Source organism: Rhodococcus sp. WAY2, assembly GCF_009859915.1.
GTDB classification, from domain to species: Bacteria; Actinomycetota; Actinomycetes; order Mycobacteriales; family Mycobacteriaceae; genus Rhodococcus_F; species Rhodococcus_F oxybenzonivorans.
Map to the genome: position 1 here is coordinate 5,486,737 of NZ_CP046572.1, position 922,746 is coordinate 6,409,482.

Genomic DNA, 922,746 nt, shown 5'->3' on the forward strand with positions numbered 1-922,746 from the left:
GGGCGTACCACTCGCACCCAGCCGTCCGAGATGAACCGGCCGGAGACGATCGAGGAGACCGCCGAACTCGTCGACGAGGCAGGTGGACGAGGCATCGCTGTCCGGGTCGATCACTTGGTGCGGGGCGAGGTGCGCGCCCTCGTCGACCGCATCCGCGACGAACAGGGTGCCCTGCACGTGCTGGTCAACGACATCTGGGGCGCCACCACCATGGAGTGGGACAAGACGGTTTGGGAGTCTTCCCTCGACATCGGCCTCCACTATCTGCGACACGGCGTGGAGACCCACGCGGTTACCAGTCACTTCGCTCTTCCGCTGCTGATCGAGACTCCGGGCGGGCTGGTGGTCGAGGTCACCGACGGAACCGACGACTACAACTCCGTCCATTATCGGGTGTCCTTCTTCTACGACCTGGCGAAGGCCTCGGTGAACAGAATGGCCTTCGCGCTGGCGCACGAGCTCCCGCCCCACGGGGCGACGGCGGTGTCGCTCACGCCGGGATGGTTGCGCTCGGAGATGATGCTCGACGCGTTCGGTGTCACCGAGGCGAACTGGCGTGACGCCACCGAGCGTGTCCCGCATTTCGCGATCTCCGAGAGTCCCGCCTTCGTCGGACGGGCGGTGGCGGCGCTCGCCCAGGATCCGGACGTGTCGAGGTGGAACGGGCAGTCGTTGTCGAGCGGTCAACTGGCGAGGGTGTACGACTTCGACGACCTCGACGGTAGTCGGCCCGACTGCTGGCGATACATGGACGAAGTACAGGACGCCGGCATGCCCGCCGACGTCACCGGATACCGCTGAACCCGCCGTGCCGACACCATGAAATCGCCGTATCCCGGCGGGATATCATTCCGAAAAACGACTCTGTGTCCAGGGTTCTGCTGTCGAAGGGAATCGAAGTGAACGCACAAACGGTGGAGAGCGGCGCACCGCGCCGCGAGCAGCTCGAGTTCCAGGCGGAGGCTCGTCAGCTGCTCGACCTCATGGTCCACTCGATCTACTCCAACAAGGACTCGTTCCTGCGCGAGCTGATCTCCAATGCGTCCGACGCGTTGGACAAACTCCGTCTCGAGGCCTACCGCAACAAGGACCTCGACGTCGACACCTCCGATCTGCACATCGAGATCGAGACGGACAAAGAAGCGCGCACACTCACCATCCGCGACAACGGCATCGGTATGTCGCACGACGAGGTGATCGACCTCATCGGCACGCTGGCCAAGTCCGGCACCGCGGAACTGCGCAGCAAGTTGCGTGAGGCGCGGGACGCCGCCGCCTCCGAAGAGTTGATCGGTCAGTTCGGCATCGGGTTCTACTCCTCGTTCATGGTCGCCGACAAGGTCACGCTGGTGACCCGGAAGGCGGGGGAGAGTTCGGCCACGCGCTGGGAGTCCGCCGGCGAGGCCACCTACACCATCGAAACGCTCGACGACGCGCCGCAGGGCACCTCCGTGATGCTGCACCTCAAGCCTGAGGACACCGAGGATCACCTCCACGACTACACGTCGGAATGGAAGATCAAGGAACTCGTCAAGCGCTATTCCGACTTCATCGCGTGGCCGATCCGGATGCAGGTGGAGCGCAAGACCCCGCCCGCCGAGGAAGGCGGCGAGGAACAGGTCACCATCTCGGACGAGACGATCAACTCCATGAAGGCCCTGTGGGCCCGCTCGAAGGACGAGGTCTCCGAGGAGGAGTACAAGGAGTTCTACAAGCACGTTGCCCACGCCTGGGACGATCCCCTCGAAGTCATTCCGATGAAGGCGGAGGGCACATTCGAGTACCAGGCGCTGCTGTTCATCCCGTCCCACGCCCCGTTCGACCTGTTCATGCGGGACGCCAAGGTCGGTGTGCAGCTTTACGTCAAACGCGTCTTCATCATGGACGACTGCGACCAGCTCATGCCGGAGTACCTGCGCTTCGTCAAGGGTGTCGTGGACGCCCAGGACTTGTCGCTCAACGTCTCTCGCGAGATCCTCCAGCAGGACAGGCAGATCCGGGCCATCCGCCGTCGGCTCACGAAGAAGGTTCTGTCGACGATCAAAGACATCAAGAACGAGCGCCCCGAGGAGTACCGCACCTTCTGGAACGAATTCGGCCGGGCGATCAAGGAAGGCCTGCTGTCCGACACCGACAACCGTGAGACGTTGCTGGCCATCTCGTCTTTCGCGTCGACCCGCAGCGACGAAGAGTTGACGTCGCTCGAGGATTACGTATCGCGGATGAAGGAAGGTCAGGAGCAGATCTACTACGCGACCGGCGAGTCGCGCCAGCTGCTCGAAAGTTCGCCCCACATGGAAGCCTTCCGTGCCAAGGGCATCGAGGTGCTGCTGCTCACCGACCCCGTCGACGAAATGTGGGTAGGCGCGGTTCCGGAGTTCGACGGCAAGTCGTTCCAGTCGATCGCCAAGGGAGAAGTCGATCTCGACACCGAGGACGACAAGAAGGCTCACGAGTCCGAGCGGGAGGAGAAGGAAAAGGACTTCGCCGACCTGCTCACCTGGATGACCGAAGCCCTCGACGAGCATGTCAAGCAGGTGCGGTTGTCGACGCGACTGACCACCTCCCCGGCCTGCATGGTCGGCGATGCCTTCAGCATGTCACCGGCGCTCGAACGCATGTATCGCGCCTCCGGGCAGCCGGTGCCGACCAGCAAGCGCATTCTCGAGCTGAATCCGGAGCACCCGCTGGTGAGGGCTCTGCGGACGGCGCACGCCGAACGTAGCGAGGATCCGGGCCTGAAGGAGACGGCCGAAATTCTTTACGGGATGGCGTTGTTGGCGGAGGGTGGCGAACTCGACGATCCCGCGCACTTCACGAGTCTCCTCGCCAATCGCCTCGCCGGGACGGTGTAACACACCTTGCGAGTTCTGGTCACGGGGGGAACAGGATTCATCGGGGCATGGAGTGCGAAGGCGGTGGTGGACGCCGGTCACCACGTGCGTTTCCTCGTCCGGAATCCTGCTCGACTCGAGAGCAGCGCGGCGAAGCTCGGTCTCGACACCTCGGATCACGTGGTCGGTGACATCACCGACCCGGATTCGGTGCGGCGTGCGTTGGACGGCTGCGACGCGGTGGTCCACGCCGCCGCCGTCGTCGCGGTCGACCCGCGCCGGGCCGAGGAGATGAAGCAGACCAACCTCACCGGTGCTTGGAACGTGCTCGGAACGGCGATCGAATTGGGCTGCGATCCCGTCGTCTACGTTTCGAGTATCGCCGCACTGTTCCAGCCCGGCGTCGACCTGCTCACCCCGGACCTGCCCGTGTGCGGTCCCTCGGACGCGTATGGGCAGAGCAAGGCCCGAGTGGAGGAGTATGCCCGTGACCTGCAGGCGGGCGGTGCGCCGATCGCCATCACCTACCCGGGGATGGTGATCGGCCCGCCCGCGGGCGACCAGTTCGGTGAGGCGGCGCAAGGAGTCGAGGCCGCCGTCCGACTGCGGTTTCTGCCCGGGCGGAGTGCGGCGTGGACGATGGTCGACGTGCGGGACGTGGCGGCAGCACACGCCGCCCTGCTCGAGCCGGGGCACGGCCCCCGACGGTTCATGCTCGGCGGTCCCCGGGTCCCGATCAGCGCAGTGGCAGACATGCTCGCCTCCGTCACCGGACGGCGGATGGGTGTCCTGCCGGTTCCCGACAGCGCGCTGCGCCTCGTCGGACGCCTCGTCGATGTGGTCGACCGATTCGTTCCCTTCGACACGCCGGTGTCCGAAGCGGCGATGGAGTACTACACGCGGATGCCGGACACGGACGACCGGCCCAGTGAGGTGGAACTCGGTGTCGAGTACCGCGCTTCGGCCGAGACGCTCGCCGACACCGTTGCGGGTCTCATGGGTGCCGGCCGACTGTGAGATTCACCCGTGCCGAGCTGGAGTCGTACCGCGACGCAGAAGTTCCGGACCTGATCGGACCCGGATGCCGGTTACTCTTCGTCGGTATCAACCCGGGACTGTGGACCGCCGCCACCGGGGCGCACTTCGCGAGACCGGGTAACCGGTTCTACCCGGCTCTGCTGGCTGCCGGAATCATCGACCGGTCTATCGACCCCACCGCGGGGATGTCGGACGCCGACCGGGACCATCTGATCGAGCGGGGAGTCGGCATCACCAATCTGGCGGTGCGCGCCACCGCCAAGGCCGACGAGCTGACCGCCGACGAGCTGGCGGTCGGCGCCGAGCGACTTCGCGCGGTGGTGCGCGGCACCCGCCCGCACGTCGTAGCGGTTGCCGGAATTACTGCATACCGGACGGCGTTCCGCGAGCGTGCGGCGAAGAAGGGAAGGCAGCCCGGTGATCTGGAGGGGGCCGCCCTGTGGCTGGTGCCCAATCCCAGTGGGCTCAACGCGCACGAAACCGTCACTACTCTCGCCGCGTCGTACCGGGAGGCCGCGATCGAGGCGGGCATCGTGAAGGTCTGATTCGGCCGCTAGGCTTCCGCATATGTCCGTCGTGTACAACATCGTCTTCGTAGGCCACCTACTCGGCATGGCTGCACTCGTGGGTGGCTACTTCGCTGTGTTGTCGGCTCCGCGGATCTCCGAGGTGATCGTGTGGGGTGCCCGACTCCAGTTCGTCACCGGACTGATCCTCGTCGGACTCGGTGAAGGGGCCCTCGACAAGGAGTACAACCACGTCAAGATCGGTGTGAAACTTCTGCTGTCCCTCGTGGTGGTGGCGCTCGCCGAAATTCTGCGCGGCAGGCAGAAACGCGGGCAGGAGAAACCGGGACTGGTGCACGTGGTCGGGGGTTTGGCCGTCGTCACCGTTCTGGTGGCCGCACTCTGGACCTGATCACTTCTTCGGCGGCGCCAGTACGCGCATCGCCAGTCGCTGCGCCGACTCGGGCATCCGATCCTTCATGGACATCGCGAATTCCCCGGCCCTGGTGCGCACCGACGTGCCCCGGCCGAAGCGCCGATTGAAAGCGGTTCCCTCGGTCGCCTGATCGAAATGCAGGGGAGGGGCGCCGTCTGCTGCTCCCAGTGCCCGCCCGATCACCATCCGCTGAATCTCGCTGGTGCCCTCGAAGATGGTGTACAGCTTGGCATCCCGGTACCACTTCTCCACGGGGTGGTCGCTGATGTAACCCCAGCCGCCCATCGTCTGGAGCGCGCGTTCCGTCGTCTTCACCGCGACCTCCGAGGCCGCGAGCTTGGCCATCGAGCCTTCGCCGTGCCGGAATTCGACGCCGGCCGCAGCCATCCACGACGCCCGCCACGTCAGCAGCCGCGCCGCATCGATCTCGGTGGCGAGTTCGGCAAGAGGGAACGATATGCCTTGGTTGTCGATGATCGGGCCGCCGAAGGCAGCGCGACGGTTTGCGTACTCGGTTGCGTATTCGAGTGCTGCCCTGGCGATTCCCAGCGCCTGCGCGGCAACCATGGGACGCGTCTGCTCGAACGTGCCGAGTGTCGCCGACTTCCGGCGCGGTGCACCTGTCGCGACCTCCTCCTGCACTGCGCGAGCCTTCTTCATACGGCTCTGCAGCTTGTCGTCACCGCCGAGGAGATGATCCGCCGGCACCCGCACCTGATGGAATTTCAGCTCGGCGGTGTGGGACGCGCGGCATCCCAGCTTGTCGAGTTTGCGCACCAGCTCGATACCCGGCGTGCCGCCGGGCACGACGAACAGCGCCTGTCCGCGATGACCGAGGTCGGGGTCGACCGTCGCATTGACGACGTGCACGTCCGCGATGCCGCCGTTCCCGATCCACATCTTGTGACCTTCGATGACCCATTCGTCACCGTCCCGCGTCGCGGTGGTCCGCAAGTTCCGCACGTCGCTTCCGCCCTCCGGTTCCGAGATGCACAGGGCCGCGAGTTTCAGGTTTCCCGGCTGCCCGAAGCATTCGGGCGCCCACCGGAGCATCTGCCCCGGAGTCGCGGCCTGGCCGATCGACGACAAGGCGAGCGCCGGCATCACGACCGCGAGTCCTATTCCTGCACAACCCCAGAACAGTTCCTCCATGAACAACGGCAACGACAATCCCGTCGGATCACCGATCAGGTCGCGGTAGAACAGTGGACTGTAGAACCCCTCTGCTGCCGCCTTCTCGAGGACGTCCCACGGGAACTCCTGCTTGCGGTCGTACTCGGCGGCGACCGGCCGGATCACGTCTTCGGCGAAACTGTGCGTCCGCTCGACGAGATCCTTCTGAGCTGGCGTGAGAGCAAGACTGAACGTCATGGCTGTCCCCTCGGTTGCCGTGCAGAGTCTGCCGACCACGCTAACAGCGTGCTCGGCCGCACCGAGGCGGAAGTTTCGATACGGCCTCCGCGGGGAAATGTGGAACCCATGGGCATCACCGTTGCTGTCACCGGCCCCACCGGCGAGATCGGCCTCGCCGCGGTTGCCGCGCTCGAGAACGACCCCACCGTCGACCGGATCCTCGGCATGGCGCGACGGCCGTTCGACCCAGGCGAGCGCGGATGGACCAAGACGGAATATCGGCAAGGTGACATCCTCGACCGCGCTGCGGTCGAGCGATTCGTCGGTGAAGCCGATGTGGTTGTTCACCTCGCGTTCCTCATCATGGGATCGCGAGCCGACAGCAATCGGATCAACCTCACCGGAACGCGAAACGTCTTCGAAGCCACTGTCGCGGCCGCCCGCCCCACCCGGTTGGTGTACACCTCCTCGGTGGCGGCCTACGGGTATCACTCCGACAATCCGACCCCGCTCACCGAGGACGTGCCCACCCGAGGATCCCGGCAGCACTACTACTCGGGACAGAAGGCCGAACTCGAGACGGTGCTGGCAGAAATCACCGACGGCAACGGGCTCGAGGTGTTCGTGCTCCGACCGTGCATCGTCGCCGGACCGAACGCCACCGCGCTGGCCGACGCCATGCCGTGGCGTCAGGTCGCCGATCGCCTCCCCGGAGTCCTGACGAAGGTCGTCGGTGCGCTGCCCCTTCCGCGCCCGCTCTTTCCCGACCCCGGCATCCCGCTGCAACTGGTCCACCACGACGACGTGGCCGCGGCGATCGACGCGGCGGTCACGACGGACGCACTGCCCGGCGCGTACAACCTCGCCGGGGACGGAACCGTGTCGCTGTCCGCGGTGGCGACAGCGTTGGGTGCGAGGCCTGTTCGAATCCCCTTGGCCGTCGCGCAGGCCACCTCGGCAGCCCTCGAATGGCTCCCGGCGGTGCCGGCCATGCTGGAATGGCTGCACACCGGGCGCACGTCCGTGGTGATGGAGACCTCGAAGGCGAAGAAGAACCTCGGCTGGCAGCCCCGCTACAGCAGCGCCGAAACGCTGACTGCCCTGGCTTCCGCCCGTGCGCCTTTTCGGTAGTCCCAGCTACCAGAAAGGCGCACGAGCGCGGAGCGCCTAGAGCCCCGGGCGCTTGCCGATGGTGAGGGTGGGAGTCGAGACACCGGCGAAGAAATCCTCGCCCTTGTCGTCGACGACGATGAACGCGGGGAAGTCCTCGACCTCGATCTTCCACACCGCTTCCATGCCGAGCTCTTCGTACTCGACTATCTCGACCTTCTTGATGCAGTCGAGGGCCAGACGCGCCGCGGGACCGCCGATCGACCCGAGGTAGAAGCCGCCGTAGCTCTTGCACGCATCGGTGACCTGCTTGGAGCGGTTGCCCTTCGCGAGCATGACCATCGAGCCGCCCGCCGCCTGGAACTGCTCGACGTAGGAGTCCATGCGACCGGCGGTGGTGGGTCCGAAGGAACCGGACGCCATGCCGTCGGGGGTCTTGGCAGGGCCGGCGTAGTACACCGGGTGGTCCTTGAGGTACTGCGGCATGTCCTCGCCGGCGTCGAGTCGCTCCTTGATCTTGGCGTGCGCGATGTCGCGGGCGACAACGAGCGGGCCGGTGAGCGACAAGCGAGTCTTCACCGGGTGCTTCGACAGCTCGGCAAGGATCTCCGGCATCGGCCTGGTGAGGTCGATCTTCACTGCGGCACCCTTGCCGGTACCGGACACACCGTCGGTCTCGGCGTCGAGCTGGGCGTCGGTGACCTCGGGGAGGAACCGGCCGGGATTGAACTCGAGCTGCTCGAGGAAGACGCCCTCAGGAGTGATCTTCGCCTTGGCCTGGCGGTCCGCGGAGCAGGACACGGCGAGTGCGACAGGCAGCGACGCACCGTGCCGCGGAAGGCGGATGACGCGGACGTCGTGGCAGAAGTACTTCCCGCCGAACTGCGCACCGATTCCGATCTGGCGGGTCAGCTCGAGCACCTTCTCCTCGAGGTCGAGATCCCGGAAGCCGCGACCGGTGATCGCACCCTCGTTCGGAAGCTCGTCGAGGTAGTGCGCGGACGCGTACTTCGCGGTCTTCAGCGCGAACTCGGCCGAGGTACCGCCGACGACGATCGCGAGGTGATACGGCGGGCAGGCGGCGGTGCCGAGCGCTCGGATCTTCTCCTCGAGGAACCGCATCATGCCGTCCGGGTTCAGGATGGCCTTGGTCTCCTGGAACAGATACGACTTGTTGGCGCTGCCGCCGCCCTTGGCCATGTACAGGAACTTGTAGGAGTTCTCGTGACCTGCCGCGGTGTCGGCGTACAGCTCGATCTGCGCGGGAAGGTTGCTTCCCGTGTTCTTCTCCTCCCACATGGTGATCGGAGCGTTCTGGGAGTAGCGCAGATTCAACCGGGTGTACGCGTCGTACACACCCCGCGCGATGGCCTTCTCGTCGTCACCCGGGGTGAGGACGTGCTGACCGCGCTTGCCCATGACGATCGCCGTGCCGGTGTCCTGGCACATCGGGAGGACGCCCGCCGCGGAGATGTTCGCGTTCTTGAGCAGGTCCAGGGCGACGAACTTGTCGTTGCCGGAGGCTTCCGGGTCGTCCAGGATGCTCGCCAGCTGCGTCAGGTGGTCGCTGCGCAGGTAATGCGAGATGTCGTGGAGAGCGGTCTCGGTCAGGAGGCGAAGGGCCTCGGGCTCGACGGACAGGAAGGTGCGGCCGTCCGGTCCTTCGACGGTCGACACCCCCTCGGTGGTCAGCAACCGATATTCGGTGGGGTCGTCACCGATCGGCAGCAAGTCCTCGTAGAGGAAGTCGGCCATTCTATCTCCTGGACAGCGAGGGGTGTGAAGTTCGTACTCAGGCTAGACGCGGCTACGTGAGGCGGCAGAGGCCGGGGGCGACGTTGTGGCCCCTGTCACAGGGTTTCTCAAATAGCTGTCACAGGGTTCTCACAGACAAATCCGTACACTTGAATTGATGCGACGACACGAACGACTGCGGCTGACCTCATGACCTCACCAGCTGGCTGTGTGACTGCCGTCGAACCCGGATCCGGCGACGAGCGCGCGGGCAAACCCGTGCTGCACGCCTACCTCGACATCGCGATCGTGGTGATCGTCCTCGCGGCCACCAACCTGATCGCGCACTTCACCACCGTGTGGGCGAGTATCGCGACCGTCCCCATCTCCGCCGTTGTCCTCCTCGTTCTCACGCGTCGCCGAGGGCTCGGCTGGGCCGAACTCGGACTCTCACCCCGCCACTTGCGGCGTGGGTCGGTGTACGCCCTGGCCGCGATGGCCATCGTCATCGGTGTCGTGGCGATCGGCGCAGCGCTACCCATCACTCGCCCGTTCTTCATGGCCGACCGGTATGCCACCCTCTCCGGGGCGCTCATCGCCTCGATGATCGTGATCCCGTTGCAGACCGTCATCCCGGAAGAACTCGCGTTCCGCGGTGTCCTCCACGGAACGTTGGAGCGCGTCTACGGTGCGCGCGGAGTCTTCGCGGCAGGGTCGCTTCTGTTCGGCCTCTGGCACATCGCGTCTTCGCTCGGGTTGACCTCGGGGAACAAGGGACTGTCAGGGTTCCTCGGCGGTGGGCTGCTCGGTCAGATACTCGGCGTTCTCGCCGCGGTCGTAGCCACCGCCGCGGCGGGCGTCGTCTTCACGTGGTTGCGCCGCCGAAGCGGTAGCCTCATCGCGCCGATTGCGCTGCACTGGTCGTTGAACGGTGCAGGCGCGCTTGCGGCCGCCATCGTGTGGCAGACGACGATGGCCTGATCGGCTTTCGAAGCCTGTGAGGCAACATAACCGGTGCTCCGCGGAGTCTGGGAAAACAGACAGCCGACGGCCGGCCCGAGTCGCGTTAACCTGATGCGATCACGACTCCAGTTCGTGACGACCAGAGTCGGCCGGGGGGTTCGGGGGCTTTCCGGCCGACTCCGGTGTCGCGGACGTCAGCCAGCCGAGAAGTTTCTCGTACACCGAGTCGTGGTTGAGCATCGTGAAATGGTTCGCGGGGGCCAGGTGCATCCCGTCCTCCTCGCGGAACCCGATCATCCGAGTTCTATTGCGGCCCGATGCGCTCGGCACGAGAACCATGCCGTCACCGAGCAGACGTCCCAGGGGATGCCTGGGACTTCGCGTGATGGTGGCGGAGACGAAGAAGTACATCACGCCCTCGAGCAGGGGCACCTCGTTGCAGGCAGCCGCACGTAGCGCGTCCGGGTCGCGGTCGCGCCAGTCCTCGTCGACCAGCGACCCCTGATTGAGGTCGCGGATACCCGCGCTCCGCCGACGGAGCAATCCGGAGACCGCACGCGTCTCGGGCAGTGCCGCCAACGCTGCGCTCACGTAGTGCACCGCCTGCTCGAGCGGCGCCCCGAGGTGTGGGGATCCGAGGCTCACGACCTGCCGTACCTGCTGTACCCATGGTCGATCGTCCTTGGCGGCGGCGTAGCAGGCGCTACGGGCGATCAGTCCGCCCATCGAATGCCCGACCAGGGCAATCGACTCGATCTCGACCGGCCACCGCGCGGTCAGCGTGTCGAGAAGTTCGGACAAGGACTTCCCGTTGTCGGAGATGTGGCGTCCTGAGTTGTACCGGATCTGCAGCGCTGTGAACCCTGCATCGGTTTCGAGGCGTTCGCCGTAGGTCGGCCTTCCGCCGAGCGTCCACGCACTCTCGGTTTCCACGAGGCCGTGGAGGAAGACGACGATACGTGGGCTCGCCTCGGGAAACGCTGCTGCGAGCGCGCCGCTGTCCACGGGGACAGCTGCCCCGTCGACACGCACCGCCATCGGTTCCGCGAGGGGGGAGCCCTCCGTTTCCAGCACGTCACCGATCAGGCCCGAGATGATGGCGATCACCTGAGCACCGGCTTTGGTCTGCGACGGCGGGACGTTGTCGGAAGTCGGCAGGTCGAGCAGATGTCCGGCCAGAGCGCCGCCGACGCGAGCGGTGCTCGCGACAGCGGTGTAGATCGTGTCGGAGAGAGCGTCGTGCAGCGACTGCACAGGTAGCACCGAAGGCCCGAGGCCTGCGCGGATGCCGGCGAAGATGCGGGTCGCGATGGCGCGGTGTATGGACCCGATGCCGTCTGCCGCACCCCCGATTTCGTCGAGGGCCAGCCGGGCGAGTGCCTGTATTTCGGATCGACGCCGCAGCTCGGATTGAGTCATGAGGTTTGAGTGTACAGATGTGCACTCAATCCGACGGGTGAACTGCCGGTTGGTATGCGCAATGCGTAAAGACAGGGCGTTGAGTAAGTTAATCCTCGGCGTATTGAAGTTGATCTTGGGAATTATGCAACTGGTCGTTCGACCAAAATAGCGGTTATGTCCGACGATCACGAGTGTTGATGCGCGTGTGCGGTTCCGTTACACGCTTGTGATTTGCGTCCAGTTGAACCAATAATTAACTGCGAAATGACAAAGCGACGGTGCTCGCCTAGGGAACGGGCGAGCACCGTCGCGTGCTGTCGAGCTAGCTACCAGCGCAAATGGCCAGCCTAGTGGAGCGGATGCCTATGCGGCTTCTTCCGTACCGCTCAGTGCCTCAGCGGAGCCCGAGAAGAAATCGAGGGCACCGACGAAGTCGGAGATCGCGGTAAAGAACTCGGAAAGGAAGGACAGATCCATGCTGATAACTCCTTGCTCGGTCGTGGGAATTTGTGGCGCTGAGCGGGCGCCGTTCACCTTCTTACCGTGATCGAATGGGGATCGCAATTCGAGAGATTGAATTGCGAGGAACGGAAAGTAAATAATCGGTGGCGGCGCCGATGGCAGCTCTACACGTATCCGGCGGATCTCCTCGGACTCGTGCGAATACCACCGTCGAGGGCTCGCACCGCGGCTATCCTCACGAGAAGGCTTCCGGCAATACACACGTATAGGGGATCCATGATGCGCAAGACCCTCGTCAGCGGCATTGCAGTGGCGGCCCTCGCCGTCGTAGGCGCTGCCGGCTGCACCGACGACAGCTCCGATCAGGCCCCGATAGCAACGACGACGACGTCGGCGTCGATGTCGGACCGTATGGAAGGGGCGATGAGCAGCGTGCAGGCCACCGCCTCCTCGGCGGTGAACACGGCCCGCGAGGCTACGCAGAACGCCATCAATTCGGCGATCTCGGCGGTCCCCATCGGGTTCGAGTCGGGGTCCGCCGAACTCAATGCCGTCTCCGGCGTGACCATCAACGCGGTGGCCGCCGCACTGAAAGCCAGCGACAACAAGGTCGAAATCACGGCGTACGCCGCCAACTCCGATGAGGCTGCGGCGGAGGCACTCGCCGAGCAACGCGCCAATGCGGTCGCCGACGCGCTCGTCGCGCAGGGTGTCGACAAAGGCCGGATTTCCGTGAACGGTACGGCGAACCCCGGTGAGGGAGTGAACGTCGACCAGGCCGACGTCACGGTCGAGGGTAATTGACCGGCGATACCGGAGCTCAGTGCATGACGGTGCGGCCGAGCCCCACTCCGACGGTGGCCCGACTCCGGTAGTGCCCCGCTGCGCCGTCTAGTACCCCGCTGCGCCGTCGCCGCGAACCCCATCGGTCAGTGCTCGGGTCATCGCTGTCCGAGACAGGAACTTCTTGCTGTCTATTTCTCCCTATGGCCTGCATTCCGGGTTGTAATCTGAAGTTCCAGTCGACGCTCGCTGCCGGCGTGCGGGCACTCGCCCGCGCCCGGTCTGACGGGAGGGTGCACTGATGGGCACGAACGACGAGAAGGCAGCGGATCTGGTGCTGTTCGGTGACGTGGTCACCATGGACGACACGCGGCCGCGAGCGCAGGCCGTTGCTGTGCGCGACGGGCGGATAGCCGCTGTCGGAAATGACGCCGCGGTGTTCCCGTTGATCGGACCCACCACCGCAACGGTGGACGTGCACCGCGCGTGCATCATGCCGGGGTTCGTCGAGGCCCACGGGCATCCGCTGAACTCGGCCGTCCTGCTCGGCGAGCCCGTGGTGGACATCCGCCCCGTCACCATCGCCGATGCCGACACGGTGGTCGACACCGTCCGCCGGGCCGTCGGCGAGCACCAGGAGGGTGTCGTCTTCAACGGATGGGATCCGCTGCTGCAGAAGGGGTTGCCCGCTCCGACGCGGGAATGGCTCAATTCGGTTGCGCCCGAGACGTCGATGGTGATCCTGCACAACACCGGGCACGTCGCCTACTTCAACGATGTCGCAGCGCGCGACGCCGGGCTCACCCGCGAGACGCCCGACCCCGAAGGGGGAAGTTACGGCAGGGGCCCGTCGGGCGAACTCGACGGTTCGGCGTTCGAAGCGCCCGCCGTCATGGCGGTGGCCGCCAATGTGCTTGCCGGCGCTACCGCCCGGCTGCCAGAGCTTCTCGCGGCTGAATGCGCACGAATGAACGCTGTGGGCATCACCACCGTGAGTGAGATGGCGTTCGACCCTCGATTCAGTGCGACGTTGACGGCGATCGCACGGTCCGGTGCGCTCACCACTCGACTGCGTCTCTACGAGATGTCGAATCCTCAACGGGCCACTGCGGTGTCGCCGGGTGTCGGGAACGACCTTCTGCGGCAGGTGGGTATCAAGATCTGGTCGGACGGGTCTCCGTGGGTCGGCAACGCCGCCACCAGTTTTCCGTACATCGACTCGGAGGTCACCCGGGCGCTGGGGCTCGCCGGAACACGCGGCAAGGCGAACTACACGGCCGAGGAGGTCCACGACATCAGCCGGCCCTATTTCGAGAAGGGCTGGCAGATTTCGTGTCACGCCAACGGCGACGACGCGGTCAGCTTGGTCCTCGACGCGTGGGAGAGAATGCTCACTGAAGTACCGCGCGAAGACCACCGTCTGCGCCTCGAGCACGTAGGCGCGATGCGACCGGAGCAGTTCCGCAGAGCGACGGAACTGGGCGTCACCTGCAGTATGTTCGTCGACCATCTCTACTACTGGGGTGACGTCCTCGTCGACGACCTGTTCGGAGCCGAGCGCGGGTCTCGTTGGGCGGCAGCCGCTTCGGCCATCGCGGCCGGTCAGCGTATTTCGTTCCACAACGATGGTCCGGTCACTCCCACGAACCCGTTACGCAATATCACCGATGCGGTCACACGCCGGACGCGGTCGGGCCGCGTCCTCGCACCCGAGGAACGAATTCCCGTCCTCGAGGCGCTGCGAGCGGAGACGATCAACTCGGCATGGCACCTGCGAAGTGAGGATGCCATCGGATCGATCACACCCGGCAAGCACGCCGACCTCGTGGTGCTGTCGGCCAATCCGTTGCGCGTGGACCCGGACGACATCGCGGATCTCGAGGTGCTCGCCACGATTCTGGAGGGCCGGACGGTCTTCGGAAAGCTGGAGTGACCCGCGTGGCGCACCTGGCGAAGGCCGTGCGATCGATCCCGACGTCGGTGGCAAGGTGGGTCCGGAATGCGAGCTACCTACCGAAGTGGCTCGTGCTGGGAATTGTCATCGGCGCAATCGCAGGGCTGGGGGCGGTGGTGTTCTCCGTCGCCCTCGCAGGGGCTACGCATCTGCTCCTCGGTGAACTCGCCGGGTATCAGCCCCCGACTGCGGCGGGAGACGGCGGTGCAGCCGGGAGCGGAGAATTCACCCGCCCCTGGGCCGTCCCACTCGTGGTGGCACTGGGCGGGCTTGTCTCCGGAGTGATCGTGTTCACCCTGGCGCCGGAGGCTGAAGGGCACGGAACCGATGCGGCGATCGAGGCGTTTCACCGCAATCCGCGGATGATCCGGATCCGCGTCGTCCTGGTCAAGCTGGTCGCCTCCGCGATCACCATCGGGTCGGGCGGGTCGGGCGGCCGTGAGGGGCCGACGGCGCAAATCTCGGCAGGTTTCGGCTCGCTACTCGCCCGCAAGCTCGACCTGTCCGACCGCGACGGCAGAATCGCTGTCGCGGTGGGCATCGGGTCCGGCATCGGCGCGATCTTCGGTGCACCTCTGGGAGGGGCGGTGCTGTGTTGCGCGATTCCCTACAAGGACGACTTCGAATACGACGTACTCGTGCCGGGCATGGTCGCCTCGATCGTCAGCTACTCGGTGTTCGGCAGCATCCTCGGTTTCGGGCCGTTGTTCGGTGCGGCCGCGGCGGAGTACACGTTCGAATCCCCCATACAGTTGGTGTGGTTCGCGATCATCGGAATTCTGGCAGGACTGATCGGATTGCTGTACAGCGGGACGTTCTATGCGTTCGTCGACCTGAGCCACCGGCTGCCGGGCAGTCGCATCGTCAAACCGGCGGTCGGGGGGCTACTCGTCGGGCTGATGGCGCTGGCACTACCCGAGGTGCTCGGCAGCGGATACGGCTGGATCCAGCAATCGATGGCCCGCGTCGACCTCGCGGCCATTCCTCTGTGGGTGGTGCTGTTGCTGCCGTTCGCGAAGATTCTCGCCACCTCGTTGTCCATCGGGTCCGGTGGTTCCGGCGGTATCTTCGGCCCCGGCATGGTGATCGGGGCATTCACCGGTGCCGCGGTGTGGCGCCTGCTCGAACCGATCGCTCCCGGCGTCTCCGACAGTCCGGCACCGTTCGTCATCGTCGGCATGATGGCCTGCTTCGGCAGCATCGCCCGGGCGCCGCTCGCGGTGATGTTGATGGTGGCCGAGATGACAGGCAGCATCGGTGTGCTGGCCCCGGGAATGGTTGCCGTCGCCCTCGCATATCTCATCGTGCGGCGATCCGGAAAGACGATCTACCGGGCACAGCTCGAGAACCGCGAGGAGGCTCGGCAGTTGCAGAATTCGCCCGGGTGAACGGATCGGGGTCCGGTGTGTGGGGGGCCCGGTCGATTCCGGCATGCTTGTCGCCATGACTGTTCAGGTTCCTCGGTACGTCGACCTCCTGTGGCCAGCACTTCAGGCCGTGATTGCGCTCGGTGGTTCGGCGTCCAACGAAGAACTCGACAACGCGGTCATCGAGCGTGAAGGACTGTCGTCCGACGTTCAGGGTGTGCTGCACGGAGACGGGCCGAGCACCGAGATCGAATACCGGCTGGCGTGGGCCCGCACCCACCTCAAGGGGATGGGTCTGCTCACGAACAGCCGCCGCGGGGTGTGGAGTGTCACGGAGAAGGGCCGCGAGGTCACCGAAAGTCAGATCCGGCCTCTGCATGCCGAGTCCTCGGCGGAGAACCGCAAAAGGAACGCTGCCCGAAAATCGGCCAAGGCCGCGTCTCGCAGGACCGACGAACCGGAAACGAACATCACCGAAGTCGACACCGATGCCGGCTGGAAAGACGTGCTCCTCGAGACCGTTCTGAAGATGTCGCCCGCCGCGTTCGAACGCCTTACGCAGCGATTGCTGCGCGAAGCGGGGTTCTCGAGCGCATCCGTCACGTGGCGCGGGGGAGAGGGCGACATCGAGGGTCTCGGCGTCTACCAGTTGTCGCTGCTCAGCTTTCCGGTCTTCTTCCAGTGCAAGCGTCACAACGGCAGTGTCGGCGCCGGCGCCGTGCGCGACTTCCGTGGCGCAATGGCTGGTCGCGGCGAGAAGGGGCTACTCATCACCACCGGCACCTTCACTGGTGACGCCCGCACCGAGTCGAAGCGTGACGGAGCACCGCCTATCGATCTCATCGACGGGGACCGGCTGTGTGACCTGCTCAAGGAGCACGCGCTGGGAGTGCAGACCACCACCCGTCTCGTCGAGGACGTAGAGGTCCGCTCGGACTACTTCCGCTCACTCGAACCGAAATAGCAAAAGCGGTGCTCGTGCGCTGTTCAGGCGCATTTTCCGTTGCGGTATGGCCACGAACCGGTCACGTAGGCCGCCAACCGCCACCCGCAGCCTCCGTGGTGTGTACAGAGGAAGTAGGTGTGCACAGTGCTCACGGGAAAAGACTGTTAGGACAACAGGCATGACGACCACAACGCCGTGGCCGTTGATCGGCCGAACGGCGCGGCCGCCGGCAGGGATGCTGGTGGACCGGCGCTTCGGAAGGCTCGTGGACCAGTTCTTTCAGCTGTTCCGCGACACGAGGCAGGGCGGCGGCGCCCTGTCGGTCTATCTGCACGGCGAGCCCGTCGTCGACGTCTGGGCGGGCTGGGCCAGCCGGAAGACGCAGTGGAACGGCGACACTGTCACGCTGACCTTCTCCACCGGTAAGGGTGTCGCATCCACGGTGCTACACCGACTGGCGGGGCGCGGCCTCATCGATTACGACGTCCCTATCGCGCAGTACTGGCCCGAGTTCGCAGCGGCGGGTAAGGAGGCGATCACGGTACGCGAGCTGCTGTCGCACCGTGCCGGACTCCATCGGGTTCGCGGCCTGGTGCCCGAACCGCTGAGCCTGATGGACCACTCCCTCGTCAGCGCCGCGCTGGCTGCCGCGACCCCCGATCGCCGCCGACTGCGCGCTCCCGGGTATCACGCGGTCACGTTCGGTTCGTTGATCGCCGAAGTGACGTCGCGGGCGTCGGGACAGCCCTTCACCGAGCTGGTGAAAACCGAGATCGCCGAACCGCTCGGGGTGAAAGACTTCTGGTACGCGGTTCCGCTCGACGAACGCGGCCGGATCGCCCGGACCTTTCCGCACATCAACCCGTTCGGTGTCCCCTGGGCCGCGACGTCCTTTGCGATGTCTCGACTTCCGGGACTGCGCAACGTCGCTGATGCCGGAATGCCGGCAGGTTTCGATCTACTCGTCCGCAACCCGGCTGTTCACGACAGCGTTATGCCCGGGTGGAATGGAGTGTTCAGCGCCCGCGCGCTCGGAAAGATGTACGGGGCGTTGGCAAACGGCGGATCGGTGGGCGGCGTCGAGTTCCTCGCACCCGATGTCGTGACGCAACTCGGTGAGGTGCAGACCACGGGTCGCGACTACGTGCTGGGTCTGCCCATGAATTGGCGTCTCGGCTACCACGCCGGCATGGTGGCGAGACGCACCCAGCCGTCAAAGACGTTCGGGCACTACGGCTTGGGCGGGTCGGGTGCGTTCGCGGACGCGGAGACGGGCCTGTCGATTGCCTTCGTCACGAATCGGCTGGGCAACATGCTCACGCCTATTGCCGACCTTCGTCTGCCTAAACTGGGATCGACCGCACTCGCCCTCGCGGCGAAGGCGTAACTCTCTGCCTCAGTGGCGGGCCCGCATCCGGTATTCGAGTTGGCGGGCCCGGAAGTCGAGCCCTGCGCCGCCGCTCACGAAGAGTGGAGCGAGCCCGATGGCGATCAGAATCGAGACAACCGCAATGCTCATGACGCACCGCCCTTTCGCGATGGAACGAACTGTCGTGCGAGGCGTCTATGCCCCACAGCCCCAAGGTAAGTGTTATCTGAAGTAACGTGCAACGTGGGGTCTCTCACGGCGCCCCGGCAGGCGGCTGCGCGCCACAACGACGCAGCGCAGTGATGAGGGCGATGTCGCGTCCCGGCCGTGGGAGTGTCCAGTGTGACTGATGTCGTCCAAGTGGCTGGCGGGACACCAGTGAGTGTGGTGGAATGCAAACCGAACAACATAGCGACTGAGCAGAAACACTTGTCGACGACACGCCGGGGCGCGACCGATTGGATATGAGGGGCACAGTGCATATTTCTCGACGGGACTTGTTCCGGTATGCGGCCGCGGGGTCGGCCGTGGCCGGAGTGGCCGCGCTCACTTCCACCCTGGTGTCGGGCGCGGTGGCGCACGCCGACAGCCTCGGCACACTCATCGACTACTCGGGTGGCGTTCCGTCCGCCGAGGCGATCAGCGCAGCCGGATACGCCGGGGCCATCCGCTACGTGTCGGACCGGCGACCGGGAGCCGAGTGGATGGTGGGCAAGCCGCTCCGCGCCGACGAGGCGAGCGCTCTGCAAGAGGCGGGGCTGTCCGTCGTGTCGTGCTACCAGTTCGGCAAGGGGTCGACGGCGGATTGGCGCGGCGGATTCGAAGCCGGAAAGCGTCACGCGGAGCGTGGACTCGAACTCCACCTTGCCGCCGGAGGTCCCGAGAATCGGCCGATCTATGCATCGATCGACGACAATCCGACGCCCGCAGACTTCCTCACGATGATCGCGCCGTATCTCGCGGGGTGGGAATCGGTGGTAGGCAAGGCGAATACGGGTATCTACGCAAACTCGCCGACGTTGGATCTGGCTATTCTCGCCGGACTCGGGTCGTGGTACTGGCAGCACGACTGGGGCACTCCGGAGGGGTACGTCCACCCGAAAGCTCATCTGCACCAGTACGAAATCGATGCCAGAACTGTCGACGGAGTCGGCATCGACCTCAATGACATTCTCGCGCCCGATTACGGCCAGTGGTGAGCGTTCGGGCTCGCTCCGCCGCTAACCTGTGCCGAGGCGGCTAGCCAGAGATTTTCTCGCCCATCCGAACGAGCCACTCGCGAGCGTCGTCGGGAAGTTTTCCCGCGGTTTCCGCTGCGCGGCACCAGTTCTTGGCCGTGGCGAGAAAATTCAGCGGGTTGTACGCGTCTTCTTCCCGCGACCACAGGTTGTGGCCCGCGTAGTGGAGAATCGTGATATTGGCGGCCGCGTGCACTGAACCGTCTCCGGGATCTTCCATAGGATTGTCGATCTCACAGATCACCCACCCGCGTTCTTCGTCGAGCACGTGCCAGTTCGCGGGAAACTGTGTCATCCGGCTGCCGGGAAACGTCGACATGGTCCGCGTGACCCATACCCGGATGGCCTCGCGGCCCTCGAAATTCCCGAACGCGTGTTCCTCATAGGTGGCGTCCTCTGTGAACAGATCGGCGAAGCCGTTCCAATTCCCGAGTTCGACGCACCGGCTGACCGTTCGCTGGTAGTGCGCAAACGCGTCGTTCAGTTCGGCCCGACTCCACGACATCCCCGTGTCCTTCCCTCGTGGCGCCCGTAGGGGTGCGCCTACGGAAATGAGAACACGTTTCAGTCGGTTCGTGGGGAAGTTTCCGCTGGGCGAGATGCGAGGTGAAACGCTCGGCGAGCCGACGCCGATGCATCAGGTGTCACTTCATTCACTTCGACACCGGGAGTTCCACCATGGATCTGCTCATCGATTTCGGCTACACGATCGCCTCCGTCCTCTACACCGCGTTCTTCGTCAACGGGTCGTAGGTCCTTCCTCGGCGACGGGATCAGCCAGGCGAAAACCAGGGTGACCATCGAGGCGATGATCGAGGCGATGAACCCGGCGCGGAAAGCATCGAGCGACGGGATGACGGCCGTGCCGACGGTGACCGTCATTCCCGCGAGGATCACGCTGACGACGGCTGCCGACGTGGATGTGCCGATCGACCGCATCAGTGAATTCAATCCGTTGGCCGCCGCCGATTCCGTGATGGGAACCGCACTCATGATCAGGGCGGGCATGGCGGAGTACGACAGGCCGATGCCCGCGCCGATCACCATTCCGGCGAGCAGGACCTGCCAGACCGCGGACACCGCCACGTACGCGACCGCGTAACCGAGGCCGATCACCACGGCGCCGGTCATCAGGGTCACCCTCGGTCCCCGCCAGGCGGACAGGCGCGCCGATACCGGGGACAGCGCCATCATGACCAGGCCGCCGGGAGCGAGAACCAGGCCCGCGGTGATCATCGACAGGCCGAACCCGTAACCGGTCGACTCCGGAGCCATCAGCAACTGGGGGAACGAGAGGGAGGTGCCGTACATCGCGAAGCCGACGGCAACCGAGGCAAGGTTGGTGAACAGGACCGGAGGTCGTGCGCTCACGCGGAGATCGATCAGGGGTGCGGCGGTCCGTAGCTCGAGGAACCCCCACAGGAGCAGGCTCGCGAACGACGTCGCGAACAGTCCTAGCGTCTGCCCGCTCGCCCATCCCCAGTCGTCGCCCTTCGTGATGGGCAGCAGGAACGTGACGAGAACGACGCTCAGGCCGACAGCTCCGAGGAAGTCGAAGCGGCCGGGCCGCCGCACGGGCGATTCGGGAATGACGAGCAAGGTCAGGGCGATACAGGCGCAGCCGAGTACGGCGGACACGACGAACAACATGTGCCAATCGGTGTAGTGCGCGATGGTGGCGGCGATGGGCAATCCCACGGCGCCCCCGACTCCCAGGGTCGCGCTCATCACCGCCATCGCGCCGCCGACCCTTTTCGGCGGGAGCACGTCGCGAAGGATGGCGATTCCGAGTGGGATCGCGCCGATGGCCGCACCCTGGAGGGCACGACCCGTCACCATCGGAATCAATGAGGAGGCCATCGCGCACACCGCCGATCCGAGCACCAGCAGTGTGAGGCTCCCGATCAGGGCGCGGCGTTTGCCGAACATGTCACCCAGTCGACCGCTGATCGGCGTGACGACGGCGGCGACGAGCAGAGTCGCCGTGACCGCCCAGGACGTATTCGCCGCACTCGCCCCCAGGAGGTGGGGCAACTCGGGAATGATCGGTATGACGAGCGTCTGCATGAGCGCCACCACGATCCCGCACGAGCCGAGGACGGCGAGGATGAGGGACGGTGCGTGCCGCCGGCTTCGGATACCGGCGTTCGGCGGTGGAACGGACATCGACACCTCCCGGGGTGTACAGGTTCGGCGCGACGCGTTCACGACACCAGAGATGTGTACCCTACACATCATGTGTATGGTGCACAACGCTGCCGATCGGGCAGGATGAAGAAAACTTCTGGAGGTGACGGTGTCCGATCGCGAGGCGGTGACGGCCGACATCGAGAACGAGCTGACCTTGTTGTCGAGGCACTACGTGCATTCCCAACGGGCGGGATTGCAGATCGATCGCTCGGCCTATCTGTTGCTCAGCCGCCTCGAACTGGAGCATCCGGTCACTCTGAAAGAACTATCGGAGGCGTTCCGCCTGGACATCTCGACGATCAACAGGCAGATCGGGGCACTGCTGCGACGAGGACTGGTCGAGCGCGTCCCCGACCCCGACGGGGGACTGGCGCGGAAGGTGCAGGCCACCGATCTCGGGCTCGAGCACCTGCGCAGTGATCGACAGCTGAGTCGTAGCGGCGTGGAACGGGTGATCGGCGGATGGAGCGACGGCGACCGTGAAGAGTTGCGTCGACTGCTGTCGAAGTTCAACGCGGAGGTAGAGAACTTGGAAGGCCGGAGCTGGCCCCGCCGATCGAAGGAAGGTCGGCCGGGGTCGTAGCGCTCAGGACTGCACGTGCGCGGTCGCGTCCCGGGCAAGGTCCGGTTCTTCGGCGATGACCGTGAGTTGGGGATGCTCCTGAGGTGACTCGTGCCATCCCCGCCAGGACATCAGAGACCAGCCCGAGAGTCCGGACAGGGCAGAGCCCAGGCTGGCGAACGAGCCCGTGCTCAACACCGACCCGATCGAGCCCGCCGACCCTATCGACAGGACGGAGCCGACGCTGCCGATCGACAGAACCGAGTAGGCCGACCCGATCGAGAGGATGGACCCTTCCGAGCGAATCGACAGTATCGATCGGTGGGCGTGCCGAGAACGGCGGAACGAGTGCGTGGAGGGCATTCCTCGGTCTACCACGCTGGTGTCGTCGGCACACGGTGATCGGGCTGGACCGACGAAAAGGCCCCCGGAAGTCCGGGGGCCCTTTCGTGAAGTCGAACTGCTATGCGACGCGGAACATACCCACGGTCGGGAGGAAGCTGCACGTGATGGGTGCCGCCCCTTCCTTCTGAGTGGTGAGTCCGCCGGAGATGACGGCGATGACGCGACCGGGGCCGGTGTCGGCGATCGCGGACAGAGTGGCAGGGCCGTCAGGGTTGATGCGTGCCTCGTTGGTGAGGTTCTGCGTCTCGCGGCGCTGGTTGTCCAGGTTGATCCACGTGACGGTCAGCGGATTGGGCTGCTCTGCAGCGACCGCACTGGTTCCGAGCGCGGTGAACACGAAGCCGGCTTGTCCGGCCGCAGGTCCGGGCGGCGGGAGCTGCGCGGGTCCGGGCACGGCGAGTGCGGTGCCGACGGAATCGGCGCCCTCTCCGATGCAGCCCTTACCGAGCGTCGGGTACAGGAACTGGGCGATGACGGGTGCGTTGTCCTGCGGGATTTCGGGTCCGCCGCCACCGCTGCCGTCGAGGAACGTGATGACGCGCTCGAGGGTGGACTTGATCTCGGGAGGAATGCCGGGAGACTCGAGAAGGTTGCGTGCCTGCGCGAGAAGTTCGGCCTGCGGGCCTGCAGCGATGTCTTCGGTACCAGCGGCTGCGCCGATGATCGCGGGAGCGAACGATGCGAGCATCTCCACAGGCATGCCCTCGGGCACGGGCGGCGGCGTCGGCTGCGCGGATACCTGTACCGGCACTGCCATCGCTGCTGCTGCGGCAATTGCGAAAGCAGTAAATGCCCTGCGCATACCTCGGGTTCGAAGCACAGTCTCCCCATCCTTGTCATAACAGCGTGAACGACAATCCAATCCACGTCTTACGGCTCGGGGGGCCACTCTATGTACAGCGCCCCCGGGTTGTACAGCTGACGAGTGCATCCCGTGGTAGCTGCGGCGCCCCGGTGGGAGTGTATGGCATGGTGACCCCGGCGGTGATCCTTCCCGGAACCATAGCCTGTGGCTGGTGTGATCAGTGTTGATGGTGATGCAACTGTTACGCGCTGCTACGGACAGAGCGGAGCGTGTGTGGCCGGGCGTCTACGCTGTGCGGGACCGTTTCGGGATCGGCTGAGACGTCTACACACCTCACGGGAGAGCGCCACACTGTGTCCGACCAAGCAGCGTCCCACCAAGGAGCGTCCGACGGCGGATCGGACTCCGAGGACCCGTCTTCTCCCTCGTCACAACGTGTTTCCGGCAGCCGGGCGCTGTTGCGCTGGGCGCCTGTGCTTCTCGCGTTGTCGGTGCTCGGACGGATGGCGTGGACACTGCTGAGCCCCAACGGGATGAACCTCGTCGACTTGCACGTCTACGTCGACGGTTCGGAGGCTCTCGGCGGTGGCAACCTGTACGACTTCACCTATTCGGAAGTGACACCGGACTTTCCACTGCCGTTCACATACCCACCCTTCGCGGCGCTCGTCTTCTTTCCCCTGCACTTCCTGCCGTTCACCCTGGTCGGCGTCTGTTGGCAGTTGCTCACCATCCTCGCGCTGTATGCGTTGGCCCGCATGAGTTTGAGTCTCGTGCTCGGCGCGGCGGCCCGTCGACCCCACTGGCGGACGGTGGCACTTCTGTGGACGACGGTGGGCGTCTGGCTGGAGCCGGTGCGCACCACGCTCGACTACGGGCAGATCAATGTCTTCCTCGCCTTGCTCGTGATGACTGCGGTACGTAGTTCACGGTGGTGGCTGTCGGGTGCGCTCGTCGGCTTCGCGGCGGGCATCAAACTGACCCCGGCCATCACGGGGCTGTATTTTCTGCTCCAGCGCAGGTGGAAAGCGGCGGTCTTCTCGGGCGTCGCGTTCGCGGCGACCGTCGGCCTCAGTTATCTCTTGGTCGGTTCCGAGGCACGCGAGTATTTCACCCACCTCCTCGGGGACGCAGATCGCATCGGTCCGGTCGGTTCGGTATGGAACCAATCTCTGCGCGGGGCGTTGTCGAGGCTGCTCGGATACGACGTCGGAACGGGTGCGGTTTGGGTGGTGGGAGTCGCGCTCACCGTGGTCCTCGCGGTGCTCGCCTGGCGCGCTCTCGCCCGCGACGACAGGTTGGGCACACTCGTCGTCGTGGAGCTGCTGGGACTGCTCGTGTCCCCGATCTCATGGTCACACCACTGGGTATGGGTGATCCCGATGCTGATCTGGCTTCTTCACGGTCCCTACGGATCGATGCTCGGTACCCGGGTCGTCGCGGGGTACTGGCTTGTCACGACGCTGATCGGGGTGCCGTGGGTTCTGAGCTTCTTCCAGGACTCGATCTGGCTCATCTCACGGCCTGCGGTGCTCGCGTGGCTCGGCACTGTCGACGTGGTGGGCGCATTCGCCGTGTATGCCTGGATTGCCTGGGCGGGCAGGCGGGCGAAGCTGACGCCTACCCTGCCAGCACGTCGATCTGTGCTGCGAGATCCAGATCGAGCTGTGTGATCCCCCCGGCCGAGTGGGTCGACAAGGTGTAGGTGACCTTGCGCCACCGGATGTCGATGTCGGGATGGTGGTTGGCGGCCTCGGCGGCCGCGGCAACCTTGCGGACCAGTTCGATCGCGTCGATGAAGCTCGGCGACTCGATGGTGCGGACCAGCGAGTCGCCGGTGCGCCGCCACTCGGGCAGTCCGGCGAGCCCGGCATCGATACTTCCGTCTGACAGCAACTCGGTCATACCCCATGATGGTGCGGTGTCGACGGAACCTGCAAGACCCGCCACGAACAACGGCGAAGTGGTGGCTGCGGCGATCATCGTCGACGGACGCCTCCTACTCGCCCAGCGGACGCGACCGCCCGAGCTGGCGGGCCTGTGGGAACTGCCGGGCGGCAAGGCCGAAGCAGGGGAAACGGCCGAGGACGCGCTCAGGCGGGAACTGCGAGAAGAACTCGGCGTCGAGGTGGCAGGGGGCACGAGGGTAGGGGACGACGTGCCCCTTCCCGACGGACGCGTGCTCCGCGCCTACCGGGTGGACCTGGTGTCGGGAACACCGTCCGCGCTCGACCATGCCGAGGTGCGGTGGGTGAACGGCCGAGAGCTCGGGGAGATCGACCTGGTCGGCAACGATCGGGGATGGGTGCCGGACCTGCGTCCGTACCTCGACGGTGGAATCTGAGGACTTCGGTCGATCGGGTCGGTCGCCGGCTCAGGTTTTACGGGCCTTCACGAGGCCCTTCTTCAGTTCCTTCTTGGAGGCGCCTTCGTTCTCGAGCTTCTTCATCCGCATGATGACCACCGGGCACTTGAGGCAACGCTTCTTGCTGCGGCAGCACTTCTTCTTCGGCTTGAGGCCCGAAACCTCGGTGGCCTTGATCTTGCCCATGCTCGGCTCGGCCTCCCTAGCTCTGACGGAACACCGGATGCGACGCTCGACCCAGGCTAGCGTGGCCGCGACTTCGTCCGCTGCCGACCTGGAACCGGCCCGCACATTGCGTGGCGCAGATCACTTTACGCTGGTGCCCGATGCCCCTCGACGTCCGCGATGCGCGGAACCGGGCCGCGGGCGGGTAGTATTTACGTGGCCGCGATGCCTGTATGAGCGATTTTGCCATCGCCTCGACGAGGGATTTCTGAATCAGGATGACAATGCGGCCGCCAGAAGGTCGTGCGAGTGAACTTTCGCGTGGCCGAATCAACTCAGCCAGGAGAGCCATCGCGTGACCATCACCAGCTTCCGTAACGTTGCCATCGTCGCACACGTCGACCACGGCAAGACCACTCTCGTCGACGCCATGCTGCGCCAATCGGGGGCTTTCGAGGAGCGCGCCGAGCTGGTCGATCGCGTCATGGACTCCGGCGACCTCGAGCGCGAGAAGGGCATCACCATCCTCGCGAAGAACACTGCCGTCCACAAGCACCATGCCGACGGCAGCGTCACCGTGATCAACGTGATCGACACCCCGGGCCACGCCGACTTCGGTGGTGAGGTCGAGCGCGGCCTGTCCATGGTCGACGGTGTCGTCCTGCTCGTCGACGCCTCCGAGGGCCCGCTGCCGCAGACTCGGTTCGTGCTCCGCAAGGCCCTCGCTGCCTCGCTGCCCGTGATCCTCGTGGTCAACAAGACCGACCGTCCCGATGCCCGCATCGAAGAGGTCGTCTCCGAGAGTCACGACCTGCTTCTCGACCTCGCCTCGGACCTCGACGACGAGGCCGCGGAAGCCGCCGAACTCGCTCTCGACCTCCCGGTCCTCTACGCCTCCGGCCGTGAGGGCAAGGCGTCCAAGAGTCAGCCCGAGAACGGTCACGCACCGGACGCCGAGAACCTCGACGCCCTGTTCGACGTGCTTCTGAACTACGTTCCTGCACCCAAGGGCAACGTCGACGCGCCGCTGCAGGCTCACGTCACCAACCTCGACGCCTCCGCATTCCTGGGCCGCCTCGCGCTGGTGCGCATCCACAACGGCGAGCTGACCAAGGGCCAGACCGTCTCCTGGTGCCGTGAGGTGGACGGCGAGCCCGTCGTCACCAAGGCCAAGATCACCGAATTGCTCGCGACCAAGGGTGTCGAGCGTCAGCCTGCCGAGAGGGCGGTTGCCGGCGATATCGTCGCCGTCGCCGGTTTCCCCGACATCATGATCGGTGACACGCTCGCCGATCTGGAGAACCCTGTCCCGCTGCCTCGGATCACCGTCGACCAGCCCGCCATCTCGGTCACCATCGGCACCAACACGTCGCCGCTCGTCGGCCGGGTCAGTGGGCACAAGCTCACCGCCCGCATGGTGAAGTCCCGCCTCGACCAGGAGCTCGTCGGCAACGTCTCGCTCAAGGTCCTCGACATCGGTCGCCCCGACGCCTGGGAGGTGCAGGGCCGTGGTGAACTCGCGCTCGCCATTCTCGTCGAGCAGATGCGCCGCGAAGGCTTCGAGCTGACCGTCGGCAAGCCGCAGGTGGTCACCCGGCAGGTCGACGGCAAGGTGCACGAGCCCTTCGAGGAGCTCACCATCGACAGCCCCGAGGAGTACCTCGGTGCCATCACCCAGCTGCTGGCCAACCGCAAGGGCAAGATGGTCCAGATGGCGAACCACGGCGCAGGCTGGGTTCGGATGGAGTTCATCGTCCCGTCGCGTGGCCTCATCGGTTTCCGTACCGACTTCCTCACCGAGACCCGCGGCACCGGCATCGCCAATGCGGTGTTCCACGGTTATGCACCGTGGGCCGGCGAGATCCGGGCACGCCACACCGGCTCGCTCGTCTCGGACCGCACCGGCACCGTCACCCCGTTCGCGATGATCCAGCTGGCCGATCGCGGCACCTTCTTCGTCGAGCCGGGTGCCGATACCTACGAGGGCATGGTCGTGGGCATCAACCCGCGCCAGGAGGACCTCGACATCAACGTCACCCGCGAGAAGAAGCTGACCAACATGCGTCAGTCCTCCGCCGACGTGATGGAGACCCTCGCCAAGCCCATCAAGCTCGAACTCGAGGGCGCGATGGAGTTCTGCGCCGGCGACGAGTGCGTCGAGGTCACCCCGGAGGTCGTGCGGGTGCGCAAGGTGCACCTGTCGGCCACCGACCGCGCCCGTGAGCGTTCGCGTTCCAAGGCCCGCGACAAGGCGGCCCTGTAGGTCCCGCGTCCGACCACGTAAGACACAACCGGGCGAATGTACCTTCGGTCGATCGCCGACCGAAGGTACATTCGCTCGAGGGTTTCCGGAGCCTTCCGGTATCTCTGAGGAAAGGCGGCGCGGTGGTTGCTGGGGGTTCGATCGACAGAGCGTGGGGAGTTCGGCGTCGAAGGCGTGGCAGCGGGCTCGTGACCACCGCGGTGTTTCTCGCAGTGTCCACGACGGTCCTCACCTCGTGTACGGCCGACCCGCCGCCTCCCGTCGAGAGCACCGACAGCCCCAAACCCACCGTCTCACCCACGGAGAAGCAGCCCGTCGTGGTGGCCATCGACGACGTCGGCAGTGGATTCAACCCGCATCTCCTGTCGGATCAGTCGCCGGCGAACTCCGCCGTCAGTGCACTCGTCCTTCCGAGCCCGTTCCGCCCCGTCCCCGACCCGCAGCGTGTGGGTGGCAGTAACTGGATCCCCGATACCTCGCTCGTGATATCCGCCGAGGTCTCGTCGCAGGAACCGTTCACCATCACCTATCAGTTACGCAACGAAGCGCAATGGTCCGACGGTGCGCCGATCGCCGCGGAGGATTTCCGCTACCTGTGGCAGCAGATGATCAGCGCCCCGGGAGCCGTCGACCCGGCCGGCTATCAACTCATCGAGGACGTGCGGTCGTCGGGCGGTGGCAAGACTGTGAACGTGGTGATGAAGTCCGCGTACCCGGCGTGGCGAGAGCTGTTCACCGACCTCCTGCCGTCGCACCTGATCAAGGATTCGCCGGGGGGATTCGCCACCGGGCTGTCCGAGAACATTCCGGTGTCGGGCGCACACTTCCACATCAAAAACATCGACCGCGGTCGCGACGAAATTCTGCTCGAACGTAACGATCGATTCTGGGACAAGCCGGCGACCCCGGACCAGATACTCATGCGGCGTGACGGAACCCCCGCGCAGCTCGCCGACTCGATGCGCAACAACGACACGCAGATCGTGCAGATTCACGGCGGCACAGCCACTTCCGCTCAGCTCGCGGCGATCCCGACCGTGCGCACGGGTGCGTCGTTCCAGCCGCGAGGGCTGTCGCTGACCCTCAACGGACGGGTGCCCGAACTCGCGGACGTCCGGGTACGGCGGAGTCTGCTGGACTTGCTCGATACCGACCTTCTGGCGGTCGTCGGGGCGGGAAGCGAAGCGGCCGCCGTACCCACCCGCTCGCAGGTGTACGCCCCGTCCGACCCGGGTTACACCGCTACCGCCCCCGCGCGCCCGTCCCGCGAACAGGTGCTGGCGCAGCTCGCGGAATACGGCTATGTCTCCGACATTGCCGCGCCCACTCCCGATCCCGCCGCAACCGTGCCGCAGGTGAGGCTCGTCCGTGGTGGCGTGCCGCTCTCGCTCGTCATCGGAACTCCGGAGGGGGATGACACCGCAAATGCTGTCGCGAACACGGCTGCCGACCAACTGCGTAGTGCCGGAGTGGACGCCAGTGTGCAAGCAATACCCGCGGAGGAGTTGTACGGAGAAGCGTTGACGAGCGGCGAGATCGGTGCCGTCGTCGGATGGTCCCGCGACGGTTCCGATCCGGCAACCGCGCTGGCCTCCCGGCACAGTTGCCCGCCCGCCGCAGCGACGAACACGCCGGCTCGAGCCGAAGGGGCTGCACCGGAAGGGAATTCCGCCGCAGAGGCGGAAGCGCCGTCCAATCTGTCCGGCCTGTGCGACCCCTCGCTGCAGCCCGCGATCGACGCCGCGTTGCGCGGTGCGGGTGACGTATCCCAGGCTCTGGCCGACGCAGATCGCCGACTGTGGGATCTTGCTGCCGTGCTACCGATCATGCAGGACCGCACGTTGGTGGCGGTAGGGCCCGGTGTCGAGGGAGTGTCGCTGTCGGGCGCTGTGCCGGTAGGGATTTTCAGTGACGCGTCCGGTTGGAGCAGGATCGAGGAATGACCGATCGGCGCCTTCTCTTCATCCATGCCCATCCCGACGACGAAACGATCACCACCGGTGGCACCATCGCGCATTACGCCGCCGAGGGTGTCGAGGTACACGTCCTGACCTGCACGCTGGGTGAGGAAGGCGAGGTGATCGGGGACGAGTGGGCCGGGCTCGTTGCCGGTGCCGCCGATCAGCTCGGCGGATACCGGATCGGCGAACTGAGGTCTGCCCTGTCGATTCTCGGCGCCGGCCGGCCGCGGTTCCTGTTAGGGGCGGGGCACTTTCGCGATTCGGGAATGGCGGGTACGCCCTCGGCAGCTCATCCGCGCGCCTTCGTCAACGCCGACAAAGAAACGGCGATCGTAGCCTTGGTGGCGGTCATCCGGGAGCTGCGACCGCACGTCGTCGTCACCTACGACGAGCACGGCGGCTACGGGCACCCCGACCACATCCAGGCGCATCGCCTCACGGAGGCGGCGGTAGAGGCGTCGGGGACGACGACATTTCCCGACGCCGGTGAGCCGTGGCCGGTGGCCAAGCTGTACTGGACGGTCACCGAGGCGAGCGCGCTCGAATCGGGGATCTGCCGGATCGGCGACCTCCCCGAAGGATGGCGACTGCCCGAGCCCGGCGAACTACCGAGCGTGCCCGACTCCCAGGTCACCACGGTGATCGACGTGCGGGCGGTGCTGGACGCCAAGCAGGCCGCACTCGCGGCTCATGCCACGCAGGTGAGGGTGGCGCCCGGAGGTGCCGAGTTCGCGCTCTCCAACGCCGTCGCCCAGCCGATCCTTTCGGAGGAACACTTCGTGCTGGCCCGTGGTCGGTCGGGGGAGGTCGACGACCGTGGTCGTGAGCGTGACCTCTTCGCCGGTGTAGAGCTCTGACCTCTGCGGTGCCGGGCATGACCGCACTTAACTGTGACTGGCATTACGTATTACACTGTGGCGCACATCACGCAGTGGCTCAGTCCGAGTCCGTGTGACGCCCGTCAGGAGAGGTCTTCGATGTACAACTGGGATGTTCAGAACGCCATAGTGGCGTTCGTCGACTCGCTGAGGCCGTCATGGCCCGCTCAGCGCGAGCTGTACTACAGCGTGCTGTATGGATTTGCCGACATGCAGAGTCACTTGCTGACCCTGCTGGGTTACCCACCGGTCCCCTGATCCACTATTGACACATGGCCGTCGGCACCGCAGAAAAACGTGAACATACGGACGTTCTGGCAAGGGCCACCCTTGCCCTGCTGGTGTTCGACGGCCTTTTGTGTGCCGTCCTCGCCGTACTTTTCCTTCCGCTGTACCTCGGGGCGACGCCGTTCCCGGTGAGCATCCTCGTCGCCGGAGCGGTCAATGTGGCATTGGTGATCGCCGCGCGGTCCGCGACCGGCCGGGTGGGCGCCGCAGTCCTCCCACTCGTCGGGTGGATCGTGGGTTTCCTGCTCTGCATGCTCGGGGGGCCGGGCGGCGACGTTCTCCTGCTCGCGTCCGTGTGGACCCTGCTGCTGTTTCTCGGCGCGTTGATTCCGCCTGCCGCATATCTCTGGAAGGTCGGGTCGCCGCTGCCGCCCACGTCCCCAGTTCCTGCCTGAGCGCCTGGACCTCTGGGTACCCGACCTTCAGTACGCGACCGGGTGCTGCGGCTGATAGACCATCATCTCGCCGGCGCCGGGAATCCTCAGCGCGGTGGTCAGGCCGTACCCCTCGTCGCGAACGTCGCGGGTGAACTCGGCGCCCTTCGCCTTCAACTCGGCAACTGTCGCCTCGATGTCGTCGCAGACGAGCGAAATCTCATGGTGAGGCTGCGTCGACCACGGCTCCCCGCCGCGGTCGTCCGACGTGGGATGCACGCCCATCTCGGAGGGGCCGGTGCGGAAAATGAGCCACCCGCCTCCCGCGTCCACGTGGTCCCAGCCCAGCACGTCCCGGAAGAAGTCGCGGGCAGCTTCGGCGTCGTCGGCATAGACGAGCGTGTGCACGGCAGTGATCATCTCGTCAGCATAAGCCGGAACGTCCGTCACACTGGGACAATGTCGAACGATGAACTTGCGGGACTGACCATCGCCGTCACCGCCGAACGCCGAGCCGCGGAGTTCATCACGCTGCTCGAACGTCACGGTGCCACCGTGACGCACACACCTGCCATCCACGTGCTGCCGTTGGTCGACGACTCCGATCTGAAAGCGCGAACGGCCGACATCATCGCCTCTCCGCCGGACCTCGTCGTGATCAGTACGGCCGTCGGCTTCCGGGGGTGGATGGACGCCGCACGGGCCTGGGGTAACGACGAGGCCCTCGTCGGCGCGTTGAGCTCGGCACGCATCATCACCCGCGGTCCCAAAGCCAAGGGCGCCGTACGCGGTGCGGGCCTGCGGGAGGAGTGGTCGCCGGAGACGGAGTCGTCCGAGGAAGTGTCGCAACACCTCATCGCCGAGGGAGTGCAGGGGCTACACGTTGCGGTCCAACTGCACGGCACGATCACGGAGTGGGAACCGATCACTGATTTGAGCGTCTCCCTGGCCGAGGCGGGCGCGCGGACCACCGCGGTGTCGGTGTACCGGTGGATACGGCCCGTCGATCAACGACCCCTGCGGGCGCTGGTCGACGGCATCACCGGTGGTGACGTCGACGCGGTCACCTTCACCAGCGCGCCGGCGGTGTCCTCGCTGCTGAGCACTGCGAAGGACGTCGGACGCGTCGACGCTCTCGTCCGCGCGTTCAACGGGCCGGTGGCCGCGATCTGCGTCGGTTCGGTGACGGCGTCGCCTCTCACCGTGCTCGGTGTCGACACCATGCAACCCACCCGCTCACGGTTGGGCAGCATGGCCAAATACATCATCGAGGAACTGCCCAACCGGCGCCAACTGGGGTGAACGGCACTTTCGGCGCTTCAGACGGGTCGGATGTACCGTTCGCCCGGGGAGCCGGATCAGCCCATCAACCCGGCCGCGCGTGCGCCGTCGGAGAGCACCGACTCGAGCATCGCGGGGGTGAGCCGGCCGGTGAAGGTGTTCTGCTGGCTGACGTGGTAACACCCGAACAGGTGCAGAGGGCCGGTCCGGCCGGCGAGTTCGACGTGGGCGCCGTGGCCGAACTTCGGGCGGGGTCGCGGGACGACCCATCCGGCGTCCTCCAGCACGGGCAGCAGTGCCTGCCAGCCGAATCCGCCGAGCACGATCACCGAGCGCAGCCGAGGCTGCAGGATTCTCAATTCGGCGTCGAGCCAGCGACGGCAGGTCTGCCGTTCCACAGGCGTGGGTTTGTTGTCGGGCGGCGCACAGTGCACGGGTGCCGTGACCCTGGTGCCGAACAGTTCGAGTCCGTCACCGATGTGCGTGGCGGTCGGCTGACTTGCCAGACCGACGGCATGCAGCGCCGCGTAGAGGAAGTCGCCGCTGCGGTCGCCGGTGAACATCCGCCCCGTCCGGTTTCCGCCGTGTGCGGCAGGAGCGAGTCCGACGATCAGCATGGCGGCGTCGGGTGGTCCGAATCCCGGAACGGGTCGGCCCCAGTATGTTTCGTTCCGGTAGGCGGCGCGCTTCTCGAGAGCCACCTTCTCTCGCCACTCCACCAGACGTGGGCAGGCGCGGCAGTCGACGAGTTCGGCGTCGAGGCGCGCAAGATCGTTCAGCGGCGCGCCCACACGTCACCTCCCCCAGGAGTCACGGAGTCGACGAGAGTCCACGCCTGATCGGCAGGGAGGTCGATCACGAGGTACTTTCCGGTGCCCGCGGGGGTGGCGGCGATGACGGTGGCCACCCCCGACCGGCGTTGGAAGAACGTCTGGCGGACGGTCCAACCGATGATGCCGTTCGCCTCGAGGCTGTCGCGGGCCCGGTCGAGGGAGCCGCTGCGGGTGATCAGCCAACCGGGAAGAATCGCGTGGCCGAGCCCGCGGTACCGGTCCCAGGCGAGGGCAGCTCCGGCGACCGTGGCCACACCGATTCCTGCCCACACGGGCCAGATCACCGGACGGCCGACCCCCGCGAGGACGAGCGCGGCAAGCAGTGCGACACCCGCCGGGATCAGCGCCCTCGTGTATCGCCGCCGTCGTGCGGCAGCTCCGTGCGGCCTCAGTGCCACCGCGGCTTGACGACTGTCTCCGATCACCGTGGCCATCACCCGTTCGGCTTCACGGCGCGGCGCTTGGGGAAGCAGAAGCGAGGACTCGTGTTTCTCGGCGCTGACCCCGGTCATGACGGCGTCGAGCCGGGCACCGCCGGCCAGCCGGAGAAGCAACGGCTCCTTCAAGGTCGTGCCCCGCAACCGTGCACGGTCGAGCGTCGTCTGCCGGGTCTTCAGGAGACCGTGGCTGACCTGCAGTGTCCGTCCGTTGTCGGTGAGGGTCAGGTTGCCGTACGCCAGGAGATAGCGAATACATGCCAGTGCACTGGCAGCGATCAGGATTACGACGATTCCGAAGACCACCACGAGCGCGATACCGAGCCGCTCGGCCGATTCGATACCTTCGGTCACCGTCGAGGACCGTGCGATCTCGCGGGCGATTCCGTACTGGAATGCGATGCCGACGATCGCGCCGATGGTGACGACGCCCGTCAGCGAGAACGGGGCGTATCGCACCCAGGAGGGCCTCCAGTGCCCGATCTCGTGTACGGGACGCTCGGCGGCGATCGTGCCGGGTCCGGGCACTGTTTCGGGTGTGTGGGAGAGCAGTGCGGCGCGCAGATCCGGTACGAGGACGGCGGAGAGGGCATTGAGTTCGAACTTCGCCGCGTCCGGCTTGGAACCGACCTGTTGTCCCGTGCCGATCCGGACGATCGATAATCCGAGCAGGCGATGCAGCACTCCCGCCTCGACATCCACCGAGCGGATGCGGTTCCGGGGAATGGAGAGGAGTCGTTTGCGGAAGAGTCCCTGCCTCAATTGCACGTGGACGGGACCGATGCGGTAGCTCGTGGTGAACCAGCGCGAGAGGCCGAGTGCCACGAACGCCGCCACCGCGATCAGACCCCACACGTGGTTCCCACTCTGGCTGCCGACGATCAGCGACAGCAACAGGACGGGCAGCAGCTTCACGATCTCGCTCACCGGATGAACCAGCAGCATCCGCCGATCCAGGCGGAGCCAAGGTTGTTCTGCCTCGGCAGCGGCCGCGGCCTCCCCCTGAGCGAGGGGAGGCGCGACTCCGGGCGGCGGCGGCGCAGTCACGTGGCGTCGCCGACGTTGGTTCCGGCGATCTCGGTGAGCTGGGCCACGGTGCGATCTGCGGTGTCCTGGTCGAGGGCGGTGATCTTGACGGCACCGGCCGACGACGCCGTGGTCACAGTGACTGTGGCGAGACCGAGCATGCGGTCGATCGGGCCGCGTTCGGTGTCGACCGTCTGCACCCGGGAGATCGGGGCGATGCGCCGTTCCTGCGTGAACCATCCGGTGCGCGTGTATACGGCGGTGTCGCTGATCTCCCAGCGATGCACGCGATAGCGCCAGAACGGAACGACGGTGACATGCAACAGGGCGAGGACGACAGTGACGGCTGCAACGCTGATCTGAGCCCAGGTCGGCCACCAGGTGCCGACGAAGGCACCCACCGCCTGGAGGGCGAAGACCGGGAGCCACAAGAGTGCGGCGTTGATGGCCCACAGCTGCCTGGCTCGCGGGCTGGGCCGCCACAGCGGATCGGCCATGGTGACGGTAGCGGGCGCACTCATGCCCCTACTTTGGCCGTGCACCGGCATTCTGTCGAGAACAGACCTATCGTGGGAGGACCCCCGAAGCGAAAGGAGCGCAGACATGACGTCATTCGATGCGGCCAACTCTCCGGAGGTTCCCGAGGCCGACCGTCTGGAGCAGGAACTGGCCGTCGACGACGAGCCCACTGACCAGGTAGAAGGGGTGTCGTCCTTGGAAGTGAACGAGGCGGATGCCGCGGAGCAGAGCCGAGTCGTCCCGGACGACGAAGACTATCCGCGCGAATAGCGTTACGGGCCGCTCGGGGGAGTCTGAGTGGCACGTGCGCGAGTGGGTGGCGCATGATCGCTGGGTGACCCATTCAGGTGAAGAGACCGGCCGGCCCACCATGCTTCCCATACCGGGTATTCGAGCGGCGACCTCGACTGGCGCATCGGTGCAGGAAGTGGCGCCTTCTGCCTCGGCTATGCGGCGTGTGTTGCGGCGTGCCCGGGACGGTGCGACGTTGAATGTCGACGAGGCCACTGTTCTGTTGCAGGCGCGTGGTGATGATCTGGTCGATCTGTGTGCGTCGGCGGCGAAGGTGCGTGATGCGGGGTTGCTGGCGGCGGGCAGACCCGGGGCGGTCACGTATTCACGCAAGGTGTTCATTCCGTTGACGCGGTTGTGCCGGGACAAGTGCCATTACTGCACGTTCGTGACCGTGCCGGGCAAGCTGCGGGCCGAGGGCCGGGGTGCGTATCTCGAGCCGGACGAGGTGCTCGAGATCGCCCGCCGGGGCGCCGAACTGGGTTGCAAGGAGGCCCTGTTCACGTTGGGAGATCGTCCCGAGGAGCGGTGGCCCGAGGCCAAGCAGTGGCTCGACGAGCGCGGTTACGATTCGACGCTCGACTATCTGCGGGCGATGTCGATCCGGGTGCTCGAGGAGACCGGGCTGTTGCCGCACCTGAATCCCGGGGTGATGAACTGGGAAGAGATCTCCCGCCTCAAGCCGGTGGCGCCGTCGATGGGGATGATGCTCGAGACCACGGCCACCCGGTTGTTCACCGACAAGGGTGAATGCCATTACGGCAGCCCGGACAAGGATCCGGCGGTGCGGCTGCGCACGCTCACCGACGCGGGGCGGTTGAACGTGCCGTTCACGACGGGAATTTTGGTGGGTATCGGCGAGAGCGTGCGCGAGCGGGCCGAGTCGATCATGGCGATCCGCAAATCGCACAAGGCGTTCGGGCACATTCAGGAAGTGATCATCCAGAACTTCCTGGCCAAACCGGATACCGCGATGCGCGATGTCCCCGATGCCGGTCTCGACGAATTCCTGGCGTCCATTGCGGTATCGCGGTTGCTGCTCGGGCCGGGGATGCGGATCCAGTCACCACCCAACCTGGTCTCGAACACCGAATGTGCGGCGTTGCTCGGTGCCGGTGTCGACGACTGGGGTGGGGTGTCGCCGTTGACCCCGGACCATGTGAACCCCGAACGCCCGTGGCCGAATCTGGACACCCTGGCCGAGATCACCGCGCAGGCCGGGTTCGTGCTCACCGAACGCACGGCGGCGCAGCCACAGTTCGTGCTCGCCGGCTCGCCGTGGATCGATCCGCGGATCCTCGGGCACGTGCAGGCCCTCGCCGACCCGGACACCGGGTTGGCGCGGCCGGAGACGGTCCCGGTCGGGTTGCCGTGGCAGGAGCCGGACGAGTCGTGGGAGTCGACCGGGCGGGTGGATCTGCACACCGGAATCGACACCGACGGCCGCAACACCGACACCCGCAGCGACCTGGGCAGTGCGTTCGGGGACTGGGAGACCGTCCGCGAGCAGGTCCTCGAACTCAGTGGCCCGGTGCGGGTGGACACCGATGTGCTGGCGGCGTTGCGCAGCGCCGAACGCGACCCGGCCGGATGCACCGACGACGAGTACCTGGCGTTGGCCACGGCCGAGGGTCCGGGTCTCGAGGCGATGGTGGCGCTGGCCGACGCCCTGCGCCAGGAGGCGGTCGGCGACGAGGTCACGTATGTGGTGAACCGGAACATCAACTTCACCAACATCTGCTACACCGGCTGCCGGTTCTGCGCGTTCGCGCAACGCAAGGGTGATGCGGATGCGTTCACCCTGTCGACGTCCGAGGTCGCGGACCGGGCCTGGGAAGCGCACGTCGCCGGGGCCACCGAGGTGTGCATGCAGGGGGGTATCGATCCGGAGTTGCCGGTCACCGGGTACGCCGATCTGGTGCGGGCGGTGAAGAAGCGGGTGCCGTCGATGCATGTGCATGCGTTCTCGCCGATGGAGATCGTCAACGGTGCCGCCAAGGGTGGGCAGAGCATCCGGGACTGGCTCACCGAATTGCGGGAGGCGGGTCTGGACACCATTCCGGGCACGGCCGCGGAGATCCTCGACGACGAGGTCCGTTGGGTGCTGACGAAGGGGAAGTTGCCCACGGCCACCTGGGTGGAGGTGGTCACCACCGCGCACGAGGTGGGGCTGCGGTCGAGTTCGACGATGATGTACGGCCATGTCGACAATCCGAAGCACTGGGTGGGGCATCTGCGGGTGCTGTCCGGGATTCAGGACCGGACCGGTGGTTTCACCGAGTTCGTGCCGTTGCCGTTCGTGCATCAGAGCGCGCCGCTGTATCTCGCGGGTGCCTCGCGTCCTGGCCCGACCAACCGCGACAACCGCGCGGTGCATGCGCTGGCCCGGATCATGCTGCACGGGCGGATCCCGAACATTCAGACCAGTTGGGTCAAGCTCGGTGTCACGGGTACTCAGGTGATGTTGCAGGGCGGTGCCAACGATCTCGGCGGCACCCTGATGGAGGAAACCATCTCCCGGATGGCCGGGTCCGAGCACGGTTCCGAGAAGACCGTCGCCGAACTACGGGCCATCGCCGAGGGCATCGGCCGCCCGGCACGCGAACGCACCACCACCCACGCCCGACGCGAAGGAAGGTCACCGGCAGCATGAGCGATACGGATCGGCTCGGAGACGACAAGGTCGTCGCGATACTGGATCGGGCCGCGCGCGGCATCAACCCTGTGCTCGATCTGGCACTGACGGACCCGTTCGGAATCAAGGGCCGGACGTTCGTCCCGACACCGGAGGAGCGCAGCGCCGCAGAAGCCCTGCTCGACGGCATCGCCTGGGTGCTGGACACGATCCAGTTCCCGGGAACGGCGTCGTGGGAGAAGGCGACCGACGACGAACGCGCTCGGTGGTGGGTGACGCGCATCGGGGCACTCAACACGATCGCGGTCGCGTTTCCGGGCATGTTCGGCGTTCTCCTGAACCGATTGCCCATCCGAGACCTGCTCGGGTTCGCGAACCAGGCTCTGGTACTTGTCGCCGTCGCGCGGGAGCACGGTGTCACCGAGCGGGCCGAGCAGGTGGAGCTGCTGGCATCGGTGCTGTGCCGGCGTGAGGCCGACGCTCGCGCCCTGTCTGCCGACGGTGACGAGCCCCGCCCCGACACAGGGGAGTCGTCGTGGCGTCCGTTCGCACTGATAGGCGTCTTGTGGCGCACGGCCCGCACGCTGCGTGCACTCACCACCGAGCTCGATCAACGGCCGGGGCCGGGTAGCACCTACTCTCTGCTCGGCAACGTGCCGGTGATCGGTGTGGTGGCCGCGTATCTCGGTGAACGGGGAGCGCTGGCGCGGGCGGCGAAGCAGGGTGAGCAATGGATCAGCTCCCGCGCGGCGCTCACCCCGGGACTGCGCCGGGTCAGGTAACCCTCAGCGAAAAGTGGGAGTCCGGGCAGGGGATAATAGGGTCTTCTGCGGGTCTTCCGCAGCTCGTTGGTGGCGTCAGAAAGGCAGGGAGAGCGGCAGTGCCCTACACGATTGCTGAACCGTGCGTAGATGTGTTGGACAAGGCATGTATCGAGGAGTGCCCTGTCGACTGCATCTACGAGGGCGGGCGGATGCTCTACATCCATCCCGACGAGTGTGTGGACTGCGGTGCCTGTGAACCTGTCTGCCCGGTAGAAGCCATCTTCTACGAAGACGACGTCCCGGAACAGTGGAACGGCTACATCGCCGCCAACGTCGATTTCTTCGACGACCTCGGATCCCCCGGTGGCGCAGCGAAGTTGGGCAAGGTCGATTACGACCCACCGTTCATCAAGGCGTTGCCGCCCATGGGCGAGGACTAGATGTGCCGCGTATCTCGGTAGCCAAGGCACTTCCCGACTTTCCCTGGGACTCGCTCGAGTCGGCCAAGGCGAAAGCACTCGCGCACCCGGGCGGCATCGTCAACCTGTCGGTGGGCACGCCCGTCGATCCCGTTGCGCCGATCATCCAGGAGGCGCTGGCCGCGGTCGCGGCTGTCCCCGGATATCCGACGACGCACGGCACGGAGGAGTTGCGTGTCGCTGCCGTCGAGTCGCTGAAACGCCGGTACGGGATCGCGGGGATCGATCCGGTCTCGGTGCTCCCCGCCATCGGTACCAAGGAACTGATTGCCTGGCTGCCCAGCCTCCTCGGGCTCGGGTCCGACGATCTGGTGGTCATTCCGGAACTCGCGTATCCCACGTACGAGGTGGGGGCGCTTCTCGCGGGTGCCCGCGTGATCCGCGCCGACGGGCTCAACCGGTTGGGGCCGGAGGCTGCGTCCCTCATCTTCGTCAATTCGCCGTCCAACCCCACCGGTAAGGTGCTGGGCCTCGAACATCTGCGCAAGGTGGTCGACTGGGCGCGGCGGCGCGGCGCCCTCGTCGTCTCCGACGAGTGCTACCTGGGACTTACCTGGGAGGGTGAGGCGCTGTCGATCCTCGACGAGCGGGTGAACGACGGCGATCTCACCGGCTTGCTCGCCGTGCACTCCCTGTCGAAGACGTCGAATCTTGCGAGCTACCGCGCCGGATTCGTCACCGGTGATCCCGTGCTGGTTGCCGAACTGCTCGAGGTGCGCAAGCACGCTGGGATGATGGTGCCACTGCCCATCCAGTCGGCGATGACGGCCGCGCTGTCCGACGACGAGCACGAGAACGAGCAGCGCGAACGCTATCGTCGTCGCCGCGACATCCTCCTCGCCGCAGTACGGGGTGCCGGGTTCACCGTCGACGATTCCGAGGCCGGGCTCTACATCTGGGCCACCCGCGGTGAGTCGTGCCGCGACACCGTCGAGTGGTTCGCCGATCGCGGCATTCTCGTCGCCCCGGGGGAGTTCTACGGTCCCCGCGGCGGCACGCATGTGCGGATCGCCCTGACGGCCAGTGACGAGCGGATCGAGGCGGCGGCCGAGCGGTTGCGCTGAGTGCGGTGGTTCGCGGTGACAGGATTGTGTCCGTGAACCTCGACGATGTCGCCGACGAGTTGTACGGCCTCGACCCCGGCGAGTTCGTCGCGGCGCGCACTGCTCGGGTGGAAGCGGCCCGTGCGGCTGGGGATCGTGCGCTGGCGACTGCCATCGGGAAGCTACGGAAACCGACGACGGTGGGGTGGCTGGTCAACCTACTCTCGCGCGAGTTGCCGGAGGAGGTGGGCGCGCTTTTGCAGTTGGGGGAGGCGCTTCGGGACGCTCAACGTCATCTGTCGGGGCCGGACCTTCGGAAACTGTCCGCCCAACGGCAGCAGGCAGTGAGCGCCCTCGCGCGCCGGGCGGGGGACATTGCGGCCGAACGCGGGCGGCAGGTCGGTGAAGACGCTTTACGCGAGGTGGGGCAGACGCTCACAGCGGCGCTCGCCGATTCCGACACGGCGGATCAGGTTCGGCTCGGCCGGATGGTGACTGCTGCGAGTTACAGCGGTTTCGGTCCGGCCGGACTGAGTGTCGTCTCGGGGAAGCCGGCGAAGAAGAGCGAGAAATCGGGGAGCCCGACCGCGTCGGACGCGGGTTCGTCCGCGAAGTCGGCTACCGAGTCCAAGCCGAAATCAGCGACCGAGTCCAAGCCGAGGTCGGCATCTCGGAAGGACACGAAGTCGGAGGCGCGCAAGCGCGACGCCGAGCGAGCGGCCGCCGAGACGGAGCTCGCCGAGGCCACGTCCCAAGCGGAGGAGATCCGGGACGCGCTGGGCAGTGCGCGGTCGGAACTCGAACAGGCGCGCTCGACGCTGGCGGAGATCGACCGGCGCATCGAGGAGTTGCGCGCGGAACTCGAACACGCTGAGCAGGAACGGCAGTTCACCCGGAACGCAGAGAAGGCGTCGGCGGAGAGCGTGCGTCGGACGGAACGGGAACTCGACCGGGCCGAACAGCGCGTGGACGAAGCGAAGCAGGCGGTCCGGGATCTTCGGTGAGCACTTGACCTCCAGCGTGGTTCAGGTTTTAGCGTGAGTTCATGCCTTTCACAGACGACGAACTCGCGTACCTGTCCACTCAGCGCCTCGGACGCCTCGCGACGGTCCAGCCCGACGGGACTTTGCAGGTCAGCCCTGTCGGCTTCCACTACAACCCCACGACGTCGACGATCGACATTCAGGGCTATCGCATGGCGGCGAGCCGGAAGTTCCGCAACGTCGCCGACAACGGGCGGGTGGCCTTCGTGGTAGATGATGTTCCTTCCGTCGATCCGTGGCGGGTGCGGTGCGTCGAGATCCGCGGCCGGGGGGAGGCGATCGACGCGGACGCTGCGCAGACGCAGGGCCTCGGTGGCCCGACGATTCGTATCCATCCGCGTCGCATCATCAGTTTCGGTCTCGGCGCCGCCGACCAGGACGTGCATCAGATGGTCTCGAACGCCCGCGACGTGTAGTCGCGGCCAAAACCGGATGGCTCCCCCTCTCCGGCGCTAACCTGGGCACAGGGTCCAACTCGGTCGGGTGTCCCGTCCGAAAAGTTCCCGTCACAGTTCGTTCCCGGTCACAGTTCCTCACGATCTGAGGGCAGGAGGCAGGCAGCATGGACGCCATCACCCAGGTTCCGGTGCCCACCAATGAGCCGGTCCACTCGTACGCGCCGGGCAGTCCCGAACGCGCACGAATCAAGACCGCACTCGGCGACATCGCGACGAATCCCATCGACATCCCGCACGTGATCGGCGGAACGCACCGGCACGGCGCCGGCGACCGTGTCGACGTCGTGCAACCACACAGGCACTCCGCGGTGCTCGGCACGCTGCGCAACGCGACCCACGACGACGCATCAGCGGCCATCGACGCCGCCACAGCAGCAGCGCCGGAATGGCGGGCGCTGTCTTTCGACGACCGAGCAGCAGTCCTCCTGCGTGCCGCCGACCTGCTGTCGGGACCGTGGCGGGAGACGCTGGCGGCGGCCACGATGCTGGGCCAGTCCAAGTCGGTGCAACAAGCGGAAATCGACGCACCGTGTGAATTGATCGACTTCTGGCGTTTCAACGTTCATTTCGCCCGGCAGATCCTCGCCGATCAGCCGATCTCGTCACCGGGTGTGTGGAACCGGCTCGAATACCGGCCGCTCGAGGGTTTCGTCTACGCAATCACCCCGTTCAACTTCAGTGCCATCGCCGGAAACCTGCCTACCGCGCCGGCGCTGATGGGTAACACGGTGGTGTGGAAGCCGTCGTCGACGCAGACCGTCGCGGCGTACTGGACCATCAAGCTGCTCGAGGCCGCCGGAATGCCACCGGGCGTCATCAATCTGGTGACCGGCAGTGGGCAGGCCGTGTCCGAGGTGGCGTTGAGCGATCCCCGTCTCGCCGGGATCCACTTCACCGGGTCGACCCGGACGTTTCAGCACCTGTGGCGGCAGATCGGGGAGAACATCGGCAACTATGCCGGTTATCCGCGGCTGGTCGGCGAGACCGGAGGCAAGGATTTCGTGGTTGCGCACGCCTCGGCGGACGAGGACGTACTGCGCACCGCGTTGATCCGGGGAGCGTTCGAATATCAGGGGCAGAAGTGCTCGGCGGCGTCCCGCGCCTACGTACCGAAGTCCTTGTGGCACAGGATGCGCGACACCTTCACCGCGGAAGTCGACGCGCTCACCTACGGTGACGTCACCGATCTCGAGAACTTCGGCGGCGCTCTCATCGACCGCCGCGCGTACGAGAAGAACGTCGCGGCCATCGAGCGCGCACGCGCCACCACCGGCGTCGAGATCGCCGTGGGCGGCAAGTACGACGACAGCGTCGGGTACTTCGTCCGTCCGACCGTGCTGCTCGCCGACGACCCGGTGGACGAGGCGATGACCACCGAGTACTTCGGCCCGATCCTGACCGTGCACGTCTACGACGATTCGGCGCCCGGTGCGTTCGCCGACATCCTCGGCGCGGTCGATACGGCGGCCCCGTACGCGCTGACAGGGGCCGTGATCGCCGACGACCGCCGTGCGGTGGAAGCCGCGACCTCCGCGTTGCGGTTCACCGCGGGGAACTTCTACGTCAACGACAAACCGACCGGAGCGGTGGTCGGACAGCAACCCTTCGGCGGCGCCCGCGCCTCGGGTACCAACGACAAGGCCGGCTCCAAGCTGAACCTTCTGCGGTGGGTGTCGGCGCGCACGATCAAGGAGACGTTCTCGCCCGCCACCGACTATCGCTACCCACACATGGGGTCGGAATGAAAGCGCCCGCGTCCCTCGCGAATCCGCTTCGGCCGGCGATCCTCGCGGCCTCGCGTTCGTCCCGGGTGAAACGGGCGGTCACGGGCACACCGGTCACCCGCAAGCTCGTCGATCGATTCATCGCCGGCGACGACCGGAACGCGGTTCTGCGCACGGTCCGCGACCTCCTCGACTCGGGCCGCTCCGTCTCCATCGATTTTCTCGGTGAGGACACCCGCGACGAGGAGGGAGCGCAGGCAACGGTCGACGAGTATCTGCAACTCGTCGCCGCCCTCGGAGCGTTACCCGAGGCGGCGCCCGGCGGGTCGGGCGTGCGCCGGCTCGAGGTGTCGATGAAGTTGTCGGCGCTCGGGCTGGCGCTCCCGGACCGTGGAACCGAAGTGGCCACCGAGAACGCCCGCACTATCTGCGCGGCCGCGGAGGCCTCCGGTGTCTGGGTCACCGTGGACGCCGAGGATCACACCACCACCGATTCGACTCTCTCGATCGTGCGCGAACTCCGGCGGGACTACCCCTGGCTGGGGGCCGTGCTGCAGTCGTATCTGCGGCGCACCGAACAGGACTGCCGCGAACTGGCGGGTGCCGGCTCCCGGGTTCGTCTCTGCAAGGGTGCCTATCAGGAGCCGGAGTCGGTGGCGTTCAAAGACCGTGCTGCGGTCGACGCGTCGTATTTACGGTGCCTCGAGGTTCTGATCGACGGATCGGGTTACCCGATGGTGGCGTCGCACGATCCGGCAGTCATCGCTGCAGTCGGGCCACTTGTGACGAAATCAGGGCGCGCATCCGCAGAATACGAGCACCAGATGTTGTTCGGCATCCGAGACCTCGAACAACGCAGGCTCGCGGGTGAGGGCAAGCAGGTTCGGGTGTACGTACCGTACGGAACTCAGTGGTATGCCTACTTCATGCGCCGCCTCGCGGAGCGTCCCTCGAACTTGCGATTCTTCCTCCGGTCGGTGGTCAGCAGGCACTGACATGGTGTGCCACGGACACGGGGCCGGGCCTGCGCCGTTGTAGAGTTTCGCGGTGACCACTTCAGTCGAAGGATGGACCGGTGCGGTCCTCTTCGCGGTGGTCCTCGTGCTGTCTGCGCTGCTCGGGCAGGTTCTCGTCGGCTACCGACTGCCGGCTCACCCGCCCCGGACCGCCGTCGTGCTGTGGTCGGTGGTCGCAGTTCCGTCGCTGCTGCAGTTCGTGTTTCCGGCGATTCTCGATGCGTTCGATCGGGAGCCCGACCGGATCAGGGACGACCAGTGGTGGCGCATCGTCACCTCCGTCGCGGTTCAGGACGGCGGGATCGCCGGCACGCTGCTGAATCTGGCGGTTCTCGCGTGGGTGGCGCCGCTGGCGGTGAAGGTGTGGGGGAGCGCCCGGACGGTCCTGCTGTTCGTGGCCGGTCAAGTCATCTTCGGATTGTTCACCGCTTTTCTCTTTCCTTCCTCCGGCGCCGGCAACTCGGGAGCCACCCTCACACTCGTGGCCTCCATCGCCGGGCTGGTGGTCATGCAGTCGAAGGAATGGCGATCCCTCGCCCTCAGTGCCGGGGTGGTGCTGGCGGGTGTTCTGCTCGTCGCGGTAGGCGACGCTCACGGACTCGCGGTGCTCACCGGGGCATTGCTGGGCGCCGCCCTGGCGACCGTCAGTCCGCCCGTGGGAGACCCGGCCGGCGCCGCCCGCCCCCTGTGAGAAGCTGTCCCTGTGCTTCTGCGATCCCTGAATCCTGTGGCCGTCGCCCGCGGCGACGACATTCCTGACGCCGTCCGGATCGGCGATTCCACACTGTCGCGCAGTGATGTGCTCGGCGCAGCGACCTCCGTGGCGGAACGGGTCTCGCGCGCAGACCGGGTCGCGATCCTCGCCACCCCCAGCGTGACGACTGTGCTCGCGGTGGTGGGTTGTCTCATCGCCGGCGTCACCGCCGTGCCCGTTCCACCCGATTCGGGTCGCGCGGAGCTCGAACACATCCTGCGTGACTCAAGGGCCCAGGCGTGGCTCGGCGAGGCTCCGCAGAACGCCGCGGGGCTGCCCGTCATCCCGGTCCGGCTTCACGCCCGCTCCTGGCACAGCTACCCCGAGCCGCCCGACACGGCCACCGCATTCATCCTCTACACCTCCGGGACGACGGGACCGCCGAAGGGCGTACTCCTCAGCCGGAAGGCGATTGCGGCCGGACTCGACGCGCTCGCCGAGGCATGGGAGTGGACCGGCGCCGACACCGTGGTGCACGGACTCCCGCTCTTCCACATCCACGGGCTGATTCTCGGGGTGCTCGGACCGCTACGGTTCGGCGGCCCGCTCGTGCACACCGTCAAACCGGTCCCCAAGGCGTACGCCGCCGCCCGCGGAACGATGTACTTCGGCGTTCCGACGGTGTGGAGCCGCATCGCCGACGACCCCGAGTCGGCCCGTGCGCTGTCGAGCGCGCGGTTGCTGGTGTCGGGCAGTGCGCCCCTTCCGGTGCCCGTGTTCGACAAGATCCGCGAGCTGACCGGCCTCGCACTGATCGAGCGCTACGGGATGAGCGAGACGATGCTGACCCTCAGTACGCGGGCGGACGGGGAGCGTCGCCCCGGCTGGGTCGGCGTTCCCCTTCGCGGCGTCGAGACCCGACTGCGGGACGAACGCGGCGGTGACGTTCCCCGCGACGGGAAATCGATAGGCGGACTGCAGGTGCGGGGTCCGATGCTGTTCGACGGATATCTGGGCCGTCCGGAGGCGACCGCCCAATCGTGGACCGAGGACGGCTGGTTCAAGACCGGCGACGTCGCCGTCATCGACCCAGGGGGGTTTCATCGCATCGTCGGACGCGAATCCACGGACCTCATCAAGTCGGGCGGTTTCCGGGTCGGGGCGGGCGAGGTGGAGACATCGCTGCTCGGTCACCCGAGTGTGCGGGAAGCGGCGGTGGTCGGCGTTCCCGATCCCGACCTCGGCCAGCGACTGGTCGCCTTCGTGGTGGGGGAGAACGTCTCGGAGTCCGAGTTGATCGACCACGTCGCCGCCGAACTGTCGGTGCACAAGCGACCCCGCGAAATCAGGGTGGTCGACTCCCTGCCCCGCAACGCCATGGGAAAGGTGCAGAAGAACCAACTCTTCTGACGTCGGTAGTGTGGCGTTCGGAACCGGACCACTACGGATGGGCAGGCGCACAGTGAGTGTCGACAGCATTGTTCAGAGCACCCGGATCGTCCTGGCGTCCCGGCCGGACGGCGCGCCCACGACGGACAACTTCCGTCTCGAGGTGGTCAGTTTGCCCGAACTTTCCGAGGGGCAGGTGCTGATACGCGTCATCTACCTCTCGCTCGACCCGTACATGCGGGGGCGAATGAGTACCGCCGAATCGTATGCCGATCCGGTCGAGATCGACGAGGTGATGGTGGGTGGCACTGTCGGCCAGGTGGTCGAATCGCGCCATCCTCAATTTTCTGCCGGTGACTATGTCCTCGCCTACGCGGGGTGGCAGTCGCACGCGGTGGTCGACGGTCGCCACCTGCGCAGGCTCGACCCCGCCGCGGCGCCGCTGTCGACCGCGGTCGGCGTTCTCGGAATGCCCGGATTCACTGCCTACTCCGGACTACTGAAGATCGGGCAACCGAAGGCAGGCGAGACCGTCGTCGTCGCGGCGGCGAGCGGACCGGTCGGTTCCGCGGTCGGCCAGATCGCGAAAGTGAAGGGCGCCAGGGCAGTCGGGATCGCCGGCGGTCCCGAGAAATGTGCCTATGTGTTGGAGAAGCTGGGTTTCGATGCCGTGGTCGACCATCGGGCTCCTGATTTCGCCGAACAACTCCGAGCCGCGGTGCCGGACGGTATCGACGTCTACTTCGAGAACGTGGGCGGCGCTGTCGCCGCCGCGGTGCTCCCGCTGCTCAACCTCTATGCTCGCGTTCCCGTGTGCGGTTTGATCGCCCAGTACAACGACACGGCGGCTCCCGAGGGGCCCGATCGGTTGCCCGGCTTCTTCACTCGTGTCCTGGTGAAGAGTCTCACCATTCGCGGTTTCATTCAGAGCGAGTTCGTGCCGGAGATGTTCGCCGATTTCCAGCGGGACGTTGCGGCGTGGATAGCGGAGGGACGCTTCGCCTACCGGGAAGACTTCGTCGAGGGCATCGAGAACGCTCCGTCAGCATTCATCGGCCTTCTCGAAGGAAGAAATTTCGGCAAGCTGGTGGTCCGGGTCGCCGAGGAGGACTGAGGTCCGCCCGGCCGGTGCCGGGTCTGCTCCCGACCGACTTGTGGTCCGCACATCGCCGTATTCCCCCTGCACAGAGCGTTGTCGTGATAAAACAGTTATAGAAGCGAACCCTCGTTATGTGCACGTGATGTCGATGGTGCGCGAGTTCGGTGTCATCCACATATTGGAGTGATGAGATCTATGACAGATCACAGTGCGGGGGCGGGTTTGCAGATTCTCGTCGACGGTAGGCCGGCTTCTGCCCCCTTACGCGACACGCACGCAGTCGCCCGAAAACTCGTACGGCATTTCGCGGACAACGTGACGCCGTGCGGTTCTCTGCCCGGTGAGCAACTCCAGAGCGACGTCACCGATTTCACGGTCGTGTGCCTGCGCCTCGGCATCCAGATGCTCGATGGGGGAACTTCGCCCACCGAAGAAGATCTCGCCGAAGTGAGGGACGCCTCGGCTCGGTGGGCCCGCGAGGGCTTCCCCTTGACGCTGGTTCTGCGCATCCTCCACGAGGGAATCACCAAGGCCGGCGACCTTGCGGCGGCCAACGCCCGCGAAGAGGACCTGCCGGGCCTTCTGGTCATCCAGAAGGTGATGTTCGCGCTTCTCGAGTGCGTGACGGTCGCGGCCACAACCAGCTACGTCAACGAACTCGAGGCGGTCAACAGTGAGCGCGACGGCGCCGCCGTCAACCTCGTCACGGCCCTCCTCAGCGGTCGGAATGCGGCGTCGGCCGCCCGGCACGCCGGGGTGGAGCCTGCGGAGAATTACGTCGTCATGGGCCTTGCCGTACCGCCGCATCCGGCAGAGGCGATCGCGCACCGGCGGAAGGCGGTGGTGGCGCGGCAGAAGTTACGGCGACTGCAGATCGAACTTGCCGAGGCCTCCGGCGGGGCAGCCCTGTGCTCGCTGAGTCCCGATGGCGGCACCATTCTGCTTCCTGGCTCGCCGGAACGGGCGTGGATCGTGTCGCTGCTCGACCGCGTCGGCGCGGCCGCGGAAGTACCCCTGACCGCGACGGTGAGCCGGGTCCGTACGGCGGACATCCCGACGGCGGCCGAGCAGGTACACGAACTTCTCGACCTCGCACATCAGCTGTCGTTGGCTCCAGGTCTGTACGAGATGAATGATCTGGCACTCGAGTATCAGCTGACCCGTCCCGGTCCGGGCCGCACCCATCTCGCACGCCTTCTCGATCCGTTGCAGAACTCACCGGAGCTGGTCGAAACCCTGGAAGTGCACATCAGCCACGACTTGAACCGTCAGCGCACCGCGAAGAAGATGCACCTGCACACCAATACGGTGGACTATCGGTTGAAGCGAATAGCGCAGCTGACCGGGTGCGACCCGACGCGACCTTCCGGCTTGCGTCAGATACAGGCCGCGTTGGTGGCCCGGAAACTCGAGGTGGCCCAACGCGAAGGCTGACCCCCGGGTCGGCCGATACGATCGCCTGACCACGAGCGTCGGTATCGAACTCGCAGTGCAGCAAAGCGTAGAAGCTTCGGCAGATCGTGACCGAAAAGTCAGGGAGGCAGGCGATGGCCGGAGGTCGTCATTCGAGTACGCGCGACGAGCGCGGCGGCCGTTCCCTCGGGTTCTACGTCGTTTGTGCCGCCGTGGTCATCGGTCTGGTGGTGTCCGTCGTCGTCATCGTGCAAGCGGTGCGTTCCTGGACCGGTGGCTGCGACCACCTGGTCGATTACACCCTTGCGGCGGACCCGAGTATCGCGCCGGCGGTCACCGACATTCTGAGCGCAGCGAAGGACACCGACACCGGTTGCGCCACCATCGCCGTCAGCGCTGCCACCTCGGGTGACATAGCCGGACGGTTGGGCAAGGGCGCCGACGCCCCCGACTTGTGGATCCCCGACACCGGGGCGTGGGTAGGGAAAGCGGCACTCACCGCTGCGGGTCCGGTGGAAGTGATGACGGGGTCGGTCGCGTCTTCGCCCATCGTTCTGGTGTCCCGCGAAGGTGAGGCGCCGGCGGCCGAGACCTGGCTTGCTGCGCTGCAGTTGAAAGAATTGCAGCTCGGTAATCCGCTCGTCACCGGCGTCGCACAGGGGCCGATCGACGCAGCCCTCGCGGAAGGCCGATCGGACCCAGTGTCCGCGGGCACCGTGCGGGCCGCCCTGGTGCCCCTCGCGCAGGAGGAGAGTGCGCGCACCGCAGACGAACCCATCGGCGAAGAGATGCTGCGCGGGGTAGCCGACAACGGCGGCGTCGCCGTCGCCACCGAACAGGCCGTAGTGAACTACAACGCCGATACCGGTCAGGCGCTCGCTGCGACGGTGCCTGCGACGGGCAGCACCTTCGTGAATTATCCGCTGGTCGTCACGTCGCCGGCACCGGACCGCCACTACAAGGCCACCCAGGTCGCGCGCGCCGTCGCGGGAGTTCTCGGGAGTGACTCCGCTCGAACCGTGCTGCAGAACAGTGGTTTTCGTGGCCCGGATGGCAGCCCATTGCCTGACGGGCGCGGGGTCGGTGAGGTCCCCGAGCTGGGCCCGGTGGACGAGACGGTGTTGCAGGAGGCACTCGGTGCATGGGCGTTGATGGCGTTGCCCATCCGCACCCTCGTCGCCATCGATGTGTCGGGGTCGATGGAGACGCCGGCAGGAAACCGGTCTCGGATGGACCTCACGGTGGACGCCGCGCTCGCCGGGAACGCCATGTTCCCGGACAGCGTGTCGGCGGGATTGTGGGCCTTCTCGCAGGGGCTCGGCGGGGGACCGCAGGACTACCGGGAGATGGTGCCGATCCGGCGCTACGACACGGTGGTCGACGGCCTCACGCAACGGCAGATCATGGCCCAGCAAGCGGAGAAGGTGGACGGTCTCGTCGGCGGCGCAACGGGGCTGTACGACACGGCGCTGGCCGCTTTCAGGACCGTGCAGGAATCGTACGACCCACGCGCGGTCAACAGTGTGATCATCCTGACGGATGGTGCCAACGAGGACCCGGACTCCATCACCAAGGAGCAGCTGCTGAGGATCCTCGAGCGGGAGCAGGACCCGGCGCGTCCCGTCATCATCGTGACGATCGGTATCACCGACGACGCCGACGCGGCTACCCTCGCCGAGATCTCGCGGGTGACGGGTGGGTCGAGCTACGTCGCGAAGGATCCGGCGGACATTTCCAACGTGTTCGTCAACGCGCTCGCTGCCCGGGGTCGGTAGCGGGAGCGGCCTTCCTGCGGTATCGCGCGTTCAGGAAGGCGAGCGCGGTGATTCCGAGGAACAGCACGCACGTCGAGAACAGCTGGGTGCGGGCGTCGGTGTCGAAGAGCATGAGCAGGACGAACCCGCCGAGAAGCCCAAGTGTGGCGTAGCTCAGCCAGGGGAACAGCCACATCCGCACCGTCAGCTTGCCCTCACGTTCGAGACGCGGACGCAATCTCAGGTGGGAGACGACGATGAAGATCCAGATCACCAGAAGCGCCGAACCGACGGCATTGAGAAGCAACCCGAGCAGGTCGTCGGGCAGCCACCAATTGAGGAGCACGCTGACGAAACCGAAGAATACGGACAGCAACACCGCGTTGAGCGGCACCCCCGAGTGGGAGATCCGGGCCATGAACGCCGGACCGTCGCCGCGGCGGGACAACGAGTACGCCATCCGGGAGGTGCCGTAGATATTGGCGTTGAACGCCGAGAGCAACGCGATCACCACGACGAGTTCCATGAATCCGGCCACGTAGGGAAGGTGCGCTTGATTCAACACGGCCACGAAGGGTCCGCTCTTCAGATCGGACGAGTCCCACGGGAGGACGAGCACCATGATCGAGATCGAGCCGATGTAGAAGACGCTGATACGCCAGACGACGCTGCGCACCGCGACGGCGATCGACCGTTCGGGGTTCTCGGACTCGGCGGCGGCGATGGTGACGATCTCGATACCGCCGAAGGCGAAGGCCACCACCAGGAGACCGGCGGCGACACCGGCGAACCCTTCGGGCATGAAGCCGCCGTGTCCGAGGAGGTTGGTGGTACCGACCGGCTCGGTATCGGGGAGCAGCCCGAACACGAGCAACACACCGATTGCGAGGAAGGCGATGATGACGGTGACTTTGATAGCGGCGAACCAGAATTCGAACTCACCGAAGTTGCTGACCTTGGCAAGGTTGACGGCCGCGAAGAAGATCACGAACACCAGGGCGACCACCCACTGCGGGACCCCGGGCAGCCAGCCGCTGACGATGCCCGAGGCGCCGGTGATCTCGGCTCCGAGGACCATGATCAGCATGAACCAGTAGAGCCAGCCCATCACGAACCCGGCCCACTCGCCGATGCCGATCCGGGCGTAGTGCGAGAAGGACCCGCTGGTCGGGATCGCTGCTCCCATCTCGCCGAGCATGCGCATCACGAAGACCACGATCAGTCCGGCGAGAAGGTAGGAGACGAGCACGGCGGGACCGGCCGTGGCGATTCCGACACCGGTACCGAGGAACAGTCCGGCACCGATGGCCGAGCCGAGACCCATCATCGTGAGATGGCGGACCTTCAGGCCGCGGCCCAGGGTGTCCGAGTCGGTCATGGTGTCGGGTGTTCGCGTGCCGCTCACAGAGTCAGTCGTTTGCGTGCAGTGCGGCGTTCAGTTCGACACCGGTGCCCTTCCACGGCACGACCTCGACGGCACCCGACACCGAGTTGCGGCGGAACAGCAGGTTCGACTTGCCGTTCAGTTCCTTTGCCTTGACGACGGTGCCGTCGGGGCCGGTGACCTTGGTGCCTGCGGTGACGTAGAGACCGGCTTCGAGCACGCAGTCGTCGCCCAGCGAGATACCGAGACCGGCGTTGGCACCGAGCAGACACCGCTTGCCGACCGAGATGGTTTCCTTGCCGCCACCGGACAGGGTGCCCATGATGGAAGCGCCGCCGCCCACATCGGATCCGTCGTCGACGACGACACCGGCGGAGATGCGGCCTTCGACCATCGAGTTACCGAGTGTGCCCGCGTTGAAGTTGACGAATCCCTCGTGCATGACGGTGGTGCCGCTGGCGAGGTGTGCGCCGAGGCGTACCCGATCGGCGTCGGCGATGCGGACACCGGAGGGCACCACGTAGTCGACCATGCGCGGGAACTTGTCGACACCGAAGACAGTGACGACGCCGCGGATCCGCAGACGGGAACGCACCTTCTCGAATCCTTCGACGGCACACGGACCGAAGTTGGTCCACACCACGTTGGACAGCAACCCGAACAGGCCGTCGAGGTTCACACCGTGGGGTGCGACCAGGCGATGCGAGAGAAGATGGAGGCGGAGGTAGGCGTCGTGGGCGTCCGCGGGCGGCGCCGAGAGGTCGGTGATCGTGGTGCGGACCACGATCTGGTCCACCTCACGCGCCTCGTCGGGTCCGGCGAGGAGTGCCAGATCGGACGGGATGTCGCCACCCTCGACCCGGACGGTGCCCGCTTCCTCGAAGGTGCCCAGCTCGGGCGCCGGGAACCAGGTGTCGAGAACCGTGCCGCCGACCGTCACGTTGGCGATGCCTACTGCTGATGCTCCCTGTGTGCTCACGGCACTAGAGGTTACTGGGTGGTTAGGGGGGTGCCCCTCCGCGGTCGTGGCAACGGGTCGTCCCCGGGAAACCCTGCAGGTCTGCGCCGGCTACGGCAGCGTGCACGACAACGCGTCCCGGCTAGCGGCAAGGCACGCCGTGTGTGGCCGCGGCTTAGGGTGGACGGGTGAGCACACTGGACCTGCATGCCGATCCCATCGACCTCACCGCCGCGCTGGTGGATATCCCGAGTGTCTCGCACGACGAGTCGGTGATCGCCGAGGCCGTCGAGTCCGCGCTGCGCACCCAGACGAACGGATTCGAGATCGTCCGCAACGGAAATGCCGTGCTGGCCCGGACCGACCGGGGGCTTCCGAGTCGGGTGATGCTCGCCGGACACCTGGACACGGTGCCGATCGCGGACAACGTGCCGTCGCGGCGGGAGGGTGACCTGCTGCACGGGTGCGGCACCGTCGACATGAAGTCGGGTGACGCGGTGTTCCTGCATCTGGCGGCCACCATCGAGAACCCGGTGCACGACCTCACGCTGGTCTTCTACGACTGCGAGGAGATTGCCGCCGTCCACAACGGGCTCGGACGGATCGAACGTGAGATGCCCGAATGGCTGCAGGCGGACGTGGCGATCCTGGGAGAGCCGACGGCCGGACAGATCGAGGCCGGATGCCAGGGAACGTTGCGTGTCACCCTCACGACCCGCGGGACGAGGGCACACTCGGCGCGGTCATGGCTCGGTGACAATGCCATCCACCGATTCGCACCCGTCCTGCAGCGCCTCGCCGACTACACCGCGCGATCGGTCGACATCGACGGCTGTGTGTACCGCGAAGGCCTGTCCGCGGTGCGGGTCGCGGGCGGAGTAGCCGGGAACGTGGTCCCCGATGCCGCAGAGGTGGATGTGAACTTCCGCTTCGCGCCCGACCGCAGTGCCGAGCAGGCCGTCGAGCACGTCCGGGAGGTTTTCGAGGGGCTCGAACTCGGTTTCGAGGTCACCGACCTCTCGCCGGGCGCCCTACCCGGGCTGAGCGATCCTGCGGCGGCCGCCCTCATCGAGGCCGCGGGCGGTCGGTTCCGGGCGAAGTACGGGTGGACGGACGTATCCCGGTTCTCGGCCCTCGGTATCCCGGCTGTCAACTACGGTCCGGGCGACCCGAATCTTGCGCACAAGCGGGACGAGCACGTGCCCGTGCAGCAGATTACCGACGTCACGACCGTCCTGCGGGCGTACTTGACGGGGTCCTGACTGCTCGATCGGAGGCTCGGGCCACCCGTTAGCCTGGGGCGCATGGCACCCGAGAAGAACAATCACGGTCGCAAGTCGTCGTCCGTGAAGCACCGCGGCCCGATCCAGTTGAGGCGCGCCCGCAAGGACGAGGCCACGACCACCGACGAGCGGTTGCTGGACGAGCGGGGATCGACCGACTGGGTGCACACCGACCCGTGGCGGGTGCTGCGGATCCAAAGTGAATTCGTCGAAGGTTTCGGTGCCCTTGCCGAGGTGCCCCGGGCGGTCACGGTGTTCGGCTCCGCCCGGACGTCGGTCGACCATGCGGAGTACGAGGCGGGCCGGGCGCTGGGTGCGGGCTTGGCGGAGGCAGGGTTCGCCGTCATCACCGGCGGGGGCCCCGGTGTGATGGAAGCGGCCAATCGGGGTGCCAGCGAATCCGGGGGCTACTCCATCGGCCTGGGCATCGAACTGCCCTTCGAGCAGGGACTCAACGAGTGGGTCGACTTGGGGATCAATTTTCGGTACTTCTTCGCGCGTAAGACGATGTTCGTGAAGTACTCGCAGGCCTTCATCTGCCTGCCCGGAGGGTTCGGGACTCTCGACGAACTCTTCGAGGCGCTGACGTTGGTCCAGACGCGGAAGGTCACCCGCTTCCCGATCGTGTTGTTCGGCACCGAGTACTGGTCGGGGCTCGTCGACTGGCTTCGGAACACCCTCGAGCGGACCGGCAAAATCTCCGAAGGGGACGTGAACCTGCTGCACGTGACCGACAGTGTCGAGGAGGCCGTGCAGATCGTCGTCAAGGCGCAACAGGGCGTCGACGACGGCGCACTGGCCGGCACGGAGGACCAGTGGTGATGCCGAAAGGTGTTGTAGCCGAGCCTCTGTCGGTATGCGTCTACTGTGCGTCCGGACCGGTCGGCGAACACTTCCTCGAACTCGCCCGCCAGATCGGCACCCACATCGGCGCCCGCGGATGGCAACTCGTCTCGGGTGGCGGAAATGTGTCGATGATGGGCGCGGTGGCCGAAGCGGCGAGGGCTGCGGGCGCCAACACGGTGGGTGTCATCCCCAAAGCCTTGGTGCACCGGGAGGTCGCCGATGTCGATGCCGACGAACTCGTCGTGACCGACACCATGCGGCAGCGCAAACAGGTGATGGAAGACAGAGCGGACGCCTTCATCACGCTGCCGGGCGGAATCGGCACGCTCGAGGAACTCTTCGAAACGTGGACAGCGGGCTACCTCGGCATGCACGACAAACCCGTGGTCCTGCTCGACCCGGTTGGGCACTACACCGGGCTGCTGGAATGGCTGGACAGCCTGCGCGGCGGCGGATTCGTGGCCCAACGTGCCCTCGACCGACTGCTCGTCCGGACCGACGTCGAGGCCGCGCTCGACGCCTGCGTGGTCTGAGATCCGCATCCCCCGGCGTCGTGGCGCTGGTTGTTACCGTGCAGTAAGGTGACCTGATTCATATTGCAGGCCTGAGGGGATGTCATGCGTTCTGAAGCACGTTCGACGATCAGTGTGGTCGACCTTGCCTGGCGGCTGCCGGCGATGATCCCGGAACTGCCGATCATGGCCAAGGGTGTCCGGGGCCTGATGCGCACCCCGGACGCGAAGGAATCGATCGGTCTCGTCTTCCAACGGGTGGCAGCGGCACACCCGGATCGCACCTTCCTGAAATTCGAGGGTGAATCGATCAGCTACGCGTCCGCCAATGCGCGCGTCAACCGTTACGCACACGCCCTCGCGGACCTCGGCGTCGCGCGCGGAGACGTCGTCGGGATCCTCGGCAAGAACCTGCCCGAGACGCTGCTGATCGCACTGGCGGTGGTGAAACTCGGTGCCACCGCCGGCATGCTCAACCACAACCAGCGCGGTGAGGTGCTCGCCCACAGCATCGCGCTGTTGAACAGCCGGTTGCTGGTGGTGTCCGAGGCCTGCGGTGAGGCCATGGACTCCCTCGACGAACCACCCGCGGTGTCCTCGGTCCTGTATTACGACGACCTCGATCAGCTCGCGGAATCGGCCGAACAGGACGACCCGGATGTGTGCGAGGAGATCCAGGCGAAGGAAAAGGCTTTCTATATCTTCACCTCGGGCACGACGGGCCTTCCCAAGGCCAGCTTGATGAGCCACTTCCGCTGGCTCAAGAGCATGTCCGGCCTCGGCAACATGGGTGTGCGTCTGCGTAGCAGCGACACGCTCTACTGCTGCCTGCCGCTCTATCACAACAATGCGCTCACGGTCTCCCTCTCCTCGGTGCTGGGGTCGGGCGCCACCCTTGCCCTGGGCAAACAGTTCTCCGTGTCGAACTTCTGGGCAGACGTCGAACTGAACGGTGCCACGGCGTTCACCTACATCGGTGAACTGTGCCGGTATCTGCTCAACCAGCCGGCCGATTCGCAGGATCGGCACAACTCCATCCGGCTGATGGTGGGCAACGGCCTTCGCCCCGAAATCTGGTCGGAGTTCACCAAGAGGTTCGGCATCACGCGGGTGGCCGAGTTCTACGGGGCCAGCGAATGCAACATCGCTTTCGTCAACGCCCTCAACCTCGACAAGACCGCGGGAATCTGTCCCCTTCCCCACGCGGTGGTCGAGTACGACGAGGACAGCGGATCGCCGAAACGCCACTCCGACGGCCGGCTGCGGAAAGTGCGCACCGGTGAGGTCGGGCTGCTGCTGTCGAAGGTCACCGACAGGGCGCCGTTCGACGGGTACACCGACGAAAAGGCGACCGACAAGAAATTGATTCGCGACGGCTTCGACGACGGCGACTGCTGGTTCGACACCGGCGACCTGGTGCGCCGCCAGGGGTGGTCGCACGTCGCATTCGTCGACCGGCTCGGCGACACCTTCCGCTGGAAGGGCGAGAACGTGGCGACCACCGAGGTCGAGGGGGCGATCCTCGCGCACCCCGCGGTCGAGCATGCCGTCGTCTACGGGGTCGAGATCCCGGGAACGGACGGGCGCGCGGGTATGGCGGCCGTGACGTTGTGTGACGGCGAGAAGTTCGACGGCCGGGAGGTGGCGTCCCTCCTCTTCGAGCGGCTGCCGTCGTACGCCGTGCCACTGTTCGTCCGCGTCGTCGACTCCCTCGAACAGACGTCGACGTTCAAGAGCCGCAAGGTGGAACTGCGCAAGGAAGGGTACGACGTGGAGGACACCGCCCGGCTCTTCGTTCTCGCCGGACGCAGCAAGGGATACTGCCCGTCCTACGAGGGTTACGTCGACGAAGTCGCGAAGGGCGCGCTCCCCAAGGGGTGACGATGCGCCTCCGCCGCCCGTGAGTACTTGTTAACAGCCCAGGGGCTGTTGCGAAATGTGTGACCGCGCTGGCGGGTGAGGGGGTGCCGCGGTGGGGGATCCCGCACCTTTGCGGCTCTCGGTCAGGTGGTGGCCGGGAGGGTGGTTCCGCCGGTGAGGTGGGTGAGGATCTTGCCGAGATTGTGGACGGCGGCGTGGAACGCCCATTCGCTGCGGGCCCGGTCGAGGCCGCGGCTGGTGAACCGGCGGAAGCCGAGGTTGTGTTTGGCGTGTCCGAACACGGTTTCGGCGATCGGTGAGCGCTTGCGGTAGGTGGCGATGCCGTCCTCGGTGCGTAGCCGATCGGCCATCGCCCGGATTGGATCCGGGTGCGGGTGCGGTGGTGCGGATCCAGCAATCGGATCGTCGGCCGCGGCGGCCTCGAGGTCCCGGCTCTTGCCGGTCGCGATCAACCGGTCCGGGCCGGGCGAGGTCAGGTTGCTCCGCGAGCAGTACCCGGCGTCGAAGAGCATCACCCCGATCAACTCCTCCGGTGTCGGGTCGGCGGGGTCCGGGCCGGTAGGGGGCGGGTCGGTGGGAAGTGTTCGGCCGCGACGGGTGGCGTCGATCAGTTGCGCGGCCTTGCCGACCTTGTCGACCAGGTCAGGGAAGTAGTCATAGTCCGCGGGGCTGGTCCCGACCCCGGTGGCCAGGATCACCCCGTCCTCGCTGGTGAACGCCTGACAGTTGTATCCCTGTAGCCACCCGCCGCCGCGCAGCGGCTGCAACCGCGAGTCCGGGTCGGTGATGTTGCGGCGCCGCTGCCCGGCGGCGGCGATGCGCTCGCGGTGTTTACACAGGGCGGTTTCGAGTTCGGTGCGCCGCCGCCGCACCAGATGATGCTCGTCGACCGGTTTCGGCACGAACCGGCCCCGACCGGCGGCGGGAGCATCCCGGAACCGGTCGAGCACACCCTGCTGCGCGGCGACCGCCTGCGCCAGCCGCCGCTCGGCGGCGGCGACCTCGGCCCCCACCGGCACCCGCCCCATCACCGTCTGACCCGCATCGAGCCTGCTCAGATAATCGTGGGCCTTACGGTCCCGGTCGGCATCCTGGTCCTGCTTTTCCGTCTCGAGCTGGGCCAACGCCTCCGCGATCCGCGCTGAGCGGGTCGCCGGATCGGCCAACTCCGCCGGCACCTGCCCCGGTCCCGGACCGTCGTTGCCGTAGAGGTCGTCCTCGGCGTCGTCGCACGCCGCGTGCGCGGCCGCCGCCGCCGCGGCGATCCGCGCGGCCTCCGCCTCGGCCGCTCGGCGGAGCCCGTCCTCGGTGCGGTTGGCGTCCTTCGAGGCGTTCGAGGCGATCTTCACCCCGTCCAACGCGATCGTTTCGAGTCGGCCCAGTCCCATCCGCGCGGCCAGGATCAGGACCTGCGTGAACAACTCCTCGCAGGCGGTGTGGTTGTCCTTGCGGAACCGCGAGATCGTCGCGTGATCGGGGGCGTCTCCGGCGCAGATCACCCGGTAGGACACCACCTCCGAGCAGGCCCGCTCGATCTGCCGGGACGAGCACACTCCCCGCGACCACGCCCAGATCAGCAAGGTCACCAGCATGTCCGGGTCGTAGCCGGCCCGCCCCGCACCGCCGGTGCGGCGGCCGTGATGGAACGCCCGGGTATCGAGATGGGTGCCGACGATCTCGATCACCGTCCACACCGGATGGGTGGCCGGTAACCACTCCCGCATGTCCGGCGGCAACAGGAACTGCTGATCACGATCTACCGGTCGATATCCCTTGGCCACCAACACATTATCCAGGAAACCGCAGGTCACAGCATGTAGACACGCGGGCACCCCGACCCTCAATTTCGCAACAGCCCCCCCACTGTTGAGAAGTGCTCACGGGTGGTTCGATTCCGCTGCGTGCCAATATGGGTGACATGGCCGACGAAGACACACCACCCGCCCCGGACTGCCCGTCGTCCACGCTCTGCGGGCGACCGGTCGCCACCGACCGCGCGCTGGTGATGGCCATCGTCAACCGGACCCCCGATTCGTTCTACGACCGCGGGTCCACCTTCACCGACTCGGCGGCGATGGCGGCGGTCGAGCGCGCCGTGGACGAGGGCGCGGACCTCGTCGACATCGGGGGTGTGAAGGCAGGGCCGGGTGACGTCGTCGATGCCGCCGAGGAGACGCGGCGGGTGGTGCCGTTCGTCGCCGCCATCCGCGAACGCTTCCCGGAGCTGCTCGTCAGTGTCGACACCTGGCGCAGCGAGGTGGCGCGACTGGCCCGCGCCGAGGGGGCCGACCTCATCAACGACACCTGGGCGGGCGCGGATCCGGCGCTCGTGGAGGTGGCCGCGGAGACCGGAGCCGGCATCGTCTGCTCGCACACGGGGGGAGCGGTACCGAGGACCCGGCCGTTCCGGGTTCGCTATGCGGACATCGTGGCCGACGTCCTGCGGGAGGTGGTCACTGCCGCCGAGAGAGCCGCTCGACTGGGCGTCCCCACCGACTCCATCCTCATCGATCCGACCCACGATTTCGGGAAGAACACTTATCACGGGCTCGAGTTGTTGCGGCGAGTGGAAGATCTTGTAAATACGGGGTGGCCAGTGCTCATGGCGCTCAGTAACAAGGACTTCGTCGGGGAGACTCTAGGGGTAGATCTCGCCGAGCGGTTGGAGGGAACATTGGCAGCGACAGCGATGGCCGCAGCGGGAGGCGCACGCGTCTTCCGCGTTCACGAAGTTGCCCCCACTCGACGAGTGGTGGACATGGTGGCCGCGATTCAGGGTAGGCGCGCACCCGCCCGCACGGTGCGGGGGCTGGCATGAGCGCGGTCGGGGCGGGCGTGCCCCGCTCGATGCTGGCGGTCGACACCCCTCGCACCTGGGCGGAGGCGAACAGCTGGGATCAGCCGTCGTGGAGTATCGCCGAACTCGAACGAGCCAAGGCGGGCAGGACCGTGTCGGTGGTCCTGCCTGCGCTCAACGAGGAAGAGACCGTCGCGGCCGTGGTCGACACGATCCACCCCTTGCTGGGCGGGCTGGTCGACGAGCTGATCGTGCTCGACTCCGGGTCGACGGATCTGACGGTCGAACGCGCCCGGTCGGCCGGCGCCACCGTGATCAGCCGCGAAGAGGCTGTGCCCGCGTACCCGCCGGTGGCGGGCAAGGGTGAGGTGTTGTGGCGGTCCGTCGCCGCCAGCACCGGCGACCTCATCGCCTTCGTCGATTCCGATCTGATCAACCCGGACCCCGCCTTCGTGCCGAAATTACTGGGACCGCTGCTGACCGTCGACGGCATCCATCTCGTGAAGGGCTACTACCGTCGTCCGTTGCGGCTCAGCGGGACGGAGGATGCCAACGGAGGGGGTCGTGTCACCGAACTGGTGGCGCGTCCGTTGCTGGCGGCTCTGCGGCCGGAATTGACGAGTGTGCTGCAACCGCTCGGTGGTGAATACGCGGGCACCCGCGAACTGCTGTCGGCGGTGCCTTTCGCGCCGGGGTACGGCGTCGAGATCGGGCTGCTGCTCGACACCTACGACCGCCTCGGCCTCGGTGCCATCGGCCAGGTCAATCTGGGGGTGCGTAAGCACCGCAACCGCCCGCTGTCCGAACTCGGTGTGATGAGCAGGCAGATCATCGGCACGATGATGCGAAGGTGTGGAGTGGAGGATTCGGGGGCCGGTCTCACCCAGTTCCTCGTCGACGGCGATTCGTTCGTCCCGACGACGACGGAAGTGGCTCTGACGGATCGTCCTCCGATGAACACCGTGTGCCCCTGACGGGAACCCGGCCTGTGGCTGCTGTCGGAGGTCCGTGACAGGATCGAAGCATGGTGACAGCCCTGCTCTATCTGCTCGTCATGGCCTTCGTCGGTGCGATGTTGTTCCTCGCCGCCAGTGCGGTGTTCGGCCGTTCCGAGGAACTGGAGCCGCTGCCTCCGGGCACCACCCTGACGGTCTTGCCGGCACGGGGCGTAACCGGGGCGGACGTGGAGGCCTTGCGTTTTCAGCAGACGTTGCGGGGATACAAAGCGAGCGAGGTGGACTGGGCGCTGGCGCGGCTGGCTCGCGAAATCGATTCGCTGCGTGAACAATTGGCGGAGGCTGAGTCGGCGCGCGACCGTCCGGCGGAGTCGTCGTGACCGAGCCCGATGATCGAGTGCGGTGTACGTGGGCGGTCGACACGAATGGCTCCCGGCTGTACCGGGATTACCACGACGAGGAATGGGGCCGGCCGCTGCACGGGCGAAACGAGTTGTACGAGCGGCTGTGCCTCGAAGCGTTCCAGTCGGGACTGTCATGGATCACGATCCTGCGTAAACGTGACGCATTCCGTGCTGCGTTCTCCGGGTTCGACCCGGAGGTGGTCGCGAGGTTCACGGAACGGGATGTCGAACGCCTTCTGGCGGACGCGTCGATCGTGCGCAACCGTGCCAAGATCGAGGCCTCGGTGAGCAATGCGCGGGCGATTCTGGAGCTGCAGGACACCGACCTCGACACCCTGCTCTGGTCGTTCGCCCCGCCGCCGCGCCCGAGCCGGCCGGCCACCGTGAACGACGTTCCGGCCGTCACCGCCGAGTCCACCGCAATGGCCAAGGAACTCAAGCGCCGCGGATTCAAGTTTGTGGGCCCTACCACGGCGTATGCGCTGATGCAGGCTACCGGGATGGTCGACGACCATGTCGCCGGGTGCTGGGTTCCACCGGCCGCCTGAGCCGCCGGTGAACGCGCCTATTTGGAACTCAGGTTCCCGGTACTCGTGTCCATAGGGAAGAATGGTTGTCACGAGCCTCGCCGAGTGATTCGGCGAGGCACCACAAGTTGTCGAGGCGCACGCAGGCAGCGCAGATCTGGAGGGAGCAGAGGATGGCGGCCATGAAGCCCCGGACCGGGGACGGTCCCCTCGAAGCAACCAAAGAGGGACGAGGAATCGTCATGCGGGTTCCGCTCGAGGGTGGTGGACGTCTGGTCGTCGAGCTCACCCCGGAGGAAGCTGCTGCACTCGGTGAAGAGCTCAAGGGCGTCACCAGTTAGTCGGGTGCAGAGAGAACCTCATGGGTCAGGCCCCGTCGCCGTTGTCGGTGCGGGGCCTGTTCCCTGTCCGGAAGGAAACGAGGCGCGCGCTCGTGTTGTCTGATGTGGTGGACCTGCTTGCCTGTCCGCAATGCGGGGCCGGCCTCGAACTCGACGAAAATACGCTCCTGTGCGACGCGGGCCACAGCTTCGACGTGGCCCGCCAGGGTTACGTCAGCCTGATGACCGGCGCCGGCGGCAAGTTCGACGGTGACAGTCCCGACATGATTGCCGCACGGGCCGATTTTCTGGCGGGTGGGAGCTTCGACCCGTTGATGGACGCCGTCGCGGACGCGGTCAGAGTTACTGCGGACGCGGTCAGAGTTACTGACGATCCCGAGCCGGCGATTCTCGAGATCGGCGCAGGCACAGGTCACTACCTTGCCCGTGTCCTCGACGCGGTTCCGACGGCCCGAGGCATCGGGCTCGACGTCTCCAAATACGCGGCCCGCCGCATCGCCAAGGCGCATTCGCGTGCGGGGGCGGTGGTCGCCGACGTCTGGCACCACCTGCCGGTGCGCGACGGAGTCCTGAGCCACGTGTTGTGCGTGTTCGCGCCGCGAAATGCAGAGGAGGCGCATCGAGTGCTCGGCGACGGCGGCGCACTGGTGGTCCTCACCCCGACCGAGCGACACCTGGCCGAACTCGTCGACCTACTCGGCATGGTGCGTGTCGACGACCGTAAGGTCGAGCGGCTCGGTGCGGCCATGTCCGGGCGCTTCGACCGCACCGACGTCAGGGACGTCGAGTACCCGATGTCGCTGACGCACGACGACCTCACGCGCCTGGTCGGCATGGGGCCCTCGGCTCGCCATCTCACACCCGAGCGGCTCGCAACCTCGATCGCCGACCTGCCCCGCGAGTATCCGGTGACGGCGTCCGTGACGGTCTCCACGTACCGGCGCCGCTGACAAGGCCGTCCCCGGCAGTCGGTTCAACGCCGGGAGAGGGCGTCCTGGTACACGTCGAGGGTTTGCTGTGCGATGGCGGCCCAGGAGAATTCGGCGATGGCACGGGCTCGCCCCGCCTTACCCATCGCGGCGGCCGCGGCGGTATCGGAAGCGACCTCGTTGACCGTCTCTGCCAATGCATGTTCGAAACTGTCCGGCTCGTACGAGTTGTAGTGCACGAGACGACCGGTGACGCCGTCTTCCACAACCTCGGGGATGCCACCGACGTCGGATGCCACTACCGCCGTCTCGCAGGCCATCGCCTCGAGATTGACGATGCCTAGCGGCTCGTACACGGACGGGCATACGAATACTGTTGCCGCTGCGAGGATTTCTCGCACCTGCTCGGTCGGTAGCATTTCGCGTACCCAGAACACATTGCCCCGGTGAGCGGCGAGGGCGGCGACGGCCTGCTCGGTTTCCGCGGCGATCTCCGGTGTGTCCGGGGCGCCCGCGCAGAGCACCAACTGGATGTCCGGCGCGAAATGGTGTGCGGCCGCGATGAGGTGCCCGACACCTTTCTGCCTCGTGATGCGACCGACGAAGGCGACCATCGGCTTGTCGGGGTCGACGCCGATCGTGGTGAGCGCGGACCGTCCGGGACCGGAAGGCCCGGCATGCCACACCGAAGTGTCGATCCCGTTGCGTACCACGTGGACCCGGGCGGGATCGATCGACGCGTACGCGTCGAGCACGTCGAGTCGCATCCCGGCGCTGACGGCGATCACGGCGTCTGCGTGCTCGACGGCGTTGCGCTCGGACCAGGAGGACACACGGTAGCCACCACCGAGTTGCTCCGCCTTCCACGGCCTGCGGGGTTCGAGTGAGTGAGCGGTGAGGATGTGCGGGACGTCGTACAGTGCGGCCGCCAGATGTCCTGCCAGCCCGGTGTACCAAGTGTGCGAGTGCACGACGTCGGCGCCGGTTGCGGCGTCCGCCATGCGCAATTCGGCAGACAATGTCGCCAGTGCGGCGTTGGCTCCCGTCAGTGCCGGGTCGGGATTGTGCACGAAGGCGCCGACGCGCGGAGCACCCATACAATGCACGTCCACCTCGCACAGCTGCTTCAACTGAGCAACCAGCTCGGTGACGTGTACACCGGCACCGCCATAGATCTCCGGTGGATACTCCTTGGTCATCATCGCCACCCGCACGCGCCTAACGTAACCGTCCGGGCCTGTTCGGGCCAACCGATGTCGGACACATTCGGATATCGGACGAATGGTGACTCGGCGCTTCGCTGGCGGGGGGAGGGGCCGCCCGATAGGTTGACAGGGTGAGGAGCCAGCCACATGTGCTTGGAATCGTGCTCGCCGGCGGCGAGGGCAAACGTCTCTATCCGCTCACAGCGGACAGGGCGAAGCCGGCCGTACCGTTCGGCGGTGCCTACCGGCTGATCGATTTCGTGCTCAGCAATTTGGTCAATGCGGGATATCTCCGCCTGTGTGTACTGACGCAGTACAAGTCGCACTCGTTGGACCGCCACATCTCTCAGACGTGGCGGTTGTCGGGATTTGCCGGGGAGTACATCACTCCGGTGCCCGCGCAGCAACGTCTGGGTCCACGCTGGTACACGGGCAGCGCGGATGCGATTCTGCAGTCACTGAACCTCGTCTACGACGAGGATCCCGAGTACATCGTCGTGTTCGGTGCCGACCACGTGTACCGCATGGACCCCGAACAGATGGTGCAGCATCACATCGATTCCGGTGCCGGCGTGACGGTCGCCGGAATTCGTGTGCCGCGCAGCGAGGCCTTCGCGTTCGGGTGCATCGACAGCGACGAATCCGGCCGCATCGTGCAGTTCCTCGAAAAGCCCGCGCATCCGCCCGGCACACCGGACGACCCCAACATGACGTTCGCCTCGATGGGAAACTACGTCTTCACCACCAAGGTGCTCGTCGACGCCATCCGCGCCGACTCCGAGAACTCCGACTCCGACCACGACATGGGCGGCGACATCATCCCCGCGCTCGTGGAGGCCGGTGAGGCGTCGGTCTACGACTTCAAGGACAACGTCGTTCCCGGCGCCACCGACCGCGACCGTGGTTACTGGCGGGACGTCGGAACACTCGACGCCTTCTACGACGCACACATGGACCTGGTGTCGGTCCACCCCATCTTCAACCTCTACAACCGTCGATGGCCGATTCGCGGTGCGACGGAGAACCTGGCGCCCGCAAAATTCGTGAAGGGTGGGCTGGCCCAGGAGTCGGTGGTGGGCGCCGGGTGCATCCTCTCCGCAGCGACGGTCCGCAACTCCGTTCTCAGTTCGAACGTGATGATCGACGACGGCGCCACCGTCGAGGGCAGTGTGCTCATGCCCGGCGTGCGCATCGGCAAGGGCGCTGTGGTGCGCCGCGCCATCCTCGACAAGAACGTGGTGGTCGGAGACGGCGAGATCATCGGCGTCGACCTCGAACGGGACAAGCAGCGCTTCGCGGTGAGCAACGGCGGGGTCGTCGCCATCGGCAAGGGCGTGTGGATCTAGCTCACAGCTTGGACGCGCACAGCAGGCCGTCGCCGATCGGCAGGAACACCCGGATCAGCTGATCGTCCTCGGCCAGAGCCTTGGCTGCCTCACGCACAGCGACGGTGGCGGCATCACGCTGGCTCGGATCGACCACACGTCCCCCGTGGAGCGCGTTGTGCAGGACGATGGCGCCGCCGGGACGCAGGAGCCGGACGCCCTCACGCACGTAATGCGGGTGGTCGACGGGTGCACTGTCGACGAAGACGAGGTCGTACGCGCCGTCGGCGAGGCGGGGGAGCACATCGAGGGCGCGTCCGTTGATGAGCCGCGTGCGTGCGGGCGCGATGTCGTTGCTCCGGAAGGACAACTTGGCGGCGCGCTGGTGCTCCGGTTCACTGTCGATGGTGGTGAGAACGCCGTCTTCGCGCATGCCGCGGAGCAGCCACAGGCTGCTTACACCTGCGCCCGTGCCGACCTCGACTACTGTCTTGGCGTCGAGCATGCGGGCGAACAGAGCGAGAGCAGCACCGACCGCGGGCGGTACCGGTGCGGCACCGAGGTCGTCCGCCCGCTCCCTGGCCGCACCGAGGGCCTCGTCCTCACGGACGGCCCCTTCCGCGTGGGTGAGTATCCGTTCGGCGTTAGTCTGCACGCACATGAGGCTATCGGGGTCTCGTCATCGCCGCTGCGAGGCGCGCTCGATGCCACCCGATCGGCGTGTGCGGGTTGCCCGGTGAACAGCGAAATTCTCAGGAATACCTCAGCTTGCTCACACCACACACATATCGCGGTGGGAGAGAGTATGACCATCGCCAGATCCGAAGACCGCACGGCGGGCAGATTGCAACGAGGTGAAGTACAGGCGGGGGCCCGGGAACAATTCCGGACCGTCGGGAGTTGTCCCCTAATACCACGTGACGTGATCCGCGGTCCTGACCAGGAGGATCCACTTAACTCGATGAGTAACCACACAATGGCGCGAGACGGTGACAGAACCGAGCAGCCGGGTGTCGAGCCCGCGCTGGTCGGTGGTGACGCCGTCTCTGAACCCGAGCTGACGGGCACCGCTGTGTTCGACGCCACCGGCGAGAAGTCGGCCATGCCGTCCTGGGACGAACTCGTCCGGGAACACGGCGACCGTGTCTACCGTCTGGCCTACCGGTTGTCGGGCGACGCGCAAGACGCCGAAGACCTCACCCAGGACACGTTCATTCGCGTGTTCCGCTCCTTGTCCGACTATCAGCCCGGCACCTTCGAAGGCTGGTTGCACCGCATCACCACCAATCTCTTCCTCGACATGGTCCGCCGCCGCAACCGCATCCGCATGGAAGCGTTGCCCGAGGACTACGACCGGGTCCCGGCCGACGGGCCCAACCCCGAGGAGATCTACCACGACGCCCGGCTCGACGCCGATCTGCAGGCAGCGCTGGACTCGCTGGCACCGGAGTTTCGCGCCGCCGTCGTGCTCTGTGACATCGAAGGTCTGTCATACGAGGAGATCGGTGCCACACTGGGTGTGAAACTCGGAACCGTGCGCAGTCGCATCCACCGCGGCCGTCAGGCTCTGCGTGAGCATCTGGCTGTGAACGGAAAGGTTGACTCCGATCAGATCGGTGTCGGGTAGTTATCAGGAGGGACGAATGACGCAGGGGCGTGTACCTCGCCAATTTGGCTCGACGGAGCATTTGGCGAGTGAGGCGATCGCCGCCTTCGTCGACGGTGAACTCCGTATGTCCGCCTACCTGCGGGCGGCCCACCACCTGTCGATCTGCGCCGAGTGCGCGTTCGAGGTGGACGCACAGCAGCAGGCGCGGCGGGCTCTCCGTCGCAGTGCCGACGTGGCGATGCCGTCGGGCCTTCTCGGTCTGCTGAGCCAGATCCCCAGCTGCAATTCGGGCGAACCCGCCGACAAGGCCCCGTTTGCCGGACCCACTGCGGACTCGACGGTGAGTAGTCGGCTGTGGTCGCGGCGCTGGCGCCGTTGACCCTCTCGGTACCGGGGACGGCGGTGTCCGTGCGCCCGCAGTCATCGGTGATACTGGAGTCATCGGTGATACTGGGGCCCGGAACTGACTCTTACGAGGGAGACACGACAGCGTGACGGCGGATTACAAGACCCCGGCTACCGACGCTGCGGAATCCGATGCTCGCGCGTCGGGGGACGGGGCCCTGCGGCCCGCCGACGCTCCGAGACTCGACCCCCGACCGGTCTACCGGCCGCAGATCGACGCAGCGTCCAGTCGTGCATTCGGCCGCCCCAGTGGGGTCACCGGCTCCTTCGCTCCGTCCGGCGCTGAGCGTGAGAGCGAACCGGCCGTCAAGGTACGCACCCCCGACCCCGTCCTCGCGGAAGCTTTCGGCCGACCGCCCGGTGAGACGGAGACCATCCAGCGCGATCCCCACACCACACCGGAAGCAGCGCCCGACGAGGCACCCCCTGCCGACCCCTGGCGGAACCCCGAAGCGGGAGTCGAACTGGGATCGCCCGCCCTGCACGCCCGGGAACGTACGGAGCCCCCTGCCCCGGCCCTCACGGCCCGCGAAGTTCTCTTCGGTGGCAAGGTCGCACCCCGCGCACTCGCGGCACTGGGCGCACTCGCACTGGCGATCGGCCTGATCGGCGGGCTCCTCGCCGCGGTCATCACCGCCGACCGCAGCTCCCTCACCAGCCAGCGGGTCACGCTCGCGCAGAACGGTAGAGACGAAGACCTCGGACAGTCGCAGGTGGCTCAGGTCGCCGACGCCGTGCTCCCCGCCGTCGTGTCGATCCAGGTGGCGGTCGGTGATCAGGGAAGCACCGGTTCGGGAGTCGTCATCGACGGTGCCGGCTACATCGTCACCAACAACCACGTCATCTCCGCCGCGGCCACCGCGCCGGACGGCGGCAAGATTCAGGTGATCTTCGCGGACGGCACCAAAACCGAGGCACAGATCGTCGGGCGCGACATCAAGATGGACCTCGCCGTGCTCAAGGTGGCGGCCGACAACCTCACCGTGGCGGAGCTGGGCCGGTCCGAGGACGTGCAGGTAGGCGAGGACGTCGTGGCCGTCGGTTCGCCGCTCGGCCTCAGCAAGACCGTCACACGCGGAATCGTCAGCGCCCTGCACAGGCCGATGCGGCTGTCGGGCGAGGGCTCCGACACCAACGCCGTCATCGACGCGGTTCAAACGGACGCCGCGATCAACCACGGCAACTCGGGCGGCGCGCTCGTCGACGACACCGGACGCGTCATCGGCATCAACACCGCCATGCTCAGTGAGTCCGGCGGCTCGGTGGGCCTCGGCTTCGCAATCCCGATCGACGACGTCACGACGGTGGCGCAAACCCTCATTCGCGACGGGGAGATGCACCACCCCGAAATCGGGGTCAATGCGCGCACCGTGGTCAACGACAACACCAGCGGCGCAGAGGTGGCCAACGTGCAGTCGGACAGTCCTGCGGCGCAGGCCGGCATCGTGGAGAGGGACGTGATCGTGAAGGTGGGGGATCGGACGGTGACCAGCGCAGACGAACTCGTGGTCGCGGTCAATCTCCAGAAGATCGGCCAGCCGGTGAGGGTTCAGCTGATCCGTGAGGGGCGGCTCGTCGACGTCGACGTGACCCCGGCCTCGGATTGACTCCCGATTCGTTGTGAGTTCCCCTTCCGCCTGGGCGTCGGCCCGTACCGCACAGTAGGCTGACCACGTGTTCGGCAACATTGGTTGGGGCGAGTTCATGGTCCTCCTCGTCGCAGCTCTGGTCATTCTGGGACCCGAGCGGCTTCCGGGAGCGGTCAGTTGGGTCACGCGATCCTTGCGGCAGGTCCGCGAGTACGCGAGCGGCGCGAGCCAGCAACTGAAGGATGAACTCGGACCGGAGTTCGATGATCTCCGCAAGCCGCTGGCCGACCTCAATCAACTTCGCGGTATGACCCCCCGCGCCGTGATCACCAAACATCTGCTCGACGGCGACGATTCGATTCTCACCGGCAACTTCGACAAGCCGAATACGGTGTCGTTCGACAAGCCGGGAACGAAGGCGGTCAGCGCCGATCCGTCGACGCCCGCCCCGCCGCAGAACACGCCGCTCGCTGCAGGCGAGCGTCCCCCCATCGACACCGACGCAACCTAGGCCCTCCGGGCTCGTGCGCCTTTCTGGTTGTTCCTGCTACCAGAAAGGCGCACAGGCGCGAAGCGCCTCAGAGGTGGCGGGTGGTGTCGATCCCCAGCGACATTCCCGCGAGCCCACGCTTGCGCACTGCCAGCTTGTCGGCAACCTCGCGGAGTGCGATTGCCGCCGGCGAATCGGGATGACCGAGCACGATGGGCACGCCGTCGTCGCCGCCCTCACGCACCGCCTGCTCGAGGGGGATTTGCCCCAGCAACGGCACCGAGGCGCCCACGGCTCGCGTCAGCCGGTCTGCAACGGCCTGACCGCCACCCGAACCGAACACGTCCATCCGGGTGCCGTCGGGCAGGTCCATCCACGACATGTTCTCCACCACACCGACGATGCGCTGACGGGTCTGCAAGGCGATGGCCCCCGCCCGCTCCGCCACCTCGGCCGCCGCCTGTTGCGGTGTCGTGACCACGAGGATCTCTGCCCCCGGAATGAGCTGGGCCACGGAAATGGCGACGTCACCGGTTCCGGGCGGAAGGTCGAGGAGCAGGACATCGAGGTCGCCCCAAAAGACGTCGGCGAGGAACTGCTGCAGCGCGCGGTGCAGCATCGGGCCACGCCACACCACCGGAGTGTTGCCCTGAGTGAACTGGGCGATCGAGATCATCTTCACGTCGTGCGCGACGGGCGGCATGATCATCCGCTCCACCTGGGTGGGTTTGGCGTCGGTGCCGAGCATGCGGGGGACGGAGTGACCGTAGATATCGGCGTCGAGGACACCGACGGACAGACCTCGCGCGGCCAGCGATGCGGCCAGGTTGACGGTCACACTCGATTTGCCGACGCCACCCTTACCGGAGGCGACCGCATACACGCGGGTGAGTGAACCCGGCTGTGCGAAGGGAATGACCGGCTCGGCGGAGTCGCCGCGCAACGACTTACGTAGTTCGGTGCGCTGCTCGTCGCTCATCACGTCGAGTTCGACGCGGATCGCGCCCACACCCGGCACATCGGCCACGGCTTTGGTGACGCGGTCGCTGATCTCGGTCCGCATCGGGCAGCCGGCAGTGGTGAGGTAGATGGCGATATCGACGCTGTCGTCGTCGGCGATGTCGACGCTCTTGACCATCCCGAGTTCGGTGATCGGTTTCCGGATCTCGGGATCTTGGACGCGCGCCAAGGCGCTACGAACAGCGGACTCGCTCAGGACTGACATAACTCAATGGTAGGGATGTGTCCTCAGTGGATGCGCGGCAGGTCTGACGCAGCCGGGACGATACCGCTGGCGTAGCCCGCGGACCAGGCCAAGACATTGGCGACGTAGGCAGCCGAGTTGTTGTAACGGTGGACCGCCTTGGCCGCCTGGATCGGGTCGCGGACATCCAAATTGCCGTCACACAGATACTTTCCGGTGGTGAGCGCGGAGTCGAAGAGGTTCTGCGGATCGGCGGCGCCGTCTCCGTTGCCGTCGCCTGCGTAGCGGTTCCACGTCTCCGGAAGGAACTGTGTGGGCCCGACCGCGCGGTCGTAGTTGCTGTCGCCGTCCAGCCGTCCACCGTCGGTGTCGCGAATCACGGCATTGCCGGCGAGGTGACCGTCGAGGACCGGACCGAGAACGGCGTCGAGCATGTTGCCCTTGTCGTCGGCTTTGCCGTCGTAGGCGTGAGTCGACTCCACGCGGCCGATGCCGGCGATGAGCGTCCAGTACATACCGCACCCGGGCTGCTCGACAGCAAGGATGCGCTCGGCGTTCTGGTAGGCCGACACGTTGATGGCAGGTATGCCGAGGGCGCCCTGGGCGATGCTGGCCGGAAGCGGTGGCGTGGCCTGAACCGGGGCCAGGGCAGGTGCGGGGGCCTGCTCGACTGCGGGCGCGGCCTCCACGGCGGCGGTGTCGGCGACAGGGGTGACGGCCTCGGCGTTCGGTGCGGCGGTCGCTTCCTGGGCAACGTCCGCGACGTCCGCGGCGGCTTCGGAGCTGAAGAACGGGACCTTGGGGGTGGCGCCGGCCGTGTTGGCTGCGGTGACCAGACCGATGGGAATCAGTCCGGTGAGCGCGATGACCGAATTGCGGCGGATATGGGAATCCGTCTTCTTGTTGTGCCGACCCACTCGATTGCCTCCTGCGACCCCGTTCGGGATGTGCCTGTGAACTGGACGGCACGAGGCTACCCGATTCGAGACATTTCCGTTACGCAACCGTGATCAATACGGGTGAGGCGCGCGGGTCTGTTACCTGAGACCCGTCTAGCAAGGGTAACGAACACGGAAAGGTCACGCCCGCATGCGGCTCAGCGCGGAAGGCAGCGCGACGCGGCGCCAGAACCCGGAAGGCATACGAAAACGCCGCCGCCGCCCGGCTTCGGCCGGGCGGCGGCGGCGATCGAGGAAACTTCTAGCGAACTCCCACGGCCGGGGCGATTGCCGGCGGGGGAGCGGCCGGTTCCGCAGGCGCCGGCGCGGGTGCGGGAGCGGCCGGGTCGGCAGGTGGGCAGAAGAACACACATGGGAGTGCGGGTAGCGCAGGCAAGCCGGGGATCAGCGGTGCAGGCGCCGGAGTGGTCGGAGTCGGTGTCGCGTCGGGCGGGAGCTCCGGTGGAGCCGCGAGCTCACGGGCGAGGTCGGATCCGTTCGCCGCAGCGTCGGTGAGGCCACCGGGCGGCGGAGTGCTCGAGTCGGACAGCTGACTCGGGGTGGGCGTACCGCCATTCCGGTAGGCGTTCGACCACGTAATGACGTTGGCGGCGTAGGTCCCCGAATTGTTGTAGCGGAGAACCGCGCGGGTCTCCTGGAGGGGATCACGGAGGTCGAGTCCGCCCGAGCAGAGGTACCGGGCGGCGGCCAGGGTTGCGTCGAATACGTTGTTGGGATCTGCGGCGCCGTCCGCGTTGCCGTCCGACGCATATTTCGCCCATGTGGACGGAATGAACTGCATCGGCCCCACCGCCCGATCGTGTCCGGCGTCGCCGTCGGTGGCGCCGCGGTCGGTATCGCGGATCACCTCGTTGCCGGCCAGCCGGCCGTCCAGCACCGGTCCCAGAATCGGGGTGACGGTGGTGCCGGACGAGTCTGTCCGCCCTCCACCGGCATGCCCCGATTCGATGCGCCCGATACCCGCCAGCAAATGCCAGGGCACCCCGCACTTGGGTGCCTCCACCATCAACGTGAGTTCCGCCGAGCGGTACGCGTTGAGCACGATCTCCGGGATGCCGAGCGAACTGAGGATCACCGGTGCGGCGATCAACCCTGTTCCGGTGGGAGACGCGGGCGATGTGGGATTTATCACCACGGGTGGGGGAGGCGGAGGCGCCGCGCGCTGCGATCTCGCGACCCGCGGCGCAGGCGCCACGAAGCCTGCGGGCGGTAGGTAGGCGTCCTGCGGTTCACTCACCGGAGACAGACGCGTGGCGGACGCCAGCGCGGCCGTCTCGACCGCCGCGTTCTGACGGGTGTCGACGGCCGAGACAGGGCCTGAACTACCCGTCGAGGATCCGAGCGTTGCGGCGGCGCCCACCGTCAGGGCAGCAACCGTCACCAGTCCACGTATCCGCACTCCACCACCCCCTGCGGTGCTCTTGCTTGTCGCACACCGCGTACATCCGAGAAGTTGTGATCGACGTTACATATTCGTGACTGCGTGTGCCGAGGAATGGGCGAATGACCGGCGATCATTTGCGCCGGGGCCGGGCCTCTTCCTCGTCGCCGAGCAGGGTCTTGATCTCCTCGAGTTCACGGCGGAGGTAGTCACGGGTGGCCACCTCGCCGATCGCGATGCGCAGGGCGGCGAGTTCGCGCGCCAGGAACTCGGTATCCGCCTTGGTCTGTTCCGCGCGCGACCGGTCCTCCTCGAGCGAGACGCGGTCCCGATTCTCCTGTCGGTTCTGGGCCAGCAGGATCAGCGGGGCCGCATAGGCGGCCTGGGTGGAGAACGCGAGGTTGAGGAGGATGAAGGGGTACGGATCCCACTTCAGCTCGACGGCGAAGATGTTGAGGACGATCCAGATGATCACGACCACGGTCTGGATCACCAGGTACCGGCCGGTCCCTAGGAAACGAGCGAAGTTCTCACTTGCACGGCCGACCGCTTCCACGTCGTAGGTGAAGCGGAAGCGCCGGGCGCCGCGAGGGGTGTCGAGCCTTTGCCGATCCGACAGTCCACGGGCCGACACGCTGGGAACCTTCTCGCTCATCCGTCGATCTCCTCTTCACGCCAGTCCTCCGGAAGGAGATGGTCCAGGACGTCGTCGACGGTGACCGCGCCGATCAGGTGATTCTCGTCGTCCACCACGGGGCCGCACACGAGGTTGTAGCTGGCGAAGTACCGCGTGACGGCCGCCAGGGAGTCGTCGGCCGCGAGACGTGGGAGACCGGTGTCGAGCAGACCGCCCACGAGGCTTGCGGGTGGTTCCCGCAGCAACTTCTGCAGGTGCACGCATCCCAGATAGCGGCCGGTCGGCGTGGCCGTCGGAGGCCTGACGACGAAGATCATGCTCGCGAGCGCGGGCGTCACATCCTCGTTGCGCGCGCGGGCCAATGCTTCCGCCACCGTTGTGGACGCCGTGAGCACCACCGGTTCGGGAGTCATCAGGCCACCGGCCGTGTCCGGCGAGTGCTCGAGCAGCCTGCGGACTGGTTCCGAGTCCTGCGGGTCCATCAGTTGGAGCAGTGATTCTGCCTCCGTCTCGGGCAGCTCGCCGAGAAGGTCGGCGGCGTCGTCGGGATCCATGGCCTCGAGGATGTCGGCGGCCCGCTCGACCTCGAGGTGCATCAGAAGGTCGGTCTGATCATCGGACGGCAACTCCTGCACGACGTCGGCCAGGCGCTCGTCGTCGAGAGCGAGTGCGAGCTCGTGCCGCCGTTTGTCCGGGAGCTCACGCATGGCGTTGGCCACGTCGGCGGGACGCATGCCCTCGTATTGCATCAGGAGTGCGGACACCCCCTGGCCCGGCATCGACAGATCGGAATGCGTCAGCCCTTGCACGTGCTGCCACTCGACGATGTGAATGGCGGTACGCCGGCCGAGGCGGCCCCGATGGCCGCGCACCGCGACCTTCGACACCACCCAGTCACGGCTACGGGTCAGTTCGATGCCGAGATCGACCACCACCGTGTCGACCCCGTGGAGTTCCTCGAGTTCCGGGTCGTCCACCCGCACGCGAGAATCGAGGACCTGCGCGAGCGCGAGAACCTCGCCCGGACGCTGCGTGAACCGGCGCAGACTGACGTTCCCCGTGGTCAGTGTCACCGAACTCGGCTCGATCGCCGTGACCCGCAGCATGGGCACGAAGATGCGCTTGCGCGTGAACAATTCGATGACCAGCCCCAGCACCCGGGGTTGCTGGCGCCCGATGCGAACGGTGATGACCACGTCCCGCACCCGGCCGATCGACTCACCGTCGGGCCCGAGTACCACCAGGCCGGCCAGCCTGGCTGCAAAAACCTTGTTCGCAGCTGCCATGATTGCCAGGCTAGATCCTCGTACGGGGATCCAGGGAATCGAACACCTGCGGAAAGTGGAGGATCGTCCGTCATGAGTTCCGTCTTCAGGCCACGCCGATCGGTTCTGGCTGTTCCGGGCAGCAGTCGCAAGATGATCGACAAGGCCAAGGGGCTTCCCGCGGACGAGGTGTTCCTCGACCTCGAGGACGCCGTGGCGTCGTTGGCGAAGCAGGAAGCCCGCGTCACCGTCGCGGCCGCCCTTGCCGAGGACGGGTGGGGCGATCAGATCAAGGTCGTGCGGGTCAACGACTGGACCACCGAGTGGACCCATGCCGACGTCGCCGAGGTCGTCGGGCGTGCGGGCGCGCACCTCGATGCCATCTTGCTGCCGAAAGTGCCGGACGCCAGCCACGTTCAGGCCCTCGACCTACTGCTGACCCAGATCGAGAAGGCCAACGGGTTGGAGGTCGGGCGGATCGGGATCGAACCGCAGATCGAGAACGCCATCGGACTCACCAACATCAACGCCATCGCAACGGCCAGTCCCCGGGTGCAGACGCTGGTGTTCGGGCCGGCGGATTTCATGGCGAGTATCAACATGCGCACGCTGGTGGTCGGGGAACAGCCGGACGGCTACGACCGCGGTGACGCCTACCATCACATACTGATGACGATCCTGATGGCCGCACGGGCACACGGCATCCAGGCCATCGACGGGCCGTATCTTCAGATCCGCGACGTGGAGGCGTTCCGGCGTTCTGCGCAGCGCACCGCCGCTCTGGGTTTCGACGGGAAATGGGTGCTGCATCCCACGCAGATCGATGCGGCCAACGAAGTGTTCAGCCCCCGACAGAGCGATTTCGACCGCGCCGAACTGATCCTCGACGCCTACGAGTTCCACACGTCGGCGGCCGGTGGAGGACGTGGCGCAGTGATGCTCGGTGACGAGATGATCGACGAGGCCAGTCGGAAGATGGCCCTCGTGATCTCGGCCAAGGGCCGGGCCGCGGGAATGACGCGGACCTCCGAGTTCACGCCGCCCGACGAGGGTTAGCCGAAACAGGCAGAATGGTTCTCACAGGATCGATCCTGAGAGAATTACACGAGGAGACCAGCTGACGATGACGAATCCACTCGGACAGTCCAACGGGGCGCGGCGAGGGGCTCTGCCGGAACCTCCCACGGGCTGGCCCATCGGTTCGTACCCGACGTACGCGGAGGCGCAGCGTGCCGTCGACTACCTGTCGGATCAGGAGTTCTCGGTCGAGGACGTCACCATCGTCGGAGTGAACCTCATGCAGGTCGAGCGAGTACTCGGCCGGTTGACGTGGGCCAAAGTCATTGGCGGCGGCATCGTTTCAGGTGCCTGGCTCGGTGTCTTCTTCGGCCTTCTGCTGGGTATCGTCACGGGCGGATTCCTCGCACCGCTCGTGGTGGGCATCGTCGGCGGCATCATCTTCGGGCTGATCTCCACCACCATCCCGTATGCGGCCACTCGCGGTACCCGTGACTTCGCGTCCACCATGCAATTGGTCGCCGGGCGATACGACGTGCTGTGTGAGCCGAAGACCGCGGAGGCGGCGCGCGACATGCTGGCCAAGCTGGCGCTCTGAACCGAGACGTGGGCGGGCTCGTATTACGGATTGCGCGCTTTTCGTCTCGTTCGCGGTGATTTCCGCCAGTTTCAGGTCGATCTCGGATAGGTTTACGGCGCAATGCGAGGGGTCTTCCCCTCGGTGAAACCGTGACCTGGCGGGACTGCACGATCCGGCAGGAACCACTGTGCGGGCCTGCGTGCCAGCCGTACCGCGACTGGGTTCGTGAGGACCGCTCGAGGAGGCGGCTGTGCGGCGTACATCGACAGAATCCGGTCGTCCGGGCAGGCCCGGACTCGCAGTCAGATGGGGTCTCATCGGCGCGGCCACCGTCCTGACGGTTCCGCTGCTGGCGGCGTGCGCTTCACCGGACAGCGGCACCGTGCTCAGCTTCTACACGGCGGCCGACGGTGCGGAACAGTATGCCGAGGCCGCAGCCAATTGCACGGCCGCGGCCGGTGGCCGATACACGATCGAGCAACGCACCCTTCCGAAGGGGGCAGACGATCAGCGACTGCAGTTGGCCCGGCGCCTCACCGGAAACGACACCTCGCTCGACATCATGACGCTCGACGTCGTGTGGACGGCCGAGTTCGCCGAGGCGGGGTGGGCATTGCCGTTGCCCGACGATGTGGCGGCCGAGGTCACCGAGGGCACGCTCGAAGGCCCCCTCGAGTCGGCCCGGTGGCAGGATCAGCTGTACGCCGCACCGCTGAACACCAACACGCAGTTGCTCTGGTACCGCAAGGACCTCATGCCTGGTGGGCAACCGCCGCAGACGTGGGATCAGATGATCGACATTTCCGAGAGGCTGGCGAGCGAGGGCCGGCCCAGCTGGATCGGGGTGCAGGGCAAGCAGTACGAGGGTTTGATGGTGTGGTTCAACACCCTGCTGGCCAGCGCGGGCGGTTCCGTCGTCGGCGAGGACGGAACCACCGTGACCGTCGCGGACGGTGACGGTGCGCTGAAAGCCCTCGAGGTGATGAAGCGAGTAGCCACCGCACAGGGCGCCGACCCGTCGATCTCGCAGGGCGACGAGGCGTCGTCCCGTCTCGGCATGGAAAGCGGACGCGCGGCCTTCGAGGTCAATTGGCCGTTCGTGCTTCCCGGCATGATCGAGAACGCGGAGAAGGGTGACCTGCCGTTCATCGACGACAAGGGCAACACCACCTCCGTCGATACCGGCAACACGGTGCTCACGGTCGACGGGCAGCAGAACTTCCTCGCCGCGCCGTACCCCGCGGTGATTCCCGGCCGGCCGGCCGAGGTCACGATCGGTGGATTCAACATCGCGGTCGCGAAGACCAGCCGGCACCCCGACCTCGCGTTCGAAGCGGTGTCCTGCCTGCGTAACGAGGAGAACCAGCGCAACAACGCCGTCAACGGTGGTGTGCCGCCCACGTTGGCGAGGCTGTACGACGATCCGGCATTCCAGGAGGCGTATCCCGCCTGGCAGCAGGTGCGCGACGGCCTGAACACGGCGGCAGTGCGTCCGGTTTCACCCGCCTACCAGAGCATCTCGACCCTGATCACCGACACGTTGAACCCGGTCGGTGACATCGATCCGCCGCGTACCGTCGACGAACTCGCCGAGCAGGTGCGTAAGGCGGTCAACTCGGAAGGACTGATTCCGTGACGACCGAAGCCGTGCCGGTGGACCGGACCGACAAGCCGGCAGCGCCGACGAAGAGACAGGTGTCCGAAGGGAAGAAGGCCGAGCGCCGGCTGGGACTGTGGCTGGTGGCACCGGCGGCGATTCTCATGATCGCCGTGACGGCCTATCCGGTGGTCTACGCGGTGTGGTTGAGCCTGCAGCGCTACGACCTCCGATTCCCCGACGAGCGTAAGTTCGTCGGCCTTGCCAATTACGTGTCGGTGTTGTCGGACGCGTACTGGTGGCAGGCGTTCGCGGTCACGGTGGGCATCACTGCCGTGTCGGTGGTGATCGAATTCGTGCTGGGTCTGATCCTCGCCCTGGTCATGCACCGCACGATCGTGGGCAAGGGGCTCGTGCGGACAGTGGTGCTCATTCCCTACGGCATCGTCACCGTGGCCGCTGCCTACAGCTGGTACTACGCGTGGACGCCGGGAACCGGATACCTCGCGAATCTGTTACCCGACGGCAGTGCCCCCCTCACGCAGCAGATTCCGTCGCTCGCGATCATCGTCCTCGCCGAGGTCTGGAAGACCACGCCGTTCATGGCCCTGCTGCTGCTGGCCGGTCTCGCTCTGGTACCCGACGATCTGCTCAAGGCCGCACAGGTCGACGGCGCCGGGGCCTGGACCCGGCTGGTGCGCATCATTCTCCCGCTCATGAAACCGGCCATCCTGGTGGCGTTGTTGTTCCGCACCCTCGACGCGTTCCGGATCTTCGACAACATCTACGTGCTCACCAAGGGCGCCAACGACACCGGATCCCTGTCGATCCTCGGCTACGACAACCTGTTCAAGGCCTTCAATCTCGGAATCGGTTCGGCCATCAGCGTTCTCATCTTTCTCTGCGTGGCCGTCCTCGCATTCGTCTTCATCAAGCTCTTCGGTGCCTCGGCTCCCGGGTCCGACACGGAAGGAAAGCGATAACCATGGTCGAAACAAGGCAACGCAGGCTGAGCTGGTCGGCGGTCAACTTGCTGGTCCTGCTGTATGCGCTCGTTCCTGTGCTCTGGATAGCCAGCTTGTCGTTCAAGCCCGCGGGCACCATCAAGGACGGGAAGCTCATTCCGGAGAAGTGGACGCTCGACAACTACCGCGGAATCTTCTCGACCGACGCGTTCACCAGCGCGCTGATCAACTCCATCGGCATCGGGCTGATTGCCACGGTGATCGCGGTGGTAATCGGGACGATGGCTGCCTACGCGATTGCCCGGCTCGACTTTCCGGGCAAGAAGCTCCTGGTGGGTGTGGCGCTGTTGATCGCGATGTTCCCGCAGATCTCCCTCGTGAGCCCGCTGTTCGACATCGAGCGCCGACTTGGATTGTTCGACACCTGGGCCGGTTTGATCCTGCCGTACATCACGTTCGCGCTTCCCTTGGCGATCTACACGTTGTCGGCCTTCTTCAAGGAGATCCCCTGGGAGCTGGAGAAGGCGGCCAAGATGGACGGCGCCACACCGGCGCAGGCGTTCCGGAAAGTGGTCGCACCGCTTGCGGCGCCCGGTATCGTCACCGCGGCAATCCTCGTGTTCATCTTCTGCTGGAACGACCTGTTGTTCGCGATTTCGCTGACCTCCACGGAGCGCTCGATCACCGCACCGGCGGCGATTGCCAACTTCACCGGCGCTTCGCAGTTCGAAGAGCCGACGGGGTCGATCGCCGCCGCTGCGATGGTGATCACCATTCCGATCATCGTCTTCGTGCTCTTCTTCCAACGACGCATCGTGGCCGGTCTGACGTCCGGCGCAGTGAAGGGATAAACCTGTGGCCGAGATTGTGCTGGACAAGGTAACCAAGCTCTACCCGGACGGTGCGCGGGCGGTGAGCGACGTCGACATTACGATCGCCGACGGCGAATTCATCATTCTGGTCGGTCCGTCGGGTTGCGGTAAATCGACGACTCTCAACATGATCGCGGGCCTCGAGGACATTTCGTCCGGTGAGCTGCGCATTGCCGGCGAGAGGGTGAACGAGAAGGCGCCGAAGGACCGGGACATCGCCATGGTGTTCCAGTCGTATGCGTTGTATCCGCACATGACGGTGCGCCAGAACATTGCGTTCCCGTTGACGCTGGCGAAGATGTCGAAGTCGGAGATCGCGGCCAAGGTGGACGATGCCGCGAAGATCCTCGATCTCACCCAGCACCTCGACCGCAAGCCGTCCAATCTGTCGGGCGGACAGCGACAGCGGGTCGCGATGGGGCGGGCAATCGTCCGCAGTCCCAAAGCGTTCTTGATGGATGAGCCGCTGTCCAACCTCGACGCCAAGCTCCGCGTGCAGATGCGCACCGAGATTTCCCGTCTCCAGCAACGTCTGGGAACGACCACGGTGTATGTGACCCACGATCAGACCGAGGCGATGACTCTCGGCGACCGCGTGGTGGTGCTGCGCGGGGGACTCGTCCAGCAGATCGGGGCACCGCAGGAGTTGTACGACCATCCCAACAATCTGTTCGTTGCCGGGTTCATCGGATCGCCGTCGATGAACTTCTTCCCCGGACAGCTGACAGCGGAAGGTATTTCGACTCCCCTCGGGAACTTCGCGCTGCCTCCGCGCTCGCGTGAGAAGGTCACCTCCTCCGGGGCGTCGAAGGACGTCGTGGTCGGTATCCGCCCGGAGCACTTCGAGGACGCCGGGTTGATCGACGCGGATCAAAAAGCCGCTGGTGCCACGTTCACCGCCCAGGTCGAGGTGCTCGAGTCGATGGGCTCGGACAAGTACGTCTACTTCTCCGCCGAAGGACCACAGGTGAGTTCGCGGGAACTCGAGGAGCTCGCTGCCGATTCGGGCACCGAGGTCGCGGGTGGGGGACATCTGGTGGCCCGGTTGTCGACCGAGTCGTCTGCGGCGCAGGGCAGCCCGGTGGAGTTGTGGTTCGACCCCGCGAAAGTCGCGGTGTTCGATCAGGACTCCGGGGCCAATATCACTCGCTGACCGAGGGGACAAGGCGAACTCACGATGTCCTCTGCCGTTCGCCGGAGCTCGTGTTCGCGCCACCGAGGCCGCCTACGGTGCCCCATTCGGCGGCGAGCGCGGTGGCATGGATCTCGTCCTCTTCCGCGTCGGAGGGTATGCGGATCACGCGGGTGATACCGAAGAAAGGCAGCAGCCCGGCGAGAGCGGCGGCAACGGCGCCGGTGGCGAACGCGATGAGGTAGGCGGATTCGGCCGCGAGGTCGGTGCCGGAGAGAGTGATTTCGGCCAGCAGGGTCGCGATGAGGGCGCTGGCGAACGAGCTGCCCACGGACCGCGCGATCGAGTTGATGCTGTTGGCCACGCCGGTCTCGTCCTGCGGGACCTCGGCGACCAACAGCGAGGGCAGTGCCGCGTAGGCAAGGCTGATGTAGGTGTTGATCAGCAGGATGGCGGTGATCACCTGCCAGGTGTGGTCGTGGGCGACGATGAAAAGGATGAAGCCTGCGACGCCGACCACGCTGGCGCCGATGAGCACGACACGCGCGCCGACGTGGCGGATCATCGTGCCACTGAGGATCGAGGCGAGGACTCCGCTGACCGCGCCGGGTAACAGGTACACGGTGCTGGCCTCGAGCACGGTGGCGCCGAAGCCGTACCCGGCGACCGAACGAGAAGTCTGCACGAAGTACGAACTGCCCAGGAACATCACGAACATCGACATTCCCACCACGAGGGCGGACAGGTGTGTGACGAGGACCGGCGGATCGGTGAGCAACCGGGGTGCCACCAGTGGATGGGCGATTCTGCGCTCGTACAGGAACCACCCGGTCAGGACGAGCAGTCCGGCAGCACCGCTGATGATGGTGGCGGGCGAACCCCATCCCCAGGTGCTTCCCTCGGACAACGGGAGAAGGACGAGGACGAGCCCGGCGGCGAGACCCACCGCACCGATCCAGTCCATGGATCCCGATCCCGTCCGCGCGCGCCGGGGAATCGCGAACCACGCCAGGACGAGACCCGCAAGCGTGATCGCAGAGGAGAGCCAGAAGATCCGGTGGAAGTCGGCGCCGTCGGCGACGAGCACCCCGGTGAGGACGATCCCGAAACATCCGCCGAAACCCAGAGTTCCCGAGAGAATGCCCATCGCCCCGGTCAGCTTCTCGGGGGGCAGCTCGTCGCGCAGGACTGCAATTCCGATGGGGAACAGTGCGAACGAGACGCCTTGCAGCACTCGGGCAACGATGAGCACACCGATCGACGTGGCGACCGCACCGAGCAACGAGCCCACCAGCACGATCACGAGCACACCGAGCAGCACCGGACGTGTGCCGCGAAGATCGGCGAGCCGGCCGAGTAGGGGCGTCGCGGTGGCCGCTGCGAGCAGGTTGGCGGTGAGGAGCCACCCGACGGCGGTGGGCCCGACCTCGAGTTGGGCGCCGATCGTGCCGACGATCGGTACCACCAGGGTCTGGAGAACCGCCAGAATCATGACGATGAAGCACATGACCGGCAGAAGCATCCTCGGCGTGGGTCCAGGTTCTGCGCTCATGTGGTCCTCCGTGCGTCGTCCTGTCGACACTGACAGATAAACACGGTACTGGGGCTAACTAACAAAGGGGGTCGACGCGGTGGGTTCCGAACGCATGTCGGATCGGGCGCTGGGACGGGCCACGCTGGCCCGCCAGGGATTGCTACGCCGAACAGGAACGTCGGCTCTCGAGATGATCGAGCACTTGTGCGGGCTGCAGGCCCAGGCCCCGATGCCGCCGTATTTCGCCCTGTGGGCACGCATCGAGAAATTCCGGCCCGATGCCCTCTCCGAGCTCATCGAGCGACGCGAAGTGGTGCGCATCGTCGCCATGCGTGGAACCGTGTTCGCGTTGTCGGCGGCCGACGCCCTGACATTCCGCCCGCTGGTCCAGCCGCTCCTCGATCGGGATCTGCGCATCAACACGCAGTACCGCGCACACCTCGACGGGATCGATGTCGCCGCTCTCGCTGCTGCGGGCCGCGACCTCGTCCGGGATCGGCCGCGCACGCAATTGCAGATGCGGCCGTTGCTCGAGGAGCGATTTCCCGGACGCGACGGCGCGGCCCTCGCGCACGGGGTGCGCGGGCTCGTGCCGATGGTCCAGGTGCCACCGCGGGGGTTGTGGGGCAGGTCGGGACAGCCTGCGCTGGCGACACTCGAGTCGTGGGTGGGGCAACCACTCGACCCGGCGCCGTCACTACGGACGATGGTCCTGCGTTACCTTGCCGCGTTCGGCCCGGCGAGTGCCCTGGATGCACAGGCGTGGTCAGGCTTGACCCGGCTCGGCGAGATCCTGGACGAGCTGCGCCCGCAGTTGCGGGTGTTCACCGCGGAATCGGGAACGGAACTTTTCGACCTTCCGGACGCGCCGCGGCCGGAGGCTGGGGTGCCTGCGCCGGTGCGCATCCTCGCGGCCTTCGACAATGTGCTTCTTTCCCATGCGGATCGCAGGCGGATTCTCGACGACGAGGTGCGGAAGCGGGTCTTCACTCAGAACGGAATCATCAAGCCTGCTGTGCTGGTGGGCGGCAGGGTCGCGGGCTTCACGACCACGACCGTGGGGAAGGACGGGGTGATCCTCGAGGTGGAGCCGTTGACGAAGATCGCCAAGTCTCATCGGCCGGCCATCGAAGCGGAGGGTCGCCGATTGCTGAAGTTCGCACACCCCGAGGCCGTCACTCGGGAGGTGCGGATCACGGACTCGTAGACCGGTGCTTACGGGGCGCCCGCTGGCTCAGTTCGGCGATGATCTCGTCGTTCCAGACATGTTGGCGCACCAGGCGATACCGTTCTCGAGCCACCCACAGGTAGGCTTCGGCATCGGTGTGGTCGGGCAGCATGTCGGCGGCCCGGACCATGCGCACGACCGGGAGGAACTCCTCGCCGAACCACCGACGCGCCACGGTGTCGCGACCCACGAACTCGCCCATCTCCTGCATGAGACGGAACCCCCAGGCTTCGACGCACTCGCTGATTTCCGCGTACTCCCACGGATCGGTGACCGTCACCGCCTTGCGCTGGGCGCCGGTGAGGGGCACCCGGCTCAGGAACAGCCGGCGATGGTCCTTGATCAGCAGATCGCCGCGCTGCGTGATGCCGTCCGGCGAGATCCGGGTCAGGATCTCCGTCACGTACGCGTCGATGGTGCTCCAGTGCATCGCGTAGGCGATGGACACGCGGTGGTGGCCGTCGCTGACGAAGTGCATCGACCCGATTCTGTACACCTGGATCGGCGGAACCGACTCGCCGCGGCGCTGCGCTGCGGCGAGCCGCTGCCAGCGTTCGCGTATCCGGGCGGACGTAGGACGGAAGTACCGGTCGAAGTCACTGGTGCGGTCGACGCTCCCGACGATCGAGTTGACGGGGATCACCTGCAATCCCAGTGACCGTTCGCCGATCCTCCCGAGCGCGGCCACCACTTCGTCGAACGGCAGGATTTCGTTGACGTCGTCCGGTTCCCTGCGTAACCAGTTGACCAGCCGGGAGAGCTCGGCGCGGCGGCGCTGACGGGTGAAGTCGTTCTCCGCGTCGGCGGAGGGGAAACCGGTGTCACGTGCCATGCCGTCGCCTCACGATCGTCGGTTCGGTACCCGAAGACATCTCCATGAGAGTGAACCCGACCGTGTTGATCACCGTCGTGGAGCCGAGCACTCTGTCCACGGGCGTCGTCCCGTACGGGTGCACGTGGCCGTGAACGAGTGTCCGAGCCTGCAACCGTGCGGCCAGCTGCTCGAAACACTCGAAACCGCGGTGCGGCGGGTCCTCGAGATCACCGACTCCGCGCGGCGGGCTGTGCGTGAGGAGCACGTCGACACCGGCTACTCCGGATCGGCGCGCATGCCACGCACTCGTCATGGCCAAGTTGCGGGCACGCCGGCGCTGCTGCCGTTCGGTCCACTGATTGGGGCCGTCGTTGTACCGGATCGATCCGCCCAGGCCGGCGATCCGCAGTCCGGCGATGCGGACGATCCGTCCGTCGGCGTTGACGGCGCCGCACGGGCCGGGCCACGTCGACGGCATACCGGAACGCATCCATCCGACACGGCCCGCGGAATAGCCGGAAAGGTCGGGGTCGTGGTTGCCGGGCACGAACACGCACGGTGCATCGAGTGCGTCCATCAGATACTCGAGATAGTCGAAGGGCAGATCACCGGCCCCGAGGACGAGGTCGACCTTCATGGTGCGCCCCTGCGGGGTCCACAACGACTCGATCGTCTCGTCGGAGACCGCGAGTACCGAGACCATGGCCCGACGCTACCGGCTCGAGAGGCCGGGGGACGAGTGAGCGCGGGCGGTGGTTTGATGGCGGGGTGACTGACAGCGTTGTGGCAGCCGTTCGTGCGCACCTGCTCGAACAGATCGGGGGGCCCGAGCCGACCGCCGCCTCGGTGACGTTTCTGGGGGTCGAGCCTCTCGACGTGCTGCGGTTCCCGCCCGCCGAAGACGACCTCGTCCGGTACGTGACTCTGGGTTGCTCCCGGCACCCGATGGGTGATCCCGGGGAATTGGTGGCCGACCCGATGCGGGGTCCGCGCGCGGAACTCGTGCTGACGCTGCGCGGGGGAGCCGGGGTGAGCTCGGGTGTCGCGCGCACGCTCGCGGTGCTGGCGGCCGCGCCGTCGGTGGAGGGGGTGGTCCTCGTCGAGGACGCGCTGCTCGACCTCGGCGAGCCGTTGTGGAAGGACACGCCGTTCACGGCGGTGCTCCTGGGCAAGTCCTCGATTCCGGACCTCGCCCTTCCCGAACCCGCCGACGCGGTGCAGTTCCTCGCCGCCGTGCCCCTCACCGGAACCGAGGCAGCGTGGGTGCGACTGCGCGGCGCCGAGGCATTACGGGAAGCGTGGACCGAGGCGGGCATCGACGTGCGCGACCCGAACCGCGGCGCGGCGTCCCTCTAGAGCCAGTTGTTTCGGCGGAAGGTGACGAACAGCCCCACCGTGACCGACACAATGAAGGCCACCACGAGGTGATACCCGTATTGCCAATGTAATTCGGGCATGTTGTCGAAATTCATGCCATAGATTCCTGCGATCATCGTGGGCACGGCGGCGATGGCCACCCATGCCGAAATCTTGCGCATGTCGGTGTTCTGCTGGACGGCGATCTTGGCGAGAGCCGCGTCGACGAGTGAGCTGAGCACCTCGTCGTACTCGGCGATCCGCTCCGCGACGGTGGTGTGGTGGTCGAGCACGTCGCGAAAGTACCGCCGCACTTCCTTCGGCACCGGATTGCCGGGCGACTGCGTCAACCGCAGCAGCGGGTTCGACAGCGGGTTCACCGACTTGCGGAGTTCGACGATCTCCCTCTTGAGCAGGTAGATGTGCTCGACCGCGACGGTGTTCCGCGGGCTGAACACCGCCTCCTCCATGCCGTCGACGTCGTGTTCGATAGCCTGGGTGACCTCGAGGTACGTATCGACGACGTGGTCGGCCACCGCGTGCAGGACGGCATAGGGGCCGAGCGCGAGCCGCTCCTGATTCTCCTCGAGCGAGCGCCGGACGTTCGCGAGCCCGGAATGATCGCCGTGCCGCACGGTCACGACGTAGTCGGCGCCCACGAAGGCCATGATCTCGCCGGTCTCCACGATCTCACTGGCGGTCGCGACCGAATCGTGTGGCACATAGTTGACGGTCCGCAGCACCAGGAACAGGATGTCGTCGTAGCGTTCGAGTTTGGGCCGCTGGTGCGCGTGGACAGCGTCCTCGACCATCAGTTCGTGCAGGCCGAACGTCTCGGCCACGCTCTCCATCTGACCCTCGTCGGGTGCGAGGAGTCCGACCCACACGAATCCCCGGCCACGCCGCCGGACCTCGGCGAGGGCAGCCTGATGGGTGTACTTACCGGGCAGACGGATGCCGTCCACATACACGCCGCAATCCACCACGGCGCGGGCGGTGGGGATGCGGATCCGGGGACCCGCGGACTTGTCGCGGCCTTGTGCCGGAAGTGAGGGCATGGGCGCGAGCACTCCCTTCAGCGTCGAGACCGAGGACTTGGTGTCGCGCAATCCTACGTGAGCACCGGAGTCCTGAATCCCCGACGACCGGACGACACGACACCGCTCGACGCACGCACGCCCGGACCCTTCCCGAGCGCACCTGACACACTGGGCAGGTGCGCATCGATCTCCACACTCACTCGACGGCCTCGGACGGTACCGACAGTCCGGCAGACCTCGTGCGCGCGGCCGGTGCCGCGGGTCTGGACGTCGTGGCCATCACCGATCACGACACCACGGCGGGGTGGGCAGAGGCGGTTGCGGCTATGCCTGCCGGGTTGACCCTGGTTCGGGGCATGGAGATGTCCTGCGCGGGCCGGGGTGAGGACGGTCGTCCCGTCGCGGTTCACCTGCTGGCCTACCTCTTCGATCCCGCGCACGCCGCGTTCGCGCGGGAACGTGAACGGTTGCGAACCGAGCGGGTCGTCAGGATCCGGGCCATGGCCGAGCTGATGATGGAGGACGGCCTGCCCATCGACGCCGACGAGGTCCTGGCAGCAGCGGGTCCCGCCGCGGGTCGCCCACATCTGGCGAGGGCGCTGATGCGGGCCGGAGTGGTGAGCAGTGTCAATGAGGCGTTCGTCGACCTGCTGGCGCCGCGGGGCCGGTACTTCGTCGACAAATCCGACACCCCCTTGGACGAGGCGGTGCAACTGGTGGCCGAGGCCGGAGGGGTGAGCGTTCTCGCCCACGGGCGGGCGCGGGCGCGGGGACGGCTGCTGTCGCTCGATCACGTCCGGGAGCTGGCCGGTGAGGGTCTACACGGGCTCGAGGTGCATCATCCCGACCACTCGTCGGCCGATGTCGCGGTTCTTCAGGGACTGGCCGACGAATTGGGGCTCGTCGTCACCGGATCTTCCGATTACCACGGGACGAACAAGACGATCCGGCTGGGCGAGTTCGGCACGGACCCCGACGAGTTCGACAAGCTCGCCTCCAAAGCCTCCGGTACACAGGTGATTTCGGCATGACTGCACGCGATTCGGACCGCTACGGCAACCGCGACCACTACGACCCTCACGGCTACGACGCTGACCGTGACGACCCCTACGGCCCGACGACGCCGAGGTCCATGCCCCCGCGCGAGCCACGTCGCAGCTCATTTGTCGTCAGGGCGTCGCGCGCGTTCAGTGGCGCCGTCGCGGCCGGTGTGGTGATCTTGTGTCTCGTCGTGATCGGGTCCGCCTATGTGGGCGGCGGCAGGGGATTCCCGGGGCCGGGAGCAGTCTCGATCACCGCGCACATCGTCGCGTCCGTGGTCGTGGTCGTGGCCCAGCGGATCGCCGACCGCCGTGACGGTCTCGCCGCGGTGCTCGCATCTGTCGCCGTCCTCGCTGCGGCAGCGCTTCTGCTGGCCACCCAATGGTGGGGTTGACCGACCCTCGGAGAGTTATGTGAAACCGGCTCTCACGGTGACCCGTCGGTAACTTGTTCTCACAGGTAGAAGCCGGAAAACGTGAGACGTCTGACTCCCGTGGCGATTTGATTGTGCAGCGATCTTCGTGCTTGACTTAGCACCACTCCGACGTCGGCGCCACCGCCCTTCGGCGGGGATTTATGGCAGCGTTGCCAAGGGCTCACCCGCCCAGCGCCATCCACGCTTCGGAAGTTCTGCGGCCAAAGTGATCGCGCGCACCGGAAGCTTCACCAGTTGTCGTTCGCGGAGTAACTACGTAGATCAGCGCCGATCCGCATGGTTACTTCACAGTAACCCGGCCCCGAGTGAGCCTGGACTTAGCAGGAGTGTCATCGTGTCCATCGTGTCCGAACCCACCACACCGCAGAAGGTCGAGCTGACCGACGAGGAGATCTTCGCCGGCCACATCGGGGGGAAGCTCTCGGTAGAGACCACGACCGCCCTCGATACCCAGCGCGCCCTGTCCATTGCCTACACGCCCGGCGTCGCGCAGGTTTCCCGCGCGATCCACGCCGACGAGACCCTCGCCGACCGCTACACCTGGACCAGCCGCCTCGTGGTCGTCGTCAGCGACGGCTCCGCGGTGCTCGGCCTCGGCGACATCGGTCCCCGCGCCTCCCTTCCGGTGATGGAAGGTAAGTCCGCACTGTTCAAGAACTTCGCGGGCCTCAATTCCATTCCGCTGGTGCTCGACACCAAGGACCCCGACGAAATCGTCGAAACCCTCATCCGGTTGCGCCCGAGCTTCGGCGCGGTCAACCTCGAGGACATCTCCGCACCGCGCTGCTTCGAGATCGAGAAGCGCGTGATCGAGGCCCTGGACTGCCCGGTCATGCACGACGATCAGCACGGCACCGCGATCGTGGTCCTCGCCGCCCTCAAGGGTGCGGTGAAGGTGCAGAAGCGGGACATCTCCGCGCTGCGCGTCGTCATCTCCGGCGCCGGCGCCGCCGGTGTCGCCTGTGCGAACATCCTGCTCGCCGCCGGCATCGCCGACGTGACCGTGCTCGATTCCAAGGGCATCGTCTCGGCCGACCGCAAGGACTTGAACGAGGTCAAGGTCGACCTCGCGGCCCGTACCAACCCCGCCGGCCGGCACGGCGGGATCGTCGAGGCCCTCGACGGTGCGGACGTGTTCCTCGGAGTGTCCGCGGGCACGGTTCCCGAAGAACTCATCGCGACCATGGCGGACGACGCCATCGTTTTCGCGCTGTCGAACCCGGACCCGGAGATCCACCCCGAGGTCGCGAAGAAGCACGCGGCGATCGTGGCCACCGGGCGTAGCGACTTCCCGAACCAGATCAACAATGTGCTTGCCTTCCCCGGTGTGTTCCGCGGTGCGCTCGACGCCGGCGCCCGCCGTATCACCGAAGGCATGAAGCTTGCCGCCGCCGAGGCAATCCTCTCGGTCGTCGGTGACGAGTTGGCTGTAGACAAGATCGTTCCCAGCCCGCTCGATCCTCGCGTCGCCCCCGCTGTTGCGGAGGCAGTCGCCGCCGCTGCTCGCGCAGAAGGCGTCACCGACTAGCGAGAATCCGTTGAACACCCCGGACCGGAGCCCGCACCAAGGTTCCCGCCCGGGGTGTTTGCCGTTCTAGCGGGACTTCGCGGCGGCGGCCAGGTCGGCCCACTCCTGGGCGCTGATTCCACGACGTAGCCGGCCGGTGCCCGGGACGGATGCCCACACCGCGAGCGCGAGAAGCCCGTCGACGACGAGGGCCAGGATCGTCACGAGGAGCGCACCGACCAGTACCCGGTCGTACTGACGCAAGGCGAGTCCGTCGAAGATGTACCGTCCGAGCCCGCCGAGGTTGACGTACGCGGCCACCGCTGCGGTTGCAATGATCTGCAGTGTGGCGTTGCGCAGTCCGCCGAGCATGAGCGGCAGCGCATTCGGTGCCTCCACGCGACTGAGGACCTGCCACTCGGTCATGCCCATCGCGCGGGCGGCGTCTACTACCGTCCGGTCGACGTTCGCGACACCGGAGTAGGTGCCGGCCAGTAGCGGCGGAATGCCGAGCACCACCAGGGCGAGGATCGGCGGGATGAGACCGAGCCCGAGGAGCAGCACGAGGAAGGTCAGCAGGCCCAACGTGGGCAGTGAACGCAGCGCGTTGACCAAGCCCACCACCAGCACCTCGCCTCGACGCAGATGGCCGATGACCGCACCGAGCGGAACCGCGACGGCGGCCGAGAGGGCGACGGCGAGAAGGCTGTACCAGAGGTGCTCGAGGATGCGGGCCCCGATTCCGGCCCTGCCCTCCCAGTTGGCCGGATCCACAATGTAGTCCCACGCCCCGCCGAAGATGCTCATGCCGCCGCCTCCTTCTTCTGCCGCGTCCATGGTGTGAGCGCACGGGCGAGGAGGAACAGCGCCAGGTCGAAGACCAGTGCGAGGACGACGATGGCGATGATCCCCGCGAGAATCTGATCGGGATAGTCACGCTGGTAGCCGCGGGTGAAGAGGGTCCCGAGACCGCCGATCCCGATCAGCGAACCGACCGAGACCAGCGAAATGTTGGTGACCGCCACCACGCGCACACTTGCCGCGAGAACCGGTAGGGCCAAAGGCAACTCGACTGTCAGTGCCCGACGTAGGGGTGTGAAACCCATCGCGTTCGCGGAGTCGACGACGTCGGCGGGAACCGAGTCGAGGGCCTCCGGGACGGCGCGGACGAGCAGGGCGGTGGAATAGATGGTCAAGGCGATCACCACATTGAGCGGATCGAGGATCTGCAATCCGACGACGGACGGGATGGTGACGAAGAGGGCCAGCGAGGGAATCGTGAACGCGACGCCGGCGATGGTCGTGGTGATCTTGCGTAGCACCGATGCACCCCGGATCGCGGTGCCCACCGGGACGGCGATGACCAGGCCGAGTAGGAGTGGCATCAGCGCCAGGTACAGGTGGGTCTTCGTCAGGTCGACGACTACGGAAAAATTGTCGATGAGCCACCGCACAGGATCACGGCCTGTCGGGAGAAGTGGACGCGGGCGCGAAGAACTGCGCGTTCCGCGCGCGATCCTCGGCGGCCCGCTGTTGCGTCAGCTTCTCGATGACCTCGGACCCGAGGATGCCGCCGCGGGCGGCACCGTCCTTGTCGACGGCCACGCCTATTCCCGACGGCGACGAGATGGCCGCATCCAACGCTTGCCGCAGGTCTCCGCCCGGCGGGAACAGTGAGCCGCCTGCGGCGGTACATTCCGACAGTGGGCGGCCCGAGCGCACGCCTTCGACGCCCGTGACGTCGATCCAGCCCCGCGGAACACCGGAATCGGTCACCACGAGTGCCCAATCGCCGCGGTCGAGCCGCAGTGTGCTCAGCTCCCGTTCGGTGGCCGTCCGGAGGGGATGAAGGGAAACCTCGTCTGCCGCGCGGAACGACAGGCCACGATAGCCGCGGTCGCGGCCGACGAATCCGGCGACGAAATCGGTGGCCGGCGCGGACAGCACCGTGTCGGGCGCATCGTATTGCTGCAATCGGCCGCCCGGTCCGAAGACTGCCAGCCGGTCACCGAGCTTGACCGCCTCGTCGATATCGTGCGTCACGAACACAATGGTCTTGCGCAGGTCGGCCTGCAGTCGTTGCATCTCCGCCTGCAAATCCTCGCGGACCACGGGGTCCACCGCGCTGAACGGTTCGTCCATCAGCAGAATGGGCGGGTCGGCAGCTAGCGCCCTGGCCACCCCCACACGCTGCTGCTGCCCACCCGACAGCTGGCCGGGATAACGGCCCGCCAGCGCGGTGTCGAGACCCACCCGCTCGAGCACCGACAGCGCAGCCATACGGGCCGCACGGCGGGAGTCACCGCGAAGGACCGGTACGGTCGCGACGTTGTCGATCACGGTGCGATGCGGTAGCAGTCCGGCGCTTTGAATCACGTAACCGATCCCGAGGCGAAGCTTCACTGCATCGGTCGAGGCGATGTCCCGGCCGTCGACCGAGATGGTTCCGGCCGTCGGGGCGATCATCCGGTTGATCATGCGCATCGATGTGGTCTTGCCGCAGCCGGAAGGCCCGACGAAGACCGTGAACGACTCCGCGTCGATATGCAGATCGAGGTTGTCGACCGCCGTGGTGCCGTCCGGGTACCGCTTGGTGACGCCCGAAAATGTGATCACCGTCGACTCCTCAGGAGACCGGCTTGTCGAGCCCCTGGTCTACGACCCACTGCTTCGCGGCTGCCGCCGGCTCCGTCTTGGCGTCACCGGACACGGCATCGTTCAACTTCACCAGCTCCTCCGTCGTCAGCTTCGCGGACAGTGCGTCGAGCGCTCGAGTCAGCTCGGCCGTCGACTTGGCTGCGCGCACCACCGGAACGACGTTTTGAGCCGGAAAGTTGTTCTTCGGGTCCGTGAGCACCACAAAGTTGTTCTTCTCGATTGCCGGCGAGGTGGTGAAGATGTTCGCCGCGGTGATCTGCCCCGATGCCAGAGCCTCGACCGTGGCGGGTCCGCCGCCGTCCGCGATGGGGACGAAGTTGGCCGGTGCGATGTCGAGTCCGTAGTTCTCCTTCAGTCCGGGCAGTCCGGCGCGGCGCTCTTGGAACTCGGCGGGGGCACCGAACTTGACCTCCGCCGAATGCGCTGCCAAGTCCGCGATCGAGGTCAGATTCCACTTCTGCGCGGTCTCCGCGGTGACGACGACGGCGTCCTTGTCCTCGGCTGGAGCTGGGGTGGTGATCGTCAACTCCGATCCGAGTGCGCCCGGGAGTGCCGCGTCGACGTCGGCAGCGCTGGTGGCGGTCGACTGCGGGTCGAGGTACTGCAGCAGGTTGCCCGTGTAGTCCGGAATGACGTCGATCGACGCGTCCTTCAGCGCTGGAATGTAGGCCTCGCGGCTTCCGATGTCGAACTTCGTGGTTACGTCGAAACCGTTGGCGCGGAGAACCTCGGTGTAGATATTGGCCACCGTCTCGGACTCCGGGAAGTTCGCCGAACCCACGATGACGGCGTTCGCGTCGTCACCGGACCCTTCACCCTCGGCCGACAACGGATCGGAACCGCCCCCGCACGCGGCGAGGGAGACCACGGCAACCGTGGCGACCGCGAGGCCGCCCAGAGTGCGGCGGGCGAACCCGCGACCCGAGGATGTGTTCGAGGTGCGCATGCGCGTCCTTCCGTTTGTTCGCCACTGCCGTTTGTTCACTACTGCCGTTGTTCACTACTGCCGCATGATCGGGAGATCCGGTGGGCACACCGCCGGGCCGATGTGGCGTCAGTGTAACGATAGGCAGGTGGGCAACACTGGTTTCGGCTCAGCGTGATGCGAGGGAAGGCGTGCGAGGTGGCACAGACAGGTAAGGGCGGATCGGGGAGCGGGAGTTCCCGGAAGTCCGCTCGTCTCGGGGCGTGGGCGGCAGCGTCGGTGCTAATTCTGATTCCCGGCGCGCTGTCGGCCTGCGATGTCGACAACACTGCTCTCGACGGTTCCGCGGGACAGACCGCGGGTGAGGTGGTGGTGGGGTCGGGCGACACGGCGGAAAGCCGGGTCCTGGCCGAAATCTACGCGGGCGCTCTCCGATCGACGGGTGCGCCGGCATCCACCGAGCCCGGACTGGGCGACCGCACCGCCTATCTTCGGCGGCTCGATGCGGGCGAAGTGACGTTGGTGCCCGAGTTCACCGGCCGGCTGCTGCGCTACTACGATCCGGAGTCGACCGAAAAGGAACAGGACGAGGTGTTCGAGGCGTTGAGTCAGGCGCTGCCGCAAGGTCTTTCGATCTCCGATTACGCGGCGGCGGAGGATCGGTCCGCGCTGGCGGTGTCTGCGGACACGTCTACCCGGATGGCGGTGACGACGCTCGACGAGCTCATTCCCGCGTGCAGTCGTAGCGTCGCGGTGCTCACCCCCGATTTCGAGGCCGGCTCACTCGCCGATCTGACCGGTTGCACGTTCGCGCAGACGCGCGCGGTTCCGGACGGAGCCGCGGCGGTCGCGGAACTCTCCGTCCCCGCACAGACGGATGGCGCCGTGGTGGCAGGAGTGACCACCGCGACCCCGGAAGTCGCGAGCTCGGACCTCGTTCTGCTGGACGACGACGAGGCGATCTTCACAGCCCAGAACGTGGTGCCGCTCTACCGGGTCGGGGCGCTCGGTGAGCCCCAGATCAAGGCGCTGAACGTGGTGGCGGGGGAGCTGACGACAGCGGACCTGGCCGACATGATCGGCCAGGTCCGCGGTGGTGCCGATTCAGCCGACGTCGCTCGTGTCTGGCTGGACGCACATGTGTGATTTCAGGTAAACCCCGAGTTCGGCGACGGCCTCCGCAGCCTCGCGTACCAACGAGGCCTGGAGGTGCGCAACGTGCCAGAGTCGGGCGTATTCGGTGAGCGTCACGTCGACGCCCGACTTCTCGAGCTTGTCGACGAACTCCAAGATCTGTGGATACAGAACCTCGTCGAGTCCGACGTGAACGACAGTGGGCGGAAACCCCTTCAAATCTCCGTGCAGCGGGGCATAACCGGGATCGAACTTGTCTCCGCTCCCCAGGTACTTCTCGGCGGCGTCGAACGACCACGCGGTATTCACCACGAGGTCACGGTCCCGGATAGTGTCACGCCTGCCCGGATCGACCCACGGTGAGATGAGTCCCAACGCGGCCGGGGTGACCCCGTGCCGGTCGATCAGGCGCCGCGCCGTGGCCGCCGCCAGGCCACCGCCCGCGGAGTCGCCGGCGATGGCCAGTCGTCCTGTCTCGTACCCGTGTTCCGTGGTCAGCTCGAGGAATGCCGCCACGGCGTCCTCCAGCCCGGCAGGAAACGGATGTTCGGGGGCGAGGCGGTAGTCGAGTGTGTAAACCACACTTCCGGATTCATGTGCCAGGTGTGCGGCCAGCGACCGATGGGTCGCGGGCGAGCCGATGGTGTACGCGCCACCGTGGAGATAGAGCACGGCGGTCCGGCGCTCGGTGGCGCCCACCGTGATCCGCTCGGCGGGCCGGCCGGCCAGGGTGGCCGGCCGGCAGGCCGCCCCCTCCGGCATCTGCTGCAGCGGTGCGGCCATTTCGAGCAGCGCCCTCTGCGCCGGATACGGCAGCCGCGAGTTGAGGCTCAGCCGGTAGAACGGCCGCAGCGCGGCGGCGACTACCGGGAGCGGCAAGGAGAAGCTCACGGCGACCTCAGTTCGGCTTGGGAAGGACACGCCCGGCGACGGCGGCGACCACTCGCTGGTAGCTCGGGCCGACCACGCGCACCCAGGCGTCCAGGAACTTCGCGTCGGCGCCGATCAGTACCCGCGCCTTACTCTTGCGCACACCCTTGACGATGGTGGCAGCAGCATCTTCCGGTGAGGTCCGGGCGAGCTTCTTGTCGAAGAACTGGGCGAACGTGTCCAAGTCTTCGCCGGGGCCTGCGGTGGCATTGCGGGCAATGGCTGTCTTGATGCCTCCCGGATGCACACAGGTCACCTTGACGGGATGCTTCGCAATCAGCATTTCCTGTCGCAGCGACTCGGTGAAGCCGCGGACCGCGAACTTCGCGGAGTTGTAGGCGGTCTGTCCCGGCATGGACAACAGACCGAAGAGGCTCGAGATGTTCACCAGGTGGCCGTCGCCCGAGGCAATGAGGTGCGGCAGGAATGCCTTGGTGCCGTTGACGACTCCCCAGAAGTCCACATCCATGATCCGCTCGATGTCCTTGAACTCGGACTTCTCGAACTCGCCGTGGTACGCGATACCGGCGTTGTTGTAGACCTGGTTGATCGTTCCGAAGTGGGCAAGCACGGCGTCGGCGTACGCGAGTACCGCTTCGCGCTCGGTGACATCCAGATGGTCCGACTTCACCTCGGCGCCGAGGGCGGCAACCTGTCGCGCCGTCTCGGCGAGACCGACGGTGTCCATGTCGGAGATCGCCAGCTTGGCGCCCTGCCCTGCCAGGTTGACGGCGAGAGCCCTGCCGATGCCCGAACCGGCGCCGGTGATCACGACCACCTTGCCTGCGAATGTGCTCACTGTGCTGCCACCTTGTCGTCGTCGAGGTCGATCTGTGCCGAGATGGCGAACGAGTTCGAGGCCTGACCGTTCACCTGCACCGGTGCGGGGAGGTCGGCGGCAGCCACACTGTCGTACGCCGCGAGGTCGAAACGCCGTGTCTGATTGCGGAACTGGAAGGTGAACCCCGGCCACAGTGTCGTGTTGTTGCCGTGCTTGTCGAGGTACCAGCTGGCGCACCCGCCGTTGTTCCACACGCTGTGCGACAGCTTCTCCTGGAGGTCGGCGTTGTAGCGGTCCTGCGCGTCCTGCCGGACCTCGATTTTGCCGATGCCGTACTTGTCGAGGGTGTCGAGTGCGTCGACCAGGTAATTGAGCTGCGACTCGATCATGAAGACCATCGAGGTGTGGCCCAGTCCTGTGTTGGGACCCACGAGGAAGAACATGTTGGGGAAGTTCGCGATCGCCGCGCCCTTGTAACCCTGCTGCCCGCCTTCGTCGAAAACCTCGGCGAGCGAGCGGCCGTCCTTACCGAAAATTCCCTGGAAGGTGGGGGAGTCGGTGACGTGGAAACCGGTGGCGACCACGATGGCGTCGACCTCGCGGACCGTGCCGGTCTTCGAGACGACTGCGTTGCCCTTGACTTCGGCGATGCCCTCGGTCACCAGGTCGACGTTGTCCTGCGCGAGCGTCGGGTAGTAGTTGTTCGAGATCAGCATGCGCTTGCACCCGATCTGGAAATTCGGGGTGACCTTCTTGCGCAGGTCCTTGTCCTTGATCTGGCGGCGCAGGTGGCGCTCGGCCGCGAACTGCAGCGGCTTCATGAACACCGGTGCCTTCGCGAGCCCGACGACCTGGCTCTCACGCATCCAGTAGATCCCGCTACGGCACAGCTTCTGGAAACCGGGCAGGTACTTGAACGCGGCGTGCTCGGCCTTCGTGTACTCGCGGTCGGCGCGAGGCAGGATCCACGGGGCCGTGCGCTGGTAGACGTCGAGGTGCGACACCTTCTTGCCGATCGCCGGGACGATCTGGATGGCCGAGGCGCCGGTGCCGATGACGGCAACCCGCTTTCCCGTCAGGTCGGCGTCGTGGTTCCAGCGGGCGGAGTGGAAGATCTCGCCCTCGAACTCTTCGATGCCCTTGATGTCGGGAAGCGCCGGCTCGCACAGTGCACCGACCGCTGAGACGACGATCTTCGCGACGAAGTTCCCCTTGGTGGTGGTGACCTCCCACCGGGTGGTCTGTTCGTTCCAATGCGCGGATTTCACGTCACAACCGAAAACGTGGCGATCGCGCACCTTGTACTTGTCCGCCACCGACTGGATGTACTTCTGGATCTCGGGCTGGGTCGAGAACGAACGTGTCCACTCCGGGTTCAGCGCGAACGAGTAGGAGTACAGGTGCGAGGGCACGTCGCATGCTGCGCCCGGGTACGTGTTGTCGCGCCAGGTGCCGCCGACCTCCGTGCCGCGCTCGAGCACCAGGAAGTCGGTCTTGCCTGCCTGGGTGAGCTTGATGGCCGCGCCCAGCCCGGCGAACCCGCTGCCGATGATCAAGGTGTCGACGTATCGGGCACCCGCGGTCGTGTCGTAAGTGTCTGTGACGGGAAGACTCATGTAAGAGACAATAGGGCGCTATTGAGGGGTAGTCAATAGCTATTGACCTCCGTTCAGTAAGATGCTGTCATGGACGTCGTGAAGCGGACCCGTCTCAGCCCGGACCAACGACGGGCACAATTGATCGACCTCGGTGTGAAGATGCTGGCGCAACGGCCGCTCGAGCAGATCTCGGTCGAGGAGATCGCCGACCAGGCCGGGGTCTCGCGGGGACTGCTCTTCCATTACTTCGCCTCGAAGCACGACTTCCATCTCGCCATCGTGCGTCACTCCAGCAGCGAGATGCTGGCCCGGACCGCGCCCGACCCCTACGTGGACGACGCCCGGGATCCGTTGCACATTCTGCGGTCCGTATTGGCCGCATACGTCGACTACGTGTCGGAGAACCGTGGCACCTACGTCTCGCTGCTTCGAGGCACAGCCAGTGGCGACCCCGACATGCGGGCTGTCTTCGAGGAGACCCGGGAAATGATGTCCGAGCGCACCCTCGAGCAGCTCCCGATCCTCGGCGTCGAGCGGACACCCGCGGTGGAACTGGCCGTCCGTGGCTGGATCGCATACGTAGAGGAGGTCACGATCAGCTGGTTGCGCGATCCGCAGCTCACCCGCGAGCAATTGATCGAACTCAACGTCCAAGCGCTGCCCGCCCTCGCGGTCGCGGCGGCGCCCGAGATCGCCGCAGCACTGGTCGCGGCCACCAGCGCAAGTTCTTAGCGGCCCGATGGCGCCGATGCTGGCGCACTCCTTTTAGGCAGCTGCACCCGTTTTAGGGCACGAAAATGGGTGCGTCGACCGAGAAGGGGTGCATCTGGCCCGGGCGGGGCTAGCCGAGCGGATCCGGACACCACAAAGCCGGGCCGAGTTCGCTTCGTACAGCGAACTCGGCCCGGCTCAGTGGTAGTTCAGTCGATGTCAGCCGAAGGCTTCAGCCGTTACACGCTCTTCAGCCGAAGGCTTCGTCGATAATCTCCTGCTGCTCGACGGCGTGGACCTTGCTCGAACCCGAGGACGGTGCCGACATCGAACGGCGCGAAATCCGCTTGATCCCGGCGAGTTTCTCCGGGAGCAACTCGGGCAGCGCGAGACCGAAGAACGGCCATGCACCCTGGTTGGCCGGCTCCTCCTGAACCCACCGGAATTCGGCGGCGTTCGGGTAGCGATCGAGCGTCTCACGCAGGCGACGGCTCGGCACCGGGTACAGCTGCTCGATACGGACGATCGCGATGTCGACGCGGTTGTCCTTGTGCTTCTTCGCGAGCAGTTCCCAGTACAGCTTGCCGCTGACGAGGAGCACCCGGGTGACCTTGCTGCGGTCGCCGTCACCGGTCTCGTAAACCGGCTCTTCGAAGACGGACCGGAACTTGCCGGTGGTGAAGTCCTCGATATCGGACACGGCGGCCTTGTTGCGCAGCATCGACTTCGGCGTGAACACCACCAGCGGGCGGCGGATTCCGTCGAGCGAGTGGCGACGCAGCAGGTGGAAGTAGCTGGCCGGCGTGGACGGCACGGCCACCGTCATCGATCCCTCGGCGCACAGCTGGAGGAAGCGCTCGATACGGCCGGACGTGTGGTCCGGACCCTGACCCTCGTGACCGTGCGGAAGGAGCAGCACGACGTCGGACAGTTGACCCCACTTGGCCTCACCGGAGGAGATGAACTCGTCGATGATTGACTGCGCACCGTTGACGAAGTCACCGAACTGGGCTTCCCAGAGCACGAGGGCGTCCGGGTTGCCCACGGAGTAGCCGTACTCGAAACCGACGGCGGCGAACTCGCTGAGTGCGGAGTCGTAGACCAGGAACTTACCCGGGTTCTGGCTGCCGAGGTTCTGCAGCGGCGTGTACTCGTCGCCCGTCTTGCGGTCGATGAGCACCGAGTGACGCTGCGTGAACGTACCGCGGCGGGAGTCCTGACCCGAGAGGCGAACCATCTTGCCCTGGTCGACCAGCGAACCGAAGGCGAGCAGTTCCGCGAACGCCCAGTCGATCTTACCTTCGCGAGACATTTCGCGGCGCTTCTCGATGACCGGCTTGACGCGCGGGTGCACCGAGAAACCCTCGGGCACGTTGACGAACGCGTCACCGATCCGCTCGAGGACCGAACGGTCGACCGCGGTGGTCAGCTTGGTGGGCAGCGGCTGGTCGAGCTCGACCGACTCACTCGGCTCGGGCTTGTACTTCTCCAGCTCGCGAACCTCGTTGAATACCCGCTCCAGCTGTCCCTGGTAGTCGCGGAGAGCGTCTTCGGCTTCCTTGAGCGAGATGTCGCCACGGCCGATCAGCGATTCGGTGTAACTCTTACGAACGCTGCGCTTGGTGTCGATCACGTCGTACATCGCCGGCTGGGTCATCGACGGGTCGTCGCCCTCGTTGTGACCGCGACGGCGGTAGCAGATCATGTCGATGACGACGTCCTTCTGGAACTTCTCCCGGAAGTCGACAGCGAGCTGGGCAACCCACACGCAGGCCTCGGGGTCGTCACCGTTGACGTGGAAGATCGGCGCGCCGATCATCTTCGCGACATCGGTGCAGTACTCGGAGGAACGCGAGTGCTCCGGGGCGGTGGTGAAGCCGACCTGGTTGTTGACCACGATGTGGACGGTGCCGCCGGTGCGGTACCCGCGCAACAGCGCGAGGTTGAGCGTCTCCGCCACCACGCCCTGTCCCGCGAATGCGGCGTCGCCGTGCAGCATCAACGGCAGGACGGTGAAGCCGTCCTCGCCCTTGTCGAGGATGTCCTGCTTGGCGCGGACCAGTCCCTCCAGGACCGGGTCGACGGCCTCGAGGTGGGACGGGTTGGCGGTGAGCGACACCGTGATGTCGTTGTCGCCGAACATCTGGATGTACGTGCCCTCGGCGCCGAGGTGGTACTTCACGTCACCGGAGCCGTGCGCGGCAGCCGGGTTCATGTTGCCCTCGAACTCCGTGAAGATCTTGGAGTACGGCTTACCCACGATGTTCGCCAGCACATTCAGACGACCACGGTGAGGCATGCCGATGACGACCTCGTCGAGCTGGTGCTCGGCGGCCTGGTCGATGACGGCGTCCATCATCGGGATGACGGACTCGGCGCCCTCGAGGGAGAAGCGCTTCTGGCCGACGTACTTGGTCTGCAGGAAGGTCTCGAACGCCTCGGCGGCATTCAGCTTGCTCAGGATGTACTTCTGCTGAGCGACCGTCGGCTTGACGTGATGCGCCTCGACGCGGTCCTGCAGCCACTGCTGCTGTTCCGGCTCGAGGATGTGTGTGTATTCGACGCCGACGTGGCGGCAGTACGCGTCCCGCAGCACGCTGAGCACGTCGCGGAGCTTCATCTTCTCCTGGCCGTGGAAGCCGCCGACCTTGAACTCACGGTCGAGATCCCACAGGGTCAGGCCGTGCGTGATGACGTCGAGGTCCGGGTGGCTGCGGAACTTGTCCTTGACGAACTGCAGCGGATCGGTGTCGGCCATCAGGTGACCGCGGTTGCGGTACGCGGCGATCAACTCGAGGACACGCGTGTTCTTGTCGACGGCGCCTTCGGGCACATCCTGACGCCAGCGGACCGGCTCGTACGGGATGTGCAGCGCGTGGAAGATCTCGTCGTAGAACTCGTCGCTGATCAGCAGGTTGTGAATGGTCCGGAGGAAGTCGCCGGACTCGGCACCCTGGATGATGCGGTGGTCGTACGTCGAGGTGAGCGTCATCAGCTTGCCGACGCCCATGTCGGCAATGCGCTCGTCGCTCGCGCCCTGGAATTCGGCGGGGTACTCCATGGCACCGGCACCGATGATGGCGCCCTGTCCCTGCATCAGACGCGGCACGGAGTGCACGGTGCCGATGCCACCGGGATTGGTGAGGGAGATGGTGACGCCCGAGAAGTCCTCACCGGTGAGCTTGCCGTCACGCGCGCGCCGGACGATGTCCTCGTAGGCGCTGTAGAACTGCGTGAAGTTGTGCGTTTCGGTGTTCTTGATGGCGGCGACGACGAGGGACCGGCTGCCGTCCTTGCCCGGCAGATCGATTGCCAGGCCGAGGTTGGTGTGCGCGGGCGTGACGGAGTGCGGCTTGCCGTCGATCTCCGCGAAGTGCCGGTTCATGTTGGGGAACGCCTTGACCGCCTGCACGATCGCGTAACCCAGCAGGTGGGTGAAGGAAATCTTGCCGCCGCGGGTACGGGCGAGGTGGTTGTTGATGACGATCCGGTTGTCGAACATCAGCTTCGCAGGGATGGCGCGAACACTGGTGGCGGTCGGAATGGCCAGCGAGGCCGACATGTTCTTCGCGACGGCAGCAGCGGCGCCGCGCAGAACCTTCGTTTCTTCGGCAGCGGTCTCGGGAGCGGACGCCTTCACGGGCGACTTCTTGGCCGGTGCGGTCTTGGCCGGCGCGGCCTTCGGTGCGGCCGTCTTGGGCGCCGCGGCCTTGGGAGCTGCACCGTTGGCGGCGGACTTCGCCGGGGCGCCGTCGCCCGTCTTGGTCGCCGACGTGGGCGCGGTCTCGGCCTTGGCGGCCGGGGGCGGCGACGTCTTGCCGGGGGGAGCGGCAGCAGATGCGGCGGTGGTGGTGCCGTTCGTGCCGCGTCCGTTGGCTACGCCGGCCTTGGCGGCGGCATCGGGGGAGTAATCCGTCAGAAATTCATGCCAACTCGCGTCCACGGACGACGGATCGTCCTGGAAACGCTGGTACATTTCGTCGACCAACCACTGGTTCTGTCCGAACTGGGATGTAGAGCTGCTGCTCACGGCAGGTGTTCGCCTCGTTTCTATTTCGGTACCCGATCAGAGCGCCTATATACATGAGAGTAGCCCTCGCGTGTGACGTGCGAATCGCCAGGCCTGCACGTGTGAGCTGTCTCACGGCCATCGGATGGGGTCACCATCGATGACGGTTCTCGCCCCGCGATTATTCCCTGCACCGCTCTCCGCCGCATCCCACAGTCCCGCATAGTGGCCACCTGCCGAGCGCAGGGTGGCGTGCGATCCGGTCTCCACGATCCGGCCTCCGTCGATGACGAGGATCACGTCGGCGCGCGCTGCGGTGGCCAGTCGGTGGGCTACCACGACCGACGTCCGGCGCCGGGTCACGCGGCTACCGGCCTCGAGAACCAGCTGCTCTGTGGCCGGATCGAGGGTGGCGGTGGCCTCGTCCAGGAGCAGGAGGTCGGGGTCGACCAGTTCGGCGCGAGCAAGCGCGATCAACTGTCGCTGACCCGCCGACAGTCCCTGCCCCCGCTCGCCGATGGGGTGACGCATCCCACCCCGCAGCCGGCCGATCGTGCCGAGCGCTCCCACCGCGCGGGCGGCATTCTCGATCTCCTCGCGGCTCGCGTCGGGCCTGCCGTACGCAATGTTGGTCGCGACCGTGCCGGTGAACAGATGCGCCTCCTGCGGGACCACGCCCAGTCGCCCGCGGTACTCACCGAGCGAATAGTGACGCAGGTCGACGTCGTCGACGAGTACGGAGCCGGACGTCGGGTCGTAGAAGCGGGCGAGCAGTTTCACGATGGTGGATTTGCCCGCACCGGTCTTGCCGACCAGCGCCACCGTGGCGCCCGCCGGAATGTGGAGGTCGATGTCGGTCAGCGCGTCACTCTCCGCGCCGGAATAACGGAAGCCGACGTCGCGCAGACGCACCTCGCCTCTCAGGTGCCCGTCGATCCGAGTCCGATGGTCGCCGGCGGCGCGCTCGATGGAGCTCGGCGTGCGGAGCAGATCGCCGATCCGGAGCAGGCCGACACTGGCCTGCTGGTAACCGTCGAACACCTGCGACAGCTGCTGGATGGGCCCGAACAGCAGGCCGAGGTACAGCACGAAGGCGACGAGCGTTCCCGACGACGTCTCGCCGCCCGCGACCTGCCGGGCACCGACGAATACGACGGCGGCCAGCGCCAGATCCGAGAGGAACGCGATGAACGGGAAGTACAGCGAGATCGCGCGCTGGGACCGCATGCGGCTGCGGCGGTAACTGTCGGCGCGTTCGGCGAACCTGCGGGCGGCGAACTCTTCGCGGCGGTAGGCCTGCGCGGCGCGCAAGCCCGCGATGTTTTCCTGGAACTCGGCGTTGACGAGGGAAATCCGTTCCCGGGACACCGTGTAGGCCACCGAAGAGATCCGGCGAAAGATCAGCGTCGCAAGCACGAGGGGCGGGATGACGGCAAGGGCGACGACGGCGAGAGTGAGGTCGGTGACGACGAGTGCGACCGAGATCCCCACGACGGTGAGCACACTGACCACCGCGGTGGACATCCCGGTCTGGATGAACGACGACAACGCGTCGACGTCGGTGGTCATGCGGGTCATGATCCGGCCCGAAAGCTCCCGCTCGTAGTAGTCGAGGCCGAGCCGCTGCAGGTGCGCGTAGCTGCGCACCCGGAGTCCGAAGAGGACGCGTTCACCTGCGCGGGCGGTGAGCACCGTCATCGCCGCGACCACCAGCCAGTCGGCGGCGACGAGGGCGATTCCGACCGCGGTGGCGGTCCACAGCGTCGCCGAGTCCTGCGGGAGCACCCCGTTGTCGATGGCGAATCGCACGATGGAGGGGAAGGCGATCCCGGCGAGGGAATCGAGCGCGAGGCAGGCGACCACGGCGAACAGTAGGCCGCGGACCGGTCGCAGGATGCGCGACAGGTGGAAGTTCGGCTCGGGTAGCCGCAAGGTGCGGGTGTCGAGGCCCGGACTCTCGAGCGCGGGAGGCAGAGCGTCGACTGCGGCTTGCAATTCGGGGGTGGCAGCGATGTTTCCGAGGGCGCCGGCCATCGGTCCACCGCCGCCGCGACCTCCGCCGCCGGGTCCGGTGGCGGGCGCCGGGGTCCTCCCGGCCGTGGTGGCGGCGAGAGTGGCGTCCGGCACCTCTCTGGGGCTCTCGGGCCACAGTTCCGCTGCGGAGGGGATGCGCTGGGTAGACATCGGATCGGCCGGCCGCGGGCCTGCTTCCGAACCGTTTTCCTCCTCCGGGGACGCGAACAGTGCCCGGAACAGCGCGCACCGTTCGTCGAGTTCGGCCACCGTGCCGCTGTCGATGATCGTTCCGCCGTCGAGGACGGCCACCCGATCGGCGAGGGACAGGGTGGAACGTCGGTGCGCGAGGACGAGCGCGGTGCGGCCGCAGCCTGCCCGGAGCGACTCGAAGATGGACGCCTCGGTGGTCGCATCCACGGCGGACGTCGCATCGTCGAGAATCAGGACCCGCGGATCGGTGAGCAGCGCGCGGGCCAGGGCGATCCGCTGGCGCTGTCCCCCCGACAGCGTGAGACCGCGTTCCCCGACCACGGTGTCGTAGCCGTCGGGGAGGGCGGAGACGAATTCGTCGGCCGCCGCCATCGTCGCCGCTTCCCGGATTTCCTCGGCGCTGGCATCGGGCCTGCCGAGTGCGATGTTGGCGGCGATGGTGTCGGAGAAGAGGAACGGTTCGTCGAAGACGAGGCTGACCGCTTCACGAAGGTGCTCGGCGCTGAGCTGGGCGACGTCGAACACGTCCTCGCCGGATGTCAGCGCAACGGTGCCCGAGGAGGGCGCGTAGAACCGGGGAAGCAGCAGCGACAGCGCCGTCTTCCCGGAACCCGCCATTCCCACCACCGCGACCGTCTCACCGGGGGCGATCTGGAGGTCGAGCCCACGCAGGGTGTCGCGGCCCGGCTCGAACCCGAAGGTGACCGACCGCAGATCGACGCCGAGCGGTCCGCCCGGCAGCGGGGTGGGGTGCGGTGGATCCGCGACCTCCGGTTCGGTGTCGATCACCTCGTACACCCGTTCCACGGCCGCCCGGGAAAGTTGCGCCATGATCACCACGGACGACAGGGTGCGGGTCACCGCCGTCATCGTCGTGACGTAGGTGGCGAAGGCGAGGAAGGTGCCGATCGTGATGGACCCGTGCAGGGCCAGGTAGCCGCCGACCGCGATCACACCGACGAGCCCCAGCTGGGGGAGTGCGGCCATCGTGGGCGTGAAGCGGGAGTTGATGCGGGCGGCCCGCAGGCGTTCCGCATACAGCGCCCGACTGTGGTGTTCGAGCTGATCGACGGCCCGCCGTTCCTGCCCGAAGCCCTTCACGACGCGCACCCCGGTGACCGTCTCCTCGACGTGTTGCGCGAGGTCGGCCGCCCGCTGCTGGGCGGACCACGTGGCGGCGAACAGCGTCGGGCGCATCGCGTAGACGACGAGACAGACGAGCGGGACGATCACCAGCGCGACCACCGTCAGCAGCGGGGAAAGCCACACCATGATGCCGAGGGCGAGGACGAATTGCAGCAACGCGCCCGCCGACAACGGGACCATCGCGAGGAGTCCCTGCACCAGTTGCAGATCGGTGATGGACCGCGACACCACCTGGCCGGTGCGAATCTGGTCCTGACCTCGTCCGTCGAGGCGTTGCAGGGCACCGAGCAGACCCAGCCTGAGGTCGTGCTGGACGTCGAGCGACAGCTTGCCCGCCAGCATCCGCCGGCCGTACTGGCACGCGAAGCGCACACAGGCGAGGAGCGCGATCAGCAGTGCTGCGATGCCGATGACCTCGGTGGCGCGGTCCGTACCGGCGGCGTCGAGCGCGTACTTGGTGAGCAGCGGGAACGAGATGTCGATGCCGGCCGCGACGACGGTCACGGTCAGTGCCCCGACGGTCGCGCGGCGATGTGCCCAGCACTCGGCGCTGAGCCGGCGTATCCAGCCGGGCCGTACCGTGTCGCGTACGCGCGTCTGCTCCCGCTCGATCACTGAGCCGGATGTGCTCTCACCTGCCGCTGTGTCCACGTTAGCCACTGTGTCCACGTTAGCGCTGCGGTCCGACACCGCAGTCGCGGCGTTCCTCAGGTGATGTCGCGACTGCGGGTCAGGGCCCATCCGGCGAGGGCGAAGAGTGCCGTCCACACCACCACCGAGATCGGTGCGGCGGGCCACAACGGCAACCAGTCGATGTCGTTGCCCGCGGCCGCGTTGGCGACGGATCCCAGGGTGGCCGACACGGGGAGGACGTCGCCCACTGCGCCGATGCCGATGCCGCTGAGAATCGAGCGCAGGATCATCTCGCCGAGGGTGTACCACACGACGAGTGAGATGCAGCTGCCGACGGAGGAGCCGGTCAGCATCGACATCCCGCCACCGATCAGCGCCCAGCATGCGGCAGCAACCAAGGCAGCGGCCAACATCGCGAAGAGGGAACCTCGCAGTGCGAAGTTCTCCCCGCCGAACGTCAGCAGCAGGGCGACGCTGACCATCTCGACGACGAGGCAGTAGAAGAATCCGAACGCGGCAGTGACGGCCAGTTTCGCGCCGATCACCCCGTCTCGGCCACGTGCGGTGAGGAAAGTGGTGGTCAGTGTCTTGTAGCGGAACTCGGTACCGGCATTCACTGCTCCGAAGAGGGCGGCGAAGAGCACGACGAGCGATAGGGCGACGGCCAGCCCGAACACTGTGGCAGCGAGGTTGGCGTCGGCCGGATCGGCTTCGAACGCGTCGGTGAAGGCGCGTAACACCGGCAGGGAGATGGCGCTCGAGAACATCCCGACGACCAGCGGGGTCAGCCCGAGCATCCACCAGAACCGCAACGTGGTGACCTTGCGGAATTCCGCGGTGAGCAGTGCGGTCATCGCGGACCTCCGGACATCGGCCCCTGCGGGTGCGGGGCATACGCGGGCGGATACCCAGCCGGCGGGCCGTACCCCGGAGGAGGGCCGGCACCCGGGTGGCCGGGGTAGTGGGGCTGCTGCGGGTAGGCCGGGGGCGGGCCGTATCCGGAGGGCGCAGCCGCGCTCGCACCGGCAACGTACTGGCCGGTCGTCATCGACAGGAAGAGCTGCTCGAGGTCGATGTGCTCGGCCACGGCGCCGAAGATCGTCACTCCGGCTCCGGCGGCCACCGACTGCACGACGTCGAGTGCCGCACCCGTCACGGCGAGACGGCCGTCGGCCAGGGACCGGGCATCGACGATGCCTCGCGCGGCCAGAGCAGTCGCCAGCGCAGCCGGACTCGAGGAGGCGACCAGTAGGCGGCTCTGCTGCGACTTCCGCAGGTCCTCCATCCTTCCCTGATAGACGAGTGCACCCCGACTGACGATGACCAGTGTGTCGACCGTCTGCTCGACCTCCCGGAGGATGTGGCTCGAGACGAGGACGGTCCGCCCGGAGGCGGCGAAGCCTTTCAGGAACTCCCGCAGCCACGCGATCCCCTCGGGATCGAGTCCGTTGGCCGGTTCGTCGAGGACCAGGATGCGTGGATCGCCCAGCAGGGCGGTCGCGAGCGAAAGGCGCTGTCGCATGCCCAGGGAGAATCCGCCGGCCTTACGCCCCGCCACGTCTTCGAGCCCGACCAGCGCGAGTACCTGTCGGGCCCGCGCGTCCGGCACCCCGATGGCCGAGGCGTACACCTTCAAGTGATCGAGCGCGGTGCGCGCAGGGTGCAGGCTCTGTGAGTCGAGCACGGCGCCGACCGTGCGGGCAGGATCTCGCAGCGCCCGAATCGGGACGCCCTCGACTGCGGAGGTTCCGGCGCTGGGCCGGACGAGTCCGAGGATCATCCGCAGCGTCGTCGTCTTACCCGAGCCGTTGGGGCCGAGAAAACCGGTGATCGAACCGTGCGGAACGGAGAAACTGAGGTCGGAGACGGCGGTGACGTTCTTGAAGCTCTTCGACAGCCCGGACACCTCGATCGGCGCCGCGACACTTGCCGGCATTGCAGTGGTCAAGCCGTCCTCCCCTGAACACGATCGTGTGGAATCGACTCGACCCTACTGGGCAGCCGTCCCGATATTCACCAACTGGCGTACAGGGCTCTTCGGCGCAGCGCATCCTGTATGAAGTCGATTGGGGGCATACATGAGCAAGCACCACCACCATCACCGAGATGTTCTGGCGCCGGCGTACACGGGGCGAATGTCGGTGGAACCGTTCCCGGCGCTGCGGTTGCCGGACGAGGAAACCGATCCGCAGGCGGCCTACCGCTTCATTCACGACGAGCTGATGCTCGACGGTAGCTCGCGGCTGAACCTCGCTACGTTCGTGACCACGTGGATGGATCCCGAGGCCGACAAGCTGATGGCGGAGACGTTCGACAAGAACATGATCGACAAGGACGAGTATCCGGCGACGGCCGCGATCGAGTCCCGGTGCGTGTCGATGGTTGCTGATCTCTTTCACGCGCCGGATCTCTCCACCACCGACCCGGCCAGCGCTACGGGTGTCTCCACGATCGGGTCCAGCGAGGCGGTGATGCTCGCCGGTCTCGCACTGAAGTGGCGATGGCGCGCGCAGCGTCAAGAGGCAGGCAAGGACGCCACCCGGCCGAATCTCGTTCTGGGCAGCAATGTTCAGGTGGTGTGGGAGAAGTTCTGCCGGTACTTCGACGTCGAGCCGGTCTACCTGCCGATGGAGAAGGGCCGGTACATCATCACGCCGGAGCAGGTACGGGGTGCGGTCGACGAGAACACCATCGGGGTGGTGGCGATCATCGGCACTACCTACACGGGTGAGCTCGAACCGGTGGCCGAGATCGCCGACACACTCGAGCAGCTGGCGGCGTCGGGGGGTCCCGACGTCCCGATTCATGTCGACGCGGCCAGCGGGGGTTTCGTGATCCCGTTCCTCCAACCGGAACTGTTGTGGGACTTCCGGGTCCCACGAGTCGTCTCGATCAATGTCAGCGGCCACAAGTACGGGCTGACGTATCCGGGTATCGGGTTCGTCGTGTGGCGCGCCGGTGAGTATCTGCCCGAGGGGCTGGTGTTCCGGGTCAACTACCTCGGCGGCGATATGCCGACGTTCACGCTGAACTTCTCGCGTCCCGGCAATCAGGTGGTGGGGCAGTACTACAACTTCCTGCGCCTCGGCCGATCCGGGTACCGGGCGATCATGGAGACGTTGCGCGACACCGCTGTCCGTGTGGGTAAGCGCATCGCCGAAATCGAGCACTTCACGTTGATCAGCGACGGAAGTGACATCCCGGTGATCGCCTTCGAGCTCGTCGGGGACCCCGGATTCACGGTCTTCGACGTGTCCTCGAACTCCGGGCGCGGGGTTGGCAAGTGCCTGCCTACACGATGCCTGCAGACGCAGAAGAGGTGGCGGTGCTGCGCATCGTCGTCCGCGAGGGGTTCAGCGCAGACCTGGGATCGCTGGTCTCCGAGGCGATCGAGGAAGTCTGCGCGGAACTACGCGAGAAGGGCGGCGGACATTCGGCGGCGCAGCACTTCGCGCACTGATCTGCGCGAAACCGGTCAGGCCTCGATGACTCTCAGCTGATCCGGCCAGCGGGCAGGTGCGGGACCGAAAGCTTCGCGCGCATTCTTCACGACGCCCTTGCCGATGGCCCGGTTTCCGGCGCCGCCGATCGCTGCGCCGATCCCGGCAGGCACGAGTTTGCCGAGAATCAGCGCACTGCGCCGGGCCGCGTACTTGGTGACGAACTTGCGCAGCAGGCGGCTGTTCATGCCTCTCATCGTGGGGCCCGGGATGCGGCTGGTGATGGCCGTCCCCCAGTTCTTCGCGGTCACGCCCGTCGCCTTCTGGACGATCTCCATGCCCGATTCACCGAGTGCGACGGCCAGGACGAGCGCCCGGCGCTGTTGATGATCGGTGGCGGAGATGCCGTGCACCGATGCCACGGCGAGCGTCAGCAACGCCGCTGATTCGAGGAAGAACGCGGACTCGGCGCCGACGGCCGCAATCGATGCCACCGTCCCGACACCGGGAACCGCGGCCGCGGCGCCCACTGCGCTGCCGCTACCCGTCACTGCCAGCAGGAACATCTTTTCCATGCGCTCGACGATCTGGGCGGGCGATTCGTCGGGATGTGAACGCCGGACCCACTCGACGTACTTGGCCACAGCGGGTGCCTGCAGTCTGCTCCCGTTGTCCAGAACCGAGACCAGGGCCTTCTCGATCCGTCCACCATTGTCAGCCATCGGGGCTCCCGTCTCGCCGTGTACTTCGAGTGTGCCGGATACGACTGTAGGTGGGAAAAAGACGGTGGCCGACGGCGGTGGCGGTGCTTACGCTGTTGTCGTGACTGTCGCGGGCAGCGTTTCTCCGGTTCGGGGCGTGTCCGACGGTGCACGCCGTCGACCGGCCCCGCCGCTGCGCGCCCTGGTGTCGGGGTACGAAGGCTATCGCCTGACGGGATTCGAGCCCGGACTTCACCTCGGTCTGCCCTCGCCGTCGCTCACCGTCGTCGTCTCGCTCGATGCGCCGCTCGAGATCGCCGAGCAGGCCGCGCCGGAGCAGGCGCCCGGCTTCTACGACACGCTTGCCAGTGGCATCGCGACGGCCCCGGTGACGATTCGGCACGACGGCAATCAGCACGGGATCCAGCTGGCGTTGAGTCCCCTCGGTGCGCGGGCTCTGCTGGGCGTGCCCGCGTCGGCCCTCGGTGCCTGGGTGGTCGGACTCGACGACCTCCTCGGTGCCGATGCGACGGAACTGGTCGAACGGCTGTCCCTCGAATCGGTGTGGGAGGAGAGGTTCCGCATTCTCGACGAGGTACTCGGGCGGCGCATCGCCGACGCGGAGATCGACCCCCATCTCGTGCAGGCCTGGACGTTGCTCGCCGGTGAAGGGGCAGTGCGAGTGAACGCGGTCGCTCGCGACATAGGTTGGAGCAGAAGGCATCTGGTGAACCGATTCGTTGCGGAGTACGGCGTCACGCCCAAAGATGTGGCGCGGTTGTCGCGCTTTCACCGCTCGCACCGGATGCTGAAGCGGGCCCACTGCGCCACGCTCGCCGAGGTCTCCGCACGATGCGGCTATTACGACCAGGCTCACATGGCCCGCGACTGGCGTGACCTCGCGGGTGTCGCACCGTCGCGGTGGCGCGAGAACGAACCGTTCTCATTTGTCCAAGACTCCGACCACGACGACGGCGCAGAGTGACGACATGACTACTTCGACGCAAATTACGTGTGTATGGCCCACCCTCGTCTACCGCGACGCGCGCGCCGCGATCCGCTTCCTCGTCGACACCTTCGGATTCGTCGAGAAGGCGGTGTACGGCGAGGGCGACCGGGTGGAGCACGCCGAACTCGGCTGGCCGAAGGGCGGCGGCATCATGCTCGGCTCGCCCAGTGAGGACTCGGTCATCAGCGACCTGCCGCCAGGGACGGGCTCGGTGTACCTCGTCGTAGACGACCCCGACGCGCTCCACCAGCGCGCGGTCGCTGCCGGGGCCACGATCGTTCGCGGACTGCGGGACGAAGACTACGGATCGCGCGGATTCACCTGCCGTGACCCCGAGGGCGTGTTCTGGAGCTTCGGCACCTACACCGGCGCGTAGACGGCCCCACCCGCTCAGGCGCCGTGGCCCGCGGGCACTTCCTCCCCGGTCCGCGGCGGGGGCGGCGGTGTGCCGGTCCCGAACGGCCTGCCACCGAGCTCCTCACGTCCGTGCGGCTGCAACCAGCCCGACAGGTCCGGGCCTTTCGGGACGATTCCGGTGGGGTTGATGTCGGTGTGCACCATGTAGTAGTGCTGCTTGATCTGAACGAAGTCGATGGTGTCTCCGAATCCCGGGGTTTGGAACAGGTCACGCGCGTAGCCCCACAAGGCAGGCATCTCACTGAGCTTGTTGCGATTGCACTTGAAATGCCCGTGGTAAACGGAATCGAAGCGGGCCAATGTGGTGAACAACCGCACGTCCGCCTCGGTGATGGTGTCGCCGACGAGGTACCGGGCGGGTGGTCAGCCGCTCCTCGAGCCAGTCGAGGCGCGCGAACAGGCGGTCGTATGCGGAATCGTAGGCGCTTTGTGAGCCGGCGAAACCACAGCGGTACACGCCGTTGTTGACATCACGGAAGACGAACTCGGCCACCTCGTCGATTTCGTCGCGAAGCTCCTCCGGGTACAGCTCGGGCGCTCCCTCGCGGTGGTATTTCGTCCACTCGGTGGACAGATCGAGGGTGATGTGCGGATAGTCGTTGGTGACCACCTGCCCGGTGGGCACGTCGACGATCGCGGGAACGGTGATTCCGCGCTCGTAGTCCGGGAAACGCGCGAAGTAGGCGTCCTGCAGGCGCGGGATCTTCAGCACGGGGTCGACCTCACCCGGGTCCAGGTCGAAGGTCCAGCTCCGCTCGTCGTGGGTCGGGCCGCACAGGCCCATCGACAACACGTCCTCGAGTCCGAGCAGCCGCCGCACGATGATCGCCCTATTCGCCCACGGACACGCTCGCGCGGCCACGAGTCGATAGCGGCCCGGCTCGACCGGGTACCCGTCTCGTCCGTCAGCGGTGATCCGCGTGGCGATGTAGTGAGTGTCCCGAGTGAACTCGGAACCGGGTTCGACATAGCCGGCCGAACCCGATTCGTCCTGTTTCTGCTCAGTCATGATCGACCCGTCCTCGTCCGTCGATGGTGTCTCACAGCGTACTTCGGGAGACGGTGACCTCGATGTATGTTCCGAGTTCGCGGTAACCCGAGCGGGCAGCGAGCCGACAGGAGGCCGGGGCATCGCGCGGTGCACGGAACTGGGCGATCAGTCCGCTGTCGAGCGCATCGTCGGTGGCGATTCCGGCGGCCTGGGTGCCGAGCCCCCGGCACCGGAAGAGGGGAGCGGTCAGGACGGCGACATCGGCGACGAATCCCTGGAATTCGCTGTACCCGGCGGAACTGACCGGCTGCTGCGCGTCGTCCAGGATCGTGAACCACCGGTCTCGAGTGCTCAGGTGGGCTTCGGTCACGTCGTCCGGTGGGCAGGCGGTCTCCAGTTCCCGCACGTGCTCGCGGTCGTCCGACACCACAGGCGGTCGCCCGGTCGCCGGTTCCTGATAGTCGCTGGTGAACCAGAGTGTGAGCGGTCCGGAGCAGCGGCCCGAACGATCCTGGACGAGGCCGAGCAGAGTTGCGGGTTCGGTCAGGTCCCGGTCCGAAAGTCGTTCCGCGCGCCGGAGTATCCAGTCGGGACCCACCATGGCCGAGGTGCCCCGCAGGTCGAGGAAACGGAGGGTGTCCGCCTCGGGATCGGCACGGGTGGCCCGGCCGGGCCTGTCCGTGAGCGCGTCGTCGGGGAGTCCGAGTTCACGCGACCAGGCGAGTCGAACGATGTCGAGATGATGCGGATCCACGCAGCAACGGTAACCGCTGATCCCTTGTGGCCGGTCCGGTATATTCCGTGTGGAGTATTCGACGGCGGAAGGCGATGCAGATGGTGCTGACGCCGCTCGCCGTCACCATTCTCGGTTTACTCAACGAGCGAACGATGCACCCGTACGAGATGTACCAACTCGCCGACACCCGTCGCGGACGCCTGGTGAAGATCAGGCCGGGATCGCTCTACCACACGGTCAACAGGCTCGAGGCCGAACGCCTGGTGCGCACCACGGGCACCGATAGGGCGGGCAACCGGCCCGAGCGCACAATGTACGAGATCACGGACTCCGGGCGGGACGCCCTCGGCCGCCGGGTGAGCGACATGCTCGCCGCCCCCGCCCGGGAGTACCCGCAGTTCCCGCTCGCGCTCGCGGAGGCACACAACCTCGAGTCGGGTGCGGTAGTAAACCTGCTACGCGAGCGTCTGGGCCGCCTCGACCAGGAGATCGACGAACTCGTGGCCTCCGCCGACGGCAACGAGGCACCGCCGCGCATCTTCAGCCTGGGAAACGAATATCTGCTCACTGTCGCCCGCGCGGAACGCGACTGGCTCCGCGCGCTCGTGAGCGATATCGACTCCGGGACGCTGTCCTGGCTGGAATTCCTCGAAGGCCTGACATTCGCACGCCCGGACCATTCCGGTTCAGCAAAGGATTGACGATGGATACCGAGCGCACCGCACGACTTGCCGCCGCCCCGCCCGAACAGGGCAACCCCTGGCCCGCCCTGTGGGCGCTGGTCATCGGGTTCTTCATGATCCTCGTCGACAGCACCATCGTGGCGGTGGCCAACCCGGCGATCCTGACGGACCTGCGTACCGACATCACCAGCGTGGTGTGGGTCACCAGCGCCTACCTGCTGGCGTACGCGGTTCCCCTCCTCGTCACCGGCCGGCTCGGTGACCGATTCGGACCCAAGAACGTCTACCTGATCGGGCTCGTGCTGTTCACCGGTGCATCGCTGTGGTGCGGCCTGTCCGGAACCGTCACGATGCTGATCGTCGCCCGGGTGTTCCAGGGACTCGGTGCCGCGCTGATGACACCGCAGACGATGGCCGTCATCACCCGTACCTTCCCGCCCGACCGGCGCGGCACAGCGATGGGCCTGTGGGGTGCGGTGGCGGGCGTCGCGACTTTGGTCGGTCCTCTCGCCGGCGGTGTGCTGGTGGACAACCTGGGCTGGGAATGGATCTTCATCGTCAACGTGCCGGTCGGCGTGATCGCGTTCGTGCTCGCATGGCGGCTCGTTCCCGCGCTCGAAACCCACGCGCACAAGTTCGACATCCCGGGTGTCGTGCTCAGTGCGTCGGGCATGTTCCTGCTTGTGTTCGGCATCCAGGAGGGCAGTTCGTACGACTGGTCGAGAATCGTGTGGCTGTCGATCGGCGCCGGGGTGGTCCTCATCGGGATCTTCGTCTGGTATCAGTCGTGGAATCGCAACGAACCGTTGCTGCCGTTGAGCTTGTTCCGGGATCGCAACTTCGCCCTCGCCAACGTCGGGATCACCGCGATGGGGTTCGCGGTCACGGCCATGGTTCTGCCACTGATGTTCTACACGCAAGGCGTGCGCGGCCTGTCGCCTACGGAGTCGGCCTTGTTGCTGGTGCCGATGGCCGTCTTCACCGGTGTGTTCGCCCCGTTCGTCGGGAGGCTGGTGGACCGCACGCACCCGCGGTACATCGCCGGGACGGGCTTCCTGCTGTTCGCGATCGCGCTGGGCTGGCTGGCGATGGTCATGTCGCCCGGTGTCGCCATCTGGCAGCTGCTGCTCCCCATCGGTCTGATCGGCGTGGCCAATTCGTGTATCTGGTCCCCGCTCGCTGCCACCGCCACCCACAACCTGCCGCCGCATCAGGCGGGCGCAGGGGCCGGCGTGTACAACACCACCCGCCAGGTCGGGGCCGTGCTCGGTAGCGCCGCTATCGGCGCGCTCATTACTGCGCGGCTGTCCGCGCAGGGAATGGCAGGCGGGAGCCAGGACGCCGGTGTCGGCGAGCTGCCCGAGGTCATGAAAGACCCGTTCGCCACGGCCATGTCCCAATCGGTGTGGCTACCCGCCGCGATTCTGCTGGTCGGCTTCGTTGCCTCCGTCTGCTTCGCCCGCCCGCTGCGGGAGAAGGATTCCGCCGACACTGTCGACGTCGAGACGAGCAGCGAATCGTCGCTCCAGGACTGACGTTGCCGGTGTGGCAGTGTGGCGGCATGACCGATCCCGCTGTCGCATCGCACCCCACCCGACTCGAACGCGTCCGCACCGATGCGGGTGCCGAGTTCGCGACCCTCACGTTCGCCCACGGCCCGCTGAACCTCTTCGACCAGGCCATGTTCGACGCCGTCCAGGCCGATGTCGCGACTCTCACCGAAGACCCCCCGCGTGCCGTGCTGCTGCGTGCGGAGGGCAAAGTGGTGTCGGCGGGCGTCGACGTCCATCTCTTCGACGGGCTCAGCGCCGAGCAAGCTGCGGATTTGTGGCAGCAGCTGTTCGCGGACATCTGCCATCCGATCGAGGCACTGCCGTGCCCGGTGGTCTACGCCGCCCATGGACTGACCCTGACCGCGGCATTCGAGATCGCCCTCGCCTGCGACATCATTCTGGCCGCACCGAAGGCGAAGTTCGGTCTGGTCGAGACCGTGGTGGGTCTGACTCCGTCGATGGGGGGACCTCAGCGACTGGCCGAGCGTGCCGGTTCCGGCCGTGCCCGCGAACTGGTGATGACCGGAGATCTGTACGACGCCGCGACACTGCAGGGTTGGGGTGTGGTGAACGCGGTCTACGACGACGTCGACACCGAGGCCCGGGCACTGACCACGCGCCTCGCGGACGGACCGACCCGCGCCCACGATGCGACGAAACAGATCATCTCAGCGTGGCGATCCGGTGGAGTGGCGCACGCCGACTCGATCACACCGGAAGTGTCCGGCGCGCTCTTCGAGACCGAAGACCTGTCGGGTGCGGTCCGCAGTTTTCTTACCGACGGGCCGGGCAAGGCCTCGTACCGAGGCCGCTAGGGTCGCCCGACTGTGCACATGATTGTGACCGGCGTCATATAGTCGGGGCAGCGTTCCGGTCAGTCAGCGGAGGTCCACATGCCGTCGTCCCTCGTCGAGTACCCGTGCAGTTCCGCCTTCTTCCACGACGACCGGATGGCCCGCGGACGCGACGGCCTCCTCCGGTACGGCGGTCTCACGCCGTCACTCACCGAACTGCTCGACATCGCCGTGCACCGTTACGCAGGCAGGGTGGCGGTCGAGGAGGACGGTGGCCGGACGCTCACCTTCTCGCAGTTGTGGACGTCGGCTGCCCGGGTGGCCGGCGGCCTGAAGACGAGGGGAGTCGAGATCGGCGACCGGGTGGCCGTCCGGCAACCGGTGGGAGTGCGCTGGGTCGAAGCCTTCCTCGGCGTCCTCCTCGCAGGCGGGGTACCGGTCGGGGTGGGTCCGGAACTGGACCAGTCCGCCACCGACACGGTCCTCGCCGACAGCGAGTCGGTGATGGTCCTCGACGGGGAGCTTCCCGACGGAATCTCGTTCATCGACGACGGCGCCGGTCCCGAGGAACTGGTGCTGCTGTCGTACACCGGTGACGGCTCGCCCAAGGGTGTCGAACTGAGCAACGAGAACGTCCTGTCCACCCTCGAATCGGTGATCCACGCGCGGCGGTTCAGCTCGGAGGGACTGCGTAATCTGCTGGTCGACCCCGAACTGCACACCGTCGGATCGCTCGTCGAATTATTGTCGACACTCGTGGTCGGCGGCACCGCCCTGTTGACGACGAGCACGGATTCCGCGTCGTGGCGTGGAACGGGCGCCGACGTTCTGACCGCGGCGCCGGCCACCCTCCTGCGTGCGGTCGAGGAGTCGCCGGTGACCAACTTCGGTCGTCGGGCAGTGCGGTGGATCGACTACAGTGGCGCCGGCCTGTCCGTCGAGCAGGCCCAGTTCCTGCGCAGAACATTCCCGGCCGCCAAGCACTTCCTGGGGTGGGGGATGACCGAAACGTGCGGCGCCGGACTGGCCCTTCCCGACGAATGCGCATTGACCCACGCCGGAAGTGTGGGAATCGCGTTCGGTGGAATGGAGGTGGCGCTGTTCGGCCCGGAAGCGCAGCACGGATTCGGTGAATTGTGCTGTCGGGGACCGGGTGTGACACGTGGCTACTGGAACCGCCCGGAGGCCACCGCACGGAGCTTCACGGGTGGCTGGTTTCACACCGGCGACACCGCGAGTATCGACGGCGACGGGTTCGTCCGTATCGTCGAACGCGACGTCGCCGCCTAGGCGCCGAGAAAGCAGGCACCATTCCCGTGAACCTCCCCGTCGCCGAGTTGCACATGCACATCGAGGGGTCGCTCGAACCCGAATTGATCTTCGGGCTCGCCGAACGCAACGCGGTGCCACTGCCGTACGCAGACCTGGACGATCTGCGTTCGCGGTACGAATTCACCGACCTGCAGTCGTTCCTCGATCTCTACTTCGCCAACATGCAGGTTCTGCGGACCGCCCAGGATTTCGCCGATCTGACCCGCGCCTACTTCGCCCGGGCATCGGCGGCCGGTGTGGCGCACGTCGAGTTCTTCTTCAATCCGCAGGCGCACATCAATCGTGGTGTGCCGCTGACCGAAGTTCTCGACGGAATCATGGACGCTGTCGCAGGCAGCGAGCGGGAGTTCGGGCTCAGCAGTGCGGCTATCGCTGCAATTCTGCGTGACCGTCCGGTTAGCGAAGCAGAAGAGATGTTCTCGGAGATTCTCCGGTTGCAGTCTCCGATCATCGGGCTGGGACTCGATTCGGCGGAGAGGGGCAATCCGCCGTCACTGTTCGAGGACGTCTTCGCCCGCGCCCGCGCGGAAGGACTGCACGTGGTGGCGCACGCCGGAGAAGAGGGTCCGCCGGAGTACATCTGGCAGGCGCTCGACCTCCTCGGTGCCGAGCGCATCGACCACGGCGTGCGAGCCCTCGAGGACCCGGCGCTCGTCGAACGACTGGTGGACGAGGAGATTCCCCTCACCGTGTGCCCGCTGTCCAACGTGCGCTTGTGCGTTGTCGACTCGCTCGCCGAGCATCCCCTGCGGACCATGCTCGACGCCGGACTGGTGGTCACCGTGAACTCCGACGATCCCGCCTATTTCGGTGGATACGTCGACGACAATTTCGCCCAGCTGCGCGATCAGCTCGGACTCACGGACGCCGAACAAGACACGTTGGCGCGCAACTCCATCAAGGCCTCGTTCGCGACCGAGGCACGCAAGGCGGAACTTCTCCGGCGCTGAGGTTCAGTCGGTCAGCCCGGCGTCGCCGACACTGGTGACGGCCGCCAGCACGTCGCGATCGCGCCCGAAAGGGCCCACCACGCAGAGCCCGACCGGGATTCCGTCGTCCGTGCGTAGGGGCACCGTTGCACTGGGAAGGCCGGAGATGGTCGCCAGCGAGGTGAGCATTCCGGTGGTGCGCATGATGTTGCGGAAGCGTTCGCCGCTCGGGTCGTTCTGCCTCGGCGGCGCAGCCGAGGAGGTCGCAGGCAGCACCAGCAGGCTGTTTCCGATGAAACGGGTGATCGTGTCGGATGCCTCGGCCAGCACTCTCATCTGACGGGCGTACGTCGAGTCCCAGGTCCGCCCTGCGGCGGCGAAATTGCGGCGCGGTTCGTCACTGAGCGAGGTGATCGCCTGCCCGATCCACTCGCCGTGCAGCCGCCACGCCTCGTACCCCTGCACGTCGCTGACGGCGTCGTACCAGTCGGGTAGCCGGCCGATGTCCGTGTCGGTGCGCACGAGTCGCGGCAGGCTGCTCTTCTCCCAGGCGGTGAGTGCGCGCCGCACCGCAGCGAGGACCCCGGCGTCGGCGACGGCATTGATTCCGTCCGAACTCAGCGCTGTGGCGAAGGGGCGCTCCGCTGTGAGCGGAAGCAGCACGCCCGACACGGCTGCGAGAGTGTCGATGTCGCTGCACACCCACGCCGGAGTGTCGAAGGTCGGGCAGAGGGGAACGAGGCCTTCACTGGACACGGCACTGCGCGACGGAGAGAACCCGTACAGGCCCTGATACGACGCGGGGATGCGGACGGACCCGGTGGTGTCGATTCCGAGTCCGATGTCGGCCTCGCCCTGAGCGACCGCGCTCGCCGCACCCGACGTTGCTCCGCCCGGTAGGCGGTCCTCCGCCCGTGGATTCGGCGGTGTCCCGAACTGCTGATTGACACCCGAATGGCCGTAACCGAGGTCGTCGGTCTGAGCAATACCCACGACCTCGGCGCCGTGCTCGAGAAGACGTGCCACGGCTATGGCGGTGGTGGTTTCGACGGGCGCCCCGGCCAGCCACCGCCCACTGCCTGCCCCGATCTGCCTGCCGGCCACGGCATACAGATCGGTGACGGCAACCCGTAGTCCGGCAAGCGCTCCGTCACCGGTCGGTGCGACGAGCGGAGCGCCCTGCAGACGCCACGTCGCCTTGTCGGTGGGCACGAACTCGGAGGTACCGGCGTTCGGGTCGAACAGGCTGCCGTCGGGCAACGGGGGGACTTCCGGGTCGTGAAGTCGTTCACCGCAGGCGCCGAGCACGGTGACGCCGAGCGCTGCCGCTCCGGAGATTCCGGCAACGCGGAGAAATGCGCGACGATCGAAAGATCGACTGGGGGGCACCTAGACCACGTTAGCGACCGAGGACCTGCTGCAGGTACGCGTTGCCGAACATTCGCGCGGAATCGTACTTGTCGCGTGCGGAGACGAACCTGTCGAAGTCGGGGTAGGTGGTGCGCAGGTCGTCGGCCGTGCGGCCGTGCATCTTTCCCCAATGCGGACGGCCGTCCACATTGCGGGCAATGGCTTCGACCGCCGCGAAGTAGGGCTCGTGGTCGCGGCGGTAGTACTGATGGACCGCGATGTATGCGGTGTTCCGGCCGTTCGCCGTCGACAACCACACATCGTCCGCGGCGGCAAACCGCACCTCCACGGGGAACGCCACCGTGAAACCGGAGTTCTCGACCCACGAATCGATGGCGACGAGGACATCCGGGAGTGCCTCGACGGGTACCGCGTACTCCATCTCGCGGAACTTCACCCGCCGCTGCGAGGCGAAGACGCGATAACTCCGATCCGTGTACTCGCGTGTGCCCAGAACGCGGCAGGAGAGCTTATTGATCTTCGGGATCGCCGACGGCGCAAGGGTAGCCACCCGATTGAGGCCCTCGAAGACGACATTGGTGAGCACCTCGTCGTCGACGTAGGCGCGGAGCGGGCGAAGGGGCGAGATCGGGGTGTCGCCGGGCAGCCGGGTATTGCGCTTGGTGAGCACCCGCCGAGTGTGGGGAAACCAGTAGAACTCGAAATGGTCCACCCCGGTGCGGTCGTGGTCGAGTCGATCGAGCGTCGAGTCCAATGACCCGGGCGCCTCCACGGCGTGCATCACGAAGTGCGCGACGCACTGCAGCGTGACCTTGGAGATGATTCCCACAGCGCCGAGGCCCAGACGCGCAGCCTCGAACAAGTCGGGATTTTCGGCCGGCGAGCATTCGACGATCGAACCGTCGGCCAGCACCACCTGCAATGCGCGGATCTGAGTGGCGAGGCCACCGAAACGCGCTCCGGTGCCGTGGGTGCCGGTCGAAAGGGCGCCCGCCACCGATTGCACATCGATGTCGCCGAGATTGATCATGGCCAATCCGCGGTGCCAGAGTTGTTCGTTCAGCTCGTGCAACCGGGTGCCCGCGAATACGGTGACGAGAGCGCCTGCACGGTCGTCGAGCGTCACGGAATCGATTCCGCTCAGATTGTCTAGGCTGACGAGAATCCCGTCCGTGACTGCGACCCCGGTGAACGAATGCGCAGCTCCCACCGCCTTCACACGCAGCCCTCGCTCCGCGGCCTCGGATACGAGGGCGCTCAGCTCGTCGACGGAACGGGGCGTCGCATAACGGTACGGGCTTGCCGTTTCGGTGCCCGCCCAGTTGTGCCACGTGTCCTGTCCCATGGGCTCATCATGAACCTGGACGCTCGTCCAGGCAAATGACGGCTTCCGCGCAACCCCGTGTTGTTCCGTGCCGGTACCGGCTCAGGTCCTACGATCGGAGAATGCTGAACAGGCTCCCCGCGGACGAACGTCGCGCTCAACTCGTCGAATCGGCCCTCTCCATCGCGGAGCAACGTGGCGTCGCTTCGGTCACTGTTCGAGCCGTAGCCGAGGAGGCCGGCGTGTCGCTCGGGGTGGTGCATTACTGCTTCGAGAGCAAGGAAGAGTTGCTCGCCGCGATGGGGGAGAGCCTGATATTGCAACTCAGCGAATCGATGAGGCTGGCTTTCGGTCAGGTGCGGCACGCGCCGGACCTGCGGGGGGCCGCGGGATTGCGTGAACTTCTCCATATCGGGATCAGCGGGATGTGGCCGATTATCGAGGCCACCCCGGACCGGCAGCTACTCACCTACGAGATCACCGCCCAGGCGCTGCGGCATCGCGCCTCCGGTAGTGAACGGGCGGGCGACATCGCCGGGCGGCAATACCGCACCATGGACCATGAGGCCATCGAGTTCCTCGCGGAGTGTGCGCGGATTTCCGACGTCGGCTGGAGCACTCCCGTCGAGTCCATCGCGCGTTTCGGCCTGGCCATGCTGGACGGGTTGGTGCTGCGGTGGCTCGTCGACCGCGACAGCGAGGCCATGATCGCGGCGCTCGACGACCTGGTGCACATTATTGCGTCGAAGGCCGTCGAGCACTCCTGATCCTGAGTACTCGACCGACCGAGACGATCTGGACAATCGTCCAACACGGTGGTTCACTGACGGTTCGAGTCAGCCTCCCGCGGCAACGATTGGACGATCCGTGACCCCCACGCTCGACCGCCTCATCGCCTCGACGCTCGACCGGCTCATCGCCTCCACGGCGGAGGTCGATCCACCGTTGGCCGCGGTCGACCTACCGACCCTGCGCGCCAACGCGCGGGATCTCGTGCGACGAGCCGGGGGGACACCGGTCCGCGTCGCCAGCAAGTCGGTACGCTGCCGGGCGGTCCTCGAGGTCGCGCTCGGCCGAAGTCTTACGGCCGACAACGGATTTCGCGGCATCATGACGTACTCGCTGCGCGAAGCCATGTGGCTCGCCCGCTCCGGCGCCCAGGACATCCTCATGGGATATCCCACCGCGAACCGCGGCGCCCTCGCCGAACTGGCGTCCGACCCCGTCCTTCTCGACCGGATCACGCTGATGGTCGACAGCGACGAGCACCTCGACGTCATCACCGCCGCTGCAGGCACCGAATCCGTCCCCGCCAGGCTGTGCATCGACGTGGACGCGTCGCTGCGCCTCGGGCCCGTGCATATGGGAGTACGCCGTTCACCGCTGCGCCTACCGTCGCAGGTCGCCGATCTCGCCACCCGTGCAGACAAGCGCGGATTCACCGTCGTCGGGGTGATGTTCTACGAGGCCCAGATCGCCGGGTTGCCCGACTCCAGCCTGCCGGTGAGATGGATGAAACGCGCGTCGGCGAAGGAACTCGCCACCCGTCGGAGCGCCGTCGTGGATGCGGTGCAGACGGCTGTGGGGACCCTCTCGATCGTGAACAGCGGAGGCACCGGCTCCCTGGAGGTGAGCTCGGCAGACCCGGTGGTCACCGAGGTGACCGCCGGATCGGGTCTGTACGTTCCCACCTTGTTCGACCGGTACCGGTCCTTCCGCCCGCATCCCGCCCTGTACTTCGCTCTGCCTGCGGTCCGCCGACCTGCGCCCGCGATCGCCACCTTGCTCGGCGGCGGCTACATCGCTTCCGGGCCTGCAGGCTCCGCACGCGTGCCCCGGCCCGTGTGGCCGTCAGGCCTGACTCTGCTGCGCAACGAAGGTGCCGGGGAGGTACAGACACCCGTGACCGGGAGGGCGGCAAGGTCACTCGCGGTCGGCGACCGCGTGTGGTTTCGACACGCGAAGGCGGGTGAGCTGTGCGAACGATTTACCGAGCTGCATCTCGTCGAGTCGGACGGCTCCCGCACCGTGGTACCGACCTATCGCGGCGAAGGTCAATGCTTCGGTTGATCCGTGCACAGGCGCATGAAGGCGCCGAGTTCGGTCAACCCTTCCGGTGTGCTCGGCATGTACCGCGTCAGGGATTCCGATCGGACGATGACGGCAGCCCACTTGCCGCGGGAGACGGCCACATTCATCCGGTTACGGGACAGCAGGAACGACATACCGCGGGGCACATCCTCGATCGCGGACGCCGTCATCGACACGATGGCGACGGCCGCCTCGCGTCCCTGGAACTTGTCGACCGTTCCCACCTCTACCTTGTCGAGTCCGACCGCTGCGAGATCTCGCTCGATGAGCGCTACCTGGGCGTTGTACGGCGCCACCACCAAAATGTCGGATTCGTCCAGTGGGCGCGTGCCGTCGAACTCGCTGGGATCGGTCCACCCGGCCCCGAGCAGCTTGGTGATCCGATTGACCACTTCCCGCGATTCCTCGGGCGATTGGGTGGCATTGCCCTGATGATCGACGATGACCGTGTGCACTCCCGGTTCCATACCGTCGAGTCTTCGCGCCGTGCTTGCCGTTTCCTGAGACCGAAGCTTCCCGTCATACGACAGCACCGACACCGGTGCGCACAGCTGCGGGTGCATCCGCCAGGTGCGTTCGAGGAAGTAGCCCCGGCTCGGGGGCAGCGCACCGTGCCCCTCGGCGAGCCAGCCCAGCGCGGACGTGTCCACGGGTTCGGGATGAGTGCCCTGACTGACCTGCGGAAGCTGCTGCGGGTCACCGAGAAGCAGGAGGTTGCGGGCAGCACCGCCGACCGCGATGGTGTTGGCCAGCGCGAACTGTCCGGCCTCGTCGATCACCAGAAGATCGAGACTTCCGGGTGGCACCCGATCGGTATTCGCGAAATCCCAGGCCGTACCGCCGATCACGCATCCGGTGGTCTCCGCCTCGGCGATGAATCCGGGATAGTCATTCGAGCCGATGTCCGTCCACGTTGCAGCGCGGTGCCGTCCGTCCTTTTTCGCCACCAACTCCGCGGGCACGCCAGCTTTGACGATACCGCCGAGCATGTTCTCGATGACCGAATGTGACTGCGCCACAACTCCCACCCGCCAGTGGTGTTGCTCGACGAGAGTCTTGATCACACGGGCGCCGGTGTAGGTCTTGCCGGTGCCCGGCGGCCCCTGGACGGCGACGTAGGAATTGTCGAGGTCGAGGAGGGCGGCGGTGATGGCCGCCGCGTAGTCGGTGCCCTGAACCGGTGGAAGCGCTCGTCCGCTCCGGGTCCGAGGGTCGAAGCGCCGCAGGATGTCTGCCGACGCGCACAGGGGAAGGTGGGGCAGGGCCTCGCACATCGTGTCGGCCGCGGACGCGATAGCCGATTCGATGCGGTCCGTCGTGATCGGCGGACCTGGGGTGACGGCCACCGGCAGTTCGGCATACTCCTCGCCGCCGAGAAGCTCCTCGACCGTCACGACGTCGCGGCGACGCTCGTCCTTGGCGACCTCGAGCACGTTGACGGTGGACGTCCCCCTCTGCTGAGGGTTGTCACCCGCGACCGCCTCGGGTGCGGGAGTGTCGTACAGCGCGTACATCGTGGTCTTGGGGCCGACGGTGCTGCCCGTTCCGAAGCGTCCGGTGAGTCTCAGGCGCCGACGAAGCTTGCGTTGCCGCGGTGTGCTCTTGTGCCAGGTCTCCTCGACGGCGGCCGTGGCGACCACCAGAACGTCCCGGATGTCCGACAACTCGTCGGCAGGGACGACGAGACGGTCGAAGTGCGCCCACCAGAAGGGCTTCCGCTCCCGGCGGTGATATCCGACCGCGGCCGCCATGAGGGCGGCCGCCTGCTGATCGTGCCCGCGGGTGTCGCCGGGTCCGGAGCCGGCGAACTGTCGTAGAGCCGATTCCGTGGGCGTCGACTCGTCTGCGGCGGGAGAGGATGCCGCGCCCGGCGGCCGGAGAGCGACACCATGCTTCTCGGCCTGTGTCAGCAACCAGTTCCGCAATCTCAGGGTGGAATCGCAGTCGTACTCGTTGTAGTCGGCGATGCCTTGCAGCAGGTCGCGGGCCTCGTCGAGGCGGCCGTTGTCACGGTGATCGCAATAATCGGCGTAGGCGACCACGGACGCCGCGGCATTGGTGACGTCTCCGTCGCGCGGCTGCTCGGGCATGTACAGCGGTTCGAGTTTCTTGATGCTGTAGGAACGTTCGCCGATGCGCAGGGCTGAGCGGACCACGGGATACAGGTCGACGAGAACGTTGTCGCGCAACAGATTGTCGACGCACTCCTCACCGACTCCGTGGCGCCCCGCCAGCCGTAGCAGCGCCGACTTCTCGTACGCGGCGTAGTGGTAGATGTGCATGTCGGGGTAGCGGGCGCGGCGTTCCATGACGTAGTCGAGGAAGTCGACGAGGGCCTGACGCTCCTCGGCGCGGCTGTGTGTCCAGAAGGGCCGGAACACCGGGGCGGCGGACTTCTCGCCCGGCGGCGGCCCCTCGACGACACCGAAAAGGTACTCGAGACCCCAGTCGGACGAGCCGTCCTCGGCCCACAGCGGGTCTCCCTCGAAGTCGAAGAAGATGTCCCCGTCGTCCGGTGCGGGCAACCCGCCGAGTGCGCCGGGCGAGTACACCTCGAATTCGGGTGTTCCCGACGCCTCCTGCCGTAGCTGCAGCGCGGCCTGGGCGCGGAGCGAGTCGAGGCTGCGCTCGGCGAGACCGTCGACGTTACCCGTGTGCGCTGCAAGCGCATCGATGGTGTCGATACCGCCCGCGATCAGCCGACTCCGCTGCGTCGAACGCATCCCGGCCACGAGCAGGAGGTCGCGGTGCCCCTCTACCTCCGGCCCGCAGGTGTCGCACCGGCCGCACGCCGTGTACCGGGGATCGCCCCACTCGGTGAGCGACTGCTCGTCGCGGTGTTCGTCGAGTACCCGTTCGAGGGCGGACCGGCGGGCGGAATACACCGGCGCGATGTCACCGAGGGAGTGCGACGAGTCGCTGTCGTCGCCCAGCAGCAGGTGCACCTCCGGGGAGGTGGGAATACCGTTGCGCTGCAGAGCTTCCGCGTACGCGGCGAGTTGCAGGAGGGCTGACACCTTGGCGTGTCGGGAAAGCTTGGTGTCGTAGACGGCGTACGTGTCGCCGTCCCGGATGAGAAAGTCGCAGAAACCCAGGAAGCGGCCGTCGAAGAACGTTCCCTGGTACACGACGTCGGCACCGGCCCGGATCGCCTCGACGGTAGCGGAATTGGCCTCGAACAAGCCGAGCGCGGTGTAGTCGGGCCGATCGATCGTGACCACTCCGTCGCCGAAGGCAGTGCGGAACTGCTCGAGCCTGCGGTGTTCGTGTGCGTCACCGAGGCTGGAGGTGCGCCGCAGCATGGGATCGTCGGAAGGGGAGCAGGCCGCGCCGGCCGCCGCGAACCCGAGGGTGGCGTCCAGTCGACGCAGCAAGGCGAACTCGCACGTGGCAGCCGCGGCGAGATCACTCGCGCTGTAGACGATCGTGTCGTCGAGGAGGAACACAGCTATGTCCCCAGTTCTGCCGGTGAGTTCACGCGCCCGATTGTGCCATCGGGGTGTGACAGCCCCAGAATGGCAGCCATGCCTTTCTTCGACGGCCACTCCGGGCGAGTGCACTACCGGCATTGGCCGGCCGACAATCCGGTCGCCCAGCTCGTGTTCCTGCACGGGATGGGTCAGCACACGGGTCACTACCATCGCTTCGCGCGCGCCCTGACGTCGGCAGGTATCGGCGTGTGGGGCATCGACCAGGCGGGACACGGCCTGTCCGAAGGCGACCAGCCGGGATCCGTCGCGGAACTGGCCGAGGACGGCGCGCTCCTCACCGCCCTCGCCGAAGAAGGCGCACCGCACGTCCCGACGGCGTTGATGGGACATTCGCTGGGTGCCGCCGTCTCGATGGAACTCCTCGCGCGTGGGAACGCGGGCTTCCGGTGTGCGATTCTGTGCGGGACACCGAAGTCCGCCGCCGCGGCGCAGACGGCGGATATGTTGGGCGTTCTCGAGATGCCGCTGCTCGTGGTGCACGGCGTGGACGACCGCATCGCACCCATCGACCCGATCCGGACATGGGCGACGGGAATCGCCGGCCTCGAGTTCCGGGAGTTCGACGACGCCGGCCACGACCTACTGCACGAGAAGGTTCACCCCGCTGTCACCGCGGTGGTACGCGACTTCATCTTGGGCGCTACGCGCACGTGAGTGGCCGAGGAGTCGATGCACTCCTCGGCCACTCACGGGCGGCGGAGCCGCTTACGCGTAGATGGCCTCGATGGCCGCGCCGTGTTCCTTGTGGATGACGTTGCGCTTGAGCTTCAGCGTGGGGGTGAGTTCGCCGGTTTCCTGCGAGAAGTCGACCTCGAGGATCCGGTACTTCTTGATCCGTTCCGGGTTGGACACCTTCTTGTTGCCCTCGGCCACGGCCTCGTCGATCTCGGCGACCAGGTCCGGGTTCTTGACCAGTTCGGACACCGGGGTGTCGGCGGCCAGCCCGTGACGTTCCTTCCAGCCGGGGAGGGTCTCGGCGTCGAGGGTGATGAGCGCCCCGATGAACGGTTTACCGTCACCGACCACGAGGCACTGGCTGATCAGCGGATGTGCGCGAAGGGCGTCCTCGAGGACCGCCGGCGCCACATTCTTGCCGCCGGCGGTGACGATGATTTCCTTCTTGCGGCCGGTGATCGAGATGAATCCCTCTTCGTCGATCGACCCGAGGTCACCTGTGTGGAACCAGCCGTCGCGGATCGAGTCGGCGGTGGCCTGGTCGTTGTGCCAGTACCCACTGAAGACGACGGGTCCCTTGACGAGCAGCTCACCGTCCTCCCCGATCTTCGCGGCATGGCCGTCGATCGGCTTCCCGACCGTGCCGACCTTCTGCGCGGACGTTGTGTTCACGGAGATGGCGGCGCTGGTCTCGGTGAGGCCGTAACCCTCGTACACGGGAATGCCGACGCCACGGAAGAAGTGGCCGAGCCGGGCACCGAGAGCCGCACCACCGGAGACGGCGCGGTCGCATTCGCCACCGAGCGCGGTGCGCAGCTTCGAGTACACCAGCTTGTCGAACAGGGCGTGCTTGAGCTTGAGCCCGAGGCCCGCGCCACCCTTGTCCTGAGCCTCGCTGTACGCGATGGCGGTGGCGGACGCCTTCTCGAAGATGCTGCCCTTACCGCCGTCGTACGCCTTCTGCTTCGCGGAGTTGTAGACCTTCTCGAACACGCGGGGAACCGAAAGGATGAAGTGCGGCTTGAACGCGGCGAACTGGTCGAGCAGCGTCGTCAGATCCGCGGTGTGTGCAACGGTGACCTTCGCGTCGAAGGCGCCGAACGAGATGGCGCGGGCGAAGACGTGCGCGAGCGGCAGGAACATCAGAGTGCGGCGGCCCGCGTACATCGCATCGGAGAGCGCCAGCTTCACGGCAGCGGACTCGGCGTAGAAATTGGCGTGCGTCAACTGCACGCCCTTGGGCCGGCCTGTGGTGCCCGAGGTGTAGATGAGGGTGGCGGGCGACGATGCTCGCACCTGGTGACGACGTTCGTGCAACTGCTCGTCCGTGACGCTCTGCCCACGCTTCGTCAGTTCCTCGATAGCCCCGGAGGATTCTCCCGTCGCTTCGCTCGCCCCGGCATCGATCTGCAGCACCTCCCGCAGATCCGCGGCTTCGTCGGTGACGACCCGCAGGGCCTGCGCGTGCTTGGCGTTCTCGACGACGAGCAGCGATGTGCCGGAATCCTCGAGGATCCACTTGGCCTGATCGGGCGCGGACGTCTCGTAGATGGCGACGGTGCAACCGCCGGCCGTCCAGATCGCGTAGTCGATGACAACCCACTCGTACCGGGTCGCGGACAGGATTGCGACACGATCACCGAGTTCGATGCCGGACGCGATCAGACCCTTCGCGACTGCCGAGACCTGCTTCGCGAACTCGGCGGCGGTGACGTCCGTCCAGCCGCCGTTACTCGGACGCTTGAACGGTACGAACGTCGGATCCTCCTCGGCATGACGGAAGACCGAGTCGGCCATAGAGGCGTCCTCCGGAATTGAGAACGACTGCGGTACCGAAAACTCTCGCACTATGACCCCTCCACTGAAACAACATGACGGATGTGCATTCGATCACAATTGTCCGGGTTTCGCACTAGCGCCGATGTCCGTTTTGGGTAAGTTGCTTCTGACCTGCGAGAATATGTGTAACCAGACGTAAACTGGTATCTACGCGACGTCGTCGAGGCGGCGAGAATTGGCCGCAAGCCACCGCCGGATCGCGTAGTCGAGCTGCTCGGGGTCGACCCCGAGCTCGGTCGCGGTGGCCTCGAGGATTTCGTCCGCGGCACCGGCATCGGTCGCCTCCGAGATGCCCAGGGCGCCGTTGACGAAGACCTCCGCCACCCGGTTGGGTCGCACCCCGGGGATTCCCGCGAGCATCAGGAAGTGCGCCCACGTGACGTCGCTGTTCTCACCGCACACGTCGACCCAGGCCTGATGGATCTGCTCCAGCGCCGCCTCGTCCCGAGCGGCCTCGAGGAGGTCGTCGATGCTGTTGACGCGGAGCTGGTGTAGTCGCTCGGCTGCCTGCTGGATGTGGCGTGCCTCGATCGGCACACCCGTCGCGGTGTAGCGGCGCTTGTAGGAGCCGACCTTGCCGGCCCACTGATCCGAACTGCCTGCCTCCTCGAACGTGCGGAGCAGGTCACGGGCACCGTCGGTGAGCGGCCGTCCGGCGTCCGCCCGGCGGTACGCCAGATACCGATCGACGACGGCGACCTCGCTGTGTCCCGCGCTCGACTGCACGGACTCGATGATGCACAGGGCGAGGCTGTGCCGATAGACATCAGAGGTGACCCAGCCGGACGGATCACCCAGCCGGTCGCGACATGCGGCCACCACGGTTTCGACGGTATCGGCAGAGACGGTCACGAGATCCTCCAAAGGCAGTCTGTTCTGTGCTCTGTCCGGTGTATCGACCGTCACTCCAGGAACGTTGCACTCTCGCTGAGATTTACTCGAGAACGACTGTCATATCGTGGCGAGCAGGTCTGTGACCTCGCTGTCTGCAAGTTGATGGAAGTCGTCGTAGGCGTTGCCAACGCCACCGAGGTCGAATGGGGTGTACGGGCAGACCACCTCGTCGGCCGTGACGCGCAGACGGGAGACGGCCTCGGGCGCGGCCACCGGAACCGCGACGACGATGCGCGACGCCCCCGACTTCTTGACGAACTGGCAGGCCACAGCCGCCGTCGCACCGGTCGCCATGCCGTCGTCGACTATGACGGCGGTGCGTCCTCGTATCGGCACGCGGTTCCTGCCGCCGCGCAACACCTGCGCTCGACGCTCGAGTTCCCGGCGCTCCTTGGCCTCGACCATGGCGAGGGCTGTCTTGCTGACCCGGGCGATCCGAAGCACGTCGTCGTTGACGACCCGGGCGTCTCCTTCGCCGATCGCGCCCATCGCGAGTTCGGGCTGCCAGGGGACACCGAGTTTGCGTACGAGAACCACATCGAGGGGGGCGGCGAGCGCCGCGGCGACCTCGAAGGCGACAGGGACGCCGCCGCGCGGCAGGCCCAGGACCACCAGGTCGTTTCCGCGTAGATGCTCGAGTGAGGCGGCCAGCCGACGACCGGCGTCCGCCCGACTGGTGTACTGCATCGAACGCTCCGAATCGGGAAGAACGGTTCGTCTTCGAAACTACTCCACTTCCGGGCGCGGAAATACAACTCAGATCTCCGTGACGGTGAATCTCCGCAGGGCGAGCGCGGGGTTCTTCTCGCGCACCTCGGTGATGCGTTCCGCGGTCACCGTGGCGATGGCGGTGCCCACCCGTTCGCCGAGCGCAGCGACGGTCACACCCATGGGATCGACGACCATGCTGGCTCCGGCCCCCGTGCGCGCGCTCTGGTCGGCCGCGGCCACGTAGATGGTGTTCTCGATCGCTCGTGCCCGCACGAGTGTGGACCAGTGATCCTCCTTGAGCGGTCCCGGCACCCACTGCGCAGGGAGGAGCAGGACGTCGGTGCCTGCGTCGACGATGCGGCGGGTGACCTCCGGGAATCGAAGGTCGTAGCAAGTCTGCATCCCGAAGGTGAGACCGTCGACGGCGAACGTCTCGGGGGTCCCGATCTCGCCCGCGCGGATCACCTCCGATTCCTTGTACCCGAAGGCGTCGTAGAGGTGCAGCTTGCGGTACGTGGCAACGATGTCTCCCGTCGGGCCGAGAGCCACCAACGTGTTGGAGATGTGGTCGTCGCCGGGCAGCAATTCGTTGACTCCGGCCACCAGGTGTATCTGCAGCTGGGCGGCGGTCTCGGCCAGCGCTGTCACGAACGTGCCGTCCAGTCCCTCCGCCGACTCCACGAGTCGGTGGTCCGTCCGCGGAGCCGTGAACATCGCGTACTCGGGGGCCACGACCACCTGTGCGCCGCGACCCGACGCCTCGGTGGCCAGCCTGCGAAGGGTGCTCGCGTTCTCCTGCTTGTCCTGACCGGGGGCGAACTGAATGACGGCGACATCGACCATGCCGTCCACGCTAGGCGACGACCCGGCACAGGTGTCTCCCGTGCCGGTGGCCGCGTATTTACCCGGCATGGCGCTGCGGCGCCGAGTCGTGCACTAAACTGCTGGTCAATGAGTGATATCGAACGTGAACCCGAACCGCCCACTTTTGCCGACCTCGACATCGATGATCGGGTCTTGAAGGCACTGTCCGATGTGGGCTACGAGTCGCCCTCGCCGATCCAGGCAGCCACCATCCCGCCTCTGCTCGCAGGTAACGACGTCGTCGGACTGGCCCAGACCGGTACCGGCAAAACTGCCGCGTTCGCGGTTCCGATCCTCTCCCGGATCGACCTCACCCAGAAGTCGCCGCAGGCCCTGGTGCTCGCACCGACGCGTGAGCTGGCTCTGCAGGTCGCGGAGGCGTTCGGTAAGTACGCGACCCATATTCCGGGTCTTCATGTGCTGCCGATCTACGGCGGCCAGAGCTACGGCGTCCAGTTGTCCGGGCTGCGCCGCGGCGCCCACGTCGTCGTCGGCACGCCCGGCCGGGTCATCGACCACCTGGAAAAGGGCACGCTCGACCTGTCCAAGCTGTCGTACCTCGTCCTCGACGAGGCCGACGAGATGCTGAAGATGGGCTTCCAGGAGGACGTCGAACGGATCCTGTCCGATACGCCGGAACAGAAACAGGTGGCGTTGTTCTCGGCCACCATGCCGGGCGCGATCCGCAAAATTTCCAAGCAGTATCTGCACGATCCCATCGAGATCACGGTGAAGTCGAAGACGTCCACCGCGTCCAACATCTCGCAGCGGTACGTGCAGGTGGCGCATCAGCGCAAGCTCGACGCCCTCACTCGTGTTCTCGAGGTGGAGTCGTTCGAGGCCATGATCATCTTCGTGCGCACCAAGCAGGCCACGGAAGATCTCGCCGAACGCCTGCGCGCCCGTGGGTTCTCGGCTGCCGCGATCAACGGCGACATCGTGCAGGCGCAGCGTGAACGAACCATCGGCCAGCTCAAGAGTGGTGCTCTCGACATCCTTGTCGCCACCGACGTCGCTGCCCGCGGTCTCGATGTCGACCGCATCTCTCACGTGGTCAACTACGACATCCCGCACGACACGGAGTCCTACGTGCACCGCATCGGCCGTACCGGTCGAGCAGGACGCGCGGGCGAGGCTCTGTTGTTCGTCGCACCCCGGGAACGGCACCTCCTCAAGGCGATCGAGAAGGCAACACGCCAGCCGCTGGCAGAGATGCAGCTTCCGAGCGTCGACGACGTCAACGCGCAGCGCGTCGCGAAGTTCGGCGACTCCATCACCGAGAGCCTCACCTCCGACAACCTTGCGTTGTTCCGCAAGATGATCGAGGACTACGAGCAGGAGCACGACGTGCCGCTCGCCGACATCGCAGCAGCGCTCGCGGTGCAGTCGCGCGACGGTGATGCATTCCTGATGTCACCCGAACCGCCGCCTCCGCCGCGTCGCGAGCGTGAACCGCGCGAACCCCGGGAGCGTCCGGCCCGTCGATTCGACGACGGCCCGCCCACCCGGTCGCGGGGCCCGGAGGGTCAGGAACTCGCCACCTATCGCATCGCGGTGGGGAAGCGGCATCGTGTGGTGCCCGGCGCCATCGTGGGTGCCATCGCCAACGAGGGTGGGCTGCGGCGCAGCGATTTCGGGCACATCAGCATCCGTCCCGATCACAGCCTGGTGGAACTACCCGCAGACCTGTCCCGGGAGACGCTCGAGGCCCTGCGGCGCACCCGCATCTCCGGTGTGCTGATCCAGCTTCAGCCCGACTCCGGCCCACCGTCGGGAAGGCCTGCCCGGGGCGACCGCGACGCCGGCAAGTTCCAGCGTGACCGCGACAGCAGAAGAAAGCCGCGCGAGTAGTACCCGCGCGGCTCGCCGAGAAGAGGCCCTGCCGAGCCCCCGGTCATTACGCCGGGGGAGCGGGAGCCGGCGCCGGCTGACCGGCCGCGTCGGCGGGTAGAGGACCCTCGGTGGGAACGAGGAACGTCCCCACGGTGGGCAGTACATAACAGGTGGCGCCGGTGTAGCCGACGGTGCCGAAGATCGACGCAACGACGGTGCCCGGTCCGGTGGCCACAACCTTCGACAGCGACGGGTAGCCGCCCTCGGTGACGCCGTCGAGCGGCAGGATGCCGCTGGCGCCGGTATTGGTGTTGATCCACGCGACGGTGAGCCCGGACGACTGGACGACGCCGGGGTAGGCGGAGAGCGCCTGGAAGCTGATCGCCGCAGCGGCGGGGTCGGTGGTTCCCGAGGCTAGGGTGAGCGTGACCGGGGCGACGGTGCCGCAGCCCACTGTCGGTGCCGTGTATAGGAACGGGGTGTGTGTCCCGGCCACGTCCCGAAGCGCCGTGGACGAGGCCAGGGCCTCGACCGCGACCTGCTCACCGGGCCTGTCCGCCTGGGCGCGCAATTCCGCCAGTCCGGGAACACTCGGTGCCGAGGGCTGGGCCGACGCCGTTCCTGACAGACCGAAAGTCGCCACAATGCCGACCGCTGCTGCGGCGACCACACGCCGCGTTCCGCTCACACCGTCCACCTGAACTCCTCGTCGTCGCTCCTCGGGCGGCTCTGCAGCGCCGTCCGAGCGGTGAATCTACCCGAGCACTGCGCGCCCGTCAGGACCAGGCGGTGCCGCCGGCCAGGGTATCGGCCCGTGCACCGTCGATGGACTGTCGGATGATGTCGGCATGCCCGGCATGGCGGGCCATCTCCTCGAGCTGGTGGACGAGCATGAAGCGGACAGTGAAAACAACACCCGGCGTCATCCATTTCGCCACGTCGGCGGGCAGGTGGACGTCCCTGCCGAGATCGGGTTCCGCGGCGATCGCGGCCTCCCTGGTTCGCCCGGCTCGGTCGAGCCGGGCGAGGAGTACTTCGACGGTTTCGTCCTCGGCGACATTCCAGGCAGCCGTCCATGCGGCAACCGGGTCGGACCCCTCGGCGCGCGGTGTTCCCAGAACGCGGGCCGTCATCGATTCCTCCCCGTCGATCACGTGTTTGAGGAGTGAGGACAGACTCATCTCACTCGCGCTGGGCACGCTGCGCGCCTGCTCCTCTGTCAGGCCCGACATGGCGTTGCGAAACGCGGTGCGCTGATGCTCGAGTAGGAGCAGCAGCAGGCTGCGTTCGTCGGAAATGTCGTTGTGCGTCGTCTCGTTCATGAACACAGTCTCGCGCCGATAGAGGACACCTTCTGTCCGCGTTTACCGTCGAAGTCAAGGAAAGTTGCCGGCCTCTTCCGGGGACGCTCCGCTGCCCGCGTTCCGAGCGCTTCAGGCTGACCCGCCCTACGATCGAGGAAGTGTCCGAGGAACCTCGCGGTTCCTGTGATCGAGTCGCATACCGAGGTGCTAATGCCCCTGGAAGAACCGTCGCCCTCCGTCAACGCCGAGCCGGAACACGACCTGGAGGGCCACATCGTCGAGGCACGGTCCGAAGATTTCTCCCATGCCCGGGAACTGACGGTCGACCACGAGTGGTTCAAAACCGCAGTGTTCTACGAGGTCCTGGTCCGCGCCTTCTACGACTCTTCCGGAGACGGCACCGGCGACCTCGAGGGGTTGACCGCCAAGCTCGACTATCTGTCCTGGCTCGGTGTCGACTGCCTGTGGTTGCCGCCCTTCTACGACTCCCCATTGCGTGACGGCGGCTACGACATCCGTGACTTCCGTGCTGTATTACCGGAATTCGGTACAGTCGAGGACTTCGTTCACCTCTTCGACGAGGCGCACCGGCGCGGGATCCGGGTGATCACCGATCTCGTCATGAACCACACGTCCGACACGCACGCCTGGTTCCAGGAGTCGCGCAGCGACCCCGACGGCCCGTACGGCGACTTCTACGTGTGGTCCGACACCGACGAAGGATATCCGGACGCGCGAATCATTTTCGTCGACACCGAGACATCCAACTGGACGTGGGATCCGGTGCGCAAACAGTACTACTGGCATCGCTTCTTCTCCCACCAGCCGGACCTGAACTATGACAATCCCGAAGTTCAGGACGCCATGATCGACGTGCTCCGGTTCTGGCTGGACCTCGGTATCGACGGATTCCGGTTGGATGCCGTCCCGTACCTGTTCGAGCGTGAAGGCACCAACTGCGAGAACCTGCCCGAGACGCACGCATTCCTGAAGAAGTGCCGGGCCGTGATGGACGCCGAGTACCCGGGCCGCGCGCTGCTCGCCGAGGCGAATCAGTGGCCCTCCGACGTGGTCGAGTACTTCGGCGAACCGGACGTCGGCGACGAATGCCACATGGCGTTCCACTTCCCGCTGATGCCGCGAATCTTCATGGCCGTGCGCCGACAGAACCGCTTCCCGATCTCGGAGATTCTCGCGCAGACACCACCCATTCCCAGTTCGTGCCAGTGGGGAATCTTCTTGCGAAATCATGACGAGTTGACGCTCGAGATGGTGTCCGACGAGGAGCGCGACTACATGTATGCCGAATACGCACAGGACCCGCGGATGAAGGCGAACATCGGTATTCGCCGTCGTCTCGCGCCGCTGCTCGAGAACGATCGCAACCAGCTCGAGCTCTTCACGGCACTGCTACTCAGCCTGCCGGGCTCTCCCGTCCTATACTACGGCGACGAGATCGGTATGGGCGACAACATCTGGCTGGGTGATCGGGATTCCGTCCGTACTCCCATGCAGTGGACGCCCGACCGCAACGCCGGGTTCTCCCGCGCGGATCCGGCCCGAATGTATCTGCCGGTCATCATGGACCCCACGTACGGATATCAGTCGGTGAACGTCGAAGCGCAGATGAACTCGACCAACAGCCTGCTCCACTGGACGCGGCGAATGATCCAGGTGCGGAAACAGCATCCGGCGTTCGGTACCGCCTCGTTCACCGAACTGGGCAGCGCCAACCCGGCCGTACTGTCCTATGTGCGGGAAACGCCGCCCAGCTCGGAAGGCGCACCCGCGGATGTCATCCTGTGTGTCAACAACCTGTCGAGATATCCGCAGGCGGTGATCCTCGACTTGTCGCAATACGCCGGTCGCATCCCGGTGGAACTCACCGGATCGGTTCCGTTCCCGCCGATCACGGATGACGGATACATGGTCACATTGCCGGGGCACGGCTTCTTCTGGTTTGCCCTGCAACCGGATCCACGGGACGGCGGAGTGGCAGACGGTCACCCGGTGAGCAGCGAGGCAGAACAGGCGGTACAGCCGTGAATCAACCGACGACAATCCCCGACCACATCCTCGAGCCCCAGCTCGCTCGATGGCTACCCGAGCGCCGCTGGTTCGCTGCCAAGGGGAACACCATTTCCGGTGTCCGGATCCTGCTGCGCCAGCCTCTCGCCGGTGTGCCGGGGTTCGCGGTCGATCACCTCCTGGTCTCGGTGGACTTCGAGACCGGGCCACCGCAGGTCTATCAGGTGCCGCTCGGTTTCCGCAGTCACCTTCCCGAAGACCTGGTGCCCTGGGCGCTACCTGCGCCCGACGGAGATGTCGGTTCGGAATGGTTCGCCTACGACGGCCTGCACGACGCCGAAGTGATCGATCTCTACGCGGAACGGCTCGCGTCGCCGCAGGGCTCGGGGCCGATCCGGCTGCGGACCGCTCCCGGAAGCGTCATCGAACCCGGCCTGAAGGGGCGGACCCTCGGCGCTGAACAATCGAATACGTCCGTGGTGCTCGGCGACAAGTTGCTGATGAAAATCTTCCGCCTCGTGACCCCGGGGACGAACCCGGACGTGGAGATGCACCGGGTACTCGGCGAGGCAGGCAGCGAGTACGTGGCCACCTTGCGCGCGTGGATCGAATCCGACGTGGAAGGCATCGAAACGACGCTGGCGATGGTCCAGGACTTCGCCGCCAATTCGGCGGACGGGTGGACCATGGCACTCGGGAGCGTGCGCGACCTTCTGATGGAGGCGGACCTCCGCGCAGACGAGGTCGGGACGGACTTCGCGGGGGAGTCGTATCGCATGGGGGCTGCGGTCGCCGAGGTGCACGCCACCCTCGCGCGGGCGCTCGGCACCGAGGACAAGGCAGTCACGTCCACGACGGTGGCGGCAATGCTGCGCCGTCTGGAGGCGGCTACCGAGGTCGTTCCCGAGTTGGCGGAAGTAGCCCCCGCCATTCGGGAACGGTACGCGGAGGCCGAGTCGCTGGGGAGCATCACGGTGCAGCGGATCCACGGCGACCTCCACCTCGGCCAGGTGCTCCGAACCCCCGAACGGTGGTTGCTCATCGACTTCGAGGGAGAACCCGCCAAGACGCTGACCGAGCGGCGGGAACCGGACAGCCGCCTGCGCGACGTCGCGGGCATGCTGCGTTCCTTCGATTACGCCGCACATCACCTGCTCGCCGACTCCGTGACGGAAGCGGCAGCGTCGCAGCGCGAGTTCCGCGCGCGTGAGTGGGCCCACCGCAACGGAACGGCTTTCTGCGAGGGATATACCTCGGTCGCCGGTGACGACCCTCGGTCTTCATCAGTCCTGCTTCGCGCCTACGAACTGGACAAGGCCGTCTACGAAGTGGTGTACGAGGCCCGGAACCGCCCGCGGTGGATGTCGTTGCCCCTCGGCGCGATCCGCCGGCTTACGTCGTAGCCGAGATGACCTCCGTCAGGGTGGGCGACGACTGGGTACCCGTGTCGAACTGGGTGCGGTACAGCTCCTGGTAGCGGCCACCCAGGGCGAGGAGTTCGCTGTGGGTGCCGCGTTCGACGACTCGTCCGGCCTCGATCACGAGAATCAGGTCGGCGGCGCGGACGGTGGAGAGCCGGTGTGCGATCACCACGGCGGTTCGTCCGGCCAGTGCCTCGCCCAATGCCTCCTGCACCGCCGCCTCCGACGTCGAATCGAGATGCGCGGTGGCCTCGTCGAGGATGACGACGCGCGGATGGGCGAGCAGCAGTCGGGCGATGGTCAGTCGTTGCCGCTCACCGCCGGAGAGCCGATAGCCACGTTCGCCGACCACCGTGTCGAGGCCGTCGGGCAGCGCTGCGACCAGTTCGGTGAGCCTGGCCCGTTCCAGCACCTCGTCCAGTTCGGCGGCGGAGGCGCCCGGGCGGGCGAGCAGGAGGTTGGCGCGGACGGTGTCATGGAAGAGGTGCCCGTCCTGCGTCACCATGCCGACGGTGGCGCGGACGGAGTCGGCGGTGAGATCCCGGACATCGACACCGCCGAGTTCGACCACGCCGGCATCCACGTCGTAGAGCCGCGGGACGAGCTGGGCAATGGTGGACTTTCCCGCTCCAGACGATCCCACCAAGGCGACCATCTGGCCGGGTTCGGCGCGGAACGACACCCCGTGCAGCACCTCGACGCCCTCCCGGGTGTCGAGGGTCGCGACCTCCTCGAGGGATGCCAGCGACACCTTGTCGGCGGCCGGATAGGCGAACTCCACATTCCGGAATTCCACCGACACGGGGCCGTCGGGCACTACCGTGGCGTCGGGTTTTTCCTGGATCAGCGGCTGCAGATCCAGAACCTCGAAGACGCGCTCGAAACTGACGAGCGCGCTCATCACGTCGACGCGGGCACTGGCGAGCGCGGTGAGCGGTGAGTACAACCGGGTGAGGAGCATCGCCATGGCGACGACGGCGCCGGCGTCGAGCTGACCGCGCAATGCGTAGAACCCGCCGAGACCGTAGACGAGGGCCAGCGCCAACGCCGACACCAGGGTGAGTGCGGTGACGAACACCGACTGCAACATCGCCGTGCGGACCCCGATGTTGCGGACCCGCCGTGCCCGCACCGCGAATTCGGCGGACTCCTCCGACGGACGGCCGAACAGCTTCACGAGGGTGGCTCCCGGTGCCGAGAACCGTTCGGTCATCTGGGTGCTCATGACCGAGTTGTAGTTGGCGGCCTCCCGGTTGAGCTGCGCGAGCTTGGCACCCATCCGGCGGGCGGGCAGCACGAAAATCGGCAGCAGCAGCAGCGCGAGGAGGGTGATCTGCCAGGAGATTCCGATCATGACGATGAGGGTGATACCGAGCGTCACGAGGTTGGCGGCGACACCGGAGAGCGTGTCACTGAACGCGCGCTGCGCTCCGATCACGTCGTTGTTGAGGCGGCTCACGAGGGCACCTGTGCGGGTGCGGGTGAAGAACGCGATGGGCATGCGCTGCACGTGGTCGAACACCGCGGTTCGCAGATCGAGGATCAGGTTCTCGCCGATGCTGGCCGACAACCATCGCGTCCACAGGCCCAGCGCGGCCTCGAGGACGGCGATGAGCGCGATGAGCCCGGCCAGACGGACCACGGCGGACACGGCGTCGCCGTCGATGATCGCCTCCACCACTCGGCCGGCGAGCACCGGTGTGGCCACGGCCAGCGCCGCGGTGATCACGCTGAGCAGGAGGTACCACGCCAGGCTCCGTCGGTGCGGCGCGGCGAAGCCGGCGATCCGCCGCAAGGTGGTGCGCGAGAACGGTCGACGATCCTCTTGGGCGTGCATCGCGTTGTACATCGCGTTCCACGCTGTGACTTCCATGCTCATGCCGGCGGCCTCCTGTCGCTACCCACACGGTAGAGCGTGGGTATGACACGACGGTAGAACCTGAACCGAACTCGAGGTCAAGCGCTGGGGTGCCGAGCGTGCTCCCTACCTCGCGATGTCGACGACCACCCTCGTCGGTCCCGACAAACTCGACACCGTGAACGGCAGGTCGGGGCGCGTCACGCCGATGAACGATTGGGTGACACCTTCGAAGACGAGGGCACCGTTGACCTCGGTCACTACCCCGCCGGGCTCCCCGGGCAATGGGTTCGGACCGGCATACCCTTCCACGCCGCTGTCGAAGGGATATGCGGAGCCGTCGATCAGCACTTGGAGAATTCCGTTGCCCGACATCGGGATCGACCTGCCGCTGCCGTCCTGAACGGCCTCGTCGACGTACTCGACCCGCCAGCCCGGCGTGCCCGTTCCGCCGAGTTCGTAGACCACTCGATCGAAGCCCTCGTGCCGACCGATCCGGATGTCGGTCACCGTCAGTTTCGCCGGACCGGACGCCTCGGACGACTTCGGCGACGCGTCGGTCGGGACCGTCGATGCGTCGGGTTCGAGTGCGGTGCTCGTGGTCGCCGCGGCGGCGGGTGACGTCGCCGCGACACTGCTGGCGGAGTTCGACTCCGAACATCCGGTGAGTGTCAAGGCCAGCGCGCAGGCGGCGAAGACGGCGACGGGGCCGATCCGGTGGTTGTTCATGTTTCGATCGTAAGCCGGAGGCGATCAGACAGGTGGGAGCCGCCGCCCCGGCTTAATTACTGAGAGGCCGGCCGCACGTGCGTCGAGATACAGCCAGCGACCGTCCACGCGGACGAAACGGCTGTTCTCGTGGAGCGAGCCGCGCTCGCCGTCCAACACGAAATGGGCCCGGAACTCGACGGTGCCGGCGGTGTCGAGGAGTCCGCCGCCGCTCGACCCGAGGATGTCGAGCCGGGTCCACCGCTGCGCGGGATCGAGGTCGAGGCCGTCAGGCCGGGTGCTCGGATGCCAGGTTGCCAGGAGATAGTCGGCGTCGAGGACGGCGAAGGCGCTGAAACGGGACCGCATGAGCCGCTCGGCGGTCGGGGCGGTGGCCTCGCCGCGGTGGAACCGTCCGCAGCAGTCGTCGTACGGCTCACCGAGAAGGCAGGGGCATCGACCGGTCACGACTCCAGTATGGATGGTGCTCACACCAGCTTGTGGCTGCGGTCCTTCCAGTACGGTGCACGTAGTTCCCGTTTGAGGATTTTCCCCGTCGGATTGCGCGGCAGCATCTCGACGACGTCGATGCTGGTCGGGCATTTGAACTTTGCCAGACGCTGGTGGGTGTAGTGGATCAGCTCGTCCGGGTCGGCGACGGTTCCCTCGACGGGGACGACGATCGCCTTCACAGTTTCGCCCCAATGCTCGTCGGGCACACCGATCACCGCCACCTCCGCCACCGCCGGGTGTTCGACCAGCACCCGCTCGATCTCGGGCGAGTAGACGTTTTCACCGCCGGTGATGATCATGTCCTTGAGACGGTCCTCGATGTATACGAATCCGTCCGCGTCCGCGCGTCCCATGTCGCCGCTGCGGAGCCACCCGTCGGCGGTGATCGCCTCGGCCGTCGCCTCGGGTTTGCCGAGATAGCCCGGCGTCCGCTGCTCCGTGCGCCACCATAATTCGCCGGTTTCCCCGGGAGCGACGTCCCGGGTGGTAACCGGGTCCACGATGCGCATCTCGACGCCGGGAATGGGCTGTCCCGCCGACGCCATGCGTTCGACCTGCGTTTCGTCGCGGTGCACCTCGGGGAGGAGGGCTGTGACGACACCGGCGCATTCGGTCATCCCGTACACCTGGACGAATTCCGTCCTGGGCCAAGCAGCCAACGCGCTCCGGAGTAGCGGCAGTGGCATCGGCGCCGCTCCGTACGTGATGCGGCGGAGCGCGCCGAATGCGGCGACGGCCTGTTCGCCTGCGGCCAGGACGCCCGCGATCACCGGCGGAACGAGGAACGCGATAGTGGCTCCGGCGGCAAGACCTGCGAACAGTGACGGGGCATCGGCATCCCGCGCGACATGGCATCGAGCGCCGGCGTGGATTCCCATGATCGCGTAACAGCTACCACCGACGTGAAAGAGCGGCATCGCGACGAGGAAGCAGTCGTCCTCCCGGGCGGGAAGCACGGCGAGTGCGTCGACGTTGTGGGCGTTCAGGTTGCGGTGCGTCAGCTGCACTCCCTTCGGCTTACCGGTGGTTCCGGAGCTGTAGAGAATCAACGTCGTCGACTCGGGATCCACGACGGGCGGCCGCCACAACGAGGACGCCTCCGTCAACCACGGCTCGAATTCGTCGTGCTCACCACCGACGGTGATGAATTGCTCGATACCGGTCATCCGATCGCGCAGCGCCATGACCTGTTGCAGAAATTCGTTCCCGACGAAGAGGATTCGGGCATGGCAGTCGTTGATCACGTAGTCGAGTTCCTCGCCGGCGAGCCGCCAGTTGGGAACCGCGGTGGCCGCTCCGAGCACACCCGCCGCGTAGGTCACCTCCAGGCAGGAGAGGTGATTTTTGTCGAGAAAGGCGACCGTGTCTCCCTGCCGTATTCCTCCTTCCGCCAGAGCTCCGGCGATCTGCAGAATGCGGTCGCGCCATTCGGACCACGTGTACGCGCGATCCTGGAACTGCACGGCGATGGTGTTCGGTCGGAACTGCGCCCAGTGCGCGAGCCGGTCGAAGATGATTCCGTTCGCGGCGTCCGACATGCGCCCACCTCTCCTGTGTGACATCAGTCACAAGGTTAGTGGCCGGGGGACGGCTCAGGACGGTTTTGCCCTCACCCGGCGGAAGCGGCCGGCCTGCGTGCGCCGGTGCGGCGAAACGCGGCGCCGGCGACTATTCCGACCACGATGAGCGCGATCGCCAGCCAGTCCGGGTCATTGTCGGTGACGAGCATGGCGATGCCCACGCCCATCACGAACGGTGGCAGGAACTCGAACAGTTTCAGGAGTGGTGGTGCCACTTCTTCCGGTTCCCCGGGTTCCCGCGGCGCCCGCGCAGTCGCCACATCCGGATACCACTCGGTGAAGGACAGGGCGAACAGCAACGCCCCGATCGGAATGATCCAGCCCGTCCAGAAGTTGTCCGGCTGCCCCAGCACCGCGTCGCCGAACAGCCCGGCCGCCGCCGATACCGTGAACGACAGGGCCCACACCAGTGTGATGCGCTGGTTGATCGCCAGGAAGAGCGGTGAGCTCCAATACTCCTCAGGTGTGGTCTCTTTCGCGTACGGCAGGGTGAACGGGTTGCGCAGCAGCAGTGAGCCGAACGCGAAAACGACCAGCGCAAGGCTCGACACTTCACCCGACCACGTCTCCAGCCACGTGATCACCGTGTCGGAGGCGAACAGTCCGATAGCGGCGAGGCAGCCGAAGTAGACGATGTCGAACACTTCGAGGGGTTTGAGGGCACCACCCCGGCGATGGCTGAGAAACAGGAACAGGATCGACAACGCGAGAGCGGCGGCGACCGATTCCTCGAACCGTCCCGGACCCGACAGCAGCGACATCACGATCCACGGACTCAGTCCGGCGAAAGGCGACTGGAGGAAGGCGTCGACGAATCGCGCGCCTGCTCTCGGCTTAGGGGACTCGGTGGTCATGAGCTTCTCCTTCGCGCCGGTGTGTCCGAATTCTCTCAGCCCGCCTCTCGCGCTGCTCAGGTTTCCGCGGTGCCGGTCCACGATCGTCGTCCGCGAAAGATCAGGGTGGTCCCCGATGGCGGCCCGACCCACCTCTCGACAAGATGGTGGAGTGCGCCCCGCGCGCCGGCCCGACCCGTCACCACGGGGTGGGGCCGTCACGGAAGAAACGAAAGGCGATCATGAGCACGCATGCCCCCGCTGTCGCTGCCCGTGCTGTCGAGCTGTCGAAGACCTACGGCACCGGCGACACCCAGGTCCACGCGCTCAGCGCGGTATCCGCGGAGTTCGCCCGTGGTGAGTTCACTGCGATCATGGGCCCCTCCGGGTCCGGTAAGTCGACGTTGATGCATTGCCTCGCCGGGTTGGACTCGGCCAGTTCGGGTTCGGTGCTCATCGGCGACACCGAGCTGACGACGCTGTCGGACAAGCAGATGACGCAGCTGCGCCGCGACCGTATCGGGTTCGTCTTCCAGGCGTTCAACCTGGTGCCGACCCTCACCGCTCTCGAGAACATCACGCTTCCGCTCGACATCGCGGGCCGGGCCCCCGACGCGGTGTGGTTGAACAACGTGCTGGACAAACTGGGTCTGCAGGACCGCCTCGGGCATCGCCCCGGCGAGTTGTCCGGCGGACAGCAGCAACGGGTGGCGTGCGCCAGGGCGCTCGCCGGACAGCCGGAGATCATCTTCGGTGACGAGCCCACCGGAAACCTCGACTCGAAGTCCTCGGGGGAGGTGCTGTCCATCCTGCGTGCGGCCGTCGACGAGTTCCACCAGACGGTCGTGATCGTCACGCACGATCCGCGCGCGGCAGCGTACGCCGACCGGGTGGTGTTCCTCGCCGACGGGAAGATCGTCGACGAGTTGAGAGATCCGACCGCCGATTCGGTCCTCGACACGATGAAGCGGCTCGACGAGCCGGCATCGGTATCCGGCGGCGCCCATGCACTCGCCACGGACGCGGTGGTCTGACGGTATGGCGTCCACCTCTCGCGCTCCCATGCGCAAGGTTTCTCTGCGCAATCTCGCCGCCCACAAGGTGCGGCTCGCCCTGACCGTCCTCTCCGTCGTCCTCGGCACCGCCTTCGTCGCCGGGTCCTTCGTCTTCACCGACACACTTCAGAAGACCTTCGATTCGATTTTCGAGAACACCGCCCAGGGCGTCGACGTCCGAGTGTCGAGCGCCGAGGAGAACTCGCGCGGTATTCCACTCGCGGACGTGGACACGGTCGTCGCGGTCGACGGAGTCCGCAAGGTGGCGCCCTCGGTCAGCGGACAAATCGTGCTCATCGGCTCCGACGGCGCTGCCGTGCAGACCGGGGGAGCGCCGAGCGTCGGGGAGTCCTACCTGCCGCCCGACCAGGCACTCGGTGAGGCCGACGAGTACCTCGAGGGCACTCCGCCGGCCGAGGTCGGCCAGATCGCGGTCAACGCGAGCGCCGCCGAACGCGCCGGACTCACCGTCGGCGACACCACGAAGGTCCTGGTCCCTGCCCGCGGCATGGTGGACGTGACGGTGTCCGGCATCTATTCCACGGGCAACGACACCGGTGGCTTCCTCAGCGCCACGTTCGTGGACTCCCAAGCACGTGAGCTGTTCACCGACGGCGAGCACGTCGAGTACCTCGATGTCGCCGGCACCGGTCTGTCGCAGGCTGATCTGCGGGACCGGATCGCCGCGGCCCTACCCGATGCCCAGGTGCAGACGGGCGACGAGGTGCGCGAGGAGACCAAGGCCGAAATCTCGGAGGCACTGAGTTTCGTCAACTATTTCCTGCTGGCATTCGGTGCAATCGCCCTTCTGGTGGGCACCTTCATCATCTACAACACGTTCTCGATGATCGTCGCTCAGCGACTGCGCGAGCTGGCCCTGCTTCGTGCAATCGGAGCCAGCCGTCAGCAGGTCGGCCGGTCGGTGGTCTTCGAAGCACTCGTCGTGGGAGTGATCGGCAGTGCGATCGGAATCGCCGCCGGGATCGGCCTGGCCTACGCTCTGCGCACAGTGCTCAACGCGTTCGACCTCGGCCTGCCCGAGGGGCCGCTCCAGGTCGGACCACGGACCATCCTCGTCGCCCTGGTGATCGGTGTCGTCGTCACGACGGTCAGTGCGTACGCACCGGCCCGTCGAGCGGCCAAGGTTCCGCCCGTGGCAGCGATGCGTGAGGAATTCGCGTCCACCGGGGATTCGCTGCGGATCCGGACGATCGTCGGTGCGGTGCTCGGCGCGCTCGGTGTGGTGGGCCTCGTCGTCGGTTCGCGAGGGACGGGAGGCGGTGCGGCCGCAGTGGTGGGTATCGGTGCCCTGGGCCTGATCCTGGCCGTGCTGTTCGCCGCGCCTGCACTGTCCCGGCCGGTGGTCGGTGCACTCGGCGCCGTCCTCGCGAAACCGTTCGGGCCGGTCGGCAGGCTCGCCCGCACCAACGCCGTCCGTAATCCTCGGCGCACGGCCGCCACCGCGTTCGCCCTCACACTGGGACTGATGCTCGTTTCGGTGATCGGCGTGTTCGGATCTTCGGCGAAAACGGGCGTCAATCAGCTCGTCGACGTGGGAGTGACCGCCGACTACATCCTCACCGGACCCAACCAGATCGGTGTCCCGTCCGGCGCGGCGCGCGCCGTCCGGAACCTCGACAGCGTCCAGAGTGCCACCGCTCTGCATCCCGTGTCAGTCACGGTCGACGACGAAGCAGAGCAGGGCGCCTCACTCGAAGGTCCCATCGACGGGGTGCTCGACTACACCCTCGTCGAGGGCGCCGCCGACCTCACGGCCAATCACCTGCTGGTCTCCCAGACAGCGGCCACGGACAAGGGCTGGACCCTCGGTTCGACGGTTCCGATGAAGAGCGCCGACGGCAAGGTCGTCGACGCGCAGGTGGCGGGAGTGTTCGAGGACAACCAGCTGATCGGGGAGTGGGTGGTGTCCGACGACGTGTATCGCCAGGTGATGCCCGCCGCAACCCTGCCGGCCTTCACCGTGCTGATCGACGCGAAGCCGGGAACAGACCTGACGCAACTACGGTCCGACCTCGAGGCCGCGACCAAACAGTTCGTCGTGGTTCAGGTACAGGACCGAGAGCAGTTCAAGGGAACACAGGGCGCTCAGATCGACACCCTCCTCGCCATCCTCTACGGGCTGCTCGCCCTCGCCGTCGTGATCGCGATCCTGGGAATCATCAACACGCTCGCCCTGTCCGTGGTGGAACGACGCCGTGAGATCGGCATGCTCCGGGCCGTCGGAATGCAGCGTGCGCAGATGCGTCGCACCATCTACCTGGAGTCGATGCTCATCGCGGTGTTCGGTGCCGCGGTCGGGGTGTTGCTCGGAATCGCTTTCGGGTGGGGCTTCGTCAGCACGTTGAAGGATCAGGGGCTCGAGCAGGTGACGGTGCCGTGGGGGCAGGTCACCGCCATGCTCCTCGGATCCGGCGTGGTCGGGGTGCTGGCAGCGTTGTGGCCCGCGAGCCGGGCAGCACGCACTCGCCCGCTCGAGGCCATCGCCGACCTCTGACCCGTGAGCATTTGATATGACTGGTGCACGGAATGTGATGGCGATCATGTGGGTCGCGTCGGCAGATTGGGCGGGTACGGGACAGTGCAGAAGATCGTCATCGTAGGAGCGGGTCTGGCAGGCCTGCGCACAGCTGAGGAACTCCGGCGGGCGGGGTACGCGGGTGACCTGGTACTTCTGGGCGGTGAGCCACACCTGCCCTACGACCGGCCGCCGCTGTCGAAGGAGGTGGTGCGCGGCGAGAAGAGCGACACCACCCTCAAGCCGCGGGAATTCTTCGACGAGAAGAACATCGAACTGCGGCTCGGTGTCGAAGCGGCCTCTCTCGATCCGGAATCCCGCATCCTGAGACTCGCGGACGGCTCCGAGGTGGCCTACGACGAACTTGTGATCGCCACCGGCCTCGTGCCACGCCGCATCCCCGGTCTACCGGAACTGGCCGGCATCCACGTTCTCCGTTCCATCGACGAGTGCCTCGCGCTGCGATCGGACATGGCCGATGCCCGGCGTGCGCTGATCGTGGGCGCCGGTTTCATCGGTTGCGAACTCGCGGCCAGCATGCGGGCCGGCGGGCTGGATGTGGTGCTCGTCGAGCCGCAACCGACACCGCTCGCGTCGATCCTGGGCGAGAAGATCGGTGGCCTGGTGGCGCGACTGCACGTGGACGAGGGCGTCGATCTCCGGGCCGGGGTCGGCCTGCAGTCGTTGACCGGGACAGATCGGGTCACCGGGGCTGTGCTCGGTGACGGCAGCGAGGTGACCGCCGACGTCGTCGCGATCGGTGTCGGCTCGGTGCCGGTCACCGGTTGGCTCGAGGGGTCGGGCGTCGAACTGGACAACGGCGTGGTCTGCGACGATGTCGGCCGGACAGCGGTTCCGCACGTGTGGGCCGTCGGCGATGTGGCCGCGTGGCAGCTGCAGGTGGGCGGCCGCAAACGCGTCGAGCACTGGAGTAACGCCGGCGAGCAGGCCAAGCTTCTCGCCGGTGCGCTGACCGGGACGGGGAGTGGAAGTCCCGCGGCGCACGTGCCGTACTTCTGGAGCGACCAGTACGACCTCAAGATCCAGGCGTTGGGCGCCGTGGCGGGCACCGACGTGGTGCACGTGGTCAAGGACGACGGACGTAAGTTCCTCGCGTATTACGAGCGCGACGGCATCCTGTCGGGAGTCGTCGGCGCCGGGATGGCAGGAGCGGTGATGAAAATGCGCGCCAAGATCGCCGCCGGCACACCGATCGGTGAGGTTCTCGAGGCCGCGTCGGCGTAGGGCGGTTCGCGAGGACGCGATAGATTCGACCGGTGATTGTTGCGCTCATCGACTCGGGCCTGGGGATGCTGCCCACTGCGTTGTGGCTACGCACGAAGCGGCCGGAGCTGAACCTGATGCTCGCCCTCGATCCGGATGGAGCGCCGTGGGGCCCCAAACCGGAACAGTGGGTGATCGATCGAGTCCTCGAGACCGCGCAGCGCTGCCTCGACCGCGGTGCACAGGTGATCGTGCTGCCGTGCAACACGGCGAGTGTCACCGCACTCGAGCACGTGCGGGAGTTGGTCGGACCGGGTGTCCCGGTGATCGGTACGGTGCCGGCGATCAAGCCCGCGGCCGCTGCCTGTGACTCGGTTGCGATCTGGGCGACAGCGGCCACCACGGCGAGCCGGTACCAGGCCGATCTGATCGAGCGTTTCGGCAACGGAAGTTCCGTGGTGAGCATTGCCTGTCACGGGCTGGCCGAGGCCATCGACCGGGGCGAGCGCGAGGCGGCCACAGCAGCCATCGCTTCGGCCGCAGCACGCACCCCCGACGATGTGGGGGCAGTGGTGCTGGGATGCACGCACTACCCACTGGTGGCGGACGAGATCGCGGCAAGTCTCCCCGCGGGAGTGCAACTGTTCGACAGCGCGGAAGCGGTAGCGGCGCAGACCATTCGCCGCATCGATGCACTCGGTGAGGCGGGTGACGGTGAAGGGGCACACCACGCTCGTACCGGCTCCGTCGAGGTCTACCTGAGTGGTCGACCCGGCAGCCTCCCCGAGAGCGCGCGTGCGTTTCCGGTCGGCCGACTGCTCACAGCGGGCGCGTCTCAACCCAGCTGAACCATCCCGGCGGCCACCACGCGCGCCACATTGTCCAATTCGTCGCCGTACCTGCGTGGCAGGTCGTCGAGGTCGTGGAGACGGTCATTGCCCGCCATCGAGAACATGGCAGCCACCCAGGCCGTTGCGCACGCGCGCAACGTGCCCGGTTGCACCGGATACGGCGAACTCGCCTGCAGGAGCCGTTCGGTGATATCTCTGAGGTAATCGCGGAACCGCCGCAGATGAGCGCGAACATCCGGGTGGGTCTCGGCCTCGCGCCAGATGATCAACCGCATCACCGACGAGTGGTGGTCGCGCAGATTCAACGCGGCATCGAGGTTCACCAGGCTCGCCGCCGGATCGCCTGGACTCACGAGGGGACTGACGTCACGAAACGGTTCGGTGGGCAGCCGTTCGGACAGCAACGCCAGGAGGATGTCGGTCTTTGCGGGGAAATAGTAGAACACCAAGCCTTTCGGGACGTGGGCGGCCGAGGCGATGGAGGCGGTGGATGTGGCGTCGAATCCGTGTGTCGCAATAAGGGATTCGGCGGCGTTGAGGATCAGCTCCCGGGCATCGCCATCGATCTTCGCGCTACGCCGTCGCCGTCCTTTGCGGGGTGGGGGAACGCCGGGTATTCCGAGATGAGGTGCGTGCATGAGCCTTTTCCGGACGTGAACGGCGGGGCGAAGGCCGGGGCGGCGATGACTTCGCCGGATCCACGTTCCTTCGCCCCGCTCGAATCGGTGTTCTCGGTATGCGGCACGGATCAGTGATGGGTGGCAAGCCCTCCGTGTCCGTGCATCCGGGAACTCATCACCGGCATTGCCGTGACGGCCACGACCACCGCGAGCACGCCGACCACCCACGCGGTCCACGACGCTCCCCGGAGTCCGTCGAAGTTCATCACCCAGGGGGAGAGGAACAGCAGAACACCGAAGATGCCCATGGCGTATTCGGCCATCGTGAAATCCGGACGGAACATGTGGACCAGACCGGACAGCGCTATGAGAGCGCCCAGCACGATCAGGGACCACCGGGCGGCATTATTCGTGTCGAGCCACAGCGGCGAGAGCGCCGCGAAGACTCCGATCACGATGGCCGCTATATCTTGCATGCGACTCCACGACTTCATGTCCAGCCTCCTCGGAACGGATTGTGTCCACCTCGAGTACACGCCTGATTGACCGCCCGATCAATATTTGCGTCGTTGCAGTCCAGTAACGTCAGCCGCTGGTCAAAGCCATTTCGTAACCATTCTCGAGGATGTCGGTGCCGTGTGGGACAGTGCGTTGGTGACCTCCACTGCGCGCGACGTGATCCAGGCACTCGCTGAACTGGCAGACGAGAAAGTCGCTGTGGGATCCGCGCGCTTTTTCAAGACCGGACCGGGTGAATACGGGGAGGGCGACGTATTCATCGGTGTGCGGGTTCCGGCTACCCGGGGGGTGGTGCGCCGGCACCGCGATCTCGAACCGCCCGAGGTCGAGACCCTGCTCGACAGCCCCGTGCACGAGCACCGTCTGGCCGGCCTGCTGATTCTGGTGTCCCAGTGCACGGCTGCAGCCAGCGCCGGCGAGGACGCCGTGGTCGAGAAGGTGGCCCGCTTCTACCTCGACCTCGTGTTACGCGGACGCGTCAACAATTGGGACCTCGTCGATTCCTCCGCCGATCACATCCTCGGCACCTGGCTTGTCGAGAAACCACGGGACCTGATATTCCGACTGGCCGCGGATGACGACCTGTGGCGCCGGCGCGTGGCTCTACTCAGCACGTTTGCGTTCATCCGGCGAGGGGACGCGTCGACCACGCTGGAGGTGGCGCAGCGGGTGCTCGGTGACCGACGGGATCTGACCCAGAAGGCGACGGGGTGGATGCTGCGGGAGGTGGGGAAGCGGGTCGACCGCGCTCTGCTCACCGATTTTCTCGACCGCAACGCCGCCGTGATGGGCCGGACCGCGCTCAGCTATGCCTGCGAGCACCTGACGGCCGAGGAGCGAGCCGCCTACCGTGCGCAGCGCTGACCGTGCCGCACGCGATACCGCTACATTCGGTGGCATGACCCTCGCCGATCCCCCTAGTCGCCGCCGCCGCACGGGGTCGGTCCTCGTCGGCGTCCTTGCCCTCGCAGCCGTGCTGGCAGTCGGGGTGTGGTGGTGGGCGCCGACGCGCTACCTGCCCTGGGACACCGCAGACTTTCCTGCCGTGGACAGGTCCGCGTTGTCGCCCCAGCAGGCGACGATCATCGACCTGCTCGAAACCGAGCACAGCCGGCAGCGACCGGGCACCTTCTACTCCGAGGGAGTGGAGGAACCCTGGTGTGCCGACTTCGTCAGCTGGATCATGCGAGAGTCCGGTCGGCCCCTGTCGAACCCCAATTCGGGACATTGGCGCATTCCTGGGGTGTACACGCTGCAGGAGTACTACGAATCGCAGTCCCGGTTCGAGGAGGTCGGTAGCGGATACCGGCCCTCGGTCGGCGACGTGGTGCTCTACGACAACACCAGTTGGGTCGGTCAGCACACCAACTTCGTCGTCGCGGTGGACGACGACACCGCAACGACGGTGGGAGGCAACGAGTTCGGCCGGGTGCGCGTGCACACCGTCGACTGGTCGAGCGACTCCGCAGTGGTTGGATTCGGCCGGCTGGAGTGAGGGGCGCGGCCGACGGGTGTCAGAACTCGATCTTCAGATGGTCCGTGACGGGCCGGGCCTGGCAGCCGAGGATGTAGCCGCTCTCGATGTCTTCCGGGTCGAGGATCTCGCTGTTCTCCATCTCGACCTCACCTTCGAGTACCGTGCAGGCACACGATCCGCACTCGCCCTCCTGGCAGGAATAGGGCACGTCGATACCTTTGGCGAGCATGATTTCCACCAGCGTCTGCTTGCGGGGCCAGCTGAGATTGTGGACCTCCCCGTCGAGTTCGACCTCCACTGTGGCGGCGTCGGCCGCTTCGTCGTCGGTGACCTCGATGACATCGGCGTCGCGGAAGGGGTCACCGGCGAGTGAGTTGAATACCTCGGCGTGCACCTGGGTGCGCGGCATGCCGGCGTCGGCGAGCGCCTTGTGGATGGTGTCCATGAACGGAGTCGGTCCGCACATGAACGCCTCGTGCCCGACGTAGGGTGCGACAGCGGAGGCGAGCTGATCGACGCAGGGGAGGCCTTGAACGGTCTCGAGCCAGTGGATCGACACGAGGCGGCTCGGGTACCGGCCGGCGAGTTCCCGCAACTCTTCGGCGAAGATGACCGACTTCTCGTCCCGGTTGGCGTAGAAGAGTACGACTTTGCCGGACCCTTCCGTGAGGGCGGCCTTGAGTATCGAGATCACCGGCGTGATGCCACTGCCTGCGGCAAACAGCAGGAAGTCGTGGTCGAGGGACTTCGGGGTGAACACACCCGACGGCGGCAGCACCTCGAGGGTGTCACCGACGGCGACGTGGTCGCAGAGCCAGTTGGACCCGTATCCGTCGGAGGTGCGCTTGACCGTCACCTTGGGTGCGTCGTCGCTGAACGGTGAGCTGGCCAGCGAGTAGCACCGCGCGACCGAGCCGGTGCGGTCACTGGGTATGCGCAGGGTGAGGAACTGACCGGGTTTGTAGGCGAACTTCGCGGCGAGGTCGGCGGGGACGTCGAAAACCAGCGACCGGGAGTCGGACGTTTCCTCGACCACTTCGGACACCGTGAGCACCGCTGATCGTGAGCTGTGCGGCACCTCGACAGTCGTCATCGCGTGTGTAGTCCTCTCCATGATTCGCAGCGTCGAAACGCTCCTGCATCTGCCTCAAATATAGAACAGGTTCTAGTTTTTGCCTAGCGGGTCGCTCCAGCGTAACGAGCCCCGCCCTGACCGGTTCGGCCCGTGCCCACCTGGCCGGTCGGAGAGTTCGTGCGCCGCAGTCGGACGGTTCGGGCCCGCAGGTCTGTGACGAGTGCCCGAAGTGAGTCACAGTGAATCTCAGCTGAGACGCCGATCACACCGGCAGACGGTTTTCCTTCCACCGGCAGCTCAGTTTCGACACCGACAACTTCGAGGAGACGGCCATGGCCATCGAGCTCAACCAGATCTGGGACTTCCCCATCAAGGAGTTCCACCCCTTCCCGCGGGCACTGATGGGAGTGGGCGCGCACGACATCATCGGAGTGGAGGCGAAGAACCTCGGGTTCAAGAGGACGCTGCTCATGACCACCGGTCTGCGCGGTTCGGGAATTATCGAGGAACTGGTCGGCAAGATCGAGTACCAGGGCGTCGAGGTGGTGCTGTACGACAAGGTGGAGTCGAATCCCAAGGACTACAACGTGATGGAGGCCGCGGCCCTCTATCAGAAGGAGAAGTGCGACTCGATCATCTCGGTCGGAGGTGGCTCCAGCCACGATGCGGCCAAGGGCGCTCGAGTGGTGGTCGCGCACGACGGTCGCAACATCAACGAGTTCGAGGGATTCGCGAAGTCGACCAACAAGGAGAACCCGCCGCACATCGCCGTCTCCACCACTGCCGGTACCGGTTCGGAAACCTCATGGGCGTACGTCATCACCGACACGTCCGACATGAACAACCCGCACAAGTGGGTCGGCTTCGACGAGGCGACCATCGTGACGCTGGCGATCGACGACCCGCTGCTGTACTACACCTGCCCCCAGCACTTCACGGCCTACTGCGGATTCGACGTACTCGCCCACGGCAGTGAGCCTTACGTGTCCCGTCTCGATTTCGCACCGTCTCTGGGCAACGCGCTCTACTCCGTCGAGCTAGTGGCGAAGAACCTGCGGGAGGCGGTGTTCGAGCCGCGCAACCTGAAGGCCCGTGAGGGAATGATGAACGCGCAGTACATCGCCGGGCAGGCATTCAACTCCGGTGGTCTCGGCATCGTGCACTCCATCTCGCACGCGGTCAGTGCGTTCTTCGACAGCCACCACGGTTTGAACAACGCGATCGCCCTTCCCCGCGTGTGGGAGTACAACCTTCCCTCGCGGTACGAGCGCTACGCGCAGTTGGCAGGGGCGTTGGGTGTCGACACCCGGAACCTCACCACGGTGCAGGCCGCGGACGCCGCCGTCGAGGCCGCGATCCGGTTGGCCAACGACGTCGGTATCCCCGACAACTTCGGGCAGGTCCGCACCGACTCGTACGAGAAGAACCAGATGAACACCAAGAAGTACGAGGGCCGCGGCGACACCATCCGGGGCGACGAGAAGACCATCCGCGCCATCTCCGAGCACATCCAGGGTGACTGGTGCACGCCCGGAAATCCCCGTGAGGTGACGGTCGAGTCGATGCTGCCCGTCGTCGACCACGCGATCAACAGCTCGTACTAGCTCCACCGAACTCGCGTCCGGGGCGGGCGTGTCCCAGCCTTTGCCCCGTGTCTCGGCCTGGCCCCGCCCCGGACGCGTTCCCACGACCGACACTGCTGACGAAGGACGGAAGCCGCACCATGACCGCACCGCACACCGCTCCATCCCTGGCGGATGTCCGCTTCGCCGATGGAATCGAACTGAAAGCAGCCCTGCGCGAAGTCGACTACATCGCCGACGACGAGTTCTCGGTCGTCGTACACCTGGCGACCGCGCTCGACCGGCCGCTCCTCCTCGAGGGCCCCGCCGGTGTCGGGAAGACGGAGCTGGCGAAGTCCCTGGCGGAGGCCGCGGGCCGCAGGCTCGTCCGGTTGCAGTGCTACGAAGGTCTCGACGACAACCGTGCACTGTACGAGTGGGATTACGCCAAACAACTGCTGCACGTGCAGATGCTGCGCGACCGGCTCAGTGATCAAGTGGCCGCGTTCGACGACGTCGCCGACGCGTCGAGGTTTCTGGCGGCGCAGGATTTCGGTCTGTACTCGGAAGCATTCCTGTCGGTACGGCCCCTACTCGAGGCGATCCTGTCACCGGAACCTGTGGTGCTGCTCGTCGACGAGGTGGACCGCACCGAGGAATCGATGGAAGCGCTGCTGCTCGAAGTTCTCGCCGAGGGACAGGTCACCATTCCCGAGATCGGCACGTTCACCGCCCGTTCGGCGCCGTGGGTCATCCTGACCTCCAACGACACTCGCGAGCTCTCGCCCGCCCTGAAGCGGCGCTGCCTCCACTACCATCTCGACTACCCGACCCCGGAACGTGAGCGGGACATCGTGACCGCCCGTGCGCCCGAGGTGGAATCGGCCGTCGCGGCGAATGTCGTCGAACTGGCGCGGACTCTGCGCGCACTACCGTTACGCAAGAGCCCGTCCATCGCTGAGGTCATCGACGCCGCCCGCGCCGCGGTGGTGCTGAAGGCGACCGGCGTGGCAATCACATCGCAGTTGGCGATCCGCGACATCCTCCTCGCTGCGCTGCTCAAGTACACCAGCGATGTCGATCTTGCTCGCGGCCGACTCGACGGCGTGGCGAACCCGGCCCCGGCGCCGGCGCCGGAGGCTGACGGTAGAGAGCGCGTCACCGTCGCATCCCGTCCGGCCAACACGACCACAGCGGTGTTCCGCGGACACGGCGGCCGCGACCGCGGTGGCATCGGCGTCGGCAACGGCCGTCCTGCGAGGCGATGACGATGTCCGCGGTCCGAGGCGCGCCGGCGCCCGAGTCGCAGCTCCTCGATGTGCTGGCGGCGTCGTTCGGCGCACTGCTGCGCCGGTACGGTGTGGCAGCGTCTGCGGCGGAGGTGATCGACGTCCGGCGTGTGCTGGGGCTCGTCGGCGCACGGCAGCCGGACACCACGCGGGCCGCGCTGCGCGCGGTCTGCGCCAAGTACCGCTACGAGCAATCGGGATTCGACCGGGCCTTCGACGTGTTCTTCGGTGCTGTCGCCACGGCCGCCCCCGATCTCCGCGCACCGTCCCGAACCGAGTTCGCGGAGGGGCTTCCCACTGCCCTCCAGGTTGCCGACAACGTCGACACGGCCCGCTATGCCGAATACAACGAGCGCGCCGCGGAAGTCGGCGACCACTTCGATACGCCGGAGGCCGAGAAGGGTTTCAATCCTCACAAGGATGACGACGACGTCAGCATGACGTCGAGCGATGCCGAACTGTCCGTCGACTCCGAGGCCGATTCGGGCCGACGCGGCGTCACCTACACCGTCGACGTCTCGCGGGCGGCGAGTACTGCCGTCGGTGACCTGGCGACGTCGACGAGTGGCGCCGTCGTGGGGTCGCTGTCCTGGGACGATCCGGCGTCGATTCTGGCGTGGCTCGACGCCTACGACCCCAGCGCGGTGTACTCGGACTCCGGTGTCGACGAGCCGCTGACTGCTGCCCAGTTGAATCGTCTGGCAGACGCAGTCGAGGCGTTCGTCGGAGCGCTGGCCGACGCCCGGGACGCCGCCGGGCAGGCCGCTGCGGATGTCCCGACGGCGGACGGCCAGGGTTCGGCGGTCTCACGCGCCGAGGTCAATCAGGCATGCCACGAGATCCTTCGGCGGATGCGTGGCCCCGCGCGTCCCCGTCCGAGGGAGCTGACCGCGGGACGGCTGGACATGCGGCGCACGGTCCGTGCGAGCCTGCGGACCGAGGGCGTGCCCTTCCGCTTGATGGTGAAGGCGCCGCGTCCTGACCGCGTACGTGTGCTCGTTCTCGCCGACGTCTCGCTGTCCGTTCGACCGGTCACGGCCTTCACCCTGAGGTTGGCGCAGGCGATGCACCGCCGCGCGAGTCGATGCCGAGTCCTGGCATTCGTGGACAGGCCCGTCGATGTCACGGACACACTCCTCGCGGGTGGAGACGACGACGCACTCGCTGCCGTGCTCGCCGATCCCCGCATCGATCTCGAGGCGAGCAGCGACTACGGCCGGGTGTTCTCCGAGGTCCTCACCGCGTTCGGCACCGAGGTTCACTCGCGCACCTCGGTGCTCGTCGTGGGTGACGGAAGGGGCAACGGATTGCCACCGGGCCTCGACGAGTTCGCCGCTCTGCGGAGAAAGGTGCACCGCCTCGCGTGGATTACGCCGGAGCCCGAGCGGTACTGGGATCAGGCGTCGTGCGCGATGCCTCGGTACGCCGAAGTCTGCGACCGAGTGGTAGTTGCGCGGGACGCGGTCCAACTGTTGGCCCGCGCCGCCGAACTGGGTCACGCGTTGCGATGAACGGCCCCCGCCGAGTGTGCCTCCGATACCGTGGCCGGGGATATCCTGAGGGCACGTCATCGAGAGGTGAGCGCATGGTGCCGACGGCTGAAGATCCCCTCGAGACCCAGCGCGATGTGGCGTCGAACGTCGCGACGGAGTTGACAGCGGCTGGATTCGAGGAGGCGCACGAGATCGGGCACGGCGGCTTCGGGGTCGTCTACCGGTGTGTTCAGCCGGAGCTCGACCGCACGGTGGCGGTCAAGGTCCTCACCGCCGAACTCGACCAAGAGAACACGGCGCGGTTCTTCCGTGAGCAGCGGGCCATGGGCAGGCTGACCGGACACCCCAACATCGTCAATGTCCTCCAGGTCGGTGTCACCGGAAGCGGTCGTCCCTACATCGTGATGCCCTACCACCCGCAGGATTCACTCGACGCCCGGATCCGGAAGAGCGGTCCGCTTCCACTGGGCGAGGTCCTTCGGCTCGGTGTGAAGATCGCGGGGGCTCTGGAGACGGGGCACCGCCTCGGCATCCTCCATCGCGACGTCAAACCCGCCAACATCCTCCTCACCGACTACGGCGAACCCGCGTTGACCGACTTCGGGATCGCGCACATCTCCGGAGGATTCGAAACGGCGACCGGAACGGTGACGGGATCGCCGGCGTTCACGGCACCCGAAGTTCTGCGGGGCGATCCGCCGAGCCCGGCCTCGGACATCTATGGCCTCGGCGCCACGCTGTTCTGTGCGGTCACCGGTCACGCGGCGTTCGAACGCCGGAGCGGGGAGCAGGTCATCGCACAGTTCCTCCGGATCACCTCGCAACCCGTCCCGGATCTGCGGGAGAAAGGCATTCCCGAGGACGTGAGCGCGGTGGTCGCGCGCGCGATGGCGGCCGACCCCGCTGATCGACCCGCGACCGCTGCGGAACTCGGTGACGCGCTGCGGCAGATGCAAGCAGACAATGGACTCCCCGTCGATGACATGGCCGCCCCGCAGGATGCGCCCGGCCGATCGCAAGTGAGGTCCCGTCTACCAGCGCAGCCCACGGCACATTCGCTGATCGGTGCCGACGGTAACCTGCCACTCGAACTGACCAGCTTCATCGGTCGGCGACGCGAGCTGACGGAAGCGAAGGCGAAGCTGTCCGATGCGCGCCTGGTGACCCTGACGGGCATCGGCGGTGTCGGGAAGACGCGTCTCGCGCTCCGTGTGGCCGCCGACGTCCGACGTGGATTCGCCGACGGCGCGTGGTTGGTGGAACTCGGTGAATTGCACGACGAATCTCTTCTGGTCGACGTCGTCGCGGCGGCACTGGGCCTGCGGGACGGGCCGGCGAGTTTGTTGAAAGACACCCTCGTGGACTTTCTGGCCGCGCGCCGGATCCTGCTCGTATTCGACAACTGTGAACAGGTGGTCGGCGCGGTCGCGAGACTGTCCGAGACCTTGCTTCGTAGCTGTCCGAATCTGCGGATCCTGGCGACGAGCAGGGAACCCCTCGGGATCGGCGGAGAAGTCGTGCTTCGGGTTCCCCCGCTGACCGTCCCCGACTCGGCCCGCCCCCCGTCCCTTCAGGCAATGCCCCGGTACGACGCAGTCACGTTGTTCGCCGACCGCGCCGCCGCCGCGGTGCCGGGCTTCGAGCTCACCGAGGAGAACACGGACACGGTGGCGCTGATCTGTCAGCGACTGGACGGTTTGCCACTCCCGATCGAACTGGCGGCGGCGCGGCTGCGAGCCATGTCGGCCGAGCAGATCCTGCGTCGCCTGACGGACCGTTACGCTCTGCTGACCCTCGGCAGCAGGGGCGCGCCCACGCGGCAGCAGACTCTGCGTCTGTCGATCGATTGGAGTTATGAGCTCTGCAGCCAGCAGGAACAGCAGTTGTGGGCGCAGCTGTCGGTGTTCGCCGGTAGCTTCGAACTCGACGCGGCCGAAGGCGTGTGCGCAGGCCCTCCCCATGCCGAAGACTTGCTCGATACGGTCACCTCGCTGGTGGACAAGTCGATCCTCATCCGTGAGGAGTCGGCCTCGGTGGTTCGGTTCCGCATGCTCGAGACACTGCGTGACTACGGCAGCGAGAAGTTGACGGAAGCCGGCGAAGCCGACCGTCTGAGGCGGCGGCATCGGGACTGGTACCTGCAGTTGGCCGAAACTGCGAAGGCGGAGTGGGTCAGCCGCGAGCAGGTGACGTGGATGCGCCGCCTGGCTCGCGAGCAGCCGAACCTGCGGGAGGCGATGAAGTTCTGTCTGACCGAGCCGAATTCGGTGTCCGGGTTGCGATTCGCGACCGCCTTGTTTCTGTTCTGGCTCTCCCGAGGCATGTTCAGCGAGGGCCGCCACTGGCTCGACCGTTTCCTGGAGACGTCGCCGGTCGAGGTCAGCGAGGAACGGGTCGCGGCGCTGTACGGAAACAGTGTGCTGGCCGAGGCCCAGAACGACGTGGCTGCCGGGGCGTCGCTGGTCGCGGAAGGGAAGGCGCTCGCGGCACAGACCGACAACGTCGTGATCCGCGCGCACATCTCGCATGCCGAGGGTGTGCTGAAGTTGTTCACGGGTGATCTGCCCGGCGCGCTCGAGTGTTTGGAATCCGCCCTCGAAGTGTCCGGGGACTGTGGCCGGCCGGCCCTGCACATCGAGGTCCTGGACTCGCTCGGCACCGTGAGGACACTGCTCGGAGACTCCGCTCGGGCCATCGAATATTACGAGCGGGTCCTCGAGATCACGGAATCGACCGGCGAGTCGATGTACCGATCGCACACGATGTGGGCGATGGGCGTAGCAGTGTGGCGTCAGGGTGATGTCCGGCGGGCTTCCCGATATGTCGAGGACGGGCTGGCATTGGCCAGGCGGGTCGACAGCGCGGTCACCGTGGCCACCTGCCTGGAAACGTTGGCGTGGTTCGCGGGCGACGGCGATGCAAGGCGCGCCGCGGTTCTGATGGGAGCGGCGGAGTCGGTCGCGAAATCTACGAGAAGTTCCACGGTGCTGTTCCCCCATTTGCACGTCTTTCACGAGGAGTGCGAACAGCATGCGCGCACTGCCCTGGGAAGAAAGGAATACGAGTCGGCGCGGGACGAGGGCAGGGCGCTGGCCGTCGACGACGCTGTGGCGTTCGCTCTGGGCGAGCAGTCTCCCAAGCGTCCTTCCTCTTCGCGCGCCGGCGCCGACCTGACGAAACGAGAGCGAGAGGTTGCCGACCTGGTGGCCGAGGGCTTGACCAACAAGCAGATCGCTGCCCGGCTCGTGATATCACCTCGCACCGCGCAGGGGCACGTCGAACACCTTCTCGCCAAGCTCGGCTTCGCCTCTCGGACTCAGATCGCGGCCTGGGTCGTGGAGCAGGGTCGGACCTGATCACGGCTGCTGCCCACCTACCCGATCGGGTAGGTGCCGGACCTGCCCTTCGGTCAGTGTGCGCGTCCGTCCCTGCCCGTAGAGTCGAGGTTCAGCGCTTGTAACCTGGATCACATCACGGGGGCGTGGGAGGAGTGTCGTCTTGTCTGTGTCGTATCCGGTCACCCGCACCACCGCTACCGACCGGCTGGTCAAATTCCATGCACCCGAAATCGTCTTCGGTATCGGGTCGATGGTCGAGGCCGCGCACGCCGTCCTCCGCCTCGGCGGCTCGCGGCCGATGCTCGTCACCGACTCCGGGTTGATCGACGCCGGCTGGGCGGCCGAACTACAGGACCAGCTCCGGGAGCAGGGACTGACGCCCGTCGTGTGGAGTGCGTTGACGCCCAATCCGAAGGATCACGAGGTCGCGGCCGGTCACGAGGCCTACCAGGAAGGTGGATGCGATGTCTTGATCGCACTCGGAGGCGGTTCGGTGATCGATGCCACCAAAGGAATCGCGGTGCTCGCCGCGAACGGGGGCAACATTCTCGACTACGAGGGTGTGGATCAAGCGACCAGTCCGATCCCTCCGCTGGTCATGGTCCCGTCCACGTCCGGCACCGGTGCCGACGTGTCGCAATTCTGCATCGTGACGGACACGGCCCGCGGTACCAAGATCACGATCATCGGCCGCGCGCTGGTTCCCGACGTCACCGTGATCGATCCCCGCCTGCTCACGACCATGCCGGAGTGGCTCAATGCGGCCACCGGGCTCGACGCGCTCACACACGGCATCGAGGCGTTCGTCTCGCTGGCGCACAACCCGCTCACGGACCATCACGCGCTTCGCGCGATCGGGCTGGTCACCGACACCCTGGTCCACACCATCGAAGACCCGCTGGAGATGGAGCCGAGGGCCGTCATGGCCCAGGCGAGCCTCGAAGCGGGCCTGGCCTTCACCAACGCCATTCTCGGTGCGGCGCATGCGATGAGCCATCAGGTCGGTGGACTGCTCGACCTGCCGCACGGCGTGATCAACGGTGTCCTGCTCCCACACGTGATTCGGTTCAATGCGGCCAGCGACGCTGCCCCGTTCGTGGCGATCGCGGCGGCACTCGGACTGGAGGAACATCGCGGAACACCCGAGGAAGCGGCCCTCGCGGTCGCGGACCGAGTGGAGCGTCTGGCTCGCGAGGTCGGTGTGCCGCGAGGACTGGGGCAGTTGGGTGTGCGTGAAACCGACCTTCCGCGGCTCGCGGAGTTCGCCCTGCGGGACGCCTGCATGTCCACCAATCCGCGGACGGCCACACACCAGCAGATGGTGGCACTTTTCCGGACTGCGATGTGAGCCGATGAACGCCCCAGACCTCTCGACACTCACCGGACTCCGGTCGGGCAAACCGACGTTCTACCCGCAGTACCGCGGCGCCGCCGAACGTCTCGAGCGCGTCGTCCATGCGCTCGAGCTCATCTCCCGCGCGCTGGTGCGAACGGTCGAGGGGCCCGAGACGTTGATCTGCGCTGTGGCCGAGGCGGCGCGTGCACACCTCGACGCGCGCTGGGTGGCTTTCGCCCTGGCGGACGGCATGCTGCCCGATGCCGGTCCCCGCCGGCTGGTTCTCGGACCGGACGCCACCCCGTTTCTGGTCGACAACGTCGAGGGACCTCCGCTGCCGGACGAGGTGGTCACGTGTCTCGGCGACATCAGGTCCGCCCGCACCGGCAGGGCGCCCGTCATCGACGCGCACCATGCTTTCGTGCCGATCGTGCTCGAGGGCGGAGTGGTGGGAGCCTTTGCCGCGTGGACAGCGCCGCAACGCACACTCGACACCACCGATGGTGCGGTACTGAGTATCTTGGCGAGCCAGACCGCGGTTGCCCTGCAGAATTCGGCGCTCTACCAGCGCGGGCAGCGGCTCCTCGAACACGCCGAGCACGCATACGCGGAGGCGCGGCGGACCGCGTCGGATCTTGCGGTCCGCAACGCCGAACTCGAGTCCACCCAACGTCAGCTCGGGGCCGCGCACCGGCATCAGGTACTCGACGAGGAACGTCACCGCATCGCCCGTGAGCTCCACGACAGTGTCACGCAGGCGGTACTGTCGGCCGGAATGCAGATCGAGGTCTGCAGGAGCGGAGTGCCCGACGACGAACGTCGCGAAAGACTCGACCTGGCCAAGGATCTCACTCGTCGCGCGGTCGAGCAATTACGCTCGGCCATCTACGCGCTCAATCACTCCAAGAGTTCGGACCGCACGTCGCTGCCCGGGATGCTCGAGCAGCTCGGTGTGGTGCACATGCCCGACGACCTCGAGGTCAGCGTGCGGGTGGGCGGAACACCGGCGGAGCTGTCGTGTGACCGCGAGCACGCGCTGCTGCGCATTGCCGGTGAGGCCTTGTTTAACGCTGCTGTCCACGCCAACGCGACGCGCGCCGTTCTGCGCCTGACCTATTCGGCGGATTCTGTACTCCTGTCCGTCGCCGACGACGGGGACGGGGATCCGAAGCAGATGCGGCTCATGTTGCGGATGGCGGCAAACAACGACCTGGACGGACACCATCGCGGTCTGGCGAACATGCAGGCCCGGGCTGCGGAATTCGGGGGAACCTTCGAAGTGGCCAGGGCGCGACTCGGCGGAGTGCGAGTGGCTGCACGAATTCCTCTCGGCGACAAACCTTCCAGGGGAGACAACGACAACGAGGTGGAGCGATGACGATGCGAACTCCGATGCAGGACGAGGCGAGGTCTGCACGAGCAACGTCGGTGGTCCGGCTCGTCCTCGTCGACGATCACGCGATTCTTCGGCAGGGGCTGCGCTCGGTACTCGAGCGAGAACCGGATCTCGAGGTGGTCGGGGAAGCGTCCACGAGCGGGGAGGCACTCGACGTCGTCGGACAGGTGAAACCCGACGTCGTGTTGATGGATCTCAAGCTGTCGGCGGCATCCGATTACGAGGGGCTCGTGCTGTGTGCGCAGTTGTCGTCCGCGAACAGAGGACTGGGACTTCTGGTGCTGACGACGTTCCTCGACGAGCAGCTGGTGGTCCGTGCCGTGCAAGCCGGCGCCCGGGGATACGTGGTGAAGGATGTGGACACGACCGAACTGGTGCGCGCCATCCGCGCGGTCTCACGTGGAGAAAGCGCATTCGACTCGCGGAGTGCTTCCGCGGTGATCCGGTCGCTGAACGGGCAGACGACCCCGCGGGAAGGACTCACGGAGCGCGAACTCGAAGTCCTGCAACTGCTGGCCACCGGGTTGTCGAACGCGAAAATCGGTGAACGGCTCTTCATCTCGGCCACCACCGTGAAGTTCCACGTCAGCAACATCATGCGCAAGCTCGACGTGGGTAGGCGGGCGGAGGCCGTGTACGAGGCGGGCAAGCTCGGACTGATCTGAAACAGCCGTGATCGGTAGTCGATCGGCGTACCGTCCCTACCATGGCTGCTGCGATTTCGGTGGAGAAACTCGTGAAGACGTTCGGCGCCACCCGCGCCCTGGACGGCCTGGATCTCGAGGTGCGCGCCGGTGAGGTGCACGGTTTCCTGGGGCCGAACGGCTCCGGCAAGTCGACCACCATCCGGGTCCTGCTCGGACTGCTTCGCGCCGACTCGGGTACCACGCGTCTACTCGACGGGGATCCGTGGCGTGATTCGGTGTCGTTGCACCGCAGGCTCGCCTACGTTCCGGGTGATGTGAATCTGTGGCCCAATCTCACCGGGGGTGAGGCGATCGATCTCCTCGCGGGGTTGCGCGGCGGTCTCGACGAGACCCGGCGTGCAGAACTGCTCGAGCGGTTCGAACTCGATCCGACGAAGAAGGCGCGCACGTACTCCAAGGGCAACCGGCAGAAGGTCGCGCTGGTGGCCGCATTCGCGTCCGACGTCGAACTGTACGTGCTCGACGAACCCACGTCCGGGCTGGATCCGCTGATGGAGTCGGTGTTCCAGGACTGCGTCGAGGAGATGTCCGACTCGGGACGGACGATCCTGCTGTCGAGCCACATTCTCGCGGAGGTCGAGGCGCTGTGCGATCGGGTGAGCATCATCCGCGAGGGCCGGACCGTCGAGACCGGCACACTGGCGGAACTGCGTCATCTCACGAGTACGTCGATCACGGCCGAGACACAGCGGCCGGTGACCGGACTCGAGAGCATCGAGGAGGTCTACGACGTGCGGGTCGACGGCCTGCACTCTCGATGTGAGGTGGACACCAGTGCGATCGACGGGGTGCTGCGCCACCTACTGTCGTTCGGCATCTCGTCGCTGACGTCGACGCCACCGACGTTGGAGGAGTTGTTCCTACGGCACTACGGGGACGAACTGGCCCGTGAGGGCGTGAACCACCGGCGCGCCGAATCCGGGGCGCAGACACGATGAGCGCCGTGACGGCGCCGGAGAAGGTGGGGCGCGGGCAGTACGCGGGGACCGCCCGGCTGGTGCGGCTCGCGTTACGTCGTGACCGTATCCAGCTGCCGGTGTGGTTATTCGCACTCGCAGCGCTGCAGGCGTTCTCGGCGTCGAGTGTGCTCGGCCTGTATCCCACGGAGGGTGACCTGCGCAGTTTCGCGGTGGCCACTGCGGCATCACCGGTCGCGCTGGCCACCAACGGTCTGGTGTCCGGGTACAGCGTCGGTGCCGTGCTCGCCAGCCAGATCGTCATGCCGCTGTCTCTCGCTGCCGGCCTGATGACCACCCTGCTCGTCGTGCGGCATACGCGGCAGAACGAGGAGACCGGCCGCGCCGAACTCGTCGAGGCCGCCGTCGTCGGGCGCAGAGCCTTGCTCACGGCCGCACTGGTTGTCGCGGTCGGTGCCAATATGGTTCTCGGACTGATCAACGTCGTCGTTCTGGTCGCGGAGGGTCTGCCGTTCGCGGGTTCTGTGGCTCTGGGCGCGGCTGTCGCGGGGGCCGGCATCGCGTTCGCCGCCGTCGCCGCGGTGACCGCGCAGGTGACGGACAGTGCCCGCACCGCCAACGGACTGGCCGGCGCCGCCCTGGGTGTGGCGTTCCTGTTGCGTGCAGTGGGCGACATGACGGGGACGGTGACGGAAAACGGCACCCGGGTGGCGAGTAGCTGGCCGACCTGGCTGTCGCCGATCGGCTGGGCCGAACAGGTCCGTTCTTACGACGACAATGCTTGGTGGGTGCTGGCGTTGCCTGTCCTGTTTGCACTCACGGTCGGCTCGGTAGGCTTCGCCCTCACCGAACGCCGGGACATCGGCTCGGGCCTCGTACCGACCCGCCCCGGCCCCGCCCGCGCGTCCGGGTTGTTGCCGACGCCGCTCGGCTCGGCGTGGCGGATACAACGGACGATCCTGTTCTGGTGGGCATTCGGCATTGCCGTCCTCGCCGTGGTGTACGGCGCAATCGCGGACCAGATCGACGACTTCCTCGGCGAGGGCGAGCAGGTGGCCGACATGATGGAGCAGCTCGGTGGCGGTACCACCGACATGGTCGATGCCTACTTTGCCGCCATCTTCGGCATGATGGCGATCGCGGTCGCGGGCTACGCCGTACAGGCATTACTCCGAATGCGGGGTGAGGAAACGGCGGGACGACTCGAACCGGTTCTCGCGACAGCGCTCTCGCGTCCGCGGTGGATGCTCGCGCATGTAGGCCTGGTCGTGTCGGGAATCGTTGTCCTGCAGGCACTGACCGGGGCGGCAACAGGGCTCGCGTACGGTCTCGTGACCGACGACGTACCGGGAAAGGTGGTGCATCTGACCGGTGCCGCTCTGGTCTTCGTGCCTGCGATCGCAGTGGTCGCGGCCGTCGTGGTGGTGTCGTTCGGTGGTGTCCCGGCCTGGTCGACCGGGCTCTCCTGGGGCGTGCTCGCCGCCTGCCTGATCTTCGGATTCCTCGGACCACTGCTCGGTCTGCCTCAGGTGGTGCGCGACCTGTCGCCGTTCACACACGTCCCCGCCGTTCCCGCGGCGGAGGTGACGGCCGCTCCGCTCGTGCTGCTCGCGACGATCGCCGTCGTCGTGATCGCCGTCGGGGTGGTGCTGTTCCGGCGACGCGACATCACCAGTTCGTAGCGTGCGCGAGGTCGTCGAGGGGTACGGCGAGGACTCGGGCCAGAGCTGCAATTGTCGTAAATGCCGGAGTGGGCATCCGGCCGGTCTCGATCTTGCGCAGAGTCTCCGGTGAAATCGCCGCCTCCTGAGCAACTTCGGCGAGAGTGCGATCGCCCCGGGCACGGCGAAGATACGCGCCCAAGCGCTGACCTGCCGCCAGTTGGGCCGGAGTGAGCGGGAGACGCACCATGCCACCAGCCTACTCGACGGTTGGTATAAAAATACCGGACGATCGACTATGGTGGTATTTTAATACCGGCTACCGGGTCGGATGGAGAGGAAAATCTGTGCTGGAATTGAAGACCCCTCGGGAGATCGAAGCGATGCAGGTCACCGGTGTATTCATCGCCGAGCTGCTCGACGACCTCGCCTCCCGGGCCGAGCCGGGGGTAAACCTGCTCGAACTCGAACACCGCGCCCGCCAGCTGATCGCCGACCGCGGTGCCCAGTCGTGCTACTGGGATTACGCGCCGTCGTTCGGGCGAGGGCCGTTCCGCAATGTCATCTGTCTGTCGGTCAACGATGCAGTGCTGCACGGGCTTCCGCATGACTACGTTCTGCGTGACGCAGACCTGCTGAGCATGGATATCGCGGTATCGATCGACGGGTGGGTCGCCGATTCGGCGCGGAGTGTGATCGTGGGTGTTCCGCGGCCGGAGGACGAGCGTCTCATCGAGGCGACCGAGCGTGCCCTGGCAGCGGGGATTGCCGCTGCGCTGCCAGGTAACCGCCTGGGCGACATCTCTGCTGCGATCGGCGCCGTCGCCGCCGACTACGGGTACCCGGTCAACACCGAATTCGGTGGCCACGGACTCGGGCGCACCATGCACGAAGACCCCCACGTGTCCAACATGGGACGCGCCGGACGTGGTCTGAAGCTGAAACCTGGATTGACCCTCGCACTCGAACCATGGCTCGCAGCCGGCACCGACAAAATCATCTACGACGGCGACGGGTGGACCATCCGCTCGGCCGACGGGTCCCGTACCGCACACAGCGAACACACCATCGCCGTCACCGACGGCGCGCCACTCGTGCTGACGTGTCGGGATCACGTCGCGGCCCCTGAGTAGTGGTCCGAGGCTTTGAAAACCCTGCGCGGCAATGTGATTCGCGCTGGCTATTGCTCTGGTGGCCCGCAGTTGCTAGACTCGAACAAAGTTTCGAACGACCTTGGGGGAGGTTGGTTATGGGGGAGTTAGCGGTACCAGATCTGGACGAGGTGCATGCGTTCACCGCACGGCTTCGTCTGGCTTCTGCCGACGGCGATGCGGGGTTGGGCATCGATCTACTCGATGCGATCGAGACGTTGAAGTCGGTGGGCTGCGCAGTGCAGGCGGTGATCACCGACAACGTCGCCACGAGTATCCGACACGACCGTGAAGCTCGACAACTGCCGCGGTCCGAGTGGGACCGGGGGATTGCGTCGCAAATTGCATTGGCGCGCAGGGAATCCCCGAACCGAGGTGGCCGGCATCTGGGGTTCGCGCGGGCGTTGGTGCATGAAATGCCGCACGCCCTGGACTTGTTGCGATCGGGGCGGTTGAACGAATGGCGGGCCACATTGTTGGTACGGGAGACAGCCTGTCTGTCAGCGCATGATCGGGGGATCGTCGATCGCCGGTTGTGCGCGGACCCAGGCATTCTCGACGGAGTCGGCGACCGGGGTCTGGTTGCACGAGCGAAAGCCCTGGCGGTCGAGCTCGATGCCGCGGCGGTCGTCCGAAGGCACCGCAAGGCAATCTCGGAGCGACGGGTCACCACCCGTCCGGCGCCGGACTCGATGGCGTATCTCAGCGTGTTGATGCCTGTGGAACAGGCTGTCTGCCTGCGGGCCACGCTGGGCCGGGACGCCGACAGTCTCATCGCCACCGGCAACAGTGGTGGCCGCACCCGCAATCAGGTGATGGTGGATCTGTTTTTCGCGCGCGGCACCGGAGCGTCACTGGCGTCCGGTGTGCCGGTGTCGGTGAACCTGGTGCTGTCGGACGAGTCGCTGCTGGCCGGCGGCCACGAGGCAGCCCACCTTCAGGGGTTCGGGCCGGTGCCGGCGGGGATAGCACGACACATGGTGGCTGACGCCATCGATGGAGTTGCCGAGACGACATTGCGGCGGGTGTATTCGTGCCCACAGTCGGGGGCGTTGACGGCGATGGAATCCCAGTCGCGCACCTTCCCGAAGAGCCTGAAGACGCTGATCGATCTCCGGGACCGCACCTGCCGCACACCGTGGTGCGATGCCCCGATCCGCCATCACGACCACATCCGCTCGTTCAGCAACGCGGGTGCGACCAGCGCGGACAACGGGTCCGGGCTGTGCGAGGCCTGCAACTACGCGAAGGAAGCACCGGGATGGAACGCCCGCCCACTACGCAGTCCCGGCCGCACCCACCTCATCGACCTCGGCACCCCGACCGGACACCACTATCGCTCCACGGCCCCACCGCTACCGGCGGCCGCGCACCTGCGCGCATCGTGAGGCGGTCAGCAGTCGATGACGAGCCAGCCGCCGTGGTGTTCGAACACCGCGAACGGGCGTCCTGTCGCTTCGCCGAGCTTCGTGAGCGACCGGGTGTCGAAGGTGCGGATATGTCCGTGGCACGCGGTTGCCTCGTCCTCATAGGGGACAGCGACGACAACCCGGTCGCGGGCAACGCGGAGGGCCTCGGATATCACCGCGGTACCGATGCTGTCGTCGACGTGTTCGAGGAGGTGGATGGCGGTGACGGTGTCGAAGCTGTCGTCGGGAACCGGTACGTGCGCGGCGTCGCAGACGAGGGTGTCCAGGTCCAGTCCGAGCTCTGGTGCCACGGCGTCGAGGAGGGTCATGGTGCCGGGCAGAATGTCGGTCGCCGTGACGGAGCGCCCCGCGCGGGCGAGTCGCAGGGGCAAGAATCCGAAGCACGACCCGAGGTCCAGGACGGAACCGCGGACGAGTTCCTCCGCCTTCTCGTGGATCGGTGCGAAGTCGGCGGTGCCGTCCAGCAATTCGTCCAGAGAGTTGCGGTAGTAGACGGTCCAGGCCTCGAGCGCACCGTCGACGGTGGAGCGAACAAGCCCGACCATGGTCGACTCGAACTCGTCCTGACCGAAGTCGGCGTCCTCGATCGACGCGGTCACCGAGGCCACGAGCCGCTCGCTCAGATCCTCCGGTGTCAGGGCATGCCGCACCCGCAAGTAGTCGCCGTCGCGAGTCAGCGTGAGCGGTCCGGCGGTGACGCGCTCTACCGTGACGTGACCGTGTGACCAGAGACCGGATTCGCACGGAGCGAGAGAGTCGAAAGCGGGGGTGTCGAGAGTGGAGGGCATTCGAGGCAACCTTGCCTAGTGGTGACGGCGGGAGGAGATCAGGTTCGTGTGTCGGGCTCGCCGAGGGAACTCAGCCCATCGTAAAGCGATTGCATTCCGCTGGCGAGTAGTTCGTTCAGTTCGAGGGAATCGTCATCGAGCCACTGCTCGTATGCCGACATCGCAACCCCGAGTAGGAGATAGCCGACAGTGCGCGGAATGTGGTCGGTGGGTGAGACTCCGAGTCGGCCGGCCACGTACTCGGCGATGACGTTGCGCCATCCTTCGTACATCACCACCGAATATGCCTGCAGCGCAGGTACCCGCAGAATGAGGCCCATTCGCTTGCGGTGATTGACTTCCTCGCTTGCAGGGAAGGCGTTGAACTCGAGGAGGGCGGCCGTGAGGCCATCCGCGATCGGAATGTCGTCCGGCTGTGCGGCGAGTTGAGCGCGCATCTCGGCGAGGTGGGCGTCGAAATCGCCCCAAGGGATCGCATTCTTGGACGGGAAGTAGCGAAAGAGGGTGCGCCGGGCGATGCCGGATGCCTCGGCGACCTCGTCGACGCTGGTGGCATCGAACCCTTGCCTGGTGAACAGCTCGATCCCCACCGTACTGATCCGGTCCTGCGTTGTGGACGGGCGTCGCCCTATCCGACTGGCTGGTTTTCGACGACTTTTCATGTTTCGTCCCTCCCGGTCTGTCATTCTGCACTCGATGCCATTACAGTGGTGAGGCGAGTCACAGAAGGGTCCTTCTATGACGGGAAGCATCCGAGTAACTCGCCTACGTATCACCGAACAGTAGGAGGAAATCATGTCCGATCGTGACAACAACGTGCTGGAGAACGACCTCGTCGAGGAATCTCTCGTCGAAGAGGTGTCGATCGACGGCATGTGCGGCGTGTACTGACATGCCCGAAGCACCCGCAGCGACCGGTACAGCCGGTATCGATCTCGATGTGGGCTGGAAGCTTCATCCGCAGGTGGCGCTGCGTCCCGAGCCGTTCGGGGCGCTGCTCTACCACTTCGGGACACGCAAGCTGTCGTTCCTGAAGAACCGCACAATCGTCGCGGTGGTGGAGGCCCTTCCCGACCACTCCGACGCCCGGTCCGCATTGCGGGCGCAGGGCATCGGGGACGACACCGCTCCGCAGTATGCGCGAGCCCTCGGCACTTTGGCCGAGTCGCACATGATCGTCCCCGTCTGACCAGCTCTCTTCGCCCCGTATCAGAGGATCCAGCCCATGACCTCCATGCTCGAAAGGCCCTCCGCGGTGACAACCCCCGTCGCTTCGCTCGCCCCGGTCGGCCGACTCGTCGACCAGTTCGAACTGGGACTCGACGCCCCGATCTGCCTCACGTGGGAACTGACCTACGCGTGCAACTTGTCGTGTGTGCACTGCCTGTCCTCGTCGGGGCGGCGTGATCCACGGGAGCTGAGCACCGAGCAGTGCAAGGCGATCATCGACGAACTGCAGCGCATGCAGGTGTTCTACGTCAACATCGGTGGCGGCGAGCCCACCGTGCGATCCGACTTCTGGGAGCTCGTCGATTACGCCACCGCGCACCAGGTGGGAGTCAAATTCTCCACGAACGGGGTGAAGATCGACAAGAAGGTTGCCGCCCGGCTCGCGGCGAGCGACTACGTCGACGTGCAGATCTCCCTGGACGGCGCGACGGCCGAGGTCAATGATGCCGTTCGTGGTCCGGGGTCGTTCGCGATGGCGGTGCGGGCGCTGGAAAATCTGTCCGAGGCCGGTTTCAAGGACGCCAAGATTTCCGTGGTGGTCACCCGGCACAACGTGTCCCAGCTCGACGACTTCAAGGCCCTGGCGGACAAGTACGGCGCCACCCTGCGCATCACCCGGTTGCGCCCGTCCGGCCGAGGAGCGGACGTGTGGGACGAGCTGCACCCCACGCAGGCGCAGCAGCGTGAGCTGTACAACTGGCTGGTTGCCAATGGTGACGGCGTGCTCACGGGCGACTCCTTCTTCCACCTTTCCGCTTACGGTGACGCGTTGCCGGGTCTGAATCTCTGCGGCGCCGGCCGGGTAGTCTGCCTGATCGACCCGATCGGTGACGTCTACGCGTGCCCCTTCGCCATTCACGAGCAGTTCCTCGCCGGAAATATCTTGGCGGACGGCGGCTTTCAACATGTGTGGCAGCACTCCGACCTGTTCCAGGAACTGCGGTCTCCGCAGACCGGGGGAGCGTGCAGCAAGTGCGCCCACTACGACTCCTGCCGCGGCGGCTGTATGGCCGCGAAGTTCTTCACCGGACTTCCGATGGACGGGCCCGACCCCGAATGTGTTCAGGGATACGGCGAGGCGGCGCTCGCAGGTGAGCGCGGCGACATTCCGAAATCCAGCGTCGACCACTCCCGCACCGGCCAGCGTCGGACTCCGCGGGCACCGGTTCCGCTGACGTTGATGGTGCGTCCGCCCGCCAAGATTTGTGACGAGAACCCGCTTGCGGGAATGGAACAGACGTAAACCGTCTGTCGGTATGAGAGGTTTTTTCGACATGGGTAAGAATCCGTTCTTCGAGACTGTGGCCGAGGCCCAGCGTCGCGCGAAGAAGCGTTTGCCGAAGTCCGTGTATGCGGCGCTGATCGCCGGTTCCGAGCGCGGGCTGACGGTCGACGACAATGTCACCGCGTTCGGTGAGCTGGGGTTCGCCCCGCACGCCGTCGGTCTCTCGGACAAGCGCGAGCTGTCGACCACCGTGATGGGGCAGAACATTTCGCTTCCCGTCGTAATTTCCCCGACCGGTGTGCAGGCGGTGCACCCCGACGGCGAGGTCGCGGTCGCACGTGCTGCGGCGGCGCGGGGGACGGCGATCGGCTTGAGTTCGTTCGCGAGCAAGTCGGTCGAAGAGGTCACCGCGGCGAATCCCCAGACCTTCTTCCAGATGTACTGGGTCGGTACCCGGGACGTGCTGATTCAGCGGATGGAGCGGGCTCGTGCGGCCGGCGCCACGGGGCTGATCATCACCACCGACTGGTCCTTCTCCTACGGGCGCGACTGGGGCAGCCCGGCCATCCCGGAGAAGATGGATCTGAAGGCGATGATCCAGTTCGCACCGGAAGGCATCACGCGTCCGAAGTGGCTTTACGAGTTCGCGAAGACGCGGAAGATCCCGGATCTCACCACACCGAACCTCGCGGCACCCGGTCAGGAACCGCCCACGTTCTTCGGGGCGTACGGCGAATGGATGCAGACACCGTTGCCCACCTGGGACGACATCGCGTGGCTCCGTGAGCAGTGGGGTGGACCGTTCATGCTCAAGGGTGTCATGCGCATCGACGACGCCAAGCGTGCCGTCGACGCCGGTGTCACGGCCATCTCGGTGTCCAATCACGGTGGTAACAACCTCGACGGCACACCTGCGCCGATTCGGGCGCTGCCTGCTATCGCCGATGCGGTCGGCGATCAGGTCGAGATCCTTCTGGACGGTGGCGTCCGCCGCGGCAGCGACGTCGTCAAGGCGCTCGCTCTCGGCGCCCAGGCGGTCATGATCGGCCGCGCGTACCTGTGGGGCCTTTCGGCGAATGGTCAGGCCGGTGTCGAAAACGTTCTCGACGTCCTTCGTGGTGGCATCGATTCGGCGCTCCTCGGACTGGGGCACTCGTCCATTCACGACCTCAGTGCATCCGACGTTGTGATCCCGCCCGGATTCGAACGCGTCCTGGGCGCTGAATCCTGACTCGACACGCGTAGATGGCTGCGCAGCTGACCGACCGGATCACCCTGGCGGGGCGTCATGCCTCCTCCAGGGTGCTCTTCGGTCCACACGTCACGAATCTCGGTGTGCGACGGTCTATTTCCCCGCGTCACGTTGCGTACTACGAGCGGCGGGCGAGAGGTGGTGCGGGAATCGTCGTCACCGAGGTCGCGTCGGTGCACGCCTCCGACTGGCCCTACGAGCGCGCGCCACTCGCTGCCGACTGCGTTGACGGCTGGCGTGACGTCGTGTCGGCGTGCCGCCGACACGGCACTCTGGTGCTGGCCGGCCTGGGCCACACCGGACTCCAGGGCTCGAGCGCCTATTCACAGTCCGTGCTGTGGGGACCGTCCCGCGTGCCCGACGTGGTGTCGCGGGAGATGCCGATGCAGATGGAGCGGCGTGAAATCGAGGAACTCGTCGAGGGTTTCCGCGCCGCCGCGGTCGGTGTGGTCGAGGCGGACATGGACGGGGTCGAACTCGACGCCGGGCCGAGGGGGCTACTACGTCAATTCCATTCGGGGCTCACCAATGTACGCGGCGACGAGTACGGGGTCGACCGTCTCAGGCTCACCCGCGAGGTGATTACCGCTGTCCGGGAGGAACTGGGTCCGGGGCGAGTGCTGTCGCTGCGTCTTTCGTGCGACGAGCGGACGTCGTGGGGCGGCATCACACCCGACGTCGCCGCAGAGCAGGCGAAAAGCTTGGCCGGTGCGCTCGATCTCTTGGTCGTGGTCCGCGGCGGCGCACTGTCGGTCACGGCGTACCGTCCCGATTTTCACACTCCGGCCGGATTCAACACGGATACGTGCTTGTCTGTTCGGCGGGCGGTGGCGGGCGGCGTTCCGGTCGCCCTGCAGGGCAGCGTGATCGATCCCGCTCTCGCTCGGCGGGCGCTCGATGACGGTGTCGCGGACGTCATCGAGATGACGCGAGCGCAGATCGCGGACCCCGATCTGGTCGCCAAGATCCGGAGCGGTTCCGCGCCACGACCCTGCATCCTGTGCAATCAGACCTGCCGGGTGCGTGACCCCCGCAATCCTCTCGTGACCTGTGTCGGCAATCCGACCGCCGGGCACGAGGTCGTCGACCCACCGGAACCGCAACCGTATCCGTGTATATCCGCAGATGCGGAGACGGCGCTCGTGGTGGGCGGGGGGCCGGCGGGACTCGAAGCGGCGCGAATCCTCGCGACGTCCGGTCACAGTGTCACGGTCGCCGAGGCGGCAGACCGCCTCGGCGGTCTGGTGAGGACAGCCGCCGCCGATGCACCGCACCTGCAGCCTCTGACGGACTGGCTCGAAGCCGAGTGCCGGTCCTTGGGTGTCGATTTCCGCCTCGGTGTCACTGTGTCCGACGCGGACATCGATGCCGCCCACAAGAACGGGGTGAGCGTGGTGGTGGCCACCGGTAGCCGGCCCCGCCCAGCGCCATTTCCCGTCGACGGGACCACCCAGTGCGTCGACGCCGTCGACGTGTTGAGCGGCGCCGCCCTGCACGAGGGTCCGGTCCTGGTCTTCGATCCGATCGGAGGCCCGATCGCGGTCGCCCTCGCCGAATGGCTCGCGGCGTCGGGGCGCGAGGTCGGTGTGGTGACTCCCGACCCGGTGGCCGGATCGCGTCTGGGCCCGAGCGGCGACCTGTTCGACGCCAACGGGCGTCTGCAACGGGCAGGAGTCGCCCGTCACCTGTCGAGCCGAATCGTGTCGGCGGGACACTCGGGTGCGCGGATCCGGAATCGGTACACCGGTACGGAAACAGTGGTGCCGTGTGCCGCCGTGATCGACTGTTCACCCCGGTTACCCGACAACACTCTGCGCTCCGGCGCGGTTCGGGTCGGTGACTGCGTCGCTCCCCGAACACTTCTCGAAGCGATCCGCGAAGGCCGCCTCGAGGCACATGCCCTTCGGTTACCCGCGTCAACGAGAGATAGGACGATGTCATGGGACAGTTCGACGGCAAGGTAGCGTTCATCACCGGGGCCGCCCGAGGGCAGGGGCGGACGCACGCTGTGCGGCTGGCCCGTGAGGGCGCGGCGATCATCGCCGTCGACATCTGCGGACCGGTATCGACGTACAACACCTATGAACCGGCGACGCCCGACGATCTGGCCGAAACGGTGCGACTGGTGGAGTCCGAAGGCGGCAAGATCCTCGCCGAGCAGGCCGACGTCCGGGACAGCGCCGCGCTGCGGGCTGTGGTGGATCGGGGCGTCGAACAGTTCGGGCGGCTCGACATCGTGATCGCGAATGCGGGCATCTGTAACTGGAGCAGATTCTGGGAGATGCCCGACGAGCAGTGGGAGACGCTGATCGATGTCAATCTCACGGGTGCGTGGAAGACATTGAAGGCGGCAGTGCCGGCTTTGATCGAGGGCGGGCGGGGTGGGTCCATCATCGTCGTGAGCTCGGTCGCCGGTATCAAACCCTTGCCGGGTCAGGCCAATTATGCAGCTTCCAAGTTCGGCTTGGTCGGCCTGACGCAGACGGCGGCAAAAGAGCTCGGCGAGTACAAGATTAGGGTCAACTCGATTCACCCGTACGGTGTCAAGACCCCGATGGGCACCGACCCCGGCAGTCTGGTGATACTCGAGAAGCACCCCCATTATCTGTCGAGCTTCGGAACGATCCTCACCGAGCATCCGCTGGCCGGCACCGACGACATCACCGATGCGGTGCTGTGGCTGGCGGGTGACGGTTCCCGCACGGTCACCGGAAGTCAGGTCGCTCTCGACATGGGCAACACCAAGGTGTGAACACCGCCTACCGTCACCTCTTCACCCCGTTGCGCCTCGGACCGCTCACCGTGCGCAATCGGGTGGTCTTCTCGGCGCACCTCACGGGATACGCCGTCGACGGACTCCCCACCGAGCAACACGCCGCTTACTACGCGGCGCGCGCGAGGGGCGGGGCCGGGCTGATCATCTCCGAGGAACATGCCACCCATCCGGGTGACTGGCCGTACGAGAAGGTGATCGCGGGTTACCGCCCCGAGGTGGTGCCCGGGTATCGGCGGATCACCGACGCCGTGCACGGGTACGGCGTACCGATTCTCGCTCAGCTCAACCACAACGGTGGTCAGGGGTCGAGCCTGTATTCGCGTCGGCCACTGTGGGCGCCGAGTGCCGTACCCGACCCGTTGTTTCGTGAAGTACCGAAGGAGGTAAACAGCGGGGAGATCCGGACGCTGATCGAGGGGTATGCACTCGTCGCCGAGCAGTGCATCCGCGGCGGCTTCGACGGCATCGAACTGCAGTGCTCCCATTCTTCGCTCGTCCGTAGCTTCCTGGCGCCGGCGACCAACCAGCGCACCGACCGTTACGGGGGTTCGCTCCGCAACCGCGCACGGTTCCTCCTCGAGGTCGTGGCCGCGGTTCGCGAGGCGATCGGACCGGACCACGCACTCGGGGTGCGGCTCGCCGGTGACGATCGGTTCGACGGAGGGGTCGAGCTCGACGAGGCCGTGGAGGTGGCGACCTTCGTCGATTCCTGTGGGCAGGTCGACTACATCAACACCTCGATCGGGATGGCCACCGAAACCCTGCACATGATCGAAGCGTCGATGGCGGTGCCCCGCGGCTATGCACTGTTCATTCCGAACGCCATCCGGCAACGGGTGGGTCTTCCCGTGGTCGGTGTCGGACGGTTCACGGATCCAGCTCAGGCCGACCGGGCTTTGGCAGAGGGCCATTGCGACCTGATCGGTGTGGTGCGCGGACAGGTCGCCGATCCCGACTTCGCCGGGAAGGCGCTGGCGGGGGACACGGCCGGCATCCGGACGTGCCTGTCGTGCAATCAGGAATGCGTCGGCCGGATGGGCTTGGGCCGGTGGCTCGGTTGCGTCGTCAACCCGCGTGCGGGCAAGGAATCCGTGGCACTGCCCGAACCGCGGGTCCGCGGGCGCCGTGTTGTTGTGGTCGGGGGCGGTCCGGCGGGATTGCAGGCAGCCGCGACGGCCGCGCTGCGTGGTCACACCGTGACGCTGTACGAGCGGGCGCGGGAACTCGGGGGACAGGTCCGTACTGCCGCAGTGGTACCCGGCCGCCGTGAATTACTCAGTCTGGTCACGAATTTGGAGAAGGAGTGCCGCCGTCTCGGGGTGGATCTGCGCACCGGCACACCGGCGACGGCAGAGGCCGTGGCCGGGTGCTCCCCGGACGTGGTGGTGCTGGCAACGGGAGCTCGTCCGGTGCGCCCCCACTGGGCCGGCCGATCCGATCGGATCGTGGATGTGCGCGACGTCCTCGAAGGACGGGCCGGGCCGCAGGGGACGGTGCTCGTGGTCGACGACCTGGGGTTCCACCAGGGAACGTCGGTGGCGGAGTTCCTTGCGGACGGCGGGTGCGAGGTCACGATCTGTACACCGGGAATGATCGTCGGTCAGGACCTCGGCATCACCCTGGACCTCGAGGGCTGGAATCAGCGGGCGCACCGCAAGGGCATCACCCAGTTGACCGAGGTGGTGCCGACCGGCAGTGACCCCGGCGAGCAATCGCGGGTCGCCGTTGCGTTGCTGCATCACCCGACCGGGCGGGTCAGCAGACTGACCGTCGATTGGGTGGTGGTTTCCGTCCATCAGGAGCCCGACGACGACCTGTGGGCCCCGTTGACTACCGCGGGCTTCGACGTGCATCGCATCGGCGACGTCCTCGCCCCGCGGCGTGCGCACTCCGCCGTCATCGAGGGTGAACGGGTCGCGTTGTCGCTCTGATGGCAGCGCCTTCTTTCGCCTCGCATAGCATCGGGGCATGACCGCTTCCGGGCCCCTCGAGGACGCAGTGTGGACGGATTTGGACCGCGGCGGGGCGACTGTCGCCGTCCCTGTCGGCTCCCTCGAGCAGCACGGCCCGCACCTTCCGCTGGACACCGACACGGCAATCGCCGCAGCGGTGACAGGGGCCTTGCCCGGTGTGCTGGCGGCGCCCGCGATTGCCTACGGAGCCAGCGGCGAGCACGAGGCGTTTCCGGGAACGGTGTCGCTCGGCGCGGATGCGCTCGACACGGTGCTGGTGGAGTACGGGAGGTCGGCGTGCCGCTGGGCGGGTCGGGTGCTGTTCGTCAACGGTCACGGCGGCAACGGTCCCGCGCTGGTCAAGGCTGTTGCCTTGCTCCGGTACGAGGGCCGGGATGTCGCCTGGGTACCCTGCGCCGTGCCGGGTGCAGATGCGCACGCCGGCCGTACGGAAACGTCCCTGTTGCTACACCTTTCACCCGACCGGGTACGTTTGTCCAGCGCCGAACCCGGCAATGTCGAACCTCTCGCAAGCTTGATGCCAAGACTGCGCGAAGGCGGTATGGTCGCCGTGTCGGCCAACGGCGTGCTCGGTGATCCGACGGGCGCCACGGCCGCGGAGGGGGCGCACTTGTTCGGCGCACTCGTCGAAGACGTGTCCAAGGCACTGGCCCGGTGGGAGCCGGGCCCCGATGGGAGGCTCACATGACCCACGCGGGAGTCCTCGGGTGGCTGAGGACGCATCGTCGTACCTTCGGTGTTCCCGATATCCGGTATGACCTGCCCGTGCTGTCCGACCCGCCTACCATCGACTGATGCGCCAAGCTCGACTTCCCGATGGATTCGGGATCCGGATCGATCCGAAGGTGCGCGCATATTCCGGCGGCCGAGTCCTCATCGGCGGTTCACCGACACGCATGTTGAAACTCGCGCCTACCGCTGCGGCCATGATCGGCGACGGATTCTTGGAGGTCGTCGATCCGCAGTCGGCGGTGGTCGCCCGCAGACTCCTCGATTCCGGCGTCGCCAATCCGCGGCCGATGAGCACTCCCTCACCCCAGGACGTCACCGTGGTCATTCCGGTGAAGAACAATCCGGGCGGGCTCCACCGCCTCCTCGCGTCGCTGCGGGGCCTGGAAGTGATCGTGGTGGACGACGGTTCCGACGTTCCGGTGGTCTCTCCCGCGTTGCAGAACGGGTGCGGACGCGTCACCGTTCTCCGCCACGACACCGCCAGGGGTCCCGCCGCGGCAAGAAACACCGGTCTCCGTTCCGCGGCAACCCCCTTCGTTGCCTTTCTGGACTCCGACGTGCTGCCTCGAACGGGATGGATCGAAGTGATGCTCGGCCATTTCAGCGACCCTGCGGTCGCGCTCGTGGCCCCGCGGATCGTCGCTCTCGACCCCGAGGCGAGCACGCTGGCGCGATACGAGCACGGCCGATCCTCACTGGATCTGGGGCGCAAGGAATCGGCGGTCCAATCCGGTGGGCCCGTGTCGTATGTGCCCAGCGCGGCGATGATCGCCCGCCGTGAGGTGGTGGACGAGTTCGGTGGATTCGACGAGTCCATGCACGTTGCCGAGGATGTAGACCTGTGCTGGCGCCTGCAGGAATCCGGCTGGCGGCTGCGGTACGAGCCTGTGGCTCATGTGGCGCATGATCACCGGGTCACCTTCGGCAGGTGGTTCGACCGCAAGTTGTTCTACGGGACAGGTGCGGCGCCGCTCGCCTCGCGGCACGCGGGGATGGTTCCGCCGCTGTCCATGTCTCCGTGGACGTTTTTCGCGTGCATCGCCGCGGCCACCTGCACTCGGCTCGGTCTGCTCGGAGCCGTCGCCACCCTGGCGATGATGGTGGTGCGTCTTCGCCGCATGTTCACCGGGCTCGATCAGCCCACCCGCATCGCCGCGATCCTCGCAGCCCAAGGGTTTGCGGGCGGTGCCTGGCAGCTCGCCTCCGCGATGTGCCGGCACTACTGGCCGATCACGCTCGTGGCGGTGGTGCTGTCGAGACGGATCCGCCGGATCGCCCTCGCCATCGCGATCGCGGAGGGGGTCGCCGACTGGGTCACCCACCGTGAACCCGGCGGACTGGGTCCCGTGCGGCACACTGCGTTCAAACGGATCGACGACATCGCCTACGGTGCCGGACTGTGGAAGGGCGTGATCGCTGCCCGTGATTTCGACGCCGTGAAGCCTCGGCTGAAATCGTAGTGGCCGGTCCCGTCCGAGCTGCCGACGTGGTAGTCGTCGGCGGTGGTTCGAGTGGTTGTGTCGTCGCTGCGCGGCTCAGCGAGGATTCTGACCGAACCGTCGTCCTGCTCGAGTCCGGTCCCGGGTATCGATCGGCGGCCGAGTGTTCCTCCGTGCTCGACTACCGCACGTTGCCGGTCGGCCCGCGCAGTCCCTACGGCGACACCTACGGGATCGAACTGACGCCCGGCATACCTTCGGCCATGGTGCGCGGTCATGTCCTCGGAGGCTCGGGCGCCGTCAACGGTGCATATTTCATCCGCGGGACGGCGCCGGACTTCGATCGGTGGCCGCCGTCCTGGTCGTACGACCACGTGCTGCCCTTCTTCCGCGCACTGGAGACAGATGTCGATTTCGAGGGTCCATTGCATGGGGCAACGGGCCCTGTGCCGGTGCGCAGGCAACCGGCCGATCGGCTGAGTGCGGTGAGTGCAGCCTTCCACCTCGCCGCCCTCGACCTGGGGTTCGCGGAGGAAGCGGACAAGAACGGGCGCGACGGCGAGGGAATCGGACCCGTGCCGCTCAATGTCGGCGACGGCCGGCGGGTCAGTACGGCGTCGGCCTATCTGCTGCCCGCCCTCGATCGCCCCAATCTCACGGTCGACGTCGACTCGCACGTCGTTCGCATTCTTTTCTCCGGCACCAGGGCGGTCGGCGTCGAGATCGACAGCGGCGGCGCTCGACGGGTGGTCCGGGCGGATCGGGTCGTTCTCGCGGCAGGCGCCGTCGAGACGCCTGTGCTGCTGATGCACTCGGGAATCGGGCCGGCTGAACATCTGCGGGACAACGGCATTCGTCCGGTGACGGATGCACCGGGTGTCGGGAGCGACTTCAGCGACCACCCCGAAGTGGGTCTGCCCTATCGGGTGCGGGCTCCACTGCGCCGCGACGCCACCAGTCCGGTGCTCGAGGCCGTGCTCAACGTCGGGCAGATCGAAATCCGTCCGTACACGGCATCTTTCGATGTCCTCGTGCCCGGGTCCGGTCAGCCCGTTCCCCGGCTCGGAATAGGTGTGATGACCCCGGAGAGCCGTGGTCGAATTCGGCTGGCGTCCCCGCACCGCCGCGTTCGTCCGCGGATAGAGTATCGCTACGCGGAAACGGACTCCGATCGCCGGGCGCTCCGGGACGGCGTCGCGCTCGGTGTGGAACTTCTCCGATCGCCGGCCTTCCGCCCGCTGGTGGAGCCGGTATCAGAGGAAGTGTCGGACAACGCGGTGCGCGCCCACCTGGGGACGTCGCAGCACCTCTGTGGCAGTTGCCGAATGGGGGATTCGGACGACGCCGGCGCGGTGGTCGACGAGCGCTGCAACGTCCACGGAATCGACGGACTCACCATTGCCGACACGTCGGTGTTCCCGGTGGTGCCGAGTCGTGGCCCGCACGCCACCGCGGTGATGGTGGCCGAACGGGTCAGTACCTTCCTCTCGGGGTGACAGCCCCTACCTGCCCGACAGCCCTTGCCCGCCGGAAGTGTGGCCCGCGTTACAGTAGTAGAGACGCCGTGGAGGATCCGATGCAGAAGCAACCGCCCACCGGGGGCAACCCGTGGGTCGCCGTACGACCCGGCGACGATGTCGCAGTGCTCGCACGACGGGTGTCTTCGGCGCACCAATTGTTCGTCGACCGGTCCGTGCCCGCCGTCCCCGACACGGAGCAGAATGCCGTCCGCTCCGTCATCCTCGATTCGTGGATGCGGAGCACCCGTAAGGGCGTCAATCCGGACGGCGCCGCCCGGGCAGATCATCTTGCCGCCTCGGAGCTGGCCGAGTACCGGGCCTCGCATCCGATGGCGCTGATCCGCCCGGTCGTGCGCAAACTGCTCGTCGAGGACGCGGCCGATACCGGTCTTCTCGTCGCCATCACCGACGAGAAGGGACAGCTACTGTGGGTCGAAGGCGATTCCACGGCCAAGGATCGCGCGCTGAACATGAACTTCGTCGAGGGTGCCGACTGGAGTGAAGACACCGTCGGCACCAACGCGCCGGGAACGGCTCTGGCCCTCGATCACTGCGTGCAGATCTTCGGTGCCGAGCATTTCAGCCGTTCGGTCCACGAGTGGAGTTGCTCGGCTGCCCCGGTCCACGATCCTGCTACCGGGCTGATCGTCGGGGCGATCGACATCACCGGTGGTCCGCGGGTAGCCGTCCCCGAGGTGCTCTCGCTGATTCGGGCCACCGTTGCCGCGGCAGAAGCCGAACTACGGCTGAATCTGCTGCGCTCGCCGCAGCCCCTCGTCGACACCGTCACCCGATTGGAGGTACTGGGCTCGGGTCGGCCCAGCCTCGTCCGTGAAGGCCGGCGTACTCCGCTGTCGCGGCGCCACGCAGAAATCCTGCTGCTCCTCGCCGAGCATCCCGAGGGGCTCAGTTCGGACCGTCTCGCCGTCCTCCTCGACGAGAGTGATCTGGACTCGGTCACGATCAGGGCCGAGATGTCCCGGCTCCGAAAAGTTTTCGGGACGGCCGGTATCGGTTCGCGTCCGTATCGGTTGCTCGCCGACCTGGTGTCGGATGTGCAGCAGGTGCGCAGTGCCCTCGACCGGGGCGAGCTCGCCGCTGCACTGGACATCTATTCCGGTCCGGTGCTGCCCGGATCCGACGCACCCGGCGTCGAGGACATCCGGGACGAACTGCGTGCGCGGGTGCAGGCCGCGTTGCTCCGTGAGGGTGACCAGCGATTGCTGGCGCGGTGGACCACGTCGGTGCACGGCCGAGCAGACGTGGCCGCGTGGGAGGCCTATCTCGCCGGACTCGATCCACGTTCGCCCCTGTACTCGCAGGTCAAGTCTCGGGTCGATCTGTTCGATCAGCAGTACGCAACGTAGTTGCAACGGTACGTTCCCTAGTGTTGTGAGTCACATCCGAAAAGCAATTGAGCTTCACGACACCAGGGAGTTATCGATGACCGTGTATGCCCGCCCGGGTTCGCCCGACGCCGTCATGTCCTTCCAATCGCGTTACGACAACTGGATCGGCGGCCAGTGGGTTGCGCCCGTCAAGGGCCAGTACTTCGAGAATCCGACACCCGTCACCGGCCAGCCGTTCTGTGAGGTCGCCCGGTCTACGTCCGAGGACATCGAGCTCGCGCTCGACGCCGCGCACGCCGCGGCACCGGCATGGGGCAAGACGTCCGTGGCCGAGCGCGCGATCATCCTGAACAAGATCGCCGACCGTATCGAGGAGAACCTCGAATCCATCGCGCTCGCCGAGTCCTGGGACAACGGCAAGCCGATCCGCGAGACCCTGAACGCGGACATTCCGTTGGCCGTGGATCACTTCCGCTACTTCGCAGGGGCCATTCGAGCGCAGGAGGGGGCCCTGTCGGAGATCGACAACGACACCGTCGCCTACCACTTCCACGAGCCGCTCGGCGTGGTCGGCCAGATCATTCCCTGGAACTTCCCCATCCTGATGGCCGTGTGGAAGCTGGCGCCGGCACTGGCCGCCGGAAACGCGGTAGTGCTCAAGCCTGCCGAGCAGACTCCGGCGTCGATCCTGCACCTGATCTCCATCATCGGTGACCTTCTGCCCGCCGGTGTGGTGAACATCGTCAACGGCTTCGGTGTCGAAGCGGGCAAGCCGTTGGCGTCGAGCCCCCGGATCAGGAAGATCGCGTTCACGGGCGAGACCACCACGGGCCGGCTCATCATGCAGTACGCCTCGCAGAACCTGATTCCGGTCACTCTCGAGCTGGGTGGCAAGAGCCCCAACATTTTCTTCTCGGATGTCATGTCCTCCAACGACGATTACCAGGACAAGGCACTCGAGGGATTCACGATGTTCGCCCTCAACCAGGGCGAGGTGTGCACCTGCCCGTCGCGCTCGCTGATCCAGGAAGACATCTTCGACGAGTTCCTGGCGATGGCCGCCATTCGCACCAAGGCCGTGCGTCAGGGTGACCCGCTCGACACCGACACGATGATCGGCGCGCAGGCGTCCAATGATCAGCTCGAGAAGATCCTGTCCTACATCGAGATCGGCAAGGGTGAGGGCGCCAAGGTCATCACCGGTGGCGAGCGCGCGGAGCTCGGCGGCGATCTGTCGGGCGGATACTACGTTCAGCCGACCATCTTCACCGGCCAGAACAAGATGCGGATCTTCCAGGAGGAGATCTTCGGGCCCGTCGTGTCGGTCACCTCGTTCAAGGATTACGAGCAGGCCATCGAGATCGCCAACGACACCCTGTACGGCCTGGGAGCCGGTGTGTGGTCGCGTGACGGCGGGGTCGCCTACCGCGCGGGCCGTGACATCCAGGCCGGCCGGGTGTGGACCAACACGTACCACCAGTACCCGGCGCACGCCGCATTCGGTGGCTACAAGCAATCCGGCATCGGCCGTGAGAACCACCTGATGATGCTCGAGCACTACCAGCAGACCAAGAACCTGCTGGTCAGCTACGCCGCAAAGGCTCAGGGCTTCTTCTGATGGACGCGGTTCGGGCGCCCGCGCGCCTGAAGGCAACCGCCGGGGCGGTGGAGCTTCTCCGCCGCCTCGGCGGTATCCACGGCGCGCTGATGATGCATCAGTCGGGTGGATGTTGTGACGGCTCCGCGCCGATGTGTTACCCGGACGGCGAGTTCATCGTGGGGGACCGGGACGTGCTGCTCGGCGTCCTGGACCTCCGTCTCGGCGTCGGTGAGACGTTGCCGACGCACCCCGAGGGCGTCGACGCGGTTCCGGTGTGGATTTCCGGTTCGCAGTTCGAGGCGTGGAAGCATACGCAGCTCGTACTCGACGTCGTGCCGGGTCGTGGGTCGGGCTTCAGCGTCGAAAGCCCCGAAGGGATGCGGTTCCTCAGCCGGGCCCGCGCCTTCACACCCGAGGAGAACACCAGCCTCGCAGCCGAAGACGTCATCGTCGGTGAGCGGTGGGAGCAGGGCTGGCGGCCCGCCCCGTCCGCCGAGCCGCAGGTGGTCGCCGAGGCGGTCGACGCCTGCCCCGTGCCCGGCGCCCGCCCGGGCACATGACGCGGCTCCGGTTTTTACGTCGTGGACACCCCACGCTGACACGACGTGTACACAGCACGCTTACCGTTCGCCTCGGCACGTGCGCCGCGGCAGCATTCATATCGATGTAGGGGACGGAATGTCACTCGTTGAACCATCCAAGAATTCCGGAACCGGTGACCACCACGATGGTGTGGACTATCACTCCGAGGACAGCAGTTATCTCGAAAAGCGCACCCTCCGAAAGGGATCGGCAGGGTGGGTACTTCTCGCCGGCCTCGGAGTCAGCTATGTGATCTCCGGTGACTATGCGGGGTGGAACAACGGGCTCGCCGAGGGCGGATTCGGTGGTCTGCTGATCGCCGGTGTGGTCATCGCAGGCATGTACCTGGCGATGGTTCTCGGTATGGCGGAGCTGTCGTCTGCGCTCCCGGCGGCGGGAGGCGGCTACACCTTCGCCCGGCGCGCACTGGGTCCGTGGGGTGGATTCGCCACCGGCACGGCCATTCTCATCGAGTATGCGATTGCACCCGCCGCGATTGCCACCTTCATCGGCAGCTACGTCGAATCGCTCGAGCTCTTCGGGATCACCGACGGCTGGTGGGTGTACCTCGCCGTGTACGCCATCTTCATCGGCATCCACCTCACGGGTGCGGGCGAGGCTCTCAAGGCCATGTTCGTGATCACCGCGATCGCCCTCGTCGGGCTCGTCATCTTCGTGATCTCGGCGATCGGGCTGTTCGATGCGGGGAATCTGACGGACATCGCTCCCACCGACGCGGTGGGAGCGTCGAGCTTCCTGCCGTTCGGCCTGTTCGGCATCTGGGCTGCGGTACCGTTCGCGATCTGGTTCTTCCTTGCGGTAGAGGGTGTTCCGCTGGCCGCGGAAGAAGCGCGTGAGCCGGAAAAGAACGTACCGCGCGGGATCATCATCAGCATGCTCGTCCTGCTCGTTACGGCGGCGGCTGTGCTGTTCCTCGCCACGGGAGCGATGGGCGCCGAGGGTCTGGCGACTTCGGGCAATCCACTCGTCGAGGCCCTCGGTGACGGTACCGCCGCCAAGGTGGTCAACTACATCGGCCTGGCCGGGCTGGTCGCAAGCTTCTTCTCGATCATGTACGCGTACTCGCGGCAGACCTTCGCGTTGTCGCGTGCCGGGTACCTGCCGAAGAATCTGTCGGTTACTAATTCCCGCAAGGCTCCCACCCTCGCGCTCATCGTCCCGGGCGTCATCGGTTTCGCGCTCTCCCTCACCGGTGAAGGTGCCATGTTGCTCAACATGGCGGTGTTCGGCGCAGCCGTCAGCTACGTGCTGATGATGATCAGTCACATCGTGCTCCGCCGCCGCGAACCCGACATGACGCGCCCGTACCGCACCCCGGGCGGAATTGCCACCACCTCCTTCGCCCTCGTGATCGCGGCCGCTGCGGTGATTGCCACGTTCCTCGTCGACCCGGTCGCCGCACTGTGGACGCTGATCGCCTTTGCCGGGTTCATGGCCTACTTCGGCCTGTACAGCCGCCATCACCTGGTTGCCAATTCCCCCGACGAGGAGTTTGCTGCTCTTGCGGAGGCAGAGGAAGAGCTGGGATGACCATGTACACGCACTCGATAGCCGGTGTCGGATATACGTTCGACGGGCTCGTCGACCTGTTGGCCAAGGCCACGCCGCTTCGCAGCGGGGACGAGCTCGCCGGCTGCGCCGCGTCTTCGGACGCCGAACGTGCTGCGGCGCAATGGGCCCTCGCCGACGTTTCCCTCACCACCTTCCTCGACGAACTCGTCGTGCCCTACGAGGACGACGAGGTGAGCCGGCTCATCATCGACTCGCACGATCGGGTGGCCTTCGGTGAGATCTCCCATCTCACGGTCGGCGGATTCCGGGACTGGCTGCTCGAGGTGGCAGCGGGCAAGAATGCGGCCGAGATCCTGCGGCGAGTCGGCCCGGGACTGACTCCGGAAATGGTGGCCGCGGTCAGCAAGATCATGCGGAACCAGGATCTCATCGCTGTGGCCCGGGCCGTGCACGTCACCGCCGGGTTCCGAACCACGCTCGGCCGGCCCGGCACTCTGGGCACCCGGTTGCAACCCAACCATCCCACCGACGACCCGCGCGGGATCGCGGCCGCAACACTCGACGGTCTGCTCCTCGGGTGCGGAGACGCGGTGATCGGCATCAATCCGGCGACGGATTCCCCGCATGCCACCTCGGAGCTCCTTCATCTACTGGACGACATCCGTCAGCGATTCGACATCCCTGCGCAGTCGTGCGTCCTGTCTCACGTCACCACCACCATGGGACTGATCGAATCAGGCGTTCCCGTCGACCTCGTGTTTCAGTCCATCGCCGGAACCCAGGGCGCCAACTCGAGTTTCGGTGTGGATATCGCGCTTCTGCGGCAAGCCAACGAAGCGGGCCGCTCGCTGCGGCGCGGCACCGTCGGCGACAACGTCATGTACCTCGAGACCGGGCAGGGATCGGCGCTCAGTGCGGGCGCGCACCTCGGTACGGGCGGCCGGGCCGTCGACCAACAGACCCTCGAGGCCCGGGCGTATGCCGTGGCGCGCGACCTCGAGCCGCTTCTCGTCAACACCGTGGTCGGGTTCATCGGACCGGAATATCTGTACGACGGAAAACAGATCATCAGGGCCGGGCTCGAGGACCACTTCTGCGGAAAGCTGCTGGGACTGCCCATGGGCGTCGACGTCTGCTACACCAATCACGCCGAGGCCGATCAGGACGACATGGACACGCTGCTCACCCTGCTCGGTGTCGCCGGCGCGGCGTTCGTCATCGCGGTGCCCGGTGCGGACGACGTGATGCTCGGCTACCAGAGCCTGTCGTTCCATGACGCCCTCTACGCTCGTCAGGTCCTCGGGCTCCGGCCTGCACCCGAGTTCGAGGACTGGTTGCGCCGTCTCGGCATGGTCGACGGCGACGGCAGGATTCTGCCGGTGGATGCGGCGGCCTCACCGCTGCGGGCTCTGACGGTGGCATCGTGAACCACAGTGCGCACGAACCTGCAGCGCAGGACTTCTGGACCGAACTGCGCGCCACGACGCAGGCCCGAATCGGGCTGGGCCGGGCCGGTGATGCGCTGCCCACTCGGCGGGTGCTCGAGTTCCGCTCGGCGCACGCCGCGGCGCGCGATGCGGTGCACCAGCCGCTCGACGCGGCAGCGCTGGCGGACCAGGTCGAGACGGTCGGTCTGGGACGGCCGGTAGTCGTCGCCAGTCAGGCGAGCGACCGTGGCGAGTACCTGAGACGACCGGACCTCGGCAGGTCCCCCGCCGACCTGTCCTCCATTCCGAGGGGTACCGCCGAGGTCGGATTCGTGCTCGCCGACGGTCTCTCACCCCGCGCGCTGGCCGATCACGGGGTTCCACTCCTGTCGGCTCTGGTCGCGCAGCTCGGTGACACCTACGCTCTTGCACCGCCCGTCATCGCCACTCAGGCCCGGGTGGCGCTCGGTGATCACATCGCCGAGGCGATGGGAGTGCAGACGCTCGTACTGCTCATCGGGGAACGGCCCGGCCTGTCGGTGGCCGACAGTGTGGGTGTCTACTTGACCCACCTTCCCCGGCCCGGACGCACCGACGCAGACCGGAACTGCGTATCCAATATCCATCCCCCCGGAGGGCTCGGGTACGAGGTCGCGGCGCGCGTCGTGGCGTCGCTCGTCGTCGGTGCCAGGAAGCTCGGCAGATCCGGTGTGGATTTGAAGGACACCTCCCGCGCGGATGCGCTGGCGGCCCCCTCGGAGATCCTCGAACTGTAGTCGTGTTACCTAGAGGGTCGGCAGGTCCGCCCGGGTCTGCCCGTAACGACCCTGCACGGGTATGACGAGGAGAAGACCTATGGCCTTCGCTGGCAATGTGGACGAGTTGGCCCTACTGCAGGCTGTGCGTCTGAAAGAGCAGGTCAGTGCCGATGTGCTCGCCGAACACCTGGGAGTCGCCGCGGCGTCCGCGCAGGCCGCCTACGACGCCCTGCTGAGCCAGGGCAAGGCGGAGAAAGTATCGAGCGGCCGGATCGCTCTGACCGAGGCGGGACTGGCCGAACTCGAGGACCAGCTCGACGCCGAGCGGGTGTCCATCGACGAGGATTCCATCGCGGAGGTGTACGAGAGCTTCGTGCCGTTCCACGAGGAGTTCGTCGCACTGATCGACACCGCGGACGCCGATCAGCTTGCAGACCTCGATCGCCGCGCCTCCGTGGTGTTCGACGACCTGTCGGCGTTCGTCCCGCGGTTGTCCCGCTATCAGGACCTGTTCGCGGACGCGCTCGCGAAAGCCGCTGCCGGAGACAAGAAGTGGATAGCCGAGCCGGTCATCGACTCCTATGCCACGGTGTGGACGGAACTGCGCAGGGAGCTGCTGGGCGCTGCGGGCACGCCGGCCTGAAGCCCTCCCGGGCAGGCGGAAGTCACCACCCCCCATTCGGGGGTGGTGACGACGTGAGCCAGGTCACTACCTTTCCTCTTGTCCCGGAAGTCGGGACATCCACACGGACCACGGAGGAATCGAGTGAGCACAGTCTCCACATCGAGTGCGGGAGTGCCCCACACTCCCGCGCCGGTGCGCAAGGGCGGCACCAGCGTTCGTAAGGTGGCCGTCGCCAGTGGCATCGGGACGACGATCGAGTTCTACGACTTCTTCATCTACGGAACCGCTGCGGCGCTGGTTTTCCCCAAGGTGTTCTTCCCCGCCCTGGGCTCCACCGCCGGAACCGTGGCGTCGTTCGCGACGTTCGCGGTGGCCTTCGTCGCCAGACCGGTAGGAGCCATGCTCTTCGGTCACTACGGGGACAGAATCGGTCGTAAGAAGACCCTCGTTTCCACCTTGATCCTGATGGGCGTCTCCACGTTCCTGATCGGACTGCTTCCCGGTGCCGCCACAATCGGTGTCGCGGCCCCGATTCTTCTGGTGCTCTTGCGATTCGGTCAGGGATTCGCGGTCGGCGGTGAATGGGCAGGCGCCACACTGCTCACCGCCGAGTACGCCCCACCGGGCAAACGCGGACTCTATGCGATGTTCCCCCAGCTGGGCCCCGCCGTCGCGTTCATCCTCTCGAGTGCCACCTTCCTCGTCACCGGCGCCGTCTTCGGTGACACGAACTCCACCTTCCTCGACTACGGGTGGCGGATACCGTTCCTCTTCAGCGCCGTCCTGGTCGGTATCGGTCTCTACATGCGCCTCGCGATCGAGGAGACACCGGTGTTCCGCGCCGTGCAGGAGGCCGACCGGGCCGATGTTGCACCCCGGACGCTCCCGCTCATGGATGCGTGGCGCTACCAGACCAAGGAAATCCTTCTCTCCGCCGGTGCCCTCGCCACGCTCTTCGCCTTCTTCTACATGGGCACAGCCTTTCTCACCAGCTACGGCACCGCGACGCTCGGATTCAGCCGTCCCTTCGTTCTGACCGTCGGCATCGTCTCGGCGGTGGTCTTCGGGCTCACCATCATCGTGTCCGCGCTGTACTCGGACCGGATCGGTCGCCGCCGGGTCATCATGATCTCCTGTGCGCTGGCCGTGGTGTGGGCGCTGGCACTGTTCCCGCTGCTCGACACCGGTTCACCCGTCGCCTTCGCGATCGGCGTGATGGTGACGCTCGCGATCTTCGGAGTCGCGTACGGCCCCTGCGGGGCGCTGCTGCCCGAAATGTTCCAGACCCGCTACCGGTACACCGGGGCAGGCCTCGGCTACAACCTCGCGGGTGTGCTCGGCGGGGCAGTACCGCCCCTGATCGCAGCGCCGCTCGCGTCGGCATACGGAAGTGCAGCGATCGGCGTCATGCTCGCCGGGCTGGCCGTGGTGAGCCTGGTGTGCACGAAGGCGCTCGTCGAGACGAAGGACGAAGCTCTCTGACCGGGCGTCACGTCGACCGGGAGTAAATTCGAGAACGGAACGGCCTCGTGTGCCTGCCCGTCCCGTAGGTGTCCGTCGCGACGCCTGGAGAGGAAAGCTATGACAACGCCACTTCCCAGCTACACGTCCGGGCTCGGCGACGCCCCGATGTTGGGGGACACCATCGGAGACAACTTCGATCGAACGGTGGCCGCGCACGGTCGTCGCGACGCCCTGGTCGACGTTCCCTCGGGTCGCCGGTGGACGTACACCGAACTGGCGCAGGACGTGAACACGCTCGCGGCGGCCCTGCTCACCCGCGGCATCGTCAAAGGTGACCGGGTGGGCATCTGGGCGCCGAACTGCCCGGAGTGGACGCTCATCCAGTACGCCACAGCGAAGATCGGTGCGGTGTTGGTCAACATCAACCCCGCCTACCGGGCGCACGAACTGAAGTACGTGCTGGGGCAGGCAGGGATCCGGCTCCTGGTGTCAGCTTCTGAGTTCAAGACCTCCGATTACGGCGCCATGATCGAGGAGGTGCGCCCGGAGTGCCCCGATCTCGACATGGTCGTTCTCCTCGGCAGTCCCGAGTGGAGCACGCTGATGACGGACGGCGCGGCGGCCCTCGCCGACGACCCGTCGCGGCTCGAGGCAGCGCAGGCCGGGTTGTCGTCGGACGACCCGATCAATATCCAATACACCTCGGGAACAACCGGTTTCCCCAAGGGGGCCACCCTCAGTCATCACAACATCCTGAACAACGGATTCTTCGTCGGCGAACTGTGTCATTACACCGAGAACGACCGGGTGTGCATTCCCGTGCCGTTCTACCACTGCTTCGGCATGGTGATGGGCAATCTCGCCTGCACCAGTCACGGCGCCGCCATGGTGATTCCCGGGCCTTCCTTCGACCCGAGGGCAACCTTGCGAGCCGTCGAGGCAGAGAAATGCACGTCGCTGTACGGGGTGCCGACGATGTTCATCGCCGAACTCGCCGACCCGGACTTCGACCGGTTCGACCTGTCCACCCTGCGCACCGGCATCATGGCGGGATCACCGTGCCCTGTAGAAGTGATGAAGCAGGTGATCGAGCAGATGGGAATGGCCGAGGTGTCCATCTGCTACGGCATGACCGAGACGTCACCGGTGTCGCTGCAGACCCGCTCCGACGACACCATCGACCAGCGGGTGACGACCGTCGGGCGGGTCGGACCCCATCTCGAGGTCAAGATCATCGACCCTGCAACAGGATTGACGGTTCCCCGCGGCGAGCCGGGTGAACTCTGCACCCGCGGATACTCGGTGATGCTCGGGTACTGGAACAACCCGGAAAAGACGGCCGAGGCCATCGACGCGGCGCGGTGGATGCACACCGGTGACATCGGCGTGATGGATGCCGACGGGTACGTGGCGATCACGGGCCGGATCAAGGACATGGTGATCAGGGGCGGGGAGAACGTCTATCCCCGCGAGATCGAGGAGTTCCTCTACACCCACCCCGACATTCTCGACGCCCAGGTGATCGGTGTTCCCGACGCCAAGTACGGCGAGGAACTGATGGCGTGGATCCGCATGCGGGACGGCGCGCAGCCGCTCGACGAAGCCGCGGTCCGGGCATTCTGCACCGGCAAGCTCGCCCACTACAAGATCCCTAGATATGTGCACATCGTCGACGAATTCCCCATGACGGTGACCGGCAAGGTGCGCAAGGTGGAGATGCGTGAACAGTCGATGGCGTTGATCGGCGGGTCATAAGCCTCTTCGTGTCCCGGAGATGAACCATTCGGCAACGATTTGTCCAACCACGGTTGAACCGCTGCCACGCTGGCTAATCTGCGAAGGAGCGGTGGCCTTCCGCTCGCACTCGCGTGTGGAGAGGAGAGGGTAATGGTTGGAGACATCATCGGCACCATCATCTTCGGTGCGGTCATCGGCGTGCTCGCGCGTCTGGTCATCCCAGGGAAGCAGGCGATGGGGTGGCTCATCACCATCGTCCTCGGCATTGCAGGCGCCCTCATCGGATATTGGGTGTGGGGCGCGATCAGCGACAAGGGTGATACCGGCGGAATCGACTGGATACGGTGGATTATCAGTATCGCTGCGGCAGCTGTGCTGACCTTGGCGTACACGTCCATGACCAGTAAGCGGAGAGTGTAGATACCCGGCTGTGCACGGGCCCCGTCCGATCCAGGGCGGGGCCCTTGCCGTGCGCCTGGGTAGCCGAAATTACGGACGCAGGCAGGTGAGTGCCATCTCGCGCAGAACCTTCCGAGTGCGCGCCGGAGTCGCGGGATCGACGCTGTGCGGTGTGGAGTTGATCAACCCGAACGTTGCATGGGCCTTGGTACGGGCATCCGTTTCGTCGAGCGACGGGTCCACCCGGAGCAGCACCTGCACCCACAGTTCGACGTAGCGTCGCTGCTTCTGCCGGACCTCACGCCGCGCCTCGGCGGGAAGGCTTTCGAGGTCGCGGTCCTGAATGCGAATCAGTTCGGATTCGCCGAGTGCGAAGTCGAGGTGGAAATCGATGAGGCCGTCGAGTGCCGCCTCGGGGGAGGATGCCTCCGCCGCGACGAGGGAACCGCCCTCCAGAAGTCGCGTACTGATGCCGACGAGTAGTTCGACCAATACGGCGTCTTTGTTGGGGAAGTGGCGGTAGACGGCGGGACCGCTGATCCCGGCGGCGGATCCGAGGTCTTCGAGCCGGACGCCGAGAAATCCCCGTTCGGCGATGAGGCGAGCGGCGGCGTCGAGAAGTTGCCGGCGGCGATCCGCCTTCATCTGTTCGCGACGCGTGATCGGTGCTCCGGCGCCGTCGGTGGACGCTGCCGGTGCTGCCGGTGCTGCCGGTGCTGCCGGCGGTCCGGTTTCGTCGACGTGTGCGGTCATTGCCTCGCTCCTTTCGGGTTGCGGTCTGGACAACTCAGTTAATCACAGTTATCTTGAATTCAGTTATCGAGTATTAACTCACTCGGCACGGGCGTCAAGACGAGAAGGCGGCAGGATGGCACTGGGCGGAAGCACTACGAGAGAGGGCTACCGGGTAGAGCACACCAAATTGGTGGACGAGCTGCGGTCGAAGCTGGCCGTTGCGGCTCTGGGCGGTAGTGAGAAGTCGCGGGAGCGGCACGTCAGCCGGGGCAAGTTGCTCCCGCGCGATCGAGTCGACACCCTGCTCGACCCGGGGAGTCCTTTCCTCGAGATCGCCCCGCTCGCGGCCAACGGGTTGTACGACGACGAATGCCCCGGAGCGGGTGTGATCGCGGGTATCGGCCGGGTGTCCGGCCGTGAATGCGTGATCGTGGCCAACGACGCCACGGTCAAGGGCGGCACGTACTACCCGATGACGGTGAAGAAGCACCTGCGGGCGCAGGAGATCGCTCTGCAGAACCAGCTGCCGTGCATCTATCTCGTCGACTCGGGCGGCGCGTTCCTGCCCCGGCAGGACGAGGTGTTTCCCGATCGCGAGCACTTCGGCCGGATCTTCTACAACCAGGCGACGATGAGCGCGCAGGGCATCCCGCAGATCGCGGCGGTCCTCGGCTCCTGCACGGCCGGCGGCGCTTATGTGCCGGCGATGAGCGACGAAGCGGTCATCGTCCGAAACCAGGGCACGATCTTCCTGGGCGGTCCGCCGCTGGTGAAGGCCGCGACCGGTGAGGTCGTCACCGCGGAAGATCTCGGCGGCGGAGACCTGCACTCGAAGGTGTCGGGAGTGACCGACCACCTCGCCGAAGACGATCAGGACGCGCTGCGGATCGTGCGCAACATCGTCGCCACGCTCGGCCCGCGCGCCGAGCGTCCGTGGGACGTGATCAGCGCCGTCCCCGCGTCGGCGCCGCAGACCGAGTTGTATGACGTGGTCCCGACCGACCCGCGCACCCCGTACGACGTTCACGAGGTCATCGGCCGCATCGTCGATGGCGGAACTTTCCAGGAGTTCAAGGCCGAGTACGGCAAGACGCTGGTCACCGGCTTCGCGCACATCGAGGGACATCCCGTCGGCATCGTCGCGAACAACGGGGTGTTGTTCGCCGAGTCGGCGATGAAGGGTGCCCACTTCATCGAACTGTGCGACAAACGCAGGATTCCGCTGCTGTTCCTGCAGAACATCGCCGGCTTCATGGTCGGCCGCGACTACGAGGCGGGCGGCATCGCGAAGCATGGCGCGAAGATGGTGACCGCGGTGGCCTGTGCCCGGGTTCCCAAACTCACTGTCGTGATCGGCGGCTCCTACGGGGCGGGCAACTACTCGATGTGCGGGCGGGCGTACTCCCCGCGTTTCCTGTGGATGTGGCCGAATGCGCGAATTTCGGTGATGGGTGGTGAGCAGGCGGCGTCGGTGTTGTCGACGGTGCGCAGTGAGCAGTTGGACAGTGCGGGTAACCCGTGGTCGGCGGAGGACGAGGAGGCGTTCAAGGCGCCGATCCGCGAGCAGTACGAGGCGCAGGGCAACCCGTACTACTCGACCGCCCGCCTGTGGGACGACGGCATCATCGATCCCGCCGATACCAGAACTGTTCTCGGGCTGGCTCTTTCGGTGTGCGCGAATGCACCGCTCGAACCGGTCTCCTACGGCGTTTTCCGGATGTGAACGGACATGACTGACATGACACGGATAGATACCGTCCTCGTCGCCAACCGCGGTGAGATCGCCGTGCGGGTAATCCGCACCCTGAGGACCATGGGAATCCGCTCGGTCGCGGTGTACAGCGAAGCGGATCGGGACGCGCGGCATGTCCGCGAGGCCGACACCGCGGTCCTGCTCGGCCCGGCCGCCGCCCGGGAGAGCTACCTGGTGATCGAGAAGGTGATCGCGGCAGCCCAGGCCACGGGAGCTCAGGCGATCCACCCCGGATACGGGTTCCTGTCGGAGAACGCGAAGTTCGCGGGTGCCTGCGCAGACGCCGGCATCGCCTTCCTCGGTCCCTCCGCCGCCGCCATCGAGGTGATGGGCGACAAGATCACCGCCAAGAACGCCGTCGCGAAGTTCGACGTGCCCGTCGTACCGGGCATCGCCCGGCCTGGCCTGTCCGACGACGAACTGATCGCGGCCGCAGGCGAGATCGGCTACCCGGTCCTCGTCAAGCCGTCGGCGGGCGGCGGCGGCAAGGGGATGCGCCTGGTCGAGGAGCCCGGCGCGTTGGCCGACGCCCTGCTCAGCGCACGCCGCGAGGCCGCGTCCGCGTTCGGTGACGACACCCTGTTCCTCGAGCGATTCGTGTTGCGTCCCCGGCACATCGAGGTGCAGATCCTGGCCGACCGGCATGGCAACGTGGTGCATCTCGGTGAGCGCGAGTGCAGTTTGCAGCGTCGCCACCAGAAGGTCATCGAGGAGGCGCCCTCGCCTCTGCTCGACGAGCAGACGCGGGCCCGTATCGGCGAGGCGGCGTGCAACACGGCGCGCAGTGTCGACTATTCGGGTGCCGGAACGGTCGAATTCATCGTCTCCGCCGACAAGCCGGACGAGTTCTTCTTCATGGAGATGAACACCCGGCTTCAGGTCGAACACCCCGTGACGGAGCTCGTGACGGGACTCGACCTGGTCGAGTGGCAGGTACGGGTGGCGGCGGGCGAACCGCTCGGCTTCACCCAGGGCGAGATCACCCTCACCGGACATGCCATCGAAGCCCGCGTGTATGCCGAGGATCCCAGCCGAGGCTTCTTGCCGACCGGTGGTCTCGTCGCCGACGTCGTCGAACCCGAGGGCCCGGGAATCCGCGTCGACTCGGGTCTTCGCGCGGGCACAGTGGTGGGCAGCGACTACGACCCCATGCTGGCGAAGGTCATCGCGCACGCCGACGACCGCGCCGGTGCGTTGCGGAAGCTGGACCGGGCGCTGGCCGGCACCGGTGTGCTCGGTGTGGTGACCAACATCGAGTTCGCGCGCTTCCTGCTCGCCGATCCCGATGTGGTGGCGGGCAACCTCGACACCGGTCTGCTCGACCGCCGGCTCGAGGACTTCGTCGCTGCGGAGGCCACCGATGCCGCGCTCGTCGCCGCGGCCGCTTTCCGCTGGTTGCAGCGCTGGCCGGAGCGTTCACAGGCCGATCCGTGGGACGTTCCCAGCGGCTGGCGGGTCGGGGTTCCCGCGCCCACCAGTATTCGGCTGGCATCGCCGACGCGTACCGACCACGTACGGATCACCGGTCACCCCGCCGACGCCACCGCGCAGGTGGAGGACGGCGACACCCTGTCCCTGACGGCGGCCCTCGACGGAACCACACTGTCCGTCGTGATCGACGGCAGACGTGAAACCTACCGGGTCGCCCAGACCGACGGGCACATCTGGCTCGCCGGATCCGAGGGCACGACGATGCTCCGGGAAGTCGAGGAGCTCAGCGTCCGCACCGGTGACGTACATGCCGGCGAGGCCGAGATCACCAGCCCCATGCCCGGATCCGTCATCGCCGTCGGCGCCGAAGCGGGCGCCCACGTCACCGCGGGCCAGACGCTCGTCGTCGTCGAGGCGATGAAGATGGAGCACTCGCTGACCGCACCCGTCGACGGCGTCGTCGACATCCTCGTCGCGCCCGGCGACCAGGTGATGGTCGACCAGCTGCTCGCACGAGTCACCCCGCACACCGACACGAAAGAGAACGAGTCATGACCGAATATCTCGCCACCGGCCAGCTTCCCGACGAATACCAGCAGCTTGCCAAGACGGTCGCCGATTTCGCGAAGAACGTGGTGGCACCGGTCGCGGCAGAGCACGACGCCAACCACACCTTCCCGTACGAGGTGGTGTCGGGCATGGCCGACATGGGTCTGTTCGGCCTCCCGTTCCCCGAGGAATACGGCGGAATGGGCGGTGACTACTTCGCGTTGTGCCTCGCCCTCGAGGAGCTGGGCAAGGTGGACCAGAGCGTTGCCATCACCCTCGAAGCCGGCGTGTCCCTCGGTGCGATGCCGATCTACCGCTTCGGCAACGAAGCACAGAAGCAGGAGTGGCTGCCGCAGCTGACGAGCGGAAAGAGCCTCGCTGCTTTCGGTCTCACGGAACCGGGCGCCGGAAGCGACGCGGGCGGCACCAAGACCACCGCCAAGTTCGACAGCGGTGAGTGGATCATCAACGGCAACAAGCAATTCATCACCAACTCGGGCACCGACATCACCCGGCTCGTCACCGTCACCGCCGTGACCGGCGTGAAGGACGGCGGCAAGAAGGAGATTTCCACGATCCTCGTCCCCACCTCGACCCCCGGTTTCACCGCCGAACCTGCATACAACAAGGTGGGCTGGAACGCCTCCGACACCCACCCCCTCACGTTCTCGGACGTGCGCGTCCCCGAGGAGAACCTGCTCGGCGAGCGGGGTCGCGGATACGCGAATTTCCTCCGCATCCTCGACGAGGGCCGCATCGCGATCGCCGCACTGAGTGTCGGTGCGGCGCAGGGGTGTGTCGACGAGTCCGTCAAGTACGCGAAGGAGCGTGAGGCATTCGGGCGACCCATCGGGCACAACCAGGCCATCGCGTTCAAGATCGCGCGCATGGAGGCACGCGCCCACACCGCCCGCACCGCCTACTACGACGCCGCCGCACTGATGTTGTCGGGCAAGCCGTTCAAGAAGCAGGCCGCGATCGCCAAGCTCGTCGCGTCCGAGGCCGCCATGGACAACGCGCGGGACGCCACTCAGATCCACGGTGGCTACGGATTCATGAACGAGTACGTGGTGGCACGGCATTACCGAGACAGCAAGATTCTCGAGATCGGCGAGGGCACCACCGAGGTGCAGTTGATGCTCATCGCGCGGGAGGCCGGACTGTGAGCGCAGCAGGAGCCGAGGAGCCGAACCGGATCGTCCAGCGTGGGCTGTGGTTCGAGGAGTTCGAACTCGGAGCGGTCTACGAGCATCGCCCCGGCCGCACCGTCACCGAGGCCGACAACGTCCTCTTCACCACCCAGACGATGAACACCCAGGCCCTGCACCTCGATGCCGCTTACAGCGAGGGCACCCAGTTCGGTGAGCGCCTCGTCAACTCGATGTTCACCCTCTCGACGCTGGTCGGGTTGTCGGTGGCGCAACTCACGCAGGGGACCATCGTCGCGAACCTGGGATTCTCGGAGATCAGTTTCCCGAAGCCGCTGTTCCACGGCGACACGCTCTACGCGGAGACACGCATCGCCGACAAGCGGGAGTCGAAGAGCCGACCGGGGGAGGGCATCGTCACGCTCGAGCACACCGGGCGCAACCAGAACGGCGACGTGGTGGCGATCGCCGTGCGCAAGACCCTCGTCCAGAAGAAGCCGTCGTGAGCTGGGCATTGCCCGGACCGGCCTGGTTGTTCTGCCCGGCCGACCGGCCCGAACGGTATGCGAAGGCGGCTGCGGCGGCCGACGTCGTGATCCTCGATCTCGAGGACGGAGTCGCGCAGGCCGACAAGGAAGCGGCGCGGGTCGCGCTGATCGACACCCCGCTCGATCCGGAGCGAACAGTGGTCCGCGTCAATCCCGTCGGCACCGACGACCACGAACTCGACCTCCTCGCCCTCGACGGCACTCGCTACACCCGATTGATGCTGGCCAAATGTGAGACCGCCGATCAGGTGTTGTCGCTGGCGCCACGCGAGGTGATCGCCCTCGTCGAGTCGCCGCTCGGGGCGCTCGCCGTCGGCGAGATCGCGCTCGCGGCGAGCACCATCGGTGTCATGTGGGGTGCCGAAGACTTGGTGGCCGCGATGGGCGGCAACTCCAGCCGCCGCGAGGACGGCACGTACCGCGATGTGGCCCGGCAGGTACGGTCGTCCACGTTGCTGGCGGCGAAGGGCTTCCATCGCCTCGCCCTGGATTCCGTCTACCTGGACATCAAGGACCTCGACGGTCTTCGCGCCGAGGCGCACGACGCCGTAGCGGTCGGGTTCGATGTCAAGGTCGCCATCCATCCCAGCCAAGTCGTGGTGATCCGCGAGGCGTATGCACCCTCCGACGACGACGTCGACTGGGCCACGAGAGTCCTGGCCGCCGTCGACGAGCAACGCGGAGTTTTCGCCTTCGAGGGCAAGATGGTGGACGCACCCGTCCTGCGTCACGCAGAGGCGATCCTGAGGAGATCCGGCACGACCCCGTGAATACTCTTCAGCCGCGGATGGTTGACGAGTACACACGGTTACAACACAGGAATGGAGAACTGCAGTGCCTGAAAGAACTACGTCGGTGATTGTTGCCGGGGCCCGTACACCGATGGGTCGGTTGATGGGTTCGTTGAAGGATCTCTCGGGTTCGGATCTGGGTGGGATCGCGATCAAGGGTGCGCTGGAGAAGGCGGGGGTGGCGCCGGATCAGGTGGAATACGTGATCATGGGTCAGGTCCTGACGGCGGGGGCGGGGCAGATGCCGGCGCGGCAGGCGGCGGTCGCGGCCGGGATTCCGATGGATGTGCCGGCGTTGACGGTGAACAAGGTGTGTTTGTCGGGGATCGATGCGATCGCGTTGGCGGATCAGTTGATCCGGGCGGGGGAGTTCGAGGTGGTCGTTGCCGGTGGGCAGGAGTCGATGTCGCGGGCGCCGCATTTGCTGGAGAAGTCGCGGGAGGGGTTCAAGTACGGCGATGTGACGATGCGTGATCACATGGCGTTCGACGGGTTGCACGACATTTTCACCGATCAGGCAATGGGAAGTCTGACGGAGTCGCAGAACACGGAACCCGGTCGGCAGACCAGCCGCGAGGAGCAGGATGCGTTCGCGGCGGCGTCGCACCAGAACGCGGCCCGGGCCTGGAAGGACGGGTTGTTCGACGACGAAGTGGTGCCGGTGTCCATTCCCCAGCGTAGGGGTGAACCGATCGTGTTCGGCCAGGACGAGGGAGTGCGTGCCGATACGACGGTGGAGACGCTGGGACGGTTGCGTCCCGCCTTCGCGAAGGACGGAACGATCACGGCCGGGTCCGCGTCACCGATTTCCGACGGTGCGGCGGCCGTGGTCGTGATGAGCAAGGCCAAGGCCGAGGAGCTCGGCCTCGAGTGGATCGCCGAGATCGGGTCACACGGGGTGGTCGCCGGACCCGACTCGACGTTGCAGTCGCAGCCGGCCCGGGCGATCGCGAAGGCGTGCGCGAAGGAGGGCATCGACCCGAAGGATCTCGACCTCGTCGAGATCAACGAGGCCTTCGCGGCTGTCGGGATCGTCTCGACCCGTGAGCTGGGGCTGGATCCGGCGAAGGTCAACGTCAATGGCGGGGCGATCGCTGTGGGGCATCCGCTGGGCATGTCCGGCGCGCGGATCACCCTGCATCTGGCCCTCGAGCTGCAACGCCGCGGCGGCGGTGTGGGTGTGGCCGCGCTGTGCGGCGGCGGCGGTCAGGGTGACGCACTGATCGTGCGCGTTCCCACCAGCTAGGTACCAAAAGAACGCGGAGCACTCCGGCTGTCGGGGAAGATGGAACCATGACAGCCGATCCGCAGTGGGTACCGACCGAGGCTGATCTGCGCAACGCGGTGATCACCGACTTCGGTGTTTTCATTGCACGGCGCCACAACGTTCCGGTAGACGACTACCGGGCGTTGTGGCGTTGGTCGGTGGCCGATCCCGACGCGTTCTGGCAAGCCGTGTGGGACTACTTCGACATCCGCTCTGCGACCGATCCGGGTCCGGCCTTGGCCGAGTCCTCCATGCCGGGCGCCGTGTGGTTTCCCGGCGCCACTCTCAATTACGTCGATCAGGTCTTCCGCAATGCCCGCTCCGACAGGCCCGCCATCCGGTACGTCGGTGAGGGTGGGGTCGACGTCGCTGTCGAGTGGGACGAGTTGCGCTCGCAGGTCGCGGCGCTCGCGGCCACACTGCGGGATCACGGCGTCGGTGTCGGCGATCGCGTCGTCGGATACCTGCCCAACATTCCCGAGGCAGTGATCGCGTTCCTTGCGACCGTTTCGGTGGGGGCACTCTGGGCCGCGTGCGGGCAGGACTATTCCGCGCCGGCAGCCCTCGATCGGCTCGGACAGCTCGACCCGAAGGCGCTGATCACCGCGGACGGGTATCGGTTCGGCGGCAAAGAGCACGACCGCGTCGATGCCGTACTCTACCTGCAGGCCGGGCTGCCCTCTCTGGCCCTGACCGTCATCGTGCCCCATCTTCGACGGGAATCGGAGGTCGGCGACGCCACCACGTGGGCTGAGGCCACGGGCCGGGAGGCCGCACTCGAACCGGTGGCCGTCCCGTTCGACCACCCCCTGTGGGTGGTGTTTTCTTCGGGAACCACCGGACTTCCGAAGGGAATCGTGCACGGCCACGGCGGAGTGCTTCTCGAACACCTCAAGTCACTCGCGCTTCATCTCGACGTCGGCCGAGACGACACCCTCTTCTGGTACACCAGTCCCAGTTGGATGATGTGGAACTTCCAGACCGCGGGCCTGCTCGTGGGGGCCACCATCGTGTGTTACGACGGGAGCCCCGGGTGGCCCACGGCGGATGCGTTGTGGGCGTTGACCTCCCGTCTCGGTGTGACGGTGGTGGGGACGAGTCCCGGATACGTACTCGCCTGCGACAAGGCCGGGGTGGTACCCGTCCGCGACCACGACCTGACGGCGCTCCGCGCGGTCGGCAGCACCGGGTCCACGTTGCCTGCCGCGTCGTCATTGTGGTTGGCGCACAACGTCGGTCGGAACATTCCCGTCATGTCGATCACCGGTGGGACCGACGTGGTCTCGGCCTTCATCGGTGGAGCGCGGACTGTTCCGGTCTGGCCCGGTGAATTGTCCGCTCCCTGTCTGGGTGTCGCCGTCGACGCCTTCGACGAAACGGGCAGTCCCGTGCGCGGCGAGGTCGGTGAACTGGTGGTCACGGCCCCGATGCCGTCGATGCCGGTGTCGTTCTGGAACGACCCGGACGGGAAGCGCTACCACGACGCCTACTTCGACGTGTTTCCCGGTGTGTGGCGGCACGGTGACTGGATCACGATCACCGAACGCGGGACCGTGCTGATGCACGGAAGGTCCGATTCCACACTCAATCGCAACGGGATCCGGATGGGGAGCGCGGACATCTACCAGGTGGTGGAGAAGCTGCCCGAGGTCGCAGAAGCACTGGTAGTCGGGGTGGACCTGCCGGACGGCGGATATTGGATGCCGCTCTTCGTGGTCCTCGTCGACGGGGTGGAGCTCGACGACGCGTTGCAAGACCGAATTCGGGGTGCGATCCGTGAGCAGGCCTCGCCCCGGCATGTGCCGGACGACATCATCCTCGCGCCCGGCATTCCTCACACTCGCACCGGCAAGAAGCTCGAGGTGCCACTCAAGAAAATTTTCCAAGGCGCGGACGCGGCTCGTTCAGTCGACCGCAGCGCCGTCGATGATCCAGCACTGCTCGACTGGTTCGCCCGGCATGGCCGCACGGCGGCTCAGGGTGGCTGACCAGGTAAGGCTTGCTTTTGTTACTGACCGGTAACAAGAGGTGGGTCGGGCGTGGTGCTTGGCATGGGGTGTGAGATATCTCCCTATTGATCCAGCGAGCGCCCGCGCCGGGATGCGACAAATAGGACGTCACGCGCGCTGCATCTCGTCTCATCGTCGGCCAAGTGTGATCGCCGCCGCGGGCGATACGGTGCCGCATCCGCGCGCCAGACGACCCCACTGACCGCGCCCATGCAGGTCAAGGCGAATTCCGCCCTGAAGTTCAGTTTCGAGCGCATGGGATGTCGCTGCCGGAGGCGCGTGCGCGTCACTCCTGGGCGGCTCTCGATTTCATTCCCGCCTCGCCTTCGCCGCGAGTGTTCCGCTTTGAGACCTGCGCGGGGCTTTGGTAGACACGATGGTTGGTAAACAAGCGGTGGTCGGTGCGACGTCCGCCCCCGCGGCCGATCAGCCGATCGTTTGGTACCGCGCGAAGTGGATTGTTCGGGAAGGGGGCGATAAATGTGGACACGACATTTGTCCGTCCGGCGGAATTCCGACCCGCGGTACGTTTTTCGCCTCGCACGTGTACGCGACGCCCGGAATGTGGTTCTCGCTGTTGAACATGTGCGCGTCGCCGATCCAAATTTCGACTGATTCTGGAAGTATCGACGGTCGGGAAGGTCACAGCTCGGCAGGTAACAGTGGTGGGTATGTGACCGATGTATACCCCGGCGTTATTTCGACACAGGACGAACCGAGATGGTCACCGACGAGTGAGAGGAGGGTGCAGGCATGAGTGTGGCGAAAGTTCGGACGTCCATTTCCGCCGTAGACTCGTCTGTCGACTCCGAGGGTGACGAGCACCGATTGGGTGGCCGCTTGTTGGATCGATGAAGGAACGGAGCCAGGAATGAACCCGCTCACCGCGAATGATCCGGGATGCCAGAGCGCCCCAGGGCGCACTGCATCGATCTCCACTGTGGTGGAACTCGTCGATCAGCCCAAGGTGGGCCGTCCCGTTCCCGATTCGCGAGTGGCCTCGGACCGAGGCACGTGCATGTAGTGGCGTTCAGAGCTACCAATCACCAGTCACACAGGCGGCGGCAAGCCACGCGTTCGAGAACGGAGTAACCCTTGGGGTCGGGACATGCAGCGGGTAGTAACGGTGCTCCCATCGGAGCCTTTCCGCTGTCAGCTGCGCAGCGAGGGATCTGGTTCGCTCAACATGCGATGGGCGACATTCCTCTCACCATCGCTCAGTACATCGAACTCCGCGGAGACATCGACCTCGACCTTCTGACCGAAGCCACCATCCGTTCCGGCCGGGAATTCGGCTCGGGCTTCCTCCGCCTCGTCGAGATCGACGGTGTGCCGCACCAGTACGTCGACAAGACGCTGGATGACGCCATCACGTACGTCGACCTCCGCGGCGAGGACGACTCCGTCGACGCTGCCCAGAAGTGGATGCGCGCCAATTACAGCGCTCCCGTCGACCTTCTCGAAGACCGTCTGGTCGTGGTCTACCTTCTGCACGTCGGTGAGAATCACTACTTCTGGTTCTGCCGCATTCACCACATCGCGCTCGACGGGTTCGGGGCGATGGCGCTCATCGCCCGGATCGCAGAGATCTACACGGCGCTGGTCGAGTCCACGGAGCCGCCTGCACCGCGCGCGGAAGACCTCGTCCGGATCGTCGAAGACGAGCAGCGTTACCGCAGCTCCGAACGGTTCGCGAAAGACAGGGAATACTGGGCCGAACGCACCGCGCACCTGCCGGAAGCGCCCAGCCTCGCCGGTCGCGCCGCGAAGGTGGGCAAGTTCGCGCGGCTCTCCTCCGAGGCACTGCCCGAATCGACCGCGACCTTGCTGGACGAGGCACTGGACGGGACGAACGCAAGTTCCGCTCCCGTCGTGGTGGCCGCATTCGCCGCCTACCTCGCCCACATGACCGACCGCACGGACGTCGTGCTCAGCCTCCCCGTCTCGGCACGCACCACCGCCACGCTGCGCCGCTCCGGCGGAATGGTGTCGAACATCGTGCCGCTCCGCCTTCAGATCACTCCGGAGATGACGGTTCCGGAGCTGGTCAAGAGTGTGCAGATCGAGCTGACGGGCGCTCTGCGCCGTCAGCGTTATCGGCACGAGGACATCCGCCGCGACGCCGGCGCGCCCCAGGGACAGCGCGGTTTCTTCGGCCCGTCCATCAACATCATGATGTTCCACAGCGAGATCAAGCTGGGCACCGTCACCGGACATCAGAATGTGCTCACGACGGGCCCGGTCGAAGATCTTTCCCTGAACATCTACCAGGGCGTCGCGGGCCACAAGATCCACATCGACTTCGAAGCCAACCCCAATCTGTATTCCGCGGACGAGTTGAACCGGCACCACAGCCGATTCTTCGACTTCTTCGAGCGGTTCCTCGGGGCCGGCGACGACGCGCCCGTGTCGGATCTGGCCCCGATGAGTTCCGAGGAACGTGAGCAGGTGGTGTCGGGCTGGAACGGCGAGGTCGTCACACCGCCGGCCGGAACGATCGTCGACCTGTTCGACGCCCAGGTCGCCCGAACCCCCGACGCGACGGCGCTGGTGTTCGAGGGGCAGGAGTGGACGTATCGCGAGTTCGACGCGCGCGTCAACCGTCTGGCCCGGGTGCTGATCGGGCGTGGTGTGGGACCGGAGACGAAGGTCGCCCTCGCGATCCGCCGCTCCCTCGACTCGATGGTGGCGATGTACGCGGTGGTCAAGGCGGGTGCTGCCTACGTCCCGCTCGACCCCGATCATCCAGCCGAGCGCACCGCCTACGTCCTCGACAGCGCCCGACCGCAGTGCATCCTGACGGTGACCCGGGACCGGTTGACACTTCCGCCCGGCCACGACGTGGTCGAGATCGACGCACTCGACCTCGAGAGCATCGACGCCGGCCCGATCCGTGATGCCGAGCGACTGGCGGACCTTCGGCCCGCCAATCCCGCCTACGTCATCTACACCTCCGGGTCCACCGGACGTCCGAAGGGCGTGGCGGTCGGCCACGGGTCCGTGCTGAATCAGGTCGCCTGGATCGCGGAGCGCTACCAACTCGACGCGAACGATGTCGTGCTGCAGAAAACCCCCACGACCTTCGACGTCTCTGTGTGGGAGCTGTTCGCACCACTCGTCTCGGGCTCACGCCTCGTGATCGCGGCGCCCGAGGGGCACCGCGATCCGGGATACCTCGCCGATCTGATCGCCCGCGAGAAGGTCACGGCCACCTCGTTCGTTCCGTCGATGCTCTCGGTGTTCACCTCCGAGGCCGGCCGGGACCAACTGGCCTCTCTTCGGCTGGTTCTCGTTGCGGGAGAGGCTTTTCCGCCGTCAGTGGCGGCTGCGTTCCGGGCCCGATCCGACGCGGCGCTGCACAACTTGTACGGCCCCACCGAATTCACCGTGCACGCCACCGCAGGAGAAGTCGATCGCGAGGCCGTCCACACGGTATCCATCGGAACTCCCGTGTGGAATACCGAGGCGTACGTGCTCGACGGTCACCTGCGACCCACGCCCATCGGATCCGCAGGAGAGCTCTATCTGGCGGGGGCACAAACCGCTCGCGGATACGAGGGCAGGCCCGACCTCACGGCAGAACGCTTCGTAGCCAACCCCTTCGGGGTTTCCGGGTCCCGGCTGTACCGTACCGGCGACCTGGTCAGGTGGCGGGTGGACGGCAGTATCGAGTACCTCGGCCGCACGGACTTCCAGGTCAAGGTTCGGGGCCTGCGGATCGAGCTGGGCGAGATCGAGGCCGCGATGTCCTCGTATCCCCATGTCGCGCAATCGGTTGCGGTGGTGCACGACAGCTCCCTGGGGCAGCGGCTGGTCGGCTATGTCGTCCCCGAATCCGGCTCGGACGTGGATGTCGCAGCGCTGATCGCCCACGTCGGCCGCGCCGTACCGTCCTACATGGTTCCCGATTCCGTCATGGTGATCGCCGAGATGCCGGTCGGGGCGAGTGGAAAACTCGACCGCAAGGCATTGCCCGAACCTGTCTTCGCGGCGGAAGCCAGTGAATACATCGCTCCCCGCAGTGCCATGGAGGAGTCGATCGCAGGCCTCTTCGCCGAGGTTCTGGGCGTTCCGCGCGTCAGCGTCGGCGACTCGTTCTTCGCGCTCGGCGGCGACAGCATCGTCTCGATTCAGCTGGTGTCCCGGGCCAAGGAAGCCGGCGTCCTCTTCACGGCCCGCGACGTCTTCGAGCGCAAGACCGTGGCCTCTCTCGCCGAGGTCGCCACCTCGGCCTCCGATTCCGCGACGGTCCACGTTCTCGAGGAACTGCCGGGCGCCGGTATCGGCACGATGCCGCTGACCCCGGTGGTGCACTGGATGACGGAACTGGGCGGCGACTTCCACAGCTTCTCCCAGTCCATTCTCCTCACGCTCCCGCCGAAGGTCGAGAGGCAGAGGCTGCTTCGCACCCTGTCGGCGGTCGTCGATCGCCACGACGCTCTTCGTTCCGTGTTGCGGCGCAACGACGCTGCGGATGGCTGGACGCTCCAGATCTCGCCGATCGGCTCCGTCGACGTCGACGAGCTCGTCGACCGGGTCGAGTTCACGGAGGGGCCGGGCAGCGACTCGTTCGAGGCGCTGGCGGCACACGCCCTCGAACGAACCGTCGACACCCTGGACCCCACCGCAGGCCGCGTGGTGCGGTTCGTCTGGTTCGCGCCCGCGGAGTTCGCAGCGGGCGGCGGCGCCCCCGAGGGGATCGAAGGCGAGGGCGAGGGCACGGAGCCGCAGTCCGGTCGGCTCCTCGTCGTCATCCACCACCTCGCGGTGGACGGTGTGTCGTGGCGAGTGCTGGTGCCCGACTTCGCGGCCGCGTGGTCGCAGATTTCGGCAGGGGCCGATCCGCTGCTCCCGGCGGTGGGCACGTCTGTGCGCCGCTGGGCGCACGGACTGTCCGACAACGCCAAAAGTGCACGGCGAGTTGGGGAACTGGACTTCTGGCGCAACACGCTCGACGGCTCCGATCCGTTGATCGGCTCGCGGGCTCTCGACGGCCGCGACGTGGTCTCCACCACCGGTCGGGTTCGGCTCGAGGTCTCCGCCGACGTCACCGACGGTCTGCTGACCCACGTGCCGCGTGCGTTCCACGGTGGTGTCAACGACGGGCTGCTCACGGCGCTCGCACTGGCGGTTGCTGCGTGGCGTGCGGAGCGCGGAATCTCCGAGTCGTCGACTCTGGTGCACCTCGAGGGTCACGGCCGTGAAGAAACGGTCCTGCCGGGAGCAGATTTGTCCCGGACAGTGGGCTGGTTCACCAGCATGTATCCCGTTCGGCTGGCGGCGCCAGTGGACGATATGGGGGACGCGCTCGCCGGTGGGAAGGCCGCGGGCACGGCGCTCAAGACCGTCAAGGAGCAGTTGGCGCAGGTGCCCGAGCACGGTATCGGCTTCGGCCTGCTGCGCTACCTGAACGCCGAGACGAGGTCGGTACTCGCCGATCTGCCCAGCCCGCAGATCAGCTTCAACTACCTCGGTCGCGTGTCGGTGGGCGACATCCCGGCGGCCCTGCGTGCGGCGGGCTGGATGCCCGACACCGACACCATGGAACTCACCGGCACCCGCAACAGCGAGATGCCGGTGCACTTCGCGCTCGACATCAATGCGATGATCGTCGATGTCGAAGGGGAGCAACGACTTTCCGCCACAGTCGATTTTCCGGAGGGTGTGCTCACCACCGCGGAGGTGGAGGAGTTCACCGCGCTGTGGAAACGCGCGCTCGAGGCTCTCGTCGAGCACGCTCAGCGGCCGGACGCCGGCGGACGGACTCCCTCCGATCTCGATCTCGTACCACTGAGTCAGCCCCGAATCGATGCGCTCGAGAGCAGCTATCCTGCGCTCGCCGACGTGTGGTCGCTCGCTCCCCTGCAGGTGGGCCTGCTGTTCCACGCCGCGTTGGCGAGTAGCACCACCGACGTCTACACCACTCAGCTCGTCATGGACCTCGGTGGAACGGTCGACGTCGATCGCCTGCGCCGGGCCGCGGAAGCCCTCGTCGCGCGGCACCCCAATCTGCGCACCGCCTTCGTCCTGGACGAGGACGGCACCGGTATGCAGGTCGTCGTCGACCATGTGGACGTCCCGTGGACGCACGTCGATCTGCGATCGCTGCCGGAGGCAGACCGCGAAGCTCGAGTCGACGCGCTGATGCTCGCGAACCGGACGGACCGGTTCGACATGACGGCGCCGCCTCTCGTGCGTTTCCTGCTCGTGGAGACCGCGCCGGATCGGTACCGCTTCGCCGTCACCAACCATCACATCCTGCTCGACGGCTGGTCGTTGCCGGTCCTCATCCAGGACCTGCTGACCCTGTACGCGGTGGACGGTGAGGCTCTGGCGCTGCCACAGCCGCGCCCGTACCGGAACTACCTCGAGTGGCTCGCCACCCAGGATCCGCAGCAGTCCGTGGCCGCGTGGGCACAGGCACTGGCCGGCGTCGAAGAACCCACCCTTCTCGCGCCGGCGCACGAGGACACCGCTGCGACGCTCACCCCGGGCGAACTCGTCGTGGACCTGCCCGACGAGCTGCTCGCGGCGATGACCGAACGCTCGCGTGAGCTCGGCGTCACCATGAATACCCTGGTCCAGGCGGCCTGGGGCATCGTGCTGGGTAGGCTGACCGGACGGGACGACGTGCTGTTCGGCACCACCGTTTCCGGCCGCCCACCGCAGGTTCCCGGAATCGAATCGATGCTGGGCCTCTTCATCAACACCCTTCCCGTGCGGGTGCGGGTGCGCCCCGGCGACTCCGTGCGAACCCTGCTCGACCGGATCCAGCACGAGCAGACCGAGCTCCTCGACCACCACCACATCGGACTGACCGATATTCAGCAGGGCCTGGGTCTGAGCGCGCTGTTCGACACGTTGATGGTCTACGAGTCCTACCCACTCGACCGTGAGGCACTCACGCAGAGCAGTGACATCGAAGGGCTCCGTGTTCTCGACGTGACGTCCAACGACGCCACCCACTACCCGCTCGCCATCGTCGCGATGACGGACCCGCGCCTTCATCTGACCGCGAAGTTCCTGCCCGAGATCTTCGAATCCACCCAGGTGCGGGAGATCATGGCGCGGGTGGTCCGTGTTCTCGAGGCGGTGTCCGGCGACGTCGACACACCGGTCGCCCGCATCGACATCCTCGACGGCACCGAACGTGCGTCGCTCCTCGCGGTGTCCGGCACCGAGGACGCCGAACAGCTTCTGTTGCCCGACATCCTGTCCGCGTCGGTGGCACTCGATCCCGAGCACCTCGCAGTCATCGCCGACGGCGCGACGCTGACGTACGCCGAACTCGACGAGCGGTCGAACCGGCTCGCGCGCGTCCTGATCGGGCGCGGTGTCGGTCCGGAAACTGCTGTGGCGCTAGGTATGACGCGTTCTCTGCACTCCGTGGTCGCCACCTGGGCGGTCGCGAAGACGGGGGCAGCGTTCGTGCCCGTCGATCCGCGCTATCCGGCCGAGCGGGTCGAGCACATGATCGCCGACTCCGGATCGATGCTGGGCCTGACCGTCGCGGCGCAGCGCGAGGGACTTCCCCAGGACCTCGACTGGCTGGTCCTCGACTCCGCCGAGTGCGATGCACTCTGCTCGCGGGAATCATCGGCACCGCTGGCAGATTCTGAGCGTACCGCGCCGCTGCGTGCCCTCCATGTGGCCTACGTGATCTACACCTCCGGCACCACCGGTCTGCCCAAGGGTGTCACCGTGACCCATGCAGGGCTGGCCAACTTCTCCGCCGAACAGCGCACCCATTACGGGGTCACCCCCGCAGCACGCACGCTGCACTTCGCGTCTCCGAGTTTCGACGCGTCCGTCCTCGAACTCCTGCTCGCCTTCGGGTGCGGGGCCACGATGGTGGTGGCGCCGGCAGACCTGTACGGCGGTGAAGAACTCCGCAGCTTCCTGGCGGAACACGAGGTGACGCACGCGTTCGTCACGCCGGCAGCATTGGCGTCGGTCGAACCGTCGGGGCTGGACCGACTCGGTGTCGTGGTGGTGGGCGGAGAGGCATGCCCCCCGGAACTGGTGGAGCGCTGGGCTCCCGGCCGCCGGATGTACAACGGTTACGGTCCGACCGAGGCCACCGTGATGAGCAACGTCAGTAACGTGCTCGAGCCCGGCAAGCGGATCGAGATCGGCGGGCCGGTCTGCGGCGTCACGGTCTACGTCCTCGACGGGCAGCTGCGTCCCGTCCCGGTCGGTGTGGACGGCGAGCTGTACATCGCCGGACTTGGGCTCGCTCGCGGCTACCATGACCGCTTCGGCCTCACCGCCGAGCGCTTCGTCGCGAACCCGTTCGGCGGGAACGGCTCTCGAATGTACCGAACCGGTGATGTGGTCCGGTTCGTCGTCGACCCCGAACATCGCGCCGGGTACGGCGTCGAGTACGTGGGCCGCAGTGACTTCCAGGTGAAGGTCCGCGGATTCCGGATCGAACTCGGTGAGATCGACGCTGCCCTGGTTCAGCATCCCGCTCTCGAGTTCGCGACCACGGTGGGCCGCACCATGCCCTCGGGCGCGACAGCGCTCGTGTCCTATGTGCTGCCGTCGGCCGGGAGCACGGTGGACGCCGCCGAGGTCACCCGATTCGTCTCCGGCACGCTGCCTGCACACATGGTGCCCAGTGCTGTTCTGGTGCTCGACGAGATTCCGCTCACCACCGCGGGCAAGCTCGACCGCCGGGCACTGCCCGAGCCCGATTTCGACGCGCTGCAGGGTGAGGTCGTCGAACCCCGCACGGCGGCAGAAGAATTGGTCGCCGGGGTTTTCGCCGAGGTACTCGGACTGTCGAAAATCAGTGTGGCCGAGTCGTTCTTCGACCTCGGCGGTAACTCACTCCTCGCCACCAAGGCGGTCGCGCGAGTGAACGCGGCAGCGGGAACACGACTGGGTGTGCGCGAGCTCTTCGAGGCGCCGACGGTCGAGCGCCTGGCTGTCTTGGTCGCCGACGGCGCGGGTTCGGGGTCCGACCGGCCGGCGCTGGTCGCACAGCCGCGTCCCGAGCGGGTTCCGATGTCGATGGCCCAGCAGAGCATGTGGCTGATGAACCGGTACGACACGACGTCGTCGGCATACAACATCCCGCTCGCGGTCCGGTTGTCCGGCAGCCTCGACATCGAGGCGATGTCGAGCGCCGTGTCGGATGTCCTCGCGCGGCACGAATCACTGCGGACCGTGTTCCCCGACTCCGCCGACGGCCCGTACCAGCAGGTCGTCGACGTAGACCAGGTGCCGGTCGATCTGACGCCCGTGCCGGTGCCCGAGTCCGAGCTTCACTCGGTACTCACCGCATTCGCCACCGAAGGGTTCGACGTCACGGCGGCCCCGCCGCTGCGTATCCGCCTGTTCGCGACCGGCGACACGGAGTTCCTCCTCGTGCTGGTGATCCACCACATCTGCGCAGACGGTGCCTCGTTGGCTCCGTTGGCGCGGGACGTGATGGTCGCCTACAGCGCCCGGACAGCGGGTGCGGCTCCGCTCTGGCAGCCGTTGCCGGTGCAGTACGCCGACTTCGCCCTGTGGCAGCGCGAGGTGCTCGGCGATCCCGCCGACAGCAAGTCCCTCGCGGCCGAGCAGATCTCCTACTGGGAGAACGCACTGGCCGGGGTACCGGAGCTGATCGACCTCCCTCGGGATCACGCGCGGCCTGCCCGTCAGTCGATGATCGGTGATTCCGTCGACTTCGTGATCTCGCCCGAACTGCGCAGCGGGCTCGAGAAGCTCGGCAGGGACCACGGAGCGTCACTGTTCATGGTGACCCACGCGGCGTTGACCACCTTGCTGGCACGGTTGAGTAACAGCGACGACATCACGGTCGGCACGCCCCATGCGGCGCGAACCGACCAGATGCTCGACGATCTGGTGGGCATGTTCGTCAACACGCTCGTCTTGCGGGCCCGGGTCGACGCGGGTGATTCGTTCGCAGCGCTGATCGAACGGATCCGCGACAACGACCTCGCGGCGTTCGGGCATTCCGACGTGCCGTTCGAGAAACTGGTGGAAGCGCTGCAGATTCGCCGGTCCGCCTCGTACTCGCCGCTCTTCCAGGTGATGTTGGCGTTCCAGAACAACCGTCTGGAATCGCTCGAACTGCCCGGACTCACCGTGCGGGTCATCGAGGACATGGCCGAGGGCGCCAAATACGACCTCACCCTGACCATGTCCGAGAAGGCCGATGACGAGGGCCGGCCGTCCGGCCTCGGCGGCCGCTTCACTTTCGCCACCGACCTCTTCGAACGGGAGAGTGTGGAGCGCATCACGCAGCGGTTCGTGCGGATCCTCGAGGCCGTTGTCGAGAACCCACTCGTCGCCGTAGGCGATATCGACATTCTCACCGAACACGAGAGAGCAAAGTTGAGCCAAGCACGACCTGCCCGCACGATGACGGTCCGCGAACTACCGCAGCTGCTGGCAGCTGCGGTGGACGTCGCGCCCGACGCCGTAGCCGTCGCACACGACGGCATGCAGGTGACGTACCGGGAGTTCGATGAACGCCTCCGGTTGATGTCTGCGCCGTTGGCCGATCGGGGAATGGCTCCGGACGCGATCGTGTCGGTCGTTCTGTCCGGTCTGGTTCCGACCATCATGATGGCTCCGCCGTCGGAGGACGGGCAGGACGGTTTCGGAGCGATCCTGGACAAGGTGATCGCCGACGCGTACCGGCTTGTCGGCGACGTGGACCTCGAGAAGTTCGCGGCCGCACCTGCCGTCGTGGAGCCGGCCCCGGCGGACGCGGCGACGGCCCGGCTGGAGTCCCCCCTCGCGGCGTGGCAGGACAGCGTCGAACGCGACCCCGAGGCGATCGTGGTGGTCGCCGGGGGAGTATCGACCACGCGCGCCGAGCTGAACAGACGCGCCAACCAGGTGGCCCGCGAGCTCGCCGAGCGGGGTATCGGCGACGACGACGTCGTCGCCCTGATCCTGCCTCGTTCACTCGACTGGGTCGTCGGCATGCTCGCGGTGTGGAAGGTCGGTGCCGCCTACTCACCACTCGACCAGGCATGGCCCCTCGAACGCATCGCGGGTCTCATCGACACCAGCGGAGCTCGCGCGGCGATCACGACGTCGTCGTGGCGCGAACTCGCACGGAAGCCGCTGGGCGATCGCGTCCTCGACACGGCCGTGGTCCTCGACGACCCGGACACCGTTCGAGCACTGGACTCCCGCGACGGAAGCGATCTCGCGTTCGACCCGTGGGTGGGCGACGAGGCGGGAGCCCGTCTCGCCTACGTCATCTCGACATCGGGTTCGACGGGACGGCCGAAGCCGACAATGGTGCCGATGGCGGGTGTGCTGAACACCTACCGCTGGTACCGCGACGAGATGCGCATCGCCGAGGGCACCGGTGTTCTCGTGGCGAGCTCGCCGTTGTTCGACCTGACGCAGAAGAACGTGTGGGTTCCGTTGATGTCCGGCGGCGTCGTCCATCTGGCGGCCGAGGGCTTCGACCCCGCCGACATTCTGCGGCACCTCGCTATGGCGGACGTCCGCATCGTGAACATGGCGCCCAGCGCCTTCGAATTGCTGGCCGAACTCGACGCAGACGACACGATGGCGTCGCTCGACTGCGTGGTCCTCGGCGGTGAGCAGATTCGACCGGCCGCGTACGCCAAGCTGGTCGGACGAGGCGTCCGCCTCGTCAACTCCTACGGCCCGACGGAAGCGTCGGATGTCACCGCGTCCTACGAGCTCGACCTGACGGCTCCGGATGCCGAGGAAACCCCGATCCCCATCGGGTCGCCGCTGCCCGGTGCCGAGTACTACGTCTTGGACAAGCGTCTGCGTCCCGTCCCGGCCGGCGTGACCGGCGAGCTGTACATCGGCGGTGTCGTGGTCGGGCGCGGTTACGGCGGAATGGCCGATGTCACCGCCTCGCGCTTCGTCGCGAATCCCCGCGGGGATGCGGGCTCGCGCCTGTACCGCACCGGCGACCTCGTGCGCGAGCGCGCCGACGGAGAGTTGATCTTCCTCGGGCGCAGTGACTTCCAGATCAAGATTCGTGGCCTCCGGGTCGAACTCGGCGAGATCGAGTCGGCTCTGACGGCGATGGACGACATCAAGCAGTCGATCGTCGTGGTCTCCGAGCGTCACGGACTGCAGCGACTCGTCGGCTATGTCACCGCCGCTGCGGGTGCCTCCGTGACGGCTCACGACGTGACCTCGCGTCTGCGTGCGGTTCTGCCGTCGCACATGGTTCCCGATGCGCTCGTCGTCGTGGACGAGATGCCGCTCAACGCGAGCGGCAAGATCGACCGCAAGGCGCTTCCCGAACCGGAATTCGCCACCGATAATGCCGAGTTCGTCGCACCCCGCACCCCGCTGGAGGAGGTCGTCGCCGCGGTCTTCGGTGACGTGATCGGTGTCGACCGCGTGAGCGTCGACGCGTCGTTCTTCGATCTCGGCGGTAATTCGCTGAGCGCCACACGCGTCGCGTCCCGTCTGTCGGCGGCGACAGGCGCCACCGTCGGCATGCGAGATCTCTTCGAAGTCCCCACTGTCGCCGAACTCGCCGACTTCATCGAGCGGCAGGACGGTGATCGGGCACCCCGACCGGCCCTGGTCGCGCAGCAGCGGCCCGAGCAACTTCCGTTGTCGCTAGCGCAGCAGCGCATGTGGTTCCTCAACCGCTTCGACCCGACCTCGCCCGCATACAACGTGCCGTTGACGGTCCGGTTCCGAGGTGATCTCGACGTCACCGCGATGGCGTCGGCTCTGTCCGACGTCGTGGCGCGTCACGAAGTCCTGCGAACCGTGTTCCCCGACTCCGATGCCGGCGCACACCAGGTCATCCTTCCCGCATCGGACGTCGACCTGGGCCTCGATCCGGTCGAGGTCGCCGAGTCGGATCTGACGGCTCGCCTGTTCGAGTTCGGCTCGCAGGGGTTCGACGTCACCGACACGCTCCCGATCCGCGCTCGCCTGTTCCGCATCGGCGCGGACGATCACGTTCTGGTCGTGGTGATGCACCACATCGCCTCCGACGGCGCGTCGACACTGCCGTTGGCACGCGACGTGATGGCGGCCTACGCCGCGCGTGTGTCGGGAGGGGAGCCGCAGTGGCCCGAACTCCCGATCCAGTACGCCGACTACGCGATCTGGCAGCGCGCTCTGCTCGGATCCGAAGACGACCCGCACTCCCTTGCGGCGCAGCAGATCGACTTCTGGGCGAAGACTCTGGCGGGTCTGCCCGACGTTCTCGAGTTGCCGACCGATCGGCCCAGGCCGGCAGTGCGGTCGATGACGGGTGCCGCCGTCGATTTCACCATCGATGCCGACCTGCACCGCCGGCTGAATGATCTTGCGCGCGAGCACAATGTCTCCTCGTTCATGGTGTTGCATGCGGCGCTGTCCGTGCTGCTGGCGCGCGTGAGTGCGGGTACCGACATTGCCATCGGCGCGGCGATTGCCGGCCGCGGCGAGGAGGCGCTCGACAACCTCGTCGGCATGTTCGTCAACACGCTGGTGTTGCGCACGCAGGTCGAGCCCGGTGCGTCGTTCACGGCTCTCCTCGAACACGTTCGGGAGCAGGATCTTGCAGCTTTCAGCCACCAGGACGTTCCGTTCGAGCAGCTGGTCGACGCCCTGAAGCCGACCCGGTCCACCGCCTACACGCCGCTGTTCCAGGTGGTTCTGACGCATCAGGTCAACGGAATTCCGTCGCTCGAGTTCGAGGGACTGGAAGCCGTTCCCGGTGCGGTCGACGTCGAGTTCAGCAAATTCGACCTCACCGTCGACCTGCAGGAGCAGTGGTCCGACGCGGGAGCGGCCACCGGCATCACCGGGTCGCTCGGGTATGCGACGGAAATTTTCGACGCAGGCACGGTTCACGGCTTCGTGGATCGCTTCCTGCGAATCCTCGAGTCCGTCGCGACCGACACCGACATTGCCGTGGGAGACATCCCCATCCTCGATCCGCGGGAGGCCGCTGAGCTGGCTCCGGTCCGGGGCGTCGAGGGAGCGGCGCCGCAGACGCTCGTGGAGTTGCTCGCGGGTGCCGTTGCCGCCGACCCGGACGGTGTCGCCGTCGTCGCGGGCAGCGAATCGATTACCTACCGGGGACTCGACGCACACTCGAACCGCATCGCGCGGGCACTGATCGAGCGAGGGGTGGGCGCCGAGTCGTTCGTCGCCCTGGGCATCACCCGCTCGATCGCTTCCGTGGTGGGCATCTGGGCCGTTGCCAAGAGTGGCGGCGCCTACGTGCCGATCGACCCGAAGTACCCAGACGAGCGTATCGCCCACATGGTCACCGATTCCGGTGTGACGCTGGGGCTTTCCGTCGCATCCGAGCTCGACCGGCTGCCGGCCGGCGTCGACTGGCTGCTCCTCGACGGTGACGACGCCGACACCGCTTGGGCGCAGTACTCGGCGGCTCCGGTCACCGACGCGGACCGTCGTTCGTCGGTGACACCGGCGAACAGCGCGTACGTCATCTACACGTCCGGCACCACCGGGCAGCCCAAGGGTGTCGTCGTCAGCCACCGCGGTCTGGCGAACTTCGCTGCCGAACAGCGTGAGCGTTACCAGGTGACCACCGCGTCGCGGACCTTGCATTTCGCCTCGCCGAGCTTCGACGCGTCGGTGCTCGAACTGCTGCTCGCGGTCGGCGCCGGTGCCACTATGGTGATCGCCCCCACGGACGTGTACGGCGGTCCCGAGCTCGCGAAGTTCCTCCGCGAGAACCGGATCACGCACGGTTTCGTCACGCCCTCCGCCCTCGCGTCCGTCGACCCGGCGGGTCTCGACGACTTCCAGTTCGTGGTGGCCGGCGGCGAAGCGGTCCCGGCAGAACTTGCCGCGCGCTGGGCTCCCGGGCGTTCACTGTTCAACGGCTACGGACCCACCGAGACCACGATCATGACCAATATCAGCGACCCGCTGTCCGCTGACGGTCCGGTCACGATCGGTGGCCCGATCCGGGGAACCAGTGCCCTCGTGCTCGATGATCGTCTGCGCCCTGTTCCGTTGGGTATCGCAGGTGAGCTCTATCTGTCGGGGCTCGGGCTGGCTCGCGGATACCACCGGCGTACGCCGCTGACCGCCGAACGTTTCGTCGCCAACCCCTACGGCGCACCCGGCGACCGGATGTACCGCACCGGCGACGTCGTCCGATGGAAGCGGGACGAACACGGTGCGCTGACGGCCGACTACGTCGGCAGGTCGGACCAGCAGGTGAAGGTTCGCGGCTTCCGGATCGAACTGGGTGAAATCGATGCCGTCCTCGCGCGACACGAGTCGGTCGAGTTCGTCACCACGTCTGCGTTGACCACCTCTTCCGGCGACGCCGCCCTGGTGTCCTACGTGCTGCCCACGGCGGGACGAACTGTGGACCAGGCAGAACTGATGGACTTCGCGGGTGAGTTCCTGCCGTCGTTCATGGTTCCGGCCACTGTCATCGCTCTCGAATCCGTGCCCCTGACCCCTGTGGGCAAGCTCGATCGGCGGGCGTTGCCGGTTCCCGAAACGTTCGCCGTCACACGCGAATACCGCGCTCCGCAGTCACACATCGAGCAGACGGTGGCCGCTGTGTTCGCCGAGGTGCTCGGTGTCGAGCGAGTGGGGCTCGACGACGCCTTCTTCGAACTCGGCGGCAACTCGCTCGTCGCTACCCGCGTCGTGTCCCGGATCAACACGGCCCTCGATACGGACATCGGTGTCCGCGAACTCTTCGAGGCTCCCACCGTCGGCGCTCTCGCGTCGCGGGTGGATGCGCGTGGCACCGGCATCGCCGCCCGCCCTGCTCTGGCACCGCGTCCGCGTCCCGACCGCGTCCCGCTGTCGCTCGCGCAACAGCGGATGTGGTTCGCCAACCGCTACGATCCGTCCTCCCCGTCGTACAACATCCCGATGGCACTGCGCCTGTCGGGTGCTCTCGACGTCACAGCGCTGCAGTCCGCTCTCGCCGACGTGCTCGAACGCCACGAATCTCTCCGTACCCAGTTCCCGAGTTCCCCTGACGGGCCGCACCAGGTCATCCGGCCGGCCGCCGAGGTGGATCTGAACCTCGAGGTGACGCACGTCGCCGACGAGTCGGAACTCCGCGATCGTCTGTTGACCGTCGCCACCACCGGGTTCGACGTCACCAAGTCCGTGCCGGTCCGCGCAACGCTCTTCCGGGTGGGGGAGGCGGACTCCACCGAGCACGTTCTCCTCATCGTCATCCACCACATTTCCGCGGACGGCGGCTCGATCGCGCCACTGGCGCGTGACCTGTTCACGGCGTACAGCGCGCGGGTCGAGGGCTCCGCTCCGGCATGGGCGCCCCTCGCGGTGCAGTTCGCCGACTTCGCCCTGTGGCAGCGGGAGGTGCTCGGTTCGGAGGAAGATCCGGCGTCGCCGGCTGCCCGGCAGCTGGACTACTGGGTGAGCACGCTCGCCGATGCGCCCGAGCTTCTCGAGCTACCTCTCGATCGCCAGCGCACGCCCAACCGGGTTCCGCAGTCTGCGCGAGTCGAGTTCGAGTTCGGTCCTGACCTGAAAGCGGCCCTCGCGGACGTCGCGCAGGCGCACCAGGCCTCCGTGTTCATGGTGGTACACGCGGCGTTCGCCGTACTGCTGGCGCGAATGAGCGGTACCGAGGACATCGTGGTCGGTACGCCCGTCGCCGGCCGCGGCGACGCCGCCCTGGACGATCTGGTCGGCATGTTCGTGAACACGCTGGTGCTGCGGACAGAGGTCTCTCAGTCGGCGACCTTCGCCGATGTGCTCGACAGCGTGCGCAACACGGATCTGGGTGCTTTCGGAAACACCGACATCCCCTTCGAAAGGCTCGTCGAGGCACTCGCCCCGGCGCGGTCGAACACCTACGCACCGCTCGTTCAGGTGACGCTGACCTTCCAGAACAACGAGGCGGCCAAGCTCGAGCTGCCCGGTCTGACGGTGACGGCACTCGACAACGAGGCCAACCTGGCAAAGTTCGATCTCACCCTCGCCGTCGACGAGCAGGGCGCCGACGCGGACGGTCCGACGAAGGCGATGTTCAGCTACGCGACGGACATCTTCGACGAAGCGACGATCGAGGGCTACCGGTCTCGGTTCCTGGCGATCCTCGATGCGGTCGTGGCGGACAGTTCGGTGATCGTGGGTGACATCGACATCCTGTCGGCCGCAGAACATGCCGAACTCGGTGGCACTTCCAGCGACGCGGTGGAATCGCTCGGGTCGCACAGTGTTGCGGAAGAGCTCGCGACGCGGCCGCTGCCGGAGTTGCTCGATGCGGCAGCATCGATCAATCCTCACGGTATTGCGTTGTCTCACAACGGTAACGATGTGACCTACCGGCAATGGCACGAGAAGTCCGGTGAGCTGGCGCGTACGCTTGCGAGCGTCGGTGTCGGACCGGAGGCTGCTGTGACGGTGGCCTTGTCGACCTTGCTGCCGGGTCTGCTCGACGGAGCATCCGGTGAAGGTTTCGCGGATCAGTTCGCCGGCATGCTCGCCGGGGTGATCGCCGAAGCCACATCTGCGTCGGATCGCCGCGCCGGTGCGCTTCCCGTCGACCTCGTGGAGTGCTGGTCGGAGCAGGTCCGGGCAAATCCGGACGCCCTTGCGTTGAAGGGGAACGGCCACGCTCTCTCCCGCCGGGAATTGAACGCCCGGGCCAATCAGTTGGCCCGTGAGCTGGCGTCCCGCGGTGTCCGTCCCGACGACGTGGTTGCCCTGGTGGTTCCCCGCTCGATCGAGTGGATCATCGGCATGCTCGCAACGTGGAAAGCGGGCGCCGCCTACGCACCGATCGATCCGGCCTACCCCGCGGAACGTATCGGCGCCATGCTCCACGACTGTGGTGCTCGTGCCGTTGTCGCCACGACGGCGTGGGCAGGCGCCGACGACGTCGAGGCCGACGTTCTCGTACTCGACGACCCCACCGTGGCGTCGGAGTTGGCGGCACACGAGAACTCCGACCCCGTCAATCACTGGACCGAGGACGGATCCGGCGCTCGCCTGGCCTACGTCATCTCCACATCCGGTTCGACCGGTAGGCCCAAACCTGCGCTGGTGCCGATGGCCGGATTCTGCAACATGATGGTGTGGTTCCGCGGCCAACTCGCGCTCGAGCAGGGCGACGGCGTCCTGGTTTCCTCGGCACCCGGATTCGACCTGACGCAGAAGACGGTGTGGGGAACGCTGTCATCGGGTGGAGCGATCCACCTTGCGGTCGAGGGATTCGAACCCCAGTCGATTCTCCGTCAGATCGACGAGAACGAGTTGACGGTGGTCAACATGGCGCCCGGCGCCTTCGAGATCGTCGCAGAGCTCGAGCAGAACGAGGAACTTCGTAGCGTCCGCACCATCGCGCTCGGCGGTGAGGCGGTCAAGGCTGCGCCGCTCAAGAAGTTCCTCGACCGAGGAGTCCGCTGCCACAACAGCTACGGGCCTACCGAAGCGTCCGACATCGTCACGTCCTACGTCATCACGCCCGAAGATGCGGTGTCCGATCAATTGCGGCTTCCCATCGGCCCCGCGCTCGACAACGTGGCGCTGTATGTTCTGGACGGCCGGCTTCGCCGGGTTCCCGACGGTATGACGGGTGAGCTCTATGTCGGTGGTATCGCGGTCGGCCGCGGCTACGGCAACATGTTCGGGATCACCTCCACGCGGTTCATCGCGGACCCGTTCGGCGCTCCCGGCACCAGGATGTACCGCACCGGCGACCTGGTGCGGCGCCGAAGCGACAAGAACTACGACTTCCTGGGCAGGACCGACTTCCAAGTCAAGATCCGCGGCCTGCGCATCGAACTCGGCGAGATCGAGTTCGCTCTGCTGGCGCACCCCGACGTGTCTCAGACAGTCGTCGTCGTCCGGGACACCCCGCAGGGACAGCGGCTCGTCGCCTACGCCGTGCCGGCTGCCGGGGATATCGATTCGCGGGAAGTCTTGTCCTCGCTCGCGAAGACCCTTCCCGCGCACATGGTTCCCGACGTCCTCGTAGTCCTCGAATCCATGCCGCTGAACAACAACGGCAAAGTGGATCGTAAGCGGCTGCCCGAACCGCACTTCGACTCCGACGACCACGAGTACGTCGCTCCCCGTACTCCGCTCGAAGAGATCGTGGCCGGCGTCTTCGCCGACGTTCTCGGTATCGAACGGGCCGGCGCCACCGATTCGTTCTTCGACCTCGGTGGAAACTCCCTCAGTGCCACCCGGGTGGTGGCGCGTCTCGAAGAGGCTCTCGGCACGGAATTGACTGTCCGCTCGGTCTTCGAAAACCCGACGGTCGAGGGCGTGGCGGCCGTTGCCGAGCACTCGGCCGACGCCGACCGCGAGCGCCTGCCGTTGACCGCGGGGCCGCGGCCGGAACGAATCCCTCTGTCACTGGCGCAGTCTCGGATGTGGTTCATCAACCAGTTCGACACCGAGTCGGCGGCGTACAACCTGCCGATGGCGGTGCGTCTGCGGGGAAACCTCGACATCGATGCGCTGGGTGCTGCTCTCACCGACGTGGTGGAGCGTCACGAGTCGCTGCGCACCCTGTTCCCCGAGTCGCCCGATGGTCCGTATCAGGTGATACTTCCGACCGCCGAGGCCGTGGAGCCGTTGACCGTCGAGCCGACCACGGACGAGGCCGACGCCTACCGCCGAGCGCGTGCGCTCGCGAACACAGGTTTCGACGTCAGTCTCTCGGTGCCGTTCCGGGTCCGTCTCCTCCAGATGAGTGGAGGCGAGCACGTTCTGGTGCTCGTCGTCCACCACATTGCCGCGGACGGCGCCTCGATGGCACCACTGTTCCGGGATATGATGCAGGCGTATGTGGCCCGCGCCGGCGGTGACGCACCGGGCTGGGAACCTCTGGCCGTGCAGTACGCGGATTTCGCGCTGTGGCAGCGTGAGGTGCTCGGCGACGAATCCGACGCGGAGTCGATCGCGTCGCGCCAGGTCGACTACTGGCGTCACGCACTTGCCGACCTTCCCGAGTCGCTCGAACTTCCCACCGACCGCCCGCGTCCGCCCGTGCAGTCGCTGCGCGGGGCGACGCTCGACTTCGACATCGACCCGGACACGCATCGCGCACTGGCGGCGCTCGCCCGCCGGCACAACGCGAGCATGTTCATGGTCGTGCATGCCGCGTTCGCCGTACTGCTCGAGCGGCTCAGCTCGAATACCGATCTCGCCATCGGCACGCCTGTGGCGGGCCGCGGCGTGCGTGAGATCGACGAGATGGTCGGCATGTTCGTCAATACCCTCGTCCTGCGTAGTTCGGTGAATCCGGAGTTGCGGTTCCTGGAGCTGCTGGCGCAGGTTCGGGAGACCGACCTCGAGGCATTCGCACACGGAGACATTCCGTTCGAGCGGCTCGTCGACGTGCTGAACGTCCCCCGTTCCACCGCCCACCAACCGCTCTTCCAGGTTGCCCTGGCGTTCAACAACACCGGTAGCTCGACTCTCGAGTTCCCCGGCCTCGAGGTCTCGGTCCTGGAGACCCCGCTGGATGTCGCGAAATTCGATCTCCAGCTCAGTGTGGGTGAGCGTTACGTCGACGGGGGAGCGGCAGGCATCGTCGCGTCGTTCAACTACGCGACCGATCTGTTCGACGAGCGGACGGTGCAGAGGTTCGCCGATCGGTTCGTCCGGATTCTCGGAGCGGTGGCGACCGAGCCGGACGTGATTCTCGGCGACATCGACATTCTCGACGCGGCCGAGAAGGCTGCCATCGCACCTGTGCGCGGTCCCCGGTCACTCGAACCGCGGACACTGCCCGAGCTGCTGCGTTCGGGCGTGGACCTCGCACCGGATTCGGTTGCGCTGTCCTTCGATGGCCGTGAGCTCACCTACCGCGAACTCGACGAGCGATCGAACCGGCTGGCGCGCGTGCTGATCGATCGGGGAGTGGGGCCGGAGAACTACGTGGCGCTCGCCATCACCCGTTCCGTGGAATCGATCCTGGGAATCTGGTCGATCGCGAAGGCGGGTGGCGCCTACCTGCCCGTCGACCCGAAGCTTCCGTTCGAGCGCATCAACGAGATGCTGTCCGATTCGGGTGCTGTCCTGGGTCTCACGGTCGATCGTCATCGAGACGACCTGCCGGACACGGTGTCCTGGATGGTCCTCGATGCTCCCGAGTTCGCCGACCAGACGCGTACGGTGTCGGCGGCTCCGGTATGCGACGCCGATCGTCGCCGTCAGCTGACCGTCGATCACCCGGCGTACCTGATCTACACGTCCGGCTCGACGGGCAAACCGAAGGGCGTCGTGGTCACCCACCGCGGTCTGGCGAACCTCACCAGCGAGGTTCGTGAGCACTACGTCGTGTCGCCGAGTTCGCGTTTCCTGCACGTGGCGTCGCCGAGCTTCGACACCTCGGTCGGTGAGATGCTCGCCGCGTTCAGTGCCGGCGCCACTTTGGTGATTTCACCCGCGGACGTGTACGGCGGCGACGAGCTCGCCGACCTGATCCGCCGTGAGCAGGTGAACAACGTCGTGATGACGCCGACCGCACTGATGACCGTCGATCCCGAGGGACTCGACTCCGTGCGGTCCGTCGTGGTCGGCGGCGACACGTGCACACCGGAACTGGTTGCCCGATGGGCGCCCGGCCGCGAGATGCGTAACGCTTACGGGCCGACCGAGACCACGGTGATCGTCACGGTCACCGAACCGATGGTGGCCGGGGAACGGGTGACGATCGGTAAGCCGTTGCGCGGTGTCGAATCACTCATCCTCGACTCCCGCCTGCGCCCGGTGCCCGAAGGCGTTCCCGGCGAGCTCTACATCTGTGGACCGTCGGTGACCCGCGGATACCACAACCGTCCGGCGGTCACGTCCGAGCGTTTCGTGGCCAACCCGTTCGGCGAGCCCGGCTCGCGTATGTACCGCACCGGAGACGTGGTGCGGTGGGCGGACGACCACCGCGTGGAGTACGTCGGCCGGTCCGACTTCCAGGTGAAGGTTCGTGGGTTCCGCGTCGAGCTCGGTGAGATCGACGCCGCACTGGCGGCCCAGCCGGACATCGAGTTCGCCGTGACCGTGGGCCGGGAGAACCCCGCGGGCCTGACGACCCTCGTGTCCTACGTCCTGCCGGTCGATGGTGCGACGGTGGATCCGGAATCGCTGAAGACGGTTGTCGGCGAGACCCTTCCGCCGTACATGGTGCCGTCGGTGGTGATCCTGCTCGACGAGATCCCGTTGACCGGAATCGGCAAGCTGGACCGCGCGCGCCTGCCCGAGCCGGAGTTCGTCTCCTCGAGTGCAGAGTTCCGCGCACCGTCGACACCGGCCGAGGAGACCGTCGCCACGATCTTCTGCGAGGTCCTCGGTCTGTCCGCGGTGAGCGTGGACGACAGTTTCTTCGACCTCGGCGGCAACTCGCTCAGCGCCACTCGCGTCGTGTCCCGGGTGGGGCAGGCATTCGGGCTCCGGGTGGGTGTCCGGGAGTTGTTCGAGGCGCCGACCGTGGCCTCGCTCGCCGTCCGCATCTCGGCCACTGCCACCAGCGACGAGGTTCGACCCGTGCTCGGGCCACGGAAGCGGCCGGATCACATTCCCCTCTCCCTCGCGCAGTCGCGAATGTGGTTCATCAACCGCTTCGATCCCGAGTCGGCGGCCTACAACATCCCGTTGGCGGTCCGGTTGACGGGCGCCCTCGACGTGGAGGCGCTGCGGGCCGCGGTGTTCGACGTGCTCGAACGGCACGAATCACTGCGGACCACTTACCCGGATTCCGCGGACGGACCCCATCAGGTCATCCTCCCCGCCGAGCAGGTTCCGGTCGATCTCGCGCCGGTTGCCGTGACGGGCGACGAATTACGCTCCCGCCTGGTGGAGATGGCCACCGCGGGATTCGATGTGACCGCCGACGTGCCCCCGATCCGGATGCGGTTGTTCGAGACTGCCCCTCAGGACTACGTGCTCGCGCTCATCGTGCACCACGTGTCCACCGACGGCGAGTCGACGGCACCGTTCGTGCGCGACGTCATGGTGGCGTACGCGTCCCGTGCAGCGGGACGGGAGCCGGGCTTCGGTCCGCTTCCCGTGCAGTACGCCGACTATGCGATCTGGCAGCGCGAACTGCTGGGCAGCGAAGACGATCCGCAGAGTCTCATCTCGGCACAGCTCGACTTCTGGAAGAAGGCGCTGGCCGGTGTGCCGGACCTTCTCGAGCTTCCGCTCGACCGCCCGCGTCCGCCCGTGCAGTCGCTGCGCGGAGCGAGGGTCGATTTCACGATCGACGCGGCGCTGCACCGAGGCCTGGCGGCGCTCGCCCGAGGGCACAACGCCAGTGTGTTCATGGCCGTCCACGCGGCATTCGCGGTGCTCCTGAGCAGGCTGTCGGGCACCGACGACATCTCGGTCGGAACGCCGATCGCCGGCCGCGGTGAGCGTGAACTCGACGACGTCGTCGGCATGTTCGTCAACACCCTCGCCCTGCGCGTGCAGGTGGACGACGGGCGAAGTTTCGACGAAATCCTCGACTGTGCACGTGAAGCGGACCTCGAGGCGTTCTCGCACGCCGACGTGCCGTTCGAGCGGCTGGTCGAGGTGCTCAATCCGGCACGCTCGATGGCCCATCACCCGATCTTCCAGGTGGGCTACTCGTTCCAGAACACGACGAAGTCCGACCTGCAGCTACCCGACCTGACCGTCGCACCGCTCGACATGGAAGGCGACACAGCTCAGTTCGATCTGCACCTCGTCCTAGGGGACAGCCCCGAGGACGAGGAGATGTCCGGTGTGTTCACCTACGCCACCGACCTGTTCGACGCGGTGACCGTGCAGGGCTTCGCGGATCGGTTCCTGCGGGTGCTCTCGGCTGCCGTCGCGTCACCGCAGGTCGCTGTCGGCGATCTGCCGTTGATCGGGGACGACGAGCGCGCCCAGGTGGTGTCGGGCTGGAACGACACGGCACGGGCACTGCCCGAGACGACACTCGCCGATATGTTCACCGCCGCGGCAGTCAGGGATCCGGACGCCACCGCGGTCGTGTTCGAGGACGAGTCACTGACCTATGGCGAATTCGCCGCACGGGTCTACCGGCTCGCTCGCCACCTCATCGATCTGGGTGTGGGACCGGAAACCGTCGTGGGCCTTGCCCTTCCGCGGTCGGTGGAACTGCTGGTCGGCATGTATGCCATTGCGCAGGCCGGCGGCGTGTACCTGCCGATCGATCCGGATCATCCCGTCGAGCGGACGGCGTACGTGCTCGGCAGCGCGCAACCCGTGTGTGTGCTGACTCTCCGGAGCGTCGTCGCGTCGCTGCCGACGGGTGTCGATGTCGTCGTCCTCGACGAGCTCGACCTCACGGGGGCGGCGGACACGTCGATCACCGATGCCGATCGCCGGGCACCGTTGCGGTCGACCCATGCGGCCTATGTGATCTACACGTCCGGCTCGACCGGCCGGCCCAAGGGCGTGACCATCACGCACGGTGCCATCGCGAACCAATTGCGATGGAAGCAGGACGAGTACCCTCTCACCGCCGACGATGCGGTGTTGCTGAAGACAGCGGCCACCTTCGACCTCTCCGTGTGGGAGTTCTGGTGGGCGCTGACCTCGGGGGCACGGCTCGTCGTCGCCAAGCCGGACGGTCACCGAGATCCGTCGTACCTCGCCGGACTCGTTGCCGAGCAGCAGGTCACGAACGTGCACTTCGTTCCGTCGCTGCTCGCAGCTTTCGTCTCGGTGGCGGAGTCTGCCCAGCTCGCGTCGTTGCGACGGGTTCTCTGCATCGGTGAGGCTCTTCCGGCCGACACCGTGCAGCGCCTGCGGGACGTCAGCGGTGCCGAAATCTTCAACCTGTACGGCCCGACCGAGGCGGCGGTCAGCGTCACGCACTACCGGTGCGGCGTCGAACGGGGCGGTTCCGTCCCGATCGGGCGGCCCGAGTGGAACACGCAGACGTACGTTCTCGACACCCGGCTGCACCCCGTGCCTGCCGGCGTGACAGGTGAGCTCTATCTGGCGGGTGACCAGCTGGCGCGCGGCTACTTCGGCCGCCACGACCTCACCGCGGAACGGTTCGTGGCCAACCCCTTCGGGCCTTCGGGTGCCCGGATGTACCGGACCGGTGACCTGGTGCGGTGGAATCGGGACGGCAACCTCGACTATGTGGGCCGCTCCGACTTCCAGGTGAAGGTCCGTGGATTCCGCATCGAGCTCGGCGAGATCGAGCGCGCGCTTCTCGCGCACCCCGCGGTGGCTCAGGCAGTCGTCGTCGTGCACAGCGATCGCCACACCGGTGACCGGCTGGTCGGTTACGTCGTGCCGGAGTCCGGAGATGCACTCGACATCGCGGACGTGCTCGGATCCGTCGGCCGCTCGGTGCCGGGATACATGGTTCCGGCGGCACTCGTGACGCTCGCCCGGTTGCCCCTCAACATCAACGGCAAGATCGACCGCAAGGCGCTGCCCGAGCCCGAGTTCGCGGGGGTTTCGGACCAGTACAAGGCGCCGCGGACCCCGGTCGAGGAGATCGTCGCGGGAGTGTTCGCGGACGTGCTCGGCCACGAGCGTGTCAGTGTCGATTCCAGCTTCTTCGACCTGGGTGGCAACTCGCTCGTGGCCACCCGTGTGGTGGCCCGGGTGAACGCCGCACTCGATTCCTCGATCGGTGTGCGTGAGCTCTTCGAGGCGCCCAGCGTGATCGCCCTGTCCGCACGGGTCGAGCAATCCGATTCGACGGGGGTCGGCCGGCCTGCGCTGGTCCCGCAACCGCGTCCGGCGCGGATCCCGTTGTCCCCGGCGCAGTCTCGGATGTGGTTCATCAACCAGTTCGACACCGCATCGGCGGCCTACAACATCCCGCTCGCCATTCGGTTGACCGGCGAACTCGACGTCCGGGCGCTCGAACAGGCCCTCGGGGACGTCGTCGAACGGCACGAGACCCTGCGCACCCGCTACCCGGACACGGGAGAGGGTCCCGGGCAGGTCGTCGTGTCCTGCGCCGAGGCGTTCACGGAACTCGAAGTCGAGAGCGTCGCCGACGAGGACGGTCTGCGGAACCACGTGATCGCCCTCGTCACCGCCGGATTCGATGTCGCGAAGGCAGTACCCGTCCGGGCCCGCCTCCTGCGGCTCGACTCCGAGCATCACGTGCTGGTGATCGTCGTCCACCACATCTCCGCGGACGGTGCCTCGACGGCGCCGCTGGCGCGTGACGTCGTGGTCGCCTACAGCGCCCGGGCCGCCGGATCCGAACCCAACTGGGCCCCGCTCGACGTCCAGTACGCCGATTTCGCGTTGTGGCAGCATGAACTGCTCGGCGACGAGAACGCCCCGGATTCGTTGGCCGCGAAGCAGATCGACTACTGGCGCGAGACCCTGGCCGGGTTGCCGGACGTGCTGCCGCTGCCGACGGACCGACCTCGGCCTCCGGCCCAGTCGATGCGAGGCGCCAACTTCGAGTTCGAGATCGATGCGGAACTCCGTCGACGCCTCGGCGTGCTCGCCCGCGAGCACAATGCGTCGCTGTTCATGGTGGCGCACGCCGCGTTGTCAGTCCTGTTGGCCCGGCTCAGCGCCACGCAGGACATCGCCATCGGCACCGCGATAGAAGGACGCGGTGAGGCAGCTCTCGACGACCTCGTCGGCATGTTCGTCAATACCCTGGTGCTGCGCTCGCAGGTGGATGTCGACGACCGATTCGCCGACCTGCTCGCGCAGGTCCGCCAGCACGACCTCGGCGCGTTCACGCACACCGATGTGCCGTTCGAGCGTCTGGTGGAGATTCTGCAGCCGGAGCGGTCGACCGCCTTCTCGCCGCTGTTCCAGGTTGCGCTGGCCTTCCAGAACGTCGAGCAGGCCCACCTCGAACTTCCGGGGTTGACCGTCGAGGGTCTCGACGGGGGAGTCAGCGCGGCCAAGTTCGATCTCCAGCTGACCCTCGCGGACGCTGCCGGAGAGCCCGCGGGCACCGGGGGCTCCGCGCCGATGCGCGCGGTGTTCACCTACGCCACCGACCTGTTCGACGAACGCACCATCGCCGCGTTCGCGTTCCGGTTCCGCCTCATCCTCGAGGCGATCACTCGCGACGCCTCGGTGGTCATCGGTGACATCGACGTCCTGAACAGCGACGAGCAGCGGGTCCTCGCGCCCGTGCGCGGTGCAGCATCGGTTCCGCCGCAGACGTTGGCCCGCATCCTCGCCGCTGCGGCGGAGGCGAACCCCGAGGCCGTGGCGGTCGTGTGCGGGAACCAGCAGGTCACGTATCGCGAACTCGACGAGCGCTCGAACCGTCTGGCCCGGGTACTGATCGGCCGCGGAATCGGTTCGGACGATTTCGTGGCTCTCGCACTCACCCGATCGGTGGAGTCGATCCTCTCGATCTGGGCGGTCGCGAAGACGGGTGCCGCCTTCGTGCCCGTCGACCCGAGCTACCCGTACGACCGCATTCTGCACATGGTCACGGATTCGCGCGTGGAGATCGGCCTGACCACGGCGGCGCACAGCGCCGACCTGCCGGACACGGTGCGGTGGCTCGTCCTGGGCGACGAAGACATGGACAGTGCATGCGCCCACGTTTCGTCCGAGGCCGTCACCGACGACACCCGAATCCGTCCCACGCGGGTGGACGACGCCGCATATGTCATCTACACCTCGGGCTCGACCGGTCTGCCGAAGGGCGTCGTCGTCACCCACACCGGGCTGGCGAACGTCACGCGGGAACAGGTCGAACGGCTGGGGCTCACGCCGCAGTCGAGGGTCCTGCACTTCGCGTCGCCGAGCTTCGACGCGTCCGTGTTCGAATTGCTTCTGGCCGTTGCCGCCTCGTCGACGATGGTCATCGCCTCCGGGGTCGTGTACGGCGGCGAGGAATTGGCCCGACTGCTCAGGGAGCAGGAGGTCAGCCACGCCTTCATCACCCCGGCGGCGCTGACGACGGTGGATCCCGCCGGCCTGGGTGGCATCGAGGTTCTGTCGGTGGCCGGTGAGGCCTGCCCGCCCGAGCTGATGCAGAGGTGGGCGCCCGGCCGGCGCATGTACAACCTGTACGGCCCCTCCGAAGCGACGATCTGGAGCACGTCGAGCTCCCCGATGAGGGCCGATCAGCCCGTCACCATCGGCGGTCCGACGCGCGGTGTCGACGTGGTCGTGCTCGACTCCCGGCTCAGCCCCGTCCCGGTCGGTGTCGCGGGTGAGCTCTACGTGGCGGGGCCGAGCGTGGCACGCGGCTACCACAACCGATTCGCCCTCACTGCAGAGCGTTTCGTCGCCAACCCGTTCGGTGGTCCGGGGGAGCGGCTGTACCGCACGGGCGACGTCGTCCGCTGGGTCTACGCCGACGACGAAGGATCGGAAGGACAGGGCGAGCTCGTCCTCGACTACGTCGGTCGATCCGATTTCCAGGTGAAGGTCCGCGGATTCCGGATCGAGCTCGGCGAGATCGATGCCGAACTCGGAAGGCATCCGAGCGTGGACTTCGCGGTCACCCTCGGCCATCATCGCGAGCAGACCGGTCAGACCGTCCTCGTCTCCTACGTGATGCCTGCCCCGGGCGCGTCGATCGACGTCGCCGAGTTGTCCGCGTTCGTGTCCGAGACGCTGCCGGGCTACATGGTGCCCTCGTCGATCATGCCGATCGACTCGGTGCCGCTGACACCCGCAGGAAAGTTGGACCGCAAGGCACTACCGGAACCTCGGTTCGTATCGGTCGCCACCGAGTTCCGCGCGCCGTCGACGCCGATGGAGAAGGCTATCGCCGACGTCTTCGCGCAGGTCCTCGGTGTCGAGAGGGTCAGCGTCGACGATTCGTTCTTCGCCCTCGGCGGCGACAGCATCGTGTCGATCCAGCTGACCACGCGGGCCAAGAACGCCGGTGTCCTGTTCTCGGCGCGAGACGTGTTCGAGCGCAAGACTGTTGCCGAACTCGCCGACGTCGCCGCCTGGGCCACCGACGTCGAGTCGGTGACCCTCGAGGAACTGCCCGGCGGCGGAGTCGGTTCGATACCCCTCACGCCGATCGCGCACTGGCTGACCGAAAGCGCGGGCCGATTCGACAGGTTCTCGCAGGCCGTTCTGCTGACCACGCCCGCAGGCGTGACCCGGGAGCAGCTGGTGGAGACCGTGGACGCGATCCTGAGTCACCACGACATCCTCCGATCCCGGTTGACCCGCTCGGGGAACGACTGGGTGTTCGACACACTGCCCGTCGGCGAGGCTCTCGGCGCCGATGAGCTGTTCGAACGCGTCGAGTTCACCGACAAGCCGGGGACCGAGGCATTCGAGCGGCTGGGGCGTGCGGCACTCGACCGCGCCGCGAGCCGACTCGATCCCGCATCGGGGCGGATGACGGAATTCGTCTGGTTCGCTCCCGCCGAGTCGCTGCCCGGACAGAGCGGACGACTGCTGGTCCTGGCGCACCACCTCGTCGTCGACGGTGTGTCGTGGCGAGTGTTGTTGCCCGACTTCGCCACCGCAGGATCACAGATCGCGCGGGGGGAGAAGCCGCAGCTCGAGCCGGTCGGCTCGTCGGTGCGGGCGTGGGCGCACGGGTTGGTGGAGGAAGCGAAATCTCCACACCGCGTGGCCGAACTCGACTTCTGGCGGACCATGCTCGACGGCACCGATCCGCTGCTGGGCAAGCGGGCTTTCGACCCGGAGCGGGATGTGATCGCCCGGACGCACAGTCTGAGCATGACCTTCTCCACACCGGTGACGCAGGCGTTGCTGACCTCGATCCCGCAGTCCGTGAACGGTGGCGTCAACGACGGCCTTCTCGCGGCGCTCGCGCTCGCTGTCGCGCAGTGGCGCCGGAACAAGACCGGAGTCGACGACGCCCCGGGCGACCAGTCGGTGCTCATCAATCTCGAGGGCCACGGCCGTGAAGAATCCGTTGTCCCGGGTGCCGACCTGTCGCGGACCGTGGGCTGGTTCACCAGCCTGTTCCCCGTGCGCCTCGATGTCTCACGTGCCGACCTGGCCGAGGCCTTCGACGGCGGACGGTCTGCGGGTGCGGCTCTGAAGGCCGTCAAGGAACAGCTGCTGGCGGTCCCGGACCGCGGCATGGGCTTCGGCTTGCTGCGCTACCTGAACGAGGAGACCGCCCCGGCGCTGGCAGCGCTGCCGACGCCGCAGATCGGCTTCAACTATCTCGGTCGCGCGGGTTCGGTCGACCTCCCGGAGGAAATCCGGGACCTCGGCTGGGTCCCCGACAGCGACTCGGGCGAGTTCGGCGGCGCAATGGACGACGAGATGGTCGCGCCTGCTGTGCTCAGCATCAACGCCGTCACCTCCGAATCGGCATCGGGTCCCCAGCTCGAGGCGAAGATCGCGTTCGCCGAGGAGATCCTCGACGAATCCGACGTCTGGGAGCTGGCCGAACTCTGGCACGCGGCGGCGGCTGCGTTGGCAGAGCACGCGTCACGGCCCGACGGCGGCGGCCTGACCCCGTCGGACGTCCCGCTCGTCACCGTGACCCAGCACGATCTCGAGATCCTGGAACAGCGCTACCCGGAGGCCTCCGACGTGTGGCCGCTGGCACCGCTGCAGTCCGGCATGTTCTTCCACTCGGTGCTCGCCGAGGACGCCGTCGACGTGTACACCGCACAGGTGGTGCTCGGCCTCGCAGGCACCGTCGATGCCGCCCGATTGCGGGCTGCCGCCGAGGCGCTCATCGCGCGTCACGCGAACCTGCGTACCGCCTTCGTCACCGACGATGCCGGGGAAGCGGTGCAGGTGGTCGTCGATTCCGTGGAACTGCCCTGGGAAGAAATCGACCTGTCCGGACTGTCCGAGGCGGCACGTGAAGAACGGATGAGCACCCTTCTGGGTGAGCACCGCTCGGCTCGCTTCGACATGGCGCGACCCCCGTTGATGCGATTCCTGCTGATTCGCACGGGGCCGGATACCTTCAGCTTCTCCATCAGCAACCACCACATCCTGCTCGACGGATGGTCGATGCCGTTGCTGATGAAGGACTTGTTGGTGTTGTACGCCACCCGGGGAGACAGCTCGGTGTTGCCGCGGGTACGTGGCTACCGGGACTTCCTCAGCTGGCTGTCCGCGCGTGACACGCACGCCTCACGTACGGCGTGGGCGCACGCACTTGCCGGGCTGGACGGTCCCACCGTGCTCGCCCCCGCACCCAGCGGTCCGGTACGCCCCGAGCCCGCCGAGTTCGCGGTACGCCTCGGTCCGGCGGTCAGCGAGAACCTGGCGCGCGTCGCCCGGGATCGTGGCCTGACGATGAACACCATCGTCCAGGCAGCGTGGGGTCTGCTCCTGTCCCGGATGACGGCGTCCGACGACGTCGTCTTCGGTGCCACGGTGTCGGGTCGTCCGCCGGAGGTCAACGGCATCGAATCGATGGTGGGTCTGTTCATCAACACGATCCCGATCCGCGTGCGCATCGATCCCCGCGAGTCGCTCCTCGGGCTTCTCGAGCGTCTCCAGGCCGAACAGTCGGCCCTGCTCGAGCATCACCACATCGGGCTGCCCGAGATCCAGCAGATCGCCGGAATCGGCGGACTGTTCGACACGTTGACGGTGTTCGAGTCGTACCCGATCGATCGGGCCGGTCTCACCGAGTCCAGCGACATCGACGGGTTGCGGGTCACCGGTGCGCAGATCAGCGACGCCTCGCATTACCCGCTGAGCCTCCTGGCGCAGTCGGACGCCGAGGTCCAGCTGGTACTGAAGTACCTCCCGGACGTGTTCGGGGCAGACACTGTCGAGCGGATCGGGGCACGCCTGGACCGCATCCTCCACACCATCGCTGCCGGCGGTGCCACGCTGGTCGGCGATCTCGACCTGCTGGCGGCCGAGGAACGCGACCTCGTCCTGTCCCGGTGGAACGACACCGCGCACGGCGTCTCCGCCCAGTCCGTGACCTCGATGTTCCGTGCTCAGGTCGCGCGCACCCCGGATGCGACCGCCGTGGTCGCCGGGCAGGATCGACTGAGCTACGCGCAGTTCGACGCGCGGGTGAACCGGCTGGCCCGTCACCTGATCGCGCTGGGCGTGGGACCGGACTCGGTGGTCGGCATCGCGATGCGACGCTCCCTCGACATGGTGATCAGCCTGTACGCCGTGCACGCGGCGGGTGGTGCATACGTGCCGATCGACCCGGAGCATCCGGCCGACCGGACCACCTACGTGGTGGACAGCGCTGCCCCGACGTGTGTGCTGAGCGTTGCCGACGACATCGCCAATCTCGACGTCGACGTGCCCGTGTATCTGGTGGAGGACTTCGACCTCTCCGGCTACGCCGACACTGCAGTCGAGGATGCCGAGCGGCTCGGTGAACTCCACCCGGAGAACCTGGCGTACGCGCTGTACACGTCCGGTTCGACGGGACGCCCCAAGGGTGTGGCGATTCCACATTCGGCGCTGGCCAACCAGCTCGAGTGGATGCGGGACGAGTACGGCATCGGTGCCGAGGACGTGATCCTGCAGAAGACTCCCTTCACGTTCGACGCCTCGGTGTGGGAGCTGTTCTTGCCGTTGGTGGTCGGCGGCACCCTCGTCGTCGCCTCCCCGGACGGTCACCGCGACCCCGAGTACATGGCGAAGACGGTGGGCGCGGAGTCCGTGACCGTGGTCCAGTTCGTTCCGTCGGTCCTGACGATGTTCCTCGACGCGGCCACGGCCGACCTGTGCGGTTCGCTGCGGCTGGTCTTCGCCGGCGGTGAACCACTTCCGCAGTCGGCGACGGATCGGCTCGCACGGGTCGGTTCCGCCGAGCTGGTCAACCTGTACGGACCGACCGAGGTCACAATCAACTCGGCGGCTCAGGTCGTGGACCGTTCGCGCACCGGGACCATCGCGCCGATCGGTGGCCCGGTCTGGAACACCCGGGCCTACGTGCTCGACGCGAACTTGACGCCGTCGCCGATCGGTGTGCCCGGTGAGCTGTACCTCGACGGGGCCCAGCTGGCGCGCGGATACATCAACAGCGCTGCGCTGAGCGCCGAACGATTCGTCGCCGACCCCTTCGGCGTCGACGGCGCACGGATGTACCGCACCGGTGACCTCGTGCGGTGGAACGAGAGTGGTGAACTGGAGTTCGTCGGCCGTACCGACTTCCAGGTGAAGGTCCGCGGCCTGCGTATCGAACTCGGTGAGGTGGAGGAGGCCTTCGTGCGCCACACCGACGTGGCGCAGGCGGCTGTGATCGTGCGGGACAGTGAGGTCGGCGCACGGCTCGTGGCGTACGTCGTCCCGAAGCCGGGTTCGGCTGTCGACACGGCTGCGCTCACGGGGTTCGTCGCAGAATCGTTGCCCGACTACATGCTGCCGGACGCCGTGATGGTTCTTGCCGAACTGCCGCTGGGTACCAGCGGCAAGCTCGACCGGCGTGCCCTACCGGTGCCCGACTTCGCCTCGGCGGCCCAGTTCCGGGCGCCGCGCACCGACAGCGAACGGGCGCTGGCGTCGATCTTCGCGGAACTGCTCGGGCGGGACCGCGTGGGTGTCGACGACTCGTTCTTCGAGCTCGGTGGCGACAGCATCGTCTCCATTCAGCTGGTGGCGCGGGCACGGTCGGCCGGGATCCACTTCACGGCACGCGACGTGTTCGAGCGGCGCACCGTCGCCGAGCTGGCGGCGGTCGCCGATTCGGGCGCGTCCGCGGCAGCTGCGTTGCAGGAATACGAGGGCGGCGGTGTCGGCACGGTGCCGCTCACTCCGGTCGCCCGGAAGATGGTCGAGCGCGGTGGGAATTTCGACCGCTTCGTGATGCCGCTGATGGTGACGCTTCCTGCCGGCATCGGACGTGACCAGCTGATCGCGACACTCTCCGCGGTGGTGGACAAGCACGACGCTCTCCGTGCCACGCTGGTGTCGGAGTCGTCGGAGCCTGCCCTCGAGATCGCACCCGCCGGCAGTGTCGACCTCGACGGTGCGGTGGAGCGTGTCGCCGTCACCGCCGAACCCGGTTCCCCGGAATTCGACGAGGTGGCGAGTGCCGCCTTCGCGCAGGCGCTCGACCGGCTCGACCCCCGAACAGGTTCGATGCTCCAGTTCGTGTGGTTCGACCCGGCCGATTCGAGCCGGGCGGGCCGACTGCTGGTGGTGCCCCATCACCTCGTGATCGACTCGGTCTCGTGGCGCATCCTGGTCCCGGACCTCGCAACGGCCGGTGCCCAGATCGCAGCGGGGCAGACGCCGTCGCTGGAGCCGGTGGGAACGTCCCTGCGGCGGTGGACCGACGGCCTCCTCGAGGCAGCCGTGAGTCCGGAGCGGGTGGCCGAACTGGCCGTGTGGGAGCGGATGCTCACCGGCCCGGACCCCCTGCTGGGGTCGCGGGAACTGGATCTTCGGTCCGACGTCGTCAGCACTCTCGAGCGCACCCGGGTCGATGTGCCGGCCCCCGTCACCGGGGCCTTGCTCGGGACGGCTCCCGGCGCACTCGACGCGGAAATCGGTGACGTGCTCGCCGCGGCCCTCGCACTCGCGGTGGCCGCCTGGCGGCAGGGCCGTGGGATCGACGAGCCGTCGGCGGTAGTCACTCTCGAGGGCCACGGTCGCGAAGAATCAGTGGTTCCCGGTGCAGATTTGTCCCGTACGGTCGGCTGGTTCACCACGATGTATCCGGCTCGACTCGATCTCGCAGGGGTCGATATCGGTGAGGCGATCGAGGGTGGCCCGAGTGCGGCAGCCGCGGTACAGGCGGTACGGAATCAGCTCGGTGCGGTACCTGACAAGGGCATCGGCTACGGGTTGCTGCGTTACCTGAACCCGGCGACCGCCGCGGTCATGAGCAATTGGCCGGAACCGCAGATCGTGTTCAACTACATTGGCCGCGTCAACGCTGCGGAAATTCCCGAGGCGGCGCAGGGCCTGGACTGGCTGCCCGATTTCGAGACCTCGGTGACGGGTGGACAGGTGAACAGTGAGATGCCTGCCCAGGCGGTGCTCGACATCCAGTCGGTGATCACCGATACCGCGGATGGTCGGCAGTTGACGGCGTTCATGTCATTCCCCCCGGGAATTCTGACGGCCTCCGAGGTGGACGACTTCGGGCAGTGCTGGGTAGCGGCACTGACCGGCTTGGTGGCACAGGCGCGGTCGCGAGCCGGACGCTGAGGCATCGTCCGGGCGGTGGGAGAGCTCGTCTCTTCCGCCGCCAGGACGGGCCGGAGCCGACCCCGGTGGTCTTTCCGCCTCGGTAAATACCTCGAGTTCACTGAATCGGCGCATAACCCGCCTTCGGTACCGTGCAGTGTGAATTACTCGATAACTCCAAGTGGCGAGGGTCTTCGCGATAGACCTAGAGTATTTTGAACAATTGTCCAATTAATGGCCTCGGTGCGCGGATATGCGGAACCTTTGCTATTACTGAGGCATGTCGATTTCAACTCTCTCTGTGGTTATCCCGGCGTACAACGAGGAAGCGGCAATCCAGGAGTGTCTGGACAGGATATTCGAGCAGATCGATCACATCGACGAGGTCATCGTGGTCGACAACAACTCGACCGACGCGACGGCAGCGATAGTTGCTGCAGCGCAGCACCGGGAACCCAAGGTGCGGCTCGTCAAGGAAGTGGCACAGGGTTGTGCGCCTGCGCGTAGCACGGGAATGAATTCCGCGACGGGAGATATCGTAGCGAGAATTGATGTCGACACGAAAATAAATGAGAATTGGGCCGCGAATATCAAATCGTTCTTTTCCCGGCACAGCGACAGATATGCCGCGGCGACCGGTACCTGTACCTGCTATGACCTTCCGTTTCAGGGGCTGTTCGCGTCCTTGCAGCGAAAGATGAATGCGAAGAATGAGGCGAAACTCGAGCGGGGTGAGTCGATCGCCGCGCCCGGACTTTTCGGTTCGAACATGGCGATTCTCAAGACGGCGTGGGAGGACATCAAGTCCGCGTTACACGACGGCGAGGACGTCCACGAGGACACGGATCTGTCGTTGACCCTGCAGAGCGAGGGATTGTCCTGTGCGATGGTGCCGGGGATGGAAGCGAGCATCTCCGGTCGTCGGTATCTGTCTCCGGTGGGTAGTTACTGGCGTTACGTGCTGCGCGGTCCTCGCACGCTTGCGCTGCACGGCAAGCGCCTGTCGGCGGCCCTCGGGACGTTCGCTGTCGCCGCGACCGCGATGCCGTTCTATCTCCTCATGTGGGTGCCGTTCCGTGCGTGGGATCCCGAGCGGGAGTCGTTCTCGCTGGGCCGCCTCTTCGCCGGCGCCGAACGGCGACCGCAGCCTCGCGCGCACGTGTGAGGTGCTATGCCCAGTCGAACGACATCTCGCCCGCGACGCCGAGGTGCTTGCACAGTTTGTGAATACCGCCGAAGTCCTGCACCAGAGCAGAACGCCCTGTGTCGTGTTCGGCGTCGTCGATCATCGCCTGCCCGTCGTGGAGGTCGATGACCTCGACGATGGTGCGCCACGTCGAGTAGTCGTTGCTACTGAAGGCGGTCATCGCATCGACGAGCCCGTCCAGGAGGTGCCGCCGGTCGTCGGGCCCCAGCGTGTCGTAGACGACGCCCGCGATCTCGTCGGCGATGGAGGCGTGGCAGTACTCGTCGCGATTGTGTAGTCGGACCGTGGCCCGGTTCACCGGCTGGATCGCCTCGTTCTCGGAGATGAGGTCCAGGTACGAGCTGATGGAGATCTCGGCGACCGTCATGAAGGCGAAGGTGGTGATCGCCCGCTTCCGAGGGTCGGCGGCGTCAGCGGTGGCGGCACGCTGGCGGCGCAGTGTCAGCACGTCCGGCAACGCGTTGTTCGGCATGGCCCAGCCGCGGCGCCTGCGCGTCACCGCGCTCGCGTTCAGATGCATCAGCGTGTGGTACTGCTCGTCGACCATGGCCTCGTGTACCGCTACCGCGAACGTGTCGCCGATACCGGTGTCGAGGGCGTCGTGGGCGACGAGATCGAAGCCCGGATTCACGACGTACTGCTCGATGTCCATCACGTTCTTGTTGAACGCGATCCAGCCCCACGCGCGAAGTCTGTTCTGCTGATCCTCAGGTGCGTGGCGGAAACTGTCGTGGTCGGCGAAAGGCAGCAGTTCGTCGGGGTAGTCCCGCTTGTCAAGGTCGAACAGGGCGTCGAGATCAGGTTCCGGCTTCTTCACTGTCGCCCGCTGCCCCCAATTGCGGGCCAGCCGGGCAACCACGGCGCTTTCGACCGGGTCGTTCCGGTCGTGCTCCGGCAGGGCGTGGGCGTTGTCGATCGTCATGAGGATTCTCCGTTCCCGTCCCAGAACTGGGGCGCGGTGTGCTGGAGGTCGGCGAAAAGTTCGGCGCACAGGCGGGCGAGGGGCTCGCGCCGGTCACCGAGTGTCGAGACCGACCGGGACATGAGGTCGGCGAAGTCCTGGTCGGTGCCGTTCTCGACGGTGTGGTCGACAGCGCGCATCGCGTCGGTGAGCGCGCGTCTGGCCTGCGCGGCGAACGGATTGCCGACCTGGATGTCCCGGTACACCTCGGGTACCCCACCTCCCACGCGTGCGAGGAGGGCGAGAGACATCAGGTGCGGTGGGGTTGCCATCGCCGTCAGCTCGGCGCCGTCGGCCCCCAGTTCGCCCAGCGCCAGTCCGAATGCGAGCACACCGGCGTGGGTGAGTGCCTGGGTGAGCGCGGTCAGCCGATCATGGCGCTCGGCGTCCAGATGGACGACCGACGCACCCCACCCGGACAGCGACGTCAGGAACCAGCCGAGGTCACCGCGGTCCTGATACGTCACCGCCGCGATCGGCCTGCCCTGCGGCGACAGTGCGGGGGCGAACATCGGGTTGATGCCGAGCGCACTGTTGGGCAGCGGGTTCGCCCGCAGAGCGGCGTCGAATCGGCACTTCACCGACAGGGTGTCGACCAGCAGGGCGTGCTCGGCCAGCGACTCGGACAGGAACGTCAGTGCGTTCAACGCCACAGTTTCCGGTACCGCCAGCACCACCGCGTCAGCCGACTGCACCAGCGCGCGCACCTCGGGTGACGGATCGGTGATGTCGCCCTGCACGGAGTCGGCGTCGGCCACATCCGGAACGTCGATGTCGACGGTCCGGACGCGCATGCCGTCGTCTCGGAGCCGACCGGTCAGCATTCGGCCGACATCACCGCGGCCGCCGATCAGTGCGACGGTCCGGGATGATGTCGCCGGAATGGTCATGGTCCTATTTCGTTCGGGGTGTCCGCGGTGACGGATAATGCCCGCACCATGGTGGCGGCCTTGACCATGGCCTCGTCGAATTCTTCCTCCGGATCGGACAGTGCCGTGATGGCGCCGCCGATCCCGAAGGTCACTTCGCTGTCGGTAGCGACGATGGTGCGAATGACGATCGACAGGTCGGCGGTGCCGGTCAGCGAGAAGTAACCGATCGCTCCCGAGTAGACACCGCGCGGTCCCGACTCGAGCCGGTCGATGATCTCCATCGTCCGGATCTTCGGCGCGCCCGTCATGGAACCGCCGGGGAAGGCGGCGCGGACGCACTGGACGACCGAGGCGTCGGCACTGAGCGTCCCACGCACCGTGGACACCAGCTGGTGGACCGCTGCATACGTTTCCACGTCGAAGAGCTTGGGAACGTGCACCGACCCCGGCACACACACCCGCGCCAGATCGTTGCGCGTGAGATCCACGATCATCAGGTTCTCGGCGCGGTCCTTTTCGCTGTCGAGCAGGTCCTGACGCAGGGCCGCATCCTTGGCCGGGGTCGCCCCACGCGGACGCGTGCCCTTGATCGGTTTCGACTCCACCACGCGGTCCGGGCCGATCCGCAGGAAGCGTTCGGGCGACGCGCTGAGAACCGACAGGCCCGCGAACTGGAGGTACGCACTGTACGGAGTGGGGCTGATGGTGCGAAGCAGCTCGAAGGTGTGCAGTGGATCGATCGTCTGATCGACGGTCGCCATGTTGGTCAGGCACACCTCGTACGACTCGCCCGTCCGAATCTCGGCGAGCGAGGACGCGATGTGCTCGAGATACCGGTCGTGGTCGTGACGCAGTGCCAGCTCCGTCGATTCGGGTTTCCTGATCGGAGGCACTGCCGACGCCGGGTGGTCGGGCTCCGCGAGCCGCCGTAGCGCCGCCTCCACCTCGTCGAGCCACCGACGCATCTCGGGATCGTCCTGGTGATCGCTGAGACACAGCGCATACGTGCGCTCGCTGGAATGATCGATGACCACGGCTCGGTCGGCGAACACGAGTGCAGCGTCGGGGGTGGGCGATCGGTGGGCGGCGGCGCCACCCGTCTGGGCCTTCAGTTCGTAGCCCAGATAGCCGACGTAGCCCAGCCCGAACGGCACGCCGGGGAGTCCGGGAACCGACCTGGCCGCCAATTGGCGTTCGAGGTAGTCGAAGAACGGGGCGTGGACCTGTTCCACGGGTAGCCCCTCGCGCATGATCCGCACGATCGATTCACCGACGTCGTAGGTGATGTACTCGGCTCGGGGCCCGGAGCAGTTGCCCATGATGGTGAAGCGCGAAGTCGGTTCCGATGCCGACGTGCCGTCGAGCCAGAAGGCGTTCGGCCCCGTGGCGAACAGATCCTCGAAGGTGGTGCGCGGGTCGACCTCGTGGTCGATGCGGACCTGCGAGATGACGTACGGCGCGTGCGGGACGGGAATCTTCAGCATCGACCCGGGAGTCGGTGTACCCGAGTGCGTCGGGGTGAGGTCGCGGAAGTTCGCGAGCAGTTCGTGTCCGAACGCCGTACTGATCGACTCGGGGTGGAATTGGACGCCCCACAGGGGCCGGCTCCGGTGACGCACGCCCATCAGGAGACCGTCGGTGGTCCAGGCCGTCGCCTCGAGGTCCTCGGGCAGATCCCGCGCGATCAACGAGTGGTACCGCACGGTGGGGAACGGCGACGGGATGCCCTCGAAGAGTTCGCTGCCGTGGTGTTCGACGAGCGATACGCGGCCGTGCATCGGCTCCGGCGCCAGGACGACCTGTCCGCCGAACAACTGGCACAGTCCCTGATGACCGAGGCACACCCCCAGGACGGGCAGTCCGGTTTCGGCGATGACCCGGGCGCTGATGCCGAAATCACGGGGGCGTTCGGGGCGTCCTGGGCCGGGGGAGATGACGATGTTGTCGAACTCGGACCACCGCACGGAGTCCCATTCGACGTCGTTGTGCACGACGGTTGGGGGCTCGCCGTTCACCTCCGCGAGCAAGGTGAAGAGGTTGTAGGTGAAGGAGTCGTAGTTGTCGACGAGCAGCGTCCGAGTACTCATGACGATTCGACATTCGTCGACGGATGGGGGCGGTGGTGGCCGTTGTGGCCACTGTCACCGGGACCGCTCGCGCCCGTCTCGCCGTTGATGACCAACTCCTCGAGCCTGCAGGTCTCGGCGATCAGCAGGTCGTAGAGCGCGTCGAAGAAGGCGGGGGACAGGGAGTGGCTGTCCGCGTAGCGGCGAGCGCGTTCGTGCACCAGGCCGATCCGGTGCGGTTGCATCATCGCGATGTCGGAGCGTCGCTTGAGTTCACCGATACGTCGGCACACTTCGAGTCGCCGGCCTAAGGCGTCGAGCAGCGTGGCGTCGACGGCGTCGAGTTCGGCGCGCAGATCCTCGAGTGCCTGGTGCGCCGAGGCGTCAGGGGCCTTTCCGGAATCATCGCTCTTCCCCTCTTCTACGGAGAAATACATAGTCGCCCCAGTCACTCGATCGGCAGTAGCTTTCTCATCCCGACTATCGTGTCTCAGTGGTGGTTCGTTTCTCCGCGCCTCCCGGACTGCCGAGACGGCGAAATGTCGGGTTGCGGATGCGAACCGGTGGTGATCACCCCCATAGTCTCAATCACGGATTGAGACTTCGATGGACTTTTGGGTAACGTAACCAGAAGTCTATTTTCGGCCTATCCAGGATATGAGGCATATGCGTATTTCGTCGGCCACCCAGGCCCTGATGTTAGTGCTTGCGGGCATCTTGATGCTCGGCGCGGCACCTGCAGCGGCGGACCCTGCGGCGACTGAGCCCGAGCCCGTCGCAGATCCTGCGGTGCTGCCCGGGGCGAACGACTGGAACTGCAAGCCCTCGCCCGAGCACCCCCGCCCGGTCGTGCTCGTGCACGGCACGTGGGTCAGCATGGCGGCCACCTGGAAGGACCTCGCGCCGGCTCTCGCGGCCGAGGGGTACTGCGTCTTCGCCCTCAACTACGGGCAGGTCGCCGGTCTCACCGAAGGCAACCTGCTGCGCATGTTCGGCGGTGCCGACATCGCCGAGTCGGCCCAGCAACTCGCGGTGTTCGTCGATCGGGTCCGTTCCACGACGGGTGCCCCGCAGGTCGACATCGTCGGGCACTCGCTCGGTGGCACGCTCTCCCGGCAGTACCTCCGTTTCGAGGGTGGCGCCGATCGCAACAATCCCGCCCTGAACAAGGTGCATTCGCTCGTCACGCTGGGTGCTACCAATCACGGCACCAGTTTCGGGGACGTGCAGATGCTCGGTGCCGTCGCCCAGGCGCTGGGTGTGCCCGTGACGACGCTCGCCGGCGTGGCCGTCGGGCCCTCGTACATCCAGCAGATGGTCGGTTCGCCGTTCCTGCAGGTTCTCAATGCCGCGGGCGACACGGACCCGGGTATCGAGTACACAGTGGTCGCGAGTCGCCGGGACACGGTCTCGACTCCGCCGGAGAACACGTTCCTCACCGCCGGACCGGGTGCGACCGTGCACAACGTGTGGCTTCAGGACGGGTGCGAGTCGAACGCTGCCGAGCACAACGAGCTGACGACCGATCCGCGCGCGCTCTACATCATTCAGCGGGCTCTCGACCCCACGTACGCCGACCGGAACCCGGCCCCCTGTGAGGTGGGCTGAGACCTGCCCTGAGGGCGGCACCCAGTCGGGACGGACTCAGTCCCAGATGCCGATCTCGTCGAGGTGGGCGACCAATCGCTGGGCACCGTCCATGAAGTGTGCCTTGTTCTCGGCTCCCACCACGTCGGCCTTCTTCTCCGCCATGGCCGCGATGAGACGGCGATGGCTCGCGACCGCCGACTCGCCCCAGTCGGGGTCCGAGGAGTAGAAGTGCGCCGGCGTGTAGCGAGTGGCGCTGAGAAGGAACCACGACAGCTTGTTCGCGTTCGCCAGGTGGTTGATGACCCGGTGGAACTTGAACTCGAGATCCTCGATGCGGGCGGCGTCGTTGTCCTCCACCGCCCGCTCGAGCTTGTCGTTGATGTCGGTCAATTCCTCGATGGCCTCGGGGGTGGCCGCCCGGGTGGCCCGCACCGCGAGTTCCTCGCCTATCTGACTCTGGAGCCAGAAGAGGTCGTGGATGTCCTCGCGACTGAGTGGGGCGACCACGTAGCCGCGGTGGGGGACGAGTTCGACGAGCCCTTCACCGCGCAGGGTCAGGAGGGCTTCGCGCACCGGCGTGACGCTGACTCCCAACTCCGCGGCGGTGTCGTCGAGCCGGATGAAGTCACCCGGACGAACGCCCCCGGACATGATCAGGTTCCGCACGTGCACGGCGACGTCGTCGGACAGCTGCGGTCGACGGCGCAGGGCCGCTGAGCTTCGTGACACGGAGGGCAACGTCATGGGTAACTCCTTAGATGCGGCAACCAGCATAAACCGCGAGCGGTGCTTACAAGCCGTAGGTCTTACCGATGATGTCGCGCTGAATTTCGTTGGTGCCGCCGTAGATGCTGGAGACGAGGGTCGAGCGAACGTGCTTCTCCATGTCGAACTCGGTGGCGTAGCCGTAACCGCCCATCATCTGCATGCCTTCGAGCGCCACCTTCTTGGCAGTCTCGGTGACCTTCAACTTGGCCATCGACGCTTCGCGGGCCAGCATCTTGTCCGGGTGGGCGTCGGCCTCCTTGGCGACGCTGTAGACGAGAAGCTTGCAGCACTCGATTTCGGTGGCGAGATCGGCGATACGGTGACGTAGTACCTGGAACGTTCCGACCGGCCTCCCGAACTGCTTGCGCTGGGTGATGAACTCGAGGGTGTCGTTGAACGCCCGCTGCGCCGTACCGAGCATCATGGCCGCGAGGATCAGGCGTTCGAAGTTCAAGCCGGTCATCAGTTGCCGCCAGCCGTTGCCGACCTCGCCGACCACGGCATCCGCGGGAAGCGCGCAATCGGTGAAGTAGAGGTCGTTAACCTCCTTGCCGCCCATGGTGCCGATGCCGCTGATCGTCAGCCCTTCCGTCCCGGCGGGCACGTGGAACATCGTCAGCCCCTCGTGCTTTCCCTCCCCGGCAGAACTCCCCGCGCCGCGCTTGACCGGTTGCCCCGTGCGGGCCACGAGGAGGATGTTGTCGGCAAAGTGCGCGTTGGAACACCACGTCTTCTGCCCGTTGATCACCCAGCCGTCGGCGGTCTTCTCCGCGAGGGTGCTGAGATTTCCGACGTCCGATCCGGCCTCCGGTTCGGACATCGAGATCGACTGCGATCGGCCGGCCACGATGCCGCGCAGGACGACGTCCTTCTGGGCCTCGGTACCGAACTTGGCGTATGCGCCACCGGTGATCCACGTCGGCCCGATGCCACCGATCGGGGCCATTCCCTTGGCAGCCTCCTCCAGAAGGATGCACATGTCGACGAGGCCTGCGCCCGAGCCGCCGTATTCCTCCGGAACCGTGATTCCGAGCCAGCCGAGCTTGGCCATCTTCTCGTAGACGTCTTGGTTGTGGTTGTGCTCCCCGTGGTTCGTCAGCTTGTCCCGCAGTTCCCGGGTGCCGGTCTCGCGCCTGCAGAAATCGGCGATCGCCGCGGCGAAGTCTTTCTGTTCACTGGTGAATTCGACGCTCATGTGCGAAGGGCTCCTCGTGGGTGAGGCGGCGGACGGCCGGCCCGGCGCAGGGGTCTGTGCGGGGCTTGCCGGAATGCGGTCTGCCGCATACTGTGATGTCCACTACATTACATCACATCACATATATTTGATGTGATCCCAGGGAGGAAGTGCCATGCCACAGCAGGCCGAAACGAGCGACACGAGTGCGGGCACCACGCCGTTGCCTTCCGCGGAGCCGTCACCAGGAACGTTCTCGTCCCTGGACCCGCGCACCGGCGAGGTACTGGCCGAGTACTCCATCCACGGCAAGCGTGACGTGCGTGACGCGGTCGAGCGAGCCCGCAGCGCAGCTCAGTGGTGGAAGGGACTCGGTTTCGACGGCCGAAAGAAGTGGCTGCTCGACTGGAAGAAGTCGATGGCGCGGGACGGCGAGCAACTCGCCCGGCTGGTTGCGGCCGAAACGGGAAAGCCGTACGACGACGCACTCCTCGAGGTCATGCTCGCGATCGAGCACCTCGACTGGGCGGCCAAGAACGCCGGCAAAGTCTTGCGCCGCCGCAAGGTGGCTTCCGGCCTGGTCAGTGCCAATCAGGCGAGCAGCGTCGGATACGAGCCGATGGGCGTGGTCGGCGTCATCGGTCCGTGGAACTATCCGGTGTACACCCCGATGGGCTCCGTCTCCTACGCAATGGCGGCGGGCAACGCCGTAGTGTTCAAGCCCAGCGAGCTGACCCCCGGGGTGGCGGTATGGATCGCCGAGAAGTGGGCGGCCCTCGTCCCGCATCAGCCTGTCCTCCAGGTCGTCACGGGTGATGGGTCCACCGGATCGGCGCTCGTCGCAGCCGGCGTGGACAAGATCGCCTTCACAGGTTCTGCCGCGACGGGCAAGCGGGTGATGGCCGCGTGTGCGGAAACGCTCACTCCGCTCGTCGTGGAGGCAGGCGGCAAGGACGCCATGCTGGTCGACTCGGACGCAGATCTCGAGGAAGCGGCCGGCTTCGCCGTCTTCGGTGCCATGGGCAACGCCGGGCAGACGTGCGCCGGAGTGGAGCGAATCTACGTGGTCGATTCGGTCTACGACGATTTCGTCCGATTGGTCACCGACAAGGCGAAAGCTTTGCACCCAGGTCCGAAGGATGCGTCCTACGGGCCGATGACGATGACCAGCCAGTCGGACGTCGTGCGCCGTCACGTACAGGATGCGTTGGACAAGGGTGGCTCCGCCGTGGTCGGCGGGCTCGACTCCATCAAGGACGGCTACGTGGGCCCGATCGTCCTGACCAACGTCCCGGAGAACAGCACGGCGATCTGCGAGGAGACCTTCGGGCCGACGGTCGTGGTGAACAAGGTCGCGAGTCTCGACGAGGCGGTGACGAGAGCGAACGGCACCGCCTTCGGCCTCGGTGCTTCCGTATTCACGAAGGACGCCGGAAAGGCGATGCGCGTGGCCGAAGCCTTGCGGGTCGGTGTCGTCACGATCGGTTCGGTACTCGGCTTCGCCGGTGTCGCTGCGTTGCCCTTCGGCGGCGTCGGAGACTCGGGTTTCGGTCGCATCCACGGAGCGGACGGGCTGCGCGAGTTCTGCAGGGTCAAGTCGATCGCCCGGCAGCGGTTCGCGGCACCGTTGAATCTGCTGACGATGGAGCGAAAGAAGCGCGACATGCTTGTTTCCGCCTGGATGCTGAAGAACCGTCACGGGCGCTGAGTGCGGCCGGAAAGGGCGACAATCCCATGCTGATGAAGAACGACAGTGCCGGCAGGTCCCCAGGCGCCGCTCCCCGCGGCAGGTATGGCTGGGTACACCGAATCGAACAACTCGATCCGGTGCGTGATCACCAGGAGATTCACCGCATCACGGCAGGTTTCGAGTTTCCCTGGGACTACCAGCGGTCCCTCGAGTTCGCGTTGTTCCGGACCTACTGTGTCCCGACCGTCTCCGAATTGCTCCAGCGCACCGGTGAATTCGAGAAGCGGCCACAGAAGCGCTACGACGACACGGCCCTCCTGATGGCAGAACTCGTCGAACACGGGTACGACTCCGAGCGGGGGATCGAATCCCTGCGTGTGGTCAACCGCATGCACGGCAAGTACGACATCGACAATGACGACATGCTGTACGTGCTCACCACGTTCATCTACGAGCCGATCGATTGGATCGACCGCTTCGGGTGGCGGCGGCTCACTCCGCACGAGCGCCTCGCGTGTTTCCACTTCTACCGCGGCGTCGGGGTTCGAATGGGTATCAAGGACATTCCCACGAGCTACGAGGATTTCTACCGATTCAAAGCCGACTACGAGCGGAAACACTTCCGGTACACGGAGGACAACCATCGCGTCGGAACCTACACGCGAGATTTGTTCTGCTCGTGGTTCCCCAGGCCGTTGCGGCCCTTCGTGGCGCAGGGAGTAAATGCTCTGCTCGACCCGATGATGCTGTCGGCGTTCGGATTCGACGCTGCACCGGTGTGGTTGCAGCACACCACCCGGCGTGTGCTCCGATTGCGGGGCAAGTTCGTACGCTTCCTGCCGCCGCGCACCAGCTCGAAGGCCGCCCGGGACGCGCGCAATCGCACTTATCCGGGTTATCCGGTGGGCTACCGGCCGCGGGACCTCGGCGCAGACAAGGACAACCACCGCGGCGCCCTTGGTCCGTCATTGTCCGAGGAGGACGGCCACCATCAGAGCGTGGAGCCGGGCGCGTGACTCCTCGGCGGTATCGAAGTGGATGAGCCGGCCGATGTCGAGTACCAGGCCGAGCGCGGCATGTACGAGGAACCGCGCCTCGGCTGCCGAAAGCTCCGACCGCACCGCGGTGACGAGATGTACCCACTCCTCGACGTGGAGACGCTGCACGTTGCGGAGATTTCGTCGTTCGTTCTCGGGCAGATTCCCGATTTCGGCGAAGTAGACGGACAGCACGGCCGGATTGCGGAAAGCCAATTCCAGATACGACTCCGCCAGGGTGCACAGCGCCTCCCGAGGGTCGGTAGCGGCGGACAGGGCAGCCGACGTCGCCACTGCGAGCCGATCCGCCGCACGATAGAAAACTGCCGCCAAAAGATCTGCCTTGCTGGGGAAGTGCCGGTACACACTGGAGGCATTGATTCCAGCGGCCGCGCCGATTTCCTCGATACTCGAGTCGTGATAGCCGTTCCGGTCGAAAATGTGCACGGCCTCGTTGATCAGCAACTCGCGCTTGGACGTCATGGTCAGCCCGCCCGTGCCCTCGACTCGTGCCGGCACGTCACCGGTCGGTACGGCAGGCGGAAGGGTTGTGCGGAGAATCGACTCACACGCGCTCGTCAGAAGCGCGTGGAGGCGACGAGTAGCCAGGGCGGTGCGGTGTGCGCTGATACTGGCCATCACGCTGAGTGTCGCGGCACCCTGAGTCGTGGCATCGACGGCCGACAGTTCCTGCCGCAGCTCTCGCAGCGGCGCCGCCACGCATTGCGTTACGTGGACGAAGACGTTCCGGATGCGAGTGCGGTCGTCGGCCTGGAGGTACCTGCCCTCCCACCGGTAGAGGCCCCCCAGTTTGCGGTGTTCGATCGTGTTGGTGACCAGCGCGGAGATCAGCCGGTCGAGCCGCTCCCCGGCGGCCGCCTCTTCGAGGCCTGCGAGTGCATCGTCGGCGGCGGTGCGCAGTGCATCGGCGGTCGTGGTGGCTGCATGAACGAACAGGGCGTACTTGTTGGGATAGTGCCGGTAGAGGGCGGGACCTGAGATTCCGATGGTGGCTGCGATGTCGTCGACGCCGACGGCGTGGTAGCCGCGCTCGCTGAACGCTTCCGCAGCGACGGTGGCGATCTGCGCCTTGCGGTCTTTCGGCCGACGGCGAATGGGCCTTTCGGTGGCGGCGCCGGCCGCCGTGTTGGTCCGGGCCATGGTCACCTCCGGTAGTCGGCCTGTGCTGCCAGTTTATCTGTTCGTCATCTTAACCGGCACTCCCGTGCGTATCGATCGACTCCGGGTGCAGTTCCGGGGCCCGGCTCGCGCCAACATGCCGAAATCGCTGTGCACACGTACTGATAGTGCTTGCCCAGCATTGACACCGGTGTGAGTTGGCGAATAAGTTAACCAGTATTCGCATGCGTGTTCAGCCGGTTCGGGGCCGCGCGCGCTCTACGTCGTCGATAGCCGGGCCGCCGCGGGGCGGCACCTATGAAGAGGTGCACTGAGATGCTGAGAACGAAATTCACCGAAGCCGAAGCATTGATCACTCGACGACTTTCGGACGCGACGGGTATGCGCGTCGGGGCAGCGTCGTGACCGCTCCCGCGGTCGACGGCCTCCGCGTCGTCAGCGACGGCGGGATCCTCCGGATCACCATCGATCGCCCCGACCGGATGAATGCGCTGGACCTGGCGCACATGACAGCTCTCGGCGCGATCCTCACCGGCGCGGCCACCGACCGCTCCGTCCGGGTCGTCGTCATTTCCGGAGCGGGAAAAGCTTTCAGCACGGGCGCCGACCTCGCCGCCGCTGCGGCGGCGGGAGGTAGGGAGGCGTCACCCGAGGTGGTGATGGAGGCGGCGAACAGGGTGGTACGAGCCATCGTCGACCTGCCGGTGCCTGTCATAGCGCAGGTGAGCGGTGCCGCAGCAGGGGTCGGCGCCTCGATCGCGCTGGCAGCCGACCTCACCTACGCCTGCCAGGATGCGTACCTGCTCCTTGCGTTCGTCAACATCGGGTTGATGCCCGACGGCGGTTCCAGTGCGCTCATCGCTGCGTCGATCGGCCGCGCGAGGGCCACCCGGATGGCGTTGCTCGGTGAACGCCTGGGGGCGCCGGAGGCCGAGCGCGAAGGGTTGATCGCGGGAGTCTTACCGGCCGGTGAACTGGCGGCTCACGTCGACGCCGTCGCGGCGAAGCTGGCTCATGGTCCGCGGCGTGCCGTCGAACTGACCAAGAGGGCGCTCACGGCATCGACGCTGACAGCGCTCGAAGGTGCCCTCGAGCGGGAGAAGGCCGGGCAGACCGAACTGCTGCAGGGGCAGGATTTCGTCGAGGGAGTGACCGCGATGCTCGGCAAGCGAGCGGCTCGCTTCCTGGGGTGATTCCACCGATCATTCGAGCCGTCCGCATCCGTTCAGCACGCGAATTTCGGTTAACAAAACCGTTCCGATCACAGTCATGATTTGTAATACTCGTCACAGCCATCGCGCAGGTCCGTCGAAGCGCGCTGGAAGAGACGAGTACAGCGAAGGGACCACGAACACAATGCCATCTCGTAGCGAGCTGCTCACCCAGCCACTGCAATCCCGCCGCAACCACTGGAACAATTGGGTAGCGACCCATGCCGAGATGAAGCCGGACCATGCCGCGTTTCGCTTCCTCGGGCAGAACACCTCCTGGCGTCAACTCCACGACCGCTCCGAGGCGCTTGCCGGGGCACTGTCCCGCCGTGGAGTCGCGTTCGGTGATCGCGTCCTCCTCCTGACCCTCAACCGGACCGAGTTCTTCGAAGCGGTGCTCGCGATCAATGCGCTCGGCGCCATCGCCGTGCCGGTCAACTTTCGGCTCACACCCCCTGAGGTCGCGTTCATCGCACGCGATTCCGGTGCACGTGCCGTGTTCACCGAGCCGGCGCTCGCGCCGCTGGTCGCGGCCGTACGCCAGGAAGTTCCGGAGCTGAGCCTGGTCGTGAACATGGGCGCGGTGACCGAGGGCGACGTGCTCGGCTACGAGGCGCTACTCGTCGAAGGCGGGCCTGCGTACAACCCTGTCGACCTTCCGGAGGACACCCCGTCGCTCATTCTGTACACCTCCGGAACCACCGGAACCCCCAAAGGGGCGGTGCTGTCCCACTCGAACATGGTCGGGCAGGCCATCACCTGCATCCGCGCCATGCGCTACGACCGGGGTGACGACATCGGGTTCCTTGCGTCACCGGTATTCCACGTCGCCGCGCTCGGTTCCGTCGCCCCCATGCTGATGCTCGGGGGGACCACAGTGATCCATCCCCTCAAGGCCTTTCATCCCACCGAGATGCTGGACGTGTGGGAACAGGAACGGGTCACCTCCGTTTTCCTGGTACCGGTTCAGTGGCAGGCAGTGTGTGCCGACCCCACCGTCGAGGGTCGCGATCTCGCGCTGCGAGTCATCAGCTGGGGTGCAGCCCCGGCGTCGGATACGGTCCTCCGTTCCATGGCGGACACCTTCCCGCACGCTCTGATCGTCGCGGTGTTCGGGCAGACCGAAATGTCACCGATCACGTGCGTGCTCGACGGCGCCGACGCGATGCGCAAACTCGGTTCCGTGGGCAAGCCGATCCCGACGCTCCACACCCGCATCGTGGACGACGAGATGAACGACGTCGAGCCGGGCACCGTCGGCGAAATCGTCTACCGCGGACCGACCATGATGCAGGAGTACTGGCAAAACCCGACCGCCACAGCCGAGGCTTTCGCCGGCGGCTGGTTCCACTCCGGTGACCTCGTGCGGCAGGACGAGGAAGGCTTCGTCTACGTCGTGGACCGCAAGAAAGACATGATCATCTCGGGTGGCGAGAACATCTACTGCGCCGAGGTGGAGAACGTACTGTTCGCACATCCGAGGATCCGCGAGGCAGCCGTCGTCGGCCGCCCCGACCCGAAGTGGACCGAAGTGCCCGTGGCCATCGTGGCGCTCGCCGACGACGGTGACGACCTCTCGGCCGACGAGCTCACGGCATGGCTCGACGACAAACTGGCTCGCTACAAGCATCCGAAAGACGTCGTCGTCGTCGAGGCGTTACCGCGCAATGCCAGCGGCAAGGTCGTCAAGGGCGAACTTCGAAAAATGCACGGCGCGAACAGCGTCGTGGTCTGAACCCGTGCCGAGATGACATTCGAACTGCCACCCACGAAGGGGCCGTTGAGCCAGTTCGCCCATGAGGTCGGCGCGCTCATCGGTTTCTCGATTGCGACTGTGGTTGCCGCAGTGCGAGTGCTCAGCAGGCGCAAGCTGGCATGGCGAGAATTTCTCGACCAGGCGTGGCGGCTCGCGTCGGTCACCTCGGCGCCTGCACTGCTTCTCATGATCCCGATCGGGGTTCTGATCGCTGTGACGATCGGCAGTCTCGCCGGTCAGCTCGGTGCCGAGGGATATACCGGGGCGGTCGTCGGCTTCGTGATCGTCGGGCAGGCGTCTGCACTGGTATGCGCGTTGATGCTGGCCGGTGTCGGGGGTTCCGCAATCTGCGCCGACCTGGGGTCGCGCACGATCCGGGAAGAGGTCGAGGCCATGGAAGTCATCGGGCTCAACGTGATCGAAAGGCTGGTCGTCCCGAGGGTTCTCGCATCGGTCGTCGTCGGGGTCGCGCTGTGCGCGATGGTCACGGCGATCGGTGTGTCGGCCTGCTTCTTCTTTCAGGTCGTCGTCCAGGACACCTCGGCCGGCAGCTTCCTCACCGCACTGTCCCAGTACACCCGGCTCTCGGATTTCGTCGTCGCGCTCGTCAAGTCCGCCGCCTTCGCCGTCACCTCAGCGCTGATCGCCAGCTTCAAGGGCCTGCACACCAAGGGTGGTCCCAGTGGTGTTGCCGATGCCGTCAACGAGGCAGTGGTCCTCGCTTTCATCTCGGTGTTCATCGTGAATACCGTTCTCAGTCAGCTTTATTCCGTTCTCGTCGTCCCAGTGGGTGGTTACTGATGGTGGTGGTCGATGCCAGATGGTCCGCGGCGCACTGGGCGAAGTCGAAGGCTCGTCAACCCCTGAATCTGCTGACGGGGCTGGGCCGGGAATTCACTTTCTACGGAAGCGCAGTCGCAGGAATCCCCCTCGCAGTGGTGAAGTACTGGCGGCACATCATGCGTCAGGTCGGTGACATCAGCTTCGGTGGCGCCACTGTGCTCGCCGGCGGCGGCGCGATCGGAGTCGTGTTCGCCATGTCCGCAGTTGCGGCCACTCAGGTGGGCATCGAGGGTTTGCGCGGGCTCGATCTACTGGGAATGGGGTCGTTGTCCGGGCTCCTGTCCGCGATTCTGAACACGCGTGAGCTGGCGCCGGTGATTGCGTCGATAGCGCTCGCGGCCAAGGTCGGGACCGGGTTCACCGCGCAGCTGGGATCGATGCGGATCTCGGAGGAGATCAGCGCGCTCGACGCGATGGCGATCCGCTCGCTGCCGTTTCTGGCGAGCACCCGGCTCGTGTCCTGCCTGATCTGTGTCGTGCCGCTCTACATCGTGGGGCTCCTGTCGTCCTACCTGGCGTCGCGGCTGGTGATCGTCACCTTCGCCGGACAGTCCGCTGGTACCTACGATTACTACTTCCATCTCATGCTCACTCCCATCGACATCCTGTACTCGTTCGTCAAGGCGATCGTCTTCGCCACCATCATTGCGCTGGTGCACTGCTCGTACGGGTATCACGCATTCGGAGGGCCCGAGGGCGTCGGCCGGGCCGCCGGGCGCGCGTTGCGCACCAGCATCCTCGCCATCGGAATCGTGGACCTGCTGTTGACTCTTGCACTCTGGGGTCTCGTGCCGTCCGCTCCCGCGCTGGGGCTGCCGTGATGCGGGGCCGCCCGGGCGGCCCAGGGACGATCGCCCTCGCCGTTCGCGGACTGCTCGGCGTCGTCGTCCTCGCCACCGGATCGATTCTCCTCGTCGGCTTCGGCACCGAGTCGATCGTGACCGATCCCGTCGTGCACGCGACCCTGCCTGCAGAGGCAGGGGCCGTGAAGTCGCATTCGACGGTGTCGTACCGAGGCGCCGCGGTGGGCACCGTGGCCAGTGTCGATCCCGGCATCGAGAAGTCGGGGTTGGAGATCAGCCTCGATCCCCACCAGATCCACCACATCCCGGCGAGCGTTCGCGTTCGGATCGTGCCCCGCACCCTGTTCGGCGACCAGATCGTGGACCTTGTACCCACCGGCGCCGCAGCCGGAGCGAGGCTCGCCGAGGGAGCGCACCTCCCACCCGACACCTCTACCGAAACGGTGCAGATGTACGACCTGTACTCGCGCGTCTACCAGCTGTTGTCCGAGGTGGAGCCGGAACAGATGCAGGCGGCCCTCAGTGCGGTCGCGGACGCGCTGCGCGGCCGAGGCGAGCAGCTGGGTCACACTCTCGACAGCTTCCACGAGGTCGCGCAGGCGACAGCGCCGCTCGTCGATTCGGTGGCGCAGCGCGCCCCGCAGATCGCCCGTCTCAGTGAGCAGCTGGCTGCGGCGTCCCCGGATCTACTGGCAACGATGGAGGCGGCGACGTCTCTGTCGCACACCCTGGTGGAGAACGCCGACAGCTTCACCGGGTTTCTCGCCGCCAGTCTCGTCGTCTCCAGGAACTCGGGGGCAGTCGTGGAGGAGAACGCCGATTCGTTGATCGCTGTAGCACTGAATCTTTCACCCACCCTCGGCACGATGGCGAGTAAGTCCGACATGCTGCGGGCAACACTCGACGAGCTCGGTCCGTTCGGCGAGGCAGGGGCATCGGTTTTCGCGACCGGCAAGTTTGCTGTGCGGGTCGCCGCCGACCTGTCGAATCCGCGGCCGTACACCGCTGCGGACTGCCCTCGTTATCCCGGCCTCAGCGGGCCCAACTGCGGTGAAGGACGTGGTCGATGAACGTCCGCAGATCGGCGTTCAAATTGGCGATCTTCCTGGTCGTCGCGGTGTTCGCCGCAGTTCTCGTGGTCAACACCCTGCGCGTCCCCGTCCCCGGCCCGACGGTCGGATTCAAGGCGATGTTCACCGACGCCCAGGGCGTCACGCCTGGCAGCGACGTCACCATCGCCGGCGTGCGAGTAGGAAAGGTCGATTCGGTGCAGATCGTGGACGGTGATGCCGGAACCGCCTCTGCCCTGGTCGGTTTCCGGGTGGAGCGCGATCAGAAGTTGCCCGCCGACACCACCGTCGCCATCCGGTACGGCGACTTGCTGGGTGTCCGGTACCTCGACCTGAGTGCAGGAGAAATCGGGAAAGGCACGCTCGAGGAGGGGGAGACGATCCCGCTCGACCGCACTTCGCCTGCCCTGGACCTGACGGGTCTGTTCAATGGTTTCAAGCCCCTGTTCGAGGCGATCGATCCCATACTGGTCAACGAACTCGCCTCCGAGGTCGTCGCCGTATTCGACGGCCGGAGAACGAGTGTCGACACCCTGCTGCGACGGGTCACCGCGGTGACCGGAAATCTGGCGAATCACGATCAGGTCATCGGTGAGCTCATCGGCAATCTCGAGGTCGTCGCCACCACCGCGGCCGCCAGGGGACCAGAACTCTCGCACTTGGTGGAAAGCCTCACCGCGTTCACCGGGATGCTCGCCGAGAACAACGACGTGTTGATCGACACCCTTGACAACACGGCTGCCGTCAGTGCCTCCATGATCGACATCCTCGACGGCCGAGTTCCCGAACTCACCCGAACGGTAGACCGGATGAATTCGCTTACGGGTGCGATGCTCGGCGCGAACGCCGAGTTCGACCACCTGATGACGGCGACTCCGAGCTTCTTCGCCTCCGTCAACCGCGCCGGCGAGTACGGATCGTGGCTCAACATCTACCTGTGCACCTTCATCGTCAATGTCGACGGTCAGGAAGGCGCATTGGGTCCAGACCTGCATTCGAGGTATTGCCAATGACGTTCGTGGACAAGGTTCGGAACGTTTGGGACTCCCTGTCCGGCAAGGAACGTGTGCGACCGGTCAGTCCTCTTGCCGTGGGAGCCGTGGGAATCACGGCCGCCACACTGGTTCTGGTAGTCGTCCTCGTCGTCCCTCGGCTGAGCTTTACCGTTCGGACCGACGCGTACACGGCGGAACTCGCCAACGCGGCAGGCCTGACCACCTCGGACTACGTCTACGTCGCCGGAGTTCCTGCCGGCCGGGTCACGGAGGTCGAGCTTGCCGGCGATCGGGTCCACGTACATTTCCGGCTCGACGGTGAACGACGCCTCGGCTCCACGACTTCGGCGGGAGTGAAACTGTCGACCATCCTCGGTAAGAGATATCTCGATGTCGCGCCTTCCGGGCCGGGTGAAACGCCGTCGAACGGAGTGATCCCGCTGAGCCGCACCAGCGTGCCCTACTCCCTCGACGACATCGGGTCCGGCGCGATCGAAGCAGCGAGCGAACTGGACGTCGAGGGACTGCAGAAGATGGTTGCGACGGTCAGGGACACGATGCCCACGGATGCCACCCTCAACCGGGATGCGCTGGCAGGGATCAGCGCAGCGTCCGCGATCCTGGCCAAGAATGCCGACCAGATCACGCAATTGCTCGACAGTTCCCGAACTGTGACGGATGTGCTGGTAAGTCAACAGGACCAGTTGTCGACGCTGCTGGGAAACGCCGAGGTCGTCATAAAGACGCTGGCGACGCGACGGGAAGCGATACGTCAGATGGTCGACGATCTGGAATCCCTGGTAGCTCAGGCGTCGCAGTTCCTCGGCGAGAACACACACGATCTCGACCTCCTGCTTGCGAACGCACGTGCGGTGACGGACCGCCTCAACGCCAACCTGGGCAATATCGATACCCTCCTCACACAGGGTGCACCGGCCGCACGCGCCCTGGTCAACTCGACCGGAACGGGCGATTGGGCCGACGTCTCCGCACCCTCCGCCTTCATCGCGGACAACCTGCTGTGCGTCGTCGGACTGCTGACGGGGTGTTCGTGAAGACCGCGGCGCGCAGGGCTGTGGGGATCGCTCTGACGGTCGGGCTCGTCGTGGCGATCGCAGTGGCCGGTTGGCTGGTGATCTTCCGTTCGTCCTCAACCACAGTGCATTCGGAGTTCGCCTACGTGAACGGGGTCTTTCCCGGAACCAAGGTCACCGTGCTGGGTGTCCCGGTGGGCGCCGTCGAGGCGGTGGAACCGAGGGGTGCGACCGTTCTGGTCACCATGTCGGTCGCCGCCGACGTCAGCCTTCCTGCGGATGCGCATTCGTATGTGCTGGTGTCGTCCGCGATCGGTGAACGCTTCGTCGAACTCGGACCGGCCTACACCGGGGGACCGGTACTGGGCAGTGGCGACACCATCCCGCTCGAGCGCAGTCACTCGCCGATTACCTGGGACCAACTGATGGACAGTGTCGAGACTGTGGTCGAGGTGCTCGGTCCGGAAGGCGGCAACGTGGGAGCCGCACTCTCGGCCACCGCGGCGTCCACTCACGGTACGGGCCAGGCGATGAACGATGCCATCCGCACGCTGTCCCAGGCGAGTTCGGTCGTCGCCGGCAACAGCGAGGACATCGGCGCCCTCATCGATAATGTGGAGGTGCTCGTCACGACGATCTCGGCGCGGCAGGCTCAGGTCGACTCGCTGGCACAGTCGCTGACTGTCGTCGGCGACGAGTTCGCCGGACAGCAGTTCGAGACCGGCTCCACGATAGTGCAGCTCATGACTCTGCTGGACCACATCGATCAGCTCGTTGCCGCTCGCGGCGGCGACCTGAGTGCCAGTATCGACAACCTCGCCGGAATGAGTGGAGTTCTTCGACAGCACGACACCGACCTCGCCGAGATCATGGATCTGCTGCCCTTGCTCGTCGACAACATTCAGCGTGCGGTCACCCCCGACCAGCGTGCCCGCATCCGATTGAACATCTCGACCACTCTTGCGCAGGCCGAGCCGACGTCGCCTCTGTGTCAGGTGGTCGATCCGATCCTCTGCCGCGGGCCAGGAATCACCAACCCGATTCAATTCCCTCCCAGCATGTCCGATCCGTTCGGGCTACGTGAACTCATGGTCGGAGGACGATGACGATTCTTAGCAGAATGCACGCACTGACGACTGTGGTGATCCTCGGGGCCGCCGCGATCACGTCCGGATGCTCGCTCAGCCTTCAAGGCCTGTCGGTCGGTCACGCGCCCGACGGGCCGTCGTATCGCATCACCGCAGAGTTCGCGGGTGCCGACCGGGTCGTACCCGGTGCCGAAGTCCGGGCCGGACAGGATGTGATCGGTCGCGTATCCGAGGTGTCCACCCGAAACTTCACGGCCAGGCTCGAGATGCGGATTCGTGACGACGTCCGTGTGCCTCGAGATGTCACCGCGCGGATCGAGTTGCCCACTGCCCTCGGCAATCCGTTCGTGCGGTTGAACTTGGAGGACGGAATCGGGGCGCCGATGGGCGACGGTGACACGATTCCATTGGTACGCACGTCGCGCGGCCCGGACATCGAAAGTGGACTGGCAGCGCTCGCCACCGTGCTCAACGGCAGTGGAATCGATCAGATGAGCACCATCATGAGGGAATTGAGCGCAGCCTTCGCCGGCCGCTCCGACAAGGTGCGAGACCTCGCGGACATGTTGAACGACACGCTGGGCGTCGTCGACGACCACCGTGACGAACTGAACAGGGCAATAGGGGCGTCCCATGCGTTTTCCGCCGAATTGGCGGCCGGGCAGCCGATACTGGATCGCGCGCTGACCGAAATGTCGCCGGTGATCGACCTACTGCTGTCCCAGCGTGAACAGATCACCGCGCTCATGCACCAGGCGTCCGCACTCACCGGGGAAGCCGAACGTGTCCTCGGGAGCGCCGGAACGGAGCTGTCGGCCGAAATCGATGACGCCGGCACGGTACTGGCCGCCCTCGAAGGGTTCGAATCGGAGCTGGCGCCGACACTGGACGCGGTCGCACGGTTCCTCGGTGGATTCGCCGCCACCACACCCGGCGACTACGTGACCTTCAACGGGACTTTCGACGTCACGGCGGTCATCGCGAAACTGCTCACCGGCTCGGCGCCCCTCGAGGTCCCGGAAGCCCGGACGCTGGCCGAGGTCCTCGGCGGAGGTGTCCGCTGATGACCCGGCACGTCGTGGCGCAGCTCGTCATGTTCGTTGTGATCTCGCTGGTCGCGATCCTGTTCGGGTTGCGGTACGTCGCCGGACCGGACACGTTCGACGATCCTCTCCGGCTGAGCGCCGAACTGGACAACGCAGCCGGGCTCGCCCGCGGAACCTCGGTGAACTACCGCGGTGTGGGAGTGGGCACAGTCGAATCGGTCGACGTCAGCCCGCCCGGTTCGGGCATCGTGCTCGGAATCGAACTGCATCCGGGCACCGAGATACCGATCGGGTCCGTCGCGAAGATCAGCACCGAGAATCCGGTCGGCATTCAGTCGCTCGACATCATGCCCACCACCGACCAGCCGCCCTATCTGGTCGACGGAGACGTCATCGCCATCCCGGCGGACGGGGTTCCGAAGTCGCTGGACGCTACCCTCGTTCAGGCGACCGACCTGGTGAACACACTCGACGTGCGCGACCTCTCGACGATTGCCGACACGTTCGGCACCGCCTTCCAGGGAACCGGACCGGACCTGCAGAACCTGCTCGACAATTCGGCCGAGGCAGCGCAGCTACTCGACAGCCGCACAGAAGCGCTCACCACCATCGTCGACAAGGGAATGCCACTCCTGGACAGCGCCGACGGATTGGCTGCAGCACTGCCCGGATCGGCGAGCACCGCACGAAATGTCTTCGAACAACTGCAGGCCAACGATGCGGCCCTCGTCGAATTGATGGGACGCTCGCCCCAAATGATGGCGAGCCTCGACTCCCTGCTTGCCGGCAACCGCGACTCCCTCGGCACCATGCTCGCCGATCTGGTCCTCCCCACCCGCATCGTGGCGGATCGGCAACCGTCACTCGACTACGGCCTGTCGATCATGCCCACGGCACTGCCGAAGATCGGTTCGATCGAGAAGGGCGGACTGGCCGATCTGCTCCTCGTCGGCACGCAGGGCCCGATGTGCGTGTACGACGCCCCCCGCCGACTGGTCACCGAGGCGGAACCACGTGAACCGGCCCTCGACTGGACGTGCCAGTCGCAGGAGTACCTCGAACAGCGTGGTGCGGTCAATGTTCCACGCCCCGACGATCTCGGGCAGGAGAACGCGACTCGGAGCGGGGGTGTGTACGGTCCGCCGGCCGCAGACGACCCGTTGGTGATTCAGCCACCCCTCACAGGCAGGACCCCTCGCTGATTCCGCGGGACTCGACGGGACCGCACGCGGACGTGGGTGCTACGGGGGAGTCCCTGCGGCCCTTCGGTATCCGCGCACCGCGGGGTAGGTGAATACGATCAGTCCACCGATCGACCAGGCGATCGTCTTGATCAGTGGTTCCGCCACCGGACCGCCCATCGACAGACCCTTCATCGCGTCGATGGCACAGGACATCGGCTGGTTCTCGACGAACGACTGCAACCAGGTCGGGTACGCGGCGGTGGGTACGAATCCCGAGTTGAAGAACAGCAGAAGGGTGCAGAGCAGGGACAGCAGTTCGACGAGTGGTGCCTTCCCCGCGTTGACAGCGAGGGCCGTCACCATCGTCGCGAAGCTGACGCCGAAGAGAAGTGGCAGAAGCATGAGGCCCACGCCGGCGAGGATGCCCTGGTCGAACCGAAAACCGAGGGCAATTCCGACGGCGATGATGAGGAGCGTCGTCAGAGAGATGCGCACACACTCGGCCAGCAGCCGGCTGACCAGGGGAGAAGCCCTGTGGACGGGGAGAACCCAGAACCTGCCGAGCAGGCCGTTGGCCCATTCCTTCTTGAGGGACAGTCCCCCCGCGATGGAGCCGAACATGGCACCGACCAGAGTGATCATGGGGACGGTGCCGTACAGACTGTTGACGCCCGTGGCCTTGGTGATCGAAATGCCCAGCACGGCCCAGAACATGACGAGCATCAGCGCGGGATAGACGATGGCCTGGATCATCGTTCCGGGGTCGCGAGCCCAACGCACAAGAAGCCGTTTCGTCTGCAACAGGCTGTGAACCACCAGGGCGGACGCCGAATTCTCGGGATGCGGCTTCGACACCGCGGGGAACGTCACCCGGGTGGGCGCCTCGGCTCGATACTCGGTGGTCATCCGCGCCTCACATTCGACCAGATCGACAACGGAACGAAAGCGAGCACGAGTCCGGCGCACCACAGCAGAGTCGGCGTCATCTGGTGCAGGGTGATCGTGCCCTCGGTCATGGCACGCATCGATTCGGAGAACTGAGATATCGGCTGGTTCCGCACGAAGCCCTGCGCCCACTCCGGGAACTGGCTTACCGGAACGAATCCGGAGGAGAACATCCCCAGAATCAGCTGCGGGAGCGTGAGCGCCTGGCTGGTGACTTCCGGGCTCCCCGTCAGCGTTCCGAGCGCATCGGCACCGGTCGTGAGTGCGAACCCGATAAGCATCGCCAGGGCACAGAAGCCGAGGGTCAGCCGCGTGCCGCCATCGAACCTGAAACCGATGAGATACCCGTAGGTCACGGCAGCGACGAGCGAAATGGACGAGTGCACGAGTGACGCCGACATGCGCGCCGCCAAGGGTATGGCTGCTCCCACGGGCATGGTCTGGAATCGGGTATTCATACCGTTCGACGCCTCGGTCGCCGCTCGATGCGCGGCGGACACGGCCGTGAACGCCATCGCTTGGAGCACGATGATCGGCATGACGAACTGGGCGTAGTCGACGCCCTGGAACTTCATCACCAGACGCAGCGGTAGGTAGAAGCCGACCGTGAAGATCAACGGCGCCAGCACCGCGATGAAGAACTGACCCGTCACCGACATGGTGTGGAGATTTCGCTGGGTCAGTGCAACCCACTGCTGCACGTTGGACGGCTGGGGCTTGCGGTGCTTGCCCGCGAGAGCGCGTTCGAAGGCTACCTGCGGGGGCGCCGTCACGACGGCAGGCTCTCGTCGACGCGTGCATGTCCGGTGAGTGAGAGGAACACGTCATCGAGCGACGGTCGTCGGAGTGCGATGTCGGCAAGTTTCACACCAGCCATGTCGAGGCGACGAAGCACCTCGGCGAGAGTCTGGGCACCGTGCTCGGCCGGAATCGACAAGCGGTCGGAACCTTCCTCGATGACGCGGTCGGGAGGGCACAGGCCTGCAAGAACCTCGCGCACGCGCGGCAGATCGGAGAGTTGGACCGGCACCACTTCGCAATAGCTGCCGCCGGTGCGGGCCTTGAGGTCGTCCGCCGAGCCTTCGGCGATCACCGTGCCCTTGTCGATGACCACGATGTTGTCGCTCAGCAAGTCGGCCTCTTCGAGGTACTGCGTGGTGAGCAGAATGGTGATGCCCTGATCTTTCAGCGCAGACACGAGACCCCACACGCCCTGACGGCTGCGGGGGTCGAGACCAGTGGTCGGTTCGTCGAGGAACACCACTTCCGGCCGGATCACCAGACCGCACGCGATGTCGACGCGTCGACGCATACCGCCCGAGTAGCCGGACACCTTTCGGTCACCGGCGTCGAGGAGGTCGAACTGAGTGAGGAGATCCTGGGCCCGCGCCTTCGCGTCGCCCTTGGGCAGACCCATCAGACGCCCGAACAGCACGAGGTTCTCGCGGCCGGTCAACGACTCGTCGAGGGCCGCGTACTGCCCCGTCATCATGATGCTCCGGCGCACGTCCGCCGATTCGGTGACGACGTCGTGCCCGGCGACGAAGGCCCGTCCGGCATCAGGCCGGAGCAGTGTGGACAGGACGTTGACGGTGGTGGTCTTTCCGGCCCCGTTGGGACCGAGGATGCCCAGAACCGTGCCGCGGGGTACCTCGAAGCTCACGCCCCGCAACGCTGCGACGTCACCGAAGGATTTTTCGATTCCCTCGACAAGTACGGCGGTGTCAGGTGCAGGCATGTCCTCGAGTATGGCACGCGAGAAGTGAGATGAAGCCAGACCCGCGAACCATGTCCACGCCCGGGGAAGGGGCCGGGGAATCTTCTGTAACGCGCGCAGACAGGTACACGATAAATGCCGCACACCTGTACCAGTTCCACTCCCGTGACCGCCGCAACCTCTGCGTCTTCCACGTCGACGGCCATGGTGTGCGAACGTCAGGCCCGGTGTCCGCAGTACTCCCGCAGGGTAATTCACCGCCGCGGAGGGGCCGGGACCGAAATGTGAGCTTCGACATGCGTCGTGCCGTCGTCCACCTCCGCTTCCGCGTCGGTGCGCTCACCGTGGCTGCTTGCCCGAGAGCTAGGAAGTCTCCGGTCCCGCACTGCGGGGTGTCACCCACGTCGTGATGTCAGCGTGGACCACCTCGTTCCCCGCGCGGTCGACGATGCGTACCGGCACCACCAGCTCGGCGCCCTCGGTGATGGTGGCAAAGTCCGGCGGCTCCGGTAGTTCGGCGATCGCCCGCAGCGATCCGTTCGCCTTGGCGAGGTAGTCGACCGTCATGGACTTCGGAATCCATCGATGCGTGCTCGGCACGGTCGCTTCGGACAGCATGCCCATGGCGACCTCGGCGAGGTTGCAGGCGGCGATCGCGTGAAAGGTGCCGAGGTGGTTGCGCACGCCCCACCATTTCGGGGCGTGAACCTCACAACGTCCGGGCCGCATGTCGACGACGCGGGGGAGCACCGAGCCGAAGTAGGGAACGCGTACACACATCGCCAGAGAGAAGAGAGTGTGACCGAGGGCGTTGTCCGGAAGCTTCTGCCAGGCGGCGAAGGTAGGACTCGAAGTCGTCATCCCGACACCTTACTCGAAAGTAAGTTCTGTGGCTGCGGCACCGGTCCGGGTCGGTTTGAAGTCTCGGGCCTCGTACGGCATACTGGTCGGGTTGCCTTGTCTGGGACGCGATCTATTGCGGCCTGAAACAGGTGGGGTGAAGAACGTCGTCGAGCGGTTCGAAAGAGCTGTTCGCGGCCCATGCAAGACGGAAGCAGTACCTACTGTGCACTCGATTTCGAGTGCATCCGGTGCGAATTCCCGGCCCGAAAGCTGAAAAGTTGCGGGTCGGAGAATGAGTGGGAGGGCGACACGCCCGACCGCGTGTACCGGAGAACCATGACAGATGAACAGCGGCAGCGGATCGGGTGCGTCCCGGTCGCCTAGCGTTCGGACAGTTGCGGCCCAGGTAAGGACTGTGCAGACGACGAGGTAGTTCGGCCCGACTCGGGTGGTTCTACGAAACGCGGCAAGAAAAGGACACTAAGCGTGGCGGGACAGAAGATCCGCATCAGGCTCAAGGCCTACGACCATGAGGCGATCGACGCGTCAGCGCGCAAGATCGTCGAGACGGTGACCCGTACCGGGGCCCGCGTCGTTGGACCCGTGCCGTTGCCGACCGAAAAGAACGTGTACTGCGTCATCCGCTCGCCGCACAAGTACAAGGACTCGCGCGAGCACTTCGAGATGCGTACTCACAAGCGGCTTATCGACATCCTCGACCCGACGCCCAAGACGGTGGACGCGCTCATGCGCATCGACCTTCCGGCCAGCGTCGACGTCAATATTCAGTGAGCGCGGCGGAGACAAAAACAATGACTGATACCAAGATCAAGGGAATCCTGGGCACGAAGCTCGGCATGACCCAGGTCTTCGACGAGAACAACCGGGTCGTTCCGGTCACCGTCGTGAAGGCCGGGCCCAACGTCGTGACCCAGATTCGTACCGAAGAGCGTGACGGCTACAGCGCCGTGCAGCTCGCGTTCGGCGCCATCGACCCGCGCAAGGTGAACAAGCCGACTTCCGGCCAATTCGCCAAGGCCGGCGTCACCCCGCGCCGCCACGTTGTGGAGCTCCGCGTTGCCGACACCTCGGAGTACGAGGTCGGCCAGGAACTTACCGCCGAGGTCTTCGAGGACGGCGCCTACGTCGACGTCACCGGAACCAGCAAGGGTAAGGGCTTCGCCGGAACCATGAAGCGCCACGGCTTCGCCGGCCAGGGCGCCTCGCACGGCGCCCAGGCTGTGCACCGTCGCCCCGGTTCCATCGGTGGCTGCGCCACTCCGGGCCGCGTGTTCAAGGGCATGCGCATGTCCGGCCGCATGGGTAGCGACCGCATCACGACGCAGAACCTCTCGGTCCACAAGGTGGACGCCGAGAACGGCCTGCTGCTGATCAAGGGTGCGATCCCCGGCCGCAAGGGTGGCCTCGTGATCGTCAAGAGTGCAGTGAAGGGTGGTGCACGGGCATGACCAGCACCGAGACATCGACGACCAAGCTGACGCTGGACGTCAAGGTCGCCGGCGGCAAGACCAACGGCACCGTCGATCTCCCCGCGGAGATCTTCGACGCGCCTGCCAACATCGCGCTTCTCCACCAGGTTGTCGTCGCTCAGCTCGCAGCTGCGCGTCAGGGCACCCACTCCACCAAGACCCGCGGCGAGGTTCGCGGCGGTGGAAAGAAGCCGTACCGCCAGAAGGGCACCGGCCGCGCTCGTCAGGGCTCGACCCGTGCACCGCAGTTCGCCGGTGGTGGCACCGTCCACGGCCCGCAGCCGCGTGACTACAGCCAGCGGACGCCCAAGAAGATGAAGGCCGCCGCCCTGCGCGGAGCCCTCTCCGACCGGGCGCGCAACGAGCGTATCCACGTGATCACCGAGCTGGTCGCCGGTCAGACTCCCTCGACGAAGGGCGCCAAGGCGTTCCTGGGCGAGATCTCGGACCGCAAGAAGGTCCTGCTCGTCGTCGGACGTGAAGACATCGCGGCGTGGAAGAGCGTGCAGAACCTGGACGGTGTGCATCCCATCGCACCCGACCAGCTCAACACGTACGACGTGCTCAACAGCGATGACGTCGTGTTCAGCGTCGAGGCGCTCAACACGTTCATCCACGGGCCCGCCGAGAGCGTCCAGGAAGAGAACAAGGAGGAGGCCAAGTGACGACCATCGCTGACCCCCGCGACATCCTGCTGGCTCCGGTCATCTCCGAGAAGTCCTACGGACTGATCGAGGAAGGCACCTACACCTTCCTGGTGCACCCGGACTCGAACAAGACGCAGATCAAGATTGCCGTCGAGAAGATCTTCGGCGTCACCGTGACAAGCGTCAACACCGCCAACCGTCAGGGCAAGCGCAAGCGGACCCGGTTCGGTTACGGCAAGCGCAAGGACACCAAGCGCGCGCTCGTGACCCTCTCGGCCGACAGCAAGCCCATCGAGATCTTCGGAGGACCGGTCGCGTAAGCGCCGGGACTTGACGAGACATAGAGGACGAGAAGACTCATGGCAATCCGTAAGTACAAGCCGACAACTCCGGGCCGTCGTGGCTCGAGCGTCTCGGACTTCGCCGAGATCACTCGGTCGACCCCCGAGAAGTCGCTGGTTCGCCCGCTCCACGGACGCGGTGGACGTAACGCACACGGTCGTATCACCACCCGGCACAAGGGTGGCGGTCACAAGCGCGCCTACCGGTTGATCGATTTCCGTCGCAACGACAAGGACGGCGTGCCGGCCAAGGTCGCGCACATCGAGTACGACCCCAACCGCACCGCGCGTATCGCCCTGCTGCACTACGCAGATGGCGAGAAGCGCTACATCATCGCCCCCAAGGGCCTGTTCCAGGGTGCGCCGGTCGAGTCCGGTGCAGGCGCCGACATCAAACCCGGCAACAACCTGCCCCTGCGCAACATCCCGACGGGTACCACCATCCACGCCGTCGAACTCCGCCCCGGTGGCGGCGCCAAGATGGCCCGCTCGGCTGGTTCCAGCATCCAGTTGCTCGGTAAGGAAGGCACCTACGCCACGCTGCGTATGCCGTCTGGCGAAATCCGTCGCGTCGACGTTCGCTGCCGCGCCTCGATCGGTGAGGTCGGCAACGCCGAACAGTCGAACATCAACTGGGGCAAGGCCGGCCGTATGCGGTGGAAGGGCAAGCGCCCGACCGTCCGTGGTGTCGTGATGAACCCGGTCGACCACCCGCACGGTGGTGGTGAGGGTAAGACCTCCGGTGGTCGCCACCCGGTCAGCCCGTGGGGCAAGCCCGAAGGCCGCACCCGCAAGAACAAGGCGAGTGACAAGCTCATTGTCCGTCGTCGCCGTACCGGCAAGAACAAGCGCTAGGAGGGAGTGAAGGATGCCACGCAGCCTCAAGAAGGGCCCGTTCGTCGATGACCACCTCCTCGCGAAGGTGGACGTGCAGAACGAAAAGGGAACCAAGCAGGTCATCAAGACCTGGTCCCGTCGTTCCACGATCATCCCGGACTTCATCGGCCACACGTTTGCGGTTCACGACGGCCGCAAGCACGTCCCCGTGTTCGTCTCCGACTCGATGGTCGGACACAAGCTCGGAGAGTTTGCACCGACCCGCACGTTCAAGGGTCACATCAAGGATGATCGGAAGGCGAAGAGGCGATGAGCAACACCGAAACCGCCAACCCGACCGCCAAGGCAATTGCGCGCCACGTGCGCGTCACGCCGATGAAGGCGCGTCGAGTTGTGGACCTGGTCCGCGGGCGTTCGGTTGAAGACGCCCTCTCCATCCTGAAGTTCGCGCCGCAGGCAGCGAGCGAGCCGGTCGCCAAGGTGATCGCCAGCGCTGCAGCCAACGCCGAGAACAACCTCGACCTCGACCCGAGCACGCTTGTCGTTGCCACGGCGTACGTGGACGAGGGCGCGACCCTCAAGCGGTTCCAGCCGCGTGCACAGGGACGTGCGTTCCGTATCCGTAAGCGGACGAGCCACATCACCGTGATCGTGGAGAGCCTGCCGAAGACCGGAACATCGACCCGTAATCGCCGGAAGGGAAGTGCTCAGTAGTGGGCCAGAAAATCAACCCGCACGGCTTCCGACTCGGCATCACCACCGACTGGAAGTCCCGCTGGTACGCAGACAAGCAGTACGCGGAGTACGTCAAGGAAGACGTCGCCATCCGTAAGCTCCTCGCCACCGGCATGGAGCGCGCGGGCATCGCGAAGGTCGAGATCGAGCGCACCCGTGACCGTGTGCGTGTGGACATCCACACCGCGCGTCCGGGCATCGTCATCGGCCGCCGCGGCGCCGAGGCCGACCGCATCCGTTCCGAGCTCGAGAAGCTGACCGGCAAGCAGGTCCAGCTGAACATCCTCGAGGTCAAGAACGCCGAGGCCGAGGCTCAGCTCGTCGCCCAGGGTGTCGCCGAGCAGCTCTCGAACCGCGTCGCTTTCCGTCGCGCCATGCGTAAGGCCATCCAGTCGGCCATGCGTCAGCCGAACGTCAAGGGCATCCGGGTCCAGTGCTCCGGTCGTCTCGGTGGTGCCGAGATGTCCCGCTCGGAGTTCTACCGCGAAGGTCGCGTCCCGCTGCACACGCTGCGCGCCGACATCGACTACGGCCTCTACGAGGCCAAGACCACCTTCGGCCGCATCGGCGTGAAGGTCTGGATCTACAAGGGCGACATCGTCGGTGGCAAGCGTGAGCTCGCCGCCAACGTGGCTGCTCCCGCCGGCGATCGTCCGCGGCGCGAGCGTCCGAGCCGCCCCCGTCGTTCCGGTGCCACCGGCACCACCGCGACCAGCACCGAGGCCGGTCGCGCAGCGACCGCCACCGCCGATGCACCCGCTACGACTGAACAGAAGGAGGGCTGACGCATGTTGATCCCACGGCGGGTCAAGCACCGCAAGCAGCACCATCCGAGCCGTTCGGGTGCCGCCAAGGGTGGAACCCAGGTGACCTTCGGTGACTACGGCATCCAGGCTCTCGAGCCTGCCTACATCACCAACCGGCAGATCGAGTCCGCTCGTATCGCCATGACCCGGCATATCAAGCGTGGCGGCAAGATCTGGATCAACATCTTCCCGGATCGCCCCCTCACCAAGAAGCCGGCCGAAACCCGCATGGGTTCCGGTAAGGGTTCCCCCGAGTGGTGGATCGCGAACGTCAAGCCTGGTCGCGTGATGTTCGAGATGAGCTACCCCAACGAGGAGATCGCACGCGAGGCCCTGCGCCGCGCGATGCACAAGCTCCCCTGCAAGTGCCGGATCGTGACAAGGGAGGAGCAGTTCTGATGGCTACTGGAACCCCAGCCGCAGAGCTCCGCGAGCTCACCGAAGAAGAGCTGGTCACCCGGCTTCGTGAGTCGAAGGAAGAGCTGTTCAACCTTCGTTTCCAGATGGCCACCGGCCAGATGGACAACAACCGCCGGCTTCGGACCGTCCGTCACGACATCGCGCGTATCTACACCGTTCTGCGTGAGCGTGAGCTCGGGCTGGCCGTTGGTCCGGACGCAGGTGACGCGGCATGAGTGAGGAAAAAGCAGTGAGCACTACAGAGCGCGGCAGCCGCAAGGTCCGCACCGGATACGTCGTCTCCGACAAGATGGAGAAGACGATCGTGGTCGAGCTCGAAGACCGGGTCAAGCACCCGCTCTACGGCAAGATCATCCGCCGGACCAGCAAGGTCAAGGCCCACGACGAGAACGGTGTCGCCGGTGTCGGTGACCTCGTGCAGCTGATGGAAACCCGTCCGCTGTCCGCGACGAAGCACTGGCGCCTCGTCGAGGTCGTCGAGAAGGCCAAGTAAGAACCACAATATGTGTCCAGTATGATGGTGGGGTTGCCTTGCGACAGATGCACGGCAACCCCACCGTTGTGCCACCCGTCAGGGCGGCCTCATGCAGGGTACGGGTACGGACCGCGCACGTCGGGTCGGAAATCTGCCGTGCACGACAGAGTGATCGCCAGTTGGTCGCTCCAGTCGAAAACACCAGGTCAAGGAGAAGTAAGTGATTCAGCAGGAGTCGCGGCTGCGCGTCGCCGACAACACGGGTGCCAAGGAGATTCTCTGCATCCGCGTTCTCGGTGGTTCGTCACGCCGCTACGCCGGGATCGGTGACATCATCGTCGCCACCGTCAAGGACGCCATCCCGGGTGGAAACATCAAGAAGGGCGAGGTCGTCAAGGCCGTCATCGTCCGCACCACGAAGGAACGTCGCCGTCCGGACGGGTCGTACATCAAGTTCGACGAGAACGCCGCCGTCCTCATCAAGCCGGACAACGATCCCCGTGGCACCCGCATCTTCGGCCCCGTCGGCCGTGAGCTGCGTGAGAAGAAGTTCATGAAGATCGTCTCGCTCGCCCCGGAGGTGCTGTGATGAAGGTGCACAAGGGTGACACCGTGCTGGTCATCGCCGGCAAGGACAAGGGCGCGAAGGGCAAGGTCATTCAGGCCTACCCCGCGACCAACAAGGTCCTCGTCGAAGGCGTGAACCGCATCAAGAAGCACACCGCGGTTTCCGCGAACGAGCGCGGAGCTTCCTCCGGCGGCATCGTGACGCAGGAAGCCCCGATCCACGTTTCCAACGTCGCGGTCATCGACTCGGACGGCAACCCCACCCGCGTGGGCTACCGGACCGACGAAGAGTCCGGCAAGCGCGTTCGGATTTCCCGGAAGAACGGGAAGGACATCTGACATGACCTCCACTGAGAACAAGATCCAGCCGCGCCTGAAGACTCGCTACCGCGAAGAGATCAAGGCTGCGCTGAACAGCGAATTCGACTACGCCAACGTGATGCAGATCCCGGGCGTCGTCAAGGTCGTCGTCAACATGGGTGTCGGTGACGCCGCCCGCGACGCCAAGCTCATCAACGGTGCCGTCAACGACCTCGCCCTGATCACCGGTCAGAAGCCCGAGATCCGCAAGGCACGCAAGTCCATCGCGCAGTTCAAGCTTCGCGAGGGCATGCCGATCGGTGCCCGCGTCACGCTTCGTGGCGACCGCATGTGGGAATTCCTGGACCGTCTCGTGTCCGTGGCCCTTCCCCGCATCAGGGACTTCCGTGGCCTGTCGGGAACCCAGTTCGACGGCAACGGCAACTACACGTTCGGCCTGAACGAGCAGTCGATGTTCCACGAGATCGACGTGGACAAGATCGACCGCCCGCGCGGCATGGACATCACCGTGGTGACCACCGCGACCAACAACGAAGAAGGCCGTGCCCTGCTCAAGCACCTCGGCTTCCCGTTCAAGGAGAACTGAGCTAATGGCTAAGAAGGCATTGGTCAACAAGGCCAACAAGAAGCCCAAGTTCGCGGTGCGCGCCTACACCCGCTGCCAGCGGTGCGGTCGTCCGCACTCGGTGTTCCGCAAGTTCGGCCTGTGCCGAATCTGCGTCCGCGAGATGGCGCACGCCGGCGAGCTGCCCGGCGTTCACAAGAGCTCCTGGTGATCCGGTGACGTCGTCGCCTTGACGATGACGACGTCACCCACCACAGACTTCCGGTTCGTAATCTCGGGCCGGGAAACGTAAGACCTACTTCGCGATAGGCCTGCGCCGGACACGGCAGAGGGAACCGTTGTGAGAAAGGTAGAGGTCAACCTCATGACCATGACCGACCCCATCGCAGACTTCTTGACACGTCTGCGCAACGCCAACACGGCGTACCACGATGAGGTGAAGTTGCCCCACTCGAAGATCAAGGCGAACATCGCCGAGATCCTCAAGCGTGAGGGCTACATCGCCGACTACCGCACCGAGGACGCCGAGGTCGGTAAGACCCTCATCGTCGACCTCAAGTACGGCCCGAGCCGTGAGCGCAGCCTTGCCGGCGTGCGTCGTGTCTCGAAGCCCGGTCTGCGTGTGTACGCAAAGTCCACCAACCTGCCCAAGGTTCTGGGCGGCCTCGGCGTGGCGATCATTTCCACGTCCACCGGCCTGCTCACCGATCGCCAGGCGGCCAATCAAGGAGTGGGCGGGGAAGTCCTCGCCTACGTCTGGTAAGGGAGGCCACCACAATGTCGCGTATCGGAAAGATTCCCGTTACCGTCCCCGCCGGTGTCGACGTGTCGATCGACGGCCAGGACGTCACGGTCAAGGGGCCGAAGGGCACCCTCGGCCTCACCATCGCAGAGCCGATCACCATCGAGAAGAACGAGGACGGAACGCTCAGCGTCACCCGTCCGGACGACGAGCGTCGTAGCCGTGCACTCCACGGTCTTTCTCGCACGCTGGTGCAGAACCTGGTCACCGGTGTGACCGACGGTTACACCACCAAGATGGAGATCCACGGCGTCGGTTACCGCGTTGCTCTCAAGGGCAAAGACCTCGAGTTCGCGCTCGGATACAGCCACCCGGTCCCGATCGAGGCTCCGGAAGGCATCACCTTCGCGGTCGAGTCGCCCACCAAGTTCTCCGTGTCGGGCATCGACAAGCAGAAGGTCGGGCAGATCTCGGCCAACATCCGTCGTCTCCGCCGTCCGGACCCGTACAAGGGCAAGGGCGTGCGTTACGAGGGTGAGCAGATCCGCCGCAAGGTCGGAAAGACGGGTAAGTGATATGAGCCAGACTGCAAACCAGAAAGCCAAGCGAATTCCGCTGGGCAAGGATGCGTCCACGAAGCGTCGCCTGTCGAAGGTGCGTCGTCACTTCCGTCTCCGCAAGAAGGTGTCCGGCACGCCCGAGCGTCCCCGCTTGGTCGTCAACCGGTCCTCGCGCCACATCCACGTCCAGCTGGTGGACGACCTCGCGGGCCACACGCTGGCCGCGGCGTCGACCACCGAGGCAGACGTGCGCGCTGCGGACGGCGACAAGAAGACCCTCAGCGCGAAGGTCGGTCAGCTGATCGCCGAGCGCGCGAAGGCTGCCGGAGTCGAGACTGTGGTCTTCGACCACGGTGGACACGGCTACCACGGTCGCATCGCGGCCCTGGCAGACGCAGCTCGCGAAGGCGGGTTGAAGTTCTGATGACCATCATTTCGAACGGAAGGACAGCCTGATGCCGGGACGTCAGAGGCGTGACGGCGGAAGCGGACCCGCCGGACAGAATGGACCCAACACGGGGGACAACCGCGGCGGCGGCGACCGTCGTGGTGGCGGTCGCGACGATCGTCGCGGCGGACAGTCAGCCGAGAAGTCGAACCACATCGAGCGGGTCGTCACGATCAACCGCGTGTCGAAGGTCGTCAAGGGTGGTCGTCGCTTCAGCTTCACCGCACTGGTGATCGTGGGCGACGGCAACGGACTGGTCGGCGTCGGCTACGGCAAGGCCAAGGAAGTTCCTGCGGCCATCCAGAAGGGTGTCGAGGAGGCTCGTAAGAGCTTCTTCCGCGTTCCGATGATCGGCGGCACCATCACGCACCCCGTCCAGGGTGAAGCCGCTGCCGGCATCGTCATGCTGCGTCCCGCGAGCGCCGGTACCGGTGTCATCGCCGGTGGCGCGGTGCGTGCGGTGCTGGAGTGCGCGGGCATCCACGACATCCTGTCGAAGTCGCTCGGTAGCGACAACGCCATCAACGTCGTCCATGCGACCGTTGCTGCGCTCAAGGGTCTGCAGCGCCCCGAGGAAGTTGCCGCTCGTCGCGGTCTCGCCCTCGAGGATGTGGCCCCCGCCGGCATGCTGCGTGCGCGTGCACAGGCTGGGAGCGTGAAGTAATGGCCGAACTCAAGGTCACTCAGATCAAGAGCACCATCGGTACCAAGCAGAACCAGCGGAACTCGCTGCGCACCCTCGGTCTCAAGGGCATCCGGCAGACGGTTGTCCGCGAGGACAATGCGCAGAACCGCGGTCTGATCAACGTGGTGCGCCACCTCGTCACAGTTGAGGAGGTCTAACCATGACCATCAAACTGCATCACCTGCGCCCCGCGCCCGGGTCCAAGTCAGCCAAGATCCGCGTCGGTCGAGGCGAGGGCGGCAAGCGCGGTAAGACTGCGGGTCGCGGCACCAAGGGCACCAAGGCCCGCAAGAACGTGCCCGTCGCCTTCGAGGGTGGACAGATGCCGCTGCACATGCGTCTGCCCAAGCTCAAGGGCTTCACCAACCCGTTCCGCACCGAGTACCAGGTCGTCAACGTCGGCGACATCGCCCGTCTGTTCCCCGAGGGTGGGCAGGTCACGGTCGAGGATCTCGTTGCCAAGGGCGCCGTTCGCAAGAACCAGCTCGTCAAGGTTCTCGGAGACGGCGACCTGACTGTCGCCGTCCAGGTGACGGTCGACAAGTTCACCGGCTCCGCCAAGGAGAAGATCGCTGCTGCCGGTGGTACCGCCACCGAGCTGTGAGCAATCACCGCTAGCCAGTAGATGGCCGCAGTACAGCTTCGGGCTGTACTGCGGCCATTTGCCGCTGTGCACCGGGTCGGCCCCAGGTCTCCCAACTGCACGTTCAGTCGCCACTGTTAGAGTTCTAGAGTTCATTCACGGACAAAGTCCCAGTGACTCGTCCACCCACCGTCGTGCCAGGAGGATCTTTGCTTTCCGCCTTCGTCTCGGCCCTCAGGACCCCGGACCTGAGGCGGAAGATCCTCATCGCGCTCGGCCTCGTCGCGCTCTACCGCGTCGGTGCCGTGCTGCCGTCACCCGGCGTCGACTACGCCAACGTCCGAGCCTGTGTCGACCAGTTGTCGGGCGGCGATTCCGCCGGTATCTATTCGCTGATCAACCTGTTCTCCGGTGGAGCCCTGCTCCAGCTCTCGGTGTTCGCGATCGGCATCATGCCCTACATCACGGCAAGCATCATCGTTCAGCTGTTGACGGTCGTCATCCCGAAGTTCGAGCAGCTTCGGAAAGAAGGCCAGTCCGGCCAGGCGAAGATGACGCAGTACACCCGATATCTGTCGATCGCGCTGGCGATTCTGCAGGCCACCGGCATCGTCGCGCTCGCAGCGCGCGGTCAGCTGTTGCAGGGCTGTCAGGAAGAAATAATCGCCGACAAGAGCATCTTCGGGCTCGTCATCATCGTCCTCGTGATGACGGCGGGTGCCGCGCTCGTCATGTGGTTCGGCGAGATCATCACCGAACGCGGTGTCGGTAACGGCTTCTCGCTGCTGATCTTCGGGGGTATCGCATCCCGGCTGCCGTCGGAGGGCAAAGCCATTCTCGACAGTCGCGGCGGGCTGATCTTCGCGATCATCTGTGTCGCCGCTCTCGCCATCATCGCCGGCGTGGTCTTCGTCGAGCAGGGCCAGCGCCGTATCCCCGTCCAGTACGCCAAGCGCATGGTCGGACGCAAGATGTACGGCGGTTCGTCCACCTACCTGCCGCTGAAGGTCAACCAGGCCGGCATCATCCCGGTGATCTTCGCGTCGTCTCTGCTGTATCTGCCGAACCTCATCGCGCAGCTCACCGGGGCGACGTCGGCTGCAGATCCGAGCTGGTGGCAGCGGATCATCAACGAGTATCTGGTGAACCCGAACAATCCGGTGTACATCACCATCTACTTCGCGTTGATCGTGTTCTTCGTGTTCTTCTACGTCGCGATCACGTTCAACCCCGAAGAGCGCGCCGACGAGATGAAGAAGTTCGGTGGGTTCATTCCCGGCATCCGCCCGGGACGCCCCACCGCGGACTACCTGAATTACGTGCTCAACCGCATCACGGTCCCGGGGTCCATCTACCTCGGCCTGATCGCAGTGTTGCCCCACTTCTTCCTGTCCGGGAGCCAGACCACCAGCAGCATCTTCGGTGGCGCGGCAGTGCTGATCCTCGTCAGTGTCGCCCTGGACACGGTCAAGCAGATCGAAAGTCAATTGATGCAACGCAACTACGAAGGGTTCCTCAAGTGAGACTTGTCCTCCTTGGTCCTCCCGGTGCAGGCAAGGGCACCCAGGCCGCGATTCTTTCCGAGAAGCTCGGTGTCCCGCACATCTCGACCGGCGACCTGTTCCGGGCGAACATCGGCCAGGAGACACCGCTCGGTCTCGAGGCGAAGAAGTACCTCGACGCCGGAGATCTCGTTCCCAGCGAAATCACCAACAACATGGTGAAAGCGCGCGTCGCGGAGCCGGATGCCGCCAACGGTTTCCTTCTCGACGGTTTCCCGCGCACGGTCGATCAGGCGCAGGCACTCGAGGCAATCCTGGCTGATCTGGACACCAAGCTCGACGGCGTTCTCTCGTTCGTGGCGGACGAGGACATCGTCGTGGAACGGATGCTGGCGCGTGGGCGCGCCGACGACAAGGAAGACGTCATCCGCAACCGGCTCCGGGTGTACCGCGAGGAGACGGCGCCGCTGCTCGACTACTACAAGAACGATCTGCTCACCGTCGACGCACTGGGTGAGGTCGACGAGGTCAACTCGCGCGCACTGGCAGCGTTGGGCAAGTAAATGGGTTTCGGGCGCAAGCGCAAAGTTGTTCCCTTCCGGACTGCCGGTGAGCTCGATGCGATGGCGGCCGCGGGCGCCATCGTCGGTGCAGCGCTGGTGGCGGTGCGTGATGCGGCCAAGCCTGGTGTGAGCACGCTCGAACTCGACGAGGTAGCCGAGTCGGTTATCCGCGACGCAGGTGCGGTGCCGTCGTTCAAGGGCTATCACGGGTTCACCGGATCGATATGTTCGTCCGTCAATGATCGTGTGGTGCACGGGATTCCCTCGGCGCAGGACATCCTCGCCGAGGGAGACCTCGTCTCGATCGACTGCGGTGCAATTCTCGACGGGTGGCATGGTGACTCGGCCTGGACGTTCGGTGTCGGTGAACTCGTCGAGGCTGATCAGGATTTGAGCGAAGCCACGCGGTTGTCGATGGACGCGGGAATTGCAGCCATGCTGCCCGGGAACCGTCTCACCGACATCTCCCATGCGATCGAACTGGGAACCCGCGCGGCGGAAGTAACACACGGCCGGAAGTACGGGATCGTCGACGGCTACGGCGGGCACGGGATCGGCCGGGAAATGCACATGGAACCGTTCCTCGCCAACGAGGGCGCTCCGGGTAAGGGTCCCCAGCTGGTGGTCGGATCCGTGCTCGCGATCGAGCCGATGTTGACGCTCGGCACCACCGATACCGTTGTCCTGGAAGACGACTGGACGGTGGTTACCGCGGACGGTACGCGTGCTGCCCACTGGGAGCACACCGTGGCCGTCACCGAGGATGGTCCGCGGATTCTCACGCTGCGCCCGGAGTGACTGCGCCGCTACACGTCGATCAGCAGCGTGACCGGTCCGTCGTTGACGAGATCGATCTGCATGTGCTCGCCGAACACGCCCGTATCGACCGTCGCGCCCAGCTGTCGTAGCGCGACCGTGAAGGATTCGACCAACGGCTCCGCCACGGGCCGGGGCGCGGCCGCGGACCACGAGGGGCGTCGCCCCCGTCGTGTGTCGGCCATCAGCGTGAACTGACTGGCCACGAGGATCGGGGCGTCGAGGTCGGCGGCTGACTGCTCGTCCTCCAGGATTCGCATCGTCCACACCTTCTTTGCCAGGAGCGCTGCCTTCGCCGCGTCATCCGTGTGGGTGACGCCGACCAGGACGAGAAGTCCGTGGCCGGCAGGCGGGGGAGTGATGTGTGCGACCACGACTCCGTCGACCCGGACGGAGGCGGCCGAGACTCTCTGCACCAGCGCGCGCACGCGCAACACCATCCTTCGCCTCGCCGACTGCATTTGGCCTGGTGAGCAATTTCCCGTAACATGGATCAGCGGTGCGCTATGCGTGCCGGTTGTTTGCGTGCCCAGTGCCGGTTTCGATCCGGAATGTTCATGTTTCGGCCGGTGAAGAAGCCATTGGGCGCCACGGTAACGGAAACAGATGCAAGAAGCACGTCAAACAACATGGATCGCGGAGGATATGGCTAAGAAAGACGGGGCCATCGAGGTCGAGGGACGAGTAGTCGAGCCGCTGCCCAATGCGATGTTCCGCATTGAGCTCGAAAACGGCCACAAGGTTCTCGCCCACATCAGCGGAAAGATGCGTCAGCACTACATTCGCATCCTCCCGGAAGATCGCGTCGTCGTGGAGCTCTCGCCCTACGACCTGTCGCGCGGACGCATCGTTTACCGGTACAAGTAAAAAGCTTCCCCGCTCTGACCAGGTCGGGGAGAAGTACGTCCGCCGCGGAACTGCGTAGTGGGCTGCCACAAAACAGGAGATCAGAAGACGTGAAGGTTCAGCCGAGCGTCAAGAAGATCTGCGAAAAGTGCAAGGTGATCCGTCGTAACGGCCGGGTCATGGTGATCTGCGAGAACCTGCGTCACAAGCAGCGTCAGGGCTAGATCTCCGCTTTTCGAGGATCTGCTTGGCAACAAGCAAAGATGACCTCCCAGCACCAGCCAGTACTTTCGGCCACCGGGTTTCACCACCCACGGCAGGTACTGGTCCACCCCCGGCACGGAGGCCGGGGCCCCACTGAGTTAGTTGAGACCCCTTCGGTCGCGAGACCGCCGGAGTTTGAAGAGGCACAGGGGATGGACTGGGAGCAGACCTCCGCTCACCGATAGGAACTGCCACATGGCACGTCTAGCAGGTGTCGATCTGCCCCGCGAAAAGCGGATGGAGATCGCACTCACCTACATCTACGGCATCGGCCGTACCCGCTCCAAGGAGATCCTGGGCGCCACCGGCGTCAACCCGGATCTGCGGAGCAAGGATCTCTCGGACGAGGATCTGGCCAAGCTCCGCGAGTACATCGAGGAGTCGCTGAAGGTCGAGGGTGACCTTCGCCGCGAGGTCCAGGCCGACATCCGTCGCAAGATCGAGATCGGTGCCTACCAGGGGTTGCGCCACCGCCGTGGCTTGCCCGTGCGTGGTCAGCGCACCAAGACCAACGCCCGCACCCGTAAGGGCCCCAAGCGCACCATTGCCGGCAAGAAGAAGGCGAAGTAATGCCCCCCAAGTCACGTAGCACCGGTCCGAAGAAGACCCAGAAGGCGCGTCGCAGGGACAAGAAGAACGTCCCGCACGGCGCCGCTCACATCAAGAGCACCTTCAACAACACCATCGTGTCCATCACGGACCCCGCCGGAAATGTCATTTCCTGGGCGTCCTCGGGACACGTCGGCTTCAAGGGATCGCGTAAGTCGACCCCGTTCGCCGCTCAGCTCGCTGCAGAGAACGCAGCCCGCAAGGCGCAGGAGCATGGTGTCAAGAAGGTCGACGTCTTCGTCAAGGGACCCGGCTCCGGCCGTGAGACCGCGATCCGCTCGCTTCAGGCTGCAGGCCTCGAGGTCGGCACCATCTCCGATGTCACCCCCCAGCCCCACAACGGCTGCCGTCCGCCCAAGCGGCGTCGGGTCTAGCGGGAAGGATAGGTAGAAAAAAATGGCACGTTATACCGGACCCATCACCCGCAAGTCGCGTCGTCTGCGCGTCGACCTCGTCGGAGGCGACCAGGCGTTCGAGCGTCGTCCCTACCCGCCGGGCCAGCACGGCCGTGCGCGGATCAAGGAGAGCGAGTACCTGCTCCAGCTGCAGGAGAAGCAGAAGGCTCGCTTCACCTACGGCGTCATGGAGAAGCAGTTCCGTCGTTACTACCAGGAGGCGAACAACCGCCCCGGTAAGACCGGTGAGAACCTGCTCCGCATCCTGGAGTCGCGTCTCGACAACGTCGTGTACCGCGCCGGCCTGGCTCGCACCCGCCGCCAGGCACGTCAGCTGGTCACGCACGGTCACCTCCTTGTGAACAACAAGAAGGTCGACATCCCCAGCTACCGCGTCTCGCAGTACGACATCATCGATGTCAAGGAAAAGTCGCTGTCGACGCTTCCTTTCCAGGTGGCGCGTGAGACCCAGGGCGATCGCCCGATCCCGGGTTGGCTGCAGGTTGTCGGCGGACGGCTCCGGATCCTGGTTCACCAGCTTCCCGAGCGTGCGCAGATCGATGTCCCGCTGCAGGAACAGCTGATCGTCGAGTACTACTCGAAGTAAGGCCTCCGGCCCGTGCGCCTTTTTGGTAGTTCCCACTACCAGAAAGGCGCACGGGCGCGCAGTGCCTTTCCCATCGTGGGCGTCAAATAGCGGACGCCCGTACAGGAGGAAATCCAATGCTCATTTCTCAGCGACCCACGCTGACCGAAGAGGTCATCGCTGACAACCGCTCGAAGTTCGTCATCGAGCCCCTCGAGCCAGGTTTCGGGTACACCCTCGGCAATTCGCTCCGCCGCACGCTGCTGTCTTCGATCCCCGGCGCTGCTGTCACCAGCATCCGCATCGACGGCGTTCTGCACGAGTTCACCACGGTCCCCGGTGTGAAGGAAGACGTCACCGACATCATCCTGAACCTCAAGGGCCTCGTCGTGAGCTCCGAAGAGGACGAGCCGGTCACCATGTACGTCCGTAAGCAGGGCCCCGGCGCTGTGACCGCAGGCGACATCGTGCCCCCGGCCGGCGTCACCGTGAACAACCCGGATCTGCACATCGCCACCCTGAACGACAAGGGAAAGCTGGAGATCGAGCTCGTCGTCGAGCGCGGTCGCGGCTACGTCCCCGCCGTCCAGAACAAGGCGTCCGGCGCAGAGATCGGCCGCATCCCGGTCGACTCGATCTACTCGCCGGTGCTCAAGGTCACCTACAAGGTGGAGGCCACCCGCGTCGAGCAGCGCACCGACTTCGATCGGCTCGTGCTCGATGTGGAAACCAAGAACTCCATCACCGCTCGGGACGCGCTCGCTTCTGCGGGCAAGACCCTGGTTGAGCTCTTCGGCCTGGCCCGTGAGCTGAACGTCGAAGCAGAAGGCATCGAAATCGGACCCTCGCCCGCCGAGGCCGATCACATCGCTTCCTTCGGACTGCCCATCGAGGACCTGGACCTCACCGTCCGTTCCTACAACTGCCTCAAGCGCGAAGGTGTTCACACCGTCGGTGAGCTTGTCGGCCGTACCGAGTCCGACCTGCTCGACATCCGCAACTTCGGACAGAAGTCCATCGACGAGGTGAAGGTCAAGCTGCATTCGCTGGGCTTGTCCCTCAAGGACAGCCCCGCGTCCTTCGATCCCACCACCGTTGCCGGTTACGACGCCGCCACCGGAACGTGGAGTGACACGGATGCCGGTTCCTTCGGCGATGCCGACGGTACCGAGGACTACGCCGAGACCGAACAGCTGTAGCCGCTTCCGGTCCTTTACTAGGAGATCATCATGCCCAAGCCCAAGAAGGGTGCCCGCTTCGGCGGGTCGGCTTCGCACCAGAAGGCGATTTTCGCCAATCTGGCTACCGCGCTCTTCGAGCACGGTCGCATCACCACCACCGAGTCCAAGGCGAAGGCCCTGCGGCCGTACGCCGAGAAGCTCGTGACGCACGCCAAGGCGGGAACCCTGGCGCACCGCCGCGAGGTTCTCAAGGTCATCCGCAACAAGGATGTCGTACACACCTTGTTCGCTGAGATCGGCCCGTTCTACGCGGACCGTGACGGTGGATACACCCGCATCATCAAGACGGTTCCCCGCAAGGGTGACAACGCTCCGATGGCCATCATCGAGCTCGTCAAGGAAAAGACCGTCACCTCCGAGGCCGACCGCGCACGTCGCGTGAAGGCGTCGAAGGATGCTCCGGCCGCGGCCCCCGCCGCGTCGGACGAGAACGTTGTCGACGCAGTCGAGGCCGAGGCCACCGCCGCCGAGGTCGCGAACGCTGACGCCGTCGTCGACGCCATCGAAGACGAGTCCGCCACCGCCGCAGATGCGACAGAGGCCGACGAGGCCAAGAAGGACTAGTCCACTTGGTTTCGGCACACGCTGAATCGAACGAGCCCGTCACCCCCTCTCGGGGCGACGGGCTCGTTCGATTGCGGCTGGACATCGCCTACGACGGAACCGAGTTCTCCGGGTGGGCTCGCCAGAACGGGCTGCGCACGGTCTGCGGGGAAATCGAGGAGAAACTCGGAGCCGTCCTGCGTACCCCCCTGCAACTGACGGTGGCGGGACGGACCGACGCAGGGGTCCACGCGGCAGGTCAGGTCGCGCACGTCGACGTTCCCGCCGAGTCGCTGCCGGACGATCCGTCCCGACTCATCCGCAGACTCGCCCGCTTCCTCCCGAAAGATGTACGAATCACCCGCATCTCACGTGCGCCGCAGCATTTCGACGCGCGTTTCTCCGCGATGCGCCGGCACTACGAATACCGCCTGACCACCGCGGAGTACGGAGCAGATCCCCTGCGTGCCCGCGACATCGTGTCGTATCCGAAGGTGCTCGACCTCGACGTAATGCGCTCGGCGTCCGCCAGACTGATAGGGCTGCACGACTTCGCCGCGTTCTGCAAGCGCAGAGAAGGGGCCACCACCGTTCGCGATCTGCAACGCTTCGACTGGGAACGTGACGGGGAGATTTTCACCGCATTCGTCAACGCAGATGCCTTCTGCTGGTCGATGGTTCGCAGCCTCGTCGGTGCCGTACTCGCCGTGGGGGAGGGCCGCCGCGACCTCGGGTGGGTGGACGAGTTGCTGCGGGAGCGGTCGAGGGCAAGTTCGATCCTGGTGGCACCCGCGCACGGTCTGTCGCTGGTTCGGGTCGACTATCCCGACGACGCCGATCTTGCGGCGCGCAATGAAGTCACCCGCGACATTCGCACTCTGCCCGAAGGTTGCTGTGGCGACTGACTGAGGCGGAAAAACCCGCGGCCGACGAAGCCAATCGGGCTGTGCAAGAATCCGCATCATGCCATCAGAAATTCGTGTTCGAGTGGAGGATGCACGCAGCCGCACAGCCAAGGTCGGGGTCACTACCCCCAAGGGGCCGTTCGAGTTGCACGTCGACGCGAACGTCGACGTCGATAAATCGGCCACACCGTGGCTCCCTGCGCTGTCGGTTGTCGCGATGCGTCTTCATTCCGATCTGATCTTCTCGGATCCAGTCGACGCTCTCGCGTTGTCGAATCTTCCGCACGCTCAGCGGATTCTGCGCGATTGGTACCCGAGACGGTATTCGTCGGTAAGGGTGGAGGCAGACGAGGTAGCCGGGTCGGATGCCGGTTCGCAGCGGGGAGTGGGTTGCTTCTTCAGTGGAGGTGTCGACTCCTTTCACTCGGCAATCGCAGCGAGCGAACGCATTACGCATCTGATTTTCGTTCACGGGTTCGACATCAAGCTTTCGGATGTCGAGTTGGCGGCGAAGGCGGAGGCGGGAGCGCGAAACGCGGCGGACGCGCTCGGCAAGACGCTTGTCGTCGTCAGGACGAATCTCAGGCAGCTCTCGGACAAGGCGAGGTGTCTGTGGGGCACCGACTATCACGGAGCAGCGCTGGCGACCGTCGCGCACTCGTTGTCGGATCACATCCACACCGCGCTCATTCCGTCCTCCTTTCAGGAGGCTGATCTGCATCCCTGGGGTACGCATCCGGATCTGGACCCGTTGTGGTCGAGTAGTGCGGTGCGGCTGGAGCACTACGGCACGTCGTTGACGCGGACGGAGAAAATTGCGTTCCTCGCGCGAAACGACGTCGCGATGGACAATCTGAGGGTCTGCTGGAAGAACCGTGACGGCAAGTTCAACTGTGGCCGGTGTGAGAAGTGTGTTCGCACAATGGTCAGCCTTCGTGCCGCCGACGGCGCATCCCGCACTCTCCCTCACCGTGTGACACCGGAGGCAGTGAACCGTCTGTCGCTCAGCGGCACGGGCACACTCTTCGCTCTGGAGAATCTGAACGCGTTACGAGAGGCCCGGGTCCGGGACCTGGAGCTGGAAACGGCGCTCGAGCGCGCCATTCGGCGAGGGCGTACGCGGGACAAGGTTCTCGGTGGAATCACCCGACGCTGGCTGGGTATGACGAAGGGATAGGTGTCAGCAGCGTGGCTAGGCGTCGTTCGTATACCGGCGGGTATCGCGATGGTGCAGTAACGTGCAGGATGCCCCGAGGAAGTTCCCAGCCGTGAGGATTTCATGAACGACCCTTTGGACGATCTGCAACGAGCAACCATCGCTGCGCTCGCACCCACTGTGCAGCATGGACAGTCGGTCGCTCTCCTCGACTATCCGGCGCATTTCAACGCGGGTGACCTTCTGATCTACCAGGGGACGCTCAGCTATCTGGCCAGGATGGGTGCGAGCGTGGATTACGTCTGCGCGCTGCACACCTATGACACGAAGGTTTTGTCCGCGTGTGTTCCCGAAGGACCGTTGCTGTTGAATGGCGGCGGGAATTTCGGCGATCGATGGTTCGGCTACCAAAAGTTCCGTGAGCGCGTGATCGCGGAGCATCCGGAACGAAAAATCGTTCAGATGCCACAGACCATCGAGTTCCATGACGACGCAGCGCTGGCGAGGGCGCAGCGAATCTATGCGCAGCATCCCGATCTCACGTTGCTGATGCGGGACCGGCGCGGCTATGAACTGGCCCGTGAACTATTTCCCGAGAACACCGTCGTCTTCTGTGCTGATGCAGCATTGGGAGTCGGAAGGATCGCGCCCTCCGCCGAACCCACGCGCGATATCGTGCTTCTCAAACGCCGCGACCCCGAATCCGTTCAGTCCGCGAAGAGCCTTCCGGCCTCACTCGCGTCGGCGTACATGACGGATTGGCACGTCAGTGCCGCCGACAACGCCCAGTGGTGGCCCACTACGCTCGGACTTCTGCTATTGAACAAGCTGCCGGGTGTTCGGTCCCGTATGTACCCGCTGACGCGCCGTGCCTTCGACTGGCAAGCGGACATGGTGGTCGACAATGCAGTGGCGATCTTGTCGCAGGGGCGGCTCGTGGTCACCGATCGGCTGCATGCGGGAATCCTTGCCGTACTGATGGGCAAACCTGTCGTCCTGGTCGACAATGCCAACAAGAAGGTGTCCAGAATTCATGGCGACTATCTGAGCAATTTCCCGGATACCCACCTCGCCGAGAATTTCGATCACGCGGCCGAACTTGCCGGGCAGCTCGTTTTCTGATGAGCGAAATCGAGCCCGTCCGGTTAGAACTCATCATCGGATCGACCAGGGTCGGGCGCATTGCCCCCGTCGTGGCGAACTGGTTCGTCGAACGCGCTCGCACATATCCTCACGTGGAACTGGGCGTCATCGACTTGCTCGAAACCTCGCTGCCTCAGAACCTCGACGATTCTCCCGCCACCGACGCGTTCCGGGCACGGGTGGGGCGCGCCCACGGATTCGTGGCCGTCACATCCGAGTACAACCATGGGTATCCGGCCGCTTTGAAGACCGCATTCGACAGTGTGAAACACGAGTGGCGCGCAAAGCCCATCGGCTTCGTGTCGTATGGGGGAGTGTCGGGCGGCTTGCGTGCGACCGAGCAACTGCGCCAGGTCGTGGCGGAATTACACATGGTTTCGGTGCGTCAAAGTGTGAGCTTCCACCAAGTGCGCAAGAAGTTCGACGACAACGGTCGCACCACTGATGGCGCCGCCGTCGACTCGGCGGATCGGATGCTCGCGCAGTTGGTCTGGTGGGCCCGTGCTGTGCGACTCCAGCGTGCGACCGAGAGCTACCCCGGTTAGGACTGGTAGGCCGGCTGGTAATCGTCTACCGCGCGGGGCCGTCCGATGAATGCCGTTTCGGAGGAAATGGTGACCAGCATCAACTCGATACTCGTCCCGCCGGTCGACAGGAGAATCCGATCACCCATCGCGCTCGGCTGGACAATGGACAGGTCGGGTTCGGCGCCCGGCCACTGGCTGGGCTCGGCATAAAGGTAGAGAGCAGTGACGCCGGCCCGCGGGGTCGAAGCTTCGACACCGTCGAACACCACGGTGTTGAACTTGTTGTCGGATTGGGAGTTATGTCCCGCGACGCGCAGGCGGTCGGGCGTGGCGATCGAGTCGATCAGGGACGACCATGCATCGGGTCGATCTGTCTGGATGAGGACCCGGGCCCCAGTGGCGACGGCACGGAACACAAGTTGCTGGGCGAGGTACAGCTCGCCCGCGACGTACACCATGCCGACGCCCGGGCCGAAGATGCGTGCTGTGATCCCGTGACCGTAGTCGTCGGATCCGATCAACTGGCCACACCCCGCCGGCGGCAACTGGAGGTGTCGCACTGTGTCGACCGGCACATCGGCCATAGGCATCACAGCGTCCAGATCAGACACTGCCACAGGAAGATTGGACAGAAAACTTTCTTTGTGGCGGCCTCGCATCGAGACGAGCCCGTGCACAGCGAATGGTTCCGGCATCGTCCGGGTGGTGATCCGACATCCGGCGCCGATCAGTACCTGCCCGTCGTTGGCGCTCGGTCGTAGCCGAATGGTCACGGTGGTGCCGAGACTGGACGGCACCCACAGTTTCGCGAGCAACTCTTTGGAGAGAAAGCGCGGATCGACGCTGTATCCGGTACTGCATACCCCCGGCAACAGAGCATGCTTCCACGTCTGAGTGAGAGATCTCGGGTCGACACCGCGGCTGATGACCAGTGCTGCGGAGTCGATCTCGGGTGCTGTGAGAATTCGGGCCCGGCATCCCGCGTCGGCGAGTGCGCGTACGACGCGACTTGCCGCGATGGTGATGGCGCGAGAGGCGCCGTGCTCACCGCCGCCGCGGCGCGCGACGGCCTCGACACTGCCGGTGGCGTCGAATCGGAGGGCGACCCACACCGTCCGGGTGGCTGTCGCGGGAAGGGGGCCGACCAGGCGGTCGTAGACATCGGTGGCCGGCGTGCCCGCGGCGGCGCGATACCCATGGCTGACGATATCGATGCCGCTGAGCGAGATATCGTGCTGGACAAGGCATCCGGCGAGCGCCTCGGTGGGAAGGTCGTGCGTCGACTGGAAACCGTCCCGGGTGATCTGGGTCAGGCTTCCCGCCGGCGGAAGGACCTCGACCACCGCGACCACGCTTGCGCCGTCCCACCGCAAACCGACGGACTGTCCTGTCGGGCCGGCGAAACTGACGGTGCGGAAGCGCGGGACCTTCGGTGTCGTGAAGTAGCGCCACGCCGTTCGCGCCCAGACCAGGGTCGACCACCCGCCGATGGGTACGACCGCCAGAAGAGCGACGACGACGGCGAGTATGACGGCGCCCCACCACACCACTCCGCACACCGAGGCCAGTGCCCCGGCCAGAACTCCCACTATTTGCGCGACAACGACCTCGGTCGCCGAAACGCGATGTGCCAACTGCCAGCTTGTGACGCGCGAACGGTCCACGGTGCCTCCCCCGAATACCTGAACCCAGGCAGACCCGTACCCGTCCGCCGTGACGACTGTGATTCGAACTGTACTGTGTCACCCCGAGCGTTGTGCAGCACGGGGGAGGAACAATGGCTGTAACACCCACCACTCGGTGGCAGGTCAACGGGTATCGCTTTCTGGTCAGACGGATGGAACACGCCCTGGTGCGGCGTGACGTACGAATGTTGCACGACCCTATGCGGTCGCAGTCGCGCGCACTCGCGGTGGGGGTGGTGATCGCCTCGCTAGGACTCGCGGGGTGTGCAGCGCTGGCGCTGTTCCGGCCCCAGGACAAAATCGGTGACGCGTCCATCGTCGTCGGCAAGGATTCCGGTGCGATGTTCGTGGTCATGGGGGACACGCTGCGCCCGGTGCTCAATCTGTCGTCTGCCCGCCTCATTGTGGGGCAGGCCGAGAAGCCGGTAATCGTCAAAGAATCGGAGATCGACACTCGGCCCCGCGGGGCGCTGGTCGGAATCCCCGGTGCACCGTCGGCGCTCCCGCCGGGTGACGCAGCAGCAAAGACACCGTGGGCCGTATGCGACTCGGTCGGGGCAGACGGACATCGTGCGGTCACGACCTCCGTAGTGGTCGGTGAGCCGGACCCGATCGAGGGCGGGGGAGGCCTCGCCAGCGACCAGGCGCTGCTGGTGTCCACCTCGGACGCCGCCTATCTGATGTATAACGGCACCCGAGCGAAGATCGACATGCACGACCCCGCGATCACCCGTGCCCTCGGCCTCGAGGGTGCCACGCCACGACCGGTAAGCCTCGGATTCGTCAACGCGGTTCCGGAAGTGCCGCCGCTGGTAGCGCCCAGCATCCCGGGAGCGGGGAGCCAGCCGCGGTTTGCTCTGCGCGACAAGGTGATCGGGTCGGTGTTCCAGGTAGTGATCGGATCGGAAACCACCCACTACGTCGTGTTGCGGGATGGAATTCAGAAGATCAGTTCCGCTGTGGCCAACCTCATCTTCCTTTCGGATTCGCACGGGGACACCGAGATGTCGAGTGTCTCGCCGGACGCCACCAACCGGATTCCTTCGGTGGAGCAGATCGCCGTGTCGAGCTTCCCGGAGTCGGCACCCGAGATCGTCGACGCCATCTCGAGTCCGGTGAGTTGCCTGATCTGGAAACCTTTGCGCGGACGGAACGAGACCGCAGCGAGTGGTCCGGCCGCCGAGTTGTCCCTTATTGCAGGACGTAGTCTCCCCATCCCCGATGGTGCGCACACGGTGAAGCTGGCGCAGGCGGACGGTGGCGGGGACAGTGCCGATTTCGTCTACGTCGAATCCGGTTCGGGGGGATTCGTGCAAGCGACCGGTATCGAACGCCACAGCACCCGGCGAGACAGCACGTTCTTCGTGGCTGACACCGGAGTACGGTTCGGCGTTCCCGACGCAGACGCCGCGAAAGCACTGGGGGTGACAGCCGAGCCGCCGCTCGCTCCGTGGCAGATACTCGGACTCCTCGCACCGGGCCCCACGCTCGCGAAGTCCTCCGCGCTCGTCGCACACGACGGGGTGGCGCCCGACGCGGACCCGGCCGCAGTCGCCTCCGGTTCGAACTGAAACACCGAACTGCCAATCCGGGCCGACGCACATTCGCGTCGGCCCGGGTTGACTCGGAGAACGAGTCAGCTTCGGTGCTGCGTCGCGGAGTGCAATTTCCGCCGGAGTGGGAATGACGCCAGCACTCCGAGGATGAGCAGTGCAGCGAGCGAGCCGACCGCTACCAGCGCGACATCGCGAGGGCGGTGATCGGGCTGAGTAACTGCAGGAAGGGCCTCCAGGGGGACCGAGCGTGCGGCGCCGTCGGTTGCTGAGCCGCCCGTCGGAACATTCGCAGATACGGCTGCGAGCGGGTCGATGACGCCGTGCCCGACAAACGGATTCCACCCTTCCGCGGGCGCATGCGCCGTGGCCTCGATACGCGCGATGACCTGCTGGGCCGACAATTGAGGAAACCTGGAGCGAACCAGGGCGACGGTGGCCGAGACATAGGGGGCCGCGAAACTGGTGCCGTTGACCGGTTCCGCGCTTCCCTGAGCGCTGTACACGGTATTCGTCAGATCGCCCGTCGTCGGATGCAGTGAGGTAAGGCCCGATCCCGGGGCCGCGACGTCGACCCAGGGACCCGCGAGGCTGAAGTCACTCACCCGACCGTCGGACTCGACCGACCCGACGGTCAGGACGTAGTCGTCGTACCACGCCGGGCTGGCGATGGTGCTCACCGAATCCCACAGGTCGGCTCCGGGTCGGAGCGGGTCGGCCGCCGGATTCTGAATCTTGCATTCCGCGGATCCATAGTTGCCCGCGGCAGCAACCACCACGACGTCCTTCACCGTCGCCGCATACTTGACAGCTGCGCCGAGATAGCGGTCGCCGCCGCCGATTCCTTCTGCCGCAGTCTTGCAGGCGACTTCGGAGATGTTGATGACGCCGGCACCCATGTCGGCGGCGCGCCGGACAGCGGCGGCCATGGTCGCGACGTTGCCGTATCCACCGACCGAGTTGCCGGCGTTGTCGACCTGATCGGTCTGCCCTGCGGGACTGTAGGCACTGCTCGATTGCCGGATTGCGAGGATGCGGGAGTCCGGAGCGCCGCCGGAGAAACCGGACCCGGGAACCTGTCGCGCGGCGATGAGGCCTGCGACGAGCGTTCCGTGAGCGTCGCAGTCGGTTGTCCCGGTCTCGGTCCCGACCAGGTCACCACCATCGACGAGACCGGGAAGTCGCGGATGCCGCGCCACCCCGGTGTCGATGACCGCGACGAGCTGCCCGGCGCCCCGACTGATCGGCCACACCGAACGAAAATCGAGGTCCCGCTGAGCCACCGGGACTTCCGGACCATCGGGCACCCGTACGGCATCTTTGCACGGTCTTCGCTTCTCCACTTTGGTGCTGTCCTTCGGCGGAACCAGTCCCACGTCGATGGGTGCGGGTACCACTGCCAGGGCGCTGCCTTCACCCAGTGCTGCGATGAGGGCCACCACCGCGGTGGCCACAACCAGGCGACCCAGCCGCCGCATCACAGCCCGCGCATCAGCGAGTAGAGGCCGGTCACCCAGCACACCAGCGGGATGATCGACGTGATCAGGGCGAGGTCGATCAATTCGGCGACGCGTCGCATGACGGGCGAGAACGTCTGCCGCGGGGCGATGATGCCGAGGACCAACCCGCCCGCCGCGAACAGCATTGCCACGGCGAACAGAACTATCGCGTAGTCGGGGACGGCGACCGCGGCTGCGGTGAGCAGCAGTACGAGGATCGTCACGCCGCCGCCGATCAGCGGAACGGCCTGCTCGGCGCTGATGTAGGTGCGTCCCCGGAACATCAGGACGGTCGCGGTCGCAACGGCCAAACACAAACCGGGCCAGTAGATCTCGCCGTGCAGTGTGGGCTGCGCGGCCAGGAGTGCGCCGCTGACCGCGAGGATGGTCATGGCGGTGACGAGTCCGGTGAGATACCTGCGCGCACGTGTGGCGCGTTGGGCAAGGGAATCGAACGACGGCATCGTGGTCTCGTCGTCCGGATCGTCCTCGGAAGGATCGACCGAGGTACCCGGTGCGGGAACGGGCGGCAGTGGCAGCTTCGCCAGGAGTATCGCCACGCGAGCCGATGAGGCGAGCCCTGTCAATGCGGCGGCGACGACACCGGCGGCGACCGCGGGCGCTGCGGTGTCGGTCGTCGCCGATACCAACGCGGCGAGGGTGCCGAACAGGGAGGCTACCGCCAGAGCCGTGAAGACTCTCAGCCCCACACCACCGAGTCGCAGCGCGAGGACCGCGGTGGTGCCCGACAGTGCGAGCCCGAGGAGCAGGTGGGCAGCGGCCAAGTCGCCGGGGACGAAGAGCATCCCGGCGGCGAAGGCCGGCGGAACGGCGCACCCACTGAGAACGACGGAACTGGCTGCGTCACCGTAGATGCGGCCGGTGACCGCACCGGTGACGAGGAAGAGGAAGGCAGATGTCAGTGCGCAACCTGCACCGACGAACCCGTCCGTCCCGGATTCGGACCACAGCAGCGCGAACGAGCCGATCACCGTTCCGAGCACGGCGGCGGCCGAACCGACGACCCGTGCGGAGCCGCGCGTCCATTCCCGGTCCGCATCGGCATCGGCGATGGCGACGTTGTACATGATGTCGTCGAACAGGGGCGGCGGGGCACTGTCCTGCACACTCTGCAGGACCAGCAGGTCGCCGTCGCGAATACCGTGCTCGTGCAACGTCAGCGTGGTCGAGAGCGGGGACTGACCGATTTTCGCGAGAACCCACTCGCTCGGTTCGTATTGCTCGAGTGAATCATCGAAGTCATTGGTGCTGCGATGGCTGCGGATCGTGTCGACGATCCCCGGAACGAGGATGGCGATCGGAACACCGAACGGCACCGCCATGTCGACCTGTGAATGGGTCGAGAGCACGGTGATTCGGCACAGGTCTGCTGCGGCACTCGGACGCGTGGACGGCGCGGACGCGCGCAACTCGTCATGGGCGACGGACAATACGATTTCCCCCCACTTTGCGACGCACACCCCACCCTGCGTCGTTACGGCACTGATCGACGACCACTCGGAGGCCGTCGTCCGATTCGATCACGGGAACACTACGTGAGCCGGGCCGCAGCCTCCAGTGGGCATCCGGCGAAAATGCCTTCTGTATGCCGAATCCCTCGGAATGGGTTAATCTCTGACTTCGCGGGCCGAGCCCAGGGGGGCAACCGGAAGTTCCGGATCGGATCTGATGCACGGTTCGGGTCGGTTGGCGTCATGGGGGGACGGGCAGTGAGCACTATTCGCTTCGTGCGTAAAGCGCGGCGAGAAGTTCCGCGTATTCCGGGCGGCGAGGTGAGTCTGCAGGCTCCGCCGGAAATCCCGAGATTGGTCCCGGGAAATCTGCTCACGAAGCTTCTCCCCCTCGTGATGGTCGTCGCGATGGTCGGCATGATGGCGTTGATGTTCACGTCGGGTATGGCGCGCAACCCCATGTCGATGCTGTTCCCCCTCATGATGATGGTCTCGATGCTCGGCATGCTGGCGGGTGGCGGTCGCAGCGGTCCCAAGGCAGCGGAAGCGAACGAAGACCGCAAGGACTACCTGCGCTACCTCGATCAATTACGGCGTGATGTCGCCGAGACCGGCGAGCAACAGCGCAAGGCGCTCGACTGGAGCCATCCCGAACCCGGCCTGCTCTGGACCATCGCGGGAACGGCCCGCATGTGGGAGCGCCGTGTCACCGACCCGGACTATTGTCATGTGCGCGTGGGGCGGGGCAGTCAGCGGCTCGCCACTCGTCTCATCGCGCCTGAAACGGGCCCGGTGGAAGATCTCGAACCCGTTGCCGCCGTGTCTCTTCGCCGATTCGTCCGCGCGCACTCGGTGGTCCAGGAGTTGCCCACCGCAGTCTCTTTGCGGGGGTTCGCCGCCATCTCCGTCGAGGGTGAGCGTGGGGCGGCCCGTTCCCTGGTCCAGTCGATGCTCATGCAATTGTGCGCCTTCCACGGTCCCGACAACCTGCTCGTTGCGGTCGTGTGCGGTCCCGACACCCAGCACGAGTGGGACTGGGCGAAGTGGCTGCCGCACGCCCAGCACCCGGATTCCTCCGACGGCGTGGGTTCTTCCCGAATGATCTACGGATCGATTCTCGAACTCGAGTCCGCGCTCGGCCCGCAGCTGGCCATGCGGAATCGCTTCTCCCGCAATGCTCCGGCTGCTCCGGGCGTGCCCCAGTTCGTCCTCGTCGTCGACGGCGGAATCCTCGAAGGCGAGTCGGGCATGATCACCGACGGGGGAGTGGATTCGGTGACGGTCCTCGACATCGCCGGATTCTGCCCGCGGTTGACGGCCACCCGCGGTCTCCAGCTGGTGGCACAGGACGGGTCGCTCGGAGCCCGCAGCGGTACCGGTGTCGAGATGTTCGCGACGGCCGACCTCGTCAGCGCTCATCAGGCGGAAACTCTTGCGCGTCGCCTCGCGCCGTACCGTACGACGTCGCACACATCGGTCGACACGGGAGACGACGATCAACCCGCACAGACGTGGAGCCGAATGCTCGGTGTCGGCGACGTCGGCCGGCTCAACCCCGATCACGCGTGGCTGCCCCGGCAGGGTCGCGCCCGCTTACGCGTCCCTATCGGCGTGGGAGTCGACGGGAATCCGGTCGAGATCGACCTCAAAGAGTCCGCGGAAAACGGCATGGGGCCTCATGGGCTGTGCATCGGAGCTACCGGATCGGGAAAGTCCGAGTTCCTCCGAACGCTGGTGCTGGGTCTCATCGCTACTCATTCGCCCGACGCACTCAACCTCGTACTGGTCGATTTCAAAGGTGGCGCCACCTTCCTCGGCCTCGAGGAGGCTCCCCACGTCGCCGCGGTGATCACCAACCTTGCCGAAGAACTGGCCATGGTCGACAGAATGCGCGACGCGCTGGCCGGGGAGATGAATCGCCGGCAGGAATTGCTGCGCTCGGCCGGGAACTTCGCCAACGTCACCGACTACGAAAAGGCGCGTCAGGCAGGCGCAGACCTCGACCCGCTGCCGGCGCTCTTCATCGTGGTCGACGAATTCTCGGAATTGCTCAGTCAGCAGCCCGAATTCGCTGATCTCTTCGTGGCCATAGGACGACTCGGTCGATCGCTGCACATCCACCTGCTCCTGGCGAGCCAGCGACTCGAGGAAGGGAAGCTTCGCGGTCTCGACAGCCACCTCTCGTACCGGATCGGGCTCAAGACATTCTCCGCCAACGAATCGCGCACAGTGCTCGGTGTCCCGGACGCCTATCATCTGCCCGCCACTCCCGGCGCCGGTTACCTGAAGTGTGACTCGGCCGAAATCGTGCGCTTCCAGGCCTCTTACGTGTCGGGAACCTACGAGGGTGGTCACGTCGACAGCGTCCGACGGCCGGGCGAGGCGCCCGTCGAGCTGCGCCCGAAAATTTTCACCGCCGCCCCCGTCGCCGTCGACGTCGTCGACATACCGGAAGAACCGTTCTCCCTCGACATCAACGAGGAACATGCGGAAACTCGGACCACCATCGACGTCGTCGTCGAACGCATCCGGAACCGCGGTTCGAGAGCGCACGAGGTGTGGCTTCCCCCGCTCGATGCGGCACCGACTCTCGACGCGCTGCTGCCGAGGTCGATACTCTCCGAACCAGTCCCGGCGCTCAGTGCGCTGCGCGCACCGATCGGGATCATCGACAGGCCCTACGATCAGCGGCGGGACCTGCTTGTGGTGGACCTGTCCGGTTCCACCGGAAACATGGCGGTGGTCGGTGGCCCGCAGTCGGGGAAATCGACTGCGATCCGAACGGTGATCATGTCGCTCGCCGCCACTCATTCGGCCGAGCAGGTGCAGTTCTATTGCCTCGACTTCGGCGGTGGCACGCTTGCCGGACTGTCGGGCCTGCCGCATGTCGGTTCGGTTGCCAACCGTCTCGACGTCGACCGGGTTCGCCGCACCGTCGCCGAGATGAACACGATCGTGCGACAGCGTGAAGCCCGATTTCGCGACCTCGGGGTCGAATCCATGGCCGAATTCCGGCGACTACGCGCTACCGATCCGTCCGGCGGCGCCCCTGCCGCCGGGATCGCCGAAGATCCTTTCGGCGACGTGTTCCTCGTCGTCGACGGCTTCGGTAGCATTCGGCAAGATTTCGAAACCCTGGAACAACAGATCACCAACCTTGCGGCACAGGGCCTGTCGTACGGCGTCCACGTCGTCATCACGGCGTCTCGGTGGGGTGAAGTGCGGCCGGCCCTCAAGGACCAGCTCGGAACTCGCATCGAACTCCGGTTGGGTGATCCCGCGGACTCCGACCTCGGTCGTAAGACCGCTGCGCTCGTGCCGGAAGGCAGGCCGGGTCGAGGCATGACGCGCGACAGTCTGCATCTGCTGGTCGGCCTCCCCCGGATCGACGGAAACTCCGACCCCGCCGACCTTGCGTCCGGTGTCGCTCATGCCGTGTCGTCGATCGCTGCCGCCACCCATGGCCGCCATGCTCCTGCCGTACGCATGTTGCCGGGACAGATCACTCGCGAGGCGGTTCTCGACGCCGCCGGTTCGTGGCCCTCCTACGTCGACCCGACCGAGAAGTGCCTCCAGATTCCGATCGGACTCGACGAGGCCGAACTGGCGCCCACATTCCTCAACTTCGCCGTGCAACCACACTTCTTGGTATTCGGGGACAGTGAATGCGGCAAGACGACGCTGCTGCGCAACATCTGCGAGGGCATCATGGCGTCCAACACCGCTGGACAGGCGAAGATCATCCTCGGTGACTATCGGCGCACCATGCTGGGGGTAGTGGAATCGGAGCACCTTGCCGCCTATGCGCCGTCGTCGGGCGTGCTGACCAAGAACATGAATGACCTCGCGGTTGTGCTCGAATCGCGGATGCCGCACCCGCAGATCAGCCAGCAACAAATTCGCGAGCGTTCCTGGTGGACGGGGCCGGACATCTTCGTTGTCATCGACGATTACGACCTCGTCGTGACCTCGAGCGGCAATCCGGTGGCCGCGATCGTCGAGTACCTGCCCCATGCGAAGGACATCGGATTCCACCTCGTCATCGCGCGCCGTTCCGGTGGCGCGGCACGGGCGCTGTACGAACCGGTCATCGCACGCATGCGCGATCTGGCATCCGCCGGCCTGGTGATGAGTGGAAGCCGAGACGAAGGCAACCTCATCGGAACCGTACGGGCAAGTGCCATGCCCCCCGGGCGGGGCACGTTGGTGACGCGCGGCGGCAGCGGACTGATCCAGCTCGCATGGATGCCACCGCAGTGAGGTCCGCGGTCGCGATTCACCTCACTGAATCCGGCATGTGGTCGTGTTGTCAGGACAGGGCGGTGGAGGGGCTGCCCTCGGTCCGTGTCGCAACCGACGGTTCGCTGATCACTTCGGTGCGCGAGACTTCTTCCACCGAATCGTCACCGCTGTGCTCTATCGACGACGAGTACATCGATGTGGACGGTGGTATCGCTCCGGTCCCGGACGTGCTCGCCGCCGTTCTCCGTGGCGCGGTCGAGGCCGTGGCGGGCGGACCGTCCGTCGGCGCGGTGCTGACATACCCCACCGAGTGGGGCACGGCGCGACAGCAGGTTCTGGCCGACGCAGGCTCGGCGATCGCCGCCGACACCGTGCTTGTGCCCGTGGCGCTTGCCGTAGCCGAAATCGCCGGCGTGGCCGAGCGCGACAGCACCTGGGCGGTCGTCGAATGCCGGGCGACGGGCACCACTTCCACCTACGTGGCGGCAATATCCGGTGACTACCGCGTCGTGGAAGTCGAGCACGAATCCTCGCTGGTCGTCGACGATCTCGATCGGCAGGCCGAGGCAATCACAGACCTGGTCGGGCGCGTCTGCCGAGGCCGGGCGCTCGACGGCATCCTGGTGACGGACCATCTCGACACCCGGCATGATCTGGCACCTGTACGGCGTGCGGTCGTGGCTGCCTTCGGCCGTGAGGTACCCGTCGAGAGCGTGTCGGGTGTGGACATCGTTCGCGCGCTCGCAATGCCGGGCAGCGATGGGGTACACGAGCAATCGATCGTCGCGATACCTCAGAGGAATTGGCTCCAACCGGTTCTGCAGCGGGAGCAACAGGAACGGACGAGGAGGTCGTGGCCGACTTTCGTCGCGGTCGCAGCGGCCCTGGCGGTGGTGACCGGAGCCGGAGTTGCCTTCATCCAATCAACCCTCGATTCCGTCTCGACGTCGACCGTCGAGGGTGTCGTTGCAGGATCACAGTCGCCGTCGGCTCCGGCGTCGTCGTCCGTTGCACCATCGCAGTCCACGATTCCTTCGACCGCGGTGGGCACGGGACGGGAAGTGTCGGTGGGGGGAGTTCGACTCACGGCGCCCGACCGATGGCGGGAGCGGCCACAGTCGGCGACACCGTTCCGGATCGAACTGGTGCCCGACGGTGGCGCGGACAGACGAATCATCGTGACGCAGAACAACCTCCAGGGCGGTGCCGGGTACGACGAGGTCGCGGTCACGCTTGCGGCGAAAATCGCGCAGCGCGGCAGACCCGAGCTGTTCGCCGAACTGGAGAAAGACGTCGTGTTCGGTGGGAGACCGGGGATCACGTACAGCGAATTCCCGGACGAGAACTCCGCGGTGAGGTGGCACGTCGTCGTCGAACGTGACCTCCAGGTCAGCGTGGGATGTCAGTTCCTGTCGGCGGAATGGGCCGAAATCGAAGCCGAGTGTGAGCACGTCGTGCGGTCACTGGAAGTCGATGAGTGAACCCGACGGGCGGCAGAGCCGAAAAACTTCCACAGTGGTGGAACCGATTGGACGGTTGATGCGTCCAATCATGTGTAGGGGTGGATAGGGCAGTCCAGTGGGGGCCGCCGCACCAGACGATCAGAAGGAGTTCCCATGGCGGGAGTTGTTACCGATGTCGGCCAGATGGAGGCCGCGGCTAACCATGTGGAGACGGTGAATGGGCAGCTGCAAGCCACTATCGCCGGCCTCAAGGGGCGTTGCGAAGAATCGTCCTCGGCTTGGGCGGGTGGCGCGCAGGATGCGTTCCAGGCACTGATGGTCCGCTACAACGATGCGTCCCGTCGGATGCAGGATTCGCTCGCCGAAATCGCCGTGAAGATTCGCGAAAACGGCAAGGGGTACGACGCCGCAGAGCAGGCCAACCAGGATGCCATCCATTCTGCCGGGGCTTCGGGATCGCTCGATCTCTGACATGCGTTCCGAGTTCGACACCGGTTACACAACAACAAGGAGCACGGAATGTCATTGAAGTACGGATTTGCCGAGCTGCAGGCCCTGGCGAGCGACATCAGGTCGAACGAGGGCAAGCTGCGCGAAACCCACGACGAGCTCCAGGGCTACGTGCAGGGTCTGGTCGCGCAGTGGGAGAGCGGTGCCCAGCAGAACTACCAGGCGGTGCAGGCCAAGTGGGACGGCGCACACAACGACCTGCTCCAGGTCCTCCAGACGATCGCCAAGGTCGTCCAGGACGGCGCTGTCGACATGCAGAGCGCCGAGGACAGGAACGCTGCTGCCTGGCTCTGACAATCCTGTGATATGCGGCAGTGCCCCGGCAATCGACGGATGCTGGGGCACTGTCGTCAGAGGTGCGGCGAAATATCTCGGTGACGTCAGCCGGCCGGTGGAATCAATCTGCTCAACACCACGCTGCTCTTCGTCTGGAGTACCGCTGGTTCCGACCGGAGATTTTCGAGCGTCCTCTCGAGGTGAGCTGTGTCGGTCGTCCGGACGCGCAGCAGTGCGTTGGCGTCACCCGTGATGGTGTACGCCTCCTGCACTTCGGCGTGTCGAGAGACGATGCGCGCGATCTCGACGGCGGAGGTACGTCCGTCGCAGTACAGCTCGACGAATACCTCCACACCGTGTCCGAGTGCCTGCGGGTCGAGTGACGCGTGAAAACCGGTAATGACCCCTGAGTCGACCAGTCGGTCGACGCGCCGTTTCACCGCCGGAGCGGACAAGCCCACCTCGGCGCCGATGGTGGCAAAGCTCGACCTCGCGTTGCGCTCCAGCTGCGCAACGATCAGTCGGTCCAAGGTGTCCAGGCGCAACGAATCGTCCATATAGAGCAACGCTAGCGCATTGTTTGTCGCTGAGGGTGGGCGGATACTTTCTCTCAGCACCATCGGAGAACGGGGGGAACGTGCCACCGACTGTGGATATCGGCCCGGGAAGTGCAGTGGGGGACGCGACCGGGCCTGTGGCGAGTGCGGACCGGCGCGGTTACCCCCGCACCTACCTGATGTGTCCGCCCACCTACTTCGATGTCGTCTACGCGATCAACGACTGGATGAGTCCGGGCGAGCAGGTCGATCGACCCCGGGCACTCGCGCAGTGGCACACCCTGGTGGACACGTATCGAGCGCTGGGTCACGAGGTCGTGGTCATCGATGCCGTCGAGGGGCTCCCGGACATGGTGTTCGTCACCGACAGTGGCGTGGTGGTCGACGGTGTCGCTCTCGGCGCCCGCTACCGATGTGCTCAGAGGCGAGCGGAAGCGGGCCACGTCCTGCGGTGGTTCCGCGAGAACGGACTGCTCAGACCCAGATCACCGCGTTTCGTGAACGAGGGCGAGGGCGACTTCCTCGTGGTCGGTGACGTGATCCTCGGGGGTACCGGCTTTCGGTCCGACCCTCGATCCCATGCGGAGGCTGCCGCGCATCTCGGGCGTCCTGTAGTTCCGCTGACTCTGGTGGATTCGCGCTATTACCACCTCAACACCGCTCTCGGAGTACTCGACGATGCGACCATCGCCTACCTTCCCGCCGCCTTCTCTCCGGAGAGCCTCCTCCTGTTGCGCCGCATGTTTCCGGACGCGGTGATCGCCGAGGAGAGCGATACGCAGTGGCTCGGCCTCAACCTGGTGAGCGACGGACTCCATGTCGTCTTGCCCGCGCAGGCGACGCGGCTGTCGGATCAGCTGGTGGACCGCGGCTACGACCCGGTACCGGTGGACTATTCGGAATTTCTGAAATCTGGCGGCGGAATCAAATGCAGCACAATGGAACTGCGCGGGTATCGCCAGTTCTGCGAGATGGGAAGCTGAGGGGTGAGGACCAATGTCGGACAGTGTCGTGTCGGTATCCGACGCCACGCGTGAGCAGCTGGACCGGGCGGAGGACCACAGCGCGCACAATTACTCACCCTTGCCCGTCGTGATCGAGTCGGGCACAGGTTGCTGGGTCAAGGACGTCGACGGCGTCGACTATCTCGATGTCCTCGCGGGGTACTCGGCCCTCAACTTCGGCCACGCCCATCCTGCTCTCGTGCGCGTCGCTCGCGAACAACTGGGCCGACTCACCTTGACCAGTCGTGCGTTTCAGCACGACCGTTTCGCGCAGTACTGCGAAGACCTGAGCCGATTGTGTCGCAAAGAAGCCGTGCTGCCCATGAATACCGGCGCAGAGGCGGTCGAGACGGCGCTCAAGCTTGCCCGCAAGTGGGGGTACGACGTGAAGGGGGTGCCGCCGGGGCGAGCCGAGGTGGTCACCTGCTCCGGGAACTTTCACGGCCGCACCATTTCGATCGTGGGATTCTCCTCCGACCCGGACGCGTACACCGGGTTCGGGCCGTATCCCGCAGGTTTCGTCTCCGTCGAGTACGGGAACGCCGACGCGTTCGAGTCGGCGATAACCGACGACACCGTAGCGGTGCTGCTCGAACCGATCCAGGGGGAGGCAGGCGTCCTCGTGCCCCCGGTGGGCTACCTCGCGGCGGTGCGCGAGGTGTGCACGCGTCGCGGCGTCCTCATGATCGCGGACGAAATCCAGAGCGGACTCGGCCGGACGGGGGAGACCTTTGCCTGTGATCACGAGAATGTGACACCCGACATCTACGTTCTCGGCAAAGCGCTGGGCGGTGGCCTCGTCCCCGTCTCGGCGGTCGTCGCCGATTGGCCGGTGATGCGCGTGATCGGGCCCGGGCAACACGGAAGCACTTTCGGTGGCAACCCCCTCGCGTGCGCTGTGGGCAGTGCCGTGGTGGCGCTGCTCGAAACCGGGGAATACCAGGAGCGCAGCCGCCGGTTGGGTGCCTACCTGCACGGCATGCTGCGCGAGCTGCCTGTCCGCCATGTTGCAGAAGTACGGGGGCGTGGGCTGTGGGCCGGTGTGCAACTGGCCGAGGGGATGCCCTCCGCGAGGGCAGTGTGTGAACGACTTCTCGCGCGCCGTGTGCTCGCGAAAGATGCGCACGAGGGAACGATTCGTATCGCCCCGCCGCTGGTCGTCGAACGTGACGAGCTGACCTGGGCGGTCGAACAGCTTGCTGACGCGCTCGCCGAGTGAATTTTGACCCGGAGGCGCCGCGACCGGTATCGTTCTCCGTTGGCGTGCCGTGCGTCGCTGTGTCTTCATGCCACAGTGGCTGGCGGTTCTCGGGTCTCAACTGGCCGCCGGGAATCGCTCGACGATACGCAATGGCCAGCAGCGGATTGAACAAGACGAGGAAGTTCTGTGTCTACGTACACCCCGAAGGCCGGAGATGTGACCCGCACGTGGCACGTCATCGACGCCACTGACGTGGTGCTCGGCCGCCTTGCCGTCCAAGCAGCCAACTTGCTGCGCGGCAAGCACAAGCCCACCTTTGCACCGCACGTTGACGGCGGCGACTTCGTCGTCATCATCAACGCCGAGAAGGTTGCCATCAGCGGCAACAAGCGTGACGGCAAGTTCCTGTACCACCACTCCGGACATCCCGGTGGTCTCAAGTCCCGCTCCGTCGGCGAGGTTCTCGACAAGAACCCCGACCGCCTCGTGGAGAAGGCCATCGTCGGCATGCTCCCCAAGAACAAGTTGGGTCGCGCCATCAGCAGCAAGCTGAAGGTCTACGCGGGCCCCAACCACCCCCACGCCGCGCAGCAGCCGGTGCCATTCGAGATCAAGCAGGTGGCCCAGTGACGTCGCCGGAGGAGCAGAACGTGTCCAATCCCGAAGAGATCACCGAGGCTGTCGAGGTCGCGGCGGACGAGTACGTGTCCGTCGAAGAGCCCGAGGTTGCCGAGGACATCGAGGCCGCTGCTGCTCCGCAGGCCCCGATCGTGATCGATCGGCCCATCCAGACCGTCGGTCGTCGTAAGGAAGCGGTTGTCCGCGTCCGTCTGACCCCGGGCTCCGGCCAGTTCAAGCTCAACGGCCGCACCATCGAGGATTACTTCCCGAACAAGGTGCACCAGCAGCTGATCAAGGCCCCGCTCGTCACGGTCGAGCGTGCCGAGTCGTTCGACATCGTCGCCCTGCTCCACGGTGGCGGACCGTCCGGACAGGCCGGCGCACTGCGTCTCGCCATTGCCCGCGCGCTCATCGAGGTCACCCCCGAGGACCGTCCGGCGCTCAAGAGTGCCGGCTTCCTTACCCGTGACGCCCGCGCCGTCGAGCGCAAGAAGTACGGCCTGAAGAAGGCGCGTAAGGCATCTCAGTACTCCAAGCGCTGATGTGTCGCCGAAGCCGCCCTCAGGGGACGGCTTCGGCACCTGTTCTTCCCGAGAGCAGGCGTCCATCGTTACCGGACGCCTGCTCTCGCGCTTTATCCGAGATGTAGTGGTTTCCGAGGTACAAGGGGTCTGGTCTATGGGGCGGTTGTTCGGGACGGATGGGGTTCGCGGGCTGGCGAATACAGAGCTGACCGCCGAATTGGCGTTGCAGATCGCATCGGCCGCTGCCACGGTGCTGGCATCAGCGGATTCGGGGCGTGCCACCGCTGTGGTCGGCCGTGACCCGCGGGCCAGCGGCGAGATGCTCGAAGCAGCCGTTGTCGCCGGTTTGACGTCGGCGGGTGTCGACGTCTTGAACGTCGGCGTTCTCCCCACTCCTGCGGTGGCCTACCTCACAGCAGAGCTCGACGCTGCACTCGGTGTGATGATCTCCGCCTCGCACAACCCTATGCCCGACAACGGAATCAAGATCTTCGCCGCGGGTGGGCACAAGCTCGACGACGAAGTCGAGGACCGTATCGAATCGGTCGCCGTCGGCACGACGACCAAGCGAGCGCCCACCGGAGCCGGCATCGGGCGCGTGCGAGTGGTGGCGGACGCCGCCGATCGGTATCTGCAACACCTGGCCACGGCCCTGTCTCACCGCCTCGACGGCCTCACCGTCGTGGTCGACTGCGCGCACGGCGCCGCCTCGGCTGTGGCGCCGACCGCCTACCGCGCCGCCGGCGCGAAGGTCATCGCGATCAACGCCCAGCCGGATGGGCTCAACATCAACGACAACTGCGGCTCCACGCACCTCGAGAGCCTGCAGAAGGCCGTGGTGGAGCATGGCGCAGACCTCGGCCTCGCGCACGACGGGGACGCGGACCGCTGCCTCGCCGTCGACGCCGGTGGCTCCCTGGTGGACGGTGACGCCATCATGACGGTCCTGGCCCTCGGCATGCGCGACAGCGGCGAGTTGGTCGACAACACGCTGGTCGCCACAGTGATGAGCAACCTGGGGTTACACATCGCAATGCGCGAGGCGGGTATTTCGCTGATCACCACCGCGGTCGGTGACCGCTACGTGCTCGAAGGACTTCGGGCGGGCGGTTTCACTCTCGGGGGTGAGCAGTCGGGGCATGTCGTGTTGCCCGCGTTCGGTACCACCGGTGACGGGATTCTGACCGGCCTGCGATTGATGGGCCGAATGGCACAGACGGGGCGGCCGATCGCGGAACTGGCATCGGCGATGACGACCCTTCCCCAGGTGCTGGTCAATGTGCGAGTCGCCGACAAGCGTGCCGTGGCCGCATCCCCCGTCGTTCTGGATGCCGTGGCGGCGGCGGAGCGGACGCTGGGTGATCAGGGTCGTGTCCTGCTGCGACCTTCCGGAACCGAACAGCTCGTGCGCGTGATGGTGGAGGCAGCGGACCTCGACTTGGCTCAACGCCTCGCCGACAAGCTGGCAGGTACGGTCGCCTCGGTCTGAGTGGCGCAGCGAATCGGTCGGTGTGGGGAACCGATCGGCGCGCCGGCGCGTCTAAAGCAGTAGGTCGTGAAGAGAGGGTGGGGGCATGAGCGATGGACTCGAGGTCGACGTCAGGGCGGTGGCGAGCGTTGGCGCGCGGATGGTGCGCTCAGCGGAGGTGCTGAGGCAGGAGGCAATCGACGCCGGCCGGTTGGAGTTCGGCGGTGTGCAGGCCGGACGCGACTACTGTGCTCTCGGCGACGAGCTACGGAACGCACTCGCAGTCGTGTCCGTGGCACTCGACGAGTGGGCAACCGACACGGAGGCCATCGGTAACAACTTCCGAGCCGGCGCCACGCGTTATGCAGGCACGGACGGTGCCTTTGCCGACGGCCTCGACCGGGTGCTTCCGTGACGACGGATCCGGCTTCGTTGATGGACGATCCGACGCTGAGCCGCGACTACAAGGAGCAGCTCCTTCAGGCCTGGGCCTCGTCCCGCGAAGAGGATGTGGCGTTGTGGCAGCCCTACTTCGACGCGTACGGCATCGACAGACGCGAACGCACGCCGTCCGCCGACGAGCGTTACATCGCACTCCTCGCGGATGGGAGCGATGCCCGATCTGCTGCCGCCGACCGCCTCCACTTGGAGGATTGTCTGCGACCGGATTCGCTCAATGTCCCAGACGACATGCTGGACCTCGGAGCACGGGGGCTCGAGTTCTTCGAGATGTTCCTTCCTGCCGCACAGAAGCTTCAGTACGACGGCCGCGCGATCACCGAGTACCACGCGCGGTTCGACGCCGAGCGGGGAATGAACCTTCACGTGCTGGGCCGGGACATCGACACGCTGCAGCACACCCTCGACTCTGCACGCAGGGAACTCGAGGAGCACGAGGCGTGTGTTGCTGCGGTCAGCGCCGCGTGGAGTGGGGATGCAGCCGCCGCCGCAATCGATGCCTCGGGCCGCCGGAATGCCCGGGCAGTGGTCGATGTCGACCGGTTACGCGGACTGGTCGACGTGCTGTTCGAAGCGAACCTCACCCTCAGCGCCGCAGTGACGGACAAGGCGTACAGGGTGGTGTCGCTGCACCAGTCCACTGTCGCGGGATACACCGCAGCCCAAATCGCAGTGCTGGCCGACATCGCCGTGTACGGCCGGGATGGAGACAACTCCGTCGCCAAGGATTGCATGGAAGACGCGTCGTACTGGTTCCCCGAACTTGCCGACGACGACTACCGGCACATCAACGGCTTGTACAAGGACGGGGGAGGCGGCGCTCTGCGGTGGCTCGACCGAGACGACGTCGTGAAGCGCGCGGCAGGTATTGCCCGCGCGTGGCTCGACGCGCACTTCCGGCCGGTCTACGAAGAGAAACAGCGCGAATTCGCGGCCGCGTGCGAGGCCTGCGCAGACACCATGGAAGCGTCGTATGCGGCGGTGATCGCCGAAGCCGGAATGTTGCAGTCGGACAGCGATATTCGCTCCGTGGATCGCACCGCTCCGGGGCACTCTCCGGCTCCGCCTCCTCTCAACGCCCCGAGCACTCCCGTCGACGCTGCGCCGACAGCTCCTGCCGGTGGTGCACCCACTGTCACCGCGCCTGGGGGATTCGCTGGGCAACCGTCGGGATGGAGTTCGCCGACGGGAACGACTCCGAGTGGCACCGCCCACCCGGCACCGATGACGGCACCGATGACGGCTCCGATCGGTTCCGGCAACGGAGGCCGGGACCTAGGAGTTCGGGACGTAGGAGTGGGAACGCGGGATGTACACACCGAACCTGCGACGTCCTTGCCCGCGGCCTCTCCTCCCGTGCTGCCGAGTCTTGGCGGTGTGCCAGGTCTTGGCGGTGTGCCGGGTCTTGCCGGTGTTCCCGGCATCGGGGGCATGACCGGATTCGGCGACCTTCCCGGGGCGGTGCAGGGGTTGGCCGGTGGACTCGGCGACCTGGGGTCGCTCATCCGTCCACTGATAGAGGACGCGGTGTCGGCTCTCACCCGCCTGGACGATGACGGGGATGTGAGGGCGGAGGAGGAGCCCGACCTCGAGGACGAGCGCGATCCGGGTGTTGGCGGCGAGGGCGGACAAGCGGTGTCTACCACTTCGGACAAGAGCCTCGAGCTGAAGCTCGACGGCAAGTCATGGACTCTGGTCGTCGATGAAGACGGTGCCGGAGTTCACCTCGACATCATCGACGGCCAAGGCGCCACGTCGCGCTTCGGTGTGGAGATCGGTCCGAACGGCCTGCCTCAGATTTTCGCAGAAACCCGCTCGGGGGAGGACCCGCCGCTCCCGACGTCGGCCAACCTGAACATCACGAGGCCGAGCCGCCGCCACCGGAGCCCACCACCGCACCTGGTCCGCAGCCCGTGACCGTGCAGAACGAGCCGCTTCCGGAAACGCTCACAGTCCCTGAGCCTCAGCCCGCACCCGCACCCGCACCCGCACCCGCACCTGCACCTGCACCTGCACCTGCACCTGCACCTGCACCGGAGCTTGCCAGCGGCCCGTCGGCGGCGCTCGACAGCGGCGCAGAACTCGCCGAGGCCGGACCGCTGTGAGCGAGCGGGCCGCACAGTTGCGCGCTCGACGTGCGCAGATGAGGGCGGAACTCGCGCTGTTTCGACGACGACTGGAGGAGCAGCGGGTGCGAGACGAGGCAGAAGCCACGCGACGACGGCAGCTTGCGGGGCGCCCCGCAGACACGAGCACGGCGGCGGACGCGGTCGCGCCTCGTCGCAGCGCAGCCGAGGACGACGACGAGTTCTATCGCCCCCGGAGCTGGCTCGTCGAGTAACGCCGGAACAGCCGGAGCCGTCGAAGAACGCTCAGATGTGGGGAATCAGTCCCTGGAAGCCGGCGTCCGTATTGATCTCCTGCGGATCGACGACCGTGGTGCGGGGGATGTGCGCCTCGGCGTCCGCGAAGGCCGCGTATTTCTTGTCATTAGTCAGTTCGTAGAGCAGGAACCCGGTCAGCAACGCCCGCGTCACCTGCTGCGTCTTGCGCTCGGATCCACCGATGCCGAGTGCGCCGAGAAGTCGACGCCCCTCGGTCAACCCCGAATCCGTTGCGCCGTCCACGGCTCGCAGTACGGATTCGCCGCCCCATGCCTCGGCGAGGGCCTTGGCGTTGCTGTTCATAGTGTCGATATCCGCGCCCGCCACGATCAGCCCCGGAACTGTGATCTTGGGCGCATACTTCTCCGCCTTCGGGGCGGTCGGCGCCGGGAACAACGCGGCCACCGCGGTCACGTCACGCTGTGCTGCGGCGAGCACCGCCGCGCCCGCACCCATACCGTGGCCGGCAAAGGCCACTCGATCCGGCTGAACACTGATCTGGCCGGGTCCCAGCCGGACACCGACACAGATGTCGAGAGTGGCCCGCAGATCGGTCGCGAGGCCCAGGTGTGAAGGCACCGGGCCCCGCTCACTGTTGGGCGCCGCGACGACAATGCCCCAGGACGCAAGGTGCTCCAGCGTGTTCCGGTAGTGGTCAGCTCCGGTCATCCACCCGTGCGCGAACGCCACCGCAGGCAAGTTGAAGCCGGACTCGGGTGTATAGACGACTCCCGGCTGTCCAGCCAGCGCGAGGTCTCCCCGCAGCACGCGGTGCGGTCCCCGCTTCGACAGTTCACGGGCCAGGTTCTTCAGTTTCGGCGCCACGGAGAGAACGTTATCCGATCACCACACAGGGACGGAGTCCCCGCGCCGACCACACAGGGACGGAGTCCCGCGCCGACCACACAGGGACGGAGTCCCCGCGCCGACCACACAGGGACGGAGTCCCCGCGCCGACCACACAGGGACGGAGTCCCCGGTCCCCGCGTCGCGTTGGTGTCCGACTTCGCCGCACCGTCCGGTCCAAGTACCCTGATGAACCATGTGCGGAATCGTGGGATACGTCGGCCACCGGCAGGCTCTGTCTGTTGTAGTGGAGGCTTTGCGGCGGATGGAATACCGCGGATACGACTCTGCAGGGATCGCCGTGCTCGACGGGAAGGGCGGGATGGCCGTCGAGCGTAAGGCCGGTCGTCTGTCGAACCTGGAGGCCGAACTCGACGAGGTGGGTGCCGAGAATTTCGCCGGGCACACGGGGATCGGGCATACCCGGTGGGCCACGCACGGTCGCCCGACTGACCGGAACGCCCATCCGCACCGGGACACGACCGGAACCGTCGCCGTCGTACACAACGGCATCATCGAAAACTTCGCGCCCTTGCGCGCCGAACTCGAGCAGGCGGGCGTCGACCTCTCCAGCGACACCGACACCGAGGTCGCGGTGCACCTGGTGTCGCGGGCTTATGCGTCCGGTGAGACCGCCGGGGACTTCGTGGAGAGCGCACTGAGTGTGCTCCGCCGCCTCGAGGGAGCATTCACCCTCGTCTTCACCCATTCCGACCATCCCGACATCATCGTGGCCGCGCGTCGTTCGACTCCGCTCGTCATCGGTGTCGGTGAGGGCGAGACCTTCCTCGGCTCCGACGTCGCGGCATTCATCGAGCACACCCGGGATGCGGTCGAGCTGGGCCAGGACCAGGTGGTGACCATTACCGCGGACGGCTACTCGATCCTCAACTTCGACGGAACGGTCGCTGTGGGCCGCCCGTTCCGCATCGACTGGGATCTCGCTGCAGCCGAAAAGGGTGGCCACGACTATTTCATGCTCAAGGAGATCGAAGAGCAGCCGGCTGCCGTCGCCGACACTCTCCTCGGGCACTTCTCGGACGGCAAGATCGTCCTCGACGAACAGCGGTTGTCGGATCAGGAGCTGCGCGACGTCGACAAGGTCTTCGTCGTCGCGTGCGGCAGCGCGTACCACTCGGGTCTGCTCGCCAAGTACGCAATCGAGCACTGGACCCGGCTGCCTGTCGAAGTGGAGCTGGCCAGCGAGTTCCGTTACCGCGACCCCGTCCTCGACCGCTCGACGCTCGTGGTGGCGATCTCCCAGTCCGGTGAGACTGCCGACACCCTCGAGGCGGTGCGGCACGCCAAAGACCAGAAGGCGCGCGTCCTCGCGGTCTGCAACACCAATGGAGCCCAGATTCCCCGCGAAGCCGACGCGGTTCTCTACACCCGTGCCGGTCCGGAGATCGGCGTGGCGTCGACCAAGGCGTTCCTTGCGCAGGTCACCGCGAACTACCTCGTCGGTTTGGCACTGGCCCAGGCTCGCGGCACCAAGTACCCGGACGAGGTGGCGCGCGAGTACGCAGATCTCGAGGCGATGCCGGAGCTGGTGAGCCGGGTCCTCGGGACGGTGGGTCCGGTCCGTGCGTTGGCTCGGGAACTGGCGTCGTCGTCGACGGTGCTGTTCCTCGGCCGGCACGTGGGTTACCCGGTGGCGCTCGAGGGCGCGCTGAAGCTCAAGGAACTGGCGTACATGCACGCCGAGGGCTTCGCCGCCGGCGAACTCAAGCACGGCCCGATCGCGTTGATCGAGGACGGGTTGCCGGTCATCGTCGTGATGCCCTCTCCCAAGGGTCGCGCGGTGCTGCACTCGAAGCTGCTGAGCAACATCCGGGAGATTCAGGCGCGCGGTGCGCGGACCGTCGTGATCGCGGAGGAAGGCGACGAGGCCGTGCGGCCGTTCGCCGACCACCTGATCGAGATTCCGGCGGCGCCGACGTTACTCCAGCCGTTGCTGTCGACCGTGCCGTTGCAGGTCTTCGCCGCCGAGGTCGCGCAGACGCGCGGGTACGACGTGGACAAGCCCCGAAATCTCGCGAAGTCCGTCACGGTCGAATAACGGCTCCGCTCAGGTGACGACGATGGTGCCGCGCATGTCGGGGTGCAGGGAACAGGTGTACTCGTAGGTTCCGGGCTCGGTGAAGTTGTAGGTGAAGCTGCCCGTCTGCATCAGGGGACTGCGCAGTACACCCTTCGCCTCACCGACGCCCGCCACGTCGTGGGTGACGCCGCGATCGTCGAAATTCCAGGTGACAGTCTCACCTACCCGGACCGTGAGCCGGGCGGGCGAAAAGGCCATGCCGGCGACCTCGACGACCGGACCGCTGGGCTGCTCGTTCACCTCGGCGGATTCCGAACTGCAGCCGGCGAGGGCACCCGCGGCCGAAATGCTTGCGGCCAGAGCGACTCCGACGATCCGGGACCTTGCACGTTCACGCATGCCGTCGAGCGTAGTCTTGCCTCGGTACCGACCGTTCCGGACGAGGAGTGCCCATGCGGGGCTACTACACCCCTGACGAGATCCGAGCGGCCGAGGCGCCGCTGCTGACATCCCTTCCCGACGGCGCTTTGATGCGACGCGCAGCGCACGGACTCGCGGGTGTGGTGGTTGCGGAGTTGCGCGCGCGGACCGGGGGAGTCGCCGGGCGGGCCGTGCTGCTGCTGGTCGGTTCCGGGGACAACGGAGGCGACGCCCTCTGGGCCGGCACCTTCTTGCGTAAGCGTGGAGTCGGGGTCACCGCCGTGCTGCTGAAACCCGAGAAGGCGCATCGGGCCGGACTGGCGGCCTTCCGGCGAGCAGGCGGACGAACAGCCCGCGCGCTCGAGGAAGTCGGCACGCCCGACCTGGTGATCGACGGGATCGTCGGGATATCCGGGAGGGGAGCCCTGCGCCCTGACGCGGCGACTCTGGTCGCGTCCATGGAGGCGCCGATCATTGCTGCGGACCTGCCCAGCGGGGTGGACCCGGTGACGGGTGCCGTCGAGGGGCCCGCGGTACGGGCGGCGGTCACCGTGGCGTTCGGTGCGCTGAAACCGGTACATGTCCTGGCTGCGGCGCAGTGCGGGCGCGTCGAGGTGATACCCATCGGGTTGACGCTCGGTGATGCCGGGATCACGTCGCTCGATGCGACCGAAGTGGGAGGGGCATGGCCGGTGCCCGGTCCGCACGACGACAAGTATTCGCAGGGCGTCGTGGGCGTGGTCGCCGGGAGTGAGCAGTATCCCGGCGCGGGAGTGTTGTGCACCGGGGCCGCCGTCTCGGCCACGTCCGGCTTGGTCCGCTACGCAGGTCCGGGCGCGTCGGAGGTGCTGGCTCACTGGCCGGAGGTGATCGCGACGACGGACGTCGCGAAAGCGGGACGGGTCCAGTCGTGGGTGGTGGGTCCCGGTATGGGCACCGACGATGCGGCACGTCGTGCCCTGCGGGCCGTACTGGACACCGACGTTCCCGTCCTCGTGGATGCGGACGGTCTCACCCTGCTGGCCGAAGACCCCGGCCTGGTGCGCTCCCGGTCGGCGCCCACCCTCCTTACCCCGCATGCAGGTGAGTTCACACGCATCACCGGAAGCGATCCCGGACCGGACAGAGTCGCGGCCGCCAGGTCGCTGGCGGCCGAGTGGGGGACGTACATCCTCCTCAAGGGCCGCGCCACGGTGATCGCGGCGCCGGGTGGGCAGGTATTCGTCAACGAGGCGGGCGGTTCCTGGTCGGCCACGGCGGGTGCCGGGGACGTTCTGGCGGGCATTGTGGGTGCCTTGCTGGCCGCGGGGACAGTCCCGGACCGGGCGGCTGCGATGGGGGCACGTGCGCACTCGCTCGCGGCGAACGTGGCGGCTCGCGGTGGCCGGGGAGATCTCGCAGCGGGACGCGGGACGGCGCCGATCTCCGCAGGAAATCTGCTCGCTCATCTGAGGGAGTCGATCAGAGTTCTCCGTGCAGGTGTGTCACCCGAGGAAATGGCGGTCCATCGGTGAATGGCAGGATCGGAGGTATGACGCTTGCCGAAGCAGTACCGTCGGACGAACACGGCCGGGTCGAGCCCGCCGATTCCGCCCACGCGACGCCGGACCCGCAGGCCGAAGCAGTGGTCGATCTGGACGCTATTGCACACAACGTCGGAATTTTGCGCGAGAAAGCCGGCGACGCGGCAGTGATGGCCGTTGTCAAAGCGGACGGCTACAACCACGGCGCCGTCCCAGTGGCGCGCGCGGCGCTCGCGGCCGGTGCGGCGGAACTCGGCGTGACAACGGTCTCGGAGGCCCTCACGTTGCGCCGGGCAGGTATCGGCGCACCGATCCTCGCCTGGCTGCACACCGTCGACGCAGACTTCGCCCCCGCTATTCGAGCGGACGTCGAGCTCGGGGTGTCGTCACCGCGGCACCTCGCCTCCGTCGTGGCCGCGGCACGGGAGGTAGGCACCCCGGCGACCGTGACGATCAAGGTCGACACCGGATTGAACCGCAATGGCGTCGCGCCCGACGAGTTGGCGCAGGTTCTCATCGACTTGGCGCGTGCACAGGCCGAGGGCGCGGTACGGCTCCGAGGCATCTTCTCGCATCTCGCGCACGCCGACGAGCCGCATCATGCGGTGATCGACGCCCAGTGTCACAGGTTGTCGAGCGCGGTGGCCGACGCCAAACGCCACGGCCTGGTTCCCGAGGTGGTGCACCTGTCCAACTCCGCGGCCACTCTCACGCGCCCGGATCTTCGTTTCGACATGGTGCGCCCCGGCATTGCGATCTACGGACTGTCGCCAGCCCCCGAACTCGGCGAATTCGGGCTGCGTCCTGCGATGACTCTGCGTTCGCGCGTCGCGCTGGTGAAAAAGGTGGCTGCAGGTGAGGGCGTGTCCTACGGCCATCAGTGGATAGCGCCGCGGAACACCGTGGTGGCGCTGTTGCCGTTCGGGTACGCCGATGGGCTTCCCCGTTCGCTCAGCGGACGATTCGAAGTCCTGCTCGGTTCGGAGCGTCGTCCGGGGATCGGACGGGTGTGCATGGACCAGGTCGTCGTGGACCTCGGACCAGACGGCGGCGGCGTCCGCGAGGGCGACACCGCTGTCTTCTTCGGCAACGGTGATCACGGTGAACCACACGCCCAGGAGTGGGCGGACAAGCTCGACACCATCCATTACGAGGTGGTGACCGGAGTGCGTGGGCGGACCGTGCGGACCTATGTCGGTGGGCGGTAGGTCTCGTGTCTGCCGAAGACAGAGTGCTGGCGGTGAGCGGGACCGTGGTGTTGCCGACAGCCGCTGACACCGAAAGATTCGGGCGTGATCTCGCCCGGGATTTGGCACCCGGGGATCTGATCATCCTCGACGGACCTCTAGGTGCGGGAAAGACCGCACTGACGAAGGGGATTGCTGCCGGTCTCGGTGTTCAGGGAAGAGTGACTTCGCCCACATTCGTGATCGCCCGGGAACATCGTCCGGGGGTGCGTCCCGGCGGCGGGACTCCGGTGGGCATGGTGCACGTGGATGCCTACCGTCTCGGGGGCAGCGGTCCGCACGCCTTGGACGAACTCGACGCCCTCGACCTCGACACCGACCTGGCCGAAGCGGTGGTTGTGGTCGAGTGGGGTGAGGGCATCGTCGAGCAGTTGGCCGACCGGCATCTCCGGGTGCGCTTGAGCCGCGAGCCCGAGTCGGATGTGCGCACCGCCGAGTGGGAGTGGATTTCCTGACGGGTCCGGGGCGCGGGAGCCGTGCTGACGTGCGAGTACCCTCAGATACCGTGCTTGTTCTCGCCATCGATACGTCCACACCCGCCGTGACCGCCGGAGTCGTCCGGTTCTCGGCAGGATCCGCGCCCACTGACGCGGTGGACACACTCGCGGTGCGCGTGACGGTCAACCCGCGCGCCCACGCCGAGGTCCTCACGCCGCACATCCTCGAGTGCATTGCCGAGTCGGGTCACAGGCCGGCTGATCTCGACGCGATCGTGGTCGGGGTAGGCCCGGGACCGTTCACCGGCCTCCGGGTCGGAATGGCTACCGCAGCGGCTTTCGGTGATGCCCTGGGCACACCGGTGTACGGAGTCTGCAGCCTCGACGCGATCGCCGCGCAGGTGCACGGCGAGCGGAATCTCCTCGTCGTCACCGATGCGCGCCGCCGTGAGGTCTACTGGGCCCGCTACTCGGCGGGCCGACGGGTGGAAGGGCCCGGCGTGATCAAGCCCCGCGAGCTCGAGCCGATGCCGTCGGAGGTGGTGGCGGGGTCGCCGTCGCACGTCGACTTCTTCGACCTCCCGGTCGAACCCGTCGAAACACCCTCGCCCGCAGGTCTGGTCGAGGCTGCTGCATCGGTGCTGGCCGGTGGAGACGTGCCGGAGCCGCTCGTTCCGCTCTATCTGCGACGACCGGATGCGGTCGAATTGGCGGATCGCCCGAAGTGACGTTTTCCATCGAACCCATGGTCGCCGCGGATGCCGAGCGGTGCGCCGAGCTCGAGCGCCTCCTGTTTGCGGGCGACGGACCTTGGAGTGCAGCTGCTTTCCGTGCCGAGCTGGCTGCGCCGCACGTGCGGTACGTGGTGGCGCGCACCGACACCGGCCGGGTGGTGGGATATGCCGGACTGGCCCTGCTGGGCAACCCTTCACATCCCGAAGCGGAGGTGCACACGATCGGGACCGACCCGCAGTACATGCGCCGGGGGATCGGCGGAGCGCTTCTGGCCGAACTTCTCCGACTGGCCGATGCGCGGGGCGGACCGGTTTTTCTCGAAGTGCGGACCGACAACGACGCGGCGATCGCACTGTATCGACGTGAAGGATTCGACATCGTGGGAACCCGAAAGCAGTACTACCAACCGAGCGGCGCGGACGCGTACACCATGCGTCGCGCCGGAGCGGGTGAGGAGCCGGTGCAATGATCGTCATGGGTATCGAAAGTTCGTGTGACGAAACCGGAGTCGGTATCGTCCGGTGGAACGGCGACGGTACGTGCGAGCTCCTCGCCGACGAGGTGGCCTCGAGCGTCGATCAGCACGCCCGCTACGGCGGCGTGGTGCCCGAAGTTGCGTCCCGCGCGCATCTGGAAGCCATCGTCCCGACGATGCGGCGTGCGCTCGCCGCAGCGGACATCAGCAAGCCGGACGCACTCGCCGTCACCATCGGTCCAGGACTCGCCGGGGCACTGCTGGTCGGTGTCGCCGCCGCGAAAGCGTACGCGGCCGCCTGGGATATTCCGTTCTATGCGGTGAACCACCTCGGTGGCCATGTTGCGGTGGATACCCTGGAACACGGACCGATGCCGTCGTGCGTCGCGTTGCTGGTGTCGGGCGGACACACCCACCTGCTGCATGTCGAGGATCTCGCGAAGCCGATCACCGAGCTCGGCACCACCGTGGACGACGCGGCGGGAGAGGCGTTCGACAAGGTGGCCCGCCTTCTCGGACTCGGATTTCCCGGCGGCCCCGCACTGGACGCCGCAGCTCGAGACGGCGATCGGGACGCGATTCCCTTTCCCCGCGGGATGACCGGGCCCAGGGACGCGCGGCACGACTTCTCCTTCTCCGGCTTGAAGACCGCGGTCGCGCGGTATGTCGAATCCAAGGAGCGTGCCGGCGAGACCTATTCGATCCCCGACATCGCCGCCAGCTTCCAGGAAGCCGTGGCCGACGTCCTCACGATGAAGGCGGTACGCGCCGCCCGCGACACGGGCGTGGACACGTTGGTACTCGGCGGCGGTGCCACCGCGAACTCACGCATCCGCTCGCTCGCCGAGGAACGGTGCGCCGAAGCCGGTCTCACGCTGCGCGTGCCGAAACCGCGGTTGTGCACCGACAACGGGGTCATGATCGCCTCGCTGGGAGCACACATCGTCGCAGGGGGTGCAGCGCCGTCACTGCTCACCGTGGCGAGCGATCCTGGCCTCTCGGTGGCCACCAGTCAGGTATTCACCTGAACGGGAAGACACTCGGGGGCGCGAATGCCGGAGTCGGCGCCACGGGCATCGGCGCCGGAACCACCGCAATTCCCTCTTCGGCGTCACCGATAGGCGGCAGCGGCGCGGGCGCGCCTTCCGGCGGCGGTGGCAGTGGCGCACTCTCAGCGGGCGGTGCGCTCTCTCCAGGCAAGGGTGCGACAGGGCTCGGTTGATCCGGGGTCGACTCCCCGGGAACCTGCGGCCACAGCGGAGGAATAGCCGGCCATTCGATGTGCGGCCAATCCGGTTGAGTGGGATCGGTCGGAGGCCGGGGCGTCGGCGCGGGAGTGGTGGTCGGCGCCGGTGGTGTCGTGGTGGGAGGCGTTGTGCTCGTCGTGGAGTCGGGCATCCGGGCAGCGCTCCGATCCCACCCCGGGGACGACGACGTGGTCGGCACACCCTGCTCCGGGGTGAAGTCCGACGTCGGTGTGGGATCGTACGACGGAATTCGCGTAGCAGCCGGTGTGTCCGTACTGGGCGCGTGCTGCTGCGACGTGTGGAAGGTGTCGCTCCCGGCGGGCGCGACATTGGGGTCGGGTGCCGGCGCGAGTTCACGTACCCCGTATCCCAGTACCAGTCCGCCCACCACCAACGCGCCGACGAGTGCGCCGGACACCTTGGCCGTCGAACTGGGCCGAGTCGACTCCGTGGGCGGGTACTGCTCGATCGCCTTGGACACGGCAAGGAGTGCGGCGCCTTTGGCGGTGGCGGTTTCCGGTTCGGGGACGGCGACGACACGGGCAGTGAAGGCCCTGCGCACAGCTGCCCGCAACGCGGGAATGTTCGCTCCGCCCCCGACCAGCGCGATGGCCTCCGGTGCGCGTGGTGAGTCCGCAACGGTGGATCGGATGAACTCGACAGCGACCCGAATCACCGGTGCCGCGGAGTCTTCGAAGGCGCTGCGACTGATGCGGATCGGCGCCATGCCCCGGAACTCGACGTCGACCGTGGCATTCAGGTCGGTCGACAGCTGCTCCTTCGCGACGCGGCAACGCTCCGAGAGCAGTTCGCGATCGAGATGCCGCAGGTGGTGGGGGGTGGCGAGATTGGCGACGGCGTACTCGAACACGAGATCGTCGATCGCGCTGCCGCTCACCTGCGCGGTGCGGTCGGCGTGCAGCACGGTGCCGTCGACCTGATCGACCACCGAGACCGACAAACCGGACTCGCCGAAGTCGACGATGGCGACCGTCGCGTGCTGGGCAATTTCACCGGTGTGGCGTAGATACGTGAGGGTGGCAGCGGCTTCCGGCACGAGGTGCACACGATGCCGCTGCCTGCTGACGGCACTGCGAATCGAATGGGCCTGTTCCGGAGTGCGGTACGTGACGGCGAATGCGTCGGGGGTCGTGGGGTCGGCAGGCACCTGGGTGGTCATGAGGGAGATAGAGGAACGGACGAGGTCACCGAGGTCGGTGTGGGCCTCGTCGGCCGACAGGTATCGGAACTCGACGCTCTGCGAACCGTTGGAGTCGGTGGTGACGAGGGCGGAACCGACTCCGGCAGCACCCGTGGACATGCCCAAGGACATATTCATTCCACACACCCCCTCCCACATTGTCGCGTCGTGCCCTGCTGTCTTTCCCGGAACGCCCTCCACGAGAAGCATCCCTGCCCCATGAATCGGCGACCGTTACCCGAACGTTACAGAAATCTGGTGGCTTTCGCTCTCGAGTTTCGCTCCGACGAGACGAGGATGGCGCTCGATATCCGGTCCCACCTGCGCAGTTGTCCGGAGGAATTTCATGGGAAATACCAGCGAGTTTCGCAACCTCGACCCGCGTGATCGTCGGCGCCTGCTGCGCCGTGGGCTCGTGCGCCCGGTCGCGACGGTTGCGCTCTGCGGCGTGGGCTACTTCGTGCTCCCATGGACCTCGGTCGACGGCATCTCCACGATCACGCTCCTCGTGGGGGGACTGCTCGTCGTGCTGCTGGTCGCCGTGTGGCAGATCCGGCAGATTCTGCGGTCCGACGTGCCCACCCTGCAGGCCATCGAGGCGCTGGCACTGATTCTTCCCGTCTATCTGCTCGGCTACGCCGTGGGATACAGCCTGATGTCCCAGAGTTACCCGACATACTTCTCCGAATCGCTCAGCCGGATGGATGCCCTGTACTTCTCGTTGACGGTGTTTTCGACCGTGGGCTTCGGGGACATCACGGCGACGACCGATCCGTCGCGTGCGGTCGTCAGTGTCCAGATCATCGGGAACCTGATTCTCATCGGCGTCGGCATCCGCGTGGTGGCGGCAGCCGTCGGCTGGGCCCGTGGACGGAAGTGACTAACGACCCGACGACAGCAACAGTTCGACGTTGTGGTCGACGGAAGCGCCCAGCCGGACGGGGTCGGTGTGAATGTCGTTGAAGGACAGCTCCCGATACAGAGAGGCGAGTCCGAGCGCGGACAGGTCCGTGTAGTCGACCGAGTACGGGCTGTCGGCTTCGAACAAGGTGGTGAGGATCGACACCGTGCCGTCGGCGTTGTCGACCACTTCGAGGATTCGCCCGTGCTGCGGAAAGTCGATGTGCGATGCGGTATTGACCTCCCAGAACGACTGTTCCGGTGTGGGTCCGGCCCAGGGGGTGATCCGGTTCTCGTGGGTGTGTCCGTTGACCCAGGCGAGCACGTTCGGGAAGCGATGGAGCAGGCTCACCAATTGCGCGGCCGGTATTCGGGGTTCGGTCGGATTGGCCGGGTCCGGGACGAGGTTGTCCATGGTGGTGCTCGTGTGATGGCTGAAGAGGACGAACCAGGTGTCCGAACGCGACTGCGACACCCGGGCGCCCGCGGAGTCGTAGTAGACGCTGCTGCCGGCGAGCAACGTGTCCTCGATCCAGCGGAACTGGGCGGCGCCCAATGAGCCGTCGACGAAACCGGCGTGATTGGTGGAATCCATGCTGATACCGACCACACCGGGAGCGATGTCGAAGGCGTAGTAGCCGATTCCCGTATCACCTGCATCGGGAGCGAACCCGTGGCCTACCGGCCCGGGGCCGGTGTTGGCCGGATCCAGATGGGCGGCGATGAACTGGCGTGGTGTGAACGGGGCTCGTGTCGGATCGGGGGTGACCACCCGCGGTGGCGTCGTGAAGGCGGAGAGGACGCCGGCGATGGCGCCGGGGTCGTACTTCGTCGCGATGTCGACCGCCTTCGCCTGGTCGGGCGATCCCGGAACCTCGAACTTCAGTGAACCGGTGTACATCGCGTCGAGCGGTGGGATACCGCTGGGCACAGTGCCTTCGACGGAGTCTTCGTGATTCCCGAAGACGCAGTACCACGGCGTGCGTAGTCCGGGGCTGGTGACTGGGTCGATCGCTGCTCCGAGCAGGCCGGGGATTTCGGGGAAGCCGGCTTTCTTGTACATGTCCTGGATCGGGGACTCCGGGTTCCAGTACAGATCCGCACCTGAATTCTGCACGCCCTCGTAGCGGTCGGGCGCACCGGTGTTGGGGACGATGGTGCCACCGTTGAGGGCGGTGAGAAACCAGCTCAACTCGGCGAATTCTTTGTTGTCGGTGTTGTCGCCGGTGCTCACGACCGCGTCGAACGGCCGCTGGGTGTGGGGGCCGGCGGCGAGAGCGTTGACGCGGTGAACGAGGGCGACCAGCCCGTGCGCCGTGAGGGTTTCCTGCGGACGGAACGCGGAACCTGTGAAGGGATGGACGTATTCGAACCGCACCGGGGACTGGGCATCGACGAGGTGGACGTCCGTGAGCTGCACCAGCGAAGCGAGCGCGGTGCGGCGGTCTTCGCGGCCGTTCCGGGCCTCGGCGAGTTCGGTGCGCACGATCGTCGGCCAACCCGGACCCGCGCCGAGCTTGCGGTATCCGGACGTTCCCAGAGGGACGGCTGTCGCTTCGAGCGTGGTGCCCGCTCCGGAGGTGGGAAGGGGGGCGGCGCCTGCGTACTGCAGTCCCCACGGACGTCCGCTGATGCCCACCGCTCCGATGGCGCCGAGTCCGGCAATCGTGAGGAAGGTACGCCGGTTCATGTCAGACACCAGACGACCTTAGGTGACAACCCGTCCGGAGGGTGGGATTCCGCTGAGCGCGATCAGCCGGGGGCTCCTCCTTGAGCGTTGGCACTCTCACGTATAGAGTGCCAAGTGGCGCCGATCGAGCTCCGGCACCCGCGACGACGGGGCTGTGTGAAGTGCCGTAAACGGAACACTCAAACAGGTGTCCGAGGATGTTCCTCGGACCCAGATACCCCAAAGTGGAGGGCTCATCGTGGCGAGCGTCAACATCAAGCCGCTCGAGGACAAGATCCTCGTCCAGGCCAACGAGGCTGAGACGACGACTGCCTCCGGCCTGGTCATCCCCGACACGGCCAAGGAGAAGCCCCAGGAGGGCACCGTCGTCGCAGTCGGCGAAGGCCGCGTCAACGAGCAGGGCAACCGCATCCCGGTCGACGTCAAGGAGGGTGACACCGTCATCTACTCCAAGTACGGCGGAACCGAGATCAAGTACGCCGGTCAGGAATACCTGATCCTGTCGGCACGCGACGTGCTGGCTGTCGTCTCCAAGTAAGGCCATACGTGATCCGCCCCGGAGTCCCTACAGGATCCCGGGGCGGAGTGCGTTCACGCGCAGAACCCTGAAATCCAGGAGAAGACGGAACACATGTCCAAGCAGATTGAGTTCAACGAGACCGCACGCCGGTCTCTCGAGCGCGGGGTCGACAAGCTGGCCGACGCGGTCAAGGTGACCTTGGGTCCGCGTGGCCGCCACGTAGTACTGGCGAAGGCCTTCGGCGGCCCCACCGTCACCAACGACGGCGTCAGCATCGCGCGGGAGATCGACCTCGAGGATCCCTTCGAGAACCTCGGCGCGCAGCTGGTCAAGAGCGTCGCCACCAAGACCAATGACGTCGCGGGTGACGGCACCACCACCGCCACCGTGCTGGCTCAGGCCATCGTTCGCGGCGGTCTGAAGAACATTGCGGCAGGCGCCAACCCGATGGCACTCGGAGTCGGCATCAACGCCGCCGCCGAGAAGGTCGTCGAGGCGCTGCTCGCGGCCGCCACCCCGGTCGAGGGCAAGAAGTCCATCGCCCAGGTCGCCACGGTTTCCTCGCGTGACGAAGAGATCGGCGAACTGGTCGGCGAGGCGCTCACTCGCGTGGGCACGGACGGTGTCGTGACGGTGGAGGAATCCTCCAGCCTCGCAACCGAGCTCGTGATCACCGAAGGCGTCCAGTTCGACACGGGTTACCTGTCGCCGTATTTCGTGACCGATCTCGACGCGCAGAAGGCCGTGTACGAGGACGCCCTCGTGCTGCTCTACCGCGAGAAGATCAGCTCACTTCCCGACTTCCTGCCGTTGCTCGAGAAGGTTGCCGAGAGCGGCAAGCCGCTTCTCATCATCGCCGAGGACGTCGAGGGCGAGGTTCTCTCGACCCTGGTGGTCAACTCCATCCGGAAGACGATCAAGGCCGTCGCGGTGAAGGCGCCGTTCTTCGGTGACCGTCGCAAGGCGTTCCTCGACGACCTCGCCATCGTCACCGGCGGTACGGTCATCAACTCCGAGGTCGGGCTGAGCCTCAAGGAGGCCGGACTGGACCTCCTCGGCAGTGCCCGTCGCGTCGTGGTCAGCAAGGACGAGACCACGATCGTCGACGGCGCCGGCACCGACGCCGACATCAAGGGCCGCGTCGCGCAGCTGCGCCGGGAGATCGAGAACACCGACTCCGATTGGGATCGCGAGAAGCTCGAAGAGCGTCTGGCGAAGCTGGCCGGCGGTGTCGCGGTCATCAAGGTGGGTGCCGCAACCGAGACGGACCTCAAGGAACGCAAGTTCCGCGTCGAGGATGCCGTCAACGCCGCCAAGGCTGCTGTCGCCGAGGGCATCGTTCCCGGTGGCGGATCGGCCCTCGTGCAGGCGAGCACCGAGCTGGTCGACAACCTCGGTCTGACCGGTGACGAGGCCACGGGCGTCAAGGTCGTGCGCGAAGCGCTACAGGCGCCCCTGTTCTGGATCGCCAGCAACGCCGGTCTCGACGGTTCCGTCGTCACCAGCAAGGTCGCCGAGCAGCCCAAGGGGCACGGCTTCAACGCCGCGACCCTCACCTACGGTGACCTGCTCGCAGACGGTGTCGTCGACCCCGTCAAGGTCACCCGCTCCGCTGTCGTGAACGCGGCATCGGTGGCACGGATGATCCTGACGACCGAGAGCGCTATCGTCGAGAAGCCCGAAGAAGAGCAGGAGCAGACCGGTCACGGACACAGCCACTAGGGCGGTAGCCGCGAACCGATCGGTGTCCTCATCTTTCGGCCGAACGAAACCCCCGTGCGAATCTGTCGCGCGGGGGTTTCGTCGTGTCGCGGCCGTATTCCCGCCGACCCGGTTCGCTCAGCTCAGCGTGAGCACGGCGAACGGGTTCGACGTCGGCTGTGGTGAGCCACCGGGCGGCTCGATGGTGAAGGCCAGCTTCGTCATCGAGCCGATGTCGTCGAGGACGACGGTGGTGGTCGGCAGGACGTCGTCGGGGGTCATGGTTCCGGCGGGGACCGGTGCGTCGCCGGACTCGGGCAGTAGCCACATCTGATACACGCTGTCGGCGGCGGGCGGGACGACATCGTTCATGACGAGCACGGCGGCGTCCTCGGACTTCGAGTAACTGGCCGTGGCGGAGCCGCCCCCGGGAATGGGAGTGCTCGACGACTGCATGTCCGCGGCCTGGAGTACCTGCTCGGCTACCGTCGGGTCGGGGCCTTCCGTGAGTTGCCGGGCGATGACGGTTCCGCCTGCGAGTATTCCGACCGCAGCGGCGGCCGCCACCGCAATCCGCCAACGACGCCGGCGATTGCGGTGGTGGTCGAGGCGGACGGGCGCATAGGTGTCGGCCTGTGCGTCCTGTCCGATCTGTTCGAGCAACCGGGCCCGCAGCTGGGGTGGCGGGGCGACGGCGCCGACCTCGCTGACCACGGCGAGGGATTCGCGAATAGCCCGTACCTCGGCGGCGAATGCGACTCGGGTGTCCTCGTCGGCGGCGGCGACCCGGGCGTCGAGTTCGCGGCGTTCCTGGTCGTCGAGCGCGTCCAGTGCGTACGGAAAGGCCATGCCCAGAAGATCTTCGTTCATCTCACAGACCTCCCAGGCATCCACGAAGACGTGTCAACCCGTCACGTATACGGGTCTTCACCGTGGACAGGGCGACGCCCAGGTGAGTGGCGACCTCTCGATAGGTTCGTCCGTCGTAATACGCCATCGCGACCGATTCGCGTTGGGTGGCAGTGAGAGTGTCGAGGCACGCGAGTACCGATTGATGCTCGAGCCGGCGGGTGACCTCTTCGGTGACGTGATCGAACGGCCCCGAAACGGAGGTGCTCTCGTATAGCGCCTGACGGTCGGTACCCGCCTGTTCGGACCGCACACGGTCGACCGCCCGGCGGTGGGCGAGCGTCATCAGCCAGGACATCACCGAGCCGCGGCTCGGGTCGAAATTCGACGCGGTGTTCCATGCCTGAAGGAACACTTCCTGGGTGGTCTCCTCGGCGTATCCGGGGTCGCGCAGCACGCGCAGGACCAGTCCGTGGACCCGGGCGCTCGTGCGGTCGTAGAGCTCCGCGAAGGCCTCGGCATCACCGCGCGCAACGCGGACCATCGCGTCACGAAGTTCCGCGTTGTCGATGGCACGCACTGCAGCGGCATCGGCAGAGCCCACCGGGCACAGATCTTCGGCCGGTGTGATGCCCTCGTTGTGGGTCACGAACGCTCGTCTCGCTTCATCGAGCACCACGGTAGCGTGCATGTCTGGTCATCTCCTCCAGCCGGTAGGCATTCGGAGACGGCATCGATGTGGATGGGTGATCGGGCCGGGTGTGTGATGCACGGAACCCCCCGTCCGTATCTACGCGCCGGCTCGACGCCGGCGTGGACGAGGGGTTCCGGGGTCGGTCCGCCCGGCGCGTCAGACCGCGATACGCCCGCGGCGGTGCCGCGCATGCATTTCACGCTCGGTCTCGGACATTCCGCCCCAGATCCCGTACGGCTCGGACACGCTCAGCGCATGGTTTCGGCATTGTGCGAGGACGGGGCAGCGGCGGCACATCTCCTTGGCGCGGGTCTCCCGCTGTGCTCGCGCCCGCCCACGCTCGCCGTCGGGATGGAAGAACATCGAGGAGTCGACTCCGCGGCACAGTCCGTGCATCTGCCAATCCCAGATATCGGCGTTCGGACCGGGGAGGTGGTTGGGTGCAGGCATATGGACTCCTTAGCTGCAAGCTCGCCTCGGGCGGCGAGCGGACCGTGGGCTCGATGTTCAAGCCGCTAATCTTTCACGTCGCTAACCGTAGAGTCGTTTCGGAAATCGCGTCAATAGTTGTTCACAGTGGGAATTTACATATCCCACAAACTGAAAGTTAACCTGGAAAATATTTACATTCCGGCCGGTCCGTGATTCGGTTTCGGGTTGAAAGACCATAGGTCACAGGTAACGATGTCGAGGTGCCCCAGTCAGCGGAGTCCGACGCTCAGCACGCTCACGATCCTGTCGGCAGCGAGCCGACGATGGCGGTATCCGCCCTGGCCAGACGGCTTGGCGTGGCGCCGTCGACGCTGCGCACCTGGGACCGTCGTTATGGGATCGGGCCGTCCGCGCATTCTCACGGCAGTCACCGCCGATACGCACCGCGGGATGTGGCTCGACTGGAGTGTATGCAGCAAGCACTCGACGAGGGGGCGAGCCCGGCCGAGGCTGCGAGATATGCGATTAACGCAATAGCTACATATTCGTCGAATTCGGAACCGACGAGTTCTCCGCAAATTCTGGGTGACAACTCTGTAAACGAAGGCAAAACAAACTCGTCGCACTTTTCGGCCCCGATTTCCGTCCTCGAAGACGCCGAGCCTGCAGTGCGGAATCTGTCGAGGGCATTGATCGCTCGCGACATTGTCACGATCCGCCGCATCGTTTCCCGCGCCGCCGCCGAGCGCGGATTGCCTGCCGTGTGGGAGGCCGTGCTCGTCCCGGTCCTCGACTGGGCGAACGAGGGGCGGAACTCGGACGCCGCCGCAGTGAACTGTCGTGCCTTCGTCGAATGCATGACGGGCATCCTGTCGACGATGACACTCGACGCCCCGATCGCCGTCGGCGGACGGGTGCTGCTCGTGGACGTCCCCACCAGCCTCGACTTTCGACGGCCGTCAATCGTGCACGACCTCGGGTTCCGCGCGCTCGGCGCCGCGCTGGCCACGGCGTCGGTCGACGTCCGCACCTCGAGGCCGGTGGGCCGCACCGCCCTACTCGCGTCCGTGACCAACGCGGAACCGGACGTGATCGTGCTCTGGCTGCCGCCGGGAGACTGTGACGTGGCATCTCTCTCGCGCGCCATCCGACGTCGCCGCAGTGGACTTGCATTGCTGGCGGCCGGACCCGGGGCCGCAGCGGCACATCTGCCCCGGTCGGTGAAGTCGGTCGGAAATCTGGGTGACGCCGTCGACGCCGTCACCGCCCTCATCTGACCAGCCCCGGCGCAGCGGTGACATGAAGCTGCGGCGCAGCGGTGACATGAAGCTGCGGCGCAGCGGTGACAGGATGCGGTCGTGCCCACCACTAGTCGCCACATCGATATCACCCGGATCTTGACCAGCGCGGCGTTCGGCCCCGATCCGGGACGGCACCCGCTACCGACGTCCACGCGTCCCGTCGAGCGGTGGATGCGGGCGGTGGCGCTGGGTGGTCAAGGCCGCTACAGCAGGGCGCGGGCGGAGCTCACGGACATCACCCGCGACCGGCAGGCCGGTCCGGCGGTCGCATCCTTGGCCTGGAGCACGCAAGCCTCGTTGTTACGGCAGCTGGGGGACCACCGGGCCGCGTCCGGTCTCGACGGCCGGGCGCTCGCCCTGATCGGCAGCGGACCGGCCGACCCCGCGGTGGGAAGTGCGCTCGAGCTGGCGGCACGGTGCGATGCGCTCACCGGGCTCGCCGCCGACGCACTGGGATGCGGACGCCTGGCCCTGGGATGGCGTCTACTCGATCGCTGCGGACAGCACCTCGGAGGGGAAGGCGCGGATACGGACGACACCGGGAGTCTCTGGCGACAGCACGTCCGGTTGCATTGGGTGAGCGCCGAACTCTCGCTGGCGGGCGCCGACTTCTCGTCGGCGCGCCGCCACGCCGTGGCCGCGACAGAAATTTCGGCGCACGTCGGTTCGGTCCGCCACCACCTGAAATCCCAACTGCTCCGCAGCGCATCGATGACAGGGGAATCCGATTCCGGACCGGCTGCGCACCTCGCCGCCGAAGTACTCGAGGGATGTGAACGACACGGTCTGATACCGCTGAAGTGGGCCGCTGCCATGTTGCTCGCCGGCGTGACCGGCGATCTGCGCGCACAGCAGGCACGCGAAGAGTGTGAGGAGATCGTCGCGGGCCGCGGCGGACACTTCCGGCGGTGATGGTCCTGGTCGGACGTCCAGGGGTGCTTCCGGTCGAATCCGGGCGAATACCGCTCGGTCCGCACCGTTACCCTTTAAGTGTTCCGCTGAGAGCGGGAGCACACCCATCGGGGGAGGTGCCACTGTAACGCCAGGATATTCACGGACGATGACTAATACGAGCGAGGAGTTGGACTCCGCTGTCGCCGCTGCAACGCAGGGCGACCGGGCCGCTTTAGCTCTGGTCCTGGAAAACATTCGGCCCCTGGTTGTGCGCTACTGCAGAGCCAGGGTCGGTGCTGCGGAGAGGGGACAACTCTCCGCGGATGACGTGGCACAGGAAGTGTGCCTCGCCGTGATGACCGCCTTACCTCGCTACGAGGACCAGGGACGGCCTTTCATGGCATTCGTCTACGGGATCGCCGCACACAAGGTCGCAGACGCGCATCGAAACTCCGCACGTAACAAATCGGAACCGGTCGCCGAAGTACCAGATGTCGTAGCCAACGATGACGGACCCGAACAGAGGGCGCTCGACTCGGAAGCGAGCAGGCAGATGAACGATCTGCTCAGCACGCTGCCGGAGAAGCACCGGGAGATCTTGATCCTCCGCCTTGTGGTCGGAATGTCGGCAGAGGAGACGGCTGCGGCCGTGGGTAGTACCGCGGGAGCTGTCCGCGTAGCTCAACACCGAGCTATCGCGAAACTGAAAAAAGAAGTGACAAAGGCAGGTGAGAGGTTTGGCTAGGGGAAACAAGCGGATCGGCAATCCCGATGCCGATCTCCCAGGCGGCGACGCACCAGTGGACGTTGCGGCAGTGCGCCGTGACGATGCACTGATCGACGCAATCGCCGGTGGTGGTCCTGTTGCGACGGATTCGCCGGAGCAATACGAGCTGGCACTCCTGCTCGCGAACTGGCGTGCAGACATCGTCGCGACACCGATGCCGGACGGGCCGCTGCTCGACGACGTCATCGCGGCCATGGACGAGGCGGATGCTCGCGAAGCCCGGAGCGCCGCTCGCGGCAAGTTGCGTCTACTACGGCCGATCGCGGGCGCTGCCGCAGCGATCGCGGTCGTGATGGGCGGCGCCACCATTTTCTCCTACAACGCCGAACCGGGCGATCCGCTGTGGAGCGTCAAATCGGTGGTCTTCAGCCAGCAGGCCGATTCGACGGTGGCGCAGATCGACACCACGTCACAGCTGCAGGAAGCCGAGCGCATGCTCGCGACCGGCGACGCCGAGTCCGTCAAGAACCTGCTCGACAACGCGGCCGACCGCGCCGGCGGCATCCGCGATGCCGACCAGCGGCGCGAACTCGAAGTCTGGCGTGCAAAGCTCGCAGCCCAGCTGGCCGAGATTGCACCCACCACGACCGCGCAGGCGCCCGCACCCGGTACGACCACGACGGACGCGCCCGCTCTGACCACTCAGCTACCGACGTCGCTGCCAGGACTGCCGGGCACCACGTTGCCGGGCGTCGAACCGCAGCCAGGAACTACTCTGCCGAGCACCGACCTCCAGTTGCCGGGACTCCCCCCGATTCCGTTGCCGCAGTTGCCTCAACTGCCGCAGACCCAGCCTCCGCCGCCCTCCACGGTCGATCCGACGATCATGTTGGTTCCCACACAGCCGACGGACGATCTCCCGACCTTTGAGCCGCCGACGCAGCAACAGCAGCAGTCGACGGTGCCCTTGCCCACCACGACCACCGTTCCGGTGCCTCCGCCCCCCACCAGCTGACATGGTGCGCCGTTACCGGCGCACACAACTGTGGCCCGACACTTCGCGTGTCGGGCCACAGCTGCGTCTACGGGTGATTCGGGTCAGGCGTCGAAGCCGTCACCGTGCAGAGCGTCGTTCATCGAGGCGTCGGCGTAGCCGCGGCAGTAGTCCCAGGTGACGTACGCCTCAGGTGTCGGGTCGTAGGCAGGCTCGTGTGGCCGGACGGTTCCGTCCACCAGGAGCTGGAGGAGGTTGGCCCGGAGCATGTCCCAGTCGTGATAGTGATCCTGCTGACAGTCTTCACAGCACACGACGAGGCCACGAATCCCGCGATGGGCCAGCAAAGCCTCGTATACGGCGAGGTCGGCCAGGTCTTCCTCCACAGCGAGTCGCTCGTGGGGGTCGAGTGGCTGGCCCGGTTCGATCGCATCGAGAGCTGCGGACGGGTCGGCGGGGTCGCCGGCAAAGGGGTCCGGGGGCAGACCGGGAGGCAGTTGATCGCGCACAGCACCACGGTACGCAGGTCAGGCCGGTCTGCGCCAGCCGTTCGGCGTAGGCCCAGCGTGGGTGGGCTCGCATGAGGATCCCGGGGAGCCGATACCATGGTCTGAGGAGCTGGGAATATCGATCGTTGCTCCGTCCTTTCTGTCTGTATCCGCATTCCCGAAATTTCCACGACGGCGCTACCGGCGCTGCATCCGAGTTCCATGGAGGGCCCGAACCGCATGACCAGTTCAGCAGGGCATGTACACACCGGCGGTGACGACCCGAACAAGGTCGCAATGCTGGGTCTCACGTACGACGACGTCCTGCTCTTACCGGCGGCGTCGAACGTCATCCCTGGCCAGGTCGATACGTCCAGCCAGCTGACTCGCGACATCAGACTGCGGGTTCCCCTCGTCAGTTCCGCGATGGACACTGTCACCGAAGCGCGCATGGCCATCGCCATGGCCCGCGCAGGCGGTATGGGTGTTCTGCACAGGAACCTGTCCATCGACGCTCAGGCCGGGCAGGTCGAGACGGTGAAAAGGTCCGAGGCGGGCATGGTCACCGACCCGGTCACGTGCAAGCCGTCCGACACCCTCGCCGAGGTCGACGCCAAGTGCGCGCGCTTCCGCATCTCCGGACTCCCGGTAACGGATGACGCCGGTCAGCTCGTCGGCATCATCACGAATCGTGACATGCGCTTCGAAGTCGACCAGAACCGCGCCGTGTCGGAAGTCATGACCAAGTCGCCGTTGATCACCGCCCAGGAGGGTGTGACCGCGGAGGTGGCGTTGGGTCTGCTCCGTCGCCACAAGATCGAGAAGCTCCCGATCGTGGATGGTCAGGGCAAGCTCACCGGCCTCATCACGGTCAAGGACTTCGTGAAGACGGAACAGCATCCCGATGCCACCAAGGACCGGGACGGGCGCCTGCTGGTCGGTGCGGCGGTGGGTGTCGGTGACGAGGCGTGGAGTCGGGCGATGGCGCTCACCGACGCCGGCGTCGACGTTCTGGTCGTCGACAGTGCGCACGGGCACTCCGCCGGCGTGCTGGACATGATCTCGAAGCTCAAAGCCGAAGTGGACGAGCGGGTCCAGATCATCGGAGGCAACGTCGCCACCCGTAGCGGTGCGGCGGCACTCATCGAGGCAGGAGTCGACGCCGTCAAGGTCGGTGTGGGCCCCGGTTCCATCTGCACCACCCGTGTGATCGCCGGCGTCGGCGCCCCGCAGATCACTGCGATCCTCGAGGCCGTCGCCGCCGCGAAACCGCACGGTGTGCCGGTCATCGCAGACGGCGGACTGCAGTTCTCCGGCGACATCGCGAAGGCGCTCGCCGCGGGCGCGTCGACGGCGATGCTCGGGTCGCTGCTCGCCGGCACCGCGGAGTCGCCGGGCGAGCTGATCCTCGTCAACGGCAAGCAGTTCAAGAGCTACCGGGGGATGGGTTCCCTCGGCGCCATGCAGAGTCGCGGCGCGGCCAAGTCGTACTCGAAGGACCGCTACTTCCAGGACGACGTGCTGTCCGAGGACAAGTTGGTGCCCGAGGGCATCGAGGGCCGGGTCGCGTTCCGCGGCCCCCTGTCTCAGGTCACGCATCAGCTCACCGGCGGTCTGCGGGCAGCCATGGGCTACACGGGAGCGTCGACCATCGAGGAGCTGCAGAACGCCCAGTTCGTGCAGATCACCGCTGCGGGTCTGAAGGAAAGCCACCCGCATGACATCACCATGACGGTGGAAGCTCCCAACTACACCGCTCGCTAGCAACCAGTCACGAGAAAGGGGCGCGCGTGCGCGACCTCGTTGAGATCGGCATGGGCCGAACAGCCCGACGAACCTATGAGCTGGACGACATCGACATCGTCCCCTCCCGGCGGACGCGCTCCTCCAAGGAGGTGTCCACGTCCTGGCAGCTCGATGCCTACCGCTTCGACATTCCCGTGCTCGCGCATCCCACCGACGCGCTGGTGTCGCCGGCGTTCGCGATCGAGTTGGGCAAGCGTGGTGGTCTCGGTGTCATCAACGGTGAAGGACTGTGGGGCCGCCACGCCGATGTCGAGGCGAAACTCGCCGAGCTCGTCGCCCTAGCGGAATCGGACGTCGACGTCGAAGCTCCCATCCGGAAGCTGCAGGAACTGCATGCTGCGCCGCTGCAGCCGAACCTGCTCGCTGCCGCGGTGGCGCAGGTCCGTGACTCCGGGGTCACCACCGCTGTGCGGGTGAGCCCCCAGAATGCGCGGGCGCTGACTCCGCATCTGATCGAGGCCGGCATCGACCTCCTCGTCGTCCACGGCACGATCATCTCCGCCGAGCATGTCGCCCACGGCGACAGTGAGCCGCTCAACCTCAAGACGTTCATCTCCGAGCTGGACGTTCCCGTCGTGGCCGGCGGGGTGAGCGATCACCGCACCGCGCTCCACCTGATGCGCACGGGAGCGGCAGGTGTCATCGTCGGGTACGGCTCCACGGAGGGGGCTACCACCACCGGTGAAGTGCTCGGCATCGGTCTTCCCATGGCCACCGCCATTGCCGACGCAGCGGCCGCTCGACGTGACTACCTCGACGAGACCGGTGGGCGGTACGTCCATGTCATCGCGGACGGGGACATCGCGTCTTCGGGCGACCTCGCCAAGGCGATCGCCTGTGGTGCGGACGCAGCGGTGCTGGGTGCGCCGCTCGCGGTCGCGGCCGAGGCGCCCGGCGGCGGCTGGTACTGGCCGTCGGCGGCAGCCCATCCGTCGGTTCCCCGTGGCACGATGCTGCCGGTGTCCTTCGGCGAACGACCGTCGCTCGACCAGGTCCTCGCGGGCCCTTCGAACGATCCGTACGGTTCTCTGAACTTCGTCGGCGGCCTGCGCAGATCCATGGCGAAGTCCGGTTACTCGGACCTCAAGGAATTCCAGAAGGTGGGCTTGACGGTCCGCGCGTAGAGCCTCGTCCGCTCCACTTTCTCTCATCGCCCAATGCCCTCGGTGTAGTTCGACAGCACCGGTGCGGCATTGGGCGATTATCTTGTGCTGGTGCGCAGCCGTTCCTGATACCAATCGTTACAGTTAAGGTAACCCTTGTGGCAGCTGTCACAGCGCTGGGGTGCATACTGGCGAGTAATAACCCAGGTTCGGTGGAGGTCGAGGATGAAGAAGCAACGCGCGACGGACTATGACGTTCTCATCGTCGGGTCCGGATTCGGTGGCAGCGTCACCGCGCTCCGGCTGGTGGAGAAGGGGTATAAGGTCGGCATCCTCGAAGCCGGCCGGCGTTACGCCGATGCCGACTTCGCCAAGACCAGCTGGGACCTGAAGAAGTTCCTCTGGGCACCTGCGCTGGGACTTTTCGGCATCCAGCGGGTTCACCTCCTGCGCGACTGCCTGATCCTCGCGGGCGCCGGAGTGGGCGGCGGATCGCTCAATTACGCCAACACGCTCTACAAGCCGCCCGCCTCCTTCTTCCAGGACCGGCAGTGGGCGCACATCACCGACTGGTACGACGAGCTCAGCCCCTACTACGACCAGGCCCGGAAGATGCTCGGCGTGGTTCAGAACCCGCACATGACGCCGGCCGACGAGATCATCAAGTCGGTGGCAGAGGACATGGGGGCGGGTGACACGTTCATCCAGACCCCGGTCGGCGTGTTCTTCGGTGAGCCGGGCAAGACGGTTCCCGACCCGTACTTCGGGGGAGTGGGTCCCGACCGCACCGGGTGCATCGAATGCGGCGAATGTATGACCGGCTGCCGGCACGGTGCCAAGAACACCCTGCTGAAGAACTACCTCGGTCTCGCCGAGAAGGCGGGCGCCGACATCATCCCGATGACGACGGTCACCGGTCTGCGGGAGCTTTCGGACGGCACCTGGGACGTTTTCACCCGGCGGACCGGCCCGGTCAAGAACCGCAAGCGCAAGACGTACACGGCTGCCCAGGTCGTGCTGGCCGCCGGAACGTGGGGCACGCAGCACCTGCTGTTCGACCAGAAGGAGACGGGCGCGCTCCCGAAGATCTCCGATCAGCTCGGTGTGCTGACCCGCACCAACTCCGAGTCGATTCTCGGCGCGGCCAAGAACAAGGTCGATCCCGCGCTGGAGCTGACCAAGGGCGTCGCCATCACGTCGTCGTTCCATCCCACCTCGGACACCCACGTCGAGCCCGTGCGCTACGGCAAGGGTTCGAACTCGATGGCGCTGCTGCAGACGCTCCTGACCGACGGCGGCGGCCGACGGTGGATGACGTTCCTCCGCGAACTCGCGAAGGATCCGAAGGCGCTGAAGGTGCTCACCCCGTACCGGTGGAGTGAGCGGACCATCATTGCGCTGGTGATGCAGAATCTCGACAACTCCATCACGACGTACACCAAGAAGGGCCTGTTCGGCCGGCGCAAGTTCACGAGCAAACAGGGTCACGGTGAGCCGAACCCCACCTGGATTCCTGCGGGCAACGAGGCCACGAGGCGCATCGCGGAGAAAATCGACGGCCGCGCGGGAGGCACGTGGGGTGATGTGTTCAACATTCCGCTCACGGCGCACTTCCTCGGTGGCTGCACGATCGCCTCGGACCCCGAGCACGGTGTCATCGACCCCTACCACCGCGTGTGGGGATACCCGACGCTCAGCGTGGTCGACGGTGCCGCGGTGTCGGCGAACCTGGGGGTGAACCCGTCGCTGACGATCTCGGCGCAGGCAGAACGGGCAGCGTCGCTGTGGCCGAACAAGGGTGAGAAGGACTTACGCCCCGCCCAGGGTGAGGGATACCGCCGCCTGAACCCGGTGCCGCCGACCGCGCCGGTGGTTCCCGCCGACGCGCCCGCAGCGCTGGTGCTGCCGATCGTCGAAATCCGCAACGGTTCCTCGACGGCGGCCGCGAAGGAACAGGGTGTCACCCAGAACCAGGGTGTCGCCCAGAGTCACGGTGTCGCCTGAAGAGCGGCGGTCGTGCACGGACATGGGGTCGCGCAGACCACAGAGCTGCGCCGATTAGACTGACCCGGTGACAGATATCGAGCAACAGAGACCCGTCCTCGTCGTCGACTTCGGCGCGCAGTACGCGCAGCTGATCGCCCGGCGGGTGCGTGAGGCGAAGGTCTACTCCGAGGTGGTCCCGCACACCGCGACCGTCGCGGAGATCGAGGCGAAGAAACCTCTCGCCGTGGTGCTCTCGGGTGGGCCGTCGAGCGTGTATGCCGAGGGTGCGCCGCAGCTGGACCCGGCGTTGTTCGATCTGGACGTCCCGGTGTTCGGAATCTGCTACGGATTTCAGGCCATGGCCGGCGCTCTCGGCGGCACGGTGGCGCATACGGGCACACGCGAGTACGGCCGCACCGACTTGACGGTGCAGGGCGGGCTGCTGCACGACGGCCTCCCCAAGAACCAGCCGGTGTGGATGAGCCACGGGGATGCGGTCACCGAAGCGCCGGAAGGCTTCGAGGTGACCGCGACCAGTGAGGGCGCCCCCGTGGCCGCGTTCGAGGACCGGGCCCGCAAACTCGCGGGAGTGCAGTACCACCCCGAGGTTCTGCACTCGCCGCACGGCCAGCAGGTACTCAGCCGCTTCCTGCACGAGATCGCGAACATTCCGCCGGCGTGGACGGCCGCGAACATTGCCGACGCCCTGATCGAGCAGGTGCGCGAGCAGGTAGGAGACGGCAAGGCGATCTGTGGGTTGTCCGGTGGCGTCGATTCCGCGGTCGCGGCGGCCCTCGTGCAGCGCGCGATCGGCGACCGACTGACCTGTGTGTTCGTCGATCACGGTTTGATGCGTGCCGGCGAACGAGTGCAGGTCGAACAGGACTTCGTGGCTGCGACAGGTGCGAAACTGATCACCGTCGATGCCGCGGACACCTTCCTCGGCGCCCTGGCCGGGGTGTCGGATCCCGAAACCAAGCGCAAGATCATCGGCCGCGAGTTCATTCGCAGCTTCGAGGGCGCAGTCAGCGACGTGCTGGGTGAAAACGCTGCGCACGGTGACACCGTCGACTTCCTGGTGCAGGGCACGCTCTACCCGGATGTGGTCGAGTCGGGCGGCGGCACCGGAACCGCCAATATCAAGAGTCACCACAATGTGGGCGGGTTGCCGGAAGATCTGCAGTTCACGCTCGTCGAACCGCTCCGGTTGCTGTTCAAGGACGAGGTGCGTGCCGTCGGCCGCGAACTCGGCCTGCCCGAGGAGATCGTGGGACGCCAGCCGTTCCCGGGTCCGGGACTCGGTATCCGCATCATCGGCGAGGTCACCGAAGAGCGCCTCGACATCCTGCGGCACGCCGATTCCATTGCGCGCGAAGAGTTGACGGTCGCCGGGCTGGACAAGTTGATCTGGCAGTGCCCGGTGGTGCTGTTGGCCGACGTCCGCAGCGTAGGGGTGCAGGGTGACGGGCGGACGTACGGTCACCCGATCGTGTTGCGGCCCGTGTCGAGTGAAGACGCGATGACGGCGGACTGGACGCGAGTGCCGTACGAGGTGCTCGAGCGCATCTCCACCCGCATCACCAATGAGGTGCACGACGTCAACCGGGTGGTGCTCGACATCACCAGCAAGCCGCCGGGAACCATCGAGTGGGAGTGACGCACTGAAAAGCGCGGTGGGCGAGTCCGAGGACCCGCCCACCGCGCTTCCGTGTTGCCCGGGCTATCTCTTTCTATTCGGTGCGAAGACGAGAACTGCACCGACGACCACGGCGACGAGGACGAACAGCCAGCGGAATTCGACATTCGCGAGGGGTTCGAGGGAAAAGGGACCGACGAGGGCCCAGCCGCTCACGAGCAGTGCTGCCAGACCTGCGAGGAACAGGAGCGGGGACGGCCGTTTCCGTGAGGTGGTGCCGGTGTCCTGAGTGTCGTCGATGTCATCCACGACGCACCTCCACATTTCCGAATTGTGCGTTCACGTCGAGATTCAAAATGTGTCCTTCCGGTCCGTCCGCTCCGCCGTCGAGACCGTCGGGCAGGCATTGGCTGTCACCGAACTGAACCGAGCAGTCGTTGCGGACGTTCATGTTCGGTGGCAGGAGCACGATCACCTCACCGTTTCCGTTCACGGTGACCGTCTTGTCCTCGGTGAGCTCGACCCTGCGGAGGTCGAGGGTGAAGCTGCCGAAACCGCCCGAGTATTCGGAATCGAGGTCGGCCGCCGACATGGGCTCCCATCTCTGTTCGCCCATGCTGCGTCCGTCGAAGTTCAGTGAGCCGACGAGCGAGGCCAGAACGACGAATCCCACCAGTGGTCCGGCGACGACGAGCAATCCGTAGCCCTTGCGGACAACACTTCCGACTACGAGGCCTGCGCCGATCACGGCGAGTGCGACGGCACCGATACGGCCCGGGTTCAGCCATTCCGATCCGGTGGCGACCGACAGTGCCGTCGCGGCTGCGGCAGCGAGGATGGCGAGTCCGATGACCATGGTGGTCAGGCGCGAGTGCTTACGTCCGGGTGCCGCGGCGGGTGTGGGAGTTCCGGCCGGCTCGGGAAGGTCCCAGGCGAAGGGGGCCACTCCCAGCGGATCCCAGGCCGGTGGACGTGGTTCGAGTGGTGCGAACGGTGCCGGAGGCGCGAAGCTGCTGGGGGTCGGCTCCGGAGACTTCTCGAACGACACCGTCTTCTGCTCGCTCGCTGGGGGTTCGGTGAGGGGCGGTGTGTTCGTTCGATCCGTGCTGTCCGCGGTGGGAGTGGCCGCGGGGCTCGGCGTGTAGGAATCGGGAAGCTTGGTGTACGGACTGTAGGTGGGGTGCGGGCCGGCGCCGTACGCGCTGCCGCCGTAGGAACCGGCGCCATACGGGTCGGCGCCGAACGGGTTGCCGCCGAACGGTCCGGGGGCGTAACTCGTGCCCGGATAGCCCGTTCCGACTCCGGTCGGTGCGACCCCGGGCGGGAGGGGCGGCGGCACCGGTTGCCGTTGATACAACAACCACAGTCCGCCGAGCATCAACGCCATGCTGATCAGACCCGATCCGCCGAGTCCGACACCGAACGGCCCGACCGTGCTGGCGGCGATGGCGAGAGCGACGAGGAGGACGACGGTCTTGGTGCCCGAATCCGAGCTGTGGCCGCGGCCGACGAGGGACTCCGCCGGCGAGGCCGGGTCACCGGATTTGGTGAGGCCGAGCCAGCACACCAGATAGAGGAGTACACCGGCGCCGCCGAAGATGGTCGACACCACGAAAGCGACTCGTATCAGTACGGGATCGACGCCGTAGCGGTATCCGATTCCCGCACAGACACCGGCGACGTGACCTCGCCCGGGCAACCGCACCGGCCGGGTCCGCCACAGATCGTGCATCTGCTCTTGGAAACTCCCATTGCTCATACGACCATCGTTGCGGCCGACGCCCCGCGCGTACATCGGGAACTACCCTGATCTTTCCACTCGGAAGAGGCCGTGCGGGTCCGCGAAGTCAGGGTTGGACCCTGATGCCCGGGCGGGGTGATCGTGCCAGTATCGAGTATGTGCAATCTGTGTCGAACGCCGTGCCTTCTGCAGCGCAGACCGGTGGTGGCCCGCTGATGCCACCGGTGGCGCCGGGCGATGTGCCGATGCCGCGGCTCGAACGCCGGGCCGCGGGTCGTGTCGTCGGTGGTGTCGCGGGCGGTATCGCCGATCAGCTGGGTGTCGACGTCCTGAAGGTGCGCGTCGTGTTCGCCGCTCTGGCGGCGCTGGCCGGTGCCGGCATCGTCGCGTACGGCCTCCTGTGGATCTTCACGTCGGCGGGTGCCGACACGGAGAAGCCCAGCGCGTCCGAACGACGCAGGGCCATCGGCCTGATCGCCATCGGTCTCGCTGGTGCCTCCGCATTGTCGTGGTTGTTCAGTGGCCGTGCTGGATCGGTGATTGCGCCGATCATCGTGGTGGCGGTGGGTGCGGCGTTGGTGTGGCGGGAATTCGATTCGGAGGGCCCGCGCACCGTGATCGGGCTGCCGCAGCGGCCCACCGTTCTCACCTGGGCGCGGGTTCTCGGTGGCGTGACGCTGATCGTCTCCGGGCTGGGCGTGGTGATCCTCGCTCAGGTCGATCTGGAGGCCCTGCGGTCGTCGTTGCTGGCGGTCGTGGTGACCCTTGTCGGCGCCGGCCTACTGACCGTGCCCCTGTGGTTGCGGCTGTGGCGTGCCCTCGGAGCGGAACGGGCAGCGAGAATTCGCAACGAGGAGCGTGAGGAGATCGCCTCCCATCTGCACGACTCGGTCCTGCAGACGCTGGCGCTGATCCAGAAGCAGGCAGATCACCCACAGGAGGTGGCCCGGCTCGCGCGCGGACAGGAACGCGAACTGCGCAAGTGGTTGTTCGGCGGCGGCGACGCCGACCAGTCGAGTCTCGCGGAGGCGCTGCGCATCATCGCCGGTGAGGTCGAGGACCAGCACGGTGTGACGGTGCGGCCGGTGACGGTGGGCGACGTCTCCCTCGACGTCGAGGGGACGGGAGAGGGGCTGTCGAAGGAAAGCTTCACAGCCTTGCTCGGTGCGACGCGGGAGGCACTCGTCAACGCGGCCAAGCATTCCGGTGAGACCGACATCAACCTCTTCGCCGAGGCGGAGCGCGAACAGGTCAGTGTGTTCGTCCGGGACCGTGGTGTCGGCTTCGACATCGACGAGGTGCCGCCGGATCGGCAGGGACTGGCGAAGTCGATCCGCGGGCGGATCGATCGCCGTGGTGGACACGTGGACGTGCGGTCGGCGCCCGGCAAGGGCACCGAGGTCCGGATCTCCATGCCGCGAAACGGCCATGCCAAGGCCGGGGCGGAAGCTACCGAGATTACGGACGACGCTGGCCTAGAGTGGGGCGACACTACCGTCCACGCCGAGGAACAGCCACAGTGAGCTTGCCTGAAACACCGCCGTATCGCGTCTTTCTCGTAGATGATCACGCCGTCTTCCGGTCCGGTGTGCGTGCCGAACTCGGACGGGAAGCAGACATGGAGGTCGTGGGGGAGGCCGGCGGTGTGGCAGAGGCGGTGTCGGGTATCAACGCCACCGCCCCGCACGTCGTCCTCCTCGACGTTCACATGCCCGACGGTGGTGGTGTCGCCGTATTGCGCGGCATCGAGGAGGGGCCGGTGTGTCTGGCGTTGAGCGTGTCCGACGCCGCCGAGGATGTGATCGCCGTGATCCGGGCGGGTGCGCGCGGTTATGTAACCAAGACGATCTCGGGTGGGGAGCTGGCCGACGGAGTGCGCCGGGTAGCCGGGGGTGACGCCGTGTTCAGCCCGAGGCTGGCCGGATTCGTGCTGGACTCCTTCACCGGCCGCTCCAATGCTCCTGAACCGCAGCTGGATCCGGAACTCGATTCGCTCACCCCGCGTGAGATGGAAGTTCTGCGGCTGCTCGCGCGGGGGTACACGTACCGTGAGATCGCCGAGGAACTGGTCATCTCGGTGAAGACGGTGGAGACCCATGCGTCCAACGTGCTGCGCAAGACGCAGCAGTCGAACCGCAATGCGCTGACCCGGTGGGCGCACCGTCGTCGGATCGACTGATACGTCGGTCCGCTCAGGGCTGGGCCAGCAGGACGACCACGGCGACGAGCACGGCCAGTATCAAGATGGCGACCATCACGCCCATGGCGATCGGTGCCCACGCCACCACCTGATCGCGGACGGTGGGTTCGGGTGCACCGGGGGCGGGCGGAGTGGGCCGCGGCGGCCACTGCAGTTTGCCCAGCGGGCGGGGAACGTTCTTCAAGGGCGTGCTCTGGGGCACCGCGGGGAGGCCGGCCTGAGTGGAGCCGATCTTGCTCCGTCGGTGCGGAGGGGGCAACGGAGTGGAACGGTGGGCCCAGGAGGGAATCGTGCCGTCGGCGGAATAGACGGGTGAGCCGACGAGGTGGGCGACATCACCGTCCCCGCCCATGGCCACCCGGGCCAGCGCGTCGCGGGCCTCGGCCATCGTGGGACGTCGCGCCGGGTCGGGTTCGAGTAGGTGCAACAGCGTTTCGGTGAGCGGCCCGGCCTTGGCCGGGCGGTAGATTTCGGCCTTCGCGACCCGATGCAGGAGTGCGATGGAGTCGGAATCGATGCCGAACGGCGGCTGCCCCTCGACCACGGTGTACAGAGTGGATCCGAGGGAGAAGACATCGCTGGCCTCGGTGGGATCCTGGCCGCGGGCAACCTCGGGGGAGAAGTACGCGGGGGTTCCGGTGATGACGCCGTTCGTGGATTCGGCGGCGTCGCCCTTGGCGCGGGCGATGCCGAAGTCGCTGATCTTGACGGTGCCGAGTTCCCGGCCCCGGTCGGCGACGAGGATGTTGCCCGGTTTGATGTCCCGGTGCACGATGCCCGCCGCGTGCGCGGCCACCAGGGCGTCCGCCACCTGCGCACCGATCTGAGCCACCTCGAGGGGCGGCAGCGTGTCGGCGATGTTCATCGCCTGGGCGAGGCTGCGGGACGGTAGGTATTCCATGACCAGCCAGGGCTCCCCGGCTTCGAGCGCCACGTCATACATCGCAATGGAATGGCGGTGGGTGAGTTTGGCGGCGTTGCGCCCTTCCCGGAGAGTGCGTTCACGGACGCGGCGGGCCTCGTCGGGGTCGAGTCCGGCCGTCGTGGTGACCTGTTTGACGGCTACGTCCCGGTGCAGCAGTGTGTCTCTCGCCAGCCACACGGCACCCATGCCGCCGCCGCCCAATTTGGACCTCAGACGGTACCTTCCCGCCACCAGGTATTCGGGTCCGATGCCCCTTTCGCTCTGCGCCTGCTCAGTCACGCGTTCAGGTTAGAGGATGATGCGGACACGGGCGGTGTGACGCTCCTGACCTGCGAATACGTGGTCCACTTGACGGGCACTCACCGACCGGCTTTACTGGAAACGAGTTCGAAAATACGTTCGAACGTAGCGTCTGTTCGAGCCGCGTCTTCCCCGTGGTTGCCGACCGCTGTTGGTGCCGAGTGACAGGGGTGTCGAGTTGGCTGATGTGGCCGCAGTTCCGGAGTCTGCTGCGCCGCCGGAGTTGTCGGGGCTCTCCCGTCAGGAGCGTCTGGACTTCCTCCGGCGAAGGATGGCGGCGGTCCCCGCTCGCGGGGAAGCGGTGGCGAATCGCGCTCCGATGGAGGGAGCGCTGCCCACACCGGGCAAGTCTTCGGCCCCCGATTCGGACACGGCCGGGGTGCTCCCGGTTCCGGCTGCGCTGGCCGACCTTCTTCCGAGAGGCGGGCTGGTGCGGGGTTCCGTGGTATCGGTTTCCGGTGCCACCTCGCTTCTGCTGGGGCTGGTCGCGTCGGTCACCGCAGACGGGGGACATGTCGCTGTGATCGGGCATCCCCAGCTCGGGTTGCTCGCCGCTGTCGAGATGGGGGCGCAGCTCGAACGCCTCGCTCTGATTCCCGACCCCGGAGCTGATCCGGTGGAGATCGCCGCGGTGCTGCTGGACGGTATGGATCTGGTGGTACTCGGCCTGGGTGGAGCCTCGGTGGCGCCGTCCCGTGCCCGCGCGGTGGTGGCCCGCGCGCGGAGCAAGGGTTCAACCCTGGTGGTCACCGACGGACACTGGGACGGTGCTGAGATGCGACTGGATGCCCGGGTCCGCGGATATGCGGGACTGGGCAAGGGATCTCAGGAACGGGGGTGCGGCCGGCTACGTTCCCTCAGCCTGGCGGTGTGCGCCCGGGGGCGGTCGTTTCAGCCGCGCACCACCCGGCTGGACGTGCGTTCGGCGCAGGGTCGAGTGGAGTGGGTGAGCACGCCGGACATCGCTCTCCCGGAGGCAGGCTTTCCGGAAGCGGCGGAAGTGGTGGGGCTGTGAGTCGCGTAGTGGCGTTGTGGTGTCCCGACTGGCCTGCGGTCGCAGCTGCTGCAGCCGTGGACCTCCCGCCCACTCATCCGGTGGCGGTGACGTCGGGTAATCGTGTGGTGGCCTGTTCGGCGACGGCCCGGGCTGATGGGGTGCACCGGGGACTGCGTCGCCGCGAGTCCCAGGCCCGGTGCCCCCGGTTGCACGTGGTGACAGCGGATGCCGAGCGGGACGCGCGGTTGTTCGAGCCGGTTGCCGCGACCATCGACGCCGTGGCTCCCGGAGTCGAGGTGCTGCGTCCCGGGCTCGTGGTGTTGTCGGCGCGGGGCGTCAGCAGATACTTCGGCTCCGAGGAAGCCGCTGCGGAGCGGTTGGTGGACCAGGTGTCGGCTGTGGGGGTCGAGTGTCAGGTGGGCATTGCCGATCAACTGTCCACGGCCGTGATCGCCGCTCGCAGAGGGGTGCTCGTGCCTCCCGGCCGGGGAGCGGAGTTCCTGGCACCGCTGCCGATGAGGGAACTGGCTGCCGAACCCAGTCTCGCGGCAGCTCACCGTGGTGAACTGGTCGATCTGCTGCACCGGCTGGGACTGCGCACCATCGGCGCCTTCGCGGCGCTGCCGGCAGGTGATGTGGCGTCCCGCTTCGGAACCGACGCGGTGCTTGCCCATCGTGCGGCGCGGGGTGAGCCGGAGCGTCCCCCGTCGGCGCGATCGCTACCTCCCGACCTGGAGGTGGAAGAACACTGCGACCCCGTGATCGAACGGGTCGACGCCGCAGCGTTCGCAGGCAGGGCGTTGGCGGAGAAACTGCACCGCACGCTGTCCGACGCGGGGGTGGCCTGTACTCGGCTGTCGGTGTCGGCAATCACCGGCAACGGGGAGCAGTTGTCCCGGACGTGGCGATGCGCGGAGCCGTTGACGCCGGAGGCGACGGCGGACCGGGTGCGGTGGCAGTTGGACGGGTGGTTGACCGGGCGCAGCGAGAAGCGTCCCACCGCGGGTATCGCGGTCCTGCGGCTCGAGCCGGTGGAGGTGGTGGCTTCCGGCGCCCTGCAGTTGGGGCTGTGGGGTGGAGTCGGAGATCAGGACGAGAGGGCCCGGCGAGCCTTGGTGCGGGTGCAGGGACTTCTCGGCGGGGAGGCCGTGCAGGTGGGTGTTCTCAGTGGTGGGCGGGGTCCGGCGGAGCGCATCACCCTGCTGCCGTTGGGGGATGAGCTGATTCCTCGTTCCGATCCGTCGGAGCCGTGGCCGGGAACGCTCCCCGAACCGGCACCTTCCGCTGTGTTGACGGCACATCCCGAGGTCGGCATCGTGGACGCACGGGGTGCTGCCGTGACGGTCACGGAACGCGGTGTGTTCAGTGCGCCTCCCGCCCGGTTGCGCTGGGGGAGTAAAGAGTGGACGGTGTGCGGATGGGCGGGACCGTGGCCGGTGGACGAGCGGTGGTGGGATCCGCCGGCCGCCCGGACGGCGGCCAGGGCGCAGGTGCTGCTCGAGGAGTCGCGGGCGCTGCTGGTGATCTGCACGGCGGATCGGTGGACGGTGGAGGGAATCTATGAGTGAGGTGTCTACGCCCGCAACTCGCCGGGTGATCGTGCAGGAACTGACCACTCTCGACGGGTTCGTCGCCGGGCCGTCGGGCGAGCTCGACTTCTTCGAGGCGGTGTCCGATTTCGGTGAGGTCGATCGGGACAACATAGATCTTTTCGCCGACGTGGATCTGGTTCTGTTGGGCCGCAACACCTATCAGATGTTCGTCGAGTACTGGCCCACCGCGGAAGGCGAGGTGGTGGCCGAGGTGGTGAACACGCTTCCCAAGCTCGTGTTCTCGTCCACCCTCGGCAGGGCGCCGTGGGGATCGTGGGAACCGGCGCAGGTGTACGACGGGAACGTGATCGAGCGGGTGCGGCAGTTGTTGCGGGAGCCCGGTGGTGATGTGGTCGTGTGGGGGAGTATCACCCTGGCCAAGTCGCTACTCGCGGCAGATCTGGTCGACGAGATTCAGTTGCGCGTGGTGCCGGTGCTGCTGGGGCGCGGGCAGCGTCTCCTCGACGAGGACACCGGGATGCACGCCCTCACGCTCCTCGAGGCGAAGGGTTACGAGTCGGGGATCGTGACGCTGCGCTATCGGGTCGTCCCTGCCACACCGTGAAACCCAACTTGTGAACGGACCGCCCGTACGGCTCGGGAGGTCAGGGCGGGCCGGCGCGACCGTCCGCTTAGGCTTACTCCTCGTGGAGACGAGCAGGACGACCGCGACCCGCACCGGTGTCGCCCTCGCGTACCGCGACAGCGGAGTGCGCAGTGGCCCGGCCGCTGATCTCGTGCCCGTGGTTCTCGTGCACGGAATGGGCGGTGACGGCGGAACGTGGGATCGGTTCATGCGGGCGCTGGTCTCCCGCGGGCGCCGGGTCGTCGTGCTCGACCTACGCGGACACGGTCGCAGTGCCCGCGCTGCGTCGTACCTATTCGAAGAGTTCGGTTCCGATGTGGTGGAAGTGTGCGACAACCTGGGCCTGTCGCAGGTCGATCTCGTCGGTCATTCGCTCGGCGGTCATGCCGCCTCACTCGCCGCCCAGACCCGCCCCGAGCTGGTGCGGCGGTTGGTCATCGAGGAGGCCCCACTTCCGCTGCGGCCCGGTGACCCGGAGCAGGTCTTCTCGAACAGGCTGCCGTCCCTGCCGGAGCTGTGGCATGCGACGACGAGCCTGATCCGGCACCCGCGGGCCGTGTTCGCCTTCGACCGGTCGATGACACGCTCGGCGCTCGAGCAGTTCCGCCGACCGGACCCGTTGTGGTGGGACCAGCTGCCACGGATCGAGGCGGACACACTGATCCTGCGCGGCGGTCCCGGCGGGATGGTGGATGCCCGTCGACTCGAATCCGCAGTCGCCGCGATACCGAGGTGCCGGGTGGTGGTTTTCCCCGGGGGACACAGCATTCACCGTGATCGGTACGACGAGTTCGAGGCGGCGGCGATGCCGTTCCTGATGGAGTCCGAGCCGAACTGAGCGTGCGCTGTTCACCGTCGGCCGGATTCAGACAAAAGTCCGCAAATGTAAACCCGCAGCGGCCTGGGCAGGACTAGCGTGGAGTAGAAGCGGGGGCTCGGACCCGGCTGCACAGGTATTTGTACATCGGGAAGAAGGCACGAGATGTCGACGATCACACCCGGACGACCGTACGCACCCGGCAGGGAGGGGTTCAGTTCGCTCCGCTCCGGCGGCCTGAACTGGGACGCTTTTCCGTTGCGACTGTTCACCAAGGGGAATGCCAAGTTCTGGAATCCCGTCGAGCTCGATTTCAGCCGGGATGCGCAGGACTGGGAGGAGTTGAACAGCGAGCAGCAGCGGAGCGCGACGTACCTGTGCGCGCAGTTCATCGCCGGTGAGGAGGCGGTCACCGAGGACATTCAGCCCTTCATGAAGGCGATGGCCGCAGAGGGCCGGTTCGGTGACGAGATGTACCTGACTCAGTTCTGTTTCGAAGAGGCCAAGCACACGCAGGTGTTCCGGTTGTGGATGGACGCGGTCGGGCTCACGCAGGACTTGCATCCGTTCGTCGCCGACAATCCGTACTACCGCCAATTGTTCTACGAGGAGCTTCCCGGATCTCTGGGCGTTCTCGAGACGGATCCGAGCCCCGCCAACCAGATTCGCGCCAGCGTCACCTATAACCACGTCATTGAGGGCAGTCTTGCGCTGACTGGGTACTACGCGTGGCAGAAGGTGTGCGCGACCCGCGGGATACTTCCCGGCATGCAGGATCTCGTCAAGCGGATCGGCGACGACGAACGTCGTCACATGGCCTGGGGAACCTTCACCTGCCGACGGCATGTCGCGGCCGACGACAACAACTGGAATGTGGTGCAGGAGCGGATGGCGGAGCTGATGCCGATGGCACTGGGCATGATCGATTGGGTCAACGCACAATTCGAGGTTCAGCCGTTCGGGCTCGACAACGACGAGTTCCTGGCCTACGCCGCGGACCGTGCGCAGCGTCGCCTCTCGGCGATCGAGTCGGCACGCGGCCGGCCGGTCGAGGAAATCGACCTCGACTACTCCCCGGAGGTGCTCGAGGAGCGGTTCGGCGAGGAGGACGCCAAGGCGCTGACCGAGGCAGCAGGCTGAGCGGACTCGGACGAAGCGACGATCAACCGTCGGGCATCCATGGCAGGATCTGGCCATGGCGCTCACCTCGCTCGACCGCAAACTCCTCGGCTGGTCTGCCGCGTTCGTGATCTCACAGGCGAATATCGCCCGATTGCTCGGTCCTGCTGCCCCCCGGGTGGCCGAGATTCAGACGGCGCGATCCGCCCGGGACTACACCGCGATCCTCGACGGCATGGACGCCACCGAGACCGCGCGATATCGGAGTCATTACTACCCCGACTTCATCCATCCCGCCATCTACGCCGTCGCTCTGCGTACGGGTGCGCGACGGCTGGCGGAGTTGACGCCGTTGTCGCCCACCACGCGCAAGATGCTGGCGGCTGCGCCGGTCGTAGCCGCGGCCGGTGACTACGTCGAAAATGTCGTCGGCCTGCATTTGCTGACACATCGGGAGCACATCACCGATGCCACCGTCCGCGCCACCTCCGCGGTCAGCATCACCAAGTGGGTGCTGGCCCTCGGCTCGCTTGTGTATCTGTCGCAGGGTTTCGTGCGGGTGTGGGCACGGGGCCGATAGATTCCGGCGCATGGGTGCAGCAGAGTTGCCGGTCGAGTACTTCGCCGGGCAGATCGAATTCCGCCAGTGGCTCGCGGTTCATCACGCCACCTCACCCGGAATCTGGCTGAAGATGGCGAAGAAGGGATCGGCCCACTCGTCGATCACCTACGACCAGGCACTCGAGGTGGCGTTGTGTTACGGCTGGATCGACAGCCAAGTCCGCCGGGTCGACGAAGATTTCTATGTCCAACGGTTCACCCCACGATCGGCGCGCAGTCCGTGGTCGAAACGCAACCGCGAATATGCCGAGAAACTGGAAGCCGCCGGGGCCCTCGAGGCTGCCGGTGCGGCGGAAGTGGAGAAGGCCAGAGCCGACGGGCGGTGGGACCGTGCCTATGCCGGACAGAAGGCGGCTGAAATCCCGGAGGACTTCCTTGCCGCCCTCGCGCAGAATCCGGAGGCCGAGGCGTTCTTTGCGACGCTGAACAGCCACAACCGCTACGCGGTCATTTACCGGTTGCAGGACGCGAAACGTCCGGAGACGCGTGCCCGGCGCATCGAGAAGTTCGTTCAGCAGTTGTCGGAACGGCGCAAGTTCCACGACTGAGCGAAAAATCGGCCTGACACAATGGCCTCGTGAACGACACGATCACCACTACCGCCTGCTCCGCGCTGTCCGCCGTCGACGAACCCCTGCCGGGAACGGCTGCGCACGTCACGGGCTGGGTGTGTCTCGAACACCCGGGTGCGTGGGGCCGGGACGTGGTGGACGGCACCGCGCTGGGCAGCGAACTCGCCGGGGAACTCGACGCCCGTGCGAAGGCGGCCGGAGTACGGTTCATGTTCATCCGTCGGCCGGGACGAAGCACGACCGATCCGGCGAGGCGCACAGTTCTCCTTGCACACTCGCACCCCGCGTCGGCCTGGTGTGAACGCCTGGACATCGGCAGTCCAGCCGACCTCCTCGACCTCGACCTCGGTGCGGTCGCTGGTCCGGCTCCGCGGTGGGGGGAGCCGGTCGCGGAGCCGGTGGTGCTGGTGTGCGCGCACGGTAAACGGGATCAGTGCTGTGCCGTCCTGGGGCGGCCGATCGCCGCCCGGCTGTCCACAGAGTTCGGCGCCACCGTGTGGGAATGCTCGCACATGGGAGGACACCGGTTCGCGCCGTCGATGATTCTGCTGCCCACCGGATATACGTACGGCCGGCTCTCTGCGGAACAGAGCGTCGAGGCGGTGCGCGCCGCCGCCCGGGACGAGGTGTACGCGCAGGGACTGCGGGGACGAAGCTGCTGGGACGAGCGGGGCCAGGTTGCCGAACTCGCGGTCCGGGAGCTGGTGACCGCGGGCCCGAACGAGCTGGTGGTGGACGGGGCGTCGGTGGTCACCCACATCGACGGACGCCGGTGGTCCGTCGATGTCGAGGAGCGGGAACTCGCGCCCAGGCCGCCGAGTTGCGGAGCCGCACCGAAACCGGTTCGTCCCGTCGTCGCCACCGGGGTACGCCCGCTGGCCTGACCGAGTGCGCTCACCAATGGGCGCCGGGTACCAGCCTTCCGACCTTGCGGGCGGCGCGTCCCCACGGTGTCGACCTGTGCGCGCGTACCCCGTCGGTTCGTGGAGGTCCGGGTGTCCTCTCGGTGACGCTCTGTCCCTTGGCCGCCGGCGAGTCGGGGAACATGCGATACATCTGATGCATCACCCTGTCTTTGACGGCAGGCGCGAACATACTGCCGAGTTCGCCGAGAGTGCCGCTGGGGACATCGATGCGCTTCGGCCGCTCGACCAGGGCCCGGACCACCATGGCCGCCGCCTTCTCCGGTGAGGTGATGGGTCCGACGTTGTAGTTGCCGGTCGGTGCGATCATCGGCGTCTCGACGAGTGGCATGTGGATGGTGGTGTACGTGATGCCGTCCGACAGTGTTTCAGCGGCCGCGACATCGGTGAACCCGTCGAGCGCCGCCTTGCTGGCGACGTAGGCGGCGAATCGCGGTGTTGCCCCCTGGACCCCGGCGCTGCTGATGTTGACGATGTGCCCGAACCGGCGTTCACGCATCTGCGGAAGGAACGCGAGGACGAGTCGAACGGCACCGAAGTAGTTGACGGCCATCGTGCGTTCGAAGTCGTGGAACCGCTCGGTCGAGCGGTAGAGGCCCCGCCGGATCGACCGGCCGGCATTGTTGACCAGCATGTCCACGTGACCGTGCTCGGTGAGGATCGCGGCGACCGTGCGTTCGACCGACGTCTCGTCGGTGATGTCGCACGGATATCCGAACGCCGCACCGCCCGCCGCGCGGATCTCCGCGACCACGGCCTCGAGTTCCTCGGTACGTCTCGCGAGGAGAAGAACTTTCGCGCCCTTGCGGGCCACGGCGATCGCCGCGCTGCGACCGATCCCGGAGGAGGCCCCGGTGATGACGACGTGCCGTCCCACGAGCGGTCCGCCGGGGTGGGAGCGGCGGGCCCGATGGGGATCGAGATGGTTCTGCCAGTAGGTCCACAGCGCCTTCGTGTAGGAGGCGAAGGGCGGAACCTCGATTCCCGTACCCTGCAGAGCCTTTCGCGTTTCTTCGTTGACGAAGACGGTAGGCAGCGTCAGGTTCGCCACGAGCACGGGCGGGATGCCGAGCCCGTCGAGGAACAACTTGCGGCCCGTGTCGAGAGTCGAGTCCGGGGTGGGTGCCAGAAAGGGGCGGACCAGCCCGCCGGGCAGGCTCGCCGCCGGGCGCGGGGCACCGGCGGCCTTGGCGAGCCCCGCGTAGATTTCGCGGACCGGCTGCGGGCGCGGATTGACCAAGTGGAACACCTGACCGTCGCGGTCCGGTGTCGACATCAGCTCCACGATTGCCGCCGCCACATAATCCACGGGAACTACGTTGGTCGATCCGATGTCGGGGACGGCCACCGGGAGTGCGGCCGGGAGCTTGGCGAGAGTCGAGATGGCGGGGAACAGGTAGTATGGTCCGTCGATCTTGTCCATCTCACCGGTGACCGAACTGCCGACCACCACGGCCGGGCGGTAGATCCGCCAGCGCAGTCCCTCGCTGTCGCGAACGATCTTCTCCGCCTCGAACTTGGTGCGGTGGTAGGGCGTCGGAAAACGCTGTCCCCGGTCGAAATCCGACTCGGCGAAGCTGCCCGCGTAATCGCCCGCGACGGCAATCGACGACACGTGATGAAGGGTTGCGCCCAGCTCTGTCGCGAGGGCGGCCACCGCGCGCGTGCCGTCGACATTGGTCGACGCCTGCTCGTCGCCGACGGTGAGGTCGTAGATCGCGCCGAGGTGCAAAACGTGCTGGGCCGCCGGCACCGCGGCGAGGCCGAGGCCGGGCTCGGTCAGGTCGCCGATCAGCGGATGCACACGATCGCCGCCGAGCATGCTTTCGGTGAGGGCGTCGAGTTTGGTGAGCGAGGAGGGGCGGACGAGGACGTGTATCTCTGCTGTGTCATCGCGGTCGAGGATCAGAGGCAGGACGTGTCGACCCAGAAATCCGGTTCCGCCCGTGACGAGGTAGGTGGCCATTCCCCGAACTTACTCCGAAGTAAGATGATGCACTAGTGACGGATTCCGACCTTGGAATGGACCTTCGTCATCCACGCCGGAGCCCACCAGTTGGCCGGACCCATCAGCTTCACCAGCGACGGCACGAGCAACATGCGCACCACGGTGGCGTCCACGAGCAGCGCCACGATCATGCCCACTCCGAGGAACCGCATGATCGACAGGCCGGACACGGTAAATGCTCCGGTGACCACGACGAGCAGCAGAGCGGCCGCGGTCACGATCCGCCCCGTGCGCTCCGTTCCGAAGCGCACCGCTTCCTCCGTGGTCGCCCCCGCCGCGTGCGCCTCCACCATCCGTGACATCAGGAACACCTCGTAGTCGGTGGACAAGCCGAACACGACCGCGAGGATCAGGACGACGAACGTCGCCTCGAGCGGTGCCGGACTGACCCCGAGTAGGCTCGCGCCGTGACCGAGCTGGAAGATCCAGGTCAGGACGCCGAAGGTGGCGGCCAGGCTCAGTCCCGCCATGGCCACCGCCTTGAGCGGCAGGACCACCGAGCCGAACGCCAGGAACAGCAGCACCAGCGTCGACAGCACCATGATCGCCACCATCGCGGGCAACCAGCGGACGATCGCCGCGTTGCTGTCGTCGACGGTGGCCTGTCCACCGCCGACGAGGAGTTCGGTCCCTTCCGGTACTGCGATGTCGCGCAGGGCCGCGACCGCACCACTCTGGTCGTCGCTGTCGACGCCCTCCGCATATACCGCCTGGACGGCGACCAGTTCACCGTTCGACGCCACGACAGTGGCCGCACCGATGCCCTCCACCTGTCCGGCCTGTTCGGCGACGGCGGCACCGTCCGCGGCAGTCGGTCTGCTGCCGTCCGTGCCTCGCAGAATCAGGGTGGCTCCGTTGCCAGTCGTCGGGAACTCCTGGGTGAGTGTGTCGGTGGCGATGCGCGCAGGGTCGTCCGCGGGCAGCGCGGTGTACGTGACCTCTCCGAGGGAGGCGCTGAGCAGGGGAGCTGCCAGAACGAGAAGTCCGGCGACGATTCCGACGGCGATAGCGGCCGGCCTGCGCATCACCCACGTGACGACGGACCCCCAGAACGTGCGGGCCCTCGCCTCGCTGCGCTGGGCTGCGTCCTTGCGCCAGCTCCCTGCGTTGATGCGGGGGCCGAGGATCGCGAGGAGAGCGGGGACGGCGGTCAGCGACAGCAGCGCCGCACTCGCGACCGCGGCCATGGCACCGAATCCCAGCGATGCGATGACGTCCTGGGGAAACACGAGCATGCCCGAGAAGGCGCACACCAGCAGCAGTCCGGAGAACAGAACGGTGCGGCCGGCCGTGAGCACGGTGCGCCGGGTGGCCTCGGCAGTGTCGGCGCCCGACTCCAGTTCTTCACGGAAACGTCCGACGACGAAAAGCCCGTAGTCGATGGCCAACCCGAGACCGAGCAGAGAGGCGACATTGATCGCGAAGGAGTTGACGTCGGTGAACAGGGTGAGCACCCGAAGGGTGGCCAGCGCGCTGAAGATGGAGAGCAGTCCGACGAAGACGGGTACGGCCGCGGCGACCACGCCGCCGAAGAGGAAGACCAGCAGGACCAGTGTGATGGGAAGCGCAATCGCCTCCGCCAGCACCAGATCCTGCTGGAGCCGGTTGTTGAAAGCCACACCCACCACCGAGTTGCCGGCGAACTCGGTGTCGATGCCCTCGACCTCGAGCTTGGGGAGCAGACCGTCGAAGGCGGCCACCGTGATTCCGGCTTCGGGGTCGACGGTGACCGCGGCCGACGCCTTGGTGCCGTCCTCCGACACCATCCGCTGCTTCGTCGTGGTGTCCGCGGTCCAGTATGAGGTGATCTTGTGCGTGGGAACCTCGGCGGCGAACCGCTCGAGATCGGCGGTCACCTCGGGACCGATGTCGTCGAGTGTTCTCCCTTCGGGCGCGGTGTAGACGACGATGATGTCCGCGGTCTGCGGACCCAGGTTGGCCTCGACGATCCTCGCCACTTCAGCGGACTCGCTGCCCGGGTCGGTGTAGCCGCCCGAGCCCAGTTTCGCGAACACCCCCGTACCCCAGACGCCGCTCACCAGTACGGCGGCCACGGCAAGCACCAGAATCCACCATCGCCGGGAAACAACGGTCGAGGCCCAACGTGTCATGCGTCATCTCCGGGTCGTGGTCGGCATTGTGCGACTGCCGACTGTAGTGCGCGTGCGGCGGTGAGCGGCGGTGGTGTGATCCGGCTCCCGCGCCATGATGCATACTCGGATGTGCACGTGCAGCCACACACATGGGGGAAGCCGGTCCGAATCCGGCGCTGACCCGCAACGGTGGGCCATCGGAGTATTTCCGGTGGCGAGCCCGATTACCCGGTGTGTGGTGTGCGACATCCATTCGTCGTGGTCTACGAAGCGGAGTCCCGCAGGCGCACCGCGACTCCGGTCGTGGAGTGACCTGCACGACTTTCATTCGTGGCTCTGAGCCGCAATGAGGTTTACATGCACCGTCCGTTGTTCCGAAGGTCCGGATTGCTCACCGCCGCCGTGGCAGTGCTGCTCGCTGCCGCCTGCTCGCGTGGGGAACCTGGCCCGGGCACTACTTCCGCCGAGTCGTTCACCGCCGCGGTGACGATCACCAACTGTTCGCTCGCGCAGAGCTTCGATGCACCACCCCAGCGCATCGTCAGCATGAACGATCATGTCACCGAGGTTCTGATCGAGATGGGTGTCGGCGACCGTATCGTCGGCACCGGGTACGGCGACGCCACCCCGCTACCCCCATTCGCCGAGGAATTCGCGAAGATCCCGCATCGGTCGAAGGAGTATCCGACGCGAGAGCAGTTGCTCGACCTCGAGCCAGACCTGGTGGTGGGGGGAATGCGGAGCGCATTCGACGAGAAGGAGGGGCGTTCACGAGAGTTCCTCGCCGAGCACGGCATTCCCACGTTCCTGTTCTCCGAGTACTGCGGGCAGGGCTTCCCCGACATCGCCCTGATGCGGGACGACTTCACGCAGCTGGGCGAAATCCTCGCAGTTCCAGACGGGGCGCGTGCGATCAGCGACCGAGTGACGTCCGGATTGCAGTCCGTGCGCGCGACACTTGCGGGCAGTACCGCCGTCCCGGTGTTCTTCTACGATTCCGGCGAGGACGTCCCGCTGACTGTCGGCGGTGTCGGAATCGGTCAGCTCATCGCGGACCATGCGGGTGCCGCGAACATCTTCTCCGACGGGCAGAAACCGTTTTCGACGGCCACCTGGGAGATTGTCGGAGAACGCAGTCCCGAGGTGATCGTCGTCCTCGACTACGGCGCGACGAGTGCGCAACACAAGATCGACTTCCTGACTGCACACCCGATCATGTCGGCGACCCCTGCCGTAAAGGCAGGCCGCTTCGTCGTCGTACCGCTCGACGACTTCTTCGAGAGCCCCCGCCTGGTGCGGTCGGTCGAGACCATCGCGCGCGCCGTCCATCCGGGCGCCTTCTCCGCGCGATGACGGCGCTCACCGAACGGACCGAGGTGCGCCCATCCTCGCGGTCAGCTCGTTCCCCTCTCGGATTTGCCGGGCTGATCGTACTTCTGGTGCTGACCACGCTGTTCGTGATCGGGCTCGCCGTGTCGTTCGGTTCGGTGCGCATACCGGTGGGTGACGTCTGGGCCATCGTGGTGAACCGGATGCTGCCCGGTGTGTTCGACGCCTGGTGGTCGCAGGCACGGGAATCCATCGTCGTCGGTTCTCGTCTGCCGCGGGCATTGACCGCGGCGACGGTGGGCGCCGCGCTGGCACTGTCCGGTGCGGTGGCGCAGCTCGTGACCCGCAATCCGCTGGCCGACCCATACCTGCTCGGCGTGTCCTCGGGTGCCGGTTTCGGTGTCGTGATCGTTACGGTGCTCGGGTTCGGCGCTGGAATGCTCGGGGTCTTCACCGTTCCCGTGGCGGCGTTCGTCGGCGCGATGGTGCCGTTGTTCCTGTCGCTGGCAATCGGCGGACGGTATCCGCAACCCACTGCGATCATCCTCGTCGGTGTCGCGCTGGCACAGGTCTTCTCGGCACTGATCACCTTCTCGCTTCTCGTGCTCGCCGACGAACGACAACTCGGTTCGGTGATGCATTGGCTCGCAGGCGGATTCGGTGACGCGCGCTGGTCGACGATGATCTTTCCCGTATCGGCGCTCGCGACGGTCGGCACTGCCATGCTGTGGAGTGCCCGCCGGATCGACGTACTGCAGACCGGGGACGACGGAGCGACCGTGCTCGGCATGAACGTGCCCCGCTTCCGGATCGTCCACCTGCTGGGAGTGTCACTACTGGCCGGCGCTGCAGTCTCGGTCGCAGGGGGTATCGGCTTCATCGGCCTCCTCGTGCCACACCTGGCCGGCTACGTCGTCGGTATCCGCGCCGCCCGGTTGCTACCGGTCGCCGCGCTGCTCGGTGCGATCGCCATGGTGGGAGCCGACACCGCGGCACGGTCGATCTCATCGAGCCTCGAGGTGCCGGTCGGTGTGGTCACTGCGCTCGTCGGCGCCCCGCTGTTCGTGTGGATGCTGCAGCGCCGGTACCGACGGGCCGAACGATGAGCGGGCTGGGCGTGCAAGGACTCCGGGCCAAACTCGGCTCACGCGACGTGCTGCACGGGGTCGACTTCGCTGTCCGGCCCGGCGAGATGCTCGGTCTGGTAGGGCCCAACGGGTCCGGCAAGACGACGGCGCTACGCTGCTGCTACCGCGCGGTGTCCGCCACCGCGGGCGCCGTCGTCGTCGGCGGGGTGAACGTTGCCGACCTGGCGCGGCGACAACTCGCCCGCACGGTCGGGGCGGTTCCGCAGGAGCCGCAGTCGTCGGCGGGGGTGACGGTGCGCGAGTCGGTGTCGCTGGGCCGGATTCCCCACCAGGGTTGGTTCGAGCGCGACAGCGCCGCCGACCGCGAGATCGTCGACAGGTGCCTGCAGCAGGTGGGGTTGGCGGAACTCGCGGGGCGCGACGTGCAGGCGCTCTCGGGAGGTGAGCGTCAACGGGTGGCGATCGCGCGGGCGCTCACGCAGCAACCGCGCGTCCTGCTCCTCGACGAACCCACTAATCACCTCGACCTTCGTCATCAGCTCATCCTGATGGAATTGCTGCGCGATCTCGCCGCCGGCGGACTCGCACTCGTGGTGACCATGCACGATCTCAGGTTGGCGGTGCAGTACTGCGACACGCTGGCGGTGATGCAGCATGGACGGGTGATCACCGCCGGCCCACCTCCCGACGTCCTCGACGACACGGTGCTGGGCGAGGTGTTCGGAATCCGCGCCGTTGTGCGGTCGGGGCCGAGGCGGTCGATGGACATTCTGGGGTTGGCCGATGGATGAGCACCTGGCTCAGACGTACGCGCTGACCGCCCGTCGGGTTCCGCTGCTGGCCACCTGGACGGCGCTTCCCGACGGCCGCTCGTTTCCGGCAGCAGACATGGCAGACGCCGAGTGGATTGCCCACCGGCTTACGGACACCGCGCGCCGGTGGGGCAGTGGGAATTCCCGGGTCAACGGCACCCTGTGGTGGTATTCGGCCAGTTCCACCCTGACCGGGATCCCGATCGCGACGGCCCTCGTCGCCGGTGTCGCTGCCTGCCCTCGATTGGAGGGCGCCCGGGCGTTCCTGACCGCCGATGGATACCTCGGCGGTCTGACGGCATCATCGGTGCTGCCGGTGGCGGATCTGGCGTCGGAACTCGCCGGAACGTTGACCGTTCTCATCGACGCACTGGCCGAGGCGTCCGGGGTGCGGCGGGCAGTGTTGTGGGCGATCACCACCGATTCGATCGCCAACCGCGCGCTCGACGCCGGCGACGGCATCGGTGATCGTGTGAGAGGGAGCATGTTCGCCCGGCAGCTCGTCGACGCCATGCGTGCCGACGGGACGGTACTGCCCCGGCCGCGGTTCGTCGACGTGCATGCCGGTGCGGTGACCCGCCGGTTCACGCAGCGGGCGTCGTGTTGCCTGATCTACGAGACCCCCGGGTCGGCCAAGTGTGTGAGCTGCCCGCGGAGGCCGGCCGAGGATCGTCTGAGTGGTCTGGCCGCGCTCGTGACCTGACTCCGGTGGCCCGCGTTGACCTGCCCGCGAGTGTGATGGCACACTGAGAGTGTTCGAACGCGCGTTCGAATGATGCGTCTTCCCCAGTGGCATCTTCCATGGTTTCGGCACGGCATGTGCGCGGCATGAAGAGGTGTAGTAGTGGGTTGGGGCAACGGTCCGCCGTCGTGGTCGGAGATGGAGCGGGTCCTGTCGGGCAGGCCCGGACGCGTCGACCCGCAGTCGCTGTATCCGGGCGACGGCAGCGACAGTCCGGCGTGGTCACGCAAGCGGGGAGAGTATCGGGCAGGCGAGCAGATACGTGCCGGCTCCACCGTCCCCTACGCCGAACTGCACGCGCATTCGGCGTTCAGCTTCCTCGACGGTGCCTCCCCGCCGGAGGAATTGGTGGAAGAGGCGGTCCGACTGGGTCTCGAGGCCATCGCGCTCACCGATCACGACGGGTTCTACGGTGTGGTCCGGTTCGCGGAGGCGGCGAAGGAATTGAACATGCGCACGGTGTTCGGTTCCGAGCTCACCGTGGGCGACGCCCATCTTCTGGTGCTCGCACGAGGGCAGGAGGGGTATCGCCGTCTGTCCCGGGAGATCGCGGCAGCGCACCTGGCAGGAGGAGAGAAAGGCAAAGTCCTCTACGACATGGACCGGCTCGCCGATGCGGCGGGAGGTCATTGGCAGATCCTGACCGGTTGCCGCAAGGGGCACGTGCGTCAGGCTTTGGCCCACGGCGGTCCGGACGCGGCGGCCCGCCGGTTGCGCGAGCTGATCGACCGGTTCGGGGCCGAGCGGGTCACGGTGGAACTCACACACCACGGCATTCCGGAGGACGGTGAACGCAACGACTGCCTCGCCGAACTCGCGCAGCAGCACGGACTGGGTGTAATAGCCACCACTGCAGCACATTTCGCGGCCCCCCCGCGCCGGCGGCTGGCGATGGCGATGGCCGCGGTCCGGGGTCGCCGCAGCCTCGACGACGCGGCCGGACAGCTACCTCCGACGGGCGGATCCCACCTGCGTTCCGGCGAGGAGATGGCCCATCTCTTCGCCGCGTACCCGGAAGCGGTCAGCGGTGCGGCGAAACTCGGGCTGGAATGCGCCTTCGACCTCCGGCTCATCGCACCGCAGCTACCACCCTTCGACGTGCCCGACGGCCACACCGAGGCCAGTTGGTTGCGTCAGCTCACGATGGAAGGGGCGCGCCGCCGTTACGGTGCACCGGAGGACCACCCGCAGGCGTACCGGCAGATCGAGCACGAGCTCGACACCATCACGACGTTGAACTTTCCTGGCTACTTCCTGGTGGTCCACGACATCGTGTCGTTCTGCAAGAACAACGACATCCTCTGTCAGGGAAGGGGTTCGGCGGCCAACTCGGCGGTCTGCTACGCCATCGGCATCACCAACGTCGATCCTGTGCGCAACAAATTGTTGTTCGAACGTTTTCTCTCACCCGAACGCGACGGCCCGCCGGACATCGATGTCGACATCGAATCGGACCGCCGCGAAGAGGCCATCCAGCACGTCTACGCGAAGTACGGGCGGCAGTACGCGGCGCAGGTGGCCAACGTCATCACGTACCGGGGGAAGTCCTCGGTGCGGGACATGGCACGGGCCCTGGGCTTCTCGCAGGGCCAACAGGATGCGTGGAGCAAACAGGTCGATCGCTGGGGAGGCGTCGGAAAGGGGAAGGGCACCGACATACCCCCTGCCGTGCTCGAACTGGCGGCCCAGATCGAGGGATATCCACGGCATCTCGGCATCCACTCCGGCGGCATGGTGATCTGCGATCGGCCCATCGCCGACGTGTGCCCGGTGGAGTGGGCGCGCATGGAGAACCGCAGCGTCCTGCAATGGGACAAGGACGACTGCGCGGCGGTGGGTCTGGTGAAGTTCGACATGCTGGGACTCGGCATGCTCTCCGCCCTGCACTACATGATCGATCTGGTGGCCGAGCACAAAGGGATCGAAGTGGATCTGGCGCAACTGGACCTGTCCGAAGAGGCCGTCTACGACATGTTGCAGCGGGCCGACTCGGTCGGGGTGTTCCAGGTGGAGTCGCGGGCGCAGATGGCCACCCTCCCGAGGCTGAAGCCGCGGAATTTCTACGACCTGGTGGTGGAGGTGGCTCTCATCCGGCCCGGACCCATCCAGGGTGGTTCGGTGCATCCCTACATCCGCCGTCGTAACAAGCTCGAACCGGTCACCTACGACCACCCGTCGCTGGAGAAGGCACTCGAACGCACCCTGGGTGTGCCGTTGTTTCAGGAGCAGCTGATGCAGGTAGCGGTCGATGTCGCGGGGTTCACTCCGGCCGAGGCCGACCAGCTTCGCCGGGCCATGGGGTCCAAACGCTCGACGGAGAAGATGGAACAGCTGAAGGACCGGCTCTATCAGGGCATGCGGGACGTGCACGGAATCGGTGGCGACGTGGCCGACCGGATCTATGAGAAGCTGTACGCCTTCGCCAATTTCGGTTTTCCCGAGAGTCACTCGCAGAGCTTTGCGGCGCTGGTGTTCTATTCGTCGTGGTTCAAACTGCATCACCCGGCCGCATTCTGCGCAGGTCTGCTGCGGGCACAGCCGATGGGGTTCTACTCGCCGCAGTCGCTGGTGGCCGACGCCCGACGGCACGGGGTGCGGGTGCACGGTGCCGACATCAACGCCAGCCTCGCGCACGCCACCGTCGAGGCCGGGGGCCTGGAGGTGCGGCTCGGTCTCGGGGAGGTGCGGCACATCGGTACCGCACTGGCCGAGCGCATGGTCGAAGCCCGGAACGACGGGGGTCCGTTCACCTCCTTCCTCGATCTCACGGGCCGGGTGGAACTGAACACTGCCCAGGCCGAGTCGCTCGCCACTGCAGGGGCCCTCGACAGTTTCGGTATCACCCGGCGGGAGGCGTTGTGGGCCGCGGGCGCCGCGGCAGGGGAGCGGCGTGACCGGCTTCCCGGAATGGGGGCGTCCACTCGGGCGCCGACCCTGCCGGGAATGAGTGATCTCGAACTGGCGGCAGCGGATGTGTGGGCTACCGGAGTGTCCCCGGACACCTATCCCACCCAGTTCCTTCGCCCGCAACTCGATGCGCTCGGGGTGATTCCGGCAGCCCGGTTGCTGCAGGTTCCCGACGGCGATCGGGTCCTGGTGGGCGGTGCCGTGACACACAGGCAACGCCCGGCGACTGCGGCCGGTGTCACGTTCATCAATCTCGAGGACGAGACCGGGATGGTCAATGTGGTGTGTTCGGTGGGGCTGTGGGCGAAGTACCGCAAGCTCGCGAACACTGCACCTGCGCTCCTGGTGCGGGGCAAGGTGCAAAATGCGGAGGGGGCCGTCACGGTGGTGGCGGATCGCCTGCAGTTGATGGACTTGCGGATGAAGGCCAAGTCCCGGGACTTCCGCTGAACGCGCTCGGTGATCGGGCGCGGGCGCATGTCGTCGTCGATCGTCAACCGGGCCTTCGGCACACCGCTAGCATTCGGGCATGAAGAGATACGTTCTGTCGGCCATCGTCCTCATGTCGCTGGTGCTCGCGGGGTGTGGCGGATCCGACAGCGACTCTTCCCAGCCCGCGCCGGTGCCCGGCGACAGCAGGTCGCTGGAAGCCGGGGGTGCGCTGCAGGCGCCCGCGAAGGATCAGGCACCCACCGAACGGCAGGAAATCATCACCGGCCAGGTATCGATCACTGCCGACGACCCGGTTGCGGTGGGCAGGCAGATCGTCGACAAGGTCGATGCGGTGGGTGGTCGCGTCGATCAGCTCACCGAGCAGCCCGGCTCCGAGGATCAGGATGCCAGCAGTTCCCTCACCATCCGTGTGCCCGCCGACGACCTCACCCGCACGCTGGACGATCTGCGAGAACTCGGCAAGGTCACCAGCGTCAGCGTCACCAAGAGCGATGTGACGATGCAGTCGCAGGATCTCGATGCCCGGATCGGTGCATTGACAGCGTCGGTCACCCGGCTCCAGGGGCTCATCACGTCGGCTGCGAACACCGCCGATCTGATCGAAGCGGAGAGGGCACTGTCGGAGCGGCAGGGTGAACTGGACAGCCTGACCGCGCAGAAGCGGTTGCTCAGCGATCAGATCGCACTCGCCACCCTCACGATTGACGTCACCACCACTGACACGGAAAGACCGAGCTCGGGCCCCGACAACTTCTGGGAGGGTCTCGTCGCCGGGTGGCATGCTCTGCTGTCGGCGATCAAGGGTGGCGCGGTGGTCGTCGGAGCGCTGATTCCCTGGTTCGGTTTCGTGGCCGTCATCGCACTGGTCGTCTACGGCGCGTACCGTCTGCGCCGGATGTACAACACGCCGCGCCGGCCCACGACCGGTACGGCGCCGCAGAAAGAAGAGGCGAACACAGAATGATCGAAGTCGACCTGTCGGCGTTGGACGAGGCGTTGGCGTCAGGCGCCCCCGTCATCGACGTGCGTGAAGCCGACGAGTACGCGCAAGTGAGGGTGCCGGGCGTGACCCTCATCCCGTTGAGCGAGTTCGTCTCCCGGGTCGGGGAGATACCCGACGCCGATGTGGTGTACGTGATCTGTGCGGTCGGTGGGCGCAGCCTGCAGGCCGCTGAATACCTGAACGGTCGAGGAATCAACGCGGTGTCCGTCGCCGGCGGCACCTCGGCGTGGTTGCAGTCGGGACGACCTGTCGAAACCGGTTAGCGCACGCTCGACCAGCAGTCGATGCAGGTAGCGCAGCGTGCGGAACACCACGACGCTCCAGATCAGAAGCAGCGCACACCACAGCATCGTTGCCGCGCCCACGATCACCGTCGAGTGCATCGCGCTGCCCAGTGCGTTGGCGCCCAGAGCGCAGGTGCCGACGGGAAACGTGAAACTCCACCAGGCGGGCGTGAAGTCGAGTCCTCGGTGGAATGCCCGCGCCGTCACCGTGATCACGGTTGCGAGGGCGAGAACACCGCCCGCGCCCACGGTAGTTCCGTAGACGACGCCGACCGTGTGGAGCCAGGTGTGCCCGGACGCGGCGCCGAGTAGGTTGATCGCCGCGACCGACTGCCCGATCACGCCCAGCGGTATCCACAAGGTCGGGACGAGTGCGGTGCCCGGAAGGCCGTCGCGTAGCAACTGCCGGCCGACGACGACGGTGACCGCCACTGCCGCCGTGAGAGCCAGCGCGAACAGTGCGTAGCAGAACACCAGCAATGTGATCTGCGGCGCGCCTTCCGGGAGGTGCCGGACCAGTGCGGCGCCGCCCGAGGCGGACACCATCGGGGGAACCACCGGCAGCAACCACGACGGCGTGGGCGTCACCCGGTACGGCTGCAGCAGTCGGCCGGCCATCACCGTGTAGGTGACGACGCCGACGATCGTCCCGATCGACCACAGTGCTGCCGCCACGGTCACCGACAGTTCGCCGAGACGGTGGTGACCGGCCGAGCCGGTGGCAGCGCCGACCGTCGACATAGCCATCGACACGGCGCCGTAGAAGGGGAACATGGTGTGGCTGCGGACGTCGGCCAGGGCCTGGTCGCGACGCCGGAACCAGTGGCGCCCGAGAGCGGTGGCCAATGTGAGAAGTAGCGCGGCTGCGAGCAGCCAGAACACCTCGGACACGCCGCGTACTCCGGGAACCTCGGTCGGCAGCGAGGCGGCCACCACCGCGACGATGCCGGTTCCCATCACTGCTGCGAACCAATTCGGCGTCATGCTCACAGCCTGCCGAGTACCTGTCACCGCCGGTAGAAGGCTTGCGGTTGCGTACCCACAAATCGCGTTTGTGGGACTAGCCTTGGGATGTGCCGCTCTCTCCCCGAGTCCCCGAACTCAATGCCCTCGATGTACTGCTGTCGGTCGAGCGTCTCGGGAGCATGGGTGCGGCGGGCCGCGAACACGGACTCAGTCAGCAGGCGGTCAGCGCGCGGGTCCGCACGGCGGAGCGTCTGTTCGGCATCAAGGTGTTCAGCCGCGGCGCCAGCGGAGTGCGGCCCACGGCCGAGGGTGCTCTCATTCTCGAATGGGCCAGTCACATCCTGGCGACAGCGGAGGAGCTCGCGTCCGGAGTCGCGGCACTGCGGGGGGAGAGGCAGGCCGGGCTCACGGTGGCGGCCAGCATGACCATCGCCGAGTACCTCGTTCCGGGCTGGACGGTTGCGATGCGGCGCAAGTACCCCAACGTGGTCACATCGGTGCGCCTGCTCAACTCGTCCGAGGTGACGGCGCGCGTGTTGTCCGGTGAGGCCGACCTCGGTTTCGTCGAGGGACCCGACATTCCGCCGGGGCTGCAGTCCCGGGAGATCGGCCGGGATCATCTCGTCGTGGTCGTCCCGCCCGACCATCACTGGGTTCGACGCTCGCCGATCCCCGTGTCGGAGTTGGCAACCACGTCGATGATCCAACGGGAGTCGGGTTCGGGAACGCGCACCACGCTCGAGAATGCGGTACCGCACTGTGTCCCACCTCTATTGGAGCTCACCTCGTGCACTGCGGTGAAGGCTGCGGTGATCGCCGGAAACGCCCCGGCGGTGCTGTCTTCCCTCGCGGTAGCAGCCGACCTCACCGACGGGCGGCTGGCCTCGGTACAGGTGGAGGGGTTGACCCTCCCGCGGCGGTTGTCGGCCGTCTGGGATCCGGTGCGGGGAGTGCGCGGGGCCGCACGGGACTTCCTCGACATCGCGGTCGGGGCCACCGCGGGAGCGGGACTTACAGCGCAGCCCCTCTGAATCCGTGCTGCCGCCACGCCTCGTACGTCACCAGGGCAGCGGCATTGGACAGATTCAACGACCGCCGGCCGGGCAACATCGGGATGCGCAGGCGTTCGGTCACGTGCGGGTCGGACAGCACCTCCTGCGACAGCCCGGTGGGTTCGGGGCCGAAGAGCAGTACGTCGCCCGGTTCGTAGGAGATATCGGCGTACGACACGGTGGCATGGGCTGTGAAGGCGAACACTCGCGCCGGTTCGACTGCTGCCCACGCGGCCTCCAGATTTTCGTGGACGGTCACGGACGCCAGGTCGTGGTAATCGAGCCCCGCGCGCTTGAGTTTCGGTTCCGAGAGGTCGAACCCCAGCGGCCCCACCAGATGCAGCTCACATCCCGTGCCTGCCACCAGGCGGATGGCGTTGCCGGTGTTGGGTGGGATACGGGGTTCGTGGAACATCACTCGGAACACCCGCACAGCTTAGGGGTACACCGTCGGGCGGCATGATGGACGGATGGATGCAGTGGAAGAAGTGGTGGGTGAGGACTTCGGCGACGCGCGACTCCCGGGTCAGGACTGGCGTCGGCGGCACTACACGAAGTGCCACTTCCGCGACGCCGATCTCAGCGGACTCCGCACGGAATCGGTGATTTTCACGGACTGCGACTTCACCGGTGCCGACCTGTCGGAGTCGCAGCATGTCGGAACGGCCTTTCGGTCCTGTTCGTTCACGCGGGCAACGTTGTGGCACAGCATGTTCCGGCATTGCAGCTTCCTCGGTTCCGAGTTCGACGGCTGCCGGTTGCGCCCGATGGCCGTCGAGGAATGCGATTTCACGCTCGCCTCGCTCGGCGGCGCCGATCTGCGGGACCTCGACTTCACCGACTGCCGGTTCCGTGAGGCCAACCTCGTGCGAACCGACCTGCGGGGCGCGGTTCTGCGTGCGGCCGACCTCCTCGGTGCCCGCACCGGGGGCGCGAAACTGGGCGGCGCCGACCTGCGGGGCGCCCACGTCGACGCACATCTGTGGACGGCGGCCTCACTCGACGGGGCGCAGATCGAACTGACCCAGGCCATCGCCTACGCCGCCGCCCACGGGCTGGTGGTGGAACCGACCTGACGCGGGTATCGGGTACCTGAGAGAATGGGCTCCGTGACTGCAACGATCCTCGATGGCAAGGCCACCCGCGACGAGATTTTCGAAGACCTGAAGGTGCGGGTGACCGCACTGAGGGACCAGGGCATCACACCCGGGCTCGGGACCGTCCTGGTGGGCGACGATCCGGGATCGGCGGCGTACGTGCGCGGCAAGCACAACGACTGCGCCAAGGTCGGGATCACGTCGATCCGACGAGACCTTCCCGGTGACATCACCCAAGAGAAGCTCGACGCCACGATCGACGAGCTCAACGCCAACCCGGACTGCACGGGATACATCGTGCAGCTGCCGCTGCCCCGGCAGCTCGACGAGAACGCCGCCCTCGAGCGCATCGACCCCGACAAGGACGCGGACGGACTGCACCCCGACAACCTCGGCCGGCTCGTCCTGGGCAAGGAGGCGCCGCTGCCGTGCACGCCGCGCGGAATCCTGCACCTGCTCCGGCGCTACGAGGTGCCGATCGAGGGGGCGCACGTGGTCGTCGTCGGTCGCGGTGTCACCGTGGGCCGGCCGATCGGTCTGCTGTTCACCCGGCGCAGCGAGAACGCCACCGTCACGCTCTGCCACACCCGCACGCGGGACCTGGCCGCCGAGGTTCGCCGCGCCGACATCGTGATCGCCGCGGCGGGTGTTCCCGGTCTGGTCACGGCCGACATGGTCAAGCCCGGCGCCGCCGTGCTGGACGTGGGTGTCAGCCGCACCGAGGACGGTTTGCGCGGAGACGTGGCGGCCGATGTCGCCGAGGTCGCCGGCTTCCTGTCACCGAACCCGGGTGGTGTCGGACCGCTCACCCGTGCATTCCTGCTGAGTAACGTCGTGGAGCGGGCCGAGCGCGTCGCGGCTTCTCGCGGCTGAGATGGCGGACTGGGGGCAGTTCGCGAAGAAGAATCTGCCGATGCTCGCCGTTCTCCTCGTCATCGCGGTGGCCGTCGTCTTCGTGCTGGCCGAACGGTGGCGACGGGGAGCGTTCGTCTTCGGTGTCGCGACGCTGCTGGCCGCGATCTTCCGCTTGACGATGCCCTCGGAGCGCGTGGGCCTTCTCGCCGTCCGCAGCAAGTCGTTCGACGTCGGCGCGCTGGTGGCTGTCGGGGGAGCCATCGTCTGGCTCGCCGTGTCGATCGACCCGCTCGGGACCGACTGACGGTCCCGAGCAGGCGCATCGTCAGCGTCCTGTGCGGGCCAATTCCATCGTCTCGGCTAGCAACTTGGCCACGGCATCGGCCTCGGTGAGGAACCCGTCGTGGCCGTCCCGGGAGTTGAGTACCCGGAGGCCGTCGCAGGTGGGGATCTCGTTGGCGAGGTCCTCCTGCAGGCGGATCGGATAGAGCCGATCAGAGTCGACGCCGCCCACGATCACCGGTGCAGTCACGGTGGCGAGCGCAGCGGCGACCCCACCGCGGCCGCGGCCGACGTCGTGCCGGTTCATCGCCTCGCTGAGAAGCACATAGGTGCTCGGATCGAACCTGCCGACCAGCTTGTCCGCCTGGTGCTGCAGATAGCTCTCGACGGAATACCGGCCGCCACGCCACGGGTCCTCGCCCACCTGCGGGGAGTTCGCGAACCGTGAATCGAGCTCGCTCTCGCTGCGGTAGGTGAGGTGCGCGATCCTGCGGGCGATGCCGAGCCCGGTACGGGGAATCCGCCCGGTGCCGTGATAGTCGCCGCCCTGCCAGTCGGGGTCGCTGATGATCGCTTCGATCTGCGTGGTCTGGGTACCGATCTGGTCCGCGGTCGCGCGGGCACCGACAGCCAGGACGAGTGCGGACGCGATCCGGTCGGGGTAGGTGACGGCCCATTCGAGGGCGCGCATTCCGCCCATCGACCCGCCGATGACAGACGCCAGCTTCCCGATGCCGAGAAGGTCGGTGAGCTTCTTCTCCGCCGCAATCTGGTCGCGGATGGAGATCTCGGGAAAGCGACTGCCCCACGGACGGCCGTCTTCGGCGATCGAACCCGGCCCTGTCGTGCCCCGGCAACCGCCGAGCACGTTGGTGGCGACGACGCACCATTCGTCGGTGTCGATCGGTGCACCCGGACCCACCATCCCGCTCCACCAGCCGGGTGAAGGATGTTCGTCGGACATGGGGCCGGTCACGTGGGAGTCGCCGGTCAGAGCGTGCTCGACCAGAACCACGTTGTCCCGGGTGGGGGACAGCTCGCCCCAGCGCTGCACGGCGAGGGTGACGGACGGAAGGACGGCTCCACTCTCGAGCTCGAGAGAGCCGATGTCAATGTAGCCCAGACGTCCGTCCGACACGGGCAGCTGCTGCAGTGCGCTCACGGTCAAGATGCCGCCGCCGTCAGGCCGGTTTCGATATCGGCGATGATGTCGTCGATTCCCTCGATGCCCACGGCGAGGCGAACCAGCCCGGGGGTGACGCCGCTGGCGGCCTGCTCCTCGGGGGTCAGCTGCGAATGGGTGGTGGACGCGGGATGGATCACCAGGGAACGCACGTCACCGATGTTGGCGACATGGCTGTGCAAGGTGAGAGCGTTGACGAACTTCTTTCCGGCGTCGATTCCGCCGGCGAGTTCGAACGTCACGATGGCGCCTGCGCCCTTGGGAGCGATCTGCTTGGCGCGCTCGTGCCAGGGTGAGGAAGCGAGCCCGGTGTAGCCGACCGAGACGACCTCGGGCCGGGCCTCGAGGTACTGGGCCACGGTGGTCGCGTTCGACACGTGCCGTTCCATGCGAAGGCTCAGCGTTTCGAGGCCCTGTGCGATGAGGAACGCGTTGAAGGGCGAGATGGCGGAACCGAGGTCGCGCAGCAGCTGTACCCGCGCTTTGAGGGCGTAGGCCGGCGGACCGAGTTCCGCGAAGACGACACCGTGGTAACTGGGGTCGGGGGTGGTGAAGCTCGGGTGCCTGCCCTGGGTCCAGTCGAAGGTGCCGCCGTCGACGATCACACCGGCGATCGCCGTGCCGTGGCCGCCGAGGTACTTGGTGGCCGAATGGACCACGATGTCCGCGCCGTGTTCGAGCGGGCGGATGAGGTAGGGCGTGGGCACGGTGTTGTCGACGATCAGCGGTAGGCCGTGCTGATGCGCGATGCCGGAGATGCCCGGGAGGTCGAGGACGTCGTTCCGCGGATTCGACACGGTCTCGCCGTAGAAGGCCTTGGTGTTGTCGCGAATCGCGCTACGCCACTGCTCGAGGTCGTCGGGATCCTCGACGAACGAGACCTCGATGCCGAGCTTGGGCAGCGTGTAGTGGAAGAGGTTGTAGGTGCCGCCGTAGAGACGGGGGCTGGAGACGATGTGGTCGCCGGCCTCGGCGAGGTTGAGGATCGCGAAGGTCTCCGCGGCCTGTCCGGACGAGAGCAGCAGCGCGGCGACGCCCCCTTCGAGTGCAGCGATACGCTGCTCGACGGCGTCCTGGGTGGGGTTCATGATGCGGGTGTAGATGTTGCCCGGCTCGGCCAGGCCGAACAGTGCGGCAGCATGATCGGTGTTGTCGAAGGTGTACGAGGTGGTCTGGTAGATCGGCAGTGCCCGCGCCTTCGTGGTGGCGTCGGATGTCTGCCCGGCGTGGATCTGCTTGGTCTCGAACGACCAGTTCTCGGTCATGTGCTGTCTACTCCAGTGGTCTGACGAGGCGCGGACGACATATTCGGGATCGTTCGCGCACAGGGCGTGGCTGGGGTCTATCTACGACAACAACAACACATCATGAACCTCCGATGTCGGACCCGCGCTTGTCACCCGACTGCGTGTTAATCAGGGAACCAGGTCATCACCCGGGGCACCCCACCGCGGTGGAGGGTTGCCGGCCAGCTAGCCGGGGCTCGTTGCTGGCACTCATGACCTCTGGTGATCTTAGCGGCTGGAGCCGAACGACCGGAAACGGCACCGATCAGGGCCCCTAGCAGGGAAAAGTTACCCGCGAGTAGGAGCAGGTTGCAGGGCCCCAGGTGTTGCGAGCCCGGCGCATAGCAGTACGCTTGTCTTGTTTAGGCGCGGTCTCCCAGCGACCGTCCTGACCGTCTACGTTTGATAAGCGAACCGTTCGCGGACCCACTCACAAAGTGTGCCCGCAACCGTGTAACCAGGGAAACTTCCTAGGAGGACGCGAAGCACCCATGTCCAAAATCAAGGTTGAGGGCACCGTCGTCGAACTCGACGGCGACGAGATGACGCGCATTATCTGGCAGTTCATCAAAGACAAATTGATCCATCCTTACCTGGATGTGAACCTCGAGTACTACGACCTCGGCATCGAATACCGGGACGAGACCGACGACCAGGTGACCGTCGACGCGGCCAACGCCATCAAGAAGCACGGCGTGGGCGTCAAGTGCGCGACCATCACCCCGGACGAGGCCCGTGTCGAGGAGTTCGGCCTGAAGAAGATGTGGCGGTCGCCCAACGGCACCATCCGTAACATCCTCGGTGGAACGATCTTCCGTGCGCCGATCATCATCTCCAACGTTCCGCGACTGGTTCCGGGCTGGACCAAGCCGATCATCATCGGCCGCCACGCCTTCGGTGACCAGTACCGCGCCACCGACTTCAAGGTTCCCGGGCCCGGCAAGGTGATGATCACCTACACGCCCGAGGACGGCAGCGAGCCGATCGAGCACGAGCTGGTGAACTTCCCCGAGGACGGCGGCGTCGTCCAGGGTCAGTACAACTTCACCAAGTCCATCACGGACTTCGCCCGGGCCTCGCTCAACTACGGCCTGCAGCAGAACTACCCGGTCTACCTGTCGACCAAGAACACGATCCTCAAGGCGTACGACGGCGCGTTCAAGGACATCTTCCAGCACGTCTACGAAACCGAGTTCAAGTCGGAGTTCGACGCGGCAGGTCTGACCTATGAGCACCGCCTCATCGACGACATGGTGGCGTCGGCGCTCAAGTGGGAGGGCGGCTACGTCTGGGCGTGCAAGAACTACGACGGCGACGTGCAGTCCGACACCGTGGCCCAGGGCTTCGGATCGCTCGGCCTCATGACCTCCGTGCTGTTGACCCCGGACGGAAAGACCTGTGAAGCGGAGGCCGCACACGGCACCGTGACGCGTCACTTCCGTCAGCACCAGCAGGGCAAGCCGACGTCCACGAACCCCATCGCGTCCATCTTCGCGTGGACCCGTGGACTCGAGCACCGCGGCAAGCTGGACAACACCCCCGACGTCATCGCCTTCGCGCAGAAGCTCGAGGACGTGGTCATCAAGACCGTCGAGGGTGGCCAGATGACCAAGGACCTCGCGATGCTGGTCGGCGGCGATCAGGGCTTCCTGACCACCGAGGAGTTCCTCGGTGCGCTGGACATCAACCTCCAGAAGGCCATCGCCGAGCAGTAAGCGCACAGCACCGCCAGCAGTACAGATACGGGACGTTCCCTCTGTGGGGACGTCCCGTTCTGTGTTCGCAGGTCAGCCGGGGGTGAGTGAGCTCACGGCCGTCCCATGCACGGCCGGGCCGGAACAGGGAAGAGAATCCTTCCGGAGGTGGTTGCCGACTGAGGCGCTCTCTGCCGTGTAGTCGTGTACGTCTCTATCCGAAAGTGTGTCTTCTGTGAGCACCTCCACGTCCGTCCGCCCCGAGCCGGCCGGTGTCGTCGCGCATCATTCGTCGGTCCGCACGCTCGCCATGGTCGCGCTCGCCTTGGGTGGGTTCGGTATCGGGACCACCGAGTTCGTCGCCATGGGTCTCCTGCCCGACATGGCGGCGAGCCTGGGCATCAGCGAGCCGACTGCGGGGCACGTGATCTCGGCGTACGCGCTGGGAGTGGTCGTCGGGGCGCCGCTCATCGCCGCCCTGACGGCGCGAGTGCAACGCAAGACGCTGCTGATCGCGTTGATGGCCGCCTTCACGCTCGGCAACGCCGCCACCGTGCTGGCACCGAACTATGGGGTCGTGATGGCTGCACGCTTCGTGGCGGGCCTGCCGCACGGTGCCTATTTCGGGGTCGCAGCACTCGTCGCCGCACACCTCGCGGAGCGCGGCAAGCGGGCCAAGGCGGTGGCCCTCGTGATGATGGGACTGTCCGTGGCCAACGTCGTGGGTGTGCCCGCCGCGTCGTGGCTGGGCCAGAATCTCGGCTGGCGTAGCGCCTTCGTCCTCGTTGCCGGCATCGGCACGGTGACCCTCGTCGCCATCTGGTCCTGGCTGCCTCCACTCGCGGCGATGCGGATGACCAATCCGCTCACCGAACTCGGCGCCCTCCGCCGTCCTCAGGTGTGGATGACGCTGATCATCGGCATGGTGGGGTTCGGCGGCATGTTCGCCGTCTACACGTACATCAGTACGACGCTCACCGACGTCGCCGGCCTCTCCCGTTCCCTGGTGCCACTGGCGCTGATGATCTACGGGCTCGGCATGGTGGCGGGCAATCTCCTCGGCGGCCGACTGGCCGACCGGGCACTGGTTCCCGGTCTCTTCGTCTCGATGACGGCGCTCGGGGTGCTCCTCGCGGTTTTCGTCATCGCCTCCCACAACCCGTACACGGCGCTGGTGCTCGTCTTCGGTGTGGGCGCGGCGGGTGCCTCGATGGTGCCCGGGTTGCAGACCCGGCTGATGGACGTCGCCGCGGACGCCCAGACGCTCGCGGCGTCCCTCAACCACGCCGCGCTCAACATCGCGAACGCCTTCGGAGCCTGGATCGGTGGTGTCGTGATCGCGGCCGGCTACGGGTACACGGCGCCCGCCGCGGTCGGTGCGCTGCTCGCCGTGGCGGGCCTCGTGGTCCTCACTGTGGCGGTCGCCATGGAACGCCGCAGCGCCCGTTCGTCTCGGTAGTCGCGCTGTCGTACGCGTCCGCTACGGTGCTTGCCGTGCCACACATCATCACCACCGTCAATGTCAACGGCGTTCGCGCCGCCGCCCGCAAGGGGCTCACCGAGTGGATCGAGCGCACCGAGGCCGACGTCGTGTGCCTGCAGGAGACTCGGGCATCCGACGAACAGCTGGCCGAGACTCTCGCGCCTGCACTGGCGAGCGGCTGGCATCTCGCGTCCGCGGAGCCGTCGGCGAAGGGACGCAACGGTGTCGCCGTCCTCTCGCGTAGACCGGCGGACGCCTTTCGGGTGGGTCACGGTGACGAGGAGTTCCTGGGAGCGGGCCGGTACCTCGAGGCCGACTTCGACGATCTGACGGTCGCGAGCCTGTACCTGCCGTCCGGCGAGGCACAAACGCCTCGGCAGGAGGAGAAGGAACGGTTCATGCAGTCCTTCGGCCGCTACCTGGCAGACAGCGCGCGCGCCGCGGTCGCCGCCGGGCGGCACATGGTGGTGTGCGGCGACTGGAACATCGCTCACACCGAACTCGACCTGAAGAACTGGAAGACCAACAAGAAGAATTCCGGGTTCCTGCCGCACGAGCGTGAATGGATGAGCGCTCTCTTCGCGGAGGACGCCTATTGGTCTGACGTGGTGCGTCTCCTCCACCCCGACATCGCCGGCCCGTACTCGTGGTGGTCCTACCGGGGAAAGGCGTTCGACAACGACTCCGGGTGGCGCATCGACTACCAGATCGCCACCAGAGCGCTCGCGGAACGCGCCAAGCAGGCCGTGGTCGAGCGAGCGGAGAGTTACGACCAGCGGTGGTCGGATCACGCACCCGTCACCGTCCAGTACCGCTGACCCCGGTATCTGATTCGTCTCGTTCCGCCCCACGTGAAAAGATCAGTACTCATGTCGACCCCTGCAGATCAGAAGCCCACCGCCAGGCCCCGGGTGCTCTCCGGCATCCAGCCCACCGCCGACTCGTTCCATCTCGGTAACTTCCTGGGCGCGCTGCAGCAGTGGGTTCCTCTGCAGGACGAATTCGACGCGTTCTACTTCATTCCGGATCTGCACGCGATCACCGTCGCGCAGGATCCCAAGGAGTTGCGTCGTCGCACCAAGATCGCTGTGGCCCAGTTGCTCGCCGTCGGAATCGACCCCGACCGCTCGACGCTGTTCGTGCAGAGCCAGGTTCCGGAGCATGCGCAGTTGGCGTGGGTCCTCAACTGCATCACCGGTTTCGGTGAGGCCAGCCGCATGACGCAGTTCAAGGACAAGTCCGCAAAGCAGGGCACCGAGAACGCCAGCGTCGGCCTGTTCACCTACCCGGTGCTGATGGCCGCCGACATCCTGCTCTACCGGCCGCAGCGTGTACCGGTCGGCGAAGACCAGCGCCAGCACCTCGAACTGGCCCGCGATCTCGCCCAGCGGTTCAACACCCGGTTCGGCAAGGCGTTCGTGATCCCCGAGGCCCAGATCATCAAGGGCACCGCCAAGATCTTCGACCTGCAGGATCCGACGTCGAAGATGAGCAAATCAGGGCCGAGTCCCGCCGGTTTGATCAATCTGCTCGACGACCCCAAGGTATCCGCGAAGAAGATCAAGTCCGCGGTGACCGACAACGAGCGGGAGATCCGCTACGACCGGGAGACCAAACCCGGTGTGAGCAACCTGCTGACCATTCAGTCCGCACTGTCCGGCACGCCCATCGAGACATTGGTGGCGGGCTACGAGGGCAAGGGATACGGCGATCTGAAATCCGATACGGCCGACGTTCTCACCGACTTCGTGACACCGTTACGGGCGAAGGTCGACGAGTTCCTCGCGGACGAGGCCGAACTGGATCGGATCATCGCCGCCGGTGCGCACCGCGCCCGTGAGGTGTCGTCGCAGACGCTGGCGACCGTGTACGAGAAGGTCGGGTTCCTGACACCGAAGGGTTGAGCACTGTGGCGGACGAAGCGAGCATCCTCGAGAAACAGCGGGCAGCGCGCCCCTGGTTCGACCACGTGATAAGGGCCGCCGGGCGATACCAGCAGCAGAAGGGCGACTACTACGCCGCCGGAATCACGTATTTCAGTGTGCTGTCACTCATTCCGATGCTGATGATCGCGTTCGCCATCGCCGGTTTCATACTCGCCGGCCAGCCGGAGTTGTTGCAGGAACTGCAAGAGAGCATCACCAAGAATGTTCCCGGGAGTCTCGGGGACACGCTCAACACCGTCATCGATTCGGCGATTGCGTCCCGCGCCGGCGTGGGTGTCCTCGGCCTGCTCGGCGCCGCCTACGCGGGGCTCGGGTGGATGGCGAATCTGCGCGATGCCCTTACCGCGATGTGGGAAAGTACCCACGAATCCCCGGGGTTCCTGAAGACCAAGCTGGGTGATGCGGGGGCTCTCATCGGACTCGGTCTGGCGATGGTGGTGTCGCTGGGCGCGTCGGCCCTCAGTAGTGGTCCGGTGGCAGGCACAGTCGTGAGGGTGTTGAACCTCGACAACATCGCGGGCATCGACCTCGGTCTGCGCGTCCTGTCGACGCTGGTGTCCGTGGTCGCCACCTGGGCGGTGTTCACCTGGGTCATCTCCCGCTTGCCCCGCGAGCCTGTTGCCTTCCGCAGTGCGATGAAAGCTGCTGTGCTCGCCGCGGTGGTGTTCGAGGCCTTCAAGCAGGTCGGGGCCATCTATCTCTCGATCGTCACCAGCGGTCCGGCCGGCGTGGCGTTCGGACCCATCATCGGTCTCCTGGTCTTCATCTATCTGACGTGCCGGATGCTGCTCTTCGCGACCGCGTGGGCGGCCACTACCCAGGAGAGTCTGGCGCTCGCCTTCGTCCCCCCGCCGGATCCGGCGGTCATCACGCCTCGCGTCCAGGTCAACGAAGGTCCCGGGATCGGCGGCGGACTCGCTCTCGTCGGCGCAGGCGCACTCGCCGCGCTGGGACTGTCCGGCCTTCTGTTCCGCAGTAAACGCTGACGGCGGCAGTCAACGACGGCGCAGGAGGCGCCACGCCCACAGCAGCAGCACGAGGATGATCGCCGAACCGCCGACGCCTACACCGATGCGCAGAGCCGTGGTGTCGTCGGCGCGATCGGAGCTGGAGGCGACGCCAGAGCTGGTCGTGTCAGCCGAATTCTGATCCGGCGTTGCTGCAAGTACCGCGCCGGAGGAGTCCTCGGACGGTTCGAGATCGATGAGGGAACCCACCTCCGCGTCTGAATCGAGCCCGAACCCGTAGTCCAGCAACCGGGCGGCCTGTTCCCAGGGCCGGATGGGTTGAGCTTCGGCGCCCATGAGGGTGACCACCAATCGACGGCCACCGTGGTCGGCGCCGCCGACGTAGGTGTGGCGCGCATCGTCCGTGAATCCGGTCTTGCCGCCCAGTGCGCCGGGATAGTTGTAGAGCAGTTGGTTGTCGTTGGCCAACGCGAATGGGGGACGGTCCTGATCCCCGGGTATCGCGGGGTCCCTGGGGAATCCGGGGAATTGCACAGTCTCCGTGGAGATCAGCTCGGCGAACGTCGGGTTCTTCATCGCGGCGTGGAAGATCAGGGCCAGGTCGAACGGGGAGCTGCTCATGCCGGGCCCGTCCAGTCCGGACGGCGTCGCCGTACGGGTGTCGTGGGCGCCGAGAGTGTCGGCGAGGCGATTCATCTTCTCGACCGCGATATCGTCGCCGCCCAACTGCCGTGCCAGTAGATGAGCCGCATCGTTGCCCGACGCCATCACCAGGCCCTGCATCAGTTGTCGATTGGTGTATCGGCCGTTCTTGCCGATTCCGACGGCGCTGCCCTCCACCTCGGCGTCTTCGGCGGTGGCCGTCACAGTCTTGTCGAGGTCGAGCTCGTCGAGAGCCACGAGCGCCAGCAGCATCTTGATGGTGCTGGCAGGCCGGTATCGGCCGTGCGGGTCCTTGGCAGCGAGCACGGCCCCGCTGTCGATGTCCGCGACGACCCATCCCGACGCGGAGATGTCCGCGGGAGGTGGCGGTGCGTCGTCGGGAAGAACCACCCCGCAGGCACCGAGCTTCGCACCACCGACAGGGCGGTCGGGCACGGCCATCGCGCTCGGTGTCGGATCACCCGGCCGAGGAACCTCTGAAGAGTCGACGGCGGGAGCGGGAGACGACCGGTTCGGACAGTTGTCGGTGTTGGGAGTGGTGAACGGCGTCGACGTGGGCGGCGACGGAACGACGGGAGGAATGGCGCCCACAGACGTCACCGAGAGTCCGGCGAAGAGAACCCCGGACACGACTGCGATACCCACTCGACGCCACCTCATCGGAGAAGGAGCGTATGTCATGGGTACCGAGCGCGAGAAAAGCACTGGCCGAGTGACATCCATTCGTGACGTCGGGGCGAGCGCGCGCCCTCCTGGCCGAGCGAAGACGTCGCGCCGAGTGTGGCAGGCCTCACCCCGAATGTGCCGGAGCAGAGTATTTAGGGAGCCGAACCAACGCTGACATACGTGCCCAGTAGGGGGAGTATGAAACAGACCAGTCTCGCTCTAATGGTGGCAGCGAGCGTCGCGACATCGTCGTTCCAGCGATCCGCACTTCCGGCAATTCCCGATTCTGATGTGAGGCGGCCGAGATGACGGCAGAAGATGTGGTGGGCGCGCAGACCGCAGACCGAGAATGTCGCGATTGCGGCTACGAGCCGGAGCTGAAGCGCACTCTGGGCTCCTTCCAGGTGTTCGCGGTGTCGTTCGCGTTCATCTCGGTGGCGGTCGGGATCTTCGGCACGTACAACGACGTCCTTCGGGACGCCGGTCCGGTCGGCATCTGGCTCTGGGTCGTCGTCGCGCTAGGTCAGACCCTGATCGCCTTGGTGATCGCTCAATTCGCGGCCCGAATACCACTCAGTGGCTCCTCCTACCAATGGGCGTCGCGGCTGGCGAACCCGAAAGTCGGCTGGTTGTTCGGGTGGCTGACCTTTTGTTATCTCGCCATCGGTGTGGTGACGGTCGACAATGCGATGGCAAGCAGCGCTCTCATGCCCCTGTTCGGCATGCAGCCCGACGAAGGCACCGCGCGGGTGATCACGCTCGTCGTGGTGCTCATTCAGGCGGTCTTCGTCGTGTTCTCCACGCGTCTCGTCGGCTTGATCACGTCGGGCGCGGTGGGGCTGGAGCTGGTGATCGTCGTGGTGCTGGCGATCGGGCTTTTCGTCGCTGTGGCGTTCTCGGGCAAGGGCTCGATCGGCAACCTCACCTCACGCGGTATCGCCGAGGGCGCCCCCAATTATTTCGCCGTCGGCGGTGGATTGATGGCTGCGATGATCATGGGGCTTGCCACGCTCGTCGGGTTCGACTCCGCGGCGAACATGGCCGAGGAGGCGAAAGACCCGTTCCGCAGCGTTCCGCGGGCGATCGTGGGATCGGTGGTGGCGGCAGGCGTGCTGGGACTGGTGTTCCTGGTTGCACTCACCATTGCGATCGACGACGTCGCCCGGGTCAGCGCCAGCGACACACCGGTGGCGGCGATTCTGCGCGATCAGTTGGGTCCGGTGATGGAGAGGACGCTGTTGGTCGCGATCGCGTTCGCCTTCTTCGGCGCCGGGATGGTGACCCTGGCCACCTGCTCGCGGATGGTGTTCGCCATGTCGCGCGACGCACGTTTCCCTGCTCACCGGTTGATGCGCCGGGTCAACCCGCGCACGCAGACACCGATTCCGGCGACCATCTTGATCGTCGTCGTGGGGGTGGTCCTGATGGCCGCGTTGCCGGGTGGGGCACTGCTCGAGCTCCTCACGGTGGGGACGGTCATTTCAGCGGTCCTCTACGGCGCGATAATTGTCCTCTACCTTGCGGTGCGCAAGCGTTTGGATCGTAAGGAGGGCGCGTTCGACCTCGGGCGCTTCGAGATGCCGATCGCGTACGGCGCCCTCGTGTGGTCGGCTGTGGTGCTGTTCGTGATCATGTCGCCCTCGAGTGCTGTGACGTCACTCCTGATTGCGCTCGGTGTGCTCCTCGCGGGAGGGGTGTACTTCCTCTACCTACTGGTGTTCACACGCGAGGTACTGGAAACCGAGCCGGGAGACGCCGATGTCTTCTCGCACTGACCTGGAAGTGAACCGATGACTCTCACCACGGCAAATCTGACGGGCGAGGTCGTGCGTGCGGGTGACGACGGCTACGAAGCGGCGCGGGTCGGCTGGAACCGTGTGTATTCGCACTATCCCGAGGCGATCGTGTTCTGCTGCAGTACCCAGGACGTGGTCAACGCGGTCCGATGGGCACGAACGGAAGGCATTGCCCTGCGGGTGCGCAGCGGACGCCACAGTCTCGAAGGCTGGTCTTCGCTCGACGGGGGCCTGGTCATCGACGTCAGTCGGATGAAGAGCGTCGTCATCGACGACACCGCGCGCACGGCGACGGTCGGGACGGGGCTGACACAGCAGGAGACGGTCGCGGCGCTGGGACAACGCGGATTCGTTGTTCCGACCGGCTCGGAGGGTGGGGTCGGTCTGGGCGGCGTGGTCCTCGGCGGTGGCTTCGGGTTACTGACCCGCAGCTTGGGCATGGCTTGCGACAATCTCCTCGCCGCCGACATCGTGGTGGCCGACGGCTCCCGTTCGGCGACGGTCGTCCAGGCCACCGAGCACGACAACCCGGACCTGCTGTGGGCGTGCCGCGGCGGCGGTGGAGGCAACTTCGGAATTGCGACCTCGTACACGTTGAAGCTGCACGAGCTCTCGACCGTCACTTACCTGGTCGCGAGGTGGACCGGCCATGACCACCTGGGCGAACTGCTGCGCACATGGCAGCGCGAGGCGCCGATCGCCGACGAGCGGCTGACCAGTGCGCTGGAAGTGGATTCCACGGTGGTCGAGCTGTCTGCCCTGCTGCACGGTGGCTCACGGGCAGGGCTCGAGGACGAGCTACGTTCGCTACTCGCGATCGGCACGCCCGACGTCACCGTGACGGAGGGCGCCTGGCCGACCATCTACGGCGACGTCGACAGAGGTCCGGACGACGTTCCGTTCTGGAAGTTTCACTCCCAGTTCGTCAGTCGTCCATTCCCCGACGAGGCAATCGATCTGATCGTCCGCTATATGGGCAATACGCCCAGTCCGCCGAGCAACTTCTTCTGCTCGAGCTTCGGCGGAGCCGTACGGCACGCGCCACCCGGTGGATCGGCGTTCCCGCACCGCGACGCGTTGTTCTACTGCGAGCCGGGCGCGGCCTGGAACGACCCCGCCCTGAACTCCACGGCACTGAGTTGGGCGGCCGACTTCTGGCGCGCACTGCGCCCCTACGGCGACGGCGCCTACGTCAACGTACCCAACGCTGCCGCATCGGACTGGGAGCGTGAGTACTACGGCTCGCACTGCGAGCGGCTACGTCAGGTGAAGACCGCCTACGATCCGGACAACGTCTTCAATTTCGAGCAGAGCGTGCCCGTGTCACCGGCTGGACCGAGGTTGTCGACGGCGAGGTGATTCCCGCATGCTGCTCGACGCAGACGAGCGCCTGCGGTAACCGTGTCCGGTTACCGCAGGCGCTCGGGAACTGCTGGTGTGCTGGGAAATTCGCTCAGCGCGCGAACAGCAATGCGCGCTTGACTTCCTGGATCGCTTTCGTGACCTGGATGCCACGCGGGCATGCGTCGGTGCAGTTGAAGGTGGTCCGGCAGCGCCAGACACCGTCCTTGTCGTTCAGGATGTCGAGGCGCTCCGAGGCGCCCTCGTCACGGCTGTCGAAGATGAAGCGGTGCGCGTTGACGATGGCAGCGGGACCGAAGTAGCTGCCGTCGCTCCAGTACACGGGGCACGACGTCGTACAGCAGGCGCACAGGATGCACTTGGTGGTGTCGTCGAAACGTGCGCGATCGTGCTGCGACTGGATGCGCTCGCGGGTGGGCTCGTTGCCGGTGGTGATGAGGAACGGCTTCACGGCGCGGAATGCGTCGAAGAAGGGTTCCATGTCGACGACGAGGTCCTTCTCCACCGGCAGACCCCTGATGGGCTCGACGGTGATCGTGACCGGCTTGCCGTCCTTGGGCAGCATGTCCTTCATGAGGAGCTTGCAGGCCAGACGGTTCACGCCGTTGATCCGCATCGCGTCCGAGCCGCACACGCCGTGGGCGCAGCTGCGCCGGAACGTGAGGGTGCCGTCGAGGTAGCCCTTCACGTAGAGGAGCAGGTTCAGCATGCGGTCGGTGGGCAGCGCCGGCACCTGGAAGCTGTCCCAGTGCTGACCCTCGCCCGACTCCGGGTTCATCCGCGCGATCTTGAGGGTGACCATGACGGCGCCCTCGGGGATGGCAGGGAGATCCGACTTGTCTTCGCTCTTGTCGACTGCAGGTGCGCTCATCAGTACTTACGCTCCATCGGCTCGTAACGGGTCTGGACTACCGGCTTGTAGTCGAGACGGATGTCGGAGAGCAGGCCGTCGCCCTCCTTGTATGCCATCGTGTGCTTCATGTACTCGGCGTCGTTGCGGTCGGGGAAGTCTTCGCGAGCGTGGCCGCCGCGGGATTCCTTGCGGTTGAGCGCACCGACGACGGTGACCTCTGCCATTTCGAGCAGGAAGCCGAGCTCGACGGCCTCGAGCAGGTCGCTGTTGTAGCGCTTGCCCTTGTCCTGCACCGTGATGTGGTTGTAGCGCTCCTTGAGGGCGCGTACGTCCTTGAGGGCCTGAGTGAGGCGCTCTTCGGTCCGGAACACCGACGCGTTGTTGTCCATGGACTGCTGCAGTTCGCTGCGGATGTCCGCGACACGCTCGTGGCCGTGATCGGAGAGGATGAGTTCCATCCAGTCCTCGACCATCTTCTGCGGGGCGTCGGGGAGCGGCACGAACTCGGTGGTGTTCGCGTGCTCCGCGGCGGCGATGCCGGCGCGGCGTCCGAAGACGTTGATGTCGAGCAGCGAGTTGGTGCCGAGGCGGTTGGCGCCGTGCACGGAGACGCAGGCGCATTCACCGGCGGCGTACAGGCCGGCGACGATGTCCTCGTTGTTGCGCAGGACCTCACCGTTGATCTTGGTGGGGATACCGCCCATGACGTAGTGGCACGTCGGGTACACCGGCACCGGTTCCTTGACCGGGTCGACACCGAGGTAGGTGCGGGAGAACTCCATGATGTCCGGGAGCTTCTCGTCGAGAACTTCCTCGGGAATGTGGGTCACGTCGATGTAGACGTAATCCTTGTTCGGTCCGGCGCCGCGGCCCTCGAGTACCTCGAGCACCATCGAGCGGGCGACGATGTCACGCGGGGCGAGGTCCTTGATGGTGGGGGCGTACCGCTCCATGAAGCGCTCACCGTCCGCATTACGGAGGATGCCACCTTCACCACGCACCGCCTCGGAGATGAGGATGCCGAGCCCGGCCAGGCCTGTGGGATGGAACTGGTGGAACTCCATGTCCTCCAGCGGCAGGCCCTTGCGGAAGATGATGCCCATGCCGTCACCGGTGAGGGTGTGGGCGTTGGACGTCGTCTTGTACATGCGTCCCGAGCCGCCCGTGGCGAACACGATCGACTTCGCGTGGAATACGTGGATCTCGCCGGTTGCCAGCTCGTAGGCGATCACGCCGGTGGCAACCGGGCCGTTCTCCGTCTCGGTGATGGCGATGTCGAGCGCGTAGAACTCGTTGAAGAACTCGACGTCGTGCTTGACGCAGTTCTGGTAGAGCGTCTGCAGGATCATGTGGCCGGTGCGGTCGGCGGCGTAACACGCACGGCGCACGGGGGCCTTACCGTGATCGCGGGTGTGGCCACCGAAACGACGCTGGTCGATCTTGCCCTCGGGAGTGCGGTTGAACGGCAGACCCATCTTCTCGAGGTCGAGCACCGCGTCGATGGCTTCCTTCGCCATGATCTCGACGGCGTCCTGGTCGGCGAGGTAGTCGCCGCCCTTGACGGTGTCGAAGGTGTGCCACTCCCAGTTGTCTTCCTCGACGTTCGCCAGTGCCGCGCACATGCCGCCCTGGGCAGCGCCCGTGTGGCTGCGGGTGGGGTAGAGCTTGGTCAGTACCGCGGTGCGGGCGCGCGGCCCGGCCTCGATCGCTGCGCGCATGCCGGCGCCGCCGGCACCGACGATGACCACGTCATAACGGTGTTCCTGCATGAAGTCTGTGCTCCCCTAGCTCGCCGAGATATTGGGGTCGAAGGTGAAGATGACGTACGTGCCCAGGCCCATGATCAGGATCATCGAGAGAACGAGGATCGTGGTCAGCCAGAAGCGCGTGGAGTCCTTGCGGGAGTAGTCCGCAATGACGGTCCGGAGTCCGTTGCCGCCGTGCAGCTGGGCAAGCCAGAGCATGGTGAGGTCCCAGAACTGCCAGAACGGGCTGGACCAGCGGCCTGCGACGAACGCGAAGTTGATGCGGTGCACACCGTCGTCGAGCATCAGCATGATGAACAGGTGGCCGAGGACGAGGAAGATCAGCGCGAGACCGGAGAACCGCATGAACAGCCAGGCGTACAGCTCGAAGTTGTTCTTCGACGTCCGGCGTGGTGAGCGCGGGTTGTCCAGGCTGGCGGGACGGTCGTAGGTCTTGCCGAGACTCTTGGCTTCTGTCGTCATGTCAGTGCCCCGCAAACATGTTGTAGAAGATGCGGCCGGCGCCCGGGATCATCACCAGGAACCAGATCGCGAGAATGACCCAGAGCATGAGGCGCTGGTATTGCGGCCCCTTGGACCAGAAGTCCACCAGCATCACCCGGACACCGTTCAGTGCGTGGTACAGCACCGCGGCGACGAGCGCGAGTTCCATGAGCCCGACGATCGGGTTCTTGTAGGTCTCGATGACACTGTCGTACGTGTCGGGATTCACGCGCACCAGCGCGGTATCCAGCACGTGGACGAAAAGGAAGAAGAACGTCATTACGCCTGTGATCCGGTGCAAAACCCAGGACCACATTCCGGGGTCGCCCCGGTAAAGCGACCGTGTGCGCTCCTTGGCCGGAGCGGCTTCAGTCGTGCTACTCATCGAGTGCTGTGCCTCCAACGTCATTGGTGGACGCGTCGAGCCTGCGTAGCTTTTCGGGGGTACCTCAGCTGGACCCGACGAGATCCTGAACCGACTTCTCTGAACTGTAAACCCAACAGAATCTCGGGAACTAACTCGACTCCGGATTCGTACAGCCTGCGGAAACGAAGTTAGGTTTGCCTCCCCAAATCGAAATGACGGCTTCGGGGGGATTCTCTGCATCCATTCAGTGGGCATGATTGGATGGTCAACCATGAGCGAGATCGATTGGAATCTGTTGCGCGCCAACGCGCAACGGGTGATGAGTAGGGCCTATGCGCCCTACTCGGGATTTGCCGTGGGTGCGGCTGCACTGGTGGACGATGGGCGAATTGTCGTCGGATGCAATGTGGAAAATGTCTCATACGGGTTAGGGCTCTGCGCCGAGTGTGTACTGGTCGGTAACTTATTTGCGGGCGGGGGAGGCAGGCTTTTGGCCTTCACCTGCTGTGACGCGGCCGGGGAGATACTGATGCCGTGCGGACGTTGTCGTCAGCTACTCCTCGAGCACGGAGGCCCTCGATTGCTCGTCGATCACCGAGCCGGAATCCGGCCGTTGGACCAGTTGCTGCCGGACGCCTTCGGTCCGGACGAGACCGAAAGGATCCGCCGTGCATGATGCTGCCTCGATCATCGCCGCCAAACGAGACGGCCGGGAGCTGACCGGTGCAGAGATCGACTGGGTCGTGGAGGCATTCACCCACGGAGTCGTCGCCGACGAGCAGATGTCGGCGCTGGCGATGGCGATCTACTTCCGTGGCATGACCCGCGAGGAGGTGAGCCGATGGACCACCGCGATGATCTCCTCGGGTCGCCGGCTCGACTTCACGCACCTGGGACGCCCCACGGTGGACAAGCACTCGACAGGGGGAGTGGGCGACAAGATCACCCTGCCGTTGTCGCCGCTCGTCGCCGCGTGCGGGGCCGCGGTACCGCAGCTGTCCGGCCGCGGCCTCGGCCACACCGGGGGGACACTCGACAAGCTGGAGGCGATCCCCGGCTGGCGCGCCGACCTCGACACCTCCGAGATGGCCGAAATCCTGTCCGACCCGGCAATCGGCGCGGTGGTGTGCGCGGCCGGTGCCGACCTCGCCCCCGCCGACCGGCGGCTGTATGCGCTGCGCGACGTGACCGGGACCGTCGAATCGATTCCTCTGATCGCCAGCTCGATCATGAGCAAGAAAATCGCGGAAGGCACCGAAGCGCTGGTGCTCGATGTGAAGGTGGGGTCGGGCGCGTTCATGAAGAAGCTCGACGATGCGCGCGAACTCGCGCAGACGATGGTGGATCTGGGGAACGACGCCGGGGTGCGGACACTGGCGTTGCTCACGGCGATGGACGCACCCCTCGGGCTCACCGCCGGCAACGCCCTCGAGGTGCGGGAGGCGGTGGAGGTGCTGGCGGGCGGCGGCCCCGCCGACGTGGTCGAGCTCACCCTCGAGCTGGCCCGAGAGATGCTGAAAGCAGCCGGAATCGACGGAGTCGACCCCGCGGACAAGCTCCGGGACGGATCCGCCATGGACCGCTGGCGGGCCATGATCGGGGCGCAGGGCGGCGACCCCGACGCCCCGCTTCCGAAGGCCCGCCACACCGAGGTGATTCTCTCGGAGACCGAGGGTGTGGTGTGTGGTCTCGACGCCATGGCGGTCGGTCTCGCTGCGTGGCGGCTGGGCGCGGGTCGAGCGCGCCAAGGTGAGGCGGTGCAGGCGGCGGCAGGCATCGAGATGCACGCGAAACCCGGGCAGACCGTCACGGTCGGCACTCCGCTCGCCACACTGCACACGGACACGCCGGAGCGGTTCAGGGCGGCGAAGGTGTCGCTCGCCAATGCATGGACCATCGTCGCCGACGCGCCGAGTGTGACGGCTCCGCTCGTCATCGAGCGAATCGAGGAGCCCTCAGGCTAACGTCGACGCATGACCGCACTGGATCTGTCGGCTCTGCGCCGAGCGCCGAAGGTGTTGCTGCACGACCATCTCGACGGAGGTCTCCGGCCCGAGACAGTTCTCGAACTGGCCCGCGACTGCGGGTACGACGGATTGCCCGCCGATACCGCGCCGGCACTCGCCACCTGGTTCCGCGAGGCTGCGGACAGCGGGTCGCTCGAGCGTTACCTGGAGACGTTCGCTCATACGGTTGCGGTAATGCAGACACCGACCGGGCTCGAGCGGGTGGCCCGGGAATGCGCGGAGGATCTGGCGGACGACGGCGTGGTGTACGCCGAGGTCCGCTTCGCTCCCGAGCAGCACCTCGAGGAGGGGCTGACGCTCGATCAGGTGGTGGAGCAGGTACTGCTCGGCTTCCGGGCGGGGGAGTCGGCCGCGGAGACGCGCGGTCAGCGAGTGCGCGTGGGAGTCCTGCTCACCGCGATGCGGCACGCGGCGCGAAGCCGGGAAATCGCAGAACTCGCAGTGCGGTTCCGCGACCGCGGTGTGGTCGGTTTCGATATCGCCGGAGCCGAGGCCGGTAACCCGCCGAGCCGTCACCTCGACGCCTTCGAATTCATGCGCAACAACAATGCACACTTCACCATCCACGCCGGCGAGGCATTCGGCCTGCCGTCGATCCACGAGGCCATCGCCTTCTGCGGCACGGACAGGCTGGGGCACGGGGTTCGCATCACCGACGACATCACGATCGGCGACGACGGTGTCCCCGTTCTCGGATCGCTCGCGAACTACGTGCGCGACAAGCGGATTCCGTTGGAGCTGTGTCCGAGTTCGAACGTTCAGACCGGGGCGGTCGATGCCCTCGAGAATCATCCGTTCGGCCTGCTCGCACAGTTGCGGTTCCGGGTGACGGTCAACACCGACAACCGGTTGATGAGCGATACCACGATGAGCCGCGAGATGCTTCGACTGGTCGAAACGTTCGGTTACGGCTGGACGGACCTCGAGCGCTACACGATCAATGCCATGAAGTCGGCGTTCATCCCGTTCGATCAGCGACTCCAGCTGATCGACGAAGTGATCAAGCCGGGATTCGCCGTCCTCGTGGGCTGAGCGTTGTCGTGCCTAGACCGCGCGCAGGCGAGCCTCGAATTCGCGCTCGAGGGTGCGCCATGCGTCGGCCTCGGCGTCGTACGGCGCGCTGGGCGCCAGGCGGGTCGGGTCGGGGTCGAGAATGAACGACACGTACCAGCCGAGCGGGTTGGACGTGGCGAGCGCGGTTTCCACCGAGTCGTCGTCGGCGAAGTCCGCTGCATCGGTGAACAATTCGACCGCGAGGTCGAGTTGGTCCGCGTCCACGGCTTTCGGTCCGGCGGCCAGGTCGTCGGCCAAACCGGGAAGGACGTACACGTTCTCGTCCGTGACCTCCACCTCGAGTGAGCCGTCCACGGCCGCCACCTGGATCTCTTCGTAGGTGCTGACCTGGGCAAGGGCGTGGTCGTGGTTATCGGCAAGGTAACGCGAGAGGGCACGCTCCGAAGTGAACACGAAGATCACGCCTTCGCGACCCAGGAAGAGAGCGTCATCGTCGAGATAGCACCGAAGGGTGAAGTAGGTGCCGCCCGAGGTGATGATCTTGATGGGATCGACGCCCACCGAGCCCCAGAACGAGTCGTCCTCGTCGTCGTCTTCTTCCAGGTCGAGGGGAACGAACTCCTCCTCTTCTTCGGCCTCCGCGGCGTCGTCCACGTCCACGGTGTTCTCGTCGGCGGCCAGTAACTCTGCTTCCGCAACGGCCACCGCATCGGCGTCGACGTCGGGGGTGGACACGATGCCATCGATGGCGTCGAGGACGTCGTCCCAGCCTTTCGCTATGGCCGTTCCGATCTGGCTCCAGAGCTCTTCGCCTTCGCGACCCTCGAATGCACTCACACCTGCGGGGAGCGCGCCGAGGATCGGATTGGCGCTGAAGAATTTGACGACGGCGTCGAGCTCGCAGACTTCGCCGATGTTGCGCACCATGTTGAGCGTGTCTTCGAGTTCGCTGACGACGATGGCGTCGGGGTCGCTCGCAGCGAGTTCCGGCACCCCGATCAGATCGAAACAGAAGTTCTCGTCCGGTTCGAGTTCGGCGGCGGACAGCCCGGATACGACGCTCCACGCAGGATGCTCGACGAGATCGTTGTCGGTATTCGTGCGGATGAACGCAGCCAACTCCGCCACCGATTCGAACCCGTACAGGTCTTCCTCGTGACCCAGGAATGCTTCCCACTCGTCGTCGCCCTCACGCCACCGTGGGGCCCACAGTGTGACGAGGTCGCCGTCGGTGAGACCTAGTTCGATCGGGACGATGTCTCCAGCCATGGCGGGAAGCCTATCGACCCGGCGGCCAAAGATATACCCGGCCCATGGCTAGACCTTCCCGAACTCGTCGTGCAACGTCGTCATGACCTGGCTGCGCTGTTCGGCGGCCAGGCGCGCGGCCTCCTGGGTGGTGCCGGTAATCAGCGTGGCCAGGGCCACGGGGTCGAGGCCGGCGATGGAATCGTTCATCCACAGGCCGGTCAGGGTTCCGTTGCCGTCCACCTCGGCGGTGACGTGATCGGACTCACTCGAGGCGCGGGACTTGATCGACCGCAGTCCCTCGAGTGCTTCCTCGAGGAGAGCGACCTGTTCGGTGGCACGGCCGACGATGGTGTCCATTTCGTGTTCGCTCACAGTGGTCGCATCCAGCTCGTCGGGGCGGGTTCTTCCTCGTCCTCGGCGGCCTGGGCCGCTGCCACGTCGGCGCGGGTGGGCAGACCGAGCTTGTCGAGCACGTCGGCAGGCATTCCGTCACGGGCCAGTTCGTCGCGGCGCCGTGCGCCGGCTTCCATGGCGGAACGACGGCACAGCGTCAGAATCTCGTCGGCGAGGCGCTGGCCGCCGTAGCGCAGTTCTCGTGGATCGATGCGAAGTTCGAGGGGGAGACCGTGCTCGGTGGTGCGCACCGACACGGTGCCCGATCGATTGCTCACTGCTGCCGTGACTCCGGCCGGGGGTGGGGTGGGAGGAAACATGATTCCTGTCATTCGGTAGGTCGATAGAAGCCGTAGAAGCCCATGCCGCTGTTACTGGTTCGGATGGGACCCACCTGCACTGGGTCACCGGCCTCCACGAGTTGGCCGTTGCCGATCACCATTGCCACGTGTCCGTCCCACACGGCCAGATCGCCCGGCATCAAGTCGCCCGGGTCGACCGCGGTACCCACGTTCTGCTCCTGTGCAAGACGCGGAATCCCTACTCCGGCTTCGCCATACGCCCATTGCGTCAGACCGCTGCAGTCGACGCCCTCGCCGGGAGCGGTGCCACCCCAGACATACGGGACACCTTGTTGTGACAGCGCATTGCGGACGGCGTCGGCGGCTTCCTTGTTGGGTGCCAGGGCAGTGCTGCCGTCCGGGAGAACAACCTCGACGCCCTCACCGCTGTGCGTGGCGTCGGAAGTGGCGGCGCCGCGGCCGGTAACTCCGGAATTGCCCATGAGGGAATCCGATCGGCTCCCGCTCGCGCCCCGGCCACCCGAAGAGGCGATGTTCGACACCGGACTCATCAATCCGGACATCGACGGCGCGCTCGACGAACTCGCGAATCCGGACGCCGCGCGACTCATCGGGTCGGCGCCCGCGGGGGACACCGGCGTTGCGGACGCGGGCACGGTGCTCGCGGCGGACGTGCTCGCGGGCGCGGTTGCGGCGGGCGCGGTCGGTGTGTCCTCGGCAGGGGTGAGCTCCACCATTCGCGCGGTCTGCTCACTCAGTTGGGTCCGTACCGCGGCGACGACGGTGGTCGCTCTCCCGAGATGGTCGATCGCGGCAGCGATGATCATGGCTTGTCCCGGAGGGGTGGCGAGCGCCGGTCCGGCCGCGATCGCGAGGGAGAGGAACGACTGCAGGATCTCCTGCAATTGCGCCATTCCTGCCCGCACGATCTCGGACGCCTCGGCCACGACGGCAGCCATGTCGTTGCCGCGATCGGCGACGGCGACCGTGGATCGTTGCGCCTCTTCGGTCTTCACGATCGCGCCCGTACCGCCTCGGCCTTCCCAGTCTCCGTAGACGGCGCTGATCCCGGTTCGCCCGGTGTCGTGCACGGCGTCGATGGCGACCGAGGATGTACGGAGAGCGTCAGCCGGACCGCCCGCGGGGAGGACACCGCTGCCGAAGGCGCCGAGGAGATCGAGCATTGGGCGGGCGAGCAGATCGATGGGGATCATGGTCAGGCCCCCAGCCCGACAGCATCGGCGGCGAGCGCAGCCGTCGTGGCCATGTCGGTGCTGTCGTAGTTGGCGGCGTTGGCCAGCGCGGTCGTGCTGATCCCGCCGAGAACACCCGCTAGCTTCTCGATCGACGCCAGGTGCGCGGCGTGCGCCGTGGCGAAGGCGGCGACGAAGTCTGCGCCGATCACGCCGAACACCGGTCCCAGCAGCAGCGGGCCCGCCGCTGCAGCGGCCAGCCCGGCCGCCTGCATCTCCACCCCCATGGTCGCGGCCGTGGCCGCGAACGTGGCGATACTCGCGGTATCCGCCCTCAAGTCGTTCATCGTCAATCCCCCCAGTCGGATTTGATACCGGTCACCTTATTGGACGCCGTCGACATCGATACGGTTCCACCCCCCATTGACACCCGAGACGTGCTGCACGGGTAATCCGAATACCCATGTCGACGGACCCGTGTGGCCCGGCGAAGTCGATCCCGAGGGAATCCCCGCCCGATCCCCTTATTCTTCGAGCATGAACACGCACGTGGTCGACCATCCGCTCGCAGCGGTCCTCCTGACAACCATGCGCGACGCGCGCAGCGACAATGCCATCTTCCGCGGCGCGTTGAGAAGGCTCACGCACATGTTGGTGTACGAGGCGATGCGTGAGGCTCCCGTCGCAACGTTCGACGTGGTAACTCCGGTCGCGGTCGCGGACGGGGTGCGGCTCGCACAGCCACCTCTCCTGGTTCCCGTGCTGCGTGCCGGACTGGGCATGGTCGAGCAGGCCAGTTCCTTGATCCCACAGGCCCGGGTCGGTTTCGTGGGGATGGCCCGCGACGAGGAGACGCACCGGCCGGTTCCGTACCTGGAGTCGCTGCCGGAGGACCTCTCCGGGATGCCGGTCTTCGTTCTCGACCCCATGCTGGCGACGGGTGGGTCGATGATTTACACCATCGATCTACTTGTTGCCCGTGGGGCCACCGACGTCACCGCAGTCTGTGTCGTGGCGGCGCCCGAAGGTGTTGCGGCGCTGCAAGAGTCGGGACATCCGGTCAGGCTCGTCACCGCTGCCGTCGACGAGGGGCTGAACGAGGACGCCTTCATCGTGCCGGGCCTGGGGGATGCCGGTGACCGTCAGTTCGGCCCCCGCTGACTCAGAGAGCGTGGGCGAAGTCGCGTAGAACGGTCAGCCGCTCGCGTGCCGTGGCGCGGGCAGCGCCGAGCCCCTCCCGGTCCGGTGCCCCGACCACGACCTCCAGGTAGCACTTGAGCTTCGGTTCCGTTCCGGAGGGCCGGACCACCACCCGGACGGAGGAACCGGTGAGGACGACGGCGTCGGTGCGGGATGGGCCGCGCAGCTCCGCCAGGTCGGTTGCCCGCACCGGCTCGCCGGCCAACTCCGTCGGCATGTTCGCCCGCAGGCGCTGCATCATGGCCCCGATCTCGCTGATGTCTGCGACTCGACGGGACACCTGGTCGCCGGCGTGCAGACCGAATTCGAGCGCGTAATCGTCCAGGCGGTCCAGCAGGGTCGAGCCCTCGCTGCGCAGGGTAGCGGCGAGGTCGGCGGCGACGACGGCGGCGGAGATTCCGTCCTTGTCGCGCACCACCTCCGGGTCGACGCAATGGCCGATCGCTTCCTCGTAGGCGTACACGAGCCCGTGTCCTGCGCGGACGAGCCATTTGAAACCAGTGAGCGTCCGCGCACTTCGCGCACCGCGCGCCGACGCCAGCTTCTCGAGCAGGTCCGAGGACACGATCGTCGTGGCGACGAGCGGGTCGGGCGGTGCGCACGCGAGGACGTGGTCGGCGAGCAGGACCCCGGTCTCGTCGCCACGCAACATGCGCCAGCCGTCCGGTCCCGGCACACCCACGGCGAGACGATCCGCATCGGGATCGAGGGCGAGTGCGAGGTCGGCGTCGACCCGGTCGGCGAGCGCGAGTAGCTCGTCCGACGCTCCGGGTTCCTCCGGATTCGGGAACTCGACAGTCGGGAAGTCGGGGTCAGGGTGGAATTGGGAAGCGACGGTGTGGATATCGGTGAACCCGGCAGCCACTAGGGCCGCCACCGCCGTCTCGCCGCCGACGCCGTGCATCGCGGTGAGTGCGATGCGCACCGTGCGCGACGTTCCCCTCGGAAGGGAGGCGACCCGCGCAAGATACGACTGCACGAGTTCGTCGGACGCCGGGATCACCGGGCTGCGCGGGACGAGGTGTGCCGGCCCCACCGCGGCAATGGCGGCCTCGATCTCCCGGTCCGAGGGCGAGATCAACTGTGCGCCGCCGTCGAGGTACACCTTGTAGCCGTTGTCGGATGCCGGGTTGTGCGACGCGGTGATCTGCACTCCGGCCGCCGCGCGGAGCCGGCGTACCGCGAACGCGACGATCGGCGTGGGGAGCGGACGCGGCAGCAAGACAACGGAGAAACCGGCACCGGCCAGTACCTCCGCCGCGGCCAGGGCGAACTTCTCGGACCCGTGCCGCGCATCACGGCCGACCACGACGGTGGAACCGCCCAGGCACCGGTCCTTCAACCAGGCGCTGAGGCCGGCAGTGGTGCGGACCACCACCGCGACGTTCATGCCGTTGGGCCCCGCCCGGACCGGCCCGCGCAGGCCGGCGGTGCCGAAGCTCAGCGGCGCGGAGAAGCGGTCAGCGAGTTCGTCGGCGGACAGCGAGGCCAGTTCGGCGCGCGACTGTGGGTCGGGGTCGTCGGCGATCCACCGGGTGACGACGTCGCTCACAGGCGCTCCACCAGTTTGCGCAGAAGCCCTCCCATGCGGTCAGCGGACGCGCGGCCCGCGGCGAGCACGTCTTCGTGATCGAGGTGTTTACCGGTAATCCCGGCAGCAAGATTGGTGACCAGTGAGATTCCGAGGACCCGGGCACCGAGGGCACGCGCCGCGATCGTCTCGTGCACGGTGGACATACCGACCAAATCGGCGCCGAGCGTGCGCAGCATCCGAATTTCGGCCGGGGTCTCGTAATGCGGTCCGGGCAGTCCGGCGTAGACCCCTTCGGCAAGGCTCGGGTCGATGTCGCGGGCGAGCGCCCGCAGTTCGGGGTCGTAGGCGTCGACGAGATCGACGAACTCCGCGCCGACGAGGGGCGAACGTCCGGTGAGATTGAGGTGGTCGCTGACGAGGACGGGCTGCCCGACCGCGTACTCGCTCCGGATTCCGCCGGCGGCGTTGGTGAGGATGACGGTGCGCGCACCCGCGGCGACGGCAGTCCGCACGGGATGCACGACGGAGTCCAGCGGATGACCTTCGTAGGCGTGCGTACGTCCGAGGAGGAGAAGTACCCGCCGCCCGCCCACGTCGACGGATCGGATCGTCCCTGCGTGCCCGAGCGCCGACGGCGGCGTGAAGCCTGGTAGTTCGGCCATCGGCACGGTGGCGAACGGTTCCCCGAACCGGTCGGCGGCGGCGTTCCACCCCGATCCGAGGACGACGGCGATCGGGTGTTCGGCACAGTCGGTGTACTCGGCGAGCGCGGCAGCCGCGGCGTCTGGCGTTCCCATGAGGCGATAGTCTTCCACTCATGCCTTATGTCGATCGCGACGGTGACGTATTCATCCTGTACCTCGGGAACGAGGGGGAGGTGGACAACGAGAACCGCTTCTCCCCGGACTGGATCGATGCCACCCACGCCACGCTCGACGAGATCGAGGCGCACGAAGGCCCCGCCGCGCTGGTCACGACCGCAACGGGCAAGTTCTTCACCAATGGACTGGACACCACCTGGATTTTCTCCAACGCCGACAAGCTCCCGGAGTACCTCGACCGCGTCCACACTCTCTACACCCGGCTGCTGACTTTTCCGATGGCCACGGTCGCGGCCGTCCAGGGGCACGCATTCGGCGCGGGCGCCATGCTCGCGACATCCCACGATTTCCGGGTGATGCGCGCCGACCGCGGGTTCTACTGCCTGCCGGAAGTGACGCTGAACATGCCGTTCACCGTGGGTATGTCGGCGCTGCTCACCACCCGCTTGCCGAAACAGACCGCCGTGGAGGCCATGACGACGGGCCGTCGCTATGGCGGCGCAGATGCGCTCGCCACGGGCATCGTGGAGGAGGTTGCGGACGGGAATTCCGTGCTCACGGCGGCCGTGACCCGGGCATCCGCGCTCACCGCGACACGCGGTGACAATCTGGCCGGCATCAAGCGCGGAATCCATCAGGAAGCCCTCACCGCCCTCGCCACGGTGACGGACAAGAGCAACTTCAGCTTCGGGTGAGAGAATGAGCACGTGAATGCGGATATGGAGGCGGCGGTCCGGTCCATCGAGACCGATCTGGTTGCGCTGTCCCATTCGATCCACGCGGAACCGGAACTGGCGTTCGAGGAGTTTCGGAGTGTCGCAAAGGTCACCGAGCTGCTGAAACGGAGCGGTTTCGAGGTGCGGCAGGGAGTGGCGGGCCTGCCGACCGCGTTCGACGCGACCTTCGGCAGCGGTGATCTGGTGCTCGGCATCTGCGCCGAATACGACGCGCTTCCCGAGATCGGCCACGCCTGCGGGCACAACATCATCGCGGCATCGGCGGTCGGTGCCGGAGTTGCCCTCGCGACGGTCGCCGAGCGCCTGGGCATCACGGTGCGAGTGATCGGGACTCCTGCCGAGGAAAGTGGTGGCGGAAAGATCACCATGCTCGAGCAGGGCATCTTCGACGGTGTGGCAGCCGCCCTGATGGTGCACCCTGGGCCGGTCGACATCACGGGTGCCACATCGCTGGCGCTCGCGGACATCGCGATCACCTTCACCGGGCGGGAGGCGCACGCGTCGGCCGCGCCCGAGTTCGGCCGCAATGCGGCAGATGCCGCGACTGTGGCGCAGGTCGGTATCGGCCTGCTGCGCCAGCATCTTTCGCCGGGCCAGCAGATTCACGGGATCGTGTCGGACGGTGGCACCGCACCCAATATCGTGCCGGCGCGGGCCGAGATGCTGTATTACCTGCGCGCCGAGACGGCGTGGGCGCTGTCCGAACTGACCGCGCGTGCGGAGGCGTGTTTCGCTGCAGGCGCACTCGCAACCGGATGTACCCATGAGATCCGCACGGTGTCCCCGACGTACACGGAACTCACCCCCGACCCGTGGCTCGTCGCGACCTACCGGGAAGAGATTCTCGATATGGGACGGACACCGGTGCCACTCGAGTGGGAAGGCACACGTCCGCTGGGCAGTACCGACATGGGGAACGTCACGAACGTCCTACCCGGAATCCATCCGATCATCGGACTGGACTCGGGCGGTGCTGTCACGCATCAGCCCGGCTTCGCGGCGGCATGTATCACCGAGTCGGCGGATCGCGCCGTGGTAGACGGGGCAATTGCGTTGGCTCGTACGGCAGTTCGCGCTGCAACGGACGACACACAGCGGGTGCGGCTGTTGGAAGGAGTTGATCGCCGGTGAATGCGGCCGTCGACAAATGGATCAGTGCTCACACCGATGACCTCTCGCATTGGCGTCGGCACATCCATGCCAACCCGGAGTTGGCGCGGCACGAGTACGCCACGACGGAGTTCGTGGCGACCCGGCTTGCTGCCGCGGGTCTTTCACCGGAACTGCTCCCGGGAGGTACCGGACTCACCTGTGATCTCGGCCCGGACACCGGACCCCGGATCGCGTTGCGTGCCGACATGGACGCGCTTCCGCTGCAAGAACTCACCGGGGCGACGTACTCGTCGACAGTGCCGGGTGTCTCCCACGCGTGTGGCCACGACGCCCACACCACGATCCTGCTCGGGACAGGCCTGGCCCTCAGCGAGATTCCGGAACTACCGGTCGGTGTCCGCCTGATATTCCAGCCCGCCGAAGAGGTGATGCCCGGCGGCGCACTGGAGGTGGTCGCGGCAGGACGACTCGAAGGCGTCTCCCGCATCTTCGCGCTGCACTGCGATCCCCGTCTCGCGGCCGGGCGCGTCGGAATTCGGCTCGGCGCCATCACCTCTGCTGCCGACACGATCGAGGTTGTGCTCGACTCACCCGGCGGTCACACGTCGCGGCCGCACCTCACCACCGATCTGGTCTTCGCGCTCGGCACCGTGGTCACCGGCCTGCCGGGCATGCTGAGCCGGCGAATCGATCCACGTACAGGCACCGTCATGGTGTGGGGAGCGGTCAGCGCGGGCCGGGCCCCCAACGCCATTCCGCAGACCGGCATGATGACCGGCACGGTGCGGACCGGTGACCACGAGACGTGGGAAATGCTCGAGCCGCTCGTTCGCGACATCGTGCACGGACTGCTGGCGCCCACGGGAGTGCGATACCAACTCAACTACCGCAGGGGCGTGCCGCCTGTCGTCAACGACGAGGTGTCGACCCGAATGTTCGAGAATGCTATCCGCACCGTGGGTGCGGACGCCCTCGCCGACACCCCGCAGTCCGGTGGTGGCGAGGACTTTTCCTGGTATCTCGAGGAAGTTCCGGGTGCCATGGCCAGGCTGGGCGTGTGGTCGGGCGTCGGTGAACAGCTCGACATCCATCAACCCACATTCGATCTGGACGAGCGGGCGCTCGGTGTCGGCGTGCGGGTGTTGTCCAGCCTCGTGCTGGGCTGACTGCTCCGAGACGCCCTATTCGGTGCCCGGGCCGACGTTGCGGCTGTTGCGGGTACGCAGGTCGCGCACGTAGTCGGCGGGTGCCCCGGCGATTTCGGCGGCATCGGCCATGACACCGAGGTACCGCGCAGACGGGAGCCCACCCTCGTAGGCGTCGAGCACATATAGCCAGGCCAGCACCGGTTCTCCGTCGGTGTCGACCCGTACCCGGATCTTGCGGTGAATCCCGAGTTCGGAGCCCTCCCAGCGGTCGAGGCTCACCTCGTCCTCCTCCGGTACGTCGTACAGCACCACGAAGACCTTGGAATCGGGGTCTTCGACCACCGTGGCGAGCGCGCCTTCCCAGCCGATGTCACCGCCGCTGAATGTGAGCCGCCAACCGTGCAACCAGCCCGTTCCCGCCATCGGCGAGTGAGGGCAGCGCTGCAGCATCTGCTCCGGATGCATGTTGGACCCATAGGCGGCGTAGTAACTCACGCAGGTCAGACTACATACCGGGTTGCTCAGGGATGCAAAGGCGTAGGCATGGACCGTGAGGAGTTGCACGACCGCGCGGGAGACGCGCGAGGCGCAGCTCACCTGTCGTTCACTCGATTTCGATCCGTGAAACTGGGTACATCGGAGGGGACCTGGTCGGCGTAGCGAAAGGGTGAGAGCAATGACAGATCAGTACACGAAACAGGATCCCACCACCGCGTACCCGATGCCGGACCGCGAAGGGCAGGGCGAGATCGAACATCCGGGGCTCACCTCGGACATGGTGTCGGCACCCGACCACGGTGAGAAGACCTACCGGGGGAGCGGGCGGCTGGAAGGGCGGAAGGCTCTCATCACCGGAGGTGATTCTGGTATCGGGCGAGCGGTCGCAATTGCGTTCGCGCGCGAGGGTGCCGACGTGCTGATCAGCTACCTCGAAGCGGAAGAGCCGGACGCCCGGGACACGGTTCGGCTCATCGAGGACGCCGGCCGTAAGGCGGTGCCGGTGCCCGGTGACATCAGGTCGGAGGATCACTGCCGAGCGCTCGTCGACACTGCCGTGTCCGAACTCGGTGGGCTGGACATCTTGGTGAACAACGCTGCCTATCAAATGGTGCGGATGGGCGGAATCGCCGAGATCAGTACGGAACAGTTCGACCGTGTTCTGAAGACCAACCTCTACGCGATGTTCTGGTTGTGCAAGGCTGCGGTCGCGGTGATGGAGCCGGGATCGACCATCATCAACACGTCCTCGATCCAGGGCGCGAACCCATCCCCGGAGTTGCTGGATTACGCCACCACCAAGGCCGGCATCATCGATTTCACCAAGGGGCTCGCCGCCGATGTCGCGAAGAAGGGCATTCGGGTCAACGCCGTTGCCCCGGGGCCGATTTGGACGCCGTTGATTCCGGCGACCATGCCGACCGAGAAGTTCGAGTCGTTCGGAGGCGACGTGCCGTTGGGCCGCCCGGGGCAACCGGCGGAGCTGGCGCCCGCGTACGTCTTCCTGGCTTCCCAGGAATCGAGCTACATCACCGGTGAGATCATCGGCGTCACCGGCGGCACTCCATTGACCTGACCGCTCGTTCCCGCGCCGAGTCGCCGCCCGCGGTCTACGCGGCGACGGCCCCGATCTGCGACTAGTAATCTGTTCCCTGGCAGTGCACGACACGACGCGCTGTGATGCTCGAGTTGCAGACCGGAGACCCTGGTCGGCACGTCTATTTGGAGGACAGATGACCCGAATCGTGATCATTGGTGGCGGGCCTGCCGGATACGAGGCAGCGTTGGTGGCCGCTCAGCACGGCGCCGCCGTCTCCTTGATCGATTCGGACGGGGTGGGCGGGGCGTGCGTTCTGTACGACTGTGTGCCCTCCAAGACATTCATCGCCTCGACGGGTGTGCGCACGGACATGCGACGCGCCACCGATCTGGGTATCGCTCTCGATCCTGCGCAGGCCACCATTGCCCTGCCTCAGATCCACGCCCGGGTGAAGAGTCTCGCTCAGGCTCAGTCCGCCGACATCCGAACCAGGCTCCAGACGGTTGGTGTCGAGCTGCTCTCGGGTACTGCGGAGCTCACCGACCCGCGCCTCGGCATGGCATCACATCAGGTCCGCGCCACCCTCGCGAACGGCGAGCAGAAGACGCTCGATGCCGACGTCGTCCTCATCGCCACCGGTGCCAGTCCTCGGGTGATCGCCGGGGCCGAGCCGGACGGTGAGCGAATCCTCACCTGGCGTGACCTCTACGACCTCGACGAACTGCCCACCCACCTCGTCGTCGTCGGTTCCGGTGTGACCGGCGCGGAGTTCGTGTCCGCCTACACCGAAATGGGTGTCAAGGTAACGCTGGTGTCGAGCCGAGACCGGGTGCTCCCCGGTGAGGACGCCGACGCCGCACTCGTACTCGAGGACGTTCTGGCCGAACGTGGTGTCACCCTCGTCAAGCACGCGCGGGCCGACGCGGTCAAGCGCACCGAAGACGGTGTGGTCGTCGTGCTCGCCGACGGACGAACCGTGGAGGGCAGTCACGCCTTGATGACGGTCGGCTCGGTTCCCAACACCGAGAACCTCGGACTCGAGAAGGTCGGCATCGAACTGGACAAGGGCGGATATCTGCGAGTCGACCGAGTGTCGCGGACGCCGGTCTCGGGCGTCTACGCTGCGGGTGACTGCACTGGGTTGCTGCCGTTGGCCTCGGTTGCCGCCATGCAGGGTCGCATCGCGATGTACCACGCTCTGGGCGAGGGCGTGAGTCCCATCAAGCTGAAGACGGTGGCCTCGGCGGTGTTCACCCGGCCCGAAATCGCCACGGTAGGCGTCAGTCAGGCCGCGATCGACAACGGCGAAGTGCCGGCCCGCACCGTCATGCTCCCGCTCAACACCAATCCGCGGGCAAAAATGTCCGGCCTGCGGCGCGGCTTCGTGAAGATCTTCTGCCGACCTGCCACCGGTGTGGTGATCGGTGGCGTCGTGGTGGCGCCCAACGGGTCGGAGCTGATCCTGCCCATCGCGATCGCCGTCCAGAACAACCTGACCGTCAACGACTTGGCAGCGACGTTCTCGGTCTACCCGTCGCTCACCGGCTCGATCACCGAGGCCGCCCGCCAGCTGATGCGCCACGACGACCTTGACTGATCCCGATATCTGGGAAATGCATTTCACATACTGACAGCAGTGGTGGGATAGTCGAGGCACGGTCCACAATCATCGGCCGTGCCTCGGCGCTCTACCGCCCCGCAGACCCAGGACGGACAGGGTGTTCTTCTCCTGACCTCTGTCTCGATGTGCCCCTGGGAGTCGATATGCCGCACACATTTTCCCGCCGGATGGACGGCTTGCGCAGTTCCGCCATCCGTGACCTCCTCACCCTTACCGCCCGCCCGGACGTCGTCAGCCTGGCCGGCGGTCTCCCTGACCCCGAATTCATTCCGCGAGAACGGATTCGGAAGGAAGCGGAGCGTGCGCTCGCTGATCCCGCCTCGGTCCAGTACGGCGAAACCACGGGCCTGCGCCGATTGCGTGACGTGCTCGCTGCCCGTGAGGGCGCCCGGATCGGACGGCAGTTGGACCCGGGCCACGTGGTCGTCACCCACGGATCGCAGCAGGCGTTGAGCCTCCTCGCGCAGGTTCTACTCGACCCGGCTGATATCGTGGTTGTCGAAGAGCCCGCGTATACCGGTGCGCTGCAGGTATTTCGGGCGGCTCAGGCGGACGTCCGCGCGGTGCCGCTCGATCGCGACGGCATGGACACGATCGCACTGCAGAAACTTCTCGAAGCGGGCGTGCGCCCCACTGTCGTTCACACGGTGAGTAACTTCCACAATCCGCGTGGCGTCGTTCTCGCCGCCGATCGGCGGGAGCACTTGGCGGCGCTGGCCGACCGGTACGGTTTCTGGGTCATCGAGGACGACCCGTACGGCGAGTTGTTCTTCGACGCTACGCCGCCCCCTCCGGTCGCTACATTCTCGGACCGGGTGATCCGCCTGTCCAGTGCCTCGAAGATCTTGGCTCCGGCGTTGCGGGTCGGCTGGTTGCACGGTGATCGCGCTGTGTGCGAGGCGGTGGAACTTCTCAAACAGGGCGCGGATCTGTGCGGCTCCTCGCTCACTCACCAGATCACGGCGGCGATGCTGTCGGACGAGGCGTGGCTGGCACTTCACCTCGACACGCTCCGTACCCGCTACGGTGCCCGGGCCCGAGCCTTGACCGCCGCGATGACGACCACTTTCGGTAATGCTGCGACGCTGTCCGACGTGCAGGGCGGGATGTTCTGCTGGGTCGAGTTCACCGACGACACCATCGACACCGCGGATCTGCTGCCGACGGCGGTCGAGCACGGTGTGGCGTTCGTACCCGGGTCGGCGTTCGGTGTCGGTGCAGATCTCGGCGCCGCACTACGACTGTGCTTCGCCACCTGCCCGGAGGACGTTCTGGCAGGTGCCTGCGAGAGACTCGGCAGCGCCTACCTGGATCACGCCCAGTCGTAGGTGCGCTCGACGGCCTTGTTCCACTCGGCGAACAGCCTGGTGGACTCCGCTTCGTCCATCCCGGGTTCCCACCGCTTGTCCATGGCCCAGTTGTCGCGAATATCCTGTTCACCGGACCAGAAACCGACGGCCAGTCCCGCGGCGTAGGCGGCGCCCAGCGCGGTGGTCTCGCTGACGACGGGGCGGATGACCGGAACTCCCAGGATGTCGGCCTGGAACTGCATCAGTGTTTCGTTGACGACCATGCCGCCGTCCACCTTCAGTGAGGCGAGCTCGACTCCGGAGTCGGCACGCATGGCCTCGATCACTTCCCGGGTCTGATAGGCGGTGGCTTCGAGAGCCGCCCTGGCGAGGTGACCCTTGTTCACGAAACGGGTGAGGCCTGCGATCACACCGCGCGCGTCCGGTCGCCACCGAGGTGCGAACAACCCGGAGAACGCCGGGACGACATAGGCACCTCCGTTGTCGTCGACCGAATTCGCCAGCGGCTCGATGTCTTCGGCCGACGAGATGATCCCCAGGTTGTCCCGCAGCCATTGGACCAGTGAACCGGTGACCGCCACCGACCCCTCGAGCGCGTACACGGCAGGAGCGTTCCCGATCTTGTAGCACAGCGTGGTCAAGAGGCCGTGCTTACTGTGCACGGGGGTGGTCCCCGTATTGAGCAGCAAGAAGTTCCCCGTCCCGTACGTGTTCTTCGCTTCCCCCTCGGACAGGCAGGCCTGCCCGAATGTCGCGGCCTGCTGATCACCGAGGATCCCTGCGACCGGTACTCCGGGAAGGGTGCCGTGGGGACGGCCCACGCCGTAGATCTCGGAGGAACTGCGTATTTCGGGAAGCATCGACAGTGGGATCTCGAAGTCGGCGCAGATGTCCGGATCCCAGTCGAGCGTCTCCAGATTCATCAGCAACGTACGCGAGGCGTTGGTGACATCCGTCACGTGCGTGCCTTCCGTGATATGCCACAGAATCCAGCTGTCGATGGTGCCGAAACACAGTTCGCCGGCATCTGCTCGCGCACGGGCGCCGTCGACGTTGTCGAGGATCCACCGCACCTTGGGTCCTGCGAAATACGTCGACAGCGGCAGGCCCGTACGCTTCTGATAACGTCCGGGCCCCTCGTCGCCGCCGAGCCGAATGCACAGCTCGTCGGTCCGGGTGTCCTGCCAGACGATGGCGTTGTACACCGGTTCTCCGGTGTTCCGGTCCCACACCACCGCAGTCTCGCGCTGATTGGTGATACCGATGGCGGCGATGTCACGTTTGGTGAGATCCGCCTTCGCAAGTGCGGATGCCACCACTTCGCGCGTATTGATCCACAGCTCTTCCGGGTCGTGCTCAACCCAACCGGCACGGGGAAGGATCTGCTGGTGCTCCTTCTGAGCGACGCTGACCACCGCTCCGTCGTGATCGAAGATCATGCAGCGGCTCGAGGTGGTGCCCTGGTCTATCGCAGCGATGTACTGAATCACACGCATGAAGCTACTAGCCTGGGCATGAATCCGTCGTCATCTCACAGGAGCCCGAGTTGAGTAGTTCGCCAGGTGTGCAGTTCCTCGGTCCCGGGCAGCGCGACGCTGCGTGGGAGAAGCTGCAGACCGAACAGTTCGACGTCGTCGTGATCGGCGGCGGTGTCGTCGGTGCCGGTGCGGCCCTCGACGCAGCCACCCGCGGACTCAAGGTTGCCCTGGTCGAGGCGCGGGACTATGCGTCCGGAACGTCGAGCCGCTCGTCGAAGATGTTCCACGGCGGGTTGCGCTATCTCGAGCAGCTCGAGTTCGGGCTGGTGCGGGAGGCCCTGCGGGAACGTGAATTGTCGCTGACGACGCTGGCGCCCCATCTCGTGAAGCCGCTCAAGTTCCTGTTTCCCATCACCCATCGGGTATGGGAACGCCCCTACATGGCGGCGGGGATCTTCCTCTACGACCGGATGGGCGGGGCCAAATCGGTGCCTGCGCAGAAACACCTCACCCGGGCAGGTGCCTTGCGGATGGCACCGGGACTCAAGCGGAACTCGCTGACCGGCGGCATCCAGTATTACGACACCGTCGTGGACGACGCGCGCCACACCATGACCGTCGCCCGAACCGCTGCCCACTACGGCGCGGTGGTGCGCACGTCCACTCAGGTCGTAGGTTTCCTGCGGGAAGCGGATCGCGTGTCCGGCGTTCGGATCCGTGACTGTGAAGACGGGCGAACCGCGGAGGTGCAGGCGCACGTCGTCATCAACGCGACCGGTGTCTGGACGGACGAGATACAGGCGCTTTCCCGACAGCGCGGCAGATTCCGTGTCCGCGCCTCCAAGGGTGTGCACATCGTGGTACCGCGGGATCGCATCGTGAGCGATGCCGCCATCATCCTGCGGACCGAGAAGTCGGTGCTGTTCGTGATTCCGTGGGGCAGCCACTGGATCATCGGAACCACCGACACGGACTGGAATCTCGACCTCGCCCATCCGGCAGCTACCAAAGCCGATATCGATTACATTCTGGGCCACGTCAACAAGGTCCTGGTGACGGCCCTCACGCACGAGGACATCGACGGTGTCTACGCAGGTTTGCGCCCCCTCTTAGCGGGGGAAAGCGACGAGACCTCCAAGCTGTCGCGCGAGCATGCAGTCGCGCGCGTGGCGCCCGGATTGGTCGCGATCGCGGGCGGCAAATACACCACGTACCGAGTGATGGCTGAGGACGCGGTGGATCTGGCTGCTGATGACATTCCAGCCAGGGTCGCGCCCTCGATTACCGAGAAGGTGCCGCTGGCAGGTGCGGACGGCTACTACGCGCTGGTGAACCAGACCGTGCACCTGGGTCAGCTGTACGGACTTCACCCCTACCGCGTCAAGCATCTCCTCGATCGGTACGGTTCGCTGATCGGTGAAGTGCTCGATCTGGCGGAGGGTAAACCCGAACTGCTGCAGCCCATTACCGACGCACCGGCCTACCTTCAGGTCGAGGCCGTCTATGCCGCTGCGGCGGAGGGCGCGCTGCACCTCGACGACATCCTGACCAGAAGGACGCGTATCGGGATCGAATACTCGCATCGTGGTGTGAACTGCGCCGAGCAGGTCGCACAGCTGGTGGCCCCCGTCCTCGGGTGGGACGCCGACATGATCGACCGCGAACTGAAGACCTACCGTGCGCGTGTGGAGGCGGAGGTGCAGTCCCAAGCGCAGCCGGACGACCTCTCCGCGGACGCGTTGCGGGCGGCGGCACCCGAATCTCGCGTCGAATTGCTCGAACCGCCCGTCAGTGTGTCAGAAGTACCTTGACCACCACGATCACTGCGGCAACGAACGCTAGGCCGATCGCCGCCCAGTGCGTCATGTGGGTGACCTCTTCGCGCCGCAGCCGGCTGATCACGTAGCTGATCGAGCCGATGCGGACGATCATCACGATCTCCGCGGTCAGTTGCGCCGTTCGCGGCTCGAGCCAACCCACATAAGCTGTGCCGAGGATCACGGTGGGCACCACCGCGGAGGTCAGGATAGGGAGACCGTCCCGCAATTCCCGAACTCTTTCGGTTCTGGACAGCGATCTGCCGAGCCGGAGTGTCTGGCCCACGGACTCGGCAAAAGCGTGGGCGAGGAACGTGGACAGAGCGGCGCCCACCACGATGGCAATGCCCAGGGTCTCCTGGGATTTGGTAACGGGAATGAGCGCGGCGAGCACAAGAATGTTGCCGTAGATATACGCGCTGATGCGGCTTGCCGCATGGTCGGGCGACAGCGTTTTCTCGCTCATCAGCGGCGGGCGATTCAAGAGCCTCGGAAGGTCCCACTCCATCCTTCGAGCATGTCACGATTTGCCTGTGTTCTCCCTGGGAATCACACCCGCGGGCTGTAGTGCTTCGGGTCGTCGCGACGCCCGAGGGGCGGGAGGTTCCGCGGCGGCGTATGCACCAGCGGGGCGTCCCGGCGGGTGCGCCCCGTCTCACGGTCCCACCCGGCGCGGGCGCGAGGATGGTAACGGTAGCGCCACGGGACGAGGCGGAACAGGGCATTCACCGTCCGGCCTACCAGGGTGTGCAGGCGTTCGTCGCGCGCCGTCCAGCGGTACCCGAGTCGCTCTCGTACCGCTTCGTCGTACATTCCCACCGTCAGCCAGACGAAGCCCTTGGCGACTGGGATGCGCGCGAGGGCCCATACTCGGTCGGGTAGCCATCTCAGAAACGGTGGGACGCCCAGGCCGGACAGATCGAGCACGTCACGGGTGGCTTTGTTGTCTTCGAGGACGTTGCGGCACATGTGGTCCCAGTACTCCTGGAACGCTTCCCAGGTCTCCGGGACCGGACGCATGCTCATTCCGTACAGGCGGTACCACTGGATGTGTTCGGTGAACAGTTGCCGCTTCTGCTCGTCGGTGAGGCCGCCCATGAAATTGTCGCCCGTGAGGATCGTGCCCATGAAGAAGGTGGCGTGCGCCCAATAGAACGTGTCGGGATCGAGCGCGTGATACTTCCGCCCGTGCTTGTCGACGCCCTTGATGGTGTTGTGGTAACCCCGGACCTGCTCGGCCGTGTGCTGGGCGCGTTCACCGTCGAACACCACGCCGCCGATCGGATAGAGCGAGCGATACAAGCGTTCCCACCGCTCGTCGAAGAACTCGGAATGCTCTTCGACTCCAGCGCCGAGGCCCGGATGCATGTTCTGCATCGAGCCGGCCCAGACGCCTTGCAACATTCCGCGCCAGTCGCCGAAGTACCTCCAGGTCAGGGAGTCGGGTCCAAGCGGTGTGGGCGCGGTGTCCTGCACGGACGCGCTGTTCGACATCGATTGACTACGCACGTTGTCAGACTAGGATCTGACAACGTGCGTAGTCAACAGTGGGAACTGGAAGCGTGACGCTGGAAGACCGTCGCGAGGCCCGGCGAACGGCGCTCCTGCGGGCAGGAATCACGCTCCTGGGCGCCCCTGCAGGGCCTGCAGTCAACGTCCGGGCCGTCTGCCGTGCGGCCTCGTTGACCGAGCGCTACTTCTACGAGTCGTTTGCCGACCGCGACGAGTTCGTCCGATCCGTCTACGCCGCGGTCGGCGACGAGGCGCAGGCGGTGCTTCTGGGCGCGGTGTCGTCGACCCACACCGCGCGGGCGCGAGCCGAGGCCGCCGTCGAAGCGTTCGTCGAGCTGATGGTCGACAACCCCGAGAGGGGCCGGGTACTGCTGCTCGCGCCGCTGTCCGAACCCGCGCTGAGCCGGCGGGGAATGGACCTCATGCCCGGGTTCGTAGCGCTCGTCCACGACCAACTCTCGGCCGTGGACGACGAGGTGGAGAAGCAGCTCGTCGCGATCGGCGTCGTCGGCGCGCTTACGACGTTGTTCATCGGATATCTCGACGGAACCGTTGCCGCGTCGCGCGAGCAATTCGTCGCCCATTGCGTCACTCTGGTGATGGAGGCCAACCGGTCCGGCCACGAATGAGGTGAGCATGCCGTTTCAGGTATCAGCGGACGATCCGGCTCGTCCACAGCCGTCCCTTCGGGTGCTCGACCACAAATACTTTCAGCTCACCGACCACTTCGTGTACGTCCACGGTGAGACGGTGGTGACGGTGCCCGGTTGCGCGCCGGAGCCGTGTGTACTCCGGACCGACCTCGCCTCCGTGCCCGCGCCGCTCCGGGGGCTGCTCGCTCCGTACGGCCGCCAGCTGCTTCCCGCGATCATGCACGACGATCTGTGTCACCATGCGGAAGCTCACGGAAAATCCGGCATGGCGCTACGCCGCCGGGCCGACGAGTTGTTCCGGACTGCGCTGCTCGACGAGGGCGTCGGACCGTTTCGCAGCCGGATCTTCTGGGTCGGGGTAGAGGTCGGGCGGATCTGGACTTTCACCACGTACACGAGGTTCCTGCTGATCGCCCATCACATCCTCGGAATGGTGTGCTGGGTGTTGGGAGTGCCGTGGGCGATCACCACCTCCCACTACCCAGCAGCGGTCGGCCTTCTCACACTTCCGTGTGTCCTCTCACTCCTGTGGCGCAGGGACTTTCCCGTGGCACTGCTCGGATGCATACTCCTTCCGGTGGTCGCACCGACCTACCTACTGACGTTGGCGACCGCGGCAGTGCTGTGGATACCGGACGTCACCGCCTGGCTGTTCGGCCGCCGAGTGACGCGCAAGCCTCCACCGCTCGGACCGCCGACCACGGTGTTGCGCTAGCGGTCGAACGGTGGCTGGCAGTAGGTGCAGAAAAAGATGTCCTGCTGCCCGAGTTCCCGGCTTCGGATCACCGTTCCGCACCGGCGGCAACGCTTGCCCGCGCGGCCGTACACCCACGGACGGTGCCGGACCGGATTGTTCTTGTCTGCGTGGATCATGCGATGGGCAAGCGCGACCATGGCCGGCAGGTTTGTCACCTCGCGCGCGGGAGTGTAGGGATCGACGCCACGGAGGAAGCACACCTCGTTTCGGTAGACATTGCCGAGACCCGCGAGGTTGCGCTGATCGACGAGGGCAACACCGATAGGTTGATCACCGGCAGCCCGGAGATTGCGGACGGCCGTGTCTGCATCCCAATCCGGCCCGAGAAGGTCGGGCCCGAGGTGACCGACCGCGGCGGCTTCCGCACTCCGGTCGAGTATCTCGGTGATGCCGAGGGAGAAGCCCACAGCGACACGTTCTTCGGTGGCCAGCACGATACGGGCTTGATGGGCTGGGCGACGCCACCGTGCGTCCGCCCGGTAGATATGCCACGCACCTTCCATCTTCAGATGGGTGTGGATCGAGTACCCACCGACCCGGATGAGGAGATGTTTGCCACGGCTGACGACTTCGTCGACCTTCAACCCGGACAGGTCCACGGTGGCGTACCGCGGAACCCGCACATCACACGTGGTCAGTACGTGACCCTCGAGTGCGTCACGCAGCGAGTTGGCCGTGCGCCAGACGGTGTCGCCTTCGGGCATGTCAGGCTCGCAACCGGAAGCCGCGGGGCGTCGGCGCGAACCCCGCCTCGGTGAGAATCGGCGCGAAATCGCTGCCATGGATGGTCTCGCCGTCGACCTTCTCCACGACGATTCGGTCGATTCCCCCACGTTTGACCACTCCGGCGAGAGCAGACGCCGCAGTGCGTAGTACACCGGGATCGTCGGTGAACGTCAGAACTGTTCGCCCGCCGCGTTCTACGAACAGGATCAACTCGCCCTCGACCAGGACCACAAGGCCGCCTGCCTTGCGCCCGGGGCGATGACCTGGTGCGTCGTCGCCGCGCTTCGGCCATGGCAGCGCCGCACCGTACGGGTTGGCGGGGTCGCTGGCGGCGAGTGTCACGGCGGGCAGCGACGTGTGCCGGCCCTCCAGCGAATCACCGTAACTTCGCAACCGGTCCACGACATGGGGAGTGGAGAATTGTGCGCCGCCGAGCGACTCGACGAAGTGCCCACGGCGGCACCGCCCGTTGTCCTCGAAGGTGCCGAGCACCTTGTACATCAGAGCAAATCCACCCGGAACGTTCTCGGTCGTCACGGATCCGCGTGTCACCACGCCGTAGCGTTCGAGGAGAAGTTCGGCAGTAGCGCTGGCACGCAGGGTGGAATCCGTCTCGGCGCCCGGAAGAATCGACCACCGGCCGCCGACGGTGGGCGGCGCCGTGCGAACCGGGGTCGCGAGGCTGCGGTACGCACGGGCGCGCGGTGGGCGCCGCGGCGAACGGTGGCTGGTGGTGGTTCTCGACGTGTCCGAGAGGAGAGCACGCAACGGGGCGAGGGTGTCGTTGCCGATGTGCCCGAGCCACACGAGATCCCACAGAGCAGTGGCCAATGCACTGTCCTCGGACATCTCCAGCGTGTCGGAGAGCTGACGGAAGAAGTACGCACCGCCGCCGGACAGCGTGTCCAGGATCCGACGCTGCAGGTCGGACAGATCCGACTCGGCGGGGGTCGTCAGCGTCAGGGGGGCGGTGTCGGCCGGGTGGAGACACACCCACCCGTCCTTTCCCGAAATGTTTCCTGCGCCCGACCACAACACCTCTCCGGTGGAGGTCAGTTCGTCGAGCATGGCGGGGGAGTAGTCGGCGACGCGGGACGGCAGAATCAGCGACTCGAGCGCCGACGCGGGAACCGGCACGCCGGCAAGCTGTTCCACAACCGTGGCGACTCCGTCGATTCCGCGCAGAGTGCCGCCGACATGTTGCCAACTCGGGAGGAAGCGGCCCAGGGTGGCAGTGCTGACGGGCTCCACTTCCTGGCGGGCTGCAGCGAGTGAACGCCTGCGGAGGCGACGGAGGACCTCCGAATCGCACCACTCACTACCGGAGGCACCGGGGCGGAATTCCCCTTCCATGACCCGCTTTTCCGAGGCGAGTCGTTGCAGAACGTCGCGGGCGACAGCGGACCCGATGCCGAAGCGCCCGGCTGCATCACCGAGCGAGAATGGTCCGTGGGTGCGCGCGTACCGGCTGAGCAGGTCACCGAGTGGGTCGTCGACGGGTTCGATGAATGCGGCCGGCGTACCGATGGGCAACGGAACACCCAGTCCGTCTCGCAGGCGCGCGGCGTCCTCGATCGCCGTCCACCAGTGGGCACCGGCGAAGGAGACGGCGAGCGCACGCTTGGCGCGAACCAGCTCGTCCAGCCACGGTGTGGGATCCTGCGTCGAGCGTGCGGTGACCTCCTCCGTGGTGAGGGGGCCGAGAATGCGGAGCAGGTCGGCCGCGCCTTCGAGGTCTTTCGCCTTGCGGTCCGGGAGAAGGCGTTGCAATTCCAGCTCCGCTTGCGTGATGACATCGGCGTCGAGAAGTTCGCGCAGCTCGACACGGCCGAGCAGTTCTGCGAGTAGGGCAGAATCGAGGGACAGGGCGGCGGCCCGGCGTTCGGCCAGCGGGCTGTCGCCCTCGTACATGAATTCACCGACATAGTTGAACAGCAACGCGCCGGCGAAGGGTGACGGTGACTGTGTCTCGACCTCGACGATGCGGATCTGCCGCCGCGCCATCCGGCGGAACAGATCCTTCAGGGCCGGAAGGTCGTACACATCCTGGAGGCATTCGCGCACGGTCTCGAGCAGAATCGGAAACGTCGGATACTTGCGGGCGACGTCGAGGAGCTGCGCCGAACGTTGACGCTGCTGCCACAGCGGCGCCCGTTTTCCAGGATTGCGGCGCGGCAACAGCAAAGCGCGAGCGGCACATTCACGGAACCGCGAGGCAAACAACGCAGACCCGCCCACCTGTTCCGTGACGATGTCCTCGATCTCGTCGGTATCGAAGGCGAAGAGGTCTGCCCCGGGCGGTGTGTCCTCCGTGTCGGGAAGGCGGACGATGATGCCGTCGTCCGATGCGGTCGCGTTGGAGTCGAGACCGTGGCGCTCGCTGAGCCGAGCACTGACAGCCAGAGCCCACGGTGCGTGCACACGCTGTCCATAAGGTGAGTGCAGGATCAGACGCCAGTCGCCGAGCTCGTCGCGAAATCGCTCGACCACCAGGGTGCGATCAGTGGGAACCTGACCGGTGGCGGTCTTCTGTTCGTTGACCAGCTGAACTAGATTGTTCGTGGCATTGTCGTCAAGACCTCCTGTGAGGCACCGTTCCTTCACCTCCGTTTCGTGGCCGAGCGAAATCTCCCGGAGGAACTGTCCGAGCGCCTCACCGAGTTCCGCCGGTCGGCCGAGGCCGTCACCGTGCCAGAAGGGGAGACGGCCGGGCTGACCGTACGCCGGGCTGACCAGTACCCGATCGAAGGTGATGTCCTCGATCCGCCAGCTGGTGGCACCGAGCGCGAAGACGTCCCCGACCCGAGACTCGTACACCATCTCCTCGTCGAGTTCGCCGACCCGAGAAGCTTTTTCGCCCACCATGTAGACGGTGAACAGTCCGCGATCGGGGATGGCACCCCCCGAGGTGACCGCGAGACGTTGCGCGCCGGGACGACCCGTCAGTGTGTTGGCTTCGCGATCCCAGACGAGCCGGGGGCGCAGTTCCGCGAACTCGTCGGAAGGATACAGCCCTGCCAGCAGGTCGAGCGTGGACTCGTAAGCCGAGCGCGGCAAAGAGGCGAAGGATCCACTGCGGCGGACCGTCTCGAACCAGTCGTCGACGTCGAGCGGTTCGAGTGCGGTGGCCGCAACGGTGTGTTGAGCGAGGATGTCGAGTGGGTTGGCCGGCACCGCGAGTGCTTCGATTTTGCCGGTCACCATGCGTTCGACGGTGACGGCGCAGTGAATCAGGTCGGTGCGGTGCTTGGGGAACACGACGCCGCGGGAGATCTCCCCGACCTGGTGTCCGGCGCGGCCCACACGTTGCAGGCCGCTCGCCACCGAGGGCGGAGCCTCCACCTGGACCACGAGATCCACTGCCCCCATATCGATTCCGAGTTCGAGGCTGCTCGTCGCGACGACACAGCGGAGCCGTCCGGATTTGAGGTCGTCCTCGATGAGGGCTCGTTGATCCTTGCTGACCGAACCGTGGTGAGCCCTCGCGAGCAGAGGGTCGGCGCCGAAGTTGACCTCGGAAGGGGCGCCGATCTGCGAGGCGGGCTTCGGGTTCCTGTCGACGTCGGTGCCACTACGCTCGGAATAGATTTCGTTGAGTCGTGCGGTAAGTCGCTCCGCGAGCCGCCGCGAGTTGGCGAACACGATGGACGATCGGTGTGCGAGGACGAGATCCACGATCTGTTCCTCGACGTGTGGCCAGATCGACCCGGCCTGGGGAGTCGACGATGCCGAGCCCTCGGCAGGCTCGGCGAGACCCAGCTCCGTCATGTCCTCGACGGGAACCTGAACGGTCAGGTCGAACATCTTCGGTGACGGCGGAGCGACGATCCGAATCGGCGCCGAACCGGAGAGGAAGCGTGCCACTTCTTCGTGCGGGCGCACCGTCGCCGACAGTCCGATGCGCTGCGCGGGGGTGTCGAGGAGCCGGTCGAGTCGCTCGAGCGACAGTGCCAGGTGCGCCCCACGCTTGGTTCCTGCGACAGCGTGCACTTCGTCGACGATCACGGTATCGACCCGGGTCAGCGTCTCCCGCGCCGACGAGGTGAGCATGAGGAACAGCGACTCGGGGGTGGTGATGAGGATGTCCGGCGGATTCTTGATCAGCGCGCGGCGGTCGGCGGGCGGGGTGTCGCCCGAGCGGACACCGACCGAGATCTCGGGCGGTGTCAGGCCGAGCCGTTTCGCTGTCTGGGTAATGCCGACCAGTGGGGCTCGCAAATTGCGTTCGACGTCCACGCCGAGTGCCTTCAGCGGTGAGATGTACAGAACCTTGGTGGACCGGTCCTTCTCGCCCGTCGCCGCGAGCTGGTCGAGGGACCACAGGAAGGCCGAGAGGGTCTTGCCCGACCCCGTAGGTGCGACCACCAGCGTGTTGGCGCGGCTGGCGATCGACTCCCAGGCGCCGAGCTGCGCGTTCGTCGGCGCGGGGAAGGCGCCGTCGAACCACTCCCTGGTGGCGGCAGAGAACTTGCCGAGGACTTCGGTCACCGTTCCATAGTGCACCGGAGGTCCGACAGACACCGCACGTCTGCTCGGAACGGCCGAGAGGGCGAGAGCGCGCTTGGAGAAGTGTGTCGGAGCGCTGAGATATGTTTCGCACATGAGTTCGACTGGGGGGTCGGCGGAGAGCCGGGTGGCGGGGCAGCTTTCGCTGCTCACCGCTGCGGTGGACGGGTTGCTGGGCGCTGACGTGGTGGGGTTGTCGGACGCCGAGGTGGTCGACGCGATCAGGAACCTGGAACGCGCCCTTCGCCGCGCCGGTGCGGTGTCGCACAGGCTGGTTGTGGAGAGCGTGGAACGGTCCCTGCCCGCATCCTTCGGCTACCGTTCGCCCCACAAATTCCTCGTCGACGTCCTGCGAATATCCGCGGCCGACGCATCAGCCCGGGTCAGCGCGGCCCGCCAACTGGGGGTGTGGCACGCCTCGACCGGAGAATCTCTCCCGGCCGCTCTGCCGGATACCGCGGCCGCGCAACGGAACGGCGACATAGGTGCCGATCATGCCCGAGCCGTGTCGAGAATTCTGCGCAAAATCCCGCACGCGGTCGACGCCGACGACACCAAGGCCGCGGAATCGACTCTCGCGCGAGTGGCTTGTGACGGGACGCCCGAGGACGTCGAGCAGGCGGGGCACCGACTTCTCGCGTATTTGAATCCGGACGGGAATCTCGGCGACGACATCGACCGCACCCGCCGCCGGGCACTCACCCTCGGCCGGCAGGACACGGAACTGATGTCGCGAATCTCCGGTGAACTCGACCCCACGGCGCGGGCACTTCTCGATCCGATTCTCGCCAAGTGGGCGCGACCGGGCATGAACAATCCGGCCGATCCATCCTCGCCCACCGGCGATGCCGAGCACCCCACTGTGGATTCGGACGTTCTCGCCGCCGCGGCCGCCCGGGACACGCGCACCACGGCGCAACGCAACCACGACGCGTTCAGTGCCATGTTTCGAGCCGTGCTGGAATCAGGAATCCTCGGCCGGCACCGGGGTCTGCCTGCCACCACGATCATCACCATGACGCTCGAGCAACTCGAGAGGGCGATCGGAGGGGTTGCCACCACAGCCAGCGGGGGCCTTCTACCGATCGAGGATGCGTTGGCGCTGGCCGAGCAGGCCCACCCGGTCTTGGTGTTGTTCGACCATGACGGCCGTCCCCTGCATCTTGGACGCCGCCGACGTCTGGCCAGTGCGGATCAGCGGCTTGCGTTGATCGCCGCCGACGGCGGATGCACCCGCCCCGGATGCGCGACGCCGGCCAGCATGTGCGCGGTCCACCACGTCACGGACTGGCAGAAAGGCGGTACCACCGACATCGACGGCCTCGCTCTCGCTTGCGATGCCTGCCACGCTCGGGTCGATGACAGCGCCACCGGGTGGGTCACCAGGACTGCCGAGGGTCGATATCCCGGCAGGACCGAATGGATTCCGCCGCCACACGTCGACCCCGACCGAAGACCTCGCATCAATCATCGCCATCATCCCGGCGAGTTGATCGACCACGCACGGCGTGAAATGCGTGCACCACGAGAAGGGGATGATGCTGTGCCGTAGCGAAGTTGTGGCCGCTGCCAAGCTTGGTCAGGTGAGGTCGGAATCTGCGGACGCCGGCGCGAACGGCCACGGCACTTCGACCGTGTCGGGCGGCTGCGCGGCCGCCGCGGCATACGCACCGATGACGCACGCGAGCAACACCACTGCCACTGCGCGGACGATCCTGAACACGTTGACTCGCTTCGGTCGGAGGGGGCCCGGCTTCGCGGGGCAATCGTCAGACCGTAGACGAACGTACCGACACGTCGGAGTGGGACGGTCAGTCGCGGCTCAGGCGTTCCAGCAGTGCGGCTTTGATTGCAGGACGTCCGGCGGCGACCAGGGTGAAGGTAGCTTCACGCACCAACCGCTCGGCGGTATTGCCCGCGATCAGAGCGGAGCTGCCCTTGGCGGTGACGAGCGCCGTCGCGGTCCGCACGGCGAGTTCGGATGCCCGTGCCCGCGCGTCGGCGATGTCGGCCCTGCCCTCCAGTGCCGCGTTGAGGTCGAGTCGTGCCCGGGCAGCTTGCTCCTCGAACGGATCCGAATCGACCCCCAGCGTTTCGAGTTCGCTGATCGCGCGGCGGGTGATGCCCATGGCCATGCACCCGTTGATCCAGGAGCCGAACAGTTGGCTCTTCGCGAAGTCGTCGGGCGAGACGACGGCGCTTACCAGTTCGCCTGGCACTGCGAGGCCGTCGAAGGTGAGGCGAACGGTGTTGGAACCGCGGGCGGCGATCAGCGGTAGGTCTGCTGCGGTGAGCCCGCGAAGCGGTTGGGCGGGAATGATGACGTGCACGATGGTGTCGTCGAACTCGTCGCGGGCCGAAACCTGAAGCAGATCGACGATGCCCCAACCGGTGACGAACGGTGCGACGCCGTCCAGCACGTACCCGTCCTCGACCCGGCGCGCCCACAGCGTGGGTGGTACCGGAATGGCTCCGGCCAGCGCGACTCCGGCTCGCACGGTGCCGTCGACGAGCCCGTCGAGGTACCGTCCCTGCAGGGTGGTGTTGGGTGAGGCCGCGAGACCGGCGACCACTCCGTGATGCTGCATCCACGTGAAGGCAGTCGCGAGGCACCCGCCGCACAAGGTTTCCAGTACATCGACCAGGACGGACGGTGTCACGCTCTCGTCGTCAGGCGCTGCGAGACCGTAGAAACCGTCGGCGGCCAAAGTCTCGAAATGGCTGTCGGGGATCTCGCCATCGGCATCGACGCTGTCCGCCACCGGGAACAGGACGTTCTCGGCGATCTCTCGCGCCATTTCGGCCCAGTTGCTCACGTCCCGAGCGTAACCGCTCCACCGGCGCGATCAGGTGAACTCGACACCCTGCGCGAGCGGCAATTGGTCGGAGTAGTTGACGGTGTTCGTGGCGCGACGCATGTAGGCCTTCCAGGCATCGGATCCGGATTCCCGTCCGCCGCCGGTGTCCTTCTCTCCGCCGAACGCCCCGCCGATCTCCGCCCCCGACGTGCCGATGTTGACGTTGGCGATGCCGCAGTCTGAACCGTCCGCGGCGAGGAACCGTTCGGCCTCACGCTGGTCTGTGGTGAAGATGGACGACGAAAGCCCCTGCGGGACTTCGTTGTGCATCGCGATGGCCTGGTCGAATGTGTCGTAGGTGAGGGCGTAGAGGATGGGCGCGAACGTTTCTTCCCGCACCACCGATGTTTGTGCCGGCATGCGTACCAATGCGGGGGAGACGTAGTAGGCGGCGCTGTCCGTCCCGCGACGTTCGCCGCCACAGATTACTGTCCCGCCGTCGGCGCGAGCCTTGTCGAGGGCCGTCTGCATGGCGTCGAATGCCTGCAAGTCCACGAGGGGGCCGACGAGGACGCCGTCGTCGAAGGGGTTTCCGACCGTCAATGTTCGATAGGCCGCGGAGATCCGGTTCAGCAGCTCGTCCGCGATGGAGGAGTGCACGATCAACCGGCGCAGCGATGTGCAACGCTGACCTGCAGTCCCTGCAGCCGAGAAGACGATGCCGCGCACAGCGAGGTCGAGATCGGCTGACGGGGCCACGACTGCGCCGTTGTTGCCGCCCAATTCCAGCAGGCTCTTGCCGAAACGCGCGGCGACCCGCGGTCCGACGGCGCGGCCCATCCGCACAGATCCGGTGGCACTGACCAAGGCGACCCGGGCGTCGTCCACCAGTTGCTCGCCGACGTCCACGGATCCCTGCACCAGTGCGTGCAGGCCCGTGGGCGCTCCCACATCGTGTGCGGCCTGCGTCAGCAGGGCGTCGCAGGCGATCGCCGTCAGCGGAGTCTTCTCCGAGGGCTTCCATACCACGGTGTCCCCGCACACCAACGCTATCGCCGTGTTCCAGGACCACACCGCGACAGGAAAGTTGAAGGCGGAGATCACACCGACGACACCCAGCGGATGCCAGGTCTCCATCAAGCGGTGCCCCGGACGTTCCGATGCCATCGTCCTGCCGTACAGCTGCCGGGAGAGACCGACGGCGAACTCGCAGATGTCGATCATCTCCTGCACCTCGCCCCGCGCCTCGGAGGGAATTTTTCCGGCCTCGAGGGTGACAAGTTCCGCCAGTTCGCGTTTGTGTTCTGTCAGTAGCTGTCCGAGCCGCCGCACGATGGCACCGCGCTGGGGTGCCGGAACCGAGCGCCACGTGAGAAAGGCCTCGTGTGCCGCGGAGATCGCCGCGTCGACGTCGTCGGCGTTACTCGTGTCGACCGTCCGCAAGTCGGTTCCGGTGATGGGGCTTCGGGCCACGAGTGCACCGCTGGGAGCACCGATGTCGGCACCGCACCTGATCAGTGCTTCCTCGGCGCGTCGGCGCAACTCCTCGGGGTCGGGAAGGTTCACGATGCTGTCCTCTCTCGGGATCTGTCCTGCTGCTCCTGATAGAGCGCGAACGGGTCGTGCACGGCCCGGCCGAGTGTCTCGGCGAGCCAGGGTAGGTGGTACCGGGCGCCGCAGTCGACCTCGGCGCGGGTGCAGGCGTCTTCCGTCGGAGCAGGGAGGAAGTCTTCGTAGACGATCGGTTCGGCGATGTGCCGGTCACCCTCGCGCCGATACGTGAAGTACGCCATCCCTCGACTGCCGAGTTCGGCTTCGGTGCGCGGGAACCGGCGGTCCCACTCGGCCGCGTCGGCGTCCGCGGCAGCCAACCGGTCGTAGATTTCGCGTCCGGGAGGCGTCAGGGCGAGGCCACGAGCCTCGGCCCCCGCGAACCTTTCTCCCACGACTGTTCCGCCGCTCGAGATGAACCGGTGGGGCTTCGACATCGCACGGAACGAGGTCTGACGGAGGAGAACGGCAGGCCCATCCCATTCGGGAGGTCCCTGAATGCCGTCGACCATCGTGAAGCCCAGCGCCCTCATGCGGCGGCTCAACTCGTCGATGTCCAGCACGCGGGGCCTGAGGGCGTGGATGTGGGTGCCGGCGCTTGCGCCGACCTCCGCGGCGACCGGCGACACCGCTTCGAGCTGGGAGTACCACCCCTTGTCGACCGGTAGTTCCGTCCGCGCCAACACCGTGGTCGCGAGTGACACGAACCGCTCGGCCGAGGGAGCAGTCACACCTCCCTCCTCGGCTGCGAGCGCGGCGAGATGCAGCAGCTCCGTCGGGAAGAGCGACCGCCCGGCGAGAAACCTCTCGAGGCGTGCGTGTAGATCGGCGTCGAAGAACCGGTGATCCGCAGTCGTGAGCACCGAGGTGAAAATGCCGAACGGGTTGTGGTTCAGTTCGAACGAGTCGATCGGACGGAAGACGGTCCCGACGACGGGTACAGGGGTGGCGGCATCGCGCAGGTCGTAGAAGCCGACGGGGTGCATCCCGAATCCGGCAAACAGTATCGCGGCCTGACGCAGTTCTGCGGCACTACCCAAGCGGATCGCGCCGTGCAGCTCCGCGGTGACTCGATCGAGGCTGCCCCATCGCTCCGCCTCCGCGGGCTCGCGTTCGGCGAAATCGGCGTTGACCTCTCCGGTCACCTGTCGGAGCGTGGTGTAAGTCGGTACCTCACGGCCGTACATCACCGACAGTGCACGGGCGAACCGGGCTCGGAGCTCCCACGTTTCAACCATGACGCACCTCCGCTGGGCTAGCCTGCGCTGGTGGTGGAATCTTTTCGCAGCGACACACCCCATACTCCTCTCGACGACATCGATCGGGTTCTGATGCAGGAGCTGGTTGCCGACGGCCGTGCGACCCTGGCGACTCTCGCCGAGAAGGCGGGATTGTCGATTTCTGCGGTCCAGTCCCGGGTCCGCAGGCTCGAAGCCCGAAAAATCATCCGCGGGTACACCGCGAAGATCGACCCCGAAGCGCTGGGCCATGGTTTGTCGGCGTTCGTCGCCATCACCCCTCTCGATCCGTCTCAGCCGGATGATGCGCCTGCCCGTCTGCGCCACTTGCCCGCCATCGAGGCGTGTCATTCGGTGGCGGGGGACGAAAGCTACGTTCTTCTGGTGCGGGTGGCGTCCCCCCGGGAGCTCGAACATCTCCTTCAGGAGATCCGCGCTACCGCCAACGTACACACCCGCAGCACGATCATCCTCCAGACATTTTACGATAGCTAGCGGGATCACCGTATGTTTTCTCGGTTGACACGCGGATGGCAGGAAATATGACGTAATCTCTCGATATGAGCACAGCGATTCGATTTCCCGGCGGCGGGGGCGAGTTGTCCGCCGACCAGGTCCAGGACGTACTGCGTGCGCGCATTCTGGTCGATGGTTTCGACCTGGTGCTCGATCTCGAGCAGTCTCGGGGAACGCACCTCGTGGACGAGCGGGACGGAACGGATTACCTCGACATGTTCGGGTTCTTCGGTTCATCCGCGCTCGGCATGAATCATCCGGCTCTGGCGGAGAGCGACGACTTCCGCGAGGAGCTGGTGGAAGCGGCGATCAACAAGCCGAGTAACTCGGACATCTACACGGTGCCGATGGCGCGCTTCGTCGACACTTTTTTCCGCGTACTCGGGGATCCCGCACTGCCGCATCTCTTCTTCGTCGACGGCGGTGCTCTCGCGGTCGAGAATGCGTTGAAGGTCGCCTTCGATTGGAAGAGCCGATGCAACGAATGCCGCGGTATCGACCCCGCGCTCGGAACGAAAGTATTGCATCTGACCGAGGCTTTCCACGGCCGAAGCGGATACACGATGTCGCTGACGAACACCGAACCGGGGAAAGTAGCGCGATACCCCAAATTCCAGTGGCCGCGGATCGACGCTCCCTACCTGTCCGAGGGACGCGACGTCGAGGTGGCCGAGCGCCGTGCCCTGGAACAAGCGCGGCGCGCGTTTGCCGACAACCCCTCCGACATCGCATGTTTCATTGCCGAGCCCATCCAAGGCGAAGGAGGCGACCACCATTTCCGGCCGGACTTCTTCCAGGCGATGGAGCAGTTGTGCCGCGAGAACGATGCCCTCTTCGTTCTCGATGAAGTGCAGACCGGGTGTGGACTGACCGGAACCAACTGGGCGTATCAGCAACTGGGTGTTCGCCCCGACGTCGTGGCATTCGGCAAGAAGACCCAGGTGTGCGGAATCATGGCCGGTGGCCGGGTAGACGAGATCCCGGACCACGTGTTCGCAGTGAGTTCCCGCATCAACTCCACCTGGGGTGGCAACCTCACCGACATGGTGCGGTCGCGCCGGATCCTCGAGGTCATCGAGGACGATCGGCTGGTGGACCGCGCCCGGTTGACGGGGGCGCACCTTCTCGAGCGGCTCCGCCAGCTGGCCGCGGCAGTGCCAGAGATCACCGAGCCGCGTGGTCGCGGTCTGATGTGCGCAATCAGCCTGCCGACGACATCGCGGCGGGACCAAGTGGTCACGGCACTGCGAGAGCGCGAACGGGTACTTGTTCTCCCGACAGGTAAGTGCGGGATACGGTTCCGTCCTCCGTTGAACGTCACTACCGCAGAACTCGACGCCGCCGTCGATGCGCTGGGCCGAGTGGTGGGCGGTACCGTCGACGGATGACCCCCATTGCGCTCACCTCCGTGCCCAACCTCAGAGACGTCGGCGGATATCGGACAGAGAGTGGGGCCAAGGTGCGCACCGGCGTGTTGTATCGCTCGACCGATCTCAGTCGGGTAGCGGACACAGACATGCCGCTACTCGCGGACCTCGGAATTCGGACCGTCTACGACCTCCGTACCGCCGACGAACGCGAAGTCGCACCCGACAAGCTGCCGGACGGGGCCCGAGCAGTTGCCCTGGACGTTCTCGCCGACAAGGGGATCCGATCGATCCCCGCGCAGATGCTCCAGGTGATCGCCGACCCGATGATTGCCGAACGTGAACTCGGCGGCGGCCGGGCGATCGAATACTTCGAGGGCAGCTACCGTGACTTCGTATCGATGCCGAGCGCGGTGTCGTCGTACCGGGAGCTCTTCCGGGACCTTGCGGCGGATGACAGCACACCCGCCCTCGTGCACTGCACCACCGGCAAAGACCGGACGGGATGGGCTACCGCAGCCCTGCTGCTGTTGCTCGGTGTCAGTGAAGAGGACGTGTTCGACGACTACCTGCTGACCAATGAACTTCTACTGCCGTCCTTCGCCGGGGTCTTCGAGAAGTTCACCGATGCAGGTGGAGACCCCTCGCTGCTCGAGCCGGTGCTCGGTGTACGCCGGCAATATCTGGAGGTGTCCCTCGCCACGATGCGGACGTCATTCGGAACAATCGAGGGTTATTTCTCCGACGGCCTGGGCCTCGACGCGGAGCGTCAGGCGTTGCTCCGGGAGCGCATGACTGCGGAGTGAACGGCGAGGCCCAGTCCTACACCTAGCGTGTCCGCAAGCAGATCCCACACGGATCCGTGTCTCCCGATCGGCAGAATGCCCTGCAGGATCTCTGTGACCACAGCGAAGGCTGTGAGCCACAGCACCGTGACCCGAACCGGTAGCAGTGCGTAGCGGGAGGCGCCTGCGAGCGCCGCGAACAGCAGGGCGTGCACCACCTTGTCGGCGTGTTCGGGACCCGATGGCGTCGCCGACGCCGGCGACAGCAGCATGATCAGCGCCAACCCAGTGAGCGCGACTACGGGAACGGACCGCATCGTCACCGCTGGACCGTCAACCCCAACGCGCCCTCCGCGAAGCGTTGTACGGCATCGGCGCCACTGGCAAGGGCGGCGTCGTGCCCGCTCCGAGCCCATCCGGTGAGCACCGCGGTATCACCCGATCGAGTCAGCCCGACCTCGGCCAGCATCTCACCGGTGTTGGGTTGACAGATCGCCCACGAATAGTGCTCGTCGCTCGACCACTGCGCGGTCCGTCGGGCGATGTAGTCGGCGTCGTCGATACCGCCGTCGGCGAGGGCCGGCCGGTCGTCGACTCGTTCATCCGCGCGGAGTGCCCGCAGATACCAGCCGCCGGCATTGACTTCGACCGGTTCCATGTCAGCGATCCCGCTCGCGGTCGTTCCGCATCCCGAAAAGGATTGCTCCGCCGGCCGGGATCATCAGAAAGAACAGCCAGCTGTTGTCGACCGGGACGACGAAGAACAACACGAGCGCCACCAATGGGATCACCGACATCACTATGCGACGCCAGTTGTGGTCACCGTCGGGTTTCGTCGACGTGGGGCGAGCTGTGGCCGGGGCGGCGACGGCGGGAGTCGGGAGGTCTGCGAACACCCGATCGAGCTCGCCGCGGGTGGTCGCCCCGGCCACTGTGGCACTGCGCTCGTCGAACTCGACGACCGTCAGGCGGCCGGCCGCGAAATGTTCGCTCAGCAGGTCGAGGGCCTGCTCACGTTCGGCCGTGCCGATACGGATGTCGGGGAGGTCGGACATGCGAGTGATCTCGGACCTATTTGAGTTCGGCGAGGACGGTGCCTTGGGTGATGGCGGCGCCGGGTTCGACGGTCAGGCCGGTGACGATGCCGGCCTTGTGGGCGTTGACCGGGTTTTCCATCTTCATGGCCTCCAGGACGGCGATGAGGTCGCCCTCGGCGACTTGTTGGCCTTCCTCGACGGCGACCTTGACGACGGTGCCCTGCATCGGGGCGGTGACGGCGTCACCGGACGCGGCACCGCCACCGGCGCCTCCGCGGGTGCGGGCCTTCGGCTTCTTCCGGACGGCACCATTACCACCGGTGGTGGGGGCGCCGAGGCTGAACTGGCCGGGCAGGGACACCTCGACGCGGCGGCCGCCGACCTCGACGACCACGTTCTGCCGGGGCAGGGAGTCGTCCTCGTCGACCGGTTGGCCGCCGGTGAACGGTTCGATCTGGTTGTTCCACTCGGTTTCGATCCACTTGGTGTAGACGTCGAAGCCGGTGCCGTCGCCGATGAACGCGGGGTCGGAGACGATGGCCCGGTGGAACGGGATGACCGTGGCCAGCCCCTCGACCTGGAATTCGGCGAGGGCGCGGCGGGCGCGGGCGAGGGCCTCGTCGCGGGTGGCGCCGGTGACGATGAGTTTGGCGAGCATCGAGTCGAACTGGCCGCCGATCACCGATCCGGTTTCCACGCCGGAGTCCATCCGCACACCGGGGCCGGTGGGCGGGACGAACTTGGTGACCGGGCCGGGGGCGGGCAGGAACCCGCGGCCGGCGTCCTCGCCGTTGATCCGGAACTCGAAGGCGTGCCCGCGGGGGGTGGGGTCCTCGAGGATGTCGAGTTTCTCGCCGTTGGCGATCTTGAACTGTTGCAGCACCAGGTCGATCCCGGCGGTTTCCTCGGTGACCGGGTGTTCGACCTGCAGGCGGGTGTTGACCTCGAGGAAGGAGACGGTGTCGCCCTGGACCAGGTATTCGACGGTGCCGGCGCCGTAGTAGCCGGCCTCTTTGCAGATCGCCTTGGCGGAGGTGTGGATCCGGTTGCGTTGGTCGTCGGTGAGGAACGGGGCGGGGGCCTCCTCGACGAGTTTCTGGAAGCGGCGCTGCAGGGAGCAGTCGCGGGTGCCGGCGACGATGACGTTGCCGTGCTGATCCGCGATGACCTGCGCTTCGACGTGGCGGGCCTTGTCCAGATATTGTTCGACGAAGCATTCCCCGCGGCCGAACGCGGCGACGGCCTCGCGGGTGGCGGAGTCGAACAGTTCGGGGATTTCCTCGATGGTGTGCGCGACCTTCATGCCGCGGCCGCCGCCGCCGAACGCGGCCTTGATCGCGACCGGAACCCCGTATTCCTTCGCGAACGCGACGACCTCGTCGGCGCTCTTGACCGGGTCCTTGGTGCCGGCGGCCATCGGGGCCTTCGCTTTTTCGGCGATGTGCCGGGCGGTGACCTTGTCGCCGAGGTCGCGGATCGATTGCGGAGAGGGGCCGATCCAGATCAGGCCGGCGTCGATCACGGCCTGGGCGAAGTCGGCGTTCTCGGAGAGGAAGCCGTAGCCGGGGTGGATGGCATCGGCACCGGACTTCGCGGCGGCGTCGAGGATTTTGTCGAACACCAGATACGATTCGGCGGAGGTCTGCCCACCCAACGCGAACGCTTCGTCGGCCAGGCGCACGAACGGGGCATCGGCGTCGGGTTCGGCGTAGACCGCGACACTGGTGTACCCGGCATCGGCGGCGGCCCGGATCACCCGCACTGCAATCTCACCGCGGTTCGCGACGAGCACCTTCGTGATGTGCGCGCTGGCATGACTGGGCACTGAGCCTCCTGTGGTTCATGTGGTCGGTCGCCGCGGTGGTTCCGTGAAGTCGCACCAGCGGTGGGATACGGGCATCACTTCGGAGTCTAAGCACTGAACCGAACGCGGTCGTCACCGGATCGAGATTTCCGTCAGGGCTTCAGCGACACTTCGCGCCCTACCGACGAGTAGGTTACTGTAACCTGTTCTAGTTGCCGCCGGAGGCTCGCCACCCAGGTGTGGACGCTCGCCGCAGCGATGTCGTTGCCCGGATATCGGACCGCCAGATTGACTCCCCGAGGTGTGCGATTGATCCATGCATAGACATCGTGGGTGTATTGCCGGCTCCGCAGCGCCCGGGCATTGCGGTCGACCCACTGGCCCGCATCCGGGACGAATCGGACGTCCATGTAGGAGACGACGAAGCGAGGCCGGATGGGGAGGTGGAGTTCTCGCTCGATCCGGTCGAACGGGACGACGGCGATCGGCTTGGTCCGGGCCGTGCTCGCTTCCGCGGCGCGGGCCACCTCCCCGAACTCGTGGGAGGGGAGCTCGAAATCGACCGGGCTGAGTCCGACGAACCATCCGAGCGCCGACGCCCACTGGGGCGCATGCCGGGTGTGGACCGGCGTGATGGTGCGGAAACGTTGCTGCCCGGCGACTTCCGCGCCTGCCAGGCCCAAGCACGCCAGGAGCCCGGAGAAGAACCCCACATCGGCGTCTCTGCAAGCCGTAGAGAAGGCCGCTGCCTAATCGGCGTCGAGAATCCACGCCGACAGGTTCTGCTGCGCATCGTGTGTGCGCGGCCCGATCTCGAGTGGGAACTCCGGCAGTCCTCGATCGGCGAGAGCACCCCGCCACACGTCGAGTGCCTCGCGCTGCACGTCGGCGTCGGCGGGTGACTCCCGCTCGTCCCGCCCGAAATCGACGTAACTACCGACCGGAAACAGGTTGGCGGCGCGGCCCGACAGAATTTCTTCGTACAGCGCCGTCAACTCGTGCGCGACCAGCACGATCGAGAACCCGTCGATGATCGAGTGGTCGGCAGCGAAGAACACGGTGAACCGATCGCGCTCCACCGGTTCGAGCGTCGCGAACACATAGGACGGCCAGCTGTGCGGAGACGCGTACTCGTCGAACAGTTGCTGGAGATGGGCGAAGTTGTCACCGCCCGCAGCGTCGTAACCGTGGCTGATGACGCCGATGTGTAACCCGCCGGCCGGCACTGTGCGCCGTCGGATGGTGTCGTGGGCGGGATCGAACGAGGTGTGTGAGCGCAACACCTCGTGCCGGTCGGTCCACTTCTCGAGTGCCGACTGAAAAGCGGCGACATCGAGGCGGCCCTCGATCTCGAAAGCGGTCCCGAGCCAGGACTCACGCCCGTCGGCAGCGGCGCAGCGGCGCAGGTGCGCCTCATGGATGTACGACGCCGGGCGTGGATCGTCGGTCCACGCCGAGCGCGCACACGGCAACCACTCGGTGAGTGCTCCCACGGGTATGGGGTAATCGGCGAGTTCTGTGAATTCCATAAGCTGTCGTTGGATGCCGGCCTAGCCGCGCAGATGCCGCTTGATGCGTGCGAGCATCGCGGACATGCCGCGCAACCGGAGCGGGCTGACGGCGTCCGCCAGCCCGAGGGCGGAGTAGAAGTCGTCGGGTACGCCGAGGATCGTGGCCGTGCTGTGGCCGTCGAGACCCTGCTGGAGGATCGACGCGAAACCGCGCGTCGTCGGCGCCTCCGGGGGCGCGCTGAAATGCAGTCGCACGTGCTCGGGATCGGAACTGTCTACCAACAGGAACAGCGGCGACTGGCACTCCGGAACGGGCTCCATGGCGTCCTGCTCGAGTTCGGCGGGCAGAGGTTGCAGTTCACGGCTGAACTCGAGCAGCAGCTGCAGCTTGTCGGAACCGTCGACGGCAGCGAAGTCGTCGACGATCTCGGCAAGCGAATCGGGCATCAGGGTCATGACGACGAGCCGGGGACCTCGCCCGGTTCCTCACCCCTGACGATGGGAACGCGCACGGTGTTGCCCCATTCGGTCCACGATCCGTCGTAGTTGCGGACCTGCGGGTAACCGAGCAGGTGGGTGAGCACGAACCAGGTGTGACTCGAGCGTTCACCGATTCGGCAGTACGCGACGATGTCGGCGGCGGCGGACACGCCGCTGTAGATCTCGTTCAATTCCGTGCGGGAGCGGAAACGACTGTCCGGCGCCGCCGCCTTGGCCCACGGAATGCTCTGCGCACTCGGGATGTGACCGCCGCGCAGTGCGCCTTCCTCCGGGTAATCGGGCATGTGTGTGCGCTCGCCGGTGTATTCCTGTGGTGAACGCACGTCGATGAGCGGGCCCTTGCCGAGGTGGGCGAGCACGTCGTCCTTGAACGCCCGGATCGGGGCGTCGTTGCGTTCCACCACCGGGTAGTCGGTGGGTGTGATGTCGGGTACGTCGAATGCGGTGTCCCGGTTCTCGGCGATCCACGCGTCGCGGCCACCGTCGAGGAGGCGGACGTCCTCGTGCCCGAAGAGGGTGAACACCCACAGCGCGTATGCGGCCCACCAGTTGCTCTTGTCGCCGTAGATCACGACGGTGTCGTCGCGGCTGATGCCCTTCCGGCTCATCAGTTCCGCGAACTTCTCGCCATCGATGTAGTCGCGGGTGACCGGATCGTTGAGGTCGAGGTGCCAGTCGACCTTCACGGCGCCGGGGATGTGACCGACGTCGTAGAGAAGGACGTCTTCATCGGACTCCACCACCTTGAGGCCGGGCGCTCCCAGATGTGCGTTGAGCCACTCCGTCGACACCAGCCGTTCGGGGTGGGCGTACTCGGCGAAGGAGGGCGTGGGATCTGGCGCTACGGGCACGGGCGGGCTCCTGCGGGATTGGACGACGGGGCAGACTCGGTGGGACGAAAGCCAATTCTAGGCCGACGGCTCGAGTTCGTCCGAACGGCGTTCACAGTAACCGTCCGGGGGTTCGCCGCAGCGCGTTCGGCATGCGTAGATTCGCCCCGTGAACGGAGGTTTCATGCCCGACATCTCGACCCGTGCCGACCTGGAGTTGCTGCTGAGGCACTTCTACGCACGGGCGTTCACCGACCCGATCCTCCGAACAGCGTTCGACACACTCGCGACCGTCGGACTCGACGACCATCTTCCCGTGATGTGCGACTTCTGGGAGTCGGTCCTTCTGGGGTCCGGCAGCTACCGCGGCGGCGTCCTCGCCGTCCACCGCGCGCTGCACGGTCAGCACGGGTTCACCGACCGGCATTTCGACCGATGGGTCGAGCTGTGGACCGCCAGTGTCGACGACCTGTTCGGCGGCGAGGTCGCAGGCCGTGCACGGGTGCGAGCGGCCGACATCGCGCTGACCATGCGGCAACGCATTCTCGATCCGTCCGAGCGAGCTGGGCAGGCGTCAGATGACGGGAGTGCCCTCGAGGTGCAGCTGGGTGGTCAGTTCGGCGATGGGTGCGACACCGTTCTCGCAAATGTTCAGCATGATCTCGCGCAGCCGTTCGAGGAAGTCGGTGACCGCACGCCGTGCCGTCGGGGTTTCGGGGAATCGGGAGCGCAGCGCAAGGCCCCTCCCTGTTCGTGAGATCCAGAATTGTGCGTCGTCGGCCACCGTCACGTTGCTGATGTGGTGGGCATTCAACTCGTCGTGATCGTCGGTGCCCGGGAGTCGGCGGTAGTCGATGTAGGACACCATGAACACGTCCGTCCGGGTTCGCCGGTACGCGTCGCCGAGCGATTCGCGGACCTGGGCCATCGTGACGCCCTTCAAGGTCAGGGCGGTGCGGAAGGACGCATGCGTGTGCGCCAGCGAGGACTGGAAGTCGCCGTCGGGAGTCACCTCCACGGTCAGGGGGGCACTCGTCGTGAGCCATCCGAGTGCGTTTGCCCACTGCGGGTCCTGGCGAATGTGCAGCGGAAACTGCAGCGGCATCCGGGATGTGCCGTTGATCGACTGGACAGCCAACCCCATCGCGGTAAGCGTGCCGGTGAACAGACTTCCGCCGGAGTCGAAGCAGATCTCCTCGAAGCGTTCGGCGTCGGCGGTGCCCAATAGTGGGCGGACGTCGGCGCCCTGCGGTGCAGGCTTGCCGGCTTCGACACCCAGGTCCAACGGGAAACTCGGCGCGGTGCCACCGCACCGCTCGTAGAACCGTGCCCATTCACGAACCCGGGGGTCACCCAGCTCGGTGACCGGTGTCTCGGCCTCGAGTTCGCAATACCGCAGGAAGCTGCCGGGATCGCCGAGTCCCTCGGTCAACTCCGCCGCGGTGATGTCGCGGGACACGCTGTGCGACAACAGCTTCTGATAGATCTGTCGGAGTTCACCCAGCGCAATGACCAGCGAGTAGCCATCGACCAGAGTGTGATCGAAGGCACTGACCACGGTGTAGTGGTCGTCCCGCTCGATGGTCGCAAAGAGATACGCGGGAAACGTCAACGGGTCGCAGGCCTCGGTGAAGCGGCGTCGCAGATGGTCACGAAGCTCGTCTGGTGACGACGTGAGCACCGGATCGGTGGCGACCACCGAGGCGAGGGCAGGGTCGAGATCGACCCGCATCAACACGTCGGAGGTGACATCGAACCCGGTCTGCAGGGTGTCGTGACGCCGGATGAAGTGAACGAGCGCGAGTTCCAGGGCCTCTTTGTCGAGCCGGCCCGGAAGATCGAAAGCCGCTGCCATCCATACACTCCGGCCGATACCGTGGGTGCGCGCCGTGTCGAGGTGGAATTGCTGGTTGTAGGACGGCGGCACCGCCGATTGCGACACCACCCCCGGGTCCACGGACCATTCGGTCACGATGCCGGGTTCGAGCATGTACTTGTCGATGGACGTGACATGCACTAGCGCACCCCCTCCGGCGAGCGGTAATCACCCTCGCGGGCTACCGTTTTCATGATGGTCGACAGGCGTCCTGCATAGGCGGCGACGGAGCGATGTGCTTCCGGGGTATCGGGATGGGAGATGGCCATCCACGTTCCTTCGAGGACCCGGTTGATCCAGATGGAGGCGATCTGGGTTGCTTTCCCTCCCACGATGCCGGTGGCGCGGGTGGACGAGAAGTTCTCGGTGTCGGGCAACCTGCGTCCGTCGATGTACGACACGATCGGGGGAGGCGTGAGTGTCGTGTGCTGTGACAGGGTGCCGGGGCCCGAGGCGGCCAGCACCGTGTCGATCACCTGTTGCACCGAGACTTCGCCGAGAGTCTTCCCTGAGCGATATGCCTCTTGCGCGCGCTGCGCGAGCCCGGAAAACGTGGTGGCGCCGTCCAATTCGAATCCGACCGGAACAAGATTGATGAACCACCCCTGTGACCAGTAGAACTGCGGATCGTTGCGGGTGGTGACCGGGGAGAGCGCCATGTAACGGTCGCGTCCGACGAGCTCGTGCTCGGTGATGGCCAGCGCCGCGAATACACCACCGATGAAGTTGGCACCATTGGCCTTGCATGCGACCCCGAACAGTTCGCAGTCCCGTGCGTCGGCCAGCTCGAACCGGCTGCCGATGGCCGGCTTCGGCGCGTCGGACGCTCCGAGGTCGAGGGGGAAGCTCGGGAAGCTTCCTCCGTTACGGGTGAGGTGACCGATCCAGCCGTGCACCTCCGGAGACGCCATCGTCAACGTCGCGGCCTTCTCACGCTCGCGCCGACTGTAGTCCACGTAGCTGCCGGGGTCCGGCAATTCCGGCTCCACGCCGTCGAGTTCGGCCTGGTAGATCATTCTTGTCTCGGCGAACATCAGGATCATCGACTGCATGTCGGTGTGCGCATGGTCGATCGCGTGGAAGAGAGTAAAGCTCTCCTCGGCGTCGGGGGCGTCAGTCGCGTAGTGCTCTACCGCACCGAATACGAAGGCCGGCCAGGCGAGTGCACTGGTGTCGTTCGCGAAGCGCGCCGCGACGTGGTCGCGTACCTGCTCAGGCCTGTCCAGAACGGCGCCCTCGGCTGGGGCGAGGTTGATGGACTCGGCCGGAACGACGTGTCGCCGAACGGGATTCGTCGTATCCGTGGGATCTGCTGCTGGGTCGGCGAACGAGAACCAGCTGTGGAGGGTGTCGTGCCGCAGAACGTACCGCTCGAGGGTTCGCGTCATGGCGGCCCTGTCGAGTCTGCCGGGGAAATCGAACGCGATACCGATCCAGGGGGATTGCGTCTCCCCGTTCTGCGCGGCGAGTCGTGCCCGCCTCAGGTGTCGTTCCTGCATGGTGGTCGGCAGGGCAGGGTCGACCGGGGCCTGCGCAGCCGCTCGTGCACTTATGTCCGTGACTTTCCACTCGACGACCCTCCCAGGCTGTGGTGTCCAGTGGGTGATCAAGTTCAAGTCCATCGAGCGGCTCCTGAGGTAGTCGAATGTCGAGGTGTGCGAGTTCGGTCGTGCACGCGCGTCTCGCAACAGGATGCGGCACTGAGTGCCTTACCGCGAGAGGTAACGGAGTACGGAGACTGATTACAGGTCGGTTCCGGTCCAGTCAAGTGTCGATCAAACGCCCCCTACGCTGCAACTTCCTGGCGTAATATCTCGGTTTTTTGAACTACCTCACAACCCGCGGCACACTTCGGGCTACTAGCCTGTGCGGATGCCTGTGACACAGCATGAAATCCCCGACCGCAGAGAGCTCGGTCGATGGGCCCCGTGGCTGGGTCTCACCACCAGTCTCGCTGCCGTGTTCATGCAACTCCTCGACGCCACGATCGTCAACGTCGCGCTGCCGAGCATCGCGGTCGACCTCGGCGCTTCGGTGTCTGCCCAGCTGCTGATGGTGAGCGTGTATACCCTCTCGTTCGCATGTTCGCTGATCACGGCCGCTCGGTTGGGTGATCTGCTCGGCAGGCGCCGGGTCTTCCTCACCGCTCTGGCCGTGTTCGTTCTCGCATCCCTGCTCTGCGGGCTGGCACAGACGCCGATGGAATTGGTCCTGTCGCGGGCCGGGCAGGGCCTGGCTGCCGGATCGATGTCTGCCCAGACCTTCGCCATCATCTCGGGCCTGTTTCCCCAACGTGCCCACCCGCGGGTCTTCGGTATCTACGGAGCGACCATCGGGCTTGCGACGATCTCAGGTCCCCTCGTCGGGGGGCTTCTCATCCAGTGGGATCTGCTCGGTTGGGGGTGGCGCCTCATCTTCTTCGTGAACATCCCGCTCGGCATCGCCGCGCTGGTGCTCGGGTACTTCTATCTCGTCGACGCCAAGGCTGACGGTGTCCGGCGACTCGACGTGGGCGGCGCCGTCCTGTCGGCGGTGGGCCTCTTCCTGCTCATCTTCCCGCTGGCGGAGGGACGCGAGCGGGACTGGCCGACCTCGATCGTGGTGATGCTGGCCTGCTCGGTGCCGGTGCTCATCACCTTCGTCGTGTACGAGTGGCGTCTCGGGCGCCGTGGTGGTGACCCGGTGCTGCGGGTGGAACTGTTCGCCGATCGTGCGTTTTCGATCGGCGCCGTCATCGCCTTCGTATTCTTCGGGACACTTACCTCGCTGATTTTCACCATCTCGCTCACGCTCCAGTTCGGCTTCGGATTTTCGCCGTTGCGGGCGGGGGTGATGACGTTGCCGTGGGCGTTGGGTACGGGTCTCGCCGCGCTGACGTCTTCGGTGGTCTACCGGCGAATCGGCAACCTCGTACTTCCGCTGGGGATGCTCCTGTTCGCGGGCTCGCTCGTCGTGCTGGCCGCTCAGTTACAGCACGAGGGAACCGATCCACGGTGGGGGGCCTTGGCAGGTCCGTTGTTCCTGGGAGGTGCCGGGCTCGGGTTGTTCGTCGCCCCGCTGCAGACGGCGATCCTCGCCACTGTGCGACCGGACAATGCGGGCTCGGTGTCCGGGTTGCTTCCCACGGTCCAGCAGGTAGGCAGTTCCCTCGGCCTCGCCGTGATCGGGGTGGTGTTCTTCAACCTGGTGGCTACGCAGTCGTCGGAGGCTGTCCAGGCGGAGAGATCTTCCCTCACCGCGGAACTGGTACGGGTCGGTGTGCCGGCGCCCCTCGTTCCGCGGGCCGAGGAGACCTTCGTGCGGTGTGCCACGGACCAGCTCGGGTCGACCTCGCCGATGAAGGTGCCTGACGACTGCCGGTCGCTCGGGTCGGGAAGCGCTACGGCCTTGGGTGCTTCGGGGCAGCAGATCGCAGATTCCGCCCTGGTCGCCGCCCGAGAATCCACGCGTGCGGCGGCGGGTGAGGCCTTCCTGCAGGCGGAGCGGCGCATCCTGTGGATCATCTCGGCGGTGGCCGCGGCAATCGGCGTGGCGTCGCTCACCCTTCCGCGGCGGAACCGGCAGGGCGAAGCAGAGTCAGGCGGTACGGCCCGACGTCGCCCACAACTCGGCGATACCGACGCCCACCTGGCCGAGCAGAGTGCGCACGAGGGGTAGACCGATCCCGATCACGCTCGACGGATCACCGTCGATGCGCTCGACGAACCACCCACCGAGACTGTCGAGTGTGAACGCGCCCGCAACCTGCAGGGGCTCTCCCGTGGCTAGGTACGCCTCGAGGTCGGAGTCCTCAGGGCTGGCGAAGTGAACCACCGTGGCGCTCGACTCGTATGCGTCGCCGATCACGGAGCCGTTCACCACCCGCAGAACACTGTGCCCGGTAAGCAGGGTCGCGCTACGGCCGGCCATGGACGCCCAGCGAGAGCGCGCCACTTCGACCGACCCGGGTTTGCCCTGCAACTCGCCGTCGAGCAGCAACATGGAGTCGCATCCGACCACCACGAAGTCGGAGAGGCCCTCGCTCGTCAGGCCCGGCAGCACATCCTTCGCCTTGGCGCGGGCCAGTTCGGTGACGACGTGCTCCGGGGGCGCCTCGGCACCGAGTGCCGCGATGAGCGCGTCCTCGTCGACGCCGGACACCCGGACGATCGGCTCGACCCCGGCGCTGCGCAGCACAGCGAGTCGCGCCGGGGAGGCCGAGGCAAGTACGAACGCCGTCACAGTTGGCGCCTCACGACCACCGGCAGCGTCACTGTCAACGCCGGGATGCCGAGACGTTCGGGAACGCGTACGGCGAGAAGGGCGCCACAGTGCGGTGCATACGCGTGGGAGCGCCCCAGGACTCCGGTGGCAGATGCGAATCGGGGTCTCCGCTGCCGCTGTTCGCGGCGGCCGTCAACACGATGACCAGGGCCGCGATTTCCTCATCGGTGGGCGAGCCCTTGATCACCGTCACGAAGGGTTCGGTGGCGGCGGCACCCGGTTCCGCGGGCAACAGCGTGGTGTCCGCGTCCCCGAGGGCGGCCTCGGCGGCGGAACCGTTGACCGACGCCCTCTCGGCAGCCGTGTCCGAACCGTTCTCCGTGCGCTCTTCAGTGAAAGCGGTCATAGCGGAATGTTCCCATGCTTCTTGGGCGGGAGGGTGACCATTTTGCGTTCGAGGAGGCGCAGGGCGGCCACGATCTGTCCGCGGGTGTGGGAGGGCGGGATGACGGCGTCGACGTAGCCGCGTTCGGCGGCGACGTAGGGGTTGACGAGGGTGTCTTCGTATTCGCGTTGCAGTTGCAGGCGCAGCGCGTCGACGTCGTCGCCGTTCTTGGCGGCCTCGAGGAGGCGTTTGCGGTAGACGAAGCCGACGGCGCCGGAGGCGCCCATGACGGCGATCTGGGCGGTGGGCCAGGCCAGGTTGACGTCGGCGCCCATGTGTTTGGAGCCCATCACGTCGTAGGCGCCGCCGTAGGCTTTGCGGGTGATCACGGTGATCTTCCCGACGGTGGCCTCGCCGTAGGCGTAGAGCAGTTTCGCGCCGCGGCGGATGATGCCGTTGAACTCCTGGTCGGTGCCGGGCAGAAAGCCCGGGACGTCGACGAGGGTGATGATCGGGACGTTGAACGCGTCGCAGGTGCGCACGAAGCGGGCGGCTTTTTCGGAGGCGTCGATGTCGAGGCAGCCGGCGAAGACGGTGGGCTGGTTCGCGACGATCCCGACACTGCGGCCGTCGACGCGGCCGAAGCCGACGACGATGTTGCCGGCGCGTTCGGCCTGGACTTCGAGGAATTCGTCGTCGTCGAGGATCCGGCGGATCACCTCGTGCATGTCGTAGGGCTGGTTCGCCGAGTCCGGGATCAGGGTGTCGAGTTCGAGGTCCTCGTCGGTGAGGAAGTCTTCGATGGCGCCGGGGATCGGGTCGGTGGGCTGGGTGCGGGGGGCGGCGGCCTGGTTGTTGCTGGGCAGGTAGGACAGCAGGTCCTTGACGTAATCCAGGGCGTCTTGTTCGCCGGAGGCGACGTAGTGGGCGACGCCGGATTTGACCATGTGGGTGTGTGCGCCGCCGAGGTCTTCCATGGTGACGTCTTCGCCGGTGACGGTTTTGATCACGTCGGGGCCGGTGACGAACATCTGGGAGGTTTTATCGACCATCACGACGAAGTCGGTGAGGGCGGGGGAGTAGACGTGGCCGCCGGCGGCGGGGCCCATGATCAGCGAGATCTGTGGGATCACGCCGGAGGCCTGGACGTTGCGGTGGAAGATTTCGCCGTATAACCCGAGGGAGACGACGCCTTCCTGGATGCGGGCGCCGGCGCCTTCGTTGATGCCGATCAGGGGGCGGCCGGTCTTGAGGGCGAGGTCCATGACCTTGACGATTTTTTCGCCGTAGATTTCGCCGAGGGAGCCGCCGAAGACGGTGGCGTCCTGGGAGAAGACGCACACGTCGCGGCCGTCGATGGTGCCGTAGCCGGTGACGACGCCGTCGCCGACGGGGCGGTTGTCGGCGAGGCCGAAGTTCACGCTGCGGTGGCGGGCGAGGGCGTCGAGTTCGACGAAGCTGCCGTCGTCCAACAATGCGGTGATGCGTTCGCGGGCGGTGAGCTTGCCCTTGGCGTGGACCTTCTCGACCGCTGCTTCACCGCTGGGGTGCTGCGCCTCGGCCTGACGATTACGCAGGTCGGCGAGCTTTCCCGCGGTCGTGTGAATATCGGGCGTGCTCGCCGACTCCGGCGCGCTCGGCTCCTGAACAGTGGTCATGACAGGTCAGCTTAACGAGAGTGGCGGGGCCGTGGCCAAGGGAGGTGGGCGTCCGAACGCGGCTACTGACCAGTACATTTTCGGGCCCACCATAGGCTGGAGAAATGTGGACTGATCTGAACCGACCCCCGCTCGACGCCGACGCACTGCGTAAAGCCCTCGTCCGCGGCGACGACGAAGGATCCGCCGGCGGCGATCCGCGCGCGTTCTGGTCGCGGCTGGACGTCGTGCAGGAGACCGGTTCCACCAACGCGGACCTCCTTGCGCGGGCTGCCCACGCGGACTGTGACCGGCACGTCCTGCTGGCCGAATTTCAGGGGAGCGGGCGTGGGCGCCACTCGCGCGCCTGGGTCAGCCCACCCCAGGCGCAGATCGCCGTCTCCGCGCTGCTGACGATGCCTGGGATGAGCGTCGGCGACATGGGCTGGCTGCCGTTGCTGACCGGAGTTGCGGTGGTCGACGCGGTGCGCGCCGTCGCGAAGGTGCCCGCCGAATTGAAGTGGCCGAACGACGTGCTGATCGACGGCCGCAAGGTGGCTGGAATTCTTGCCGAAGTGGCCACCACGACGCCTGATCCGGCGGTCGTCGTCGGAATCGGGATCAACGTCACCCTCGCCCGGGATGAGCTGCCCGTTCCACACGCGACGTCGTTGTTGCTCGAAGGCGCGGAGGTCACCGACCGGAACACACTCGTGCGAGCGGTGCTGCGCGCCATCGCGGATCGGTGGCAGCAATGGCACGACACGAACTGGGACGTCACCGATCTCGCGGACGCCTACCGTGCCCGCTGCGGCACACTCGGTCAGCGGGTGCGCGCAGAATTGCCTGGCGGCACTGAACTTCTCGGGATCGCGACGGACATCGACACCGAAGGGCGGGTGGTGATCGCGCCGGACGGCCGAGCAGACACGGTAGCGGTCTCCGCGGGCGACATCACACATTTGCGTCCGGTGCGCATGGAGTGATGCCACACTGTGGTACATGAGTACCTCGAGTCCCGAATCGGCCGACCTCACCGTTCGGCGCACAATGACCGGTCTCACCGTGGTACTCGGACTGCTGACACTGGGTCTCGGGGTCGCGGTGCTGGTATGGCCGGACGTCACCCTCACGGTGGTCGCCGTCCTCATCGCCATCCAGTTCTTCGGTTTCGGTCTGGTGCAGATCATCCGGGCGTTCGCCGACGTCGACGCGGGCGGGGCCGCTCGAACGCTCGTCGGCGTATCCGGTGCGCTCGCAATACTTCTGGCGTTCCTGGTGCTGCGGAGCCCGCTCCAGACGGTGGTGATCATCGCCCTCGTCGTCGGTGCGTGGTGGGTGTTCCGTGGCGTGCTCGAGATTGTCGAGGGCGCGTCGGGAACTGCCGCGGACCGTGGGCTGAGCATCGTGCTCGGCGTCATCAGCGTCGTGGCCGGAGCGATCGTGCTGCTGCAACCCGAACTCTCGCTCGAGGTATTCGTTATCGTCGTCGGAGTATGGATGGTGCTGTACGGCATCATCATCGTCATCACCCCGATCGTGCTGAGCCGTATGCGGTGAGGGCAGACTCTTCCGTATGGGATACCCCGAGGACGCCCTCGCCGACGACGAGGAACTCTTACTCCATCGTCATCCGCACTGGAAGATGTTGCTGCTGCCTGCCGTCACCCTGGTAGCGGCAACGGCCGTTGCAGGATTCGCGCTCGGCTTCGCCGGGAACAAACTCGACGGGTCGTCGCTGAACGTCGCAATGATCGTCGTGGTCTCGCTCTGGCTCGCGGTCGTGATCTGGCGATGCCTGGCGCCGTTCCTCAGCTGGAAGTCCACACACTTCATCGCCACCGACCGTCGGGTACTCATCCGGCACGGCGTGCTGACCCACACAGGCATCGACATTCCGATGGGACGAATCAGCAACGTCCAGTTCCGGCACGGCCTGCTCGACCGGATGCTTCGTACCGGCACACTGGTCATCGTCTCGTCCTCCGACGATCCCCTCGAGTTCGACGACATTCCCGACGTGCAGCGTGTCCACTCGCTCCTCTACCACCAGGTGTTCGACGCGATGGATCTGCACCGTGGTCGCGAGCGCGAAGACCCTCGCGGGGACGTCGATCCCGGCAATGGCTGGTAACCGGTCACAGCTGTTCGCGCATCTCCGTACCCTGTGTAGGTGACTGCCGTATTGCTTGCCGAAGATGACGAAGCCATTGCCGCCCCGCTGTCGCGGGCACTGGGTCGGGAGGGATACGACGTCACCATCGAGCACACGGGGCCGGCGGCGTTGGAACAGGCGCTCGACGGTGCGTACGACCTGTTGATCCTCGACCTCGGATTGCCGGGAATGGACGGTCTCGAGGTCTGCCGGCAAGTCCGCGCCCACAGTTCGGACCTGGCGGTGCTCATGCTCACCGCCCGCACCGACGAAGTGGATTTCGTCGTCGGTCTCGACGCCGGCGCCGATGACTATGTCGGCAAACCGTTTCGGCTGGCGGAGCTGATGGCGCGGGTCCGTGCCCTCCTGCGTCGCCGCGGCGGCGGCGAGGATTCCGTCGTCGAGGTCGGGGGCATCCGTCTCGAACCGGCCGCCCGGCGAGTAATGGTGAACGGCGCCGAAATTGCGCTGGCCAACAAGGAGTACGAACTGCTTCGGGTCCTGCTCGAGCATGCGGGACAGGTGGTCTCGCGCGACACCATCCTCGCGGAGGTGTGGGGCGACGTCGAACTGCGAGGGTCCAAGACGCTGGACATGCACATGTCGTGGCTGCGCCGAAAGATCGGTGACGAGGGGCCCGCCGCCGAACGACGGATCGCGACGGTCCGCGGCGTCGGTTTCCGGATCAACACCGACTAGGCCGGTTCGTGCGCCGCAGAATTCTCCAGTCGATCCTCGCTGTCGTCATCCTCACGGCGCTACTGCTCGGTGTCCCGCTGATCTACACCGCCTGGTTGTGGGTGGAGGACTTCACCCGCAGTGACCTCCAAATTCGCCTCGACCGGATGGCGACGGAAATCATCGCCCAAGAAGGTGCGGACGGTGTCGTGGAGGGGGCCCTCGACATCGATTCGCTGCGTCTTCTGACCCCATCGGACGGCCGGTTGGTGGTGGTATATCCGACCCCCGACGACGGCGCCGCCCGCGTCGATATCGGGGAACCCGTCGTCCCCTCACCGCTGGTCGAGTCGCTGGCGATGGGCACGTCCGGTTCCCTGCGCCTCGAGGTGCCGTCCGACGAGATGCGCACTCAGCAACGCCAGGCGGTGGGCGCCGTGGCGCTCCTGGTCCTGGTGTCGGTCGCAGCCGGAACCGTGGTCGCGGTCGTCACGGCCAACCGGCTCGCCGGCCCGCTGCGGGACGTGGCCGGCCGCGCTGCCCGTCTCGCCGAGGGCGATTTTCGCCCGGACAGTCGTCGCCACGGCATTCCCGAACTGGACAGGGTGTCCGATGTCCTCGATTCCGCCACCGTCGAGATCGCCGGCAGGCTGCAGCGTGAGCACGCCCTCGTCGCCGATGTGTCGCACCAATTGCGCAGCCGCCTGACCGCTGTGCGCCTGCGCCTCGACGAACTGTCGGAGCACTCCGACCCCGCTGTCGTGGTCGAGGCGGACGAGGCGATGGCGCAGGTGGACCGCCTCACCGTCGCGATCGACGAACTGGTGCGCTCCTCGCGTAACAGCGGTACCGAAAACCATGTCTCCGTGATCCGGGAACTCGGCGTTGTCATCGCCGACTGGAAGCGGCCTTTCGAGGATGCCTCTCGCGACCTGGTGCTGCGCGGTGATGCCACGGTGATGGCGTCGACGACGGGCTCACGGCTGCGTGAGGCCGTCGCGGTGCTCGTCGACAATGCCCTCATGCACGGCGCCGGCACCTGCACTGTCGCGGTGCGGCTGATTCACGGGCAGACGCTCAGGGCGGCGGGTCCGGATGCTTCCATCCGCGAAGCGACGGTGTGCGTGGAGGTCTCCGACGAAGGCGACGGGGTGAGCAACGACCTCGCGCCGCACATCTTCGACCGCGGGTTCTCCGGGGCCGGATCCACCGGAGTCGGGCTCGCGCTGGCCAGGGCGCTGATAGAGGCCGACGGGGGCCGGCTCGAGTTGCAGCGGCGCCGGCCGGCGTTGTTCGCGATCTTCGTCCCGGTCGCGCGGGAGCACGTGCCGACCCGGGTGGCCGGGATCAGGGAGCCACGGTAGGAGCGCTCCCTCGGCTCAAGCGTGGCCGATTTCTTCCTCGGCGGCCTCGTCGACCAGATCCGGATCGATGCGGACAGTCTGTTCCGGGAAGGCGAACCGGCGCAGCGCCCAGAACCGGAAGACCATCTGCAGAAGATTCCCGATGATGTAGTTGAGCACGAAGTCGACGATCACCAGAGTGGTGAGATTTTCCTGGTTGGCACGGATATCGAAGACGTTGTTGGCGGTCCACAAGGGGGCAGCGGCGATGAGAACTCCGATGCCACTGATGGTGAAGAACAGCAACGCCTCGTGGTGGCGCTCGCGTCCACCGCGATTCTTGAAGGACCATTCGCGGTTGAGGATGTAGCTCAGCACTGTTGCCAGGACGCCGGAAAGAACCTTCGCGACGACCGGCTTCTCTTCCAGGATCGTGAGGCTGAGCGAGTAGAAGATGGCCAGGTCGAACACCATAGTGGTGCCGCCGACGATGGCGAACTTGATCAGTTCGTGATGCCGCAACGCGAGAGCCCGGAAAGGCTGGGGTACGCGTGCAAGGACACCATCGACGAATGACACAACGGAGAAGTTTACGAAAGCAGGACGCAATACCACTAACTGGCGGTGAAATCATCAGGAGAATCACAGAAAGTGACGTGCTACCACCTCGGCGCGGGGACCCGGCACCGGACGTGACAAACTTATGACCCGTGACCGGCAACTCTGACTCCTCACCGCGTCCCACGACCCCCCGCGATCTGCACGCCGGGCAACCCGTCGTGACGATGATCGGCGGTGGCCAACTCGCGCGGATGACGCACCAGGCCGCGATTGCGCTCGGCCAGACGCTGCGCGTGCTCTCGGGTGCGCTCGACGAACCTGCCGCACAGGTGAGCCCCGACGTCGTTCTCGGCAGCCACACCGACCTGAACGCGCTGCGTGAGGCGGCAGTCGGTTCGCATGCGCTGACCTTCGACCACGAGCACGTCCCGACCGAGCACCTCGACGTCCTCGTCGCCGAGGGCGTCAATGTGCAGCCGCCGCCGCAGGCGCTGGTGTATGCGCAGGACAAGCTGGCGATGCGTCGCAAGCTCGGCGAGCTCGGTGCGCCCGTCCCGGCCTTCGCCGAAGTGACGTGGGCCGAGGACGTCGTGAAGTTCGGCGCGCAGCACGGATGGCCGCTGGTGATCAAGGCCGTCCGCGGCGGATACGACGGCCGGGGTGTCTGGATCACCGACGATTCGGACGAAGCCGAGCGCATCGTCACGCAGCAACTCGACAACGGTGTCGCCCTCCTCGTGGAGGAGAAGGTCGACATGCGCCGCGAACTGTCGGCGATGGTGGCACGGTCACCGTTCGGCCAGGGGGCCACGTGGCCGGTCGTGGAAACCGTTCAGCGGCACGGCCAGTGCGCCGTCGTCCTGGCTCCGGCTCCGCAGCTGCCCCAGTCCCTCGCCGCAGCGGCAGAGGGATTGGCGTTGCGGCTCGCCTCCGAACTCGGTGTGGTGGGCGCCATGGCGGTAGAGCTCTTCGAAACCTCCGACGGCACCCTCGTGGTCAACGAACTGGCGATGCGCCCGCACAACTCGGGCCACTGGACCATGGACGGCGCCCGCACCTCGCAGTTCGAGCAGCATCTGCGTGCCGTCCTCGACTACCCCCTCGGTGATACCGCGCCGATCGCGCCGCTCACCGTCATGGCGAACGTCCTCGGGGCGCCCACCGCTCCGGAGATGAGCATGGACGAACGGGTCCACCACCTGTTTGCGCGGATGCCCGACGCCAAGGTGCACCTCTACGGCAAGGGCGAACGCAAGGACCGCAAGATCGGCCACGTCAACATCGTGGGCGGCCCCGGGTCCGTCGACGACCCCCAGTACGTGGCCGCGGTGCGTGAGCGGGCCGAGCGGGCGGCGCATTGGCTTTCACACGCGGAATGGACCGACGGATGGGATGTACACGGTGAGTGAATCGGCAGCACAGCAGGGCGCGCAGGTCGGGCTCATCATGGGCAGCGACTCCGACTGGCCCACCATGGAAGCCGCCGCGGAGGCCCTCGCGGAGTTCGGTGTCCGGTTCGAGGTCGGTGTCGTCTCCGCCCACCGCACACCGCAGCGGATGCTCGACTACGCGAAGTCCGCTGCCGGTCGCGGCGTCAAGGTGATCATCGCCGGTGCCGGCGGCGCCGCGCATCTGCCCGGCATGGTCGCCTCGGCCACCCCACTGCCCGTCATCGGTGTGCCGGTTCCGCTGAAGTACCTCGACGGCATGGATTCCCTGCTCTCGATCGTGCAGATGCCTGCGGGCGTTCCCGTCGCGACGGTCTCCATCGGCGGAGCCCGTAATGCGGGTCTGCTCGCCGTCCGCATCCTCGGTGCCGCCGACCCCACCCTGCAACGGCAGATGGCCGCGTTCCAGGACGGGCTCGAATCGATGGTTCTCGACAAGGACAAAGCCCTGCGCGAGAAGCTGCTCGGCTGAGTGCACTGTCAGCGCCGACTGCGGCGGCGCCGACGCACCGCAGTGACGATCTCGTCGGCGATCACATCGGGATGCGCCAGGACGTCGTAGGCCGCGAAGCGGAGCACCATCCACCCCTCCCTGACGAGCCAATTTTGACGCCGTCGGTCGTTCCGGAACACCTTCGGGTCGCTGTGGAATTCGCGGCCGTCGACCTCGACGACGATCCGCGCCTGCTCATCGACGAAATCACCCGAGTACGGACCGATTGGGTGGTTGGCCTCGAGCGGACAACCGCGGAGGCTGAGCTCTCTACCGAGTACCCGCTCGGGTTCCGACGCGGCGCGGAGGGCCGCGTGGCGTAGAAGCAGCCGTGCTGCGGGTGCGCCGTGCCGACCGCGGTGGGTGATGCAGAGGTCCCGGAATTCGTCGGGATCGACGCTTCGGTTGAGTTCGGTGTCGACAAGCGACGCGACGTCGCGCTCTGGCATGACGACGGCGCAGTCGAAGAGCGCTCGAGCGGACGAGACCACAGGGAGCAGCGACACCATCGATACCGACGATGTCGGGAGGTCGCGGCGGTACAGCCGTAACCAGTCCGGGGGCGTCACGCGGAGCGCCCTGGGGATCGTCGCCTCGACGACCACCGGCTCGGGTAACCACCCGTAGAGCCAGGCTGCTGTGCGGTGACTCAGGACCCCGTCCGGGCGCCACTCGGACAATGCGGCGCACCGGATATACGTGTCGGGTTCGACGAGGGAGTACACCGATGGCAGGACGCGGTGGTAGCGGCCACTCCGGCACCGGGCGGCGATCGTGCCGCGCGGGATTCCGGCGTCGGTCAGTTCCTTCAGGGTACGAATGCTTGTGGTCATGGTCGACAGCATCGCGGTGACCGCTGGGTCACTCCTGCGGGGAACTGGGACTTCCGGTTGGTCTGTGGATGGGCGTGATGTGGTGGATGAAGCTCGCCGCAAGCACCTATCCTCCACGGATGAGACGCAGTCGTGGGATCGCGGTCATCCGTGCGTCACGGGGGAATGCACAGTCGGCGGCGATCACCCGCTTGGCGTTGGTGTATGGGCGGGCGTGGGGTGGACGGATTGCCTTCGACGACGAGTTCGGCATCTTCGTGTGCAGCGGTATGAGGGGCGGTTTCGCGCGTGGGGGCACCACCATCGGTGGCGCGTTTCTCACGGGCCGGATGCCGGCGCGTCCGCTACTGCGACACGAGTCGGTGCATGCCGACCAGTGGGCGACGTACGGGTGGACCTTCGGGCTGCGGTACCTGTTCGAGGAGTTACGGCACCCCGGGAGGCGCAACAGATTCGAGATCGCCGCGGGACTGGCGGACGGTGGCTACCGCGTCAGCTGACGCGTGATTTTCTCGGTATCGATCCGCCGCGCGTGAGCCGACGGGTCTGCGTTGGCCACCTGCACCAGCGACGCGCCGGCCGCGAAGACGGCGATCAGCCCGCCGATCAGTGCATCGGGCGAATCCCAATCGGCATCGGACGACACCCGATCCGTCGACGTGATTCCCTGCGCGTCGGCCGACGCTCGTGCGGCCTCGAGAACGTCGTCCACGCCGGCCCCGGCGAGCGCTGGTCCGGCGACGGTCGGCCGGAACTGGTCGCCGTGGACGCGGACGGAGGTGGCGTAGTCGGTAATGCCGACCGGGAGATCGGGGACGGGGCGTCCGAATGCGTCGAGAGAAAGCACCGCGACCTCGGGTACGTCGTCGACGTCGTCGAGACGGTCCACCGACACAAGTGCGACTTCCGCCCGCTCGTCGGGCTCGAGGACGACCTCGGCCCCAGCCCACCAGGCACCGAGGAGAACTGCGGCGGTCTGCCAGTGCGCGGGAAGCAGCACGCACACCCGCGCCCCCGGTTCGAGGGCGAACTCGTCCCGCAACAGATTGGCGGTCTTCGCGGCCCAGTTGGTCAGGGTGAGCGCGGAGAGTTCGACCCGTTCGCCGGTGGCGTCGTCGTAGAACGTCACTCGTGGACCCGCCGGGTCGCTCGCCAGGATGGGGTCGAGAAGGGCATCGGTCAGCGTGCGGGAGGCATGGTTCATGGACACAGCTCGTTTCTCGTTCTCTAGTTCACGCAGCGCGGGCCGGAGGAGCCGGCATCGATGGGCGGGCCGGACGGTGCCGGAGTGGGCGAGGTACCTGCCGCGGAGGACGTGCCGGCGGTCTCGGTAGTTCCGCTCGTGGCGGTGGTCTCCGCGGAGGTCGGGCCGTCGTAGTCGTCGGACAGCACCACGCGAACCGAGCCTTCGGGCAGAGACGAATCGGTGTCGGTGGGCAGCCCACCGAGTGCCGATGCAACCGCCTTGGCGCTGTCGTCGTCCGCGGAGTGGGCGAAGACCGTGGTGGAACTCACCGAGGTGCCGGTGTAGTTACCCACCTCACCCTGTATGTAGCCCAGCGCGGTGAGGGCATCGGAGACACCGGTGGCGAGGCCCCCGATGTCGCTGGCGTTCGCGACATCCACGGTCACAGTGGACGCGTCGATGTTCGGTGTGGTGGTGGTCGGGTCCTCCGAGTCGCTCGGTTCTTCACCGACGAGACCCGCCACATACTTCTTCACGGCCTTCGGATCGACCTCGACGATGGACTCGCCGTAGTCGGTCATGCCGTTGAGATCGGCTACCGGAATGGTGTCGAACTGCACCTTGCCACCGGCCAGGTCCTGGAGTTGGGTGGCGAATTCGATGATGTCCCAGTCGTCGTCGAGTACGACGGAACGCTGGACCGCAGCGCTCAGTTCGTTCAGCTTGCCCGGATCGCTGAGGGTTTTCGCGGACAGAACCTTGCCGACGAGCGACGCCATGAACACCTGCTGTCGCACGATGCGGTCGAGGTCACCGCGGGGGAGGTCGTGGCGTTGCCGGACGAAGCTCAACGCGTCGGCGCCCTTCAGCGACTGCTCACCAGCGGGGAAATGTGCCCCGGACATGTCCTCGTCCACCGGCTCGTTGAGGCACACGTCGACGCCGCCCACCGCGTTGGTCAGGAGGACGAATCCGAGCAACCCGACCTCGGCGTAGTGGTCGACGGTGATGCCGGTCAATTCCGCGACCGATTTGATGAGTGCCTCCCGGCCGGACTCCGTCGACTGCTCCTCGGCCTCCTCATCGGTCGCGCCGCCCTCGACGAGCTTCAACCGCTCCGTTTCTTTGGTGGCGCCGTATGCCGCATTGATCTTGGATTTGCCGATTCCCGGAACGTTGACGTAGGAGTCGCGGGGGATGGAAATGGCGGTGGCGGAACTGCCGTCGTTCGGTACGCGGATCAGGACGATGGTGTCGGTATTGGACGCCACCTCCTCGCCGGCCCGCAGCGAATCGAGTTCCTCCTGGGACAACGGGTTGCCGTGCGCATCGGTGCGGCTGTCCGTACCCACCATGAGGATGTCGACGGCGCCGTCGGCGCTTCCGCCGAGTCCGAGACCGCCCGCCGTCGCCAGATTGTTCCGCAACGAATCGATGCTCCGCCACGCGAAGCCCGTGACGACGAGTGCGAGCACCGACAGCACGGCCGCCGCGATGTGGACGGGATGCCGGCGCGTCCTCGGGGGGTCGCCCGGAACGGGTTGCTCGTGTGACACGCAAACCAGGCTACTGGTCGGCGCGTTCGGAGTCGGGACGCGGCGATCGGCGTGCCAGACTGACCGCGTGACGGAAATACTGGTGACCGGTGCCCGGGGACAACTGGGCAGACACCTTGTCCGATGCGCGGAGGCAGCAGGAATCGCGGTGCGCGGCGTGGGATCGGACGAACTCGACATCACCGACCGCGGCGCCGTGGACGCGCAGGTGGAGAGCGGATCGGTCGTGATCAACTGCGCTGCGTACACCGCAGTGGACGCCGCCGAATCCGACGAGGCGACGGCACTCGCCGTCAACGAGCGAGGCCCGGCGAATCTCGCGGCGGCGTGTGCCCGCGCGGGTGCGCGGCTGGTGCACGTCTCCACCGACTACGTGTTCGCCGGCCAGGCGGACACGCCGTACGAGGTGGATTCGCCGACCGGGCCGGCGACAGCGTATGGGCGCACCAAACTGGCGGGTGAGCGCGCTGTGCACGCAGCGCTTCCCACCGCCCACGTCGTGCGGACCGCGTGGGTCTACAGCGGTGCGGGTTCCGATTTCGTGGCCACCATGCTCCGCCTCGAACGTGAGCGCGACACGATCGACGTGGTGAACGATCAGGTGGGTTCGCCCACCTTCGCCGGGGACCTCGCGGCTGCCCTCCTGGAACTGGTACTCCGCACCGATGTCACGGTCCCGGTACTGCATGCCACCAACGCAGGAAAGGCCAGCTGGTACGACCTCGCCCGGGCGGTTTTCGAGGAGGCAGGGGCCGACCCGGAGCGGGTTCGCCCATGCTCGAGTACGCAGTTCGTGCGCCCCGCCCCGCGCCCGGCGTTCTCTGTTCTGTCACAGAACGCCTGGGTAGGCGCAGGGCTCACACCTATGCGGCCGTGGCGTGACGCCTTGCGCGCAGCGCTGACAACGGTCGTGTGAGGCGGAGCGCGCCGGAACGGCTACGCTTGCCCGCGTGAGTTCGAAGCTGGCCGTGGTGACGGTGACCTATTCGCCAGGCGAGCATCTGGAGCATTTCCTGGACACTCTCGCCGAGGCGACGAAAGAAGAGCCGCAGGTCGTGATGGCCGACAACGGTTCGACGGACGGCGCTCCCGAGGCTGCGGACAAGGCGTACGAGCATGTGCGCCTGTTACGCACCGGCGGGAACATCGGTTACGGCGGTGCCGTCAACCGGGCTGTGGCGGAGATCGACGAAGAGATCGAGTTCGTCGTCGTGGCCAATCCGGATGTTCGGTGGGCGCCCGGATCGATCGACGTTCTTCTCGCGGCTGCGGAGCGGTGGCCACGGGCGGGAGCCCTCGGTCCCCTCGTGCTCGAACCCGACGGAAGCGTGTATCCCTCGGCGCGCCAGGTGCCCGACCTGGTGTCGGGGGCAGGCCACGCGGTCCTGGGCACGGTGTGGCCGTCCAATCCCTGGACCGCCGGTTACCGCCAGGAGAACGAGTCGCTCAGCGAGCGCGCGGTCGGCTGGTTGTCCGGTTCATGCCTGCTGATGCGCCGGGCGGCATTCGATTCGATCAACGGTTTCGACTCCCGCTACTTCATGTACATGGAGGATGTCGATCTCGGTGACCGGCTGGGCAAGGCGGGGTGGCTCAACGTCTACGTCCCGTCGGCCGAGGTCACGCACGCCAAGGGGCATGCAGCCGGGAAGCATCCCGAATTGATGTTGCCTGCCCATCACCAAAGTGCCTACCGCTTCCAGGCAGACCGGCACCCGCACTGGTGGCAGGCGCCGTTGCGGTGGGCCCTCCGGGGAGGATTGGCGGTGCGGTCGAGGTTGGCGGTGGCCGCGGCAGTGCGCGAACGACACAAGAATGACCAACGAGGGGGCGACGTCCGATGACAGGTGAACAGAAGACCGATGCAGTGGTGCTGGTGGGAGGCAAGGGCACTCGGCTTCGCCCGCTGACGTTGTCGGCGCCCAAGCCGATGCTGCCGACGGCAGGTCTGCCGTTCCTCACCCACCTGCTCGCGCGTATCGCGGCGGCGGGAATCAACCACGTCGTCCTGGGCACGTCATTCAAAGCGGAGGTGTTCGAAGAATACTTCGGTGACGGGTCGAAGCTGGGTCTCGAGATCGACTACGTCACGGAGACCGAGCCGCTCGGAACCGGTGGCGGCATCCGCAACGTGCTTCCGAAACTGCGCGGTGAGAACACCATGGTGTTCAACGGTGACGTGCTCGGCGGCACCGACCTCGGCGGGATCCTCGACACACACCGAACCACCGAAGCCGACGTCACGCTGCACCTCGTGCGGGTGGGCGATCCGCGGGCGTTCGGTTGCGTTCCCACCGACGCGGACGGACGCGTCACGGCGTTCCTGGAGAAGACTCAGGACCCGCCGACAGACCAGATCAACGCTGGCTGCTACGTGTTCAAGCGCGACATCATCGAACAGATCCCATCCGGACGGCCGGTGTCGGTGGAGCGCGAGGTCTTCCCGGCTCTGCTGGCGGAGGGCGCCCGAGTGTACGGGCACGTGGACTCGTCGTACTGGCGTGACATGGGCACTCCGGAGGACTTCGTCCGCGGCTCGGCGGACCTCGTCCGGGGCATTGCCCCCTCGCCGGCACTCGACGGGCCCCGCGGCGAATCCCTGGTTCACCCAGGAGCGGGTGTCGCCCCGGGTGCCTTGCTGATCGGCGGCACCGTGGTCGGCCGGGGGGCCGAGGTCGGGGCGGGTGCACGCCTCGACGGCGCCGTGCTGTTCGACGGTGCGGTCGTCGAGGCAGGGGCGACCGTGGAACGGTCCATCATCGGTTTCGGTGCGCGCATCGGTCCGCGGGCTCTGGTCCGCGATGCGGTGATCGGCGACGGAGCCGACATCGGTGCCCGGTGTGAGCTGTTGCGTGGGGCCCGGGTGTGGCCGGGTGTGACGCTTCCGGACGGCGGAGTGCGGTTCAGCACCGACGTGTGAAAGGCGTAGGCACACAGGACTACTGCGCCACCTGGCGCAGGTAGTCCTGCTCAGCGCAGCCCGGCGAGATGGACCAGGTGGTCGATCGTCGACTTCTCCGCGGCGGGCGGCAGCGCGTCCACCGGCCACCAGCGCAGGTCTGTGGATTCGGAACTGCGCACGATGTGTGCGTCGGGCCGGGCTCGTACGAGGAAGCGCAGATCGAGATGGCGGGTCGGCTGTCCCAGTGAACAGGTGATGGGATGTGTGTGCGCCGAAAGCAATTCGGGGTCGATCCGTAGATCTGGAATACCCGACTCTTCGCATGCCTCGCGCAGGGCCGCGTCGACGACGGTCTCGTCGGTGGCCTCGCAGTGCCCGCCCAGCTGGATCCACCGGCCGACACGGGGATGCAAGGTGAGGAGGACGTGGCAGCCGCCGTCGTCCAGCACCAACGACGACGCCGTGATGTGACCCGGGGCGTGCTCGCGAAGGCAGCCGAGGGGTGCGGAACCGAGGAACGCAAGCATGGTGTGGCGTAACGATTCGTCGCTCTCGCTACCTGTTTTCCAGGACTCGAGTACCTCGGTCGCAGACCGGTGCAGAGATTCGGCGCTCATGTCGCGGCGATCACCGTTCGAGAAGGGCGTCGGCGGGGTCGGGGACATCTCGCGGCGCGAGCGGCTCCAGGGGATGGCCGATCGCGACGGCACCGAGAGGCTGCCAGTCGGCGGGCAGTTCCAGGACGCTGCGCACGACGTCGGCGGCGAATATTGTCGAGCCGATCCAGCAACTGCCGATCCCCTTGACGGCCAAGGAGACGAGCAATCCCTGCACAGCCGCGCCGACGGCCACGGTGAACATCGTGGATTCGGCCGTTTGCCTGCGCGCGTCGGGATAGCTGTGGGCGCCGTCGGGAACACAGAAGGGGATGACGACCTCGGGGGCGTCGAAGAGAATGTTCCCCCGCGCCACCCGGGCTTCGACGGCCGCCGCGTCCATGCCGTCGGAGGTGAGGTCGGCCCGCCACTGATCCCGCATGCGGGACAGCAGTTCGTCCCGGATCGCGCGGGTCCGGATCCAGACGAACCGGACCGGGCGAGTGTGGTGCGGCGCAGGAGCGGTGAGCGCTTCGGAGATCGAGGCGCGAACGGCGTCGGCGTCGACAGGCTCGTCGGAGAACTGCCGGATCGAGCGCCGCAGCAGAAGGGCCTCGGATCGGCCCTGAGCCAGCGATTCGGCGGTGCCGAGCCAGAACAAGTCTTCCGGTCCGCGCCGGATCAGATCCGCCCCGCGGGACCCGTCGTCGCCGACGTCGAGGCCCCGCACGACAGCGACGGGCACGCCGCCGAGCTTTCCCTTCACGAGATCGCCTGCCGCGGCGATCTCGTCGGCGATCGCCACTTCGGTGACGATCAGCTCGTTGCCCTGGCCGTCGCGGGCCCCGGCATACGCGTGCAGGACGGGAAGACCGGCCGCACCGATCGCGGCATCGATCTGACCATTACGCCACGCCCGTCCCATCGTGTCGGTGACGACGACAGCGACGGTGACACCGAGGGCGGCCTTGATCGCGTCCCGGAGACCACGAGCGCTGCGGTCCGGATCCTCGGGCAGCAGAGCGAGTTCGGACCCCTCGACGTTCGAACCGTCGATCCCCGAGGCCGCTTGGACGATCCCGAGGCGATTCTCGGTGATCAGTGTGCGTCCCTTCCTGGCGACGATGCGGACGGCTTCCTGCTCGACGAGGCGCCGCCGGGCGGCGTCTCGTTCGTCGGGATCGGTGGGGGAGGCGACGATGCGGCCCTCCACTTTGGAGAACACCTTGCTGGTGACCACCAGCACGTCACCGTCGCGAAGCCACGATGCCGCCGCAACCACGGCGGCGGCGAGATCGTCGCCGGGGCGGAACTCGGGCAGACCGAGGACCGGCAGGATTTCGAGCGGGCCGCCCGGCGCGTGATCGTTCACAGCGGCACCCCTGCCACGTCCAGGGCGGCCCGGACCATTGCCGCGGTCGCGTCGTGGTCGGTCATGATCAACGGCACACTCCGGACCTCGACCCCGGGAACGTCGGCGGTGTCGGTGTGGTGGACCAGCCAGCCGTCGAGGATTCCGGTCCCGCTGCGCGCCCCGTAGTAGCGCCCGATCGCCTCCGCCGACGTCTCGACCCCGATGACGTCCAGGCATTCGTCCGCCATGCCGCGCAACGGCTTTCCGCCGATGATCGGGGAGACGCCGACCACCTTCGCGGCCGTCGTGCGCAAGGCCCCGCGGATGCCCGGGACGGCGAGGATCGCCCCGATGCTGACCACCGGATTCGACGGGGCGAGCAGGACGATGTCCGCGGACTCGATCGCCTCCACCACTCCGGGGGCGGGCTTCGCCTGCTCGGCTCCGATGTGCGCGAAACTGTGTGTCGGGACCTGGGCGCGGTGCCGGACCCACCATTCCTGGAAGTGGATTGCGCGCTGCTCACCGTCTTCCGGATCCGTGATGACGACATGCGTCTCACTGCGGTCGTCGGTGACCGGCAACAGGGCGACACCCGGCTGCCAGCGATTGCACAGGGCCTCGGTCACAGCCGACAACGGGTACCCCGTGCGCAGCATCTGGCTGCGAATCAGGTGTGTGGCGATGTCGCGGTCGCCCAGACCGAACCAATCGGGTTTGGCACCGTACGCCGCAAGTTCCTCCTTGGCGTTCCAGGTCTCTCCCGCATGACCCCATCCACGCTCGGTGTCGATGCCGCCGCCGAGGGTGTACATGCAGGTGTCCAGGTCGGGGCAGATGCGCAGGCCGTGCATCCACACGTCGTCACCGACATTGACGACAGCGGTGATCCGAGGGGTGGGAGAGTCGCCCTCCTGCGCCCCGTCGGTGCCGAGGAGTCTGCGTACGCCTTGCAGGAATCGAGCCCCACCGACTCCGCCAACCAATACAGTCACGTTCACGAAGCAAAGCCTAGGCGGTGCTCCGGCGGAGGCGGTCGGCCGCTTCCCTCCGCGAATTCGAGCGCGAAATAGTAATGGACATTTTCGGCTTAGCTTGACCGCGACACGCTGGGCGTGTCTAATCACAAATATGTCATTCCGACGGTTGTAGGCGTGGAATCGCTTGCAGCGGGGATCAATTCGAACGGTTGTTCGAACGGATGGCAGGGGTGTTCGGTTCGGGGTACGTGAACGATCGAAATTTTCTGCGCTATCACAGGTGAGGAGGCGGAGCGATGCCCAATGAGCAGGTCGAGTCGGAGACTCGCTGGAGCACAGTAAGCGACGAACCGCAGACCAATTCCGAAGCAGGCGCAGCAGACGGCGTCTGTGTTCAAGAAGTCTGTGTGCAAGAAGACAAGGTAAGTGAGAATCCGGTGCGACAACTCGTCGCGCAGGAGATCGAGACGGCGGGCACTCGCCCGGCGTTGAGCGTGGTGACGGGTTTCGACCATCTTTTCGAGACCATCGAGGATCAGTGGCAGGAACGCGCGCTGTGCGCGCAGACCGATCCTGAGGCCTTCTTCCCGGAAAAGGGCGGCTCCACGCGGGAAGCGAAGCGAATCTGCTTGGGCTGTGAAGTCAAGGACGAGTGCCTGGACTACGCGTTGGCCAACGACGAGCGGTTCGGCATCTGGGGTGGCCTGTCGGAGCGCGAGCGCCGTCGGCTCAAGCGGGGGATCGTCTAGTCAGTCCTCCTCGCCCGGCAGATCGGGGTCGATGATTTCTGGTTCGACGCCGAGGTAGGTACTCACCTGCTGTACGAGCACGTCGTGCACCAGGTCGGTCAGATCGTCCGGGTCTTTAGCACGCTGTTCGAGCGGACGGCGGAACAGGACCACCCGCGCGCGGGTAGCGGTGCCGTGCCGGTCGATGCCCGCGGGTATCAGCCGCGACAGCGGCACCGGTCCGTCCGCCACGACCTCCGGCGGCCAGTTCACCGAATCCGGATCGAGCGCATGAATTTTCGGGACCTCGTCAACGGCGATGTCCAGCTTTGTGAGGCGCTCACGCCACTGTGCGTCGATCGGCGCAAACGCTTCGAGCACCACGAGATCGAATTTTTCCGCGCGACTGCGCCGTGCGGGCGCGTCGGGCGGGAACACCGACCCGCGAATTCCGCGTCCCCGACGGTCGACTGATCGGGTGGTCACCGGACGCCTGCGTCGTGCTCTGGACATGGACTGGACATTACGACAGCCGCACACTCTCGGTGTGTCCGAGTAGGTGCCGGGCCTCCGTGGGGCTAGGCTCCCTAGCTGTGAGATCTCTGCGTCGATGCTGCCGCCCCGGGTGCAAGAACCCCGCTGTCGCGACGCTCACGTACGTCTATTCGGATTCCACCGCTGTCGTGGGTCCTCTGGCCACCGTCGACGAGCCTCATTCCTGGGATCTGTGCGACACCCACGCTTCGCGGATCACCGCGCCGAAGGGGTGGGAACTGGTCCGGTACGAGGGCGGATTCTCCTCGAGCACGCCGGACGAGGATGATCTGACCGCATTGGCGGAGGCCGTGCGCGAGGCCGGGTTGGGCGAGCGCGGGCGTTCCGAACGAGCCGCCGCCGCCGAAGAACGTGCCGACACCGGCATGCACACCCCACCGGTCCGAACCGGTCGCCGTGGTCACCTGCGGGTTCTTCCCGACCCGGCCAACTGACTTCCCGCTCGTCCGTCCTTGGCGTGAGCGCCGTCTCGCGGTTGCCGGGACGTGCCCGCGCCGGGCAGGCATTAGGCTGGCGCCAGCACTGGTGCTCGCAAAGGAGAAAACAGAAGTGGCGCGATCAGCCGAGTCCGTACATGCCGTGATCAAGGCTTACGACGTGCGTGGTGTGGTCGGTGAACTCATCGATGCCGCGTTCGTCCAGGATGTCGGCGGCGCCTTCGCGCGACTCGTGCGCGACGACGGGGCGAAAAAGGTGGTCGTCGGCCACGATATGCGGGCATCCTCCCCGGACCTCGTGAAGGCCTTCGCCCACGGTGTCACCGCGCAGGGTGTCGACGTGGTTCTCATCGGCCTGGCGTCGACCGACCAGTTGTATTTCGCGTCGGGGCTGTTCGACTGCCCGGGTGCGATGTTCACTGCGAGCCACAATCCCGCCGAGTACAACGGGATCAAACTCTGCCGTGCCGGAGCCAAGCCGGTCGGTCAGGAGACCGGCCTGGCGACGATCGCCGCCGAGGTGATCGAGGGAGTTCCCGAGTTCGACGGAGCGCCCGGCGCGGTGACGGACGAGGACGTACTCCAGCGGTACGCGAGCTTCGTCCGCGGCCTCGTCAATCTCGCCGACATGCGACATTTGAAGGTCGCGGTCGACGCGGGGAACGGGATGGGTGGGCACACTGTGCCTGCCGTGCTCGAGCCCATGCCGGTGACCGTGGAACCGCTGTTCTTCGAACTCGACGGCACGTTCCCCAACCACGAGGCGAATCCGCTCGACCCCGCCAATCTGGTCGATCTGCAGGAGCATGTGCGGAAGACGGGTGCCGACATCGGTCTGGCATTCGACGGTGACGCCGACCGCTGCTTTGTCGTGGACGAGCTGGGAAATCCCGTTTCGCCGTCGGCGGTGACGGCCCTCGTCGCCGAGCGGGAGCTGGCGAAGGAGCCCGGCGCCACCATCATCCACAACCTCATCACGTCGCGGGCGGTCCCGGAACTGGTCACCGAGCTGGGCGGGTCGCCGGTGCGCACAAGGGTCGGCCATTCCTTCATCAAGCAACAGATGGCGGAGACCGGTGCGGTCTTCGGTGGTGAGCACTCCGCGCACTATTACTTCCGCTCGTTCTGGGGCGCCGACTCGGGGATGCTGGCGGGACTGCACGTGCTCGCTGCGCTGGGGGAGCAGGAGCGTCCGTTGTCCGAGCTGATGGCCAAGTACGAGCGGTACGCGGCCTCCGGGGAAATCAACTCCACCGTCGCCGACGCTGCGGAGCGCACCGCTGCAGTCGTGTCTGCGTTCGCCGATCGCAGCACGGGTGTCGACCGGCTCGATGGCGTGACCGTCGATCTGGCCGGCCGTGCCTGGTTCAATCTGCGGGCGTCCAATACCGAACCGCTGCTACGGCTCAACGTGGAAGCGCCCACGGCGGAAGACGTAGACGCACTCGTTACCGAGATACTGGGCATCGTCCGATCCTGACTGCCATAGTTGGAATAACAGGTTTTACACGCACACAAGTTTCGATGAGGCTTGTTCCGAGAAAAGAGAAAGGGGGTGCGGTGTCATGACAGCGCCGACGCCCCTGTTGGATCTCGACGACGGTGACGCACTGGTTGCCGCGGACACCGTGGGAGTCCTTCGGTCCGCGGCGATGGGCGGCGCCCAGATCCGGGCCACCAGAGCCGCCGTCGAGGAGGGGGTTCTCGAACGCCTGCACGGTCTTCGGCCGCGCAGTGTGGTGGTGGTGACCGGCTCGGGACGGGCTAGCCGTGGCGCGGCGATCCTCACGGCGGTCCTCGCCGAACGGATCGGGTTCCCCCTCGTCCGTGCCGCCAGTACACCGGTATGGGTCGGACCCCTCGACGTGGTCGTGGTGGCCGGCGACGACGCCGGTGATCCTCGACTCGTGCAGGCCATCGATGCGGCGGTGCGCCGGGGCGCCGAGGTAGTGGTGGCTGCACCCGATGAGGGGCCTCTGCAGGCGGCCGCGGCGGGGCGCGTGCTGATGTTCGCGCCCAGGGTTCGGGCTCTGACCCGTCATGGTCTGCTGCGATACTTCGCGGTCCTCCTCGCGGTCCTGCGCGTGGTGGGATCCGAGCGGTGGGGCGACGAGGTGCCCGATCTCGAGCAGCTCGCCGACGCCGTCGACAGCGAATCCCTCCGCGATCGACCGACGAACGAGGTCTTCCACAATCCGGCGAAGTCTCTCGCCTCGCGGATGCAGGGACGACGAGTCGTGCTCACCGGCGACACGGAAAGCGCGATGGAACTGGCGCGTCACGGCGCCGAGGCGCTACTGCACGCGGGCCGGGTGGCAACCGCGTCCGAACTGTCGGACGTCCTGAGTGCGGCGAACACATTCCGTGCGCCGGCGGCCGTTCCCGATTCGATCTTCCACGATCCGGAACTCGACGGCCCGCCCTCCGCCAGTCCCGTCCGCACCTTTGTCTTCTCGGCCGAGGCCGAGCTGATGCTGACCGAACGCAAGACCGCGGTGCTGGGGGACGCCGACATCGTCGTCGCAGCTTCCGACGAGGGCCCGTCGCCGTCGCAGCGGTCGGAACTCGAGCAGGCCGCGGTCCTCGTAGGGCGGCTCGACATGACTGCCGCATACCTGCAGCTGATCGGCGGTATCTAGTGCACCGACTCGAAGGTGCGCTCCGATCCTATGCATGGGGATCGCGCACCGCTATCGCTGAGCTGCGCGGACTGCCCGTTCCGACGGCACATCCGGAGGCGGAACTGTGGCTCGGTGCTCATCCGGCGGATCCCGCACGCGTCGTCACCGACGAAGGGGAGCGGTCGCTCCTGGACCTGGTGCGCACCGAGCCGGAGCGCCAACTCGGCCGCCGCAGCGTCGAGACCTTCGGCGAACGCCTTCCGTTCCTCCTCAAACTGCTTGCCGCCGAGGAGCCGCTGTCGCTCCAGGCGCACCCGAGTGCGGAACAGGCCCGCGAAGGTTTCGCGCGCGAGAACGAGCTGGGCATCCCGCTCGGATCCTCGATTCGCAACTACAAGGACGACAGCCACAAACCGGAGCTCGTGGTCGCGCTGAGCCGGTTCGACGCTCTGGCCGGTTTCCGGGATCCGAAGCGGACGGTGGAGCTGCTCGACGCGATCGCGGTGCCCGAACTCCAGCCCTACGCCGGGCTCATTGCGGGGCAACCCGACTCGGACGGGTTGCGTGCCCTGTTCACCACCTGGATCACTCTGCCCCAGCCCGTCCTCAGTGCGCTGATGCCGCGTGTGCTCGACGGGTGCGTCGAGTATCTGTCAGGAGCCAAGGACGGTGACTTCGTTGCCGAGGTCCGAACCGCACTCGAGTTGAGTGAGGTGTATCCCGGTGATGCGGGCGTCCTCGCCGCTCTCCTGCTGAACAGGGTCACCCTCGAGCCTGGGCAGGCGCTCTACCTCGACGCGGGAAACCTCCACGCGTACCTGCACGGGATGGCCGTGGAGATCATGGCGAACTCCGACAACGTTCTCCGCGGTGGACTCACTCCCAAGCACGTCGACGTTCCCGAACTCCTCCGGGTGCTCGACTTCGATTCCGTCGACATCCCTGTCCTCGAGGCCGAGGAGTTGCCCGGCAGCGCCGAGGCCATGTACGTCTCGCCCGCTCCCGAATTCTGTTTGACGAGGATCGATCTGTCGTCGAACGGTGCTGTCGAACATCGCTTCCGGACGGAAGGTCCGCAGATTCTGCTCTGCACCGCGGGTTCGGTTCAGGTGGCGTGCGGTAGCGAGCGCCTCGATGTGGAACAGGGCAGTGCAGTCTGGATCGCCGCGGAGGACCCCGACGTGTCGGTGACCGCGACATCGGACCGAGTCCAGTTGTTCAATGCGAGAGTCGGCGCACCCATCGCGTAGCCTGTGAGCCGCCTTTGCGGACCGAGGTCCGGGTGCGACGAGCGGTTTCGGCGGCCGTCGCATCTACCTCGAACCCGACCTGTTCAGGGCCGCCGAAGCATAGGCTGAACCGCAACTTTCGAATGAGGAGGCTGATGTGGCCATCCAGGACAAAGGCAGTGGACCGGAGGTGAGCGGTCGCGCCAATGGACTGTTCCGGACCAAGTCGATCGAGCAGTCGATCCGCGACACGGACGAGCCCGAGACCAAGCTCCGGAAAGACCTCACGGCGTGGGACCTCACGGTGTTCGGTGTCGCCGTCGTCATCGGTGCCGGCATCTTCACCCTTACCGCCCGGACCGCCGGGAACGTCGCGGGACCTGCAGTGTCGGCCGCGTTCGTGATCGCCGCAATCGCGTGTGGTCTCGCGGCACTGTGCTATGCCGAGTTCGCGTCGACCGTTCCGGTGGCAGGCAGTGCATACACCTTCTCGTACGCGACGTTCGGTGAGTTCGTCGCCTGGATCATCGGCTGGGACCTCATCCTGGAGTTCGCCCTCGCCGCCTCGGTCGTCGCCAAGGGGTGGTCCCTCTATCTCGGCGAGGTGATCGGCAATCACACGCCGATCGCCCAGTTCGGGTCGTGGAAATTCGACTGGGGCGCGGTGCTGATCGTCGCGGTCATCACCGTTCTGCTCGTCACCGGTACAAAGCTGTCGTCACGCGTGTCGCTCGTCATCACGACGATCAAGGTGGCGGTCGTGCTCGTGGTGGTAGTGGTGGGCGCGTTCTATATCGAGAGTGACAACTATTCGCCGTACATCCCGCCGTCCGAGCCCGCCGAGACCGGTGAGGGTATTCACCAGTCGCTGTTCTCCTATGTGACGGGCGCCGGTGGCAGCACGTTCGGTTGGTACGGGCTCCTCGCCGCGGCCAGTCTCGTGTTCTTCGCATTCATCGGTTTCGACATCGTTGCCACCACCGCCGAGGAGACCAAGGATCCGCAGAAGGCTCTGCCCCGCGGCATCCTGGGCTCACTCGCGATAGTCACCGTTCTCTACGTCGCAGTCACCCTGGTTCTCACCGGGATGGTCGACTACAAGGAGTTGGCCGGCGACACGTCCAATCTGGCTACCGCCTTCGACATTCACGGCATCACGTGGGCGAAGAATCTCATCTCGTTCGGTGCACTGGCCGGTCTGACGACGGTAGTAATGGTGCTCATGCTGGGCCAGACCCGGGTGCTGTTCGCCATGTCGCGTGACGGCCTGATGCCGAGGCGTCTCGCGCCGACCGGCAAGCACGGCACGCCGGTCCGCATCACCGTGCTCGTCGGTGTCGTGGTAGCTGTTCTCGCCGGCTTCTTTCCGATAGGCACCCTCGAAGAGATGGTGAACATCGGCACGTTGTTCGCTTTCGTCCTGGTCTCGGTCGGCGTCATCGTGCTACGCCGGACCCGGCCCGATCTGCCCCGTGGGTTCCGCGTCCCGTTGGTGCCGCTGGTGCCGATTCTCGCGGTACTGGCCTGCCTGTGGTTGATGTTCAACCTCTCCGTCGAAACATGGATCCGGTTCGTCGTGTGGATGTTGCTCGGCGTGATCATCTACTTCGCGTACGGCCGCAGACATTCCATGATGGGCAGGCGCAGTCGCGGCGAGGTGATCTGACCCGCAACCCGCCTCGGGTATCCGGTCCGCCGGGAAAGCACCACGGTGCTTTCCCGGCGGATTTGTCTTGCCGCGACCTTCTTGATCGATCAAGTTTACAAAATCGCCGATTTGTATAGATCAAGAACGGAAAGCCGGATATTGTCTACCTCATTGGTGACCTGCCTCACGTATGAGGTGAAAGCGAAGGAGCGGACATGGCAACACGTCCACAGGCGGAACCGGCGATACCGACCGAACAGTGGCGGGACAAGAAGCGCTATTTATGGCTACTGGGACTGATACCGCCCACTGCGGTGTTTCTCGCGATCGGCCTCGTGTGGGCCTCGGGACGACTCGGTCTCGACGCGGTGGCGCCCGTGTGGTGGTGGATCGGTCCACTGCTGGTCTACGTCCTGCTGCCGATTCTGGACGTGTTCTTCGGCCCGGACGGCGAGAATCCGCCCGACGAGGTGATGGACCGGCTCGAGAACGACAGGTACTACCGGTACTGCACCTACGCCTACATTCCCTTCCAGATTCTCAGTCTCGTGACTGCCTGCTACCTGTGGTCCGCGTCCGATCTCGGGTGGCTGGGTATCGAGGGTGGCCTCGGGGTGCTCTCGAAGATCGGCCTCGCGATCAGCATCGGCTGTGTGGCAGGAATCGGGATCAATACCGCACACGAGCTGGGCCACAAGAAGGACGAGCTCGAACGGTGGCTGTCGAAGGTGACCTTGGCGCAATCGTTCTACGGCCATTTCTACATCGAGCACAACCGCGGTCACCACGTGCGGGTAGCCACGCCCGAGGATCCCGCGAGTTCCCGTATGGGCGAGACCTTGTGGGCGTTCCTGCCGCGCAGCGTGTGGGGGAGCCTGACGTCGTCCTGGCGACTCGAGAAGGCCCGGCTGGACCGCCTGGGTAAGGGGCCGTGGACGATTCACAACGACGTCCTCAACGCCTGGGCGATGTCGGTGGTGCTGTTCGGCGCTCTGCTGGCAACGTTCGGCCTCGGCATCGCACCGTATCTGGTGATCCAGGCCGTCTTCGGCTTCTGCCTGCTCGAGACGGTCAACTATCTCGAGCACTATGGGCTGCGCAGGCAGAAGACGGCCAGTGGTCGCTACGAACGTTGCACTCCCGAACACAGTTGGAACAGCGACCACATCTGCACCAACATCTTCCTGTACCACCTGCAGCGACACAGCGATCACCACGCCAACCCGACCCGGCGTTACCAGACGCTGCGGAGCATGGACGGCGCCCCCAATCTGCCCAGCGGTTACGCGAGCATGATTACGCTCGCCTACTTCCCGCCGCTGTGGCGCAAGGTGATGGATCCCCGGGTCCTCGCTCACTACGACGGGGACGTCACCCGCGTCAACATCCACCCCGCGAAGCGCGCCGAGGTTCTCGCGAAGTACGGGGCCCGGGCATGAGCGCGTACCGCTGTCCGGTCTGTGAGTACGTCTACGACGAGGCGACCGGCGCACCCCGGGAAGGATTCCCGGCTGGCACGCAGTGGGATTCGATCCCCGAGGACTGGTGCTGCCCCGACTGCGGGGTGCGGGAGAAGCTCGACTTCGAGAAGGCGGCGACCACAACAGGAGGCACGACATGACCGAGTACAAGCTCTACCAGTGTGTGCAATGCGGGTTCGAATACGACGAGGCGCTGGGGTGGCCGGAAGACGGCATCGAACCCGGAACTCGTTGGGACGACATACCGGAAGACTGGAGTTGCCCGGATTGCGGCGCTGCGAAAGCGGACTTCTTCATGGTCGAGATCGAGCGGAGCTGACTTCCGGATGACAGTGCCCGGCGTGGCCACGTACCGGACGCACCGGCGTGCGATGCCGGGCACTAATGTCGTGAGCATGACTTCCTCGCGTGTCAGAGTGACCTACCAGGAGGCCACGCGGCTGCTGCTGCGTCAGTCGGTGCTCGACGCCATGCGCGATCTGTTGTTCGAGAAGGACTGGTCCGACATCACGATGTCGGACGTCGCGGCCGGTGCCGGGGTAAGCAGGCAGACCCTGTACAACGAATTCAAGTCCCGTCAGGGGCTTGCGGAGGCATACGCCCTTCGGTTGGCGGACGAATTGGTCGATGCGGTCGACGAGGCGCTGGTCGCCCACGTCGGGCAGGGGCGAGCCGCACTGCTGTCGGGCTTCACCGCGTTCTTCGCCGCGAGTCTCTCCGATCCGCTGGTGCAGTCGCTGCTACGCGGTGAGACCAAACCGGACCTGCTGCGGTTGATCACGACCGAGAGTGCACCCATCATCGAGCGTGCATCGACCCGGCTGGCAGAAGTTTTCCACCGTAGCTGGGTGCGAGCGAGTGTGGTGGACGCGGGAATTCTGAGTCGCGCCATCGTGCGGCTGGCTATGAGTTACATCTCGATGCCCCCCGAGTCGGAGGCCAACGTTGCCGAGGATCTCGGTGCTCTTCTCGGACCTTTCGTGGACAGGGCAGTCGACGGGGCCGATCGGTTGGAAGGCTGAGTCCGCGGACGGTCGTCTGAGTGTCACCCTTCGGCGGCCGTACCGATAGCCTTGATCGAAACAGCAGCCAACCAGGAGAGGCAGATGACGACCTCAGTTTCAACCACGCCCGTGGCCGAGAGCCGTAACGGGATCGATTTCAAGGTGGCGGACCTTTCGCTCGCGGAGTTCGGCCGCAAGGAGATCCGGCTCGCCGAGCACGAGATGCCGGGACTGATGGCGCTTCGCCGCGAGTACGCGGAGGTGCTCCCACTGAAGGGCGCACGCATCTCCGGATCGCTGCACATGACGATTCAGACCGCCGTTCTCATCGAGACGCTCACCGCGCTGGGCGCCGAGGTCCGCTGGGCATCGTGCAACATCTTCTCCACTCAGGATCACGCCGCTGCCGCCATCGTGGTCGGTCCGCACGGGACGCCGGAGGAGCCGAAGGGAACCCCGGTCTTCGCGTGGAAGGGCGAAACACTCGAGGAGTACTGGTGGGCCGCCGAGCAGATGCTCACCTGGCCGGACGCCGACAAGCCGGCGAACATGATCCTCGACGACGGCGGCGACGCCACGATGCTCGTCCTCAAGGGTGCGCAGTTCGAGAAGGCCGGCGTCGTGCCCCCCACCGACGACGACCAGGATTCCGACGAGTACAAGGTCTTCCTCAACCTGCTGCGCCGCTCCCTCGAGGCCGACAAGGGCAAGTGGTCGAAGATCGCCGAATCCGTGCAGGGTGTCACCGAGGAGACCACTACCGGAGTTCTGCGCCTGTACCAGGTCGCGGCTGCCGGTGAGCTCACCTTCCCGGCGATCAACGTCAACGACTCGGTCACCAAGAGCAAGTTCGACAACAAGTACGGCACCCGCCACTCGCTGCTCGACGGCATCAACCGCGGTACCGACGTCCTGATCGGTGGCAAGGCCGCGCTGGTCTGTGGCTACGGCGATGTCGGCAAGGGCTGCGCCGAGGCGCTCCGCGGACAGGGTGCGCGCGTCGCAGTGACCGAGGTCGACCCGATCAACGCGCTGCAGGCGCTCATGGACGGCTTCGAGGTGAAGACGGTCGAGCAGGCCATCGGCTGGGCGGACATCGTCATCACGTCCACCGGCAACAAGGACATCATCACCTTCGAGCACATGAAGCAGATGAAGCACCAGGCCATCCTGGGCAACATCGGTCACTTCGACAACGAGATCGACATGGCCGGTCTCGAGCGATCCGGCGAGGTGACCCGTATCAACATCAAGCCCCAGGTGGACGAGTTCCGCTTCGGGGACGGTCACTCGATCATCGTGCTGTCCGAAGGACGACTACTGAACCTCGGCAACGCCACCGGCCACCCGTCGTTCGTGATGAGCAACAGCTTCTCCAACCAGGTCATCGCTCAGATCGAGCTGTGGACCAAGCCGGACGAGTACGACAACGAGGTGTACCGGCTGCCCAAGCACCTGGACGAGAAGGTCGCGAAGATCCACGTCGAGGCACTCGGTGGCACGCTCACCAAGCTCACCAAGGAGCAGGCGGAGTACATCGGCGTCGACGTCGAGGGACCGTACAAGCCCGAGCACTACCGCTACTAGAGATGATGGCGTCCCCCGGTCCGCTGCGTGCGGGCCGGGGGATAGCCTTCTTCCCCGTGGGAACCACTTCTGTCGGAACGCTCGTAGCGCTCGAAGGCCTCGACGGCGCAGGCAAGCGGACACTGGTCGCGGCCGTCCAGAAGCGACTTGACGAGGCGGGGCTCCGGGTCGGCACCCTCGACTTCCCTCGATACGGTCGCTCCGTTCATGCCGATCTGGCATCGGAGGCGCTGAAGGGGGCACACGGCGATCTCAGCGGATCGGTGCACGCGATGGCGGTGATGTTCGCCCTCGACCGGTCCGGCGCGATCGCGGAGATGTCCGAACTGCTCGCCGGCTGCGACATCGTCCTCCTCGATCGCTACGTGGCGTCCAACGCCGCCTACGGTGCCGCTCGGTTGCATCAGGGCGCAGACGGCGAATTCGTGGACTGGGTACGGGAGCTCGAATACGGTCGCCTGGCACTGCCCCGGCCCGACCTCCAGCTGTACCTCGATGTGCCCGTGGCTCTGGCCGAACAACGTGCGCGCGGACGTGAGTCGGAAGACGCGAGCCGGGCGCTCGATGCCTACGAGCGCGACCGCGGGCTGCAGGAACGCACCGGTGAGGTGTACCGACAACTGGCCGACGCCGACTGGATGTCGCCGTGGTGGGTGCTGTCCCCGGACACCGATCCGCTCACGCTCGCCGAAAACCTGGCACTCTTGAATGACGGCACGGGACGCCGTGGCGAGAAAGAACACGGCACGCCGTAACGGCGAACGGGCTGTTACGGGCTCCGAAGATGCAACGATAGGGACATGAAGCCAAGGATTCTGGTTGTCGACGACGACACTGCGCTCGCGGAGATGCTCACGATCGTTCTCCGCGGCGAAGGTTTCGACCCGTACGTGGTGGGGGACGGGACCCAGGCGCTCACCGCAGTCCGGGAGACTCGCCCGGACCTGGTGTTACTCGACTTGATGCTGCCAGGGATGAACGGTATCGACGTGTGCCGGGTGCTCCGCGCCGACTCCGGTGTGCCGATCGTGATGCTGACGGCGAAGACGGACACCGTCGACGTGGTTCTGGGATTGGAATCCGGCGCGGACGACTACATCATGAAGCCGTTCAAGCCGAAGGAGCTGGTGGCGAGGGTTCGCGCGCGGCTTCGCCGGACCGAGGACGAACCCGCCGAACTGCTCAGCATCGCCGACATCGTCATCGATGTTCCCGCTCACAAGGTGAGCCGGGGCGAAGAACTGATTTCCCTCACACCCCTCGAATTCGACCTCCTGGTTGCGCTGGCCCGCAAGCCGCGGCAGGTGTTCACCCGTGAGGTTCTGCTCGAGCAGGTGTGGGGTTACCGTCATGCAGCCGATACCCGACTGGTCAACGTGCACGTTCAGCGTCTGCGCGCCAAAGTCGAGACTGATCCCGAGAATCCCGAAGTGGTTTTGACGGTCAGGGGGGTCGGCTACAAGGCCGGACCGCCGTGACAGGTGTTTCCCGATGGCGGCGTCGTGTCAACCGACGCGTATCGCCGATCCTTCGGTGGGGTCACTCACTGAGTAATACCCTCGCGCACACGTGGCGTCGCTCGCTGCAGTTGAGGGTGGTCGTGTCGACGCTGACGTTGTCGCTCATCGTCATCGTCGTCCTCGGAGTCGTGCTCACCAGCCAGATCACCGATCGGCTGCTCGAGACGAAGATCAACGCCGCGACCGAGGAGATGGACCGCGCCCGGAGCACGGTCGAAGGGCAGCTGGCCGGGGCCGAAGACACCAGTTCGCCCACCACACAGCTCGACGGCGCCCGCGCTGCCCTCACGAACAGGGAGCCGGACGCCGGTCAGGATTCCGGATCGGCAGGCACCTTCGACCCGGTGCTGATCGTGCCCGGTGACGGGTCGCGCGCGCCGACCTCGAGTGGTCCTGCCGATCAGATACCGGAGTCGCTGCGGGCGTTCGTGCAGGCCGGTCAGGTGAGCTACCAGTTCGCCACCGTGAACGACCCCGAGGGATACTCCGGTCCCGCGCTGATCGTCGGGAGCCCGACGGCCTCGGCCATCTCGACACTCGAGCTTTACCTCATCTTCCCGTTGGCGAGCGAGGACCGCAGCCTGTCGCTGGTACGCGGGACTCTGCTCGTCGGCGGCGCGGTGCTTGCCGTGCTCCTGGCGGCCATCGCGCTCCTCGTGGCCCGGCAGGTGGTCCTCCCGATTCGGTCCGCCTCCCGGATCGCGGTGCGGTTCGCCGACGGCCGTCTGAAGGAGCGCATGCCCGTGCGCGGTGAGGACGACATGGCCCGGCTGGCGATGTCGTTCAACGAGATGGCTGAAAGTCTGTCCAAGCAGATCACCCAGCTGGAGGAGTTCGGCAACCTGCAGAAGCGCTTCACCTCGGACATCAGTCACGAGCTCCGCACGCCGCTCACCACCGTGCGGATGGCGGCCGATCTCATCCACGACGGCAGTGACGAACTCGACCCCGTGCTCCGGCGCTCCTCCGAGCTACTTGTCGCCGAACTGGACCGGTTCGAGGGCCTGTTGGTCGATCTGCTCGAGATCAGCCGCCACGACGCCGGTGTCGCCGAGCTGGCGGCCGAGCAACTCGACCTGCGGATGTGCGCGCGAGCCGCCGTGTCCACGGTGCGGCACCTCGCGCGCGAGAGCGGGACGGAATTGATCGTCGACCTGCCGGACCAGGCTGTCATGGCGGAGGTGGATCCGCGCCGCGTCGAACGCATACTGCGCAACCTCCTCGCCAATGCCATCGACCACGGGGAGGGCAAACCGGTGCTCCTGCGTCTGCGTGCCGACGACAGTGCCGCAGCGTTCATCGTGCGTGACCAAGGTGTCGGGTTGCGGCCGGGCGAGGAGAAACTTGTGTTCAATCGGTTCTGGCGGTCGGACCCCTCGCGAGTGCGCCGCTCCGGCGGCACCGGACTCGGACTGGCCATCAGTGTCGAGGACGCGAACCTGCACGACGGCCGGCTCGAGGCGTGGGGTGAGCCCGGTCAGGGCGCTTGCTTCCGGTTGACGTTGCCGAGGGTGCGGGGCCGGAAAGTGGTCTCGAGTCCGCTGCCGCTCAAACCCGGCACCGGCAAATACGTTCAGGGACAGCCCTTCCCGGGGGACACGTCGATGCCGCTGCGTAACGACAGCCCCGAAACCGCCGTCGACGAATCCCGGACCGTGCCGCAGAAACGCGAGTTGCCTGAACATTCCGGGCCCCCCGGGCCACGCGAGCGCGAGAGTGCCCACGTCGGCGACCGTGAAGGGCCGCATACAACGGAGCGGGACGGATGATGCGCTCGTCGTCGACGCCCGTGATCCGATCGATCTGGGCTGCTGTGGTCGGAGCCGTACTCGTCACGGTCGGTGGATGCGCCAGCCTGCCTGATTCGTCGACACCCCAGGCAATCGGCACGATCAACCGCGATTCGCCGGGATCGAGCGTGGCCGCACCCGCACCGGGCCGGGAACCGGACCTGCTCCTGCGCGACTTCTTCAAGGCCAGCACCGATCCGTCGAGCCGCCATCTTGCTGCACGGCAGTTCCTCACCCCCGGGGTGTCCGGCAGGTGGGACGATGCGGCGAGCGCCACCATCGTCGACAAGGTCGACGTTCTGCCCGAGGCCCGGTCTACCGATCGCGCGACCTACACCATCCGTGCCAACAAGGTGGGGCAACTGGAACCGGGCGGACTGTACGTCGCAGAAGAGGGAAGTTTCGAGACGAAGATCAGTCTGGAGATGCAGGGCGGGGAGTGGCGGATCTCGGAGCTGCCGTCCGGAGTAATTCTCGACCGGGCCCAGTTCCTCAACACCTATCAACGCAAATCGCTGTACTTCCTCGACCCTGCCGGGACGACGGTGGTGCCGGATCCACGCTGGGTGTCGGGCGCGCAGGATCAGATGGCGGCCCAATTGATGGGTCTGCTGATCGACGGGCCGAAGTCGGCACTCGCCCCCGCTGTGCGTAACGAGCTCGGCGAGGGTGTGTCGGTCCGGGGACCGATCACGAAGGCGGACGGGCGCACCGCTCAGGTGGGTGTGGGGCTCGGGGGCATCCGGATCGATTTCTCCGGTGTACGGCCGATGGATCAGCAAGCGAAGGGATTGTTTGCGGCGCAGGTGATCTGGACCCTCGCGAACGCGGAAATCTCCGGTCCCTACGTGCTGCTCGCGGACGGTGAGCCCTTCGACGATCGTTTCCCCAACGGCTGGACCACCGCCGACGTCGCGTCGATGAATCCGTTCGCGACCTCGAGTGCCACGGTGGGTCTGCATGCCCTCCGCGACGGGTCGATGGTGAGTGTCACCGAGACCGGGGTGACCCCGGTGCCGGGATACTTCGGTTCGGCGCGGAGCATGCGTTCCCTCGCGCTGTCGCAGGACGGCAAACTCGTGGCCGCCGTCGCGGACACCGGACGTCCACCGCCCGAGCCGGCGAGTGCCCTGATGGTCGGCGCCTATGAGGACGGGGCGGCGTCCGTGCTCGAGGGGGGCGCGATAACCCGTCCGACGTGGGCGCCCGACAACTCGGCCATCTGGGCGGCGGTCAACGGCAATGCCGTGATCCGGGTGCTGCGCGAGCCCGGAACAGGGCGGACCTCGGTCGAGAACGTGGATGTGGGTGCTGTCACTGCACTGGGGTCTACCATCACCGAGCTTCGGCTCTCTCGCGACGGAGTGCGTGCGGCGCTCATCGTGGACGGCAAGGTGTATTTGGCCATCGTGGCGCAGAAGCCCGGTGGCGGGTACGCCCTCACCAACCCGCGCGCGGTGGCGATCGGCCTCGGAAGTCCGGCTCTGTCGCTCGACTGGAGCACGAGTGACACGATCGTCGTCGCGCGTGCGGCCTCGGATATTCCGGTGGTGCAGATCGCGGTCGACGGCTCACGGATGGACGCCCTGCCGAGCCGTAACCTCACGGCCCCGGTGGTGGCCGTGGACGCCTCGACGACGACGGAGTTCGTCGCCGATTCGCGCGCTGTCTTCCAGTTGAACAACAACGATCCGGCGGGGGATCGGTACTGGCGCGAGGTTCCCGGGCTGACGGGCGTGAAAGCGATACCGATTCTGCCGGGCTGATTCCGGTGGGGCGATCTGTCGGTGGGGGTGCGGAAGATGACGGCATGCGCATACTGCCCGGCTCACGGACGCTGCTCGATCTGATTCTGCCGGCAGAATGCGGTGGGTGCGCGGAGCCGGGCACGCAATGGTGCCAGGGCTGCGCCGCCGAGTTGGCCGACGATCCGATTCTCCTGCAGCCGCGGGTCGATCCGGGAGTCGCGGTGTGGGCGCTGGGACCGTACTCGGGTCCACGTCGCCGGGCGGTGATCGCTGCGAAGGAACGGGGCCGGCGCGACCTCGCGGTGCCGCTCGGTTCCGCTGTCGCGGGCGCACTCGCGCGGCTGCACCAATGGGGTGAACTGGCGCCGCCCGAGGTCGCGCCGGTGGTCCTCGTGCCCGCTCCCACGCGTTCGCGGGCGGCCAGGATGCGGGGTGGCGATCCCGTAACCCGGATTGCTGTCGCCGCGGTGGGAGCGTCCCGGGTGTGTCCGGCGCTGGCCATGCGCAGAGGGGTGCGGGATTCCGTCGGACTGTCCGCGGATCAACGTAGAGTAAACCTCGAGGGTGGTGTTCTCCTCACCTCGCGCGGCCACCGATTCGCACAGCATCTGTGTTCGGAAAGGTCTGCGGCGCAACGTAAGACGGTAGTCCTGATCGACGACGTCTCGACCACGGGGGCGACCGCGGCCGAGTCGATCCGGGTGCTGTCCGGCGCCGGCATTCCGGTTTCCTCGGTGGTCGTCCTGGCCGGAGTCGGCTGACCTCGCGGCGAGGCCGCGACAATCTCGGTGTCGGCTGGATGAAATTGCGCCGAACAGTGGCACTCGCGCGAGTTACGTACTAGCGTCGCGGACACACCCGAAACACAGGTAGGAGGTGGTACTTCGAACCTGGTGCCGGGCGGACCCCTTCCCGGCATTGCTCAAATCCGCCGCCGCCCATTTCGGGGCGGGGCCGTAATCGGGAGGTACGAGTGACGACCCCTTCGCAAGCTTCGGTTTTCATCGACGAACGCACCACGGATGCACAAGAGAAGACCGATGCCCCTAGCGCCGATATTGTCGTCAAGGGACGCAACGTCGAGGTTCCCGACCACTTTCGTGTGTACGTCTCCGAGAAGCTGTCGCGCCTCGAGCGCTTCGACCCCTCCATTTTCCTGTTCGATGTCGAACTACAGCACGAACGCAATCGACGCCAGAGGAAGAGCGCCCAGCGCGTCGAGATCACTGCCCGAGGCAAAGGGCCGGTAGCCCGAGCCGAAGCGTCGGCCGACAGTTTCTATGCAGCATTCGAGTCGGTCACCGCGAAGCTCGAGAGCAGGCTCCGCCGCACCAAGGACCGAAAGAAGGTCCATTACGGGGAGAAGACCCCGGTATCGGTGGCAGAGGCCACTGCAGCACTCGCCGAGGACGAGAGTCTCGGTATCAACCCCGACATCTCCCTCGACGGCCAGGAATCGCAGCCGCACGAGCACAGGCCGGGTCAGGTGGTGCGGACCAAGGAACACAAGGCCACACCGATGACCATCGACGATGCTCTGTACGAGATGGAGCTGGTAGGACACGATTTTTTCCTGTTCCACGACAAGGAGTCGGACAAGCCTTCCGTCGTCTACCGGCGGCACGCGTTCGACTACGGACTCATCCGCCTGGCGTGATCTGCACTCGTCCCACGTGACGGTGTGAGCGGTCGGTCTACTCGTCCGCACCGAAGAGCGCCTACCATGGAATCCGGCCGGGGTTCTCGGACCTCCGGCCGGATTTTGTGTGTCACCCACCCACCGCCGAAGATTGAGGACGAACAAGACTGTGCCGTCGCTGTCGCTATCCAAGCTGCTCCGTGTTGGTGAAGGTCGCATGGTCAAGCGGCTCAAGCACATCGCCGACCACGTTTCCTCGCTGTCGTCCGAGATCGAAGACCTGACCGACGAGCAGTTGCGGGCGAAGACCGACGAGTTCCGCTCGCGGTACCGCGACGGTGAATCGCTCGACGAGTTGCTCCCCGAGGCGTTCGCGGTGGCCCGCGAGGCGTCGTGGCGCGTCATCGACCAGCGGCACTTCCATGTGCAGATCATGGGTGGGGCTGCGCTGCACTTCGGCAACATCGCCGAAATGAAGACCGGTGAAGGCAAGACTCTCACCTGCGTTCTGCCCGCCTATCTCAATGCCATCGCCGGCGACGGCGTCCACGTCGTGACGGTCAACGACTACCTCGCCAAGCGCGACTCGGAGTGGATGGGACGAGTTCACCGTTTCCTGGGTATGGAGACGAGCGTGATCCTGTCCGGAATGTCTCCCGCCGAGCGGCGCGCGGCCTATGCCGCAGACATCACCTACGGCACGAACAACGAGTTCGGATTCGATTACCTCCGCGACAACATGACGCACTCGCTGGACGATCTCGTTCAGCGTGGTCATGCCTTCGCCGTCGTCGACGAGGTCGACTCCATCCTGATCGACGAGGCCCGAACCCCCCTCATCATTTCCGGACCCGCCGATGCGTCGAGCAAGTGGTATGCGGAGTTCGCGCGTATCGCGCCGATGCTGAAGCGAGACGTCCACTACGAAGTCGACATCCGCAAGCGCACGATCGGTGTGCACGAAGCGGGCGTCGAGCTCGTCGAGGATCAGCTCGGTATCGACAACCTGTACGAGGCTGCCAACTCGCCGCTCGTGAGCTACCTCAACAACGCCATCAAGGCGAAGGAGCTCTACACGAAGGACAAGGACTACATCGTCCGTGACGGCGAAGTGATCATCGTCGACGAGTTCACCGGTCGTGTCCTCGTCGGTCGCCGCTACAACGAGGGCATGCACCAGGCGATCGAAGCCAAGGAAAAGGTGGAGATCAAGGCCGAGAATCAGACGCTCGCCACGATCACGCTGCAGAATTACTTCCGGCTGTACGACAAGCTGTCGGGCATGACGGGTACCGCCGAAACCGAGGCCGCCGAGCTACACCAGATCTACAACCTCGGTGTCATCCCGATCCCCACCAACCGGCCGATGGTCCGCGTCGACAACGGCGACCTCATCTACAAGACCGAAGAAGCAAAGTTCGACGCCGTCGTCGACGATGTGGTGGAGCGGCACGAGAAGGGACAGCCCGTCCTGATCGGAACCACGAGCGTCGAGCGGTCCGAGTATCTGTCGAAGCAGTTCACCAAGCGGGGCCTGCCGCACAACGTGCTGAACGCGAAGTTCCACGAGCAGGAAGCCACGATCATCGCCGAGGCCGGCCGGTCCGGGGCTGTCACGGTGGCAACCAACATGGCCGGTCGTGGAACCGACGTGGTGCTCGGCGGCAACCCCGACATCATCGCGGACATCGCCCTGCGCAAGCGGGGACTCGATCCCGTCCACACGCCCGAGGAATACGAGGCGGCGTGGGACGAGGTCCTCGAGCAGGTCAAGGCCGAGGTGAAAGCCGATGCGGACAAGGTCCGGGAAGCGGGCGGACTGTACGTACTCGGTACCGAGCGGCACGAGTCCCGGCGAATCGACAACCAGCTTCGTGGTCGCTCCGGACGTCAGGGCGATCCGGGCGAGTCCCGGTTCTACCTCTCGCTCGGTGACGAGTTGATGCGACGGTTCAACGGCGCGGCGCTCGAGTCGATCATGACCCGGCTCAACCTTCCCGACGACGTTCCGATCGAGGCGAAGATGGTCTCGAAGGCCATCAAGAGCGCGCAGACGCAGGTGGAGCAGCAGAACTTCGAGATCCGGAAGAACGTTCTCAAGTACGACGAGGTGATGAATCAGCAGCGCACGGTCATCTACAAGGAGCGCCGCCAGATCCTCGAAGGCGAGGACATGGAGGGCCAGGTCGAGAAGATGATCACGGACGTGGTCACCGCGTACGTCGACGGTGCCACTTCCGAGGGGTACGTCGAGGACTGGGATCTCGAACAGCTGTGGACCGCGCTGAAGACGCTCTACCCGATCGGCCTCGACTACAAGGAAATCGTCGGAGACGGCTCCGACGGTGAGGTGAAGGACGTCACCAGCGACGAACTTCGCGAGATGCTTCTCGAGGATGCACACCAGGCGTATGCACGCCGGGAAGCAGAAATTGACGCCGCCGCCGGTGCGGGTGCCATGCGCGAACTCGAGCGGCGTGTGCTGCTGAGTGTGCTCGACCGCAAGTGGCGCGAGCACCTGTACGAGATGGATTACCTCAAGGAGGGAATCGGTCTGCGTGCGATGGCGCAGCGCGATCCGCTGGTCGAGTACCAGCGCGAGGGTTTCGACATGTTCACCGGCATGCTCGAGGGCCTGAAGGAGGAGTCGGTCGGATTCCTGTTCAATCTGCAGGTCGAGGCCGCTGCGCCGCAGCAGGCGGCCGCCCCCGGCGTCAATGTGACGGCGTCCTCGGCGGCCGCGACGGCGTCCGCCTCGCCGACGCCCGCTCCTGCCCGCCCGCTGCCCACCCAGGAGGCGGCACGTCAGTCTCAGGGCACCGCTGCACCGTCCGCCCTGCGCGCGAAGGGACTGGACGAGGCAGAGCCGCGTGGCCTGACCTATTCGGGCCCGGCGGAGGACGGCAACGCCCAGCTCAGCCGCCGCGGCACCGGCAGCGACACCAACTCGGACCCGGGAACCCGGCGCCAGCGACGCGATGCTGCACGGTCGCAGTCGAAGGGCAAGAAGGCGCCGCGGTCCAAGCGCAAGCGCTGAGCCGCTTCGTCAGCCGACCACCATCGAGGTGACGATCCAGCCCGTGTCGGATTTCCGTTCGACACGGGCTGCGATCACGAACACCCGCGGTCCCCGTCCGTAGGTGCCGAACGCCTCGAGTGTGTTGTCGTCGAGTACCCGAAGGTGGACACGGAGCAGGGTTGCCACTCCGAGCCGTCTCGACGGTGACTCGGCAAGCGCGAGAGTCCGTGCCACGTCCAGCAGTGAGGGAACGACCACGGGCCGCAACTGCCGCACGTTGCGCCGCCGATCCAGTACTTCCAGCACCAGCCGGAACGCGTGTTCGGTGAAGCGCTGTGCGTCGGGTGCGGCGCGAGGACGAGTGACGTCGGGCGAGGAGCGCGGCGAGGTGCCGGAGTGCGCCGAGCTACGCGCCGGTGACGAGTGACGGCCCCGACCCGGTGCTCGCCGAGTGCCGGACGACACGGCCGGACCGGCCGCGCCCAGCGCCTCACCTGTCGGCGGTTCGTAGTTGGGCACGCGTGACAGGAACGTGTAGGACTCACTCATTTCTTCCCCCCGGTTTCGGCATGAGACGGCCGTCGTAGCGGCCATCCTTGCACGGATTCAGCGGTCGTGTCGCCGAACCCCGCAGGGAACCCTAGGGTGGGGTCGTGCGGGGATTGATTGTGGACGTCGGTGGTGTGCTCGTGGGCCCCGGTTCGGACTTCGACGGGCTGTCGGCGGTCCTCGCCGACGCGCGGCGTCGCGGCGTCCGGACCGCGATCCTGAGTAACGACCCCGGCGGTCCCGGGGGTGAGTGGTTGCGGGAACTCGGTGACGGCCGGCTGGTCGACCGGGTGGTGCTGTCCGGCGATGTCGGTGTGGCCAAACCCGATCCGCGCATCTACCGGTTGACGGCCGAAGTGCTCGGCCTGGAACCGCGGGACTGTATCTTCGTCGACGACCTGGCGGTCAACGTTCGCGGTGCGGTGTCTGTCGGGATGGTGGGTGTGCACCACGTCGACGGCGTGGTGACCGCGAGCGAGCTGGCGGTGCTTCTCGACGTGGATCGAGACGGAATGCAAGGGGAACAGGCGTCGACATGGTGACGAGACTGACAACGCAGGACGCGTCGTTCTATTTTCTCGAGGCAAGTAGTACGCCGATGCACGTCGGTTCGCTCGCCATCTTTCGCAAGCCCCGAAATGGGTTGTCCTACGAGGAATTACTTCGTCTCGTCGAGGAACGCCTGAGTCTGGTGCCGCGGTACCGGCAGAAGGTGCGGGAGGTGGCGCTGGGATTGTCACGTCCGGTGTGGGTGGACGATCAGGATTTCGACATCGAGTACCACGTCCGGCGATCGGCGTTGCCGAAGCCGGGTTCGGACGCGCAGCTGCATGATCTGGTCGCGCGCCTCACGTCGCGGCCGCTCGACAACACCCGTCCCCTGTGGGAGATGTACTTGGTGGAGGGCTTGTCGAACAACCGCTTTGCTATCTTCACCAAGTCGCATTCCTCCCTCGTCGACGGGGAGACGGCACCCGAAATCGGTCAGGTCATTCTCGATTCGGCGAAGACACGCAGGCCCATGGCGGAGGAATTGTGGATGCCCAGCCCGGAGCCGAGCGAGACCACCCTCGTCGCCGGCGCCCTCGCCGACATCCTGGCGCGGCCCGGGGAGGGGCTGGCGTCGTTGCGAATGACCCTGAGCGGCATGGCGTCTGCGCTCGGCGAGACCGTGCGCGCGGTGGGGAAGTTGGCCGCTGTGGTGCGTACCGCCACACAGGTCGCGCCCGCGACCCCGCTGAATGCGACCATCTCCCGTAACCGGCGCTTCGCCGTGGTCAAGACCGAACTGGGGGATTACCGGAAGATCCGCGCACGGTATGGGTGCGAGGTCAACGACGTCATCCTCGCCGTGGTGTCGGGTGCCCTGCGGAACTGGTTGCTCTCGCGCGGCGAGCCGGTCGCCGAATCGACCACGGTGCGCGCCATGGTACCGATGTCGGTGTACGTCGACCCCGACACGGACGTCGACCTGGGCCAGCGTGGTGAGTGGTCGGATCCGCGGAGCATGGTGTCGTCGTTCCTCATCGACCTGCCCGTGGGGGAACCGAATGCGGTGGTGCGACTCTCACACGTGGCGCATGCGATGGAGGCGCACGCGAAGCAGAGTCGGCGCGTGACGGCTCAGACGCTCGTGCGGCTGTCCGGGTTCGCGCCTGCCACCCTGCACGCGATGAGTGCCCGTGCGGCGAGCAGCTTCTCGCAGCGGATGTTCAATCTGATGATCACCAATGCGCCCGGTCCGCAGATGCCGCTGTACGTCGGCGGAGCGCGCATGCTCGAGATGTACCCGGTGTCGCCGCTGCTGAAAAATCAGACATTGAGCATTGCGCTGACCTCTTACGACGGCAACGTCTACTACGGTTTGAATGCAGACCGTGATGCGATGGCCGATGTGGACGTGGTGGCGGCGCTGCTGTACCAATCTCTCGAGGAGTTGTTGGATGCCAGCCGGTGAAAAGTCCGCGTTGCGAATGACGGGTGACACATGACGAGGGTGTATGTTCCCGCGACCATCGAGATCCTGCACGAGCTGGTGACCGAGTCGAAGTTCGATCCGATGAGCCGGACCGCGTTCGCTGTCACCGCCACCCTGCGTGAGGCTTACTCGTCGGGCGACGACGAGGAGCTGGCCGAGGTGGCGATGGGTGAGGCCGCGCGGGCTTCGCTCCGGCTGATCGCGGGCCGGTTGTCAGAGGGCGGCGACGGCGTCCGTTTCCGGCGGGTGGTCGTGGCAGCAGACGTGGACGACGTCACACCGCGCCCCGATCTCGACGATGCCGTGGTGCGGTTGCCGGGGCCGGTGACTCTTTCGCAGGTGGCGTCGGTCCATGTGGATCTGGCGGAGGCCGAACCGGACATCGAGCGGGCCGTCGCGGCGATCGACGAGGCGGACCTGGGCGATCCGGATGCGGAATTCGTGCTCGGCGACGCCGAGGATCACGTGCTCGCGTGGTATGCCACCCAGGAGATTTCTTTTCTTCTGGAATTGCTCTGACCTCAGGGTCGTCCCGAGAGGACCGCATCCCTACCTCGAGGTAACCTACGGTACCGTAAGTCGGTAACCTACGGTAGCGTAGGTCACGACGAGACAGGTGGAGGTCTGATGGGTCTGAAGGACTGGATCGAGGCGCCCGCAGCAGCGGTGGTGCCCGCCAAGCGGTCCAAACTCAATTGGTTGCGTGGTGCGGCCGCACGGCTCACGACGCCGTTGCTCCCGGACGATTATCTACATCTGGCCAATCCGCTGTGGTCGGCCAGGGAGCTGCGCGGCCAGATCGTCGACGTGCGCGCCGAGACGGCCGATTCCGCCACGATCGTCATCAAGCCCGGCTGGGGATTCGACTTCAACTATGAGCCCGGTCAGTACATCGGCATCGGACTTCACGTGGACGGCCGATGGCACTGGCGTTCGTATTCCCTCACCTCCCCGCCCAACTGGGACGACAAGCTCATCTCCATTGCGGTCAAGGCGATGCCCGAGGGATTCCTGTCGAGTCACCTCGTCAACGGCGTGCCGTCCGGGACGATCGTGCGACTCGCGACGCCTACGGGGAACTTCGCCCTGCCCGACCCCCCGCCCGAGCGAATCCTGTTCCTCACCGCCGGCAGCGGGATCACTCCGGTCATGGCCATGCTGCGCACGATGAACCGGCGCGGCCAGCTTCCCGACGTCTTCCACGTCCACTCGGCGCCCACCGATGCCGACGTGATGTTCGCGGACGAACTGACCCGCCTGCACGACGAACACGACGACTTCCGGTGCAAGATCCAGCTCACCCGCACCGAAGGCAAGTTTGCGCTGTCCTCCCTCGACGACGTGTGTCCGGACTGGCGGGAGCGGCAGACGTGGGCCTGCGGGCCGCTGCCGATGCTGGACGAAATCGAGACGCTGTGGCGGGACGAGGACATCGAGGATCGCTTGCACCTCGAACGGTTCGCGGTCTCCCGGGCGGACACCTCGGGTCAAGGCGGCACCGTGACCTTCGCCAAAGCGGACAAAGTGATGACGATCGACGGCGCCACCACCCTGCTCGAGGCCGGCGAGAAGGCCGGGGCACTGCTGCCCTTCGGCTGCCGGATGGGTATCTGCCAGACCTGCGTCGTGCCGATTCTGTCGGGACACGCCATCGATCTGAGGTCCGGGAAGCAGCACGCCGAGGGAGACCGCGTCCAGACGTGCATCTCGTCCGCGGCGGGTGACTGCACGCTCGACGCGTGAGCGTCGGCGTGTTGTTCATCTGTCTCGGCTATTCTCGGAGTCTCTGACCAGACGGAGGAGCACGGTGGCAATCACCGACATCAAAGAATTCTCACACCTCACCGAAGCGGACATCGAATCGCTCGGGCGGGAGCTGGACGCGATTCGGCTCGATGTGGAGGATTCGCGGGGCGTTCGCGACGCCCGCTACATTCGCCGAGCGATCCGGACCCAGCGGCTGCTGGAGCTCGGTGGCCGGCTCGCGTTGTTCGGAAGCAAGTACCGCCCGGCCTGGCTCGCCGGCACCGCCATGCTGTCCCTCTCGAAAATCATCGAGAACATGGAGCTCGGCCACAACGTGATGCACGGCCAGTGGGACTGGATGAACGATCCGGAGATCCACTCGATGTCGTGGGAGTGGGACCAGACGGGTCCGTCGGAGCATTGGAAGCGCGCCCACAACTACTCCCACCACACGTTCACCAACATCGTGGGAATGGACTCCGATGTGGGTTTCGGCATTCTCAGGATGACCCGCGACGAGGAGTGGCGGCCGATCAATCTGCTGCAGCCGATCGCGAATATCGTTCTGGCAGCTACCTTCGAATGGGGTATCGCGCTGCACGACCTCACGTTCGCGGCCGAGCTCGAGGGTGTGGAGAAGGGTCAGCTCAACTCGCAGGCGAACAAGGATTTCGCACGCAAGATCTTCCGTCAGGTCGGCAAGGATTTCCTTCTCTTCCCGGTGCTCGCGGGACCCGCGTGGAAGTCGACGTTGTCGGCGAACACCACCGCGAATCTGGTCCGCAACCTGTGGGCGTACGTGGTGATCTTCTGTGGCCATTTCCCGGACGGTGCCGAAAAGTTCACCGTGGAGGAATACGAGAACGAAACCCGGCACGAGTGGTATCTGCGACAGATGCTCGGCAGCGCCAATTTCGATTCCGGCAAAGTCATGGGTTTCATGAGCGGGAACCTCAGCTACCAGATCGAGCATCACCTGTTCCCTGATCTGCCCAGCAACCGCTACCCCGAGATTGCGGTGAAGGTGCGGGCGCTGTGTGAGAAGTACGACCTGCCCTACACGACGGGCTCGCTGGCCAAGCAGTACCTGCTGGCGCTGCGCACCATCCACAAACTTGCACTGCCCGACTGGATGCTCAAGGCGACGGCCGACGACGCTCCGGAGACCTCCTCGGAGCGCAAGTTCCGCGACGCTCGTGACGCTGGTGCCGCCATGGTCGAAACGCTGCGTACGGACCCTGTGACGGGGCAGCGTCGAGGTCTGCTGTCGGCCCTCCGGGCCCGTGCTGAGGCCAAGATTCCTCGCCGTCGACGGTGATTTCCCTCACACCTACGCTGAGGTAACCTACGGTGTCGTAACTTACGGTACGGTAGGTCATGTCAGCGCCTACGGGTGTGAACTGTCGACCCAGCCAGGAGGAGGTTCCCCATGGCGATTGCAGACGTCAAGGAATACGCACATCTCACCGAAGCCGACATCGAGGCGCTCGGACGCGAGCTGGATGCGATCAGGCGCGATATCGAGGAATCCCGCGGCGAACGTGACGCACGGTACGTCCGCAACACCATTCGGTTGCAGCGGTCGCTCGAAATCGGTGGCCGGGCCGTTCTCTTCGCGAGCAAGCGCCGCCCGGCCTGGTTGGCGGGCACCGCCATGCTCGCCCTCTCGAAGATCATCGAGAACATGGAACTCGGCCACAACGTGATGCACGGCCAGTGGGACTGGATGAACGACCCGGAGATCCACTCCACCTCGTGGGAGTGGGACGTTACGGGGCCGTCCGCCCACTGGAAGCAGACCCACAACTACATTCACCACAAGTACACCAACGTCCTCGGTATGGACGACGACGTGGGATACGGGCTTCTGCGCGTCACCCGTGATCAGCGGTGGAAGCCGTTCAACACCGGCAACCTCGTGTACAACACCTTGCTGGCACTGTTCTTCGAATACGGCATTGCGGCCCAGCACCTCGAGCTCGGCAAGGTCGCCAAGGGGCGGGTGCCGAAGGAGGAGACTCAGCGCAAGCTCCGCGAGGTCGGCGAGAAGATCGGCAAGCAGCTCCTCAAGGACTATGTCGTGCACCCGGCGATCACCGGCCCGGCGTGGAAGAGCACGCTGACGGCCAACGTGAGCGCCAACATGATCCGCAATGTGTGGACCAACGCCATCATCTTCTGCGGTCACTTCCCGGACGGCGCAGAGAAGTTCACCAAGGCGGATATCGACAAGGAAACGCCCGCCGAGTGGTACCTGCGCCAGATGCTGGGTAGCGCAAACATCGAGGGCGGCAAGGTCATGGACTTCATGTCCGGCAACCTCAGCTACCAGATCGAGCATCACCTGTTCCCCGATCTGCCGAGCAACCGTTACGCCGAGATCGCGGTCCGCGTTCGTGAGCTGTGCGACAAGTACGACCTGCCGTATACGACGGGACCCTTCCTCGTGCAGTACGCGAAGTCGTGGCGCACCATCGCCAAGTTGTCGCTGCCGAACAAGTACCTCAAGGCCACGGCGGACGACGCACCGGAAACCGCGTCGGAGCGCAAGTTCGGTGGAAAGACCACAGCCACAATCGATCCCGTGACCGGCCGTCGGCAGGGGCTCCGCAGCGCGATCCAGCGCTCACGCGGGCGCCGCGGCCTGCGTGCGCTGTTGTCGCGCTAGAAGAAGTTTTCACCGGGCGCGGTTCGCCCCTTCGTCACCACGCTTCGTTGGAAGCGATCGCGGTGAGGAGGTGGCGGACCGCGTCAACGCGTCGGGCCGCTTTCCCTTCGAGCTGATCGAGCGCGCACTCCGGATCGGCGGGCGGGCCCAGATGGGTGCACCCGCGCGGGCAGTCTTCGATCGCCGCGGCCAGGTCGGAGAAGGCGGCCACCACATTCTCGGGGGAGATATGGGCAAGCCCGAACGACCGGATTCCGGGGGTGTCGATCACCCATCCACTCGTCGGTAGGGACAGCGCGACGGACTGTGTCGAGGTGTGCCGCCCCTTCCCGACCCCGGACACCACACCCACCGCCCGATCGGCGTCCGGAACGAGCCGGTTGACCAGCGTGGACTTGCCCACACCGGAATGACCGATCAATGCGGTGAGCTTTCCCGACAACATGGTCATGACGTCGTCGACGGGATCGTCTCGTCCGGCGACCACCACGGGAACATCGAGCTCCGCGAAAGCGCTCGCGAATTCCTCGGGCGGCTCGAGGTCGCTCTTGGTGAGGCAGATGATGGGGTTCAGCCCGCCGACGTAGGCGGCGACCAGCGCACGCTCGACGAAACCGGTGCGCGGTGGGGGATCGGCGAGCGCGACCACGATCAGCAACTGCTGGGCGTTGGCGACGACGATCCGCTCGTACGGATCGGTGTCGTCGGCCGTCCGCCGCAGAACGGTGGAGCGCTCGGCCACCCGCACGATCCTGGCGAGAGTGTCGGGCTTGCCGGAGAGATCGCCCACTACGCTGACCTGGTCTCCCACCACGATGGGGGTGCGGCCCAATTCCCGGGCGCGCATGGTGACGATCAGGCGGTCCGGATCGCCGCCCAGTACGCAGCCCCACCGTCCCCGGTCCACGGACACCACCATGGCCGACTCCGCGCTCAGGTGCTCCGGTCGTGTCTTGGTCCGTGGCCGCGTCCCCCTACCCGGACGGACCCGCACATCGGACTCGTCGTACTCGCGGCGGCTCAGAAGCTCGCCTTCCGACCGGTGCCCGCACCTGCGGTCACCATTGCGGCCCAGAGGTTTTCGAAGCCCGGCAGCGTCTTGGCCGTGGTGCCCACGTCCTCGACCGTCGTGTCGTCGACGACGAGTCCGATGATGGCGCCTGCCGTCGCCATCCGATGATCGGCGTAGGAGTGCCACGTCCCGCCGTGCAGCGTCGTGGGAACGATGGTGAGACCGTCCTCTGTTTCGGTGACGTTCCCGCCGAGCGCGTTGATCTCGGTGGAGAGCGCTGCCAGCCGGTCGGTCTCGTGACCGCGCAGGTGCGCGATTCCCCGCAGATGGGAGGGCCCTTCGGCCAGGGCCGCAAGGGCGGCGACGGTGGGAGTGAGTTCGCCGACGTCGTGCAGGTCGATGTCGATTCCGGTCAGTGTGCCCGGTCCCGTGACCGTCAACTCGTCGCCGTCGAGCCGCACCTGCGCACCCATGGCGAGGAGAATCTCGCGTATCGCATCACCGGGCTGCGTTGTGCGGCTGGGCCATCGTGGCACCGTCACCTCTCCGGAGGTGACGGCGGCGGCCGCGAGGAAGGCCGTGGCGTTCGACAGGTCCGGTTCGATCGCCCAATCGACGGCCCGGATCGCGCCTGGGCTCACCCGCCACGTGTCGGCGTCGCCGCCGCTTGCCGGCGTGGACACCGCGACACCGGCTGCGCGCAGCATCTCGACGGTCATTTCGATGTGGGGCATCGAGGGAACGGACTTGCCGTCGTGATGCACGGTGACACCTTCGTCGAACGCAGCCGCAGACAGCAGCAGGCCCGAGACGAATTGTGAGGAACCGGACGCGTCGATCGTGACGTGTCCGCCTCGGAGTGAGCCGCGGCCCTCGACGGTGAACGGCAGTGCGTTTCCGTCGATGTCCGCGCCCAGCCCGCGCAGCGCGTCGAGAATGGTGCCCAAGGGTCGCGTGCGGGCCTGTTCGTCCCCGTCGAACCGGACCGTGCCCGACGCGAGTGCTGCCACCGGTGGCAGGAAGCGCATGACCGTGCCCGCCAGACCGCACTCCACCGATCCACCGCGGAGGGGTCCGGGGGTGACCTCGAGCGTCGTGGTGTCGTCCTGCTCTTCGACAGTGGTCCCTAGTGTGCGGAGAGCGTCGATCATGAGGTCGGTGTCGCGACTGCGGAGCGCACCGCGCAAAGTCGAGGGGCCCTGCGCGAGCGCGGCGAGGATCAGTGCACGGTTGGTGATGGATTTCGATCCGGGCAGGACAACCGTCGCAACGACGGGCTCTTCGGCGCGGGGTGCTTTCCACTGGCTCAGGCTCACGGTCTCCATCTTCGCCTACGCGAGGGGTGAGGGACACGGCTGGGCGGCGTGTCGGGTGGGTGGATGGACGGCTCGGCCCGTTGTCGGTTGTCTGTGCCACTCTGGTGGGTATGTGTGGCAGGTATGCGACCACTGCGGATCCGGCAACGCTGGCGACCGACCTCAATGCCATCGACGAGGTGGGGGAGGAGCCGGGTCGACCGGATTTCAACGTCGCCCCGACCACCGAGGTACTCACTGTCCTCGACCGTCACGACGCGCGTCGTGTCCGGCGGATGAGATGGGGGCTCGTCCCGCCGTGGTCGAGGAAAGTCGGCGGCGGACCGGTCCTGTTCAACGCCCGCGCCGACTCGATCGACAAACCCGCGTTTCGGAACGCGTTCACCCACACGCGGTGTCTGGTGCCGATGGACGGGTGGTTCGAGTGGAAGAACGAAGCCGCGGGCGGCCAGGGACGGGCGTCGGGCCGAAGCGAGAAGATTCCGTACTATCTGTCGCCGCAGGACGGTTCCCGTCTGTACGTGGCGGGGCTGTGGTCCGTATGGCACGACCGGTCGGTGCGCGACCCCGCACCTGTCCTGAGTTGCGCCATCGTCACGGTCGACTCCGCTGCCCAGTTGGCGGAGGTGCACGACCGGATGCCGCTCGTGTTGCCGCGCGATCGGTGGGACGCTTGGCTCGATCCTCGGCAACCCGCGTCGGCCGATCTACTCACGGCCTCGACCGAGGCCATCGCCGACATCGGGATCGTCCGGGTGTCGACGCGAGTGAACAGCGTCCGGAACAACGGACCCGAGCTACTCGAGCCCGATCCGGGCACGCCCGACGAAGCAAAGGCAGGAGAGCAACTCAGCCTGCTGTGACGGCGGCGACCACCGCTCCGCTCAGCCGCACCAGGTCGGCCGGCGCGAGTTCGATCTCCACACCCCGGCGTCCCGCACTGCACAGCACCCGATCCCAGTTCATGGCGGAGGCGTCGATCACGGTGGGAAGGATCTTCCGCTGCCCGAGCGGCGAGATGCCCCCGAAAACGTAACCCGTCGACCGCTCCGCCTCGCTCCGATCGGCCATCACGGCTCTACCCGCCCCGAGTGCCGCCGCTGCGGCCTTCAGCGACAGCATGTCCGGCACCGGCACGACCGCGACGGCGAGCTTGCCGGTGTCGAGTTTGATCACGAGGGTCTTCAGAATCTGATGGGCCGCGACCCCTACCGTTTCGGCGAGCGCGTCGACGGCCTCGGAGCCGTACGACTCGGCGCGCGCGTCGTGCGCATAGGTGTGTATCCGGTGCGCGACGCGCTGTTTACCGAGCAGGGTGGTCGCGGGGGTCGCAGTTCCGGCCATGGGTGAACACTGTGCCATCTCCTCCCGGCGGCCTCAGGAGTACGTCCCGGGAACACAGTCGGGGGCAGCCGTGTTGGTACGGGCAGAAGCAAGCGTCCAGTGAAGGGAGTGGTCCTACTCGTGATGGCCACGGTAGCGGAGCCCACGTCGCGTCTGCAGTTGGCGGTAACCTTGACGCCCACGGCGACCGAAGGGATCAGCGTGCACGAACATGACCGTCCGAAGGCAGACCGACCCGAGCCCCAGGACGAGTTGATCGCGCGTTTCGAAAGGGACGCGCTTCCACTTCTGGATCAGTTGTACGGTGCTGCGCTGCGGATGACGCGCAACCCTGCGGATGCCGAAGATCTGGTGCAGGAAACGTACGTGAAGGCATACACGGCATTCCGGTCGTTCCGTGAGGGCACCAATCTCAAGGCCTGGCTGTACCGGATCCTGACCAACACCTACATCAACTCGTACCGGAAGAAGCAGCGGCAGCCCGCGCAATACCCCACCGACGAGATCACGGACTGGCAGCTGGCCGCGACGGCAGAGCATTCGTCCACCGGTTTGCGGTCCGCCGAGGTGGAGGCGCTCGATGCCCTTCCCGACGACGACATCAAGGAGGCGCTGCAGGCGCTGCCGGAGGAGTTCCGGATGGCCGTCTACTACGCCGATGTCGAGGGATTCCCGTACAAGGAGATCGCCGACATCATGGGTACCCCCATCGGGACCGTGATGTCGCGTCTGCACCGCGGACGTAAGCAGCTGCGCGGCCTGCTGAGTGACGTCGCACGTGAACGCGGCTTCAACCGGGGTGACGGAGAGCTGCCGGCCGAGGCAGCCGTAGGTGCGGATCAGGAGGTTTCCCGGTGAGCGAGCAGGACGAATTCGAGCAGCTCGACTGCTCCGCGGTGATCGCCGACGTCTGGCTGATGCTGGACCGCGAATGTGATGCAGCCGCGCGCGCGCGGCTGCAGCGGCATCTCGACGAGTGTGGCTCCTGCCTCGAGGCCTACGGGATCGAGGAGAAGGTCAAGAGCTTGGTGAGCCGCAAGTGCGGTGGCGAGCACGCCCCCGAGAGCCTGCGCCAGCGGCTCTCCGTCGAGTTACGGCGGACCATCCTGATCACCGAGACCGAACGCGAGGCTTAGAGCGTCAGACAAGCAATCAGGGGCCGGAAAGCGTGCTGCTTTCCGGCCCCTGATGTGCGTTCTACGGCGCGTCAGGCGTTGGGACGCTTGCCGTGGTTGGCGGCATTGCCCTTGCGACTGCGCTTCTTGCGACCACGCTTACCCATGAGTAGATCTCCCTTCTTTTCACTACAGTGTTCCACGTGTGGTTGGGTGTCTGTGCAACAGGGCTTTCTCGACCCCGGGAGTAAGGATCACGATGGCAGAAGACGTGCGCGCCGAGATGGTGTCGACGGTGTATCAGGTTGTGGTCAGTGCGGGTGACGAGGTGAAGGAAGGCGACACCCTCGTCATATTGGAATCCATGAAGATGGAGATTCCCGTCATCGCCGAGGAGCCCGGCACCGTCACCTCCGTGGACGTCAAGGTCGGCGACGTGATTCAGCAGGGCGACCTCATCGCCGTCATCTCGTGAGCTGACCCGAAGTCCCCTCAGCCGATGTCCACACTGAGCGATCTGCTCGCCGAGCACACCGATCTTCCCGGGTCCGCCGTCGATCACCTGCAGAGAGTGGTCGGGGAGTGGCAACTCCTGGCCGATCTGTCGTTCGCCGACGTGCTGCTGTGGGTCGAGGATTCTGCGTCCCCGAAAGAAACGCGGACGGTGATCTGCGTCGCCCACTGCCGGCCCACCACCGCGTCGACCGCGTATCCCGAGGACGTCGTCGGAACGGTGGCCTCGGAGTCCCAGCATCCGCAGGTGTTGCAGGCCCTCGTCGAGGAGCGGGTGGTGCGGCCGACGGATGGTGGCACGCATGCCGGTCTGCCGCCGCGGGGCGAGGCCGTCCCGGTGCGCTGGGGCGGCGAGGTGATCGCGGTACTCAGCCGGGACACGAACCTGTCGCATCAGCGGGCGCAGAGCCCGCTCGAAGTGGCCTACCTCGACTGCGCCGAAGACCTGTGCCAGATGATCAGCGACGGCACCTTCCCGATCCGGGAGTCGCGGTCGGACACCAATTCCAGTCCCCGCGCCGGCGACGGCTTCATCCGCCTCGACACCGAGGGTCGCGTCGTCTATGCCAGCCCCAACGCGTTGTCCGCCTATCACCGCATGGGTCTGAGCTCCGACCTGGTGGGACGCAACCTGGCGGCCACGACGCGGTCACTGGTCACCGACCCGTTCGAGTCGCAGGAGGTTGCGGGCTATATCCGCGACACTCTGGCAGATATCCCCGGCAGGCGGATGGAGATCGAGGCGCGGGGAGCGACGGTGCTGCTGCGTGCGCTGGTCCTCAAGCCCGGCGGTAAGCGGGTGGGCGCTGCCGTCGTCGTACGCGATGTCACGGAAGTCAAGAGGCGCGATCGAGCGCTCCTCAGCAAGGATGCGACAATCCGTGAGATTCATCACCGAGTCAAGAACAATCTGCAGACTGTCGCCGCCCTGCTCCGATTGCAGGCGCGACGCACCAACAACGAGGAAGCGCGCCAGGCGCTGACGGAATCCGTGCGCCGGGTCACCTCGATCGCGCTCGTGCACGACACGTTGTCGATGTCCGTGGACGAGGAAGTGAACCTCGACGAGGTCGTCGACCGGCTGGTGCCGATCCTGTCCGACGTGGCAACCGTGAGCACACCCATCAAGGTCCGGCGTGAGGGAAGTTTGGGAGTGTTCTCCGCGGAACGGGCCACACCGCTCGTCATGGTCCTGACCGAACTCGTGCAGAACGCCATCGAGCACGCCTTCGAGCCCGGTGCACCCGGGACGGTCACGATGCGCGCCGAGAGGTCCGCACGCTGGCTCGACGTGGTTATCCACGACGACGGAAAAGGCCTGCCGCCCGGTTTCAGCCTCGAACGTTCCGATCGTCTCGGCCTGCAGATCGTCCGGACACTCGTGGCCGCCGAACTGAACGGTTCCCTGGGCCTGCACCCGGGAACGGACGGCGGAACGGACGCAGTGCTGCGGGTTCCGCTCGGCCGCCGCGGACCTCGGTACTGGAACGCGACGTGACGGCGCACAAAAGCAAGAGGCCCGGCACCATGTGGTGCCGGACCCGTCTTCCTCGAAGTACTTCTATACGGTCGTGCGGGCCCGCGTGCGCGCGTTACGGCGCTTGAGTGCGCGTCGCTCGTCTTCGCTCATGCCGCCCCAGACACCGGCGTCCTGGCCCGACTCGAGAGCCCAGGACAGGCATTCGGCGGTGACCGGGCAGCGGTTGCAGACAACCTTGGCATCGGCGATCTGCGCGAGAGCCGGACCGCTGTTGCCTACGGGAAAGAACAACTCGGGGTCTTCGTCGCGACAGATTGCCTTGTGGCGCCAGTCCATCCTTCTGCTCCTTAACTGGGTGCGTAATGCACCGTTTTGTCTTGGTGAGTTCATCTGTGCGTAGAGAATGTTTCCGCACTGTTGCTTGTGAATGCTTTCACGAACTGGCGGGATGTCAATAGAAATCCGCCGCACCGTGGGGGAACTCACTTTCTAAGGTCGCCCTATGAGGCGCGCCGTCCTTTGTACCCCATGGCAGCCCGGCCCGCGAGGTGGAAAACCCGATTTCTCGAGGTCTGCTCAGGATTTGGGCGCAACCACGTCCAGGGCCTCCGGCACCGACACGAACTCCACGTCGTTGCACAGGCCGATGTAATCGCCGTCCATCTGCAGTCCGATCGGCCGGGACGCCGAGATCCGCACCGACGGCACGTCGTCGACCCTGATGAGCTTCTTCGCGCGCGGACTGGCACCGGGGGTCAACAACTGGCGGGCAACACGAAGTGTGGTGACGATCGACGTGGAGGTCATGGCGAAGACGCCGAGCCCACTGTCGTAATTCGTGTCCGGGTTGGTGTGGACCTCCCGTTTGTTCAGATACGTCCACGGACTGGCATTCGACACGAATGCGTAGTGGACGCCCTCGAACCGTTCCTGCCCGGGAACGTGCACCGTGAGCGTCGGCTCGGCGTTCTTCGACCGGAAGAAGACCCGGACCGCTGCCCGCACGTACTGGGCGGGCGTGGCCGGTCGGCCGTTCTTGCGGTGGGCGTCCACGGCCTCACAGACCGCGGCGTCCCACCCGAGACCCGCGTTGAACGCAAACCAGCGATTGTCGCAGTGGGCCAGACCGATCCTGCGCAGCTCGCCGCGCGCCAGCAGGTCGATGAGCTGGTTGGTGGCATCCACAGGATCGGCGGCGATGCCGAGTGACCGGGCGAACACGTTCGCCGAACCTCCGGGTACGACGGCGATCGGCGGAACCAGTCCCACCGACTCGACTCGTGTCGACCCCGGCGGGGGAGTACCCAGGAGGCCGTTCACGACTTCGTTGACGGTGCCGTCGCCGCCGTGGACGATGATCAACCCCATTCCGTCCACACAGGCCTGCTGCGCAAGTTCGGCGGCGTGGCCGCGGTGCGTCGTGTGCGCCACCGTCAATCGCACTCTGCTCGACAGTGCATGGGCGAGGAGGTCGCGCCCGGCGGGGGTCGTCGAGGTGGCATTCGGATTGACGATCAGCAGCGCGCGCACAGGGACCAAGACTAGTGGGGCGTTGTGCGTCACCGTCCCGAGCCTGCCGGCGTCTCGGTGTTCTAGGCTTGCCGCGTGCCGAAGCCGCCTCTCAGCCAGTCCACGCCCGCAACGGTCCGCTCCGCGGGTGCACTGGTGTCGCTCGAGGGTGCCGTCGCCGTCGGGGTGGCCGTCGTGCTGGTCGTGCGTGGGCTGCTCGGCCACGATCAGAGTGTGAGCAGCGGCTACGGAACCGCGGCATGGTTCGCCATCCTCGGTGGCGCAGTGCTCGCCGCGGGCGTGGCGTTGATCTTCGGCAGGCGCTGGGGTCGGGCCATCGCGATCGTCGCGCAGTTGCTCCTGCTCCCGGTGGCGTGGTCGCTTCTCACCGATTCACACCAGCCCGTGTTCGGTGTCCTGCTCGGGGTCGTGGTGATCGGTGCTCTCGGCTGCCTGTTCAGCAGCCCCACGTCGAAGTGGATGGCCGCCGAATACGGTCAGGACGAATGACAGCTCAGCTCACCTCGGATGCCAGCTTTCCCAGCGGGTCCCCGGTGAGCCGGTAGGTGGTCCACTCGTCCTGAGGATGAGCGTCGAGCGATTCGTAGAACTCGATCGACGGAGTATTCCAATTGATCACCGACCACGACAGTCGCGTGTAGCCGTTGTCGATGCACTCCTTGGCGAGTGTGGCGAGCAGCGCTTTGCCGTGCCCGGCACCTCGTTCGGAAGGGCTGACGAACAGGTCCTCGAGGTAGATACCGTGGGTGCCGTCCCACGTGGAGAAGTTGCGGAACCAGACTGCGATACCGACCACGCGCCCGTCGTCGCTCTCGGCGACGTGCGCAAAGGTGGACGGCTGCGGTCCGAAGAGCGCGTCCTGCATTTGCTCTGCCGTGACGGTGCACGCGTCGCGCGCCTTCTGGTGTTCGGCGAGCTCGTAGATCATGGCCGTGATGGCAGAGACGTCCTCGGGTCGTGCGCGTCTGATCATCGGGAACCTTCCTCGATCGTCACGTTGTGAGTGACCAGTTGTTGTGCGCCGTGCTCGAAACCCAGTATCGAGTAGGCGCCGGGCGACAGTGCGAATCGGCGCCCCTCGCTGACCGGCAGATCCGCCCACCGCGCGATGAGGGCGCGAGAGAAGTGGCCGTGCCCGACGAGGATCACGTCGCGGTCGGGAAGCTGCGAATGGGCAACCGAGAGGACGAGATCGCACCGGGCATGAATCTGCTCCGCCTGTTCTCCGCGCGGACAGGGATGAGTCCACACCGTCCAGTCGGGCACCTTCGTGCGTATGTCCGGCGTCGTCAGGCCCTCGTAGGCGCCGTAGTCCCATTCGACGAGCGCGTCCCACGTGCGGTGGATCTTCAGTCCCGCGAGCTGAGCGGTGTCCTGGGCGCGGCGGCGGGGGCTGACAATCACGAGTGGATTGCGCAGTCCCAGAGCGTCGAGTGCGGTGCCCAGCGTCCGGGCCTGCCGTTCGCCCACGTCGGTGAGCGGGATATCCGTGCGACCTGTGTGTTTACCGGAACGCGCCCATTCTGTCTCGCCGTGCCGGAGGAGGACGATCCGACGTTCTGACGGCGAATCACTCGGTGGCATTGATCCATCATGTCAGTCGAATCGCGTGTAAGGCTCGCCTCGAGGGGCGAAGTAGGACAGGATCGAGCCGTGACAACGGTTCTTGCAGTGGCAAATCAGAAGGGTGGGGTCGCCAAGACCACCACCGTCGCTTCTCTGGGTGCGGCGCTCGTTGCGCTGGGCAACAAAGTCTTGGTGGTCGATCTCGATCCGCAGGGATGTCTGACCTTCTCCCTGGGCCACAATCCTGACCGTCTCGAGGCCTCGGTCCATGAGGTGCTGACCGGCGATCTTGCTGCGAAGGATGCCGTGATCCCCACCGAGGACGGTGTCGATCTGCTTCCTGCCACGATCGACCTGGCCGGTGCGGAAGCGTTGCTCCTGATGCGGCCCGGCCGCGAGTTCGCCCTCAAGCGCGCTCTGGCATCGCTTCTGGACGACTACGACACCGTCATCATCGACTGCCCGCCGTCGCTCGGGGTGCTCACGCTCAACGGTCTCACTGCTTCACAATCGGTGCTGGTCCCGCTGCAATGTGAAACGCTCGCCCATCGCGGTGTGGGCCAGCTGCTGCGGACGGTCCGGGAGGTCCAGCAGATCACCAACCCCGACCTCGTGCTGCTCGGTGCGCTGCCCACGCTCTACGACGCCCGGACGACGCACAGTCGCGACGTACTGTCCGATGTGTCCGACAGATACGATCTGCCGGTCCTGTCGCCGCCGATTCCGCGGACCGTCCGGTTCGCGGAGGCGACGGCGTCCGGCGCCACCGTTCTGGCAGGGCGCAAGAACAAGGGTGCGCAGGCCTATCGCGACCTGGCGGACAACCTGGCGAAGCACTGGGCCGGGTCCGAGCTGGTCACGTTCTCGACTGGAAGTGCCGAGTAAGGTCCTCAGGGGTCGGGTTCCAGGCCGCGGGCCAATCCTGTTGCCGGAGTAGTGCATCGGTGCCGCCGTCGGCGAAAACGACACTTCCGCAGAGGAGTGTGGAGCCCGGTCCCATCAGGAACTCGACCACGGCTGCGATCTCCTCGGGCCGACCGCGGCGTCCCAGTGGTACGGGGTAGAAATCCAGGGCTTTCGCCAGCTCGGGGTCGAGGTCGGGTCCGTTCGTCATCGGTGTGTCGATCATCCCGGGTGCAACCGTGTTGAGGCGGATTTTCCGCCCGACCCATTCGGCGCGGACGGCTTCGCGCCGGACCCACCAGGCCAGCGCCAGCTTGGACGCCGGGTATGCCGGAATGGCGGTGGCCTCGTCCCCGAGTTCCAGGGCTCTGGCCTCGTCGCCATCGAGGCATGCGGCTACGAGGTGTTCCGGGATGCCCGGTTGGGTGGTAGTGCTGCTCGACGAGATCAGGACCACCGACGCACCCTCGGCCCGCTCGAGCGCCGGCCGCAGTCCGGTGGCGAGGTCGACAGCGCCGAAGTAGTTGACAGCGACGAGTGTCCCGCCGGGAGCGTGGGAGAGCGGTCCGAGTCCCGCACAGCACACGAGCCCGTGCACGACTCCTTCGCTGACCTCGGTTACTGCCGCCACCGCCGCAGACCGGCCTTCCGGGGTCGACAGGTCGGCGACGACGTCGGTGTTCGCGAGGTCGACACCGATGACGGTGTGACCGGCAGAGGTGAGTAGCTGACCGGTGGCGGCGCCGATGCCTGACGCGGCGCCCGTGATCACGTAGGTTGCCATTGAAGAATTAGAACACGTTACAGGTCTGGCGAGGGTGGGAGTTCTGCTCGGATCGTGTCACTTCGCCATAGTGAGCCCGGAATCCCGTGGTTCCGGGAGAGCGATCGGCGCGCAACACGAATCGGGAGTCGTAGTCGCCACCGTTCTGGGAGCGGAAGGCAATCGGTCGGTTCGTGAACAAGCCGGCGAGATGTCGCTCGAGACGCGCCGCTACCTGGCCGAATTGCTCCTCGGCGAGCCGGTCGGCACTGTCGACGAGGAACGGTGGCATCACCGACATGCCCGTGTACCAGAAGATCCCGTGCTGGATAGGGAACAACAATTCGTCCATTGCTCCGTTGATGCCGCGCGGCCCGACACTGTCCGCGCTACCGCCGAAGCTCACCACCGTCAGGGCCCGCTTGCCGGCAAGCATTCCATCGCCGTATCGCCGCGTCGAACCGTCCGCCCCTCGCACTCCGTAGCCGTACCCCTCCACGAAGACCCGATCGAACCATCCCTTGAGGATGGCCGGCATCCCGTACCACCAGAGCGGGAACTGAACGACGAGTGCGTCGGCCCAGTCCAGTTTGCGCTGCTCGGCGAGAATGTCGGCGGCCAGTGTCCCCTGCTCGAGCGCCTGGCGTGAGCGCTGCCCGATATGGAGGCGTCGATCGTGCTCGTGGCGGAAGTCTGCTGCCGTCACCACGGGATTCCAGTCCATCGCGTAGAGATCGGACGACCGGACCTCGTGCCCGTCGACCGTCAGGGTTCGAAGCGCCACCTTCCGCAGTGCGGCGTTCAGCGACCTGGGTTCGGGATGAGCGGATACCCACAAAATTCTCATCAGCACCCCTTCGTGTCGGGTTCCTCGTCTTTGTCGAGTGTTCACCGGACGCGAGCGCACCAACAGTGGCCGGGCAGCCACTATGTGAAAGAATCGGGCCATGGCTCACCGTGTCGTCGTATTCGTGCGCGATGGTGTCCTCCCGATCGAATTCGGGATCGTCCACCGACTGTTCGGTGAGGCGAGGACAGCGGAGGGTGAGCGGCTGTACGAGGTCCGGACCTGCGCGCTCGCCCCCGGAAACATCCGTACCGACACCGACGTCACGCTCTCGGTGACACACGGACCAGAACTGCTCGATACCGCCGACACCGTGGTCGTCCCGGCGTCGGAGCAGGATTACGCTCCTCCCGAGGACGGGAAACTGCCACGTCCGCTGGCCGACGTGTTCGCGCGAATCCGTCCCGGCACCCGTGTCGCGTCGATTTGCACGGGATCGTTCGTTCTCGCGGCCGCCGGCCTGCTGCACAACCGCCGCGCGACCACGCACTGGAAATCGGCCGACGCGTTCCGGCGGCTCTATCCCGACGTCGATCTCGACCCCGGGGTGCTCTATACCCACGACGGCGAGGTGCTCACCGCGGCGGGTGTGGCGTCGGGAATCGATCTGTGTCTCTACATGATTCGGTGCGACCACGGGGCGTCGACAGCGAACGAGGTGGCCAGGGGCACCGTGGTGCCGCCGCATCGGAGCGGGGGTCAAGCCCAGTTCATCACCGAACCCGTTCCGGAGACCGGCACCACCTCGACTTCGGCTGCGCGGGCCTGGGCGTTGTCCCGACTCGACCAACCAGTGTCCCTGCGCGAACTCGCTGCGCAGGAGTCGATGAGCGTGCGCACGTTCACGCGGAAATTCCGCAGGGAAACAGGCATGTCTCCGACCCGGTGGCTCGTCGAGCAGCGCATCAACCGCGCCCGGGAATTGCTGGAGAACACCGACCTGCCGGTCGACGAGGTCGCGGACGCATCAGGTTTCGGCACCGCCACCTCCCTGCGGCAGCATCTGGGCCGCACGCTCGGGGTGTCCCCAACTGCCTACCGTGCCACCTTCCGCTGACCGGACGCGTCGTGTGTGTGCTCATTCGTCCAAGCCCCTGGGGTTCGGCCACGTTACCGTCGCAGGCATGACGCCACCGAGCACGATCCCGAAGATGCGGGCGCAACCGCTCGTCTCCGTAGCCGACGTCGAACGGGCCGCCGACTGGTATTGCCACGTCCTCGGAGCGGTGAGCGGCCACGGGGGATGCGAGTACGAGCAACTTCTCGTCGACGGAGTTCTGATCCTGCAATTGCACAGGATCGACCTCGGCCACCATCACGGCGCGCTGTGTGACCCGGCGCTGCCGAGGGGTAACGGGGTGGCGATCTGGTTCGAGGCCGGTGACTTCGACGATGTGCTGACACGAATACGGGATTCGGATGCCGACGTCGTCACCGACGTTCACTTCAATCCCAATGCGGGCCACCGGGAAATCTGGTTGCGTGACCTCGACGGCTACCTTGTTGTGATCGCGGAATCCTCCACCCCGTCAGCGTAGGACGGTGATCCGGTCGCCACGTTGCTCGATGACGAGGTCGCCCGCCACAGCGGTGGTGATCGGTCCCGTACCGGGATCGCGTTCGACCGGAATGGTTCTCAGCCGTGCACCCGTCGACAGGTCGAGAACGGCGATCCCGTCGTCGACCGGGACGAGGAGGCTGCCCGCCATGACGGCCCCGGGACCCAGGGCGCCGGGAAAGCTCCACCGTGGCGCGAGATCGGTGGCGCCCAAAGTCACGACATCGGAACCCGTCCACCACGTGATGACGGAACTGCTTGCCGCAGTGACCGAATCGGGCCCGACTGCCGTGGTGAGAGGGTACTCGGAGACGGCGTTGCCGGTGCCGTCGAACAGACCGATCCGCGGACCGGTGGACTTCCCGCCGGGTAGATAGGCGGCAATGGTTTCACCGGACACGCCGAGAACCCGAGCACCCTCGACCCCTGCCTCGACGCCCGCGAGGACGCTGGACCCGTACTCTTCGGGCTCTTGATTGTCCTTCGGTGACGGGTTCATGACGGTCAGTCGGTCACCCTCCTCGCCGGGGCAACGCTCGAGCACGGCGAGCCGGCTGCTGCTGGAACCGACGTCGAGCAACGTGCATCCGCTGCGAGGCTGTTTACCGGGGTTGACGGGTGCGCCGACGCGGCCGTATTCGACGGTGCGCACCAAATCGGAGCGCCACAGCTCGAGGCGGCTGTTCCCACGCGAGGTGACATAGGTTCCATCCGCCGACAACATCACCTCGGGGTCGGCGTCACTCGAACGCTGCGCTACCCGGGCACCGGTGCCGCCCTCGAGTTCCGTCACCTGAGAGCACCCTCGCTCGTCGCGGTAGACCGCCACGACTTTGTCCCACGAGGCGGTCACACCGCACAGCTCACGATCCCGGGAGTACCGCCACAGCTCATCACCGGACGTACGGTCACGTCCGACGACGTCACCACCGTCCGCGGTCACCACGGCGCCGGCGACGACGAGAGGTGCAGTGGTGACGGGGCTCGACGCTTCCCACAGCGAATCGAGAGTCTCGGGCACGGCCAGAGCCGTGACGAGTGCAGAGGGCGGCTCGGCCGCCGTCACCGAAGTGGTGCCCCGGGCGTCGCTACGGAACCACACGACCATCAGGGCGACCGTCACGATCAGGGCGATTCCGGCCGCGACGGCGAGATCGGCGCGCGAGCGCCGCTCAGGTGCGAGCACAGTAGTGGTTTACTCCGCGTTCGTCGTGGCGCCGACCTTCGAGGTCCGGCGGCGACGACGACGGCGCGGCGTGGATGCACCGTCACCCTCGGTGTCACCGGAAGCAGCGGATTCGGGGGCCGTCGTCTCAGCTGTGACCGACTTGGGGCCGACGCTGTCGGCAGGATGCCCACCCCGTGTGCGGCGCCGGGTACGGGTGCGAGTCGGGCGAGGAGCCCGCTCGGTGATGTCGCCGTCCTCGACGGGCGCGGGCTTCTCGGCTTTCGCCACCGGAGCCGCCTTCACCGAGCCGGTCGCCTCCGCCGGGATCGACAGCTCTTCGTACAGGTGGGGTGAGCTGGAGTAGGTCTCGACGGGGTCGGGGATGTCGAGGCCCAGGGCTTTGTCGATGAGCTGCCACCGCGGAATGTCGTCCCAGTCCACCAGGGTGACCGCGATGCCGGTGCGGCCCGCCCGGCCGGTGCGGCCGATCCGGTGGACGTACGTCTTCTCGTCCTCCGGGCACTGGTAGTTGATGACGTGGGTGACGTCGTCGATGTCGATACCGCGGGCGGCGACATCGGTGGCGACGAGGACATCGATCTTGCCCGTGCGGAACGCCTTCAGCGCCTTCTCGCGAGCGACCTGATTGAGGTCGCCGTGGACGGAGCCCACCGAAAAACCGCGCTCGGCGAGGTCGTCGGCGACCTTCTGGGCGGTGCGCTTGGTGCGGGTGAAGATCATCGTCGCGCCGCGGCCGTCAGCCTGGAGCACGCGGGCCACCATCTCCGCCTTGTCGAGCGCGTGCGCCCGGTAGATGTGCTGGCTGGTCCGGTCGTGCACCGCAGAGTCGTCGGCCTGCTCGGCGCGGATGTGCGTCGGCTGGGTGAGGAACGTGCGGGCCAGCGTGATGATCGGGCCCGGCATGGTCGCCGAGAACAGCATCGTCTGACGCTTGTCCGGCACCATCCCGAGGATGCGCTCGATGTCGGGCAGGAAGCCCAGGTCGAGCATCTCGTCGGCCTCGTCGAGAACGAGGACCTCGACCTTGCCCAGGATCAGATGACCCTGGTTGGCGAGGTCGAGCAGGCGGCCCGGGGTGCCCACGACGACGTCGGCGCCCTTCTGAAGCGTCGCAATCTGCGTTTCGTAAGGGCGGCCACCGTAGATGGCGAGGACCTCGAGCTTGTTCTTCTCGCCCTTCAGGTACTTCGCCGCGTTGTCGAGGTCCTTGGTGACCTGGATGCACAGCTCGCGGGTCGGCACGATGACCAGTGCCCGGGGGGTGCCGTCGAGCTTGGCCGTTCCAGTGGTGCCACTGGAGATGCGGTGGAGCAGCGGGACACCGAAACCGAAGGTCTTTCCCATGCCCGTGCGGGCCTGACCGATCAGGTCGTCGCCTGCGAGGGCGAGCGGCAGGGTCAGTTCCTGGATGGCGAACGTGCGCTCGATGCCCTGCTCGTCGAGAGCCCGGACGATTTCGTCACGAACACCGAGTTCAGCGAAGGTGGGAGCAACGTGAGTGGAGTCGAGTTGCGCAGACAGCGTGGTCTCGGTCGCGTCGTCTTCATGGTCGACAGTGATCTTGCTCAGGGGACTAGCCTTCCTCGTAGCTGCACGCACGCACGAGGTAAGGGCCAGGCCGCTGTTCGGCCCGATTTCCCAGTCGACGCTTGTCGAGGTCCTCTTCCGAGTGATCCTGCCTCTGCCTCAGCGCGGAAATTCGCAGAATTTCGGCGAGGCGCGGCTGGGACCGTCGATCAGGTGCGCGCACATTATCGGTGGAGAACCGCTGATCACATCGTGAACGCGATCATTGCCGGACCGGCGTTCGATGGTGACGAACGTGGCGACGAGCGGTTATCCACCATCATTGTAGCCGGACAACGCCCGCTCGCCGGTTGCTCATGGGGAATGTCACTCCCCGACGCACTAGGCTGGGGCGCCATGGAGCCCAACACCCCTGCCTCGTCGAACTCGACCATTCCCGCTGATCATCCCGGTGTCAGCGAACTCTTCGCGGTCCTTGCATACGGCGAGATCTCCGCCTTCTACCGCTTGTCCGAGGACGCGCAGATGGCGCGAACCCTCGAGGGCAAGGTCGCGCTCGCCAGCATGGCAGCCGCCGAAATGGGCCATTTCGAAATGCTCGAGCACGCGTTGACCGCGCGCGGATTCGACATCTACGAAGCCATGGACCCGTTCGTGCGCGCGTTGGACAACTACCACGCCTCGACGACGCCCTCCACCTGGCTCGAGGCGCTCGTCAAGGCCTATGTCGGTGACGGAATCGCCGCCGACTTCTACCGCGAAATCGGCCATTCCCTGCCCGCCGAGGCGGCCGGAACCGTCGAAGAAGTGCTGTCGCAGACGGGCCACTCGGAGTTCGTCGTGCACGAGGTGCAGCGGGCGATCGCCGCCAGCAACCGGGACAAGGACCGCCTCATGCTGTGGGGCCGGCGTCTGCTCGGTGAAGCGATCACGCAGGCGCAATTCGTGTTGGCGCAGCGCGAGGCGCTGACCGATCTCGTGATCTCCGCGTCGGGAGACCTCAATGGTGTCGTCGCCCTGTTCGACCGCATGCAGAAGATGCACGCCGAGCGCATGGCGGTGCTCGGTCTCGTGTGACATCGCCCGTGCGGGCGGCCTGTTCGCTCAGGGCACAGCGCACCTGCGCGCCCCGGCGGGGCCGACTGCATTAGCCTGGCCAGGACAGCTGATGTTTCTCGGAGAGTTCGGAGGTTGACCGTGGAGGTCAAGATCGGTGTAATCGACAGCCCACGTGAGCTCATCGTCAGCAGCGAGCAGACCCCGGACGAGGTCGAGACATTGGTCTCGGGCGCCCTCGGTGGCGGTGACGGGATCCTGTCCCTGCAGGACGACAAGGGACGCAAGTTCCTCATCCAGGCGGCGAAGATCGCGTACGTGGAGATCGGTCCGTCGGATATCCGCAAGGTCGGGTTCGCCCCCACTGCGTGACGGTGTATGAGAAAGGGCCCGCAGCCGTAACCGGCTGCGGGCCCTTTCTCGTATACCGAGGTTCTAGCGCTGCTCAGGATGCAGCGGCACGCGGGACAGACCACCCCACGCCAGGGTGACGGTGGTGTCGACCGCTTCTTCCTTGGGAATGGGACGCGCCGCTTCGAGCCAGTAGCGCGCCGTGAACTGACTTGCGCCGACCAATCCCACGGCCAGGATGCGGGCGCGATAGGGATCGAGACCGGAGTCGTGACTGACGAGGTCGAAGACGGCGTCGACGCACGCCTCGGTGGCCTGCTCGACACGGCTCTGAACCTGAGGTTCTCCCATCAGGTCCGACTCGAACACCAACCGGAAGCCCTGCGAATCGTTGTCGACGAAGTCGAAGAACGCCTGGACCGCCGCACGGACGCGCTGCTTGTTGTCGGTGGTCGATCGCAATGCCTGACGGACACCCGAGATCAGGCTGTCGACATAGCTCTGCAGAACGGCGACATACAACTCGAGCTTGCCGGGAAAGTGCTGGTAGAGGACGGGCTTGCTCACACCGGCGCACTCCGCGATCTCGTCCATACCGGCAGCGTGGTACCCGCGCGTGACGAAGACCTCGCTGGCTGCAGCGAGTAGCTGCAGTCGCCGGGCGTCGCGGGGGAGACGCGTACTGCGCCGCGGCCCGTTACCCTTTCCGGTGGTGGCGTCGCGATCGGAGTTCGTCCGATCTGCGAGTTCAGTCATAGCGCTTTCCAATCTGCACAAGTATTCCGCGTCACATTCTGTGTAACTGTGTGAACGATACCCGCGCGTAGGAATCCGTTCATGGTGGACTCACAGGTCGATGTCCGACTGCAATATTGCCTGACCGGTAACTGCCCGGATCCCCGCTCGCGGCCATACCAGCTGGCACGGGTTGCCCCAGTGTTGCGGGTGGTCCGGGGCGGACACGCCGAAGAGGACATCGGTGGACGGCTGGGACGAGCTGATGCCGGACTGTGAGATTCTGGCGTCGTGACTGACCGAGGAGGACCGCGCGTGCGCGGCAGGGCTCCCGAGAGCTCCGATCACGGGGAGTGGCAATCGCGCAGCCTGAATCAGCGTGCCGCCGCACCCGGTGCCTCTCGGTCCACTTCCCGGGCGCAATCCCATCAACCTCTCCGTGCGCAGTGGGATCCGATCACCGGGGACGTCACCAAACCCCGGACCCCGCGGCCGGAACGGCAGGTTCGGAAACAGAGCAGGGTGGGCCGATTCGTCTCCACCTATGGGTGGCGCGCCTATGCGATACCGATCCTGTTCGTGGTCACGATCTTCGTCGTGGTCGACGCGGTGCGCGGCACTGGCGCCGGAGACTCGGCAGCGAGCACCGACAGTCCCGGATTCGGGACGCTGTCCCGGGACACGGACGGCTCGAGCGTCATCGGAGTGCCTCCCGAGGCGGATGGAAACTTCGCGGCGGATCTGCCGTCCGGAGCGTTGCCGGAAGGCGGCCCGTTCACCACTGCGGGGGCCCGCACGTGGCGGGTGGTGCCCGGCTCGGGTCCCAAGGTCGGACAGGGTACCGAGCGGGAGTTCACCTACTCCGTCGAAATCGAGGACGGTGTCGACACCTCGGGATTCGGGGGCGACGAATCATTCGGGCGCATGGTCGACCAGACCCTGTCCAACCCGAAGAGCTGGACCAAGGACCCACGGTTCGCGTTCCGGCGGGTAGACCAGGGCGACCCTGACTTCCGCGTGTCCCTGACCTCCCAGATGACCATCAGGGAGGCCTGCGGATACGACATCCAGCTCGAGGTGTCCTGCTACAACCCCGGGATCGACCGTGTCCTCCTCAACGAACCCCGCTGGGTGCGCGGAGCCATCGCCTTCCAGGGTGACATCGGTTCGTATCGGCAGTATCAGATCAACCACGAGGTCGGTCATGCCATCGGCTACCAGGATCACCAACCCTGTGAAACGGAGGGCGGTCTCGCCCCGGTGATGATGCAGCAGTCGTTCGGCACCTCCAACAACGACATCGCCGAACTCGACCCCGAAGGCATAGTGCCCAAGAATGGCCTGACGTGCCATTTCAATCCTTGGCCGTTCCCGCGTGGCTGAGTTGAGCCCATGTGTCCCGCCGGCGTGGCGGGGGGAAGAATGGGGGTTGCCGGGGTGTTGACAGTGACATCGTCGAGGAGTCGACATTGAGGACACCGTCGAGGTGTCCTCAAGGCGCCTCGACGGAGTCGGAAGCCGTTGTGCAATCGTCAGGAGTGGATCGTGTCGCTTGACCGTTCTGGAAAAACCCCGCAGCCACTGCCACCGCTCGTGGAGCCGGACGCCGAACTCTCGCGTGACGAGGTGGCTCGCTACAGCAGGCACCTGATCATCCCCGACGTCGGCATGGCGGGGCAGAAGCGGCTGAAGAATGCCAAGGTCCTCGTCATCGGCGCGGGCGGCCTGGGCTCGCCGGCGTTGCTCTATCTCGCCGCGGCAGGTGTCGGAACCCTCGGGATCGTGGAGTTCGACGAGGTCGACATGTCCAATCTGCAACGTCAGGTCATCCACGGCCGCTCGGACGTGGGCAGGCCGAAGGCGGAAAGCGCCCGCGAGTCCATCAAGGAAATCAACGAACACGTCGACGTCCGGTTGCACGAGTTCCGGCTCGAACCCGACAACGCGGTGGAGCTGTTCGGTCAGTACGACCTGATCCTCGACGGTACCGACAACTTCGCCACCCGCTACCTGGTCAACGATGCCGCGGTCCTGGCGCACAAGCCGTACGTGTGGGGTTCCATCTACCGTTTCGAGGGACAGGCGTCGGTGTTCTGGGAGGACGCACCGGATGGGCGCGGACTCAATTACCGCGACTTGTACCCGGAGGCGCCGCCACCCGGAATGGTCCCGTCGTGCGCCGAAGGGGGAGTGCTGGGGGTGCTGTGCGCCTCGATCGGGTCGATCATGGCCACCGAGGCGGTGAAGCTGATCACCGGTATCGGTGAATCGCTGCTCGGCAGGCTCATGGTCTACGACGCGCTCGACATGACGTATCGCACGATCACCCTTCGCCGTGACCCGGCACGCACGCCGATCACCGAACTGATCGACTACGACGCCTTCTGTGGCGTCGTCTCCGACGAGGGTCAGGCGGCAGCGGCAGGGTCGACCATCACTGCGACGGAGCTGCGGGACCTTCTCGATGCGGGGAAGGACATTCAGATCGTCGATGTGCGCGAACCCGTCGAATGGGACATCGTCCATCTGCCCGGCGCGGTGCTGATCCCGAAGGACCGCATCCTGTCGGGGGAGGCTCTCGCCGAGCTGCCGCAGAACAAGCCGATCGTGCTGCACTGCAAGACCGGGGTGCGTTCGGCCGAAGCGCTGGCCGCCCTCAAGAAGGCGGGCTTCTCCGACGCGACACATCTACAGGGTGGAGTCATCGCGTGGGCCAGGCAGGTGGACACCAGCCTGCCTGTCTACTGACTTCGGCGGCACCTGGTCAGCGCGCCTTCCGGGGTCGCCGGGTCACCCGGCGGTAGCGTTGACATCGTGAGCACAGGACAACCCCCTCAGCACGTGTGCTCCACGTTCGGCCTCCGGGAAGTCGAGCCCATTCCACTCGGTGCGGACTGGGACGGCGGGTGGCTCTGTGGAGACGTAGTCCTCTCAGCCGTCGCCGACCACGCCCGTGCCGCCTGGTCGGCCAAGGTCCGGGAAACCCTCGAAGTGGACGGGGTGCGGCTCGCTCGTCCGGTGCGTTCCACCGACGGCCGGTACGTGGTGTCGGGGTGGCGTGCGGACACGTTCATCGAGGGCACGCCCGAACCCCGGCACGACGAGGTGGTGTCGATGTCGGGCCGGCTGCACGCCGCGACGTCCCAGTTGGAGCGTCCCCGATTCCTGGTGCAGCCTCCCGTCGCCCCGTGGGCGGAGGTCGACGTCTTCGTGGCGGCCGATCGGGCCGCGTGGGAGAAGATTCCCCTGCGCGGCGCGAAGGGTGCCGAGCAACTCGAAACGCCGTCGCCGGACGGGCGCAAGAGCCTGGAACTGATCACCGGCCTGGCGACTCTGCGTAAACCCGTGATCAGCCCCGATCAGCTCGTGCACGGGGATCTGTTCGGCACCGTGCTGTTCTCGGGTGCCCTGGCACCCGGCATCACCGACATCACCCCGTACTGGCGGCCCGCGGCGTGGGCGGCCGCGGTGGCCGTCGTGGACGCCATCTCCTGGGGTGGGGCGGACGAGGCCCTGATCGGACGTTGGGAAGACCTTCCCGAGTGGCCGCAGATGCTGTTGCGTGCCGTTCTGTTCCGTCTTGCCGTCCATGTGCTGCATCCCCGATCCACGGCCGAAGCCTTCCCCGGACTCGCCCGTACCGCCGACGTGGTGCGACTGCTGCTCTGAGTGGACGTGCCGAAGGAGGCCCGGCTAGTCGAGAAGTTCGGCGAAGAGGTCCCGCGCGGCGAGCGATGCGCGATGCGCGTCTCCGTCGATGACGGCCCGCACGAGGCGTTCGTGCTCCTTGTGTAATCCCTCACCGGTGGCGTGCACGTGCTGATCCACGGTGTGCTCGATAGCGGGCAGCAGCGAGTCGTAGAACTCCAGGTACACCGCGTTGTGACTGGCTTCCACGATCGCGCGGTGCAGGGCGACATCGGCTGTGATCGCGGCATCCGTCGCGGATTCCTCCCACAGGCGTCGGCGTTCGCGCTGCAGATCCTCGAGGCGGGCGACGTCCTCGGGCGTGCGCCGCCGGGCGGCGAGCGTGGCGGCGGTCACGTCGAGGGCCTGGCGTAGTTCCAGGACGTCGCGCTCGTGGGCCCCGGCGAAGTACTTTCCGAGGGTTCCGCCGACATCGGAGGTGGCGACGACGAAGGTCCCCGACCCCTGCCTCCGTTCGAGCAGCCCGGTATGGACCAGCGCCTGGACGGCTTCCCGGACGGTGTTGCGTCCCGTTCCGGTCAGTTCCGACAACGCCGTCTCGGTCGGAATCTTCTCGCCGACCGCCCAGCGTCCGCTGCAGATCTCTTCCCGCAACTGCTCGGTGACCTGCGAGATGAGGCTCGCACGCCGAATCGGTTTTCCAAAGGTCATCCGGTCATCCTATGATTTCTCAGGTGAAACTTCTGCGCGGTCGCCTACTCGTCTTCTGCGCGATCGCCATGTCTGCGCTCGTCCTCAGGTTGGCGGTCACGTCGTTCAGCCCTCTCGCGTCTCAGATTCGTGAGGACATCGGCTTCTCACCCACCGTCGTCGGAGTGTTCGGGATGGTGCCGACGGCGATGTTCGCGCTGTTCGGCCTGACCACCCCGCTCGTCGCCAAGCGGTGGGGGCTGGAACGGACGGCGCTCGTCGCCATGCTGATGGCCGGGGTCGGAATGCTCACCCGGGCGCTGGTGAACGACACGTGGTCGTTGCTGGCGCTGTCGGCGCTCGCGCTCGCGGGGATGGGTATCGGCAATGTTGTCATTCCCCCGCTCGTCAAGCGCTATTTCTCCGACTCCCTGGCGGCGATGAGTTCGGTGTATATCGTCGGCGTGCAGATCGGGACCATCGTCCCGGCCTTCGTTGCGGTCCCCCTCGCGGAGGCTTTCGGCTGGCGTACTTCGATCGGTGTGTGGGCCGTGCTCGGTTTCGCGGCAGCACTTCCGTGGACCGTGGTGCTGGCGCGGGCGCGTCGCCGGGCAGCCTCCACGCCGGCGGGAGCGGCTGTCGGTGTTCCCCCGGGAACGCCACACGGCAAGGCGTGGCGATCACCCGTCGGCTGGGGGATGGCGGGAATGTTCGGGATGACGTCGATGATCACGTATTCGATGTTCACCTGGATTCCGGACGTCCTCGCCGATGCCGGTGCGAGCGAGGCGTTCGGTGGCGCGATGGTGGGTCTCTTCTCCTTCATGGGGCTCGTGTCCGCGTTCGGTGCTCCTACTCTGTGCGCACGAATGCGTAATCCCTTCCCGGTGGTGATCGGCTGCGCGCTCTGTTACCTCGTGGCCTTCTCCGGCCTGCTGTTCGCGCCGATGGCGGCCCCGGTCCTGTGGGTGGTGCTGCTCGGGCTCGGGCCCAGTACCTTCCCGATGTCGCTGACGCTCATCAATCTGCGCACCCGCACACACCTCGGCTCGGCGACGTTGTCGGGTTTCACGCAGGGTGTGGGGTACGCCGTCGCGTGTCTCGGTCCGCTACTGTTCGGCGTGTTCCACGATTCCACCGACGGCTGGGCGCTGTCGTTCGGATTCTTGACCGTCGCGGTAGTGATCCTCGTCATAGCGGGAGCTCAGGCCTGTAAGCCGCGGATGCTCGAGGACAGCTGGAACGGCGTTTCGGACGCTCGTCGACACGCTGCGGAAACGTCCACGAAACCTCACATCGACTCCGTCGGGAAGTGAGGATCAGTTGACGTTGCGGTCACCGACCGCAGCACCGCCGCAACACCCGTTTTCTACCTTTGGGTCTCCCACACAACGAGGAGGCCCGGGTGAAGCATTACATCGAGCACTGGGACGCAGAAGACGTCGACGCCTGGGAGGCGGGCAACAAGAACATTGCCAAGCGGAACCTGATCTGGTCGGTCGTCGCCGAACACGTCGGCTTCTCCGTCTGGTCGATCTGGTCGGTCATGGTTCTGTTCATGCCCACCGATATCTACGGCATCGACGCGGCGGGCAAGTTCTTTCTCGTCGCTGTTCCCACTTTGGTCGGCTCGGTGCTCCGGATTCCCTACACCGTGGCAACGGCCCGCTTCGGCGGCCGTAACTGGACCATCTTCAGTGCCCTGGTGTTGCTGATCCCGACGCTGTTCACCCTGTACCTGATGATGAACCCCGGGGCCTCGTACACGACCTTCATGCTCGTGGCCGCGCTCGCCGGAGTCGGCGGCGGAAACTTCGCTTCGTCGATGACCAACATCAACGCTTTCTACCCGCAGCGGCTCAAGGGCTGGGCCCTCGGCCTCAACGCGGGCGGCGGCAACATCGGTGTCCCGATGATCCAGCTGGTCGGTCTTCTCGTGATCGCCACCGTGGGCAACACGGAACCGTGGATCGTCTGTGCGGTCTACCTGGTGTTCATTGCGGTGGCAGCGGTCGGCGCCGCCCTGTTCATGGACAACCTCGGTAACCAGAAGTCCGATCTCCGCTCGATGGCCAAGGCGCTGAAGTTCTCCGATTCGTGGGTCATCAGCTTCCTCTACATCGGCACCTTCGGATCCTTCATCGGGTTCAGCTTCGCGTTCGGCCAGGTTCTGCAGATCAACTTCCTCGCCGGTGGTGAGACTCCCGCACAGGCTGCACTGCATGCGGCGCAGATCGCCTTCATCGGTCCGCTGCTCGGCTCCATCGCGCGACCGATGGGCGGCAAGCTCGCCGACCGGATCGGTGGCGGGAAGATCACGCTGTACACCTTCGTTGCCATGGCGCTCGCCGCCTCCGTGCTCGTGACCGCCGGCACCATCGACGACGGCACGCCCGGCGCCGCCACGGCAGGCGTGATGGTGGCCTTCGTCTTCGGCTTCATCGCCCTGATCCTGCTGGCAGGAATCGGCAACGGTTCCGTCTACAAGATGATTCCGTCGATCTTCGAGGCCAAGGCGCAGGGCCTCGACGGGCTGAGCCGGGAGGCCAAGGCGGCCTGGTCGCGTGCAATGTCAGGAGCCCTCATCGGTTTCGCGGGCGCTATCGGAGGCCTCGGCGGTGTCGGCATCAACCTGGTACTGCGCGCCTCCTACGGCGGGTCTGCCAAGTCGGCGACCATGGCGTTCTGGGTGTTCCTCGCCTTCTATATCGCCTGCATCGCCGTCACCTGGGTCGTCTTCCTGCGCCGCCCGTCCATCGCTCGCGGCATCTCCGTCACCGACGGCGACGAGAAGGTCTCCGTCTCGGCGTGACCAACGAGCAGTTACCGCAAGAACTCGAGTATTTCAGCTAGAAGGAGCGACGGCATGAGCCGCAAGTCAGCAGTAGTTATCGGGCACGGAATGGTCGGGCACCGCTTCGTCGAGGCGCTCCGCGCACGCGACGAGTCGGACGACTGGTCGGTGACGGTGCTCTGCGAGGAGCCCCTCCCCGCGTACGACCGTGTGGGCCTCTCCTCCTATGTGGGTGCGTGGGACCCCAAGGAGCTTGCGCTCGCGGGCAACGACTACCAGGGTGATGCCCTGGTGGACCTCCGGATCGGCCGCAGGGCCGCGTCCATCGATCGTGAGTCGCGCAAGGTCACGACCGATTCGGGGGAGGTCGTCGCCTACGACGCTCTGGTCATGGCGACGGGGTCGTACCCGTTCGTTCCGCCGATCCCAGGCCACGATCGGCCGGAGTGTTTCGTCTACCGCACGCTCGACGACCTCGACGGTATCCGGGCCCGGGCGGAGGCGGCCGGTCCCGGCGCTGTCGGCGTCGTGGTCGGCGGCGGTCTGCTCGGTCTCGAGGCAGCGAATGCACTCAAGCTGCTGGGCATGACCCCGCACGTGGTCGAGTTCGCACCCCGGCTGATGCCGCTCCAGGTCGACGAGGGCGGTGGAGCGCTGCTGGCCAAACTCGTCACCGACCTCGGCGTCACCGTCCACGCGGGTGTCGGTACCGCGGGAATCACCGAAGGCCCCGACGGCATCACTGTCGAACTGTCGGACGGTTCGACCATCGAGGCAGGGCTTCTGGTCTTCTCCGCCGGCGTGCGGCCCCAGGATCAGCTGGCCCGCGACGCGGGGCTCGACGTCGGCGAGCGCGGCGGAATTGTCACCGACCTCGGGTGCCGTACGTCCGACGAGAACATTTATGCGGTCGGGGAGTGCGCCGCGGTGGAGGGCCGCTGCTACGGGCTCGTCGCTCCCGGTTACACCACCGCGGAGATCGTCGCGGACCGCCTCCTCGGAGGAGACGCCGAGTTCCCGGGCGCCGATCTGTCGACCAAATTGAAGTTGATGGGTGTGGACGTCGCCAGCTTCGGTGACGCCCTTGCGCAGACCCCCGGCGCGCTCGAGGTCGTCCTCAACGACGCCGCGAAGGGCACGTACGCCAAGCTCGTCGTGTCGGACGACGCCAAAACCCTGCTGGGTGGCATTCTCGTCGGCGATGCGTCCGCGTATGCGTCGCTGCGTCCGCTGGTGGGCCGCGAACTGCCGGGTGATCCGGCGTCCCTCATCTCCCCGGCTGGCGAGAAGCCAGGTGCCGGGTCGCTTCCCGACGACGCCGAGGTGTGCTCCTGCAACGGTGTCACGAAGGGCGCGATCTGTGGGGCCATCGCGGAGGGCGCCTGCGACATCGCGCAGGTGAAGAGCTGCACCAACGCCGGAACCACCTGTGGCGGCTGCCTTCCCACCATCAAGCAGTTGCTGGCTTCGTCGGGCGTGGTGATGTCGAAGGCGCTGTGCGAGCACTTCGAGCAGTCGCGTGCCGAACTCTTCGAGATCGTGCAGGCCACCGACACCCGCACCTTCTCCGCGCTGATTTCCAAGTACGGCAAGGGTTCCGGATGTGACATCTGCAAGCCGGTGGTCGCCTCGATCCTCGCGTCCACCGATTCCGATCACATCCTGCACCGCAACCAGGCCGGCCTGCAGGACACCAACGACCACTTCCTGGCGAACATTCAGAAGAACGGCACCTACTCGGTGGTGCCGCGGATGCCCGGCGGCGAGTGCACGCCGGAGCAGCTCATCGTCATCGGCGAGGTGGCCCGCGACTTCGGTCTGTACACCAAGGTCACCGGTGGTCAGCGCATTGACCTCTTCGGTGCCCGCGTCGAGCAGTTGCCTGCCATCTGGAAACGCCTCGTCGACGCCGGCATGGAGTCGGGTCAGGCGTACGGCAAGTCGCTGCGCACCGTGAAGAGCTGTGTCGGGTCCACCTGGTGCCGCTACGGAGTCCAGGACTCCGTGGGCATGGCGGTCGACCTGGAGAACCGCTACCGCGGATTGCGGTCGCCGCACAAGCTCAAGTTCGGTGTCTCGGGTTGTGCCCGCGAATGCGCCGAGGCGCGCGGCAAGGACGTCGGCGTCATCGCCACCGAGAACGGCTGGAACCTGTACGTCGGCGGTAACGGCGGTCAGTCGCCGAAGCACGCGCAGCTGCTCGCAGGTGGACTCGACGACGAGACGCTGGTCCGCTACATCGACCGCTACCTCATGTTCTACATCCGCACCGCGGACCGCCTCCAGCGCACGGCGCCGTGGGTGGATTCCCTGGAGGGCGGGCTCGAGCACCTCAAGGCAGTGGTGTGCGAGGACAGCCTGGGCATCGCGGCCGAGCTCGAAGCAGCGATGGACAAGCACGTCGAGGGATATCGGGACGAATGGGCGGGTGTGCTCGAGGATCCGGAGAAGCTGTCCCGATTCGTGTCGTTCGTCAACGCGCCGGAGGAGGCCGATCCGACCGTCGCCTTCGACGAGACCGGTGTCCGGAAGGTTCCCGTGCTGATGGGAATGCCGAAATTCGCAGCTTCTACCTCGGAGTAATCCCGTCTTAACGCCCAGGAAACACCAGACCCGAAGTATGTACCCCACACGGAAATGCACCAGCCCCAAAGGAGGACTGTGATGACCGTCGTCGACGTGAGCGTGCACAGTGCCAGTGGAAACAGGCGTGAGAGCGTCCAGTCAGGCCGGCTCGAATGGACGTCCGCATGCCCACTCAGCCGATTGATCCCCGGACTCGGCGTGGCAGTCCTGCTGCGCGGCGGTGAGCAGGTGGCGCTGTTTCTTCTCGAGGACGGATCCCTGCGCGCAGTCGGGAACATCGATCCGTACGGGCGCGCAGCGGTGATGTCCCGCGGCCTCGTCGGTGACCGGGCAGGTGAGCCCACCGTGGCGTCGCCGCTGCTCAAGCAGGTGTTCTCGCTGATCGACGGTCGTTGCCTCGACGACGAATCAGTTCGCCTGCCCGTGTACGACGTGCGCGTCTGGGCCGGTGTCGTCCAGATTCACAGCTCACATGGGAATGTCGCGGAAGCACCGGCTGACGACGTGTCCGTGGCGGGGGCTTCGAGTTCGTGAACGAGGGGACACCCCTGTGTGGGTTCACGGTCGGGATCACTGCGTCACGACGTGCCGAAGAGTTCGCGACACTTCTGACGAGGCGCGGCGCCACCGTGGTTCACGCTCCGGCGATCCGGATCATTCCGCTGGCCGATGACACCGAGCTCGAGCGCGTCACGCGCCAGATCATCGACAGTCCGCCCGCCATCGTGGTCGCCACGACGGGAATCGGTTTCCGCGGCTGGATGGAGGCCGCGGAAGGCTGGGGCGAAGCGGAAGAGCTCGGCCGGGCACTGGCAGAGAGCCGACTGCTGGCCCGGGGTCCCAAGGCCAAGGGTGCTATCCGCGCCGCCGACCTGAGGGAGGAGTGGTCCCCGGCGTCGGAGTCGTCGGCGGAAGTACTCGACCACCTCCTCGGTGAGGGCGTCGAAGGCAAACGGATCGCCGTGCAGCTACATGGCGCCACCACCGAATGGGAACCGATCGCCGACTTCTGCGAGGTGCTTCGGTGCGCCGGCGCCGACGTGATCGCCGTGCCGGTCTATCGGTGGACACCGCTCGAAGATCAGGCCCCGATGGACCGGATGATCGATCTCATCGCCAGCGGCGGACTCGACGCGGTGAGCTTCACCAGCGCACCGGCAGTCGCGTCGCTCCTGACGCGAGCCAAGGAAACCGGACTGATCGAGATGGTGCTGCACTCGCTCCGCCATCGCGTGCTCGCCGTGTGTGTGGGACCCGTGACGGCCGGACCGTTGCGTGAGTTGGAGGTCCCGACGACGATGCCGGAACGTTCGCGACTCGGCGCCCTGGCCCGGCACATCGCCGACGAGCTGCCCCGGCGCGCCAACAAGATCCAGACTGCGGGCCATGAACTCAGCATCCGGGGAGGTTGTGTGGTGGTCGACGGTGAGGTCCGGCAGTTGCCGCCCGCAGCGATGTCGTTGATGCGGACACTGGGCGCACGTCCGGGGCGCGTCGTTCCCCGCGAGGAGTTGCTCGCCGCGTTGCCCGGGGGCGGCGGTGACACCCATGCGGTGGAGACGGCTGTGGCTCGGCTCCGCGCGTCCCTGGGAGCACCGAAAGCGGTGCAGACGGTGGTCAAGCGCGGTTATCGCCTGGCGCTCGACCCAGTCGACTGCGTCGATTCTCGTGAGGAGGGCGTTCGATGAACGAGACAGCGCTGGTACTGGTGGCACACGGCACGCGGAGTTCGCGCGGCGTGGAGATGATCGCCACGCTCGCGGATGCCGTCGCCGAGCAGGTCGGTCCGACGCGCGTCGCCTTCGTGGACGTTCTCGGACCGTCGCCGTCCGAGGTACTGCGGGACATCACCGGCCCCGCGGTCGTGGTTCCGGCGTTTCTGGCGTCCGGGTATCACGTCCACACCGACGTTCCCCGGGAAGTCGCGGACAGCGGGCACCCGTCGGTCGCCGTTACGCGGGCACTCGGTCCTGACCCCGTACTCGCCGAGGTGCTCCTGCGGCGTCTCGTCGATGCCGGGTGGCAGCCGGGGGATGCCGTCGTCCTCGCTGCGGCGGGATCGTCCGACCCACGCGCACTCCGTGACGTGCGCCGCGCCGCGGCGATGTTGGCGGAACTCGCGGCGACGCGGGTCCGCATAGGATTCGTGGCGACCGCCGAGCCCCGCGTACCGGCTGTCGTCGCGTCGCTTCGCGCGCAGGGTGAGAAGCGGGTGTTCATCGCCTCCTACCTCCTCGCGCACGGACTCTTCCACGCCCGACTCGGTGACGCAGGCGCGGATGGTGTCGCGGAGCCGTTGGGAGTCGATCCGGCCATCGTCGGGTTGGTGTCCGAGCGCTACCGCAGTGGCATACCTGCCGCTCAGCACACCCTGTCGTTCCAGCGCTGGCCCGTCAGCGCGGCAGCGGCACCAGCTCTGCCAGATCCCCGTCGGCTGCGCCCGCCGGGACCAACGCCAACGCTTCGCGGTCGATGATGCCCGCGAGATGCGCGGTCCGGATTCCGGGGTCGACCCGCCACATGCCGTCGGGTTGCGGGACGGCGGGCAGGATCCGGGTGGCGTTGCCACTGACCTCGGATGCATTCGCGATACGCGCCAGCTGACGTGGCGCCGGGGTGCGACCCGTGAGTGCGGCCACGATGGACGGAACAGTGATGAGCAACGTCACCACCGCCGCGTACGGATTTCCGGGCAGCCCGAGCACCACCCGTCCGTCCGGCAACAGGGCGGTCACCTGCGAACCACCGGGGCGGCACTGCACCCTCCCCACCACGATCCGGGCCTCCGCCCGGTCGAGTGCCGCACGCAACTGGTCCGCCGCGCCGCCACCGGTCGCCCCCACGATCACGATCAGATCGGGCTGGCGGACCTCCCGGAACAATTCGTCGAAGCTGTCGGACGTGTCCCGCAGGTGCGTGTCCGCGACCGTCCGGATGCCACACCACGAGAGGAACTGGGGAAGAACGGGTCCCAGAGCGTCCCGCGTCTGCCCTCGTCGCAGCGGACCTTCCCGCCGGATCTCGTCTCCGGTCACCGCCACGTGCGCGCGGACGGGGCCGCGTACCCCCGCAGTGGTCACCTCCGCGCTCGCGGCTGCGGAGACGAGTGCCGGCGTGACGGCCGTGCCCTCCACCGCGAGCCGGTAGCCCTCGTGCCAGTCCTCGCCGCGCCGCCGCGCGTCGTCGCGCACGGGGGCGTCCTGACTGCGGGACAGTTTCGGTCCGTCGGAAGTGTTTGTCACCACGGCGAATTCGTCGCGCACGACGGCGGTGGCGCCGCTGGGGAGGTGCGCGCCCGTCGCAATCCGGGCCGCCTCGCCGTCCGCCAGTTCGAGTTCCTCGGAGCTTCCTGCGTACCGGATGTCGTCGCGCAGCACCCACGGACCGTCGCCCGCAACGGCGTATCCGTCCATGGCGGAGACGGCGATGCGCGGCAGAGCTTCGGCGGCAAGGAGCGGCTCGGCGAGTGTGGCGCCGAGCGACGTGCCGAGCGCCGCGGATCGCGGCGGAAGTGGGGGAACCGCCTCGAGGATCGCGCGCCTGGCCTCGGCGATCGAGACCGGCGACGCAGCGGCCCGGCCGCGGGCCCGCTCGACGTCCTCTGGTGTGTCGCAGTCGGTGACGCCGCGGAAGAGGACCGTGTCGAACGTTTCGGGAACGAGCGCCTTCATGGGCTGATTGACCGCCGACCCGAGCGAGCGCACACGGTCGGTCAACGCGCCGACGCGCCACGCGGACAACAGGAACTGCAAGCGGCCCGACTCGTCGACCGCGAACACGGTGTCGGCGTCCTGCACGGCGGCGGCGAGAGCCTCCACCATCGTGGGTTCTGCGAACGGCAGGTCCGACGCGAGCAGAATCACCCGGTCTCCCGGTTCGGCGTCGAGCACCGCCAGTCCGGCGGCCACCCCCGCCACCGGCCCGGCGCCCGGCGGCGTCTCCTGCGTTTGGAGCACCGTCGAATCGAGGTCGGAGCGCCGCGGTCCCACGACGACGATGCGCGCACAGTCGTCGACGGCGTCGAGAGCGGTGTCGAGCATCCGGCGTCCGCCGACCACCACGGCAGGCTTGTCGACGCCGCCCATACGAGTGGCTCGTCCACCGGCGAGGACGATCGCGTGAACGGGTGCGGCAGGGTTCATTCCTTCATGCTGCCGCACACCCTCAGTCGCTGTGCAGGTGGCTGCGCGGAGGTCCGGCGAGCCCGGACCGCCCACCGTTCGTGGTGCTGACGCAGAGCCAGGCCACCGACGCCAGGCTGAGGGCCAAGAGGATTCCAATAACCAGCATGTATCGATTGTCGATGCAAAGTGGACCGCGATTTCCAGTCCTCTGTGGGAAAGTGGCCTGTATGAGTGGTGAACCGGTCCGAACCGTCTCGGCAGCCGAGTTGGCGGTGCTGCTCGGCGCGGCGCCCACCGGTGGGCAACCGCTGTATCGCGGACTCGCCGACGCCCTCCGCGAGAGGGTCGCCGACGGATCGATGGCCGTGGGAGTTCGGCTGCCCGCCGAACGGGCCCTCGCGGAGGAACTCCGGCTCAGCCGGGTGACCGTCAGTGCCGCGTATCGCGAACTGCGCGAGGCCGGTTGGGCATCGGCGCGACACGGATCAGGGACGTACGTGGCGATGCCCTCCGGTCCGCCGGCGTGGGGAAGCATGGTGGGTGCGCCCGTCGACGGTGTCATCGACCTCGTCAACGCCGCGCCGGCCGCGGCCCCTGAGCTCAGGGAGGCCTATCTGGACGCCGTCGACGAGCTGCCCCGTTTCATGCCTCAGCACGGTTACCACCCCGGTGGACTGACGACGCTGCGTGCGGCGATAGCAGGCCACTACACCCGCAGGGGTCGCCCGACCACCCCGGACCAGATCCTCGTCACCGGCGGCGCGGGTGATGCGACCGAAGTGGTGTTCGAGGCTTTGGTCGAGACGGGCGACCGGGTCCTGGTCGAACATCCGACCTATCCCGGCGCGGTCGAGTCCGTGCAGGCGGCGGGGGGCCGCCCTGTCCCTGTGCCGATCGATGCGAGGGATCCCGACGCCTTCGTCGCCGAGGCGGATCGCGCTGCCCGGCAGAGCGCTCCCACCGTGGCGTACCTGATGCCGGACTTCTCCAATCCGTCGGGAGCCAGGGCGACTCCCGACGGCAGGCGGCGGCTGGCCGCGACCATGGCCCACCACGGCGTGGTGACCGTCGTGGACGAGGTGGCGGCGGAACTCGTGCTGGACGGTTCGGGCGACCTCGAGCCGTTCGGTGTCCCGGTCCCGGAATCGGCGACCGTGGCGATCGGCAGCCTCAGCAAGACCGTGTGGGGAGGTATCCGCATCGGCTGGGTGCGCGCCGAGGCCGCCCGCACCGCGCAGATGGCGAAGATCATGGCGCGGAGACAGTTGTCGGTCTCCGTTCTCGACCAACTCGCCGCTGTGCGGCTGTTCGCGCAGCACGAAGGACTGGTGGTACGCCGTCGTCGCGAGTTGCGGGGGCAGCGTGACGCCCTCGCAGCGGCCGTCACCGAGCGGTTGCCGGCTTGGAGCTTCCAGCTGCCCTCGGGCGGGCTGTCGTTGTGGTGCCGCCTCCCGGCGGGGATCGGTTCGAGCGAACTCGTAGCAGCCGCACGCGCCAGGAATCTTCTGCTCGCGCCCGGACCCCGCTTCGGTACGGGTCATCTGTTCGACGACCACCAGCGACTCCCTTTCACCAGACCGGTCACCGAGTTGACCGCCGCCGTCGACGTGCTGGCCACCCTGGTGATGTCGGGCGAACCGCCGCTGTCCGCGGCGACAACCGTCGTAATCTGACTGCCCGGTCATGGCCGGAAAAAGATACCTGTGAACCGGAGTATCGGTCAGAGACCTGTTCGGTACCCGGAAAACCGGCGGGTCCTCCGCAACTGTCTGGCATAGTGATGGCCGCCGACCTGCTCGCCGGATTGTGGGGTTTCTCATGTGCTCGTTGATTCGTCGATCTCTGGGCGCCGCCGCCGCGGTCCTCGTTGCCGGCCTGGCCGTCACCCTCGCAAGTGCTGGCACCGGTGCAGCGCAGCCGCTGTTGCCGCCGCCCCCGGCGGCGGACGTAGCGTTTCCCATCCCGGACCCGGATCCGTTCTACCAGCCGACGCCGGACATCGCGGCGCGAGCGCCAGGCGACGTCCTGAAGGTGCGCCAGCTACCGCCGTCGTACTACTTCCCCGGCAGCGCGATGTGGGAGGTGCTTTTCCGGTCCACCGACTCGCAAGGGAACCCCATCGCGGCCAACACCACTTATGTACTCCCAGCGAATCACGCCCCCGACGGGCCCCTGGTGTCGTACCAGCACATCATCAATTCGCTCGGGCACAAGTGCAAGATCGTCACCGAGCTGTACACCAGCGACCCGCTCCATCAGATTCGTGAGGCTGCCGGCCTCAACATCGCGTTGGCACGGGGGTGGGCGGTGTCGCTGCCCGATCACCTGGGACCGCGGATGGCCTACGGCGCGGCGAAGCTGGGTGGCCAGATCACCCTCGACGGGATCCGGGCCGTGAAGCGGGTGCCGGAACTCCAGGTCACGAACAGCCCGGTCGGGTTGGGCGGATATTCCGGTGGGGGAATGGCCACCGCCTGGGCGGCTGCGCTGGCCCCCACATACGCGCCGGAACTCGACATCGTCGGTGCGGCCATCGGTGGTGCACCGATGAATCTGGGGAAGATGGCCCAAGGTCTGGGTACCAATCCCCACCCTGCCTTCGGCCTTGCGATGGCCGCGGCGCTCGGGCTGGAACGTGAGTATCCCGACCGCATCGACGTCAGCGGCCAACTCAACGCTCAGGGCCGCTGGCTCAAGCAGATGATCGGCAACGGGTGCACCAACGAAATCATGCTGTTCGGCGTTGGCCGAAGCGCGGCGGAAATGACCGACAACAAGAACTTCATGGACAACCCCGAAGCCTGGAAGGTGATGGACGAGAACAGCGTCGAGCTGTATCCCGGCGTGCCGAAGGCGCCGATCTTCGAATGGCACAGCCCCACCGACGCCCTGATACCGGTGGACTCCATCGACAACACGCTCCGGCGCTACTGCGAAGCCGGAACACCCGTGCAGACGCTGCTCACTCCGACACCCGACCATCTGTCCGCGGCCGCTCTCGGGGTATTCCAGGGGCTGGACTGGATGGACGCTCGCTTCCGCGGGGATCCCCCTCCCAGCACCTGCTGAGCAGTCCGTCAGAACCGGTGGCGTGCCGCCGCGAGATCTACGCGGCCGTCCCGCACGGGCACGCCTTCGAGTTCCAGCTTCGCGATCTGGCGGTGCGCGAGATGCGCAGCCGGACGACCGCCGGCGCCCAGCACCCGGTGCCAGGGCAGATCCGCGGAATCGGTGCGCATGATCCAGCCGACCGTCCGTGGGCTCGACAACCCGGCGGCTGTGGCGATGTCGCCGTAGGTCGCCACGCGGCCGGGAGGAATCGACGCGACCAGTTCGCGCACGCGTTCGACCTGCTCCTCGGTTGTGGCGGGCATCAGAGGAGCGTGCGGATGAGCTGAGCCACCTCGTCGGGCCGGGCCTGCGGGACCATGTGGTCACAGTCGAGATCGACGGCGGTCAGCTGTTCACCCAGATGGTCGGTGAGGGCGCGTCGGAACTCGGGCGTGACATACGGCGGCTGCACCTTGGCCGCCTGAACGAGAACGGTGGGCAGGTTCGCCGGCGGAAGGACGGCGGGACGCGCTAGTTCGCCCCAAGCCGCGACGAGCGCCGGTACGGACATTCGCCAGTTGACCCGGCCGTTCGCGAGAGTGATCAGGTGCTCGGCGATCTCCGCTTCGAGTACCTCGGCGTCCACCTCACCCCAGGAACCGTGCATCTTCTCGGCACGTGCCTCGTCGACATCGGTGTAGTCGGGCGACGAGATCGTGTCGTCCGCCGCCGATCGCATCTTCTCGGGATCCAGCCCGATCGCCGGATCCAGCAGGAGAAGACCCCGGACCTGTTCGGGGAGTGCCCGGGCTAGGTGGAGAGCCAGCGCGCCGCCGAACGAGTGGCCCACGACCAGAACCGGACCCCGTGCGTGAGTACGCAAGGTGTCGATCACGCACGAGACGTGCGATTCGAAATTCCATGGCGGTGACCAGCTGGACCGGCCGTGACCGAGCAGGTCGGGCGCGATCCAGCGCGCGTCGGGGATGTGGTCGGTGGCCAGGGCCTGCCAGCGCTTGCCGTGACCGGTCACTCCGTGCAGAGCAAGGATCTCGGGACCGTCTTCGGCGCCGAACAGATAGGTATGCAGTGCTGACACGGATCCATGATGCCGGATCGGGCCGACGGGCGAGATGTCGGACCGTTCTGATGGAATGCCCGCATGACGGATTCGACGGTGCGCACCAGGACGGCTGCTCCTCGTGCCCGGCTCGTGCACCGTCGTCGGCCCGAGCAAGCACCCCGGGTCTGGGACGAATCGACGAAGCGCGTCTTCGCCACCACTGCACCGGGTGTGGGCTGGAATCCCTGGCAGGTACTCGGCGGTCCGGGAACGGGCAAGACGTCACTGCTCGTCGACGTGGCTGTCGACCGCATTACCGGTGGAGAAGATCCCGAGCACGTGCTGGTCCTCACCCAGTCGCGGCGGGCGGCAGGCCGTCTGCGTGAGGAGATCACCGCGGCGCTGCTCGGACAGGGCGAACAGCACGGTGCCCGTGCCACGCGCGAACCACTCGTGCGGACCGTGCACTCCTATGCCTTCGCAGTCCTGCGACTCCAGGCGGCAGCACACGGAAACCCGCCGCCGCGCCTCATCACGGGCGCCGAACACGACGCGGTGCTGCGCGAGATGCTGCACGGCGACATCGCCGACGGCGCCCACCTCTGGCCGGAGCGGCTGCGTCCCGCCCTGGGGCTGGGGGGATTCGCGGTCGAGGTGCGGGATCTCATGCTGCGTGCGAGCGAACGTGGGCTCGGCCCGGAGGATCTCGTCGCGCTGGGGCGTCGGCACTCGCGACCCGAGTGGGTGGCTGCCGGAAAGTTTGCCGCGCGATACGAACACGGCATGCTGCTGCGAGGGGCGGTCGGTGTGGAGGCTCCCGAGGCCACGGCCCCCGCTCTCGACGCCGCCGAGCTCATCGGTGCCGCACTCACGGCCTTCGCCACCGACCCCGACCTCCTGCGGACGGAACGTGCACGCGTCCGCCACCTCCTGGTAGACGATGCCCAGCACCTCGATCCCCAGGCGGCGGAGCTGGTCCGCCTCGTGGGCACCGGCACCCGGACCACCGTCGTCGCAGGCGATCCGGACCAGTCGATCTACGGCTTCCGTGGAGCGGATCCCGCATTCCTGATCGGGCTCGCGGACAAGGGTGACGAGCGTCAGATCGTTCTTCCACTCAATTTCCGCAGCGCCTCCGAGGTGGCGGCGACGTCGGCACGCATCACTTCCCGGCTGCCCGGCCGGTTGCCCCACCGGACGTGGGTTCCGTCGAACGACGGCGGCCGAACGTCCGTGCATGTACTGAGCACACCCGCCAAGGAAGCCGCGGTCATCGCCGATACCTTGCGCCGCGCGCATCTCCTGGACGGGATCCCGTGGTCCGACATGGCCGTCATCGTGCGCTCGGTGCCCCGTGCCCTGGCTCCGCTCCGGCGGGCACTTCTCGGTGCGGGAGTGCCGGTCACAACACCCGCGTCCGAGTTGCCGCTGGCCCGCAGGCACGGCGTGTCCGGTCTGATGCTGGTGCTCCGCGCGTTGTCGGGTGAGGAATTCACCGGTGAGGACGCGCTCGCTCTGCTCGCCGGACCGATCGGTGGGGCCGAACCAGTGGCTCTCCGACGGCTCCGGCGCGGTCTGCGTCGCGCAGAACTCGCCTCCGGCGGTGACCGCGACTCGGCAGAGTTGCTGCGCCTCATCCTGACCGGGGAGACCAGCAGTACCCGCAAGGTCGTCGCCAAACTCACCGATGTGGAGGCGGCCTCCCTCAACAGAGTGTTGTCCGTACTCCGCAAAGCGCGTGCGCAGCTCGACCGCGGACGCGGTGTCGAGGAGGTCCTGTGGGCTGCCTGGCAGGCGACGGGACTGGAACGACGCTGGGCGTCGGCGTCGGCGCGGGGCGGCCCCATCGGTGCGCAGGCAGACCGCGACCTCGACGCCGTGGTCGCCCTGTTCGACGCCGCCGCGGGGTATGTCGACCGGTTGCCGCGCGCTCAGCTCGCCGGATTCGTCGACTATCTCACCGGCCAGGCCATCCCGAGTTCGTCGCGAACCGCTTCGGTAGTGCCGAGTGACGCGGTGACGGTGCTGAGCGCGCATTCCGCGGCGGGTCGTGAGTGGGACGTGGTGGCGGTCGCAGGCGTGCAGGAGGGGTTGTGGCCGAGTCTGCGGACGCGCGGAAGCCTGCTCGGAACCGAGGCGCTGATCGACCTCGTCAGTGGAGTGTCCGACGGCACTGCGGAGGCGGCCGATCGGCTGTCGCGCACCGCACCGCTTCTCGCGGAAGAACGCCGTCTCTTCCTGGTCGCATGCAGCCGGGCACGGCGGAGTCTGCTGGTGACCGCCGTCGACTCTGCCGGGAGCGACACAGATCTCGTTCACTCCCGGTTCGTCGACGAACTACTTGTCGGAGCGGACGGCGCGGATGTCGCGGACGCGGTGGTACCGGTGACGGATCCGTCCACCCGGGTCCTTGCCCTGCCCGCACTCGTCGCCGAGTTGCGCGGAGTGGTGTGTGATCCTCGAGTGTCCCGAGACGACCCGGATCGGCAGCGCCGGGCTGCTCGTCAACTGGCCCGACTCGCCCGGGCCGGTGTCCGTGGCGCGCATCCGGACCAGTGGTACGGCACGGCCGAGCCCAGTACCGCCGTGGCGTTGTGGACGGAGGAGGACGGACCGGTGTCGCTGTCACCGTCCACCGTGGACCTCCTCAATACCTGCCCGCTGCGCTGGCTACTCGAACGCCACGGCGGATCCGACGGCGACAACACGCACGCCATCGCGGGAACGCTCGTGCACACGCTGGTGCAGGCGCTCGCCGGGCGCATACCGGCGGATCAGGTGGAACGGGCCCTCGAAGACGCCTGGGACTCCATCGATCTGGGTTCACAGTGGTATTCGCGACGGGAACTCGCACGCACCCGGGACATGCTGGCCACGTTCACCGCATGGCTCGGCACTACACGGTCCGAGCTCACCGAGGTCGGTGTCGAGGTCGCCGTCGACGGTGTGCTGGAGCCGAGGGAGGAGGGTGCGCCGGCGATTCGACTGCGTGGACGCATCGACCGGCTCGAACGTGACGCCGAGGGCAGGCCCGTGATCGTCGACGTCAAGACCGCTCGTGCGCCCGTGAGTAAGGAGGACGCGCAGCAACACGCGCAGCTCGCGGCGTACCAGGTGGCGGCCGCCGTCGGTGCGATCGAGGGCGAACCGGCGTCGAAACCCGGCGGGGCCCGACTCGTGTTCGTGGCCAAGCCGCACAAGAAGGAGGGCGCTACGCAACGTGTGCAGGCGCCGTTGTCTGACGAGGACGTCGACACCTGGCTGGCCGTCATTTCCGCCGCGGCCGCCGCCACCAGGGGGCCACAGTTCCTTGCCCGCGTCAATGACGGTTGCCGGCACTGCCCGGTGCGGACGAGTTGCCCAGCGCACGACGAGGGCAGGCAGGTGACGTCCGAATGACAGCGCACATCGACCCGGTGGAACTCGCCATCGGACTCGGTCAGCACCCACCCACACCGGAACAGGCGGCGGTCATCGCCGCCCCCCTGGGGCCGACGCTGGTCGTCGCCGGCGCCGGAGCCGGAAAGACCGAGACGATGGCTGCGCGGGTGGTGTGGCTCGTCGCCAACGGATTCGTCGACCCGGAAGCGGTACTGGGCCTCACCTTCACCCGCAAGGCTGCTCAGCAGCTCACCAGTCGCATCCGGAAAAGGCTTGCCCGGCTGGCGGGTTCGGATCTTCTTCGGCGGGTCGATCCCAGTGGTGAGCTGAGGTCCAAGCTCCTCGCCGGTGAGCCGGAGGTGAGCACCTATCACGCGTACGCCGGGCGGCTGCTGTCCGAGCACGGGCTGCTACTGCCCATCGAACCGTCGGCCACCTTGTTGTCGGAAACGGAACTGTGGCAGCTCGCTCATCGCGTGGTCAGTTCGTGGGACGGCGACCTCGACACCGACCGGAATCCTGCGTCGGTCACCGAGGCCGTGCTGGCGCTTTCCGGACAATTGGCAGAGCACCTCGTCGAACCCGAGGATCTTCGGGAGGCGCACACCGAACTCGACAAGCTTGTGCACACACTGCCGGCGGGACCGCGCCAGCGAGGCGGGCCGGGTAAGGAATTGCTCGACATTCTCGACACACAGCATCGGCGGGTGGAACTTCTTCCGCTGGTGCACCGCCTGGCGGAGACGCTCCGGCGGGAGGGCGCTCTCGACTTCGGCAGTCAGATGTCGCTCGCGGCACGTGTGGCGTCGGACCACCCCGAGGTGGGGCACGCCGAGCGTGCGCGCTTTCGGGTGGTGCTGCTCGACGAGTACCAGGACACCGGGCACTCCCAGCGTGTGTTGCTGTCGTCATTGTTCGGCGGCGGCCTCGACGGGCGGCTCGCCCTCACCGCGGTCGGTGACCCGATGCAGTCGATCTACGGTTGGCGTGGCGCGTCGGCGGCCAACCTTCCGAGGTTCGCCACCGATTTTCCGCTGCCCGACGGCACACCGGCGCCGACACTGGAATTGCTGACCAGTTGGCGGAACCCGCCCGAGGCGCTGGCGCTCGCCAACCTGGTCTCGGCGCCGCTACGGGAGCGGGGAGTGCAGGTCAGTACGCTGCGGGCGCGGCCTCAGGCTGTTCCGGGCGATGTGCGGCTCGCGTTGACCGGCGACGTGGCCGAGGAACGTGCGTGGGTTGCCGACCGTATCGCCGAGCAGTACGCGCAGGCCTCGAGCAGGGGAGAGGATCCACCGACTGCGGCGGTACTGATCCGGCGCAACGCCGACGCCGCCCCGATCGCGGAGGTGCTGCGCTCGCGCGGGCTTCCCGTCGAGGTGGTGGGCCTCGGTGGCCTGCTGCACACTCCCGAGGTGGCCGACGTGATCGCGATGCTGCGCGTGGTCGCCGACCCCATGGCAGGCAGCGCTGCGGTCCGGTTGCTGACGGGTGCGCGGTGGCAGATCGGGGCTGCAGACCTGACGGCGTTGTCCCGGCGAGCGAGGGAGCTGGCCATCGGAACCGGATACGGCACCGCCGGCGCCGTCACCGACTCCTCGGCACTGGCGGAGGCGGTCGAGGGCGCATTGCCCGGCGAACAGGCCGAGCAGGCCGGGATCGCCGACGCGTTGGCGGATCCCGGACCAGCCGAACGATATTCACCGGTGGGGTACGCGCGCATCACCGCAGTCGCAGCCGAGCTGGCATCCCTGCGTGAGCGGATCGGGCAGCCCCTCACCGAACTCGTGGCCGAGGTGGAACGGGTACTCGGCATCGGCATCGAGGCGCAGGCCCGGACCCGCACTGGCGCGGGAACAGGCGCAGGGCGCGAACACCTGGACGCCTTCGCGGATGTCGTTGCCGGATACGCCAGCCGGTCCTCGGCCACCATCACCGGATTGCTCGCGTTCCTTTCCGCGGCCGAATCCGTCGAAAAGGGATTGGCGCCCGGCGAAGTGGAGGTCGATCCGCACCGCGTCCAGGTGCTCACGGTGCACTCGGCGAAGGGGCTCGAATGGGAAGTGGTGGCGGTGCCCCATCTCACCGCAGGCGTGTTCCCGTCACGGACCGCGACCGGAACCTGGCTCGGCGCGCTCGGTGAATTGCCGCCGTCGTTGCGCGGCGACCGCGCGCGGATGGGAGAAGCCGCAGACGGCGTACCGGTTCTCGATCTCGAAAACCTGTACAGCCGCAAGGATCTCGAGGATGCGGTGAAGTCGCACAAGGCGGCCCTCGCGGCACGCAAACTCGACGAGGATCGCCGGCTCTTCTACGTTGCGCTCACGCGGACGGAGCGGGTGCTGTTCGCTTCCGGTCATCACTGGGCGGAGTCGGGCAGCGAACCGAAGGGCCCGTCCGAGTTCCTCACCGAACTCCGCGACTCGATCGCAGACGAGACACACGAGGGTCTCGGCGTCGTGGACGTATGGGCGCCCGCACCCGACCCCGAGGCGCAGAATCCGCTCACCCGAACCCCCAAAGCGGCAGCGTGGCCGCCGGACCCGCTAGGTCTGCGACGTGAGTCGGTCGAACACGGTGCTTCCCTGGTGCTCGCGGCGCTGACCGAAATCGGCGATGCGTCCCTGGAAGGCGAAGAAGACCCCGAGAACTGGGCGGCCGACGTCGACGCGCTCCTCGCTGAACGCGAAGCCCGCGCGCAGGCTCGCCTCGAAGTGGTTCTGCCTGCGCAGCTGTCGGTGAGTCAGCTGGTCGAACTCGAAGCGGACCCGGATGCGCTGGCTGCGCGGTTACGCAGGCCACTTCCGTATCCGCCGAACCCGCTGGCACGGCGAGGGACCGCGTTCCACGCCTGGGTGGAGCGCCGGTTCGGGGCGACCCGGCTGCTCGACCTCGACGAACTCCCGGGGGCGGCCGACACCGATGCAGGACCGGACACGGACCTGGTGACTTTGCAGGACGCATTCCTGCGTTCGTCGTGGGCTCATCGCAGTCCCATCGAGGTGGAGGTTCCGTTCGAGACGGCGGTGGCAGGGACGGTTCTGCGGGGGCGGATCGATGCGGTGTTCGCGGACCCGGACGGCGGGTGGACGGTGATCGACTGGAAGACCGGAGCGGAGCCGAGTGCCGACAAGGAGAAGGCAGTGGTGATGCAGCTCGCCGCGTATCGGCTTGCCTGGGCCGAGCTGATGGACGTACCCCTGGAGCGTGTGCGGGCCGCGTTCCACTACGTCCGCACAGGCCGCACGATCGCGCCGGACACCCTGCCGGACGCCGACGCTCTTGCCGGCCTCATCCGCACCGCCGGCGCGGACGAGGAAGCGCGTCAGGCCTGACGGCGCACTTTCAGGGCCTCGGTGACCAACGGGATCTGCAACGGAAGGCGCAGCAGCACACCAGTTTTCTGCAGGCGCGACGTCTCGGTGCTCTTCAGCCAGTCGACGGCCATCGAGATGTTGGCCGGATAAACCGCAAGGAAGAGAAGCGCGGCCAGTCCGCCGCCGATCCGGCGGGTTCTCGGTACCACGAGCGCCGCACCCACCGCCAGTTCGGCCACACCGGACGCGTAGGTGTACGTCCGCGGGGCGCCTGGGAGTCGCTCGGGAACGATCGCGTCGAAGAACTTGGGGGTGACGAAGTGAAGCACGCCCATGCCGAGAAGCAGGGCGGCGAGTCGGAGCGCGGGCGTGCGGCCGGTCCGGGAAAGGGTGCTGTCACGTTGCATGACGACAGCTTGCCCGAATCACTCCCGGCACGACAGCGAGACGCCGCTGTGACGATTGAGCGAGACGCCGCTGTGACGATTGAGCGAGACGCCGCTGTGTCCCTTCATGGAGAATCGGGGTTAGGCTGCCAGCCGATGTCGGAGTTCTGTGCCCAGTGGAGACGAATATATGGCCGGTAGGCTACGTGCGAGATTGAACAGGTCGGACACCTTGACGGACCGGCCGGACTTCGCACTGGTGGGTGTCCTCAGGATTCCCCAGTTGCAGACCAGTCCTGCGCGGGCGATCTACCGCCGAGTGGCGATCGCTCTCGCCGCTCTGGCCCTGGCCGTCCTGATCGTCTACATCGATCGCGCCGGGTATCGCGACGCCCAGGACAACGAGTTGTCACTGCTCGACTGCGTTTACTACGCCACGGTGTCGCTGTCGACGACGGGGTACGGCGACATCACCCCGTTCACGCCGTCGGCGCGACTGATCAACGTTCTGCTCATCACACCCCTTCGAATCTTCTTCCTCATCGTCCTGGTCGGTACGACTCTCTCCGCACTCACGGAGAGTTCCCGCCAGGCGTTCAAAATCCAGCGCTGGAGGCAGCACGTGCGCAACCACACGGTCGTGATCGGTTACGGAACCAAGGGGCGCACCGCGATCGACGCGATGCTCGGCGACGGGGTCACCCCGTCGGACATCGTCGTCGTCGACACCGATCAGGCGGTCCTCGAATCGGCGGCAAGCAAAGGGCTGGTCACCGTCCACGGTTCCGCCACCAAGTCGGATGTCCTGAGGTTGGCGGGGGCCCAGAATGCGGCGGCCATCATCGTGGCGGCCAACCGCGACGACACCGCCGTTCTCGTCACCTTGACGGCACGCGAGATCGCGCCGCAAGCGAAGATCGTCGCGGCCATTCGAGAGTCGGAGAACACCCACCTGCTGCGGCAGTCGGGCGCCGACTCGGTGGTGGTGTCGTCCGAGACCGCGGGTCGGCTGCTCGGCATCGCGACGACCACTCCCAGTGTCGTCGAGATGATGGAGGATCTGCTGACTCCGGAGGCTGGCTTCGCGATCGCCGAACGGGCAGTGGAACGCGACGAGATCGGCGGTTCACCGCGGCATCTCGCCGACATCGTCCTGGGTGTCGTCCGGGACGGGCGACTGGTGCGGGTCGGCTCCCCGGAGGTCGATTCGGTGGAGGAGAACGACCGGTTGCTGTACATCCGTAGGGTCGCTAATTGACCGGCAGTACTGTCGACGTGTGACTGCATTCCGGTTGAACGAAACCCCGCTCCTGTCGCGCTCCGCGGTCGGCCGCGCCGAAGAATTGCGTTCGGACACCGACGCCCTGCGAACGGGATGGCAGGATGCGGTACTTCTGCGGGTCAACCATCGCGGTCAGGTCCGCGTCGACGACGACGGCCTCGTGTTCGGAGCGGCAACCGAGCTCGGTCCGGAGCCCGTCCGCGGTGCGGTGTTTCTGGGCATCCGCAAGGACCGGCACGTCTGGGCGGTGCGCGTGCAGGCCATGACCGGCGAGCTGGCCGACCTTCGCGTGGTTGGCGGAACGCTCGACGATGCGGATGCCGGCGTGCTGACCGGCGCGATCGCGATGTTGAACTGGCACGACAGTGCCGGTTTCAGCGCCCTCGACGGCGCTGCGTCGGAACCGACGATGTCGGGTTGGTCACGAATTTCGACCAGCACCGGGCACGAGGAGTTTCCGCGCACCGATCCCGCCGTCATCTGCCTCGTCCACGACGATGGACACCGGGTGCTTCTGGCACGGCAACCCACATGGCCGCCGCGCCGGTTCTCGATTCTGGCCGGCTTCGTCGAGGCGGGGGAGTCGCTCGAGACGTGTGTGATGCGCGAGATCAAGGAAGAAGTAGGTCTCGAGGTCCGCGACGTGCAGTATCTCGGTAGTCAGCCGTGGCCGTTCCCGCGGTCGGTGATGATCGGCTTCTCTGCCGTCGGCGATCCCGACGCCGCGTTGATCTACGCGGACGGCGAGATCGCCGAGGCTCGCTGGTTCACCCGCGACGAGGTGCGCAGTGCACTCGAGTTCGGTGACTGGGCATCCGACGCCGACGCACCCCTGCTGCTCCCCGGCTCGATTTCCATTGCCCGCGGAATGATCGAATCCTGGGTGGGATCAGACGGGGCGAAGGCCTAGACCCCGAGTGCCTTCTTGACCTGGGACAGGGACGGGTTGGTCGCGGTGCTGCCGTCGGCGAACTTGACCGTGGGGACGACGTGGTTGCCACCGTTCACGCTACCGACGAACTCGGCCGAAGCCGGATCCTCCTCGATGTCGATCTCCACGTAGCCGATGCCGGACTCGTCCAGTTGCTTCTTCAAGCGGCGGCAGTAGCCACACCAGGTGGTGGAGTAGATGGTCAGGGCCTTGTTGTCTGTAGCAGTCACGGCGCATATAACACCACGGCCGAGTGAAGTGTTCCCATGCGGCTCTTCCACCGCTGCGCGGGGTGTCGGTTGTCCCTGCCATGATGGACGCCATGTCAGCAGGTGCCCCCGAGGTGACGAGTACCGGCCTCGATCCCGAACAGTCCGCGGCCGTCCTCGCGCCTCGTGGTCCGGTGTGCGTGCTGGCGGGCGCGGGCACGGGAAAGACGCGGACCATCACCCGAAGGATCGCTCACCTCGTCGCCAGCGGACACGTCGCGGCGGGACAGGTACTGGCGGTCACGTTCACGGCCCGGGCTGCGGGGGAGATGCGAGGCAGGCTGAGGAGCCTCGGAATCGGTGACGGCGGCACCCAGGTGCAGGCGCGCACCTTCCACGCGGCCGCACTGCGCCAGCTGAGGTACTTCTGGCCGCAGGTGGTCGGGGACACCGAATGGCGGCTGCTGGACCGAAAGTTCGCGGTGGTCTCCGCGGCGGCCGGCCGGGTCGGGTTGTCCACCAGTACCGAGAGTGTTCGGGACCTGGCAAGTGAGATCGAATGGGCCAAGGCGTCACTGATCGCGCCGGAGGACTATCCGCGCGCGGTGGCGAAGGTGCACCGCGAGGCACCTGCCGACGCCGCCAAAGTGGCCGAGGTGTATCACGGTTACGAGCAACTCAAGGCTCGAGGCCAGGATGCGATGCTGCTCGACTTCGACGACCTCCTGCTGCACACCGCGGCCGCCCTGGAGGAGCATTCGGCGGTAGCCGAGGAGTTCCGGGACCGGTACCGGTGTTTCGTGGTCGACGAATACCAGGACGTGACGCCACTGCAGCAGCGGGTGCTCGATGCATGGCTCGGTGAGCGGGACGATCTCACGGTCGTCGGCGATGCCAACCAGACCATCTACTCGTTCACGGGCGCCACGCCCAACTATCTGCTCGACTTCTCGCGACGGTTCCCCGAAGCCACCGTTGTCCGCCTCGAGCGCGACTACCGGTCGACCCCCGAGGTGGTCTCGATGGCCAACCGGGTGATCGGCGCGGCGCGGGGCAGGATCGCTGGTACGCGGTTGCAGTTGATCGGCCAGCGGAAGTCGGGGCCCGAACCGACTTTCGCTGAGTTCGATGACGAGCCCGCCGAGGCCGCCGGAGTGGCCCGTGCGATCAAGCGGCTCATCGCCCGCGGAACGCCTGCCGCGGAGATCGCGGTGCTGTACCGGATCAACGCCCAGTCCGAGGTGCACGAGCAGGCCCTGACCAAGCTCGACATCCCATATCAGGTCCGCGGCGGCGAGGGCTTCTTCACGCGGACCGAAGTTCGTCAGGCCGTATCGGCACTGCGTCAGGCGGCCGGCCGCGACGACCTGCCCGATGCGGTCGGTGCCGACCTCGTCACCCTGGTGCGTGCCGTGCTGGTGCCGCTGGGTTTGACCGACACGGAACCTTCCGGTGCGCAGGCCCGCGAGCGATGGTCCTCGCTGTCCGCGCTCGTCGCTCTCACGGAGGAACAGCTGGCGCAGGATCCCGATCTGACGCTCGAGGGACTGCTCCGCGAACTCGGCCTTCGCGCGGAGGCGCGGCACCCACCGGTGGTACAGGGCGTCACGCTGGCGTCGCTGCATGCCGCGAAGGGACTCGAGTGGGATGCGGTGTTCCTGGTAGGTCTGACGGACGGCACCTTGCCCATTCAGCACGTGCTGGGCGATGCCAACTCGGCCCCCGACGAGGCCGCGATCGAGGAGGAGCGAAGGCTTCTCTATGTCGGGGTCACCCGTGCGCGCGAACACCTGCAGATGTCCTGGGCGCTCTCCCGCAACGAGGGCGGCCGCAAGAGCCGTCGGCGCTCCCGGTTCCTGCACGGGCTGATTCCGGAAGACTCGCCGGCGTCGCGCATCGCCGCTCCGCCCCAGAACGCGAAGAAGCGTCCGCGGTGCCGACTGTGCGGGAAGCCACTGATCGGTACCACGGCCACGATGCTCGGACGGTGTGAAGGCTGCCCGTCGAATGTGGATGTGGAACTGCTCGATTCGCTGAGGTCGTGGCGGCTCGAGAAGTCCAGGGAGTTGAAGGTGCCCGCGTATGTGGTGTTCAGCGACAACACGCTGACGGCGCTCGCCGAACAGCGCCCGCAGGACGACCGGGGACTTGTTGCGATCCCCGGGATCGGCGCCAAGAAGCTCGAACAGTTCGGTGAGGATGTGCTCGGCGTGATCAGGTCGAGCGGTTCGCCATGACGGCCCTCCGTCCGCAGGCGAACAAATGGCGCATCGCCGCAGGTCAAAAATAGGTTGTGCGGATATGGAATTTTGCCTACTGTGGTTTCAGCGCACGGGGGGACTCGTGCAGTTCACATCGGTTCGACAAGAAATGGAGGTGGCCCCGACATGAAGTTCTACTCCGTACACAAGACGGCAGTCGCTGCCACCTCTGCGTTGCTCGGCATGAGCGCGACGGAGGCGGCACCGGCAATTGCCTGGTCGGCATCCCGTCGTCGTCCCGCAGCAGCAGCCGAGTCCGTGTCGCGGAGTTGTCGAGGAATTCCTCGCTAGAACACTCCCACCGTCTTTCCAAGGCCACGGACCCGCATCGCGGACCGTGGCCTTCGTAGTTCGAGCACTTTCCTCGCTCGCAGCCTCGGCTCTGGTTCGCACCTTGTACATCGAACCGACAAACGACCGACGCACTGAGAGCAGAGGAGAACGACGTGTCTACCGTGACATGCCGAGGGGTATCCGAAACCTCAACCGCCACAAGCGGATTTGTTGACATTGTTTCCACTCGACGGGATCTGCCCTGCCGGGCCGACGATCCGGACCTGTGGTTCGCGGATTCCCCCACCCAACTGGAGCAGGCCAAGGCGCTGTGCGCGTCGTGTCCGATCCGGTTGCACTGCCTCGATGCAGCGCTCGATCGGGGCGAGCCGTGGGGCGTCTGGGGCGGCGAAATCTTCGATCAGGGAGTCGTGGTCGCCCGTAAGCGTCCTCGCGGCCGCCCGCGCAAGGCGCAGACTCTGGTGTGTGCCTGACGACCGAGTGCATGACAACGGCGTCCGCCCGGGAACTCACACGAGTTGTCTGGGCGGACGCCTGACGTCGTTCAGCGGACGGTGGTGCCGTCGCCCTCCTGCGTCGGATCGTCGAATCCGGGTAGCCACCGCGTGAGGATCGCCATATAGGGTGCGTACGCATCGAGCTGAGCGCAGATACCTACCGAGCCGACGAGGACTCGGAAGATCATGAGGTACTCGGGTGGCAGACTCAGGGCTCGGGCCGTCCGGAACTGTGCGCTGTTGAAGTCCGTTGCGGTGCCGGCAGCCTTCTGTAGCCAGGCACGGGTGAAGTGGAAGGATTCGGTCCGAATCGGATCCGTCAGCGGACGCAGGTAGTCGGCGATCTCCTTGTCGGTTACTGTCCGACCGGGAAGAACGAATCCGTTGGCGTGCAGCAACTCCGTCAGCTCGTCGAACTGCTCGTGCAGTGCCAGACGCACCATCGTGCCGAGGACGGGAGGCAGGCCGTCGGGAAAGGGTGCGGCAGCGCCGAAGTCGATGACGCCGAGCCGACCGTCGCTGTGCAACATGAAGTTTCCCGGATGGGGATCACAGTGCAGCAGTCCGACCCGCGCGGGGGAGGCGAAGTGGAATTCGGCCAGCAGAGCACCCGCAGTGTTGCGTTCCGCGGGTGTTCCGTCGGCGATGATGGCCGAGAGCGGCTTCGCGGTCATCCACTCGCTCACTACCACCTTGGGGGAGCTGGCGACGACATGCGGGACCGCGAACTGCGGATCGCCGTCGTAGACCTTGGCGAACCGGCGCTGATTGTTCGCCTCGATGCGGTAGTCGAGTTCCTCTTCGGTGCGGGCAGTGAACTCGTCGATGACGGGACGCACGTCGACGCCGGGCATCACCGACGCAAAGAGACCCGCGAAACGTCCGAGGGTCTTGAGGTCTGCTCGCAGGGCCTCGTCGGCCCCCGGATACTGCACCTTGACGGCGACGTCCCGGCCGTCGGCCCACACGGCGCGATGTACCTGTCCGATGCTGGCCGAGGCGGTCGGCGTGTCGTCGAAGGACATGAACCGCTCACGCCATTTGGTACCGAGCTGCTGGTCCAGCATTCTGTGCACAGCGCGTGCAGGAAGGGGAGGAGCCTGCGCCTGAAGTTTGTTGAGCGACTCCCGGTAGGGTTCGGCGAACTCCTCGGGGATCGCCGCCTCCATCACACTGAGGGCTTGACCGAGCTTCATGGCCCCGCCCTTGAGTTCACCGAGTACGGCGAACAACTGCTCCGCTGCCCGTGCGTTCAGCTGCGCGTCGATCTCCACCCGGTCGCCGCCGGTCAGCTTCCTGCCGAACCCGACGGCGGCACGACCGGCGATCCCCAAGGGAATGCTCGCGAGTTTGGCGGTGCGGGCAGAACTCCTGCGGGGGATGTCGGACACTCCACCATCATGACGGAAGACGGCTCGATTCGCCCACAGCGGGTGCCAGGTACGCACAGCTGCAGGTCACCTGCCTCGGCCACCTTCGGGTCACCAGTCGGTGAGCGCCGAGGTCGATCTCGAGGGTCGCGTCGAGGCTGGCAGGTGCATGCCCGCGAGGAGAGGACAGGACGACCTCGAGTTGCCCCAGCGCCACGGCAGCGGTCGCCATGATGACCGCGGGGCTTGCATGCCCCACCGTGCCGAGGAGTTGTGCGGCCAGATGCGGCCAGTCCTGGTCGTAGGCCGAGCGAAGCAGATCAGCGCAGCGGAGACAGCTGGTGTGACCGGGGAGAACGAGGGGACCTACGACTCCTCGCCCGTCACGTACCCGCACGGGGAGGTGGGGGATCCCGCTGCGGACGAGATCGGCGACCAGTCGCGGCTCGGCAACCAGATCGTCGGCGAGCACGGCGCAGGTGGCGTTCCACCGTCGCACGTCGCCTTCTGCGGAATAGCGGGACGACCGCGAGACGCGGATGCCGGCATCGGTCAGTCCGGCCGAGACTGCGTCCGAGAGCGGTCCGCGACCGTGCACCCGAACCGTATGGGTCTCGGCGGCGTCGGGGGAGTCCGTGACGTCGAGCAGTCCTGCCCTGTCGAGGTCCCCGAGAAGCTTCGAGAAGTCGGTGGGCGACATACCGCTTTCGACCGCCGTCCAGAGCACGTGCGGTCGTGAGGTCTTGCCGTCGAGTAGTCGGAGAATTGCCAGGAGTTGCTCAGTGAGGATTCCGGGCGGCGGCTCGAGGATCAGAGCACGCTCGGGATCCCAGCCGAACTGGACGCGGCCGTCGGGGCGGGTCAGTACCGCGATGCGAGGGTCGAGAGTGGGGCCGATGGGACGCGGATGCTGGACGGTCACACGCAGAGCGTGTCACGACGCATCCGCGCCCCTACCGGTCCGACGACGGTTATCCACAGGACGAAATGGCGGCTGACCTGCCGACTCTCGGCCGCACCGAAATTTCGGACACGGCGACTTTCAGGAGGTCGGTTCGTCGCCCGCGCCGGAATCGCCGCGCTCGGCTTCCTCGGCTCGCTCGCGCGCTTCGGTCGCCTCGAGCTGCGCCATCGGATCGTCGAAGTTTCCGCTCTCCCCACCGCCGAGGACGCGATCGACGAACATGCCGGGATTGTCGAGGTCGGACGAGTCCGGCAGCAAGTCGGGGTGAGCCCAGACACCGTCGCGGGCGTCGATGGTGGACTCCGAGGTGAGACGGCTCCAGAGCTGGGCAGCCTCGCGCACCTTGCGGGGGCGTAGTTCGAGACCGACGAGGGTCGCGAATGTCTGCTCTGCGGGTCCACCGCTGGCACGTCGGCGCCGGAGTGTCTCGCTCAACGCCGCGACTCCGGGCAGGCGGTCGTTCAGTGCGGCGGACACGACCACCTCGACCCACCCCTCGATGAGGGCGAGCAGGGTTTCGAGACGCTCGAGGGCCTGCTTCTGCTCCGGCGTGGTCTGCGGTTCGAATGCGCCTTGCTGGAGGATGTTCTCGAGCTGCGAGGGGTCGGTCAGTGCGGACGGGTCGAGTCCCTTCGCCATGTCTTCGATGGCGGAGAAGTCCATGGTGATTCCGCGCGCGTACTCCTCGACGGTGGCGAGGAGTCGTTGCCGCAGCCACGGGACATGGCTGTAAAGGCGCTGGTAGGCGGCCTCCCGGGCGGCGAGGAAGACGAGTATCTCGCGGTCGGGCTGTTCGAGGCCCTTGCTGAACCTTTCCACGGCGGCGGGAAGAAGTGCTCCGGTACCGGCCGGGCCGAGGGGCAACCCGATGTCGGTGGAGGTCAGCACCTCTTTCGACAGCTGGCCGAGAGCCTGGCCCAACTGTGACCCGAACGCGAGACCCCCCATCTGGCTCATCATGCCGAGCATGGGCCCGGCCATCTGCTTCGCCTCTTCGGGTAACCCTTGTACCCACATTCCCGACACCTTCTCGGCGACGGGATCACACAGCCGCTTCCACGTGTCGAGGGTGTTGTCGAGCCAGTCGTTGGGCGTCCACGCGACGGTTCTCGTCGCTCCGGCAGGCAGGGTCGTCGCCGCATCCAGCCACAGTTCCGCGAGGCGCGACGCGTCGGCGATCGCCTCCGAATTACCCTTGGTGATCGGTGTGACCGACCCCATCTGCTGGCGCGCGAGCTTCTTCGCGATCTCGTAGTTGACCGGCCCGGTCTGCTCGCCCGAACCCATCGACGACCCCATGCCGCTCAGCATCTGACCGAATTGAGTGAGCATCTGGCCGAGGGCCGCCGGATCGAAATCACCCGAGGGGAAACCACCCGCCCCGAAACCGAAGTCCCCGGGGCCGCCCGCATTCTTGGCGCTGTCGGGCCCGGACTGGTCTCCCTTGTCCTTGTCACGGTCGGGATCGTCGTCGGAGTTCGAGAAGCCGAACGGCATATTGCTCATGACTCAACGGTACAAGGCCGACAGTCCCGGGGTCCCTCTCCGCGTCACGCTGACGGCGAACACGCCCGCGGTCGCGCGGGGTGACGGCGGCTGCGCGCTCTACCCTGGTCCAGGTGAATCGACGGATAGTGACACTCCTGGCTGCCCTTGCCCCGATCGTGGTGCTCGGAGTGCTGGGAACGGTCATCACGGTGCCCTATGTGGCCCTCGGTCCCGGCCCGACCTTCAACACGCTCGGCGAGGTGGACGGCGAAGAGGTGGTCGCCATCGAGGGGGCCGAGGTGGACGACACCACCGGACATCTCAACATGACCACCGTGGCAGTGCGCGACAACCTCAACGTGTTCGAGGCTTTCGGCCTGTGGGCCAGCGGGCGCCAGGGAATCGTTCCCCGCGAGGAGGTGTACCCGCCGGACAAGTCGAAGGACGAAGTGAAGCAGGAAAACGATGCAGACTTCCAGCAGTCCGAGAACAGCGCCGAACTGGCGGCCCTTCATTTTCTCGACAAGCCGGTGGTGCTCGAGATCGCCAAGGTCGGCGAGGACGGCCCGTCCAGGGACATCCTGAAGCAGGGCGACAGGCTCGTCAGTGTCGCGGGCACACCGGTGTCCACGGTAGGTGACGTCCAGCAAGCCGTGGCCGACACCGCGCCGCAGACGGAGGTGCCGGTCGTGGTGGTCCGCGACGGCGTCGAAACTTCCGTCCCGGTGGTCCTGGGCGCGCGCCCGGACGACGGGTCGAAAGGCTATCTGGGCATCACTCCGGAGGAGTCGCCGGACGTCCCGTTCACCGTCGACTTCAATCTCGCCGACGTCGGCGGCCCGTCGGCGGGACTGATGTTCGCGCTCGCGCTGATCGACAAACTCAGCCCGGGTGAACTGAACGGCGGCAAGTTCGTTGCGGGTACCGGCACGATCGACTCCGACGGAGACGTCGGGCCGATCGGCGGTATCAAGTACAAGCTGATCGCCGCGAGCGAGGCAGGCGCCGAGACGTTCCTCGTTCCCGCGATGAACTGCGACGAGGCGCGACAGGGTGCTCCCGACGGGCTGCGGTTGGTGAAGGTCGAGAACCTCGACGGGGCGGTCGACGCACTCGCGGCCGTCAACTCCGGAGCCGACGCCCCCCATTGCTGAGACCGGCCCGGCTAGTCGTCTGCTGAGACCGGGTCCGGCCTAGTCGTCGTCCTCGGCTGCATCGAGGGTGGCGTACAGGGCGCTGACGAGATTCGGTGCCAGATTCTCGTATGTCAGCAGCTCGATCGGCGCGTAGGGATCGGCGTCCTCGTCGGGTCGCAGCTGCATCAGGCACAGCGACGGTCCGTCTCGCAGTACCGCTGCGATCAATCGGGCGGATCGACGGTCGGGATGGGACTCGGCGGCGGCCCGCGCGGCGTCGTCGGCGGCGTCCCGATCGGACAGCAGGGGTACCAGTGCCTCGTCGAGGTCGGATTCCGCCTCGGGCGGCAGAATGACGATTTCCTGCACGAGCGCGCATCCCGCCACCGATTCCGGCCAGCTGGTGGTGGCGAGGAACTCGTCGAGAGCGCGTGACCCGCCGGAAATGTCGTCGGGGAACGGATCTTGTTCTATAGGAGTCAATTCCGCACCGTCGGCCAGCTGGTCGAGCAGGCTGGGTTCGGCGGCGGCGAGAAGCTCGGTCGGGACGAGTGCGAACATCTGCGGGGGCTGGTCCCACCCTCCTGCATCGACGAATTCGACGACCTCGCGCACACAACGGGCAAGGGCGTCGGACTCCGGGTTCACATTCTCTTCACTCACGGACTCATCTTCGCACCCTCCGAGGAGGACCGGCGGTCGCGTCCGCCCGTTGTTACGTAGAGTGGGACGAAACGGTCACGCCCACGCAGTTCGGGTGTGGACGGCAGAACGGTGCAGTTGATCGCGGCGCGTCAGCGTCGCCGAGTCGTTGGAGTGTGGCACGTGGGCATGCGGCCCCCCGCAGGATTACCGTCGTTGTCCAAACGCAGTCGAGTGCTGCTGGTGCTGGCGCTTGTCGTCGCTGCCCTGCTGCTGGTGGGCCCTCGGCTGATCACTACCTACACGGACTGGTTGTGGTTCGGTGAAGTCGGCTTCCGCGGCGTCTTCACCAAGGTGCTCGTCACCCGGCTGCTCCTCTTCCTCGTGGTCGGCCTGGTGGTCGGCGGAATCGTCTGGCTGGCACTGCTGCTCGCGTACCGTTCGCGTCCCGTGTTCGTTCCGGTCTCGGGGCCGAGCGATCCGGTGGCGCGGTACCGGACCACAGTGATGACGCGTCTGCGCCTGTTCGGGTTGGCCATTCCGATCGCTGTGGGCCTTCTTGCCGGGCTGATCGCGCAGTCGAGCTGGGTCACCGTGCAGTTGTTCATGAACGGTGGCGCGTTCGGGGTCACCGATCCCGAGTTCGGGCTCGACGTCGGTTTCTACACGTTCGATCTGCCGTTCTATCGTTTCGTTCTCAACTGGCTGTTCGTCGCAGTGCTGCTCGCCTTCTTCGCAAGTCTGGTGACGCACTACATCTTCGGTGGGCTCAAGTTGGCCGGCCGGGGAGGTGCGCTCACCAATGCGGCCCGTGTCCAGCTGGCCGTGCTCGCCGGTACCTTCATCCTGCTCAAGGCGGTCGCCTACTGGTTCGATCGCTATTCACTTCTGTCGAGTAGTCGTAAGGAACCCACCTTCACCGGCGGTAGCTACACGGACATGAATGCAGTGCTGCAGGCGAAGCTGATCTTGCTCGCCATCGCGGTGATCTGTGCCGGCGCCTTCTTCGCGGCGATCGTTCTGCGTGACCTCCGCATCCCGGCCATGGCCACCGCGCTTCTCGTGCTGTCGTCCATTCTGGTCGGCGCCGTGTGGCCGCTGGTCGTGGAGCAATTCTCGGTGCGTCCCAACGCGGCCGACAAGGAGAGCGCGTACATCGAACGCAACATCGCGGCCACCCGGCAGGCGTACGGCATCACCGACGACAAGGTCGAGTACAAGGACTATCAGGGGTACGGCACACAGCCGCCACGAGACGTACCGGCAGACGTGTCCACCATCGCGAACACGCGCCTGCTCGATCCCAACATCCTGTCCCGGACGTTCACGCAGCAGCAGCAGCTCAAGAACTTCTACGGCTTCCCACCGTCGCTCGACATCGATCGGTACGACATCGACGGCGAAGTGCGTGACTACATCGTCGCGGCGCGTGAACTGTCGTCGAAGAGCCTCACGGGTAACCAGACGGACTGGATCAACAAGCACACCGTCTACACCCACGGCAACGGGCTGGTCGCGGCGCCGGCCAACCGGGTCAACGCCGCCGCGGGCGAATCCGCCGAGGAGGCCGCCAACAGTAACAGTGGCTACCCGGTGTACATGGTCAGCGACATCGCGTCGCAGCAGGCCGGGAACCAGGTCATCCCGGTCGAACAGCCGCGTATCTACTACGGCGAGGTCATCGCGGACACCGATGCCGACTACGCCATCGTCGGTGGTGCAAACGGTTCCGATCCTCGCGAGTACGACACCGACCAGGCGCGGTACCGCTACACCGGGGCCGGGGGTGTTCCCATCGGGAACTGGTTCAACAGGCTGGCCTTCGCAGCCAAGTACACGGAACGCAACATCCTGTTCTCGGGTGCCATCGGCTCGGATTCGAAGCTCATCTTCAACCGTGATCCCCGCGAGCGTGTCACGCATGTGGCACCGTGGCTCACGGCCGACGGGGATTCGTACCCGGCGGTCATCGACGGGAAGATTGTGTGGATCGTCGACGCATACACCACGTTGGAGAACTACCCGTACGCGCAGCGCAGCTCCCTCGACGGACTCGTCGAGGACAGTATCGACCAGAACACAGGTCGATTGCTTCCGCGGAAAGAGGTCTCATACATCCGGAACTCCGTGAAGGCCACCGTCGACGCGTACGACGGAACCGTCAAGCTGTACCAGGTGGACGACAACGATCCCGTCCTCGACGCCTGGATGGGAGTGTTCCCCGGGGCCGTGGAAGCCAAGGACTCGATTCCCGAGGAACTGGGCGCGCACTTCCGTTACCCCGAGGATCTCTTCAAGGTTCAGCGCGAAATGCTGGCCAAGTACCACGTCGACGACCCGAAGGAATTCTTTACGAACAACGCCTTCTGGTCGGTGCCGAGTGATCCCACGATCGACACGAGCGCCAATCAGCCGCCGTACTACGTCCTCGTGGGCGACCCCGAAACCGGGAAACCCTCGTTCAACCTGACCAGTGCGATGGTGGGTTACAGTCGCGAGTTCCTGTCCGCCTATCTGTCGGTCAAATCGGATCCGGAGGACTACGGCAAGTTCACCGTGCTCCAGTTGCCGACGGATACCCAGACCCAGGGTCCGCAGCAGACACAGAACTCGATGATTTCCGATCCGCGGGTGGCTTCGGAACGAACTCTGCTCGAGCGTTCGAACAAGATCCAGTACGGCAACCTACTGACGTTGCCCATCGCCGACGGCGGAATCCTGTACGTCGAGCCGATGTATACGGAGCGGAGTTCGACCGGCCAGAACACGTCCACGTTCCCACAGCTGTCGCGGGTTCTCGTGAGCTACCGCGAGCCACCGCCGAGTAACAGCGTTCGCGTCGGCTACGCCCCCACGTTGGCCCAGGCGCTCGACCAGGTCTTCGGTGCGGGCACCGGTGCGGTGGCCACGGCGCCCAGCGCAGCAGAGAGCACACCCCCTGACCCCGACGGGGGCACGCCGCCGGCCAGCCAGGGCGGGGCACCCGCACCCGCGGCACCTTCGCCGCCGCCGTCGTCAAATGTTGCGGCCGCCGTCGCCGAGCTGGATGCGTCCCTGGATGCGCTGACTGCGGCTCAGCGCAGCGGTGACTTCGCCGCATACGGCGACGCCCTCGCTCGCGTACAGCGGGCGGTTGCCGCCTACGAGGCCATCCCCAAGTAAGCCTCACGAAAAGTACGAACGACGAGGCCCTGTCATCCGCGCGGATGACAGGGCCTCGTCGTGTAATGGTCGATCAGCGCAACGCGGCGATCAGCTGCGGGTTCGCATCGATCAGCTGCTGGAACTGCTGTCCGAAGCCGTTCTGCTCGGCGAGCTGACGGGCGGTGTCGATCCCTTGCTGGGCAATCGGCTGAGCCGGTGCGGGCACCTCGGTGACCGGTGCCGGCGCCGGGGTGGGCTCGGGGGCAGGCGCAGGCGCCGGGGCCTCGGCGACGTCGCCACCACCGGTGGTCAGATACTGACCGCAGGTCGGCCATGCACCGGGGCCCTGAGTCTGGAGGACGTTCTCGGCGACGCGGATCTGTTCGGCCTTGCTGGCGTTGGACGCCGTGCCGGTGCCGCCATTGGCTTCCCACGTGCTCTGGGAGAACTGGAGTCCGCCGTAGTAGCCGTTTCCGGTGTTGATGCCCCAGTTGCCGCCGCTCTCACACTGCGCGACACCGTCCCAGTTGTGGGAAGCAGCCGAGGCGGTGCCGGTGCTCAGTCCGAGCGGGACGGCGACGACAGCACCGGTGACGGCGATCCAGCCGAGGGCGCGCTTGCTGAAGGTGGAATTGGTCATGTGGGGTAAATCCTCTCCGCGCTTGCTGGCGTGGCCGGCCTGCGGGCGACGTTCTCGTCGTTCCCGGCACGTGTACCGGTTGCCACGTCCCTGCCCCTCGAAGGTTTCGGGGATTACCGAACCCGCGGGGCAGAGTTGGCAGCGGCGGGCCGGCTTGTGCCCGGTTGTTTCGGGCCGAGAGCGACCGTACGGGAGCTTTGCCGCCGATTCACCCGGCGATTTTGTGGTACGCCAGTACAGCACTGATCCGGGAAATCCGGCGTATCTGCTGGTAGACGCGTGTCGAGACCAATTCGGAGCCGCGTCGTTACCTTCGCGTTATGTGGTGCGTATCACGCCGTTTTTGTGGAGTAGCTCACGTCAGCGTGTCCGCGAATTCCGTTGTCCGGCAGCCTTCGAGCACACGCGCGACGCGAAAGTGCCCTGCGCGCAGCCGTACTGCACGCAGGGCATCGTTCGATCGCGGTAAGCGGATCAGAGGTACTGACCGCAGACCGGCCAGGCGCCCGGGCCTTGAGTTGCCAGAACATTCTCGGCCACCCGAATCTGCTCTTCGCGCGAGGCGTTGGATGCGGTGCCGCTGCCGCCGTTGGCCTCCCAGGTGCTCTGAGAGAACTGGAGTCCGCCGTAGTAGCCGTTTCCGGTGTTGATGGCCCAGTTGCCGCCGCTCTCGCATTGTGCGACGGCGTCCCAGTTGCCGGAGGCGGCCGATGCCGTACCGGTGCTCAGTCCGACCGGCACGCCGACGACTGCTCCGGCGAGTGCGATCGCGCCCATGGTCCGCTTGACGATGCTGGTGTTGGTCATAAGTCTGTTTCCTCTCCGCAATGTGCTGACGAAGTACGTCACGTGTCGGCTGGTGTGCCGACCCTGGTCGGTTTTCGTCCCTGCCCCTCGAGGTGTCGGGATTCCGAATCCGCGGGGGCAGGTCGAGCTGCGGCGGGTCGGCGTTGCCCGGTAGTTTCGGGCTGGCAACGAACGTACGCGTCGATCACGGAATGGTCACGGGGTCGTTTTTTGTGACGCGCGTCCAAATAGTGGGACGTATGGTTGGGATCCCCGCAGGTCGGAAGGTGAGAAATGGTCACGGAGACCGTTACAGGATTTCGTTAGAATGTGACGAGCATCATAACGTTCCGGTAACGCCTGTGACTGTTGAGGTGCTGGAAAGTAACCGATGGGAGAGCTGCATGGTCGCCGTGGACGTCGAGACTCAGACCACGATTGCGCGACCACGACACGAGGTCGCGGCGTACGCGTCGAACCCGGGAAATGCGACCGCGTGGTACGCGAATATCACCGAGGTGCAGGGTGATTGCGCGGGCCCTGTGGAGACGGGCGCCGAGTTCGCCTTCGTCGCCGAGTTCTTGGGGCGACGTCTCGTGTACACCTACGAGGTCGTCGAGCACGTACCGGACACGCGCCTCGTGATGCGCACTGCTGAGGGTCCCTTCCCGATGGAAACGATCTATGAATGGGAAGACGCAGCCGATGGGAGTACGAGAATGACCCTGCGCAACCGTGGTGAGCCGTCAGGGTTTGCGAGGATCGGCGCGCCGGTGTTGGCCCGCGCCATGCGCCGAGCCAACAACAAGGACCTCGCACGCCTGAAGGGCATTCTGGAAGCCGAACCCGGCAACTCGTGACCGTCTGCTCGGCCCGCCGGCGACCCCTGGGGAGCGGCCGTCGACGCGATTTGCTTTCCGTTCGTTCGCTCGTGTAACTTTGTTCATGCAGCGCGGGGTGGAGCAGCTCGGTAGCTCGCTGGGCTCATAACCCAGAGGTCGCAGGTTCAAATCCTGTCCCCGCTACCACTGAAGAACGGCGTCCTGGATTCCCAGGGCGCCGTTCTTCGTTGTGTATGGCTGCGCGCTGTGTGTCTGGGCTCAGGGCTCCATCTCGATGAGCGCCCTACGGAGCAGTTTGCCGGTGGCGTTGCGGGGGAGTTCGTCGATGAACACGATGTCGCGCGGAACCTTGTACCGGGCGAGATTCGACTTGATGTACGCCTTCATCTCCTCGGCATCCTTCGCGGACCCCGGCGCAGGGACGACGAATGCCCGGAGCCGATGCCCGAAATCGGCATCTTCGACACCGATGACGGCTGCCTCGATCACGTCTTCCCTGTCTGCGAGGAGATTCTCGACTTCGAGGGGGTAGACGTTCTCGCCACCGGACACGATCATGTCGTCGTCGCGGCCGTCGACGAAGAGCAGTCCGTTGCGGTCGAAGTGGCCCACGTCGCCGGTCGAGAGCAGGCCGTTGATCCGTTCCTTGTCGCGGCCGTCGGTGTAGCCGGAGAAGCTGAGCCCACTGGCCACGAATATTCGTCCGACCGTTTCCGGTTCGGTGATCTGTTGTCCCGCTTCGTCGTACAGTTCCACGTGGCAGGTGACGGGTGGACGGCCGGCGGTGCCGGGAGCCAACGCGAGGTCGGCGGGTGTCGCCACGGTGGCAACGGCGACCTCGGTGGACCCGTAAAGGTTGTGCAGAACGTGTCCGAACGCTGCGGTGGTCCGTTTGCACAGATCGGGGGACAGCGACGACCCGGCCGCGAAGATGATGGTCAGGCTCGAGGTGTCGTACTTCGACAGGGTGTCCGGGCCGAGGTCGATGATGCGCTGCAACATGGTGGGAACAACGACGAGAACGTCACAGCGGTGCTTCTCCACCAGGCGGATCGTGTTCTCCGGGTCGAACTTTCGGTGCATGACCACCGTCTGGCCGAGGGCGAGCGCGAGCGCGAACTGGGAGACTCCGGTCCCGTGGAACGCGGGTGCGGCCATCATCATCGTCTGCCCGCGCCGCAGGGGAACCCGGTCGAGGAATTGGGCGGACGCCAGCGGCGAGGTGTGGCCCCGCGGCGCACCTTTCGGCGTTCCGGTGGTGCCGCTGGTGAGGAGAACGAAACCACCCTCGGTGGAAGGGGCCGGGACGGGGCCGCGATCGACGCCGTCGATCAGGTCGTCGAGGGTGCGCACCTGCGACGCGGAGCCGTCTTCTGCCCACGATCGGTACGAGGTGACGTCATCGGGGAGTGCCTCGGCAACCTGTCGGAATTCGTCGTCGTAGACGAACGCTTCGATCTGCTCGCGCGCGGCCACGTCGACGAGCTGCGGCCGTGCGAAACCGGTATTCATCAGTACCAGGCGGGTGCCGTTCTTGGCGGCCGCGAGCATGGTGAGTACCAGGCCGCGGTGATTGCGGCACATACATCCCATGACGGACCCTGGGGTGATGCCCTCTGCCTGCCACGCGCGCACCAGGGCGTTCGACTGCTCGTCGATATCGATATAGGTGAGTGGCCCGCGCTCGTCGATCAACGCCACCGCGTCGAGTCGGGCCTCGGCGTGAGCGTGCACCGGACCCGCGAACGGGCCGTATTTCCGGACTGCCAGGAGTGAACGAATGCCCTGGTCGACCCGGGGGAACGGCACGAGGCCGGAGCGGTTCATCACCCGAACTGCTCCCGCGGTGTCCGCGATCTTGGTGAGAAGGTGCTGAGCTGGCATGGATGCCCCTTCCGGCGTGACGGATGTCACGTTCAGACTAGAGGACGGTCGGTGTCGTGTACTGCCGTTACGGCGGTCCTCGTCACCGGATTTCGGACACGAAGAAGCCCCCGCCGCAGGTGACCGCAGCGGGGGCTACACCCCTCGTTGAAACTAGTCCTGAGCTGTTACTTCAATTCGGCAGACGACTTCCCCAGCAGGCGGCGGGCCACGATCAGCTGCTGAATCTGCTGCGTGCCCTCGAAGATGTCGAGGATCTTCGAGTCGCGAGCCCACTTCTCGAGAAGCGGACGCTCGGAGTATCCCCACGTGCCGGCAAGTTCGACGGCCTTCACGGTTATCGCTGTTCCGGTGCGACCGGCCTTGGCCTTCGACATCGACGCTTCGAGTGAGTTCGGCTTCTTGTTGTCGGCCATCCAGGTGGCGCGCAGCGCCAGCAGGTAGGCAGCTTCCCAGTCGGCCTCGAGCTGCAGGAATTCTGCGGCGGCCGCGTGCTGGTTGTATGCCGGGGTGTCGTAGGAGATCTCGACTCCCGCGTCGGTGAGGATGTGGCGCAGTTCCTCGAGTGCGGCGCGGCCGAGTCCCACGGCCATGCCGGCGACGATCGGACGGGTGTTGTCGAACGTCTGCATGACGCCGGCAAAACCCTTCTCTACGTTCACCTCGGGCGTACCGAGGAGGTTGTCCTTCGGAATCCGGCAGTCCTGCAACAGAAGTACGGCGGTGTCGGACGCCTTGATCCCCAGTTTGTGCTCGAGACGCGCGACGCTCAGTCCCGGTGCATCCCGGGGGACGACGAACGATTTGATCGCTGCCCGGCCCTTGGTCTTGTCGACCGTGGCCCATACGACGATGTGCGTGGAACGTTCACCGGCGGTGACGAAGATCTTCTCACCGTTCAGGACGTACTCGTCGCCGTCGAGCACCGCGGTGGTGGTGACCGCGGCGGAGTCCGAACCGAAGCCCGGCTCGGTGATGGCCATCGAGGCCCACACCTTACCGAACCTCTCGAGCTGCTCGTCTGTGGCGACCGCGGCGATCGCAGAGTTGCCGAGCCCCTGGTACGGAATGGCGAGTGTGAGTCCCACGTCGCCCCAGCAGGTCTCGATCACGTTCATCAGCGAGGACATGTTGCCCCCGTTGACGTTTCCGATGACCTTGGGCTCGTCACCGCGCCCGAGGGCAGCGCCTGCGGCACCCTTGCCGGAGTCGTTGAGCCCCTCCACCATGGCGGCCATGGTGTCGAGTTCCTTGGGGTAGGCGTGCTCGGCAAGGTCGTACTTGCGCGAGATCGGCCGGAAAATCTCCGCGGCGACCTGATGTGCCTGGTTCGCGGAGGCTTTGAGCTTCTTGGGAAGTTCGAGGTTGATCATGACTGTTTCCTTAGTTCGAATCCGGCCGCTCAGATCAGGACGATGCCTTCGGCAACACCGATGGCGCGAAGGTCGCGGTACCAGCGCTCCACGGGGTGTTCCTTCGTGTAGCCGTGGCCGCCGAGCAACTGCACGCCGTCGAGGCCGATCTGCATTCCCTTCTCGGAAGCGAGCTTCCGGGCGAGTGCCGATTCGCGGGCGAACGAGAGGCCCTGTTCCGCCCGTGATGCACCACGCAGCGTGACCAGACGCATTCCGTCGAGCTCGATACCGATGTTGGCGACCATGAAGGCCACTGCCTGACGGTTGCTGATCGGCTCGCCGAACGCCACCCGCTCGTTCACGTACGGGATGACGTAGTCGAGCACGGCCTGGCTGGTGCCCACTGCGAGCGATGCCCAACCGAGGCGGGCGAGGCGGATGGCGTCCGCGTACTCGGCCTTTCGCACGTCGGCGTCACTGTCTCCGAGCAGCGCCGACTCCGGCACCGCGACATCGGTCAGCTCGAGGCGGCCGAGTCCGGCGGCGCGCAGACCCATGCTCGGATCGGCTTCGACAACGAGTCCCTTGGAGTCGGCCTCGACGATGAAGAAGGACGGCTTGCCGTCCAGTTCTGCTGCCACGATGAACAATTCGGACGTTGCGGCAGCCGGAACCAGGCTCTTGACACCGTTGAGCCGGTATCCGCTCGGCGAGCGGACCGCCTTGGTCTGCAACGCGAACGGATCGAACAGCGCCCGTGGTTCGTTCACGACGACAGCGGCATTGGGAACCTGCTCACCGGTGAACGCGGGAAGGTACGTCTTCTGCTGGGCGTCGGTACCCCACTGCGTCAGGGCTACCGCGACGCCACTGGGAGCGAGGATCGGAAGCGCGAGGCCCATGTCTCCGTGCGCCAAGGCCTCGGCGACGAGCGAGTTGGTGACGGCTCCGCGCTCACTGGCCGCGCCGTCGAGTTCCTCCGGGACGTTGATCAGGGTGATACCGAGTTCGGCTGCGCGCTTCACGAGATCGGCCGGGGCGGCCGCGGCCGCGTCGGCGTCGTGGCCGGCCGGGCGCAGGATCTCGGCGGCGAACTCGCGCACGGTCTCGACGATCATCTGCTGCTCGTCGGTCGGGGTCAGGTCGAAATAGCCCGCTGCAGCGCTCGGATTGTCGGGGAGCCGTTTCGGCGCGCCCCCGCCGGACACCTTCTTGAAACCGCGGGTGGCGGCACCGAGGGTTCGGAAACCGGTCTTCGTGCCTTCGTAGGTCACCCGGTCGATCGTCTGACGCAAGTTGTACTTCTCTGCCAGATCGGAACCCGTGATCTTGGTCAACACTCGCATCGCGGCACCCATGGCGTCGCGCCTGACGGGGTTGAGTCCGACCGCGGACGTGTCGCGGGGCTTCCGCTTTCCGCTGTCGTGGGGGGCAACTGTGTCTTGCTTGCTCATGATCACCAGCTGTTTCTCGGTGTTCGGGCGTGGACACCAGCTATCTTACTCAGCAGTAAGGTTGGTGTCTACTATTGAGTAAGTTGCGGGCGTCAGGTCCTGAACGACGAACGGCCCGGCCTGAAGTTCCAGGCCGGGCCGTTCGTCGTTCGGCGACGTCAGTGTGCGTGCAGGTGGGGCTTTCGTAGGCGGTCGAGGACCTCGTCGTGCAGCAGGCCGTTGGTGGCCACAGCGCTTCCGCCGTGCGGTCCGTCAGCACCGGTGAGGTCGGTGAAGCGCCCGCCCGCTTCCCGGATCAGTACATCGAGCGGAGCGAGATCCCACAGCGAGACCTCGGGTTCCGCGGCGATGTCGACGGCGCCCTCGGCGAGCAGACAATAGGAGAAGAAGTCGCCGAAGCCACGGACCCGCCAGACGTCGTCGGTGAGGGAGAGGAACTGCTCGCGGATGCCGAGATCCCTCCACCCCGACAGGCTGGAGAACGTGAGACTCGCCGATTCGAGTCGGTCCACGGCGGAGACGGAAATACGGCTCGGCGCGGCCCCTGCGAACGAGGCCCAGGCGCCGGCGCCCGCGGCCGCCCACCATCGGCGAGCCAGTGCAGGAGCGCTGACCACGCCCACGACGGGCACTCCGTCGTCGAGGAGGGCGACGAGAGTTGCCCACACGGGAACGCCGCGGACGAAGTTCTTGGTCCCGTCGATCGGGTCCACCACCCACTGACGTCCCGAGAATTGGGCATCGCCGCCGAATTCCTCACCCAGCACGGCATCGCCCGGGCGCTCCGATTCGAGCGTCGACCGGACCGCCCGCTCCACCGCCAGGTCGGCGTCGGACACCGGAGTCAGGTCGGGTTTGTCGTCGACCGCGAGATCGAGAGCGCCGAACCGGGCCGTGGTGATCGCGTCCGCCTCGTCTGCGATGTGGAGTGCGAGCTGGAGGTCGGCGTCGAGGTCGGTCACGGTCGCACAGATTACTCGGCGGCGCCCGCCCCGCTTCAGTCGCTCGTGACTTCCCTGAGTTTTCCCGTGGCCACGTCGAACACGAATCCGCGCAGTGAGGTGGTGGCCGTGATGAAGGGACTCGACTCGATCCGGCGCAGCGACTGCCGGACGTCCTCGTCGAGGTCCGAGAATGCCTCGGCCGCCCAGGTGGGCTTCAGGCCTGTCTCGTCCTGAATGGATCGCTTGAAGTCGTCGTCCGTGAAGGTCAGCATCCCACAGTCGGTGTGATGGATCAGGATGATCTCCGTGGTGCCGAGTAGCCGCTGACTGATGGCGAGTGAGCGGATCTCGTCGTCCGTCACCACCCCGCCGGCGTTTCGGATCACGTGGCTCTCTCCTTCCTGGAGGCCGAGGATCCGGTACACGTCCAGACGCGCGTCCATGCAGGCGACAACGGCGACGTGCTTACTCGGCGGAAGCGGCAGAGGTCCGCTGAACGTCTCGGCGTACCGTGCATTGTTCTTCAGGTACTCGTCTGTCACCGTCATCGTCGACTCCGTCCGGGGAAACTGCGGAATGGGGACCGCACAGGCATGTGCGCACCCGTGCATCGAACGCCTGGCACGTCGGCGACCGCAAGGGTTCGACGTCGGCTGATCGGAAGGGGTGACTGCCATCGCGCGCGGGGGTGAAATCGCCCGCAGAATTACCCGGTAACCTTGAACACCGTGCATCCCGACGTATCTGCAGAACTAGGCGAGCTCGACACCACCCTCCGTACCGTCGAATCGGTGCTGGATGTGGAGGAGCTGCGTCGCCGCATCGACGAACTCGAACACCAGGCGGCCGACCCTGACCTGTGGAACGACCAGGAGCATGCACAGCAGGTCACCAGCCAGCTCTCGCATTCGCAGGCCGAACTGCGCCGCGTCGAGGAGCTGCGCCAGCGGCTCGACGACCTTCCTCTTCTCTACGAGCTCGCGGAGGAGGATGCGGGTGCCGAGGCGCTCGCCGACGCCGATGCCGAGCGGGAGTCGCTGCGGGCCGACATCGAGGCCATGGAAGTCAAAACCATGCTGTCCGGCGAATACGACCAGCGTGACGCGCTGGTCAACATTCGATCCGGCGCAGGAGGTATCGATGCCGCAGACTGGGCCGAGATGCTGATGCGTATGTACATTCGGTGGGCGGAGAAGCACGGCTATGGGGTCGAGGTCTACGACACCTCGTATGCCGAGGAGGCCGGAATCAAGAGCGCGACGTTCGCGATCAAGGCGCCGTATACCTACGGCACCCTGTCGGTGGAAATGGGCACCCACCGCCTCGTGCGGATCAGCCCCTTCGACAACCAGGGGCGTCGGCAGACGTCCTTCGCCGAGGTGGAAGTACTGCCGGTCGTCGAGACCACCGACCACATCGACGTGAACGAGAACGACGTCCGCGTCGACGTCTACCGCTCCTCCGGTCCGGGTGGGCAGTCGGTCAACACCACCGACTCGGCGGTGCGCCTGACGCACATTCCGACCGGAATCGTCGTCACCTGTCAGAACGAGAAGTCGCAGCTGCAGAACAAGGTGTCGGCGATGCGCGTCCTGCAGGCGAAGTTGCTCGAGGTCAAGCGGAAGGAGGAGCGCGCGGAGATGGATGCATTGAAGGGCGACGGCGGCAGTTCGTGGGGCAATCAGATGCGTTCCTACGTGCTGCACCCCTACCAGATGGTGAAGGACCTGCGTACCGAGTACGAGGTCAACAACCCGTCGGCCGTCCTCGACGGCGACATCGACGGATTCCTGGAGTCCGGCATCCGGTGGCGGATGCGCGAGAACCAGGCCTAGACGCCTATGGAGATCACCGCAACCATGTTCGCTCCCACTCGGAATCTCCTCGACTGGCTCAGCTCCACAGGGCTGGCCGTGTCGTTGACGGTGCTCGGTGCCCTGCTGATGGCGAGACTCGTCAGCTGGGGCGGCGACAAGATCACCGACCGCATCGACAACAGTTACATGCAGGGCGACGCCCTGGTCCGATCCGAGACCACCAAGCACAGGCACTCGGTAGCTCAGGTGATCACCTGGGTGGTCATCACCATCATTTATGTCATCGCCACCATGAAGGTGCTCGATCAGCTCAGCTTGCCGATCGGCAGTCTCGTGGCGCCGGCCACCGTACTCGGTGCGGCGCTGGGTTTCGGCGCGCAGCGCGTGGTCCAGGACATCCTCGCCGGATTCTTCATCATCACCGAACGTCAGTACGGCTTCGGTGACACGGTCCGGCTTTCCGTCACCGGGGCCTCGGATGACGCCGAGGGTGTCATCGAGGACGTGACGCTGCGTGTGACGCGGATGCGGAACACCGACGGCGAAGTCATCACCGTTCCCAACGGACAGATCGTGAAGGCGATCAACCTGTCGAAGGACTGGGCGCGCGCCGTGATCGACGTTCCGGTGCCCGCGGCCGCCGACATCAACCAGGTGAACGAAGTACTGCACCAGGTCGGCGTCGAAGCTTATGCGGATCGCGGACTGAAGAAGCTGCTGCTCGACGAGCCGACGGTGATGGGTGTCGAACGCCTGACCGTCGACGAGGTGAGCGTTCGTATGGTCGCCCGGACCCTTCCGGGTAAGCAGTTCCAGGTCGGGCGGGCTCTCCGGGTGCGCGTCGCCACCGCGATGCGCCGGCAGGGGATCACCGTGTCCCCGGACCTGCAGACCGTCCGGGTGGGGGAGGACGCGGTATGAGTGAAGAACCGAGGCGCGGACTCGATCGGATCCTGCACTCGCATGTCGTTCCGTCGAAGCTGTTCGGCGGACGGGTACGGACGTCGACGCTGGTGCTGTGCTTGCTGTGGGTGGCGCTGTACACCTTGTACACCTCGCTCAATCCCGCCGAGGACGCTGGACAGGCACCCCCGCCGGCCCCGACCATCACCACTCCCGTGCCCAGTGAGGAACAGGTTCCGGTGACGTCACTGCCGTCGTCGACGGTCGACACCCTGACCGAGATCACCGAGACGACGGAGTCGACCACTACCGAGCCGACGCCCCAATCCACCCCTGGGTTGACGATGCCGTCGCAGAGCACGCAGCCGACCACGACCACGCAGCCGTTCGGATTGCCGCAACTCTTCCCCGCTCCTGCAGCACCCGGAACGCCGACAACGATGTCCCCGGTCCCGACCGCGCCCAGCTCGCAGACGGGGCCATGACGCTCGGCCTGCGCGTCACTTGGTCACTGTTCGATAACGGCTAGACTGGCTCCTCGTGATCAGCGTCGAGAATGTGTCGAAGTCGTACAAGACCTCCACGAGACCCGCCCTGGACAAGGTGAGCGTCGAAGTGGACAAGGGTGAGTTCGTCTTCCTCATCGGCCCGTCGGGCTCGGGCAAGTCGACCTTCATGCGTCTGCTCCTCAAGGAGGAGTCACCGACCTCGGGCGACATTCACATCGCCGATTTCCACGTCAACAAGCTGTCGGCTCGGCGTGTGCCCAAGTTGCGTCAGAGCATGGGCGTGGTGTTTCAGGACTTCCGGCTTCTGCAGAAGAAGACGGTGTCGGAGAACGTCGCCTTCGCTCTGGAGGTGATCGGAAAGCCGCGAGCGATGATCGCGCGCACGGTTCCCGAGGTACTCGAGATGGTGGGTCTGTCCGGCAAGGCGGACCGCTTGCCGACCGAACTCTCCGGTGGTGAGCAGCAGCGCGTCGCGATTGCGCGGGCGTTCGTGAATCGGCCGTTGGTGTTGCTGTGCGACGAGCCCACCGGCAACCTCGACCCGGAGACCAGCCAGGACATCATGTTGTTGCTCGAGAGGATCAACCGCACGGGCACGACCGTGGTGATGGCGACGCACGATCATCACATCGTCGACTCGATGCGTCGTCGAGTGGTCGAACTGGACCTCGGAAGAGTGGTGCGGGACGAAGCCCGAGGTGTGTACGGAGTGGGGCGTTAGCCGCCCGCCCTCCCTCGACGCCAGCCCGTCCGCAAGCCATTCGACGAAGGACTCCGATTTCCGATGCGTGCCAGTTTCATTGTCAGTGAGCTCCTCACCGGACTCCGTCGCAACGTCACCATGACGATCGCGATGATCCTCACCACCGCGATCTCCCTCGGGCTGTTCGGAAGCGGACTCCTCGTGGTGCAGATGGCGGGCAAGACGCAGCAGATCTTCCTCGACCGGGTGGAGGTGCAGATCTTCCTCACGGACGACATCTCCACCTCGGATCCCGGCTGCGAGGCGGAGATCTGCCGTTCGCTACGCACGGAACTCGACGACACCCCGTCGGTGGTATCGGTGGAGTACCTCAACCGGGACGATGCCGTGAAGGACGCGACGGAGCGGGTGTTCAAGGATCAGCCCGAGCTCGCTGCACTGGTCAGCCCCGACAGCTTCCCGGCGTCGTTCAAGGTCAAGCTGAGCGACCCCGAACGGTTCGGGGTGATCAACGACCAGTTCGGTACCCGTCCCGGGGTCGAGAGCGTGCTCAACCAACGTGAACTTGTCGAGCGTCTCTTCAGCGTCCTCAACGGCGTGCGCAATGCGGCGTTCGCGATTGCCGTCGTGCAGGCGGTCGCCGCTGTGCTTCTCATTGCGAACATGGTGCAGATCGCGGCGTTCACCCGGCGGACGGAGGTCGGGATCATGCGGTTGGTGGGCGCTACGCGGTGGTACACGCAGTTGCCGTTCCTCCTCGAGGCGGTGGTCGCGGCGGTGATCGGTGCCGTACTCGCCATCGTCGGCCTGTTCACCGCGAAGAACATGTTCATCGACGACGTGCTGGCCGATGTGTACGAGGCGAACATTGTCGCCCGGATCTCCAACAGCGACGTGCTGTTCGTCTCACCCGTGCTCCTGCTGGTCGGTGTGGGCATGGCGGCGGTCACCGCCTACGTGACGTTGCGCTTGTATGTGCGCGAATAATTCGGTTTGCTCCCTCTCCTATGCTGGAGACAACGAACTGCTCATGAACATCGCGGACTGAAAGGCCCGGAACGTGAAGGAAAAGGGCCGCAAGGTCATTGCGACCAACCGCAAGGCGCGTCACAACTACGCCATCATCGACACCTACGAAGCGGGCATCGCACTCGTGGGAACCGAGGTGAAGAGCCTGCGCGAGGGAAAGGCGTCGCTCGTCGACGCATTCGCCACCGTCGACAACGGCGAGGTGTGGTTGCGATCGCTCCACATTCCCGAGTACACCCAGGGCACGTGGACCAACCACGCGCCACGGCGCACCCGGAAGCTGTTGCTGCACAAGCGTGAGATCGATCACCTCGTCGGGAAGACGAGAGAGGGTAATCAGACCCTCGTGCCGCTGTCGATGTACTTCTCGGACGGCAAGGTGAAGGTGGAACTTGCGCTCGCGAAGGGTAAGCAGGATTACGACAAGCGTCAGGATTTGGCCAAGCGCACCGCCGAACGTGAGGTGACCCGCGAACTCGGACGACGAGTCAAGGGAATGCGCTGACCGGCGTCCTGCTCGCGCTGGTCGCTGCCATCGGCTACGGCGTGAGCGATTTCGTCGGTGGAGTGGCCTCTCGGCGGGTGGCTGCACTGCGGGTGGTCATCGTCTCGTATCCGCTGTCGCTGGTGATCGTGCTGGTGATCGCGCCGTTCGTGGCGGGCACGTTCACCACCTCGTCCCTGTTGTGGGGCGCGGTCTCCGGCGTGGCCGGCGGTGTCGCCGTGTGGTGGTTCTATCTGGCGCTGGCAGCAGGCCCGATGTCGGTGGTGTCGCCGTTGACTGCCGTCCTGGTGGCGGGCATCCCTGTTCTCGTCGGTCTCGCTTTCGGGGAACGGCCCGGATCGATTGCGTACGCCGGGATTGCTGTCGCGCTCGTCGCCGTCGTGCTGGTCAGCCGAGAGTCGCCCGACGAGACGGCCGGCGAGGTGGCGGGTGGGCGAGTGCTCACGTTCACGAAGTCCGTCGCGTTGCTGACCGTCGGTTCCGGTGTCGCCTTCGCCATCGCGTTCGTGGCGCTGCACCAGATCGGTGCCGAGGGCGGGTTGTGGCCCCTGGCCGTCTCGCGCGCCGCCGCCACAGCCGTGGTGTGGGTGGTGGCGCTGGCGTCCGGTCATTTCCTTCTGCCACACGGAGAGCCGATGAAGCTCGCCGTCTACGTCAGTTTCCTCGATGTCGCGGCCAACGCCGCAATGCTCTACGCATTCCAGGGCGGGTTGCTCTCCCTGGTCAGTGTGATCGGATCGCTGTACCCCGCAGCGACCGTGCTGCTGGCCATGGTGATGCTCGGCGAACGGGTGAGCAAGGTGCAACAGGCCGGAATGCTGCTGGCGCTGGCGGCCGTCGGGATGATCGCCGTCGCCAGTTGAGACCGCCCACACGCCGCTGCAGACAAGTGGGATGAAACCGCGCCGGGTTCGCGTTACACTGGGTGGCCCCCCGAGAGTCGTGGGGGACGTACGGGGCTGAACGGTTTCGACTGCGTACGTTGAGGTAGGGGAAGCGTGTCGGTGCAGGCAAGAGACCACCGTAAGCGTCGCTGCAAACATATAAGCGCCGATTCCAATCAGCGCGACTACGCACTCGCTGCCTAAGTAGCGACTGCGTGTCTGTCAGTCCGGGTTCGCCCTCGGCCCGGGTACTGGCATCAGCTAGAGGGCTTTACCGTTCGGCTCGGTCGCGGAGCCGAACGGGACAACTCACAGCGACTGGGATCGTCATCCTGGCTTGTTTGCGAGACTGGGAGATCCAAGTAGAGGCATAGCAAACTGCACACGGAGAAGCCCTAGCTTTGCTGCGTAGGACCCGGGTTCAATTCCCGGCAGCTCCACCCCGATTCCGGGCCGGACACCACACCAGGTGTCCGGCCCGAATCGTGTCCGCGAGGGAAGGAACGCCGGTGCCCGTGTCGAAATCCGTCCTCGTGGTCGCCGCGGGAGGAGCGTTCGGAGCCACCGTCCGGTTCATACTGGCCCAGCAGTGGCCAGGTATCTGGACCATTCTGGCCATCAACGTCGTCGGTTCGTTGCTGCTCGGGTACCTCGCCGAGATGCTCGGGCCGGACCGACCGTTGCGGCTGTTCCTCGGGGTCGGTGTCCTCGGCGGATTCACCACGTTCTCGACCTTTGCCGTCGATGCCGTGGGGGAGGATGCCGGACGCGCCGCGCTGTATGTGACGGCCACTCTGCTGCCTGCCCTCCTGGCGGCACGACTGGGCATGCTCGTCGGCCACCGCCATCGCCGGGCTCGTGGAGCGCTCGTATGACCCTGCTCCTCGTTGCCCTCGGTGGCGGACTCGGATCCGCCGCCCGCTACCTCGCTGCGCGCTATGTGGTGCCGTACCGCAGTTTTCCCGTCGCCACGTTCGTGGTGAACATCAGCGGTTGCCTGATCCTCGGAATGGTGTCGGGCGCAGCGATGTCTGCGCAGCTGTTCGCGTTGTTCGGCACCGGTTTCTGCGGTGGTCTCACCACCTATTCCACCTTCGCGGTCGAGTCGGTCGGGCTCGCGCGTATCCGGCGCACCGCGACCTCGCTCCTTTACGTGGTTGCCAGCGTCGGAGCCGGATTGGGCGCCGCCTGGCTCGGCTTCCGATGGACGTATTGATCGCGGACTGTGCCGCGAGGGTGCAGGATGGGACCGATAGTCGAGTACGGCATCGTCGATGTGGAGGAGGTCTCGTGGCGCACGACAGGGCGGGTCAGGTGGCACTGCCGGAGGATCTGGTGGACATTGCGCATCTGGTCACTGCGTACTACAGCCGTGTGCCCGATCCCGAAAATCCCTTGCAGCAGGTGCTGTTCGGGACTTCCGGGCATCGCGGATCGAGCCTCGACTCGGCGTTCAACGAGGCCCACATCCTCGCCACGACGCAGGCCATCGTCGAATACCGGGCGTCGCAGGGTATCGACGGTCCGCTGTTCCTGGGTCGCGATACGCACGCGCTGTCCGAACCCGCCTGGATGTCGGCACTCGAGGTGCTGGCCGCCAATGACGTGACGGTGCTCATCGATTCACGGGACCGCTACACGCCGACCCCCGCGGTCAGCCACGCCATCCTGCGGTACAACAGCAGCCGTCCCGAGTCCGTGGCGGACGGGATCGTGGTGACGCCCTCGCACAATCCGCCGCGCGACGGCGGATTCAAGTACAACCCACCACACGGGGGTCCCGCTGGTTCCGAGGCGACAACGATCATCGCCGACCGCGCGAACGACTTACTGCGCCGCGATCTGTCGGGAGTCAAGCGCGCGTCTGCGGAGCGGGCCATCCAGCGCGCCGAGCGATACGACTTCCTCCGCTTCTACGTCGACGACCTACCGAGCGTGCTCGACCTCGATGCCATTCGCCGCGAGGGAGTGCGGATCGGAGCCGATCCGCTCGGCGGTGCGAGTGTCGACTACTGGGGTGCCATCGCCGACACGCATCATCTCGATCTCGAAGTCGTGAACCCGCTCGTGGACCCCACCTGGCGGTTCATGACTCTCGACACCGACGGCAAGATTCGCATGGACTGCTCGTCCCCGGATGCCATGGCGTCCCTGATCGGAGCACGGGACCGCTTCGACATCGCCACGGGCAACGATGCCGACGCGGACCGGCACGGAATCGTCACTCCCGACGGCGGACTGATGAACCCCAACCACTATCTCGCCGTAGCCATCGACTACCTGTTCGCCCACCGGCCGGGGTGGGGTCCGGCGGTTCGGGTGGGCAAGACACTCGTCAGTTCGTCGATGATCGACCGGGTGGTCGACAGCCTGGGCCGCGACCTACTCGAGGTCCCGGTGGGTTTCAAGTGGTTCGTCCCCGGACTTCTCGAGGGATCACTCGGATTCGGCGGGGAGGAGAGCGCGGGGGCGTCGTTCCTGCGACACGACGGCCGGGTGTGGAGCACCGACAAGGACGGCATCATCCTCGCGCTGCTCGCCTCGGAAATCACGGCGGTCACCGGTAAGACACCATCGGTTCGTTACGGGGAGCTGGCAGAGAAGTTCGGCAGTCCGGCGTATGCCCGTATCGATGCGCCCGCGACGCGGGAGCAGAAAGCAGTCCTGGCCAAGCTGTCGCCGGAACAGGTGACGGCAACCGAACTCGCGGGGGAGCCCATCACCGCGACCCTGACGACTGCTCCGGGAAACGGGGCACCGCTCGGCGGGTTGAAGGTCACCACGGCCAACGCGTGGTTCGCGGCCCGGCCGTCGGGGACCGAGGACGTGTACAAGATCTACGCCGAATCGTTCGAAGGTCCCGAGCATCTCGCACAGGTGCAGGCGGCCGCCAAGGAACTGGTGGCCGACGCACTGCGGTAACCCCGCGCCGAGGCGACCCGGGGTGAGTGTCTCCGTGTCGGCGGCTGCACATAGCATCGATTCCCGATGAACACTCGTGAAGCTGGGCCGCTCTCCGGGACCAAACCCCGACTTCCCTCGGAAATCTGGGTGCTGGTGTCGGCCAGCTTCGTCATCGCATTGGGTTTCGGCATCGTCGCGCCGGCGCTGCCGCAGTTCGCGCGTAGCTTCGACGTCAGCGTGACGGCCGCGACGGTCGTGATCTCGTCCTTCGCCTTCATGCGGCTGGTGTTCGCCCCGCTCAGTGGGCGGCTGGTGCAGAAGTTGGGGGAGCGACCGGTCTACATCACCGGTCTGTTGATCGTTGCGGCGTCCACGGCGGCCTGCGCGGTGGCAGGTGACTACTGGCAGCTGTTGATCTTCCGCGCACTGGGCGGGATCGGCTCGACGATGTTCACCGTGTCCGCAATGGGTCTCGTCATCCGGATCGCACCGGTCGACAGTCGCGGCCGGGTATCCGGGTTGTATGCCACCAGTTTCCTGCTGGGCTCGATCAGCGGACCGCTCGTCGGCGGGCTTCTCGTCGGATTCGGTCTGCGTGTCCCGTTCGTCATCTACGCCATCGCGCTCGTGATCGCAGCCGCAGTCGTTTTCATCAGCCTCAAGGGATCGCATCTCACCGCACCGGACGCCACCGCTGCGGGGGCCGCCATGACCTTGCGAGAGGCCCTGAGGTCGTCCGTGTACCGCGCCGCGCTCGGATCCAACTTCGCCTTCGGTGGGGTCATCTTCGGCGTACGGGTCGCGATGGTCCCGCTGTTCGTCGTCGAGGCGCTCCACCGCGAGGAAGCGCTCGCCGGAATCGCACTCGCCGTGTTCGCCGTCGGCAACGCGCTGGTTCTCATCGTGTCGGGAAGGCTTTCCGACACCTACGGCAGGAAGCTCTTCGTCGTGCTCGGCCTCCTGGTGTGCGGGGCGAGCACCGTCGGCATGGGACTCAGCGAGGATCTCGTCGTTTTCCTCGTGCTCTCCGGTGTCGCGGGTATCGGTTCCGGCATCATGAGTCCCGCCCAGCAGGCGGCCGTGGCGGACGTCGTAGGTGCGAAGTCGCGTGGCGGGCCTGTCCTCGCCACGTTCCAAATGGTGGCCGACGTGGGCGGCGTTCTCGGTCCGGTCGGCGCCGGTCTACTCGCCCAGCACCTGTCCTACGCGGTCTCCTTTGCCGTTACGGGTGGTGTGATGCTCGTCGCCGCAGCAGGCTGGTTGCTGGTGCCGAACAAGCCGGCCCCGAAGGTGTCGGTCGAAGCGCTCTGACCGGCGACGTCTGTACTCTCGTTTCGGTGTGGATCAGGATCGTCTCCCTCGTCGCCCGCGTGTCCCTCGCCGCCGTCTGGCTCGTCTCCGGCGCGCTCAAGGTGGCAGATCCCGCACAGACGATCATCGCGGTTCGCGCCTACCAACTGCTCCCGGAAGACCTCGTCCGTCCCGTTGCCAACGCCCTACCGTTCTTCGAAATCGCCCTCGGCCTACTGCTTCTGATCGGGCTCGGGGTCCGGGCCACGGCGGTGGTGTCGGCGGCCCTGCTGCTCGTCCTCGTCGGCGTCATCATTTCGGTGTGGGCGCGTGGCCTGTCCATCGACTGCGGTTGTTTCGGCGGTGGAGGAGCGGCCGACGTCGATGGCTGGGACTACACCAAGGAAATCCTGCGGGACATCGGATTCCTCGCGCTGGCGGCCTGGTTGATCGTGTTCCCCCGTACTCCGTTCGCGCTGGGGCTCGCATCGCGGGCGCCTTTCTCAGTGGCCCCTCAGCCGACGATGGCAGAGTAAGCACCTGGTAAATCGATCCGACATCGAAGGACTGCATCCACGTGAGCTCGAAGAACAAGTACACCCCGCAGCCGGAGTCCAGCCGGTCCACCTACATCCTCGGTGGGCTCGCCGTACTCGTCATCGCAGCCCTCGTGATAGGCGGCGTGATCTGGCAGAACAACCGAAGCAAGCCGCGCAACGACGGTTACGGGGGAGTGCAGAACTCCGAGGTCCGGGTGTCGGTCGAAGACAACGGCGTGGTGCTCCTCGGCCGTCCCGACGCAGCCACCACGATCGATCTGTTCGAGGACCCGATGTGTCCCTACTGCGCCGAGTTGGAGAACAAGAACGGACAGGAACTGGCCAAGGCCGTCGACGACGGGAAAGTGGCTGTCCGCTACCACATTCTGAACTTCCTCAACCGGTTGTCGGCCAGCGGTGACTACTCCACGCGCGCTGTCGCGGCGTCACAGTGCGTTGCGGCGACCGGTGACGCGTCGGCGTACTCGGACTTCCACGCTGCCTTGTTCGCGCCCGAGAACCAACCGGCGGAGAACGGCGATTCCGACCACTCCAACGAGGAACTGGCGCAGATGGCCCGCGACGCCGGAGCGTCCGACGAGGCCGCGCAGTGCATCACCACCGGGGCGAAGGTCGACCAGGCTGCGATCGACGCGGAGGCCGGCCGTCAAGCTCTGAGCGCGAGCGGTGCAACGGGCACCCCGGCAGTGGTTCAGGACGGCACCGTCATCGACGCGCTTTCCAACGAGAACTGGGTGTCCCAGCTGTAGGCGGCTCCGCCGCCCGTGCGCCTTTCTGGTTGTCCCGGCAACCACAAAGGCGCACGGGCGCGAAGCGCCTCTGAGCAGGCGATTTGTTGGCCAGGTCGACGATGGTGTAACTTTCTTCGAGCACGCGGAAGTCATTCCTGGTGCGAGAGAAAGAACTGAATACGGGGCTATGGCGCAGCTGGTAGCGCACCACACTGGCAGTGTGGGGGTCAGGGGTTCGAGTCCCCTTAGCTCCACCCACTGAGAAGTCCCCCACCATGCAGCGCATGGTGGGGGACTTCTTCATGAGCGTGACCACATGCCATTCCCGTGGCCTTCGTCCGCTGTTGCCGGTCGGGGCAGTCGAACCTGGCCGGCGACTAGCCCGTTGCCTTCCCGGGCAGCAGAAGCTGTTGTTCGACGGCGGCGACGACGGCGCATCCCGGGCAGAGAGTCGTGCCGTCCGTGACCCAGCCGTTCAACCGGGCTGTGCAGCGGGCAGCGGTTCGACTGTCAGCCAGGGCGCGGTACGTGTGGTCACAGTGGTCACAATGGAAGTCCCATGCGCGGGGGCGCGGGGGAACAGTTCCACCGCTCATGTCACGCTCCGATCACCCCACACGACGCGTTCCCACCAGCTGCTCAGTGGACTCGGATCCGGCCAGCGCACACACTCTTCGGTATGCGCTGTTCGATGGTCGCGTCGGTCTTTCACGTCGGATGATCCGTGCTTGCGGTACCGCACAGCTGTGCACCTCCCCATTACCCGGCGTGCCCGCCACGGCGACGGACACGGATGCCTGTGCATCTCGGAAATTAGCACTCACATCGGTCGCGTGCCAGCGCTACCGATCGGTAACGACAAAGTAACCAGTATGGGCAGTCTGTGAACTGTCGCTGTGAACCTCTTCTGAATTGGCACTCAATGTAGGAGAGTGCTAAATTCTTGATGCACAGTGATGCGGCGTCCGACCAGGTGGCAGGCGCTTGTGGACCGAACCCGGAGGATGGATTGCTGTGCTTCACTTCGGGCCCGGTCCGCAGTCCCGCTCGGTCGCCGACGCTTAGCTGAGGGCAGTCGCGGTCGGATCACGCGCAACGGTGAGCCGCTGAGTCGATCGCGCGCCCCGTCACTGTCCCCGTACGTCTGCACGGAGAGGATTTACCGCAACCATGACCACGACTACGTCACCGTCTCCCTCGTCCGATCGCCGGCGCGGCCACCTGCCATGGCTGATGACGTCGACGCGGCCTCTCGGCGCCTACTGCAGCGACGTCTCGGTGATGCTCGGCGCGCTGTCGATTGTGATGTTCTGGATGTTCGGCTTCGGAATTCTCCTCGGCGCCGGAGCCATAGCGACGGGCATCGTCGCATCTCGTAATCCGTCGGTCGAGGCGGACGAGTCGACATCCCTGGAGGCTCTGATCGGCATACTCACCGGTGCCTTCGGAATCGCGGTCGGAATCGTCTTTCTCGCTGCCGCCCTGCCCCACATGTGAAGTAGTAGCTACGTCAGCGATCTCGGGTCGGCACGTTGTCGCAGTGGGACACTGGCGGTATGACTTTCACCGTGACGCATCGGTCGTTCGACCAACTGGCAGAGTTCGCCGTCACCGACTTCAGCGGCGACGACACCTACAGCATCCATGACAGTGGTGCGCTCGTCATCGTCCGCGAAGACCGGGAACTGGTCTATGCGCCGGGAAGTTGGTTCCTGGTGGAGCGCGCCGATGGCAGTGCGGGGGCTCCGGGCAACTACATGTGAATAGAACATACGTTCGATGAACGTGTAGATTCGGCTCTGTGACGCGCCGGACCGAGTTCGCCCCACGGCGATGCCCCAACGGGCACCTGCTCGGTGCCAACACCTGCCTTGTCGGGTGGGAAGTGTGCGACTGCGGCACGTCGAAGAACGGCGGGCACCGCACGCATTTCTGCCGACGGTGTGGTGCCACGATCCGCACACCGCCTTGTCGCAGTCGGCCGACCTGTCACGGTCGGTAGATGTCAGATTTTCTGCTTGACGGAACGCGGGTCGCCCCAGATGGTGTCGGACTGATCCTGGAGAACCAGAACGATCAACGTCTCATCGCCCACGTCGAAGGCGGACACCGCGACGTGAACCCAGAGCCAATGGTCATTGCGGTGACGGATACGCAGGTGTGCCGTCGCACTTGCCCTCTCACCGCCCAGCGAGCGGGCGAGCATCGCGCTCCACAGGTCGCTGTCGTCGGGATGGAAGAGTTGTTCGTGCCGGAGACTGTCGAACTCGTCGATGCCGGCGCCGATCAGAGCGGCGCAGGCCGAGTTGCGGAAGATGATCTGGCGGTTTTTGTCGTGGACGCTGATCGCATGCGGGATTGATTCGAGCATGGCAGCGAATCCTTCGCTATCGAGTTGTGCCACTCGGCCCCCTTGGGTCTCGGGAACATCATCGGGCTCGGTGTCGGATCCGTTACCGAGTCGCATTCGTGCCGCCCGAGCAGACGACCATCCAGCGCGGGGCGCGATCACTGGCTAGGGTTGGCGGGTGCGCTTCGTCACGATCGTCCAATCGTCCGCATTTGTGCCGGTCTGGCTGCGGATTCTCTTGTTGCTGGCTGCCGGGGCGAAAGTATGGGGTGCCGGAATCTACTCAGGATGCTATTTCGGCAGCAAAAATGTCAGTCTGGGTCTCGGTACCTTCATCAACCGCGGCGTGCTGTTCGATGGCACCGCCTCCATCACCCTCGGCCGGCAAGTGGCAGTCGGTCACCGCGTCCAGTTCATTACCAGCACACATCGGCTGGGTCCGGTGTCGGGGCGGTGCGGGGCGGCGGTAGACCTTCCCATCGTGGTCGGTGACGGCTGCTGGATCGGCGCAGGGGCCATCATCCTGCCCGGAGTGACGGTCGGCGAAGGTTGTGTCGTCGGTGCAGGAGCGGTAGTCACCCGCGACTGCGCGCCGAACGGACTCTACGTCGGCTCACCCGCGCGACGCGTCCGCGATCTCGACACCGAGTCTTCGCTCGGCTGAACGGCCCCTTGCCGTTCGACGGCGACAGCGGCGTTCATGCCGTCGAGAAATCGTGAAATAGTCTGTCGGTCTGAAGGTTCGAACCCTTCGAGGATGGTTGTCGTCCGGTCGATGAGCGGGCCGAAGAAGGTTTCACCGAGGTTCATCGCTGTGGCAGTGACCGTGATTCGGGAGCGGCGCCGGTCCTCGGCGTCCGGCGTGCGACGGACGAGCCCGGCCTTCTCCATGCGGTCGAGAAGTGCAGTGACGGATGCCGAATTGATCCCGAGGCGGTCGCCGAGCCAACCCGGGGTTGCAGCGATATCTGCGCGACCGGCGTCCAGGATGCTGATAAGTGCCCGGAGATCGGTGGTGTGCAGTCCGTGCAGCTGGGCGAACTCGGCGCCGAGCAGATTCAGCTCCACCGCGAGAGCGCGCAGCTTGTGCACCGTCTGAGCGCTTTCGTCGAGATTCACGAGACCTGAATGTACTGCCGGAGCGCGGCCGAGGAGATAATATCTCGATCATCGAGATAAATGGAGGAGGCGCTGTGGCGAAACTCGATGACTTCTATCGCGCCTACGACGTCCTGCTGGGCAGCTGGCCGGTGGCGGCCACACCGGTCGACGTGCCGACGGCCTACGGCATCACTCGTGTGAACGTGTGCGGTCCCGAATCGGGCGCACCACTGCTTCTCCTGCCCGGAGGCGGAGCGACTTCCACGGTCTGGGCGGCCAACGTCGAGGTCCTGGCGCGTCGCCATCGTGTCTATGCCGTCGACATCATGCAGGACGCCGGGCGGAGCGTAAGCGATGGCACCCCGTTGCGCAGCACGAGCGACTTGTTCACCTGGCTCGATGAGGTACTGGATGGATTAGGTCTGGAATCGACCGCACTCGTCGGACATTCCTACGGGGCGATGATCGCCCTCGGATACACGTCGAGCGGACGCGGAAACGTCGACAGTGTGGTGCTGCTCGACCCGACATCGTGTTTTGCGGGACTGAGCACCCGCTACCTGCTTCGGGCCGCACCGCTGCTGCTTCGTCCCACTGCGGAGCGTCAACGCGCGCTGATCCGCTGGGAGACAGGTGGCGTCGGCCTGGACGAGCGATGGCTCGAGGTGGCCGCCCTCGGGGCGGTTGCCTTCGCCGGCGCGAAGGTCGTGGTTCCGCGCCGTCCGAAGCCTGCCGCATTCGCCCGGATGACCGTCCCGACCACCGTGCTGCTGGCAGGAAGTAGCCGCGCGCACGACGCGGCGGCGGTGGCGGCCACGATCCGGCGCAGGCTTCCCTCGGCGAGGGTCACGACAATCGAGGGAGCCACTCACCACACGATGCCGATGGTGCCTGCCGCCGCCATCGGCGCGGCGATAGTCGGCGGGGTGAGCTGAGATCGTTCGGCCGGGCGCTACCATGGGCGCCCGGTGGCTCAGCGAAATCCATGGAGGTCGGGGCAGTTGGCGAAGAAGCGGATTCCGGTGGTCATCGTCGCTGGATTCCTCGGTTCCGGTAAGACCACCCTGCTCAATCATGTGCTGCGCAATAATCGCGGTGTCCGGGTGGGTGTCATCGTCAACGACTTCGGAGCCGTGAACATCGATTCGATGATGGTGGCCGGGCAGGTCGATTCGATGGTGTCCCTGAGCAACGGGTGCATGTGCTGCGCCGTCGACGTCAGCGACATGGACGAGATGCTCGATCGTCTGGCGAATCCCTCTTCACAGATCGATGTGGTGATCGTCGAGGCCAGCGGGCTTGCCGAGCCGCGCAACATGATTCGGCTCGTGCTCGGCAGCAGGAATCCGCACGTCGTGTACGGGGGACTGGTGGTGATGGTCGACGGTGAGCAGTTCGAGGAAACGTCCGCCCAGCATCCTGATCTCGGGAAGCACGTGACCCTGGCCGACCTCCTCGTGCTCAACAAGACCGACCGGATCGACGAACCACGACTCGGTGCGGTGAAGCAGTTGGTCCGCGACTACAACGATCGTGCCCCGATTCTCGCGACCGCGCACGGGCGCATCGAGCCCACTCTGCTCTTCGATCAGGAACCGGGGCGTGATCCGGCCCCCGGTGAACAGCTCACGCTCGATCGGCTGTTGCTGGATCAGCACGAGCACTGCGACGAGGGTTGTTGCGGTCACGACCACCTGCATTCGTCCTACGAGTCAGTCGATTTCGCGTCTGCCGATCCGATCGATCCACGGCGGCTGGTCGATTTCCTCGAAAGCCGGCCCGTCGGCATCTATCGCATCAAGGGATTCGTGCACTTCGCGGTACCAGGGCAGTCGCGCAAGTTCGAGGTGCAGGCGGTGGGGCCACACATCCGGTTCACCTCCACGCGCTGGGAATCGGGGGAGGAACGCACGACGCAATTGGTACTCATCGGTGCGGACATCGAACCGGAGAAGGTGCGCGCGGGCCTCGAGGACTGCATCGTGGCCGAGGGCGAAGATGTCGACCCCGGCGCGATGCTGGGGGTGCACCGCTATACCGTGACGGCGTGACCGAGCCCGCGTCTAGCACGCCGTCGTATCCCGAACCGATGCTGTCCGTGTATGAGGCGATCCGCCGCCGACGGGATGTGCGAGCGGAGTTCACGGGGGAGCCGGTACCGGAGGAGGTTCTGGACCGCATCCTGGGGGCAGCGCACAGCGCCCCGAGCGTCGGCAACACGCAGCCGTGGGATTTTGTTGTCGTGCGCAGGCCGAAGACTCTCGACGTGTTCGCCGAGCACGTCGCCGATGCCCGCAGAAGGTTCGCCGAATCGCTACCCGACGATCGCAGGACGACGTTCGATCCGATCAAGATCGAAGGAATACGTGAGAGCGGCATGGGCGTCGTCGTCACCTATGACCGCAGTCGCGGCGGCGAGCACATTCTCGGCAGGCACACGGTCGACGACACCGGCTTGTTCTCAGCCGTGCTAGCGATTCAGAATCTGTGGCTCGCGGCCGCCGCCGAGAACATCGGAGTGGGCTGGGTGTCCTTTTACGACGAGCCCTACCTCACCGAATTGCTGGGGATTCCCGAGCCGGTGCGTCCCATCGCCTGGTTGTGTGTGGGACACGTCGCCGAGTTCCAGCAGGTACCCGACCTCGAGCGCTTCGGGTGGCGGGGGCGCCGGCCATTGGCCGACGCCATCCACCTCGACGAGTTCTAGCCTTGACGGCGGCGTGACGCGCCGGCCGACGCGGTACGAGTTCCGCCGCCCGTGGACGACGCCGCCCGTGGCCTGCCCGCAGCGCCGGAACGGGAGCGACGAGCGCCGCCGCCCTGACCGTGGGCGCGTCCGCCCTGGCCGCCTCGTCCACCCTGACCGCCTTGGCCACCGCCGGGCCGCTGAGTGCGTCCGCCGGTGCTGGACACCGGCGTGGCCTTCGGCGCCGGCGTCACATGTGGTGCGAGGTCACCGACGAGTTCGAGAACGTGGGCGGAGTCCGCGGTGCTGCGGACGGGAGTGACCTTGATCGCTGCCTTCCGCATGAGGATGGACAGATCCTTGCGCTGCTCGGGCAGTACGACGGTGACGACGTCGCCGGCGCTGCCTGCGCGCGCGGTTCTGCCCGAACGGTGCAGGTAAGCCTTGTGCTCGGCGGGCGGATCGACGTGCACCACCAGTTCCACATCGTCGACGTGGACGCCTCGCGCCGCCACGTCGGTGGCCACCAGCACGCGCGCCTCACCGGCCGAGAACGAGGCCAGGTTGCGGTCGCGGGCGGCCTGCGACAGATTGCCGTGCAGATCCACCGACGGGATCCCCGCTTCGGTGAGCTGACGCGCCAGCTTCCGCGCCTGATGCTTGGTGCGCATGAACAGGATTCGGCGTCCGGTGCCCGACGCCAGCTTCTCGACCAGCTTGCGCTTGGTCTCGGGGCTGTCGACGTCGAATACATGGTGCGTCATGGCCGCGACGGGTGAGTTCGCCTCGTCGACCGAGTGCAGGACCTCGTTCCTCAGGAACCGCTTGACGAGCTTGTCGACACCGTTGTCCAGCGTGGCGGAGAACAGCAGTCGCTGGCCCTGCTGCGGCGTGGCGGAGAGGATGCGCGTGACGACGGGCAGAAAGCCGAGGTCGGCCATGTGGTCGGCCTCGTCGAGCACGGTGATCTCGACGGCGTCGAGGCTCACGAACCTTTGCTTCATCAGGTCTTCGAGGCGTCCGGGGCATGCGACGACGATGTCGACACCTGCCTTGAGCGCCGACACCTGGCGGTTCTGGGAGACGCCACCGAAGATGGTGGTGACCTTCAGGTCGTACGCCTGCGCCAGCGGTTCGAGTGTGGCGGTGATCTGGGTGGCCAGCTCGCGGGTGGGGGCCAGGATCAGACCGACGGGGTGGCCGGGCCGACGCTTTCCGCCCGACAGTTCACCCGCGAGGCGGGACACCATCGGGATGGAGAAGGCGAGCGTCTTACCGCTGCCCGTCTTGCCCCGGCCGAGCACGTCGCGGCCCGACAGCGTGTCGGGGAGGGTGTCGACCTGGATGGGGAAGGGCGCGGTGATGCCCTGCGAGGAGAGCACCCGCACCAGCGGTTCGCGGACGCCGAGAGCGGCGAAGGTGGTGTCGGGTGTCGTCGTGTCAGACAAGTGTCAGAGCCTTTCGGGCACAGGGTTGTGCCCGGAGGGCCGACACGGAAAAGCGATCCCGTCGGAGCTCGAGCACAGGTTGGCGGCGTTGCCGGTCGGCAAGCTTCTTCGCCGTAAGAAGAGCGGATGCACACGCGTGTGCACACCCAACAGGATTCGGACGTTCCCGAACTGAATGCGTTCTACGACGCTGGGTGACCGTCATGGTCACCTAGTGCCGCCGAGTCTACCCGGTGATGCGACGCCGGTCCGACTCAGGACTCACAGTCCCACCCATTCGGACGCGCCGTCGGCGAAATGCTGCCGCTTCCAGATGGGTACCTCGTGCTTGATCCGTTCGACGAGTTCGGCGCATGCCGCGAACGCCTCGGCCCGGTGCGGTGCCGCCACCGCAGCCACGAGCGCAAGGTCCCCGACGGTCAGCGCACCCACCCGGTGGACCGCGGCAACAGGCAGTCCCGTCGACGACGCAACCTCCTCACAACACGTGCGGAGAAAGCGCTCGGCATCGGGGTGTGCCTGATACTCGAGTGCTGAAACGGATTGTCCGGCATCGTGATTACGTACCACCCCGGTGAACACCACTACTGCGCCGTGTTCCGGTCCCGCCACGGCCGCATCGACCACGGCCGCGTCCAGGGGCAGGTCCGAAATCTGGGCAAGAATGTCACTCATCGTGCATACCTCCACCGGCGATCTGTGCGAGAAGGTGATCGACGATGGGGTCGAGCACCGCAAGTCCATCCTTCACTCCGCCCGGTGAACCCGGCAGATTCACGATCACTGTGCCGTTCGACACACCGGCGAGTCCCCGGCTCAGTGACGCATGCGGCGTCACTGTCGTTCCCCGATTGCGGATGGCATCCGCGACGCCGGGCAGTTCGCGGTCGAGTACGGCCCGGGTGGCTTCGGGAGTGGCGTCGGTGGGGGAGACACCCGTCCCGCCGGTGGTGATGACTAGTGCGGGGCTGCCGGACAGCGCGTCGGCGAGGCCGGCCGCGATCTCGGCGTCGGCGTAGACCAGGGGGCCGCGCGTTCGGAACCCGCGTTCGTCGAGCCAGGCGGTGATGGCCGGACCGGTCGTGTCTTCCCGCGTGCCCGCGGCGCCGCCTGTGGAGGCGACCAGGACCGCGGCGGTGCGCCCTCTCGGTGATGCGGAGTCGGTTGCCGGCTCCCGGGTCCAGTGCCCGCGCTTGCCGCCGTCCTTCGTGAGCAAGCGGACACCGTCCAGGGTGGCAGCGGGATCGACGGCCTTCACCATGTCGTGCAGAGTCAGCCCGGCCACGGCCACCGCGGTCAGTGCCTCCATTTCGACGCCGGTCGGCCCTTTCGTCTTCGCTGTCGCCTCGATCGTGATGGCATCGTCGGCGAATCCGAACTCCACCTTGACCGACGAGAGCGCAAGCTGATGGCACAACGGAATGAGCTCGGACGTCTTCTTCGCACCCGAGATACCCGCAATCCGGGCAGTCGCGAGTACATCTGCCTTGGGGAGATCGTCGGCTCGGACGAGCGCAATGACTTCGGGGGTCGTGACGAGTCGTCCTGCCGCCACGGCAGTCCGGGTGGTATCGGCTTTCGCGCTCACATCGACCATACGTGCACGACCCTCGCCGTCGAGGTGCGTCAAATCGCTCACAGGGGAATCACCTTCACGAGTTGGCCGGCGTCGAGTGCGGTGACATCGGCGGGAACATCGACGAGGACATCCGCCCACGCCATCGCTGCGACAAGATGTGAGCCTGGACCGGCGACGAGTTCTACCCCGGTGTCGGTGCGGCGGGCGCGGAGGAACTGCCGCTTGCCCCGGACGGAGGTGAGCGGCGCCGCGAGTGGCCCCTCCACGGCTTCCGTGGGGGGAAGGCCCGCTGCGCGGCGAATGTCCGGACGGGCGAAGATCTCGAAGGAGACGAGGGTACTCACCGGATTGCCCGGGAAATTCAATACCGGGACGCCGTTGACCACGGCTGTCCCCTGCGGCCCGCCCGGCTGCATGGCCACGTGAGCGAACTGCGCGCCCAGCGGGGACAGCGTTTCCTTCACCACCTCGAAGTCGCCCATCGATACACCGCCGGACGTCAGCACCACATCGGCGGTGAGGACCGCCTCGGCGAGCAGGGTGCGGAACTCGGCGGGGTCGTCGGTGCTACGGGCGATGGAGACCACCTCTGCACCGTTGGCTCGTGCACTCGACGCCAGTGCGATGCCGTTCGAATCGTAGATCTGGCCGGGACGCAGTGCGCTTCCTGCGTCGACGAGCTCGGCGCCGGTGGTGATCACCGCGACACGCGGCCGCGGGCGTACCGATACGCGCTGCAGCCCGACAGCGGCGAGCACGGCGATGTGACGGGCAGCGAGAATGCTGCCCGCGGCGAGGAGAAGGGTCCCCGCCCGGACGTCGCTGCCACGTTCGCGGACGAACTCCCCGGCCGAGCGGGTTTTTTCGATCCGCACCTCGCCATCCGAGGTGACTGTGTCCTCGACGGGGACGATCGCGTCTGCGCCCGGCGGAACCGGTGCTCCGGTCATGATTCGGTAGGCCGTGCCGGGAAGGTGCGTGACGGGTTCGGCCGGCCCGGCCGCGATCACCCCGCGCACGGGCAGCATCACAGGGACCGTCGTGATGGATGCGGCGTCGACGGCGTAGCCGTCCATCTGGGAGTTCCGGAACAGGGGCAGATCGACGGGTGAATGGACGTCGGCGGCGAGGGCGCGTCCCAGCGCCTCACCGAGTGGAATCTCCTCGCCGGGGCGCGTATGGAGCGGTGCGAGAAGTTCGGCGACGTGCTGAGCATGCTGCTCCACCGTCCGCGTGGTCACGACGTTCCTCCGGCCATGGTTACCAATCCTATGCACGGCGGTGCGGCACGGATCACCGCCTCACGGCATACTGGACCAATGCGGGGAAAGGCAACGCGATGACAATGGTGGAGATGGGTATTCCCACCGTGCGGTCGGCCGTCTCGCTCGCGGGCCGCCCCGACGTGGGGCACCTCGTCGACAGATTCGGTCGGGTAGCGCGCGACCTTCGGGTCTCGATCACCGAGAAATGCTCGTTGCGCTGCACCTATTGCATGCCGGAGGAAGGCCTGCCCGCCATCCCGGCGCACAATCTGCTCACGGCTGACGAAATCGTCCGGTTGGTGGGTATCGCGGTGCATCAGCTCGGGGTCCGGGAGGTCCGGTTCACCGGGGGCGAGCCGCTGATGCGCGCCGACCTCGAAGCGATGATCGCCGGGTGCGCCGAACGGGTTCCGGGTGTGCCGCTGTCGATGACTACCAACGCGGTAGGGCTCGAACACCGGGCTGCTGCACTCGCCCGCGCCGGCCTCACCCGCGTCAACGTCTCCCTCGACTCGATCGACAGGAAGCACTTCGCCAGGCTCACGCGACGCGATCGGTTGCCGTCGGTGATCGCCGGGATCCGGGCCGCGGCTGATGCAGGCCTGGCGCCGCTCAAAGTGAACGCAGTTCTGATGCCCGAGACACTGGCGGGGGCGGCGGATCTCCTCGAATGGTGCCTGACCGAAGGGATTGCGCTCCGCTTCATCGAGGAGATGCCCCTCGACGCGGACCACGAGTGGGCACGTGAGCAGATGGTGTCCGCCGACCGGTTGCTGTCGGTTCTGGGTGAGCGGTTCACCCTCGTGGAACACGGCAGGGAGGACGTGTCCGCACCGGCGGAGGAGTGGTTGGTGAACGGTGGTCCGGCCGCCGTGGGGATCATTGCGTCGGTCACCCGCTCGTTCTGCTCCGATTGCGACCGAACTCGTCTGACCGCCGAGGGAACGGTACGGTCGTGCCTGTTCAGTGACCAGGAGGTCGACCTGCGTGGGGCGCTGCGTTCCGGTGCGGGCGACGAGGACCTGGCCCAGTTGTGGCGTGGCGCGATGTGGAACAAGTGGGCGGGACACGGAATCAATGCGGATGGATTCGCGCCGCCGCAGCGCAGTATGGGAGCTATCGGTGGTTGACACGGTGACAGGCATTTCGGTGCGGTATTTCGCGGCGGCCGCCGACGCCGCGGGTTGTACGAAGGAAACCCTCGATCTGCCGACGGACGCCCCACTCGGTCAGGTGAAGATCGCCCTCGTCGCCAAGTACGGAGCCGACATGGAGCGGGTGCTGTCGGTGGCGGCCTTCCTCGTCGATTCAGAGCTCACGCGCGACCTCACGCGCACCGCCGGACACCAGGTGGACGTCCTGCCGCCGTTCGCGGGAGGCTAGAGGCTTTTACAGCACTCCGGGAGCCGCTCAGGCCGTCGTCGTGTCGGCCAGCCACCGGTCGAAGGTGATCGACCCGAACTCTTTTCCCGGAGCCAGGTTGTGCCCTGCCCTCAGGAAGGAACCCAGCGCTCCCGGCAGGGGCACGTCGACGACGAGTCCGTGCGTCCCCGTGGCCTTCTTCCATGCCACAACGAGGTCACGGGCCGTGCGGACTTCCGGGCCGCCGATGGTGATGAGATTTTCGGACGCCGGCTCGGTCGCCAGGGCGGCGTCCGCAAGCGCCCGCGCGACATCGCGGGTGTCGATCGACTGGAATCGCGTTCTCGTGAACGCCGGAATCACCCCGACATGGCTCGGCGGCTTCGCGACCATGGGAATGAAGTCGTGAAACTGGGTGGCGCGCACGACGACTGTGTCGAGCGGCGAGCTCTCGTAGACCCGTTCCTGCCGTCGCTTGGCCTGATAGTAGGCGAACTCGCCGCGGTCGACGTTCACGATGGACAGCAGCACCGCGCGTCGCACACCCGCACCGTCCGCTGTCGCCAGCAGATTGGTGGCGCCCTCGTCCAGCACGGCCCGAGTGCGGCGGGTCTTGCCGTCGGTCGTGTCCACCACCACGTCGACCCCGTCCAGCGCCTCTGCGAGCCCCTCGCCCGTCACCAAGTCGCCGTGGACATGGATGATCTCGGTGCCCGGCGCACCACCGTGCCGGGTGAGGACACGGACCGAGTGCCCGCGGGCAAGCAACTCCTTGACCAGTTGCCTGCCCGCCGTACCGGTACCGCCCGCGACCAGAACGAGGGTCACCGGATCACCGCCACCAGGTGTCGAGAGGCGTGACGGGAACCGTGCGCTTGTGACGCGTGTTGAGGTACATGGTCTCGAGCTTCTCGGCGACCTCCGGGGAAACGTCCTTGCCCTCGAGGTAGTCGTCGATCTGCGTGTACGTCAGACCGAGCGCCTCCTCGTCGGGGAGCGCCGGGCGGTCGTCCTCGAGATCGGCGGTGGGCACCTTCCTCCAGGTGGTCTCCGGTGCCCCCAGTTCGCGGAGCAGGGCGCCGCCCTGACGCTTGGAGAGGCCGGTCAGGGGAGTGAGGTCCACGCCACCGTCGCCGTACTTGGTGAAGAACCCGGTAATGGCTTCAGCTGCATGGTCGGTACCGAGTACGAGGTAGCCGAGTTGCCCCGCGATCGAGTACTGGATGACCATGCGCTCTCGGGCCTTGATGTTTCCGCGGACGAAGTCGCGCAGTTCGCCGCCGTCGCCGAGGATGTCCCGCAGGGCTGAGGCCGATTCCTTGGCAGTGGCGTCGGCGCCGGGTTTGACGTTGACCGACACCGACCGGTCGGGCTGGATGAACTTCAGCGCGATCTGTGCGTCCGACTCGTCCGCCTGGGTGCCGTAGGGGAGGCGGACAGCGACGAACTCGGCCTCATGTCCCTCATCGCGAAGTTCGCTCGCCGCGAGTTGAGCGAGACGCCCGACGAGAGTGCTGTCCTGGCCGCCGCTGATGCCCAGAACGAAGCCCTTCGCGGGTGTCGACAGGAGGTACTCCTTCAGGAACTGGACGCGGGTGCGAATTTCTTTCGCCGCGTCGATGGTGGGCTGGGCACCGAGTTCCTCGAGTATCTGCGCACGTAGATTCGCCATGCCAGAAACTGTAGCGAGTGGGCACGTGGGACGCAGGGTGGGGAAGGCCCGGTACGGTTCCGCGCATGAGCAGATCGGACATCCTCGTCGTCAGCGCTACCAAGGCGGAGGCTGTGCACGTCCCACCGGAGTTCGACGTGCTGATCACGGGCATCGGCAAGGTGAGCGCCGCGGTGGCCGTCGCGAAGGCGCTCGGCGACTATCCGTCGTCGCAGAGACCGCTGGTGGTCAACATCGGCACCGCGGGGGCCCTGCACGAACACCACAGTGGCCTTTTCACGCCGTCGACCGTGCTCAACCACGACATCAGCGGCGACGCCATCCGGGCCTTGGGACACGAGGTCGCGGACCGGCTCGAGATGCCTGAGGGGGACGGCTCGGTGCTGGCAACGGGGGACGTCTTCGTATCCGACGCGGGGGTGCGCGACGTGCTCGCGGAGCGGGCCGATCTCGTCGACATGGAAGGTTTCGCCGTCGCCTACGCGTGCGCACAGGTCGGTGCACAATGCCGCCTCGTCAAGCACGTGAGCGATACGGCCGACGACTCGGCGCTCGACTGGCCGGCGCGCATCGACGCAAGCGCCAGGGAATTGGCGCTGTGGCTGCGCACCCTGTGACCGTCAGGCGCGGGTGACACGCCTGACGAGATCTTCCCAGGCAGCCTCGAGGCGCTCGGTCGACATCCCGAGGTCGCGGATCTCGTGCAGTACGAGCGTCGCCTCGAGGGGTGCGAGGAGCGAGCACGCCAGCAGTTCGTGATCTCCTTCGACGCCCGCCTCGCGGAGCAGCGACACGACGTGCGTCACCGACACTGCGCGAGCCGGCGCGGCGAAACGAGTGCCCGGAGAGTTCTCCGCGGCCCGCCGGACCTCGCCCTCGACCTCGACGGTGGCGATGCGCGCCCGGCCGTAGGCGGTGAGCCGTTCGACCGGATCGGCGCCCGGCCCCAGCGGTGGGGGTCCGAACATGAACGCCTGCTGGAGTTCGCGCTCGGAATGGTCGAGGAGGGCGAGCATGAGTCCCGATCGGCTTCCGAACCGGCGGAACACTGTGCCCTTGCCCACACCGGCCTTGCAGGCGACGGCGTCCATCGTCACCGCGTCGACGCCCCGCTCGGACACCAAGAGGGCCGCAGCATCGAGCAGTAGCCGCCGATTACGTGCGGCATCACACCGTTCGGGCGGTTCGACCCCGATCTGGGGAAGGAGGAGGCGGGTCACGGCGCCAATCCTACCGCGCGGGGAATGTAAGTGGACCATGGTCCGTTTAGCTGATATACCTGTTTCGAGTCGCCCACCGCACCATCGAAGGAAATTGACATGTCGAAGACCAACATTCTCGTACTCGTCGGCAGCCTGCGCGCCGCGTCGGTCAACCGCCAGCTCGCCGAGACGGCAGTCTCGGTTGCTCCGGCAGGGACCGACGTCACCGTGTTCGAAGGGCTCGGTGAGGTGCCCTTCTACAACGAGGACATCGACGTCGCAGGTTCCCTCCCCGCCGTCGAGGCGTTGCGTGACGCCGCCGGCCGCGCCGATGCGCTACTGATCCTCACCCCCGAGTACAACGGCACGATTCCCGCCGTGCTCAAGAACGCCATCGACTGGATCTCCCGTCCGTACGGAACCGGCGCCGTCAAGGACAAGCCGGTCGCCGTCATCAGCGCGTCCCCCAGCGGCAACGGTGCGCAGTGGGCCCATGAAGACACCCGCAAGGCAGTCCGTATCGCCGGCGGCAAGGTGCTCGAGGACGTCACGCTCGCCATCGGCGGCACGATCGACAAGTTCGGTGACCGCCACCCGCGGGAGAACGCCGAGGTCGCACAGCAGGTCGCCGATGTCGTGACCAGCCTCGTGGACGCCACCAAGCAGCTCGTCGACGCTTGAGTCGCTCGCGGGACCGCCGTCGCTACAGCCCTGATCTCTCGAGGGCTGCGTCGACGGCGTCCCGCACCGCGTCGAAGTCTTCACCGGCCGCCAGGGCAGAGTCCCTGGCGGCTTCTATCTGCTCACGGACCGTCTCGTACCGCGCGACCCAATCCTCCTTGTTTGGGCGCCAATAACCCATGACGTCATATCTATTCGCCGGCCAGCCCAATTCGTGGCGCAGGCGGCGGCGTACGTCTCGGGATGTACGCGCTTCGCCCGCAAACCACACGTATCCCGGCTCGGAGGGTCGCGGCCAGGAGCGTGCAGCCTCCGCCAGCCTGCTGGGTCCGGTGCCGTTGCCGCTGCCGTGCAACCAGGTGACCGTCACGTCGGCCTCGGTGGTGAAGTGCTGCCGATCCTCGGCGGCCGTAATCTCGGCGATCACGTGCACGTGCGCCGAACCGGGCAATTCCTCCACGATCCGGCCGACGGCAGGTAAACCGGTCATGTCGGCGACGAGAAGTTGCCATGCCGTATCGCTGGGCGGTGAATACCAACCGGCGGCGGCCGAGAACCCCAGAACATCGCCGGGCGACGCCTGTAGCGCCCACCGAATCGCAGCGCCGCCCGCGTGGACGGCGAAATCGATGTCCATCTCGCAGGCCGACGGGTCCCAGCGGCGGACGGTGAAGCTCCTCTGCTCCTCGCCACCGGGCGGAAAGGCGAGCAATACGCGCTCGTCGGGCACGCCACTCGACTCGAACTCCGTCAGATCACCACCAGACAGGGTGATCCTCAGCATGTTCGGCGTCACCCGCTCCGTGTGGACGACGGGCGCCCAGCGGTCGGGTTGCTCGGAGGAGTGCACGGGCATCCGGTCACGGTACCGGGAGCCAGGCAGTTACCGGCCGGCAAGCGGCGGTGGAGGCGGGGCGCCGGGTGCACGCGGCGGCGGGGGGAGTCGGGTCTCGGCCGAAGGTCGGCGTCCGCCGAGCGGGTCGAGTGGGTCGAGTGGAATCCGGTTGAAATGAGGGCCGCTACAGTCCACTGCTCGGGGTGCGCTGGGGAATGCTGGAGCCTGCTCACAGGTGACGTAGGCTCCTCGAGCCTCGGGTGTACGAACCTTGCCGGCGGGAGCGTTCCGAGGCTCGCCGAAAAGTGATGCGCGACACGCCGACGGGATGACGAAATTTGCCGTCCAGCAGAAGTCGACCAGGGAATTTCATCGATGTGACTCACAACATCTCGGGTTAAGTGTTTCTGTCGGCCACTAGGTGTAGTGTCTTGAGCACTGAGAGACCACTACGGGAATCGGCTCGGTGAACCCCTCCGCTGGGGTGACCGTCCTCTCGATCAGGGGAGATCTCGGGTGCTGAACACACACTTCGTCAGCTCCATTTTCGGCAGTGGAAAGAGGGACTTCATGAGCATCACCGTCTACACCAAGCCCGCTTGCGTTCAGTGCAATGCCACCTACCGGGCCCTCGACAAGGAGGGTATCGACTACGCCGTCGTCGACATCACCGAAGACGCCGAGGCCCGGGACTACGTGATGGCGCTGGGATACCTGCAGGCGCCCGTGGTCGTAGCCGGTGACGAGCACTGGTCGGGCTTCCGGCCCGACCGAATCAAGACCCTCTCGGCAAACGCTGCTTGAAGCGACACGATCGCACCCTCCGCGAGCGAGAGCGAACCGATTCCGGAGCAGCACTGACCGACAGTTCCACTCGAGATGGTGAGTACCGATGACTTCGCTGGTGTACTTCTCCAGCGCCTCGGAGAACACGCACCGATTCGTTCAGCGGCTCGGGGTGCCTGCGACGCGCATACCCATCCACGACCGCGACGGCACCTTCGAGGTGCACGAGCCCTACGTCTTGATCCTCCCCACGTACGGCGGCGGGACCACGGCGATGGGCAGGGACACCAGTTACGTTCCGAAGCCCGTCATCCGATTTCTCAACAATCCACACAACAGGTCGCTGATCCGAGCAGTGATCGCGGCGGGAAACACCAATTTCGGTGAGTCCTATTGCTTTGCAGGAAACATCATTTCTCAGAAGTGTCACGTTCCCTACCTCTACCGCTTCGAACTCATGGGCACAGCCGAGGACGTCGAACGGGTGAAGGTCGGTCTGGGTGAATTCTGGGAACACTTAGACGACAAGGAGCAGGAGCTGTGGCGCCGACCATCACAGACACCATCGATGCGGGGAGCGTAGAGCGTGACGCGCGCGGTGGGGACTCGACGAACGGTCTCGACTACCACGCGCTCAACGCGATGCTCAACTTGTACGGGCCGAACGGCGAGATTCAGTTCGACAAGGATGTCGCCGCGGCCCGCCAGTACTTCCTGCAGCATGTCAACCAGAACACGGTGTTCTTCCACAACCTCGACGAGAAGCTCGATTATCTCGTCGAGGAGAATTACTACGAGCCGGAGGTGCTCGACCAGTACTCGCGTGCCTTCGTGAAGTTCCTGATCGACCACGCGTATTCCAAGAAGTTCCGCTTCCCGACCTTCCTGGGCGCCTTCAAGTACTACACCTCGTACACGCTCAAGACGTTCGACGGAAAGCGCTACCTCGAGCGGTTCGAGGACCGAGTGTGCATGGTGGCGCTCACCCTTGCAGCAGGCGACGAGGACCTGGCCACCAAGCTGGTCGACGAGATCATCGCCGGACGCTTCCAGCCCGCCACCCCCACGTTCCTCAACTCCGGCAAGAAGCAGCGCGGTGAACCCGTCTCCTGCTTCCTCCTCCGCATCGAGGACAACATGGAGTCGATCGGCCGCTCCATCAACTCCGCCCTGCAGCTGTCCAAGCGCGGCGGCGGAGTCGCGTTGCTGCTCACCAATGTTCGTGAACACGGCGCCCCGATCAAGCGAATCGAGAACCAGAGCTCGGGTGTCATCCCCATCATGAAGCTCCTCGAAGACTCCTTCTCCTACGCCAACCAGCTCGGGGCGCGTCAGGGTGCGGGTGCGGTGTACCTGCACGCCCACCATCCGGACATCTACCGGTTCCTCGACACCAAGCGTGAGAACGCCGACGAGAAGATCCGCATCAAGACGCTGTCCCTCGGCGTGGTCATCCCGGACATCACCTTCGAGCTGGCGAAGAAGAACGAGGACATGTATTTGTTCTCGCCGTACGACGTCGAACGCATCTACGGCGTTCCGTTCGCGGACATCAACGTCACCGAGAAGTACTACGAAATGGTCGACGACAAGCGGATCCGGAAGTCGAAGATCAAGGCGCGCGAGTTCTTCCAGACCATCGCCGAGCTGCAGTTCGAGTCGGGCTACCCGTACATCATGTTCGAGGACACGGTGAACCGGGCCAACCCCATCGAGGGCAAGATCACGCACTCCAACCTGTGCTCCGAAATCCTGCAGGTGTCGACGCCGTCGCTGTTCAACGACGACCTCTCGTACAGCAAGGTGGGCAAGGACATCTCCTGCAACCTGGGGTCGCTGAACATTGCCAAGACGATGGACTCGCCGGACTTCGCGCGGACCATCGAGGTGGCGATTCGCGGACTGACCGCGGTGTCCGATCAGACGCACATCTACTCGGTGCCGTCGATCGAGGAGGGCAACAACGACTCTCACGCCATCGGGCTCGGCCAGATGAACCTGCACGGGTACCTGGCGCGCGAGCGGATCTACTACGGCTCCGACGAGGGCATCGACTTCACGAACATCTACTTCTACACCGTGGTGTTCCATGCGCTGCAGGCGTCCAACCGGATTGCCATCGAGCGGGGAACGTACTTCAAGGGCTTCCCGCAGTCGCAGTACGCGTCCGGCGAGTACTTCGACAAGTACACCGATCAGGTGTGGGAGCCGAAGACGGACAAGGTGCGTCAACTCTTCGCCGACTCCGGTGTGCACATCCCCACCCAGGACGACTGGCGTGAGCTGAAGGCGTCCGTGCAGAAGCACGGCATCTACAACCAGAACCTCCAGGCCGTCCCGCCCACCGGGTCGATCTCCTACATCAACTACTCCACCAGCTCCATTCACCCGGTGGCGTCGAAGATCGAGATCCGCAAGGAAGGCAAGATCGGCCGCGTCTACTACCCGGCGCCGTACCTGACCAACGACAACCTGGAGTACTACCAGGACGCGTACGAAATCGGCTACGAGAAGATCATCGACACCTACGCCGCGGCCACCCAGCACGTGGACCAGGGGTTGTCGCTGACGTTGTTCTTCAAGGACACCGCCACCACCCGCGACATCAACAAGGCGCAGATCTACGCGTGGCGCAAGGGGATCAAGACGCTGTACTACATCCGTCTGCGTCAGATGGCCCTCGAAGGCACCGAGGTCGAAGGTTGCGTTTCCTGCATGCTGTAGGCGGCTCCGCCGCCCGTGAGTACTTATTAACCGGCGGCGGTTAATAAGTACTCACAGCCGAACGAAGTGAGGATTCAATGGTCAAGCTGGTGAGTCGCGTATCCGCGATCAACTGGAACCGCGTCCAGGACGAGAAGGACGCCGAGGTGTGGGACCGTCTCGTCGGCAACTTCTGGCTGCCCGAAAAGGTCCCGGTGTCCAACGACATTCCGTCGTGGGGCACGCTCACGGCGCAGGAGAAGCAGCTCACGATGCGGGTGTTCACGGGGCTGACGCTCCTCGACACCATTCAGGGCACCGTGGGTGCGGTCAGCCTCATCCCCGATGCGATCACCCCGCACGAGGAGGCGGTGTACACCAACATCGCGTTCATGGAGTCGGTGCACGCGAAGAGCTACAGCTCGATCTTCTCGACGCTGTGCTCCACCCGCGACATCGACGACGCCTTCCGCTGGTCCGAGGAGAACCCGAACCTGCAGCGCAAGGCCGAGATCGTCATGGACTACTACCAGGGCGACGAGCCGCTCAAGCGCAAGGTGGCGTCCACCCTGCTCGAGAGCTTCCTGTTCTACTCGGGCTTCTACCTGCCGATGTACTGGTCGTCGCGCGCCAAGCTCACCAACACCGCCGACCTCATCCGTCTTATCATCCGTGACGAGGCCGTGCACGGGTACTACATCGGCTACAAGTACCAGAAGGGTCTCGAGCAGCTCACCGAGGCCGAGCGCGACGACCTGAAGAATTACACGTTCGAGCTACTCTTCGAGCTCTACGACAACGAGGTCGACTACACCCAGGACCTCTACGACGAGGTCGGTCTCACCGAGGACGTCAAGAAGTTCCTGCGGTACAACGCCAACAAAGCGTTGATGAACCTCGGCTATGAGGGGCTCTTCCCGAAGGACGAGACGGACGTCAACCCGGCCATCCTGTCCGCGCTCTCACCCAACGCCGACGAGAACCACGACTTCTTCTCCGGCTCCGGCAGCTCCTACGTCATCGGTAAGGCCGTCAACACCGAAGACGAAGACTGGGATTTTTAGAGCGACCCGCTCGGGACTTCTAGAGCGACCCGCTCGGGATTTTTAGAGCGACCCGCTCGGGATTTCTAACGCCCGGACAGTTTCGCCCAATGCCGCACCGGCGCAGTTCGACTGCACCGGTGCGGCATTGGGCGAACTGCGTTCAGCGCTGGAACCACGCCTCGGGCACGTCCTGCAGCGCTTTCTCGAGTCGCAGTCGCGAAGACGGGGTGAGGTCGGACGGCACTGCCTCCGGGGAAAACCATGCCACCTCGAGGTTCTCGTCGTCGGACACCGCCGCGGCTCCGCCGACGTATCGCGCGAGGAAGCACACGTCGAGGTACTGCGCGACATCGCCGTTGGGATAGGTGATGGGTCCGGTCACATCGACGCTGGTGATGCGCACCAGTTCCGCGTCGACGCCGGTCTCTTCGCGTACTTCCCGGAGCGCGGCGGGCCCGGGCTCCTCGCCGGGTTCGAGAACGCCCGACACCACCGCCCACCGGCCGTTGTCGGCGCGGCGGGTCAGCAGTAGCCGCCCGTCGTCATCGCGGACGACGACGCTCACTCCCGACAACCACAGCGGCGCGTGTCCGACATGCCTGCGCAGTGCAGCCACGAACTCCGGGACGGGCACGAGTCCTCCTAGCCGGCGTATCCGTTCAGGGTGTTCCGGAGATCCGTCAGCACAGCCCGCGCGGCCACCAGGCCGTTGCCGTTCCAGACCTCGCCCTCGACGGCGAACACGCGACTGTCGGCGGCGGCCCCGAGGTCTTCCCACGCTTGCCCGGACATGACCTCCTCGGCATGCTCGGTGCCGTCCTTGCCGACGAGGACGGCGTAGATGAGATCGCCTTCGGCGCGGTCGAGTTCGGCATCGTCGATCGATTCGGTCACCGCACCGTCGAGGTTCTGGTAGGCGGGCCTGCGGACTCCCGCGTCGGTGAGTACCTGACCGGCGAACGCCGCCGGTCCCTCCACCTCCAGACTGTCGGCGCCGAAACGCACGACTGAAGCCTGGGTTTGGGCGGCGTCGATATCGATGCCGAGTTGCTTCGCGTCCGCCTGGTATCGCTCGAGCGCGGCTGCGGCGGCATCGGCCCGGCCGAGGGCGTTGCCCGCGAGGAGGAACTGCGTCTTCCAGTACACGGGGTCGGAACCGACGAACACGGTGGGCGCGATGGGGGAGAGTTCGCCGTACAGTGCGCCGGTGGCCGGACTCGAACCGAGGATCACATCCGGCGCCGCCTGCGCGATCCGGGCGACATCCGGTGCGCCGGCCGGCCCGACACTCGGAAGTTCGGAGATGCCCGTGCCGAGGTACCCCGGCTGTGGGGAGTCGCCGTCTCCGCTCGTGGCGGCGCCGACGACGCGTTCCCACAGACCGAGTGCGCATACCGCGTCCAGCGCGGCACTGTCGAGCACCACGATTCGCTGCGGATCGGCGGGCACCTCACTCGTGCCCGTCGTATGAACCACCCGATGCGTCGTCGACCCCGACAGCTCCGGGTCGACCGGTGCCGGCTCCGGGCACGCCGTCGTGGTGTCCCTCTCGATGCCGACCACCGCCGCGCCCGCAATCTTCGTCGTGGTCCGGACGATCGAGGACGCGGGGTCGTCGTCGGCCGGTTGGGAGCAACCGGCGAGAGCGAAGGCGGCGACACCGGCAACGAGACCGATGGACGCGCGGCGGACGGTCGAAAACCTGCGAAGGGACAATGCGGCGACTTCCTGTGTGAGCGGGCGCGTTCAGGTTAGCCGCTGTGCTTGTCGACCTCGAACGTGTCCGACAGGTCGTCGAGAATCAGGTGCGCGCCCTGGATGCTGACGGGCGACATCCAGCGGGCGTCGTCGACGTCGACCTTGCGGCCCTGCAGGGTCTGCCACAGCGGGCTTTCGAGGAAGGGGCGGGCGGCTTCGGCGCTCTTTCCCGCCGGATCCTGCCAGGTGCTGACGAAGATGACGTTGCCGTCGGCCTCGCTGAGCAACTCCGGGCTGATCGACTGCATGATGCTGGTCGGGTCGGCGGGGTCCGGTCCCTGGCTGGCGGGCCGGGCAATGCCCGCATCCTCGAGCACGATGCCGCTGAAGGAGGTGGTGCGATAGAGGCGGGCGGTGGGTTCACCGGCGAATCGGATCACCGATACCACCGGGTTCGACGCCTTGGTGTTGATGGCGGAACCGACGGCCGCGGCGCGCTGCTCGTAGGCGGCGATCTTCTCGTTGGCGAGTTCTTCCTTGCCGAGCGCCTGACCGACGAGGCGGATGTTCTCCTTCCACGTGGGACCGGTCGTCTCGGTGAAGATGGTCGGCGCAATGGCCGACAGCTGTTCGTAGTTCTTACCGTCGCGAACCTCGGCCGAGATGATGAGGTCCGGCTGCAGTGCGGCGATCTTCTCGAGGCTCGCGGTGCTCACCTTGCCCACCGATTCGGCTTCGGCTGCGTACTCGTCGCGGGTGCTGCCGAGGTAGTCGGGCAGCCCGGGGTCCCGGTAGTCGACATACCCGACGAGCGGCGTCTCGAGGAGGAGTACGGCATCGGTGAAGCTGTTGTCGAGGGCCACGACCCGCTGCGGTGCCGCGGGAATCTCGGTGTTGCCGCGGAAGTGTTCGACCGTGCGGGGGAACTGCGCCGATGCGGCGGCGTCGGCCGTGGAGGACGCGTCGTCGCTGCTGGAACAGGACGTGACGGCGACCGCGGCCGCGAGAGCGACGACGGCGGCCAGGGCGCGGCGTCGGGAAAGAATGTTCACGTAAAGCTCCTGGTGGAAGTTAGGTGAGCGATACCTTAGCACCGGAAAAGTCTGAATCCGGGTGGTCACCCTGCATCTCCCGCCGACATCCGCGACACGCCGTCTCGGGTGAGAAAGAGCACGCTCCTGCCGACAATCCGCTGGTCGGCGATACCCCCGTGGGCGCTGAGCCGGGGTAAGTACGACAGGAGGTAGGACCGAGTCCGAGGCCGCTCGGGGCACCGTCTACGATTCGATGAGCGCAAGCCAGAGACCGTTCGCCTCGCAGCCCGGGGACGGACGCGCATTCAGGAGGATCAGTGACTGCCGTAGCGCCCCAGCCAGTCCCCGCGATAGCTGCAGCCAGGCCTTACCCGCCGCGGCAGGGACCCAAGGGCTCGTTCATCTTCAAAATGATCACGACCACCGACCCCAAGGTGCTCGGGATCATGTATTTGACGACCTCGATCATCTTCTTCCTCATCGGCGGTCTGATGGCCCTGATGATGCGTGCCGAGCTCGCTGTGCCCGGTATGCAGTTCTTGTCGAACGAGCAGTTCAACCAGCTGTTCACCATGCACGGCACGATCATGCTGCTGCTGTACGCGACCCCGATCGTCTTCGGCTTCGCCAACTACATCCTGCCGCTGCAGATCGGCGCACCCGACGTTGCCTTCCCGCGTCTGAACGCCTTCAGCTACTGGCTGTACCTGTTCGGCGCCATCATCGCGACCGCAGGCTTCATCACTCCGGGCGGCGCGGCCGACTTCGGCTGGACGGCGTACACGCCGCTCACCAGTGCCCTGCACTCCCCGGGTGTCGGTGCCGACCTGTGGATCATGGGCCTCGCGGTCGGTGGCCTCGGCACCATCCTCGGTGGCGTCAACATGATCACCACGGTGATCTGCCTGCGCGCCCCCGGTATGACCATGTTCCGTATGCCGATCTTCACCTGGAACATCTTCATCACCAGCATCCTGATCCTGCTGGCGTTCCCGCTGCTGACGGCCGCGCTGCTGGGTCTGTTCGTCGACCGTCACCTCGGCGGCCACATCTTCGATCCGGCTACCGGCGGGGTTCTGCTGTGGCAGCACCTGTTCTGGTTCTTCGGTCACCCCGAGGTGTACATCATCGCGCTGCCGTTCTTCGGCATCGTCTCGGAAATCTTCCCGGTCTTCAGCCGTAAGCCGATCTTCGGCTACAGCGGTCTGGTGTACGCGACGATCGCGATTGCTGCCCTGTCGATCGCCGTGTGGGCGCACCACATGTACGCCACGGGCGCGGTGCTGCTGCCGTACTTCTCGTTCATGACCTTCCTGATCGCGGTGCCGACGGGTGTGAAGATCTTCAACTGGATCGGCACCATGTGGAAGGGGCAATTGACCTTCGAGTCGCCGATGCTGTTCTCGGTCGGCTTCCTGATCACCTTCCTCTTCGGTGGCCTCTCCGGTGTCATCCTGGCCAGCCCGCCGCTCGACTTCCACGTCACCGACAGCTACTTCGTGGTCGCCCACTTCCACTACGTGGTCTTCGGCACGGTCGTGTTCGCCACCTACGCCGGTATCTACTTCTGGTTCCCGAAGATGACCGGGCGGATGATGGACGAACGCCTCGGCAAGTGGCACTTCTGGACCACGTTCATCGGCTTCCACGGCACCTTCCTCGTGCAGCACTGGCTGGGAGCCGAAGGTATGCCGCGCCGGTACGCGGACTACCTGCCGTCCGACGGGTTCACCATGCTGAACTCGTTCTCGACCATCTTCGCCTTCGTCCTCGGTGCCTCGACGCTCCCGTTCATCTGGAACGTCTTCAAGAGCTACCGGTACGGCGAGGTCGTCACCGTCGACGACCCGTGGGGTTACGGCAACTCGCTCGAGTGGGCCACCACCTGCCCGCCGCCCCGTCACAACTTCACGGAACTGCCGCGCATCCGCTCCGAGCGCCCTGCGTTCGAGCTGCACTACCCGCACATGGTGGAGCGGATGAAGGCAGAAGCGCACGTCGGACCCGGGCACGGCGGCAAGCACGCCAGCACGGTCCTGGAGGAGGAACGCCACGCACCGCTCACCGTGAGCGGTGAAGGCGAGCCCGGCACCGACTCCGGCCGCTGATACAGATCGTTGCCGAAAGGCCCCGCCCCACCATCGGGCGGGGCCTTTCCCTTGGCACAATGGGTGCCGGACAAGCTGCGCGAGCACGACGACCTTCCGTGCTTCTGCGCACGTGAGACGAACGGAGTTCTTTCCAGCGTGAGTAACACGAACGGAGTTCGTAGTGGGCGCAGCTGACACGACTGTCCTGGTGACCGTCACGGGGCCCGACCGCCCCGGTGTCACATCGGTGCTCTTCGCGGCGCTCTCCCGCCACGACGTGAGCCTGCTCGATGTGGAACAGGTGGTGATCCGTGGCCGCCTGACCCTCGGCGTGCTCGTGGCGTGCCCGGAGGACGGGGAAGCCCTCCAGGAGGAACTGGAGGAGGCGATGGCCACCGTCGGGATGTCGGTGGATGTCGAGATCGGGGCGGACCCCGGCCGGCAGTCGCTGTCCACGCACGCGGTGGTCATTCTCGGTTCTCCGGTGTCCGCGCGGGCCCTGCGATCGGTCGCGCGTGAGATGGCGAAGCTGAGTGTCAACATCGACTCCATCCGGGGCGTCGCCGATTATCCGGTGACCGGTCTCGAACTCCTCGTCAGTGCTCCCGCGACGGCGGCGGTGGACAAGCGGCTGCGCACGGTGCTGGCCGAGGTTGCTGTGGCGGAAAGCGTCGACATCGCGGTCGAGCGGGGTGGTCTTGCGCGCCGGGCCAAGCGGCTCATCGTCTTCGACGTCGACTCGACCTTGGTCCAAGGCGAGGTCATCGAGATGCTCGCAGCGCGAGCCGGGGTCGAGGACGAAGTCCGTGCGGTCACCGAATCGGCGATGCGCGGCGAGATCGACTTCACGGAGTCGCTGCACCAGCGGGTCGCGACGCTCGCCGGTCTCGACGCCTCCGTGATCGACGACGTCGCCGAGGGCCTCGAACTGACGCCGGGTGCCCGGACCACCATTCGCACGTTGCGACGCCTCGGATTCCACTGCGGGGTGGTGTCGGGTGGCTTCCGTCAGGTGATCGAGGGGCTCGCTCACGAACTGGAGCTCGACTTCGTTCAAGCCAATACTCTCGAAATTGTGGACGGCAAGCTCACCGGACGAGTCGTGGGCGACATCGTCGACCGGGCCGCCAAGGCGACGGCGCTGCGTAAGTTCGCTGCCCAGGTGGGCGTGCCGATGGAGCAGACGGTCGCGGTCGGTGACGGCGCCAACGACATCGACATGCTCAATGCCGCCGGTCTCGGTATCGCCTTCAACGCGAAGCCGGCGTTACGTGAGGTCGCCGACACGGCGCTCTCGCATCCCTTCCTCGACGCCGTACTGTTCATCCTCGGCGTCACTCGGGACGAGGTCGAAGCCGCCGACGCCGTGGACGGCGTGGTGAGACGAGTTCCCCTGTCGTGACGGAACCGTGTGCAGCCGCGATCGCCGGCGACGCCGCGCTGTGGGAGGCACGCCACGCGGTCCTCGCGGCCGGTTACGGTGGACGACCCGATCCCGAGGATCCTGCCCTGGTCCTCGCGATGCCGATCGTTTTACACATCCCGAAGTCGAACCCGCCTGCGCGTAGTGCGGTGCTGGCGGCGGCCGCGACGGCGTCGGTGGCGCTGTGCCTCGACCCACGGGTCGGCGTCGATGCGGACGGGCAACCGGGCCCCTGGCGCTCCGACTACCTCGCGTGGGTGGGGTCTCGCATCCGCAAGGTGTCGCGCCGGGCTCGCGGTGCGCAGTGGCGCGCCGCGCAGGAGGTGGACGGCATCACCGTGGAGGTCGACGGCGCCGAGGCGCGGGCACTCGTCCCCGTCGCGGTCGGTGCGCTCGACCCGCGCATCAAGAAGCTGCAGATCGGCGGAACCGACCTCGAGCACGACGACCCCGGCCCGGCGCCCGACGGGACACCCGTGCTGTGGATCGACTCGACCCTGGACATGACCGTCGGGAAGGCCGCTGCACAAGTGGGCCACGCGTCGATGCTGCTCGCGGGAGCGATGAGCGTCGAAGATGCGAAGCACTGGGCGGATACGGGTTACCGCTGCGCCGTCCGTGACGCCGATGCGGCGAGGTGGACGGCGTTGCGCGAGCTCGAGTCCGCGGGGCATGCGGTCGCGGTGCGCGATGCCGGTTTCACCGAGGTGGCTCCCGGATCCGTGACGGTGATCGCCGCCCTGTGAGGCGCGGCGGGTCCAGTGCCCGCGGCTTGGCTATGGGGCGCCGGGAACAATCGGGGAACACTGGCCCCCATGCTCGCTCGACGCGTGATCACGCTTTTCGCCGGACTCTGGTTGTACGGCTTCTCGATGGCCATGATGATTACCGCCGGCCTCGGCCTCGATCCGTGGGATGTATTCCATCAAGGCGTCGCGGGCCGCACGTCGCTCAGTTTCGGCGCCGTGACCGCCCTCACCGGTGCCGGTGTTCTGCTGCTCTGGATTCCGCTGCGTCAGAAGCCGGGTTTCGGCACGATCGCCAACGTTGTGGTCATTGCGGTGTCCGTGGACACTTCACTGTTGTTTCTCCGGCCCGTCGGGTCGCCGGCCGTACAGGTGGCGATGATGGTCGGTGGTGTCGTGCTCAACGCTCTGGCGACCGTGCTGTACATCGGCGCCGGAATGGGTACGGGACCGCGGGACGGACTGATGACCGGTCTGGTACGACGAACCGGATTGTCCGTGCGCCTCATTCGGACGTCGATCGAAGTTGCGGTGCTGGTGACCGGGTGGCTGCTCGGCGGCACCGTGGGAGTGGGGACCGTGGTCTACGCGCTGGGGATCGGTCCGCTGATCCAGTTGATGATGCGCGCCGGCGGTCTCTATCCGACCGCTCGGAAGACGAGCAGCCCGGGTCCGGACAGTCTGATCGTCGAGTCTCCCGAAATGGGGCCACCCGGTTCCGGCGCGCCGTCAGGGGAGTTGGAGTCGAATTCGGCGAGCAGGATTCCGTAGAACCAGTCGGGGCTGCCCAATGCCACCTCGACCGGTCCGCCGGAGTGGAAGACGAGAAGCCAGTTGTCGTCGGTGAGCTGAAATCCGTCCTCGGTGTGGGACCGGATGTCGGACCCGTCGATCCATGCCTGCAGCGTGCGGCGTGAGTCGTCGTGCCACGCATCGTCGTCCATCTCCGCACCGTCGGCGCCGAACCACACGAGGTCCGGGTGACCGGTGGGAGTATGCCGTCCTTCGAAGAATTCCGGTTGCCGCAGTGCGGGGGACGCACGGCGCAGATCGAGAGCGCGCGTGACGAACGCGGTGAGCGTCCGGTCACCGGTGCTCCAGTCGAGCGCCCAGGAATCCTCGCGCGCAGTGTCGGCGGGGACACAGTACGCGTTGTTGTTCCCGCCCAGCGAATGGCCGAATTCGTCGCCTGCCGTGAACATCGGGGTGCCCGTGGAGAGGGCGAGGGTGGCCAGCAGAGCGCGGACATGACGCTTGCGGGCGTCGGTGATCGACGGGTCGTCGGTGGGGCCTTCCACGCCGTGGTTGACGGACTCGTTGTGGTCGGCGCCGTCCCGGTTGTCCTCCCCGTTGGCTTCGTTGTGCTTGCGCCGGTACGCGACGAGGTCCGCCGCGGTGAAGCCGTCGTGTGCGGTCACGAAGTTGATGGAGGCCCAGGGCCGGCGACTGTGGAACAGGTCCTCCGAGCCGGCCACTCTGGAGGCCAGTTCGCGAACGCCGGTGTTGCCATTCCAGAAGCGGCGGACAGTATCGCGGTATCGGTCGTTCCACTCCGACCACTGGGCGCCGAAGTGCCCGACCCGGTATCCATCGGACGTGGCGTCCCAGGGTTCGGCGATGAGTTTGCAGCGGGACAGAACAGGATCCGCGGTGATGGCGGAAAACACCGAAGCGCGAGAGTCGAATCGGCCTCCTCCGGGTCGGCCGAGGGCGGAGGCCAGGTCGAAACGGAAGCCGTCGACACCCATGTCGTGTGCCCAGTACCGGAGGCTGTCGCAGATCATCCGGACGACGATGGGGGAGTGCGCGTCCACCGTGTTGCCGCAACCCGTGAGGTCGACGTCGCGGCCGTCGGCATCGAGAAGGTAGTAGCCCGGGGCGTCGAGACCACGCCAGCTGAGGCTGATCCCGTCGACGCCCTCTTCGCACGTGTGGTTGTAGACGACGTCGAGGATCACCTCGATTCCGGCAGCATGCAGGGCGTCGACCATGGTGTGGAATTCGGCGATCTCCTCGCCGGCCACGGCCGCGTAACCGGGATGGGGCGCGAAGAACGACGCCGTCGAATAGCCCCAGTGGTTACGCATTCCCCGTTCACGCACCGTCTGTTCGGTCAGGTGTGCATGTACCGGAAGTAGCTCGACCGCGGTCACCCCGAGTCGAACGAGGTGACCGATGACGGCGGGCTCCGCCAGTCCCAGATACGTGCCGCGGTACTGGGGAGGGACGCCCCGATGTCGGGCGGTGTACGCGCCGACGTGCAGTTCGTAGAGGACGGTTTCCTCCCAGGGCCTTTCGATCCTGGGACCGGTGGTCCGGGGGGCGGCGGGCGTGACCACGGACAGCGGCGCGTGGCCGAGGCTGTCGAGCTGCGAAGGTTCGCCGAACGGGTCTCCGGCATGCGAGATCAGGGGACGGGGGTCGCCGATCCCCCCGGTAATGCGTTTCGCCCACGGGTCGACGAGGAGTTTGGCCGGGTTCATCCGGACTCCCGCGCGGGGGTTCCACCCTCCGTGCACCCGGTAGCCGTAGCGCTGGCCCGGACCGACGCCGTCCACCACCCCGTGCCAGATTCCGTAGGTCCGCTGCACGAGGTCGATTCGTGTCTCCGCACCGTCCGGAGAAATCAGGCACACCTGTACCAGCTCCGCGTCCGGAGCGTGGACCGAGAACTGGGTGCCGGTGCCTCGCACGTGTGCTCCCAGGGGAAACGGCGATCCGGGCAGGCGCAGGCTCGGCGGGAACGACGCTCTCTCGCCGGCACGTGAATCGATGTGAGACGACACGTAACTGATCCTGCCGCGAATGCGCCGAAGATGTGCGGGAAGATGGATCCGTGCATCAACCTGATCCTGATCTCCTCATCGATTTCGACGACGTCCTCCTCCGGCGCGGGGGTAACACTCTCGTGGGGCCGGTGTCCTGGAAAGTGGAGCTCGACGAGCGATGGGTGGTCCTCGGCCCGAACGGAGCCGGCAAGACCTCGTTGCTCCGCATCGCGGCTGCCGAATTGCATCCGACGAGCGGTAGCGCCCACCTTCTGGGGGAGCGGCTCGGGCGAGTCGACATCAACGAGCTACGACCGCGGATCGGGCTGTCGTCGTCGGCGCTGGCGAACCGGGTGCCTGCCGAGGAGGTGGTGAGCGATCTCGTCGTGTCCGCCGGCTACGCCGTACTCGGTCGCTGGCGGGAGCGGTACGAAGACATGGATACCGAGCGGGCGGTCGAGATGCTCGAAAGTCTCGGGGCCGAGCACCTGGCCCATCGCAGCTACGGCACCCTGTCCGAGGGGGAGCGCAAGCGCGTGCTCATCGCCCGTGCACTGATGACCGACCCCGAACTTCTCCTCCTCGACGAACCCGCCGCCGGACTCGACCTCGGCGGGCGAGAGGAACTCGTCGCGCGACTGACCGACCTGGCTGCAGATCCCGACGCTCCCGCAACCGTTCTCATCACCCACCACGTCGAGGAGATCCCACCCGGCTTCACCCACGCGCTGCTCCTGAACGAGGGCCGGGTGGTGTCGCAGGGGCTGCTCGACGACGTGATCACGTCGGAGAACCTCAGTGAGGCCTTCAGCCAGTCCATCAGCCTCGACAAGGTCGATGGACGGTACTTCGCGCGGCGCAGCCGGATCCCGGGCGCCCACCGGGCGTGAGGGTCGAAACGGGCACCTGTTCCAGTGGGGTGCCGGTGCGACGCACATCACCGGAGGCGTAGGTTCCAAGATCATGGTCTCGAAGCAAGAACGGGCGGCAGTCGACGTGTCACCGAAGGACGCGTCGACGGTCATCCTGATCAGGGATGCAACACCGGAACTCGCGGGGGGCGGCATCGAGGTATTCCTCCTGCGCCGCGTCAAGGGCATGGCGTTCGCCGGAGGTATGACGGTGTTTCCGGGAGGCGGTGTCGACCCGTCGGATGCCGTGGCGGACGTGCAGTGGGCCGGACCTCCCGTCGAGTGGTGGGCCGAACGCTTCTCCACCGACCCCGCCCGGGCGAAGGCTCTGGTGTGCGCGGCGGTACGTGAAACGTTCGAGGAATGTGGCGTGCTGCTCGCGGGCGGAAGCACGGACACGGTAGTGGCCGACACGTCGCACTACGCGCAGGCGCGCATTGCGCTCGAACGACGTGAACTTTCCTTCGGTGACTTCCTGGCGCGCGAGGAACTCGTGCTCAGAGCCGACCTCCTGCGCCCCTGGGCGAACTGGATCACGCCGATCGGCGAAGGGCGGCGTTACGACACCCGGTTCTTCGTCGCGGCAGCTCCCGACGGGCAGATCGCGGACGGAGCCACGTCCGAAGCCGAGGAAGTGACGTGGCTGAGCCCCGCGGCGGCCCTGGACGCATGGAAGGGGGGCGGCAGCGTCCTGCTCCCACCCACGTGGAGTCAGCTGACGGCATTGCAGAACTTCGATTCGGTGGCAGAGGTCCTCGCCGCGGAGCCGGAGATCCCGGTGATCCTGCCGACTCTCATCACGGACGAGGAAACGATTCGGGTCGAGTTTCCCGGGCAGGACGGTTATTACGAGGCAGGCCCGCACCCGTGGTCGGTGCGGGGACGGAAGCGGACACCGCCGGGTCGCGCCGAGTCGGCCGAGCGGAGCAAGTAGCCTCTTGCCTCATGGCTGAATTCGTCACTCTCGAGGTTTCCGAAGGCATCGGCACCATTCGACTCGCGCGTCCCCCGATGAATGCACTGAATCGGCAGGTGCAACAGGAGTTGCGGGCCGCCGCACGGGAAGCGACGGTGCATCCCGACGTCAAGGCAGTGATCGTGTACGGCGGAGAGAAGGTGTTCGCCGCAGGCGCCGACGTCAAGGAAATGGCCGAGATGAGCTTCGGCCAGATGGCGGATGTCATCACCGATCTGCAATCGGACCTGGCCGCGGTCTCGGAGATTCCCAAGCCGACCGTCGCCGCGATCACGGGGTACGCGCTCGGCGGCGGCCTCGAGGTCGCACTCTCGGCGGACCGGCGGATCGCCGGCGACAACGCCAAGCTCGGTGTCCCCGAGATCCTTCTCGGCATCATTCCCGGTGGCGGCGGCACTCAGCGTCTCGCTCGGCTGATCGGTCCCTCGAAAGCGAAAGACCTGGTGTTCACCGGGCGCTTCGTCAACGCCGACGAGGCGCTGGCGATCGGTCTGGTCGACGAGGTGGTGGCGCCCGACGACGTGTACGAGGCAGCTCGACGATGGGCGTCCCAGTTCACGAAGGGCGCCGGCCGCGCGCTGGCCGCGGCGAAAGCTGCCATCGACCAGGGATTGGACGTCGACCTGCACAGCGGACTGGCGGTCGAGCGCCAGCTGTTCGCGTCCCTCTTCGCCACCCAGGACCGCACCATCGGGATGGAATCGTTCATCGAGAACGGCCCCGGTAAGGCTCAGTTCACCGGCGAGTAGTCTGAGCCCGGGAAAACTAGAACCTGTTCACTCTTACCAGCGAGTAGGATTTGCCGCATGACTGCTAGCGCCCACGACGACCCCGCTCCTCATCCGCACGCCACCGCCGAAGAGGTCGAGGCGGCGCTGAAGGACACCAAACTCGCCCAGGTGCTCTACCACGACTGGGAAGCCGAGACGTACGACGAGAAGTGGTCCATCTCGTACGACGAGCGGTGCATCGACTATGCGCGGGGTCGCTTCGACGCCGTCGCGGGAGATCAGCCCCTTCCGTACGAGCGGGCGCTCGAACTGGGCTGCGGTACCGGCTTCTTCCTTCTCAATCTGATGCAGGGCGGGGTCGCGAAGACCGGTTCGGTGACCGACCTCTCGCCAGGCATGGTCAAGGTGGCATTGCGCAACGCCGAGGGTCTCGGGTTGCCCGTCGACGGTCGTGTCGCCGACGCCGAGACGATTCCGTACGACGACAACACGTTCGACCTCGTGGTCGGGCACGCTGTGCTACATCACATCCCGGATGTGGAGCAGTCGCTCCGCGAGGTACTGCGGGTGCTGAAGCCCGGTGGGCGCTTCGTGTTCGCCGGCGAGCCCACCACCATCGGCAACTTCTACGCCCGCTGGCTCGGCCGCGTCACGTGGGAGACCACGACGCGTGTCACCAAGCTGCCCTTCCTTGCCGATTGGCGTCGCCCGCAGGCGGAGCTGGACGAATCATCCCGCGCTGCGGCACTGGAAGCCGTCGTCGATCTCCACACGTTCGATCCGAGTGATCTCGAGAAGATCGCCGAGTCCGCGGGCGCCGCGCAGGTGCACGCCGCCACCGAGGAGTTCGCAGCCGCCCTGCTCGGGTGGCCCGTCCGCACCTTCGAGGCCGCTGTTCCGCCGGAGAAGTTGGGCTGGGGCTGGGGCCGTTTCGCGTTCACCGGATGGAAGACGCTCAGCTGGGTCGACGAGAAGATCCTCCGCCATGTGGTGCCGCGCGGCTTCTTCTACAACGTCATGATCACCGGCGTGAAGCCCGGCAACTGAATTGGGCTATGCGTTCACTCCCGAAGACGTGGAGTTCCTGCAGAGTGCTGCAGGCGCAGCAGCTCTCGCCGAGGTAGACGAACTTGCGCTGACCACGTCGACGCGCCTGGCCGATATCGGCCGGGCGCGTTCGCGTTTCGGCTCTCGGGTGGCCATGCTGGTGGAGACGGTGCTGTTGCGGCGCAAGGCCTCGGTCAAGTTGCCCGGCAGCGAGCACTGGCTCTTCACCGATGATGCACTGCAACAGGCGACTCCGCGTGCCGTGGCAGCTCACCGCGCGACGCGCCTGGCAGAGCGGAACGTTCACGACGTCACCTGCTCGATCGGTGCGGAACTCGCAGCTGTCATCGGGACGGCCAATACGGTGGTCGGCAGCGACATCGATCCCGTCCGGCTGCTCATGGCCCGGCACAATGTTCCCGCTGCGGCGATCGTGCGCGCAGACGCATTGGTGCCGTGTACCCGCGACACCGTCGTGCTCGCAGATCCGGCGCGGCGGTCGGGTGGCAGGCGCACACATGATCCCGCTGCTCTCGAGCCGCCACTACCCGACCTCATCGACGCGTACCGAGGCCGTGATCTCGCGGTGAAGTGCGCTCCCGGCCTCGATTTCGATCGGCTCGACTGGGAAGGCGAGGTCGAGGTCGTGTCCCTCGACGGTGGCGTCCGTGAGGCGTGCCTGTGGTCGGCCGGACTGTCGGGCGCCGGAGTCACTCGCCGGGCAAGCGTCCTCGACTCCGGAGGCGCGGTGTGGACGGTGACGGACGCCGAGGACGACGACATCCCCGAACGCGCGCCGGGGGAGTGGATCGTCGATCCTGACGGCGCTGTGGTCCGGGCGGGTTTGGTGCGGCACTACGCCGCCCGGCACGGACTGTGGCAACTCGATCCTCGGATCGCTTATCTCACGGGCGATTCGGTTCCCGCGGGCGTGCGGGGCTTTCGGATTCTCGAGCAGGTGAAATATTCGGAGAAGTCGCTGCGGCAGGAGCTCGCCCGCCACGACTGCGGTGCGGCGGAGATCCTCGTGCGCGGCGTCGACGTCGATCCGGCCGTGCTGCGTCCCAAGTTGAAGCTCCGCGGAAGCCGTTCGCTCAGTGTGGTGATCACGCGGATCGGCCGATCGGGCGTCGCCTTCATCTGCGCTCCGCCCCGTGAGTACTTGTCAACTACGGGATGTTAACAAGTACTCACGGGGTCAGCGGAGGACGAACAGCTCACCGAGCAGCGTCGGAGTGAGGACTTCACCCTCAGGGCCGATAGACGTGCCGACCGTGAATCCCTTGGCTCCCGGCAAGGTGTCCTGATCGAGCGTTTCGCCGGTGGAGGTGTCGAACGTGAGCACCGCCAGTCCGTCCACACCCTCGCGGACCACCGAGTACCCGGTGGATCCGGCGGTCTGTGCGGGGACTCCCCAATGCCGTAGATCCCTGCGCTCCCAAACAAGTTCGGCGTGGTCGCCCTTGTCCTGCAGTGCAAGGAGGTGGCCGTCGAGTCCGCCCGCGGGAATGATCAAACCGTCCGCGGACGTCGACGGGCTACCCGCAGCGGCGTACCCGATGTCGTAACTCCACTTCGGATCACCGGTCGCAGAGTCGATCGCCCACACCGTGCCCCAGTTGTCGTTGATGTACACGACGGAACCGTCAGCCGACAGATCGGGACTCGATGCGCTGCCCCCCGGCAGGGTGTCGCTGGACCACTCCTGGCTGATCGTGGGATTGTCGCCGCCGGAGTATTTCATCGCGACGAGGTCCGCCTCGGTCGCGCCGGGCGCATAGAACGTGAAGTAGAACGTGCCGGACGCCAGGTCGATGGCCGGCATGTTGGCCACCGGGCAGTCGGGGGAGCCGAAGAAGCAGCCGCTGAGGCCCTTGTCGTCGGGAAGGATGTCGACGTTCGCGCCGTCGGCGACGGACGGCGGCGGGATGAGGTCGTACGACGCCACCACTTTCTGCCCGGTCTGCGGATCCAGCACGCTGATCTGCCCGAGCTGGGTGATGAACAGGAGGTTGCCGTCGCCCGTGAATTGTGCCGACAGCGGCGTTCCGACCACCGGTGTGCGCCAACGTAACTGGCCGTGTTCGTTGAACGAGTTCATGGCCCCGTTCTCACCCACGTAGACATTGGCGGCGCCGTCGACCACCGGGGTGGACGCCACGACTCCGGGGGCAAGCTGGCGGCACCAGCGTTTGCGGCCGCTCTCCATCTGGAAGGAGAAGAGATTGCACCCCTTCTCGGTGCGAGCGGTGAGGAAGATCTGGCCGCTTGCCGCCACGGATGCGTAGTTCGCCACCGGCCCACCGAGGGGCCGCGACCACGCGAGTGAGATGTCGCGCGACCCGGTCACCGGACTGGTGTCACTGTTGCGGGCGTCCGCATGCATCCCCGGCCACCCGCCCGTGGAGAAGATGTCGTCGACGTGCGCCCCGCCCCCGCAGCCGCTGAGGACGACAGCCGAGATCGTCGCCAGCGCCAGTACTGACGAACGTAGGACCCGCCGCATTACATCTCCTCAGTTTTCGACAAACGCTCGGCCCAGAGACTATCCCGCCGAGGCACGCACGATCGGCACACCCCGAACGGTGTCGGTGTCCGGACACACCCGCGCACGGCTCCGGCGGGTGAACGTAGGCTGACGGGCTATGACGAGCATGTGGGGCGCACCGTTGCGTACGAGGTGGAAGGGATCCCGGCGGAAGGACAGCGAGCAGGCCCGCTTCCTGACCCTCGACTCGCTGCGCTGGGTGCTGGCGAACAAGGCGTACACCCCGTGGTACCTGGTGCGGTACTACCGGCTGGCCAAGTTCAAGCTCGCCAACCCGCACGTGATCCTGCGGGGCATGGTGTTCCTCGGCAAGCGCGTGGAGATCCACTCGACTCCGGATCTGTCCCGCCTCGAGATCGGTCGCTGGGTCCACATCGGTGACGGCAACGCGATCCGGTGCCACGAGGGGTCGCTGCGCATCGGCGACAAGGTGGTGTTCGGCAAGGACAACGTGGTCAATACGTACCTCGACATCGAGATCGGAGCGTCCACGCTCGTCGCCGACTGGTGCTACATCACCGACTTCGATCACCGCATGGACAACATCAACGTGCCCATCAAGGATCAGGGCATCGTGAAGGGCCCGGTACGCATCGGTCCCGATACCTGGGTGGCTGCGAAGGTCACGGTGCTCCGCAACACCCGGGTGGGACGCGGTTGCGTGCTCGGCGCCCACGCCGTCGTCAAGGGCGACATCCCTGATTTCAGCATCGCAGTGGGATCGCCCGCGAAGGCCGTGAAGAATCGCAGGGCCGAGTGGGAGGCCGGCGCCGAGGAGCGGGCCAAGTACATCGCCGCACTCGAGGACATTGCCCGCAAGAAGGCGGCCCGGGAGGGCTGAGCCGGGTGGCATAGTCGACCCATGGGCGTCTCGGACCGCGAACTCGAGGATCGTATCCGCGAGCTGCTGTATGCGCGGGCGGCGGATTCGAGTATCTGCCCGTCGGATGTGGCCCGCGCGATCGCCCCCGACGAGTGGCGACCTCTCATGGAGCCGGTGCACCAGGCCGCCCGACGCCTTGTCGCGGCAGGGGAAGTCGAGATCACCCAGCGGGGTGCGGTGGTGGATCCGGACTCGGTGCGCGGTCCGATCCGGATTCGCCGTTTCCGTGAGTGAGGCGAATGTACCGTTCGGCGCGCTGGAGGCGTCCGGCGGTACATTCGCCCCGCGGCTCAGCGTCCGGGCAGGGGGCGCTCGGGAATAACCGGGCGCGCCAAGGGATGTCGCACGCGGCGTTTGGCGCCGGCGTACACGTGCGCCGTGTCCTCGGCCACTGTGCGCCAGTCGAAATCCGCGGTGAGGCGGTCGCGGGCGGCCACTGCTCGTTGCTGCGCCGCCGCCGGATCGTCGAGGACCTCCCGAACCGCGGAGGTGAGTCCCGTGACATCGCCGGGGAGGAAAGACATGCCGGTCACTCCGTCGACGACTGCCTCGCCGAGACCGCCGGCGGTAGACGTCACCAGCGGAGTTCCGGAGGCGGCAGCCTCGAGCGCGATGATGCCGAACGGCTCGTAACGGCTGGGGAGCACGATGGCATCGGCGCCGTGCAGCCAGCTCAGCAGTTCGGAGTGGTCGAGATTGCCGAGGAAGTTGACGGCGCGGGCAACGCGGTGAGTGCGGGCCTGCTGATAGAGCCAGGTGAACTGGGTGCCCTCACCCGCGATCGACAGTGTGGTCCCCGGGTGACTCCGGCGGATACGGGGAAGCGCGGCGATCGCATCCTGCACCCCCTTCTCGTACTCGAGGCGGCCGACGAACAACAGTTTGGGTGGACCCGATCGCGGCGCGCGTCGACGGAAATTCCACGTGGTCACGTCGATCCCGTTGCGTATCACAGTGATCGGCGGGAGTTGCGGCCCGTAGAGGGTGGTCACCTCATCCTGCATCGATGCTGAGCAGGTGATGAGCGCATCGGAATCGTTGGCCAGCCACCATTCGACCGAATGCACCTGACGGTTGATGCGGCCCGACACCCAGCCGCTGTGGCGGCCGGCTTCGGTGGCGTGCAACGTGGATACCAAAGGGACATCGTAGAATTCGGCGAGTGCGATGGCCGGATGTGCCACCAGCCAGTCGTGGGCATGCACCACGTCGGGCTGCCAGCCTTCTCCGACACCGGGCTTGTGCAGGGCGACGCCGGCCCGCACCATGGCATGCCCCATCGCGAGTGTCCACGCCAGCATGTCCTCGCCGAACACGAAATGCGGCGGATCTTCCGCGACGGCGACGACGAGTACGCCTTCTTCGATGTGGGTGACGGTGGGGTGTGTGGACGCATCGGTTCCCGACGGCCGCCGCGACAGCACCACCACCTCGTGGCCGGCGGCGGCAAGAGCGGTCGCGAGGTGGTGCACGTGGCGGCCGAGGCCGCCCACGACCACGGGCGGGTACTCCCACGACACGATGAGGATTTTCACGAGGCCACTCCCGAGACGCCGACCGCCGATGCTGCGGAACGGACAGGCAGGCGCCGGGCGTCGAGGCCGGGGAACAGGCCGTCGGCAGCGTTCCATCCGGCCGCGAGGCGCGCCGCCGACGCGTCGTTGCCCGCAGCCACCGCGGCCGCGATCTCGCGCATCGCGTGCGCGTGCTTGTGTGCCCGGTCGCGCGCATACTCCGCCGCAGAGTCCTTGCTGACCATGAATGCCCAGTCGCTCGACACCGTCATGAGTGCCTCTCGCAGAATCTGATCGTTGACGCGGTTGCGGAGTTCGGGTCTTCCGGGTGCAGACCCGAGGCTACGGGCTTTGTCGACCGTGTCCAGTGCGGCCGCGACCACCTCGGAGTTGAGTGCCACCAGATCGGACACCTTCTCGCCCGCCCACACCCGCCAGTCCTTGCCGGACCCCCACGACGAGTTCTCCAGGGGGACCGGCGCACCGACATATCCCTGGGTGCGGGCGTCCTCGAGGGTGCCGACCCGGATTCCCGCCTCGGGGAGAGCGCGCAGCACCTTCTCGAGCCACTCGGGGCCTTCGTGCCACCAGTGCCCGAACAATTCGGTATCGAAGGCCGCGACGACGACCGCTGGGCGCCCGATTCGCTCGGCCTCTCCGCGCAGTCGCCTGCGGACCGTGGAAACGAAGTCGGCGACGTGCCGGTCGACGGCGGCGGACGCCAGTTCCGGGTCGTACGGCGCCTTGTCCGCCGAGTCCACCGTGCGGCCGGTGACCCTGGCGGGCTTCAGTCCGGTGGCATGGTCGTAGGTGTGGAAGTCCCGGTAGGCGCCATGGCCGGGGTAACCCGACTTCGGCGACCACACCCGATAACTGACCTGCAGGTCGCGGCCGAATGCGACCACGTCGGAGTCTCGGACCGGCCGGCCGAGGGAGGTGTCCCCGCGCAGGGCGGGACCGTCGACCATGAAGTGGGTGACCTCCGCCTCGGCGTAGCCGATCTCCATGCCCGGGGTGTAGGCGCATTCGGGACCCCAGATGCCCGTGGGTGTGGTGTTCCACCTGTTCTTCGCGTCGGCGAGTCCCTCCTTCAAGGAGAACTCGCGCAGTCGTGGGTCGAGCAGCGGCTGGAACGGGTGCGCGAGGGGGCCGCCGAGAAGCTCGAAGGCTTCCCGATCGAGGAGATCGCGTAGGACGGGCGAGCCACCGTGCCGCCACCGCAGTTCGAAATCGGTGAGGGCGTCGGCGGAGGCGCGGTGCTCCCGGGCGCCGAGAGCGCGGTGTGCGTCATCGGGCATTCCGGCAGCTTCGTGAGCTCGGATCTGCCAATTCCCCAGCCAGTGATGCATGCCCGTCAGGCAGTGCGGATCATCGAGTTGTGCAGCGAGGACCGGGGTGATCCCCAGAGTCAGGAGATGGGAGCGGCCTTCGTCGGACAGTCGCCGCAACATGGCCGTGAGAGGAAGATACGACGCGGCCCACGACTGGTACAGCCACTCCTCTCCGACGGGCCAGCGGCCGTGATGGGCGAGCCAGGGCAGGTGCGAGTGCAGAACCAGACAGAACATGCCCGGCTCCGTGTGGTCCGGCGGGCGTGTCCCGCTTCCCACGCCCCCCATTCGTGTGGAATCGGTCACTGCACGGGATCCTTCACCGCGACGGCCACGAGGTCGAGGCTGTCGTCGATGTTGCCCTCGCGCAAGACGAAGTCGTCGACCGTGATGCCCTCGACGTCACGGGTGAGTTCCGCCGGCCAGGGTTCGCCCGCGAGGGCCCGATCGATCTGGGCGCCGATGAACGAACCGCCGTGCTTGGCGTCGAGGGCCTTCAGCCGTTCACCATGGTGGACACCGGTCATCAGCGACACCGTGAACCCCGCTTCCTCGAGCAGCTCGGTCAACTCGGTGGCGTCGAGTTCACGGGTGTGGAAAGGGTTGAGCGGTGTGTCCCGACCGGGCGAGAACGTAATTCGGTTGGGGGTGCTGACGAGAAGTTCTCCGCCCGGCGTCAACACGCGGAAGCACTCCCGCAGAAACTGCGCCTGATCCCAGAGATGTTCGATCACCTGAAAATTGACGACGGCGTCCACCGAGGCATCGCCGAGGGGAAGCTCGGCCAGGTTGCCGTGCAGCATCTCGACCCGGGGGTACCGGGCCCGAACGTGTTCGACTGCGGAAATGTCGTAGTCGAGGCCGGTGACGCGCTTCGCCACGTCGGCAATCATGTTGGCGCCGTAGCCTTCCCCCGACCCTGCTTCGAGGACGGTCCGGCCGGCGCAGCGGGGCAGGAGGTCGCGGTAGACCACCTCGTGACGCCGGAACCAGTAGTTCTCCTCGGGAATGCCGGGCACGGTCCGCTCGCCCGTGAGGGGCAGTTGCTCGTCTCCGGTTGCGGGCAGCGGTGCGTTCTCGCGGTCGCCGACAAATGATTCGCTCACCGGTGCGAGATTAGTGCCACCGACGAGGTCGCTCGTCCAGGTGGTCCACATCACAGCACCGAAAGTGATGTTCAGGCTTATGGTGAACGAGGCTTTCGCGCAAGTTACCAGTGGGTAACTTAGCGTGAGGTAATCTGTCGCAGAGCATTTGTGCGAGGACATACGAAGACGGGAGCTCCGCTCATGCGGAGCAACTCGCGATAACCAGGCAAGTACACACAGGAGGTCGACGAAGACCCATGACGAACATCGTTGTTTTGATCAAGCAGGTCCCCGACACATGGTCCGAGCGCAAGCTGACCGACGGTGACTACACGCTTGACCGCGAGGCCGCCGACGCCGTGCTCGACGAGATCAACGAGCGGGCCGTCGAAGAAGCGCTTCTCATCAAGGAGGCGCAGGGCGGCGAGGTGACCGTGTTGTCCGCAGGTCCGGACCGCGCCACCGACGCCATCCGCAAGGCCCTGTCCATGGGTGCCGACAAGGCTGTGCACATCAATGACCCCGCACTCCACGGTTCCGACGCGATCCAGACGGCGTGGACGCTTGCTGCCGCTCTCGGACAGATCACGTTCGAGAACGACGAGCCCGCCGACCTGATCATCGCCGGCAACGAGGCCACCGACGGCCGGATGGGCGCGGTTCCCGCGATCATCGCCGAATACCTGGGCATCCCGCAGCTCACGCAGCTGCGCAAGCTCACGGTTGCCGACGGCGTCGCGACCGGTGAGCGGGAGACCGACGAGGGTGTGTTCGGACTCGAGGCGAACCTGCCGGCCATCGTGAGCGTCACCGAGAAGATCAACGAGCCCCGTTTCCCCTCCTTCAAGGGCATCATGGCCGCGAAGAAGAAGGAAGTCATCACCTACACCCTGGCCGACCTCGGTGTGGACCCGGAGACTGTCGGTGTCGCGAACGCGGGCACCACCGTCACCGCCTCGACGCCCAAGCCCCCGCGTACCGCTGGTGAGCGCATCGTCGACGAGGGCGACGGCGGCAGCAAGATCGCCGCATACCTCGTCGGCCAGAAGATCATCTGATCCGCGCCCTCCACAGACCAGCAGACATATACAGGGAGAGTTAGACATGGCAGAAGTACTGGTGCTCGTCGAGCACGCAGAGGGTGCACTGAAGAAGGTCAGCACCGAACTGATCACCGCCGCTCGCGCGCTCGGTGAGCCGGCCGCAGTGGTCACCGGTCCCGCCGGTACCGCGGACAAGATCGCCGACGCACTCGCGGCCGCCGGCGCAGCCAAGATCTATGTCGCCGAGTCCGACGACATCGAGGGCTACCTGGTGACCCCGAAGGTCGACGTCCTCGCGTCGCTCGTCGAGTCCGCTGCCCCGGCCGCGGTCATCACCGCCGCGAGCATCGAAGGCAAAGAGGTCTCCGGACGTCTCGCCGCCCGCATCGGATCCGGCCTGCTTTGCGACGTCGTCGACGTGAAGTCCGACGGCAGCGCTGTGCACTCCATCTTCGGTGGCGCGTTCACCGTCGAGGCGAAGGCCAATGGTGACGTCCCGGTCATCTCCGTGCGTCCGGGTGCCATCGAGGCGAAGCCGGAGGCAGGCGCGGGCGAAAAGGTCGAGGTCGAGGTTCCCGCGCAAGACGAGGGCGTCGTCAAGATCACCTCGCGTGATCCGATCGTCGGCGGCGACCGGCCCGAGCTCACCGAGGCGACCGTCGTCGTCTCCGGTGGTCGTGGCGTCGGCAGCGCAGACAAGTTCTCCGTCGTCGAGGAACTCGCCGATTCGCTCGGCGCCGCGGTGGGCGCCTCGCGTGCCGCTGTGGACTCCGGCTACTACCCGGGCCAGTTCCAGGTCGGTCAGACCGGTAAGACGGTCTCCCCGCAGCTGTACATCGCGCTCGGCATCTCCGGTGCCATCCAGCACCGCGCCGGTATGCAGACCTCGAAGACCATCGTCGCCGTGAACAAGGACGAGGAAGCGCCGATCTTCGAGATCGCCGACTTCGGCATCGTCGGCGACCTGTTCAACGTGGCTCCGCAGCTCACCGAGGCTGTCAAGACCCACAAGGGCTAGAAATCGCCTGTCGGCGGCCCCGTTCCCTCGAGGGAGCGGGGCCGCTGTCGTATCTATACCGTTCACCCCGGCTGCATCGACACGACACCTCGTCGATGCCCCGCCGCCGCCCCTGCTCGGTAAACCTGCGCCATGACAACTTCGTCTGTTCTTCGCGCAGCGAGTGACACCGCCGATACCGTTGTAGTTCCACCCCGGTACTCCCTCGTCGTCTCCTCCGACCGCGAGCATCGGGTGGCGGCCCAGCGGCTGCGTTACCGCGTGTTCGCCGCGGAGCCGGGTTTTTCGGTTCCCGCCACCACCACTGGGCTCGAGGCCGACCGATTCGACGAATTCTGTGACCATCTACTCGTCCGCCACGAGGCCACCGGCGAATTCGTAGGCTGCTACCGCATGCTTCCGCCGGATGCCGCCGCACAGGCCGGTGGCTATTACACGGCCACCGAGTTCGACATCTCGGCCCTGGACCCGCGAGGCAATCGGATCGTGGAGATGGGCAGGGCGTGCGTCGACCCCGACCACCGTTCCGGCTCGGTACTGAGCCTGATGTGGTCCGGAATCCTCCACTACCTGCAGCTGACCGGCTACGACTGGGTGATGGGCTGCGTGTCCGTGCCCATGCAGGAGCATCCCGATGTCCCGGCCGGCTCCAACGTGCGCGGCGTGCGAGATCTGCTCCTGAGCAAGCACGGCAACGACCCTGCGGCCCGGGTCGTTCCCCGCAACCCGGTCCGCGTGGCCGGCCGATCCCTCGACGAGATCGAGCCACCTGCCCGGCCTTCGCTGCCCCCGTTGCTGCGGGGGTACCTCCGTCTGGGCGCGAAGGTGTGCGGGGAGCCGGCCCATGACCCGGAATTCGGTGTCGCCGACTTCGTCGCGCTGCAGGGACTGCATCACGCGAACGAGCGTTACCTCGAACGGCTGCGTTCGGCGTCGGCGTACCTCGAAACCGGGACGCAGGCGTGAACACCACCTCGAGCGAGACGCCGGTTCCCGTCCACGCCTGGATGCCGTCGAGTCCGTGCGGCAGCAGATGCCTGCCCCCGAAGGCGCCGGGTGTCTCGGCCGTTGTCGTCGCGATCCGTTGGTTCCTCGTAGCCTCCGCCCTGATGACCGCGCCGCTGCTGACGGCCGGGTGCGTGATGCCACAGACGTGGCGGACCGGTCTTCAACGTCGGTACGCGGCAATGCTGCTGCGGTGTGTGGGCCTGCGGCTCGAGGTGGTCGATCACCGCGGCAAGCGGCGGCACGAGGGTGGCATCCTGGTGGTGGCGGGCCACGTCTCCTGGACCGACGTCCTGGTTCTCAGTGCTCTTCACCCGGCAAGCTTCGTTGCGCGGGCAGACCTTCTCGACTGGCCGATCCTGGGGTCGCTCGCGCGGCGGATGCGGATCGTCCCGATCGACCGGCACGACCTGCGGGCGCTGCCCGGCACCGTGGCCGCAACAGCGACACGACTGCGAGACGGCGAAAGGGTGGCCGCCTTCCCGGAGGGGACGACGTGGTGCGGGCGCGCGTACGGAGGTTTCCGCCCGGCGCTGTTCCAGGCGGCGATCGACGCGGAGTGCCCGGTGCAGCCGGTGTCCCTGCGATACACGATGCGCGGGGGAGAATTGACCACCGGGCCGTGCTTCGTGGGTGAGGAGACGATCGGCGGGTCGATTCGGCGAATCATTCGGCACAAAGGCGTCGTCGCCGAAGTCCGGCTGGCGCCGATCGAGTACCCGGGAGAGTCGCGCCGGGATCTCGCCGCCCGCTGTGAGCGCGCCGTGCGGGGTTCCGAGCCCATCGATCTCGCAGCGCACGACATCCTCGATCCGGCGCGGGAGCCCGCCCAGCGGACCGGTACCCGGATCGAGACGGAAGAGCGCCTGATCGCCTGAGTTATCCTGGTCGGGTCATGACCTCTGCCCGCAGTGCCGACAGCCCTGTCTACCTGGACCACGCAGCTACCACTCCCATGGTGCCCGCGGCCGTCCAGGCGATGACCGACGTCTTCTCGACCGTGGGCAATGCGTCCTCGCTGCACGGCTCGGGACGTGCCGCCCGCCGCCGTATCGAGGAGGCGCGCGAATCGATCGCGGCCGACCTCGGGGCCCGTCCGTCCGAGGTGATCTTCACCTCCGGCGGAACCGAAAGTGACAACCTGGCGGTCAAAGGCATCTTCTGGGCCCGCCGCGACGCCGATCCCGCCCGGGTGCGGATCATCACGAGTTCCGTCGAGCATCATGCCGTCCTCGACGCGGTGGAGTGGCTCGAGCAGCACGAAGGCGCCCAGGTTTCGTGGCTTCCGGTCGACGAGCGCGGTCGGGTGTCCCCGCACGTGCTGCGCGACGAATTGGCCCGCCATGCCGACGAAACCGCACTGGTCACAATCATGTGGGCCAACAACGAGGTCGGCACGATCATGCCGATCGCCGAACTGGCAGCGGTCGCGGCGGAGTTCGAGATTCCCATGCACAGCGACGCGGTCCAGGCCGTCACCCATCTGCCCGTCGATTTCACCGCGAGCGGTCTCTCCGCGCTCAGTATCGCCGCGCACAAGGTGGGCGGCCCGCAGGGAGTCGGTGCACTGCTGCTCGGACGGCAGGTGGCATGCGTTCCGTTACTGCACGGCGGCGGTCACGAGCGCGACCTGCGTTCGGGTACCCCGGACACGGCCGGTGTCGTCGGGATGGCAGCGGCATTGCGGCACGCCACCGCGAACCTCGACGCGCGCGCCGAGGAGTTGACCGTCCTGCGGGACCAGCTGATTACACGAGTGCAGGAAATTCTTCCCGACGCCGTATCGAACGGGCCGGTCGGTGCTGCACGCCTGCCCGGCAATGCCCATTTCACTTTCCCCGGCTGTGAGGGTGATTCCCTGCTGATGTTGCTCGACGCAGCGGGAATCGAGTGCTCCACCGGTTCGGCGTGTACGGCGGGCGTGGCTCGCCCGAGTCACGTCCTGACGGCGATGGGTGTGGACCCGGCCACCGCGCGGGGTTCGCTGCGGTTCTCGTTGGGGCACACGTCGACGGCGGGAGACGTGGAAGCGTTGATCGCGGCGCTGCCGCAAGTAGTGGAGCGAGCCCGCGCCGCGGGGCTCGCCGGTGTCGGAGCGCGTGGAGGGAATCGTTGATGCGAGTACTGGCGGCCATGAGTGGCGGAGTCGACTCCGCCGTCGCTGCGGCCCGGGCTGTGGCTGCAGGGCATGACGTGGTCGGTGTGCACCTGGCGTTGTCCGCCGAACCGGGAACCTTGCGGACCGGATCGCGGGGGTGCTGCTCCAAAGAGGACGCCGGTGATGCCAGGCGTGCGGCGGACGTTCTCGGAATCCCTTTCTACGTGTGGGATTTCGCCGATCGCTTCAAGGAAGACGTGATCGACGACTTCGTGGCGTCCTACGCCGCCGGTGAGACACCCAACCCCTGCCTGCGCTGCAACGAGAAGATCAAGTTCGCGGCGCTGGCGGACCGCGCCATCGCGCTCGGGTTCGACGCGGTGGCCACGGGTCACTATGCGCAGCTTCACGACGGGGTGCTCCGGCGCGCTGTCGATGCCGACAAGGACCAGTCCTACGTTCTCGGTGTGCTCACCGCCGAGCAGTTGTCCCGGGCGATGTTCCCGGTAGGTGACACTCCGAAAGAGCAGATCCGGGCGGAGGCGGCCGAGCGCGGTCTGGCCGTTGCGAACAAGCCCGACAGCCACGACATCTGCTTCATCCCCTCCGGCGACACCAGGGCGTTCCTCGGCGCGCGGATCGGTGTGCGCCCCGGAAGTGTGGTCGACGCCGACTCGGGTGAAGTTCTCGCGGAACATGAAGGCGTACACGGCTTTACCATCGGCCAGCGCAAGGGTCTCGGCGTCCAGGGTCCCGCAGCGGACGGACAGCCGCGGTACGTCACGGCGATCGAGCCGGAGACGGGCACCGTCCGGGTGGGTTCTGCTCGCAACCTCGAGGTGCACGCGATCAGCGCCGAGCGAGCCGTCTGGACGTCGGGCCGGGTGCCGGACGCGCCGATCGAGTGCACGGTTCAGGTACGCGCGCACGGCGGCCTGGCCGAGGCCGTGGCCGAGGCAGTCGACGGCGGCATCGCCATTTCGCTGCGCGAACCCCTCACCGGTGTGGCCAAGGGTCAGGCAGTGGTCCTCTACCGGACGGATCCGGCGGGCGACATCGTCCTCGGCAGTGGAACGATCTCGGGTACCGACTCCCGTCCGACCGCGCAGTGACACACACTGTTTCGCTGGCCGGTGCGGTCACCGGCGTCGGCTCGTGGCCCGGAACCGATGCACGCGAAGCCGCCACGATCGTTCTCGGGGAACTGGGCAGGCTTCCTCACCTGGTGGAGTTGCCCGCGCGGGGGCTCGGAGCAGACATGATCGGCCGTGCGAGCGCACTTCTCGTCGATCTGCAGCTGGACGTATCCACGACGGCGTACCGGGTGGTCTCGCGGAGAGGTTCGGTGGCCAAGCGGGCCACCGACCTGCTGAACCAGGACCTCGACGCGCTCGAAGAAGCCTGGGAGACAGCCGGTCTGGTCGGCGCCGACCATGTGGTGAAAGTGCAGGCGGTCGGACCGCTCACCTTGGCCGCGGAAGTGGAGTTCGGCACGGGCCGCCGCGTCCTCACCGATCCGGGCGCGGTGCGGGACTTCGCCGAGTCGCTGGGCGAGGGTGTGGCCCGGCATGCCGCCGAGGTGACCCGACGTGTCGGTGCGCAGGTCCTGATCCAGTTCGACGAACCGCGGTTGCCTGCGGTGCTGGCGGGCACGTTGTCCGGCCGGACCCGTCTCGAGACGGTCCGCGCGCTGCCCGAACCGGAAGCCCTCGCGGTACTCGAGGCGACTCTCACCGGCTCCGGTGGTGTCACGATGGTGCACTGCTGCGCCGCGGGGATACCCACCGACCTGCTGCGGCGCAGTACGGCACGAGCGGTCGGCCTGGACGTGGCGCAGCTGACAGCAGCCGATCTGGACGGCATCGGGGAACTGCTCGACGCCGGGAAGGAGCTGGCTCTCGGATTGATCCCCAGCGTGGCGCCGTCGGTCCCCACCACGTGGCGTGACCTCGCCGCACCGGCCGTGACGCTGATCGACCGACTCGGTTTTCCCCGCACGACACTGCGCACCCAGGTGGCGGTCACCCCGGCATGTGGGCTCGCCGGAGCAGACGAGCAGTGGAGTCGTGAGGCCCTGCGTCTGAGCACTGAAGTGAGTAGTGCGTTCACCGACGACCCCGAATCACTGTGACTCGCGGGTTGGCTGTCGGCCCGACCGGTTAATCTTCGGACGTGACTGAATCGACCGAAGCCCCGACACCCGCCCCCGGCGACGTACGGGAGCGGTGGAACGAACTGGCCGAGGAAGTGCGGCAGCATCAGTTCCGCTACTACGTCCGCGACGCGCCCGTCATTTCCGACGGTGAGTTCGATGCGCTGCTCGGACAGTTGAACGACCTCGAGAACCAGTACCCGGACCTGCGCACCCCCGACTCGCCGACCCAGCTCGTCGGCGGCGGCTTCGCGACGGATTTCACCTCCGTCGACCACCTCGAGCGGATGCTCAGTCTCGACAACGTGTTCGCCACCGACGAGTTGCGCACCTGGATCAGCCGGGTGGAACAGGAGGCGGGCGCCGATCTGCCCTACCTCTGCGAGGTGAAGATCGACGGCGTCGCACTCAACCTCGTGTACGAGAACGGCCGACTCGTGCGCGCAGCCACTCGCGGTGACGGGCGCACGGGCGAGGACGTCACACTCAACGCACGCACGATCGACGACATTCCGGAAAGACTCACCGGCACAGACGAATACCCGGTTCCCGCCTTGCTCGAGGTGCGCGGCGAGGTGTTCTTCCGGCTCGAGGATTTCGCGGCTCTCAACGCCGCGCTCGTCGACGAAGGCAAGGCGCCCTTCGCGAATCCCCGCAACTCCGCAGCCGGCTCGCTGCGGCAGAAGAATCCCGCGGTCACTGCCCGTCGCCGTCTCGGAATGATCTGTCACGGTTTCGGCCGGATCGAAGGGTTCGAGCCCGTCTCGCAGTACGACGCCTACACGGCGCTCGCCGCGTGGGGTCTGCCCGTCTCCTCACACACCTCCCGCGTCGTGGGCGCCGACGCGGTGGTGGCGAAGGTCCAGTACTGGGGCGAACACCGGCACGACGTCGAGCACGAAATCGACGGACTGGTGGTGAAGGTCGACGAGATGTCGCTGCAACGCCGGCTCGGTTCCACCTCGCGAGCCCCGCGGTGGGCAATCGCGTACAAATACCCGCCCGAGGAAGCCACCACCAAGCTCCTCGACATCCGGGTCAATGTGGGGCGGACGGGACGGGTCACACCCTTCGCCTACATGGAACCGGTCACCGTCGCCGGTTCCACCGTGTCACTCGCCACCCTGCACAACGGCTCCGAGGTCAAGCGCAAGGGTGTGCTGATCGGTGACACCGTGGTGATCCGCAAGGCTGGTGACGTCATCCCAGAGGTTCTGGGGCCCGTCGTCGATGTGCGCACGGGCGAAGAACACGAGTTCGTCATGCCGACACACTGCCCCGAGTGCGGCACCCTCCTGGCCCCGGCCAAGGAGGGGGATGCCGACATCCGCTGCCCCAATCAGCGCTACTGTCCCGCGCAGCTCCGGGAGCGGGTCTTCCACGTCGCGGGCCGCGGCGCGTTCGACATCGAGGTGCTCGGTTACGAGGCCGCGACGGGGCTGCTCGAGGCCGGAGCGATCGAGGACGAGGGTGACCTGTTCTCGATCACGGAGGACGATCTCCTGAAGACGTCGATCTTCCGAACCAAGGCGGGGGCTCTCTCCGCCAACGGCCGGCGGCTCCTCGACAACCTCGACTCCGCGAAGGACAAACCGCTGTGGCGGGTGCTCGTGGCGTTGTCGATTCGACATGTGGGACCCACGGCTGCCCGTGCGCTTGCCGGCGAGTTCGGTTCGCTCGATCGGATCCGCCAGAGTTCTGTCGAGGAGTTGGCGGCAGTGGACGGCGTGGGCGGCACCATCGCCGCCGCGGTCGCGGAATGGTTCGGAGTCGACTGGCATCTGCAGATCGTCGAGAAGTGGGCGGCGGCCGGGGTGCGCATGGAAGATGAACGTGACGAATCGATCCCGCGCAACCTCGAAGGCTTGTCGATTGTGGTGACGGGATCACTCGAGACGTTCTCGCGTGATCAGGCCAAGGAAGCCATCCTCGTCCGAGGCGGCAAGGCCGCGGGTTCGGTGTCGAAGAAGACGGCCTATGTGGTGGTCGGGGAATCACCGGGCTCGAAGCATGACAAGGCCGTCGAACTCGGTGTTCCTGTTCTCGACGAGGACGGATTCCGGCGACTGCTCGAAGGTGGGCCGGAGGCTGTGGCCGATTCGGCGATGTGACCGGTACCTCACTCCTGTTTTTTGGGCACCGTGAGGTGTCCTGCCATAGTTCTGGACATGATCGAAATACGGGATGTGACCCCGGACGAGTACGAGGTCGTCGGCGACCTGACGGTGATCGCGTACGTCGGCGGCGGATTCGTCGAAGCACACGATCCGTACACCAAACGCCTGCGCGATACGGCCGGACGTGTGGAGAAGGCGGATGTCCGGGTTGCCGTCATCGACGGCCGGGTCGTCGGCTCCGTCACGATCGCGGATCCGGCGTCGCCCTACGCGGATGTGGCACAGCCGGGCGAACTCGAGTTCCGCATGCTCGCGGTGTCGCCGGACGCGCGCGGCTCCGGCGTCGGTTCGGCGTTGGTGCGGCACGTACTGGACACCGCCTACGACCGGGGCGACCGGGCCGTCGTGATGTCGACGCAGCCGTCGATGGAAGCTGCCCGGCGCATCTACGACCGCAACGGATTTGTTCCTGTGGCCGAACGGAATTGGCATCCGGTACCCGGCGTGGAGTTGACCGTCCTGGTCCGCGAACTGGTGTGAGGCAGGCCGCGGGTAAGGCCCTCAGCCCAGCACGGTTGCGATGATGCCGGCCAGATACCCCAGCCGCGCGACTTCCGACGGGCGGAACTCTGGACCCCCGGGCCGGCCCAGCATCAGCACGCGGCCGGTGGCGCCGAGTGGGGCCGCGGCCAGGGTGGTGTTCATATCGCGCCACACCCGCGGTACCCAGTCACCCTCACCGTCCAGCGCCATCGGCTTCTCGAGGGGCATCCACGGGATGTCCGTGGCATGGGTTTCCGGAGCTCCGGAACTTCCGACCACGCGGTAAGCGCCCCGCGGTCCCAGGTCCGCGACCACGGACCAGCCGACGCGCAGCACCCGCGGAGCGCCGTCGACCAGGACCTGCAGACGGTCGTCCGCCGCGGTGGCCACCTGATCGATCAACTCGAGTTCGCGGTGGGTGTCGAGTATTCCGGCGTAGGGACGAATGGAATCGATGGTGACGTCGGGGAGGGCCTCGGCGGCGGTGATCAGGGTGTCGGGGAGGGACCCCGGCTCGACATCGACCACGAGGTCGTCGATGGCGAATCCTGCACCCCGCTCCACCACGTCGAGCGACAGAATGTCAGCGCCCACCGAACCGAGGGCGACGGCGAGCGAGCCGAGGCTACCTGGTCGGTCGGGGAGCTGGACGCGAAGCAGATACGACACGTGCGTCCCTTTCACCACGAGATAAACGCGGGAGTGCTACCTGCGACCCCCGTCACGACCATCCTTGCACTTTCGGTTCCGAGTATGCGGTCCCCCCTCCGCCTTCGGGGACCGGCTGCGCGGGAGTTGCTGGTCGCGCTCGATTAGTTGACACCCCCGATACCGAATCGCCTCATTCGCGAAACATGTCGACTCGAAACCTGGGCCCATCACCACCACTCCGGTCGTGGTCTTGGTGGTTCCACCACCCTTCCCGACCGTCAGGAAGCGGCGCTGGCTGCACGGCTGATCCGGCCACGCTCTAGGCTGGGAAGGACATTGTGTACGTCCGACCTGAAAGGGGCCCCGCGGTGCCTGCCATCTCCCGTGACGAGGTCGCGCACCTCGCGCGGCTGTCTCGACTCGCCCTGACCGACGCCGAACTCGACGAGTTCGCGGGTCAGCTGGACTCGATTCTCAGCCACGTGAAGGTGGTCACCGAGGTTCCCGCAGAAGACGTCCAGCCGATGGCGAACCCGAACGCGGTCACCAACGTGACCCGTCCGGATGTGATCGTTCCCGGGCTCACCCCGGAGCAGGCGCTGTCCGGCGCGCCCGCTGTCGAGCAGGATCGCTTCGCCGTCCCGCAGATTCTCGGAGAGGGCGAATGAGCGCCGAACTGACCACACTCGACGCGGCAGAACTGGCGTCGAAGATTCACAGCCGTGAGGTGTCGTCCGTCGAGGTCACCCAGGCACATCTCGACCGCATCGCGGAGGTCGACGGCGGACTCGGAGCCTTCCTGCACGTTGCGGGGGAGCAGGCCCTCGTGTCGGCGAAGGAGGTGGACAGCGCACTCGCGGCCGGTGAGGCTCCTGCATCGCCGTTGGCGGGAGTTCCGTTGGCGCTCAAAGACATCTTCACGACCACCGACATGCCCACCACGTGTGCCTCGAAGGTCCTCGAGAACTGGGTCGCCCCCTACGACGCGACTCTCACGGGCAAGCTTCGCGCCGCCGGAATCCCGATCCTCGGCAAGACCAACCTCGACGAGTTCGCCATGGGCTCCTCCACCGAGAACTCCGCGTACGGCCCCACCCGCAACCCGTGGGACCCCACGCGCGTCCCGGGTGGCTCGGGTGGCGGTAGCGCCGCGGCGCTCGCATCCCGGCAGGCCCCGCTCGCGATCGGTACCGACACCGGTGGATCGATCCGTCAGCCCGCCGCCCTCACCGCGACGGTGGGCACCAAGCCGACCTACGGCACGGTGTCCCGTTTCGGCCTGGTCGCCTGTGCGTCGTCGCTGGACCAGGGTGGGCCGTGTGGTCGCACGGTTCTCGACACCGCCCTGCTGCACGAGGTGATCGCCGGTCACGATCCGCGCGACTCCACCTCCATCGATGCGCCGGTCCGTCCGGTGGTCGCCGCGGCGCGGGAGGGCGCGAGCGGCAACCTGCGGGGTGTGAAGGTCGGCGTAGTCAAGGAACTGCACTCCGACAGCTACCAGCCCGGCGTCCTCTCCTCGTTCGACGCTGCCGTGGCACAGCTCACCGAACTGGGCGCCGAGGTCGTCGAAGTGTCGTGTCCCAACTTCGAGTACGCGCTCGCGGCGTACTACCTGATCCTCCCGAGTGAGGTGTCCTCGAATCTCGCCCGGTTCGATGCCATGCGTTACGGACTGCGCATCGACGAGGGTGACATGAGCGCGGATCAGGTGATGGCAGCTACCCGTGCCGCGGGCTTCGGCCCGGAGGTCAAGCGTCGCATCATGATCGGTACCTACGCACTCTCGGCGGGGTACTACGACGCGTACTACGGCCAGGCGCTCAAGGTCCGGACTCTCATCTCCCGCGACTTCGACAGGGCCTATGAGAAGGTCGATGTCCTCGTGTCGCCCACCAGTCCGTTCACGGCCTGGAAGCTGGGGGAGAAGGTCGGCGATCCACTCGCGATGTATCTGTCGGACCTGTGCACCCTGCCTACCAATCTCGCGGGCCACTGCGCCATGTCCGTTCCGTCCGGACTGTCGGCGGACGACGGTCTCCCGGTCGGGTTCCAGATCATGGCGCCGGCGCTGGCCGACGAGCGGCTCTACCGGGTGGGTGCGGCGTTCGAAGCTGCTCGTGGTCCCCTCGAATCACCGAGTGAGGTCGCAGTCGGGTAGGGCGGTGCCCTGTTCCTTCCCGTAGCGATGCCCGTGCCCGGCTGGGAAATTCAGCGCCGAGACCAGGTCGACGCTCGCCTGGAGGAACGTCAGGCCGGGAATCCATTGTGGGACAGGAGCATCGGCCACGGCCCGCGACAGATCGGGCCGGCGCAGGATCAGGTCGGGTGACCACCACACGACGGGATCGGACGTGTTGGCCAGAACCGTTGCGCCGTCGGTCATCACGGACCCGGCGGGCGGTCCGGCCCACAGCGCCCCACATGCTCGCCGGCCGAGGTCTGCCGCGTCGGCGAATTGCGCGCTCCCGCCGACGGATCCGAGGCTCTGACCGTAGACGTAGAGAGCGGGACGGATCGCATCGGGTAGTGCCGTGATGCGATCGGCGACCGCATCGAACAATGCTGCCGCCGATTCGTCGGCCGCCGAACGGCCGAAGACGAAGGTGATCCAACTCGGTGCGTAGGAATATTGGAGCCCGACTATCGCGACGTCGTCGTCGAAGCGGTCCTCGAATCCTTCCGCCGCGTTCTCGTCGATCCAGCCGGAGCCGGTGGGGACGGTGACGACGATGGCCGAGCGGGCGAATCCGCCGGCCCTCTCGAGTTCCGAGACTGCCAGCGCCGCACGGGACTTCACGTCCGGTGCCGAGTTCATTCCGACGTACGTGCGGATACTCCCGGACTGTTCACCGGCTGCCACGAAGCGACGTCCCTGTCGCCCGAGCGACTCCCAGCTGACAACGGACTCGGGGCTCCCCGCTCGTGCGGCGGACATCGGGCGCTGCGACGAGACGTCGACCACGTCATTGGAATCGCTGTAGGAACGCGACATCATCTCCCACACGGCGGGCCCGGCAACCAGTTGCAGACCGGTCGCGAGAACGACGGCCGTCGTAGCACTGCCGATCCAGCCGAGACGGTGGGCCACCGAGGCGACGGTCGCACCGGCGGCGACCACGACCACGAACGTCGCTACGGCTCCGAGGATCACCTGCATCCAGTGGCCCGGGCCGACGCTGCTCATCCCCATCACCTGCCGGAGGGAGTCCTGCCAGTGATCGGCCGCGACCATCGCCCAGGTGGTGGTGACCATCGCGCCGAGCAAGGCGAGGAGTCGAACGGATTCCCGTGGTACCCGGGAGCCGGAGGAGCGGGTGAGCACCTGTCGCAACCGACGAGCGAGGACGAGCATCCCGAGCCCCGCCGCAGCGAAGACCCCGGTGAACAGTGCCTGCGTCAGGGCGCTTCGAGGGAGCAATGACGGTGTGAGAGAAGCGAGTACGCAGAGAGTGACGACGATCGTGGAGGACGCCCGAGGGAGTGCCGACACCGGAATCGTCGTGGCGAAGGCCCGGCGCAGCGCAGATGCCGGTACCGGCTTCCGTAGTCCCCGGGAGGCCGGGTGCCCAGGACGGTGGTCGTGCTCATGCGACGGCTCCCTCGGGTTCCGGACGGCGGCGGAGGGACCAGACGGCGCCCGCGAGAAGCGTCACACCGAGACCGCCTGCGAGCCCGTACTTGACTCCGGACTCCGTGACGGGCGCGGAATATCCCTGGCGCCAGCTATTTCCCGTGACGGCAGTGGCCGCGATGTTCGCCATGACGTAGCAGGATGCGCGAGCTCTTTCGTCGACGCGCGTGTCACAGGCCGCGTGCATGCGTCGATCGAGCTGTGCGTCCAGGCTCTGTCGGGCCCACGGCTCGAGGTCGTTCCCAGACAGGGAGGCGTAACGGAGGAGGTCGTATCCGAGGTCGTGGGCCTTGCACGACGCAACGAATTCGACCGGCAGCGGAACCGGGGACGAGCAGTCGCCGTCCGGGTCGGCGAGCATTCCCTCGACGCGCTGGGGTGTGTACCCCATGACGGATTCGAAGTCCTCGGGGATGGACGCTTCGCCGAACTCCTCGGCGGAGGTGAGCGTGCGTACCGCGTCCGATGCGGCGGCGTTCTCCGCCCGGGGTGTGCCCGCGGTCCCGGTGCCGGAAAACCCGGTAGTGGTCAGAAGTGCCGTTGCGGCACAGGCCACTGCTGCCCACGTAGTTCTCCGTGTCCCCGTCGTTCGCATGAGGACGACGGTATGAACAAGCGTTACGCAGCCACATCACACCGGAGTCCGGTTCGATTCCTGGCTTCGGAGGACCAGTCGGCTGCAATCTCATACCTCGGTACTAGAAGTACCTCGGCCCGCGGAGTGAGGACGCGCTGCGAAGGCAGCTCCTACGCTCGACGTGTGGACAAGAAGACGCGAATCCGGAGCGTTGCTCGAGGTCAGTGGCTCAACGTGGCAATTGCCTCGGTCACAGCGATTCTCTTCGCTGTCGCGTGGCCGACACTGCAATTGACGCACCAGGTCAGCCCGCCGATTCAGCCGTTCGTTGCGGCGCTCGCAGCGTTCCCTTTCGTTCTGATCCGCGCTAACCCCGCTCTCGGGTGGGCTGTCTCTGCAGTGTCGGCTCTGGTCATTCCGCGGGTCTTCGGACTGCAGGAGGGTTACGACTATCCCTGGCAGGTAGTCCATATCCTGGTGATCCTCGCGCTCCTGGCGGCTGTGAGTATGCGGGCGGCCATTCCCGTGGTCGGTGTCGCGTGGATCTCGACGGTGCTCCTCTTCCTCGCCGACACTCCCGGCACCAACGGCCGCGGCTGGGCCGTCGGGCTCACGGCGATCGTCGTCTTCGGCCTGCTGATCCGCTGGCTCGTGCTCTCCCGCAGGCAACTCGCCCGGCAGGAGGAGTTGAGCGAGCTCGAACGCACGCGTCGCACGATTCTCGAGGAGAAGGCACGCATCGCCCGCGACCTGCATGACGTTGTCGCACATCACATGTCGATGGTCGTCGTGCAGGCGCAGAGCGCCCCATACCGCATCGCGAACGTGTCGGACGAGACCCGCGCGGAATTCGAGTCGATCGGCGCCGCCGGGCGCGCCGCACTGAACGAGGTACGCGGACTGCTCGGCGTCTTGCGGAGCGACGGCCAGCTCGCGGAGCACGCCCCGCAGCCGGGGGTGGACCAGATCGGCGAGTTGCTCGAGGGCAGTCGGCGGGCCGGGATTCCGGTCACCTGGACTGTGTCCGGTGATCAGACACTCGTGTCCGAGTCGGTCGGATTGGTGATGTATCGCATCCTGCAGGAGTCACTGGCCAATACTGCGCGGCACGCATCGGGTGCGGCGGTCGAGGTGAAAATCACGTACCAATCTCCGATCGTGTCGCTTGCCGTGGTCAACGGTCCGGCGAAACGGAGTCTCGCGTCCGCGCTGACCAGGCACGAGTCCACCGGAGGCAACGGAATCATCGGCATGCGCGAGCGTGCGCAGGCCGTCGGGGGAGTGCTCACCACCCGGATGCACGACAACGGTGGATTCGAGGTGCACGCCGAGTTTGCGGCCGCGTCAGCCTAGGCTGACGGGCGTGGCCATCACCGTGTTCATCGCAGACGATCAAGCCATGGTCCGTCAGGGCTTCGGCGCCCTCCTCTCCTCACAGCCCGACATCAGCGTGATCGGCGACGCACCGGACGGGGCTGTGGCGGTGACCGAGGTCAAACGTCTGCGTCCCGACGTGGTGCTCATGGATGTCCGGATGCCGGAGATGAACGGCCTCGATGCGGCGCGCCTGATCCTGTCGGCCGGATTCGACCCCCCGGTTCGTGTGCTGATGCTCACCACCTTCGACGTCGACGACTATGTCTACGAAGCACTCAGCATCGGAGCCAGCGGTTTCATGCTCAAAGATGCGCCCGCCGAAGAACTGGTTCGTGCGGTCCGCGTCGTCGCCGACGGGGAGGCACTTCTGGCGCCGACCGTCACCAGGCGTCTCATCGCCGACGTGACCAGTCGCCGCAGCACTACGCGTCGTAAACCCGCTGCGCTGTCGGCGCTGACCCCGCGCGAGCGGGAGGTTCTCGAACTCATCGCCCGCGGGATGTCCAACACCGAGATAGCCGACCGCCTGTTCGTCGCCGAGCAGACCGTCAAGACGCACGTCGGAAAGGTGCTGTCCAAGCTCGATCTCCGCGACCGCGCACAGGCCGTGGTACTCGCCTATGAGAGTGGCCTCGTCACACCGGGCTGAAAAGAACCCGGCGGTCCAAGGTGCTCTCACGGCGCCGGAGCGGCAAGATGGATAAGGAGAACCACCATCACCAGACGAGGTGCCGTCCCTCTAGGGGACGGCGCCGCAACGGGAGAACGAGGGGTGCTTGGATGCGGATCGGGATCCTGACCGGCGGCGGCGACTGCCCCGGACTCAACGCGGTGATCAGGGCGGTGGTGCGCACTGCCGACGGTCGGTACCGCAGCTCGGTGGTCGGATTCCGGGACGGGTGGCGCGGCCTGCTCGAGGATCGCAAGGTTCCGTTGTCCAACGACGACCGGATCGACCGCATCCTCACCCGCGGTGGCACCATCCTCGGAACGGCCCGGGTGAACCCGGACAAGTTGAAAGCCGGACTGGACCAGATCCGGCAGACCCTCGACGACAACGGGATCGACGCCCTCATTCCGATCGGAGGTGAGGGAACGCTCACTGCCGCAGGATGGTTGGCAGAAAGCGGTGTCCCGGTTATCGGGGTTCCGAAGACCATCGACAACGACATCGACTGCACAGACGTGACGTTCGGCTTCGACACCGCGCTGTCCATCGCGACGGATGCGATCGACCGGTTGCACACCACGGCAGAGTCGCACCAACGGGTCATGCTGGTGGAAGTGATGGGCAGACACGCCGGCTGGATCGCGCTGCACTCGGGTCTGGCGACGGGCGCGCACCTCACCCTCGTTCCCGAGGTGCCGTTCGACGTCGCTGAGGTGTGCGACATGGTGAAGAAGCGGTTCCAGCGGGGCGACTCCCACTTCATCTGTGTCGTCGCCGAGGGTGCGGCACCCACCCCCGAGTCGATGACTCTGCGCGAAGGCGGCATCGACGAGTTCGGGCACAAACGATTCACCGGTGTCGCGCAGCAGCTCGGCGCCGAGATCGAGCGCCGCATCGGCAAGGAAGTACGGACAACGGTCCTCGGGCACGTGCAGCGGGGCGGCACTCCCACCCCGTACGACCGGGTACTCGCCACCCGCTTCGGGGTGCACGCCACGGACGCGGTCCACCGCGGAGACTTCGGGCAGATGGTCGCCCTGCATGGCACGTCGATCGAATTGGTGGCGCTCACCGACGCCACCCGTCACCTCAAGACCGTGCCGCGCGAGCGGTACGACGAGGCAGCCGCCTTTTTCGGCTGACCGCGTTTTTCGGCACACGAGCAGGCGCATAAACTCTTCTGCATGACTGCTGTCGACGCGCCTGCCCTCCTCGACTACGACGATGTGCTCGCCAAGTACGAGCCTGTTCTCGGCATGGAGGTACACGTAGAGCTCGGCACCAACACCAAGATGTTCTGCCCGTGCCCCACCGAGTTCGGTGCGGAGCCGAACACGCAGGTGTGCCCGGTGTGCCTGGGCCTGCCGGGGTCGTTGCCGGTGGTCAACGAGGCGGCGGTGGAGTCCGCGATCCGGATCGGTCTGGCGCTGAACTGCTCGATCACGCCGTGGGGCCGTTTCGCGCGGAAGAACTACTTCTACCCGGACCAGCCGAAGAACTATCAGATCTCGCAATACGACGAGCCGATCGCCACCGACGGTTACCTCGACGTCGTCCTCGACGACGGCACCACCTGGCGCGTCGAGATCGAGCGTGCACACATGGAAGAGGACACCGGGAAGTCGCTGCACGTCGGCGGCGCGACCGGCCGTATTCACGGAGCAAGCCACTCGCTGCTCGACTACAACAGGGCGGGCGTGCCGCTGGTAGAGATCGTGACCAAGACCATCAGCGGTGCCGGTGCGCGCGCGCCCGAGGTGGCCCGCGCCTACGTCACCGCCCTCCGTGATCTGCTGAAGTCGCTGAAGGTGTCGGACGTGCGGATGGACCAGGGCTCGATGCGCTGCGACTCCAACGTGTCGCTGATGCCGATCGGTGCTACCGAACTGGGAACCCGGACCGAGACGAAGAACGTCAACTCCCTCAAGAGCGTCGAGGTGGCGGTCCGGTACGAGATGCGCCGTCAGGCCGCCGTGCTGGAGTCGGGGGGTGCGGTGATCCAGGAAACACGCCACTTCCAGGAGGCGGACGGCACCACCTCGCCGGGCAGGCGCAAGGAGACCGCCGAGGACTACCGCTATTTCCCGGAACCCGACCTCGAGCCCGTAGCGCCCAGCGCCGAATGGATCGAGGAACTCCGCGGCACACTGCCGGAGTTGCCGTGGGTCCGTCGGGCCCGGATCCAGGCCGACTGGGGTGTTTCCGACGAGGTGATGCGCGACCTCGTGAACGCAGGTGCCCTCGACCTGGTGATCGCCACGGCCGAGGCCGGAGCCTCCCCGGAAGCCGCACGATCGTGGTGGGTGTCGTACCTCGCCCAGCAGGCCAACACCCGCGGCGTGGAGTTGACGGCCCTGCCGATCACTCCGGCGCAGGTGGCCGAGGTGGTCGCGCTCATCGACAACGGCACACTGAACAACAAGGTGGCGCGCCAGGTGGTCGACCGCGTCCTCGACGGCGAGGGCGACCCCAAGCAGGTTGTCGCGAACCATCCGGAATTCGTGGTCGAGCGGGACGACACCAAGCTGAAGGCGGCCGTCGACGAGGCCTTGGCAGCCAACCCTGATATCGCCGACAAGATTCGCGGCGGAAAGCTGGCCGCTGCAGGCAAGATCGTCGGCGACGTCATGAAGGCGACGCGGGGTCAGGCAGATCCCGCACGCGTCAAGGAACTCGTCATCGAGGCGTGCAGCTAGTCTCTCGCTGTTGTTCGTACATGGGTGCAGGCGTGCACGCGGGGCGGAGCGGAGCCGATCAGTCGAACCCGCCGCCGCCCGAGGGCAACGGCATCTTGATCACACGGTCGTCGTTGGGGCCGGGCTGACCGGCTGTCTTGTTCACCGTGCTGACCCAGATCAGCCCGTCCGGTCCGAGGGCGGCTCCACCGAGCTGGCCGTACCGGTCCTGGACGATGACGCCCGGGGCAGTGGTGACCGCTCCGGTGCTCGGGTCGGCGGCGAGCGCGGACATTGCTTTGGCCGTGCTCAACGACACCGCGACGACATCCTGCGCGGCCACGCAGCCGCCCACTCCGGGGCGCTCCGGCCACGTCCACACCGGGGAGGACACGGCACCGTCGGCGCTTACGCGCTGCAGGCGATCCTCGAGGGGTGTGCGGTCGGTGACCCAGACCGCCACACCGGGGTCGACGCACACCCCACCGGCGGTCCCGATGCCGGACAGGACGACCTGCGGGCGGGGCTGTGCGGGGGTCGGGGCGGGTGACAGTGCGGTGACTTTCAACAGCTTGCCGGCGAGTGAGGCGGGATCGGACGCGGCGGCCGGGTTGCCGGCGTTTCCGGTGAGCACCATGAGTTCGTCGCCGGAGAATTCGAGTGAACCGGCATTGCCGACATTTCCCCGCGGAATCCCGCCGAGCACTTCCTTGGCCGTATCGCCCGGTGCGACGCGCACCACCCGGTTGTCGGTGGGAGTCGAGATGTAGGCGTAGATCAAGTTGTCCTCGACGAAGCTCGGTGACAGGGCGATATCGAGGAGTCCACCGTCGGAACTGGCGTCGACGTCGATGTGCGCAATCTCTCTGGGCTGGCGGCCCTGTGCGACCTCGAGGATGCGTCCGGTGCGTCGTTCTGCGACCAGCGCGGTGGCTGCGTCGGGAAGGACGACGAGCCCGCCCGTGGTGTCGAGACAGGTGGCGATGACACTGGGGTCCGGATCTTGGCACGGTCCGAGCGGCCCGCTGGGCGGTGGGGGTGTGGTGGTGGACGGAGGCGGACTCTCGGGCTCTACCTCGGCACCCGACGCCTCGGAAGGTTCGGGGCTGAACGGTGAGGACGCCGAATCGTCGAACTTCGCACAGCCTGCCGCGAGCAACGCGGTGACGCACAGCACAGACACCATCCATATCGATCTGCCGGTCGCCCTGCGGCTCAGCCCACCCACCATCATGAGTGAAACGTTACGGAAGGGTGCGGCGTCACCGCCACGCCGCACCTGCTTCCCGGCGATGTTCCCCGCGCCGACCTACCCTGGACGGTGTGACTGACATGCGGAAAGATCCCAGCGAGTCGCCGGACCCCGGTGCCTCGGACCACGGCGCCTCACCGGACTACGGCAAGGTCTCCAGCCCGTACGACTCTCCGACGGAGCGTTTTCCGACGGCCACGCCGGCGCCGGGTTCCGGGGGACGCACGCTTCCGCACACCGACGACGAACTGGATTTCGGCGACGCGCGGGGCGCGGGTCTGCCGACCGAGCAGATCCCGGCCTACCGGGACTCGGGGTCGTTCGGATCGGATCAGCCGACGGAGGTTCTCGGCGGCACTTCCGCCGCAGCGGCCGCATCGCCCGGTACGACCGCGGTCGGGACGGCGGATGACGGTGACGTGAAAATCGGTCGCGGAACCCTGGACCTCGGGTTGCTCGCACTGCGCCTCGCAGTGGGCGGCACGGCTCTGGTGCACGGACTGCAGAAGTTGACGGGAATATGGAACGGCCCGGGTCTCGACGGGTTCGAGGAGATGCTGGCGAACTCCGGATTCCAGCAGGCGAAGCTCCTTGCGATCCTGGGTGCTGTCGGTGAGGTCGCCGGTGGGGCGCTGCTGATCCTCGGACTGGTGACGCCACTGGCCGCTGCTTCGGTTCTCGCGGTAATGATCAACGCGTGGGCGTTCCGCCAGACGGCGGAACCGGGCCTCGAGTACTTCGCGCCTGCGGGAACCGAGTACGAGACCCTGCTCGGTGTGTGCGCCGGGGTCATCATTCTCACCGGGCCCGGTCGTATCTCTCTCGACGGTCGCCGGGGTTGGGCGACCCGTCCGTTCATCGGCTCGTTCGTTGCGCTGATCCTGGGTGTCGCTGCCGGCGTCTGCACCTGGATCTTCCTCAACGGGGCCAACCCGCTCATCTGACTTCGCAGACGACTCCGCCGCACCTCCTCAGGGAAGTGCGGCGGAGTCGTGTCTCTCAGGTCAGTACTGTGCGAATCAGTTCTGGGCGAACTCGGGGAGCTTCTCCTCTTCCGGCGGCTCCGCCTCGGCGGCGAGACGCCGGCCCAGGACGGACTTGCGCCGGCCGTAGGCGAAGTAGATCAGCACACCGAGTGCCATCCACCCGACGAACCGGATCCACGTCTCCACCGAGAGATTGAGCATCAACCATCCGCAGGCGGCGACGGCGAGGATCGGAACCAGCGGAACGAGCGGGACGCGGAAACCGCGCGGCAGGTCGGGCCGCGTGCGGCGAAGAATGATCACACCGATGCAGACCAGCACGAACGCGAACAGCGTGCCGATGTTCACCATCTCTTCCAGCGTGCCCATGGGGAAGAACGCGGCGAGGAAAGCCACGACCGCCCCGACGATCAGGGTGATCCGAACTGGCGTCCCCTTGGTGCCCGTCTTGGCCAGCCCGCGCGGCATCAGTCCGTCCCGAGACATCGCGAAGAGCACTCGGGTCTGTCCGAGCATCATGACCATGACCACGGTGGTCAGGCCGGCGAGCCCGCCGAAGTTGATGGCCGTCTGCGCCCAGGTGATGCCGTGTGCCTCGAAAGCGGTGGCGAGAGTGGCACTGCTGTCACCGACCAGCGGACTCCCGGTCTTCAGATCGGTGTACTTGACCATGCCGGTGAGGACGAGGGTGACGGCGACGTAGAGGACGGTGACGATGGCGAGGGAGCCCAGGATGCCGCGGGGCAGAGCCTTCTGCGGGTTCTTGGTTTCCTCGGCGGTGGTGGCGACGACATCGAATCCGATGAAGGCGAAGAACACGAGGCTGGCCGCGGCGAGCAGGCCGTACCAGCCGTAACTGCTGCCGTCGGCGCCGGTGAGGAAGGAGAACAGGGTCTGGTGCACGCCCTGCGCAGTACTCGACGCACCCTCGGCGGGCGGAATGTAGGGCGCGTAGTTCTCCTTCTTGATGTAGAAGACGCCCACTGCGATGACGAGAAGAACGACGGCGATCTTGATGGCCGTGATGATCGCAGAGACGCGGGAGGAGACCTTGGTGCCGATGGCGAGCACGGCGGTGATGGCGCCGACGATGATCAGCGCACCCCAGTCGAAGTCGATCGGCCCGAGATGTGCTGTGGTGGCGCCGCTGAAGCCGAGCGCGTTGCCCAGATACAGGGACCAGCCTTTGCCCACCACGGCCGACGCGAGTGCGAATTCGAGGATAAGGTCCCAGCCGATGATCCAGGCGACGAATTCGCCGAAGGTGGCGTACGAGAAGGTGTATGCGCTTCCGGCCACCGGAACGGTGGACGCGAACTCGGCGTAACACAGCGCGGCGAGCCCGCACGCGATGGCGGCGAGTACGAACGCGAGCGAGATGGACGGCCCGGCGACGTTGCCTGCGGTGCGGGCCGTGAGCGTGAAGATGCCGGCACCGATCACGACAGCCACGCCGAAGACGGTGAGATCCTTGGCGGTCAATTCCCTCCGCAGCCGAGTGTCAGGCTCGTCGGTGTCCGCGATCGATTGCTCGACGGATTTCGTTCGCCATATGCCGACTCCTGGCATGTGTCGCTCCTAGGTTGTGTTCCCGGTGGCCTCGTGGGCCGGAGGATGGTGGCTGTGCGCCGATGTGATGTAGGTCTCATCGGCCAACTGAGGGAACCACTACTGAGCGCCATGTGCAAGGAGCGGGCCGGTAACTGATCAGAATGATCAGTGAAGGTCGGGCGAGCGGCTCGGGCTCTGAGCGAGTTGACTACCTCGTGATTGCGGTCACGTCACGGCGGACGGCCCTCGCTGATGCAGAAAGAAACCGGGCACCGCGGCGAAGGAATCTCCGCAGCGGTGCCCGGCATCGTGCACCCGAATGGATCGTCGGTCAGGGGACCTGGCGCACCGCTCCCTTGTCGGCGGAGGTCGCCAACGCCGCGTAGGCGCGCAGTGCGGTGGTGACCGTGCGCTCGCGGTTCACCGGCTGCCACGGACGCTCGGACGACTCCATCTTCGCCCGGCGCTCGGCGAGCACCTCGTCGTCGACGAGGAGCTTCAGCGTGCGGGTCGCGATGTCGATGAGGATCTGATCGCCGTCCTCCACGAGGCCGATGGCGCCGCCGCTGGCCGCCTCGGGGGAGATGTGGCCGATGGACAGTCCCGAGGAACCGCCGGAGAACCGGCCGTCGGTGATCAGCGCGCACTTCTTCCCGAGGCCGGAACCCTTGAGGAATGCCGTGGGGTGCAGCATCTCCTGCATTCCCGGCCCGCCGGCGGGACCCTCGTAGCGCACGACGAGGACCTCACCGGGCTGAATCTTCTTACCGAGGATCACCGACACCGCCTCTTCCTGCGACTCCACGACACGCGCGGGCCCCTGGAAGTGGAACAGGTCTTCGTCGATTCCCGCCGTCTTGATGACCGCGCCGTCGACGGCGATGTTGCCGCGGAGCACGGCCAGACCGCCCTCGACCGTGTGCTTGTGCTCGAAGTCGCGGATGCAGCCGTTCGCGGCGTCCGTGTCGAGTGACGACCAGCGGTTGTTCGTCGAGAACGGCTCGGTGGTGCGGACACCACCGGGTGCGGCATGGAAGAGTTCGACGGCCTCGTCGGAAGCCTTGCCCGACCGGATGTCCCACGTGTCGAGCCACTCGTCGAAGCTCTTGGTGTGCACGGTCGAGACGTCGCTTTCGAGCAGCCCGGCCCGGCGGAGTTCGCCGAGGATCGCGGGGATTCCACCCGCTCGGTGCACGTCTTCCATGTGATAGTCCGAGTTGGGTGAGACCTTGGACAGGCACGGCACCTTGCGGCTGATCTCGTCGATCTTGTCGAGATCGAAGTCGTACACCTCGCCCTCCTGGGCAGCAGCGAGGGTGTGCAGCACCGTGTTGGTGGAACCACCCATCGCGACATCGAGGGCCATCGCATTGCGGAACGCGGCGGGCGTCGCGATGTTGCGCGGGAGGACCGACTCGTCGTCGTCCTTGTAATAGCGCAGGGCTGCTTCGACGACGGTGGTGCCCGCGCGGGTGAAGAGCGCGCGCCGGGCCTCGTGGGTTGCCAGCGTGGAACCGTTGCCGGGCAACGCGAGTCCGAGTGCCTCCGTGAGGCAGTTCATCGAGTTGGCGGTGAACATGCCCGAACAGGACCCACAGGTCGGGCAGGCACTGCGCTCGACCTCGGCGAGCCCTTCGTCGTCGACCTCGTCGCTGGCGCTCGCCGAGATGGCGGTGATGAGGTCGGTCGGCGCCTGGGCCACACCGTTCACGACCACCGCCTTGCCGGCTTCCATGGGCCCACCCGAGACGAAGACCGTGGGAACGTTCAGCCGCAGTGCGGCATTGAGCATGCCCGGAGTGATCTTGTCGCAGTTCGAGATGCACACGAGTGCATCGGCGGTGTGGGCGTTGACCATGTACTCGACGGAGTCGGCGATGATTTCCCTGCTGGGGAGGGAGTAGAGCATGCCGCCGTGTCCCATGGCGATTCCGTCGTCGACGGCGATCGTGTGGAACTCGCGAGGTACCCCACCGGCAGCGCGCACGGCGTCGGCGACGATGTCGCCCACGTTCTTGAGATGGACGTGCCCGGGGACGAACTGGGTGTAGGAGTTCGCAATCGCGACGATCGGCTTACCGAAGTCGGAGTCGGTCATTCCGGTGGCACGCCACAGCGCGCGGGCGCCGGCGGCATTTCGTCCTGCGGTGGTGGTTCGGGACCTCAGCGGGGGCATGAGCGTATTCCTTAGTCAGCGTACGGAAGTACTGATCAACGCTACTCGCGCGTTATCCGCCGTCAGTGCGCGGCTGGTTCTTGTCCGGGTCTTCACCGTCGGAGGCCGGGTCGGGCGCCTGCTCCGCGTCCGCTGCGGCCGCCGCGTAGGGGTCGGGGATCCGCCCACCGCTCGCCGCGGCGAGCTGGGGAAGACGATCGAAGGTGACGACAGGGAGAGCCACCTCGCCGCCGTCGGTCAGCGTGGCGCGCGCCCAGCCGCGTTTCGGGAAGCGGAATCCGGTGATCTCCGACCACGAGAGGGCCCGCCCGCCGACCAGTCTTCGCACGTGAAGCCCCTCGGGTGTGACCGTGGTCCGAACCCGGGCGACCCACGCCGCGGCGAGGATCGGGGCCACGAGGAGCCACCCGAAGGCGGCCGGCCAGCCGAAGATGGGGAACGAGACGGCGAAGAGCAGGAAGGCGCATCCGATATAGGCGAGTGGCGAAATTCGGATGACCTGCTTGGGGATGTCGGTCGTGTGGGATGATGAGTCTGGTGGCACGGGCTGCTGCGGAGTTGACACCTCTACATCTTCGCACCGCAGCCGACGTATCTCACATTCTGGGACGGCCGACTCACCAAGTTGACTGTTCACCATTAGCGCGCCTACCGTCGAGCGCGTGAAACAGAATGAGTTGCTCGTAATCGGCCGGCGCGTCGTCGCCTGAGTCGATTTCTTCAACTCGCCAGAAACGACGCGCCACCCTCGTACAGCATTCGCTGACGGGGGTTTTTTGTTGCCCGGAGCCAGAATCAGAGGATTTCCCAGTGAGCGCACCAACCGCACGGCCTCAACCCACGCCGCGCAAGTCGGGGGCTGCCAGCCCTACGACCGCGGCCGCCGCGACGCAGACCGGTAGCCGCCGCCAACTCGCCCCCGAGCGGGTCAGCGGCGCCCAGTCCGTGGTCCGAGCCCTCGAGGAGCTCGAGGTCGACACGGTATTCGGTATTCCGGGTGGTGCGGTTCTGCCTGTCTACGACCCTCTCTTCGACTCGAAGAAGGTCCGGCACGTCCTCGTTCGTCATGAGCAGGGTGCAGGCCATGCCGCCACCGGGTACGCCCAGGCGACCGGCAAGGTCGGTGTCTGCATGGCGACGTCCGGCCCGGGTGCCACCAACCTGGTCACGCCACTGGCGGACGCTCAGATGGACTCCGTTCCTGTCGTGGCGATCACCGGCCAGGTGGGCCGCAGCCTGATCGGAACCGACGCCTTCCAGGAAGCCGACATCTCCGGCATCACGATGCCGATCACCAAGCACAACTTCCTCATCACCGACGGCGTCGACATCCCGCGGATCATCGCGGAAGCCTTTTATCTCGCGTCGAGTGGGCGCCCGGGTGCGGTACTCGTCGACATCCCGAAGGACGTCCTGCAGGCGCAGACGACGTTCTCGTGGCCGCCGGAGATGCGGTTGCCCGGCTACCGTCCCGTCACCAAGCCGCACGGCAAGCAGGTCCGTGAGGCAGCGCGCCTGATCGCCGACTCCAAGCAGCCGGTGCTGTATGTCGGTGGCGGTGTGATCAAGTCGGAGTCCTCACCCGAACTGCTCGAGCTCGCCGAGCTGACCGGTATCCCGGTTGTCACCACCCTCATGGCGCGCGGTGCGTTCCCGGACAGTCATACCCTGAACTGCGGCATGCCCGGCATGCACGGCACGGTCGCGGCCGTGGCCGCCTTGCAGCGCAGTGATCTGCTGATCACCCTGGGCGCGCGGTTCGACGACCGTGTCACCGGTCAGCTCGACTCGTTCGCGCCCGACGCCAAGGTCATCCACGCCGACATCGACCCGGCCGAGATCGGGAAGAACCGGTACGCGGACGTTCCGATCGTGGGCGACTGCAAAGAGGTCATCGTCGAGCTGATCGAGGCCATCAAGGCGGACCGGGCGACCGGGACGACTCTCGACCTCACCGAGTGGTGGGCGTATCTCGACGGGATCCGGCGGACGTACCCGCTCAGCTACGACCGCCCCTCGGACGGAGCGTTGTCTCCCGAGTTCGTCATCCAGGCGGTCGGCAAGCTCGCCGGTCCCGACGCGATCTACTGCGCCGGAGTCGGACAGCACCAGATGTGGGCTGCGCAGTTCGTCAACTACGAGAAGCCCCGTACGTGGCTCAACTCCGGTGGCCTCGGCACGATGGGCTACGCCGTGCCTGCCGCCATGGGCGCGAAGATGGGCAAGCCGGACACCGAGGTGTGGGCCATCGACGGCGACGGCTGCTTCCAGATGACCAATCAGGAACTTGCGACGTGCGCGCTCGAGGGCATCCCGATCAAGGTTGCGCTCATCAACAACGGCAACCTCGGCATGGTTCGCCAGTGGCAAACGCTCTTCTATGACGAGCGCTACTCCAACACCAACCTCGGTACGCACGGTGCGATCCGCATCCCCGACTTCGTCAAGCTCGCAGAAGCGTTGGGGTGTCACGGAATCCGGGTCGAGCGCGAGGAGGACGTCGAGGCGGCGATCCGTGAGGCGCAGTCCATCAACGACCGGCCGGTGGTGATCGACTTCATCGTCGGCGCCGACGCCCAGGTGTGGCCGATGGTCGCAGCGGGCACCAGCAACGACGAGATCATGGCGGCTCGGGGCATCCGGCCGCTGTTCGACGACGACGAGGCCGCGGCGGAGCCCGCAGTCATTCACGAGGCCATGGAACGCGAACAGCGTTCGGGCGCGGCCACAGCGGCCGGGAAGGAAGATCAGTGAGCACCAGCCACACCCTCAGTGTTCTCGTCGAGGACAAGCCGGGCGTGCTGGCCAGGGTGGCCGCGCTGTTCTCCCGTCGTGGATTCAACATCGAGTCGCTCGCCGTCGGCGGCACCGAGATCCCCGAGATCTCGCGTATGACCATCGTCGTGACCGTCGACGAGTTCCCGCTCGAGCAGGTGACGAAGCAGCTCAACAAGCTGATCAACGTCATCAAGATCGTCGAGCAGGACGGTGACGCCTCCGTCGCCCGCGAGTTGCTGCTCATCAAGGTGCGTGCCGACGCCAGCGTGCGCACTCAGGTGATCGAGACAGTGAATCTGTTCCGCGCCAAGGTGATCGACGTCTCCCCGGAGTCGGTCACGATCGAGGCGACAGGAACGCGATCCAAGCTGGATGCATTGTTGCGGATGCTCGATCCGTACGGCATCCGGGAGATCGTGCAGTCCGGGGTCGTGGCCGTGGGACGGGGGCCGAAGTCCATCACGGCCACTCGCTAGTACTTTAGATACGCAAATTCCAAGAAAGAGGTTGAACTGTGGCAGTCGAGATGTTCTACGACGACGATGCCGATCTGTCGATCATCCAGGGCCGTAAGGTCGCTGTGATCGGATACGGAAGCCAGGGCCACGCGCACTCGCTGAGCCTGCGCGATTCGGGCGTCGATGTCCGCATCGGTCTGAAGGAAGGCTCGAAGTCGCGCGCCAAGGCCGAGGAGCAGGGCCTGACGGTCGGCACGCCGGCCGAGGTGTCCGAGTGGGCCGACGTGATCATGGTGCTCGCACCCGACACCGCTCAGGCGTCGATCTTCACGAACGACATCGAGCCCAACCTGAAGGACGGCGACGCGCTGTTCTTCGGACACGGCCTCAACATTCACTTCGACCTGATCAAGGCCCCGGAGTTCGTCACGGTCGGCATGGTCGCCCCGAAGGGCCCCGGCCACCTGGTTCGCCGTCAGTTCGTCGACGGCAAGGGTGTTCCCGCGCTCATCGCGATCGACCAGGACCCCAAGGGTGAGGGCCAGGCGCTCGCGCTGTCCTACGCCAAGGCCATCGGCGGCACCCGCGCCGGCGTCATCAAGACCACGTTCAAGGAAGAGACCGAGACCGACCTCTTCGGCGAGCAGGCAGTGCTGTGCGGTGGCACCGAGGAACTGGTCAAGACCGGTTTCGAGGTCATGGTCGAGGCCGGCTACGCGCCCGAGATGGCGTACTTCGAGGTGCTGCACGAGCTCAAGCTCATCGTCGACCTCATGTACGAGGGCGGCATCGCCCGCATGAACTACTCGGTGTCCGACACCGCGGAGTTCGGCGGCTACCTCTCCGGCCCGCGCGTCATCGACGCCGGCACCAAGGAGCGCATGAAGGCGATCCTCGCCGACATCCAGTCCGGTGAGTTCACCCGCCGCCTCGTCGCGAATGTCGAGAACGGCAACACCGAGCTCGAGGGCCTGCGCAAGGCCAACGCCGAGCACCCGATCGAGGTCACCGGCAAGAAGCTGCGCGACCTGATGAGCTGGGTCGACCGGCCGATCACCGAAACCGCTTAGGTTTCATCGCTTTACCGTTGCGCGCACGACGCCGGCCCAATGTCACCTCGGTCTCGACAGAGCACCCGGGTGTGGCGTTGGGCCGGCGTCGTATCGGACCATCTGCGCTGTCGCGGGCGTCCACTATGTGGTATTGCCTACCGGGATGCGGATTCCCGGTGAGGGCGGACTAAGCTGTGTGTGGTTAAAACACCTCCACACCCACCTAATCAGGGAGTTTGCACGTGAGCCAGCCAGGCCGTCCTGTTGTTCTGATCGCCGACAAGCTCGCGCCGTCCACCGTCGAGGCATTGGGCGACGGTGTGGAGGTGCGTTGGGTCGATGGACCTGATCGCCCGGCCCTGCTCGCGGCGGTGCCCGAGGCCGACGCGATCCTCGTCCGCTCCGCCACCACCGTCGACGCCGAGGTGCTCGCCGCCGGTACCAAGCTCAAGATCGTCGCCCGCGCCGGTGTCGGGCTCGACAACGTCGACGTACCGGCCGCCACCGAGCGCGGTGTCATGGTGGTCAACGCGCCGACGTCCAACATTCACACCGCAGCCGAGCACGCTGTCGCGCTGATGCTCGCCGCGGCCCGCCAGATCCCCGCAGCCGATTCCACCCTGCGTGACCGTGAGTGGAAGCGCAGCAAGTTCAACGGTGTCGAAATCTTCGGCAAGACCGTCGGCGTCGTCGGGCTCGGCCGAATCGGTCAGCTCTTCGCTCAGCGTCTTGCGGCGTTCGAGACGCACGTCATCGCCTACGACCCCTATGTGTCCGCGGCCCGTGCCGCCCAGTTGGGCATCGAGCTGGTTTCGCTCGACGAGTTGCTGCAGCGCGCCGATCTGATCTCGGTCCACCTCCCCAAGACTCCGGAGACCAAGGGCCTGATCGGTACGGAGAACCTGGCCAAGACCAAGAAGGGTGTCGTCATCGTCAACGCCGCCCGCGGTGGCCTGATCGACGAGGCGGCGCTGGCCCAGGCCATCAAGTCGGGTCACGTGCGTGCTGCGGGCCTCGACGTGTTCGAGACCGAGCCCTGCACGGACAGCCCGTTGTTCGACCTTCCCGAGGTCGTCGTGACGCCGCACCTCGGCGCCTCCACGAGTGAGGCTCAGGACCGCGCCGGCACCGATGTCGCGAAGTCCGTATTGCTGGCTCTTGCAGGCGATTTCGTTCCCGACGCCGTCAACGTGTCCGGTGGCGCCGTGGGTGAGGAAGTCGCCCCGTGGCTCGAAATCGTTCGCAAGCAGGGTGTGCTCCTCGGGGCGCTGTCGGGCGAGGTCCCCGTCAATCTGTCCGTCGATGTGCGCGGCGAGCTCGCCTCCGAGGACGTCGAGGTGCTGGCACTGTCGGCTCTGCGTGGCGTGTTCTCGGCGGTGATCGAGGACGCCGTGACGTTCGTCAACGCGCCTGCGCTCGCGGAAGAGCGTGGCGTGACGGCCGAGGTCACCAAGGCCGCCGAGAGCCCCAACCACCGTAGCGTCGTCGACCTTCGCGGCGTCTTCGGTGACGGCAGCGTCATCAGCGTGTCGGGTACCCTGACCGGTCCTCAGCAGGTCGAGAAGATCGTCAACATCAACGGACGCAACTTCGAACTGCGCGCCGAAGGCCTGAACCTGGTGATCAACTACACCGATCAGCCGGGTGCGCTCGGCAAGATCGGCACCCAGCTGGGCAACGCCGGCATCGATATCCAGGCCGCACAGCTCAGCCAGGACGCCGAGGGTGAGGGTGCCACCATTCTCCTGCGGGTCGACCGGGAGGTTCCTGCCGACGTGCGTGACGCGATCTCCACCGCAGTGGGCGCCACCAAGATCGAACTCGTCGACCTGGCCTGAAATCCTTTCGTGCGCGTGTTCCGGCACCTCGTGCCGGAACACGCGCACAGTTCTCTGATGAAGTGAGGCGTTCATGAAGCTTGCGGTCATTCCCGGTGACGGAATCGGTGTCGAGGTCACTGCCGAGGCGCTGAAGGTGCTGCGGAAGCTCGTACCCGACCTGGAAACCACCGAGTACGACCTCGGCGCCCGTCGATACAACGCCACCGGTGAACTCCTGCCGGACGCTGATCTGGCGGCGATCCGCACCCACGACGCGATCCTGCTGGGTGCCATCGGCGACCCGTCCGTGACACCGGGCATCCTCGAGCGAGGACTCCTGCTCACCATGCGGTTCGCGCTCGACCACCACGTGAATCTTCGTCCCTCCCAGCTCTATCCGGGAACGAAGTCGCCGCTCGCGGCGCAACCGGACATCGACTTCGTGGTCGTGCGCGAGGGGACCGAGGGTCCGTACACGGGTAACGGTGGCGCAATCCGAGTCGGTACTCCCCACGAGATTGCCACCGAGGTGTCGGTCAATACGTGGTTCGGCGCGGAGCGAGTGGTGCGCTATGCCTTCGAGCTCGCGCAGACTCGACGCAAACACGTCACCCTGATCCACAAGACGAACGTGCTCTCGAATGCCGGTGCAATCTGGACCCGTGCGGTCGAGACTGTCTCGGCCGAGTACCCGGACGTCGAGACGGCGTACTGCCACATCGACGCGGCCACCATTTACATGGTGACCGATCCGTCGCGCTTCGATGTCATCGTCACCGACAACCTGTTCGGTGACATCATCACCGATCTCGCGGGTGCGGTGACCGGGGGTATCGGTCTGGCGGCGTCGGGCAACATCGATGCGTCCGGCACCAATCCCTCGATGTTCGAACCGGTTCACGGTAGTGCCCCGGACATCGCCGGTCGTGGCATCGCCGATCCCACGGCGGCCATCTTGTCTGCGGCCCTGCTGCTGCGCCACCTCGGGCGTGACGAGGATGCCGTCCGTATCGAGACCGCTGTCGAAGCGGATCTGGCTTCGCGGGGTGACGCTGCGGTCGTGACCGCAGAGGTGGGCGACCGGATTGCCGCAGCGCTCTAGAAACGCGGTTGGTCTCTAATCTTTTCCGGTCCCCCTGGCCGGGTCTGCGGACCCGGCCAGGGGGATCATCGGTATGGAAATCACCGGAAAGGCCGCCGCGATAGCGAAGGTCAGTGGGAAGCCGAGTATTCCGATCAGCGCCCCGAAGGTGGGCGGGACCAGTGACGCAGCGACGAATTGTCCCGTGTTCTGGACTCCGAGTGCGCGTCCGCCCCAGAACGGACCGGCGATCTCGGCGACGGCCGTGAACGCGAGGCCGTTGGGAGCTACGGTGGCAACGGAAGCGGCGACGAGCGCCGGTATCGCCAGTAGGGACGGGGCCGAATCCGACAGGGCCAGCGCCGCCATCGACAGTCCACCGGCGGCGGCCACCCAGCGAAGTGGCTTCAATCGGCTACCGACGGCGTCCGACCAGACGCCGACTGCCATCCGTCCGAGTGCGCCGAGAACCTGAGCGACGGTCACCAGTAGGCCTGCAGCGGTTGCCTCCCAATGCCTTTCGGAGATGAGCCAGACGAGGGCGTAGGTCCATACCGTGTATTGCGGGACGACGAGTAGAACCGATACGGCGTGAATTCGCCACAGGGTACTGCTGTTCCGGTACGGATTAGCCAGCATCTCGAGACCCGCGGCCGACGTGCGACTCGGTCGTGGCGGGTCGACGACTCCGATTGCGCAGGCGAGTGCTGCGGCCGCGCACAGGGCGGTCGGCAAGGCCAGGGCCCAGCCGATCCCGTGTTCGTGTGCGAGGGAGGGCATGGTGAGCGCAGCACACGCGATCCCGAGGGGGAGGGACATCTGCCTGATTCCCATGGCGAGACCCCGGCGTTCGGGTGGGAACCAGCCGACCACGACTCGTCCACTCGCCGCGTTCGCGGAGGCTGCGGCCATACCGCCGAGGACGAGGAACACGCCCGTGGCGGAGAGTGATCCGGACGAGGCGGCTCCGAGTCCGGCGGCCGCGGTCACCGCCATTCCGATGGCGAGCACGGTGCGTTCGCCGTACCGGTCGGCGAGCGCGCCCCACGCAATCAACGTCAGCATCACGCCGACGGTGGGCGCGGCGACGAGAAGTCCGGTGCGGGCCAAACTCAGGCCGTGGCTCGCCTGTAGTTCCGGGATGAGGAAGGCCACGCCATTGACGAAGACAGCCTGCGCCGCCTGCGCAAACATCCCGAGTGCGAGCATCCACCACTTGCGCGCCGATCCGACGGCGGTGGCCTCGACGTTCGTTGTAGTCATGTCAATCTCAGTATCTAGGATGAAGGTCCCATATATTGGCGAATGGTCGGAGTCTATACCCTCCCGGGTGGGAATGCCGGAGGCCGCCCGCCGCCGGGCGATAGACTCTCGGGCATGCGTCTTGGTCGAGTGGCAAGTCCCGATGGTGTTGCGTTTGTGAGTATCGAGGGGGAGGACGGTTCCCTGACTGCCCGGGAAATCGCCGAGCACCCTTTTGGCACTCCTACTTTCACCGGTCGGAGCTGGCCACTGGACGACGTTCGCCTGCTCGCCCCCATACTCGCCAGCAAAGTGATCTGTGTCGGCAAGAACTATGCCGCCCACGCCGCGGAGATGGGTGGGGAAGCGCCTGCGGACCCGGTGATCTTCCTCAAGCCCAATACGTCGATCGTGGGCCCGGACGCGGCGATCGTCCTGCCGAAATCCTCGAACGAGGTTCATTACGAGGGGGAGTTGGCCGTGGTGATCGGCCGGCCGTGCAAGGACGTCCCAGCGGCCAAGGCTCTCGACGTCGTTCTCGGCTACACGGCCGCCAACGACGTGTCGGCGCGTGATCATCAGCGCCAGGACGTTCAGTGGACTCGAGCGAAGAGCCACGACACCTTCTGCCCCCTCGGGCCCTGGATCGAAACGCAGCTCGATGCGTCGGACGTCGACATCACGACCGAGGTGGACGGAGAGGTGAAGCAGAGCAGCAACACTTCGCTTCTGCTCCATGACATTCCGAAGATCATCGAATGGGTGTCCGCGGTCATGACTCTCCTCCCGGGCGACGTCATCCTCACTGGCACGCCGGAAGGCGTCGGGCCGATCGTCGAGGGTCAGAGTGTCAGCGTGACCATCGGTGGTATCGGGACACTCACCAACCCCGTGACCGCAAAGCGCTGACGGCTCTCGTGTCGACCTGGGGGGCGGACTAGCCTGTAGAGGTCCGTTTTCCCAGCGCCGACCCAAGTGAGCCATGACCACAAGCGAAGTTCGCGTCCGTTTCTGCCCGTCGCCCACCGGAACCCCGCACGTGGGGCTCGTCCGTACCGCCCTGTTCAACTGGGCCTTCGCCCGCCACAACGGCGGGTCGTTCGTGTTCCGTATCGAGGACACCGATGCTGCCCGTGACAGTGAGGAGTCGTACCAGGCGATCCTGGATGCGCTGCGCTGGCTCGGCTTGGATTGGGACGAGGGCCCGGAGATCGGTGGGCCCTACGAGCCCTACCGGCAGTCCCAGCGACGCGAACTCCACCTGGACGTGGTCGGGAAGCTTCTGGCGGCGGGTGAAGCCTACGAGTCGTTCTCCACGCCGGAAGAGGTCGAGGAGCGGCACAAGGCCGCCGGCCGCGATCCCAAGCTGGGGTATGACAACTTCGACCGAGATCTCACCCCGGAGCAGCGCCAGGCCTATCTGGACGAGGGGCGCAAGCCCGTCGTCCGGTTGCGTATGCCCGAGCACGACCTCGGCTGGGTCGACCTCGTCCGCGGTGACACCACGTTCAAGGCCGGTACGGTGCCCGACTTCGCGCTCACCCGTGGAAACGGCATTCCTCTGTATACCCTGGTCAATCCGGTCGACGACGCCCTGATGAAGATCACCCACGTGCTGCGCGGCGAGGATCTCCTCTCGTCGACGCCCCGGCAGCTGGCCCTCTACGAGGCTATGCAGCGCATCGGTGTGGCGGATTTCACGCCGCAGTTCGGCCACCTCCCGTTCGTCATGGGGCAGGGCAACAAGAAGCTGTCCAAGCGGGATCCCGAGTCGAATCTGTTCATTCACCGCGACCGCGGCTTCGTGCCCGAGGGTCTGCTGAACTACCTCGCCCTCCTCGGCTGGGGCATTTCCGACGATCACGACGTGTTCTCGCTGGACGAGATGGTCGCAGCCTTCGACATCACGAAGGTCAACTCCAATCCCGCGCGCTTCGACCAGAAGAAGGCCGACGCCATCAACGCCGAGCACATCCGGCTCCTCGAGCCCGCCGATTTCGCGGCGCGGTTGCGCGCCTTCCTCACCGTGCACGGACATCTGGGGGAGACGGTCGACGAGGCGGTGTTCGCGACGGCAGCAGAACTCGTCCAAACGCGGATCGTGGTGCTGTCCGACGCCTGGGGACTGCTGAAATTCTTGTTCGTGGACGAGGACGATTTCACCATCGATCCCGCCGCCGCAGCCAAAAACCTGGGTGCCGATGCCGCGCCCGTCCTCGACGCCGCCCTGGCTTCGTTGGAAGCCGTCGCGGTGTGGAATGCAGCGGCGCTGGAGGAGGCCCTGAAGGCGTCGCTCGTCGACGGACTGGGTCTCAAGCCGCGGAAGGCGTTCGCCCCCGTCCGAGTCGGCATCACCGGCTCGCACATCAGCCCGCCCCTCTACGAGTCGATGGAACTGCTCGGGCGCGACGTGTCACTGTCCCGGTTGCGTTCAGCTCGCGCGAGTATCGCCGAGTGAGAGTGGCCGACGGCCGAAGGATGAGAGAGACCGCCCTTGACCAGGCGATTTGGTAAATCCCGCCACTAGGCTGGTAATCTCTTCTTCGGCCCGAGCGGCCCGCGGAGCCCTCCGGCTCAGCGGTCCGAACAGGCCATTGGGGTATGGTGTAATTGGCAACACAGCGGTTTCTGGTACCGCCATTCTAGGTTCGAGTCCTGGTACCCCAGCGGAAGTTCGGCCGATTTTGTTACCGAACTTCAGCAAGTTATGCTTGCTGAGCTTCCAGAGCAACACCAGGTTCGTGCAACACCAGTGAGTGCAATACCAAGTTCTTGGCCCCGTCGTCTAGCGGCCTAGGACGCCGCCCTCTCAAGGCGGTAGCGCGGGTTCGAATCCCGTCGGGGCTACACAAGAAACACCCTCCACTTCGGTGGAGGGTGTTTCTCTTTCTGTCAGTGTGCTCGCTTATCCACTCTTGCGGCGGAATTCGCGTTTGTGATCGGCCGGGCCGTGCACGTGATGCACTTTGGAATTGCCGTCCTTGTGCTGAGTGGACATTCCGGCCTGATGATTCTTCCGTTCGAGTGCCTCACGGAATTTCTTTCGCATTTCTTCGTTACTCGCTTCGGCCACGGCGAACTCCCTCGGTAGATGGTTCACTGTGTGAAGTTACGCCGGTGGAATGGAGAATGCCCCTCATTTTTCCCGGGGCGCGCGGCAGTGGCAGAAGAATCAGCCGTCGCGCGTCACTGTCGGCGAGCGGGCTGTGTCAGGTAGGCGGCGGTGGTCCCGGCGACGGGCATGGCCGGGAGACCGAGCTTTGCGTGGTCCCAGCTCCGGACACGGTCGGGAACCACCCGAACAGCGATCCGCTTGTGCATCATCTGGTCGACCGCGGGCCGGAGTTCGTCGGAGTAGGGCCCCGTGTACCGCTCCCAGACGCTGACGCCGACGGCAAACAGCGCGTCCGGATCGTCGACGACCTCGGCCCGTCCGTCGATCGACACACCCCGCAGGGTGTCGTAGGTGTCACCGTCCTCGATGAGGATCGTGACACGGTCGTCTCGGCGCAGATTGACGGCCTTCTGCGACTTCGCCTTGGTCTCGAACCAGATCTCGCCGTCGATCACGGCGTACCACATGGCCACGAGGTGCGGGCGGCCGTCCGCACCCACCGTTGCGAGAGTCGCGACCCTGCTGTGGTCGACGAATTCGGTGATCTCCGAATCCGTCATCGTGATCTGTGCTCGCTGATTGCTGCCCATCAAGTCTCTCCTGTCGCGGTACGGATGAGACCGAGCATATTCACAGTCGCTTGTGCAACGCTTCCGCAGCGGCGAGGAGATCAGCCGCCCACCGGGCACCGGGCCGTCTACCCATTCTGTCGATGGGCCCCGACACCGAAATGGCGGCGATGACAGAACCGTTCCCGTCGCGAACGGGCGCGGCGACGCTGGCGACGCCCGGTTCGCGTTCGGCGGCACTTTGCGCCCAGCCTCGCCGACGGACTTCCAGGAGGACGCGTTCGCCGAACGCGGCGTCGGGAAGAACGGCGCGCTGAGTCTGGGGATCCGCCCACGCGAGTAACACCTTGGCGCCCGAGCCCGCGCTCATCGGAAGCCGGGCACCGACGAGGACGGTGTCGCGCAGACCGGTCGGCGGTTCCATGGCCGCCACACAGATGCGCTGGGTGCCTTCCCGGCGGTACAACTGCACGCTCTCCCCGGTGATCTCGCGCAGGCGCGGAAGCACGAGCGCTGCTGCCGACACGAGCGGATCATTGGCTGTGGCAGCGAGTTCGGCCAGGCCGGGACCGGGGCACCAGAGTCCGTCCGTGTCCCGGGTGAGGAGGCGGTGCACTTCGAGACCTACGGCCAGCCGGTGTGCGGTGGCGCGGGGTAGTCCGGTGCGCGAGCACAGTTCGGTGAGGCTGCAGGGCTTCTCGGCCACGGCATGTAGCACGCCTACCGCTTTGTCCAGCACTCCGATGCCGCTATGCTGTCTCATAGGTCGATACCAGTTTCTCGCATGGTGGGATCATAGCGCACCTACGGCTTCCGTCGAGTGCGTGCCCGGGATGAGACTGACGACATCAAGCGCACCGCGGACCGGCCCGAAGCCCGCTGTGCGAAGTGACACACAGAGGTGGAGAAGATGGCGGAGAAAGCACGCACCCTGGCAGAGAAGGTGTGGGACGACCATGTCGTTGTTCGGGGTGAGGGGAACAATCCCGATCTCATCTACATCGACCTGCATCTCGTTCACGAAGTGACGAGCCCGCAGGCGTTCGACGGATTGCGGCTCGCCGGCAGGCCCCTGCGCCGGCCGGATCTCACGATCGCCACCGAGGATCACAACGTTCCCACCGTGGACATCGACAAGCCGATCGCAGACCCCATCTCCCGGACTCAGGTCGACACGCTCCGGCGGAACTGCGAGGAGTTCGGTGTCCGTCTTCATCCGATGGGAAACATCGATCAGGGCATCGTGCACGTGGTCGGCCCTCAGCTGGGTCTGACACAGCCGGGCATGACGGTGGTGTGCGGTGACAGCCACACCTCCACGCACGGTGCCTTCGGCGCACTCGCCATGGGAATCGGCACGAGCGAGGTCGAGCACGTCATGGCGACCCAGACGCTGTCGCTGCGGCCCTTCAAGACGATGGCCGTCACCGTCGACGGCGAATTGCCCGACGGTGTCACGAGTAAAGACCTCATTCTCGCCGTCATCGCGCAGATCGGAACCGGCGGCGGTCAGGGCTACGTTCTGGAATATCGCGGTGAGGCGATCCGGAAGCTGTCCATGGAAGCGCGGATGACCATCTGCAACATGTCGATCGAGGCGGGTGCCCGCGCCGGGATGATCGCACCCGACGAGACCACCTATGAATTCATCAAGGGTCGTCCCCATGCTCCCCAGGGTGCCGACTGGGACGCCGCAGTGGCGGCGTGGGAACAGCTGAAGACTGACGAGGGCGCCGTTTTCGACAACGAGGTCCATATCGACGCGAGCACATTGACGCCGTTCGTGACGTGGGGCACCAACCCCGGTCAGGGTCTGCCGCTCGGTGAGGCCGTTCCCGATCCGGCAAATATCGCCGACGAGAGTGAACGGCAGGCGGCCGAGAAAGCGTTGACCTACATGGGACTCGAAGCCGGGACCCCGTTGCGTGAGGTTGCGATCGACACCGTCTTCGTCGGCTCGTGCACCAACGGCCGGATCGAGGATCTTCGTGCCGTTGCCGAGGTTCTGCGTGGCCGCCACGTTGCGGAAGGCGTCCGGATGCTCGTTGTGCCCGGCTCGATGCGGGTTCGCGCGCAGGCGGAAAAGGAAGGACTCGGTGAGATCTTCACCGCTGCGGGTGCCGAGTGGCGTCAGGCCGGGTGCTCGATGTGCCTCGGAATGAACCCGGATCAGCTGGCGCCGGGGGAACGTTCGGCCTCCACGTCCAACCGAAACTTCGAGGGACGTCAAGGCAAGGGAGGTCGGACGCATCTCGTCTCGCCGCTCGTGGCCGCCGCGACCGCGGTCCGGGGAACGTTGTCCGCTCCGGCAGATCTGGCCTAGGACTCAAGGAATTTAGGAGATTTTTCGATGGAATCCTTTAGCACACACAAAGGTATCGGCGTTCCGCTGCGGCGATCCAACGTGGACACGGACCAGATCATTCCGGCCGTCTATCTGAAGCGAGTGACGCGCACAGGTTTCGAGGACGGCCTCTTCGCCGCGTGGCGGGGCGACCCCTCCTTCGTTCTCAACGTCGCACCGTACGACAAGGGCAGCGTTCTGGTCGCTGGTCCCGACTTCGGCACGGGGTCGTCCCGGGAGCACGCGGTGTGGGCGCTATCCGACTACGGCTTTCGGGTCGTGATCGCGTCGCGGTTCGCCGACATCTTCCGTGGGAACGCCGGCAAGGCCGGTCTGCTGGCCGCTCAGGTGGCCCAGTCGGACGTGGAACTGCTCTGGAAGTTGCTCGACGAGCAGCCGGGTCTCGAATTGACTGTCGATCTCGAAAACAAGACGGTCACGGCCGGAACCACTGTGGTGCCCTTTGAGATTGATGACTACACCCGTTGGCGTCTGATCGAGGGTCTGGATGACATCGGATTGACATTACGGCAGGTAGAGGCCATTTCTGAGTTCGAAAAGTCAAGGCCTTCTTGGAAACCAACGACGCTTCCGGAGCCTGTTTCGACCGACTGACAGAGCGAATCCGAGTCTCTCCGCCAGATAACAATTCCCTGAGAATGGTGCCGCGTTGTATGAGAATTGGCGTGGCACATAGACTCCTGCGGTATTCAGGTTTACCGTAGTTCGTAGTCGGTCCAATGGTGGGCCATTAGTTCGCGGAGGATTTTCAATGAATAAGGCAGAGCTCATCGATGTTCTGACCGAGAAGCTGGGTTCGGACAGGCGCACGGCAACTGAAGCTGTCGAGCATGTTGTGGACACCATTGTTCGGGCAGTGCACCGCGGCGACAGTGTGACCATCACCGGATTCGGCGTTTTCGAGCAGCGCCGCCGTGCGGCCCGTGTCGCACGTAACCCCCGCACGGGTGAGACCGTGAAGGTCAAGCCCACGTCGGTGCCGGCATTCCGCCCGGGCGCCCAGTTCAAGGCGGTTATCGCTGGCGGCCAGAAGCTTCCGGCCACGGGTCCCGCGGTCAAGCGCGGTGCATCGGCAACCGCCACGAAGGCTGCGGCGAAGAAGGCAGCGGCGAAGAAGTCGGCCGCCAAGAAGACGGCCGCGAAGAAGGCGCCCGCGAAGACGACGGCCACCAAGACCGCCGCCAAGAAGGCGCCCGCGAAGACGACGGCCACCAAGACCGCCGCCAAGAAGGCGCCGGCCAAGACCACGGCCACCAAGACCGCCGCCAAGAAGGCGCCGGCGAAGACGACGGCCACCAAGACCGCCGCCAAGAAGGCGCCGGCGAAGACGACGGCGAAGAAGACTGCCGCCAAGAAGGCTCCGGCGAAGACGACGGCGAAGAAGACTGCCGCCAAGAAGGCTCCGGCCAAGCGCAGCAAGTAGAGCTCGCGCACGCAGCGCTCCGCGTGACAGCAGGCGCCGACCACGATCTCGTGGTCGGCGCCTGTGTGTGTACGGCCCCGGGTGATGCTCCGGGCAGCTCAGTCTTGACGAGACAGTGGCAGGGGGCTGTCGATGTGGTCGGCTGCGATGAGCTTGCCGCCGGAGAGCGAGAGCACCCACGTGCTCGCTTTCCGGTTGCGCGCCGGCGGTAGCGAGACACCATCAGTCTTCGCCCACCACTCGAGCAGATCGGGAATGACCCCGCCCTGGCTGCAGATCACCTGTACTCCACCGCGTGCGGCAATTTTGCGCACCAGGGTCCGTGTGGCGGCGGGATCGGCCTTGTAGCTCTCCTCGGACAGCAGCGGCTCGACCCGGATCGTGGTGTCCAGCGAGCGCGCCAGCGGTTCCATGGTCTGGGTGCACCGCGTGCGATCTGCAGAAGAAATCTCGGTGGCTCCGAAAGCCCGGAGCTGCGTGACGAGTGCGTCTGCCTGCAATTCGCCGGTCGGGTCGAGCGGTCGGGTGTCGTCGTCACCCTTGTACCGTTTCCGACTCCCTGCCTTCGCATGGCGCACCAGCAACACTGTTGCGGTGTCGGGAGGTAAGGCGCTGAATCGGCGCAGAATTTTGCGATCCATCGGATACGACAATTGATCGGCGACCTGGGGGACGGGAAGCCAGCGCAATTCGTCTACTTCGTCATTGGCCTCGAAAGCGCCTTCCCGCGCCTCGGCTGCCCAGTATTCGACGCGCTTCAATCGCCGGTGTCCGGGGATGGGGTAGGTCAATGCCCCGAGGTGGCGACCGAGACGTCCTCGGAGGCCCGTTTCTTCCTCTACCTCGCGCACTGCGGCAACGACCGCGGTCTCACCGGGATCGAGCTTGCCCTTCGGGAAAGACCAATCCTCGTATTTCGGCCGGTGAACGAGCGCGACCTCCGTCTCGTCGGGATTGTCGGGAGACTTTCGCCACAACACCGCACCGGCGGCGAAGATGTTGGCTCTGACGGGTTTGTCACCTGAGCTGCTCAACGGGTTCCTTCCTTCTGCCGCGCCGTCGTCGCGTTCAGGATCCGCCACCCATCCGCGTCCGCATCATGGCCTCCTGGTGCTCGCGCACATCCTCGCCGTCCGCCGGTGCCGCCGCCCAACGTCCGTCCGGCTGCAGCAACCAGCACCGAGTGGTGGGGTCGAGGGAAGAGTCGAGAATGTCCGCCATCTGCGCTGTGAGGCGAGGATCTTTCACCTGCGCCATCACTTCCACGCGCCGGTCGAGATTGCGGTGCATCATGTCGGCGCTGCCGATCCAGAACTCGTCGGCGCCGCGGAAATGGAAGATTCGGGAATGTTCGAGGAATCGGCCGAGGATGGAGCGAACCACGATGTTTTCGCTCATTCCCGGAACTCCCGGTTTCAGAGCGCAAATTCCACGGACGACGATGTCCACCGGAACGCCGGCCTTGGACGCACGATAGAGCGCGTCGATCACCTGTTCGTCGACCAGCGCGTTGGCCTTCATGCGAATTCCGGCTTCGTGGCCCTGCAGTTTGCGGGCCACCTCGGCGTCGATCCGCTCGATGATTCCCCGGCGGACTCCGTAGGGCGCAACGAGGAGATTGCGGTAGTGGGTCTTGCGGGAATAGCCCGTCAACGAGTTGAACAGATCGGTGAGGTCCGCGCCGATCTCGGGAGCGGCTGTCAGCAGCCCCACATCTTCGTAGAGCCGGGCCGTCTTCGGGTTGTAGTTGCCGGTACCGATGTGGCAGTAGCGGCGGATCGCCGAACCTTCACGCCGGACGACGAGGCAGGTCTTGCAGTGCGTCTTGAGTCCGACGAGTCCGTACACCACGTGAACGCCTGCGTGTTCGAGTTTGCGGGCCCACTTGATGTTGGCCTGCTCGTCGAACCGGGCCTTGATTTCGACAAGAGCCACAACCTGTTTGCCCGCCTCGGCGGCGGCGATCAAGGCGTTGACGATCGGCGAATCACCCGAAGTCCGGTACAGGGTCTGCTTGATCGCCAGAACCTGCGGATCGGCCGCCGCCTGCTCGATGAAACGTTGCACGCTCGTGGAGAAGGAGTCGTAGGGGTGGTGCACCAACACGTCGCCGTCGCGAAGTGTGGAGAAGACACTCTTCGGAGTCTCCCGCTCGCCGAAAGCCGGATGGGTCGCAGGCACGAACGGCCGGTCCTTGAGTGCCGGCCTGTCGACCGCGTACACCTGCCACAAGCACGACAAGTCCAGGAGTCCGGGTACCTGAATGACGTCACCCGGGTCGACGTCGAGTTCGCGCAGCAGCAATTCGAGCATGTGCTCGGTCATGTCGTCGGCCACTTCGAGACGCACCGGTGATCCGAAGCGCCGACGGGCCAGTTCCCGTTCCAACGCCTGCAGGAGGTCTTCGTCGCGATCTTCCTCGACTTCAAAATCGGCGTTGCGCGTGATGCGGAAAGCGTGGTGCTCCACGATCTCCATACCGGGGAACAACACGTCGAGGTGGGCCGAGATGAGGTCCTCCATGGGGAGGAAGGCGTCGATCGACGACGGAGTCTCGTTGCGGTTGACGCGTACGAACCGACCCACGTTGTCCGGAACCTTGACGCGAGCAAAGTGTTCGCCGCCGGTGGCCGCGTCCTTCACCGTCACCGCGAGGTTGAGACTGAGCCCGCTGATGTAGGGGAACGGGTGCGCATGATCCACAGCGAGGGGAGTGAGTACCGGAAAGACCTGCTCCTGGAAGTGCACCGACAGGCGTACCCGGTCGTCGTCGGTGAGATCGGACCACCCGATGATGGAGATCCCTTCCGCGGCAAGCGCCGGACGCACGGAGTCGAGGAACACCCGAGCATGCCTGTCGGAAATTTCCTGGGTGCGCTTTGCGATCAGCGCGAGCTGTTCACGGGGGGAGAGACCGTCTGCGGAACGCACGGACAGACCGGTCTCGTCCCGGCGTTTCAAGCCCGCGACCCGCACCATGAAGAACTCGTCCAGGTTGGACGCGAAGATTGCGAGGAACTTGGCACGCTCGAGGAGCGGCAGTGACGTGTCCTCGGCAAGCGCGAGAACACGCGAATTGAAGTCGAGCCAACTGAGTTCCCGATTGAGATAACGATCTTCGGGCAGTCCCTCGGTGAGGACGCTCGCGGGAGCATTCGTAGCCGCAGGAGGCGCCATGGGGATGCTCGTCGAGTTCACCACGAGGGTGCCGTCGTGCGATCCATTCTTGTCGTCGACGTCGGTCTGCTGGTCGAGTGCTTCGCCATTACTCACATCACGATCATCCCTCGAGGAAACTCCTGCGGACAATCGATGGGGCAAATTCACACTGGTCGTCGGCTACGACTTTCCGCCCGGGGAAGCGGCGATAGGGGTTGCCGCGTCGAGCGCAGCGCGCGTGGCAGGCCCGACTCCGAGTGCGCGAGCGGAATCCAGGTCGTCGGCCGTGTCTACATCGGTTCGCAAACCCGGCCAGTGCCCGTGCAACGGGCGGGCCCCCGACTCGAGGTGTCGCCGCGCCGATCCTGGCCCGAACTGCGGATCGAGCGGAACGGAAGGGTCGCACGAGAACAGTGCCGCGGTGCCGGTTCCGTGATGATCGACGACCACCGATCGGCCGCCGGTTCTGGCCGCAGCGAGAGCTTCGCCGAATTCGTCACTGCGCAGCGACGGGAGATCGGCCTGCAGGGCGACGACATCCACACCCTGCTCATTCTTCCGAACATGGTCGGCCGCGGCCGCCAGCGCCGCATTGAGTCCGTGCTCGCCCTGGTCTCCCTCGCCACCCTGCTCGTCCACACCGCCCTCGACCGGCGTCGATGTGGGATCGGCATAGACGTGGGCGCCGACGCTGCGCGCGAGACGCGCGACTGCCGCATCGGGCGTGACCACCGTGACACCCACCACGGAGTCGACGCCGCGGACCACCGTCAGGGTGTCGCGCAGCATCGACAGCACCAGGCCGGTGCGGTCGGCGACGTCGAACACTCCGGACAGGCGGGTTTTGGCCACGTGAAGTTCTTTGACCGCGACCAGTACGTGCGCGCGCGGCATCACGGGTGGAGTCGCGGTGCTCATGCCCGATATCTTGCCAGTCCAGACGCTGCGGTGTCGTGCCCCGGTATCGGCGCTACTGTGAGCGGGATACGAAGAGAATCGATGATGAGGGGGCTGTGTGAGCAAGGCTGCTGTACTGGGGGCAGGCTCGTGGGGGACGGCTTTTGCGAAGGTCCTGGCCGATGCCGGAACCGATGTCACCATGTGGGCGCGCCGCGCCGAGGTCGCCGAATCGATCGCCGGGCGGCACGAAAACGTCGACTATCTACCCGGCGTCGCGCTTCCGTCGACGCTGACTGCCACCGATGATGCGGCGGCCGCGCTGGACGGTGCCGACTTCGTCGTTCTCGCCGTTCCCTCCCAGTCGTTGCGAAGCAATCTGGCAGACTGGAGTCCGATGATCGGCGAGGATGCCACCCTCCTCAGCCTCGCGAAGGGGATCGAGACCGGCACTCTGATGCGGATGAGTCAGGTCATCGTCCAGGTCACGGGCGCCGATCCGGGGCGTGTCGCCGTCCTGTCGGGACCCAATCTGGCCCGCGAGATCGCGATCGAACAACCGGCGGCGACAGTGATCGCATGCACCGACTCGACGCGCGCGCTCGCGCTGCAGAAGGCGTCGGCCACGGGGTACTTCCGTCCGTACACGAACTCCGACGTGATCGGCTGCGAGATCGGCGGCGCATGCAAGAACGTGATCGCCCTCGCGTGCGGCATGGCAGCCGGAAGTGGATTGGGCGACAACACCATTGCGAGCATCATTACGCGCGGCCTGGCGGAGATCATTCGTCTGGGTGTTGCCTTGGGCGCAAAACCGACCACCCTTGCAGGGCTCGCCGGCGTGGGCGACCTGGTAGCCACGTGCTCGTCACCGCTGTCGCGGAACCGGTCCTTCGGTGAGCGGCTGGGGCAGGGCGGGTCCATGGAGACCGCGCAGGAGGCCACTCACGGACAGGTGGCCGAGGGCGTGAAATCCTGCTCGTCGGTTCGGGCGCTCGCATCCAGCTACGACGTCGAAATGCCGCTCACCGACGCCGTGCACCGCGTGTGTCATGAAGGTCTCGTCGTGCAGGACGCGATCGGCCAGTTGCTCGGCCGTCGTACGAAGTCGGAGTGACCGGGTGAGTGGAGATTCCACGCGTTGTGTCAAAGCTGTTGCGACAGAAGAGCAACCAGGGTCTCCGATGCAGCGGGGTCCGGTGTTCGCCGCCCCGTACCAGCTGAGCGCCGACGAAGGAACCGAGTCGGACACATATGCCCGGGCATCGAATCCTGGCTGGCGCGATCTCGAATCGGCGCTCGCCATGCTCGAAGGCGCCTCCGGGGCACTGGTGGTCGGCTCCGGGATGTCTGCGGTCACCGTCGCAGTGCGCACTCTTCTCACGGCAGGGGACACGGTGATCGTTCCCGCGGACGGGTACTACCAAGTCCGCGCCTACGCGCGGGAGCGGTGGGAGCCGCTGGGCATCACCGTGCACGAAGTGGCGACCTCGGACATGGCGAGCGAGAGCACCGCGGCGCTGTTGGCGTCGGCGGAAGGAACGACGGTTGTCGTCGCCGAGACTCCCGCCAACCCGTCCCTCGACGTCGTCGACCTACGCGCGCTGTCGCAGCGGTGCCGGGACGCCGGGGCCGTGCTCGTCGTCGACAACACGACGGCGACCCCGCTCGCCCAGCAACCTCTGGAACTCGGCGCAGACGTCGTTGTCGCCAGTGGCACAAAGGCATTGAGTGGGCACAGCGACCTCCTCATGGGCTACATCGCGGTATCGGACCCCGAATTCCTCGCCGCGATGGAGCGGGAAAGAGCTTTGTCGGGAACGGTGCTCGGACCCTTCGAGACATGGCTTGCCCATCGAAGTCTCGGAACTGCGGGGCTGCGTTTCGAGCGGCAGTGCGCCAACGCGTCGGCTGTCGCAGACCTTGTGGCCGCGCACCCCGCGGCGCAACGGGTGCGCTATCCGGGCCTGGCGAGTGATCCTTCCCACGCCGTCGCGTCGGGGCAGATGCGCCGATTCGGTGGACTGGTGAGTTTCGAACTCGGCTCCGCCGAGCAGTTCCATCGCTTCGTGGCAGGCAGCGAACTACTCGTTTCGGCGACGAGCTTCGGTGGCATCCACACGACGGCCGATCGCCGGGCGAGGTGGGGAGACGCGGTTCCCGACGGGTTCGTACGACTGTCCTGCGGGATCGAGGACACCGACGATCTCCTTGCCGACGTCGAACGGGCACTGTCGGGAGTGTGACCGCGGTTGTCGGCTCGAAGTCGTGAGGTCGGCGAAGTATCGGCGATCGGAGGTGGGTGCGGTGAGCACGGCGCGGCGGCGGTACGGTTTGTTCGTGAGCACACCGCGTACCCGGGTAGCCGTCATCTTCGGTGGCCGTAGCAACGAGCATTCCGTTTCCTGCGTCTCCGCCGGGAGCGTCCTGAGGAACCTCGACCCCGAACGGTACGAGGTGGTGCCGATCGGTATCACGACCGAAGGGTCGTGGGTTCTCGGCTCCACCGATCCCGCCTCCCTGTCCATCCGCGGCCGGTCCCTGCCCAGCGTCGATGCCGGTGGTTCCGCGTTGGCCCTGACGGCCGACCCCACCCGCTCGGGCGACCTCGTTGCTCTCGACGACGGTGAAGCAGGGAAGATCCTCGCCTCGGTGGACGTGGTATTCCCCGTCCTGCACGGCGCCTACGGCGAGGACGGCACGATCCAGGGTCTGCTCGAACTCGCCGGAATTCCGTACGTCGGCCCAGGCGTCCTCGCGAGCGCCGCCGGAATGGACAAGGAGTTCACCAAGAAGTTGCTTGCGGCCGAGGGGTTGCCCATCGGATTTCAGGTGGTGCTGCGGCCGGGCACCGACAATCTCACCGAGGAGCAGAAGTCCCGCCTCGATCTGCCGGTGTTCGTGAAGCCCGCGCGAGGGGGCTCGTCCATCGGTATCACCCGGGTCGCCGACTGGGCCGCCCTCGACGATGCCATCGCCCACGCCCGTGAGCACGATCCCAAGGTGATCGTCGAATCGGGGATCAGTGGACGTGAGGTGGAGTGCGGGGTTCTCGAATTCCCGGACGGCGAAGTCCGGGCCAGCGTCGTCGCCGAGATCCGGATGCCGGCTGCGTCGGGCAGCGACGAGGCGTTCTACGACTTCGACAGCAAGTACCTCGATGATGTGTGCGAGTTCGATGTGCCCGCGAAACTCGACGAATCGGTGAGCGAAGACATTCGCGCTCTCGCGGTGCGCGCCTTCGCCGCCCTCGACTGCCAGGGTCTCGCGCGTGTCGACTTCTTCGTCACCGAAGACGGTCCGGTCATCAACGAGATCAACACCATGCCCGGGTTCACCTCGATCTCGATGTATCCGCGCATGTGGGGAGCGATCGGAGTCGACTACGGCACCCTCGTGTCCACCCTGGTCGATACGGCGCTCGCCCGGGGCACCGGGCTGCGCTAGACGATGTGCGCGCCCGGCTCGCTGTGCGCGCTGTGGTTCACGGATGGGGGACGGGTGCGGGATCCAGCGGCTTCTGTGGCAGAACCTTCGACACCGCATCCGACATTTCCTGCAGCGGCGTGGGTCCGACGCCCCGGGGGACGGTAAGTCCCACGTAGATCCCGCGGTCCACGGCGAACCAGCTGCTCGCGTCGATTCCTGCGCTCTCCCCGGAGATCTCGAACCACTGCACCCCGTTGATCACCTGCAATGACGACGCCTGGTCGAACTCTGCGGGACGGTCGAGGCCGCATCGCAGAACGAGTGGTTCACCCTCGGCCGGTTGCCACGCCGCGGTCGCCGCGGGTGCCGGTGGAGTGAGTTCGGCTCGCGTGTACTCGCCCAATGCGTCCGGGAGACCGGCCATCAACGCCGTGCACTCCGCGGAGGCAGCCGCGGGAGCGGGCACCGGACCCAGCGACACGGGGGATTTCGCAGGGTTGCGCCCGGCAATGACCGCGGCGACGACGATGCCGATCACCAACGCGACCGGAAGCGCCACCGCAGTGGCGATGAGAGCAGGATTACGCCGCTCCACGGGTTCGGTATCGGTAGCTGCGTCGGTCGGGTGCGATTCGTGTTCGGGCATGCTCAGATCGACTTCGGCTTCTCGGGAATGTCGCAGGTGAGGGTGCGGGTGATACCGGGGACCCGACGGATCTCCTGCGTCACCGGCGCGATGTCGTCGGCGCTGACCCGCGCGATCACGTCGTACGGCCCGATCACGTCCTGCGCTGATTGCACCCCGGTGATCTGCGCGATCTGCGCCGCAACGGCCGAAGCTCGTCCGACCTCGGTTTGGATCAGGATGAACGCTTGCACTCTCGCTCCGGCCCTTCCCTGCTCCGCCCCGCATGGATCTCGGTAGAGTCGCGGGTGCTTCGGCGCGCTGATCGGTCACGTGCCGGAGAGTCCCGGCAACAGCTAAAAGGTACCGCAGTCGCACATTCCGTCGACCGGCCACACTGGCGCTGCGCCGGGTGATCCGACACAACGGCGCTCGTGGAGGCACACCATCACACCAACGGATACCCCGGGTTCCCCCGTTCCCCGCACCGTCGCGGATGTCGGGGAGTTCGCCGTGATCGACCGCGCCGTGGAGGGTCGCGTCCAGCCGCCCACCACACTTCTCGGGCCCGGCGACGATGCCGCGCTCGTCCGGGCGGGAGACGGCCGCGTCGTCGTGTCCACCGACATGCTGGTGCAAGGCAGGCACTTCCGGCTCGACTGGTCGTCTCCGCGTGAGGTCGGGCGCAAGGCGGTGGCCCAGAACGCGGCCGATGTCGCGGCGATGGGGGCGCGGCCCACCGCGTTTCTCGTGTCGCTCGGTCTGCCGCCGGATACTCCGGTGGAGGTGGCGGACGGTATCTCCGCGGGAATCTGGGATTCTGCCGAGGAACTTGGTGCCGGCGTGGTCGGCGGCGATCTGGTTCAGGCGGATTCCGTCGTGATCTCTGTCACGGTGCTCGGTGACCTCGCGGGGCAGCGTGCCGTCCTTCGTTCGGGCGCCCAGGCGGGCGACGTCGTCGCTGTCGCAGGCACGCTGGGTGCATCCGCCTGCGGTCTCGCTCTCTTCCTCGCGGAATCGACTCGGTTTCCCGGCCTTCTCGCCGCCCACCGCGTACCGCACCCACCGTATGCAGCGGCGTGGACCGCCGCCGAGGCGGGCGCACACTCGATGACCGACATCTCCGACGGACTACTCGCCGATCTCGGGCACATCGGCGCAGCGTCGGGAGTCGGGATGGCGCTCGCGCGGGACGACATCGCCGTGTCGCCGGACCTGGTGTCCGCAGCTGCGATCCTGGGGACCGACTACTGGGAGTGGGTACTGACCGGGGGAGAAGACCACGGTTTCGCCGCCACCTTCCCCTCCGGCGTGCCGCTACCCGCGGGCTGGCTTCGCATCGGAACGGTCCATGACGGGACGGGCATCACGGTCGACGGCCGGCGGTGGCCGGGGGCCTCCGGCTGGCAGAGTTTCTCGGTATAGGTTGCACCCATGGCTATCTACGCACTCGGCGAGCAGGAACCGGACATTTCCCCGGACGCTTACGTCCACCCCGACGCGGTGGTGATCGGGAACGTCACGCTCGCGGCGGGCGCATCGGTGTGGCCGCAGGCCGTGCTCCGCGCGGACTACGGCACCATCTCCATCGGAGCCGGGACCAACATCCAGGACGGCACCGTCATCCATTGCACGCCGATCGACCCCACCGTCATCGGGTCCGGATGCGTCGTCGGACACGCGGCACACATCGAGGGTTCCACGATCGGCGACAATTGCCTCATCGCGTCGGGTTCGGTGGTGTTGAACGGTTCGGTGATCGGGGCCGGTTCCGTGGTCGGGGCGGGCGCTGTCGTTCCGTTCAAGTTTGAGGTGCCGCCGAGACGGATGGCACTCGGCGTGCCCGCCAAGATCCGAGAAGGCTACGAGGTTCCCGAGGGGCACGTGGAAATGAACGTGAAGATGTACTCGGCCAACGCGGCGTACTACCGCGACGCCCTGCGTAGGCTCGACTGATGGCTGCGCCGTTATCCGATCTGGTGGAGGCCGGCTGGGCCGAGGCTCTCGCTCCGGTAGCCGATCGCATCACCGAGATGGGTGCATTCCTCCGCGCGGAAATTGCCGCGGGCAGGGAGTATCTTCCGTCCGGCGACAACGTGCTGCGCGCGTTCACGCACCCCTTCGCCGAAGTGAAGGTGCTGATCGTCGGTCAGGACCCGTATCCGACTCCCGGGCACGCCGTGGGGCTCAGCTTCTCGGTGGCGCCCGACGTGCGACCCGTTCCCCGCAGTCTCGGCAACATCTTCGCCGAGTACAGCAAGGACCTCGGTTTTCCGACGCCGTCCACGGGGGATCTGACACCGTGGTCCCGTCAGGGTGTGTTGCTGTTGAACAGGGTCCTGACCGTCCAGCCCGGACTTCCGGCCTCCCATCGGCGGAAGGGGTGGGAAGCTGTCACGGAACAGGCAATTCGCGCGTTGGTGGAGCGAACCGAACCCCTCGTCGCCATTCTCTGGGGCCGGGACGCGTCCACCTTGAAGCCGATGCTCGCAGACGTGCCGACGATCGAGAGCGCTCACCCTTCACCGCTGTCCGCCTCACGAGGCTTCTTCGGTTCGCGTCCGTTCAGCAGAGCGAACGAACTGCTGGACAGCCTCGGCGCCGAACCTGTGAATTGGGAACTGCCCTAGCGTTTACGCCCGCACTTCCTTGATCGATGCGAAGTCTGCGCGTCTCTTCTCGACGAAGGCATCGACGCCTTCACGTCCGATCGGGCTGTCCGCTGCGACGGCGATAGAGGCGGCCTCCGCGTCGAGTTGCTCTGCCAGAGTGCGTGTGGTCGATGCGGAGAGCAGGGTCTTGATCCCGGAGTACGAGGAGGTCGGACCCGCAGCCAGGGTTCGCGCGAGTCGAAGCGCCTCGTCCTGCACCACGTCGTCACCGACCAAGCGGCTGAGAATTCCGAGGCGCACTGCCTCGTCGCCGCTGAGAACCGCATCGGTCAGCAGGATTTCGCGAGCACGGGCGATGCCGACGATCCGCGGAAGAGTCCACGACATACCGCCGTCCGGCGTGTATCCGATCGAGGGGTACGCCGGACGCATCTTGGTGCCGGGCCCGCCGATCGCGACATCGGCGAGGCAGACGAGGCTCATTCCCGCGCCCGCAGCCCACCCGTGCACACCGGCGATCACCGGAACGGTCACCGCGTCGAGAGCGCGCACGAAGGCGTGGAAGACGCGCGCGATCTCGGCGACGTACTCGCTGCGCACGGGTGCGGCGGCGAAGGCGCGGACATTACCGCCGGCACAGAAGTTCGGCCCCTCGCCGACGAGGAGAACGCTGCCGATCCGATCGCCCACGGCCTCGAGGGCACGTGTGCCCTGATCGAGGCCTTCGCCGTCCAGCGATGTGCCGTTGTCGGCGGTCGAAATCGTGATGCGGAGCACGCCCTCGTCGAGCTGTACTTTGCTGAGTCCATCGAGAGAAGTCACGGTTGCACCCTACGTGGCGCCCGACCCGGCATCACCAGGACCCGATGTGCTGCATCGATGCGACATGACGAAGCCCCCGGCACCGAGGTGTCGGGGGCTTCGGAACACACGCAGCGTCGGGTCAGCCCCGAGCAACCTTTCCAGCCTTCAGGCAGGACGTGCAGACGTTGAGCTTCCGGGTGTTTCCGGGGGCAACTTCGGCACGAACAGTCTGAATGTTCGGGTTCCAGCGACGATTGGTACGCCGGTGCGAGTGCGAGACCGACTTACCGAAGCCGGGCCCCTTGGCGCATACGTCGCAGACGGCAGCCATAGTCGCGAACTCCTTCAAGATAGTGAACTGTGAAATTTAACTGGCCCCACGTAGGCAGGCCGCAGTGATCGCGGCCCTTACGAGGCAACCGTGCAAGAGTAGCCGCTCGAGTGCTGATTGGCCAAACTCGGCCGGATGGCCGAGCACGTCAGGCTCGATCGGCGTCCCGCGACTAGTCTGACGGCACCTTCGATTGAACCCGTGAGAGAGGATGCCAGTGGTTCCTGAGCGCCCGATGGACGGCCGAGTCCTGACGTCGTGGGCGAGGACGGCGGTCGCGGGACTCGAGGCACGGTGCGAGGAGATCAACAGTCTCAACGTGTTCCCGATTCCGGACGCCGACACGGGAACCAATCTGCTGTTCACCATGCGGGCTGCCCTCGAGGCAATCGACAAGTATGCCGGGAACGACGGCCACCAAACGGACGTCCGTCAAGTGGCCATCGCGCTGGCCCGCGGCGCTGTGGCGGGTGCCCGGGGCAACTCGGGGGTCATCCTTTCCCAGGTGTTGCGCGGTGTCGCCGAGGCAGCGGTCTCCGGCGTCGTCGACACCAGGACTGTCCGGACCGGACTGTTGATGGCCACCAACCTGGTGACCGACGCGGTCAGCTACCTGGTCGAAGGAACGATTGTCACGGTCCTGCGTTGCGCTGCGGACGCGGCAGCGGAATTCCCGGACGATGCGCCTGTCGCCGACACAGCGCGCTCCGCGGCAGATGCCGCGGCCGCCGCACTTGCCCGCACGCCCGGCCAGCTCGACGCGCTCGGGACCGCCGGTGTGGTCGATGCCGGCGGGCTGGGGCTCGTCGTCATTCTCGATGCCTTCGTCGCGGCGGTCACCGGTGAGCGGCCCGTCCGCGCCCCGATCGCGCTGCGAGTGCCGCGCCGCCTGCCGTCCCCGGATTCAGGCACGGAGTCGTCGGACGTCGAGTTGCCGGACGCCGGCGACGACCTCGCGCATCGTGGCCACCACTCCGCCTGTGAGAGCTCACATCAGGATTTCGAGGTCATGTATCTGGTGGCCGACACAGACGAAGCCCGGATGGCAGAACTGCGGAACGCACTCGACGAGCTGGGGGATTCCACGGTCATCGTCGGTGACGGCGACGGGGGATGGTCGGTGCACGTGCACTGTGCGGACGCCGGGGCTGCTGTGGAGGCCGGTCTCGATGCCGGACGCCTACACAGGATTCGCGTCAGCAGTTTTCTCGTCGACGCGCGCGAACACGGCAGGCTTCTACCTCCCGTCCGCACTCGCCCCGATCAGGACGATCGGGGCATCGTCGCGGTCGTGGCAGGCGACGGCGCGGCCGACCTCTTCTCGGGGGAGGGTGCGACCGTGCTCCGATGCGACGCCGCCCCCGTCACCCGCGCGCAGTTGCTCGGCATCATCCGCCAGTTGGGACGCCGAGAGGTGCTGGTCCTTCCCAACGGGGCGCTGTCGGCCCAGGAACTCGTCGCGGTGAGTGCCGCAGCCCGCGATTCCCGGCACGAGGTACTTCTCCTCGCAACCTCGTCCATGGTGCAGGGGCTGGCATCCCTCGCAGTGCACGATCCGGAACGCGAAGCGGTCGACGACGCCTTTGCGATGTCCGAGGCCGCGGCCGCCACCCGGTGGGGTTCGTTGCGCATCGCGCGGGAGCGGGCCCTGACCTATGTGGGCACCTGCGAACCGGGAGACGGTATCGGTCTGATGGGGCACGAGGTGATCGTGATCGAACCGGACGCGGTCGCCGCCGGAAAGCGTCTGGTCGACGTCGTTCTCGGGGCAGGCGGCGAACTGGTCACGCTCCTGATGGGCGCGGAAGCACCGGCCGGGCTGGACACGGAACTGGCCGATCACATCTCCCAGCGGCATCCCGGCGTCGAGGTGATGGTCTACCACGGCGGACAGCCGGGAGATCTGTTGCAACTCGGGGTGGAATGAGGAATTCGATGGCCACACTCGCCGATAGGCTCGACCACCTGCTGGGGCGCAAGACCGCCGACGCGCTGGAGGCGGCGTTCGACATTCGCACCGTCGAGGACCTGTTGCGGCACTACCCGCACCGGTACGCCTCCCAGGGCCGTGAACTTGCCGAGAAGGATCCGCCGGAGGGCGAGCACATCACCATCATCGCGCGGGTGTCGTCGGCGGCAGTCGTGAAGATGAAGAACCGTCCCGGCAGCATGCTGAAGGTGGTTCTCGCGACCGATACGCAGAACGTCGACGTCACGTTCTTCAGTCCTCAGAAGGTCAAACACGTCATCAAACCCGGTGTGCGCGCGATGTTCTCCGGCACCGTGAAGTATTTCCGCAGCAAGTGGAGCCTCACTCATCCGAGTTACCTGATCCTCCCGGAGCCCCGTGCGGGCAGCGACGACCCGGTGGTGAACGTCGGGCGGATTCGTGGGGCGGGGGATCTCGCGGGTATCGCACGGGCTGCCCAGGAGCCGGGCGCGGGCGTCGACATGTCCGTGTTCGACCGCGCCCTGATCCCGCTGTATCCGGCGACGCGGGAGGTGGAGAGCTGGACGATCATGAAGTGCGTTCGGCAGGTCCTCGACCAACTCGACCGGATCGACGACCCGCTCCCCGAACGGATTCGTCACGAGCGCAACCTCATCGGTCTGGACGAGGCGCTCCGCCTCGTCCACCTCCCTGACACTCGTGACGACATCGAGAATGCGCACGACCGGCTCCGCTTCGACGAGGCGGCGGCCCTGCAGCTGGTGCTCGCTCGACGCCGGCACGACAACGCCGAGCGGGTGGCGCCCGAGTGCTCGCCGGTGCCGGGTGGAATCGCGGACGAGTTCGAGCGCAGACTTCCCTTCCAGCTGACCGACGGCCAGCACGCCGTGGCCGAGGAGATCTCCGCGGATCTGTCCCAGCCGCATCCGATGAGCAGGCTCCTGCAGGGTGAGGTGGGGTCCGGTAAGACCATCGTTGCCCTGCGCGCCATGCTGCAGGTTGTCGATGCGGGGTATCAGTGCGCCTTACTCGCCCCCACCGAAGTGCTCGCGACGCAGCATGCGCGTTCGCTGCGGGCGTTGCTGGGTTCACTGGCGACGGCGGGCGAACTCGGCGCCGACGAGAAGGCGACCCGCGTAGCGCTGCTGACCGGGTCGATGCCGGTCGCTGCGAAACGGGCCGCACTACTCGAGGTGGTGACCGGCGACGCAGGCATCGTCATCGGCACGCACGCCCTCATCCAGGACAACGTCGAGTTCTTCAACCTCGGCATGGTGGTGGTCGACGAACAGCATCGGTTCGGCGTCGAACAGCGCGACCGGCTCCGGTCGCGGGCGCGCGCAGGCCTGAGCCCGCATCTTCTGGTGATGACGGCAACGCCCATACCCCGCACGATCGCGATGACGGTGCTCGGTGACCTCGACGTGTCCACCTTGCGCCAGCTTCCGAAGGGCCGTTCGCCGATCAAGAGCAGTGTGGTACCAGCGTCCCAGAAACCGCAGTGGGTCACACGCGCGTGGGAACGGATCCGCGAGGACGTGGCCGAGGGACGGCAGGCATACGTCGTCTGCTCGCGCATCGGTGACGGTGAGAAGGGCGACGGCGAGGACACTGTCGACGACAAGCAACCCGACACCAAGTCGGCCGTGGAAGTCTTCGAGGAACTGGGCGGCACCATCCTGCCCGACCTCCGCGTCGGTCTGCTGCACGGCAGGCTCCCCACGGACGAGAAGGACGCCGTGATGCGCGACTTCACGGCCGGCGACATCGACGTCCTCGTCTGCACCACGGTGGTCGAGGTGGGCGTCGACGTCCCGAACGCCACGATCATGGTGATCCTTGATGCCGACCGCTTCGGGGTCAGCCAGCTACATCAGCTCCGCGGCCGGGTCGGCCGGGGTGCCCACCAGGGGCTGTGCATTCTCGTCACGGAGATGAATCCGGGTGCGCCTGCCTTCGGACGCCTGCAGAACGTGGCTTCCACCAACGACGGCTTCGAACTCGCCCAACTCGACCTCGCGACCCGGCGGGAGGGTGACATTCTCGGGGCAGCGCAGTCGGGTACCACCTCGACGCTGCGGTTGCTCTCACTTCTCGGCCACGAGGACGTGATCGCCGCGGCTGCCGAGTTCGCCCGGTCGGTGACTGCCGACGATCCACGCCTGGAAAACCACCCGGGTCTTTCTGCGATGGTCACTTCGGCTCTCGATGCGGACCGGATCGAATTTCTCGAGAAAACGTGAGAAGTCGACGATCAAGGTGAAGCAGTTACTTCCGGTCACGTAATTCTTCGCTGCTCTGTTTCGGGCCCATTGCAGAATTCGCACACGTCAGGGGCCGCTTTGTGAAGATTGCGGACGATCCTGCATAATGGGATACCGTTTCTCCGCTGCCGGAGTTGGCGGGGTAGTTTGCTCCAATGTTCTCCAAAGTCCTGGTCGCCAACCGTGGCGAAATTGCGATCCGCGCTTTCCGTGCCGCCTACGAACTAGGTGCTGGAACTGTTGCGGTGTTTCCGTACGAGGATCGGAACTCGATCCACCGTCTGAAGGCCGATGAGAGTTATCAGATCGGTCAGGAGGGGCACCCGGTTCGGGCGTACCTCTCGGTCGAGGAGATCGTCGCCGCCGCGAAGCAGGCAGGTGCCGACGCGGTCTATCCCGGGTACGGGTTCCTGTCCGAGAATCCGGATTTGGCTGCGGCGTGCGCCGAGGCGGGTATCACCTTTGTGGGCCCGTCCGCGGAGGTCCTCGAGCTGACCGGTAACAAGGCCCGCGCAATCGCGGCGGCGAAGGCGGCCGGCCTGCCGGTGCTGGCGTCGTCGGAGCCGTCGGCGGATGTGGACGAGTTGCTCGCGGCGGCGGAGTCGATGCAGTTCCCGATCTTCGTGAAGGCGGTCGCCGGCGGCGGTGGCCGCGGCATGCGCCGGGTGGCCGAGCGGTCCCAGTTGCGGGAATCGATCGAGGCGGCCGCGCGGGAAGCGGAGTCCGCGTTCGGCGATCCGACGGTGTTCCTCGAGCAGGCGGTCATCGATCCGCGTCACATCGAGGTCCAGATCCTGGCCGACGGTCAGGGCAACGTCATCCACCTGTTCGAGCGCGATTGTTCGCTGCAGCGCCGTCACCAGAAGGTGATCGAGCTCGCGCCGGCCCCGAACCTGCCGGACGAGGTGCGGGCGAGGATTTGCGCGGACGCGGTGGCGTTCGCGAAGGAGATCAATTATTCGTGCGCGGGCACTGTCGAGTTCCTCCTCGATACCCGCGGCAATCACGTGTTCATCGAGATGAACCCACGGATCCAGGTCGAGCACACGGTGACCGAGGAGGTCACGGACGTCGACCTGGTGCAGTCGCAGTTGCGGATCGCCTCGGGGGAGACCCTCGCCGATCTGGGCCTGAGTCAGGACAAGATCACGTTGCGTGGCGCGGCGCTGCAGTGCCGGATCACCACCGAGGACCCGGCCAACGGGTTCCGCCCGGACACCGGTCGGATCACGGGCTACCGCACTCCGGGCGGTGCCGGTATCCGCCTCGACGGCGGTACGTCGGTCGGGGCCGAGGTTTCGGCGTATTTCGATTCGATGCTCGTCAAGCTCACCTGCCGCGGCCGCGACTTCGACACCGCCGTCGCCCGGGCGCGCCGGGCGGTCACGGAGTTCCGCATCCGCGGGGTCTCGACGAACATTCCGTTCCTGCAGGCGGTTCTCGACGACCCCGATTTCAAGGCGGGCCGGGTCACCACCTCGTTCATCGAGGAACGCCCCCAGCTGCTCACGCTGCGCAGCTCCGCGGACCGCGGCACCAAGATCCTCACCTACCTCGCCGACGTGACGGTGAACAAGCCGCACGGGGAACGGCCGTCCGCGGTGTACCCGCGTGACAAGCTGCCCCAGATCGACCTCTCCACCCCGCCGCCGGACGGCAGCCGCCAGAAGCTGCTCGCCCTGGGGCCGGAGGGATTCGCCCGGGCGTTGCGGGAGCAGAAGGCCCTCGCCGTCACCGAGACCACGTTCCGCGACGCCCACCAGTCGCTGCTCGCGACCCGGGTGCGGACCAGCGGTCTGCTGGACGTCGCCGGGCACGTGGCCAGGATGACTCCCGAACTGCTCTCGATCGAGGCGTGGGGCGGTGCGACGTACGACGTAGCACTGCGGTTCCTGCACGAGGACCCCTGGTATCGGCTGTCGGCGCTGCGGGAGGCCGTACCGAACATCTGCCTGCAGATGCTGCTGCGCGGACGTAACACCGTCGGCTACACCCCGTACCCGGAGAAGGTGACGCGGGCGTTCGTCGACGAGGCCGCGGCCACCGGTATCGACATCTTCCGCATCTTCGATGCCCTCAACAATGTCGACCAGATGCGGCCGGCCATCGACGCCGTCCGCGAGACCGGTACCGCGCTCGCCGAGGTCGCCCTGTCCTACACCGGCGACCTGTCGAACCCCAACGAGAAGCTCTACACCCTCGACTACTACCTCCGCCTGGCCGAGGAGATCGTCGAGGCCGGAGCGCACATCATCGCGATCAAGGACATGGCCGGGCTGCTCCGCGCCCCGGCCGCGACCACCCTGGTCACGGCGCTGCGCCAGAACTTCGACCTGCCGGTGCACGTGCATACCCACGACACCCCCGGTGGACAGCTCGCCACCTATCTGGCCGCCTGGCAGGCGGGCGCAGACGCCGTGGACGGCGCCTCCGCGGCGATGGCCGGCACCACCAGCCAGCCGGCGTTGTCGGCGATCGTGGCGGCGGCCGCGCACTCGGAGTACGACACCGGGCTCGACCTGCAAGCGGTGTGCGACCTCGAGCCGTACTGGGAGGCACTGCGCAAGGTGTACAAGCCGTTCGAGTCCGGGCTGCCGGCCCCGACCGGTCGCGTCTACACCCACGAGATCCCCGGTGGGCAGTTGTCGAATCTGCGTACCCAGGCCGTCGCCCTGGGTCTCGGCGACCGTTTCGAGGACGTCGAAGCCAACTACGCGGCCGCCGACCGCATGCTCGGACGCCTGGTCAAGGTGACGCCGTCGTCGAAGGTGGTCGGCGACCTCGCCCTGCACCTCGTCGGATCCGGTGCCTCCACCGACGAGTTCGCGGAAAACCCCGCCCGCTTCGACATTCCCGATTCGGTCATCGGCTTCCTGCGCGGCGAGCTGGGCACCCCGCCCGGCGGGTGGCCCGAACCGTTCCGTACCCGGGCTCTCGAGGGCCGCGGGCCGGCCAAACCCGAAGTCGCCCTGTCGGTGGAGGACGAGAAGGCGCTCTCCGGTACCTCCGCCGAACGCCGGGCGACGCTCAACCGGTTGCTCTTCCCCGGTCCGACCAAGGAATTCCTCGAGCACCGCGACAAGTATGGCGACACCTCCCAGCTGTCGGCCAACCAGTTCTTCTACGGCCTTCGGCGCGGCGACGAGCATCGGGTGCGGCTCGCCCCGGGTGTCGAGCTGATCATCGGTCTCGAGGCGATCTCCGAGCCCGACGAGCGCGGCTACCGCACCGTCATGTGCATTCTCAACGGCCAGTTGCGTCCGGTGTCGGTGCGTGACCGCTCCATCGCCAGCGAAATCCCCGCCACGGAGAAGGCCGACAAGAGCAATCCCGGCCACGTCGCCGCCCCGTTCGCCGGCGTCGTCACCCTCTCCGTCACCGAGGGGCAGCACATCGAGGCCGGCGATACTCTCGCCACGATCGAGGCGATGAAGATGGAAGCGGCCATCACCGCGCCTCGCGGCGGAACCGTCACTCGCCTGGCCATCGGCTCGGTCCAGCAAGTCGAGGGCGGCGACCTCCTCGCCGTCGTCTCGACGAAGGAGTCCGCAAGCGAGTGACGGACGTTCGATGACCCGCATCATCGCGGGGCTCGCGGGCGGCCGACGCCTGCGGGTCCCGCCGAGCGGAACCCGGCCGACTTCGGACCGGGTCCGTGAGGCGTTGTTCAGCGCCCTGAACAGCCGGATGGATCTCGAGGGCGCCTCGGTTCTCGACCTGTACGCAGGTTCGGGGGCCCTGGGGCTCGAGGCGCTCTCGCGGGGCGCCGATCGTGTCCTGCTCGTCGAATCGGATGCGAAAGCTGCGGGCGTCATCTCGCAGAATGTGAGTGCAGTGGGATTGCCGGGTGCCGCGGTGCGGACGGCTCCGGTGTCCGCGGTGCTGGCCGGCACCGCCGATCGCGTGTACGACCTGGTTCTCGCGGATCCGCCGTATGCGGTGGATGACGGCGCGGTGCAGACGGTTCTGAGTGATTTGCGGGGGCACGGCTGGGTGGCCGACGGGTCGATCGTGGTCCTGGAGCGCTCGTCGCGGTCACCGGAGACGTCGTGGCCGGAGGGTTACGCGCCCGTCAAGGCGAAGAAGTACGGCGAGGCTCGGATCGAGCTGGCGACCTGCTACGGTCTGGACTCATGACTGGCGCTGTCTGCCCCGGATCCTTCGACCCTGTGACCAATGGTCATCTCGACGTAATCGGCAGAGCTGCCGCGCAGTTCGACGAGGTCATCGTCACGGTGATGATCAACAAGAGCAAGCGGGGCCTCTTCACGGTCGAAGAGCGGATCGAGATGCTCGAGGATGCCATCAGTGCACTGCCGAACGTGCGAGTCAGTTCCTGGCACGGCCTGCTCGTGGATTACGCGAAGCAGCAAGGGATCACAGCGATCGTCAAGGGTTTACGTGGCGCCAACGACTTCGACTACGAACTGCAGATGGCGCAGATGAACCAGAAACTCACTGGCGTCGACACGTTGTTCATTCCCACCAACCCGGCCTACAGCTACCTCTCCAGCTCACTGGTCAAGGAAGTGGCCACCTTCGGCGGCGACGTCACGGGAATGCTGCCCGAGAAAGTGCACGCCCGTCTGCTGACGAGGATCGCCGAGCGGGCCGCCGAGAGCTGATACCCGACACACCGGCCGTCACGGCACACCCCTGGCGTCCCCATCCGGCAGACTTGCACGAAGAAGGCTGCGCCGACCTGCTGAGGTCATGAAAGATTGGGGTTGCTCGTGTACCGGGTTTTCGAGGCGCTCGACGAACTTGTCGCGATTGTCGAAGAGGCACGCGGTGTGCCCATGACCGCCGGCTGTGTGGTCCCACGCGGCGATGTTCTCGAATTGCTCGACGATGTGCGCGATGCCATTCCCGGTGAACTCGACGACGCCCAGGACGTGCTGGATCACCGCGACAAGCTGGTCGGTGACGCCAGGTCCAACGCTGAAAAGACAGTCGCCAGCGCCAACGCCGAAGCTACGTCGACGATCGAGAATGCACGGGATGACGCTGATCGCATCCTCGCGGACGCAAAAGCTCAGGCCGACAGGATGGTCGCGGAGGCGCGTGCGCACGCCGAGCAGCTGGTCGCCGACGCAGAGGCAGAATCCGAGGCGACCATCGCCGAGGGCCAGCGCGAGTACGACACTCTCACCACCCGCGCCCGGTCCGAGGCCGATCGCATGATCGAGGCGGGGAAGGCGTCGTACGAGCGCTCGGTTGCGGAAGGCACCGCCGAGCAGGAACGCCTGGTATCCCAGACCGAGGTCGTGCAGCAGGCGCATGCCGAATCCGCCCGGGTGATCGACGCCGCACACGCCGAATCCGACCGGCTCCGGTCCGACTGTGACCTGTATGTCGACACGAAACTCGCCGAGTTCGAAGAGTTCCTGTCCGGCACTATTCGCTCCGTCGGACGGGGACGCCAGCAGCTACGGACGGGTTCGGGCGTGCCCGACTACGCTTCCGACTACGACGCAGACGACCGGCGGGCCGAGCGCCGCCGCTGACCGGCATTTGGATCATCCACGCCGATTGCGTATCGTGGAGTGGTTGCCCAAAGTCGTTCTCCTCATCTCGAAAGTGAAGTGTCTTGTCAACCCATCGCCGCAGCTCATCGCGTTCCCGTAGGGACGCGGATTTCGTGCTGGACACGGTCAAGCTAGGCCGTCGTCCTGGTTCGATGCGCACCGTCGAACGGGTGGTGACGGCGCCGCGGCGCATCGGACTCGACATGGTTGCAATCGAGGAGGGATCGGAGATCGATCTCGATCTCCGTCTGGAAGCCGTGTCCGAGGGCGTCCTGGTCACCGGTTCCGTCAGCGCCGACACAGTCGGCGAGTGCTCGAGATGCCTCGAGCCGTTCAGCGGATCTGTCGATCTCAGCCTCACCGAGCTGTTCGCCTACCCGGACAGCGCCACCGAGGAGACCACGGACGAGGATGAGATTTATCGCGTCGAGGACGACGAGATCGACCTCGAGCCCGTCATCATCGACGCGGTCGGACTCGCGCTTCCTCTGCAGCCGCTCTGCAGCGACGACTGCCAAGGACTGTGCCCAGAATGTGGCGTTCGCCTGGCGATTGCCGAATCTGGCCATGGGCATGACATACTTGATCCTCGCTGGGCTGGTCTTGCAGCCAAATTTGGCGTGGAATCAGATCCTAGCAAGAATCTTGTGAACAACGAAGCCGAGGAGAAGTAGAAGTGGCTGTCCCCAAGCGCAGAATGTCGCGATCCAACACGAGGTCGCGTCGCAGCCAGTGGAAGACCACTGTGCCCACCCTCGTTACCTGCCCCAACCGTGGCTGCGGCGAGAAGACGCTGCCCCACATCGCGTGCCCGTCCTGCGGCACATACAAGGGCCGCCAGGTCACTGCCGCCGTCTAGTTCGCCACGGAGAGGCGTCGTGACGAGCGACATCAGTAATACACCCGCCGGCGGCGAGGAGGATCATGCTTCCCTCCTCGCCGCTCTCGGCGTAGAAATCGAACCTTCGCTGCTCACGTTGGCGTTGACCCACCGCTCGTATGCCTACGAGAACGGTGGCCTTCCCACCAACGAGCGACTCGAGTTCCTCGGCGACTCCGTGCTCGGAGTCACCATCACCGAGCAGCTGTACCTTGCGCATCCGCAAAAATCCGAGGGCGACCTCGCGAAGATCCGGGCGAGCATCGTCAACATGCACGCGCTCGCCGAGGTGGCTCGTGCACTCGGTGACGGCGGGCTGGGAGCCCATCTGCTCCTCGGCAAGGGTGAGGAGATGACCGGCGGGCGCGACAAGCCGAGCATCCTGGCGGACGGCATGGAGTCGATACTCGGTGCGATCCATCTGCAGCACGGGATCGAGACGGCGCGGCGAGTGGTACTCGATCTGTTTAGCGACCTACTCCAACGCGCTCCGCGTCTCGGCGCAGGGCTCGACTGGAAGACGAGCCTGCAGGAACTCACTGCGGAACGTGGTGTCGGAGTGCCCTCGTACGAGATCACCGCGACGGGACCGGACCACGACAAGGAATTCACCGCCACCGTCGTGGTGGGCGGCAAGGCGTTCGGTGTCGGAATCGGCAGATCCAAAAAGGAAGCCGAGCAGAAGGCCGCGAGTACTGCGTGGAACGCTCTGTCCGACGGTGGTCCGGACGTAGCAGCCGACGACGTCAGTGCCTGAACTTCCCGAGGTCGAGGTAGTTCGCCGCGGACTCGAACGGCACATTGTCGGAGCTTCGATCGATTCGGTCGACGTCCTGCACCCCCGCGCGATCCGGCGGCACCTTCTGGGCGCAGCGGATCTCGCCGGACAGCTCACGGGCGAACGAATCGCGCGAGCTGACCGCCGCGGAAAGTATTTGTGGCTGGTCCTCGAACCCAGTGCCGTCGCGCTCGTGGTCCACCTGGGGATGAGCGGGCAGATGCTCGTGCAGCCACCCGAGGCCGTCACCGAGAAGCATCTGCGCATTCGGGCGCGGCTCGATTCCGGGCTCGATCTGCGGTTCGTGGATCAGCGCACCTTCGGTGGATGGGCGCTCGCGCCTCTGGTCGATGTCGACGGCTCACTCGTCCCTGATTCGGTTGCGCACATCGCCCGGGATCCACTGGACACGAGATTCGACTCTGCGGCGACCGTTACGGTGATGCGCCGCAAGCACACCGAGATCAAACGTGCTCTTCTCGACCAGACGGTGGTGTCGGGAATCGGGAACATCTACGCCGACGAGGCCCTGTGGCGCGCGCAGATCCACGGGACCCGCCTCACCGATCGATTGACTGCTGCGACACTCCGCCAGCTACTCGGGGCCGCTCGAGAGGTCATGCGCGAAGCCTTGGATCAGGGCGGCACGTCCTTCGATGCCTTGTACGTGAACGTGAACGGCGAGTCCGGTTACTTCGATCGATCGCTGTCCGCATACGGGCAGGAGGATCGTCCCTGCCCGCGGTGCGGCACTGCAATTCGTCGTGAAAAGTTCATGAATCGCTCGTCGTTCAGCTGCCCGAGGTGCCAGCCTGCGCCGCGGCGAAGTCCGCCGAAACGCCCTGCCTGAGCTCTTCATCGTGTCGCAGAGTCGATTTCGCCTCGAAATAGTCGCCGCCCTTGCGCTTGACGTCGTCCGTGCCCCACTCCCGGTGGTGCGGTACGGGCGCCATTCGTGGAATGTGCTTGCGGCAGTGGATATACGCCTCCTCCACGTCCACGACGACCCATCGCTCGGGCACCCGGCCCTTGGTGTGATCTGCTGGTAGATCCGGGATCTCGGAACGCAGGTCCGCGTCTTCCACGATCCGGGCGGAACCGTTGACGTGCAAGCCGATCAGGTCATGGACGAAGTCCACGAGCATGATTCCCACGTGTGGGTTTTCCCGGATGTTGCCGAGACTCGCCATCACTCCGTTGCCACGATATTCCGGATACGCCACCGTCTTCGGATCGATGACGTGCATGAAACCGGGTGCGCCGGCGCGCAAGCTGTTATCACATTCGCCGGATGCGTCGGCGGTAGCGACGAACGCGAGTTCCTGGCGGCCGACGAAATCGATCATCGTCGGATTGAGGTGGTCGAGCACCTGGTCAGAGTAGAATTTCGCGGCGCGGTCCTCGGTGCCGTACTCGACTTGAAGGGTGCGCTCACCCGCGCTACCGATCTGGCCCATCTGCATTGCCCCGCTTACGTGTCGGTGTCATTGGTCGGTTCACCCTACGGTGCACCGATCGACCGTGCCGTGCTTCGGTGCCTGCAAATCCACAGCCGCCCCACGACTGCCCGTCGGGAGGATGGACGCCCACGGTGCAGGTCCGTCGGCCCCGGGTGGCAGGATTGTGCGCATGGCAGAACAGACTTCCGACACGCCGGCCACAACCTCGTTGTGGGTCGAGCGAACCGGCACCCGCCGCTACACGGGACGCAGCTCGCGCGGCGCCGAGGTCCTGATCGGCTCGGAGGGTGTCGAAGGTGTATTCACTCCGGGTGAACTGTTGAAAATCGCGCTCGCGGCATGCAGCGGGATGAGTTCTGATTTTCCTCTCTCTCGACGGCTGGGTGACAACTACGACGCCACGATCCGGGTGTCGGGTGCGGCCGACCGGGAAAACGAGGTGTACCCGCAGCTGGACGAGGTCTTCGAACTGGACCTGAGTGAGCTCGACGCTGCGGCGCAGGAGCGTCTCGTCGCGCTGGTGGAGCGCTCGATCGACAAGGTATGCACCGTGGGCCGGACTCTGAAGACGGGAACGAAAGTCACACTGACCATCGAAAGCGACGCATGATGCGGCGTGAGCTGACCGCCCTCGCCGGAGGGTTGGTATTGAGCGCCGGCCTTCTCGCGGCCGCGCCCGCTGCTGCCGGACCGGCGTTCGCGCCGCCGGTCGGAGCGTGCACGCCCTGGTCGGTGTCCGAAGTGGTCTCCGGCGCGGGCATCCTCGAGAACCTCGCATTCGACGGGGCGGGAACGATGCTGGTGTCGCGGACCGGTCTCGTCGGCGGCGGCGCCCTGGACGGCGTGGAGCCGGACGGAACGGTCCGCTCGATCGTGCCCGATGTCGACGCGCCGGGCGGAATCGCGATGCACGGCTCCGACGCCTACTTCGCCACCGGAAATTCGTTCTCCGCCGGAGTTGCCGGGACGGAAAGTGGAACGATAGACGTCGTGAATCTCGACACCCGGGATACGCACACGGTGGCCGAGGGACTCGTCATGCCGAACGGGCTGGTGCGCCTCGGGAACGGTGACCTCCTCACCGCGCGGAATCTGGGGTCGGGCGCAGGAGTGACCCGTGTTCCGGCCGCGGATCCACACACACCCGAAGTGGTGCGCACCGACTTGGGAACCGTCGACGGCCTCGCTGCCCACGACGGGAACATCTACACGGTGACGACGTTCGATACGACCACCACGTTGCGCATTCTGCGAGAGGACGATCTGACCGGCCCGGTGGTGTCGATACCGTTGCCAGGGGCCGGTCCGCTCAATGCCGCTGACGACCTCACCGTAGGGCCGGACGGCATCGTGTACGTCGCGTACAACGGCGGTGGCAAGGTGGTGCGCGTCGATCCGGCGACCGGGGAGAGTTGTGCACTCGCGTCCGGGCTTCCGCTGGTGTCGTCGGTGCGATTCGGCGCCGGACCGGGCTGGAACGCGGACGCGCTGTACGTGACGAGTTTCACCGGAACCATTTACCGACTGGAACGGCCGTGACATGACGACGGAACGACTGACAGCATGGGTTCACGGGTACGTGCAGGGCGTGGGGTTTCGGTGGTGGACGCGCGCGCGGGCGCTGGAACTCGGTCTCGTCGGTTATGCGGCCAACCAGGCGGACGGCCGGGTGCTGGTGATCGCCGAGGGCCCGCGCGACAAGCTGGACGCGCTGCTCGCACTCCTGCGTTCGGGCAACACACCGGGCACCGTGGACCTGGTGGTCGAGCAATGGGATTCCGCTCGCGGAGACGTCACCGGGTTCGTCGAACGGTGAACCGAAGGTAAAGTCGTCCGTCATGCATCTGAAGAGTCTGACGCTGAAGGGATTCAAATCCTTTGCGTCCGCAACGACTCTGCGATTCGAACCCGGTATCACGTGCGTCGTGGGACCCAATGGATCGGGAAAGTCCAATGTGGTCGATGCCCTCACCTGGGTGATGGGGGAGCAGGGCGCGAAAGCCCTCCGTGGCGGCAAGATGGAGGACGTCATCTTCGCGGGCACGGCGGGCAGGGCGCCGCTGGGCCGCGCCGAGGTCACGCTCACCATCGACAACTCGGACGGCGCACTCCCCATCGACTACTCCGAGGTCTCGATCACCCGTCGAATGTTCCGCGACGGTGCAGGCGAATACGAGATCAACGGCAGCTCCTGCCGACTGATGGATGTGCAGGAGCTGCTCAGCGACTCCGGCATCGGTCGGGAAATGCACGTCATTGTCGGGCAGGGGCGTCTGGCGGCCATCCTCGAGTCGCGGCCCGAGGACCGGCGTGCGTTCATCGAAGAAGCAGCGGGGGTGCTCAAGCACCGCAAGCGTAAAGAGAAGGCCGTCCGCAAGCTGGACTCCATGCAGGCCAACCTCGCCCGGCTCAACGATCTGACGGCCGAGTTGCGTCGTCAGCTCAAGCCACTGGGGCGGCAGGCGGAGGTGGCTCGGCGCGCGCAGACCGTGCAAGCCGACCTTCGCGATGCCAAGCTGCGGCTCGCTGCCGATGACCTGGTGACCCGCCGGGCGGAGCTGGCGAATCAGGCGCAGGACGAGAAGAGAGCCCGTGAGCAGCACGATGCCGTCACCGAGGCACTCGACGAGGCCACTCTCGAGCTCGGCCGTCACGAGCAGGAGCTGTCGCGGTTGACGCCGGGCGCCGAGGCGGCAGCTCAGACGTGGTTTCGGTTGTCCGCCCTCGCGGAGCGCGTCAATGCCACCATTCGGATCGCCCGCGAACGGGCTCGGCATCTCGATTCGGAGCCTTCAGCGCATCGCGGTCAGGATCCCGACGAGATGGAGGCGCGTGCCGATCGGCTCGCCGCGGAGGAACAAGAACTGGCCGAGGCTGTCGAGATGGCGCGCGCGGCACTCGACGCGGCCAAGGAGCAGCTCGCCGCGGGGGAGGAGGCGGCCGCAGAAGCGGAACGCGCGCACATGGCAGCCGTCCGTGCCATCGCCGACCGCCGGGAGGGGCTTGCCCGACTGTCGGGCCAGGTCGACACCCTGCGGACTCGCGCCGACTCGGTGGACGCCGAGGTGTCGCGGTTGACGGTGGCGATCGAGGAAGCCAGGGCGCGCGGCGACGCCGCGCAAGCCGAGTTCGAAGTGGTCCAGGACGAGATCGGTGACCTCGACGCGGGGGAGGTCGGACTCGACTCTCACCACGAGCGAGCCGTCGAAGCGCTGCGCCTGGTCACCGAGCGTGTCACCGAACTGCAGAGCGCCGAACGCGCGGCAGGTCAGGAAGTGGCATCGCTTCGCGCCCGGATCGACGCCCTGTCGATGGGACTCGAACGCAAAGACGGGGCAGGCTGGCTCGTCGAGAATCGCAGCGACGACGGCATTGCGGGACCGCTCGGCGGCCTCATCACCGTAGAGAAGGGGTACGAAGGCGCGGTCGCAGCAGCGTTAGGTCCGGCAGCCGATGCCGTCGTCGCCAACTCACTCGATGCGGCCCGCGCAGCGGTCGGCGCGCTGAAAGATACCGACAGCGGACGGGCCGCTCTGGTGATCGGAAGTGACCGGATTCCCTCGTCCGGTGCCTCGCTCACCCTCGGCGCTCGTTGGGCGGCCGACGTCATCGAGTGCCCTGCCGAGCTACGAACAGGCCTATTCGCGCTCCTCGCCGGTGTAGTGGTGGTCGACTCGATCGACGACGCCGTCGAGATCGTCGACTCGGCACCGGAACTGCGCGCCGTCACCCGGGACGGAGACCTGCTCGGTGCCGGGTGGATCAGTGGCGGTTCGGACAGGCAGCCCAGCACCCTCGAGGTTCAGGCCGCGATCGACAACTCGGTGAGCGATCTGGCTCAAGCCGAACGGCGTGCCGAGGAATTGTCCGCGGCGTTGTCGGGAGCGCTTGCCGAACAGGTCGCCCGACAGGAGAACGCCGAGCAGACCCTCGCCGCCCTCAACGAGTCCGACGCCGCGATGTCCGCCATCTACGAGCGGCTCGGCCGCCTCGGGCAGGCCGCTCGCGCGGCACATGCCGAATCCGATCGCCTCACCCGGCAGCGGGAGAAGGCGGAAAGCGGGCGTGAGGAGACCCTGGCGGCTCTCGCCGAACTCGAAGAGCGGCTGCGCATGGCAGAGCAGGACGCCACGCCCGGCGGCGCCGAATCGGGTGGGTCCGACTCCACGAGCTACGAGCGCGAAATGGCAGCCGCTGCGCTCGCCGAAGTGCGCGCCGTCGAGGTGGAGGCCCGGCTCGCGGTTCGCACAGCCGAGGAGCGGGCGGAGTCGGTGCGCGGAAAGGCGGATTCGCTGCGCCGGGCAGCACAGGTGGAACGCGACGCCCGGGCGCGTGCGGAACGTGCGATGAAGGCACGGCAGAACGCGGCCGCGGTCGCGGCTGCGGTGGCCGAATCGGGACAGCGGGTGGCCGACCATCTCGGCGAGGTGGTTGCAGCGGCGATGGCGCACCGCGACGAACTCGCCCGGTCGCGCACCGAGCGGACCGAGCAGCTCGAGCAGGTCAAGGAGAAGGTGCGTCAGTTGACGGCACAGCTGGCTTCCCTGACCGACGCCGTCCACCGCGACGAGGTGGCTCGCGCCCAGGCCGCGACGCGCATCGAGCAGCTGGAGGAATCGATCCTCGAACAGCACGGCATCGGGTTGGACGACCTGATCGCAGAATACGGGCCGGATGTGCCGTTGCCGCCCTCGCCGCTGGAGATTGAGGAGTATGAGCAGGCGAAGGAGCGGGGGGAGCAGGTCACGATGCCTGCGCCAATTCCCTACGACCGGGCTGCGCAGGAGCGTCGCGCGCAGCGCGCCGAGAAAGATCTGGCGACACTCGGCAAGGTCAACCCGCTGGCCCTCGAGGAGTTCGCGGCACTCGAGGAGCGGTACAACTTCCTGTCGACTCAGCTCGAAGACGTCAAGACGGCCCGCAAGGACTTGCTCGGTGTCGTCGCCGACGTGGACGCCCGGATCCTGCAGGTGTTCACCGAGGCGTACGCCGACGTCGAACGGGAGTTCGTGCAGGTGTTCGCGAAATTGTTCCCCGGTGGTGAGGGACGGTTGGTGCTCACCGACCCGTCCGACATGCTGACGACCGGCATCGAGGTCGAGGCCCGTCCGCCCGGAAAGAAGGTCAAACGACTGTCGTTGCTGTCAGGTGGCGAGAAGTCACTGACCGCGGTCGCCATGCTGGTCGCGATCTTCCGGGCCCGGCCGTCACCCTTCTACGTGATGGACGAGGTCGAGGCGGCGCTGGACGACACGAACCTGCGTCGTCTCATCGGCTTGTTCGAGCAGCTGCGGGAGAAGTCGCAGCTGATCGTCATCACCCACCAGAAGCCGACGATGGAAGTTGCGGACGCTCTCTACGGTGTGAGCATGCGCGGTGACGGCATCACTACCGTCATCTCCCAGCGCCTGCGGGGTCAGGACATGGCAGCCGCCGGGGCCTGATCCGGGTGCGGTGGGAGCCCTCGCACGTGGGAAGGCACTGCGCGGGCGAAACCGGAGCCTGAAACAATGGGCGGCGTGACTACCGGAGCCTGGATTGCCATCGCGGCCGCATTGGCCGTTCTTCTCGTCGTTCTCGTTGTCGGATCAGTGCTGTACCGGCGACGCCGGATCTCCCTGAAGGCGCCCGACACTCCACAGATCGCCGCGGAGAAGGACCGCTCGGGCGGCTATCGCGCAGGCACCGGTTTCAGTTTCAGTGAAGGGTCGACGGCGACTGCTCCGCCGCGCGAACCCGCGCCGGCGCCACGACCCCCGGCCCCGACACCGGCGCCCACTCCCGAGGTGGTCCCGCCCGCGAAGCCGACGACGACGCCGGACGAGGTGATTCCGGCTCCCGAAAAGCCCGCGGACACGGATTCCGTGATCGCGCCCGAGCCCGTGGTCGCGCCGGAGCCCGTGGTCGCATACGAGCCGGTAGTCGCACCCGAACCCGTGGTCGCACCCGAGCCGGTGGTAACGCCGGAACCGGCAGCGCCGCCCGTGCCCGCGCTCGACGAGATCGCCCCGACCGAGGGCCGACTCGACCGCCTGCGCGGTCGGCTGTCCCGCTCTCAATCCGCTGTCGGGAAGAGCTTGCTGGGCCTGCTCGGTGGCGGTGACCTCGACGAGGATTCGTGGGAAGAGGTCGAGGACACTCTTCTGATCGCGGACCTCGGCTCGGCGACCACCACGAAGGTGGTCACCGCGCTGCGCGAGCAGATGGCGGCGCGGAGCGTCCGTACCGAGGCAGACGCCCGGGCACTGCTGCGCGAAGTGTTGATCGCCGAACTGCGGCCCGAGCTCGATCGGTCGATTCGTGCGCTGCCGCACGACGACCACCCTGCGGTCCTCTTGGTGGTGGGAGTCAACGGCACCGGCAAGACGACCACCACCGGCAAGCTCGCGCGTGTGCTCGTTGCCGACGGCAGACGCGTCCTGCTCGGGGCAGCGGACACGTTCCGCGCCGCGGCCGCGGACCAGCTCCAGACGTGGGCGGAACGGGTGGGTGCCGAGGTGGTTCGGGGCAAGGAAGCAGCGGATCCGGCTGCGGTCGCCTTCGACGCCGTATCGAAGGGCATCGAGAACGGCGTCGACGCCGTGCTGATCGACACAGCGGGCCGCCTTCACACCAAGACAGGATTGATGGACGAGCTCGGCAAGGTGAAGCGGGTGATCGAGAAGAAGGCGTCGGTCGACGACGTGCTTCTGGTTCTCGATGCAACGATCGGCCAGAACGGTCTGGCGCAGGCACGCGTGTTCGCCGAGGTCGTCGACATCACCGGAGTGGTGCTCACCAAGCTCGACGGCACGGCCAAGGGTGGCATCGTCTTTCAGGTGCAACACGAACTCGGTGTTCCGGTGAAGCTCGTCGGACTCGGCGAGGGCGCCGACGATCTCGCCCCGTTCGAGCCGGGCGCATTCGTCGACGCCCTGCTGGGCTGAGCGGAACGACCCCCGAAAAAACATGGAACTGCCGTGACGAAACCTGTACGCAACACAAATGGGTGATGCGTTCACCTGCGCGAAACAGTGCAGTGGCACGGCTGAAACACCGCATGAGCACCCTTCTTCTCAGGTCGTCAGCCAGCAACGGGCTGGGCTGAGAAGGAGGAGGCTCAAGGTGGATTTCCCCACTATCGGTGCACCGGACACCGGGGACACAGCGTGGATGCTGACCAGCGCCGCGCTCGTGTTGCTCATGACTCCGGGTCTTGCGTTCTTCTACGGCGGCATGGTTCGTGCCAAGAGCGTGCTGAACATGGTCATGATGAGCGTCAGCGCCATGGGCGTCGTCGGCATCCTCTGGGTGCTCTACGGCTATTCCATCGCGTTCGGTGAAGACCAGTCGAACCTCTTCGGTGACCCGTTCCAGTACTTCGGCTTGAAGGGACTGATCGGCGGCTCGTACCTCGCGGAAACCGATGACGCCGGTTCGGTCATCGCCGATTCGGCGATCCCCCTCGTCGGGACGATTCCCGCGACAGTCTTCGTGGCCTTCCAGGCCATGTTCGCCATCATCACCGTTGCACTGATCTCGGGTGCCGTCGCAGATCGCCTGCGCTTCGGTCCCTGGCTGCTGTTCGCCGGCCTCTGGGCGACGGTCGTGTACTTCCCGGTGGCGCACTGGGTCTTCGCCTTCGACGGCGTCACCGCCGAGACCGGTGGCTGGATCGCCAACAAACTCGCCGCCATCGACTTCGCCGGTGGTACTGCCGTGCACATCAACGCCGGCGCCGCCGGACTCGTTCTCTGCATCATCCTCGGGAAGCGCCGCGGCTGGCCGGGCACGCCCTTCCGCCCGCACAACCTGACCTTCGTGATGCTCGGCGCAGGCCTGCTGTGGTTCGGCTGGTTCGGCTTCAACGCAGGTTCTGCCGTCGGCGCCAACGGGATTGCCGGCGCGACCTTCATCACGACCGTCGTCGGAACGTGTGCAGCGATGCTCGCGTGGCTTCTCGTCGAACGCATCCGCGACGGGCATGCGACCACCCTCGGTGCCGCGTCCGGAATCGTGGCCGGTCTGGTTGCCATCACCCCCTCCTGCTCGTCCGTGAACGTCCTCGGTGCGTTGGCGATCGGTGTTGTCGCCGGTGCCCTCTGCGCACTCGCCGTCGGGCTCAAGTACCGCTTCGGCTTCGACGATTCACTCGACGTGGTGGGAGTGCACCTCGTCGGCGGCATCGTCGGAACTCTGATGGTCGGACTCGTCGCAACCACAGAGGCACCCGCGGGCGTCGACGGACTGTTCTATGGTGGAGGTTTCGATCAACTCTGGCGTCAGGCAGTGGGCGCCGGAGCAGTACTGCTTTACTCGCTCGTCGGTACGGCCATCGTTGCGTTGATCGTGAAGTTCACCATCGGTCTGCGGGTCAGCGACGAGGGTGAATCACTGGGAGTGGATGAGTCGGAACACGCAGAAACGGCTTACGATTTCGCTGCACTCGGCGGAAATTCGTCAACCGCTCGCGTGTCCGGCAAGGAGGGATGAGGAAATGAAGCTGATCACCGCAATTGTCAAGCCGTTCACTCTCGAGGACGTCAAGACGGGACTCGAGCAGGCGGGCGTCCTCGGAATGACCGTCAGCGAGGTCCAGGGTTACGGCCGCCAGAAGGGTCACACCGAGGTCTACCGCGGGGCCGAGTACTCGGTCGATTTCGTACCGAAGGTTCGAGTCGAGGTCGTCGTGGACGATGCGGCAGTGGACAAGGTCGTCGAGGTGATCGTCGAAGCAGCCCGCACCGGAAAGATCGGTGACGGCAAGGTGTGGGTGTCACCCGTCGAGTCGGTCATCCGGGTACGCACCGGGGAACGCGGCGCGGATGCGCTCTGACCCCAACGGGTCCGGTAAGACCGGCCCTGGTCCCGTCGCGAAGGCGACGGCACCAGGGCCGGTTGCGTCAGGCGGATCGAACGAAGCTGCGGACCTGGCCCGCGCACGCCGACAGCTCCTCAGCGGCGGTTCGGAGAGCACTCCGGGTGCAAGGGGAGGACACGGCCGAAGGCTGGACGCGCCTGCGCTCCGGCACGCCCTCGTCGACCTGCACGAATTCTGGCTGACCACGAAAGGCGCCGAACTCGGTGTCAAGCCCGACTGCGGGTTCGCGCTCGTCGCGGTCGGCGGGCTCGGCCGCCGCGAAATGCTGCCGTACTCGGACCTCGATCTCGTGCTCCTCCACGACGACATGGATCCCGCCGTGGTGTCTCGGGTTGCGGATCAGCTCTGGTATCCGCTGTGGGACGCACACATCAAACTCGACCACAGTGTCCGCACCATCCCGCAGGCGTTGCAGGTCGCATCCACGGATATCACTGCCGCACTGGGGATGCTCGAGGCGCGGCACATCGTCGGCGACGTCGAATTGAGCAACCTTCTCATCAGCGGAGTGCGGCGCCAATGGCGCACCGACATCCGCAACCGCTTCGACGAGCTGATCGCCCAGACCAGGTCGCGGTGGGAACGTAGCGGTGAAATCGCCCATCGCGCCGAACCGGACCTCAAGAGCGGTCGCGGTGGACTGCGGGACGTACAGCTGCTCAACGCGCTGTCCATCGCGCAGCTCACCGACGGCATGCCCGGACTCGGACCCGAATCGCCCGGTGGCGGACTCGCATTGGCGCATCGTCGTCTCCTCGACGTGCGTACCGAGCTGCACCGGGTCGCCGGACGCCCCCGCGACCAGCTGCGGGCCCAGGACGCCGACGAGATCGGCGCGGCGCTGCGGATCGGGGATCGTTTCGACCTGGCCCGCATGCTCAGCGACGCCGCCCGCACCATCAGCTACTCGGTGGATGTCGGGGTGCGGACGGCGGGAAATGCCCTGCCCCGCCGTGGTCTCGCGCGCCTGCGGAGGCCGCCTGTGCGGCGACCTCTCGACGAGGGTGTGGTCGAGCATGCCGGCGAAGTGGTTCTGGCGCGCGATGCCCGGCCCGGCAAGGACCCCGGTCTCGTCATGCGGGTGGCGGCAGCGTCGGCAACCACGGGCATGCCGATGTCCGCTTCGACGCTGAACCGCCTGGCCGACCACGCGCCGGAGCTGCGGGAACCATGGCCCAAGGAGGCGGTGAACGACCTTCTGGTCCTTCTCGGCTCGGGAAGCAGGGCCGTCGCCGCGATCGAAGCGCTCGACCGTACGGGACTGTGGGGGCGGCTTCTGCCGGAGTGGGGAGCCGTCCGCGACCTACCGCCGAGGGACGCCGTGCACACCTGGACCGTGGATCGTCATCTCGTCGAAACCGCGGCGTACGCGAGCGGTTTCACCACGCGCGTCGCCCGGCCCGACCTGCTGATGCTCGGCGCCCTGCTCCACGACATCGGGAAGGGGCGGGGAGGTGACCACAGCGTCGTGGGAGCCGAACTGGCGATCCAGATCGGTAAGCGGCTCGGGCTGTGGCCGTCGGACATCGCGACGTTGACGGCGATGGTGCGCCATCATCTGCTGTTGCCGCAGACCGCGACCCGACGCGACCTCGACGATCCGGAAACGGTGGAACGGGTCGTGGAGGCGCTCGGCGGGGACGGGGTACTCCTGGAGCTGCTGCACGCGTTGGCCGAGGCCGATTCGCTCGCGACGGGTCCTGGCGTGTGGGGCGACTGGAAGTCGTCACTCATCGGGGAGCTGGTCCGCAGGTGCCGCATGGTCATGGCGGGTGAGGATCTTCCCGCGCCGGATCCGCTCGATCCGGAACATGTCGCGCTGGCGGCGGGCGGTGGGGTCCATGTCGCGCTGAACCCGGCCGACAGTCCCCACACCTACGTGGTCACCGTGATCGCCCCCGACGAGCGCGGACTGTTGTCGAAAGCCGCCGGAGTGCTGGCGCTGCATTCCCTTCGGGTCTATTCGGCCTCGTTGGGCAGCTCCGGCGATTCGGCCGTCAATTCCTTCGTCGTGTCGCCGCGCTTCGGAGCACCGCCGCAGGCAGGGCTGCTCCGGCAGGAGTTGATCCGGGCGCTGGCCGGTGAACTGGATCTGCTGGAGATGCTCACGGCCAAGGAGGACGAGGCCCGCGAGAGCCAGCGCGTCGCGGCGGAGGAAGAGCGGGGAGACGCCGTTCCCGTGTTGTATGCGCAGGCCCCGCCGCGGGTCATCTGGTTCGACACCGCAGCCCCCGGTGAGGTGATTCTCGAACTGCGCGCGGAAGACAGGCTGGGTCTCCTGTGCCGGCTGGCCGCCGCGTTCGACAACTGCGGCGCGGACGTCCGGTGGGCGAAGGTGACGACGCTGGGATCATCGGTCGTCGACTCGTTCTGCCTCGATCTCGGTGATCACGACACGCGGGCGAGTAGGGAAGAGGTCGAGCGGGCCATCCTCGGCGTCGTTCCGCTGCCGAAGCCGAAGAAGCAGGAGGGCAGCGGGCGGGAGTGATCGGCCGGACCGGAGCGGTTACGCTGGTGCCCGAGAATATCCACCGCATACTCGCACGACTTCAGGAGCGCACTCGGTGTTCGAATCCCTTTCCGACAGGTTGACCGGAGCCCTCAAGGATCTGCGTGGCAAGGGTCGCCTTTCCGGGGCCGACATCGACGCCACGTGTCGTGAGATCCGGTTGGCTCTCCTCGAGGCGGACGTCGCGCTGCCCGTGGTGCGCGCGTTCATCGCGAGGATCAAGGAGCGGGCCAAGGGCGTCGAGGTGTCCGCGGCGCTCAATCCGGCGCAGCAGGTCGTCAAGATCGTCAACGAGGAACTCGTCGGAATCCTCGGCGGTGAGACCCGTCGACTCGCGTTCGCCAAGACACCGCCGACCGTGATCATGCTCGCCGGTCTGCAGGGTTCCGGTAAGACCACTCTCGCCGGCAAGCTCGCCAAGTGGCTGCGCGATCAGGGACACACCCCGCTGCTGGTGGCGTGCGACCTGCAGCGTCCGGGCGCCGTCACCCAGCTGCAGATCGTCGGTGAACGCGCAGGCGCCGCCGTGTTCGCGCCCCACCCGGGCACGTCGATCGGCGGCGGTGACAACCCGCTCGGGATCACCGCGGCAGACCCGGTCGAAGTCGCGCGGTCCGGAATCGACGAGGCTCGCAACAAGCAGTACGACGTCGTCATCGTCGACACCGCGGGGCGCCTGGGTATCGATGCAGATCTGATGGCGCAGGCCGCGGGCATCCGCGATGCTGTCGATCCGGACGAAACTCTCTTCGTTCTCGACGCGATGATCGGCCAGGACGCGGTCAGCACCGCCGAAGCCTTCCGTGAAGGCGTCGGATTCACGGGTGTAGTGCTCACCAAGCTCGACGGTGACGCCCGCGGCGGCGCGGCCCTGAGTGTCCGTGAGGTCACCGGACAGCCCATCCTCTTCGCCTCCACGGGTGAGAAGCTCGAGGACTTCGACGTCTTCCACCCCGACCGGATGGCCAGCCGCATCCTCGGCATGGGTGACGTCCTCAGCCTCATCGAGGCGGCCGAGCAGCACTTCGATGCCGAGCAGGCCGAGGCCACCGCACAGAAGATCGGCTCGGGGCAGCTGACCCTCGAGGACTTCCTCGAACAGATGATGGCCGTCCGCAAGATGGGGCCCATCGGCAACCTCCTCGGGATGCTTCCCGGCGCCGGACAGATGAAGGACGCCCTCGCCAACGTCGACGAGAAGCAACTCGACCGGGTGCAGGCCATCATCCGGGGCATGACGCCGGCGGAGCGCGAAGACCCCAAGATCATCAACGCTTCGCGCAGGCTGCGGATCGCCAACGGCTCGGGCGTCAAGGTGTCCGACGTCAATCAGCTCGTCGACCGCTTCTTCGAAGCTCGCAAGATGATGGCGGCGATGGCCGGTCGGATGGGCATGCCCGGATCCCGCAAGCCGCAGCGCAGCAAGAAGGGCAAGAAAGGCAAGAAGGGCGGGAAGGGTCCGACGCCGCCGAAGGTGCGCGGAGGATTCCCCGGGGGCATGCCGGGTGGTTTCCCCGGAATGCCCGGTGGCCTTCCGGCAGGCATGCCGGATTTGTCGAGCATGCCGAAGGGGCTGGACGAGTTACCGCCCGGTCTCGAAGGCATCGACCTGTCGCAGTTGAAGCTGCCGAAGAAGTAGAGCGATGAGCGCACTGCACTTGCGGGGTATCGGCCTGCCCGGCGAACAGCCCGTCGAATACTGGGTGGATCAAGGGGTCGTTTCCACCGAGCCGATCGCCGGTGCCGAGACCATCTGTGATTCGGGGTGGATCGTTCCCGGACTGGTCGATGCGCACTGCCACGTCGGCATCAAGTTCGGCGGCGGCGGCGGTGAGAGCATCGAGGGGCTGATCGCGCAGGCGGAGACCGAGCGCGATGCCGGTGTCCTCCTGATCCGCGACGCCGGGTCTCCCGTGGACACCCGATTCCTCGACGAGCGGGTCGACCTGCCGCGAATCGTCAGGGCAGGTCAGCACATTGCCGCACCCAAGCGATACATTCCGGGGCTGCCGGTAGACCTCGAGGACGAGGAGCAGTTGCCGGCCGAGGTTGCGCGGCAGGCGCGCGCCGGTGATGGCTGGGTCAAGCTGGTCGGTGACTGGATCGACAGGTCGATCGGTGACCTCGCACCCTTGTGGAGCGACGACATTCTGGTGGAAGCCATCGCCGCCGCCCACCGGGAAGGCGCACGGGTCACGGCCCACGTCTTCGCCGAGGACGCGCTTCCCGGTCTGATCAACGCCGGTATCGACTGCATCGAGCACGGTACGGGGCTCACCGACGAGACGATCGAGCTGATGGTGGGGCACGGCACTGCCCTCGTCCCGACGCTCATCAACATCGCCACCTTCCCCGAGATCGCCGACTCTGCGACGCGCTACCCGGTGTACGCGGCTCATATGCGGGACCTGCACTCGCGGGTGAAAGACACGATCGGCGCGGCCCACGACGCCGGGATTCCGATCTACGCGGGCACCGATGCCGGCGGATCCATCGTGCACGGCCGGATCGCCGACGAGGTCGAGGAGCTCAAGGCCGTCGGGCTGTCGCCGACCGACGCGCTCGGCGCTGCGTGCTGGAACGCCCGGACCTGGCTGCGGCATCCCGGGCTGGAACCGGGCGCACCCGCGGATCTGCTCGTCTACCGGGACGACCCACGTACCGGAAACGATGCCCTCGCCGCACCCGACATCGTGGTGCTGCGCGGAAATGTCGTCAAGACGCGATGACCTGGTTTTACCCTGACGGTGCTCGTCTGGCAGAATGATCCGCTGTTCGTCGCATCCGGTTCCGTACCGCGCGGCGGTCACAGGTGAGAGGCAAAACCGGACGCACTATTCCTGTGCGTCGCTGAATTGCACGTGACAATGTGTGCACTTGGTGTGCGCACCGAAGGAGAAGTACAGCAGTGGCTGTCAAGATCAAGCTCACCCGGCTCGGCAAGATCCGGAACCCGCAGTACCGCATCGTCGTTGCCGACGCCCGCACCCGTCGCAACGGCCGCGCGATCGAGACCATCGGCAAGTACCACCCCAAGGAAGAGCCCTCGCTGATCGACATCGATTCCGAGCGGGCGCAGTACTGGCTGGGCGTGGGCGCGCAGCCCACCGAGCCCGTCGAGGCACTCCTGAAGATCACGGGCGACTGGCAGAAGTTCAAGGGCCTGCCGGGTACCGAGGGCACTCTCCGCGTCAAGGAAGCCAAGCCGTCCAAGCTGGAGCTGTTCCAGGCTGCGCTGGCGCAGGCCGAGAACGAGCCGGTGTCCGAGGCCATCACCCCCAAGAAGAAGAAGGCCAAGGCCGACGACGCCGAGGCTGCTGCCGACGCGTCGGGTGCAGAGGCCGAGAACTCCGAGGCTGCTGACAAGTGAGTGCCGTCGTCGCCGATGCCGTGGAGCACCTCGTTCGTGGCATCGTCGCCAATCCCGACGACGTTCGTGTCGAGCTGATCACCGGGCGTCGGGGGCGCACTGTCGAGGTTCACGTCAATCCTGACGACCTCGGCAAGGTCATCGGACGTGGCGGTCGCACGGCGACAGCGCTGCGCACGTTGGTCTCCGGTATCGGTGGCCGCGGGATCCGTGTCGACGTCGTCGACACCGATCAGTAGCGGCCGCACAGCAGTGGAGCTCGTCGTCGGCCGTGTCGCCAAGTCACACGGCATCAAAGGGGAAGTCGTCGTCGAGGTTCGCACCGACGAACCCGAACAGCGTTTCGCTCTCGGTGCCGTGCTGCGGGGACGGAAGCCGCGCGAGCAGAAGCTCACCACGTACACGGTAGAAGCCGCCCGGGAGCATTCCGGGCGGCTTCTGCTGCGCCTCGAGGGTGTAGCGGATCGTGCCGCCGCCGATGCGTTGCGCGGCACGCTCTTCGTCATCGACAGTGCGGAACTCGAACCGTCCGACGACCCGGACGAGTTCTACGATCACGAACTCGAGGGCCTTGCCGTTCGGCTGGCGGACGGCACTCCGGTGGGTACCGTCGTCGAGGTACTGCATTCGGCGGCAGGCGAACTCCTGTCCGTCCGTCGTGAGGGGGCGCCGGAATTACTCGTTCCGTTCGTCACCGCGATCGTGACCTCGGTGTCCGTTGCGGACGGTGTCGTCGAGATCGACCCACCGGAAGGGTTGCTCGACCCTGACTTCGGTGAATCTCCTGTCGGCGAATGAGCCGGTAACCATGCGTCTCGACGTGGTCACCATCTTCCCGGAGTATCTCGAGCCCCTTCGCGCTGCCCTGCTCGGCAAGGCGATCGACAAGGGACTCCTCTCGGTAGACGTGCACGATCTGAGGAACTGGACGCACGACGTCCACAAAGCTGTCGACGACTCGCCCTACGGCGGTGGCCCCGGAATGGTCATGAAACCCAGTGTGTGGGGACCGGCCCTGGATGACGTCCTCGCCAGGGGCGGCGACGACGCCGACACACTTCTGGTGGTCCCCACACCGGCGGGCGTCCCCTTCACCCAGGCGACGGCGGAACGCTGGGCAGGGGAGCGCCACATCGTTTTCGCCTGTGGGCGATATGAAGGCATAGACCAACGAGTCATCGACGACGCTGCCCGGCGCGTGCGGGTCGAAGAAGTCAGCATCGGCGACTACGTCCTCATCGGGGGTGAGGCGGCAGTGCTCGTCATGGTCGAGGCCTTCGTTCGGCTGATTCCCGGTGTCCTGGGCAATCAGCAGTCACACCAGGAAGATTCGTTCAGCGACGGGCTCCTCGAAGGCCCGAGCTACACCCGGCCTGCCACGTGGCGAGGACTCGACGTCCCACCGGTGCTCTTGTCGGGTGACCACGCCAAGATCGCGCAGTGGCGCCACGAGCAATCGTTGCAGCGCACCGCGGAGCGCCGGCCGGACCTGTTGCCCTGAGTCGGCCCATCGGCTGTCCCCGGTCGTCGATGCGCGCGCACCGGATCTGCTCGCGGGGGGCGACGGTCCGCACGAAACGCCGCTTTTGCGCTCCCGACCGCCTCACCGCCGACGAGGGTGTCCCCGGGTAGCGGTAGGGTCCATTTTTGTGACTCTGAAGACCGTGAACCAACGCATTGCCGAGGAGCTCGACGTCCGGGAGGGACAGGTCGCGGCCGCTGTGGACCTCCTCGACGGCGGGGCCACCGTTCCCTTCATTGCCCGTTACCGCAAGGAAGTCACCGGAACCCTCGACGACGCTCAGCTTCGCCAGCTCGAAGAACGGCTCCGCTACCTGCGTGAGCTCGACGAACGGCGCGCCGCGGTACTCGAATCGATCGAATCGCAGGGCAAGCTCGACGACCAGTTGCGCGGACAGATCATGACGGCCGAGACCAAGGCCCGGCTCGAGGACATCTATCTGCCCTTCAAGCCGAAGCGGCGCACCAAGGCGCAGATCGCCCGCGAGGCGGGTCACGAGCCTGTCGCCGATGCGCTGATCACCGATCCCGCTACCGACCCCGCGTCTTACACGGCCGAGCAACTCGAGGGTGCGCGAGCGATTCTCGTCGAGCGTTTCGCCGAGGACGCCGACCTGGTGGGCGATCTGCGCGAGCTGATGTGGACGCGCGGGAAGCTGGTTTCCGTCGTCCGCAAGGGCAAAGAGACAGAAGGCGCGAAGTTCGCCGACTACTTCGAGTTCTCCGAGCCGTTCACCACCCTCCCCTCGCACCGAATCCTTGCCGTGCTGCGTGGTGAGAAAGAAGAGGTACTGACGCTCACGCTGGCACCGGACAAGGATGAGCCGGTTCCCGGTGAACCGACCGTCTACGAGGGCCGAATCGCAAGCCGGTTCGGGATCGCCGACCGTGGCCGGCCGGCCGACAAGTGGTTGCTCGACACGGTGCGGTGGGCGTGGAAGACGAAGCTGCTCGTCACGCTGGGCATCGACGTCCGGATGAGGTTGCGTCAGTCGGCAGAGAAGGACGCGGTCGACGTCTTCGCCAACAATCTCCGCGACCTGTTGCTCGCGGCGCCGGCAGGCACCCGCGCCACGATGGGTCTCGACCCGGGTTTCCGCACCGGAACGAAGGTGGCCGTCGTCGACGCGACCGGCAAGGTAGTTGCGCACGACACCATCTACCCGCACCAGCCCCACAACAAGTGGGACGCCGCGCTCGCCACCCTCGCCGACCTGGTGGCTCGCCACGGCGTGGAGTTGATCGCTATCGGAAACGGCACCGCCTCGCGTGAGACCGACGCGCTCGCCACCGAACTGATCGCGAAGTCCGGTGCCACCAACCTCACCAAGATCGTGGTGTCCGAGGCCGGTGCGTCGGTGTACTCGGCGTCCGCGTACGCGTCGCAGGAACTGCCTGACCTCGACGTCTCCATCCGCGGCGCCGTGTCGATCGCCCGCCGACTGCAGGACCCCCTGGCGGAGCTGGTGAAGATCGACCCCAAGTCGATCGGCGTCGGGCAGTACCAGCACGACATTTCGGAGACGCTGCTCGCCCGGTCCCTCGGCGCTGTAGTCGAGGACGCGGTGAACGCGGTCGGTGTCGATGTGAACACGGCGTCCGTGCCGTTGTTGTCCCGCGTGTCCGGTATCGCAGGCTCCCTGGCCGAGAGCATCGTTGCGCACCGGGACCAGAATGGCCCGTTCCGGAGCCGCAAGGGACTCAAGGATGTCGCTCGACTCGGGCCCAAGGCGTTCGAACAGTGCGCCGGCTTCCTCCGCATCCCCAACGGCGACGATCCGCTCGATGCGTCCAGCGTGCACCCGGAGGCGTACCCGGTGGTGCGCAAGATCGTCGGCGCCAGCGGCAGCGGTGTGCGCGACGTCATCGGCAACACGGCGGTTCTCCGCCGCCTCAATCCCGCAGACTTCGTCGACGACCGCTTCGGACTGCCCACGGTCACCGACATCATCAGTGAGCTGGAGAAGCCCGGGCGCGACCCGAGGCCGGAGTTCAAGACGGCGACGTTCGCCGCGGGCATCGAAAAAGTGGCGCACCTGAAGCCCGGGATGACGCTCGAAGGCGTGGTCACCAACGTGGCAGCGTTCGGCGCCTTCGTCGACATCGGCGTGCACCAGGACGGCCTCGTCCATGTCTCTGCCATGTCTCACAACTTCGTGAAGGACCCGCGCGACGTCGTGAAGTCGGGTGATGTGGTGAAGGTGAAGGTGCTCGAGGTGGACGAGGCGCGCCAGCGCATCGGGCTGACTCTGCGGCTCGACGACGAGGTGGGCGCGGCGGCGCGCAAAAGCGAGGGCCAGCGCGGCGGGGGACAACGGCAGGATCGCCGCGGGGGCGGTAAGCCCCAGCAAGGTGGCCGCGAACGCGGCGGTCGGGATGCGCGCCCGGCCCCCGCCGGTGGCTCGATGGCGGATGCTTTGCGGAAGGCAGGCTTCGGCAAGTAATCAGCACCGTGTCGGGCACGAGCATTCGCTTTTCGATGGAGTGACCAGTTCTTTGCTGGGATAGTGGATGTCCATGTACGAATGGCTGGATCGGGAGATCGTCGGGCACGGGCGCCTGCCCCTGCTCTTCTTCCTGCTGGGGTTTCTCGGCGCCTTCCTGTTCATTCGACTGAGCGTCCGGATGATCCGCGCGGAGGTGTCGTGGTGGCCGGGGAATGTCAAGCCCGGCGGGCACCATGTGCACCACGTCGTGTTCGGTGTAGTCACCATGCTGATCTCGGGTGTCGCGCTCGTCGCCGTCTACGTGGACGGGACACAGACCACTGGCGCGGTGCTAGCCACCTTCTTCGGAATCGGCGCCGCACTGGTGCTCGACGAGTTCGCACTGATCTTCTATCTGCAGGACGTGTATTGGGCCGACGAGGGGAGGGCGTCGGTGGACGCCGTCTTCGTGGCGATCGCCGTCACAGGCCTGCTGCTGCTCGGACTCAGACCGCTCGAGTTGATGGACGTCACCAGTTTCCGTGACTCACCCGATCCGTGGGTTCGGGTGGCGATCGGCGTGCTTTCCGTGGTCAATCTGCTCATCGCCGGCGTGGTGCTGCTCAAAGGGAAGATCTGGACCGGGCTGCTGGGTCTGTTCATTTTTCCGATCCTGCTAGTGGGTGCCATCCGGTTGAGCAGGCCGAGCGCGCCGTGGGCCCGCTGGCGATACACCAGCAAGCCCAAGCGAATGCTTCGCGCGCTCGAGCGCGAACGGAAATTGCGCCGGCCGGTGATCCGGGCCAAGATCTTCGTGCAGGACTTCATCGCGGGGACTCCGAGCGCCGAGCACGTGAAGGAGGCTGCCGAGCACGCCAAGGTGGCCGCGGAGGCGGAACTCGACGAGGTGGTGCATCCGGCGCCCCCGCCGATTTCGTCGCGCGCGGTCGCGTCTGGCACAATGGACGGGTTGCCTGGACCAGGCAGCATTACGTGAACTGGGCACGAACCAGACGAGCAACGGCGTTCCACGAACGTCCGGGTGCCGCTCGGTTCCTCTGCTCCTGCGAATACGCAAGGATGGAACACCGATGAACACGCTCGATTTCCTGGACAAGAAGTCCCTCCGCGACGACATCCCCGACTTCCGTCCCGGTGACACCCTGAACGTGCACGTCAAGGTCATCGAAGGCTCGAAGGAGCGTGTGCAGGTCTTCAAGGGTGTCGTCATTCGCCGCCAGGGCGGCGGCGTCCGCGAGACCTTCACCGTCCGCAAGGTGTCCTTCGGCGTCGGCGTCGAGCGCACCTTCCCCGTGCACAGCCCCAACCTGGCCCAGATCGAGGTCGTCACCCGCGGTGACGTCCGTCGCGCCAAGCTGTACTACCTCCGCGATCTCCGTGGCAAGGCTGCCAAGATCAAGGAAAAGCGCTGAGCTTTCCCAGAAGCCCGGCACTGCGTTCGCGCAGTGCCGGGCTAATCTGATTTCGTGACAGATTCTTCGAAGGAGCGGGCATTGTCGTCGGAATCCGATACCACCGGCGATCCCGCGGTCGCATCCGCCCCTGCAGGTGCGACAAAGCCGGAGAAGAAGCCCCGCTCTTTCCTGCGCGAGTTGCCGATCCTCATTCTGGTCGCGCTCGTGCTGAGTTTTCTTCTGCAGACCTTTATCGCCCGCGTCTATCTCATCCCGTCGGAGTCGATGGAACCCACCCTTCACGGATGTGCCGGGTGCACCGGCGACCGCATCGTGGTCGAAAAGGTCGGTTACCACTTCGGTGAACCTCAGCCGGGTGACGTCATCGTTTTTCGTGGTCCCGACTCCTGGTCGCAGGATTTCGTCTCCATTCGTTCCTCGAATGTGGTGGTTCGCGGCGCCCAGGAACTCGGTTCATTGGTCGGCCTCGTGCCGCCGGACGAGAACGACCTGGTCAAGCGAGTAATTGCCACCGGCGGCCAAACCGTCGAATGCTGCGACGAACAGGGACGCATCCTCGTCGACGGCAAACCCCTCGACGAGCCGTACGTCGTGACGGACTTCCCGTTCGTGCCCGGTTCGCAGGCCTGCGACACCGCGCTGAAATCGGCGCGCTGCTTCGGTCCGGTTACCGTCCCGGAGGGGCACGTGTGGGTGATGGGTGACAACCGCAGCAATTCGGCGGACTCGCGGTATCACGTCGGCGACGACATGCAGGGCACCATTCCGCTCGACAACGTCATCGGCAAGGCGGTCGTCATCGCATTGCCACCGTCGCGGATGGGCACCATCAGCTCCCCCGATATTCAGGGCAAGTGACTTCCTGGCCGCCACGTATCGTCATCCGCAGGTCGGCTGGTCTGCGGACGATGGAATCGGCCCTCATTCGTAGCGGGCTGGGGCCGGTGGCGGGCGTGGACGAGGCAGGCAGGGGAGCATGTGCGGGTCCACTCGTCGTTGCGGCCTGCGTCCTGGCCCCGAAGCCCTATCCCGCCCTGGCTCGGCTCGACGACTCCAAGAAGCTCACCGAGCGGACGCGTGAGGAGCTCTACCCGGCTATCACCCGGCTTGCCCTGGCATGGAGTGTCGTGTCCATTTCGGCCGAGGAGGTCGACCGCATCGGAGTACACGTGGCCAACATCGAGGGCATGCGTCGGGCGGTTGCCGGGTTGTCCACCACGCCGGGTTACGTCCTCACCGACGGTTTCCGCGTGCCGGGCATCCCCGCTCCCTCCTTGCCGGTCATCGGTGGTGACGGCGCGGCGGCATGCATCGCGGCCGCGAGCATCCTGGCGAAGGTCACCCGCGACCGCGTCATGGTGGAGATGGACGACGAGTATCCGGGTTACGGGTTCGCGATCCACAAAGGCTATTGCACATCCGCACACACGAGCGCGCTCGAGGCGTTGGGCCCCTGTCGCGAGCACCGCCGGTCGTGGGCGAACGTCGCCGCGGTACGGAACCGAGTGCAGGGCACCGCGGCACCGAGTGGATAACCGTTCGGAAAGTGCGAGATGATGACTATTCACACCAGAGCAGGAGGACTCCGAGACCGATGAGTGCCGAGGATCTCGAGAAGTACGAAACCGAGATGGAGCTGTCGCTCTACCGCGAGTACCGGGACATCGTCGGTCAGTTTTCTTATGTCGTGGAGACCGAGCGCCGGTTCTATCTGGCCAACTCGGTGGAGTTGCTGCCGCACAACGCGGACGGTGAAATCTACTTCGAGCTGCGCATGTCCGACGCGTGGGTCTGGGACATGTATCGGCCCGCGCGGTTCGTGAAGTATGTCCGGGTCATCACCTTCAAGGATGTGAACATCGAGGAACTGGACAAACCCGACCTGCGGCTGCCCGACAACGGGTTGTCCTGAGGTTTCGTCCACGTACGATCAGCCGATGGCCGAACAGAGGCGCGTTGCGCTCGCTCTGGGCAGCGGGGGAGCGCGCGGTTATGCGCACATCGGAGCGATTCAGGTGCTCGAGGAGCACGGTTTCGAGATCGTCGGGATTGCGGGGTCGTCCATGGGCGCTCTTGTCGGGGGTGTGTACGCGGCCGGAAAGCTCGACGACTTCACGCGCTGGGCGTTGAGCCTGACTCAGCTCGATGTGATGCGCCTGCTGGATCTGTCGGTCTCGGCTCCCGGTGCCATTCACGCGGAGAGAATTCTCCACAGAGTTCGTGAGGTTCTGGGCGAGGTCCGGATCGAGGACCTTCCTATTCCGTATACCGCGGTCGCGACCGATCTGGCAGCGGGACGATCGGTGTGGTTCCAGCGGGGGCCTGTCGACGCCGCGATCCGAGCATCGATCGCCATCCCCGGAGTTATCACGCCCTCCGTGCTCAATGGTCGCGTACTTGCCGACGGCGGGGTGCTCGATCCGTTGCCGTTGGCCCCCCTCGTGGCTGCGGGGCCGGCGCTCAGAATCGCGGTCAGTCTGGGTGCCGACGACAGGGAAAACCGGTCTCAGGCTCCCGAGAACGCGAGCGCGGACTCCCGACCTGTCGACGAGTGGCTCGCGAGGTTCCGCCGCAGTACTGCCCAGCTACGTGAACTGGATATCGTGCGATCGGTCGTCGGCCGATTCGGTACTGCCCATGCCGAGCTCGATTCGCTGGACGACACGGTCGAGATGCCGGGCGGGGACAGCGTGAATGCGGACGGGGCGATGGCTGTTCCCAAGTTCAGCCGATTCGCAGTGATGAACCGCTCGCTGGACATGATGCAGGCAACACTGGCCCGATACCAGCTCGCTGCGTACCCACCGGACGTCCTCGTCCGCATTCCGCGCACCGCATGTCGCAGTCTCGACTTCCATCGCGCGGCGGAGATGATCGAACTGGGTCGCGCCCGCACCGAAAGTGCCCTTGCTGATGCCGGACTGACTCCCACGGTCGAGGACTCTGCCGGCGTCACCGGATCGGACACCGGTATGTCGGGGACCTAACCCCGCTCCGAACCGAGGTCGTAGGTCGAGCCGTCTCGGCGAGTCACCCGCAGAGCGAGGATGCCGTGGGCGTTCATCAGGCGGCACACGTCGTCGCGATCGTCGTAGAAGACGCTCACCCGTAGCTCCCGGCACTTGTCGAGTTTCAGTTCGGGTGCTTGGCGCGGATGGTCGAACCTGACCTCGTACACCGGTATGGCGGTACTGAATCCCAGTGTCCGGACGTCACGTTCGACGGTGCCTGCGGTGCGATCCCCGACGGCGGAGATGATGACCACGTCGTGGCCGGCCGACCGATGCATGTCGGCGAGCTCGCGAAAATACTCGGGATAGTGGCTGATGACCTGCCAATAGTCGAATCCGACCACCATGGCGCCGACTCTCCTTCTCGTTCTCCGGTGCACGTTCTTTCGTCCAGCATTCCGCCCGGTAGGGTCGGCCGCCAGCGAAGTTCGAATCGTGATGTGTTTTCCGAGCTTGACACGATTGACCAGCGGTTCGAGTGCTGATCCGAGGCGTAGATCGCCTAGTTGTCCACAACCTGTGGTTGCTCCACAGGTCAATCTTTTCGACCAGCTCGCAGGGTCCCGCACGATTCGCCCTGCGGCACAGTGAGGCAGGGGCGCGGTCCGCATCGGTGGACCGCCGGGGGAGTCGACGGAGGCTGCGATGGCGCACAATCTTGCGCTCGGCGCACATGGGGAAGATCTGGCGGCCCGGTATCTCACCGATGCGGGTTTGGAGATCGTCGACCGCAACTGGCGGTCGCGGTACGGGGAGGTCGATCTCATTGCAGCAGAGGGTGACTGGCTCGTATTCGTCGAGGTGAAGACACGCCGCGGTCTCGGTTTCGGTAGCCCGGCCGAGGCGGTGACGTTCTCCAAGCAGCGAAGGATCCGATTGCTGGCGGTGGAATGGCTGCGCGACTCGGGCCGGCACTGGTCCCGGGTGCGGTTCGATGTCGTTGCGATCATGGTGAACCGTGCCGGGGAACCACAGATCGAGCATGTCCGGGACGCGTTTTGATGGCGCTGGGGCGCGCGCATTCGGTAGCGGTGACGGGGGTGGACGGTCAACTGGTGGAAATCGAGGCGGACATCGGACGCGGTCTTCCGGCCGTGCACCTCGTGGGACTGCCGGACACGGCGCTACAGGAGGCGCGCGACCGAATTCGCGCCGCCGTGACCAATTCGGGCGAACAGTGGCCGGATTCGAAGGTCATCCTGGCCTTGTCGCCGGCGACCTTGCCGAAAGTCGGGTCCGTATACGACCTCGCATTGGTGGCGGCGGTGCTCGATGCGGCCAAGCAGGTCAAGCGGGATCGGCTCCGTGAGACGGTGTTGCTCGGCGAACTCGCGCTCGACGGCCGGCTTCGTGCGGTGCGCGGTGTGCTCCCTGCGGTTCTCGCGGCCAAGAACGCGGGATGGTCGACGGTCGTGGTACCCGTGCAGACCTTGCCCGAGGCCGGACTCGTCAGCGGGATCGAGGTCCTGGGCGCGCGTGATCTGCGGTCCGCTGTCGCATGGATGCGCGGCGAGTACGAACTCGAGTATCCCGAACCGACGGAGCGTCTGATTCAGCCTGTGCGCGGTGACCTCAGCGAGGTGGTCGGTCAAGCGGAGGCGCGCTGGGCCATCGAAGTTGCTGCGGCGGGTGCGCACCACCTCATGCTCACCGGTCCACCCGGAGTCGGCAAAACGATGCTGGCACAGCGGCTTCCGGGCATACTGCCACCGCTGACCGAAGACGAGTCGCTCGAGGTGACCGCGATTCACTCGGTGGCGGGCCTGCTGCCACCGGATAGGCCGCTGATCGACGTCCCACCCTTCATCGCGCCACACCACACGGCTACGGTCAGCGCTCTCGTCGGCGGGGGCAGTGGCGTCGCGAGGCCGGGCGCCGTGAGCCGTGCACACCGGGGCGTGCTGTTTCTCGACGAATTCGCCGAAATCGGCACCAAGGTACTCGAGGCCCTTCGTACGCCCCTGGAGGACGGCGAGGTGCGGATCGCCCGCCGGGACGGTGTGGCGCGCTACCCCGCTCGTTTCCAGTTGATCCTCGCCGCGAACCCGTGTCCGTGTGCCCCGGCCCGTGAGGCCGACTGCATCTGCGCTCCGACGGCGAGGCGGCGGTATCTGGGGAAATTGTCGGGGCCGCTCCTCGATCGTGTGGACCTGCGTGTGCGGATGCAGGCGGTGGCGACCGGCGCGTTCATCGACGAGATCGGTGAGAGCACCGAGAACGTCCGCCGGCGGGTGGCCGATGCCCGCGCCGCGGCCGGGGAGCGCTGGTACGACCACGGTTGGCGTACCAACGCCGAGGTGCCGGGGCCGGCTCTGCGCCAGAAGTTCCGCTTGTCCCGGCCCGCACTCGCACCGGTGGAGCGTGCGCTGCAGAAGGGAATGATCACCGCGCGTGGCGCCGATCGGGCACTGCGGGTGGCATGGACGGTAGGCGATCTGGCCGGTCTCGCGATGCCCGGACCGGAGCAAGTGGTGACTGCCTTGGGATTTCGTGATCGGAGTTTTCAATGACTGTGGAGATCCGCGGCGGTACCGACAATCGGCCGGGTGCGCACGATCCGCGCCGGTTGGCCTGGGCCTATCTGTCTAAGGTGGTGCAAGGTCCGTGCCCGGCGCTGTCGCGACTCGTCGACGAGGTGGGACCGGAGGAGGCTGCGCGCGCGGTACGTGAACGGGATCTGTCGGAGTTGCTGGGGGAGAAGACTGTTGCGCGGGCGCACGTAGATACTGCTGACCACGACCTCGATCTGGTGACCGGGATGGGTGGTCGGCTCATCACTCCCGACGACGACGAGTGGCCACAGTGGCGGCTACTCGGGTTCGACACTCTGTCGGCGTCGCGGGAGGACGGCGCGCCGTTTGCGCTGTGGGTGCTGGGTTCACGTTCGCTGACCGAGCTGACTGAACGTGCGATCTCTGTTGTGGGCACCCGCGCGGCGAGTGGCTACGGCGAACACGTCACTGCAGAGCTGGCGGGTGACCTCGCCGTCGACGGTTGGACCATTGTGTCGGGGGCGGCGTTCGGGATCGATGGCGCCGCGCATCGGGCGGCGTTGGGTGTTGGTGGTCTGACCGTGGCGGTGCTGGCATGCGGAGTGGACCGGGCGTATCCGGCCGGTCATGCCCGCTTGTTGCGCCAGATCGCGCAGAACGGCGCGGTGATCAGTGAGTATCCGCCGGGGACGACACCGGCGAAGTACCGGTTCCTTGCCAGGAACCGGCTTGTGGCGAGCTTGTCCGACGGTGTCGTCGTGGTGGAGGCAGGGTGGCGCAGTGGCGCCCGGAACACGGCGAGTTGGGCGCGCAAGCTCGGGCGCCCGGTGATGGCGGTGCCGGGGCCGGTGACGTCGGTGTCCTCGACAGGGTGCAATCGCATGATCCGGGAGGGGGAGGCTCGTCTGGTGGCGAATGCGGTGGATGTGGTCGACGAGGCAGGTCCGATCGGGTTGCGTGCGGGAGTCGATGGTGATGTCGAACGCGATCTCGATGCCGTGCGTGCTCTCGACGGACTGTCGGGGGATGCGTTGCTGGTGTACGAGGCGTTGCCGGCGCTCGGTGCCAGCGGAGTGCGAGAGCTGTCGGAGGCCTCCGGCATCGCGGTCGAGAAGGTGCGGGCGGTGCTGCCGATGCTCGAAATGGAAGGTTTCGTGGACTCCGGCGACACGGGGTGGTCGCGGCAGCGATGAAGATGGTCGGCGCTTCGTTCGGTGACGTGAAGCGCGAGTCGAAGCACCCGATCGGCTACGAGCTGAGGTACAACTTTCGTAGTGCGCACCTCCCAATCGCAGACGAACCGGCAAGGTTCGGGATCACGTAAAGGAGTGAGACATGGGATCAGCGGGTGATCTGTGGCGGAACTTCGTCGCACACGTGTTGAGCTTGTTGATTGCGTCCGGCTCGTAGAGCCGAAAGCGGTGGGGTCCGATCCTCTTCAAAACGGGTCGGAGTCCCGCTGTGCGAGGCCGTTGGTTACCCCTCCTGTACCGTAGTTAGGTAAGACTAACCAACTTGATGTGTAGTGGAGAGGTGACGTATGGCCAAGCCGAGTGCCACATTGACCGTTCGCCGGACCGAGTGGCTTACCCCCCACATGGTTCGAGTTTTCCTGGGTGACCCGGGATTCGACAGCTTTGTGCCCAACGTATTCACCGACGCCTACGCAAAGCTCGAGTTCGGCCCCAGCGAACAGCCCACGCTCCGCACGTACACGATCCGCTCGGTGAACTCTGTCGAGCGGGAGATCGCCATCGACTTCGTGGTCCACGGCGACGCCGGCGTCGCAGGGCCGTGGGCGGCAGCCGCCACGGCGGGTGACACTGTGCGGCTTCGGGGTCCCGGCGGCGCCTTCGCTCCGGACAGCGCGGCCGACTGGTACTTGTTCGCCGGCGACGAGACCGCGATCCCCGCCATCTCGGCGTCGGTCGAGAAGCTCGACACGGCGGCGAAGGGGTACGTCTTCCTCGAGGTGGCAGGACCGGAAGACGAGGTCGGCTTCGACGCACCGGCAGGGGTCGACATAGCGTGGATACACCGCGGTGACACAGCAGACCGAATCGGTGACGACGCGTCCGGAGACAGCGCGCCTCTTATCGAGGCGGTGAAGAACGCCGACTGGTTGTCCGGCAATCCGCAGGTCTTCATCCACGGCGAAGCCCAGGCCGTCATGCACAATCTGCGGTCCTATGTGCGACACGAGCGCGGAGTGCCGGCCTCCTCCGCATCGATCTCCGGCTACTGGCGTCGCGGGCGCACCGAGGAAGGCTTCCGCGTGTGGAAGTCGGAACTCGCCGCCAGCGAGGGCGCCGCGCGCTGATCTTCGCGGCGGACGTTACGCAGTGTGCGTCCGCCGCGTCAGCAGCACGAGCGCGAGCATCGCGACGGCGCCCGAGAGCGGAATCGCGACAGCCATCGGGACCGCGCTGTCGGGGCCGGCGACTCCGACCAGCGGGGAGACGAGTGCCGCCAACCCGAACTGGCCGGCACCCAACAGGGCGGAACCAGTTCCCGATGCCTCGGTCACCTCGCCTTGAGCAAGCGCGGTCGCATTTCCCATGACGAACCCAATGCTCGCCACCGAGACGAACAACGGAACCAGGATCATCCACCACGACGGGGCATCGATCGTTGTTGCGGCGATGAGCAGTACCGCGCCGCCGACAAGCAGCGCCGTGACCCCGAACCCGAGCAGCTGACGGGCGCGGAAAGTGCCGAGCAGGCGCGTGTTCGCGATCGCGGCAATCACCATGCCCGAAGCATTGATCGCAAACACGACGGAGAACTGGCCGGGGCTGAGCCCGAGCACGTTCTGAACGACGAAGGGTGAAGCGGAAATATAGGCGAAGAGTGCGCCGAATCCGAAGATGAACGTCAACGCATAGCCGAGATACACGCGGTTGTCGACCACATACCGGAGATTCCGGACGAGAGCCGCGAGACCGCCTCCGTGCCTCTTCTCGACAGGGAGTGTTTCCGGTACGAGCGTGAGCACGCCGAGCATCATCACCAGTCCCGCGCCGGCGAGCACCCAGAAGATTCCCCGCCAGCCGACCGGTCCCAGCAGCGCTCCTCCGATCAGCGGAGCGATAACGGGCGCGACCCCGCCGATGATCATCATGATGCTGAAGAGCCGCGCGGCGTTGTCGCCGCGGGCGCGGTCCGCAATGCAGGCACGTGCGAGCACGATCGCGGCGCCGCCACTGAGGCCCTGGAAAAGTCGTGCCGCGATCAACGTTTCGACGCTCGGTGCCAGAGCACACACCATCGCCGCGATCGTCGTGACTACGGTGGCCGCAAGGAGAAGTCGTCGTCGACCCAGACCATCCGACAGTGGACCCACCACCAATTGGCCGATGCCGAGCCCGGCCATGAAGGTGGTGAGTGTGAGTTGAACTATGGAGATCGTTCGCTGCACGAATGAACTCTACCGGCGCGGCCGCTTGACTCGTCGTCCCCGCACGGCGACTCTTGCCACCATGAGTACCGCCTTGCCGCCGCATCTCGAGACGGTACTCGACGAGTACGCGCGGCATCTCGGGCTCGAACGCGGACGCTCCCCGCACACGGTGAAGGCGTACCTCACGGACGCGAGATCGCTGATGCACCACTGGCTGTCGACAGCCCCCGGCGCACAACTCGCGGAATTGGACATCCGGGTGCTGCGCTCCTGGCTGGCCGGCCAGTCCGCTGCGGGAGTCGCGCGCACGACACTCGCTCGGCGGACGTCCTCCGTGCGAAACTTCACAGCCTGGTTGTTACGTACGAGGCGAATCCCGCTCGATCCGGGCGCCAGGCTGGGCGCGGCGAAAGCGCACCGGACGTTGCCGGCGGTTCTGCGACAGTCGCAGGCTGCCGACGCCATGGACGCCGCAGAAACGGGTGCGCGGGAGCAGGACCCTCTTGCCCTGCGTGATCGCCTCATCGTCGAAATGCTTTACGCCACGGGTATTCGGGTCGGTGAACTGTGCGGGCTGGACCTCGGCTCGGTGGATCGCGAGCGGCGGCTGCTGCGTGTGATCGGCAAGGGCGACAAGGAAAGGTCCGTGCCGTACGGCAAGCCGGCGGCCGAGGCGGTGGACGTCTGGCTGCATATCGGCCGTCCGGCTCTGGCGACCGAGGCGTCCGGGCAGGCATTGCTGCTCGGGAAGCGCGGGAGGCGGCTGAATCAACGTCAGGCGAGGACAGCCGTTCACGAGGTTCTGTCCGCCGTACCCGGTGCCCCCGACCTCGGTCCGCACGGTCTCCGGCACACTGCGGCAACGCATCTGCTCGAAGGTGGAGCCGATTTGCGCGTGGTTCAGGAACTGCTCGGTCACGCGAGCCTGGCCACTACTCAGCTGTATACGCATGTGTCCGTGGCGAGGTTGCGCGCCGTGCACGATCAGGCGCATCCCCGCGCCTGAGCCCATTTGGTAGCGTCGCCCCACGAATCTGCAGTTTTTCTGCACTATCCCGGGGGAATCGTGGACCGCGAAAACGTGACAGGGCCGCAGCCGGCGTGGCTGAACGACGGCGGCGAAGCGCCGAGGGGGACCGCGGCTACGGATCCGTGGGGGCAACAGTCGTGGGACGAACACCCTCCGGCGACGAGCCAGCATCAGATCAGCAACCAGGACCTGGTGGCGGATGCCCTGCTCAGGCGGCCGCGACGTGCCCCTGCCCGCGGGTGGCGGCGGGGTCTGCACCGGCTGACGGGCGGAACGCTGAATCCGGGGGAGTCCGCGGGGGAAGCGCGCGACGCCGCACTCCTCGCCCGTATTCGGCAACCGATTCAGGGGGATTATCGGATAGCGTTCCTGTCCCTCAAGGGCGGTGTCGGCAAGACGACGACCACCATCGGACTGGGCTCGACCTTCGCGTCCTTGCGTGGAGACTGCGTCATCGCTGTCGACGCAAACCCCGACTTCGGGACGCTGGCGCAGCGGGTACCTCTTCAGACCCATTCGACGGTCCGCGATCTCATTGCGGCAGAGTCGACGATCCGCCGCTATTCGGATGTCCGCGCGCACACGTCGCAGGCGCCGAGTCGGCTCGAGGTGCTCGCGAGCGAACAGGACCCGGCCATCTCCGAGGCCTTCAGCGAGGACGACTACCGCCGCGTGATCGACATCCTGCAGGTGTACTACAACATCATCTTGACGGACTGTGGCACGGGCATCATGCACTCTGCGATGAACGGCGTTCTGCAACTGGCAAATTCGTTGGTTCTGGTCAGCTCGCCCGCGATCGACGGAGCGCGGAGCGCGGCGGCCACTCTCGACTGGCTGGGGCATCACGGTTACGGTCACCTCGTCTCCCGCACCGTCGTGGTGATCAGTGCCGCCAGGCCGGGGTCGTCCGGAATCGATATGACGGAGCTGGCCAATCACTTCCTGCAGCGCTGCCGGGCTGTGAAGGTGGTGCCTTTCGACGAGCATCTCGCCGAGGGGTCGGTCGTCGATCTCGACCTCATGCGACCGCAGACACGTCAGGCATTCGTGGAACTGGCGGCGATGGTGGCCGACGACTTCCCCGAGTCGGCTGGCCGGCACGCCGTCGCGGAATGGCGGTAAGTCCCCGGATCACCGCGGAACGACGGGTTTGAGCCGTATCGGTGCCACCCGGACCAGACCCAGCGGGTCGAGATAGACGCGGTCGCGGCGAAGGCCCCAGTGCAGGCACGCGGCGACGGGCGCGATGCAGCCCGGGTGCCCGGGTTCGAGCGTGCCGAGCACGGTTCCCCTGCCTACCCGGAGACCGGCGGTGACGCGGGCGGTGACCGGTTCGTACGTGGTGCGTAGCCCACCGAGGTGGTCGACGGACACGACGGGTTTGCCGGCCACCGTGCCGGCGAATACCACTACCCCTTCCCCCGCAGAGAGCACCGCCTGATCGGGCACGCCGCCCAGATCGACGCCGCGGTGACCGGGAAGCCAGTCGTGCTCCGGATTGTCGAATACCCGGACGACGCGTGGTCGTGGGTGGAGCGGCCAATCGAACTCCGCGGTGGGAGCCGCGTCAGCGGGCGTGGCGGCGACGACCGAGGCGCACAGCATGGTGGCGACGGCGACTGCCGACACCAGCGTCCGAAGGGTTGCACCGATCATCGTCACGGCTCGAACCATGCCGCAGTCCGGGGACCTGAACCCGGCGCCCGGGGAATCTGTGGACAGGTCCGGGTCGATCCACAGATGCGCGGGCACCACTTGCGCGACGGGCGCGTGTGTGCCCGGGTGAGGCGGCGCGGTTAGGGCGAACGCCGCCGAGGCCGTACACTGATCGAGCGGTCTGTGCTCGCACAGTCCGACTTCGCGCGCCCGCGCAGGTTATCGGCCATCGGCTGGTCTCGCATCTCGGTGTGAGTTCCGGTGGTCACGGGCGTCAGGGCACAGCATCACCGGTGCTGTGCATCAACCGGCAATGAAAGAGAGATACACAGCCATGGCTGTTGTAACAATGAAGCAGCTGCTCGACAGCGGCACGCACTTCGGTCACCAGACCCGTCGCTGGAACCCGAAGATGAAGCGATTCATCTTCACCGACCGCAACGGCATCTACATCATCGACTTGCAGCAGACGCTGACGTACATCGACAAGGCGTACGAATTCGTCAAGGAGACCGTTGCCCACGGCGGCACCGTTCTCTTCGTCGGCACCAAGAAGCAGGCCCAGGAGTCCATCGCGGCCGAGGCCACTCGCGTCGGGATGCCCTACGTCAACCAGCGTTGGCTCGGCGGCATGCTCACCAACTTCACCACCGTCCACAAGCGTCTGCTCCGCCTCAAGGAACTCGAGTCGATGGAGCAGAGCGGTGGCTTCGAGGGACGCACCAAGAAGGAAATCCTCATGCTCACGCGTGAGATGACCAAGCTGGACCGCACCCTCGGCGGTATCCGCGACATGGCCAAGGTTCCTTCCGCGGTGTGGGTCGTCGACACCAACAAGGAGCACCTGGCGGTTGCCGAGGCCCGCAAGCTCAACATCCCGGTCATCGCGATCCTGGACACGAACTGCGACCCCGACCTCGTCGACTACCCGATCCCGGGTAACGACGACGCCATCCGCAGTGCCGCGCTCCTCACCAAGGTCGTCGCTTCCGCAGTGGCCGAGGGTGTGCAGGCCCGTGCCGGACTGAGCGCCGACAAGGACGCGAAGCCCGAGGCCGGCGCCGGTGAGCCCCTCGCCGAGTGGGAGCAGGAACTGCTGTCCCAGGCGACCCCCGCGGACGAGGCCGCTGCCGCTCCGGCAGCCGAGGCGCCCGCAGCCGAAGCTCCCGCAGAAGAGGCACCGGCCACCGAGGCCTGATCCGATGACAACGGCCCTGACCAGAAGCTCGAGTGGTCAGGGCCGTTTCACGGTCTGCACCGAGTACTACCCTGACTTACGTCCCGACAGACATATGAGGAGGCTCGCTCACCATGGCGAACTACACCGCCGCTGACGTCAAGCGGCTCCGCGAGCTGACCGGCTCCGGAATGATGGCCTGTAAGAACGCCCTCGCCGAGGCCGACGGCGACTTCGACAAGGCTGTCGAGCAGCTGCGCATCAAGGGTGCCAAGGATGTGGGTAAGCGTGCGGAGCGCACCACGGCCGAGGGCCTGGTCGTTGCCAAGGACGGCGTCCTGCTCGAGATCAACTGCGAGACGGACTTCGTCGCCAAGAACGAAGACTTCCTGAAGTTGGCCGAGTCGATCGTTTCGGTCGCCGCCGCGGAGAAGCCCGCCGACATCGACGCCCTCAAGGCGCTCGAGCTCGACGGCAAGACTGTCGACACCGTCGTGCAGGAACAGTCCGCGAAGATCGGTGAGAAGCTCGAACTGAGCAAGATCGCGTCCTTCGACGGGCCGGTTGCCGTGTATCTGCACAAGCGCAGTGCCGACTTGCCGCCCGCCGTCGGCGTTCTCGTCGAGTACACCGGCGAAGGCGACGCTGCGGCCGAGGCTGCTCGCGCCGCCGCCATGCAGGTTGCTGCGCTCAAGGCCAAGTACGTGACGCGCGACGAGGTCCCCGAGGACATCGTCGCCAACGAGCGCCACATCGCCGAAGAGACCGCCCGCGCGGAGGGCAAGCCCGAGCAGGCGCTGCCGAAGATCATCGAAGGCCGTGTCAACGGATACTTCAAGGACGTCGTGCTGACCGAGCAGTCCTCGGTTCAGGATTCCAAGAAGTCCGTGAAGGCGATCCTCGACGAGGCCGGCGTGACGATCAAGCGTTTCGTGCGCTTCGAGGTCGGTTCTTCGAGCTAGTCGTGTCAGTCGTATGACCCCGTCGGACGAGTGCGCTCGCCCGGCGGGGTCTACGTGTGCCGCCACTGCCTCGATGAGGCAGGATGAGGATGGCCGTCTGTAGGTGTCGAGCCGGCCCGTCGGTCCGCTCGGCTGTAGTGGAACCGACGAGTGCGGATGAACCGAGGAGAGCAATGTCCGAACCAGCCAGCGAACGTCCAGGATTTCATCGAGTCCTTCTCAAACTCGGTGGCGAAATGTTCGGTGGCGGGAAGGTCGGCCTGGACCCTGACGTGGTGACCAAGGTCGCCGAACAAATCGCCGGAGTCGTGCGGTCCGGCGTGCAGGTGGCGGTAGTGATAGGCGGCGGAAACTTCTTCCGCGGTGCCGAACTGCAGCAGCGAGGCCTCGACCGTGCTCGTTCCGACTACATGGGCATGCTCGGCACCGTGATGAATTGCCTTGCCCTTCAGGATTTCCTGGAGAAGGAAGGCGTCGACAGCCGCGTGCAGACAGCGATCACCATGGGGCAGGTGGCCGAGCCGTACATTCCGCTGCGCGCGCAGCGTCATCTGGAGAAGGGTCGCGTCGTGATCTTCGGGGCGGGGATGGGAATGCCCTATTTCTCGACCGACACGACGGCTGCTCAACGGGCTCTCGAGATCGGCGCCGAGGTGGTGCTGATGGCGAAGGCGGTCGACGGCGTATTCACAGCGGACCCCAATCTCGACCCCACCGCGACGATGTACACGCAGATCACCCACCGCGAGGTCATCGAACAGGGACTCAAGGTGGCCGATGCGACCGCATTCAGTCTCTGCATGGACAACGAAATGCCGATCATGGTGTTCAATCTGCTCACCGAGGGCAATATTGCCAGGGCAGTATCTGGTGAGAAGATCGGAACGCTCGTCAAGTCATGACGAATCGATGCAGAATGACATGGAGGAACAGCCGTGATTGATGAAGCTCTCTTCGAAGCCGAGGAGAAGATGGAGAAGGCTGTCACGGTGGCCAAGGATGACCTGGGTTCCATCCGGACGGGCCGGGCGAACCCTGGAATGTTCTCGCGGATCGGTATCGACTACTACGGTGCGTTCACCCCGATCACACAGCTGGCCAGCATCAACGTCCCGGAGGCGCGGCTCGTGGTGGTCAAGCCCTATGAGGCCTCTCAGCTCGGCCCGATCGAGAACGCGATCCGTAACTCCGATCTGGGCGTCAACCCGTCCAACGACGGCAACCTGATCCGCATTTCCGTGCCGCAGCTCACGGAGGAACGCCGCCGTGAACTCGTGAAGCAGGCGAAGGCGAAGGGCGAGGACGCGAAAGTGTCGGTGCGCAACGTGCGCCGCAAGGCGATGGACGAACTGTCCCGCATCCAGAAGGACGGTGAAGCCGGCGAGGACGAGGTCGGGCGCGCCGAGAAGGAACTCGACAAGACGACTGCTCGTTACGTCGCGCAGATCGACGAGCTGGTGAAGCACAAGGAAGCCGAGTTGCTCGAGGTTTGAGCGCGGGACGAGGAGTGGATCGGGGACAGTGACCGTGCCAACAGAACACGGGACGCCAGGGGGGCCAACGTCTGAGGGCGAGCCTTCCGCGCAGTCGGAGGGAACGCGCCCCGCACAGTCGGAGGTGCCCCCGGCCACAGGATCGAAGGCGGGAAGGAATCTTCCCGCCGCGATCGCTGTCGGCGTAGGCCTCGGTGTCTCGCTGATCCTGATACTCGTGTACGTACCGCTGGTGTGGATCGGTGTCGTGTCCGTCGCGATGGCCGTGGCCACCTGGGAGGTCACCAAGCGGTTGCGGGAAGCGGACATCAGCGCTCCTCGGATACCGTTGCTCGTGGGCGGGCAAGCCGTACTGTGGCTGGGCTGGCCATTCGGCCCGGAGGGTGTGCTCAGCGCGTTCGCGGGAACCGCTCTGGTGTGCATGGTGTGGCGCCTGTTCGACCACGGACTCAAGGCGACCCCACGAAATTACCTGCGAGACACGGCGATCACCGTATTCGTGGCCGCGTGGATTCCCCTTCTGGCCTCGTTCGCGGTGCTGATGGTGTTGCAGGACGACGGGGCGGGCCGGGTGCTCTGCCTCATGATCGGAGTGGTCTGCTCCGACGTCGGTGGTTACGCCGCCGGAGTTCTCTTCGGTAAGCATCCGATGGTGCCGGCGATCAGCCCGAAGAAGTCGTGGGAGGGTTTCTTCGGTTCCCTGCTGTTCTGTGTGATCGGCAGTCTGCTCACGGTCACCCTCATCCTCGGCGAGAACCCGATGATCGGTGTACTGCTCGGCGTGGTCCTGGTGGTCACGGCCACGCTCGGTGACCTCATCGAATCCCAGGTGAAACGTGAACTGCGGATCAAGGACATGGGCACCCTGCTTCCCGGACACGGAGGAATCATGGACCGTCTCGATTCCCTGCTGCCGTCGGCGTTCGTGACGTGGCTGGTGCTCACGGTCCTCGTGTGACCGACCGGCCGTGACCATTCCCAGCCCCAACATCTGGCACTGGCCCGACACCTACGAGCTCGAGAACCGGGCGCAGGACGTCGACGGTGCGCTGTTCCGGCATCTACGGTCCATCCTGGACTGGGGAGGCAAGACCGTCGTCGACATCGGCTGCGGTTCCGGTTTTCATCTTCCGGTCTTCGCCGAAGCAGCGAGCACCGTGATCGGCGTCGAACCGCATCCGCCTCTACTCGACCTCGCCCGGCAGCGGGTCTCCGGCCTGTCCCACGTGCGAATACTCGCCGGATCGGCCGAGCAGATTCCCCTCGGAGACTCGAGCGTCGACCTGGTGCATGCCCGAACCGCCTACTTCTTCGGCCCAGGATGCGGACCGGGAATACTCGAGGCGATGCGGGTGCTCCGACCGGGAGGAGCGCTCGCGGTCATCGATCTCGACGCGACGGCGGAGCCCTACGGTGCATGGATGCGTGCCGACATGCCGCACTACAGACCGGCCGCGGTCGAAGCCTTCTTCGCGGCGCAGGGGTTCGACCTGACCCGGGTACAGACGCGGTGGCTCTTCCCGGATCGGGAGTCGCTGCGCCGAGTCCTGGGCATCGAGTTCACCCGAAGCACGGCGGCGAAAGCCTATGCGCAGACGCCCGGCCTGGCCGTCGACGTGCGCTACCGCGTGCACATTCGCCGAAAGCCGGCCGGGCTGGAAGTACCGCGCGCTTAGTGATTACCGACGCGGCGCGATGTGGAACAGCTTCGCGAGCGCGTGAATCTTCTTCGCCTTCGCGAGTTTGGGCAGGTCACTACCATCGCGTACCCGCGATCCGTCTTCGCCGAGGTCGGCGATCACATCCATCGCCCACTCGGCTTCAGCGGGGGAGGGGCTCAGCGCATCATTCACGGACGCCGTCTGAGCGATGGTCATGCACAGCTTCCCGGTCATTCCCATCGACAGCGTGAGCGCCGACGCGCGCACCAGCGCCTCGACGTCCGAACCGAGGGTAGGCCCGTCGATCGGTGCGGCGATCCGGGCGGCGCGGCTCGCGATCGTCAGCCGTGCGCGCGGATAGGCCATGGCCAGCGGCGAATCGTCCATCCCCGTGTCGCGCCGGAAGTCGCCGCTACCGAAGGCGAGCCGGAAAGTCGCCTCGGCGCGAGCGATCTCCGGCGCAGCTTCGAGACCCATGGCGGATTCGACGAGAGCGAGCACCTTGGTCCCGGCGGGAAGGCGATCGGCGGTGGCGTCGACCTGCATTCCACTCTCGGTCTTGGCGAGCATGACGCCCTCGAGTCCTGGAACGTGGTTCAGTGCCGCGAGGTCGTCGGCCCAGAAAGGGGTGGTCGCATCGTTGATGCGGACCCACGCCCGCCGATTCTCGCCGAGCCAGGCGACCACGTCGGCGCGCGCGCGAGGCTTACGGTCGGGGGTGACGGCGTCCTCGAGGTCGAGGATGACGGCGTCCGCGGCGCTCGCATGCGCCGCCTCGAAACCTTCGGGCTTGCCGGCGGGAACCAGCAGCCAGGATCGCGCCTGCTCGGCAGCGATGCGCGGTGCCACAGTCGTCTCCATGTCGGCCTTCACAGTCGTACCGTTCCGGTGATATCCACGACAACCATCATGCGCGGTCGGCGCCGGCCCGATCCACTTGCGTAACTATTGTTCAGTCAGTAATTAGTGTTCAGGCGTTGCTGCCGGTTTGCCGCTCGCCGGATCTGGATGATCCGGACCCCCCCGGCGAGGGCCATGATCACGGCGCCGGCGATCGACGCCAGCAACAACGACACGCCGAGCGGAAGCGTGAACTCCCAGGCGAACAGTTCGAGTGTTGCGCTGTCGAGGTTCTGCAGGATGAACACGAGAAGCAGTACGAGAACGATGATTCCGATGACGAGGCCGGTCCAGGTCGCGCCCGCCCTGGTGTGTCTGATGCCCTTCTTTCGTGCGACGTCCGGATGCTGGGGTCCTGGGTGGGTGGTGTCCGGGTAGGGCGGATCGCCAGGCGTGGGCCCGCCGACAGGGCCACCGCCCGCCGGGACATCCGTAGGGGATTGCGAGGGGTCGTCCGGTGTTGTCGACATAACTCGATCTTCACCCACTCGGCGCGGTTCTGCACCCGCATCGGACGGCGGAATGGCGTCGATCACGTATCCGCGCGACATCGGCCGCCGAATCAATGGGACAATGGGAAAACTATGGCTGTCTCGCTCCCCCTCGTGTTCACCGCGCCCCGGCGCGGGATGCCGCCCCGGCATCTCGCGGACCTCGACTCCGCCGAACGCCGGAAGGTCGTCCAGGAACTGGGGCTGCCCGGTTTCCGTGCCGACCAGCTGGCCCGGCAGTACTACGCGCGCTTGGAGGCGGATCCGGAGAGGATGACCGATCTTCCGGCTGCGGTCCGGGAGCAGGTGGGGGCCGCCCTCTTCCCGACGCTGCTGACACCCGTCAAACATCTGGCGTGCGACGGTGGAGATACCCGGAAGACGCTGTGGAAGGCGAACGACGGAACACTTCTCGAGAGTGTTCTGATGCGATACCCCGACCGTGCGACCCTGTGTATCTCGAGTCAGGCCGGGTGCGGAATGGCGTGTCCGTTCTGCGCGACCGGCCAGGGCGGTCTGCAACGCAACCTGTCGACTGCCGAGATCGTCGACCAGGTGCGGGCCGCGGCCGCATCCCTGCGCGACGGTGAGGTTGCCGGAGGTCCGGGGCGCCTGTCGAATGTGGTGTTCATGGGTATGGGGGAGCCGCTCGCCAATTACAAGCGGGTCGTCGCGGCAGTGCGTCGTATCACTGCCCCGCCCCCCGAGGGCCTCGGGTTGTCGCAGCGTTCGGTGACGGTGTCGACGGTGGGACTGGCTCCCGCCATCCGCAAGCTCGCCGACGAGGACTTGAGCGTCACCCTCGCGGTGTCCTTGCACACACCCGACGACGAACTTCGCGACACCCTGGTGCCTGTGAACAACCGGTGGTCGGTAGCCGAGGTCCTCGATGCCGCCCGCTACTACGCGGACAAGTCGGGCAGACGCGTTTCGATCGAGTACGCCTTGATCCGGGACGTCAACGACCAGCCGTGGCGAGCGGACCTGCTGGGCAAGAAGCTGCGCAAGGCTCTCGGTCCCCTCGTGCACGTGAACCTCATCCCGCTCAACCCCACACCGGGCAGCGAATGGGATGCCAGCCCCAAGCCGGTGGAGAAGGAATTCGTTCGCCGCGTCATCGCGCAAGGTGTGTCCTGCACCGTGCGGGACACCCGGGGGCAGGAGATCGCCGCGGCGTGCGGCCAACTCGCCGCCGAAAACTGATTCGCCGCCACGAGTAGCGACAACAGGCACGCGAAAACCCCTCGCCGAGGACTTCGGTCGAGGGGTTTTCGTGGAAAGCGGGGGTCTACCGGGGCTTGCGCCGCTGGAGAATGTCGCGGACCAGCACGACGACCATGAGGCCTGCGCAGCCGACCAGCCACAGGTCCTCGACCCGGCCGGTGTGGTTACCGATGATCATCAGCAGCAGGAACAGCGCGAAAAACCAGCCGAGGAAGCGGAACGTCTTGGGCGCTTCACCACTCCAGCCCCATGCCGCCGACGGGACCTCGGCCGTATCGACGTGTGCGGCCACGACGGGGTCGCTGGACGAGGGCTCCAACTGGGTACCGGCCACGATCGATCCTCCTGCAGATTCGGTTGCGCTACTCGCCATATCGTGACATACGACCGTCCGTCGTATGTACCGGGGCCATCCACGGCGGGCGACCGCTGTTCGATCAGGAACAATGGGTGGGTGGATGAAACCAGGCCCACCCGCGTCCTGCTGCTCGGCAGCACAGGTTCGATCGGCACCCAGGCTTTGGAGGTGATCGCGGCCAACCCCGGCAAGTTCTCCGTTGTCGGCCTCGCCGCCGGTGGTGGAAATGTCGACCTTCTGGCACGGCAGATCGCCGAAACAGGTGTGACATCCGTCGCAGTCGCCGATCCGCGGGCCGCTGCCACACTCGATCGGCCGGGAGTGTTGAGCGGTCCGGGCGCGGTCACCGAACTGGTGAAGAACACCGAAGCGGACGTCGTCCTCAACGCCCTCGTCGGCTCCCTCGGTCTGGAACCGACCCTGGCCGCCCTGGAGTCCGGCGCGCGGCTCGCGCTCGCGAACAAGGAGTCCCTCGTAGCGGGCGGGCCGCTTGTCACCGCCGCCGCGGCCCCCGGCCAGATCGTGCCCGTGGACTCCGAACATTCCGCGCTCGCCCAGTGCCTGCGGGGAGGCAGTGCCGACGAGGTGGCCCGCCTCGTTCTCACGGCCTCGGGCGGTCCCTTCCGGGGATGGTCCGCTCAGCAACTCGACTCGGTCACTCCCGAACAGGCCGGCGCCCATCCCACCTGGTCGATGGGCCCGATGAACACGTTGAACTCCGCGACGCTGGTGAACAAGGGGCTCGAATTGATCGAGACCCACCTGCTGTTCGGGATCGAGTACGACCGCATCGACGTCACGGTTCACCCGCAGTCGATCGTGCACTCGATGGTCACCTTCACCGACGGCTCCACGCTCGCACAGGCCAGCCCGCCCGATATGAAGCTGCCGATCGCGCTCGCGCTCGGCTGGCCGGACCGGGTCGCAGGAGCTGCCGCCCCGTGCGATTTCGCCAGCGCCTCCCGCTGGGACTTCGAACCACTCGACTCGGCGGTCTTCCCTGCTGTCGACCTCGCGCGGGAAGCCGGCAGGCGTGGCGGTTGCCTCACCGCCGTCTACAACGCTGCCAACGAAGTCGCGGCTCAGGCATTCTTGGACGGGATCATCCGATTCCCGGCCATCGTCCGCACCGTCGCCGCCGTGCTGTCCGAGGCGGACGAGTGGGCGGCGCCACCGGCTACCGTGGAGGACGTACTGGCCGCCGACGGCTGGGCGCGTGACCGAGCACGTCAGCTCGTCAAGCAGGAAGGCTAGAACTGCATGGTGTTCGCAGTGGGCGTTGTTCTCTTCGCCCTCGGAATCGCACTGTCGATCGCGCTTCACGAAGCGGGTCACATGTGGGTGGCTCAGGCCACCGGCATGAAGGTCCGTCGATACTTCATCGGTTTCGGCCCCAGAATCTTCTCCTTCCGCCGCGGTGAAACCGAGTACGGGCTCAAGGCCCTGCCGCTCGGTGGCTTCTGTGACATCGCGGGAATGACGGCCCTCGACGAACTCGCGCCGGACGAAGAAGACCGGGCGATGTACAAGAAGGCGACCTGGAAACGCCTCGCCGTGATGTCCGGCGGCATCGGCATGAACTTCCTCCTCGGTCTCGTTCTGGTGTACGTCCTTGCCGTCGGGTGGGGTCTGCCCGACCTGAACCGGCCCAGCCATGCCGAGGTCGGTGCGGTCGGCTGTGTTGCCGCCACCCAGGGTCCCGCTCCCGACTACGCGCTGTCTCCGTGCACCGGTACCGGGCCCGCCGAGGAGGCCGGTATCCGGGCGGGCGACATCATCGTCGCGGTGGACGGCAAGGAGACGCCTACCTTCGCGGACGTCGCCGCCGCAACGCGACCTCTGTCGGGTGCAGTGGACTTCACGATCGAACGGGACGGCACCGAGCAGACGGTCGTCGTTCCCGTCCAGCAGGTGCAGCGGTGGGTCCAGGAGGAGGGGGAGAGTCAACCGCACGAGGCGACCGTCGGTGCTGTCGGCATCGCCGCGCCCCCGGCCGTCGTCGAGCATTCGGCGGTGTCCGCGGTCCCGGCCTCCTTCGGATTCACCGGTGACATGTTCGTCATGACAGCCGAACGTCTGGTGCAGATGCCGAGCAAGGCTGTCGACCTGTGGCACGCCGTGACCGGCGGGGAACGGGACCCGGAGACACCGATCTCCGTGTACGGCGCGAGCGTGATCGGCGGCCAGATCGCCGAACAGGGGATCTGGGAAGCGTTCGTTCTCCTCCTCGCAAGCCTCAACTTCTTCCTCGGCATGTTCAACATGCTCCCGCTGCTCCCACTCGACGGCGGACACATGGCAGTGACGCTCTACGAGCGAATTCGCGACTGGTTCCGGAGCAGGCGAGGGTTGCCCCGAGGCGGCCCCGTGGACTACCTGAAGTTGCTGCCCGTGACCTATGTCGTGATCGTCATCGGCGGCGCATACATGCTGCTCACCCTCACCGCCGACATCGTCAACCCGATCAAGCTCTTCCAGTGATCGCTAAACTCGGACCTGAAGCTACGAAAGAAGGCACCCACGTGACCAGCCCTGTCGGATTGGGTATGCCCGAAGGCCCGGCCGCCGTTCTCGCGCCCCGCCGCAAGACCCGCCAACTGCAGGTCGGGACAGTCGGCGTCGGCAGCGATTTTCCGGTGTCCGTGCAGTCGATGTGCACCACGAAGACCCACGACGTCAACGCGACCCTCCAGCAGATCGCCGAGCTCACCGCGTCCGGCTGCGACATCGTCCGAATCGCCTGCCCGCGCCAGGAGGACGCCGACGCACTCGCGACGATTGCGAAGAAGAGCCAGATCCCGGTTATCGCCGATATCCACTTCCAACCGCGCTACATCTTCGCGGCCATCGAGGCGGGGTGCGCCGCGGTGCGCGTGAACCCGGGCAACATCAAGGAGTTCGACGGACGCGTCAAGGAAGTCGCCAAGGCGGCCGGTGACGCCGGCATTCCGATCCGCATCGGAGTCAACGCCGGGTCGCTCGACCCCCGGCTGATGCAGAAGTACGGCAAGGCGACGCCGGAAGCGCTCGTCGAGTCGGCTCTGTGGGAAGCCGGGCTTTTCGAGGAACACGGGTTCGGCGACATCAAGATATCGGTGAAGCACAACGACCCGGTGATCATGGTGGAGGCCTACCGTCAGCTGGCAGCGCAGTGCGACTACCCCCTGCACCTGGGCGTGACCGAGGCCGGTCCGGCGTTCCAGGGAACGATCAAGTCGGCCGTCGCCTTCGGTGCGCTCCTTTCCGAGGGCATCGGCGACACCATCCGGGTATCGCTGTCGGCGCCGCCCGCTGAGGAAATCAAGGTCGGAACGCAGATCCTGCAATCGCTGAACCTGCGACCGCGCAAGCTCGAGATCGTGTCGTGCCCCTCCTGTGGGCGCGCCCAGGTGGACGTCTACACGTTGGCCGACGAAGTGACCGCCGGGCTCGAAGGCATGGAAATCCCGCTGCGCGTCGCCGTCATGGGCTGCGTGGTGAACGGTCCCGGCGAGGCTCGCGAGGCAGACCTCGGAGTGGCCTCCGGAAACGGCAAGGGCCAGATCTTCGTGAAGGGCAAAGTGATCAAGACTGTGCCGGAAGCGCAGATCGTCGAAACGCTCATCGAGGAAGCGATGCGCATCGCGGAAGAGATGGAGGGTGACGCGTCGGCCGGGTCCCCCGTCGTGACCGTCAGCTGACTCGCCCGCCCCTGGGCATCGAAACGTCTCCCGTTTCTGGCGTGTTCGTGGCAATCTGGTGGGCAGAACCACTAGCTGACAAGGTTGGGTAGATGCTCAAGCTCCTCGGTGCCAAACAGTTGAGCAGTCGAGACGCGGCACATGTGCTCCGCGTTCTCGACGCCGATCCTGTCGCCGCCTGCATGGTCGCCGCGCGCGTCGAAGAATGCGGAGTCGATCCGCGGATGATCCACGGGGAGTTGTGGAGTCGAGGAGGACCGCTCGAGTCTCTGTGTTTCTCCGGTGCCAACTTCGTTCCGCTTCGCGGCAGCGTCGACGACATGCGCGCGTTCGCAGACCGAGCCTGCCGGACGCCCCGCATGTGTTCGTCGCTGGTGGGCCGGGCCGAGCTGACACTGCCGTTGTGGGAGATGCTGGAAATGGACTGGGGCCCCGCTCGCGAGGTCCGGGCCGACCAGCCTCTCCTCGCGTTGGCCGGCAAGCCGCACTGCCACCCCGATCCGCTCGTCCGCCAAGTCCGGATGCACGAACTCGAGCAGTACCTTCCCGCAGCGGTGGCCATGTTCATCGAGGAAGTCGGCGTCGACCCCCGCGCCAATGACGGCGGTCGCGGGTACCGGCGCCGGGTCGCCAATCTCATCGCCGCCGGCCGAGCCTGGGCCCGGTTCGAGGACGAACAGGTGATCTTCAAGGCCGAGGTCGGGTCGGTGTCGTCGCGGGTGGGACAGATCCAGGGCGTCTGGGTCCACCCGATGTATCGAGGGCAGGGATTCGGGGCCGCGGGAACGGCAACCGTGGCGGAGGCCGTCATCGCGGACGGCCGGATCGCCAGTCTGTATGTCAACAGCTTCAACACCGTGGCCCGCAGTGCGTACGCGCGCATCGGTTTCAGCCAAGTCGCGACGTTCGCCACAATTCTCCTGGACTGACTCGCTGGCCGCCTACCGTGCCGACGGTGGTCGGAGACATACCATGAGCGGCGATGAACCTCTGGCCAACCACTCGATTCCGCGTCGTGCGGTCCATCGCCCTCGGCGGCGCGGCCGCGCTGATCCTCGGCTCGACGGCGTGCACACCGAAGCCCGACGGCCCCGCGCCCGCCGCTCAGGCATTTCTCACCGCCTTCGCCGACCGCGATTCCGGGCAGGCCGCACAATTGTCCGATCGGCCCGACGATGCTCAACGAGTTCTCGAGTCGGCCTGGGAGTCGCTGCAGGCGGAGTCGCTCGAGGCGAAGACGACCGACGTGGACATCAAGGGAGACACGGCCACCGTCGGCTACGCCTACGAATGGCATCTACCGAAGAATCGAGTCTGGACCTACTCCGGTGAGCTGCAGATGGGGCGCCGGAACGGGGAGTGGGCGGTCCGGTGGAGCTCCACCAACATCCACCCTCGGCTCGGCGACCGGCAGACGATGTCGCTCCGGTCGACCGCGGCGCCCCGCGCTCGCGTCAACGAGCACTCCGGTTCGGATGTTCTGGTTCCCGGAGTCGTGTACCGCGTCAAGTTCGACGCCGGGGAGTCGGGCAACGTCATCTCCACGGCGCAGGGTCTTGCCGCCGCGCTCTCCCCGTTCGACACCACGCTCACCGCGCAGTCGATCGCGGAATCTGCGACGGCGGTCGAGGGTGACTACCTCGTCACCCGACTGCGGTCCGAAGACTACGAGCGGGTCGCGGGCGTCCTCGGTGCCCTTCCCGGAGTCAGCGTCTCGGACGAGGCGGACCTGGTGGCCACGGATCGCACTTTCGCCCCGGACCTCGTCGGACAGGTGAAGAAGACGGTGATCGACGAGGTCGACGGCAAGGCCGGGTGGAGCGTGGTCACCGTCAACCAGAACGGCGTCGACACGGATGTCCTCACCGAGACACCGCCGCAGACCTCCCCGTCCTTCTCGATCAGCCTCGACCGGCCCATTCAGGTTGCGGCGCAGAACGCCGTCGACGCCAGGACCGACCAGGCCATGATGGTGGTGATCCAGCCGTCGACCGGAGACGTTCTCGCGGTGGCGCAGAACAAGGCGGCAGACCGGGACGGGCCGGTCGCCCTGACAGGTCTCTACCCTCCGGGATCGACGTTCAAGATCATCACCGCCGGGGCAGCCATCTCTTCGGGGATCGCGAGCCCCGACACGATGGTGCCGTGTCCGGGACGAATCGAGATCGGGGAGCGCAGCGTTCCCAACTACAACGAGTTCGCGCTGGGCACCGTGCCGATGGCCACGGCATTCGCCCGCTCGTGCAACACCTCGTTCGCGAAACTGGCCAGTCAGATGAAGCCCGACGCGCTGACGGTCGCGGCGTCGCAGTACGGGATCGGCCCCGACTACCGAGTCGTGGGCCTGCCGACCGATTCCGGCTCCGTCCCGCCGGCCGAAGAGCTGGTGCAACGAACAGAGGACGGCTTCGGCCAGGGCAGGGTCGTGGTCAGTCCGTTCGGAATGGCCCTGGCCGCGGCGACGATCGCGCACGGTTCGACTCCCGTCCCGCGGTTGATCGCCGGACGCGAGACCGTGATCGAGGGTGACCATCCGCCGATCAGCCCCGACATGGTCGAGGGGCTGCGCTCGATGATGAGGCTCGTGGTGACCAGTGGCACAGCTGAACGGATCGAGGATCAGGGCGAGGTATACGGAAAGACGGGGGAGGCCGAAGTCGAGGGTGGCTCGCACGCCTGGTTCGTCGGTTATCGAGGTGATCTCGCCTTCGCCACACTGGTGGTCCGGGGCGGGAGCTCCGACAACGCCGTCGCCGTCACCCGAGAGATGTTCGCGGCGTTGCCCGAAGGGTATTGACCCTGCGCCGGTGTCCATCGATATCGGGTTGTGCCGAGGCGCCATCGGCCGATCGGGGGACACAGGTGTAGTCGGTTCAGAGACCCGGTCGGGGGACAGACACCGCCGCCGGGAGCGCCCATAGTGGGTGGCAGAAGATTTTCGCAACCGCGGGATCGAAGAGACCACGCAGACAGGAACTTTCACACATGACACTCGTCTCGGAAGAAACTCGGGTGGACGCATCGGATGGCGTCCGCAGATTGTTGTTCGTCGGCAATCCGGACCCAGGCACGGAATTGACTCAGTGGCTGGCGATGAAGCAGTGGGCGTCGGGCCGCGGAATCGCGTCGATCAGCTCCTGCGACGGAGACGTCCTGTGCGTCATCGCCACCGAAGACGTCCTCGACGGACTCTGCACCCCAGCGGAAGCCATGGCGATGCAGCAGGCGAGGGCCCGTGGGGTGCCCTGCGTCAGCGTCCGCAACGCTCGCCTTCTGAAGGATGCTCTCTGAGGTGCTACTCGTGTTCGGCGAGCTTTTCAGGATCGAGTTCCGGGCCGCCTTTTCCGAGCTTCTTGTTCACGAGCACTGTGCCCGCCCAGAGGACGACGCCGATCCCGAGTAGCACGCCGGCAATCTGATACTGCACGGTCGGGCGGTCGGCAAAGGGTGTGGCGAGAAAGCCGCACGTCAGGGTACCGACGATCGGGAGAATCGTCGGTACCCGGAAGTGCTTGTGCTCCACGGGCTGTTTCCGGAGGACCAGCACGGTGATGTTCACGATCGTGAACACACACAGCAGGAGCAGGGCCGTGGTGCCGCCGAGTTCGGGCACCTCACCGACGAACGTGATCAAGCCGAACGCGACGAGCGTGGTGAAGACGATGGCCACGTACGGGGTGCGGCGGCGGGCGTGCACTCTCCCGAACGGAGGAGGGAGTACCTTCTCGCGGCTCATGCCGTACAGCAGCCGGCTTGCCATCAGCATGTTGATCAGTGCGGTATTGGCGACCGCGAACATGGTGATGAAGGCGAAGATCCCGATCGGGAAGCCGGGGGCGCCGGCCTGCACCACCTTGAGTAGCGGTGTGTCACCTTCGCCGAGGTCGCTCACCGGTACGAGCGCGATGGCCGTGATGGAGACGAACACGTAGATCGCCCCCGTGACGAGAAGTCCCGTCAGCAACACCTTGGGGAAGATTCGGCTGGGTTCCTTGCACTCCTCGGCCATGTTGACCGAATCCTCGAAACCGACCATCGCGAAGAAGGCGAGCGCAGTACCCGCGATCACGGCGCCGACCGGGGACCGTTCACCGGTGTCGAACGTGGCGACCCGGGAGAAGTCACCGTCGCCCACGCCGAGTGCCCACAGACCGATCATGATGATGATCAGAAGCCCGGACAGCTCGATGCACGTGAGGACCACATTGGTTTTGACGCTCTCGCTGACCCCACGGAAGTTGATGATTCCCACGACCGTCATGAACGCGAGACCGAGGAGGGTGATCCCGATTCCGGTGGTGAAATCGAGATCGAAGGCTTCGACGAAGTTGGCCGCGAAGGCACGCGACGCTGTGGAGGCAGACGTGATGCCGGAGCACATCACGGCGAAAGCCACCATGTACGTCAGGAAGTGCACCCCGAAAGCCTTGTGTGTGTACAGCGCAGCTCCCGCTGCCTTGGGGAACTTGGTGACGAGTTCGAGGTAGCTGAAGGCCGTGACGATGGCGACGAGGAAGGCGATGAGAAAGGGCAACCACACCGCGCCACCGACCTGATTCGCCACCTTGCCGGTCAGCGCGTAGATGCCGGTTCCGAGGATGTCGCCGACGATGAACAACAGAAGCAGACCGGGACCCATGACCCGCTTCAGGCTCGGCTGCTCGGAAGAACTCGCACCGGACGCATTCGAGCTCGACGCGTTCGAATCCGTTGTCGATCCCATGACCCACCGCCTTTCGCTGCGCTCGCGCTTCCCGGCCGAGAAGACGCTTGTCGCTAAGGGAGTAATCCCAGCCGCCGTGCGGTGACCACGGCTTCGTGGCGGGACCGCGCGTCCAGCTTGTTCATGGCACTGCGCAAGTAACTCTTGACGGTCTCGGCTCCCACCGACAGCCGCTGGGCGACCTCGGCGTTGGTGCATCCCAGCGCGACGTGCGCCAGCACGTCGATCTCTCGGGGGGTGAGGGTGATACCAGGGTCGTCAGACGCGTCCGCACCATCGCCGCCACCGGGGCTGACAACTGCCGCGAGCCGCTCGGACAACCCGCGCAACTGCTCCTGCAACGACGGATCGTTGACAGTCTGGGCCACACTCCGCATCTGAGCGTGTATGTCGCGAAGCTCTTCGGTGGTGGCGCCGTCGACACCCTGCGCGTCCAGTGTCGTGAGCATCTGGAGGCGGCGGTCGACCTCGTCACGAATGGCGATCTCCGTACCGAGTCGGCGCGAGGCCGCGACGACGACATCCGCGGTCCGATCACCGATCGGTGCGCACTCGCGGATGGCGGCGTAGAGGACGGCCCGGGATTTGCCCTGCACGATGACGGGCACGGCCAGGATGGAGCGGAGACCCTCGCTGAGGACGGGGCGGTCGAAGTGGTGCGTGATGGTCTGGGAGGAGCTGTAGTCGTTGACCGAGACAGGCCTGCGCTGAGCCACCACTCGGCCGCCGAGGCCGGACAGCGGTGGGATGGCCAGCCCTTTGAGGTTGTTGGTACGCGTTCCGAAGAATTCGCTGAGATGGAGAGTGTCGTCGCTCACTTCGCCGCCGAAGAGGACCGGCACGACACCCTGGGCGGCGATCGTGCGCAGCTCACCGCGCAGGGCGTCGCCGTCCCGGGGGCGTAGTAGCGACGGGAGAACCAAGTGGGTCACCCCTTTCCGGGGGTAGTCAGGGCGGTCTGTGAGCTAGATCATAACCGTAGCGAGTTCGGATGAGGCCACGCCGTCGCCGACCCGGCCCCGCGAACGCTCGACCCCGAGTTACCAGCCCGCAGAATACGAGGAGTACCGCATGACCACCGATCCCACCGCACGCGTGCGTGAATTGCTCGATCAGTACGACACGCCGACCGCCGCCGCGGCGGAGTTGCTGTGTGATCGACACCCTGCCGACGACGTGGCGTTCACCGTTGTGGAAGCGGATCTGACCTCGACGGACCTCACCTACGGATTCCTTCGTGAACAGTCGTCACGGTGTGCGGCAGCCTTGGCGGACCTCGGTGTCGAACCGGGTGAGCACGTGGCGACGCTGATGGGCAAGTCGGCCGAACTGGTCGTAGCCCTGCTCGGGATCTGGCGTCGCGGGGCGGTCCACGTTCCGTTGTTCACGGCATTCGCCTCCCCGGCCATCGCGTTCCGACTCGAGGCGAGCAAAGCGAAAGTTGTGATCGCCGATGCGAACCAGCTGGACAAGCTGACGCCCGGTGAGGACATTCCGGCAGACGCGCCCTGGCAGGTGGTGGTCGTCGGCGGCGAGAAGTCCGGCACGGTGGACTTCGAGACGCTGTTGACGTCGCACGATCCCAGCGATGCCCGGGGTGCGGCCGTTGCCGTCGGCGGTGACGGACCCCTCGTCCAGTTGTTCACCAGTGGAACCACCGGAACCCCCAAGGGCGTGCCGGTCCCGGTTCGGGCGCTGGCGTCGTTCCACGCCTACCAGGAGTTCGGGCTCGACGTTCGCAAGGACGACGTCTTCTGGAACGCCGCGGACCCGGGATGGGCGTACGGCCTCTACTACGCACTGCTCGGGCCGCTCGCCGCGGGGACGCGCAGCATCCTGCTGCACGCAGGATTCTCGGCGCCGCTCACCTGGAAGGTCATGGAACGCTTCGGGGTCACCAACTTTGCGGCCGCCCCGACCGTCTACCGGAGTCTGCGGGCGGATCCGACGCCGATCCCCGAGACGGTGCGGTTGCGTCGTGCGTCGTCTGCCGGTGAACCACTCACCCCGGACGTGATCTCGTGGTCGAAGGCGAACCTCGGGGTGCTCGTGCGCGACCATTACGGCCAGACCGAGCACGGAATGTTCATCGCCAATGCGTGGGCGGACGGTCTGCAGGACGAGGTCCGCGACGGCTCGATGGGCAAGCCGCTCCCAGGCTGGTCCTGCGCGGTACTCGCCGACGACTCCGACGCGATCGCCCCGCCCCGGACACCGGGCCGGGTCGCTATCGACACCCGGAACAGCCCGCTGTTGTGGTTCACCGGGTACGTCGACGCCCCCGAGAAGACCGCGCAGCGCTTCACCGGCGACGGCCGCTGGTACCTCACCGGCGACGCGGGCCAGACCGACGAGGACGGCTTCTACTTCTTCTCGGCCCGCGACGACGACGTCATCATCATGGCCGGATACCGGATCGGGCCCTTCGACGTGGAGAGCGTGCTCGTCATGCACGACTCCGTTGTCGAGGCCGCGGTCGTCGGAATGCCCGACGACCTGCGCGGTGAGGTACTCGAAGCCTTCGTCGTCCTCCGCGACGGAGTCGAGGGCACCGACGCACTCGAAGCCGAGCTGCAGACCTTGGTGAAGAAGAAGTTCGCTGCACACGCCTATCCGCGCACCGTGCACTTCGTTCCGCACCTTCCCAAGACTCCCAGCGGCAAGGTGCAGCGCTACCTCCTGCGCCAGCGGTAGGCGCTTCGCGCTCGTGCGCCTTTCTGGTAGTTCCCGCTACCAGAAAGGCGCACGGAGAAGGGCAGGTCTACCCTGATACCCATGTCTGTCCGCACAGCATTGAGCCCCGGAACCGTGTCACCCGTCCTCGCCGTGCCTGCGAGTATCGAGCGGCCCGAGTACGCGTGGAAGCCGACGGCCAACGAGGGTCACGAGCCGTGGGTGCAGACACCCGAGACGATCGAGGCCATGCGCCTGGCGAGCCAGATCGCCGCCCGCGCTCTTCAGGAGGCGGGAAAGGCGGTGGCGCCCGGCGTCACCACCGACGAACTCGACCGCATCGCTCACGACTACATGATCGACCACGGCGCCTATCCGTCGACGCTGGGTTACAAGGGTTTTCCGAAATCCTGCTGCACCTCGCTCAACGAGGTGATCTGCCACGGGATCCCGGATTCGACCGTCATCCAGGACGGTGACATCGTCAACATCGACGTCACGGCCTACATCGGCGGGGTGCACGGAGACACCAACGCAACCTTCCTCGCAGGCGACGTCGCCGAGGAGAATCGCTTGCTGGTGGAGAGGACGCACGAGGCCACGATGCGGGCCATCAAGGCGGTCAAGCCCGGACGCGCGCTCAACGTGATCGGCAGGGTCATCGAATCGTATGCCCACCGCTTCGGCTACGGCGTGGTCCGGGACTTCACCGGCCACGGCATCGGCACCACGTTCCACAACGGCCTCGTCATCCTGCACTACGACGAGCCGTCGGTCGACACGGTGATCGAACCGGGAATGGTGTTCACGATCGAGCCGATGATCAATCTCGGTGACATCGCTTGGGAGGTCTGGGAAGACGACTGGACCGTGGTCACCAAGGATCGCTCGTGGACTGCCCAGTTCGAGCACACGATCGTGGTCACCGAGACCGGCGCCGAAATTCTCACCCTGCCTTGAGCCCGGGCCAACTGAAAGGCGCACTGCTCGTCGCCGGAACCACGTCGGACGCGGGGAAGAGCGTGCTCGTCGCCGGCTTGTGCCGGATGCTGGCGCGTCGCGGTGTCCGGGTGGCGCCGTTCAAAGCGCAGAACATGTCCAACAATTCCGTCGTCACTCTCGACGGCGGCGAAATCGGACGTGCGCAGGCGCTGCAGGCCGCCGCGTGTGGACTGGAACCGAGCGTGCGTTTCAACCCGGTGCTGCTCAAACCGGGTAGTGATCGGACGTCCCAGCTGGTGGTGCGGGGCCGCGCCGTCACTTCCGTCGGTGCCCGCGACTACATCGAGCACCGCGACCATCTCCGGGTGGTGGTGGCCGAGGAACTGGCGTCCCTGCGGAACGAGTTCGACGTGGTGATCTGTGAGGGCGCGGGCTCACCCGCCGAGATCAACTTGCGGGCAACGGATCTGGCCAACATGGGTCTTGCCCGCGCCGCCCGGATTCCGGTGCTCGTGGTCGGCGACATCGACCGCGGCGGAGTGCTGGCCCACCTCTTCGGCACGGTGGCTGTGCTCTCGCCGGAAGATCAGGCGTTGATCGCCGGCTTCGTCGTCAACAAGTTCCGCGGCGACGTGTCGTTGCTGACTCCGGGCCTCGAACAGTTGACTGCTCTGACCGGCCGGCCGACCCTCGGTGTCATTCCGTTCGCGGACGACCTGTGGCTGGACGCGGAAGATTCGCTCGGCGTCGTGGGCGACGCCCCCGTCGGGCGTCCCGGATCGCCGGTGGGAAGCGAATGGCTGCGGGTGGCGGCGATCCGCCTGCCACGAATTTCCAACTCGACGGATGTGGAAGCGTTGGCGTGCGAACCCGGAGTTTCGGTTCGCTGGGTCAACGATCCTTCCCGCCTGCAGGATGCCGACCTGATCGTCCTGCCAGGCAGCAAGTCAACGGTGTCGGACCTCGAGTGGATGCGGCGCAACGGAATTGCCGATGCCGTGGTGGCGCAGGCGAAACTCGGCCGCCCGGTACTCGGCGTCTGCGGCGGTTACCAGATGCTCGGCTCCGTGATCGTCGACGACGTCGAATCCGGTCGCGGCCAGACCCCGGGTCTGGGACTGCTCGACCTCGAGGTGGAGTTCGCGGCAGACAAAGTGCTGGGCCGGGTCACCGGTGACGCGTACGGCGTCCCGGTCGACGGTTACGAGATACACCACGGTCGGGTCCGGCGTAACGGCGATCAGCCGCTGCTCTACGCGAGCACCGGGGCGGCGGAGGGCAGTATCCGCGGAGCTGTCTACGGAACGCACTGGCACGGTCTGCTCGAGAACGATCGATTCCGCCGTCTACTCCTCGACGATGTCGCGGAGCATTCGGGTCGAACCGGCTTCGTCCCCGCCCCCGACACCGACGTGGCCGCCGTGCGGGTCGCGCAGCTCGACCTGTTGGCTGATCTCGTCGAGAAGCACGTGGATGTGGGCGCCCTGGACATCTTGATCGGTGAAGGTGCCCCGGAGGGGCTGGCCACCATCGGCTCCCGCCTCTCTTTCTAGGCAGTTGCCCGCGCACGATCGGCCGTGCTCCGATCTGCCGGACCAGCGTTGTGAACCGGACCGGGTAAGGCGCGAGCGCAATGCGGCGCGGATCGCGTAGGTTTTCTGCCATGGAACTGACACACGTGGCTGTGGGAGACGGAGACTGCACTGTTCGGCTCGACGGGCCGGCGAGCAGGCACGCTGTCCTGCTGCTGCCCGGTGCGGGGGACGCCCCGGACGTCTACGACGATGTGTGCGCCCGCCTGCACAATTCGGATCTGCGCACCATCGTGCCCGAGTCCATCGAGGGACTCGACGACTCCTCTGTGATGGGGCTGCTCGACGAGCTGAAGGTGGGATGGGTCAACCTCGTGGGAAGCCGCGAGGGCGCCGAGCTCGCCTGGACGCTCGCCGCTCGCCAGTTCGGGCGCTTCGCCAGTCTCGTCGTTGCCGATCGGGGTCACCCGGCGGCGCCCGACGACAAAGGTCTGGTCCGCGAGGCGGGATGCCCACCGGTGGAGCTCCCGACCACCGTGATGGTCGGAAGCCCTACGCGGCGAGCCGAGGCCGATGCGAGTGGTCGGTTCGTCTACTCGGATTTCCGCGTCGTGGACCTCGACGGTGTCACCAATGTCCCGGCCTCCGCTGCCGCCGCGCTCGCCACCGAGATTGTTCTCCGCACCAGCCCCTGGTAGTCGAGCGCCGAGTCGATTACAGGCCGCTGTCGTCGACGTCGAGTCCGAGCAGGGCGTTCTCGACGACCTCAGGGAGAGCCGGGTGTATCCAGTACTGGCCCCGGGCCAACCGGTGTGCCGTCACATCGAAACTCATGGCCTGGATCAAGGGCTGGATCACCGTGGAGGCCTGTGCGCCGATCACATGCGCGCCCAGCAGTTGCCCGGTGCCACGCTCGGCGATGATCTTGCAGAAACCCTCGTCGTCTTCCATGGCCCACCCGTAGGCGACGTCGCCGTAGGCCTGAATCTTCACGGTGACGTCCCAGCCCGCGTCCCGAGCCTCGCGCTCGGTGAGCCCGACGTGGGCGATCTGCGGGTCGGTGAACACAGCCGCGGGCACGACACGATGGTCGGTACGGCGTAGGCCCGACGTGTCCTGCCACGCGTCCCGCAGCAGGTTGTGCTGGACGACGCGCGCTTCGTGGTTGGCAACGTGCTTCAGCTGATAGGGCGAAGAGACGTCGCCGAGCGCAAACACCCCCTCGGCGCTGGTGCGCTGGAACTCGTCGACGACGACGCGCCCCTGGTCGAGGTCGATGCCGCCGGCGGCAGCATCGATCACGTCCCCGTTGGATCGACGGCCGGTGGCCACGAGGAGGGCGTCGCCCGACACGACCCGTCCGTTGTCGAGTTCCACCGCGACCCCGGCACCGTCCGGGCGGACCGACGCCACCGTCCGGCCGCGGTGCACATCCCACTTCGAGACCGCCAGATCGGTGAACTGACGGGCCACGTCGTCGTCCAGATGGCGCAAGAGGTGCTCGCCCCGCGAGATCAGCGACACCCGCGTGCCCAGTGCCGAGAACACGTGCGCGAACTCCGCGGCGATGAACCCGGCTCCGATGATCACCAGGCGCTCGGGGAGCTCGGGGAGCCGCATGATGTCGTCGTTGGTGTAGTACGGCACGCCCGAACTGCGCACGACGTCCGGGATGATCGGCCGCGATCCCGCAGCGATGACCACCTGATCCGCGGTGATGACCTCACCTGTTCCGGTGTCGATCGTCCGCGGCCCGAAGAAGGACGCGTGCCCGCGGAAGAGCGTCGTATTCGGGGTGTCTTCCGCGCGGTAGCGCTCACCGCCCGCGGAGATGGGATCGATGCGGCCGAAGACCCTTTTGACGATGTCGGGCCAGCGCACACCCTCGAGCTGGGCGTCGACGCCGAATTTCGCGGTATCGGTGACCGTGCGGGCCACTTCCGCGGCGTAGACGAACATCTTGGTCGGAATGCACCCGACGTTCAGGCACGTCCCGCCGAACGTGCCTTTCTCGAGGAGTGCGATCTTCTTGTCCGAAAAGCGTTCGTCGGGAAGGGAATTGCCCGACCCGGAGCCGATGATAGCGAGATCGAAGTGGGTCATCGCGGCGCCTCCGCGGAATTGTGGCCGTGCAGCCAGTCGAGCCAGAGGTCCACCTCGGCGAACGCCTGGGCGCGGGGTTCGTCCGAAGACAGGAAGACGTCGTGCCGGGCGCCCGGAATGGGCACTATCGTCGTGCGGTCGCCGAGACACCCGGCCCACCGGGCGATCTGCCGGACATCGAGGACTGCATCGGCTGTGTCGACCTGAGGGTCGTACCTCGGAGCGAAGTACGACGCCTTGGAACGCAGAATCAGCGCAGGAACACCGATATCGAGACCCCGGTGCAGTTGCGCATGCCCGCGGCGCACCGCCCGGAGCCAGCCGAAGGTGACGGGAAAGCCGCCCAGCGGTTTCCAGTCCAGGTTGTAGTTCCAGATTCCGTTGCCGTCGACGTGGAGACTCACCCCGTAGGTGTCGAGGGTGGTCTTCGGAACGATCGACTTCCGCTTGACACGGCCCAGTGCGTCGACGGCCACCGTTCCCACATTTCGCAGATACGACGGCCCCTGCAGGTCGAACCACGGGCTGTTCAGGATGACGCCGCTGACGCCGAGGGCCGCGGTGCCGCCGGCCTTCTTCTGCCGTCGGTGCAGCCACAGCGGGAGTACGAGTCCCCCGGTGGAGTGTGCGACCAGCAGGACCTGGCCCTCGCCGGTCTGCTCGCGCACGACGCGGAGCGCTTCGTCCAGTTCGGCGTCGTACAGCGTGAGGTCCGACACGAAGTGCGCCGTCTGACCGGGTTTGAGGGAACGACCACATTTGCGCAGGTCCAGGGCGAAGAAGGCGTATCCCTGGTCGGCGAAGTGCTCGGCCAGGTGTTTCTGGAAAAAGTAGTCGGTGAACCCGTGCACGTAGAGCACGGCTCGGCCGGTCCGCTTCGTCTCCTGTGCGGGCTGGTAACGGATCAACGTTGCCTCGACCTCACCTTCGCCGTCGGGATCGGTACCGAGGGGGATGGTCAACTGCTGATATCCGTCGCCGAGGACGTCGGGAGCCCATGTAGTCACAGATCACAATCTAATGGGCGATCCCGGGCCGCGGGGAGGGGCACAATTGGGGCAGGTAACTTCCGCTCATACGCGCGGGTAACCTATGCGGCGAACACGGCAGGCGGATGCGCGCACGGCTAATGGACAAGGAAGTCGATTCTCCAGTGTCAGATCAGAACGCGGTAGAGACGAAGACGGATGTAGTGCTGGTGGGCGCGGGCATCATGAGCGCGACGTTGGGGGCGATCCTGCGGCAGGTGCAGCCCGACTGGTCGATCACCACCTTCGAACGGCTCGACGCCGTCGCGGCCGAGAGCAGCGACCCGTGGAACAACGCCGGCACCGGTCACTCCGCGTTGTGTGAACTCAACTACACGCCCGAGAACCCCGACGGCACCGTCGAGATCGCGAAGGCCGTCAACGTCAACGAGCAGTTCCAGGTGTCGCGTCAGTTCTGGGCGCACGCCGTGGAGAACGGCGTCCTGACCAAGCCGAAGGAATTCATCAACCCGATTCCCCACGTCAGCTTCGTGCACGGCGAGGCCAACGTGAAGTATCTGCGCGCCCGTTACGACGCGCTCGCCGGACACCCTCTCTTCGCGGGCATGGAATACGTGGAGGATCCGGTCGAGTTCGCCCGCCGCCTGCCGTTGATGGCGAAGGGCCGTGACTACAGCGATCCGATCGCGCTGAACTGGACCGAGAACGGCACCGACGTCGACTTCGGTGCTCTCACCAAGCAGCTTCTCGGCTACGTCGGTGCATCCGGCGGCATCGTGCATTTCGGTCACGAGGTCACCGATCTCACCAAGCAGTCCGACGGCAGCTGGGTCGTCAAGGTCACGAACCGTCGCAACGGTGCCAAAAAGGTGGTGCGCAGCAAGTTCGTCTTCGTCGGCGCCGGCGGCGGTGCCCTGCATCTCCTGCAGAAGTCGGGTATCTCCGAGGCCAAGGGCTTCGGCGGATTTCCGGTCAGCGGAGCATTCCTGCGCTGCACCAATCCGGAACTCATCGACCAGCACCGCGCCAAGGTGTACGGCAAGGCTGCCGTGGGCGCTCCGCCCATGTCGGTGCCGCACCTCGATACCCGGGTGATCGGTAGCAAGCCCGGACTGCTGTTCGGCCCATACGCCGGCTGGTCACCTAAATTCCTCAAGGAAGGTCGCGTCACCGACCTCCCCGGTTCGGTCAAGCCCGACAACCTTCTGTCGATGCTCGGCGTCGGTGTCAGTGAACTCGGCCTGGTCAAATACCTGATCAGCGAGCTCACGAAGTCGGAGGCCGGACGCATCGACACGCTTCGCGAGTTCGTACCCAAGGCCGTCGGCAAGGATTGGGAACTGATCACCGCCGGCCAGCGTGTCCAGGTCATCCGGCGGGCCAAGGGCAAGGGCGGTGTCCTCGAGTTCGGCACCGCCGTGGTCAATGCCGAGGACGGCAGCATCGCCGGTCTGCTCGGTGCGTCTCCCGGCGCGTCCACGGCTGTGCCGGCCATGCTCGACGTGCTCGAGCGCTGCTTCCCGGACCGGTACGAGTCCTGGAAGCCGAAGCTGCAGGAAATGGTGCCGTCGCTCGGGGTGAAGCTCACTGACGAACCGGGGCTGTTCGCGCAGGTCTGGGAGCACACGTCCAAGGTTCTTCAGCTCGATACCATCGCGGTGGAAGAGGCCTCGGTCGCCGCGGTCTGACGACGACGGGCGGGCTCGGCTGCGGGCGCGCGCCGAGCGGGCCTGTGCCATAGTTGCTTGTCATGACGGCAACTGCAGCACTGAAGCGTTCGTGGGCACTCGATCTCGATAACAAGACGCTCTATGAGTTGCTGAAGCTTCGAGTCGAGGTGTTCGTCGTGGAGCAGGCCTGCCCGTACCCGGAGCTGGACGGGCAGGATCTGCTGGCGGAGACACGCCATTTCTGGTTGGAGCAGGACGGCCAGGTGGTCTGCACGCTCCGGTTACTCGAGGAGCACGGCGACGGCACCACCTCGTTCCGCATCGGGCGACTGTGCACGTCGCGGCCCGCGCGTGGGCAGGGCCATACCACTCGTCTCCTGCGGGCGGCGCTCGCTGAGGTGGGGTCCGCACCCTGCCGGATCAACGCCCAGACCTACCTGGTGGATATGTATGCGAAGCACGGATTCACGCCGGATGGCGAGGAGTTCGTCGAGGACGGTATCCCGCACGTGCCCATGAAGCGTGGTGGCGGGGCGCCCCGCGGTGCGGGGGATACGGCGTCGGTATCGGATGCGCAGGGTGCCCCGTCGACGGCGGGCCGGTGAGCGCCGACTAGGGTCGGCGAAGGAATGTCCGCGGGGAAGTCCTGTTCCAATCAGGCGCGGTCCCGCCACTGTGACGGATCTCTGATTCGCTGCTGCCACGGGCGCGGCGAATAGGAAGTCCCAGCCAGATCGCCGCGGCATTCGTACCAGCCAACAGCTCTCGGCGAGGAAACCGGGGCGTGAAGGGATGCATCGTGCGCACGAACCGTGACGTGGACCAGTCTCCACGGGACTCCTTGACGGGTTTTCCGTTCAGTGCGGTGGTCGGCCAGGACCAGCTGCGTCTGGCGCTCGTCCTGTGCGCCGTCCACCCGGGCATCGGCGGCGTCCTGGTGCGGGGCGAGAAGGGTACGGCCAAGTCGACGGTCGTCCGGGCGCTCACCACGTTGTTGCCGGCGGTCCGTGACGAGAACGGCCCGCGGCCCGCGCGGCTGGTCGAGTTGCCGGTGGGAGCCACCGAAGACCGTGTGGTCGGTTCACTCGACCTCGAGAAAGTTCTGCGCGACGGTGAACGCGCCTTTCGTCCGGGCCTGTTGTCCGCTGCCCATCAGGGCGTTCTCTATGTCGATGAAGTGAATCTGCTGCACGATCATCTGGTCGACGTTCTTCTCGACGCCGCAGCGATGGGCCGGGTGCATATCGAGCGGGACGGCATCTCCCACTCGCATCCGGCGCGGTTCGTTCTGGTGGGCACCATGAATCCGGAAGAAGGCGAACTGCGGCCGCAGCTTCTGGACCGTTTCGGCCTCGCTGTCGATGTCGCTGCATCGCGTGACGTCGTTGTGCGGATGGAGGTGGTGCGGCGGCGCCTCGACTTCGAACGCGACCCGCAGACGTTCGCCGCTCGCTATGCCGAGCAGGATCACGCTCTGGCTACCGCCATCCTGGAAGCTCGCAATCGACTCGATTCGGTGCAGCTCGACGACACCGAACTGCGCCGGATCGCGTTCCTGTGCGCCTCGTTCGACGTCGACGGTATGCGCGCCGATCTCGTCCTCGCTCGCACGGCCACCGCGCACGCCGCCTGGCGCGGTGCGGACGCCGTGACGGCAGAGGACGTGCGGGTTGCTGCGGAGTTGACGTTGCCGCACCGGCGCAGGCGGGACCCGTTCGACGAGCCGGGCCTCGACCAGAATCAACTCGACGAGGCGTTGCGTCAGGCCGACGAGGACACCAGGGCGGCGGCCGACGAACCGCCCGCCGAAGCACCGTCGAGCGAGGATTCGTCCGAGCCGACCGCGGGCGAGGCCGCGGAGGATCCCGACGGACCCGACGACCCGGGCGGACCCGGGGGCGGAGCGCCGCCGCCGGAGCGGCCTGCCGGGCCGGCGGGCTCGCAGTTCACCACCAAGCTGCTCGAGATTCCCGGTGTCGGTGAAGGCGCGCCGGGTCGGCGCTCGCGTTCCCGCTCGTCGCGTGGTCGAGCTGTGCGGGCGGCCAGCGAGCAAGGGCACGGCCTGCACCTCGTGGGCACGCTGTTCGCGGCAGCGGAACGGCAGGCCGCTCGCGGACGCACGGCCGGCCGGATGATTCTGGACTCGGCCGACCTGCGAGGCGCTGTCCGAGAAGGCCGCGAGGGAAACCTCGTGGTGTTCGTCGTGGACGCGTCCGGCTCGATGGCGGCACGAGATCGGCTGTCCGCGGTCACTGGGGCCGTCGTCTCACTCCTGCGCGATGCCTATCAGCGCCGGGACAAGGTGGCCGTCATCACCGTGCGTGGACGAGACGCCGAATTGGTTCTGCCACCGACCTCGTCGGTGGACATCGCGGTCCGTCGGCTGCGCGGGATGCGCACCGGCGGTAAATCGCCTCTGGCGGAAGGCTTTCTGCGGGCTCGGCAGGTGGTATTGCGTGAGCGGCTCCGTGACCCGCAACGGCGGGCGCTCGTGGTCACACTCACCGACGGACGGGCCACGGGCGGCAAGGACGCTCTGCACCGCGCCAGAGTGGCGGCAGGGTTGCTCGCCGACAGTGCAGTCGCCTCGGTGGTGGTGGATTGCGAGACCGGAATGGTCCGGCTCGGTCTGGCGGCAGAACTCGCCCGGCATCTGCGTGGTGGGTACGTCCGACTCGGTGAACTCTCCGCGCAGCACGTCGCAGGTGTCGTTCGCGCTGCGGCTTAACGACATTCGACGTAGCGGAACCGGCATACAAGAAGCCGGGTGTTATCGAACGGTAGGAGAGTAGGACATGCCCAAAGGTGTTCCCGAGAACGTCCCGAACGACGGCCTCACTACACGGCAGCGAAGGAACGCACCGATACTCGCGGTCCACACCGGCCCGGGTAAGGGAAAATCCACCGCGGCTTTCGGGATGGCGTTGCGTGCGTGGAACCAGGGCTTCGATGTCGGGGTGTTCCAGTTCGTGAAGAGCGCCAAGTGGAAGGTGGGGGAGGAGGCGGCGTTTCGTGCCCTGGGGCAACTTCACGAGGACACCGGGGTCGGCGGCGCCGTCCAATGGCACAAGATGGGTGAGGGCTGGTCGTGGGCGCGGAAGCACGGCTCCGAGGAAGACCATGCAGCGGCCGCTGCCGAGGGATGGCGTGAAATCGCCCGGCGGCTCGCTGCCGAGGAACACCGTTTCTATGTGCTCGACGAGTTCACCTATCCCCTCAAATGGGGGTGGGTGGACGTCGACGAGGTCGTCGCGGTGCTGCGTGACCGGCCGGGTGCGCAGCACGTCGTCATCACAGGCAGGGATGCCCCACAGGCGTTGATCGACGCGGCCGACCTCGTGACGGAAATGACGAAGATCGCCCATCCGATGGACGCGGGCCGCAAGGGCCAGCGAGGCATCGAGTGGTGACTGCGCACTCCGCGGTTCCCGCCGTAGTCATTGCGGCCCCTGCCTCGGGGAGCGGAAAGACGACAGTCGCCACGGGCTTGATGGGTGCGCTGGGTCAGTCGGGAAATGCGGTGGCGCCGTTCAAGGTCGGCCCCGACTACATCGATCCCGGCTACCATGCCTTGGCCGCGGGTCGGCCCGGACGCAATCTCGACCCGGTGATGGTGGGAGCCAACCGAATCGGCCCGCTCTACCGTCATGGGAGCACCGAGTGCGATATCGCCGTGGTCGAGGGTGTCATGGGATTGTTCGACGGCAAGATCGACGCCGCGTCTGCGGAGCCGTCGGCCGAGGGGTCGACAGCACAGGTCGCGGCACTGCTCGGCGCTCCCGTCGTGCTGGTGGTAGATGCCCGCGGGCACAGCCAGTCTCTGGCCGCTGTGCTTCACGGATTTTCGACGTATGACGCGTCGGTGCGCATCGGCGGTGTGATCCTCAACCGGGTCGGAAGCGCCCGGCACGAGGAGGTGCTGCGGCAGGCGAGCGAGCGTGTCGGGCTCCCCGTGCTGGGCGCGGTTCCCCGGATGGCGGAGCTGGAAGTGCCGAGCCGGCATCTGGGCCTCATTCCCGCTGCCGAACACGGCGCCGCTGCCATGCAGGCCGTGGAGGCAATGACTCGGCTGGCCGCCCGGCATCTCGATCTGGCGGCGATCCGGGCGCTTGCGAGCTCCGCGGTCGACGGACCGGCGTGGGATCCCACCGTCGAGGTGGGTGAGGTGCCCGCCGGTGCTCGCCCGACGGTGGCAATCGCCGGCGGCCGGGCCTTCACTTTCGGGTACGCCGAACATCGAGAACTGCTCGCGGCGGCCGGGGCGCGCGTCGTGACCTTCGACCCGCTGCACGACGAACTGCCCGCGGACACGTCCGGAGTCGTCCTTCCGGGCGGCTTCCCGGAAGAGCATGCCGCCGCGCTCGCCGGGAACGGGCGCCTCCTCGCTCAGATACGCGCACTCGCCGACGGCGGCGCACCGATACACGCCGAATGCGCCGGACTGCTGTATCTCGCGCGCAGCCTCGATGGTTCGGCGATGGCATCGGTGATCGATGTCGACGCCTCGTTCGGCTCACGCCTGACTCTGGGCTACCGCGATGCCGTGGCATTGACCGATTCGCCGCTCTTCGCTGCGGGCGAGCGGGTGGTGGGGCACGAATTTCATCGAACGTCGCTCACCCGGGCAGAGGCGCCCGGCTATACGCCGGCGTGGGGATGGCGGCCGTGGGACGGTGCACCCGCGCGCGAAGGTTTCGCCGGAGGGGGCATTCACGCGTCGTACCTTCACACGCATCCGGCGGGACACCCCACCGCTGTCGCGCGGTTCGTGAGCGCCGCCCGCGACTTCGCCGACCGTGGTTGAGGTCTGCGTGGGCGTCGGGTTCCGCACGAGTGCGTCGAGCGCCGACATCGTCTCGGCGGTGCGCGCGGCGTTGGAGTCCGCGAGCGTCGAGGCGCCCGTGACAGTGATCTGCCTGGGCACTCTCGACCGCAAGGCGAACGAGCCTGCCGTCGTGGGTGCGGCCGCGGCACTCGGGGTTCCGGTCCTCGGATTCGACACCGAGACTCTCGCTGCCGTCGTCGTCCCACACCCGTCCGACGTGGTGCATGCACACACCGGGTCGCCGAGTATCGCGGAGGCGGCGGCGGTACTGAGCGCCGGCGGCGGGCCACTGATCATTCCCAAACGGTCCGCGAATGGCGTCGTCGTCGCGGCAGCCCGTAAAGTTTCGTAGGTTCGAGACAAGACTTACCGGAAAATCTGGAGAAACGGGGATAGCGCGTGACTGCCGCCACCGGAGACGAGACCAACTACCTGGTCGGCCTCAATTTGACCGATCGCCGTGTGGTCGTGATCGGTGGCGGAAGCGTCGCACAGCGTCGACTGGGCCTGCTCATCGCATCGGGAGCACGCGTGCACCTGATCAGCCGCGCCGTCACTCCCGCGGTCGAGGGGATGGCGACGTCCGGTCAGATCACCCTGGAATTGCGCGACTATCGGGACGGTGACCTCGACGGCGCCTGGTACGCCATCGCCTGCACGGACGAACCCGACACCAATGCGGCGATCGTCGCCGAGGCCGAACGGAACAGGGTGTTCTGTGTCCGGGCAGACAACGCCCGGTACGGCACAGCCGTCACCCCGGCCAGTGCGGGCTACGACGGCTTGAGCATCGGTGTGCTGGCGGGCGGCGATCACCGCCGCTCCGCGGCCGTGAGAAACGCCCTGGTGGAGGGCCTGCAGTCCGGAGTCGTTCCCGACACCGACGAGGCGCCCGCAGCCGGTGTGGCGCTGGTAGGCGGAGGTCCCGGCGACCCCGACCTCATCACCGTCCGTGGCCGTCGACTGCTGTCGCGCGCCGACGTCGTGGTGGCCGATCGCCTGGCGCCGCCGGAGCTTCTGGCCGAACTCGGTCCCGATGTCGACGTGATCGATGCTGCGAAGATTCCGTACGGCCGCGCGATGGCGCAGGAAGCCATCAACGCCGCCCTGATCGACAACGCCAAGGCGGGCAAGTTCGTGGTTCGTCTCAAGGGCGGCGACCCCTACGTGTTCGGACGGGGGTACGAAGAGCTCGAGGCGTGCGCGGCAGCAGGCGTCCCCGTCACGGTGGTCCCCGGTATCACCAGCGCGATCTCGGTCCCGTCGGCCGCCGGAATTCCGGTGACCCACCGAGGAGTCACCCACGAGTTCGTGGTCGTGAGCGGGCATGTGGCTCCCGACCATCCCGATTCTCTCGTCGACTGGTCGGCGCTGGCGCGGCTGAAGGGCACCATCGTGTTGCTGATGGCGGTCGAACGCATCGACGCGTTCGCGACGGTCCTGATGGCGGGCGGCAGGCCCGTGGATACCCCGGTCACCGTCATCCAGGAGGGCACACTGCGCACTCAGCGCACGCTCCGCGCGGATCTGCAGAGTGTCGCGGCCCGGGTGAAGGAAGAGCAGATTCGGCCGCCCGCCATCGTGGTCATCGGACCGGTGGCAGGGTTTAGCGTGGACGCTGGGTAACGTGAACGCTCGTGTCTGATTCCCGAGTGCCGAAATCTGCTTCAGTGAACTCTGCGGCAGATGCCCCAGCGGTCCCGGCCGCGGCGACCCGCGTGCTGGGTCTCGCCATCATCGTCCTGAGCGGCTTGCAGATGATGGTGGTCCTCGACGGGACCGTCGCCAACCTGGCCCTGGCCCCCCTGCAGGCAGACCTCGGTCTCACCGACAGCGGCCGTAACTGGGTGCTGACCTCCTATGCCTTGGCGTTCGGTGGGCTCATGCTCCTCGGGGGCCGGCTGGGGGACGCCTTCGGCCGGAAGAAGATGTTCATCGGCGGCGTCGCGCTCTTCACCGTCGCCTCCTTGTTGTGCGGCCTCGCGGTCAACGAATTCATGCTGATCGGTGCCCGCTTCCTGCAGGGTGTGGGTGCTGCGGTGGCCTCGCCCACCGCGCTGGCCCTGGTGGCCACGACGTTCGCCGCCGGTCCCGCGCGCAACCAGGCCATCGCGATCTTCGCTGCAATGACGGGGATCGGATCGATTGCGGGGCTGATCATCGGCGGTGCACTCACCGAAGTGTCGTGGCGGCTGATCTTCCTCATCAACGTGCCCATCGGTGTGGTCATCGTGCTGTTCGCCTTCACGTCGTTGAAGGAGACGGCCGGTGAGCGCCTGGCGCTGGACGTACCGGGCGCCGTTCTGGCGACGGTCGCGGCAACCGGTGTGGTGTTCGCTCTCACCGAGGGTCCGGAACTGGGGTGGACCAGTCCCTTCGTGATCGGTGCGCTCATTGCGGGTCTGCTGCTGTTCGTCGCGTTCCTGTACGTCGAGCGCACCGCCGACAACCCGTTGCTTCCCTTCTCGCTGTTCACCGACAAGAACAGGGTGGCCACCTTCGTCGCCATCTTCTTCGCAGGCGCCGTGATGTTCACAGTCGCCGCCTTCGTGGCGCTGTTCGTCCAGGACATCCTCGGTTACAGCCCACTCGAAGCGGGCCTGGCCTTCATCCCGTTCGCGTTCGGTCTGGGAGCCGCGGCCTTCGTGGCGTCGAAACTCGCCGTCCGCATCCAGCCGCGCTGGCTGGTGATCGCCGGGGCGGCCATCATGGTGGTGGGCCTGCTCTACGGTTCCACCCTGGACGCGTCGGCGACGTATCCGGCCAACCTGTTCGTGCCGGTCGTGGGAATCGGTTTCGGCGTCGGACTTGCCGTTGTTCCGCTTCCTCTGTGCGCCATCGCGGGAGTGCCGGAAACCGAGATCGGACCGGTGGCCGCCATTGCTCAGGTCGCGCAGACGCTCGGCGGCCCGCTCGCCCTCGCTCTCATCGGGGCGATGGCGACATCTCGGACGCTGTCCCTCGGTGGGGTGTCGGGCAAGATCGCCGACATGACGCCGGCGCAGATCACTGCGCTCGGTGAGGGCTACACCTTCGCCCTGGTAGGCAGCGCCGTCTGCGCCCTGATCGCCGGTCTGGCGGCACTGTTCATCCGGTTCACTCCGCAACAGGTTGCGCAGGCGCAAGCGGCCGAAAAGGCAGCGCAGCAGTCCTGAATTTCCCTCCCCGGGGCGTGCGGGCGAAAAGATCCGGAATCGTTGTGCCTGGCGTTCTGTAACTGTCTAGGGTCATTTATATGGATGACCGGGTAACAGACACTGCAGCGGTCGGCGTCGTTCCGGAGGACAGCGTGCGGCACGTCCGCACGGTGATCATCGGCAGTGGTTTCGCGGGACTCGGTGCGGCTATACGACTGAGCAAGGACGGGCGGGAGGACTTCCTCGTCCTCGAGCGGGACAGTGACGTCGGGGGCACCTGGCGCGACAACACCTATCCCGGCGCGGCCTGTGACGTGCCCTCGCACCTGTACTCCTACTCGTTCGCACTCAACCCCGAATGGTCACGTTCGTTTTCGGCACAACCGGAGATCCAGCACTACATTCGCAGGGTTGCGCGGCAGTACAACGTCCTCGAAAAGCACGTCTTCGATTGCGACGTGACCGAGGCCCGCTGGAATTGCGGCGTCTCGCGGTGGGAGCTCACCACCAGCCGCGGCCACTTCTCCGCGGACACCGTGATCTGCGCGTTCGGGGCGCTGGCCGAGCCCTCTCTGCCGAGCATTCCCGGGATCGATATATTCGACGGCGAGATCTTCCACTCGGCGCAATGGAATCACGATGCCGACCTCACCGGCACACGCGTGGCAGTGATCGGCACGGGAGCATCGGCAATTCAAATCGTTCCTGCCATCGTCGACCAGGTGCAACACCTGGACGTGTATCAGCGCACCGCCCCCTGGTTGCTGCCGCGATTCGACCGGGCCTATACCCGGATCGAGCGGTGGGCCTTCCACCACGTGCCCGGCGTCCAGCGACTGCTCCGCGCCGCAATCTACGGAGGCCGGGAAGTGCAGGTGGTCGGTCTCGCCAAGGCACCCGTCTTCATGAAACCGCTGGAATGGATGGCGCGCATGAAGATCCGGACGGAGATCAAGGACCCGGCCCTGCGTGAGAAGGTCACTCCGAACTTCCGGATCGGTTGCAAGAGAATGCTGATTTCCAACGATTACTACGCGGCCCTCGACCGGGACGACGTCGAACTCGTCACCGACCCGATCGCGGAGATACGAGAGCATGCGGTGGTGACCAGGGACGGCACCGTGCGTCCGGTGGATGCAATCGTCATCGCGACCGGATTTCAGGTGACGGATTCACCGATGTTCGAGGTCATCTTCGGGCGGGACGGACGCAGTCTGGCGCAGGTTTTCGGTGAAGCCGGTATGCAGGCCTACAAGGGCGCGACTGTCGCCAACTTCCCCAACATGTTCTTTCTCGTCGGACCCAACACGGGGCTCGGCCACACGTCGATGGTGTACATGATCGAATCGCAGATCAACTATGTCGCCGATGCCATTGCGGCGTTGGAGCAGAACGGAATTCGCACGGTCGAGGTCCGCAAGGAGGTTCAGGACGATTACAACCGGGACCTTCAGGAGAAGCTGTCGAACAGCGTCTGGATGACGGGCGGATGCGCCAGCTGGTACCTCGATCGGCACGGCAACAACACCACACTGTGGCCCGACTTCACCTTCAAATTCCGCCGCCAGACACAGCGTTTCGACATCGCAGCCTACGAAGTGTCCGCCGACGCGGGCACGCCGGTGGGGTAGCGACCGGCCACGGCAGACTGTCCTGATGCCGGACTGCCTCAGCGGCGAACCGGCCGGTACCGGCGAACAGGTCTGCCCGCGCCCCCGTACTCGAGGCGTACTTCGAGCAAACCCTCGGCCAGGTAATGCTCGAGGTACCTGCGCACGCTCACCCGGGACAGTCCCGCGAGCTCGGCGCATTCCATGGACGACAACTCGCCCCGCTCCTGCACGATGTCGAGGACCAACCTGCCGGTTTCGACGCTGAGCCCCTTGGGCAGACGGCCCGGGTCGGCGTTCTTGCCTGCGCTGCCGAACAGGGAGTCGATCAACGACTGATCCGCGCCGGATTGTGATTCGAGTGCCCGTGCCCGTCGCCGGAAGTTTTCGAGCTTCTCCTGCAGGTGGGCGTACTCGAACGGTTTCACCAGGTAGTCGGAGGCGCCGCCGTGCAGCGCCCTGCTAACGGTGTCGATCTCTCGTGCAGCGGTGATCATGATCACCCCGACCGGATTTCCCTCCGCCCGGAGGGACTGGAGGACATCGAGTCCGGACATGTCCGGCAAGTACACGTCGAGAAGCACGAGATCGGGCCGACGGGAGCGCACGGCATCGAGGGCGTCGGCCGCGGTCCGCGCGACTGCGACGGTGGTGAACCCCGGCGTCTTGTCGACGAACCGGCGGTGTATCTCCGCGACCATGAAGTCGTCGTCGACGACCAGCACCTCATACATCGTTCCGCCGAACGGTCATGGTCGGAGAGTCTAACTACGGGGAACGTGGACGGTGAACAAAGCGCCTCCGGTGCCGGGCGCGTCCGACACGGAGGCGAATCCGCCGTGCTGCGCGCTGACCAGTCGCACCAGGGCCAGCCCGATCCCGCGACCGCCTGGCACACCCGTCTTGGACGTGACTCCCCGGGAAAAGATTTCCTCGCGCATCGACTCGGGTACCCCGGGGCCCGAGTCGGCGACCTCGATCAAAATGCCGTCGCCGTCCGTGATTCGAATCGATATCGTCGCGTGCGGTCCGCCTTCGGACACGTCGACGGCATTGTCGATGAGATTTCCGACGACGGTGATGACGTCGGTCGCGAGTTCGGGGTCGAGTGCGTGGAGGCGTGAATCGGGCTCCAGTGTCAGAGACACTCCGGTCTCCGCCGCCAACGAGGTCTTCGCGATCAGGAGGGCGGCCACGGCGGGATCGGAAATCCTTTGCGTCACCGCGTCGCTGATCTCTGCTCGGCGTCGAGTGAGGGTTCCGACGAATTCGGTGACGGCGTCGTAGTCACCGAGCTGAGTGAGTCCCGAGATGGTGTGCAACTGGTTGGCGAATTCGTGCGTCTGCGCGCGCAGCGTGTCGGTGACGCTCTTGTGGGACGACAGCTGGCTCTGCATCGACGCCAGTTCGGTGCTGTCGCGCATGGTGGTGACGGTGCCGATCTTGTGGCCCTGGCTGGTAGCGGCCCGCCGGCTGAGCGCCAGCATGCGCGAGGACGTCGAGAGCACCACGTCACGGCCGTCCTCGCCGGTGAGCAGATACCGCCGGACGCCCGGGTCGAGTGGGACGTCGTCGACGTGCCTGCCGACGACGTCACCGCTGAGGTCGAGTAGATCCTGGGCGCTGTCGTTGAGGAGCGTGATGATGCCGTCGGTGTTCACCGCGACCACACCCTCACGAATGCTGTGAAGCAGGGCCTCCCGGTGGTCGGCGAGACTGGCGATCTCGGCGATCTCCAGCCCCCGGGTGTGTGTCTTGATTCTGCGTGAGAGGAGCCACGAACCGAGAAGTCCCAGCCCGGCGCCGATCCCGAGGTAGAGGAGCAGGCGCGCACCGGCACTGCTGAGCAGGGCCCAGGTCGACGGGTAGTCGTCGCTGACCGACACCGCTGCCAGGACGTCACCGGTGGCCGTGAGGATAGGAACGTGGCCGACGATGGCGCGCCGGTCGTCGACCACGACATCACCCGACCAGGCGCGGCCGGTCAGCACGTCGCTGCCGCCGAGTTCCGCGGGCAGCCCGATCCGGGTGGGGTCGGAGGACACTGCCGTCACCCCTTCGGGTGTGACGATCTCCGCCAGTGTCGCGCCCGACAGATTGACTGCCCGATCCACTTCGGGGGCGAGGACCCGCTCGACCGACGGGTCCGAGAGGCGGTCACGCACCACCGGGGTCGAGGCGACGTTCTCGGCAACGGCGATCATGCGCTGGCCCTGCAGTTCGCGAAACTCCACCGTCGATTGGTGAACCGAGACGGCAGCGACCGCGAGAAGGACGACGCCGACGACCACCAGCTGGAGCAGCAGGACCTGCCCGGCAAGACTTCGCACTCTGGGGTGACGTGGTGACCACAATGAACTTAAGTTCCATTTCGTTCGCATAGGTGACGTGCGTCACCAATGGGGACAGTATTGCCGAAGATCACATCGATGGCGAAATGGGGAACGATGGCGAGAACAGGTGGCGGAAGCAGCGTACGCGCGGTGCTCCTGCTGGCGCTCGTAGGCCTTCTCGTGGCCGGGTGCGGAGTTACCCGTGGCGAGGACGAAGGCTTGCACAGGGTACGGATGATGGTTCCGAACAGCCCCGGCGGCGGCTACGACCTCACCGCGCGGACTGCGGTGAAGATCATGGAAGATCAGGACATTACCGGCCGAGTCGAGGTCTTCAACGTCATCGGTGCAGGTGGAACGGTCGCCATGGCTCGACTGATGAACGAGTCGGGCAACGACGATCTCATGATGATGATGGGTCTCGGAGTCGTCGGTGCCGGTTACACCAACGGGTCGTCCGCCCGGGTGTCCGACGCGACCGCATTGGCGAAGGTAGTGGAAGAGCAGGAAGGCATTCTGGTGCCTGCGGATTCGCCGTTGCGCACCATCGACGACTTCGTCGCGGCGTGGCGGGCCGACCCGGCCTCGGTCACGATCGGCGGGGGATCGTCACCGGGCGGACCGGACCACCTGTTTCCGATGGAGACCGCCCGCGCGGTAGGGGTGGACCCCAATGCAGTGAACTACGTCTCCTACGACGGTGGAGGTGACCTGTTGACGGCGCTGCTCGGACAGAAGATCACCGCAGGCACCTCGGGGCTGGGGGAGTACGTCGACCAGATCGAAGCCGGTCAGGTGCGCGTGCTCGCGGTGTCGGGTAGCGAACGGGTCGAGGGCGTCGATGCGCCGACGTTGTCGGAGGCGGGAATCGATCTCACCTTCACCAACTGGCGTGGAGTCCTTGCGCCCCCAGGCCTTTCGGACAGTGCCCGGGCCGACATGGTGGAGGCGCTGGAGAAGTTGCACGACACACCCGAATGGAAGGAGGCCCTGGTGAAGAACGGTTGGAGTGACGCCTTCATGACGGGACCGGATTTCGAGCAGTTCCTGCGCGACCAGGACGAGCGGGTCTCGTCCACCCTGTCCGAACTGGGGTTGGCATGACCACGCCCGTGACACCGCCCGCCGGCGCCCCCGACGTGGTCCCGGCGCCACGCAAACGGGACCTGGCGCAGTTCATCGTGTGTGCGGTCATGCTCACGGTGGGCGTGTTTCTCATCGTCGACGCACTGACCCTCAGCGCCGGGTTCGCGAAGGTGGACCCGGTCGGGCCGCGGCTGTTTCCGCTGGCGGTGGGCATCGGCTTGCTCGTCCTCACCGCGATCCTCGCTGTCGCGATCCTGCGCGGCTCCACGGGGGAGGCCGACGGAGGTGAGGACGTCGATCTCGATTCGTCGAGTGACTGGCGAACGGTGGGGCTGCTCGTCGGTCTGTTCGCCGCCACCATCGCGCTGATCGACTTCCTCGGATGGGCGATCACCGGAACGTTCCTCTTCGCCGGGGCGGCAACAATTCTCGGCAGCCGCCACTGGGTACGCAACATCGCCATCGGCGCGGTGCTCGGCTTCGGTAGCTTCTACGCGTTCTACGTCGGGCTCGGAATCCCGCTGCCCGCAGGCATTCTGGACGGAATTCTCTGACATGGACAATCTGAACTGGCTGCTGCAGGGGTTCGAGCAGGCAGCCACCCCGATGAACCTCCTCTACGCATGCCTGGGCGTCCTGCTCGGTACCGCTGTCGGTGTCCTTCCCGGCATCGGCCCCGCCATGACCGTGGCGCTCCTGCTCCCCGTCACCTACAACGTCAGTCCGAGCGCCGCCTTCATCATGTTCGCCGGCATCTACTACGGCGGAATGTACGGCGGCTCGACTACATCCATTCTGCTGAACACCCCGGGGGAGTCGTCCTCGGTCATCACGGCCATCGAAGGCAACAAGATGGCGAGGGCAGGACGAGCGGCGCAGGCTCTGGCGACCGCGGCGATCGGTTCCTTCGTCGCCGGATCGATCGGCACGATGCTGCTCGTACTCTTCGCCCCCGCGGTCTCGAGTTTCGCTGTAACCTTGGGTGCCCCTTCGTATCTCGCTATCATGCTGCTCGCCCTCGTTGCCGTCACGGCGGTGCTGGGAAGCTCGAAGCTTCGTGGATGCATCTCCCTCCTGCTCGGGCTCGCGATCGGGCTGGTCGGGATCGATTTCCTCACAGGGCAACCGCGCGCCACGTTCGGAATCCCGCAGCTGTCCGACGGCATCGATATCGTCGTCGTGGCAGTCGCAGTCTTTGCGCTCGGTGAAGCCCTCTGGGTGGCGGCGCACCTGCGCCGCCGACCGGCCGAGGTCATTCCGGTCGGCCGGCCGTGGATGGGCAAGAAGGACTGGAAGCGGTCGTGGAAGCCATGGCTGCGAGGGACCGCGTACGGATTCCCGTTCGGCGCACTCCCCGCCGGTGGCGCCGAACTCCCCACCTTCCTGTCCTACATCACCGAGAAGAAGCTCTCGAAGCACAAGGACGAATTCGGCAAGGGCGCCATCGAAGGGGTCGCGGGCCCCGAGGCGGCCAACAACGCCTCCGCGGCGGGCACGCTCGTGCCCATGCTGTCGCTCGGTCTGCCCACCAACGCGACCGCGGCTGTCATGCTCACCGCCTTCGTCTCGTACGGAATCCAGCCCGGACCGACCCTGTTCGAGAAGGAACCGCTTCTCATCTGGACGTTGATCGCCAGCCTGTTCATCGGCAACTTCCTCCTGCTCGTCCTGAACCTGCCGCTCGCGCCGCTGTGGGCCAAGCTGCTCCGCACCCCGCGCCCCTACCTGTATGCGGGAATCTTGTTCTTCGCTGCACTCGGCGCCTTCGCCGTGAACCTGCAGTGGCTGGACCTGGCGCTGCTTTTGGTCTTCGGCCTGATGGGTTTGATGATGCGCAGATTCGGATTGCCCGTGCTGCCACTGATCATCGGTGTCATCCTCGGTCCGCGCATCGAACGGCAACTGCGGCAGAGTCTGCAACTCGGTGGAGGCGACTGGGGAAGTCTGTTCACCGAGCCGGTGGCAATCATCGTCTACGTGATCATCGCGCTTCTGCTTCTCGCCCCGCTCGTCGCGAAGTTCGTCCGTTCGCGGCTTCCCGTCCCCACACTCGACCTCCCGGAGGGACCGTCCGCTGACGACTCCCCGGACACCAGAGAGAAGGCGCACGCATGATCGTCGTCGGTTACACCCCGGACCGGTACGGAGAGGCAGCCCTCGACCACGGCCTCGCAGAAGCACGGCTGCGCCGGACGTCGCTGGTGGTGATCAACTCCTCGAAGGGCGACGCTCTTGCGGATCAGTCGTTCGCCGACCACACGCAGCTGCAGAAACTGGAAGAGAAGCTCGCGGACAGCGGTGTCGAACACGAGGTCCGGCAAATCGTCGGCGACGAGGTGGTCGACGTCATCATCGAGGCGACGACAGCACCGACCGCCGAGCTGCTCGTCATCGGTATCCGCGACCGCACCCCCGTCGGGAAGCTGCTGATGGGGAGCACTGCGCAACGCCTGCTGCTGTCCTGCCGCAAGCCCGTCCTGGCCGTCAAACCGGAGTAGACCCCCGTGAGTACTTGTCAACCGCCCGCGGTTGACAAGTACTCACAGGGGTTAGTCGGTGAGGATGATCAACTCCCGCTTCGAGGCGACCTCGACGCGGAGTCCGGCCTTCGACGCCACGCGGGCGACGCCGCGCACGTCCTGGGGTTCGGCGCGGGAAAGGGTGAGTGCGCGGGCGAGCAGCCCCTTGTGGTGTTTGTTGAAATGGCTCACGACGGTGCGGGTGCCGTCCGGCTTCTCGGTGAGCACGGTGGCGATCACCGCGTCCGGAATCGGTCCGAGCTGCTGATACGTCCCGGATCGCAGATCAACGACGAGGCCATCCGCTTCCGCCGTGATCGCGCGGCTCAATTCCGGCTTCCACAACGACCGGAGGGTCCCCAGACCGGGCAGCTTCGACCCGCCGGACAACCGGTAGGCGGGGATCAGGTCACCCGCGCGCACCGCGCCGAACAGTGCCGATCCCATCGCGAGGCGCGAGAGCGCCTTCGACTTCTGTGCCTTGGTGAACGACTTCGCGTCGAGCGCGTCGAACAGGACGCCGGTATATCGCTCCAACGCCGGTCGGGTCGGCGACACCCACAGCTTGGCGTTCCGCTCGATCTCCTCGGCCTGCGTCGGGCCGAGGCCCAGGGCCTCCTGCGACGCCTCCGCATCGGCGGCGAGGGCCGCCAGCGCCGACACCAGCACCTCACGAGTGTCGGTGAGCTGCGGCATGGACAGCTCGGCCAGGTCGAGGGGGGCGTCGGCGCCACCATCGGACTTGGTTTCTGAAGGAGGAAGCAACACCAGCACGGTGGAGACCCTACCGATCGGCCCTTTCATCGATGCCGAAGCCGTGCCGACGCAGTGGTGCGGCTACCAGCGGACTATTCTGATGACCCGTGATTACCCGCCTCTCCCACCTGTTCCTCCGCACCTTGCGTGACGACCCCGCCGACGCCGAGGTTCCGAGCCACAAGCTGCTGGTCCGTGCCGGCTACGTACGGCGTATCGCGCCCGGTGTGTACTCGTGGCTGCCGTTGGGTCTGCGCGTGCTGCGTGAGGTCGAGCGGGTGGTGCGGGAAGAGATGAACGCGATCGGCGGCCAGGAGATTTCCCTCCCCGCGCTTCTGCCGCGCGAACCCTACGAGGCCTCCAACCGCTGGACCGAGTACGGCGACGGGCTCTTCCGCCTCAAGGACCGCAAGGGCGGCGACTATCTGCTGGGCCCCACTCACGAGGAGCTGTTCGCCCTCACCGTCAAGGGTGAGTACAACTCCTACAAAGACTTCCCGGTCACCCTCTACCAGGTGCAGACCAAATACCGCGACGAGGAGCGCCCCCGCGCCGGGATTCTCCGTGGTCGCGAATTCATCATGAAGGACTCGTACTCCTTCGACCTCACCGATGACGGTCTCATCGCCTCATATCAGGCCCACCGGGACGCCTACGAGAAGATCTTCACCCGTCTCGGTGTGAAGTATGTGATCGTGTCGGCCACTTCGGGCGCTATGGGCGGAAGTGCGTCCGAAGAGTTCCTGGCGGAAAGCGAGATCGGCGAGGACACCTACGTCCGCTGCCTCGAGTCGGGCTACGCCGCCAACGTCGAAGCGGTCGAGACACTGGCGCCCGAGCCCATTCCCTTCGACGGGCTTCCCCCCGCGCAGGTGCACGACACGCCGGACACACCGACCATCGCGACGCTCGTCGACTGGGCCAACGGGGCCGACCTCGGCCGGACCGTGACGGCCGCCGACACGTTGAAGAACATCCTGGTCAAGACCCGGCAGCCCGGCGGCAAGTGGCAGTTGCTCGGAATCGGCATCCCCGGTGACCGAGAGATCGACGACAAGCGCCTCGGCGCGTCCTTGGAGCCGGCGGAGTTCGAAATGCTCAACGAGGCCGATTTCGAGGCCAACCCGTTCCTCGTGAAGGGGTACGTCGGACCGAAGGCTCTGCAGGAGAATGGTGTTCGCTACCTCGTGGACCCCCGGGTGGTCGACGGCACGAGCTGGATCACCGGCGCCGACGAGCAGGGTAAGCACGTGGTGGGTCTCGTCGCCGGCCGCGACTTCACCCCGGACGGCACTATCGAGGCGGCGGAGGTTCGAGACGGGGACCCGTCGCCGGACGGCGCCGGTGCCCTGGTGGCTGCCCGTGGCATCGAGATCGGCCACGTCTTCCAGCTCGGTCGTAAGTACACGGATGTGTTCTCCGTCGACGTTCTGGGCGAGAACGGCAAGCCCGTCCGGCCCACGATGGGCTCCTACGGTGTCGGCGTGTCCCGCCTCGTCGCCGTGATCGCGGAACAGCACCACGACGACAAGGGTTTGCGCTGGCCGGCGGAGGTGTCTCCCGCAGACGTGCACGTAGTGATCGCCAACAAGGACGACACCGCGCGTGAGGGTGCGGAGGGGCTCGCGGCACAACTCGACAAGGCCGGACTCGAGGTCATTCTCGACGACCGTAAGGCTTCGCCCGGCGTGAAATTCAAGGACTCCGAGCTGCTCGGCGTGCCACTGGTCGTGGTGGTCGGGCGCGGCTGGGGTGAGGGAAAGGTGGAGGTCCGCGATCGCTTCACCGGCGAGAGTCGTGAGGTTGCCGCCGAGTCCGCGTTGAGCGAGATCGTGCAGACCGTCAGGGGCTGATCAAATCGCCGCGCGCCTTTCGTCTCGACTGTTAGCTTGGCCTGACACGTCCGGACGAAAGGCCCGCTGTGACGAACTCGCTGCTGTTCGACCCGACTTCCTACGACCCCGAGCATTTCGACCCCGAGACGCGACGGCAACTGCGGTCGCTGATCGACTGGTTCGAGGCGCGGGGTAAGAAGAGGCTGCTCGAGGACGATCTCGGGGCGGTATGGCCGGCCGAATTCCTGGAGTTCGTGAAACGGGAGAAGCTGTTCGCGACCTTCCTGACTCCTGCCGAACTCGCGGACGGCAACCCGGACAAGCGCTGGGACGCCGCGCGCAACGCCGCGCTGAGCGAAATTTTCGGGTTCTACGGGCTGGCGTACTGGTACGCGTGGCAGGTGACAGTACTGGGGCTCGGTCCGATCTGGATGAGTGCAAACCGGGCGGCGAAGGAACGCGCCGCCCGTCTCCTCGACGAGGGCGGGGTGCTGGGTTTCGGTCTGTCGGAGAAGGCACACGGCGCCGACGTCTACTCGACGGACATGCTTCTCACACCCTCTCCGGACCGAGACCTCGCCTTTGCCGCGACCGGCGACAAGTACTACATCGGCAACGGCAACGTCGCCGGCATGGTGTCGGTGTTCGGACGCCGCACCGACGTCGAGGGCAGCGACGGGTACGTCTTCTTCGTCGCCGACAGCAGGCATCCCGCCTACCATCTCGCGGGCAACGTGGTGCACGGGCAGATGTATGTCAGCACTTTCCGGCTCGAGGAGTACCCGGTGCGCGAGGAGGACATCCTGCACACCGGAGTGGCGGCGTTCGAGGCGGCACTGAACACCGTCAACGTCGGGAAATTCAATCTGTGCACCGGGTCGATCGGAATCTCCGAGCACGCCTTCTACGAGTCGATCACCCATGCCCACAACAGGGTCCTGTACGGCAACCCGGTCACCGACTTTCCGCACGTGCGCGGAAACTTCGTCGACGCCTACAGCCGGTTGATCGCGATGAAGCTCTTCAGTGCCCGCGCAGTCGACTATTTCCGCAGCGCGAGTCTCGACGATCGCCGGTACCTGCTGTTCAACCCGATGACGAAGGCGAAGGTCACCTCCGAAGGGGAGAAGGTGATCGCGCTACTGCACGACGTGATCGCGGCGAAGGGGTACGAGAAGAACACCTACTTCCGGGAGGCGGCTCAGCTGATCGGCACCCTGCCGAAGCTCGAGGGGACTGTGCACGTCAACGTCGGACTCATTCTGAAGTTCATGCCGAACTACCTGCTCAACCCCGCGGAGTACCCGGAGATCGGCATCCGGCTCGACGCCGTCGACGACACCTTCTTCTGGGCTCAGGGCCCGACCCGCGGCGCGGGCAAGATCCGGTTCCACGATTGGACGAAGGCATACGAGGCGCACTCGGACATTCCCAACGTGGCCCGGTTCTACGAGCAGGCAACCGCATTGCGGGAACTGCTCACCACCGCTCCGCCCGATGCGGCGCAGCAGAAGGATCTCGATTTCCTCCTCGACCTCGGTCACCTGTTCTCGCTCGTCGTCTATGGGCAGCTGATCCTCGAGCAGGCGGACATCCTTCACCTGAACCACGAACTGATCGACCAGATCTTCCACTTCCAGATTCGGGACTTCTCCGGCTACGCCGTTGCGCTGCACGGAAAGTCGTCCGCAACCGAAGGGCAGCAGAAGTGGGCGCTCGGTGCGATCCGGCGTCCGGTCGTGGACGCCGAGCGATTCTCGCGAGTGTGGACGCAGCTGGAGAGTTACGACGGCGCCTACGAGATGAGCCCGTAGGGGTTGGTCGCGGCCTTCGACGGTCGGTGGTGGCGACGTCGGTCGTGCGGCAGGGGTGTGGGATGGCCATCCCAGGGTGGCTGGCCGAGGTGGTGTAGGCAGTGCATTCTGGTGTGGCAGAGACACTCGCCGACATTCACGTGGAATGCCGCAGCTACGGGTTGCGCTCGGCGGGTGCCGTTTTCGCGGTGGACCGGCACCAGCGGGTGCCGATTTTTCGAACGAATTCATGCTGGCACTCTCGGGTGTCGAGTGCTAAATTTTCAAGTGCACAGTGATGGTGGATGTCCGCCGCGGTGGCGGGCACCGTTGGAGACGTGGGAGGTGTGTTGCTGTGCTTCGCTTCGACCCCTTCAGTGATCTCGAATCCATGACGAAGAGCATGCTCGGCACTCCGGTCGGTTCCGCCCGGGTGCCGCGATTCATGCCGATGGATCTGTACAAGGTCGACGACCACTATGTTCTGCACGCCGACCTGCCCGGTGTCGATCCGGGATCGGTCGACGTCAGTGTCGACAACGGGACGCTCACGCTGACGGCTCATCGGAGCGCTCAATCCGAGGAGAACGTGCAGTGGATCGCCTCGGAACGGTTCACCGGTACATTCCGGAGGCAGCTTTCGCTGGGCGAAGGTATCGACTCCGACAAGATTTCGGCGTCGTACGAGAACGGGGTGCTGAGTGTGACCATCCCGGTCGCCGAACGGGCGAAACCGCGCCGGATCGAAGTATCCAGCCTCGGTGCCGGTGAGCATCGGACGATCGAAGCCGGTCCCGCGGGTGGTGACTCGAGCTGATCGAGCGGCGTGGACGATTGTCCCGGAAGCCCCCTCTCCGAGGGGGCTTCGCCATGTCGTCATCCCCACCAAGGGTGTAAATGACGACACCTTCGGGGGCGAGCGCCACCTCTGAGGGTGCTGGAGGGTTCGGTTGCCGGACGGCAAGGTGGACATCAGTCGAGGAGCGGTAACACTCCACCCGTCCCGAGCGAAGATACCGAGGAGGCCCTCATGTCGAACACCCCGGTTTCATCCGAGCACGATGGTCGCCGGCTCACGGTCCGGACCGAAGACGGGATTCCTCTTGCGGTGCGAGAGTTCGGGTCACCCGATGCGCCGACCACGGTGGTGTTCGTCCACGGGCATTGCCTCCGCACCGAATCCTGGTGGGCGCTGCGCAAGCAGTTGGTCCGCTTCTGGCGCAACGAGGTGCGCATGGTCTTCTACGATCATCGCGGGCACGGCGAGTCCGGAGAAGCCCCTGCGTCGACGTATACCATCGACCAACTCGGTCGCGATCTCGGTTCGGTGCTGAACGCGGTGGCGCCCCGGGGTCCGATCGTTCTCGTCGGACACTCGATGGGAGGAATGACCGCGTTGTCGTATGCGCGGCAGAATCCGCACACGATCGGTTCGCGCATCGTCGGGATGGCCCTGATATCGACCGCCGCATACGATCTCGCCGAGGCGGGCCTCGCCCGCCATCTGCGCAGTCCGGCAGTGTCGTTGCTTCGCAGCGCTGTCCGGCGGGCGCCGCGGGTCGTGCACGGATCGAAAAAGCTCGGCCGGACAGTCGGTACTGCACTGGCGAAAGCGGCGGAGGTACGTAATCGGCCCGTCGACCCGCGGCTCGCCGCTCTGGTGGCCGCCATGGTCAACACGACCTCCGTGGTGACGATGTCCAGCTTCCTCGAGTCGCTGCTCGGCTTCGACGAGCGCGCCTCCCTCGCGGCTCTCGCGCATATCCCGTCGTTGGTCCTCTGCGGCTCGGTGGACATGCTCACACCGTTCCAGCACTCCGCTGCCATGGCGTCGCTGCTGCCCGCATCGCAATTGGTCAGTGTCGACGGGGCGGGACACTCCGTCATTCTCGAACGTGCAGCCGATGTGGCAGCCGCGATCATCGGGCTCGTCGAGCGGATTGCGCACACCGTGCCCGCCGCCTCCGGCCGTGAACTGATGGCGGTCGGCTGATCAGAGATCGCGTTCGTTGATGATGCCGCTGCGCATCGCCCGCTCCGCCAGGCGAACGCGCTTCTGATTCTGCGGCAGATCCCCGACCCCGAACTTTGCGAACAATGTCCTCAAATGCGTCTTGATCGCATCGACGCTGAGGAAGAGCTCCTCGGCAATCTGTTGATTCGACGCCGGATTCGCGAAGGCGGCACCGTGCTTGTAGGGCCGGCACAACGCCGTGAGCACGCCGCGCTGCGTCTCCGTGAGAGACCGGACGTCGGGCATGTCGGTGCCCATCCGGGTTGCCTCGTCGGGTCCGCCGCCGAACTCCTGATAGCGGATTCGGGTGGCACCGATGCGGATGCTGTCGCCCTGCCGTAGTCGCCGCCGTCCGGCGAGGCGTTCGCCGTTGACGAAGGTGCCGTTACGGGACAGTCCGTCGTCGAGAATGGTCCAGTGCGAGCCCACGCATTCGACCACGGCGTGGAGTCGTGACACCTCATCGTCTTCGGTGAGGGGGAGGTCGGAACCCGGCGATCGTCCGATGGTGACGCGCGGCGATTCGAGGGAGAGGTCCACGGTGTGGTGGTGACCTTCCCGATCGGAATAGCTCAGACGAGATTCAGTGTCTCGGTCCACGGCGACAACCCTTCGGCACGTTCCTATCCTGCCCCGCCGCGGGTGTGCTGAGCAAGATCAAGTGCGGCGGGGTGCTTGCGGTGTCGGTCGCATCGACAGCGGCGGTTCAGAAGACGGGTCCGCCGCCGAACGCCGCCCGGTGGGACGGCGGGGTGCGGCCGTTCGTGTCGGTGATTCCGTACTCGCGCGCGAGTTCCGCGGTCACGAAGGTGTGACCGCTGCGGTCGGAGAGGGACGGATCGTCGACGAGCCCGCAGATCACCTGGCCGACGAAATGCGGCGACTCGGCGTCCGCGACAGGAAATCCCGCGATGCTGTCTACACCGCTGGCGAGGATCATCTCCGTCTGAACGATCCCCGGCCACACGGACACCGTCCGCACGTCGTGCGGCGCCAGCTCGACGGCCATGTCACTGGCCATCTTGTCCAGCCCCGCCTTCGACATGCCGTAGAGGACGGAATGAAGGTGGCTCCGGGTGCCGAACGACGAGATGTTGGCGATCAGGCCGCGGCGCCGCGGAACCATCAGCCGGGCAGCCTCCACGGACGAAACATAGTGCGCCCGCAATCCGACGCCGATGAGGGAGTCCCAGTCGTCGAGCGGACGCTCCCAGAAGGGAGTGCTGAATCCCCCGAACCCTGGCGGACTCGCCCACACGTTGTTGACCAGCAGGTCGAGCCGGCCACCCTGCTCGTCGGCGATGCGCCGGAACAGGGTCCGCACCTCGTCGTCGTTCCGGTGATCGCACGCAACGGCGACTCCGGTGCCGCCGGAGTCGGAGACCGTCTCGGCAGCGGCAACCAGTGGGCTGCCTTCCGGTGCGGGGCCCCGGCCGGTCAGGTACACCGTCCATCCCGCCGCACCCAGAGCCGTGGCCACACCCTTGCCGACGCCGCGGCTCGCCCCGGTGACCAAGGCAACGCGGGCGGTCACTGCACCACCACCGTGTCCGAAGTGAGCGGACGGGTTATCGACCATCTCACGCTGTAGTGGCACCGCGACATTCGCCATTCACCGTTCTCGACCCGATAGTCGTCGTCGTACTCGCCGGAGGACACCGTCTCCGTACCGTGGAGCAGATCGACTTGACGGAAAGCCAGCGTCCACGCGCCGGACGCCTCGGTCTCGCCGTGCAACTCGATGTGGGGATGAAAGCCGTGATGCATGTCGACGATGACCGGCCGACCGTCCACTTCCCGTAGGGCGATGTCCGTGAACACCTGGGTGATGCGGTCAGCGTCGTCGAACCGGCCGAGGACGCCGAAGTCGATCGACGCGCCCGACGAGACGAAGCAGGCCCGGAACGCGTCCGGATCCTTTCCGTCACAGGCGCGCCAGTACCGGTACTTCAGCGCCTTGATGGCCTCGACCCTCTCGAGATCGTCCAGACGCCGTTCCATCGAGCGATCGTCCACGCCGTCGTCCTCTCGTTCACCAGTGGCCTGGCTGAGACGCTAGGCCGAAACGAGCCGCGTGGGTGTGCGCATCCCGGTGGCCGGGAACCGCGTTGTCGGGAACCTGGGCGGGTTTACGGTTGGCCGGGGAAGACCGCTGTCGTGGGGTTGGTTCCGAGCGCGTGACGCCAGCCCGCCTCCCGGATCGCCGACTCCGTCAGCGCGGCCACACCCAGCGACCGCGTGTCCTCCGTCTCGCCGTGCTCGACGACAGCGCGCCAGGCGATGGCGGTATCGGCCTCTACTCGTGCGGCGAGCTGGGCCGCCGAGACAGGGTCGGTGACCTGGAACGGCAGGGTATAACCCGCCTCGGCGGCCGGGGCCGTCAACTCTGCGGCCGTCAACGTGTCGATCAGGGCGTCGCGGCGTGCACGGTGGCCCGCGGCGCCGGCAGCCACCTGATCCGCACGAACCGGATTGGAGAATGCAGCGACCACCCCGTAGGCGAATACTGCGGCATGCTCGGCGGCGAGTGCGTCGGCGAGACTCCGCCCCTCGGATTCGGTAGGAGCGGTCACGACAGCACCACCGCCAGGTAGGTGGCGCACGCGGCGCTGATGGACGCCGACAGCCCGGCGCGGTAGCCACTCAGAGTCCGCGCCGAATCAGCTGCACTGCGCTGGGACTCGGCGAGTTCGGCGCGTAGCTGATCCAATGTCGGCGGGGGAGCCGGCGCGGTCGGTGCCGCGGACGCGGACGGCGAGGTGGTCGGCGTCGTTCCGTCCGGATAAGTTCCTGCAGCTCTAGCTATTTCGGCGTCCAACGCGTCTGCGTGCGCGGTGCGTTGGACGCGGACGAGGTCGAGCGCGGCGCTGCGGTCGGGGTGCAGTGCGATCGCGGCCGCAGCGCCTGCGGCATCACGTCGGGCCAGCTGCGACTGGGCGACGAGGGAATCGACCTCTGCCCGGTCGTTCGTGTCCTCGGTGCACCCCGCCAGGAGAGCGACACCGGTGGCACCGACGGCGGAGACTGCTGCGAGCCGGAGAGCGGCGCGCCGGGACACGGCCGGGCCGAACGTCGGCGGTCGGGAGGCGGTGGGCGTGAGCACCGGTCCATGGTGCCAGGTCGGGTGGCGAAGCCGGGAATCGGCGAGCGGTGCTGGTCACGGAAGCCTCCGATCGGCGTTACTCTTAGATGCCCGAACCCGTCGGAACGGGTAGCGGTGCCGCGTGCGCCCAGCACGTGACGCTGCAGCCCCGGACTTCCGACGAACGACCCGCCCGACGAACGACAACTGAAACGAGGAGCTTTCCCGATGCCGGTTCCATCCAAGGAGAGGGTGACGGAGCTCATCTCCGACCTGGTGCACAGCCAGGGTTACGACTTGGAGGACGTTGCCGTCAACCTTGCGGGCAAGCACAGCGCGGTCCGGATCATGGTGGACAGCGACGCCGGGCTCGAGCTCGATGCCGTGGCGCGCCTGAGTCACACGATCTCGGAGGTCTTCGACTCGGTTCCCGACTTCGGGGAGACTCCGTACACGCTCGAGGTCACTTCTCCCGGTATCGACCGGCCGCTCACACATGAGCGGCACTGGCGCCGGGCACGCGGCCGGAAGGTGCGCATCGACCTTCCGAACGAGACCGTCGTGGGCCGTATCGGTCGGTGGGACGACGACGCAGTCGAGGTGGTGATCGGGTCGCGCTCCGGGCCGGAGGTTCGCCGAGTGTCCGTGTCGGACATCGAGAAAGCCATTGTGCAGGTGGAGTTTTCGAAGCCTGACCCGCGAGAGTTGGAGCTCGCAGGTGGAATACCCGAGGGTCGGGTGTCGCCGTCCGACTCCGATATATCGGAAGAGGAAGAAGTAGTAGAGGAGTTGGACAAGTGAATATCGACATTGCGGCGTTGCGCGCCATCGAGGCTGACAAAGGCATTTCGATCGAAACCGTCATCTCGACGATCCAGACGGCGCTGCTGACGGCCTATCGGCACACCGAGGGCCACAAGAATCATGCGCGGATCGACGTCGATACGAAAAGCGGCATCGTGCGCGTGATGGCGCACGACGTCGACGCGGACGGCAACATGGTCGGCGAGGAGTGGGACGACACCCCGGAGGGCTTCGGCCGCATCGCGGCGACTACCGCGCGCCAGGTCATCCTTCAGCGCCTGCGCGACGCCGAGCACGAGCGGAGCTTCGGTGAGTACTCCACCCACGAGGGTGAGATCGTCGGCGGTGTCATCCAGCGCGACACGCGGGCGAATTCCCGAGGCATGGTCGTCGTGCGGATCGGCAGCGAGGCCAACGGTGCCGAGGGGCTGATACCGCCCGCCGAGCAGGTTCCCGGCGAGAACTACGAGCACGGCGAGCGTCTCAAGTGCTACGTCGTGGGGGTGTCGCGGGGGCAGCGCGGACCACAGATCACCCTGTCCCGGACACACCCGAATCTCGTCCGGAAGTTGTTCGCGCTCGAGGTTCCGGAGATTGCGGACGGGTCGGTAGAGATCATCGCCGTGGCGCGGGAAGCGGGCCACCGGTCGAAGATCGCCGTCGCGTCGCGCGTCTCCGGACTCAACGCGAAGGGAGCGTGTATCGGCCCGATGGGCCAGCGCGTGCGGAACGTGATGAGTGAACTCGCCGGCGAGAAGATCGACATCATCGACTTCGACGAAGATCCCGCCCGGTTCGTCGGCAACGCGTTGTCGCCGTCGAAAGTGGTCTCCGTCACAGTGGTGGATCCGGATGCGCGCGCGGCGCGAGTCGTCGTCCCCGACTTCCAGCTGTCCCTCGCGATCGGCAAGGAAGGGCAGAATGCCCGTCTTGCTGCGCGCCTGACCGGTTGGCGGATCGACATCCGCAGCGATGCGGCGCCCACCCCGGAGTCGGCCGACGGACCCGCCGCGACCACTCGTTGAGCGTGGAATGCGGAGATCGGGGCGAGTCGGCGGTAGAGTGGTCAATGGTTCAGCATGAGCTCCCGGATTTCACGCGCGTCAGTGCCGGTTCGCCGGTACGGACGTGCATTGGATGTCGAGAGCGCGCGCTGGCTCTCGATCTGCTCAGGGTCGTGGTAAGTGAGAGTGGGCCGCAAGGCCATATACTCGTTCCCGACCCACGACGTAGGCTTCCCGGACGAGGTGCGTGGCTGCACCCCGATCAGGCTTGCCTGAGTCTCGCAGAGCGACGCCGAGCCTTCGGCAGAGCGCTGCGAGTCACCGGAAGTGTGGATACGTCAGAGATCGAACATTGGGTACGAGCAGAACGCACACGCAGAGCAGTACCTCTCGAACAGAACAGGCACAAGCACTCATGAGCACACCGTGAAGCACCAGCGATGATCGTCCATCGGAGATAACCCGAGGTCGTGCGGGCCCCTCTCAGGGGAGCCTCCTGCTCGACCTCATCAGTGAGGAGAGCAGTGGCAGGCAAGGCCCGCGTGCACGAGTTGGCTAAAGAACTCGGTGTCACAAGTAAAGAACTACTCGCAACGCTCAAGGAGCAGGGCGAGTTCGTGAAGTCGGCGTCCTCCACAGTGGAGGCGCCCGTTGCCCGACGTCTGCGGGAGTCGTTCCCGAAGTCTTCGTCGCCCGATTCAGCGGCACGCCCGGCGGCAAAACCCGGCGCGCCGGCGCCGAGCGCACCGTCGACGACGTCGGCCAAGCCGGGCGGACCCCGTCCCGGCCCCAAGCCGGCAGCCCCGGCTCCGGCAGCACCCGCGCCGGCTGCATCAGCTCCCGCAGCCACGCCCGCGGCGCAGGCTCCGGCCGCGCCCGCAGCAGCGGCTCCGGCAGCTCCTACCAGCAGTGCACCTACAAGCAGTGCACCGAACAGCAATGCGCCGAAGCCGGGTCGCCCGGCTCCGGCCGCGCCGGCACCCGCTGCGCCGTCGGCTCCGGCCGCCAGTGCGTCCGCGGCTCCGTCCACCGGCGCAAAGCCGGGTGGGCCGCGACCGGGCCCCAAGCCTCCGCGTGTCGGTAACAACCCGTACTCGTCGGCTCCGGCCGAGCGTCCGGCGCCGCGTCCGGCTCCCGGCGCACCGCGTCCCGGTGCTCCTCGACCCGCTCCGGGCCAGGGCGGTCCTCGTCCGGCTCCGGGTCAGGGTGGACCTCGTCCGGCTCCGGGTCAGGGTGGACCTCGTCCGGCTCCGGGCCAGGGCGGTCCTCGTCCGGCTCCGGGCCAGGGCGGTCCTCGTCCGGCTCCCGGTCAGGGTGGACCTCGTCCGAGTCCCGGTTCGATGCCTCCTCGTCCGAACCCCGGCGCGATGCCGGCACGCTCGGCTCGTCCCGCACCCGGTGGTGGCCGTCCCGGCCGTCCCGGCGGCGCTCCCGGTGGGCGTCCCGGCGGTGCAGGCGGCGGCGGTGGCTACCGCGGTGGCGGTGCCCCCGGTGCCGGTGCCGGTGCTCCCGGTGGCGGCGCACCCGCAGGTGGTTTCCGCGGCCGTCCCGGTGGCGGTGGACGCCCCGGTCAGCGCGGTGCAGCAGCGGGCGCGTTCGGTCGCCCCGGTGGCGCCCCGCGTCGTGGTCGCAAGTCCAAGCGTCAGAAGCGCCAGGAATACGACTCCATGCAGGCGCCCGCCGTCGGTGGCGTGCGGTTGCCGCGTGGCAACGGCGAGACCATTCGCCTCGCTCGCGGTGCTTCGCTTTCGGACTTCGCGGAGAAGATCGACGCGAACCCGGCTGCCCTCGTGCAGGCACTGTTCAACCTCGGTGAGATGGTGACGGCTACCCAGTCCGTCAACGACGAGACCCTCGAGCTGCTCGGCGGCGAGATGAACTACGTCGTCCAGGTCGTCAGCCCGGAGGACGAGGACCGTGAGCTGCTCGACAGCTTCGACCTCACCTACGGTGAAGACGAAGGCGGCGAAGAGGACCTCATGTCCCGTCCGCCGGTGGTCACCGTCATGGGCCACGTCGACCACGGTAAGACCCGCCTGCTCGACACGATCCGTAAGGCCAATGTCCGTGAGGGCGAGGCCGGCGGTATCACGCAGCACATCGGTGCCTACCAGGTGCTCACCGAGCTCGACGGCAACGAGCGTCTCGTGACGTTCATCGACACCCCCGGTCACGAGGCCTTCACGGCCATGCGTGCTCGTGGTGCCAAGGCCACCGACCTCGCGATCCTGGTCGTCGCCGCCGACGACGGCGTCATGCCGCAGACGGTGGAAGCGATCAACCACGCCCAGGCGGCCGACGTGCCGATCGTGGTCGCGGTGAACAAGATCGACAAGGAAGGCGCGAACCCGGACAAGATCCGGCAGCAGCTCACCGAGTACGGGCTGGTGGCCGAGGAATACGGCGGAGACACCATGTTCGTCGACATCTCGGCGAAGCAGGGCACCAACATCGATGCACTGCTCGACGCCGTGCTGTTGACGGCGGACGCTGCCCTCGACCTGCGGGCCAACCCGGATATGGACGCACAGGGTGTCGCCATCGAGGCGCACCTCGACCGTGGACGCGGACCCGTCGCGACCGTGCTCATCCAGCGTGGAACGTTGCGGGTCGGTGACTCGATCGTCGCCGGCGACGCCTACGGCCGTGTGCGCCGGATGGTCGACGAGCACGGCGAGGACGTACTCGAGGCAATGCCCTCACGTCCCGTGCAGGTGGTCGGTTTCACGTCGGTCCCCGGTGCAGGTGACAACCTGCTCGTGGTCGACGAGGATCGCATCGCCCGTCAGATCGCCGACCGGCGCAATGCGCGTAAGCGCAACGCTCTGGCCGCGAAGAGCCGCAAGCGGATCAGCCTCGAGGACCTCGATTCGGCCCTCAAGGAGACGTCGCAGCTCAACCTCATCCTCAAGGGTGACAACTCCGGAACCGTGGAGGCCCTCGAGGAGGCGCTGCACGGCATCCAGATCGACGACGAGGTGCAGTTGCGCGTCATCGACCGTGGTGTCGGTGGCGTCACCGAGACGAACGTCAACCTGGCCGCTGCGTCGAATGCGATCATCATCGGGTTCAACGTCCGCGCCGAGGGCAAGGCGACCGAGTTGGCGAACCGCGAGGGCGTCGACATCCGGTACTACTCGGTGATCTACCAGGCAATCGACGAGGTCGAGAAGGCCCTCAAGGGCATGCTCAAGCCGATCTACGAAGAGGTCGAGCTGGGCAAGGCGGAGATCCGTGCGATGTTCCGCTCGTCCAAGGTCGGCAACATTGCCGGTTGCCTCGTCACCTCGGGTAGCATCCGTCGCAATGCAAAGGCCCGGCTGCTGCGTGACAACACGGTTGTCGCCGAGACCGTCACCATCTCTTCGCTGAAGCGGGAGAAGGACGACGTCGTCGAGGTACGCGAGGGTTACGAGTGCGGTTTGACGGTCACCTACACCGACATCAAGGTCGGTGACGTCATCGAGGCCTACGAGCTTCGGGAAAAGCCGCGTGACTGATCTCCCTTTTCGAGTGGGGTGACGTAGCAGCGTTATCCGGCGTGCGCTTCTCCGGCCGACTGGTTCGGCCGGAGAAGCGCACGTCTCCCCGAAGGAGGAAAGTTGTACGTCGGTGCGCTCGAGCTCGACATCTTGCTCGGTGACGTGCGATCTCTGAAAGAGAAGCGTGCAATGGTCAAACCGGTTCTCGCGGAGCTGCGTCGCTACGGTGTGTCCGCCGCGGAAACCGGCGAACAAGATCGGTACCGCCGGTCGATGCTGGGCGTCACCATGGCGAGCTCGGCCGTCGATCACGTACACGAAGTGCTCGACACCTGCGAGCGGCATGTTGCAGATCTGCCCGAGCTGCAACTACTCGCCGTGCGGCGGAGAATTTTCGGGCCCGAGGACTGACTCGGTATGCCCTGCCCGGCGGGTCGTCACGACGCCCCGGCGTGCAGAATGAGAAAGACAGAGCAAAAGTAGGACCACAAACTTATCGAGCGGCCAGGGAGAGGAGTCTGATTGTCATGGTGGATCCCGCCCGGGCACGCAAGCTCGCCAAGCGCATCGGCACCATTGTTGCGACGGCAATCGATCACGAAATCAAGGACCCCCGCCTGGCGTTCGTGACCATCACCGACACCAAGGTGACGGCCGACCTCCACGACGCGACCGTGTACTACACCGTGATGGGCGCCGACCTCGAGTCGGAACCTGATCTCGCTGCTGCGGCCGCAGGCCTGGAGAAGGCCAAGGGTGTTCTGCGCTCCAAGGTCGGTGCCGGCACCGGCGTGAGATTCACGCCGACGCTCACGTTCGTCGCGGACACCGTGCCGGACACTGCCCGTCATATGGAAGAACTCCTCGCCCGCGCTCGTGCCGCGGACGACGAGGTCGCCCGTGTCGCTGCCGCGGCGTCCCCGGCCGGAGACCCGGACCCGTACAAGGAGCCACGAACCGAGGATTCGGACGACGTGGATGTCGACGAGCCGTCCGGTTCCCGCCAGGCGGACTGACGCCGACGACATGACCCACACTCAGGAGACGTCCCTGTCTGATCTCGATCGCCAAGAGGTGTATCTGCCGCAGGCGGTCGCCGTACTCGAGAACGCGACGTCGGTGACGGTTCTGTGTCACGTTCAGCCCGATGCCGACACCATCGGCAGCGGCCTTGCGCTCGGTTTGGTTCTCGAGCGTAAAGGTATCCCGGTGCAGGTGGCGTTCGCTGCTCCGGACGAACTGCCCGAGTCGATGCGCGAACTGCCCGGCACCCACCTGCTGGTGCCGGCGGACCAGGTGCATCGAAACGTCGATCTGCTGGTCACCGTCGACTGCGGCAGTGCAGGGCGGCTCGGCACGCTCGCGGGCCGCCTCCATGATGCGGCGGAGACGCTCGTCATCGACCACCATCGGTCCAACACCCGGTTCGGGCGGATGAACCTGGTGGACGAGTCGGCGGAATCGACCACTGCGGTCCTGGCTCAGATGTTCGACTTGTGGGGCGTGGAGATCGACGCCGACCTCGCGCACTGCCTCTACGCCGGCCTCGTGACCGACACCGGTTCGTTCCGCTGGGTCCAGCCCGGGACCCACACCCTCGCCGAGCGGCTACTCGCGACCGGTATAGACGGTGCCCGGATCGCCCGGCGACTGCTCGACACCCATCCCTTCGGCTGGCTGCCGATGCTGTCCACGGTGCTGGGATCAGCCACATTCGTTCCCGGCGCCGCAGGCGGCCGTGGTCTGGTCTATGCCGTCATCCGACAGGCCGATGTTCGGGGTCTGCGCTCCGAAGAAATCGAAAGCGTCATCGATATCGTCCGCACGACATCGGAGGCCGAGGTCGCCGCGGTCCTGAAAGAGGCCGCAGACGACACCTGGTCGGTCTCGCTGCGCTCCAAGTCCGACGTGGACGTCTCGCTCGTCGCCGGATACCTCGGCGGCGGCGGACACCGGTTCGCGGCCGGGTACACCGCAGTCACCTCCGTCGACGAGATCGTGGCGTCACTCGTCGAGTCGCTCGGCTGAGGTTCGGGTCAGTTGGCGGAAGTCTCGGAGAGCACGGGCGATGTAACGGCTGGGACGAAGGTTTCGGGCGATGTAGCTGCGCGCACGGTGTTCGGTCTTGCGCTCCCGGCGCTGGGGGTGCTTGCCGCGGAACCGATCTATCTGCTGTTCGACATCGCTGTCGTCGGAAGGCTCGGTGCGCTGGCACTTGCGGGTCTTGCGGTCGGCGGACTGATCCTGGCGCAGGTCAGCACCCAGCTGACATTTCTGTCTTACGGGACCACGGCCCGGGCTTCGCGGATGCACGGTGCCGGGGACGAGCGTGGTGCCGTCCGCGAGGGGGTGCAGGCGACGTGGCTTGCGCTCATCATCGGCGTGACGGTGGTCGCGCTCGTTCATCTGCTGGCCGGTCCCGTGACTTCGGCGATCGCCGGCGGCTCCGACATCGCGCACGCGGCGGCGAGTTGGTTGCGCATCGCCGTGTTCGGCGCCCCGTTGATCCTGATCGCGATGGCCGGCAATGGCTGGATGCGCGGCATGCAGAACACCGTGCGGCCCTTACGGTTCGTGATCGCGGGCCTCGTCGTGTCGGCGATCGCGTGTCCGCTGCTCGTACACGGACTGTGGGGCGCCCCGCTCCTCGGACTCGAGGGGTCGGCCGTGGCGAATGTGATCGGCCAGGCCGTGTCGGCCAGTCTCTTCGTCGGTGCGCTGGTATTCGAACGAGTGCCGCTGCGTCCGCAGTGGGGCGTGATGCGGGCTCAGATGATCCTCGGCCGGGACCTGATCCTCCGGAGTCTGGCGTTCCAGGCGTGTTTCCTCTCGGCAGCCGCAGTCGCATCCCGGTTCGGGGCCGCAGCTGTCGCCGCACATCAGGTGGTCCTGCAGTTGTGGAATCTGGTCGCACTTACCCTGGATTCCCTCGCGATCGCCGCACAGGCCTTGGTGGGTGCCGCACTGGGCGCGGGGCACGCCCGCGGGGCCACCCGCCTGTCGTGGCGTATCACGCGGTGGTCCACGCTCTTCGCGTCGGCGTTGGCGCTCATGTTCGCGCTCGGTCACAGTGTCGTACCCGGCCTGTTCACCTCCGATACTGCGGTGCTGGACGACATGGCGGTGGTGTGGTGGTTCTTCGTTGCCATCATTCCCGTGGCCGGAGTGGTCTTCGCTCTCGACGGTGTGCTTCTCGGGGCGGGAGATGTCGTGTTTCTCCGGAATGCCACCCTGGCCTGCGCGTTGGTCGGCTTCCTGCCCTTGATCTGGCTGTCGATGCTCCGCGACTGGGGTCTGGCGGGAATCTGGACGGGGTTGACCGTGTTCATAGTGCTTCGGATGCTCGCGGTCGTCTGGCGCGTCGGCACCGGCCGCTGGGCGGTGACCGGTGCAGACCTTCAAACCAGGCACCCCGAGGCCTGACGCGGAGTGAAACGCGAACCGGTGCAACGAGCGATCGACAAGGAAACGCGATCGGGAAGGGGAGTGGACGTGGCAGCCAAGTTGATGGCCGTGAGCGACACCCATGTCGGACACCGGGGAAATCGCCCGATCACCGAGGAGATCTACCCGGATTCTCCGGACGACTGGCTGATCGTCGCGGGTGACGTCTCCGAGAAGACCGACGACATTCGCTGGGCCCTGAAGCTGCTTCGGAGCAGGTTCGCCAAGGTCATCTGGGTGCCCGGCAATCACGAGCTGTGGACGACGGCCAAGGATCCGGTCCAGATGCACGGCGTCGCGCGCTACGACTACCTGGTCACGATGTGCCGCGAGATCGACGTCATCACTCCCGAGGATCCGTTCCCGGTGTGGGAGGCAGAGGACGGCCCGGTCACGCTGGTTCCAATGTTCCTTCTCTACGACTACACGTTTCTGCCCGCCGGAGCCACCTCCAAGGAGGAGGGCCTCGCAATCGCGCGGGAGAAGAACGTGGTGGCGACGGACGAGTTCCTGCTGTCGAGCGAGCCGTACGGCACCCGGGATGCGTGGTGCCGTCACCGCGTGGAGACGACGAAGGAGCGCCTCGATGCGCTGCCCGCCGGCACCCGGACGGTGTTGATCAACCACTTTCCCCTCGTGCGTGAGCCGACCCAGGTGCTGTGGTACCCGGAGTTCTCGTTGTGGTGCGGCACCGAGATGACGGCGGACTGGCATACCCGGTACAACGCTGTCTGTACGGTGTACGGGCACTTGCACATTCCGCGTACCACCTACTACGACGGCGTGCGGTTCGAAGAGGTCTCTCTCGGATATCCGAGGGAGTGGCAGCGGCGTGGCCTTCCGGAGAAACTGCTCCGCCAGATCATGCCGGTGCCGGAGTATCCGCCGGGGACGCTCAACAAGTGGGGCGGTCACTTCAAGGTGACTCCCGAGCAGGAGGCGGAAGTGGAGAAGATGCGGGCGAGGGGGACTTTGTGATCGAGAGGATCCTGCCCTCCGGTGTGGCGTCTGCCGAGCTCTTCGAAGACCCGCCGGGTTTGCGTCCGCATCCGCAGGAGGAGGCGCTGATCGGGCGGGCGGTGGAGAAACGTCGCCGCGAATTCACCAGCGCCCGGCACTGCGCGCGACTGGCCATGGCGAAGCTGGGTGTGGACCCTGCCCCGATTCTCCGGGGAGAGAAAGGCTCGCCGGTGTGGCCTCGCGGCGTCGTCGGAAGTCTGACGCACTGTGACGGCTACCGCGGCGCCGTGCTCGGGTATGCGATGCAGGTGCGGTCCGTCGGAATCGACGCCGAGCCGCACGAGGCTCTGCCCGAGGGTGTGCTCGACGCGGTGAGCCTCGAAGTGGAACGGAAGTGGCTGTCGGGGACTGACGACTCGGTGCACTGGGACCGGCTGCTGTTCTGTGCCAAGGAGGCGACGTACAAGGCATGGTTCCCCCTCACCGGGAGATGGCTGGGTTTCGAGGACGCACACATCACCTTCAAGGCCGCGGACGGCGGCACGGGCACCTTTCATTCAAATCTGCTCATCTCGGGGGAGACCCTCGACGGGCCGCCGCTGGCGTCGTTCGACGGACGCTGGATGGTGTCGGACGGCCTCATCATCACAACAATTGCGGTGCAGTGAGAGTGCCGATTGCCCGGCTGGCAGAATCGGAACACGTGCCTGCGCGTGAAAAGCCTTCGTCCGGTCTCGTCGGTGCCGGTCTGCTCATCGTCGACAAAGACGCCGGGGTCACCAGCCACGATGTCGTGGCGCGGTGCCGCAAACTCCTCGGTACCCGGAAGGTCGGGCATGCGGGCACTTTGGATCCCATGGCGACGGGCGTCCTCGTCCTCGGCGTGGAGCGTGCGACGAAGATGCTCGGGCTTCTGGCGTTGACCACGAAGGCGTACACCGCGACTATTCGGTTGGGGCAGTCGACCGCCACCGACGACGCCGAGGGCGAGACTCTGGCGTCGGCCGATGCCTCTGCTGTGCGAGACGAGGAGATCGCCGCACACGTGGCGCTCCTCACGGGCGAGATTTCGCAAGTTCCTGCGAGCGTCAGTGCCATCAAGGTCGACGGGCAACGCGCCCATGCCCGGATTCGTGCGGGCGAGGAAGTGGAACTGGCGGCGCGCTCGGTGACGGTGTCCCGCTTCGACGTGGTCGCGCGACGCGACGAGGGCACGTTCGTCGATCTGGATGTCGAGGTGGAATGTTCGTCCGGCACCTACATTCGTTCTCTCGCCCGCGATCTCGGCGCCGCGCTCGGGGTGGGCGGTCACCTGACAAGGTTGCGGCGAACGCGAGTCGGGCCCTTCACACTGGACCATGCCCGCACCCTCGAACAGTTGGCCGAGGAGCCGGCGGTCAGCCTCGACATCGACGCGGCAGCGCAGACCGCGTTCCCGCATCGACTCGTCGATGCTGCGGAGGCCGAGTCGATCAGTCAGGGCCGGTGGCTCGAGCCGGTCGGAATCAAGGGTGTGTACGCCGCCATAGACCCGGGCGGCTCCACCATCGCACTGCTGCAGGAACGCGGCAAGCGTGCCAGTTCGGTGATGGTGGTTCGTCCGGCGACGCTGAGATAGCTCACACCAGCCAGATGGCCTGGGCCGCCGGGTTGCCCAGTTCGACGGAGTCCGGACCGGCGTCGAGCCGGACCGACACCGTCCCCGCATAGTCGCGTCGCTCGAGCACCGTCACTTCGACGTCCAGTGCCACGCCGACCGAATCGAAATAGCGCAGCATGGCCGGGTCCGAGTCGGAGATCCGCGCGATCCGGCCGCTTTCGCCGTTCGCGAAGTGACTCAGCTGGCGGGCCGGGGGTGTCGGAACCGAACCGTCGACCGAGGGGATGGGGTCACCGTGGGGATCCCGCTCCGGGTGTCCCAGCTTGGCGTCCATCCGGTTGATCATGAGATCGGACACGGCGTGCTCGAGTATTTCCGCTTCGTCGTGTACCTCGTCCCATCCGTACCCCAGTTCGCGCACCAGATACGTTTCGATGAGCCGGTGGCGACGGACCATTCCGATGGCGGCCACCCTGCCCGCCTCGGTGAGTGCGATGGAACCGTAGCGGGCGTGATCGACCAGCCCCTGATCGGACAGCTTCCTGATGGCCTCCGACACAGTGGACGCCGACACGCCGATCTTCTCGGACAACAACTTGGTGGACACTCGCTCCTGCGACCACTCTCCGGTGGTCCAGATGACCTTGAGGTAGTCCTGCGCCACAGCCGACAAGGAGCCGGTCTCCGATGCCGTGTCCTCGGTTGCGATCTGGTCATTCTTGTTTCCGGCCACGCCCCGAGCTTAGGCAAGTCTTACCGGACAGACACATCGACACACCTCGAAGGGGGACTCGCGGGGGAAGAACGGCGAGGTGACGGCACGTCCGCCTACACGATCCCGGGGGACCGGCCGGTCCGGAGATGAACATCGGCGCGCCGCACCGTAGGCTGCCAGTCGTGCTGAGATGGCGTGGTCTCGACGAGGTTCCTGCCGACTGGGGTCGTTGTGTACTCACGATCGGCGTATTCGATGGCGTGCACCGAGGTCACGCCCAACTGATCAGCCGGGCGGTGTCGGCTGCACGCAAGCGTGGAATACCCAGCGTGCTCATGACTTTCGACCCACATCCCATGGAAGTGGTTCGCCCGGGCAGTCATCCCGCCCAGTTGACGACGCTGGCCCGCCGCGCCGAACTCGCGGAAGACCTCGGGATCGACGTGTTCTGCGTCATGCCGTTCACCGCCGAATTCATGAAGCTGACGCCGGAGCGGTATGCCCACGAAATTCTCGTGGAGCGTCTGCACGTGGCCGAGGTCGTCGTCGGTGAGAACTTCACCTTCGGCAAGAAGGCCGCCGGCAACGTCGACCTGCTCCGTCAGATCGGCGACCGGTTCGGGTTCGCGGTCGACGGCGTCACGCTGCTCGCCGAGCACGCCGTCACCTTCTCCTCCACCTACATCCGTTCGTGCGTGGACGCAGGCGACATGGCCGCCGCGACGGAGGCGCTGGGCAGGCCCCACCGGGTGGAGGGGGTAGTCGTCCACGGGGACGGTCGCGGGCGTCAGCTCGGTTATCCGACGGCCAATGTCGCGCCTCCGATGTACGCGGCCATCCCCGCGGACGGGGTTTACGCGGCCTGGTTCACCGTGCTCGGGCACGGCGTCGATCTGGGTACGGTCACCTCGGGGGAGCGCTACATGGCGGCCGTGTCGGTCGGCACCAACCCCACGTTCTCGGGCCGCACCCGTACGGTGGAGGCCTTCGTTCTCGATCGTGAGGCCGACCTCTACGGCCAGCACGTCGCTGTCGATCTGGTCGAGCGGTTGCGAGGGATGGAAAAATTCGACTCTGTCGACGATTTGATCGTCGCGATGGGGCGCGACGCGGAGCGGTCACGCGAGATCCTGTCCGCCTCGGACGGCGCAACGTAATCGAGCCGCATTTCAGCTGGTAAAGTAGTCCGCTGGCGTGCGCTGCGGTTCGCGGTGGCCGCGTCGAATATCGATCCTTTCACGCGAACGTCATTACCAGGAGTGAAAACAGTGGCATTGACCACCGAACAGAAAAAGCAGGTTCTGGGCGAGTACGGCCTGCACGAGACCGACACCGGTTCGCCGGAGGCGCAGGTGGCCATGCTCACCAAGCGCATCGTCGATCTCACCGAACACCTCAAGACGCACAAGCACGACCACCACTCCCGCCGCGGCCTGTTGCTGCTGGTCGGACGCCGTCGTCGTCTGCTCAAGTATGTCCAGAAGGTCGACATCGAGCGTTACCGCTCGCTGATCGAGCGTCTCGGCCTGCGTCGCTGAGTTTCGTGGCACGGCGATCATTCGATCGCCAATCACTCCGGTAGCCGGCGTGGCCTTGCTTAGACTGGGCCTCGCTGGCTATCGGCGTTCGCTGCCGTAGGGCAGCACTACCGTATGCACCCGAGAATGTGGTGTCGGTCTTCGGTAGTGGTCGTCCGGACACGGTCCGGGGGACTTCGATCGACGGCCGCCTCCGCACAGCGACATCCCGAGATCTCGAGAGGGGGATGTCCCTCAGGTGCGCAGTTCTCGCCAGGAGGGTGAGAACGCCCGCGCGGGTACGGCGAAGACGAGAGGGAAGTGAAAAGAAGAGATGACAGAGAACTCCGCAGTAGAGATCGATGAGGGCGTGTTCGAATCCACCGCCGTGATCGACAACGGGTCCTTCGGCACCCGCACCATTCGATTCGAGACCGGCCGCCTCGCTCAGCAGGCCGCCGGCGCCGTCGTCGCCTACCTCGACGACGAGACCATGTTGCTGTCGGCCACCAGCGCCAGCAAGCACCCCAAAGAGCACTTCGACTTCTTCCCCCTGACGGTGGACGTCGAGGAGCGGATGTACGCGGCCGGTCGCATTCCCGGCTCGTTCTTCCGCCGTGAGGGCCGTCCCTCCACCGACGCCATCCTCACTTGCCGCCTGATCGACCGTCCGCTGCGCCCGTCGTTCGTCGACGGCCTGCGTAACGAGATCCAGGTCGTCGTCACGGTGATGAGCCTCAACCCGCAGGACCTCTACGACGTGGTCGCCATCAACGCGGCGTCGGCGTCCACCCAGATCGCCGGCCTGCCGTTCTCCGGTCCTGTCGGTGGTGTGCGTGTAGCGCTCATCACCTCGGCGGAGAACAAGGCCGGCCAGTGGGTGGCATTCCCGACGGTCGAGCAGCTCGAGAACGCAGTCTTCGACATGGTCGTTGCCGGCCGCATCGTCTCCGGTTCCGGTGACGACGCCGATGTCGCGATCATGATGGTCGAGGCGGAGGCCACCGACAACGTGATCTCCCTGATCGCGGATGGCGCTCAGGCACCGACCGAGGCGATCGTGGCCGAGGGCCTCGAGGCGGCCAAGCCGTTCATCGCGCGGCTGTGCACCGCTCAGCAGCAGCTCGCGGCGAAGGCGTCGAAGCCCACCGGCGAGTTCCCCGTCTTCCCGGCGTACCAGGACGACGTGTTCGCCGCGGTCGAAGAGGCCGCCGCCGAGAAGCTGAGTGCCGCACTCACCATTGCCGGCAAGCAGGAGCGCGACGACAAGACCGACGAGGTCAAGGTCGAGGTGCTCGAGCAGGTTGCACCCAAGTTCGAGGGACGTGAGAAGGAACTCGGCGCAGCGTTCCGTTCGCTGACCAAGAAGCTGGTACGTCAGCGCATCCTGCGCGACCAGTTCCGCATCGACGGTCGTGGAATCACGGACATCCGTTCGCTCTCCGCCGAGGTCGCCCTCGTGCCGCGGGCACACGGTTCCGCGCTGTTCGAGCGTGGCGAAACCCAGATCCTGGGCGTCACCACCCTCGACATGGTGAAGATGGCGCAGCAGGTCGACAGCCTCGGGCCCGAGACCACCAAGCGGTACATGCACCACTACAACTTCCCGCCGTACTCCACCGGAGAGACCGGTCGTGTCGGTTCGCCGAAGCGCCGCGAGATCGGGCACGGCGCGCTGGCCGAGCGGGCACTCATGCCTGTACTGCCGAGCGTCGAGGAGTTCCCCTACGCCATCCGCCAGGTGTCGGAGGCCCTCAGCTCCAACGGTTCCACTTCGATGGGTTCGGTGTGTGCGTCGACGCTCGCGCTGCTCAACGCCGGTGTGCCGCTGAAGGCTCCGGTTGCCGGTATCGCCATGGGTCTGGTGTCCGACCAGGTCGACGGGGAGACCCGCTACGTGGCCCTCACCGACATCCTCGGTGCCGAAGACGCTTTCGGTGACATGGACTTCAAGGTCGCGGGCACCAAGGACTTCGTGACGGCCCTCCAGCTCGACACGAAGCTCGACGGCATCCCGTCGAAGGTCCTCGCCGGCGCGTTGTCGCAGGCCAAGGATGCGCGTGCGACGATCCTCGACGTCATGGCCGAGGCCATCGACACTCCGGACGAAATGAGCCCGTTCGCTCCGCGGGTGACGGCCATCAAGGTGCCCGTCGACAAGATCGGCGAGGTCATCGGCCCCAAGGGCAAGATGATCAACTCGATCACCGAGCAGACCGGCGCCAACATCTCCATCGAAGATGACGGCACCGTGTTCGTCGGTGCGACGGACGGCCCGTCCGCGCAGGCCGCGATCGACATGATCAACGCCATCGCCAACCCGCAGCTGCCGAAGGTCGGCGAGCGCTTCCTGGGCACGGTCGTCAAGACCACCGCCTTCGGTGCGTTCGTGTCGCTCCTCCCCGGCCGCGACGGGCTGGTGCACATCTCGAAGCTGGGCTCCGGCAAGCGCATTGCCAAGGTCGAGGACGTCGTGAGCGTCGGCTCCAAGTTGAGGGTCGAGATCGCCGACATCGACAACCGCGGCAAGATCTCGCTGATCCCGGTCGAGGAGGACGGCGCTGCGCCGGCCACCGAGCAGGACGAAGAGCAGGCAGCCGAGAAGTAGGTCTCTCCCGGCTCCTGCCGAGCGGCCCCGCACGTTACTCGTGCGGGGCCGCTCGCGTATTCGGGACCACTGTCAGGTGGCGGGTGCCGCGCCGGCGACGCGGGCGAGCCGCCGAACGAGAAGGGCGATGACCGGCCCGTAGGTGGCGGCCAGCACCGGCTCCACCGGCCCGGGCGCCGACAGCGTCATCGTGATGCGCGAGCCGGAACCGAGGGGTTCGACGGAGTGCTCCAGGTCCATGGGACCCACCCGCCAGGTCCAGGACCGACCGGGCGTCTTGGCGGAGATGACCACCGGAACCGGAATCAACCACAGCACCCGTGCTGCCCCGCAGCGCCCGCACTGCACCTCCGGAGATCCCAGAGCCCAGGCACCGCGAATGTGCGGAGCCCATTCTGGCCACCGTGACGGCCGTGACAGCAGGGACCAAATCGCGTCGGCCGGCGCGGGAGAATCGGCGGAAAAGGAACGGGGCACCCCCGTCATATACCCGATTCGCGACGCCTTCAGCCGGCTCGGACGGGATCCGACGTGAACACCGGATGAAATGCGGCCCGTCGAGTTGCATGTAACTGTGGGTCGCTCCCACGCTGGTCATCAACGGCGTGGGAGGGAGCCGGCATGTTGTTTCGCCTGCCCGGGGTCTATCGGCCTCAGCGGGACACCTGGTTGCTCGCCGAGGTACTTGCCGGACGAGAGCTCGGGCCGGGCACGCGTGTGCTCGATTTATGCTGTGGCACCGGCGCATTGAGTGTGGCCGCCTGTGAAGGTGGCGCGGGATGGGTCACCGCCGTCGACGTGTCTCGCCGCGCCGTGATCAGCACTTGGCTCAATTCCAAGCTGAACCGCCGGACCGTGCGGGTGGTGCGGGGCGATCTCGTCGACCCGGTGCGGACGCTGCGCTTCGATGTGGTGGTGGCGAATCCGCCGTACTCGCCGGCGTCGGACGACTCTGTCCGCGGTCGCGGGCGCGTTCTCGGGCTGGCCTGGGATGCGGGAATCGACGGGCGCGCCGTCCTCGACCGCCTCTGCGTCGCGGTCCCGGATCTCCTCGCTCCGGGCGGCACTCTTCTCCTCGTCCAGTCTGTCCTGAACGGTGTGGAGAAGTCGCGAACCATGCTCGAGGAGCGGGGTCTGCGGGTCGAGGTCGTGGCCTCGGAACACGTTCCGTTCGGCCCAGCACTCGCCGGCCGCGCGCGGATGCTGGAGGAGCGGGAGATGATTCTCCCTGGGCAGCGAACCGAGCGGATCGTCGTACTGGCCGCCACGGATGTGGGCTCGAGAGCCGGTTCACGCCCGAGTAGCTTCGACGAGTGATCCCGCCGGAGGCGGAAACGGGTCGGTCGGTGTCTCCGTGTAAAGTTTGCCGTTCGACGTCGCCCAGTTTTCGAGGACCGCTGAACCACTACATGGCCAAGATCGATCGCCGCCGCGTCGCGGCCCCCATTGCAGCGTCGACCCTGCGTGAACCGGATCCCGGTGTCGAGCGCACCGTGCTTCCCGGCGGTCTCCGGGTTGTCACCGAATACGTTCCCGGCGTGCGTTCCGCATCCGTTGGTGTCTGGGTCGGTGTGGGATCCCGTGATGAGCAGCCCACGGTCGCGGGCGCCGCGCACTTCCTCGAGCATTTGCTCTTCAAGGCCACTCCGTCACGCAGTGCCCTCGACATCGCCCAGGTGATGGACGGTGTAGGAGGCGAACTCAATGCCTTCACCTCGAAGGAACACACCTGTTTCTACGCGCACGTGCTGGATGAAGATCTGCCCCTGGCAGTCGACCTGGTAAGCGATGTGGTGCTTCGAGGCCGCTGCCGTTCCTCGGATGTCGACGTGGAGCGCCAGGTGGTCCTCGAGGAAATCGCGATGCGTGACGACGACCCCGAAGACTTGCTCGGCGATGCCTTCCTGACGGCCCTGTACGGCGACCACCCCGTCGGCCGTCCCGTGATCGGCAGTGTCGAGTCGATCGAATCGATGACTCGCACCCAGCTGCACTCGTTCCACGTTCGCCGGTACACACCGCCGCGGATGGTGGTGGCGGTGGCCGGGAACGTCGACCACCAGCACACGGTGGAGATGGTGCGCCGGGCGTTCGCCGGTCATCTCGAGGAGGCGGCCGAGCCCGCGCCTCGCCGCGCCGGTGCGTTGCGGCTGCGGACAGCGCCCACGCTGAGCCTCACCAACCGCGACAGCGAACAGGTCCATCTCTCCCTCGGCGTTCGGGCCTTCGGCAGGCACGAGTCGCATCGGTGGGCGCTGTCGGTGCTCAATGCCGCCGTCGGGGGCGGGCTCAGTTCCCGTCTCTTCCAAGAGGTGCGCGAAATCCGCGGGCTCGCGTATTCCGTGTACTCCGGCGTCGATACGTTCGCCGACACCGGTGCGTTCTCGGTCTATGCGGGCTGCCAGCCCGAGAACCTCGGCGAGGTCGCCACGGTCATCCGAGAGGTGCTGTCCACCGTCGCCGCCGACGGCATCACAGACGCTGAATGTGCCCGCGCGAAGGGGTCTCTGCGCGGGGGTCTGGTTCTCGGCCTGGAGGATTCGGGATCGCGGATGCACCGCATCGGCAAGAGCGAACTGAACTACGGCAACCATCGCAGCATCGCCGAAACCTTGGCGAAGATCGATGCCGTCACCACCGACGAGGTTCGCGACGTGGCGAGGGTGCTGTTGCAGCGCCCCTTCGGCGCCGCCGTCGTAGGGCCGTATCGACGCAAACGTGATTTGCCCGCGTCGGTGCGTGGCATCGTCCGGTAACGAGCTACCCCCGACAACAGGAGGCGTGCGAGATGAAGATTCGCGGAGCAGTGCTCGAAGAGATCGGCCGAACACGACCCTTCGCGGAGTCCGCGCCCATCTCTATCGCCGAACTCGAACTGGACGAGCCGGGTCCGGGCGAAATTCTGGTCCGGATCGAGGCTGCGGGACTGTGCCATTCGGACCTGTCCGTCGTCGACGGCAATCGGGTCCGGCCGGTTCCGATGCTGCTCGGTCATGAGGCGGCCGGGCGTGTCGAGCAACTCGGCGCGGGCGTGGACGACCTCAGCGTCGGACAACGGGTCGTCATGACATTCCTGCCGCGCTGTGGCCAGTGCGAGGGCTGCGCCACCGACGGCCAGATGCCGTGCGTGCCGGGTACGAAAGCCAACAACGACGGAACCCTGCTCGACGGGGGCTCGCGTCTGCATCGGGGCGACGAGTCGGTGCACCACCACCTCGGAGTGTCCGGTTTCGCCACGCATGCCGTGGTCAACCGCCATTCTGTCGTTCCTGTCGGTGACGACGTGCCCGCCGATGTGGCCGCGGTACTCGGATGCGCTGTTCTCACCGGAGGCGGAGCCGTTCTCAACGCCGGCAATCCGCGCCCCGGTCAGGCCGTCATGGTGGTCGGCCTCGGTGGGGTCGGAATGGCCGCGATTCTCACCGCCGTCTCGCGGGGTGCCGGCGAGGTCATCGGGGTCGACTCGGTGCCGGAAAAGCTCCAGGCCGCACTCGAACTGGGTGCGACGGCGGTATACACGCCTGCCGAACTGGTGGAGGCCGGCATACGGGCGCCCATCGTGATCGAGGCCGCCGGCAATGCGCGAGCCTTCGAATCGGCCGTGTCCGCCACCGCCCCCGGCGGAAAAACCATCACCGTCGGGCTGCCGTCCCCACAGGCGCGCTCGTCGATCTCGCCGTTGACCCTGGTGGCCGAGGCCCGCACAATCATCGGCAGCTACCTCGGATCGGCTGTTCCCGCGCGGGACATCCCCGTCTACGAGGATCTGTGGCGTTCGGGAAAGCTGCCCGTGGAGAAGCTGATTTCGTCCCGCATCTCACTCGACCAGATCAACCACGGCATGGACGAACTCGCCGAGGGCCGCGCGATCCGCCAGATCATCGTCTTCGATTGATCGCACCCGGCTACGGGTGTGGAAGATACGGGTGAGGAGAGGAAGATCTCCCGGTCGGCCCCTGCACTTCGGCCGTCACCCGGTGGTTGCGTAGGCTTTCGGGCGAATCGATGTGACTGGACGGAGCGTGGAGAAGTGAGCGCAGCAGCACCCATCAGGGTCGGAGTTCTCGGAGCCAAGGGCAAGGTCGGCCGAGCGATCTGCGAGGCGGTGGAGCAGGCGTCGGACCTCGAGCTCGTGGCGGAGGTCGATCACGGCGACCGGTTGGAGTCGTTCACCGAGTCCGGTACTCAGGTTGTCGTCGACTTCACGCACCCCGATGTGGTGATGGACAACCTGAACTTCCTCGTTGCCAATGGCATTCACGCAGTGGTGGGAACCACGGGCTTCGATGACACCCGCCTCGACACGGTGCGGTCGTGGCTGGCCGATCAGCCCTCGGTGGGGGTCCTCATCGCTCCCAACTTTGCGATCGGAGCCGTTCTGTCGATGCGGTTCGCCGAGGCCGCCGCGCGCTTCTTCGACTCCGTCGAGGTCATCGAACTGCATCACCCCAACAAGGCGGACGCACCGTCCGGCACCGCCTACCGGACCGCGGCGCTCATCTCCGAGGCGCGTCGCAAGGCGGGCCTGGGCCTCAGTCCGGACGCCACCACCACCGAACTCGACGGTGCCCGCGGCGCCGACGTGGACGGTGTCCGGGTGCACTCCGTCCGGCTCGCCGGGCTCGTCGCGCATCAGGAGGTCATCCTGGGAACACAGGGGGAGACGCTGACCATCCGGCACGACTCGATCGACCGCAATTCCTTCGCTCCCGGCGTACTCCTCGGGGTGCGGCAGATCGCGTCCCGCCCCGGCCTCACCGTGGGTATCGACCCGCTCCTCGACCTGTGAAGAGTAACGAGTCGACCAAGACGGTCGTCACGATCGCGTTGCTTGTCGCCGCGCTCGTGTTCTACTTCGTGCTGCTCGGTCAGCGCGGGATCGCCCTGATCCAGGACGGCGGGGTCGCCGCGGTCGGGCTCGGCGTCGGAGTTCTCATCCTTCCGTTCCTCGGTGCGTGGATCGTCTACGCGACACTCCGGGCCGGCCTGCAACATCAGAAACTCGCCCGTCGCATCGGCGACGAGGGTCTCGAACTGGACGTCACGAATCTGCCGAAGCGTCCGTCCGGACGAATAGACCGCGACGCTGCCGACGCCCTCTTCCAGCAGGTCAAGGCGGAATGGGAGGCGGACCCCGACAACTGGCGGAGCTCGTACCGGCTCGCCCGCGCCTACGACTACGCCGGCGACCGCGGCCGCGCCCGGGAGACGATGAAGCGGGCCGTGGAACTCGAACGTCTCGAACGCGAGAGCGGGGCGGGGCAGTAGTGCCGGAACCGGTCGTACGCTGACGACTGTGCCATCACTCCTCGTCGTCCACCACACCCCGTCGCCGGTCACCCGCGAGTGCCTCGAAGCGGTGCTGAAGGGTGCCCGGGACCCCGACATCGAGGGCGTCGAGGTGCGGTCGATACCCGCGCTCGGGGCCACCGTGCCCGACGTTCTCGCCGCCGACGGCTTCCTGTTCGGGACGTCCGCCAACTTCGGTTACATGTCGGGAGCGCTCAAGCACTTCTTCGATACCGTGTACTACCCCTGTCTCGACGCGGTCGCGGGCCGCCCCTACGGTCTGTGGGTACACGGCAACAACGACACCGCCGGCGCGGTCACGTCGGTACAGAAGATCGTGACCGGCCTCGCACTCACGCAGGCCGCCGAAGCGCTCGAACTCACCGGCGCGGTCGACGCGGCAGCACGTGAGCGCTGTTACGAACTCGGTGCGACGGTGGCAGTGGTTCTCGCCGAGGGCATCTGACGCCTGCTGGCCGTTTCAATCCGCGATCCTGCCTCATACTGTCGGCACCTGGTGACAGGATGCGGTCATGCGTGAGATGACCGCCGCCGCGGCCAGAAAGTCGGCACTGTGGGCGCAGGGATTTGCCGATGCCAGGCCGACGGGTATCCCCACCCGACGGCACATCCGCTCGGTTCTCGACCGGATCCGGCTGTTCCAGATCGATTCGGTGTCGGTGGCGGTTCGGGCCCACTACGTTCCGCTGTTCAGCAGAATCGGCGTCTACGACCGGGGACTGCTCGACTCGGCGGCGTGGTCGCACCGTGCCCGCACGCCGCGCATGCTTGCGGAGTACTGGGCGCACGAGGCGGCGTTCATCCCGGTCGAGGACTGGCCGTTGTTCCGGTGGCGTATGCACCGCTACCGGCACGGCAGGTGGGCAGGCGAGGCCCGGGTGCTCGACCGCAATCCCACCCTCGCCGCCGATGTGCTCGACGTGATCCGGGCGGTGGGTCCCAGCAGCGCCCGCGACGTGGAGAAGCACCTCGAGGTCGACCGGCCCGATCGCAAAGGGCCGTGGTGGGATCGCAGCGACACCAAGGTCGTATGCGAGCAGTTGTTCGCCGCCGGGGCCCTCGCGGTCGACAAACGAGTCGCGTTCACCCGTCACTACGATCTCACCGACCGAGTGCTGCCCGAAAGAATTCTCGCGCAGGAGTATTCGGAGGAGGAGTCGATCCGGCGACTCGTCGGCCGGTCCGCACGGGCACTGGGAGTAGCGACGGAGTCGGACCTGCGCGACTACTACCGGCTGTCGCCGGCGCAGATCAAGCCCGCAGTCGAGGACCTCGTCGAGGACGGTGTGCTCCACGCCGTCACCGTGCGAGGCTGGGACGTTCCGGCGTACATGCATCGCGACGTCCGGACGCCGCGGCGGGTAGAGGGCGCCGCGTTGTTGTGTCCGTTCGATCCGCTTGTATTTTTCCGACCGCGGACGGAGCGGATGTTCGACTTCCGGTATCGCCTCGAGATCTACACTCCCGCGCACAAGCGGGTGCACGGATACTACGTCTTTCCGTTCCTACTCGACGGCGAGTTGGTAGCCCGAGTCGATGTGAAAGCCGACCGAGCGAGGGGAGCCCTCGAGGTGCGGTCGGCCTTCGTCGAAGCGGGAGCGCGTCCCGAGCGGGTGGTGGAGCCGCTGCTGTCCGAGCTGTACCGGATGGCGGAGTGGCTCGAGCTGGGCGAAGTCACGGTAGACAAGCGCGGAGATCTCGCCCCACTTCTCGCGGCCGCGGCGAAGCGACCGCGAGAAGTGTGAGCACTACAGGCTTTCGACGAACTTGGTGAGACCCTTGCTGGCCGTCTCCAGTGCAGTCTTCTGCGCCTTCTTCACGAGGAAACCGGGCAACGGGATCTTCGGATCGACCGTCAGCTCGAAAGTCACCTTGGTACCGGAGCCTGATTCGGTCAGAACATACGAGCCGTCCTGCGCATTTTGCTGACCGCTCTCGACGAGGTGCCACGACACGGTGTCGTCACCCTCGAAGGTGTAGTCGACCACCTGCTCGTCGCTGATGCCGAGAATGGAGACGTTCATCCGAACACGGTGGGGCCGGCCGTCGTCGTGGGTGCTTTCGATGGTCACCGACTTGTGAGCAGACGACCACTCGGGCAGCCGATCCACCGCGGCGATCGCGGCCATCACCGTGGCCGGATCGGCCTTGATCTCGAACTCTTTGACGCCGGAAACGGCCATATTTTTCGCTCCTTCGAGCCCGTGGCGACTCTCACCGTGTGGCTGTTGCGACGTAATTAGAACACCGTCGGTGCCGGGGGAGTGGAGGGAGTACGGCCGCGCTTCAGAAATTGTTGCCGAGGTTCCGGCGCATATGGTCTTTGAGCGCGCCCTGCACTGCCTGGGACACCCACGAGTTCAGCGACACTCCGTTCTGTGACGCGGCCTCCTCTGCCTTCGACTTGATCTGATCCATCAGCCGCAGAGTGACGCGGCTGATGTCACCTGTGGCGTCATCGAAGGCGGCGCTGATGTCTTCGGCGGTGGTGGTGTTCTTGTCCTCGGCTCCTGCGGCGCTTGCGGTGGTGCGGGCGATGTCGACCCCGACCTGGGTACCTTCCAGTCGCACCTTCACGGCGCGGCTCTCGAGGACAGAAGACACCTCACCAGCGAATTCGGTGAGTGCGGACAGTAGGAGGAGCCGGGTCGCCGGTTCGACGGCTGCCGCGAGCGCCGCCGCGGTGTCCCGGGTCCGGTCATCGCCGAGGGCTGCGGCTGCCGTGAGGTCGTCGCGCAGCCGGGCGACGTAACTGTCGAGGTTCATGACGCCAGCATGACGTCATCGGTGACGTCGGTCAAGGGTGTCGGTCGAGGCGTGGCAGCGACCGCCGCATGGGCGCCCCCACCCGCACGGAGCCCGAATTACGGCGCAACTAGGGTTTATGCATCAGGAATGGATCCGTTCTCGGGTCCGGTAGGAGGATCAGGCAGTGCCGCAGACGGTGTCGCTCAGGGTGCAGCTCGTCGCGAAGACGGAGTTCTTTCCACCGGAGGACATCCCGTGGGAGACGGACGCCGACGGCGGGGAGGCGCTGGCCGAGTTCGCGGGGCGCGCCTGCTATCAGAGCTGGTCGAAGCCGAATCCCCGCACGGCGACCAACGCCGGGTATCTTCGCCACCTCCTGGAAGTCGGGCACGAATCCGTTCTGGAACACGGCAGCGTCACCTTTTACATCACCGGAATCTCCCGCTCGTGCACCCACGAGCTGATTCGGCACCGGCATTTTTCCTACTCGCAGTTGTCGCAGCGGTTCGTGCGGGAGAACGACTCCAACGTGGTCGTGCCGCCCGCGATCGCCGGTGATCCCGAACTCGAGGCGCTCTTCGCCACAGCGACGGACGCGAGCCGGGCGGCATACGGCGAGCTGCTCGAAGCACTCGAGGCCAAGCTCGCGGAGACCTCGAGCCTTCCCGTGCGGAACAAGGAGGCCCGCCAGGCCGCCCGTGCCGTACTGCCCAACGCGACCGAGACCCGGGTGGTGGTCACCGGCAACTACCGCGCGTGGCGTCACTTCGTGTCCATGCGGGCCACCGAGCACGCCGACGTCGAGATTCGGCGACTTGCTGTCGAATGCCTCAGGCAGTTGCAGAAGGCGGCACCTAATGTGTTCGGCGACTTCGAGATCGTCGACTGGGGAGACGGATCGGAAGTGGCGCGGAGCACGTTTTCCGCCGACCTGTGAGTGGTGTGCGAAAGTACCTGGGCCACCGGGTAGCCTTCTGACCATGACCTACGGTGATTCCGCTTCTCACGTCGAGCGTCCGTTCGGCACCGTTTCCACTGCGATGGTGACGCCGTTCACCTCCGACGGAAAGCTGGACGTCGACGCGGGCGTCCGCCTCGCGGCGTACCTCGTCGACAATGGATGCGACGCTCTCGTGCTCGCCGGTACCACCGGTGAGTCGCCGACGACCACGGAGAACGAGAAGCTCGAGCTGCTCCGCGCCGTCATCGACGCCGTCGGCGACCGGGCGAAGATCATCGCAGGCGCAGGAAGTAACGACACCGCCCACAGTGTCGAACTCGCGCGCGACGCCGCCCGCGCCGGGGCGCAGGGACTCCTCGTCGTCACCCCGTACTACTCGCGTCCGCCGCAGGCGGGTCTGTACGCCCACTTCACTGCCGTCGCAGATGCCACCGACCTTCCGGTGATGCTCTACGACATTCCGCCGCGCTCCGTCGTCCCCATCGAGACCGAGACGATCCGCCGCCTCGCCGAGCATCCGCGCATCGTCGCGGTCAAGGACGCGAAGGGCGACTTGAACGCCGGCGCCGAATTGATCGGAACCACCGACCTCCTCTTCTACTCGGGCGATGATCCGCTGAACCTGCCGTGGTTGGCGGTCGGCGCCACCGGTTTCGTCAGCGTGATCGGGCACCTCGTGCCGTCCCGGCTGCGTGAACTCCACACGGCATTCGCGGCCGGCGATATCGCCCGGGCGCGTGCCATCAACCTCAGCCTGATCCCGGTCATCCGATCCGTTGCGCGGTTGGGCGGCGTCAGTGCGTCAAAGGCAGGATTGCGATTGATAGGTCTCGACGTGGGCGAACCCAGGCTCCCTCAAGTGGCACCCACCCACGATCAGCTCGATCTCCTGGCCGCCGACCTTCACGCTGCGGGGGTACTCGCATGACCCGTCCCCCTCGTCGTCGCAGCGCAAGCCGCCAGGCCGGACCGCCGTCTCCCAGCCCGGCCGAGCAGCCCACAGCACCTCCCGTGTCCGAGCCGTCGGCGCCGGCGACGGAGCAACCGAAATCGGAACCCCCGCTCGCGGAGACCCCCACTGCGCCGAAGCAGGCGAAATCCGCGCCGGTGAAGGCTGCATCCACCAAGACGGGCGCCACCGGCAAGTCGCCCTCGCGCTCTCGTCGCGGTGGCAACGGCAACAAGCGTCCGGACAACCGGGCGGCAACTCCCGATCCGACCGCGCGGCTCGGTGCACCGCCCAAGGCGCCCTTCAAGGGACTGCGCGTGGTCGCCCTCGGGGGCATCGGTGAAATCGGCCGGAACATGACCGTCTTCGAGCATCAGGGCAAACTGCTCATCGTCGACTGCGGCGTGCTGTTTCCCGAGGATCAGCAGCCTGGTGTCGATCTGATCCTGCCGGACTTCCGGCACATCGAGGATCGCATGGCCGATGTCGAGGCCGTCGTCCTCACCCACGGTCACGAGGATCACATCGGCGCGATCCCATTCCTGCTCCGCCTCCGGCCGGATCTGCCGGTCATCGGCTCCCGATTTACGCTCGCGCTCGTCGCAGCCAAGTGCCGGGAACATCGTCAGCGACCCAACCTCGTCGAGGTGACGGAAGGCCAGCGCACGGCACACGGCCCGTTCGAGTGTGAGTACTTCGCGGTCAACCACTCCATCCCGGACGCGATCGCGGTCGCCATCAGGACGGACGCCGGAGTCGTGCTGCACACCGGTGACATCAAACTCGACCAGCTTCCGCTCGACGGCAGGCTCACCGACCTTGCCGGCTTCTCGCGTCTCGGCGACGAAGGCGTGGACCTGTTCCTAGTCGACTCGACCAACGCCGAGGTGCCGGGATTCGTCACACCGGAACGTGAGATCGGCGGCGTGCTCGACAACGTCATCGGTAAGGCGAAGCAACGTGTGATCGTGGCGTCGTTCGCCAGCCACGTCCACCGCATCCAGCAGGTCGTCGACGTGGCGCACCGCTACAACCGCAGGGTTGCGTTCGTGGGCCGGTCCATGGTCCGCAACATGCAGATCGCACAGGATCTCGGCTACCTGAGCGTGCCCGACGGTCTGGTGGTCGACATCGACACCGCGGCGAACCTGCCCGACGATCGCCTCGTTCTCATCTCCACCGGCTCTCAGGGTGAACCGCTGTCGGCGTTGTCGCGGATGGCGCGCGGTGAACACCGGCAGATCAATGTCCGGGCCAACGACCTGGTGGTCCTCGCCTCGTCACTGATTCCGGGCAACGAGAATTCCGTCTTCGCGGTGGTGAACGGTCTCGCCAAGCGCGGTGCCACCGTGGTCACGCAGCAGAGCGCCAAGGTGCACGTCTCCGGTCACGCGTCGGCGGGTGAGCTGCTCTACCTGTACAACGCGGTCCGGCCCACCAATGCCATGCCGGTGCACGGCGAATGGCGGCACCTGCGCGCCAACGCCGCGCTGGCCAAGGCCACCGGCGTTCCGGAAGAACGCATCGTGCTCGCCGAGGACGGCGTGGTGGTCGACATGGTGGACGGTCTCGCCGAAATCGTCGGGCAGGTGCCGGTAGGACACGTCTACGTCGACGGACTGTCCGTCGGTGATGTCGGCGACTCCACGCTGTCGGATCGATTGGTTCTCGGGGAGGGCGGGTTCATTGCGATCAACGTGGTGATCGACGACCACACCGGCCGCGCCGTCAGCACCCCGGAGGTGTCCGGGCGCGGATTCTCCGACGACCCGACCGCCCTCAAGGATGCCGCTCAGCTGGTCGAGGCGGAACTCGCGCGCCTGGCCACGGAGGGCATCAACGACGCGCATCGGATCGCTCAGGCGATCCGGCGGGTGGTGGGTAAGTGGGTTGCGGACAAGTACCGTCGCCGGCCGATGATCGTGCCCACCGTGATCGCGGTGCCGTCGTTCGACGGCAAATAGTTCCGCGGCAGGTAGATTCGTTCGGGTGACCTTCGCCCGAGATGAACGCCTTGCCCTGGTCGACTCGATGGCCGAGTTCGGCCCGGATGCGCCCACGCTCTGTGGGGACTGGACCAACCGGGATCTCGCGGCCCACCTCGTCGTCCGTGAACGGCGGCTCGACGCGGCCCCGGGAATCCTCGTCAGCCGTCTCGCCGGTTACACCGAGCGGGTCCAGAACGAGACGGCGACGCGCCCGTGGAGCCGGCTGCTCGACGAGGTCCGGACCGGTCCTCCGCGGTGGTCGCCGATGTACTGGGTCGACGCTCAGGTGAATCTGGGCGAGATGTTCGTCCATCACGAGGACGTGCGCCGTGCCCACGAAGGGTGGGATCCGCGGATTCTCCCCACAGCGCGCCAGGACGCCCTGTGGGGTCTTGCACGCAAGGTGGGACGGCTCGGCTATCGCCGCGCGCCTGTCACGGTGGTGCTCGAACGTCCGTCGGGTGAGCAGGCGACGGTGCGCAACGCCGGGCCCCGACAGGTCGTTCTCCGAGGTGAACCTGCCGAATTGGCCCTGCACGCGTTCGGGAGAGACGCCGTGCGGATCGAGGCCGCGGGGGACGCCGAGGATGTCGCCGCGATCATGTCACTGGACCGTAGCTTCTGAGGCGCTCGGCACAGGTCGACGGCTGTTACGGGTGTTGCGGATGGTCCGGAAGGTGCCGCAGCGACTAATCTGAGAACCATGGCAGGTAAGGCGAGCGCCCGCGGTTCGAGCACGACGACGTCCACGGCAAGGACGGGCGTGCGGGGTGCCTCGTCTGCGTCCAAGCCGAAGTCGCGGACGACCCGCACTGTCAGCACTCCGCGTAAGGCCACCTCGCCGCGTGCCGGTGCCGCCCGCGGCGGCGGCGGGAGAAAGCCGGCGGCGAAGAAGGCGTCCGGCGCGAGCCCGTTGAAGTCGGTGGGCCGCGGCATCGGCGCCGGATGGTCGCTGGTGGCCAAGGGTGTCGGGGCAACCACCCGCACCGTCGGCAAGGCTGCCGAGATCGAACAAGGACATCGGCGCGACGGAATTGCGCTCGGTCTGATCGCGATGAGTGTCGTCATCGCCGGAGGCATCTGGTTCTCCGCGGGCGGTCCTGTGGGGGAGTGGATCGAAACCGGTGTCCGGGCGGTATTCGGCGGCGCCTCCGCGGTGTTGCCCGTGATCGGCGTCGGCATTGCCGTCGTACTGATGCGAACGGAGCCGAAGCCGGAGATCCGGCCGCGACTGGTGCTCGGGTCGCTGTTGGTGGGATTGCCCGCACTGGGTCTCTGGCACATCGCGAGTGGCGCCCCCACCGACGCCGACGGCCGGGCGCAGGGTGCGGGTTTCGTCGGCTATGCGGCGGGCGGTCCGTTGACGGACGGACTGACCGTGTGGTTGTCCGCTCCTTTACTGCTCATGGCAGCGCTCTTCGGCGTCCTGTTGGTCACCGGGACCACGGTGCGCGAAGTTCCCGGCAAACTGCAGGCGTACTTCGGCACTTCCTTCGGCCGCGACCACTACGCCGACTACGACAGCGAGTACTACGAGGACGGCGAATACGACCCCACGCTGTTCGACGCCGACGGCTACCCGGTGGACGACTACGCGTCCGGACCGAAGGGCGCACCGGCCGACAACTATCCCACCGACGAATACACCGTGAGCGACACGGCGAAGACGGAAGTGCTGGGACTCTGGGACGCCGAGACCGCGGCGGAGCCGGTGCCGCCGCCACCCGTTCCGACGCCGAAACCCGCTCGCCCCAGGACCAAGCCGGTGGTGGCGCCGAAGCCGGAACCCGAACCGGAGCCGCCGCTGCCCGAGGTCGACAAGTTCGTGACCGATCGGGTTGTGGAGGGTGACTACACGCTGCCTCCGACGTCGCTGCTGATCGACGGTGATCCACCGAAGAAGCGCAGTTCGGCCAACGACGCGATGATCGAGGCGATCACCGAGGTCCTCGACCAGTTCAAGATCGATGCCGCGGTCACCGGGTTCACCCGGGGCCCCACCGTCACCCGGTACGAGGTGGAACTCGGTCCCGGCGTCAAGGTCGAGAAGATCACCGCTCTGGCCCGCAATATCGCCTATGCCGTCGCCACCGACAATGTGCGCCTGCTGGCACCGATCCCCGGAAAGTCCGCCGTCGGTATCGAGGTTCCCAACTCAGACCGTGAGATGGTGCGCCTGGCCGACGTCCTCACCGCGCCCTCGACGCGGAAGGACCACCATCCGCTGGTGATCGGTCTCGGTAAGGACATCGAGGGCCACTTCGTCAGCGCGAACCTGGCAAAGATGCCGCACCTGCTCGTGGCAGGCTCGACCGGCTCCGGTAAGTCCAGCTTCGTCAACTCGATGCTGGTGTCGCTGCTCTCGCGCGCGACGCCCGAAGAGGTTCGGATGATCCTCATCGACCCCAAGATGGTCGAACTGACGCCTTACGAGGGCATTCCGCACCTCATCACGCCCATCATCACCCAGCCCAAGAAGGCCGCTGCCGCGCTGGCCTGGCTGGTGGAAGAGATGGAACAGCGTTACCAGGACATGCAGGCCAATCGGGTGCGCCACATCGACGACTTCAACTCCAAGGTGAAGTCCGGGGAAATCACTGCCCCACTCGGAAGTGAACGGGTCTACCGTCCGTATCCGTACATTCTCGCCATCGTCGACGAGCTGGCGGACCTCATGATGACCGCACCGCGCGATGTCGAGGAAGCGATCGTGCGCATCACGCAGAAGGCGCGTGCAGCCGGCATCCACCTCGTGCTGGCCACGCAGCGGCCGTCGGTGGACGTCGTAACCGGGTTGATCAAGACCAATGTGCCCTCGCGGCTCGCCTTCGCGACGTCCTCGCTCACCGACTCCCGAGTCATCCTGGATCAACCCGGTGCCGAGAAGCTGATCGGTATGGGCGACGGGTTGTTCCTCCCGATGGGTGCGGGCAAGCCGACCCGTCTTCAGGGCGCCTTCATCACCGACGAAGAGATCTCGGCGGTGGTCGATTTCAGTAAGAACCAGGCGGAGCCGGAGTACACCGAGGGTGTCACCGCGGCGAAGGTCGGGGAGAAGAAGGATGTCGACCCCGATATCGGCGACGATATGGACGTCCTGCTGCAGGCGGTCGAACTCGTCGTGTCCAGCCAGTTCGGTTCCACGTCGATGCTGCAGCGTAAACTGCGTGTCGGGTTCGCGAAGGCCGGCCGGTTGATGGACCTGATGGAAACTCGGGGCGTGGTCGGACCCAGCGAAGGCTCCAAGGCGCGTGAGGTTCTGATCAAGCCCGATGAATTGGACGGCCTGTTGTGGTCGATCCGCGGTGGAGATCCGAACGAGGCCCCGTCCGACGAGTAGAGCGGACTCAGTGTCCGAAAACTCAGTGTCCGAAATGTGCGATTCCGGCGCGATGTGGTTGAATGGTCAGCGACTTGGAGGGGAGTATCCCCACCTCTGTGGCAGCATCGTCAGCACGATCGGCACCATTGCCGATCCGGGGCTGCCAGTCGGTCGGACCTCGGTCCGACTCGGCGGGAGAGACCTCCGGTACCCAACGAGGTCTACCGGAGGTCTGTCTACATGCATGTCTCGCCGCTGGTCTGGGTCATCACCTGTGTGGTGATTCTCGGACTGTTCGTCTTCGACTTCTTCGCCCACGTGCGCACCCCGCACGCCCCGAGCTTCCGGGAGTCGGCCTTCTGGTCGACGGTGTACATCGCCATCGCGATCCTGTTCGGATTGATCGTGATGTGGCTCTGGGGCAGCCAGTACGGCGGGGAATACTTCGCGGGTTATGTCACCGAGAAAGCGCTGTCGGTCGACAACCTCTTCGTCTTCGTGATCATCATGGCGACGTTCTCCGTGCCGCGGGAGTTCCAGCAGAAGGTACTGCTGATCGGCATCGTCATGGCGTTGGTGATGCGCGGCATCTTCATTGCCGTCGGCGCGGCGGCCATCAACACCTACAGCTGGGTGTTCTACCTGTTCGGCGCCTTCCTCATCTACACCGCATACACGCTGGTCCGTGACCACGGTCACGAGAAAGAGGTCGAGGAGGAACGCGACAGCAAGATCGTCGCCCTGGTGAAGAAGGTTCTTCCCACCACGGATTCCTACGACGGCGACAAGCTCGTCACCAGGATCAACGGCAAGCGCGTGGTCACACCGCTGCTTCTGGCACTCGTCGCCATCGGATTCACCGACGTGCTGTTCGCCCTCGACTCGATCCCGGCGATCTACGGCCTCACTCAGGAGCCGTACTTGGTCTTCACCGCCAACGCGTTCGCGCTCATGGGACTGCGCCAGCTGTACTTCCTGATCGGTGGGCTGCTCGACCGGCTCGTGTACCTGTCTTACGGGCTGTCGATCATTCTGGCGTTCATCGGTGTCAAGCTGGTGTTGCACGCCCTCCACGAGAACACGCTGGGCTTCGTCAACGGCGGGGAACACGTCGCGGTCCCCGAGATCACGACGGGAACGTCTCTCGCCGTCATCGTCGGGGTACTGGCCGTCACGACCGTGGCCAGCCTCCTCAAGACGCGGAACATGAGCTCCGTCACGTAGCGTTCACTCGCGGAACGCCGGTGGGGGCCGGTACTCGGCGGGTCAGAGACTGAACTCGCCGAGTACCGGGATCCACTCCACGATCCGGGACGCCGTCACCAGGTTGTGGACGGCAAACGGGTCGTGGGTGAACAGCAACTCCACGGTCTCGGCGTCGGCGGCGTCGACGATGATGAAGGCACCACTGCCGTCGGCGAACGGACCCGAAGACAGTACGGTCTTGCGCTCGACGAGGTCACCGAGCCAGGCCCGGTGGGCGGCACGGTGTTCGTCGCGGCCGGCCGCGGTCTCGTCCGAATACGTGTACTCCACTACGAACAGTGACATGGTTTCGCTCTCTGTAGATATGGAAAATTCACTCACGGCTGGGCCGATTTCGTCCCGGATGCCGGGATTCGTCAGAGTGTGAGGAGCATCCGGGTGTTCCCGAGGGTGTTCGGCTTGACATAGCTGAGGTCGAGGAACTCGGCGACACCGGTGTCGTACGAACGGCACATTTCGGCGTACACCTCCGCGGTGACGGGTGTGCCGTCGATTTCCACGAACCCGTGTTTGGCGAAGAAATCGACCTCGAAGGTGAGCACGAAGAGTCGTTCGAGTTCGAGTTCGCGTGCGACCTCGATCAGTTTTGCGACCACCTGGTGGCCCGCGCCCCGGCCCTTCGCCTGCGGATCGACTGCGATGGTGCGCACCTCGCCCAGGTCGGCCCACAGGACGTGCATTGCGCCGCAACCGATTACAGCGCCGTCACGCTCGGCGACCCAGAACTCCTGGATGGATTCGTACAGAGTGACGAGATTCTTTTCGAGCAGAATCTTGCCGGCGTAGATGTCGATCAGACGCTTGATCTCGGGCACGTCGGAGGTTCGTGCTCGCCGCACGATCAGCTGATTGTCGGCGGTGTTCGGCGTCCGAGATGTCATGGCGTGAACATTAGCCAACAGCCCTACCGATATTCTTAGGCACGTGCCGGTACCGCCTCTGACTTCTCCCCGATCCCCAGGACGTCCAGGGGCGCAGTTCGACGCCGTGGTGTGCCGATGAGTACGCAGCGTGAGGATCGGCCTGCGGCAGATGACCCGACGGCTCCGAACCCCGCTGTCGAGCCGGCGAGTGAGACGCAGGTGCCACTACTCAACATCGCCAACATTCTGACGATCCTGCGGATCTTGCTGGTGCCGGTCTTCCTGGTCGTACTGCTGATCGGCGACGGTCACGAGCTGGTGTGGCGGCTGGTGGCGACAGGCGTGTTCGCGGTGGCGGCCATCACGGACCGGATCGACGGTCAGCTGGCCCGCAAATACGGACTGGTCACCGATTTCGGCAAGCTCGCCGATCCGATCGCAGACAAGGCGCTGATCGGTGCCGCACTGGTCGGTCTCTCCGTGCTGGGTGATCTGCCCTGGTGGGTGACGGTCGTCATCGCGGTACGTGAACTGGGCATCACCCTGCTGCGGTTCGCCGTGTTGCGCCACGCCGTCATTCCGGCAGGCAGGGGAGGAAAGCTCAAGACACTCGTGCAGACGATCGCGATCGGTTTCTACCTCTTGCCTCTTCCCGACGCCTTCGATGTCGCCGGCTGGGTACTCATGGGCGCTGCCGTGGCACTGACGGTGATCACCGGGCTCGACTATGTCGTCCAGGCCGTTCGTCTACGTGCCGGGGTCCACCGAGTCGAGATGAGGGCGGGCACCGGCGCATGACCGACCCGTTGACCCCGGGCACCCGCGTGGGCGAACTGGTGGATCTGCTGACCCGGCGCGGTGAGACGGTCGCGACTGCGGAATCACTGACGGCGGGACTTCTCGCGGCGACCATCGCGGGTGTCCCGGGCGCCAGCAAGATCCTCCGCGGCGGCCTCGTCGTCTATGCGACAGATCTCAAGGAGACCCTTGCAGGCGTGGATCCCGTCTCGCTGGCCGCGAACGGACCCGTCTCGGCGTCCACCGCCGGCGGACTTGCCGAGGCTGCACGCGTGCGCTGCACCGCCGACTGGGGGATCGGCCTGACCGGTGTCGCGGGCCCGGACACGCAGGACGGGCACCCAGTGGGCACGGTATTCCTGGGGATCTCCGGTGCCGGTGGGCACTCGGTGCTCGAACTGCGATTGGCGGGCGACAGATGGGGAATCCGTAAATCTGCGGTTTCTGCGGCCGTGTCGGAACTCCTCGATCGCATGCAGGAAACATCCGCAGGCTAAGGTCGGGAACCAATCGGTCCTGTTCGCGCGTTGAGTAGGCGAGACAGGTGACGGATGAAGGAGGAGCGAGATGGCGCTGCTATTGCGTGAGGCAATCGGTGACAGTCTTCGGCGCACGCGCGTTTCGCAGAGCCGGACCCTGCGTGAGGTGTCGAACAGTGCGCGAGTGAGCCTCGGGTACCTGTCCGAGGTCGAGCGGGGGCGTAAAGAGGCCTCGAGCGAGCTTCTGGCGGCGATCTGCGATGCATTGGAGGTTCCACTCTCCGATGTCCTCGTCGACGTCAGCGAGTCGCTGTCCGACCGATCGTCGGCCGAGCGTACGGCTGACGGAGCTTCGGCCGAGGTGTCCGCACGGGCCGGTTCGACGACCATCGCCCGCGACACGAGGGTCGTGATTCCCGCGCCGACGGCGCAGGCACTCGCTGCTGCGTAGCACCGCGCCCGCCGAACCGATAGATTTCACGTAACGCCGATCTCGTCTTCGGTGGTCAGACAGGCAGTCGGGGCGCAGCCCTTGTTCCGGTGCGTGACGGTCGCGCATCGGGTCGCGCATCGCGCGGCGCAACAGATGGAGGCAGGATCAAACCCATGGCTAATCCTTTCGTCAAGGGATGGAAGTACCTGATGGCGCTCTTCAATTCCAAGATCGATGAGAAGGCTGACCCCAAGGTTCAGATTCAGCAGGCGATCGAGGATGCGCAGCGTCAGCACCAGGCCCTTTCACAGCAGGCCGCGTCTGTCATCGGCAACCAGCGCCAGCTCGAGATGAAGCTGAGCCGTCAACTCGACGAGGTCGAGAAGCTGAACGCCAATGCCCGGCAGGCCGTCAACCTGGCTGATCAGGCGCAAGCTGCCGGCGACACCGAGAAGGCGATCCAGTACACCAACGCCGCCGAGGCTTTCGCTGCTCAGCTGGTCACAGCAGAGCAGGGCGTCGAAGACCTCAAAGCTTTGCACGATCAGTCGCTCCAGGCCGCCGCGCAGGCAAAGAAGGCCGTGGAGCAGAACGCGATGGCACTGCAGTCCAAGGTTGCGGAACGCACCAAGCTGCTCAGTCAGCTCGAGCAGGCGAAGATGCAGGAGCGGGTCAGCGAGTCGCTGCGTTCGATGGACAGCACGCTGTCCGCGCCCGGCAATACACCCAGCCTCGACGCCGTGCGCGACAAGATCGAACGCCGCTACGCCGACGCACTGGGCTCCGCCGAACTCGCCCAGAACTCGGTCTCCGGTCGCATGATGGAAGTGCAGCAGGCCAGCATCCAGATGGCAGGCCACAGCCGCCTCGAGCAGATCCGGGCGTCGATGAAGGGTGATGCGCTCCCTTCCGGTGGGACCGCCGCCGCCCCGGCTACCCCAGCCGCCAACCAGCAGCCTCCCGCCGCGGGCCAGACCGGCACTGCGGGTCAGTAGCCGAACACTGATCCCCATGAGTTCCACCCGAGGTGGCCGACCCGGACGTGTCGTCCGGTCGGCCACTGTCGTATCCGGCCTCGTTGGAGTGCAGGGCGCCTTGCGGGACGCCGGTGAGTCGGTCGTCGAGGCTGCTCAGCGCTGGCGTGATCCGCGCGAACGCCTGTTACGGAAGAAGCGACGCGCTCGCCGGTGGGCGCAGCGCTACGGCATCGTGTCCGGATCCTCGGCGACCGGTGCTGCGGGCCTCGCCCTCGCCGCTGCCCCCGAATGGTCGATGGTGATGGCAGGCGGCGGCGCGGTCGTGTTCGCGGTGCCGGCCGTGATGGCGCTGAACCGTTACCGGAAGCTCGACGCCGTCGTGCCGCCGCCGGGCCGCCCTGACCGACGGTCCCTTCCGTCGCCCTCCTCGGCCGCCCGGGAGCCGATGGAGCGGCTCGTGCACAGCGAGCGCGCACTCCACGGAATTCTGGGGGTGCTCAGTCGTTCGGCGTCGATCAGTCCGGATGACATCGAGGACACCCACCGCACAGCGCGGTCCGCGGCGGCCGCTCTGCACGCGGTCGCCGTCGACATCGCGGAGATGGAGAGCGCCGCCGTCGGAAGCCGGGCAGCAGCGCCTTCGCTCCACCGGGCAATCGCGTCCGCCGCCGCCCAACTCGACGACGGCGTCGATCAATTCGAAGAACTGGTAGCTGCTGCCGCCGAAGTCACGGTTCCCGGCGCGTCCGGGGCAGTGGGCGGCCTGGCCACCGAACGTGCGGAGCTGGTGTCGGCTACCGAAAAGCTGGCCGGCCTCGCCGCGGCGCTCGGCGAGATCGACGACATCGTGCGCCGATACCGCTGAGCTCTGTCATGTCTTCCCATGGCGTCGTGACCGGCGCCGCCCCGGCTCGGGGGAGTGGGGGACAACCCTGAACTTTCCCTGATCTTTGCGATGACCTGGTGCTTTACGGGCAGCCACGTGCCAGGCTGGTGTGCGTACCCGACGAGCGGGGTCCATCGGATGTCGCGCAGGAATCGATCGGGGAGATGTGAGTGGAGGAAGTCATGTTCTGGAAAATCGTTCTGGCGATCGTGCTGATCTGGATCGCGCTGGCCGTCGTCGGTGCATTGATCGAGGGCCTGTTCTGGGTACTTGTCGTCAGTGCCGTCGTGTTCGGGGCATATCTCCTGTACAAGGCGATGTCCGGATCCGGCGAGAAGTCTGACATCACACGCCTCTGAGGTGCGGTCTCGAACTATGCAACCGGTACCTGAGGACTGGCATCGCGGGCTCGTCGTCGTCGCCCACCCCGATGACATCGAATACGGGGCGGCAGCGGCGATCGCCCGATGGACCGCACAGGGCAAGGACATCCGATATGTGCTCGCGACCAGTGGCGAAGCCGGAATCGCGGGACTGCACCCTCGTGAATCGGGTCCCATCCGCGAGGAGGAGGAGCGTCGCTCGGCGGCCGTCGTCGGGGTGTCGCAAGTGGAGTTTCTCGGCTACCCCGACGGGCGGCTCGTCGAAAGTCTGGATCTGCGCCGCGACCTCGCTGCGGCCATTCGGCGTCATCGCCCCGACCTGGTTGTGACCGCACACTTCGGCGATAGCTGGGGTCCCGGGCAGCCCAACAGTGCCGACCATCGCGCCCTCGGACGCAGTGTCCTCGATGCCGCAGCGGATGCCGCGAACGAGTGGATCTTTCCCGAACTGGGGGAGAGGGGACTGCCGCCGTGGCGCGGAGTGCGCTGGGTCGCGGTCAACACCATGCAACCCACTCATGCGGTCGACGTCACGGACACCGTCGATCGAGCCGTTGTGTCACTCGCCGAGCATGCACGCTATCTCGAAGCGCTCTCCGACATCCCCGTGGGAAAACAGGCGCGCGCCCAGGTCGAGGCGGTCACCGCCCCACAGCCCGGATTCGAAGCCGACCGCGCCGTCGGCTTCGACCTCTACTACTTCGAGTGACTCCGTCTTCCTGAAGCGCTGTGGCGTAGCGCAACGTGGCGGGACTGGCGGTGGCGATGGAGGCGCACGACTCGGACCGTGACGGAAGCGCCGTGATTCCCGAACTAGCGTCCGCGCCTCTACTTGACGGCCGACGCCCACAGTCCCGGGCGCAGATTCAGTACTGCGGTGCCGAGGTGTGAACATCGCCCATGCGTTACGGTGTTACACACGATGTCTATCCGTAATCCTCTGTCGCGTGACGACAGCACGCCGAGCGTCGACGACGCCATTCTCGACGCAGCACGTTCCTGCATCCTCGACTTCGGGTTGCGCAGAACCACCCTGGCCGAGGTCGCGCGCCGGGCGGGGGTCAGCCGACCGACGGTCTACCGCCGTTGGGCGGACACCCGGGCGGTGGTCGCCGACCTCATGACGCGCGAGATCGCCGATCTCACCCCGGCATTCACACTCGACGAGCCGGTATACGACCAACTCGTCGACGCTGTCGTCGACGTCTCCGCGGCGGTGCGACATCATCCCCTCTTCGTCAAGATTCTGCGCTCGGATCAGGAACTCTTCACGACATACGTCCTCGAGCGACTGGGAACCAGCCAGAAAGCGATCATCGACCGGGTGGCCCTCGCCGTGGTTGCCGGCCAGCGACAGAACTCCGTGCGCGCCGGCGACAGTCGCCACATCGCCACCATGGTGCTGCTCATCGCACAGTCCGCGGTCCAGTCAGCGGCAATGGTCGCCGAGGAACTACCCGATGATGCGCTTACCGAAGAGCTGCGCCGGGCGATCGGTGCCTACCTTGCACCACCGAACCACGAGAGCGCTGGAGGACTTCGGTGACCGACGGAATTGCGACTCACCCCTCGGCGCTCCATGCCGACCGCAGGACGCGCGAACTGCACCAGCTGGCAGACGACGGGCGCGTCGACGTACTCGTGATCGGTGGCGGCGTGACCGGCGCCGGTGTGGCCCTCGATGCCGCGACGCGGGGGTTGAATGTCGTGCTCGTCGAGAAACGCGACCTCGCGTTCGGAACCAGCAGGTGGAGTTCCAAGCTCGTGCACGGGGGATTGCGCTACCTGGCTTCGGGTAACGTCGGTATCGCACGGGAAAGTGCGATAGAACGGGGGATTCTGATGACCCGGACGGCCCCGCACCTCGTCCGGGCACTGCCGCAGCTGGTTCCCGTCCTCGACTCCACCACCGTGTTCGGCAAGACCCTGGTTCGCGCGGGTTTCCTCGCGGGCGACATCTTGCGGGCCGGGGCACACACGTCGCCGACCGTCCTGCCGAGGTCGCGGACGGTGCGTCCCGACCGTGTGGCCGAGCTCGCCCCAGCAGTGCGCAGGCGGGGGTTGCGAGGCGGTCTCATCGCGTTCGACGGCCAGCTCGTCGACGACGCCCGACTCGTGATCGGTCTCGCCCGTACGGCGGCGATGCACGGCGCGAAAATTCTCACACGGACGGGCGCGTACAAGGTGACCGGCACGTCGGCCACACTGCGCGACGAGTTGACCGGGTCGGAAATGGTGATCGAGGCGCGCACGGTGATCAACGCGGCGGGGGTCTGGTCGGGGGAGATCGACCCCGACATCAGTCTCAGGCCTAGTCGTGGCACGCACCTCGTGCTGTCCGCAGGCCGCCTCGGCAATCCCACCGCCGCGCTGACCGTGCCCATCCCGGGGGCGTCCAATCGTTTCGTCTTCGCGTTGCCGGCCCAATTGGGCAGGGTGTACCTCGGTTTGACGGACGAGGCGGCACCCGGGCCTGTGCCCGACATCCCGGCCGCATCCGAGGAGGAGATCGACTTCCTGCTGGCCACGGTCAACACTGCTTTGGAGAACCCGCTGGGACGCTCCGATGTTCTGGGTACCTTCGCTGGTCTGCGCCCCCTCCTCCACACCGGCGACGGCTCGACGGCCGACCTGTCCCGCAATCACGCGGTCCTGCATTCCAGCACGGGACTCGTCAGCGTGGTCGGTGGCAAACTGACCACCTACCGCAAGATGGCGGAAGACGCGGTCGACGCCGTCGTCGAGCTCGCAGGACTGCCGGCGGGTCCCTGCCGCACTCGCGCTCTGCCGCTCGTCGGTGCGGCCTCCCCGGACGCCCTGCGAAACGTGGCCGCGCCGCCGTCGCTGATCGCCCGCTACGGGACCGAAGCCGCGCTCGTCGCCGCCGACCCGGCCATGCTGGCGCCGATTGCGGACGGGTTGGACGTCAGCCGTGCCGAACTCGACTTCGGGGTCTCGCACGAGGGCGCGCTCGACGTGGATGATCTCCTCGACCGGCGTACCCGGATCGGGCTCGTCGCCGCCGACCGGGCGCGGGCGCTGGGCGCTGCCGAATCGGCGTTCGAGACTCGGTGACAACGGCCGTGTGACACCCTGTGCTCGTGCGAGTCGCTGTGGTCGCCGGGCCGGATCCCGGACATGCCTTTCCCGCCCTTGCCTTGTGCCTGGCATTCATCGAGGCGGGTGACGAACCGGTCCTGTTCACAGGCGCCCGCTGGATCGAGCCGGCACGGGCAGCCGGAGTGCCCACCGAACTGCTGAGGGGCCTCGCACCGCGGCCCATCGATGACGACCTCGACGCAGGTGCGCGCATCCACGGACGGGCCGCGCACATCTCCACCGAACTCTTGCCCGACCTGCGCGCGATGAACCCCGACCTGGTGGTCTCCGACATCCTCACCGCGGGCGGAGGAATGGCCGCCGAGAGGTTGGGGATCCCCTGGATCGAACTGTCACCCCATCCGCTCTACGCACCGTCGAAGGGATTGCCGCCGATCGGTAGTGGTCTCGCTCCCGGGACCGGTGTCCGCGGCCGGATTCGCGATACCCTCATGCGGGCCGCGACGGCACGATCGATCCGGCAGGGTGAGCGGCAGCGCGCGCAGGCGCGCGTCAGTGTCGGACTGCCGAGCGAGGACCCGGGCCCTGTGCGCCGACTTATCGCCACCCTCCCTGCGCTCGAGGTGCCGCGACCCGATTGGCCTGCGGAGACGTATGTGGTCGGCCCGCTGTTGTGGGAACCCACCGACGAGGTGCTACCGGTCCCCGACGGCAGCGATCCGCTGGTCATGGTTGCGCCGTCCACCGCCTTCACCGGCGCCGAAGGCATGCTCGAGACCACCCTCAGTGGACTCGAGGGAGCCGGAGTGCGGGTGATCGCCTCGATTTTGGAGGGAGCGCCGACGACGGTCCCGGCCTGGGCGCGCGCCGGGCTCGGACGGCAGGACGTCATGTTGCAGCAGGCCGACGTCGTCGTCTGCGGGGGTGGCCACGGGATGCTCGCAAAGGCGCTGCTTGCAGGAGTCCCGGTGGTGGTGGTGCCCGGAGGCGGCGATCAATGGGAACTGGCCAACCGTGCCGTCCGGCAGGGGAGCGCCGTCATCGTCCGACCACCGAGCCCGGATGCTCTTCGTGCCGCGGTGGAACAGGTGCTGTCCCACGCGGCATTCGCCGAGGCGGCACAGCGGGCCGCGAAAACCATCGCCGAAGTCGATGATCCCGTCGAAGTGTGCCGTGGAGCGCTGCGATGACAACCCGCCCCGCGCGCGTCCGCTAGCGTGGAAACGTGCGACTGACCGAATTTCACCAACTGGTCCGCGACGAGTTCGGACAGATGCGCGGCGACGCACTGCTCGTCGACCACGTCCTCCTCGGCCTCGGTGGCAAAACCGCCGCCGAAGCCATCGAGGAAGGCCGCGAACCACGGGAAGTGTGGCGAGAACTCTGCGCCGAATTCGACGTCCCCCCGCAGCGTAGATGAGCGGCACCGCCGCAGTGCAGATGAGCGGCACCGCCGCAGTGCAGATGAGCGGCACCGCCGCAGTGCAGATGGGCGGCACCAGATGAGCAGCACCGCCGCCTGATCAGACGACCGGCAATCCGGGCGGCGTGTCGAACACCCGATCGCGACAATCGAACACACGTTCCCCTATGCTGGAGATGTTCGGTGGTCAAGGTTTCTGTCGGTACCTGGATCTAACCTGACCGCAGAGCACAGACGAACTCGAGAATGGGGACCGACGATGGCACCACAAGCACACGATCGCGACAAGGCGCTCGACCTGGCGCTTGCGCAGATCGACAAGAACTTCGGCAAGGGCTCGGTGATGCGCCTGGGCGAAGGTGTGCGTCAGCCCATCGCTGTCATCCCGACCGGTTCCATCGCGTTGGACGTGGCCCTCGGCATCGGCGGCCTGCCCCGGGGCCGAGTCATCGAGATCTACGGCCCGGAGTCGTCGGGTAAGACGACGGTCGCTCTGCATGCGGTCGCCAATGCCCAGGCTGCCGGCGGCATCGCCGCCTTCATCGACGCCGAGCACGCTCTCGATCCCGACTATGCGCAGAAGCTCGGTGTCGATACCGATGCCCTGCTGGTGTCGCAGCCCGACACCGGTGAGCAGGCGCTCGAAATCGCCGACATGCTGATCCGTTCCGGCGCCCTCGACATTCTCGTGATCGACTCGGTGGCGGCGCTCGTCCCCCGTGCCGAGATCGAAGGCGAAATGGGCGACAGCCACGTGGGTTTGCAGGCCCGTCTGATGAGCCAGGCACTGCGCAAGATGACTGGTGCGCTCAGCAATTCGGGCACCACTGCCATCTTCATCAACCAGCTGCGCGAGAAGATCGGCGTCATGTTCGGTTCTCCCGAAACGACCACGGGCGGTAAAGCGCTGAAGTTCTACTCCTCGGTGCGCCTGGATGTTCGGCGTATCGAGACCCTCAAGGACGGCACGGACGCGGTCGGTAACCGCACGCGCGTCAAGGTCGTCAAGAACAAGGTGGCCCCGCCGTTCAAGCAGGCAGAGTTCGACATCCTCTACGGGCTCGGAATCAGCAAGGAAGGCTCGCTGATCGACATGGGCGTCGAGCACGGGTTCATCCGCAAGTCCGGATCCTGGTACACGTACGAAGGCGACCAGTTGGGGCAGGGTAAGGAAAATGCCCGAAAATTCTTGCTGGAGAACACCGATATCCGGGACGAGATCGAGAAGAAGATCAAGGAAAAGCTCGGGATCGGGGCCGACGTGACCGCTGTGACGGACGACGCTGCCCCGGTCGACTTCTAGGGAAGAGACCGTGCGTCCGACGGGCGAAGGTGGGACGGAGACGCAGGCCAAGGAATTGTGCCTGCGTCTCCTCACGGATCGTGCCCGAAGCAGAGCAGAACTGTCCGAGCGGCTCGCGAAGAAGGGCTACTCGGCCGATATCTCCGAACGTGTACTCGATCGCCTCAGCGAAGTCGGATTGGTCAATGACGCCGACTTCGCCCAGCAATGGGTCCAGTCGCGGCACACCTACTCCGGTAAAGGCAAGCGGGCGCTTGCCATGGAATTGCGTCGCAAAGGCATCGGCCAGGAGCACGCCAGCGAGGCGCTCGCACAGATCGACAGCGAAGACGAACGCGAACGGGCCACCGAACTGGTCGCGAAGAAGCTGCGGACGCTTTCCGTCGACGACGGCGACCGGGCAGTTCGACGCCTCGTGTCGATGCTTGCCCGCCGGGGCTTTTCACAAGGAATGGCATTCGAGGTGGTCAAAGAACAGCTCGAGCACCTCGGCGACGATACCGACGGAATGTTCGACGACGAGTGAGCCCCGCAGCATTCCGGGAGCAGCGGCAGGGTGGGACGGCGTTCCGCCCTGCCGCTCCACATCACAGTCTCTTGTCGGTGATGTCCAGTCCCGGAACCGAGACCGCAGGGACGACCCCGATGTCCGCAGGGGGGATCGCTCCACCCTTGCGGCCGGAACGCAGTCGCTTCTCCACTCGGGTCGCCACCACGGTCAGTGTCGAGTTGAGCGCAATCATGATGATGGCCACGACGATCAACGCGGGCAGGTAGTTGCCGTAGAAGGCGCCGAGTTGCTGCCCCGAGCGCACCACCTCCACATAACCGATGAGGTAACCGAGAGCGGAGTCCTTCAAAGCCACCACCATCTGCGAGATGATGGCCGGCAGCATCGCGGTGACGGCCTGCGGAAGAAGGATCGTCCGCATGATCTGGCCTTTGCGCATACCCAGGGCCATCGCCGCCTCACTTTGCCCCTTGGGGAGTGAGTTGATCCCTGCGCGCACGATTTCGGCGATCACCGAACCGTTGTAGAGAGTGAGACCCACGATGACGGCGGCGAGGGCCAGATACTTCGACTTGAAGACCTCGTATTCGGCGAAGAGCTGGTACGAGAAGATCATCAGAATCAGCACCGGGATGGAACGGAAAAGTTCCACGATCCCGCCGGCAATCCACCGAATCGGTCGATGATCCGACAGTCGGCCGATACCGAGAATCGCGCCGAGAATCAACGCCAACACGATCGACACGGCTGCAGCCACGAGCGTTCCGCGGATGCCGGGAATCAGATACGTGGTCCACGATGTCGACTCGACGAAGGGATTCCACTTCGCGGACGTCAGCTGTCCCTTGTCGTCGAGCGCTACGAAGACGAGGTAACCGATGCCGAGGAGGAGGACGGCCACCGCCACGGAGATCAAGCGGTAGGTGTTCCGCGCGCGGGGTCCGGGGGCGTCGTAGAGGACAGTGGCCGAATTGCTCATCGTGCAACCTCGAATCGCTTGCTCAGGTAGCCGAACAGAAGGCCCATCGGCAGTGTGAGAACCACGAATCCGAGGGCGAAGATGCCACCGACGACGAAGATTGCGGCCTCGTTCTCGATCATCTCCTTCATGAGAAGTGACGCCTCGGCGACGCCGATCACCGAGGCGATCGTGGTGTTCTTGGTCAAGGCGATGAGGACGCTACCCAGGGGTGCGGTCACGGCTCGGAAAGCCTGGGGCAGCACGATCAGGCGCAGATTCTGGGAGAACGTGAGGCCGAGTGACCGTCCGGCCTCGGCCTGCCCGACGTGCACGGTGTTGATACCGGACCGGAGCGACTCGCAGACGAAGGCTGCGGTGTAGATGCTCAAACCCAGAACGGCGAGACGAAAGTTGTTCTCGGTGAAGAAAGTCGGTGACTGTTCGGGGGCGAGAGTGACGCCCATCGTCTGGAAGAGCCCGAACGAACAGAAGATGATGATGAGCGTCAGGGGAGTGTTCCGGAAGATTGTCACGTACGCGGCGCCGACGCCGCGTGCGACGGGAATCGGCGACACCCGCATCGCGGCGAGGATGGTGCCGAGTATCAGCGCGCCGATGGCCGAGAAGGCGGTGAGTTGCACCGTCGTCCAGAAGGCGTCGATCAGCTGATCGCTGTACTTGCTCAGTAGGTCCACTTACCGTCTCCCGAGATCCCGGTGGTTGGAGTCGAACCGTGTCGGACGGCCCGCCGAAGCGAGGCCGTCCGACACGGAGAGAAAATACTCAGTAACGATCGACGGTCGGCGGTGCAGGCAGCGGGTAGCCGGAAGCTCCGACGGTGTCGTTGAACGCGGTCTGCCACGAACCGTCCGCGATCATCGCGTCGATGGCGTCGTTGATCTTGCCGCGGGTCTCGTCGTCGCCCTTGGCGAGGCCGATTCCGTACCGCTCCTCGGTGAAGGGTTCACCGACCACCTTCAGCTCACCCGGGTACTGGGCGGCGTAACCGGCCAGGATGATGTCGTCGGTGGTCACGGCGTCGACCGCGCCGTTACGCAGGGCCTCGACACAGGCGGAGTAGGTGTCGAACTCCTGCAGCTGCACATCCTGGGCGTACTGGTCCTTGACCTTCTGCGCGGGAGTGGAACCCGTGACCGAGCACAGCTTCTTTCCACCGCGCAGCGAATCGGGGCCCGTGATGTCGGTGTTCTCCGACTTCACCAGAAGTGATTGTCCCGCAACGAAATACGGTCCCGCGAAGTCGACCTTTTCCTTGCGGGCGTCCGTGATCGAGTAGGTGGCGACGATGTAGTCGACCTCACCGTTCTGGATCAGGGTCTCGCGCTGCGCGGACGGCGACTCCTTGAACTCGATGTTCTCGGGTGCGACGCCCAGCTTGCCGGCCACATATTCGGCCACCTCGACGTCGAAGCCGCTGAAGCTTCCGTCGGGGTTACGCAGGCCGAGACCGGGCTGGTCGAACTTGATGCCCACGGTCAACTTGCCCTCGGATGCACTCTGAGAAGCGCTCTTCTCCTCACCTCCGCCGCAGCCGGACGCGACGACGGCGACTGCCATGACGCCGATTCCCCAACGAATCGCGCGATTGATCCTCATCGAGTTCCTCTCCATAGAAATAACGGGTTGAGACAGGGCAGTCCACCGAAGCCCGCGAGCGGATGACCGCCCGCGGCCTTCGACTGGATCAGTGGCTGAGAATCTTGCCGAGAAAGTCCTTCGCGCGCTCCGATTCCGGAGCGGTGAAGAAGGTGCTGGGATCGGAGTCTTCGACGATCTGGCCGTCGGCCATGAACAGGACGCGATCACCGGCCTTGCGGGCGAACCCCATCTCGTGGGTGACCACGAGCATCGTCATGCCTTCCTTGGCGAGCGAGGTCATGACGTCGAGGACCTCGTTGACCATTTCCGGGTCGAGTGCGGAGGTCGGCTCGTCGAACAGCATCACCTTCGGATTCATGGCGAGGGCACGCGCTATCGCTACGCGCTGCTGCTGTCCACCCGACAGCTGAGCGGGGTACTTGTCCGCCTGATTCGCAATACCGACCCGTTCGAGCAGTTGGCGAGCGGTGGCCTTCGCATCCGCGGTGCTCTTCTTCCGGACCTTCATCGGAGCGAGCATCACGTTCTCGAGAATTGTCTTGTGGGCGAACAGATTGAAGGATTGGAACACCATGCCCACGTCCGCGCGGAGCGCTGCCAGAGCCTTGCCCTCGGCGGGCAGGACCTTGCCGTCCACTGCGATGACCCCGGAGTCGATCGGCTCGAGGCGGTTGATGGTGCGGCAGAGCGTCGACTTTCCGGAACCTGAGGGCCCGAGGACGATCACGACCTGCCCGCGCGGAACTTCGAGGTCGATGTCCTGAAGAACATGGAGGGCGCCGAAGTGCTTGTTCACCGATTGCATCGAGATCATGGACGTGGCCGTACCCGTAGGGGGTGTCGGCGTCGCATCGTCGGCTTGCGTCATAGTCGAAGACCCTATGTGGTGGAAGCGGCAGTCTCGACATTTACTCCGAGAATCCTCGGGATGTCACGGAAACTTTACTGCCGGGTGCCGACGGTGTGTCGTGGTGCACAGCGGCCCCGACGAGGCGATTTGTCGAGGCCCGTACCCTGGGAACGTGGACACGATCGACCAGAACTCTCAGCGCAGCTACGAGGTGCGCACCTACGGCTGCCAGATGAACGTGCACGACTCCGAGCGCCTGTCGGGTCTGCTCGAGGACGCCGGGTACACCAAGGCGGTGACCGGGCAGACGCCCGACCTCGTGGTGTTCAACACGTGCGCGGTGCGCGAGAACGCCGACAACAAGCTGTACGGCAATCTGAGTCATCTCGCGCCTGCGAAAGAGAAGAACCCCGACATGCAGATCGCGGTCGGTGGTTGCCTGGCCCAGAAGGACCGCGATGTCGTCGTGAAGAAGGCGCCGTGGGTGGACGTCGTGTTCGGAACCCACAACATCGGGTCGCTGCCTGCGCTGCTGGACCGTGCGCGTCACAACCAGCGAGCCGAGGTCGAGATCCTCGACGCCCTCGAGGCGTTCCCGTCCACGCTGCCCGCGAAGCGAGAGTCGGCGTATGCCGGGTGGGTGTCCATCTCGGTGGGCTGCAACAACACCTGCACGTTCTGCATCGTTCCCGCCCTGCGTGGCAAGGAAGTCGACCGCAGGCCCGGCGACATTCTTGCCGAGGTTCAGGCTCTCGTGAACGAGGGCGTCCTCGAAGTGACCCTCCTCGGCCAGAACGTCAACGCCTATGGCGTCTCATTCGCCGACCCGGAGCAGCCGCGCGATCGGGGGGCGTTCGCCTCACTGCTCCGCGCATGCGGCGAGATCGACGGACTCGAGCGGATCCGGTTCACGTCGCCGCACCCGGCCGAGTTCACCGACGACGTCATCGAGGCCATGGCGGAAACTCCGGCGGTCTGCCCGCAACTGCACATGCCGCTGCAGTCCGGCTCCGACCGCGTGCTGAAGGCGATGCGGCGTTCGTACCGGACGACGCGGTTTCTGGGCATCATCGAGAAGGTCCGCACTGCGATGCCGCACGCGGCGATCACCACCGACATCATCGTCGGTTTCCCCGGTGAGACCGAGGAAGACTTCCAGGGCACACTCGACGTCGTCCGGCAGGCCCGGTTCACCAGTGCCTTCACCTTCCAGTACTCCAAGCGTCCGGGCACGCCCGCCGCCGACATGGAGGGTCAGCTCCCCAAAGCCGTCGTTCAAGAACGGTACGAGCGTCTCATTGCACTTCAGGAGGAGATCACGCTCGAGGAGAATCGGAAGCTGGTCGGTGCCGAGGTGGAACTCCTCGTCGCTGCCGGTGAGGGTCGCAAGAACGCGGAAACGTTGCGGATGAGCGGACGCGCCCGCGACGGCAGGCTCGTCCATTTCCGTCCCGAGGGCAACATCGACGGCAACATCCGGCCCGGCGATGTCGTCACCCTGGTGGTGAGCGCGGCGGCCCCGCACCACCTGGTCGCCGACACCCCGGTCCTCACCCACCGTCGCACCCGCGCCGGTGACTCCTTCGAGAAGGGCGTCACCCCCAAGACTCCGCCTATCGGTGTCGGGCTCGGACTCCCGCAGATCGGTGCACCGGCACCACTACCCGCTCAGATGGGATGCAGCGCATGACCTCCTCGCACGACGACGATCGCACCAGCGGGGACAACGGTCCGAGCGGCGAGAGCGATCCGATCGAGAGCTATCTGAAGGATTTCGACGAAGCCGAGAAGAAGGTCGCCGGTGAGATCGACCCGGGAGTGCGGGCGCTGGTCGTCGCGATCGCTGTCGTGATTCTGCTGGGGTCCCTGACCTTGCCGCATTCCGGTGTCGCGAACGGCTGGGAGGTGTTGGTCTACGGGGACGATGCCCGCGCAGAAGTCATCACTTTGCCGTCGCGGCTGTTCGTCTGGTTCGAAGTGGTGTTCGGCGTCGTCGCGTCGATGCTGGCGCTGATCACGCGCCGTTGGGCACTGGCCTGGGTTGCGCTCGCGGGAACGGCCGTGTCGATCGTCTTCGGGATGCTCGCCATCTGGACCCGACAGACTCCGGCGCCGGGTGTCGAGGCGGCGGGTCCGGGTATCGGCCTGATCATCGGCTGGCTGACCGTGATCGTACTGACCTTCCACTGGCTGAAAGTCGTGTGGAGCAGGACGGCGTTGCAGCTGGCCGCAGAAGAGGAACGCCGCGCCGCTGCCGCCGAAGCGGAGCGACGCGGCGACTGGAACGTCTGAAGACGCCGTTCTCGCGACTTACTGTCCGCTGACGGCGCCTTCCGCGGCCTCGGCCCATTCACGCCACTGCTGCGCCTGAGCGAGCGCACTTTCGGCGTCCTTGGTCTTGCCCGCCGCGGTCGCCTTGGCGGCCTGTTCCTCGAACTGGCTGACGCGTTCGCGGAACTGCGCTGCCCGGGCGAGAGCCTCGGGATCGGTGCGGCGCCACTGTTCGTCGGCGGCGTCGCGCACGCGCTTCTCGATGGCCCGTAACTTGCCCTCGAGGTCGTGCATCCGCTCGCGGGGCACCTTGCCGATGGCATCCCACTTCTCTTGCAAGTCGCGTAGCGCGGCTCGGGCAGCGTCGATGTCCTTGGTGGGATCGATGTGTCCGGCGGACTTCAGCAGCTCCTCCTTCGCGACCGCATTCTCCTCGAACTCGGCGTCGCGTTCGGAGGAGGCGGCGTTGCGCGCGGCGAAGAACATGTCCTGAGCGCCCTTGAACCGCTTCCACAGTGCGTCATCGGCTTCGCGAGGCGCGCGGCCGGCGGCCTTCCATTCGGCGAGAAGATCACGGAACGCCCCGGCGGTAGGTCCCCACTCGGTGGAGTCGGCAAGGGCCTCGGCGCGGGCGACGAGCTCTTCCTTCTTCGTCTTTGCCGCCGCACGTTCGCGATCGAGCTCGGCGAAGTGCGCGCCGCGGCGTCGGTTGAATGCCTCGCGCGCCTTGGAGTAACGCTTCCACAGCGCATCGTCGACCTTCCGGTCGATTCCGCGAATGGTTTTCCACTCTTCCAGGATTTCGCGGAGGCGATCACCCGCGGCCTTCCACTGTGTGGATTCCGCGCCGATCCGCTCGGCCTCGGCGGCCAGCTCCTCCTTGCGTTCGGTATGTGCCTGCCGCGACTTTTCCTTCTCGTGTTTCGCGTGCGCGGCGGCTTCGTCCGAGCCGGCGATGACGGCATCGAGTCGGGCAGCGAGCGATTCGATGTCACCGATCACCGCTGCCGTCGGCAACGATTCGGCGAGGGCGATCGCCGCGGCCTTGGTCTTCTTCGCGTCTCCGGCTCCGGAGTTGAGCCGGGCCTCGAGGAGGGCCACCTCGGTGGCGAGGTCGTCGAATCGCCGACCGAAATGTGCCAGCCCCTCGGCAGCGTCACCGGCCTGCCACGAACCGATCTGCCGTTCACCGTCGGCGGTCTTGACCCACGCGGTGCCGTCGTCGTCCACCCGGCCGAACTTGCTGGGGTCGCTCCCGGGCGGGGCTGCGACGGCGGGGGCGGAGAGTGCATGCTTCGGCGTGGGGCCCGGTTTGGGTGCACCCGGTTTCGCGGCGCCGCCCGGTTTAGGGACACTCGGCTTCGGCGTGTCGTGCTGCTCGGCGGCAGGCTCCACGGCGGGCTGTGCGTCGCTACTGTCGGTCATCGCTTCCTCATCTCTGCCGCGCGTCACGGCTGCCTGAACGCATTACCGGCTCCATACCGACCCGGCAGGGCTGGTTCCATTGAACCCGGTACGGGCTCTGGGGACTATTGAATCAGGTCAGACTGGCACCGTTGGTACCGAACGAGTGCAGGCGCCGAATCGGATGTCGGGTCCGTTCGGGCGGTCGACTAGCGTGACGCGTGTGTTCACCGCCGCAATTCTCGTGCCCTCACCGCCGCTTCTGGTCCCTGAACTGGCGGGCGCAGCGGCAGCAGAGACGGCATCATTGAGGGACGCGGTGGCGGTGGCCGCCAAGGCGTTGTCGGCGCTCTCCTCCGAGTGGGTTGCGGTAGGTGCGGGCGCCACCACCGTCGATGTGCCTTCCGAGGCGCAGGGCACGTACCTGGGCTACGGGGTCGACATTCGGATCACGCTGCGGCCCGGACACGCCGAGAATCCGGACCCGGAGCTACCGCTCGCGGCACTGACAGCCGGATGGATACGCGGAACCTGGGCGCCGGACGCGGTGGTCGACGCCCGCATATTAGCCGCCGACCTGCCGGTCGAGCGGTGCGCCGAGTACGGCGCGGCACTGCGGGACTTCCTCGACCGAGATGACGAGCCCCGCGGCCTCGTGATTGTCGCGGACGGGGCCAACACCCTGACCGCGAAGGCGCCGGGTGCGTTCGACCCGCGAGCGGAGGGAGTACAGGCCCGAGTCGATGCGGCGCTGGAATCAGGCGACCGCGATGCTCTTCTCGCCCTCGAACCGGGGCTGTGCAACCAACTGGGGCTCGGTGGACGGGTTCCGTGGCAGGTGCTCGCCGGCGTGTTCGACGCGCCCCCTTCCTCCTGCCGGACGCTCTACAGCGCGGCGCCGTACGGAGTGGCGTACCACGTGGGGGAGTGGCGTCCATGACGTCGCCGGTTCCAGTGGCGGTCGTCGGGCCCACGGCCACCGGGAAATCGGAGCTTGCCCTCGACCTTGCCGAACGGTGGGGCGGGGAGATCGTCAACATCGACGCGATGCAGCTCTATCGCGGCATGGACATCGGGACCGCGAAACTGGCACCCGACGAGCGACGCGGCATCGTGCACCACCAACTCGACGTGCTCGACGTGACCGAGACCGCCACGGTGGCGAACTACCAACGGGCTGCGGTCCGTGACGTGGAGGCGATCGCGGCGCGCGGCGTCGTCCCCATCATCGTCGGCGGATCGATGATGTATGTGCAGTCCCTGCTCGACGAGTGGAGCTTCCCGGCCACCGATCCTTCGGTGCGCGCCCGGTGGGAAGCCGTCCTCGCCGAGCACGGTGTCGCCGCAGTACATGCGGAGCTGAGCCGGGTGGATCCTGATGCCGCCGCATCCATCCTTCCGACCGACGGCAGACGTCTGGTGCGGGCCCTCGAGGTCGTGGAGATCACCGGTCGGCCGTTCGCGGCGTCTGCGCCCCGCATCGGTGAACCACGCTGGGGCACACGCATTGTCGGTGTCGACAGGGAGACCGCGGAGCTCGATAAACGCATCGGACTCCGGACCGAGCTGATGTTCGATCGCGGTCTCGTGGAGGAGGTGCGCGGTCTGATCGACGTGGGCCTGCGGGAAGGGGTGACCGCACCGCGCGCCATCGGCTACGCGCAGGTACTCGCGTGGATCGACGGGGAATACGACTTGGACGAGGCCCGGGAGCGCACGTTCATCGGGACTCGTCGCTATGTGCGCCGTCAGCGGTCGTGGTTCCGCCGGGACACGCGTATCCGCTGGGTCGACGGCAGCGATCCACACCTCGCCGACACGACCGTCCGAATGCTGCAACAACCGCCGACACCGGGAGAACGATGAGCCGCACGCCGTCCGGACGGAACCGCCCGACCTCGAATCTCCTGGTCACCGCTCGCAATGCCCGATTCCAGCAGTGGCAGTCCTACCTCACCAACCGCAGCAAACGCTCGAAAGCGGGGCGCTTCTTGATTCAGGGTGTGCGCCCCCTCACGCTGGCGCTCGACTACGAGTGGCCGATCGAATCGCTGCTGTACCGCGTCGACGGCCCACCCCTGTCGGAGTGGGCCCGCGACGTACGCGGCGTCCGGTCGATCGAACAGATCGGTGTCAGTGCCGAACTGATGGGGGAGTTGGGCGAGAAGGCCGACACCGCCCCGGAACTGATCGCCGTGGCGAAGATCCGCGCACCGCGACTGAAAGATCTGCAGCTGCAGGCGAGTCCGCTGATCGTGGTCTTCGACCGGCCGAGCTCGCCGGGCAACCTCGGCACCCTTGTCCGCTCCGCCAACGCATTCGGTGCCGACGCGGTCGTCGTGGTGGGCCACGGCGCCGACCCGTTCGACCCGCAGAGCGTGCGCGCCTCCACCGGTTCGCTCTTCGCGATGCCGGTCGTCACCGTGTCCTCGGTCGACGACATCCTCGCCTTCCGGGACGCACGTCGAGCGGCCGGCACCGATCTGCACATCGTGGGAACGGATGAGACAGGTTCCGTCACGATCGACGCCCACGACTTCACCGGAGGCACACTTCTGGTGATCGGCAACGAGACTCGCGGCATGAGCGCCGCGTGGCGAGCGGCCTGCGACACCGTGGTCAACATTCCCATCGGCGGCGCCGCCAGTTCGCTCGGTGCACCGTCGGCCGGTGCCGTGGCTCTCTATGAAATCGCCCGGCAGCGACGATGAGCGGCCGCGGACAAGCGCGGTCCGGGTGGGCGCGCACCCCGGTTGGATAAGGTGGGACCCATGGACTTCAGCAAGGGGCACGGAACCGAGAACGACTTCGTCGTCCTTCCCGATCTCGACGTGCGCCTCGACCTGACGGTGCCGCGGGTGAAGGCGCTGTGCGATCGCCGGCGCGGACTCGGCGCCGACGGCGTCCTGCGGGTCGCCAAGGCGGGCGCGCTCGCCGAGGCCGGTGTCCTCGCCGACCTGCCCGACGGAACGTCCGCCGACGACTGGTTCATGGACTACCGCAACGCGGACGGTTCTCTCGCCGAGATGTGTGGCAACGGCGTCCGGGTTTTCGCCCACTACCTTCTGTCCACCGGACTCGAGACACGCGACGAGTTCGTGGTCGGGAGCCGTGCCGGGGGTAAGCCTGTCGTCGTCCACTCGGCCGCGGGTCCGCTCGGTGAGGTGACCGTCGACATGGGAAAGGTTCGCGACCTCGGATCGAGCGCTGCCACCCTCGACGGCAAAGTGTTCAACGGAATCGGCATCGACGTCGGAAATCCGCATCTGGCGTGCGTCGACCCCCACCTCACCGCCGCATCACTCTCCGCGCTCGACCTGACCGCCGCGCCCGGCTTCGACCCCGGCTTCTTCCCGCACGGCGTCAACGTCGAGATCCTCACCCGCATCGATTCGGGTGCAGTCGACATGCGGGTCCACGAGCGTGGGGTCGGGGAGACACGCTCCTGCGGGACCGGAACGGTCGCCGCGGCAACAGCTGCTTTGCGTCACGAGGGCGCCGACTCGGGGGAAGTCATCGTCCGCATTCCCGGTGGTCAGGTCACTGTTTCGCTGTCCCACGGACGGGCGACCCTACGCGGGCCGTCCGTCCTGGTGGCGTCGGGCACTGTCGACGATTCGTGGTGGAACGCGCTCACCTGATCGCCCTGCGCGAAATGGACGTGCGCACCCTCGACATTCCGTGGGATCATGAGGGTGTATGACGAAATCACATCGCACAGAAGAATCGCCGATCTCGGACTCCGGTGAGTTCGCCCACGACGATGGGCGGCCCTCGGTCGGCGAGATGCAACTCGAGGATCGCAGCGCGCTGCGCCGAGTTGCCGGCCTGTCCACCGAACTCACCGACGTCACCGAGGTCGAGTACCGACAACTCCGACTCGAACGCGTGGTCCTGGTAGGTGTCTGGACTCAGGGCACCGCAGCGCAGGCCGAGTCGAGCATGGCCGAACTGGCCGCTCTCGCCGAGACCGCGGGATCCGAGGTCCTCGAAGGCCTCGTGCAGCGGCGGGACAAGCCTGATGCCGCCACCTACATCGGCTCGGGTAAAGCGCAGGAGCTGCGCGAGGTCGTCTTGTCCACCGGGGCGGACACCGTCATCTGCGACGGTGAACTCACTCCTGCGCAGCTCACCGCACTGGAGAAGGTCGTCAAGGTCAAGGTCATCGACAGGACGGCCCTGATCCTCGACATCTTCGCCCAGCACGCCACCTCCCGAGAGGGCAAGGCCCAGGTGGCGCTGGCCCAGATGGAATACATGTTGCCGCGTCTGCGCGGCTGGGGTGAGTCCATGTCCCGGCAGGCCGGTGGTCGCGCCGGCAGCAACGGTGGTGTGGGTCTGCGCGGACCGGGTGAGACCAAGATCGAGACCGACCGGCGTCGCATCCGTGAGCGGATGGCGAAGCTGCGGCGCGAGATCAAGGGTATGAAGGCCGCCCGCGACACCAAGCGCACCCGGCGCCTGCGCAGTGAGGTGCCGTCGATCGCCATCGTCGGTTACACCAACGCCGGAAAGTCGAGTTTGCTCAACGCGCTCACCGGCTCCGGGGTGCTCGTGCAGAACGCCCTGTTCGCCACCCTCGACCCGACCACCCGTCGGGCTGCGCTCGACGACGGCCGCGAGTACATCCTCACCGACACCGTCGGTTTCGTGCGGCACCTGCCCACGCAGTTGATCGAGGCCTTCCGGTCCACACTCGAGGAGGTGACGGATGCGGATCTTCTGCTGCACGTGGTGGACGGGGCCGACCCGTTGCCGCTCGATCAGATCCGCGCAGTCCATGCCGTGATCACCGAGGTGATCCGGGAGAACGACGCGCCGGCGCCGCCCGAACTCATCGTGGTGAACAAGATCGACGCAGCCGATCCGGTCACGTTGACCCAGCTCCGCGGACTGTTGCCCGGTGCGGCGTTCGTCTCCGCCCGCACGGGTGAGGGAATCGCCGAACTGCGGACACAGCTCGACGAGGTGCTGCTCAGACCCGAGATCGAGGTCAACGTGCGTCTCCCGTATTCGCGGGGCGATCTCATGGCCCGGATCCACTCCGACGGACAGATCCTCGAATCCTCGCACGAGGAGGACGGCACGTTGATCCACGCGCGTGTGCCGCAGGCCCTGGCGTCGGCGCTGCTGCAGTACGCCGGCAGTGCCTGAGCGGTCCCGGTGGTTGACTGCGGGAGCGGTCGCAGTCGTGGCCCTCTGTGCACCCCTGGTGACTACCGGGTCGGGTTCGGCGCAGCCGATCCTGGGTGATCAGATCACCGTGGAAGCGTCCGACTTCGAACCGTTCTGCACCCCGCACACAGTCGATCCGGGATCGATCCCCGACGAAGCGTCGCTCGACGAGTTGTCCGGGCTGGTGTCGGTGGGGGGCCGGTCCTACGCGGTCGGTGACAGCGGCTCCGATCGTGCTGTCGCGGACCTGGACGGCTCCTGCGGCGTCACCGGCTGGCTGTCGGTGCCCGTCGATCCCTACGACGTCGAGGATCTGGCAACCGGCCCGGACGGGCGTCTGTGGCTGGCCGACATCGGCGACAACGGTCGCAAGCGGGAGACGGTCGCGCTGATCGGAATGGACCGCGCGACCGGGGCGGGGAAATTGCACCGGCTCACGTATCCGGATGGCCCCCACGACGCTGAGACGGTGCTGGTCCAGCGTGACGGCACACCGCTGATCGTGACGAAGGAGGTCTTCGGGCCGGGCATCGTGTACCGGCCTGCGGGAGGACTTTCTGTCGACGCCTTGGCCAGTCCCGGGCCGACCCCGCTCGAGAGGGTGGGGTCACTCGACGTCGCGGAACCGAACGGGGCCGGCAATGCGACCACGGGCGCAGGCACCACGGCCCCGGCGGTGTATTCCACCATGCTCACCGGAGGTGCGGTATCCGCGGACGGAACCGTTGCGGCGGTGCGCAGTTACTCCGACGTGTTCCTGTTCGCCGCCCCGGATGGTGATGTCGCGGCGGCTTTGGCCGCGGGTCCCACCGTCCGGGTGCACCTGCCTGCGCAGCCGCAAGGTGAGGCGGTGGCGTTTACCGAGGACGGGGATCTTCTCATTGCCTCCGAGGCGCGGGACGGTCCCACACCCCCGGTTCAGGTGCTCCGCGGGGCGGTGGCGATGGCGCAGGGTCACGCCTCTTCCGAAGCGGTGTCCGATGAGGAGAAGAGTTCCTCCGCCGGGCTGTCGATCGGAGTGGGGGCAGTCGCGTTGTGCGGGCTCATCGCGGTCGTGGCCTACGCGTGTCTTCGGCGCACCCGCTGAATAGGTGCGGCGTGAGGGCCGGTCGCCCAAAATAGCCCCGATCGCAACAATGTTCTGAAGGGAGTGTCGATTCTGCTGCGTCCTGTTCGTCGTCATGGTGTACGGCAACCGTGCCGGAACGACAAGAGGAGTCGAACATGAAATACATGATGCTGATCAACGCCGCTTCGGCGGATGCGACCTCCCAGTGCACCGTCGAAGACTGGATGGTCTACGACAAGCAGGTCACCGAGGCAGGCATCGTGGTCGCGAGCGAGTCGCTGGCCGACCTGACCACCGCTACGACGGTGCGCGTCGGGCCCGACGGCGACCGGTCGATCACCACGGACGGGCCCTTCGCCGAGACCCGCGAGGTGCTGGGCGGCTTCTATGTCATCGACGTGCCGGACCTCGACGTCGCACTCGATTGGGCGGCCCGCTGTCCCGGCGCACGCGGGGGCGGTTCCGTAGTGGTGCGGCCGATCGCGGACTTCGGGGCCTGACCGTGAGGGACGAGGGGACGCCTGGGATCGAACGGACAGTCGAGTCTGTGTTCCGCGAGGAACGCGGTCGGTTGCTGGCGTCGCTCGTCCGTCGCTTCGGCGATCTCGACCTGGCCGAAGAGGTGTCTTCCGAAGCGATCGAGGCCGCGCTCGTTCATTGGCCGGTGCAAGGTGTGCCTGCCAAGCCGGGGGCGTGGCTTCTGACCACGGCGCGGCGACGGGCGGTCGACCGGTTGCGGCGCGACAAGTCCTATGCCGCCCGGCTCGCAGTCCTCCAAGTCGAGGCTGATCGGGCCGATCCCGTCGCACCCGTGGAGGTCGGCAGCGACCTGCCGGACGAGCGGCTGCAGCTCTTCTTCACCTGTGCCCATCCGGCCCTTCCCGCCGAAGATCGGGGTGCCCTGACGCTGCGTTGCCTCGCTGGCCTGACGACGCCGGAGGTTGCGCGGGCATACCTCGTTCCGACTGCGACGATGGCCCAGCGGATCGTGCGGGCGAAGAAGAAGATTCGTGACGCTCGGATTCCGTTCCGTGTTCCCGGCGCCGACGAGCTCCAGGAACGCCTCCCGGGAGTGCTTCAGGTCATCTATTCGATCTTCACCGAGGGTTACGCAGCGAGTTCGGGCCCGGACCTGCAACGGCTCGATCTCGCCGAGGAAGCGATCCGGCTGGGGCGGATCCTTCGTAGGTTGTTACCCGCCGAACGAGAGGTCGCCGGGCTCCTCGGACTGATGCTGTTGATTCATGCTCGGCGCGCGGCCCGAACTGGCCCGAATGGAGAAATTGTGCTGCTCGAGGACCAGGACCGCGGACGCTGGGATCGCGCGTCGATCGAGGAGGGCAGCGCGCTGGTGCTGACCGCGCTGACCGGTGGCCCGCCCGGGCCTTACGGAGTGCAGGCGGCGATCGCTGCACTCCACGACGAGGCGGCGGACGTGGCGACCACCGATTGGCCGCAGGTCGTGGCGCTGTACGACGTCCTGTTCGCGATCGCACGGTCGCCGGTGGTGGCCCTCAACCGGGCGGCCGCGGTGGCGATGCGCGACGGAGCCGAAGCAGGATTGGCGTTGGTGGAGGAGTTGGACCACGAGCCTCGGCTGCGCGGCTATTACCCCTACCCGGCCACCCGGGGTGAGCTGCTGCGCCGCCTCGGTCGGTTTTCCGAGGCCGCGGCGGCGTACCGGGAGGCGCTCGCCCTCGTCGGCACGGAACCCGAACGCCTGCATCTGCAGCGGAGACTGACCGCTGTCGAAGCCGGCGGCGCGGGGTAGCAACGCGAACGGGGCCCTGCCCGGCCGGGTGGGCGGCGCGTGCAGGGCTCCGGACGCGGAACGAGGCGGCCTCGTGTGTCCTATGCGTCGAGATCTGCCGCCACCAGTTGAGCCACTTTCTCGACGGCATCCGCATCGTCGCTGGTCACTGTCACATCGGTGCCCTTGGTGGCGCCGAGCGTCATGATGAGGAGTGCGGAGCCGGCATCGACCGGTTCGCCGTCCGCGACCGAGAGGGTGACGGGGACTCCGGCAGCGGCCACCGCTTCGGCGATGACGGCGGCGGGGCGGGCGTGCAGTCCGATGGACGAACCAACGGCGACTGTGGTGCTGGGCATGGATCTCTCCTTGGTCTGTTGGGGTTGTCTCGCGGTGATGTTTCCTATGCTGCGACTGTCGCAACGTCGGGGTCGAGTTCGGCGTCGGACGCGCCGGGTTTGATGAATTCTTTGGCTCCGACGACACAGAGAGCGGCGACGACCACGCCGGCGGCCAGGGCGACCAGGAACCACAGCAGGTTGCCGATGGCGAAGAACACGAAGATGCCGCCGTGGGGTGCGCTCAGGGTCACGTCGAACGCCATGATCAGGCCGCCCGTGACAGCGCCCCCGGCCATCATCGACGGGATCACGCGCAGGGGATCGGCGGCGGCGAACGGGATGGCGCCCTCGGAGATGAACGCCGAACCCAGGAGCCAGGCGGCCTTACCGTTCTCCCGTTCCGCCTCACTGAACAAGCTCGGCCGCAGAACGGTGGAGGCGAGTGCCATGGCCAGCGGCGGAACCATTCCGGCCGCCATGACGGCCGCCATGATGCGGAGTGAGGCGGGATCGTTGACGTTGAGTCCTGCCACCGCGAAGGCATAGGCGGCCTTGTTCACCGGACCACCGAGGTCGAAGCACATCATCAGTCCGAGGATGATGCCGAGGAAGATGACCGAACTACCGGACAGCCCGTTGAGCCAATTGGTCAGGCCGGACGTGATGGCGGCGAGGGGACGGCCGAGCACCAGGAACATCAGCGCACCCACGATGAGGGTCGCGAAGAGCGGAATGATGACCACCGGCATGAGGCCGCGTAACCACTGAGGAACGGCGATCCGGCTGATCCACAGGGCGACGACACCCGCGATGAGCCCACCGACCAGGCCACCGATGAAGCCGGCTCCGACGAATACTGCTACCGCGCCGGCGGTGAAACCGGGTGCGATGCCGGGTCGGTCGGCTATCGCGAAGGCGATGTAACCGGCCAAGGCCGGAACGAGGAAGCTGAAAGCCAGCGAACCGAGCTGGAACAGCACTGCACCCAGATAGGTGGTGAGACCGCCCTCGGGCAGGCTGCCGAGGGAGTTGTTCAGGACGATGTCCTCGGCGGGTCCGGAGATTTCGTACCCGCCGAGCAGGAAACCGAGGGCGATCAGCAGGCCGCCCGCGGCGACGAAGGGGATCATGTAGCTGACACCGGTCAGCAGGACCTGACGTAGATGGGTGCCCCAGCCGATCGAGCCGGCGGGTTCCGCGGGCTCGGCGGATGCGCTGCCCCCCACCGTCGCGGCCGACGGGTTCATCCCTGCGCGCAGAGCCTCGGTGATCATGACATCGGGCTCGTTGATTGCGCGCTTGACGCCGGAGGCGACCACGGGCTTGCCCGCGAACCGCTCCTTGCCTTTCACGCCGACATCCGTGGCGAAAATGACAGCGGCGGCGCCTGCGATCAGTCCGGGGGCTAGTGGAGTGCTGCCACTCGAACCCTGGGTTTCCACGTGCACCTTCACGCCCGCACGCTCACCGGCGGCGACGAGGGAGTCGGCGGCCATGTAGGTATGCGCGATTCCGGTGGGGCACGCAGTGACCGCGACGATGTGGCGGGACGCCTCCTCGGCGGCCGGTTCAGGTGTGGCGGCGGGTTCGGGTGTGGCGGCGGCCCGTTCGGGTGTGGCGGCAGCGGGCGTCGACGCCGCGGTCGGTGTCGGCGCGGGTGTCGAGGCCGCGGCAGTGGCCGGCGCCGGGGACAGCACGTCCTGGACGAGGGTGACCACGTCGGCCGGGGTGGACGCCTCGCGCAGTGCACCGACGAAGTCGGGACGCACCAGCGCCCGGGCGAGTGAGGACAGCAACTTCATGTGCTCGGCGCCGGCGCCCTCCGGGGCGGCGATGAGGAACACCAGGTCGGCGGGGCCGTCGGGGGCGCCGAAGTCGACCTTGGGTGTGAGCCGGGCGAAGCCGAGGGAGGCAGCCGACACGGCCTCCGCTCGGCAGTGGGGAATGGCGATTCCACCGGGAAGGCCTGTCGCGGATTGTGATTCGCGTGCCAGCGCGGCGTCGCGAAGAGCGTCCGAATCGGTGGCCCGGCCGGCGTCGGCCAACCGGGTGGAGAGCGCGGCTATCACGTCCTCCTTGGATGCTCCGAGGTCGGAATCCAGGGAGATCAGATCTTCGCTGATGATCTGCGGCCCCGAATCGCGGTCGGGAGTGGAGTGAGACATGGGGTGTCCTTCGGGTCAGGCCGGATCGGGGGCGGGGGAGGTGAGGGCGGTCACAGTGACGGCGTCCCTGTGCACGTGTTCGGGACTCGGCAGGGTGGTACCGGGGAGGGCCGCCGCCGCGCTGCCGTAGGCGACGGCGGATCGTAGGCACTCCGGAGGGGCTGCACCGGCGACGTGCGCCGCCAGGTAACCGGCCAGCGAGGAATCGCCGGCCCCGACGGTGCTTCGCGCGACGATGGGTGGCGGCGTCGCCCACCAGGAACCGTCGTTCGTCACCAGAACGGCACCGGCCGCTCCCAGGGTGACGAGTACCGTCTCGACGCCGCGATCGAGGAGCAGCCTTCCTGCGTGGGCGGCCGCAGTCGGATCGCCCTGCAGCGCGGCCTCTTCGAGTAGGCGACCGTCGTAGCCGGTGAGCTGGGCGAGTTCCTCGCTGTTCGGTTTGACGAGGTCCGGTGCGGCGGCGGGAAAGCGTTCCGCCAAGGCCAGCAGGGGAGCGTCGGAGGTGTCGACCGCCACTTTGCAGGACGCCGAGCGCAGCGACTCGACAAGCGTGGCGTACCAGTCGGTCGGAACACCGGGCGGCAGGGAACCAGCCAACACGACCCAGTCGGCACGCGCACCGAACTCGGAAAGCGCGGTGTGCAGATCGGCGAGGGACTGAGCCGTCATCGGGACACCGGGTTCGTTGATCTTCGTGGTGGTGCCGTCGGGTTCGGTGATCGTGATGTTGGTGCGGGCCGAGCCGGACATGGCCACGGTGACGTGCTCGATTTTGTTGTCCCTGAGGGTGGACGGCAACGGATCGCCGGCGTTGGCGGGGAGGATCGCCACCGTGGCGACGCCGGCGGAGGTCAGGGCGCGCGCCACGTTGACACCCTTGCCACCCGGATCGTTATGGGTGGCGACAGCGCGAAGGACGGAGCCGCGTTCGAGCCGTCCCCCGAGGGTCACGGTGCGGTCGATACTCGGATTTGCGGTCAGCGTGACGATCATGCGATCACCACCTCGATTCCCTGGTCGTGGAAATGGGCTCGGTCTGCGGGGCTGATGTCGGAATCGGTGACGAGAATGTCGACGCTGTGGATGGGTGCGAAACTCACCAGGTGCTCGCGCCCCACCTTGGACGAGTCGGCCACCACCACGACGTGGTTGGCGCATCGGACCATGGCCCGCTTCACCGCCGCCTCGTCGGTGTCCGGTGTGGACAGACCGTGGCCGACGCTCAGGGCGTTGGTGCCGATGAATGCGACGTCCACCCGAAGAACGTCGAGAATGCGTAATGCCTCCTCGCCGACTGCAGCCTGGGTGACACCCCGCACCCGGCCGCCGAGCAGATGAAGGGTGACCGAGTTCAGTCCGGCAAGCCGGGCGGCAATGGGCACGGAGTTCGTGATCACTGTGAGGTCGGCGTCGGACGGCAGTTCCGGGATGATCCGGCCGGTGGTCGTTCCCGCATCGAACAGCACACTTCCCCCGGAGGGAGGCAGGAACGAGGCCGCGCGCTTGGCGATCCGGTCCTTCTGCTCGGCGCGGGTGTGGTCCCGCTCCGTCATGCCCGGTTCGGTGACCGTGAGAGATCCTGCGGGCACCGCGCCACCATGCACGCGTCGGACGTGTCCCAGCCGCTCGAGCAGGGCGAGATCCCGCCGGACCGTCTCGGTGGTGACGCCGAAGGTGTCGGAGAGATCCGCGACCGACATGCGGCCGCGTTGCGAGATCAGTGTGGTGACTGCCTGCTGACGTTCTTCCGGGTACACCGTCTCCCCGTTCCTTGTCTCGAAGAAGTTCGGTGAGGAAGTCCGATCGGGGCGAAGTCCGATATGGTCCGCATCACACGAAATGTTGTGTCATGTTGTTTTACGCCCGACTGTGTTGACATGTCAAGAGTTGAGAGTAATCTCCGTCACAGAGTTGATGCGTGTGCGAACCACGCGATGACTGAACCGACCGGCCAGGAGGACCCGATGACCGAGAACCGTGAAATCGTGCGAGGTACCCCGGTGGTGCCGGGCATCGCCTATGCGCCGGTCATCTGGCCCGCCGCTCGACCTGAGGTCACCAGCGGACTGCCGAGGGTGGACGAATCCGGGCGCGACCAGGAGAAAGTTCGCTTCGAGGAAGCTGCAGCGGTGGTGGCTCAGCGCCTGCGCGATCGGGCAGCCACCGTGTCGGGAGCTGCTGCGGAGGTCCTTCAGGCCAACGCGGCCATGGCGGCAGACAGGGGATGGCTGGGCGCAGCTCAGAAGCTGATTGCCGGCGGGGCGCCCGCCGAAGAAGCAGCCTCCGAAGCAACCGAGCAGTTTGCGGCGCTGTTCACCAAGATGGGTGGGCTGATGGCCGAACGCGTGACCGATCTGCGCGACATCCGCGATCGGGTCGTGTCGGAACTCCGGGGTCTACCCGAACCAGGCATTCCCGTTCCCGACGCGCCATCGATCCTGTGCGCGCGGGATCTAGCTCCAGCAGACACCGCAGGTCTCGACCCCGCGTCGATCGTCGGACTCGTCACCCTGCTCGGGGGGCCGACCAGCCACACCGCGATCATCGCGCGGCAGCTCGGCATTCCGTGCGTGGTGGCAGTACACGATCTCGAGTCGGTTCCGGCAGGCACTCCCGTGCTGCTCGACGGTGCGGCAGGCGAAGTGGTGGTGGAGCCGGATCCGGCCGAAGCGCGGGCCGCGGTCGAGCACGGCCGAGCGGAGCGGGCGAGGATTTCGACGTGGTCGGGTCCGGGGCGGACCAGCGACGGCCGACCCGTATCGATCCTCGCCAACGTGCAGGATGGCGCCGGCGCCAGATCCGCACGGGAGACCGCTGCCGAAGGCGTCGGCCTCTTCCGCACCGAACTGTGCTTCCTCGACCGTGATTCCGAACCCGGTGTCGACGAGCAGGCGGACATCTACGCGGAGGTGCTCGAGGCGTTTTCCGGTCGGAAGGTAGTGATCCGCACCTTGGATGCCGGTTCGGACAAGCCGCTGCGCTTCGCCACTACGGCAGACGAGGCCAACCCGGCGCTCGGCGTCCGGGGAATCCGCATCGCGGTTCAGAACCCGGGCATTCTCGGTAGGCAACTCGACGCCATCGCTGCTGCGGCGAAACAGACTCAGTCACAGCCGTGGGTGATGGCACCGATGATCGCCACCACCGCGGAGGCCGAGAACTTCGCTGCCGAGGTCCGGGCGCGGGGTCTGACTCCCGGCGTGATGATCGAGGTACCGGCCGCGGCGCTGCTCGCGGACCGCCTGCTCCGGCACGTCGACTTCCTGTCCATCGGTACGAATGACCTTGCGCAGTACACGATGGCTGCCGACCGCATGTCCTCCGAACTCGCGGCGCTCACCGATCCGTGGCAGCCTGCGGTCCTCGACCTCGTCGCGCGCACCGCTGCGGCGGGACTTGCGGCCGGGAAGCCCGTGGGTGTGTGCGGCGAGGCGGCAGCCGATCCTCTTCTTGCATGCGTGCTAGTGGGGCTCGGGGTGACGTCGCTGTCCTGCGCAGGTGCTGCGGTGTCCGGCGTGGGCGCCAAGATAGGCACGGTGTCCCAGGAACAGTGCCGTCGCGCCGCCGAGGAGGTACTGGCCACCAGCGATCCCATGGAGGCGCGGAACGTCGCGGCTCGGGTCTTGGGCTGACGACGCTTGCCGTGTCGTTTCGGGCCCCACGGCGCGAAATTCGCAGATCGTCCCTACTATTGGCCAACTGTGACGAGAAGAGAAACCGACGCCTCCGACGGCCCGGTCGGAGGGGGTTCCGACCAGGCCGCCCCCGCGAAGGCCTTCGGGTGGACCCTGCACGGTGACGGTAGGCGGATTGCCGATGGAGAGGTCGTTGCACCTGCCGAGCGTCTGACCTGGCCCCGTACGGTCGGGATCGGGATGCAACACGTCATCGCGATGTTCGGTGCCACCCTCTTGGTGCCGACGATTACCGGCTTCCCGGTCACCACCACGCTGTTGTTCTCGGGGATCGGAACGGCGCTCTTCCTGCTCCTGACCCGCGGCCGCATTCCCAGCTACCTCGGTTCCTCCTTCGCATTCATCGCCCCGTTGACGGCATCCCAGGCATCCGGTCCCGCCGCCCAGCTCGGCGGGGTGGCGGCGGCGGGTGTGCTCCTCTTGCTGGTCGGCGTGGCCGTGAAACTGGCGGGCTCCCGGGTGATCGACGCGGTCATGCCGCCCGTCGTCACGGGCGCTGTCGTGGCGCTGATCGGGCTCAATCTCGCTCCGACAGCGGTCGATTCGTTCGAGTCACAACCCCTCATCGCGGGCGTGACCCTGCTCGCGATTCTTGTCGTCACCGTTCTTGGACCCGGATTGCTCGGCCGTCTCGGGATCCTGGTCGGCGTTGTCCTCGGCTGGATCTTCGCGGCGATCACCGGGGGCCTCGCCGACGAACGCGTGACCGCCCTGCGCGATGCAGCCTGGTTCGGAATGCCCGAGTTGCGGGGGCCCACGTTCGAATGGTCGGTGATCGCGCTGACATTGCCCGTCGTCATCGTCCTCGTCGCCGAGAACGTCGGCCACGTGAAAGCGGTGTCCGCGATGACCGGCCGATCACTCGACGACGTTGCCGGCGACGCACTCGTCGCGGACGGACTCGCCACCACCCTGGCGGGATTCGGCGGTGGCTCCGGCACCACCACCTACGCCGAGAACATCGGGGTCATGGCCGCGACACGGGTCTATTCGACCGCGGCGTACTGGGTTGCTGCCGCCACGGCCGTGGTCCTGGCATTTTCCCCCAAGTTCGGTGCCCTGGTCTTCACCGTCCCGAGCGGTGTCATCGGCGGCGCGACTCTGGTGCTGTACGGGCTCATCGGCGTCCTGGGTGTCCGCATCTGGATGGAGGCGAAGGTCGATTTCACCGACCCGGTAAATCTGACCGTCGTTGCGGCGGCGCTTGTTGCCGGCATCGGGGACCTCACACTGACGATGGGCTCGGTGGAGCTCGGCGGAATCGCCTGGGGTTCGATCGGCATCCTCGTCGCCTATCCCGTCATGCGGTCGCTCGCGGGGTTCCGCAGGTCCTGACCGAACCGGATGGGTCACGAATCGCGATCACCTGGGTCATTCTCCGCTGCGTCCGCCACCTCTACCGTCGAACGAGACGTACCCGAACAAGTTTGATATGAGGAGTCGGCGTGGAGCGCACCCTGTTCGAACCGGAGCACGAACTGTTCCGGGAGTCGTACCGAAAGTTTCTCGCCCAGCACGCCGAACCCAACCATGCCAAGTGGGAAGAACAGAACATTGTCGACCGCAGCGTGTGGGTCGAGGCCGGTAAGCAGGGCTTTCTCGGTATGGCGGTGCCGGAGGAGTTCGGCGGCGGCGGTGTCCGCGACTTCAGGTACAACGCGATCATCACCGAAGAGACCACGCGCGGGGGATACAGCGGCGTCGGCTTCACACTGCACAACGACGTGGTGGCCCCCTACCTGCTCGAGCTCTCCAACGAGGAGCAGAAGCAGCGCTGGTTGCCCGGGTTCGCCTCCGGGGAGCTGATCACGGCGATCGCCATGACCGAACCCGGTACCGGCAGTGATCTGCAGGGAATCAAGACCCGTGCGGTTCGTGACGGCGACGACTGGGTTCTCAACGGTTCCAAGACCTTCATCACCAACGGCATCAACGCAGACCTCGTGATCGTCGTCGCGTGTACCGATCCCGACAAGGGCGCGCAGGGATTCAGCCTCCTCGTCGTCGAACGGGGCATGGAGGGTTTCGAACGCGGCCGCAACCTGGACAAAATCGGCATGAAGGCCCAGGACACCGCGGAATTGAGCTTCACCGACGTGCGTGTTCCGGCGGCGAATCTGCTCGGTGAGGAGGGAATGGGCTTCCTCTACCTCATGAAGAATCTCCCGCAGGAGCGTCTGTCGATTGCCGTGGTGGCCGCGGCGGCCATGGAGTCGGCGCTGGAGATGACGATCCAGTACTGCCGCGACCGGAAGGCCTTCGGCAAGTCCATCGGCAGTTTCCAGAACACGCGCTTCGTACTCGCCGAGCTCGCTACGGAGACAACAGCTGTACGCGTCCTCGTCGACAAGTTCATCGAACTGCTCAACGACGAGAAGCTCTCCGTCCAGGAAGCCGCCATGGCCAAGTGGTGGACCACCGAAGCCCAGGTCCGGCTCATCGACCGGTGCCTGCAGCTGCACGGTGGGTACGGGTACATGAAGGAGTACCCGATTGCCAAGGCCTACATGGATTCCCGTGTGCAGACGATCTACGGCGGAACCACGGAGATCATGAAAGAGATCATCGGACGGGGGCTCAACCTCTGACCCGGTCAGCGACATCTCGAGGACACGGAAGAGCCCGCGGCGTGTGCCGCGGGCTCTTCCGTGTGAGGACTGCCCTCTAGATCTTGCGCATCACGGTGACGACCTTGCCCAGGATCACGGCCTCGTTGCCGGGGATCGGCTCGAACAACGCGTTGTGGGGCATCAGCCACACCTCGTTCTTCGTGCGCTTGAAGGTTTTCACCGTGGCCTCGCCGTCGATCATCGCGGCGACGATGTCACCGTTCTCCGCCACGTTCTGCTGACGCACCACCACCCAGTCGCCGTCGCAGATCGCCGCGTCGATCATCGACTCACCGACCACCTTCAACAGGAACAACGACCCTTGGCCCACGAGTTCGCGGGGAAGCGGGAAGACGTCCTCGACAGCCTCCTCCGCGAGGATCGGGCCACCTGCGGCGATTCGGCCGAGAACCGGCACGAAGGTCGGCTCCGGTAGCGGTGCGCCCTCGACACCGGTAGGAACCGCGGCCAAGGGGGCGGTGGTGGCGCGGGCAGCATTGCCCGCATTGGCAGCGTTCGCGGCGGCGCCTGCGGCAACCTCGTCCACACCGCGCACGTCGACGGCGCGTGGACGATTGGGGTCGCGGCGGAGAAAGCCCTTGCGTTCGAGCGTGCGGAGCTGGTGGGCGACCGACGACGTCGAGGTGAGGCCCACCGCGTCGCCGATCTCCCGGATACTCGGCGGGTAACCCCGCTCGTTCACGGACGTCCGAATCACCTCGAGGACGCGGCGCTGCCGATCGGTCAACCCGGCGGCGGTGCCGCCGCTCACCTGTGGAGCCGAACCGTCGGTCGAGCTGTCGTCCTTCATGGCGAGGGGCCTCCGTTTGTCGTGTCGATCTTCTGCCGTGCGGATGTGGATCGCGTGGTGTGGGTCGTGCGGATCCACTCGAAAATGGGTCGTATGTGACTGTTGTTTCGTTGCCTCGAATCTATCTCGGTTCCGCCGCAGTATCAAACACCTGTTCGACCGTGTCGTGCACGTGTTCGACCGCGAAGGGAAGACTTTGTCGGACCCGCGTGGTAGAAATCGAACATGTGTTCTTTCGAACGCGTGATCGAACACCCGGCAGACTCCCACGCCTGGCGGGACGGAATCGGATTCGAGCAGCGGAGGTCCCGATGAGCAACGCAGTTCTCCATCGGCAGTCAGTTCTCCATCGGCAATCAGTACTGAACGGCCGAAACGTGGATGGCCAGGCCGTCCTGGATCGGCAGGCACTCGGCCCGCGCGCGGTTCGGTCGGGCGCCGGGTCACGCGTCGTCCGCTCGCGTGGGGGGCGGTCGTACCGGACACTGCCCCGCCGGCGTTTCGTCGAGGGTGACCTTCGCCGTCCCGCAGCCGGAACGGTCGCCTACGGCACCCGGTCACGCATGTCTCGGGCCGAGCACGCGTATCGGGGAAGCGACGTGGGTTGGCGGATGGTCCTCGCAAGCATCGCGATCACGGCCGCAGTTCTGTTGGGCCTCGTGGGAGTGGCGCAGTTTGCCACCGTCGACGACATGGGGTCGTCGGGCGCGACCGAGGTCGTTCAGGTCCGGGAGGGCGACACTCTCGCTGCCGTGGCCGCGACTGTCTTACCGGACCGTCCTGTGGCGCGGGTCGTCGAACAGATCATGGAACTCAATGCCATGTCGGACTCCGTCGTGCATCCGGGGCAGACGTTGATCGTTCCTGCGTCCGGCACCCGGTGATCGTGGTGGCTCTGCATGCCTCCGCCGATCGACAGACGAGTAGTCTCGAATGCTGTCAGTCCCACCACTTCGTGTGGTCGCGTCGAGATCGTGCATCCGCTGCGTGAATCCGTATTCGTCGGTTCGCCATCGGGGGAGGCGAAAAGCCGCGGCCACGACGGCTACGACGAAGGAATCGCCATGCACTGCCCGTTCTGCCGGCACCCCGATTCACGTGTGGTCGATTCCCGGGAAGCCGACGAAGGTCAGGCCATCCGCAGGCGACGCTCGTGCCCCGAGTGCGGCCGCCGGTTCACCACCGTGGAAACCGCGGTCCTCTCGGTCGTCAAGCGCAGCGGTGTCACCGAACCGTTCAGTCGGGAGAAGGTGGTGCGCGGCGTTCGGCGCGCCTGCCAGGGCCGCCAAGTCGACAACGACGCACTGAATCTTCTTGCCCAGCAAGTCGAAGATGCCGTGCGGGCCTCGGGTTCCGCGGAGATTCCCAGCAACGAGGTCGGGCTCGCCATCCTGGGTCCCCTCCGGGATCTGGACGAGGTCGCGTATCTGCGTTTCGCGTCCGTGTACCGCTCGTTCAGTTCGGCGGAAGATTTCGCGCGCGAAATCAAAGAACTACGCGCTCATCGCGAGTCCCGCGAAAGCGAATGACACCCGATTCGGCCATCAGCGCACCTTCTGCATCGCGCTGAGAACCCGCTTCTCGGACACCTGTATCGGTGTCCCGATCGTCTGGGCGAACAAGCTGACTCGGAGTTCCTCGATCATCCAGTGGATCGCGTCGATGTCGGGCGAATGGTGCCGCTCCTCCGGCAGCGTTGCCAGCATGCGTTCATATGCTGCATATACGCGGTCGAGGACGTCCATTCCCTTCCGATCGCGGGGTGCACTGCCGGGGAGCGATTCGAGGCGTGCGGCGGCGGCGGTGAGATACCGAGGTAGCTCACGGAGCCGCGCGGATCCGGTCTCGGCAACGAATCGAGGAAAGAGCAGCGCCGCGCGCTGTTCCCGCACATCGTCGGCAGCCTCCCCGGTGGCCCGTTCGAGAACCACGGCCAGTCGGTGATCAGATTCCAGAATCGGCAGGACGAGGCGTAGCAGAATTGCGACCTCGCGGGCCATCGCCGCTCGCGCCTCGGCGACGAGCGCGTCGAAGTCACGGGGAGTGCGGATCGGCGCCCCGTGAGCGGCGATCAACTGGTCAGCCGCGGCATTGCGGCAGTCGTCGATCAACGCGTCGAGGCTGCCGTCCGGATTCTGGCCGAGGGTCAGCCGCTGGGTGTTGCTCAGCCCGGTGACGACCGTCTTGGCCTGGGTCGGTACGGCGGCGAGGAGGAGCCTGCGGGTTCCGGCGCGCATAGCCGCCCGTTGCTCGGACGGTGTGCTCAGGACACGGACGGCGACACCATCGCCCTCGGGAACGAGGGCGGGATAGCCGGTGACTTTTTGCCCGCCCAGTTCTCGGGTCACCGTCGGCTCGAGGGAACCGAGCGTGTCCGGCGTCCAGGTGAGCGCAGGGGGCCGCTCGGAAGCGGAGGCCGCCTTCGCGACTTCCTTTTGCACGCGGGGAGCGAGGGACGTGCGGAGCGCCACCAGATCCTTGTCGCGGCTCAGGACGGTGCCCTTCTCGTCCACGGCCGCGAACGTCATGCGTAGGTGGTCGGGGAGTGCCGCGACATCGAAGTCCTTCGGATCGATGCGGCATGCCCCGAGTCGCGACAACTCCCGAGCCATCGCTGTGACGAGCGGTTCGGAACGCGGTTTCACCGCCGCGAGGGCCGCTGCCGCGAAGTCGGGGGCCGGAACCACCTGCCGGCGTAGGGTTTTGGGGAGAGTCTTAATCAGGGCCGTCACCAACTCGACGCGCATGCCGGGGACGAGCCAATCGAAGCCCACCGGCCGGAGACCGGCGAGCAGGGCGATCGGGATGCGAGCGCTGACGCCGTCGTCCTCGTTCCCGGGCTCGAACTGGTAGGTGAGCGGGAACTGCATGTCTCCCTGACGCCAGGCGTCGGGGTAGTCGCCACCCAGCACGGCGACCGAATCGGCGTTGACGACCGTCGACTGGGTGAAGGTGAGGAGGTCCGGCGTGGCGCGGCGGGCCACCTTCCACCAGGAGTCGAAGTGACGGGCTGACACTGCCTCGGCGCCCACACGCTGATCGTAGAATTCGTACAACGTGTCGTCGTCGACGAGGATGTCGCGGCGACGCGCGCGATGCTCGAGTTCCTCGACATCTTCGAGCAGTGCGCGGTTGGCGTGGAAGAATGTGTGCTGAGTTTGCCATTCGCCCTGGACGAGTGCATGGCGGATGAACAGTTCGCGGGACGTTTGGGGGTCGATGGCAGCGTAGTTCACCGCGCGCCGGGCGACGAGGGGGATCCCGTACAACGTCACGCGTTCCCACGCCATGGCGGATCCGCGCTTGGACGACCAGTGCGGTTCGGAGTAGGTGCGTTTCACGAGGTGCGGCGCGAGCTTCTCGGCCCACTCGGGTTCGATCCTCGCGGACATTCGTGCCCACAACCGAGAGGTTTCTACGAGTTCTGCGGCCATCACCCACCGCGGGGGCTTCTTGAACAGGCTCGAACCGGGGAAGATGGCGAATCGGCTTCCACGCGCACCGAGGAAGTCGCGCTTGTCGCCCTCGCGAAGTCCGATGTGCGACAACAGTCCCGCCAGCAGCGATTGGTGAATCGCCGCCTCCCCGGCGGTGGAGGTACTGCTGACCTCCCAGCCCAGTCCGCGGGTGATCTGGCGGAGCTGGCCATGGAGGTCCTGCCATTCGCGGATGCGAAGCCAGTGAAGAAATTCGTTGCGGCACATCTTCCGGAACTGGTTGGAGGACAGTTCGTTCCGTTGTTCACCGAGATACTTCCACAGCTCGAGAAAGGCCAGGAAGTCCGAGTTCTCCACGGCGAAACGGGCATGTTTCTCGTCGGCCGCCTGCTGGAATTCGGCGGGACGTTCGCGCACGTCCTGGATCGACAGGGCGGAGACGATCACGAGGACTTCGGCGAGGCAGCCGTTCCGGTGCGCCTCGACGAGCATGCGGGCCATGCGAGGGTCCACCGGAATCTGGGCGAGTTCGCGTCCGACCGGGGTCAGGACCGGCTGCTCCTTCTGGGTGGACTGCTCGATCGCGCCCAGCTCTTCGAGCAGGCCGATGCCGTCCCGGATCGCGCGCGGATCGGGCGGTTGGACGAACGGAAACGCGGCGATGTCACCGAGACCGAGGGCGGTCATCTGCAAAATGACGGATGCGAGATTGGTGCGAAGAATCTCCGGCTCGGTGAACGGGGGCCTGGACTCGAAGTCTTCTTCCGAGTACAGCCGAATGCAGATGCCGTCCGCGACGCGTCCACAGCGACCGGAGCGCTGGCGGGCGGAGGCCTGGGAGATCGGCTCGATCGGGAGACGCTGCACTTTCGTGCGCACCGAATAGCGCGAGATGCGGGCAGTTCCCGGATCCACGACGTAACGGATGCCGGGCACGGTCAGGGACGTCTCGGCGACGTTCGTCGACAAGACGACCCGACGTCCCGTGTGGGGAGTGAACACTTTGTGCTGTTCCGCCGCGGAGAGTCGCGCGTACAACGGAACGATGTCGGTACCCCGCAGTCGTCTGTCCCGCAGCGCGTCCGCGGTGTCGCGGATCTCCCGCTCGCCGGACAGGAAGACGAGGATGTCGCCGTCCCCTTCCGCCGACAGTTCTTCGACGGCTTCACACACCGCGTCGACGGGATCACGATCGAAGGTCTGATCGCCCACTTCGACGGTGAGAGGGCGGTAACGCATCTCGACAGGGAAGGTTCGCCCCGACACCTCCACGATCGGTGCGGGCACGCCGTCGACGGCGAAGTGCTCGGCGAACCGCTGAGGGTCGATCGTGGCCGAGGTGATCACGACCTTGAGGTCGGGTCGCCGGGGGAGTAGCTGGCGTAGGTACCCCAGGATGAAGTCGATGTTCAGGCTGCGCTCGTGAGCCTCGTCGATGATGAGTGTGTCGTACCGGCGGAGCATCTTGTCGCGCTGAATCTCGGCGAGGAGGATGCCGTCGGTCATCAGTTTGACGAGTGTGCCGTCCGACACCTGGTCGGTGAACCGCACCGTATAGCCGACCGTCTCCCCGAGTTCGCTGTGTACCTCTTCGGCGATCCGTTCGGCTACCGTCCGTGCTGCGAGCCGGCGGGGCTGCGTATGCCCGATGAGCCCGCGTACCCCGCGGCCGAGTTCGAGGCAGATCTTCGGAATCTGCGTGGTCTTGCCCGAGCCGGTCTCACCCGCGACGATTACCACCTGGTGCTCCGAGATGGCGTGCGCGATGTCGTCACGGCGCTGGCTGACCGGGAGCGCGTCGGGGTAGTCGATGCGGGGAACGCTCGCCCGCCGGCGCTCGAGGCGGGCGCGGGCGGCCGCGATCTCGTCCGAGACGCCGGCGAGCGCCTGGGGCGTGCGCGCTCGGTCCAGTCGCCTGCGGAGCCGGTGCTCGTCGCGCAAAGTGAGTTCGCCGAGGGAGTTCTTCAGATCTCGCCGGCTCGGTGCTGTGATGGACATGCTGAGCTACAGCCTAGCCAACGCGGTCGACGAGCCGACGGCTCGGGCGTAGCGGCAGGGGCAGGTCGTCGCCACGCGCTATTCTCCAGGACGACCAACGTCAGACGCGTACCCCGATATCGGCAACGGCTGGGAGACTATGTTCGACGAGTTCGCAGGTGAGAACTTCGACCTGCTCAGCCGCGACCGCGGCAGCGTCGTCGCGGCCGACGATGGCGTTCCGCTGGCCGTCCGCGAGGTCGGTCCCGAATATGCGCCGCTCACCGTGGTCTTCGTGCACGGTTTCTGCAACCGGATGACCGGCTGGCATTTCCAGCGCGTACACCTCGAAGAGGTGTGGGGACCTACGATCCGCATGGTGTTCTTCGATCTGCGTGGGCACGGCAATTCAGGTGTGCCGCGACGTGAGACCTGCACGATTCCGCACCTCGCCCGGGACATCGACGCCGTGATCCGGGCACTCGTCCCCGAGGGGCCGATCGTGCTGGTCGGGCACTCCATGGGCGGAATGGCGGTGCTCTCCTATGTCGGCCGGCATCCCGACCTGATCGGTTCCCGGGTGGTGGGGGTCGGACTGATCGCGACCGCGGCGGGTGCACTGGGGGACGTCGGCCTCGCGCGGACCCTCAACACGCCGGTGGTCGCCGGATTCAGCACGGCGGCACGTGCCCTGCCTCGCGTAGTCCAGGGTGGCCGGGGCGCGAGCAAGCGCGTGCTGGCGCCGATTCTGCGGTCGGCGTCGTTTGGTGATCGTCGTATCAGCCCGGCCATCGTCTGGCACTCCGAACAGATGATCAACGACACACCCCTGAAGACGCTCGTCGATTTTCTGCCCTCGTTCAAGAACCACGACGAAACCGCCGCGGTGCCGCTCCTCGAACCGGTTCCGACTTTGGTGCTGTGCGGCGACAGGGACCTCCTGACGCCGTTCCGGTATTCGAAGGCGATCGCCGAGCAATTGCCGGAGGCAGAACTCGTCAGGGTGCCCGGCGCAGGACACATGGTGCACTTGGAACGGGCGTCACTGGTCTCGGAGGCGCTCGATCGTCTCGTCACGAGGTCGGTGGAATCGCTGCCCGCACCCAGTGCCTGGCGGGACGCCGTGCTGCTGGTCACCGAGCATCCGTGGATCGACACCGCTCGTCGCCGGGTGGCGGCATGGGGGCGGGTGGTCCGGCAGCGGGTGTCGCGGTCTCTTCGCTGATCGAAGGGCGTCGCTATCCGCCCGTATCGTCGCCCACCGGGTGCGGGGGAAGAACACAGAACTCGTTGCCCTCCGGATCGGCGAGCACCACCCACGGCACCCTCGAATCGTTGCTCAGCAGCCGGGCCCCGAGCGCGAGGAGTCGTTGCACCTCGGCGTCCTGCGTGCGCGACGACGGGGCGATGTCGAGGTGCAGTCGATTCTTGGCCGCTTTCTCCTCCGCGACGGGTTGGAAGAGCAGCGTCGGAAATCCCGGTCGATTCGCCTCGACGTAGGTGCGGCCGTACGCGTCGTTCCACTGGCGGGTCGACGGATAGTCCAGAGCCTCACACCAGAATTGGGCCAGTGATTGCGCGTCGCGGCAGTCGACGGCCACGGCGATGATGCGACTGTTCATCCCAGTCGACTACCCGTCGATGAGTCGGCGCACACTGCCGCTGGTCGAAACTATCGGCGTCCGCGGACACGGTGGCAATCGGCAAAGTGGCGACAACATCCGCCACTCGGGACACAATGGACTCACCTGACAGCGGCCTCGAGGGGGCGGAACATGGCATACGAGAATCCACCAGCCGACCAGGATGCCCTGCCGCCAGGAGTTCTTCGACGCGCAATCGCGGCTTCGGCAATGGGCAACGCCACCGAATGGTTCGACTACGGCGTGTATGCGTTCACGGTGTCGTATATTTCGGCGTCCTTCTTTCCCGGCGACACCGGCTCTGCCACGTTGTATGCCCTGCTGGTGTTCGCTGTCTCCTTCGTCGTGCGACCCCTCGGCGGGCTCGTCTGGGGCCCGCTCGGTGACCGTCTCGGCCGCCGTCAGGTTCTGGCGCTCACCATCCTGCTGATGGCGGGAGCGACGTTCTGCGTGGGACTTGTTCCCGGATACGACGTCATCGGATTCTGGGCACCCTTGTTGCTGGTGCTTCTTCGCATGATCCAGGGTTTCTCCACCGGAGGTGAGTACGGCGGCGCGGCAACCTTCATGGCCGAATATTCGCCCGACCGGAAGCGAGGATTCTGCGGTAGTTTCCTCGAATTCGGCACGCTCGGGGGATACGCGCTGGGCGCCATCGTGGTTCTGACGGTGGAGCTGGCGTCCACCGAACCGTTCATGGAGACCTGGGGATGGCGTATTCCCTTCCTGATCGCGGGCCCGATGGGTCTGATCGGCCTGTACCTGCGCACGAAACTCGAGGAAACACCCGTCTTCCGCGAACTCGACGAGGAAGGGGCAGTCGAGGAGGGGGCCGCGACGGAGTTCAAGGATCTGGTGACGGAGTACTGGCGGCCGATGTTGCTGCTCGCCGGTCTCGTCGTCGCTCTGAACGTCACCAACTACACCTTGCTCAGCTATATGCCGACGTATCTGGAAACCCAGATCGGTTTGTCGTCCACCGCGTCGTTGACGCTGTTCATCGTCGGGCAACTCGTGATGATGGCGGTGATCCCGTTCGCGGGCGGGTTGTCGGACCGATTCGGACGAAAACCGTTGTGGTACGTCTCGCTCGTCGGTCTTATCGTGCTGGCGGTGCCGATGTATCTGCTGATGCGCCAAGGATTCGCCTGGGCAATCTTGGCTTTCGCCGTCCTGGGGTTGCTGTACGTGCTGCAGCTGTCGACGATCTCCGCAACGTTCCCGGCGATGTTTCCCACGCACGTGCGCTTCGCCGGATTCGCCATCGCCTACAACGTGTCCACCTCGCTGTTCGGGGGAACGGCGCCTGCCGTCAACGAACTGCTGATCGAGTGGACGGACAACACGCTGATGCCCGCGTTCTACATGATGATCGCGTGCGGGATCGGTCTCGTGGCGCTCTACTTCGTGGCCGAAACGGCAGGAGCCTCCATCCGAGGCCGGGGGCTGCCGGGAATCGACACGGAACCGCATCCCACCGCCTACGCCGAGAAGTAGGCGGCCGAGATCTCTGCCCGGCGACATGGCATAGTCGCCTCGGAGTGGGGTTCACGAAGGGATGATCATGGCGTCGGCACTGTGGCACGGCTTCGCGGATATGGGCGCGGTGGAGGAGAACGGCGCGTTCGTCGTCTCCCGCGGCGACGGCGCGTACATCTGGGACGATCAGGGTAACCGCTACCTCGACACCACCGCAGGTCTGTGGTTCACCAACGTCGGCCACGGGCGCTCGGAGATCGCGGACGCTGTGGCGGACCAACTTCGGACCGTCGCGCACTTCTCGAATTTCGGCGATTTCGTCCCCGCAACCACGGCAGCACTCGCCGACCGGCTGGCCGCGCTGGCTCCCGTGCCGGGCAGCAAAATCTTCTTCACCTCCGGTGGATCCGACTCCGTGGACACGGCAGCCAAACTGGCGCGCCGCTACTGGCACGAAATGGGCAGGCCCGACAAGACGATCGTGGTCGGCAGGCAGAAGGCGTACCACGGCATGCATGTCGCGGGTACCGCTCTGGCAGGAATCCCCGTCAACCGGGAGGGCTACGGCGAGTTGATGGCCGACGCCGCGACCGTGGCATGGGACGACGCCAAGAGTCTCCTCGAGCTCGTCGAGAAGGTCGGCGCCGACCGGATCGCGGCATTCTTCTGCGAGCCGATCATCGGCGCGGGTGGCGTGTACCTGCCGCCGGACGGTTACCTCACCGAGGTCCGGGACATCTGCCGTGAACACGACATCCTGTTCGTCGTCGACGAGGTGGTCACGGGCTTCGGGCGAATCGGCGGCGACTGGTTCGCGTCCACGCGGTTCGGTCTCGAACCCGACATGATGACCACGGCGAAGGGCTTGACCTCCGGCTACGTCCCCATGGGAGCGGTCTTCATCGCACCCCGGGTGGCGGAGCCCTTCTTCGCGGGCGGTGTCTGGTGGCGTCACGGATACACCTACGGTGGTCACGCCGGCGCGGCGGCCGCTGCACTTGCCAACCTCGACATCATCGAGCGGGAGAACCTTCTCGCGGAGTCGAAGCGCCTAGAGGCCTCGTTACATCGGCACCTCGCACCGCTCGCCGACCACCCCCGGGTCGCGGAGATCCGCAGCGGCCTCGGTGCTGTCGCCGCCGTGCAACTCGCCGACCCCGCGGAGGCTTTGCCCTTCGTAAAGACTCTTCGCGAGCACGGAATTTCGAGTCGTGCCGCCGGTCAAGGTGCGATGCAGATTTCACCCGCGTTCGTCATGACGGACGAGCAGGTGGGCGCGCTCGCCGACGGATTCGGACGCGCACTCGGCTAGTGCGATCCGGGTAGCCGGCTGAGGAGTCGGTGCAGGGCGGCGGCCGAGCGAGCCCGCCAGGTAGGCGGTGTCAACGGAATCTCCTGCTTCCCGTCGCGTGCTGCGTAGGCGCGGGTGTAGCGCTCGTGGAGCCGGGCGCGGACCTCGTCCGGCGTGTATGCCTTGCGTTGCCGGTCTGCGCGGGCCGCAACGACACCGGTCGCTGCCACGCCCACCACACCGGCGAGCCCGACGAGTTTCCACCACTGTCTGCCTCGGGGTCTCATCGCCTTAGGCTAGAGCCCATGCACGCGCCCTCGCACACCGACGCTCGATCGGCCGGCTCCCGTATCGACCTCGACACCGCGGTGAACGTTACCCGCACCGGAGACATCTGGATCTTCCGCGGAGAATCGCCGGCGGACCGGGCCATTCAGACGCTGACCAACAGCCCCGTCAACCACGTGGGCATGTCGGTGGTGCTCGAAGATCTGCCGCCGCTGATGTGGCACGCGGAACTCGGGCACTCGTTGCAGGACATGTGGACCGGGCGTTTTCACCGCGGCGTGCAGTTGCACGATCTACGCGCCGCCGTCCAGGTGTGGGGTGCCCGTTACGGACAGCGCGGGTGGTTGCGGCAGCTCGCGGAGCCCGCGACGAAGGAACAGGAAGACGCGCTGATGCGGACCATTGCGCGACTCGACGGAACTCCGTTCCCCTCGACCGCGAAACTCGCTTCTCGCTGGTTCGGTGGACGGCTCCCTCTCGGCCGTCGTACGAGGAGGCGTTCAGGGAGTCTCGAAAGTGCCTACTGTGCCGAGGTGGTCGCCACGACCTACGAAGAGATGGGCCTTCTCGCCGGGGATCACCGCACGAGTTGGTACGACCCCGGAAAGTTCTGGAGTGGCGACCGGCTTCCCCTTGTCCCCGGTGTCACGCTGGGCCGCGAGATCGAGGTCGTCCTCAGCGACGCCGATCTTGCCGCGGGGCGCGGCCGGCGCCCGTCAGAGGGTTCGTGACTTTTCGGCACGCACACGCCCGCCGACCTCGACCCAGCCTGCGGGGTCGTACGTGGTGCGCAGTTCGGAGCCGCGGCCCTGCGTGATCAGCAGGGCGTGCCGGAGGTGAGCGGTGATACGGACGGCGGCGGCTCCAGTCGCCTCGTCCTCCACGATGCCCATGTCGGGCGCAAACATTCGTGACCGAATCGAGTGCTCCACCTTGTCGGTCCAGGCCCACAGGTAGTGGTGGCCCTTGCCGAACTTCTTCGGATCGGCATTCTCGACGTCCCTGACGCTGTTCATCGGGTACAGCGAGAATTCGGGCGCCCACTCCGGCTTTGCCCGCACCCAGGTGATCGCACCCGAGTGCCGGGTGGTCACAGGTCCGGCTGGTACGTCCAGCGTCTTCACTGCGGTACCGCGTTCACGCAGCCACCAGGACAGCCCGACGGTGGGGTGTCCTGCGAAGGGAAGCTCGGTTCCGGGTGTGAAAATTACCGCGCGGGCGGAGTCGTCGCCCGGGGCGGGGAGATCGACGAAGATCGTCTCGCTGTATCCGAGGGCAGCGGCGACTTTCTGCCGGTCGCCTGGCGGGACGGTCGACGCATCGACGATGCCGAGCGGATTGCCGTGGCGTCCGTTCTCGTCCGTGAATACCCGGACGACGTCTACGTGAAGGGGCATTGACGCACTCTATCGCTCCGATGAGCGACGAAGGGCCCCGCATGCGCAGTACGCGAGCGGGGCCCTTCGGGAGTACCTCTGCGAGGTGTCAGACGCTCGCGGTGGCGAGGGTCTCGTTGGCCTCGACGGCCTGAGCGACACCCGCGACGATCGAACCGGCGCGGATCGCTTCGAAGATCACCTCACGGTCGACGCCTTCCTGCCGGAGGGTGTTCTCGTGGGCTTCGAGGCAGTGGTTGCAGCCGTTGATCGCGGAGACCGCGAGCGACCACAGCTCGAAATCGGCCTTGTCGACACCCGGGTTGCCGATGATGTTCATCCGCAGGCCCGCACGGAGATCGTCGTACTTACCGTCAAGGTAGCCCTTGGTGCGGTAGAAGACGTTGTTCATGCCCATGATCGACGCGGCACCCAGAGCTGCGTTGTAGGCCTCGGCCGACAGCGAGTCGGCCGCCTCTTCGGCGATCTCCTTCAAGGTGGTCGCCGACTTGGTGGCAGCTGCGGTGGCGAGGAGGGTGCCCCACAGCTGCTGCTCGTTCAGCACGGTACTGCGCGCGATGGAACTCAGATTGAGCTTGAGGTCCTTGGCGTATTCGGGGAGTGAGTTCTTCAGATTCTCTACAGTCATGACTCAGACGCTCGCAGTCAGCAGTTCGCCGGCGTCGATCGTCGGATCGCCCTTCTTCCAGTTGCAGGCGCACAGCTCGTCGGACTGCAGGGCGTCGAGGACACGAAGGACCTCGTCTACGTTGCGGCCCACGGAACCGGCGGTGACGGAGACGAACTGGACCTCGTTGTTGGGGTCGACGATGAAGGTGGCGCGGTCGGCGACACCGTCGGCGTTGAGAACGCCGGTGGCCTCGACCAGTTCACGCTTGAGGTCCGAAAGGATCGGGAAGGGAAGGGTCTTCAGGTCCTCGTGCTGGGCACGCCACTGGAAGTGGACGAACTCGTTGTCGACGGACGCACCGAGCACCTGCGCGTCGCGGTCGGCGAACTCGTCGTTCAGCTTGCCGAATGCGGCGATCTCGGTGGGGCACACGAACGTGAAGTCCTTGGGCCAGAAGAAGACGATCCGCCACTTGCCGGCGTGGTCGTCGCTGGTGATCGTGGTGAAGTAGTCGTCGGGCTGCTGGGCGTCGACCTTGGAGAGGTCACCGCCGATGACGGCTTTCAGGTTGTACGCGGGGAACTGATCGCCGATGGTGAGCAGAGCCATATTCGTCCTCCTACTTGTCTTGTGAACACGTCGAACGCAGTGCAACCACACCCGAAGGCGCAGTTGAGGGTTTCGGTACCGGAAGCGGGTGACACGAAGGTCGTGCACCCGCGTTTTCTGGTGTGATTCCATTCTGCACGAAACCGGCTGAAAGGTAAAGCCGATAGATGTCTCTACACTGATAGGCATGGCTGATCAGAGTTATCAACCCACACTGTCGCAGCTGCGTGCGTTCGTCGCGGTGGCCGAACACCGCCATTTCGGCACTGCGGCTACACGTTTGAGTGTGAGCCAACCCACACTCTCCCAGTCCCTCGCCACCCTCGAAAGCGGCCTCGGCGTACAGCTGATCGAGCGAAGTACTCGCCGCGTCCTCGTGACCACAGCCGGTGAGAGACTGCTCGGCCAGGCGAAGGTCATCCTCGAAGCCACCGATGGTTTCGTCGCGACGGCGGCGGGCGTGGGGGAGCGGCTCACCGGACCGCTGCGGATCGGACTGATCCCCACTGTGGCTCCGTACGTGTTGCCCGCATTGCTGCCGGCCCTCCGGCAGGACATGCCCGCTCTGGAACCACAGGTGATCGAGGATCAGACTGCGCGCCTTCTCGAATCACTGCGCACCGGCTCGCTCGACGTCGCGGTGATGGCACTGCCCAGCGGCGCGGCCGGGCTCACCGAAATACCGCTGTACACAGAAGATTTCGTGATGGTCGTGCCCGAAGCGCATGAGCTGGCCGGACATACGGGTATCTCGCCCTCGGTGCTGGGTGCGTTGCCGCTCCTGCTCCTCGACGAAGGTCACTGTTTGCGGGACCAGACCCTCGACCTCTGCAGATCGGCGGATGTCCAGCCCATGGCGGGCGACACCCGCGCGACGTCGCTCTCGACGGTGGTCCAGTGCGTTGCAGGCGGGCTCGGCGTGACGCTGGTCCCCGAGTGTGCCGTGCGGGTAGAGATCGGGCGCGGCCCCTTGGCCACCGCACGCTTTGCCGCCCCCGCTCCGGGCCGGACGATCGGACTCGTCTTCCGCTCGTCGAGTGCGCGCGCCGAAGATTACGGGCAGCTGGCGGCCCTGCTCACGAACTCGGCCCCGGTCACTACTTCGCACTGAGCCGCCGGCGGCGGCTCACCGCTCGGGCCTGAGCCGCAGGCGGCGGCTCACCGCTCGGGACTGAGCCCGCGCCGCGAACTCACGACCGGCGGCGAGGTTTCCCGCGGCTGCCACCGCGCTTCCCCGAACCTCCACGGGCATTCTTGTTCCCGGCTGCCCGCTGCTGCCGCGTAGCGCCGGGTTCCGGACGTTTCTTCTTCACCGGCTCGGCCGGTGGACGCCCTCGCGAACTGTTGACCGTGCGCCCGCGCACGATTCCGATGAACTCCTCGACCAGTTCCGTTTTCCGATCCTCGGGCCACGACAGTGCGATCCGCGACTCGGGGCCGTCGGTCACCGGCCGGAACGTCAGATCCTTACGGTGATGAAGCCGGGCCAGCGACTGCGGTACGACGACGAGGCCCACTCCGGCCGCCACCAGCTCGATCGCATCCGCCGTCGTGGCCGGACGCTCCTTCGCCGGTACTCCGGGCAATTCTGCCCATTCGAGAATGTCGTCGAGGGGATGCAGCACGACGTCGTCCGCAAGGTCCTCCACGGCGATCTCGTCCACCGCTGCCACCACATGCTCTCGGGGGATGACGACGACGGGGGTCTCGGCATAGAGGGGGATGGCGCTGAGGCCTTCCCCATCGATCGGCACCCGGACTAGCCCGGCGTCCACCTCGCCGTCTCGCAGAGCTGCCGGCGCGTCGGCCGCGGACAGCGCAATGAGGGTGAGGGGTACGTCGGGCATCCGCTCGTTCCAGATCCGGATCCACTTGGTGGGTGTCACCCCCGGGACGTACGCAAGGCGGAACGAAGGGGGCACTACCGCGTCTGTCACTCCGTCAGGCTACCGGCCGTGGTCGGAACCACTGCGCATCCTCGTTACTCTTGGCACCATGACGTCGCACAAGAGCACCCAGACGATGAAGCCGGCAACCGCGGCGAAGAAGCTGGGTGTGTACCTCGAAGCCACACCTGCCGAGTTCCAGGAGGGTGTCGTGTCCCGCGACGAGCTCACCGCGCTGCAGTCCGATCCGCCCGAGTGGTTGCTCGAACTGCGGCGCAACGGCCCGCACCCGCGTTCCGTGGTCGCGGCGAAGCTGGGGGTCTCCATCGCGGGCCTGGCGCGTGGCGGGGTCACCGAGGCCCTCACCACCGAGGAGATCGACAGCCTCATGGCGGATCGGCCGGAGTGGTTGCAACAGGAGCGCGCCACCCAGGCCGAGGTTCGGCAGGAGGCCGTGCGTATCAAGGAGAAGAAGGCGGCACGACGCGATCAGCCCCGGAAACGACGTTCGTGAACCGCTAGCCCTCGACGATGCTGAGTTCGTCGAACACCACTTCTCCGGCGGCATCGGACTCGGGGAGATCGACGACGGCGGTCAAGGCCCAGCCGTGATCGCCCTGCGGGTCCTCGAGGACCTGACGCACGCGCCAGAACTCGGGGGCCACCTCCACCTGGAAAAGCTGGGGTCCACGCGCGGAGGGGCCGGTGCCCACGGTGGAGTACTCGTCGAAGTAGGGAAGGAGCTGTTCTTCCCACTCGTACGCGTCGATGCCGTCGCCGAGCGCCTCGAGCTCGGACCACCGTCGCCGTGACGCCAGCTCGATGCGCCGGAACATCGCATTGCGCACCATCACCCGGAAGGCACGTTCGTTGGCAGAAATGGGTCGTGGGACGTCGGCGCCGAACGCGACCTGCTGAACGTCACCTTCCGCGCCCGGATCGGTAAGTGATTCCCACTCGTCGAGCAGGCTGGAATCCACCTGGCGGATGAGTTCACCCAGCCACTCGATGAGATCGTCGAGTTCTTCCGTCCGAGCTTCCGTCGGAACCGTCTGCCGCAAGGCGCGATAGGCGTCGGCGAGGTAGCGCAGGACCAGTCCCTCGGACCGTGCCAGTCCGTAGTGGCTGACGAGCTCAGCGAAGGTCATTGCCCGCTCGACCATGTCGCGGACCACCGACTTGGGTGACAGCGCAAACTCCGAAATCCACGGATGCCCACCGCGATACATCTCGAACGCCGGGAACAGTACATCGGACAACGGCTTCGGCCACGTGACCTCCTCGAGGAGTTCCATGCGCTCGTCGTACTCGATTCCGTCCGCCTTCATCTGCGCCACAGCCTCGCCGCGGGCGGCATGCTGCTGCGCCATGAGTACCTGCCGCGGGTCGTCGAGGGTCGACTCGATGACCGAGACAACGTCGAGCGCATAGGATTCCGACTCCGCGTCGAGTAGTTCCAGCGCCGCGAGCGCGAATGTCGACAACGGTTGGTTGAGAGCGAAGTCCCGTTGCAGTTCCATCGTGAGGCGGGCCATCCGCCCATCGGCATCAGGCTCGTCCAGCCGCTGCACGATGCCGGCGTCGATCAACCCGCGATACAGCGACAGTGCCTTCAAGATGTGCTTACGCTGCGCGGGCCGCGACTCGTGGTTGTCCTCGAGGAGATGCCGCATCGAGGCGAAACAATTGCCGGGTCGCGCGATGACATTGAGCAGCATGGAGTTCGACACCGAGAACCGTGAGATCAACGGCTCGGGGGAGGCTGCGACGAGGCGGTCGAACGTGGCCTCGCTCCACGAGACGAATCCGTCCGGCGCCTTCTTACGCTGGACCTTCCTACGTTTCTTCGGGTCGTCACCGGCTTTGGCCAGGGCCCGCAGGTTCTCGACCTCGTGCTCGGGGGCCTGGACCACGACGGTGCCGAGGGTGTCGTACCCGGCGCGGCCGGCACGTCCTGCGATCTGATGGAATTCGCGCGCACGCAGGTGACGCGTGCGGCTGCCATCGAACTTGGTCAGACCGGTGAGGAGCACGGTGCGGATGGGCACGTTGATGCCCACCCCCAGTGTGTCGGTGCCACAGATCACTTTGAGCAGTCCGTCCTGGGCCAGCTTCTCGATCAACCTGCGGTACTTGGGCAGCATCCCCGCATGGTGCACACCGATACCGTGCCGCACGAGGCGGGAGAGGGTCTTGCCGAAGCCGGTGGTGAATCGGAAGCCGCCCAGTGCCTCGGCGATGGCATCTTTTTCGGCGCGGGAGCAGAAGTTCACACTGGTCAGCGCCTGAGCACGTTCGAGCGCCGCGGCCTGGGTGAAGTGCACGACGTATACCGGAGCCTGATTGGTGGTCACCAGTTCTTCGATGGTCTCGCTCACCGGGGTGGTCGCATACGAGAACATCAGCGGGACGGGTCGCTCGGTACCGGCGACGACGGTGGTGGGCCTGCCCGTGCGCCTCGTGAGATCGGTGGAGAAGAACTCGACCTCACCCAAGGTGGCCGACATCAACAGGAACTGGGCGTGGGGCAGTTCGATGAGGGGCACCTGCCACGCCCAGCCGCGATCCGGCTCGGAATAGAAATGGAACTCGTCCATCACGACTTGCCCGATGTCGGAGTCGGGTCCCTCACGTAGCGCGAGATTCGCGACGATTTCTGCGGTCGCGCAGATGATGGGCGCCCGGGAGTTGACGGCGGCGTCACCGGTCATCATTCCGACATTCTCCGCGCCGAACACCTCACAGAGCGCGAAGAACTTCTCGCTCACCAGGGCCTTGATGGGGGCGGTGTAGAAGGTGCGCTTCCCGGTGGCCATGGCGAAGAAGTGCGCACCGACCGCGACCATCGACTTGCCGGATCCGGTGGGCGTCGCCAGGATCACATTGGCGCCGGAGACGAGCTCCATGATCGACTCTTCTTGGGCGGGATAGAGCCGCAGACCTCGATCTTCGGTCCATGAGGTGAAGGCGTCGAAAACGGAATCAGGATCCGCGTCTTCGGGGAGAAGGTCGGGAAGAAGCACTGCTACAGGCTAGCCGTACAGCAGTGCGCCGCTCTCGCGCCTATGTCGCGCTGCGTTCGTCGGAACCCATGGCGTCGAGAACAGCCATTCGGGTGGACGCACTGCCGGTGATCGTTCCCTCGCCGACACCGGAAATCAACATCTGCCGCCATCTGGCCTCGTCGAATGCCAGCGGACGAGTGCCGGCGAGGAACTTCTCGATGGTGCGCAGAAAGCGCATCGGGTCGTCCCGGAACGGGAAGTGACCGGCACCACGGAAGATCTCGAGGTGTGAACCCGGCATGGCGGCATGAGCGAGGTGGGCGTGAGCGACCGGGATGACCGCATCCTGGTCGCCCCAGATGAGTTGCACCGGGAGGTTCTCGGTCAGGTAACACCGGTCGAGCATGGTAACCACCTGACCGCGCCAGTCGACGACCGCGCGCAGCGTGCGTAGGTATGCCTCGTACGCCGTGGGGTCGTAGAGCTCGGCGAGTACGCGGACGAGGTCCGGGGTGTCGTGCAGGATCGCGCCGGGGCGGAGCCTGGTTCCGTTGAGCTGGCCGATCGCATTGCCGAGCAGCCGGACCGTCGGCATTGCCCCGGGAATGCGCAGCAGTTTGAGTGCCTCGTTCAGGATCGGGACCGAAGCGAGGCGGAGCAGAGGATGGACGTCCTTGGTGACGCCGCCGGCAGAGACCAGGACCAATCGGTCGACCATCTGCGGGAACTGGTAGGCGAACTGCATGGCTACTCCGCCACCGAGTGAGTGCCCGATGACGGTGACGTTGTCGATGCCGAGGGTCGAGAGCAAATCGCGCATGCCGTTGGCGTAGGCCGCCACGGAGTAGTCGGCGCGGGGCTTGTCGGAGCGTCCGTGACCGAGAAGGTCCGGTGCGATGACTGTGTAGTTGCGGGCCAGATGCGGGATGATCTCGGTCCAGGTGGAGGAGTTGTCCCCGATTCCATGGATCAGTAGGAGGGCTGGGCCCTCACCGGCCATGCGGAACGCGCGACGGTATCCGTGGATGGTGCGAAACATCATGCGGGTCTCGGCGTCGGGAACAGGCCTGAGCTTACGAATGCGAGTGTCGCTCATGTCGCCTCCTGAACTAGGTGAACTTCCCGAATGTTGACCTCTCAATCATCCGCTTCGGTTCGACGCTATTGCACGGGCGTCCGGTGAACAACTGATCAGGGCGGTCGCACAGCCACCAGGTGGCGGCCGCACAGCCGTCCCTTCGTCAGGCCCCGCCCGCTGTTCCGGAATCGCCATCGGAGCGCTCTCCATGGCCGTCCTGCTGCGCTTGCTCGGCAAGGAAACGCTCGAATTCGGCCCCCAATTCGTCGCCGCTCGGAAGGTCTTCCTCGCTGGCCAGGAGGCTCGACTGCTGCTCCTGAGCCGTTACGTAGGCATCGTACTGACGCTCGAGGGCATGAACCACGGTTTGGACCTCTTCGTTACCCGCGATGTGCTCGTCGACCTGTTCCTTCACCCGTGCGGCTGCCTCCCCGAGCGCGTTGAGGGGCAGCTGAAGATCTGTGACCCCACTAACATTCTCCAGGAGGGTTTCCGCCGCCCCCGGGTAGTCGGTCTGCGCAAGGTAGTGCGGAACGTGAACGGAAAACCCGATCGATTCGTGACCGTGCTGCGCCATCCGTAACTCGATCAACGACGACGCGCTGCCGGGTACCTGAAGTTCGCCTGCCCAGCGCTGGTGGTCCTTGATCAATTCCTTGTTGGTCGAATGAGCAGTCACTCCCAGCGGCCGAGTATGCGGAATCGCCATCGGGATCGCATTGATACCCACCGTGCGCCGGACACCGAGTTGTTCCGCCAGCAGGCGCACCGCCGTGGTGAAGCGTTCCCACCGCAGGTCGGGCTCCATTCCGGCCAACAGAAGGAAGGGGGTCCCCGCGGTGTCCTTCAGGGCATACAGATTCAGTTCCGGCTGGTCGTAGTCTGAGAAGTGGTCGGACTTGAAAGTCATGGTCGGGCGACGTGAGCGATAGTCGACCAGTTCGTCCACCGCGAAGGAGGCGACCAATTCGCTCTCGAGGCTCTCCCGGAGGTGCGTCGTGGCGAGTTTGACGGCGTGGCCCGCGTCGGAGAAACCTTCGAGTCCGTGGATCAGCACCGGTCCCTGCCCGTCCGCGGAGGACAGTTGCGGCGCGGGAAACTCGAGCTCGTACATCTTCGACTGTTCGTCCATCACAGACCTCATCTCCTTCGTGCGTGACCTCCAGTGTCCCCTATCGTCTCCGGCATCGATACGTCGGACATTCTTCGCGGAGGTCTGCTTCGGGGGAACGCCTCGAAGGCAACGGATAATTCCCGTGTACCCCGTTTCCGTGTTCGCCCACAGCGAGATCCCATGCCCAGCGTGGTGTGGGCAGGTCGCCGCGATCGGCATCCGCGCTCCTGGGCGGATGGGCGGCACTCAGTGTTCGACGTGCCCCAGCGAAGCGATTTCGGTGGACAACTCGTGAAGTCGGCGCTGTGCTCGTGCGAGCCGACCCTCGAGTTCGAGGATGTCGACGTTCAGTTGATCCCGCTCGGCCAATCGCCGGGCGAGCTCGTATTGAACCGATTTGGTCTTCATCTTTTCACGATACGCCCAGGACAATGGCAGCTCCTCTCGGAAAAAGGCGTGGACGCGAATACCGAGGTGCCGAATCCGCGGGCCCATGGCTGCGCGAGATTGAGCGCTCTGCCTCCCCGAGGGCACTGCGGGCTTCTGGCAGAGTGGCTGAAAAGGCTCGGTTGACGAGCCGCCAGCAGCGGTACGGGAGGTCGACGGTGAGTTCGCGGCGTACGACGAGTCGAAGCGCGGTCCTCGTTCCTGTCGCTGTGCTTGCCGCGGTAGCCGGGGCGCTCGCGTCGTGCGCGTCCGAGGTCCCGGGTGTGGCTCAACCCTCCAGCAGCATCGCGGCCGGGGTGCCCTCCGGCAAGGGTTTGTCGGCACTGTTGTTGGAGCCGTCCGACTTCCCGTCCCAATATCAGGCGATCGTGCTGCCGCCGCACGCTGTGTCGATGGCAGCACCGGATCTCACGGGTGTTCCCCAGGACGCCGTCGTCGACCCGTCGGAGTGTGCTCCGCCGACCCAGGACTACGGGCCGACCGGAACGGTGATGGCCGTGGGCACCGACAACGCGAGCCGGTCGACGATCACGGTGGAGCTCGCCAAGACAGACACACCGCTCGACGAACTCGAGCAGCAGACGGCGAATTGCGGTGAGATGACCGTAGCGGCCAGCGGTGCCGAATCGACCGTCGCCACCGACATCATGCCTGCCCCGCCGATTCGAGCGGACGACACGCTGGCCCTGCGCCGCACGGTTCGATCCGGCAGTGACGGCGACAAGGTCACGCAGTCGATGCTCACGTTGATCGCGCAGGTAGGAGATGTCCGTGTGTCGGCAACGTTCATGTCCTTCGGACACGCCACGGCGGACACCTCGGCGCTCGACGACGTGTTCACGAAAGCGGTGCAGAAGGTTCGGTCAGGCTGAGCGCGGCAGATAGCACACGGCTCTGACACCCTGCGCGGATCCACAGCGCATTCGCCCGGCTCGGCTGCCCGTTTGTCCACAACCTGCCGCTCATCCACAGCCCGACCCATTGTCGCTGGTCGGTGAATTCAGGGGCTCCGGTGCGCGTTCAGAGTCAAGTGCATGACGACGTCCGCGTTTCCACACAGGTCCGGTTCCGACCCCACCGGCCGACACTTCTTGCCACCCGAGCAACTCCGCCTGTGCGATCCCGGTGATCTCCTCGCCGCGATCCCCGCGCTCCTCGGATTCCGTCCGGAACGGTCCATTGTGGCCGTGTGTTTGACGGATGATTCGACGGTCGGGGCCGTGATGAGGCACGATCTCGTGCTCGGAGGCGGTGATACGCCGACTGCACCCATGTACGCGGCCGTGGACCAATTCGCTGTGGTATGCGAGCGTGAACAAGCCACGGGCGTGCTGGTCGTCCTCGTCGACGACCGATTCGCGGAGCCTACGGACACGTCACGGGCCGAAGTGGCAAGTATCGTGTCGGAATTCGAGGACCTCCTGGATCGGACGTCCACCGAACTGCTCGATGTCTTCGTGACCGCCGACATCGGCGCCGGCAACCGGTGGTTCGGACTGCTGGGTGGGGGACGATACGGTGTGCAATCGGATCCGGCGGCCTCTCATGTCGCCGTGGCGCAGGTCGTCAGTGGCCGGGCAATCCGGTCGTCCCGTGAGGATCTGGAAGCGACCGTAGAGGCAGGTCCGGCCGGCGAGCGGGTCCGCATCGCCGAACTCCTCGACGATGTTCGCGAATCGGCCGCGCCGAGAGGCCAATTCGCGGGACGCACCGACAGACTAGGTGATCGTCGCGAATTGGAATTCGTGCTGGCCCACATCGCGCGGTTGCATTCGGGGCAGGGAGTGGCCGCGCACGAGTATGTCGAGCTGGCCCTGGCACTGGACAATCTGGTGGTTCGCGACAGTCTTCTCGCACTCGCCGTCAGCGCATATGCCGACGACGCCGAACAGCTGTGGATTCTGCTGGCACGTCATCTTCCCGATCCCGAACGGGCCACCGCAGCAGCCCTTCTCGGGTACAGCGCGTACGTACGCGGCGACGGACCACTGGCCGGTGTTGCCTTCTGCGCGGCACTGGAATCCGATCCCGATCATGCATTGGCCGCGCTCCTGGACAACGCCTTGCAATCGGGACTTCGGCCGGCCGCGGTTCGCGAACTGGCCGGTCTCGGCTACGACTCAGCGCGGAAGATCGGCGTCACCCTGCCGCCGCCGATCGACACCTGAGAACAGCATCATCGCCGCGCCGCGTGGGACCTGTCGCCGAGTTGTTGCAGATAGGACCACGCGTCGGCGACGATCTCATCGAGATCGGTGTGTTCCGGCCGCCATCCGAGTTCCGCGATGGCGCGGTCACTGGACGCGACGAGAATCGCTGGGTCGCCGGCTCGGCGCGGCGCGTCCTCCACCGGGATGGGCAGTCCGGTGACCCGGGCACATGCCGAGATCACCTCGCGAACACTGAATCCCGCACCGCTGCCGAGGTTGTAGATTCTGTGACGGCCCTCGATGGACGACTCGAGCGCGAGCAGATGCGCCTCGGCCAGATCCAGAACGTGAATGTAGTCGCGCACCGCCGTCCCGTCGGGCGTGGGCCAGTCGGTTCCGAACATCGAAATCTTCTCGCGTTGGCCGAGCGCGACCTGAAGCACAAGAGGGATCAAATGCGTTTCCACGACCCGGTTTTCGCCGACCGACTTGTACGCGCCCGCCACGTTGAAATAGCGCAGGCTCGTCGCCGCGAACGAATGTGCCACTGCGTAGGACGTGATGGCGTGGTCGATGGCGAGTTTGGTGGCTCCGTACGGATTCGTGGGACGGGTCGGATCCGCTTCGGTGATCGGCGAATGCTCCGGCTCACCGTACGTGGCGGCCGTCGAGGAGAAGACGAGCCGCCGCGTTCCCGAATGTCGCATGGCTTCGAGGAGTTCGAGAGTGGTGACGACGTTGCCGCGCCAATATTTCTCCGGGTACTCCACGGACTCTCCGACGAGCGACTGCGCCGCGAAGTGCAGCACACCGTCGAACCGGGGAGTTCCGCTGGTCCCGAGGACATCCACGGCGACCTCGGCGACATCACCTTCGATGAACTCGGCACCGAGCGGCACCGCGTCGGCATTGCCCGTGGACAGGTCGTCGATGATGACGACCTCGTGTCCCCGCTCGAGCAACACGGTGCTGCACACACTGCCGACATAACCGGCGCCGCCGGTGACGAGAAGTTTCATCGACTATCCCTGGACCTTCACCTGGACGGCGTGCGCCATCTCTTCGGAAAGGTCGAACCCGCTGTGACCGGGCACGGTGATCGTCACCGATCCCGGTTTGGTCTCGACCGTCACGCGGGCGTCCGGAACCACGCCTGCCTCACGCAGTTGACCGATGACATCGGGATCCGACTGAACGTGCTCGGCGAGGCGCCGCACGACCACAGCTGTCGGCTTACCGGGAGGAACGTCCGTGAGACGGATGAGTGTCTCCGGCGCGTCCACCGGGCGTTCGAGACCGAGCAGGGCGAGTCCGGGAATCGGATTTCCGTACGGCGACGTGGTGGGGTTGTTGAGCACCTCCACGAGCCGCCGTTCGACCTCTTCGCTCATGACGTGCTCCCAGCGGCACGCCTCGGCATGGACCTCTTCCCACTTCAGGCCGATGATGTCGACCAGAAGGCGCTCCGCCAGTCGGTGCTTGCGCATGACCGACACCGCAAGTTCGCGCCCCTTCTCCGTCAGTTCCAGATGGCGGTCACCGGCGACCAGGAGAAGGCCGTCGCGTTCCATCCGGGCGACGGTCTGGCTCACCGTCGGGCCGCTCTGCTCCAGTCGTTCGGCAATCCGTGCTCGAAGTGGGACGACGCCCTCTTCTTCCAAGTCGTAGATCGTCCGGAGGTACATCTCCGTGGTGTCGACCAGATCCTTCACACTCACACCCCTTCGTCCTTGCCGATTCTACCGGTCATCGGCCCTCACCGGCGCGCTCCCTCCCGGAGCGCGCCCGGCCGGGCCCCGGAAAGGTCTGTTCGCGCCGTCCCCGGGCCGCGGGAGGGGTCTGCTCGCGCGGTCTGTGAACCTCGAGAGGGGTCTGCTCGCACGATCCCCGAGCCCCGGGAGGGGTCTACTCGCACGGTCTGCGGAGGACCAGTAGCGTGAGTTCATGACCGCGTCGTTCAGTTCCGGAGAGGATTCGGCTGCAGTGGTATCGAACCGTGTAGTCGTGTGGAGTCCGGACTATCTCAGCTACCGGTGGAGTGCGGACCACCCGATGAATCCCACTCGGCTCGAGCTCACCATGTCGCTCGCGCGTGCGCTGGGAACGCTCGAGGGTGTGGAGTTCGTTCGCCCCGACGCGGCCGCCGACGCAGATCTGCTGCGCATCCACACCCCCGGATACGTCGAGGCGGTCAAGCAGGCCGGGCACTCGCAAGCGTCGGGCGTGCTCGGCGCGGACGCGCCGTACGGGCTCGGTACCGAGGACAATCCGGTGTTTCCGCAGATGCACGAGGCGAGCGCCATCCTCGCCGGCGGCTCTCTCGCTGCGGCCAAGGAAATCGCATCGGGGCGCACTCGCAGGGCCGTGAGCATCGGCGGGGGAATGCACCACGCGATGCCCGGCTGGGCGTCCGGCTTCTGTGTGTACAACGATGTCGCCATCGCCATTTCCTGGTTGCTGGACAACGGGTTCGACCGCATCGCCTACATCGACGTGGACGCGCACCACGGGGACGGTGTCCAGCACGCTTTTGTCGGCGATCCACGTGTACTGACCATTTCGTTGCATCAGCATCCTGCGACGTTGTGGCCCAACACCGGGTGGTCGAGCGAAGTCGGCGAGGGGGCGGCGGAGGGTACCTCGATCAACCTTCCGGTTCTTCCGGGCACGGTGGATGCACTGTGGCTCAGAGGGTTTCACGCCATCGTTCCGGGGGCGATCGCGGCGTTCCGCCCGCAGATCGTGATCAGCCAATGTGGCGTCGACAGCCATCGGGAGGATCCGCTCGCCGACCTGTCACTGACGGTCGACGGTCAGCGTGCAGCGTTCCTCGCGATGCGTGACCTTGCGGATCGGTACTCGGAGGGTCGCTGGCTGGCTGTGGGCGGCGGCGGCTACGGGCTCGTGCGGGTGGTTCCGCGGTCGTGGACACACCTCATCGCCGCGGCCCTGGACCGCGAGATCGACACGGGCACCGTAGTACCCGAGGTGTGGCGCGAGCAAGCGTCCGCGCTCGCACCCAGTGTCGATCTACCCGAGACGATGGGTGACGGTGGCGAGGTCGCCTACCTGCCCTGGGATGGGCCGGGGGGCACACCCGAAACAGGAAACGCTTCGGTCGACCGCGCACTGACCCGCATCGACTCCGCAGTCATCGCCACCCGCCGGGCCTGCTTCCCGCTACTCGGCCTCGACCCGGAGGATCCTCGTGACTGAATCGACGGACGGCGCTCCCGATTCGGCGCACGACTACCCGCATCACTGGGTGGTCGATGTGCTGGCAGCGGACGGCGGCGCGGTGGCGCTGCGGCCGATCGTGCCGGAGGACGCCGAGAAGCTCGTCGCGTTTCACGCGAAGTTGTCCGAACGTACCCGCTACCTACGCTATTTCGGCCCGTACCCCACCATGTCCCAACGCGACATCGTGCACTTCACCACCGTAGACCACAAGAATCGGGTGGCGTTCGTGGTGGTGCTCGGCGACGAGATCATCGCCGTCGGGCGGTACGAACGGCTCGTCGGTGAGGGGGACGGCAAGTCGGCGGAAGTGGCATTCGTCGTCGCCGACGCGCACCAGGGGCGGGGACTCGGGCCGATCCTCCTCGAGCATCTCGCCGGGGCAGCAGCAGAAAACGGGCTGACCATGTTCGTCGCCGAGGTCCTCGCGGAGAACCGCAACATGGTCACGGTGTTCCGCGAAGCGGGTTATCAGGTCAGTCGCAGCTACGAGGGCGGAGTGCTCAAACTCGAGTTCGCGATCGACCCCACCGACGCCATGGTCTCGGTGCGTAATTCCCGGGAGCGGGCGGCCGAGGCGCGCAGCATGCGGAACGTGCTCAGTCCGCGGTCGGTTGCGGTGATCGGTGCCTCCACCGACAGTGCCAAGGTCGGGCACGCCGTGCTCACCAACCTGCTGCGGGCCGGGTTCACCGGCCCCGTGTACCCGGTCAATGCCGAGCATCGTTCCGTCCAGGGTGTGCGGGCCTACCCGACCGTCCGCGACATTCCCGACGAGGTGGATCTCGGCGTGGTCGCCGTCCCTGCCGAGTCGATCAGCGCAGTTCTGGACGACTGCCTCGACAAAGGCGTCAAAGCGCTCGTCGTGGTCTCGTCCGGATTCAGCGAAACCGGGCTCGACGGAAAGCAGTCCGAGAGGCGTCTCGTGCACGCGGCGCGGGCGCACGGGATGCGACTCATCGGGCCCAACGCACTCGGAGTGGCCAACAACGACACCGCGGTGTCCCTCAACGCCACGCTGGCGCCCGTGCTCCCGAGCCCTGGCAACGTCGGATTCTTCTGCCAGTCCGGTGCGCTCGGAATCGCCATCCTCGACGAGGCCGCCCGCAGTCGAATCGGCTTGTCTGCGTTCGTCTCGGCCGGCAACCGGGCAGACGTCTCGGGTAACGATCTCCTGCAGTATTGGGATTCCGATCCTGCTACCGAGGTGGTCCTGCTCTACCTCGAAAGTTTCGGCAACCCACGGAAGTTTTCGCGCATCGCTCGCCGCGTCGCCCGCAACAAGCCGATCGTCGCGGTGAAGAGTGGCCGGCACGCGGTTCCCCCGGCCCTGGCGGCCACGGGCGTCGAAATGGACGATTCGATCGTGCGGGCACTGTTCGAGCAGGCCGGTGTCGTGCAGGTGGGGTCGATTTCCCAGTTGTTCGACTGCGCCCTCCTGTTCGGATATCAACCGCTGCCTGCGGGGCCGCGGCTCGCTGTGGTCGGAAATTCCACCGCCTTGGGGGTGCTGGCAGCTGACGCGGCGCGCAGTGAGGGCCTGCACGTCGGCGACCCGGTCGACCTCGGACCGCAGGCCGGGCCGGACGAGTTCGCCAGTGCCGTGCGCACGGCGCTGTCCTCGGCCGACGTCGACGCGGTCATCGCGGTCTTCGTTCCGCCCGTTGCCATACCGGTCGAGCCGTTCGCCCAGGCGCTGAAGGAAGCTGTCCGCGATGCCGACAAGCCGGTTCTGACCACGTTCCTCGCAGCGGAGGGCGTCCCGGACGTCCTCGCGGTGCGGGGCGAGGACGGGCATCCCACCCGTGGCTCGGTTCCGTCCTATCCGGGACCGGAACGGGCCGCGCTGGCGCTTGCGCGCGCCTGGCGGTATGCCGCGTGGAAGAGCAAACCCGCATCCAAGGTTGTGCGACCCGCGGGGATCGACCCCGAGAAGGCGAAAGAGATGGTGGACACCTGGCTGTCCACGTCGTCGGGGCGGTGGCTGTCCGATTACGAGGCGGCGCAACTACTCGCGTGTTACGGAGTCGAGGTGGTGGAGTTCCGCTCGGCCACCACCGAGGAAGAAGCTGTTGCCGCGGCCGACGAACTCGGCTACCCGGTGGCGGTGAAAGCGACCGGTGAGCAGTGGCGCCACCGTCCCGACCTCGGGGGTGTACGGCTAGACCTCGTCGGCCCCGACTCCGTTCGGTTGGCCTACCGAGACCTGGCCGCGGCGTCCGGTGAACCCCTCCTTCACGTGCAGCGAATGGCGACGAAGGGAATCGGCTGCGTGGTCGGCGTGCAGGACGACCCGTCGTTCGGCTCACTCATCTCGTTCGGGCTCGCCGGCGTGATTTCCGACCTCCTCGGGGACCGCGCGTACCGAGTGCTGCCGCTCACCGAAGACGCGGCTACCGAACTGATCGATGCGCCGAAGGCTGCACCGCTGCTGTCGGGGTACCGGAGTGCGGTGCCGGTGAACAAGTCGGCGCTCGTCGATCTGGTCCAGCGGATCTCCGCGCTCGCCGACGACCTCCCCGAGGTACGGGAACTGGCCTGCGAACCCGTACTCGCGTCCGCCGAGGGCGCTCAGGTCACCGACTCGCGGGTGCGCATCGGTCCGGAACCGAGTTTCGCCGACCTCGGGCCACGCAGGCTCCGTTAGATGCGACGCTGCCGGTGCCGGTCTCGAAGACCGGCACCGGCAGCGGGTAGACACAAATCAGTCGGTGCAGAGCGAAGAATCAGCTGGCGTAGGAACGCAGCCGCTCCGCGCGATCACCCTGACGAAGCTTGCCCATCACTTCACGCTCGATCTGGCGGACCCGCTCGCGTGAGAGCCCGAAGAGCTTGCCGATCTGATCGAGGGTGCGCGGCTGACCGTCGTCGAGTCCGTACCGCAGGCGGATCACCTGCTGCTCGCGTTCGTCGAGAGTGGCCAGAACGCTGCGAACGTCGCTGTGCAGAAGACCGGCGATGACCGCGTTCTCCGCCGACGTGGCTTCCGAATCCTCGATGAAGTCGCCCAGAGGAGCCTCTTCGTCGTTGCCGACCGGCATATCCAGGCTTACCGGGTCGCGGCTGTGGTCGAGGAGATCCGCGATCTTGTGGGCCGGAATGCCCGACTCCTCCGCCAGTTCGTCGTCGGTGGCCTCACGACCGAGTTGCTGGTGCAGCTCACGCTTGATGCGGGCGAGTTTATTCACCTGCTCGACGAGGTGCACTGGCAGCCGGATGGTGCGGCTCTGATCGGCCATGCCCCGGGTGATGGCCTGACGGATCCACCACGTGGCATACGTCGAGAACTTGAAACCCTTGGAATAGTCGAACTTCTCCATCGCCCGGATCAAGCCCAGGTTGCCTTCCTGGATGAGGTCGAGCAAGGGCATGCCGCGGCCCGTGTAGCGCTTGGCCAGCGACACGACGAGGCGAAGGTTCGCCTCGAGCAGATGCGCCCTGGCCGACTGTCCGTCGCGGACGATCGTCGCAAGGTCTCGCTTCTTCGCGGGGGACAGTCGCTTGCCGGTCTCGAGAACATGCGCGGCGTACAGCCCAGCCTCGATTCGCTTGGACAGCTCCACCTCGTCTGCGGCAGTCAGCAGAGCGGTGCGGCCGATCCCGTTCAAGTAGACGCGGACCAGGTCGGCAGCCGGGCTCTGGGCGTCCAGATCGGCGGCGCTGGGGCGAATGCGAGTAGTGGTGCTGGGGCTTGTCATGACTTGCCTCCTCATCGGTGGTGTCTCATAGGGAACAACGCTCCGACGGGCACGGAAAGTTCCCAGACACTTTTCGATAGGAGGGCTCTGACCTGCGACTTCGTGCGTTCGGTCCTGAGAAGTTGCTGAGAACACGTATAAGGGGAACCGCACGGAACCCCAGCGGCTACACCGGCAGCACCAAACCGTGGCGCACGAGAGAGTGCACGAGCGGTATCGCCGACTCGGCGAGGTCGGTGGCAACCATGTCGTGCGCGGCAGCCAGGAGATCGATCAGTTCTCCCAGAACGAGACCGTCGCTCCGCATTCCCGCGACGAGGGAGGCGACCAGGTCGTCGATCTCGTGCTGCCATGCGGGACCGTTCCCGCGATGCAGTCGTGCGACCACCTGAGTCCACCCCTCCTCACCGGGGAGGAAGACCCGCTCGAGCGCTGTGCTCTCCTGCACGTGGAAGCGGGCCGTGAGCACGTCGTTCTCCCGCAACCACGCCACCCGGTCGAAGTAGGCGAGCGCCTCCGCACCCAGCGGATCGTCGAAACCGTGCGTGAGATCCTCGGCCAGGAGGTCACTGGGCGCGTCGGTCCGACGCAGGTAGACGAACCCGAATCCGACTCCCTCGACATCGGCGCTCTCGAGGTGATCGAGCCACTGCTCGGCCGTCGCAGCGGCAGAGGGATCCTTCGTGTCCAGTCCACCGTCGCGCATCCAGGTGCCCACGTAGAGGGCGGGGTCGGCCACGTCCCGCTGGACCACCCACGCGTCGATGCCGTGTGCGGGCAACCATGACGCCACCCGGCTCCGCCAGTCCTCTCCCGCCACGTGGACCCAGGACGCGAGGAGCGCGGCGGTGCCGCCGGGAGCCAGGTAGTCGGGGGACCGGGAGATCATCAGTTGGCTCGCACCGTCGAGGTCGAGGCCGGAATCGCGATACGTGTGGCCCACTGTCGCTCGGCTGACGACGAACGGCGGATTCGCGACGACCTGGTCGAAAGTGCGGCCCTCCACCGGCTCGAACCACGACCCGGTCAGCAGTTCGACCTCCTCTTCGTTGAGGGCCATCGTGACGGCTGCCAGATCCACCGCCCTGACGTTCAGGTCGGTCGCGGTGACCGACTGCGCATAGGTCGTTCCGTGCAGGGCCTGGACGCCACACCCCGTTCCCACGTCGAGGAGAGATCCGACGGGCGCACCCGGGGTGGCCTGCAACAAGGACAGAGACGCGTGGCCCACCCCGATGACGTGATCGACCGCAGTCTCGCGGGGGCGCATCGACCCGTCGAGGTCCGAGAGCACCCACCGATTCCCGGAGCCGGTATCGATGGGCCGGAGGTCCAGTGCCGCGCGGACGACACCGGCATCGCTCTCGAGGAGACCCGCGTCGACCGCCGTCTCGACGGTCAGCGGGTGGAGTGCTGCCGCGACCTCGGCGGTCGGGCAGTCGTCGCCGAGCAGGAACAACCGGATCAGTGTTCCGAGTTCACCGCAGCTCGCGCTTGCCCGCCGGACCGGGACGGGCTCGTTGCGGCCCAGTGCGGCATGGATGTCCGGACCCAGTGTGTCGAGCAGGGTGTCGGTGTCATACCGGTTGCGAAGGAGAGCTTCTCGCAGGGGAGCGCAGATCGACAGCAGCGTGTTGCGGTTCACCGGTGCATTGTTGCAGGTCGCGCTCCGGTGTCAGCCTTCGATCGTTCGGTGCGGCGGGGCAGGCAGAGCGGTCGTGTCTCGATGGTCGTACCGACTCGGTTCGTCCTTGGTGCGCGGGGGCCGGTCGTTCGCGATGAGGACTGCGATCCACGGCAACGGGATGGACAGACCGATGATCGCCATGGAGATCCAGGCGTTGCCCCAGATGCCGTAGGCCGCCGCCGAGAAAATGAGTGCGGGGAAGCGGAACGACATGATGATCAGGTACTTGCGGACACGCGCGCGGTGCTGATCCTCGATGGATCGCGCCGCTTCGGTGATGAGAACCGGGTTGTTCGGTGAGCCGGCTTCGCCTGATGCGCCGAACCCTGCACTTCGGGCCATGCCTCCACTGTTCCACTGTCGGGGAGCAAATGCACACGATGGGTCGTGGGGGTGGGATCCTCGGGCCGTTGCGGCATTATTGAGGGGTGAGCACTCAAACAAAGGAACGGCCCGACGTCACCACTGACGAGTCGACCGATGACGACACCCCGAAGTTTTTCCATTACGTGAAGAAGAACAAGATCGCCGAGAGCGCTGTGATGGGCACGCACGTCGTCGCGCTGTGCGGTGAGGTCTTCCCGGTCACCAAGTCCGCGAAGCCGGGATCACCCGTCTGCCCCGATTGCAAGAAGATCTACGAGGGGTTGCGCAAGGGCGACTGAGGCGTCGACGGTTCACGCAGACCGGGGGACGCGGGGGTTTTGTCCCGTAGGACCCCGTCTTCCGGGCCGGCGCTCTCAGGGCTGCCGTCTTCCGGGCTGCCGTCTCGGGGACGGTCCGGTGTGGCGTCCCCGTCGGAGGCCTCATGTCTTCCGGCTGGCCGTTTGCGGTCGCCGATGATGTTGATCGGTCCCGTGGCGATGCGGCGGGTGAGGTTGGTCACCGGACCCGCCGAGGGGCTATCGGCTTGGGCGGCGATCCAGTCCCGCATCTGATCGATGCGAGTCGCGCGGGCCGGCCAGAACTCCTGAATCGTTGCGTTGAACTCGGCGCCCAGAACCACGGCGAAACCGAGGAAGAACGTGAAGAGCAAGAACGCGATCGGGGCGGCGAGCGCCCCGTACGTGTATCCGGTACCGGTCGCCCAGCTCAGGTACCGCCGCAGGCCCGTGCTGGCACCCAGGAAGAAGACTCCCGCCACGAGTGCGCCGCCGAGCAGGCGGTGCCAGGGCAGCGACTTCGGCAGCGCCACCTTGTACAGGGTGGTCAGGCCGATGATCATGAGCAATCCGACACCCGGGTAGTAGAACGTGTCCACGATTTCCGTTCCGATGGTGCGCCACGCCTCGGGCAGGACCTGGCCGACCAGGGTAGGTCCCAGCGCCACCAGCGGCAGGGTGAACACCGCGAGGACGAGAAAAGCAACGTAGAGCAACAACGCGAACACCCGCTGCCAGACGGGGTGGCGTGCCTCCTGCTGCCCGTGTGCCTCCACGATCGAGTCCACGAACGTCGAGATCGCGGACGACCCGGCCCACAGCGACAGCAGGAAACTCAGGGAGACGATCTCCGGGCGACCTTGACGCAGCACGTCGCCGACGGTGGGGCGGATGATCTCCTCGACCACACTGTCGCTGAATACGGTTCCACTGAAGGTGATGATCTTGGACTGGATGATGTCGACAGTGTCCGGCCCGAACCATCCACCCACGTAACCGAGCATCCCGAGCAGTCCCAGCAGGAGCGGGGGCAGCGAGAGCGTCTGCCAGAACGCCGCGGTCGCCGCCTTGGCGAAGATCGAGTCGGCCCACGCCTGGCTCGCTGTGTGCGTGATCACGCTCAGCGTCCGGCGTAGCGGATGCCACCGCGCCCGGTGTCGGGCGGCGCCCCTGTCCGACGCCTTCGCGCGCGTTTCGCTCATGATTCCTCCAGCATCCCTGACGACACGCCCGGTTGCCCACCGCTGCCTTCCTCGTGTCGCAAAGAATCTGCCGCTGCCGGGCGCCGCGAATGCGGTTCGAGTCGGACTCGGGCGCTAGGCTCCTTGACGGACAGCGCCCGCGGGGCTGGACCGGAACACGTCGGACGGACACACGAGGAGTGCAGCAAACAGTGCCATGTCAGCGGAGGGCCGTCAGTGAGTGCTGAGACCGTAGGTCCCGGGGCGGCGCAGATAGTGGGCACCGAGGCATATCTCGCTCAGACCGAACCAGCTCGACCGGCGGCGGGGTCACTGCGCGCTTGGCAGCGTCGTGCCCTGGCCAAATACCTGTCCACCGGTCCGCGCGATTTCCTCGCTGTCGCAACACCGGGTGCCGGTAAGACGACGTTCGCGCTACGGGTGGCGTCGGAACTGCTGCGAGACCGCACGGTCGACCAGGTGACGGTGGTCGCGCCCACCGAACACCTCAAACACCAGTGGGCCGAGTCGGCAACCCGTAACGGGATCGCCCTGGACTCGTACTTCTCCAACTCGACCGGGCAGACCTCGAGTGATTACCAGGGTGTGGTGGTCACCTACGCGCAGGTGGCTTCCCACCCGTTCAAGCACCGGGTGCGCACCGAGAGCCGGCGCACGCTGGTGATCCTCGACGAGATCCACCACGGCGGTGACGCGAAGAGCTGGGGAGATGCGATCCGTGAGGCGTTCGGTGATGCCACGCGCCGCCTTGCGCTGACCGGAACGCCCTTTCGAAGCGACGACAGCGCGATTCCCTTCGTCACGTACGAACCCGACCGAGAAGGGCTTCTCCGGTCGAAGGCCGATCACTCGTACGGATATTCCGATGCGCTCGCCGACGGAGTCGTCCGGCCGGTGGTGTTCCTCGCATATTCCGGTGAGGCCCGGTGGCGGAACAACGCGGGCGAGGAATTCTCGGCTCGACTGGGCGAGCCCCTCAGCGCGGAACAGACTGCGCGTGCCTGGCGCACCGCGCTCGACCCTGCCGGTGACTGGATTCCGGCTGTGCTGCACGCCGCCGACACCCGGCTCGGACAGCTACGTGCGGGTGGCATGCCCGACGCGGGCGGACTCGTCATCGCCACCGATCAGACGGTTGCGCGCGCGTATGCCCAGACGTTGACGGCCGTGACCGGCGAAGAACCGGTCGTCGTGCTCTCGGACGACCCGACGGCCTCCAAACGGATCGCGGAATTCGGCGCAAGCACCCAAAAATGGATGGTCGCCGTCCGCATGGTGTCCGAGGGTGTCGACGTTCCCCGCTTGGCCGTCGGCGTCTACGCCACCAGTGCGTCAACCCCGCTTTATTTCGCGCAGGCGATCGGACGGTTCGTGCGGTCGCGGCGCAAGGGTGAGACCGCCAGCGTCTTCCTTCCGTCGGTGCCGGTTCTCCTCGACCTTGCCAGCCAGCTCGAGGCGCAGCGAGATCACGTACTGGGTAAGCCGCATCGGGAGAAGGAAGGGTTCGACGACGACCTCCTCGCCGACGCGAACAAGCAGAAGGACGAGCTCGGGGAGGACGAGAAGGCGTTCACCTCGATCGGCGCCGACGCGGAACTCGATCAGGTGATCTACGACGGTTCGTCCTTCGGGACGGCGACCTTCTCCGGGTCGGACGAGGAGGCGGATTACCTGGGATTGCCGGGGCTGCTCGACGCCGAGCAGATGCGTGCGCTACTTCGTCAACGCCAGCAGGAGCAGATCAGCAAGCCGGAGGCCCCGCCCGTCGTTCCGCCACCGGTCCCGCAGGTCGCCGAGCGGGTGGCAGCAGCGGGGCAGCTCGCCCAGCTCCGGCGCGAGTTGAACAGTCTCGTCGCCATGCACCACCACAGGACCGGCAAGCCCCACGGCACCATTCACGGGGAACTGCGCCGCGTCTGTGGTGGACCGCCGACGGCCATTGCCACCGTCGAGCAGCTGACCGATCGGATCGCCACCCTGCGCCAGTGGTAGCTCGTGCAAAAGTGGTGACACAGAAGAGACCGGCGAGTGCAGGCACTCGCCGGTCTCTCGGTCTGAAGAGGTGAGCCTGGGACGGGTCACCCGGGCTGACGTATCAGATTGCAGCTTCGGCTTCGGACACGATCGTGGCGTTCATCTCGCGAAGACGGTCTGCGTGCTCGTTGGCGTGGTGACCGCAGAAGAGCAACTCTCCTCCGGTCGGAAGTACCGCGCGAACGCGGGCTCCCGCACCGCACCGGTCGCACCGGTCGGCTGCGGTCAACGGGGGGCTGGTCAGTGTTCCGGGCATGACTCCTCCGTACTGGCTTTCGACTGGTGCCGAGTGCCTGGGGCCTTGGTCCGCCGCGTCGGGGTGGCGCGGTGGATCTACTCTGTCAGACGTTTGCGGTTTACGCGTTGTTCCCGTAGGCGTTTCTCAGTGTTGCATCACACACGAAACAGCTCGGAAACCTGCGCTACACCCCGTGACGAGGGCGAATATGAACAGACTTCGCGGTATGAGTTCGCTGACAGCTGATTCGCCCTCCCGCGTCGGAACGCTATTCTCGCCGAGTGAATTCGGAACAGCCGCTCGTGCACATCTGTAGCCGCGACGAGTGGAATGAGGCGCTCGGAAGCGGCCGACGGGTACCGGAGTCGTTCGGCGCCGACGGATTCATTCATCTGTCGACGCCGGCGCAGGTGCACCTGCCGGCCAACCGGCTCTTCGCGGGGCGCTCGGATCTGGTGATTCTGTGGCTCGATCCGGCCGCTCTCGGCTCGCCGGTGCTCTGGGAGCCCGGTGTGCCGACCGACCCGTCCTCGATGCTCTTTCCCCACCTCTACGGGCCACTGCCGTTGGCTGCGGTCACCTCGGTCGAGGACTACCGTCCCGGCTCCGACGGCCGGTTTCCCGCTCTGATGTGACGGAACCGAAAGGCCGCGCGGGTCGCCGAACACCCTCTCGCGCGCCCGACACCGCCGTGTCGCCCCGCGGGACTACCGTGGAGGCATGAACGTAGAAGTGACGCCTCTACCCGGAATCGGCGTACGCAAAGACTTCGTACTCGCCTCCGGTCGTCGTATCGGTGTCGTCAGCCATCGTGACGGTCGCACAGACCTGATCGTGTCGAAACAGGACGACCCCGACGCGTGCGCCGCGTCCCTGCCGTTGAGTACCGAGGAGGCGGCGGTCCTCAGTAATCTGCTGGGTGCGCCGCAACTGGTGGCCCAATTGGAAGAGGAGCACCGCGACCTCCCCGGAATCCGCACCAAGCAGCTCTACATCAAGGAAGATTCCCGGTTCGACGGGCGTCCGCTCGGGGACACGGCGATGCGTACCCGCACCGGGGTCTCGATCGTCGCGGTGATGCGGGCGGGCGAGGTGTACCCGTCGCCGAAGCCGGATTTCATGCTCACGTCAGGCGACCTTCTGGTTACCGTCGGAACCACAGAGGGACTGGACGCAGCGGCCAAGCTCCTGGCCAACGGCTGACAGTCCCGTGAACACCACCACGCTCGCGCTCATCGAACTGGGCGCGGTGTTCTTCGCGCTCGGGCTTCTCGGCCGCCTCGCCGCACGATTCGGCATGTCGCCGATCCCGTTCTACCTGCTGGGCGGGCTGTGCTTCGGCAGTGGCGGCTTCGTCCAGCTCGGAGACATCAGTGAATTCAGCCATATCGCCAGTGAGATCGGTGTCGTACTGCTCCTGCTGCTTCTCGGCCTCGAATACACGGCCTCGGAGCTCGTCACCGGTTTACGCAGATCGTGGATGGCCGGTGTCGTCGATCTGGTTCTGAACGCCGCGCCGGGCGCGGCCGTCGCGTTTTTCCTCGGCTGGGGGACCACCGGGGCGGTGGTGCTGGGCGGCGTCACCTACATCTCGTCCTCCGGCATCATCGCAAAGGTCCTCACCGATCTCGGCCGCCTCGGCAACCGGGAAACTCCGGTCGTGCTGTCCATCCTGGTGTTCGAGGACCTCGCGATGGCCGTCTACCTTCCGATCCTCACCGCGTTGCTCGCCGGGGTCAGTATCGCCGGTGGCCTCGAGGCAGTCGGCATCTCGCTGATAGTGATTTCGGTCGTCCTGGTGATCGCCCTGCGGTACGGACGCTACGTCTCCGCTGTGCTGGACAGCCCGGACAGTGAGACGTTGTTGTTGAAGTTGCTCGGCGCAGCCCTTCTGATCGCCGGGATCAGTTCGGCGATGCAGGTGTCGGCCGCGGTGGGGGCCTTCCTGCTGGGGATCGCGATTTCCGGTTCGACCGCGCACAACGCGAGCCGTGTCCTCGAACCCCTCCGCGATCTCTTCGCCGCCATGTTCTTTGTCGTGTTTGGTCTCAATACGGATCCGACGGCAATTCCCCCGGTCCTCGGCTGGGCCGTCCTGCTGGCGGTCACCACAGCGCTCACCAAGATGATCACCGGTGCGTGGGCGGCCAAGCAACAGGGTGTCGGCCGCCTGGGCCGCGCCAGGGCAGGGGTGGCGCTGATCGCGCGGGGGGAATTCTCGATCGTCATCGCCGGACTCGCCGTGGCGGCCGGCGCAGTCGAAAGCCAACTCGTCGCCCTCGCCACGGCCTACGTTCTCCTGATGGCGGTCATCGGACCCATCGCGGCGCGGGTGGTCGAACCCGTCGCCGAAGCGTGGCTGCGAGTGCGCGCGAGCGCCTGAAGGGCCGACACCGGTCCCTACGGTGCCGACCGCCGCTTCCCGTCCCTTCGACACGACGATGCCGCGGAATCGGAAGTCCGGGGCGGTCGGTTTGGGATTGATGGGTAATACCGCCCACGAGTAACGTCAGATCTAGCGGCCCGGGCGGTCGCGAAACTTTCAGTGCGTGGTCGTCCGCTTCGCGTCTCACCCACAAGCGCGAATCGAAGGAGTACGGCCATGAGCACGCTCGCGAGTCCAAGGACCGGTTCGGCACCACGCCGAGTGGCACCACGGTTGAGATCCGCGATGTTCACGCTAGGAGCCGCTGCCACGGCGATGGTCCTCGCGGCCACACCCGCCGCTGCGGTTGCGACCACGACCACGGTGGCCGTACAGGGCGTCGCCGCGACCACGTGTCAGGTCACGCTGACCGCGACGGTTGCGCCCCCGCCCATGGGTGGCACCGTGCAGTTCAAGGACGGCAATGTGGCGATCGGTGCCGCAGCGGCGGTCGCGGCGAACGGCACCGCCAGCATCAACCACACTTTCAATACAGCGGGTGCGCATGTCATCACCGCCAAATTCAGCGGAGTCACCGGTTTCGACGCCTCAATGTCTGCGAACGTGACCGTCAACGTCGGAATGGGACTGAATCTCGGCTCGATCTGCCTGCCAATCGGCTGACCGCATATTTTCGACGGACTCGGTCTCCACTACAGGTTGGCCTCGGCGCGCCTCTCCAGACCCTCCTGGGGTCAACATAAGTGGCCTGACCCGCAAATTCGCAGGTCAGGCCACCTTATGCCGAGATTCGTCTAGTCCAGGTAGTCGCGCAGCACCTGGGACCGGGACGGGTGCCGCAGCTTCGACATCGTCTTGGATTCGATCTGACGGATGCGCTCGCGCGTGACGCCGTACACCTGTCCGATCTCGTCGAGCGTGCGCGGCTGCCCGTCGGTGAGTCCGAACCGGAGGCGGACGACACCTGCTTCGCGCTCGGACAGCGTCTCGAGTACCGACTGCAGCTGGTCCTGCAACAACGTGAACGACACGGCGTCGACGGCCACGACAGCTTCGGAGTCCTCGATGAAGTCACCGAGCTGGCTGTCGCCCTCGTCGCCGATGGTCTGGTCGAGGGAGATGGGCTCACGGGCGTACTGCTGGATTTCCAGCACCTTCTCCGGCGTGATGTCCATTTCCTTCGCGAGCTCTTCGGGAGTGGGTTCGCGACCCAGGTCCTGGAGCAGTTCACGCTGGATGCGGCCGAGCTTGTTGATGACCTCGACCATGTGCACCGGGATACGGATGGTGCGTGCTTGGTCAGCCATGGCGCGGGTGATGGCCTGTCGGATCCACCACGTTGCGTAGGTCGAGAACTTGTAGCCCTTGGTGTAGTCGAACTTCTCGACTGCACGGATGAGGCCCAGGTTGCCTTCCTGGATGAGGTCGAGGAAAGCCATGCCGCGGCCGGTGTAGCGCTTGGCCAACGACACCACGAGGCGAAGGTTCGCCTCGAGCAGGTGATTTTTGGCGCGGTTGCCGTCACGGCAGATCCAGCTCATGTCGCGACGCTGGGCGGCGGGAAGCTTCTCGCCCGCGTCGGCGAGCTCCTGCATGATCTGCGTGGCGTACAAGCCCGCCTCGATCCGCTTGGCGAGTTCCACCTCCTCCTCGGCGTTCAGGAGGGCGACCTTGCCGATCTGCTTGAGGTAGGCACGGACCGAGTCGGCCGAGGCCGTCAGTTCGGCGTCCTTGCGGGCCTGCCGGAGCGCCTCCGACTCTTCCTCGTCCCACACGAAGTCGCCGGATGCCTTGTCCTTGTCGGACGGCTCTTCGGCTTCGTCCTCCTCGCCGACTGCAACGACCTCGACGACATCGGACTCGACCTCCGCGAGGTCGCCCTCGGTGATGTCGATGTCCTCGATGTCCGCGACATCCTCGTCGGGGCCGTCCTCACCGTCGCCGGCCTTGCCGGACGTGGCCTTCTTGCCGCCCGCCTTCTTTGCTGCTGCCTTCTTCGCAGGAGCCTTCTTTGCCGCCGCTTTCTTGGCGGGAGCCTTCTTGGCCGGAGCCTTTTTCGCGGGAGCTTCCTCGACTGCCGAAGCAGTTCCGTCGGCGGCCTGTGCGACTGGTGCTTCCGGTCCTGACTCTGAAGTCGAATCAGCAGTCTGACGTGTATCGGTGGCTGCCACGTACGCCCTTTCGTGACGGTGTCGTGCGGCGTCACGCCAGAGTGGTCATCCGGCGGAGAGGTCTACTGGTTTTGCCGGCGCGCAGCCGGGCTCTTCCATTGTAACGACCTATCCGAAACAGTTACGGAGCGATGCCCGTTTCGGCCGCCAGAGCAGCACCGACGATGCCCGCCGAGTTCAGGAGCGCAGCAGGTACGACGGTGGTCCGGTTGGTGAGATGCGGAATCCACTTCTCGTGTTTGCGGCTGATTCCGCCCCCGGCGATGAACAGATCCGGCCACAGCAGGTCCTCGAAGCGGGTGAGCACCCGGGACACCTCCACCGCCCACTCCTTGTAGGAGAGATCCTTGTCGTCCTTGACCGAGGACGCTGCACGATGCTCGGCTTCCTTCCCGTCCACTTCCATGTGCCCGAACTCGGTGTTGGGAAGCAGGACGCCGTTGTGGAGGATCGCCGATCCGATCCCCGTACCGAAGGTGAGGAGGATGATGACCCCCTTGGCGTCCCTGCCGGCGCCGAGGGCGTCCTCGGCAATCCCGGCGGCGTCGGCGTCGTTGAGGACGGTGACGCTCCGTCCGCCGAGCGCCTCGCTGAACAGTGCACGGGCGTCCGTACCGATCCACTTCTTGTCGATGTTCGCCGCGGACCGGGCGACGCCGCCGGTGACGACGCTCGGCAAGGCGATCCCCACCGGCCCGTCCCACGACGCCTGACGAACGATTTCGGCGACGGTGTCGGCGACAGCCTCCGGTGTGGACGGTTGTGGAGTGAGAATCTTGATGCGATCCCCGACCAGCTTGCCGGTCTCGAGGTCCACCACACCGCCCTTGACGCCACTGCCTCCGACGTCGACGCCGAACCCGGTCCTGGTCATCGCGTGTACTCCTCCGTGTCGACTGTGGCGTGCTCGGAAACGCTGCTGCTGATCGTCACACTAATGGGTCGTGCCGAGTTGGGTGGTGGTTGACCCGGAGGCTCATCGAGCCTCCAGCGGTGGTGGGAGGCAGGGGAAGTGTGATCCGATGGGTCTGTGCACGCACCCCAGAGTCGAGACACTGTCCGAGGCCACACCGCCCCCGATCCCCAGCATCTCCGCGAGGTTGCCGTGGCGGTTGCGCAGGAGGCCGCAGCTCATGTCCGCACGCGGCGGCCCGAGGTGTTCGGGATCGTCGGGAGCCGACTCGGTTCCGGCGAGTCGGTGGCGTCGAAGAGTAGTCCGACCGATCCGGTGACGGTGGTCGACACCGAAGCTGAACTCGTCATCCGGGAGCGCCTCGCGCAGTGGCGTCCGGACGATGCGATCCTCGGGGAAGAAGGTGGGGGAGAGGGGGATTCGCTCGACGGCGTGCGGTGGGTGGTGGATCCGATCGATGGCACGGTGAACTTCTTGTACGGCGTACCGGCCTACGCCGTGTCGGTGGCGGCGCAGATCGACGGGGTCTCGGTCGCCGGGGCGGTCGTCGACGTGGCGGCGCAGTCGACCTACTCCGCCGCGTCGGGCCGCGGTGCCACGATGACCGATGTGGACGGCCGCGTGAGCGAATTACGCTGCAACCCTGTCCGCGAGCTGTCGATGACTCTGCTCGCCACAGGATTCGGATACGGCGCAGGCAGGCGCGCCGTACAGGGCGCACTGATCGGCGACATTCTGCCGCGCGTGCGGGACATTCGACGCATCGGCTCAGCGGCCCTCGACCTGTGCATGGTCGCTGCGGGCCGGGTGGATGCCCACTTCGAACACGGTTTGAGCCCCTGGGACTGGGCCGCCGGATCGCTGATCGCCGCGGAGGCGGGCGCCCGCGTACGCGTCCCGTCACCGCACACCTCCAGCGCCGACGGGGAGATCACCGTCGCTGCCGCCCCCGGCATCGCCGACGCCCTCGACGCATTGTTCGCGGAGGTCGGGTGCGACCGGCCCATCCCGGAGTAACGGCCGCGGGATCAGCAGCGGGCGGTGCGAGCGGCCTTCAGCAGGTCGATGTCGAGTGGGGCGGGCTGCGTTCCCGGAGGAGGATCCTTCAGGGACCGCAACACCTCCTCGGCGTCGGTGTTCGGTGAGATCTTCCGGAAGTAGGTGCCGAGCGCGAAATCGACGGTGTCGTCGGTGCGTGCATCCTGGATCAGTTCCGCGCACGGTGCCACCAGCCAGACGGCGCTCGCGGCAGCGAGACCCTGGGGACCGAACCGCAGCTGCCCCTGGCACTGCATGTTCTGGTCGAGGTAGATCGGGTCGTTGCCGGCTTGCACGTCGGGTGCGCTCGCGAATCCGTAGTCGCTCAGCTGGGCGGCGACCTGGGCTGCCTGGCCGTGCTCACCGTTCGCGTTGAACACCCGCACCTTCGTGGCGGACAGGGCGGCCGGCTCGACGTCCCGGAGCATCGACGGGTCTACCTTCTCGCCGAGAGTCTGTTGCGGCGGTGCCCCCGGATCCGCCGGTTGCGACGCCGCCCCAGGAGCGTTGCAATCCACGGTGGTGGCGAGGTTTTCGTCCTCGCCCAGAATTCCCGCCCACACCACCGCGCCGAGTAGGGCGAGAACCGCGAACACCACGAGAATGGGCAACGCTCGCCGTCGCCGGAACGGACGACCGTTCTCGTCGCGCGAACTGCCTTCGGTGATCAGTGAAACCACAGTGTGCCTCGACCTCTCCTACGAACAGCGCTGGCTACGTCCACCCCGTACAGCGCATCGATACAGGGCCCGGCCACACGATGTGGCGCAGGTTCGGCACCTACCTTAGATCCCACCAGTGTCATATCTCCGTACCCGTCCCTGTTGTCGAATGTCACAGCTTGCTGTGGGGTTGGTGACGATTAGCAGACAATTTGCGCGATCCGTTGATTCGGTTACGACTTTTGTACTCCCTTCGGCTACTGTCTGGCGGCCCCAGTCGTTAAATGCACGTACGACGAGGGCGGACAGAAGAGACGAAGTGAGGCGCACATCATGTCCCCGGGAGCTGGATCCGGGCACGTGGGCGGCCGCTGCAACGTTGTGCAGCCGCGGGTGTGATCTGCGCCGAGGCGGTTTTCGTGTGGACGATCGACCGACTTCCGTTCGACGGGCCCCGCGAGGCCGGGATACATGAAAGAAGATGAGGGGAAGACGACATGGCAACTGACTACGACGCACCGCGGCGAACGGAGTCCGACGAGGTTTCGGAGGATTCGCTGGAGGAGCTCAAGGCGCGACGCAACGAGGCTCAGTCGGCTGTTGTCGACGTAGACGAATCCGACACCGCGGAATCGTTCGAACTTCCGGGCGCCGACCTGTCCGGCGAGGAACTCTCGGTGCGGGTCATCCCCAAGCAGGCCGACGAGTTCACTTGTTCGAGCTGCTTCCTCGTGCACCACCGCAGCCGCCTCGCCACCGATGCAGGCGGAGTGCTCGTGTGCAGGGACTGCGCAGCCTGACGTACGAGCGCATGCGACGGACGGTGGAATACCACCGTCCGTTTTATGTGCCCGGGGACTGATCCGTCTCATGTGCCCGGGGACTGATCCGTCCGATCTGTCTGCGGAGCGGACCGTGCCGGTACCGCCGGTACAGGACCCGGTTCAGTGTCCCTCGGGGCGCACACGATCGAGTGCGGCCAGCAATTCGGCCGGCCGTCGGGTGCTGATCAACCAGTACGGAGTCGGATCCTCGGGATCGTCCAGGACGATCAGCACCATCGTCTTCACCCACACCCGGTGCTGCACGAAGGCGGCCGGGTCGAGCTGCCGTCCGAGTGCTGCGCTCTTCGCGGTGGCCGGAACCTCGGCAACCCGCGCGATGACATCGACCGGCAGGTGAGCCTGTCCGACCCGGAGGTGGAAGCCGTCCGCCTCGTCGACGAGTTCGACTCTCGTTCTGCTGAGCCACACCATTCCCCAGATCGGGAGGGGAAGTAGCAGGATATAGGGCAACCAGGCACGAAGGCCGGGCGCACCCATGTGTACCTCCGCAGCCAGCAGTCCGGCGACGAAGAGACCCGCGATCCACCACCACACGGGTACCCAGAGGCGTTCCGAGTACAGCGTCGGCGAGGTGTGGTCGGTGGGCGCGGCTTCGGGCCTGGACGTTTCTGACACGCCACCAGGATAGTCGCTGCCTACGAGTAGGCTCGGTGCACGTGAGCGACCTATCTCCCGGCCTTCCTCTCGGAGGAACTGCAGCCCTTCCCCCCGTTGCCCTCCAGCGGTTGGATCCAGCCATTCCGGTACCGCGACGCGCGCACGACGGCGACGCCGGTGTCGACCTGTGCAGCACTTCCGATCTCACCCTCGAACCGGGTCAGCGCGCCCTCGTCGGTACCGGCATCGCGATCGCCCTGCCCTTGGGCACCGTCGGGCTGATTCACCCCCGGTCCGGTCTGGCCGCGAAGTCGGGACTGTCGGTGGTCAACACGCCCGGCACCATCGACGCCGGATACCGCGGCGAGATCAAGGTCTGCCTGATCAACCATGATCGTGAGACACCGATCGAGATCCGCCGCGGCGACCGCATCGCACAGCTGCTGGTTCAGCGTGTGGAATTGGTGTCCTTCGTCGAGGTGGAGTCGCTCGACGACACCACCCGCGGCACCGACGGACACGGGTCGAGCGGAGGCCATGCCAGCCTCGTCGGCAACGCCAGAGAAGGAGCGTGATCATGTTCGGACGCCGCAAGAAGAACGAATCCGAGGAGGACCGTCCCGGTTTCTTCGACGACACCGACGCGGCAATCCCCGCTGACGACTACGACGATGCCGAGGGTGACTACGACGCGATCAGCGACGTGGACGGCGGCCCCTACGACGCCGACGACCTCGAATCGGACGCCGACCTCACGGTGGGCGAGGTGGGGACCCGGCTCGATCTCGGGTCGGTGCTCGTCCCGATGCCTCAGGGCGCTCAGTTGCAGGTCGAGATGGCGCCCGACGGTTCTCCGCAGGCTGTTCATCTGGTCACCCAGCTCGGACGGATCACGGTCGCGGCGTACGCCGCACCCAAGTCACCCGGCCAGTGGCGGGAAGTGGCCGGCGACCTCGCCGAGTCCCTGAGGGGTGACAACGCCTCCGTCAGCATCGAGAACGGGCCGTGGGGACGTGAGGTCTTCGCCGTGACGCCCAACGCAGACCTTCGCTTCATCGGAGTGGACGGTTACCGGTGGATGGTGCGGTGCGTCGTCGCCGGTCCCAGTGGCGGAAACACGGCCGACTCCGACCTCGTCGCCACAGCCCGGGCCATTCTGCGGGACACCGTGGTCAAGCGGGGAACCGAACCGCACCCGGTCCGGACCCCGCTCCCGGTCGTCCTGCCGCAGGCTCTCGCCCAGCAACTCGCGGCGGCCCACCAGCAGCAGCAGCTGGCTCAGCAGCAAGCCGCCGCCCAGCCTGCTCCGCAGCAATCCGGTGCGCAGCCCGCAACAGCTCCCGCGCAACCCCAGGAAGGGCAGCCGGCACCGGCTCCGCCACCACAACGGCGCGGCGAGTCCGGCTCCGCGATGCAGCAGCTGGGCCGCTGACGCACTCAGGGCCGGCGCAGCACCGAGTCCAGCCCGCGCAGGCTCGCGTATCCGAGTACCGCCGGGTCCACGCCGATGTCGTCGAGTGACACGGTTACCAAGCCCGCGTGCGGTAGCAGAGCGGCCCACGTTCGGGCCACCTCGATCGGGTGAACGGCGTCGTCGGTGGCCGCGGCAATGCCTACTGGCACGTCGATCCGTTCGAGATCGTCCTCTGCGGGACCGTGGTACCGCGACGCCTCGTCCAGGGCAGCCGGAAGATGCGGCCACTGCGATCGCCACGACTTCGCCAGTGCGCGGCCGAGCCAGGGCGGACTGGATGCGACCATCTCGGCTGTCACCCGTTCGAGGCCGTCCGCGCGTAGTCGGGTCGCCGTAAACCGTGCGCTCGCAGCCGCGGGCGCATCCTCGGCCGTTCCGGTCCAGGCCGGGAGAGCCGCCAGCACACCGGCCGTGTGTTCGTGGTGGGTCGCAGCCCACTGCAGCGCAACCGCGGCGCCGATGGAGACTCCACCGACCAGAATCGGTTCACCGGCCGCGGCGGCGGTGTTCAGTGCGTCCACGTAGCTTCCGACGACCCTCCGGGGGTCCGGGTCGACGGCCAGTGTGCGAACTCCGCGCCGGGCAAGTGGCTCCGTAAAGGCCCGTGCGACGAAGTCCGCGTCGGATCCCGTTCCTGGCAGGACCACGGCCGTGCGTGGCCGGTATGTCGAAGGCATGAGGTGATCTTGCCTGGTCCGTCGTGATGCCACTGTGGTCGTGTGGTTGCCGCGAAGCATTGGGTCTACAGTGGCGATTACACAGCCCTACGAGCGGCGCGAAGATCTCGCGCCGCACATGCTCCAGGAGCGCGCAATGGCACCCGCCACGGCAGGATATTTTCGTCGGCTCACTCGCAGGCTCACCGAAGACCTCGATCAGCTGGACGCCGAGGAAATGGCCGAGACGTCTCAGGCGTCCGGCGCGCAGCGGGCCTGCGACTGCAGCCGCGGCGAGGAAGTAACCATGCTGGGCCGGCTCCGCAGCGTCGAGGCGTGCCCCAAGTCCGGCAATGCCAGCATCGAAGCGGAGTTCTTCGACGGCACCGAACAGGTCAAGCTGGTCTGGATCGGGCGACGCAGGATTCCGGGGATCGAACCCGGTAAAACCCTGTTGGTCCGGGGTCGTGTCGGTGATCGTGACGGCCAGAAGGTGATCTTCAACCCGTATTACGAGTTGCGGGGCGAATCGTAGGTCCCGGTTCGTGTGGCACTCTCGTCGAGTGACCGAAACGAAGCAGCAGTCCGTTCTCGAGCAGCTCGGTGGGTTCAGCGGACTGATCTATTCCACCCTGCCCATTCTCGTCTTCGTGCCGGTCAACGGAGTATGGGGTCTCGGTCCGGCGATCTGGGCCGCCCTGGGGGTTGCCGCGTCGATCCTTGTGTGGCGCATCATTCGCCGCAGTCCCGTCCAACCGGCCATCTCCGGCTTCTTCGGGGTCGGAATTTCTGCCTTCATCGCCTATCGCACCGGTGATGCGAAGGGCTACTTCCTCTTCGGGATCTACACCAGCCTCGCGTACGCGGCGGTGTTTCTCGGCTCGATCCTCGTGCGCTGGCCGATCGTCGGCATCATCTGGGGGTTCCTGAATGGCCACGGGAATCTGTGGCGTCGCCACCGGGGCGCCGTGCGGGCCTATGACGTGGCGACCGGGGCGTGGGCGCTGGTGTTCGGTGCCCGGTACCTCGTGCAGTCCCAGTTGTACGATTCCGACCAGACCGGCTGGCTCGCCGTCGCCCGCATAGCGATGGGGTGGCCGCTCGCCGGATTGGCTCTGCTGGTGACCATCTGGGCCGTGCGGCGCGCCGATCGGATCGTCGAGCCGCGGCCACCGGAGGCCGCCGAGCCCACCGATCATCCGGAGGCGGCCGAGCCCACCGATCATCCGGAGGCGGCCGAGCCCACCGATCATCCGGAGGACGCGGTCATGCCGACCGACGACACGGAGGCGGGTGGACCCCGCGAGGATCCACGGTCGTCGTAGGCGGTCGCCCCGACCGCCTCATCCGCTTCTCCGCGAGCCTACGAGAGGCCGACAGCGGTCCGGAGATCGTCTTCGACGTCGACTCCGGCGACGAAGAGAAGCTCGTCGCCGCCCTCGAGCGGGTCGTCCGGCTGAGGCACGATCACTCGACCACCGCGAAGAATGGTGACCAGCGCTGCGTCACGCGGCAACTGGAGCTTGCGCACGGCTTTGCCTGCAAGTGGGGTGTTGTCGGGCAGCGTGACCTCGACCAGGTTGGCCTGCCCTTGACGGAGGGTCATGAGGCGAACCAGGTCGCCGACCGACACCGCCTCCTCGACGAGTGACGCCAGCATCCGTGGCGTCGACACCGCCACGTCGACGCCCCACGACTCGTCGAACAGCCATTCGTTGCGGGGGTCGTTGACCCGGGCGACGACGCGGCGAACCCCGAACTCGGTTTTGGCGAGCAGACTGAGGACGAGATTCGCCTTGTCGTCGCCGGTGGCAGCGATTACCACTTCGTACGTTTCCAGGGTGGCGGCCTCGAGGCTGCTCAGTTCACAGGCGTCGGCGTGAACCCAGGTGGCCTCGGGTACGGACTCCTGCTCGATGTGTTCGAGCTTGCGCTCGATCAGCATGACGTCGTGTTCGCTGCGCACCAATTCCCGCGCGATGGAGCGTCCTACGGCACCCGCGCCTGCGATTGCGACTCTCATCGGCTGCTTCCGTTCGGGTGTTCGATCGTGAAATTTCTCACTGACACTCAGTTCTCCGAGGGTGGGGGATTGCCCGCGAGAGCGACGGCTTCGGCGACGGTTCCGGACACTGCCGCGATATACACCTGATCGTCAGCCTGGAAGATCGTCTTGCGGTCGGGGAGGATGCCCGTTCCGAAACGGATGATGAAGGCCACCCGTGACGAGGTGGCGGCCTCGAGTTCGGCGATCGGCCTGCCAATCCAGTCCTCGTGGAGCGACAACTCGGTGACGGCAACGGTTCCCGAGGGGTCACGCCATTTGGCCGTCTGGCTGTCACGAGTCAGGGTGTGCAGGAAACGATCCGTCGACCACGGGACCGTCGCTACCGTGGGGATTCCGAGCCGCTCGTAGACGGCGGCGCGCTTCGCGTCGTAGATGCGGGCGACTACGCGCTCGACTCCGAACGTCTCCCGCGCCACACGTGCCGAGATGATGTTGGAGTTGTCGCCGGAAGACACGGCCGCGAACGCCTCGGCCCGTTCGATACCGGACTTCACCAGTACGTCGCGGTCGAAGCCCATCCCGACGACCGTGCGTCCGGGAAAGTCGGGATCGAGTCGCAGAAATGCGGCCGGATCGCGGTCGATGACCGCGACGTCATGTCCGATGCGGGTCAGCGATCCGGCGAGGGACGAGCCGACTCGGCCGCATCCCATGATGACCACATACACCTGTTACTCCGTTCATGGACTTGTGGTGTCACGTCCCGAGCACGTGCATACCGAATCGAACCGTACAGTGCCCAGGCGAAAGAGCAACCGAGACACAGATCGCAATCCGGACACTTCGGTGGGCGACGGTCCAGTTTCTTCGCGGACGGCTTACGCTTTGCCAGTGTCAAAGCTCTCGACCGCCACCAAGCGGCTACTGCTCGGCAGACCCTTCCGGAGCGACAAGCTCGGGCACACGCTGCTTCCCAAAAGAATCGCACTACCGGTCTTCGCGTCCGACGCGATGTCCTCGGTCGCGTACGCGCCTGAGGAAATCTTCCTGGTGCTGTCGGTGGCAGGCATCTCCGCGTACGCGTACACGCCGTGGATCGGACTTGCCGTCGCCGCCGTGATGGCGGTGGTGGTGGCGAGCTATCGGCAGAACGTGCACGCCTATCCGTCGGGCGGCGGCGACTACGAGGTCGCCACGGTCAATCTGGGTCCCACTGCCGGTCTCACCGTGGGCAGCGCGCTGCTGGTCGACTACGTGCTGACCGTCGCGGTGTCCATCTCGTCGGCAGCGTCCAACATCGGCTCGGCTGTGCCGTTCGTGGCTCAGCACAAGGTTCTCTTCGCCGTGGCGGCCATCGTCCTGCTCACCGCGATCAACCTTCGCGGCATCCGCGAATCGGGTACCGCGTTCGCGATTCCGACGTATGCCTTCATCTTCGGCATGGTGCTGATGCTGTCCTGGGGGCTGTTCCGGATCTACGTCCTCGGCGAGGACCTACAGGCGGAATCCGCGGGGTTCGAACTCGCCGCCGAGGACTCCCACCTGTACGGCATCGCCTTCGCCTTCCTCATCGCGCGCGCGTTCTCCTCGGGGTGCGCGGCGCTCACCGGTGTGGAGGCCATCAGCAACGGTGTTCCCGCGTTCCGTAAACCGAAGTCCCGGAATGCGGCCACGACGCTGCTCCTGCTGGGCACGATCGCGATCGTCCTCCTGATGGGCATCATCATCCTGGCGCAGAAGATCGGAATCGTCTACGCACACAATCCCGCTGCACAGTTGATCGGCGCGCCGAGCGGCTACGAGCAGAAGACGCTGATCGCTCAGGTGGCCGAGACGGTCTTCGGCGGATTTCCCATCGGCTTCTACTTCATTGCCATCGTCACGGCGCTCATCCTCGTGCTGGCGGCCAACACGGCATTCAACGGGTTCCCGGTCCTGGGTTCCATCTTGGCGCAGGACAGGTATCTGCCGCGACAGCTGCACACCCGTGGTGACCGGCTCGCCTTCAGCAACGGCATCCTGTTCCTCTCCGGTGCGGCCATTGCGTTCGTCGTCCTCTTCGACGCCGAGGTCACCAAGCTGATCCAGCTCTACATCGTCGGGGTGTTCGTCTCGTTCGTCCTGAGCCAGACCGGGATGATCCGGCACTGGACCCGGCATCTCGCGTCGGAGACCGATCCGCGGCAACGCCGCCGGATGCAGCGTTCGCGGGTGATCAACACGATCGGTCTCACCATGACCGGCGCGGTCCTGATCATCGTGTTGATCACCAAGTTCGCGGCCGGGGCATGGATCGCCATCGTCGCCATGGTGGCCATCTTCGTGGTGATGAAGATGATCCGGAAGCATTACGACAGTGTCACTGCCGAGCTCGAAGAGCAGGAATGGGACGGTGTGCTGCCGAGCCGGACCCACTCGATCGTCCTGGTGTCCAAGCTCCACATGCCGACCATGCGAGCACTCGCATACGCCCGGGCCACTCGCCCCGACACCCTCGAGGCGATCACCGTCAACGTCGACGAACCGGATACGCGGGCGCTGGTGCGGCAGTGGGAGAAGAGTGACATCGCGGTGCCCCTGAAGGTCATCGAATCGCCCTACCGTGAGATCACCAAACCGGTCCTCGACTATGTGCGGCGGGTCCGCAAGGATGCTCCGCGTGACGTCGTCACCGTATTCATTCCCGAGTATGTCGTCGGGCACTGGTGGGAGCAGATCCTGCACAACCAGAGCGCGCTGAGATTGAAGAGCAGGCTGTTGTTCCAACCAGGTGTGATGGTCACCAGCGTTCCCTGGCAGCTGAACTCGTCGGAGAAGGCGAAGACGCTCGGAGTCGAGTACACCGCCGGCGCCACCCGGCGTGGGTACGACCCCGAAGAGAAGTGACGAATGGCAGTGATGGACGGATGGCAGTGTTGGACGGATGGCAGTGTTGAGTGAGAACTGGACCGGCCGGCGCCTCGAGCTGACCCTCGGCAATCCGGGGCACGGTGGATTCGTCGTCGCACGGCACGAGGGGCGGGTGGTGTTCGTGCGTCATGGCCTGCCGGGGGAGCGGGTCATCGCGATCGTCACCGAAGATCGCGGCGGATCGTTTTGCCGCGCGGAGGCCGTCGACATTCTCGAGGGGTCGCCGGAGCGAATCGCGCCGCTCTGCCCGATATCGGGACCGGGAGGCGCCGGGTGCTGTGACATGTCTCATGCCCGCCTCGCCTTTCAGCGACAGATGAAGTCGCAGATCGTGTCCGAGCAGCTGCTGCGGCTCGCGCGGGTGGACCGGAACGTGGACGTGGAGGAACTGCCCGGCACCGGTGACGGAACCGGCTGGCGCACCCGGGTGCGGTTGGCTGTCGATGGCAACGGGCTGCCGGGATATCACCGGTACCGGAGTTCGGGCATCGTCACCGACCTCGAGTGCCCGCAGATCGAGACTGCAGCGTATGACGGCATCGCCGAGTACGAGTGGACGCCGGGCAGCGAGGTTCAGATCGTTCTCGACGGGGCCGGAGAGCGCCACGTCGTCGAGATCGCGCCACCGAAGGTGTCGAAGACGGGACGAACGCGTCCCGGTCGACGGGGTGCCGCAGCGCGACGGGCGGCTGTCGCGGCGCCGCGAGTCGAGCGGCTGTTCGAGGGGTCCGGGCGGTCGCGGGAACGGGTACACCACCGAGAATGGACGCTGGCTGCCACCGGTTTCTGGCAGGCGCATCGCGGAGCGGCGCAGACGTATTCGACCGTGGTAGCGGAGTGGGCCGGTGTGACCGCGAGTGATACGGCGTGGGACCTCTACGGAGGGGTGGGTGTGTTCGCGGCAGCACTGGCAGGCGCGGGGCTCGTGGAGTCGGTGGAGTCCTCGAAGCAGGCTGTCGCCGATGGAAGAGCAGCACTGGCGGATCTACCGCAGGTCCGTTTCCACCCGGAGCGGGTCGAACGTGCGCTGCCCGAATTGGCGAGGCCGCCCCGGGTGGTGGTGCTCGACCCGCCGCGCACCGGCGCGGGACGAGACGTGATCGCGGCCGTGTCGTCGGCAGGCGCCGAACGCATCGTGCACGTCGGATGTGATCCGGCGTCCTTCGCCCGGGACGTCGGTCTCTACCTCGTTGAGGGCTACCGGCTCGATACCGTCCGGGCCTTCGATGCATTCCCGTTGACTCACCACGTGGAGTGCATCGCCCTGCTCACGCGCTGACCGGACTGCATCGGCGTGCCGCACCCCGACCTCCGTATAGTTTTCCCTGCAACAGCGGGACTAGGACGGGGATCGGATGTCGGTACAGCCAGATACAGCGCGGGCGCTCGCCGATGCGGTACTCGCACTGGGGCGCTCCCTGCGTGCAGTGGTCTTCACGAGCGGTGAGACGGTGATCGCGCCCGCTCTGACGAGCGTGTTGTTCGTGCTGTCCACCCGTGGTGAGTGCCGGCAGAACGAACTCGCCGCCGACCTCTGCGTCAGTCAGTCGTCCCTGAGCCGGCAGATCGCCGAACTCGTCGATGCGGGATACGTCCTGCGCACGGCAGACCCGCACGACAAACGCGCTTCGCGTATCCAGGTGTCACCCAAGGGATTCGACGTCCTCCGCGAGACAACCGAACGTCGCGCGGAACGACTGCGGGCCATGTTGGACGGCTGGTCCCAGGAGCAGGCATCGGCCGCGGTGACGTCGCTGCTGCAACTCAACGAGACGTTTACCGCGTCTGTGCAACAGCGAAACGGTCGCGTGCAGAGTGCTGCGCCGCCTCAGCGCCCGGTCCGGACCCAGAAGGACTAGACACCCGCTTCCGGCCGGTGCCGGGCACTAGGACTTCCGGTTGTAGAGGCGCATCGTGAGGGGTCCGAAGATGACGATGAAACCGGCACACCAGCCGAAGACCACGATGAGGTCAGCCGACTGCACCGATCCGGCCATCAGTCCGCGAATGGCCGTCACCAGCTTGCTGATCGGATTGACCCCCACGAACGCCTGGAGCCAGCCGGGCATCGTGGCGGGATCGACGAAGATGTTGCTGGCGAATGTCAGCGGAAACAGGATGAACATCGACACCCCCATCACCGCCTGCTCGGTTCGCATGAGCATCGCGAACATCGTCCAGATCCAGGACAGGCTGAAGGAGAACAGCAACAGCAGTCCGATCGACGCCGCGACTCCGACGATCCCGCCATCCGGCCGGAAACCCAGGACCAGACCGAGGATCAGGACGATGATCGAGGCGATCGTGTAGCGCACCACGTCACCGAGCAGGGCGCCGACGAGGGGCGACGGACGCCAGATCGGAAGCGAACGGAAGCGGTCGAAGACACCCTTCTCGATGTCCTTGTTCAGCGTCAGACCGGTGTACATGGTGATCATGACGACGGTTTGAACGAGGATGCCGGGCAGCAGGAACTGGACGTAGGCGTCGGTCGATCCGGCGAGTGCCCCACCGAACAGGTACGTGAACATCAACGTGAACATGATCGGGAACATGGTGACGTCGAAGAGTTGCTCGGGAACGTGCTTGATCTTCAGCAATGCACGCCACCCGAACGACAGGGAGGTCGACCACGCAGTGGGACGCGAAGGGCGCGGTCCGGGCATCTTCAGGACGTCGGCGACCGCCTTCGTGGTGTCGGTGGTCCGGTCGGCGGTGGAGGTCATGACGCAGGCTCCTCGGTGGGTCGGCCGGTCAGGGAAAGGAATACTTCGTCGAGGCTCGGCTGCCCCAATGCAAATGTGCTGACGGCGATTCCGGCGTCGTGGAGGGCCGGGAGTGCCTGCGCGACCCTTCGCGGATCGTCGATGCGGGCAGTCAGCGCCACGGGGTCGTTCTCCTCGGTCACCGGGACACCGAGTACGTCACGGAGCAACCTCGCTGCGGCCGGCCGGGTGCCCGCATCGGTGACGCGCACATGCAGAGACCCGGATCCGACGGACGCCTTGAGTTCGCCGGTGGTGCCCTCCGCGATCACCTTGCCGTGATCGATCACGGCCACCCGGTCGGCCAACTGGTCTGCCTCGTCGAGGTACTGCGTGGTCAGCAGCACTGTCGTCCCCCCGGCCACGAGGGCGCGCACGATGTCCCAGACTTGGTTGCGGCTGCGGGGATCGAGTCCGGTGGTGGGTTCGTCGAGGAAGATCATCTCGGGTGTGACGATGATGCTCGCCGCGATGTCGAGCTTGCGGCGCATCCCGCCCGAGTAGTTCTTCACCTGTCGATTACCGGCCTCCTCGAGGCCGAACGCCGCGAGCAGCCGCTCGCATCGTGATCGCGCTGCCGCGCGCGAGTAACCGAAGAGGCGGCCGAGCAGCAGCAGGTTTTCGGTCCCCGTCAGATCCTCGTCGAGCGAAGCAAATTGGCCCGTCAGCGACACTTTGCCGCGGACGGCGTCCGGTTCGGTGGCGACGTCGTGTCCGAGTACCCTGGCCGATCCGCCGTCGAGGGGCAGCAGTGTGGCGAGCATGCGGATCGCGGTGGTCTTGCCGGCACCGTTGGGACCCAGGACGCCGTAGACGCCGCCGACGGGTACGCAGAGGTCGAGTCCGTCGACGGCACGGGTGGAACCGAAAGTCTTGACGAGTCCTGTCGTCTCGATGGCCAGCTTCGTGGCTGTCAGCATTGCACCCTGCTTTCGCGTTCGAATGGCGTCGAATCCCGAGACCCCGAGCCTGTCCGATTTTTCCGATTCCGGCAAGCGGATTTCGGTATGCCGCTCAGCTGCCGTTCCCTTGCCTCAGCAGCGACCGCAGCATGAGGTCGAGCTGTTCGTAGGCGCCCGACGCCAGTCGCTCGAGCAGCGCGACTTTCAGTGCGGGTTCCTTCGACGCCATGTCGGCATACCGCTCGGGAGTCAGCACCGCGACGGTCACCGCGGTGTCGGCCCGGACGTCGTTGAGGAAGCGGGAATCGAGCATCATCGGCATCTCACCGAAACTCATCCCGGCTGACAAGGTGATGATCCGGTACGTCGACCCCGCGTGATCGGTGATCGTGGTGCTCACCTTCCCCGAGAGAATGAGGAAGAGCCCGGAGGCGGGATCCCCCCGGTGAACGATGTGCTCGCCGCGGTCGAAGGTTCGGATCTCGAGGTCGCGGGTGAGCCGATCGAGCTGTTCGGGGTCGAGTGCGGACAGGACCGGATGCTCGGTGACGGCGAGGGAGGCCGGCTGGCGGGCAGACCGGCAGTGCCGATCGAGGAGAACGTCTTCACACCATTGCACGGCGGCGTCGAGGTCGGCGAATACCCGTCCGGTGTCTCCCGCGAGATCCGAGCGGGAGTTGCCGAGCAATCCGCCAGGGTCGACGAACGCCACGGCGCATCCGCGCTGGGCGAGCGTGCCGCGCAGGGTGGCGATCATCCGGCACGCCACCCCGCTCACATCGTCGACTCGCCGGACGTCGACCACCACTACCTCGAGGTCCTCGTCGACGCCGCCGATCTCACGGACGGCGGTCTCCGCGCCGGCGAACAACAGATCGCCGTGCAGTTCGTAGATGCGGCTGCGTTTGCCGACATCGTCGAGGGTGGCCCGCTCGACCGGGGTGCGCCGCATGCGCGACGGGGCATCCGACACGGAGTAGCGGGCGCGGATCGCGGCGCGTGCCGCCCGGGTGACGTGGAGGAAATGCAACTCGAGTTCGGCTGACAGTGCCCTGCACGCCTCTACTCCGCGGACGCTGTTGCCGTGGGCATCGAGCCTCGGCGAGTAGATGGCGATGCCGATCTGGCCCGGCAGAACCGCCACGATCCCGCCGCCGACGCCGCTCTTGGCGGGCAGGCCCACCTCGTAGAGCCACTTACCGGCGCCGTCGTACATGCCGCAAGTGGACATCACACTCAGCACCCGCTCGACCAGGACGGGCGCGAGCACCGTGTCGTGCGTGACGGGATTGACCCCGTTGTTGGCCATCGTCGCGGCCATCAGGCTCAGGTCTCGACAGGTCACGTCGATCGAGCACTGCCGGAAGTAGAGGTCTACCGCCTCGTCGGGGTCGCCCGTGATGATGTCGAACGAGCGCAGCATGTGCCCGATGGCGCGGTTCCGGTGGCCCGTGTGCGACTCGGACGCGTACACCGCCTCGTTGAAGGTGAGCTCTCGCCCTGCATACCGCGAGTAGGCCTCGCGGATTCGTTCGAATCGCGAGTCCACGTCGGGCCCGGCTACCAACGACGCAGCAGTGATGGCACCGGCGTTGATCATCGGATTGCGCGGCCGCTCGGTCGTCGGGTCGAGACTGATCTCGTTGAAGGGTTCCCCCGACGGTTCGACGTCGATCTTCTCCGCGACGGCCTCCGCTCCTCGGTCGGCGAGCGCGAGGGCATAGGTGAACGGTTTCGAAATCGACTGGATGGTGAACGGCAGGCGCGTGTCGCCCACCTCGTACACGTATCCGTCGACCGTGGCGATGCAGATACCGAACGAATCGGGGGCCACGGCCGCCAGCTCCGGAATGTAGTCGGCCAGCTCGCCGCCGCGGTTGCTGGAGGTCTCGGAGAAGATCTTCCCGATCAACGCGTCGACGACGGTGCTCATGAGACGACCCTAGAGCCTGACGACGGCGAAGTCGGGGGTTCCGAGGGGTGCCGGTGTGGCCGCAGTCGTGTGAACCCGGTCACGGCCGGTCACGCGGCTGTCGAGGATGCGGGCGTGTTCGGAAGACGCCTGTGTGCACATGGTGTGTCGCCCGGTCCCGCGGCTCCGTAGACTGGGTGCACTGTGACGTGACACGAAGCCACGACGCAGAGGCACGTAATGCGGCGTGCATCACGGAGGGAGCGATCTCGTTGGGTGTTCTTGCCCGTATCCAGACGCCTGACGATCTGCGTCAGCTGAGCCCCGCGGAGATGAAGCAACTCGCCGCGGAGATCCGTGAGTTCCTGGTCCAGAAGGTATCGGCGACCGGCGGCCACCTCGGACCGAACCTCGGTGTCGTCGAGCTGACGCTCGCGCTGCACCGCACGTTCGTCTCGCCCGCCGACCCGATCATCTTCGACACCGGTCACCAGGCGTACGTCCACAAAATCCTCACCGGTCGCAAGGGTGACTTCGAGTCGCTCCGCAAGCAGGGCGGACTGTCGGGGTACCCCTGCCGCGCCGAGAGCGAACACGACTGGGTCGAGTCCTCGCACGCCTCCGCATCCCTGTCCTATGCGGACGGTCTCGCGAAGGCATTCGAGTTGACCGGCCAGGCCCGCCACGTGGTCGCCGTCGTCGGTGACGGCGCACTGACCGGCGGTATGTGCTGGGAGGCGCTCAACAACATCGCGGCGGGCAAGAGCCGATCGGTGATCATCGTCGTCAACGACAACGGCAGGTCGTACGCGCCGACGATTGGGGGTCTCGCCGATCACCTCGCCACCCTCCGTCTGCAGCCCGCGTATGAGCGGGTGCTCGACAACGGTCGCAGAATCGTCAAGAAACTGCCGTGGGTGGGCCGTACCGCCTACTCCGTCCTGCACGGGATGAAAGCCGGTCTCAAGGACGCGGTCGCCCCGCAGGTCATGTTCACGGATCTGGGAATCAAGTACCTCGGTCCCGTCGACGGTCACGACGAAGCTGCCCTCGAGTCTGCGCTGCGCCGTGCCAAGGCGTTCGGGGGACCGGTCATCGTGCACGCCGTCACCCGCAAGGGCATGGGGTACGCACCCGCAGAGAATCACGTCGCCGACCAGATGCATTCGACCGGTGTGATCGACCCTCTGACCGGGAAGTCGACGGCGACGGCGTCCGCCGACTGGACCTCCGTGTTCTCGGCTGAGCTCATCGAGCAGGCCGGTCGCCGCGAGGACATCGTTGCGATCACTGCCGCGATGGCGGGTCCGACGGGTCTGGCAGCGTTCGGTGACGCCTATCCCGACCGGATGTTCGATGTCGGCATCGCCGAGCAGCACGCCGTCACCTCGGCGGCGGGGCTGGCACTCGGAGGCCTGCACCCGGTGGTCGCGGTGTATTCGACCTTCCTCAATCGTGCATTCGACCAGCTGTTGATGGATGTCGCCCTGCTGAAGTTGCCGGTCACCCTGGTGCTGGACCGCGCGGGAATCACCGGAAACGACGGGGCCAGCCACAACGGCATGTGGGACATGTCGCTGCTGGGCATCGTGCCCGGCATGAGGGTCGCGGCTCCGCGCGACGCCGCGACTCTGCGCGAAGAACTGGACGAGGCGCTGGCTGTCGACGACGGGCCCACGGCGGTGCGCTTCCCCAAGGGCACCGTGGGTGACGACGTGCCCGCGCTGAGCCGAATCGACGGTGTCGTCGACGTCCTGCGGGACTCCTCCGGCCGAAAGGACGTCCTGCTCGTGTCGGTCGGGGCGTTCGCCGGACTCACTCTGGCCGCGGCCGATCGTCTCGAGCAGCAAGGTATTTCTGCGACGGTCGTCGACCCGCGTTGGGTCCTCCCGGTGCCGGAATCTCTGGTCAAGCTCGCCGAGGACTACAGCATGGTGGTCACGGTCGAGGACAGTGGCCTGCATGGAGGCGTCGGTTCCACCGTGTCGGCGGCGCTGCGCTCTGCCGGCGTCGATGTCCCGTGCCGGGATCTGGGCGTTCCGCAACGGTTCCTCGACCACGCCTCCCGCACCCAGGTTCACGCCGAACTGGGGTTGACCGCGCAGGATGTCGCCCGCCAGATCACCGGCTGGGTGGCGAGTCTGGGGAACCAGCCCCCGTCGGCGGCCAACGGGGCGGTTGCGCACGAGAGCGCCGAACACATCGAGAACAGCGGCCGGCAGAGCTGACACACCCGTGAAAAACAGATCCGGCCGAATCGAAACGATTCGGCCGGATCTGTTTTTAGACCACGTCAGGTCGTCATCTCCTCGAGTTCCATCCCCTTCGTTTCCCGGACCTTCGACCGGACGAAGAAGAACGACAGCAGCGCGAAGAACGCGAACAGGCCGTACAGGAACCACAGGCCCACCGAACGGGTCAGCGGCGGGAACGACAGCGTTACCGTGAAGTTGGCGATCCAGTTCGCCGCCGTGCTGATGCCGAGTGCGTAGGCGCGCATGTTGTTGGGGAACATTTCGCCGAGCATCACCCACATGATCGGGCCCCACGTGGCGGCGAAGAAGATCACGAACAGGTTGGCGCCGACCAGGGCCAGCGCGCCCCACGGGCTCGGCAACTGGACGTCGTCACCGCTACCGGTTGCCTGAGAGAAGGCGATCGAGGCCAACAGCAGGCTGGCGAACATTCCCAGCGAACCGACCATGAGAAGAATCCGGCGACCGATCCGGTCGACGAACAGGATGGCGACGAACGTCATGGCCACATTGATCACCGCTGTGATGACCGAGGTGGTGAACGACTCGTTCTCGGTGAACCCGACCGACTTCCAGAGGGTCGTCGAATAGTAGAAGATCGCGTTGATGCCGACGAACTGCTGGAAGACGGCCATCGTGATGCCTACCCACACCAGAGGCTGCAGGCCGAACTTGGGGCCACGGATGTCGTCGAACGATGCCGTCGACTCCCGGCGGAGGGTGAGACGGATCTCGGAGACCCGCTCGTGCGGGTCCAGTTCACCAGTGATGTTCGCGAGGACGTCCGCCGCTTCCTGATCGAGGTGCTTACCCACCAGGTATCGCGGCGACTCGGGAATGAGCAGTGCGAGAAGGCCGTACACCAGCGCCGGCACAACTCCCACGAGGAACATCCACCGCCACGCCTCGAGATTGAGCCAGAGCTCGTTCGACGCTCCACCGGCCGCGTTCTGCAACACGGCGTCCGACAGCAGCGCGGCGAAGATGCCGAGGGTGATCGCGAGCTGTTGAAGAGAGGCCAGGCCGCCCCGGTAGCGTGCCGGTGCGATCTCCGAGATGTAGGTCGGCGCAATGACGGACGCGATACCGATTCCCAGGCCGCCGAGAATGCGCCAGAGCATCAGGTCGGGGACGCTGAAAGCGAGTCCGGAGCCGATCGACGAGACGACGAACAACACCGAACCCAGCAGCATCACCTTCTTGCGGCCCCACCGGTCTGCGAGGCGGCCCGCAAACCACGCGCCCACAGCGCATCCGAGCAAGGCGATGGCCACGGCGAAGCCGGTGAAGAACGAACTCAGTTCGAAGTGCCCCTGGATGGAATCGACGGCTCCGTTGATGACCGAGCTGTCGAATCCGAACAGGAAACCCCCGACCGCTGCGGCGACCGTGACCCCGATGACCTTGGCGGTGTGTCTTTCGGACATCTGCGTCATCGCATACCTGCTTTCGGCGAGCGTGGCTGTGAGCCGGCTACGAGATTTCGTGTGGAATCACGCTACGCCCGCGACGCCTGATCAGGCGGGACTTCACGCACCGGCCTTGTTCGCCGCCTCGCTCAATTGCGGCGTCAGCCTCTCGAGCGCCCAGGGAGTAGCCAGCACGCTGGTCTGGCTGAGTCCCGCGATCACCTTCGTATCCGACAATGTCACCGCGGTTCCCCGGCCGAGGGCGCCGAGATTCGCGTAGGCAGGGTTGGCCGCGACGGTGCTGTCGTCGGCGACGAACGCGACCACGACATCGGCGTCGATATCGGCGATGTTCTCCACCGAGATGTCGGCGAAGAACTTGTCCGGATTCGACTCGGCGAGCTTCGACACACCGGGTGCGACCGTGAATCCGAGCTCGGTGAGCACCTGCACGCGGGGGTCGGAGGGCATGTAGACGTTCACCGTGGCAGCGTCGGTATCGAAGTTCACCACCGACACCGTCTTTCCGGCGAACTCCGGGTGTTCGGCAGCGGTCTGCGCGAGCCGGTCGTCGAGGCCGGTGACGAGAGCCTCCGCCTCGGCGGTCTTACCGAGCGCCTGACCGATCAGGGTGGTCTGGTCCTGCCAGCTGGTCTGCCACGCCTTGTCCGGGTAGGCGACGGTGGGGGCGAGTGCGGAGAGTTTTTCGTAGGTGCCCTGGTCGAATCCCTCGTAGGGTGCGAGGACGACATCGGGTGCCAGGGAGGCCACTTGCTCGACGGGAATGGTGGTTGCGGTGTCGAGGAGGGTGGTCCGGCTCGGGTCGTAGCGGTCCTGGAGCCAGGGCATCACTCCGTTCGCCTCGGCGCCGTAGGAGTACTTGGGCATGCCGACGGGGGTCTCGCCGAGCGCGTAGACGACGTCCTGGGCGTTCCAGCCCAGGGTGACGATGCGCTCCGGGGCGGCGTCGATCGTGGTGGATCCGAAGGTGTTCTCGATCGTGACCGGAAAGCCGGCTCCGCCGCCTTCCGCGCTCGTGCCGCCGTCGCCGGACGAGCAGGCGGCGACGAGCAGCGCGGTGCCGGCCACGGCGAGTGCGACAGCGATCGGGCGTGGGGGTGTGTACACGGCAACGACTCCTTCGACGAGTGAGTAAAAGGTAAGCCTAACCTATATATCGGGCCGGGGCCGGGTTCTGTGGTCGACTTCGGATCACCGTGATTCGAACTCTGCTTCCGGTTCAGTGGTGGCGTAATGGGGCGCCGTATTCGCGTTTACGCAGGTGAGCGGGGCAGTCCGCGGGGTCCAACCGGCAGATTCGAGGAGGCCGCGCCGGGTGGTCCGCAGGCGCGACTTCCGGTGGTCGAACAGCAGTTAGCGTCTCTTGTCGTTCAGCACACTGCACAATCGACGGAGGAAAAGCATGGCGCTCGCCGCGGATGATGCAGAGGCGGTGGTGGCTCCGACTGCCCTGCACGGCCAGCCCTCTGCCCGCAGATCTCGCGCCGACGAGGCTCGCCGATTCGCCGACCTCTTGCGGCAGCAGATCCACGCGGACTCTTTCGCCGACCGCGGACTGCCTCCGGAATCGGAGTTGGCGCACGAATTCGGGGTGTCTCGGAACGCGGTGCGGGACGGGCTCGCGCTCCTCAAGCAGGAGGGCCTGATCGACCGTGCGCCCCGGGTGGGCACTCACGTGGCGCGGCGCAAGTACGACCACGGGCTCGACGCCCTGCTCGGACTGAGGGAGACCTTGAAGGGACACGGTGAGGTGCGCAACGACGTGCGTGTGGCGAGGGAGATCACGCCACCACCGGCTGTGGTGCGTCGATTGCAGCTGGCAGCAGGGGAATCCGCGGTCTACATCGAACGTGTCCGCTATCTCGGTGACCTCCCGCTCAGTCTCGACCTCACCTATCTGGTGCCCGACATCGGGCGTAACATCCTCGGCCGCGACCTCGAGCGCAACGACGTCTTCACGCTGATCGAGGAGGTCTGTGGGCAACCACTCGGTTCCGCGGATGTGGCGATCGAATCGGTGAATGCGGATGCGCACTCGGCGGCGAACCTACAGACCCCGGACGGGGCCGCGCTCCTGTTGCTCGAGCGTCTCACCCGACTCGTCGACGGACGTCCCGTCGACCTCGAATACATCCGCATGCGCGGTGATCGAATCACCATGCGCAGCAACCTCATCCGACGTCCCGAAATATCGAACTGGGAGCTCACATGACACTTGTCAACGCACGCGCCGACGTACCGGTCACCATCGACGAGTCACTGTGCATCGAGGGGTGCACGCTGTGCGTCGAAATCTGTCCTCTCGACTCGCTGGCCATCAACCCGGACAACGGCAAGGCCTTCATGCACGTCGACGAATGCTGGTACTGCGGCCCGTGCGCAGCCCGCTGTCCCACCGGCGCCGTCACCGTGAACATGCCGTACCTCCTCCGCTGAGCGAAAGACTTCGAAAACATGTTGCGTCCCTACTCCTCTCTCGTGCTGACCGCTGCGGTCGCACTGCTCGCGACCGGCTGCTCGCTGGAAGACACCACCGCCGGGAGCGACGATGCAGTGCCCGTGGTGATCGGTTACCAATCGAAGACGATCAACACGGTCACCGCCGGAACACTGTTGCGAGCCCAGGGCTACCTCGAACAGCGTCTGCAAGAACTGACCGAGGAGACGGGGACGAAGTACTCCGTCGAATGGCAGGATTACGACACCGGCGCGCCGATCACCGCGCAGATGGTGGCCGAGAAGATCGACATCGGCTCGATGGGTGATTATCCCATGTTGATCAACGGCTCACGCACACAGGCGAATCCGCGATCGAAAACCGAGATCGTCTCGGTCACCGGGTACAACCCGGAGGGTGCACTGAACATGGTGGTCGTCCCTCCGAACTCTCCCGCCACCACGCTCGCCGATCTCGCGGGCCGGAAAGTGTCCGCCAGCGTCGGTTCTGCCGGGCACGGCACCCTCGTCCGTGCACTCGACCGCGCCGGAATCGACCCGAGCACCGGCGTCGAGGTTCTCAACCAGCAACCGCCGGTCGGATCCTCCGCCCTCGAATCCGGTCAGGTCGAGGCATTGTCACAGTTCGTGGCCTGGCCCGGGCTTCTCGTGTTCCAGGACAAGGCGAAATTGCTCTACGACGGCGCCGAGCTGAACACACCCACCCTGCACGGGGTCGTCGTGCGGGAGGCCTACGCGGACGAGCACCCCGAAGTCGTCGATGCGTTCCTCCGTGCACAACTCGACGCCACGCACTTCATCCGGACCGAGCCACTCGAGGCTGCACGCATCGTCGCCGAAGACAGCGGACTGCCGCAGGAGGTGGTCTACCTGTACAACGGGCCCGGTGGTACGACGTTCGACACCACGCTCCGACCCGAACTGGTCGAAGCGTTGAAGGCAGACGTCCCGTATCTGAAATCGATCGGTGACTTCGCGGATCTCGACGTCGAGGGGTTCGTCGACGATGCGCCTCTGCGCGCGGCGTTCGATGCCGAGGGGCAGAACTACGATGCCACTGTCACGACCCCCGGCAGCCCCGCAGCGGTGACCGGCACCGATCCTGTGTGCGGCACGCCTGCGACCGATCCGGCTCTGGCCGGGGAAGTCTGGTTCGCCGATGCGGCGCAGACCCAGCCTGCGGCGAGCCCGACCTGCCTGCTCCGGGCGGTCAAACAGGCACGCGCCGAGGGTCGTGACGTCCGCAGCGCGTACGTTCCCGATGCCGAACTGGGCACCCGCTGGTTTGCGGACAAGGCGGTGTGGGTGCGCGACGGTGACACCTTCCTGCCCTTCACCACCGTCGCCGCCGCCGGCCGCTACCTGCGCGCCCACCCGGCGGGAACGGTTGTCACGTACGACCGCGCTGTGGAGGAGGTTCGGCAGTGACCACCCTGCAGCCGTCGATCGTATCGATCGAATCCGAGGTTTCGGTACTGCAGCCCGATCCGGCACCGCTGCCCGCGTCGGCATCGTCGTGGCGATCCCGCCTTCTGCGCATCACGTCCGTCGTCGCCGCCATCGCAGCGTGGCAGCTGCTGACGGCCAACGACGTGCGGCTGTGGTTGCGATTCGACACCCTTCCCACCGTCACCGACGTCGTGTCCGCGTTCGGCACCCAGCTGCGCAACGACCTCTTCTACCTCGACCTGGGCCAGTCCCTGATCCGTATTCTCAGCGGGTTCGGACTCGCCACCGTGATCGGTGTCGCCGCCGGGATCGCGCTCGGGAGGTCGACGCTGTTCGCCGACGTCCTCGGACCGTTGACCGAACTGGCCCGGCCGATTCCGGCGATCGCCGTGGTCCCCGTTGCGATCCTGTTGTTTCCGAGCGACGAGGCAGGGATCGTCTTCATCACCTTCGTGGCCGCATTCTTTCCGATCATGGTCAGCACCCGGCACGCGGTCCGGGCGTTGCCCACGCTGTGGGAAGACTCGGTGCGCACCCTCGGGGGTGGGCGCTGGGATGTGTTGGCCCGGGTGGTGCTTCCGGGGATCCTGCCCGGAGTGTTCGGAGGTTTGTCGGTCGGGATCGGTGTCGCGTGGATCTGCGTCATCTCCGCGGAGATGATCTCCGGCCGGCTCGGCGTCGGCTACCGCACCTGGCAGGCCTACACGATCGTCGACTATCCCGGTGTATTCGTCGGCATGATCACCATCGGCATCCTGGGCTTCGCCACATCGGCAGCGGTGGAGCTGCTCGGCAGGCGTGTCACCCGCTGGCTGCCCCGAGGGGAGCGCGCATGACCGCCACCACACTCGCGACCGGAATGTCCCTCATACTCGACGACGTCACACTGTCGTACACCGGAGCCCCGGTCATCCGCTCGCTGTCGCTGACCGTGGTGCCGGGTGAGATCCTGGTACTCACGGGGCCGTCCGGCTGCGGTAAATCGACAGTGCTCCGGGCTCTGGCCGGGTTGCTGGCACCCACCGCCGGCCGGGTGGTCGCGGACGGTGAGTCGGTGGTGTCGACATCCAGGGACAGGGCTGTGGTGTTTCAGGACAACGCTCTGCTGCCGTGGCGCAGCGTGCGCTCGAACATCGAGCTTGCTCTGGCGCTTCGTGGTGAGCCGAGGAAGGGTCGCCGGGCCACTGCCGATCGCTGGATCGACGAAGTCGGTCTCACCGGGTTCGGAGACTTTCTCCCGAAGAACCTCTCCGGCGGCATGCGACAACGTGTGCAGTTGGCGCGTGGTCTCGCCGGCGCACCCCGCGCCGTGATGATGGACGAGCCGTTCGGCGCTCTCGACACGCAGACCCGCGGGGTGATGCAGCGGCTTCTCGTCGACACCTGGAGCACCCACCCCACGACGGTGGTCTTCGTGACCCACGACGTGGACGAGGCGGTCCTGCTCGGAGACCGGGTGGCGGTCCTGGGCGGTGCGGGCAGACCACTGCGGGCGCTCGTGGACATTCCCCACCCGCGCAAGCGGGAGTTCCTCGGCCACGCCGAAATCCGAGCCGCACGCGGCGAGGTACTGGCGGCGCTGGAACAGACCGATGACGCCCCGACGACGAACGATCCGGAGAACCGATGAACATCCCCGACCTTGCCGAGACCGTGCGTCTCGACTGCGATGTACTGGTCATCGGCGGTGGCACAGCCGGCACGATGGCTGCCCTGACAGCAGCCGAGAACGGCGCGAACGTCCTGCTGCTGGAAAAGGCACACGTGCGGCACTCAGGGGCCCTCGCCATGGGCATGGACGGCGTCAACAACGCGGTCATTCCCGGCAAGGCCGAACCCGAGGACTACGTCGCGGAGATCACCCGGGCCAACGACGGAATCGTCAATCAGCGCACGGTCTATCAAACCGCAACCCGCGGCTTCGCCATGGTGCAGCGCCTCGAGAAGTACGGAGTGAAATTCGAGAAGGACGAGTACGGGGAGTACGCGGTGCGGCGCGTGCATCGCTCCGGTTCCTATGTGCTGCCGATGCCCGAGGGCAAGGACGTGAAAAAGGCTCTGTACCGGGTGCTGCGGCAGCGGAAGATGCGGGAGAAAATCCGCATCGAAAACCGGTTGATGCCCGTGCGCGTCCTCACGGAGAACGGCCGGGCGGTCGGGGCTGCTGCGCTGAACACCCGCACGGGGGAGTTCGTGGCAGTCGGCGCGAAAGCGGTGATCCTGGCGACCGGTCCCTGCGGCCGACTGGGACTACCGGCCTCCGGATACCTGTACGGCACCTACGAGAATCCGACGAACGCCGGCGACGGCTACTCGATGGCCTACCACGCGGGCGCAGAACTCAGCGGCATCGAGTGCTTCCAGATCAATCCGCTCATCAAGGACTACAACGGGCCTGCCTGCGCCTACGTCGCCAATCCGTTCGGCGGCTATCAGGTCAACGCGCACGGTGAACGGTTCGTCGATTCCGACTACTGGTCGGGGCAGATGATGAGCGAGGTCAAGAGCGAGATCGAGTCGGCCCGTGGGCCCATTTATCTCAAGGTGAGCCACCTTCCGGAGGAAACGCTCGACACCCTGGAATCGATCCTCCACACCACCGAGCGTCCCACCCGCGGCACCTTCCACGCGGGCCGCGGTCACGACTACCGCAGTCACGACATCGAGATGCACATCTCCGAGATCGGACTCTGCAGCGGGCATTCCGCGTCCGGAGTGTGGGTGGACGAGCACGGCGCCACCACCGTTCCCGGGTTGTACGCCGCCGGCGACCTCGCCTGCGTTCCGCACAATTACATGATCGGCGCGTTCGTCTACGGTGACCTCGCCGGGGCACACGCGACCGGCACGCTGCCCGGTATCCCCGCGCCCACCCTGCTCCCTGAAGACCAGTTGAAGGAGGCGCACGAGCTGATCTACCGGCCGCTGCGCAACCCCGACGGCCCCCCGCAGCCGCAGGTGGAATACAAGTTGCGCCGATTCGTCAACGACTACGTCGCGCCGCCGAAGACGGCCACCAAGCTGTCCATTGCCGTGGAAACCTTCGAACGGATGGAGCGCGAGATCGCCGAGATGGGTGCCACCACCCCGCACGAGTTGATGCGCTGCGCCGAGGTCACGTTCATTCGCGACTGCGCCGAGATGGCCTCCCGCAGTTCCCTCACCAGAACCGAGAGCCGTTGGGGGCTCTACCACGAGCGCGCCGACCTACCGGAGTCGAGCGACGAGGAATGGGGGTATCACCTGAACCTGCGTCGCGGGGCGAACGGGGAGATGGAGTTCTTCAAGAGGCCGGTCGCACCCTACTTCGTTTCGGTTCCGGGCCTCGATTCCCTTCCGCCGCAGGACCAGACGGTGATCGCGGTGCCTCAGCCGCCGCTGGTCGGAGGACGCGCGCCGGTCGAGGAGCGTTCGCGTATCGCCGCGCCGGTCCGGCAGGAACCGTCGTCGCCCGCCCTCGTCGCGCTGCTCGGCCTCGATGCACCCAGCGTCGACGAGCTGGAGCCGTACCTCCGAAATAACGACCCCCAGGTCCGGGTGACCGCACTGTCGGTGCTGACCGAGGGAACTCCCGACGGCTTCACGGGAGCACTCTTCGCGGCGCTCGCCGACGAGGCCGTCACCGTTCGCCGCGCCGCCGCCGAAGGGCTGCGCGAACTGGTCGAGGTGCTCACCTCCGCCGCTGGGCTCGACGCGCATCTGGAGTCGGGTGACGCCGTGGTTCGGGCCGCGGTGATCGACGTGCTGCGCGCACTGCACGCGGGGTCGGCGGAGCAGTTCCTGACGGCGCTGTCCGACTCCGATCACCACGTTCGGATCGAAGCGGTGCGAGGCCTGGTGTCGCTGGACAGGTGGGAGTCGGTGGCGTCGGGGGCGCACGACGAGAACCGGGAAGTGCGGATCACCGTGGCGCACGGGCTCGCCACCATCGGTCTCGGTGGACTCGACGCAGTGCGAGAGTTGGCCGGTGACCGCGACCCGCTGGTGCGTGCAGCGGCACTGACGGCATTCGCCGGATTGGGGTGCCGCGACGACGATGTCGCCCTCGTCGTCACGGCACTGCGCGAATCCGCCTGGCAGATACGGCAGGGGGCAGCACGCGGACTGGCCGGAGCGGACCCGGGCATTGCCGTGCCCGCTCTCGCGGAAACATTGGAGGATCCGCACCTCGATGTGCGGAAGGCAGCTGTGCTCTCACTCGGACGGTGGTCCGGCGATCGGACTGCGGCTCAGGCTTTGACCGAGGCCCTGGGCGACACCGATGCCGACGTACGGGCCTACGCCCGGCAGGCGTTGAACGCGGCGAACAGCGTCCCGGTCGCCTGACACAGGTGGGGGCGAAGGACGCCGTGGCGTCCTTCGCCCCCACCAGGAAATCAGACGCTTGCGACGCCCGGCGCCAGGAACCGCTTCCCGTTGACTGCCTCGGAGGTGCCCGTGCGGTCCAGGTACGGCGTGATGCCACCGTTCCAGAAACCGAACCCGCCGCCCAGGATCAGGCAGAGGTCGATGTCCTCGGCCGCGGCGACGACACCCTCGTCGAGCATGATCTGGATCTCTTCGGCGAACGCGCGACGAGTGCGCTCCAGTACCTCTTCGGACGTGGACGCCTTGTCGCCCCGCTTCCACAATTCGGCGACCTCGGGGTCGACGACCTGCTTGCCGTCGGCGCCGTAGCTCCACACCGCGGGTTTCTTGGCCTCGACCAAGGCCTCGAGCCCGGGGGAGTTGTGGAACCGCTCGGGGTACGCCTCGGCGAGCGTCTCGCCGGTGTGCAGCGCGACCGCCGGTCCGACGAGTGCGAGCAGCGTGAAGGGCGTCATCGGCATGCCCAGTTCGGCGATGGCGTTGTCGGCCACCTCGAACGGGGTACCCTCGTCCACCGCGTTCATCACCTCACCGAGGGTGCGGATCAGAAGCCGGTTGAAGACGAAGCCGGGCAGGTCGGCGGAACCGACGGCCGACTTCTTCAGCGCCTTCGCGGTCGCGAATGCCGTTGCCAGAGTGGCGTCGTCGGTCTTCTCACCCTTGATCACCTCGAGAAGCGGGAGGACCGCAACAGGATTGAAGAAGTGGAAACCGACGACCCGCTCGGGGTGCTTCAGGTCCGCGGCCATCTTGGTGATCGACAGCGAAGACGTGTTGGTCGCCAGGATCGTCTCGGGAGCGATGTACTCCTCGAGTTCCGCGAAGATCTTCTTCTTCAGATCGAGATTTTCGAACACGGCCTCGATCACGAAGTCGGTCTTCGCGAAGGCGGACTTGTCCAGCGATCCCGATACCAGGCCCTTGAGGCGGTTCGCGGCGTCGGGAGACAGCCGCCCCTTGCCCTGGAGCTTGTCGATCTCACCGTGGACGTAGCCGACACCCTTGTCGATGCGCTCCTGGTCGATGTCGGTGAGGATCACCGGAACCTTCAGCTGCCGGACGAACAGCATGGCGAGCTGGCTGGCCATCAGGCCCGCGCCCACGATGCCGACGCCGGTCACCTTGCGTGCGAGCGACTTGTCCGGCGCGCCCGCCGGACGCTTCGCCCGCTTGTTCACCAGGTCGAATGCGTACAGCCCGGCGCGGAGCTCGTCCGCCAGCAGAAGGTCGGCGAGAGCTTCGTCTTCGGCGGCGAAACCCTTGTCCAGCGATGCCGGATCGGTGAGGTCGGTGTTGCGAGCCAATTCCAGCAGCTCGACGGCCTTGACCGGTCCGGGAGCGTTGTTCTTCGTCTTGCCTTCGACGATGGCCTTCGCGCGCGAGATTGCCTCGTCCCAGCCCTGACCCCGATCGATCTCGGGACGGGACGGAGTGATCTCACCCGCGAGAACCTGTGCCGCCCAGGCGAAGGACTGCTCGAGGAAGTCGGCCGAACCGAACACGGCATCGACGACACCGAGCTCGAGAGCCTTCTTCGGGTTGAGAATCTTGTTCTGGTTCAGCGCATTCTCGAGGACGACGGTCACCGCGTTCGAGGGCCCGATCAGGTTGGGCAGCAACTGCGTTCCGCCCCAGCCGGGGACCAGACCGAGGAACGTCTCGGGCAGACCCAGCGCGCCGGCGCTCTCGGATGCCGTGCGGTAGTGGCTGTGCAGCGCGACCTCGAGACCGCCGCCGAGCGCGACCCCGTTGACGAAGGCGAAGGTCGGCACGGAGGACTCACGCAGGCGACGGAACACCCTGTGACCCAACCGGCCGAGCTCGAGCGCCTGCTCGCGGTCGGTAATGCTCGGGACGCCCTTGAGGTCGGCGCCGGCAGCGAAGATGAACGGCTTGCCGGTGATCGCGACCGCAACCGGGTTCGCCGCGAACGCCTCGTCCAGGGCTGCGTCGAGGGCAGCGAGGCCGCCCGGGCCGAACGACGACGGCTTGGTGTGGTCGAAACCGTTGTCGAGCGTGATCAGGGCGACCGGACCCTCGATGCCCGGGACTGCCACGATCTTGGTGTACGCGTTCGTCACGACCTCGTCGGCGAATGCTGTGGTGATAGAAGTCATTTACTTCGCTCCGTCGAAAATCGGGTTCTCCCAGATCACCGTTCCACCCATGCCCAGACCGATGCACATCGTGGTCAGGCCGTAGCGGACGTCGGGACGCTGGGCGAACTGGCGGGAAAGCTGAGTCATCAGGCGCACGCCGGAGGACGCGAGCGGGTGACCGCAGGCGATGGCGCCACCCCACTGGTTGACCCGCGGATCGTCGTCGGCGATGCCGTAGTGCTCGAGGAATGCGAGCACCTGCACGGCGAATGCCTCGTTGATCTCGAACAGGCCGATGTCCTCGATCTTCAGACCGGTACGGGCGAGCAGCTTCTCGGTGGCAGGGACGGGACCGATGCCCATCACGGCGGGGTCGACACCCTGAAACGCGAATCCGACCATGCGCATGCCGATCGGCAGTCCGAGCTCGTGTGCCGTGTCCTCACCCGCGAGGATCGCCGCGGTGGCGCCGTCGTTGAGACCGGCGGCGTTGCCGGCAGTGATGCGGCCCGCCGGACGGAACGGAGTCTTCAGCTTGGCGAGGTCTTCGATCGTGGTGCCTGGGCGCGGCGGCTCGTCCTCGGTGGCGAGTCCCCACCCCGCGGCGGAGCGGGTGGCCACCGGAACGAGGGTGTCGGCGATGAAGCCGGCCTTCTTGGCGGCGTCGTACTTGTTCTGGCTGGCGACGGCGTACGCGTCGGTGCGGTCCTTGGTGATGCTGGGGAACCGGTCGTGCAGGTTCTCGGCGGTGTTGCCCATCACCAGGGCGCTGGGGTCGACGAGGCGGTCGGCGAGGAATCGCGGGTTCGGGTCGGCACCCTCACCCATCGGATGGTGACCCATGTGCTCGACGCCTCCGGCGATCACCACGTCGTACTGGCCGAAACCGATGCCGGACGCGGTGGTGGTGACCGACGTCATGGCGCCGGCGCACATTCGGTCGATCGCGAAGCCGGGCACCGTTTCGGGCAGGCCGGCGAGGATGCCGGCGGTGCGGCCGATGGTCAGACCCTGATCACCGGTCTGCGTGGTCGCGGCGATGGCGACCTCGTCGATCCGTGCGGGATCGAGCTGCGGATTGCGGCGGAGTAGTTCACGAATGGTTTTGACGACGAGGTCGTCTGCCCGGGTCTCGGCGTACATGCCCTTGGGGCCGGCCTTGCCGAACGGGGTCCGGATCCCGTCGACGAACACGACGTTGCGTTGCGATGTGGTGGATGGAGCCACGCGAATTCCTCCTGATGGAGCAGTCTGGTGCCGGATCACGGCCAAGCGTCCGGCCTCGGGCACAGACTACCCCTAGCGTTACTCGCGGGTAACTTAATGGGTGCTTCATCAGGATTTTGCCAGTAGAACCAGGCGATCGTGCCGGTCAGGCGCTGGGCGGCTCGTCGCCGGGGGTCGCTGACAGTGCCGCTCCGAGCACCGGCACCGTCAACTCCCGCTGCCACGGACGCGCGCCACCCGCTGCGAGGATGCGGTCGACGGCTGCACCGACGTCCCCGTCCACGGGCGGCGTCCAGTCCCAGCACAGTCGGCGCACGAGATCCGGGGTCAGCAAATTCTCCACCGGAACCGACACCTCCTCACCGAGAGTGGCCAACGCAGCACGAGCCGCAGTCAACCGGTCGGCAGCGGCCGGGTCGTGCCGCGCCCACCGGCTCGGCGGAGGTGGTCCCGTGAAGGGCTGAGTCTTGGGTGGCAGCTCGGCGTCCGGCAACGCCCGCGCCTCCTCCAGCGCTGCCAACCAGATTCGCGTGTGCCGCCGCTGACGCGGGCCGCCGAACACCGGAAGGGCGCGCAGAGTGTCGATGCTCCGCGGACTCTTCACCGACGCCTCGATGATCGCGGAGTCGGGCAGCACCCGGCTGGGGGAGACGTCACGAGTGCGGGCAAGGTCCTCCCTCGCCTGCCAGAGGGAGCGCGCCGCGGCGAGCTGGCGTTGCGTCTTCAACGACGTGATGTGTGAGGTTCGACGCCATCGGTCGGGCTTGGGCTTCGGCGGACCGGCCAGCCGAATGTGCTCGAACTCCTGCGCCGCCCACTCGGTCTTACCCTGCTTCTCGAGTTCCGCGGCCATGACCTCGCGCAACTCGATGAGAACCTCGACGTCGAGTGCGGCGTAATTCAGCCACGAGTTGGGAAGAGGCCGCTTCGACCAATCCGCGGCACCGTGCCCCTTTCTCAGCTCGAGGCCCAAGGTCCGCTCCACGATGGCGGCAAGTCCCACCCGCTCGAAGCCCGCGAGACGACCGGCGAGTTCGGTGTCGAACAAGGCCGCCGGTGCCAGCCCCAGCTCGGCCAGCCCCGGCAGATCCTGATCAGCGGAATGCAGAATCCACTCCAGCGGATTGATCGCCTCCGCGAGCGGTGCGAGGTCGGCCGCCGTCGGAATCGGATCGAGCAGCACCGTCCCCGCGCCTTCCCGGCGCAGCTGCACCAGGTACGCCCGAGCCGAATACCGGAAACCGGATGCACGTTCGGCGTCCACAGCCAAGGGCCCGGTGCCCTCACCCAAGGCGGCAGCCGCCTTCGCCACGCCCTCCGCTGTGGTCACGACCTGCGGTACCCCATCACGCGGGGCAAGAAGCGGCACTACCTGCCGGGCGGTCTGCTCGTCGGCAACAGGGGACGAGGTCTCGTCGGTGACAGTGGACGAGGTCTCGTCGGTGACAGTGGACGAGGTCTCGTCGGTGACTTCGGACATGAGACCTGACTCTACGTCGCCGCCCGGGTCCTGCAGCGATTCGGCGGTGTCAGGCACGGGTGGCCGCGGCCTTGGCGAGTTCGTCCAGAGCGTCGGGGAAGGCGTCGGCAAGGTCCCATAGCTGTGGAGCGAGCTCCGGGCAGCTCATCAAGCCGATGTCGAGTTGCCCGTTCAGGGACATCACCGTCACATTGAGGCCGGCACCGTGGAAGATCGGTCCCATCGGATACATCGCCTTGATCAGGGCGCCCAGGAAGTAGAGCGGATCTGTTGGTCCCGGCACGTTCGAGATCACCAGGTTGTGCACGACGGGATGGCGTTCGGCCAGTCCGAGTGTCGAGTACAGGCGCATGGCAGCTCCGAACACGGACTGCCCGATGAACTGGGACCAGTCCTGCAGGAGGGTCGCGCCCAACGTCTCGTTGTGCTCTTTCGACGTGGAGTTGTGTTCGGCGATGGCGAGCAGTCGTTCCACCGGATCCTCGATATCGCTGCCCAGTTCGGTGAACATCCCGCTCACCTGATTGGTGCCGGGCCGGTCCGACTTGCCGCGCACCGACACCGGCACGATGGCGACGAGCGACTTGTCGGGTAGTTCCCGACGCATATCGAGGTAGGTCCGCAGTGCTCCCGAGCAGAGGGCGAGGACCACGTCGTTCACCTTGACCCCGAAGGCGTTCTTCACCTGCTTGACGAGGTCGAAATCGAGCTGGGTGAAGGCAATGGTGCGGTGGCTGGTCAGCGTGCCGTTGAGCGAAGTTCGGGGCGCGGTGAACGGCGCGGGCATCGCGTCTCCACGCCGTGCACGGTCGATCCAGCGGGGGAGCAGGCCGACGCTCCGGGGAATGATCTGCAACAGCTTCACCGGCCGTGACGCGACGGACAGCAATCCACCGACGGCGATCTCGAGTGAGCTGGCCCCGCCGGCGCCCTGGGCGGAGTCTGCGGGATCGGGCCTCGGCGAATCGGGTTCGAGGCCGCACAGCTGGGCGATCATGCTCGCGCCGGTAACTCCGTCGACTCCTGCGTGATGCATCTTGGACATCACCGCGACGGACCCGTCGTCCAGGCCCTCGATGACCCACATCTCCCACAGTGGCCGTGCGCGATCGAGGGGTTGCCCTGCAATGTTCCCGCATAGTTCGGCGAGCTCCTCCCGTCCGCCGGGGGCGGGAACGGCCACCCGATGGCAGTGCCGGTCGATGTCGAAATCGGCGTCGTCCACCCAGACGGGGTGATCCAGATTGAAGCGCGAATCCTGCAGCTTCCGCCGGAACGACGGGATGGCTTCGGTCCGGATGCCGAGTTCCTCCTTCAGCCGGCCGTAGGAGTAGCCGCCGGGGACCGTCGACGTATCGAGCACGATGAGCCCGCAGACGTGGAGGAGCTGCGTCGAGGTTTCGAGGTACAGGAAGGAGGCATCGAGCCCGCTGAGTCGCTGCATCTTCAAATAGTAGAACACGTTCTAGTAAACGGTCCATGGAAAGGAAAGAATGCGAGATGGGCGGCCTCCGGACGGGATGGAGGTGCGCAGTCATCTGTTCAGCTCGGTGCTCGCTCGCGCCTGACGTCGATCGATAGAACATGTTCTACGATGTCGGGATGACTCGAGGCTTCCTTCTCCGGCACGGCGTGGGGGCCGCGCTCGCCGCCAACGCGCTGCGTCCCCTGCCCGGCGCACCGACGTCGGTGTTCGCCTTCTTCTCCGGATGGCTCACCACCGAATTGGCGCCGCACCTCCTCGCGGCGACTGCTGCGGACACGGCCGTCCACGTCGCGCGACACGGACTCCGTTCGCGCACCGACCGCATCGGGGTCGCACTCGCAATCGCCTCGATGAGCGGACTGGCCGCCGCGATCGCCACCGGCCGTGGAGCAGGTGAGGAAGCCGAAAGCGCGCTGGTCGAGGCGCTCGGCGAAAACTACACCGATCGCGACGACGCCATCGAACGTTCGGGACGGCCGGTATGGCGTCAACTCCTCAATCCGTTCCGGATGGCCAACGAAGACGTCACCCGCATCCGCAACCTCGCGTACGGCCCCGGCGGTCGTCGTGCGCAACTCGACATCTACCACCACAAGGACCGCCCGGCGAGCAGCCCCATCCTGCTGCAGATCCACGGCGGCGGGTGGGTCATCGGCAACAAGGACCAGCAGGGTCTGCCGCTGATGTTCGAGATGGCGTCGCGCGGATGGGTGTGCGTTGCGGTGAACTATCCGCTCTCGCCGCGGGCCAAGTGGCCCGAACACCTTGTCGCGATCAAGCAAGCGCTGGCCTGGATGAGGAAGAATATCGAGAACTACGGCGGCAACCCCGACTTCATCGCTGTCACGGGTGGGTCCGCGGGCGGTCACCTGGCTGCCATGGTGGGTCTCACCGCCAACGACCCACGGTTTCAGCCCGGTTTCGAGGACGCCGACACTTCCGTACACGCGTGCGTCCCGTATTACGGCGTCTACGACTTCGCCGGTGACTCCGGGATCAGGGCCGTCCTGCAGCGTGTCCACTCCGGACTGATGCCGTTGATCCTCGGCAGGCACGCCACGTTCCCCGACGACTACCGGGCCGCGTCACCGTTGGCGCAGGTGCGGGCCGACGCGCCGCCGTTCTTCGTCATCCACGGCGCGAGCGACTCCCTCGTGCCGGTCGCGGAGGCACGGTTCTTCGTCGACGAGTTACGCAAGATGTCCCGCAATCCTGTCGCCTACGCCGAACTGCGGGGAGCCCAACATGCCTTCGACGTCTTTCCGTCGATTCGCAGCATCTCGGTGACCCAGGCGGTCGGGCGGTTCCTGGAATGGTCGCGGAGCGCCACCACCGACGTTCCGGCGGCTGAGGAACCGGCGTAGCGGCTAGTCGCCGTTCTGTGTCTTGAGCTGGGCGACACCGGCCGGCGGCAGGCCCGCGGCGTAGGCCAGCACCTCGCAGAACGCCTCGACGTGGGCGGCGAGTTCGACGGACGTCGCGGTCCACGACGCGCGGAGTTCCAATTGGTGTGCGTGTGGTGGTCCGGCGATGTCGCCGTAGCGGACGGACGTGGTGGCGGTGACCGTGCCACCGAGCGCAGTGAGTGGTTCCGAACGCGACTCGAGGGCATCGACCAACCAGCTCCACGCGACCTCGGGAAGCAGCGGGTCCGCCGCGACAGCGGCATCGAGGTCGGCCTGAATGTAGGCGACCAGCCGCATCGTGCCGTTCCAGGCCTCGTCGCCCTCCGGGTCGTAGAGGAGGATCAGCCGGCCGAACGCGTCGCCCTCGCTCTGTTCGGCAACGACACCGGTGTCCTCGTGCACGACTTCCGCGCCGACGGCGTAGCTGAACGGCGCCAGTCGCTGAGGGGGCCGGATGGGGCCCAGCTCGATGTCCGCACGAACCTGCGCGGAGTTCATCGCATCGACGGCGGCGCGGAACTCGGCGGGTTCGGCGCGCGATCCCGAAGTCGTCACAGCTCGGGACGTTAGACCCGGACGTTCGCATCTCGTCGGAGGCGCGCCGAGCAGGGCCGATCGGCGACGGCGCGAGGACATGGCAGCATGAGAGCTGCCGAAATACGAGCCGGCAGAGAGCGTGAGGACCGATGAGCGGGTTGGAAAGCACGAATGCAGGCATGGCCGAGCGGGCCACGTTCACCTCGAGGAGGGTGCTTCCCGACGCACCGTTCCTCGCGGCCGCGAACGGTCGCACGCCGAGCCACCGTCCGGTCTGGTTCATGCGGCAGGCGGGGCGCTCGCTGCCCGAGTACCGCAAGATCAGGGCGGGCATCGGAATGCTCGAGTCGTGCTTCGACCCTGCGCTGGTCAGTGAGATCACCATGCAGCCGGTGCGCCGCCACGGTGTCGATGCCGCGATTCTCTTCTCCGACATCGTCGTGCCGCTCAAAGCGGCCGGTATCGACCTGGACATCGTGGCGGGAACGGGGCCCGTGGTGGCCAACCCGGTTCGATCGATCGGGGACGTGGCAGCGCTGCCACGGCTCGTCCCCGAGGAGGTGGGCGCGGTGGCCGAGGCAGTCCGGCTGCTCACGGTCGAACTCGGCTCGACCCCGTTGATCGGCTTCGCGGGTGCCCCCTTCACCCTCGCGTCGTATCTGGTCGAGGGCGGCCCCAGCCGCAACCACGAGCGCACCAAGGCGCTCATGCACTCCGACCCGAAGACGTGGCACGCACTACTGAGCACCCTGGCCGACACCACGATCACGTTCCTGCAGGCCCAGTTGCGCGCCGGGGTGGACGCGGTCCAGCTGTTCGACTCGTGGGCGGGCGCACTGTCCCTGGCGGAGTACCGCGAGTTCGTCCTGCCCCACTCGGAACGAGTGTTCGCCGAGATTCAGAGCGCCGGAGTTCCGCGAATCCACTTCGGTGTGGGTACCGGCGAACTGCTCGGCGCGATGGGGGAAGCGGGTGCCGACGTGGTAGGCGTCGACTGGCGGATTCCCCTGGACGTCGCGGCCCGTCGCGTCGGCCCGGGTAAGGCGCTGCAGGGCAACCTCGATCCTTCGGTGTTGTTCGCCGGACCGGCGGCCGTCGAGAAGCAGGTCCGCCGGATCGTGGCGGAGGCCGATGCCGCGATGGCATCCGGGATGACCGGTCACATCTTCAACCTCGGTCACGGCGTTCTGCCCGACACCGACCCGGGAGTCCTCACCGCCGTCGTCGAGTTGGTGCACTCGCTGTGACGGTGTCGTCGCCGAATGTGCTCGTGGTCGGCGGCGGCATCTCCGGCCTGGTCGCGGCGTACCGCCTGCGTCAGCAATTGGGCGACGGAGCGCGCATCACCCTCGCGGAGGGTGCCGGGCGACTCGGCGGCAAGCTGCGCACGGACCTACTGGCGGGGGAGCCCCTCGATCTGGGGGCGGAGGCCTTCATCGCACGACGCCCTGAGGTGCCTGCGCTACTGACCGAATTGGGCCTGACCGAGCAACTTGTGCATCCGGCGGGCCTGCGTCCGCTCATCTGGTCCCTGGATTCGCTGCACCCGTTGCCGCAGAACACGCTCATGGGCATCCCCGCCCGGCCCGAAGATCTCGCCGGACTGGTCGACGATAGGACGCTCGCCCGGATCGAGGAGGAGTCGGAGCTGCCCCTGCGCTGGGTTCCCGGCTCCGACGTCGCGGTGGGTTCGCTGGTGGGCGAGCGGTTCGGGGAGCAGGTCGTGCGGCGCTCGGTCGATCCGCTGCTCGGCGGCGTGTATTCGGGTCTTGCGGACACGATCGGAGTGCGGGCCGCCCTACCCACCCTTGCTGCCGCCCTCGATCGCGGAGCGGCAAGCCTGTCTGCCGCCGTAGCGGAGGCGCTTCCTCCGCCCTCCGCCGGGCCGGTCTTCGGGGCATTGCGCGACGGCTACGGCGTTCTCCTCGACGCGCTCGCAGCCGTCGCACGCGCGCACGTCGTCCACGAACAGATACGGACCATCACCCGCGAGTCCGACGGCTGGTCGGCCGATCCGGTCGGCCTCGTGGACGGCATCGTCCTCGCCGTACCCGCACCGCAACTGGCGGACCTGCTCGCCGAGATCGCGCCTGGTGCGGCTGCGGCTGCCGGGCGCATTCCCCTCGCCTCCTCTGCTGTTGTGGCGTTGGCTCTTCCCGCCGCGGCGGACCTACCGCAGAACTCGGGAATCCTCGTCGCAACCGACGCGTCGCTCGCGGCCAAGGCCTTCACGCTGTCGAGCCGGAAATGGCCCCATCTCGCCGGTCGGGACGTGGCAGTGGTCCGCGCGTCGTTCGGCAGGTTCGGCGACGCCGGCATCGTCGATGCGCCCGACACGGATCTCGTCGCGGCGGCGCGACGCGACCTCGGTACGGTCACCGGAGTAACGGACGAACCGGTGGCGGCACGGGTCCAGCGGTGGTATGGCGGATTGCCGCAGTACGGCCCCGGGCACCTCGACCGGGTGGCCGAGATCGAGCGCGACATCGCAGGTCTGGACGGTGTCGAGGTGTCCGGCGCGTTCCTCAACGGGGTGGGTGTTCCCGCCTGTGTCGCCTCTGCGACGACGGCGGCTACACGCCTCGCCGAGCGAGTGGCACGATAGACCCATGGCACGCCTCGACTTCGACGCATTGAACTCTGAAATCCGCTACCTGATGTTCTCCGTGTTCCAGGTGGAACCCGGTGTTCTCGGGGACGACCGGGAAGCTGTGATCAAGGAGGCTCGGATTTTCTTCGAGGCTCAGGCGGAGAAGGGGGTCGTCGTCCGCGGACTCTACGACGTGGCCGGTCTTCGCGCCGATGCGGACTTCATGATCTGGACCCATTCGCCGAGCATCGAGGCGCTGCAGGCCACGTACTCCGACTTCCGGCGCACCACCGCGCTCGGGCGGGCGAGCGCACCCGTGTGGAGCAATGTGGCCTGCCACCGCCCTGCGGAGTTCAACAAGAGCCACATCCCCGCCTTCCTCGCGGGGGAGGACCCGGGCAACTACATCTGCGTGTACCCGTTCGTGCGGTCCTACGAGTGGTACCTCCTGCCGGACGACGAGCGCCGCAAGATGCTCGCCGACCACGGCATGGCCGCCCGCGCCTACAAGGACGTCCGCGCCAACACCGTGCCCTCGTTCGCGTTGGGGGACTACGAGTGGATCCTCGCGTTCGAGGCGCCCGAGCTGTACCGCATCGTCGATCTCATGCGCGATCTCCGGGCCACCGAGGCACGCCTGCACGTCCGGGAGGAAGTACCGTTCTTCACCGGTCCCCGGGTGGATGTGGAGAAGCTCGTCACGGCTCTTCCGTGATTTACCGCACCATCCATGAGTGACGTCGACGAGGCGGACCGCGGGGTCCGCTACCAGCACATGTCCCATTGGGGGATGTTCGAGGCCGAGGTGTCGGACGGCGAGGTCGTCGCGGTTCACCCGTATCCGGGCGACTCGGACCCGTCGCCGGCGCTGGGTAACATCGCCGGTTCGGTGCGCAACAAGGCCCGCATCACCGGCCCTGCCGTGCGGCGCGGCTGGCTCGAGAACGGACCCGGCCCCAGCAGTGCCCGAGGCTCGGACGAGTTCGTGTCCGTCGATTGGGAAGAGCTGACGGAGCGACTCTCGGGCGAACTGCGCCGAGTGATCGACACGTACGGCAACAGCGCGATCTTCGGCGGCTCCTACGGATGGGCCAGCGCCGGGCGGTTCCACCACGCGCAGAGTCAGGTGCACAGGTTCCTCAACTCGCTCGGTGGCTACACACGGTCCGTCCACAGTTACTCACTCGGTGCGACGGGCGTGATCATGCCCCGCGTCGTCGGTACGCACTGGAAGTTGTTCGCGCGGTCGACGTCCTGGAAGGTCATCGCCGAGCACACCGAACTTCTGGTGTGCTTCGGCGGTGTCCCGCTGAAGAACACCGGAGTGAATCACGGCGGCACGAGCGACCACCCGACACGAGGCGCGCTGGACGCGCTCCGGCGTCGCGGTGGCTGCATCGTGTCCTTCAGTCCGCTGCGTGACGACCTCCACGGTGCCGCGGAACGGCACGCACCCGTCCCCGGCACCGATGTCGCCATCATGCTCGCCCTCGCCTATGTTCTGGCGACGGAAGGCCTGCACGACACGGCGTTCCTGGCAAGCCATTGCGTCGGTTACGACCGTTTCGAGGAGTACCTGCTCGGACGTTCCGACGGAGTGCCCAAATCGCCGGCGTGGGCGGAGCAGATTTCGGGAATCGCCGCGGACGAACTGGTGGTACTGGCGCGACGGATGGCGGCGGGCCGGACCATGGTGACCGTCACGTGGTCGTTGCAGCGCGTGCGGCACGGGGAGCAGGCGCCGTGGATGGGCGTCACTCTTGCCGCGATGCTCGGACAGGTCGGTCTGCCCGGCGGGGGCTTCGGCCATGGCTACGGTTCGATGAACGAGCCGGGCCTCGCACCCGTGCCGTACCCCCTGCCCACCCTGCCGCAGGGACTCAACCCGGTCCCGGACTTCATCCCGGTGGCGGCGGTCTCGGACATGCTCCTGAATCCGGGAGCACCCTTCGACTACGACGGTCAGCGGCTGACCTATCCGGATATCCGGATGCTGTACTGGGCTGGGGGCAACCCGTTTCACCACCATCAGGATCTCGGCCGGCTCAGGCGGGCCCTGGCACGCCCCGAGACGATCGTGGTCCACGAGCCGTACTGGACCCCGATGGCACGGCACGCCGACATCGTGGTGCCGTCCACCACGTCGCTCGAGCGGGACGACATCAGCTGCACCCGCAACGACCCGCTGCTCGTCGCCATGCACGCCGCAGTGCACCCGTACGCCGATGCCCAGGACGATTACGACACCTTCAGCGCGCTCGCCCGCAGGTTGGGTGCCGGCGAGAAGTTCACCGAAGGACGCTCGTCGCAGCAATGGCTCGAGCACCTCTACGAACAATGGCGCGGATTCGTCCGGGCGGACGGCGGCCCGGCGCCGAGCTTCGACGACTTCTGGACAGACGGGCAGGTGCGGATGCGCACCGAAGACGGCCTCGTGCTGTTCGGCGATTTCCGTGCCGACCCGGCCACGCACCCGCTCGCGACACCCAGCGGTCGCATCGAGATCTTCTCGGCAGACATCGACAGCTTCGGTTACGCGGACTGCGCCGGCCATCCACGCTGGTACGAGCCGGAGGAATGGCTCGGTGGCGATCGAGCACAGCAGTATCCGCTGCACCTGATCGCCAATCAACCGCGGAGTCGGCTGCACAGCCAACTTGATCACGGCGCGACCAGCCGGGAATCGAAGATCAAGGGCCGCGAACCGCTCCGGATTCACCCCGACGATGCCGCGGCTCGCGGCGTCGTCGCCGGTGACGTCGTCCGGGTCTACAACGATCGCGGCTCCTGCCTCGCCGGTGTCGTGGTGGACGACGGTGTCCGGCGAGGCGTGGTGCAGTTGTCGACGGGTGCCTGGTACGACCCGCTCGACCCCACCGACCCGGAGTCGCTGTGCGTGCACGGCAACCCGAACGTGTTGACCGCGGACGTGGGCAGTTCTTCACTGTCCCGCGGCTGCACGGGCCAGCACGTGCTGGTGCAGATCGAACGCTATCTGGACGAGCTGCCGCCGATTCGCGCCTTCGACCCGCCGACGATCACTTCTCGGTCGGCTCGAGGACCAGCGAAATGGAGTTGATGCAGTAACGCTGATCGGTCGGGGTCGGGTAGCCCTCGCCTTCGAAGACGTGACCGAGATGGCTGTGGCACGTCTTGCAGATGACCTCGACGCGGCGCATACCCAGCGACGTGTCCTCGCGGAGAATGACGGCATCGGAATCGGCGGGGTCGAAGAACGACGGCCACCCGCAATGGGATTCGAATTTCTCGGTACTGCGGAACAACTCCGCGCCACATGCCCGGCAGTGGTACACACCCTCGGTCGTCGTGTCGGTGTATTTACCCACGTAGGGACGTTCGGTTCCGGCCTGCCGCAGTACCGCGTATTCCTCGGGCGTCAGCTTCTCCCGCCATTCACTGTCGGAGAGGACGACCTTCGGTGCGGACTGGGTGGGATCCTTCTGCTGCGAACTCATGGCTCCACGCTAATACGTTTCGCCTTCGCGGGTCCGCAGCCCCGGCGAGACGGCTACGACTTGGCGACAGCCGACTCCGTCTCCGGTTCCGGTTCCGGTGCGAGCTCGGGTTCCGTCGACGGGGCCTTGGTGTGAGGTTCGAGGAGGAACGCCGGATCTATGCCCTGGTCCAGCCGACCCTCACGCTTGGCGGTGACGTAACGGACTGCGAGCACCCCGAAAATGACGATCAACAGCAGACTCCACCCGAGGGTGGTCTTCATGTATTCGGCGGTGCGGCCCGCCTCGACGAACCGTCCCGACAACCAACTGTCGTAACTGAGGAACCCGTACACCGCCAGCCACGCGGGCCAATTTCGCATCACCGAGTTCTTCAGTACCACCGACATGACGAGCGGGAACAGCATCATCGAGTAGTACATCTGGCCCAGCGAACCGAGCAGCCAGGACGCGGTCAGCAGGACACCGGACGTGGTCACCACGAAGAACAGTTCGTCGTGCCGGTAGTAGCGGTACAGCAGCCACAGGGACCCCGCCACCAGTGCGGCGAAAATTCCACGGAGCGTGAAAATCATCCACGTCGGGAGACCGTAGTACCTGCCGTTGCCTACGATCGCGCTGTTGAAGTAGTCGCGCGACTCCATCAGGTACGGAACGGTGTGATGAACGAAGTCCATCGGATCCGCCGACAGCGGCCACGCTACGGCGGTGAGGACGAGGGGGATGCCGAGGGCGGTGACGAACACTTTCCACTGCCCGCGGACGAGAGGAAGTAAGAGAAGTGGCGCCAGAATCGGTTTCACCGCGAACGTCAGGCCGATGGCGACGCCGGACCACATGTCCCTTCGCTTCATGAGCAGCACCAGGAACGCGATCTCCCCGAGCAGCACCAGACCGTTGATGTTGGTGAAGACCAGCGTGTTCGTGACGGTTTCCGACGAAAACGTCGCGAAGAGGAGGATCGGGGCGGCGATCGAGTTCAGGCCGAGGCCGAACAACCGCAACAGCAGGTACAACGCGATGACGATGGCGATCGTGTTGGTCAGGATGAAGAGCCACCGCGACTTCTCGGGGTCGATGATCGCGATCGGTGCCATCAGCAGCGTTCCGGACGGCGGATACAGGTAGTGCGGGTCCACCCAGTCGAAGTTGGCGGTGTAGACGGGGCGGCGGTTGAGGAACGCCAGGGCGGCGTTGTAGACCGGCCGGAAGTCGTCGGTGATGTAGCCGTTGACCGCCTTGACAACCACTCGATGCAGCACGGTCATGACGGCGATCGGCCACAACGCGAAGTTGATGACCTCGTGAGGAGTCCGCCCGGTGCGCGGTTCGAGATGTCGAAGGAACACCACGGCACGGTACACCGGCTAGCCGTGACGTGCGGTCACGCACCCCCTGCGGGTGTCGGGCCCGGTCACCGTCTAGGCGGGGCAGGCGCTGCCGTCGGGTGGCAGTGTTCCGTCGGCGAGATACGAGACGATGGCCTTCTGCGCGCAGTCCGAGTGGGTGGCCGGGTGACCCCGGCCGTGCCACGTCAGGGTGGCGGTGGTGGCGCCCGCGCTGCCCACTGCTCCGGTGACGGTGCCGACGCCGGCGTTACCGACGACGGGGTCGGCCGCGCCGCTGAGTACGAGCACGGGCATCGAGAGGTCACCGGGGAGCGCCGGCGGTGCAGTCGCAGGCCAGGACGTGCACAGCAGGAGGCCCACGGCCGCATCGGGGCCGAACAACGGGAACTGCTCACCCCACACGCGCTGGAGTTGGCGCACGCGGTCCGGGGCAGGCCACTGCTGCCCGTCCGTGCACCGGGTGATGAACTGGCCGTCGGACTCGTAGGCCGCCTCCGCCTGCGCTGCGAGGGCCAGCAGCGGCGCGGTGTTGCCGGCGGTGGCGGCCGACACGGCGTCGGACAACATGCGTACCCGGCCCTGCTGGTCACCTCCGGCCGTGCCCAGCACCCCCGAAATCGCTGTGAGCAGCGCATTCGACGACACCCCGGGGATCCGACCGGCCGCGGCCGCGGCAACGGCTGCGGTGACCGCAGCCCGCGGGTCGGGGCCGAGGGAACAGTTCAGTGCGGTGCACTGCCGGGCGAAGGCGTCGAACGCCGCTTCCTGTCCGGCCACCTGCTGCTCGGTGACGGTCGCGGCGTCCACGGTGGTCACCGCGGGGGAGTCGAGGACGAGCCGGCCGACCCGTCCCGGGTATTCGGCGGCGTAGCTCAATGCAACGGCGCTCCCGTTTCCGGTGGCCAGTATCCCGAGGGAGTCGACCTCCCACGTGCGACGCAGCGTTTCGATGTCATCTGCGGCGTGGGTGCTGTCGAAGGCGAGTTCTTGCGGTTGCAGGTAATCGGTGCAGGCGATGGTGGCATCTCGCCCGAGAGCGGCCACCTTGTCGACCTGGTCGCCGGCACCCGGATCGAATTGTCCCAGGTCGGCCAGTCTGCGCCGAAGGTCGGAGGTCGGCGGCGAAAGGCATTCGATTTTCTGTGACGACGCGATTCCGCGGCGATCGACGGCGACAACCGGACGCGTCGAGAGCAGAGTCGCCAACCCTCCCGTGCTCAGCGCGGCGAGCGTCGACGTCGACGACCGGTCCGACCCGGACGTCAGGACGAGGGGGGCAGCGTTTGCCGGGGTGTCCGCGAGTCGCGCCCGCATCGCGCCCATTGTGAACGATCCGGGAAGGACTCCGCTCTCGTCGACGGCCGATTCGTACGACGCGCACTCGAAGATCAGACCCGAAGGCGCCACCACTCCGGGGCCCAGCGTTTCGAGGGTGCCCTGGGTGCAGTCCGTCCACGTGAGGTCCGTCTTCGGAACCTGCAACTGGGGCGGTGGAGCGTCGGCGTTCTGGGATTCTGTCGGGGTGGGTTCGCTGCCGCCACCCTCGCGTTCGACGGCGACGTGCGGCCGGTTCGACGGTCCGGCTCCACACGCACTGCACACCACGAGAACCAGTGCGAGCAACCCCAATCTGCGCATGCCGGACAGCCTGCCAGGTTCCTTCACGGGCGGGGAAGCCGCACCCAGCGTGTCAGAACCGTGCCGTCGGTGTCGGCGAGGACGTGCGCAGGTGTCATCGAGACCGTGGCGACGTGGGGGGAGGTGGCGATGCGCCCGGCGGTTCCGCCCACCAGGACGGGTGCCGTGGTGAGGCAGAGTTCGTCGACGAGGTCGTCGGCCACGAGCTGTCCGAACAGGCTCGGCCCGCCCTCACAGAGAATCCTGCGCAGTCCCAGTCCCTCCACTGCGGCGATCAACTCAGGACCTGTGATCTCCGAACCGCCGGTGCGAACGACGTGAGCACCGGCCTCGGCGAGGGCAGCCACCCGAACCGGATCGGCGGCGGCGCAGGTGATCACGATGGGCGCGACCTCGGTGTCGGTGAACAGTCGGGCGTCGGCGTCGAGGTGTGCCCGTGCCGAGACGACCGCAATCGGCGGGACGGCGGACAATCCCGATGCGATACGGCGTTGCCTGCCGTCTGCGTCGATTCGCACGCCACCGTAGTTTTCGGCGCGGACGGTTCCTGCTCCCACCAGGACGACGTCGGCCGCCTCCCGAAGGGTGTCGAACACCTTCTTGTCGGCGGGCGTTCCCAGCGTTCCGCTCACACCGCCGACAGAGACGGCTCCGTCGATGCTGCACACGAAATTCGCCCGCACCCACGGTCGCGGCATCTCCACCGGGTACGCATACAGCTCACGCAAGGCGTCCTCGGTCACTTCACCGGTATCCGTCCCCGGCTGCCCGGAGTCCGATGTGAGGTAGGTCGCAATATGTACACGCTGCATGTTAGTGATCACAACACGTGGATACCCTGCTTGTATGCATGCACGTCTTGTCGATCGCAGCCCCGTGGTGCCGGCTGATCAGTTGGTCGCTCAAATGGTGCCCCCGGCCATGTTCGACGAGGTGAGCTTCGCGTCGTACATCCCCGACCCCGCCGAGCCCAGCCAGGCCGTGGCTGTGCAGAAGGCCGAGGAGTTCTCGAAGAAGGTCGGCAAGATCCGCAGCGGCGGCCGACGTGGCCTCTTCGGGAAGAAGACGCCGTCCACCGGTGCCGGTCTCTACCTCGACGGTGGGTTCGGCGTCGGCAAGACCCACCTGCTCGCGTCGATTTACCACAGCGTCCCGTCGCCGAAGGCATTCGGCACCTTCGTCGAGCTGACCCACGTGGTCGGCGCGCTGGGGTTCAACAAGGCGGTCGAGCAGCTTTCCGACCACAGTGTCCTCTGCATCGACGAGTTCGAACTCGACGATCCGGGTGACACCATGCTCGTGTCCCGGTTGCTGTCCGAGCTGTCCGCGCGTGGTGTATCCATCGTCGCGACGTCGAACACCCTTCCCGGCCAGCTCGGTGAGGGGCGCTTCGCAGCGCAGGACTTCCTGCGGGAGATCAAAAAACTGGGCTCGATCTTCGAGACCATCCGGGTGGATGGCCCCGACTACCGGCACCGCGACCTGCCGCCGGCGCCCGACCCGATCTCCTCGGAGGAGCTCCTCGAGCGTGCCGACGCCATCCCCGGTGCCACACTCGACGACTTCGATGCGCTGTGTGCCCACCTGAGCACCCTGCACCCGTCGCGATACAACAAGCTGGTCGAGGGCATCCCGGCAGTGTTCCTGGACGGTGTCCATCCGGCCGACGACCAGTCGGTGGCTCTGCGGCTCGTGGTTCTCGCGGACCGCCTGTACGACGCCAGCATCCCGGTCACGGTGGCGGGCGCGAAGCTCGACTCCATCTTCACGCCCGAGATGCTCGCCGGCGGGTACCGCAAGAAGTATCTCCGCGCCACCTCACGGCTCCTCGCGTTGTCGCGCTTCGAGGTAGCCGCGAACTGAGCCGACAGGCTCAGAGGGCCCGCTGCATCACGAAATCGTGGTGTAGCTGTGACCCCACCAGGAAGGTCTTCGTCCCGACGGTCTCGAAGCCGTGCTTCTCGTAGAAACGCTGGGCGCGCAGGTTCTCCTGATTGACTCCGAGCCACAGTCCCGCGCAATCCCCGGCGACGGCGCGCTCGACGATGGCGTTCATCAGCGCGGACGCGACTCCGGTGCCGTGGTTGCCCGGCAGCACATACAGCTTGCTGATCTCGGTGACCGGACGCAGTGACACGCTCCGGGCCACCTCGGGATCTGCAGGTTCGCCGTCGATCAACATTGCATAGCCGACGATGGCGCCTTCGTGGGTCACCTTGAGCACGGTTCGGCGCGGGTCGGTGAGGTACTCGGAAAACCGTTCGGCCGACAGCACATCATCGATGAAGGTGGCGATGTCGTCCTGGGTGGCGCCAGGTGGGCAGGCGAGCGGAAACGTCGCCGCCGCTACGTCGGCGATCGCCTCGGAGTCCCATATCCCCGCGGAATTTATTTCGACCGTCACCGTTCAGTCACCGCGTCTTTCCTGTTCTTCACCATTATGTGCGTACTGTCTCGCAGCTGCGTCCTCACCGCAATCTGCCACGCCCTGTGCGGCGTGTGAAACCGACCGTATGCGATGCTTCGTTGTCGACTGCGCAGAGTCCGGCGCAAGGAGGAATGACAGCCCGAGTCGGTGAGCGGGACTTTGTTCGACGGAGGAGACCCGGAACAAGACTGAGCCCCAGCCTTGGATGGGGGGTCATGGCTGGGGCTCATTGCCATCGGGGGGGTGGATGGCACGTTCGACGATACATGAGGATTTCCTCACGTTCCAGGCCCGTGGATAACGATTTCGTCACCGGGAAGATATGCAGCCGAACTCCTCGATGAGGTGGCAGGTTGTCCTTCGGGACGGTCCTCGCCTAGAGTGTCTTCCCATGCAGCGCATTCTCGTAGTTCTCCGCCGTAGCGGGGTCTGATACGGACCGACCCCTCGCTGCGGGTCGTTGAGCTACGCGTTGGTCCTCCCTTCACTTTCAGGAAGACCACGAGAATGAGCACCTCCACTTCGTTTGCCGCAACTTGTCACACGTCGAGCAGCGCCGCCGATCCCTTCGCGACGCGTCACGGAAAGCCGCTCCCCCGCGAATTCGCGGACGAGGCGGCCGGGATGAGCTGGACCGCGTTCGAGAGCCTGTATGCGCCGATGTCCGGCCCGTTCCGTCTCGGTCGATGGTCCGAGAAGAAAGCCGCCCCAGGCCAGTGGGTCTTCGAGGCCACCTTGGGTATCGGAGAATCGATCTGCACGATGAGCGCACTCGCGCCGGGCCCGGTGTCCGCGATGACGTCGATGCTCTACGACGCCGGATGTTCGATCGAGATCCTCGCCTTCCACCAGCATCGAATCGGGCACCGCACGGCAACGTTCCTGAGGTGCGAGGCGCGGGGAGTGCGATTGTGGACGATGGGAATCGGTGAATCCGACACCGAGTCGGCGCTGCGCGCGATGATTTCCGGCGCAAACAGGGTGCACTCGGCGTGACAGACAGCGGTTCGGCCCCGTATGACCGGGGCCGAACCGCTGGGAACGTCTTTTCGGATGGACCGAAGAGATGGTGCGCGATACTGGGATTGAACCAGTGACCTCTTCCGTGTCAGGGAAGCGCTCTCCCGCTGAGCTAATCGCGCGAGATCGAGAAGAAATGGAGCGGACGACGGGATTCGAACCCGCGACCCCAACCTTGGCAAGGTTGTGCGCTACCAGCTGCGCCACGTCCGCATGCGTGAAAACCCCCGGGGCCGGGGGAGTTCACTGTCGTGCAAGTACTACAGTCCTACGATCTATCTCGGTGCGCGATACTGGGATTGAACCAGTGACCTCTTCCGTGTCAGGGAAGCGCTCTCCCGCTGAGCTAATCGCGCGAGGTGGAGACGGGAATCGAACCCGTGTGCACGGCTTTGCAGGCCGTTGCCTCACCACTCGGCCACTCCACCGTGAAGGTTGAGTCCAACCTCTCGAGCGGACGACGGGATTCGAACCCGCGACCCCAACCTTGGCAAGGTTGTGCGCTACCAGCTGCGCCACGTCCGCATGCACCGTGTAACTCGCGGAGAATGTTCTCCGTGGTGCGGTTGAGAACATTAGCCGACCATGCCTGTTAGTTACAAATCTGCAGGTCATGAGTGCTGCCGGGCTTCGGGGCGCATCCAGAAAGCGGTGGTGTGTGCGGGTGACCGCGAATCACCACGACGTGATTTTCGTTCGGCCGGTCCGTCGTGTTAATGTTCCAACTCGTTCGAGCGCGAGCATGTGGCGTGCTTCGGTCCCGTGGCTCAGTGGAAGAGCGTCCCGTTCACACCGGGGAGGTCGCTGGTTCGATCCCAGCCGGGACCACCGAGAACATGAAGAGGGCGTTTCCGGGAATTCGGAGACGCCCTCTTCTGTGTGTGCCCTCACGTGCCGATATTCGGTTGTCTGGGTACACGGAAACGGCGAACAATGACAGGGCAGGCCGAACCGCACCCGTGGTGGCCGCTGTCGAAGGATCGAAGTCGAATGTTTCCCGTCACCCTCGAAGGCACTGCCGCGCCGACCTTGATGTGGGCGGAAGAACGGACCATAGAGCCGGCCGCACTTGCCCAGCTCCGCACCATGGCAGACCTGCCGTGGGTCCACGGTGTCCGCGTCATGCCCGACGTCCATGTCGGTAAGGGCGCGACGGTCGGCTCCGTCATCGCGATGCGTCAGGCTGTCGCACCTGCCGCCGTGGGGGTCGACATCGGCTGCGGCATGACAGCGGTCAGGACCGATGTCACCGCCGACGACCTACCGGACAGTCTGCGGTCGCTGCGCGCGCGCATCGAGCGTGCGGTTCCGGTGGGGTTCGCCATGCACGAGAAGTCACTCGACCCCGGTGCCCTCTCGGTGTCCGGCGCCGGCGTCCACAAGGGATGGACGCGTTTCTGGCAGGAGTTCCGCGATCTGCACCCGGGCGTCCAGTCTCGTGAATCAAAGGCGATGAAGCAGATCGGAACGCTCGGCGGCGGGAATCACTTCATCGAGGTGTGTCTGTCCGACGCAGACGAGGTGTGGCTCATGCTTCACTCCGGATCCCGCAACATCGGGAAGGAACTGGCCGAGCGACACATCGCCGTGGCGCGGACGTTGCAGCACAACCAGAGGCTGGTCGATCGTGATCTGGCGGTCTTCCTCGCAGGTACACCCGAGATGGACGCCTACCGCCACGACCTGTCGTGGGCCCAGGAGTACGCGGCCCGCAACCGCGCCGTCATGCTCGCCCTGATCATGCAGGCATTCCGGGACGCTCTGCCGACTCGGCCCGTCCGTTTCGACGATCCGATCTCGTGTCACCACAACTATGTGTCCGAGGAGGTCGTCGACGGGGAGACGATGCTCGTGACCCGCAAGGGTGCTATTCGCGCAGGGAAGGGAGATCTCGGTCTCATTCCCGGTTCCATGGGTACCGGTTCGTACGTGGTGCGCGGACTGGGGTCGGAACTGTCCTTCAACTCCGCGTCGCACGGCGCCGGTCGGACCATGAGCCGTACGAAGGCGAAGAAGCGTTTCACGGTCGACGACTTGAGGCGTCAGACGTCCGGCGTCGAGTCGCGTAAGGATGCAGGGGTGATCGACGAGATCCCGGCCGCGTACAAGGACATCGAGCAGGTGATCGATGCGCAGGCCGATTTGGTCGAGGTTGTGGCACACCTGCGGCAGGTCGTGTGTGTGAAGGGCTAGACCGGACCTGACGGCGCGACCGTGCGGCGGGCACTGGGTAGGGTGGACGATGGCAGTTTCACTCGCGCCTCCGTGCCTGCTTCGTCACGGATTGCCGTTCACACTGGGTCGACACACGAGGGGCAGGTAGATCGTGAGCACCGGGGAAGTCCGGCCGGACGAGGCCGACCGTGCCGACAAGGCCGACACGGAGGGGTCCGACCCAATTGACACCGAGGGTCCCGACCCTGTCGACACGGAGGATTCCGACCTGTCGCCGTTCCAAGAGGCGGAGAGCCGCTGGAAGCGGTGGCGCGCTCGGATCGCCGCCAAGCCGAGTCTGAACCTCGGTTACCGCATCGCCGTCGGCGTGATCGGCGCCTTGGTGCTGGCCGCCGGCGTGCTGGCAATTCCGTATCCCGGTCCTGGATGGCTGATCGTTTTTGCCGGACTCGGCATCCTGGCGTCCGAGTTCGAGTGGGCTCATCGACTGCTTCGTTTCGCGCGGACGAAGTACGACGCGTTCATGGACTGGTTCTCCCGGCAGTCGCTGCTCGTCAAGGGTGCCGGCGCGGTACTGACGGGTTTGATCGTGCTGGCCACCCTGTGGTTACTGGGAACGTTCGGTCTGGTCGGGACGTGGGTCGGCCTCGACTACCCGTGGCTGGAGAGCCCCCTCTAGCGGACGCATGGTTGGGTAGCACAGCTGGGCCGATAGCATGGGCTGGCACATTCTTCATGTCTGCACCGCATACCTCACCTAGGAGAACATCGCTGTGACCACGCCCGCATCCGTCGCCCCCGCCGCCCTTGTCCGGGTGCCCGCAGGGACTACGGCCGGAACCGCGGTTCGGGAAGCCGGTTACCCGAGCAAGGGTCCGGACGTCGTCGTCGTGGTCCGTGACGCCGAGGGTCAGCTGAAGGACCTGTCGTGGGTGCCGGACGTGGACACCGACGTCGAGCCGGTGGCCGCGAATACCGAGGACGGGCGCAGCGTCATCCGCCACTCCGCGGCGCACGTCCTCGCGCAAGCCGTGCAGCAGGAGTTCCCCGAGGCCAAGCTCGGCATCGGTCCGCCCATCAAGGACGGCTTCTACTACGACTTCTCGGTCGATCGTCCCTTCACTCCGGAGGATCTCGCGAACCTCGAGAAGCGGATGAAGAAGATCATCAAGGCCTCTCAGCGGTTTTCTCGTCGTGTCGTCGACTCTCTCGACGAGGCTCGCGCGGAGTTGGCGAAGGAACCGTTCAAGCTCGAACTGATCGACGACAAGTCGGGCATCGACGACCCGGAGGTCATGGAAGTCGGCGGCAACGAGCTGACCATCTACGACAACCTGGATCCGCGCACGGGGGAGAAGATCTGGGGCGACCTCTGCCGTGGCCCGCACATCCCCACCACCAAGCACATTCCCGCGTTCAAGCTCACCCGCAGTTCCGCCGCCTACTGGCGAGGTAACCAGGACAACGCCGATCTCCAGAGGATCTACGGCACCGCCTGGGAATCGGCCGAGGCCCAGGAACAGCACCTCGAGCTGCTCGCCGAAGCAGAACGGCGCGATCACCGGAAGTTGGGCGCCGAACTCGATCTCTTCAGTTTCCCCGACGAGCTCGGCTCGGGCCTGCCCGTGTTCCACCCCAAGGGCGGCATCATCCGCACCGAGATGGAGGATTACTCGCGCAAGCGGCACGTCGATGAGGGCTACGAGTTCGTCAACACTCCGCACATCACGAAGGGGCACCTCTACGAGGTGTCGGGTCACCTCGACTGGTACCGGGACGGCATGTTCCCGGCCATGCACATCGACGAGGAATTGAACGAGGACGGCACCGTGCGCAAGCCGGGCCAGGACTACTACCTCAAGCCGATGAACTGCCCGATGCACAATCTGATCTTCCGGTCCCGCGGACGGTCGTACCGGGAATTGCCGTTGCGGCTCTTCGAGTTCGGCTCCGTGTACCGGTACGAGAAGTCGGGTGTCGTACACGGGTTGACCCGCGTGCGCGGCATGACACAGGACGACGCGCACATCTACTGCACCCGCGAGCAGATGCGCGACGAGTTGGCCACCACCCTGCAGTTCGTTCTCGGGCTCCTGAAGGACTACGGGCTCGACGACTTCTACCTGGAACTGTCCACCAAGAACCCGGACAAGTTCGTCGGTGACGACGCGGTGTGGGAAGAGGCCACGCAGACACTGGCCGAGGTCGCCGAGGCGTCGGGGCTGAACCTCGTGCCCGACCCCGGGGGTGCCGCTTTCTACGGTCCCAAGATTTCGGTGCAGGTGCAGGACGCCCTGGGCCGAACCTGGCAGATGTCGACCATTCAACTCGACTTCAACCTGCCCGAGCGCTTCGACCTCGAGTACACGGCGAACGACGGCACGAAGAAGCGGCCGGTGATGATCCACCGCGCGTTGTTCGGGTCCATCGAGCGATTCTTCGGTGTGCTGACCGAGCACTACGCAGGTGCGTTCCCGGCCTGGCTTGCTCCCGTTCAGGTGGTGGGCATCCCGGTGGCCGAAGCGTTCGCCGATCATCTTTTCGACGTGGTGAAGCAGTTGAAGGCGGCGGGGATCCGCGCGGAGGTCGACGCGAGCGACGACCGGATGCAGAAGAAGATCTTCAACAACACCGCGCAGAAGGTGCCGTTCATGCTCCTCGCGGGTGCCCGCGACGTCGAGGCGGGTGCCGTGAGCTTCCGCTTCCGCGACGGCACTCAGGTGAACGGTGTGGCCGTCGACGATGCCGTTCGGATCGTCACCGAATGGGTCGCGCGTCGTGAGAACGCGTCCCCGACCGCGGAGCTGCTCCAACCCGGTGGGAGAGGGTGAACCACATGGCAGGAGGGGATGATGTGACCGCCGACGGGATGCGAGACAGTCCCGGTAGTCTCGTCGATCGTGGTCCCGGCCAGCCAGACCATCTGCAGCGGATCTGGTCGCCGCACCGCATGTCGTACATCGCGGAGGCGCCGAAGTCTCCGGACACTCCGAACGAACCGTTCACCGACATCCCGAAAATGAACGACGAGGACGGGCTGATCGTCGCGCGCGGCGAGCACGTCTACGCGGTGCTCAACCTGTATCCGTACAACCCTGGTCACCTGATGGTCGTGCCCTACCGCAAGGTCGCCGCGCTCGAGGACCTCACGGAGGAAGAAAGCGCCGAGCTGATGTCCTTCACTCAGCAGGCGCTGCGCGTCATCAAGCGGGTGTCGCGGCCGGACGGTTTCAATGTGGGTCTGAACCTGGGGGCCGCCGCCGGTGGCTCCCTCGCTGAACATCTCCATCAGCATGTGGTTCCCCGGTGGGGTGGGGACGCCAACTTCATCACGGTCCTCGCCGGCGTCAAGGTCATGCCACAGTTGTTGCGCGAGACCCGCGGTCTGCTGGCGAAGGCTTGGAATGAATGACTCGATAGATGAATGACGCGGGGGTCGCACACTCCTCCGTGCAGGGTTGGTGGCAGGACGTGATGAACGGGGTGGGCAGGTGCTGAGCTTTTTCGGACGGGCACCGGTGTCCAAGGTGACCGCGCCGTTGGGGAGGGCTCTGGTCAAGACCGGGCTGACCCCCGATTCGGTCACAGTGATAGGGACCGTCGCGACCGTGGCTGGGGCGGTCGTGCTGTTTCCCAGCGGACATCTGTTCTGGGGTGCGGTTGTCATCACCGTGTTCGTCCTGTTCGACATGCTGGACGGCGCGATGGCCCGGGCCCGTGGTGGGGGAACCCGATTCGGCGCCGTCCTCGACGCCACCTGTGACCGGGTGGCGGACGGTGCGATCTTCGCCGGTCTCGCCTGGTGGGCCGTGTACCACGAGGCGAGCAAGCCGCTCGTGATCGCGACTTTGGTGTGCCTGGTCACCTCGCAGGTGATCTCCTACGCCAAGGCCCGTGCCGAGGCGAGCGGGTTGTCCGCGGACGGCGGACTCATCGAACGACCCGATCGATTGGTCATCGTCCTCATCGGGGCCGGTGTCACCGGGCTCGGCGTGCCGTGGGCGATCCACATCGCCATGTGGCTCCTCGCTGCGGGCAGCGTGCTCACGGTATTCCAGCGGGTTCTGGCGGTGCGGGGGTCGGCCGGCGCACGGGACGTCCTCCCGCTGCCGGCACCCGGCACGACGCCCGAAGACGGACAGGCGACGGCGCAGTGAGCCTCGGTGAACGGGTCGCCGACCTCGGCTACGCGGCCGGCTGGCGGCTAGTCCGCGCCCTGCCCGAGCGAGTCGCTGTCACCCTGTTCGACACGGGTGCCGACTTCGCCGCACGCAAAGGCGGCGGTCCTGAACAGTTGCGCCGCAACCTTGCTCGCGTGCTGCGAGTGACTCCGGAGGAGATTCCGGAGTCGCTGGTGCGTGCGTCGCTGCGGTCCTATGCGCGGTACTGGCGGGAGGCGTTCCGCCTGCCGGGCATGGATTTGGAGAAGACCGGGGCGGCTCTCGACGCCCTCATCGAAGGACAGGAGCATCTGGACGCCGCGAAAGCCGCGGGCCGCGGAGCGGTACTCGCATTGCCGCACAGCGGTAACTGGGACATGGCTGGGGTGTGGTGCGTGCAGCACTGGGGCGCGCTGTCCACCGTGGCCGAGCGGTTGAAGCCGGAGTCGCTGTATCAGCGTTTCGTCGACTACCGCGAGGGGCTGGGATTCGAAATCTTCCCGCTCAGCGGGGGAGAGCATCCTCCGTTCGTCGAATTGTCGGCGCGCCTGCGCGACAACGGAATCGTGTGCCTCCTCGGTGAACGCGATCTCGCGAAGAAGGGCGTTCCCGTCACATTTTTCGGGGAACCGACGCGGATGCCCGCAGGTCCGGCGAAGCTGGCGATCGACACCGGTGCTCCGCTCCTGCCCGTGCACTGCTGGTTCACCGAGGACGGGTGGGGTTTCCGGATCGATCCCCGGATCGATACGTCAGTCGGGGTGGCGGCGGCCACCCAGGCGCTGGCGGAACGGTTCGAGGCGAACATCGCACAGCACCCGGAGGACTGGCACATGCTGCAGCCGCTCTGGCTGTCCGACCTGTCGCAGGCGAGACTCACGCGTATGGAGAGCCCGTGAAGATCGGCATGGTCTGTCCGTACTCGTTCGACGTTCCGGGCGGGGTACAAGCCCACGTCGTAGATCTCGCCGAGGTGTTGATCGAACGTGGGCACAAGGTCAGCGTCCTGGCCCCCGCTTCGGACGACATCGAATTGCCCGACTTCGTCGTGTCGGCCGGCCGGGCGCTGGCCATTCCGTACAACGGATCGGTGGCCCGGTTGAGTTTCGGACCTGCCGCGAGCGCGCGGGTGCGGCGCTGGATTTCCGACAACGACTTCGATGTCCTGCACATCCACGAACCCAATGCGCCGAGCCTGTCGATGCTCGCCATGCGGGTGGCCGAGGGACCGATCGTGGCGACCTTTCACACGTCGACGACGAAATCATTGGTGCTCAGCACCTTTCAGGGAGTCCTCCAGCCCTACCTGGAGAGGATCAGCGGACGGATCGCGGTGTCGGAACTGGCGCGCCGATGGCAGGTGGAATCGCTCGGGTCGGACGCCGTCGAAATCCCCAACGGTGTCGACGTGGGGGCCTTCGCGAACGCCGAACCGTTGCCGGGCTACCCCCGCCCGGGCCGGACCATTGTGTTCCTCGGGCGATACGACGAGCCGCGCAAGGGCATGTCGGTGCTGTTGCGCGCGCTTCCCGCGCTGGTCGACAAGTACCCGGAGCTGCAGGTGCTGGTGGTCGGCCGGGGAGACGAGGACCGCCTACGTCGTGAGGCGGGCCCGCTGTTCGGGCACTTGTGCCTCCTCGGCCAGGTCGGCGACGCCGAGAAGGCGTCGGCTCTGCGTAGTGCCGACGTGTACTGCGCCCCGAATCTGGGCGGGGAGAGTTTCGGGATCGTGCTGGTGGAAGCGATGGCGGCCGGCGCCGCGGTGGTGGCAAGCGAACTCGACGCGTTCCGCCGCGTCCTCCGCGACGGGCAGGCGGGTGTGCTCGTGCCGGTGGGTGATTCCGCGGCGCTCGCCGAGGGTATCGATTCCGTGCTCGGCGACCCTGCGCGCAGTGCCGCACTGACCGAGGTCGGGAGGACGGTCGTCACCGAATACGACTGGCCGGTGGTGGCCGAACAGATTCTGCGGGTGTACGAGACGGTAACCGTCGGGCGCGACGGCGTCCACGAGGTCGGATCGTGACCTTCTCCGCGCTGACCATCTTCGTTCTCGCCCTCGTGGCAGTGGTCGTTCTGGTGATCGGGTTGTGGGCCTACGGAACGGCCAACCGCCTCGACCGTTTGCACGTGCGTTCCGATCTGTCCTGGCAGGCCCTCGACTCCGCGCTGGCCCGTCGGGCGGTGGTCGTGCGGGCTGCGGCTGCGGCGATGGACCCACCCGAGGCAAGGAGGCTCACTGCCCTGGCCGCCCGCGCCGAGCGGTCGGAGCGCACCGAACGCGAAAGCGCGGAGAACGCGTTGTCCAGCGCGCTCTCGCTGCTCGATCCCGAAGATCTCAGACCTCAGCTCGTCGCGGAACTCGCGGACGCGGAGGCGAGGGTCCTGATCGCGCGCCGTTTCCACAACGACGCCGTGCGGGACACCCTGGCACTACGTACCCGCAGACCCGTTCGGTGGTTACACCTGGGCGGCACCGCACCGCTACCCACCTATTTCGAGATCACGGAACGGGCGTCGGCTGCGGCGGTCACCGACGGTTTGTCGCTCGACTCCGTCCGCACGTCCGCGCGGGTGGTGCTGCTCGACGAGCGGGGCCGTGTGCTGTTGCTGAGGGGCCACGATCCGGAGATTCCCGACACTTACTACTGGTTCACGATCGGTGGCGCGGTCGAAAAAGGGGAGAACCTGCGTGCTGCGGCGGTCCGGGAAATCGCCGAGGAGACCGGGTACACCGCTTCCGCGGAGTCGCTTCGCGGCCCGATGTGGCGCCGGGTGGCGATCTTCTCCTGGGGCGGTGAGCTGATTCGCTCCGAGGAACTGTTCTTCGCGCTGCAGACGGAGGGTTTCGAACCTCACCATGGCGGGTTCACAGAACTCGAGGAGCGCACCATCACCGGACACCGGTGGTGTACTGCCGACTGTGTCCGGGAACTGACGGCTGCCGGTGAAGCTGTCTATCCACGCGATCTTGCCGATCTGCTCGAGGAGGCCGCAGCCGTCGCAGCCGCCGCCGACAACCCCGAAGTGCGCGCCATCACGTAAGGCGCGGGGCGGACTCGACGAGGCCAGCAATCCGAGACTGGCTACAGAGCATCGCGGGCCGTCGTCCTAGAATCGAACAAAGCAGCGTGAACGCCCTCGCTCGCGCATGCCGCCATCGAAGTTCCACCACGCCACTACCCAGGAGTTCGCTGTGAGCACCCCCGACACCACCCCCACCACCGGCACTGCGCGCGTCAAGCGGGGCATGGCCGAGATGCTCAAGGGTGGGGTCATCATGGACGTCGTCACCCCCGAGCAGGCGAAGATCGCCGAGGACGCCGGCGCGGTCGCGGTGATGGCGCTCGAGCGGGTGCCCGCGGACATCCGCGCGCAGGGTGGGGTATCGCGGATGAGTGATCCGGACATGATCGACGGCATCATCTCCGCGGTCTCGATCCCGGTGATGGCCAAGGCCCGGATCGGGCACTTCGTCGAGGCGCAGATCCTGCAGTCCCTCGGGGTCGACTATGTCGACGAGTCCGAGGTCCTGACCCCGGCCGACTACGCGAACCACATCGACAAGTGGAAGTTCACCGTCCCGTTCGTCTGCGGTGCGACCAACCTGGGTGAGGCGTTGCGGCGGATCACCGAGGGTGCGGCGATGATCCGGTCGAAGGGTGAGGCCGGCACCGGCGATGTGTCGAATGCCACCACGCATATGCGGACCATCGGTGGGGAGATCCGCCGGTTGACGTCGCTGAGCGAGGACGAGCTGTATGTGGCGGCGAAGGAGTTGCAGGCGCCGTACGACCTGGTGGTCGAGGTGGCGAAGGCCGGGAAGTTGCCGGTCACCATGTTCACCGCCGGTGGCATCGCGACCCCGGCGGATGCGGCGATGATGATGCAGCTCGGCGCGGAGGGTGTGTTCGTCGGGTCGGGGATCTTCAAGTCCGGTAACCCGGCGGAGCGGGCCGCAGCGATCGTGAAGGCCACCACCTTCTTCGACGACCCGGACGTGCTCGCGAAGGTCTCTCGCGGGCTGGGCGAGGCGATGGTCGGGATCAACGTCGACGACATCCCGGTTCCGCACCGCCTCGCCGAACGCGGCTGGTGATCTACACGCTCGACCGGTGACCGATCCGGGCCGACGATTTTCTGGGTCGTCGGCCCGGTTCACTCGAGCAGGAGCATCACGCCGTTGACGCCGGCGACGGCGATCGCTGCGTAGAACGGCGTTCTGTTCGGCGCCCGGACGGTCATCGCGGCAAGAATGAGAACGGCGCCCAGCAATACCCGGTGCCACACCGTGGCTGGGTTACCGGTTCCGAGAAATACGGTGGCCGAGGCGGCCACCAGGGTCAGTGCCGCGACGATCCGAATGGTGCGGGCGCTCAGGCGATGTGGCAGCCCCCGCACGCCGGTGGCTGCGTCCGCGGCGAGGTCGGGCATGACATTGAGTAGGTGCGCCGCGATCCCGAACAGTGCGCCGGCCACCACCATCCACAGCGGCGGAATCTGCGCCGGGTCGAGCGCCAGTGACACGACGGCAGGTAACCCTCCGAACGCCAGTGCGTACGGGAGCCAGGACCACACCGTCGATTTGAGTCCCGCGTTGTATGCCAGGGCAGCACCGACGAGCACCAGGTGCAGAAGCCCCGCCGCCAGGCCGCAGAGCAAGGACGCGACCACGCATGTCGCGAATGCCATGCCGACAGCCCGGCGGACAGCGGTCACGGATATGCGTCCGGTGACGAGAGGTTTGTCCGTACGGCCGGCCAGCTGGTCGCGGGTGCGATCGAGCAGGTCGTTGGTCCATCCGACGACGAGCTGACCACTCAGCACTGCGGTTCCGAGGACCATCACGGTGCCCGGATTCGCATCCATACCGACCGCGATCACCAGAGTGAGCACGGTGACCGCGGCGGCCGGGCCGGGGTGCGCGGTGCGCACGAGCGACACGGCAGTGGAGAGGGCCATGGCCCAACGCTGCCACGACGAGGCCTCCGACGGCTCGGGATGTGAGAGTGTCAGCGGAACAACACCGGGAAGGGGCACTAGATGGCGACGATCGATGAAATTCTCGAGGTGGAACGTCTCGAGAAGAACATCTTCCGCGGCATTGCCACCGAGACCACCCTTTCCCGTACCTTCGGCGGGCAAGTGGCCGGGCAGGCGCTGGTGGCTGCGGTGCGTACGGTTGACCCCCAGTTCGCGGTGCACTCGCTGCACGGCTACTTCTTGCGGCCGGGCAACACGACCATGCCGATCGTGTATCTCGTCGACAGGATTCGAGATGGGCGATCGTTCGTGACCAGGCGAGTGAGTGCGGTTCAGGACGGTCAAGCGATCTTCACGATGTCCGCATCCTTCCAGGTCTCCGAGAGCGGCATCGAGCACCACGACGCCATGCCCGTGGTGCCGCCGCCGGACAACCTGCCTTTTGCCCGCGATTCGGACGACCCCGAGATCGCCAGGCTTGCCCGCGAATGGTCCGACTGGGACATCAGGATGGTCGGTGACGGTGAGGTCGACCGCCGACGCGGAATGGCCGCGCAGCAGCAGGTGTGGTTCCGTTCGCGGAAGACGTTGCCCGACGACCCGGTTTTCCACGTGTGTGCGCTGGCGTACATGAGCGACATGACGCTGATCGGTTCTGCCATGACACCCCACAAGGACGTGCAGATCAACGGTGCTTCTCTCGATCACGCGCTGTGGTTCCAGCGGCCCTTCCGCGCGGACGAGTGGTTGCTGTACGACCAGACGTCGCCGTCCGCAGGTTTCGGCCGGGCAGTGGCCCAGGGCCGAATTTTCGATCGGGGCGGAAACCTGGTGGCAGCGGTGGTCCAGGAAGGGTTGACCCGGTTCCTGCGCGAAGAGTGAATCACTGCGCCGTCATCGAAGCGTCTGCACGGCCGGCTTCGGTGGATGGTCGTATCGCACCAGCAGGTCCGGTGGATCGAGGACGCCGGCTGCATGCCGGATGAGCGCGGGCACGGTCCAGAGCGCATCTGCAGGTGTGTGCCTGCGCAACGCTCCATCGCTCAGGTGAAGGGCCACGGTGACGTCGAAGTCGAGTCCGCGCCCGAGGAGCATCGGACCGGTGACGAGGAGTACCTGCCGCGCCGCGGTGGGAACACGCGCACACCGCGCCGAGCGATCGGCCGTTTCGTCCCACAGGCGCGGCAACCAGACGCCGTCGGTGCGTGCCGACCGCAGGACCTCCCGGTCGAGCGCCTCGTAGTCGAACCACAGCGTGCGGTAACTCAGCTCGTCGACGCGTCCGTGCTCGAAGCGCAGGGAAGCCGGTCGAACATAGTCGTGGAGCGAGACCACGTCACAGGGGCGTCCGCGCTCGCGTAGTGCTGCGCAGACTGCGTTCGCCAGCAGCTCCGGGCGAGCGCCGTCGGGTGCGTCGATCGCGACGAGAGCCGTGCCGTCGACGTCCAGGCAGCGTGTCGTGACGAGTGTGACGAGTCCTTCCGGGCTCGTCGGTGTGAACATCGTCATGACACCCATCGTGCCTCGAGCGCGAACAGGGCAGATAACCTTGACGGGCACCGTAGGAGGGCACATGGCGAGCATTGAAGACATCCTCGAACTGGAAGCGCTGGAGAAGGACATCTTTCGCGGCGCGGTGCATCCTTCGGTTTTGAAGCGGACCTTCGGTGGCCAGGTGGCCGGTCAGTCGCTGGTGTCGGCGGTCCGCACCGTCGACGAGAGGTTTCGCGTTCACTCGCTCCACGGGTACTTTCTGCGGCCGGGTAACCCCACCGAGCCGACCGTGTATCTCGTCGACCGCATTCGTGACGGCCGGTCCTTCTGCACTCGCCGCGTCACCGGTATCCAGGACGGCAAGGCGATCTTCACCATGTCCGCCTCCTTCCACGCCGAGGACGCCGGAATCGAACATCAGGACACGATGCCGTCTGTGCCGGATCCGGAGGAACTCGTCGACGCGCAGACCGTCGAGGAGTTCGCGAACAGCGAGTTGTATCAGGAGTGGAAGGAATGGGACGTCCGCATCGTTCCGTCCGATGCCGTCAAGCCGATTCCCGGTATCGCCGCCCAGCAACGTGTCTGGATGCGATACCGCAACAAGCTTCCGGACGACCAGGTGCTTCACATCTGTACCCTCGCGTACCTCAGTGACATCACGTTGCTCGGAGCGTCGAAGGTGCCGCACCCCGGCGTGGTGACCCAGACGGCGTCACTCGACCACGCCATGTGGTTCATGCGCCCGTTCCGCGCCGACGAGTGGCTGCTCTACGACCAGACTTCACCTTCTGCTGGATTCGGTCGGGCTCTCACCCAGGGCCGCATGTTCGACCAGAACGGCGCGATGGTGGCCGCGGTGGTGCAGGAGGGGTTGACCCGCATCCAACGCGACCAGGACAAGAACGACATCCAGACAGGAAATATGGCATGACCCGTCCCCTCGTCGGTGTTCTCGCTCTCCAGGGCGATGTGCGTGAACACCTTGCCGCACTGCAGGACGCAGGCGCCGACGCCGTGGGTATTCGTCGTCCGGAAGAGCTCGACAAGGTCGACGGTCTCGTCATTCCGGGCGGCGAGTCGACCACCATGAGCAAGTTGCTGGAAATCTTCGAGCTGCTCGAGCCGCTGAAGACGCGACTACGGGACGGCCTGCCCGCCTACGGTTCCTGCGCTGGAATGATCCTCCTCGCGAGCGAGATCCTCGACACCCGGCCGGATGCGCAACATCTCGGCGCGATCGATATGACGGTTCGCCGCAACGCCTTCGGGCGGCAGGTCGATTCGTTCGAGTCGGACCTCGACTTCGAGGGCATCGTCGGCGATCCGGTACGCGCCGTCTTCATCCGCGCCCCCTGGGTCGAGCGGGTCGGGGACGCCGTCGAGGTGCTCGCTCGTGTCCCCGAGTCGGGCGGCGCCGCTGCCGGACGCATCGTCGCCGTCCGGCAGGGCCGCGTGGTGGCAACCTCCTTCCATCCCGAGGTGACCGGCGACCGGCGGGTACACGAGTTGTTCGTGGACCTCGTCCGTGAGGCTTAACTCGCTGCCCGCACTGCCAGCAGCGAATTGAGCAGGGCGGCACCCTGCTCCGCGGCAGGGACCGTGACTGCGAACTGTCTGCCGTCCCGGCAGGTGAGCACAATTCCCTCGCCGCCCCGTACCACGACTGCGGTGCCTCGCGGGCTGAAACGGTAACCCCATCCACCCCACTCGGCGGGCAGGATGGTGGCCACCTGAGCCGATTCGATGCCGTCGAGGGGAATTCGCCGCCACCGCACATTCCACGACGACAGCGTCAGACCCGCTCGATCGACGTGCACACCGACAGAGGCGAATACGCCGCTCGCCACGGCCAGGATCAGGAAGAGCGGGGCGAGCCACCAGACGCCCATCAGCAGGGATCCGATCGCGGCGGCCGTCATGAGGAGGGTGAGCGCAGCGGCCCAGGGGCCGCGGGCGTATGCCGTCCACGAGGCCCGTTCGCTGGGCGTCAGAGGTGGGGACAGGGTCGGGGTCGGCCCACTGAGCCGCGCCCGGGTTGCCTTGGGTGCAATCGCGAATACCGCCGCGCCCCAAGCCAACCCGAGTAGCGGGATGACGATCCATGCGCCCATCGTGGCGGCGGCAGGGGATCCGGCGCGCACGGTGAGGGCGACACCGAGGATCCAGGCCGAGGACACCGTCCAGGTGGTGAGTGCGGTGATCGGGAGCCACAGCGCGGCGTCACTTCTGTCGCGGGCCACCACCAGACCGGCGACCACTGCGGCCACGCAACACACGGCCAGCGCGATCCAGAAATACGTCGTGGTGTTCCCCAATCCGTCCGGCTGCGTCCCGGACCAGTGCTGCGGGATCACGGGAGGCACTTCAGCCCCCCAGCCGATCCGCGCGACGACGAGGGCGAGTAGGGGAAGCACGGTGGCGGCGGCACCGACGCCGAGGCGTATGCGGGTGGTGGTCATTTCTTCGAAATCTCCTTGATCATGTCGATCATCTGGTCTGTGTCCAGGCCGAGGCGTCGTGCTTCGGCCACGAATGCTCGGGCGGCTTCCGTGAGTCCGGCGTGGGCGGAATTCGTGTCTGCGCGGATCACCGCTCCCCGTCCACGCCGCAGGTCGATCAGTCCTTCGTCGCGCAGCACGGCGTACGCCCGCAGGACGGTGTGCAGGTTGACGTCGATGGACTCGGCCAGCGCACGGGCCGAGGGCAGGCGATCGCCGGCCGCTATCTCTCCCCTCATGAACGCTCCGCGCACATTCGCGGCGATCTGCTCGCCCAGTGGAGTGCTCGACCCGTGGTCGACTCGCATCAACATGTTTGCATTATATGCAAACAATGGAGATAAAAGCGAGTCGGTGCACCGGAACGCGCAGCAACAACGGAGGGGCGGGTAACATCGTCAGAGCTGAAACCGCGCATTCGGCGTGTCACAGGCAGCAGGAAAGGGGCTTGAATCGCATGAGCGGCCACTCCAAATGGGCCACCACCAAGCACAAGAAGGCCGTGATCGATGCCAAGCGTGGCAAAGCCTTCGCGAAGCTGATCAAGAACATCGAGGTGGCGGCCCGTACCGGCGGTGGCGATCCTGCGGGAAACCCCACCTTGTACGACGCCATCCAGAAGGCCAAGAAGACCTCGGTGCCCAACGACAACATCGAGCGCGCACGCAAGCGCGGTGCCGGTGAAGAAGCGGGCGGTGCCGACTGGCAGACCATCATGTACGAGGGCTACGGACCCAATGGTGTCGCCGTCCTCATCGAGTGCCTCACCGACAACCGCAACCGCGCCGCGGGTGAGGTGCGTACCGCGATGACCCGTAACGGCGGCAACATGGCAGACCCGGGATCGGTGTCCTACCTGTTCACCCGCAAGGGCGTCGTCACCCTGGAGAAGGGTGATCAGTCCGAAGACGACGTGTTGATGGCCGTCCTCGACGCGGGCGCCGAAGAGGTCACCGATCTCGGTGACACGTTCGAAATCGTCAGTGAGCCCACCGACCTCGTCGCCGTGCGCACCGCGCTGCAGGAGGCAGGAATCGACTACGACTCCGCCGAGGCCGACTTCCGCGCGTCCGTCGAGGTTCCCGTCGACGCAGACGGGGCACGCAAAGTCTTCAAGCTCGTCGACGCTCTCGAGGAGTCCGACGACGTGCAGAACGTCTACACCAATGTCGACCTGTCCGACGAGGTCCTCGCCGAGCTGGAGGACTGACCGCCGGCAACCGGTGAGGGGCGGGGGAGCGGTGCTCGCCCGCCCCGACTCGTCCTGCGTGTTGGTGCGCCGCACCGTCCGACCCCCCGGCTAAGCTATCGAACAGCTGTTCGGCGTGGGAGAGGTGGCATGGCGTGCGTGTGCTGGGTGTGGATCCCGGTCTGACCCGGTGCGGATTCGGTGTGGTCGACGGCGCAGGAGGACGGACGGTCATCCCGGTGGCTGTCGACGTGGTGCGTACCCCCGCGGATCTCGAGTTGTCTGCCCGGCTGCTGCGGATCTCCGAGGCGGCCGAGTCGTGGATCGACCTTCACCGACCCGAGGTCGTCGCCATCGAGCGGGTGTTTTCCCAGCACAACGTGCGCACTGCCATGGGCACGGCGCAGGCCGGTGGTGTGGTCGCGCTTGCGGCCGCCCGCCGCGGGATCCCGGTCTGCTTCCATACTCCGAGCGAGGTCAAGGCCGCGGTCACGGGCAGCGGATCGGCAGACAAAGCTCAGGTGACGGCCATGGTGACGCGCATCCTGCGACTCGCGGCCGCACCGAAGCCCGCCGACGCCGCG

845 protein-coding genes, 10 tRNA genes, 1 other RNA gene, 7 pseudogenes and 2 riboswitches (2 of these 865 cut by a window edge) are annotated in these 922,746 nt (G+C 66.3%); of the genes and pseudogenes, 573 read left to right on the plus strand and 290 right to left on the minus strand.

Translation table 11 applies throughout. From position 1 onward, the window contains the following. The 5 genes from GFS60_RS24660 to GFS60_RS24680 form a co-directional block, all read left to right on the plus strand. Nucleotides 1-801, plus strand: partial view of an SDR family oxidoreductase gene (locus tag GFS60_RS24660; RefSeq protein WP_159925350.1) — the 3' portion only. 111 nt of this gene lie to the left of the window's left edge; only the last 801 of its 912 coding nucleotides appear in the window; its start codon lies beyond the left edge, outside the window; it ends in the stop codon at nt 799-801. Between the two features lie 113 nt (nt 802-914). Beyond that, nucleotides 915-2,855, plus strand: a complete 1,941-nt coding sequence (htpG, locus tag GFS60_RS24665; RefSeq protein ID WP_268962624.1) for a molecular chaperone HtpG — start codon at nt 915-917, stop codon at nt 2,853-2,855. A gap of 6 nt (nt 2,856-2,861) precedes the next feature. Beyond that, a complete protein-coding gene (locus tag GFS60_RS24670) occupies nt 2,862-3,851 on the plus strand; it encodes an SDR family NAD(P)-dependent oxidoreductase (protein ID WP_159925354.1) in 990 nt (329 codons plus the stop codon). After that, nucleotides 3,848-4,417, plus strand: coding sequence for a mismatch-specific DNA-glycosylase (locus GFS60_RS24675; protein WP_159925356.1), 570 nt, complete (start codon nt 3,848-3,850; stop codon nt 4,415-4,417). The genes GFS60_RS24670 and GFS60_RS24675 overlap by 4 nt, the downstream gene beginning before the upstream one ends. A 22-nt stretch (nt 4,418-4,439) precedes the next feature. Further along, on the plus strand, nt 4,440-4,790 hold the full coding sequence (locus GFS60_RS24680; RefSeq protein WP_109331972.1) for a hypothetical protein: 351 nt from the start codon (nt 4,440-4,442) through the stop codon (nt 4,788-4,790). On the opposite strand, the gene GFS60_RS24685 is transcribed toward GFS60_RS24680, so the two are convergent. Continuing rightward, nucleotides 4,791-6,185: an acyl-CoA dehydrogenase family protein gene (locus GFS60_RS24685; protein WP_159925358.1), complete on the minus strand. Its 1,395-nt coding sequence runs from the start codon at nt 6,183-6,185 to the stop codon at nt 4,791-4,793. A gap of 108 nt (nt 6,186-6,293) precedes the next feature. Here GFS60_RS24685 and GFS60_RS24690 point away from each other — a divergent pair, with 108 nt between their 5' ends. Beyond that, nucleotides 6,294-7,298, plus strand: a complete 1,005-nt coding sequence (locus GFS60_RS24690; RefSeq protein ID WP_159925360.1) for an NAD-dependent epimerase/dehydratase family protein — start codon at nt 6,294-6,296, stop codon at nt 7,296-7,298. Between the two features lie 36 nt (nt 7,299-7,334). On the opposite strand, the gene GFS60_RS24695 is transcribed toward GFS60_RS24690, so the two are convergent. Next, complete coding sequence (locus tag GFS60_RS24695; protein WP_109331958.1) at nt 7,335-9,032, minus strand: fumarate hydratase; 1,698 nt, start codon at nt 9,030-9,032, stop codon at nt 7,335-7,337. Between the two features lie 189 nt (nt 9,033-9,221). Here GFS60_RS24695 and GFS60_RS24700 point away from each other — a divergent pair, with 189 nt between their 5' ends. After that, nucleotides 9,222-9,992 (plus strand): CPBP family intramembrane glutamic endopeptidase, encoded by a 771-nt coding sequence (locus tag GFS60_RS24700; RefSeq protein WP_159925362.1) that lies wholly within the window; start codon nt 9,222-9,224, stop codon nt 9,990-9,992. Between the two features lie 99 nt (nt 9,993-10,091). Here the strand turns inward: GFS60_RS24700 and GFS60_RS24705 are convergent, their stop codons facing one another. After that, nucleotides 10,092-11,393, minus strand: coding sequence for a lipase family alpha/beta hydrolase (locus GFS60_RS24705; protein ID WP_159925364.1), 1,302 nt, complete (start codon nt 11,391-11,393; stop codon nt 10,092-10,094). Nucleotides 11,394-12,113: 720 nt separating this feature from the next. Between GFS60_RS24705 and GFS60_RS24710 the strand changes: the two genes are divergently transcribed. The 5 genes from GFS60_RS24710 to GFS60_RS24730 all read left to right on the plus strand — a co-directional run bounded on the left by GFS60_RS24710 (nt 12,114) and on the right by GFS60_RS24730 (nt 18,274). Next, nucleotides 12,114-12,641 carry an OmpA family protein gene (locus GFS60_RS24710; RefSeq protein WP_236603282.1) on the plus strand — a complete coding sequence of 176 codons (528 nt, stop codon included), beginning with the start codon at nt 12,114-12,116 and terminating at the stop codon, nt 12,639-12,641. A 280-nt stretch (nt 12,642-12,921) separates the two neighbouring features. Further along, complete coding sequence (locus GFS60_RS24715) at nt 12,922-14,553, plus strand: amidohydrolase (RefSeq protein ID WP_159925368.1); 1,632 nt, start codon at nt 12,922-12,924, stop codon at nt 14,551-14,553. Then, nucleotides 14,550-15,962, plus strand: a complete 1,413-nt coding sequence (locus GFS60_RS24720) for a chloride channel protein (protein WP_159925370.1) — start codon at nt 14,550-14,552, stop codon at nt 15,960-15,962. Before GFS60_RS24715 ends, GFS60_RS24720 begins: the two co-directional genes overlap by 4 nt. A gap of 43 nt (nt 15,963-16,005) precedes the next feature. Beyond that, nucleotides 16,006-16,905 (plus strand): restriction endonuclease, encoded by a 900-nt coding sequence (locus GFS60_RS24725; protein WP_109331952.1) that lies wholly within the window; start codon nt 16,006-16,008, stop codon nt 16,903-16,905. A gap of 160 nt (nt 16,906-17,065) precedes the next feature. Beyond that, entirely contained in the window at nt 17,066-18,274 is a 1,209-nt protein-coding gene (locus GFS60_RS24730) for a serine hydrolase domain-containing protein (RefSeq protein WP_159925372.1), read from the plus strand. A gap of 9 nt (nt 18,275-18,283) precedes the next feature. Here the strand turns inward: GFS60_RS24730 and GFS60_RS39955 are convergent, their stop codons facing one another. Then, complete coding sequence (locus tag GFS60_RS39955) at nt 18,284-18,406, minus strand: hypothetical protein (RefSeq protein WP_268962523.1); 123 nt, start codon at nt 18,404-18,406, stop codon at nt 18,284-18,286. A 314-nt stretch (nt 18,407-18,720) separates the two neighbouring features. On the opposite strand from GFS60_RS39955, the gene GFS60_RS24735 reads away from it, so the two are divergent. Further along, nucleotides 18,721-19,455 (plus strand): DUF1906 domain-containing protein, encoded by a 735-nt coding sequence (locus tag GFS60_RS24735; RefSeq protein ID WP_109331950.1) that lies wholly within the window; start codon nt 18,721-18,723, stop codon nt 19,453-19,455. A 40-nt stretch (nt 19,456-19,495) separates the two neighbouring features. On the opposite strand, the gene GFS60_RS24740 is transcribed toward GFS60_RS24735, so the two are convergent. Beyond that, the gene (locus GFS60_RS24740) at nt 19,496-19,999 is read right to left on the minus strand and encodes a nuclear transport factor 2 family protein (RefSeq protein WP_159925374.1); all 504 of its coding nucleotides are present in this window, start codon (nt 19,997-19,999) and stop codon (nt 19,496-19,498) included. A 59-nt stretch (nt 20,000-20,058) separates the two neighbouring features. Then, on the minus strand, nt 20,059-21,660 hold the full coding sequence (locus GFS60_RS24745; protein ID WP_159925376.1) for an MFS transporter: 1,602 nt from the start codon (nt 21,658-21,660) through the stop codon (nt 20,059-20,061). 124 nt (nt 21,661-21,784) lie between these two features. Between GFS60_RS24745 and GFS60_RS24750 the strand changes: the two genes are divergently transcribed. After that, nucleotides 21,785-22,267 (plus strand): MarR family winged helix-turn-helix transcriptional regulator, encoded by a 483-nt coding sequence (locus GFS60_RS24750; protein ID WP_159925378.1) that lies wholly within the window; start codon nt 21,785-21,787, stop codon nt 22,265-22,267. 3 nt (nt 22,268-22,270) lie between these two features. Here the strand turns inward: GFS60_RS24750 and GFS60_RS24755 are convergent, their stop codons facing one another. After that, entirely contained in the window at nt 22,271-22,609 is a 339-nt protein-coding gene (locus GFS60_RS24755; RefSeq protein ID WP_159925380.1) for a hypothetical protein, read from the minus strand. 100 nt (nt 22,610-22,709) lie between these two features. After that, the gene (locus GFS60_RS24760; RefSeq protein WP_442972171.1) at nt 22,710-23,471 is read right to left on the minus strand and encodes an Rv1157c family protein; all 762 of its coding nucleotides are present in this window, start codon (nt 23,469-23,471) and stop codon (nt 22,710-22,712) included. A 338-nt stretch (nt 23,472-23,809) separates the two neighbouring features. On the opposite strand from GFS60_RS24760, the gene GFS60_RS24765 reads away from it, so the two are divergent. Then, nucleotides 23,810-25,129, plus strand: coding sequence for a mannosyltransferase (locus tag GFS60_RS24765; protein ID WP_159925382.1), 1,320 nt, complete (start codon nt 23,810-23,812; stop codon nt 25,127-25,129). Here GFS60_RS24765 and GFS60_RS24770 read toward each other — a convergent pair. Then, entirely contained in the window at nt 25,077-25,361 is a 285-nt protein-coding gene (locus GFS60_RS24770) for a 4a-hydroxytetrahydrobiopterin dehydratase (RefSeq protein WP_109335254.1), read from the minus strand. The two genes, GFS60_RS24765 and GFS60_RS24770, sit on opposite strands and share 53 nt — an antisense overlap. 58 nt (nt 25,362-25,419) lie before the next feature. On the opposite strand from GFS60_RS24770, the gene GFS60_RS24775 reads away from it, so the two are divergent. Further along, a complete protein-coding gene (locus GFS60_RS24775; protein ID WP_159927515.1) occupies nt 25,420-25,800 on the plus strand; it encodes a (deoxy)nucleoside triphosphate pyrophosphohydrolase in 381 nt (126 codons plus the stop codon). A gap of 30 nt (nt 25,801-25,830) precedes the next feature. On the opposite strand, the gene GFS60_RS38700 is transcribed toward GFS60_RS24775, so the two are convergent. After that, on the minus strand, nt 25,831-26,007 hold the full coding sequence (locus tag GFS60_RS38700) for a hypothetical protein (protein WP_201453443.1): 177 nt from the start codon (nt 26,005-26,007) through the stop codon (nt 25,831-25,833). Between the two features lie 334 nt (nt 26,008-26,341). Between GFS60_RS38700 and typA the strand changes: the two genes are divergently transcribed. From typA to GFS60_RS24795, 5 genes are all read left to right on the plus strand, one after another. Then, on the plus strand, nt 26,342-28,249 hold the full coding sequence (gene typA, locus GFS60_RS24780) for a translational GTPase TypA (protein WP_109331922.1): 1,908 nt from the start codon (nt 26,342-26,344) through the stop codon (nt 28,247-28,249). Nucleotides 28,250-28,371: 122 nt separating this feature from the next. Then, on the plus strand, nt 28,372-30,192 hold the full coding sequence (locus tag GFS60_RS24785) for an ABC transporter family substrate-binding protein (RefSeq protein ID WP_159925384.1): 1,821 nt from the start codon (nt 28,372-28,374) through the stop codon (nt 30,190-30,192). Further along, complete coding sequence (mshB, locus tag GFS60_RS24790; RefSeq protein WP_159925386.1) at nt 30,189-31,067, plus strand: N-acetyl-1-D-myo-inositol-2-amino-2-deoxy-alpha-D-glucopyranoside deacetylase; 879 nt, start codon at nt 30,189-30,191, stop codon at nt 31,065-31,067. The genes GFS60_RS24785 and mshB overlap by 4 nt, the downstream gene beginning before the upstream one ends. 120 nt (nt 31,068-31,187) lie before the next feature. Then, entirely contained in the window at nt 31,188-31,346 is a 159-nt protein-coding gene (locus tag GFS60_RS38705; protein WP_201453444.1) for a hypothetical protein, read from the plus strand. Between the two features lie 14 nt (nt 31,347-31,360). Continuing rightward, nucleotides 31,361-31,771, plus strand: a complete 411-nt coding sequence (locus GFS60_RS24795) for a hypothetical protein (RefSeq protein WP_159925388.1) — start codon at nt 31,361-31,363, stop codon at nt 31,769-31,771. Between the two features lie 27 nt (nt 31,772-31,798). On the opposite strand, the gene GFS60_RS24800 is transcribed toward GFS60_RS24795, so the two are convergent. After that, on the minus strand, nt 31,799-32,170 hold the full coding sequence (locus tag GFS60_RS24800) for a VOC family protein (RefSeq protein WP_109331918.1): 372 nt from the start codon (nt 32,168-32,170) through the stop codon (nt 31,799-31,801). A gap of 39 nt (nt 32,171-32,209) precedes the next feature. Here GFS60_RS24800 and GFS60_RS24805 point away from each other — a divergent pair, with 39 nt between their 5' ends. Beyond that, the gene (locus tag GFS60_RS24805) at nt 32,210-33,052 is read left to right on the plus strand and encodes a uroporphyrinogen-III synthase (protein WP_159925390.1); all 843 of its coding nucleotides are present in this window, start codon (nt 32,210-32,212) and stop codon (nt 33,050-33,052) included. Nucleotides 33,053-33,108: 56 nt separating this feature from the next. Here GFS60_RS24805 and GFS60_RS24810 read toward each other — a convergent pair whose 3' ends face one another. Genes GFS60_RS24810 through GFS60_RS24820 form a run of 3 tightly spaced genes read right to left on the minus strand, consistent with a single transcriptional unit; the run spans nt 33,109 to nt 35,848 of the window. Next, complete coding sequence (locus GFS60_RS24810; RefSeq protein WP_159925392.1) at nt 33,109-33,822, minus strand: uracil-DNA glycosylase; 714 nt, start codon at nt 33,820-33,822, stop codon at nt 33,109-33,111. Next, nucleotides 33,807-35,348, minus strand: a complete 1,542-nt coding sequence (locus GFS60_RS24815) for a PH domain-containing protein (RefSeq protein ID WP_159925394.1) — start codon at nt 35,346-35,348, stop codon at nt 33,807-33,809. The genes GFS60_RS24810 and GFS60_RS24815 overlap by 16 nt, the downstream gene beginning before the upstream one ends. Continuing rightward, entirely contained in the window at nt 35,345-35,848 is a 504-nt protein-coding gene (locus tag GFS60_RS24820) for a PH domain-containing protein (protein WP_159925396.1), read from the minus strand. Before GFS60_RS24820 ends, GFS60_RS24815 begins: the two co-directional genes overlap by 4 nt. Nucleotides 35,849-35,930: 82 nt before the next feature. Between GFS60_RS24820 and GFS60_RS24825 the strand changes: the two genes are divergently transcribed. From GFS60_RS24825 to GFS60_RS24890, 14 genes are all read left to right on the plus strand, one after another. Then, nucleotides 35,931-36,116 (plus strand): hypothetical protein, encoded by a 186-nt coding sequence (locus GFS60_RS24825; protein ID WP_109331905.1) that lies wholly within the window; start codon nt 35,931-35,933, stop codon nt 36,114-36,116. A 100-nt stretch (nt 36,117-36,216) separates the two neighbouring features. Next, nucleotides 36,217-38,790, plus strand: a complete 2,574-nt coding sequence (locus GFS60_RS24830; RefSeq protein WP_236603525.1) for a bifunctional FO biosynthesis protein CofGH — start codon at nt 36,217-36,219, stop codon at nt 38,788-38,790. Next, nucleotides 38,787-39,554 (plus strand): hypothetical protein, encoded by a 768-nt coding sequence (locus tag GFS60_RS24835; RefSeq protein WP_159925398.1) that lies wholly within the window; start codon nt 38,787-38,789, stop codon nt 39,552-39,554. The genes GFS60_RS24830 and GFS60_RS24835 overlap by 4 nt, the downstream gene beginning before the upstream one ends. Before the next feature lie 98 nt (nt 39,555-39,652). Next, on the plus strand, nt 39,653-39,976 hold the full coding sequence (fdxA, locus tag GFS60_RS24840) for a ferredoxin (RefSeq protein ID WP_109331903.1): 324 nt from the start codon (nt 39,653-39,655) through the stop codon (nt 39,974-39,976). A gap of 2 nt (nt 39,977-39,978) precedes the next feature. Next, entirely contained in the window at nt 39,979-41,079 is a 1,101-nt protein-coding gene (gene dapC / locus GFS60_RS24845) for a succinyldiaminopimelate transaminase (RefSeq protein WP_109331902.1), read from the plus strand. 32 nt (nt 41,080-41,111) lie between these two features. After that, complete coding sequence (locus GFS60_RS24850; protein ID WP_159925400.1) at nt 41,112-42,062, plus strand: hypothetical protein; 951 nt, start codon at nt 41,112-41,114, stop codon at nt 42,060-42,062. Between the two features lie 41 nt (nt 42,063-42,103). Next, nucleotides 42,104-42,517 carry a PPOX class F420-dependent oxidoreductase gene (locus GFS60_RS24855; protein WP_159925401.1) on the plus strand — a complete coding sequence of 138 codons (414 nt, stop codon included), beginning with the start codon at nt 42,104-42,106 and terminating at the stop codon, nt 42,515-42,517. Nucleotides 42,518-42,663: 146 nt separating this feature from the next. Beyond that, on the plus strand, nt 42,664-44,304 hold the full coding sequence (gene pruA / locus GFS60_RS24860; protein ID WP_159925402.1) for an L-glutamate gamma-semialdehyde dehydrogenase: 1,641 nt from the start codon (nt 42,664-42,666) through the stop codon (nt 44,302-44,304). Further along, entirely contained in the window at nt 44,301-45,278 is a 978-nt protein-coding gene (locus GFS60_RS24865) for a proline dehydrogenase family protein (protein WP_159925403.1), read from the plus strand. Before pruA ends, GFS60_RS24865 begins: the two co-directional genes overlap by 4 nt. A gap of 52 nt (nt 45,279-45,330) precedes the next feature. Next, nucleotides 45,331-45,990 (plus strand): rhomboid family intramembrane serine protease, encoded by a 660-nt coding sequence (locus GFS60_RS24870; protein ID WP_159925404.1) that lies wholly within the window; start codon nt 45,331-45,333, stop codon nt 45,988-45,990. A 12-nt stretch (nt 45,991-46,002) separates the two neighbouring features. Next, a complete protein-coding gene (locus tag GFS60_RS24875) occupies nt 46,003-47,403 on the plus strand; it encodes an acyl-CoA synthetase (RefSeq protein ID WP_159925405.1) in 1,401 nt (466 codons plus the stop codon). A 52-nt stretch (nt 47,404-47,455) separates the two neighbouring features. Beyond that, a complete protein-coding gene (locus tag GFS60_RS24880) occupies nt 47,456-48,496 on the plus strand; it encodes an NADP-dependent oxidoreductase (RefSeq protein WP_308202205.1) in 1,041 nt (346 codons plus the stop codon). 180 nt (nt 48,497-48,676) lie between these two features. Then, nucleotides 48,677-49,915, plus strand: coding sequence for a PucR family transcriptional regulator (locus GFS60_RS24885; RefSeq protein WP_159925406.1), 1,239 nt, complete (start codon nt 48,677-48,679; stop codon nt 49,913-49,915). Nucleotides 49,916-50,028: 113 nt separating this feature from the next. Further along, the gene (locus tag GFS60_RS24890; RefSeq protein WP_159925407.1) at nt 50,029-51,669 is read left to right on the plus strand and encodes a substrate-binding and VWA domain-containing protein; all 1,641 of its coding nucleotides are present in this window, start codon (nt 50,029-50,031) and stop codon (nt 51,667-51,669) included. On the opposite strand, the gene GFS60_RS24895 is transcribed toward GFS60_RS24890, so the two are convergent. After that, a complete protein-coding gene (locus GFS60_RS24895) occupies nt 51,641-53,026 on the minus strand; it encodes an amino acid permease (RefSeq protein ID WP_159925408.1) in 1,386 nt (461 codons plus the stop codon). The genes GFS60_RS24890 and GFS60_RS24895 overlap by 29 nt on opposite strands. Nucleotides 53,027-53,057: 31 nt before the next feature. Beyond that, entirely contained in the window at nt 53,058-54,011 is a 954-nt protein-coding gene (gene dapD / locus GFS60_RS24900) for a 2,3,4,5-tetrahydropyridine-2,6-dicarboxylate N-succinyltransferase (RefSeq protein ID WP_159925410.1), read from the minus strand. A 167-nt stretch (nt 54,012-54,178) separates the two neighbouring features. On the opposite strand from dapD, the gene dapE reads away from it, so the two are divergent. The 4 genes from dapE to GFS60_RS24920 all read left to right on the plus strand — a co-directional run bounded on the left by dapE (nt 54,179) and on the right by GFS60_RS24920 (nt 58,512). Beyond that, a complete protein-coding gene (dapE, locus tag GFS60_RS24905) occupies nt 54,179-55,252 on the plus strand; it encodes a succinyl-diaminopimelate desuccinylase (RefSeq protein ID WP_159925412.1) in 1,074 nt (357 codons plus the stop codon). A gap of 42 nt (nt 55,253-55,294) precedes the next feature. Beyond that, nucleotides 55,295-56,095 (plus strand): TIGR00730 family Rossman fold protein, encoded by an 801-nt coding sequence (locus tag GFS60_RS24910; protein ID WP_159925414.1) that lies wholly within the window; start codon nt 55,295-55,297, stop codon nt 56,093-56,095. After that, the gene (locus GFS60_RS24915; protein WP_109335251.1) at nt 56,095-56,652 is read left to right on the plus strand and encodes a TIGR00730 family Rossman fold protein; all 558 of its coding nucleotides are present in this window, start codon (nt 56,095-56,097) and stop codon (nt 56,650-56,652) included. Before GFS60_RS24910 ends, GFS60_RS24915 begins: the two co-directional genes overlap by 1 nt. A gap of 84 nt (nt 56,653-56,736) precedes the next feature. Beyond that, complete coding sequence (locus GFS60_RS24920) at nt 56,737-58,512, plus strand: long-chain-acyl-CoA synthetase (protein ID WP_159925415.1); 1,776 nt, start codon at nt 56,737-56,739, stop codon at nt 58,510-58,512. Nucleotides 58,513-58,634: 122 nt separating this feature from the next. Here the strand turns inward: GFS60_RS24920 and GFS60_RS24925 are convergent, their stop codons facing one another. Next, on the minus strand, nt 58,635-60,299 hold the full coding sequence (locus GFS60_RS24925) for a transposase (RefSeq protein ID WP_201453397.1): 1,665 nt from the start codon (nt 60,297-60,299) through the stop codon (nt 58,635-58,637). 131 nt (nt 60,300-60,430) lie between these two features. Here GFS60_RS24925 and folP point away from each other — a divergent pair, with 131 nt between their 5' ends. The 6 genes from folP (at nt 60,431) to GFS60_RS24955 (ending at nt 64,487) form a co-directional block, all read left to right on the plus strand. Beyond that, entirely contained in the window at nt 60,431-61,330 is a 900-nt protein-coding gene (gene folP, locus GFS60_RS24930) for a dihydropteroate synthase (protein ID WP_109335250.1), read from the plus strand. Then, nucleotides 61,327-62,283 (plus strand): glucosyl-3-phosphoglycerate synthase, encoded by a 957-nt coding sequence (locus GFS60_RS24935; protein ID WP_109331878.1) that lies wholly within the window; start codon nt 61,327-61,329, stop codon nt 62,281-62,283. Before folP ends, GFS60_RS24935 begins: the two co-directional genes overlap by 4 nt. Before the next feature lie 50 nt (nt 62,284-62,333). After that, nucleotides 62,334-62,645: a DivIVA domain-containing protein gene (locus tag GFS60_RS24940; protein ID WP_109331868.1), complete on the plus strand. Its 312-nt coding sequence runs from the start codon at nt 62,334-62,336 to the stop codon at nt 62,643-62,645. Continuing rightward, on the plus strand, nt 62,642-63,217 hold the full coding sequence (locus GFS60_RS24945) for a DNA-3-methyladenine glycosylase I (protein WP_159925416.1): 576 nt from the start codon (nt 62,642-62,644) through the stop codon (nt 63,215-63,217). The genes GFS60_RS24940 and GFS60_RS24945 overlap by 4 nt, the downstream gene beginning before the upstream one ends. 152 nt (nt 63,218-63,369) lie before the next feature. Then, entirely contained in the window at nt 63,370-63,537 is a 168-nt protein-coding gene (locus GFS60_RS24950) for a DUF3117 domain-containing protein (RefSeq protein WP_003936084.1), read from the plus strand. A 92-nt stretch (nt 63,538-63,629) separates the two neighbouring features. After that, complete coding sequence (locus tag GFS60_RS24955; RefSeq protein WP_159927518.1) at nt 63,630-64,487, plus strand: putative RNA methyltransferase; 858 nt, start codon at nt 63,630-63,632, stop codon at nt 64,485-64,487. A gap of 23 nt (nt 64,488-64,510) precedes the next feature. Here GFS60_RS24955 and glgA read toward each other — a convergent pair whose 3' ends face one another. Next, complete coding sequence (gene glgA / locus GFS60_RS24960) at nt 64,511-65,680, minus strand: glycogen synthase (RefSeq protein ID WP_159925417.1); 1,170 nt, start codon at nt 65,678-65,680, stop codon at nt 64,511-64,513. A 122-nt stretch (nt 65,681-65,802) separates the two neighbouring features. Here glgA and glgC point away from each other — a divergent pair, with 122 nt between their 5' ends. Continuing rightward, complete coding sequence (glgC, locus tag GFS60_RS24965) at nt 65,803-67,017, plus strand: glucose-1-phosphate adenylyltransferase (RefSeq protein ID WP_109331864.1); 1,215 nt, start codon at nt 65,803-65,805, stop codon at nt 67,015-67,017. Between the two features lies 1 nt (nt 67,018). On the opposite strand, the gene GFS60_RS24970 is transcribed toward glgC, so the two are convergent. Beyond that, entirely contained in the window at nt 67,019-67,657 is a 639-nt protein-coding gene (locus GFS60_RS24970; RefSeq protein ID WP_159925418.1) for an O-methyltransferase, read from the minus strand. A 300-nt stretch (nt 67,658-67,957) separates the two neighbouring features. Here GFS60_RS24970 and sigE point away from each other — a divergent pair, with 300 nt between their 5' ends. From sigE to tatB, 4 genes are all read left to right on the plus strand, one after another. Next, entirely contained in the window at nt 67,958-68,623 is a 666-nt protein-coding gene (gene sigE, locus GFS60_RS24975; protein WP_397504572.1) for an RNA polymerase sigma factor SigE, read from the plus strand. 16 nt (nt 68,624-68,639) lie between these two features. Next, nucleotides 68,640-68,984 (plus strand): RNA polymerase subunit sigma-70, encoded by a 345-nt coding sequence (locus GFS60_RS24980; protein WP_109331858.1) that lies wholly within the window; start codon nt 68,640-68,642, stop codon nt 68,982-68,984. Between the two features lie 112 nt (nt 68,985-69,096). Then, entirely contained in the window at nt 69,097-70,617 is a 1,521-nt protein-coding gene (locus GFS60_RS24985) for a S1C family serine protease (RefSeq protein WP_159925419.1), read from the plus strand. 67 nt (nt 70,618-70,684) lie between these two features. Then, nucleotides 70,685-71,110, plus strand: coding sequence for a Sec-independent protein translocase protein TatB (tatB, locus tag GFS60_RS24990; RefSeq protein ID WP_159925420.1), 426 nt, complete (start codon nt 70,685-70,687; stop codon nt 71,108-71,110). Nucleotides 71,111-71,177: 67 nt separating this feature from the next. Here tatB and GFS60_RS24995 read toward each other — a convergent pair whose 3' ends face one another. The 5 genes from GFS60_RS24995 to GFS60_RS25015 form a co-directional block, all read right to left on the minus strand. Beyond that, entirely contained in the window at nt 71,178-72,314 is a 1,137-nt protein-coding gene (locus GFS60_RS24995) for an Mrp/NBP35 family ATP-binding protein (protein ID WP_159925421.1), read from the minus strand. A 23-nt stretch (nt 72,315-72,337) separates the two neighbouring features. Beyond that, the gene (locus tag GFS60_RS25000; protein ID WP_159925422.1) at nt 72,338-73,210 is read right to left on the minus strand and encodes a lytic murein transglycosylase; all 873 of its coding nucleotides are present in this window, start codon (nt 73,208-73,210) and stop codon (nt 72,338-72,340) included. 283 nt (nt 73,211-73,493) lie between these two features. Then, nucleotides 73,494-74,651, minus strand: coding sequence for a lytic transglycosylase domain-containing protein (locus GFS60_RS25005; protein WP_159925423.1), 1,158 nt, complete (start codon nt 74,649-74,651; stop codon nt 73,494-73,496). Between the two features lie 115 nt (nt 74,652-74,766). Next, the gene (locus GFS60_RS25010) at nt 74,767-75,288 is read right to left on the minus strand and encodes a DUF1003 domain-containing protein (protein ID WP_109331843.1); all 522 of its coding nucleotides are present in this window, start codon (nt 75,286-75,288) and stop codon (nt 74,767-74,769) included. Beyond that, nucleotides 75,285-76,556, minus strand: a complete 1,272-nt coding sequence (locus GFS60_RS25015) for a magnesium transporter MgtE N-terminal domain-containing protein (protein ID WP_159925425.1) — start codon at nt 76,554-76,556, stop codon at nt 75,285-75,287. Before GFS60_RS25015 ends, GFS60_RS25010 begins: the two co-directional genes overlap by 4 nt. Before the next feature lie 72 nt (nt 76,557-76,628). On the opposite strand from GFS60_RS25015, the gene GFS60_RS25020 reads away from it, so the two are divergent. The 6 genes from GFS60_RS25020 (at nt 76,629) to GFS60_RS25045 (ending at nt 82,719) form a co-directional block, all read left to right on the plus strand. Beyond that, nucleotides 76,629-77,591, plus strand: coding sequence for an HpcH/HpaI aldolase/citrate lyase family protein (locus GFS60_RS25020; protein ID WP_159925427.1), 963 nt, complete (start codon nt 76,629-76,631; stop codon nt 77,589-77,591). Nucleotides 77,592-77,658: 67 nt separating this feature from the next. Continuing rightward, complete coding sequence (locus tag GFS60_RS25025; RefSeq protein WP_109331840.1) at nt 77,659-78,150, plus strand: general stress protein; 492 nt, start codon at nt 77,659-77,661, stop codon at nt 78,148-78,150. Nucleotides 78,151-78,448: 298 nt separating this feature from the next. Next, entirely contained in the window at nt 78,449-79,768 is a 1,320-nt protein-coding gene (locus GFS60_RS25030) for an ABC transporter substrate-binding protein (protein ID WP_201453649.1), read from the plus strand. Beyond that, entirely contained in the window at nt 79,765-80,712 is a 948-nt protein-coding gene (locus GFS60_RS25035; RefSeq protein WP_159925431.1) for a carbohydrate ABC transporter permease, read from the plus strand. The genes GFS60_RS25030 and GFS60_RS25035 overlap by 4 nt, the downstream gene beginning before the upstream one ends. 2 nt (nt 80,713-80,714) lie before the next feature. After that, nucleotides 80,715-81,545 carry a carbohydrate ABC transporter permease gene (locus tag GFS60_RS25040; protein ID WP_159925433.1) on the plus strand — a complete coding sequence of 277 codons (831 nt, stop codon included), beginning with the start codon at nt 80,715-80,717 and terminating at the stop codon, nt 81,543-81,545. A 4-nt stretch (nt 81,546-81,549) separates the two neighbouring features. Beyond that, nucleotides 81,550-82,719 carry an ABC transporter ATP-binding protein gene (locus GFS60_RS25045; protein WP_159925435.1) on the plus strand — a complete coding sequence of 390 codons (1,170 nt, stop codon included), beginning with the start codon at nt 81,550-81,552 and terminating at the stop codon, nt 82,717-82,719. Nucleotides 82,720-82,738: 19 nt separating this feature from the next. On the opposite strand, the gene GFS60_RS25050 is transcribed toward GFS60_RS25045, so the two are convergent. Continuing rightward, nucleotides 82,739-84,250, minus strand: a complete 1,512-nt coding sequence (locus GFS60_RS25050) for an MFS transporter (RefSeq protein ID WP_159925437.1) — start codon at nt 84,248-84,250, stop codon at nt 82,739-82,741. A 79-nt stretch (nt 84,251-84,329) separates the two neighbouring features. Between GFS60_RS25050 and GFS60_RS25055 the strand changes: the two genes are divergently transcribed. Next, complete coding sequence (locus GFS60_RS25055) at nt 84,330-85,439, plus strand: winged helix DNA-binding domain-containing protein (protein WP_159925439.1); 1,110 nt, start codon at nt 84,330-84,332, stop codon at nt 85,437-85,439. Here GFS60_RS25055 and GFS60_RS25060 read toward each other — a convergent pair. Together GFS60_RS25060 and GFS60_RS25065 are read right to left on the minus strand one after the other, a co-directional pair. Then, nucleotides 85,426-86,292, minus strand: a complete 867-nt coding sequence (locus GFS60_RS25060; protein WP_159925441.1) for a chromosome partitioning protein ParB — start codon at nt 86,290-86,292, stop codon at nt 85,426-85,428. The genes GFS60_RS25055 and GFS60_RS25060 overlap by 14 nt on opposite strands. Further along, nucleotides 86,282-86,977: a metallophosphoesterase family protein gene (locus GFS60_RS25065; RefSeq protein WP_109331819.1), complete on the minus strand. Its 696-nt coding sequence runs from the start codon at nt 86,975-86,977 to the stop codon at nt 86,282-86,284. The genes GFS60_RS25060 and GFS60_RS25065 overlap by 11 nt, the downstream gene beginning before the upstream one ends. A gap of 65 nt (nt 86,978-87,042) precedes the next feature. Between GFS60_RS25065 and GFS60_RS25070 the strand changes: the two genes are divergently transcribed. Beyond that, a complete protein-coding gene (locus GFS60_RS25070) occupies nt 87,043-87,630 on the plus strand; it encodes a suppressor of fused domain protein (protein ID WP_201453445.1) in 588 nt (195 codons plus the stop codon). On the opposite strand, the gene corA is transcribed toward GFS60_RS25070, so the two are convergent. Next, nucleotides 87,627-88,688, minus strand: a complete 1,062-nt coding sequence (gene corA, locus GFS60_RS25075) for a magnesium/cobalt transporter CorA (RefSeq protein WP_109335247.1) — start codon at nt 88,686-88,688, stop codon at nt 87,627-87,629. The genes GFS60_RS25070 and corA overlap by 4 nt on opposite strands. A gap of 158 nt (nt 88,689-88,846) precedes the next feature. Between corA and GFS60_RS25080 the strand changes: the two genes are divergently transcribed. The 3 genes from GFS60_RS25080 to GFS60_RS25090 all read left to right on the plus strand — a co-directional run bounded on the left by GFS60_RS25080 (nt 88,847) and on the right by GFS60_RS25090 (nt 91,675). Further along, the gene (locus GFS60_RS25080; protein ID WP_159925443.1) at nt 88,847-89,701 is read left to right on the plus strand and encodes a PHP domain-containing protein; all 855 of its coding nucleotides are present in this window, start codon (nt 88,847-88,849) and stop codon (nt 89,699-89,701) included. Between the two features lie 101 nt (nt 89,702-89,802). Next, the gene (locus tag GFS60_RS25085; protein WP_397518044.1) at nt 89,803-90,105 is read left to right on the plus strand and encodes a hypothetical protein; all 303 of its coding nucleotides are present in this window, start codon (nt 89,803-89,805) and stop codon (nt 90,103-90,105) included. A 376-nt stretch (nt 90,106-90,481) separates the two neighbouring features. After that, on the plus strand, nt 90,482-91,675 hold the full coding sequence (locus GFS60_RS25090) for an NAD(P)-dependent malic enzyme (RefSeq protein ID WP_159925447.1): 1,194 nt from the start codon (nt 90,482-90,484) through the stop codon (nt 91,673-91,675). Between the two features lie 66 nt (nt 91,676-91,741). Here the strand turns inward: GFS60_RS25090 and GFS60_RS25095 are convergent, their stop codons facing one another. Genes GFS60_RS25095 through GFS60_RS25110 form a run of 4 tightly spaced genes read right to left on the minus strand, consistent with a single transcriptional unit; the run spans nt 91,742 to nt 95,258 of the window. Beyond that, entirely contained in the window at nt 91,742-92,461 is a 720-nt protein-coding gene (locus GFS60_RS25095; RefSeq protein ID WP_159925449.1) for an ABC transporter permease, read from the minus strand. Continuing rightward, complete coding sequence (locus GFS60_RS25100) at nt 92,458-93,108, minus strand: ABC transporter permease (protein ID WP_159925451.1); 651 nt, start codon at nt 93,106-93,108, stop codon at nt 92,458-92,460. Before GFS60_RS25100 ends, GFS60_RS25095 begins: the two co-directional genes overlap by 4 nt. A gap of 4 nt (nt 93,109-93,112) precedes the next feature. Further along, nucleotides 93,113-94,270 carry an ABC transporter ATP-binding protein gene (locus GFS60_RS25105; RefSeq protein WP_159925453.1) on the minus strand — a complete coding sequence of 386 codons (1,158 nt, stop codon included), beginning with the start codon at nt 94,268-94,270 and terminating at the stop codon, nt 93,113-93,115. Nucleotides 94,271-94,280: 10 nt separating this feature from the next. Further along, nucleotides 94,281-95,258, minus strand: coding sequence for an ABC transporter substrate-binding protein (locus GFS60_RS25110; RefSeq protein ID WP_159925455.1), 978 nt, complete (start codon nt 95,256-95,258; stop codon nt 94,281-94,283). Between the two features lie 177 nt (nt 95,259-95,435). On the opposite strand from GFS60_RS25110, the gene GFS60_RS25115 reads away from it, so the two are divergent. Next, complete coding sequence (locus GFS60_RS25115; protein WP_236603284.1) at nt 95,436-96,383, plus strand: ABC transporter substrate-binding protein; 948 nt, start codon at nt 95,436-95,438, stop codon at nt 96,381-96,383. Here the strand turns inward: GFS60_RS25115 and GFS60_RS25120 are convergent. Genes GFS60_RS25120 through GFS60_RS25130 form a run of 3 tightly spaced genes read right to left on the minus strand, consistent with a single transcriptional unit; the run spans nt 96,342 to nt 99,698 of the window. Continuing rightward, nucleotides 96,342-97,262, minus strand: a complete 921-nt coding sequence (locus GFS60_RS25120; protein WP_159925459.1) for an alpha/beta hydrolase fold domain-containing protein — start codon at nt 97,260-97,262, stop codon at nt 96,342-96,344. The genes GFS60_RS25115 and GFS60_RS25120 overlap by 42 nt on opposite strands. Before the next feature lie 7 nt (nt 97,263-97,269). Continuing rightward, nucleotides 97,270-98,100, minus strand: a complete 831-nt coding sequence (locus GFS60_RS25125; RefSeq protein WP_159925461.1) for an SDR family NAD(P)-dependent oxidoreductase — start codon at nt 98,098-98,100, stop codon at nt 97,270-97,272. Next, the gene (locus tag GFS60_RS25130; RefSeq protein WP_159925463.1) at nt 98,097-99,698 is read right to left on the minus strand and encodes a flavin-containing monooxygenase; all 1,602 of its coding nucleotides are present in this window, start codon (nt 99,696-99,698) and stop codon (nt 98,097-98,099) included. Before GFS60_RS25130 ends, GFS60_RS25125 begins: the two co-directional genes overlap by 4 nt. 69 nt (nt 99,699-99,767) lie before the next feature. Between GFS60_RS25130 and GFS60_RS25135 the strand changes: the two genes are divergently transcribed. Continuing rightward, nucleotides 99,768-100,412, plus strand: a complete 645-nt coding sequence (locus GFS60_RS25135) for a TetR/AcrR family transcriptional regulator (protein WP_159925465.1) — start codon at nt 99,768-99,770, stop codon at nt 100,410-100,412. Nucleotides 100,413-100,641: 229 nt separating this feature from the next. Here GFS60_RS25135 and GFS60_RS25140 read toward each other — a convergent pair whose 3' ends face one another. The 4 genes from GFS60_RS25140 to GFS60_RS25155 all read right to left on the minus strand — a co-directional run bounded on the left by GFS60_RS25140 (nt 100,642) and on the right by GFS60_RS25155 (nt 110,353). Beyond that, nucleotides 100,642-104,421: a multifunctional oxoglutarate decarboxylase/oxoglutarate dehydrogenase thiamine pyrophosphate-binding subunit/dihydrolipoyllysine-residue succinyltransferase subunit gene (locus tag GFS60_RS25140; RefSeq protein ID WP_159925467.1), complete on the minus strand. Its 3,780-nt coding sequence runs from the start codon at nt 104,419-104,421 to the stop codon at nt 100,642-100,644. Between the two features lie 111 nt (nt 104,422-104,532). Further along, nucleotides 104,533-108,423, minus strand: a complete 3,891-nt coding sequence (locus GFS60_RS25145) for an ABC transporter ATP-binding protein (protein ID WP_442972172.1) — start codon at nt 108,421-108,423, stop codon at nt 104,533-104,535. 56 nt (nt 108,424-108,479) lie between these two features. After that, nucleotides 108,480-109,259 carry an ABC transporter permease gene (locus GFS60_RS25150; RefSeq protein WP_159925469.1) on the minus strand — a complete coding sequence of 260 codons (780 nt, stop codon included), beginning with the start codon at nt 109,257-109,259 and terminating at the stop codon, nt 108,480-108,482. Then, nucleotides 109,256-110,353, minus strand: coding sequence for an ABC transporter ATP-binding protein (locus GFS60_RS25155; protein ID WP_159925471.1), 1,098 nt, complete (start codon nt 110,351-110,353; stop codon nt 109,256-109,258). Before GFS60_RS25155 ends, GFS60_RS25150 begins: the two co-directional genes overlap by 4 nt. Before the next feature lie 130 nt (nt 110,354-110,483). On the opposite strand from GFS60_RS25155, the pseudogene GFS60_RS25160 reads away from it, so the two are divergent. Continuing rightward, nucleotides 110,484-111,865 (plus strand): annotated as a pseudogene (locus GFS60_RS25160) (glutamate decarboxylase). A 15-nt stretch (nt 111,866-111,880) separates the two neighbouring features. Here the strand turns inward: GFS60_RS25160 and GFS60_RS25165 are convergent. Beyond that, nucleotides 111,881-112,567: a hypothetical protein gene (locus GFS60_RS25165; protein ID WP_159925472.1), complete on the minus strand. Its 687-nt coding sequence runs from the start codon at nt 112,565-112,567 to the stop codon at nt 111,881-111,883. Between the two features lie 100 nt (nt 112,568-112,667). Between GFS60_RS25165 and GFS60_RS25170 the strand changes: the two genes are divergently transcribed. Together GFS60_RS25170 and GFS60_RS25175 are read left to right on the plus strand one after the other, a co-directional pair. Next, nucleotides 112,668-113,531 (plus strand): AraC family transcriptional regulator, encoded by an 864-nt coding sequence (locus GFS60_RS25170; protein ID WP_159925473.1) that lies wholly within the window; start codon nt 112,668-112,670, stop codon nt 113,529-113,531. Nucleotides 113,532-113,535: 4 nt separating this feature from the next. Further along, entirely contained in the window at nt 113,536-113,931 is a 396-nt protein-coding gene (locus tag GFS60_RS25175) for a VOC family protein (RefSeq protein ID WP_159925474.1), read from the plus strand. A gap of 14 nt (nt 113,932-113,945) precedes the next feature. Here GFS60_RS25175 and GFS60_RS25180 read toward each other — a convergent pair. Both GFS60_RS25180 and GFS60_RS25185 read right to left on the minus strand, forming a co-directional pair. Beyond that, nucleotides 113,946-114,981 (minus strand): annotated as a pseudogene (locus GFS60_RS25180) (glutathione S-transferase family protein). Between the two features lie 31 nt (nt 114,982-115,012). After that, complete coding sequence (locus GFS60_RS25185) at nt 115,013-115,717, minus strand: GNAT family N-acetyltransferase (protein ID WP_236603285.1); 705 nt, start codon at nt 115,715-115,717, stop codon at nt 115,013-115,015. Nucleotides 115,718-115,797: 80 nt separating this feature from the next. On the opposite strand from GFS60_RS25185, the gene GFS60_RS25190 reads away from it, so the two are divergent. The 5 genes from GFS60_RS25190 (at nt 115,798) to GFS60_RS25210 (ending at nt 121,011) form a co-directional block, all read left to right on the plus strand. Then, nucleotides 115,798-116,400, plus strand: coding sequence for a PadR family transcriptional regulator (locus GFS60_RS25190; protein ID WP_159925475.1), 603 nt, complete (start codon nt 115,798-115,800; stop codon nt 116,398-116,400). 2 nt (nt 116,401-116,402) lie between these two features. After that, nucleotides 116,403-117,917 (plus strand): MFS transporter, encoded by a 1,515-nt coding sequence (locus GFS60_RS25195; RefSeq protein ID WP_159925476.1) that lies wholly within the window; start codon nt 116,403-116,405, stop codon nt 117,915-117,917. A gap of 26 nt (nt 117,918-117,943) precedes the next feature. Beyond that, nucleotides 117,944-118,750, plus strand: coding sequence for an enoyl-CoA hydratase/isomerase family protein (locus GFS60_RS25200; RefSeq protein WP_159925477.1), 807 nt, complete (start codon nt 117,944-117,946; stop codon nt 118,748-118,750). A 78-nt stretch (nt 118,751-118,828) separates the two neighbouring features. Next, the gene (locus GFS60_RS25205; protein ID WP_159925478.1) at nt 118,829-120,019 is read left to right on the plus strand and encodes a class I adenylate-forming enzyme family protein; all 1,191 of its coding nucleotides are present in this window, start codon (nt 118,829-118,831) and stop codon (nt 120,017-120,019) included. A 26-nt stretch (nt 120,020-120,045) separates the two neighbouring features. Beyond that, a complete protein-coding gene (locus GFS60_RS25210) occupies nt 120,046-121,011 on the plus strand; it encodes an adenosine deaminase (protein WP_109331763.1) in 966 nt (321 codons plus the stop codon). Between the two features lie 3 nt (nt 121,012-121,014). Here GFS60_RS25210 and GFS60_RS25215 read toward each other — a convergent pair whose 3' ends face one another. Further along, nucleotides 121,015-122,379 carry an amidase family protein gene (locus tag GFS60_RS25215; protein WP_159925479.1) on the minus strand — a complete coding sequence of 455 codons (1,365 nt, stop codon included), beginning with the start codon at nt 122,377-122,379 and terminating at the stop codon, nt 121,015-121,017. 10 nt (nt 122,380-122,389) lie between these two features. Next, nucleotides 122,390-123,706: a D-arabinono-1,4-lactone oxidase gene (locus GFS60_RS25220; protein ID WP_159925481.1), complete on the minus strand. Its 1,317-nt coding sequence runs from the start codon at nt 123,704-123,706 to the stop codon at nt 122,390-122,392. A gap of 101 nt (nt 123,707-123,807) precedes the next feature. Between GFS60_RS25220 and GFS60_RS25225 the strand changes: the two genes are divergently transcribed. Beyond that, nucleotides 123,808-124,452, plus strand: a complete 645-nt coding sequence (locus GFS60_RS25225) for a TetR/AcrR family transcriptional regulator (RefSeq protein ID WP_109331755.1) — start codon at nt 123,808-123,810, stop codon at nt 124,450-124,452. Nucleotides 124,453-124,576: 124 nt separating this feature from the next. Then, on the plus strand, nt 124,577-125,755 hold the full coding sequence (locus GFS60_RS25230) for an amino acid deaminase/aldolase (protein ID WP_159927526.1): 1,179 nt from the start codon (nt 124,577-124,579) through the stop codon (nt 125,753-125,755). Here the strand turns inward: GFS60_RS25230 and GFS60_RS25235 are convergent. Next, nucleotides 125,740-129,222 carry a TM0106 family RecB-like putative nuclease gene (locus GFS60_RS25235; protein WP_159925483.1) on the minus strand — a complete coding sequence of 1,161 codons (3,483 nt, stop codon included), beginning with the start codon at nt 129,220-129,222 and terminating at the stop codon, nt 125,740-125,742. The two genes, GFS60_RS25230 and GFS60_RS25235, sit on opposite strands and share 16 nt — an antisense overlap. A 78-nt stretch (nt 129,223-129,300) precedes the next feature. On the opposite strand from GFS60_RS25235, the gene GFS60_RS25240 reads away from it, so the two are divergent. Beyond that, the gene (locus GFS60_RS25240; protein ID WP_159925485.1) at nt 129,301-129,921 is read left to right on the plus strand and encodes an alpha/beta hydrolase; all 621 of its coding nucleotides are present in this window, start codon (nt 129,301-129,303) and stop codon (nt 129,919-129,921) included. A 51-nt stretch (nt 129,922-129,972) separates the two neighbouring features. On the opposite strand, the gene GFS60_RS25245 is transcribed toward GFS60_RS25240, so the two are convergent. From GFS60_RS25245 to GFS60_RS25260, 4 genes are all read right to left on the minus strand, one after another. Continuing rightward, entirely contained in the window at nt 129,973-131,790 is a 1,818-nt protein-coding gene (locus tag GFS60_RS25245) for an AMP-dependent synthetase/ligase (protein ID WP_159925487.1), read from the minus strand. A gap of 138 nt (nt 131,791-131,928) precedes the next feature. Next, nucleotides 131,929-132,633: a heme peroxidase gene (locus GFS60_RS25250; RefSeq protein ID WP_159925489.1), complete on the minus strand. Its 705-nt coding sequence runs from the start codon at nt 132,631-132,633 to the stop codon at nt 131,929-131,931. Nucleotides 132,634-132,732: 99 nt separating this feature from the next. After that, nucleotides 132,733-133,362, minus strand: coding sequence for a phosphoribosyltransferase (locus GFS60_RS25255; RefSeq protein WP_159925491.1), 630 nt, complete (start codon nt 133,360-133,362; stop codon nt 132,733-132,735). A 69-nt stretch (nt 133,363-133,431) separates the two neighbouring features. Next, entirely contained in the window at nt 133,432-134,229 is a 798-nt protein-coding gene (locus GFS60_RS25260) for a carbon-nitrogen hydrolase family protein (RefSeq protein WP_159925493.1), read from the minus strand. A 108-nt stretch (nt 134,230-134,337) separates the two neighbouring features. Here GFS60_RS25260 and GFS60_RS25265 point away from each other — a divergent pair, with 108 nt between their 5' ends. Next, on the plus strand, nt 134,338-136,101 hold the full coding sequence (locus GFS60_RS25265; RefSeq protein ID WP_159925495.1) for a DEAD/DEAH box helicase: 1,764 nt from the start codon (nt 134,338-134,340) through the stop codon (nt 136,099-136,101). Between the two features lie 46 nt (nt 136,102-136,147). Here the strand turns inward: GFS60_RS25265 and GFS60_RS25270 are convergent, their stop codons facing one another. Both GFS60_RS25270 and GFS60_RS25275 read right to left on the minus strand, forming a co-directional pair. Then, nucleotides 136,148-136,780, minus strand: a complete 633-nt coding sequence (locus GFS60_RS25270) for a hypothetical protein (RefSeq protein ID WP_201453446.1) — start codon at nt 136,778-136,780, stop codon at nt 136,148-136,150. A gap of 79 nt (nt 136,781-136,859) precedes the next feature. After that, entirely contained in the window at nt 136,860-137,405 is a 546-nt protein-coding gene (locus GFS60_RS25275) for a mycothiol transferase (protein ID WP_159925497.1), read from the minus strand. 192 nt (nt 137,406-137,597) lie between these two features. Here GFS60_RS25275 and treS point away from each other — a divergent pair, with 192 nt between their 5' ends. Then, nucleotides 137,598-139,433 carry a maltose alpha-D-glucosyltransferase gene (treS, locus tag GFS60_RS25280; protein WP_159925499.1) on the plus strand — a complete coding sequence of 612 codons (1,836 nt, stop codon included), beginning with the start codon at nt 137,598-137,600 and terminating at the stop codon, nt 139,431-139,433. Continuing rightward, nucleotides 139,430-140,818 (plus strand): maltokinase N-terminal cap-like domain-containing protein, encoded by a 1,389-nt coding sequence (locus GFS60_RS25285; RefSeq protein WP_159925501.1) that lies wholly within the window; start codon nt 139,430-139,432, stop codon nt 140,816-140,818. The genes treS and GFS60_RS25285 overlap by 4 nt, the downstream gene beginning before the upstream one ends. Here the strand turns inward: GFS60_RS25285 and GFS60_RS25290 are convergent. The 5 genes from GFS60_RS25290 to GFS60_RS25310 form a co-directional block, all read right to left on the minus strand. Further along, nucleotides 140,808-142,715: an ABC transporter ATP-binding protein gene (locus tag GFS60_RS25290; RefSeq protein ID WP_159925503.1), complete on the minus strand. Its 1,908-nt coding sequence runs from the start codon at nt 142,713-142,715 to the stop codon at nt 140,808-140,810. The genes GFS60_RS25285 and GFS60_RS25290 overlap by 11 nt on opposite strands. Before the next feature lie 105 nt (nt 142,716-142,820). Then, a complete protein-coding gene (locus GFS60_RS25295; protein WP_159925505.1) occupies nt 142,821-143,423 on the minus strand; it encodes an AMIN-like domain-containing (lipo)protein in 603 nt (200 codons plus the stop codon). A 24-nt stretch (nt 143,424-143,447) separates the two neighbouring features. Beyond that, nucleotides 143,448-143,894 carry a YchJ family protein gene (locus GFS60_RS25300; RefSeq protein ID WP_159925507.1) on the minus strand — a complete coding sequence of 149 codons (447 nt, stop codon included), beginning with the start codon at nt 143,892-143,894 and terminating at the stop codon, nt 143,448-143,450. Then, entirely contained in the window at nt 143,891-145,453 is a 1,563-nt protein-coding gene (locus GFS60_RS25305; protein ID WP_159925509.1) for a long-chain-fatty-acid--CoA ligase, read from the minus strand. Before GFS60_RS25305 ends, GFS60_RS25300 begins: the two co-directional genes overlap by 4 nt. Before the next feature lie 71 nt (nt 145,454-145,524). Further along, nucleotides 145,525-146,349 carry a hypothetical protein gene (locus GFS60_RS25310; RefSeq protein ID WP_159925511.1) on the minus strand — a complete coding sequence of 275 codons (825 nt, stop codon included), beginning with the start codon at nt 146,347-146,349 and terminating at the stop codon, nt 145,525-145,527. Between the two features lie 221 nt (nt 146,350-146,570). On the opposite strand from GFS60_RS25310, the gene GFS60_RS25315 reads away from it, so the two are divergent. The 4 genes from GFS60_RS25315 (at nt 146,571) to GFS60_RS25330 (ending at nt 151,991) form a co-directional block, all read left to right on the plus strand. Then, nucleotides 146,571-147,362: an ABC transporter ATP-binding protein gene (locus GFS60_RS25315; RefSeq protein ID WP_109331726.1), complete on the plus strand. Its 792-nt coding sequence runs from the start codon at nt 146,571-146,573 to the stop codon at nt 147,360-147,362. Between the two features lie 4 nt (nt 147,363-147,366). Further along, a complete protein-coding gene (locus GFS60_RS25320; RefSeq protein ID WP_159925513.1) occupies nt 147,367-149,898 on the plus strand; it encodes an ABC transporter permease in 2,532 nt (843 codons plus the stop codon). A gap of 84 nt (nt 149,899-149,982) precedes the next feature. Continuing rightward, a complete protein-coding gene (locus tag GFS60_RS25325; protein WP_159925515.1) occupies nt 149,983-151,164 on the plus strand; it encodes an NAD(P)/FAD-dependent oxidoreductase in 1,182 nt (393 codons plus the stop codon). A gap of 32 nt (nt 151,165-151,196) precedes the next feature. After that, the gene (locus GFS60_RS25330) at nt 151,197-151,991 is read left to right on the plus strand and encodes a glutamate racemase (RefSeq protein ID WP_159925517.1); all 795 of its coding nucleotides are present in this window, start codon (nt 151,197-151,199) and stop codon (nt 151,989-151,991) included. On the opposite strand, the gene GFS60_RS25335 is transcribed toward GFS60_RS25330, so the two are convergent. Next, nucleotides 151,979-152,632, minus strand: coding sequence for a TetR/AcrR family transcriptional regulator (locus GFS60_RS25335; protein ID WP_159925519.1), 654 nt, complete (start codon nt 152,630-152,632; stop codon nt 151,979-151,981). The two genes, GFS60_RS25330 and GFS60_RS25335, sit on opposite strands and share 13 nt — an antisense overlap. Nucleotides 152,633-152,742: 110 nt before the next feature. Beyond that, nucleotides 152,743-153,108, minus strand: a complete 366-nt coding sequence (locus tag GFS60_RS25340) for an SPW repeat domain-containing protein (RefSeq protein WP_201453447.1) — start codon at nt 153,106-153,108, stop codon at nt 152,743-152,745. A 157-nt stretch (nt 153,109-153,265) separates the two neighbouring features. On the opposite strand from GFS60_RS25340, the gene GFS60_RS25345 reads away from it, so the two are divergent. Together GFS60_RS25345 and GFS60_RS25350 are read left to right on the plus strand one after the other, a co-directional pair. Beyond that, complete coding sequence (locus tag GFS60_RS25345; RefSeq protein WP_201453653.1) at nt 153,266-153,997, plus strand: DNA alkylation repair protein; 732 nt, start codon at nt 153,266-153,268, stop codon at nt 153,995-153,997. Nucleotides 153,998-154,031: 34 nt separating this feature from the next. Beyond that, the gene (locus tag GFS60_RS25350) at nt 154,032-154,628 is read left to right on the plus strand and encodes a CHAP domain-containing protein (RefSeq protein ID WP_159925523.1); all 597 of its coding nucleotides are present in this window, start codon (nt 154,032-154,034) and stop codon (nt 154,626-154,628) included. A 19-nt stretch (nt 154,629-154,647) separates the two neighbouring features. Here the strand turns inward: GFS60_RS25350 and GFS60_RS25355 are convergent, their stop codons facing one another. Next, the gene (locus tag GFS60_RS25355; protein WP_159925525.1) at nt 154,648-155,703 is read right to left on the minus strand and encodes a ferredoxin--NADP reductase; all 1,056 of its coding nucleotides are present in this window, start codon (nt 155,701-155,703) and stop codon (nt 154,648-154,650) included. Nucleotides 155,704-156,017: 314 nt separating this feature from the next. On the opposite strand from GFS60_RS25355, the gene mdo reads away from it, so the two are divergent. From mdo to GFS60_RS25400, 9 genes are all read left to right on the plus strand, one after another. Further along, a complete protein-coding gene (gene mdo / locus GFS60_RS25360; RefSeq protein WP_159925527.1) occupies nt 156,018-157,289 on the plus strand; it encodes an NDMA-dependent methanol dehydrogenase in 1,272 nt (423 codons plus the stop codon). Between the two features lie 119 nt (nt 157,290-157,408). Beyond that, nucleotides 157,409-158,515: a MadB family AAA-type ATPase gene (locus GFS60_RS25365; protein WP_159925529.1), complete on the plus strand. Its 1,107-nt coding sequence runs from the start codon at nt 157,409-157,411 to the stop codon at nt 158,513-158,515. A 2-nt stretch (nt 158,516-158,517) separates the two neighbouring features. Beyond that, complete coding sequence (madC, locus tag GFS60_RS25370; protein ID WP_159925531.1) at nt 158,518-160,047, plus strand: MadC family VWA domain-containing protein; 1,530 nt, start codon at nt 158,518-158,520, stop codon at nt 160,045-160,047. 74 nt (nt 160,048-160,121) lie between these two features. Continuing rightward, the gene (locus GFS60_RS25375; RefSeq protein ID WP_159925533.1) at nt 160,122-163,385 is read left to right on the plus strand and encodes a protein kinase domain-containing protein; all 3,264 of its coding nucleotides are present in this window, start codon (nt 160,122-160,124) and stop codon (nt 163,383-163,385) included. A 142-nt stretch (nt 163,386-163,527) separates the two neighbouring features. After that, nucleotides 163,528-164,715 (plus strand): iron-containing alcohol dehydrogenase, encoded by a 1,188-nt coding sequence (locus GFS60_RS25380; RefSeq protein WP_159925535.1) that lies wholly within the window; start codon nt 163,528-163,530, stop codon nt 164,713-164,715. A gap of 4 nt (nt 164,716-164,719) precedes the next feature. Beyond that, nucleotides 164,720-166,081: a MadS family sensor histidine kinase gene (locus GFS60_RS25385; protein WP_159925537.1), complete on the plus strand. Its 1,362-nt coding sequence runs from the start codon at nt 164,720-164,722 to the stop codon at nt 166,079-166,081. Beyond that, nucleotides 166,078-166,764 (plus strand): MadR family response regulator transcription factor, encoded by a 687-nt coding sequence (locus tag GFS60_RS25390; protein WP_159925539.1) that lies wholly within the window; start codon nt 166,078-166,080, stop codon nt 166,762-166,764. Before GFS60_RS25385 ends, GFS60_RS25390 begins: the two co-directional genes overlap by 4 nt. 41 nt (nt 166,765-166,805) lie before the next feature. Further along, on the plus strand, nt 166,806-167,744 hold the full coding sequence (locus GFS60_RS25395) for an ABC transporter ATP-binding protein (RefSeq protein ID WP_159925541.1): 939 nt from the start codon (nt 166,806-166,808) through the stop codon (nt 167,742-167,744). Continuing rightward, complete coding sequence (locus GFS60_RS25400) at nt 167,741-169,405, plus strand: ABC transporter permease (protein ID WP_159925543.1); 1,665 nt, start codon at nt 167,741-167,743, stop codon at nt 169,403-169,405. The genes GFS60_RS25395 and GFS60_RS25400 overlap by 4 nt, the downstream gene beginning before the upstream one ends. Here GFS60_RS25400 and GFS60_RS25405 read toward each other — a convergent pair. Then, on the minus strand, nt 169,392-169,634 hold the full coding sequence (locus tag GFS60_RS25405) for a helix-turn-helix domain-containing protein (protein ID WP_159925545.1): 243 nt from the start codon (nt 169,632-169,634) through the stop codon (nt 169,392-169,394). The genes GFS60_RS25400 and GFS60_RS25405 overlap by 14 nt on opposite strands. Nucleotides 169,635-169,731: 97 nt before the next feature. Between GFS60_RS25405 and map (GFS60_RS25410) the strand changes: the two genes are divergently transcribed. Then, a complete protein-coding gene (map, locus tag GFS60_RS25410) occupies nt 169,732-170,517 on the plus strand; it encodes a type I methionyl aminopeptidase (protein WP_159925547.1) in 786 nt (261 codons plus the stop codon). 116 nt (nt 170,518-170,633) lie between these two features. Beyond that, nucleotides 170,634-171,923 (plus strand): HNH endonuclease, encoded by a 1,290-nt coding sequence (locus tag GFS60_RS25415; protein WP_159925549.1) that lies wholly within the window; start codon nt 170,634-170,636, stop codon nt 171,921-171,923. Nucleotides 171,924-171,928: 5 nt separating this feature from the next. Here GFS60_RS25415 and mftM read toward each other — a convergent pair whose 3' ends face one another. Both mftM and mftR read right to left on the minus strand, forming a co-directional pair. Next, the gene (mftM, locus tag GFS60_RS25420; RefSeq protein ID WP_159925551.1) at nt 171,929-172,753 is read right to left on the minus strand and encodes a mycofactocin oligosaccharide methyltransferase MftM; all 825 of its coding nucleotides are present in this window, start codon (nt 172,751-172,753) and stop codon (nt 171,929-171,931) included. 38 nt (nt 172,754-172,791) lie between these two features. Next, nucleotides 172,792-173,415 carry a mycofactocin system transcriptional regulator gene (gene mftR, locus GFS60_RS25425; protein WP_109331699.1) on the minus strand — a complete coding sequence of 208 codons (624 nt, stop codon included), beginning with the start codon at nt 173,413-173,415 and terminating at the stop codon, nt 172,792-172,794. 133 nt (nt 173,416-173,548) lie between these two features. Here mftR and mftA point away from each other — a divergent pair, with 133 nt between their 5' ends. The 20 genes from mftA to GFS60_RS25525 all read left to right on the plus strand — a co-directional run bounded on the left by mftA (nt 173,549) and on the right by GFS60_RS25525 (nt 196,395). Continuing rightward, entirely contained in the window at nt 173,549-173,644 is a 96-nt protein-coding gene (mftA, locus tag GFS60_RS25430; protein WP_005573048.1) for a mycofactocin precursor MftA, read from the plus strand. Between the two features lies 1 nt (nt 173,645). Beyond that, nucleotides 173,646-173,942: a mycofactocin biosynthesis chaperone MftB gene (gene mftB, locus GFS60_RS25435; protein WP_159925553.1), complete on the plus strand. Its 297-nt coding sequence runs from the start codon at nt 173,646-173,648 to the stop codon at nt 173,940-173,942. Between the two features lie 36 nt (nt 173,943-173,978). Further along, on the plus strand, nt 173,979-175,226 hold the full coding sequence (gene mftC, locus GFS60_RS25440) for a mycofactocin radical SAM maturase (RefSeq protein ID WP_159925555.1): 1,248 nt from the start codon (nt 173,979-173,981) through the stop codon (nt 175,224-175,226). A gap of 31 nt (nt 175,227-175,257) precedes the next feature. After that, entirely contained in the window at nt 175,258-176,439 is a 1,182-nt protein-coding gene (mftD, locus tag GFS60_RS25445; RefSeq protein ID WP_159925557.1) for a pre-mycofactocin synthase MftD, read from the plus strand. Nucleotides 176,440-176,453: 14 nt separating this feature from the next. Beyond that, complete coding sequence (locus GFS60_RS25450) at nt 176,454-178,424, plus strand: mycofactocin system FadH/OYE family oxidoreductase 1 (RefSeq protein ID WP_159925559.1); 1,971 nt, start codon at nt 176,454-176,456, stop codon at nt 178,422-178,424. Beyond that, nucleotides 178,400-179,212, plus strand: coding sequence for a mycofactocin-coupled SDR family oxidoreductase (locus tag GFS60_RS25455; protein ID WP_109331691.1), 813 nt, complete (start codon nt 178,400-178,402; stop codon nt 179,210-179,212). The genes GFS60_RS25450 and GFS60_RS25455 overlap by 25 nt, the downstream gene beginning before the upstream one ends. Continuing rightward, nucleotides 179,209-181,167 (plus strand): mycofactocin system FadH/OYE family oxidoreductase 2, encoded by a 1,959-nt coding sequence (locus GFS60_RS25460; protein WP_159925561.1) that lies wholly within the window; start codon nt 179,209-179,211, stop codon nt 181,165-181,167. Before GFS60_RS25455 ends, GFS60_RS25460 begins: the two co-directional genes overlap by 4 nt. A 37-nt stretch (nt 181,168-181,204) precedes the next feature. After that, nucleotides 181,205-181,897, plus strand: a complete 693-nt coding sequence (gene mftE, locus GFS60_RS25465) for a mycofactocin biosynthesis peptidyl-dipeptidase MftE (protein WP_109331689.1) — start codon at nt 181,205-181,207, stop codon at nt 181,895-181,897. A 106-nt stretch (nt 181,898-182,003) separates the two neighbouring features. After that, the gene (mftF, locus tag GFS60_RS25470; protein WP_159925563.1) at nt 182,004-183,401 is read left to right on the plus strand and encodes a mycofactocin biosynthesis glycosyltransferase MftF; all 1,398 of its coding nucleotides are present in this window, start codon (nt 182,004-182,006) and stop codon (nt 183,399-183,401) included. Continuing rightward, on the plus strand, nt 183,401-184,876 hold the full coding sequence (mftG, locus tag GFS60_RS25475; RefSeq protein ID WP_159925565.1) for a mycofactocin dehydrogenase MftG: 1,476 nt from the start codon (nt 183,401-183,403) through the stop codon (nt 184,874-184,876). The genes mftF and mftG overlap by 1 nt, the downstream gene beginning before the upstream one ends. 80 nt (nt 184,877-184,956) lie before the next feature. After that, a complete protein-coding gene (locus tag GFS60_RS25480; protein WP_159925567.1) occupies nt 184,957-186,267 on the plus strand; it encodes a helix-turn-helix domain-containing protein in 1,311 nt (436 codons plus the stop codon). 76 nt (nt 186,268-186,343) lie between these two features. Next, the gene (gene adh, locus GFS60_RS25485; protein ID WP_159925569.1) at nt 186,344-187,867 is read left to right on the plus strand and encodes an aldehyde dehydrogenase; all 1,524 of its coding nucleotides are present in this window, start codon (nt 186,344-186,346) and stop codon (nt 187,865-187,867) included. After that, on the plus strand, nt 187,867-188,409 hold the full coding sequence (locus GFS60_RS25490; RefSeq protein WP_159925571.1) for a DUF779 domain-containing protein: 543 nt from the start codon (nt 187,867-187,869) through the stop codon (nt 188,407-188,409). The genes adh and GFS60_RS25490 overlap by 1 nt, the downstream gene beginning before the upstream one ends. A 118-nt stretch (nt 188,410-188,527) precedes the next feature. Next, nucleotides 188,528-189,982, plus strand: coding sequence for an ethanolamine permease (eat, locus tag GFS60_RS25495; RefSeq protein ID WP_159925573.1), 1,455 nt, complete (start codon nt 188,528-188,530; stop codon nt 189,980-189,982). After that, nucleotides 189,979-191,391, plus strand: a complete 1,413-nt coding sequence (locus GFS60_RS25500; protein WP_109331683.1) for an ethanolamine ammonia-lyase subunit EutB — start codon at nt 189,979-189,981, stop codon at nt 191,389-191,391. The genes eat and GFS60_RS25500 overlap by 4 nt, the downstream gene beginning before the upstream one ends. Continuing rightward, entirely contained in the window at nt 191,388-192,167 is a 780-nt protein-coding gene (eutC, locus tag GFS60_RS25505) for an ethanolamine ammonia-lyase subunit EutC (protein WP_159925575.1), read from the plus strand. The genes GFS60_RS25500 and eutC overlap by 4 nt, the downstream gene beginning before the upstream one ends. A 79-nt stretch (nt 192,168-192,246) precedes the next feature. Next, nucleotides 192,247-192,792, plus strand: a complete 546-nt coding sequence (locus GFS60_RS25510; protein WP_159925577.1) for a hypothetical protein — start codon at nt 192,247-192,249, stop codon at nt 192,790-192,792. 123 nt (nt 192,793-192,915) lie between these two features. Continuing rightward, nucleotides 192,916-194,256 carry an MFS transporter gene (locus GFS60_RS25515; RefSeq protein ID WP_201453448.1) on the plus strand — a complete coding sequence of 447 codons (1,341 nt, stop codon included), beginning with the start codon at nt 192,916-192,918 and terminating at the stop codon, nt 194,254-194,256. A 99-nt stretch (nt 194,257-194,355) separates the two neighbouring features. After that, nucleotides 194,356-195,993 (plus strand): AMP-binding protein, encoded by a 1,638-nt coding sequence (locus GFS60_RS25520; RefSeq protein ID WP_159925579.1) that lies wholly within the window; start codon nt 194,356-194,358, stop codon nt 195,991-195,993. Between the two features lie 132 nt (nt 195,994-196,125). Next, entirely contained in the window at nt 196,126-196,395 is a 270-nt protein-coding gene (locus tag GFS60_RS25525) for a GlsB/YeaQ/YmgE family stress response membrane protein (protein WP_159925581.1), read from the plus strand. Between the two features lie 69 nt (nt 196,396-196,464). Here the strand turns inward: GFS60_RS25525 and GFS60_RS25530 are convergent, their stop codons facing one another. Then, on the minus strand, nt 196,465-197,019 hold the full coding sequence (locus GFS60_RS25530; RefSeq protein WP_159927530.1) for an SACE_7040 family transcriptional regulator: 555 nt from the start codon (nt 197,017-197,019) through the stop codon (nt 196,465-196,467). Nucleotides 197,020-197,242: 223 nt separating this feature from the next. Between GFS60_RS25530 and GFS60_RS25535 the strand changes: the two genes are divergently transcribed. From GFS60_RS25535 to GFS60_RS25575, 9 genes are all read left to right on the plus strand, one after another. After that, entirely contained in the window at nt 197,243-198,832 is a 1,590-nt protein-coding gene (locus GFS60_RS25535; protein WP_159925583.1) for a carboxyl transferase domain-containing protein, read from the plus strand. Between the two features lie 15 nt (nt 198,833-198,847). Continuing rightward, entirely contained in the window at nt 198,848-200,848 is a 2,001-nt protein-coding gene (locus GFS60_RS25540) for an acetyl/propionyl/methylcrotonyl-CoA carboxylase subunit alpha (RefSeq protein WP_159927532.1), read from the plus strand. Continuing rightward, entirely contained in the window at nt 200,845-202,008 is a 1,164-nt protein-coding gene (locus tag GFS60_RS25545; RefSeq protein ID WP_109331669.1) for an acyl-CoA dehydrogenase family protein, read from the plus strand. The genes GFS60_RS25540 and GFS60_RS25545 overlap by 4 nt, the downstream gene beginning before the upstream one ends. Continuing rightward, nucleotides 202,005-202,496, plus strand: coding sequence for a MaoC family dehydratase (locus GFS60_RS25550; protein WP_109331659.1), 492 nt, complete (start codon nt 202,005-202,007; stop codon nt 202,494-202,496). The genes GFS60_RS25545 and GFS60_RS25550 overlap by 4 nt, the downstream gene beginning before the upstream one ends. Next, nucleotides 202,493-203,308 carry an HpcH/HpaI aldolase/citrate lyase family protein gene (locus GFS60_RS25555; protein ID WP_159925585.1) on the plus strand — a complete coding sequence of 272 codons (816 nt, stop codon included), beginning with the start codon at nt 202,493-202,495 and terminating at the stop codon, nt 203,306-203,308. The genes GFS60_RS25550 and GFS60_RS25555 overlap by 4 nt, the downstream gene beginning before the upstream one ends. Nucleotides 203,309-203,420: 112 nt before the next feature. Next, nucleotides 203,421-204,575, plus strand: coding sequence for an acetyl-CoA C-acetyltransferase (locus tag GFS60_RS25560; protein ID WP_159927534.1), 1,155 nt, complete (start codon nt 203,421-203,423; stop codon nt 204,573-204,575). Nucleotides 204,576-204,622: 47 nt separating this feature from the next. Continuing rightward, nucleotides 204,623-206,584, plus strand: a complete 1,962-nt coding sequence (locus GFS60_RS25565) for an acetoacetate--CoA ligase (protein ID WP_159925587.1) — start codon at nt 204,623-204,625, stop codon at nt 206,582-206,584. A 1,212-nt stretch (nt 206,585-207,796) separates the two neighbouring features. Further along, nucleotides 207,797-241,558 (plus strand): non-ribosomal peptide synthase/polyketide synthase, encoded by a 33,762-nt coding sequence (locus GFS60_RS25570; RefSeq protein ID WP_236603286.1) that lies wholly within the window; start codon nt 207,797-207,799, stop codon nt 241,556-241,558. A 259-nt stretch (nt 241,559-241,817) separates the two neighbouring features. Further along, nucleotides 241,818-242,702, plus strand: a complete 885-nt coding sequence (locus GFS60_RS25575) for a glycosyltransferase (RefSeq protein WP_159925589.1) — start codon at nt 241,818-241,820, stop codon at nt 242,700-242,702. 4 nt (nt 242,703-242,706) lie between these two features. Here the strand turns inward: GFS60_RS25575 and GFS60_RS25580 are convergent, their stop codons facing one another. Genes GFS60_RS25580 through GFS60_RS25595 form a run of 4 tightly spaced genes read right to left on the minus strand, consistent with a single transcriptional unit; the run spans nt 242,707 to nt 247,080 of the window. Continuing rightward, nucleotides 242,707-243,666, minus strand: a complete 960-nt coding sequence (locus tag GFS60_RS25580; protein ID WP_159925591.1) for an AurF N-oxygenase family protein — start codon at nt 243,664-243,666, stop codon at nt 242,707-242,709. After that, on the minus strand, nt 243,663-244,595 hold the full coding sequence (locus GFS60_RS25585) for a prephenate dehydrogenase (protein WP_159925592.1): 933 nt from the start codon (nt 244,593-244,595) through the stop codon (nt 243,663-243,665). Before GFS60_RS25585 ends, GFS60_RS25580 begins: the two co-directional genes overlap by 4 nt. Then, on the minus strand, nt 244,592-246,664 hold the full coding sequence (gene pabB / locus GFS60_RS25590) for an aminodeoxychorismate synthase component I (protein ID WP_159925594.1): 2,073 nt from the start codon (nt 246,662-246,664) through the stop codon (nt 244,592-244,594). The genes GFS60_RS25585 and pabB overlap by 4 nt, the downstream gene beginning before the upstream one ends. Then, nucleotides 246,661-247,080, minus strand: a complete 420-nt coding sequence (locus tag GFS60_RS25595; protein WP_159925596.1) for a chorismate mutase family protein — start codon at nt 247,078-247,080, stop codon at nt 246,661-246,663. The genes pabB and GFS60_RS25595 overlap by 4 nt, the downstream gene beginning before the upstream one ends. Before the next feature lie 229 nt (nt 247,081-247,309). On the opposite strand from GFS60_RS25595, the gene GFS60_RS25600 reads away from it, so the two are divergent. Beyond that, nucleotides 247,310-248,251: an esterase/lipase family protein gene (locus GFS60_RS25600; RefSeq protein ID WP_159925598.1), complete on the plus strand. Its 942-nt coding sequence runs from the start codon at nt 247,310-247,312 to the stop codon at nt 248,249-248,251. A gap of 36 nt (nt 248,252-248,287) precedes the next feature. On the opposite strand, the gene GFS60_RS25605 is transcribed toward GFS60_RS25600, so the two are convergent. Then, complete coding sequence (locus GFS60_RS25605; protein WP_159925600.1) at nt 248,288-248,977, minus strand: GntR family transcriptional regulator; 690 nt, start codon at nt 248,975-248,977, stop codon at nt 248,288-248,290. A gap of 46 nt (nt 248,978-249,023) precedes the next feature. Beyond that, nucleotides 249,024-250,196: an acyl-CoA dehydrogenase family protein gene (locus tag GFS60_RS25610; protein WP_159925602.1), complete on the minus strand. Its 1,173-nt coding sequence runs from the start codon at nt 250,194-250,196 to the stop codon at nt 249,024-249,026. Nucleotides 250,197-250,350: 154 nt separating this feature from the next. Between GFS60_RS25610 and GFS60_RS25615 the strand changes: the two genes are divergently transcribed. Both GFS60_RS25615 and GFS60_RS25620 read left to right on the plus strand, forming a co-directional pair. Beyond that, a complete protein-coding gene (locus GFS60_RS25615) occupies nt 250,351-251,883 on the plus strand; it encodes an aldehyde dehydrogenase family protein (RefSeq protein WP_159925604.1) in 1,533 nt (510 codons plus the stop codon). A 26-nt stretch (nt 251,884-251,909) separates the two neighbouring features. Next, a complete protein-coding gene (locus GFS60_RS25620; protein WP_159925606.1) occupies nt 251,910-252,881 on the plus strand; it encodes an oxygenase MpaB family protein in 972 nt (323 codons plus the stop codon). On the opposite strand, the gene GFS60_RS25625 is transcribed toward GFS60_RS25620, so the two are convergent. Beyond that, nucleotides 252,831-254,063, minus strand: a complete 1,233-nt coding sequence (locus tag GFS60_RS25625; protein WP_159925608.1) for a TetR/AcrR family transcriptional regulator — start codon at nt 254,061-254,063, stop codon at nt 252,831-252,833. The genes GFS60_RS25620 and GFS60_RS25625 overlap by 51 nt on opposite strands. A gap of 380 nt (nt 254,064-254,443) precedes the next feature. On the opposite strand from GFS60_RS25625, the gene GFS60_RS25630 reads away from it, so the two are divergent. From GFS60_RS25630 to GFS60_RS25675, 10 genes are all read left to right on the plus strand, one after another. Further along, the gene (locus tag GFS60_RS25630) at nt 254,444-255,235 is read left to right on the plus strand and encodes an enoyl-CoA hydratase (protein WP_159925610.1); all 792 of its coding nucleotides are present in this window, start codon (nt 254,444-254,446) and stop codon (nt 255,233-255,235) included. Between the two features lie 163 nt (nt 255,236-255,398). After that, nucleotides 255,399-256,988, plus strand: coding sequence for a fatty-acid--CoA ligase FadD5 (gene fadD5 / locus GFS60_RS25635; protein WP_159925612.1), 1,590 nt, complete (start codon nt 255,399-255,401; stop codon nt 256,986-256,988). Between the two features lie 12 nt (nt 256,989-257,000). After that, on the plus strand, nt 257,001-257,810 hold the full coding sequence (locus GFS60_RS25640) for an MlaE family ABC transporter permease (protein WP_159925614.1): 810 nt from the start codon (nt 257,001-257,003) through the stop codon (nt 257,808-257,810). A 2-nt stretch (nt 257,811-257,812) separates the two neighbouring features. After that, nucleotides 257,813-258,673: an MlaE family ABC transporter permease gene (locus tag GFS60_RS25645; RefSeq protein ID WP_159927538.1), complete on the plus strand. Its 861-nt coding sequence runs from the start codon at nt 257,813-257,815 to the stop codon at nt 258,671-258,673. Then, nucleotides 258,673-259,725 (plus strand): MCE family protein, encoded by a 1,053-nt coding sequence (locus tag GFS60_RS25650; RefSeq protein WP_159925616.1) that lies wholly within the window; start codon nt 258,673-258,675, stop codon nt 259,723-259,725. Before GFS60_RS25645 ends, GFS60_RS25650 begins: the two co-directional genes overlap by 1 nt. Continuing rightward, complete coding sequence (locus GFS60_RS25655) at nt 259,722-260,738, plus strand: MCE family protein (RefSeq protein WP_159925618.1); 1,017 nt, start codon at nt 259,722-259,724, stop codon at nt 260,736-260,738. The genes GFS60_RS25650 and GFS60_RS25655 overlap by 4 nt, the downstream gene beginning before the upstream one ends. Continuing rightward, nucleotides 260,735-261,775 (plus strand): MCE family protein, encoded by a 1,041-nt coding sequence (locus GFS60_RS25660; protein ID WP_159925620.1) that lies wholly within the window; start codon nt 260,735-260,737, stop codon nt 261,773-261,775. The genes GFS60_RS25655 and GFS60_RS25660 overlap by 4 nt, the downstream gene beginning before the upstream one ends. Then, complete coding sequence (locus GFS60_RS25665) at nt 261,772-262,860, plus strand: MCE family protein (protein ID WP_159925622.1); 1,089 nt, start codon at nt 261,772-261,774, stop codon at nt 262,858-262,860. The genes GFS60_RS25660 and GFS60_RS25665 overlap by 4 nt, the downstream gene beginning before the upstream one ends. A 14-nt stretch (nt 262,861-262,874) precedes the next feature. After that, on the plus strand, nt 262,875-263,906 hold the full coding sequence (locus GFS60_RS25670) for an MCE family protein (protein ID WP_236603289.1): 1,032 nt from the start codon (nt 262,875-262,877) through the stop codon (nt 263,904-263,906). Then, the gene (locus GFS60_RS25675; protein ID WP_236603290.1) at nt 263,906-265,090 is read left to right on the plus strand and encodes an MCE family protein; all 1,185 of its coding nucleotides are present in this window, start codon (nt 263,906-263,908) and stop codon (nt 265,088-265,090) included. The genes GFS60_RS25670 and GFS60_RS25675 overlap by 1 nt, the downstream gene beginning before the upstream one ends. A gap of 39 nt (nt 265,091-265,129) precedes the next feature. On the opposite strand, the gene GFS60_RS25680 is transcribed toward GFS60_RS25675, so the two are convergent. From GFS60_RS25680 to GFS60_RS25695, 4 genes are all read right to left on the minus strand, one after another. Next, complete coding sequence (locus GFS60_RS25680; RefSeq protein WP_159925626.1) at nt 265,130-265,978, minus strand: ABC transporter permease; 849 nt, start codon at nt 265,976-265,978, stop codon at nt 265,130-265,132. Next, the gene (locus GFS60_RS25685) at nt 265,975-266,790 is read right to left on the minus strand and encodes an ABC transporter permease (protein WP_109331609.1); all 816 of its coding nucleotides are present in this window, start codon (nt 266,788-266,790) and stop codon (nt 265,975-265,977) included. The genes GFS60_RS25680 and GFS60_RS25685 overlap by 4 nt, the downstream gene beginning before the upstream one ends. Next, a complete protein-coding gene (locus tag GFS60_RS25690; RefSeq protein ID WP_109331608.1) occupies nt 266,787-267,755 on the minus strand; it encodes an ATP-binding cassette domain-containing protein in 969 nt (322 codons plus the stop codon). The genes GFS60_RS25685 and GFS60_RS25690 overlap by 4 nt, the downstream gene beginning before the upstream one ends. 342 nt (nt 267,756-268,097) lie before the next feature. Continuing rightward, on the minus strand, nt 268,098-268,595 hold the full coding sequence (locus GFS60_RS25695) for a hotdog fold domain-containing protein (protein ID WP_159925628.1): 498 nt from the start codon (nt 268,593-268,595) through the stop codon (nt 268,098-268,100). 468 nt (nt 268,596-269,063) lie between these two features. Between GFS60_RS25695 and rpsJ the strand changes: the two genes are divergently transcribed. From rpsJ to map (GFS60_RS25815), 24 genes are all read left to right on the plus strand, one after another. Continuing rightward, complete coding sequence (gene rpsJ / locus GFS60_RS25700; protein ID WP_003938093.1) at nt 269,064-269,369, plus strand: 30S ribosomal protein S10; 306 nt, start codon at nt 269,064-269,066, stop codon at nt 269,367-269,369. A 20-nt stretch (nt 269,370-269,389) separates the two neighbouring features. After that, the gene (rplC, locus tag GFS60_RS25705; protein WP_009479366.1) at nt 269,390-270,046 is read left to right on the plus strand and encodes a 50S ribosomal protein L3; all 657 of its coding nucleotides are present in this window, start codon (nt 269,390-269,392) and stop codon (nt 270,044-270,046) included. After that, the gene (gene rplD, locus GFS60_RS25710; RefSeq protein WP_109331600.1) at nt 270,043-270,732 is read left to right on the plus strand and encodes a 50S ribosomal protein L4; all 690 of its coding nucleotides are present in this window, start codon (nt 270,043-270,045) and stop codon (nt 270,730-270,732) included. Before rplC ends, rplD begins: the two co-directional genes overlap by 4 nt. Then, nucleotides 270,729-271,034: a 50S ribosomal protein L23 gene (gene rplW / locus GFS60_RS25715; protein ID WP_109331599.1), complete on the plus strand. Its 306-nt coding sequence runs from the start codon at nt 270,729-270,731 to the stop codon at nt 271,032-271,034. Before rplD ends, rplW begins: the two co-directional genes overlap by 4 nt. Nucleotides 271,035-271,073: 39 nt before the next feature. Next, the gene (gene rplB / locus GFS60_RS25720) at nt 271,074-271,910 is read left to right on the plus strand and encodes a 50S ribosomal protein L2 (protein WP_015889918.1); all 837 of its coding nucleotides are present in this window, start codon (nt 271,074-271,076) and stop codon (nt 271,908-271,910) included. Between the two features lie 13 nt (nt 271,911-271,923). Then, nucleotides 271,924-272,205 carry a 30S ribosomal protein S19 gene (gene rpsS, locus GFS60_RS25725; RefSeq protein WP_003940820.1) on the plus strand — a complete coding sequence of 94 codons (282 nt, stop codon included), beginning with the start codon at nt 271,924-271,926 and terminating at the stop codon, nt 272,203-272,205. Further along, nucleotides 272,202-272,606, plus strand: coding sequence for a 50S ribosomal protein L22 (rplV, locus tag GFS60_RS25730; RefSeq protein WP_109331598.1), 405 nt, complete (start codon nt 272,202-272,204; stop codon nt 272,604-272,606). The genes rpsS and rplV overlap by 4 nt, the downstream gene beginning before the upstream one ends. After that, on the plus strand, nt 272,606-273,412 hold the full coding sequence (gene rpsC, locus GFS60_RS25735) for a 30S ribosomal protein S3 (RefSeq protein WP_005239635.1): 807 nt from the start codon (nt 272,606-272,608) through the stop codon (nt 273,410-273,412). The genes rplV and rpsC overlap by 1 nt, the downstream gene beginning before the upstream one ends. 3 nt (nt 273,413-273,415) lie before the next feature. Next, a complete protein-coding gene (rplP, locus tag GFS60_RS25740) occupies nt 273,416-273,832 on the plus strand; it encodes a 50S ribosomal protein L16 (RefSeq protein WP_005239636.1) in 417 nt (138 codons plus the stop codon). Beyond that, complete coding sequence (gene rpmC / locus GFS60_RS25745) at nt 273,832-274,068, plus strand: 50S ribosomal protein L29 (RefSeq protein ID WP_109331597.1); 237 nt, start codon at nt 273,832-273,834, stop codon at nt 274,066-274,068. The genes rplP and rpmC overlap by 1 nt, the downstream gene beginning before the upstream one ends. Further along, nucleotides 274,065-274,346, plus strand: a complete 282-nt coding sequence (gene rpsQ / locus GFS60_RS25750) for a 30S ribosomal protein S17 (protein ID WP_109331594.1) — start codon at nt 274,065-274,067, stop codon at nt 274,344-274,346. The genes rpmC and rpsQ overlap by 4 nt, the downstream gene beginning before the upstream one ends. 202 nt (nt 274,347-274,548) lie before the next feature. Next, the gene (gene rplN, locus GFS60_RS25755) at nt 274,549-274,917 is read left to right on the plus strand and encodes a 50S ribosomal protein L14 (RefSeq protein WP_005239639.1); all 369 of its coding nucleotides are present in this window, start codon (nt 274,549-274,551) and stop codon (nt 274,915-274,917) included. Next, the gene (rplX, locus tag GFS60_RS25760) at nt 274,917-275,234 is read left to right on the plus strand and encodes a 50S ribosomal protein L24 (protein ID WP_109331588.1); all 318 of its coding nucleotides are present in this window, start codon (nt 274,917-274,919) and stop codon (nt 275,232-275,234) included. Before rplN ends, rplX begins: the two co-directional genes overlap by 1 nt. A gap of 1 nt (nt 275,235) precedes the next feature. Next, the gene (rplE, locus tag GFS60_RS25765) at nt 275,236-275,802 is read left to right on the plus strand and encodes a 50S ribosomal protein L5 (RefSeq protein WP_109331587.1); all 567 of its coding nucleotides are present in this window, start codon (nt 275,236-275,238) and stop codon (nt 275,800-275,802) included. A 4-nt stretch (nt 275,803-275,806) separates the two neighbouring features. Then, entirely contained in the window at nt 275,807-275,992 is a 186-nt protein-coding gene (locus GFS60_RS25770; protein WP_005239644.1) for a type Z 30S ribosomal protein S14, read from the plus strand. Between the two features lie 153 nt (nt 275,993-276,145). After that, nucleotides 276,146-276,544: a 30S ribosomal protein S8 gene (gene rpsH / locus GFS60_RS25775; RefSeq protein WP_005239657.1), complete on the plus strand. Its 399-nt coding sequence runs from the start codon at nt 276,146-276,148 to the stop codon at nt 276,542-276,544. Between the two features lie 14 nt (nt 276,545-276,558). Then, nucleotides 276,559-277,098: a 50S ribosomal protein L6 gene (rplF, locus tag GFS60_RS25780; RefSeq protein WP_109331583.1), complete on the plus strand. Its 540-nt coding sequence runs from the start codon at nt 276,559-276,561 to the stop codon at nt 277,096-277,098. Between the two features lies 1 nt (nt 277,099). Beyond that, complete coding sequence (gene rplR, locus GFS60_RS25785; RefSeq protein WP_109331582.1) at nt 277,100-277,507, plus strand: 50S ribosomal protein L18; 408 nt, start codon at nt 277,100-277,102, stop codon at nt 277,505-277,507. 31 nt (nt 277,508-277,538) lie between these two features. Continuing rightward, nucleotides 277,539-278,195, plus strand: a complete 657-nt coding sequence (gene rpsE / locus GFS60_RS25790; protein WP_109331576.1) for a 30S ribosomal protein S5 — start codon at nt 277,539-277,541, stop codon at nt 278,193-278,195. After that, a complete protein-coding gene (gene rpmD, locus GFS60_RS25795) occupies nt 278,195-278,374 on the plus strand; it encodes a 50S ribosomal protein L30 (RefSeq protein ID WP_005253859.1) in 180 nt (59 codons plus the stop codon). The genes rpsE and rpmD overlap by 1 nt, the downstream gene beginning before the upstream one ends. 2 nt (nt 278,375-278,376) lie before the next feature. Next, nucleotides 278,377-278,820, plus strand: a complete 444-nt coding sequence (gene rplO / locus GFS60_RS25800; protein WP_109331575.1) for a 50S ribosomal protein L15 — start codon at nt 278,377-278,379, stop codon at nt 278,818-278,820. A gap of 188 nt (nt 278,821-279,008) precedes the next feature. After that, nucleotides 279,009-280,322 carry a preprotein translocase subunit SecY gene (gene secY, locus GFS60_RS25805; protein ID WP_159925630.1) on the plus strand — a complete coding sequence of 438 codons (1,314 nt, stop codon included), beginning with the start codon at nt 279,009-279,011 and terminating at the stop codon, nt 280,320-280,322. Next, entirely contained in the window at nt 280,319-280,864 is a 546-nt protein-coding gene (locus tag GFS60_RS25810; protein WP_109331573.1) for an adenylate kinase, read from the plus strand. Before secY ends, GFS60_RS25810 begins: the two co-directional genes overlap by 4 nt. Next, nucleotides 280,865-281,662: a type I methionyl aminopeptidase gene (map, locus tag GFS60_RS25815; RefSeq protein ID WP_159925632.1), complete on the plus strand. Its 798-nt coding sequence runs from the start codon at nt 280,865-280,867 to the stop codon at nt 281,660-281,662. It begins immediately after the preceding gene. 8 nt (nt 281,663-281,670) lie between these two features. On the opposite strand, the gene dtd is transcribed toward map (GFS60_RS25815), so the two are convergent. After that, the gene (gene dtd, locus GFS60_RS25820; RefSeq protein ID WP_159925634.1) at nt 281,671-282,108 is read right to left on the minus strand and encodes a D-aminoacyl-tRNA deacylase; all 438 of its coding nucleotides are present in this window, start codon (nt 282,106-282,108) and stop codon (nt 281,671-281,673) included. A gap of 217 nt (nt 282,109-282,325) precedes the next feature. On the opposite strand from dtd, the gene infA reads away from it, so the two are divergent. The 11 genes from infA (at nt 282,326) to GFS60_RS25875 (ending at nt 289,913) form a co-directional block, all read left to right on the plus strand. Continuing rightward, nucleotides 282,326-282,547 carry a translation initiation factor IF-1 gene (gene infA / locus GFS60_RS25825; RefSeq protein ID WP_003418601.1) on the plus strand — a complete coding sequence of 74 codons (222 nt, stop codon included), beginning with the start codon at nt 282,326-282,328 and terminating at the stop codon, nt 282,545-282,547. A gap of 89 nt (nt 282,548-282,636) precedes the next feature. After that, nucleotides 282,637-282,750 (plus strand): 50S ribosomal protein L36, encoded by a 114-nt coding sequence (gene rpmJ / locus GFS60_RS25830; protein WP_003938068.1) that lies wholly within the window; start codon nt 282,637-282,639, stop codon nt 282,748-282,750. A 235-nt stretch (nt 282,751-282,985) separates the two neighbouring features. Then, nucleotides 282,986-283,360: a 30S ribosomal protein S13 gene (gene rpsM / locus GFS60_RS25835; RefSeq protein WP_109331568.1), complete on the plus strand. Its 375-nt coding sequence runs from the start codon at nt 282,986-282,988 to the stop codon at nt 283,358-283,360. Further along, nucleotides 283,360-283,773, plus strand: a complete 414-nt coding sequence (rpsK, locus tag GFS60_RS25840; RefSeq protein WP_005239680.1) for a 30S ribosomal protein S11 — start codon at nt 283,360-283,362, stop codon at nt 283,771-283,773. The genes rpsM and rpsK overlap by 1 nt, the downstream gene beginning before the upstream one ends. 22 nt (nt 283,774-283,795) lie before the next feature. Next, nucleotides 283,796-284,401 carry a 30S ribosomal protein S4 gene (rpsD, locus tag GFS60_RS25845; protein ID WP_109331567.1) on the plus strand — a complete coding sequence of 202 codons (606 nt, stop codon included), beginning with the start codon at nt 283,796-283,798 and terminating at the stop codon, nt 284,399-284,401. A 116-nt stretch (nt 284,402-284,517) separates the two neighbouring features. Further along, nucleotides 284,518-285,579 (plus strand): DNA-directed RNA polymerase subunit alpha, encoded by a 1,062-nt coding sequence (locus tag GFS60_RS25850; protein ID WP_109331566.1) that lies wholly within the window; start codon nt 284,518-284,520, stop codon nt 285,577-285,579. A 30-nt stretch (nt 285,580-285,609) separates the two neighbouring features. Continuing rightward, nucleotides 285,610-286,185: a 50S ribosomal protein L17 gene (rplQ, locus tag GFS60_RS25855; RefSeq protein WP_159925636.1), complete on the plus strand. Its 576-nt coding sequence runs from the start codon at nt 285,610-285,612 to the stop codon at nt 286,183-286,185. A 71-nt stretch (nt 286,186-286,256) separates the two neighbouring features. Beyond that, nucleotides 286,257-287,069 carry a tRNA pseudouridine(38-40) synthase TruA gene (gene truA, locus GFS60_RS25860; protein ID WP_159927542.1) on the plus strand — a complete coding sequence of 271 codons (813 nt, stop codon included), beginning with the start codon at nt 286,257-286,259 and terminating at the stop codon, nt 287,067-287,069. Between the two features lie 58 nt (nt 287,070-287,127). Next, nucleotides 287,128-288,246: a hypothetical protein gene (locus GFS60_RS25865; RefSeq protein WP_159925638.1), complete on the plus strand. Its 1,119-nt coding sequence runs from the start codon at nt 287,128-287,130 to the stop codon at nt 288,244-288,246. A 102-nt stretch (nt 288,247-288,348) separates the two neighbouring features. Further along, complete coding sequence (locus tag GFS60_RS25870; RefSeq protein WP_159925640.1) at nt 288,349-289,347, plus strand: polysaccharide pyruvyl transferase family protein; 999 nt, start codon at nt 288,349-288,351, stop codon at nt 289,345-289,347. Beyond that, the gene (locus GFS60_RS25875; protein ID WP_159925642.1) at nt 289,347-289,913 is read left to right on the plus strand and encodes an NADPH-dependent FMN reductase; all 567 of its coding nucleotides are present in this window, start codon (nt 289,347-289,349) and stop codon (nt 289,911-289,913) included. The genes GFS60_RS25870 and GFS60_RS25875 overlap by 1 nt, the downstream gene beginning before the upstream one ends. On the opposite strand, the gene eccE is transcribed toward GFS60_RS25875, so the two are convergent. Next, complete coding sequence (gene eccE, locus GFS60_RS25880) at nt 289,910-291,559, minus strand: type VII secretion protein EccE (protein WP_159925644.1); 1,650 nt, start codon at nt 291,557-291,559, stop codon at nt 289,910-289,912. The genes GFS60_RS25875 and eccE overlap by 4 nt on opposite strands. 113 nt (nt 291,560-291,672) lie before the next feature. On the opposite strand from eccE, the gene eccB reads away from it, so the two are divergent. Continuing rightward, a complete protein-coding gene (gene eccB / locus GFS60_RS25885; protein WP_159925646.1) occupies nt 291,673-293,151 on the plus strand; it encodes a type VII secretion protein EccB in 1,479 nt (492 codons plus the stop codon). A 65-nt stretch (nt 293,152-293,216) separates the two neighbouring features. Here eccB and mycP read toward each other — a convergent pair whose 3' ends face one another. Further along, entirely contained in the window at nt 293,217-294,614 is a 1,398-nt protein-coding gene (mycP, locus tag GFS60_RS25890) for a type VII secretion-associated serine protease mycosin (RefSeq protein WP_159927544.1), read from the minus strand. Further along, nucleotides 294,611-296,083, minus strand: coding sequence for a type VII secretion integral membrane protein EccD (eccD, locus tag GFS60_RS25895; RefSeq protein WP_159925648.1), 1,473 nt, complete (start codon nt 296,081-296,083; stop codon nt 294,611-294,613). Before eccD ends, mycP begins: the two co-directional genes overlap by 4 nt. A 279-nt stretch (nt 296,084-296,362) precedes the next feature. Here eccD and eccCa point away from each other — a divergent pair, with 279 nt between their 5' ends. From eccCa to GFS60_RS25915, 4 genes are all read left to right on the plus strand, one after another. Further along, on the plus strand, nt 296,363-300,364 hold the full coding sequence (eccCa, locus tag GFS60_RS25900; protein ID WP_159925649.1) for a type VII secretion protein EccCa: 4,002 nt from the start codon (nt 296,363-296,365) through the stop codon (nt 300,362-300,364). Continuing rightward, entirely contained in the window at nt 300,346-301,827 is a 1,482-nt protein-coding gene (locus GFS60_RS25905; protein ID WP_159925650.1) for a type VII secretion-associated protein, read from the plus strand. The genes eccCa and GFS60_RS25905 overlap by 19 nt, the downstream gene beginning before the upstream one ends. Nucleotides 301,828-301,962: 135 nt before the next feature. After that, a complete protein-coding gene (locus tag GFS60_RS25910) occupies nt 301,963-302,280 on the plus strand; it encodes a WXG100 family type VII secretion target (RefSeq protein ID WP_159925651.1) in 318 nt (105 codons plus the stop codon). A 48-nt stretch (nt 302,281-302,328) separates the two neighbouring features. Continuing rightward, nucleotides 302,329-302,613 (plus strand): WXG100 family type VII secretion target, encoded by a 285-nt coding sequence (locus GFS60_RS25915; protein WP_109331548.1) that lies wholly within the window; start codon nt 302,329-302,331, stop codon nt 302,611-302,613. An 86-nt stretch (nt 302,614-302,699) separates the two neighbouring features. On the opposite strand, the gene GFS60_RS25920 is transcribed toward GFS60_RS25915, so the two are convergent. Then, nucleotides 302,700-303,152 (minus strand): Lrp/AsnC family transcriptional regulator, encoded by a 453-nt coding sequence (locus GFS60_RS25920; RefSeq protein WP_109331547.1) that lies wholly within the window; start codon nt 303,150-303,152, stop codon nt 302,700-302,702. A gap of 116 nt (nt 303,153-303,268) precedes the next feature. Between GFS60_RS25920 and ddaH the strand changes: the two genes are divergently transcribed. The 9 genes from ddaH to GFS60_RS25965 all read left to right on the plus strand — a co-directional run bounded on the left by ddaH (nt 303,269) and on the right by GFS60_RS25965 (nt 310,770). After that, nucleotides 303,269-304,135, plus strand: coding sequence for a dimethylargininase (gene ddaH, locus GFS60_RS25925; protein WP_236603291.1), 867 nt, complete (start codon nt 303,269-303,271; stop codon nt 304,133-304,135). Between the two features lie 13 nt (nt 304,136-304,148). Then, complete coding sequence (rocD, locus tag GFS60_RS25930) at nt 304,149-305,375, plus strand: ornithine--oxo-acid transaminase (protein WP_159925652.1); 1,227 nt, start codon at nt 304,149-304,151, stop codon at nt 305,373-305,375. Nucleotides 305,376-305,543: 168 nt separating this feature from the next. Beyond that, nucleotides 305,544-305,987 carry a 50S ribosomal protein L13 gene (gene rplM, locus GFS60_RS25935; RefSeq protein ID WP_109331545.1) on the plus strand — a complete coding sequence of 148 codons (444 nt, stop codon included), beginning with the start codon at nt 305,544-305,546 and terminating at the stop codon, nt 305,985-305,987. Continuing rightward, nucleotides 305,984-306,520 carry a 30S ribosomal protein S9 gene (gene rpsI / locus GFS60_RS25940; RefSeq protein WP_159925653.1) on the plus strand — a complete coding sequence of 179 codons (537 nt, stop codon included), beginning with the start codon at nt 305,984-305,986 and terminating at the stop codon, nt 306,518-306,520. Before rplM ends, rpsI begins: the two co-directional genes overlap by 4 nt. 136 nt (nt 306,521-306,656) lie before the next feature. After that, nucleotides 306,657-307,991 (plus strand): phosphoglucosamine mutase, encoded by a 1,335-nt coding sequence (glmM, locus tag GFS60_RS25945; RefSeq protein ID WP_159925654.1) that lies wholly within the window; start codon nt 306,657-306,659, stop codon nt 307,989-307,991. An 85-nt stretch (nt 307,992-308,076) separates the two neighbouring features. Further along, the gene (locus tag GFS60_RS25950) at nt 308,077-308,385 is read left to right on the plus strand and encodes a type VII secretion target (protein WP_159925655.1); all 309 of its coding nucleotides are present in this window, start codon (nt 308,077-308,079) and stop codon (nt 308,383-308,385) included. Further along, on the plus strand, nt 308,382-310,346 hold the full coding sequence (locus GFS60_RS25955) for a hypothetical protein (RefSeq protein WP_159925657.1): 1,965 nt from the start codon (nt 308,382-308,384) through the stop codon (nt 310,344-310,346). Before GFS60_RS25950 ends, GFS60_RS25955 begins: the two co-directional genes overlap by 4 nt. After that, complete coding sequence (locus tag GFS60_RS39260; protein WP_159925659.1) at nt 310,343-310,534, plus strand: hypothetical protein; 192 nt, start codon at nt 310,343-310,345, stop codon at nt 310,532-310,534. The genes GFS60_RS25955 and GFS60_RS39260 overlap by 4 nt, the downstream gene beginning before the upstream one ends. A gap of 38 nt (nt 310,535-310,572) precedes the next feature. After that, a complete protein-coding gene (locus GFS60_RS25965; RefSeq protein ID WP_159925661.1) occupies nt 310,573-310,770 on the plus strand; it encodes a hypothetical protein in 198 nt (65 codons plus the stop codon). Nucleotides 310,771-310,801: 31 nt separating this feature from the next. Here GFS60_RS25965 and GFS60_RS25970 read toward each other — a convergent pair whose 3' ends face one another. Then, the gene (locus GFS60_RS25970) at nt 310,802-311,638 is read right to left on the minus strand and encodes a poly(ethylene terephthalate) hydrolase family protein (RefSeq protein WP_159925663.1); all 837 of its coding nucleotides are present in this window, start codon (nt 311,636-311,638) and stop codon (nt 310,802-310,804) included. 217 nt (nt 311,639-311,855) lie between these two features. Between GFS60_RS25970 and glmS the strand changes: the two genes are divergently transcribed. Next, the gene (glmS, locus tag GFS60_RS25975; RefSeq protein WP_159925665.1) at nt 311,856-313,718 is read left to right on the plus strand and encodes a glutamine--fructose-6-phosphate transaminase (isomerizing); all 1,863 of its coding nucleotides are present in this window, start codon (nt 311,856-311,858) and stop codon (nt 313,716-313,718) included. 9 nt (nt 313,719-313,727) lie between these two features. On the opposite strand, the gene GFS60_RS25980 is transcribed toward glmS, so the two are convergent. Then, on the minus strand, nt 313,728-314,099 hold the full coding sequence (locus GFS60_RS25980; RefSeq protein ID WP_159925667.1) for a cupredoxin domain-containing protein: 372 nt from the start codon (nt 314,097-314,099) through the stop codon (nt 313,728-313,730). Between the two features lie 53 nt (nt 314,100-314,152). Between GFS60_RS25980 and GFS60_RS25985 the strand changes: the two genes are divergently transcribed. Genes GFS60_RS25985 through tsaD form a run of 6 tightly spaced genes read left to right on the plus strand, consistent with a single transcriptional unit; the run spans nt 314,153 to nt 319,565 of the window. After that, nucleotides 314,153-315,634, plus strand: coding sequence for an NAD(P)H-hydrate dehydratase (locus GFS60_RS25985; protein WP_159925669.1), 1,482 nt, complete (start codon nt 314,153-314,155; stop codon nt 315,632-315,634). Between the two features lie 17 nt (nt 315,635-315,651). Then, the gene (gene alr / locus GFS60_RS25990; protein WP_159925671.1) at nt 315,652-316,851 is read left to right on the plus strand and encodes an alanine racemase; all 1,200 of its coding nucleotides are present in this window, start codon (nt 315,652-315,654) and stop codon (nt 316,849-316,851) included. Between the two features lie 5 nt (nt 316,852-316,856). Continuing rightward, a complete protein-coding gene (tsaE, locus tag GFS60_RS25995; RefSeq protein WP_159925673.1) occupies nt 316,857-317,345 on the plus strand; it encodes a tRNA (adenosine(37)-N6)-threonylcarbamoyltransferase complex ATPase subunit type 1 TsaE in 489 nt (162 codons plus the stop codon). Between the two features lie 50 nt (nt 317,346-317,395). Continuing rightward, nucleotides 317,396-318,055 (plus strand): tRNA (adenosine(37)-N6)-threonylcarbamoyltransferase complex dimerization subunit type 1 TsaB, encoded by a 660-nt coding sequence (gene tsaB, locus GFS60_RS26000; protein WP_159925675.1) that lies wholly within the window; start codon nt 317,396-317,398, stop codon nt 318,053-318,055. Next, on the plus strand, nt 318,052-318,531 hold the full coding sequence (gene rimI, locus GFS60_RS26005) for a ribosomal protein S18-alanine N-acetyltransferase (protein WP_159925677.1): 480 nt from the start codon (nt 318,052-318,054) through the stop codon (nt 318,529-318,531). Before tsaB ends, rimI begins: the two co-directional genes overlap by 4 nt. After that, the gene (gene tsaD / locus GFS60_RS26010; protein ID WP_159925679.1) at nt 318,528-319,565 is read left to right on the plus strand and encodes a tRNA (adenosine(37)-N6)-threonylcarbamoyltransferase complex transferase subunit TsaD; all 1,038 of its coding nucleotides are present in this window, start codon (nt 318,528-318,530) and stop codon (nt 319,563-319,565) included. Before rimI ends, tsaD begins: the two co-directional genes overlap by 4 nt. Here tsaD and GFS60_RS26015 read toward each other — a convergent pair. Then, the gene (locus GFS60_RS26015; protein WP_159925681.1) at nt 319,558-321,123 is read right to left on the minus strand and encodes an Hsp70 family protein; all 1,566 of its coding nucleotides are present in this window, start codon (nt 321,121-321,123) and stop codon (nt 319,558-319,560) included. The genes tsaD and GFS60_RS26015 overlap by 8 nt on opposite strands. 208 nt (nt 321,124-321,331) lie before the next feature. On the opposite strand from GFS60_RS26015, the gene GFS60_RS26020 reads away from it, so the two are divergent. Then, a complete protein-coding gene (locus GFS60_RS26020) occupies nt 321,332-321,865 on the plus strand; it encodes a potassium channel family protein (protein WP_159925683.1) in 534 nt (177 codons plus the stop codon). On the opposite strand, the gene GFS60_RS26025 is transcribed toward GFS60_RS26020, so the two are convergent. Further along, nucleotides 321,866-323,584, minus strand: coding sequence for a TIGR03767 family metallophosphoesterase (locus tag GFS60_RS26025; protein WP_159925685.1), 1,719 nt, complete (start codon nt 323,582-323,584; stop codon nt 321,866-321,868). Nucleotides 323,585-323,813: 229 nt separating this feature from the next. Between GFS60_RS26025 and groES the strand changes: the two genes are divergently transcribed. Together groES and groL are read left to right on the plus strand one after the other, a co-directional pair. Then, nucleotides 323,814-324,113, plus strand: coding sequence for a co-chaperone GroES (groES, locus tag GFS60_RS26030; RefSeq protein WP_003940763.1), 300 nt, complete (start codon nt 323,814-323,816; stop codon nt 324,111-324,113). A 93-nt stretch (nt 324,114-324,206) separates the two neighbouring features. Beyond that, a complete protein-coding gene (gene groL, locus GFS60_RS26035; RefSeq protein ID WP_159925687.1) occupies nt 324,207-325,817 on the plus strand; it encodes a chaperonin GroEL in 1,611 nt (536 codons plus the stop codon). A 117-nt stretch (nt 325,818-325,934) separates the two neighbouring features. On the opposite strand, the gene GFS60_RS26040 is transcribed toward groL, so the two are convergent. From GFS60_RS26040 to GFS60_RS26050, 3 genes are all read right to left on the minus strand, one after another. Continuing rightward, nucleotides 325,935-326,666 (minus strand): anti-sigma factor, encoded by a 732-nt coding sequence (locus tag GFS60_RS26040; RefSeq protein WP_159925689.1) that lies wholly within the window; start codon nt 326,664-326,666, stop codon nt 325,935-325,937. Between the two features lies 1 nt (nt 326,667). Further along, on the minus strand, nt 326,668-327,336 hold the full coding sequence (locus GFS60_RS26045) for a sigma-70 family RNA polymerase sigma factor (RefSeq protein WP_159925691.1): 669 nt from the start codon (nt 327,334-327,336) through the stop codon (nt 326,668-326,670). Between the two features lie 159 nt (nt 327,337-327,495). Next, complete coding sequence (locus GFS60_RS26050) at nt 327,496-327,789, minus strand: WhiB family transcriptional regulator (RefSeq protein WP_005239766.1); 294 nt, start codon at nt 327,787-327,789, stop codon at nt 327,496-327,498. A 305-nt stretch (nt 327,790-328,094) separates the two neighbouring features. On the opposite strand from GFS60_RS26050, the pseudogene GFS60_RS39265 reads away from it, so the two are divergent. The 5 genes and pseudogenes from GFS60_RS39265 to GFS60_RS26070 form a co-directional block, all read left to right on the plus strand. After that, nucleotides 328,095-328,280 (plus strand): annotated as a pseudogene (locus tag GFS60_RS39265) (MerR family transcriptional regulator); the annotation flags it as partial. 159 nt (nt 328,281-328,439) lie between these two features. Further along, on the plus strand, nt 328,440-329,048 hold the full coding sequence (locus GFS60_RS39270; RefSeq protein WP_236603528.1) for a transcriptional regulator: 609 nt from the start codon (nt 328,440-328,442) through the stop codon (nt 329,046-329,048). An 81-nt stretch (nt 329,049-329,129) separates the two neighbouring features. Continuing rightward, the gene (locus GFS60_RS26060; RefSeq protein ID WP_236603292.1) at nt 329,130-329,984 is read left to right on the plus strand and encodes a hypothetical protein; all 855 of its coding nucleotides are present in this window, start codon (nt 329,130-329,132) and stop codon (nt 329,982-329,984) included. 148 nt (nt 329,985-330,132) lie between these two features. Next, nucleotides 330,133-330,711, plus strand: coding sequence for a sigma-70 family RNA polymerase sigma factor (locus GFS60_RS26065; protein ID WP_109331498.1), 579 nt, complete (start codon nt 330,133-330,135; stop codon nt 330,709-330,711). Further along, a complete protein-coding gene (locus GFS60_RS26070) occupies nt 330,695-331,708 on the plus strand; it encodes an anti-sigma-D factor RsdA (protein ID WP_159925693.1) in 1,014 nt (337 codons plus the stop codon). The genes GFS60_RS26065 and GFS60_RS26070 overlap by 17 nt, the downstream gene beginning before the upstream one ends. A gap of 83 nt (nt 331,709-331,791) precedes the next feature. On the opposite strand, the gene GFS60_RS26075 is transcribed toward GFS60_RS26070, so the two are convergent. Then, nucleotides 331,792-332,196 (minus strand): DUF5319 domain-containing protein, encoded by a 405-nt coding sequence (locus tag GFS60_RS26075; RefSeq protein ID WP_005239778.1) that lies wholly within the window; start codon nt 332,194-332,196, stop codon nt 331,792-331,794. A 219-nt stretch (nt 332,197-332,415) separates the two neighbouring features. Here GFS60_RS26075 and guaB point away from each other — a divergent pair, with 219 nt between their 5' ends. The 4 genes from guaB to guaA all read left to right on the plus strand — a co-directional run bounded on the left by guaB (nt 332,416) and on the right by guaA (nt 338,727). Further along, nucleotides 332,416-333,939: an IMP dehydrogenase gene (gene guaB / locus GFS60_RS26080; protein WP_109331493.1), complete on the plus strand. Its 1,524-nt coding sequence runs from the start codon at nt 332,416-332,418 to the stop codon at nt 333,937-333,939. Between the two features lie 26 nt (nt 333,940-333,965). Next, nucleotides 333,966-335,105, plus strand: a complete 1,140-nt coding sequence (locus GFS60_RS26085; protein ID WP_159925695.1) for a GuaB3 family IMP dehydrogenase-related protein — start codon at nt 333,966-333,968, stop codon at nt 335,103-335,105. Between the two features lie 204 nt (nt 335,106-335,309). Next, on the plus strand, nt 335,310-337,088 hold the full coding sequence (locus tag GFS60_RS26090; protein WP_159925697.1) for a GMC family oxidoreductase N-terminal domain-containing protein: 1,779 nt from the start codon (nt 335,310-335,312) through the stop codon (nt 337,086-337,088). Between the two features lie 67 nt (nt 337,089-337,155). Continuing rightward, nucleotides 337,156-338,727 (plus strand): glutamine-hydrolyzing GMP synthase, encoded by a 1,572-nt coding sequence (gene guaA / locus GFS60_RS26095; protein ID WP_159925699.1) that lies wholly within the window; start codon nt 337,156-337,158, stop codon nt 338,725-338,727. A 63-nt stretch (nt 338,728-338,790) separates the two neighbouring features. Here guaA and GFS60_RS26100 read toward each other — a convergent pair whose 3' ends face one another. Both GFS60_RS26100 and GFS60_RS26105 read right to left on the minus strand, forming a co-directional pair. Further along, the gene (locus GFS60_RS26100) at nt 338,791-339,030 is read right to left on the minus strand and encodes a hypothetical protein (RefSeq protein WP_159925701.1); all 240 of its coding nucleotides are present in this window, start codon (nt 339,028-339,030) and stop codon (nt 338,791-338,793) included. Further along, on the minus strand, nt 339,008-340,465 hold the full coding sequence (locus GFS60_RS26105; RefSeq protein ID WP_236603293.1) for a PspC domain-containing protein: 1,458 nt from the start codon (nt 340,463-340,465) through the stop codon (nt 339,008-339,010). Before GFS60_RS26105 ends, GFS60_RS26100 begins: the two co-directional genes overlap by 23 nt. Before the next feature lie 149 nt (nt 340,466-340,614). Between GFS60_RS26105 and GFS60_RS26110 the strand changes: the two genes are divergently transcribed. Both GFS60_RS26110 and GFS60_RS26115 read left to right on the plus strand, forming a co-directional pair. Beyond that, nucleotides 340,615-341,970 (plus strand): sensor histidine kinase, encoded by a 1,356-nt coding sequence (locus tag GFS60_RS26110; RefSeq protein ID WP_442972206.1) that lies wholly within the window; start codon nt 340,615-340,617, stop codon nt 341,968-341,970. Further along, nucleotides 341,967-342,626 (plus strand): response regulator, encoded by a 660-nt coding sequence (locus tag GFS60_RS26115; RefSeq protein WP_109331479.1) that lies wholly within the window; start codon nt 341,967-341,969, stop codon nt 342,624-342,626. The genes GFS60_RS26110 and GFS60_RS26115 overlap by 4 nt, the downstream gene beginning before the upstream one ends. A gap of 13 nt (nt 342,627-342,639) precedes the next feature. Here the strand turns inward: GFS60_RS26115 and GFS60_RS26120 are convergent, their stop codons facing one another. After that, nucleotides 342,640-343,851, minus strand: a complete 1,212-nt coding sequence (locus tag GFS60_RS26120) for a serine/threonine-protein kinase (protein WP_109331477.1) — start codon at nt 343,849-343,851, stop codon at nt 342,640-342,642. Between the two features lie 199 nt (nt 343,852-344,050). Between GFS60_RS26120 and GFS60_RS26125 the strand changes: the two genes are divergently transcribed. From GFS60_RS26125 to GFS60_RS26160, 8 genes are all read left to right on the plus strand, one after another. After that, complete coding sequence (locus tag GFS60_RS26125) at nt 344,051-344,887, plus strand: hypothetical protein (protein WP_201453452.1); 837 nt, start codon at nt 344,051-344,053, stop codon at nt 344,885-344,887. Beyond that, a complete protein-coding gene (locus GFS60_RS26130) occupies nt 344,884-346,437 on the plus strand; it encodes a DNA polymerase Y family protein (protein ID WP_159925707.1) in 1,554 nt (517 codons plus the stop codon). The genes GFS60_RS26125 and GFS60_RS26130 overlap by 4 nt, the downstream gene beginning before the upstream one ends. Beyond that, nucleotides 346,430-347,026, plus strand: coding sequence for a dihydrofolate reductase family protein (locus GFS60_RS26135; RefSeq protein WP_159925709.1), 597 nt, complete (start codon nt 346,430-346,432; stop codon nt 347,024-347,026). The genes GFS60_RS26130 and GFS60_RS26135 overlap by 8 nt, the downstream gene beginning before the upstream one ends. An 82-nt stretch (nt 347,027-347,108) precedes the next feature. Then, a complete protein-coding gene (locus GFS60_RS26140; protein WP_159925711.1) occupies nt 347,109-347,885 on the plus strand; it encodes an alpha/beta fold hydrolase in 777 nt (258 codons plus the stop codon). Between the two features lie 144 nt (nt 347,886-348,029). After that, complete coding sequence (locus GFS60_RS26145) at nt 348,030-349,004, plus strand: R2-like ligand-binding oxidase (protein WP_109331467.1); 975 nt, start codon at nt 348,030-348,032, stop codon at nt 349,002-349,004. A 55-nt stretch (nt 349,005-349,059) separates the two neighbouring features. Further along, nucleotides 349,060-349,563 (plus strand): hypothetical protein, encoded by a 504-nt coding sequence (locus GFS60_RS26150; RefSeq protein WP_159925713.1) that lies wholly within the window; start codon nt 349,060-349,062, stop codon nt 349,561-349,563. Between the two features lie 10 nt (nt 349,564-349,573). Continuing rightward, nucleotides 349,574-350,152: a YdeI/OmpD-associated family protein gene (locus GFS60_RS26155; protein ID WP_159925715.1), complete on the plus strand. Its 579-nt coding sequence runs from the start codon at nt 349,574-349,576 to the stop codon at nt 350,150-350,152. Between the two features lie 29 nt (nt 350,153-350,181). Beyond that, nucleotides 350,182-351,060 (plus strand): sucrase ferredoxin, encoded by an 879-nt coding sequence (locus tag GFS60_RS26160; RefSeq protein WP_159925717.1) that lies wholly within the window; start codon nt 350,182-350,184, stop codon nt 351,058-351,060. A 10-nt stretch (nt 351,061-351,070) separates the two neighbouring features. Here the strand turns inward: GFS60_RS26160 and GFS60_RS26165 are convergent, their stop codons facing one another. Together GFS60_RS26165 and GFS60_RS26170 are read right to left on the minus strand one after the other, a co-directional pair. Beyond that, a complete protein-coding gene (locus tag GFS60_RS26165) occupies nt 351,071-353,065 on the minus strand; it encodes an SDR family oxidoreductase (RefSeq protein WP_159925719.1) in 1,995 nt (664 codons plus the stop codon). Between the two features lie 32 nt (nt 353,066-353,097). Further along, nucleotides 353,098-355,218, minus strand: coding sequence for an MMPL family transporter (locus GFS60_RS26170; protein WP_159925721.1), 2,121 nt, complete (start codon nt 355,216-355,218; stop codon nt 353,098-353,100). 85 nt (nt 355,219-355,303) lie between these two features. Beyond that, a riboswitch (cobalamin riboswitch) is annotated at nt 355,304-355,450 on the plus strand. Between the two features lie 107 nt (nt 355,451-355,557). On the opposite strand from GFS60_RS26170, the gene GFS60_RS26175 reads away from it, so the two are divergent. The 7 genes from GFS60_RS26175 (at nt 355,558) to GFS60_RS26205 (ending at nt 363,797) form a co-directional block, all read left to right on the plus strand. Continuing rightward, nucleotides 355,558-356,553, plus strand: coding sequence for an ABC transporter substrate-binding protein (locus GFS60_RS26175; RefSeq protein ID WP_159925723.1), 996 nt, complete (start codon nt 355,558-355,560; stop codon nt 356,551-356,553). After that, nucleotides 356,550-357,635: a FecCD family ABC transporter permease gene (locus GFS60_RS26180; protein ID WP_159925725.1), complete on the plus strand. Its 1,086-nt coding sequence runs from the start codon at nt 356,550-356,552 to the stop codon at nt 357,633-357,635. The genes GFS60_RS26175 and GFS60_RS26180 overlap by 4 nt, the downstream gene beginning before the upstream one ends. Further along, a complete protein-coding gene (locus GFS60_RS26185) occupies nt 357,632-358,408 on the plus strand; it encodes an ABC transporter ATP-binding protein (protein ID WP_159925727.1) in 777 nt (258 codons plus the stop codon). The genes GFS60_RS26180 and GFS60_RS26185 overlap by 4 nt, the downstream gene beginning before the upstream one ends. After that, nucleotides 358,401-359,132 carry a (2Fe-2S)-binding protein gene (locus GFS60_RS26190; protein ID WP_159925729.1) on the plus strand — a complete coding sequence of 244 codons (732 nt, stop codon included), beginning with the start codon at nt 358,401-358,403 and terminating at the stop codon, nt 359,130-359,132. The genes GFS60_RS26185 and GFS60_RS26190 overlap by 8 nt, the downstream gene beginning before the upstream one ends. 141 nt (nt 359,133-359,273) lie before the next feature. Continuing rightward, entirely contained in the window at nt 359,274-362,528 is a 3,255-nt protein-coding gene (locus GFS60_RS26195; protein ID WP_159925731.1) for an error-prone DNA polymerase, read from the plus strand. Nucleotides 362,529-362,607: 79 nt separating this feature from the next. Continuing rightward, nucleotides 362,608-363,495 (plus strand): DUF4349 domain-containing protein, encoded by an 888-nt coding sequence (locus GFS60_RS26200; protein ID WP_159925733.1) that lies wholly within the window; start codon nt 362,608-362,610, stop codon nt 363,493-363,495. Then, nucleotides 363,492-363,797, plus strand: a complete 306-nt coding sequence (locus GFS60_RS26205; protein ID WP_159925735.1) for a rhodanese-like domain-containing protein — start codon at nt 363,492-363,494, stop codon at nt 363,795-363,797. The genes GFS60_RS26200 and GFS60_RS26205 overlap by 4 nt, the downstream gene beginning before the upstream one ends. A gap of 45 nt (nt 363,798-363,842) precedes the next feature. Here the strand turns inward: GFS60_RS26205 and GFS60_RS26210 are convergent. Further along, nucleotides 363,843-364,802, minus strand: a pseudogene (locus GFS60_RS26210) (TDT family transporter); the annotation flags it as partial. A gap of 89 nt (nt 364,803-364,891) precedes the next feature. On the opposite strand from GFS60_RS26210, the gene GFS60_RS26215 reads away from it, so the two are divergent. Beyond that, a complete protein-coding gene (locus GFS60_RS26215) occupies nt 364,892-365,815 on the plus strand; it encodes a LysR family transcriptional regulator (RefSeq protein ID WP_159925737.1) in 924 nt (307 codons plus the stop codon). On the opposite strand, the gene GFS60_RS26220 is transcribed toward GFS60_RS26215, so the two are convergent. Further along, entirely contained in the window at nt 365,796-366,263 is a 468-nt protein-coding gene (locus GFS60_RS26220; protein WP_159925739.1) for a tRNA (cytidine(34)-2'-O)-methyltransferase, read from the minus strand. The two genes, GFS60_RS26215 and GFS60_RS26220, sit on opposite strands and share 20 nt — an antisense overlap. A 43-nt stretch (nt 366,264-366,306) precedes the next feature. Here GFS60_RS26220 and GFS60_RS26225 point away from each other — a divergent pair, with 43 nt between their 5' ends. Genes GFS60_RS26225 through GFS60_RS26235 form a run of 3 tightly spaced genes read left to right on the plus strand, consistent with a single transcriptional unit; the run spans nt 366,307 to nt 368,092 of the window. Beyond that, the gene (locus tag GFS60_RS26225; RefSeq protein WP_159925741.1) at nt 366,307-366,912 is read left to right on the plus strand and encodes a pentapeptide repeat-containing protein; all 606 of its coding nucleotides are present in this window, start codon (nt 366,307-366,309) and stop codon (nt 366,910-366,912) included. A gap of 33 nt (nt 366,913-366,945) precedes the next feature. Next, nucleotides 366,946-367,806 (plus strand): bifunctional methylenetetrahydrofolate dehydrogenase/methenyltetrahydrofolate cyclohydrolase, encoded by an 861-nt coding sequence (locus tag GFS60_RS26230; protein ID WP_201453453.1) that lies wholly within the window; start codon nt 366,946-366,948, stop codon nt 367,804-367,806. Between the two features lies 1 nt (nt 367,807). Continuing rightward, nucleotides 367,808-368,092, plus strand: coding sequence for a DUF3017 domain-containing protein (locus GFS60_RS26235; RefSeq protein ID WP_159925745.1), 285 nt, complete (start codon nt 367,808-367,810; stop codon nt 368,090-368,092). A gap of 21 nt (nt 368,093-368,113) precedes the next feature. On the opposite strand, the gene metX is transcribed toward GFS60_RS26235, so the two are convergent. Together metX and GFS60_RS26245 are read right to left on the minus strand one after the other, a co-directional pair. After that, entirely contained in the window at nt 368,114-369,232 is a 1,119-nt protein-coding gene (gene metX, locus GFS60_RS26240; RefSeq protein ID WP_374433350.1) for a homoserine O-acetyltransferase MetX, read from the minus strand. Nucleotides 369,233-369,234: 2 nt separating this feature from the next. Then, nucleotides 369,235-370,518 (minus strand): bifunctional o-acetylhomoserine/o-acetylserine sulfhydrylase, encoded by a 1,284-nt coding sequence (locus tag GFS60_RS26245; RefSeq protein WP_159925747.1) that lies wholly within the window; start codon nt 370,516-370,518, stop codon nt 369,235-369,237. A 119-nt stretch (nt 370,519-370,637) separates the two neighbouring features. Then, a riboswitch (SAM riboswitch) is annotated at nt 370,638-370,757 on the minus strand. 273 nt (nt 370,758-371,030) lie between these two features. On the opposite strand from GFS60_RS26245, the gene GFS60_RS26250 reads away from it, so the two are divergent. The 5 genes from GFS60_RS26250 to yhjD all read left to right on the plus strand — a co-directional run bounded on the left by GFS60_RS26250 (nt 371,031) and on the right by yhjD (nt 376,648). Then, nucleotides 371,031-372,254 carry an NADP-dependent isocitrate dehydrogenase gene (locus GFS60_RS26250; protein ID WP_109331429.1) on the plus strand — a complete coding sequence of 408 codons (1,224 nt, stop codon included), beginning with the start codon at nt 371,031-371,033 and terminating at the stop codon, nt 372,252-372,254. Between the two features lie 214 nt (nt 372,255-372,468). Beyond that, nucleotides 372,469-373,692: an MFS transporter gene (locus tag GFS60_RS26255; protein ID WP_201453454.1), complete on the plus strand. Its 1,224-nt coding sequence runs from the start codon at nt 372,469-372,471 to the stop codon at nt 373,690-373,692. Nucleotides 373,693-373,727: 35 nt separating this feature from the next. Next, complete coding sequence (locus GFS60_RS26260; RefSeq protein WP_159925749.1) at nt 373,728-374,534, plus strand: exodeoxyribonuclease III; 807 nt, start codon at nt 373,728-373,730, stop codon at nt 374,532-374,534. A 51-nt stretch (nt 374,535-374,585) separates the two neighbouring features. Next, nucleotides 374,586-375,620, plus strand: a complete 1,035-nt coding sequence (gene trpS / locus GFS60_RS26265) for a tryptophan--tRNA ligase (RefSeq protein WP_159925751.1) — start codon at nt 374,586-374,588, stop codon at nt 375,618-375,620. 5 nt (nt 375,621-375,625) lie between these two features. Further along, entirely contained in the window at nt 375,626-376,648 is a 1,023-nt protein-coding gene (yhjD, locus tag GFS60_RS26270) for an inner membrane protein YhjD (protein ID WP_201453455.1), read from the plus strand. A gap of 9 nt (nt 376,649-376,657) precedes the next feature. Here the strand turns inward: yhjD and GFS60_RS26275 are convergent, their stop codons facing one another. Then, nucleotides 376,658-377,938 (minus strand): D-alanyl-D-alanine carboxypeptidase family protein, encoded by a 1,281-nt coding sequence (locus GFS60_RS26275; RefSeq protein ID WP_159925755.1) that lies wholly within the window; start codon nt 377,936-377,938, stop codon nt 376,658-376,660. A gap of 326 nt (nt 377,939-378,264) precedes the next feature. On the opposite strand from GFS60_RS26275, the gene GFS60_RS26280 reads away from it, so the two are divergent. Together GFS60_RS26280 and GFS60_RS26285 are read left to right on the plus strand one after the other, a co-directional pair. Continuing rightward, a complete protein-coding gene (locus tag GFS60_RS26280; protein ID WP_159925757.1) occupies nt 378,265-379,734 on the plus strand; it encodes an APC family permease in 1,470 nt (489 codons plus the stop codon). 15 nt (nt 379,735-379,749) lie between these two features. Then, nucleotides 379,750-381,114 carry an FAD-binding oxidoreductase gene (locus GFS60_RS26285; RefSeq protein ID WP_159925759.1) on the plus strand — a complete coding sequence of 455 codons (1,365 nt, stop codon included), beginning with the start codon at nt 379,750-379,752 and terminating at the stop codon, nt 381,112-381,114. 94 nt (nt 381,115-381,208) lie between these two features. Here GFS60_RS26285 and GFS60_RS26290 read toward each other — a convergent pair whose 3' ends face one another. The 4 genes from GFS60_RS26290 to sdhC are packed head-to-tail and all read right to left on the minus strand — an operon-like array spanning nt 381,209 to nt 384,604. Next, nucleotides 381,209-381,988 carry a succinate dehydrogenase iron-sulfur subunit gene (locus GFS60_RS26290; protein WP_109331418.1) on the minus strand — a complete coding sequence of 260 codons (780 nt, stop codon included), beginning with the start codon at nt 381,986-381,988 and terminating at the stop codon, nt 381,209-381,211. After that, nucleotides 381,988-383,739 (minus strand): succinate dehydrogenase flavoprotein subunit, encoded by a 1,752-nt coding sequence (gene sdhA, locus GFS60_RS26295; protein WP_159925761.1) that lies wholly within the window; start codon nt 383,737-383,739, stop codon nt 381,988-381,990. The genes GFS60_RS26290 and sdhA overlap by 1 nt, the downstream gene beginning before the upstream one ends. Before the next feature lie 15 nt (nt 383,740-383,754). Next, a complete protein-coding gene (locus tag GFS60_RS26300; RefSeq protein ID WP_005239887.1) occupies nt 383,755-384,198 on the minus strand; it encodes a succinate dehydrogenase hydrophobic membrane anchor subunit in 444 nt (147 codons plus the stop codon). A 1-nt stretch (nt 384,199) separates the two neighbouring features. Beyond that, the gene (gene sdhC / locus GFS60_RS26305) at nt 384,200-384,604 is read right to left on the minus strand and encodes a succinate dehydrogenase, cytochrome b556 subunit (protein ID WP_109335215.1); all 405 of its coding nucleotides are present in this window, start codon (nt 384,602-384,604) and stop codon (nt 384,200-384,202) included. A 253-nt stretch (nt 384,605-384,857) separates the two neighbouring features. Between sdhC and GFS60_RS26310 the strand changes: the two genes are divergently transcribed. From GFS60_RS26310 to GFS60_RS26320, 3 genes are read left to right on the plus strand one after another with little or no spacing between them, the layout of a single operon-like run. Next, nucleotides 384,858-385,262: a cytidine deaminase gene (locus GFS60_RS26310; protein WP_159925763.1), complete on the plus strand. Its 405-nt coding sequence runs from the start codon at nt 384,858-384,860 to the stop codon at nt 385,260-385,262. Continuing rightward, entirely contained in the window at nt 385,255-386,550 is a 1,296-nt protein-coding gene (locus tag GFS60_RS26315) for a thymidine phosphorylase (protein ID WP_159925765.1), read from the plus strand. The genes GFS60_RS26310 and GFS60_RS26315 overlap by 8 nt, the downstream gene beginning before the upstream one ends. Before the next feature lie 9 nt (nt 386,551-386,559). Further along, the gene (locus GFS60_RS26320) at nt 386,560-387,645 is read left to right on the plus strand and encodes an adenosine deaminase (RefSeq protein ID WP_159925767.1); all 1,086 of its coding nucleotides are present in this window, start codon (nt 386,560-386,562) and stop codon (nt 387,643-387,645) included. A gap of 12 nt (nt 387,646-387,657) precedes the next feature. Here the strand turns inward: GFS60_RS26320 and GFS60_RS26325 are convergent, their stop codons facing one another. Genes GFS60_RS26325 through GFS60_RS26345 form a run of 5 tightly spaced genes read right to left on the minus strand, consistent with a single transcriptional unit; the run spans nt 387,658 to nt 391,113 of the window. Next, nucleotides 387,658-388,896 (minus strand): primosomal protein, encoded by a 1,239-nt coding sequence (locus GFS60_RS26325; RefSeq protein ID WP_159925769.1) that lies wholly within the window; start codon nt 388,894-388,896, stop codon nt 387,658-387,660. Nucleotides 388,897-388,944: 48 nt separating this feature from the next. After that, a complete protein-coding gene (locus tag GFS60_RS26330) occupies nt 388,945-389,250 on the minus strand; it encodes a YbaB/EbfC family nucleoid-associated protein (RefSeq protein WP_159925771.1) in 306 nt (101 codons plus the stop codon). Beyond that, entirely contained in the window at nt 389,247-389,591 is a 345-nt protein-coding gene (locus tag GFS60_RS26335) for a hypothetical protein (RefSeq protein ID WP_109335214.1), read from the minus strand. The genes GFS60_RS26330 and GFS60_RS26335 overlap by 4 nt, the downstream gene beginning before the upstream one ends. A gap of 8 nt (nt 389,592-389,599) precedes the next feature. Continuing rightward, the gene (locus tag GFS60_RS26340; protein WP_159925773.1) at nt 389,600-390,787 is read right to left on the minus strand and encodes a C40 family peptidase; all 1,188 of its coding nucleotides are present in this window, start codon (nt 390,785-390,787) and stop codon (nt 389,600-389,602) included. Between the two features lie 2 nt (nt 390,788-390,789). Then, nucleotides 390,790-391,113: a type VII secretion target gene (locus GFS60_RS26345; protein WP_159925775.1), complete on the minus strand. Its 324-nt coding sequence runs from the start codon at nt 391,111-391,113 to the stop codon at nt 390,790-390,792. 190 nt (nt 391,114-391,303) lie between these two features. Between GFS60_RS26345 and upp the strand changes: the two genes are divergently transcribed. Further along, nucleotides 391,304-391,927: a uracil phosphoribosyltransferase gene (upp, locus tag GFS60_RS26350; RefSeq protein ID WP_159925777.1), complete on the plus strand. Its 624-nt coding sequence runs from the start codon at nt 391,304-391,306 to the stop codon at nt 391,925-391,927. A 1-nt stretch (nt 391,928) separates the two neighbouring features. Here the strand turns inward: upp and GFS60_RS26355 are convergent, their stop codons facing one another. After that, the gene (locus GFS60_RS26355; protein WP_159925779.1) at nt 391,929-393,518 is read right to left on the minus strand and encodes a phospho-sugar mutase; all 1,590 of its coding nucleotides are present in this window, start codon (nt 393,516-393,518) and stop codon (nt 391,929-391,931) included. Beyond that, nucleotides 393,515-394,297: a purine-nucleoside phosphorylase gene (locus tag GFS60_RS26360; protein ID WP_159925781.1), complete on the minus strand. Its 783-nt coding sequence runs from the start codon at nt 394,295-394,297 to the stop codon at nt 393,515-393,517. The genes GFS60_RS26355 and GFS60_RS26360 overlap by 4 nt, the downstream gene beginning before the upstream one ends. Before the next feature lie 20 nt (nt 394,298-394,317). Between GFS60_RS26360 and GFS60_RS26365 the strand changes: the two genes are divergently transcribed. From GFS60_RS26365 to GFS60_RS26375, 3 genes are read left to right on the plus strand one after another with little or no spacing between them, the layout of a single operon-like run. Beyond that, the gene (locus tag GFS60_RS26365; RefSeq protein WP_159925783.1) at nt 394,318-395,016 is read left to right on the plus strand and encodes an enoyl-CoA hydratase/isomerase family protein; all 699 of its coding nucleotides are present in this window, start codon (nt 394,318-394,320) and stop codon (nt 395,014-395,016) included. A gap of 24 nt (nt 395,017-395,040) precedes the next feature. Beyond that, on the plus strand, nt 395,041-396,189 hold the full coding sequence (locus GFS60_RS26370; protein ID WP_159927556.1) for a M20 family metallopeptidase: 1,149 nt from the start codon (nt 395,041-395,043) through the stop codon (nt 396,187-396,189). After that, nucleotides 396,186-397,337 carry a M20 family metallopeptidase gene (locus GFS60_RS26375; protein WP_159925785.1) on the plus strand — a complete coding sequence of 384 codons (1,152 nt, stop codon included), beginning with the start codon at nt 396,186-396,188 and terminating at the stop codon, nt 397,335-397,337. The genes GFS60_RS26370 and GFS60_RS26375 overlap by 4 nt, the downstream gene beginning before the upstream one ends. A 15-nt stretch (nt 397,338-397,352) precedes the next feature. Here GFS60_RS26375 and GFS60_RS26380 read toward each other — a convergent pair whose 3' ends face one another. Continuing rightward, the gene (locus GFS60_RS26380; RefSeq protein ID WP_109335211.1) at nt 397,353-397,814 is read right to left on the minus strand and encodes a gamma-glutamylcyclotransferase; all 462 of its coding nucleotides are present in this window, start codon (nt 397,812-397,814) and stop codon (nt 397,353-397,355) included. Nucleotides 397,815-397,995: 181 nt separating this feature from the next. Between GFS60_RS26380 and GFS60_RS26385 the strand changes: the two genes are divergently transcribed. The 3 genes from GFS60_RS26385 to GFS60_RS26395 all read left to right on the plus strand — a co-directional run bounded on the left by GFS60_RS26385 (nt 397,996) and on the right by GFS60_RS26395 (nt 401,805). After that, nucleotides 397,996-398,892: an SDR family oxidoreductase gene (locus GFS60_RS26385; RefSeq protein WP_159925787.1), complete on the plus strand. Its 897-nt coding sequence runs from the start codon at nt 397,996-397,998 to the stop codon at nt 398,890-398,892. Between the two features lie 157 nt (nt 398,893-399,049). Beyond that, on the plus strand, nt 399,050-400,453 hold the full coding sequence (locus GFS60_RS26390; protein ID WP_159925789.1) for an NAD(P)H-quinone dehydrogenase: 1,404 nt from the start codon (nt 399,050-399,052) through the stop codon (nt 400,451-400,453). A gap of 167 nt (nt 400,454-400,620) precedes the next feature. Beyond that, nucleotides 400,621-401,805 carry an aminotransferase-like domain-containing protein gene (locus tag GFS60_RS26395; protein WP_159925791.1) on the plus strand — a complete coding sequence of 395 codons (1,185 nt, stop codon included), beginning with the start codon at nt 400,621-400,623 and terminating at the stop codon, nt 401,803-401,805. On the opposite strand, the gene glpK is transcribed toward GFS60_RS26395, so the two are convergent. After that, nucleotides 401,790-403,283, minus strand: a complete 1,494-nt coding sequence (gene glpK / locus GFS60_RS26400) for a glycerol kinase GlpK (RefSeq protein ID WP_159925793.1) — start codon at nt 403,281-403,283, stop codon at nt 401,790-401,792. The genes GFS60_RS26395 and glpK overlap by 16 nt on opposite strands. A 50-nt stretch (nt 403,284-403,333) precedes the next feature. On the opposite strand from glpK, the gene glpD reads away from it, so the two are divergent. After that, the gene (gene glpD / locus GFS60_RS26405; RefSeq protein WP_159925795.1) at nt 403,334-405,076 is read left to right on the plus strand and encodes a glycerol-3-phosphate dehydrogenase; all 1,743 of its coding nucleotides are present in this window, start codon (nt 403,334-403,336) and stop codon (nt 405,074-405,076) included. Here glpD and GFS60_RS26410 read toward each other — a convergent pair. After that, nucleotides 405,054-405,590 (minus strand): hypothetical protein, encoded by a 537-nt coding sequence (locus tag GFS60_RS26410; RefSeq protein ID WP_159925797.1) that lies wholly within the window; start codon nt 405,588-405,590, stop codon nt 405,054-405,056. The genes glpD and GFS60_RS26410 overlap by 23 nt on opposite strands. Nucleotides 405,591-405,631: 41 nt before the next feature. Then, the gene (locus GFS60_RS26415; protein WP_159927558.1) at nt 405,632-406,576 is read right to left on the minus strand and encodes an oxygenase MpaB family protein; all 945 of its coding nucleotides are present in this window, start codon (nt 406,574-406,576) and stop codon (nt 405,632-405,634) included. A gap of 68 nt (nt 406,577-406,644) precedes the next feature. Here GFS60_RS26415 and GFS60_RS26420 point away from each other — a divergent pair, with 68 nt between their 5' ends. Beyond that, on the plus strand, nt 406,645-407,223 hold the full coding sequence (locus tag GFS60_RS26420; RefSeq protein ID WP_159925799.1) for a TetR/AcrR family transcriptional regulator: 579 nt from the start codon (nt 406,645-406,647) through the stop codon (nt 407,221-407,223). 7 nt (nt 407,224-407,230) lie between these two features. Continuing rightward, the gene (locus GFS60_RS26425) at nt 407,231-407,962 is read left to right on the plus strand and encodes a DUF1353 domain-containing protein (RefSeq protein WP_159925801.1); all 732 of its coding nucleotides are present in this window, start codon (nt 407,231-407,233) and stop codon (nt 407,960-407,962) included. Here GFS60_RS26425 and GFS60_RS26430 read toward each other — a convergent pair. Together GFS60_RS26430 and GFS60_RS26435 are read right to left on the minus strand one after the other, a co-directional pair. After that, nucleotides 407,959-408,708: a DNA-formamidopyrimidine glycosylase family protein gene (locus GFS60_RS26430; protein ID WP_159925803.1), complete on the minus strand. Its 750-nt coding sequence runs from the start codon at nt 408,706-408,708 to the stop codon at nt 407,959-407,961. The two genes, GFS60_RS26425 and GFS60_RS26430, sit on opposite strands and share 4 nt — an antisense overlap. Before the next feature lies 1 nt (nt 408,709). Continuing rightward, nucleotides 408,710-413,218 carry an ATP-dependent helicase gene (locus tag GFS60_RS26435; protein WP_201453457.1) on the minus strand — a complete coding sequence of 1,503 codons (4,509 nt, stop codon included), beginning with the start codon at nt 413,216-413,218 and terminating at the stop codon, nt 408,710-408,712. Between the two features lie 112 nt (nt 413,219-413,330). Here GFS60_RS26435 and GFS60_RS26440 point away from each other — a divergent pair, with 112 nt between their 5' ends. Further along, nucleotides 413,331-414,788: an HNH endonuclease signature motif containing protein gene (locus GFS60_RS26440; protein ID WP_159925807.1), complete on the plus strand. Its 1,458-nt coding sequence runs from the start codon at nt 413,331-413,333 to the stop codon at nt 414,786-414,788. 27 nt (nt 414,789-414,815) lie between these two features. On the opposite strand, the gene GFS60_RS26445 is transcribed toward GFS60_RS26440, so the two are convergent. From GFS60_RS26445 to GFS60_RS26460, 4 genes are all read right to left on the minus strand, one after another. Next, nucleotides 414,816-414,959, minus strand: coding sequence for a hypothetical protein (locus tag GFS60_RS26445; protein WP_159925809.1), 144 nt, complete (start codon nt 414,957-414,959; stop codon nt 414,816-414,818). An 88-nt stretch (nt 414,960-415,047) separates the two neighbouring features. Further along, nucleotides 415,048-416,052 carry an acyl-CoA dehydrogenase family protein gene (locus tag GFS60_RS26450; RefSeq protein WP_159925811.1) on the minus strand — a complete coding sequence of 335 codons (1,005 nt, stop codon included), beginning with the start codon at nt 416,050-416,052 and terminating at the stop codon, nt 415,048-415,050. 30 nt (nt 416,053-416,082) lie between these two features. Continuing rightward, nucleotides 416,083-417,600 (minus strand): L-piperidine-6-carboxylate dehydrogenase, encoded by a 1,518-nt coding sequence (gene amaB, locus GFS60_RS26455; protein ID WP_159925813.1) that lies wholly within the window; start codon nt 417,598-417,600, stop codon nt 416,083-416,085. Then, nucleotides 417,597-418,823, minus strand: coding sequence for a 2-oxoadipate dioxygenase/decarboxylase family protein (locus GFS60_RS26460; protein WP_159925815.1), 1,227 nt, complete (start codon nt 418,821-418,823; stop codon nt 417,597-417,599). Before GFS60_RS26460 ends, amaB begins: the two co-directional genes overlap by 4 nt. 30 nt (nt 418,824-418,853) lie before the next feature. On the opposite strand from GFS60_RS26460, the gene GFS60_RS26465 reads away from it, so the two are divergent. The 3 genes from GFS60_RS26465 (at nt 418,854) to GFS60_RS26475 (ending at nt 421,512) form a co-directional block, all read left to right on the plus strand. Then, a complete protein-coding gene (locus GFS60_RS26465) occupies nt 418,854-419,318 on the plus strand; it encodes an Lrp/AsnC family transcriptional regulator (protein ID WP_109331368.1) in 465 nt (154 codons plus the stop codon). A gap of 65 nt (nt 419,319-419,383) precedes the next feature. Beyond that, nucleotides 419,384-420,727: an L-lysine 6-transaminase gene (lat, locus tag GFS60_RS26470; protein WP_159925817.1), complete on the plus strand. Its 1,344-nt coding sequence runs from the start codon at nt 419,384-419,386 to the stop codon at nt 420,725-420,727. Beyond that, nucleotides 420,724-421,512, plus strand: coding sequence for a tyrosine-protein phosphatase (locus tag GFS60_RS26475; RefSeq protein WP_159925819.1), 789 nt, complete (start codon nt 420,724-420,726; stop codon nt 421,510-421,512). The genes lat and GFS60_RS26475 overlap by 4 nt, the downstream gene beginning before the upstream one ends. Here GFS60_RS26475 and GFS60_RS26480 read toward each other — a convergent pair. The 9 genes and pseudogenes from GFS60_RS26480 to GFS60_RS26525 all read right to left on the minus strand — a co-directional run bounded on the left by GFS60_RS26480 (nt 421,476) and on the right by GFS60_RS26525 (nt 430,672). After that, entirely contained in the window at nt 421,476-421,808 is a 333-nt protein-coding gene (locus tag GFS60_RS26480; RefSeq protein ID WP_159927560.1) for a VanZ family protein, read from the minus strand. The genes GFS60_RS26475 and GFS60_RS26480 overlap by 37 nt on opposite strands. Nucleotides 421,809-421,810: 2 nt before the next feature. After that, nucleotides 421,811-422,149, minus strand: coding sequence for a hypothetical protein (locus GFS60_RS26485; protein WP_159925821.1), 339 nt, complete (start codon nt 422,147-422,149; stop codon nt 421,811-421,813). A 1-nt stretch (nt 422,150) separates the two neighbouring features. Then, a complete protein-coding gene (locus GFS60_RS26490) occupies nt 422,151-422,546 on the minus strand; it encodes a DUF1707 SHOCT-like domain-containing protein (RefSeq protein WP_159925823.1) in 396 nt (131 codons plus the stop codon). Between the two features lie 16 nt (nt 422,547-422,562). Continuing rightward, nucleotides 422,563-424,353 (minus strand): acetyl/propionyl/methylcrotonyl-CoA carboxylase subunit alpha, encoded by a 1,791-nt coding sequence (locus tag GFS60_RS26495; RefSeq protein ID WP_159925825.1) that lies wholly within the window; start codon nt 424,351-424,353, stop codon nt 422,563-422,565. A gap of 131 nt (nt 424,354-424,484) precedes the next feature. Next, a pseudogene (locus GFS60_RS40145) lies at nt 424,485-425,861 on the minus strand (condensation domain-containing protein). A 21-nt stretch (nt 425,862-425,882) separates the two neighbouring features. Then, nucleotides 425,883-426,299, minus strand: a complete 417-nt coding sequence (locus tag GFS60_RS26505; protein WP_159925827.1) for a SufE family protein — start codon at nt 426,297-426,299, stop codon at nt 425,883-425,885. Next, the gene (locus GFS60_RS26510) at nt 426,296-427,195 is read right to left on the minus strand and encodes a sulfurtransferase (RefSeq protein ID WP_159925829.1); all 900 of its coding nucleotides are present in this window, start codon (nt 427,193-427,195) and stop codon (nt 426,296-426,298) included. The genes GFS60_RS26505 and GFS60_RS26510 overlap by 4 nt, the downstream gene beginning before the upstream one ends. Before the next feature lie 553 nt (nt 427,196-427,748). Further along, entirely contained in the window at nt 427,749-429,191 is a 1,443-nt protein-coding gene (locus GFS60_RS26520) for a condensation domain-containing protein (protein WP_159925831.1), read from the minus strand. Next, nucleotides 429,191-430,672, minus strand: a complete 1,482-nt coding sequence (locus GFS60_RS26525) for a condensation domain-containing protein (protein ID WP_159925833.1) — start codon at nt 430,670-430,672, stop codon at nt 429,191-429,193. The genes GFS60_RS26520 and GFS60_RS26525 overlap by 1 nt, the downstream gene beginning before the upstream one ends. Before the next feature lie 250 nt (nt 430,673-430,922). Between GFS60_RS26525 and GFS60_RS26530 the strand changes: the two genes are divergently transcribed. After that, the gene (locus tag GFS60_RS26530; RefSeq protein WP_159925835.1) at nt 430,923-432,707 is read left to right on the plus strand and encodes an MFS transporter; all 1,785 of its coding nucleotides are present in this window, start codon (nt 430,923-430,925) and stop codon (nt 432,705-432,707) included. Here GFS60_RS26530 and GFS60_RS26535 read toward each other — a convergent pair. The 3 genes from GFS60_RS26535 to GFS60_RS26545 are packed head-to-tail and all read right to left on the minus strand — an operon-like array spanning nt 432,627 to nt 435,296. Continuing rightward, nucleotides 432,627-433,271, minus strand: a complete 645-nt coding sequence (locus tag GFS60_RS26535) for a Maf family protein (RefSeq protein WP_159925837.1) — start codon at nt 433,269-433,271, stop codon at nt 432,627-432,629. The genes GFS60_RS26530 and GFS60_RS26535 overlap by 81 nt on opposite strands. A gap of 34 nt (nt 433,272-433,305) precedes the next feature. Beyond that, nucleotides 433,306-433,659, minus strand: coding sequence for an acyl-CoA carboxylase subunit epsilon (locus tag GFS60_RS26540; RefSeq protein WP_159925839.1), 354 nt, complete (start codon nt 433,657-433,659; stop codon nt 433,306-433,308). After that, nucleotides 433,656-435,296: an acyl-CoA carboxylase subunit beta gene (locus GFS60_RS26545; RefSeq protein ID WP_109331314.1), complete on the minus strand. Its 1,641-nt coding sequence runs from the start codon at nt 435,294-435,296 to the stop codon at nt 433,656-433,658. Before GFS60_RS26545 ends, GFS60_RS26540 begins: the two co-directional genes overlap by 4 nt. Nucleotides 435,297-435,400: 104 nt before the next feature. On the opposite strand from GFS60_RS26545, the gene GFS60_RS26550 reads away from it, so the two are divergent. The 5 genes from GFS60_RS26550 to GFS60_RS26570 are packed head-to-tail and all read left to right on the plus strand — an operon-like array spanning nt 435,401 to nt 439,472. Beyond that, nucleotides 435,401-436,261: a biotin--[acetyl-CoA-carboxylase] ligase gene (locus GFS60_RS26550; protein ID WP_159925841.1), complete on the plus strand. Its 861-nt coding sequence runs from the start codon at nt 435,401-435,403 to the stop codon at nt 436,259-436,261. A 16-nt stretch (nt 436,262-436,277) separates the two neighbouring features. Continuing rightward, the gene (locus GFS60_RS26555) at nt 436,278-436,835 is read left to right on the plus strand and encodes an HdeD family acid-resistance protein (protein ID WP_159925843.1); all 558 of its coding nucleotides are present in this window, start codon (nt 436,278-436,280) and stop codon (nt 436,833-436,835) included. 16 nt (nt 436,836-436,851) lie between these two features. Next, entirely contained in the window at nt 436,852-437,409 is a 558-nt protein-coding gene (locus tag GFS60_RS26560; protein ID WP_159925845.1) for a PH domain-containing protein, read from the plus strand. Nucleotides 437,410-437,448: 39 nt separating this feature from the next. Next, nucleotides 437,449-438,129, plus strand: a complete 681-nt coding sequence (locus tag GFS60_RS26565; protein ID WP_109331309.1) for a response regulator transcription factor — start codon at nt 437,449-437,451, stop codon at nt 438,127-438,129. 8 nt (nt 438,130-438,137) lie between these two features. Then, nucleotides 438,138-439,472 (plus strand): sensor histidine kinase, encoded by a 1,335-nt coding sequence (locus GFS60_RS26570; RefSeq protein ID WP_159925847.1) that lies wholly within the window; start codon nt 438,138-438,140, stop codon nt 439,470-439,472. Between the two features lie 15 nt (nt 439,473-439,487). Here the strand turns inward: GFS60_RS26570 and GFS60_RS26575 are convergent, their stop codons facing one another. Beyond that, entirely contained in the window at nt 439,488-440,030 is a 543-nt protein-coding gene (locus GFS60_RS26575; protein WP_109331307.1) for a GtrA family protein, read from the minus strand. 131 nt (nt 440,031-440,161) lie between these two features. On the opposite strand from GFS60_RS26575, the gene GFS60_RS26580 reads away from it, so the two are divergent. Further along, nucleotides 440,162-441,421 (plus strand): 5-(carboxyamino)imidazole ribonucleotide synthase, encoded by a 1,260-nt coding sequence (locus GFS60_RS26580; RefSeq protein WP_159925849.1) that lies wholly within the window; start codon nt 440,162-440,164, stop codon nt 441,419-441,421. After that, nucleotides 441,405-441,932: a 5-(carboxyamino)imidazole ribonucleotide mutase gene (gene purE, locus GFS60_RS26585; RefSeq protein ID WP_159925851.1), complete on the plus strand. Its 528-nt coding sequence runs from the start codon at nt 441,405-441,407 to the stop codon at nt 441,930-441,932. Before GFS60_RS26580 ends, purE begins: the two co-directional genes overlap by 17 nt. A gap of 8 nt (nt 441,933-441,940) precedes the next feature. On the opposite strand, the gene GFS60_RS26590 is transcribed toward purE, so the two are convergent. Further along, on the minus strand, nt 441,941-442,786 hold the full coding sequence (locus tag GFS60_RS26590) for a DUF559 domain-containing protein (RefSeq protein WP_159925853.1): 846 nt from the start codon (nt 442,784-442,786) through the stop codon (nt 441,941-441,943). Nucleotides 442,787-442,905: 119 nt separating this feature from the next. On the opposite strand from GFS60_RS26590, the gene GFS60_RS26595 reads away from it, so the two are divergent. Then, nucleotides 442,906-443,286, plus strand: coding sequence for a hypothetical protein (locus tag GFS60_RS26595; protein WP_201453458.1), 381 nt, complete (start codon nt 442,906-442,908; stop codon nt 443,284-443,286). Here GFS60_RS26595 and GFS60_RS26600 read toward each other — a convergent pair. Further along, nucleotides 443,271-443,990, minus strand: coding sequence for a TIGR03089 family protein (locus GFS60_RS26600; protein ID WP_159925854.1), 720 nt, complete (start codon nt 443,988-443,990; stop codon nt 443,271-443,273). The genes GFS60_RS26595 and GFS60_RS26600 overlap by 16 nt on opposite strands. A 23-nt stretch (nt 443,991-444,013) precedes the next feature. Then, complete coding sequence (locus GFS60_RS26605; protein WP_442972173.1) at nt 444,014-445,528, minus strand: LCP family protein; 1,515 nt, start codon at nt 445,526-445,528, stop codon at nt 444,014-444,016. A 67-nt stretch (nt 445,529-445,595) separates the two neighbouring features. Here GFS60_RS26605 and rfbD point away from each other — a divergent pair, with 67 nt between their 5' ends. The 3 genes from rfbD to GFS60_RS26620 are packed head-to-tail and all read left to right on the plus strand — an operon-like array spanning nt 445,596 to nt 448,448. Continuing rightward, nucleotides 445,596-446,444 carry a dTDP-4-dehydrorhamnose reductase gene (gene rfbD, locus GFS60_RS26610; RefSeq protein WP_159925855.1) on the plus strand — a complete coding sequence of 283 codons (849 nt, stop codon included), beginning with the start codon at nt 445,596-445,598 and terminating at the stop codon, nt 446,442-446,444. A gap of 34 nt (nt 446,445-446,478) precedes the next feature. Continuing rightward, nucleotides 446,479-447,372: a glycosyltransferase family 2 protein gene (locus tag GFS60_RS26615; RefSeq protein ID WP_159925856.1), complete on the plus strand. Its 894-nt coding sequence runs from the start codon at nt 446,479-446,481 to the stop codon at nt 447,370-447,372. Then, nucleotides 447,369-448,448, plus strand: a complete 1,080-nt coding sequence (locus GFS60_RS26620) for a sugar phosphate nucleotidyltransferase (protein WP_159925857.1) — start codon at nt 447,369-447,371, stop codon at nt 448,446-448,448. Before GFS60_RS26615 ends, GFS60_RS26620 begins: the two co-directional genes overlap by 4 nt. A 50-nt stretch (nt 448,449-448,498) precedes the next feature. Here the strand turns inward: GFS60_RS26620 and GFS60_RS26625 are convergent, their stop codons facing one another. From GFS60_RS26625 to cofD, 3 genes are read right to left on the minus strand one after another with little or no spacing between them, the layout of a single operon-like run. Beyond that, nucleotides 448,499-449,047, minus strand: a complete 549-nt coding sequence (locus GFS60_RS26625; protein WP_159925858.1) for an NUDIX hydrolase — start codon at nt 449,045-449,047, stop codon at nt 448,499-448,501. A 10-nt stretch (nt 449,048-449,057) separates the two neighbouring features. Continuing rightward, nucleotides 449,058-450,398 (minus strand): coenzyme F420-0:L-glutamate ligase, encoded by a 1,341-nt coding sequence (locus tag GFS60_RS26630; RefSeq protein WP_159925859.1) that lies wholly within the window; start codon nt 450,396-450,398, stop codon nt 449,058-449,060. After that, complete coding sequence (cofD, locus tag GFS60_RS26635) at nt 450,395-451,381, minus strand: 2-phospho-L-lactate transferase (RefSeq protein WP_159925860.1); 987 nt, start codon at nt 451,379-451,381, stop codon at nt 450,395-450,397. The genes GFS60_RS26630 and cofD overlap by 4 nt, the downstream gene beginning before the upstream one ends. Before the next feature lie 467 nt (nt 451,382-451,848). On the opposite strand from cofD, the gene GFS60_RS26640 reads away from it, so the two are divergent. Continuing rightward, the gene (locus GFS60_RS26640; RefSeq protein ID WP_201453656.1) at nt 451,849-452,109 is read left to right on the plus strand and encodes a WhiB family transcriptional regulator; all 261 of its coding nucleotides are present in this window, start codon (nt 451,849-451,851) and stop codon (nt 452,107-452,109) included. Here GFS60_RS26640 and GFS60_RS26645 read toward each other — a convergent pair whose 3' ends face one another. Then, nucleotides 452,110-452,601, minus strand: a complete 492-nt coding sequence (locus GFS60_RS26645) for a metallopeptidase family protein (RefSeq protein WP_201453459.1) — start codon at nt 452,599-452,601, stop codon at nt 452,110-452,112. A gap of 80 nt (nt 452,602-452,681) precedes the next feature. Between GFS60_RS26645 and GFS60_RS26650 the strand changes: the two genes are divergently transcribed. The 17 genes from GFS60_RS26650 to secA all read left to right on the plus strand — a co-directional run bounded on the left by GFS60_RS26650 (nt 452,682) and on the right by secA (nt 472,384). Next, on the plus strand, nt 452,682-453,077 hold the full coding sequence (locus GFS60_RS26650; RefSeq protein WP_159925861.1) for a DUF3499 domain-containing protein: 396 nt from the start codon (nt 452,682-452,684) through the stop codon (nt 453,075-453,077). 115 nt (nt 453,078-453,192) lie between these two features. Next, nucleotides 453,193-454,560: a phosphomannomutase/phosphoglucomutase gene (locus tag GFS60_RS26655; RefSeq protein ID WP_159925863.1), complete on the plus strand. Its 1,368-nt coding sequence runs from the start codon at nt 453,193-453,195 to the stop codon at nt 454,558-454,560. An 85-nt stretch (nt 454,561-454,645) separates the two neighbouring features. After that, on the plus strand, nt 454,646-455,719 hold the full coding sequence (locus GFS60_RS26660) for a tobH protein (RefSeq protein WP_159925865.1): 1,074 nt from the start codon (nt 454,646-454,648) through the stop codon (nt 455,717-455,719). Further along, complete coding sequence (manA, locus tag GFS60_RS26665; protein ID WP_159925867.1) at nt 455,719-456,951, plus strand: mannose-6-phosphate isomerase, class I; 1,233 nt, start codon at nt 455,719-455,721, stop codon at nt 456,949-456,951. The genes GFS60_RS26660 and manA overlap by 1 nt, the downstream gene beginning before the upstream one ends. A gap of 136 nt (nt 456,952-457,087) precedes the next feature. Beyond that, the gene (locus GFS60_RS26670; RefSeq protein WP_109331269.1) at nt 457,088-458,596 is read left to right on the plus strand and encodes an amino acid permease; all 1,509 of its coding nucleotides are present in this window, start codon (nt 457,088-457,090) and stop codon (nt 458,594-458,596) included. Nucleotides 458,597-458,793: 197 nt separating this feature from the next. Continuing rightward, nucleotides 458,794-460,017: an alkane 1-monooxygenase gene (locus tag GFS60_RS26675; protein ID WP_159925869.1), complete on the plus strand. Its 1,224-nt coding sequence runs from the start codon at nt 458,794-458,796 to the stop codon at nt 460,015-460,017. Continuing rightward, a complete protein-coding gene (locus tag GFS60_RS26680) occupies nt 460,014-460,199 on the plus strand; it encodes a rubredoxin (RefSeq protein WP_159925871.1) in 186 nt (61 codons plus the stop codon). The genes GFS60_RS26675 and GFS60_RS26680 overlap by 4 nt, the downstream gene beginning before the upstream one ends. After that, nucleotides 460,196-460,378, plus strand: a complete 183-nt coding sequence (locus GFS60_RS26685; RefSeq protein ID WP_109331265.1) for a rubredoxin — start codon at nt 460,196-460,198, stop codon at nt 460,376-460,378. The genes GFS60_RS26680 and GFS60_RS26685 overlap by 4 nt, the downstream gene beginning before the upstream one ends. A gap of 76 nt (nt 460,379-460,454) precedes the next feature. Next, the gene (locus tag GFS60_RS26690) at nt 460,455-461,081 is read left to right on the plus strand and encodes a TetR/AcrR family transcriptional regulator (RefSeq protein ID WP_109335204.1); all 627 of its coding nucleotides are present in this window, start codon (nt 460,455-460,457) and stop codon (nt 461,079-461,081) included. Between the two features lie 84 nt (nt 461,082-461,165). Continuing rightward, nucleotides 461,166-462,650, plus strand: a complete 1,485-nt coding sequence (gene ahcY, locus GFS60_RS26695) for an adenosylhomocysteinase (RefSeq protein ID WP_159925873.1) — start codon at nt 461,166-461,168, stop codon at nt 462,648-462,650. Nucleotides 462,651-462,706: 56 nt separating this feature from the next. Next, on the plus strand, nt 462,707-463,405 hold the full coding sequence (locus tag GFS60_RS26700) for a dTMP kinase (RefSeq protein ID WP_236603296.1): 699 nt from the start codon (nt 462,707-462,709) through the stop codon (nt 463,403-463,405). Between the two features lie 45 nt (nt 463,406-463,450). Beyond that, nucleotides 463,451-464,128: an MtrAB system response regulator MtrA gene (gene mtrA, locus GFS60_RS26705; protein ID WP_005240059.1), complete on the plus strand. Its 678-nt coding sequence runs from the start codon at nt 463,451-463,453 to the stop codon at nt 464,126-464,128. Further along, a complete protein-coding gene (gene mtrB / locus GFS60_RS26710) occupies nt 464,125-465,939 on the plus strand; it encodes an MtrAB system histidine kinase MtrB (RefSeq protein WP_159925875.1) in 1,815 nt (604 codons plus the stop codon). The genes mtrA and mtrB overlap by 4 nt, the downstream gene beginning before the upstream one ends. Continuing rightward, nucleotides 465,936-467,726: an MtrAB system accessory lipoprotein LpqB gene (lpqB, locus tag GFS60_RS26715; protein ID WP_159925877.1), complete on the plus strand. Its 1,791-nt coding sequence runs from the start codon at nt 465,936-465,938 to the stop codon at nt 467,724-467,726. Before mtrB ends, lpqB begins: the two co-directional genes overlap by 4 nt. A gap of 44 nt (nt 467,727-467,770) precedes the next feature. Continuing rightward, nucleotides 467,771-468,469, plus strand: coding sequence for a ComF family protein (locus GFS60_RS26720; protein WP_159925879.1), 699 nt, complete (start codon nt 467,771-467,773; stop codon nt 468,467-468,469). Between the two features lie 212 nt (nt 468,470-468,681). Further along, a complete protein-coding gene (gene hpf, locus GFS60_RS26725; protein ID WP_159925881.1) occupies nt 468,682-469,365 on the plus strand; it encodes a ribosome hibernation-promoting factor, HPF/YfiA family in 684 nt (227 codons plus the stop codon). A gap of 151 nt (nt 469,366-469,516) precedes the next feature. Then, nucleotides 469,517-472,384, plus strand: a complete 2,868-nt coding sequence (gene secA / locus GFS60_RS26730) for a preprotein translocase subunit SecA (RefSeq protein WP_159927570.1) — start codon at nt 469,517-469,519, stop codon at nt 472,382-472,384. Between the two features lie 9 nt (nt 472,385-472,393). Here the strand turns inward: secA and GFS60_RS26735 are convergent, their stop codons facing one another. Beyond that, nucleotides 472,394-472,915 (minus strand): Rv3235 family protein, encoded by a 522-nt coding sequence (locus GFS60_RS26735; RefSeq protein ID WP_159925883.1) that lies wholly within the window; start codon nt 472,913-472,915, stop codon nt 472,394-472,396. A 104-nt stretch (nt 472,916-473,019) separates the two neighbouring features. Between GFS60_RS26735 and GFS60_RS26740 the strand changes: the two genes are divergently transcribed. The 6 genes from GFS60_RS26740 (at nt 473,020) to GFS60_RS26765 (ending at nt 479,307) form a co-directional block, all read left to right on the plus strand. Continuing rightward, complete coding sequence (locus GFS60_RS26740; RefSeq protein ID WP_159925885.1) at nt 473,020-473,457, plus strand: HAD-IA family hydrolase; 438 nt, start codon at nt 473,020-473,022, stop codon at nt 473,455-473,457. Then, the gene (locus GFS60_RS26745) at nt 473,451-474,872 is read left to right on the plus strand and encodes a WS/DGAT/MGAT family O-acyltransferase (protein WP_159925887.1); all 1,422 of its coding nucleotides are present in this window, start codon (nt 473,451-473,453) and stop codon (nt 474,870-474,872) included. The genes GFS60_RS26740 and GFS60_RS26745 overlap by 7 nt, the downstream gene beginning before the upstream one ends. 30 nt (nt 474,873-474,902) lie before the next feature. Beyond that, nucleotides 474,903-475,412: a DUF6912 family protein gene (locus tag GFS60_RS26750; protein ID WP_159925889.1), complete on the plus strand. Its 510-nt coding sequence runs from the start codon at nt 474,903-474,905 to the stop codon at nt 475,410-475,412. Nucleotides 475,413-475,520: 108 nt separating this feature from the next. Next, nucleotides 475,521-476,636: a ferredoxin reductase gene (locus tag GFS60_RS26755; RefSeq protein WP_109331255.1), complete on the plus strand. Its 1,116-nt coding sequence runs from the start codon at nt 475,521-475,523 to the stop codon at nt 476,634-476,636. Nucleotides 476,637-476,700: 64 nt separating this feature from the next. Continuing rightward, entirely contained in the window at nt 476,701-477,957 is a 1,257-nt protein-coding gene (locus tag GFS60_RS26760; RefSeq protein ID WP_159925891.1) for a fatty acid desaturase family protein, read from the plus strand. Between the two features lie 111 nt (nt 477,958-478,068). Then, a complete protein-coding gene (locus tag GFS60_RS26765; protein WP_159925893.1) occupies nt 478,069-479,307 on the plus strand; it encodes a fatty acid desaturase family protein in 1,239 nt (412 codons plus the stop codon). A 34-nt stretch (nt 479,308-479,341) separates the two neighbouring features. Here the strand turns inward: GFS60_RS26765 and rsgA are convergent, their stop codons facing one another. Together rsgA and aroA are read right to left on the minus strand one after the other, a co-directional pair. Next, complete coding sequence (rsgA, locus tag GFS60_RS26770) at nt 479,342-480,331, minus strand: ribosome small subunit-dependent GTPase A (protein ID WP_159927572.1); 990 nt, start codon at nt 480,329-480,331, stop codon at nt 479,342-479,344. Further along, nucleotides 480,328-481,644, minus strand: a complete 1,317-nt coding sequence (aroA, locus tag GFS60_RS26775; RefSeq protein ID WP_159925895.1) for a 3-phosphoshikimate 1-carboxyvinyltransferase — start codon at nt 481,642-481,644, stop codon at nt 480,328-480,330. Before aroA ends, rsgA begins: the two co-directional genes overlap by 4 nt. A gap of 101 nt (nt 481,645-481,745) precedes the next feature. On the opposite strand from aroA, the gene GFS60_RS26780 reads away from it, so the two are divergent. Continuing rightward, on the plus strand, nt 481,746-482,498 hold the full coding sequence (locus GFS60_RS26780; protein ID WP_159925897.1) for an SOS response-associated peptidase: 753 nt from the start codon (nt 481,746-481,748) through the stop codon (nt 482,496-482,498). Here the strand turns inward: GFS60_RS26780 and ybaK are convergent. After that, the gene (ybaK, locus tag GFS60_RS26785) at nt 482,485-482,979 is read right to left on the minus strand and encodes a Cys-tRNA(Pro) deacylase (protein ID WP_159925899.1); all 495 of its coding nucleotides are present in this window, start codon (nt 482,977-482,979) and stop codon (nt 482,485-482,487) included. The genes GFS60_RS26780 and ybaK overlap by 14 nt on opposite strands. A 123-nt stretch (nt 482,980-483,102) precedes the next feature. On the opposite strand from ybaK, the gene GFS60_RS26790 reads away from it, so the two are divergent. Together GFS60_RS26790 and rsrA are read left to right on the plus strand one after the other, a co-directional pair. Then, nucleotides 483,103-483,837: a sigma-70 family RNA polymerase sigma factor gene (locus GFS60_RS26790; protein WP_109335199.1), complete on the plus strand. Its 735-nt coding sequence runs from the start codon at nt 483,103-483,105 to the stop codon at nt 483,835-483,837. Continuing rightward, nucleotides 483,834-484,115, plus strand: a complete 282-nt coding sequence (gene rsrA, locus GFS60_RS26795) for a mycothiol system anti-sigma-R factor (RefSeq protein WP_159925901.1) — start codon at nt 483,834-483,836, stop codon at nt 484,113-484,115. The genes GFS60_RS26790 and rsrA overlap by 4 nt, the downstream gene beginning before the upstream one ends. 71 nt (nt 484,116-484,186) lie before the next feature. On the opposite strand, the gene GFS60_RS40395 is transcribed toward rsrA, so the two are convergent. Continuing rightward, nucleotides 484,187-484,261: a 50S ribosomal protein bL37 gene (locus GFS60_RS40395; RefSeq protein WP_022597109.1), complete on the minus strand. Its 75-nt coding sequence runs from the start codon at nt 484,259-484,261 to the stop codon at nt 484,187-484,189. Between the two features lie 92 nt (nt 484,262-484,353). Here GFS60_RS40395 and GFS60_RS26805 point away from each other — a divergent pair, with 92 nt between their 5' ends. Together GFS60_RS26805 and GFS60_RS26810 are read left to right on the plus strand one after the other, a co-directional pair. Then, nucleotides 484,354-484,569 carry a biotin/lipoyl-binding carrier protein gene (locus GFS60_RS26805; protein WP_005240095.1) on the plus strand — a complete coding sequence of 72 codons (216 nt, stop codon included), beginning with the start codon at nt 484,354-484,356 and terminating at the stop codon, nt 484,567-484,569. 24 nt (nt 484,570-484,593) lie between these two features. Next, nucleotides 484,594-486,105 carry a sensor histidine kinase gene (locus GFS60_RS26810; RefSeq protein WP_159925903.1) on the plus strand — a complete coding sequence of 504 codons (1,512 nt, stop codon included), beginning with the start codon at nt 484,594-484,596 and terminating at the stop codon, nt 486,103-486,105. Nucleotides 486,106-486,168: 63 nt separating this feature from the next. Here GFS60_RS26810 and GFS60_RS26815 read toward each other — a convergent pair whose 3' ends face one another. Together GFS60_RS26815 and GFS60_RS26820 are read right to left on the minus strand one after the other, a co-directional pair. Continuing rightward, nucleotides 486,169-486,423, minus strand: a complete 255-nt coding sequence (locus GFS60_RS26815; protein ID WP_005240099.1) for a WhiB family transcriptional regulator — start codon at nt 486,421-486,423, stop codon at nt 486,169-486,171. A gap of 240 nt (nt 486,424-486,663) precedes the next feature. Continuing rightward, nucleotides 486,664-487,617, minus strand: a complete 954-nt coding sequence (locus GFS60_RS26820; protein WP_159925905.1) for a diacylglycerol/lipid kinase family protein — start codon at nt 487,615-487,617, stop codon at nt 486,664-486,666. A 75-nt stretch (nt 487,618-487,692) separates the two neighbouring features. On the opposite strand from GFS60_RS26820, the gene GFS60_RS26825 reads away from it, so the two are divergent. After that, entirely contained in the window at nt 487,693-488,106 is a 414-nt protein-coding gene (locus GFS60_RS26825) for a hypothetical protein (protein WP_109331244.1), read from the plus strand. Nucleotides 488,107-488,110: 4 nt separating this feature from the next. Here the strand turns inward: GFS60_RS26825 and GFS60_RS26830 are convergent, their stop codons facing one another. After that, nucleotides 488,111-488,590: a GNAT family N-acetyltransferase gene (locus GFS60_RS26830; RefSeq protein ID WP_159925907.1), complete on the minus strand. Its 480-nt coding sequence runs from the start codon at nt 488,588-488,590 to the stop codon at nt 488,111-488,113. Then, on the minus strand, nt 488,587-489,201 hold the full coding sequence (locus GFS60_RS26835) for an acid phosphatase (RefSeq protein ID WP_109331234.1): 615 nt from the start codon (nt 489,199-489,201) through the stop codon (nt 488,587-488,589). The genes GFS60_RS26830 and GFS60_RS26835 overlap by 4 nt, the downstream gene beginning before the upstream one ends. Before the next feature lie 69 nt (nt 489,202-489,270). Between GFS60_RS26835 and GFS60_RS26840 the strand changes: the two genes are divergently transcribed. Beyond that, on the plus strand, nt 489,271-490,068 hold the full coding sequence (locus tag GFS60_RS26840; RefSeq protein WP_159925909.1) for a ParA family protein: 798 nt from the start codon (nt 489,271-489,273) through the stop codon (nt 490,066-490,068). On the opposite strand, the gene GFS60_RS26845 is transcribed toward GFS60_RS26840, so the two are convergent. Both GFS60_RS26845 and GFS60_RS26850 read right to left on the minus strand, forming a co-directional pair. Beyond that, nucleotides 490,040-490,870 carry an SDR family oxidoreductase gene (locus GFS60_RS26845; protein WP_159925911.1) on the minus strand — a complete coding sequence of 277 codons (831 nt, stop codon included), beginning with the start codon at nt 490,868-490,870 and terminating at the stop codon, nt 490,040-490,042. The genes GFS60_RS26840 and GFS60_RS26845 overlap by 29 nt on opposite strands. Nucleotides 490,871-490,877: 7 nt before the next feature. Then, the gene (locus tag GFS60_RS26850; RefSeq protein ID WP_159925913.1) at nt 490,878-491,696 is read right to left on the minus strand and encodes an NAD(P)H-dependent oxidoreductase; all 819 of its coding nucleotides are present in this window, start codon (nt 491,694-491,696) and stop codon (nt 490,878-490,880) included. Between the two features lie 100 nt (nt 491,697-491,796). Between GFS60_RS26850 and GFS60_RS26855 the strand changes: the two genes are divergently transcribed. Further along, nucleotides 491,797-492,753, plus strand: a complete 957-nt coding sequence (locus tag GFS60_RS26855; protein ID WP_159925915.1) for a GlxA family transcriptional regulator — start codon at nt 491,797-491,799, stop codon at nt 492,751-492,753. A gap of 94 nt (nt 492,754-492,847) precedes the next feature. Beyond that, a complete protein-coding gene (locus GFS60_RS26860) occupies nt 492,848-493,234 on the plus strand; it encodes a VOC family protein (RefSeq protein ID WP_159927574.1) in 387 nt (128 codons plus the stop codon). Here GFS60_RS26860 and GFS60_RS26865 read toward each other — a convergent pair. Beyond that, nucleotides 493,226-494,440: an Rv3212 family protein gene (locus GFS60_RS26865; RefSeq protein ID WP_159925917.1), complete on the minus strand. Its 1,215-nt coding sequence runs from the start codon at nt 494,438-494,440 to the stop codon at nt 493,226-493,228. The genes GFS60_RS26860 and GFS60_RS26865 overlap by 9 nt on opposite strands. Before the next feature lie 9 nt (nt 494,441-494,449). Next, nucleotides 494,450-496,042, minus strand: coding sequence for a DEAD/DEAH box helicase (locus GFS60_RS26870; protein ID WP_159925919.1), 1,593 nt, complete (start codon nt 496,040-496,042; stop codon nt 494,450-494,452). Nucleotides 496,043-496,366: 324 nt separating this feature from the next. Between GFS60_RS26870 and GFS60_RS26875 the strand changes: the two genes are divergently transcribed. After that, nucleotides 496,367-497,047 carry a ferritin-like fold-containing protein gene (locus tag GFS60_RS26875; protein ID WP_159925921.1) on the plus strand — a complete coding sequence of 227 codons (681 nt, stop codon included), beginning with the start codon at nt 496,367-496,369 and terminating at the stop codon, nt 497,045-497,047. Between the two features lie 120 nt (nt 497,048-497,167). Next, nucleotides 497,168-497,398 carry a DUF3107 domain-containing protein gene (locus tag GFS60_RS26880; protein WP_109331225.1) on the plus strand — a complete coding sequence of 77 codons (231 nt, stop codon included), beginning with the start codon at nt 497,168-497,170 and terminating at the stop codon, nt 497,396-497,398. 63 nt (nt 497,399-497,461) lie between these two features. Here GFS60_RS26880 and GFS60_RS26885 read toward each other — a convergent pair whose 3' ends face one another. Beyond that, nucleotides 497,462-498,133, minus strand: a complete 672-nt coding sequence (locus tag GFS60_RS26885; RefSeq protein WP_109331224.1) for a TetR/AcrR family transcriptional regulator — start codon at nt 498,131-498,133, stop codon at nt 497,462-497,464. 81 nt (nt 498,134-498,214) lie between these two features. Here GFS60_RS26885 and GFS60_RS26890 point away from each other — a divergent pair, with 81 nt between their 5' ends. The 4 genes from GFS60_RS26890 to GFS60_RS26905 all read left to right on the plus strand — a co-directional run bounded on the left by GFS60_RS26890 (nt 498,215) and on the right by GFS60_RS26905 (nt 501,781). Beyond that, nucleotides 498,215-498,391 (plus strand): hypothetical protein, encoded by a 177-nt coding sequence (locus tag GFS60_RS26890; protein ID WP_159925923.1) that lies wholly within the window; start codon nt 498,215-498,217, stop codon nt 498,389-498,391. A gap of 90 nt (nt 498,392-498,481) precedes the next feature. After that, nucleotides 498,482-499,495 (plus strand): DUF3152 domain-containing protein, encoded by a 1,014-nt coding sequence (locus GFS60_RS26895; RefSeq protein WP_284707320.1) that lies wholly within the window; start codon nt 498,482-498,484, stop codon nt 499,493-499,495. A gap of 162 nt (nt 499,496-499,657) precedes the next feature. Continuing rightward, nucleotides 499,658-500,860 carry an adenylyltransferase/sulfurtransferase MoeZ gene (moeZ, locus tag GFS60_RS26900; RefSeq protein ID WP_159925927.1) on the plus strand — a complete coding sequence of 401 codons (1,203 nt, stop codon included), beginning with the start codon at nt 499,658-499,660 and terminating at the stop codon, nt 500,858-500,860. A 66-nt stretch (nt 500,861-500,926) separates the two neighbouring features. Then, nucleotides 500,927-501,781, plus strand: a complete 855-nt coding sequence (locus GFS60_RS26905; protein ID WP_109331219.1) for a TIGR02569 family protein — start codon at nt 500,927-500,929, stop codon at nt 501,779-501,781. A 24-nt stretch (nt 501,782-501,805) separates the two neighbouring features. Here the strand turns inward: GFS60_RS26905 and GFS60_RS26910 are convergent, their stop codons facing one another. Then, the gene (locus GFS60_RS26910; protein WP_159925929.1) at nt 501,806-502,471 is read right to left on the minus strand and encodes a FadR/GntR family transcriptional regulator; all 666 of its coding nucleotides are present in this window, start codon (nt 502,469-502,471) and stop codon (nt 501,806-501,808) included. Nucleotides 502,472-502,482: 11 nt separating this feature from the next. On the opposite strand from GFS60_RS26910, the gene GFS60_RS26915 reads away from it, so the two are divergent. The 6 genes from GFS60_RS26915 to GFS60_RS26940 all read left to right on the plus strand — a co-directional run bounded on the left by GFS60_RS26915 (nt 502,483) and on the right by GFS60_RS26940 (nt 510,306). After that, a complete protein-coding gene (locus tag GFS60_RS26915) occupies nt 502,483-503,766 on the plus strand; it encodes an MFS transporter (RefSeq protein ID WP_159925931.1) in 1,284 nt (427 codons plus the stop codon). An 89-nt stretch (nt 503,767-503,855) separates the two neighbouring features. Next, nucleotides 503,856-505,262, plus strand: coding sequence for a nitrate/nitrite transporter (locus GFS60_RS26920; protein ID WP_236603298.1), 1,407 nt, complete (start codon nt 503,856-503,858; stop codon nt 505,260-505,262). A gap of 54 nt (nt 505,263-505,316) precedes the next feature. Then, entirely contained in the window at nt 505,317-507,827 is a 2,511-nt protein-coding gene (gene nirB / locus GFS60_RS26925) for a nitrite reductase large subunit NirB (protein ID WP_159925935.1), read from the plus strand. Between the two features lie 81 nt (nt 507,828-507,908). After that, nucleotides 507,909-508,364, plus strand: a complete 456-nt coding sequence (gene nirD, locus GFS60_RS26930) for a nitrite reductase small subunit NirD (protein ID WP_109331215.1) — start codon at nt 507,909-507,911, stop codon at nt 508,362-508,364. Further along, nucleotides 508,361-509,518, plus strand: coding sequence for a uroporphyrinogen-III synthase (locus GFS60_RS26935; RefSeq protein WP_159925937.1), 1,158 nt, complete (start codon nt 508,361-508,363; stop codon nt 509,516-509,518). Before nirD ends, GFS60_RS26935 begins: the two co-directional genes overlap by 4 nt. Beyond that, nucleotides 509,515-510,306, plus strand: coding sequence for a sirohydrochlorin chelatase (locus tag GFS60_RS26940; protein WP_236603299.1), 792 nt, complete (start codon nt 509,515-509,517; stop codon nt 510,304-510,306). The genes GFS60_RS26935 and GFS60_RS26940 overlap by 4 nt, the downstream gene beginning before the upstream one ends. On the opposite strand, the gene GFS60_RS26945 is transcribed toward GFS60_RS26940, so the two are convergent. Together GFS60_RS26945 and GFS60_RS39960 are read right to left on the minus strand one after the other, a co-directional pair. Continuing rightward, the gene (locus GFS60_RS26945; protein ID WP_159925939.1) at nt 510,224-511,972 is read right to left on the minus strand and encodes an NTP transferase domain-containing protein; all 1,749 of its coding nucleotides are present in this window, start codon (nt 511,970-511,972) and stop codon (nt 510,224-510,226) included. The two genes, GFS60_RS26940 and GFS60_RS26945, sit on opposite strands and share 83 nt — an antisense overlap. A gap of 22 nt (nt 511,973-511,994) precedes the next feature. Beyond that, the gene (locus GFS60_RS39960) at nt 511,995-512,120 is read right to left on the minus strand and encodes a hypothetical protein (protein WP_268962526.1); all 126 of its coding nucleotides are present in this window, start codon (nt 512,118-512,120) and stop codon (nt 511,995-511,997) included. A gap of 61 nt (nt 512,121-512,181) precedes the next feature. On the opposite strand from GFS60_RS39960, the gene yczR reads away from it, so the two are divergent. Together yczR and GFS60_RS26955 are read left to right on the plus strand one after the other, a co-directional pair. After that, nucleotides 512,182-513,627 carry a MocR-like transcription factor YczR gene (gene yczR / locus GFS60_RS26950; protein ID WP_159925941.1) on the plus strand — a complete coding sequence of 482 codons (1,446 nt, stop codon included), beginning with the start codon at nt 512,182-512,184 and terminating at the stop codon, nt 513,625-513,627. A 145-nt stretch (nt 513,628-513,772) separates the two neighbouring features. Continuing rightward, on the plus strand, nt 513,773-515,023 hold the full coding sequence (locus GFS60_RS26955) for a lipase family protein (protein ID WP_159925943.1): 1,251 nt from the start codon (nt 513,773-513,775) through the stop codon (nt 515,021-515,023). Nucleotides 515,024-515,031: 8 nt separating this feature from the next. Here the strand turns inward: GFS60_RS26955 and GFS60_RS26960 are convergent, their stop codons facing one another. After that, nucleotides 515,032-515,328: an MGMT family protein gene (locus tag GFS60_RS26960; RefSeq protein WP_159925945.1), complete on the minus strand. Its 297-nt coding sequence runs from the start codon at nt 515,326-515,328 to the stop codon at nt 515,032-515,034. Beyond that, a complete protein-coding gene (locus GFS60_RS26965) occupies nt 515,328-516,104 on the minus strand; it encodes an alpha/beta fold hydrolase (RefSeq protein WP_159925947.1) in 777 nt (258 codons plus the stop codon). Before GFS60_RS26965 ends, GFS60_RS26960 begins: the two co-directional genes overlap by 1 nt. A gap of 63 nt (nt 516,105-516,167) precedes the next feature. On the opposite strand from GFS60_RS26965, the gene GFS60_RS26970 reads away from it, so the two are divergent. Beyond that, nucleotides 516,168-519,467 (plus strand): ATP-dependent helicase, encoded by a 3,300-nt coding sequence (locus tag GFS60_RS26970; RefSeq protein ID WP_159925949.1) that lies wholly within the window; start codon nt 516,168-516,170, stop codon nt 519,465-519,467. Next, complete coding sequence (locus GFS60_RS26975; protein WP_159925951.1) at nt 519,464-522,784, plus strand: ATP-dependent helicase; 3,321 nt, start codon at nt 519,464-519,466, stop codon at nt 522,782-522,784. The genes GFS60_RS26970 and GFS60_RS26975 overlap by 4 nt, the downstream gene beginning before the upstream one ends. Here GFS60_RS26975 and GFS60_RS26980 read toward each other — a convergent pair. Then, nucleotides 522,775-523,173 (minus strand): DoxX family protein, encoded by a 399-nt coding sequence (locus GFS60_RS26980; RefSeq protein ID WP_159925953.1) that lies wholly within the window; start codon nt 523,171-523,173, stop codon nt 522,775-522,777. The two genes, GFS60_RS26975 and GFS60_RS26980, sit on opposite strands and share 10 nt — an antisense overlap. Before the next feature lie 169 nt (nt 523,174-523,342). Here GFS60_RS26980 and GFS60_RS26985 point away from each other — a divergent pair, with 169 nt between their 5' ends. Continuing rightward, entirely contained in the window at nt 523,343-524,410 is a 1,068-nt protein-coding gene (locus GFS60_RS26985; protein WP_109331193.1) for a potassium channel family protein, read from the plus strand. 19 nt (nt 524,411-524,429) lie between these two features. Then, nucleotides 524,430-525,344 (plus strand): NAD(+) diphosphatase, encoded by a 915-nt coding sequence (gene nudC / locus GFS60_RS26990; RefSeq protein ID WP_159925955.1) that lies wholly within the window; start codon nt 524,430-524,432, stop codon nt 525,342-525,344. On the opposite strand, the gene GFS60_RS26995 is transcribed toward nudC, so the two are convergent. Further along, nucleotides 525,341-525,595 (minus strand): mycoredoxin, encoded by a 255-nt coding sequence (locus tag GFS60_RS26995; protein WP_109331191.1) that lies wholly within the window; start codon nt 525,593-525,595, stop codon nt 525,341-525,343. The genes nudC and GFS60_RS26995 overlap by 4 nt on opposite strands. An 80-nt stretch (nt 525,596-525,675) precedes the next feature. On the opposite strand from GFS60_RS26995, the gene GFS60_RS27000 reads away from it, so the two are divergent. Continuing rightward, nucleotides 525,676-527,811 (plus strand): ATP-dependent DNA helicase UvrD2, encoded by a 2,136-nt coding sequence (locus tag GFS60_RS27000; RefSeq protein WP_159927576.1) that lies wholly within the window; start codon nt 525,676-525,678, stop codon nt 527,809-527,811. Between the two features lie 449 nt (nt 527,812-528,260). After that, nucleotides 528,261-528,602 carry a WhiB family transcriptional regulator gene (locus GFS60_RS27005; protein ID WP_328799835.1) on the plus strand — a complete coding sequence of 114 codons (342 nt, stop codon included), beginning with the start codon at nt 528,261-528,263 and terminating at the stop codon, nt 528,600-528,602. 71 nt (nt 528,603-528,673) lie between these two features. Here the strand turns inward: GFS60_RS27005 and GFS60_RS27010 are convergent, their stop codons facing one another. The 3 genes from GFS60_RS27010 to GFS60_RS27020 form a co-directional block, all read right to left on the minus strand. Further along, nucleotides 528,674-530,017 (minus strand): ABC1 kinase family protein, encoded by a 1,344-nt coding sequence (locus tag GFS60_RS27010; protein WP_159925957.1) that lies wholly within the window; start codon nt 530,015-530,017, stop codon nt 528,674-528,676. Nucleotides 530,018-530,024: 7 nt separating this feature from the next. Next, nucleotides 530,025-530,918, minus strand: coding sequence for a hypothetical protein (locus GFS60_RS27015; RefSeq protein WP_159925959.1), 894 nt, complete (start codon nt 530,916-530,918; stop codon nt 530,025-530,027). Between the two features lie 120 nt (nt 530,919-531,038). After that, nucleotides 531,039-532,466, minus strand: coding sequence for a zinc-dependent metalloprotease (locus GFS60_RS27020; RefSeq protein WP_159925961.1), 1,428 nt, complete (start codon nt 532,464-532,466; stop codon nt 531,039-531,041). Nucleotides 532,467-532,579: 113 nt separating this feature from the next. Between GFS60_RS27020 and GFS60_RS27025 the strand changes: the two genes are divergently transcribed. After that, the gene (locus tag GFS60_RS27025; RefSeq protein ID WP_201453460.1) at nt 532,580-533,602 is read left to right on the plus strand and encodes a YlbL family protein; all 1,023 of its coding nucleotides are present in this window, start codon (nt 532,580-532,582) and stop codon (nt 533,600-533,602) included. 39 nt (nt 533,603-533,641) lie between these two features. Here the strand turns inward: GFS60_RS27025 and GFS60_RS27030 are convergent, their stop codons facing one another. Beyond that, a complete protein-coding gene (locus GFS60_RS27030) occupies nt 533,642-534,247 on the minus strand; it encodes a PPA1309 family protein (protein WP_159925965.1) in 606 nt (201 codons plus the stop codon). 162 nt (nt 534,248-534,409) lie between these two features. Between GFS60_RS27030 and GFS60_RS27035 the strand changes: the two genes are divergently transcribed. After that, complete coding sequence (locus tag GFS60_RS27035; RefSeq protein ID WP_159925967.1) at nt 534,410-537,388, plus strand: UPF0182 family protein; 2,979 nt, start codon at nt 534,410-534,412, stop codon at nt 537,386-537,388. 73 nt (nt 537,389-537,461) lie between these two features. On the opposite strand, the gene GFS60_RS27040 is transcribed toward GFS60_RS27035, so the two are convergent. Beyond that, the gene (locus GFS60_RS27040; RefSeq protein ID WP_159925969.1) at nt 537,462-538,010 is read right to left on the minus strand and encodes a transglycosylase family protein; all 549 of its coding nucleotides are present in this window, start codon (nt 538,008-538,010) and stop codon (nt 537,462-537,464) included. 477 nt (nt 538,011-538,487) lie between these two features. After that, nucleotides 538,488-538,817 (minus strand): annotated as a pseudogene (locus tag GFS60_RS27045) (transglycosylase family protein); the annotation flags it as partial. A gap of 383 nt (nt 538,818-539,200) precedes the next feature. On the opposite strand from GFS60_RS27045, the gene GFS60_RS27050 reads away from it, so the two are divergent. Then, nucleotides 539,201-539,656: an SRPBCC family protein gene (locus tag GFS60_RS27050; protein ID WP_159925973.1), complete on the plus strand. Its 456-nt coding sequence runs from the start codon at nt 539,201-539,203 to the stop codon at nt 539,654-539,656. A 91-nt stretch (nt 539,657-539,747) separates the two neighbouring features. Then, nucleotides 539,748-539,824, plus strand: a tRNA-Met gene (locus tag GFS60_RS27055). 72 nt (nt 539,825-539,896) lie between these two features. On the opposite strand, the gene GFS60_RS27060 is transcribed toward GFS60_RS27055, so the two are convergent. From GFS60_RS27060 to GFS60_RS27080, 5 genes are all read right to left on the minus strand, one after another. After that, nucleotides 539,897-541,522, minus strand: coding sequence for an acyl-CoA synthetase (locus GFS60_RS27060; protein ID WP_159925975.1), 1,626 nt, complete (start codon nt 541,520-541,522; stop codon nt 539,897-539,899). 167 nt (nt 541,523-541,689) lie between these two features. Further along, nucleotides 541,690-542,895, minus strand: a complete 1,206-nt coding sequence (locus GFS60_RS27065; protein WP_159925977.1) for an acyl-CoA dehydrogenase family protein — start codon at nt 542,893-542,895, stop codon at nt 541,690-541,692. A 29-nt stretch (nt 542,896-542,924) separates the two neighbouring features. Next, nucleotides 542,925-544,337 (minus strand): acyl-CoA dehydrogenase family protein, encoded by a 1,413-nt coding sequence (locus GFS60_RS27070; RefSeq protein ID WP_159925979.1) that lies wholly within the window; start codon nt 544,335-544,337, stop codon nt 542,925-542,927. A gap of 152 nt (nt 544,338-544,489) precedes the next feature. Then, entirely contained in the window at nt 544,490-545,293 is an 804-nt protein-coding gene (gene hisN / locus GFS60_RS27075) for a histidinol-phosphatase (protein ID WP_159925981.1), read from the minus strand. Nucleotides 545,294-545,328: 35 nt separating this feature from the next. Continuing rightward, nucleotides 545,329-545,823, minus strand: a complete 495-nt coding sequence (locus GFS60_RS27080; protein ID WP_159925983.1) for a beta-class carbonic anhydrase — start codon at nt 545,821-545,823, stop codon at nt 545,329-545,331. A 180-nt stretch (nt 545,824-546,003) separates the two neighbouring features. Here GFS60_RS27080 and prfB point away from each other — a divergent pair, with 180 nt between their 5' ends. The 17 genes from prfB (at nt 546,004) to GFS60_RS27165 (ending at nt 558,873) form a co-directional block, all read left to right on the plus strand. Then, a complete protein-coding gene (prfB, locus tag GFS60_RS27085; RefSeq protein WP_109331164.1) occupies nt 546,004-547,110 on the plus strand; it encodes a peptide chain release factor 2 in 1,107 nt (368 codons plus the stop codon). A 6-nt stretch (nt 547,111-547,116) separates the two neighbouring features. Further along, nucleotides 547,117-548,013 carry a mechanosensitive ion channel family protein gene (locus GFS60_RS27090; protein WP_159925985.1) on the plus strand — a complete coding sequence of 299 codons (897 nt, stop codon included), beginning with the start codon at nt 547,117-547,119 and terminating at the stop codon, nt 548,011-548,013. Then, nucleotides 548,010-548,480, plus strand: a complete 471-nt coding sequence (locus GFS60_RS27095; RefSeq protein WP_159925987.1) for a hypothetical protein — start codon at nt 548,010-548,012, stop codon at nt 548,478-548,480. The genes GFS60_RS27090 and GFS60_RS27095 overlap by 4 nt, the downstream gene beginning before the upstream one ends. 55 nt (nt 548,481-548,535) lie before the next feature. Next, complete coding sequence (gene ftsE, locus GFS60_RS27100; RefSeq protein ID WP_109331159.1) at nt 548,536-549,225, plus strand: cell division ATP-binding protein FtsE; 690 nt, start codon at nt 548,536-548,538, stop codon at nt 549,223-549,225. 63 nt (nt 549,226-549,288) lie between these two features. Beyond that, nucleotides 549,289-550,194, plus strand: coding sequence for a permease-like cell division protein FtsX (gene ftsX, locus GFS60_RS27105; protein WP_159925989.1), 906 nt, complete (start codon nt 549,289-549,291; stop codon nt 550,192-550,194). 73 nt (nt 550,195-550,267) lie between these two features. After that, nucleotides 550,268-550,741, plus strand: a complete 474-nt coding sequence (smpB, locus tag GFS60_RS27110; RefSeq protein WP_109331155.1) for an SsrA-binding protein SmpB — start codon at nt 550,268-550,270, stop codon at nt 550,739-550,741. 8 nt (nt 550,742-550,749) lie between these two features. After that, the gene (locus GFS60_RS27115; protein WP_159927580.1) at nt 550,750-551,604 is read left to right on the plus strand and encodes a DMT family transporter; all 855 of its coding nucleotides are present in this window, start codon (nt 550,750-550,752) and stop codon (nt 551,602-551,604) included. Between the two features lie 92 nt (nt 551,605-551,696). After that, nucleotides 551,697-552,068, plus strand: a transfer-messenger RNA (tmRNA) gene (ssrA, locus tag GFS60_RS27120). Between the two features lie 66 nt (nt 552,069-552,134). After that, entirely contained in the window at nt 552,135-552,500 is a 366-nt protein-coding gene (locus GFS60_RS27125) for a fluoride efflux transporter FluC (protein ID WP_159925991.1), read from the plus strand. Beyond that, nucleotides 552,497-552,841, plus strand: a complete 345-nt coding sequence (gene crcB, locus GFS60_RS27130; protein ID WP_159925993.1) for a fluoride efflux transporter CrcB — start codon at nt 552,497-552,499, stop codon at nt 552,839-552,841. The genes GFS60_RS27125 and crcB overlap by 4 nt, the downstream gene beginning before the upstream one ends. Before the next feature lie 74 nt (nt 552,842-552,915). Further along, entirely contained in the window at nt 552,916-554,547 is a 1,632-nt protein-coding gene (pgm, locus tag GFS60_RS27135; protein WP_159925995.1) for a phosphoglucomutase (alpha-D-glucose-1,6-bisphosphate-dependent), read from the plus strand. A gap of 66 nt (nt 554,548-554,613) precedes the next feature. Further along, on the plus strand, nt 554,614-555,840 hold the full coding sequence (locus GFS60_RS27140; RefSeq protein WP_159925997.1) for an MFS transporter: 1,227 nt from the start codon (nt 554,614-554,616) through the stop codon (nt 555,838-555,840). A 26-nt stretch (nt 555,841-555,866) separates the two neighbouring features. Then, nucleotides 555,867-556,355: a MauE/DoxX family redox-associated membrane protein gene (locus GFS60_RS27145; RefSeq protein WP_159925999.1), complete on the plus strand. Its 489-nt coding sequence runs from the start codon at nt 555,867-555,869 to the stop codon at nt 556,353-556,355. 41 nt (nt 556,356-556,396) lie between these two features. Then, the gene (locus GFS60_RS27150; RefSeq protein WP_159926000.1) at nt 556,397-557,128 is read left to right on the plus strand and encodes a DsbA family protein; all 732 of its coding nucleotides are present in this window, start codon (nt 556,397-556,399) and stop codon (nt 557,126-557,128) included. A 163-nt stretch (nt 557,129-557,291) separates the two neighbouring features. Then, nucleotides 557,292-557,364, plus strand: a tRNA-Ala gene (locus tag GFS60_RS27155). Between the two features lie 979 nt (nt 557,365-558,343). After that, nucleotides 558,344-558,607, plus strand: a complete 264-nt coding sequence (locus GFS60_RS27160; RefSeq protein WP_374432557.1) for a hypothetical protein — start codon at nt 558,344-558,346, stop codon at nt 558,605-558,607. A gap of 59 nt (nt 558,608-558,666) precedes the next feature. After that, nucleotides 558,667-558,873, plus strand: coding sequence for a hypothetical protein (locus GFS60_RS27165; protein WP_159926001.1), 207 nt, complete (start codon nt 558,667-558,669; stop codon nt 558,871-558,873). 242 nt (nt 558,874-559,115) lie between these two features. Here the strand turns inward: GFS60_RS27165 and GFS60_RS27170 are convergent, their stop codons facing one another. Further along, nucleotides 559,116-559,481 (minus strand): PAS domain S-box protein, encoded by a 366-nt coding sequence (locus GFS60_RS27170; RefSeq protein ID WP_201453461.1) that lies wholly within the window; start codon nt 559,479-559,481, stop codon nt 559,116-559,118. Nucleotides 559,482-559,638: 157 nt separating this feature from the next. Between GFS60_RS27170 and GFS60_RS27175 the strand changes: the two genes are divergently transcribed. Then, nucleotides 559,639-560,124, plus strand: coding sequence for an acyltransferase (locus GFS60_RS27175; protein ID WP_159926003.1), 486 nt, complete (start codon nt 559,639-559,641; stop codon nt 560,122-560,124). On the opposite strand, the gene GFS60_RS27180 is transcribed toward GFS60_RS27175, so the two are convergent. Continuing rightward, nucleotides 560,064-560,579: a MarR family winged helix-turn-helix transcriptional regulator gene (locus tag GFS60_RS27180; RefSeq protein WP_159926004.1), complete on the minus strand. Its 516-nt coding sequence runs from the start codon at nt 560,577-560,579 to the stop codon at nt 560,064-560,066. The genes GFS60_RS27175 and GFS60_RS27180 overlap by 61 nt on opposite strands. 74 nt (nt 560,580-560,653) lie before the next feature. Between GFS60_RS27180 and GFS60_RS27185 the strand changes: the two genes are divergently transcribed. The 3 genes from GFS60_RS27185 (at nt 560,654) to bluB (ending at nt 563,268) form a co-directional block, all read left to right on the plus strand. Further along, entirely contained in the window at nt 560,654-561,496 is an 843-nt protein-coding gene (locus GFS60_RS27185; RefSeq protein ID WP_159926005.1) for an alpha/beta fold hydrolase, read from the plus strand. Between the two features lie 66 nt (nt 561,497-561,562). Continuing rightward, entirely contained in the window at nt 561,563-562,612 is a 1,050-nt protein-coding gene (locus tag GFS60_RS27190; protein WP_159926007.1) for a CobW family GTP-binding protein, read from the plus strand. Nucleotides 562,613-562,650: 38 nt separating this feature from the next. Beyond that, complete coding sequence (gene bluB / locus GFS60_RS27195; RefSeq protein WP_159927582.1) at nt 562,651-563,268, plus strand: 5,6-dimethylbenzimidazole synthase; 618 nt, start codon at nt 562,651-562,653, stop codon at nt 563,266-563,268. On the opposite strand, the gene GFS60_RS27200 is transcribed toward bluB, so the two are convergent. The 4 genes from GFS60_RS27200 to GFS60_RS27215 form a co-directional block, all read right to left on the minus strand. Continuing rightward, nucleotides 563,265-564,695 carry a DEAD/DEAH box helicase gene (locus GFS60_RS27200; RefSeq protein WP_201453462.1) on the minus strand — a complete coding sequence of 477 codons (1,431 nt, stop codon included), beginning with the start codon at nt 564,693-564,695 and terminating at the stop codon, nt 563,265-563,267. The two genes, bluB and GFS60_RS27200, sit on opposite strands and share 4 nt — an antisense overlap. 261 nt (nt 564,696-564,956) lie before the next feature. Then, nucleotides 564,957-565,370, minus strand: a complete 414-nt coding sequence (locus GFS60_RS27205) for a molybdenum cofactor biosynthesis protein MoaE (protein ID WP_159926009.1) — start codon at nt 565,368-565,370, stop codon at nt 564,957-564,959. Continuing rightward, on the minus strand, nt 565,363-566,334 hold the full coding sequence (gene moaCB, locus GFS60_RS27210; protein WP_159926011.1) for a bifunctional molybdenum cofactor biosynthesis protein MoaC/MoaB: 972 nt from the start codon (nt 566,332-566,334) through the stop codon (nt 565,363-565,365). The genes GFS60_RS27205 and moaCB overlap by 8 nt, the downstream gene beginning before the upstream one ends. After that, nucleotides 566,331-567,515 carry a molybdopterin molybdotransferase MoeA gene (locus GFS60_RS27215; RefSeq protein WP_159926013.1) on the minus strand — a complete coding sequence of 395 codons (1,185 nt, stop codon included), beginning with the start codon at nt 567,513-567,515 and terminating at the stop codon, nt 566,331-566,333. Before GFS60_RS27215 ends, moaCB begins: the two co-directional genes overlap by 4 nt. Nucleotides 567,516-567,613: 98 nt before the next feature. On the opposite strand from GFS60_RS27215, the gene moaA reads away from it, so the two are divergent. Both moaA and GFS60_RS27225 read left to right on the plus strand, forming a co-directional pair. Next, complete coding sequence (moaA, locus tag GFS60_RS27220) at nt 567,614-568,669, plus strand: GTP 3',8-cyclase MoaA (protein WP_159926015.1); 1,056 nt, start codon at nt 567,614-567,616, stop codon at nt 568,667-568,669. Further along, on the plus strand, nt 568,662-568,922 hold the full coding sequence (locus GFS60_RS27225) for a MoaD/ThiS family protein (protein ID WP_109331130.1): 261 nt from the start codon (nt 568,662-568,664) through the stop codon (nt 568,920-568,922). Before moaA ends, GFS60_RS27225 begins: the two co-directional genes overlap by 8 nt. Nucleotides 568,923-568,949: 27 nt before the next feature. Here GFS60_RS27225 and GFS60_RS27230 read toward each other — a convergent pair whose 3' ends face one another. Then, nucleotides 568,950-569,729, minus strand: coding sequence for an SDR family oxidoreductase (locus tag GFS60_RS27230; protein WP_159926017.1), 780 nt, complete (start codon nt 569,727-569,729; stop codon nt 568,950-568,952). Between the two features lie 4 nt (nt 569,730-569,733). Then, nucleotides 569,734-570,573 (minus strand): ammonia-dependent NAD(+) synthetase, encoded by an 840-nt coding sequence (gene nadE, locus GFS60_RS27235; protein WP_159926019.1) that lies wholly within the window; start codon nt 570,571-570,573, stop codon nt 569,734-569,736. 65 nt (nt 570,574-570,638) lie between these two features. On the opposite strand from nadE, the gene GFS60_RS27240 reads away from it, so the two are divergent. After that, the gene (locus GFS60_RS27240; RefSeq protein WP_159926021.1) at nt 570,639-571,190 is read left to right on the plus strand and encodes a nucleosidase; all 552 of its coding nucleotides are present in this window, start codon (nt 570,639-570,641) and stop codon (nt 571,188-571,190) included. Nucleotides 571,191-571,193: 3 nt separating this feature from the next. Here GFS60_RS27240 and GFS60_RS27245 read toward each other — a convergent pair whose 3' ends face one another. Continuing rightward, nucleotides 571,194-571,793 carry a TetR/AcrR family transcriptional regulator gene (locus GFS60_RS27245; RefSeq protein WP_159926023.1) on the minus strand — a complete coding sequence of 200 codons (600 nt, stop codon included), beginning with the start codon at nt 571,791-571,793 and terminating at the stop codon, nt 571,194-571,196. A 99-nt stretch (nt 571,794-571,892) separates the two neighbouring features. On the opposite strand from GFS60_RS27245, the gene GFS60_RS27250 reads away from it, so the two are divergent. Beyond that, a complete protein-coding gene (locus tag GFS60_RS27250; protein ID WP_159926025.1) occupies nt 571,893-572,456 on the plus strand; it encodes an NAD(P)H-dependent oxidoreductase in 564 nt (187 codons plus the stop codon). A gap of 22 nt (nt 572,457-572,478) precedes the next feature. On the opposite strand, the gene GFS60_RS27255 is transcribed toward GFS60_RS27250, so the two are convergent. Then, nucleotides 572,479-573,312, minus strand: coding sequence for a siderophore-interacting protein (locus tag GFS60_RS27255; RefSeq protein ID WP_159926027.1), 834 nt, complete (start codon nt 573,310-573,312; stop codon nt 572,479-572,481). 549 nt (nt 573,313-573,861) lie between these two features. On the opposite strand from GFS60_RS27255, the gene GFS60_RS27260 reads away from it, so the two are divergent. The 4 genes from GFS60_RS27260 (at nt 573,862) to nrdF (ending at nt 577,844) form a co-directional block, all read left to right on the plus strand. Continuing rightward, nucleotides 573,862-574,095: a redoxin NrdH gene (locus GFS60_RS27260; RefSeq protein WP_109335193.1), complete on the plus strand. Its 234-nt coding sequence runs from the start codon at nt 573,862-573,864 to the stop codon at nt 574,093-574,095. Nucleotides 574,096-574,183: 88 nt separating this feature from the next. Then, nucleotides 574,184-574,660 (plus strand): class Ib ribonucleoside-diphosphate reductase assembly flavoprotein NrdI, encoded by a 477-nt coding sequence (nrdI, locus tag GFS60_RS27265; RefSeq protein WP_159926029.1) that lies wholly within the window; start codon nt 574,184-574,186, stop codon nt 574,658-574,660. Further along, complete coding sequence (gene nrdE, locus GFS60_RS27270) at nt 574,618-576,801, plus strand: class 1b ribonucleoside-diphosphate reductase subunit alpha (RefSeq protein ID WP_397504355.1); 2,184 nt, start codon at nt 574,618-574,620, stop codon at nt 576,799-576,801. Before nrdI ends, nrdE begins: the two co-directional genes overlap by 43 nt. Nucleotides 576,802-576,878: 77 nt before the next feature. Then, nucleotides 576,879-577,844: a class 1b ribonucleoside-diphosphate reductase subunit beta gene (gene nrdF / locus GFS60_RS27275; RefSeq protein ID WP_015890191.1), complete on the plus strand. Its 966-nt coding sequence runs from the start codon at nt 576,879-576,881 to the stop codon at nt 577,842-577,844. Nucleotides 577,845-577,986: 142 nt separating this feature from the next. Here nrdF and GFS60_RS27280 read toward each other — a convergent pair whose 3' ends face one another. The 3 genes from GFS60_RS27280 to GFS60_RS27290 are packed head-to-tail and all read right to left on the minus strand — an operon-like array spanning nt 577,987 to nt 580,576. Then, a complete protein-coding gene (locus tag GFS60_RS27280) occupies nt 577,987-578,460 on the minus strand; it encodes an NUDIX hydrolase (RefSeq protein WP_159926031.1) in 474 nt (157 codons plus the stop codon). An 8-nt stretch (nt 578,461-578,468) separates the two neighbouring features. Next, nucleotides 578,469-579,542: an ABC transporter substrate-binding protein gene (locus GFS60_RS27285; protein WP_159926033.1), complete on the minus strand. Its 1,074-nt coding sequence runs from the start codon at nt 579,540-579,542 to the stop codon at nt 578,469-578,471. Nucleotides 579,543-579,577: 35 nt separating this feature from the next. Further along, complete coding sequence (locus GFS60_RS27290) at nt 579,578-580,576, minus strand: ABC transporter substrate-binding protein (protein ID WP_159926035.1); 999 nt, start codon at nt 580,574-580,576, stop codon at nt 579,578-579,580. A 299-nt stretch (nt 580,577-580,875) separates the two neighbouring features. Between GFS60_RS27290 and ctaD the strand changes: the two genes are divergently transcribed. The 4 genes from ctaD to yczE all read left to right on the plus strand — a co-directional run bounded on the left by ctaD (nt 580,876) and on the right by yczE (nt 585,588). Continuing rightward, nucleotides 580,876-582,666 carry an aa3-type cytochrome oxidase subunit I gene (gene ctaD / locus GFS60_RS27295; protein ID WP_109331105.1) on the plus strand — a complete coding sequence of 597 codons (1,791 nt, stop codon included), beginning with the start codon at nt 580,876-580,878 and terminating at the stop codon, nt 582,664-582,666. A gap of 163 nt (nt 582,667-582,829) precedes the next feature. After that, the gene (gene serB, locus GFS60_RS27300; protein WP_109331103.1) at nt 582,830-584,050 is read left to right on the plus strand and encodes a phosphoserine phosphatase SerB; all 1,221 of its coding nucleotides are present in this window, start codon (nt 582,830-582,832) and stop codon (nt 584,048-584,050) included. Beyond that, nucleotides 584,047-584,817, plus strand: a complete 771-nt coding sequence (locus GFS60_RS27305) for an aminoacyl-tRNA hydrolase (protein WP_159926037.1) — start codon at nt 584,047-584,049, stop codon at nt 584,815-584,817. The genes serB and GFS60_RS27305 overlap by 4 nt, the downstream gene beginning before the upstream one ends. Nucleotides 584,818-584,886: 69 nt before the next feature. Then, nucleotides 584,887-585,588, plus strand: a complete 702-nt coding sequence (gene yczE / locus GFS60_RS40400) for a membrane protein YczE (RefSeq protein ID WP_236603301.1) — start codon at nt 584,887-584,889, stop codon at nt 585,586-585,588. 20 nt (nt 585,589-585,608) lie between these two features. Here yczE and glgX read toward each other — a convergent pair. Next, nucleotides 585,609-587,603: pseudogene (glgX, locus tag GFS60_RS27310) on the minus strand (glycogen debranching protein GlgX); the annotation flags it as partial. A 50-nt stretch (nt 587,604-587,653) separates the two neighbouring features. On the opposite strand from glgX, the gene GFS60_RS27315 reads away from it, so the two are divergent. The 5 genes from GFS60_RS27315 (at nt 587,654) to GFS60_RS27335 (ending at nt 592,433) form a co-directional block, all read left to right on the plus strand. Continuing rightward, nucleotides 587,654-588,475, plus strand: a complete 822-nt coding sequence (locus GFS60_RS27315; RefSeq protein ID WP_159926041.1) for an ABC transporter ATP-binding protein — start codon at nt 587,654-587,656, stop codon at nt 588,473-588,475. Between the two features lie 73 nt (nt 588,476-588,548). Beyond that, a complete protein-coding gene (locus tag GFS60_RS27320; protein ID WP_159927586.1) occupies nt 588,549-589,430 on the plus strand; it encodes an NUDIX hydrolase in 882 nt (293 codons plus the stop codon). An 11-nt stretch (nt 589,431-589,441) separates the two neighbouring features. Further along, a complete protein-coding gene (locus GFS60_RS27325) occupies nt 589,442-590,221 on the plus strand; it encodes an enoyl-CoA hydratase/isomerase family protein (RefSeq protein WP_159926043.1) in 780 nt (259 codons plus the stop codon). Between the two features lie 57 nt (nt 590,222-590,278). Continuing rightward, a complete protein-coding gene (locus GFS60_RS27330) occupies nt 590,279-591,250 on the plus strand; it encodes a class I SAM-dependent methyltransferase (RefSeq protein WP_159926045.1) in 972 nt (323 codons plus the stop codon). A gap of 1 nt (nt 591,251) precedes the next feature. Next, nucleotides 591,252-592,433, plus strand: coding sequence for a THUMP-like domain-containing protein (locus GFS60_RS27335; protein ID WP_159926047.1), 1,182 nt, complete (start codon nt 591,252-591,254; stop codon nt 592,431-592,433). A 15-nt stretch (nt 592,434-592,448) separates the two neighbouring features. Here GFS60_RS27335 and GFS60_RS27340 read toward each other — a convergent pair whose 3' ends face one another. Beyond that, nucleotides 592,449-593,756, minus strand: a complete 1,308-nt coding sequence (locus GFS60_RS27340; RefSeq protein ID WP_159926049.1) for an outer membrane protein assembly factor BamB family protein — start codon at nt 593,754-593,756, stop codon at nt 592,449-592,451. Between the two features lie 139 nt (nt 593,757-593,895). On the opposite strand from GFS60_RS27340, the gene GFS60_RS27345 reads away from it, so the two are divergent. Together GFS60_RS27345 and GFS60_RS27350 are read left to right on the plus strand one after the other, a co-directional pair. Continuing rightward, a complete protein-coding gene (locus GFS60_RS27345) occupies nt 593,896-594,639 on the plus strand; it encodes an acyltransferase (RefSeq protein ID WP_159926051.1) in 744 nt (247 codons plus the stop codon). Nucleotides 594,640-594,660: 21 nt separating this feature from the next. After that, nucleotides 594,661-594,915, plus strand: coding sequence for a DUF3253 domain-containing protein (locus tag GFS60_RS27350; protein ID WP_159926053.1), 255 nt, complete (start codon nt 594,661-594,663; stop codon nt 594,913-594,915). A 56-nt stretch (nt 594,916-594,971) separates the two neighbouring features. On the opposite strand, the gene GFS60_RS27355 is transcribed toward GFS60_RS27350, so the two are convergent. The 3 genes from GFS60_RS27355 to GFS60_RS27365 are packed head-to-tail and all read right to left on the minus strand — an operon-like array spanning nt 594,972 to nt 598,632. After that, on the minus strand, nt 594,972-596,216 hold the full coding sequence (locus tag GFS60_RS27355; RefSeq protein ID WP_159926055.1) for a glycosyltransferase family 4 protein: 1,245 nt from the start codon (nt 596,214-596,216) through the stop codon (nt 594,972-594,974). Further along, nucleotides 596,213-597,814 carry a 1,4-alpha-glucan branching protein domain-containing protein gene (locus GFS60_RS27360; protein ID WP_201453659.1) on the minus strand — a complete coding sequence of 534 codons (1,602 nt, stop codon included), beginning with the start codon at nt 597,812-597,814 and terminating at the stop codon, nt 596,213-596,215. The genes GFS60_RS27355 and GFS60_RS27360 overlap by 4 nt, the downstream gene beginning before the upstream one ends. A gap of 14 nt (nt 597,815-597,828) precedes the next feature. Then, nucleotides 597,829-598,632, minus strand: coding sequence for a class I SAM-dependent methyltransferase (locus GFS60_RS27365; protein ID WP_159926057.1), 804 nt, complete (start codon nt 598,630-598,632; stop codon nt 597,829-597,831). A 239-nt stretch (nt 598,633-598,871) separates the two neighbouring features. Between GFS60_RS27365 and GFS60_RS27370 the strand changes: the two genes are divergently transcribed. From GFS60_RS27370 to GFS60_RS27410, 9 genes are all read left to right on the plus strand, one after another. Beyond that, on the plus strand, nt 598,872-599,672 hold the full coding sequence (locus GFS60_RS27370; RefSeq protein WP_159926059.1) for an electron transfer flavoprotein subunit beta/FixA family protein: 801 nt from the start codon (nt 598,872-598,874) through the stop codon (nt 599,670-599,672). Between the two features lie 46 nt (nt 599,673-599,718). After that, complete coding sequence (locus GFS60_RS27375; RefSeq protein WP_159926061.1) at nt 599,719-600,675, plus strand: electron transfer flavoprotein subunit alpha/FixB family protein; 957 nt, start codon at nt 599,719-599,721, stop codon at nt 600,673-600,675. Nucleotides 600,676-600,807: 132 nt separating this feature from the next. After that, the gene (locus GFS60_RS27380; RefSeq protein ID WP_159926063.1) at nt 600,808-601,641 is read left to right on the plus strand and encodes a GNAT family N-acetyltransferase; all 834 of its coding nucleotides are present in this window, start codon (nt 600,808-600,810) and stop codon (nt 601,639-601,641) included. Further along, the gene (locus tag GFS60_RS27385) at nt 601,638-602,558 is read left to right on the plus strand and encodes a lysophospholipid acyltransferase family protein (RefSeq protein ID WP_159926065.1); all 921 of its coding nucleotides are present in this window, start codon (nt 601,638-601,640) and stop codon (nt 602,556-602,558) included. The genes GFS60_RS27380 and GFS60_RS27385 overlap by 4 nt, the downstream gene beginning before the upstream one ends. Nucleotides 602,559-602,575: 17 nt before the next feature. Further along, nucleotides 602,576-603,796, plus strand: a complete 1,221-nt coding sequence (locus GFS60_RS27390) for a cysteine desulfurase family protein (protein WP_159926067.1) — start codon at nt 602,576-602,578, stop codon at nt 603,794-603,796. Next, nucleotides 603,796-604,890, plus strand: coding sequence for a tRNA 2-thiouridine(34) synthase MnmA (mnmA, locus tag GFS60_RS27395; protein WP_159926069.1), 1,095 nt, complete (start codon nt 603,796-603,798; stop codon nt 604,888-604,890). Before GFS60_RS27390 ends, mnmA begins: the two co-directional genes overlap by 1 nt. After that, a complete protein-coding gene (locus GFS60_RS27400; RefSeq protein WP_159926071.1) occupies nt 604,887-605,909 on the plus strand; it encodes a methionine synthase in 1,023 nt (340 codons plus the stop codon). Before mnmA ends, GFS60_RS27400 begins: the two co-directional genes overlap by 4 nt. A gap of 41 nt (nt 605,910-605,950) precedes the next feature. Beyond that, nucleotides 605,951-608,041 (plus strand): NAD-dependent DNA ligase LigA, encoded by a 2,091-nt coding sequence (gene ligA / locus GFS60_RS27405; RefSeq protein ID WP_159926073.1) that lies wholly within the window; start codon nt 605,951-605,953, stop codon nt 608,039-608,041. A gap of 57 nt (nt 608,042-608,098) precedes the next feature. Further along, a complete protein-coding gene (locus tag GFS60_RS27410) occupies nt 608,099-608,587 on the plus strand; it encodes a GNAT family N-acetyltransferase (RefSeq protein WP_159926075.1) in 489 nt (162 codons plus the stop codon). Nucleotides 608,588-608,608: 21 nt separating this feature from the next. Here GFS60_RS27410 and GFS60_RS27415 read toward each other — a convergent pair whose 3' ends face one another. Next, a complete protein-coding gene (locus GFS60_RS27415; RefSeq protein WP_159926077.1) occupies nt 608,609-609,259 on the minus strand; it encodes an amino acid-binding protein in 651 nt (216 codons plus the stop codon). A gap of 350 nt (nt 609,260-609,609) precedes the next feature. Between GFS60_RS27415 and gatC the strand changes: the two genes are divergently transcribed. Then, the gene (gene gatC / locus GFS60_RS27420; protein ID WP_109331061.1) at nt 609,610-609,909 is read left to right on the plus strand and encodes an Asp-tRNA(Asn)/Glu-tRNA(Gln) amidotransferase subunit GatC; all 300 of its coding nucleotides are present in this window, start codon (nt 609,610-609,612) and stop codon (nt 609,907-609,909) included. After that, entirely contained in the window at nt 609,906-611,402 is a 1,497-nt protein-coding gene (gene gatA, locus GFS60_RS27425; RefSeq protein ID WP_159926079.1) for an Asp-tRNA(Asn)/Glu-tRNA(Gln) amidotransferase subunit GatA, read from the plus strand. Before gatC ends, gatA begins: the two co-directional genes overlap by 4 nt. Here the strand turns inward: gatA and GFS60_RS27430 are convergent. Together GFS60_RS27430 and GFS60_RS27435 are read right to left on the minus strand one after the other, a co-directional pair. Then, nucleotides 611,376-612,764 (minus strand): alpha/beta-hydrolase family protein, encoded by a 1,389-nt coding sequence (locus GFS60_RS27430; protein WP_159927590.1) that lies wholly within the window; start codon nt 612,762-612,764, stop codon nt 611,376-611,378. The two genes, gatA and GFS60_RS27430, sit on opposite strands and share 27 nt — an antisense overlap. Nucleotides 612,765-612,828: 64 nt before the next feature. Beyond that, entirely contained in the window at nt 612,829-613,470 is a 642-nt protein-coding gene (locus GFS60_RS27435) for a hypothetical protein (RefSeq protein WP_159926081.1), read from the minus strand. Between the two features lie 165 nt (nt 613,471-613,635). Between GFS60_RS27435 and GFS60_RS27440 the strand changes: the two genes are divergently transcribed. The 4 genes from GFS60_RS27440 (at nt 613,636) to gatB (ending at nt 618,195) form a co-directional block, all read left to right on the plus strand. Continuing rightward, nucleotides 613,636-614,805 (plus strand): sensor histidine kinase, encoded by a 1,170-nt coding sequence (locus GFS60_RS27440; RefSeq protein ID WP_159926083.1) that lies wholly within the window; start codon nt 613,636-613,638, stop codon nt 614,803-614,805. A 10-nt stretch (nt 614,806-614,815) separates the two neighbouring features. Continuing rightward, nucleotides 614,816-615,478 (plus strand): response regulator, encoded by a 663-nt coding sequence (locus GFS60_RS27445; RefSeq protein WP_109331053.1) that lies wholly within the window; start codon nt 614,816-614,818, stop codon nt 615,476-615,478. A gap of 131 nt (nt 615,479-615,609) precedes the next feature. Then, nucleotides 615,610-616,641 (plus strand): ATP-dependent 6-phosphofructokinase, encoded by a 1,032-nt coding sequence (locus GFS60_RS27450; protein WP_109331051.1) that lies wholly within the window; start codon nt 615,610-615,612, stop codon nt 616,639-616,641. 42 nt (nt 616,642-616,683) lie between these two features. Continuing rightward, on the plus strand, nt 616,684-618,195 hold the full coding sequence (gene gatB, locus GFS60_RS27455) for an Asp-tRNA(Asn)/Glu-tRNA(Gln) amidotransferase subunit GatB (RefSeq protein WP_159926085.1): 1,512 nt from the start codon (nt 616,684-616,686) through the stop codon (nt 618,193-618,195). Nucleotides 618,196-618,253: 58 nt separating this feature from the next. Here gatB and GFS60_RS27460 read toward each other — a convergent pair whose 3' ends face one another. Then, nucleotides 618,254-619,408, minus strand: coding sequence for a PQQ-dependent sugar dehydrogenase (locus GFS60_RS27460; RefSeq protein WP_159926087.1), 1,155 nt, complete (start codon nt 619,406-619,408; stop codon nt 618,254-618,256). 98 nt (nt 619,409-619,506) lie between these two features. On the opposite strand from GFS60_RS27460, the gene GFS60_RS27465 reads away from it, so the two are divergent. After that, complete coding sequence (locus tag GFS60_RS27465) at nt 619,507-620,370, plus strand: DoxX family protein (protein ID WP_159927592.1); 864 nt, start codon at nt 619,507-619,509, stop codon at nt 620,368-620,370. Between the two features lie 75 nt (nt 620,371-620,445). On the opposite strand, the gene GFS60_RS27470 is transcribed toward GFS60_RS27465, so the two are convergent. The 3 genes from GFS60_RS27470 to GFS60_RS27480 form a co-directional block, all read right to left on the minus strand. Further along, the gene (locus GFS60_RS27470) at nt 620,446-621,981 is read right to left on the minus strand and encodes an amino acid permease (protein ID WP_109331044.1); all 1,536 of its coding nucleotides are present in this window, start codon (nt 621,979-621,981) and stop codon (nt 620,446-620,448) included. Between the two features lie 313 nt (nt 621,982-622,294). Then, complete coding sequence (gene ilvD / locus GFS60_RS27475; RefSeq protein WP_159926089.1) at nt 622,295-624,139, minus strand: dihydroxy-acid dehydratase; 1,845 nt, start codon at nt 624,137-624,139, stop codon at nt 622,295-622,297. Between the two features lie 52 nt (nt 624,140-624,191). Beyond that, a complete protein-coding gene (locus GFS60_RS27480; RefSeq protein WP_159927594.1) occupies nt 624,192-624,683 on the minus strand; it encodes a PH domain-containing protein in 492 nt (163 codons plus the stop codon). Nucleotides 624,684-624,949: 266 nt separating this feature from the next. Here GFS60_RS27480 and GFS60_RS27485 point away from each other — a divergent pair, with 266 nt between their 5' ends. From GFS60_RS27485 to GFS60_RS27505, 5 genes are all read left to right on the plus strand, one after another. Continuing rightward, nucleotides 624,950-626,893: an acetolactate synthase large subunit gene (locus GFS60_RS27485; RefSeq protein WP_109331038.1), complete on the plus strand. Its 1,944-nt coding sequence runs from the start codon at nt 624,950-624,952 to the stop codon at nt 626,891-626,893. Next, entirely contained in the window at nt 626,890-627,393 is a 504-nt protein-coding gene (ilvN, locus tag GFS60_RS27490) for an acetolactate synthase small subunit (RefSeq protein ID WP_109331036.1), read from the plus strand. Before GFS60_RS27485 ends, ilvN begins: the two co-directional genes overlap by 4 nt. A gap of 50 nt (nt 627,394-627,443) precedes the next feature. Further along, nucleotides 627,444-628,445, plus strand: coding sequence for a ketol-acid reductoisomerase (gene ilvC / locus GFS60_RS27495; RefSeq protein WP_172652251.1), 1,002 nt, complete (start codon nt 627,444-627,446; stop codon nt 628,443-628,445). 224 nt (nt 628,446-628,669) lie between these two features. Continuing rightward, nucleotides 628,670-630,265 (plus strand): phosphoglycerate dehydrogenase, encoded by a 1,596-nt coding sequence (serA, locus tag GFS60_RS27500; protein WP_159926091.1) that lies wholly within the window; start codon nt 628,670-628,672, stop codon nt 630,263-630,265. A gap of 73 nt (nt 630,266-630,338) precedes the next feature. Further along, nucleotides 630,339-631,349 (plus strand): 3-isopropylmalate dehydrogenase, encoded by a 1,011-nt coding sequence (locus GFS60_RS27505; protein ID WP_159926092.1) that lies wholly within the window; start codon nt 630,339-630,341, stop codon nt 631,347-631,349. Between the two features lie 15 nt (nt 631,350-631,364). Here GFS60_RS27505 and GFS60_RS27510 read toward each other — a convergent pair whose 3' ends face one another. Continuing rightward, the gene (locus tag GFS60_RS27510; RefSeq protein ID WP_159926093.1) at nt 631,365-632,591 is read right to left on the minus strand and encodes an MFS transporter; all 1,227 of its coding nucleotides are present in this window, start codon (nt 632,589-632,591) and stop codon (nt 631,365-631,367) included. Nucleotides 632,592-632,705: 114 nt separating this feature from the next. Here GFS60_RS27510 and GFS60_RS27515 point away from each other — a divergent pair, with 114 nt between their 5' ends. From GFS60_RS27515 to GFS60_RS27530, 4 genes are all read left to right on the plus strand, one after another. Further along, nucleotides 632,706-633,479 (plus strand): fumarylacetoacetate hydrolase family protein, encoded by a 774-nt coding sequence (locus GFS60_RS27515; protein ID WP_109331029.1) that lies wholly within the window; start codon nt 632,706-632,708, stop codon nt 633,477-633,479. Nucleotides 633,480-633,552: 73 nt separating this feature from the next. Next, the gene (gene gltX, locus GFS60_RS27520) at nt 633,553-635,028 is read left to right on the plus strand and encodes a glutamate--tRNA ligase (RefSeq protein WP_159926094.1); all 1,476 of its coding nucleotides are present in this window, start codon (nt 633,553-633,555) and stop codon (nt 635,026-635,028) included. A 137-nt stretch (nt 635,029-635,165) separates the two neighbouring features. Next, nucleotides 635,166-635,237, plus strand: a tRNA-Gln gene (locus GFS60_RS27525). A 107-nt stretch (nt 635,238-635,344) separates the two neighbouring features. Continuing rightward, nucleotides 635,345-635,417 (plus strand) — tRNA-Glu (locus GFS60_RS27530). A 58-nt stretch (nt 635,418-635,475) separates the two neighbouring features. Here GFS60_RS27530 and GFS60_RS27535 read toward each other — a convergent pair. The 3 genes from GFS60_RS27535 to GFS60_RS27545 all read right to left on the minus strand — a co-directional run bounded on the left by GFS60_RS27535 (nt 635,476) and on the right by GFS60_RS27545 (nt 637,017). Next, complete coding sequence (locus GFS60_RS27535; RefSeq protein ID WP_159926095.1) at nt 635,476-635,643, minus strand: DUF5302 domain-containing protein; 168 nt, start codon at nt 635,641-635,643, stop codon at nt 635,476-635,478. 113 nt (nt 635,644-635,756) lie between these two features. Next, nucleotides 635,757-636,275, minus strand: a complete 519-nt coding sequence (locus GFS60_RS27540; RefSeq protein ID WP_109335188.1) for a pyridoxamine 5'-phosphate oxidase family protein — start codon at nt 636,273-636,275, stop codon at nt 635,757-635,759. Between the two features lie 40 nt (nt 636,276-636,315). After that, complete coding sequence (locus tag GFS60_RS27545; protein ID WP_109331025.1) at nt 636,316-637,017, minus strand: IclR family transcriptional regulator; 702 nt, start codon at nt 637,015-637,017, stop codon at nt 636,316-636,318. A 138-nt stretch (nt 637,018-637,155) separates the two neighbouring features. Here GFS60_RS27545 and leuC point away from each other — a divergent pair, with 138 nt between their 5' ends. The 3 genes from leuC (at nt 637,156) to GFS60_RS27560 (ending at nt 640,042) form a co-directional block, all read left to right on the plus strand. Continuing rightward, nucleotides 637,156-638,577 (plus strand): 3-isopropylmalate dehydratase large subunit, encoded by a 1,422-nt coding sequence (gene leuC, locus GFS60_RS27550; protein WP_109331023.1) that lies wholly within the window; start codon nt 637,156-637,158, stop codon nt 638,575-638,577. Between the two features lie 27 nt (nt 638,578-638,604). Next, nucleotides 638,605-639,213, plus strand: a complete 609-nt coding sequence (leuD, locus tag GFS60_RS27555) for a 3-isopropylmalate dehydratase small subunit (RefSeq protein WP_109331021.1) — start codon at nt 638,605-638,607, stop codon at nt 639,211-639,213. Between the two features lie 157 nt (nt 639,214-639,370). After that, a complete protein-coding gene (locus tag GFS60_RS27560) occupies nt 639,371-640,042 on the plus strand; it encodes an HU family DNA-binding protein (RefSeq protein WP_159926096.1) in 672 nt (223 codons plus the stop codon). Nucleotides 640,043-640,140: 98 nt separating this feature from the next. Here the strand turns inward: GFS60_RS27560 and GFS60_RS27565 are convergent, their stop codons facing one another. From GFS60_RS27565 to cofC, 3 genes are all read right to left on the minus strand, one after another. Next, nucleotides 640,141-641,076 (minus strand): NUDIX hydrolase, encoded by a 936-nt coding sequence (locus GFS60_RS27565; RefSeq protein ID WP_159926097.1) that lies wholly within the window; start codon nt 641,074-641,076, stop codon nt 640,141-640,143. 34 nt (nt 641,077-641,110) lie between these two features. After that, entirely contained in the window at nt 641,111-643,315 is a 2,205-nt protein-coding gene (locus tag GFS60_RS27570; protein WP_159926098.1) for an RNA degradosome polyphosphate kinase, read from the minus strand. A 66-nt stretch (nt 643,316-643,381) separates the two neighbouring features. Continuing rightward, complete coding sequence (gene cofC / locus GFS60_RS27575) at nt 643,382-644,098, minus strand: 2-phospho-L-lactate guanylyltransferase (protein ID WP_328799836.1); 717 nt, start codon at nt 644,096-644,098, stop codon at nt 643,382-643,384. A 118-nt stretch (nt 644,099-644,216) separates the two neighbouring features. On the opposite strand from cofC, the gene GFS60_RS27580 reads away from it, so the two are divergent. From GFS60_RS27580 to GFS60_RS27590, 3 genes are all read left to right on the plus strand, one after another. Further along, a complete protein-coding gene (locus GFS60_RS27580) occupies nt 644,217-645,215 on the plus strand; it encodes an NAD(P)H-dependent glycerol-3-phosphate dehydrogenase (RefSeq protein ID WP_159926102.1) in 999 nt (332 codons plus the stop codon). 4 nt (nt 645,216-645,219) lie between these two features. After that, the gene (locus GFS60_RS27585) at nt 645,220-646,344 is read left to right on the plus strand and encodes a cystathionine gamma-lyase (protein ID WP_159926104.1); all 1,125 of its coding nucleotides are present in this window, start codon (nt 645,220-645,222) and stop codon (nt 646,342-646,344) included. Nucleotides 646,345-646,438: 94 nt separating this feature from the next. After that, a complete protein-coding gene (locus GFS60_RS27590) occupies nt 646,439-647,545 on the plus strand; it encodes a D-alanine--D-alanine ligase family protein (protein WP_109335186.1) in 1,107 nt (368 codons plus the stop codon). Between the two features lie 37 nt (nt 647,546-647,582). On the opposite strand, the gene GFS60_RS27595 is transcribed toward GFS60_RS27590, so the two are convergent. Further along, the gene (locus GFS60_RS27595; protein ID WP_159926106.1) at nt 647,583-648,173 is read right to left on the minus strand and encodes a DUF3515 domain-containing protein; all 591 of its coding nucleotides are present in this window, start codon (nt 648,171-648,173) and stop codon (nt 647,583-647,585) included. 2 nt (nt 648,174-648,175) lie between these two features. Continuing rightward, nucleotides 648,176-648,406, minus strand: a complete 231-nt coding sequence (locus GFS60_RS27600) for an Lrp/AsnC ligand binding domain-containing protein (RefSeq protein ID WP_159926108.1) — start codon at nt 648,404-648,406, stop codon at nt 648,176-648,178. Nucleotides 648,407-648,665: 259 nt separating this feature from the next. On the opposite strand from GFS60_RS27600, the gene GFS60_RS27605 reads away from it, so the two are divergent. Genes GFS60_RS27605 through GFS60_RS27615 form a run of 3 tightly spaced genes read left to right on the plus strand, consistent with a single transcriptional unit; the run spans nt 648,666 to nt 650,782 of the window. Then, nucleotides 648,666-649,577, plus strand: a complete 912-nt coding sequence (locus GFS60_RS27605) for a thiamine-monophosphate kinase (protein WP_442972174.1) — start codon at nt 648,666-648,668, stop codon at nt 649,575-649,577. A 9-nt stretch (nt 649,578-649,586) separates the two neighbouring features. After that, nucleotides 649,587-650,108, plus strand: a complete 522-nt coding sequence (locus GFS60_RS27610; RefSeq protein ID WP_159926110.1) for a gamma carbonic anhydrase family protein — start codon at nt 649,587-649,589, stop codon at nt 650,106-650,108. Then, nucleotides 650,105-650,782 carry a uracil-DNA glycosylase gene (locus GFS60_RS27615; protein ID WP_201453661.1) on the plus strand — a complete coding sequence of 226 codons (678 nt, stop codon included), beginning with the start codon at nt 650,105-650,107 and terminating at the stop codon, nt 650,780-650,782. Before GFS60_RS27610 ends, GFS60_RS27615 begins: the two co-directional genes overlap by 4 nt. Before the next feature lie 3 nt (nt 650,783-650,785). On the opposite strand, the gene GFS60_RS27620 is transcribed toward GFS60_RS27615, so the two are convergent. Continuing rightward, nucleotides 650,786-651,586: an enoyl-CoA hydratase/isomerase family protein gene (locus GFS60_RS27620; RefSeq protein ID WP_109331000.1), complete on the minus strand. Its 801-nt coding sequence runs from the start codon at nt 651,584-651,586 to the stop codon at nt 650,786-650,788. Between the two features lie 121 nt (nt 651,587-651,707). Next, nucleotides 651,708-651,899, minus strand: coding sequence for a 50S ribosomal protein L28 (gene rpmB / locus GFS60_RS27625; protein WP_109330998.1), 192 nt, complete (start codon nt 651,897-651,899; stop codon nt 651,708-651,710). Between the two features lie 235 nt (nt 651,900-652,134). Here rpmB and GFS60_RS27630 point away from each other — a divergent pair, with 235 nt between their 5' ends. From GFS60_RS27630 to mutM, 10 genes are all read left to right on the plus strand, one after another. Continuing rightward, the gene (locus tag GFS60_RS27630; protein ID WP_159927598.1) at nt 652,135-653,826 is read left to right on the plus strand and encodes a DAK2 domain-containing protein; all 1,692 of its coding nucleotides are present in this window, start codon (nt 652,135-652,137) and stop codon (nt 653,824-653,826) included. 8 nt (nt 653,827-653,834) lie between these two features. Next, nucleotides 653,835-656,093, plus strand: coding sequence for an ATP-dependent DNA helicase RecG (gene recG, locus GFS60_RS27635; protein ID WP_159926114.1), 2,259 nt, complete (start codon nt 653,835-653,837; stop codon nt 656,091-656,093). Between the two features lie 176 nt (nt 656,094-656,269). Beyond that, nucleotides 656,270-659,674: a pyruvate carboxylase gene (locus GFS60_RS27640; RefSeq protein ID WP_159926116.1), complete on the plus strand. Its 3,405-nt coding sequence runs from the start codon at nt 656,270-656,272 to the stop codon at nt 659,672-659,674. A gap of 10 nt (nt 659,675-659,684) precedes the next feature. Then, on the plus strand, nt 659,685-660,251 hold the full coding sequence (rsmD, locus tag GFS60_RS27645) for a 16S rRNA (guanine(966)-N(2))-methyltransferase RsmD (RefSeq protein WP_159926118.1): 567 nt from the start codon (nt 659,685-659,687) through the stop codon (nt 660,249-660,251). Beyond that, complete coding sequence (gene coaD / locus GFS60_RS27650) at nt 660,248-660,739, plus strand: pantetheine-phosphate adenylyltransferase (protein WP_109330989.1); 492 nt, start codon at nt 660,248-660,250, stop codon at nt 660,737-660,739. The genes rsmD and coaD overlap by 4 nt, the downstream gene beginning before the upstream one ends. Nucleotides 660,740-660,847: 108 nt before the next feature. Beyond that, the gene (locus GFS60_RS27655; RefSeq protein WP_109335185.1) at nt 660,848-661,621 is read left to right on the plus strand and encodes a DivIVA domain-containing protein; all 774 of its coding nucleotides are present in this window, start codon (nt 660,848-660,850) and stop codon (nt 661,619-661,621) included. Nucleotides 661,622-661,704: 83 nt separating this feature from the next. After that, on the plus strand, nt 661,705-662,316 hold the full coding sequence (locus tag GFS60_RS27660; RefSeq protein ID WP_397517972.1) for a YceD family protein: 612 nt from the start codon (nt 661,705-661,707) through the stop codon (nt 662,314-662,316). A 2-nt stretch (nt 662,317-662,318) separates the two neighbouring features. Beyond that, complete coding sequence (rpmF, locus tag GFS60_RS27665; RefSeq protein ID WP_109330985.1) at nt 662,319-662,501, plus strand: 50S ribosomal protein L32; 183 nt, start codon at nt 662,319-662,321, stop codon at nt 662,499-662,501. Nucleotides 662,502-662,520: 19 nt separating this feature from the next. After that, nucleotides 662,521-663,279: a ribonuclease III gene (gene rnc, locus GFS60_RS27670; RefSeq protein ID WP_159926122.1), complete on the plus strand. Its 759-nt coding sequence runs from the start codon at nt 662,521-662,523 to the stop codon at nt 663,277-663,279. Next, complete coding sequence (gene mutM / locus GFS60_RS27675) at nt 663,272-664,150, plus strand: bifunctional DNA-formamidopyrimidine glycosylase/DNA-(apurinic or apyrimidinic site) lyase (protein WP_159926124.1); 879 nt, start codon at nt 663,272-663,274, stop codon at nt 664,148-664,150. Before rnc ends, mutM begins: the two co-directional genes overlap by 8 nt. Here the strand turns inward: mutM and GFS60_RS27680 are convergent. After that, nucleotides 664,092-664,763 (minus strand): pyridoxamine 5'-phosphate oxidase family protein, encoded by a 672-nt coding sequence (locus GFS60_RS27680; protein WP_109330979.1) that lies wholly within the window; start codon nt 664,761-664,763, stop codon nt 664,092-664,094. The genes mutM and GFS60_RS27680 overlap by 59 nt on opposite strands. Nucleotides 664,764-664,929: 166 nt before the next feature. On the opposite strand from GFS60_RS27680, the gene GFS60_RS27685 reads away from it, so the two are divergent. The 21 genes from GFS60_RS27685 to GFS60_RS27785 all read left to right on the plus strand — a co-directional run bounded on the left by GFS60_RS27685 (nt 664,930) and on the right by GFS60_RS27785 (nt 687,869). After that, nucleotides 664,930-665,370, plus strand: coding sequence for an OsmC family protein (locus GFS60_RS27685; protein WP_159926126.1), 441 nt, complete (start codon nt 664,930-664,932; stop codon nt 665,368-665,370). Continuing rightward, on the plus strand, nt 665,370-666,299 hold the full coding sequence (locus tag GFS60_RS27690) for a hypothetical protein (RefSeq protein ID WP_159927600.1): 930 nt from the start codon (nt 665,370-665,372) through the stop codon (nt 666,297-666,299). Before GFS60_RS27685 ends, GFS60_RS27690 begins: the two co-directional genes overlap by 1 nt. Before the next feature lies 1 nt (nt 666,300). Further along, a complete protein-coding gene (locus GFS60_RS27695; RefSeq protein WP_109330975.1) occupies nt 666,301-666,576 on the plus strand; it encodes an acylphosphatase in 276 nt (91 codons plus the stop codon). Between the two features lie 22 nt (nt 666,577-666,598). Further along, the gene (gene smc / locus GFS60_RS27700; protein WP_159926128.1) at nt 666,599-670,204 is read left to right on the plus strand and encodes a chromosome segregation protein SMC; all 3,606 of its coding nucleotides are present in this window, start codon (nt 666,599-666,601) and stop codon (nt 670,202-670,204) included. Between the two features lie 66 nt (nt 670,205-670,270). After that, nucleotides 670,271-671,686 (plus strand): signal recognition particle-docking protein FtsY, encoded by a 1,416-nt coding sequence (ftsY, locus tag GFS60_RS27705; RefSeq protein ID WP_201453463.1) that lies wholly within the window; start codon nt 670,271-670,273, stop codon nt 671,684-671,686. Between the two features lie 226 nt (nt 671,687-671,912). Beyond that, nucleotides 671,913-673,232, plus strand: coding sequence for an ammonium transporter (locus GFS60_RS27710; RefSeq protein WP_284707283.1), 1,320 nt, complete (start codon nt 671,913-671,915; stop codon nt 673,230-673,232). Nucleotides 673,233-673,236: 4 nt separating this feature from the next. Then, the gene (locus tag GFS60_RS27715; protein ID WP_005240467.1) at nt 673,237-673,575 is read left to right on the plus strand and encodes a P-II family nitrogen regulator; all 339 of its coding nucleotides are present in this window, start codon (nt 673,237-673,239) and stop codon (nt 673,573-673,575) included. Then, nucleotides 673,565-676,108 (plus strand): [protein-PII] uridylyltransferase, encoded by a 2,544-nt coding sequence (locus GFS60_RS27720; RefSeq protein WP_159926134.1) that lies wholly within the window; start codon nt 673,565-673,567, stop codon nt 676,106-676,108. Before GFS60_RS27715 ends, GFS60_RS27720 begins: the two co-directional genes overlap by 11 nt. Nucleotides 676,109-676,184: 76 nt before the next feature. Further along, nucleotides 676,185-677,768, plus strand: a complete 1,584-nt coding sequence (gene ffh / locus GFS60_RS27725; RefSeq protein ID WP_159926136.1) for a signal recognition particle protein — start codon at nt 676,185-676,187, stop codon at nt 677,766-677,768. 4 nt (nt 677,769-677,772) lie between these two features. Beyond that, the gene (locus tag GFS60_RS27730) at nt 677,773-678,858 is read left to right on the plus strand and encodes an amidohydrolase family protein (RefSeq protein ID WP_159926138.1); all 1,086 of its coding nucleotides are present in this window, start codon (nt 677,773-677,775) and stop codon (nt 678,856-678,858) included. Nucleotides 678,859-679,037: 179 nt separating this feature from the next. After that, the gene (rpsP, locus tag GFS60_RS27735) at nt 679,038-679,499 is read left to right on the plus strand and encodes a 30S ribosomal protein S16 (protein WP_159926140.1); all 462 of its coding nucleotides are present in this window, start codon (nt 679,038-679,040) and stop codon (nt 679,497-679,499) included. After that, entirely contained in the window at nt 679,496-679,738 is a 243-nt protein-coding gene (locus tag GFS60_RS27740) for an RNA-binding protein (protein WP_005240479.1), read from the plus strand. Before rpsP ends, GFS60_RS27740 begins: the two co-directional genes overlap by 4 nt. A gap of 13 nt (nt 679,739-679,751) precedes the next feature. Continuing rightward, nucleotides 679,752-680,297 (plus strand): ribosome maturation factor RimM, encoded by a 546-nt coding sequence (rimM, locus tag GFS60_RS27745; RefSeq protein WP_159927602.1) that lies wholly within the window; start codon nt 679,752-679,754, stop codon nt 680,295-680,297. Between the two features lie 10 nt (nt 680,298-680,307). Next, nucleotides 680,308-681,000 carry a tRNA (guanosine(37)-N1)-methyltransferase TrmD gene (gene trmD, locus GFS60_RS27750; protein ID WP_159926142.1) on the plus strand — a complete coding sequence of 231 codons (693 nt, stop codon included), beginning with the start codon at nt 680,308-680,310 and terminating at the stop codon, nt 680,998-681,000. 148 nt (nt 681,001-681,148) lie between these two features. After that, on the plus strand, nt 681,149-683,464 hold the full coding sequence (locus GFS60_RS27755; protein WP_201453464.1) for a Tex family protein: 2,316 nt from the start codon (nt 681,149-681,151) through the stop codon (nt 683,462-683,464). Nucleotides 683,465-683,537: 73 nt separating this feature from the next. Continuing rightward, nucleotides 683,538-684,443: a hypothetical protein gene (locus GFS60_RS27760; RefSeq protein WP_159927606.1), complete on the plus strand. Its 906-nt coding sequence runs from the start codon at nt 683,538-683,540 to the stop codon at nt 684,441-684,443. Between the two features lie 94 nt (nt 684,444-684,537). Then, nucleotides 684,538-684,879, plus strand: coding sequence for a 50S ribosomal protein L19 (gene rplS, locus GFS60_RS27765; RefSeq protein ID WP_072687550.1), 342 nt, complete (start codon nt 684,538-684,540; stop codon nt 684,877-684,879). Between the two features lie 81 nt (nt 684,880-684,960). Further along, nucleotides 684,961-685,740 (plus strand): signal peptidase I, encoded by a 780-nt coding sequence (lepB, locus tag GFS60_RS27770; protein ID WP_109330959.1) that lies wholly within the window; start codon nt 684,961-684,963, stop codon nt 685,738-685,740. Beyond that, a complete protein-coding gene (locus GFS60_RS27775; RefSeq protein WP_109330957.1) occupies nt 685,737-686,417 on the plus strand; it encodes a ribonuclease HII in 681 nt (226 codons plus the stop codon). Before lepB ends, GFS60_RS27775 begins: the two co-directional genes overlap by 4 nt. A 59-nt stretch (nt 686,418-686,476) precedes the next feature. Next, nucleotides 686,477-686,794 (plus strand): DUF2469 domain-containing protein, encoded by a 318-nt coding sequence (locus GFS60_RS27780; protein WP_005240496.1) that lies wholly within the window; start codon nt 686,477-686,479, stop codon nt 686,792-686,794. Nucleotides 686,795-686,819: 25 nt separating this feature from the next. Beyond that, complete coding sequence (locus tag GFS60_RS27785; RefSeq protein WP_159926144.1) at nt 686,820-687,869, plus strand: patatin-like phospholipase family protein; 1,050 nt, start codon at nt 686,820-686,822, stop codon at nt 687,867-687,869. On the opposite strand, the gene GFS60_RS27790 is transcribed toward GFS60_RS27785, so the two are convergent. Further along, nucleotides 687,866-688,240, minus strand: a complete 375-nt coding sequence (locus GFS60_RS27790) for a hypothetical protein (RefSeq protein ID WP_109330953.1) — start codon at nt 688,238-688,240, stop codon at nt 687,866-687,868. The two genes, GFS60_RS27785 and GFS60_RS27790, sit on opposite strands and share 4 nt — an antisense overlap. A 298-nt stretch (nt 688,241-688,538) precedes the next feature. On the opposite strand from GFS60_RS27790, the gene GFS60_RS27795 reads away from it, so the two are divergent. The 4 genes from GFS60_RS27795 (at nt 688,539) to GFS60_RS27810 (ending at nt 692,705) form a co-directional block, all read left to right on the plus strand. Continuing rightward, on the plus strand, nt 688,539-688,895 hold the full coding sequence (locus GFS60_RS27795; RefSeq protein ID WP_159926146.1) for a YraN family protein: 357 nt from the start codon (nt 688,539-688,541) through the stop codon (nt 688,893-688,895). After that, the gene (locus tag GFS60_RS27800; RefSeq protein WP_159926148.1) at nt 688,895-690,403 is read left to right on the plus strand and encodes a YifB family Mg chelatase-like AAA ATPase; all 1,509 of its coding nucleotides are present in this window, start codon (nt 688,895-688,897) and stop codon (nt 690,401-690,403) included. The genes GFS60_RS27795 and GFS60_RS27800 overlap by 1 nt, the downstream gene beginning before the upstream one ends. Beyond that, nucleotides 690,400-691,578: a DNA-processing protein DprA gene (dprA, locus tag GFS60_RS27805; RefSeq protein ID WP_159926150.1), complete on the plus strand. Its 1,179-nt coding sequence runs from the start codon at nt 690,400-690,402 to the stop codon at nt 691,576-691,578. Before GFS60_RS27800 ends, dprA begins: the two co-directional genes overlap by 4 nt. A gap of 347 nt (nt 691,579-691,925) precedes the next feature. Beyond that, nucleotides 691,926-692,705: a siderophore-interacting protein gene (locus GFS60_RS27810; protein WP_159926152.1), complete on the plus strand. Its 780-nt coding sequence runs from the start codon at nt 691,926-691,928 to the stop codon at nt 692,703-692,705. A 15-nt stretch (nt 692,706-692,720) separates the two neighbouring features. Here the strand turns inward: GFS60_RS27810 and GFS60_RS27815 are convergent, their stop codons facing one another. Further along, on the minus strand, nt 692,721-693,803 hold the full coding sequence (locus GFS60_RS27815; protein WP_268962527.1) for a multidrug effflux MFS transporter: 1,083 nt from the start codon (nt 693,801-693,803) through the stop codon (nt 692,721-692,723). Nucleotides 693,804-693,864: 61 nt separating this feature from the next. Here GFS60_RS27815 and GFS60_RS27820 point away from each other — a divergent pair, with 61 nt between their 5' ends. Both GFS60_RS27820 and GFS60_RS27825 read left to right on the plus strand, forming a co-directional pair. Next, on the plus strand, nt 693,865-694,791 hold the full coding sequence (locus GFS60_RS27820; protein ID WP_159926154.1) for a tyrosine recombinase XerC: 927 nt from the start codon (nt 693,865-693,867) through the stop codon (nt 694,789-694,791). 75 nt (nt 694,792-694,866) lie between these two features. Continuing rightward, complete coding sequence (locus tag GFS60_RS27825; protein WP_236603302.1) at nt 694,867-695,940, plus strand: MinD/ParA family ATP-binding protein; 1,074 nt, start codon at nt 694,867-694,869, stop codon at nt 695,938-695,940. Between the two features lie 9 nt (nt 695,941-695,949). On the opposite strand, the gene GFS60_RS27830 is transcribed toward GFS60_RS27825, so the two are convergent. Then, nucleotides 695,950-696,423 carry a M23 family metallopeptidase gene (locus GFS60_RS27830; protein WP_236603530.1) on the minus strand — a complete coding sequence of 158 codons (474 nt, stop codon included), beginning with the start codon at nt 696,421-696,423 and terminating at the stop codon, nt 695,950-695,952. Nucleotides 696,424-696,808: 385 nt separating this feature from the next. On the opposite strand from GFS60_RS27830, the gene rpsB reads away from it, so the two are divergent. The 6 genes from rpsB to GFS60_RS27860 all read left to right on the plus strand — a co-directional run bounded on the left by rpsB (nt 696,809) and on the right by GFS60_RS27860 (nt 701,782). After that, nucleotides 696,809-697,672 carry a 30S ribosomal protein S2 gene (rpsB, locus tag GFS60_RS27835; protein WP_159926156.1) on the plus strand — a complete coding sequence of 288 codons (864 nt, stop codon included), beginning with the start codon at nt 696,809-696,811 and terminating at the stop codon, nt 697,670-697,672. 113 nt (nt 697,673-697,785) lie between these two features. Further along, the gene (gene tsf, locus GFS60_RS27840; protein WP_109330921.1) at nt 697,786-698,613 is read left to right on the plus strand and encodes a translation elongation factor Ts; all 828 of its coding nucleotides are present in this window, start codon (nt 697,786-697,788) and stop codon (nt 698,611-698,613) included. Between the two features lie 173 nt (nt 698,614-698,786). After that, nucleotides 698,787-699,515 (plus strand): UMP kinase, encoded by a 729-nt coding sequence (gene pyrH, locus GFS60_RS27845; RefSeq protein ID WP_109330919.1) that lies wholly within the window; start codon nt 698,787-698,789, stop codon nt 699,513-699,515. 33 nt (nt 699,516-699,548) lie between these two features. Beyond that, complete coding sequence (frr, locus tag GFS60_RS27850; RefSeq protein ID WP_109330917.1) at nt 699,549-700,106, plus strand: ribosome recycling factor; 558 nt, start codon at nt 699,549-699,551, stop codon at nt 700,104-700,106. Between the two features lie 28 nt (nt 700,107-700,134). Continuing rightward, nucleotides 700,135-701,064 (plus strand): phosphatidate cytidylyltransferase, encoded by a 930-nt coding sequence (locus GFS60_RS27855; protein ID WP_374432504.1) that lies wholly within the window; start codon nt 700,135-700,137, stop codon nt 701,062-701,064. A gap of 10 nt (nt 701,065-701,074) precedes the next feature. After that, a complete protein-coding gene (locus tag GFS60_RS27860; RefSeq protein WP_159926158.1) occupies nt 701,075-701,782 on the plus strand; it encodes a class I SAM-dependent methyltransferase in 708 nt (235 codons plus the stop codon). 3 nt (nt 701,783-701,785) lie between these two features. On the opposite strand, the gene GFS60_RS27865 is transcribed toward GFS60_RS27860, so the two are convergent. Both GFS60_RS27865 and GFS60_RS27870 read right to left on the minus strand, forming a co-directional pair. Further along, nucleotides 701,786-702,640 carry an HpcH/HpaI aldolase/citrate lyase family protein gene (locus GFS60_RS27865; RefSeq protein ID WP_201453465.1) on the minus strand — a complete coding sequence of 285 codons (855 nt, stop codon included), beginning with the start codon at nt 702,638-702,640 and terminating at the stop codon, nt 701,786-701,788. Nucleotides 702,641-702,723: 83 nt separating this feature from the next. After that, entirely contained in the window at nt 702,724-703,137 is a 414-nt protein-coding gene (locus GFS60_RS27870) for a LapA family protein (RefSeq protein WP_159926162.1), read from the minus strand. Between the two features lie 114 nt (nt 703,138-703,251). Here GFS60_RS27870 and rlmN point away from each other — a divergent pair, with 114 nt between their 5' ends. After that, entirely contained in the window at nt 703,252-704,361 is a 1,110-nt protein-coding gene (gene rlmN, locus GFS60_RS27875) for a 23S rRNA (adenine(2503)-C(2))-methyltransferase RlmN (RefSeq protein ID WP_109330913.1), read from the plus strand. Between the two features lie 85 nt (nt 704,362-704,446). Here rlmN and GFS60_RS27880 read toward each other — a convergent pair whose 3' ends face one another. Next, nucleotides 704,447-704,716, minus strand: a complete 270-nt coding sequence (locus tag GFS60_RS27880) for a DUF2631 domain-containing protein (protein WP_201453466.1) — start codon at nt 704,714-704,716, stop codon at nt 704,447-704,449. 120 nt (nt 704,717-704,836) lie between these two features. Here GFS60_RS27880 and dxr point away from each other — a divergent pair, with 120 nt between their 5' ends. The 6 genes from dxr to GFS60_RS27910 all read left to right on the plus strand — a co-directional run bounded on the left by dxr (nt 704,837) and on the right by GFS60_RS27910 (nt 711,711). Beyond that, nucleotides 704,837-705,994 (plus strand): 1-deoxy-D-xylulose-5-phosphate reductoisomerase, encoded by a 1,158-nt coding sequence (dxr, locus tag GFS60_RS27885; protein ID WP_159926164.1) that lies wholly within the window; start codon nt 704,837-704,839, stop codon nt 705,992-705,994. A gap of 6 nt (nt 705,995-706,000) precedes the next feature. Continuing rightward, on the plus strand, nt 706,001-707,221 hold the full coding sequence (locus tag GFS60_RS27890; RefSeq protein ID WP_159926166.1) for a M50 family metallopeptidase: 1,221 nt from the start codon (nt 706,001-706,003) through the stop codon (nt 707,219-707,221). A 41-nt stretch (nt 707,222-707,262) separates the two neighbouring features. Then, a complete protein-coding gene (gene ispG, locus GFS60_RS27895; protein WP_159926168.1) occupies nt 707,263-708,420 on the plus strand; it encodes a flavodoxin-dependent (E)-4-hydroxy-3-methylbut-2-enyl-diphosphate synthase in 1,158 nt (385 codons plus the stop codon). 92 nt (nt 708,421-708,512) lie between these two features. Then, on the plus strand, nt 708,513-709,349 hold the full coding sequence (locus GFS60_RS27900) for a GNAT family N-acetyltransferase (protein WP_159926170.1): 837 nt from the start codon (nt 708,513-708,515) through the stop codon (nt 709,347-709,349). Between the two features lie 53 nt (nt 709,350-709,402). Further along, a complete protein-coding gene (locus GFS60_RS27905) occupies nt 709,403-711,217 on the plus strand; it encodes a penicillin-binding transpeptidase domain-containing protein (protein ID WP_159926172.1) in 1,815 nt (604 codons plus the stop codon). Nucleotides 711,218-711,405: 188 nt separating this feature from the next. Then, nucleotides 711,406-711,711 (plus strand): hypothetical protein, encoded by a 306-nt coding sequence (locus GFS60_RS27910; RefSeq protein WP_159926174.1) that lies wholly within the window; start codon nt 711,406-711,408, stop codon nt 711,709-711,711. Between the two features lie 4 nt (nt 711,712-711,715). On the opposite strand, the gene GFS60_RS27915 is transcribed toward GFS60_RS27910, so the two are convergent. Beyond that, entirely contained in the window at nt 711,716-713,143 is a 1,428-nt protein-coding gene (locus GFS60_RS27915) for an APC family permease (RefSeq protein WP_159926176.1), read from the minus strand. A gap of 53 nt (nt 713,144-713,196) precedes the next feature. Further along, a complete protein-coding gene (locus tag GFS60_RS27920; RefSeq protein WP_159926178.1) occupies nt 713,197-714,075 on the minus strand; it encodes a LuxR C-terminal-related transcriptional regulator in 879 nt (292 codons plus the stop codon). A 139-nt stretch (nt 714,076-714,214) separates the two neighbouring features. Here GFS60_RS27920 and GFS60_RS27925 point away from each other — a divergent pair, with 139 nt between their 5' ends. The 4 genes from GFS60_RS27925 (at nt 714,215) to GFS60_RS27940 (ending at nt 718,988) form a co-directional block, all read left to right on the plus strand. Beyond that, on the plus strand, nt 714,215-715,837 hold the full coding sequence (locus tag GFS60_RS27925) for an AMP-binding protein (RefSeq protein WP_159926180.1): 1,623 nt from the start codon (nt 714,215-714,217) through the stop codon (nt 715,835-715,837). An 81-nt stretch (nt 715,838-715,918) separates the two neighbouring features. Continuing rightward, nucleotides 715,919-716,776: a type I methionyl aminopeptidase gene (gene map / locus GFS60_RS27930; RefSeq protein WP_159926182.1), complete on the plus strand. Its 858-nt coding sequence runs from the start codon at nt 715,919-715,921 to the stop codon at nt 716,774-716,776. A gap of 11 nt (nt 716,777-716,787) precedes the next feature. Next, nucleotides 716,788-718,311 (plus strand): cobyric acid synthase, encoded by a 1,524-nt coding sequence (locus tag GFS60_RS27935; RefSeq protein ID WP_397517980.1) that lies wholly within the window; start codon nt 716,788-716,790, stop codon nt 718,309-718,311. Nucleotides 718,312-718,421: 110 nt separating this feature from the next. Continuing rightward, complete coding sequence (locus GFS60_RS27940; protein ID WP_159926186.1) at nt 718,422-718,988, plus strand: alpha/beta hydrolase; 567 nt, start codon at nt 718,422-718,424, stop codon at nt 718,986-718,988. A 16-nt stretch (nt 718,989-719,004) separates the two neighbouring features. Here the strand turns inward: GFS60_RS27940 and mtr are convergent, their stop codons facing one another. Both mtr and GFS60_RS27950 read right to left on the minus strand, forming a co-directional pair. Continuing rightward, nucleotides 719,005-720,393, minus strand: coding sequence for a mycothione reductase (gene mtr / locus GFS60_RS27945; protein WP_159926188.1), 1,389 nt, complete (start codon nt 720,391-720,393; stop codon nt 719,005-719,007). Continuing rightward, nucleotides 720,390-721,400: an alpha/beta hydrolase gene (locus GFS60_RS27950; RefSeq protein ID WP_159926190.1), complete on the minus strand. Its 1,011-nt coding sequence runs from the start codon at nt 721,398-721,400 to the stop codon at nt 720,390-720,392. Before GFS60_RS27950 ends, mtr begins: the two co-directional genes overlap by 4 nt. Nucleotides 721,401-721,522: 122 nt before the next feature. Here GFS60_RS27950 and mqo point away from each other — a divergent pair, with 122 nt between their 5' ends. The 9 genes from mqo to GFS60_RS27995 all read left to right on the plus strand — a co-directional run bounded on the left by mqo (nt 721,523) and on the right by GFS60_RS27995 (nt 732,645). Next, nucleotides 721,523-723,070: a malate dehydrogenase (quinone) gene (mqo, locus tag GFS60_RS27955; RefSeq protein ID WP_159927616.1), complete on the plus strand. Its 1,548-nt coding sequence runs from the start codon at nt 721,523-721,525 to the stop codon at nt 723,068-723,070. A gap of 62 nt (nt 723,071-723,132) precedes the next feature. Continuing rightward, complete coding sequence (locus tag GFS60_RS27960) at nt 723,133-723,657, plus strand: GNAT family N-acetyltransferase (protein WP_159926192.1); 525 nt, start codon at nt 723,133-723,135, stop codon at nt 723,655-723,657. 194 nt (nt 723,658-723,851) lie between these two features. After that, nucleotides 723,852-725,780: a VWA domain-containing protein gene (locus GFS60_RS27965; RefSeq protein WP_236603303.1), complete on the plus strand. Its 1,929-nt coding sequence runs from the start codon at nt 723,852-723,854 to the stop codon at nt 725,778-725,780. Between the two features lie 67 nt (nt 725,781-725,847). Then, a complete protein-coding gene (gene cobO, locus GFS60_RS27970; RefSeq protein WP_109330876.1) occupies nt 725,848-726,462 on the plus strand; it encodes a cob(I)yrinic acid a,c-diamide adenosyltransferase in 615 nt (204 codons plus the stop codon). Further along, nucleotides 726,456-727,856, plus strand: a complete 1,401-nt coding sequence (locus tag GFS60_RS27975; protein WP_159926196.1) for a cobyrinate a,c-diamide synthase — start codon at nt 726,456-726,458, stop codon at nt 727,854-727,856. Before cobO ends, GFS60_RS27975 begins: the two co-directional genes overlap by 7 nt. Before the next feature lie 7 nt (nt 727,857-727,863). Further along, nucleotides 727,864-728,229, plus strand: coding sequence for a cobalamin biosynthesis protein (locus tag GFS60_RS27980; RefSeq protein WP_236603304.1), 366 nt, complete (start codon nt 727,864-727,866; stop codon nt 728,227-728,229). A 47-nt stretch (nt 728,230-728,276) separates the two neighbouring features. Beyond that, nucleotides 728,277-729,503, plus strand: coding sequence for a uroporphyrinogen-III C-methyltransferase (gene cobA / locus GFS60_RS27985; RefSeq protein WP_159926201.1), 1,227 nt, complete (start codon nt 728,277-728,279; stop codon nt 729,501-729,503). 131 nt (nt 729,504-729,634) lie between these two features. After that, entirely contained in the window at nt 729,635-731,032 is a 1,398-nt protein-coding gene (locus GFS60_RS27990; RefSeq protein WP_236603531.1) for an MFS transporter, read from the plus strand. A gap of 80 nt (nt 731,033-731,112) precedes the next feature. After that, a complete protein-coding gene (locus GFS60_RS27995) occupies nt 731,113-732,645 on the plus strand; it encodes a flavin-containing monooxygenase (RefSeq protein ID WP_159926220.1) in 1,533 nt (510 codons plus the stop codon). A 38-nt stretch (nt 732,646-732,683) separates the two neighbouring features. On the opposite strand, the gene GFS60_RS28000 is transcribed toward GFS60_RS27995, so the two are convergent. Next, entirely contained in the window at nt 732,684-733,358 is a 675-nt protein-coding gene (locus GFS60_RS28000; protein ID WP_159926222.1) for a response regulator, read from the minus strand. Nucleotides 733,359-733,388: 30 nt separating this feature from the next. Continuing rightward, on the minus strand, nt 733,389-735,005 hold the full coding sequence (locus GFS60_RS28005; RefSeq protein WP_159926224.1) for a sensor histidine kinase: 1,617 nt from the start codon (nt 735,003-735,005) through the stop codon (nt 733,389-733,391). Nucleotides 735,006-735,071: 66 nt separating this feature from the next. On the opposite strand from GFS60_RS28005, the gene GFS60_RS28010 reads away from it, so the two are divergent. From GFS60_RS28010 to GFS60_RS28025, 4 genes are read left to right on the plus strand one after another with little or no spacing between them, the layout of a single operon-like run. Continuing rightward, on the plus strand, nt 735,072-736,061 hold the full coding sequence (locus tag GFS60_RS28010; protein WP_159927618.1) for a Bug family tripartite tricarboxylate transporter substrate binding protein: 990 nt from the start codon (nt 735,072-735,074) through the stop codon (nt 736,059-736,061). Continuing rightward, nucleotides 736,058-736,597 (plus strand): tripartite tricarboxylate transporter TctB family protein, encoded by a 540-nt coding sequence (locus tag GFS60_RS28015; protein ID WP_159926226.1) that lies wholly within the window; start codon nt 736,058-736,060, stop codon nt 736,595-736,597. The genes GFS60_RS28010 and GFS60_RS28015 overlap by 4 nt, the downstream gene beginning before the upstream one ends. Nucleotide 736,598: 1 nt before the next feature. Continuing rightward, the gene (locus GFS60_RS28020) at nt 736,599-738,158 is read left to right on the plus strand and encodes a tripartite tricarboxylate transporter permease (RefSeq protein WP_159926228.1); all 1,560 of its coding nucleotides are present in this window, start codon (nt 736,599-736,601) and stop codon (nt 738,156-738,158) included. Continuing rightward, complete coding sequence (locus tag GFS60_RS28025; RefSeq protein ID WP_159926230.1) at nt 738,155-738,541, plus strand: universal stress protein; 387 nt, start codon at nt 738,155-738,157, stop codon at nt 738,539-738,541. The genes GFS60_RS28020 and GFS60_RS28025 overlap by 4 nt, the downstream gene beginning before the upstream one ends. Before the next feature lie 51 nt (nt 738,542-738,592). Here the strand turns inward: GFS60_RS28025 and yaaA are convergent, their stop codons facing one another. Further along, nucleotides 738,593-739,336, minus strand: a complete 744-nt coding sequence (yaaA, locus tag GFS60_RS28030) for a peroxide stress protein YaaA (RefSeq protein ID WP_159926232.1) — start codon at nt 739,334-739,336, stop codon at nt 738,593-738,595. 89 nt (nt 739,337-739,425) lie between these two features. On the opposite strand from yaaA, the gene GFS60_RS28035 reads away from it, so the two are divergent. From GFS60_RS28035 to GFS60_RS28050, 4 genes are all read left to right on the plus strand, one after another. After that, nucleotides 739,426-741,171, plus strand: coding sequence for a proline--tRNA ligase (locus tag GFS60_RS28035; protein WP_159926234.1), 1,746 nt, complete (start codon nt 739,426-739,428; stop codon nt 741,169-741,171). Nucleotides 741,172-741,239: 68 nt separating this feature from the next. Continuing rightward, nucleotides 741,240-742,967 (plus strand): acyl-CoA dehydrogenase family protein, encoded by a 1,728-nt coding sequence (locus tag GFS60_RS28040; RefSeq protein ID WP_159926236.1) that lies wholly within the window; start codon nt 741,240-741,242, stop codon nt 742,965-742,967. 334 nt (nt 742,968-743,301) lie between these two features. Beyond that, nucleotides 743,302-743,763, plus strand: a complete 462-nt coding sequence (locus GFS60_RS28045) for an Hsp20/alpha crystallin family protein (RefSeq protein WP_159926238.1) — start codon at nt 743,302-743,304, stop codon at nt 743,761-743,763. Nucleotides 743,764-743,976: 213 nt separating this feature from the next. Continuing rightward, complete coding sequence (locus GFS60_RS28050; protein ID WP_159926240.1) at nt 743,977-744,939, plus strand: alpha/beta fold hydrolase; 963 nt, start codon at nt 743,977-743,979, stop codon at nt 744,937-744,939. Here the strand turns inward: GFS60_RS28050 and GFS60_RS28055 are convergent, their stop codons facing one another. The 5 genes from GFS60_RS28055 to GFS60_RS28075 form a co-directional block, all read right to left on the minus strand. Then, entirely contained in the window at nt 744,940-745,560 is a 621-nt protein-coding gene (locus GFS60_RS28055) for an FHA domain-containing protein (RefSeq protein WP_159926242.1), read from the minus strand. Nucleotides 745,561-745,666: 106 nt separating this feature from the next. After that, on the minus strand, nt 745,667-746,494 hold the full coding sequence (locus GFS60_RS28060) for an SDR family NAD(P)-dependent oxidoreductase (protein WP_159926244.1): 828 nt from the start codon (nt 746,492-746,494) through the stop codon (nt 745,667-745,669). Continuing rightward, nucleotides 746,491-746,976 carry a nuclear transport factor 2 family protein gene (locus tag GFS60_RS28065; protein ID WP_159926246.1) on the minus strand — a complete coding sequence of 162 codons (486 nt, stop codon included), beginning with the start codon at nt 746,974-746,976 and terminating at the stop codon, nt 746,491-746,493. Before GFS60_RS28065 ends, GFS60_RS28060 begins: the two co-directional genes overlap by 4 nt. Nucleotides 746,977-747,089: 113 nt before the next feature. Beyond that, nucleotides 747,090-747,533, minus strand: a complete 444-nt coding sequence (locus GFS60_RS28070) for a ferritin-like domain-containing protein (protein ID WP_159926247.1) — start codon at nt 747,531-747,533, stop codon at nt 747,090-747,092. After that, nucleotides 747,530-748,063, minus strand: a complete 534-nt coding sequence (locus GFS60_RS28075) for a hypothetical protein (protein ID WP_159926249.1) — start codon at nt 748,061-748,063, stop codon at nt 747,530-747,532. The genes GFS60_RS28070 and GFS60_RS28075 overlap by 4 nt, the downstream gene beginning before the upstream one ends. 207 nt (nt 748,064-748,270) lie before the next feature. Between GFS60_RS28075 and rimP the strand changes: the two genes are divergently transcribed. From rimP to truB, 11 genes are all read left to right on the plus strand, one after another. Further along, complete coding sequence (rimP, locus tag GFS60_RS28080; RefSeq protein ID WP_159926251.1) at nt 748,271-748,843, plus strand: ribosome maturation factor RimP; 573 nt, start codon at nt 748,271-748,273, stop codon at nt 748,841-748,843. Continuing rightward, nucleotides 748,840-749,871 carry a transcription termination factor NusA gene (gene nusA / locus GFS60_RS28085; protein WP_159926253.1) on the plus strand — a complete coding sequence of 344 codons (1,032 nt, stop codon included), beginning with the start codon at nt 748,840-748,842 and terminating at the stop codon, nt 749,869-749,871. The genes rimP and nusA overlap by 4 nt, the downstream gene beginning before the upstream one ends. 44 nt (nt 749,872-749,915) lie before the next feature. Beyond that, nucleotides 749,916-750,269: a YlxR family protein gene (locus tag GFS60_RS28090; protein ID WP_159926255.1), complete on the plus strand. Its 354-nt coding sequence runs from the start codon at nt 749,916-749,918 to the stop codon at nt 750,267-750,269. A 105-nt stretch (nt 750,270-750,374) separates the two neighbouring features. Next, the gene (gene infB, locus GFS60_RS28095) at nt 750,375-753,350 is read left to right on the plus strand and encodes a translation initiation factor IF-2 (RefSeq protein WP_159926257.1); all 2,976 of its coding nucleotides are present in this window, start codon (nt 750,375-750,377) and stop codon (nt 753,348-753,350) included. Nucleotides 753,351-753,452: 102 nt separating this feature from the next. Beyond that, nucleotides 753,453-753,743: a DUF503 domain-containing protein gene (locus GFS60_RS28100; protein WP_109330827.1), complete on the plus strand. Its 291-nt coding sequence runs from the start codon at nt 753,453-753,455 to the stop codon at nt 753,741-753,743. A gap of 116 nt (nt 753,744-753,859) precedes the next feature. After that, nucleotides 753,860-754,348 carry a 30S ribosome-binding factor RbfA gene (gene rbfA, locus GFS60_RS28105; protein ID WP_109330825.1) on the plus strand — a complete coding sequence of 163 codons (489 nt, stop codon included), beginning with the start codon at nt 753,860-753,862 and terminating at the stop codon, nt 754,346-754,348. A 10-nt stretch (nt 754,349-754,358) separates the two neighbouring features. After that, the gene (locus GFS60_RS28110) at nt 754,359-755,360 is read left to right on the plus strand and encodes a DHH family phosphoesterase (protein WP_159926259.1); all 1,002 of its coding nucleotides are present in this window, start codon (nt 754,359-754,361) and stop codon (nt 755,358-755,360) included. A gap of 12 nt (nt 755,361-755,372) precedes the next feature. After that, complete coding sequence (locus tag GFS60_RS28115; RefSeq protein ID WP_374432501.1) at nt 755,373-756,755, plus strand: MATE family efflux transporter; 1,383 nt, start codon at nt 755,373-755,375, stop codon at nt 756,753-756,755. Between the two features lie 69 nt (nt 756,756-756,824). Next, nucleotides 756,825-757,754: a metallophosphoesterase family protein gene (locus GFS60_RS28120; protein ID WP_159926261.1), complete on the plus strand. Its 930-nt coding sequence runs from the start codon at nt 756,825-756,827 to the stop codon at nt 757,752-757,754. After that, a complete protein-coding gene (gene npt / locus GFS60_RS28125) occupies nt 757,751-758,404 on the plus strand; it encodes a 4'-phosphopantetheinyl transferase Npt (protein WP_159926263.1) in 654 nt (217 codons plus the stop codon). The genes GFS60_RS28120 and npt overlap by 4 nt, the downstream gene beginning before the upstream one ends. Before the next feature lie 35 nt (nt 758,405-758,439). After that, nucleotides 758,440-759,354, plus strand: coding sequence for a tRNA pseudouridine(55) synthase TruB (gene truB / locus GFS60_RS28130; protein WP_159926265.1), 915 nt, complete (start codon nt 758,440-758,442; stop codon nt 759,352-759,354). A 1-nt stretch (nt 759,355) separates the two neighbouring features. Here truB and GFS60_RS28135 read toward each other — a convergent pair whose 3' ends face one another. Beyond that, on the minus strand, nt 759,356-760,069 hold the full coding sequence (locus GFS60_RS28135; protein WP_109330819.1) for a metal-dependent transcriptional regulator: 714 nt from the start codon (nt 760,067-760,069) through the stop codon (nt 759,356-759,358). A 164-nt stretch (nt 760,070-760,233) separates the two neighbouring features. On the opposite strand from GFS60_RS28135, the gene GFS60_RS28140 reads away from it, so the two are divergent. The 3 genes from GFS60_RS28140 to GFS60_RS28150 all read left to right on the plus strand — a co-directional run bounded on the left by GFS60_RS28140 (nt 760,234) and on the right by GFS60_RS28150 (nt 764,176). Then, nucleotides 760,234-761,208, plus strand: coding sequence for a bifunctional riboflavin kinase/FAD synthetase (locus GFS60_RS28140; protein ID WP_201453467.1), 975 nt, complete (start codon nt 760,234-760,236; stop codon nt 761,206-761,208). 111 nt (nt 761,209-761,319) lie between these two features. Next, nucleotides 761,320-761,589, plus strand: coding sequence for a 30S ribosomal protein S15 (rpsO, locus tag GFS60_RS28145; protein ID WP_109330815.1), 270 nt, complete (start codon nt 761,320-761,322; stop codon nt 761,587-761,589). A gap of 313 nt (nt 761,590-761,902) precedes the next feature. Beyond that, on the plus strand, nt 761,903-764,176 hold the full coding sequence (locus tag GFS60_RS28150) for a polyribonucleotide nucleotidyltransferase (RefSeq protein WP_109330812.1): 2,274 nt from the start codon (nt 761,903-761,905) through the stop codon (nt 764,174-764,176). A gap of 72 nt (nt 764,177-764,248) precedes the next feature. Here GFS60_RS28150 and GFS60_RS28155 read toward each other — a convergent pair whose 3' ends face one another. Further along, a complete protein-coding gene (locus tag GFS60_RS28155) occupies nt 764,249-764,662 on the minus strand; it encodes an SRPBCC family protein (RefSeq protein ID WP_236603305.1) in 414 nt (137 codons plus the stop codon). A gap of 135 nt (nt 764,663-764,797) precedes the next feature. On the opposite strand from GFS60_RS28155, the gene GFS60_RS28160 reads away from it, so the two are divergent. The 7 genes from GFS60_RS28160 to GFS60_RS28190 all read left to right on the plus strand — a co-directional run bounded on the left by GFS60_RS28160 (nt 764,798) and on the right by GFS60_RS28190 (nt 771,231). After that, on the plus strand, nt 764,798-765,493 hold the full coding sequence (locus tag GFS60_RS28160) for a HemK2/MTQ2 family protein methyltransferase (protein ID WP_159926269.1): 696 nt from the start codon (nt 764,798-764,800) through the stop codon (nt 765,491-765,493). A gap of 92 nt (nt 765,494-765,585) precedes the next feature. After that, a complete protein-coding gene (locus GFS60_RS28165) occupies nt 765,586-766,932 on the plus strand; it encodes a M16 family metallopeptidase (RefSeq protein ID WP_159926271.1) in 1,347 nt (448 codons plus the stop codon). A gap of 32 nt (nt 766,933-766,964) precedes the next feature. Beyond that, the gene (locus GFS60_RS28170) at nt 766,965-768,071 is read left to right on the plus strand and encodes an alcohol dehydrogenase catalytic domain-containing protein (RefSeq protein ID WP_159926273.1); all 1,107 of its coding nucleotides are present in this window, start codon (nt 766,965-766,967) and stop codon (nt 768,069-768,071) included. Nucleotides 768,072-768,206: 135 nt separating this feature from the next. Beyond that, nucleotides 768,207-768,965, plus strand: coding sequence for a 4-hydroxy-tetrahydrodipicolinate reductase (gene dapB / locus GFS60_RS28175; protein ID WP_159926275.1), 759 nt, complete (start codon nt 768,207-768,209; stop codon nt 768,963-768,965). After that, a complete protein-coding gene (locus tag GFS60_RS28180) occupies nt 768,962-769,444 on the plus strand; it encodes a hypothetical protein (protein WP_159926277.1) in 483 nt (160 codons plus the stop codon). Before dapB ends, GFS60_RS28180 begins: the two co-directional genes overlap by 4 nt. 28 nt (nt 769,445-769,472) lie before the next feature. Then, a complete protein-coding gene (locus tag GFS60_RS28185) occupies nt 769,473-769,931 on the plus strand; it encodes a flavodoxin family protein (protein ID WP_109330801.1) in 459 nt (152 codons plus the stop codon). A gap of 67 nt (nt 769,932-769,998) precedes the next feature. Continuing rightward, nucleotides 769,999-771,231 carry a winged helix-turn-helix domain-containing protein gene (locus tag GFS60_RS28190; RefSeq protein ID WP_159926279.1) on the plus strand — a complete coding sequence of 411 codons (1,233 nt, stop codon included), beginning with the start codon at nt 769,999-770,001 and terminating at the stop codon, nt 771,229-771,231. A gap of 3 nt (nt 771,232-771,234) precedes the next feature. On the opposite strand, the gene GFS60_RS28195 is transcribed toward GFS60_RS28190, so the two are convergent. Together GFS60_RS28195 and GFS60_RS28200 are read right to left on the minus strand one after the other, a co-directional pair. Continuing rightward, nucleotides 771,235-771,669, minus strand: coding sequence for an SRPBCC family protein (locus tag GFS60_RS28195; protein WP_159926281.1), 435 nt, complete (start codon nt 771,667-771,669; stop codon nt 771,235-771,237). Between the two features lie 103 nt (nt 771,670-771,772). Then, nucleotides 771,773-772,252 (minus strand): toxin-antitoxin system HicB family antitoxin, encoded by a 480-nt coding sequence (locus GFS60_RS28200; RefSeq protein WP_159926283.1) that lies wholly within the window; start codon nt 772,250-772,252, stop codon nt 771,773-771,775. A 166-nt stretch (nt 772,253-772,418) separates the two neighbouring features. On the opposite strand from GFS60_RS28200, the gene thyX reads away from it, so the two are divergent. The 6 genes from thyX (at nt 772,419) to GFS60_RS28230 (ending at nt 780,678) form a co-directional block, all read left to right on the plus strand. Then, nucleotides 772,419-773,171, plus strand: a complete 753-nt coding sequence (thyX, locus tag GFS60_RS28205; RefSeq protein WP_159926285.1) for an FAD-dependent thymidylate synthase — start codon at nt 772,419-772,421, stop codon at nt 773,169-773,171. Between the two features lie 43 nt (nt 773,172-773,214). Next, on the plus strand, nt 773,215-774,123 hold the full coding sequence (dapA, locus tag GFS60_RS28210; protein WP_109330791.1) for a 4-hydroxy-tetrahydrodipicolinate synthase: 909 nt from the start codon (nt 773,215-773,217) through the stop codon (nt 774,121-774,123). Further along, the gene (locus GFS60_RS28215; protein ID WP_159926287.1) at nt 774,120-776,108 is read left to right on the plus strand and encodes an RNase J family beta-CASP ribonuclease; all 1,989 of its coding nucleotides are present in this window, start codon (nt 774,120-774,122) and stop codon (nt 776,106-776,108) included. Before dapA ends, GFS60_RS28215 begins: the two co-directional genes overlap by 4 nt. 25 nt (nt 776,109-776,133) lie before the next feature. Beyond that, the gene (locus GFS60_RS28220; protein WP_159926289.1) at nt 776,134-776,757 is read left to right on the plus strand and encodes a TIGR03085 family metal-binding protein; all 624 of its coding nucleotides are present in this window, start codon (nt 776,134-776,136) and stop codon (nt 776,755-776,757) included. 78 nt (nt 776,758-776,835) lie between these two features. Next, nucleotides 776,836-779,472, plus strand: coding sequence for a DNA translocase FtsK (locus GFS60_RS28225; protein WP_159926291.1), 2,637 nt, complete (start codon nt 776,836-776,838; stop codon nt 779,470-779,472). Nucleotides 779,473-779,694: 222 nt separating this feature from the next. Continuing rightward, a complete protein-coding gene (locus tag GFS60_RS28230; RefSeq protein ID WP_159926293.1) occupies nt 779,695-780,678 on the plus strand; it encodes a TerC family protein in 984 nt (327 codons plus the stop codon). A 42-nt stretch (nt 780,679-780,720) separates the two neighbouring features. Here GFS60_RS28230 and GFS60_RS28235 read toward each other — a convergent pair whose 3' ends face one another. Beyond that, entirely contained in the window at nt 780,721-781,005 is a 285-nt protein-coding gene (locus tag GFS60_RS28235) for a YciI family protein (protein WP_109330781.1), read from the minus strand. A 71-nt stretch (nt 781,006-781,076) separates the two neighbouring features. Next, nucleotides 781,077-781,601, minus strand: coding sequence for an amino-acid N-acetyltransferase (locus tag GFS60_RS28240; protein ID WP_159926295.1), 525 nt, complete (start codon nt 781,599-781,601; stop codon nt 781,077-781,079). A gap of 117 nt (nt 781,602-781,718) precedes the next feature. Between GFS60_RS28240 and pgsA (GFS60_RS28245) the strand changes: the two genes are divergently transcribed. The 13 genes from pgsA (GFS60_RS28245) (at nt 781,719) to recX (ending at nt 791,851) form a co-directional block, all read left to right on the plus strand. Then, nucleotides 781,719-782,381 (plus strand): CDP-diacylglycerol--glycerol-3-phosphate 3-phosphatidyltransferase, encoded by a 663-nt coding sequence (pgsA, locus tag GFS60_RS28245; RefSeq protein ID WP_159926297.1) that lies wholly within the window; start codon nt 781,719-781,721, stop codon nt 782,379-782,381. Further along, nucleotides 782,378-782,878, plus strand: a complete 501-nt coding sequence (locus tag GFS60_RS28250; protein WP_159926299.1) for a CinA family protein — start codon at nt 782,378-782,380, stop codon at nt 782,876-782,878. The genes pgsA (GFS60_RS28245) and GFS60_RS28250 overlap by 4 nt, the downstream gene beginning before the upstream one ends. Nucleotides 782,879-782,948: 70 nt before the next feature. Further along, nucleotides 782,949-783,311, plus strand: coding sequence for a helix-turn-helix domain-containing protein (locus GFS60_RS28255; protein ID WP_159926301.1), 363 nt, complete (start codon nt 782,949-782,951; stop codon nt 783,309-783,311). 155 nt (nt 783,312-783,466) lie between these two features. Continuing rightward, complete coding sequence (pspA, locus tag GFS60_RS28260) at nt 783,467-784,288, plus strand: phage shock protein PspA (RefSeq protein WP_159926303.1); 822 nt, start codon at nt 783,467-783,469, stop codon at nt 784,286-784,288. Nucleotides 784,289-784,304: 16 nt separating this feature from the next. After that, nucleotides 784,305-785,135, plus strand: a complete 831-nt coding sequence (pspM, locus tag GFS60_RS28265) for a phage shock envelope stress response protein PspM (protein WP_159926305.1) — start codon at nt 784,305-784,307, stop codon at nt 785,133-785,135. A 203-nt stretch (nt 785,136-785,338) separates the two neighbouring features. Then, nucleotides 785,339-785,515, plus strand: coding sequence for a hypothetical protein (locus tag GFS60_RS38715; protein ID WP_201453468.1), 177 nt, complete (start codon nt 785,339-785,341; stop codon nt 785,513-785,515). A 16-nt stretch (nt 785,516-785,531) separates the two neighbouring features. Then, nucleotides 785,532-786,248, plus strand: a complete 717-nt coding sequence (locus GFS60_RS28270) for a PIG-L deacetylase family protein (protein WP_159926307.1) — start codon at nt 785,532-785,534, stop codon at nt 786,246-786,248. 213 nt (nt 786,249-786,461) lie between these two features. Further along, nucleotides 786,462-787,085, plus strand: coding sequence for a TetR/AcrR family transcriptional regulator (locus GFS60_RS28275; RefSeq protein WP_159926309.1), 624 nt, complete (start codon nt 786,462-786,464; stop codon nt 787,083-787,085). Next, nucleotides 787,082-788,614, plus strand: a complete 1,533-nt coding sequence (locus GFS60_RS28280; protein ID WP_397517970.1) for a glycerol-3-phosphate dehydrogenase/oxidase — start codon at nt 787,082-787,084, stop codon at nt 788,612-788,614. Before GFS60_RS28275 ends, GFS60_RS28280 begins: the two co-directional genes overlap by 4 nt. A gap of 26 nt (nt 788,615-788,640) precedes the next feature. Next, complete coding sequence (locus GFS60_RS28285; protein WP_159926311.1) at nt 788,641-789,789, plus strand: glycosyltransferase; 1,149 nt, start codon at nt 788,641-788,643, stop codon at nt 789,787-789,789. A 35-nt stretch (nt 789,790-789,824) separates the two neighbouring features. Beyond that, entirely contained in the window at nt 789,825-790,019 is a 195-nt protein-coding gene (locus GFS60_RS28290; RefSeq protein ID WP_109330762.1) for a DUF3046 domain-containing protein, read from the plus strand. A 262-nt stretch (nt 790,020-790,281) separates the two neighbouring features. Then, complete coding sequence (recA, locus tag GFS60_RS28295) at nt 790,282-791,325, plus strand: recombinase RecA (protein ID WP_109330760.1); 1,044 nt, start codon at nt 790,282-790,284, stop codon at nt 791,323-791,325. A 10-nt stretch (nt 791,326-791,335) separates the two neighbouring features. After that, a complete protein-coding gene (gene recX, locus GFS60_RS28300; RefSeq protein ID WP_236603306.1) occupies nt 791,336-791,851 on the plus strand; it encodes a recombination regulator RecX in 516 nt (171 codons plus the stop codon). A 61-nt stretch (nt 791,852-791,912) separates the two neighbouring features. On the opposite strand, the gene GFS60_RS28305 is transcribed toward recX, so the two are convergent. From GFS60_RS28305 to GFS60_RS28320, 4 genes are all read right to left on the minus strand, one after another. Next, nucleotides 791,913-792,815, minus strand: coding sequence for an amino acid ABC transporter permease (locus tag GFS60_RS28305; RefSeq protein WP_159926313.1), 903 nt, complete (start codon nt 792,813-792,815; stop codon nt 791,913-791,915). Next, entirely contained in the window at nt 792,812-793,492 is a 681-nt protein-coding gene (locus GFS60_RS28310) for an amino acid ABC transporter permease (protein WP_109330755.1), read from the minus strand. The genes GFS60_RS28305 and GFS60_RS28310 overlap by 4 nt, the downstream gene beginning before the upstream one ends. An 88-nt stretch (nt 793,493-793,580) precedes the next feature. Next, nucleotides 793,581-794,414 (minus strand): glutamate ABC transporter substrate-binding protein, encoded by an 834-nt coding sequence (locus GFS60_RS28315; RefSeq protein ID WP_159926315.1) that lies wholly within the window; start codon nt 794,412-794,414, stop codon nt 793,581-793,583. Nucleotides 794,415-794,502: 88 nt separating this feature from the next. After that, nucleotides 794,503-795,231, minus strand: coding sequence for an amino acid ABC transporter ATP-binding protein (locus tag GFS60_RS28320; RefSeq protein ID WP_109335165.1), 729 nt, complete (start codon nt 795,229-795,231; stop codon nt 794,503-794,505). A 208-nt stretch (nt 795,232-795,439) separates the two neighbouring features. Between GFS60_RS28320 and miaB the strand changes: the two genes are divergently transcribed. After that, complete coding sequence (miaB, locus tag GFS60_RS28325; RefSeq protein WP_159926317.1) at nt 795,440-796,957, plus strand: tRNA (N6-isopentenyl adenosine(37)-C2)-methylthiotransferase MiaB; 1,518 nt, start codon at nt 795,440-795,442, stop codon at nt 796,955-796,957. Then, on the plus strand, nt 796,954-797,559 hold the full coding sequence (locus GFS60_RS28330) for an Rv2732c family membrane protein (protein ID WP_159926319.1): 606 nt from the start codon (nt 796,954-796,956) through the stop codon (nt 797,557-797,559). Before miaB ends, GFS60_RS28330 begins: the two co-directional genes overlap by 4 nt. A gap of 18 nt (nt 797,560-797,577) precedes the next feature. Here the strand turns inward: GFS60_RS28330 and GFS60_RS28335 are convergent, their stop codons facing one another. Then, complete coding sequence (locus GFS60_RS28335) at nt 797,578-798,963, minus strand: DUF349 domain-containing protein (RefSeq protein WP_159926321.1); 1,386 nt, start codon at nt 798,961-798,963, stop codon at nt 797,578-797,580. A 202-nt stretch (nt 798,964-799,165) separates the two neighbouring features. On the opposite strand from GFS60_RS28335, the gene GFS60_RS28340 reads away from it, so the two are divergent. The 8 genes from GFS60_RS28340 (at nt 799,166) to GFS60_RS28375 (ending at nt 806,957) form a co-directional block, all read left to right on the plus strand. Further along, the gene (locus GFS60_RS28340) at nt 799,166-799,882 is read left to right on the plus strand and encodes a class III extradiol dioxygenase subunit B-like domain-containing protein (RefSeq protein ID WP_159926323.1); all 717 of its coding nucleotides are present in this window, start codon (nt 799,166-799,168) and stop codon (nt 799,880-799,882) included. Further along, nucleotides 799,879-800,808: a tRNA (adenosine(37)-N6)-dimethylallyltransferase MiaA gene (gene miaA / locus GFS60_RS28345; protein ID WP_159926325.1), complete on the plus strand. Its 930-nt coding sequence runs from the start codon at nt 799,879-799,881 to the stop codon at nt 800,806-800,808. Before GFS60_RS28340 ends, miaA begins: the two co-directional genes overlap by 4 nt. After that, nucleotides 800,805-801,653 carry a TrmH family RNA methyltransferase gene (locus GFS60_RS28350; protein WP_159926327.1) on the plus strand — a complete coding sequence of 283 codons (849 nt, stop codon included), beginning with the start codon at nt 800,805-800,807 and terminating at the stop codon, nt 801,651-801,653. Before miaA ends, GFS60_RS28350 begins: the two co-directional genes overlap by 4 nt. A gap of 60 nt (nt 801,654-801,713) precedes the next feature. Further along, nucleotides 801,714-802,583 (plus strand): diaminopimelate epimerase, encoded by an 870-nt coding sequence (gene dapF / locus GFS60_RS28355; RefSeq protein ID WP_159926328.1) that lies wholly within the window; start codon nt 801,714-801,716, stop codon nt 802,581-802,583. A gap of 58 nt (nt 802,584-802,641) precedes the next feature. Next, nucleotides 802,642-804,096 carry a GTPase HflX gene (gene hflX, locus GFS60_RS28360; RefSeq protein WP_159926329.1) on the plus strand — a complete coding sequence of 485 codons (1,455 nt, stop codon included), beginning with the start codon at nt 802,642-802,644 and terminating at the stop codon, nt 804,094-804,096. Further along, nucleotides 804,089-805,204, plus strand: coding sequence for a hypothetical protein (locus GFS60_RS28365; RefSeq protein ID WP_159926330.1), 1,116 nt, complete (start codon nt 804,089-804,091; stop codon nt 805,202-805,204). Before hflX ends, GFS60_RS28365 begins: the two co-directional genes overlap by 8 nt. Before the next feature lie 137 nt (nt 805,205-805,341). Then, a complete protein-coding gene (locus GFS60_RS28370) occupies nt 805,342-805,686 on the plus strand; it encodes a YciI family protein (protein WP_159926331.1) in 345 nt (114 codons plus the stop codon). Further along, a complete protein-coding gene (locus GFS60_RS28375) occupies nt 805,683-806,957 on the plus strand; it encodes an RNA polymerase sigma factor (RefSeq protein WP_397517979.1) in 1,275 nt (424 codons plus the stop codon). The genes GFS60_RS28370 and GFS60_RS28375 overlap by 4 nt, the downstream gene beginning before the upstream one ends. 80 nt (nt 806,958-807,037) lie before the next feature. Here GFS60_RS28375 and GFS60_RS28380 read toward each other — a convergent pair whose 3' ends face one another. Genes GFS60_RS28380 through GFS60_RS28395 form a run of 4 tightly spaced genes read right to left on the minus strand, consistent with a single transcriptional unit; the run spans nt 807,038 to nt 811,202 of the window. After that, the gene (locus GFS60_RS28380; protein ID WP_109330731.1) at nt 807,038-807,295 is read right to left on the minus strand and encodes an HPr family phosphocarrier protein; all 258 of its coding nucleotides are present in this window, start codon (nt 807,293-807,295) and stop codon (nt 807,038-807,040) included. A 44-nt stretch (nt 807,296-807,339) separates the two neighbouring features. Beyond that, nucleotides 807,340-809,442: a PTS fructose transporter subunit IIABC gene (locus GFS60_RS28385; RefSeq protein ID WP_159926332.1), complete on the minus strand. Its 2,103-nt coding sequence runs from the start codon at nt 809,440-809,442 to the stop codon at nt 807,340-807,342. A gap of 15 nt (nt 809,443-809,457) precedes the next feature. Then, the gene (gene pfkB / locus GFS60_RS28390; RefSeq protein ID WP_159926333.1) at nt 809,458-810,438 is read right to left on the minus strand and encodes a 1-phosphofructokinase; all 981 of its coding nucleotides are present in this window, start codon (nt 810,436-810,438) and stop codon (nt 809,458-809,460) included. After that, nucleotides 810,435-811,202: a DeoR/GlpR family DNA-binding transcription regulator gene (locus GFS60_RS28395; RefSeq protein ID WP_159926334.1), complete on the minus strand. Its 768-nt coding sequence runs from the start codon at nt 811,200-811,202 to the stop codon at nt 810,435-810,437. The genes pfkB and GFS60_RS28395 overlap by 4 nt, the downstream gene beginning before the upstream one ends. A 207-nt stretch (nt 811,203-811,409) precedes the next feature. On the opposite strand from GFS60_RS28395, the gene ptsP reads away from it, so the two are divergent. From ptsP to GFS60_RS28410, 3 genes are all read left to right on the plus strand, one after another. Continuing rightward, nucleotides 811,410-813,077: a phosphoenolpyruvate--protein phosphotransferase gene (gene ptsP / locus GFS60_RS28400; RefSeq protein ID WP_159926335.1), complete on the plus strand. Its 1,668-nt coding sequence runs from the start codon at nt 811,410-811,412 to the stop codon at nt 813,075-813,077. Between the two features lie 69 nt (nt 813,078-813,146). Continuing rightward, the gene (locus GFS60_RS28405; RefSeq protein ID WP_159926336.1) at nt 813,147-814,475 is read left to right on the plus strand and encodes a uracil-xanthine permease family protein; all 1,329 of its coding nucleotides are present in this window, start codon (nt 813,147-813,149) and stop codon (nt 814,473-814,475) included. Nucleotides 814,476-814,585: 110 nt separating this feature from the next. Further along, nucleotides 814,586-815,728 (plus strand): acyl-CoA dehydrogenase family protein, encoded by a 1,143-nt coding sequence (locus GFS60_RS28410; RefSeq protein ID WP_159926338.1) that lies wholly within the window; start codon nt 814,586-814,588, stop codon nt 815,726-815,728. A 76-nt stretch (nt 815,729-815,804) separates the two neighbouring features. Here GFS60_RS28410 and lexA read toward each other — a convergent pair whose 3' ends face one another. Next, on the minus strand, nt 815,805-816,560 hold the full coding sequence (lexA, locus tag GFS60_RS28415; protein WP_159926339.1) for a transcriptional repressor LexA: 756 nt from the start codon (nt 816,558-816,560) through the stop codon (nt 815,805-815,807). Nucleotides 816,561-816,871: 311 nt separating this feature from the next. Between lexA and GFS60_RS28420 the strand changes: the two genes are divergently transcribed. Beyond that, a complete protein-coding gene (locus GFS60_RS28420) occupies nt 816,872-817,444 on the plus strand; it encodes a LysM peptidoglycan-binding domain-containing protein (RefSeq protein WP_159926340.1) in 573 nt (190 codons plus the stop codon). A gap of 180 nt (nt 817,445-817,624) precedes the next feature. Then, the gene (gene nrdR, locus GFS60_RS28425; protein WP_109335162.1) at nt 817,625-818,089 is read left to right on the plus strand and encodes a transcriptional regulator NrdR; all 465 of its coding nucleotides are present in this window, start codon (nt 817,625-817,627) and stop codon (nt 818,087-818,089) included. 15 nt (nt 818,090-818,104) lie between these two features. Here the strand turns inward: nrdR and hrpA are convergent, their stop codons facing one another. Further along, nucleotides 818,105-821,995 (minus strand): ATP-dependent RNA helicase HrpA, encoded by a 3,891-nt coding sequence (gene hrpA / locus GFS60_RS28430; protein WP_159926341.1) that lies wholly within the window; start codon nt 821,993-821,995, stop codon nt 818,105-818,107. 139 nt (nt 821,996-822,134) lie between these two features. Here hrpA and GFS60_RS28435 point away from each other — a divergent pair, with 139 nt between their 5' ends. Further along, nucleotides 822,135-823,199: an alpha/beta fold hydrolase gene (locus GFS60_RS28435; protein WP_159926342.1), complete on the plus strand. Its 1,065-nt coding sequence runs from the start codon at nt 822,135-822,137 to the stop codon at nt 823,197-823,199. Between the two features lie 13 nt (nt 823,200-823,212). On the opposite strand, the gene GFS60_RS28440 is transcribed toward GFS60_RS28435, so the two are convergent. Then, entirely contained in the window at nt 823,213-823,596 is a 384-nt protein-coding gene (locus tag GFS60_RS28440; RefSeq protein WP_159926343.1) for a VOC family protein, read from the minus strand. 153 nt (nt 823,597-823,749) lie between these two features. On the opposite strand from GFS60_RS28440, the gene GFS60_RS28445 reads away from it, so the two are divergent. Both GFS60_RS28445 and GFS60_RS28450 read left to right on the plus strand, forming a co-directional pair. Then, nucleotides 823,750-825,114 carry an MFS transporter gene (locus tag GFS60_RS28445; RefSeq protein ID WP_159926344.1) on the plus strand — a complete coding sequence of 455 codons (1,365 nt, stop codon included), beginning with the start codon at nt 823,750-823,752 and terminating at the stop codon, nt 825,112-825,114. 61 nt (nt 825,115-825,175) lie between these two features. After that, the gene (locus tag GFS60_RS28450; protein WP_159926345.1) at nt 825,176-826,408 is read left to right on the plus strand and encodes an aminotransferase family protein; all 1,233 of its coding nucleotides are present in this window, start codon (nt 825,176-825,178) and stop codon (nt 826,406-826,408) included. On the opposite strand, the gene GFS60_RS28455 is transcribed toward GFS60_RS28450, so the two are convergent. Beyond that, entirely contained in the window at nt 826,405-826,674 is a 270-nt protein-coding gene (locus tag GFS60_RS28455) for a hypothetical protein (protein ID WP_201453470.1), read from the minus strand. The two genes, GFS60_RS28450 and GFS60_RS28455, sit on opposite strands and share 4 nt — an antisense overlap. Nucleotides 826,675-826,692: 18 nt before the next feature. Between GFS60_RS28455 and GFS60_RS28460 the strand changes: the two genes are divergently transcribed. Then, nucleotides 826,693-827,406, plus strand: a complete 714-nt coding sequence (locus GFS60_RS28460) for a hypothetical protein (RefSeq protein WP_159926346.1) — start codon at nt 826,693-826,695, stop codon at nt 827,404-827,406. Here the strand turns inward: GFS60_RS28460 and GFS60_RS28465 are convergent. The 3 genes from GFS60_RS28465 to GFS60_RS28475 form a co-directional block, all read right to left on the minus strand. After that, a complete protein-coding gene (locus GFS60_RS28465) occupies nt 827,392-828,072 on the minus strand; it encodes a PhzF family phenazine biosynthesis protein (protein ID WP_159926348.1) in 681 nt (226 codons plus the stop codon). The genes GFS60_RS28460 and GFS60_RS28465 overlap by 15 nt on opposite strands. A gap of 88 nt (nt 828,073-828,160) precedes the next feature. Beyond that, nucleotides 828,161-828,700 (minus strand): carboxymuconolactone decarboxylase family protein, encoded by a 540-nt coding sequence (locus GFS60_RS28470; RefSeq protein ID WP_109330704.1) that lies wholly within the window; start codon nt 828,698-828,700, stop codon nt 828,161-828,163. 3 nt (nt 828,701-828,703) lie between these two features. Further along, nucleotides 828,704-829,291: a peroxiredoxin gene (locus GFS60_RS28475; protein WP_109330702.1), complete on the minus strand. Its 588-nt coding sequence runs from the start codon at nt 829,289-829,291 to the stop codon at nt 828,704-828,706. Between the two features lie 187 nt (nt 829,292-829,478). On the opposite strand from GFS60_RS28475, the gene GFS60_RS28480 reads away from it, so the two are divergent. After that, nucleotides 829,479-830,402, plus strand: coding sequence for a hydrogen peroxide-inducible genes activator (locus tag GFS60_RS28480; RefSeq protein ID WP_159926350.1), 924 nt, complete (start codon nt 829,479-829,481; stop codon nt 830,400-830,402). A 79-nt stretch (nt 830,403-830,481) separates the two neighbouring features. Here GFS60_RS28480 and GFS60_RS28485 read toward each other — a convergent pair whose 3' ends face one another. Continuing rightward, a complete protein-coding gene (locus GFS60_RS28485; RefSeq protein ID WP_159926352.1) occupies nt 830,482-831,228 on the minus strand; it encodes a LysR substrate-binding domain-containing protein in 747 nt (248 codons plus the stop codon). A 58-nt stretch (nt 831,229-831,286) separates the two neighbouring features. On the opposite strand from GFS60_RS28485, the gene GFS60_RS28490 reads away from it, so the two are divergent. Then, nucleotides 831,287-831,691, plus strand: coding sequence for a DUF5997 family protein (locus GFS60_RS28490; RefSeq protein ID WP_109330697.1), 405 nt, complete (start codon nt 831,287-831,289; stop codon nt 831,689-831,691). 4 nt (nt 831,692-831,695) lie between these two features. Here the strand turns inward: GFS60_RS28490 and GFS60_RS28495 are convergent, their stop codons facing one another. From GFS60_RS28495 to GFS60_RS28510, 4 genes are all read right to left on the minus strand, one after another. After that, nucleotides 831,696-834,200 carry a DEAD/DEAH box helicase gene (locus GFS60_RS28495; protein WP_159926354.1) on the minus strand — a complete coding sequence of 835 codons (2,505 nt, stop codon included), beginning with the start codon at nt 834,198-834,200 and terminating at the stop codon, nt 831,696-831,698. Nucleotides 834,201-834,240: 40 nt separating this feature from the next. Beyond that, nucleotides 834,241-835,278: an alpha/beta fold hydrolase gene (locus tag GFS60_RS28500; protein ID WP_109330693.1), complete on the minus strand. Its 1,038-nt coding sequence runs from the start codon at nt 835,276-835,278 to the stop codon at nt 834,241-834,243. A 145-nt stretch (nt 835,279-835,423) separates the two neighbouring features. After that, a complete protein-coding gene (locus GFS60_RS28505) occupies nt 835,424-836,392 on the minus strand; it encodes a proteasome assembly chaperone family protein (RefSeq protein ID WP_159926356.1) in 969 nt (322 codons plus the stop codon). A gap of 228 nt (nt 836,393-836,620) precedes the next feature. Next, a complete protein-coding gene (locus tag GFS60_RS28510; RefSeq protein ID WP_159926358.1) occupies nt 836,621-836,782 on the minus strand; it encodes a hypothetical protein in 162 nt (53 codons plus the stop codon). 197 nt (nt 836,783-836,979) lie between these two features. Here GFS60_RS28510 and GFS60_RS28515 point away from each other — a divergent pair, with 197 nt between their 5' ends. Together GFS60_RS28515 and GFS60_RS28520 are read left to right on the plus strand one after the other, a co-directional pair. After that, nucleotides 836,980-837,693, plus strand: a complete 714-nt coding sequence (locus GFS60_RS28515) for a DUF5642 family protein (protein WP_236603307.1) — start codon at nt 836,980-836,982, stop codon at nt 837,691-837,693. Nucleotides 837,694-837,855: 162 nt separating this feature from the next. After that, entirely contained in the window at nt 837,856-838,989 is a 1,134-nt protein-coding gene (locus tag GFS60_RS28520) for a DUF4192 domain-containing protein (RefSeq protein WP_159926362.1), read from the plus strand. Between the two features lie 8 nt (nt 838,990-838,997). Here GFS60_RS28520 and galE read toward each other — a convergent pair whose 3' ends face one another. Next, nucleotides 838,998-839,990, minus strand: a complete 993-nt coding sequence (gene galE / locus GFS60_RS28525) for a UDP-glucose 4-epimerase GalE (protein ID WP_159926364.1) — start codon at nt 839,988-839,990, stop codon at nt 838,998-839,000. 3 nt (nt 839,991-839,993) lie between these two features. Further along, the gene (locus GFS60_RS28530) at nt 839,994-840,683 is read right to left on the minus strand and encodes a metal-dependent transcriptional regulator (protein WP_109335161.1); all 690 of its coding nucleotides are present in this window, start codon (nt 840,681-840,683) and stop codon (nt 839,994-839,996) included. A 232-nt stretch (nt 840,684-840,915) separates the two neighbouring features. On the opposite strand from GFS60_RS28530, the gene GFS60_RS28535 reads away from it, so the two are divergent. Then, the gene (locus tag GFS60_RS28535; protein WP_159926365.1) at nt 840,916-842,187 is read left to right on the plus strand and encodes an acetoin utilization protein AcuC; all 1,272 of its coding nucleotides are present in this window, start codon (nt 840,916-840,918) and stop codon (nt 842,185-842,187) included. Then, entirely contained in the window at nt 842,180-844,855 is a 2,676-nt protein-coding gene (locus GFS60_RS28540) for a bifunctional acetate--CoA ligase family protein/GNAT family N-acetyltransferase (protein WP_159926366.1), read from the plus strand. The genes GFS60_RS28535 and GFS60_RS28540 overlap by 8 nt, the downstream gene beginning before the upstream one ends. Before the next feature lie 79 nt (nt 844,856-844,934). Here the strand turns inward: GFS60_RS28540 and GFS60_RS28545 are convergent, their stop codons facing one another. From GFS60_RS28545 to GFS60_RS28555, 3 genes are all read right to left on the minus strand, one after another. Continuing rightward, complete coding sequence (locus GFS60_RS28545) at nt 844,935-845,906, minus strand: sigma-70 family RNA polymerase sigma factor (protein WP_109330679.1); 972 nt, start codon at nt 845,904-845,906, stop codon at nt 844,935-844,937. A gap of 166 nt (nt 845,907-846,072) precedes the next feature. Beyond that, nucleotides 846,073-847,551 carry a DUF7782 domain-containing protein gene (locus tag GFS60_RS28550; RefSeq protein WP_159926367.1) on the minus strand — a complete coding sequence of 493 codons (1,479 nt, stop codon included), beginning with the start codon at nt 847,549-847,551 and terminating at the stop codon, nt 846,073-846,075. A gap of 30 nt (nt 847,552-847,581) precedes the next feature. Then, nucleotides 847,582-847,935 (minus strand): DUF3099 domain-containing protein, encoded by a 354-nt coding sequence (locus GFS60_RS28555; RefSeq protein ID WP_109330675.1) that lies wholly within the window; start codon nt 847,933-847,935, stop codon nt 847,582-847,584. Between the two features lie 86 nt (nt 847,936-848,021). Between GFS60_RS28555 and GFS60_RS28560 the strand changes: the two genes are divergently transcribed. After that, nucleotides 848,022-848,258, plus strand: a complete 237-nt coding sequence (locus tag GFS60_RS28560) for a DUF3039 domain-containing protein (protein ID WP_005240826.1) — start codon at nt 848,022-848,024, stop codon at nt 848,256-848,258. Here GFS60_RS28560 and GFS60_RS28565 read toward each other — a convergent pair. Continuing rightward, the gene (locus GFS60_RS28565) at nt 848,231-849,457 is read right to left on the minus strand and encodes a YihY/virulence factor BrkB family protein (protein WP_159926368.1); all 1,227 of its coding nucleotides are present in this window, start codon (nt 849,455-849,457) and stop codon (nt 848,231-848,233) included. The two genes, GFS60_RS28560 and GFS60_RS28565, sit on opposite strands and share 28 nt — an antisense overlap. A gap of 216 nt (nt 849,458-849,673) precedes the next feature. On the opposite strand from GFS60_RS28565, the gene GFS60_RS28570 reads away from it, so the two are divergent. Next, nucleotides 849,674-851,449 (plus strand): DEAD/DEAH box helicase, encoded by a 1,776-nt coding sequence (locus GFS60_RS28570; protein WP_374432495.1) that lies wholly within the window; start codon nt 849,674-849,676, stop codon nt 851,447-851,449. Between the two features lie 103 nt (nt 851,450-851,552). Here GFS60_RS28570 and GFS60_RS28575 read toward each other — a convergent pair whose 3' ends face one another. After that, nucleotides 851,553-851,747: a DUF7455 domain-containing protein gene (locus GFS60_RS28575; RefSeq protein ID WP_005240831.1), complete on the minus strand. Its 195-nt coding sequence runs from the start codon at nt 851,745-851,747 to the stop codon at nt 851,553-851,555. A 263-nt stretch (nt 851,748-852,010) separates the two neighbouring features. Here GFS60_RS28575 and GFS60_RS28580 point away from each other — a divergent pair, with 263 nt between their 5' ends. The 4 genes from GFS60_RS28580 (at nt 852,011) to GFS60_RS28595 (ending at nt 854,778) form a co-directional block, all read left to right on the plus strand. Further along, nucleotides 852,011-852,364, plus strand: coding sequence for a DUF952 domain-containing protein (locus GFS60_RS28580; RefSeq protein WP_159926369.1), 354 nt, complete (start codon nt 852,011-852,013; stop codon nt 852,362-852,364). Between the two features lie 85 nt (nt 852,365-852,449). Continuing rightward, nucleotides 852,450-852,932 (plus strand): cation:proton antiporter regulatory subunit, encoded by a 483-nt coding sequence (locus GFS60_RS28585; protein ID WP_109330669.1) that lies wholly within the window; start codon nt 852,450-852,452, stop codon nt 852,930-852,932. Nucleotides 852,933-852,939: 7 nt separating this feature from the next. Continuing rightward, complete coding sequence (locus GFS60_RS28590) at nt 852,940-854,112, plus strand: cation:proton antiporter (RefSeq protein ID WP_159926370.1); 1,173 nt, start codon at nt 852,940-852,942, stop codon at nt 854,110-854,112. A 288-nt stretch (nt 854,113-854,400) separates the two neighbouring features. Then, a complete protein-coding gene (locus tag GFS60_RS28595; RefSeq protein WP_236603308.1) occupies nt 854,401-854,778 on the plus strand; it encodes an Ig-like domain-containing protein in 378 nt (125 codons plus the stop codon). Between the two features lie 131 nt (nt 854,779-854,909). Here GFS60_RS28595 and GFS60_RS28600 read toward each other — a convergent pair whose 3' ends face one another. Together GFS60_RS28600 and ppgK are read right to left on the minus strand one after the other, a co-directional pair. Beyond that, the gene (locus tag GFS60_RS28600) at nt 854,910-856,286 is read right to left on the minus strand and encodes an RNA polymerase sigma factor (protein WP_159926372.1); all 1,377 of its coding nucleotides are present in this window, start codon (nt 856,284-856,286) and stop codon (nt 854,910-854,912) included. A 121-nt stretch (nt 856,287-856,407) separates the two neighbouring features. Further along, entirely contained in the window at nt 856,408-857,160 is a 753-nt protein-coding gene (gene ppgK / locus GFS60_RS28605) for a polyphosphate--glucose phosphotransferase (RefSeq protein ID WP_159926373.1), read from the minus strand. A 156-nt stretch (nt 857,161-857,316) separates the two neighbouring features. Here ppgK and GFS60_RS28610 point away from each other — a divergent pair, with 156 nt between their 5' ends. After that, nucleotides 857,317-858,216 (plus strand): inositol monophosphatase family protein, encoded by a 900-nt coding sequence (locus tag GFS60_RS28610; RefSeq protein WP_159926375.1) that lies wholly within the window; start codon nt 857,317-857,319, stop codon nt 858,214-858,216. An 11-nt stretch (nt 858,217-858,227) separates the two neighbouring features. Here the strand turns inward: GFS60_RS28610 and cei are convergent, their stop codons facing one another. Next, on the minus strand, nt 858,228-858,917 hold the full coding sequence (gene cei / locus GFS60_RS28615) for an envelope integrity protein Cei (protein ID WP_159926377.1): 690 nt from the start codon (nt 858,915-858,917) through the stop codon (nt 858,228-858,230). A 479-nt stretch (nt 858,918-859,396) separates the two neighbouring features. On the opposite strand from cei, the gene GFS60_RS28620 reads away from it, so the two are divergent. Further along, complete coding sequence (locus GFS60_RS28620; protein WP_109330657.1) at nt 859,397-859,699, plus strand: DUF4193 domain-containing protein; 303 nt, start codon at nt 859,397-859,399, stop codon at nt 859,697-859,699. A gap of 144 nt (nt 859,700-859,843) precedes the next feature. On the opposite strand, the gene GFS60_RS28625 is transcribed toward GFS60_RS28620, so the two are convergent. Continuing rightward, on the minus strand, nt 859,844-860,359 hold the full coding sequence (locus GFS60_RS28625; protein ID WP_159926379.1) for a DUF3093 domain-containing protein: 516 nt from the start codon (nt 860,357-860,359) through the stop codon (nt 859,844-859,846). A 35-nt stretch (nt 860,360-860,394) separates the two neighbouring features. Here GFS60_RS28625 and dut point away from each other — a divergent pair, with 35 nt between their 5' ends. Both dut and GFS60_RS28635 read left to right on the plus strand, forming a co-directional pair. Further along, nucleotides 860,395-860,916 (plus strand): dUTP diphosphatase, encoded by a 522-nt coding sequence (dut, locus tag GFS60_RS28630; protein WP_201453471.1) that lies wholly within the window; start codon nt 860,395-860,397, stop codon nt 860,914-860,916. 2 nt (nt 860,917-860,918) lie between these two features. Further along, entirely contained in the window at nt 860,919-861,773 is an 855-nt protein-coding gene (locus tag GFS60_RS28635; RefSeq protein ID WP_159926381.1) for a DUF3710 domain-containing protein, read from the plus strand. 5 nt (nt 861,774-861,778) lie between these two features. Here GFS60_RS28635 and GFS60_RS28640 read toward each other — a convergent pair whose 3' ends face one another. Further along, nucleotides 861,779-862,492 carry an alpha/beta fold hydrolase gene (locus GFS60_RS28640; RefSeq protein WP_159926383.1) on the minus strand — a complete coding sequence of 238 codons (714 nt, stop codon included), beginning with the start codon at nt 862,490-862,492 and terminating at the stop codon, nt 861,779-861,781. 136 nt (nt 862,493-862,628) lie between these two features. Here GFS60_RS28640 and GFS60_RS28645 point away from each other — a divergent pair, with 136 nt between their 5' ends. Both GFS60_RS28645 and GFS60_RS28650 read left to right on the plus strand, forming a co-directional pair. After that, on the plus strand, nt 862,629-863,006 hold the full coding sequence (locus GFS60_RS28645; RefSeq protein WP_109330649.1) for an OB-fold nucleic acid binding domain-containing protein: 378 nt from the start codon (nt 862,629-862,631) through the stop codon (nt 863,004-863,006). A 28-nt stretch (nt 863,007-863,034) separates the two neighbouring features. Continuing rightward, nucleotides 863,035-863,796 carry a DUF3159 domain-containing protein gene (locus tag GFS60_RS28650; protein ID WP_159926385.1) on the plus strand — a complete coding sequence of 254 codons (762 nt, stop codon included), beginning with the start codon at nt 863,035-863,037 and terminating at the stop codon, nt 863,794-863,796. A 38-nt stretch (nt 863,797-863,834) separates the two neighbouring features. On the opposite strand, the gene GFS60_RS28655 is transcribed toward GFS60_RS28650, so the two are convergent. Both GFS60_RS28655 and GFS60_RS28660 read right to left on the minus strand, forming a co-directional pair. Then, nucleotides 863,835-864,494 (minus strand): potassium channel family protein, encoded by a 660-nt coding sequence (locus GFS60_RS28655; RefSeq protein ID WP_159926387.1) that lies wholly within the window; start codon nt 864,492-864,494, stop codon nt 863,835-863,837. Between the two features lie 47 nt (nt 864,495-864,541). Continuing rightward, on the minus strand, nt 864,542-865,207 hold the full coding sequence (locus tag GFS60_RS28660) for a potassium channel family protein (RefSeq protein ID WP_109330643.1): 666 nt from the start codon (nt 865,205-865,207) through the stop codon (nt 864,542-864,544). A gap of 163 nt (nt 865,208-865,370) precedes the next feature. Here GFS60_RS28660 and GFS60_RS28665 point away from each other — a divergent pair, with 163 nt between their 5' ends. The 3 genes from GFS60_RS28665 (at nt 865,371) to GFS60_RS28675 (ending at nt 869,248) form a co-directional block, all read left to right on the plus strand. After that, the gene (locus tag GFS60_RS28665) at nt 865,371-867,365 is read left to right on the plus strand and encodes an APC family permease (protein WP_159926389.1); all 1,995 of its coding nucleotides are present in this window, start codon (nt 865,371-865,373) and stop codon (nt 867,363-867,365) included. A 46-nt stretch (nt 867,366-867,411) separates the two neighbouring features. Then, complete coding sequence (locus tag GFS60_RS28670; RefSeq protein ID WP_159927634.1) at nt 867,412-868,668, plus strand: class I SAM-dependent RNA methyltransferase; 1,257 nt, start codon at nt 867,412-867,414, stop codon at nt 868,666-868,668. A gap of 76 nt (nt 868,669-868,744) precedes the next feature. Beyond that, nucleotides 868,745-869,248, plus strand: a complete 504-nt coding sequence (locus GFS60_RS28675; protein ID WP_159926391.1) for a MarR family winged helix-turn-helix transcriptional regulator — start codon at nt 868,745-868,747, stop codon at nt 869,246-869,248. A gap of 27 nt (nt 869,249-869,275) precedes the next feature. On the opposite strand, the gene GFS60_RS28680 is transcribed toward GFS60_RS28675, so the two are convergent. The 3 genes from GFS60_RS28680 to glsA all read right to left on the minus strand — a co-directional run bounded on the left by GFS60_RS28680 (nt 869,276) and on the right by glsA (nt 872,989). Then, nucleotides 869,276-870,115, minus strand: a complete 840-nt coding sequence (locus tag GFS60_RS28680; protein WP_159926393.1) for an ABC transporter permease — start codon at nt 870,113-870,115, stop codon at nt 869,276-869,278. Beyond that, complete coding sequence (locus GFS60_RS28685; RefSeq protein WP_159926395.1) at nt 870,112-871,074, minus strand: ATP-binding cassette domain-containing protein; 963 nt, start codon at nt 871,072-871,074, stop codon at nt 870,112-870,114. The genes GFS60_RS28680 and GFS60_RS28685 overlap by 4 nt, the downstream gene beginning before the upstream one ends. Before the next feature lie 94 nt (nt 871,075-871,168). Next, entirely contained in the window at nt 871,169-872,989 is a 1,821-nt protein-coding gene (gene glsA / locus GFS60_RS28690) for a glutaminase A (RefSeq protein ID WP_159926397.1), read from the minus strand. Nucleotides 872,990-873,240: 251 nt separating this feature from the next. Between glsA and dxs the strand changes: the two genes are divergently transcribed. Then, on the plus strand, nt 873,241-875,196 hold the full coding sequence (gene dxs / locus GFS60_RS28695) for a 1-deoxy-D-xylulose-5-phosphate synthase (protein ID WP_159927636.1): 1,956 nt from the start codon (nt 873,241-873,243) through the stop codon (nt 875,194-875,196). A gap of 65 nt (nt 875,197-875,261) precedes the next feature. Here the strand turns inward: dxs and GFS60_RS28700 are convergent, their stop codons facing one another. Both GFS60_RS28700 and GFS60_RS28705 read right to left on the minus strand, forming a co-directional pair. Next, nucleotides 875,262-876,659 carry a sugar porter family MFS transporter gene (locus GFS60_RS28700; protein WP_159926399.1) on the minus strand — a complete coding sequence of 466 codons (1,398 nt, stop codon included), beginning with the start codon at nt 876,657-876,659 and terminating at the stop codon, nt 875,262-875,264. A gap of 93 nt (nt 876,660-876,752) precedes the next feature. After that, the gene (locus GFS60_RS28705; RefSeq protein WP_159926401.1) at nt 876,753-877,760 is read right to left on the minus strand and encodes an iron-siderophore ABC transporter substrate-binding protein; all 1,008 of its coding nucleotides are present in this window, start codon (nt 877,758-877,760) and stop codon (nt 876,753-876,755) included. 295 nt (nt 877,761-878,055) lie between these two features. On the opposite strand from GFS60_RS28705, the gene GFS60_RS28710 reads away from it, so the two are divergent. Genes GFS60_RS28710 through GFS60_RS28735 form a run of 6 tightly spaced genes read left to right on the plus strand, consistent with a single transcriptional unit; the run spans nt 878,056 to nt 884,885 of the window. Beyond that, nucleotides 878,056-878,865: a GntR family transcriptional regulator gene (locus GFS60_RS28710; RefSeq protein WP_159926403.1), complete on the plus strand. Its 810-nt coding sequence runs from the start codon at nt 878,056-878,058 to the stop codon at nt 878,863-878,865. After that, on the plus strand, nt 878,862-879,089 hold the full coding sequence (locus GFS60_RS28715; protein ID WP_109330625.1) for a 4Fe-4S dicluster domain-containing protein: 228 nt from the start codon (nt 878,862-878,864) through the stop codon (nt 879,087-879,089). Before GFS60_RS28710 ends, GFS60_RS28715 begins: the two co-directional genes overlap by 4 nt. Nucleotides 879,090-879,107: 18 nt before the next feature. Next, the gene (locus GFS60_RS28720; RefSeq protein ID WP_159926405.1) at nt 879,108-880,538 is read left to right on the plus strand and encodes an ABC transporter substrate-binding protein; all 1,431 of its coding nucleotides are present in this window, start codon (nt 879,108-879,110) and stop codon (nt 880,536-880,538) included. Then, nucleotides 880,535-881,395, plus strand: a complete 861-nt coding sequence (locus GFS60_RS28725) for an ABC transporter permease (RefSeq protein ID WP_159926407.1) — start codon at nt 880,535-880,537, stop codon at nt 881,393-881,395. The genes GFS60_RS28720 and GFS60_RS28725 overlap by 4 nt, the downstream gene beginning before the upstream one ends. Next, on the plus strand, nt 881,392-882,189 hold the full coding sequence (locus tag GFS60_RS28730) for an ABC transporter ATP-binding protein (protein ID WP_159926409.1): 798 nt from the start codon (nt 881,392-881,394) through the stop codon (nt 882,187-882,189). Before GFS60_RS28725 ends, GFS60_RS28730 begins: the two co-directional genes overlap by 4 nt. Further along, entirely contained in the window at nt 882,186-884,885 is a 2,700-nt protein-coding gene (locus GFS60_RS28735) for a fumarate reductase/succinate dehydrogenase flavoprotein subunit (protein ID WP_159926411.1), read from the plus strand. The genes GFS60_RS28730 and GFS60_RS28735 overlap by 4 nt, the downstream gene beginning before the upstream one ends. Before the next feature lie 50 nt (nt 884,886-884,935). On the opposite strand, the gene GFS60_RS28740 is transcribed toward GFS60_RS28735, so the two are convergent. From GFS60_RS28740 to GFS60_RS28755, 4 genes are all read right to left on the minus strand, one after another. Further along, complete coding sequence (locus GFS60_RS28740) at nt 884,936-887,044, minus strand: 3-hydroxyacyl-CoA dehydrogenase NAD-binding domain-containing protein (protein WP_159926413.1); 2,109 nt, start codon at nt 887,042-887,044, stop codon at nt 884,936-884,938. After that, nucleotides 887,045-888,253, minus strand: a complete 1,209-nt coding sequence (locus GFS60_RS28745; RefSeq protein ID WP_109330614.1) for a thiolase family protein — start codon at nt 888,251-888,253, stop codon at nt 887,045-887,047. A gap of 145 nt (nt 888,254-888,398) precedes the next feature. Continuing rightward, nucleotides 888,399-889,733 carry a ribonuclease D gene (locus GFS60_RS28750; protein ID WP_159926415.1) on the minus strand — a complete coding sequence of 445 codons (1,335 nt, stop codon included), beginning with the start codon at nt 889,731-889,733 and terminating at the stop codon, nt 888,399-888,401. Nucleotides 889,734-889,782: 49 nt separating this feature from the next. Beyond that, complete coding sequence (locus GFS60_RS28755; RefSeq protein ID WP_159926417.1) at nt 889,783-891,177, minus strand: WS/DGAT/MGAT family O-acyltransferase; 1,395 nt, start codon at nt 891,175-891,177, stop codon at nt 889,783-889,785. A 158-nt stretch (nt 891,178-891,335) separates the two neighbouring features. Between GFS60_RS28755 and GFS60_RS28760 the strand changes: the two genes are divergently transcribed. Beyond that, a complete protein-coding gene (locus GFS60_RS28760; protein ID WP_159926419.1) occupies nt 891,336-892,583 on the plus strand; it encodes an alpha/beta hydrolase in 1,248 nt (415 codons plus the stop codon). 3 nt (nt 892,584-892,586) lie between these two features. On the opposite strand, the gene GFS60_RS28765 is transcribed toward GFS60_RS28760, so the two are convergent. Further along, nucleotides 892,587-893,180, minus strand: coding sequence for a DUF3000 domain-containing protein (locus GFS60_RS28765; RefSeq protein WP_109330612.1), 594 nt, complete (start codon nt 893,178-893,180; stop codon nt 892,587-892,589). Between the two features lie 161 nt (nt 893,181-893,341). Between GFS60_RS28765 and hemE the strand changes: the two genes are divergently transcribed. The 4 genes from hemE to GFS60_RS28785 are packed head-to-tail and all read left to right on the plus strand — an operon-like array spanning nt 893,342 to nt 898,831. Next, nucleotides 893,342-894,409 carry a uroporphyrinogen decarboxylase gene (gene hemE / locus GFS60_RS28770; RefSeq protein ID WP_201453664.1) on the plus strand — a complete coding sequence of 356 codons (1,068 nt, stop codon included), beginning with the start codon at nt 893,342-893,344 and terminating at the stop codon, nt 894,407-894,409. Further along, nucleotides 894,406-895,767: a protoporphyrinogen oxidase gene (locus GFS60_RS28775; RefSeq protein ID WP_159926423.1), complete on the plus strand. Its 1,362-nt coding sequence runs from the start codon at nt 894,406-894,408 to the stop codon at nt 895,765-895,767. The genes hemE and GFS60_RS28775 overlap by 4 nt, the downstream gene beginning before the upstream one ends. Nucleotides 895,768-895,771: 4 nt before the next feature. Beyond that, nucleotides 895,772-896,467, plus strand: a complete 696-nt coding sequence (gene hemQ / locus GFS60_RS28780; protein ID WP_159926425.1) for a hydrogen peroxide-dependent heme synthase — start codon at nt 895,772-895,774, stop codon at nt 896,465-896,467. 15 nt (nt 896,468-896,482) lie between these two features. Next, nucleotides 896,483-898,831 carry a molybdopterin-dependent oxidoreductase gene (locus tag GFS60_RS28785; RefSeq protein WP_236603309.1) on the plus strand — a complete coding sequence of 783 codons (2,349 nt, stop codon included), beginning with the start codon at nt 896,483-896,485 and terminating at the stop codon, nt 898,829-898,831. On the opposite strand, the gene msrB is transcribed toward GFS60_RS28785, so the two are convergent. The 4 genes from msrB to GFS60_RS28805 form a co-directional block, all read right to left on the minus strand. Continuing rightward, a complete protein-coding gene (gene msrB / locus GFS60_RS28790; protein WP_159926427.1) occupies nt 898,791-899,228 on the minus strand; it encodes a peptide-methionine (R)-S-oxide reductase MsrB in 438 nt (145 codons plus the stop codon). The genes GFS60_RS28785 and msrB overlap by 41 nt on opposite strands. Before the next feature lie 53 nt (nt 899,229-899,281). Next, complete coding sequence (locus tag GFS60_RS28795; protein ID WP_201453472.1) at nt 899,282-900,577, minus strand: glycosyltransferase family 87 protein; 1,296 nt, start codon at nt 900,575-900,577, stop codon at nt 899,282-899,284. Nucleotides 900,578-900,649: 72 nt separating this feature from the next. Continuing rightward, entirely contained in the window at nt 900,650-902,215 is a 1,566-nt protein-coding gene (locus GFS60_RS28800) for an alpha/beta hydrolase (protein ID WP_201453473.1), read from the minus strand. Between the two features lie 23 nt (nt 902,216-902,238). Next, on the minus strand, nt 902,239-903,027 hold the full coding sequence (locus GFS60_RS28805; protein ID WP_159926431.1) for a pyrimidine reductase family protein: 789 nt from the start codon (nt 903,025-903,027) through the stop codon (nt 902,239-902,241). A 34-nt stretch (nt 903,028-903,061) separates the two neighbouring features. Here GFS60_RS28805 and zapE point away from each other — a divergent pair, with 34 nt between their 5' ends. Continuing rightward, nucleotides 903,062-904,078 (plus strand): cell division protein ZapE, encoded by a 1,017-nt coding sequence (gene zapE, locus GFS60_RS28810; protein ID WP_109330598.1) that lies wholly within the window; start codon nt 903,062-903,064, stop codon nt 904,076-904,078. A gap of 10 nt (nt 904,079-904,088) precedes the next feature. Here the strand turns inward: zapE and GFS60_RS28815 are convergent, their stop codons facing one another. After that, the gene (locus GFS60_RS28815) at nt 904,089-904,619 is read right to left on the minus strand and encodes a GNAT family N-acetyltransferase (RefSeq protein ID WP_109330596.1); all 531 of its coding nucleotides are present in this window, start codon (nt 904,617-904,619) and stop codon (nt 904,089-904,091) included. 531 nt (nt 904,620-905,150) lie between these two features. Between GFS60_RS28815 and GFS60_RS28820 the strand changes: the two genes are divergently transcribed. Next, the gene (locus tag GFS60_RS28820; protein WP_159926433.1) at nt 905,151-905,639 is read left to right on the plus strand and encodes a 2-isopropylmalate synthase; all 489 of its coding nucleotides are present in this window, start codon (nt 905,151-905,153) and stop codon (nt 905,637-905,639) included. 71 nt (nt 905,640-905,710) lie between these two features. Here GFS60_RS28820 and GFS60_RS28825 read toward each other — a convergent pair. The 5 genes from GFS60_RS28825 to GFS60_RS28845 all read right to left on the minus strand — a co-directional run bounded on the left by GFS60_RS28825 (nt 905,711) and on the right by GFS60_RS28845 (nt 906,188). Then, a tRNA-Val gene (locus GFS60_RS28825) sits at nt 905,711-905,785 on the minus strand. Between the two features lie 15 nt (nt 905,786-905,800). Beyond that, nucleotides 905,801-905,876: transfer RNA gene (locus tag GFS60_RS28830), tRNA-Gly, on the minus strand. Between the two features lie 71 nt (nt 905,877-905,947). Continuing rightward, a tRNA-Val gene (locus GFS60_RS28835) sits at nt 905,948-906,019 on the minus strand. A gap of 1 nt (nt 906,020) precedes the next feature. Then, nucleotides 906,021-906,091 (minus strand) — tRNA-Cys (locus tag GFS60_RS28840). A 24-nt stretch (nt 906,092-906,115) separates the two neighbouring features. Then, nucleotides 906,116-906,188, minus strand: a tRNA-Gly gene (locus tag GFS60_RS28845). A 231-nt stretch (nt 906,189-906,419) separates the two neighbouring features. On the opposite strand from GFS60_RS28845, the gene GFS60_RS28850 reads away from it, so the two are divergent. From GFS60_RS28850 to pdxS, 10 genes are all read left to right on the plus strand, one after another. Continuing rightward, nucleotides 906,420-906,491 (plus strand) — tRNA-Val (locus GFS60_RS28850). A 162-nt stretch (nt 906,492-906,653) separates the two neighbouring features. After that, entirely contained in the window at nt 906,654-907,856 is a 1,203-nt protein-coding gene (locus GFS60_RS28855; RefSeq protein ID WP_159926435.1) for an RtcB family protein, read from the plus strand. Nucleotides 907,857-908,106: 250 nt separating this feature from the next. Further along, on the plus strand, nt 908,107-908,517 hold the full coding sequence (locus tag GFS60_RS28860; protein WP_109335151.1) for a TIGR02611 family protein: 411 nt from the start codon (nt 908,107-908,109) through the stop codon (nt 908,515-908,517). 94 nt (nt 908,518-908,611) lie between these two features. After that, entirely contained in the window at nt 908,612-910,669 is a 2,058-nt protein-coding gene (gene thrS / locus GFS60_RS28865; RefSeq protein WP_159926437.1) for a threonine--tRNA ligase, read from the plus strand. Nucleotides 910,670-910,674: 5 nt separating this feature from the next. Then, nucleotides 910,675-911,250 carry an HIT family protein gene (locus GFS60_RS28870; protein ID WP_109330588.1) on the plus strand — a complete coding sequence of 192 codons (576 nt, stop codon included), beginning with the start codon at nt 910,675-910,677 and terminating at the stop codon, nt 911,248-911,250. A 79-nt stretch (nt 911,251-911,329) separates the two neighbouring features. Further along, nucleotides 911,330-911,995, plus strand: a complete 666-nt coding sequence (gene pgsA, locus GFS60_RS28875) for a phosphatidylinositol phosphate synthase (RefSeq protein ID WP_109330586.1) — start codon at nt 911,330-911,332, stop codon at nt 911,993-911,995. Beyond that, a complete protein-coding gene (locus GFS60_RS28880; protein ID WP_159926439.1) occupies nt 911,992-912,897 on the plus strand; it encodes a phosphatidylinositol mannoside acyltransferase in 906 nt (301 codons plus the stop codon). Before pgsA (GFS60_RS28875) ends, GFS60_RS28880 begins: the two co-directional genes overlap by 4 nt. Further along, on the plus strand, nt 912,894-914,021 hold the full coding sequence (locus GFS60_RS28885; protein ID WP_159926441.1) for a glycosyltransferase family 4 protein: 1,128 nt from the start codon (nt 912,894-912,896) through the stop codon (nt 914,019-914,021). Before GFS60_RS28880 ends, GFS60_RS28885 begins: the two co-directional genes overlap by 4 nt. Then, a complete protein-coding gene (locus GFS60_RS28890; protein WP_159926443.1) occupies nt 914,018-915,040 on the plus strand; it encodes an NUDIX hydrolase in 1,023 nt (340 codons plus the stop codon). Before GFS60_RS28885 ends, GFS60_RS28890 begins: the two co-directional genes overlap by 4 nt. Nucleotides 915,041-915,191: 151 nt before the next feature. Beyond that, nucleotides 915,192-916,094, plus strand: a complete 903-nt coding sequence (pdxS, locus tag GFS60_RS28895; RefSeq protein WP_159926445.1) for a pyridoxal 5'-phosphate synthase lyase subunit PdxS — start codon at nt 915,192-915,194, stop codon at nt 916,092-916,094. A 59-nt stretch (nt 916,095-916,153) separates the two neighbouring features. On the opposite strand, the gene GFS60_RS28900 is transcribed toward pdxS, so the two are convergent. Next, nucleotides 916,154-916,957 carry a UbiA family prenyltransferase gene (locus tag GFS60_RS28900; RefSeq protein WP_159926447.1) on the minus strand — a complete coding sequence of 268 codons (804 nt, stop codon included), beginning with the start codon at nt 916,955-916,957 and terminating at the stop codon, nt 916,154-916,156. An 81-nt stretch (nt 916,958-917,038) separates the two neighbouring features. Here GFS60_RS28900 and GFS60_RS28905 point away from each other — a divergent pair, with 81 nt between their 5' ends. Continuing rightward, nucleotides 917,039-917,860 (plus strand): acyl-CoA thioesterase, encoded by an 822-nt coding sequence (locus tag GFS60_RS28905; protein ID WP_159926449.1) that lies wholly within the window; start codon nt 917,039-917,041, stop codon nt 917,858-917,860. Nucleotides 917,861-917,872: 12 nt separating this feature from the next. Here the strand turns inward: GFS60_RS28905 and GFS60_RS28910 are convergent, their stop codons facing one another. Then, on the minus strand, nt 917,873-918,496 hold the full coding sequence (locus GFS60_RS28910) for a hypothetical protein (protein WP_159926451.1): 624 nt from the start codon (nt 918,494-918,496) through the stop codon (nt 917,873-917,875). Nucleotides 918,497-918,551: 55 nt separating this feature from the next. On the opposite strand from GFS60_RS28910, the gene GFS60_RS28915 reads away from it, so the two are divergent. Continuing rightward, nucleotides 918,552-919,406, plus strand: a complete 855-nt coding sequence (locus GFS60_RS28915) for an acyl-CoA thioesterase (RefSeq protein WP_159926453.1) — start codon at nt 918,552-918,554, stop codon at nt 919,404-919,406. Continuing rightward, complete coding sequence (gene pdxT / locus GFS60_RS28920; protein ID WP_159926455.1) at nt 919,403-920,011, plus strand: pyridoxal 5'-phosphate synthase glutaminase subunit PdxT; 609 nt, start codon at nt 919,403-919,405, stop codon at nt 920,009-920,011. Before GFS60_RS28915 ends, pdxT begins: the two co-directional genes overlap by 4 nt. Here pdxT and GFS60_RS28925 read toward each other — a convergent pair. Further along, nucleotides 920,008-920,934 carry a hypothetical protein gene (locus GFS60_RS28925; RefSeq protein WP_159926457.1) on the minus strand — a complete coding sequence of 309 codons (927 nt, stop codon included), beginning with the start codon at nt 920,932-920,934 and terminating at the stop codon, nt 920,008-920,010. The genes pdxT and GFS60_RS28925 overlap by 4 nt on opposite strands. Beyond that, complete coding sequence (locus tag GFS60_RS28930) at nt 920,931-921,287, minus strand: GntR family transcriptional regulator (RefSeq protein ID WP_159926459.1); 357 nt, start codon at nt 921,285-921,287, stop codon at nt 920,931-920,933. Before GFS60_RS28930 ends, GFS60_RS28925 begins: the two co-directional genes overlap by 4 nt. Nucleotides 921,288-921,430: 143 nt before the next feature. On the opposite strand from GFS60_RS28930, the gene GFS60_RS28935 reads away from it, so the two are divergent. Next, complete coding sequence (locus GFS60_RS28935) at nt 921,431-922,183, plus strand: YebC/PmpR family DNA-binding transcriptional regulator (protein WP_109330566.1); 753 nt, start codon at nt 921,431-921,433, stop codon at nt 922,181-922,183. A gap of 134 nt (nt 922,184-922,317) precedes the next feature. After that, nucleotides 922,318-922,746 carry the 5' portion of a crossover junction endodeoxyribonuclease RuvC gene (ruvC, locus tag GFS60_RS28940; protein WP_109330564.1) on the plus strand. 141 nt of this gene lie beyond the right edge of the window, so only the first 429 of its 570 coding nucleotides appear in the window; the start codon lies at nt 922,318-922,320; the stop codon falls past the right edge of the window.

What these genes read in the sequence shown, in the direction of transcription:
- GFS60_RS28595 (WP_236603308.1), top strand. Translation starts at nt 854,401, where the DNA reads ATGTTCACGCTAGGAGCCGCTGCCACGGCGATGGTCCTCGCGGCCACA.
- GFS60_RS28350 (WP_159926327.1), top strand. Translation starts at nt 800,805, where the DNA reads ATGAGCCGCACGCCGTCCGGACGGAACCGCCCGACCTCGAATCTCCTG.
- GFS60_RS27050 (WP_159925973.1), top strand. Translation starts at nt 539,201, where the DNA reads ATGGTCGCCGTGGACGTCGAGACTCAGACCACGATTGCGCGACCACGA.
- rpsE (WP_109331576.1), top strand. Translation starts at nt 277,539, where the DNA reads ATGCCGGGACGTCAGAGGCGTGACGGCGGAAGCGGACCCGCCGGACAG.
- GFS60_RS24690 (WP_159925360.1), top strand. Translation starts at nt 6,294, where the DNA reads ATGGGCATCACCGTTGCTGTCACCGGCCCCACCGGCGAGATCGGCCTC.
- ybaK (WP_159925899.1), bottom strand. Translation starts at nt 482,979, where the DNA reads ATGGCCGGAACTGCGACCCCCGCGACCACCCTGCTCGGTAAACAGCGC.
- GFS60_RS28700 (WP_159926399.1), bottom strand. Translation starts at nt 876,659, where the DNA reads ATGACGCAGATGTCCGAAAGACACACCGCCAAGGTCATCGGGGTCACG.
- ilvC (WP_172652251.1), top strand. Translation starts at nt 627,444, where the DNA reads ATGTTCTACGACGACGATGCCGATCTGTCGATCATCCAGGGCCGTAAG.
- mshB (WP_159925386.1), top strand. Translation starts at nt 30,189, where the DNA reads ATGACCGATCGGCGCCTTCTCTTCATCCATGCCCATCCCGACGACGAA.
- GFS60_RS28640 (WP_159926383.1), bottom strand. Translation starts at nt 862,492, where the DNA reads ATGCCTTCGACATACCGGCCACGCACGGCCGTGGTCCTGCCAGGAACG.
- GFS60_RS24795 (WP_159925388.1), top strand. Translation starts at nt 31,361, where the DNA reads ATGGCCGTCGGCACCGCAGAAAAACGTGAACATACGGACGTTCTGGCA.
- GFS60_RS26310 (WP_159925763.1), top strand. Translation starts at nt 384,858, where the DNA reads ATGAGCGAGATCGATTGGAATCTGTTGCGCGCCAACGCGCAACGGGTG.
- mftE (WP_109331689.1), top strand. Translation starts at nt 181,205, where the DNA reads ATGACCGCTTCCGGGCCCCTCGAGGACGCAGTGTGGACGGATTTGGAC.
- GFS60_RS24740 (WP_159925374.1), bottom strand. Translation starts at nt 19,999, where the DNA reads ATGTCGTGGAGTCGGGCCGAACTGAACGACGCGTTTGCGCACTACCAG.
- rbfA (WP_109330825.1), top strand. Translation starts at nt 753,860, where the DNA reads ATGGTGGATCCCGCCCGGGCACGCAAGCTCGCCAAGCGCATCGGCACC.
- rplV (WP_109331598.1), top strand. Translation starts at nt 272,202, where the DNA reads ATGAGCAACACCGAAACCGCCAACCCGACCGCCAAGGCAATTGCGCGC.
- yczR (WP_159925941.1), top strand. Translation starts at nt 512,182, where the DNA reads ATGAGTGGTGAACCGGTCCGAACCGTCTCGGCAGCCGAGTTGGCGGTG.
- GFS60_RS28240 (WP_159926295.1), bottom strand. Translation starts at nt 781,601, where the DNA reads ATGACATCTCGGACGCCGAACACCGCCGACAATCAGCTGATCGTGCGG.
- GFS60_RS26885 (WP_109331224.1), bottom strand. Translation starts at nt 498,133, where the DNA reads ATGACTGAACTCGCAGATCGGACGAACTCCGATCGCGACGCCACCACC.
- rpmC (WP_109331597.1), top strand. Translation starts at nt 273,832, where the DNA reads ATGGCTACTGGAACCCCAGCCGCAGAGCTCCGCGAGCTCACCGAAGAA.
- GFS60_RS25535 (WP_159925583.1), top strand. Translation starts at nt 197,243, where the DNA reads ATGGCACTGGGCGGAAGCACTACGAGAGAGGGCTACCGGGTAGAGCAC.
- GFS60_RS24685 (WP_159925358.1), bottom strand. Translation starts at nt 6,185, where the DNA reads ATGACGTTCAGTCTTGCTCTCACGCCAGCTCAGAAGGATCTCGTCGAG.
- GFS60_RS38705 (WP_201453444.1), top strand. Translation starts at nt 31,188, where the DNA reads ATGTACAACTGGGATGTTCAGAACGCCATAGTGGCGTTCGTCGACTCG.
- GFS60_RS25060 (WP_159925441.1), bottom strand. Translation starts at nt 86,292, where the DNA reads ATGGCACGTGACACCGGTTTCCCCTCCGCCGACGCGGAGAACGACTTC.
- GFS60_RS28785 (WP_236603309.1), top strand. Translation starts at nt 896,483, where the DNA reads ATGAGTGACGTCGACGAGGCGGACCGCGGGGTCCGCTACCAGCACATG.
- GFS60_RS25200 (WP_159925477.1), top strand. Translation starts at nt 117,944, where the DNA reads ATGACCGATCCCGCTGTCGCATCGCACCCCACCCGACTCGAACGCGTC.
- adh (WP_159925569.1), top strand. Translation starts at nt 186,344, where the DNA reads ATGACCGTGTATGCCCGCCCGGGTTCGCCCGACGCCGTCATGTCCTTC.
- GFS60_RS25350 (WP_159925523.1), top strand. Translation starts at nt 154,032, where the DNA reads ATGACCCTCGCCGATCCCCCTAGTCGCCGCCGCCGCACGGGGTCGGTC.
- GFS60_RS25490 (WP_159925571.1), top strand. Translation starts at nt 187,867, where the DNA reads ATGGACGCGGTTCGGGCGCCCGCGCGCCTGAAGGCAACCGCCGGGGCG.
- GFS60_RS25225 (WP_109331755.1), top strand. Translation starts at nt 123,808, where the DNA reads ATGCTGAACAGGCTCCCCGCGGACGAACGTCGCGCTCAACTCGTCGAA.
- GFS60_RS27720 (WP_159926134.1), top strand. Translation starts at nt 673,565, where the DNA reads ATGCGCTCTGACCCCAACGGGTCCGGTAAGACCGGCCCTGGTCCCGTC.
- GFS60_RS26285 (WP_159925759.1), top strand. Translation starts at nt 379,750, where the DNA reads ATGACTCTCACCACGGCAAATCTGACGGGCGAGGTCGTGCGTGCGGGT.
- GFS60_RS26180 (WP_159925725.1), top strand. Translation starts at nt 356,550, where the DNA reads ATGACGGCGCTCACCGAACGGACCGAGGTGCGCCCATCCTCGCGGTCA.
- GFS60_RS25085 (WP_397518044.1), top strand. Translation starts at nt 89,803, where the DNA reads ATGCCCCCGCGCGAGCCACGTCGCAGCTCATTTGTCGTCAGGGCGTCG.
- GFS60_RS27095 (WP_159925987.1), top strand. Translation starts at nt 548,010, where the DNA reads ATGAGTGAAGAACCGAGGCGCGGACTCGATCGGATCCTGCACTCGCAT.
- rsmD (WP_159926118.1), top strand. Translation starts at nt 659,685, where the DNA reads ATGACCCGCATCATCGCGGGGCTCGCGGGCGGCCGACGCCTGCGGGTC.
- GFS60_RS26835 (WP_109331234.1), bottom strand. Translation starts at nt 489,201, where the DNA reads ATGCCACCGAGTGATTCGCCGTCAGAACGTCGGATCGTCCTCCTCCGG.
- GFS60_RS25915 (WP_109331548.1), top strand. Translation starts at nt 302,329, where the DNA reads ATGTCATTGAAGTACGGATTTGCCGAGCTGCAGGCCCTGGCGAGCGAC.
- GFS60_RS26805 (WP_005240095.1), top strand. Translation starts at nt 484,354, where the DNA reads ATGGCAGAAGACGTGCGCGCCGAGATGGTGTCGACGGTGTATCAGGTT.
- GFS60_RS25390 (WP_159925539.1), top strand. Translation starts at nt 166,078, where the DNA reads ATGACGATGCGAACTCCGATGCAGGACGAGGCGAGGTCTGCACGAGCA.
- GFS60_RS25205 (WP_159925478.1), top strand. Translation starts at nt 118,829, where the DNA reads ATGCCGTCGTCCCTCGTCGAGTACCCGTGCAGTTCCGCCTTCTTCCAC.
- GFS60_RS25415 (WP_159925549.1), top strand. Translation starts at nt 170,634, where the DNA reads ATGGGGGAGTTAGCGGTACCAGATCTGGACGAGGTGCATGCGTTCACC.
- GFS60_RS26860 (WP_159927574.1), top strand. Translation starts at nt 492,848, where the DNA reads ATGCGGGCGCAACCGCTCGTCTCCGTAGCCGACGTCGAACGGGCCGCC.
- GFS60_RS27915 (WP_159926176.1), bottom strand. Translation starts at nt 713,143, where the DNA reads ATGGGATCGACAACGGATTCGAACGCGTCGAGCTCGAATGCGTCCGGT.
- GFS60_RS26975 (WP_159925951.1), top strand. Translation starts at nt 519,464, where the DNA reads ATGACAGCGCACATCGACCCGGTGGAACTCGCCATCGGACTCGGTCAG.
- GFS60_RS28635 (WP_159926381.1), top strand. Translation starts at nt 860,919, where the DNA reads ATGTTCGGACGCCGCAAGAAGAACGAATCCGAGGAGGACCGTCCCGGT.
- hemE (WP_201453664.1), top strand. Translation starts at nt 893,342, where the DNA reads ATGGCCGAGCGGGCCACGTTCACCTCGAGGAGGGTGCTTCCCGACGCA.
- ptsP (WP_159926335.1), top strand. Translation starts at nt 811,410, where the DNA reads ATGACCGAGAACCGTGAAATCGTGCGAGGTACCCCGGTGGTGCCGGGC.
- nirD (WP_109331215.1), top strand. Translation starts at nt 507,909, where the DNA reads ATGACCGTCGTCGACGTGAGCGTGCACAGTGCCAGTGGAAACAGGCGT.
- GFS60_RS28585 (WP_109330669.1), top strand. Translation starts at nt 852,450, where the DNA reads ATGAACGTAGAAGTGACGCCTCTACCCGGAATCGGCGTACGCAAAGAC.
- GFS60_RS25980 (WP_159925667.1), bottom strand. Translation starts at nt 314,099, where the DNA reads ATGCGTGAACGTGCAAGGTCCCGGATCGTCGGAGTCGCTCTGGCCGCA.
- GFS60_RS24805 (WP_159925390.1), top strand. Translation starts at nt 32,210, where the DNA reads ATGTCGAACGATGAACTTGCGGGACTGACCATCGCCGTCACCGCCGAA.
- GFS60_RS27465 (WP_159927592.1), top strand. Translation starts at nt 619,507, where the DNA reads ATGCGGAAAGATCCCAGCGAGTCGCCGGACCCCGGTGCCTCGGACCAC.
- GFS60_RS27240 (WP_159926021.1), top strand. Translation starts at nt 570,639, where the DNA reads ATGAGCAGATCGGACATCCTCGTCGTCAGCGCTACCAAGGCGGAGGCT.
- rplP (WP_005239636.1), top strand. Translation starts at nt 273,416, where the DNA reads ATGTTGATCCCACGGCGGGTCAAGCACCGCAAGCAGCACCATCCGAGC.
- GFS60_RS25020 (WP_159925427.1), top strand. Translation starts at nt 76,629, where the DNA reads ATGAGTTCCGTCTTCAGGCCACGCCGATCGGTTCTGGCTGTTCCGGGC.
- GFS60_RS27790 (WP_109330953.1), bottom strand. Translation starts at nt 688,240, where the DNA reads ATGGTGGTCGGATTCGACTATTGGCAGGTCATCAGCCACTATCCCGAG.
- GFS60_RS28755 (WP_159926417.1), bottom strand. Translation starts at nt 891,177, where the DNA reads ATGCAGCGACTCAGCGGGCTCGATGCCTCCTTCCTGTACCTCGAAACC.
- GFS60_RS28870 (WP_109330588.1), top strand. Translation starts at nt 910,675, where the DNA reads ATGGCAGGAGGGGATGATGTGACCGCCGACGGGATGCGAGACAGTCCC.
- GFS60_RS26415 (WP_159927558.1), bottom strand. Translation starts at nt 406,576, where the DNA reads ATGTCGAACAGCGCGTCCGTGCAGGACACCGCGCCCACACCGCTTGGA.
- GFS60_RS26875 (WP_159925921.1), top strand. Translation starts at nt 496,367, where the DNA reads ATGGAGCCCAACACCCCTGCCTCGTCGAACTCGACCATTCCCGCTGAT.
- lpqB (WP_159925877.1), top strand. Translation starts at nt 465,936, where the DNA reads ATGATGCGCTCGTCGTCGACGCCCGTGATCCGATCGATCTGGGCTGCT.
- GFS60_RS28760 (WP_159926419.1), top strand. Translation starts at nt 891,336, where the DNA reads ATGACTCGAGGCTTCCTTCTCCGGCACGGCGTGGGGGCCGCGCTCGCC.
- GFS60_RS26040 (WP_159925689.1), bottom strand. Translation starts at nt 326,666, where the DNA reads ATGAACGAAGATCTTCTGGGCATGGCCTTTCCGTACGCACTGGACGCG.
- GFS60_RS25595 (WP_159925596.1), bottom strand. Translation starts at nt 247,080, where the DNA reads ATGTATTTCTCCGTAGAAGAGGGGAAGAGCGATGATTCCGGAAAGGCC.
- GFS60_RS25865 (WP_159925638.1), top strand. Translation starts at nt 287,128, where the DNA reads ATGCCATCAGAAATTCGTGTTCGAGTGGAGGATGCACGCAGCCGCACA.
- GFS60_RS28655 (WP_159926387.1), bottom strand. Translation starts at nt 864,494, where the DNA reads ATGAGAGTCGCAATCGCAGGCGCGGGTGCCGTAGGACGCTCCATCGCG.
- moaA (WP_159926015.1), top strand. Translation starts at nt 567,614, where the DNA reads ATGACAATGGTGGAGATGGGTATTCCCACCGTGCGGTCGGCCGTCTCG.
- GFS60_RS25565 (WP_159925587.1), top strand. Translation starts at nt 204,623, where the DNA reads ATGACAGCCGATCCGCAGTGGGTACCGACCGAGGCTGATCTGCGCAAC.
- GFS60_RS26190 (WP_159925729.1), top strand. Translation starts at nt 358,401, where the DNA reads ATGGATGAGCACCTGGCTCAGACGTACGCGCTGACCGCCCGTCGGGTT.
- GFS60_RS28165 (WP_159926271.1), top strand. Translation starts at nt 765,586, where the DNA reads ATGGCCAAGATCGATCGCCGCCGCGTCGCGGCCCCCATTGCAGCGTCG.
- sdhC (WP_109335215.1), bottom strand. Translation starts at nt 384,604, where the DNA reads ATGAGTAGCACGACTGAAGCCGCTCCGGCCAAGGAGCGCACACGGTCG.
- zapE (WP_109330598.1), top strand. Translation starts at nt 903,062, where the DNA reads ATGCATGCACGTCTTGTCGATCGCAGCCCCGTGGTGCCGGCTGATCAG.
- mnmA (WP_159926069.1), top strand. Translation starts at nt 603,796, where the DNA reads ATGCGAGTACTGGCGGCCATGAGTGGCGGAGTCGACTCCGCCGTCGCT.
- GFS60_RS28535 (WP_159926365.1), top strand. Translation starts at nt 840,916, where the DNA reads ATGACCGCGTCGTTCAGTTCCGGAGAGGATTCGGCTGCAGTGGTATCG.
- rpsQ (WP_109331594.1), top strand. Translation starts at nt 274,065, where the DNA reads ATGAGTGAGGAAAAAGCAGTGAGCACTACAGAGCGCGGCAGCCGCAAG.
- GFS60_RS25615 (WP_159925604.1), top strand. Translation starts at nt 250,351, where the DNA reads ATGCCACAGCAGGCCGAAACGAGCGACACGAGTGCGGGCACCACGCCG.
- GFS60_RS28275 (WP_159926309.1), top strand. Translation starts at nt 786,462, where the DNA reads ATGTCTATCCGTAATCCTCTGTCGCGTGACGACAGCACGCCGAGCGTC.
- GFS60_RS25450 (WP_159925559.1), top strand. Translation starts at nt 176,454, where the DNA reads ATGGCTGCGCAGCTGACCGACCGGATCACCCTGGCGGGGCGTCATGCC.
- GFS60_RS25650 (WP_159925616.1), top strand. Translation starts at nt 258,673, where the DNA reads ATGCGGGGCCGCCCGGGCGGCCCAGGGACGATCGCCCTCGCCGTTCGC.
- mtr (WP_159926188.1), bottom strand. Translation starts at nt 720,393, where the DNA reads ATGACCCACTTCGATCTCGCTATCATCGGCTCCGGGTCGGGCAATTCC.
- GFS60_RS26555 (WP_159925843.1), top strand. Translation starts at nt 436,278, where the DNA reads ATGAGTACCTCGAGTCCCGAATCGGCCGACCTCACCGTTCGGCGCACA.
- GFS60_RS27345 (WP_159926051.1), top strand. Translation starts at nt 593,896, where the DNA reads ATGACGAGCATGTGGGGCGCACCGTTGCGTACGAGGTGGAAGGGATCC.
- alr (WP_159925671.1), top strand. Translation starts at nt 315,652, where the DNA reads ATGACGCTTGCCGAAGCAGTACCGTCGGACGAACACGGCCGGGTCGAG.
- GFS60_RS25680 (WP_159925626.1), bottom strand. Translation starts at nt 265,978, where the DNA reads ATGACCACCGAGTATCGAGCCGAGGCGCCCACCCGGGTGACGTTCCCC.
- GFS60_RS25110 (WP_159925455.1), bottom strand. Translation starts at nt 95,258, where the DNA reads ATGCGCACCTCGAACACATCCTCGGGTCGCGGGTTCGCCCGCCGCACT.
- GFS60_RS25165 (WP_159925472.1), bottom strand. Translation starts at nt 112,567, where the DNA reads ATGGCTGACAATGGTGGACGGATCGAGAAGGCCCTGGTCTCGGTTCTG.
- GFS60_RS28455 (WP_201453470.1), bottom strand. Translation starts at nt 826,674, where the DNA reads ATGAGACCCCGAGGCAGACAGTGGTGGAAACTCGTCGGGCTCGCCGGT.
- GFS60_RS25625 (WP_159925608.1), bottom strand. Translation starts at nt 254,063, where the DNA reads ATGGCCCGGACCAACACGGCGGCCGGCGCCGCCACCGAAAGGCCCATT.
- GFS60_RS27760 (WP_159927606.1), top strand. Translation starts at nt 683,538, where the DNA reads ATGTACGAATGGCTGGATCGGGAGATCGTCGGGCACGGGCGCCTGCCC.
- GFS60_RS28720 (WP_159926405.1), top strand. Translation starts at nt 879,108, where the DNA reads ATGTTGCGTCCCTACTCCTCTCTCGTGCTGACCGCTGCGGTCGCACTG.
- GFS60_RS27515 (WP_109331029.1), top strand. Translation starts at nt 632,706, where the DNA reads ATGCGTCTTGGTCGAGTGGCAAGTCCCGATGGTGTTGCGTTTGTGAGT.
- GFS60_RS27380 (WP_159926063.1), top strand. Translation starts at nt 600,808, where the DNA reads ATGACAACTTCGTCTGTTCTTCGCGCAGCGAGTGACACCGCCGATACC.
- GFS60_RS26600 (WP_159925854.1), bottom strand. Translation starts at nt 443,990, where the DNA reads ATGAACCATGCCTCCCGCACGCTGACCGATGCCCTTCTCGACCCCATC.
- GFS60_RS28490 (WP_109330697.1), top strand. Translation starts at nt 831,287, where the DNA reads ATGACGTCGCACAAGAGCACCCAGACGATGAAGCCGGCAACCGCGGCG.
- GFS60_RS28270 (WP_159926307.1), top strand. Translation starts at nt 785,532, where the DNA reads ATGCAACCGGTACCTGAGGACTGGCATCGCGGGCTCGTCGTCGTCGCC.
- GFS60_RS26505 (WP_159925827.1), bottom strand. Translation starts at nt 426,299, where the DNA reads ATGACCCTGATGCCCGATTCGCTTGCCGAGATCGTCGACGACTTCGCT.
- GFS60_RS27460 (WP_159926087.1), bottom strand. Translation starts at nt 619,408, where the DNA reads ATGATGGTGGGTGGGCTGAGCCGCAGGGCGACCGGCAGATCGATATGG.
- GFS60_RS28520 (WP_159926362.1), top strand. Translation starts at nt 837,856, where the DNA reads ATGACGACGTCCGCGTTTCCACACAGGTCCGGTTCCGACCCCACCGGC.
- GFS60_RS27925 (WP_159926180.1), top strand. Translation starts at nt 714,215, where the DNA reads ATGACCACCGATCCCACCGCACGCGTGCGTGAATTGCTCGATCAGTAC.
- GFS60_RS27910 (WP_159926174.1), top strand. Translation starts at nt 711,406, where the DNA reads ATGACACTCGTCTCGGAAGAAACTCGGGTGGACGCATCGGATGGCGTC.
- GFS60_RS28385 (WP_159926332.1), bottom strand. Translation starts at nt 809,442, where the DNA reads ATGTCTCACTCCACTCCCGACCGCGATTCGGGGCCGCAGATCATCAGC.
- GFS60_RS28335 (WP_159926321.1), bottom strand. Translation starts at nt 798,963, where the DNA reads ATGACCGACAGTAGCGACGCACAGCCCGCCGTGGAGCCTGCCGCCGAG.
- GFS60_RS25375 (WP_159925533.1), top strand. Translation starts at nt 160,122, where the DNA reads ATGGTGCCGACGGCTGAAGATCCCCTCGAGACCCAGCGCGATGTGGCG.
- GFS60_RS28250 (WP_159926299.1), top strand. Translation starts at nt 782,378, where the DNA reads ATGACCGACCCGTTGACCCCGGGCACCCGCGTGGGCGAACTGGTGGAT.
- GFS60_RS28925 (WP_159926457.1), bottom strand. Translation starts at nt 920,934, where the DNA reads ATGACCACCACCCGCATACGCCTCGGCGTCGGTGCCGCCGCCACCGTG.
- GFS60_RS25530 (WP_159927530.1), bottom strand. Translation starts at nt 197,019, where the DNA reads ATGAAGGCGGATCGCCGCCGGCAACTTCTCGACGCCGCCGCTCGCCTC.
- rpmB (WP_109330998.1), bottom strand. Translation starts at nt 651,899, where the DNA reads ATGGCTGCCGTCTGCGACGTATGCGCCAAGGGGCCCGGCTTCGGTAAG.
- GFS60_RS26320 (WP_159925767.1), top strand. Translation starts at nt 386,560, where the DNA reads ATGACCGCACTGGATCTGTCGGCTCTGCGCCGAGCGCCGAAGGTGTTG.
- GFS60_RS26915 (WP_159925931.1), top strand. Translation starts at nt 502,483, where the DNA reads ATGATTTCTCAGGTGAAACTTCTGCGCGGTCGCCTACTCGTCTTCTGC.
- GFS60_RS27990 (WP_236603531.1), top strand. Translation starts at nt 729,635, where the DNA reads ATGATGGTGGTCCTCGACGGGACCGTCGCCAACCTGGCCCTGGCCCCC.
- GFS60_RS26680 (WP_159925871.1), top strand. Translation starts at nt 460,014, where the DNA reads ATGAGCGCGTACCGCTGTCCGGTCTGTGAGTACGTCTACGACGAGGCG.
- GFS60_RS25500 (WP_109331683.1), top strand. Translation starts at nt 189,979, where the DNA reads ATGACCATGTACACGCACTCGATAGCCGGTGTCGGATATACGTTCGAC.
- msrB (WP_159926427.1), bottom strand. Translation starts at nt 899,228, where the DNA reads ATGAGTTCGCAGCAGAAGGATCCCACCCAGTCCGCACCGAAGGTCGTC.
- GFS60_RS27020 (WP_159925961.1), bottom strand. Translation starts at nt 532,466, where the DNA reads ATGAGCAATATGCCGTTCGGCTTCTCGAACTCCGACGACGATCCCGAC.
- GFS60_RS26910 (WP_159925929.1), bottom strand. Translation starts at nt 502,471, where the DNA reads ATGACCTTTGGAAAACCGATTCGGCGTGCGAGCCTCATCTCGCAGGTC.
- GFS60_RS25400 (WP_159925543.1), top strand. Translation starts at nt 167,741, where the DNA reads ATGAGCGCCGTGACGGCGCCGGAGAAGGTGGGGCGCGGGCAGTACGCG.
- rplS (WP_072687550.1), top strand. Translation starts at nt 684,538, where the DNA reads ATGAACACGCTCGATTTCCTGGACAAGAAGTCCCTCCGCGACGACATC.
- GFS60_RS27905 (WP_159926172.1), top strand. Translation starts at nt 709,403, where the DNA reads ATGAACCTCTGGCCAACCACTCGATTCCGCGTCGTGCGGTCCATCGCC.
- GFS60_RS28805 (WP_159926431.1), bottom strand. Translation starts at nt 903,027, where the DNA reads ATGCAGCGTGTACATATTGCGACCTACCTCACATCGGACTCCGGGCAG.
- GFS60_RS26175 (WP_159925723.1), top strand. Translation starts at nt 355,558, where the DNA reads ATGCACCGTCCGTTGTTCCGAAGGTCCGGATTGCTCACCGCCGCCGTG.
- hrpA (WP_159926341.1), bottom strand. Translation starts at nt 821,995, where the DNA reads ATGTCCATCACAGCACCGAGCCGGCGAGATCTGAAGAACTCCCTCGGC.
- GFS60_RS25905 (WP_159925650.1), top strand. Translation starts at nt 300,346, where the DNA reads ATGGATGCCACCGCAGTGAGGTCCGCGGTCGCGATTCACCTCACTGAA.
- pyrH (WP_109330919.1), top strand. Translation starts at nt 698,787, where the DNA reads ATGTCCGAACCAGCCAGCGAACGTCCAGGATTTCATCGAGTCCTTCTC.
- GFS60_RS27260 (WP_109335193.1), top strand. Translation starts at nt 573,862, where the DNA reads ATGAGCATCACCGTCTACACCAAGCCCGCTTGCGTTCAGTGCAATGCC.
- GFS60_RS28010 (WP_159927618.1), top strand. Translation starts at nt 735,072, where the DNA reads ATGGCGAGAACAGGTGGCGGAAGCAGCGTACGCGCGGTGCTCCTGCTG.
- GFS60_RS27000 (WP_159927576.1), top strand. Translation starts at nt 525,676, where the DNA reads ATGATGGACGCCATGTCAGCAGGTGCCCCCGAGGTGACGAGTACCGGC.
- GFS60_RS28750 (WP_159926415.1), bottom strand. Translation starts at nt 889,733, where the DNA reads ATGTCCGAAGTCACCGACGAGACCTCGTCCACTGTCACCGACGAGACC.
- GFS60_RS26530 (WP_159925835.1), top strand. Translation starts at nt 430,923, where the DNA reads ATGCCTGTGACACAGCATGAAATCCCCGACCGCAGAGAGCTCGGTCGA.
- GFS60_RS26850 (WP_159925913.1), bottom strand. Translation starts at nt 491,696, where the DNA reads ATGAGAATTTTGTGGGTATCCGCTCATCCCGAACCCAGGTCGCTGAAC.
- GFS60_RS24885 (WP_159925406.1), top strand. Translation starts at nt 48,677, where the DNA reads ATGACAGATCACAGTGCGGGGGCGGGTTTGCAGATTCTCGTCGACGGT.
- GFS60_RS27800 (WP_159926148.1), top strand. Translation starts at nt 688,895, where the DNA reads ATGGCGCTGGGGCGCGCGCATTCGGTAGCGGTGACGGGGGTGGACGGT.
- rimP (WP_159926251.1), top strand. Translation starts at nt 748,271, where the DNA reads ATGCCGGTTCCATCCAAGGAGAGGGTGACGGAGCTCATCTCCGACCTG.
- GFS60_RS28500 (WP_109330693.1), bottom strand. Translation starts at nt 835,278, where the DNA reads ATGAGCGACACTCGCATTCGTAAGCTCAGGCCTGTTCCCGACGCCGAG.
- GFS60_RS26135 (WP_159925709.1), top strand. Translation starts at nt 346,430, where the DNA reads ATGAGTGAGGTGTCTACGCCCGCAACTCGCCGGGTGATCGTGCAGGAA.
- mdo (WP_159925527.1), top strand. Translation starts at nt 156,018, where the DNA reads ATGGCCATCGAGCTCAACCAGATCTGGGACTTCCCCATCAAGGAGTTC.
- GFS60_RS28565 (WP_159926368.1), bottom strand. Translation starts at nt 849,457, where the DNA reads ATGAGCGAAACGCGCGCGAAGGCGTCGGACAGGGGCGCCGCCCGACAC.
- GFS60_RS25395 (WP_159925541.1), top strand. Translation starts at nt 166,806, where the DNA reads ATGGCTGCTGCGATTTCGGTGGAGAAACTCGTGAAGACGTTCGGCGCC.
- GFS60_RS27685 (WP_159926126.1), top strand. Translation starts at nt 664,930, where the DNA reads ATGGCAGAACAGACTTCCGACACGCCGGCCACAACCTCGTTGTGGGTC.
- rpsB (WP_159926156.1), top strand. Translation starts at nt 696,809, where the DNA reads ATGGCTGTTGTAACAATGAAGCAGCTGCTCGACAGCGGCACGCACTTC.
- GFS60_RS28380 (WP_109330731.1), bottom strand. Translation starts at nt 807,295, where the DNA reads ATGCCCAGCACCACAGTCGCCGTTGGTTCGTCCATCGGACTGCACGCC.
- GFS60_RS26170 (WP_159925721.1), bottom strand. Translation starts at nt 355,218, where the DNA reads ATGACACGTTGGGCCTCGACCGTTGTTTCCCGGCGATGGTGGATTCTG.
- GFS60_RS24970 (WP_159925418.1), bottom strand. Translation starts at nt 67,657, where the DNA reads ATGTGCGTGCAGACTAACGCCGAACGGATACTCACCCACGCGGAAGGG.
- GFS60_RS25520 (WP_159925579.1), top strand. Translation starts at nt 194,356, where the DNA reads ATGACAACGCCACTTCCCAGCTACACGTCCGGGCTCGGCGACGCCCCG.
- GFS60_RS26810 (WP_159925903.1), top strand. Translation starts at nt 484,594, where the DNA reads ATGTCCACACTGAGCGATCTGCTCGCCGAGCACACCGATCTTCCCGGG.
- madC (WP_159925531.1), top strand. Translation starts at nt 158,518, where the DNA reads ATGTCCGCGGTCCGAGGCGCGCCGGCGCCCGAGTCGCAGCTCCTCGAT.
- GFS60_RS27160 (WP_374432557.1), top strand. Translation starts at nt 558,344, where the DNA reads ATGACGTCGACGCGGCCTCTCGGCGCCTACTGCAGCGACGTCTCGGTG.
- GFS60_RS26620 (WP_159925857.1), top strand. Translation starts at nt 447,369, where the DNA reads ATGACAGGTGAACAGAAGACCGATGCAGTGGTGCTGGTGGGAGGCAAG.
- bluB (WP_159927582.1), top strand. Translation starts at nt 562,651, where the DNA reads ATGCTGTCCGTGTATGAGGCGATCCGCCGCCGACGGGATGTGCGAGCG.
- mftA (WP_005573048.1), top strand. Translation starts at nt 173,549, where the DNA reads ATGTCCGATCGTGACAACAACGTGCTGGAGAACGACCTCGTCGAGGAA.
- GFS60_RS26550 (WP_159925841.1), top strand. Translation starts at nt 435,401, where the DNA reads ATGTGGACTGATCTGAACCGACCCCCGCTCGACGCCGACGCACTGCGT.
- GFS60_RS28450 (WP_159926345.1), top strand. Translation starts at nt 825,176, where the DNA reads ATGATCATGGCGTCGGCACTGTGGCACGGCTTCGCGGATATGGGCGCG.
- GFS60_RS28150 (WP_109330812.1), top strand. Translation starts at nt 761,903, where the DNA reads ATGACAGAGAACTCCGCAGTAGAGATCGATGAGGGCGTGTTCGAATCC.
- GFS60_RS25190 (WP_159925475.1), top strand. Translation starts at nt 115,798, where the DNA reads ATGGTGCTGACGCCGCTCGCCGTCACCATTCTCGGTTTACTCAACGAG.
- GFS60_RS25580 (WP_159925591.1), bottom strand. Translation starts at nt 243,666, where the DNA reads ATGACGATCGACAACGCCCACGCCCTGCCGGAGCACGACCGGAACGAC.
- GFS60_RS28575 (WP_005240831.1), bottom strand. Translation starts at nt 851,747, where the DNA reads ATGCCCGGAACACTGACCAGCCCCCCGTTGACCGCAGCCGACCGGTGC.
- GFS60_RS26675 (WP_159925869.1), top strand. Translation starts at nt 458,794, where the DNA reads ATGGCAACACGTCCACAGGCGGAACCGGCGATACCGACCGAACAGTGG.
- rpmD (WP_005253859.1), top strand. Translation starts at nt 278,195, where the DNA reads ATGGCCGAACTCAAGGTCACTCAGATCAAGAGCACCATCGGTACCAAG.
- GFS60_RS26485 (WP_159925821.1), bottom strand. Translation starts at nt 422,149, where the DNA reads ATGGAACCGGTCGAAGTCAATGCCGGCGGCTGGTATCTGCGGGCACTC.
- GFS60_RS25910 (WP_159925651.1), top strand. Translation starts at nt 301,963, where the DNA reads ATGGCGGGAGTTGTTACCGATGTCGGCCAGATGGAGGCCGCGGCTAAC.
- GFS60_RS27350 (WP_159926053.1), top strand. Translation starts at nt 594,661, where the DNA reads ATGGGCGTCTCGGACCGCGAACTCGAGGATCGTATCCGCGAGCTGCTG.
- GFS60_RS24715 (WP_159925368.1), top strand. Translation starts at nt 12,922, where the DNA reads ATGGGCACGAACGACGAGAAGGCAGCGGATCTGGTGCTGTTCGGTGAC.
- GFS60_RS24770 (WP_109335254.1), bottom strand. Translation starts at nt 25,361, where the DNA reads ATGACCGAGTTGCTGTCAGACGGAAGTATCGATGCCGGGCTCGCCGGA.
- pgsA (WP_159926297.1), top strand. Translation starts at nt 781,719, where the DNA reads ATGAGTACGCAGCGTGAGGATCGGCCTGCGGCAGATGACCCGACGGCT.
- GFS60_RS25655 (WP_159925618.1), top strand. Translation starts at nt 259,722, where the DNA reads ATGAACGTCCGCAGATCGGCGTTCAAATTGGCGATCTTCCTGGTCGTC.
- GFS60_RS26105 (WP_236603293.1), bottom strand. Translation starts at nt 340,465, where the DNA reads ATGAGCAATGGGAGTTTCCAAGAGCAGATGCACGATCTGTGGCGGACC.
- GFS60_RS27435 (WP_159926081.1), bottom strand. Translation starts at nt 613,470, where the DNA reads ATGCGAACGACGGGGACACGGAGAACTACGTGGGCAGCAGTGGCCTGT.
- GFS60_RS25480 (WP_159925567.1), top strand. Translation starts at nt 184,957, where the DNA reads ATGCAGAAGCAACCGCCCACCGGGGGCAACCCGTGGGTCGCCGTACGA.
- GFS60_RS27690 (WP_159927600.1), top strand. Translation starts at nt 665,370, where the DNA reads ATGCGGCGTGAGCTGACCGCCCTCGCCGGAGGGTTGGTATTGAGCGCC.
- GFS60_RS27140 (WP_159925997.1), top strand. Translation starts at nt 554,614, where the DNA reads ATGAACACTCGTGAAGCTGGGCCGCTCTCCGGGACCAAACCCCGACTT.
- GFS60_RS27505 (WP_159926092.1), top strand. Translation starts at nt 630,339, where the DNA reads ATGAAGCTTGCGGTCATTCCCGGTGACGGAATCGGTGTCGAGGTCACT.
- GFS60_RS26395 (WP_159925791.1), top strand. Translation starts at nt 400,621, where the DNA reads ATGCCGCACACATTTTCCCGCCGGATGGACGGCTTGCGCAGTTCCGCC.
- GFS60_RS27065 (WP_159925977.1), bottom strand. Translation starts at nt 542,895, where the DNA reads ATGATCAACCTCGAACTTCCCAAGAAGCTCAAAGCCTCCGCGAACCAG.
- GFS60_RS27715 (WP_005240467.1), top strand. Translation starts at nt 673,237, where the DNA reads ATGAAGCTGATCACCGCAATTGTCAAGCCGTTCACTCTCGAGGACGTC.
- GFS60_RS28320 (WP_109335165.1), bottom strand. Translation starts at nt 795,231, where the DNA reads ATGATCTCGATGCAATCGGTGAACAAGCACTTCGGCGCCCTCCATGTT.
- GFS60_RS24825 (WP_109331905.1), top strand. Translation starts at nt 35,931, where the DNA reads ATGACGTCATTCGATGCGGCCAACTCTCCGGAGGTTCCCGAGGCCGAC.
- rplD (WP_109331600.1), top strand. Translation starts at nt 270,043, where the DNA reads ATGACCAGCACCGAGACATCGACGACCAAGCTGACGCTGGACGTCAAG.
- GFS60_RS28015 (WP_159926226.1), top strand. Translation starts at nt 736,058, where the DNA reads ATGACCACGCCCGTGACACCGCCCGCCGGCGCCCCCGACGTGGTCCCG.
- GFS60_RS28170 (WP_159926273.1), top strand. Translation starts at nt 766,965, where the DNA reads ATGAAGATTCGCGGAGCAGTGCTCGAAGAGATCGGCCGAACACGACCC.
- GFS60_RS27330 (WP_159926045.1), top strand. Translation starts at nt 590,279, where the DNA reads ATGACTGCTAGCGCCCACGACGACCCCGCTCCTCATCCGCACGCCACC.
- GFS60_RS24935 (WP_109331878.1), top strand. Translation starts at nt 61,327, where the DNA reads ATGAGCGCGGTCGGGGCGGGCGTGCCCCGCTCGATGCTGGCGGTCGAC.
- folP (WP_109335250.1), top strand. Translation starts at nt 60,431, where the DNA reads ATGGCCGACGAAGACACACCACCCGCCCCGGACTGCCCGTCGTCCACG.
- GFS60_RS26560 (WP_159925845.1), top strand. Translation starts at nt 436,852, where the DNA reads ATGGGATACCCCGAGGACGCCCTCGCCGACGACGAGGAACTCTTACTC.
- GFS60_RS28505 (WP_159926356.1), bottom strand. Translation starts at nt 836,392, where the DNA reads ATGGACGAACAGTCGAAGATGTACGAGCTCGAGTTTCCCGCGCCGCAA.
- GFS60_RS24730 (WP_159925372.1), top strand. Translation starts at nt 17,066, where the DNA reads ATGACGACCACAACGCCGTGGCCGTTGATCGGCCGAACGGCGCGGCCG.
- GFS60_RS26335 (WP_109335214.1), bottom strand. Translation starts at nt 389,591, where the DNA reads ATGTTTCCTCCCACCCCACCCCCGGCCGGAGTCACGGCAGCAGTGAGC.
- ahcY (WP_159925873.1), top strand. Translation starts at nt 461,166, where the DNA reads ATGACGACCTCAGTTTCAACCACGCCCGTGGCCGAGAGCCGTAACGGG.
- ilvD (WP_159926089.1), bottom strand. Translation starts at nt 624,139, where the DNA reads ATGCCCCCGCTGAGGTCCCGAACCACCACCGCAGGACGAAATGCCGCC.
- GFS60_RS26480 (WP_159927560.1), bottom strand. Translation starts at nt 421,808, where the DNA reads ATGCGGTCCGTTCCCGTAGTCGCGCTCACTGGGTTGGCGCTGATCATG.
- GFS60_RS39955 (WP_268962523.1), bottom strand. Translation starts at nt 18,406, where the DNA reads ATGAGCATTGCGGTTGTCTCGATTCTGATCGCCATCGGGCTCGCTCCA.
- hflX (WP_159926329.1), top strand. Translation starts at nt 802,642, where the DNA reads ATGACGAAATCACATCGCACAGAAGAATCGCCGATCTCGGACTCCGGT.
- gatB (WP_159926085.1), top strand. Translation starts at nt 616,684, where the DNA reads ATGACTGCTGTCGACGCGCCTGCCCTCCTCGACTACGACGATGTGCTC.
- GFS60_RS27710 (WP_284707283.1), top strand. Translation starts at nt 671,913, where the DNA reads ATGCTGACCAGCGCCGCGCTCGTGTTGCTCATGACTCCGGGTCTTGCG.
- GFS60_RS25850 (WP_109331566.1), top strand. Translation starts at nt 284,518, where the DNA reads ATGCTCATTTCTCAGCGACCCACGCTGACCGAAGAGGTCATCGCTGAC.
- GFS60_RS27320 (WP_159927586.1), top strand. Translation starts at nt 588,549, where the DNA reads ATGGTCTCGAAGCAAGAACGGGCGGCAGTCGACGTGTCACCGAAGGAC.
- GFS60_RS27165 (WP_159926001.1), top strand. Translation starts at nt 558,667, where the DNA reads ATGACTTTCACCGTGACGCATCGGTCGTTCGACCAACTGGCAGAGTTC.
- GFS60_RS39960 (WP_268962526.1), bottom strand. Translation starts at nt 512,120, where the DNA reads ATGCTGGTTATTGGAATCCTCTTGGCCCTCAGCCTGGCGTCGGTGGCC.
- rpsS (WP_003940820.1), top strand. Translation starts at nt 271,924, where the DNA reads ATGCCACGCAGCCTCAAGAAGGGCCCGTTCGTCGATGACCACCTCCTC.
- glmM (WP_159925654.1), top strand. Translation starts at nt 306,657, where the DNA reads ATGGGGCGGTTGTTCGGGACGGATGGGGTTCGCGGGCTGGCGAATACA.
- GFS60_RS26855 (WP_159925915.1), top strand. Translation starts at nt 491,797, where the DNA reads ATGGCTCACCGTGTCGTCGTATTCGTGCGCGATGGTGTCCTCCCGATC.
- GFS60_RS26645 (WP_201453459.1), bottom strand. Translation starts at nt 452,601, where the DNA reads ATGTCCAGAGCACGACGCAGGCGTCCGGTGACCACCCGATCAGTCGAC.
- GFS60_RS28620 (WP_109330657.1), top strand. Translation starts at nt 859,397, where the DNA reads ATGGCAACTGACTACGACGCACCGCGGCGAACGGAGTCCGACGAGGTT.
- GFS60_RS27205 (WP_159926009.1), bottom strand. Translation starts at nt 565,370, where the DNA reads ATGAGTGACATTCTTGCCCAGATTTCGGACCTGCCCCTGGACGCGGCC.
- rpsD (WP_109331567.1), top strand. Translation starts at nt 283,796, where the DNA reads ATGGCACGTTATACCGGACCCATCACCCGCAAGTCGCGTCGTCTGCGC.
- crcB (WP_159925993.1), top strand. Translation starts at nt 552,497, where the DNA reads ATGACCCTGCTCCTCGTTGCCCTCGGTGGCGGACTCGGATCCGCCGCC.
- pspA (WP_159926303.1), top strand. Translation starts at nt 783,467, where the DNA reads ATGGCTAATCCTTTCGTCAAGGGATGGAAGTACCTGATGGCGCTCTTC.
- GFS60_RS26225 (WP_159925741.1), top strand. Translation starts at nt 366,307, where the DNA reads ATGGATGCAGTGGAAGAAGTGGTGGGTGAGGACTTCGGCGACGCGCGA.
- smc (WP_159926128.1), top strand. Translation starts at nt 666,599, where the DNA reads ATGCATCTGAAGAGTCTGACGCTGAAGGGATTCAAATCCTTTGCGTCC.
- rplX (WP_109331588.1), top strand. Translation starts at nt 274,917, where the DNA reads ATGAAGGTGCACAAGGGTGACACCGTGCTGGTCATCGCCGGCAAGGAC.
- pabB (WP_159925594.1), bottom strand. Translation starts at nt 246,664, where the DNA reads ATGAGTACTCGGACGCTGCTCGTCGACAACTACGACTCCTTCACCTAC.
- GFS60_RS26290 (WP_109331418.1), bottom strand. Translation starts at nt 381,988, where the DNA reads ATGAGCGCACCTGCAGTCGACAAGAGCGAAGACAAGTCGGATCTCCCT.
- GFS60_RS27090 (WP_159925985.1), top strand. Translation starts at nt 547,117, where the DNA reads ATGGAGATCACCGCAACCATGTTCGCTCCCACTCGGAATCTCCTCGAC.
- corA (WP_109335247.1), bottom strand. Translation starts at nt 88,688, where the DNA reads ATGCCCTCACTTCCGGCACAAGGCCGCGACAAGTCCGCGGGTCCCCGG.
- GFS60_RS27560 (WP_159926096.1), top strand. Translation starts at nt 639,371, where the DNA reads ATGAATAAGGCAGAGCTCATCGATGTTCTGACCGAGAAGCTGGGTTCG.
- GFS60_RS26280 (WP_159925757.1), top strand. Translation starts at nt 378,265, where the DNA reads ATGACGGCAGAAGATGTGGTGGGCGCGCAGACCGCAGACCGAGAATGT.
- GFS60_RS28800 (WP_201453473.1), bottom strand. Translation starts at nt 902,215, where the DNA reads ATGCGCAGATTGGGGTTGCTCGCACTGGTTCTCGTGGTGTGCAGTGCG.
- gltX (WP_159926094.1), top strand. Translation starts at nt 633,553, where the DNA reads ATGACCACAAGCGAAGTTCGCGTCCGTTTCTGCCCGTCGCCCACCGGA.
- GFS60_RS28905 (WP_159926449.1), top strand. Translation starts at nt 917,039, where the DNA reads ATGGCGACGATCGATGAAATTCTCGAGGTGGAACGTCTCGAGAAGAAC.
- GFS60_RS25620 (WP_159925606.1), top strand. Translation starts at nt 251,910, where the DNA reads ATGCTGATGAAGAACGACAGTGCCGGCAGGTCCCCAGGCGCCGCTCCC.
- GFS60_RS26960 (WP_159925945.1), bottom strand. Translation starts at nt 515,328, where the DNA reads ATGCCCGCCACAACCGAGGAGCAGGTCGAACGCGTGCGCGAACTGGTC.
- GFS60_RS27545 (WP_109331025.1), bottom strand. Translation starts at nt 637,017, where the DNA reads ATGAGACAGCATAGCGGCATCGGAGTGCTGGACAAAGCGGTAGGCGTG.
- GFS60_RS25385 (WP_159925537.1), top strand. Translation starts at nt 164,720, where the DNA reads ATGAACGCCCCAGACCTCTCGACACTCACCGGACTCCGGTCGGGCAAA.
- GFS60_RS25095 (WP_159925449.1), bottom strand. Translation starts at nt 92,461, where the DNA reads ATGAGCATCTTCGGCGGGGCGTGGGACTACATTGTGGATCCGGCCAAC.
- rplF (WP_109331583.1), top strand. Translation starts at nt 276,559, where the DNA reads ATGTCGCGTATCGGAAAGATTCCCGTTACCGTCCCCGCCGGTGTCGAC.
- GFS60_RS24735 (WP_109331950.1), top strand. Translation starts at nt 18,721, where the DNA reads ATGAGGGGCACAGTGCATATTTCTCGACGGGACTTGTTCCGGTATGCG.
- nadE (WP_159926019.1), bottom strand. Translation starts at nt 570,573, where the DNA reads ATGGCGAATCTACGTGCGCAGATACTCGAGGAACTCGGTGCCCAGCCC.
- nirB (WP_159925935.1), top strand. Translation starts at nt 505,317, where the DNA reads ATGAGCCGCAAGTCAGCAGTAGTTATCGGGCACGGAATGGTCGGGCAC.
- GFS60_RS28935 (WP_109330566.1), top strand. Translation starts at nt 921,431, where the DNA reads ATGAGCGGCCACTCCAAATGGGCCACCACCAAGCACAAGAAGGCCGTG.
- GFS60_RS25690 (WP_109331608.1), bottom strand. Translation starts at nt 267,755, where the DNA reads ATGCCTGCACCTGACACCGCCGTACTTGTCGAGGGAATCGAAAAATCC.
- GFS60_RS28820 (WP_159926433.1), top strand. Translation starts at nt 905,151, where the DNA reads ATGAGCACCTCCACTTCGTTTGCCGCAACTTGTCACACGTCGAGCAGC.
- GFS60_RS27640 (WP_159926116.1), top strand. Translation starts at nt 656,270, where the DNA reads ATGTTCTCCAAAGTCCTGGTCGCCAACCGTGGCGAAATTGCGATCCGC.
- GFS60_RS28735 (WP_159926411.1), top strand. Translation starts at nt 882,186, where the DNA reads ATGAACATCCCCGACCTTGCCGAGACCGTGCGTCTCGACTGCGATGTA.
- GFS60_RS27060 (WP_159925975.1), bottom strand. Translation starts at nt 541,522, where the DNA reads ATGCCAGCTCAGCACCTTCTCACCAAGATCGCGGACACCGCGGGAGCA.
- map (WP_159925632.1), top strand. Translation starts at nt 280,865, where the DNA reads ATGGGTTTCGGGCGCAAGCGCAAAGTTGTTCCCTTCCGGACTGCCGGT.
- GFS60_RS24940 (WP_109331868.1), top strand. Translation starts at nt 62,334, where the DNA reads ATGGTGACAGCCCTGCTCTATCTGCTCGTCATGGCCTTCGTCGGTGCG.
- GFS60_RS25455 (WP_109331691.1), top strand. Translation starts at nt 178,400, where the DNA reads ATGGGACAGTTCGACGGCAAGGTAGCGTTCATCACCGGGGCCGCCCGA.
- GFS60_RS25320 (WP_159925513.1), top strand. Translation starts at nt 147,367, where the DNA reads ATGGCGTCCACCTCTCGCGCTCCCATGCGCAAGGTTTCTCTGCGCAAT.
- GFS60_RS26155 (WP_159925715.1), top strand. Translation starts at nt 349,574, where the DNA reads ATGGGTGCAGCAGAGTTGCCGGTCGAGTACTTCGCCGGGCAGATCGAA.
- GFS60_RS24835 (WP_159925398.1), top strand. Translation starts at nt 38,787, where the DNA reads ATGAGCGATACGGATCGGCTCGGAGACGACAAGGTCGTCGCGATACTG.
- GFS60_RS25175 (WP_159925474.1), top strand. Translation starts at nt 113,536, where the DNA reads ATGACTACTTCGACGCAAATTACGTGTGTATGGCCCACCCTCGTCTAC.
- GFS60_RS24705 (WP_159925364.1), bottom strand. Translation starts at nt 11,393, where the DNA reads ATGACTCAATCCGAGCTGCGGCGTCGATCCGAAATACAGGCACTCGCC.
- GFS60_RS26250 (WP_109331429.1), top strand. Translation starts at nt 371,031, where the DNA reads ATGTCCAAAATCAAGGTTGAGGGCACCGTCGTCGAACTCGACGGCGAC.
- GFS60_RS28710 (WP_159926403.1), top strand. Translation starts at nt 878,056, where the DNA reads ATGGCGCTCGCCGCGGATGATGCAGAGGCGGTGGTGGCTCCGACTGCC.
- tsf (WP_109330921.1), top strand. Translation starts at nt 697,786, where the DNA reads ATGGCGAACTACACCGCCGCTGACGTCAAGCGGCTCCGCGAGCTGACC.
- GFS60_RS26020 (WP_159925683.1), top strand. Translation starts at nt 321,332, where the DNA reads ATGGGAAATACCAGCGAGTTTCGCAACCTCGACCCGCGTGATCGTCGG.
- GFS60_RS24710 (WP_236603282.1), top strand. Translation starts at nt 12,114, where the DNA reads ATGATGCGCAAGACCCTCGTCAGCGGCATTGCAGTGGCGGCCCTCGCC.
- GFS60_RS24700 (WP_159925362.1), top strand. Translation starts at nt 9,222, where the DNA reads ATGACCTCACCAGCTGGCTGTGTGACTGCCGTCGAACCCGGATCCGGC.
- GFS60_RS28110 (WP_159926259.1), top strand. Translation starts at nt 754,359, where the DNA reads ATGACCCACACTCAGGAGACGTCCCTGTCTGATCTCGATCGCCAAGAG.
- GFS60_RS25560 (WP_159927534.1), top strand. Translation starts at nt 203,421, where the DNA reads ATGGGTCGGTTGATGGGTTCGTTGAAGGATCTCTCGGGTTCGGATCTG.
- GFS60_RS26845 (WP_159925911.1), bottom strand. Translation starts at nt 490,870, where the DNA reads ATGGCAACCTACGTGATCACGGGCGCCGCGTCAGGCATCGGCGCCGCC.
- GFS60_RS28160 (WP_159926269.1), top strand. Translation starts at nt 764,798, where the DNA reads ATGTTGTTTCGCCTGCCCGGGGTCTATCGGCCTCAGCGGGACACCTGG.
- map (WP_159926182.1), top strand. Translation starts at nt 715,919, where the DNA reads ATGTCTGTCCGCACAGCATTGAGCCCCGGAACCGTGTCACCCGTCCTC.
- GFS60_RS24755 (WP_159925380.1), bottom strand. Translation starts at nt 22,609, where the DNA reads ATGCCCTCCACGCACTCGTTCCGCCGTTCTCGGCACGCCCACCGATCG.
- mftM (WP_159925551.1), bottom strand. Translation starts at nt 172,753, where the DNA reads ATGCCCTCCACTCTCGACACCCCCGCTTTCGACTCTCTCGCTCCGTGC.
- GFS60_RS25640 (WP_159925614.1), top strand. Translation starts at nt 257,001, where the DNA reads ATGACATTCGAACTGCCACCCACGAAGGGGCCGTTGAGCCAGTTCGCC.
- GFS60_RS27890 (WP_159926166.1), top strand. Translation starts at nt 706,001, where the DNA reads ATGGTGTTCGCAGTGGGCGTTGTTCTCTTCGCCCTCGGAATCGCACTG.
- mqo (WP_159927616.1), top strand. Translation starts at nt 721,523, where the DNA reads ATGGACAAGGAAGTCGATTCTCCAGTGTCAGATCAGAACGCGGTAGAG.
- dapF (WP_159926328.1), top strand. Translation starts at nt 801,714, where the DNA reads ATGGACTTCAGCAAGGGGCACGGAACCGAGAACGACTTCGTCGTCCTT.
- GFS60_RS28715 (WP_109330625.1), top strand. Translation starts at nt 878,862, where the DNA reads ATGACACTTGTCAACGCACGCGCCGACGTACCGGTCACCATCGACGAG.
- mftC (WP_159925555.1), top strand. Translation starts at nt 173,979, where the DNA reads ATGACCTCCATGCTCGAAAGGCCCTCCGCGGTGACAACCCCCGTCGCT.
- GFS60_RS28005 (WP_159926224.1), bottom strand. Translation starts at nt 735,005, where the DNA reads ATGCGAACGAAATGGAACTTAAGTTCATTGTGGTCACCACGTCACCCC.
- GFS60_RS28555 (WP_109330675.1), bottom strand. Translation starts at nt 847,935, where the DNA reads ATGGCCCGAAGTGCAGGGTTCGGCGCATCAGGCGAAGCCGGCTCACCG.
- GFS60_RS28000 (WP_159926222.1), bottom strand. Translation starts at nt 733,358, where the DNA reads ATGTATGAGGTGCTGGTCGTCGACGACGACTTCATGGTCGCGGAGATA.
- dapA (WP_109330791.1), top strand. Translation starts at nt 773,215, where the DNA reads ATGACCTACGGTGATTCCGCTTCTCACGTCGAGCGTCCGTTCGGCACC.
- mftD (WP_159925557.1), top strand. Translation starts at nt 175,258, where the DNA reads ATGGGTAAGAATCCGTTCTTCGAGACTGTGGCCGAGGCCCAGCGTCGC.
- GFS60_RS27595 (WP_159926106.1), bottom strand. Translation starts at nt 648,173, where the DNA reads ATGCCCGAACACGAATCGCACCCGACCGACGCAGCTACCGATACCGAA.
- rocD (WP_159925652.1), top strand. Translation starts at nt 304,149, where the DNA reads ATGTCGGACAGTGTCGTGTCGGTATCCGACGCCACGCGTGAGCAGCTG.
- GFS60_RS24800 (WP_109331918.1), bottom strand. Translation starts at nt 32,170, where the DNA reads ATGATCACTGCCGTGCACACGCTCGTCTATGCCGACGACGCCGAAGCT.
- mftF (WP_159925563.1), top strand. Translation starts at nt 182,004, where the DNA reads ATGCGCCAAGCTCGACTTCCCGATGGATTCGGGATCCGGATCGATCCG.
- GFS60_RS26830 (WP_159925907.1), bottom strand. Translation starts at nt 488,590, where the DNA reads ATGATCAGACGCGCACGACCCGAGGACGTCTCTGCCATCACGGCCATG.
- GFS60_RS25290 (WP_159925503.1), bottom strand. Translation starts at nt 142,715, where the DNA reads ATGAGCATGGAAGTCACAGCGTGGAACGCGATGTACAACGCGATGCAC.
- GFS60_RS27470 (WP_109331044.1), bottom strand. Translation starts at nt 621,981, where the DNA reads ATGCCAGGAGTCGGCATATGGCGAACGAAATCCGTCGAGCAATCGATC.
- pdxT (WP_159926455.1), top strand. Translation starts at nt 919,403, where the DNA reads ATGACCCGTCCCCTCGTCGGTGTTCTCGCTCTCCAGGGCGATGTGCGT.
- GFS60_RS26625 (WP_159925858.1), bottom strand. Translation starts at nt 449,047, where the DNA reads ATGAGCGCCGAATCTCTGCACCGGTCTGCGACCGAGGTACTCGAGTCC.
- GFS60_RS25675 (WP_236603290.1), top strand. Translation starts at nt 263,906, where the DNA reads ATGACCCGGCACGTCGTGGCGCAGCTCGTCATGTTCGTTGTGATCTCG.
- GFS60_RS28215 (WP_159926287.1), top strand. Translation starts at nt 774,120, where the DNA reads ATGACCCGTCCCCCTCGTCGTCGCAGCGCAAGCCGCCAGGCCGGACCG.
- mtrA (WP_005240059.1), top strand. Translation starts at nt 463,451, where the DNA reads ATGAAGCCAAGGATTCTGGTTGTCGACGACGACACTGCGCTCGCGGAG.
- GFS60_RS28680 (WP_159926393.1), bottom strand. Translation starts at nt 870,115, where the DNA reads ATGACCTCCACCGCCGACCGGACCACCGACACCACGAAGGCGGTCGCC.
- GFS60_RS26390 (WP_159925789.1), top strand. Translation starts at nt 399,050, where the DNA reads ATGACCCGAATCGTGATCATTGGTGGCGGGCCTGCCGGATACGAGGCA.
- GFS60_RS28020 (WP_159926228.1), top strand. Translation starts at nt 736,599, where the DNA reads ATGGACAATCTGAACTGGCTGCTGCAGGGGTTCGAGCAGGCAGCCACC.
- GFS60_RS28435 (WP_159926342.1), top strand. Translation starts at nt 822,135, where the DNA reads ATGTTCGACGAGTTCGCAGGTGAGAACTTCGACCTGCTCAGCCGCGAC.
- aroA (WP_159925895.1), bottom strand. Translation starts at nt 481,644, where the DNA reads ATGGAGACCGTGAGCCTGAGCCAGTGGAAAGCACCCCGCGCCGAAGAG.
- GFS60_RS28440 (WP_159926343.1), bottom strand. Translation starts at nt 823,596, where the DNA reads ATGAACAGTCGCATCATCGCCGTGGCCGTCGACTGCCGCGACGCGCAA.
- GFS60_RS27540 (WP_109335188.1), bottom strand. Translation starts at nt 636,275, where the DNA reads ATGGGCAGCAATCAGCGAGCACAGATCACGATGACGGATTCGGAGATC.
- GFS60_RS28645 (WP_109330649.1), top strand. Translation starts at nt 862,629, where the DNA reads ATGGCACCCGCCACGGCAGGATATTTTCGTCGGCTCACTCGCAGGCTC.
- GFS60_RS26540 (WP_159925839.1), bottom strand. Translation starts at nt 433,659, where the DNA reads ATGACCGCTTTCACTGAAGAGCGCACGGAGAACGGTTCGGACACGGCT.
- lexA (WP_159926339.1), bottom strand. Translation starts at nt 816,560, where the DNA reads ATGAAGGACGACAGCTCGACCGACGGTTCGGCTCCACAGGTGAGCGGC.
- GFS60_RS24745 (WP_159925376.1), bottom strand. Translation starts at nt 21,660, where the DNA reads ATGTCCGTTCCACCGCCGAACGCCGGTATCCGAAGCCGGCGGCACGCA.
- GFS60_RS26525 (WP_159925833.1), bottom strand. Translation starts at nt 430,672, where the DNA reads ATGGACTTGAACTTGATCACCCACTGGACACCACAGCCTGGGAGGGTC.
- guaB (WP_109331493.1), top strand. Translation starts at nt 332,416, where the DNA reads ATGACCAGTTCAGCAGGGCATGTACACACCGGCGGTGACGACCCGAAC.
- GFS60_RS25920 (WP_109331547.1), bottom strand. Translation starts at nt 303,152, where the DNA reads ATGGACGATTCGTTGCGCCTGGACACCTTGGACCGACTGATCGTTGCG.
- GFS60_RS27870 (WP_159926162.1), bottom strand. Translation starts at nt 703,137, where the DNA reads ATGTCGACAACACCGGACGACCCCTCGCAATCCCCTACGGATGTCCCG.
- rplQ (WP_159925636.1), top strand. Translation starts at nt 285,610, where the DNA reads ATGCCCAAGCCCAAGAAGGGTGCCCGCTTCGGCGGGTCGGCTTCGCAC.
- GFS60_RS24695 (WP_109331958.1), bottom strand. Translation starts at nt 9,032, where the DNA reads ATGGCCGACTTCCTCTACGAGGACTTGCTGCCGATCGGTGACGACCCC.
- GFS60_RS26955 (WP_159925943.1), top strand. Translation starts at nt 513,773, where the DNA reads ATGTGCTCGTTGATTCGTCGATCTCTGGGCGCCGCCGCCGCGGTCCTC.
- GFS60_RS27390 (WP_159926067.1), top strand. Translation starts at nt 602,576, where the DNA reads ATGACCTCTGCCCGCAGTGCCGACAGCCCTGTCTACCTGGACCACGCA.
- GFS60_RS28510 (WP_159926358.1), bottom strand. Translation starts at nt 836,782, where the DNA reads ATGAAGACCAAATCGGTTCAATACGAGCTCGCCCGGCGATTGGCCGAG.
- upp (WP_159925777.1), top strand. Translation starts at nt 391,304, where the DNA reads ATGAACACGCACGTGGTCGACCATCCGCTCGCAGCGGTCCTCCTGACA.
- cobO (WP_109330876.1), top strand. Translation starts at nt 725,848, where the DNA reads ATGCCCAAAGGTGTTCCCGAGAACGTCCCGAACGACGGCCTCACTACA.
- GFS60_RS25025 (WP_109331840.1), top strand. Translation starts at nt 77,659, where the DNA reads ATGACGAATCCACTCGGACAGTCCAACGGGGCGCGGCGAGGGGCTCTG.
- GFS60_RS28545 (WP_109330679.1), bottom strand. Translation starts at nt 845,906, where the DNA reads ATGACAAGCCCCAGCACCACTACTCGCATTCGCCCCAGCGCCGCCGAT.
- GFS60_RS24915 (WP_109335251.1), top strand. Translation starts at nt 56,095, where the DNA reads ATGCCGAAAGGTGTTGTAGCCGAGCCTCTGTCGGTATGCGTCTACTGT.
- GFS60_RS28155 (WP_236603305.1), bottom strand. Translation starts at nt 764,662, where the DNA reads ATGACGGGGGTGCCCCGTTCCTTTTCCGCCGATTCTCCCGCGCCGGCC.
- GFS60_RS26015 (WP_159925681.1), bottom strand. Translation starts at nt 321,123, where the DNA reads ATGAATATGTCCTTGGGCATGTCCACGGGTGCTGCCGGAGTCGGTTCC.
- treS (WP_159925499.1), top strand. Translation starts at nt 137,598, where the DNA reads ATGCCCCTGGAAGAACCGTCGCCCTCCGTCAACGCCGAGCCGGAACAC.
- GFS60_RS28370 (WP_159926331.1), top strand. Translation starts at nt 805,342, where the DNA reads ATGAAATACATGATGCTGATCAACGCCGCTTCGGCGGATGCGACCTCC.
- recA (WP_109330760.1), top strand. Translation starts at nt 790,282, where the DNA reads ATGGCACCACAAGCACACGATCGCGACAAGGCGCTCGACCTGGCGCTT.
- GFS60_RS25295 (WP_159925505.1), bottom strand. Translation starts at nt 143,423, where the DNA reads ATGAACAACCACCGGATCGGCCCCGTCGCCGTCTTCGCCGCCTGCGCG.
- GFS60_RS26595 (WP_201453458.1), top strand. Translation starts at nt 442,906, where the DNA reads ATGAGACGCAGTCGTGGGATCGCGGTCATCCGTGCGTCACGGGGGAAT.
- GFS60_RS26090 (WP_159925697.1), top strand. Translation starts at nt 335,310, where the DNA reads ATGAAGAAGCAACGCGCGACGGACTATGACGTTCTCATCGTCGGGTCC.
- galE (WP_159926364.1), bottom strand. Translation starts at nt 839,990, where the DNA reads ATGAAACTTCTCGTCACCGGCGGCGCCGGTTATGTCGGCAGTGTGTGC.
- GFS60_RS27170 (WP_201453461.1), bottom strand. Translation starts at nt 559,481, where the DNA reads ATGCTCGAATCAATCCCGCATGCGATCAGCGTCCACGACAAAAACCGC.
- GFS60_RS26545 (WP_109331314.1), bottom strand. Translation starts at nt 435,296, where the DNA reads ATGACCACTGTTCAGGAGCCGAGCGCGCCGGAGTCGGCGAGCACGCCC.
- GFS60_RS26430 (WP_159925803.1), bottom strand. Translation starts at nt 408,708, where the DNA reads ATGCCCGAAGGCGACACCGTCTGGCGCACGGCCAACTCGCTGCGTGAC.
- GFS60_RS28685 (WP_159926395.1), bottom strand. Translation starts at nt 871,074, where the DNA reads ATGCTGACAGCCACGAAGCTGGCCATCGAGACGACAGGACTCGTCAAG.
- GFS60_RS25770 (WP_005239644.1), top strand. Translation starts at nt 275,807, where the DNA reads ATGGCTAAGAAGGCATTGGTCAACAAGGCCAACAAGAAGCCCAAGTTC.
- rplR (WP_109331582.1), top strand. Translation starts at nt 277,100, where the DNA reads ATGAGCCAGACTGCAAACCAGAAAGCCAAGCGAATTCCGCTGGGCAAG.
- GFS60_RS28900 (WP_159926447.1), bottom strand. Translation starts at nt 916,957, where the DNA reads ATGGCCCTCTCCACTGCCGTGTCGCTCGTGCGCACCGCGCACCCCGGC.
- GFS60_RS25305 (WP_159925509.1), bottom strand. Translation starts at nt 145,453, where the DNA reads ATGTCGGACGCCGCGAACGGAATCATCTTCGACCGGCTCGCGCACTGG.
- recG (WP_159926114.1), top strand. Translation starts at nt 653,835, where the DNA reads ATGGCCACACTCGCCGATAGGCTCGACCACCTGCTGGGGCGCAAGACC.
- rplE (WP_109331587.1), top strand. Translation starts at nt 275,236, where the DNA reads ATGACCTCCACTGAGAACAAGATCCAGCCGCGCCTGAAGACTCGCTAC.
- ppgK (WP_159926373.1), bottom strand. Translation starts at nt 857,160, where the DNA reads ATGACCAGGACCGGGTTCGGCGTCGACGTCGGAGGCAGTGGCGTCAAG.
- GFS60_RS28330 (WP_159926319.1), top strand. Translation starts at nt 796,954, where the DNA reads ATGACCTCCTCGCACGACGACGATCGCACCAGCGGGGACAACGGTCCG.
- GFS60_RS27325 (WP_159926043.1), top strand. Translation starts at nt 589,442, where the DNA reads ATGGCTGAATTCGTCACTCTCGAGGTTTCCGAAGGCATCGGCACCATT.
- GFS60_RS26685 (WP_109331265.1), top strand. Translation starts at nt 460,196, where the DNA reads ATGACCGAGTACAAGCTCTACCAGTGTGTGCAATGCGGGTTCGAATAC.
- GFS60_RS28915 (WP_159926453.1), top strand. Translation starts at nt 918,552, where the DNA reads ATGGCGAGCATTGAAGACATCCTCGAACTGGAAGCGCTGGAGAAGGAC.
- GFS60_RS28090 (WP_159926255.1), top strand. Translation starts at nt 749,916, where the DNA reads ATGGTTCAGCATGAGCTCCCGGATTTCACGCGCGTCAGTGCCGGTTCG.
- GFS60_RS26200 (WP_159925733.1), top strand. Translation starts at nt 362,608, where the DNA reads ATGAAGAGATACGTTCTGTCGGCCATCGTCCTCATGTCGCTGGTGCTC.
- GFS60_RS27730 (WP_159926138.1), top strand. Translation starts at nt 677,773, where the DNA reads ATGAGCGCACTGCACTTGCGGGGTATCGGCCTGCCCGGCGAACAGCCC.
- GFS60_RS25240 (WP_159925485.1), top strand. Translation starts at nt 129,301, where the DNA reads ATGCCTTTCTTCGACGGCCACTCCGGGCGAGTGCACTACCGGCATTGG.
- GFS60_RS27795 (WP_159926146.1), top strand. Translation starts at nt 688,539, where the DNA reads ATGGCGCACAATCTTGCGCTCGGCGCACATGGGGAAGATCTGGCGGCC.
- rlmN (WP_109330913.1), top strand. Translation starts at nt 703,252, where the DNA reads ATGGCTGTCTCGCTCCCCCTCGTGTTCACCGCGCCCCGGCGCGGGATG.
- GFS60_RS28475 (WP_109330702.1), bottom strand. Translation starts at nt 829,291, where the DNA reads ATGGCTCTGCTCACCATCGGCGATCAGTTCCCCGCGTACAACCTGAAA.
- GFS60_RS28195 (WP_159926281.1), bottom strand. Translation starts at nt 771,669, where the DNA reads ATGGCCGTTTCCGGCGTCAAAGAGTTCGAGATCAAGGCCGATCCGGCC.
- GFS60_RS26045 (WP_159925691.1), bottom strand. Translation starts at nt 327,336, where the DNA reads ATGCACGCTACCGTGGTGCTCGATGAAGCGAGACGAGCGTTCGTGACC.
- GFS60_RS25525 (WP_159925581.1), top strand. Translation starts at nt 196,126, where the DNA reads ATGGTTGGAGACATCATCGGCACCATCATCTTCGGTGCGGTCATCGGC.
- GFS60_RS26735 (WP_159925883.1), bottom strand. Translation starts at nt 472,915, where the DNA reads ATGAGTGAGTCCTACACGTTCCTGTCACGCGTGCCCAACTACGAACCG.
- GFS60_RS26345 (WP_159925775.1), bottom strand. Translation starts at nt 391,113, where the DNA reads ATGAACGACTTGAGGGCGGATACCGCGAGTATCGCCACGTTCGCGGCC.
- eat (WP_159925573.1), top strand. Translation starts at nt 188,528, where the DNA reads ATGTCACTCGTTGAACCATCCAAGAATTCCGGAACCGGTGACCACCAC.
- GFS60_RS26985 (WP_109331193.1), top strand. Translation starts at nt 523,343, where the DNA reads ATGGCCGGTAGGCTACGTGCGAGATTGAACAGGTCGGACACCTTGACG.
- GFS60_RS27630 (WP_159927598.1), top strand. Translation starts at nt 652,135, where the DNA reads ATGGACGGCCGAGTCCTGACGTCGTGGGCGAGGACGGCGGTCGCGGGA.
- GFS60_RS27780 (WP_005240496.1), top strand. Translation starts at nt 686,477, where the DNA reads ATGAGTGCCGAGGATCTCGAGAAGTACGAAACCGAGATGGAGCTGTCG.
- GFS60_RS25275 (WP_159925497.1), bottom strand. Translation starts at nt 137,405, where the DNA reads ATGAACGAGACGACGCACAACGACATTTCCGACGAACGCAGCCTGCTG.
- GFS60_RS26720 (WP_159925879.1), top strand. Translation starts at nt 467,771, where the DNA reads ATGCGCATACTGCCCGGCTCACGGACGCTGCTCGATCTGATTCTGCCG.
- GFS60_RS25255 (WP_159925491.1), bottom strand. Translation starts at nt 133,362, where the DNA reads ATGCAGTACACCAGTCGGGCGGACGCCGGTCGTCGGCTGGCCGCCTCA.
- GFS60_RS24920 (WP_159925415.1), top strand. Translation starts at nt 56,737, where the DNA reads ATGCGTTCTGAAGCACGTTCGACGATCAGTGTGGTCGACCTTGCCTGG.
- GFS60_RS24910 (WP_159925414.1), top strand. Translation starts at nt 55,295, where the DNA reads ATGGCACCCGAGAAGAACAATCACGGTCGCAAGTCGTCGTCCGTGAAG.
- GFS60_RS28230 (WP_159926293.1), top strand. Translation starts at nt 779,695, where the DNA reads ATGCATGTCTCGCCGCTGGTCTGGGTCATCACCTGTGTGGTGATTCTC.
- GFS60_RS25965 (WP_159925661.1), top strand. Translation starts at nt 310,573, where the DNA reads ATGAGGGCGGAACTCGCGCTGTTTCGACGACGACTGGAGGAGCAGCGG.
- GFS60_RS26475 (WP_159925819.1), top strand. Translation starts at nt 420,724, where the DNA reads ATGACCCCCATTGCGCTCACCTCCGTGCCCAACCTCAGAGACGTCGGC.
- GFS60_RS27810 (WP_159926152.1), top strand. Translation starts at nt 691,926, where the DNA reads ATGGCCAAGCCGAGTGCCACATTGACCGTTCGCCGGACCGAGTGGCTT.
- GFS60_RS26425 (WP_159925801.1), top strand. Translation starts at nt 407,231, where the DNA reads ATGCCGTTTCAGGTATCAGCGGACGATCCGGCTCGTCCACAGCCGTCC.
- GFS60_RS26325 (WP_159925769.1), bottom strand. Translation starts at nt 388,896, where the DNA reads ATGGCTGGAGACATCGTCCCGATCGAACTAGGTCTCACCGACGGCGAC.
- GFS60_RS28910 (WP_159926451.1), bottom strand. Translation starts at nt 918,496, where the DNA reads ATGGGTGTCATGACGATGTTCACACCGACGAGCCCGGAAGGACTCGTC.
- GFS60_RS25195 (WP_159925476.1), top strand. Translation starts at nt 116,403, where the DNA reads ATGGATACCGAGCGCACCGCACGACTTGCCGCCGCCCCGCCCGAACAG.
- GFS60_RS25575 (WP_159925589.1), top strand. Translation starts at nt 241,818, where the DNA reads ATGTCGATTTCAACTCTCTCTGTGGTTATCCCGGCGTACAACGAGGAA.
- GFS60_RS25150 (WP_159925469.1), bottom strand. Translation starts at nt 109,259, where the DNA reads ATGACCGCACTGCTCACCGCGGAATTCCGCAAGGTCACCACGTTGCGG.
- purE (WP_159925851.1), top strand. Translation starts at nt 441,405, where the DNA reads ATGTACACGGTGAGTGAATCGGCAGCACAGCAGGGCGCGCAGGTCGGG.
- GFS60_RS26780 (WP_159925897.1), top strand. Translation starts at nt 481,746, where the DNA reads ATGTGTGGCAGGTATGCGACCACTGCGGATCCGGCAACGCTGGCGACC.
- GFS60_RS25265 (WP_159925495.1), top strand. Translation starts at nt 134,338, where the DNA reads ATGAGTGATATCGAACGTGAACCCGAACCGCCCACTTTTGCCGACCTC.
- GFS60_RS28465 (WP_159926348.1), bottom strand. Translation starts at nt 828,072, where the DNA reads ATGCCCCTTCACGTAGACGTCGTCCGGGTATTCACGGACGAGAACGGA.
- GFS60_RS27610 (WP_159926110.1), top strand. Translation starts at nt 649,587, where the DNA reads ATGGCTATCTACGCACTCGGCGAGCAGGAACCGGACATTTCCCCGGAC.
- gatA (WP_159926079.1), top strand. Translation starts at nt 609,906, where the DNA reads ATGAGCGCCGAACTGACCACACTCGACGCGGCAGAACTGGCGTCGAAG.
- GFS60_RS28740 (WP_159926413.1), bottom strand. Translation starts at nt 887,044, where the DNA reads ATGACTTCTATCACCACAGCATTCGCCGACGAGGTCGTGACGAACGCG.
- GFS60_RS25660 (WP_159925620.1), top strand. Translation starts at nt 260,735, where the DNA reads ATGACGTTCGTGGACAAGGTTCGGAACGTTTGGGACTCCCTGTCCGGC.
- rplC (WP_009479366.1), top strand. Translation starts at nt 269,390, where the DNA reads ATGACTGATACCAAGATCAAGGGAATCCTGGGCACGAAGCTCGGCATG.
- GFS60_RS25260 (WP_159925493.1), bottom strand. Translation starts at nt 134,229, where the DNA reads ATGGTCGATGTCGCCGTCATTCAGTTCGCCCCCGGTCAGGACAAGCAG.
- trmD (WP_159926142.1), top strand. Translation starts at nt 680,308, where the DNA reads ATGCGTCTCGACGTGGTCACCATCTTCCCGGAGTATCTCGAGCCCCTT.
- GFS60_RS24865 (WP_159925403.1), top strand. Translation starts at nt 44,301, where the DNA reads ATGAAAGCGCCCGCGTCCCTCGCGAATCCGCTTCGGCCGGCGATCCTC.
- GFS60_RS26440 (WP_159925807.1), top strand. Translation starts at nt 413,331, where the DNA reads ATGAGTTCGACTGGGGGGTCGGCGGAGAGCCGGGTGGCGGGGCAGCTT.
- GFS60_RS26050 (WP_005239766.1), bottom strand. Translation starts at nt 327,789, where the DNA reads ATGCCTGCACCCAACCACCTCCCCGGTCCGAACGCCGATATCTGGGAT.
- GFS60_RS25950 (WP_159925655.1), top strand. Translation starts at nt 308,077, where the DNA reads ATGAGCGATGGACTCGAGGTCGACGTCAGGGCGGTGGCGAGCGTTGGC.
- glmS (WP_159925665.1), top strand. Translation starts at nt 311,856, where the DNA reads ATGTGCGGAATCGTGGGATACGTCGGCCACCGGCAGGCTCTGTCTGTT.
- GFS60_RS25365 (WP_159925529.1), top strand. Translation starts at nt 157,409, where the DNA reads ATGACCGCACCGCACACCGCTCCATCCCTGGCGGATGTCCGCTTCGCC.
- GFS60_RS25695 (WP_159925628.1), bottom strand. Translation starts at nt 268,595, where the DNA reads ATGACGACTTCGAGTCCTACCTTCGCCGCCTGGCAGAAGCTTCCGGAC.
- GFS60_RS27250 (WP_159926025.1), top strand. Translation starts at nt 571,893, where the DNA reads ATGTCGAAGACCAACATTCTCGTACTCGTCGGCAGCCTGCGCGCCGCG.
- GFS60_RS28460 (WP_159926346.1), top strand. Translation starts at nt 826,693, where the DNA reads ATGCACGCGCCCTCGCACACCGACGCTCGATCGGCCGGCTCCCGTATC.
- GFS60_RS26590 (WP_159925853.1), bottom strand. Translation starts at nt 442,786, where the DNA reads ATGACCACAAGCATTCGTACCCTGAAGGAACTGACCGACGCCGGAATC.
- trpS (WP_159925751.1), top strand. Translation starts at nt 374,586, where the DNA reads ATGTCGACCCCTGCAGATCAGAAGCCCACCGCCAGGCCCCGGGTGCTC.
- GFS60_RS27900 (WP_159926170.1), top strand. Translation starts at nt 708,513, where the DNA reads ATGCTCAAGCTCCTCGGTGCCAAACAGTTGAGCAGTCGAGACGCGGCA.
- GFS60_RS27450 (WP_109331051.1), top strand. Translation starts at nt 615,610, where the DNA reads ATGCGGATCGGGATCCTGACCGGCGGCGGCGACTGCCCCGGACTCAAC.
- nrdR (WP_109335162.1), top strand. Translation starts at nt 817,625, where the DNA reads ATGCACTGCCCGTTCTGCCGGCACCCCGATTCACGTGTGGTCGATTCC.
- mftB (WP_159925553.1), top strand. Translation starts at nt 173,646, where the DNA reads ATGCCCGAAGCACCCGCAGCGACCGGTACAGCCGGTATCGATCTCGAT.
- eccB (WP_159925646.1), top strand. Translation starts at nt 291,673, where the DNA reads ATGGCTGTAACACCCACCACTCGGTGGCAGGTCAACGGGTATCGCTTT.
- miaA (WP_159926325.1), top strand. Translation starts at nt 799,879, where the DNA reads ATGACGTCGCCGGTTCCAGTGGCGGTCGTCGGGCCCACGGCCACCGGG.
- GFS60_RS26410 (WP_159925797.1), bottom strand. Translation starts at nt 405,590, where the DNA reads ATGGAGTGGGACCTTCCGAGGCTCTTGAATCGCCCGCCGCTGATGAGC.
- leuD (WP_109331021.1), top strand. Translation starts at nt 638,605, where the DNA reads ATGGAATCCTTTAGCACACACAAAGGTATCGGCGTTCCGCTGCGGCGA.
- GFS60_RS25545 (WP_109331669.1), top strand. Translation starts at nt 200,845, where the DNA reads ATGACCGAATATCTCGCCACCGGCCAGCTTCCCGACGAATACCAGCAG.
- GFS60_RS26970 (WP_159925949.1), top strand. Translation starts at nt 516,168, where the DNA reads ATGACGGATTCGACGGTGCGCACCAGGACGGCTGCTCCTCGTGCCCGG.
- GFS60_RS25065 (WP_109331819.1), bottom strand. Translation starts at nt 86,977, where the DNA reads ATGGTCTCGGTACTCGCGGTCTCCGACGAGACGATCGAGTCGTTGTGG.
- GFS60_RS25540 (WP_159927532.1), top strand. Translation starts at nt 198,848, where the DNA reads ATGACACGGATAGATACCGTCCTCGTCGCCAACCGCGGTGAGATCGCC.
- GFS60_RS25870 (WP_159925640.1), top strand. Translation starts at nt 288,349, where the DNA reads ATGAACGACCCTTTGGACGATCTGCAACGAGCAACCATCGCTGCGCTC.
- GFS60_RS26370 (WP_159927556.1), top strand. Translation starts at nt 395,041, where the DNA reads ATGGAGGCGGCGGTCCGGTCCATCGAGACCGATCTGGTTGCGCTGTCC.
- nrdF (WP_015890191.1), top strand. Translation starts at nt 576,879, where the DNA reads ATGGTCAAGCTGGTGAGTCGCGTATCCGCGATCAACTGGAACCGCGTC.
- GFS60_RS25220 (WP_159925481.1), bottom strand. Translation starts at nt 123,706, where the DNA reads ATGGGACAGGACACGTGGCACAACTGGGCGGGCACCGAAACGGCAAGC.
- GFS60_RS27695 (WP_109330975.1), top strand. Translation starts at nt 666,301, where the DNA reads ATGACGACGGAACGACTGACAGCATGGGTTCACGGGTACGTGCAGGGC.
- GFS60_RS25315 (WP_109331726.1), top strand. Translation starts at nt 146,571, where the DNA reads ATGAGCACGCATGCCCCCGCTGTCGCTGCCCGTGCTGTCGAGCTGTCG.
- GFS60_RS25335 (WP_159925519.1), bottom strand. Translation starts at nt 152,632, where the DNA reads ATGCACGCACCTCATCTCGGAATACCCGGCGTTCCCCCACCCCGCAAA.
- GFS60_RS26980 (WP_159925953.1), bottom strand. Translation starts at nt 523,173, where the DNA reads ATGCAACGTGACAGCACCCTTTCCCGGACCGGCCGCACGCCCGCGCTC.
- GFS60_RS26235 (WP_159925745.1), top strand. Translation starts at nt 367,808, where the DNA reads ATGGCGGACTGGGGGCAGTTCGCGAAGAAGAATCTGCCGATGCTCGCC.
- GFS60_RS27370 (WP_159926059.1), top strand. Translation starts at nt 598,872, where the DNA reads ATGACGAACATCGTTGTTTTGATCAAGCAGGTCCCCGACACATGGTCC.
- GFS60_RS24680 (WP_109331972.1), top strand. Translation starts at nt 4,440, where the DNA reads ATGTCCGTCGTGTACAACATCGTCTTCGTAGGCCACCTACTCGGCATG.
- GFS60_RS27360 (WP_201453659.1), bottom strand. Translation starts at nt 597,814, where the DNA reads ATGGGGGGCGTGGGAAGCGGGACACGCCCGCCGGACCACACGGAGCCG.
- GFS60_RS25510 (WP_159925577.1), top strand. Translation starts at nt 192,247, where the DNA reads ATGGCCTTCGCTGGCAATGTGGACGAGTTGGCCCTACTGCAGGCTGTG.
- GFS60_RS24820 (WP_159925396.1), bottom strand. Translation starts at nt 35,848, where the DNA reads ATGAGTGCGCCCGCTACCGTCACCATGGCCGATCCGCTGTGGCGGCCC.
- GFS60_RS28305 (WP_159926313.1), bottom strand. Translation starts at nt 792,815, where the DNA reads ATGAGCAATTCGGCCACTGTCCTCTACGACGCCCCCGGACCCCGCGCG.
- GFS60_RS38700 (WP_201453443.1), bottom strand. Translation starts at nt 26,007, where the DNA reads ATGGGCAAGATCAAGGCCACCGAGGTTTCGGGCCTCAAGCCGAAGAAG.
- GFS60_RS26755 (WP_109331255.1), top strand. Translation starts at nt 475,521, where the DNA reads ATGGGTCTGAAGGACTGGATCGAGGCGCCCGCAGCAGCGGTGGTGCCC.
- rplO (WP_109331575.1), top strand. Translation starts at nt 278,377, where the DNA reads ATGACCATCAAACTGCATCACCTGCGCCCCGCGCCCGGGTCCAAGTCA.
- GFS60_RS26365 (WP_159925783.1), top strand. Translation starts at nt 394,318, where the DNA reads ATGCCTTATGTCGATCGCGACGGTGACGTATTCATCCTGTACCTCGGG.
- GFS60_RS38715 (WP_201453468.1), top strand. Translation starts at nt 785,339, where the DNA reads ATGTTCTGGAAAATCGTTCTGGCGATCGTGCTGATCTGGATCGCGCTG.
- GFS60_RS28855 (WP_159926435.1), top strand. Translation starts at nt 906,654, where the DNA reads ATGTTTCCCGTCACCCTCGAAGGCACTGCCGCGCCGACCTTGATGTGG.
- GFS60_RS27680 (WP_109330979.1), bottom strand. Translation starts at nt 664,763, where the DNA reads ATGCAGATGGGCCAGATCGGTAGCGCGGGTGAGCGCACCCTTCAAGTC.
- GFS60_RS27410 (WP_159926075.1), top strand. Translation starts at nt 608,099, where the DNA reads ATGATCGAAATACGGGATGTGACCCCGGACGAGTACGAGGTCGTCGGC.
- coaD (WP_109330989.1), top strand. Translation starts at nt 660,248, where the DNA reads ATGACTGGCGCTGTCTGCCCCGGATCCTTCGACCCTGTGACCAATGGT.
- GFS60_RS26165 (WP_159925719.1), bottom strand. Translation starts at nt 353,065, where the DNA reads ATGGCCACCTACCTCGTCACGGGCGGAACCGGATTTCTGGGTCGACAC.
- GFS60_RS28025 (WP_159926230.1), top strand. Translation starts at nt 738,155, where the DNA reads ATGATCGTCGTCGGTTACACCCCGGACCGGTACGGAGAGGCAGCCCTC.
- GFS60_RS24895 (WP_159925408.1), bottom strand. Translation starts at nt 53,026, where the DNA reads ATGACCGACTCGGACACCCTGGGCCGCGGCCTGAAGGTCCGCCATCTC.
- GFS60_RS26385 (WP_159925787.1), top strand. Translation starts at nt 397,996, where the DNA reads ATGACAGATCAGTACACGAAACAGGATCCCACCACCGCGTACCCGATG.
- GFS60_RS27080 (WP_159925983.1), bottom strand. Translation starts at nt 545,823, where the DNA reads ATGACGGTGACAGACGAGTACCTGAAGAACAATGCACGGTACGCCGAG.
- GFS60_RS28420 (WP_159926340.1), top strand. Translation starts at nt 816,872, where the DNA reads ATGAGCAACGCAGTTCTCCATCGGCAGTCAGTTCTCCATCGGCAATCA.
- GFS60_RS26490 (WP_159925823.1), bottom strand. Translation starts at nt 422,546, where the DNA reads ATGTCCGACCTCCCCGACATCCGTATCGGCACGGCCGAACGTGAGCAG.
- GFS60_RS26765 (WP_159925893.1), top strand. Translation starts at nt 478,069, where the DNA reads ATGGCGATTGCAGACGTCAAGGAATACGCACATCTCACCGAAGCCGAC.
- GFS60_RS25310 (WP_159925511.1), bottom strand. Translation starts at nt 146,349, where the DNA reads ATGACCACCGAGTCCCCTAAGCCGAGAGCAGGCGCGCGATTCGTCGAC.
- rpsM (WP_109331568.1), top strand. Translation starts at nt 282,986, where the DNA reads ATGGCACGTCTAGCAGGTGTCGATCTGCCCCGCGAAAAGCGGATGGAG.
- GFS60_RS27255 (WP_159926027.1), bottom strand. Translation starts at nt 573,312, where the DNA reads ATGCCCGTGCACTCCTCCGAGCAACCCGACCGCTGGGCGCCCGTCGTC.
- dprA (WP_159926150.1), top strand. Translation starts at nt 690,400, where the DNA reads ATGACTGTGGAGATCCGCGGCGGTACCGACAATCGGCCGGGTGCGCAC.
- GFS60_RS27995 (WP_159926220.1), top strand. Translation starts at nt 731,113, where the DNA reads ATGGATGACCGGGTAACAGACACTGCAGCGGTCGGCGTCGTTCCGGAG.
- GFS60_RS28445 (WP_159926344.1), top strand. Translation starts at nt 823,750, where the DNA reads ATGGCATACGAGAATCCACCAGCCGACCAGGATGCCCTGCCGCCAGGA.
- yczE (WP_236603301.1), top strand. Translation starts at nt 584,887, where the DNA reads ATGCTCGCTCGACGCGTGATCACGCTTTTCGCCGGACTCTGGTTGTAC.
- nrdI (WP_159926029.1), top strand. Translation starts at nt 574,184, where the DNA reads ATGACTTCGCTGGTGTACTTCTCCAGCGCCTCGGAGAACACGCACCGA.
- GFS60_RS26300 (WP_005239887.1), bottom strand. Translation starts at nt 384,198, where the DNA reads ATGACGACAGAAGCCAAGAGTCTCGGCAAGACCTACGACCGTCCCGCC.
- GFS60_RS24725 (WP_109331952.1), top strand. Translation starts at nt 16,006, where the DNA reads ATGCTTGTCGCCATGACTGTTCAGGTTCCTCGGTACGTCGACCTCCTG.
- GFS60_RS26790 (WP_109335199.1), top strand. Translation starts at nt 483,103, where the DNA reads ATGGCCACGGTAGCGGAGCCCACGTCGCGTCTGCAGTTGGCGGTAACC.
- GFS60_RS26815 (WP_005240099.1), bottom strand. Translation starts at nt 486,423, where the DNA reads ATGGACTGGCGCCACAAGGCAATCTGTCGCGACGAAGACCCCGAGTTG.
- fadD5 (WP_159925612.1), top strand. Translation starts at nt 255,399, where the DNA reads ATGCCATCTCGTAGCGAGCTGCTCACCCAGCCACTGCAATCCCGCCGC.
- GFS60_RS26890 (WP_159925923.1), top strand. Translation starts at nt 498,215, where the DNA reads ATGGTGGACTCACAGGTCGATGTCCGACTGCAATATTGCCTGACCGGT.
- GFS60_RS27375 (WP_159926061.1), top strand. Translation starts at nt 599,719, where the DNA reads ATGGCAGAAGTACTGGTGCTCGTCGAGCACGCAGAGGGTGCACTGAAG.
- hemQ (WP_159926425.1), top strand. Translation starts at nt 895,772, where the DNA reads ATGGCACGCCTCGACTTCGACGCATTGAACTCTGAAATCCGCTACCTG.
- GFS60_RS26940 (WP_236603299.1), top strand. Translation starts at nt 509,515, where the DNA reads ATGAACGAGACAGCGCTGGTACTGGTGGCACACGGCACGCGGAGTTCG.
- GFS60_RS25600 (WP_159925598.1), top strand. Translation starts at nt 247,310, where the DNA reads ATGCGTATTTCGTCGGCCACCCAGGCCCTGATGTTAGTGCTTGCGGGC.
- GFS60_RS27960 (WP_159926192.1), top strand. Translation starts at nt 723,133, where the DNA reads ATGACGGCAACTGCAGCACTGAAGCGTTCGTGGGCACTCGATCTCGAT.
- ftsX (WP_159925989.1), top strand. Translation starts at nt 549,289, where the DNA reads ATGCGTGCCAGTTTCATTGTCAGTGAGCTCCTCACCGGACTCCGTCGC.
- GFS60_RS26340 (WP_159925773.1), bottom strand. Translation starts at nt 390,787, where the DNA reads ATGATCCCCATCGATCTGCTCGCCCGCCCAATGCTCGATCTCCTCGGC.
- mftR (WP_109331699.1), bottom strand. Translation starts at nt 173,415, where the DNA reads ATGAAAAGTCGTCGAAAACCAGCCAGTCGGATAGGGCGACGCCCGTCC.
- GFS60_RS26750 (WP_159925889.1), top strand. Translation starts at nt 474,903, where the DNA reads ATGACGAGGGTGTATGTTCCCGCGACCATCGAGATCCTGCACGAGCTG.
- rpsK (WP_005239680.1), top strand. Translation starts at nt 283,360, where the DNA reads ATGCCCCCCAAGTCACGTAGCACCGGTCCGAAGAAGACCCAGAAGGCG.
- GFS60_RS26150 (WP_159925713.1), top strand. Translation starts at nt 349,060, where the DNA reads ATGGCGCTCACCTCGCTCGACCGCAAACTCCTCGGCTGGTCTGCCGCG.
- GFS60_RS25130 (WP_159925463.1), bottom strand. Translation starts at nt 99,698, where the DNA reads ATGAGTCTTCCCGTCACAGACACTTACGACACGACCGCGGGTGCCCGA.
- GFS60_RS26945 (WP_159925939.1), bottom strand. Translation starts at nt 511,972, where the DNA reads ATGAACCCTGCCGCACCCGTTCACGCGATCGTCCTCGCCGGTGGACGA.
- GFS60_RS25135 (WP_159925465.1), top strand. Translation starts at nt 99,768, where the DNA reads ATGGACGTCGTGAAGCGGACCCGTCTCAGCCCGGACCAACGACGGGCA.
- GFS60_RS25015 (WP_159925425.1), bottom strand. Translation starts at nt 76,556, where the DNA reads ATGGCAGCTGCGAACAAGGTTTTTGCAGCCAGGCTGGCCGGCCTGGTG.
- GFS60_RS25405 (WP_159925545.1), bottom strand. Translation starts at nt 169,634, where the DNA reads ATGGTGCGTCTCCCGCTCACTCCGGCCCAACTGGCGGCAGGTCAGCGC.
- GFS60_RS25610 (WP_159925602.1), bottom strand. Translation starts at nt 250,196, where the DNA reads ATGAGCGTCGAATTCACCAGTGAACAGAAAGACTTCGCCGCGGCGATC.
- tsaD (WP_159925679.1), top strand. Translation starts at nt 318,528, where the DNA reads ATGATCGTCATGGGTATCGAAAGTTCGTGTGACGAAACCGGAGTCGGT.
- GFS60_RS28675 (WP_159926391.1), top strand. Translation starts at nt 868,745, where the DNA reads ATGTCGGTACAGCCAGATACAGCGCGGGCGCTCGCCGATGCGGTACTC.
- GFS60_RS24855 (WP_159925401.1), top strand. Translation starts at nt 42,104, where the DNA reads ATGCCTTTCACAGACGACGAACTCGCGTACCTGTCCACTCAGCGCCTC.
- GFS60_RS27040 (WP_159925969.1), bottom strand. Translation starts at nt 538,010, where the DNA reads ATGACCAATTCCACCTTCAGCAAGCGCGCCCTCGGCTGGATCGCCGTC.
- GFS60_RS25050 (WP_159925437.1), bottom strand. Translation starts at nt 84,250, where the DNA reads ATGAGCGCAGAACCTGGACCCACGCCGAGGATGCTTCTGCCGGTCATG.
- GFS60_RS24980 (WP_109331858.1), top strand. Translation starts at nt 68,640, where the DNA reads ATGACGCAGGGGCGTGTACCTCGCCAATTTGGCTCGACGGAGCATTTG.
- sdhA (WP_159925761.1), bottom strand. Translation starts at nt 383,739, where the DNA reads ATGCAGGAACACCGTTATGACGTGGTCATCGTCGGTGCCGGCGGCGCC.
- GFS60_RS26185 (WP_159925727.1), top strand. Translation starts at nt 357,632, where the DNA reads ATGAGCGGGCTGGGCGTGCAAGGACTCCGGGCCAAACTCGGCTCACGC.
- GFS60_RS26100 (WP_159925701.1), bottom strand. Translation starts at nt 339,030, where the DNA reads ATGTGGAGGTGCGTCGTGGATGACATCGACGACACTCAGGACACCGGC.
- GFS60_RS28730 (WP_159926409.1), top strand. Translation starts at nt 881,392, where the DNA reads ATGACCGCCACCACACTCGCGACCGGAATGTCCCTCATACTCGACGAC.
- GFS60_RS27340 (WP_159926049.1), bottom strand. Translation starts at nt 593,756, where the DNA reads ATGCGGCGGGTCCTACGTTCGTCAGTACTGGCGCTGGCGACGATCTCG.
- GFS60_RS26460 (WP_159925815.1), bottom strand. Translation starts at nt 418,823, where the DNA reads ATGGTTGAAACGTGGGAGCTCCGAGCCCGGTTCGCCCGTGCACTGTCG.
- GFS60_RS25010 (WP_109331843.1), bottom strand. Translation starts at nt 75,288, where the DNA reads ATGAGCGAGAAGGTTCCCAGCGTGTCGGCCCGTGGACTGTCGGATCGG.
- GFS60_RS28315 (WP_159926315.1), bottom strand. Translation starts at nt 794,414, where the DNA reads ATGAGGATCAATCGCGCGATTCGTTGGGGAATCGGCGTCATGGCAGTC.
- GFS60_RS28930 (WP_159926459.1), bottom strand. Translation starts at nt 921,287, where the DNA reads ATGTTGATGCGAGTCGACCACGGGTCGAGCACTCCACTGGGCGAGCAG.
- GFS60_RS25040 (WP_159925433.1), top strand. Translation starts at nt 80,715, where the DNA reads ATGGTCGAAACAAGGCAACGCAGGCTGAGCTGGTCGGCGGTCAACTTG.
- rplB (WP_015889918.1), top strand. Translation starts at nt 271,074, where the DNA reads ATGGCAATCCGTAAGTACAAGCCGACAACTCCGGGCCGTCGTGGCTCG.
- GFS60_RS27940 (WP_159926186.1), top strand. Translation starts at nt 718,422, where the DNA reads ATGGAACTGACACACGTGGCTGTGGGAGACGGAGACTGCACTGTTCGG.
- GFS60_RS26660 (WP_159925865.1), top strand. Translation starts at nt 454,646, where the DNA reads ATGACAGCGCCGACGCCCCTGTTGGATCTCGACGACGGTGACGCACTG.
- GFS60_RS28470 (WP_109330704.1), bottom strand. Translation starts at nt 828,700, where the DNA reads ATGACTGTAGAGAATCTGAAGAACTCACTCCCCGAATACGCCAAGGAC.
- GFS60_RS26690 (WP_109335204.1), top strand. Translation starts at nt 460,455, where the DNA reads ATGACTTCCTCGCGTGTCAGAGTGACCTACCAGGAGGCCACGCGGCTG.
- GFS60_RS28480 (WP_159926350.1), top strand. Translation starts at nt 829,479, where the DNA reads ATGGCTGATCAGAGTTATCAACCCACACTGTCGCAGCTGCGTGCGTTC.
- GFS60_RS24890 (WP_159925407.1), top strand. Translation starts at nt 50,029, where the DNA reads ATGGCCGGAGGTCGTCATTCGAGTACGCGCGACGAGCGCGGCGGCCGT.
- GFS60_RS25340 (WP_201453447.1), bottom strand. Translation starts at nt 153,108, where the DNA reads ATGAAGTCGTGGAGTCGCATGCAAGATATAGCGGCCATCGTGATCGGA.
- GFS60_RS28235 (WP_109330781.1), bottom strand. Translation starts at nt 781,005, where the DNA reads ATGTCACTGTTCGTAGTGGAGTACACGTATTCGGACGAGACCGCGGCC.
- pspM (WP_159926305.1), top strand. Translation starts at nt 784,305, where the DNA reads ATGAGTTCCACCCGAGGTGGCCGACCCGGACGTGTCGTCCGGTCGGCC.
- GFS60_RS27830 (WP_236603530.1), bottom strand. Translation starts at nt 696,423, where the DNA reads ATGCTGTGCGCCTCGGTCGTCGCCGCCACGCCCGCTGACGCGGCTCCC.
- GFS60_RS24950 (WP_003936084.1), top strand. Translation starts at nt 63,370, where the DNA reads ATGGCGGCCATGAAGCCCCGGACCGGGGACGGTCCCCTCGAAGCAACC.
- GFS60_RS25585 (WP_159925592.1), bottom strand. Translation starts at nt 244,595, where the DNA reads ATGACCATTCCGGCGACATCATCCCGGACCGTCGCACTGATCGGCGGC.
- GFS60_RS25605 (WP_159925600.1), bottom strand. Translation starts at nt 248,977, where the DNA reads ATGACGTTGCCCTCCGTGTCACGAAGCTCAGCGGCCCTGCGCCGTCGA.
- rpsH (WP_005239657.1), top strand. Translation starts at nt 276,146, where the DNA reads ATGACCATGACCGACCCCATCGCAGACTTCTTGACACGTCTGCGCAAC.
- pruA (WP_159925402.1), top strand. Translation starts at nt 42,664, where the DNA reads ATGGACGCCATCACCCAGGTTCCGGTGCCCACCAATGAGCCGGTCCAC.
- GFS60_RS28255 (WP_159926301.1), top strand. Translation starts at nt 782,949, where the DNA reads ATGGCGCTGCTATTGCGTGAGGCAATCGGTGACAGTCTTCGGCGCACG.
- GFS60_RS25670 (WP_236603289.1), top strand. Translation starts at nt 262,875, where the DNA reads ATGCACGCACTGACGACTGTGGTGATCCTCGGGGCCGCCGCGATCACG.
- GFS60_RS24830 (WP_236603525.1), top strand. Translation starts at nt 36,217, where the DNA reads ATGCTTCCCATACCGGGTATTCGAGCGGCGACCTCGACTGGCGCATCG.
- GFS60_RS27510 (WP_159926093.1), bottom strand. Translation starts at nt 632,591, where the DNA reads ATGACTACAACGAACGTCGAGGCCACCGCCGTCGGATCGGCGCGCAAG.
- GFS60_RS26065 (WP_109331498.1), top strand. Translation starts at nt 330,133, where the DNA reads ATGACTAATACGAGCGAGGAGTTGGACTCCGCTGTCGCCGCTGCAACG.
- ftsY (WP_201453463.1), top strand. Translation starts at nt 670,271, where the DNA reads ATGGGCGGCGTGACTACCGGAGCCTGGATTGCCATCGCGGCCGCATTG.
- glsA (WP_159926397.1), bottom strand. Translation starts at nt 872,989, where the DNA reads ATGAGCACCGTCGTCGACGCGTTGATCGGGAAGATCTTCTCCGAGACC.
- GFS60_RS28200 (WP_159926283.1), bottom strand. Translation starts at nt 772,252, where the DNA reads ATGAACCTCGACAGTTACGTCGCCCGGCTGCGCGACGACCTCACGGCA.
- GFS60_RS24995 (WP_159925421.1), bottom strand. Translation starts at nt 72,314, where the DNA reads ATGTCAGTCCTGAGCGAGTCCGCTGTTCGTAGCGCCTTGGCGCGCGTC.
- GFS60_RS28190 (WP_159926279.1), top strand. Translation starts at nt 769,999, where the DNA reads ATGCGTGAGATGACCGCCGCCGCGGCCAGAAAGTCGGCACTGTGGGCG.
- glpK (WP_159925793.1), bottom strand. Translation starts at nt 403,283, where the DNA reads ATGCGTGTGATTCAGTACATCGCTGCGATAGACCAGGGCACCACCTCG.
- GFS60_RS26245 (WP_159925747.1), bottom strand. Translation starts at nt 370,518, where the DNA reads ATGACCGAGAACTGGTCGTTCGAGACCAAGCAGATCCACGCCGGGCAG.
- GFS60_RS25875 (WP_159925642.1), top strand. Translation starts at nt 289,347, where the DNA reads ATGAGCGAAATCGAGCCCGTCCGGTTAGAACTCATCATCGGATCGACC.
- groL (WP_159925687.1), top strand. Translation starts at nt 324,207, where the DNA reads ATGTCCAAGCAGATTGAGTTCAACGAGACCGCACGCCGGTCTCTCGAG.
- GFS60_RS26745 (WP_159925887.1), top strand. Translation starts at nt 473,451, where the DNA reads ATGGTGACGAGACTGACAACGCAGGACGCGTCGTTCTATTTTCTCGAG.
- GFS60_RS27820 (WP_159926154.1), top strand. Translation starts at nt 693,865, where the DNA reads ATGAGTACCGCCTTGCCGCCGCATCTCGAGACGGTACTCGACGAGTAC.
- infA (WP_003418601.1), top strand. Translation starts at nt 282,326, where the DNA reads ATGGCTAAGAAAGACGGGGCCATCGAGGTCGAGGGACGAGTAGTCGAG.
- GFS60_RS27785 (WP_159926144.1), top strand. Translation starts at nt 686,820, where the DNA reads ATGGCCGAACAGAGGCGCGTTGCGCTCGCTCTGGGCAGCGGGGGAGCG.
- GFS60_RS26145 (WP_109331467.1), top strand. Translation starts at nt 348,030, where the DNA reads ATGTCGACGATCACACCCGGACGACCGTACGCACCCGGCAGGGAGGGG.
- pfkB (WP_159926333.1), bottom strand. Translation starts at nt 810,438, where the DNA reads ATGATCGTCACGCTGACCGCAAATCCGAGTATCGACCGCACCGTGACC.
- GFS60_RS25355 (WP_159925525.1), bottom strand. Translation starts at nt 155,703, where the DNA reads ATGACGACTGTCGAGGTGCCGCACAGCTCACGATCAGCGGTGCTCACG.
- GFS60_RS28225 (WP_159926291.1), top strand. Translation starts at nt 776,836, where the DNA reads ATGGCAGGTAAGGCGAGCGCCCGCGGTTCGAGCACGACGACGTCCACG.
- GFS60_RS26360 (WP_159925781.1), bottom strand. Translation starts at nt 394,297, where the DNA reads ATGGGAACGCCAGACGCCGCGGCTGCCGCGCTCGCCGAGTACACCGAC.
- GFS60_RS28050 (WP_159926240.1), top strand. Translation starts at nt 743,977, where the DNA reads ATGTCGAACACCCCGGTTTCATCCGAGCACGATGGTCGCCGGCTCACG.
- GFS60_RS26205 (WP_159925735.1), top strand. Translation starts at nt 363,492, where the DNA reads ATGATCGAAGTCGACCTGTCGGCGTTGGACGAGGCGTTGGCGTCAGGC.
- GFS60_RS25985 (WP_159925669.1), top strand. Translation starts at nt 314,153, where the DNA reads ATGCGGGGCTACTACACCCCTGACGAGATCCGAGCGGCCGAGGCGCCG.
- lat (WP_159925817.1), top strand. Translation starts at nt 419,384, where the DNA reads ATGAGCACAGCGATTCGATTTCCCGGCGGCGGGGGCGAGTTGTCCGCC.
- GFS60_RS25570 (WP_236603286.1), top strand. Translation starts at nt 207,797, where the DNA reads ATGGGCGACATTCCTCTCACCATCGCTCAGTACATCGAACTCCGCGGA.
- sigE (WP_397504572.1), top strand. Translation starts at nt 67,958, where the DNA reads ATGAGTAACCACACAATGGCGCGAGACGGTGACAGAACCGAGCAGCCG.